860 protein-coding genes, 27 pseudogenes and 1 riboswitch (2 of these 888 only partly in view) are annotated in these 910,758 nt (G+C 70.0%); of the genes and pseudogenes, 423 read left to right on the top strand and 464 right to left on the bottom strand.

All coding sequences use genetic code 11. The features are described from left to right. Positions 1-201 carry the 3' end of a TetR/AcrR family transcriptional regulator gene (locus SROS_RS26135; RefSeq protein WP_012891922.1) on the top strand. The gene continues 618 nt to the left of window position 1, outside the view, so 201 of the gene's 819 nt are visible here — the last part of the coding sequence; its start codon lies off the left edge, out of view; its stop codon occupies positions 199-201. A gap of 172 nt (positions 202-373) precedes the next feature. Here SROS_RS26135 and SROS_RS26130 read toward each other — a convergent pair whose 3' ends face one another. Continuing rightward, positions 374-1,309: a nitroreductase/quinone reductase family protein gene (locus SROS_RS26130; protein WP_012891921.1), complete on the bottom strand. Its 936-nt coding sequence runs from the start codon at positions 1,307-1,309 to the stop codon at positions 374-376. A gap of 505 nt (positions 1,310-1,814) precedes the next feature. Between SROS_RS26130 and SROS_RS26125 the strand changes: the two genes are divergently transcribed. Next, positions 1,815-3,107: a cytochrome P450 gene (locus tag SROS_RS26125; RefSeq protein ID WP_012891920.1), complete on the top strand. Its 1,293-nt coding sequence runs from the start codon at positions 1,815-1,817 to the stop codon at positions 3,105-3,107. Between the two features lie 81 nt (positions 3,108-3,188). On the opposite strand, the gene SROS_RS26120 is transcribed toward SROS_RS26125, so the two are convergent. Then, complete coding sequence (locus tag SROS_RS26120) at positions 3,189-4,277, bottom strand: hypothetical protein (RefSeq protein WP_012891919.1); 1,089 nt, start codon at positions 4,275-4,277, stop codon at positions 3,189-3,191. A gap of 175 nt (positions 4,278-4,452) precedes the next feature. Next, positions 4,453-5,202 (bottom strand): DUF4097 family beta strand repeat-containing protein, encoded by a 750-nt coding sequence (locus SROS_RS26115; RefSeq protein ID WP_169369386.1) that lies wholly within the window; start codon positions 5,200-5,202, stop codon positions 4,453-4,455. A gap of 265 nt (positions 5,203-5,467) precedes the next feature. Here SROS_RS26115 and SROS_RS26110 point away from each other — a divergent pair, with 265 nt between their 5' ends. Next, positions 5,468-5,752: a DUF427 domain-containing protein gene (locus tag SROS_RS26110; RefSeq protein WP_012891917.1), complete on the top strand. Its 285-nt coding sequence runs from the start codon at positions 5,468-5,470 to the stop codon at positions 5,750-5,752. Positions 5,753-5,858: 106 nt separating this feature from the next. Here the strand turns inward: SROS_RS26110 and SROS_RS26105 are convergent, their stop codons facing one another. Then, a complete protein-coding gene (locus SROS_RS26105; protein ID WP_012891916.1) occupies positions 5,859-7,046 on the bottom strand; it encodes an FAD-dependent monooxygenase in 1,188 nt (395 codons plus the stop codon). A gap of 205 nt (positions 7,047-7,251) precedes the next feature. Here SROS_RS26105 and SROS_RS26100 point away from each other — a divergent pair, with 205 nt between their 5' ends. From SROS_RS26100 to SROS_RS49960, 6 genes and pseudogenes are all read left to right on the top strand, one after another. Continuing rightward, positions 7,252-9,567: a phosphoketolase family protein gene (locus tag SROS_RS26100; RefSeq protein WP_012891915.1), complete on the top strand. Its 2,316-nt coding sequence runs from the start codon at positions 7,252-7,254 to the stop codon at positions 9,565-9,567. A 162-nt stretch (positions 9,568-9,729) separates the two neighbouring features. Continuing rightward, complete coding sequence (locus SROS_RS26095) at positions 9,730-10,596, top strand: alpha/beta fold hydrolase (RefSeq protein ID WP_012891914.1); 867 nt, start codon at positions 9,730-9,732, stop codon at positions 10,594-10,596. A 201-nt stretch (positions 10,597-10,797) separates the two neighbouring features. Next, a pseudogene (locus SROS_RS26090) lies at positions 10,798-11,304 on the top strand (LLM class flavin-dependent oxidoreductase); the annotation flags it as partial. A 59-nt stretch (positions 11,305-11,363) separates the two neighbouring features. Further along, positions 11,364-12,545, top strand: coding sequence for a zinc-dependent alcohol dehydrogenase (locus SROS_RS26085; protein ID WP_012891913.1), 1,182 nt, complete (start codon positions 11,364-11,366; stop codon positions 12,543-12,545). 36 nt (positions 12,546-12,581) lie between these two features. After that, positions 12,582-13,055: a hemerythrin domain-containing protein gene (locus SROS_RS26080; RefSeq protein WP_012891912.1), complete on the top strand. Its 474-nt coding sequence runs from the start codon at positions 12,582-12,584 to the stop codon at positions 13,053-13,055. Positions 13,056-13,293: 238 nt separating this feature from the next. Next, positions 13,294-13,521 (top strand): hypothetical protein, encoded by a 228-nt coding sequence (locus tag SROS_RS49960; RefSeq protein WP_148269207.1) that lies wholly within the window; start codon positions 13,294-13,296, stop codon positions 13,519-13,521. 88 nt (positions 13,522-13,609) lie between these two features. Here SROS_RS49960 and SROS_RS26075 read toward each other — a convergent pair whose 3' ends face one another. Both SROS_RS26075 and SROS_RS26070 read right to left on the bottom strand, forming a co-directional pair. After that, positions 13,610-13,897 (bottom strand): iron-sulfur cluster assembly accessory protein, encoded by a 288-nt coding sequence (locus SROS_RS26075; RefSeq protein WP_012891911.1) that lies wholly within the window; start codon positions 13,895-13,897, stop codon positions 13,610-13,612. 137 nt (positions 13,898-14,034) lie between these two features. Then, on the bottom strand, positions 14,035-15,414 hold the full coding sequence (locus SROS_RS26070; protein WP_012891910.1) for an FAD-dependent oxidoreductase: 1,380 nt from the start codon (positions 15,412-15,414) through the stop codon (positions 14,035-14,037). A gap of 453 nt (positions 15,415-15,867) precedes the next feature. Between SROS_RS26070 and SROS_RS26065 the strand changes: the two genes are divergently transcribed. The 6 genes from SROS_RS26065 to SROS_RS51725 all read left to right on the top strand — a co-directional run bounded on the left by SROS_RS26065 (position 15,868) and on the right by SROS_RS51725 (position 23,390). Continuing rightward, the gene (locus SROS_RS26065; protein WP_012891909.1) at positions 15,868-16,890 is read left to right on the top strand and encodes a LacI family DNA-binding transcriptional regulator; all 1,023 of its coding nucleotides are present in this window, start codon (positions 15,868-15,870) and stop codon (positions 16,888-16,890) included. 321 nt (positions 16,891-17,211) lie between these two features. After that, positions 17,212-18,585 carry an ABC transporter substrate-binding protein gene (locus SROS_RS26060; RefSeq protein WP_012891908.1) on the top strand — a complete coding sequence of 458 codons (1,374 nt, stop codon included), beginning with the start codon at positions 17,212-17,214 and terminating at the stop codon, positions 18,583-18,585. A 127-nt stretch (positions 18,586-18,712) separates the two neighbouring features. Next, the gene (locus SROS_RS26055; RefSeq protein WP_012891907.1) at positions 18,713-19,630 is read left to right on the top strand and encodes a carbohydrate ABC transporter permease; all 918 of its coding nucleotides are present in this window, start codon (positions 18,713-18,715) and stop codon (positions 19,628-19,630) included. Between the two features lie 16 nt (positions 19,631-19,646). Further along, the gene (locus SROS_RS26050; RefSeq protein WP_012891906.1) at positions 19,647-20,630 is read left to right on the top strand and encodes a carbohydrate ABC transporter permease; all 984 of its coding nucleotides are present in this window, start codon (positions 19,647-19,649) and stop codon (positions 20,628-20,630) included. Between the two features lie 39 nt (positions 20,631-20,669). Continuing rightward, entirely contained in the window at positions 20,670-22,208 is a 1,539-nt protein-coding gene (locus tag SROS_RS26045) for a glycoside hydrolase family 13 protein (RefSeq protein WP_012891905.1), read from the top strand. Positions 22,209-22,391: 183 nt separating this feature from the next. Continuing rightward, the gene (locus SROS_RS51725; protein WP_012891904.1) at positions 22,392-23,390 is read left to right on the top strand and encodes a hypothetical protein; all 999 of its coding nucleotides are present in this window, start codon (positions 22,392-22,394) and stop codon (positions 23,388-23,390) included. Between the two features lie 141 nt (positions 23,391-23,531). On the opposite strand, the gene SROS_RS26035 is transcribed toward SROS_RS51725, so the two are convergent. Further along, the gene (locus SROS_RS26035; RefSeq protein WP_012891903.1) at positions 23,532-24,530 is read right to left on the bottom strand and encodes a helix-turn-helix transcriptional regulator; all 999 of its coding nucleotides are present in this window, start codon (positions 24,528-24,530) and stop codon (positions 23,532-23,534) included. A gap of 62 nt (positions 24,531-24,592) precedes the next feature. On the opposite strand from SROS_RS26035, the gene SROS_RS26030 reads away from it, so the two are divergent. Continuing rightward, the gene (locus SROS_RS26030; protein ID WP_012891902.1) at positions 24,593-25,171 is read left to right on the top strand and encodes a DinB family protein; all 579 of its coding nucleotides are present in this window, start codon (positions 24,593-24,595) and stop codon (positions 25,169-25,171) included. 232 nt (positions 25,172-25,403) lie between these two features. On the opposite strand, the gene SROS_RS26025 is transcribed toward SROS_RS26030, so the two are convergent. Further along, a complete protein-coding gene (locus tag SROS_RS26025; RefSeq protein ID WP_012891901.1) occupies positions 25,404-26,630 on the bottom strand; it encodes a sensor histidine kinase in 1,227 nt (408 codons plus the stop codon). A gap of 125 nt (positions 26,631-26,755) precedes the next feature. Between SROS_RS26025 and SROS_RS26020 the strand changes: the two genes are divergently transcribed. After that, entirely contained in the window at positions 26,756-27,514 is a 759-nt protein-coding gene (locus tag SROS_RS26020; RefSeq protein WP_012891900.1) for a TSUP family transporter, read from the top strand. A 63-nt stretch (positions 27,515-27,577) separates the two neighbouring features. Here the strand turns inward: SROS_RS26020 and SROS_RS26015 are convergent, their stop codons facing one another. Continuing rightward, positions 27,578-28,765, bottom strand: a complete 1,188-nt coding sequence (locus tag SROS_RS26015) for an MFS transporter (RefSeq protein WP_012891899.1) — start codon at positions 28,763-28,765, stop codon at positions 27,578-27,580. Between the two features lie 15 nt (positions 28,766-28,780). Then, positions 28,781-29,539, bottom strand: coding sequence for a DeoR/GlpR family DNA-binding transcription regulator (locus tag SROS_RS26010; RefSeq protein ID WP_043652967.1), 759 nt, complete (start codon positions 29,537-29,539; stop codon positions 28,781-28,783). 57 nt (positions 29,540-29,596) lie between these two features. Between SROS_RS26010 and SROS_RS26005 the strand changes: the two genes are divergently transcribed. After that, positions 29,597-30,580, top strand: coding sequence for a helix-turn-helix transcriptional regulator (locus SROS_RS26005; RefSeq protein WP_012891897.1), 984 nt, complete (start codon positions 29,597-29,599; stop codon positions 30,578-30,580). Positions 30,581-30,757: 177 nt separating this feature from the next. Here SROS_RS26005 and SROS_RS26000 read toward each other — a convergent pair whose 3' ends face one another. After that, positions 30,758-31,168 carry a VOC family protein gene (locus SROS_RS26000; RefSeq protein WP_043656711.1) on the bottom strand — a complete coding sequence of 137 codons (411 nt, stop codon included), beginning with the start codon at positions 31,166-31,168 and terminating at the stop codon, positions 30,758-30,760. 138 nt (positions 31,169-31,306) lie between these two features. On the opposite strand from SROS_RS26000, the gene SROS_RS25995 reads away from it, so the two are divergent. Next, a complete protein-coding gene (locus SROS_RS25995; protein WP_012891895.1) occupies positions 31,307-31,870 on the top strand; it encodes a GNAT family N-acetyltransferase in 564 nt (187 codons plus the stop codon). Positions 31,871-31,911: 41 nt separating this feature from the next. Here SROS_RS25995 and SROS_RS25990 read toward each other — a convergent pair whose 3' ends face one another. Both SROS_RS25990 and SROS_RS25985 read right to left on the bottom strand, forming a co-directional pair. Continuing rightward, the gene (locus tag SROS_RS25990; protein WP_012891894.1) at positions 31,912-32,748 is read right to left on the bottom strand and encodes an NAD(P)H-binding protein; all 837 of its coding nucleotides are present in this window, start codon (positions 32,746-32,748) and stop codon (positions 31,912-31,914) included. Between the two features lie 289 nt (positions 32,749-33,037). After that, complete coding sequence (locus tag SROS_RS25985) at positions 33,038-34,228, bottom strand: Cmx/CmrA family chloramphenicol efflux MFS transporter (RefSeq protein ID WP_012891893.1); 1,191 nt, start codon at positions 34,226-34,228, stop codon at positions 33,038-33,040. A 342-nt stretch (positions 34,229-34,570) separates the two neighbouring features. Between SROS_RS25985 and SROS_RS49955 the strand changes: the two genes are divergently transcribed. Continuing rightward, complete coding sequence (locus tag SROS_RS49955) at positions 34,571-34,828, top strand: hypothetical protein (RefSeq protein WP_148269206.1); 258 nt, start codon at positions 34,571-34,573, stop codon at positions 34,826-34,828. Here SROS_RS49955 and SROS_RS25980 read toward each other — a convergent pair. From SROS_RS25980 to SROS_RS25970, 3 genes are all read right to left on the bottom strand, one after another. After that, a complete protein-coding gene (locus SROS_RS25980; protein WP_012891892.1) occupies positions 34,783-35,085 on the bottom strand; it encodes a helix-hairpin-helix domain-containing protein in 303 nt (100 codons plus the stop codon). The genes SROS_RS49955 and SROS_RS25980 overlap by 46 nt on opposite strands. 180 nt (positions 35,086-35,265) lie before the next feature. Beyond that, positions 35,266-36,207 carry an HAAS signaling domain-containing protein gene (locus tag SROS_RS25975; protein ID WP_012891891.1) on the bottom strand — a complete coding sequence of 314 codons (942 nt, stop codon included), beginning with the start codon at positions 36,205-36,207 and terminating at the stop codon, positions 35,266-35,268. Beyond that, positions 36,204-36,542: a PadR family transcriptional regulator gene (locus tag SROS_RS25970; RefSeq protein ID WP_043652964.1), complete on the bottom strand. Its 339-nt coding sequence runs from the start codon at positions 36,540-36,542 to the stop codon at positions 36,204-36,206. Before SROS_RS25970 ends, SROS_RS25975 begins: the two co-directional genes overlap by 4 nt. 259 nt (positions 36,543-36,801) lie before the next feature. On the opposite strand from SROS_RS25970, the gene SROS_RS25965 reads away from it, so the two are divergent. After that, a complete protein-coding gene (locus tag SROS_RS25965) occupies positions 36,802-37,725 on the top strand; it encodes an ABC transporter ATP-binding protein (RefSeq protein WP_012891889.1) in 924 nt (307 codons plus the stop codon). Then, entirely contained in the window at positions 37,722-39,311 is a 1,590-nt protein-coding gene (locus SROS_RS25960; RefSeq protein ID WP_012891888.1) for an ABC transporter permease, read from the top strand. Before SROS_RS25965 ends, SROS_RS25960 begins: the two co-directional genes overlap by 4 nt. Here the strand turns inward: SROS_RS25960 and SROS_RS25955 are convergent. Next, positions 39,240-39,758 carry a GbsR/MarR family transcriptional regulator gene (locus SROS_RS25955; protein WP_012891887.1) on the bottom strand — a complete coding sequence of 173 codons (519 nt, stop codon included), beginning with the start codon at positions 39,756-39,758 and terminating at the stop codon, positions 39,240-39,242. The two genes, SROS_RS25960 and SROS_RS25955, sit on opposite strands and share 72 nt — an antisense overlap. Positions 39,759-39,867: 109 nt before the next feature. After that, on the bottom strand, positions 39,868-40,329 hold the full coding sequence (aroQ, locus tag SROS_RS25950; RefSeq protein WP_012891886.1) for a type II 3-dehydroquinate dehydratase: 462 nt from the start codon (positions 40,327-40,329) through the stop codon (positions 39,868-39,870). 258 nt (positions 40,330-40,587) lie between these two features. Between aroQ and abc-f the strand changes: the two genes are divergently transcribed. After that, entirely contained in the window at positions 40,588-42,222 is a 1,635-nt protein-coding gene (abc-f, locus tag SROS_RS25945; RefSeq protein ID WP_012891885.1) for a ribosomal protection-like ABC-F family protein, read from the top strand. Between the two features lie 208 nt (positions 42,223-42,430). Here abc-f and SROS_RS25940 read toward each other — a convergent pair whose 3' ends face one another. From SROS_RS25940 to SROS_RS25930, 3 genes are read right to left on the bottom strand one after another with little or no spacing between them, the layout of a single operon-like run. Beyond that, positions 42,431-43,267, bottom strand: coding sequence for an alpha/beta fold hydrolase (locus tag SROS_RS25940; protein WP_012891884.1), 837 nt, complete (start codon positions 43,265-43,267; stop codon positions 42,431-42,433). Beyond that, on the bottom strand, positions 43,258-43,587 hold the full coding sequence (locus SROS_RS51720; RefSeq protein WP_012891883.1) for a hypothetical protein: 330 nt from the start codon (positions 43,585-43,587) through the stop codon (positions 43,258-43,260). Before SROS_RS51720 ends, SROS_RS25940 begins: the two co-directional genes overlap by 10 nt. Beyond that, positions 43,584-44,654 (bottom strand): sigma-70 family RNA polymerase sigma factor, encoded by a 1,071-nt coding sequence (locus tag SROS_RS25930; RefSeq protein WP_012891882.1) that lies wholly within the window; start codon positions 44,652-44,654, stop codon positions 43,584-43,586. Before SROS_RS25930 ends, SROS_RS51720 begins: the two co-directional genes overlap by 4 nt. Before the next feature lie 305 nt (positions 44,655-44,959). On the opposite strand from SROS_RS25930, the gene SROS_RS25925 reads away from it, so the two are divergent. After that, on the top strand, positions 44,960-45,823 hold the full coding sequence (locus SROS_RS25925; protein WP_012891881.1) for a phosphotransferase: 864 nt from the start codon (positions 44,960-44,962) through the stop codon (positions 45,821-45,823). 152 nt (positions 45,824-45,975) lie between these two features. Here the strand turns inward: SROS_RS25925 and SROS_RS25920 are convergent, their stop codons facing one another. From SROS_RS25920 to SROS_RS25905, 4 genes are all read right to left on the bottom strand, one after another. Continuing rightward, the gene (locus tag SROS_RS25920) at positions 45,976-46,371 is read right to left on the bottom strand and encodes a peptidase inhibitor family I36 protein (RefSeq protein ID WP_086012427.1); all 396 of its coding nucleotides are present in this window, start codon (positions 46,369-46,371) and stop codon (positions 45,976-45,978) included. A gap of 211 nt (positions 46,372-46,582) precedes the next feature. Further along, positions 46,583-52,072, bottom strand: coding sequence for an ATP-binding protein (locus tag SROS_RS25915; RefSeq protein WP_012891879.1), 5,490 nt, complete (start codon positions 52,070-52,072; stop codon positions 46,583-46,585). A 488-nt stretch (positions 52,073-52,560) separates the two neighbouring features. Beyond that, positions 52,561-53,049 carry a MarR family winged helix-turn-helix transcriptional regulator gene (locus SROS_RS25910; protein WP_012891878.1) on the bottom strand — a complete coding sequence of 163 codons (489 nt, stop codon included), beginning with the start codon at positions 53,047-53,049 and terminating at the stop codon, positions 52,561-52,563. Positions 53,050-53,339: 290 nt separating this feature from the next. Beyond that, a complete protein-coding gene (locus tag SROS_RS25905) occupies positions 53,340-54,263 on the bottom strand; it encodes an aminoglycoside phosphotransferase family protein (RefSeq protein ID WP_012891877.1) in 924 nt (307 codons plus the stop codon). Between the two features lie 379 nt (positions 54,264-54,642). On the opposite strand from SROS_RS25905, the gene SROS_RS25900 reads away from it, so the two are divergent. Both SROS_RS25900 and SROS_RS25895 read left to right on the top strand, forming a co-directional pair. Continuing rightward, positions 54,643-55,533: an SDR family NAD(P)-dependent oxidoreductase gene (locus SROS_RS25900; RefSeq protein ID WP_012891876.1), complete on the top strand. Its 891-nt coding sequence runs from the start codon at positions 54,643-54,645 to the stop codon at positions 55,531-55,533. After that, entirely contained in the window at positions 55,523-56,146 is a 624-nt protein-coding gene (locus SROS_RS25895) for a TetR/AcrR family transcriptional regulator (protein WP_012891875.1), read from the top strand. Before SROS_RS25900 ends, SROS_RS25895 begins: the two co-directional genes overlap by 11 nt. A gap of 148 nt (positions 56,147-56,294) precedes the next feature. Here the strand turns inward: SROS_RS25895 and SROS_RS25890 are convergent, their stop codons facing one another. The 4 genes from SROS_RS25890 to SROS_RS25880 form a co-directional block, all read right to left on the bottom strand. Next, the gene (locus SROS_RS25890) at positions 56,295-56,957 is read right to left on the bottom strand and encodes an HNH endonuclease family protein (RefSeq protein ID WP_012891874.1); all 663 of its coding nucleotides are present in this window, start codon (positions 56,955-56,957) and stop codon (positions 56,295-56,297) included. Between the two features lie 119 nt (positions 56,958-57,076). Then, a complete protein-coding gene (locus SROS_RS25885; RefSeq protein ID WP_012891873.1) occupies positions 57,077-58,003 on the bottom strand; it encodes a class I SAM-dependent methyltransferase in 927 nt (308 codons plus the stop codon). Between the two features lie 172 nt (positions 58,004-58,175). After that, positions 58,176-58,577, bottom strand: a complete 402-nt coding sequence (locus SROS_RS51190; protein WP_169369384.1) for a hypothetical protein — start codon at positions 58,575-58,577, stop codon at positions 58,176-58,178. Positions 58,578-58,579: 2 nt separating this feature from the next. After that, positions 58,580-59,443 (bottom strand): LLM class F420-dependent oxidoreductase, encoded by an 864-nt coding sequence (locus tag SROS_RS25880; RefSeq protein WP_012891872.1) that lies wholly within the window; start codon positions 59,441-59,443, stop codon positions 58,580-58,582. A gap of 378 nt (positions 59,444-59,821) precedes the next feature. Here SROS_RS25880 and SROS_RS25875 point away from each other — a divergent pair, with 378 nt between their 5' ends. Beyond that, entirely contained in the window at positions 59,822-60,370 is a 549-nt protein-coding gene (locus tag SROS_RS25875) for an RNA polymerase sigma factor (protein WP_012891871.1), read from the top strand. Continuing rightward, the gene (locus SROS_RS25870) at positions 60,367-61,353 is read left to right on the top strand and encodes a hypothetical protein (RefSeq protein ID WP_012891870.1); all 987 of its coding nucleotides are present in this window, start codon (positions 60,367-60,369) and stop codon (positions 61,351-61,353) included. The genes SROS_RS25875 and SROS_RS25870 overlap by 4 nt, the downstream gene beginning before the upstream one ends. A gap of 119 nt (positions 61,354-61,472) precedes the next feature. Here SROS_RS25870 and SROS_RS25865 read toward each other — a convergent pair whose 3' ends face one another. Further along, complete coding sequence (locus SROS_RS25865; protein WP_245564266.1) at positions 61,473-62,048, bottom strand: hypothetical protein; 576 nt, start codon at positions 62,046-62,048, stop codon at positions 61,473-61,475. A 1,031-nt stretch (positions 62,049-63,079) separates the two neighbouring features. On the opposite strand from SROS_RS25865, the gene SROS_RS25860 reads away from it, so the two are divergent. Then, a complete protein-coding gene (locus tag SROS_RS25860; protein WP_245564264.1) occupies positions 63,080-65,008 on the top strand; it encodes an outer membrane protein assembly factor BamB family protein in 1,929 nt (642 codons plus the stop codon). Between the two features lie 185 nt (positions 65,009-65,193). Here the strand turns inward: SROS_RS25860 and SROS_RS46210 are convergent, their stop codons facing one another. Next, the gene (locus SROS_RS46210; protein WP_012891867.1) at positions 65,194-66,408 is read right to left on the bottom strand and encodes an SMI1/KNR4 family protein; all 1,215 of its coding nucleotides are present in this window, start codon (positions 66,406-66,408) and stop codon (positions 65,194-65,196) included. Between the two features lie 234 nt (positions 66,409-66,642). On the opposite strand from SROS_RS46210, the gene SROS_RS54735 reads away from it, so the two are divergent. Together SROS_RS54735 and SROS_RS25850 are read left to right on the top strand one after the other, a co-directional pair. Then, the gene (locus SROS_RS54735) at positions 66,643-66,756 is read left to right on the top strand and encodes a hypothetical protein (protein ID WP_483754802.1); all 114 of its coding nucleotides are present in this window, start codon (positions 66,643-66,645) and stop codon (positions 66,754-66,756) included. 102 nt (positions 66,757-66,858) lie between these two features. Further along, complete coding sequence (locus tag SROS_RS25850) at positions 66,859-67,557, top strand: hypothetical protein (protein ID WP_012891865.1); 699 nt, start codon at positions 66,859-66,861, stop codon at positions 67,555-67,557. Between the two features lie 334 nt (positions 67,558-67,891). Here the strand turns inward: SROS_RS25850 and SROS_RS25845 are convergent, their stop codons facing one another. Together SROS_RS25845 and SROS_RS25840 are read right to left on the bottom strand one after the other, a co-directional pair. Beyond that, positions 67,892-68,209, bottom strand: a complete 318-nt coding sequence (locus SROS_RS25845) for a hypothetical protein (RefSeq protein ID WP_012891864.1) — start codon at positions 68,207-68,209, stop codon at positions 67,892-67,894. Positions 68,210-68,589: 380 nt separating this feature from the next. Then, the gene (locus SROS_RS25840) at positions 68,590-69,477 is read right to left on the bottom strand and encodes an NAD(P)-dependent oxidoreductase (RefSeq protein ID WP_012891863.1); all 888 of its coding nucleotides are present in this window, start codon (positions 69,475-69,477) and stop codon (positions 68,590-68,592) included. A gap of 34 nt (positions 69,478-69,511) precedes the next feature. On the opposite strand from SROS_RS25840, the gene SROS_RS25835 reads away from it, so the two are divergent. The 3 genes from SROS_RS25835 (at position 69,512) to SROS_RS25825 (ending at position 73,787) form a co-directional block, all read left to right on the top strand. After that, positions 69,512-69,877, top strand: a complete 366-nt coding sequence (locus SROS_RS25835) for a winged helix-turn-helix transcriptional regulator (RefSeq protein ID WP_245564263.1) — start codon at positions 69,512-69,514, stop codon at positions 69,875-69,877. A 449-nt stretch (positions 69,878-70,326) separates the two neighbouring features. Further along, positions 70,327-72,573: a penicillin acylase family protein gene (locus SROS_RS25830; RefSeq protein ID WP_148269205.1), complete on the top strand. Its 2,247-nt coding sequence runs from the start codon at positions 70,327-70,329 to the stop codon at positions 72,571-72,573. A gap of 200 nt (positions 72,574-72,773) precedes the next feature. After that, complete coding sequence (locus SROS_RS25825; RefSeq protein WP_012891860.1) at positions 72,774-73,787, top strand: helix-turn-helix domain-containing protein; 1,014 nt, start codon at positions 72,774-72,776, stop codon at positions 73,785-73,787. A gap of 65 nt (positions 73,788-73,852) precedes the next feature. On the opposite strand, the gene SROS_RS25820 is transcribed toward SROS_RS25825, so the two are convergent. Further along, complete coding sequence (locus SROS_RS25820; RefSeq protein WP_012891859.1) at positions 73,853-74,341, bottom strand: hypothetical protein; 489 nt, start codon at positions 74,339-74,341, stop codon at positions 73,853-73,855. Between the two features lie 377 nt (positions 74,342-74,718). Next, complete coding sequence (locus SROS_RS25815) at positions 74,719-75,324, bottom strand: helix-turn-helix domain-containing protein (RefSeq protein ID WP_012891858.1); 606 nt, start codon at positions 75,322-75,324, stop codon at positions 74,719-74,721. A 76-nt stretch (positions 75,325-75,400) separates the two neighbouring features. Here SROS_RS25815 and SROS_RS25810 point away from each other — a divergent pair, with 76 nt between their 5' ends. Together SROS_RS25810 and SROS_RS53215 are read left to right on the top strand one after the other, a co-directional pair. Beyond that, positions 75,401-76,432 carry an NAD(P)/FAD-dependent oxidoreductase gene (locus SROS_RS25810; protein ID WP_012891857.1) on the top strand — a complete coding sequence of 344 codons (1,032 nt, stop codon included), beginning with the start codon at positions 75,401-75,403 and terminating at the stop codon, positions 76,430-76,432. Positions 76,433-76,463: 31 nt separating this feature from the next. After that, positions 76,464-76,709, top strand: a complete 246-nt coding sequence (locus SROS_RS53215; RefSeq protein ID WP_012891856.1) for a hypothetical protein — start codon at positions 76,464-76,466, stop codon at positions 76,707-76,709. A gap of 159 nt (positions 76,710-76,868) precedes the next feature. On the opposite strand, the gene SROS_RS25800 is transcribed toward SROS_RS53215, so the two are convergent. Together SROS_RS25800 and SROS_RS25795 are read right to left on the bottom strand one after the other, a co-directional pair. Continuing rightward, the gene (locus SROS_RS25800) at positions 76,869-77,306 is read right to left on the bottom strand and encodes a hemerythrin domain-containing protein (RefSeq protein WP_012891855.1); all 438 of its coding nucleotides are present in this window, start codon (positions 77,304-77,306) and stop codon (positions 76,869-76,871) included. Next, the gene (locus SROS_RS25795; RefSeq protein ID WP_012891854.1) at positions 77,303-78,652 is read right to left on the bottom strand and encodes an MFS transporter; all 1,350 of its coding nucleotides are present in this window, start codon (positions 78,650-78,652) and stop codon (positions 77,303-77,305) included. Before SROS_RS25795 ends, SROS_RS25800 begins: the two co-directional genes overlap by 4 nt. 22 nt (positions 78,653-78,674) lie before the next feature. On the opposite strand from SROS_RS25795, the gene SROS_RS25790 reads away from it, so the two are divergent. Continuing rightward, positions 78,675-79,355, top strand: a complete 681-nt coding sequence (locus SROS_RS25790) for a TetR/AcrR family transcriptional regulator (protein WP_012891853.1) — start codon at positions 78,675-78,677, stop codon at positions 79,353-79,355. Between the two features lie 286 nt (positions 79,356-79,641). On the opposite strand, the gene SROS_RS25785 is transcribed toward SROS_RS25790, so the two are convergent. Further along, complete coding sequence (locus SROS_RS25785) at positions 79,642-80,097, bottom strand: carboxymuconolactone decarboxylase family protein (RefSeq protein WP_012891852.1); 456 nt, start codon at positions 80,095-80,097, stop codon at positions 79,642-79,644. Positions 80,098-80,277: 180 nt separating this feature from the next. Here SROS_RS25785 and SROS_RS25780 point away from each other — a divergent pair, with 180 nt between their 5' ends. Then, the gene (locus tag SROS_RS25780) at positions 80,278-82,761 is read left to right on the top strand and encodes a tetratricopeptide repeat protein (RefSeq protein WP_245564262.1); all 2,484 of its coding nucleotides are present in this window, start codon (positions 80,278-80,280) and stop codon (positions 82,759-82,761) included. 241 nt (positions 82,762-83,002) lie between these two features. Here SROS_RS25780 and SROS_RS25775 read toward each other — a convergent pair whose 3' ends face one another. Further along, positions 83,003-83,314 carry a transcriptional regulator gene (locus SROS_RS25775; protein WP_012891850.1) on the bottom strand — a complete coding sequence of 104 codons (312 nt, stop codon included), beginning with the start codon at positions 83,312-83,314 and terminating at the stop codon, positions 83,003-83,005. Next, on the bottom strand, positions 83,311-83,757 hold the full coding sequence (locus SROS_RS25770; RefSeq protein WP_012891849.1) for a hypothetical protein: 447 nt from the start codon (positions 83,755-83,757) through the stop codon (positions 83,311-83,313). The genes SROS_RS25775 and SROS_RS25770 overlap by 4 nt, the downstream gene beginning before the upstream one ends. Before the next feature lie 338 nt (positions 83,758-84,095). On the opposite strand from SROS_RS25770, the gene SROS_RS25765 reads away from it, so the two are divergent. Further along, positions 84,096-84,713: a DUF2975 domain-containing protein gene (locus tag SROS_RS25765; RefSeq protein ID WP_012891848.1), complete on the top strand. Its 618-nt coding sequence runs from the start codon at positions 84,096-84,098 to the stop codon at positions 84,711-84,713. After that, positions 84,713-84,952, top strand: a complete 240-nt coding sequence (locus tag SROS_RS25760) for a helix-turn-helix domain-containing protein (protein ID WP_012891847.1) — start codon at positions 84,713-84,715, stop codon at positions 84,950-84,952. The genes SROS_RS25765 and SROS_RS25760 overlap by 1 nt, the downstream gene beginning before the upstream one ends. A 245-nt stretch (positions 84,953-85,197) precedes the next feature. On the opposite strand, the gene SROS_RS25755 is transcribed toward SROS_RS25760, so the two are convergent. Next, a complete protein-coding gene (locus tag SROS_RS25755) occupies positions 85,198-85,686 on the bottom strand; it encodes a MarR family winged helix-turn-helix transcriptional regulator (RefSeq protein WP_012891846.1) in 489 nt (162 codons plus the stop codon). Between the two features lie 130 nt (positions 85,687-85,816). Between SROS_RS25755 and SROS_RS25750 the strand changes: the two genes are divergently transcribed. Further along, positions 85,817-87,328, top strand: a complete 1,512-nt coding sequence (locus tag SROS_RS25750; protein WP_012891845.1) for an MFS transporter — start codon at positions 85,817-85,819, stop codon at positions 87,326-87,328. 100 nt (positions 87,329-87,428) lie between these two features. Next, complete coding sequence (locus tag SROS_RS25745) at positions 87,429-88,586, top strand: cytochrome P450 (RefSeq protein WP_012891844.1); 1,158 nt, start codon at positions 87,429-87,431, stop codon at positions 88,584-88,586. 208 nt (positions 88,587-88,794) lie between these two features. Here SROS_RS25745 and SROS_RS25740 read toward each other — a convergent pair whose 3' ends face one another. Continuing rightward, positions 88,795-90,072: an alpha/beta hydrolase gene (locus SROS_RS25740; protein WP_043652944.1), complete on the bottom strand. Its 1,278-nt coding sequence runs from the start codon at positions 90,070-90,072 to the stop codon at positions 88,795-88,797. A 59-nt stretch (positions 90,073-90,131) separates the two neighbouring features. Between SROS_RS25740 and SROS_RS25735 the strand changes: the two genes are divergently transcribed. Further along, positions 90,132-90,683, top strand: coding sequence for a helix-turn-helix domain-containing protein (locus tag SROS_RS25735; RefSeq protein ID WP_043652941.1), 552 nt, complete (start codon positions 90,132-90,134; stop codon positions 90,681-90,683). 57 nt (positions 90,684-90,740) lie between these two features. Here SROS_RS25735 and SROS_RS25730 read toward each other — a convergent pair whose 3' ends face one another. After that, on the bottom strand, positions 90,741-91,721 hold the full coding sequence (locus SROS_RS25730) for a zinc-binding dehydrogenase (protein ID WP_012891841.1): 981 nt from the start codon (positions 91,719-91,721) through the stop codon (positions 90,741-90,743). A gap of 327 nt (positions 91,722-92,048) precedes the next feature. Here SROS_RS25730 and SROS_RS25725 point away from each other — a divergent pair, with 327 nt between their 5' ends. Both SROS_RS25725 and SROS_RS25720 read left to right on the top strand, forming a co-directional pair. Continuing rightward, complete coding sequence (locus SROS_RS25725; protein WP_012891840.1) at positions 92,049-93,203, top strand: RtcB family protein; 1,155 nt, start codon at positions 92,049-92,051, stop codon at positions 93,201-93,203. 206 nt (positions 93,204-93,409) lie between these two features. Next, the gene (locus tag SROS_RS25720; RefSeq protein ID WP_012891839.1) at positions 93,410-94,501 is read left to right on the top strand and encodes a hypothetical protein; all 1,092 of its coding nucleotides are present in this window, start codon (positions 93,410-93,412) and stop codon (positions 94,499-94,501) included. Positions 94,502-94,720: 219 nt separating this feature from the next. Here SROS_RS25720 and SROS_RS25715 read toward each other — a convergent pair whose 3' ends face one another. Continuing rightward, the gene (locus SROS_RS25715; protein WP_012891838.1) at positions 94,721-95,368 is read right to left on the bottom strand and encodes a TetR/AcrR family transcriptional regulator; all 648 of its coding nucleotides are present in this window, start codon (positions 95,366-95,368) and stop codon (positions 94,721-94,723) included. Between the two features lie 72 nt (positions 95,369-95,440). Between SROS_RS25715 and SROS_RS25710 the strand changes: the two genes are divergently transcribed. The 3 genes from SROS_RS25710 (at position 95,441) to SROS_RS25700 (ending at position 98,214) form a co-directional block, all read left to right on the top strand. Then, the gene (locus SROS_RS25710; protein WP_012891837.1) at positions 95,441-96,265 is read left to right on the top strand and encodes a class I SAM-dependent methyltransferase; all 825 of its coding nucleotides are present in this window, start codon (positions 95,441-95,443) and stop codon (positions 96,263-96,265) included. 179 nt (positions 96,266-96,444) lie between these two features. Beyond that, positions 96,445-97,581, top strand: coding sequence for an FAD-dependent oxidoreductase (locus SROS_RS25705; RefSeq protein ID WP_012891836.1), 1,137 nt, complete (start codon positions 96,445-96,447; stop codon positions 97,579-97,581). 168 nt (positions 97,582-97,749) lie between these two features. After that, entirely contained in the window at positions 97,750-98,214 is a 465-nt protein-coding gene (locus SROS_RS25700) for a GNAT family N-acetyltransferase (protein ID WP_012891835.1), read from the top strand. Between the two features lie 61 nt (positions 98,215-98,275). On the opposite strand, the gene SROS_RS25695 is transcribed toward SROS_RS25700, so the two are convergent. Together SROS_RS25695 and SROS_RS25690 are read right to left on the bottom strand one after the other, a co-directional pair. Beyond that, positions 98,276-98,977 carry an FMN-dependent NADH-azoreductase gene (locus SROS_RS25695; protein WP_218919703.1) on the bottom strand — a complete coding sequence of 234 codons (702 nt, stop codon included), beginning with the start codon at positions 98,975-98,977 and terminating at the stop codon, positions 98,276-98,278. A 164-nt stretch (positions 98,978-99,141) separates the two neighbouring features. Continuing rightward, entirely contained in the window at positions 99,142-99,780 is a 639-nt protein-coding gene (locus tag SROS_RS25690; RefSeq protein WP_012891833.1) for a TetR/AcrR family transcriptional regulator, read from the bottom strand. Between the two features lie 264 nt (positions 99,781-100,044). Here SROS_RS25690 and SROS_RS25685 point away from each other — a divergent pair, with 264 nt between their 5' ends. Both SROS_RS25685 and SROS_RS25680 read left to right on the top strand, forming a co-directional pair. After that, positions 100,045-101,256: a cytochrome P450 gene (locus tag SROS_RS25685; RefSeq protein WP_012891832.1), complete on the top strand. Its 1,212-nt coding sequence runs from the start codon at positions 100,045-100,047 to the stop codon at positions 101,254-101,256. A 40-nt stretch (positions 101,257-101,296) separates the two neighbouring features. Further along, positions 101,297-101,497 (top strand): ferredoxin, encoded by a 201-nt coding sequence (locus SROS_RS25680; protein ID WP_012891831.1) that lies wholly within the window; start codon positions 101,297-101,299, stop codon positions 101,495-101,497. Between the two features lie 148 nt (positions 101,498-101,645). Here the strand turns inward: SROS_RS25680 and SROS_RS25675 are convergent, their stop codons facing one another. After that, positions 101,646-101,960 carry a cupin domain-containing protein gene (locus SROS_RS25675; protein WP_012891830.1) on the bottom strand — a complete coding sequence of 105 codons (315 nt, stop codon included), beginning with the start codon at positions 101,958-101,960 and terminating at the stop codon, positions 101,646-101,648. 71 nt (positions 101,961-102,031) lie between these two features. Between SROS_RS25675 and SROS_RS25670 the strand changes: the two genes are divergently transcribed. After that, positions 102,032-103,006 (top strand): helix-turn-helix domain-containing protein, encoded by a 975-nt coding sequence (locus tag SROS_RS25670; RefSeq protein WP_012891829.1) that lies wholly within the window; start codon positions 102,032-102,034, stop codon positions 103,004-103,006. Positions 103,007-103,236: 230 nt separating this feature from the next. Next, complete coding sequence (locus SROS_RS25665) at positions 103,237-104,559, top strand: serine hydrolase domain-containing protein (protein WP_012891828.1); 1,323 nt, start codon at positions 103,237-103,239, stop codon at positions 104,557-104,559. A 226-nt stretch (positions 104,560-104,785) separates the two neighbouring features. On the opposite strand, the gene SROS_RS25660 is transcribed toward SROS_RS25665, so the two are convergent. Further along, positions 104,786-105,742: a helix-turn-helix transcriptional regulator gene (locus SROS_RS25660; RefSeq protein ID WP_012891827.1), complete on the bottom strand. Its 957-nt coding sequence runs from the start codon at positions 105,740-105,742 to the stop codon at positions 104,786-104,788. A gap of 89 nt (positions 105,743-105,831) precedes the next feature. Here SROS_RS25660 and SROS_RS25655 point away from each other — a divergent pair, with 89 nt between their 5' ends. The 3 genes from SROS_RS25655 to SROS_RS25645 all read left to right on the top strand — a co-directional run bounded on the left by SROS_RS25655 (position 105,832) and on the right by SROS_RS25645 (position 109,557). Beyond that, a complete protein-coding gene (locus tag SROS_RS25655) occupies positions 105,832-106,692 on the top strand; it encodes an SDR family oxidoreductase (RefSeq protein WP_012891826.1) in 861 nt (286 codons plus the stop codon). A 416-nt stretch (positions 106,693-107,108) separates the two neighbouring features. Beyond that, positions 107,109-108,047, top strand: coding sequence for a cyclase family protein (locus tag SROS_RS25650; protein ID WP_043652935.1), 939 nt, complete (start codon positions 107,109-107,111; stop codon positions 108,045-108,047). 751 nt (positions 108,048-108,798) lie between these two features. Then, the gene (locus SROS_RS25645; RefSeq protein ID WP_012891824.1) at positions 108,799-109,557 is read left to right on the top strand and encodes a class I SAM-dependent methyltransferase; all 759 of its coding nucleotides are present in this window, start codon (positions 108,799-108,801) and stop codon (positions 109,555-109,557) included. Between the two features lie 630 nt (positions 109,558-110,187). On the opposite strand, the gene SROS_RS25640 is transcribed toward SROS_RS25645, so the two are convergent. Continuing rightward, positions 110,188-110,637, bottom strand: a complete 450-nt coding sequence (locus SROS_RS25640; RefSeq protein WP_012891823.1) for a hypothetical protein — start codon at positions 110,635-110,637, stop codon at positions 110,188-110,190. A 666-nt stretch (positions 110,638-111,303) separates the two neighbouring features. Here SROS_RS25640 and SROS_RS53975 point away from each other — a divergent pair. Continuing rightward, positions 111,304-111,432, top strand: coding sequence for a hypothetical protein (locus SROS_RS53975; protein ID WP_281047960.1), 129 nt, complete (start codon positions 111,304-111,306; stop codon positions 111,430-111,432). A gap of 329 nt (positions 111,433-111,761) precedes the next feature. Here the strand turns inward: SROS_RS53975 and SROS_RS25635 are convergent, their stop codons facing one another. After that, positions 111,762-113,075: an ISAs1 family transposase gene (locus SROS_RS25635; RefSeq protein ID WP_012891822.1), complete on the bottom strand. Its 1,314-nt coding sequence runs from the start codon at positions 113,073-113,075 to the stop codon at positions 111,762-111,764. A gap of 97 nt (positions 113,076-113,172) precedes the next feature. Further along, on the bottom strand, positions 113,173-113,520 hold the full coding sequence (locus SROS_RS25630; protein ID WP_218919702.1) for a DUF4277 domain-containing protein: 348 nt from the start codon (positions 113,518-113,520) through the stop codon (positions 113,173-113,175). A 247-nt stretch (positions 113,521-113,767) separates the two neighbouring features. Between SROS_RS25630 and SROS_RS25625 the strand changes: the two genes are divergently transcribed. After that, complete coding sequence (locus SROS_RS25625) at positions 113,768-114,388, top strand: DedA family protein (RefSeq protein WP_012891820.1); 621 nt, start codon at positions 113,768-113,770, stop codon at positions 114,386-114,388. 329 nt (positions 114,389-114,717) lie between these two features. Further along, the gene (locus SROS_RS25620) at positions 114,718-115,047 is read left to right on the top strand and encodes a hypothetical protein (RefSeq protein ID WP_012891819.1); all 330 of its coding nucleotides are present in this window, start codon (positions 114,718-114,720) and stop codon (positions 115,045-115,047) included. Between the two features lie 452 nt (positions 115,048-115,499). On the opposite strand, the gene SROS_RS25615 is transcribed toward SROS_RS25620, so the two are convergent. Then, entirely contained in the window at positions 115,500-115,832 is a 333-nt protein-coding gene (locus SROS_RS25615) for a hypothetical protein (protein WP_012891818.1), read from the bottom strand. A 181-nt stretch (positions 115,833-116,013) separates the two neighbouring features. After that, positions 116,014-116,223: a hypothetical protein gene (locus SROS_RS25610; RefSeq protein WP_043652932.1), complete on the bottom strand. Its 210-nt coding sequence runs from the start codon at positions 116,221-116,223 to the stop codon at positions 116,014-116,016. Between the two features lie 262 nt (positions 116,224-116,485). Here SROS_RS25610 and SROS_RS25605 point away from each other — a divergent pair, with 262 nt between their 5' ends. Then, the gene (locus SROS_RS25605; protein WP_012891817.1) at positions 116,486-116,815 is read left to right on the top strand and encodes a hypothetical protein; all 330 of its coding nucleotides are present in this window, start codon (positions 116,486-116,488) and stop codon (positions 116,813-116,815) included. Positions 116,816-117,560: 745 nt separating this feature from the next. Here the strand turns inward: SROS_RS25605 and SROS_RS25600 are convergent. Then, positions 117,561-117,887, bottom strand: a complete 327-nt coding sequence (locus SROS_RS25600) for a hypothetical protein (RefSeq protein ID WP_012891816.1) — start codon at positions 117,885-117,887, stop codon at positions 117,561-117,563. Positions 117,888-118,290: 403 nt separating this feature from the next. On the opposite strand from SROS_RS25600, the gene SROS_RS25595 reads away from it, so the two are divergent. From SROS_RS25595 to SROS_RS53970, 6 genes are all read left to right on the top strand, one after another. Beyond that, complete coding sequence (locus SROS_RS25595; protein WP_012891815.1) at positions 118,291-119,538, top strand: ISAs1 family transposase; 1,248 nt, start codon at positions 118,291-118,293, stop codon at positions 119,536-119,538. Positions 119,539-119,560: 22 nt separating this feature from the next. Beyond that, the gene (locus SROS_RS25590; RefSeq protein WP_012891814.1) at positions 119,561-119,860 is read left to right on the top strand and encodes a hypothetical protein; all 300 of its coding nucleotides are present in this window, start codon (positions 119,561-119,563) and stop codon (positions 119,858-119,860) included. A gap of 144 nt (positions 119,861-120,004) precedes the next feature. Further along, a complete protein-coding gene (locus SROS_RS25585) occupies positions 120,005-120,628 on the top strand; it encodes a carbohydrate ABC transporter permease (RefSeq protein ID WP_169369382.1) in 624 nt (207 codons plus the stop codon). Then, positions 120,628-121,587 carry a carbohydrate ABC transporter permease gene (locus tag SROS_RS25580; RefSeq protein ID WP_012891812.1) on the top strand — a complete coding sequence of 320 codons (960 nt, stop codon included), beginning with the start codon at positions 120,628-120,630 and terminating at the stop codon, positions 121,585-121,587. Before SROS_RS25585 ends, SROS_RS25580 begins: the two co-directional genes overlap by 1 nt. A 41-nt stretch (positions 121,588-121,628) precedes the next feature. Beyond that, positions 121,629-124,028, top strand: coding sequence for a glycoside hydrolase family 2 protein (locus SROS_RS25575; protein ID WP_012891811.1), 2,400 nt, complete (start codon positions 121,629-121,631; stop codon positions 124,026-124,028). Next, a complete protein-coding gene (locus SROS_RS53970) occupies positions 124,025-124,222 on the top strand; it encodes an ROK family protein (RefSeq protein WP_012891810.1) in 198 nt (65 codons plus the stop codon). The genes SROS_RS25575 and SROS_RS53970 overlap by 4 nt, the downstream gene beginning before the upstream one ends. On the opposite strand, the gene SROS_RS25565 is transcribed toward SROS_RS53970, so the two are convergent. From SROS_RS25565 to SROS_RS25540, 6 genes are all read right to left on the bottom strand, one after another. Next, positions 124,202-125,233: a hypothetical protein gene (locus SROS_RS25565; RefSeq protein WP_052317042.1), complete on the bottom strand. Its 1,032-nt coding sequence runs from the start codon at positions 125,231-125,233 to the stop codon at positions 124,202-124,204. The genes SROS_RS53970 and SROS_RS25565 overlap by 21 nt on opposite strands. Before the next feature lie 151 nt (positions 125,234-125,384). Then, positions 125,385-126,047: a response regulator gene (locus SROS_RS25560; protein WP_012891808.1), complete on the bottom strand. Its 663-nt coding sequence runs from the start codon at positions 126,045-126,047 to the stop codon at positions 125,385-125,387. After that, on the bottom strand, positions 126,044-127,147 hold the full coding sequence (locus SROS_RS25555) for a sensor histidine kinase (RefSeq protein WP_012891807.1): 1,104 nt from the start codon (positions 127,145-127,147) through the stop codon (positions 126,044-126,046). Before SROS_RS25555 ends, SROS_RS25560 begins: the two co-directional genes overlap by 4 nt. A 94-nt stretch (positions 127,148-127,241) precedes the next feature. Beyond that, on the bottom strand, positions 127,242-129,161 hold the full coding sequence (locus tag SROS_RS25550) for a cellulase family glycosylhydrolase (RefSeq protein ID WP_148269202.1): 1,920 nt from the start codon (positions 129,159-129,161) through the stop codon (positions 127,242-127,244). 168 nt (positions 129,162-129,329) lie between these two features. Next, positions 129,330-130,106, bottom strand: coding sequence for an alpha/beta fold hydrolase (locus SROS_RS25545; protein WP_012891805.1), 777 nt, complete (start codon positions 130,104-130,106; stop codon positions 129,330-129,332). A gap of 93 nt (positions 130,107-130,199) precedes the next feature. Continuing rightward, on the bottom strand, positions 130,200-131,165 hold the full coding sequence (locus SROS_RS25540; protein ID WP_043656669.1) for a sigma-70 family RNA polymerase sigma factor: 966 nt from the start codon (positions 131,163-131,165) through the stop codon (positions 130,200-130,202). 315 nt (positions 131,166-131,480) lie between these two features. On the opposite strand from SROS_RS25540, the gene SROS_RS25535 reads away from it, so the two are divergent. Then, positions 131,481-131,975, top strand: coding sequence for a cupin domain-containing protein (locus SROS_RS25535; protein ID WP_043652930.1), 495 nt, complete (start codon positions 131,481-131,483; stop codon positions 131,973-131,975). 158 nt (positions 131,976-132,133) lie between these two features. On the opposite strand, the gene SROS_RS25530 is transcribed toward SROS_RS25535, so the two are convergent. Further along, positions 132,134-132,541 carry a nuclear transport factor 2 family protein gene (locus SROS_RS25530; protein WP_012891802.1) on the bottom strand — a complete coding sequence of 136 codons (408 nt, stop codon included), beginning with the start codon at positions 132,539-132,541 and terminating at the stop codon, positions 132,134-132,136. A 322-nt stretch (positions 132,542-132,863) separates the two neighbouring features. On the opposite strand from SROS_RS25530, the gene SROS_RS25525 reads away from it, so the two are divergent. Both SROS_RS25525 and SROS_RS25520 read left to right on the top strand, forming a co-directional pair. Next, complete coding sequence (locus SROS_RS25525; protein WP_012891801.1) at positions 132,864-133,322, top strand: hypothetical protein; 459 nt, start codon at positions 132,864-132,866, stop codon at positions 133,320-133,322. A 376-nt stretch (positions 133,323-133,698) separates the two neighbouring features. Beyond that, positions 133,699-134,796: a cellulose binding domain-containing protein gene (locus tag SROS_RS25520; RefSeq protein ID WP_043652920.1), complete on the top strand. Its 1,098-nt coding sequence runs from the start codon at positions 133,699-133,701 to the stop codon at positions 134,794-134,796. Between the two features lie 125 nt (positions 134,797-134,921). Here SROS_RS25520 and SROS_RS25515 read toward each other — a convergent pair whose 3' ends face one another. The 3 genes from SROS_RS25515 to SROS_RS25505 form a co-directional block, all read right to left on the bottom strand. Then, the gene (locus SROS_RS25515; RefSeq protein WP_012891799.1) at positions 134,922-135,161 is read right to left on the bottom strand and encodes a type II toxin-antitoxin system RelE family toxin; all 240 of its coding nucleotides are present in this window, start codon (positions 135,159-135,161) and stop codon (positions 134,922-134,924) included. Further along, positions 135,158-135,454 (bottom strand): type II toxin-antitoxin system prevent-host-death family antitoxin, encoded by a 297-nt coding sequence (locus tag SROS_RS25510; protein ID WP_012891798.1) that lies wholly within the window; start codon positions 135,452-135,454, stop codon positions 135,158-135,160. Before SROS_RS25510 ends, SROS_RS25515 begins: the two co-directional genes overlap by 4 nt. A gap of 166 nt (positions 135,455-135,620) precedes the next feature. Further along, complete coding sequence (locus tag SROS_RS25505) at positions 135,621-136,529, bottom strand: LysR family transcriptional regulator (RefSeq protein WP_043652917.1); 909 nt, start codon at positions 136,527-136,529, stop codon at positions 135,621-135,623. A gap of 552 nt (positions 136,530-137,081) precedes the next feature. Between SROS_RS25505 and SROS_RS25500 the strand changes: the two genes are divergently transcribed. From SROS_RS25500 to SROS_RS25490, 3 genes are all read left to right on the top strand, one after another. After that, the gene (locus SROS_RS25500; RefSeq protein WP_012891796.1) at positions 137,082-137,726 is read left to right on the top strand and encodes a mycothiol-dependent nitroreductase Rv2466c family protein; all 645 of its coding nucleotides are present in this window, start codon (positions 137,082-137,084) and stop codon (positions 137,724-137,726) included. A 193-nt stretch (positions 137,727-137,919) separates the two neighbouring features. Beyond that, on the top strand, positions 137,920-138,876 hold the full coding sequence (locus SROS_RS25495) for an EamA family transporter (RefSeq protein WP_012891794.1): 957 nt from the start codon (positions 137,920-137,922) through the stop codon (positions 138,874-138,876). Positions 138,877-139,031: 155 nt separating this feature from the next. Beyond that, the gene (locus SROS_RS25490) at positions 139,032-140,246 is read left to right on the top strand and encodes an MFS transporter (protein WP_012891793.1); all 1,215 of its coding nucleotides are present in this window, start codon (positions 139,032-139,034) and stop codon (positions 140,244-140,246) included. Positions 140,247-140,456: 210 nt separating this feature from the next. On the opposite strand, the gene SROS_RS25485 is transcribed toward SROS_RS25490, so the two are convergent. The 3 genes from SROS_RS25485 to SROS_RS53965 form a co-directional block, all read right to left on the bottom strand. Next, entirely contained in the window at positions 140,457-142,508 is a 2,052-nt protein-coding gene (locus tag SROS_RS25485) for a prolyl oligopeptidase family serine peptidase (RefSeq protein ID WP_012891792.1), read from the bottom strand. A 128-nt stretch (positions 142,509-142,636) separates the two neighbouring features. After that, positions 142,637-144,943, bottom strand: a complete 2,307-nt coding sequence (locus SROS_RS25480; RefSeq protein ID WP_012891791.1) for an immune inhibitor A domain-containing protein — start codon at positions 144,941-144,943, stop codon at positions 142,637-142,639. A 109-nt stretch (positions 144,944-145,052) separates the two neighbouring features. Continuing rightward, complete coding sequence (locus tag SROS_RS53965; protein WP_281047959.1) at positions 145,053-145,358, bottom strand: FBP domain-containing protein; 306 nt, start codon at positions 145,356-145,358, stop codon at positions 145,053-145,055. On the opposite strand from SROS_RS53965, the gene SROS_RS25475 reads away from it, so the two are divergent. Next, complete coding sequence (locus tag SROS_RS25475) at positions 145,352-145,921, top strand: TetR/AcrR family transcriptional regulator (protein WP_012891790.1); 570 nt, start codon at positions 145,352-145,354, stop codon at positions 145,919-145,921. The two genes, SROS_RS53965 and SROS_RS25475, sit on opposite strands and share 7 nt — an antisense overlap. Before the next feature lie 57 nt (positions 145,922-145,978). Here SROS_RS25475 and SROS_RS25470 read toward each other — a convergent pair whose 3' ends face one another. Next, positions 145,979-146,329, bottom strand: a complete 351-nt coding sequence (locus tag SROS_RS25470) for a hypothetical protein (RefSeq protein ID WP_245564259.1) — start codon at positions 146,327-146,329, stop codon at positions 145,979-145,981. Positions 146,330-146,344: 15 nt separating this feature from the next. Continuing rightward, positions 146,345-146,887: a helix-turn-helix domain-containing protein gene (locus SROS_RS25465; RefSeq protein WP_012891788.1), complete on the bottom strand. Its 543-nt coding sequence runs from the start codon at positions 146,885-146,887 to the stop codon at positions 146,345-146,347. A gap of 153 nt (positions 146,888-147,040) precedes the next feature. Between SROS_RS25465 and SROS_RS25460 the strand changes: the two genes are divergently transcribed. Both SROS_RS25460 and SROS_RS25455 read left to right on the top strand, forming a co-directional pair. Continuing rightward, positions 147,041-147,859: an alpha/beta fold hydrolase gene (locus SROS_RS25460; protein WP_012891787.1), complete on the top strand. Its 819-nt coding sequence runs from the start codon at positions 147,041-147,043 to the stop codon at positions 147,857-147,859. Beyond that, the gene (locus tag SROS_RS25455) at positions 147,856-148,293 is read left to right on the top strand and encodes a GbsR/MarR family transcriptional regulator (RefSeq protein WP_012891786.1); all 438 of its coding nucleotides are present in this window, start codon (positions 147,856-147,858) and stop codon (positions 148,291-148,293) included. Before SROS_RS25460 ends, SROS_RS25455 begins: the two co-directional genes overlap by 4 nt. 46 nt (positions 148,294-148,339) lie before the next feature. Here SROS_RS25455 and SROS_RS25450 read toward each other — a convergent pair whose 3' ends face one another. After that, a complete protein-coding gene (locus tag SROS_RS25450; RefSeq protein ID WP_012891785.1) occupies positions 148,340-149,248 on the bottom strand; it encodes an aldo/keto reductase in 909 nt (302 codons plus the stop codon). Positions 149,249-149,294: 46 nt separating this feature from the next. Here SROS_RS25450 and SROS_RS25445 point away from each other — a divergent pair, with 46 nt between their 5' ends. Continuing rightward, positions 149,295-150,308: an ArsR/SmtB family transcription factor gene (locus SROS_RS25445; protein ID WP_245564258.1), complete on the top strand. Its 1,014-nt coding sequence runs from the start codon at positions 149,295-149,297 to the stop codon at positions 150,306-150,308. 154 nt (positions 150,309-150,462) lie between these two features. On the opposite strand, the gene SROS_RS25440 is transcribed toward SROS_RS25445, so the two are convergent. Further along, entirely contained in the window at positions 150,463-151,776 is a 1,314-nt protein-coding gene (locus SROS_RS25440) for a M14 family zinc carboxypeptidase (protein ID WP_012891782.1), read from the bottom strand. A gap of 81 nt (positions 151,777-151,857) precedes the next feature. On the opposite strand from SROS_RS25440, the gene SROS_RS25435 reads away from it, so the two are divergent. The 3 genes from SROS_RS25435 to SROS_RS25425 all read left to right on the top strand — a co-directional run bounded on the left by SROS_RS25435 (position 151,858) and on the right by SROS_RS25425 (position 154,892). Next, positions 151,858-152,469, top strand: a complete 612-nt coding sequence (locus SROS_RS25435; RefSeq protein WP_012891781.1) for a TetR/AcrR family transcriptional regulator — start codon at positions 151,858-151,860, stop codon at positions 152,467-152,469. A gap of 60 nt (positions 152,470-152,529) precedes the next feature. Beyond that, the gene (locus SROS_RS25430) at positions 152,530-153,963 is read left to right on the top strand and encodes an MFS transporter (protein ID WP_012891780.1); all 1,434 of its coding nucleotides are present in this window, start codon (positions 152,530-152,532) and stop codon (positions 153,961-153,963) included. Positions 153,964-154,046: 83 nt separating this feature from the next. Then, positions 154,047-154,892, top strand: coding sequence for a M55 family metallopeptidase (locus SROS_RS25425; RefSeq protein WP_012891779.1), 846 nt, complete (start codon positions 154,047-154,049; stop codon positions 154,890-154,892). Between the two features lie 117 nt (positions 154,893-155,009). Here the strand turns inward: SROS_RS25425 and menC are convergent, their stop codons facing one another. The 10 genes from menC to SROS_RS25375 all read right to left on the bottom strand — a co-directional run bounded on the left by menC (position 155,010) and on the right by SROS_RS25375 (position 167,570). After that, the gene (menC, locus tag SROS_RS25420; RefSeq protein ID WP_012891778.1) at positions 155,010-156,119 is read right to left on the bottom strand and encodes an o-succinylbenzoate synthase; all 1,110 of its coding nucleotides are present in this window, start codon (positions 156,117-156,119) and stop codon (positions 155,010-155,012) included. Next, complete coding sequence (locus SROS_RS25415) at positions 156,116-156,898, bottom strand: GNAT family N-acetyltransferase (protein ID WP_218919700.1); 783 nt, start codon at positions 156,896-156,898, stop codon at positions 156,116-156,118. The genes menC and SROS_RS25415 overlap by 4 nt, the downstream gene beginning before the upstream one ends. 54 nt (positions 156,899-156,952) lie before the next feature. After that, positions 156,953-158,521 (bottom strand): PucR family transcriptional regulator, encoded by a 1,569-nt coding sequence (locus SROS_RS25410; RefSeq protein ID WP_012891776.1) that lies wholly within the window; start codon positions 158,519-158,521, stop codon positions 156,953-156,955. Then, a complete protein-coding gene (locus SROS_RS25405; protein WP_012891775.1) occupies positions 158,518-160,053 on the bottom strand; it encodes an N-acyl-D-amino-acid deacylase family protein in 1,536 nt (511 codons plus the stop codon). The genes SROS_RS25410 and SROS_RS25405 overlap by 4 nt, the downstream gene beginning before the upstream one ends. 55 nt (positions 160,054-160,108) lie before the next feature. Further along, positions 160,109-161,773, bottom strand: a complete 1,665-nt coding sequence (locus SROS_RS25400) for an oligopeptide/dipeptide ABC transporter ATP-binding protein (protein ID WP_012891774.1) — start codon at positions 161,771-161,773, stop codon at positions 160,109-160,111. After that, positions 161,770-162,564, bottom strand: a complete 795-nt coding sequence (locus SROS_RS25395) for an ABC transporter permease (RefSeq protein ID WP_012891773.1) — start codon at positions 162,562-162,564, stop codon at positions 161,770-161,772. The genes SROS_RS25400 and SROS_RS25395 overlap by 4 nt, the downstream gene beginning before the upstream one ends. After that, entirely contained in the window at positions 162,561-163,505 is a 945-nt protein-coding gene (locus SROS_RS25390; protein ID WP_012891772.1) for an ABC transporter permease, read from the bottom strand. The genes SROS_RS25395 and SROS_RS25390 overlap by 4 nt, the downstream gene beginning before the upstream one ends. 1 nt (position 163,506) lies before the next feature. Further along, a complete protein-coding gene (locus SROS_RS25385; RefSeq protein WP_012891771.1) occupies positions 163,507-165,054 on the bottom strand; it encodes an ABC transporter substrate-binding protein in 1,548 nt (515 codons plus the stop codon). A gap of 114 nt (positions 165,055-165,168) precedes the next feature. Continuing rightward, positions 165,169-166,650, bottom strand: coding sequence for a serine hydrolase domain-containing protein (locus tag SROS_RS46205; protein ID WP_012891770.1), 1,482 nt, complete (start codon positions 166,648-166,650; stop codon positions 165,169-165,171). 248 nt (positions 166,651-166,898) lie between these two features. Continuing rightward, positions 166,899-167,570: an enoyl-CoA hydratase-related protein gene (locus SROS_RS25375; RefSeq protein ID WP_012891769.1), complete on the bottom strand. Its 672-nt coding sequence runs from the start codon at positions 167,568-167,570 to the stop codon at positions 166,899-166,901. 575 nt (positions 167,571-168,145) lie between these two features. On the opposite strand from SROS_RS25375, the gene SROS_RS25370 reads away from it, so the two are divergent. The 4 genes from SROS_RS25370 to SROS_RS25355 all read left to right on the top strand — a co-directional run bounded on the left by SROS_RS25370 (position 168,146) and on the right by SROS_RS25355 (position 172,166). Beyond that, on the top strand, positions 168,146-169,084 hold the full coding sequence (locus SROS_RS25370) for a fructosamine kinase family protein (protein ID WP_218919699.1): 939 nt from the start codon (positions 168,146-168,148) through the stop codon (positions 169,082-169,084). A 213-nt stretch (positions 169,085-169,297) separates the two neighbouring features. Next, on the top strand, positions 169,298-169,810 hold the full coding sequence (locus SROS_RS53960) for a calcium-binding protein (RefSeq protein WP_012891767.1): 513 nt from the start codon (positions 169,298-169,300) through the stop codon (positions 169,808-169,810). Positions 169,811-170,037: 227 nt separating this feature from the next. Then, complete coding sequence (locus SROS_RS51715) at positions 170,038-171,462, top strand: hypothetical protein (RefSeq protein WP_012891766.1); 1,425 nt, start codon at positions 170,038-170,040, stop codon at positions 171,460-171,462. Between the two features lie 74 nt (positions 171,463-171,536). Continuing rightward, complete coding sequence (locus tag SROS_RS25355; RefSeq protein WP_012891765.1) at positions 171,537-172,166, top strand: mycothiol-dependent nitroreductase Rv2466c family protein; 630 nt, start codon at positions 171,537-171,539, stop codon at positions 172,164-172,166. Between the two features lie 85 nt (positions 172,167-172,251). On the opposite strand, the gene SROS_RS25350 is transcribed toward SROS_RS25355, so the two are convergent. Next, positions 172,252-173,130: an alpha/beta fold hydrolase gene (locus tag SROS_RS25350; protein ID WP_012891764.1), complete on the bottom strand. Its 879-nt coding sequence runs from the start codon at positions 173,128-173,130 to the stop codon at positions 172,252-172,254. 116 nt (positions 173,131-173,246) lie between these two features. Between SROS_RS25350 and SROS_RS25345 the strand changes: the two genes are divergently transcribed. Next, positions 173,247-175,223, top strand: a complete 1,977-nt coding sequence (locus SROS_RS25345; RefSeq protein ID WP_043652914.1) for an AfsR/SARP family transcriptional regulator — start codon at positions 173,247-173,249, stop codon at positions 175,221-175,223. A gap of 57 nt (positions 175,224-175,280) precedes the next feature. Here the strand turns inward: SROS_RS25345 and SROS_RS25340 are convergent, their stop codons facing one another. Next, complete coding sequence (locus SROS_RS25340) at positions 175,281-176,477, bottom strand: cytochrome P450 (RefSeq protein WP_012891762.1); 1,197 nt, start codon at positions 176,475-176,477, stop codon at positions 175,281-175,283. 176 nt (positions 176,478-176,653) lie between these two features. Between SROS_RS25340 and SROS_RS25335 the strand changes: the two genes are divergently transcribed. Further along, the gene (locus SROS_RS25335; RefSeq protein WP_052317039.1) at positions 176,654-177,439 is read left to right on the top strand and encodes an SDR family oxidoreductase; all 786 of its coding nucleotides are present in this window, start codon (positions 176,654-176,656) and stop codon (positions 177,437-177,439) included. A gap of 52 nt (positions 177,440-177,491) precedes the next feature. Continuing rightward, positions 177,492-179,285, top strand: coding sequence for an asparagine synthase (glutamine-hydrolyzing) (asnB, locus tag SROS_RS25330; RefSeq protein ID WP_012891760.1), 1,794 nt, complete (start codon positions 177,492-177,494; stop codon positions 179,283-179,285). A gap of 86 nt (positions 179,286-179,371) precedes the next feature. Here the strand turns inward: asnB and SROS_RS25325 are convergent, their stop codons facing one another. After that, complete coding sequence (locus SROS_RS25325; protein ID WP_012891759.1) at positions 179,372-180,616, bottom strand: acyltransferase family protein; 1,245 nt, start codon at positions 180,614-180,616, stop codon at positions 179,372-179,374. A 253-nt stretch (positions 180,617-180,869) separates the two neighbouring features. Between SROS_RS25325 and SROS_RS25320 the strand changes: the two genes are divergently transcribed. Beyond that, entirely contained in the window at positions 180,870-181,385 is a 516-nt protein-coding gene (locus SROS_RS25320) for a nuclear transport factor 2 family protein (RefSeq protein WP_012891758.1), read from the top strand. A 23-nt stretch (positions 181,386-181,408) separates the two neighbouring features. Beyond that, positions 181,409-181,603 (top strand): hypothetical protein, encoded by a 195-nt coding sequence (locus tag SROS_RS25315; RefSeq protein WP_148269198.1) that lies wholly within the window; start codon positions 181,409-181,411, stop codon positions 181,601-181,603. Positions 181,604-181,761: 158 nt separating this feature from the next. Here the strand turns inward: SROS_RS25315 and SROS_RS25310 are convergent, their stop codons facing one another. Both SROS_RS25310 and SROS_RS25305 read right to left on the bottom strand, forming a co-directional pair. Then, positions 181,762-183,114, bottom strand: coding sequence for an MFS transporter (locus tag SROS_RS25310; RefSeq protein ID WP_245564765.1), 1,353 nt, complete (start codon positions 183,112-183,114; stop codon positions 181,762-181,764). A 94-nt stretch (positions 183,115-183,208) separates the two neighbouring features. After that, entirely contained in the window at positions 183,209-184,192 is a 984-nt protein-coding gene (locus SROS_RS25305) for a zinc-binding dehydrogenase (RefSeq protein WP_012891755.1), read from the bottom strand. A gap of 86 nt (positions 184,193-184,278) precedes the next feature. Between SROS_RS25305 and SROS_RS25300 the strand changes: the two genes are divergently transcribed. Together SROS_RS25300 and SROS_RS25295 are read left to right on the top strand one after the other, a co-directional pair. Then, complete coding sequence (locus tag SROS_RS25300; RefSeq protein WP_012891754.1) at positions 184,279-184,962, top strand: TetR/AcrR family transcriptional regulator; 684 nt, start codon at positions 184,279-184,281, stop codon at positions 184,960-184,962. Between the two features lie 328 nt (positions 184,963-185,290). Then, complete coding sequence (locus tag SROS_RS25295) at positions 185,291-186,112, top strand: S1 family peptidase (protein ID WP_012891753.1); 822 nt, start codon at positions 185,291-185,293, stop codon at positions 186,110-186,112. A gap of 288 nt (positions 186,113-186,400) precedes the next feature. On the opposite strand, the gene SROS_RS25290 is transcribed toward SROS_RS25295, so the two are convergent. Further along, entirely contained in the window at positions 186,401-187,501 is a 1,101-nt protein-coding gene (locus SROS_RS25290; protein ID WP_012891752.1) for a winged helix DNA-binding domain-containing protein, read from the bottom strand. Between the two features lie 4 nt (positions 187,502-187,505). Beyond that, positions 187,506-188,081: a DinB family protein gene (locus SROS_RS25285; RefSeq protein WP_012891751.1), complete on the bottom strand. Its 576-nt coding sequence runs from the start codon at positions 188,079-188,081 to the stop codon at positions 187,506-187,508. 94 nt (positions 188,082-188,175) lie between these two features. Here SROS_RS25285 and SROS_RS25280 point away from each other — a divergent pair, with 94 nt between their 5' ends. The 3 genes from SROS_RS25280 (at position 188,176) to SROS_RS25275 (ending at position 189,751) form a co-directional block, all read left to right on the top strand. After that, a complete protein-coding gene (locus tag SROS_RS25280; RefSeq protein WP_012891750.1) occupies positions 188,176-189,189 on the top strand; it encodes a helix-turn-helix transcriptional regulator in 1,014 nt (337 codons plus the stop codon). 98 nt (positions 189,190-189,287) lie between these two features. Then, positions 189,288-189,449 (top strand): hypothetical protein, encoded by a 162-nt coding sequence (locus tag SROS_RS51185; RefSeq protein ID WP_169369380.1) that lies wholly within the window; start codon positions 189,288-189,290, stop codon positions 189,447-189,449. After that, a complete protein-coding gene (locus SROS_RS25275) occupies positions 189,446-189,751 on the top strand; it encodes a hypothetical protein (protein ID WP_012891748.1) in 306 nt (101 codons plus the stop codon). The genes SROS_RS51185 and SROS_RS25275 overlap by 4 nt, the downstream gene beginning before the upstream one ends. A gap of 121 nt (positions 189,752-189,872) precedes the next feature. On the opposite strand, the gene SROS_RS25270 is transcribed toward SROS_RS25275, so the two are convergent. After that, the gene (locus tag SROS_RS25270) at positions 189,873-190,682 is read right to left on the bottom strand and encodes a helix-turn-helix domain-containing protein (protein ID WP_012891747.1); all 810 of its coding nucleotides are present in this window, start codon (positions 190,680-190,682) and stop codon (positions 189,873-189,875) included. A gap of 122 nt (positions 190,683-190,804) precedes the next feature. On the opposite strand from SROS_RS25270, the gene SROS_RS25265 reads away from it, so the two are divergent. From SROS_RS25265 to SROS_RS25255, 3 genes are read left to right on the top strand one after another with little or no spacing between them, the layout of a single operon-like run. Continuing rightward, positions 190,805-191,227 (top strand): hypothetical protein, encoded by a 423-nt coding sequence (locus tag SROS_RS25265; protein ID WP_012891746.1) that lies wholly within the window; start codon positions 190,805-190,807, stop codon positions 191,225-191,227. Next, the gene (locus tag SROS_RS25260; protein ID WP_012891745.1) at positions 191,224-191,514 is read left to right on the top strand and encodes a permease prefix domain 1-containing protein; all 291 of its coding nucleotides are present in this window, start codon (positions 191,224-191,226) and stop codon (positions 191,512-191,514) included. The genes SROS_RS25265 and SROS_RS25260 overlap by 4 nt, the downstream gene beginning before the upstream one ends. Continuing rightward, complete coding sequence (locus SROS_RS25255; protein ID WP_012891744.1) at positions 191,505-192,143, top strand: NAD(P)-dependent oxidoreductase; 639 nt, start codon at positions 191,505-191,507, stop codon at positions 192,141-192,143. Before SROS_RS25260 ends, SROS_RS25255 begins: the two co-directional genes overlap by 10 nt. Before the next feature lie 56 nt (positions 192,144-192,199). On the opposite strand, the gene SROS_RS52345 is transcribed toward SROS_RS25255, so the two are convergent. Next, positions 192,200-192,757, bottom strand: a complete 558-nt coding sequence (locus SROS_RS52345; RefSeq protein ID WP_218919697.1) for a DUF3817 domain-containing protein — start codon at positions 192,755-192,757, stop codon at positions 192,200-192,202. Positions 192,758-192,815: 58 nt separating this feature from the next. On the opposite strand from SROS_RS52345, the gene SROS_RS25245 reads away from it, so the two are divergent. Both SROS_RS25245 and SROS_RS25240 read left to right on the top strand, forming a co-directional pair. Next, on the top strand, positions 192,816-194,015 hold the full coding sequence (locus SROS_RS25245; RefSeq protein WP_012891742.1) for a cytochrome P450: 1,200 nt from the start codon (positions 192,816-192,818) through the stop codon (positions 194,013-194,015). A gap of 255 nt (positions 194,016-194,270) precedes the next feature. Next, positions 194,271-194,894, top strand: a complete 624-nt coding sequence (locus SROS_RS25240; RefSeq protein ID WP_012891741.1) for a TetR/AcrR family transcriptional regulator — start codon at positions 194,271-194,273, stop codon at positions 194,892-194,894. Positions 194,895-195,132: 238 nt separating this feature from the next. Here the strand turns inward: SROS_RS25240 and SROS_RS48760 are convergent, their stop codons facing one another. After that, positions 195,133-195,591, bottom strand: coding sequence for a hypothetical protein (locus SROS_RS48760; RefSeq protein ID WP_012891740.1), 459 nt, complete (start codon positions 195,589-195,591; stop codon positions 195,133-195,135). A gap of 80 nt (positions 195,592-195,671) precedes the next feature. Continuing rightward, positions 195,672-196,721, bottom strand: coding sequence for a GlxA family transcriptional regulator (locus SROS_RS25230; protein WP_012891739.1), 1,050 nt, complete (start codon positions 196,719-196,721; stop codon positions 195,672-195,674). 52 nt (positions 196,722-196,773) lie between these two features. On the opposite strand from SROS_RS25230, the gene SROS_RS25225 reads away from it, so the two are divergent. Then, the gene (locus tag SROS_RS25225) at positions 196,774-197,169 is read left to right on the top strand and encodes a cupin domain-containing protein (protein ID WP_012891738.1); all 396 of its coding nucleotides are present in this window, start codon (positions 196,774-196,776) and stop codon (positions 197,167-197,169) included. Positions 197,170-197,278: 109 nt separating this feature from the next. Here SROS_RS25225 and pdxR read toward each other — a convergent pair whose 3' ends face one another. Next, complete coding sequence (gene pdxR, locus SROS_RS25220; protein ID WP_012891737.1) at positions 197,279-198,679, bottom strand: MocR-like pyridoxine biosynthesis transcription factor PdxR; 1,401 nt, start codon at positions 198,677-198,679, stop codon at positions 197,279-197,281. A 106-nt stretch (positions 198,680-198,785) separates the two neighbouring features. Here pdxR and SROS_RS25215 point away from each other — a divergent pair, with 106 nt between their 5' ends. Then, positions 198,786-199,238, top strand: a complete 453-nt coding sequence (locus tag SROS_RS25215) for a carboxymuconolactone decarboxylase family protein (RefSeq protein ID WP_012891736.1) — start codon at positions 198,786-198,788, stop codon at positions 199,236-199,238. Between the two features lie 93 nt (positions 199,239-199,331). After that, positions 199,332-200,552 carry an MFS transporter gene (locus SROS_RS25210; protein WP_012891735.1) on the top strand — a complete coding sequence of 407 codons (1,221 nt, stop codon included), beginning with the start codon at positions 199,332-199,334 and terminating at the stop codon, positions 200,550-200,552. Between the two features lie 44 nt (positions 200,553-200,596). On the opposite strand, the gene SROS_RS25205 is transcribed toward SROS_RS25210, so the two are convergent. Beyond that, on the bottom strand, positions 200,597-201,442 hold the full coding sequence (locus tag SROS_RS25205; protein ID WP_012891734.1) for an aldo/keto reductase: 846 nt from the start codon (positions 201,440-201,442) through the stop codon (positions 200,597-200,599). A gap of 187 nt (positions 201,443-201,629) precedes the next feature. Further along, complete coding sequence (locus SROS_RS25200) at positions 201,630-202,178, bottom strand: NADPH-dependent F420 reductase (protein ID WP_012891733.1); 549 nt, start codon at positions 202,176-202,178, stop codon at positions 201,630-201,632. A gap of 52 nt (positions 202,179-202,230) precedes the next feature. Here SROS_RS25200 and SROS_RS53200 point away from each other — a divergent pair. Continuing rightward, positions 202,231-202,391, top strand: a pseudogene (locus tag SROS_RS53200) (IS256 family transposase); the annotation flags it as partial. A gap of 7 nt (positions 202,392-202,398) precedes the next feature. On the opposite strand, the gene SROS_RS25195 reads toward SROS_RS53200, so the two are convergent. The 6 genes and pseudogenes from SROS_RS25195 to SROS_RS25170 all read right to left on the bottom strand — a co-directional run bounded on the left by SROS_RS25195 (position 202,399) and on the right by SROS_RS25170 (position 206,620). Then, on the bottom strand, positions 202,399-202,863 hold the full coding sequence (locus SROS_RS25195; RefSeq protein WP_012891732.1) for a nitroreductase family deazaflavin-dependent oxidoreductase: 465 nt from the start codon (positions 202,861-202,863) through the stop codon (positions 202,399-202,401). 491 nt (positions 202,864-203,354) lie between these two features. Continuing rightward, positions 203,355-203,450: pseudogene (locus SROS_RS48755) on the bottom strand (RidA family protein); the annotation flags it as partial. A gap of 250 nt (positions 203,451-203,700) precedes the next feature. Next, a complete protein-coding gene (locus SROS_RS25185) occupies positions 203,701-204,261 on the bottom strand; it encodes a TetR/AcrR family transcriptional regulator (RefSeq protein ID WP_012891731.1) in 561 nt (186 codons plus the stop codon). A gap of 71 nt (positions 204,262-204,332) precedes the next feature. Beyond that, on the bottom strand, positions 204,333-205,817 hold the full coding sequence (locus SROS_RS25180) for an aldehyde dehydrogenase family protein (RefSeq protein WP_012891730.1): 1,485 nt from the start codon (positions 205,815-205,817) through the stop codon (positions 204,333-204,335). Between the two features lie 70 nt (positions 205,818-205,887). Then, a complete protein-coding gene (locus SROS_RS25175; protein WP_012891729.1) occupies positions 205,888-206,244 on the bottom strand; it encodes a YciI family protein in 357 nt (118 codons plus the stop codon). Between the two features lie 7 nt (positions 206,245-206,251). Further along, positions 206,252-206,620, bottom strand: coding sequence for a YciI family protein (locus SROS_RS25170; protein ID WP_012891728.1), 369 nt, complete (start codon positions 206,618-206,620; stop codon positions 206,252-206,254). Positions 206,621-206,800: 180 nt separating this feature from the next. Here SROS_RS25170 and SROS_RS25165 point away from each other — a divergent pair, with 180 nt between their 5' ends. After that, the gene (locus tag SROS_RS25165; RefSeq protein WP_012891727.1) at positions 206,801-207,715 is read left to right on the top strand and encodes a TIGR03619 family F420-dependent LLM class oxidoreductase; all 915 of its coding nucleotides are present in this window, start codon (positions 206,801-206,803) and stop codon (positions 207,713-207,715) included. Between the two features lie 259 nt (positions 207,716-207,974). After that, positions 207,975-209,111, top strand: coding sequence for an epoxide hydrolase family protein (locus SROS_RS25160; protein WP_012891726.1), 1,137 nt, complete (start codon positions 207,975-207,977; stop codon positions 209,109-209,111). A 339-nt stretch (positions 209,112-209,450) separates the two neighbouring features. Here SROS_RS25160 and SROS_RS46190 read toward each other — a convergent pair whose 3' ends face one another. Next, the gene (locus SROS_RS46190; protein WP_012891725.1) at positions 209,451-212,366 is read right to left on the bottom strand and encodes a S8 family serine peptidase; all 2,916 of its coding nucleotides are present in this window, start codon (positions 212,364-212,366) and stop codon (positions 209,451-209,453) included. Between the two features lie 156 nt (positions 212,367-212,522). Here SROS_RS46190 and SROS_RS25150 point away from each other — a divergent pair, with 156 nt between their 5' ends. The 4 genes from SROS_RS25150 (at position 212,523) to SROS_RS25135 (ending at position 216,278) form a co-directional block, all read left to right on the top strand. Next, positions 212,523-213,521, top strand: a complete 999-nt coding sequence (locus tag SROS_RS25150; protein WP_012891724.1) for a helix-turn-helix domain-containing protein — start codon at positions 212,523-212,525, stop codon at positions 213,519-213,521. A 212-nt stretch (positions 213,522-213,733) separates the two neighbouring features. Next, complete coding sequence (locus tag SROS_RS25145; RefSeq protein WP_012891723.1) at positions 213,734-214,537, top strand: inositol monophosphatase family protein; 804 nt, start codon at positions 213,734-213,736, stop codon at positions 214,535-214,537. A gap of 88 nt (positions 214,538-214,625) precedes the next feature. Beyond that, the gene (locus tag SROS_RS25140) at positions 214,626-215,465 is read left to right on the top strand and encodes a phosphotransferase enzyme family protein (protein WP_012891722.1); all 840 of its coding nucleotides are present in this window, start codon (positions 214,626-214,628) and stop codon (positions 215,463-215,465) included. A 210-nt stretch (positions 215,466-215,675) separates the two neighbouring features. Then, positions 215,676-216,278: a class I SAM-dependent methyltransferase gene (locus SROS_RS25135; RefSeq protein ID WP_012891721.1), complete on the top strand. Its 603-nt coding sequence runs from the start codon at positions 215,676-215,678 to the stop codon at positions 216,276-216,278. A gap of 17 nt (positions 216,279-216,295) precedes the next feature. On the opposite strand, the gene SROS_RS51710 is transcribed toward SROS_RS25135, so the two are convergent. Beyond that, a complete protein-coding gene (locus SROS_RS51710; protein WP_043652891.1) occupies positions 216,296-216,592 on the bottom strand; it encodes a hypothetical protein in 297 nt (98 codons plus the stop codon). Positions 216,593-216,857: 265 nt separating this feature from the next. Between SROS_RS51710 and SROS_RS25125 the strand changes: the two genes are divergently transcribed. The 18 genes from SROS_RS25125 (at position 216,858) to SROS_RS25045 (ending at position 239,724) form a co-directional block, all read left to right on the top strand. Next, on the top strand, positions 216,858-217,796 hold the full coding sequence (locus SROS_RS25125; RefSeq protein ID WP_012891720.1) for a sulfite exporter TauE/SafE family protein: 939 nt from the start codon (positions 216,858-216,860) through the stop codon (positions 217,794-217,796). A gap of 351 nt (positions 217,797-218,147) precedes the next feature. Continuing rightward, positions 218,148-218,975 (top strand): TSUP family transporter, encoded by an 828-nt coding sequence (locus tag SROS_RS25120; protein ID WP_012891719.1) that lies wholly within the window; start codon positions 218,148-218,150, stop codon positions 218,973-218,975. Between the two features lie 389 nt (positions 218,976-219,364). Continuing rightward, positions 219,365-219,829: an RrF2 family transcriptional regulator gene (locus tag SROS_RS25115; protein WP_012891718.1), complete on the top strand. Its 465-nt coding sequence runs from the start codon at positions 219,365-219,367 to the stop codon at positions 219,827-219,829. A gap of 472 nt (positions 219,830-220,301) precedes the next feature. Next, complete coding sequence (locus SROS_RS25110) at positions 220,302-221,441, top strand: FAD-dependent oxidoreductase (protein WP_012891717.1); 1,140 nt, start codon at positions 220,302-220,304, stop codon at positions 221,439-221,441. Positions 221,442-222,323: 882 nt separating this feature from the next. Further along, entirely contained in the window at positions 222,324-223,877 is a 1,554-nt protein-coding gene (locus SROS_RS25105; protein ID WP_012891716.1) for a DegT/DnrJ/EryC1/StrS family aminotransferase, read from the top strand. Continuing rightward, a complete protein-coding gene (locus SROS_RS25100; protein WP_012891715.1) occupies positions 223,874-225,040 on the top strand; it encodes an MFS transporter in 1,167 nt (388 codons plus the stop codon). Before SROS_RS25105 ends, SROS_RS25100 begins: the two co-directional genes overlap by 4 nt. Positions 225,041-225,054: 14 nt before the next feature. Continuing rightward, positions 225,055-226,032, top strand: coding sequence for a sulfotransferase (locus SROS_RS25095; RefSeq protein ID WP_012891714.1), 978 nt, complete (start codon positions 225,055-225,057; stop codon positions 226,030-226,032). 76 nt (positions 226,033-226,108) lie between these two features. After that, positions 226,109-226,936, top strand: coding sequence for an SDR family NAD(P)-dependent oxidoreductase (locus SROS_RS25090; RefSeq protein ID WP_012891713.1), 828 nt, complete (start codon positions 226,109-226,111; stop codon positions 226,934-226,936). A gap of 55 nt (positions 226,937-226,991) precedes the next feature. Next, on the top strand, positions 226,992-227,843 hold the full coding sequence (locus SROS_RS25085) for a class I SAM-dependent methyltransferase (protein WP_012891712.1): 852 nt from the start codon (positions 226,992-226,994) through the stop codon (positions 227,841-227,843). 28 nt (positions 227,844-227,871) lie between these two features. Next, on the top strand, positions 227,872-228,747 hold the full coding sequence (locus tag SROS_RS25080; RefSeq protein WP_012891711.1) for a family 3 encapsulin nanocompartment shell protein: 876 nt from the start codon (positions 227,872-227,874) through the stop codon (positions 228,745-228,747). A 10-nt stretch (positions 228,748-228,757) separates the two neighbouring features. Further along, positions 228,758-230,080 carry an NAD(P)/FAD-dependent oxidoreductase gene (locus tag SROS_RS25075; RefSeq protein ID WP_012891710.1) on the top strand — a complete coding sequence of 441 codons (1,323 nt, stop codon included), beginning with the start codon at positions 228,758-228,760 and terminating at the stop codon, positions 230,078-230,080. Between the two features lie 144 nt (positions 230,081-230,224). After that, the gene (locus SROS_RS25070) at positions 230,225-230,980 is read left to right on the top strand and encodes an aspartate/glutamate racemase family protein (protein ID WP_012891709.1); all 756 of its coding nucleotides are present in this window, start codon (positions 230,225-230,227) and stop codon (positions 230,978-230,980) included. Positions 230,981-231,426: 446 nt separating this feature from the next. Continuing rightward, positions 231,427-232,254, top strand: a complete 828-nt coding sequence (locus SROS_RS25065; RefSeq protein ID WP_012891708.1) for an alpha/beta fold hydrolase — start codon at positions 231,427-231,429, stop codon at positions 232,252-232,254. 409 nt (positions 232,255-232,663) lie between these two features. Continuing rightward, on the top strand, positions 232,664-234,748 hold the full coding sequence (locus SROS_RS25060) for a trypsin-like serine peptidase (RefSeq protein ID WP_012891707.1): 2,085 nt from the start codon (positions 232,664-232,666) through the stop codon (positions 234,746-234,748). A gap of 250 nt (positions 234,749-234,998) precedes the next feature. Beyond that, positions 234,999-235,145 (top strand): hypothetical protein, encoded by a 147-nt coding sequence (locus SROS_RS51180; protein WP_012891706.1) that lies wholly within the window; start codon positions 234,999-235,001, stop codon positions 235,143-235,145. Positions 235,146-235,200: 55 nt separating this feature from the next. Next, positions 235,201-236,445: a YcaO-like family protein gene (locus SROS_RS25055; RefSeq protein WP_169369378.1), complete on the top strand. Its 1,245-nt coding sequence runs from the start codon at positions 235,201-235,203 to the stop codon at positions 236,443-236,445. 118 nt (positions 236,446-236,563) lie between these two features. Then, positions 236,564-238,615 carry an NACHT domain-containing protein gene (locus SROS_RS25050; protein ID WP_169369376.1) on the top strand — a complete coding sequence of 684 codons (2,052 nt, stop codon included), beginning with the start codon at positions 236,564-236,566 and terminating at the stop codon, positions 238,613-238,615. A gap of 542 nt (positions 238,616-239,157) precedes the next feature. Continuing rightward, positions 239,158-239,724, top strand: coding sequence for a histidine phosphatase family protein (locus SROS_RS25045; RefSeq protein ID WP_012891703.1), 567 nt, complete (start codon positions 239,158-239,160; stop codon positions 239,722-239,724). Between the two features lie 256 nt (positions 239,725-239,980). Here the strand turns inward: SROS_RS25045 and SROS_RS25040 are convergent, their stop codons facing one another. Both SROS_RS25040 and SROS_RS25035 read right to left on the bottom strand, forming a co-directional pair. Continuing rightward, complete coding sequence (locus tag SROS_RS25040) at positions 239,981-240,766, bottom strand: SDR family NAD(P)-dependent oxidoreductase (protein WP_012891702.1); 786 nt, start codon at positions 240,764-240,766, stop codon at positions 239,981-239,983. Positions 240,767-240,789: 23 nt separating this feature from the next. Next, the gene (locus SROS_RS25035; protein ID WP_012891701.1) at positions 240,790-241,440 is read right to left on the bottom strand and encodes a GntR family transcriptional regulator; all 651 of its coding nucleotides are present in this window, start codon (positions 241,438-241,440) and stop codon (positions 240,790-240,792) included. A gap of 56 nt (positions 241,441-241,496) precedes the next feature. On the opposite strand from SROS_RS25035, the gene SROS_RS25030 reads away from it, so the two are divergent. Continuing rightward, on the top strand, positions 241,497-242,684 hold the full coding sequence (locus SROS_RS25030; RefSeq protein ID WP_012891700.1) for an aminotransferase class V-fold PLP-dependent enzyme: 1,188 nt from the start codon (positions 241,497-241,499) through the stop codon (positions 242,682-242,684). Between the two features lie 77 nt (positions 242,685-242,761). On the opposite strand, the gene SROS_RS25025 is transcribed toward SROS_RS25030, so the two are convergent. After that, a complete protein-coding gene (locus SROS_RS25025) occupies positions 242,762-243,769 on the bottom strand; it encodes an AraC family transcriptional regulator (RefSeq protein ID WP_012891699.1) in 1,008 nt (335 codons plus the stop codon). Between the two features lie 129 nt (positions 243,770-243,898). Here SROS_RS25025 and SROS_RS53195 point away from each other — a divergent pair, with 129 nt between their 5' ends. Beyond that, positions 243,899-245,653, top strand: a complete 1,755-nt coding sequence (locus SROS_RS53195; protein ID WP_012891698.1) for a zinc-binding dehydrogenase — start codon at positions 243,899-243,901, stop codon at positions 245,651-245,653. A gap of 53 nt (positions 245,654-245,706) precedes the next feature. Here SROS_RS53195 and SROS_RS25010 read toward each other — a convergent pair whose 3' ends face one another. Then, positions 245,707-246,549 carry a CPBP family intramembrane glutamic endopeptidase gene (locus SROS_RS25010; protein WP_012891697.1) on the bottom strand — a complete coding sequence of 281 codons (843 nt, stop codon included), beginning with the start codon at positions 246,547-246,549 and terminating at the stop codon, positions 245,707-245,709. Between the two features lie 84 nt (positions 246,550-246,633). Between SROS_RS25010 and SROS_RS25005 the strand changes: the two genes are divergently transcribed. Beyond that, positions 246,634-247,272, top strand: a complete 639-nt coding sequence (locus tag SROS_RS25005; protein WP_012891696.1) for a TetR/AcrR family transcriptional regulator — start codon at positions 246,634-246,636, stop codon at positions 247,270-247,272. A gap of 61 nt (positions 247,273-247,333) precedes the next feature. Further along, entirely contained in the window at positions 247,334-247,507 is a 174-nt protein-coding gene (locus SROS_RS51175) for a hypothetical protein (RefSeq protein ID WP_169369374.1), read from the top strand. 71 nt (positions 247,508-247,578) lie between these two features. Here the strand turns inward: SROS_RS51175 and SROS_RS25000 are convergent, their stop codons facing one another. The 5 genes from SROS_RS25000 to SROS_RS24980 form a co-directional block, all read right to left on the bottom strand. Next, a complete protein-coding gene (locus SROS_RS25000; protein ID WP_012891695.1) occupies positions 247,579-248,559 on the bottom strand; it encodes a hypothetical protein in 981 nt (326 codons plus the stop codon). Between the two features lie 11 nt (positions 248,560-248,570). After that, on the bottom strand, positions 248,571-249,209 hold the full coding sequence (locus SROS_RS46185; protein ID WP_012891694.1) for a matrixin family metalloprotease: 639 nt from the start codon (positions 249,207-249,209) through the stop codon (positions 248,571-248,573). 162 nt (positions 249,210-249,371) lie between these two features. Then, positions 249,372-251,519 carry an RNA polymerase recycling motor ATPase HelR gene (helR, locus tag SROS_RS24990; protein ID WP_012891693.1) on the bottom strand — a complete coding sequence of 716 codons (2,148 nt, stop codon included), beginning with the start codon at positions 251,517-251,519 and terminating at the stop codon, positions 249,372-249,374. 60 nt (positions 251,520-251,579) lie between these two features. Further along, entirely contained in the window at positions 251,580-252,821 is a 1,242-nt protein-coding gene (locus tag SROS_RS24985) for a glycosyltransferase (RefSeq protein ID WP_012891692.1), read from the bottom strand. 512 nt (positions 252,822-253,333) lie between these two features. Continuing rightward, positions 253,334-253,927 carry a TetR/AcrR family transcriptional regulator gene (locus SROS_RS24980; RefSeq protein WP_012891691.1) on the bottom strand — a complete coding sequence of 198 codons (594 nt, stop codon included), beginning with the start codon at positions 253,925-253,927 and terminating at the stop codon, positions 253,334-253,336. Positions 253,928-253,998: 71 nt separating this feature from the next. Between SROS_RS24980 and SROS_RS24975 the strand changes: the two genes are divergently transcribed. Continuing rightward, positions 253,999-254,799: an MBL fold metallo-hydrolase gene (locus tag SROS_RS24975; protein ID WP_012891690.1), complete on the top strand. Its 801-nt coding sequence runs from the start codon at positions 253,999-254,001 to the stop codon at positions 254,797-254,799. 371 nt (positions 254,800-255,170) lie between these two features. Here SROS_RS24975 and SROS_RS24970 read toward each other — a convergent pair whose 3' ends face one another. After that, the gene (locus SROS_RS24970; RefSeq protein ID WP_012891689.1) at positions 255,171-255,935 is read right to left on the bottom strand and encodes an SDR family oxidoreductase; all 765 of its coding nucleotides are present in this window, start codon (positions 255,933-255,935) and stop codon (positions 255,171-255,173) included. A gap of 68 nt (positions 255,936-256,003) precedes the next feature. On the opposite strand from SROS_RS24970, the gene SROS_RS24965 reads away from it, so the two are divergent. Beyond that, complete coding sequence (locus tag SROS_RS24965) at positions 256,004-256,621, top strand: TetR/AcrR family transcriptional regulator (protein ID WP_012891688.1); 618 nt, start codon at positions 256,004-256,006, stop codon at positions 256,619-256,621. A gap of 193 nt (positions 256,622-256,814) precedes the next feature. On the opposite strand, the gene SROS_RS24960 is transcribed toward SROS_RS24965, so the two are convergent. Further along, on the bottom strand, positions 256,815-257,414 hold the full coding sequence (locus tag SROS_RS24960) for a TetR/AcrR family transcriptional regulator (RefSeq protein ID WP_012891687.1): 600 nt from the start codon (positions 257,412-257,414) through the stop codon (positions 256,815-256,817). A 96-nt stretch (positions 257,415-257,510) separates the two neighbouring features. On the opposite strand from SROS_RS24960, the gene SROS_RS24955 reads away from it, so the two are divergent. After that, a complete protein-coding gene (locus SROS_RS24955; protein ID WP_012891686.1) occupies positions 257,511-257,981 on the top strand; it encodes a nuclear transport factor 2 family protein in 471 nt (156 codons plus the stop codon). A gap of 341 nt (positions 257,982-258,322) precedes the next feature. Here SROS_RS24955 and SROS_RS47845 read toward each other — a convergent pair whose 3' ends face one another. From SROS_RS47845 to SROS_RS24940, 3 genes are all read right to left on the bottom strand, one after another. Then, positions 258,323-260,182: a ferritin-like domain-containing protein gene (locus SROS_RS47845; RefSeq protein WP_148269195.1), complete on the bottom strand. Its 1,860-nt coding sequence runs from the start codon at positions 260,180-260,182 to the stop codon at positions 258,323-258,325. Further along, on the bottom strand, positions 260,175-260,414 hold the full coding sequence (locus SROS_RS24945; RefSeq protein WP_043652882.1) for a hypothetical protein: 240 nt from the start codon (positions 260,412-260,414) through the stop codon (positions 260,175-260,177). The genes SROS_RS47845 and SROS_RS24945 overlap by 8 nt, the downstream gene beginning before the upstream one ends. A gap of 237 nt (positions 260,415-260,651) precedes the next feature. After that, positions 260,652-261,407: an SDR family oxidoreductase gene (locus SROS_RS24940; protein WP_012891684.1), complete on the bottom strand. Its 756-nt coding sequence runs from the start codon at positions 261,405-261,407 to the stop codon at positions 260,652-260,654. A gap of 408 nt (positions 261,408-261,815) precedes the next feature. Between SROS_RS24940 and SROS_RS24935 the strand changes: the two genes are divergently transcribed. Beyond that, entirely contained in the window at positions 261,816-262,697 is an 882-nt protein-coding gene (locus SROS_RS24935; RefSeq protein WP_245564255.1) for an RNA polymerase sigma-70 factor, read from the top strand. On the opposite strand, the gene SROS_RS24930 is transcribed toward SROS_RS24935, so the two are convergent. The 4 genes from SROS_RS24930 to SROS_RS24910 all read right to left on the bottom strand — a co-directional run bounded on the left by SROS_RS24930 (position 262,661) and on the right by SROS_RS24910 (position 267,775). After that, positions 262,661-263,875, bottom strand: a complete 1,215-nt coding sequence (locus SROS_RS24930) for a low temperature requirement protein A (protein WP_043652879.1) — start codon at positions 263,873-263,875, stop codon at positions 262,661-262,663. The genes SROS_RS24935 and SROS_RS24930 overlap by 37 nt on opposite strands. Before the next feature lie 395 nt (positions 263,876-264,270). Beyond that, positions 264,271-265,788: a sigma-70 family RNA polymerase sigma factor gene (locus tag SROS_RS46180; RefSeq protein WP_012891681.1), complete on the bottom strand. Its 1,518-nt coding sequence runs from the start codon at positions 265,786-265,788 to the stop codon at positions 264,271-264,273. After that, a complete protein-coding gene (locus SROS_RS24915; protein WP_169369372.1) occupies positions 265,789-267,492 on the bottom strand; it encodes a ricin-type beta-trefoil lectin domain protein in 1,704 nt (567 codons plus the stop codon). It abuts the gene before it with no gap. A gap of 58 nt (positions 267,493-267,550) precedes the next feature. Next, a complete protein-coding gene (locus SROS_RS24910; RefSeq protein WP_012891679.1) occupies positions 267,551-267,775 on the bottom strand; it encodes a hypothetical protein in 225 nt (74 codons plus the stop codon). Between the two features lie 215 nt (positions 267,776-267,990). On the opposite strand from SROS_RS24910, the gene SROS_RS49915 reads away from it, so the two are divergent. Then, positions 267,991-268,392, top strand: a complete 402-nt coding sequence (locus SROS_RS49915) for a DUF6355 family natural product biosynthesis protein (protein WP_148269194.1) — start codon at positions 267,991-267,993, stop codon at positions 268,390-268,392. Between the two features lie 304 nt (positions 268,393-268,696). Here the strand turns inward: SROS_RS49915 and SROS_RS24905 are convergent, their stop codons facing one another. Continuing rightward, entirely contained in the window at positions 268,697-269,140 is a 444-nt protein-coding gene (locus tag SROS_RS24905) for a hemerythrin domain-containing protein (RefSeq protein ID WP_012891677.1), read from the bottom strand. 405 nt (positions 269,141-269,545) lie between these two features. Between SROS_RS24905 and SROS_RS24900 the strand changes: the two genes are divergently transcribed. From SROS_RS24900 to SROS_RS24885, 4 genes are read left to right on the top strand one after another with little or no spacing between them, the layout of a single operon-like run. Further along, complete coding sequence (locus tag SROS_RS24900) at positions 269,546-270,061, top strand: hypothetical protein (RefSeq protein WP_148269193.1); 516 nt, start codon at positions 269,546-269,548, stop codon at positions 270,059-270,061. After that, a complete protein-coding gene (locus tag SROS_RS24895) occupies positions 270,058-271,629 on the top strand; it encodes a hypothetical protein (RefSeq protein ID WP_012891675.1) in 1,572 nt (523 codons plus the stop codon). The genes SROS_RS24900 and SROS_RS24895 overlap by 4 nt, the downstream gene beginning before the upstream one ends. Before the next feature lie 35 nt (positions 271,630-271,664). Continuing rightward, the gene (locus SROS_RS24890) at positions 271,665-272,594 is read left to right on the top strand and encodes a polyprenyl synthetase family protein (RefSeq protein ID WP_218919695.1); all 930 of its coding nucleotides are present in this window, start codon (positions 271,665-271,667) and stop codon (positions 272,592-272,594) included. A 37-nt stretch (positions 272,595-272,631) separates the two neighbouring features. Next, positions 272,632-274,647, top strand: a complete 2,016-nt coding sequence (locus SROS_RS24885; RefSeq protein WP_012891673.1) for an FAD-dependent monooxygenase — start codon at positions 272,632-272,634, stop codon at positions 274,645-274,647. Positions 274,648-274,831: 184 nt separating this feature from the next. Here SROS_RS24885 and SROS_RS24880 read toward each other — a convergent pair whose 3' ends face one another. Continuing rightward, positions 274,832-275,533 carry a TetR/AcrR family transcriptional regulator gene (locus tag SROS_RS24880; RefSeq protein ID WP_012891672.1) on the bottom strand — a complete coding sequence of 234 codons (702 nt, stop codon included), beginning with the start codon at positions 275,531-275,533 and terminating at the stop codon, positions 274,832-274,834. 133 nt (positions 275,534-275,666) lie between these two features. Here SROS_RS24880 and SROS_RS24875 point away from each other — a divergent pair, with 133 nt between their 5' ends. The 4 genes from SROS_RS24875 (at position 275,667) to SROS_RS24860 (ending at position 280,677) form a co-directional block, all read left to right on the top strand. After that, positions 275,667-276,890: an oxygenase MpaB family protein gene (locus SROS_RS24875; protein ID WP_012891671.1), complete on the top strand. Its 1,224-nt coding sequence runs from the start codon at positions 275,667-275,669 to the stop codon at positions 276,888-276,890. A 296-nt stretch (positions 276,891-277,186) separates the two neighbouring features. Beyond that, positions 277,187-277,879, top strand: a complete 693-nt coding sequence (locus SROS_RS24870) for a hypothetical protein (RefSeq protein WP_245564252.1) — start codon at positions 277,187-277,189, stop codon at positions 277,877-277,879. A 5-nt stretch (positions 277,880-277,884) separates the two neighbouring features. After that, positions 277,885-280,200 carry a molybdopterin cofactor-binding domain-containing protein gene (locus SROS_RS24865; RefSeq protein WP_012891669.1) on the top strand — a complete coding sequence of 772 codons (2,316 nt, stop codon included), beginning with the start codon at positions 277,885-277,887 and terminating at the stop codon, positions 280,198-280,200. Next, positions 280,201-280,677, top strand: a complete 477-nt coding sequence (locus SROS_RS24860; protein ID WP_012891668.1) for a (2Fe-2S)-binding protein — start codon at positions 280,201-280,203, stop codon at positions 280,675-280,677. It begins immediately after the preceding gene. Between the two features lie 361 nt (positions 280,678-281,038). On the opposite strand, the gene SROS_RS24855 is transcribed toward SROS_RS24860, so the two are convergent. After that, a complete protein-coding gene (locus SROS_RS24855) occupies positions 281,039-281,605 on the bottom strand; it encodes a hypothetical protein (protein ID WP_012891667.1) in 567 nt (188 codons plus the stop codon). Positions 281,606-281,822: 217 nt separating this feature from the next. Next, entirely contained in the window at positions 281,823-282,773 is a 951-nt protein-coding gene (locus tag SROS_RS24850; protein WP_012891666.1) for a GlxA family transcriptional regulator, read from the bottom strand. Positions 282,774-282,963: 190 nt separating this feature from the next. Here SROS_RS24850 and SROS_RS24845 point away from each other — a divergent pair, with 190 nt between their 5' ends. Both SROS_RS24845 and SROS_RS47840 read left to right on the top strand, forming a co-directional pair. Further along, on the top strand, positions 282,964-283,416 hold the full coding sequence (locus SROS_RS24845; RefSeq protein WP_012891665.1) for a type 1 glutamine amidotransferase family protein: 453 nt from the start codon (positions 282,964-282,966) through the stop codon (positions 283,414-283,416). Positions 283,417-283,492: 76 nt separating this feature from the next. After that, on the top strand, positions 283,493-284,020 hold the full coding sequence (locus SROS_RS47840; RefSeq protein ID WP_012891664.1) for a DUF6010 family protein: 528 nt from the start codon (positions 283,493-283,495) through the stop codon (positions 284,018-284,020). On the opposite strand, the gene SROS_RS24835 is transcribed toward SROS_RS47840, so the two are convergent. Together SROS_RS24835 and SROS_RS24830 are read right to left on the bottom strand one after the other, a co-directional pair. After that, the gene (locus SROS_RS24835; RefSeq protein WP_012891663.1) at positions 283,953-284,567 is read right to left on the bottom strand and encodes a histidine phosphatase family protein; all 615 of its coding nucleotides are present in this window, start codon (positions 284,565-284,567) and stop codon (positions 283,953-283,955) included. The genes SROS_RS47840 and SROS_RS24835 overlap by 68 nt on opposite strands. A gap of 233 nt (positions 284,568-284,800) precedes the next feature. After that, positions 284,801-286,045, bottom strand: coding sequence for a PEP/pyruvate-binding domain-containing protein (locus tag SROS_RS24830; RefSeq protein WP_012891662.1), 1,245 nt, complete (start codon positions 286,043-286,045; stop codon positions 284,801-284,803). A gap of 59 nt (positions 286,046-286,104) precedes the next feature. Between SROS_RS24830 and SROS_RS24825 the strand changes: the two genes are divergently transcribed. Both SROS_RS24825 and SROS_RS24820 read left to right on the top strand, forming a co-directional pair. Then, complete coding sequence (locus tag SROS_RS24825; RefSeq protein ID WP_012891661.1) at positions 286,105-286,500, top strand: hypothetical protein; 396 nt, start codon at positions 286,105-286,107, stop codon at positions 286,498-286,500. After that, the gene (locus SROS_RS24820; RefSeq protein ID WP_012891660.1) at positions 286,497-287,132 is read left to right on the top strand and encodes a hypothetical protein; all 636 of its coding nucleotides are present in this window, start codon (positions 286,497-286,499) and stop codon (positions 287,130-287,132) included. Before SROS_RS24825 ends, SROS_RS24820 begins: the two co-directional genes overlap by 4 nt. Positions 287,133-287,344: 212 nt before the next feature. Here SROS_RS24820 and SROS_RS24815 read toward each other — a convergent pair whose 3' ends face one another. Continuing rightward, positions 287,345-287,869 carry a GNAT family N-acetyltransferase gene (locus SROS_RS24815; RefSeq protein WP_245564250.1) on the bottom strand — a complete coding sequence of 175 codons (525 nt, stop codon included), beginning with the start codon at positions 287,867-287,869 and terminating at the stop codon, positions 287,345-287,347. A gap of 35 nt (positions 287,870-287,904) precedes the next feature. Between SROS_RS24815 and SROS_RS24810 the strand changes: the two genes are divergently transcribed. Together SROS_RS24810 and SROS_RS24805 are read left to right on the top strand one after the other, a co-directional pair. Continuing rightward, entirely contained in the window at positions 287,905-288,483 is a 579-nt protein-coding gene (locus tag SROS_RS24810; protein WP_012891658.1) for a helix-turn-helix domain-containing protein, read from the top strand. 461 nt (positions 288,484-288,944) lie between these two features. Further along, positions 288,945-290,198, top strand: coding sequence for a serine hydrolase domain-containing protein (locus tag SROS_RS24805; RefSeq protein ID WP_218919694.1), 1,254 nt, complete (start codon positions 288,945-288,947; stop codon positions 290,196-290,198). Here the strand turns inward: SROS_RS24805 and SROS_RS24800 are convergent. After that, positions 290,186-293,404: an AfsR/SARP family transcriptional regulator gene (locus SROS_RS24800; protein ID WP_012891656.1), complete on the bottom strand. Its 3,219-nt coding sequence runs from the start codon at positions 293,402-293,404 to the stop codon at positions 290,186-290,188. The genes SROS_RS24805 and SROS_RS24800 overlap by 13 nt on opposite strands. A 542-nt stretch (positions 293,405-293,946) precedes the next feature. Between SROS_RS24800 and SROS_RS24795 the strand changes: the two genes are divergently transcribed. Beyond that, entirely contained in the window at positions 293,947-295,311 is a 1,365-nt protein-coding gene (locus tag SROS_RS24795) for an acyltransferase family protein (RefSeq protein WP_245564249.1), read from the top strand. Here the strand turns inward: SROS_RS24795 and SROS_RS53955 are convergent. Together SROS_RS53955 and SROS_RS24790 are read right to left on the bottom strand one after the other, a co-directional pair. Then, the gene (locus SROS_RS53955) at positions 295,241-295,570 is read right to left on the bottom strand and encodes a helix-turn-helix domain-containing protein (RefSeq protein ID WP_148269190.1); all 330 of its coding nucleotides are present in this window, start codon (positions 295,568-295,570) and stop codon (positions 295,241-295,243) included. The genes SROS_RS24795 and SROS_RS53955 overlap by 71 nt on opposite strands. 74 nt (positions 295,571-295,644) lie before the next feature. Next, the gene (locus SROS_RS24790; RefSeq protein ID WP_043656600.1) at positions 295,645-296,352 is read right to left on the bottom strand and encodes a type 1 glutamine amidotransferase; all 708 of its coding nucleotides are present in this window, start codon (positions 296,350-296,352) and stop codon (positions 295,645-295,647) included. Positions 296,353-296,608: 256 nt separating this feature from the next. Here SROS_RS24790 and SROS_RS24785 point away from each other — a divergent pair, with 256 nt between their 5' ends. Both SROS_RS24785 and SROS_RS24780 read left to right on the top strand, forming a co-directional pair. Beyond that, positions 296,609-296,992, top strand: a complete 384-nt coding sequence (locus SROS_RS24785; RefSeq protein ID WP_043656597.1) for a VOC family protein — start codon at positions 296,609-296,611, stop codon at positions 296,990-296,992. 662 nt (positions 296,993-297,654) lie between these two features. Continuing rightward, positions 297,655-298,698, top strand: a complete 1,044-nt coding sequence (locus SROS_RS24780; protein WP_012891652.1) for a WXG100 family type VII secretion target — start codon at positions 297,655-297,657, stop codon at positions 298,696-298,698. A gap of 264 nt (positions 298,699-298,962) precedes the next feature. Here the strand turns inward: SROS_RS24780 and SROS_RS47825 are convergent, their stop codons facing one another. Then, positions 298,963-299,157 carry an SDR family oxidoreductase gene (locus tag SROS_RS47825; RefSeq protein ID WP_245564247.1) on the bottom strand — a complete coding sequence of 65 codons (195 nt, stop codon included), beginning with the start codon at positions 299,155-299,157 and terminating at the stop codon, positions 298,963-298,965. Positions 299,158-299,266: 109 nt separating this feature from the next. On the opposite strand from SROS_RS47825, the gene sigJ (SROS_RS24775) reads away from it, so the two are divergent. The 3 genes from sigJ (SROS_RS24775) to SROS_RS24765 all read left to right on the top strand — a co-directional run bounded on the left by sigJ (SROS_RS24775) (position 299,267) and on the right by SROS_RS24765 (position 302,800). After that, complete coding sequence (sigJ, locus tag SROS_RS24775; protein WP_012891651.1) at positions 299,267-300,211, top strand: RNA polymerase sigma factor SigJ; 945 nt, start codon at positions 299,267-299,269, stop codon at positions 300,209-300,211. Between the two features lie 93 nt (positions 300,212-300,304). After that, positions 300,305-301,501, top strand: a complete 1,197-nt coding sequence (locus SROS_RS24770) for an NAD(P)/FAD-dependent oxidoreductase (RefSeq protein ID WP_012891650.1) — start codon at positions 300,305-300,307, stop codon at positions 301,499-301,501. Between the two features lie 417 nt (positions 301,502-301,918). Further along, positions 301,919-302,800, top strand: coding sequence for a hypothetical protein (locus tag SROS_RS24765; RefSeq protein ID WP_043652860.1), 882 nt, complete (start codon positions 301,919-301,921; stop codon positions 302,798-302,800). Between the two features lie 307 nt (positions 302,801-303,107). Here SROS_RS24765 and SROS_RS24760 read toward each other — a convergent pair whose 3' ends face one another. Continuing rightward, a complete protein-coding gene (locus SROS_RS24760; protein WP_148269189.1) occupies positions 303,108-303,638 on the bottom strand; it encodes a CGNR zinc finger domain-containing protein in 531 nt (176 codons plus the stop codon). 115 nt (positions 303,639-303,753) lie between these two features. Here SROS_RS24760 and SROS_RS24755 point away from each other — a divergent pair, with 115 nt between their 5' ends. Further along, a complete protein-coding gene (locus tag SROS_RS24755; RefSeq protein ID WP_012891647.1) occupies positions 303,754-304,635 on the top strand; it encodes an SCO6745 family protein in 882 nt (293 codons plus the stop codon). Next, complete coding sequence (locus tag SROS_RS24750; RefSeq protein ID WP_012891646.1) at positions 304,632-305,162, top strand: GNAT family N-acetyltransferase; 531 nt, start codon at positions 304,632-304,634, stop codon at positions 305,160-305,162. Before SROS_RS24755 ends, SROS_RS24750 begins: the two co-directional genes overlap by 4 nt. 257 nt (positions 305,163-305,419) lie before the next feature. Here SROS_RS24750 and SROS_RS24745 read toward each other — a convergent pair whose 3' ends face one another. Next, positions 305,420-306,283 carry a DMT family transporter gene (locus SROS_RS24745; RefSeq protein WP_043652856.1) on the bottom strand — a complete coding sequence of 288 codons (864 nt, stop codon included), beginning with the start codon at positions 306,281-306,283 and terminating at the stop codon, positions 305,420-305,422. Between the two features lie 106 nt (positions 306,284-306,389). Here SROS_RS24745 and SROS_RS24740 point away from each other — a divergent pair, with 106 nt between their 5' ends. Together SROS_RS24740 and SROS_RS49905 are read left to right on the top strand one after the other, a co-directional pair. Beyond that, entirely contained in the window at positions 306,390-307,280 is an 891-nt protein-coding gene (locus tag SROS_RS24740; protein WP_012891644.1) for a LysR family transcriptional regulator, read from the top strand. Positions 307,281-307,310: 30 nt separating this feature from the next. Then, positions 307,311-307,451, top strand: a pseudogene (locus SROS_RS49905) (IS982 family transposase); the annotation flags it as partial. 274 nt (positions 307,452-307,725) lie between these two features. Here SROS_RS49905 and SROS_RS24735 read toward each other — a convergent pair. Next, entirely contained in the window at positions 307,726-308,322 is a 597-nt protein-coding gene (locus SROS_RS24735) for a helix-turn-helix domain-containing protein (RefSeq protein WP_012891643.1), read from the bottom strand. 114 nt (positions 308,323-308,436) lie between these two features. Between SROS_RS24735 and SROS_RS24730 the strand changes: the two genes are divergently transcribed. The 3 genes from SROS_RS24730 (at position 308,437) to SROS_RS24720 (ending at position 311,527) form a co-directional block, all read left to right on the top strand. Further along, the gene (locus SROS_RS24730) at positions 308,437-309,273 is read left to right on the top strand and encodes a DMT family transporter (protein WP_012891642.1); all 837 of its coding nucleotides are present in this window, start codon (positions 308,437-308,439) and stop codon (positions 309,271-309,273) included. Between the two features lie 41 nt (positions 309,274-309,314). Next, positions 309,315-309,962 (top strand): FMN-binding negative transcriptional regulator, encoded by a 648-nt coding sequence (locus SROS_RS24725; RefSeq protein ID WP_012891641.1) that lies wholly within the window; start codon positions 309,315-309,317, stop codon positions 309,960-309,962. A gap of 92 nt (positions 309,963-310,054) precedes the next feature. Continuing rightward, the gene (locus SROS_RS24720; RefSeq protein ID WP_012891640.1) at positions 310,055-311,527 is read left to right on the top strand and encodes a toll/interleukin-1 receptor domain-containing protein; all 1,473 of its coding nucleotides are present in this window, start codon (positions 310,055-310,057) and stop codon (positions 311,525-311,527) included. Positions 311,528-311,737: 210 nt separating this feature from the next. Here SROS_RS24720 and SROS_RS24715 read toward each other — a convergent pair whose 3' ends face one another. The 3 genes from SROS_RS24715 to SROS_RS24710 all read right to left on the bottom strand — a co-directional run bounded on the left by SROS_RS24715 (position 311,738) and on the right by SROS_RS24710 (position 314,394). Then, positions 311,738-312,826, bottom strand: a complete 1,089-nt coding sequence (locus SROS_RS24715) for a hypothetical protein (RefSeq protein WP_012891639.1) — start codon at positions 312,824-312,826, stop codon at positions 311,738-311,740. A 56-nt stretch (positions 312,827-312,882) separates the two neighbouring features. After that, positions 312,883-313,035 (bottom strand): hypothetical protein, encoded by a 153-nt coding sequence (locus SROS_RS51170; protein ID WP_012891638.1) that lies wholly within the window; start codon positions 313,033-313,035, stop codon positions 312,883-312,885. Between the two features lie 528 nt (positions 313,036-313,563). After that, entirely contained in the window at positions 313,564-314,394 is an 831-nt protein-coding gene (locus SROS_RS24710; protein ID WP_012891637.1) for a hypothetical protein, read from the bottom strand. Between the two features lie 472 nt (positions 314,395-314,866). On the opposite strand from SROS_RS24710, the gene SROS_RS24705 reads away from it, so the two are divergent. Further along, the gene (locus SROS_RS24705) at positions 314,867-315,589 is read left to right on the top strand and encodes a VOC family protein (protein WP_012891636.1); all 723 of its coding nucleotides are present in this window, start codon (positions 314,867-314,869) and stop codon (positions 315,587-315,589) included. A 223-nt stretch (positions 315,590-315,812) separates the two neighbouring features. Here the strand turns inward: SROS_RS24705 and SROS_RS53950 are convergent. The 3 genes and pseudogenes from SROS_RS53950 to SROS_RS24700 all read right to left on the bottom strand — a co-directional run. Next, positions 315,813-315,920 (bottom strand): annotated as a pseudogene (locus SROS_RS53950) (recombinase family protein); the annotation flags it as partial. Between the two features lie 149 nt (positions 315,921-316,069). Beyond that, positions 316,070-316,528, bottom strand: coding sequence for a hypothetical protein (locus SROS_RS52335; RefSeq protein ID WP_218919692.1), 459 nt, complete (start codon positions 316,526-316,528; stop codon positions 316,070-316,072). Between the two features lie 90 nt (positions 316,529-316,618). Continuing rightward, positions 316,619-317,929: an aspartate aminotransferase family protein gene (locus SROS_RS24700; RefSeq protein WP_012891634.1), complete on the bottom strand. Its 1,311-nt coding sequence runs from the start codon at positions 317,927-317,929 to the stop codon at positions 316,619-316,621. Between the two features lie 379 nt (positions 317,930-318,308). On the opposite strand from SROS_RS24700, the gene SROS_RS54520 reads away from it, so the two are divergent. Both SROS_RS54520 and SROS_RS24690 read left to right on the top strand, forming a co-directional pair. Beyond that, complete coding sequence (locus SROS_RS54520; RefSeq protein ID WP_081453218.1) at positions 318,309-318,602, top strand: helix-turn-helix domain-containing protein; 294 nt, start codon at positions 318,309-318,311, stop codon at positions 318,600-318,602. A 112-nt stretch (positions 318,603-318,714) separates the two neighbouring features. Continuing rightward, positions 318,715-319,191, top strand: a complete 477-nt coding sequence (locus SROS_RS24690) for a hypothetical protein (protein WP_052317037.1) — start codon at positions 318,715-318,717, stop codon at positions 319,189-319,191. Between the two features lie 169 nt (positions 319,192-319,360). On the opposite strand, the gene SROS_RS24685 is transcribed toward SROS_RS24690, so the two are convergent. From SROS_RS24685 to SROS_RS24660, 6 genes are all read right to left on the bottom strand, one after another. Then, a complete protein-coding gene (locus SROS_RS24685; protein ID WP_012891633.1) occupies positions 319,361-320,149 on the bottom strand; it encodes an ABC transporter ATP-binding protein in 789 nt (262 codons plus the stop codon). Next, positions 320,146-321,165, bottom strand: a complete 1,020-nt coding sequence (locus tag SROS_RS24680) for a FecCD family ABC transporter permease (RefSeq protein WP_012891632.1) — start codon at positions 321,163-321,165, stop codon at positions 320,146-320,148. The genes SROS_RS24685 and SROS_RS24680 overlap by 4 nt, the downstream gene beginning before the upstream one ends. Beyond that, positions 321,162-322,169 carry a FecCD family ABC transporter permease gene (locus tag SROS_RS24675; protein WP_012891631.1) on the bottom strand — a complete coding sequence of 336 codons (1,008 nt, stop codon included), beginning with the start codon at positions 322,167-322,169 and terminating at the stop codon, positions 321,162-321,164. Before SROS_RS24675 ends, SROS_RS24680 begins: the two co-directional genes overlap by 4 nt. Beyond that, a complete protein-coding gene (locus SROS_RS24670; RefSeq protein WP_012891630.1) occupies positions 322,166-323,161 on the bottom strand; it encodes an ABC transporter substrate-binding protein in 996 nt (331 codons plus the stop codon). Before SROS_RS24670 ends, SROS_RS24675 begins: the two co-directional genes overlap by 4 nt. Positions 323,162-323,220: 59 nt before the next feature. Next, a complete protein-coding gene (locus tag SROS_RS24665) occupies positions 323,221-324,057 on the bottom strand; it encodes a siderophore-interacting protein (RefSeq protein ID WP_012891629.1) in 837 nt (278 codons plus the stop codon). A gap of 340 nt (positions 324,058-324,397) precedes the next feature. Continuing rightward, positions 324,398-325,087, bottom strand: a complete 690-nt coding sequence (locus SROS_RS24660) for a TetR/AcrR family transcriptional regulator (RefSeq protein WP_012891628.1) — start codon at positions 325,085-325,087, stop codon at positions 324,398-324,400. A 111-nt stretch (positions 325,088-325,198) separates the two neighbouring features. Here SROS_RS24660 and SROS_RS24655 point away from each other — a divergent pair, with 111 nt between their 5' ends. Further along, positions 325,199-326,155 (top strand): NAD(P)-dependent alcohol dehydrogenase, encoded by a 957-nt coding sequence (locus SROS_RS24655; RefSeq protein ID WP_012891627.1) that lies wholly within the window; start codon positions 325,199-325,201, stop codon positions 326,153-326,155. A 229-nt stretch (positions 326,156-326,384) separates the two neighbouring features. Here SROS_RS24655 and SROS_RS24650 read toward each other — a convergent pair whose 3' ends face one another. After that, positions 326,385-327,485, bottom strand: a complete 1,101-nt coding sequence (locus SROS_RS24650; RefSeq protein ID WP_012891626.1) for a beta-propeller fold lactonase family protein — start codon at positions 327,483-327,485, stop codon at positions 326,385-326,387. A 260-nt stretch (positions 327,486-327,745) separates the two neighbouring features. Then, positions 327,746-328,669 carry an AraC family transcriptional regulator gene (locus SROS_RS24645; RefSeq protein ID WP_012891625.1) on the bottom strand — a complete coding sequence of 308 codons (924 nt, stop codon included), beginning with the start codon at positions 328,667-328,669 and terminating at the stop codon, positions 327,746-327,748. 113 nt (positions 328,670-328,782) lie between these two features. Here SROS_RS24645 and SROS_RS24640 point away from each other — a divergent pair, with 113 nt between their 5' ends. Continuing rightward, positions 328,783-329,334, top strand: a complete 552-nt coding sequence (locus SROS_RS24640) for an NADPH-dependent FMN reductase (protein WP_012891624.1) — start codon at positions 328,783-328,785, stop codon at positions 329,332-329,334. Positions 329,335-329,651: 317 nt separating this feature from the next. Here SROS_RS24640 and SROS_RS24635 read toward each other — a convergent pair whose 3' ends face one another. Together SROS_RS24635 and SROS_RS24630 are read right to left on the bottom strand one after the other, a co-directional pair. Then, positions 329,652-330,758, bottom strand: coding sequence for an epoxide hydrolase family protein (locus SROS_RS24635; protein WP_012891622.1), 1,107 nt, complete (start codon positions 330,756-330,758; stop codon positions 329,652-329,654). 260 nt (positions 330,759-331,018) lie between these two features. Next, a complete protein-coding gene (locus SROS_RS24630; protein WP_012891621.1) occupies positions 331,019-331,906 on the bottom strand; it encodes a haloalkane dehalogenase in 888 nt (295 codons plus the stop codon). Between the two features lie 695 nt (positions 331,907-332,601). Between SROS_RS24630 and SROS_RS24625 the strand changes: the two genes are divergently transcribed. Beyond that, positions 332,602-333,387, top strand: a complete 786-nt coding sequence (locus tag SROS_RS24625; RefSeq protein ID WP_043656588.1) for an alpha/beta fold hydrolase — start codon at positions 332,602-332,604, stop codon at positions 333,385-333,387. Between the two features lie 56 nt (positions 333,388-333,443). On the opposite strand, the gene SROS_RS24620 is transcribed toward SROS_RS24625, so the two are convergent. Both SROS_RS24620 and SROS_RS24615 read right to left on the bottom strand, forming a co-directional pair. Continuing rightward, positions 333,444-334,313, bottom strand: a complete 870-nt coding sequence (locus tag SROS_RS24620) for a PhzF family phenazine biosynthesis protein (protein ID WP_012891619.1) — start codon at positions 334,311-334,313, stop codon at positions 333,444-333,446. Next, on the bottom strand, positions 334,310-334,882 hold the full coding sequence (locus tag SROS_RS24615) for a carboxymuconolactone decarboxylase family protein (RefSeq protein WP_012891618.1): 573 nt from the start codon (positions 334,880-334,882) through the stop codon (positions 334,310-334,312). The genes SROS_RS24620 and SROS_RS24615 overlap by 4 nt, the downstream gene beginning before the upstream one ends. A 65-nt stretch (positions 334,883-334,947) precedes the next feature. Between SROS_RS24615 and SROS_RS24610 the strand changes: the two genes are divergently transcribed. After that, positions 334,948-335,295: a winged helix-turn-helix transcriptional regulator gene (locus SROS_RS24610; protein ID WP_012891617.1), complete on the top strand. Its 348-nt coding sequence runs from the start codon at positions 334,948-334,950 to the stop codon at positions 335,293-335,295. A 7-nt stretch (positions 335,296-335,302) separates the two neighbouring features. Here SROS_RS24610 and SROS_RS24605 read toward each other — a convergent pair whose 3' ends face one another. Beyond that, on the bottom strand, positions 335,303-335,500 hold the full coding sequence (locus SROS_RS24605) for a hypothetical protein (RefSeq protein ID WP_012891616.1): 198 nt from the start codon (positions 335,498-335,500) through the stop codon (positions 335,303-335,305). Between the two features lie 151 nt (positions 335,501-335,651). On the opposite strand from SROS_RS24605, the gene SROS_RS24600 reads away from it, so the two are divergent. Further along, complete coding sequence (locus SROS_RS24600) at positions 335,652-336,272, top strand: TetR/AcrR family transcriptional regulator (protein WP_012891615.1); 621 nt, start codon at positions 335,652-335,654, stop codon at positions 336,270-336,272. A 515-nt stretch (positions 336,273-336,787) separates the two neighbouring features. Here SROS_RS24600 and SROS_RS24595 read toward each other — a convergent pair. Next, a complete protein-coding gene (locus SROS_RS24595) occupies positions 336,788-337,591 on the bottom strand; it encodes an aminotransferase class IV family protein (RefSeq protein WP_043652839.1) in 804 nt (267 codons plus the stop codon). A 232-nt stretch (positions 337,592-337,823) separates the two neighbouring features. Here SROS_RS24595 and SROS_RS24590 point away from each other — a divergent pair, with 232 nt between their 5' ends. Continuing rightward, complete coding sequence (locus SROS_RS24590; protein WP_012891613.1) at positions 337,824-338,456, top strand: TetR/AcrR family transcriptional regulator; 633 nt, start codon at positions 337,824-337,826, stop codon at positions 338,454-338,456. Between the two features lie 136 nt (positions 338,457-338,592). Here SROS_RS24590 and SROS_RS24585 read toward each other — a convergent pair whose 3' ends face one another. Both SROS_RS24585 and SROS_RS24580 read right to left on the bottom strand, forming a co-directional pair. Continuing rightward, complete coding sequence (locus SROS_RS24585) at positions 338,593-339,357, bottom strand: sigma factor (RefSeq protein WP_086012426.1); 765 nt, start codon at positions 339,355-339,357, stop codon at positions 338,593-338,595. Between the two features lie 72 nt (positions 339,358-339,429). After that, a complete protein-coding gene (locus SROS_RS24580) occupies positions 339,430-340,008 on the bottom strand; it encodes a helix-turn-helix domain-containing protein (RefSeq protein WP_012891612.1) in 579 nt (192 codons plus the stop codon). 133 nt (positions 340,009-340,141) lie between these two features. Between SROS_RS24580 and SROS_RS24575 the strand changes: the two genes are divergently transcribed. Further along, complete coding sequence (locus tag SROS_RS24575; protein ID WP_012891611.1) at positions 340,142-340,822, top strand: class I SAM-dependent methyltransferase; 681 nt, start codon at positions 340,142-340,144, stop codon at positions 340,820-340,822. Positions 340,823-340,864: 42 nt separating this feature from the next. Next, on the top strand, positions 340,865-341,374 hold the full coding sequence (locus SROS_RS24570) for a DinB family protein (RefSeq protein ID WP_012891610.1): 510 nt from the start codon (positions 340,865-340,867) through the stop codon (positions 341,372-341,374). Positions 341,375-341,667: 293 nt separating this feature from the next. On the opposite strand, the gene SROS_RS24565 is transcribed toward SROS_RS24570, so the two are convergent. Further along, entirely contained in the window at positions 341,668-342,237 is a 570-nt protein-coding gene (locus tag SROS_RS24565; protein ID WP_012891609.1) for a TetR/AcrR family transcriptional regulator, read from the bottom strand. A gap of 39 nt (positions 342,238-342,276) precedes the next feature. Between SROS_RS24565 and SROS_RS24560 the strand changes: the two genes are divergently transcribed. The 4 genes from SROS_RS24560 (at position 342,277) to SROS_RS24545 (ending at position 347,001) form a co-directional block, all read left to right on the top strand. Continuing rightward, positions 342,277-343,221 carry a daunorubicin/doxorubicin resistance ABC transporter ATP-binding protein DrrA gene (locus tag SROS_RS24560; RefSeq protein ID WP_012891608.1) on the top strand — a complete coding sequence of 315 codons (945 nt, stop codon included), beginning with the start codon at positions 342,277-342,279 and terminating at the stop codon, positions 343,219-343,221. After that, complete coding sequence (locus SROS_RS24555) at positions 343,218-344,000, top strand: ABC transporter permease (RefSeq protein ID WP_012891607.1); 783 nt, start codon at positions 343,218-343,220, stop codon at positions 343,998-344,000. Before SROS_RS24560 ends, SROS_RS24555 begins: the two co-directional genes overlap by 4 nt. Positions 344,001-344,413: 413 nt before the next feature. Next, on the top strand, positions 344,414-345,223 hold the full coding sequence (locus SROS_RS24550) for a helix-turn-helix transcriptional regulator (protein WP_012891606.1): 810 nt from the start codon (positions 344,414-344,416) through the stop codon (positions 345,221-345,223). A gap of 242 nt (positions 345,224-345,465) precedes the next feature. Then, complete coding sequence (locus SROS_RS24545; RefSeq protein WP_012891605.1) at positions 345,466-347,001, top strand: long-chain-fatty-acid--CoA ligase; 1,536 nt, start codon at positions 345,466-345,468, stop codon at positions 346,999-347,001. Positions 347,002-347,146: 145 nt separating this feature from the next. Here the strand turns inward: SROS_RS24545 and SROS_RS24540 are convergent, their stop codons facing one another. Genes SROS_RS24540 through SROS_RS24530 form a run of 3 tightly spaced genes read right to left on the bottom strand, consistent with a single transcriptional unit; the run spans position 347,147 to position 349,291 of the window. Next, entirely contained in the window at positions 347,147-348,325 is a 1,179-nt protein-coding gene (locus SROS_RS24540) for an MAB_1171c family putative transporter (RefSeq protein WP_218919690.1), read from the bottom strand. Further along, positions 348,318-348,770, bottom strand: coding sequence for a M78 family metallopeptidase domain-containing protein (locus tag SROS_RS24535; RefSeq protein ID WP_043652831.1), 453 nt, complete (start codon positions 348,768-348,770; stop codon positions 348,318-348,320). Before SROS_RS24535 ends, SROS_RS24540 begins: the two co-directional genes overlap by 8 nt. 56 nt (positions 348,771-348,826) lie before the next feature. Further along, a complete protein-coding gene (locus SROS_RS24530; RefSeq protein WP_012891602.1) occupies positions 348,827-349,291 on the bottom strand; it encodes a helix-turn-helix domain-containing protein in 465 nt (154 codons plus the stop codon). Positions 349,292-349,432: 141 nt separating this feature from the next. On the opposite strand from SROS_RS24530, the gene SROS_RS24525 reads away from it, so the two are divergent. Further along, the gene (locus SROS_RS24525) at positions 349,433-349,702 is read left to right on the top strand and encodes a hypothetical protein (RefSeq protein WP_012891601.1); all 270 of its coding nucleotides are present in this window, start codon (positions 349,433-349,435) and stop codon (positions 349,700-349,702) included. Positions 349,703-349,743: 41 nt separating this feature from the next. Continuing rightward, positions 349,744-350,052: a hypothetical protein gene (locus SROS_RS24520; protein WP_012891600.1), complete on the top strand. Its 309-nt coding sequence runs from the start codon at positions 349,744-349,746 to the stop codon at positions 350,050-350,052. A gap of 396 nt (positions 350,053-350,448) precedes the next feature. Here SROS_RS24520 and SROS_RS24515 read toward each other — a convergent pair whose 3' ends face one another. Then, complete coding sequence (locus tag SROS_RS24515; RefSeq protein ID WP_012891599.1) at positions 350,449-351,330, bottom strand: NAD(P)-dependent oxidoreductase; 882 nt, start codon at positions 351,328-351,330, stop codon at positions 350,449-350,451. Positions 351,331-351,495: 165 nt separating this feature from the next. On the opposite strand from SROS_RS24515, the gene SROS_RS24510 reads away from it, so the two are divergent. Together SROS_RS24510 and SROS_RS51165 are read left to right on the top strand one after the other, a co-directional pair. Next, positions 351,496-351,849, top strand: a complete 354-nt coding sequence (locus SROS_RS24510; protein ID WP_012891598.1) for a winged helix-turn-helix transcriptional regulator — start codon at positions 351,496-351,498, stop codon at positions 351,847-351,849. A gap of 51 nt (positions 351,850-351,900) precedes the next feature. After that, entirely contained in the window at positions 351,901-352,344 is a 444-nt protein-coding gene (locus SROS_RS51165) for a hypothetical protein (protein ID WP_169369370.1), read from the top strand. A gap of 199 nt (positions 352,345-352,543) precedes the next feature. On the opposite strand, the gene SROS_RS24500 is transcribed toward SROS_RS51165, so the two are convergent. Further along, positions 352,544-353,215 carry a hypothetical protein gene (locus SROS_RS24500; RefSeq protein ID WP_012891596.1) on the bottom strand — a complete coding sequence of 224 codons (672 nt, stop codon included), beginning with the start codon at positions 353,213-353,215 and terminating at the stop codon, positions 352,544-352,546. Between the two features lie 335 nt (positions 353,216-353,550). Between SROS_RS24500 and SROS_RS24495 the strand changes: the two genes are divergently transcribed. Then, positions 353,551-353,757 (top strand): hypothetical protein, encoded by a 207-nt coding sequence (locus SROS_RS24495; RefSeq protein WP_043652827.1) that lies wholly within the window; start codon positions 353,551-353,553, stop codon positions 353,755-353,757. Positions 353,758-353,934: 177 nt separating this feature from the next. On the opposite strand, the gene SROS_RS24490 is transcribed toward SROS_RS24495, so the two are convergent. Continuing rightward, complete coding sequence (locus SROS_RS24490) at positions 353,935-354,387, bottom strand: VOC family protein (RefSeq protein ID WP_012891595.1); 453 nt, start codon at positions 354,385-354,387, stop codon at positions 353,935-353,937. Between the two features lie 21 nt (positions 354,388-354,408). Between SROS_RS24490 and SROS_RS24485 the strand changes: the two genes are divergently transcribed. Genes SROS_RS24485 through SROS_RS52325 form a run of 3 tightly spaced genes read left to right on the top strand, consistent with a single transcriptional unit; the run spans position 354,409 to position 355,369 of the window. Then, positions 354,409-355,011: a CGNR zinc finger domain-containing protein gene (locus tag SROS_RS24485; RefSeq protein WP_012891594.1), complete on the top strand. Its 603-nt coding sequence runs from the start codon at positions 354,409-354,411 to the stop codon at positions 355,009-355,011. Then, on the top strand, positions 355,008-355,184 hold the full coding sequence (locus SROS_RS52330) for a hypothetical protein (protein WP_012891593.1): 177 nt from the start codon (positions 355,008-355,010) through the stop codon (positions 355,182-355,184). The genes SROS_RS24485 and SROS_RS52330 overlap by 4 nt, the downstream gene beginning before the upstream one ends. After that, complete coding sequence (locus tag SROS_RS52325; RefSeq protein WP_012891592.1) at positions 355,181-355,369, top strand: hypothetical protein; 189 nt, start codon at positions 355,181-355,183, stop codon at positions 355,367-355,369. The genes SROS_RS52330 and SROS_RS52325 overlap by 4 nt, the downstream gene beginning before the upstream one ends. Before the next feature lie 207 nt (positions 355,370-355,576). On the opposite strand, the gene sigJ (SROS_RS24475) is transcribed toward SROS_RS52325, so the two are convergent. Further along, a complete protein-coding gene (sigJ, locus tag SROS_RS24475; RefSeq protein ID WP_012891591.1) occupies positions 355,577-356,488 on the bottom strand; it encodes an RNA polymerase sigma factor SigJ in 912 nt (303 codons plus the stop codon). Positions 356,489-356,655: 167 nt separating this feature from the next. Here sigJ (SROS_RS24475) and SROS_RS24470 point away from each other — a divergent pair, with 167 nt between their 5' ends. Both SROS_RS24470 and SROS_RS24465 read left to right on the top strand, forming a co-directional pair. Further along, the gene (locus tag SROS_RS24470; protein ID WP_012891590.1) at positions 356,656-357,801 is read left to right on the top strand and encodes an amidohydrolase family protein; all 1,146 of its coding nucleotides are present in this window, start codon (positions 356,656-356,658) and stop codon (positions 357,799-357,801) included. 29 nt (positions 357,802-357,830) lie between these two features. Continuing rightward, on the top strand, positions 357,831-358,304 hold the full coding sequence (locus SROS_RS24465; RefSeq protein ID WP_012891589.1) for a cupin domain-containing protein: 474 nt from the start codon (positions 357,831-357,833) through the stop codon (positions 358,302-358,304). An 890-nt stretch (positions 358,305-359,194) separates the two neighbouring features. Here the strand turns inward: SROS_RS24465 and SROS_RS24460 are convergent. The 5 genes from SROS_RS24460 to SROS_RS24440 all read right to left on the bottom strand — a co-directional run bounded on the left by SROS_RS24460 (position 359,195) and on the right by SROS_RS24440 (position 364,463). Next, positions 359,195-359,893: a (2Fe-2S)-binding protein gene (locus tag SROS_RS24460; RefSeq protein ID WP_012891588.1), complete on the bottom strand. Its 699-nt coding sequence runs from the start codon at positions 359,891-359,893 to the stop codon at positions 359,195-359,197. Then, positions 359,890-360,675, bottom strand: coding sequence for a heme ABC transporter ATP-binding protein (locus SROS_RS24455; RefSeq protein WP_043656577.1), 786 nt, complete (start codon positions 360,673-360,675; stop codon positions 359,890-359,892). The genes SROS_RS24460 and SROS_RS24455 overlap by 4 nt, the downstream gene beginning before the upstream one ends. A 5-nt stretch (positions 360,676-360,680) precedes the next feature. Continuing rightward, positions 360,681-361,757 (bottom strand): FecCD family ABC transporter permease, encoded by a 1,077-nt coding sequence (locus SROS_RS24450; RefSeq protein ID WP_012891586.1) that lies wholly within the window; start codon positions 361,755-361,757, stop codon positions 360,681-360,683. Further along, entirely contained in the window at positions 361,754-362,749 is a 996-nt protein-coding gene (locus SROS_RS48745; RefSeq protein WP_012891585.1) for an ABC transporter substrate-binding protein, read from the bottom strand. The genes SROS_RS24450 and SROS_RS48745 overlap by 4 nt, the downstream gene beginning before the upstream one ends. 159 nt (positions 362,750-362,908) lie before the next feature. After that, positions 362,909-363,106, bottom strand: a riboswitch (cobalamin riboswitch). Positions 363,107-363,296: 190 nt separating this feature from the next. Beyond that, entirely contained in the window at positions 363,297-364,463 is a 1,167-nt protein-coding gene (locus tag SROS_RS24440) for an erythromycin esterase family protein (RefSeq protein ID WP_043652823.1), read from the bottom strand. A gap of 91 nt (positions 364,464-364,554) precedes the next feature. Here SROS_RS24440 and SROS_RS24435 point away from each other — a divergent pair, with 91 nt between their 5' ends. Further along, positions 364,555-365,238: a TioE family transcriptional regulator gene (locus SROS_RS24435; RefSeq protein ID WP_012891583.1), complete on the top strand. Its 684-nt coding sequence runs from the start codon at positions 364,555-364,557 to the stop codon at positions 365,236-365,238. Positions 365,239-365,458: 220 nt separating this feature from the next. On the opposite strand, the gene SROS_RS24430 is transcribed toward SROS_RS24435, so the two are convergent. The 3 genes from SROS_RS24430 to SROS_RS51160 all read right to left on the bottom strand — a co-directional run bounded on the left by SROS_RS24430 (position 365,459) and on the right by SROS_RS51160 (position 368,080). Continuing rightward, positions 365,459-367,027: an MDR family MFS transporter gene (locus tag SROS_RS24430; protein WP_012891582.1), complete on the bottom strand. Its 1,569-nt coding sequence runs from the start codon at positions 367,025-367,027 to the stop codon at positions 365,459-365,461. Between the two features lie 109 nt (positions 367,028-367,136). Further along, complete coding sequence (locus SROS_RS24425; RefSeq protein ID WP_012891581.1) at positions 367,137-367,742, bottom strand: acyl-CoA-like ligand-binding transcription factor; 606 nt, start codon at positions 367,740-367,742, stop codon at positions 367,137-367,139. Between the two features lie 149 nt (positions 367,743-367,891). Further along, entirely contained in the window at positions 367,892-368,080 is a 189-nt protein-coding gene (locus SROS_RS51160) for a hypothetical protein (protein ID WP_169369206.1), read from the bottom strand. Between the two features lie 407 nt (positions 368,081-368,487). Here SROS_RS51160 and SROS_RS24415 point away from each other — a divergent pair, with 407 nt between their 5' ends. Continuing rightward, positions 368,488-370,023, top strand: a complete 1,536-nt coding sequence (locus SROS_RS24415) for an endonuclease/exonuclease/phosphatase family protein (protein WP_012891579.1) — start codon at positions 368,488-368,490, stop codon at positions 370,021-370,023. A 136-nt stretch (positions 370,024-370,159) separates the two neighbouring features. Here SROS_RS24415 and SROS_RS24410 read toward each other — a convergent pair whose 3' ends face one another. After that, positions 370,160-371,638, bottom strand: a complete 1,479-nt coding sequence (locus SROS_RS24410; RefSeq protein WP_245564245.1) for an MFS transporter — start codon at positions 371,636-371,638, stop codon at positions 370,160-370,162. 165 nt (positions 371,639-371,803) lie between these two features. On the opposite strand from SROS_RS24410, the gene SROS_RS24405 reads away from it, so the two are divergent. Continuing rightward, entirely contained in the window at positions 371,804-372,199 is a 396-nt protein-coding gene (locus SROS_RS24405; RefSeq protein WP_012891577.1) for a MerR family transcriptional regulator, read from the top strand. A 240-nt stretch (positions 372,200-372,439) separates the two neighbouring features. Continuing rightward, entirely contained in the window at positions 372,440-373,183 is a 744-nt protein-coding gene (locus SROS_RS24400) for an alpha/beta fold hydrolase (protein WP_012891576.1), read from the top strand. A gap of 462 nt (positions 373,184-373,645) precedes the next feature. On the opposite strand, the gene SROS_RS24395 is transcribed toward SROS_RS24400, so the two are convergent. From SROS_RS24395 to SROS_RS24355, 9 genes are read right to left on the bottom strand one after another with little or no spacing between them, the layout of a single operon-like run. Continuing rightward, positions 373,646-374,527 carry a nitrilase-related carbon-nitrogen hydrolase gene (locus SROS_RS24395; protein ID WP_012891575.1) on the bottom strand — a complete coding sequence of 294 codons (882 nt, stop codon included), beginning with the start codon at positions 374,525-374,527 and terminating at the stop codon, positions 373,646-373,648. After that, a complete protein-coding gene (locus tag SROS_RS24390) occupies positions 374,524-375,450 on the bottom strand; it encodes a beta-keto acid cleavage family enzyme (RefSeq protein ID WP_012891574.1) in 927 nt (308 codons plus the stop codon). Before SROS_RS24390 ends, SROS_RS24395 begins: the two co-directional genes overlap by 4 nt. 28 nt (positions 375,451-375,478) lie before the next feature. Next, positions 375,479-377,941: a CoA transferase gene (locus SROS_RS24385; protein ID WP_012891573.1), complete on the bottom strand. Its 2,463-nt coding sequence runs from the start codon at positions 377,939-377,941 to the stop codon at positions 375,479-375,481. Continuing rightward, positions 377,938-378,153: an FAD-binding oxidoreductase gene (locus SROS_RS24380; RefSeq protein WP_043652817.1), complete on the bottom strand. Its 216-nt coding sequence runs from the start codon at positions 378,151-378,153 to the stop codon at positions 377,938-377,940. The genes SROS_RS24385 and SROS_RS24380 overlap by 4 nt, the downstream gene beginning before the upstream one ends. Continuing rightward, complete coding sequence (locus tag SROS_RS24375) at positions 378,150-379,571, bottom strand: amidase (protein WP_012891572.1); 1,422 nt, start codon at positions 379,569-379,571, stop codon at positions 378,150-378,152. The genes SROS_RS24380 and SROS_RS24375 overlap by 4 nt, the downstream gene beginning before the upstream one ends. Before the next feature lie 38 nt (positions 379,572-379,609). Then, positions 379,610-380,569, bottom strand: a complete 960-nt coding sequence (locus SROS_RS24370; RefSeq protein WP_012891571.1) for an ornithine cyclodeaminase family protein — start codon at positions 380,567-380,569, stop codon at positions 379,610-379,612. After that, positions 380,566-381,030: a thioesterase family protein gene (locus SROS_RS24365; RefSeq protein WP_012891570.1), complete on the bottom strand. Its 465-nt coding sequence runs from the start codon at positions 381,028-381,030 to the stop codon at positions 380,566-380,568. Before SROS_RS24365 ends, SROS_RS24370 begins: the two co-directional genes overlap by 4 nt. Next, a complete protein-coding gene (locus tag SROS_RS24360; protein WP_012891569.1) occupies positions 381,027-381,980 on the bottom strand; it encodes a 3-hydroxyacyl-CoA dehydrogenase NAD-binding domain-containing protein in 954 nt (317 codons plus the stop codon). The genes SROS_RS24365 and SROS_RS24360 overlap by 4 nt, the downstream gene beginning before the upstream one ends. Before the next feature lie 5 nt (positions 381,981-381,985). Beyond that, positions 381,986-383,404, bottom strand: a complete 1,419-nt coding sequence (locus tag SROS_RS24355; RefSeq protein ID WP_012891568.1) for an APC family permease — start codon at positions 383,402-383,404, stop codon at positions 381,986-381,988. A gap of 178 nt (positions 383,405-383,582) precedes the next feature. Between SROS_RS24355 and SROS_RS24350 the strand changes: the two genes are divergently transcribed. Next, positions 383,583-384,473, top strand: a complete 891-nt coding sequence (locus SROS_RS24350; RefSeq protein WP_012891567.1) for a LysR family transcriptional regulator — start codon at positions 383,583-383,585, stop codon at positions 384,471-384,473. Positions 384,474-384,743: 270 nt separating this feature from the next. Here SROS_RS24350 and SROS_RS24345 read toward each other — a convergent pair whose 3' ends face one another. Beyond that, positions 384,744-385,478 (bottom strand): aminoglycoside 3'-phosphotransferase, encoded by a 735-nt coding sequence (locus SROS_RS24345; RefSeq protein ID WP_012891566.1) that lies wholly within the window; start codon positions 385,476-385,478, stop codon positions 384,744-384,746. Between the two features lie 27 nt (positions 385,479-385,505). On the opposite strand from SROS_RS24345, the pseudogene SROS_RS47790 reads away from it, so the two are divergent. Next, a pseudogene (locus SROS_RS47790) lies at positions 385,506-386,443 on the top strand (IS5 family transposase). 128 nt (positions 386,444-386,571) lie between these two features. On the opposite strand, the gene SROS_RS24330 reads toward SROS_RS47790, so the two are convergent. Beyond that, the gene (locus tag SROS_RS24330) at positions 386,572-387,570 is read right to left on the bottom strand and encodes a quinone oxidoreductase family protein (protein ID WP_148269188.1); all 999 of its coding nucleotides are present in this window, start codon (positions 387,568-387,570) and stop codon (positions 386,572-386,574) included. 87 nt (positions 387,571-387,657) lie between these two features. Between SROS_RS24330 and SROS_RS24325 the strand changes: the two genes are divergently transcribed. Next, entirely contained in the window at positions 387,658-388,080 is a 423-nt protein-coding gene (locus tag SROS_RS24325) for a MarR family winged helix-turn-helix transcriptional regulator (protein ID WP_012891564.1), read from the top strand. A 344-nt stretch (positions 388,081-388,424) separates the two neighbouring features. Here the strand turns inward: SROS_RS24325 and SROS_RS24320 are convergent, their stop codons facing one another. The 4 genes from SROS_RS24320 to SROS_RS24305 form a co-directional block, all read right to left on the bottom strand. Continuing rightward, complete coding sequence (locus tag SROS_RS24320; protein WP_012891563.1) at positions 388,425-388,979, bottom strand: transposase; 555 nt, start codon at positions 388,977-388,979, stop codon at positions 388,425-388,427. Beyond that, positions 388,976-389,557, bottom strand: a complete 582-nt coding sequence (locus SROS_RS24315; protein ID WP_012887023.1) for a helix-turn-helix domain-containing protein — start codon at positions 389,555-389,557, stop codon at positions 388,976-388,978. The genes SROS_RS24320 and SROS_RS24315 overlap by 4 nt, the downstream gene beginning before the upstream one ends. A gap of 73 nt (positions 389,558-389,630) precedes the next feature. Further along, positions 389,631-389,861 carry a hypothetical protein gene (locus tag SROS_RS24310; RefSeq protein ID WP_012891562.1) on the bottom strand — a complete coding sequence of 77 codons (231 nt, stop codon included), beginning with the start codon at positions 389,859-389,861 and terminating at the stop codon, positions 389,631-389,633. 186 nt (positions 389,862-390,047) lie between these two features. Next, positions 390,048-390,410, bottom strand: a complete 363-nt coding sequence (locus SROS_RS24305) for a DUF4405 domain-containing protein (RefSeq protein ID WP_012891561.1) — start codon at positions 390,408-390,410, stop codon at positions 390,048-390,050. Between the two features lie 174 nt (positions 390,411-390,584). Between SROS_RS24305 and SROS_RS24300 the strand changes: the two genes are divergently transcribed. Then, entirely contained in the window at positions 390,585-391,145 is a 561-nt protein-coding gene (locus SROS_RS24300; protein WP_012891560.1) for a cysteine hydrolase family protein, read from the top strand. Positions 391,146-391,249: 104 nt separating this feature from the next. On the opposite strand, the gene SROS_RS24295 is transcribed toward SROS_RS24300, so the two are convergent. Together SROS_RS24295 and SROS_RS52320 are read right to left on the bottom strand one after the other, a co-directional pair. Next, positions 391,250-391,501 (bottom strand): helix-turn-helix domain-containing protein, encoded by a 252-nt coding sequence (locus SROS_RS24295; RefSeq protein ID WP_281048038.1) that lies wholly within the window; start codon positions 391,499-391,501, stop codon positions 391,250-391,252. Further along, complete coding sequence (locus SROS_RS52320; protein WP_218919688.1) at positions 391,497-391,838, bottom strand: hypothetical protein; 342 nt, start codon at positions 391,836-391,838, stop codon at positions 391,497-391,499. The genes SROS_RS24295 and SROS_RS52320 overlap by 5 nt, the downstream gene beginning before the upstream one ends. A gap of 130 nt (positions 391,839-391,968) precedes the next feature. On the opposite strand from SROS_RS52320, the gene SROS_RS24290 reads away from it, so the two are divergent. From SROS_RS24290 to SROS_RS24280, 3 genes are all read left to right on the top strand, one after another. Continuing rightward, on the top strand, positions 391,969-393,399 hold the full coding sequence (locus SROS_RS24290) for a serine hydrolase domain-containing protein (RefSeq protein WP_012891559.1): 1,431 nt from the start codon (positions 391,969-391,971) through the stop codon (positions 393,397-393,399). Positions 393,400-393,986: 587 nt separating this feature from the next. Next, entirely contained in the window at positions 393,987-394,532 is a 546-nt protein-coding gene (locus SROS_RS24285) for an RNA polymerase sigma factor (RefSeq protein ID WP_012891558.1), read from the top strand. Next, positions 394,525-394,812 (top strand): hypothetical protein, encoded by a 288-nt coding sequence (locus SROS_RS24280; RefSeq protein ID WP_012891557.1) that lies wholly within the window; start codon positions 394,525-394,527, stop codon positions 394,810-394,812. The genes SROS_RS24285 and SROS_RS24280 overlap by 8 nt, the downstream gene beginning before the upstream one ends. A gap of 118 nt (positions 394,813-394,930) precedes the next feature. Here the strand turns inward: SROS_RS24280 and SROS_RS24275 are convergent, their stop codons facing one another. Continuing rightward, complete coding sequence (locus SROS_RS24275) at positions 394,931-395,482, bottom strand: DUF1707 SHOCT-like domain-containing protein (protein ID WP_012891556.1); 552 nt, start codon at positions 395,480-395,482, stop codon at positions 394,931-394,933. Between the two features lie 160 nt (positions 395,483-395,642). On the opposite strand from SROS_RS24275, the gene SROS_RS24270 reads away from it, so the two are divergent. Then, a complete protein-coding gene (locus SROS_RS24270; protein ID WP_245564244.1) occupies positions 395,643-396,035 on the top strand; it encodes a TetR/AcrR family transcriptional regulator C-terminal domain-containing protein in 393 nt (130 codons plus the stop codon). 503 nt (positions 396,036-396,538) lie between these two features. Here the strand turns inward: SROS_RS24270 and SROS_RS24265 are convergent. From SROS_RS24265 to SROS_RS24250, 4 genes are all read right to left on the bottom strand, one after another. Then, positions 396,539-397,153, bottom strand: a complete 615-nt coding sequence (locus SROS_RS24265) for a DUF4865 family protein (protein ID WP_012891555.1) — start codon at positions 397,151-397,153, stop codon at positions 396,539-396,541. Between the two features lie 28 nt (positions 397,154-397,181). Next, complete coding sequence (locus SROS_RS24260) at positions 397,182-397,592, bottom strand: (R)-mandelonitrile lyase (protein ID WP_012891554.1); 411 nt, start codon at positions 397,590-397,592, stop codon at positions 397,182-397,184. Positions 397,593-397,608: 16 nt separating this feature from the next. Next, positions 397,609-398,184 (bottom strand): TetR/AcrR family transcriptional regulator, encoded by a 576-nt coding sequence (locus SROS_RS24255; protein WP_043656570.1) that lies wholly within the window; start codon positions 398,182-398,184, stop codon positions 397,609-397,611. Between the two features lie 281 nt (positions 398,185-398,465). After that, a complete protein-coding gene (locus SROS_RS24250) occupies positions 398,466-399,833 on the bottom strand; it encodes a tetratricopeptide repeat protein (protein WP_012891552.1) in 1,368 nt (455 codons plus the stop codon). Between the two features lie 823 nt (positions 399,834-400,656). Here SROS_RS24250 and SROS_RS24245 point away from each other — a divergent pair. Both SROS_RS24245 and SROS_RS24240 read left to right on the top strand, forming a co-directional pair. Continuing rightward, positions 400,657-401,241, top strand: a complete 585-nt coding sequence (locus SROS_RS24245) for a CGNR zinc finger domain-containing protein (protein WP_012891551.1) — start codon at positions 400,657-400,659, stop codon at positions 401,239-401,241. Positions 401,242-401,260: 19 nt separating this feature from the next. Next, positions 401,261-401,770, top strand: a complete 510-nt coding sequence (locus tag SROS_RS24240; protein WP_012891550.1) for a phosphatase domain-containing protein — start codon at positions 401,261-401,263, stop codon at positions 401,768-401,770. 265 nt (positions 401,771-402,035) lie between these two features. On the opposite strand, the gene SROS_RS24235 is transcribed toward SROS_RS24240, so the two are convergent. Both SROS_RS24235 and SROS_RS24230 read right to left on the bottom strand, forming a co-directional pair. After that, positions 402,036-402,830 carry an MOSC domain-containing protein gene (locus tag SROS_RS24235; protein WP_012891549.1) on the bottom strand — a complete coding sequence of 265 codons (795 nt, stop codon included), beginning with the start codon at positions 402,828-402,830 and terminating at the stop codon, positions 402,036-402,038. A gap of 581 nt (positions 402,831-403,411) precedes the next feature. Then, positions 403,412-404,146: a GbsR/MarR family transcriptional regulator gene (locus SROS_RS24230; protein ID WP_012891548.1), complete on the bottom strand. Its 735-nt coding sequence runs from the start codon at positions 404,144-404,146 to the stop codon at positions 403,412-403,414. Positions 404,147-404,368: 222 nt separating this feature from the next. Here SROS_RS24230 and SROS_RS24225 point away from each other — a divergent pair, with 222 nt between their 5' ends. Together SROS_RS24225 and SROS_RS24220 are read left to right on the top strand one after the other, a co-directional pair. Further along, entirely contained in the window at positions 404,369-405,040 is a 672-nt protein-coding gene (locus tag SROS_RS24225; RefSeq protein ID WP_012891547.1) for a DUF4097 family beta strand repeat-containing protein, read from the top strand. A 96-nt stretch (positions 405,041-405,136) separates the two neighbouring features. Next, the gene (locus SROS_RS24220; RefSeq protein WP_012891546.1) at positions 405,137-406,261 is read left to right on the top strand and encodes a serine hydrolase domain-containing protein; all 1,125 of its coding nucleotides are present in this window, start codon (positions 405,137-405,139) and stop codon (positions 406,259-406,261) included. A 184-nt stretch (positions 406,262-406,445) separates the two neighbouring features. On the opposite strand, the gene SROS_RS24215 is transcribed toward SROS_RS24220, so the two are convergent. Next, positions 406,446-407,918: an MFS transporter gene (locus SROS_RS24215; protein WP_012891545.1), complete on the bottom strand. Its 1,473-nt coding sequence runs from the start codon at positions 407,916-407,918 to the stop codon at positions 406,446-406,448. A gap of 91 nt (positions 407,919-408,009) precedes the next feature. Here SROS_RS24215 and SROS_RS24210 point away from each other — a divergent pair, with 91 nt between their 5' ends. After that, positions 408,010-408,633: a TetR/AcrR family transcriptional regulator gene (locus tag SROS_RS24210; RefSeq protein ID WP_342632945.1), complete on the top strand. Its 624-nt coding sequence runs from the start codon at positions 408,010-408,012 to the stop codon at positions 408,631-408,633. A gap of 290 nt (positions 408,634-408,923) precedes the next feature. Here SROS_RS24210 and SROS_RS51695 read toward each other — a convergent pair whose 3' ends face one another. Then, complete coding sequence (locus tag SROS_RS51695; protein WP_174435240.1) at positions 408,924-409,070, bottom strand: hypothetical protein; 147 nt, start codon at positions 409,068-409,070, stop codon at positions 408,924-408,926. Between the two features lie 17 nt (positions 409,071-409,087). Between SROS_RS51695 and SROS_RS24205 the strand changes: the two genes are divergently transcribed. Next, positions 409,088-410,161 (top strand): cytochrome P450, encoded by a 1,074-nt coding sequence (locus SROS_RS24205; RefSeq protein WP_012891543.1) that lies wholly within the window; start codon positions 409,088-409,090, stop codon positions 410,159-410,161. Positions 410,162-410,220: 59 nt separating this feature from the next. On the opposite strand, the gene SROS_RS53175 is transcribed toward SROS_RS24205, so the two are convergent. The 7 genes and pseudogenes from SROS_RS53175 to SROS_RS24175 all read right to left on the bottom strand — a co-directional run bounded on the left by SROS_RS53175 (position 410,221) and on the right by SROS_RS24175 (position 418,271). Next, complete coding sequence (locus tag SROS_RS53175) at positions 410,221-410,688, bottom strand: transposase (protein ID WP_245564242.1); 468 nt, start codon at positions 410,686-410,688, stop codon at positions 410,221-410,223. Next, positions 410,652-410,921: pseudogene (locus SROS_RS54515) on the bottom strand (transposase); the annotation flags it as partial. The gene SROS_RS53175 and the pseudogene SROS_RS54515, both read right to left, overlap by 37 nt. Positions 410,922-411,271: 350 nt before the next feature. Continuing rightward, entirely contained in the window at positions 411,272-411,565 is a 294-nt protein-coding gene (locus tag SROS_RS54510; protein ID WP_052317035.1) for a transposase, read from the bottom strand. A gap of 534 nt (positions 411,566-412,099) precedes the next feature. Next, the gene (locus tag SROS_RS24190) at positions 412,100-415,114 is read right to left on the bottom strand and encodes an alpha-mannosidase (protein WP_012891542.1); all 3,015 of its coding nucleotides are present in this window, start codon (positions 415,112-415,114) and stop codon (positions 412,100-412,102) included. Between the two features lie 28 nt (positions 415,115-415,142). Continuing rightward, a complete protein-coding gene (locus tag SROS_RS24185; RefSeq protein ID WP_218919687.1) occupies positions 415,143-415,946 on the bottom strand; it encodes a carbohydrate ABC transporter permease in 804 nt (267 codons plus the stop codon). Positions 415,947-416,094: 148 nt separating this feature from the next. Further along, the gene (locus tag SROS_RS24180; protein WP_012891540.1) at positions 416,095-416,994 is read right to left on the bottom strand and encodes a carbohydrate ABC transporter permease; all 900 of its coding nucleotides are present in this window, start codon (positions 416,992-416,994) and stop codon (positions 416,095-416,097) included. Then, positions 416,991-418,271: an ABC transporter substrate-binding protein gene (locus SROS_RS24175; RefSeq protein ID WP_012891539.1), complete on the bottom strand. Its 1,281-nt coding sequence runs from the start codon at positions 418,269-418,271 to the stop codon at positions 416,991-416,993. The genes SROS_RS24180 and SROS_RS24175 overlap by 4 nt, the downstream gene beginning before the upstream one ends. 98 nt (positions 418,272-418,369) lie before the next feature. Between SROS_RS24175 and SROS_RS24170 the strand changes: the two genes are divergently transcribed. The 7 genes from SROS_RS24170 to manA all read left to right on the top strand — a co-directional run bounded on the left by SROS_RS24170 (position 418,370) and on the right by manA (position 430,435). Further along, the gene (locus SROS_RS24170) at positions 418,370-419,401 is read left to right on the top strand and encodes a LacI family DNA-binding transcriptional regulator (protein WP_012891538.1); all 1,032 of its coding nucleotides are present in this window, start codon (positions 418,370-418,372) and stop codon (positions 419,399-419,401) included. Between the two features lie 46 nt (positions 419,402-419,447). After that, on the top strand, positions 419,448-420,668 hold the full coding sequence (locus SROS_RS24165) for a glycoside hydrolase 5 family protein (RefSeq protein WP_012891537.1): 1,221 nt from the start codon (positions 419,448-419,450) through the stop codon (positions 420,666-420,668). 12 nt (positions 420,669-420,680) lie between these two features. Continuing rightward, a complete protein-coding gene (locus SROS_RS24160) occupies positions 420,681-423,185 on the top strand; it encodes an endo-beta-N-acetylglucosaminidase (RefSeq protein WP_012891536.1) in 2,505 nt (834 codons plus the stop codon). Between the two features lie 98 nt (positions 423,186-423,283). Further along, a complete protein-coding gene (locus SROS_RS24155; RefSeq protein WP_012891535.1) occupies positions 423,284-427,510 on the top strand; it encodes a glycoside hydrolase family 38 N-terminal domain-containing protein in 4,227 nt (1,408 codons plus the stop codon). Next, positions 427,507-428,295 (top strand): DUF7158 domain-containing protein, encoded by a 789-nt coding sequence (locus tag SROS_RS53165; protein WP_012891534.1) that lies wholly within the window; start codon positions 427,507-427,509, stop codon positions 428,293-428,295. Before SROS_RS24155 ends, SROS_RS53165 begins: the two co-directional genes overlap by 4 nt. A gap of 11 nt (positions 428,296-428,306) precedes the next feature. Beyond that, positions 428,307-429,248, top strand: coding sequence for an ROK family protein (locus SROS_RS53160; protein WP_012891533.1), 942 nt, complete (start codon positions 428,307-428,309; stop codon positions 429,246-429,248). Next, the gene (gene manA / locus SROS_RS24140) at positions 429,245-430,435 is read left to right on the top strand and encodes a mannose-6-phosphate isomerase, class I (protein ID WP_012891532.1); all 1,191 of its coding nucleotides are present in this window, start codon (positions 429,245-429,247) and stop codon (positions 430,433-430,435) included. The genes SROS_RS53160 and manA overlap by 4 nt, the downstream gene beginning before the upstream one ends. Before the next feature lie 57 nt (positions 430,436-430,492). Here manA and SROS_RS54505 read toward each other — a convergent pair. Both SROS_RS54505 and SROS_RS24135 read right to left on the bottom strand, forming a co-directional pair. Further along, positions 430,493-430,606, bottom strand: a pseudogene (locus SROS_RS54505) (transposase domain-containing protein); the annotation flags it as partial. Between the two features lie 145 nt (positions 430,607-430,751). Then, on the bottom strand, positions 430,752-431,654 hold the full coding sequence (locus SROS_RS24135) for an endo-beta-N-acetylglucosaminidase H (RefSeq protein WP_012891531.1): 903 nt from the start codon (positions 431,652-431,654) through the stop codon (positions 430,752-430,754). A gap of 1,011 nt (positions 431,655-432,665) precedes the next feature. Between SROS_RS24135 and SROS_RS24130 the strand changes: the two genes are divergently transcribed. After that, entirely contained in the window at positions 432,666-434,459 is a 1,794-nt protein-coding gene (locus SROS_RS24130) for a discoidin domain-containing protein (RefSeq protein ID WP_012891530.1), read from the top strand. A 60-nt stretch (positions 434,460-434,519) separates the two neighbouring features. On the opposite strand, the gene SROS_RS24125 is transcribed toward SROS_RS24130, so the two are convergent. Next, positions 434,520-435,686 carry an ROK family protein gene (locus SROS_RS24125; protein ID WP_012891529.1) on the bottom strand — a complete coding sequence of 389 codons (1,167 nt, stop codon included), beginning with the start codon at positions 435,684-435,686 and terminating at the stop codon, positions 434,520-434,522. A gap of 134 nt (positions 435,687-435,820) precedes the next feature. Here SROS_RS24125 and SROS_RS24120 point away from each other — a divergent pair, with 134 nt between their 5' ends. The 5 genes from SROS_RS24120 to SROS_RS24100 all read left to right on the top strand — a co-directional run bounded on the left by SROS_RS24120 (position 435,821) and on the right by SROS_RS24100 (position 441,630). Next, positions 435,821-437,065, top strand: a complete 1,245-nt coding sequence (locus SROS_RS24120; RefSeq protein WP_012891528.1) for a Gfo/Idh/MocA family protein — start codon at positions 435,821-435,823, stop codon at positions 437,063-437,065. Beyond that, complete coding sequence (locus SROS_RS24115) at positions 437,062-438,666, top strand: beta-N-acetylhexosaminidase (RefSeq protein WP_012891527.1); 1,605 nt, start codon at positions 437,062-437,064, stop codon at positions 438,664-438,666. Before SROS_RS24120 ends, SROS_RS24115 begins: the two co-directional genes overlap by 4 nt. A gap of 74 nt (positions 438,667-438,740) precedes the next feature. Then, entirely contained in the window at positions 438,741-439,940 is a 1,200-nt protein-coding gene (locus SROS_RS24110; protein ID WP_043656549.1) for an ABC transporter substrate-binding protein, read from the top strand. A gap of 3 nt (positions 439,941-439,943) precedes the next feature. Beyond that, positions 439,944-440,822, top strand: coding sequence for a carbohydrate ABC transporter permease (locus SROS_RS24105; protein ID WP_012891525.1), 879 nt, complete (start codon positions 439,944-439,946; stop codon positions 440,820-440,822). Next, the gene (locus SROS_RS24100) at positions 440,815-441,630 is read left to right on the top strand and encodes a carbohydrate ABC transporter permease (RefSeq protein ID WP_012891524.1); all 816 of its coding nucleotides are present in this window, start codon (positions 440,815-440,817) and stop codon (positions 441,628-441,630) included. The genes SROS_RS24105 and SROS_RS24100 overlap by 8 nt, the downstream gene beginning before the upstream one ends. Before the next feature lie 229 nt (positions 441,631-441,859). Here SROS_RS24100 and SROS_RS24090 read toward each other — a convergent pair whose 3' ends face one another. From SROS_RS24090 to SROS_RS24080, 3 genes are read right to left on the bottom strand one after another with little or no spacing between them, the layout of a single operon-like run. Next, on the bottom strand, positions 441,860-442,207 hold the full coding sequence (locus SROS_RS24090; RefSeq protein WP_012891522.1) for a DUF3703 domain-containing protein: 348 nt from the start codon (positions 442,205-442,207) through the stop codon (positions 441,860-441,862). Further along, on the bottom strand, positions 442,204-442,935 hold the full coding sequence (locus tag SROS_RS24085; protein WP_012891521.1) for a cation efflux transmembrane domain-containing protein: 732 nt from the start codon (positions 442,933-442,935) through the stop codon (positions 442,204-442,206). Before SROS_RS24085 ends, SROS_RS24090 begins: the two co-directional genes overlap by 4 nt. Then, positions 442,935-443,270: an ArsR/SmtB family transcription factor gene (locus tag SROS_RS24080; protein ID WP_012891520.1), complete on the bottom strand. Its 336-nt coding sequence runs from the start codon at positions 443,268-443,270 to the stop codon at positions 442,935-442,937. The genes SROS_RS24085 and SROS_RS24080 overlap by 1 nt, the downstream gene beginning before the upstream one ends. Positions 443,271-443,466: 196 nt before the next feature. Between SROS_RS24080 and SROS_RS24075 the strand changes: the two genes are divergently transcribed. The 3 genes from SROS_RS24075 to SROS_RS24070 all read left to right on the top strand — a co-directional run bounded on the left by SROS_RS24075 (position 443,467) and on the right by SROS_RS24070 (position 445,294). After that, the gene (locus SROS_RS24075) at positions 443,467-444,378 is read left to right on the top strand and encodes a cation diffusion facilitator family transporter (RefSeq protein WP_012891519.1); all 912 of its coding nucleotides are present in this window, start codon (positions 443,467-443,469) and stop codon (positions 444,376-444,378) included. A 114-nt stretch (positions 444,379-444,492) separates the two neighbouring features. Further along, a complete protein-coding gene (locus tag SROS_RS51155) occupies positions 444,493-444,639 on the top strand; it encodes a hypothetical protein (RefSeq protein WP_012891518.1) in 147 nt (48 codons plus the stop codon). A 58-nt stretch (positions 444,640-444,697) separates the two neighbouring features. After that, the gene (locus SROS_RS24070) at positions 444,698-445,294 is read left to right on the top strand and encodes a copper resistance CopC family protein (protein WP_012891517.1); all 597 of its coding nucleotides are present in this window, start codon (positions 444,698-444,700) and stop codon (positions 445,292-445,294) included. Positions 445,295-445,301: 7 nt separating this feature from the next. On the opposite strand, the gene SROS_RS24065 is transcribed toward SROS_RS24070, so the two are convergent. From SROS_RS24065 to SROS_RS24045, 4 genes are all read right to left on the bottom strand, one after another. Beyond that, positions 445,302-445,946: a vitamin K epoxide reductase family protein gene (locus SROS_RS24065; protein ID WP_012891516.1), complete on the bottom strand. Its 645-nt coding sequence runs from the start codon at positions 445,944-445,946 to the stop codon at positions 445,302-445,304. Further along, the gene (locus tag SROS_RS24060; RefSeq protein ID WP_012891515.1) at positions 445,943-446,617 is read right to left on the bottom strand and encodes a DsbA family protein; all 675 of its coding nucleotides are present in this window, start codon (positions 446,615-446,617) and stop codon (positions 445,943-445,945) included. Before SROS_RS24060 ends, SROS_RS24065 begins: the two co-directional genes overlap by 4 nt. Positions 446,618-447,029: 412 nt before the next feature. Next, positions 447,030-447,977 (bottom strand): M56 family metallopeptidase, encoded by a 948-nt coding sequence (locus SROS_RS24050; protein ID WP_012891513.1) that lies wholly within the window; start codon positions 447,975-447,977, stop codon positions 447,030-447,032. Continuing rightward, positions 447,974-448,330: a BlaI/MecI/CopY family transcriptional regulator gene (locus tag SROS_RS24045; RefSeq protein WP_012891512.1), complete on the bottom strand. Its 357-nt coding sequence runs from the start codon at positions 448,328-448,330 to the stop codon at positions 447,974-447,976. The genes SROS_RS24050 and SROS_RS24045 overlap by 4 nt, the downstream gene beginning before the upstream one ends. Before the next feature lie 252 nt (positions 448,331-448,582). On the opposite strand from SROS_RS24045, the gene SROS_RS24040 reads away from it, so the two are divergent. After that, a complete protein-coding gene (locus SROS_RS24040) occupies positions 448,583-449,896 on the top strand; it encodes an aminotransferase class V-fold PLP-dependent enzyme (protein ID WP_012891511.1) in 1,314 nt (437 codons plus the stop codon). Positions 449,897-450,053: 157 nt separating this feature from the next. Here the strand turns inward: SROS_RS24040 and SROS_RS24035 are convergent, their stop codons facing one another. The 11 genes from SROS_RS24035 to SROS_RS51150 all read right to left on the bottom strand — a co-directional run bounded on the left by SROS_RS24035 (position 450,054) and on the right by SROS_RS51150 (position 459,793). Then, positions 450,054-451,331 carry an MFS transporter gene (locus tag SROS_RS24035; RefSeq protein WP_012891510.1) on the bottom strand — a complete coding sequence of 426 codons (1,278 nt, stop codon included), beginning with the start codon at positions 451,329-451,331 and terminating at the stop codon, positions 450,054-450,056. Next, positions 451,328-452,467: a PLP-dependent cysteine synthase family protein gene (locus SROS_RS24030; RefSeq protein WP_012891509.1), complete on the bottom strand. Its 1,140-nt coding sequence runs from the start codon at positions 452,465-452,467 to the stop codon at positions 451,328-451,330. Before SROS_RS24030 ends, SROS_RS24035 begins: the two co-directional genes overlap by 4 nt. Positions 452,468-452,580: 113 nt before the next feature. Next, entirely contained in the window at positions 452,581-453,033 is a 453-nt protein-coding gene (locus SROS_RS49865) for a hypothetical protein (protein ID WP_148269184.1), read from the bottom strand. A gap of 329 nt (positions 453,034-453,362) precedes the next feature. Continuing rightward, positions 453,363-454,691: a M28 family metallopeptidase gene (locus SROS_RS24025; RefSeq protein WP_012891508.1), complete on the bottom strand. Its 1,329-nt coding sequence runs from the start codon at positions 454,689-454,691 to the stop codon at positions 453,363-453,365. A 299-nt stretch (positions 454,692-454,990) separates the two neighbouring features. Beyond that, a complete protein-coding gene (locus tag SROS_RS47775) occupies positions 454,991-455,248 on the bottom strand; it encodes a hypothetical protein (RefSeq protein WP_012891507.1) in 258 nt (85 codons plus the stop codon). Further along, a complete protein-coding gene (locus SROS_RS24020) occupies positions 455,232-456,305 on the bottom strand; it encodes an ArsO family NAD(P)H-dependent flavin-containing monooxygenase (RefSeq protein ID WP_012891506.1) in 1,074 nt (357 codons plus the stop codon). Before SROS_RS24020 ends, SROS_RS47775 begins: the two co-directional genes overlap by 17 nt. Then, positions 456,302-456,649, bottom strand: coding sequence for an ArsR/SmtB family transcription factor (locus SROS_RS24015; protein WP_012891505.1), 348 nt, complete (start codon positions 456,647-456,649; stop codon positions 456,302-456,304). Before SROS_RS24015 ends, SROS_RS24020 begins: the two co-directional genes overlap by 4 nt. Before the next feature lie 23 nt (positions 456,650-456,672). After that, positions 456,673-457,920 (bottom strand): MFS transporter, encoded by a 1,248-nt coding sequence (locus SROS_RS24010; protein WP_012891504.1) that lies wholly within the window; start codon positions 457,918-457,920, stop codon positions 456,673-456,675. After that, positions 457,917-458,192 (bottom strand): hypothetical protein, encoded by a 276-nt coding sequence (locus SROS_RS24005; protein ID WP_012891503.1) that lies wholly within the window; start codon positions 458,190-458,192, stop codon positions 457,917-457,919. The genes SROS_RS24010 and SROS_RS24005 overlap by 4 nt, the downstream gene beginning before the upstream one ends. A gap of 14 nt (positions 458,193-458,206) precedes the next feature. Continuing rightward, the gene (locus SROS_RS24000) at positions 458,207-459,616 is read right to left on the bottom strand and encodes an FAD-dependent oxidoreductase (protein WP_081453211.1); all 1,410 of its coding nucleotides are present in this window, start codon (positions 459,614-459,616) and stop codon (positions 458,207-458,209) included. A gap of 39 nt (positions 459,617-459,655) precedes the next feature. Beyond that, positions 459,656-459,793, bottom strand: coding sequence for a hypothetical protein (locus SROS_RS51150; RefSeq protein WP_012891501.1), 138 nt, complete (start codon positions 459,791-459,793; stop codon positions 459,656-459,658). A gap of 291 nt (positions 459,794-460,084) precedes the next feature. Here SROS_RS51150 and SROS_RS23995 point away from each other — a divergent pair, with 291 nt between their 5' ends. The 4 genes and pseudogenes from SROS_RS23995 to SROS_RS54500 all read left to right on the top strand — a co-directional run. Beyond that, complete coding sequence (locus tag SROS_RS23995) at positions 460,085-460,399, top strand: NAD(P)/FAD-dependent oxidoreductase (protein ID WP_052317034.1); 315 nt, start codon at positions 460,085-460,087, stop codon at positions 460,397-460,399. Positions 460,400-460,798: 399 nt separating this feature from the next. Beyond that, the gene (locus tag SROS_RS51145; RefSeq protein ID WP_169369368.1) at positions 460,799-460,960 is read left to right on the top strand and encodes a hypothetical protein; all 162 of its coding nucleotides are present in this window, start codon (positions 460,799-460,801) and stop codon (positions 460,958-460,960) included. A gap of 213 nt (positions 460,961-461,173) precedes the next feature. Then, a complete protein-coding gene (locus SROS_RS23990; RefSeq protein ID WP_218919685.1) occupies positions 461,174-461,725 on the top strand; it encodes an alkylmercury lyase family protein in 552 nt (183 codons plus the stop codon). Beyond that, positions 461,685-461,867 (top strand): annotated as a pseudogene (locus tag SROS_RS54500) (hypothetical protein); the annotation flags it as partial. The gene SROS_RS23990 and the pseudogene SROS_RS54500, both read left to right, overlap by 41 nt. Positions 461,868-461,939: 72 nt before the next feature. On the opposite strand, the gene SROS_RS46170 reads toward SROS_RS54500, so the two are convergent. Together SROS_RS46170 and SROS_RS23980 are read right to left on the bottom strand one after the other, a co-directional pair. Continuing rightward, positions 461,940-462,545 (bottom strand): HAD family hydrolase, encoded by a 606-nt coding sequence (locus tag SROS_RS46170; protein ID WP_012891499.1) that lies wholly within the window; start codon positions 462,543-462,545, stop codon positions 461,940-461,942. Further along, complete coding sequence (locus SROS_RS23980; protein ID WP_043652796.1) at positions 462,542-462,859, bottom strand: PLP-dependent aminotransferase family protein; 318 nt, start codon at positions 462,857-462,859, stop codon at positions 462,542-462,544. Before SROS_RS23980 ends, SROS_RS46170 begins: the two co-directional genes overlap by 4 nt. A gap of 89 nt (positions 462,860-462,948) precedes the next feature. On the opposite strand from SROS_RS23980, the pseudogene SROS_RS54495 reads away from it, so the two are divergent. Next, positions 462,949-463,062 (top strand): annotated as a pseudogene (locus SROS_RS54495) (Tn3 family transposase); the annotation flags it as partial. A 72-nt stretch (positions 463,063-463,134) separates the two neighbouring features. On the opposite strand, the gene SROS_RS23975 reads toward SROS_RS54495, so the two are convergent. The 4 genes from SROS_RS23975 to SROS_RS23960 all read right to left on the bottom strand — a co-directional run bounded on the left by SROS_RS23975 (position 463,135) and on the right by SROS_RS23960 (position 466,427). Continuing rightward, the gene (locus tag SROS_RS23975) at positions 463,135-463,881 is read right to left on the bottom strand and encodes a GntR family transcriptional regulator (RefSeq protein WP_012891498.1); all 747 of its coding nucleotides are present in this window, start codon (positions 463,879-463,881) and stop codon (positions 463,135-463,137) included. Then, a complete protein-coding gene (gene trpA, locus SROS_RS23970; protein WP_012891497.1) occupies positions 463,878-464,663 on the bottom strand; it encodes a tryptophan synthase subunit alpha in 786 nt (261 codons plus the stop codon). The genes SROS_RS23975 and trpA overlap by 4 nt, the downstream gene beginning before the upstream one ends. After that, complete coding sequence (trpB, locus tag SROS_RS23965; protein WP_012891496.1) at positions 464,660-465,880, bottom strand: tryptophan synthase subunit beta; 1,221 nt, start codon at positions 465,878-465,880, stop codon at positions 464,660-464,662. The genes trpA and trpB overlap by 4 nt, the downstream gene beginning before the upstream one ends. 277 nt (positions 465,881-466,157) lie before the next feature. Beyond that, positions 466,158-466,427: a helix-turn-helix domain-containing protein gene (locus SROS_RS23960; RefSeq protein ID WP_012891495.1), complete on the bottom strand. Its 270-nt coding sequence runs from the start codon at positions 466,425-466,427 to the stop codon at positions 466,158-466,160. 87 nt (positions 466,428-466,514) lie between these two features. On the opposite strand from SROS_RS23960, the gene map reads away from it, so the two are divergent. Further along, complete coding sequence (gene map, locus SROS_RS23955; RefSeq protein ID WP_012891494.1) at positions 466,515-467,339, top strand: type I methionyl aminopeptidase; 825 nt, start codon at positions 466,515-466,517, stop codon at positions 467,337-467,339. Positions 467,340-467,507: 168 nt separating this feature from the next. Here map and SROS_RS23950 read toward each other — a convergent pair whose 3' ends face one another. Continuing rightward, positions 467,508-468,416, bottom strand: a complete 909-nt coding sequence (locus SROS_RS23950; protein WP_012891493.1) for an NAD(P)-dependent oxidoreductase — start codon at positions 468,414-468,416, stop codon at positions 467,508-467,510. A 60-nt stretch (positions 468,417-468,476) separates the two neighbouring features. On the opposite strand from SROS_RS23950, the gene SROS_RS23945 reads away from it, so the two are divergent. The 5 genes from SROS_RS23945 (at position 468,477) to SROS_RS23925 (ending at position 473,030) form a co-directional block, all read left to right on the top strand. Further along, on the top strand, positions 468,477-468,920 hold the full coding sequence (locus tag SROS_RS23945) for a MerR family transcriptional regulator (protein ID WP_012891492.1): 444 nt from the start codon (positions 468,477-468,479) through the stop codon (positions 468,918-468,920). A 617-nt stretch (positions 468,921-469,537) separates the two neighbouring features. After that, on the top strand, positions 469,538-469,984 hold the full coding sequence (locus tag SROS_RS54490; protein WP_425358619.1) for a helix-turn-helix domain-containing protein: 447 nt from the start codon (positions 469,538-469,540) through the stop codon (positions 469,982-469,984). Between the two features lie 546 nt (positions 469,985-470,530). Continuing rightward, positions 470,531-471,256, top strand: coding sequence for a dienelactone hydrolase family protein (locus SROS_RS23935; RefSeq protein ID WP_012891490.1), 726 nt, complete (start codon positions 470,531-470,533; stop codon positions 471,254-471,256). 587 nt (positions 471,257-471,843) lie between these two features. Then, complete coding sequence (locus SROS_RS23930) at positions 471,844-472,656, top strand: hypothetical protein (protein WP_012891489.1); 813 nt, start codon at positions 471,844-471,846, stop codon at positions 472,654-472,656. Beyond that, on the top strand, positions 472,653-473,030 hold the full coding sequence (locus SROS_RS23925) for a GntR family transcriptional regulator (protein ID WP_012891488.1): 378 nt from the start codon (positions 472,653-472,655) through the stop codon (positions 473,028-473,030). The genes SROS_RS23930 and SROS_RS23925 overlap by 4 nt, the downstream gene beginning before the upstream one ends. A 19-nt stretch (positions 473,031-473,049) precedes the next feature. Here the strand turns inward: SROS_RS23925 and SROS_RS53145 are convergent, their stop codons facing one another. From SROS_RS53145 to SROS_RS23905, 4 genes are all read right to left on the bottom strand, one after another. Beyond that, the gene (locus tag SROS_RS53145) at positions 473,050-473,601 is read right to left on the bottom strand and encodes a hypothetical protein (RefSeq protein ID WP_245564239.1); all 552 of its coding nucleotides are present in this window, start codon (positions 473,599-473,601) and stop codon (positions 473,050-473,052) included. A 319-nt stretch (positions 473,602-473,920) separates the two neighbouring features. Next, entirely contained in the window at positions 473,921-474,514 is a 594-nt protein-coding gene (locus SROS_RS51140; RefSeq protein ID WP_169369204.1) for a fascin domain-containing protein, read from the bottom strand. A 302-nt stretch (positions 474,515-474,816) separates the two neighbouring features. After that, positions 474,817-475,167, bottom strand: coding sequence for a hypothetical protein (locus SROS_RS23910; protein ID WP_012891486.1), 351 nt, complete (start codon positions 475,165-475,167; stop codon positions 474,817-474,819). Between the two features lie 415 nt (positions 475,168-475,582). After that, complete coding sequence (locus SROS_RS23905) at positions 475,583-476,107, bottom strand: hypothetical protein (RefSeq protein WP_012891485.1); 525 nt, start codon at positions 476,105-476,107, stop codon at positions 475,583-475,585. Between the two features lie 478 nt (positions 476,108-476,585). On the opposite strand from SROS_RS23905, the gene rph reads away from it, so the two are divergent. Then, positions 476,586-479,183, top strand: coding sequence for a rifamycin-inactivating phosphotransferase (gene rph, locus SROS_RS23900; protein ID WP_012891484.1), 2,598 nt, complete (start codon positions 476,586-476,588; stop codon positions 479,181-479,183). 576 nt (positions 479,184-479,759) lie between these two features. On the opposite strand, the gene SROS_RS23895 is transcribed toward rph, so the two are convergent. The 9 genes from SROS_RS23895 to SROS_RS23865 form a co-directional block, all read right to left on the bottom strand. After that, entirely contained in the window at positions 479,760-481,433 is a 1,674-nt protein-coding gene (locus SROS_RS23895) for an ABC-F family ATP-binding cassette domain-containing protein (RefSeq protein WP_218920032.1), read from the bottom strand. 177 nt (positions 481,434-481,610) lie between these two features. Next, positions 481,611-482,717: a hypothetical protein gene (locus tag SROS_RS23890; RefSeq protein ID WP_012891482.1), complete on the bottom strand. Its 1,107-nt coding sequence runs from the start codon at positions 482,715-482,717 to the stop codon at positions 481,611-481,613. A gap of 284 nt (positions 482,718-483,001) precedes the next feature. Further along, positions 483,002-483,199 (bottom strand): ferredoxin, encoded by a 198-nt coding sequence (locus tag SROS_RS23885; protein ID WP_012891481.1) that lies wholly within the window; start codon positions 483,197-483,199, stop codon positions 483,002-483,004. A 19-nt stretch (positions 483,200-483,218) separates the two neighbouring features. Next, on the bottom strand, positions 483,219-484,436 hold the full coding sequence (locus SROS_RS23880) for a cytochrome P450 (RefSeq protein WP_012891480.1): 1,218 nt from the start codon (positions 484,434-484,436) through the stop codon (positions 483,219-483,221). A gap of 128 nt (positions 484,437-484,564) precedes the next feature. After that, the gene (locus SROS_RS23875; protein ID WP_012891479.1) at positions 484,565-486,004 is read right to left on the bottom strand and encodes an MFS transporter; all 1,440 of its coding nucleotides are present in this window, start codon (positions 486,002-486,004) and stop codon (positions 484,565-484,567) included. Beyond that, on the bottom strand, positions 486,001-486,174 hold the full coding sequence (locus tag SROS_RS51135) for a hypothetical protein (protein ID WP_012891478.1): 174 nt from the start codon (positions 486,172-486,174) through the stop codon (positions 486,001-486,003). Before SROS_RS51135 ends, SROS_RS23875 begins: the two co-directional genes overlap by 4 nt. A 4-nt stretch (positions 486,175-486,178) precedes the next feature. Continuing rightward, positions 486,179-486,454: a beta-lactamase family protein gene (locus tag SROS_RS49850; protein ID WP_148269181.1), complete on the bottom strand. Its 276-nt coding sequence runs from the start codon at positions 486,452-486,454 to the stop codon at positions 486,179-486,181. Positions 486,455-486,636: 182 nt separating this feature from the next. Beyond that, positions 486,637-487,446 carry an SDR family NAD(P)-dependent oxidoreductase gene (locus SROS_RS23870; protein WP_012891477.1) on the bottom strand — a complete coding sequence of 270 codons (810 nt, stop codon included), beginning with the start codon at positions 487,444-487,446 and terminating at the stop codon, positions 486,637-486,639. Positions 487,447-487,537: 91 nt separating this feature from the next. Further along, on the bottom strand, positions 487,538-488,155 hold the full coding sequence (locus SROS_RS23865; protein ID WP_012891476.1) for a TetR/AcrR family transcriptional regulator: 618 nt from the start codon (positions 488,153-488,155) through the stop codon (positions 487,538-487,540). Positions 488,156-488,259: 104 nt separating this feature from the next. Here SROS_RS23865 and SROS_RS23860 point away from each other — a divergent pair, with 104 nt between their 5' ends. The 4 genes from SROS_RS23860 to SROS_RS23845 are packed head-to-tail and all read left to right on the top strand — an operon-like array spanning position 488,260 to position 491,166. After that, positions 488,260-489,441: an NAD(P)/FAD-dependent oxidoreductase gene (locus SROS_RS23860; RefSeq protein WP_012891475.1), complete on the top strand. Its 1,182-nt coding sequence runs from the start codon at positions 488,260-488,262 to the stop codon at positions 489,439-489,441. 23 nt (positions 489,442-489,464) lie between these two features. After that, positions 489,465-490,679 (top strand): cytochrome P450, encoded by a 1,215-nt coding sequence (locus tag SROS_RS23855; protein ID WP_012891474.1) that lies wholly within the window; start codon positions 489,465-489,467, stop codon positions 490,677-490,679. A 26-nt stretch (positions 490,680-490,705) separates the two neighbouring features. Next, complete coding sequence (locus SROS_RS23850; protein WP_012891473.1) at positions 490,706-490,906, top strand: ferredoxin; 201 nt, start codon at positions 490,706-490,708, stop codon at positions 490,904-490,906. Beyond that, the gene (locus tag SROS_RS23845; protein ID WP_148269179.1) at positions 490,903-491,166 is read left to right on the top strand and encodes a hypothetical protein; all 264 of its coding nucleotides are present in this window, start codon (positions 490,903-490,905) and stop codon (positions 491,164-491,166) included. Before SROS_RS23850 ends, SROS_RS23845 begins: the two co-directional genes overlap by 4 nt. Here the strand turns inward: SROS_RS23845 and SROS_RS23840 are convergent. Both SROS_RS23840 and SROS_RS23835 read right to left on the bottom strand, forming a co-directional pair. Then, positions 491,163-491,387, bottom strand: coding sequence for a hypothetical protein (locus SROS_RS23840; RefSeq protein ID WP_012891471.1), 225 nt, complete (start codon positions 491,385-491,387; stop codon positions 491,163-491,165). The genes SROS_RS23845 and SROS_RS23840 overlap by 4 nt on opposite strands. A gap of 212 nt (positions 491,388-491,599) precedes the next feature. Then, entirely contained in the window at positions 491,600-491,956 is a 357-nt protein-coding gene (locus SROS_RS23835) for a hypothetical protein (RefSeq protein WP_012891470.1), read from the bottom strand. 299 nt (positions 491,957-492,255) lie between these two features. Here SROS_RS23835 and SROS_RS23830 point away from each other — a divergent pair, with 299 nt between their 5' ends. Together SROS_RS23830 and SROS_RS23825 are read left to right on the top strand one after the other, a co-directional pair. Beyond that, the gene (locus tag SROS_RS23830) at positions 492,256-493,053 is read left to right on the top strand and encodes a thymidylate synthase (RefSeq protein WP_012891469.1); all 798 of its coding nucleotides are present in this window, start codon (positions 492,256-492,258) and stop codon (positions 493,051-493,053) included. After that, positions 493,050-493,553, top strand: coding sequence for a dihydrofolate reductase (locus SROS_RS23825; protein WP_012891468.1), 504 nt, complete (start codon positions 493,050-493,052; stop codon positions 493,551-493,553). The genes SROS_RS23830 and SROS_RS23825 overlap by 4 nt, the downstream gene beginning before the upstream one ends. A 427-nt stretch (positions 493,554-493,980) precedes the next feature. Here the strand turns inward: SROS_RS23825 and SROS_RS23820 are convergent, their stop codons facing one another. The 6 genes from SROS_RS23820 to SROS_RS51130 all read right to left on the bottom strand — a co-directional run bounded on the left by SROS_RS23820 (position 493,981) and on the right by SROS_RS51130 (position 500,133). Then, a complete protein-coding gene (locus SROS_RS23820; RefSeq protein ID WP_012891467.1) occupies positions 493,981-495,615 on the bottom strand; it encodes a CotH kinase family protein in 1,635 nt (544 codons plus the stop codon). Positions 495,616-495,624: 9 nt separating this feature from the next. Then, positions 495,625-496,302 carry a DUF4956 domain-containing protein gene (locus SROS_RS23815; protein ID WP_012891466.1) on the bottom strand — a complete coding sequence of 226 codons (678 nt, stop codon included), beginning with the start codon at positions 496,300-496,302 and terminating at the stop codon, positions 495,625-495,627. 6 nt (positions 496,303-496,308) lie between these two features. Next, positions 496,309-497,208, bottom strand: a complete 900-nt coding sequence (locus SROS_RS23810) for a polyphosphate polymerase domain-containing protein (protein WP_012891465.1) — start codon at positions 497,206-497,208, stop codon at positions 496,309-496,311. 92 nt (positions 497,209-497,300) lie between these two features. Beyond that, positions 497,301-498,761, bottom strand: coding sequence for a sensor histidine kinase (locus SROS_RS23805; protein ID WP_012891464.1), 1,461 nt, complete (start codon positions 498,759-498,761; stop codon positions 497,301-497,303). Beyond that, on the bottom strand, positions 498,758-499,459 hold the full coding sequence (locus SROS_RS23800) for a response regulator transcription factor (protein ID WP_012891463.1): 702 nt from the start codon (positions 499,457-499,459) through the stop codon (positions 498,758-498,760). The genes SROS_RS23805 and SROS_RS23800 overlap by 4 nt, the downstream gene beginning before the upstream one ends. 374 nt (positions 499,460-499,833) lie before the next feature. After that, complete coding sequence (locus SROS_RS51130; protein WP_169369364.1) at positions 499,834-500,133, bottom strand: hypothetical protein; 300 nt, start codon at positions 500,131-500,133, stop codon at positions 499,834-499,836. A gap of 266 nt (positions 500,134-500,399) precedes the next feature. Between SROS_RS51130 and SROS_RS23790 the strand changes: the two genes are divergently transcribed. Beyond that, positions 500,400-501,557 carry a trypsin-like serine peptidase gene (locus SROS_RS23790; protein WP_245564238.1) on the top strand — a complete coding sequence of 386 codons (1,158 nt, stop codon included), beginning with the start codon at positions 500,400-500,402 and terminating at the stop codon, positions 501,555-501,557. 324 nt (positions 501,558-501,881) lie between these two features. After that, positions 501,882-502,355: a hypothetical protein gene (locus SROS_RS49845; RefSeq protein WP_148269178.1), complete on the top strand. Its 474-nt coding sequence runs from the start codon at positions 501,882-501,884 to the stop codon at positions 502,353-502,355. A gap of 87 nt (positions 502,356-502,442) precedes the next feature. Here the strand turns inward: SROS_RS49845 and SROS_RS53135 are convergent. Further along, positions 502,443-502,726 (bottom strand): annotated as a pseudogene (locus tag SROS_RS53135) (IS110 family transposase); the annotation flags it as partial. A 197-nt stretch (positions 502,727-502,923) separates the two neighbouring features. On the opposite strand from SROS_RS53135, the gene SROS_RS23785 reads away from it, so the two are divergent. Both SROS_RS23785 and SROS_RS23780 read left to right on the top strand, forming a co-directional pair. Continuing rightward, the gene (locus SROS_RS23785) at positions 502,924-503,592 is read left to right on the top strand and encodes a HEAT repeat domain-containing protein (protein WP_012891461.1); all 669 of its coding nucleotides are present in this window, start codon (positions 502,924-502,926) and stop codon (positions 503,590-503,592) included. 6 nt (positions 503,593-503,598) lie between these two features. Beyond that, on the top strand, positions 503,599-504,603 hold the full coding sequence (locus SROS_RS23780; RefSeq protein ID WP_012891460.1) for a HEAT repeat domain-containing protein: 1,005 nt from the start codon (positions 503,599-503,601) through the stop codon (positions 504,601-504,603). 348 nt (positions 504,604-504,951) lie between these two features. Here the strand turns inward: SROS_RS23780 and SROS_RS49840 are convergent, their stop codons facing one another. Together SROS_RS49840 and SROS_RS47740 are read right to left on the bottom strand one after the other, a co-directional pair. After that, the gene (locus tag SROS_RS49840) at positions 504,952-505,272 is read right to left on the bottom strand and encodes a hypothetical protein (protein ID WP_169369362.1); all 321 of its coding nucleotides are present in this window, start codon (positions 505,270-505,272) and stop codon (positions 504,952-504,954) included. After that, positions 505,226-505,444 (bottom strand): annotated as a pseudogene (locus tag SROS_RS47740) (ISAzo13 family transposase); the annotation flags it as partial. The gene SROS_RS49840 and the pseudogene SROS_RS47740, both read right to left, overlap by 47 nt. A gap of 426 nt (positions 505,445-505,870) precedes the next feature. Between SROS_RS47740 and SROS_RS23775 the strand changes: the two are divergent. Continuing rightward, entirely contained in the window at positions 505,871-507,376 is a 1,506-nt protein-coding gene (locus SROS_RS23775) for a carboxylesterase/lipase family protein (protein ID WP_012891459.1), read from the top strand. 462 nt (positions 507,377-507,838) lie between these two features. Here SROS_RS23775 and SROS_RS23770 read toward each other — a convergent pair whose 3' ends face one another. The 4 genes from SROS_RS23770 to SROS_RS23755 form a co-directional block, all read right to left on the bottom strand. Beyond that, positions 507,839-509,338, bottom strand: a complete 1,500-nt coding sequence (locus SROS_RS23770) for a multicopper oxidase family protein (protein ID WP_012891458.1) — start codon at positions 509,336-509,338, stop codon at positions 507,839-507,841. Continuing rightward, positions 509,335-509,745 carry a hypothetical protein gene (locus SROS_RS23765; protein WP_012891457.1) on the bottom strand — a complete coding sequence of 137 codons (411 nt, stop codon included), beginning with the start codon at positions 509,743-509,745 and terminating at the stop codon, positions 509,335-509,337. Before SROS_RS23765 ends, SROS_RS23770 begins: the two co-directional genes overlap by 4 nt. A 32-nt stretch (positions 509,746-509,777) precedes the next feature. Next, on the bottom strand, positions 509,778-510,923 hold the full coding sequence (locus SROS_RS23760) for an amidohydrolase family protein (RefSeq protein ID WP_012891456.1): 1,146 nt from the start codon (positions 510,921-510,923) through the stop codon (positions 509,778-509,780). 100 nt (positions 510,924-511,023) lie between these two features. Next, positions 511,024-511,386, bottom strand: a complete 363-nt coding sequence (locus tag SROS_RS23755; protein WP_169369360.1) for a Tn3 family transposase — start codon at positions 511,384-511,386, stop codon at positions 511,024-511,026. Positions 511,387-511,481: 95 nt separating this feature from the next. Between SROS_RS23755 and SROS_RS47730 the strand changes: the two are divergent. Next, positions 511,482-511,849, top strand: a pseudogene (locus tag SROS_RS47730) (transposase); the annotation flags it as partial. 43 nt (positions 511,850-511,892) lie between these two features. Here the strand turns inward: SROS_RS47730 and SROS_RS23750 are convergent. From SROS_RS23750 to SROS_RS23740, 3 genes are all read right to left on the bottom strand, one after another. Continuing rightward, positions 511,893-512,519: a hypothetical protein gene (locus tag SROS_RS23750; protein ID WP_043652778.1), complete on the bottom strand. Its 627-nt coding sequence runs from the start codon at positions 512,517-512,519 to the stop codon at positions 511,893-511,895. 126 nt (positions 512,520-512,645) lie between these two features. Next, complete coding sequence (locus SROS_RS23745; protein ID WP_281048036.1) at positions 512,646-512,942, bottom strand: class I SAM-dependent methyltransferase; 297 nt, start codon at positions 512,940-512,942, stop codon at positions 512,646-512,648. Positions 512,943-513,518: 576 nt separating this feature from the next. Then, positions 513,519-513,989 carry a VOC family protein gene (locus tag SROS_RS23740; protein ID WP_012891455.1) on the bottom strand — a complete coding sequence of 157 codons (471 nt, stop codon included), beginning with the start codon at positions 513,987-513,989 and terminating at the stop codon, positions 513,519-513,521. Between the two features lie 175 nt (positions 513,990-514,164). On the opposite strand from SROS_RS23740, the gene SROS_RS23735 reads away from it, so the two are divergent. The 5 genes from SROS_RS23735 to SROS_RS23720 all read left to right on the top strand — a co-directional run bounded on the left by SROS_RS23735 (position 514,165) and on the right by SROS_RS23720 (position 524,530). Next, positions 514,165-515,079: an LLM class flavin-dependent oxidoreductase gene (locus tag SROS_RS23735; RefSeq protein WP_245564237.1), complete on the top strand. Its 915-nt coding sequence runs from the start codon at positions 514,165-514,167 to the stop codon at positions 515,077-515,079. A gap of 513 nt (positions 515,080-515,592) precedes the next feature. Then, entirely contained in the window at positions 515,593-517,062 is a 1,470-nt protein-coding gene (locus SROS_RS23730; protein WP_012891453.1) for an MFS transporter, read from the top strand. 338 nt (positions 517,063-517,400) lie between these two features. Then, positions 517,401-520,274 (top strand): helix-turn-helix transcriptional regulator, encoded by a 2,874-nt coding sequence (locus SROS_RS23725; protein WP_012891451.1) that lies wholly within the window; start codon positions 517,401-517,403, stop codon positions 520,272-520,274. Between the two features lie 71 nt (positions 520,275-520,345). Continuing rightward, on the top strand, positions 520,346-520,495 hold the full coding sequence (locus SROS_RS51125) for a hypothetical protein (RefSeq protein WP_012891450.1): 150 nt from the start codon (positions 520,346-520,348) through the stop codon (positions 520,493-520,495). A gap of 60 nt (positions 520,496-520,555) precedes the next feature. Next, positions 520,556-524,530: a S8 family serine peptidase gene (locus SROS_RS23720; RefSeq protein WP_012891449.1), complete on the top strand. Its 3,975-nt coding sequence runs from the start codon at positions 520,556-520,558 to the stop codon at positions 524,528-524,530. Between the two features lie 205 nt (positions 524,531-524,735). On the opposite strand, the gene SROS_RS23715 is transcribed toward SROS_RS23720, so the two are convergent. The 5 genes from SROS_RS23715 to SROS_RS23695 form a co-directional block, all read right to left on the bottom strand. After that, positions 524,736-527,237 carry an alpha-L-rhamnosidase gene (locus tag SROS_RS23715; RefSeq protein ID WP_169369358.1) on the bottom strand — a complete coding sequence of 834 codons (2,502 nt, stop codon included), beginning with the start codon at positions 527,235-527,237 and terminating at the stop codon, positions 524,736-524,738. 116 nt (positions 527,238-527,353) lie between these two features. After that, positions 527,354-528,343 (bottom strand): serine hydrolase domain-containing protein, encoded by a 990-nt coding sequence (locus SROS_RS23710; protein WP_012891447.1) that lies wholly within the window; start codon positions 528,341-528,343, stop codon positions 527,354-527,356. Further along, on the bottom strand, positions 528,340-529,158 hold the full coding sequence (locus SROS_RS23705; protein ID WP_012891446.1) for a carbohydrate ABC transporter permease: 819 nt from the start codon (positions 529,156-529,158) through the stop codon (positions 528,340-528,342). The genes SROS_RS23710 and SROS_RS23705 overlap by 4 nt, the downstream gene beginning before the upstream one ends. Continuing rightward, positions 529,155-530,009 carry a carbohydrate ABC transporter permease gene (locus SROS_RS23700; protein WP_012891445.1) on the bottom strand — a complete coding sequence of 285 codons (855 nt, stop codon included), beginning with the start codon at positions 530,007-530,009 and terminating at the stop codon, positions 529,155-529,157. The genes SROS_RS23705 and SROS_RS23700 overlap by 4 nt, the downstream gene beginning before the upstream one ends. Then, positions 530,003-531,298: an ABC transporter substrate-binding protein gene (locus SROS_RS23695; RefSeq protein WP_148269175.1), complete on the bottom strand. Its 1,296-nt coding sequence runs from the start codon at positions 531,296-531,298 to the stop codon at positions 530,003-530,005. Before SROS_RS23695 ends, SROS_RS23700 begins: the two co-directional genes overlap by 7 nt. A 161-nt stretch (positions 531,299-531,459) precedes the next feature. On the opposite strand from SROS_RS23695, the gene SROS_RS23690 reads away from it, so the two are divergent. From SROS_RS23690 to SROS_RS23680, 3 genes are all read left to right on the top strand, one after another. Beyond that, positions 531,460-532,470, top strand: coding sequence for a LacI family DNA-binding transcriptional regulator (locus tag SROS_RS23690; RefSeq protein WP_012891443.1), 1,011 nt, complete (start codon positions 531,460-531,462; stop codon positions 532,468-532,470). Positions 532,471-532,538: 68 nt separating this feature from the next. Beyond that, positions 532,539-534,119, top strand: coding sequence for a zinc-binding metallopeptidase family protein (locus SROS_RS23685; RefSeq protein ID WP_012891442.1), 1,581 nt, complete (start codon positions 532,539-532,541; stop codon positions 534,117-534,119). Between the two features lie 20 nt (positions 534,120-534,139). Continuing rightward, on the top strand, positions 534,140-536,026 hold the full coding sequence (locus tag SROS_RS23680) for a hypothetical protein (RefSeq protein ID WP_148269174.1): 1,887 nt from the start codon (positions 534,140-534,142) through the stop codon (positions 536,024-536,026). On the opposite strand, the gene SROS_RS46165 is transcribed toward SROS_RS23680, so the two are convergent. After that, positions 535,996-536,682: a TetR/AcrR family transcriptional regulator gene (locus SROS_RS46165; RefSeq protein WP_081453204.1), complete on the bottom strand. Its 687-nt coding sequence runs from the start codon at positions 536,680-536,682 to the stop codon at positions 535,996-535,998. The genes SROS_RS23680 and SROS_RS46165 overlap by 31 nt on opposite strands. Before the next feature lie 66 nt (positions 536,683-536,748). Here SROS_RS46165 and SROS_RS23670 point away from each other — a divergent pair, with 66 nt between their 5' ends. Genes SROS_RS23670 through SROS_RS23640 form a run of 7 tightly spaced genes read left to right on the top strand, consistent with a single transcriptional unit; the run spans position 536,749 to position 544,810 of the window. Further along, positions 536,749-537,606 carry a poly(ethylene terephthalate) hydrolase family protein gene (locus SROS_RS23670; protein WP_012891439.1) on the top strand — a complete coding sequence of 286 codons (858 nt, stop codon included), beginning with the start codon at positions 536,749-536,751 and terminating at the stop codon, positions 537,604-537,606. A 10-nt stretch (positions 537,607-537,616) separates the two neighbouring features. Then, entirely contained in the window at positions 537,617-538,870 is a 1,254-nt protein-coding gene (locus SROS_RS23665; protein ID WP_012891438.1) for an ABC transporter substrate-binding protein, read from the top strand. Next, positions 538,867-539,748, top strand: coding sequence for a carbohydrate ABC transporter permease (locus SROS_RS23660; protein ID WP_012891437.1), 882 nt, complete (start codon positions 538,867-538,869; stop codon positions 539,746-539,748). The genes SROS_RS23665 and SROS_RS23660 overlap by 4 nt, the downstream gene beginning before the upstream one ends. Then, entirely contained in the window at positions 539,745-540,554 is an 810-nt protein-coding gene (locus tag SROS_RS23655; protein WP_012891436.1) for a carbohydrate ABC transporter permease, read from the top strand. The genes SROS_RS23660 and SROS_RS23655 overlap by 4 nt, the downstream gene beginning before the upstream one ends. Continuing rightward, on the top strand, positions 540,551-541,861 hold the full coding sequence (locus tag SROS_RS23650; RefSeq protein WP_012891435.1) for a M28 family metallopeptidase: 1,311 nt from the start codon (positions 540,551-540,553) through the stop codon (positions 541,859-541,861). The genes SROS_RS23655 and SROS_RS23650 overlap by 4 nt, the downstream gene beginning before the upstream one ends. Beyond that, entirely contained in the window at positions 541,858-543,216 is a 1,359-nt protein-coding gene (locus SROS_RS23645; protein WP_043656510.1) for a carboxylesterase/lipase family protein, read from the top strand. The genes SROS_RS23650 and SROS_RS23645 overlap by 4 nt, the downstream gene beginning before the upstream one ends. Position 543,217: 1 nt before the next feature. After that, the gene (locus SROS_RS23640) at positions 543,218-544,810 is read left to right on the top strand and encodes an AMP-binding protein (RefSeq protein WP_012891433.1); all 1,593 of its coding nucleotides are present in this window, start codon (positions 543,218-543,220) and stop codon (positions 544,808-544,810) included. A 309-nt stretch (positions 544,811-545,119) separates the two neighbouring features. Here SROS_RS23640 and SROS_RS47725 read toward each other — a convergent pair whose 3' ends face one another. Beyond that, positions 545,120-545,359, bottom strand: a complete 240-nt coding sequence (locus SROS_RS47725; protein ID WP_012891432.1) for a DUF2283 domain-containing protein — start codon at positions 545,357-545,359, stop codon at positions 545,120-545,122. A gap of 275 nt (positions 545,360-545,634) precedes the next feature. Here SROS_RS47725 and SROS_RS47720 point away from each other — a divergent pair. Continuing rightward, positions 545,635-545,841, top strand: a pseudogene (locus tag SROS_RS47720) (VOC family protein); the annotation flags it as partial. A gap of 161 nt (positions 545,842-546,002) precedes the next feature. Here SROS_RS47720 and SROS_RS23635 read toward each other — a convergent pair. From SROS_RS23635 to sigJ (SROS_RS23620), 4 genes are all read right to left on the bottom strand, one after another. After that, entirely contained in the window at positions 546,003-546,443 is a 441-nt protein-coding gene (locus SROS_RS23635; RefSeq protein ID WP_012891431.1) for a YybH family protein, read from the bottom strand. Positions 546,444-546,759: 316 nt separating this feature from the next. Next, on the bottom strand, positions 546,760-547,641 hold the full coding sequence (gene sigJ / locus SROS_RS23630) for an RNA polymerase sigma factor SigJ (RefSeq protein WP_012891430.1): 882 nt from the start codon (positions 547,639-547,641) through the stop codon (positions 546,760-546,762). Then, a complete protein-coding gene (locus SROS_RS23625) occupies positions 547,638-548,807 on the bottom strand; it encodes an NAD(P)/FAD-dependent oxidoreductase (RefSeq protein ID WP_012891429.1) in 1,170 nt (389 codons plus the stop codon). Before SROS_RS23625 ends, sigJ (SROS_RS23630) begins: the two co-directional genes overlap by 4 nt. A 510-nt stretch (positions 548,808-549,317) precedes the next feature. Continuing rightward, positions 549,318-550,256 (bottom strand): RNA polymerase sigma factor SigJ, encoded by a 939-nt coding sequence (gene sigJ / locus SROS_RS23620; protein ID WP_012891428.1) that lies wholly within the window; start codon positions 550,254-550,256, stop codon positions 549,318-549,320. Between the two features lie 159 nt (positions 550,257-550,415). Here sigJ (SROS_RS23620) and SROS_RS23615 point away from each other — a divergent pair, with 159 nt between their 5' ends. Together SROS_RS23615 and SROS_RS53945 are read left to right on the top strand one after the other, a co-directional pair. Beyond that, positions 550,416-551,045 carry an LUD domain-containing protein gene (locus SROS_RS23615; RefSeq protein WP_012891427.1) on the top strand — a complete coding sequence of 210 codons (630 nt, stop codon included), beginning with the start codon at positions 550,416-550,418 and terminating at the stop codon, positions 551,043-551,045. Between the two features lie 45 nt (positions 551,046-551,090). Continuing rightward, entirely contained in the window at positions 551,091-551,216 is a 126-nt protein-coding gene (locus SROS_RS53945) for a hypothetical protein (protein WP_281047953.1), read from the top strand. Between the two features lie 153 nt (positions 551,217-551,369). Here the strand turns inward: SROS_RS53945 and SROS_RS23610 are convergent, their stop codons facing one another. The 4 genes from SROS_RS23610 to SROS_RS23595 all read right to left on the bottom strand — a co-directional run bounded on the left by SROS_RS23610 (position 551,370) and on the right by SROS_RS23595 (position 555,739). After that, entirely contained in the window at positions 551,370-552,311 is a 942-nt protein-coding gene (locus SROS_RS23610) for a LysR family transcriptional regulator (RefSeq protein ID WP_012891426.1), read from the bottom strand. A 4-nt stretch (positions 552,312-552,315) separates the two neighbouring features. Further along, positions 552,316-554,094 carry a multicopper oxidase family protein gene (locus tag SROS_RS23605; protein WP_012891425.1) on the bottom strand — a complete coding sequence of 593 codons (1,779 nt, stop codon included), beginning with the start codon at positions 554,092-554,094 and terminating at the stop codon, positions 552,316-552,318. A gap of 208 nt (positions 554,095-554,302) precedes the next feature. Continuing rightward, on the bottom strand, positions 554,303-554,833 hold the full coding sequence (locus SROS_RS23600) for a transglutaminase domain-containing protein (RefSeq protein WP_218919683.1): 531 nt from the start codon (positions 554,831-554,833) through the stop codon (positions 554,303-554,305). A 255-nt stretch (positions 554,834-555,088) separates the two neighbouring features. Continuing rightward, positions 555,089-555,739 carry a hypothetical protein gene (locus SROS_RS23595; RefSeq protein WP_012891423.1) on the bottom strand — a complete coding sequence of 217 codons (651 nt, stop codon included), beginning with the start codon at positions 555,737-555,739 and terminating at the stop codon, positions 555,089-555,091. A 521-nt stretch (positions 555,740-556,260) separates the two neighbouring features. Between SROS_RS23595 and SROS_RS23590 the strand changes: the two genes are divergently transcribed. From SROS_RS23590 to SROS_RS23570, 5 genes are read left to right on the top strand one after another with little or no spacing between them, the layout of a single operon-like run. Next, the gene (locus tag SROS_RS23590) at positions 556,261-556,653 is read left to right on the top strand and encodes a GntR family transcriptional regulator (RefSeq protein WP_081453447.1); all 393 of its coding nucleotides are present in this window, start codon (positions 556,261-556,263) and stop codon (positions 556,651-556,653) included. Continuing rightward, positions 556,650-557,537 (top strand): ABC transporter ATP-binding protein, encoded by an 888-nt coding sequence (locus SROS_RS23585; RefSeq protein WP_012891421.1) that lies wholly within the window; start codon positions 556,650-556,652, stop codon positions 557,535-557,537. The genes SROS_RS23590 and SROS_RS23585 overlap by 4 nt, the downstream gene beginning before the upstream one ends. Next, positions 557,534-558,580, top strand: coding sequence for an ABC transporter permease subunit (locus tag SROS_RS23580; protein ID WP_012891420.1), 1,047 nt, complete (start codon positions 557,534-557,536; stop codon positions 558,578-558,580). Before SROS_RS23585 ends, SROS_RS23580 begins: the two co-directional genes overlap by 4 nt. Further along, positions 558,577-559,995, top strand: coding sequence for a S41 family peptidase (locus SROS_RS23575; RefSeq protein ID WP_012891419.1), 1,419 nt, complete (start codon positions 558,577-558,579; stop codon positions 559,993-559,995). Before SROS_RS23580 ends, SROS_RS23575 begins: the two co-directional genes overlap by 4 nt. A 12-nt stretch (positions 559,996-560,007) precedes the next feature. Further along, the gene (locus SROS_RS23570; protein WP_012891418.1) at positions 560,008-561,162 is read left to right on the top strand and encodes an alpha/beta hydrolase family protein; all 1,155 of its coding nucleotides are present in this window, start codon (positions 560,008-560,010) and stop codon (positions 561,160-561,162) included. Positions 561,163-561,241: 79 nt separating this feature from the next. Here SROS_RS23570 and cynR read toward each other — a convergent pair whose 3' ends face one another. Then, on the bottom strand, positions 561,242-562,147 hold the full coding sequence (gene cynR / locus SROS_RS23565) for a transcriptional regulator CynR (RefSeq protein WP_012891417.1): 906 nt from the start codon (positions 562,145-562,147) through the stop codon (positions 561,242-561,244). Positions 562,148-562,271: 124 nt separating this feature from the next. On the opposite strand from cynR, the gene SROS_RS23560 reads away from it, so the two are divergent. From SROS_RS23560 to SROS_RS23550, 3 genes are all read left to right on the top strand, one after another. After that, positions 562,272-562,880, top strand: coding sequence for a carbonic anhydrase (locus SROS_RS23560; protein WP_012891416.1), 609 nt, complete (start codon positions 562,272-562,274; stop codon positions 562,878-562,880). 132 nt (positions 562,881-563,012) lie between these two features. Next, positions 563,013-563,483 carry a cyanase gene (cynS, locus tag SROS_RS23555; protein WP_012891415.1) on the top strand — a complete coding sequence of 157 codons (471 nt, stop codon included), beginning with the start codon at positions 563,013-563,015 and terminating at the stop codon, positions 563,481-563,483. Between the two features lie 133 nt (positions 563,484-563,616). After that, the gene (locus tag SROS_RS23550; RefSeq protein ID WP_012891414.1) at positions 563,617-564,120 is read left to right on the top strand and encodes a nucleoside deaminase; all 504 of its coding nucleotides are present in this window, start codon (positions 563,617-563,619) and stop codon (positions 564,118-564,120) included. Here SROS_RS23550 and alc read toward each other — a convergent pair. The 11 genes from alc to SROS_RS23495 all read right to left on the bottom strand — a co-directional run bounded on the left by alc (position 564,093) and on the right by SROS_RS23495 (position 576,470). Further along, positions 564,093-565,313: an allantoicase gene (alc, locus tag SROS_RS23545; protein ID WP_012891413.1), complete on the bottom strand. Its 1,221-nt coding sequence runs from the start codon at positions 565,311-565,313 to the stop codon at positions 564,093-564,095. The two genes, SROS_RS23550 and alc, sit on opposite strands and share 28 nt — an antisense overlap. After that, positions 565,310-566,650, bottom strand: coding sequence for an allantoinase AllB (gene allB, locus SROS_RS23540; protein WP_012891412.1), 1,341 nt, complete (start codon positions 566,648-566,650; stop codon positions 565,310-565,312). The genes alc and allB overlap by 4 nt, the downstream gene beginning before the upstream one ends. A gap of 124 nt (positions 566,651-566,774) precedes the next feature. Next, entirely contained in the window at positions 566,775-567,551 is a 777-nt protein-coding gene (locus tag SROS_RS23535; protein ID WP_012891411.1) for an aspartate/glutamate racemase family protein, read from the bottom strand. Position 567,552: 1 nt separating this feature from the next. Next, complete coding sequence (locus tag SROS_RS23530) at positions 567,553-568,839, bottom strand: DUF6986 family protein (protein WP_012891410.1); 1,287 nt, start codon at positions 568,837-568,839, stop codon at positions 567,553-567,555. Further along, positions 568,836-570,290, bottom strand: coding sequence for an amidohydrolase family protein (locus tag SROS_RS23525; protein WP_052317028.1), 1,455 nt, complete (start codon positions 570,288-570,290; stop codon positions 568,836-568,838). The genes SROS_RS23530 and SROS_RS23525 overlap by 4 nt, the downstream gene beginning before the upstream one ends. Then, positions 570,287-571,072 carry an ABC transporter ATP-binding protein gene (locus SROS_RS23520; RefSeq protein WP_012891408.1) on the bottom strand — a complete coding sequence of 262 codons (786 nt, stop codon included), beginning with the start codon at positions 571,070-571,072 and terminating at the stop codon, positions 570,287-570,289. The genes SROS_RS23525 and SROS_RS23520 overlap by 4 nt, the downstream gene beginning before the upstream one ends. Further along, positions 571,069-571,998, bottom strand: coding sequence for an ABC transporter ATP-binding protein (locus tag SROS_RS23515; RefSeq protein ID WP_012891407.1), 930 nt, complete (start codon positions 571,996-571,998; stop codon positions 571,069-571,071). Before SROS_RS23515 ends, SROS_RS23520 begins: the two co-directional genes overlap by 4 nt. After that, positions 571,995-572,795 (bottom strand): ABC transporter permease, encoded by an 801-nt coding sequence (locus SROS_RS23510; RefSeq protein WP_012891406.1) that lies wholly within the window; start codon positions 572,793-572,795, stop codon positions 571,995-571,997. The genes SROS_RS23515 and SROS_RS23510 overlap by 4 nt, the downstream gene beginning before the upstream one ends. Then, a complete protein-coding gene (locus SROS_RS23505; RefSeq protein WP_012891405.1) occupies positions 572,792-573,724 on the bottom strand; it encodes an ABC transporter permease in 933 nt (310 codons plus the stop codon). The genes SROS_RS23510 and SROS_RS23505 overlap by 4 nt, the downstream gene beginning before the upstream one ends. Continuing rightward, entirely contained in the window at positions 573,721-575,340 is a 1,620-nt protein-coding gene (locus tag SROS_RS23500; protein WP_012891404.1) for an ABC transporter substrate-binding protein, read from the bottom strand. Before SROS_RS23500 ends, SROS_RS23505 begins: the two co-directional genes overlap by 4 nt. Next, positions 575,340-576,470 carry an amidohydrolase family protein gene (locus SROS_RS23495; protein WP_012891403.1) on the bottom strand — a complete coding sequence of 377 codons (1,131 nt, stop codon included), beginning with the start codon at positions 576,468-576,470 and terminating at the stop codon, positions 575,340-575,342. Before SROS_RS23495 ends, SROS_RS23500 begins: the two co-directional genes overlap by 1 nt. Before the next feature lie 76 nt (positions 576,471-576,546). On the opposite strand from SROS_RS23495, the gene SROS_RS23490 reads away from it, so the two are divergent. Beyond that, positions 576,547-577,215: a FadR/GntR family transcriptional regulator gene (locus SROS_RS23490; RefSeq protein ID WP_012891402.1), complete on the top strand. Its 669-nt coding sequence runs from the start codon at positions 576,547-576,549 to the stop codon at positions 577,213-577,215. A 310-nt stretch (positions 577,216-577,525) separates the two neighbouring features. On the opposite strand, the gene SROS_RS23485 is transcribed toward SROS_RS23490, so the two are convergent. Continuing rightward, positions 577,526-578,218 (bottom strand): TetR/AcrR family transcriptional regulator, encoded by a 693-nt coding sequence (locus SROS_RS23485; RefSeq protein ID WP_012891401.1) that lies wholly within the window; start codon positions 578,216-578,218, stop codon positions 577,526-577,528. 53 nt (positions 578,219-578,271) lie between these two features. Here SROS_RS23485 and SROS_RS23480 point away from each other — a divergent pair, with 53 nt between their 5' ends. Further along, positions 578,272-579,444, top strand: a complete 1,173-nt coding sequence (locus SROS_RS23480; RefSeq protein WP_012891400.1) for an FAD-dependent oxidoreductase — start codon at positions 578,272-578,274, stop codon at positions 579,442-579,444. Between the two features lie 247 nt (positions 579,445-579,691). Here SROS_RS23480 and SROS_RS23475 read toward each other — a convergent pair whose 3' ends face one another. Continuing rightward, positions 579,692-580,555, bottom strand: coding sequence for a universal stress protein (locus SROS_RS23475; RefSeq protein WP_169369356.1), 864 nt, complete (start codon positions 580,553-580,555; stop codon positions 579,692-579,694). Between the two features lie 376 nt (positions 580,556-580,931). Between SROS_RS23475 and SROS_RS23470 the strand changes: the two genes are divergently transcribed. Continuing rightward, the gene (locus tag SROS_RS23470) at positions 580,932-581,840 is read left to right on the top strand and encodes a universal stress protein (RefSeq protein ID WP_012891398.1); all 909 of its coding nucleotides are present in this window, start codon (positions 580,932-580,934) and stop codon (positions 581,838-581,840) included. A 39-nt stretch (positions 581,841-581,879) separates the two neighbouring features. Beyond that, on the top strand, positions 581,880-582,548 hold the full coding sequence (locus SROS_RS23465; RefSeq protein WP_012891397.1) for a CBS domain-containing protein: 669 nt from the start codon (positions 581,880-581,882) through the stop codon (positions 582,546-582,548). A gap of 83 nt (positions 582,549-582,631) precedes the next feature. Here SROS_RS23465 and SROS_RS23460 read toward each other — a convergent pair whose 3' ends face one another. After that, a complete protein-coding gene (locus SROS_RS23460; protein WP_012891396.1) occupies positions 582,632-583,330 on the bottom strand; it encodes a CBS domain-containing protein in 699 nt (232 codons plus the stop codon). A gap of 441 nt (positions 583,331-583,771) precedes the next feature. On the opposite strand from SROS_RS23460, the gene SROS_RS23455 reads away from it, so the two are divergent. Then, positions 583,772-585,472, top strand: a complete 1,701-nt coding sequence (locus SROS_RS23455) for a sensor histidine kinase (RefSeq protein WP_012891395.1) — start codon at positions 583,772-583,774, stop codon at positions 585,470-585,472. A 152-nt stretch (positions 585,473-585,624) separates the two neighbouring features. On the opposite strand, the gene SROS_RS23450 is transcribed toward SROS_RS23455, so the two are convergent. Then, positions 585,625-587,148 (bottom strand): bifunctional aminoglycoside phosphotransferase/ATP-binding protein, encoded by a 1,524-nt coding sequence (locus tag SROS_RS23450; protein WP_043656489.1) that lies wholly within the window; start codon positions 587,146-587,148, stop codon positions 585,625-585,627. A 268-nt stretch (positions 587,149-587,416) separates the two neighbouring features. Here SROS_RS23450 and ftsH point away from each other — a divergent pair, with 268 nt between their 5' ends. Both ftsH and SROS_RS23440 read left to right on the top strand, forming a co-directional pair. After that, positions 587,417-589,342, top strand: a complete 1,926-nt coding sequence (gene ftsH, locus SROS_RS23445) for an ATP-dependent zinc metalloprotease FtsH (protein WP_012891393.1) — start codon at positions 587,417-587,419, stop codon at positions 589,340-589,342. Positions 589,343-589,588: 246 nt separating this feature from the next. Next, the gene (locus tag SROS_RS23440) at positions 589,589-590,056 is read left to right on the top strand and encodes a pyridoxamine 5'-phosphate oxidase family protein (RefSeq protein WP_012891392.1); all 468 of its coding nucleotides are present in this window, start codon (positions 589,589-589,591) and stop codon (positions 590,054-590,056) included. Between the two features lie 97 nt (positions 590,057-590,153). Here the strand turns inward: SROS_RS23440 and SROS_RS23435 are convergent, their stop codons facing one another. Next, on the bottom strand, positions 590,154-590,360 hold the full coding sequence (locus SROS_RS23435) for a DUF1918 domain-containing protein (protein WP_012891391.1): 207 nt from the start codon (positions 590,358-590,360) through the stop codon (positions 590,154-590,156). Positions 590,361-590,448: 88 nt separating this feature from the next. Further along, a complete protein-coding gene (locus SROS_RS23430; protein WP_012891390.1) occupies positions 590,449-590,706 on the bottom strand; it encodes a DUF1876 domain-containing protein in 258 nt (85 codons plus the stop codon). A 215-nt stretch (positions 590,707-590,921) separates the two neighbouring features. Between SROS_RS23430 and SROS_RS23425 the strand changes: the two genes are divergently transcribed. The 5 genes from SROS_RS23425 to SROS_RS23405 all read left to right on the top strand — a co-directional run bounded on the left by SROS_RS23425 (position 590,922) and on the right by SROS_RS23405 (position 597,640). Beyond that, positions 590,922-593,426 (top strand): cation-translocating P-type ATPase, encoded by a 2,505-nt coding sequence (locus tag SROS_RS23425; RefSeq protein ID WP_043656486.1) that lies wholly within the window; start codon positions 590,922-590,924, stop codon positions 593,424-593,426. 249 nt (positions 593,427-593,675) lie between these two features. Then, on the top strand, positions 593,676-594,554 hold the full coding sequence (locus tag SROS_RS23420; protein WP_012891388.1) for a universal stress protein: 879 nt from the start codon (positions 593,676-593,678) through the stop codon (positions 594,552-594,554). 215 nt (positions 594,555-594,769) lie between these two features. Next, positions 594,770-595,621 carry a universal stress protein gene (locus SROS_RS23415; RefSeq protein WP_012891387.1) on the top strand — a complete coding sequence of 284 codons (852 nt, stop codon included), beginning with the start codon at positions 594,770-594,772 and terminating at the stop codon, positions 595,619-595,621. Between the two features lie 53 nt (positions 595,622-595,674). After that, on the top strand, positions 595,675-596,565 hold the full coding sequence (locus tag SROS_RS23410) for a universal stress protein (RefSeq protein WP_245564235.1): 891 nt from the start codon (positions 595,675-595,677) through the stop codon (positions 596,563-596,565). Between the two features lie 196 nt (positions 596,566-596,761). Next, on the top strand, positions 596,762-597,640 hold the full coding sequence (locus SROS_RS23405) for a universal stress protein (protein WP_012891385.1): 879 nt from the start codon (positions 596,762-596,764) through the stop codon (positions 597,638-597,640). On the opposite strand, the gene SROS_RS23400 is transcribed toward SROS_RS23405, so the two are convergent. Genes SROS_RS23400 through SROS_RS23380 form a run of 5 tightly spaced genes read right to left on the bottom strand, consistent with a single transcriptional unit; the run spans position 597,617 to position 602,094 of the window. After that, on the bottom strand, positions 597,617-598,117 hold the full coding sequence (locus tag SROS_RS23400) for a hydrogenase maturation protease (protein WP_012891384.1): 501 nt from the start codon (positions 598,115-598,117) through the stop codon (positions 597,617-597,619). The genes SROS_RS23405 and SROS_RS23400 overlap by 24 nt on opposite strands. Positions 598,118-598,141: 24 nt before the next feature. Further along, positions 598,142-599,428 carry a Ni/Fe hydrogenase subunit alpha gene (locus tag SROS_RS23395; RefSeq protein WP_012891383.1) on the bottom strand — a complete coding sequence of 429 codons (1,287 nt, stop codon included), beginning with the start codon at positions 599,426-599,428 and terminating at the stop codon, positions 598,142-598,144. Continuing rightward, on the bottom strand, positions 599,418-600,215 hold the full coding sequence (locus SROS_RS23390; RefSeq protein ID WP_012891382.1) for an NADH-quinone oxidoreductase subunit B family protein: 798 nt from the start codon (positions 600,213-600,215) through the stop codon (positions 599,418-599,420). Before SROS_RS23390 ends, SROS_RS23395 begins: the two co-directional genes overlap by 11 nt. Further along, on the bottom strand, positions 600,215-601,033 hold the full coding sequence (locus SROS_RS23385) for an FAD/NAD(P)-binding protein (protein WP_012891381.1): 819 nt from the start codon (positions 601,031-601,033) through the stop codon (positions 600,215-600,217). The genes SROS_RS23390 and SROS_RS23385 overlap by 1 nt, the downstream gene beginning before the upstream one ends. Beyond that, entirely contained in the window at positions 601,021-602,094 is a 1,074-nt protein-coding gene (locus tag SROS_RS23380) for a 4Fe-4S dicluster domain-containing protein (protein WP_012891380.1), read from the bottom strand. The genes SROS_RS23385 and SROS_RS23380 overlap by 13 nt, the downstream gene beginning before the upstream one ends. Positions 602,095-602,660: 566 nt before the next feature. Here SROS_RS23380 and SROS_RS23375 point away from each other — a divergent pair. Next, complete coding sequence (locus SROS_RS23375; RefSeq protein ID WP_012891379.1) at positions 602,661-603,530, top strand: universal stress protein; 870 nt, start codon at positions 602,661-602,663, stop codon at positions 603,528-603,530. 16 nt (positions 603,531-603,546) lie between these two features. Here SROS_RS23375 and SROS_RS51120 read toward each other — a convergent pair whose 3' ends face one another. After that, complete coding sequence (locus tag SROS_RS51120; protein ID WP_169369354.1) at positions 603,547-603,708, bottom strand: hypothetical protein; 162 nt, start codon at positions 603,706-603,708, stop codon at positions 603,547-603,549. A gap of 171 nt (positions 603,709-603,879) precedes the next feature. Here SROS_RS51120 and SROS_RS23365 point away from each other — a divergent pair, with 171 nt between their 5' ends. Next, positions 603,880-604,077 carry a hypothetical protein gene (locus SROS_RS23365; protein WP_052317026.1) on the top strand — a complete coding sequence of 66 codons (198 nt, stop codon included), beginning with the start codon at positions 603,880-603,882 and terminating at the stop codon, positions 604,075-604,077. A 157-nt stretch (positions 604,078-604,234) separates the two neighbouring features. On the opposite strand, the gene SROS_RS23360 is transcribed toward SROS_RS23365, so the two are convergent. The 8 genes from SROS_RS23360 to SROS_RS23330 all read right to left on the bottom strand — a co-directional run bounded on the left by SROS_RS23360 (position 604,235) and on the right by SROS_RS23330 (position 612,844). Beyond that, a complete protein-coding gene (locus tag SROS_RS23360; protein WP_043652748.1) occupies positions 604,235-606,169 on the bottom strand; it encodes a multicopper oxidase family protein in 1,935 nt (644 codons plus the stop codon). Between the two features lie 169 nt (positions 606,170-606,338). Further along, positions 606,339-606,911 (bottom strand): hypothetical protein, encoded by a 573-nt coding sequence (locus SROS_RS49815; RefSeq protein ID WP_148269173.1) that lies wholly within the window; start codon positions 606,909-606,911, stop codon positions 606,339-606,341. A 111-nt stretch (positions 606,912-607,022) separates the two neighbouring features. Continuing rightward, positions 607,023-607,646 carry an IS3 family transposase gene (locus SROS_RS23355; RefSeq protein WP_012891377.1) on the bottom strand — a complete coding sequence of 208 codons (624 nt, stop codon included), beginning with the start codon at positions 607,644-607,646 and terminating at the stop codon, positions 607,023-607,025. Further along, on the bottom strand, positions 607,643-607,792 hold the full coding sequence (locus SROS_RS51115; protein ID WP_169369352.1) for a hypothetical protein: 150 nt from the start codon (positions 607,790-607,792) through the stop codon (positions 607,643-607,645). The genes SROS_RS23355 and SROS_RS51115 overlap by 4 nt, the downstream gene beginning before the upstream one ends. 347 nt (positions 607,793-608,139) lie before the next feature. Beyond that, positions 608,140-608,571, bottom strand: a complete 432-nt coding sequence (locus SROS_RS23345; RefSeq protein ID WP_012891376.1) for an Hsp20/alpha crystallin family protein — start codon at positions 608,569-608,571, stop codon at positions 608,140-608,142. A 136-nt stretch (positions 608,572-608,707) separates the two neighbouring features. Further along, a complete protein-coding gene (locus SROS_RS23340; RefSeq protein WP_052317025.1) occupies positions 608,708-609,157 on the bottom strand; it encodes a hypothetical protein in 450 nt (149 codons plus the stop codon). A gap of 311 nt (positions 609,158-609,468) precedes the next feature. After that, entirely contained in the window at positions 609,469-610,149 is a 681-nt protein-coding gene (locus tag SROS_RS23335) for a CBS domain-containing protein (protein WP_012891375.1), read from the bottom strand. Positions 610,150-610,192: 43 nt separating this feature from the next. Then, on the bottom strand, positions 610,193-612,844 hold the full coding sequence (locus tag SROS_RS23330; RefSeq protein WP_012891374.1) for a bifunctional acetate--CoA ligase family protein/GNAT family N-acetyltransferase: 2,652 nt from the start codon (positions 612,842-612,844) through the stop codon (positions 610,193-610,195). A gap of 157 nt (positions 612,845-613,001) precedes the next feature. On the opposite strand from SROS_RS23330, the gene mgtA reads away from it, so the two are divergent. Further along, a complete protein-coding gene (gene mgtA, locus SROS_RS23325) occupies positions 613,002-615,695 on the top strand; it encodes a magnesium-translocating P-type ATPase (protein ID WP_043652746.1) in 2,694 nt (897 codons plus the stop codon). On the opposite strand, the gene SROS_RS23320 is transcribed toward mgtA, so the two are convergent. Together SROS_RS23320 and SROS_RS23315 are read right to left on the bottom strand one after the other, a co-directional pair. Beyond that, positions 615,696-617,837, bottom strand: a complete 2,142-nt coding sequence (locus tag SROS_RS23320) for a glycoside hydrolase family 65 protein (protein WP_012891372.1) — start codon at positions 617,835-617,837, stop codon at positions 615,696-615,698. Further along, on the bottom strand, positions 617,812-618,570 hold the full coding sequence (locus SROS_RS23315) for an HAD family hydrolase (RefSeq protein WP_012891371.1): 759 nt from the start codon (positions 618,568-618,570) through the stop codon (positions 617,812-617,814). Before SROS_RS23315 ends, SROS_RS23320 begins: the two co-directional genes overlap by 26 nt. A 196-nt stretch (positions 618,571-618,766) precedes the next feature. Between SROS_RS23315 and SROS_RS23310 the strand changes: the two genes are divergently transcribed. Continuing rightward, the gene (locus tag SROS_RS23310) at positions 618,767-619,615 is read left to right on the top strand and encodes a universal stress protein (protein WP_012891370.1); all 849 of its coding nucleotides are present in this window, start codon (positions 618,767-618,769) and stop codon (positions 619,613-619,615) included. A 134-nt stretch (positions 619,616-619,749) separates the two neighbouring features. On the opposite strand, the gene SROS_RS23305 is transcribed toward SROS_RS23310, so the two are convergent. Further along, positions 619,750-620,421, bottom strand: coding sequence for a pyridoxamine 5'-phosphate oxidase family protein (locus SROS_RS23305; RefSeq protein WP_012891369.1), 672 nt, complete (start codon positions 620,419-620,421; stop codon positions 619,750-619,752). A gap of 316 nt (positions 620,422-620,737) precedes the next feature. On the opposite strand from SROS_RS23305, the gene SROS_RS23300 reads away from it, so the two are divergent. The 8 genes from SROS_RS23300 to SROS_RS23270 all read left to right on the top strand — a co-directional run bounded on the left by SROS_RS23300 (position 620,738) and on the right by SROS_RS23270 (position 628,490). Further along, positions 620,738-621,604: a universal stress protein gene (locus SROS_RS23300; RefSeq protein ID WP_012891368.1), complete on the top strand. Its 867-nt coding sequence runs from the start codon at positions 620,738-620,740 to the stop codon at positions 621,602-621,604. Next, complete coding sequence (locus tag SROS_RS53940) at positions 621,601-621,735, top strand: hypothetical protein (protein WP_281047952.1); 135 nt, start codon at positions 621,601-621,603, stop codon at positions 621,733-621,735. The genes SROS_RS23300 and SROS_RS53940 overlap by 4 nt, the downstream gene beginning before the upstream one ends. 64 nt (positions 621,736-621,799) lie before the next feature. Further along, entirely contained in the window at positions 621,800-622,621 is an 822-nt protein-coding gene (locus SROS_RS23295; RefSeq protein ID WP_012891366.1) for a universal stress protein, read from the top strand. A 207-nt stretch (positions 622,622-622,828) separates the two neighbouring features. Next, positions 622,829-623,728 (top strand): universal stress protein, encoded by a 900-nt coding sequence (locus SROS_RS23290; RefSeq protein WP_012891365.1) that lies wholly within the window; start codon positions 622,829-622,831, stop codon positions 623,726-623,728. Between the two features lie 88 nt (positions 623,729-623,816). Then, complete coding sequence (locus SROS_RS23285; RefSeq protein ID WP_012891364.1) at positions 623,817-626,105, top strand: heavy metal translocating P-type ATPase; 2,289 nt, start codon at positions 623,817-623,819, stop codon at positions 626,103-626,105. A gap of 117 nt (positions 626,106-626,222) precedes the next feature. Beyond that, entirely contained in the window at positions 626,223-626,882 is a 660-nt protein-coding gene (locus tag SROS_RS23280) for a CBS domain-containing protein (protein ID WP_012891363.1), read from the top strand. Between the two features lie 13 nt (positions 626,883-626,895). Continuing rightward, positions 626,896-627,897 carry an Acg family FMN-binding oxidoreductase gene (locus SROS_RS23275; RefSeq protein WP_012891362.1) on the top strand — a complete coding sequence of 334 codons (1,002 nt, stop codon included), beginning with the start codon at positions 626,896-626,898 and terminating at the stop codon, positions 627,895-627,897. A gap of 287 nt (positions 627,898-628,184) precedes the next feature. Next, positions 628,185-628,490, top strand: a complete 306-nt coding sequence (locus SROS_RS23270; RefSeq protein ID WP_012891361.1) for a vWA domain-containing protein — start codon at positions 628,185-628,187, stop codon at positions 628,488-628,490. A gap of 195 nt (positions 628,491-628,685) precedes the next feature. On the opposite strand, the gene SROS_RS23265 is transcribed toward SROS_RS23270, so the two are convergent. Then, on the bottom strand, positions 628,686-628,955 hold the full coding sequence (locus tag SROS_RS23265; RefSeq protein WP_012891360.1) for a dihydrofolate reductase family protein: 270 nt from the start codon (positions 628,953-628,955) through the stop codon (positions 628,686-628,688). A gap of 461 nt (positions 628,956-629,416) precedes the next feature. Between SROS_RS23265 and SROS_RS46160 the strand changes: the two genes are divergently transcribed. Beyond that, a complete protein-coding gene (locus SROS_RS46160) occupies positions 629,417-630,757 on the top strand; it encodes a serine/threonine-protein kinase (protein WP_012891359.1) in 1,341 nt (446 codons plus the stop codon). A 689-nt stretch (positions 630,758-631,446) separates the two neighbouring features. Here SROS_RS46160 and SROS_RS23255 read toward each other — a convergent pair. The 5 genes from SROS_RS23255 to SROS_RS46155 form a co-directional block, all read right to left on the bottom strand. Then, on the bottom strand, positions 631,447-632,340 hold the full coding sequence (locus SROS_RS23255) for a sensor histidine kinase (protein ID WP_052317024.1): 894 nt from the start codon (positions 632,338-632,340) through the stop codon (positions 631,447-631,449). Beyond that, positions 632,274-632,582 carry a hypothetical protein gene (locus tag SROS_RS49810; RefSeq protein WP_148269172.1) on the bottom strand — a complete coding sequence of 103 codons (309 nt, stop codon included), beginning with the start codon at positions 632,580-632,582 and terminating at the stop codon, positions 632,274-632,276. The genes SROS_RS23255 and SROS_RS49810 overlap by 67 nt, the downstream gene beginning before the upstream one ends. 155 nt (positions 632,583-632,737) lie before the next feature. Continuing rightward, the gene (locus SROS_RS23250; protein WP_043652743.1) at positions 632,738-633,961 is read right to left on the bottom strand and encodes a Tn3 family transposase; all 1,224 of its coding nucleotides are present in this window, start codon (positions 633,959-633,961) and stop codon (positions 632,738-632,740) included. Between the two features lie 139 nt (positions 633,962-634,100). Continuing rightward, complete coding sequence (locus tag SROS_RS23245; RefSeq protein ID WP_012891358.1) at positions 634,101-634,685, bottom strand: DUF6461 domain-containing protein; 585 nt, start codon at positions 634,683-634,685, stop codon at positions 634,101-634,103. A gap of 68 nt (positions 634,686-634,753) precedes the next feature. Further along, positions 634,754-635,026 (bottom strand): integrase core domain-containing protein, encoded by a 273-nt coding sequence (locus tag SROS_RS46155; protein WP_245564762.1) that lies wholly within the window; start codon positions 635,024-635,026, stop codon positions 634,754-634,756. Between the two features lie 313 nt (positions 635,027-635,339). Here SROS_RS46155 and SROS_RS49805 point away from each other — a divergent pair, with 313 nt between their 5' ends. Then, the gene (locus SROS_RS49805; protein WP_148269171.1) at positions 635,340-635,480 is read left to right on the top strand and encodes a Tn3 family transposase; all 141 of its coding nucleotides are present in this window, start codon (positions 635,340-635,342) and stop codon (positions 635,478-635,480) included. A gap of 65 nt (positions 635,481-635,545) precedes the next feature. Here the strand turns inward: SROS_RS49805 and SROS_RS23235 are convergent, their stop codons facing one another. The 4 genes from SROS_RS23235 to SROS_RS23220 form a co-directional block, all read right to left on the bottom strand. Then, positions 635,546-635,896, bottom strand: a complete 351-nt coding sequence (locus tag SROS_RS23235) for a hypothetical protein (RefSeq protein WP_012891357.1) — start codon at positions 635,894-635,896, stop codon at positions 635,546-635,548. 530 nt (positions 635,897-636,426) lie between these two features. Continuing rightward, positions 636,427-636,753 carry a hypothetical protein gene (locus SROS_RS23230; RefSeq protein ID WP_012891354.1) on the bottom strand — a complete coding sequence of 109 codons (327 nt, stop codon included), beginning with the start codon at positions 636,751-636,753 and terminating at the stop codon, positions 636,427-636,429. An 833-nt stretch (positions 636,754-637,586) separates the two neighbouring features. Next, positions 637,587-638,474, bottom strand: coding sequence for a GNAT family N-acetyltransferase (locus SROS_RS53125; RefSeq protein ID WP_012891353.1), 888 nt, complete (start codon positions 638,472-638,474; stop codon positions 637,587-637,589). Positions 638,475-638,614: 140 nt separating this feature from the next. Then, positions 638,615-639,103 carry a hypothetical protein gene (locus SROS_RS23220; protein ID WP_148269170.1) on the bottom strand — a complete coding sequence of 163 codons (489 nt, stop codon included), beginning with the start codon at positions 639,101-639,103 and terminating at the stop codon, positions 638,615-638,617. A gap of 345 nt (positions 639,104-639,448) precedes the next feature. Here SROS_RS23220 and SROS_RS23215 point away from each other — a divergent pair, with 345 nt between their 5' ends. Then, the gene (locus SROS_RS23215; protein WP_012891350.1) at positions 639,449-639,703 is read left to right on the top strand and encodes a hypothetical protein; all 255 of its coding nucleotides are present in this window, start codon (positions 639,449-639,451) and stop codon (positions 639,701-639,703) included. 141 nt (positions 639,704-639,844) lie between these two features. Then, positions 639,845-640,159 (top strand): hypothetical protein, encoded by a 315-nt coding sequence (locus SROS_RS23210; protein WP_148269169.1) that lies wholly within the window; start codon positions 639,845-639,847, stop codon positions 640,157-640,159. 93 nt (positions 640,160-640,252) lie between these two features. On the opposite strand, the gene SROS_RS23205 is transcribed toward SROS_RS23210, so the two are convergent. Together SROS_RS23205 and SROS_RS47710 are read right to left on the bottom strand one after the other, a co-directional pair. Continuing rightward, on the bottom strand, positions 640,253-640,774 hold the full coding sequence (locus tag SROS_RS23205) for an AAA family ATPase (RefSeq protein ID WP_012891348.1): 522 nt from the start codon (positions 640,772-640,774) through the stop codon (positions 640,253-640,255). A 34-nt stretch (positions 640,775-640,808) separates the two neighbouring features. After that, positions 640,809-641,821, bottom strand: a pseudogene (locus SROS_RS47710) (IS5 family transposase). Positions 641,822-642,415: 594 nt separating this feature from the next. On the opposite strand from SROS_RS47710, the pseudogene istA reads away from it, so the two are divergent. Together istA and istB are read left to right on the top strand one after the other, a co-directional pair. Beyond that, positions 642,416-643,995, top strand: a pseudogene (gene istA / locus SROS_RS23190) (IS21 family transposase). Then, positions 643,895-644,764, top strand: coding sequence for an IS21-like element helper ATPase IstB (gene istB / locus SROS_RS23185; RefSeq protein WP_179949552.1), 870 nt, complete (start codon positions 643,895-643,897; stop codon positions 644,762-644,764). The pseudogene istA and the gene istB overlap by 101 nt, the downstream one beginning before the upstream one ends. Before the next feature lie 222 nt (positions 644,765-644,986). Here the strand turns inward: istB and SROS_RS23180 are convergent, their stop codons facing one another. Together SROS_RS23180 and SROS_RS51110 are read right to left on the bottom strand one after the other, a co-directional pair. Beyond that, positions 644,987-645,193: a hypothetical protein gene (locus SROS_RS23180; RefSeq protein ID WP_043652731.1), complete on the bottom strand. Its 207-nt coding sequence runs from the start codon at positions 645,191-645,193 to the stop codon at positions 644,987-644,989. Between the two features lie 228 nt (positions 645,194-645,421). Continuing rightward, positions 645,422-645,592, bottom strand: coding sequence for a hypothetical protein (locus SROS_RS51110; RefSeq protein ID WP_012891346.1), 171 nt, complete (start codon positions 645,590-645,592; stop codon positions 645,422-645,424). A gap of 482 nt (positions 645,593-646,074) precedes the next feature. On the opposite strand from SROS_RS51110, the gene SROS_RS54480 reads away from it, so the two are divergent. From SROS_RS54480 to SROS_RS23130, 10 genes are all read left to right on the top strand, one after another. After that, positions 646,075-646,512 (top strand): hypothetical protein, encoded by a 438-nt coding sequence (locus SROS_RS54480; protein ID WP_425358617.1) that lies wholly within the window; start codon positions 646,075-646,077, stop codon positions 646,510-646,512. Positions 646,513-646,568: 56 nt separating this feature from the next. Next, positions 646,569-647,339 carry a hypothetical protein gene (locus tag SROS_RS23170; protein ID WP_012891344.1) on the top strand — a complete coding sequence of 257 codons (771 nt, stop codon included), beginning with the start codon at positions 646,569-646,571 and terminating at the stop codon, positions 647,337-647,339. A gap of 480 nt (positions 647,340-647,819) precedes the next feature. Further along, on the top strand, positions 647,820-648,248 hold the full coding sequence (locus tag SROS_RS23165; protein WP_012891343.1) for a hypothetical protein: 429 nt from the start codon (positions 647,820-647,822) through the stop codon (positions 648,246-648,248). A gap of 74 nt (positions 648,249-648,322) precedes the next feature. Then, complete coding sequence (locus tag SROS_RS23160) at positions 648,323-649,702, top strand: DUF4331 domain-containing protein (protein ID WP_012891342.1); 1,380 nt, start codon at positions 648,323-648,325, stop codon at positions 649,700-649,702. Between the two features lie 25 nt (positions 649,703-649,727). Then, complete coding sequence (locus tag SROS_RS23155) at positions 649,728-651,029, top strand: tetratricopeptide repeat protein (RefSeq protein ID WP_012891341.1); 1,302 nt, start codon at positions 649,728-649,730, stop codon at positions 651,027-651,029. Then, the gene (locus SROS_RS23150; protein ID WP_012891340.1) at positions 651,026-652,342 is read left to right on the top strand and encodes a high-affinity nickel-transporter; all 1,317 of its coding nucleotides are present in this window, start codon (positions 651,026-651,028) and stop codon (positions 652,340-652,342) included. The genes SROS_RS23155 and SROS_RS23150 overlap by 4 nt, the downstream gene beginning before the upstream one ends. A 96-nt stretch (positions 652,343-652,438) precedes the next feature. Next, complete coding sequence (locus SROS_RS53120) at positions 652,439-652,951, top strand: hypothetical protein (protein ID WP_012891339.1); 513 nt, start codon at positions 652,439-652,441, stop codon at positions 652,949-652,951. Positions 652,952-653,101: 150 nt separating this feature from the next. Further along, on the top strand, positions 653,102-653,428 hold the full coding sequence (locus SROS_RS23140; protein WP_012891338.1) for a hypothetical protein: 327 nt from the start codon (positions 653,102-653,104) through the stop codon (positions 653,426-653,428). Between the two features lie 426 nt (positions 653,429-653,854). Further along, positions 653,855-654,259 (top strand): hypothetical protein, encoded by a 405-nt coding sequence (locus SROS_RS23135; protein ID WP_012891337.1) that lies wholly within the window; start codon positions 653,855-653,857, stop codon positions 654,257-654,259. Between the two features lie 144 nt (positions 654,260-654,403). After that, positions 654,404-655,948, top strand: coding sequence for a serine hydrolase (locus SROS_RS23130; protein WP_012891336.1), 1,545 nt, complete (start codon positions 654,404-654,406; stop codon positions 655,946-655,948). 373 nt (positions 655,949-656,321) lie between these two features. Here the strand turns inward: SROS_RS23130 and SROS_RS51100 are convergent, their stop codons facing one another. Then, entirely contained in the window at positions 656,322-656,495 is a 174-nt protein-coding gene (locus SROS_RS51100; RefSeq protein WP_012891335.1) for a hypothetical protein, read from the bottom strand. Positions 656,496-656,671: 176 nt separating this feature from the next. On the opposite strand from SROS_RS51100, the gene SROS_RS51095 reads away from it, so the two are divergent. The 3 genes from SROS_RS51095 (at position 656,672) to SROS_RS23115 (ending at position 659,477) form a co-directional block, all read left to right on the top strand. Continuing rightward, positions 656,672-656,812 carry a hypothetical protein gene (locus tag SROS_RS51095; RefSeq protein ID WP_169369350.1) on the top strand — a complete coding sequence of 47 codons (141 nt, stop codon included), beginning with the start codon at positions 656,672-656,674 and terminating at the stop codon, positions 656,810-656,812. 1,059 nt (positions 656,813-657,871) lie between these two features. Beyond that, entirely contained in the window at positions 657,872-658,933 is a 1,062-nt protein-coding gene (locus SROS_RS23120; protein WP_012891334.1) for an AraC-like ligand-binding domain-containing protein, read from the top strand. A 208-nt stretch (positions 658,934-659,141) separates the two neighbouring features. Then, on the top strand, positions 659,142-659,477 hold the full coding sequence (locus SROS_RS23115) for a hypothetical protein (RefSeq protein ID WP_012891333.1): 336 nt from the start codon (positions 659,142-659,144) through the stop codon (positions 659,475-659,477). A 494-nt stretch (positions 659,478-659,971) separates the two neighbouring features. Here SROS_RS23115 and SROS_RS23110 read toward each other — a convergent pair whose 3' ends face one another. The 3 genes from SROS_RS23110 to SROS_RS23095 form a co-directional block, all read right to left on the bottom strand. Continuing rightward, entirely contained in the window at positions 659,972-660,307 is a 336-nt protein-coding gene (locus SROS_RS23110; RefSeq protein ID WP_012891332.1) for a hypothetical protein, read from the bottom strand. Positions 660,308-661,117: 810 nt separating this feature from the next. After that, complete coding sequence (locus tag SROS_RS23100) at positions 661,118-662,194, bottom strand: endonuclease/exonuclease/phosphatase family protein (RefSeq protein WP_012891330.1); 1,077 nt, start codon at positions 662,192-662,194, stop codon at positions 661,118-661,120. Then, on the bottom strand, positions 662,191-662,886 hold the full coding sequence (locus tag SROS_RS23095; protein WP_081453200.1) for a M15 family metallopeptidase: 696 nt from the start codon (positions 662,884-662,886) through the stop codon (positions 662,191-662,193). Before SROS_RS23095 ends, SROS_RS23100 begins: the two co-directional genes overlap by 4 nt. Before the next feature lie 87 nt (positions 662,887-662,973). On the opposite strand from SROS_RS23095, the gene SROS_RS23090 reads away from it, so the two are divergent. Together SROS_RS23090 and SROS_RS23085 are read left to right on the top strand one after the other, a co-directional pair. Next, entirely contained in the window at positions 662,974-663,669 is a 696-nt protein-coding gene (locus SROS_RS23090) for a response regulator transcription factor (RefSeq protein WP_012891329.1), read from the top strand. A 10-nt stretch (positions 663,670-663,679) separates the two neighbouring features. Beyond that, positions 663,680-664,750 (top strand): sensor histidine kinase, encoded by a 1,071-nt coding sequence (locus tag SROS_RS23085; protein ID WP_281047951.1) that lies wholly within the window; start codon positions 663,680-663,682, stop codon positions 664,748-664,750. A 334-nt stretch (positions 664,751-665,084) separates the two neighbouring features. On the opposite strand, the gene SROS_RS23075 is transcribed toward SROS_RS23085, so the two are convergent. The 4 genes from SROS_RS23075 to SROS_RS52300 form a co-directional block, all read right to left on the bottom strand. Next, positions 665,085-665,711, bottom strand: a complete 627-nt coding sequence (locus SROS_RS23075; RefSeq protein ID WP_043652720.1) for a Tn3 family transposase — start codon at positions 665,709-665,711, stop codon at positions 665,085-665,087. A gap of 15 nt (positions 665,712-665,726) precedes the next feature. Next, positions 665,727-666,386 (bottom strand): DsbA family oxidoreductase, encoded by a 660-nt coding sequence (locus tag SROS_RS23070; protein WP_012891327.1) that lies wholly within the window; start codon positions 666,384-666,386, stop codon positions 665,727-665,729. 99 nt (positions 666,387-666,485) lie between these two features. Beyond that, positions 666,486-666,848 carry an antibiotic biosynthesis monooxygenase family protein gene (locus tag SROS_RS23065; protein ID WP_012891326.1) on the bottom strand — a complete coding sequence of 121 codons (363 nt, stop codon included), beginning with the start codon at positions 666,846-666,848 and terminating at the stop codon, positions 666,486-666,488. An 825-nt stretch (positions 666,849-667,673) separates the two neighbouring features. Further along, entirely contained in the window at positions 667,674-668,198 is a 525-nt protein-coding gene (locus SROS_RS52300; protein WP_281048034.1) for an SDR family NAD(P)-dependent oxidoreductase, read from the bottom strand. Between SROS_RS52300 and SROS_RS52295 the strand changes: the two genes are divergently transcribed. The 6 genes from SROS_RS52295 to SROS_RS23030 all read left to right on the top strand — a co-directional run bounded on the left by SROS_RS52295 (position 668,082) and on the right by SROS_RS23030 (position 672,332). After that, positions 668,082-668,621, top strand: a complete 540-nt coding sequence (locus SROS_RS52295; RefSeq protein WP_281048033.1) for a LysR substrate-binding domain-containing protein — start codon at positions 668,082-668,084, stop codon at positions 668,619-668,621. The two genes, SROS_RS52300 and SROS_RS52295, sit on opposite strands and share 117 nt — an antisense overlap. 309 nt (positions 668,622-668,930) lie before the next feature. Next, positions 668,931-669,131, top strand: a complete 201-nt coding sequence (locus SROS_RS23050) for a hypothetical protein (protein WP_012891325.1) — start codon at positions 668,931-668,933, stop codon at positions 669,129-669,131. Between the two features lie 91 nt (positions 669,132-669,222). Beyond that, positions 669,223-669,936, top strand: coding sequence for an ABC transporter ATP-binding protein (locus SROS_RS23045; protein WP_012891324.1), 714 nt, complete (start codon positions 669,223-669,225; stop codon positions 669,934-669,936). Further along, entirely contained in the window at positions 669,933-670,631 is a 699-nt protein-coding gene (locus tag SROS_RS23040; protein ID WP_012891323.1) for an ABC transporter permease, read from the top strand. Before SROS_RS23045 ends, SROS_RS23040 begins: the two co-directional genes overlap by 4 nt. A gap of 7 nt (positions 670,632-670,638) precedes the next feature. Continuing rightward, positions 670,639-671,727, top strand: coding sequence for a sensor histidine kinase (locus tag SROS_RS23035; RefSeq protein WP_012891322.1), 1,089 nt, complete (start codon positions 670,639-670,641; stop codon positions 671,725-671,727). Continuing rightward, on the top strand, positions 671,727-672,332 hold the full coding sequence (locus tag SROS_RS23030; protein ID WP_043652712.1) for a response regulator: 606 nt from the start codon (positions 671,727-671,729) through the stop codon (positions 672,330-672,332). Before SROS_RS23035 ends, SROS_RS23030 begins: the two co-directional genes overlap by 1 nt. An 18-nt stretch (positions 672,333-672,350) precedes the next feature. Here SROS_RS23030 and SROS_RS23025 read toward each other — a convergent pair. After that, positions 672,351-672,644 (bottom strand): annotated as a pseudogene (locus SROS_RS23025) (transposase); the annotation flags it as partial. Between the two features lie 228 nt (positions 672,645-672,872). On the opposite strand from SROS_RS23025, the gene SROS_RS23020 reads away from it, so the two are divergent. Further along, positions 672,873-673,130: a hypothetical protein gene (locus SROS_RS23020; RefSeq protein ID WP_043652709.1), complete on the top strand. Its 258-nt coding sequence runs from the start codon at positions 672,873-672,875 to the stop codon at positions 673,128-673,130. 884 nt (positions 673,131-674,014) lie between these two features. Here SROS_RS23020 and SROS_RS23010 read toward each other — a convergent pair. After that, positions 674,015-674,620 (bottom strand): VOC family protein, encoded by a 606-nt coding sequence (locus SROS_RS23010; RefSeq protein WP_012891319.1) that lies wholly within the window; start codon positions 674,618-674,620, stop codon positions 674,015-674,017. 24 nt (positions 674,621-674,644) lie between these two features. Further along, positions 674,645-675,013, bottom strand: coding sequence for an NPP1 family protein (locus SROS_RS47690; RefSeq protein WP_245564230.1), 369 nt, complete (start codon positions 675,011-675,013; stop codon positions 674,645-674,647). 74 nt (positions 675,014-675,087) lie between these two features. On the opposite strand from SROS_RS47690, the pseudogene SROS_RS54475 reads away from it, so the two are divergent. Both SROS_RS54475 and SROS_RS23000 read left to right on the top strand, forming a co-directional pair. After that, positions 675,088-675,201, top strand: a pseudogene (locus SROS_RS54475) (hypothetical protein); the annotation flags it as partial. Positions 675,202-675,232: 31 nt separating this feature from the next. Beyond that, positions 675,233-675,694 carry a transposase gene (locus SROS_RS23000; RefSeq protein ID WP_245564228.1) on the top strand — a complete coding sequence of 154 codons (462 nt, stop codon included), beginning with the start codon at positions 675,233-675,235 and terminating at the stop codon, positions 675,692-675,694. A 363-nt stretch (positions 675,695-676,057) separates the two neighbouring features. On the opposite strand, the gene SROS_RS22995 is transcribed toward SROS_RS23000, so the two are convergent. Beyond that, positions 676,058-677,296, bottom strand: a complete 1,239-nt coding sequence (locus SROS_RS22995) for an MFS transporter (protein WP_245564226.1) — start codon at positions 677,294-677,296, stop codon at positions 676,058-676,060. Positions 677,297-677,377: 81 nt separating this feature from the next. Between SROS_RS22995 and SROS_RS22990 the strand changes: the two genes are divergently transcribed. The 5 genes from SROS_RS22990 to SROS_RS22970 all read left to right on the top strand — a co-directional run bounded on the left by SROS_RS22990 (position 677,378) and on the right by SROS_RS22970 (position 681,171). Beyond that, positions 677,378-677,956 (top strand): TetR/AcrR family transcriptional regulator, encoded by a 579-nt coding sequence (locus SROS_RS22990; RefSeq protein WP_012891317.1) that lies wholly within the window; start codon positions 677,378-677,380, stop codon positions 677,954-677,956. Positions 677,957-678,381: 425 nt separating this feature from the next. After that, entirely contained in the window at positions 678,382-678,759 is a 378-nt protein-coding gene (locus tag SROS_RS22985) for a hypothetical protein (protein ID WP_012891316.1), read from the top strand. Positions 678,760-679,245: 486 nt separating this feature from the next. Then, the gene (locus SROS_RS22980; protein ID WP_148269168.1) at positions 679,246-679,629 is read left to right on the top strand and encodes a hypothetical protein; all 384 of its coding nucleotides are present in this window, start codon (positions 679,246-679,248) and stop codon (positions 679,627-679,629) included. Further along, on the top strand, positions 679,626-680,309 hold the full coding sequence (locus tag SROS_RS22975) for a hypothetical protein (RefSeq protein WP_012891314.1): 684 nt from the start codon (positions 679,626-679,628) through the stop codon (positions 680,307-680,309). Before SROS_RS22980 ends, SROS_RS22975 begins: the two co-directional genes overlap by 4 nt. Positions 680,310-680,961: 652 nt before the next feature. Next, entirely contained in the window at positions 680,962-681,171 is a 210-nt protein-coding gene (locus SROS_RS22970; RefSeq protein ID WP_043652695.1) for a hypothetical protein, read from the top strand. Between the two features lie 1,001 nt (positions 681,172-682,172). Here SROS_RS22970 and SROS_RS46145 read toward each other — a convergent pair. Beyond that, a complete protein-coding gene (locus tag SROS_RS46145) occupies positions 682,173-688,844 on the bottom strand; it encodes a LamG-like jellyroll fold domain-containing protein (protein ID WP_012891311.1) in 6,672 nt (2,223 codons plus the stop codon). A gap of 1,696 nt (positions 688,845-690,540) precedes the next feature. Here SROS_RS46145 and SROS_RS47680 point away from each other — a divergent pair. After that, a pseudogene (locus SROS_RS47680) lies at positions 690,541-691,436 on the top strand (IS5 family transposase). Between the two features lie 376 nt (positions 691,437-691,812). On the opposite strand, the gene SROS_RS22950 reads toward SROS_RS47680, so the two are convergent. Next, complete coding sequence (locus SROS_RS22950; protein WP_043652693.1) at positions 691,813-692,808, bottom strand: recombinase family protein; 996 nt, start codon at positions 692,806-692,808, stop codon at positions 691,813-691,815. A gap of 280 nt (positions 692,809-693,088) precedes the next feature. On the opposite strand from SROS_RS22950, the gene SROS_RS22945 reads away from it, so the two are divergent. Then, positions 693,089-693,463, top strand: a complete 375-nt coding sequence (locus SROS_RS22945; protein ID WP_043652690.1) for a beta/alpha barrel domain-containing protein — start codon at positions 693,089-693,091, stop codon at positions 693,461-693,463. A 29-nt stretch (positions 693,464-693,492) separates the two neighbouring features. On the opposite strand, the gene SROS_RS22940 is transcribed toward SROS_RS22945, so the two are convergent. Continuing rightward, complete coding sequence (locus tag SROS_RS22940; RefSeq protein ID WP_012891308.1) at positions 693,493-694,491, bottom strand: GlxA family transcriptional regulator; 999 nt, start codon at positions 694,489-694,491, stop codon at positions 693,493-693,495. Positions 694,492-694,750: 259 nt separating this feature from the next. Here SROS_RS22940 and SROS_RS22935 point away from each other — a divergent pair, with 259 nt between their 5' ends. Continuing rightward, entirely contained in the window at positions 694,751-695,044 is a 294-nt protein-coding gene (locus SROS_RS22935) for a DUF1330 domain-containing protein (RefSeq protein ID WP_012891307.1), read from the top strand. 369 nt (positions 695,045-695,413) lie between these two features. Here the strand turns inward: SROS_RS22935 and SROS_RS22930 are convergent, their stop codons facing one another. The 3 genes from SROS_RS22930 to SROS_RS22920 all read right to left on the bottom strand — a co-directional run bounded on the left by SROS_RS22930 (position 695,414) and on the right by SROS_RS22920 (position 701,280). Beyond that, positions 695,414-698,548 (bottom strand): Tn3 family transposase, encoded by a 3,135-nt coding sequence (locus SROS_RS22930; RefSeq protein WP_043652687.1) that lies wholly within the window; start codon positions 698,546-698,548, stop codon positions 695,414-695,416. Positions 698,549-698,673: 125 nt separating this feature from the next. Continuing rightward, a complete protein-coding gene (locus SROS_RS22925; RefSeq protein WP_148269167.1) occupies positions 698,674-699,414 on the bottom strand; it encodes a hypothetical protein in 741 nt (246 codons plus the stop codon). 108 nt (positions 699,415-699,522) lie between these two features. Continuing rightward, on the bottom strand, positions 699,523-701,280 hold the full coding sequence (locus SROS_RS22920) for an IS1182 family transposase (RefSeq protein WP_012890197.1): 1,758 nt from the start codon (positions 701,278-701,280) through the stop codon (positions 699,523-699,525). Between the two features lie 223 nt (positions 701,281-701,503). On the opposite strand from SROS_RS22920, the gene SROS_RS49795 reads away from it, so the two are divergent. Then, positions 701,504-701,932: a helix-turn-helix domain-containing protein gene (locus SROS_RS49795; protein ID WP_148269166.1), complete on the top strand. Its 429-nt coding sequence runs from the start codon at positions 701,504-701,506 to the stop codon at positions 701,930-701,932. Between the two features lie 132 nt (positions 701,933-702,064). On the opposite strand, the gene SROS_RS22910 is transcribed toward SROS_RS49795, so the two are convergent. The 21 genes and pseudogenes from SROS_RS22910 to SROS_RS22810 all read right to left on the bottom strand — a co-directional run bounded on the left by SROS_RS22910 (position 702,065) and on the right by SROS_RS22810 (position 721,832). Next, positions 702,065-702,913, bottom strand: a complete 849-nt coding sequence (locus tag SROS_RS22910) for an alpha/beta fold hydrolase (protein WP_012891304.1) — start codon at positions 702,911-702,913, stop codon at positions 702,065-702,067. Between the two features lie 17 nt (positions 702,914-702,930). Next, complete coding sequence (locus SROS_RS22905; RefSeq protein WP_012891303.1) at positions 702,931-703,542, bottom strand: cysteine hydrolase family protein; 612 nt, start codon at positions 703,540-703,542, stop codon at positions 702,931-702,933. Further along, positions 703,539-704,615, bottom strand: coding sequence for an amidohydrolase family protein (locus SROS_RS22900; RefSeq protein ID WP_012891302.1), 1,077 nt, complete (start codon positions 704,613-704,615; stop codon positions 703,539-703,541). Before SROS_RS22900 ends, SROS_RS22905 begins: the two co-directional genes overlap by 4 nt. After that, entirely contained in the window at positions 704,608-704,937 is a 330-nt protein-coding gene (locus tag SROS_RS22895; RefSeq protein WP_012891301.1) for an extradiol ring-cleavage dioxygenase LigAB, LigA subunit, read from the bottom strand. The genes SROS_RS22900 and SROS_RS22895 overlap by 8 nt, the downstream gene beginning before the upstream one ends. Continuing rightward, a complete protein-coding gene (locus SROS_RS22890; RefSeq protein WP_012891300.1) occupies positions 704,937-705,815 on the bottom strand; it encodes a DODA-type extradiol aromatic ring-opening family dioxygenase in 879 nt (292 codons plus the stop codon). Before SROS_RS22890 ends, SROS_RS22895 begins: the two co-directional genes overlap by 1 nt. A 12-nt stretch (positions 705,816-705,827) precedes the next feature. Then, positions 705,828-706,625: a creatininase family protein gene (locus SROS_RS22885; protein WP_012891299.1), complete on the bottom strand. Its 798-nt coding sequence runs from the start codon at positions 706,623-706,625 to the stop codon at positions 705,828-705,830. A gap of 5 nt (positions 706,626-706,630) precedes the next feature. Beyond that, the gene (locus tag SROS_RS22880) at positions 706,631-707,875 is read right to left on the bottom strand and encodes an ABC transporter substrate-binding protein (RefSeq protein WP_012891298.1); all 1,245 of its coding nucleotides are present in this window, start codon (positions 707,873-707,875) and stop codon (positions 706,631-706,633) included. 163 nt (positions 707,876-708,038) lie between these two features. Then, positions 708,039-709,085: a branched-chain amino acid ABC transporter permease gene (locus SROS_RS22875; protein ID WP_012891297.1), complete on the bottom strand. Its 1,047-nt coding sequence runs from the start codon at positions 709,083-709,085 to the stop codon at positions 708,039-708,041. Beyond that, on the bottom strand, positions 709,082-709,960 hold the full coding sequence (locus SROS_RS22870) for a branched-chain amino acid ABC transporter permease (RefSeq protein WP_012891296.1): 879 nt from the start codon (positions 709,958-709,960) through the stop codon (positions 709,082-709,084). The genes SROS_RS22875 and SROS_RS22870 overlap by 4 nt, the downstream gene beginning before the upstream one ends. Positions 709,961-709,971: 11 nt before the next feature. Further along, entirely contained in the window at positions 709,972-710,682 is a 711-nt protein-coding gene (locus tag SROS_RS22865; protein WP_012891295.1) for an ABC transporter ATP-binding protein, read from the bottom strand. Continuing rightward, on the bottom strand, positions 710,682-711,476 hold the full coding sequence (locus SROS_RS22860; protein WP_012891294.1) for an ABC transporter ATP-binding protein: 795 nt from the start codon (positions 711,474-711,476) through the stop codon (positions 710,682-710,684). The genes SROS_RS22865 and SROS_RS22860 overlap by 1 nt, the downstream gene beginning before the upstream one ends. Before the next feature lie 266 nt (positions 711,477-711,742). Then, entirely contained in the window at positions 711,743-712,258 is a 516-nt protein-coding gene (locus SROS_RS53935; RefSeq protein ID WP_169369348.1) for a P-type ATPase actuator domain-containing protein, read from the bottom strand. A gap of 123 nt (positions 712,259-712,381) precedes the next feature. Continuing rightward, positions 712,382-713,071 carry a FadR/GntR family transcriptional regulator gene (locus tag SROS_RS22850; RefSeq protein ID WP_012891293.1) on the bottom strand — a complete coding sequence of 230 codons (690 nt, stop codon included), beginning with the start codon at positions 713,069-713,071 and terminating at the stop codon, positions 712,382-712,384. Positions 713,072-713,304: 233 nt separating this feature from the next. After that, complete coding sequence (locus tag SROS_RS22845) at positions 713,305-714,081, bottom strand: transposase family protein (RefSeq protein WP_012891292.1); 777 nt, start codon at positions 714,079-714,081, stop codon at positions 713,305-713,307. A gap of 30 nt (positions 714,082-714,111) precedes the next feature. Then, a protein-coding gene (locus SROS_RS22840) for an IS3 family transposase (RefSeq protein ID WP_245564761.1) occupies positions 714,112-715,250 on the bottom strand; the annotation gives its coding sequence in 2 pieces (ribosomal slippage) (positions 714,112-715,037 and positions 715,037-715,250; 1,140 coding nt in all). A 107-nt stretch (positions 715,251-715,357) separates the two neighbouring features. Then, positions 715,358-716,224: pseudogene (locus SROS_RS22830) on the bottom strand (IS630 family transposase); the annotation flags it as partial. Positions 716,225-716,253: 29 nt separating this feature from the next. Continuing rightward, a complete protein-coding gene (locus SROS_RS22825) occupies positions 716,254-717,276 on the bottom strand; it encodes a hypothetical protein (protein WP_218919680.1) in 1,023 nt (340 codons plus the stop codon). 12 nt (positions 717,277-717,288) lie between these two features. Next, positions 717,289-717,615, bottom strand: a complete 327-nt coding sequence (locus SROS_RS52290) for a hypothetical protein (RefSeq protein WP_218919679.1) — start codon at positions 717,613-717,615, stop codon at positions 717,289-717,291. Positions 717,616-718,036: 421 nt separating this feature from the next. Beyond that, complete coding sequence (locus SROS_RS22820; RefSeq protein ID WP_012891290.1) at positions 718,037-719,182, bottom strand: FAD-dependent oxidoreductase; 1,146 nt, start codon at positions 719,180-719,182, stop codon at positions 718,037-718,039. A gap of 20 nt (positions 719,183-719,202) precedes the next feature. Next, on the bottom strand, positions 719,203-720,207 hold the full coding sequence (locus SROS_RS22815) for an NAD-dependent epimerase/dehydratase family protein (RefSeq protein WP_012891289.1): 1,005 nt from the start codon (positions 720,205-720,207) through the stop codon (positions 719,203-719,205). Beyond that, complete coding sequence (locus SROS_RS22810; RefSeq protein WP_012891288.1) at positions 720,204-721,832, bottom strand: CocE/NonD family hydrolase; 1,629 nt, start codon at positions 721,830-721,832, stop codon at positions 720,204-720,206. Before SROS_RS22810 ends, SROS_RS22815 begins: the two co-directional genes overlap by 4 nt. A gap of 163 nt (positions 721,833-721,995) precedes the next feature. Between SROS_RS22810 and SROS_RS22805 the strand changes: the two genes are divergently transcribed. Continuing rightward, complete coding sequence (locus SROS_RS22805; RefSeq protein ID WP_012891287.1) at positions 721,996-722,454, top strand: GbsR/MarR family transcriptional regulator; 459 nt, start codon at positions 721,996-721,998, stop codon at positions 722,452-722,454. Positions 722,455-723,190: 736 nt separating this feature from the next. Then, a complete protein-coding gene (locus SROS_RS22800; protein ID WP_043656430.1) occupies positions 723,191-724,546 on the top strand; it encodes a TrkH family potassium uptake protein in 1,356 nt (451 codons plus the stop codon). Here the strand turns inward: SROS_RS22800 and SROS_RS22795 are convergent. Then, entirely contained in the window at positions 724,533-725,414 is an 882-nt protein-coding gene (locus SROS_RS22795; RefSeq protein ID WP_012891284.1) for an alpha/beta fold hydrolase, read from the bottom strand. The genes SROS_RS22800 and SROS_RS22795 overlap by 14 nt on opposite strands. Positions 725,415-726,013: 599 nt before the next feature. Between SROS_RS22795 and SROS_RS22790 the strand changes: the two genes are divergently transcribed. Further along, positions 726,014-727,225, top strand: a complete 1,212-nt coding sequence (locus tag SROS_RS22790; RefSeq protein WP_012891283.1) for an IS110 family RNA-guided transposase — start codon at positions 726,014-726,016, stop codon at positions 727,223-727,225. A 102-nt stretch (positions 727,226-727,327) separates the two neighbouring features. Here the strand turns inward: SROS_RS22790 and SROS_RS22785 are convergent, their stop codons facing one another. After that, positions 727,328-727,939 (bottom strand): RICIN domain-containing protein, encoded by a 612-nt coding sequence (locus SROS_RS22785; RefSeq protein WP_012891282.1) that lies wholly within the window; start codon positions 727,937-727,939, stop codon positions 727,328-727,330. A gap of 622 nt (positions 727,940-728,561) precedes the next feature. Here SROS_RS22785 and SROS_RS22780 point away from each other — a divergent pair. Then, positions 728,562-729,791: an IS110 family RNA-guided transposase gene (locus tag SROS_RS22780; protein WP_012891281.1), complete on the top strand. Its 1,230-nt coding sequence runs from the start codon at positions 728,562-728,564 to the stop codon at positions 729,789-729,791. Positions 729,792-730,002: 211 nt separating this feature from the next. On the opposite strand, the gene SROS_RS22775 is transcribed toward SROS_RS22780, so the two are convergent. The 3 genes from SROS_RS22775 to SROS_RS22765 are packed head-to-tail and all read right to left on the bottom strand — an operon-like array spanning position 730,003 to position 733,060. Beyond that, positions 730,003-731,793, bottom strand: a complete 1,791-nt coding sequence (locus tag SROS_RS22775; RefSeq protein ID WP_012891280.1) for an FtsX-like permease family protein — start codon at positions 731,791-731,793, stop codon at positions 730,003-730,005. 5 nt (positions 731,794-731,798) lie between these two features. Continuing rightward, entirely contained in the window at positions 731,799-732,530 is a 732-nt protein-coding gene (locus SROS_RS22770) for an ABC transporter ATP-binding protein (protein WP_012891279.1), read from the bottom strand. Further along, the gene (locus tag SROS_RS22765) at positions 732,527-733,060 is read right to left on the bottom strand and encodes a PadR family transcriptional regulator (protein WP_012891278.1); all 534 of its coding nucleotides are present in this window, start codon (positions 733,058-733,060) and stop codon (positions 732,527-732,529) included. The genes SROS_RS22770 and SROS_RS22765 overlap by 4 nt, the downstream gene beginning before the upstream one ends. A gap of 127 nt (positions 733,061-733,187) precedes the next feature. On the opposite strand from SROS_RS22765, the pseudogene SROS_RS22755 reads away from it, so the two are divergent. From SROS_RS22755 to SROS_RS22745, 3 genes and pseudogenes are all read left to right on the top strand, one after another. Beyond that, a pseudogene (locus SROS_RS22755) lies at positions 733,188-734,372 on the top strand (IS3 family transposase). A gap of 12 nt (positions 734,373-734,384) precedes the next feature. Next, complete coding sequence (locus SROS_RS49790; RefSeq protein WP_043652676.1) at positions 734,385-734,639, top strand: hypothetical protein; 255 nt, start codon at positions 734,385-734,387, stop codon at positions 734,637-734,639. Positions 734,640-734,697: 58 nt separating this feature from the next. Further along, a complete protein-coding gene (locus tag SROS_RS22745; protein ID WP_012891276.1) occupies positions 734,698-735,795 on the top strand; it encodes an IS630 family transposase in 1,098 nt (365 codons plus the stop codon). A gap of 118 nt (positions 735,796-735,913) precedes the next feature. Here SROS_RS22745 and SROS_RS22740 read toward each other — a convergent pair whose 3' ends face one another. Next, complete coding sequence (locus tag SROS_RS22740; RefSeq protein ID WP_012891275.1) at positions 735,914-736,588, bottom strand: pyridoxamine 5'-phosphate oxidase family protein; 675 nt, start codon at positions 736,586-736,588, stop codon at positions 735,914-735,916. 347 nt (positions 736,589-736,935) lie between these two features. On the opposite strand from SROS_RS22740, the gene SROS_RS51680 reads away from it, so the two are divergent. The 3 genes from SROS_RS51680 (at position 736,936) to SROS_RS22725 (ending at position 741,150) form a co-directional block, all read left to right on the top strand. After that, positions 736,936-737,304, top strand: a complete 369-nt coding sequence (locus SROS_RS51680) for a helix-turn-helix domain-containing protein (RefSeq protein ID WP_052317015.1) — start codon at positions 736,936-736,938, stop codon at positions 737,302-737,304. 311 nt (positions 737,305-737,615) lie between these two features. Next, positions 737,616-740,072, top strand: coding sequence for a cation-translocating P-type ATPase (locus SROS_RS22730; RefSeq protein ID WP_012891274.1), 2,457 nt, complete (start codon positions 737,616-737,618; stop codon positions 740,070-740,072). A gap of 211 nt (positions 740,073-740,283) precedes the next feature. Further along, positions 740,284-741,150, top strand: a complete 867-nt coding sequence (locus SROS_RS22725; protein WP_012891273.1) for a universal stress protein — start codon at positions 740,284-740,286, stop codon at positions 741,148-741,150. Between the two features lie 210 nt (positions 741,151-741,360). Here the strand turns inward: SROS_RS22725 and SROS_RS47670 are convergent, their stop codons facing one another. Next, positions 741,361-742,401, bottom strand: coding sequence for a tyrosine-type recombinase/integrase (locus tag SROS_RS47670; RefSeq protein ID WP_012891272.1), 1,041 nt, complete (start codon positions 742,399-742,401; stop codon positions 741,361-741,363). Positions 742,402-742,846: 445 nt separating this feature from the next. On the opposite strand from SROS_RS47670, the gene SROS_RS22715 reads away from it, so the two are divergent. After that, positions 742,847-744,040, top strand: coding sequence for a hypothetical protein (locus SROS_RS22715; protein WP_012891271.1), 1,194 nt, complete (start codon positions 742,847-742,849; stop codon positions 744,038-744,040). Between the two features lie 292 nt (positions 744,041-744,332). On the opposite strand, the gene SROS_RS22710 is transcribed toward SROS_RS22715, so the two are convergent. Then, positions 744,333-744,917 carry a recombinase family protein gene (locus SROS_RS22710; RefSeq protein ID WP_012891270.1) on the bottom strand — a complete coding sequence of 195 codons (585 nt, stop codon included), beginning with the start codon at positions 744,915-744,917 and terminating at the stop codon, positions 744,333-744,335. A 241-nt stretch (positions 744,918-745,158) separates the two neighbouring features. Between SROS_RS22710 and SROS_RS51090 the strand changes: the two genes are divergently transcribed. After that, on the top strand, positions 745,159-745,368 hold the full coding sequence (locus SROS_RS51090) for a hypothetical protein (RefSeq protein ID WP_043652674.1): 210 nt from the start codon (positions 745,159-745,161) through the stop codon (positions 745,366-745,368). Positions 745,369-745,401: 33 nt separating this feature from the next. After that, a complete protein-coding gene (locus SROS_RS54470; RefSeq protein WP_425358616.1) occupies positions 745,402-745,680 on the top strand; it encodes a zinc finger domain-containing protein in 279 nt (92 codons plus the stop codon). Here SROS_RS54470 and SROS_RS22700 read toward each other — a convergent pair. Next, entirely contained in the window at positions 745,609-746,346 is a 738-nt protein-coding gene (locus tag SROS_RS22700) for an ABC transporter permease (RefSeq protein WP_012891269.1), read from the bottom strand. The genes SROS_RS54470 and SROS_RS22700 overlap by 72 nt on opposite strands. Next, positions 746,343-747,056, bottom strand: a complete 714-nt coding sequence (locus tag SROS_RS22695) for an ABC transporter ATP-binding protein (RefSeq protein ID WP_012891268.1) — start codon at positions 747,054-747,056, stop codon at positions 746,343-746,345. The genes SROS_RS22700 and SROS_RS22695 overlap by 4 nt, the downstream gene beginning before the upstream one ends. Positions 747,057-747,194: 138 nt before the next feature. On the opposite strand from SROS_RS22695, the gene SROS_RS22690 reads away from it, so the two are divergent. Further along, positions 747,195-748,382, top strand: a complete 1,188-nt coding sequence (locus SROS_RS22690) for a sensor histidine kinase (protein WP_169369346.1) — start codon at positions 747,195-747,197, stop codon at positions 748,380-748,382. 3 nt (positions 748,383-748,385) lie between these two features. Next, complete coding sequence (locus tag SROS_RS22685) at positions 748,386-749,024, top strand: response regulator (RefSeq protein ID WP_012891266.1); 639 nt, start codon at positions 748,386-748,388, stop codon at positions 749,022-749,024. 188 nt (positions 749,025-749,212) lie between these two features. Here the strand turns inward: SROS_RS22685 and SROS_RS54465 are convergent. Further along, positions 749,213-750,446: pseudogene (locus SROS_RS54465) on the bottom strand (transposase). Beyond that, complete coding sequence (locus SROS_RS53110; RefSeq protein ID WP_245564224.1) at positions 750,368-751,348, bottom strand: DUF4158 domain-containing protein; 981 nt, start codon at positions 751,346-751,348, stop codon at positions 750,368-750,370. The pseudogene SROS_RS54465 and the gene SROS_RS53110 overlap by 79 nt, the downstream one beginning before the upstream one ends. A 300-nt stretch (positions 751,349-751,648) precedes the next feature. On the opposite strand from SROS_RS53110, the gene SROS_RS22665 reads away from it, so the two are divergent. The 3 genes from SROS_RS22665 to SROS_RS52275 all read left to right on the top strand — a co-directional run bounded on the left by SROS_RS22665 (position 751,649) and on the right by SROS_RS52275 (position 754,412). Beyond that, positions 751,649-752,179, top strand: a complete 531-nt coding sequence (locus SROS_RS22665; RefSeq protein ID WP_012891265.1) for an IS5 family transposase — start codon at positions 751,649-751,651, stop codon at positions 752,177-752,179. 262 nt (positions 752,180-752,441) lie between these two features. Next, positions 752,442-753,866, top strand: a complete 1,425-nt coding sequence (rox, locus tag SROS_RS22660) for a rifampin monooxygenase (RefSeq protein WP_218920023.1) — start codon at positions 752,442-752,444, stop codon at positions 753,864-753,866. A 345-nt stretch (positions 753,867-754,211) separates the two neighbouring features. Beyond that, positions 754,212-754,412: a recombinase family protein gene (locus SROS_RS52275; protein WP_012891263.1), complete on the top strand. Its 201-nt coding sequence runs from the start codon at positions 754,212-754,214 to the stop codon at positions 754,410-754,412. Positions 754,413-754,431: 19 nt separating this feature from the next. Here the strand turns inward: SROS_RS52275 and SROS_RS49785 are convergent, their stop codons facing one another. Continuing rightward, positions 754,432-754,731, bottom strand: a complete 300-nt coding sequence (locus tag SROS_RS49785; RefSeq protein ID WP_148269165.1) for a hypothetical protein — start codon at positions 754,729-754,731, stop codon at positions 754,432-754,434. A 162-nt stretch (positions 754,732-754,893) separates the two neighbouring features. On the opposite strand from SROS_RS49785, the gene SROS_RS22650 reads away from it, so the two are divergent. Then, entirely contained in the window at positions 754,894-755,265 is a 372-nt protein-coding gene (locus SROS_RS22650; protein WP_012891262.1) for a DUF4158 domain-containing protein, read from the top strand. A gap of 136 nt (positions 755,266-755,401) precedes the next feature. On the opposite strand, the gene SROS_RS51675 is transcribed toward SROS_RS22650, so the two are convergent. Continuing rightward, on the bottom strand, positions 755,402-756,139 hold the full coding sequence (locus tag SROS_RS51675; protein ID WP_012891261.1) for a hypothetical protein: 738 nt from the start codon (positions 756,137-756,139) through the stop codon (positions 755,402-755,404). A 325-nt stretch (positions 756,140-756,464) separates the two neighbouring features. Here SROS_RS51675 and SROS_RS22635 point away from each other — a divergent pair, with 325 nt between their 5' ends. Beyond that, complete coding sequence (locus SROS_RS22635; protein WP_245564222.1) at positions 756,465-757,769, top strand: MFS transporter; 1,305 nt, start codon at positions 756,465-756,467, stop codon at positions 757,767-757,769. Here the strand turns inward: SROS_RS22635 and SROS_RS22630 are convergent. The 3 genes from SROS_RS22630 to SROS_RS49775 form a co-directional block, all read right to left on the bottom strand. Continuing rightward, on the bottom strand, positions 757,766-758,209 hold the full coding sequence (locus SROS_RS22630; RefSeq protein ID WP_012891259.1) for a hypothetical protein: 444 nt from the start codon (positions 758,207-758,209) through the stop codon (positions 757,766-757,768). The genes SROS_RS22635 and SROS_RS22630 overlap by 4 nt on opposite strands. Positions 758,210-758,510: 301 nt before the next feature. Continuing rightward, positions 758,511-759,551, bottom strand: a complete 1,041-nt coding sequence (locus SROS_RS49780; protein WP_148269164.1) for a hypothetical protein — start codon at positions 759,549-759,551, stop codon at positions 758,511-758,513. 136 nt (positions 759,552-759,687) lie between these two features. Continuing rightward, positions 759,688-760,200: a hypothetical protein gene (locus SROS_RS49775; protein ID WP_148269163.1), complete on the bottom strand. Its 513-nt coding sequence runs from the start codon at positions 760,198-760,200 to the stop codon at positions 759,688-759,690. Between the two features lie 1,030 nt (positions 760,201-761,230). Here SROS_RS49775 and SROS_RS22625 point away from each other — a divergent pair. From SROS_RS22625 to SROS_RS22615, 4 genes are all read left to right on the top strand, one after another. Then, a complete protein-coding gene (locus tag SROS_RS22625) occupies positions 761,231-761,623 on the top strand; it encodes a hypothetical protein (protein ID WP_012891257.1) in 393 nt (130 codons plus the stop codon). Between the two features lie 184 nt (positions 761,624-761,807). Beyond that, complete coding sequence (locus tag SROS_RS22620) at positions 761,808-762,404, top strand: cadmium resistance transporter (RefSeq protein ID WP_012891256.1); 597 nt, start codon at positions 761,808-761,810, stop codon at positions 762,402-762,404. A 117-nt stretch (positions 762,405-762,521) separates the two neighbouring features. Continuing rightward, the gene (locus tag SROS_RS52270; protein ID WP_218920208.1) at positions 762,522-762,995 is read left to right on the top strand and encodes a hypothetical protein; all 474 of its coding nucleotides are present in this window, start codon (positions 762,522-762,524) and stop codon (positions 762,993-762,995) included. Beyond that, positions 762,878-763,174: a phosphatase PAP2 family protein gene (locus SROS_RS22615; protein WP_218919677.1), complete on the top strand. Its 297-nt coding sequence runs from the start codon at positions 762,878-762,880 to the stop codon at positions 763,172-763,174. Before SROS_RS52270 ends, SROS_RS22615 begins: the two co-directional genes overlap by 118 nt. Before the next feature lie 715 nt (positions 763,175-763,889). Here SROS_RS22615 and SROS_RS22610 read toward each other — a convergent pair. After that, entirely contained in the window at positions 763,890-764,186 is a 297-nt protein-coding gene (locus SROS_RS22610; protein ID WP_012891255.1) for a DUF4287 domain-containing protein, read from the bottom strand. Between the two features lie 126 nt (positions 764,187-764,312). Here SROS_RS22610 and SROS_RS53930 point away from each other — a divergent pair, with 126 nt between their 5' ends. Then, a complete protein-coding gene (locus SROS_RS53930) occupies positions 764,313-764,435 on the top strand; it encodes a hypothetical protein (protein WP_012891254.1) in 123 nt (40 codons plus the stop codon). 181 nt (positions 764,436-764,616) lie between these two features. Here SROS_RS53930 and SROS_RS22605 read toward each other — a convergent pair whose 3' ends face one another. Beyond that, a complete protein-coding gene (locus SROS_RS22605) occupies positions 764,617-765,429 on the bottom strand; it encodes a hypothetical protein (protein ID WP_148269162.1) in 813 nt (270 codons plus the stop codon). Between the two features lie 521 nt (positions 765,430-765,950). Between SROS_RS22605 and SROS_RS22600 the strand changes: the two genes are divergently transcribed. After that, positions 765,951-766,592: a serine hydrolase domain-containing protein gene (locus tag SROS_RS22600; RefSeq protein ID WP_245564220.1), complete on the top strand. Its 642-nt coding sequence runs from the start codon at positions 765,951-765,953 to the stop codon at positions 766,590-766,592. Positions 766,593-766,795: 203 nt separating this feature from the next. Here SROS_RS22600 and SROS_RS22595 read toward each other — a convergent pair whose 3' ends face one another. Next, a complete protein-coding gene (locus tag SROS_RS22595) occupies positions 766,796-767,908 on the bottom strand; it encodes an ABC transporter substrate-binding protein (RefSeq protein WP_012891252.1) in 1,113 nt (370 codons plus the stop codon). Positions 767,909-768,148: 240 nt separating this feature from the next. Between SROS_RS22595 and SROS_RS47655 the strand changes: the two genes are divergently transcribed. Continuing rightward, positions 768,149-768,826 (top strand): recombinase family protein, encoded by a 678-nt coding sequence (locus SROS_RS47655; protein WP_081453188.1) that lies wholly within the window; start codon positions 768,149-768,151, stop codon positions 768,824-768,826. Positions 768,827-769,206: 380 nt separating this feature from the next. Beyond that, positions 769,207-769,797, top strand: a complete 591-nt coding sequence (locus tag SROS_RS22585) for a DUF1707 SHOCT-like domain-containing protein (protein WP_012891251.1) — start codon at positions 769,207-769,209, stop codon at positions 769,795-769,797. Between the two features lie 90 nt (positions 769,798-769,887). Here SROS_RS22585 and SROS_RS22580 read toward each other — a convergent pair whose 3' ends face one another. From SROS_RS22580 to SROS_RS22570, 3 genes are all read right to left on the bottom strand, one after another. Beyond that, positions 769,888-770,700 carry an SGNH/GDSL hydrolase family protein gene (locus tag SROS_RS22580; RefSeq protein ID WP_012891250.1) on the bottom strand — a complete coding sequence of 271 codons (813 nt, stop codon included), beginning with the start codon at positions 770,698-770,700 and terminating at the stop codon, positions 769,888-769,890. Continuing rightward, complete coding sequence (locus SROS_RS22575; RefSeq protein WP_012891249.1) at positions 770,697-771,272, bottom strand: PadR family transcriptional regulator; 576 nt, start codon at positions 771,270-771,272, stop codon at positions 770,697-770,699. The genes SROS_RS22580 and SROS_RS22575 overlap by 4 nt, the downstream gene beginning before the upstream one ends. Before the next feature lie 263 nt (positions 771,273-771,535). Next, the gene (locus SROS_RS22570; RefSeq protein ID WP_012891248.1) at positions 771,536-772,762 is read right to left on the bottom strand and encodes an MFS transporter; all 1,227 of its coding nucleotides are present in this window, start codon (positions 772,760-772,762) and stop codon (positions 771,536-771,538) included. 72 nt (positions 772,763-772,834) lie between these two features. Here SROS_RS22570 and SROS_RS22565 point away from each other — a divergent pair, with 72 nt between their 5' ends. After that, positions 772,835-773,677 carry a LysR family transcriptional regulator gene (locus SROS_RS22565; protein WP_043652655.1) on the top strand — a complete coding sequence of 281 codons (843 nt, stop codon included), beginning with the start codon at positions 772,835-772,837 and terminating at the stop codon, positions 773,675-773,677. A gap of 86 nt (positions 773,678-773,763) precedes the next feature. Here SROS_RS22565 and SROS_RS22560 read toward each other — a convergent pair whose 3' ends face one another. Next, positions 773,764-774,849 carry a DUF5937 family protein gene (locus SROS_RS22560; RefSeq protein ID WP_043652649.1) on the bottom strand — a complete coding sequence of 362 codons (1,086 nt, stop codon included), beginning with the start codon at positions 774,847-774,849 and terminating at the stop codon, positions 773,764-773,766. A gap of 99 nt (positions 774,850-774,948) precedes the next feature. On the opposite strand from SROS_RS22560, the gene SROS_RS22555 reads away from it, so the two are divergent. Then, positions 774,949-776,274 carry an MFS transporter gene (locus SROS_RS22555; RefSeq protein WP_012891245.1) on the top strand — a complete coding sequence of 442 codons (1,326 nt, stop codon included), beginning with the start codon at positions 774,949-774,951 and terminating at the stop codon, positions 776,272-776,274. Positions 776,275-776,377: 103 nt separating this feature from the next. Then, a pseudogene (locus SROS_RS47650) lies at positions 776,378-776,476 on the top strand (zinc-binding dehydrogenase); the annotation flags it as partial. Between the two features lie 77 nt (positions 776,477-776,553). On the opposite strand, the gene SROS_RS22550 reads toward SROS_RS47650, so the two are convergent. Continuing rightward, positions 776,554-777,240: an alpha/beta fold hydrolase gene (locus SROS_RS22550; RefSeq protein ID WP_012891244.1), complete on the bottom strand. Its 687-nt coding sequence runs from the start codon at positions 777,238-777,240 to the stop codon at positions 776,554-776,556. A 128-nt stretch (positions 777,241-777,368) separates the two neighbouring features. On the opposite strand from SROS_RS22550, the gene SROS_RS22545 reads away from it, so the two are divergent. Further along, positions 777,369-778,370, top strand: coding sequence for a helix-turn-helix transcriptional regulator (locus SROS_RS22545; protein WP_012891243.1), 1,002 nt, complete (start codon positions 777,369-777,371; stop codon positions 778,368-778,370). 120 nt (positions 778,371-778,490) lie between these two features. Here the strand turns inward: SROS_RS22545 and SROS_RS22540 are convergent, their stop codons facing one another. Then, positions 778,491-779,636: a serine hydrolase domain-containing protein gene (locus tag SROS_RS22540; protein WP_043652635.1), complete on the bottom strand. Its 1,146-nt coding sequence runs from the start codon at positions 779,634-779,636 to the stop codon at positions 778,491-778,493. Between the two features lie 140 nt (positions 779,637-779,776). Here SROS_RS22540 and SROS_RS22535 point away from each other — a divergent pair, with 140 nt between their 5' ends. Then, a complete protein-coding gene (locus SROS_RS22535) occupies positions 779,777-782,923 on the top strand; it encodes an AfsR/SARP family transcriptional regulator (protein WP_012891241.1) in 3,147 nt (1,048 codons plus the stop codon). 265 nt (positions 782,924-783,188) lie between these two features. Here the strand turns inward: SROS_RS22535 and SROS_RS22530 are convergent, their stop codons facing one another. Then, positions 783,189-784,055, bottom strand: a complete 867-nt coding sequence (locus SROS_RS22530) for a GNAT family N-acetyltransferase (RefSeq protein WP_043652633.1) — start codon at positions 784,053-784,055, stop codon at positions 783,189-783,191. Between the two features lie 522 nt (positions 784,056-784,577). Between SROS_RS22530 and SROS_RS22525 the strand changes: the two genes are divergently transcribed. From SROS_RS22525 to SROS_RS22515, 3 genes are all read left to right on the top strand, one after another. Beyond that, on the top strand, positions 784,578-785,474 hold the full coding sequence (locus tag SROS_RS22525; protein ID WP_043652629.1) for an alpha/beta fold hydrolase: 897 nt from the start codon (positions 784,578-784,580) through the stop codon (positions 785,472-785,474). 55 nt (positions 785,475-785,529) lie between these two features. Next, entirely contained in the window at positions 785,530-785,757 is a 228-nt protein-coding gene (locus tag SROS_RS22520) for a hypothetical protein (protein WP_012891238.1), read from the top strand. 233 nt (positions 785,758-785,990) lie between these two features. Continuing rightward, on the top strand, positions 785,991-786,425 hold the full coding sequence (locus tag SROS_RS22515; protein ID WP_012891237.1) for a BP74-related protein: 435 nt from the start codon (positions 785,991-785,993) through the stop codon (positions 786,423-786,425). A 515-nt stretch (positions 786,426-786,940) separates the two neighbouring features. Here the strand turns inward: SROS_RS22515 and SROS_RS46135 are convergent. Both SROS_RS46135 and SROS_RS22505 read right to left on the bottom strand, forming a co-directional pair. Continuing rightward, positions 786,941-787,531, bottom strand: coding sequence for a TetR/AcrR family transcriptional regulator (locus SROS_RS46135; RefSeq protein ID WP_012891236.1), 591 nt, complete (start codon positions 787,529-787,531; stop codon positions 786,941-786,943). Between the two features lie 7 nt (positions 787,532-787,538). After that, the gene (locus tag SROS_RS22505) at positions 787,539-788,069 is read right to left on the bottom strand and encodes a hypothetical protein (protein ID WP_043656397.1); all 531 of its coding nucleotides are present in this window, start codon (positions 788,067-788,069) and stop codon (positions 787,539-787,541) included. A gap of 178 nt (positions 788,070-788,247) precedes the next feature. Between SROS_RS22505 and SROS_RS22500 the strand changes: the two genes are divergently transcribed. Next, positions 788,248-788,565, top strand: a complete 318-nt coding sequence (locus SROS_RS22500; protein WP_012891234.1) for a hypothetical protein — start codon at positions 788,248-788,250, stop codon at positions 788,563-788,565. A 423-nt stretch (positions 788,566-788,988) separates the two neighbouring features. On the opposite strand, the gene SROS_RS22495 is transcribed toward SROS_RS22500, so the two are convergent. Together SROS_RS22495 and SROS_RS54220 are read right to left on the bottom strand one after the other, a co-directional pair. Beyond that, positions 788,989-790,080, bottom strand: a complete 1,092-nt coding sequence (locus tag SROS_RS22495) for an IS630 family transposase (RefSeq protein ID WP_012891233.1) — start codon at positions 790,078-790,080, stop codon at positions 788,989-788,991. A gap of 43 nt (positions 790,081-790,123) precedes the next feature. After that, positions 790,124-791,098, bottom strand: coding sequence for a nitroreductase/quinone reductase family protein (locus SROS_RS54220; protein ID WP_012891232.1), 975 nt, complete (start codon positions 791,096-791,098; stop codon positions 790,124-790,126). Positions 791,099-791,174: 76 nt separating this feature from the next. On the opposite strand from SROS_RS54220, the gene wrbA reads away from it, so the two are divergent. The 4 genes from wrbA to SROS_RS22470 all read left to right on the top strand — a co-directional run bounded on the left by wrbA (position 791,175) and on the right by SROS_RS22470 (position 794,798). Continuing rightward, positions 791,175-791,855, top strand: coding sequence for an NAD(P)H:quinone oxidoreductase (gene wrbA, locus SROS_RS22485; protein WP_012891231.1), 681 nt, complete (start codon positions 791,175-791,177; stop codon positions 791,853-791,855). A gap of 26 nt (positions 791,856-791,881) precedes the next feature. Continuing rightward, positions 791,882-793,309 carry an MFS transporter gene (locus SROS_RS22480; RefSeq protein WP_012891230.1) on the top strand — a complete coding sequence of 476 codons (1,428 nt, stop codon included), beginning with the start codon at positions 791,882-791,884 and terminating at the stop codon, positions 793,307-793,309. 171 nt (positions 793,310-793,480) lie between these two features. After that, positions 793,481-793,942 (top strand): hypothetical protein, encoded by a 462-nt coding sequence (locus tag SROS_RS22475; RefSeq protein WP_169369342.1) that lies wholly within the window; start codon positions 793,481-793,483, stop codon positions 793,940-793,942. A gap of 211 nt (positions 793,943-794,153) precedes the next feature. After that, positions 794,154-794,798, top strand: coding sequence for a hypothetical protein (locus SROS_RS22470; RefSeq protein ID WP_012891228.1), 645 nt, complete (start codon positions 794,154-794,156; stop codon positions 794,796-794,798). A gap of 267 nt (positions 794,799-795,065) precedes the next feature. Here SROS_RS22470 and SROS_RS46130 read toward each other — a convergent pair whose 3' ends face one another. Next, entirely contained in the window at positions 795,066-795,794 is a 729-nt protein-coding gene (locus tag SROS_RS46130; RefSeq protein WP_012891227.1) for a hypothetical protein, read from the bottom strand. Between the two features lie 427 nt (positions 795,795-796,221). Between SROS_RS46130 and SROS_RS49760 the strand changes: the two genes are divergently transcribed. Beyond that, the gene (locus SROS_RS49760; RefSeq protein ID WP_148269160.1) at positions 796,222-796,533 is read left to right on the top strand and encodes a hypothetical protein; all 312 of its coding nucleotides are present in this window, start codon (positions 796,222-796,224) and stop codon (positions 796,531-796,533) included. Between the two features lie 89 nt (positions 796,534-796,622). On the opposite strand, the gene SROS_RS22455 is transcribed toward SROS_RS49760, so the two are convergent. The 4 genes and pseudogenes from SROS_RS22455 to SROS_RS22445 all read right to left on the bottom strand — a co-directional run bounded on the left by SROS_RS22455 (position 796,623) and on the right by SROS_RS22445 (position 798,862). Then, positions 796,623-797,669 carry an alpha/beta fold hydrolase gene (locus tag SROS_RS22455; RefSeq protein WP_012891226.1) on the bottom strand — a complete coding sequence of 349 codons (1,047 nt, stop codon included), beginning with the start codon at positions 797,667-797,669 and terminating at the stop codon, positions 796,623-796,625. Positions 797,670-797,698: 29 nt separating this feature from the next. Then, positions 797,699-797,923: pseudogene (locus tag SROS_RS54730) on the bottom strand (mycothiol transferase); the annotation flags it as partial. 88 nt (positions 797,924-798,011) lie between these two features. Further along, positions 798,012-798,194: pseudogene (locus tag SROS_RS54725) on the bottom strand (mycothiol transferase); the annotation flags it as partial. Positions 798,195-798,235: 41 nt separating this feature from the next. After that, positions 798,236-798,862, bottom strand: a complete 627-nt coding sequence (locus SROS_RS22445) for a class I SAM-dependent methyltransferase (protein ID WP_012891225.1) — start codon at positions 798,860-798,862, stop codon at positions 798,236-798,238. A 99-nt stretch (positions 798,863-798,961) separates the two neighbouring features. On the opposite strand from SROS_RS22445, the gene SROS_RS22440 reads away from it, so the two are divergent. After that, entirely contained in the window at positions 798,962-799,555 is a 594-nt protein-coding gene (locus SROS_RS22440) for a helix-turn-helix domain-containing protein (RefSeq protein ID WP_012891224.1), read from the top strand. Between the two features lie 619 nt (positions 799,556-800,174). Continuing rightward, a pseudogene (locus tag SROS_RS47645) lies at positions 800,175-801,187 on the top strand (IS5 family transposase). Between the two features lie 19 nt (positions 801,188-801,206). On the opposite strand, the gene SROS_RS22425 reads toward SROS_RS47645, so the two are convergent. The 4 genes from SROS_RS22425 to SROS_RS22410 form a co-directional block, all read right to left on the bottom strand. Further along, positions 801,207-801,902 carry an SRPBCC family protein gene (locus SROS_RS22425; protein ID WP_012891223.1) on the bottom strand — a complete coding sequence of 232 codons (696 nt, stop codon included), beginning with the start codon at positions 801,900-801,902 and terminating at the stop codon, positions 801,207-801,209. A gap of 125 nt (positions 801,903-802,027) precedes the next feature. Next, complete coding sequence (locus SROS_RS22420) at positions 802,028-802,372, bottom strand: hypothetical protein (RefSeq protein ID WP_012891222.1); 345 nt, start codon at positions 802,370-802,372, stop codon at positions 802,028-802,030. A gap of 88 nt (positions 802,373-802,460) precedes the next feature. Beyond that, positions 802,461-803,648: an epoxide hydrolase family protein gene (locus SROS_RS22415; protein ID WP_148269642.1), complete on the bottom strand. Its 1,188-nt coding sequence runs from the start codon at positions 803,646-803,648 to the stop codon at positions 802,461-802,463. Positions 803,649-803,720: 72 nt separating this feature from the next. Then, on the bottom strand, positions 803,721-804,611 hold the full coding sequence (locus SROS_RS22410) for an AraC family transcriptional regulator (protein WP_012891220.1): 891 nt from the start codon (positions 804,609-804,611) through the stop codon (positions 803,721-803,723). A 177-nt stretch (positions 804,612-804,788) separates the two neighbouring features. Here SROS_RS22410 and SROS_RS51080 point away from each other — a divergent pair, with 177 nt between their 5' ends. Next, positions 804,789-804,944, top strand: a complete 156-nt coding sequence (locus tag SROS_RS51080) for a hypothetical protein (protein ID WP_169369340.1) — start codon at positions 804,789-804,791, stop codon at positions 804,942-804,944. Between the two features lie 780 nt (positions 804,945-805,724). Here the strand turns inward: SROS_RS51080 and SROS_RS22405 are convergent. After that, positions 805,725-806,501, bottom strand: coding sequence for a neutral zinc metallopeptidase (locus tag SROS_RS22405; protein WP_012891219.1), 777 nt, complete (start codon positions 806,499-806,501; stop codon positions 805,725-805,727). Between the two features lie 430 nt (positions 806,502-806,931). On the opposite strand from SROS_RS22405, the gene SROS_RS52265 reads away from it, so the two are divergent. From SROS_RS52265 to SROS_RS22385, 5 genes are all read left to right on the top strand, one after another. Further along, a complete protein-coding gene (locus SROS_RS52265; protein ID WP_342632938.1) occupies positions 806,932-807,162 on the top strand; it encodes a phosphotransferase-like protein in 231 nt (76 codons plus the stop codon). A gap of 447 nt (positions 807,163-807,609) precedes the next feature. Further along, a complete protein-coding gene (locus tag SROS_RS22400; protein WP_012891217.1) occupies positions 807,610-810,369 on the top strand; it encodes a TIR domain-containing protein in 2,760 nt (919 codons plus the stop codon). 326 nt (positions 810,370-810,695) lie between these two features. Continuing rightward, positions 810,696-811,343: a DUF6461 domain-containing protein gene (locus SROS_RS22395; protein WP_043652618.1), complete on the top strand. Its 648-nt coding sequence runs from the start codon at positions 810,696-810,698 to the stop codon at positions 811,341-811,343. Between the two features lie 303 nt (positions 811,344-811,646). After that, complete coding sequence (locus tag SROS_RS22390) at positions 811,647-812,897, top strand: leucine-rich repeat domain-containing protein (RefSeq protein WP_012891215.1); 1,251 nt, start codon at positions 811,647-811,649, stop codon at positions 812,895-812,897. Between the two features lie 644 nt (positions 812,898-813,541). Beyond that, positions 813,542-814,102: a cysteine hydrolase family protein gene (locus tag SROS_RS22385; RefSeq protein ID WP_012891214.1), complete on the top strand. Its 561-nt coding sequence runs from the start codon at positions 813,542-813,544 to the stop codon at positions 814,100-814,102. A gap of 15 nt (positions 814,103-814,117) precedes the next feature. Here SROS_RS22385 and SROS_RS22380 read toward each other — a convergent pair whose 3' ends face one another. Genes SROS_RS22380 through SROS_RS22370 form a run of 3 tightly spaced genes read right to left on the bottom strand, consistent with a single transcriptional unit; the run spans position 814,118 to position 818,505 of the window. Further along, a complete protein-coding gene (locus tag SROS_RS22380) occupies positions 814,118-816,904 on the bottom strand; it encodes an FAD-binding and (Fe-S)-binding domain-containing protein (protein ID WP_012891213.1) in 2,787 nt (928 codons plus the stop codon). Between the two features lie 21 nt (positions 816,905-816,925). Further along, positions 816,926-817,939 (bottom strand): zinc-dependent alcohol dehydrogenase, encoded by a 1,014-nt coding sequence (locus SROS_RS22375; RefSeq protein ID WP_012891212.1) that lies wholly within the window; start codon positions 817,937-817,939, stop codon positions 816,926-816,928. Next, a complete protein-coding gene (locus SROS_RS22370) occupies positions 817,939-818,505 on the bottom strand; it encodes a fumarylacetoacetate hydrolase family protein (RefSeq protein ID WP_245564696.1) in 567 nt (188 codons plus the stop codon). Before SROS_RS22370 ends, SROS_RS22375 begins: the two co-directional genes overlap by 1 nt. A 411-nt stretch (positions 818,506-818,916) precedes the next feature. Between SROS_RS22370 and SROS_RS22365 the strand changes: the two genes are divergently transcribed. After that, entirely contained in the window at positions 818,917-819,801 is an 885-nt protein-coding gene (locus tag SROS_RS22365; protein ID WP_012891210.1) for a phosphotransferase enzyme family protein, read from the top strand. 115 nt (positions 819,802-819,916) lie between these two features. Here SROS_RS22365 and vph read toward each other — a convergent pair whose 3' ends face one another. The 3 genes from vph to SROS_RS22345 all read right to left on the bottom strand — a co-directional run bounded on the left by vph (position 819,917) and on the right by SROS_RS22345 (position 823,446). Beyond that, complete coding sequence (gene vph, locus SROS_RS22360; RefSeq protein WP_012891209.1) at positions 819,917-820,777, bottom strand: viomycin phosphotransferase; 861 nt, start codon at positions 820,775-820,777, stop codon at positions 819,917-819,919. A gap of 329 nt (positions 820,778-821,106) precedes the next feature. Beyond that, positions 821,107-822,105 carry a cytochrome d ubiquinol oxidase subunit II gene (gene cydB / locus SROS_RS22350; protein ID WP_012891208.1) on the bottom strand — a complete coding sequence of 333 codons (999 nt, stop codon included), beginning with the start codon at positions 822,103-822,105 and terminating at the stop codon, positions 821,107-821,109. A 9-nt stretch (positions 822,106-822,114) separates the two neighbouring features. After that, positions 822,115-823,446, bottom strand: coding sequence for a cytochrome ubiquinol oxidase subunit I (locus tag SROS_RS22345; protein ID WP_012891207.1), 1,332 nt, complete (start codon positions 823,444-823,446; stop codon positions 822,115-822,117). A gap of 76 nt (positions 823,447-823,522) precedes the next feature. On the opposite strand from SROS_RS22345, the gene SROS_RS22340 reads away from it, so the two are divergent. Continuing rightward, positions 823,523-824,407 carry a LysR family transcriptional regulator gene (locus SROS_RS22340; RefSeq protein ID WP_012891206.1) on the top strand — a complete coding sequence of 295 codons (885 nt, stop codon included), beginning with the start codon at positions 823,523-823,525 and terminating at the stop codon, positions 824,405-824,407. A 327-nt stretch (positions 824,408-824,734) separates the two neighbouring features. Here SROS_RS22340 and SROS_RS22335 read toward each other — a convergent pair whose 3' ends face one another. The 9 genes from SROS_RS22335 to SROS_RS22300 form a co-directional block, all read right to left on the bottom strand. Beyond that, positions 824,735-828,793: a S8 family serine peptidase gene (locus SROS_RS22335; RefSeq protein WP_043652613.1), complete on the bottom strand. Its 4,059-nt coding sequence runs from the start codon at positions 828,791-828,793 to the stop codon at positions 824,735-824,737. Between the two features lie 125 nt (positions 828,794-828,918). Then, entirely contained in the window at positions 828,919-829,071 is a 153-nt protein-coding gene (locus tag SROS_RS51075) for a hypothetical protein (RefSeq protein WP_169369338.1), read from the bottom strand. A 104-nt stretch (positions 829,072-829,175) separates the two neighbouring features. After that, the gene (locus SROS_RS53925) at positions 829,176-832,067 is read right to left on the bottom strand and encodes a helix-turn-helix transcriptional regulator (RefSeq protein ID WP_012891203.1); all 2,892 of its coding nucleotides are present in this window, start codon (positions 832,065-832,067) and stop codon (positions 829,176-829,178) included. A gap of 324 nt (positions 832,068-832,391) precedes the next feature. Then, positions 832,392-833,552, bottom strand: coding sequence for an epoxide hydrolase family protein (locus SROS_RS22325; protein ID WP_012891202.1), 1,161 nt, complete (start codon positions 833,550-833,552; stop codon positions 832,392-832,394). A 300-nt stretch (positions 833,553-833,852) separates the two neighbouring features. Beyond that, positions 833,853-834,458, bottom strand: a complete 606-nt coding sequence (locus SROS_RS22320; RefSeq protein ID WP_012891201.1) for a response regulator transcription factor — start codon at positions 834,456-834,458, stop codon at positions 833,853-833,855. A 112-nt stretch (positions 834,459-834,570) separates the two neighbouring features. Further along, the gene (locus SROS_RS22315) at positions 834,571-835,368 is read right to left on the bottom strand and encodes an amino acid ABC transporter ATP-binding protein (protein WP_012891200.1); all 798 of its coding nucleotides are present in this window, start codon (positions 835,366-835,368) and stop codon (positions 834,571-834,573) included. After that, entirely contained in the window at positions 835,365-836,273 is a 909-nt protein-coding gene (locus SROS_RS22310; protein WP_043656380.1) for an amino acid ABC transporter permease, read from the bottom strand. The genes SROS_RS22315 and SROS_RS22310 overlap by 4 nt, the downstream gene beginning before the upstream one ends. Positions 836,274-836,275: 2 nt before the next feature. Beyond that, entirely contained in the window at positions 836,276-837,229 is a 954-nt protein-coding gene (locus SROS_RS22305) for an ABC transporter substrate-binding protein (protein WP_012891198.1), read from the bottom strand. A 13-nt stretch (positions 837,230-837,242) separates the two neighbouring features. Further along, positions 837,243-838,811: an amidohydrolase gene (locus tag SROS_RS22300; protein WP_012891197.1), complete on the bottom strand. Its 1,569-nt coding sequence runs from the start codon at positions 838,809-838,811 to the stop codon at positions 837,243-837,245. A 109-nt stretch (positions 838,812-838,920) separates the two neighbouring features. Between SROS_RS22300 and SROS_RS22295 the strand changes: the two genes are divergently transcribed. Both SROS_RS22295 and SROS_RS22290 read left to right on the top strand, forming a co-directional pair. Beyond that, a complete protein-coding gene (locus SROS_RS22295) occupies positions 838,921-839,796 on the top strand; it encodes a LysR family transcriptional regulator (RefSeq protein WP_012891196.1) in 876 nt (291 codons plus the stop codon). A gap of 143 nt (positions 839,797-839,939) precedes the next feature. After that, entirely contained in the window at positions 839,940-841,121 is a 1,182-nt protein-coding gene (locus tag SROS_RS22290; protein WP_012891195.1) for an amidase, read from the top strand. A gap of 39 nt (positions 841,122-841,160) precedes the next feature. Here SROS_RS22290 and SROS_RS22285 read toward each other — a convergent pair whose 3' ends face one another. Next, positions 841,161-842,204: an Lrp/AsnC family transcriptional regulator gene (locus tag SROS_RS22285; protein ID WP_052317009.1), complete on the bottom strand. Its 1,044-nt coding sequence runs from the start codon at positions 842,202-842,204 to the stop codon at positions 841,161-841,163. Positions 842,205-842,323: 119 nt separating this feature from the next. Between SROS_RS22285 and cuyB the strand changes: the two are divergent. Further along, a pseudogene (gene cuyB, locus SROS_RS47630) lies at positions 842,324-843,016 on the top strand (cysteate racemase); the annotation flags it as partial. A gap of 26 nt (positions 843,017-843,042) precedes the next feature. Here cuyB and SROS_RS54460 read toward each other — a convergent pair. Genes SROS_RS54460 through SROS_RS22265 form a run of 3 tightly spaced genes read right to left on the bottom strand, consistent with a single transcriptional unit; the run spans position 843,043 to position 844,909 of the window. Continuing rightward, on the bottom strand, positions 843,043-843,798 hold the full coding sequence (locus SROS_RS54460) for a hypothetical protein (RefSeq protein ID WP_043652607.1): 756 nt from the start codon (positions 843,796-843,798) through the stop codon (positions 843,043-843,045). After that, positions 843,795-844,172, bottom strand: a complete 378-nt coding sequence (locus SROS_RS22270; protein WP_012891192.1) for a PadR family transcriptional regulator — start codon at positions 844,170-844,172, stop codon at positions 843,795-843,797. The genes SROS_RS54460 and SROS_RS22270 overlap by 4 nt, the downstream gene beginning before the upstream one ends. A gap of 14 nt (positions 844,173-844,186) precedes the next feature. Further along, complete coding sequence (locus tag SROS_RS22265) at positions 844,187-844,909, bottom strand: CPBP family intramembrane glutamic endopeptidase (RefSeq protein ID WP_012891191.1); 723 nt, start codon at positions 844,907-844,909, stop codon at positions 844,187-844,189. Between the two features lie 96 nt (positions 844,910-845,005). Here SROS_RS22265 and SROS_RS22260 point away from each other — a divergent pair, with 96 nt between their 5' ends. After that, entirely contained in the window at positions 845,006-845,185 is a 180-nt protein-coding gene (locus tag SROS_RS22260; RefSeq protein WP_012891190.1) for a hypothetical protein, read from the top strand. Here the strand turns inward: SROS_RS22260 and SROS_RS22255 are convergent. Next, the gene (locus tag SROS_RS22255; RefSeq protein WP_012891189.1) at positions 845,128-846,339 is read right to left on the bottom strand and encodes an MFS transporter; all 1,212 of its coding nucleotides are present in this window, start codon (positions 846,337-846,339) and stop codon (positions 845,128-845,130) included. The genes SROS_RS22260 and SROS_RS22255 overlap by 58 nt on opposite strands. A gap of 72 nt (positions 846,340-846,411) precedes the next feature. Between SROS_RS22255 and SROS_RS22250 the strand changes: the two genes are divergently transcribed. Next, entirely contained in the window at positions 846,412-847,383 is a 972-nt protein-coding gene (locus SROS_RS22250; protein WP_012891188.1) for a GlxA family transcriptional regulator, read from the top strand. A 31-nt stretch (positions 847,384-847,414) separates the two neighbouring features. Here SROS_RS22250 and SROS_RS22245 read toward each other — a convergent pair whose 3' ends face one another. Beyond that, a complete protein-coding gene (locus SROS_RS22245; protein ID WP_012891187.1) occupies positions 847,415-848,017 on the bottom strand; it encodes a TetR/AcrR family transcriptional regulator in 603 nt (200 codons plus the stop codon). An 81-nt stretch (positions 848,018-848,098) separates the two neighbouring features. On the opposite strand from SROS_RS22245, the gene SROS_RS22240 reads away from it, so the two are divergent. Both SROS_RS22240 and SROS_RS52260 read left to right on the top strand, forming a co-directional pair. Then, positions 848,099-849,097: an SDR family NAD(P)-dependent oxidoreductase gene (locus tag SROS_RS22240; RefSeq protein ID WP_012891186.1), complete on the top strand. Its 999-nt coding sequence runs from the start codon at positions 848,099-848,101 to the stop codon at positions 849,095-849,097. Positions 849,098-849,372: 275 nt separating this feature from the next. Further along, positions 849,373-851,364, top strand: a complete 1,992-nt coding sequence (locus tag SROS_RS52260; RefSeq protein WP_012891185.1) for a histidine kinase dimerization/phosphoacceptor domain-containing protein — start codon at positions 849,373-849,375, stop codon at positions 851,362-851,364. Between the two features lie 111 nt (positions 851,365-851,475). Here the strand turns inward: SROS_RS52260 and SROS_RS22230 are convergent, their stop codons facing one another. After that, positions 851,476-852,255, bottom strand: a complete 780-nt coding sequence (locus SROS_RS22230; protein ID WP_012891184.1) for an ABC transporter permease — start codon at positions 852,253-852,255, stop codon at positions 851,476-851,478. Beyond that, complete coding sequence (locus SROS_RS22225; RefSeq protein ID WP_012891183.1) at positions 852,252-853,160, bottom strand: ABC transporter ATP-binding protein; 909 nt, start codon at positions 853,158-853,160, stop codon at positions 852,252-852,254. The genes SROS_RS22230 and SROS_RS22225 overlap by 4 nt, the downstream gene beginning before the upstream one ends. Before the next feature lie 132 nt (positions 853,161-853,292). Between SROS_RS22225 and SROS_RS22220 the strand changes: the two genes are divergently transcribed. Beyond that, positions 853,293-854,405, top strand: a complete 1,113-nt coding sequence (locus SROS_RS22220) for a sensor histidine kinase (RefSeq protein WP_012891182.1) — start codon at positions 853,293-853,295, stop codon at positions 854,403-854,405. Then, positions 854,402-855,073, top strand: coding sequence for a response regulator (locus SROS_RS22215; RefSeq protein ID WP_012891181.1), 672 nt, complete (start codon positions 854,402-854,404; stop codon positions 855,071-855,073). Before SROS_RS22220 ends, SROS_RS22215 begins: the two co-directional genes overlap by 4 nt. A 117-nt stretch (positions 855,074-855,190) precedes the next feature. On the opposite strand, the gene SROS_RS22210 is transcribed toward SROS_RS22215, so the two are convergent. The 3 genes from SROS_RS22210 to SROS_RS22200 are packed head-to-tail and all read right to left on the bottom strand — an operon-like array spanning position 855,191 to position 857,834. Beyond that, a complete protein-coding gene (locus SROS_RS22210) occupies positions 855,191-855,937 on the bottom strand; it encodes an SDR family NAD(P)-dependent oxidoreductase (RefSeq protein WP_012891180.1) in 747 nt (248 codons plus the stop codon). Further along, positions 855,934-856,914: an alpha/beta fold hydrolase gene (locus tag SROS_RS22205; protein ID WP_012891179.1), complete on the bottom strand. Its 981-nt coding sequence runs from the start codon at positions 856,912-856,914 to the stop codon at positions 855,934-855,936. The genes SROS_RS22210 and SROS_RS22205 overlap by 4 nt, the downstream gene beginning before the upstream one ends. After that, positions 856,911-857,834 carry a zinc-binding dehydrogenase gene (locus SROS_RS22200; protein WP_012891178.1) on the bottom strand — a complete coding sequence of 308 codons (924 nt, stop codon included), beginning with the start codon at positions 857,832-857,834 and terminating at the stop codon, positions 856,911-856,913. The genes SROS_RS22205 and SROS_RS22200 overlap by 4 nt, the downstream gene beginning before the upstream one ends. A gap of 88 nt (positions 857,835-857,922) precedes the next feature. On the opposite strand from SROS_RS22200, the gene SROS_RS22195 reads away from it, so the two are divergent. Beyond that, a complete protein-coding gene (locus SROS_RS22195) occupies positions 857,923-858,945 on the top strand; it encodes a LysR family transcriptional regulator (protein WP_012891177.1) in 1,023 nt (340 codons plus the stop codon). A 101-nt stretch (positions 858,946-859,046) separates the two neighbouring features. On the opposite strand, the gene SROS_RS22190 is transcribed toward SROS_RS22195, so the two are convergent. Beyond that, positions 859,047-859,718 (bottom strand): TetR/AcrR family transcriptional regulator, encoded by a 672-nt coding sequence (locus SROS_RS22190; protein ID WP_012891176.1) that lies wholly within the window; start codon positions 859,716-859,718, stop codon positions 859,047-859,049. A 161-nt stretch (positions 859,719-859,879) separates the two neighbouring features. Here SROS_RS22190 and SROS_RS22185 point away from each other — a divergent pair, with 161 nt between their 5' ends. After that, entirely contained in the window at positions 859,880-860,404 is a 525-nt protein-coding gene (locus tag SROS_RS22185; RefSeq protein ID WP_012891175.1) for a nitroreductase/quinone reductase family protein, read from the top strand. A 147-nt stretch (positions 860,405-860,551) separates the two neighbouring features. On the opposite strand, the gene SROS_RS22180 is transcribed toward SROS_RS22185, so the two are convergent. Beyond that, positions 860,552-861,007 (bottom strand): Lrp/AsnC family transcriptional regulator, encoded by a 456-nt coding sequence (locus tag SROS_RS22180; RefSeq protein ID WP_012891174.1) that lies wholly within the window; start codon positions 861,005-861,007, stop codon positions 860,552-860,554. A gap of 93 nt (positions 861,008-861,100) precedes the next feature. Between SROS_RS22180 and SROS_RS22175 the strand changes: the two genes are divergently transcribed. Both SROS_RS22175 and SROS_RS22170 read left to right on the top strand, forming a co-directional pair. Beyond that, entirely contained in the window at positions 861,101-861,967 is an 867-nt protein-coding gene (locus tag SROS_RS22175) for an LLM class flavin-dependent oxidoreductase (protein WP_012891173.1), read from the top strand. Next, on the top strand, positions 861,967-862,392 hold the full coding sequence (locus SROS_RS22170) for a nucleoside deaminase (RefSeq protein WP_012891172.1): 426 nt from the start codon (positions 861,967-861,969) through the stop codon (positions 862,390-862,392). The genes SROS_RS22175 and SROS_RS22170 overlap by 1 nt, the downstream gene beginning before the upstream one ends. A 48-nt stretch (positions 862,393-862,440) precedes the next feature. Here the strand turns inward: SROS_RS22170 and SROS_RS22165 are convergent, their stop codons facing one another. From SROS_RS22165 to SROS_RS22150, 4 genes are all read right to left on the bottom strand, one after another. After that, complete coding sequence (locus SROS_RS22165) at positions 862,441-862,803, bottom strand: DUF5335 family protein (RefSeq protein WP_012891171.1); 363 nt, start codon at positions 862,801-862,803, stop codon at positions 862,441-862,443. 220 nt (positions 862,804-863,023) lie between these two features. Next, the gene (locus SROS_RS22160; RefSeq protein ID WP_012891170.1) at positions 863,024-863,227 is read right to left on the bottom strand and encodes a cold-shock protein; all 204 of its coding nucleotides are present in this window, start codon (positions 863,225-863,227) and stop codon (positions 863,024-863,026) included. A 349-nt stretch (positions 863,228-863,576) separates the two neighbouring features. Next, positions 863,577-864,539, bottom strand: coding sequence for a threo-3-hydroxy-L-aspartate ammonia-lyase (locus tag SROS_RS22155; RefSeq protein ID WP_012891169.1), 963 nt, complete (start codon positions 864,537-864,539; stop codon positions 863,577-863,579). A 36-nt stretch (positions 864,540-864,575) separates the two neighbouring features. After that, entirely contained in the window at positions 864,576-865,157 is a 582-nt protein-coding gene (locus SROS_RS22150) for a MarR family winged helix-turn-helix transcriptional regulator (RefSeq protein WP_043652599.1), read from the bottom strand. 582 nt (positions 865,158-865,739) lie between these two features. Between SROS_RS22150 and SROS_RS53920 the strand changes: the two genes are divergently transcribed. Continuing rightward, the gene (locus SROS_RS53920; protein WP_052317007.1) at positions 865,740-866,930 is read left to right on the top strand and encodes a DUF4158 domain-containing protein; all 1,191 of its coding nucleotides are present in this window, start codon (positions 865,740-865,742) and stop codon (positions 866,928-866,930) included. Between the two features lie 18 nt (positions 866,931-866,948). Here SROS_RS53920 and SROS_RS22135 read toward each other — a convergent pair whose 3' ends face one another. The 4 genes from SROS_RS22135 to SROS_RS22120 all read right to left on the bottom strand — a co-directional run bounded on the left by SROS_RS22135 (position 866,949) and on the right by SROS_RS22120 (position 870,014). Then, on the bottom strand, positions 866,949-867,425 hold the full coding sequence (locus tag SROS_RS22135) for a hypothetical protein (RefSeq protein ID WP_012891167.1): 477 nt from the start codon (positions 867,423-867,425) through the stop codon (positions 866,949-866,951). 72 nt (positions 867,426-867,497) lie between these two features. Continuing rightward, positions 867,498-868,433 (bottom strand): tyrosine-type recombinase/integrase, encoded by a 936-nt coding sequence (locus SROS_RS22130; protein ID WP_012891166.1) that lies wholly within the window; start codon positions 868,431-868,433, stop codon positions 867,498-867,500. 286 nt (positions 868,434-868,719) lie between these two features. Further along, positions 868,720-869,124, bottom strand: coding sequence for a type II toxin-antitoxin system PemK/MazF family toxin (locus SROS_RS22125; RefSeq protein ID WP_012891165.1), 405 nt, complete (start codon positions 869,122-869,124; stop codon positions 868,720-868,722). 101 nt (positions 869,125-869,225) lie between these two features. Then, on the bottom strand, positions 869,226-870,014 hold the full coding sequence (locus tag SROS_RS22120) for an SDR family NAD(P)-dependent oxidoreductase (RefSeq protein ID WP_012891164.1): 789 nt from the start codon (positions 870,012-870,014) through the stop codon (positions 869,226-869,228). A gap of 123 nt (positions 870,015-870,137) precedes the next feature. On the opposite strand from SROS_RS22120, the gene SROS_RS22115 reads away from it, so the two are divergent. From SROS_RS22115 to SROS_RS22100, 4 genes are all read left to right on the top strand, one after another. Further along, entirely contained in the window at positions 870,138-871,028 is an 891-nt protein-coding gene (locus tag SROS_RS22115) for an RNA polymerase sigma-70 factor (protein ID WP_012891163.1), read from the top strand. A gap of 98 nt (positions 871,029-871,126) precedes the next feature. Continuing rightward, on the top strand, positions 871,127-871,870 hold the full coding sequence (locus SROS_RS22110) for an SDR family oxidoreductase (protein WP_012891162.1): 744 nt from the start codon (positions 871,127-871,129) through the stop codon (positions 871,868-871,870). Then, the gene (locus tag SROS_RS22105; protein WP_012891161.1) at positions 871,867-872,265 is read left to right on the top strand and encodes a hypothetical protein; all 399 of its coding nucleotides are present in this window, start codon (positions 871,867-871,869) and stop codon (positions 872,263-872,265) included. Before SROS_RS22110 ends, SROS_RS22105 begins: the two co-directional genes overlap by 4 nt. Before the next feature lie 34 nt (positions 872,266-872,299). Continuing rightward, positions 872,300-873,484 (top strand): cytochrome P450, encoded by a 1,185-nt coding sequence (locus tag SROS_RS22100; RefSeq protein WP_012891160.1) that lies wholly within the window; start codon positions 872,300-872,302, stop codon positions 873,482-873,484. A gap of 332 nt (positions 873,485-873,816) precedes the next feature. Here SROS_RS22100 and SROS_RS22095 read toward each other — a convergent pair whose 3' ends face one another. The 4 genes from SROS_RS22095 to SROS_RS22070 all read right to left on the bottom strand — a co-directional run bounded on the left by SROS_RS22095 (position 873,817) and on the right by SROS_RS22070 (position 878,528). Beyond that, the gene (locus tag SROS_RS22095) at positions 873,817-874,614 is read right to left on the bottom strand and encodes an AraC family transcriptional regulator (RefSeq protein WP_012891159.1); all 798 of its coding nucleotides are present in this window, start codon (positions 874,612-874,614) and stop codon (positions 873,817-873,819) included. 281 nt (positions 874,615-874,895) lie between these two features. After that, positions 874,896-876,260 carry a DHA2 family efflux MFS transporter permease subunit gene (locus SROS_RS22090; protein WP_012891158.1) on the bottom strand — a complete coding sequence of 455 codons (1,365 nt, stop codon included), beginning with the start codon at positions 876,258-876,260 and terminating at the stop codon, positions 874,896-874,898. A gap of 286 nt (positions 876,261-876,546) precedes the next feature. Next, entirely contained in the window at positions 876,547-877,278 is a 732-nt protein-coding gene (gene erm / locus SROS_RS22080; protein WP_063610326.1) for an ErmE/ErmH/ErmO/ErmR family 23S rRNA (adenine(2058)-N(6))-methyltransferase, read from the bottom strand. A 539-nt stretch (positions 877,279-877,817) separates the two neighbouring features. Beyond that, positions 877,818-878,528 carry a pyridoxamine 5'-phosphate oxidase family protein gene (locus SROS_RS22070; RefSeq protein WP_012891155.1) on the bottom strand — a complete coding sequence of 237 codons (711 nt, stop codon included), beginning with the start codon at positions 878,526-878,528 and terminating at the stop codon, positions 877,818-877,820. 230 nt (positions 878,529-878,758) lie between these two features. Between SROS_RS22070 and SROS_RS22065 the strand changes: the two genes are divergently transcribed. The 3 genes from SROS_RS22065 (at position 878,759) to SROS_RS22055 (ending at position 882,709) form a co-directional block, all read left to right on the top strand. Continuing rightward, positions 878,759-880,147 carry a cytochrome ubiquinol oxidase subunit I gene (locus SROS_RS22065; protein ID WP_012891154.1) on the top strand — a complete coding sequence of 463 codons (1,389 nt, stop codon included), beginning with the start codon at positions 878,759-878,761 and terminating at the stop codon, positions 880,145-880,147. 10 nt (positions 880,148-880,157) lie between these two features. Then, the gene (cydB, locus tag SROS_RS22060) at positions 880,158-881,138 is read left to right on the top strand and encodes a cytochrome d ubiquinol oxidase subunit II (protein WP_012891153.1); all 981 of its coding nucleotides are present in this window, start codon (positions 880,158-880,160) and stop codon (positions 881,136-881,138) included. Positions 881,139-881,344: 206 nt separating this feature from the next. Next, a complete protein-coding gene (locus SROS_RS22055; RefSeq protein WP_043652588.1) occupies positions 881,345-882,709 on the top strand; it encodes a pyridoxal phosphate-dependent decarboxylase family protein in 1,365 nt (454 codons plus the stop codon). Positions 882,710-882,839: 130 nt separating this feature from the next. On the opposite strand, the gene SROS_RS22050 is transcribed toward SROS_RS22055, so the two are convergent. Beyond that, positions 882,840-883,403, bottom strand: a complete 564-nt coding sequence (locus SROS_RS22050; RefSeq protein ID WP_012891151.1) for an ArsR/SmtB family transcription factor — start codon at positions 883,401-883,403, stop codon at positions 882,840-882,842. A 78-nt stretch (positions 883,404-883,481) separates the two neighbouring features. On the opposite strand from SROS_RS22050, the gene SROS_RS22045 reads away from it, so the two are divergent. Continuing rightward, positions 883,482-884,954 (top strand): alpha/beta hydrolase family protein, encoded by a 1,473-nt coding sequence (locus tag SROS_RS22045; protein ID WP_012891150.1) that lies wholly within the window; start codon positions 883,482-883,484, stop codon positions 884,952-884,954. Positions 884,955-885,032: 78 nt separating this feature from the next. On the opposite strand, the gene SROS_RS22040 is transcribed toward SROS_RS22045, so the two are convergent. Next, positions 885,033-885,650: a TetR/AcrR family transcriptional regulator gene (locus tag SROS_RS22040; protein ID WP_012891149.1), complete on the bottom strand. Its 618-nt coding sequence runs from the start codon at positions 885,648-885,650 to the stop codon at positions 885,033-885,035. Positions 885,651-885,749: 99 nt separating this feature from the next. Here SROS_RS22040 and SROS_RS22035 point away from each other — a divergent pair, with 99 nt between their 5' ends. Further along, complete coding sequence (locus tag SROS_RS22035) at positions 885,750-886,187, top strand: VOC family protein (protein ID WP_012891148.1); 438 nt, start codon at positions 885,750-885,752, stop codon at positions 886,185-886,187. A gap of 217 nt (positions 886,188-886,404) precedes the next feature. Then, positions 886,405-886,938 (top strand): nitroreductase family deazaflavin-dependent oxidoreductase, encoded by a 534-nt coding sequence (locus SROS_RS22030; protein WP_012891147.1) that lies wholly within the window; start codon positions 886,405-886,407, stop codon positions 886,936-886,938. A 31-nt stretch (positions 886,939-886,969) separates the two neighbouring features. On the opposite strand, the gene SROS_RS53080 is transcribed toward SROS_RS22030, so the two are convergent. Next, a complete protein-coding gene (locus tag SROS_RS53080) occupies positions 886,970-887,116 on the bottom strand; it encodes a hypothetical protein (protein WP_245564694.1) in 147 nt (48 codons plus the stop codon). Here SROS_RS53080 and SROS_RS54455 point away from each other — a divergent pair. Both SROS_RS54455 and SROS_RS22025 read left to right on the top strand, forming a co-directional pair. Then, positions 887,051-887,317 (top strand): MmyB family transcriptional regulator, encoded by a 267-nt coding sequence (locus SROS_RS54455; RefSeq protein WP_362967506.1) that lies wholly within the window; start codon positions 887,051-887,053, stop codon positions 887,315-887,317. The two genes, SROS_RS53080 and SROS_RS54455, sit on opposite strands and share 66 nt — an antisense overlap. A gap of 558 nt (positions 887,318-887,875) precedes the next feature. Continuing rightward, positions 887,876-888,850 carry a hypothetical protein gene (locus SROS_RS22025; RefSeq protein WP_012891146.1) on the top strand — a complete coding sequence of 325 codons (975 nt, stop codon included), beginning with the start codon at positions 887,876-887,878 and terminating at the stop codon, positions 888,848-888,850. A 38-nt stretch (positions 888,851-888,888) separates the two neighbouring features. Here the strand turns inward: SROS_RS22025 and SROS_RS22020 are convergent, their stop codons facing one another. After that, entirely contained in the window at positions 888,889-889,620 is a 732-nt protein-coding gene (locus SROS_RS22020; protein WP_012891145.1) for a TetR/AcrR family transcriptional regulator, read from the bottom strand. Between the two features lie 81 nt (positions 889,621-889,701). On the opposite strand from SROS_RS22020, the gene SROS_RS46125 reads away from it, so the two are divergent. Continuing rightward, a complete protein-coding gene (locus SROS_RS46125; RefSeq protein ID WP_012891144.1) occupies positions 889,702-890,937 on the top strand; it encodes a carotenoid oxygenase family protein in 1,236 nt (411 codons plus the stop codon). 108 nt (positions 890,938-891,045) lie between these two features. On the opposite strand, the gene SROS_RS22010 is transcribed toward SROS_RS46125, so the two are convergent. Further along, positions 891,046-891,720, bottom strand: coding sequence for an ArsR/SmtB family transcription factor (locus SROS_RS22010; protein ID WP_012891143.1), 675 nt, complete (start codon positions 891,718-891,720; stop codon positions 891,046-891,048). A gap of 162 nt (positions 891,721-891,882) precedes the next feature. Between SROS_RS22010 and SROS_RS22005 the strand changes: the two genes are divergently transcribed. The 5 genes from SROS_RS22005 to SROS_RS46120 all read left to right on the top strand — a co-directional run bounded on the left by SROS_RS22005 (position 891,883) and on the right by SROS_RS46120 (position 897,174). After that, positions 891,883-892,416, top strand: a complete 534-nt coding sequence (locus SROS_RS22005; protein WP_012891142.1) for a hypothetical protein — start codon at positions 891,883-891,885, stop codon at positions 892,414-892,416. 37 nt (positions 892,417-892,453) lie between these two features. Further along, the gene (locus tag SROS_RS22000) at positions 892,454-893,473 is read left to right on the top strand and encodes a hypothetical protein (protein ID WP_012891141.1); all 1,020 of its coding nucleotides are present in this window, start codon (positions 892,454-892,456) and stop codon (positions 893,471-893,473) included. A 19-nt stretch (positions 893,474-893,492) separates the two neighbouring features. Continuing rightward, positions 893,493-894,827 (top strand): Dyp-type peroxidase, encoded by a 1,335-nt coding sequence (locus SROS_RS21995; RefSeq protein WP_012891140.1) that lies wholly within the window; start codon positions 893,493-893,495, stop codon positions 894,825-894,827. Between the two features lie 50 nt (positions 894,828-894,877). Further along, the gene (locus SROS_RS21990) at positions 894,878-895,747 is read left to right on the top strand and encodes a bile acid:sodium symporter (protein ID WP_012891139.1); all 870 of its coding nucleotides are present in this window, start codon (positions 894,878-894,880) and stop codon (positions 895,745-895,747) included. Positions 895,748-896,088: 341 nt separating this feature from the next. Further along, the gene (locus SROS_RS46120) at positions 896,089-897,174 is read left to right on the top strand and encodes a flagellar biosynthesis protein FlhF (protein ID WP_148269155.1); all 1,086 of its coding nucleotides are present in this window, start codon (positions 896,089-896,091) and stop codon (positions 897,172-897,174) included. A 180-nt stretch (positions 897,175-897,354) separates the two neighbouring features. Here the strand turns inward: SROS_RS46120 and SROS_RS21975 are convergent, their stop codons facing one another. Further along, complete coding sequence (locus tag SROS_RS21975; protein ID WP_012891136.1) at positions 897,355-898,110, bottom strand: CTP synthase C-terminal region-related (seleno)protein; 756 nt, start codon at positions 898,108-898,110, stop codon at positions 897,355-897,357. A 78-nt stretch (positions 898,111-898,188) separates the two neighbouring features. Between SROS_RS21975 and SROS_RS53915 the strand changes: the two genes are divergently transcribed. After that, on the top strand, positions 898,189-899,031 hold the full coding sequence (locus tag SROS_RS53915) for a LysR family transcriptional regulator (protein ID WP_012891135.1): 843 nt from the start codon (positions 898,189-898,191) through the stop codon (positions 899,029-899,031). A gap of 56 nt (positions 899,032-899,087) precedes the next feature. On the opposite strand, the gene SROS_RS21965 is transcribed toward SROS_RS53915, so the two are convergent. Both SROS_RS21965 and SROS_RS21960 read right to left on the bottom strand, forming a co-directional pair. Then, on the bottom strand, positions 899,088-899,735 hold the full coding sequence (locus tag SROS_RS21965) for a nitroreductase family protein (RefSeq protein WP_012891134.1): 648 nt from the start codon (positions 899,733-899,735) through the stop codon (positions 899,088-899,090). A gap of 41 nt (positions 899,736-899,776) precedes the next feature. Continuing rightward, positions 899,777-900,688, bottom strand: a complete 912-nt coding sequence (locus tag SROS_RS21960) for an MFS transporter (protein ID WP_012891133.1) — start codon at positions 900,686-900,688, stop codon at positions 899,777-899,779. A 134-nt stretch (positions 900,689-900,822) separates the two neighbouring features. On the opposite strand from SROS_RS21960, the gene SROS_RS21955 reads away from it, so the two are divergent. Further along, the gene (locus SROS_RS21955) at positions 900,823-901,305 is read left to right on the top strand and encodes a MarR family winged helix-turn-helix transcriptional regulator (RefSeq protein WP_012891132.1); all 483 of its coding nucleotides are present in this window, start codon (positions 900,823-900,825) and stop codon (positions 901,303-901,305) included. Here the strand turns inward: SROS_RS21955 and SROS_RS21950 are convergent. From SROS_RS21950 to SROS_RS21935, 4 genes are read right to left on the bottom strand one after another with little or no spacing between them, the layout of a single operon-like run. Further along, positions 901,278-902,603 carry an MFS transporter gene (locus SROS_RS21950; protein ID WP_012891131.1) on the bottom strand — a complete coding sequence of 442 codons (1,326 nt, stop codon included), beginning with the start codon at positions 902,601-902,603 and terminating at the stop codon, positions 901,278-901,280. The two genes, SROS_RS21955 and SROS_RS21950, sit on opposite strands and share 28 nt — an antisense overlap. A gap of 48 nt (positions 902,604-902,651) precedes the next feature. Then, the gene (locus SROS_RS21945; RefSeq protein WP_012891130.1) at positions 902,652-903,467 is read right to left on the bottom strand and encodes an alpha/beta fold hydrolase; all 816 of its coding nucleotides are present in this window, start codon (positions 903,465-903,467) and stop codon (positions 902,652-902,654) included. 33 nt (positions 903,468-903,500) lie between these two features. Next, positions 903,501-904,268, bottom strand: coding sequence for an SDR family NAD(P)-dependent oxidoreductase (locus tag SROS_RS21940; protein ID WP_012891129.1), 768 nt, complete (start codon positions 904,266-904,268; stop codon positions 903,501-903,503). Next, positions 904,265-905,155, bottom strand: a complete 891-nt coding sequence (locus SROS_RS21935) for a sugar phosphate isomerase/epimerase family protein (RefSeq protein ID WP_012891128.1) — start codon at positions 905,153-905,155, stop codon at positions 904,265-904,267. Before SROS_RS21935 ends, SROS_RS21940 begins: the two co-directional genes overlap by 4 nt. 177 nt (positions 905,156-905,332) lie before the next feature. Between SROS_RS21935 and SROS_RS21930 the strand changes: the two genes are divergently transcribed. Then, positions 905,333-906,208, top strand: a complete 876-nt coding sequence (locus SROS_RS21930) for a LysR family transcriptional regulator (protein WP_012891127.1) — start codon at positions 905,333-905,335, stop codon at positions 906,206-906,208. Between the two features lie 15 nt (positions 906,209-906,223). On the opposite strand, the gene SROS_RS21925 is transcribed toward SROS_RS21930, so the two are convergent. After that, complete coding sequence (locus SROS_RS21925) at positions 906,224-907,579, bottom strand: serine hydrolase domain-containing protein (RefSeq protein ID WP_012891126.1); 1,356 nt, start codon at positions 907,577-907,579, stop codon at positions 906,224-906,226. A 484-nt stretch (positions 907,580-908,063) separates the two neighbouring features. Between SROS_RS21925 and SROS_RS21920 the strand changes: the two genes are divergently transcribed. Together SROS_RS21920 and SROS_RS21915 are read left to right on the top strand one after the other, a co-directional pair. Then, on the top strand, positions 908,064-908,981 hold the full coding sequence (locus SROS_RS21920) for an RNA polymerase sigma-70 factor (protein WP_012891124.1): 918 nt from the start codon (positions 908,064-908,066) through the stop codon (positions 908,979-908,981). A gap of 129 nt (positions 908,982-909,110) precedes the next feature. Continuing rightward, on the top strand, positions 909,111-909,806 hold the full coding sequence (locus SROS_RS21915; protein WP_012891123.1) for an NAD(P)-dependent oxidoreductase: 696 nt from the start codon (positions 909,111-909,113) through the stop codon (positions 909,804-909,806). Between the two features lie 190 nt (positions 909,807-909,996). Here SROS_RS21915 and SROS_RS21910 read toward each other — a convergent pair whose 3' ends face one another. Beyond that, positions 909,997-910,758 carry the 3' portion of an ArsR/SmtB family transcription factor gene (locus SROS_RS21910; RefSeq protein WP_012891122.1) on the bottom strand. It continues 219 nt past the right edge of the window, so 762 of the gene's 981 nt are visible here — the last part of the coding sequence; the start codon falls outside the window, past its right edge — the gene reads right to left on this strand; the stop codon is at positions 909,997-909,999.

Genomic DNA, 910,758 nt, shown 5'->3' with positions numbered 1-910,758 from the left:
TACGACACGCCGCTGGACCCGTTCGAGTTCGGCCTGCAGCGGGTGCTTGATGGCATAGAAACGCTCCTCCGTGACGAAACGCGTGATGAAACTCGATGTGCGGTGTGCGGTAAGACCGTCGAGGCCGCCGCCACCGGCCGGCCGCGGGACTACTGCTCCCGGGCCTGCCGGCAACGCGCCTACCGGACGCGCAAGAGCTGACCGGCCCGGTTCCGGCGCCGGAGCGGCAGGCGGTCCGTCCGCCGATCATCCGGTGTGAGCTCGGCGGACGCCATGCCGCCCGCCGGCCCCGGCGGAGAAGGTCCGGCGGGCGGGCGGCGCTCACCGGCCCGTCACGGCCCCACCGGGGGGTGGCGCCGAGGTGGCCGCCCGGTCAGGTGGCGGTGCTTGCGGCCGAGTCGGGCACCGGCGGTGCCGGGGGGAACGGGATCTCGGCCAGGACGGGGAGAAGCGACTCCTCCTCGTAGTCGAGGTGTGCCGTCAGCTCCTCCGACATCCGGTCCAGCTCGGTGCGGAAACGCCGGGGGTCGGCGGTGCCGATGTCGGTCAGCAGGGCGAGCAGTTCGCCCTGGATGCGCGAGACCGTCCGGTGCTCGTCGCGGAGCCGGTCGAGGGTGTCGCGCAGGTGGGGGTGCCAGCTCGCCAGGGCGGGGAAGATGTGCGCGTCCTCGCCGGTGTGGTGGAACTCCAGGGACTCGCAGAACGCCAGGCAGTGCTGCCGCAGTTGCAGTCCCAGGCCCGGCGCGGGCGGTTCGCCGGGCCCCTGGTGGGCGGCCCGAGCGGCGAAGTGGGCGTCGGCCTCGGCGCGCACGTGCCGCAACTGCGAGCGCAGCCAGGTGTGGATCTCCAGGAGCTTTTCGGCGAGGTTGGTGACCTCGCGGCCGTCCTGCCCCGCCTCGGGTTCAGAGCGCTCCAGCACCACGACCGGCAGGGTCCGGGTGGTGCGGGTCTGGTAGTCGGCGTAGCCGGGTGCCGTGCGCACCACGTGCTCGAACAGCCGCTCGCGCCGCGCGCCCTCGGCGGGGACCGCGATCGCCGCGAACACCTCGGTGCCGACCTCCACCCGCACCATGGGATGGGCGAGCAGGTTGTGGTACCAGGCGGGATGACGGGGCGCCCCGGCGGCGGACGCGACGATCAGCAGCAGGTCGCCGTCGCGGACGTAGCCGAGGGGAATGGTGTGCTCCTGCCCCGACTTCGCGCCGGTGGTGGTCAGCAGCAGCAGGTCGCCCCCCTCGAAGGGGCCGCCGACCTTTCCACCGTTGGCTCGGAACTCCTCGATGATCGGCTCGTTGAAGGATGCGGACATGCGGTGTCTGGTCTCCAAAAAAGGGTGTGGTCCATGGTGATGGTGGATGACGGTGATGCGCGCAGCGCGCGGTGACCGCACGCGAACCCCGCCCGGAGATGGGCGCCGATCGAGCACACGGGCCGTGGACGGTCTACCGGGGGGCGACCGTCGAGGTGGCAGGGCGTACTGACGTCACACGGCGGTGCCGGGCACCCGCGGAGGACAGGGGACGACGTGCGGAGGCGATTACGTCAGGCGCAGGGCGCGGAGTATGAACTCATGGCATCGTCCCTTGGTGAATGGTGCCGCCCAACCACCGGCCTGCCCACTGCTTCTGGCCGGCGTCACGCGACACGCGGACTATTACAGCCACCCGGTAGACGCCTGTCAACACGGAAGATCTCTCCCCGACCTGCTGACAGCGGACTCGACAAAAAGGAAAGTCCGAAGTTGCATGGCATGCGAGCCCGGGTATGGACGGACGAGGACGCACCATTCACAGTGATCCGCCACAGGAGCGCCGATGACCCGTTCCACAGCCGAGGTCTCCCGCGTCGAGCAGCCCCCGCCGCCTGATCAGGCCACGATGCGGGTGGCGCTGCCTCCCGAGCTGATGGCCCGGCGGTGCCCGTTCGACCCGCCTCAGGCACTGGCCAGGGAGCACGAGAAGGCGCCGGTCGGCCGGGTGAAGCTGGACACCGGTGAAGAAATATGGCTGGTCACCGGCCTGGACGAGGCCCGCGCCGTGCTGTCCGATCCCCGGTTCAGCGCCGACCGGTTCAACCGGCGCAACGCCCTGGTCACGGTGCCCGAGGAGATGCGTGAAAAGCTGTTCGACGCGCGCGCCAGGGCCGGGCAGTTCGTGGCCATGGACCCGCCGGAGCACACCCGCCTGCGCAAGCTGGTCATCGGCCAGTTCACCCTGCGCCGGATGCGCGCGCTCACCCCGCGCATCACCGAGATCGTCGATGCCCACCTGGACGCGATGGCGGCCGCGGGCACCTCCGCTGAGCTGGTCAGCGCGTTCGCCCTGCCCGTGCCGTCCCTGGTGATCTGCGAGCTGCTCGGCGTCCCGTACGAGGCCCGGACCGACTTCCAGCGCCGCACGTCGACCCTCTTCCGCATGGACGCGCCGCTGGAGGAGGTGCTGCGGGTCCGCGACGAGATGCGGCAGTTCATGCACGAGCTGGTGGCCGCCAGGCGCGCCCGGCCCGACGACGGCCTGATCTCCGGGCTGATCCACGGCGACCACGCGGGGGAGCTCACCGACGACGAGCTGGTCGGCATCGCCAACCTGCTGCTCGCCGCCGGGCACGAGACCACGGCCAACATGATCGGTCTGGGCGTCTTCGCCCTGCTGGAGCACCCCGAACAGCTCGAACTGCTGCGCCGCGACCCCGAGGTGGCCGGCCACGCCGTCGAGGAACTGCTGCGCTACCTCTCGATCGTCCACCTGGGCCCCTTCCGCACCGCCACCGAGGACGTGAGGGTCGGCGACGAGCCGATCCCGGCGGGCGGCACGGTGATGATCTCGACGCCGCAGGTCAACCGGGATCCCGCCCACTGGGACGACCCGGCCGGTCTCGACCTCACCCGCGTGCGCAACCCGCACCTGTCCTTCGGGCACGGCATCCACCAGTGCCTGGGGCAGCAGCTCGCCCGCGCGGAGATGGCCGTCGCCCTGCCCGCCCTGGTGCGCCGCTTCCCGCACCTGCGGCTGGACTGCCGCCCAGAGGAGGTGCCGCTGCGCGACAACATGTTCGTGTACGGCGTGCACGCCCTGCCGGTCGCCTGGGACGCCCCCGAGGACGCGTGAGGGGAGCGGCGACCTCAAGGACGATCGAGCGCGGCGCCCCCAGCCCGGCGTCGAGCCGGACGGCCACCGCGCGGCAGCCGTTCAGGGGGTAGGGCGCACGATCCCGAGAGGGTCCGCCGGGGCGGAGGGGTCGGCCAGGGCGGCCAGCTCGTTGCGGAACAGAAGCTGGTGGGACAGCATGATCGGGCCGTCGGGCTTGATGGTCAGGGTCGCCCGGTGCGCCGTACGGCCGCCCGAGCGGACCTCGTCGTGCGTGACCGTCTCGACGAGGTCCGACAGCGGCCTGCCGCCGGCCTTCGCAGCCACGGTGAACCTCTCGGCGAACGTCCTGCCCACCTCGGCGACGCGCGGCAGCACGCACACCACGTCGACGGCCCGGTCGGTGGTGCCGGCGGGACGCCGCAGGCCCACGCCGTACAGGGTCACCCCGCCCGGCTGCGGGGGAGCCATGACGACGGCGGTGACGACGTCGCCGAGGCAGTCGGCGACCGCGGCGTGATCGGGGCTGTCGGCCAGTGAGGGCCCGCCGCCCAGGGTGGCCGCCACGGGCGCGGCCGCGGCACCCGACACCAGTGCCGAGTCCGTCACCACCACCTGGTTGAGCTGGTTGATCAGGCCCAGCCTGGTCTGCGGGCCCTTCATGTCGATCGCGTTGTCGTCGGCCATGGACAGGCCCTCCTGGCCACCGATCGTGCGCGGCCTGGCGCCCAGGGCCGTGAGCTTGGCGCGGATGCCGGCGGAGTCCAGCCGGCCCTCGATGCGGATCGCGGTCCTGGGCGGGGTGCCGACGGAGACGCCCCGGTCGGCGGCGAACACGTTGATGCCGGTCGGCTCGGCGAGCCGGGAGGCGTTGAGGCCGAAGTCGCCGAAGCCCGAGCCGACGGCGGACAGCCAGCGCCGGTCCTGCCCGGGACCGTCCTCGGTGACCACGCCGAGGCTCCGCCAGTGCGCCATGTCGCCGTAGTCGAGGTAATCGGCCGCGGGACTGCCGGCGCCCAGGTGCGCCATCACCTGGCGCAGCCCGCCCGCCGATCCGCCACCCGTCTCCACGGCGCCGGTCCGCCCCGTGCCACCCGTCTCCACGGCGCCGGTCAGCCCCGCGTCACCCGAGCCGCCGCAACCCGCCAGCACCAGTCCTGCCATCACCACAGCCCATCCGAGACCACGCATAGCCAGAACCTTAGCCAGGCCGCCCCGGGCCGGTGTTCCCGGCGGCGACGGAGGATCGCGGACCGCCCCGGCCCGCGCCACCGCCCCCGGATACGGACGGTGGTGAAGGCGGTGTCCCCGCCCGGCCCGCCGATCTCGGTCCCACCCCCGTACGGCCTGCCGTACCCCGCCTGCCCTACCCCGCCTGCCGTACGCGGACGTCGCCCTCGCCGGATCGCGCGTGCAGGGAACGCGGGGCGGAAGAGGCGCGGGGCACGCGGGACGTGGCCGTGCCGTCCTTGCTGGAGACATCGACGCGGTAGGCGTCGCGGGTCTCCGGCACCACCACGTCGACGGTTCCGCTGTCGGAGACCGCCTCCACCCGGCTGGGAACCGTCGCGAAATAGAGGGCGACGAGGCCGTCGGACGAGCGCGCGGTGACGTCGGCCGAGCGGATCCTCCGCGCAGTCACCTTGCCGCTCTGGCTGACCAGGCGCATCGGCCCGGAGACGGCGTCGGTGCGCACGTTGCCGTCCCTGGTGGTGACGGTCAGTGCCTGGGGGAGGCGGACGGCGTTCACGTCGTCATCGCTGCCGACCTCGATCGTCACGCCCGGCGGCACCTTGATCGTGTGCTGGGAGTCGCAGTTGATCACGATGCCGGAGCAGACGATGCCCACCGCCAGGGTGCCGCCCTCCAGCGACCAAGAGGCGTTCCCCTCGTCGGCGGCCTTGCCCGTGAGCAGCCTGTCGACCCGGAGCGTGCCGGGGGCGCCGGGTTCGAGACGGACCGGGGTGCCCGTCGCCTTGATCACCAGTTTCGCCGCCGAGTAGGGGAAGTCACGTGAGTCGCGCCGCTCGTGGGAGGCGGAGCCGAGGTCGCCGCAGCCGGTGGCCGCCAGAAGGACGAGGCCCGCCGCGAGGAGATGCGAGGTTCGAGGAGTCACGCGCCCAGCCTTGCCGTGGAGCTCCCGCCCGCCCATCGGCCGAACGGCCGATGGGCGGGCGGATCCGGGCCGCAAGATCGGCCGTTCGGCCAGGATCGTCCGGAGGCAGGGCGCGGGAACGCCGGGGGAGACGTCCGATCGAGGTGCGCGTGACGGTCGCCGGGAGCCGCCGGAAGCGCCGTGGTGACGCCGTCCCGGCGGATCCCGGAGCTCCGTGGCGCCCGGCTCCCGCGCGCCGGAGCCCCGGATGTGCCAGCCTTGGTTCATGGCAACCGCACGCTGGAACGGCGAGATCATCGCGGAGAGTGACGACACCCGGATCGTCGAGGGCAATCACTACTTCCCCATCGAATCGGTGTCCCCGGACTACCTGAGGCCATCGGAGACCACCACGGTCTGCTCCTGGAAGGGGACGGCGAGCTACTACACGCTGCACGTCGGCGGCGAGGACAACCCCGACGCCGCCTGGTACTACGCGGACCCCAAGCCGGAGGCGGCCCAGATCAAGGGCTACGTCGCCTTCTGGAAGGGCGTGGAGGTCACCGGCTGACCTCCCTGAGGCGGGGAGGGCCGGGGACGGTCCCCCCGCCGGACCGTCGGCGCCGCGTCGTCCGATGAGTGTCTGACAGGGCTCAGGAGTGCCGGGACGCCGGGGCTCAGTGGACCAGCTCGGCCTCCGGGTCGTGGCCGTAGATCCAGGCGTTCTGCCGGAGCGGGTCGCCGCCGGCGAAGGCCGCGTCGCGTTCGCGCTGGGCGGGGCCGTCGGGGAGGTGGTTCTGCACCTCACGGCCGCGGCTCATGAGCTGGACCTGGGAGGCCCGGGGCCTGCGGATCCCCTCGTAGCGCAGCAGCGCCTCCGCCGCCGTCCCGGGCGTGGCCGTCCGGAGGCAGGCCGCCAGGACGGCCGCGTCCTCGACCGCCTGGCAGGCTCCCTGGCCGAAGAAGGGCAGCATCGCGTGGGCGGCGTCCCCCAGGAGGGTGACCCGCCCTTCGGTCCAGCGCTCCAGCGGGCTGCGGTCGTACAGGGCCCAGCGTTTGGTGTCGGTCGCGGAGGCGATCAGCTGTCCGAGCCGGGGGTCCCAGGTCTCGAACTCCCGCGCCAGGTCCTCCACCCGGCCGTCGGCCGTCCACGACTCGATCCGCCAGTCGCCGGCGGGCACGATCGCCACGACGTTGACCAGACGTCCCCCGCTGATCGGGTAGTGGACGAAGTGCCTGCCCGGCCCGAGCCACAGCGTCTGCACCGGCCGCAGCGCCAGCTCGGGGGCGTCGCTGGCCGGGACCAGGCACCGGTAGGCGCACAGGCCGGAGAAGCGGGCCGGGTCCTCGGTCACGACCGAGGACCGGACGGTGGAGTGGATCCCGTCGGCGCCGACCACCACGTCGGCGACCACCGTCGTCTTCTCCCCCCGCCCGTCGGCGAAGATCAACTCGGCCTTCTCGCCGTCCTGCCGCAGGCCGTCCAGCCGCCGGTCGAGCCGTACCGCGTCCTCGGGCAGCGCCTCCAGCAGCATGGCCAGCAGGTCGGCCCGGTGCGCGACGTAGCAGTCGGCGCCGTACAGCCGCCGGCACTCCGCTCCCATCCGCTGGGAGAACAGCACCCGGCCGTCCTCCCAGCGCCGGAACTCCCAGGCGGTCTCCAGCGCCACGGCGGAGGCGGCCAGCCGCTCGCCGAGCCCGGCCCGGACCAGGGGACGGACCATGTTGGGGGCGACGACGATGCCCGCGCCGACCTCCCGCAGCTCGGTGGCCTGCTCGTAGACGGTGGCCTCGACGCCCGCCTGCCTCAGCAGCAGGGCGGCGGCCAGGCCGCCGAGGCCTCCTCCGACGATGGCGATCTTCACTGCGGCTTCCTCTCCTCGGACGGGGTCAAGCGGTCGAGCCGTGAAGATCTTCGTACATTCCGCCCGGATCCGGTAGGGGCGCGTGGTCTCCGGCGCGGTACAACCTGCCGTGATCGCCGGATGTCCCGGGAGTCGAATGTGCCCGGGAGCAGGGAACAGGCGCCCGGCAGGGTTTGAATCCCGCCCCGGAGGAACTGTCGGAGGTATGGATGCACTCGCACACGTCGACGCCTACTGGCGGGCGGCCAACTACCTGTCGGTCGGCCAGATCTACCTGCTGGACAATCCGCTGCTGGCCGAGCCGCTGGCCCCCGAGCACATCAAGCCACGCCTCCTCGGGCACTGGGGCACCACTCCGGGGCTGAACTTCTGCTTCGCCCACCTCAACCGGATCATCACCGAGCGCGACCAGGACATGATCTACATCGTCGGGCCCGGCCACGGTGGTCCGGCGGCGGTCGCCCACGCCTGGCTGGAGGGCTCCTATACAGAGAAATATCCGGATATTGGGCAGGACGCCGTCGGCATGCAGCGGCTGTTCCGGCAGTTCTCCTTCCCCGGCGGCATCCCCAGCCACGTCGCCCCCGAGGTCCCGGGCTCCATCCACGAGGGCGGTGAGCTCGGCTACTCGCTGGCCCACGCCTACGGCGCCGCCTTCGACAACCCGCACCTGGTGGTGGCCTGCGTCATCGGCGACGGCGAGGCCGAGACCGGGCCGCTGGCGGCCGGCTGGCACTCCGGCAAGTTCCTCAACCGCGAGCACGACGGGGTCGTGCTGCCGATCCTGCACCTGAACGGCTACAAGATCGCCAACCCGACCGTCCTCGCCCGCATCCCCGAAGAGGAGCTGGTCAAGCTCATCGAGGGGTACGGCTACCGCCCGCACATCGTCTCCGGCGACGACCCGGCGGTCATGCACGGACTGATGGCCGAGACCCTCGAGGTGGTCTTCGACGAGATCGCCGAGTTCAAGGACGGCCGCGCCGAGCGCCCGCCGATGATCGTGCTGCGCACGCCCAAGGGGTGGACCGGCCCGCGCGAGGTGGACGGCCTGCCGGTCGAGGGCACCTGGCGGGCTCATCAGGTGCCGCTGTCGGCGGTCCGCCAGAACGCCGAGCACCGGGCGATGCTGGAGGAGTGGATGCGCTCCTACCGGCCCGCCGAGCTCTTCGACGACCGGGGGCGGCCCGTCGCGGAGATCCTGCGGACGGTGCCGCAAGGCCCGCGCCGGATGAGCGCCAACCCGCACGCCAACGGCGGCGAGCTGCTCAAGCCGCTGGCGCTGCCCGACTTCCGCGACCACGCCGTCGAGGTCAAGGCTCCCGCCGCGCAGTCGAGCGAGCCGACCAAGGTCCTCGGGCAGTTCCTGCGCGACGTCATCGCCGCCAACCCGGACAACTTCCGGCTGATGGGGCCGGACGAGACCGCCTCCAACCGGCTGTCGGCCGTGTTCGAGGTCACCGACCGCGTGTGGGACGCCGAGACGCTGCCCACGGACGAGAATCTCGGCCCGGACGGCCGGGTCATGGAGGTGCTCAGCGAGCACCTGTGCCAGGGCTGGCTGGAGGGCTACCTGCTGACCGGCCGCCACGGCCTGTTCAACTGCTACGAGGCGTTCATCCACATCGTCGACTCGATGTTCAACCAGCACGCCAAGTGGCTGGAGTCGTCCCACAAGATCACCTGGCGGCGTCCGGTCGCCTCGCTGAACTACCTGCTGTCGTCGCACGTGTGGCGGCAGGACCACAACGGCTTCAGCCACCAGGATCCCGGCTTCATCGACGTGGTGATGAACAAGAAGGCCTCGGTGGTGCGGATCTACCTGCCGCCGGACGCCAACACCCTGCTGTCGGTCGGCGACCACTGCCTGCGCTCGCGTGACTACGTCAACCTCGTCGTGGCCGGCAAGCAGCCGGTGCTGGATCTGTTCACGATGGAGGAGGCGATCGCGCACTGCACCCGTGGCCTGGGCATCCTGGAGTGGGCCTCCACCGACGCGGGAGCCGAGCCCGACGTGGTGCTGGCCTGCGCCGGAGACGTGCCGACGCTGGAGACCCTCGCCGCCGCCGCGCTGCTGCGCGAGCACCTGCCCGAGCTGAAGGTCCGCGTGGTCAACGTGGTGGACCTGATGCGGCTGCAGCCGCCGTCGGAACACCCGCACGGCATGTCGGACGCCGAGTTCGACACCCTCTTCACCGCCGACAAGCCGATCATCTTCAATTTCCACGGCTATCCCTGGTCGATCCACCGGCTGACCTACCGGCGGCGCGGCCACCACAACATCCACGTGCGCGGCTACAAGGAGGAGGGCACCACCACCACGCCGTTCGACATGGTGATGCTCAACGACATCGACCGCTTCCACCTGGTGATGGACGTCGTCGACCGGGTGCCGGGTCTGGGCGCCAAGGCCGCGCACCTGCGCCAGCAGATGGTCGACGAGCGGCTGCGCGCCCGCGCCCACACCCGCGAGTACGGCGAGGACCCGGCCGAGATCCGCGACTGGACCTGGCCCTACTGAGCCGCGCCGGCCGCACCGAGCCGGCTGTACTGAGCCGGCCGTACCGAATTCATGCCGGCCGTACCGAACGGCCGTGCCGACCGCGCCCGGCCGCACCGAGCCGCCGTGCCGTACCGGGGGACCGCGCCGCGTCATGCCGGCGCCCGGGAAAGGAACCGTGGAATGTTCGAAGGCTTCAAGGAAGAGCGGGTGGGCACCGGAGAGGCCGAGCTGTTCGTACGGCACGGCGGTTCGGGGCCGCCCGTGCTGCTCCTGCACGGCCACCCCCGCACCCACGCGACCTGGCACCGGGTCGCACCGCTGCTCGCCGGCGATTTCACGGTGGTCTGCCCGGACCTGCGCGGCTACGGCCGGTCGTCCAAGCCGGCCACCACCGCCGACCACGATCCCTACTCCAAACGGGCGATGGCCCGCGACTGCGCGGCGCTGATGCGGGTGCTCGGTCACGAGCGGTTCAGCGTCGTGGGTCATGACCGGGGCACCTACGTGGCCCAGCGCCTGGCCATGGACCACCCGGACCTGGTCTCCCGTCTCGTCGTGATCGACGGGGTGCCGATCGGTGAGGCACTGGCCCGGGCCGATGCAAGGTTCGCCGCCGCCTGGTGGCACTGGTTCTTCCTCGGCCAGACGGCCAAGCCCGCCGAACGGGTGATCAACGCCGATCCCGACGCCTGGTACGGGGGGGCTCCGGAGGCGATGGGCGCCGAGGCGTACGAGGACTACCGGCGGGCGATCCACGATCCGGCCACCGTCCACGCGATGTGCGAGGACTACCGGGCCGGGCTCGGCCCGGACCGGGCCGCCGACGACGCCGACCGCCGCGCGGGTCGCAGAATCGCCTGCCCGACGCTGTTTCTGTGGGCCGCCCGCGACGACATGGAGGACCTCTACGGGGACCCGCTGGCGATCTGGCGCGACTGGGCGGACGACCTGCGCGGCGCGCCGATCGACTCCGGCCACCACGTCGCGGAGGAGGCCCCGGCCGAGCTCGCCGCCGGACTGCGCCGGTTTCTCGGCGCCGGCATCTGACGCACCACTGCCGGGCCGCCGGATCCCGGCGGCCCGGCAGCGGTGATCCGTTTGGGCTCGTCACAGGGGGTATGGGGATCATCGCTGCGGATCAGGCACCGAGACGGGGGCGGATATGGCTACATTCGGATATTTCCTCTCCAGTGAGGAACACGGTCCCAAGGAGCTGGTACGGCAGGCCGGACTCGCCGAGGCACTCACTACGACCTCGACACCGCCCGCCTCCACACGCTTCCCGACGAGCCTCCGCCCGTCTGCATGTCCGCCTTCGGCGACAAGGCGGTGCGGCCGGCCGGGCGGATCGCCGACGGCTACGTCTGCACCGGCCCGAGCGCCGAGCTGGTGCGGAAGTTCCGCGAGGCCGGCGGGGAGGGCAAGCCCGCCCAGGGCGGCCTGAAGGTCTGCCACGCCGCCGACGAGGCCACCGCGCGCAAGCCCGTGCACCGGCTCTGGCCCACGCAGGGCATCAAGGGCGAGGCGTCGCAGATGCTCCCGCTGCCCAGGCACTTCGAGGAGCTCGCCGAGGCGGTGACCGAGGAGGAGGCCACGGCCTCGACGCCGTGCGGGCCCGATCCCGAGGTCCACGCCCAGGCGATCAGGGAGTGCCTCGACGCGGGCTTCACCGAGGTGTACATCAGCCAGATCGGAGAGGAGCAGGACGCCTTCTTCGACTTCTACGCCAAGGAGGTCCTGCCGCGGGTGCGCTGAGTGCTCCGGCACCGGCGGCGCGCCCCGGTCCGTCCCGCACGACCCGAAAGGAGAAGACCATGAAGGCTCTCACCTGGCACGGCAAGCGTGACGTGCGGGTCGAGGAGGTCCCGGATCCAGCGATCAAGGAACCGACCGACGCGATCGTCAGGCTCACCACCACCGCGATCTGCGGCTCCGACCTGCATCTTTACGAGGTACTGGGGCCCTTCATCGGGGAGGGCGACATCCTCGGCCACGAGCCGATGGGCATTGTGGAGGAGGTCGGTGCGGAGGTCACCCACATCAAGCCCGGCGACAGGGTGGTCATCCCCTTCAACATCTCCTGCGGCCACTGCCGCATGTGCGAGATGAAGCTGTTCGCCCAGTGTGAGACCACCCAGGTCCGCGACCACGGCATGGGCGCGGCCCTGTTCGGCTACACCAAGCTGTACGGCGAGGTGCCGGGAGCGCAGGCGGAGTACCTGCGGGTACCGCAGGCCCAGTTCGGCCCGATCAAGGTCCCTCAGGGGCCGCCGGACGAGCGGTTCGTCTACCTGTCCGACGTGCTGCCCACCTCCTGGCAGGCGGTCCGTTACGCCGACGTCCCCGACGGCGGCACCGTGGCGGTCTTCGGCCTGGGCCCCATCGGGCAGATGTCCGCCCGGATCGCCAAATACCTCGGCTACCGGGTCATCGGGGTCGACGGAGTCCAGGAACGGCTCGCGATGGCGCGCAGACACGACGTGGAGGTGCTGGACGCCTCCGTGACCGACGACGTCCCCGAGGCGATCCGCGAGCTGACCGGCGGGCGCGGCCCCGACTCGGTCATCGACGCGGTCGGCATGGAGGCGCACGGGTCCCCGTTCGCCAAGCTCGCCCAGAGCGTCACCGTGATACTGCCCGACGCGATCGCCGCCCCGCTGATGTCCACCGCGGGCGTGGACCGGCTCGCCGCACTGAACCAGTCGATCGAGACGGTACGGCGCGGCGGCACGGTCTCGATCGTCGGCGTCTACGGCGGCATGGCCGACCCGATGCCGATGCTGAAGATGTTCGACAAGGGCATCACCCTGCGGATGGGGCAGGCCCACGTCAAGCGCTGGATCGACGACCTGATGCCGCTGGTGACCGACGACTCCGACCCGCTCGCGGTCATGGACCTGGCCACCCACCGGCTCCCGCTGGACCAGGCCCCGCACGGCTACGAGATCTTCCAGAAGAAGCAGGACGGGGCAGTCAAGATCCTGCTCAATCCGTAGCGGTCGAATCCGTAGAAATCACAACGAGAGGAAGACATGGACGCCATCGTGCTCCTGAAGGACGACCACAAGACCGTCGAGAAGCTGTTCAAGGAGTTCGAGAAGGCCGGTGACGGCGCCCACAAGAAGAAGCGGGACATCGTCGACAGGATCATCGAAGAGCTCACCACCCACGCCTACATCGAGGAGGAGATCTTCTACCCGGCCGCCCGCGAGGGGGCTCCCGACACCGTCGACCACATCCTGGAGAGCGTGGAGGAGCACCACGTGGTGGTCTGGATGCTCTCCGAGCTGCGGGGGATGGACCCCGAGGACGAGCGGTTCGTGGCCAAGGTCACGGTCCTGATGGAGAACGTGCGCCATCACGTCGAGGAGGAGGAAGAGGAGTGGTTCCCGAAGGTGCGCGAGGCCATGGGGCGCAACAGGCTCCAGGAGCTCGGCGAGCGGATGGAGAAGGCCAGGGCCGAGGCGCCCGCTGACCCTCTCGCGGTGAGCAGCGCGGGCAAGTAGTCCCCTCTCCGGCGCCAGGAGGCTCCGGGGCGCCGGCGGACGAGGGTCCTCAAGGACGTCTCCGGGACGCCGAACGACGCCAGGGGACGCAGCGAACAGGGCCCCGGCCGCTTGAGGACGCTGCCTGCGGACCCGCCCCACCGGCTGTCGGCCGGTGGGGCGGATGTTCGTGTAAGGGCGAGGTCGAGCCGTCCGCGGCGATCTGCCGGGACGCGCGGCCGGGCGGCCTGCCGCCCGGATGGAGGAAGGCATTCTGTTGCGCGACGCGCACGAGCCGGCCGCCATCCCGGGCGTGCTCATCAACGACCGCCTCGACCTGGGCTGCCCGCCGGAGAACGCCCGGCAGCTCGCCCAGGCCGGTCCGGCGCGCATGACGTGGCGCCAGAACCCGCCTTCAGCCTGTCATTCTCGCCCGGGCGCGGCGACACCGGACCTCCTGAAAGACGGACCGCTCTGTCCAGGATGATCAAGTCATCCCGGACAGAGCGGTCATGTCCCCGGATCCGGCGGCAGCGTCCGCCTGGAGTCCGGGGCCCCGCGAGTCTCCGGTGGTGTCAGGGGTGTTGCTCGGTCACGAGGAAGGCCACCGATCCCCCCTCGTCGATGTCCGCGTCGAGAGCCTTGTCGTCGAGCATGTCCGCGGCGGTGGGATCCAGAAAGATCCTCGCTCCTTCCGACTCGACCACCTTGTCGTTGGATTCAGGGCCGTCCACGACCGAGAGCAGTAGGGATCCTGTGCCGTCAGCCTGTGAGGAGATACGGACACCGGTGTCGGTGGAGTCCGCTACCTGCGAGCTGAGGTCCCGGATCACCTGTGCCGCGGTGTCGGTCAATGTGAGCATTGTGACTCCTTGTCGGGATCGGGTCTGGGATTCTTCGCCCTTTCCCGCTCTGAACCGGCCCAACCATGCATCCGCGGATTTCCCCTGGCAGGCCGTACCGCCGGGACCGCGCCGGAGGCGGAGGCGCATCGTCGAGGTCACTCCCGCCCGCCGAGTCGCTCCAGGCGTTCCGCCGTCTTGCGCGCGGCGATCAGGATGGGATCCCACACCGGGGCGAACGGGGGAGCGTAGGACAGGTCGAGCCCGCTCACGTCCTCCACGCTCATCTCGTGCCAGACGGCGATGGCCAGGGCGTCGATGCGCTTGGCCGCGCCCTCCTGCCCGACGATCTGGGCGCCCAGCAGCCGGCCGGTCCGGCGGTCGGCGATCATCTTTGTCCGCATCCGGCGCGCACCGGGGTAGTAGCCGGCGCGTGTGGTGGACTCCACGATCTCCCCGACCGTCTCGAACCCGGCCTCCGCCGCCTCGGCCGTGGTCAGGCCCGTGCGCGCCACCTCGTACTCGCAGATCTTCGACACCGCCGTGCCGACGACGCCGAGGAAGGCGGCGTACCCGCCGCCGATGTTGATGCCCGCGGCGCGCCCCTGCTTGTTGGCGTGGGTGCCGAGCGCGATCGCGACCGGGCGCCGGGACACCAGGTGGAAGGTCTCCACGCAGTCTCCGGCCGCCCAGACGCCCTCGACCGCGGTGCGCATCCGCCGGTCGGTCCGGATCCCCGAGGTCTCGCCGACCGGGACGCCGGCGGCCTCGGCCAGGGCCGTGTTCGGGCGGCTGCCGAGACCGAGGACGACCAGGTCCGCCTGCACGCTCCGGCTCCCGGTACGGGCCGCGGTGACCCGCCCGCCGGACTCGGAGAAGCCCTCGACGGGCTCGCCGAGGAACACCTTGACCCCCAGGCCGCGCAGGGCGTCGGCGACCAGGGCGCCCATGTCCGGGTCGATCGTGCCCATCGGCTGATCGCCCCCGTCGATGAGCGACACCTCCAGGCCCCGCCGTACCAGGGCCTCGGCCATCTCCAGGCCGATGTAGCCGGCGCCGACCACCACGGCCCTGCGCGGGCGCTCGGACTCCAGGGCGTCCAGCAGGGCGATGCCGTCGTCGAGGGTCTGCACGCCGTACACGCCCCTGGCCTGCGCGCCGGGCAGGTCGGGGCGGTGCGGCAGGCCGCCGGTCGCGATGACGAGCTGGTCGAACGGCTCCCAGTACCGGCCGCCACCGTGATGGTCGTGTACGGCCACCGCGCGGCGGTCGAGGTCGATCTCGGTGACCTCGCTGCGCAGCCGCAGGTCTATGTCCAGCTCGTCGCGGAAGACCTCGGGCCTCCGCGCGATCAGCTCCTGCGGGTCGGACACCTCCCCGCCCACCAGGTAGGGGATCCCGCACGCGGAGTAGGAGGCGTGGCGGCCCTTCTCGAAGGCGACTATCCGCAGATCCTGTGGATCACGCCTGCCCCGCGCCTGCGAGGCCGCGCTCATCCCCGCGGCGTCGCCCCCGATCACCACCAGCCGTTCCGTCATCGTCCGTCCACTCCCCGGGAATCTCAGCCAGTAGGGGAGACTTCCTCATCCGGCCGGTCTCAAACGGTGGTGGAGCGGCTCGGCTCCCACGGCTACGGGCGGCGCCCCCGGCGGTGATGCCGCTGCAGCGACAATGGGACGGAACCAGTCGGTATCAGCATCACGAGATAACAGCTATATCTTCGCAATATTTCGTCTATATGTCGCAAGGAAGCGATTGACTCTGATCATTTCAGTGGGGAAGGGCCGTGTCAGGCTGCGGGGGCCGGCGTCCATGAGGATGGAGATGTCCCTGGAAGAGGATGAGAACGCCGTTACGGGCCGGAGCGGTCACGCCCGGCGGCGCGCGAGATTCCGTACGGCGCCGCCGGGCGGCGGATGCTTCCTCACACCCTGGCATTGCGATGCAAAATTTGTGCAACTCCTTGCGTCTCCTGTCGTATGCTTGCATCCATGACACGCAGGCTTGCCGAGGTGGCCACGAAGGTCGGGATGAGCGAGGCGACGGTGAGTCGCGTGCTCAACGGCAAACCCGGTGTCTCGGAGGCGACGCGCAAGGCCGTGCTGACGGCGCTCGACGTCCTCGGCTACGAGCGTCCGACCCGGCTGCGCGGCAACCGCGCCCGCCTGGTGGGGCTGGTCCTCCCCGAGCTGCAGAACCCGATCTTCCCCGCGTTCGCGGAGGTCGTCGGCGGCGCGCTCGCCCAGCAGGGCTTCACCTCCGTGCTGTGCACCAGGACGGTGGGCGGGGTCTCGGAGTCCGACTACGTCGACCTGCTGCTCTCCCAGCACGTCTCCGGAATGGTCTTCGCCGGGGGGATGTACGCCCAGCGGGACGCCTCCCACGAGCACTACGAGCGGATCCTGGAGCGCCGCCTGCCCGCCGTCCTGGTGAACGCGGCGGTGGAGCACCTCGGCTTCCCCCAGGTCTCCTGCGACGACGTGGCCGCCGCGCAGATGGCGGCCGGGCACCTGCGGGCCCTCGGGCACGAGCGCATCGGGATGATCCTGGGGCCGCCCGACCACATGCCCTCGCGCCGCAGGATGGACGCCTTCGCCGCCTACGCCGGGGTCCACGGCCTGGAGTTCACCGGGGACTCCGTCGAGCACACAATGTTCTCCCTGGAGGGAGGCCATGCCGCCGCGGCCCGGCTGCTGCGGCGCGGTTTCACCGGGTTCGTCTGCGGCGGCGACCTGCTCGCCCTCGGCGCGGTGCGCGCCGCCCGCCGCGCCGGCCTGCTGGTGCCGCAGGACGTCTCGGTGATCGGCTACGACGACTCGGCGCTGATGAACTGCACCGAGCCGCCGCTGACCACGGTGCGTCAGCCGATCGAGGCGATGGGGCGCGCGGCGGTGGACCTGCTCATCGCCCAGATCGACGCGGTCGCCGTGCCCGGTGACGAGCTGCTGTTCGAGCCCGAGCTGGTGGTGCGGGCCTCCACGGCTCCCGCGAACCGCAGGGCCGTGATGGTCTGAAGGCGGCGGCGCCCGGCGCCACCGCCCGCCGGTGCCGGCACCTGACGGTTCCCGCGTGTCACCCGCGTTTCCGACGTTCTCCCGGCTAAAAGCCGCGACAAAACGATGCTGTCGTCGTGCAGCGGCATGCAAGCGATCGGTCGATCCGGTGGCGCCGGGCGCGTTGTCGCAGGTCCATCCTGTTCCCCCGGCGTTGCAAGGGCGTTGCGGTGCGATGGCGGCTAGCTCACTGTCACTTTTTTGCATCATGTATGACGGACTCTTGCTAGCTCCTGCACGCCTCTATATGTTTCTCGCAACCGACCCGCCAAGGAGTCCCCTATGAAACCCCGCAACCTCTCGATGCTGCTCGCCGCGGGCATCGTCCTCACCGCCGCAGGTTGCGGCAGTGACAACGGCGCAGCCAAGCCCGCTGACACCAAGCCGGGCACCGCGGCCGCCGACGCCCCGGTCACGATCACCGTGGGCTGCCAGCCCCCCAAGAGCAACCCGCTTGAGCGCACGGCGTGGGACGAGGACGTCGCCGCGTTCCAGAAGCTGCACCCCAACATCACGATCAAGAGCAAGGACGCCTTCCCCTGCATCAACCCGGACACCTTCCAGGCCAAGCTGGCCGGCGGCACGATGGAGGACGTCTTCTACGTCTACTTCACCGACGTCCAGAAGATCGTCGCGGCCGGTCAGGCGGCCGACATCAGCCCCTACGTCGGCAGCGTCACCAAGCTGGGCGACCTGCGGCCCGACGTCATGAGCGTCTTCAAGAACGGTGACAAGACCTACGGCCTGCCCAGGACCAACTACTCCACGGGCCTGGTCTACAACCGCAAGCTGTTCACCCAGGCCGGCCTGGACCCCGACAGCCCGCCCAAGACCTGGACCGAGGTGCAGGAGGCGGCCAAGAAGATCGCCGGGCTCGGTCCCGGTCACGTCGGATTCGGCGAGTACAGCGCGGGCAACACCGGCGGCTGGCACTTCACCGCCTCCCTCTACGGCCGCGGCGGCGAGATGGTCGGCCCCGACGGCAAGACGGCCGCCTTCAACAGCCCCGAGGGCAAGGCCGTCCTGGAGAACCTCAAGAAGATGCGCTGGACCGACAACAGCATGGGTGCCAAGCAGCTCCTGCAGTGGGAGGACCTGATGCGCATGATGGGCGGCGGCAAACTCGGCATGATGATCGGCGCCCCCGACGTCGTCCAGTCGGTCAACAACGACTTCAAGGGCAAGTTCGACGACTACGGCGTGACGGCGCTGCCGGAGGCCAAGTCCTCGCTCAGCGGCGGCGACGGCTACATGTTCAACCCCAAGGCGACGCCCGAGCAGATCAAGGCCGGGCTCCTCTGGCTGGAATACCACGAGCTGACCCCCGACCAGGGACAGTTCAACTACGAGCGGAACAAGAGCCAGGGCCGGCCGGTCGGCCTCCCCACCCCGGACCTGTACGGCGACACCGCCCCCGGCAAGCAGATCGTCGAGACGCGCAAGAAGTTCGCCACCGTGCCGGTGGAGCACTTCGCCCCCTACGCGGAGGCCTCCACCACGATCCAGAACAAGATCGAACCGCCGAAGGCGCAGGAGCTCTACGCCATCCTCGACGTGGCCATGTCGGCGGTGCTGACCAGGCAGGACGCCGACATCGACCAGCTGCTCGCCGATGCCGAGGCGAAGGCCAACAAGGTGCTGGCCAAGTCCAGCTGATCCTCTGACACCCGGGGTGCCGGCCAGTGGGCCGGCACCCCGCCAGTCACGTCGAGATCGATCGCGCGCCGCCGCGCCGCGTCTGCTCCCCCGCGAGGGCGGGGGTATCCACGCTCAAGGAGATTCGATGACCACAATGACCGTGAAGGGATCACGGCACCGAACACCGGGGAGGTTCCGGCGCGGCGTACGGCGCAACCTGACGGCGTACGGCTTCCTCTGCGGGGCGCTGATCTGCTTCGCGTTCTTCTCCTGGTACCCGATGGTGCGGGAGATCCTGCTCAGCTTCCAGCAGACGAACTTCGTCGACGAGCCCACCTGGGTGGGGCTGGAGAACTTCGGCACGGTGATCGACGACGCGGCCTTCGCCGACGCCTGGATCAACACCGCCGCGTTCACCGGCCTGGCGCTCGTCTTCGGGTATTTCGTGCCGTTCGCGGCGGCGATCGTCCTCAACGAGCTGCGGCACGCGAAGGCATATCTCAGGTTCGTGGTGTACCTGCCGGTGATGCTGCCGCCGGCCGTCGGAGTGCTGCTGTTCAAGTGGTTCTACGACCCGGGCCCCGGCCTGTTCAACCAGATCCTGGACCTGGTGAACATCCCGGCGCTGAGCTGGCTGGACTCCACCGACACCGCCCTGTTGTCCCTGGTCATCGTCTCCACGTGGATGAACCTGGGCACCGGGACCCTGATTTACCTCGCGGCGCTGCAGAGCATCCCGGGCGAGCTGTACGAGGCGGCCGAGCTGGACGGGGCCGGGCTCTTCAAGCGGGTCTGGCATGTCACGATCCCGCAGACCAAGCTGATCCTGATGGTGATGCTGCTGCTGCAGATCGTCGCCACCATGCAGGTCTTCATCGAGCCGTACCTGCTGACCGGCGGTGGCCCGGAGAACGCGACGCTGACCATCGCCTACCTGATGTACCAGTACGCGTTCAACTTCGGGGACTTCGGCGCCGGTGGCGCGCTGGGGCTCATGCTCATGCTCGTGCTGATGGTGTTCTCCGCCTTCTACCTGCGTATCTCGCGGGACAACCAGAGCTAGGGAGGCAGTAGCACCCATGTCGAACGTCACCGTTCAGCCGAGCCCCCCGGCTCCCTCCCGGCGGCCGGACTCCGCCCCCGTCAAGGCCGGGCGCGGCACGCGCAGGCGCCGAAAGGAGGCCGCGCCGCAGTTTCGCGGTGTGGTCTCCCCGCACACGCTGAAGACCCCCCGGGGACGGGTGATCTACTGGATCGTGCTGGTCACGGTCGTGGTGGGCTTCACCGCGGCCTTCGTGTTCCCGCTCTACTGGATGGTCACCGGCGCGCTGAGGTCGCCCGGGGAACTCGCCCAGATGCCGCCCAGCTTCTTCCCCGAGTCGCTCGACTTCGCGGTGTACGCCGAGGCGTGGGAGCAGCTCAACCTGGGCGAGTTCCTCGGCAACACGCTCCTGTACGCCGGCGGAGCCCTGCTGTTCACACTGGCCGTCGACGTCACGGCGGCCTACGCGCTGTCCAAGCTGCGGCCGGTGCTGGGCAACCTGGTGCTGGGCATGATGCTGGCCACGCTGATGATCCCGCCGATGGTCATCCTGCTGCCCGCCTATCTGACGGTCAAGGATCTGCCGATCCTCGGCTGGGACCTGCTGAACACGCCGTGGGCGATCTGGCTCCCCGCGGCGGCCAACGGGTTCTACATCTTCCTGCTCAAGCGGTTCTTCGACTCGATCCCCAGGGAGCTGCTGGAGGCGGCCCAGATCGACGGCGCCTCCCCGGTGCGGATCCTGTGGTCGATCGTGCTGCCGGTCTCCCGGCCGATCATCGGCGTGGTGTCCATCCTCTCGGTGGTCACCTGCTGGAAGGACTTCGTCTGGCCGCTGCTCGTGCTGCCGGACAGCGAGAACATGTCCATCAGCGTGGGCATCGCCTCCCTCTCGGCCCAGATGCCGCAGAACGTCCTCATCGCGGCGCTGGTGATCGCGAGTCTTCCGGCCATCATCGTCTTCTTCGTCTTCCAGCGCAGCATCATGGCCGGTCTGACCGCCGGCAGCCTCAAGGGCTGACCTCGTCACCCATCTTCAACCGCAAGGAGTTGTCCCAGCATGTCTGAAACGTGGTGGCGGGGAGCCGCGATCTACCAGGTCTACCTCCGGAGTTTCGCCGACGGCAACGGCGACGGCGTCGGCGACCTCACGGGTCTCCGCGCGCGCCTGCCGTACCTCTCCGACCTGGGAGTCGACGCGATCTGGCTCAACCCCTGGTATCCCTCGCCGATGGCCGACGGCGGCTATGACGTGGCCGACTACCGCGACATCGAACCGTCCTTCGGCACCCTCGCCGAGGCGGAGAAGTTCATCGAGGAAGCCCACGAGCTGGGCATCCGCATCATCATCGACGTGGTGCCCAACCACAGCTCCGACCAGAGCGCCTGGTTCCGGGAGGCGCTGGCCGCCGGACCGGGGTCGGCGGCCAGGGAGCGGTTCTGGTTCAAGGACGAGCCCAACGACTGGAAGTCCATCTTCGGAGGCCCGGCCTGGACGCAGGTCCCCGACGGGCAGTGGTACCTGCACCTGTTCGCGCCCGAGCAGCCCGACTTCAACTGGACCAGCCCGGAGGTGCACCAGGAGTTCCACGACGTGCTGCGGTTCTGGTTCGACCGCGGCATCGACGGCATCCGCATCGACTCGGCCGCCGTGCTGGTCAAGGACTTCGACGGCGGCGACCCCGACGGCTACACCGATCTCGCCGAGGTGCACGACGTCTACCGGAGCTGGCGGCGGCTGTCCGACGAGTACGACGAGCGGCTGCTGATCGGCGAGGTCTGGTTCCCCGACCAGGAGCGCTTCGCCCGCTACCTGCGCCCCGACGAGCTGCACACCGCCTTCAACTTCGACTTCCTGGGCAGCCCCTGGAGCCCGGCGGCGCTGCGTGAGTCGATCCGGCAGACCCTGGCCACGCACGGGCCGCTCGGCGCTCCGGCGACCTGGGTGCTGTCCAACCACGACGTCGCCCGCCCGGTCACGCGGTACGGCAGGGCCGACACCTCCTGGGACAACGGCGACCGCAGGGACGGGGCGCCCTCCGACCTCGAACTCGGCCACCGCCGGGCCAGGGCGGCGGCGCTGCTGGCCATGGCGCTGCCCGGCAGCGTCTACGTCTACCAGGGTGAGGAGCTCGGCCTCCCCGAGGTCGAGGACATCCCCGGCGAGCTCCGCCAGGACCCGATGTGGCACCGTTCGGGACACACCGTCGCCGGCAGGGACGGCTGCCGCGTGCCCCTGCCCTGGTCGGGAGAGGAGGCGCCGTTCGGCTTCGGCACGGGGACCTCGTGGCTGCCGCAGCCGGAGGCGTGGAGGAAGGTCACCGTCGAGGCACAGCGAGCGGATCTGGGCTCGATGCTCAACCTCTACCGCGCCGCCCTGCGCATCCGCCGCGAGGAACTCGGCGACGGCGCCCTGACCTGGCTCGACGCCGGGGACGACGTGCTGGCCTTCACCCGCGAGACCGGCCTCACCTGCGTGGTCAACCTCGGTCCCGAGCCGGTGGCACTGCCGTCCCACGACGCCGTCCTGCTGGCCAGCGGTCCCCTCGACGCCGGTGAGCTCCCCTCCGACACCGCCGTGTGGCTCCGCACGTCCTGATCGGTCTGCGCCGCCGCGCCGCTCGCACGATCCGGACGACGTCACCCCCCAAAAAATGGGAGCCCGCGCCAGGAGCCCTGTCAGGGCCGCCCGCCGTACCCGCCGCCGGGGCCTCGGCGGGTACGGCGGCCTCCGTCACGTGGCCGTCCGGGAATTGTCGGGGGCCTCTGGAATCTTGAGGGCATGACCCTCTTTGTCTACCGCAGTCATTACGAGGGCCCGTTCGGCAAGCGGGTCCGCCACCTTCCCGACGCCACGGTGCTCGACTGGTTCCGCCGCGGCTGGGTGGCCGTGGTGGAGGAGGGCCACGACACCGACGCGTGGATCGCGGCCGAGCTCGGCGGGCCCGTCTACGGGTTCGGCACGATCTTCGACGCCGCCCGCCGGGACGGGCTCGCGGCCCCCGGCACCTGGCAGGAGCTCCGTGACCTCCTGCAGCGGCATCTCTACGTCGAGGGAGAGGTGCAGGCGGACGGGTTGAGCGTCCGGGTGCTGACCGACGACGACGAGGTCGAGCTCGCGTATTTCTTCCTCGACGACTTCCTGGTGAAGACCCGGGCGGACCGCCTGGCCTACCTGGTGCACGACGGCTGGCCGCTGCCCGAGACCATCGGCGGGGCGGCGGGCCCGTTCGTCCCGCCGGTCCCGGTCGAGGAGCTCGCGCCGGCCCGGCCCGGGGGAGAGGGCGTCACCTATGCGGTCCTGCTGACGTTCTGTGACAGCGAGAGCATCGGCTGGCTGGTCCCGCGATCCTTTCCGGGGGTCCGGCTGCCGGAGCTCGCGGCCCACCTGCGGGAGCTCGAACCCCGCGGAGGCGACTGGCCAGGAGAGCTGCTGGTGCTGCGCGCGCTGACGGCCCCCGGCGACGACGGGATCGGGCCGGCGTTGAGCCGCTGCAACCGGTGGCCGGACATGGAACAGACCCTCATCGGGGATCACCGTTCCCTGCACGAGAGCTCCATGCGGGCGCTGGAGACCGCCGGGCTGGAGCAGGGCCGGGATCCGGACCGGACCCTCATCCGGCACTCCCGCCACCTGGCCCAGATGTCGATCCACATGAACGACTTCTTCGGCCACCAGCAGTGGTTCCTGTTCGACGACGTGTGGGCCGCCGACAACGAGGATCTCGCCGGCTCCCTGCTGCGCTACGCCCACGGCTGGGACCCGCTCGAAGCCGGGTGAGATCCACCAGGGAGGTCTCCGCGACGAGGTCCGCGGCGTCGCCGGCCTGGTCGGCCCGGCATACGGCGGAGCCGAGGATCGGGTCGGCGTGCTCGGCATGCAGGCAGCGCAGGCGCTCCCCGGCGCCGGCGTGGTCGCGGCTCATGACTCCTCCACGTCCGGCACCGGTGGGATCGCCGCACCGGCCGACAGCAGCCTCTCCGCCAGCGCGCGACAGCGCCTCCCGAGCTCCGGAGGGTCGAGCACCTCGAAGTCGTGCCCCAGCATGAGCACGTGCATGAGCACGAAGTCGAGGCTGCCGGCGCCACTGAGCACCTCGCAGAGCTCGCTCCCTCGCCGCCGTACGACGGCCGCCGACGCCGGAATCTGCGCGCGCACCGTGTCGGCCGGCGCGTGCACCAGGAAGCGCGCCTGGTGCGGGTAGACCCGACTCGCCACACCCTCCTGCACGTACGGCGCCGCGTCGGGCGCCGCGCGAGGGCTGAAGCGCCAGGTCCGTGCGGACACATCGGTCATCCGGTCGACGCGGAAGCTGCGCCAGTCGTCGCGATCGAGGTCGTAGGCGAGGAGGTACCAGCGCCGCTCGGAGGCGACCAGGCGGTAGGGCTCGACCCGCCGCCGTCGCACCTCGCTCCCGGACGGATAGCCGAAGCCGGCCTCGACCTCGTCGCGGCAGACTCTTGCCAGCGTCATGAGCACCTCGGGGTCGACCGGCGTGCGGCCTCCGCCGAAGGACTCCACCGAGCCGGAGAGCGCGCGCACCTCGTGCCGCAGCCGGGTGGGCAGCACCCGGTCGAGCTTGGTCAGCGCCCGGAGTGCGGCGTCGCCGGCGCCGGTGACCGCGCCACCCGCGCCGGCGAGCAGCGAGACCACGGTGGCGATCGCCTCCTCGTCGTCGAGGAGCAGTGGCGGCAGGTCCTGCCCCGGGCCGAGCTGGTAGCCGCCGCCGACACCCTGGCTGGCATGCACCGGATAGCCGAGCGTGCGCAGCCGCTCGACATCACGCCGTACCGTGCGCGGCGTGACCCCGAGCCGGTCGGCGAGCTCGGGGCCGGTCCAGACCTGGCGCTGCTGTAGCAGCCCGAGCAGGGTGAGCACCCGCTCCGTCGTGCCCCGCTCGTCACCGCCTGCCACGGCCATGTCGCCCACCCCGCCCAGAATAGCGGACCGATTCTGTCCGCTAGGGGTGTCAGGGTGGCTCCATGGACGCAGACGAACTCGACTGGAACCGGACACTGCGCGAGCAGTGGGAGTTCCACTGGAACCATCAGCTCCGAGCCCGGCTCGACGGCCTCACCGACGACGAGTACTTCTGGTCGCCGGTGCCGGATGCCTGGAGCGTGCGGCCGCGCGGCAGCTCGACGGCGCCCGTACAGCTCGGTGCCGGGGACTTCACGGTGGACTACGCCTTCCCCGAGCCGGTCCCGGCGGCCTTCACCACGATCGCCTGGCGCCTCGGTCACGTCATCGTCGGCGTGCTCGCCGCGCGCAACGCGGCGCACTTCGGCGCGCCGGCGGCGTCGTACGAGACCTGGGAGTACGCCGGCGGCGCGGCCACCGCGCTCGACCAGCTCGAAGCCCAGCTCGACGTCTGGACGGCCGGGGTGCGCGGCCTCGGCGAGGCCGCGCTCAGGGTCCCGATCGGGGAGAAGGAGCCCTTCCCCGAGGCGCCCATGGCCGATCTGGTGCTGCACATCCACCGCGAGCTGATCCACCACCTGTCCGAGGTATGCCTGCTGCGCGACCTCTACCTGCACACGAAATCCGGCGTCCCCGAGTAGGACGGACTCCCGGATCGAGGCCGCGAAGGGCCGGATCCGGACCCCGGCCGCAGGTTCCCGGATCTCGGCTCCGGGCCCTGTGGCCGGGGCGCCGCGGGACGGGGAGGCGGTGACGTCCGCGGCGGCCGGCGGCCGGCGGTCAGCGGCCGGTGTCCGCGGTCCGGCGGTCTTGCCGGTCATCCGGGGTCGGTGTCCGCGGTCCGGCGGTCCTGCTGGTCATCCGGGGCCGGGATCACCGGACGGGCTCCTGACCGCCGCGCAGCGGTAGCCGTACGGCCACCCGCCACTCCCCGTCCACCGCGCCGGCGTCCAGCCGGCCGCCCAGCAGCGTCACCCGCTCCCGCATGCCCGCCACCCCCCGGCGGCCGGCCCGCCCCGGCCGCTGCCGGAACTGGTTGCGGATCTCCAGCTCAAGGCGGTCGTCGTGGACGGCCGCCGCCAAGCGGGCCGGGCCGGAGCCGTGCCGGAGCGCGTTGGTCAGCGCCTCCTGGGCGATCCGGTAGGCCTCCCGCGAGACCAGCGCGGGCAGCGCGGAGAGATCGCCGGTGATCTCGGCGGCGGCTCCGGTCGAACGGACCAGCTCGGGCAGGTCGGTCAGGGTCCTGGCCGGAGCGCGGTCGCCGCTCTCCTCCTCGCGCAGCAGTCCGAGCACGTGATCCAGATCCTCCAGGGCCGAGCGCGCGGACTCCTCGATCGCCGTCAGCGCGGTGCGCGCCGCCTCCGGATCCCGGTCGAGCACCCGGCCGGCCGCGCCCGCCTGGACGGTCACCACGCTGAGCGCGTGCCCGACCGAGTCGTGCAGCTCGCGGGCGAGCCGGTTGCGGGTGGCCAGCCGCCGGGCCCGCTCCTCCAGCGCCGCCAGCCGGTCGGCGGGGGCGGGGCCGAGCAGGACCGGGGCGAGCCGCGCCAGCAGCGCCCCCGCGCCCGCCGCCGCGTAGACGAGCAGCGCGAGCGTCACCAGCGCCGCCGCCGGCCCCCACGCGCCGCTCCATCCGGCCGCCACCGTGGAGCCGAGGAACCCGAGCCGGTCGCCCAGCAGCGGCAGCAGGGACAGCCAGATCGCGAACGGCACCAGCGCGAGCGTCGCCCCCGCCAGCACCGCGCCGATCCCCAGGTGCAGGGTGAACCAGGCCGCGGTACGGCGCCGCTCGGCCCAGGTGCGCGCCGGCCGGTCCGGAGGGGAGTCGATCCGGGCACCCAGCAGGCCCCGCGCGGCGGTCAGCTCCAGCGCGCGCACCGGCAGGAACAGCCCGGTCAGCGCGATCAGGGGGAGCGCGCTCGCGAAGACGGCCGGATCGATGGAGACCAGCGTGGAGACCGTCGTCTCCCGCAGCCTCAGCAGCCCCACGAGCACCGTGCCGACCATCATGTACGGCATCGCCAGCGCGCCGCCCAGGATCAGGCACGTCCACCCGAGATAGGTGGCCGGGCTGGTCAGCGGGGTCAGGACGCGTCTCACTCGCGTAATCCTCCCAGCTCCCGCCGGTGTGCGCCCTCCCACCGGGGAGGGACCGCCTCCCTCCGGCGGGGGAGGGGCGGATACGCTCTGCCGGGCGACATCTGATTCGGGGGCTTGGCGTGGACATGGCGGAGATCGTCCTGCTGCTTGTGGCGGCGGCCGGGGCGGGATGGATCGACGCCGTGGTCGGCGGGGGAGGGCTGCTGCAGCTCCCGGTGCTCCTCATGGCCGGGCTCTCGCCGGTCCAGGCGCTGGCCACCAACAAGTTCGCCGCCATCTTCGGTACGGCCTCGGCGGCCGTGACCTATGCCAGGACCACCAAGATCGACACAGGGGTGGCGGTACCGGCCGGGCTGGGCGCGGTGGTCTTCGCCGGGCTGGGCGCGTCGGCGGCGGCGGCGATCTCCCGGGAGGCGCTCATCCCGCTGGTCATGGTCACCCTGGTGGGTGTGGCGCTGTTCGTCACCTTCCGTCCTGCCTTCGGCACCCATCCCCAGCCGCACCTGCGCACCCGCGCGAGGACCGTTGCCGCGATCGCCGTCGCCGGCGCCGGGATCGCTTTCTACGACGGCATCCTGGGCCCGGGCACCGGCACCTTTCTGATCATCGCTTTCACCACGATCCTCGGCATGGACTTCGTGAGCGGCTCGGCCCATTCGAAGATCATCAATTCCTGCACGAATCTGGGCGCCCTGCTGGTCTTCGCCTACCAGGGGCATGTGCTGTGGCTGCTCGGCCTGGCCATGGCCGTCTGCAACATCGCCGGGGCCCAGCTCGGCGCCCGGATGGCCCTGCGCCGGGGGGCGGGATTCGTGCGCGTCGTCCTGCTGTGCGTGGTGATCGCGATGGTGGCCAAGCTGGGCTACGAGCAGTTCGCCGCCTGACGTCGCCCCGGCCTGCCGCAGCCCCGGAGAGCCGGAGGACCGGCGTCACTCCGAGATATTGATCTACTTTGTGAGGGAAGGGGGCCGGAGCGCGGTCGCCGCCAGCGCCACGAAGGCCGCCAGCACCACGGGGATGACCAGGGCGCGCGGCAGCCCCACCAGCTCGGCCACGCTGCCGATCAGCACCGGACCGCTGAGGAAGCCCACGTAGGACAGGCTCGCCACCCGGGCCAGGGCCTGCCCGGCGCGGGCCGGGTCGCGCCGTCCGGCGGCGGAGAAGACCTGCGGGACGATGCACGACAGGCCCGCGCCGAAACAGCCGAAGCCGATGACGGCGGCCACCGGATGGTCGGCCAGCAGGGCGGCGCCGAGCCCCGAGGCGGCCAGCAGGCCGCAGCCGCGCACCAGCGTCACCGGGCCCAGCCGGGCGGTCAGCCGGTCTCCCACCAGGCGGCCGGCGGTCATCATGATGGAGAACGCGGCGTAGGCCGCCGCGGCGAACCCGGCCGAGCTGCCGAGGGCGTCGCGCAGGTAGACCGAGCTCCAGTCCGCCGCCGCCCCCTCCCCGATCATGCAGCAGATCCCCAGCAGGCCCAGCAGGAGCAGGCCGCGGTCCCAGCCCGCCGTACCGGCGCCGCCCGTGGCGTCGGTGTCGGCTCCCCGGGCGGGTGCCGCCGGGGGGGCGAACGCCCAGCGGGAGGCCCACAGGGCCAGGACGGCGATGGCTGCGGCCAGGACGGCGAAGGTGGCCGCGGGGGTGAACGCGGCGTGCGCGAGCAGCCCTCCGACGGCCGCGCCGATGAACCCGCCGATGCTGAACACCGCGTGGAAGGACGACATGAGCGGCCGGTCCATGGCCTGCTCCACCTCGACGGCGTTGGCGTTCATCGCCACGTCGAGCGTGCCGTGCACCGCGCCGAAGGCGAACAGCGCCAGTGCCAGTGCGGCCAGGTTCGGCATGTAGGCCGGCAGGATCAGCACGACGCTCTGTGCGAAGGCCATCGGCAGCATCACCCTGACGCTGCCGTAGCGGTCGACCAGGCGGCCCACCACCTGCATGCCCGCGATCGCCCCGGCGGCGATGCCGAGCAGTCCGAGGCTGAGCTGGCCGTCGCTCAGCCCGAGCTCCTGCTTGATGGAGGGGATCCGCGCCGTCCAGGTGCCGATGGCCATGCCGGCGAGCAGGAAGAGCAGGCAGACCGCGACCCTGCCGCGGAGGAGCGCGCCGCGGTCGGCGGTGGTGACGTGCATGAGGGGGAGCTCCAGTCAGACGGTGCGGACGATGACGCCCGCGGCGATGAGGGCGTCGTGTTCGGCGGGAGGCAGCGCGGTGTCGGTGACCACCATGTCGAGGCGGTCCAGGGGGCAGACGGCGCCGAAGGCGGTGCGGCTGAACTTGCCGGAGTCGGTGGCCACGACGACGCGCCGGGCCGAGGAGATCGCCGCCTGCTTGACGGCGACGTCGGACAGGTCGTGGGCGGTCAGGCCGTGCTCGGCGGACAGACCGCAGCAGCCGATGACCGCGGTGTCGAAGCGCAGGGAGCGGATGGCGTTCTCGGTCAGGGGGCCGATGAGGTTGAGCTCCCCGGGGCGGACCTCGCCGCCGGGGAGCACCAGGCGGACCCGCGGGGCCGTGCCGAGCTCGTGGGCGGCCTGAAGGGAGAGCGGCAGGACCGTCAGGCGGCGGTCGCGGATCGCCCTGGCGATCTCCAGGTTGGTGGTCCCGCCGTCCAGCAGCACGGCCTCGCCGTCGGAGAGCAGCGAGGCGACCTCGGCGGCGATGCGCCGTTTGGCCTCCACCGCCTCGCGTTCGCGGACCCCGAACGGCGGCTCCTCCCCGCGGAGCAGCAGGCTCACCGCGCCGCCGCGCACCCGCCTCACCACGCCCTGCTGGGCGAGCTCGTCGAGGTCGCGGCGGATGGTCATCTCCGACACCGCGTGCTCGACGGCCAGCTCGGCCACCGAAACGGTGTCGCTGACGCGCAGCGCGGACATGATCGCCCGAATCCGATCAGCACTTTCCATGCGTTCATTTGAACATGCGGTGTGTGACTTTGGCAATCGTGCGGGACAATGGGCGGCATGCGTGCGAGTCGTCTGCTGTCACTCCTGCTGCTCCTGCAGACCCGGGGGCGCATGACGGCCACCGAGCTGTCGGAGGAGCTGGAGGTCTCGGTCCGGACGGTCTACCGGGACGTGGAGGCCCTGTCGTCGGCGGGGGTGCCGGTCTACGCCGATCGCGGCCCGGCCGGAGGATACCGGCTGCTGGACGGCTACCGCACCCGCCTCAACGGGCTGACCGCCGAGGAGGCCTCCTCGCTGTTCCTGGCCGGGCTGCCCGGCCCCGCCGCCGAGCTGGGGCTGGGGGAGGTGGCCGCCAACGCCGAGCTGAAACTGCTCGCCGCGCTGCCTCCCGAACCGCGCTTCCACGCCTCCCGGATGCGCGAGCGCTTCCACCTGGACGTCCCGGGGTGGTACAGAGGCGCCGACGAGGCGCCCTTCCTGGGGGAGGTCTCCGAGGCGGTGTGGGACCAGCGCCCGCTGCGCATGACCTACCGCCGCTGGGGCCCGCGCGACGTCGAGCGCCTGGCCCACCCCTACGGCCTCGTCCTCAAGGGCGGATCGTGGTACATGGTGGCGGCCGTCGGCGGGGGAGAGCCGCGCACCTACCGCGTGTCGCGGATCATCGCCGCCGAGATCGCCGAGGGCCGTTTCGAACGGCCCGGAGACTTCGAGCTGGCCGCCTACTGGGAGCGCTACGCGGCCGACTTCCGGGCCCGGATGTACACCGCCGAGGCCCTGGTGCGGGTGGCGCCCGGCATCGAGGCCATGTTCCGCTACACCGTGGGCGCCGATGTCGCCGACGCCGCACTGGCCGAGGCGGGCCCGCCCGACGATCGCGGCTGGGTCGTCGTGCGCCTGCCGATCGAGTCGGTCAGGCACGCCCACTGGCTGCTGCTGCGCCTGGGCGCCGACATCGAGATCCTGGAGCCCGCCGAGCTGCGCGCCCAGATGGCCGCCACGGTCGCCGAGCTCGGCGGGCTGTACGGCGCGCACCGGGACTGATCGCCCGCCGATGCTCCACATCCTGCGCGCCTGGTCCGAGGAACCGCCCGCACCGGCCGGGGCCACCGGCCGGGCCGCGGCGCCGGCCGACCCCGCCGCCGGCGAGGGCGGCCCGGCCGGCGGCACCGGCGGCCCGGCGAACGGTTCGCGGTGGCGGACCCGCTCGGCCGGCTCGGTTCAGGAGGCGGACGGTGCCTGCGGCAGCGGCGCGAACAGGTCGACGCCGTTGCCGTCCGGGTCGCGCACCAGCGCGTAGCGCTGCCCCCAGAACGCGTCCCAGGGCTGCTTGTGCCCCTCGTAACCGGCCTGGACGAGGTCGGCGTAGACCCGGTCCACCTCCTGCGGATCGTCACAGGCGAAGGCCAGGCCGATCCGGGCGGAGCCGTGGGAGGGGGCCCATTCCGGATCGAAGGAGCGGATGGTGTCGACGGTGTCCCAGGCAATCCTCAGCCCGCCGGGGAGGGCCGTCTCGACATGCGGTTCGGAATCGGCGCTCAGCGGGATGTCCAGCCCGAGACGACGGTAGAAGGCCAAAGACTTGCCCATATCGGTTACGACGAGACCGATCAGATTGAAAGAAGGAGCCATACCCTTCACCGTACGGTCCGGCGGCCCGCCGGTCTTGAACGGATCGGACATGCCGGCCCGCGGTGTCCTTCCACGGCAGGAGCCTCGCGGGCGGTTAAACCAGATGAGGCGACGATCGGACAGGCCGATAATCGGCTGATGCAGATCTTCCTGGAGACCGACCGCCTGACGCTACGCCGTTTCACCGGGGCCGACGAGGACAATCTGGTCGAGCTCGACGGCGACCCCGAGGTCATGCGCTTCCTCAACGGAGGCAGGCCGACTCCCCGCGACGAGATCCGCGACAGAGTCCTGCCCGCCTTCCTCGGCTACTACGAGCGGTTCGAGGGGTTCGGCTTCTGGGCGGCCGTGGAGAGGTCCACCGGACGGTTCCTGGGCTGGTTCCACTTCCGGCCGCGCCGGGACGAGCCGCGTGAGGGCGAGGTCGAGCTCGGCTACCGTCTGCGCCGGGCCGCCTGGGGGAGGGGTTACGCCACCGAGGGGTCGCGTGCGCTGATCCACAAGGGATTCACCGAGCTCGGCGTGGACCGCGTGTTCGCCGGGACGATGGCGGTCAACCTCGGCTCCCGGCGCGTGATGGAGAAGTCCGGCCTGACGCTGGTGCGCACCTTCCACCAGGACTGGCCGGACGTCATCGACGGTTCCGAGCACGGAGAGGTCGAGTACGCCCTGACCAGGGCCGACTGGCAGGCGCGTCGCTGAGGACGCGGTCCGGCCGGCGGGCCGCCGTACCCGCGCGGGGGTCAGGCCCCGCCGGGGGCGGCCGGGCGCAGCGCGGTGGTGACGGCCTGCCGCAGGGTCGTGGCGGGATGGCCGAGCACCTCCTGGAGGTCGCCGGTCTGGGCCTCCAGCGCGCCGGCGCGCACCTGGCCGTTGAGCCAGCGGAGGGCGCCGCTCGCGTCGTCGGGCCCCTCGCGGTGGGCGACCGGGACGCCGGAGACCTCCGCGAGGGTCCGGGCGAGCTGCGGGTAGGTCCACAGCGGACCGGTGAAGTCGTAGCCGCGGCCCAGATGCCCGTCGCCGGTCAGCACGTTGGCGGCGGCCTCGGCGAGGTCGGCCCGTGACGCGGTGTTGAGACCGCGCCCACCGGTGGCGTCGGTCAGCTCGCCGGAGGCGACGGCGGCCCGGAGACCGGGGTTGAGGAACGCCTCGCTGTAGTAGGGGTGACGGAGCATCGTGTACGGCAGGCCGCTGCCGAGGATCGCCTTCTCGGTGGCGTGGTGCGCCTCGGTGACACCTGTGCCGTCGCTCGCGGCGCCCAGGAAGCTGGTGTAGGCGAGGGCGCCGACACCGGCGGCCCCGGCCGCGTCGAGGGCGGCCAGGTGCTGGGAGAGGCGGCGGGCCGGGTCCAGCTCCGGGGAGGAGATCAGCAGCAACCGCCTGGCTCCGCCGAACGCCGCGCGCAGGCTCGCCGGGTCGTCGTAGTCGCCCCGGCGCACCTGGACGCCGCGGGCCGCCAGGTCGGCGGCGGCGCCGGGATCGCGCACGGCGGCGACGATCTCACCGGCGGGCACCCGGGTCATGAGGCGGTCGACGACCAGGCGGCCGAGCGCGCCGGAGGCGGCGGAGACAACGATCATGGGTACTCCAGGGGCGGCAGGGGGAGGTGGCCGAATCTATCGGGACGGCCAGGGCCGCCGGAAACGGTTTTTCACCGGCCGGCGGAGGGGCAGGGGAGCAGGGCCTTCAAGAGTGGTGCTCGGACCCCGAGGGCCACGCCTGCGGAGCACGCGCCGTTCCGGCGGACGGCGGGGCAGGGGAGCAGAGCTTTCGGGAGCGGTGCCCGGACCTGCTCCCACGCACCCCGGAGCACGCGCCGTTCCGGCGGGCGGCGGGCTCCGGGGTGCGTGGGAGCGGACGCGGCGCCGGCTACCGAGCCGGTGCGGGTGCCTCCTCGCGGCGGTTGGCCGTCCCGCGCCGAACCCCGAGGGCCACGCCTGCGGTGGCGAGCGCGAGGGCCACCAGCAGCGCGCTGACCCACAGCGGTGAGCGGTAACCGAGCCCCGCGCCGATGGCGATGCCACCGAACGAGGGACCGGCCGCGGCACCCACGTTGAACGCGGCCGTGGCGAACCCGCCGGCCAGGGTCGGCGCTCCGGTGGCCGCGTAGAGCGCCTGCGAGATCAGGGTGGACCCGACGGCGAACGAGAGGGCCCCCTGCACGAAGACGAGCACGAGCGTCGCCACCGGGTTCCCGGCCGTCACCGCGAACACGATCCAGCCGGCGAGCAGGGCCGCCCCGCCGGCCACCAGGAGAGGCATGGGCCGGGTGTCGGCCATCCGGCCACCGGCGGTGACACCGACGAACGAGCCCAGGCCGAAGAGCGCCAGCATGGCGGGCACCCATCCGGATCCGAATCCGGTGACGTCGGTGACCAGTGGCGCGAGATAGGTGAACGTGCAGAACGTCGCGCCGTTCACGAGGGCACCCAGGAGGAGGGTGACCAGAAGCCGCGGATCGCGCAGCGAACGCAGTTCCCCGCGCGCGCTGGTCTCGGCGGAGCCGGAGCCGGGGCCGGTGGCCGGTACCGACCGCAGGATCGCGATGACGGCCGGCACCGACACGATGGCCACCGCCCAGAACGCTGAGCGCCATCCCCACAGCTGACCGAGTACGGCTCCGGCGGGAACGCCCGCCACGCAGGCGATGGTGACGCCACCGAGCAGGACGGAGGTGGCGCGGCCCTTGGCGTCCGGCCCGACCATGGCGGTCGCGGCCGCCAGGCCCACCGCCAGGAACCCGGCGTTGGCCAGCGCGCCGACGACCCGCGTGGCCAGCAGTACCCCGAAACTGGTGGTGACCGCGCCGAGGACATGGGCGAGCAGGAAAACGACCAGGAAGATCAGGAGCGCGCGGCGTCTCGGCCAGCGCAGGCTCAGGATCGCCATCAGCGGCGCTCCGATGATCATCCCTGCGGCGAACGCCGAGGTCAGTGATCCCGAAGCCGGGATGGACACGTGCATGTCGCGTGCGATGTCCGGAATGAGGCCGGACAACATGAACTCGGACGTCCCCTGAGCGAAGACCGCCAGTCCGAGCATGTAAATGGCGAGAGGCATGACAGAAAACTCCGCAACCACATCATGGATCGACAAGGCGGCGGCAGGCCGCAGCAGTGCCCGGATCGGCGTCGGAGACAGCGGACGTCCAGCCGGGTACGCGCGACCACCGCGCGAAAGGACCCGCCGGCGCCATGGAGGTGACGCGCGGTCGAGGTCGAACACAGCCCGTACTACGGTGATCCGGTGGCAGCGGTCGCGGCAGGCAATGCCGCGGCCTCATCGGTCGCGGAGCTTCAACGCGACATCACAGGTGGCCACCGGACGACCGGTGGCTAGAGTCTTGACGCCTCGGGACTGGACATGGGTGCATGTTAGTAAGGTCATGCGCACCGCGTCCACTTGTTTGGCGCGAGCCCGTCGAGCGGCGCTCCGGAGCCCGGCCGGGGCCTCGACGCCACCGCCCTGGCCCTCATGGCCGGGGTGTCCTGCCGGCTCGTCCGCACCGCCGTCGTCGATCCACTCGCCCTGGCCGCCCCCGTGCTGTCGTGGAAGACCAGGCTCAGCACCGCCTGGCCGGCCGATCTCACGCCGGCCCGTGGAGCCGGCGGCCGTCAGCGCACCCGTTCGGAGAGCAGGCGCTTGCGCTCGGCGGTGTAGTCCCACCACGGGCGCGCGGGTCCGCCCCCGGCCTGCTCGACGGCGGACATGAACGTGTCCAGCAGGCAGGGGTCGTACCGGCGCCCGTCCAGGGCGCACAACCGGTCGTACATCTCCACCGGGTCCAGGCCGGCGAGCTGGCCTGTGCGGGTGATCCCCACGCGTGCCAGATGCCGGACCACCGCCGGGCCCACGTTGACCAGCTCCAGGAGGTCTGTCTGCCCGGCCGTGCCGTCGCGCCTGTGAGGAGAGCTCATGGACCCATGTCATCACGCACGCGGTCCCGGCGTCTTGCAGGTTTCGGACATCCGGGTCATCCGTACGGCCTGCGGGGAGAGCCGGGCGCGTGCGGTGGGCGAGTCCCCGGCCCGCCCCCGGGCCGGGGGTGACTCAGCCGGTGCGGGGGCGCTCGCCGCCGGCTTCGAGGGGGATGGTCCTTACCTGCGCGCCTCCCGGAAGCGGCTGACCACCGCGCTCGCGCTCACCACGAGCACGCCCAGCGCTGTGACGGTGTAGAAGGAGTCCGTCCACTTCCCGCTGAAGTCCGTCAGGAACTCCGGACTGAAGAACACGCGGCGGTAGAGGATCCATGCCAGTGGCAGCGCGAACGCCGCTTCGGCGAGGGCGTACCAGGCGGCCAGCCGGACGGTCCATCCGCGCGCGGCGATCCGGACCAGGTTGAGCGCCACGAGGCCGGCGAGGCCGGCGAGGATCGGCCAGATCCACCCGGACCACAGGTCGGGATGGAGCACCTGCAGCCGCTCGGCGTTCCCGTCGGCGCGGTAGGGCTCGGCGATGTGCTGCCAGACGATCAGCCCGATCAGCAGCGCGTTCCCCACCGCGGCGGCGCCGGCCGCCCCGACGCGCTTGTCCGGGCGGGGGAGCTCGGGCAGGTCGTCGGGGGTCCAGGTGCCGGAGGCGGCGGACGCACCCTTGCGGTTTCGGGACCGCTCGACCAGGGCGAACACCACGGTGAGCCAGGCGATCATCTGGGCGCCGACGGTGAGCGCCGCGCCGATGCCGGTGCCGATCGCCGAGCCGAGGTCGTTGTTGTCCAGGACGTCGACCACCACGAGCGCGGCGGTGACCACCGGCAGCACGGCGGACAGCAGGGTCACCAGCAGCCGGATGTAGGTCGGGTAGAGCTCGGGGCCGATCAACGTGAGCGGCCGGTCCGCATAACGGGCGGCGAGCCGGATCGGGTCGCCCATCTCGGTGAGCACCTCGCGTTCCGCCGAGTCCGGGTCGGCAGCGTCGCGCGCGTCGACGGTGTCGGCGATCGTGGTGCGCAGTTCGTCGGCGACGTCGTCGCGCTGGTCGGCCGGGATCCGCCGGACGACCTCATGTACGTAGCGGTCGGTCAGCGTGTTCGTGCTCATCGGTTTTCCTTGGTCAGTCGTGAGATCGAGGAGACGAGGTCCTGCCACTCGCGCACCAGGCCGGCGCGCACCCGGAAGCCCTCGGGGCTGACCCGGTAGAACTTCCGTGGTCGGGACTCGTCGGTGTTCCACTCGCTGGTGAGCAGGCCCTGCTTCTCCAGCCGGCGCAGTAACGGGTAGAGGGTGTTGCCGTCGACGGTGACTCCGGCGTCGTTGAGCGTCTCAAGGAGCGCGTAGCCGTACTGCGGCTCGTCGAGCAGCGCGAGGCAGGCCAGCACGACCGTGCCGCGACGCAGCTCCTGGGCCTGGCTCAGGATCAGTTCTTCTGTCGACACGTGTGACACGATAGTGTGCGCCGCACACTAATGTCTAATGCCGCCCATGTTGCCGTCACCGGCATCCCGCCTGCCGTACTCGGCGGCACGTGTGCGCTCCTCGGCGAGGGGTGATCGGGAAAGGCGGAAGGGGTCTCCCGTGGCTCGTGTCCGATCGCCCGGGTGGGAGGCGGCGGCGCAGTGCCCAAGGATGCGCCGGTCGCGGATCGTTATTTCATATTCTTCATGAATTTCGTGAACTTAATGTAGCGTGCGAAGCATGACAGATGCGATCCACGTGTCCGGCCTCGTCAAGACGTTCGGCCGGACGCGTGCGCTGGACGGCCTCGACCTGGATGTCCGCAGGGGCGAGGTCCACGGCTTCCTCGGCCCCAACGGCGCCGGCAAGTCCACGACCATCCGGATCCTGCTCGGCCTGATGCGCGCCGACGCGGGCAGAGCACGGCTGCTCGGCGGCGACCCCTGGGCCGACGCCACCGATCTGCACCGCCGGCTGGCGTACGTGCCCGGCGACGTCACCCTGTGGCCCAACCTCTCGGGCGGCGAGGTGATCGACCTGCTGGGACGGCTGCGCGGCGGAGTCGACGAGCAGCGCAAGGCGAGCATGGTCGACCGGTTCGAGCTGGACCTGCGCAAGAAAGGCCGGGCCTACTCCAAGGGCAACCGGCAGAAGGTGGCCCTGGTCGCCGCGCTGGCCTCCGACGTGGAACTGCTCATCCTCGACGAGCCGACCTCCGGCCTGGACCCGCTCATGGAAGCGGTCTTCAGGGACAGCGTGGCCGAGGAGAAGGCGCGTGGCCGTACCGTGCTGCTGTCCAGCCACATCCTGTCGGAGGTGGAGGCGCTCTGCGATCGGGTGAGCATCATCAGGGGCGGTCGCACGGTGGAGTCGGGAACGCTGGTGGAGCTGCGCCACCTGACCAGCACGTCCGTGGTCGCTGAGGTGGCGAGCCCGCCGTACGGCCTGGCGGAACTACCCGGAGTGAGTGATCTCCACATCGAGGGCATGCGGGTCAGCTGCCAGGTCGAGCCCCGTCATCTCGACGAGCTGTTCCAGCGGCTGACCGCGCTGGGGCTGCGCGGCGTCACCGCGGCGCCCCCGACGTTGGAGGACCTGTTCATGCGGCACTACACGCCGGCTCGGAGCGGCGGGCACGAGCCTCGGACGGAGGCCACTTCATGAGCGCCCTGACGGGAACCGGCGTACTCGCCCGGCTCGTCGTCCGCCGCGACCGCCTCATCCTCCCCCTGTGGGGCCTGCCCGCCGCGCTCTACCCGTCGAGCATCGCCGGCAGCACCGCCGGGCTCTACCCGACCGCCGAGGCCCTGCGCGGCGTGGGCGACGCGGCGATGGCCAACCCCTCGCAGGCGGCCATGCGCGGCCCGGTGTTCGAGGCGAGCGTGGGCGGGCTGACCGCACACACCGTGACCAGTTCGGGTGGCATGCTGCTCGGGCTGGTGAGCATGCTCCTGATGATCCGGCACAGCAGGGGCGAGGAGGAATCGGGCCGCCGCGAACTCGCCGCCGCGGGAGTGGTGGGCAGGCACGCGCCGTTGACCGCGGCGCTGGCCGTGGTGCTCGCCGCCAACCTGGTGATCGCCGTCCTCATGGCGGGCGCGCTCACCGGCGTGGGGCTGCCCGCCTCCGGCTCCTTCGCGCTGGCCCTGTCGCTGGCCGCCGCCGGATGGACCTTCGCCGCGGTCGGCGCCCTCGCCGCGCAGCTCACGGAGAGCGTGGCCGCGGCCAGGGGGATAGGCATCGGGGTGTTCGCCGTCTTCTTCCTGATCCGAGCGGTCGGCGACGCGGGCGGGGTGGCCTGGCTGTCGTGGGCGTCGCCGCTGGGCTGGACGCTGCGGGTACGGCCGTTCGCGGGCGAGCGCTGGTGGGTCTTCGCGCTCCTGCTGGCCCTGGTCGTCGCGCTGGCAGGCACGGCCTACCGGCTGTCGTCCCGCCGCGACCTGGCCGCCGGTGTGCTGCCTGCACGGCTCGGGCCCGTAGCGGCGGCGCCCGGGCTGCGCAGCGCGCCGGCCCTGGCCTGGCGGCTGCACCGCGGTCAGCTGGTGGCCTGGATCGCCGGGTTCGCGGCGGGCGGCCTCGCGCTCGGCGGTGCCGTCTCCGGCGGGATCGAAGGCCAGATCGACGCTCCGCAGATCATGGAGATGATCGCCAGGGTGGGGGGCGGGGACGCCGAGCCGGCCGACTTCTTCGTCAACTACCTGCTGTCCATGCTCGCCTGGATCATCGCCGCCTACGGCATCCTGTCCGCGCTCCGGCTGCGGACGGAGGAGACGGCGGGGCGCGCCGACCTGGTGCTGGTGACCCCGACGAGCCGCATCCGGTGGGCGCTCAGCCATCTGTTCATGGCGGTGGTCGCGCCCGCGGCGGCAATGGTGGCGCTGGGCGCGGCCACCGGACTCGCCTACAGCGCGCGCGGCGGCGACCCGGGCAAGTTCCCGCTGGTGCTGGGGGCCGCGCTGGCCTACCTGCCCGCCGTCTGGGTGATGACGGGGATCGCGGTCGTCCTGGCCGGGCTGCTGCCCCGGCTGTCCACGGCCGCGTGGGGGATCTGGGTGGCGTTCATCCTGCTCGACGTGCTCGGCACTCTGGGGCAGGTCGACGAGTCGGTGCTGAACATCATCCCGTTCGTGCACGTGCCGTGGATCATCCTCGGCCAGACGGCAGTGGCACCGCTGCTCCTAATGACCGTGGTCGCCGTCGCCCTGGGCGCCACCGGGCTGGCCGGTCTGCGCCGCCGCGACATCGCGTGACTCCAGCTCCCGCCACTTGTCCATCAGCTGGGGGACCTCTCGGCGCAGAAAGGCGAAGAAACGCCGGATCTCCTCCAGGCGGGCTCCCACAGGTGTGTCCTGATCGAACACCTCAAGCCCTTCCCGGGCGCCCTCCTCGAAACGGCGGAAGATCTCGTCGCTGGACATGGCCGCCGTGAACCACGCCACCTGATCGACGCGGTAACGGTCACGCCGTTCTCCCGGATCGCGCTCGCGGGCCACCATTCCCACATGCATCAGGTATTTCACCGCGCCGGAGATCGCCGGCGGTCCCACCTGGAGCCGCTCGGCGAGCTCGGCGGCGGTGAGCCTGCCATCGTCGGAGACGAGCAGCGCGGCAAAGACCCTGGCCGCCATCCGGGGATAGCCGGACTCGGACATGATCATGGCGAACCGCTCCAGGAAGCCCTGGGCGTCGGGTGTCATCCGGTTGAGTTTACACAGTTCACGAAATGCATGAAGGGACGCCTCGTGGAGCCGTCGAGGACCCGCTCGCCGACCTGACGGCATGGCCGCCGGCAGGACCCCCGGCGGCCTACCGCAGGGACATCCGGTGGAGGGCGTCGATGGCCAGGCGGTAGCCGTCCACGCCGAGGCCGACGATGGTGCCGCGCGCGATGGGGGAGATGTAGGAGTGGTGCCGGAAGGCCTCCCGGCGGTGCACGTTGGAGATGTGCACCTCGACGACCGGGAGCTCGGTGCCCTCGATGGCGTCGTGCAGGGCGATCGAGGTGTGGGTGTAGGCGCCGGGATTGAAGACTGCGCCGATGCTCTCACCGGCCTTGACGCGCGCTCCGGCCTCGTGGATCCAGTCGATCAGCCGGCCCTCGTGGTTGGACTGGTGGAAGACCAGGTCCAGGCCGAGCCGGGTGGCCTCCTCGCGGCACAGCTCCTCCAGGGTCGACAGTGTCGTGCTGCCGTACACCTCGGGCCTGCGGGTGCCGAGCAGGTTCAGGTTCGGGCCATTGAGTACGTAGACGCCGGTCACGGGGATCATTCTCGCTCATCCGGCCGCAAGCGCGTGGCCTCCGGCGACGGCCGCCGCATGCAGATCGCTCGGGCTGGTAACGTAGCTGGGCAGTAATGGCGGAACGGAGCATGACATGGCAGGCGAAGAAGACATCTCCGGGTGATCCCGGATCACATGGCCATCGGTGACGCGCCCATCGCGTGACCGCCGTTTGGCGATGTCTTCGTGTCCTGACCATTTCGCCGGACGGGCTTCGCCGTACCGGCCGAACGCGGAAGCGATTCGATGTCCGACGCCCTGATCGTGGTTTCGAACCTGTCATTCTCCTGGCCCGACGACACCCCGGTGTTCGAGGACCTCTCATTCACCGTCCCGTCGGGACACACCGGCCTGGTGGCGCCCAACGGTGCCGGCAAGAGCACGCTGCTCAAGCTGATCGCCGGCGCCCTTCGCCCGGCCGCCGGCTCGGTCACGGTGGCGGGGGTGCTGGGCTATCTGCCCCAGACGCTGCCCCTCGTCGGCGACCTGACCGTGGCCGAGGTCCTGGAGATCGCTCCGGTGATCAGGGCGCTGAACGCCATCGAGGCCGGAGACGCGAGCGAGGAGCACTTCACGACGATCGGCAACGACTGGGACATCGAGGAGCGCACCCGTGCCCAGCTGGACCGGCTCGGCCTCGGGGACGTCTCCCTCACCCGGCGCCTGCACACCCTCAGCGGCGGCCAGGTCGTCTCCCTCGGCCTGGCGGCACAGCTGCTGAAGCGGCCCGACGTCCTGCTGCTCGACGAACCGACCAACAACCTCGACCTCGACGCGCGCCACAAGCTCTACGGCGTGCTCGGGGACTGGAACGGCTGCCTGCTGCTGGTCAGCCACGACCGGGCACTGCTCGACCGCATGGACCGCATCGCCGAGCTCGACCGGGGCGAGCTCCGGTCCTACGGCGGGAACTACACCGAGTACGAGGAGGCCGTGCGCGCCGCGCGGGAGGTCGCCGAGAAGAACGTCCGCAACGCCGAGCAGGAGGTCAGGCGGGAGAAGCGGGAGATGCAGCAGGCCCGCGAGCGGGCCGCGCGCCGGGCCGGCAACGCCGCCCGCAACCTCAAGAGCGCCGGCCTGCCGAAGATCTTCGCCGGGACGATGAAGCGGCGTGCCCAGGAATCGGCGGGGAGGTCGAACGAGACGCACGCCATGCGGGTCAGCGAGGCCAGGGCCAGGCTCGACGAGGCGGGCCGGGCAGTGCGCGACGAGCAGAAGATATCGCTGGAGCTGCCCGGGACCGGCGTCCCGGCCGGACGCACGGTCTTCCTCGGCGAACGGATGCAGGTCCGCTACGGCGAGCGGGCCCTCTTCTCCGGGGAGGGGGCGGACCTGGCGATCCGGGGGCCCGAGCGGATCGCTCTGACCGGCCCCAACGGCGCCGGCAAGTCCACCCTGCTGCGCGTGATCAACGGTGAGCTGGAGCCGGAGGGCGGCGGGACCAGGCGGGCCGACGGCCGGGTCGCCTACCTGTCCCAACGGCTGGACCTGCTGGACCTCGACCGCACCGTGGCGGAGAACCTGGCCGCGTTCGCGCCGGGGATGCCGGAGGCGCAGCGGATGAACCTGCTCGCACGCTTCCTGTTCCGGGGCTCCCGCATCCACCTCCCGGTCGGGGTGCTGTCCGGCGGCGAGCGGCTGCGCGCCACCCTGGCCTGCGTCCTGTGCGCCGAACCGGCGCCCCAGCTGCTGCTGCTGGACGAACCGACCAACAACCTCGACCTGGTCAGCGTCGCCCAGCTGGAAGGCGCCCTGCAGTCATACGAGGGCGCCTTCGTGGTGGTCAGCCACGACGAGCGGTTCCTCGCCGAGATCGGAGTGGACCGCTGGCTGCGGCTGTCCGAGGGGCGTCTGCTCGAAACGGGCGCCCCCGGTGCGTGAGGCGACGGCGGACGCTCAGCGATCCTGAAGGGCAGGGCGCCGCGGCCCACCCCGGCCGGCAGGGCCGGTCGGCCGGGGCGGGGGCGGGGACGGTCTTGTCCGGTGACCGGGGGAGTAGACGACCTCATGATCCCGAAGACCGTGCCTGCCCCCCGGCCGGCCTCGCCGCCCGTCACCCGCGGAGCCTGGAAAGGGATCGGCGACCCGCTCAGCCGTGCAGGAATTCCACGAGAGCGGGCGCGAGCCTCTTGGGAGCCATGACCACGGCGCCGTGGTTGAGGTCGGGCAGTGTGCGGTGCTCGGCATCGGGCAGGACGTGGGCGAGTGCCCGTGCGGCGTCGTGGAATCCGGCCGGGCTCTTGCCGCCGGTCAGCACCAGCGTCGGCGCTTTCGCGGCCGACCACCGGCCGGCCTCCAGCGGCTTGCCCTGCTGGGTGTCGCCCATCACCGCCGCGTCGTAGGGCAGCGTGTGCGCCAGCGCCTTGAGGTTCGACCACACGCCCGGCATCAGCCGCATCATGGTGACCATGAACGCGGGCATGCCTTGCACCCTGGTCATGAAGTATCTGACCGCGTCGCCGCGCCGGCCGGCGGCCAGCAGCGCGTCAAGCCGCCGGGCGTAGTCCCCGGGCGGGCCGAAGCCGGCGGCGCCGATCACGAACGGCGGTTCGTAGAGCGCCAGTTTCTCGATGTCGAGTCCGGCCGCCGCGGCGCGCAACGCCAGCACCGCCCCCGAGGAGCTCCCGAACACCGACGCCGAGCCCCCGGCGTGGTCGATCAGCGCCGCGATGTCCTCGATCTCGCGTTCGGCCGCGTACTCGGTGGCGTCGTCGCTGGCGCCCCGGCCCCGCCGGTCGTAGTTGATCACGGTGAAGTGCTGGGCGAGCAGGCCGGCGAGCTTACGGGCGTCGGAGCGGTCAGCCAGTGCCGAGGACACGAGGATGACCGCGGGCCCGGAACCGAGCCGCTCGAACGCGATCTCGGTTCCGTCCCCGGAGATGACCGACGCGTTCACTGGGACCGTATTTTCGCTGCTCATGGACATGACTTCTGCTCCGCTTCAGGTTCTGTACCGTGTTCCTGGCCATATGACGGTCCCCGGGCGGAGAAGGAATCGGTCCGGTTCCGACTTATCGCGATCAGCGTGACCAGGCCCGGCCCCGGATTGCGCAGCACGCGCAGCGGAAGGCCTGCCAGGCACAGCACCGCGCCGTGGCCGAAACGCCGGCGGGCACCGCTGACCGTCTCGAGTTCGACCTCCGCGCCTTGCACCCGGACGATCGCGTCGTGCCACGCGGCCGCCTCGTAGTCGCGGACCTCACCGCAGGCCAGGACCACCTCGCTTCGCCGGAATCCCGCACTCACGGCAGGATCAGGGGCAGGCCGAACGCGGCGAAGCAGCGCGGTTCGAACGACGTGATCGAGGTGATCCGGCCGTCGTCGATCCGCAGCACGTCGAGCACCTGGGCGCGGAACCGGCCGTCCAGGTTCTTGGTCTCGTCCGCCGTGGGGTGTTCGACGTAGTGCGCCACCGCGGGCTGCAGGTTCGCGCCGGTGACGACGCCGCGCCAGCGCCCGTGGTACCACGGCGAGCCGGGTTTGAAGACCTGCCCGGAAAAGGTCAGCAGCGCCTGCCGCCCGATCAGCCACGCCGGGTGCGGCGGCATCGTCATCCGCACGTCGTCGGCGAGCATCCCGGCCAGGGCACCCAGATCGGCTCGCTGGTGCGCCTCGACGTAGCGCCGCACCAGCGCACGCTCGTCGGCGCTGGGCCGGGCCGTCGCCGTCCAGTCCTCGCGCCGCTGCGGCAGGTGCCGTTTCAGCGTCGCCCGGGCCCGTTGCAGCGCGCTCTTCACCGACGCCACGCTGGTTCCCAGCAGCGCGGCCGTCTCGGTGGCCGGCCAGCCCAGCACGTCTCTGGTGATCAGTACGGCCCGCTGCCGGGCGGGCAGGTGCTGGATCGCCACCAGGAAAGCGAGTTCGATCGTCTCGCGCGCGACCGCCGCCGACGCCGGCCCCTGGGCGCTGTCGGCGGCCGGCTCCAGCAGCCGATCCGGGACCGGCTGCAGCCAGGACACATCGGCGGGCGGCTGCGCCGGCGCGCCCGGATCGACCAGCGGCGGCACCCGATAGGGCTGCACACGCCGTTTGGTGCGGTCGATCAGGTCCAGGCACGCGTTCGTCGCGATCTTGTACAGCCAGGCCCGGAAGCTCGACCGGCCCTCGTAGGTGTCGCGGTGCCGCCAGGCGCGCAGGAACGTCTCCTGAACCATGTCCTCGGCGTCGTCGTAGGAGCCGAGCATCCGGTAGCAGTGCACCCGCAGCTCCCTGCGCAACGGCTCGGCGAGCGCACCGAACGCCTCCTCGTCACCGGCCGGCGCGGCGCCCGTCACCGCCGTGTCCTCCGCCGATCGGTCCCTGTCCTCGAGCACGACTACCTCCACCTGCCCAAAACGTATTGGCGACCATAAGACGGCCGCTACCACCGGAAGGAATCGGCCGGGCTTCGTCTCCGTCGTCGCGCTGTCGACGCCGGCGGTGCTCACCCCCTTCACTACCGGCCGGATGCCCGTGCGAAACAGGACGGGGGCGCTGACGTTCGGGCGGCGGCGTTCGGTGAGCGTCGGTGGAGGCGTCTAGGATCTGGCCCGGACCCCATCGCCAGGACGGCAGCCGGCCGATGGCCGCGCGGCCCGGGGCGCCGCCTCGCGTTCAAACCGGAGGAGGAGACCGACATATGAGTGACCGGATGTCTGCCGACCTGTTGGAGATAGCCGACGCGCTCATGCCGGGTGCCTCCCTCGACACGGCACGGCTCGCCCGAGGCGGGATCCACGACGTCGTCCTGCTGCCCGGGGTCGCGGCTGTGCGGATCAGCCGACGCCCCACGGGAGCCGAGGCCCTGCCACGCCGTACCGAACTCCTGCGGGTGATCGCGGCTTCCGGGCTGCCGTTCGAGGTGCCCGAGCCGCTGACACCGGTGACGAGGTTCGGGGATCGCGCGGCCGTCGCCGTGTCGTGGATCGACGGCGCCGCACTGCCCGAGGGCGAGGGCGATCCGGCCGGGATCGGCGAGCTGCTCGGGGCTCTGCGGGAGTTCCCTGTCACTCCGGACCTGCGAGCCGTGCTGGCCGCGCCGCGCGAGCACGAGGGCGGCGACAGCTGGGCCGGCATCCTGGCCGAAGAGGTCATCCCGCGCTTCCCCGAGAAGTGGCGTGACGAAGGCCGGCGGCGCCTGGAGGAGGCGCTGGCCCTGGAAGCAGTCCCTGACTCGCTCGTCCACGGAGATCTCGTCGGCGACAACGTCCACTGGAGTGAGGACGGCAAGCTGGTCGGCGTCCTCGACTGGGACCGGGCCCACCTGTTCGACCCGGCGATCGACGCCGCCTTCATGGGGTGGCACGGCTGGGACAACCTCCGCCGGGCCGTCGGCGGCGAGACCTACCGGCGCGCCCGTGTTTGGGACAGGACGTTCGGCGTCAACCAGCTCGTCGCGGTCCTCGAGCTCGGCGGCAAGCCCCTCGCGCATGTCGAAAGCTACGCGGAGCACATCGTCGCGTGGCTGGAGCAGACCGCCGACGGGGGAGTGCCTGAGAACTGATCCGGAAACCGGCCGGTCACCGGCCGGGCGGCAGCGGGCTCCGGATCAGTTCGAGGGGTGGGCTGTGGCCGGTCATGACAACGGCACCCTTCGCAGGCCGAGCCGGGCACCGGCGGAGCGTTTCTGTGCGATGCCCGGCCGTCCGGTCCGCGTCAGCCGTGCGAGTCGGCCCGTGAACCCGAGAAGGTGAAGCAGGACGGGCCGTTCGGGCCGCCGATGCGGACGGAGTTGAAGAAGTCGCGGTAGGTGGTGAAGAAGTTGCCCTTGCCGCCGGGGGTGGTCAGGGCCGAGCAGCCGCCGTAGCCGGCTTCGGAGTAAAGGTGGATGTAGGAATCCGTGCGATTCCAGTCCGACTTGGCCCTGCCGGCCATGTTGAGGGTGGCGAGATCCGGCGTATCGCTCTGGATCTCGATCATGTCGCCCGTGCCGTCCAGGCCGGAGAACAGGCAGTAGTGGTCGTCATGGCATCGGTTGTAGCCGTCGGCCGCCTGGGCGGGAACGCTCGTCAGGGTGGCCAGTGCGACGGCCGCGATCGGTAGTGCCAGCATCTGAAGCTTCTTGCCCAATGTTCCTCCATTGGTGAAACTTTTTTTCGATGACCGGACAAACATACCTGCTTCGATCTTGCTGAGGAAGGGACGGCCGCCGCTGATTTCCGCGCGTCGGGATGTACCGGCACCAGCCCGCCGGTGACACCCTGAACGCGAAAGGCCGGACGCCCGCGCCGGAAAGGCGCGGGCGTCCGGCTTCGGGACCAGGTCAGAGCTGTCGGGCGAGGCCCTTCTCGACCGCCTCGATGATCTGCGGCCGCAGCTCGGCGCAGCTGATGATCGCGTCTACCGAGCCGACGTCGACCGCCCGCTGGATGCTGTGCACGCGGTCGAACTCGGTGGCCACCTCGGTGAGCTTCTCGGCCCGTACGGATGCCCGCAGCTCGGCCAGCTCGGCGGCCAACGCGGCCCGCGTGGCAGCCGGCGCCTCCGCGACACGGGCGGCGAGCGCGAGCACGCGGGGGTCGTTGCCGGTCCGCTTGTCGACGTCGCGCGCGAAGACCACCGCGGCGGCCGGAGCGCCGCCGAGCACCGAGGCGAACGAGCCCTCGACCGCGAGCACGGTCATGTCCGGGTTGAGCGCCTTGGAGAACACCACGAACGCGCCGCCGTGGTACCGCGAGATCACGCAGAACACGATGGGGCCCTTGAAGTTCACCACCGCGCGGCCGATCTCCGCGCCGTACTCCAGCTGCAGCTTGCGCATCGACTCGGGCGACCCGTCGAACCCCGACAGGTTGGCCAGCACGACCAGAGGACGGTTCCCGCTGGCGGCGTTGATGGCCCGAGCGGCCTTCTTGGACGACCGCGGGAACAAGGTGCCCGCGGTGTAGGTGTCCGGGCCGTCGGTGGGAGGGAATCCGCGACGCGGCACGGACCGGGACTCGATGCCCAGCAGGCACACCGGTCGACCGCCGAGGTGGACGTCCTGGACCACGGCGGTGTCCGCGTCGGCCATGCCCGCCCACCGCTCCAGCACCGGGTGGTCCTGATCGGACAGCGCACGCATGACTGTGCGGATGTCGAACGGCTTCTTGCGGTCCGGGTTGGACTCGCCGGAGAAGATCTGGCCCACCGTCGTGAAGTCGCTGTCCGGTACGGCGTGCGGGAACACCGACACGTCGCGGTCCACCGGGTCGCCGGTGACCGTCTTGCGCGGCCGGCTCTCTCCCGGCGCGACGTAGGTGTGGTCGTAGTGCGACATCAGGACTTCCCGCGCACCGCGGATGTCCGGCGCCCAGTACTGCGCCTGGCCGTTCGGGCCCATGATCCGGTCGTACCCGCCGATGCCATGGTTGTCCTCGGCCGACACGCCGCCGGAGAAGTCGAGCGACTGCTTGCCCGTCAGCACCATCGCGGAGTCCGGCGTCATCACCAGGATGCCCTTGGTGTGCATGAGCATCGTGGCCTCGGCGTTCCAGTACGGCTGGGCGCCGACGTTGATGCCCGCGACCACGATGTTGATCTCGCCGCCGTCCTGGGTGAAGTTCACGATCCGCTTCAGCGCGGCCGCCACCCAGTCCATGTTCTCGGTGCCGGACGACATCGAGATCCGGGCGCCCGCGGAGAGCGCGAACCACTCCAGCGGCACCCGCATCCGCTCGGCCAGGTCGAGCGCGGCGATCACCCGCGCGCACTCGGGCTCGGACAGCGCGCCGAGCGCCTTCGTCGGGTCGCCCAGCAGCACGACGCGGGTCACGCCCTCCGGATGACGCGGGCTGGGCGTGCTGACGACACCCGCGACGAGCGCGGCGGTGTTGCGTCCCTTGGGCCGGTCCACCGGCACCAGCTGCGAGTGCTCGTCCAGGTCGTACTCGGTGAACGAGCCGGACGGCCCGGCGAGCATGCCGGTCAGCTCGTACGGATAGTGCGTGCCGCGGCTGTGCGCGCGCAGCACCTCCTGGCGGTAGTCGTCCAGCGGCTCGATGGGCTCGGTCGGCGGCGGCACGACGGACAGCCGCACGCCGGAGCCCACGTCGTAGCCGATCCGGACGGCGATGTCGACGAGCTCGCCGGTGGCGCTGTCGCGGCGCCTGCCGAGGAACAGCACCTCCTCCAGGCCCGCACCCGCCGTCGTCGGCAACACGCGCTTCGCCACGGTGTTCAGGTCGTCCGGCGAGAGGTCGGTCGGTGGCCACACGTAGATGACGATCCGGTTCGTGGCGGACGTCTTCGCGCCGGGCTTCTTGGCCCGGCGGATGGCGTCGAGGCACGTGGCAATGATGTCCTCGGCCGCGGGCAGCGCGACGAGCCTGCCCTCGTCGTCGCGCAACGGGGTCAGGTCGCGGACCTGGCCCAGGGCGACGAGGCGCTCGTCGGACGGGTTCTTCCGTGCCGCGGCCCGGAAGAGGTAGACCTCCTCGTCGGGCGAGGGCAGCCGGGTGAGGTCGAAGTCGCGCAACCGCTCCAGCTGCATGCGCTCGGCGATGCGCGGGTGCAGACCGCGCAGCAGCCGTTCCTCCACGAAGCCGTCCGCGGACGGCCGGAAGGTGAAGTGGTGGTGCATCATGGCGCCGCTGTTGCCCGCGACGGTCGTGGTGACGCGGCCGACCCGGTCCGACGGCTGCTGCGCGACCAGGATCTCGCGCAGGCGCGCGGCCATCTCGTCGGGATCGTTCGGACCGTCGGACCAGTTCAGATAGACGTCCGCCACCAGTTCGCCGTCGCCGGCGAACTCGTCGACCGCCTTGACCGCCCCGGCCAGCGACGGGAAGTCGACCGCGGTGGTCACGACGCGACCGTTGCCGGTCGCGGTGCGGTGGTCGGCGACGACGAACGTGCAGCCCGCCACCTCGCTCACCCGGATGTCGCTGAGCGCGCGGTTGCCGTAGTATCGGCGGCTCAGCACCTCCAGCAGGGGCACGGGGTCGGCGCCTTCGCGGCCGATCCGCTGGCCGATCAGCCGGACGAGCGGCTCGGCGCTGGCGACCATCGCGGAGATCCGCTCGGCGCGGTCGGGCGCGTCCGGATGCTGGTCGAGGTGGCGCAGGTGCTTGCGCACGGCCGTGTAGACCTTGGCGCGGGTACGGCGCAGCAGCGGCTGGGCGAACCAGGTGAACACGACGCCGCGCGCCAGGTCCGCGACGGCCGGGAACCGGACCTGGGTGGCGGCGACCAGGTGCTCCAGCGCCAGGCCGACGGTGACGCGGTCCGCCTCGGCGGGCGGGGCCTCGGTCACCCACTGGCGCAGCAGGGTCGTCACCACGGCGACGTCGGCGGACGCGCGCTGCTGGGCCAGGAAGATCCGGAAGACCGCGTTCTCCAGCTCAGGCGTGCGGTCCAGGCCTTCGACGCCGTAGCGGGACAGCACGTGCGTGAGCCGCTGCCGGAAGCTCTCCGACAGCCCGGAGCGGTCCGGGTCGAGGTACTGCAGGTAGGTGTGGAAGTACTCGCGGGGGCTGTGCACCGAGGAGGCGGACTTCGACTCCTCGCCGGCGGGCCGGTTGCGGCTCAGCTCGCTCAGGTCGGCGAACAGGCTCAGCAGCTCGACCTCCCCGGCAGGCTCGTGTCCGCCCTCCGCGACGAGCTCGGCGCGCGCGGCCAGGTAGTTGGCGAGCAGGCGCTTCTCGTCCCGGGAGTCGATGTCGAAGCCCAGCAGGAGGCTGCGCAGGTCCTGCAGACCACGCGCGGCCCGGTCGGCCGCGGGCACGTCCGCCGGCTCGGACGGCAGGTCCAGCTCGACTTCCCGCGCCGCGGTCGCGGGACCGGCCGCCTCGTCGCCGTCGCCCAGCGGCTCCAGGCGGAGCAGGCGGGCGCCCGCCTCCACCTGGCTGCCGACCGACACCGCGAGCTCCCGCACGCGGCTGCGGAACGGCGCGCGCAGCACGGTCTCCATCTTCATGCTCTCGACCACGAGCAGCGGCGCGCCGGCCTCGACCTCGTCGCCCGCCTGCAGCGGCGTGGCCACCACGAGCGCGGGCACGGGCGAGCGCACGATGCCGCCCTCGTCGCGGCTGATCCGGTGCGTGATGCCGTCGACCTCGACCAGGTGGATCGGGCCGTGAGTGCTCGTGACGACCTTGAAGCGGACGCCGTTCACGGTGATCTGGCCGCTGTGCTCGTCGAAACGCTCGATGTCGACGTCGGCCGCGTGCTCGGGACCACCCGCCGACAGGCCGATGCGGAACCGGTGGCCGCCGGTGCGGGCGACCTGGACGCGGTAGCCGACGTCGCGGAGCTTGAGCTCCAGCGCGCGGCCGCTCTCGTGCTGCGACTGCGGGCGGCCGCCGTGCGCGGTGGACAGGAAGCGCTGCCGCGTCACGGCCTCCTCGTCCTCGTAAGCCTCGATGGCGGCGGCGATCAGCGCGATCGCGGAGTGCTGGTGCGACACGAGGGCGCCCTGGGCGCGCACGCGGTCGATCCAGCCGGTGTCGGCGGATCCGTCGATCACCGCGGGCTCGTCGAGCAGCATGCGGACGAAACCCTTGTTCGTCACGCCGCCCTCGATGATGACGGTCGTCTGCGTCATCGCGCGGCGCAGGCGGGCCAGCGCCTCCGTGCGGTCACGGCCGTGCGCGATGATCTTGGCGATCATCGAGTCGAAGTCGGCGGGGATCGTGTCGCCCTCGCTGAACCCGGTGTCCACCCGGATGCCGGGGCCGCTGGGCAGCGCCAGCCGCGCGATCCGGCCGGGTGAGGGTGCGAAGTCGCGGTCGGGGTCCTCGGCGTTGAGGCGCGCCTCGACGGCGTGACCCCATTCCTCGGGCGCGTCGCCCTCGAGCTTGCCGCCCGCCGCGACGTGCAGCTGGGCCTTGACCAGGTCGACGCCGGTGGTGATCTCGGTGATCGGGTGCTCGACCTGCAGGCGCGTGTTGACCTCGAGGAACGCGAACAGCCGCTCACCGGGGTGGTAGAGGAACTCGATGGTGCCCGCGCCCTGGTAGTCCACCGCGAGCACGAGCCGCTCGGCCGACGCCTTCAGCTCGGCGACCTGCTTGGCGTTGAGGACCGGGGAGGCGGACTCCTCGATGATCTTCTGGTTACGCCGCTGCACGGAGCAGTCGCGCACGCCCAGCGCCCACGCGGTGCCCTGCCCGTCCGCGATGACCTGGACCTCGACGTGCCGGGCGCCCGTCACCAGGCGCTCCAGGAACACGACGCCACTGCCGAACGCGCGCTCGGCCTCCCGGCGCGTCAGCTCGTAGGCCTGGGTCAGCTCGTCGGCGTTGGAGACCATCCGGATACCACGACCGCCGCCGCCGGCGGTCGCCTTCAGCATCAAGGGGTAGCCGATCCGGTCCGCCGCCGCCTTCGCGTCCTCCAGTGTCTCCACCGGGCCGCGGCTCCACGGCGCTACGGGCACCCCGACCTTTTCGGCGATCAGCTTCGAGCCGATCTTGTCGCCCAGCTTGCGCATCGCCTCGGCGCTCGGGCCGACGAACGTCACGCCGATCTCGGCGCACAGGTCGGCGAACGCCGGGTCCTCCGCGACGAAGCCCCAACCGACCCAGGCCGCGTCCGCGCCGGTCTCGACCAGGGCTTTCCTGAGGACCGCGTGGTCCAGATAGGGCCGGTTCGCGGCCGGCCCCAAGTCGTAGGCAATGTCCGCCTCGCGGACGAACGTGGCCGTCCGGTCGGAATCCGTGTACAGGGCTACGGTCTCGATCCGTGTCCCCGTCTCCGCGGACAGGTCCCGAACGGCGTGGATGAGCCGCATGGCGGCTTCACCCCGGTTGACGATGGCGACACGACTGAACACTGAGCGGGCCTTTCGAAGACGGTGAACACGGCGGCCATCCCCGCCCCAACCGGGGTACATACTCTCGGCTGCTCCCGGGTACCGGAATGGCGGGGACTAAGCGTGTTTCGCGGCCGGAGTTGTGGGGATCGCACAAACGCGTCCGTTGGGATGGTGTGACGCGCGGCTGGTGTGATCTTGGTTACACAGCGCTCGCGGACTCGGGGATCCGTTCGGACCGGCCGCGGCTGAGGGGAGCGTTTGTCAGGAAGCGACAAAGGTGGCAGGCGGGCCCCCTCGGGTACCGGACATGCTCCGATGGTGCCCGGCGGGACTTCGGAGGATCCAGCCCGCATGAGCCCGGAACCCGGGTTGAGGGCCCGCGCGGGGGCCTTGCCCGAAGGGCTCCGCGAGGACCGTGACGACATGTGTGCGCGGACAACGGACCTTCCCCGGCTGCGGACATGGACTCTGACACGTTGGCGGACAGCGCTTCTCCCCGGTCCGGCTCACGTCGGCTGGGGGCGATGGGATGTCGGCTTGGCGGGCCGGGGCGTCTGTTCGATCAGAGTCTCGGTGGCTCGGTCGAGGAGGTCGCAGAACTGCCCGTGCTCGGCCGGGGTGAACCTGTCGAGGAAGGCTTTCTCGAGCACGTTGACTTCCTGGTAGGCCCCGTCGAGGTGGCGCCGGCCGGTGCCGGTGAGGGTGGCGATCATGACCTTGGCGTGCACGGGTGACGAGCGCCGGTCGATGAGGCCCTTGGCCTGCATGCCGGTGAGGACCGTGGCCATGCTCTGCTGGGTGACGCCGCAGGCACGGGCCAGTTGGGCGCCGGACATGCCGTCGTCGCGGGAGAGGGCGAGCAGCACCGTGTACTGGGTCATGGTCAGCCCGTAGGCGCGCAGGACGGCTTCGTGGTGGGCCGTCAGGGCCTGTTCGGCGCGGCGGATCCTGGTGCACAGGTATTCCTCGGCGGGCACGCCGGCCGTATTTGTCACAGCTTCCTCATTTGACCCAGCTTCCTGAGACTTGCTCTCGTCCGAGAGTCAGGATACTGAGTCGACCAAGAAAGTTGTGAATTACGGAGGCCGCGGTGCCCGCCGTCGGGATGCAGCGCGCCGGGCGAAGACGGCTCGCCCCCCGGACGGCGGGGCGTGAGGGCCTCCGGCGGATCGAGTCCCGGTCGACTCGCACCACACCGTGAGGCCCCCGCCCATCGAGAGATCATTCGGCCGTGCCGCCGTCACCGGCGCCCATGGCCGGTACGGATGGGCCGCGGCATGAGCGCCTAGCGGCGCAGCAGGGTGGTGGCGAGGACGACCTGGGCCGGTTCCAGCGAGGTCTTGCCGTCCTCGATGTCCCACAACGCGTTCTGCAGGACGCGACCGAGCGTCCAGCCGGTCGCCCGCTGTCGGTCCAGGCCGAGCGCCTCGGTGAGGAGGTCGAAGCGGCGGAGGACCGTGCGGGTCACGTCACCGGTCGCCACCACCGCCTCCTCCCATCGGCTGTCCAGCGCCGGCCACAGGTCGAATCCGGGGTCGCCGGCCAGCGGTTCGGGGTCGATGGCCAGCCAGGGTTCCCGTTGCCCGGCGAGGATGTTGTCGTAGTGCAGGTCCCAGTGCAGCAGCCGGTCGCCGGGTTCGCCGATCAGCTCGGCCACGGCGGCCGCGCAGATGTGCACCAGCCGTTGTTCGGCCGGGTCGCGCAGCGCCGGTACGGCGCGCGGCACCTCGTCGAGCATGGCCGCGGCGATGTCGGCCAGGTGCCGCAGACCCGGTGGCGCGGGCACCGCGACCAGGCGCGCCATCAGCTCGGCGAGGATCTGCATGGCGGCGTCGTCGTCGGCCACCGACGACAGCGGCCGGGCCGCGTCCAGCCGTTCCAGCAGCATGGTGCCGGTGTCCGGGTCGTGGTCGAGCAGGCGCACCACGCCGTCGCCGTTCCACACCCGCAGGCCGAGCGCGGCACCGATGCTGTCCTCGGTGACCTGCTGGAGCTTCAGCACCGCGGGCGTACCGTCCGCGCGGGTCACCGGCAGCACGAGTGAGGCCATGCCGTGTCCTGCGAGGCCCTCCGGCCGCAGTGTCCAGCGGTCCAGGAAGTTCGCGGCCAGCCCTGGCAGCGCGGCGATCCAGGCGCGGCCGGACGCGCTGTCCCGGCCGTACGACGCGGCGAACGCGTCGGGGATGTCGATGGGGAGCGACATGCTCATGTCGGGTGTCTCCTTCGTGGGTTCCGGGGTTGTTCGGGTACGAAGGAGATCGCGGGGGTGCCCGGCTTCCGGGCAGGCGTCAAAGCATGTCCCCGATCCTACCCGAAGACGATCACGTCTGTTCCGGGACATGGCACCCGTCACCTGCCGGGTTCGCGGAGATGACTGTTTCCGCGGACCACGCACCGGCGCCGCCGGAGACGGGGACCCGCACACCCGTGGCGCGCCCTGTGCTCGCCGGGCCCCGGCGGACACGCCGATCTCGGTGTGAAACGGCGCGCAACCGCCGGACCGGTGTGCGCTCCCCGGGATCTCGGCAATCCCAAAATCCAGAGAGACTCTCTAGAGAGCCTCTCTGGATCTCGCTAGAATCCCGGCCATGGACAACGCGGGGACACCGGCCTCCACCTCCGCCCGGACGGCCGTGGTGACAGGCGGCAACCGCGGCATCGGATACGCCGTCGCCGCGCGGTTGCTCCAGGACGGGTGCGAGGTGGTGCTGGTCGCGCGTGACAGGGAGCGGGGGGAGACCGCGCGGGCGTCGCTCGCCGGGTCCGGCGGGGCCCGTGTGCGCCTCGTCGTCGGTGATCTCTCCAGCGTCCGGAAGGTGCGCGCGACCGCCGGGGCGCTTGGCGAGGCCTGCCCGCGCATCGATGTGCTGGTCCACAACGCCGGTCTGTGGCCGAGCCGGCGGGCGCTGGGAGAGGACGGGCTGGAGCAGGCCTTCGTCACCAACCATCTCGCGCCGTTCCTGCTCAACCACGAGCTGGAGCCGCTGCTGGCCGCCTCCGGGGCACGGGTCGTGCAGGTCGGTGCCGGGCTGTACGTCAAAGGGCGGGCCGATCCGGAGCGCACCCCCACCGGCCTGGACTTCCACCCGATGCGGACCTACGCCGACACCAAGCTGTGCAACCTGCTGCTGGTGCCACGGTTCGCCGAACGCTGGAAGGACGCCGGAGTGACGATCAACGCCGTTCACCCCGGGGTGATCCGCACCGGGCTGGGGGACCGCGGCGGACCTCTGGGCTACCTGCTCAAGGCGGCGAAACTGCTGTGGAAGAGCCCGGACGTGGGTGCCCGGCCTGTCGTCAAGCTCGCGCTGGCCGAGGAAACGGCCGGGCGGACCGGCCGCTACTTCCACATCGACGTCGAGCAGCCGCTGGCCCCGGTCGCCGCCGACACCGCGCTCGCGGAGCGGCTCTGGACACAGGCGCTGGAGCTCACCGGCCTCCAGCGGACCCCGCCACCGGCCCGGCGCGATGTCACCTAAGCAGCAGCGAGGCGAGGCGACCGCCGACAGGATCCTGGAGGCGGCGCTCGATCTCTACGCGGCCCGGGGGGCCGGTGCGCTGACCATGACCGCGTTGATCGCCGAGACCGGCGTCAGCAGCGGCAGCCTCTACCACCACTTCGGCAGTGTCGACGGACTCTCCGCGGCCCTCTACAGCCGCTGCATGTCCGAACTGCTCGACACGCTCATCGCCGCGCTCAAGCTCTCCAGGACGGCCCGCACCGGCGTACGGGCCCTCGTGGAAGCGTATTTGCGGTTCGCCCGGGACAACAGGCCGGCGGCGCACTTCATCCATGCCTCGTCCTATGCCGCTTTCCTGCCGGCCCACGCGGAGCGTATCGCGGCGGCGAAGGCGTCCAGGATGCGCCAGATCGCCGACTGGCTCCGCCCCCACGTGGAGGCCGGGCATGTCATCGCCCTGCCCGACCCGCTCACCGAGATGCTGGTGATCGGCCCCGTGGCGGAGACCTCCCGCCGCTGGCTCGCCGGAGCGCCCGACGTCGACTTGACGATCGCGGCGCGCCTGCTCCCCGAACGCATCTGGCAGTCGGTCCGCGGCGAATGTCCGCCGCGGGACGGGACCGGACGGTGAACGGCCGGGGTCCTTCCCCGGCGGACGGCCGGCGTGCTCGGGGCTCCCGGCTTTCCGGTGTCCCGGGACCTCGGAAAGCCCCGAACCCGCTGAAGGCCTCAGGCTGAATGTCCGGTCCGCTCCGCAACGGTCCCGGCCGATGTGCGGATCATCGTCCTCGGCAGGTGCGGAGCATGTTGAGCAAGGCCACCTTCTCCCGCCGGGTCACGGAGAGCCGGTAGTGAGACTTCACGGTGATCCATGAGGTCGCGTAGCGGCACCAGTAGCTACGGCGCGGCGGACGCCAGCTCTGCGGCCCCTGGCCGCCCTTGGCGATGTTGACGGAGTGGCTGACCGCTATCAGCTCGGGGCGGGTGAGGTCGTTGGCGAAGGCGCGCCGCCGAGCCTGGCTCCATTTGCCGGCGCCGGAGCGCCAGGCGTACGCCAGCGGCACGACATGATCGACGTCGACCTGCTTCTCGCTTTTCAGCCACTTGCCGTCGTACGGGCTGTACCAGACGCCCTTGACCGGGTGGCAGGCCGCATTCCTGCGCACGCGTCGCCCGTCGCGGGCCAGGACCACCTCCCGCGCGTCGCACCTGCCCTTGTGGTGCGCCCATCGGGGCTGGAACCGCCGGTGGCTGTAACCGCGGATCGACAGTGGCCTGGCGACTTTCAGCTGGGCCAGCCTGTGGCGGGCCAGCGTCCCGGCGTCGGCCTGTGACCGCTTGCGCGGGTCGGCTGCCGCCTGTGGGGTAGCGGTGACAGCGGTGATCGGGATGACCAAAAGAGTGAGTACGGCGACTCGGACCGTCCGCCTCAAGAAGATCATGATTCCACCTATACCAGTCACCCGCCGTCGGCGGCAGTGGTATGGGGCCCCGGCAATATCGGCTGGATGGCGCCCGATGGAGAGCGGGGCGGTGATCGCCCCTTGCCTTCGCGCGCGCTTCACCGAGCCGAGCGCACGCCCGTGAAGACCGTGGTGGCGGAGAGGAGGAAGGCGTCGGGCCGTCGCAGGATGCCTTCCGGTGCCCCGGGATCGAGCAGCACGTCGAGTGTCCTGCGGTCCTCCGCGTCCATGACCTCGTTCACCGTCTCCCGCAGCCGGGTCAGATGGGCGTGCAGGAAGGCGCGGGCCGTCTCGTCCAGCGGCGCCGGCAGGTCGAGGAGGAAAGTGAAGCTGCCGACGCCGGTGAGCCCGGCGCGGCTGAGCATCGCGGGCCAGTCCTCGACCACGCTGGTGCTGCCGGGCAGTTCGGCTCGCATGATCTCGAACCAGTGCTCCTGGACGGCGTCGAGCCGGGCCTGGAGGCCCGGCCTGCCGATGCCGATGTCGCGTGGGAGGAAACGCGTCGGCAGGCCGCCCTCCGCCACGGCGAGCAGCCCGCCGGGCCTCAGCACACCGGCGAGCGCGTCCAGTGCCCGCTGCTGGTCGCCGAGGTGGTGCACGGCCTTGCTGCTCCAGATCAGATCCGCCGCGCCGAGGCCGCCTTCCCCGTGCTCGTCACCGCCGTCCAGGCCCTCGGGCAGCTTCGCGTGCCGGACGGCCACCCTGCCGTCGAGGCCGAGCCGCTCGGCGCGGGCCAGGGTTCGCTCCAGCAGCCCGGGCGTGCCGTCCACGGCGACCGCCTCGGCGCCCGCGAAGGTCTCGGCGAACACGCAGGTCATCACCCCCGGCCCGCTGCCGATGTCGAGGATGCGCCGGACCTCCTTCTCCGGATCGAGCAGTTCCCTCAGGCGGGCCGCCGTCCGGCGGAGGAGCGGGAGCTGCAGTTCGCCGCTGTTCTCCAGCTGGGCGGCCATGACCTCCCAGTCGATGTCGGTGTGTTCATGTCCGTGGCCGTGGCCGTGTCCGGAGGCGTGGTGTGAGCTCATGCCGATGAGCGTGCACCCACCGGGTGGTGCCGGCAACTTTTGTTGCCGATTCCGCAAAAACGGGGTGGAATGCCCGCATGGGCAGCACGCCGCGCTACCGGGCGGCCCCGCAGCACTTGTCGGTGTCAACAGGGATATTCACCAAGAACGTACAGCGTGGATGCTCCGCTCTTCAGGGCGGGGAGGAAACGCGGAACGGCGAAGCATTGAATGACACGCTCAGTGCATGCCGGTGACGGAGATGCTGAAGCTCGCCCCGAGCGCCGAGCAGGGCGAGGCGCTGCCGGCGACGATGCGGGCATGCGACGTCGCCGCCAATCACACCGCCGAGGTGGCGTTCGAGCACCGCACCGCCAACAAGATCGCCTTGCAGAAGCTGGTGTACGCCGATCTGCGAGCCGAGTTCGGCTTGTCGGCACAGATGGCCATCCGGTCGATCGCCAAGGCATGTGAGGCGTACAAGCGGGACAAGAAGATCAAGCCGGTGTTTCGCGAATCGGGTGCGGTCGCCTATGACCAGCGAATCCTGTCCTGGAAGGGGCGCGACCGGGTCGGAATCAAGGCTGAAGCCCATGCTCAGCGCCCGGCGGGGATGATGGCGGAGATCTGCGTGGCGAGCGCGGCCAGGTGCGCCTGCGAGGAGTCGGCGGCGGCATCGGGGACGGCGACGATGACGTGGTCGATGCCCAGGGCGGCCAGGTCGCCGCAGTGCTGGACGCTCTCCTCGACACTCTGACCGTCGGGGATGCGCATGTGGAGAGTCTTCTCGATCTCCTGGTAGGGCCGTCCGAGTCGTTCGCAGTGGGCGCGCAGCACGCCGAGCTTGTGCCGCACGTCGGCGCCGTGCAGGAAGTTGCAAGCGTCGGCGTACTCGGCGACGAGACGGAGGGTCTTGTTCTCCCCGCTGCCGCCGATGAGGATCGGCGGGCGCGCCTGCGGCGCGTTGAGCGTACGTTCCAGCCTGTAGTGCCTGCCCTCGTATGGTTTGTCCTCGTCGCTCCACATCTGCTTGGCGATCTGGAGCGTCTCCTCCAGCCGTTCGAACCGCTCGGCCAGGGAAGGGAAGCGGAGGCCGAGACCGCGGGCCTCCGGCTCGTACCAGCCGGCGCCGATGCCGAGGACGGCGCGGCCGCCGGAGAGCGAGTCCAGGGTGCTGACCTGCTTCACCAGCAGGCCGGGCTCACGGTGGACGGCGCCGGTGACGAGGGCGCCCAGCGTGACCCGGCTGGTGAGGGCGGCCGCATAGGACAGCGCGCCGTACGCCTCCAGCATCGGATCCTCCACCGGGCCGAAGTTGGGGATCTGGAAGAAGTGGTCCATCACCCACAGGCTGTGCAGCCCGGCTTCGTCGGCGCCGCGGGCGACGGCCGCGAACCGCCCGGCGATGGCGCTGTCGCCGCCGGGCCAGGTGAAGCGCGGGCAGGTCAGGCCGAGTTTCATCGAATCTCCTTGATCGGGTGGGTATGCCCGCCGCAGGATGACGCGTCACTGCGGCTGCGGGCATGAAAAAACCCTCTCGCCCGGGTTGCTGCACCCGAGGCCGAGAGGGCTCCGTAGGAGCAATTATCTCACGGGCCGCGCGGGCACCCGCCACACCTCCTGGCGGGTGCCCGCGCGGTACCCGAAGATCGCTGAGCTACGGGGTGATCGGCCGGTGCGGGCGGGGGCGTGGGTGGGTACGCGCCTTCCGCGCGGGGGCTGCAGCCCGGAAGCGTGGAAGATTTCTTGAGTTCACGCGAAATGGTGGGGCCTCTTTCGCCATGTAGGGGATGTCCGCGTTTCGTACTGACGAAGGAGACCGGCCCATGGGAATCGCCCGTGGATGACGACGGGGTGGCCAGGTTCGAGGCCGTCTACAGGGAGACGTACGACCAGATCGCGGCCTACGCCGCACGCCGCTGTGACTCTCCGCAGGATGCGGCCGATGTCGTGGCGGAGACCTTCACCATTGCCTGGCGCCGGGTGGCTGATCTGCCGCCGGGGCAGGAGGCCAGGCTCTGGCTGTACGGCGTGGCGCGCAAGGTGCTGGCCGACCACCGCCGGAGCACAGCCCGGCAGCGGCTGCGCAGTGTGGAGCTTGACGCCGAGATAGCCGATCTCTACGGGGATTCCCCCGGCAGCAGCGTGGAGCTGAGCGTGATCGGCGCGGTGTTTCGCAGCCTGTCCGACGACGACCGTGAGCTTCTCTCGCTGGTCGCCTGGGAAGGGCTGGGGCGCGAGGAGATCGCCACGACGCTGGGACTGTCCCGCAACGCCGTACGCATCAGGTTGTATCGCGCCCGCAGGCGCTTTTCGCGCGCACTCGACGAAGCCAGTGTCCGGTTCACATCAGAAAGCCGGATGATTCCGGCGGGGAGGTCGCTGTGAGGAACGTCGATGAGATCAACGAACTTCTGAGGCCACTGGCCCGAGTCGAGCCCGGACAGCCGAACAGCCACGCATCCGGTACGGGGGCGCGCGCGTTGCTGGCCTCGATCGCGGCCCAAGAGCCCGGCAGCGCCGCCAGGACGCTGGGACGTACCCACCGGTCCGCTTCGCGCAGCCCTCGCCGCCTCGCGTTGGGCCTGACCACTGTGGCCGTGCTCGCGACAGGCGTCGTCGTGGGTCCGAGCCTGCTGGAGGACGGACGTGGCGTGGCGGTCTCCTACGCCAACTCCGCGGTGGAGATCCACCGGGAAGGCGACCAGTACGTCGCCCGCATCAAGGACCCGTTCGCTGACCACGACAAGTACACCCAGGCGTTCCACGCGGTCGGCCTGAACGTCGATCTACGCCCGGTGCCCGTCTCGCCAGGCGGCGTGGGAAAGATCCTCGGCATGATCATCGCGGCCAAGGGTTCCTCTCGCCCCGCCCCGGAAGCCAAGCCGGACCCCTCCGGCCCTCGGATCAACGGTGTCCCCCTCTCGATGGAGGCGACACCCAAAGGATGCCAGCCAGGACAGGACAGACACTGCGTCATGGTGATGCGGATCCCCGCCGGTTTCACCGGCCATGTAGACGTCAAGCTGGGACGCCAGGCGAAGCCGGAAGAGGAATACGCGAACTTCGACTCGGCCATGGCGCCGGGCGAGATGTTCGACGGGGTCCGGCTGAGAGACGGCCGCCCCGTGGACGACATCCTGGCTGAGGCGCGCAAGCGTGACCTGATCGCGGTGTTCAGCCTCATTCGGACGGATGAGAAAACGGGCGGCCTGTCCTTCGAGCCGCTGCCTGCGGACCGGGTCGGACCCGGCTGGACCGTCTGGAACGCGTGGCAGGTGAGGGCCGGCGTGATCCGGCTGCTCGTCACGCCCGAGCGGTTGCCCGAGAACCCGTTCTACAACGGAAGCGCGCCACCGCCCGCCTCCTGATCACGCGCACGATCCGGCTCCCGCCCCCCGCGGTGGGCGGGAGCCGGCCGGTTCGGAACGTCGTCACAGGGGGAGGCGGCCGGAGGCTTCGAGGATCTCCGGTCACTGTGAGGTGCGGGTCAGGCCACGGAGTGGTTTATCGTGCCGGTGTAGATGCCGGCCACCGTCTCGGCCGGGACGTCGATCACGATGGTGGGGTTCCAGGTGGCGGAGTTGTCGCCGGACCCGCTCGTCTTGCTGAACGCGGTGTACGGCTCGTCCAGCACCTCCGCGGAGGCGGCATTGGGCTGGCCGGGGACGTAGGTACCGTTGCCGGTGGTGGCCGTCGCCGGGCCCGACCAGTAGGAGATCGCCGTGGTCGGGACGGTCTCGGCACCCGTTCCACCGCCCGTGGTGAAAGCCGTGCCCGATACGGTCGCCGTCCAGGTGGCGGTGAGCGCGGCCCGTTCGTCGGACACCGTGACCGCGCCGAGCTGCCCGCTGATCTGCGTGCCCGGCGTGCCGCTGCCGATATCGACCGGACCGTCAGGTGTGGTGATCTCCAGCCCGTTGTCGGCGGTCACGGTGAAGATCACCGTCGTGGCACACGTGGTCGACGGATCGCACGTATCGGCTGCGGAAGGCACGGCGAGCACCGTGGACACCATCGCAGCGGCGGCGCCCATCCCCAGGGCTCCGAAACGGCTCTTCAACACGGCGATCTCCCTCAACGCGCCTCGGCCCGGCCGCGGGCCAGGCATGTGCTCACATCGTGCTCAGCGGGCAGCGTCCGGAAACGGGGTGAACGTGTATCTGGCAGCTCCTTTGCCATGATCTGGTGTCGTTTGACAGCCGTTCGAGCGGGCGCGGTATCGGCTGGTGAACGCTCCCGTGCCCAGGAAGGCGGTTCCGCCTGGAGATCCACGCCGGTCCTGACCGCCGCGACGGGACCGCTGCCCTGTCCGGCCCTGCCGGCAGCCATGGCGGATCCGGCCGGGATCGCCATGGCAGATCTTCCGTGCGAGCCGGTGCCGGCGACTCCTGGACCGGCGGTCGGCGGCCTCAGGCCGCGTATCCCAGCGCCAGGGCGGCGACCACCGGCGCCAGGTACGGCCGAGAACCCCACCCATGCGGCGGCCAGGACGGTGACGACGTAGGCGGTGGACATCAGGGAGGCTCCTCATCGGGATGCCGGTGCGGGCTCGCCGCCCGGCTGTCTTGGGTCTTCACCGTCTCGACCCGGCGCGGCGCGTGAGTGTGACAGGACGGCGGAAGATTCTTCGGCGGGCCGGCTCCCCGCGCTGTGCCCGGAGGTCCTCACAGAGGCTCTGACCTGTGTTTCCGGTGAAAACCTCGCCGATACAACCGCGCCCTCTTCTTCCGGGGACCCCGCCGGGCACCGGGTCCGTCCGGAGCGCAGGAGCGGTGGGGTGAAGGCGCGCAGGCACACCGTCATTCGGTCGGCCGGCGGAATGGGGGAGATCCCGGCCGGTCCGGAGAGTTCGGACGGGGCGTGTTCGGCCGCCAGGTCGACGATCTTGCGGCGGGCGGTGGCCGTCCCTGGGCGAAGAAGGCCGTCAGCAGATAGGCCGGACATGAGTGTTGACGTGTCACGCTCAAATGATTACGGTCTGGACCAAAACTAGGCACTATTGAACACCCTGGAGGTGCGGCCGTGCCGCGGACCTGTCTGGCGCTGCTCATGGTCCTGACCGCCTTATCGATACCGGCCTTGTCGATACCGGCCTTGTCGATACCGGCCGCCGCGCAGGCGACGGCCGCGCCGAACTGCGACACCCCGGCCGTCACCACGTACGGCCCGGCCTCCGTCACCGGTGCGATCGTCGGCGCCACCGTCCACGAAGGCCACGCCTACGTGGTCTCCCGCGGACCGAAGCCGCCGGTCGTGGCCGAGATCGACCTGGCCACCCGCAAGGTGACACGCACCGCGACCCTGCCGGACGGCCCCGCGGCAGGCGAGCCGGAAGGCGGCTGGGCCACCGCCGTCGCCGGCGGCAAGCTGTACATCGGCACCTACCCCGTACCCGACCTCTACAGCTACGACCTGGCCACGGGCCAGGTAGCGCACCTGCACTCCTTCGGCGCGAACGGCGGCTTCGTCTGGAGCATGGCCGCCGCACCGGACGGCACCCTCTACCTCGGCACCTCCTCCGACGGCAGGCTCTGGGAGTACGTCCCCTCGACCGGCGCGATCCGCAGGTACGGTGTGCTGGTCCAGGGCGAGCACTACGTCAGAGCGGTCGCCGCCGACGAGACCACGGCCTACGTCGGCCTGCTGGAGAAGGCCAAGCTGATGGCCGTCGACCGGGTCAGCGGCGCGGTCAGGGAGCTGGCCCAGGGGCCCGCGGCCGTGGGCACGGTCTCGCTCCACGGCGATCGGGTGCTGGCGGCGAGCGGGAGCACGCTGATCGACGTGCGCAAGGACGGCACGGACCGGCGGCAGTTCGAGGCCGGAGTGGGCATCATCGACGCGTTCGAGGTGGCCCCCGACGGCCTGGTCTACCTCACCTCGCGTCCCGACGGCGCCGTCTACAGCTACCGCACCGGGCAGGACGCGGTGACCAAGGTCGCCGACCCGCCCTCGCGGGGCGAGGAGACCCGGGCACTGAAGCTGGCCGGGCAGCAGCTCATCGGCTTCGCCGGCAGCGGCGGTATGTGGTGGCTGGACCTGCCGAGCCGGACCTCCGAGTTCGTCGACCTCATCGAAGCCGGCTTCCCGGCCGGCGCCGAGCGGACCCAGAGCATGCTGCTGGTGCCGAACCGGGCCCTCTACATCGGCGGCCACTTCGCCGTGGAAGTGCGCGACCTGCGGACCGGAAAGCAGCGCAGAGTCCGCGTGGTGGGCGAGCCGAAGGCCATGGTGCGACGGGGTGACAAGATCTACGCTGCGCTGTATCCGAGCGGTCAGATCATCTCCATCGACGTGCACACCGACGAAGTGCGCGGCCTCGGCTACATCGGGCACGACCAGTCACGGCCGTGGGACATCGAGCACGACCCCGTCACCGACACCATCCTGGTGGCCTCCGCGCCGACCGGCGCGAAGCTGAAGGGCGCTCTGACGGTGCTCGACCCCGACACGGGGAAGATGGACGTCTACCCGGACGTCATCCCCGACCAGAGCCTGATGAGCCTGAGCGTCGACTCCAAGCGCGGCGTCGTCTACCTCGGTGGCGACGTGCTCGGCGGAGGCGGCACACCGCCGACCAAGACGACGGCCTCGATCGCCGCCTTCGACCTCAAGCAGCGCAAGGTGGTGTGGCAGATCGACCCGCTGCCGAACCACCGCACCTTCCAGGACCTCAAGGTGCACAACGGGCTGCTGTACGCGGTCTACAAGCGCGTGCTGGGTGCCTGGATCGCCCTGGACCCCGCCACCGGCACCATCAAGCACCAGGGCCTGCTGTCGGGACACGGCGAACTGCAGGTCCACAAGGGCCGGGTGTTCACCTCCACCTACTTCGGCGGTGGCAACGCCTACGAGCTCGGATCGCAGGCCAAGCTGCTGGCGACCGGGCTGGGCGACGAGTGGCACACCAATCCGCAGCTGCAGTTCGAACCCGGCTCGTTCGACGCGTGGACGATCGTCGGCCGGGATCTGGCGAAGGTACGGCTCGACCCGCGCTGCCCGCCCGTGCAGATCCCGTCCCCGTAGAACGGGTCTGGGACGACACCAGGGCAGTGAGCAGCGCTGACCGCGTGATCGACCTGCCCGGCGTACGGCGGCACCACCAAGAGCTTCGTGGTGCCGCCGTACGCCGGCCACGCCCTGGACGCCTGCCTGGAGCGCCTCGGCCCGCTGTTCTGCACCGACTCAAGTGGTACTCCGTAGCAGGCTCGTCAACGACAGGCCGATTGGCTGGTGGCGATCGCGTCGAAGCGGAGCGCGTTGGTGGGATGTCCCCAGCGGCGGCACTCCCAGGCCAGGCGCCGGGCACGGAGCCGTAGCGCGGTCGCGGCTCGGTCGGCGGGATACGGGTGGCTTACCGATCCGAATCCTCTCCCGAGCGGGGCGTCGGCGCGCAGGACGTTCTCGGCGGCTGGGAGATCGCCGGTCATCAGCAGCAGGAGGGCACGGCGTACGTAGCCGAAGTCGTCATCGGGGCAGTGCGCGATGTGCTCCTCGGTCGCCGCACGCGCGTCGTCCAGCCGGCTCTGCATCAGGAGCAGCTCGACTCGCAGGCGGTGCAGCCGCGCCTTCTCGAATGGCCAGCCGCACCGCGGGATCGTATGTTCCACGGTGGTCAGGGCGTCGGCGATCCTGCCTTCCTCGCGCAGGAGCACGGCGTCCGCAAGCGCGATGCCCACCTCGTAGGCCGCCGGAGCGCCGACCGCGCGGGCTTGGGCGAGGAGGTCGCGGGCGTCGTCGTGGCGGCGTTCGTAGAGGGCGGGGTAGATCCGCCTGAGCAGCCGTAGGACCCTTACCTCCGGCTGTGCGTCGCCACCGGCGGGCGGCGGCGGGAGGAGGCCGAGCAGCCGCCGGTCAACGCTCCAGCCGGTCTCGTCGTGCACGGTTGCCGTGATCCGGTCACCCAGCACCTCCCGCAGCGAGCTCTCCAGCCAGTCGTGGTACCACGTGCCGAACGACTCGGCCTCGGGGGCCAGCACCTCACCGACGCACGTCCAGTCGCCCCAGACCTGGCCCGCGGCGGGGCCCTTGACGACGAGGTGAGAGCGGTAGCCGCAGCCATGCTCGGCGACCGGCAGCAGCCCCTCGAACGCGGCTTCCATGACGTCGTCGTAGTCCTCGTCGTCCTGGTCGGGCGGCTCCCACTCCTGCGCGAACGGGAACGGGCGGAACCGCGCCCAATCGCCGTCCGGCCGCACCCCGTGAACCCCGTAGTACGGGCCGGCGCCGCCGTTGCCGAGCCGTGTCAAGAACGTGCGGTAATCGGCCGGGAAGCGCACTCCGATCCGCGCCTCGACGGCCGCCAACGCGGCCTCGTCGAGCGGCGGCTTGAACCGGTAGCGGTGCTCGCGGGCGCCGAAGCAGCAGAGGTCCGTGTCGTACTCGCGGAGCGCGTCGATGCCGCGCCGGATGACGTCAAGATCCACAGCCGCACTCTACTTGGGGGCGGCACCGGCGCATCGGCGATGTGGGCAGCAAGCGCTGCTTCCGGAAGCGGCGCCCGGGTTGGGCGTAGGCGGCGATCCTTGCGTGATCCTCCTCGGTGAGCGGCACCGGCAGACCCGCGTTCTCACGCGCGAAGTTCTCCGCGAGCGTCTCCAGGCCACGGACGGACGCGGTGACGTAGATCGACTTCACACCGGCGCTCACGTCGACGCCGACTGGAGGCCTTCTACCGCGGCTTCGACTCCGCCGTATGGCACACGTGGCGGGAGCCGGACGGCACGTGGAAGCCCGGCTGGGTGTCTCTCGGCGGCACCATGGCCGGCTTCTGAACCCGACCCGGCGCAACTCGCGGGATCGGACACCCACTAAGGACTTTCGGCCCTGGAGGTGCCGACGAGGCCGGTGAATCCTTGAATGTGGGGGTGGTTTACATGAAAGAGAGCCACGAGTTCCGCTGGGGCGGCCTGGCGGGTGTCGGCGCGCTGGTGCTCGCCGTCATCGGACGGCTGGTTATGGGGAACGCTCCGAGGATCACCGAATCCACGACGACGATCGCCGGGTACCTGTCGCAGTATCGCGCCCAGGTTCTGATGGGGGCGTTGCTCTACGCCATCGCGACCGCGCTGTTCCTGTGGTTCGGCGTCGCGCTGGCCACGGCCTTCCGCCGCGCCGACGAGAGCAGCGACGCGCCCGCGCTGGTGCTGGCGGGCTACATCCTCATCTCCGTGATCGGGTTCGTCGGCCTGTCGGTGTTCGCCGGAATGACCTACGCGATGACCGCGCACAGGGCGCTTCTGCCCATCGCCGCCGGGCCGTACACCGCCTTGACGGTGATGGGCACGATCTCGGGGATCGCGGTCGCCGTGCCCTTCGGGGCCTCGGCCGTGGCCATCATGCGCACGCACGTGTTCCCGGCGTGGATGGCCTGGTTCGCCCTGCTCGTCGCGGCGCTGAACGTGCTGGCCGCGTTCGCGGTGGGGATCACGGGAGGCGCGCTCGCCCCCGACGGCCTGCTGGTGGGGTACGTGCCCGGCGTGCTGACGGGCTTGTGGGTGCTGGCCGCGAGCGGGTTGCTCATCCGCGAGCATCTGCCGATCCCGACCGCGGGGGCAAGGCCCGTCATGGGGTGACAGCGCCGCCCGGCCGCAGGCGGCCGGACAGACGCGCAGAGCACGCCGGACCCGATCCGGCGTGCTCTGCGCCTGTGCCCCGCGCATCAGGTCAGCCGACCGGCCGGGGCGCCGCCCGAGTGCCCGGCCGCCCTCAACCTCGTCTACGCCTCCTGCACCGCCGCCGACGCCCCGCGGGGCCTGGCCAACATCAAGGTCACTCCGTAGGGCCCGCACAAGCGGCGACCCGGCCGCCCTGTGACCGGGCGGACCGCCCCGGGCTGACGAACATCCGCGGAAAGATCCGTCCCGGGTCGGCATTCACGCCGGTCCGGGACGGATCTTTCAGTGAATTCTAATAAAGGAGGTAAAGAGCAACGCGAGTGTCGACGCGCTCACACTTGAAGTCCTGGACGATGCCGCCATTGGTGATGGCTTTGAAGCCGGTCCTGAAGCACTGGTCGTTATAGTCGTAGTAACCCGCGAGGTGCCATGAGGGGGTGGCCGTTGCGGAGGTGGAGGCGGAGGCGGAGGCGGTCATGGTGCCGAAGAAAAGCCCGGCGGCCATCAACGCCACCGTGGCCAGACGACGATTTCCCATTCTTTCCTGCCCTTCGTCGAAGAAGAACGCGCCCATGAACGGCGATTTGTGCGGTAATCGCGTCTCAGACACATGATTTCCTTTCGTCAGAATGCGCCGGCGTACTTGGAAACCAGTTGCGGATCACTAGGAAATCCAGCCGAGGGGCTCGTGTCCTCGACCCGCGGTGCGTAGGGCGTGCTCGCCGACCCGTCGGCGATGCGCGCGTTCGCCGATCCGGTACGGCCGGCATTACACGAACTGCTGATGAGGGCAGGTCGGGTGACTGCGGCGCAGGTGAAGGGGCAGCGCCTGTGGGGGTTCCGGCGGAAGACAAAGATCAACAGCTGGAATGTCGGTGAGAAACGGCAGCGCTCGCCCCGCCGGAGCCGGGCGGGGCGAGCGCTGAGGGGGCATGGCCGCGGTAGGCCGGTAACGGGCCGCGCCCCGCAGGACGTTGCGGGAGGACCTCCTTACCGAGGGTTCAGGAGCTCGGTGACCCGGAGGAATCCGTCTCTGCTGTGACCTCGTCCGATGGCGCGGCGCGCCAGGCCTTCGGCCGCACGCATCACACCCGCGTCGATGCCGTGGGCCTCGGAGGTGTGGACGATATGGGCCATGGACGATGCCGCCGAGGTGATCGGGTTGACCTCGCCGGAGAACACACCGTTGTCCACCTCCTCCGCAGCCTGCTCGAAGAGCGGCGGAAGGATCGTGCCGATGCCCTTGGCGAACGGTGCCAGCTCCTGCGCGGTGACCCCCTCGGCCCTGGCCACCGCCAGCGCATGGGCGTAACCCGCCATCGCGGTCCAGAAGATGTCGAGCAAGGCGATGTCGTACGCAGCCGCCCGGCCGATGTCCTCACCGAGGTGGGTGTGGGTGCCGCCCAGGGCGTCCAGCACCGGCCGGTGCCGGAGGTAAAGCTCCTCGGGGCCGCTGTGGAGGAACACCCCGGCCGGTGTTCCGATGGTCGTGGTCGGCGTCATGATCGCACCGTCCAGATACCCGATGCCGTGCTCGGCCGCCCAGGCCGCGGTGTCCCGGGCCCGGTCGGGGGTGTCGGCGGTCAGGTTCACGACGGTGCGCCCCTTGAGCGCGTCGGTGACCGCGCCACGCCGCGCGATGGCGTCCACCGCGTCGTAGTTCACCACGCAGATCACGGTCAACCTGCTTGCGGTGACCGCCTCTTCGGGGGACGGAGCGCTGACCGCGCCCCGCTCGACCAACTCCCGGTCCCTGCCCGGCGTCCGGTTCCAGACAGTGGTCCGCAGACCGGCGTCCAGGAAGGCGCCGGCCAGGGCCCGCCCCATCGGCCCCAGGCCGAGTACGGTGATGGCAGGCTGTTCAGTGTGCGAGGTCATGCCTCAACTCCTCGATACGAATTAGCAAACAGTGATGAACGGGATGAAGATGACGCGCAGCCGTGCCCAGGACCCGAATGTCTGCGGAGTGACCGCCGCGATCGCCGTGATCGACGGCAAGTGGAAGACGGCTCTGCTGTGGGTCCTGGAATCCGGTCCGCAGCGCCCCGGCGAGCTGCGCCGGCGGCTGCCGGGCCTCACCGAGAAGGTGCTGACTCAGACGCTCCGGGAGATGGAGGTCGACGGACTGGTCCACCGGGAGGTACACGATGTGCGGCCGCTGAAGACCGTGTACTCCCTGACCGGGTTCGGCCGCGAACTCTCAGAAGCGTTGGCGCCTCTTTCCGACTGGGGCCACCGCCGTCTGGAGAAGCTGGCCGAGTTCCAACCGGCCTCCTGATACATCGCCAACCTCCCCGTCTCATCTGGATCCGACGGTCTTCCGACCCCCACGACCAAGCTTCAGGCCACCCCGGCCCGCCGACAAGTACCCACAAAAAAGTGGCTACCGTGGGTGACGCGGGGCCGGCGCGCTGGGCGAATACATGGGCCGGGTTGCTGCCGGGTATGGCCGGGGTGAGGTGTGCCGATCTCGCCTTCGGGCCATCGATCCGATCGAGACCCCGAAGTCGGGGAGCAGCGGACGGCGGAGCGAGTATGGGTGCGTCGGCCGACCGGGGAGGAAGGCCGGCGGCTACAACCCGCAGCGGGTGGTGAGGGTCGGCCGCGAGCGGCTGCGGGAGATCCTGCGCCGACGGCCCCGTCCTTTTCGGCGCACCCGGACCTGGAAGGAGCCCGCCGACCCGGACAGGGATGCCACTCTCGCCGCGCGACAAGGTGGACCAGCTCATGAACCACCCGCAGAACGAAGGGCTGAGCCGACGCTGCGTCCTGGGCGGAGCAGCCGGACTGGCCGCTGGAGCCGTAGCCGCCGCGGCGGGGCTGCCGTCCGGCGACGCGTCCGCCGCTTCCACGCGAACCGCGCCCGATCTCGCCCGCTGGCGCATGCAGGCGGCGCGCGTGACGATCACCCGCGATGACTGGGGCATCCCGCATGTGGTGGGCGAGACCGACGCCGATGCGGTGTTCGGGATGATCTATGCCCAGGCCGAGGACGACTTCAACCGGATCGAGACCAACTATCTGGTCAGCCTCGGCCGCCTCGCCGAGGCCGAGGGCGAGAGTGCGATCTGGCAGGACCTGCGCCAGCGGCTGTTCCTCGATCCCGAAGTGCTGAAGAAGGATTGTGCGAAGAGCCCGGCCTGGTTGCGCAAGCTCATGCAGGCCTGGGCGGACGGGCTGAACTGGTATCTCGCGACGCACCGCGAGGTGCATCCGCGCGTGATCAAGCGGTTCGAGCCTTGGATGGTGCTGAGCTTCTCCGAAGGCAGCATCGGCGGCGACATCGAGCGGGTGCCGCTCACCCGGCTCGAGGCCTTCTACGGCAACCGCGCGGTGGCGATGACCGACGAGGAGCGCGAGCTGCTGCTCCACAAGCCCACGGGCTCGAACGGCATGGCGATCGCCCCGGGCCGCACGCGGAACGGCCATGCGCTGCTGCTGATCAACCCGCACACCAGCCTCTTCTTCCGCTCCGAGCAGCAGGTGACAAGCGGCGAAGGGCTCAACGTCTATGGCGCGGCCACCTGGGGGCAGTTCTTCATCTACCAGGGCTTCAACGCGGACGCGGGCTGGATGCACGCGTCGAGCGGTGTCGACAATGTCGACGAGTTCGCCGAGACGATCGTGACCGGGGCGGATGGCAGCCGCTCCTACCGTTACGGCAACGCGCTGCGGCCGGTGAAGACGGAGACGATCACGTTGTCCTATCGCACTGCGGATGGCCGGCGGGGGCAACGCAGCTTCACCACCTTCGCCACGCATCACGGCCCGATCGTGCGCGAGACGGACGGCAGATGGATCGCGTCCGCGCTGATGAACAGGCCCGTCGAGGCGCTGCAGCAGAACTTCCTGCGCACCAAGACGCGGGATTACGCGGACTTCGTCGAGGTGGCGGCCTTCAAGGCCAACAGCTCGAACAACACGCTGTTCGCGGACTCGAAGGGCGAGATCGCCTTCCTGATGCCGCCGTTCATGCCGCTCCGCGACGATCGCTTCGACTATCGCAAGCCCGTCGACGGCAGCGATCCGGCGACCGACTGGCGCGGGCTGCACAGCCTCGAGAGCCTGCCTCAGGCAGTGAATCCGAAGAATGGCTGGGTGTTCAACACGAACAACTGGCCCTGGACCGCGGCCGGCGCGGACAGCCCCAAGGCCGCCGACTATCCGCGCTATTTCGACCAGGCCGGGGAGAACCCGCGCGGGCCGCAAGCGATCCGGTTGCTGAACGCGCGGAGCGACTTCACCCCGCAGACGCTGATCGCAGCCGCCTTCGATCCCTACCTCACCGCCTTCGCCCGGCTCGTGCCGGGGCTGATCGCGGCGTGGGACAGGTTGCCCGGGGGCGACCGGCGAAAGGCGAAGCTCGACGGCCCGATCGGCCTGCTGCGCGGCTGGGACTATCGCTGGGGCGTGGATTCGGCTGCGACCTCGCTGGCCGTGTTCTGGGGCGAGGAGCTCTGGACGTCCTCGGTCCAGCCGGCGAAGGATGCGGGCTTGTCGGTGTGGGATCACATGGCCGGCCACGCCACCGACGCGCGGCGGCTCGCTGCGCTCGAGGCGGCGGCGGAACGGCTGACGCAAGGTTTCGGCAGCTGGCAAGTGCCCTGGGGAGAGATCAACCGCTTTCAGCGCATCGACGGCGCGATCGTCCAGAAGTTCGACGATGCCAAGCCGAGCATCCCGGTGCCTTTCACCTCAGCGCGATGGGGCTCCCTCGCCTCGTTCAGGACGAAGTGCCGGCCGGCAACGGAGCGCTGTTACGGCACCAGAGGCAACAGCTTCGTGGCGGTCGTGGAGTTCGGGCCGAGGGTGCGCGCCTGGGCGGTAACGGCGGGGGGCGCGAGCGGGCATCCCGGCTCGCCGCACTTCAACGACCAGGCCGAACGCTACGCGAGCGGCAACCTCAGGCCCGTCTACTTCTATCCCGACGACCTCCGGGGCCACATCGAGCGGAGCTACAAGCCGGGCAATTGATCCGTCCCCGACGGGAAGCTCCCCGGCGAGGCGCTCCGTGGAATTCGAGACGGTGCCACCGCCCCCGCCGCGGCGGCGAGCATGATCGGCACTGCGCGTGGAGTTCGCCGAGATGATCGACGAGCTGCGCGGCGTCCTCGCCAACTGCCTTTCAAGCAGGCATTGATCTGTCTGTTATCGGGGGCAGCCAGGCTGAGGACATGACCGGGGGCACTCTGAGGATCGTTTTCACCGCCGAGGACCTCGCCCGTGTCCGGATCGCCTCCAGGGCCGATCCGATGTGGGAGATGGTGATGAGCCTGTGCCGCCTGCAGGAACACGGCGGCGGCGCGGCCGTGACCGGTTGGCGGCGGCGGGTCCGCGGCGACCTGGCCACGGCGGGTCTGCTTCCCCAGGTGCGAGAGGTGCTCCTTCCCCTGGTTCCGAAGGGGGCCTACTTTCCCGACTTCCTGACACCGATCGAAGCCCAGACCGGGCTCCGGGCCGGAACCGAGGCCCTGGCCGACACTCCACGAGCGCGCGTGCGCGAGGAGCTGAACGTGCTGCGCGCCCACGCCGGCCTGCCGGCGAGCCTGGAGGATCTGGCTCGCGGCGACCCGCGCTCGATCCGCCGCCTCAGCCGTCTGGTGGACGGCTACTGCCGAACGGCTTTCGCCTCCCACCGGCAGATGATGGAGGCGGCCCTCAGCCATGAGCGCGGCGGCCTGGTGCGACACCTCGCCGACGACGGCGTGGACACCATGCTCGCCCGGCTGGCGCCGGTGCTGCGATGGAGATCCCCCGTCCTGGAGGCCGCCTACCCCGTGGGGAACCGCGAGATCCGCCTGCACGGGCGAGGCCTGACCCTGATCCCCTCCTACTTCTGCCAGATCACCCCCGTCGTCCTGGTCGACCAGCGCCTTCCTCCCGTCCTGGTCTACCCGGCCCCCCGCCGGTCCCATCCCGCCCCCGGTCGCGACGACCCCCTGGCCGGCCTGCTGGGCGCCACCCGCGCCGCCATCCTTCGCACCATCGCCGCCGACCAGGGGTGCAGCACCAGCGAGCTGGCCCGCCGCATCGGCGTGTCGGTGTCCAATGCCAGCAAACACGCCCAGGTGCTGCATCACGCCGGCCTGATCACCAGCACCCGCCACGCCAATCTGGTGCTCCACCAATTGAGCGACCTGGGCGCCGGTCTTCTCCGCCACTACCGGGCACGGTGCCCGGCCGGCTGATTCGCGGGCCGGAGCTCGGGCCCCGGCCCGCGGCCCACGAGCAGCCGGCCGGCCTGCGGCCTTTCTCAGCGCCATCCCGTGCAATGCGTGGAGGAGGAATTCTTCGCCCTGCCGCATGCGCGGAAGACGAGGTTCGGGTCGGCGCTGCTGTAGTGCGCGCGGGTGTAATTATGCCCGCCATTCACGAATGTGAAGGGGCCGCACTGATACCAGCCCTTGCCCTTGTCGTGTGACACGTCGAACCAGAACATGTCTCCGCTCTCGTAGCCGCCGGCCAGGCGTGCCCACCCGGCCTGCCTGCCGCCGATATTGCCGAAGCGGAGTTCCACCTTCTTCGTGCCGACGCCCAGGGAGGTCTGGGTCTCGGTCCAGACACCGGTGGCGTTGGTGGGCCATGGCCAGTCACCACAGGTGGCGGCCGTGGTGACGCCGCTGGGGTCGTCGAGCGGCGGTCCGACGGGGTCGGCGGAGGCAGGACTCGCCAGCGCGGATCCCGCGAGGACGGCGGCGGCGGCCACCGTGATGAACCGCCTGGCTGATGTCATGCTGATCATACGGACGGATCCTTCCGATTCTCCGGTACCGGACTTTCCTGGCTCCGGTCTGGTGGTGTCATTTCACCGGCCTTCGCCCTGGCCCGTCATCCTGTTCCACTCCCATGGAAAACACCCATGTCAGAGCCTGTTACGGCATATCCGGTACGGCTTTTCCCGGCAGGCTCATCGGTGCGGCCGCAGAGGATCGGAGTGTGCGGAATATCGGAACCGGGTCGGGTCGCCAGGGAGCTTGCCGGGAAAGCCGGACCGTCCCGCTCGTCGGCTGTGCGGCCGTTGCGGACGGCCCGCGAGGGTGGGCCCGCGCGGGCAGGAGCGCAGGTGGCCGAACCGCTGCACCAGGTGATCGAATCGGTTGCCTGGGGTGCCCCGGCCATCTAGTCGGGTTGTCCGGGCGGGTGTTTCGCCGTGGGCCGGGCGCGCAGGTGCGCGCGTTCCCCCTGCTTGCCGAACAGGCTGAGGAACTCGACCGGTTCGCCGTCGGCGGCGCCGAACCAGTGCGGTACGCGGGTGTCGAACTCGGCAGCTTCGCCGGGGGAGAGCACCAGATCGTGTTCACCGAGGACGAGCTGGAGCCGTCCGTTGAGGACATACAGCCATTCGTAGCCCTCGTGGGTCTGCGGATCGGGCTCCCTCCGGCGGCTGCCGGCCGGGATCACGAGCTTGTAGGCCTGGATGCCGCCGGTTCTGCGGGTCAGGGGCAGCATGATCATGCCGTGGCGGGTGACCGGGCGCAGGTGGATGCGCGGGTCACCGGTGGGTGGGGCGTCGACGAGTTCGTCGAGCGTGACGCCGTGGGCTCTGGCCAGGGGGAGCAGGAGTTCGAGGGTCGGCCGGCGGGCGCCGGACTCCAGCCGTGACAGGGTGCTCACCGAGATGCCGGTCGTCGCCGACAGATCGGCCAGCGTGGTATCGCGCTGCCGGCGCAGCGTGCGCAGTCGGGGTCCGACCGCGCCGAGTGCTTGGTCGAGGTCGTTGTCCATGCTGCCAGTTTGCCAGATTGGCAAAGGAGTTTGCGGCGATGGCCGAGAGGCCAGCATCCTCGTCGTGGAGGTGGTCATGGTGACCGATCAGCTGATGGACGGCTATGACGTGGTGGTGGTCGGCGGTGGCGCCGCGGGATTGAGCGGGGCGCTGATGCTGGCTCGGGCGCGGCGGTCGGTGGTGGTGATCGACGGGGGCGCTCCGCGCAACGCCCCGGCTGCGGGCGTGCACGGGCTGCTGGCCCGGGACGGGATGCGGCCGGCCGAGTTGCTGGAGCGCGGCCGGGCCGAGGTCCGCCGCTACGGCGGTCACGTGGTGCCCGGCGAGGTCGGCGCCGTGGCTCGCGAGGACGACGGGGAGGACACCGGGTTCGCGGTGGCGCTGGCCGACGGCCGGGCGATCCGCGCGCGCCGGCTGCTGGTGGCCACCGGGCTGGTCGACGAGCTGCCGGACATACCGGGCCTGTGGGCCCGATGGGGCCGGGACGTGGTGCACTGCCCGTACTGCCACGGCTGGGAGGTCCGTGACCAGGCCATCGGCGTGCTGGGCGGCGGGCCGCTGGCAGTGCACCGGGCGTTGCTGTTCCGGCAGTGGAGCGCCGATGTCACGCTGTTGTCCCACACCATGGCTCCACCGACCGGCGAGGAGGCCGAGCAGCTGGCCGCCCGCGGCGTCAGCGTGGTGGACGGTGAGGTGGCGTCCCTGGAGATCGTCGAGGACCGCCTGGTGGGAGTACGGCTGAGCAACGGCACGGTGGTCAGCCGCCAGGTGCTGGCGGTCGCGCCGCGGATGGCGGCGCGCGTGGGCTTCCTGGCGGAGCTCGGGCTGCGGCCGGCCGAACATCCGGGCGGCGTCGGTGAGCACATCCCCTCCGACGCCGCCGGCCGTACCGGCGTGCCGGGGGTGTGGGTCGCGGGCAACGTCACCGATCTGGCCGCCCAGGTCGGTGCCGCGGCGGCGGCGGGCGCTGCCGCGGCGGCCCAGATCAACGCCGACCTGGTCGCCGAGGACACCCGCCAGGCGGTCGCCGCCTGGCGGGTGTCCTCGGCAGAGTCCGAAGCACGTGCCGGTGAACTGGCGATGGGCGAACGCCGCCCCGGCCGGTGAACCACGATCCGTGCACGTGGAAGGAGCCGTTGTGTCCGAAGAATCCGGCAAGGCGTACCGGGAAGAGCGTCACCGCGGCCACAGCGCGGTCTGCGGCAGGCGGCCCGATCCGCAACCGGTGGCGGAGGCCGGGGATCTCGCGCCCGGTACGGCACCGGACGCGGGCTGCGGGGAGGGCGCCGACGCCGTCTGGCTCGCCTCGCGCGGCTGGACCGGCCCCCATGGCCACGAGATCATCCTTCACGATGCCGTCCTTCGAGCCCGCGAGCATCCATGACGGGGCTTGAGCGACCACGGACCGGCCGGCGGCGTCAGCGCGCCGGTCCGGGCGTCGGCGCGTTGCTCATGGTCTCTTCGGTCCGGACCCTCACGCCGTGACCACGGCGGTCGCGAACCCTGCCCTGACCTGCCTGCACGCCGCCTTCCGCAACAGGCCTCAGAGGTCTTCCGGGATGTCGATCATCTTGTTGAGCAGGGGCACGAGCTGCTCCTCCTCGTAATCAAGGTGGGCCTCCAGTTCTCCGGCGAGCCGGTCGAGTTCGGTCCGGGTTCCGGCCGAGTCGCCGGCATCCAGCAGGATCCGGATCTGGGCCAGGACGCGCCCCACCGTCTGATGTTCGCCGCGCAGCCGGGTCAGCACGTCGGCCAGTTCGGGGTGCAGGCCGTCCAGGTGGGGGAAGAGCACATCGTCCTCCCCGGTGTGATGGGCGTGCAGGGCCTCGCAGAAGGTCAGGCAGTGCTCCCGAAGGCTGGGACCCGACCTGGACGTGCGCCGCAGTTCCGCGAGGTCGCGGCGGAAGCCGTCGTGCAGCTTCACCAGTTCGTCTCCCCAGGCGATCAGCCGCTGGCCGGTCACGCCGTCTTCGTGCGTCATGCCAACTCCTCCGCCAGCAGGCCCGGAACGCGGGCCAGAACATTGTGCGCGTAGCCGAAGGTCGCTGAAAGCAGGGCCGCGACCGCTGAGGCCCCGAAGCTCCATCCCGCCCCCGCGCCGGACAGCACGGCTGCGGTCACCGCTCCCGCCAGGCTGCTTCCGACGACTCTGACCAGTGCGTTCACACCTCCGGCTGCCGCCGTTTTGGCCGGTTCGACGTGTTCGACCGCCATCGTGCCGAGTGCCGCGTAGCCGAGGCCGATGCCCACGCCCAGGATGGTCGCCGCCCCGTACAGATCGGACGAGTCCCGGTGCGAGAAGCTCAGCCACAGCGCGGCCGTGGCCACCAGCGAAGATCCGGTGCCGACCAGTGACGACGCCGAGAACCGGCGCATCAGGCGGCCGGCGAGCAGCGAAACCACCAGCATCAGAAGCGCCGTCGGCAGCAAGTACAAGCCGACCTGGAGCACCGAGGCGCCCAACATCCCCTGGGCCACGGACGAGAGCGTGGTGATGGCGCCGAACAGCGCGAACCCGAGCAGCAGCGACGCCACCGTCGCGCCTACCGTCCCACGGTGGAGCAGCATGGGGATCTCGATCAGCGGCGAGGCGGTACGCCGAGCCGTCAGCACCCAGACGGCGCACAGCACGACGGCTCCCGCCAGCAGTCCCAGGGTGAGCGAGGAGGTCCAGCCCCAGGCCGCGCCCTTGCTGATGGCCAGCAGCAGGCAGACCAGCCAGGCGGCCACCAGTGCCGCGCCCGCAAGGTCGGGGCGTCCACCGGGGGCGGGGCGGGCGGATCCGGGGACGAGGAGGGCGACCAAGGCGGCGCTGCCGGCGCCGAGCCCGGCAAGTATCCAGAACAACGCCTGGTAGGTGCCGCCGACCAGGCCCGCCAGGATCATGCCGGCGCCGCTGCCGACCCCCATCATGGCGCTGAGCACGCCGATGGCCGTGGGCAGCCGATCACGTGGCACCGCCTGCCTGGCGATGCCCATGGCCAGTGGCAGCAGGGGGGCGGCCATGCCCTGCAGCACCCGGCCGGCGATGAACAGGGGGAGCGTGGTGGCCATGGCGCTGAGCAGCGCCCCGGCCACCAGCAGCCCGAGTGCGGTCAAGGCCACGAGCCGCCTGCCGTACAGGTCGCCGAGGCGCGACAGCAGGGGGATGGCGACCGCTCCGGAGAGCAGCGAGGCGGTGAGAGTCCAAGAGGCGGAGGTGAGTGGCACGTGGAGCTGCTGTTGCAGCACGGGGAGCAGCGGCACCACCGCGGTCATCTGCAGGGTTGCCACGGCCACGGCGAACGCGAGAACGCCGACGGCCACCCAGGGCGACTTTTTGTACATGTATAGAAAGTAACATGGGAGGATGCCGGCACGCACGGGGCGGCCCCCCAGGATCTCCAGAGCGGACATCGTGTCCGCGGCCCACCGCATCATCGACGAGGAGGGCACACAGGGCCTGACCATGCGCAGGCTGGCCCGCGAGGTGGGCACCACGCCGATGGCCCTGTACCACCACGTGCGCGACAAGGACGAGCTGCTCCAGCTGCTGCTCGACGACTACGCGGCCGGCCTGCCGAGACCCGAGCTGCCCGGCGAATCCGGCGAGCCCGGCGACCCGGGCGAGCGCATCGTGGCCGCCGCCATCGCCATGCGCGGCGCGCTGATCGGCGTCCCGTGGATCGTCGAGGTGCTCAGAGCCGATGACCTGATGTCCGTCCACGCGCTGTGGTACCCAGAAACGATCATCGATGCGGCCGTACGCGCCGGGCTGACCCCGGAGGCGGCCGTGGACCTGTACCGGATCGTCTGGCACTACACGGCAGGCGAGATCACCGCGCGGGCGGCCGCGACACGCCGGCGCAAGGACGGCAGGCCGACCTACCGCGGCCAGGTGTTCGCGAACCTCGACGCGACGCGGCTGCCCCGTCTGGCCGCGCTGGGCGAACACTGGGAGGAGCTGACCACCCGCGACACCTACGGCAAGGGCGTACGGGCGATCGTGGACGGCCTGCTGAAACCCGTACCCCCCGATGCCCGGCCGTGACACGTCCTCTTCCGGGCACCCGGGTAGGCGCGTCCGCGCGGCCCCGGATCGCCTTGAACGAGTGCGTGGGCGACCTGCGATCCGCGCGGGGGAGCCCGCCTGCCGCCCGTCTCGGAATGCGCTTCGAGAGGCCGCGGCCGACAGCGGTTGCGCGGCGACCTTTGCGCCGTCGACGCGCACCGCGTCGGCCGCGGCCTCTCCGGGTTCGCCGAGGAATCTCGCGGCGGTGAGGCGAGCGGCCCCCCGGGCCGCGGGTCCGTGCACGCTGCCCGGGGACCGGCACGCCTTACCCCCATGCGCCCGCGATCTGCCGGGTGGTGGCGTTGAGCCGGTTGAACATGTTGGTGACGCCGACCATCAGGATGATCGCGGCCAGCTGCTTCTCGTCGAAGTAGGTGGCGGCGGTGTCCCAGATCTCGTCGCTCACCGCGTCGGTACGGTCGGCCATCCGGGTGGCGGCCTCGGCCAGCGCGAGCGCCGCCCGCTCCTCCTCGGTGAAGTACGGGGTCTCCCGCCAGGCGACGATCGTGGCCAGCCGCTCCTCGCTCACTCCGGCCTTGCGGGCCGTCTTGACGCCGCCGTCCACGCAGGCGCTGCAGCCGTTGATCTGGCTGACCCGCAGGTGCACCAGCTCCAGGATCTCCCCCGCCACCCCACCGGAGTGCACGGCCTTGAAGATCTCCTGGATGGGCTGCATCGCGCCGGACAGGATGACGGCGGGGTTCTGCATACGAGACTGCATCGGGTTTCTCCTCTTTCAGGTCAGCGCCCCGGTCCCTCGGGGGGCGTGAATCCATGACAGCCGAAGGGGGCTAGCATGACGACGGCGATGGGACACCCTGGGACAGCTGAAACGGCCCTGACCAGTGGCGAGTGCCCTCAGGAAGTTTCCGCCGAGGTGGGACAGGGAGACAGGGGAACGGTGGCTGTGCAGCAGCGGACGGCGAAGGCCGACCCGAAGGACGAGCTGGCCGCCCGCCTGCGCCTGCTCCAGGAGCTGTCGGAGCGCGGAGTCCGGGCCCTCGCACGGGACGCGGGCCTCAGCTCGTCGTCGCTTTCGCGCTACCTCAGCGGCCAGACGGTGCCGCCCTGGCCCGCGGTGGTCGCGCTCTGCCGTCTCCTCAAGCGCGACCCCCGCCCGCTGCGCCCCATGTGGGAACAGGCCGCGAACCCCCTGCCGGCGCCTCCGAAGACCAGCCGCCAGGTCCAGCCCCCGTCGCCACCCGCAGGGGCTCCGCGCCCGCCCCGCAACGATCTGCCGCGCGACGTGCCCGACTTCACCGGACGTGAGGCCCAGCTCGCCGCCGTGCTCGCCGCGGTGGACAGCAGCCGGGTGGTCGCCGTCGACGGCATGGCGGGTGTCGGCAAGACCTGTCTGGCGCTGCACGCCGCGCACCGCCTCGCCGCCGACTATCCCGACGCCCAGCTCTATGTGGACCTGCACGGGTTCACCGACGGGCGGGAACCGCTCGGTCCCGAACCCGCGCTGCGGGCCTTGCTCGCCGCCCTCGACGTGCCATCGGAAAAGATCCCGCAGGAGGGTGGCATCGAGCCGCTGGCGGCCTGCTGGCGGTCGGAACTTGCCGGCCGGCGGGCCGTCGTGGTCCTCGACAACGCCGCCGGCGCCGACCAGGTCCGCCCGCTGCTGCCCGGCGCCGGCCACTCCGTCGCCCTGATCACCAGCCGCAACCGGTTGCTGGGCCTGGACGAGGTGCCCCCGGTGTCGCTGGACGTGCTGACCCCGGAGGAGAGTGCGGAGCTGCTGGCCCGCGCCAGCGGCGATCCCGGCGGCTCCGACGGCCGGCTGGCCCGCGACCCGGAGTCCGCGGCCGAGGTGCTGCGGTTGTGCGGCCACCTGCCGCTGGCCCTGCGGCTGGCCGGGGCCCGGTTGCGCCACCGGCCGGGCTGGACTGTAGGCATCCTCGTCGAGCGTATGGCGGAGGGCGCGGGCGAGTTCGACACCGCGCTCGCGATGTCCGTACGGCAGCTGGACCGGGCCGAGCGCCGGTTGTTCCGGTTGCTGGGCCTGCTTCCCGGCTCGACCTTCGACGAGTACGTGGCGGCGGCACTGGCGGACATACCTCTGCGCAGCGCCCGGGCGATGCTGGAGGACCTGCTCGACGCGCACCTCGTCCAGCAGGCGGCGGCCGGCCGCTACCGGTTGCACGATCTGGTGCACCAGCACGCGCGCCGGTCCGCTGCCGAGCAGGACTCACCGGCGGAGCTGGAGCAGGCGCTGGGCCGGGTGCTCGACTACTACGTGCACGCGGCGGCCACGGCCGACGCCGCGATGTCGTACTTGTCTCCCAGCCGGGCGGTCTCCGCGGGCCGCCCCCCGGCCGAGCTGCCGCGGTTCGCGGGCAAGCACGCGGCCCTCTACTGGTTCGTCACTGAGTACACCAACCTGATGGCCGTCTTCGAGGCGGCGGTCGCGGCCGGAGCCGACGTGCACGTGTGCGAGCTGCCGCGCTTCATGCGGGCGTTCTTCGCGCGGCGCTGTGGCACGACGCATCTCAACGTCCTGTTCGAGCGGTCGCTGGTCGCCGCGCAGCGCCTGGACGATCCGCTGCAGCTGGCCGAGGCGCACAGCGACCTGGGCTTCGCCCGGTACAACGCGGGCCGGATGGCGGAGGCGAGTGCCGCGTACGAGGCGGCGGCACCGCTGCTGTCCCAGGCCGTGGACACCAGGTCCGAGGCCGAACTGACCATGCGCCGCGGCTACCTGAGGTGGGACGAGGGCCATGTCGAGGAGCCACTCGGCCTTTTCCGGCTGGCGGGCAAACTGTACGCGGACGCCGGCTGCCCGATGGGCACGGCCCATGCGATCGCGTACGAGGCCTGGGCGATGCTGCAGCTGGGACACCGTGAGGAGGCGGCGCGGCTGGCCCGCGAGGCGCTGGACATCCCGCACACCGACCCCGCATGGCCCCCCACGCTGACGGCCCGGATCACCCTCGGCGTGGCCATCGCCCCCGAGGAACCCGACGAGGCGATGGAGCACCTGGAGCAGGCGCTGGCGCTGGCCCGCGAGGACGGGCACAAGCACAACGAGGCGTGGTGCCTCAACTGCCTGGGCGTCGCGCTGCGGCAGACAGGCCGGTACGAAGAGGCGCTCGCCAGCCACCGCCAGGCGTTCGCCCTGCTGGACGAGCTGTTCGAGGAACATTGGAAGATCCATTTCCTCAACGGCTACGCCGAGACCTGCCGGCTGGCGGGCCTGCCCGAGGAGGCCCTGCGGCTGCACCGGCAAGCGCTGGAGCTGGCCCCGAGACTCGGGTACCGGTACGCGGAGGCGCTGGCCCACGAGGGAATCGCCGGCGTCCTCGACGAGACGGACCCGCCCGCAGCCGCCGAACACCGCGCGGCCGGGCAGGCCATCGTGCAGGAGCTCAAACCAGGCGCCTGAGGTGACCGGTCTCATGTCCGGCCCGAGTTCGAGGCGCCGCGGTGTCCCGCCGGACCCGCCCACGCAGGGCGGGTCCTCGTAGGCCGGCTGCCCCGGAGTCGTCTGCGCCCAAAGGGCCAGGTCCGGGGCCTGAAGACGATCGAGTCGTTCCACACCCACGGCACCCCTCCCATCGGCCGGCGCTCCGTTTTCGAATGAACGGAGCGGCCGGGCCGCTACTCCGCAGGAGTGATCTTGTTCATCACTCCTGCGCTTCTCCGACGATGGCGCGCAGGGCCGCGACATGCGCGCGATACGCCGCGCGGCCGGACTTGGTGAGCGAGAGCCAGACGCGCTGCCGGGTGTCGCGTACGCCCTTGGTCTGCTGCACGTATCCGGCGTCCATCAGTACGCTGACATGCTTGCTCAGCACCGAGTCGCTGACCCCCAGCCGCTCCCGCACCAGGCCGAACTCGACCTGCTCCGCCGCCTCCAGCAGCGCGCATATCCGCAGCCGGTTCGGCGCGTGGATCGTGGCCTCGAAGCCGTCCTCGGCCTTGTCGGTGACCTTCATACCGAGGTCCGCGCCCGCCGGTTGTGGAAGAGGCCGTATCCGACCGTCCAGCATCCGCCCACCGCGGCGGCGACCAGCCAGACCCCGTCCCAGCTGGCGCTGAGGATTTCACCGGCGACCCAGAGCGCGGCCAGTGGCGTCGCGAGAACCAGCTGCTGGCCGAACGTGAGCTGTCGCGGTGCGATTCCGGACCGGCTGACCTGCTTGTTGTAGACGCGCTCGGTCACCACGTAGCCCGCTATCACCCCTGCCACGGCCAGCAACCCCAGCTCAGGGGCGATGTCGATCTGGAACAGCATGACGCCGGCCACCAGCAGGCCCAGGGCGGGGAAGAACCAGGCCGGGATCGGGGCGTACCCGGAGGCACGGGCCTGCCGGGCCGTCTCCAGCGCGGCGGCGGCCTGGGCCGGGGAGGGGCGCTCGAAGTTCTCTTCTGTTTCCATACTGGAAACAGTCGCTCAGGCTTTCCGTGTTGTCAACACTAGATTTTCCGTCACGGAAACTGTTTGTACGGCGCCCATGACGGTGGCCCCGGTGGGAGCGGTGTGCGCGGATGGGCGGGGCCGTAGGCCGGGCGCTCGGGCAGTGGCACTTCGGACCGGAGCCGCGGCGGTTCGGCAAGCCGTGAAGGCAGGACGGGCAAGGCGGGGACCGCCGGCCGGAGACAGGAATCACTCGGTTCGCTGGGGCGTCCGTCGGCTGAGGCCCGCTTGCCGTATTGTTTTTCAATGGCTACGTTTATCGATACCATCGAAAAACGATACGCCTCGGAGGTGACCTGATGGCAACACCGCACAGCGCGATCGGACGAGTGGCGCGCCAACCCGCGGTCTTCGCGGCCCTCGTCCTGGTGACCGGAGTGATCACCGGCATGGTGCTCTGCTCCCGGGCCGGCCTCTTCGGCCTGACCTTCGACTCCGTGGTGGCCCGGTCACCCAACAGCTACGGCATCCCTCTCGATCACCCGGCGTTCACGGAGATGACCCGGCCGGGCGTCATGGCCTCGGCGGGCGACCTGCGGTTCATCGACGGTTCCCCCGACACCGGCCAGTACCTCCGGCAGGCCCTGACCACCTTCCCCGGCTTCGTGGTGACCGCCGGCGCGTTCTTCCTGCTGTGGCGGCTGCTGTGGCGCGCCCGCGGCGGCGTCTACATTCCGCAGGCCGCGCGTCAGGTGCGTTTCTTGGGCTGGTGGCTGCTGGTCGGTGGTCTTCTGGCTCCCCAGATCGAGAACTTCGCGACGATGAGGCTGCTGGACACGCTGGCCGTGGACGAGGCCACCTATTGGGTGAGGGAGATCCCGCTGGTCGTCCCGCTCGTCGGGCTTGGACTGCTGGCGCTGGCGGGTGTCCTGCGCGACGGGGTGCGGATGCGCGACGACCTGGAAGGGACCGTCTGATGTCGCCCGCCGAGATGGACGCCCACGCCATTACCGTCCACCTCGACCGGCTCCTGGCCGAGCGCGGCATGACGCTCACCGAGCTGGCCGACCGGGTCGGGGTGACCGTGGTCAACCTGTCCATCCTGAAGAACGGCCGGGCCAAGGCCGTCCGGTTCACCACGCTGACCAAGATCTGCGAAGTGCTCGACTGCCAGCCAGGTGATCTGCTCGGCTATCACCCCGGGGAGACACGATGAGCGGACGAGCTGTCCGGAGGTCGCCGGTCGGCGCCGACGGGACAGGGCTCAAGCCGCTTGCATCGGAGTCCACCCCGGGGTGAGCCGGGGCGGACCGCCGGGGGGCGTCTGCCGGCGGCCGGCCCTGGAGGGGCGCCGTCCGTTTCACGGTCCCCGGAGTGGCGCGTGCGCGGTGCGCGGCAGGTGGATCGCCATCTCGCGGGGGAAGGGCGGCGCCCTGCCGCCGGCTGACGGACGGTCGTCCGTCAGATGTCCTCCTGTCGCGGTGCGAGCTGGGCGTCCAGGGTGGAACACAGTTGGGCCAGGACGGTCTCGAGCTGGTGAAGCAGCTCGGGCGGGTACTGGGCCAAGATGGTGTCCTGGCGTTCGTTGACGGGGGCGAAGAACTCCTCGGCGAGCTCCTTGACCTGCGCGCTGCTGTGCAGGGTGACGATCCGCCGGTCGGTGTGTCCGCGGGTGCGGGTGACGTACCCGGCCTGTTCGAGGCGGTTCAGCAGCGCGGTCATGGCCCCCGAGGACAGTGAGATGCGTCTGCTGAGGAGGGCGGGGGAGAGCGGGACGCCGCTCTCCGCGGCGGAGGCGATCTCCAGCAGGGCGAAGGCGTCGGTGGAGTGCACCCCCAACCGGGCTGCGAAGCGACGGCCCAGTTCGGTGAAGCTCGCGCCGTAGGCCCTGAGCCCTTCCGCCAGCCGTTCGCGCTGCGCCGCGACGTCGCCGAGCACCGGCTCCTCCATCTGGGCCCTCCGCCTTCTCCGAAGCCGGCGATCTGCGCCGGTGACACATGTTGACAACCTACCGCCAACCAATCTACCTTTCTCGCAAAGTTGCTCCATCGTGGAGTTACTTTAAGATGAAGGTAGATGGATGGATACGTCTTCCCCTCCCCAGCCCTCTGACCGGGGAGCACAGCGCGGCACGACCGCATCCCCCCGCCTCCGTGGCGGCGCGACGGCCGCGCCCCTCCTGTCCGGGCGCACGGCGGGCATCGTTCTGGCCGCGATCCTCGTCGCGGACTTCATGGAGCTCCTCGACGCCACGATCGTCAGCGTGGCGGCCCCGGCGATCGCCGAGGATCTGGGCGCCGGCGTGGCGGCCCTGCAGTGGATGCTGGCCGGGTACACGCTCGCCGCCGGAGCAGGCCTGATCACCGGCGGCCGCATCGGCGACCAGTTCGGACGCCGTCGCGTGTTCCTCCTCGGACTGGCCGCGTTCATGCTGGCCTCGGCCGGCTGCGGGCTGGCGCCGGACTCCGGCGTGCTGATCGGCATGCGGGTCGCCCAGGGCCTGGCAGCCGGACTGATGATCCCGCAGGTGTTCGGCATCATCCGCGCCTCGTTCGAGCCCGGCGCACGCGCGAAGGCGCTCGGCGCCTACGGCGCCGTGCTGGGCCTGGCCTCGGTGGCCGGACCGCTGCTCGGTGGAGTCCTGGTCGAAGCCGACCTCTTCGGCCTGGGCTGGCGGGCGATCTTCTGGGTCAACGTTCCGATCGCGATCATCGCTCTGATCGTGGGAGTCCGATTCATGCCCGAGTCCCGCGTGCCGGGCAACGCCCGGCTGGACCTGGCGGGCGCGGTCCTCGCCGCCGCCGCCGTGGTGCTCCTGCTCCTGCCCCTCATGCAAGGACGCGACTGGGGCTGGCCCTGGTGGGGCTTCCTCATCCTGGCGCTCTCGGTGCCGGTCACGGCCCTGTTCCTCATCCGGCAGCGGCGATTGGTCGCACGCGGCGGGCAGCCGATCCTCGATCCCGGCCTTCTGCGGGTACGGGCCTTCGCCGGAGGCCTGTCCGCCTCCCTGCTGTTCTTCGGAGCACTCGGCTCCTTCTTCCTGCTGCTGTCGCTCTACCTTCAGCTGGGCACTGGACGTACCGCGCTCGAAACCGGTCTGGTGATCCTGCCCTATGCCGTCGGCTCGATCATCACTTCCGGGATCGGTGTCCAGTTCGCCCACCGCGCTCTGCTCGTATCGGGCTCGCTGGTCCTGGCCGCGTCCCAGGTCGCTCTGCTTCTCATCGTCCGTGGCGGCGCCGAACCCTCCTACTGGGCACTCGCCGCGCCGCTGTTCGTAGGCGGCCTGGGGCTGGGACTCACCGCCCCGTCCCTGATCAACGTCGTTCTCGCCGGCGTGCCCGCCAAAGACGCCGGTGCCGCGGGCGGTGTCCTCACCACCGTCGGCCAGGTCGGCAACGCGCTCGGCGTCGCCGTACTCGGCGTCGTGTTCTTCACCCGGCTGGAAAGCTCCCTCACCGGCGGAGGCACCGGCCTCATCGCCTACGGCGACGCCCTGGCCACGATCCTGCCCTGGCAGGTCGCCTGCTACATCGGCGCGGCCGCACTCATGCTCCTGCTCCCCAAGCGCGCGAACGCCTCACACGAGTGACCGCGAGCACGCCGCAGGCCGCGACACAGCCTCTCGTACGGCCGGACACGGTCGACACCGTCCTCGCCACCCCGACCCGGACAGCTTCCAAGGAGATCTGATGACCGACGCGCCCCGCGCCACCGTCGACCCGTTCGCCGTCACCATCCGCGGAGTCGGCGAACCCCACCCCGCTCGCGCCGCTCTGCGCGCCGCAGGTCCCATCGTCCGGGCCGAGGCCCCGGCCGGCGGCCCGGCGTGGATCGTCACCGACGACGCGCTGGCCCGGGAGGTCTTCGTCCACCCCCGCATTGTGAAGGACCCGGCCTGCGCGCCGGAGAGCTGGGACCCGCGGACCGCGGGTCTCGAACCGACTGCCGCCGTGCAACCCTCGCTCACCACCTTCGACGGCCCGGCGCACGAGCGGCTGCGCCGAGCACACGCCCCGCTCTTCACGGCCCGGCGGATGCGCGACTACTCCGAACGGATCACGGCGTTCGCCCGCGAGCTGCTCACCGAGCTCGCCGACACCGGTGAGACGGTGGATCTGATGGCCGACTTCACCACACGGTTCCCTCTCACCGTGGTCTGCAACGTGCTCGGCGTACCGCTCGACCGGACCGACCAGGCCATCGCGGCCTGCCGGGGCATGTTCAGCGACGACCCGGGGGAGGTGGGGGCGGCGATGGCCGCCTTCGGGGAACTGGCCGCCGCCGCGCTGAGCGACGGCCGGGACGGTCTCGCCGTCGAGCTGCGCGATCGGGTCCCCGACGACATCACCGAGACACAGCTGCACTACCTGCTCTTCACGCTGATCTACGCCGGACAGCTCACCACCGACCCGTCGCTGGGATTTCTGCTCGCGCGGGTCTTCGAGGCCGACCGCACCGCGGCGGAGGGGACCACGACCGAGGAGTTCGTCCGGGAGACGCTGCGCCTGCACTCGCCGGCCCCCTTCAGCCTCTGGCGGTTCACCTCGGCCGACATCGAGCTCGCCGGGGTGCGGCTCCCCGCTCGCTCGCCGGTGCTCGTCGACATCCAGGGCATCAACACCGATCCCGGCCGGTCGATCGGACCGGACCTCACCTTCGGCGCCGGCCCGCACTACTGCACCGGCGCTCAGCTCGCCCAGCTCGAGCTGAGCGCGGTCGTGAAGGTCCTGCGGGCCGACTTCCCCGACGCATGCCTCGCGGTGCCGTTCGCCGAGCTCCGGCAGACCGACCTCGGCGGCATACAGGGGAGCCGCTTGACCGCTCTGCCGGTGAATCTGCGGGGCTGATGCCCCACGGCATCCGACGCGCCCCGAGTGAGCGGGGGCTGACTCCCTGAGCCGGGTCCCGGCTCTGGAGAGGGCGCCCCTCCTCGGATCGCGATCCGAGGAGAGGCACAACGCCACGCGTCACCTCACCTCACGGGCCGCGCGGGGGAGAGGTGAGAAGCGCGCGCCCCTCCTGCCGGCCCGTGAGGCGCTTGACGCGGGAAACCGGTCAAGCGATCTTCCCGTGCTCCGGCGCCAGCCACTCCGCGATGTCGGCGACGACGGCCGGGTCCACGTGTTGCGGGGGTTCGTACTCCGCGGGCGTGGACGGACCCGCGCCGGGAAAGAACAGGTGGTTGTCGGCGTCGTAGACGCGGATCGTGACATCCGGCCGGTGAGCGAGGCCGGCCTTCCACCCTGACAGATCGTCGGCCACCGTCACTTGATAGTCGCGGCCGCCCTGGAGGATGAACATCGGCTTGTCCAGCGCCGCCGCGGTGGCGACCGGGTCGTAGCCGCGCAGATCCAGCCAGTACGCCGCCGGCCAGCCGAACAGCAGCGCCTCGGTCGGCGTCGACGGTGACAGGTCGGGACCGGCGACCATCGCGGCCTGCCGCGTGAACGCCTCGACGGCCGCCTCCGTCGCCGGTCCGGGATCCAGCGAGGCGAGGTAACGGATGACGCGGATGGCGGCCTGGTGCATCGGCTGCGTATCGCCGGCCATGATCACCAAACCGGCGACGGACGCCTCGGCAGCCGCGACACGCGGCGCGACCTTACCGCCCATGCTGTGGCCGAGAACGAAGACGCGGGCGGGGTCCACGCCCGGCTGCCGCTGGAGAAGCCGGACGGCGGCGACCGCGTGCGGCACGTACTCGTCGGTCATCGTGAAGCCGGCTGCGTTCGCCACCTGTTCGCTGTGGGTGTGGGTCACCTTGTCGAACCGCAACACCGCGACACCGCGACCGGCCAACCCCCAGGCCAGGTCCTTGAGTGGTTTGTTGGCTCCGCTGGTGGCGTCGCGGTCGAAGGGCCCGCCCCCGCCGAGCAACACGACGCCCGCTCGCGGGCCGGGCCCATGCGGCAGGCTCACCGTGCCGGCCACGGCGAGAGGGCCGTCGCCGACCGTGACGTCGTGCTCGTCGAACCTCGCCGGGTCGGCGTACGGCGGAGGCGTCCAGGGCGCGGTGATAGCGGTAAGCCGCAGATCGTGCAGCATGCCGTCGTGGTCAACCGCCACCACCACGGTGAGTCCCGCGTGCTCGCAGGCCACCGGGACACTCACACGGACCAGCCCCGCCTGGGCCGGCTCGCTCACCGGCTCCCCGACAGTGCCAACCGGTCCGCGCCTGCCCATCTCGGCTGTCCAGGCGGCCTGCAACACCTCGGCGCCGACCAACGCTCGCAGCGAGGGCGTGAAGAGCCGTTCGATGTCGGCGAAGCGTCCCTCACATGCCATCTCGACAACCGCGACGGCGGTCGCTGCCGGGTCGGTTCCCATCGTCATCTCCGCCCCTACCTTTCTCGTTGTTTGAGAAAGGTAGCACGATATGAGATCGTAAGGAGGTGAACACGTTCGAGCTTCTGGGGCACCCGGTACGGCTACGCGTTGTGCACGCGATGCGCGGAGGGCGGACGCTGACGACCTCCCAGCTGTGCGCCCGCATTCCCGACGTCTCGAAGGCCACCGTCTACCGGCACGTCGACTTGCTCGCCGCCGGGGGAGTCCTGGAGGTGGCCGACGAGCAGCGAGTGCGCGGCGCGGTGGAGCGCCGATACCGACTGCGTCAGGACCGGGCGTCGATCGACCCCGACACGATCGAGTCGGCGTCACTCGACGATCACCGGCACGCGTTCGCCGCGGCGGCGGCCAGCCTGCTCGCCGAGTTCAACGCCTACCTCGACCGAGACCACGCCGACCCGGCGGCAGACCTCGTCGGCTACCGGCAGCATGCTGTCTGGCTCAGCCGAGCCGAACTCCTTGAGATGATCGGCGAACTGCGCGGCGCGATCGCGCCCCGGCTGGCGAACCAATCCACGCCCGACCGCGCGCAATACCTGCTCAGCCCGATTCTGTTCCCGATCGAGGAACCGTCCCCCGCCCCCGACGCCGGTTGAGTCACCACCGCACGCACGCGCTGCCGGCCTGATTCGTTGTTCCTGATCTGCGGAATCTCACCGGTGGGCGTCGGGGACGAGGACGACCTTGCCCGTCGTCGCCCGCGACTCCAGGGCGGCGTGCGCCGCGGCCGTCTGCGACAGGGGGAAGCTCTGAAAGGCGGGCAGCAGAATCCCGTCGGCGGCCGCCGCGAGTGCGCGAGCCGCGTCGGCGGATCCGTCCTGACCCTCCAGCAGCAGCATCAGCGCGTCGGTGAAGCGCACGCCGCGCTCCTTCAGCTCCGTCTCATCGGGACGGAACTCCTCCCGCGAGGCCGCGCCGATGGTGATGTAGCGCCCTCCCTCGGCCAGCAGCCCGAAGGCGGCGCGCCCCTTGTCACCCTCGACACCGTCCAGAACGACCGTGAGGCCGCGACCGCCCAGGGTGTCGCGGACGGTGTCCGCCCAGTCCGGCAGGTTGTAGTCGACGGCGATGTCGGCTCCGAGCTCTCGCACGGCCGCCGTCTTCGCCGGTCCGCCCGCCGCGCCGATGACCGTGGCGCCGAGGCGGTGGGCGAACTGGACGACCAGGCGGCCGATGCCACCGGCCGCGGAGGTGATCAGGACCACGTCGTCGGAGGTGAGATCGGCGATGTCGAGCAGGCCGACGGTGGTGGTGCCGGTGACGACCATGGTGACGGCGGCCTCGTACCCCAGCCCGGCCGGAATCCGGTGCAGGGACGAGACTCCGGCGACGGCGAGCTCGGCGTAGCCTCCCGGCCTGCCCTGCGCGGTCACCACCTCGGCGCCGATCCAGGCCTCGTCCACGTCCGGCCCGACCGCCTCGACGACGCCGGCCACCTCTCCCCCGAAGATCGCCGGGAGTTCGGGAAGCGGCGGACCGATCTCCAGCCCTTCCCGCATCGCTGTCTCGATCTGGTGGACTCCCGCGGCCCTCACCGAGACGCGGACCTCGCCCGGCCCCGGTACGGGATCGGGCACGGTCTCATAGCGGAGGTTCTCGGCGGGCCCGAACACGTGCAGTACGACGGCGCGCATGACCGTTCCTTCCGGTAGATCTACTGAAGAACACCCAGTCTTCAACCTCTACTTAACTTGAGGTCAAGTCTCGCACCGCGCCCCGGCGGAGATGCCCCCCACATGAGGCGTTTCCGTCCCTCCGCTCCCACCATGACGACCTCATCAAACCGGCCGCCGGCCGCCCCGATCGTCTGAGCCTCTCCGGACGGCGCGGCACGCATACGGCCGCCGGAGGGCACGGGCATTCAACCGGCCACATGGGCGCACCTCCCATAAACCCGTTGGTATCAACATCGAACGGCCCGCTAGCCTGCGAAGAGATCATCCAGCAGGAAGGCGTCCCTCATGCCCCAGCAGGTAGCACCCGGCCTCCTCTCGTGGGCCAGCGACATCGAGCCCGGTACGGTCGAACAGGCCGCCCGCGCCGCCCGCCTGCCCTTCGTCCCGAGTCATGTCGCGCTGATGCCCGACGCGCACGTCGGCATGGGCGCCACGGTCGGCTCCGTCATCCCCACCCAGGGCGCGATCATCCCCTCGGCCGTGGGAGTCGACATCGGCTGCGGCATGGTCGCCACCGAGACCGACCTGACCGCCGCGGACCTGCCCGGCGGCCTGGCCGTGCTGATGCCGCTCGTCGAGCAGCGCATCCCGGCCGGCGTCGGCAAGGGGCACGACGACCCCCGCGTGGACGCCTTCCTCGGCCAGGTCGGGACGCCGCACACCTCCCTGACCGGCAAGCAGGAGAGCACGACCATCTCCCAGTTCGGCACGCTCGGCTCCGGCAACCACTTCGTCGAGGTGTGCCTCGACGAGCGCGACCACGTCTGGACCGTCCTGCACTCGGGATCGCGGGGCATCGGCAACCAGCTCGCGCAGCGGCACATCGGCGAGGCCAAGAAGCTGATGAAGCAGTACTTCATCACCCTCGAAGACCCCGACCTGGCCTACCTCGTTCAGGGCACCCCGCAGTTCACCGCCTACATCGAGGACATGCTGTGGGCCCAGCGGTACGCCATGGCCTCGCGCGCCCGCATGGCCGAGGTCCTCGTGGCGTCGCTGTTCGAGATCGTCGGACACGGCTCCGCGCTCCGGACGATCAACGCCCACCACAACTTCACCCAGCAGGAACGCCACCACGGCCGTGATGTGTGGATCACCCGCAAGGGAGCCATCAAGGCCGCCGGAGGCGACGAGGGGATCATCCCGGGGTCGATGGGCACCCGCTCCTACATCGTGACCGGCCTGGGCAACCCGGCCTCCTACAACTCCTGCTCCCACGGAGCCGGCCGTCGCATGTCCCGTACCGAGGCCCGCAAGAAGCTCACCGCCGCCAGCCTCACCGAGGCCATGGACGGCCGGACGTGGAACGCCGACCGCGCGGAAGCCCTGGTCGACGAGCACCCCGAGGCCTACAAGTCGATAGATCAGGTGATGGCGGATCAGCGCGACCTCGTCACCGTGCAGCACACGCTGCGGCAGATCTTCAACTACAAGGGGTGACTTCTGGCGGTCCCGGCTGCTGCGGGCGCGGGCGCTCGGTGACCGGCGGCCACCGCTCCTGCCGGAGCGCGGTTTCGGTCAGGAGACAGGCTCACCGGTCAAGTTGGGCCTTCTCAGCGGCCCGTCCGGCGGGTTATCAAGAGCCGGAGAGCACACGCGCGCCACCCCCGCTCACGGCCACCGCTCCGATGTGGACGAAGGTTGACATGCGCCGGTTATGGACAGTGATCGTACGGACGCTCTGCGCCGCGGCCCTGGCCGCGACCGGGCTCGTCGCGGCCGCCACGGACGCCACGGCGGCCGAGCCCGGCCGCTGGGGATTCGCTGTCGTCAGGAACGGCCCCGTCGCGGACCCCCTGCGCCAGGCGGGCTCCTGGCCGGACGGGTTCACGGTCGAGGCCACCCCGGGCGGCCCCGGTCAGGTGTTCGTGAAGTTCCCGCAGATCGGCATGGCCACCGGGGGAGTCGCCCACGTCACGGCGATCTCCCAGTCCGCCGACTGGTGCCAGGTCCAGGGCTGGTGGCAGTCGGGCACCGACGAGATCGTGGCGGTGCAGTGCCACCGGTACGGCGTGGGCCCGATCGCCTCATGGTTCTCCGTCACCTTCGGGCACAGTGCCCAGTACCTGCCCGCGCCCCAGGCGTTCGGATACGTGCACTGGGACGGCTCCGCCGTGGCCGCGCGGTTCAACTCCTCGGCGCCGGCCGCCGTGAACACCGCCGAGCCGTGGACGGCCCCGGGATCGTGGCGGGTCACCCTGCCGGGGCTCGGCTCGGCGGGCCACGCCGGGAACATCCAGGTCACCGCGGTCGACCCCGCCGTACCGGCCCGCTGCAAGCTGGGCGGATGGAACGCGACGACGGCCGCGCAGAGCATCCTGGTGCGCTGCTACGACGCCACCGGCACGCCGTTGAACACCGGGTGGAGCCTGACCTACCAACGCGAGCGGGCCATCACGTGGACGCCCCCGTCGTACCGCTTCGCCTACACCTTCGACAACGTCCCCGACACCACGGGCCCCTACGTGCCGACGCCGTACCCTGTCAGCTACAACTCGCGGTCCTCGGGCGTGCAGCTCAGCAGGTACGCGGTCGCCAGGAAGCAGGTGATCTTCGGTGACGTCCAGGGATACCGGGACAACGTCCAGGTCACCGCGTTCGGCTACGGCCCGGAGTTCTGCAACCTGTTCGCCCCCTGGGAGCTGTACTCGACGTTCGTGAGAATCCGCTACGTCACCTGCTACAACGGTGCCGTCCAGGTCGACCATCCGGCGATGATCACGTACGTGGCCCGCTAGCCGTGCCGCCGACGACCATCGTTTACGCCTGGGGCCGGGGCTTCTGCCTGAGACGTTCGTAGGAGGTCCGGCCGCCGAGGCCGCCGTGGGGTCGATGGTGGTCGTAGCGGTTCTCCCGTTTACATCCGGGCGTACGCCCGTACCGATCCGGGCAACGCTGTTCGCGCCAGGCCGCCCTGTCGGAAGCGGGCTGCCCCCTTGACCTCCGGGGAGCCGCCCTCATCCGCGGGAACGGCCAGGGCCGGGGGCCGATTCCCCGGGGGCCGTGAGTGGCAGCGGCTCCTGCGCGACACCGGCGATGACCGTGGCCACGACCTTGTGGACGGTTCCAGCCTCCGGCGGAGGGCTCTTCCGGTCGGCGAACAGCATGTGCGCGGCCCCGATCAGCGTGGGAGCGAGCGTGTCGACGTCGGCATCCTCCGCGACGCGGCCCAGTTCCCGCTCGGCGGTGAGGTAGGAGGCGATCATGGCCGCGGCTTCCGTCAGGATCGGGACGCCGGTCGGCCTGGCCTGGCGCAGCCGGGCGCGCAGGTCATCCCGGGAGGTGACGAGGCCGACGATCGCCACGGCGACCGACTCGAACAGGGCGGTCAGCGCGCCGGTGAGGTTGCCGGCGACGGTGCCGGTCCCGGCGGAGTCGCGCAGGGCGGCGGCCTGGCCGTCGATCCGGGCGACGCGGTCCAGCACGAGCTCGGCGAGGAAGGCGTCGAAGTCGGCGAAGTGCCGGTGCAGGACGCCCTTGGCGCAGCCTGCCTCCGTGGTGACCGCCCGGCTGGTCAGCCCGCTCGGCCCGTCCCGGAGCAGGACGCGTTCGGCGGCGTCGAACAGCTGGTCGCGCACGTCGTGGAGGGTCACGCCTGTCGGCACCGTGCATCTCTCCTTTTCTCGCTCCGCCGCACCCGATTGACGAGTGGGCATGTGCCCACTTATTGTGGGCACATGCCCACTATACCGCCGGAGCGCGCACATTCCTCCGAACTCAAACCTCATCAAGCCCGGCAGATAGCGGAGTCGTTCGGCTCGGACCCCGCACGCTACGACCGGGCCAGGCCCCGCTATCCCGACGCGATGGTGGAGCGGATCGTCGCCGAGAGCCCCGGGCCCGACTTTCTCGACGTCGGCATCGGTACCGGCGTCGCGGCCCGGCAGTTCCAGGCGGCCGGCTGCGGGGTGCTCGGGGTCGAGGTCGACGCGCGGATGGCCGGGTGGGCGCGGGAGCGCGGATTCGAGGTCGAGGTGGCGGCGTTCGAAGCCTGGGCCCCTGCCGGCCGGGCATTCGATGCCGTCGTCTCCGGGCAGACCTGGCACTGGGTGGATCCGGTCGCGGGAGCGGCGAAGGCGGCCGAGGCGCTGCGGCCCGGTGGCCGGCTGGCGGTTTTCTGGAACGTGGGCCAACCCCCGCCCGACGTGGCCGAAGCCCTCTCCGCCGTCTACCGCCGGATGATGCCCGGCTCGCTCGCTTCCCGCCAGTGGACGGCCGACTCGGACGGATACTCGGTCCTGTGCGCCGGGGCGGCCGACGGCATCCGGGAGGTGGGTGCGTTCGGCGAGCCGGAGCAGTGGCGATTCGACTGGGAGCGCTCATACACCCGGGACGAGTGGCTGGACCAGCTGCCCACCACCGGCGGCCACACCCGGCTCTCGCCGGCCAAGCTGGAGGAGGTGCTGGCCGGCGTCGGCGCCGCCGTCGACGCGATGGGAGGCGGTTTCACGATGCGTTACACCACGGCGGTGGTCACCGCGGCGCGGACCGGTGCCGCCTGACCTCGCACCACGGTCCGCCCGCTGCTCGCCGTGGTGCCGGTCGATCCGGCCGGCGCCGCCGGTGAGCCCGCCAGGGGCCGTCGGCCCGGCGGGTGGCAGGGATCTGGATCTTGTGGATGGCGGCACCGATGCTCTATAAAGAGTAGTACTACAGCCTGTAGTTTCTGCGGAGGTCGCCGATGCGGGTGCTTGTGGCGGGGGCCGGGATCAGCGGGCTCGCGGCGGCGCGGGGATTGATCGCCGCGGGGCACCAGGTGGTGGTGCTGGAGCAGGCGGCGGGGCTGCGTCTCGGGGGTGGGGCCATCACCCTGTGGTGCAACGGTACGGCGATCCTCGGGGACCTGGGCGTTGACCTGGAAGGGGTGGGGCAGCGGCTGGCGGCGTTGTGCCTGCGGACCGCCGGCGGCCGCCGGGTGCTGGAGTTCGACCTGGAGACGCTGGCGGAACGGTTCGGGTCGGAGGTGCGGGTGATCCCGCGCGGGTCGCTGATCACCCTCCTGGCGAGCGGGCTGCCGGAGGGGACCGTGCGGTTCGGTGCGCGGGTCGCCGGACTGCGGGCCGGCGGTGACGGCGTACGGGTGTGGACGCGAACAGGTCAGGAGTACAGCGGCGACTTCCTGGTCGGAGCCGACGGTGTGCACTCGCAGGTGCGTGCCCTCGTCCTGGGCGCCGGCCAGGCGGCGCTGACCGGTGTGGCGAGCTGGCAGGGCCTGACGCCGGCCCCCTTCGATCCCGGATCGATCACGACGATGATGATCGGCCGGCAGGGTGACTTCGGGTGCATGGGTGCGGGTGACGGGCTCATGCAGTGGTTCTTCGATGTGCCGTGGTCGCCGGGCGCGCCGCCGGAGGACAGGCCGCTGGAGATGCTGCGCCGCCGGTTCGCGGGGTGGGGCTCGCCGGTCGAGCAGGTTCTGGCGTCGCTGGGGGAGGGCGACGCCGAGGTGTTCCCGCACATCCGGCACAGGGTGCCGCGCCGTTGGGGCGACGGGCGGTGCGTGCTGCTCGGGGACGCGGCGCACGGGATGCCGCCTGTCATGGCGCAGGGCACGAACCAGGCGCTTGAGGACGTGGCGACGCTGGTGGACTGCCTGGGCGCCGTACCCGATCCGGCCGGAGTCGTAGGCGTGTACTCCTCCAGGCGGAGGCGGCAGGCGGCCCTCGCCTCGGCGGTCGCCACGCACAGCCTCGCGGTGTCCGGCCCGAGGGTGTTGATGCAGAGCGAGTTCCTCATGCGCATGAACGGCGTCACGCCGCCGCGTCTTGCCACGCGGGGGTTCGGGCGTCTGCTGCGCACCCTCAGCAACCGGATCTGAGACCGGCGGCATGGGCCCGCTCGTCAAGATCGGTTTCTTGTTGCAAGTAAGTCGCAAGTGCGATTGATATGCAGATGCGCTTAAATTGCAGAAGCTGTCCGAGGTCGGTACTGTGACCTTGTGACCGGAGACTTCGCAGTGTTCCAAGCTTCCCCAGAGGACGGGGACGTGGTCGGTGAGATCCACGCAGAGGCCTGGAGGGCTGCCTACGCCCGCTTCTTCGCCCCGGAGTTCTTCGCCGAAGCGCTGCGGCAGCGGCGCGGCAAATGGCGCGACATGCTCGCCGACGACAACGGCAGGACCGCCATGCTCGCCGCGTTGGACGGGCGACGGCTGGCCTTCTCCTACTTCGGCTCCTCGCCGGCACAGCTGGAGTCGGCGGAGATCTTCGGCTTCTACGGGCACCCGGATGGCTGGGGGAGCGGTGTCGCGAATGCCCTGGTGACCGCTTCCCTGCACATGATCCGCGAGAAAGGCTTCGGGCGGGTCCATCTGTGGACGCTACGTGACACGCCCCAGTCGCGCCGCTTCTACACCAAGAGCGGCTTCGCGGAGTCAGGTGCGGTCCGCGGCCACGACTTCGGTGACGGCAACCTCATCGAGCAGGTCGAGTACGAGCTGATCTTCCGCTGATCCGATCCTCGCTCGCCCCGGGGCCGACGGACGGCGGCGCGCCCAGAGGATCGATGCGTCACTACCGCCGAGGCGCCGTCGTGCGGGAACCGAGCTGTTCGCCGAGGTCACGTGCGCGCCGGAGGGCGTGCGCGTACTCACTCTCACTGCGGCCGGCCTGTCCGGCGAGTGCGGGAACGCTGGATGCCAGGGTCAGGCTGTTGGTGATCACGGTGACGGCCATCCCCATCTCCTCTCCCAGGATCAGCTCCAGGACGGGAGTCGCGTGGTCGCGTCCCTCGTTCACCGTTCCACTGTCGTAGTTGCCGCCCCGGATGGCGACCAGCACCGCCGGCCGACCGGCCAGCGGGGCGGATGAGATCGCCGACGGCGCCGTCCGTCCTGGGACGTGAATGTGGTCGAGCCAGGCTTTGAGGCTGGAGGGCAGCGAATAGTTGTACAGCGGGACGCCGATCAGGAGCACGTCTGCCCCCAGCAACTCGTCGATGAGACGCCGCTGGAGGTCCTCGGCGGCCGGTTCCGGGCTCGCGTCCGCCGCCCGCAGGCCCGCTGCCCAGTGCAGGCTCGCATCGGCCAGATGCGGTAGCGGGTCGGTGTGCAGGTCGCGATGGATCACCACGTTGCCCGGCCCGGCCTCACGGAAGGCCGACGCGAAAGCCGCGGTGATAGCCCGTGACCGTGACGTCGAGCGATCGGCCGAGGAATCCAGATGAAGCAGCGTCGACATGTCAGCGATCCTTCCCGGCGCCATGGCGAGGCGCACGGCGACCGGTGTAGATCATAGCGAACGGGCACGTTTCCTACCTCGGCGACCACCTCTGGAGAACGCCGACGCCGGGGGGCTGCCCGCCAGATCCTCACGCGGGTGCGGTACGGCCGGGGTCCTGTCCGGAGCGGTGTCCGGATACCGCGGTTTCGAGCCCGGCCTCAGGTGAGCGTGCCGGCGTCGACGTGGTAGAGCGCGCTGAAGAGCGGCCAGGTCAGGGTGGCCATCTCGGCCGGTGGCCGCGGGCATCCGCGCTGGAGCCAGTCGGCGGCCACACCGATGAGCGCTCCCGCGGTGAACGCGGCCGGGACGTCGTGCGGGATGTCCGGCGGCGAGCCGGCGAGCTCCGGGAGATCGTTGCCGGAAGCGGCCTGGTGTATGCGGTCGTAGACGGTCGCGGCGATGCGCCGGCGGATGTGGTCGACGAGGCGCGCGCTGCCCTGTGGCCCCAGCAGGGCGCGGTAGAGCCCGGCGTGCTGGGCGAGACTGGCGAAGAACGCCTCCAGCGACTGGGTCGCCTCCGGCGCCGGATCCGCCGAATCGATGCCGGGGGCGGGCAGAGAGCCGATCAAGCCGTCGATCATCGCGGTACAGGCGGTCTCGGCCAGCTCGTGGACGTCCCGGTAGTGGTCGTAGAAGGTCGAGCGGCTCACTCCGGCGCGTTCCGCGACGTCGGCGATGCTGATCCGGGACAGGTCCTGCTCCTCGACGAGCTGGATCAGGGCGCTTGCCAGGGCCGCGTGGGTGCGGCGTACGCGCCGGTCGCCCGATGGGGTGGTGCTGTCTCTGGTCGTGGCCACACCTGTCAGCTTACCGTCAAGCTACACATGCAGGATTTCCTACACGTGTAGGGTAACCTCGGTTGGAGGGGATGATCGAAAGGAGCACGCCATATGCGGACACGTGCGGGCCGGGCCGCTGCTCTCCACCTGAGCGACACCCCACGACCTCGCTCGGGAGCATCCTGATCGTCGGGGCGTCGGCACATCGACACCGACACCGACACGAGCCGATCAGCCGCCTGTTCACAGGCGACCAACCATCCGGATAAAAGGAGATGCCGAATGAGCCTCAACGAGCAGGTTCTGAGCTACCCGATCCCCGCTGACGCGGCGCTGGAGCCACCCGCCGAATGGGCGGAGCTGCGCGGCAAGTGCCCGGTCGCCCACGTGACCTTGCCCAGTGGCGACCGGGCGACGCTGCTGACCCGCTACGCGGACGTCAAGCAGGTGCTCGCCGACCCGCGCTTCACCCGCCAGCTGAACGCGCCCGACGCGGCCAGGCTGTCGGCAGAGGGAGGCGGGGTGTTCAACAGCGAGATAGCGACGATCATCCCGGACGGCGGCGAGGAGCACCAGCACTGGCGGCGCCTGGTCGGCAAGTGGTTCACCGCCAAGCGCATGACAGCCCTGCGGCCCTCGATGACGGAGATCGCCGATCAGCTCATCGACGACATGGTCAAGCGCGGCCTGCCCGGTGACCTCAGGGCCGGCCTGGGCTTCCCCCTGCCGGTGTACGTCATCTGCGACATGCTCGGCGTGCCCGCCGAGGACCGCGACCGGTTCTCCTACTGGTCCGACACGCTGCTCAACCTCACCCGCTACGGCAAGGCCGAGATCGACGCCGCCCAGGGCGAGTTCTTCCAGTACATGTCCGACCACGTCGCCGCCAAGCGGTCCGAGCCGGGGGAGGACCTGCTGAGCGAGCTGATCGCGGCCGGCGGCCCCGAGGACGGCGGGCTGGCCGACATCCAGATCCTGGTCACCGGCATGGCGTTGCTGGTCGCCGGGCACGAGACCACCGCCAACATGATCGGCAAGATGGTCTCCATGCTGCTTGCCGACCGCAGCCGGTGGGAGGCGCTGCTCGCCGACCCGTCGCTGATCCGCACGGCGGTGGAGGAGTCGCTGCGCCTGGACGCCAACTCCGGCTTCGGCCTGCCGCGCTACCTGCGCGAGGAGACCGAGGTCAGCGGCACGGTCCTGCCCCGGGGCACCACCGTGGTGTGCAGCATGGCCGCCGCCAACCGCGACGAGAGCGCCTTCGAGGCCGCCGCCGAGATGGACCTGAGTCGCAGCCCGAACCCGCACCTGTCCTTCGGCAGCGGCGCCCACTCCTGTCTGGGCCAGGCACTGGCCCGCACCGAGCTGCAGGTCGTGCTGGAAGTGCTGCTGCGCAAGCTTCCGACCCTGGAGCTGGCCGTACCGGTGGAGGAGCTGGAGCGGGTGGAGGGGCTGGCCGTCGGCGGCCTGCGCACGGTTCCGGTCCGCTGGTGACTCGGCACCGCCACACCTGCCCGACAGAGAGGAACCCCACATGAAAGTCACCGTGGACGAGGCCAGATGCTGCGGTGCCGGCCAGTGCGTGCTGATCGTGCCGGAGGTGTTCGACCAGCGCGAGGACGACGGCATCGTCATCCTGCTCGAACCCGAGCCCGCCGCGGACCGGCACGCCCTGGTCCGCGAGGCCGCCGCCGTCTGCCCGGCCGCCGCCATCGAGGTGAGCGAGGAGGCGTGAGCGCCAAGCACGTTCGGCCCCTTTGACCAGGTAGATCGGGGGCATGGGTAGCACCGCGATCCCACGACGAGCCTGGCGAGGCAGCCGGCCTCGCCAGGTCGTTCCGGGGACGTGTCCTCCGGTGGCAGGCCCGACGTCGGCGAGGCCGCTACCGGGGGAGGATGCTGATGCCCAGCATGCGTGCCCCCGTCTCCGTCCGCGGGCGGTGCGTGCTGCCCGGTGCGAACACCACGTAGCTGCCCGGCCCGAGCCGGTGCCCCCGGTCGATGAACTCGCCCGACACCACGAAATAGCGTTCCTCGCCGTCGTGCACGTCAACCTCGGGCCACTCGGCTCCGGGAGCGAAGTCGTACATCCAGCCGCGAGCCCACTCGGTGGTCGGCAGCCGCCGTCGGAGGATCCCGGTAGCGACCTCAACGGGTTCGATCTCGTCAACGTTCAGGATCTGAATATCTTGCGTCATGACCTCATCGTCGTGGCAGGTGCCCGCGCCGGCCCAGTGTCCGGATTGACACCCATGGGTATTTTTCTGCCATGAGTGTTCACCGGGTGGTCGCACTGGTCCTACCGCCGCAGTCCACGTTCGAGCTCGCGTGCGCCGCCGAGGTCTTCGGTGTGAGCCGTCCCGGCCTGCCCGCCCGTTACGACTTCGAGGTGTGCGCGGAGCGCCGGGGCTCCGTGCCGACGCTGGCGGGCTACCACATGGCGGTGGATCAGGGACTGTCGGCACTCGCGGCCGCGGACACGGTGGTGATCCCCGGCTGGCAGCACTCCGGACAGCCCGCCCCGCCCGCCGTGATCGACGCGCTACGGCAGGCCCACCGGCGAGGCGCCCGCGTCGTCGCGATCTGCTCGGGCGCCTTCCTGCTGGCCCAGGCGGGGTTACTGGACCACCGCCGGGCGACCACGCACTGGCGGATGGCGGCCGAGCTGGCGGACCGGTTCCCCGGCGTCCAGGTCGAACCCGACACGCTGTACATCGACCTGGGCGATGTCGCCACCAGCGCCGGCAGCGCCGCGGGCATCGACCTGTGCCTGCACCTGGTCCGCGCCGACCACGGCGCCGCCTACGCCGCGCAGATCGCCCGGCACATGATCATGCCCCCGCACCGCGAGGGCGGGCAGCTCCAGTACGCCACGCATGCCGCCCCCGACCGCCTGCCCGACTCCCTGGCCCCCGTTCTCGACTGGGCCGCCGAACGGCTGCACGAGCCCCTCACCGTCGACGACCTCGCCGCGCGGGCCAGGGTCTCCACGCGGACACTCGCCCGCAGATTCGCCGACCAACTCGGCGTCAGCCCCGGCAGATGGTTGCTCCGCCAACGCGTCACGGCGGCTCAAGCCCTCCTGGAGGAGTCGGATCTCCCGGTGGAGACGATCGCGACCAGAGTCGGTCTGTCCTCGGCCACCAACCTCCGCAGGCACTTCCACTCCATGGTGCACACCACACCCGCCACTTACCGGCGGTCCTTCGGCCGTCACACCAGTGGCTCGCAGCCGAGCTCCTGAGGTTCCGCCCGGCGGCCACGGCCGCGGGGACGGCATCAGCCTCTCCGGCGTCCTCGCCGCGGACGTCGAGGCGGAGCCGATCGCCGCCCCGGTAGGCCGCGACGACGTCTCCTGCCGCGGCCCGGCACGCAGGGCGTCACCGCTGACGCTCTGGCTCCTGGACGAACAGCGCGGCGGAAATGGTGCGGGTGGACGAAGCCCGCCGCTCCCGCTGTCATCAGGATGAACGGATGGCTGACCTGAACCACCTGCAGAGCCTGCTCGACAGCGAGGCGAGATCCCTCCACGTCCCCGGTGCGGCCGTCGGCGTGCTGCTCGACGGCGCGGAGCACATCCTCACCACCGGCGTCACCAGCGTCGACGCGCCGGCCCCCGTTACGGGCGACACGCTGTTCCAGATCGGGTCGACCACCAAGACGCTCACGGCGACGACGATCATGCACCTCGTCGAGCGCGGCCGCCTCGACCTGGACGGGCGCGTGCGGCGGTATCTGCCCGGCTTCCGGCTCGCCGACGAGCGGGCCGCGGCCGAGCTGACCATCCGGCATCTGCTCACCCACACCGGCGGATTCCTCGGTGACATCGACGACGGCGAGAGCTGGGACACCTCGGCGCTGGCCGACTCGATCGGCGCCTACGACCAGCTGCCCCAGCTCTTCCCGCCCGGCGCGCTCGCCTCCTACAACAACGCCGGGTTCAGGCTGCTCGGCAGGATCGTCGAGGTCGTGTGCGGCGAGCCGTACGAGAACGCGGTCAGGCGCGTCGTGCTCGAACCCCTGGGCATGAGCTCCAGCTTCTTCTTCCCCTGGGAGGCCGCGACGCGACCGCACGCCGTCGGGCACGCCGTACGGGAGGAAGGCCCGCAGGTCGCGCACACGTGGGGGCTGTTCCGCGAGGGCATGGCCGAGGGCGGGCTGGTGTCGTCGGTGCGCGACCAGCTGCGCTACGCCGCCTTCCACCTGGGCGCGGGCGGAGAGGTGCCGGTCGCCGCCGCCACCAGGGAGCTGATGCAGGCGGAGCACGTCCGGGTCGGGGTGCCGTGGACCGGCATCGGGCTGCCGTGGCTGCTGGAGGAGCAGGCGGGCGTGCGGCTGGTCACGCATGGCGGCAACATCGGCAACCTGCAGCTGTCCACGTTCGTGCTGGCGCCCGAGCGCGGCTTCGCCGTCACCACGCTCACCAACTCCGCGTCCGGCAAGGTGCTGGGCAAGCTGGTGACCGACTGGTGCCTGGAGCACCTGCTCGACGCCAAGCCGCAGGCCGTACGGCTGGCGCTGCGCGGACCCGCGCCGGAGTACGCGGGCAGCTACGACGCGGGGCAGTGGACCTTCGAGGTCGACGAGGGGCTGACGGCGCGATTCGTGCTGCGCCCCGAACTGGTGGCCGCGGGGGTGGAGGGCATGCCCGACATGCCGCTCGCGCTGGTCGAGGGCTGTGACGACGTGGCGATCGCCGCCGACCCGCGGCAGGCCGTCGGCCGCTTCCTGCGAGACGACGCGGGTGAGGTCGCCTTCCTGCACCTGGGCGGCAGGGCGGCCCGGCGGATCCGCTGACCTGCCGGCGCGTCCCGGGATCGGCAACCTGGCCGGATCGCGCCCGGCTCCTGCGCCTTCTCCACATGTGGGACGACGAGGGGGGTAGCCCCTGAGGCAGGGTCGGGCGGGCGCCTGCCAGCCCGCCGCGGCCTGTGCGCGGCGGATCGGCCGCCACCGGGAGGACATCTGCCGTCCGGTGGTCGCTGCCCACACCGGAGCCGTGCGCGCCTACGACGTGATCTTGCTACGCGCTGCCGGCACGGAGGATTCGCTCCCCCAGTCCGCGCAGGTACCGGTGGAACTCCGGCGGGTGGACGACGTCGAAGTCCGCCCCGGTAGCGGCCAGGATGAGCACCGGCCAGTCGAAGTCGTCCACCTGCAGGCGCAGCCGGCACGAGCGGTCGCCGTCGGGCTCCACCCGGCCCCCGGCGACGGCCGTGATCGCTTCGACGGCGGCGGCCGGGGCGTGCACGCGCACGGTGATGTCCCATCGCGTGGGGCGAGAGCCGAGCCGGTCACGGACGAAGGCCGCGGCGTCGGCGGCCGGCAGCTCACGCTGGCGGAATCGGGCGCCGGTGGCGGCGGCATCGGTGAGGCGATCCAGCCGGAAGACGCGCCAGTCGGCCCGGTCGAGGTCCCAGGCGACCAGATACCAGCGCCGCCGCAGTGAGACCAGCCGGTACGGCTCGACCAGCCGGGCGGCCGGCTCGCCCGACGGCGGTGTGTAGGTGAAGGTGAGCCGTTCGTCGTCGCGGCACGCCTGGGCGATCACGGTCAGCGTGGTCGCGTCCGTCCGGGGGCCGTCCAGCGGTGAGGTGACGGTGAAGGCGCGCAGCGCGTCGACCCGGCGGCGCAGGTGGGGCGGCATCACCTGGACCACCTTGGCCAAGGCGCGCAACGAGGTCTCCTCGATGCCCTCGACGGTGCCGCCGGCGGCGGTGCGCAGGCCCATCGCGATCGCCACGGCCTCATCGTCGTCGAGCAGCAGTGGCGGCATCACCGCACCCGACTGGAGCTGGTAGCCACCGGACAGGCCGCGGCCGGCGTGGACGGGATAGCCCAGCCCGCGCAGCCGGTCGATGTCGCGCCGCAGGGCGCGCTCGCTCACCCCGAGCCGGTCGGCGAGCTCTCCGCCCGGCCAGTGGCGATGGGTCTGCAGCAGCGACAGCAGGCGCAGCGTGCGCGCACTCGTATTGGCCATGGATCCAGGATCCCGCCCTTTCCGGTCAGAAAGTGACCGGAATGGACTCTAGCGTTGCCGTCGTAACCGAAACGGTGGAAGGAACGCACATGAAGATTCTGGTGACGGGCGCGACGGGCTTCGTCGGCCGCAACGTGGTGGACCAGTTGCTCGGGGCGGGCGTCGAGGTGCGGGCGCTGACCAGGAACCCGGCGACCGCCGGACTGCCACCGCAGGTGGAGGTCGTGCGGGGCGACCTGGCCAAGCCCGAGAGCGTCGCGCCCGCGTTCGACGGGGTCGACCGGATGTACCTGTTCCCGGTGGAGGAGACCGCCCGGGAGATCCTCGCGCTGGCCGGGCAGGCCGGAATCCGGCGGGTGGTGGACCTGTCGGGGGCGTCGGTGACCGCGGGCCTGCACACCAACCCGGTGGAGCAGGCGGTCGAGGAGTCGGCGATGGCGTGGACGCACGTGCGGCCGTGCGGGTTCATGGCGAACATGCTGCAGATCTGGGCGCCGTCGGTCCGGGCCGAGCGGGTGGTGCGCTACCCGTTCGCCGACGAGCCGGCGATGCTCGTGCACGAGGCCGACATCGCCGCCGTCGCGGTGGCCGCACTGCTGCAGGACGGTCACCACGGCCGGGCCTACACGGTGACCGGCCCCGGCCTGGTCACCGTCCGCGAGCAGGTCGCGGCCATCGGCGCGGCGCTCGGCGAGGAGGTCCGCTACGAGGAGGTCACCCGCGAACGCGCACGGGAGCTGATGAAGGCACAGGGCGGATTCGCCGCCGAGTCGGCCGACCTCATGCTCGGCTTCGTCGAGTACGGCGGCGACGCCCCCGAGGGCGGCGGCTACGCCGAACAGGACTGGTCGGCACTGATGCGCGTCTGGCCGGACGCCGAGCAGGTCACCGGCCGCCCGCCGCGCACGTACGCCGAATGGGCCCGCGACCACGTCGCCGACTTCCGCTGACCCCCTTCCCCGGCCACGTTTGAAGCACCCCAATGCTCGCCGGTTCCTGCGTGTGCCGACCCTCTGGCGGCGCTGCCGCAGCAGGTGCGACTGGTGCAGCACGGTCTCCCGGCGGACGTCGAGCACGGCGGTATAGGTGATACCGGACGACAAGTGAAGCCTCTCGCTTGAACTTGATCTCTTTGCAAAGACCAGTTCTAAGCGCCTATCCAGAAGTTCTGCGCGTAACGGGTGGTGAGATCGCCGAGGCGGAGGGGGATTGACATGGGCCTCACCGGGAGTTGGATCGAGGTTGCTCACACCGTCTCTCCGGCCCCGGCGAGGTCATATCAAAGTAGAGGGCGGGATACCCTGCCTGCGGTGCCTCGAACCACGTGACCGGAGGAGTCGATGCTGAGATGACGGCAGGGCGACCGATGCCCACACAGGACGACGTGCTCGGGTACTTCAACACGCTGTCGAACTGGGGACGGTGGGGCGACGACGACGAGCTCGGCACTCTGAACCACATCACCGACGACGTCCGGCTGGCGGCGGCGCGGGCTGTGCGCCACGGCAGGAGCGTGTCGTGCGCATGGGAGGTTGCCGTACCGGAAGACATGGAGCGGTCGACGACGACGTGCCCGTGCGCCGCCGACATGCCGGGTGCCGAGGACATGCCGGTGCCCGGATTCCGCGCCGACCGGCGCTGGGGCTTTTCGTCCGAGCGGCTCGGCATCACGTTCCACGGCAACACCCTCACCCACGTCGACTCGCCGTGCCACATCTTCTGGGACGGCACGATGTACAACGGGCGGTCGCACTCGTTGGTCGACGCCGCAACGGGATCGGCGTGGGCGGCCGTCACGGCGGCGGCGAACGGGATCATCACGCGTGGTGTCCTGCTGGACATTGCGACAGTCCGCGATGTGCCGTGGTTGGAACCGGGGCAGGGTGTGTTTCCCGACGACCTCGAGGAGGCCGAGCGTCGCCAGGGTGTGCGGGTGCGATCCGGCGATGCGGTACTCCTGCGGACCGGCTATGGCCGCGTCCGGCACGAGGCCGGTGAGGCCGGCGGTTTCACGCAGGCCGGCTGGCACGCGTCCTGCCTGCCGTGGCTGCATGAACGGGAGGTTGCGCTGATCGGCGCTGACACCCCCCAGGACGTTCAGCCGTCGGGGTACGAAGACGTATTGATGCCGGTTCACGCCGTGAGCCTCGTCGCGATGGGTCTGTGGATGCTCGACAACTGCGACCTGGAGGTGTGCGCGAGGACGGCTGCCGAGCTCGGCCAGTGGGACTTCCAGCTCGCAGTCGCGCCGGTCCGCTTCGCCGGTACGTCCGGCAGCCCGGTCAACCCGATCGCCACATTCTGACCGCGGTTCACGAGGGGGTGCGATGCCGTGAAGGACCCGGCCCGCACCTGGAACGCGGTCGTGGTCGGTGAGGACACGCCGTGCTGGTCGGGAACCAGGCGGCACGAGCGCCTCAAGGCGGGGTGTTGCAGCGTGCGATGGCTGCCGGCCGGACTGACGTTGGATCCGCCGTCCGGCCGCCCGCCCCGATCAGGACCGAGCGGCTCGTGCTGCGCGAGTCGCCAGGCTCGGGATCGTGTGGCGTTCGTCGAGCTGTTCGACTCACTTCCCCCGTGGCGACCGACGTCCCGGACGGCGACGCAGCAGGAGACCGCGATGGGGAGCAACAGCAGGTACGACCGTGCCCGACCCATCGGCGACCGCGATCAAGCTGATTAGCAGGGGCTTCACTCATGTCTGCGTTCTGGAGGCGAGGAACGCCCGGGGCTACCCAGCGTGATCAAGGCTCGCCGGGAGAGGTTCACTGACGGCCCCGGGCTCCGGCGCCGTCCCGAGCGGCGGTTATCCCGTTGAAATGCCGCGGGGTGGATCGTACGCTGACCGCAGGTGCTCCCGCCGGGTCAGGCCCGGCCGATCACGAGAAGGCGATGCCATGGCCACCGCCCGGTCACTCCGGGGCGGATGACGAGACGGCCGTTCCGACGGCCGGTTCGGTGCGTGTGAACACGCCTGTTCGTCGTGCCCCGGTCTCGCGGAGATTCTCTCGTCCGCGCGGCGCCGGTCGCCGCGCACCTGATCTGGAGCACATGAAATGTCGCACAACTCCCTGTCCGCGTGGTACGCGGACTTCTTCACCGAGCTGCCCAACGCTTTCTGGCGGGCGGCCGTACCCGAGCGGACGACCGCGGCCGAGGTCGGCTTCGTCACCCGCCTGGCCGGGCTCGGTCCCGGTTCCCGGGTGCTGGACGTGGCCTGCGGCAGCGGCCGGCACGCCCTCGAACTCGCCCGGCGCGGCTACCGGGTCACCGGCCTGGACGTCTCGGCCGAGGCCATCGCCCACGCCCGCGCCGCCGCCGCGGGCGAACGGCTCGACCTCGACCTGCGTCAGGGCGACATGCGGGCGCTTCCCGCCGGCGTCCGGGCCGATGCGGCGATGTGCATGGGCAACGTCTTCGGCTACCTGGAGCATGCCGGCACGCAGGAGTTCCTCGCGGACCTCGCCGGGCTCGTCGTGCCCGGAGGCACGCTCATCCTGGACTACGGGTTCGTGGCCGAGTCGCTGCTGCCGAACCTGACCCTGGAGGAGCCGCCGATGACGTTCGGCGGCGTCGAGGCCGTCTCGGTCAACGAGTACGACGCGGTGAACAGCCGCTGGCTCACCTCGTTCACCTTCCGCCGGGGCGAGCAGGAGCACCGCGGGACCTCCGTGCAGCACGTCTACACCGTCGCGGAGGTCGTCCGGCTGGTCACCGAGGCCGGCTTCACCGGCGTCGAGCTGTACGGCGACGCCGACGGCACGCCGTTCCGGTTCGGCAGCCCCAGGCTGCTCCTGGTGGCGCGACGGCCGTAGGCCACCGGCCGCGATCGGGGGTTTCCTTGATCTGTTGGGATTGGGCGTTCATAGCGCCGCCAATCCCAACAGATCAAGGAAAACCCCTGCACCGCCCCTCCCCGGCCCGCGCAGCGGGGAGCACTCCGTACGGCGCCGCACGGAAGGGCGGCCCCCGGCCACTCCACCCACCCTCGCCGCGCTTTTGACCTTCCATCCCGTACGGCGCCGCGCGGATGGACACCCCTGAGCCGGAACGGAGGTAAACGGGCACCGCTGGCGCTGCCCGCCACCGGCGGAACCCGTCCATCACATCCGTGGACGCAACCGCGGCTGAGACGAGCCGGGTCACTCGCCGCCGCCATGCATGGTTGTCGGTGCGGTGCGGTGCGGTGCAGGGCGGTCAGCTCGATCACGCTCCGTACCGTCACGGCCATCGCTGACAGGATCTCAGTGCGGTGAGAAGGGTGTTGATGTCTGTTGCCACAAACGGATCGCCAACACCCTTCGCCGTTCCCGCAGCCCGAACGGCGTGGGACTTGTCCGTCCAGCGCGCGGCTCGGGGGTCGAGGAGAATCGGAACTGCGACCGTACGTGGATTTTCCGGTTCAGTCGACGAAATGTGATTGTTTCACGTCGGCGGATTCGGGATTACCCGCAGTGAACCTCGTAGGCGTGCGCGGAGTACGAGATTCCGCCGTACTCCAAATACCCGATGGCGTAAACGCACTTCCCCTTCAGGTATTTGTAGACCGGACCCGCGTAATAGCGGTAATTCTTGCTGCTGCCGGCCGGCGGGTCCAACGCGGCAGGGCTGCCGCCGTCACTCAGTGAGACGTATATATTCTGTGCCTTGCCGTCCCATGCCGCCTTCGCTCGGGTGATGGCACAGTTCTTTCCGGTGGAAGAATTGTAATAGATGCTGAGCTCTCCGGGGATGCTGGAGCTGAAGACGCTTTTCAGCGGATACGACTTCAGGAAGTTGTATCCGGAGCCGCACGTTCCGCCGGTGGCCGCGGCGGGGTTGGCTGCCGTCATGACCGTGGCGGCGGTGATGACCGCGCAGGTGAGACCCGCTTGGATTTTGGTGCGCAGGGACAAGGCGATCCTTGGGTTCGGGGGGGAGGTGCTGATCTTGATCAGTAGACTATCGCCCCTGCGACATCTCGGCCGAGCGCGGTCCGGGTCGCAGCCAGGTCCCTGGCGCGCCCGGACGGGCGTTCGGTGCGCAGGAGGCCGCGGCCGTGGACGCTCCTGCCCGGTGAGCGATGTCAGCGATCGTCGGACGCTCCACGGAACCCCCGGCTGAACCGGTTATTCGACGCGCCCTCGCCGCCGGCCCCATCGCCCTCACGTGTGCGCGTGATCGCCGTCAACCGCGAAACTTGCCGTCGAATGTCCGGCTTAGTGGCCTTGGATTAAGGATGGGTCACATCGTTAACGCGCCGTTGACATCGTTGTCACCGCCGCCGTACCTTCATCGTGCTTATCCGGTTAAGTCAACTCTGCCTCACCCCCTAGCAGGAGGACACCGTGAACAAGCACATGGCCGCCATAGCTGCCATCACCAGTGCCGGACTGCTGGCCAGTGCCTGCGCGACCAGCACCGCCCCCCAGCCGAGCAGGCTCCGACCACCGGACCGGCCAACCTCACGTTCTGGATGACCGGCTCCGAGGACGAGGCCTCGGTCATGCAGAAGGCCGCCGACCTCTACACCCGGTCCCACCCGGACGTGAAGGTCAAGGTCTCGCCGCTGAGCTGGGAAGATGAAGGACAAGTGGGCCACCACCCTGCTGCCCGCCGGACCCGCCGGGCAGGGCGCCTTCATCGGCGGCCGGATCGTCGGCGTCATGTCCTACAGCAAGCACGCCGCCCAGGCCGCCGACTTCATCTGAATCCTTTCAGCGTGGAGACCCCCGCTTTTAGTCGTGGGGAGGAAACGCGGCACGGTGCCGCGGGGTTTGGTAGGTTCAACTCGTCCAGCGGCGATAACCAAACCACTGGACCTATCGCCGGGCTGGCGAGATGTGAAGCCTGTGGAGGCTATGTAAGACCGTTGGGCGGTTCCCCGTCCCTCGCCTTAACCGGAACGGCAATCGCCCGTGAAGCAGGAAGATCCAACCCGCGAGGGCTGGAATCCCCCGGCTTCAGCCGTGGGGAGGAAGTCAACAAGTCCCTCTACACCCCCCAGGGCCCCGGCAAGTTTGTGATTTGGTCGGTGTGATCACTTCGGTCCGAGGTTGAACAGGTCGAGGACGCGCTGGTGGTCGTAGCCGTGCTCGCGGCGGGCGTGGGCGATATTGACATGGCCCGCTCGGCGTAGGGTGCCGGTGGCGAGGTTGCGGAAAGCGGCCAGGGCGCGGGGCAAGGTGGCGGTCCGTGCTTGGCAGGCGTCCTCGGCGAAGGTGACATCGCGGACGTGATGGACGCCGTTTTCGATGGCTTTCCAGTGGCCGCGGACGTAGGCGGCGAGGTGGGCCGGTCCGGCCTGCCGCGCGGTCAGGTCGGTGATGCCATAGCAGACCTCCTTGCTGTGCCGTATGCCATCCAGGCCGCCGCGGTGGCGCAGGACACGGAAGACCTGAGCGGCATAGGGGAAATCGATGCCGTCGGCCGGGGCTGTGCGAAGGATGCGGTACTCGGTACGGCCGTGCCCGCGGTGGGTCTCGCGGTGGGTGACGGCGGCGAAGTCGGTGTCGGTACCGGTCAGCGCGGTGATGGCGGTGGCGTGCAGGGTGGGCTGGTTGGCTTTGACGATCATGACGTAGTGCGCGTGATGCTCCTCGATCAGTAGTCGTGCCGAGGCGCGCTGGGTGTCCAGGGCGTCGGCGGTGATGACCGCGCCGGCCAGGTCGGTGCCGCCGGCCTGACGCAGCAGTGCGTCCAGGGCGCCGATCTCGCTGCTTTTGGCGGGGATCTGGCGTTGGGCGTGGACGGTGGCGTCAAGGTGGGCGGCCAGGCTGATCAGGTGAACGCGGCCGCCGTCGGGGTGGCGGGCGCCTTTGAGGCGTTTGCCGTCGACGGCGTAGGCCGGCAGCAGGCCCGGTGCCGGGGTGGGAGATCGGTGGGCGGCGCGGCGGGCTTCGCGCTCGGTGCGCCGGCTTGCCGGTGCCGGGAGGCGGTCGTGTGTTTCGGCGGCGGGCAACCCGGGTGGCCGGTTGAGGAAGGTCGTCAGGCAGGCGTCGAGTTCGTCGCCGTCCAAGGCGGCCAGGACGCGGCGGATGGTGCGTTCGCTGGGCGGCCGGTGCAGGCCGGTGAACGGGTCGCGCCAGATGTGCAGGTCGGCCAGGATGTGCTGGGGGGCGTTGTCGGCCCACTGTTCGATCGCGGTCAGGCAGTCGCCGCCCACCGCCACGGTGGCGCATGCCACGATCGCCAGGATCGAGGCCAGGCAGTGGCGCCGTCCTCGTGTTGAGCGCGGGTCGGAAATCAGGGTGAACCGGTCGATGAGGTCCAACCGGGCGGAAGAATCGGTGTTCGTTTGCCCAATCTGCTCGCGGCCGACAGCGTTGATCAGCGATGATGGCGCGACAGGCACGGTTTCCTCATTCGATCAGGCGGCTTTAGACACCTCTGATCTTCGGGAACCGTGCCTTTTGGTCGTTGCGGGCTTGGCGTTTCCTTACCTGTCCTGCCTATGCCGATGGACCACTACGAACGAACCCGTTCAAAACATCAACTCGCCGGGGCCCTGGGCCTAGGTGCGGGGCGATCGCGTCCAGCGCTCGGCCGATCCGGTCGTCGTTGAGGAGGTCGGCCTCGATGCCGAAGGCCTCGCCCACGGCCCAGGCCTGGGCCCAGTCGGCCACGTGGACCAGCGGTGCCGGAGAGGTCAGCCGGTTGGCGAGCAGTACCTCGATGACTTGGCCGTGGGTGAGTTCGGCCAGGTCACCCACGGGGCAGAGGGCATCGACCGCATCGGCGATCTTCAACTTCCGGCAGAAATTCGCCACTACCGGCAGCGCCCCGAGGGTCTTTTCCACACTTGGGACACCGAACTGCGCGCGTTGTCTCACGACCGCATGTCGTACCGGTTCCGAGCCGCTCGATCAAGTCGGCGACTCAGCCGGACCCCACTCATCCCAACGTGCGGAAAACGGGGCTAGCCCCAATGCCGGTTAGTTAAGGTTCTGGTGCGCTTGTCAGGGCTGGTCCAGCGAGGATGTCGATGCTGAGAGTTGCCATTGGACGGCGACTTTCAGCAGTCGTTCGACGACGCAGAGTGATCATATGGCTCCACCTCTACCCGGCCCGCTGGCCCACCTGGCCCCCCTGCTGGACCAGTACGGCTACGTGGCCGTCGGCGTACTGATCTTCATGGAGGACTTCGGCCTCCCCGCCCCAGGGGAGACGATCCTGCTCACCGCCGCGATCTACGCCGGGGCCGGGCAGCTGAACGTCGTCGTCATCATGGTGGTCGCGGTGCTGGCCGCCGTCGCCGGGGACAACCTCGGCTACCTGATCGGCCACCTCGGGGGCCGCCCCTTCATCCGCCGCTGGGGCCACTACGTCCTGCTGCCCCCGGAACGCTTCCAGAAGGTGGAGAGGTTCTTCGACCGGCACGGCGGCAAGGTCGTCGCCGTCGCCCGCTTCATTCCCGGACTGCGCGAGGCCAACGGCATCGTCGCGGGCACCATCGGCATGCCCTGGCTCCGCTTCCTGGCGTTCAACACCCTCGGTGCGACCCTGTGGGTCGCGGTGTGGACGGTGCTGGGATACACCGCCGGCACCTACATCGGCGAGATCTACGACGAGATCGCCCGCTACTTCACCTACCTGCTCATCGGCCTGGTCGTCCTGGCCGCCGGGCTGATCGCCCGGCACCTGCTGCGGCGCCGCCATGACCGCTGATGAGCACCCCTGATGATCACCTAAGGAAACGCGACGACCGCGATACGTGACCGAACGGGAAGATCCTGCTTGGCCGACGAGCATGACAATGATCAGAGGGGGCGTCGCGCTCGGGCCGGCGGTCGCGCTCGCCGGAGGGCCCACGGGATCGGGAGCCGATGGCCGGACGGTCGCGAGCTATTGTCTGTGCGCTCAGTGTCAAGGAACACTGCACTCTGTGCTAATGACTTCCATGATCGGCCGCAGCATACTGAGCACGCCGAATCCGCCGAGCGGATTCGACGCCGTAAGTTTCCAAGGGATTCTCAGTACCGGGGCAGGAAATGAAAATGAATCTCAGGCGATGGGGTGCCCTCGGCACCGCGGCCGTTTCCCTGGCAGGGGCCATGGTCGTCACGGGCGGCGCCACAGCGGCACACGCGATCACCGGGTGCACCTGGGGCACGATCTGGATCAACGGCCCCGCCGGCGCAGAGCTCCCGACGACGGCGCGCGGTCACTCCCACAAAACCGGTAACCACTACGTCAAATACACGAATTATAACCCCGATTCGAGGAAGTACGTCTGGCAGTGGTACGCCGACAACAGCGGCGGGAATGACGGTGACACCAAGGACACCTTTTACGGCTATAGCGCGTGCAGTAACACCCCGTGGTAGCGCTCACGAACGAGCGAGACCCCGGTTTGTGAAGGCCTGAATGGGAGGAGCTCTGTGAGCTCCTCCCATTCAGCTGGACGGGGCACCCCCGCGAAGACGACCGGCGCGTCCTCAGCGGCATCGGGTGGAAGGCCCGCACCGGCTCAGCCACGTAAACGGGGCAGCACGGCGCCGCGACCGTCCGGGGTGGCCGTGCGAGGAATCGTTCAAGCAGCGGGGTCTTCCGAGGGCGAAACGCCTTCCGAACCAGAACGGCGACTTCCCGGGAAAACCGGGAAGGCCACAACGCGTCTTACCGAGGCGCCCTTCCCGGCCGGCGAACCAGCGCTTTCACCCGGCCGCGCCCCTGGGCGGCGACGATCCGCTACGGAAGAGACGACGACGTGTTCTCCGACGCCTCCCGCGTGGCCGGTGAGGCCTTCACGAACCGGAGCCTCGCTCGTTCGTGAACGCTACCACGCGGGTTTAGGGCAATAGCTATAGCCGTAAAAGGTGTCCGTGGTGTCACCGTCCGACCCGCCGTTATTGTCGGCGTACCAGACCCAGGTGTACCGCCTCTCATAAGAATTGATTTTCACGAAGTCTTGGACGTAGTGGTTACCGGTGTTGTGGGAGTGACCGCGGTCCACCGACTTGGGCTCTGCGCCCTTGCCGCTGTTGATCTGGATCCAGTTCCAGTCGCACCGGGTGTCCGCGTGTGCCGCTGTGGCCCCGCCCGTGACGACCATGGCCCCTGCCAGGGAAACGGCCGCGGTGCCGAGGGCACCCCATCGCCTGAGATTCATTTTCATTTCCTGCCCCGGTACTGAGAATCCCTTGGAAACTTACGGCGTCGAATCCGCTCGGCGGATTCGGCGTGCTCAGTATGCTGCGGCCGATCATGGAAGTCGTTAGCACAGAGTGCAGTGTTCCTTGACACTGAGCGCACAGACAATAGCTCGCGACCGTCCGGCCACCGTCTCGCGATCACCATGCGGCGAATCGGAGGTGGGCCGTATCGGCGACGGCTCTCCTTGTGCGGAGCAGGAGCGCGGTCAGCACGGCCACCCCGGCCAGCGCCTGTACGGCCACCAGGGCACCGAGAGCGGACGGCTCGATGGCCAGTGCCAGTAGCGCGGGGGCGCAGCCGAACGCGGCGATGCCCACGCCGGTCATCGCCCAGACGGGCGGGCCCATGGGTATCGCGCCCCCCGAGTGTCGATGACCGGCATCGAGCGATCGACGGGACCTCGCCGTACCATCCGCTTTGCCGCATGGTGATCGCGAGACGGTGGCCGGACAACTGCGAGCCGCTGTGTGCGCTCAGTGTCAAGGAACACTGCACTCTGTGCTAATGACTTCCATGATCGGCCGCAGCATACTGAGCACGCCGGATCCGCCGAGCGGGTTCGACGCCGTAAGTTTCCAAGGGATTCTCAGTGCGGGGCGGGAAATGAAAATGAATCTCAGGCGATGGGGTGCCCTCGGCACCGCGGCCGTTTCCCTGGCAGGGGCCATGGTCGTCACGGGCGGGGCCACAGCGGCACACGCGGACGCCCGGTGCAACTGGAGCTGGACCACGATCAACGACGGCGCCGGCGCGGAGGGCCCGGGCGTGGCGCGCGGTCACTCCCACAAGACCGGCAACCACTACGTCGCAGACATGTTCTATAACCCTGATTCGAGGAAGTACCTCTGGAGCTGGTACGCCGACAATAACGGCGGGAATGACGGTGACACCAAGGACACCTGGTTCGGCTCCATCGCGTGCGATTATGCCCCGTGGTAGTGCTCACGAACGAGTGAGAGTTCGGTTCGTGAAGGCCTCACCGGCCACGCGGGAGGCGTCGGAGAACATGTCGTCGTCTCTTCCGTAGCGGATCGTCGCCGCCGAGGGGCGCGGCCGGGTGAAAGCGCTGGTTCGCCGGCCGGGAAGGGCGCCTCGGTAAGACGCGTTGTGGCCTTCCCGGTTCTCCCGGGAAGTCGCCGTCCTGGTTCGAAACACACGATCACCGCGTGCGACTGGGACTGGATCAGGATCAACAGCGGCGCCGGCGCAGAGCCCAAGACGGTGAGGCGCGGTCACTCCCACAACACCGGTAACCACTACATCAAAGGCTGAATGGGAGAAGCTCTGTGAGCTTCTCCCATTCAGCCAGACGGGGCATCCCCGCGAAGACGACCGGCGCGTCCTCAGCGGCATCGGGTGGAAGGCCCGCACCGGCACAGCCTCGCGAACGGGGCAGCACGGCGCCGCGACCGTCCGAGGTGGCCGTGCGAGGAATCGTTCACGCGCCGGGGTCTTCCGAGGGCGAAACGCCTTCCGAACCAGAACGGCGACTTCCCGGGAAAACCGGGAAGGCCACAACGCGTCTTACCGAGGCGCCCTTCCCGGCCGGCGAACCAGCGCTTTCACCCGGCCGCGCCCCTGGGCGGCGACGATCCGCTACGGAAGAGACGACGACGTGTTCTCCGACGCCTCCCGCGTGGCCGGTGAGGCCTTCACGAACCGAACTCTCACTCGTTCGTGAACGCTACCACGCGGGGTACTCGCAGAAGCTTTGGCCGTATTGGGTGTCCTTGGTGTCACCGTCGTTCCCGCCGTTATTGTCGGCGACCCAGAACCAGATGTACTGCCCATTACGGCTGGACCATATGAAGTCTTGGACGTAGTGGTTACCGGTGTTGTGGGAGTGACCGCGGTCCACGCTCGGGGCCTCTGCGCCGGCGCCGCTGTTGATCTTGATCCAGGTCCAGTCGCACCGGGTGTCCGCGTGTGCCGCTGTGGCCCCGCCCGCGATCATGGTCCCTGCCAGGGAAACGGCCGCGGTGCCGAGGGCACCCCATCGCCTGAGATTCATTTTCATTTCCTGCCCCGATACTGAGAGTCCTTTGGAAACTTACGATGGCGAACCCGTTCGGCGGATCCGGCGTGCTCAGTATGCTGCGGCCGATCATGGAAGTCGTTAGCACAGAGTGCAGTGTTCCTTGACACTGAGCGCACAGACAGCGGCTCGCGACCGTCCGGCCACCGTTGTATTTGGGGTAGAGCGAGTCGAATCCGTCGGGGTTGAAGTTGTGGATCACATCACGGACTTGGTCTTCGCTCAGGGCCCCGGCGAGTTGATGTTTTGAACGGGTTCGTTCGTAGTGGTCCATCGGCATAGGCAGGACAGGTAAGGAAACGCCAAGCCCGCAACGACCAAAAGGCACGGTTCCCGAAGATCAGAGGTGTCTAAAGCCGCCTGATCGAATGAGGAAACCGTGCCTGTCGCGCCATCATCGCTGATCAACGCTGTCGGCCGCGAGCAGATTGGGCAAACGAACACCGATTCTTCCGCCCGGTTGGACCTCATCGACCGGTTCACCCTGATTTCCGACCCGCGCTCAACACGAGGACGGCGCCACTGCCTGGCCTCGATCCTGGCGATCGTGGCATGCGCCACCGTGGCGGTGGGCGGCGACTGCCTGACCGCGATCGAACAGTGGGCCGACAACGCCCCCCAGCACATCCTGGCCGACCTGCACATCTGGCGCGACCCGTTCACCGGCCTGCACCGGCCGCCCAGCGAACGCACCATCCGCCGCGTCCTGGCCGCCTTGGACGGCGACGAACTCGACGCCTGCCTGACGACCTTCCTCAACCGGCCACCCGGGTTGCCCGCCGCCGAAACACACGACCGCCTCCCGGCACCGGCAAGCCGGCGCACCGAGCGCGAAGCCCGCCGCGCCGCCCACCGATCTCCCACCCCGGCACCGGGCCTGCTGCCGGCCTACGCCGTCGACGGCAAACGCCTCAAAGGCGCCCGCCACCCCGACGGCGGCCGCGTTCACCTGATCAGCCTGGCCGCCCACCTTGACGCCACCGTCCACGCCCAACGCCAGATCCCCGCCAAAAGCAGCGAGATCGGCGCCCTGGACACCCAGCGCGCCTCGGCACGACTACTGATCGAGGAGCATCACGCGCACTACGTCATGATCGTCAAAGCCAACCAGCCCACCCTGCACGCCACCGCCATCACCGCGCTGACCGGTACCGACACCGACTTCGCCGCCGTCACCCACCGCGAGACCCACCGCGGGCACGGCCGTACCGAGTACCGCATCCTTCGCACAGCCCCGGCCGACGGCATCGATTTCCCCTATGCCGCTCAGGTCTTCCGTGTCCTGCGCCACCGCGGCGGCCTGGATGGCATACGGCACAGCAAGGAGGTCTGCTATGGCATCACCGACCTGACCGCGCGGCAGGCCGGACCGGCCCACCTCGCCGCCTACGTCCGCGGCCACTGGAAAGCCATCGAAAACGGCGTCCATCACGTCCGCGATGTCACCTTCGCCGAGGACGCCTGCCAAGCACGGACCGCCACCTTGCCCCGCGCCCTGGCCGCTTTCCGCAACCTCGCCACCGGCACCCTACGCCGAGCGGGCCATGTCAATATCGCCCACGCCCGCCGCGAGCACGGCTACGACCACCAGCGCGTCCTCGACCTGTTCAACCTCGGACCGAAGTGATCACACCGACCAAATCACAAACTTGCCGGGGCCCTGCTACACCCCCGAGGCGGTCAAGGTCATCACCGATGCCGCCGCGACGCGCGGCGTGCTGTGGATCTCGCCCCTGACCGACAACATCGGCAACCTGCCCGTCACCCCCGACCAGATCGAGGCGATCAAGGCCGCGTTCGCCGCCGGGTACGGCCCTCCCAGCTGCCCCGGCTGGGAGACCAGCCAGGCCGAGGTGACCAAGAAGCTGCAGGAGGTCATCTACGGCAAGTCGGAGGCCAAGCCCGCTCTCGACGCCGCCGCCAAGATCATGGAGCAGAACGCCGGCTGATCCCCAACCTCGCCTCCGGCTGGTCGCGCCCTCCGACGCGGCCGGTCCGGTCCTCACCGAAAGGGGAACACGATGGCCACCGCTGCCGTCGGCCGCCGCGAAGGGCCTCACTCCGGTGCCGGCGCCCGGCGTGTGCGGCGGAACATGACGTCCTACGTGATGCTCCTGCCGTTTCTGACCTTGTTCGCGGGCTTCGTGATCTGGCCCTTGCTCAACTCCCTCTATCTCAGCCTCCCCACGTTCAACGGTGTCACGCCGCCCGAGTTCGCCGGCCTGGCCAACACCGTGCTCGGCTGGGCCGGCGGCGATCCGGTGGCCTGGCTGGCCACCCCCGGGCTTACCATTCCGATCATGGTGCTGATGGCCACCTGGTCCGGCATGGGGTACGCGATGGTCATCTTCGTCGCCGGGATCCACACCATTCCGGAGGAGTACTACGAGGCGGCCAGGATCGACGGCGCCACCACCTGGAAGCAGTTCAGGGGCATCACCCTGCCGCTGCTGCGCCCGGTCACCACCTACGTGGTCGTCACCACGATGATCGCCGCCTTCCAGGTCTTCGAAGCGGTCTACATCGTCTTCCGCCAGGTCAGCAGCGTGGGCGGAGTGCTCGACTCCGGCCTCATGATCGTGCCCTACCTCTACGACATGGGCTTCACCAAGTTCCAGCTCGGCTACGCCTCCGCGATCGCCTGGGCGCTCTTCCTGATCATTTTCGTCATCAGCATGGTGCAGCTGCGCGTCGGCCGCGCCACCAGGGAGCTGTGATGGCCGTCGAGACCGGACCCGTCTCGCGCGTGGCCACCTCCGCGCGCCGCGGCGGCGTCCACGGCCGTCCTCGCCGGTCCACGTCCTGGTCCGGGTGGGCGAAGACGCCGCTCCATCTGCTGGCGATCACCATGATCGTGCCGTTCTACTGGATGGTGATCACCGCCTTCAAACCGGTGTCGGAGATCACCCGGAACCCGCCGTCGTTCGTCCCGGAAGGCCCGACGACCGTCGGCTACAGCGATCCGGCGTGGCGGCCCGACGCCGACACCCCCGGCCACGTCGCCGGTCTGTTCCAGCGTTTCACCGAGGTGGACCTCAGGTTCTGGCGGTTCGCGATCAACAGCGTCGTCATCGCCGCGGCGGTCACCGTCCTGGCCCTGCTGGCTGCCTCCCTGGCCGCCTACGTGATCACCAAGCACGACATCAGGGGCCGCAGGGTGATCTTCCTGATGATCCTCGGCTCGATGATGATCCCCTGGCAGACCACGCTGATCCCCAACTACCTGGTCGTGCGCAACCTCGGCTGGATCGACAGCTACCTCGGCTACATCGTCCCGGCGATCCCCAAGGCGTTCGTCGTCTTCTTCCTCGTGCAGTACCTGCGGTCGATCCCGAACGACCTCATCGAGGCGGCCAGGATCGACGGCGCGGGGGAGTGGCGTATCTGGTGGCAGGTCGTCATGCCGCTGCTGCGACCCGCGCTCGCCGCGATGTCGATCTTCGTGATGCTCAACGAGTGGAACAACTTCCTCTGGCCGCTGATCATCGTGGAGAGTGACCGGATGGCCAACCTTCCCGTCGCGCTGGCCCGGCTCAACTCGGCCTTCACCGGGGCCCAGCACATGGGCGTGATCATGGCCGCGTCGCTGCTCGCCTCGCTGCCGACGGTCGTCTTCTTCCTGCTGTTCCAGAAGCACTTCACCGGCGGCATCGCCATGTCCGGTCTCAAGGGCTGACCTCGCCCGGGGCCGGACCCCCCTTCACCAAGGAGAACCACTTGAGCACCTACCGTCCGCTGCACGACGGCTGGACCCTCACGGCCGTCTCGGAGGACGTCCGGATCGCGGGCGTGGCCGCCACCGTGCCCGGCTGCGTGCACACCGACCTGCTGGCCGCCGGCCTCATCGAGGACCCCTACCTGGACGACAACGAGAACCGGCTCACCTGGATCGGCCGTACCCGCTGGTCCTACGCCACCGCCTTCACGTGGACCGCCGACGGGCACGACCGCACCGACCTGGTCTGCGAGGGGCTCGACACCGTCGCCACGGTCATCCTCAACGGCGTCCAGGTCGCCACCACCGCCAACCAGCACCGCTCCTACCGCTTCGCCGTACGGCACCTGCTGCGTGAGGGTGACAACACCCTCACCGTGCTCTTCGACTCCCCCTACGCCTACGCCGAGTCGCAGCGGGCCGTGCTGGGCGACCGCCCGGGGGCCTACGGCGAGCCGTACCCGTTCATCCGCAAGATGGCCTGCAACTTCGGCTGGGACTGGGGGCCGACGCTGGTCACCTCCGGCATCTGGCGGCCCATCGGCCTGGAGAGCTGGAGCGGGGCCCGGCCGGCGTCGGTGCGGCCGTCGGTGGGCGGGGACGGGCGGGTCGAGGTGCACGTCACGGTCGAGCGGGCCACCGACGTGCCCCTCACGCTGACCGCGGAGGTGGCCGGGGTCTCCGCGGAAACGGAGCTGGCCCCCGGTGAGCGCGAGGCCGTGCTCACCCTCACCGTGCCCGAGCCGCGGCTGTGGTGGCCGCGCGGGTACGGCGCGCAGGACCGCTACGAGCTGGCCGTACGCCTCGGTGACGGGACGGGGCAGGGGACGCCCGAGGAGACGTGGACGGGGCGGATCGGTTTCCGCGACGTGCGCCTCGACCGGACCGGCGAGGGGTTCACCGTGGTCGTCAACGGCGTGCCGGTGTTCGTGCGCGGCGCCAACTGGATCCCCGACGACTGCTTCCCGGCCCGCGTCACCCGTGAGCGGCTGGCCGGGCGCTTCGGCCAGGCAGCCGGCGCGAACGTCAACCTGCTGCGGGTCTGGGGCGGCGGCCTGTACGAGAGCGAGGACTTCTACGACCTGGCCGACGAGCTCGGCCTGCTCATCTGGCAGGATTTCCCGTTCGCCTGCGCCGCCTACCCCGAGGAGGAGCCCTTCGCCGCCGAGGTGGCGGCCGAGGCGCGCGAGAACGTCACCCGCCTGTCCTGGCATCCCTCGCTGGTGCTGTGGTGCGGCAACAACGAGAACATCGAGGGCCACGCCGACTGGGGCTGGCAGGCGGAGCTGGACGGACGCACCTGGGGCGCGGGCTTCTACTACGACCTGCTGCCCCGCGTCGTCGCCGAGCTCGACCCCACCCGCCCGTACTGGCCGGGCAGCCCCTACTCGGGCCACCCCGACCTGGCGCCCAACGACCCCGCGCGCGGCACCGTCCACATCTGGGACGTGTGGAACCGCGAGGACTACACCCGCTACGGCGCCTACCGTCCCCGCTTCGTCGCCGAGTTCGGCTTCCAGGGCCCGCCCGCCCACGCCACGCTGCGCGGCGCCGTCAGCGGCGAGCTGGCCGCCGACGCGCCCCTCGTACTGCACCACCAGAAGGCCGCCGACGGCAACGTCAAGCTGCTGCGCGGCCTGGGCGAGCACCTGCCCCAGCCCGCGGGCTTCGACGACTGGCACTACCTGACCCAGCTCAACCAGGCCAGGGCGGTGGCCTTCGGCATCGAGCGCTTCCGCTCCCTGGCCCCCCACTGCGCGGGCACGATCGTCTGGCAGCTCAACGACTGCTGGCCGGTCACCTCCTGGTCGGCCGTCGACGGGCGGGGACGGCGCAAGCCCTTGTGGTACGCGCTGCGCCGCGTCTACGCCGACCGGCTCCTCACCGTCCAGGACGGCGCCGTGGCCGTGGTCAACGACGGCCCGGAGCCGTGGGCGGGCGAGCTGGAGCTGCTCCGCCTGGGCCTGGGCGGGGAGCTCCTGGCCAAGGAGAGGACCGCCGTCGAGGTGGCGCCCCGCTCGGTGGCGAGGATCCCGCTCCCGGCCTCGGTGGCCGTCCCCGCGGACCCGGCCTCCGAACTGCTCGTGGCCCGGCTCGGCGATCAGCGCACCGTTTCCTTCTTCGCCGAGGACACCCGGGTCGTCTTCCCCGAGGCCGTCCACGACGCGCACGCCGAGGTGGTCGAAGGCGGCTACCGGGTCACCGTGACCGCCCGTGCCCTCCTGCGCGACCTGGCGCTGTTCCCCGACCGCCTCGACCCGGAGGCCTGGGTCGACGACATGCTGCTGACCCTGCTCCCCGGTGAGAGCGCCGTCTTCCACGTCGCCACCCGGCGACAGCTCGACCCGGCGGCCCTCGTCAGCAGCCCCGTGCTGCGCTGCGTCAACGAGGTACGGCCGTGACCGTCCTGGCCGTCGACATCGGCGGCACCAAGTTCGCCGCGGCGGCGATCGGCGCCGGCGGTGAGATCCGGGCTCGCGCCGAGGTGGCGCTGCCGGGCTCCCGTCCGACGGAGGAGACACCGGCGCAGGTGATCTCCAGGATCACCGGCAACGTCATGCGCGCGGGCCTGACGTCACATGCCGGGACGGACTGACCGGTCGTCGGGGACGAGGCGGTGCCGAGGGTCGTTCTTGCGGACGGCGCGGCCTGCGGTGAGGAGCAGGGCGACTGCGCCGAGGACGAGGAGTGTCTGGCCGACCAGGTTGACGGTGCTCGCGGCGTCCATGAGAGACAACAGAACGAAGCCGCCCCAGCAGTAGGTCAGCAGCGCACCGCCCGCCAGCGCGAGCCGGTGCGCCGCGCCCCAGCCGTCACATCGCGACCACCGGATGATCACAACTGTCATCGCGGCGATCAGCCCGAGGCCCATGGCGACGCCCCACCAACTCTCGGGACGGGAGAAGAACAGCCCGGTCGCGACGGTCCCCGCCACCCCGGCCGGCCACGGGTTCGGTGCCCGTCGATCCACCGCCGGACGGGGACGGCGTCCGATGGCGAACGCGACACCGATCAAGACCGCGAGCACGGCGACCGTGCCGACCCTCTGCGGCACCGATGCCAGAAAGCCGCTCTCCTCGTACAGGCCGTGGAACAGGGCGGCCGAGCCGAGGGCGAACACGACACAGGTCACGGCCAGGCCGGACCTGCCCAGCCAGGGGGTGGTGCCGCGCTGGGGCACCAGGGCTTCGACGACGGCGATCGGGGCGCCGATGCTCCAGATCGCGTGCCCGCCGACGAACGCCAGGGCGTTGTTACCGCTGATGCCCAGCGCCGGGACGGGCGCCCCGCTCTGAAAGTCGTGGTCCTCGATGAAGGACGGGTTGAACAGTGACTGGTCGAGCAGGCCCGCCTCCAGCAGGCCGTAGGCCGATCCGAGCACCAGGATCGACGGCCAGCCGCGCCCGGTGCGCCGCACCACTTCACGGATGAGGATCGCGCCGCCGCCGTACATCGGCGCGAGGAAGAGCACTCCCGTGATCTCGGAGGCGGGAATGTTGCCGAGCAGGTACTCGCCGACCAGCGGGGCGAGGAAGAACAGTCCGATCGCGGGGGCGATCCGCCGCATCCACCCCGGGCGCTCGACCGGGGCCGGCATCTGAGTCACGAGTGGTCCCGCCCGTCGCGCCGGCGGTCGTCATCATGCGTGGGGATTGTCATGCCGACGACGCTATGTTCGTACGGCGTACCGCCACATCGGGCGCGAGAGTGGCCTCCGTCCCCGACTTTCGACGGAGCGTGGCCGTACGGATTCGACCTCAGATGGAGCGCGGCCGTACCAGCCCGACATCGTAGGCCAGCACGACGGCCTGCACCCGGTCACGCAGACCCAACTTGCGCAGCACCGCGGACACGTGCGTCTTGACCGTGGCCTCGGTGAGCACCAGGCGCTCGGCGATCTCCGCATTGGACAGCGCGAGCGCGACCAACCGCAGCACCTCGACCTCCCGTTCGCTCAACCGGCCGAGGTCGGCCGGCGGCCCGGCGGGATCGGGCAGGACGGAGGCGAAGCGGTCGAGCAGCCTGCGGGTGACCGACGGCGCCAGCAGCGCGTCGCCGCGCGCGACCACCCGGACCGCCTCCACCAGCTCGGCGGGCCGTACGTCCTTGAGCAGGAAGGCGCTCGCCCCGGCGCGCAGGGCGGCGAACACCGCCTCGTCGACGTCGTAGGTGGTCAAGATGACGACGCGGGCCGGGCTGCCGGAGGCGACGATCCGCCGGGTCGCCTCCAGGCCGTCGACGTCGGGCATCCGCACGTCCATCAGCACCACATCGGGTCGCAACCTCTCGACCAGCGCCACCGCCTCGCGGCCGTCGCCGGCCTCGCCCACCACTTCGAGGTCGGCCCTGGCCTCCAGGATCATCCGGAAGCCGCCGCGGACCAGCGCCTGGTCATCGGCCACGAGCACGCGGACGCTCACCGCGCCTCCCGCAACGGCAGCCGCGCGTGGACCCGGAACCCGCCGCCGGGCCGCGTTCCGGCATCGAGCGTGCCGCCGAGCATCGCGGCACGCTCGCGCATCCCCGCGATCCCACGTCCAGCGCTGTTCCCCGTGCTCGCCGCACCGCGGCCGTCGTCGAGGACCTCCAGCTCCAGCACTCCCGAGGAGGCGCGGACGGTCACCTGCGCGTGACCGGCGCCGGCGTGGCGCAACGTGTTGGTGAGCGCCTCCTGCGCGATCCGGTAGGCGGAAAGGTCCACCCCCGCCGGTAGCGGGCCGGCGGAGTCGATGCCCTCCCGCCGTACCGCGACCTTCAGACCGGCGGCGCGCAGCGGCTCCACGAGCTCCCCGAGGCGGTCGAGTCCGGGCCGCGGGTGCGGTGACTCGCCGTCCGCGTCCGGTCGTACCGCCGCCAGCAGCCGGCGCAGCTCCCCGAGTGCTTCGCGGCCGGCCGACTCGATCGAGCGCAACGCCGCACGTGCCTGGTCCGGGCGCTCGTCGAAGACGTCGTCGGCGGCGGCGGCCTGCACCACGATGACCGAGACGCTGTGCGCGATGACGTCGTGCAGCTCGCGCGCGATCCGGGCCTGTTCCTCGCCGGCCGCCCGGCGTGACGCCTCCTCGACCGCCGCGCGCCGGTTGCGTACGGCCTCGCCCAGCGCCCAGGCCACCACCGGAAACGCCATCGCGAACTGCGCGTCGCCGGTGGCGGCGGTGAGGAAGTTCAGGGCCGTGAGGCCGAGCAGCCCCGCCAGCGCGGGCACCGACACGCGGGGCGGCCGGGTGGCTGCCAGCGAGCCGATCGCGACCAGGCCCGCGAACGGGAAGATTCCCTGCGGCGCGAGGAGGTGGACGACGAGCCCGCCGGCGAGTGCGATCGCCATCACCGGCACCGGATGGGAGCGCCGCCACCACAGCGCCGTGCCCTGCGCCGCGCCGGCAAGCATCCCGAAGATCGTCAGCGCCGCCGCATGCCCGGTCGAGTTGTCCACCACCAGGGCGGTCAGATACAGCCCGATGACGAGCGGGACCGCGACGTCGGCGATCCGCCGGAGCCTGCTGCGGAGCGGACGGCGCACGCTCGGAGTATCGCAGATCGGGCATCGATCTCACCGCCCGGCGAGCTGCCGAACCCTACCTGCGCGAGCCGCACCGCGCCGGCCGGGAACGCTGTCAAGAACACTGCGTGATGGCGCAGGTGGGGAAGCGCTGGTTCTTCCAGGCGGCCAGCTCGGCGGCGGCGGCCGCCAGCTGAGCGGGGGTGACGGCGGGGCCGGTGGCCGCGCCGACCACCAGGGCGGTGTGCACGGTGCCCGGCGCCGCGCCGGACGGCCTCAGCAGCAGGCGGTGGGCGACGGACGAGCCGGTCTCCGTCGCGATCGCCGCCGGCCCGGAGGCGGGCAGGCCCGCCCGGGTGGCCACGTCACCGACCACGACGGTGGTCGCGGCGGTGAAGGAGGCCGGCAGGTGCAGCTCGGTCGGGGCGCTCGGGGCCGTAGCGGGTTCGCGCCAGACCAGGACGCCGAAACGCCGGTCCTTGACCAGCGCGGCGATGCCCGGCATGGAGGACGGTACGGCCAGCCAGGCCCGCTGCTGCCCGGCACCGCCGTAGCCGGACCGGGCGAGGTCCTCGTAGGCGAAGGCCAGCACGTCACCGGCGACCGCGGAGGGGTAGAGGCGGTCCAGCATCGCCTGGTCCAGCCGGGTCGCCAGGGCGCCCGACGTGTCCGCGGCGACCACGGAGAAGTCCTCGTCGTTCCAGCCGTCGCCCTCGGTCCTCACCTTGGCGGGGTTGCGGTTCATCAGCTCGTGGTGCCGGCCGCTGTAGGCGTCCCAGTGCCACTGGGTCGAGGACAGCACGTCTCCTCCGGCGTCGGCGGCCTGCCACCAGCTCTTCCCGGGGACCCCGGAGTCCATGGCCTGGTACATGGCCCGGACCATCCATGGCGTGCGGTCGCTGCCGCTGCCCGACAGTTTGTAGCCGAACTCCGAGACGAAAGGCGCGGTGGTCAGCGTGCGGGCCCGGTCGCGGATCTCGTTCATCGCCGCGTCGTACACCCCGTCGGAGGCCGGCGACGGGTCTACCGTCATGCGGGCACCGTCGTAGAAGTGGCTGTTGAAGACGTAGCGGGTGCCGAGGGCGCCGACCGTGGTGAGCCCGCCCTCCTCGAAGAAGCCGGTGTTCCAGAAGGCCAGGGGTTCGACGAAGGCGGGCTTGGCCGCCCATCCCGCGGCGTCCATGGCGGCGCGGAACCGCTGGTAGAAGGGCATCAGGTAGGTCTTCTCCCACTCCAGGCCGCTCTTTCCGGAAAGACCGCCGTCGAAGGGTTCGTTGAAGGGGTCGAACCCGATGACGGAGGCGAACTCCTGCTCCGGCAGCCGCTGCCTGATGTGGGTCATGGCGGCAGTCGCCTGCCGCAGGAAGGCCTCCTGGACGCCGACCTCGCCCTCGGCCGTGCTGATGCGCCGGTCCCGCCAGAAGTCGTAGGCGGCCCGGCGGACGGCCTCGTTGGTCTGCATGTTCTGCCCCCACAGGAAGCAGACACCGCAGGACTCCTTGGGGTAGTTCCCGGCCTTGATCACCCATTCCGGCGCGCCGTCACCGGTGTACCAGCTGCCCTGGTTGAACAGGTACGAGGAGTACAGGTCCTGGTGGTAGTCGACCAGGACGCGGATCCCCCGGCCGGTGAACGCGCGGATCTGCTCGACGGCCTTGTCGAGGTAGGCGTGGTCGATGGTGGAGGGGGACGGCTGCACGCCTTCCCAGCTGATGAGGAAGCGGATCACGTTCGCGCCGGTGAGGTCGCGCATGGCCTGGGCCGAGCGCGCAGCGTCGGCGGTGCTGCGGAACGGCAGCAACGAGTTCTCGTACAGCTTGGCACTGCCGGACACGTTGAACCCGCGCAGTGTCACCTCCCGGCCGTCGCCGTCGCGGAAGACCCAGCTCTGCTGCTTGGCCGTGACGACCAGCGAGGTCTGGGCCGCGGCTGCGGTCGCGGGGTCATGAGCGTTGCCGGTTACCGGGGTGAACGCCAGGCCGGCGGCCACAGCGGAGGCGGCCAGGCGTGCCACGCGGGACGATGCTGCTCGCATGAACGGACGATAGAGACCTGCTCATGTCTTTGTCAGTACGCGATCCGCTAGAACCGCCGTCCGTTCTTGTCCGCCACGCGCAGGCTCGCTCGCGACGCCCCCGGAGGGAGCGTACTCCGGGCGCCGGCCTGGGCGGCGCCCGGAGTACGGCATGGGCAGCGGCCGGGATCAGCCCTGTGAAGGGCCGATCCCGGCGCGGCGGACAGGCATCCAGGTGGGCGTGGGACCGGTGGTCAGGAAGTCGGCGACCAGCCCGGTGCACAGTTCGGGCTTCTCGTGGAGGAGGAGGTGGGAGGCGCCGGGAATGACGGCCAGCCGGGCGTCGGGGAGGCCCCGATACAGCTCCAGCGTGTGCTCCAACGTCACGATGTCGTCGTCGGCGGTCATGACCAGCGCCGGGCAGGTCACGGCACAGAGATCAGCCGGCGCCAGGCCGCGTTCCTCGGCCACCGCCCGCACGATCTTGGCCACCACGACCGGGAGATGACCGGCGCCGTCGGGCGACACCTCCGCGTAGGCGGCGACCAGGGGCGGGGGCAGCGGACCCTCGGCGGAGGGCCGAATGATCATTCCTCGCGCGTCGAAGGCGCCGCTGATCAGGACGAGCCGGTCGACCAGGTCGGGACGGCGTACGGCCACCCGCAGCGCCACGATCGCACCGGCGCTGTAGCCGGCCAGCCGTACCGGCCCGTCGACGACCTTGTCCAGGAACGCGATGGTGTCCTGCGCCATCACCTCGGCAGTGATCGGCCCCGGCACGTCGGCGGTGTGGCCGTGGCCGCGGCGCTCGGGCAGCAGCAGCCGGAAGCGGCCGGCCAGCGCGCCGAGGTTGCCGTCGAAGTCCCTGCTGTCGGAGAAACCGCCGTGCAGCAGCACCAGCGGCTCTCCTTCGCCGCGCTCGTCGTACCACATGCGCGCGCCGTTCACATCCGCGTAGTCCGCCATCGTGTCGCCGTCCCTTCGTTCCGGTGACCGTCACCGGGTACGCGGGTAATACGGAGCGGCGGCCGGAAACTCATCGCTCGTCCGGGAGATCTTTCAGGACGCCGTCCCGGCCTCCAGGGCGTCGGGCAGGCCGAACAGCGGGAACAGCCGGTCGGTGTCGAGGTAGGTCGTCACCTCGACGATCAGCCGGTCCGAGAGTGTGAGGACCACGAGTGCGAACGGCTCCAGCCTGCCACCCGGTCCGGTCGGCCGGTACTGCGCGAACGCGGGCGAGCCGTTGGCCGTGGTCGGCACCAGGCGCGCGCCCGCGCAGGGCCGCCCGGCCGCGAGCAGCAGCCGGCGGATCGCGGCCCGTCCACGCAGCCACCACAGGAACGGCGGCATGGACGTGACGGCATCCTCGTGCAGCAGCGCCACCATGGCCTCGACGTCGTACCGCTCGAAGGCGTCGCAGTACCGGGAGAGCAGACGCCGCTGCGCCTGGTCCATCGGAAGGTACGGCTCGCCCGGGTCGGCGGAGGCGGCCCTCAGCGTCGCCCGGGCGCGCTGCAGCGCGCTGGTGACGGACGCGACAGTGGTGTCCAGCAGCCGGGCGACCTCGTCGGCCCTGCAGCACAGCACGTCGCGCAGGATCAGCACCGCCCGCTGACGGGGCGGTAGACGTTGCAGCGCGGCGACGAACGCCAGGCGGATCGTGTCGCGCTGCGCGGCCAGCTCCGCCGGATCGCCGCCGAAGGGCAGCACGCGGCCGTCCGGGACCGGCTGGACGAAAGCGCTCTCCGGGAGCGGCGCGCCGAGGTCGGGACCGGCCTGCACGGACGGGCCGAGATCGATCGCCCGCGCCCGGCGCTGCGCGCCCCGCAGCATGTCGAGGCAGACGTTGGTGGCGATGGCGTAGAGCCACGACCGCAGCGGCGCCCGGCCCTCGTCGAACCGGTCGAGACTCCGCCAGGCGCGCACCAGGGTCTCCTGCACGGCGTCCTCCGCCTCGAAGGGCGAGCCGAGCATCCGGTAGCAGTAGCCGGTCAGGGCGGTCCGGTGCCGCTCCAGCAGGTCCATTCCCCCGGACCCGGGCACGCCCGCGCTCCCGGGGACGGCCTGGAAGCCCTCCGCCTCCTCCGCCTCCTCCGCATCCGGAGGCGAGGTCATCCCGCCGTCAGCCTTCACATGACCAGCCACGCAGGGGAGGGTATCGTCCGCCCCCGACAGATCAGGGCGGCCACGGAGCGGCCGCCCCAGGATGATCGAGCCTCCGCTCGCCCCATGATTGGCCCGATGGAACAGAGCAGAATTGGATCTTTGGGCCGTCCGCCGTGACTTCGTAGGCTGCCGTGGTCAGCCGCGAATGGTCTATCGCTCGAGATGAGTATGCCGATGTCCTATCCACCGCCGCAGTACTTCGCCGATCACGGCACCGCCGGCGCGACCTACCGGCCTGCCGGCACGGAGCCGGACCTCACGATCGGGGTCAAGTCCCGGGTCGGCTATCTCGCGACCGGAGCGACGACCGCGGGCCGGTTCGGTCTGTACCGCTGGGACATGGCCGCGATCCCGAACGGGCCCGGCGCCCATTTCCACCGGACCATCTCCGAGTCGTTCTTCATCCTGGAGGGCACCGTCTCGCTGTACAGCGGGGAACGGTGGCTGGATGCCGCACCGGGCGACTTCCTGTATGTGCCGCCGGGCGGGGTGCACGCCTTCAGCAACGACTCGGGCGCACCCGCGTCGATGTTGGTGATGTTCACACCGGGAGCGCCTCGGGAGGCGTACTTCGAGGAGCTCGCCGAGATCGTCGCCTCCGGCCGTCAGCTCACGCAGGAGGAGTGGACCGAGCTGTATGCCCGCCACGACCAATACGAGGCGCTGTGAACGCACCGCCTGATGCCGCCCGGCCCGCCACCTTCTCGCGTCATCCAGCCTCCCACGACTGCGCCACGTGCTTGGCTTCCGGGAGTAGATGAGGAGCGGCGCGGGACGGGCGGGGCGGAGCCCGGGGGCATCCGCGCAGTCCCGGTTCCGGTGTCTCCTCAGCCGCCGTCCTCCGGTGCGAAGTAGTCACGCAGCAGGGCGATCTTCCCGTCGCGGAGGCGGAAGACCTGCACCAGCGACACGGTCGTGACGCCCGCGGGCCCGTCGAGGACGGTGTCGATCTCGGCGACGAAGACGCCGGGGTCGGCGGTGGTGTGCAGCACGTACCGGGACTTGTCCACATTCACCGTGCGGCCGGTGTCCGGCGCGGAGCGCTCGTAGTACGCGGCCATCTCCCTGCGGATCTCCTCGCGCCCCTCCAGCCGCCTCGGGAAGGCGCCGCCGGCCGGGGCCAGGGGAGCCTCGAAGACGCCGTCGACGGTGAACATCTCGGCCAGCGCGGCGGCGTTCCTGGTCATCGCTCCGGCCCAGACATAACGCTCGAAGATCTCCTGGGGGGTCGTCACGGCGCACTCCTTCACTCGGGGAGGCGCAGAAAGTTACACCATCCGGCCCGAGCGGGTCACGGGAGAGCGGGGACGGGACGCCCGCGAGCCCGGTGGGCGACCCGCTGCCCGCCTTCCCGCCCGGCATCCGGCCGACGTGGGGGGCGGCCGGAAACTGTCGGAAAGGGGACGGCTCCGCACGGTTCTCGCCGTGGTCTTGCGACACCGGCCTCCGGTCAGGTCTCATCCCGGTGCCCATTGCCGGGAAGTAGGGGGGTGAGTCAAGATCGACGGGTTGTTCCGCCGTGGCCTGCGCCACGGCTCACCGTCAAAGGGGAGACAAGTGATCAAGTCTGTTGCGAAGGCCGTCGCCATGACGGCCCTGGCCGCCGGCGTTCTCGCGGCCAACCCGGCATACACGGCGTACGCGGCCTCCACCGCCTACACCCCCGAGGGCGTCTGCGGGGCGGGGTTCAGCCGGGTGCAGGACGGCTCCCGCCCCCTCAAGTCCGGACGTGACACCTTCGGCCACGTCTACCTCATGTACAACCGCAGCACCGGTTACAACTGCGTGGTCACCATCAAGTCCGCCTTCTACCGGACCGCTACCTACACCACCGCCACCCTGCTGGTGAGGGGCGAAAAGCCGAAGACCGACGCGGGCAAGTTCAAGTACTACGCCGGGCCGGTCAAGATGAAAGCCCGCGGCAAGTGCGTCGCGTACTGGGGCAGCACCCGAGACACCCGGCTGGACTTCGCCGAAGCGACCGGCGGCCGCAGGACCCTCGGCAACTGCGGGTAGCGGGATCCCGAACGCCGGGGCCACGCCCGCTCACCTCGCTCCCCGGCCCGGGGGAGCGGGGTGGCGCGGCAGGTGCTGGGCTCAGCCCGCTCAGGTGATGGCGTAGACGCGCACACGGTCCCGGAGGCGTCGTCGACCGGACAGGCGACCAGGCCGGCCCCGCCAGGCGGGCGAGGATCCCGTCGGGGCCGTGCCCGCGTACCCGCCGCCGCCCGTCCGTGTTTTTTCGCCCTGTGAAACCGCGGCTTTACGGGATGCCGGAAGCGGTTCACAATCACTGCGGGGGCACACGCCGACGCGATTCGACAGGGGCATCATGCAACTCGGCAGGCGATCCCTGGGGGCGGTTCTCCTCACTCTCGGACTCGTTACCCTGGTGTTATTCACCGCCGCACTGGCGATCGGCCCGGCCGGAGAGACGGCCCTGGCCGCCGTCCCGGCGAGGGAGGCCGGGTACGCGGCCGTTCCGGCAGGGGCGGCCGACGACACCAGACCACCGACACGCCCCGCCGGACCGCGGCCCTGCCCGGTACCGCTCGTCCCCACCCCGACCGGCTACGCCTCCATCTGCTGGGACCCCTCGACGGACGACACGGGGGTCGTCGGCTATGACCTGTACCGCCTGGACGTCGGCGGCTTCGTCTCCGCCGCCACCACGGCCGGCACGATCGGCGGCTTCTCGGGCGAGCTGAACCGCCTGTACACGATGTACGTCGTGGCCAGGGACGCGGCGGGGAACGTCAGCCCGCCCTCCACCCTGATCACGGTGCCCGCGACGCTTGGGATGACCCCGACCTCCTCGCCGAGCCCTCCGCCGGGCGACCGCGTGCCTCCGTCCAAGCCGACCGGCCTGCGCGACGCCTGCCTGCAGGACTACCGGGGCGTCACGTTCTGCTGGCAGCCGTCGAGCGACAACGTGGCGGTGACGGCGTACGACGTCTACCGCGAGACCGCGACGACCTACACCAAGGTCGGCACGATCCCCCCTTCCGGGTTCCTGAACTTCACCGAACCCGGCCTGGTCACCGGGCAGCGCTACAGCTACGTCGTGGTCGCCAGGGACGCGGCTGACAACCTCAGCGCCCCGTCCGACCCGCTGTCCGCCCTCGCCAGGGAAGGTCTCCCCTCCCCGAGCCCGTCGCCGACATCGGGCCCGTCGTGCACGGTGTCGTACCGCGCGGCGACGTGGAGTTCGCGCCTGAACGCGGAGATCACCGTGCGCAACACCGGCACGACCGCGATCGACGGCTGGACGCTGACGGTCGACTACCCGGCGTCGGCCGTACGCCTCATCTCGGGCTGGTCCGCGGACTGGACCCAGACCGGCGCGCGGCTCGCCGGCACGAGCAAGCGGTGGAACGAGATCATCCCCGCCGGCTCGGCGACCCAGGTCGGGTTCACCGCCTCGTACAGCGGCCCGCTGCCCGCCCCCGTGAGCTTCGGCCTCAACGGAGGGACCTGCGCCACCGGCTGACCGCCTCTGCGCGGTAGGGCCGGTCCGCCCGCGCTCGCCTTCGCTCCGACAGGTCCCCGGAGAACCACCTCGCCGGGCTCACCCGCGAGGCGCCATCCCGACGAGTTCGCCCCAGCTCGACCTCGTCAGGTGTCGATCTGCAGGATCCACACCGACACGTGCTCCGCGCCTCGGGTGTAGACAAGCCGGAACGTCTCGGCGCGGATCTCGAAGGCGTCGGGAATGCCGCCGTACGGCCGGGCCGCCAGCGGTTCGGGCTCCTCGGCCAGGTCGAGGAGAGTGTCGGCGATCATGGTGCGCAGGCCGGGGGCGGCCTCGCGCAGGAGCTCACGGACGGCCGGGTCGAGCAGGAGGCGCCGCTTCAAGAGCGCTCGCCCGGGGCGGGCAGGTCAAGGTCGGCATACAGGGCGGCCGCGCTGTCGTAGCCGGCCAGCTTCACCTCGCCCCGCTCGGCGGCGGCAATCGCCGTGACGACGTCGGCGGCCTCCCGCTCGCGGCGCAGCCGCAGCAGCTCCTCGTACTCCTCTTCGGAGATGAGGACAGCGCGTTCGCTGGCGGAGCGGCGGATGCGGGTGGCCTCGTGCCGGTGAGCGGCACGGGCCACCAGCACGCCGAGGTTGTTGCGGGCCTCAACGATGCCCAGTGCGTCGTTCTTCATGGCCCTACGATACGCACACCCTGTACGTCACGCACAACATGTGCAAGATGTACACATCTATGGGGAAGGTGTCGATTTCAGCAAGCCCGCCTTGTCGGGGGCCGGTAGTAACCGCCGACAGTCCGATGGATATCGCTGACCGGCGTCCCCCGACACCAGAGCCGGGTCACACCAGGTCGTGTTGGTTCCGTTCCGTGCCGAGTGCGGCCGGGATGTCAAGAATGGCGAGGAAGGCGGTCGCCGCGGGTGTGCAGCTGACGCGGCTCCAGATGACGTATTCGACGCGGGCCGGTGCGTCAGTGACCTCGATGGTGGTTACGCCGGTGAGCTGGGGCGCGTAGGCGGAGGGGAGCATGGCGACGCAGAGGCCCTGCCCGACCAGTCGGGCCATGAAGTCCGCGGTGGTCACTTCGAAGGCGACGTCGCGGCTGAGACCGGCGGCTGAGAAGGCTTGGTCGGATTGGGCGCGTCCGGCTGTCTTGGGTGGCAGGTCCACGAATACCTCGGCGGAGAGCCTGCGAAGGTCGACCGCCGGCTCTCCGGCGAGGGGGTGGTCCGGTGCGACCACGGCGACGAGCCGGTCACGGGCGAGTTCACGGACGTTGACGCCCTGGGGCCGCGCTGTGGTCGGCAGCCCGAGGAAGGCCACTTCGATGGTTCCTTGCTTGACCTGCTCGGCGAGTTCGTCACTCGCGCCCACGCGCAGGCTGATGCGCACGTACGGGTACTGCCGGCGGAAGTCACGCAGGGCGCCTGGGATGTCGACCGCGGCGACGGTGGGGATCAGGCCCACGGCGAGCCGTCCGCGTACCTCGCCGACAGCCGCGGCGACCTCGGTGGCTGCGCGCTCGGCGGCGTCCAGGCACTGACGGGCGGCGGGGAGGAACGCTGCACCGGCCGGTGTCAGTCGCACCCGGCGGCTGGTGCGCTCGAAGAGTCTCGCGCCCAGCTCCCGTTCCAGGCGCGCGATCTGGTGGCTGAGGGCGGACTGGACAACCAGACAACGTTCGGCGGCCCGGGTGAAGCTGTTCGTCTCGGCGACGGCGACGACGTAGCGCATCTGCTGGAGCTCCATGGATCTATCTTGTATCAAGATTGATGAGGTGACAATCATGTGTTGGACTCATCAATAGCTGCCGGGTGAGACTGTGAGCGTGACAAGTCCAGCAGCACAGAGGGTTTCCGGACGGAGCCGGCAGCGGTGTTTCCCATGGGAATCCGCCTCGCACCGTCTTGACGGAGCTCCTCCCGTGGCGTGGGGCACGACATATGCCGTCACCGCCGGCCTTCTCCCGCCGGGACACCCGCTGTTCGCCGGACTCCTGCGTGCGTTGCCCGCAGGCCTGATCGCGCCGGAGGCCACCCGGCCGCTGCCGCGCGGAGCGTGGTGAGGGGGAGCCGGGGCGCTCGGCGTGCTGAACGTCAGACCGTTCTTCCCACCGCCGTTCACCCCGGCCGCACGCCTGTCGGGAGGCGTCGCCGCCCGCCTTTGGGGCGGCCCGGCCGCTCATCGTCGCCGTTTTGGCCGTGACGGTCCTCCGTGAGGGCCTGTCCGCCCGGCACCTCGTCCGGGAGCGCCGGGCGCCGTAGGCGGCAACCAGATCTCAATCGAGAGGACGAGTGAATCATGAACAGCACACCACCGGGGCAGCAGGCGGCCACCGTCGCCGATATGTGGTTCGATCCGCGCTGTCCGTGGGCGTGGATCACCTCCCGCTGGCTGCTGGAGGTCGAACAGGTGCGATCCATCGAACCGCGTTTCCACGTGATGAGCCTCTCGGTGCTCAACGAGGGGCGGGAAGTGCCGGAGAAATACAGGAGGGGCATGGTCGAGGGCTGGGGGCCGGTGCGTGTCTGCATCGCAGCCGAGCAGCAGCACGGTCCCGAGGTGCTGCGGCCGCTCTACACCGCCATGGGAACCCGGATCCATCACCGGGAGGCCGGCCTGGGGCGAGACATGCTGCTCGCCGCCCTTGCCGATGCCGATCTGCCGGCAGAGCTCGCCGAGGCGGCGGACGCGACCGAATACGACGAGGCACTCCGCGCCAGTCACCACGCCGGCATGGACCTCGTCGGCGCCGAGGTCGGCACTCCCGTCATCCATGTTCCCGGGGCCGACGGCGAACTCATCGCGTTCTTCGGCCCGGTGGTCTCTCCGATCCCGCGTGGCGAGGCCGCCGGCCGCCTCTGGGACGGTGTCCTCGCCGTGGCGGGCACCGACGGCTTCTTCGAACTCAAACGCACCCGCACCCGCGAACCCGTCTTCGACTAGCGCACGTGGTGGCTGGTCGCCGCGCCACACGGGCGGCAGCCCCTCCTGAGGGCATCGTCGCTGCCGGTAACCGCTGTCCGGAGCTGCGGACAGTGCCCTCCACTATCGAGGAATGGTTGAACGTGAACGCATACAGGTTGCCCGGCATCGGCGCCTTCGATGACAGATACTCCGGTACGGAGGCCGGCGCGGCATGAAGAGCGGCCGGCAACTCCTCACCGCGGGTGTGACAGCGCTGGCACCGGCGATCTGGGGAAGCACCTATCTGGCGACGACTGAGTGGTTGCCGCCGGACCGCCCGTTGCTGGCCGCCACCGTGCGGGCGCTTCCCGCGGGCCTGATCCTGCTGGCCTTCACCCGCACGCTGCCGACCTGGATCTGGCTGTGGCGCACCCTGGTGCTCGGAACGCTCAACATCGGCGCGTTCCTCTTCCTGCTGTTCGTCGCGGCCTATCGCCTACCGGGTGGTGTCGCAGCGATGATCATGTCGGTGCAGCCGATGTTCGTACTGATCCTGGCGGCGCTGTTCCTCGGGGACAGGATCCGGTTCACGCACGTGGTGGCCTGCGTCCTCGGCGCGGGCGGTGTCGCGCTGCTGGTGTTCAAGGGGATAGTGGCACTGGATTTCGTCGGTGTGGCGGCGGCGCTGGGCGGAGCGGCCTGCATGGCCACCGGCATCACGCTGACCAAACGGTGGGGACGCCCGGACGGAGTGGGGCTGCTTCCCTTCACCGGCTGGCAGCTCGTCGCAGGCGGACTCGTACTGCTGCCCTTCGCGCTCTCCATCGAAGGGCTGCCGGCCACCATCACCGGCACCAACCTCATCGGATTCGCCTATCTCATCCTCCTGGGCGCTGTAATCAGTTATGCGATCTGGTTCCGCGGGATAGAGAGGCTGCCGGCACTGGCGGTCTCCTTCCTTGTCCTGGGCAGCCCGATTGTCGCAACCCTCCTCGGATATCTGTTCCTGCACGAGACGTTGTCGATTCCGCAGCTGGTCGGAATCCTGGTGATCATCGTTGCCGCGCTGCTCGCACAGCCCCGGCCGGTCAAGACGCGAGGGCCCGGCCCCCACGATCCTCCGGGCAGTGACAATCCCGCGCCACCCGAACCGAAGCCCGTCATGGACATGGAGGGGAAACGTCCATGACGACACGCGGGCAACTCCCGGAGCGGCCCATAGGTGTTCGGCGAAGAGATTTCGGGACATCACGCAACTCGGGTGCGGAGCCCGATGGCTGCAGCCGGCGCCATGGTGCCGCAGTTCATCCGTAAGTCCATAATCCAAAAAGTCAGAGAGAAGAAATGCTCACACAGGATGAACGCCCGTCCTCGCCCCTGAAGGCATGGCTGGGTGTCGCCGCGATCACGGCCAGCTTGTTCGTCTTCCTCACCACCGAGCTGATGCCCATCGGCCTGCTCACTCCGCTGAGCGCGAGCCTGGGTATATCGGTGGGTGTCGCCGGGCTGATGGTTACTTTGCAGGGCATCTCGGCCGGGCTGGGCGTACCGTTCATCGTGGCCTGGACCAGGCGCGTCAACCGGCGCGTGCTGCTGTCCACGCTACTGGCGATATTGGCTCTGGGAAACCTGATCACCGCCGTCTCGCCGAACTACGCACTGATCTTGACGACGCGGCTCATCATGGGATTCGCCAGCGGCGTGTTCTGGGCCATAGGCGTGAGCATGGCGATGCGCCTTGTTCCGGAACGCCACGCGAGCAGGGCGGCCGCAGTCGTGATGTCCGGCATCTCGATCGCCACGGTGGTGGGCATACCGCTGGGAACAATCCTCGAAAGCCTCACCGACTGGCGGACCACGTTTCTCATCTGGGCCGGCCTCAGCGTGCTGGTGTTCCTCGCGGTCACTGCCGTGGTCCCGTCGCTGCCGTCGGCGAACGCGGTCTCGGTCCGGGAGGTCTTCGGGCTCCCGCTCAAGAACGTGCAGCTACGCCTGGTGTTGTTCATCGTCGTGTTCTTCGTGCTCGGCCATTTCGGGGCGTACACTTTTGTGCGGCCCTTCTTGGAGGAGAATGCGTCCGCCACGCCCGTCTTCATCACCGTAGTGCTGATAATTTTCGGTGTCGGAGGCGCCGTCGGAAACTTTATCGCCGGATACACGGTGAACAAAAATCTGAGGGGCAGCTTCGTCGTCGGCATCGTGGGACTCGTGGTGTCCCTGCTGTTGCTGCTCACGATCGGTGACGGGCAGGCCGGTTCGATTGTTTCGCTGGTCCTCTGGGGGCTTTCCTTCGGCGTGGTGCAGCTGTGCCAGGTCAACATGACGCTCGCTGCGGCGCCGAAAACCTTCGAAGCCGCGATGTCGCTCAACACCATGGCATACAACACATCCATCGCACTCGGAGCGCTTTTCGGTGGACTGTTCGCCGATAATGCAGGTGTCACGAGTGTCGTCTGGTTCGGTGTGGCGCTGACAGCGGCTTCGCTGCTCCTCAGGCTCGCCACCGGCCGGAAGTCCTCGAGCGCCGCCTCTCCGGATGAGCTGGTCACCAGTGGATAAGCCTGTCCTCCGATCCCGATGAAGGAGTGAGGGGCGCACATATGGCTCTTCTGCCGTCGTGACGGATGCTGTTCCGTAATCGAGTGGGGCGCGCGCCGTGCCACCGTCCACGTTTCCGAGTCGCGAGACACAGGAACGGTCAAGGACGGGACGGCGTGCGCCCCGCAAGGATGTCGCGGAACCTGTCCGGAGCCGGGGAGACGGCAGTGATCAGCGGAGATTGCGGCGGAGGAAGTCGAGTTCGATCGCCATGAGGTTCTCCGCGACGCCGTCCGGGGTCATGTGGCTGACACCGGGAAGCAGGAGCGTGGAGTGCGGCCGTCCGGCCCGGGTCAGGGCCTCGGACAGGCGCAGGGTGTGCAGCGGATAGACGTTGTCGTCGGCCAGGCCGTGGATGAGCAGCAGCGGCCGCTCAAGCCGGGGGGCGTCGGCGATCAGCGAGTCGCCGTCGTATCCGGAGGCGTTCTCCTCGGGCAGGCCGAGGTATCGCTCGGTGTAGGCGGTGTCGTACCAGCGGAAGTCGGTGGGAGGGGCGCCCGCGCAGGCGGCGTGAAAGACGTCGGGGCGCCGGAGCACGGCCAGTGCCGCGAAGTAGCCGCCGTACGACCAGCCGCGCACGCCGACCCTGGACAGGTCGAGGTCGGGGTGCTTGCCCGCGAGCTCGTGCAGCCCCGCGACCTGGTCGTCCAGCGTCACCTGCGAGAAGCGCCGGAAGATCGCCTGACTGAAGGAGACCGATACGTTCGGCGTGCCCCGGTTGTCGATCGTCACGACGGCGAAACCCTGGTCGGCCCACCACTGCTTGCGGATCCACCGGCCCGGTTCGGCGGCGATCGCCTGGTAGCCGGGCCCGCCGTACACGTCGAGGAGGACCGGCAGCTTCTCGCCGGGCACGTGCCCGCTCGGGTAGAGCACCGCGGAGGGCAGGCGGTGCTCGGTCACCCGGTCCAGAACCGGCTCCGGCCGGTACGGCGACGCCGCCGACAGGTCGCCGAGCTCCACGGCGGCGTCCTGTACGAGACCACCGGGGTAGACGACCCTGCGGGTGCGGGCAGTCTCCAGCGAACCGCTGGTCAGGACCACGGTCGGGCCGCCGGTCAGGGCACTGTGCACGCCGGGCTCATGGGTGATCCTGGCCAGCGCACCGGTTGGCCCGAGGCGGTAGACGTGCTGCTCGGCGGGGTCGGCCTCGCTGCCCTCGATGAGCAGGTCGTGGCCCAGGGAGCCCGCGACACGCCGCACGTACAGCCACGAGGGGGTCACCACGGTGCCGTCGATCGCCAGTGCCTGGGTGTCGTCTGCCTCGACCGCGGTCAGGATCCGGCCGCCGGCCAGGAGCGAGGGGGTGCCGGGCACGGCCTCGATCCAGCGCGGGTCGGAGAACTCCGCCAGGGGGAGGGTCGTGCCGGTGGCGAGGTCGACCGCGAGGAGCCGGCCGTTCTGCTGGAGCCGGTCCAGCACGGTGATCGTGGGCCGGTCGGGTTCGCTCCAGTCCACCGCCGACAGGTAGGGGAACCCGATGTCGTCCCACAGGATCTGCCTGCGCGCGCCGTCCAGCCCGAGCAGGTGCAGCTCGACGGCCGCGTTCGGACCGCCCGCCTGCGGATAGGCCGGCTCCGGCGCCGCCAGCTCGGGCCGGGAGGGGTCGGCCAGTCGCCGGCGCCGCACGCGGGTCTCGTCCACCCGGGTGGCCAGGAGCGCCGAACCGTCGGGCGCCCACCAGTGCCCCCGGTGCCTGCCGAGCTCCTCGGCGGCGGCGAACTCCGCGACACCCCAGGTGACGTGGGATTCGCCGGCGATCAGGCGGTCGCCGCCGTTCTCGTGGACGTAGATCCGCCCGGCGGACACGTAGGCGATCCTGTCCCCGGACGGCCGGGGGTCGAAGACGGGGCCGGCGGCCGGGATCTCCTCCACGGTGGCGGTGGTGACGTCCACCCGGAAGAGCCGTCCGCCCAGCGCGTACACGACGACGGAGCCGTCGGTGGCGTAGGAGCCGATACCGGGCGCCCACAGGCGCAGCCGCTCGCGCAGGGCGCGCTCCTCGGCCGGTAGATCGTGCGGGCCCTCTGCGGGTTCGGCCAGCAGCCGTTCCACGCCGGTGGCGACGTCGAGCGCCCAGAGCCGCTCGACGGGGTCTTCGGGGCCGCTGGAACGCAGGAACAGCACCAGCGACCCGTCCGGGGAGATGGTCAGGGCTCGGGGAGAGCCGTAGGCGAACCGCCCTGTGGCGGCGAGACGAGCGAGGAGTTTGTCAGAGAGCATGCAATGTGAAATATCACATTGCACACTGCTCCGCCAGAGGCTGCCCGGACCGTTCGCGGGGAAACTGTCCGGACCGTCCGCGGGGAAAGGGGAGGGGCGGGCCCGGCGGGATGCGGGCCCGCACCCGTTCAGGAGGCGGGACCCACCGTGATGGTGGTGCGAAGGCCCCCGGAGGCTTCCCGGGTCACCTTGATCTCGGTGTTGCTGTCGGGCGGCCGGACGCCGCGCAAGGGGTTGGTGCTGTACCAGTAAACGCCGCTGCGGTCGTTGAAGGCCGGGGTGGCGGGGAGCGAGGGGAAGACCGTCTTGGCGCTGTCCCTGTGCAGTGCGAAACGGCCGGTGGGAGACAGGCCGAAGGGGGCGTCGAAGCCCTGGATCCGGTCGTTGACCATGCTGTTGTCTTTCCAGAGCAGAGGGATCGGGTGGGCGTCGATCGGCAGGATCATGCCCTCGCCGGGGTGGTTACGGGTGGCGTTGTCGGTGTAGTAGGTGTCCCAGAGCCAGACGAGGACGCCCTCCCGGTAGGGGTAGTGCTCATAGATCTCGCGCCGGGCGGGGTTGTTGGCGAAGCCGGCGCTGTAGGGACCGGTTCTGAGGTAGGCGCCATAGCCGGTGTAGCGCCGGTTCTCGGCTATGTAGGAGCGGGGGTGCTCCTTGGTCGCGATCTTGCCGACGCGGCTGAAGCCCGCCGCGGTCCAGCCGTTGTCGCCGTTCTCCGCGTCGTCGGTGACGGCGCCGGTGATGGCGTCGACGATGAAGCCGTTCTCGGTGGTGTTGGTATCGGTGAAGTAGCGGAACCGGAACTGGATCTTCTTGCCCGCGTAGGCGTCCAGTGGGAGGCTCAGGTCCGTCCAGCCGCTGAGGCCGGTGATACCGGGGACGCCGTTGACGCTCGGGATCGGCTGCCCGCCGACGGTGCCGCCGATCGGTGTCCAGACCTTGCCGTCCTCGGAGACCTCGGCGTAGAGATAGTCGAAATCCTGCTCGATCTGATACCAGACTCTGGCGTTCAGGGCCGCCGACGTCACGCCGGTGAGGTCGATCTGGCGCGTGAGCGTCTCGTTGAGGTAGTCCCCCCTGCCGCTCCACCACTGGTGGGAGCCCTGGACGGGTTGGACCAACTCGGTGTCGACCCGGCGCGGCGGCAGATCGACGATGACGGCCTGCGGGTCTGCGGTGTTGTAGGAGCTCACGCCGAGGGTGTGCGTGGACGCCGTGGCGGCCTTGGCCCTGTCGTAGGCCAGCCAGCCGAGCCGCAGTTTGCTCCAGGCGTCCAGGTCTCCGGGGTACTCGCCGCTCTGCCCGTTCTTCCTGCTCAAGTACGAGGCACTGGACATGAGCGACCAGAACTGGACGCTGTTGCTCCCGCCACCGTCGTACAGGTCGGGTAAGCCCAGGTCGTGGCCGTACTCGTGGGCGATCAGGCCGACGCCGCTGTTCTCGCCGGCGGTCAGGAACCTGCCGACCCAGACGCCGGTGTCGCCGATCTGGGTGCCGCCTCGCAGGTTGCCTGCGGGGCCGGAGCTTCCGCGCGTGTTCCAGTAGGCGTCGTGGTTGACCGCCCACAGCGCGTCTGCGCCCTGCGCGCCGCCGCCCCACGTCTCGTCGACGCCGGCGTGGATCACCTGGAACCGGTCGAGGTAGCCGTCGGGCTCGTCGAAGTCGCCGTCGAAGTCGTGGTCGTAGCGGTCCCAGACGTCGTAGGACTTGAGCTCGGCCGTGATGTCCTCGACGCTGCGGCCCTTGGCGCGCTCGGCGTCGTACCAGGCGTTGGCCGAGTCCCTGACGAAATCGAACAGGGGGAGGTCGCAGTCCAGGCCGCTGTCGCAGCGCGGCGTGCCGTAACGGGACTCGTTGTAGGGAACCTTCACCCAGTCGGAGACGTAGCCGTCGAAGTCGTACCGGCCGGCGGACTGGAGCCGGTAGAAGTTACGGAGCGAGTTGGCCCCCTTTGAGCCGTTGAAATAGATGTCCTGGTAGTAGGCCCGGTTGAAGTCCGGCTGCCAGAGCGTGTGGTTGTCGTAGCTCCGCTGGGGCTTGGGGATCCGGTTGTGCAGCGGGCCGGGTACGCCGCCGTAGCGGATCGTTCCTCCGTGCAGGGTCGTGTTGTCGATTTTGTCGCCGAATTCGGCGAGCACGGTGAAAATCTTGTCCTTGCGTTCGAGCGCGAGTTCGACGTAGCGGTCGCCGACCTTGACCTTGCCTGAGGGGAGCGCGCGTGCCTGGGGGGCGGACAGCGCCTGCTTCATGGCTCTGGTCCGAAGAGACTGCTCTTCGATCGCGAACGGACTGGTCGCATCCGAATGCCGGCCGTCACCGGGCTTGGCGGCGGGAAGCTTGGGGCCCGGGTCCGCCGAGGCGAGACCGGGCAGCGCGGAGGCACCCAGGGCCGTCCCGACCAGCCCGGCCGCGAGCATGGTGATGAGCTTACGCACGTTGGGGGGAGTTCCTTTCGGAATGGAGGAGTGTCACGCGTAATATGTCACATCACATTCATGGTGAACAGGGGGGATTTGGTGCACCCGATAGTCCCGTTAAATGGGGTTAATTAATATTTATTGCCCATCTTCTGCATTGTCCTATTTGAGAAGTAATGTGCGATATGTGGTAGATGGGGGAGTAAAGGGCCCCCGGATCTCGCCATCCGAGGACGTCGAGGTCTTCCCGGGGATGGTCCGTGAGGGCTTCGGGGGGGTCGAGACGCTCGGCCTCTCCCCTGGAGCGGTTCACGAACGATGTACGGATGGCTCGCTCGGTGACGGGTCTCGCGGGCGGGGAGGCCGGCTTCCTTGCGGATAGTATGCAAATACTTAAAACCTGTAATTTGGCGAGAAGGACGTCGGATGGCACGCGCGGGACTGACTGCGGAACGCCTGACCCGGGCGGCGGCGGATCTGGCCGACGAGATCGGCTTTCAGAACGTGACCGTCTCGGCGCTCGCGCGCGGATTCGGCGTCAAGCCCGCTGCCCTGTACTCGCACGTCAGGGACGCGCGGGAGCTGAGGGTCAGGGTGGCGTTGCTGGCCCTGGCGGAGCTCGCGGACGGGGCCGCCTCCGCCCTGGCCGGCCGCGCGGGCAAGGACGCGCTGGTGGCCTTCGCGAACGCCTACAGGGACTACGCGAAAGAGCATCCGGGGAGATACGCCGCGATGCAGGTCGAGCTTGACTCGGAGAGGATGGACACCGGCGCGGCGGGCCGGCACGCGGAGATGACGCGGGCGATCCTGCGCGGATACGAGCTGCCGGAGCCCGACCGGACGGACGCGGTACGGATGCTGCACAGTACGTTCCACGGGTATGTGAGCCTGGAGACGGCGGGCGGGTTCCGCCGCCATCCCCGCGAGGTGGACGCCTCGTGGTCCAGAACCCTGGACGCCCTCGACGCCGTCCTCAGAAACTGGCCGCCGGCCTGATGGCCGTCGGCGACCGGGTCGTATCCCCTGGTCGCGGGGGCCGTGTCTCGACGCCGGTTACGCGGCCTCGGCCCTGAGAGCCTCGACGAACCGGTCGGCGTCGGGGATGGAGAGGACCACCTCGTCGAACTCGCCGCCGGAGCTCGCGCGGTCCAGCAGCAGGTGCACGCCGGGCAGGTTGCGGTTGGCCGACACCAGCTGGCGCGGGCCACCGTAGATGCCCCAGACGCCGATCTTGGTGTGGCCCGACACCGTCAGTCCCTTTCTCGCGCCGTGCGGGATGCGCAGCGGCTGATCCGTGGTGACCGCCTGCCGTACCGCCCGCAGGGGGATGGTGTGCCGGGCCCGCCCGGTGAAGATCCGCTCCCACGTGCCGAACTCGATGGTGATCGAACCGCTAGTGATCATGACAGTTGCCATGGGTCAGCCTTTCGTCAAGGGAAGAAGGACCGTCGCCAGCAGGCGGGGCACCCGGTCGTCGCCCGGCTCGTTCGCCAGCAGGGGGCGCACCAGCTCGGCGAAACCCTGCGCGAAGCGGATGAACTCCTCGTCGTCCAGGTGCAGCACCATCTGCTGGTAGCCGACGCCGTCGGCCACCAGGTCGATGTGCTCCCTGGCGAGGTAGCGCGAGAACTCCGACAGCAGGCTGGAGACGAACGCGGTGAAATACCGCGCGTGCTCCTCGGGGGAGGTCGAGGCCAGCGTCTCGGCGGTCGGCGTCATCCCGCCCTCCGGCAGCGCGTACACCCGCTCCGTCGCGCCTCCGACCCTGCGCTCCTCCACGACGTTCAGCATTCCGCCCTTGGCGAGGGTGGCGATCTGCCGGTACAGCGTCGCCTGGGGCACGTCGGGCAGCAGGCGGGCCAGTTCGGATGGCGTACGGCGACCGCCGGCGGTGGCGCCCAGGATCCGGATGCGCACGGGATGCAGCGCCAGCTCGGCCCAGCGCTCTTTGGGGACAGTCACGGGACGATGTTATCATTATCGATAACGAGAATGAACAATAAGAGGGTATGGGCTGGGGGTGTCTCGCATCCTCGCGGTCGAGGAGGTGGTGAAGCTCCTCGGTGGACGGGAGGTCGGTCCGCGCCCGCCAGATATATTCGCTATATTTAGTAAATGATGAATCTACCGTCGGTGCTCTCGCTGCAGGGTTGTGCTCTCCGCTACGACGACAGCGGTGGTGACGGCGTTCCTCTGGTGTTCTCGCACGGCGCCGGGGCCGACCACGTGATGTTCGACGCCCAGAGCGCGTACCTGCGCGCCCGGGGGTACCGGGTCGTCACCTGGGACATGCGTGGCCATGGCCTGTCCCGACCGGCCGGGGTCCGGTTCACCGCCGAGCAGGCGATCGCGGATCTGTGCGGGCTCATCACGCACCTCGCGCTTGACCGGCCTGTGCTCGTGGGACAGTCCCTCGGAGGTAATCTCAGCCAGGCCGTCGTCCGGCGGCGTCCAGATCTCGCCCGAGCGCTGATCGTCATCGATTCGACGTGGAACACCGCGCCGCTGTCGTGGAAGGAGCGACTGCTGGTGAAGGCGGCCGCGCCGAGCCTGTCGATGATCCCGGCCAAGAGCCTTCCGGGCATGATGGCTGAGGCCTCCGCGGTGACAGAGGGCGCGCGGGCAGACGCGCGGCGGGCGTTCTCCCAGCTGTCGAAGAAGGAGTTCGTCCAGGTGTGGCGGGCGACCGTCGAGTTCCTCGACCCGGACCCCCGCTATCGCACGCCGGTGCCCGTGTGCCTGATCCGCGGCGAGCGAGACCGTACCGGCAACATCTCGACGGCCATGCCCAGGTGGGCCGAGGCCGAAGGCGTCAAGGAGGTCGTCATCCCCGGCGCAGGGCATATCTCCAACCAGGACGACCCTCACGCGGTGAACGCGGCGATCGAGGCGTTCCTGCGCACGGTCCCGGCATCGAAGCGGGCACCGCGGTGAGCGCGGCCAGGCGTCGCGCGTTCGTCACCTCGGTGGGTGACCTGCTGGCCTCGTGGAACCTCCCGCATGCGACCGGCCGCGTCTACGGGCTGCTGCTGGTGACCGAGGAGCCGGCCTCTCTCGACGCGATCGCCGCCGAGCTCGAACTGAGCAAGGGGGCGGTGAGCACCGCGGTGCGGCAGCTGGACTCCTGGGGGCTCGTCAAGGTGATCCCGCAGCCCGGCAGCCGCAGACTCCTGGTCGAAGCGACGGGAGGGATCGAGTCACTGCTGGAAGCAAGCCATTCGCGGGCCAGAGCTCTGATCGCCGCCCTGCGCGACGGCGAGACCCTGGTGGACCCCGGTCCCGCGCAAGACCGGCTCCGAGACGTGATCGGGCTGTTCGCCGGCTATGTCGATGTCGGGAGCCAGATCCTCAACAGACACCGCCGGTAGCGCCGGAAGAGGTCAGGCGCCTCGCGGTCACGTCCGGCGAGCTCACTCATGCTCCGCCCCGGTGCAGGGAGTCCAGGACGGCCAGGTCGTCCTCCGAGAGGCGCAGAGCGCCGGCGGCCACGTTCGCGGCCAGGTGATCCGGGTTTCCGGTGCCGGGGATGGCCAGAACGTGGGGCCCGCGGCTCAGTGTCCACGCCAGCCGGACCTGCGCCGCGCTCACGCCGTGCGCGCGCGCGACGGCGAGCACCTCGTCGCTGTCGGAGCCGTGCGCGCCCGCCTCGCCTCCGGCGCCGGCGATCGCGTAGAACGGTACGAAGGCGACACCCTGCTCACCGCAGGTCCGCAGGAACGCGTCCTGCTCGGGCTGTGCGCCGATGCCGTACCGGTTCTGCACGCAGACCACCGGCGCGATGGCCTGGGCCTCGACGAGGTGTTCGGGGCGGACGTTGGAGATGCCCAGGTGGCGGATGAGCCCGGCGTCGCGTAGCCGGGCCAGTGCGCCGAACCGCTCGGCGATCGAATCGGTTCCGATGATGCGCAGGTTCACCACGTCGAGGTGGTCCCGGCCGAGCTGGCGCAGGTTCTCCTCGACCTGGCCGCGCAGCTGCTCGGGGGTGGCATGGGGGAGCCACTCGCCCGACGGGCCCCGGCCCGGCCCGACCTTGGTGGTGATGACGAGATCATCCGGATAGGGGGCCAGTGCTTGGTTGATCAGCTGGTTGGCGGAACGCAGCGGCGAGAAGTAGAAGGCGGCGGTGTCGATGTGGTTCACGCCGAGCTCGACCGCGCGGCGCAGCACGCTGACCGCTCGGCCCCGGTCGCTCGGAACGGCGCCGGCCGCGAACGCCGGGCCGTCCTGCGTCAGGCGCATCGCGCCGAAACCGATCCGGTTGATCTCCAGGTCGCCGAGCTTCCAGGTGCCCGCCGCGGTCGCGGTGATTGTCTCTGAGGTCATGCCTGAATGGTCTCCACGCTGTAGGGTGGCCGCCATTGATTAAGACATGTCTGAATTCTGGGGGATGGTTCTCCTGGCGGAGCTGGCGTTCTCGGCGAGTGATCTGGCGCAGATGCGGTTCGCCGTCTCGCCGATGTGGGAGGTCGGGACCAGCTTCCGGCTGCTGACCTCCGGCTCGGCGCATCCCGTGCACCGGCCCTGGCTGGAGCAGGTACGGCCACGGGTGGCGGCCGCCGGACTGGACCGGGGCTGGCTCGCCGAGCTGATCCCGCCCTCGGGATACGTCCCCGACTTCCTCAATCCGGCACCCGCCGGGCCGGCCCCCGCGCTGGCGGAGGAGCTGGCCAGGATCCGGGCCGCTCCCGCAGGCCGGGTGCGCCAGGACCTTGACCATCTGGAGCACCATCAGGGGCGTGCCGGCCCCCGCTCACGGACGCTGTACGCCGAGCCGCAGGCCCGCCTGGCCCGGGTCGCCGAAGAGATCGAAACCTACTGGGAGCTGGCGCTCGCCCCCTACTGGGCACGCGTCCGGGCCGTGCTCGACGCCGACGTCTTCCACCGGGCCCGGCAGGTCGCCGAGTACGGCGCGGGCCATCTCTTCAACGATCTGCACACCTCGGTGAGCTGGGACGACAACACGCTACGGCTCGTCCGCCGGCAGCGGACCCTGTCCCGGACGACGGCGGGCGCGGGGCTGCTGCTGATTCCCTCGGCCTTCACCGGGCCGAGCCTGCTCACCAGGGTGACGCCGCCGGACCCACCGCAGCTCGCCTATCCGGCGCGCGGCATCGGCTCGCTGTGGGAATCCCGGCCCGCCACCAGCACCGGCGCCCTCGCCGCCGTGCTCGGCCGCTCGCGCACCCTGCTGCTGACCGAACTGGACGCCCCGGCCTCCACCACCGAGCTGGCCCGCCGCACCGGGCTCTCCCCGGCCGGGGTGTCGCAGTACCTCACCGCACTGCGCGACGCGGGCCTGGTCAGCGCCCACCGGGCCGGCCGCTCGGTCCTCTACGCCCGCACCGCGGCCGCCGAGTCCCTCCTCACCGCCGCGAACCCGTAGTCCCGAAGGACATGTCGCCGTCGCGTGGCGGCGAGCGGCTCGCGGTGGAGGGGGCCGGTCCCATACCTCTGACCGGCAAGTTCATCGCCGCGTTGACGGCCTGATCCCAGCGGCTGCCAGGCGCAGCCGGTGACCCGATGCGGTGTCGCTCGGCTCAGGGCTTCCGCTTGGCCGACTCCGCCGCGAGCAGGGCCGCTCCGAGCTGTACGGCGACCAGCGTGCGGATCGGGATCGGGGTGGCCGTCGCGTCGGCTTCGGCCTCGGTGAACCAGTCGTCGAATCGTGCGCCGAGGCGGGCCCGTTCGGCCCGGATGGCGGGGGTCCGGTTGCCCGCGCCGAGTTCGGCGTCCAGCATGCGCAGACAGGTCCCGCTGTACCTCAGCCGCATGATGTGCACGAGCTGCCGGTTGCCGACCACCTCGGCCACCGTGGCGCGCCGGTCCGTGCCGGGGAAGGACTCCCACTCGGAGATGAACTCGTCGTGGGTGTCAAGGAAGTCCTGCAGAGCGAGGCGGAACGGCGAGCGCACGGTCAGGTCGGCCCTGACCGCCGACATGGACTGCGTCAGTTCGGCGATCAGGGCGCGCTGCGCGGCGAGGCCGGCCTGGATCGCCTCGCCGTACCCCTGGTCGGTGGGGGTCTCGTCGGCGACGCGGGGGTCGGCCCAGTAGGGCAGCTCGGTGACCAGGTGCAGGGCGTCGAAGCGGTTGGCGTAGTCGACGCTCCCGCCGCCGGTGCCGTAGATCGCCCCCAGCTCGGCGCCGCTCGGGGTCCGGTAGGCGGCGGGGCCGATCGGGACCGCGCTCGGCACCTCCGGCGGCCCCATGTGCAGGGGCAGGCCCTGGGCGGTCGCGATGGCGGCCAGGCGGGCGGCGAGCGCGGGCTCGTCCCTGTTGAGGTAGTAGAACGCCCCCTGGAGCTCGCCGTTGTGCAGGGAGTAGACGAAGGCGGGCTTGACCTCGTCCATCAGCCGCATCAGCGCCTCGGTCTCGGGCAGCGTGCGGTCGAAGAAGTAGTCCTCGCCGGTCAGTGGGAAGGTCCATTCGACCTGGTCGGCTTCGGCGGGGCGGTAGAAGTGTTCAGCGTAGGCGCGGCGGTCGCCCGGCCGTACGTACCACCCCTCGTTGAGCCGGGCCCCGTCGGGATCGACGCACGGGATGAGGTGCCAGCGGTAGCCGAAGTCCTCGCGCAGCGAGGCGTCCTCGACGAGCCGGCGCAGCAGGCTGCTGACGGTGAGCGAGCCGATGGGCTCGTTGGGGTGCGGCCCGCCGATGATCACGGCGTCGTGGGGGCCGGAGCCGATGGTCGCCACGCGCAGCGGCTCACCCAGGCGCGAGGTGCCGATGCGCCGCAGCCGTACCAGGCCGGGGTGGGCGGCGGCGAGCTCGTCGAGCTCGGCGTGCATCTGGTCCACGGTCGGGAACGCGGTGTAGTCGGGCACCCGGCTCATGTGCTGATCGACATCCATTTTCGACCTCCGGATAATCTGGATTATTCTAGTAAATCAGATTATTGTATTGCCGACCAGCAGATGAGGAGAGGCCAGGCCATGCGGCTGACCAGGGCGGAAAGCAAGGCGGCCAACAAGCGCGCGCTGATCGACGCGGCACGCGAGGTCGTCGGGAAGCAGGGCTCGCAGGCGAAGCTGGAGGACATCGCCGAGCTGGCCGGCCTGACGACGGGCGCGATCTACTCGCTGTTCGGCGGCAAGAACGATCTGATGGTCGCCATGGTCGACGACTACGCCGGCCCGCTCGACCTGCGGCCGATCGAGGCCGCCGGCCCCGGCCTGCCGCTGGAGGAGGTCGTGGCCGAGGTCGCCCGCCGGTTCCACCGGATGTCGGCGGATCCCGGGGCCGCCGGAAAGCTGCTGTTCGAGACGCGCGTGCTCGACCTCGTGCTCAACGATCCGGAGCTGCTGGGCAAGCTCACCGTCTCGGTGAGATCGACCGAGGTCGATCTCGCCGAGCTGTTCACCGGCCGCGAGTACGACGGGACACCCGTCACGGGTGGGCAGGCCGTGCGCCTGGCCCGCGCGCTCAAGGCCCTGCTGTCCGGGCTCGGGCAGAGCGTCGTGCTCGGCGTCCACGACGGCTCCGAGGAGTTCTTCGTCGACGTCGCGCACGCCCTGATCACGCCGAAGGTGCTCGGCCCGGCCTAGCCGGGTCGCGGGTTCGGGGGAACGCGCGGCCGTACACCACCCCACCCGAAAGGCGCCACCATGACCAGATCCCGCTTCGGCATCATCGGCGCGCCGGTGTTGTTCATCGGCGTCTTCCAGTTGCTGGAGATGATGCTGTCGCCGGCGCTCCCGCTCATCCAGCGGGAGCTGGCCGCCTCGCCCGGCGAGATCGCGTGGATCTTCATGGGCGGGCTGATCAGCTCGGCGATCAGCACCCCGGTCGTCGGCCGCCTGGCCGACATGTACGACAAGCGCACCCTGCTGCTCACCCTGATGGCGGTCACCAGTGCCGGAGCCCTCGTCTCCGGCCTGGCACCCAACGTGCTCGTGCTGATCGCCGGCCAGGCGGTGCAGGGCATCTGGCTGGGCATGCTGCCGCTGACCGTCGGGCTGTTCCGCGACACCCTCGACCCCGAGCGGGGCGCCACCGGCAACGGCCTGGTCATCGGCGTCGCCGCCCTGGCCGGCGCGCTCGGCCTCATCCTCGCCGGGCCGCTCACCTCGGCACTCGGCTACCGGTCGCTGTTCTTCCTGGCCCTGGCCGGCGCCCTGGTGGCCGCGCTCTGGGCCTGGCGCGTGGTGCCCGCCACGCCCCGCGCGGCCTCCGGGCGCGTCGACTGGGCCGGTGGGCTACTGCTCGGCGGCGGGCTCGCCCTGCTCATGCTTGGCCTGACCACCTCCTCGAACTGGGGCTGGACGGCTCCCGCCACCATCGCCCTGTTCGCGGCCGCGGTGCTGACGCTGGGCCTGTGGACGATCGTCGAGCTCCGCACCGGCGACCCGCTGGTGGACCTGCGGCTGCTGGCCGGGCGCTCCCCGGCCGGGGTGACCGCCATGGGGTTCGTGTTCGGCTTCGCCTCCTTCGGGCTGGTGGTCGCGCTGCCGTTGATGCTGTCGCTGCCCGCCGAGACCGGGTACGGCCTGGGCGCCGACACCCTGTGGATCGGGCTCTACATGTTTCCGCTGGGCATCGCGGGCACCCTGGTCGCGCCTCTGGTCGGGCCGATGACCAGGCTGCTCGGGCGGCGCGCCGTGCTGGTGCTCGGCAGCGCGCTCGTCTCGGCCGGCACCGCCGTGCTCGCCTTCTGGCACTCCTCCCCGTGGCAGGTCGTGGCCGGGGTGACGGTCATGGGGCTGGGCGGCTCCATCGGCCTGACCTCCGGGCTGAACGTCGTGGCCGCCGACGTGCCCGCCGACCGGGCGGCCGGGGTCAGCGGCGTGGTCTTCGTCGCCAAGAGCATCGGCGGCACCTTCGGGGCGCAGCTCGGCGGCATGGTGCTGGCGGCCGGCACGGTGGCGGGGGTCCCCGCGGAGAGCAGCTTCGTCAACACCTATCTGCTCTCCGCGGTGCTCGGCCTGCTCGCCGTCGGCGCCGCCCTCGTGATCCCCGCCGCTGTGCGGGACGCCCAAGGCGGGCACCCGGTTTCGGCCCCCGCGACAAAGCCCGCCGCCCTCCAGGGTGACACCCTGTGACGGCGGCCGAGAAACCCCGACGACAGAATCCGCCGCCCTCCAGGGTGACACTCTGTGACGGCGGCCGAGCAAAGGAGTAGCCAGTGCGGGTCTACATCTCCATCGACATGGAGGGCGTGACGGGCATCGCCACCATGGACCAGGTCGTCCGCGGCGGCCACGGGTATCCGCGATCGCAACGCCTGATGACCGCCGAGGCCAACGCCGCCATCGAGGGCGCGTTCTCGGCCGGAGCCGACAGCGTCCTGGTCAACGACAGCCACGGCACCATGGACAACCTGCTCCACGAGGAGCTCGATCCGCGCGCCCGGCTGATCTTCGGCACCCCCAAGCTGGACTGCATGGCCGAGGGCATCTCGGCCGAGCACGACGTGGCGATGTTCCTCGGCTACCACGCCGCCGCCGGCTCGCCCGGCGTGCTCGCCCACACCTACTCCTCGCACTTCTACGAGGTGCGGCTCAACGGCCGGCCGGTGTCGGAGGCCGAGGTCAACGCGTTGCAGGCCGCCGCGGTCGGCGTCCCGGTGGGGTTGCTCACCGGCGACGACGTCATCTGCGGCGTCGCGGAGAAGGCCTTCCCCGGCGTGCGCACGGTCGCCGTCAAGATCGCGCACGGGCACACCGCCGCGGACAGCCTCTCGCCGTCCGAGGCCAGGCGGCTGATCCGGGAGGCGGCGGCGGAGACCGTACGGGGGGCGGGGGAGATGGCGCCGCTCCAGCTGCCCGAGGTGCTCGAACTCGAGATCGACATGCCGAGCACGCCCGCGGCCGAGCTGGGGGCGCAGATCCCGGGCGTGCGCAGGATCGCCGACAAGACGCTCGCCGCCACCTTCGGCACGCCCTCGGAGGTGCTGGGCTGCGTGACGGTCTGCTACCACCTCGCCGCCGACGCCATGATCAGCCGGATGGCCCTGTACGGCCGCCGCTAGCCCGTACGGGGAACGCGGGCCCCGCACTGCGACCTCGCCCGCCGTGCGGGGCGCCGCCAGGTGGTCCTCATCGGGGTGGCCGCGCTCGCCGCCGGCGAGCGCGGCCACCCGCACGGCTCAGAATGTGCAGCTCACCGTCTCCACCGCCGTCGTGCATGCCTGCAGGTCCGCTTCCTCGGGCAGTACGCCGAGGCCGGGCTCGACCGGAACCGGCAGCTCGCCGCCGTCGAGCACGAACGGGCGGGTGATGTCGCGGTGGTAGTACCGCTCGGTGGCGGAGATGTCGCCCGGCAGCGTGAAGCCGGGCAAGCTGGCCAGCGCCAGGTTGGCGGCCCGGCCGAGGCCGGTCTCCAGCATGCCGCCGCACCAGACCGGCACGCCGTTCGCCTGAGCCAGGTCGTGAATGCGGCGCGCCTCCAGGTAGCCGCCGACGCGGCCGGGCTTGATGTTGATGATCGAGCAGGCACCCCGGCTGATGGCCTCGGCCGCGTCGCGCGCGCTGGTGATGCTCTCGTCCAGGCAGACGGGCGTGTCCATGCGGGCGGCGAGCGCGGCGTGCGCGTGCAGGTCGTCGGGGGCGAAGGGCTGCTCGACCAGGGCGAGCCCGTACGCGTCGAGTTTCGCCAGGTGCCTGAGGTCACCGGGCTGGTAGGCGGTGTTGGCGTCGACGGTGAGCATCACGCCGGCGCCGAACGTCTCGCGCACCGCCCTGACCGGTTCGAGGTCCCAGCCGGGCTCGATCTTCAGCTTGATCCTGGCGTAGCCGGCGGTCAGATGCCGGTCGACCGTGTCCAGCAGCGCGTCGACAGTCTCGGTGATGCCCACGGAAACGCCCACGCGCACGCGCCGCCGTACCCCTCCCAGGTGAGCGGCCAGGCTCGTGCGTCGTGCCCGCAGCCAGCAGTCCAGCACCGCCGTCTCCACGGCCGCCCTGGCCATCGGGTGCCCGCGCAGGTGCCGCAGCGCGGGGCCGACCGCCGCCGGTTCCAGGTCGAGCGGAGCCAGCGCCGGGAGCATGAACCGCTTGATCACGTCGGCCGCCCCGGCGAGGTATTCGGGACAGTATGTCGGCTCGTCCTCGGCCGCGCACTCGCCCCAGCCCTCGCCCTCGTCGCTGAGCACTCGCACGAGCAGCGCGGTGCGTACCGTCTGGGTGCCGAGCGAGGTACGGAACGGGCTGACCAGCGGCAGCGCGACCTCGCGCAGTTCGACGGCGTCGAGCTTCACGCGGCACCCCCGCGGGCGAGCAGGTACCAGCCGGAGCGGGTGAACCCGGTGACCCGGTATCCCCGGTCGAGCGCGCCGCCGAGCCCGCTCTCCAGCGCCGCCCGCCACCGCCCGGCCGCCGCCGGGTCCGTCGCACGCAGCGACTCGACGTCCACCGGGGTCGCGCACCGCAGTAGCGGCGCGCCCTCGGCGTCCCATACGGCCCCCGTCTCGTCCACCACGACCACCCCGTCGCGTTCCGAGACCGGCGGGGGAGCGGCCTCCTCGATCGGCCAGGTGACGAAGAGCCGGTCGGACGGCCCGCCGTCGTTGATGCCGTCGCTCATCGGCCCGTAGAAATCGGGCAGGTAGGCGCCTGCCCGGGCACCCAGGCGGGTCAGGTTGAAGAAGGCGTTGCGCCGGACCAGCGGGTCGAACGTCCAGGACACGGCGACGAGCCCGTTCCCGGCCGCCCAGGCCCGCTGGTGCTCCTTCAGCGCCCGGCCCACGCCGCGTCCGCGCGCCTTGGCGGCCACGCCCGCGACGTGCGAGTGCAGGCTGTCGTCGGCCGTCCGGAACCCCGCCGCCACCCCGACGAGCTCCCCGTCGAGGAAGGCGCCGCCCACGTACCCGCCGGTGTGGGCGAACGCGCACATCAGGTCGAGGGGTATCGGCGGATCGTCGCCGCGTCTGGTCCCCCAGACCTCGCGCAACAGTCGGTCGGCACGTTGCAGCGCCCCCGCGCCGCGAAGGGAACGGATCTTGACCCCAGCCGGGGCGGAGATGAGGAGTTCGGCCATGGGCCTCAGCATCGCGGCGCGCGCCGTCCAGGGCGTTGGCGTCCACGCCGAACTTCACCCGGTCCGCTTTGTGGCGCCGTTCAGCCGCAGCTGGAGGGCGAGCACCAGCCGCGTGTCCGGGTCGTCCAGCGCGATCAGCTCGCCGATCCTGCGCAGCCGGTACCGCAGCGTGTTGGGGTGCAGCGACAGCAGCTCGGCCGCGCGGGGCACGTCGTGGTGGGCGCCGATCCAGACGGCCAGGCTGTGCACGTACTGGGTGCCGTGCCTGGCGTCGTGCGAGGCGACCAGTGCCAGCGGCTCGCCGTACAGGGAGGGTTTGGGCCGCAGCGCGGCCTCCACGTCCATGAGGAACAGCGCCGCGGACAGCTCCTCGTGCGAGGCTGCCAGCTCCCGTGTGAAGGGCCCGCAGACCGCGCGCAGCGCCTCCTCCGCCTGGCGCGCGCTAGCGGGCACGGCGGCGACGGAGACGGCGGTACGGCCGACGCCGGCCCGCCAGCCGCCGCCCAGCCGCTCGCTCACCCTGCCCAGGGTGTCCACGGTGATTCTGCGCAGCAGCGGCGCGGCCGCCTCGGCCGCGACGATCGCGTAGGCGCGGCCGTTCACCACGCCGGTCGCCGCCCTGATCCGGTAGGCCACGAACGCGGTGCGGAGCAGATCGGCGGCGTGGGTCGCGGCGAAGGCGTCGGCCGGGCCCGCGTAGGGGCCCAGCGTCACGACCGTCACCGGTTCGCCCGGCAGCAGGCCGAAGGAGGTGGCCAGCTCATCGACCGCGCCGATGCCGCGCAGCAGCCAGCCCAGGCACTCGTCCCGCCGGCGCCGCGCCTCGTCGGCGGCCAGGTTGATGCGTGCCAGGTGCGGCGCCGCGGCCGCGGCCGCCTCCTCGAGCACCGCGGCGGCGTCGTGGGCCAGCGGATCCTCCGCCTGCACCACCCAGATCGTGCCGAGCACCTCGCCGTGCGCCCGGACCGCGATGGCCAGGCGGGGGTAGAACTCGCGCGGCTCGTAGCTCCAGGCCACCCCGTCGGCGCGCAGCACAGCCGCGTACTCCTCGGGGTTGGTCGGGTGCGCGGGCACCCGCCGGCCCAGGATGCCCTCCTTGCGCAGCTCGTCGATGCGCTGACCTTCGACCGTGGAGTAGGCGAGCACCCGCATCGCCAGATCCTCGATCGCCACCGCGCCACCCACCCGGGCCGCCACCTCGTTGGCCAGCACGAACAGGTCGGTCGCCCGGTCGCCACCCGGGTCCTCGGCCGGGGCGACCACCGCGAGCAGGGCGTCGACGAGCGTGTAGAGCTGCCCCCAGGACAGCTCGGGCGGTGCGGCGAGCAGCGCTGTGCCCGCCGCCTCGGCGGCGGTGACCAGTGCCTGCTCGTCGCAGGTGCCCGGCCTGGCGACGACGACGGCCACGTTGCTCTCGCCCGCGCGGGCCAGGATCTCGGCCGACGGACGGCCGGTCACCAGCAGGACCGCGCCGTCGAGCCCGGCCTGCGGTTCTTCGGGGTCGTAGATGACGGGGGCGCCGACCAGCGGCTCCCGGCCGTGCGGCAGCGCCAGCGGACGCACCAGGTCGGGGCCGAGACTGTCGATCAGCACGCCGAGCGTGACCCGCCCGCGCGCCGTCACCGGCCGCCCCGCCTGAGCATCCGGCCGTGCCTGCCGCCGGTGAACTCGCCGTCGGCGACCACCTGGCGCCCGGACAGGAAGACGTGCTCCACGCCGGTCGGCCGCACGTCAGGCCGCTGGTAGGTGCCCGCGTGGCCGATCGTGCCGGGGTCGAAGACGCAGAGGTCGGCGATCGCGCCCGGCCCCAGCCAGCCGCGCCCGGCCAGGCCGAACTGGGCGGCGACGGCGGAGCTGAGCTTGCGGATGGCCTCCGGCATGTCCTCCTTGTCGACGTACGTGCCGAGGTAGGTGGGAAAGGTGCCGAACGTGCGCGGGTGGGTGGGGCCGACGGGAGGCCCGTTGTCGGAGCCGATGGAGATCAGCGGGTCGGCGAGGAAGGCGGCCAGATCCCGCTCGTGCATGGTGTGGAAGACGCCGGAGGCCTGCGGGTCCAGCCTGAGCAGCTCGCACAGCGCCTCCCACGGGTCGCCGCCGAGGTCGGCCAGCCGCCTGCCCTCGATACCCGGATCGTTGTGGACGAGGATCTGCACGTCCGAGGGGTGCAGCTCGCGCCAGAAGCCGACGCCGGTTCCCGTGTCCGGGCTCTCGGCGAGCGCCCGCAGAGCCGCGCGCTCGGCCGGATCGGCCAGCCGCGCGAGCAGCGCCCGCTCGCCGCCCTCGCACGCGGCCGGCGGCAGCACCGCGACCAGCATGGTGCCGAAGGCCAGGTAGGGATAGACGTCGGCGCGGACGTCCACGCCCGACCTGCGGGCCTGGGCGAGCTTGTCCAGCACCATCGCGGAGGCGCCGTGCACCGCTCGCCCCGAGGCCTTGCAGTGCGAGACCTGCAGCCGGACGCCCGCCCGCCTGGCCACCGCGATCGCCTCGTCGAGCGCGTCGGCCAGGCCCTCGCTCTCGCTGCGCATGTGCGTGGCGTACGGCAGGTCCCAGCGCTTGGCCACCAGCGCGAGGGCGACCAGTTCCTCCAGGTCGGCGTAGGCGCCTGGCACGTACTCCAGACCGCTCGACAGCCCCACCGCGCCCGCCTCGAAGGACCGCGCGGCCAGCTCGCACATGCGCGCCAGCCCATCCGACGTGATCTCGGCGTTCATCCCCGCCGCGGCCAGGCGCAGCGTGTTGTGCCCGGCCAGCACGGCCATGTTGTTGCTCGGCCCGGCCGCCTCGGCCGCGTCCAGGTATTCGCCGAGCGTGGGGAAGGCCGCTCCGGCCAGCTCGGCGGGGATGAAGCTCGTCGTCTCCGGATCGACCGGACCGCACGAGAACCCGCAGTTGCCCGCGATCTCGGTGGTCACGCCCTGCAGGAGCTTGAACGGCTGCGGCTCCTCAAGGAAGGGCACGGTGTCGGAGTGGCTGTGCGGGTCGACGAACCCCGGCCCGACGATCAGGCCGGAGACGCCGATCACGCGCCGGGCCGGGCCGAGGTCGTGCCCGACGGCGGCCACGCGCCCGCCGGCGATCGCGACGTCGGCGTGCAGCGGCGCTCCTCCGAGCCCGTCATGGACGGTCCCGTCGCGAAGCAGCAGGTCATACATCGGGCCAGCCTCCCTTGCCCGCCATCGCGGGCGGTAGGTGCAGAAGGATGAAATATCAGGGTGTGGCGGGTACAGAGGCCAAAAGGCTGCGCGTGTAGCCGTGTGCCGGGGCGTCGAGCACCTCCGCCGTGCCACCGCTCTCCACCACCTCGCCGCGCGAGAGCACCACCAGCCGGTCGGCCATCTGCCGGACCACCGCCAGGTCATGGGTGACGAACACCATGCTGGTGCCGACCTCCCGCAACAGCTCCAGGACATGCGCCTGGACCGAGACGTCCAGTGAGGCCACCGGCTCGTCGCAGATCAGCAGCGCCGGCCGCACGGACAGCGCCCTGGCGATGGCCACCCGCTGCCGCTCCCCGCCCGACAACCCGGCCGGCCTCCTGCCCGCGTACGAGGCGGGCAGCCCCACCAGTTCGAGCAGCTCGGCCACGGTGAGCCTGCCCTCCTCCGGGCCCTGCGCCGCCGCCTCCGCCAGCGTGGCGCCGACCGTCAGGGCCGGGTTGAGCGAGGTCGACGGGTCCTGGAAGACGCACTGCACGAGCCGGTGCCGCGGCCGCACGGGGTCGGCCAGCTCGATCGTGCCCGCGTCCGGCCTGACCAGCCCCAGGACGCAGCGGGCCAGGGTGGTCTTGCCCGAGCCCGAGCCGCCGACGACACCGACGGTCTCGCCGCGGTTGACGTGCAGGGAGACGCCGCCCAGCGCGACGTGCGCGCCGTAGGTCTTGCGCAGGCCCGTGACGCGCAGCACCGCGTCGTCGGTGACCCGGCGGCGGTCCCGCGGGCCCTCCTCGACGCTGATCCGGGGGCGCACCTCGTGCAGGCAGGCCGTGAGCCGGTCCGGGCGCAGCTCGCGCAGCGGCGGCCGGGCGTGCGCGCACTCGGGCGTCGCCTGGTCGCAGCGGGCGGCGAACGCGCACGTCGCGCTCACCTCCGCCGCGGCCGGCACGCTGCCCCTGATGCCGACCAGCCGGTGCAGCCGCCGCCCGGCGGTCGGCACGGCGGCCAGCAGGCCCGCGGTGTACGGATGCGCCGGTGCTTTGCCCATCTCGGCGGGCGGCCCCTGCTCGACGACACGTCCGGCGTACATGACCGCCACCCGGTCGCACAGCTCGAAGGCCACCCGCAGATCGTGGGTGATCAGCAGCACGCCCATGCCGCGCGCCCGCTGGACGCCCTTGATCAGCATGAGGATCTCGTGCTGCGTGGTGGCGTCCAGGGCGGTGGTGGGCTCGTCGGCGATCAGCAGCTCCGGGTCCGCCGCCAGCGCGGCGGCCAGCGCCACCCGCTGCCGCATGCCGCCCGACAGCTGGAACGGGTGGCGCCCGGCCACGGCCGGATCGTCGATGCCCACCTCGGCCAGCCGGCGCAGCACCTCCGCCCGGTCCTGGCGCCCCCGCAGCGACTCGGCGACGTGGGCGCCCGCCGTACGCAGGGGGTTCAGCATGGCGAACGGGTCCTGCATGAGCAGGCTCACCCGGGTGCCGCGCACCGAGCGCCACACCCGCTCGCGCGCGCCGAGGAGCTCCCGGCCGTCGAGCATGACCGAGCCGGTGGCACGCAGCCCCTTGGGCAGCAGGCCCGCGGCGGCCCGCGCGGTGAGTGACTTGCCGCTGCCCGACTCGCCGACCAGTCCCACGGTCTCGCCGCCGGAGACCTCCAGGTCCACGCCGTCGACGATGAGCCCGGACCCGGAGATGCGCAGCTCGGAGATCCTCACCGCAGGCCTCCCTTCGACAGCGACTCGAACGCGCGGTCGCCCAGCAGGGTGGCCGCGCACGCGACCACGGTGATCAGGGCCGCGGGCGCGATGGAGGCCCACGGGTTCAGGTCCAGCAGCCCGCGGTTCTCCTCGACCATCAGGCCCCAGTCGGGCGTGCCCGCGGGCAGTCCGATACCCAGGAACGACAGGCCCGCCAGCGCCACCAGCGCCGCCACGAAGCTCAGCAGCGCACCGGCCACCACCGTGGGCGCCAGGTTCGGCAGCAGGTGCCTGAACATGATCCGTGACGGGGGCAGGCCGAGCGTGCGCGCGGCCTCGGCGTAGGCGAGTTCGCGCTGGGCGAGGGTCAGGCCGCGGATCACCCGGATGTCGCCCGGTGTGAACAGCACCGCCATGGCCAGCACCGCCCAGCCGTACCCGCCGCCGAGCACGCCCACCACCACGATCAGCACCAGCATGCCCGGCATCGCGATCGCCAGGTCGACCGTGCGCATCATCAGCGCGTCCACCCAGCCCAGCCGGTAGCCGGCCAGCAGTCCGAGCGTCGTGCTCAGCACCGTCGTGCAGACCGCGACGAGCACCGGCCACATCAGCGCGGAGCCGGCGCCGGCCAGCAGCCGCGACAGCACGTCGCGGCCCAGGTCGTCGGTGCCGAGCCAGTGCGCAACGCTGGGCCCGGCCGCGCTGAGCGCGAGATCCTGAGCGGCGGGATCGTACGGCGCCAGCCACGGGCCGGCCACGGCCGCCACCGCCGCCAGGCCCAGCACGGCCACCAGGATCGCCCTCATGCCGCAGCCTCCCTGTGCCTGACCCGGGGGTCGACCGCCACGTAGGCCAGGTCGACCAGCAGGTTCACGGCGATCACAATCGCGCCGCTGAGCAGCACCAGCGCCTGCACCACCGGGATGTCCTTCTGGCCGACCGCGCCGACCAGCAGCGCGCCCAGCCCGTGCAGCCCGAAGGCCTGCTCGACGAAGACCGAGCCCGTCAGGTTGGCCGCCAGCAGCAGCCCGCCGACGGTCAGCACGGGCAGCGCCGCGTTGCGCAACGCGTAACTGACCCACACCCGCCGCCTGGACAGGCCGCGCGCCCTGGCGAAGGTCAGGAAGTCCTGCGCGGCCAGGTCGAGCGCGGCGGCGCGCATCTGCCTGACGACGATCGCCGCCTGCGCGGCGGCCAGCGCGATCGCGGGCAGCGTGAGATGCACGAGGCGCTCCATCGGGGTGTCGCCGGCGCCGAAGACCGGGAACCAGCTCAGCGCGACCGCGAAGCCGTACAGCAGCAGGATGCTCAGCGCGAACGGCGGGATCGACAGCGCGATCAGCGATGTCAGCGTGATGCCCTGATCCAGCCTGCCGCCGCGGCGCATCGCCGCGGCCAGCCCGGCCGGCACGCCCACCACCGCCGTCAGCACCAGCGCGTAGCCCGCCAGCCCGGCCGTCACCGGCAGGCGGTCGGCGATCACCGTGGTGACCGGCTCGCGGGAGTAGATCGAGGTACCGAAGTCGCCCTGCAGCGCGTCGCCCAGCCAGCGCGCGTAGCGGACCGGGAACGGGTCGTCCAGGTGGTACTGCTCGCGGATCGCCGCCCTGGTCTCCGGCGTGGACGGGCGCCCGCCGAGCAGCACCTGCTCGGGGCCTCCCGGCGCCGCCGCGAGCAGCCCGTAGGTGAGCACGGACAACACCCCGAGCAGGAGTACGGCGGCGCACAGGCGCTTGAGGACCGCCATCTCAGCGGCCCGCCAGGCGGATGGTGGTGAAGTGGTCCAGGGACCAGGTGGTGAACGTGCCCGTGAACCTCTCGTTCAGCGCGACGGCGTTGTCGGTGGCGAACAGCGGGATGTACGGCACCTCCTCGGCGATCTCCGTCAGCAGCGCGGTGACCCGCGCCTTCCTGTCCTGGCCGGTCGCCGAGGCCAGGGCGTCCAGCTGCTTGTCGGTGGCGGCGGTGCCGTAGCCGGCGAAGTTGAAGCCCTGCGGCTCGGCCGCGGCGCGGCTGACCATGTCGGGCAGGACCTCAAGCGGATCGGGCGTGCCGTAGGCCAGGTTGACGTAATGGATCGACAGGCGGTCGTGCTCCATCATCCGCGACCGGTACTGATCGGCCGGACTCGGCTGCAGAGTGAGCCTGATACCGATCTTGGCCAGGTCGGCGGCGACGGTCTGCATGACCGTTCCGCTGTCACCGGTGCTGCTGTACGGCACCGCCAGCTCGAACCCCTGCGGGTAGGCGGATCTGGCCAGCTCGGCCCTGGCCGCCTCCACGTCGTACGGATAGGCCGGCAGGGTCGGGGCGTCGTCGCCGTACAGCGCCGTCAGCTGCGGGCTCGGCAGCATGGTCGCCGCCGGTCCGCCGTGACCGGAGGTCATCAGGTCCGAGACCGCCCCGCGGTTGACCGCGTGCGCGATGGCCCGCCGTACGTGCACGTCCTTCAGCGGGCCGGACGTGACCGCCAGCGACAGGTAGCCGATGTTGTTGCCCGGGTAGAAGATCGTCTTGACGCCGGGCAGGCCGATCCACTTGCGCGCGTCGCGGGCGCTGAGGCCGTCGGTGGCGTCCACCTCGCCCGACCTGACCGCCAGCCGCAGCGTCTCCGGGTCGGTGATGGTCCTGAACTCCACCATGCGCAGTGCGGGCTTGCGGCCCCAGTACGACGCGTTGCGCTCCAGGACCACGCCCGAGGTGAGCGAGAACTTCGTCACCTTGAACGGGCCGGTGCCCATCGTGCCGACCTCGGGGCTACCCAGGTCCTGGGGATGCGCCTCGGCCAGCTTGCGTGGCGTCACCTGCCAGGCGATCGCCGCCATGGCGAGGAACGCGGGGTTCGGCCGCTTCAGCGTGACCTCGACCTGGCCCTCGCCGACCGCCTCGACCTTCTCGACCGTCGTGAAGTAGCTGGCCGCCTGCGAGGCGACCTTCGGATCCAGGTGGCGGCGTAGCGAGAACGCTGCGTCGTCGGCAGTCAGCGGGGTGCCGTCGGCGAAGCGCACGCCCTTGCGCAGCGTGAACAGATAGGTGGCCGGGTCCGGCTGCGTCCACTGCGTCGCCAGCCGGGGCGCGGGCGCGCCGTGGGTGTCGAGGGCGAGCATCGTGTCGAGGACGGCGGACTGGATGAGGGTCGAGGCGTTGTTGAAGCCGTGCGCGATGTCCAGGCTGTTGGGCGGATTGACGGTGGCCCAGACCAGGGAGTCGCGGGCTTGTGGCGCGGCTCCTCCGGAGGAGCAGGCGGTGGTGAGCGCGAGTACGACGGCGGCGGTCGCGGCCTTCGCGTATGTCATGGGACCACCTCGGAAAAGGTACGGCGGGGACAGTCGGACGCTAAAAGCCGGACAGCCGCTGTTCACTGACCCGGCAGCCAAAACCGGCGGTCCCCGCCTCGTCCTGCAGGCCAATCAGCCGTGCGTGCCCTCGAAGCGCATCCGGCGCAGACCCGCGCCGCTCACCAGCAGGTCGCCCTCGTGGAGGCGGAGCGTGAACGGCCCGGCCTGCCACGCTCCGCCCGGGGCCGGAGCCGAGGGCAGCCTCAGCTCGCGGCCGACGCGCACCTCGCCGTCGCTCACGGTGGCGTCGATGCCGAGCTCCGGGCTGCGGAAGACGCCGTCGGCCATCGGCGCGTCCGAGGGCGGCTCGGCGGCGTGGAAGACGACCGGGGGGCGCGAGGGCGGGCCGGTGCGGAGCAGCAGCCGGTCACCGCCGATCTCCAGCCAGGCGCCCTCGGCGTCCCCGGTCCCGTGCCAGCGCCCGTCGGCGCCGGTGGTGAACACTCCCACGTCCGGGATCGCGATGCCCTCGGCGGTGGGTTCGAGGGTCAGCGTCCCGTCCCCGGCCGGATCATGCCAGTGCAGCCGCTCCGGCGGCGCCGACGTCCCCGGCTCGGGCCTCGGCGGCTCCTCCCCGCCGAGCAGCAGCCGCGCCAGCCGGTGCGACAGCCTCACCGGGTCGATCGCCGTCTGGTTGGACAGCACCGCGATGCCGACCCCCGGATCGGGCAGATAAAGCAGGTTCGACCGGTACCCGTGCATGCCGCCCGCATGACCGAACCAGTCCTCGCCGTGATAGATCCCCAGCGCGTACGGCCGGACCGTACCGTCGGCCAGAACCGCCCGCTCCAGCAGCCGGTCGCGCAGGTCGGCGCCGAGCACCCGCCCGTCGGCCAGGAATCCGAACCACGGCGCCAGCTCCGCCACGCTCGTCACCAGCCCGCCGTCACCGACGGCGCTCTCCTGGGTGTCGGCCCGGCGCGGCTCGCCCTGGGCGTTGGCATAGCCGTACGCCAGCCTCTCCAGCGGCACCGACGCGTCGTCCCGGAACACCGACTCCGCCATCCCCAGCGGCTCGAAGAGCCGCTCCCGCGCGAACTCCGCCAGCGACGAACCCGCCACCCTGCCCACCACGACCGCCGCGAGCACGTATCCGGTGTTGGAGTAGGCCCAGCCCGTGCCCGGCGCGAAACTCGTGTGGCGGATGCCCGTGAGCACCTCCAGCAGTCGCCGCTCGGTCATCTCCGCCAGCGGCACGCCCGTCAGCGCCTGCAGCCCGTACCACTCCGGCAGGCCGCCCGTATGCTGCAGGCACTGCCGCAACGTCACCGGCACCTCCAGGCTCAGCTCCGGCACGTGCGCCCGCACGTCGTCGTCGAGCCCCAGCTTCCCATCGCGCTCCAGCAGGAGCACGCACGCCGCCGTGAACTGTTTGCTCGCGCTGGCGATGTCGAAGCGGGTGCGCTCGTCGACCGGTACGCCGAACTCCACGCACGCCGCCCCCTGAGCTGCGGTGAGCACCGCGGCGCCGCCGGTGTAAACGCCCACGGCCAGGCCGGGGGTGTCCGGGCCGACCAGCGAGAATACCTCGCGCTTGACTCGTTCGAGATCCATGCTGCCAGTATCACCAGGCGACCGGTGCCGCCCTTTGGCGCGCGTGACGACGGATGTGCGCCGTTCTTTGTCCTGCGGGCACAAACGGGCGCCCGTGATGCCTGCCTGCGGTCGCCCCACGATCGAAGCCCTGGCCGCCGGCGGGCAGGGCCTTGGGAGCCTGCGGCCGGGTGGTGCGTCCGTCGGTCCGGGACGGGGCGACGCGGGGCGGCCGGGGCGCGCATCAGGATCGACTGCCTCGCCGGCTGTCAGCCGAGGGGGGTGTCCCTGTCGCGCAGGGCGGCCAGGGCGGGGGCGTACATGCGGGCCTTGATGGTGGCGAGAGTGGGGCCGGCCTTGCCCGCCTGGGGCCGGGCGATCTCCACCGCGGCCTGGCGTACCGCCTCCTCATCCACCGCGCGGTCGACGATGGCGGCGGCCAGGGCGTCGTGGCCGCCGTAGCGGCGGGCGGTGGTCATGGCCTCGTGCGCGGTCTGCGGGGTCAGCCGGGCCTGGATGAGGGCGGACATGCCCGGGGTGAAGGGGATGTCGATGTCGGCTTCGGGCAGGCACCAGTAGCCGCGGTCGGCGCGGATCACGCGGAAGTCGTGGGCCAGGGAGAACATGGCGCCGGCCGCGAAGGTGTGTCCTTGCAGGGCGGCCACGGTGACGAACGGCAGGGACAGCATCCGCGCCAGGAGCTCGTGGACGGATACGACGTAGTCCTGGTGCTGGTCGGCGTGGGCGAACAGCCAGTCCAGGTCCAGGCCGTTGGAGTAGAACTTCCCCGTGGCGGCGGTCACCAGGGCGCGGGGTCCTTCCGCCTTCTCCACCTCATCGAGGGCGGCGTTGACGGAGGCGATCCAGTCGGGGTGGAAGCGGTTCTCGGTGTCCCCGAGGTCGAGGACGAAGACGTCGTCCTGGCGGTCGAGTGTGGGCATGAGGGCTCCTCGGGCGGGGTGGGCAGGGGGACGGCGGTCACGGCCGTGGCTCGTGACCGGCGCCCGTCCCTCCGGCGGCTGCGAGGCGGCGGCCACGTCTGCGGCGGGCGAGCCGTCGAACATGCCGTGCGCCTTCCTGACGTCGGTGACGGGTGTCTCGACCACGAAACTACCGAAGAGTAACTTATGGTGTACGGCACAGAACACGCAAGATTCCACGGGGTCGCCCGCCCGCGAAGCCCCACCACGGTCACGGGCTCGAGCGGCAGCCGAACGGCCGGCGGCGACAGCGGGCCGGTTCGAGATCTCCGGCGCACCCTGAGGGGAGAGCCGGAGGGGGCGGGAACAGGCCGGCGGTAGTCGCGCGTCTCCTCGCCCGCGAAGCGGCAGTAGAGGGCGCCGTGATACCGGCCGAAAAACGGGCGGATATGGGAAGGACGGCCTGGCCGGAAGTGATCCGTGCCGGCGGGGTCGAGCGGTACTCGACCGGAGCGCGGCTAGGCCGGCGTGGGCGTGCTCGACGGCCTCGGGGCAGGCCTGCCGCCTGTCGTGTTCGGCCCCGTATGATCTGTGTGGTGTCGGCTGCGCATCCACTTGAGCAAGCATCGGTCGTCCGCGAGATCGAGCGGGCGGCCTCCGCCCATCTCGCGGGATTGTGGGTGTCCTCAGGGTTCACCGACCTGAACGACCGCGCCTCCCACCCGTGTGGAATCTTCCACGGTGAGCCGTTCTCCGTGTTCGTCAAGCTCGACACCGCGGCGGAGGGGGAGGAGCAGTTCACGGCGGAACTCCAGGGCCTCGACCTCCTGCGGCGGCGGGCGTCGGTGGCGACGCCCCGGCCTGTCGCCGAGGGGGTGCGCCGCCTCGGAGCCGGTTCGTTGCTGCTGCTGGAGGCGCTGCCCGAGGTTCCCGCCGAGGCCCGCTCGGCTGACCAGTGGCGCTCCATCGGCCGTGCCCTGGCCGTTGCGCACCAGGTTCACGGCGAGCGGTTCGGGCTGGAGCGGTTCGACGGCTTCTTCGGCCCGCTGCGGCAGGACAACCGGCCCGTGACCTCGGATCGATGGGCCGACTTCTACGCCGAACGCCGCCTGATCCCGCTCCTGCGGTCGGCGGTCGACTCCGGCCGGCTCCCCGCGGAGCGGGCCGCTGACGTCGAGCGGCTCGTCGAGCGGCTGCCCTCGTTGTGCGGGCCGGAGCCGCAGCCTTCACTGCTGCACGGCGACGCGCAGCAGAACAACTTCCTGACCACCGCGACCGGCGCGGTCCTCCTCGACACCGCCCCCTACTTCGGGCACCCCGAGATCGACCTGGCCCTGGTCGACTACTTCGCCCCGGTGCCGAGGGATCTGTTCGACGGGTACCAGGACCTCGTGCCGATCGACGAGGGGTTTCGGCAACGGCGCGAGCTGTGGCGGCTTTTCGGCTACCTCGCCGTGATCGCCGTCGACGGCGCGTCGGCCTTCGGGCGCCCGTTCCTCGGCCGCGTCGCAGACGCCGTCGCTCTCTATCGATAACGCGGGCCCTCGGAGGTTGCCGGGCCGTCCCCGCCGTCCTTCGTCGGAGGCCTGGATGGCGGTGAAAGGCGAGGTGCCCGGATGCGGCCGGCCGTGAGACGGAGGGCGGCGGAAAAGTCACACCTCGTGTGCGCACAATTACGCAGACGATTCCCCTGGCGGCCGCTTACCTGGGAACCGTCCGAGATTCGCAGACCAGAAAGGATCCCTGGTATGTCGCGTATGCGCCGCCACATCACCGCCCTGACCCTGACCGCGGCCGGCCTGGCCACCACCGCCGTCCTGGCGGCCCCCGCTCACGCGGCCGGAGCCACCGTCACGGTGGGCTCGTTTCAGAACATGTCCGTCGTGGGGACGACCGGTGACGACAGCATCGACATCAACGTCCTCAACGGCAAGGTCACCGTGACCTCCGGCATCCACTCGGTGACCGCCGGCGCCGGATGCGTCCAGCAGGGGCCCGGCGCGGTCTCCTGCGCGGGCGTCACGACCATCACGGTCAACGTCAGGGGTGGCAACGACACCGTGCGCAACACCACCTCCCTGTTCGCCGAGATCTTCGGATCGGCCGGTTCCGACCGCCTTTCCGGCGGTTCCGGCCGTGACGTCCTCGTCGGAGGCAGTGGCGACGACTTCCTGTCCGGCAACGGCGGCAACGACATCACCGACGGCGGACCCGACTTCGACACCTGCGCCGGCGAGTCCGAGCCCAACTGCGAGGCGTAGGTCGGCGCGGGACACGAGCAGCGCCTCCGGGCCGGAGTCGAGTCCGCGGACGATGACGAGAGCCCGCCTGCACTGACCGTGACCGAGGCGCCGGTCTCCCCGGGCGGCTACCGGTCGCGGCCCGGCGACGCGGCGGGGAGAAGCCGGTACGTCACCGCCCGGCGGCAGGTCGATCACGAACGCGGATCGGGGCGAACGACCTGTGATCCCGCCGCATCTCTCCAGGTATGAGGAATTCGGCACTGGCCTGGACCGGTCACCCCCTGACCGTCATCTCCGTGGTGGTCCTGCTGCTCAACGACCACCTCTTCAAGCCGCTGTGGCCCGGCGTGGTGACCGGGAAGCTCAGCGACGTCGTCGGCCTGATCGTCGCCCCGCCCCTGCTCAACCTGCTCATCCGCCGCCCCTGGCTGGCCATCCTGCTCACCGGCGTGGCGTTCACCCTGGTCAAGACCACCGCCGAGGGCGCGGCTCTCGCCTCCCAGGCCTGGACCCTCGTCTGGGGGCCCTCCCGAGTTCTGGCCGACCCCACCGACCTCATCGCCCTGCCCGCCCTCTACGCCGCCTGGTGGGCCTGCAACCACCCTGACGCGCGAGCCGTACGGCTGGCACGGGCCGTAATCGTGATCCCCCTCACCGTGCTGGCCGTGGCGGCGACCGGCCAGACGGATTCCTTCAGGCCCTACAGCGCCCATGCCGTCGACGTGGTCGACGGCATGATCGTCGTAGCGACCCGCGGAGGCTGGGCGTGGGGGGCCGCCGGGACGGCGTTCGTCTCCGGCGACGCCGGGAATACGTGGTCGAGCTCGGACCTTGCGGCGCCTTCCCTCCCGAGGACGTCGGCCTGCGTGCCCGGTCGGCCGGACCACTGCTACCGGACCGTCGCCACCAGGCTCAAGGTCGAGGAGTCCAGGAACGGCCGGTGGGTGACGGCGTGGGAGATCTCTCCTCAGGACCAGGATCGGCTGGTGAGAGCGTACGCACCTGAACGGTCCGAGGACGCCGAGGCCGTCGCGTCCTTGGCGGTCGCGGTCCAGAAGCTCCCCGGCGGGTATGTGGTGGTCGTCGCCAACGGCGCGGACGGGATCGCCCTGCGGGACGTCTCCGGTGTCTGGCGCCGGCTGGGCTGGACGGAGAAGGGGTTCGACGCCTCCGGCGCGGTGCCACTGACGGCACCGTGGAGATACGACGAATCGATCTCCACGGCGGCCCTGCTGGCGGCCCTCGCGGCGGGACTGGTGGCACTCGGGTGCGGCGTGCGGAGGCCCGGCTTCGCCGTGGCCGCGCTGACGTCGTGGGTGGGAGCCGGGTTGTTCTGCTCGGGGGTGACCTCACCGGCCTTGTTCAACCCGATCGCCGTGCTCTGGGCCATGGCGTTGGTGCCCGCCGGCGCGATCGGCGTGATCGTGAGCGCCGCACGGGGCGGAACACCGCGCCGGGTATGGGTGATCGGTACGGCCACCGCGGTCATCGTCTACTACGCGATAATGACGCCTTTCTACGCGTGGAGCGCCGGGTGGCTGGGCTACTACGGACTGGCGTCCGGGTTGTCGGTCGCCCTGGGGATCGCGACGGCCTCCGCCGGCGCCCTCGCGGTGATCAAGACGGGAAGGCCCCCGGAGGGATCTTCCCGGCGCCCGCGTGACCGGTGAGAATGGCGTGCGGCTCGGTGGAGCCGGCACATTGTCCGGTCAGGACCGCAGACGACGATCGTGAGGAGCCGGTGATGACGGAGAAGACGATCGCGGACTTCTGGTTCGACCCCTCCTGCCCGTACACCTGGGTCACCTCCCGGTGGCTGCTGGAGGTGGAGAAGGTCCGGCCCGTCGAGGTGCGCTGGCGGGTGATGAGCCTGTCGGTGCTCAACGAGGGCCGCGACGACGATCCCGAAGGCGATCCCGAGGGTTATCTGTGGGTGCCCGTGCGCGTCTGCGCCGCCGTGCGGCAGGAGTACGGCCAGGAGGCGCTCGGCCGGCTGTACACCGCGATGTGGACCTCCGGGCGCGATCGCGGCGACCACGACTGGATGGGCTCCCTTCATGACGCGCTGGCCGCCGCCGGGCTGCCGCTCGAACTGGCCGAGGCGGGGGCCTCGACGGCCTACGACGAGGCGGTGCGCGCCTCGCACGCCGAGGGCATCGGCCTGATCGGCGATCATGTCGGTACCCCGGTGGTCGCCGTCACCGGCGCCGGCGGCGAGCGCGTGGTGTTCTTCGGCCCGGTCATCTCCCGGGCTCCCACGGGGGAGCAGGCCGGACGCCTGTGGGACGGGACGCTGCTGGTGGCCGGCACCCCGGGTTTCCATGAGCTCAAGGGCGCCCCGCATGAGAAGCCCCGGCTCGGCGACCCGATGTGATCCCCGCGCCGCGGGGAGGCACATGACTTGTGGCCCTCACCCGAGCGGATCGACAGGCCCCGGCCGTCGGCGCCGGCTCGGCCGTTCAGCGGGCGAGCAGGTCCCGGAGCGCCTTGACGATGTCGGCGGGGGCTTCCTCGGCCATGAAGTGACCGCAGGTGACGGTGCCGTGCCGCAGGTCGGGTGCCCAGGTGTTCCACAGCGCCGCCGCGTCGAAGCCGAGGGCGGCGCCCCAGTCCTGCTGGAGCACGGTGACCGGCATCCGCAGCCGGCGACCGGCGTCCCGGTCGGCCTGGTCGTGGTCGACGTCGACGCCGGCGGAGGCGCGGTAGTCGGCCACGATCGAGGGCACCGCGCCGCGGCAGGCGTCCAGGTAGGCGGCGCGGACGTCGGCGGGGACGGCCCGCGGGTCGTTGGCCCAGAGGTCGAGGAAGTGGCCGAAGAAGGCGTCCGGACTGGCGGCGATCATCTGCTCGGGCAGGCCAGGGGGCTGGGCCATCAGGTAGAGGTGGAAGCCGATGGCGGCGCTGGTGCCGCGCATCACCTCCCACATGTCCAGGGTCGGCAGCACGTCGAGGCAGGCCAGGTGGGTGATCGTCTCAGGGTGGTCGAGTCCGGCGCGGAAGGCGACCAGGGCGCCGCGGTCGTGCCCGGCCAGCGCGAAGCGCTCATGCCCCAGCGCGCGGGCCAGGGCGACGATGTCGGCGGCCATGGTGCGCTTGGCGTAGGCGGTGCCGCCGGTCTCGGCGGGTTTGTCGCTGGCGCCGTAGCCGCGCAGGTCGGGGCAGATCACAGTGTGGTCGGCCGCGAGGTCGGCGGCGACGTGCCGCCACATCAGGTGGGTCTGCGGGAAGCCGTGCAGCAGCACGATCGGCGTGCCCGAGCCCGCCACGGCCGCGTTCAGGGACACGCCGTCGGCGACGAGGACGCGCCGGTAGTCGAAACCTGGGATGGCAGGGGTCATGGTTGTGCCCTTTCGCTGGGTGAGCAGGTGTCTTCAGCCTGCCTGGCGTGGATGAGCATCCGATGAGCGCGCTATATCGTGGCCGGGGGTGATGCCCCGGAAAGGGCGGTCAAGGGGTGCGGGTCGTGTTCGGGGTGCTGGGGCCGGTGGCGGCCTGGGACGGCGACGGGGACGCCATCGCCTTGAAGGGGCCGCGGCACCGCGCGGTGCTGGCCCGTCTGATCGTCGCCCGCCGCCGCGTCGTCCCGGTCACCCTCCTGGCCGAGGACCTGTGGGCGGATCCGCCTCCGGGCGCGGTGGGCGCGGTACGCACCTTCGTGGCCGCGCTGCGCCGGGCGCTGGAGCCCCGGCGCCCGCCCCGCACCGCGGCCCGGCTGCTGGTCACCGAGGGGCCGGGGTACGCGCTGCGCGCGGAGCCGGGCGCGGTGGACTCCTGGCGCTTCGAGCAGGCGGTGTCCGCCGCCGCGACGCTGCCCCCCGCAGACGCGCTCGCACGGCTGGAGGAGGCGCTGGGGTGGTGGCGCGGGCCCGCCTACGCCGAGTTCGCCGACGAGGCCTGGGCCCGTACGGAGCGCTCCCGCCTGGCGGAGCTGCGGCTGCAGGCGGTGGAGCGCCGGGCCGATGCCCGCCTGACCCTGGGCCTGGCGGCCGAGGCGGTGCCGGATCTGGACGCGCACGTGACCGAGCACCCCTGGCGTGAGGACGCCTGGCGTCTGCTGGCCCTCGCGCTGTACCGCGCCGGCCGCCAGGGCGACGCGCTGGCGGTGCTGCGCCGGGCACGAACGCTCCTGGTCGAGCAGCTGGGGGTGGATCCGGGCCCGGGACTGCGCCGCCTGGAGACCGACATCCTCAACCACGCCGGCCACCTCGACCCCGCAGCCACCGCGGCCGGGGCGGCGGACCGGGTGTGGGCGCAGGCGGCCGCCGCCTACGACCGCGCCGTGCCGCCCGGTGCCCGGGCCCGCCTGGAGTCGACGGTGGGCCTGCTGCGTGATCTCGCGGTGACCGGCGGAGGCGGCCTGGAGGCGGCCCGCCGCCACCGCGTGGCGGCTGTCACGGCGGCGCAGGAGATGGGCGACGCGCAACTGACCGCCCGCGTGATCGGCGCCTACGACGTCCCGGCGATCTGGACCCGCTCGGACGACCCGGAGCAGGCGGCACAGATCGTGGCGGCGGCCGAACGCACCCTGGCCGCCCTCCCGCCCGGCGCGCACCAGGCGGCACGGGCCCGCCTGCTGGCCACGATCGCCCTGGAGTCACGCGGCACCCGCGCGGAGCGCGGGCCCCAGGCCGCCCGGCAGGCAGAGGAGATCGCCCGCGGCCTGGACGATCCCGGGCTGCTGGCCTTCGCCCTCAACGGCGTGTTCATGCAGACCTTCCACCGGGCGGGCCTGGCGCCGCGCCGGGACGAGATCGGCGCCGAGCTGGTCGCCCTGTCCGCCCGGCACGGCCTGGTCACCTTCGAGGTGCTCGGGCACCTCATCCGCCTGCAGGCCCGCAGCGCGCTTGCGGACTTCCCGGCGGCCGACGGGCACGCGGCCGCCGCCGAACACCTGGCCGAGCGCCACGAGCTGCCGCTGGCGGGGGTGTTCGCCCAGTGGTACCGGGCGCTGCGGCTCGCCGCGACAGGGCGGGCACCGGAGGCCGAGGTGGAGGCGGCCTACCGGGACGCCGCCGCGCGGCTGGACGGCGCCGGCATGCCCGGACTGCGGCGTGGCGTGCTGCCGCTCGCGCTGCTGTGCCTGCGCCTGCGGCACGCACGGCCCGCCCAAGCCGACGAGCACACCGACTGGGGCCCCTACGAGCCATGGGCCCGCCCCTTGGTGCTGCTGGCCCGAGACCGCCGTGATGAGGCCGCCGCGGCGCTGCGCCAGGCCCCGGACCCGCCCCGCGACCTGCTGTTCGAAGCCATGTGGTGCCTCGCCGCGCGGGCCGCCGTCGCCGTCGGCGACCGGGAGACGATGGAGCGCGCCCGCACCGAGCTCACCCCCGCGGCCGCGGAGCTGGCGGGGGCGGGCAGCGGCCTGCTCACCCTGGGCCCCGTCTCGGAACACCTCGGCGGCCTCGCCGCCGCCCTCCGCCGTCGCAGGTGAGCCCGGACCGGCCGTCCATGGCGCTCGTGCCGCCGGCGGGTCCACCGGAACGTCGGATCACCAGGTGACCGGCAGGGCGACCAGGCCGCGTGAGACGGGATGGTCCTTCCACACCAGCTCCTGCTCGGGGACGGCGAGCCGGGCCGCCGGCAGCCGCTCGAGGAGCACGGCGAGGGCGACCTGGAGCTCCATCCGGGCCATGTGCGCCCCCAGGCACCGGTGGACCCCGTACCCGAAGGCGAGGTGGGAAGCGTCCTCCCGGACTATGTCCAGCCGCTCGGGATCGGGGAAGAGCAGCGCGTCGTGGTTGGCCGAGCCGATCGCCGGAAGCACCCCCTCGCCGGCGCGGATGCCGACGCCGCCCAGCTCGACGTCCTCCAGGGCCACCCGCAGCAGGGCGCCGGTGATCGCCGAGGGGTTGACGCGCAGCAGTTCCTCGGCGGCGGAGGAGATCAGTTCAGGGTCACCGCGCAGGCGGTCGAGCTGGTCGGGATGGGCCAGCAGGGTCAGGAAGCCGGACGCGATCGCGTTGCTGGTGCTCAGGTAGCCGGCGGTGACCAGGAGGAAGGCGAAGCTGATGAGCTGCTGCTCGGTGAGGCGGTCCTCCTTGTCGCGCTCGGCGACCAGGGCGCCGAGCAGGTCGTCGGTGGGCCGCCGGCGCCGGATGCCGATCATCTCCGCCATGTACGACTCGAGGCGGCCTCGCGCGTCGAGGATCTCCTGCGGGGTGTGCCTGGTCATGCTGAAGGCCGTGTCGGTCAGCGCGCACAGCCGCGCGCTGTCCTCGTCGGGGACGCCCAGCAGGGCGAGCACCAGCCGGAGCGGCAGGGGGAGGGCGAACCGGGAGACCATGTCCGCGGGAGGACCGGCGGAGATCAGGTCGTCCATGAGCCGCTCGGCCAGCAGCCGGGTCCACGGCCGCAGGGCCTCCACCCGGCGTGCGGTGAAGTGCCTCGTGGCGGTACGGCGCAGCCGGGCGTGCTCGGGCCCGTCCATGCCGAGCAGGACGTCGGGGCCGGGGTTCGAGGCGCCCATCTGCGGTGCGCCGGGCAGCTCCGCCGCCGCCCGGCTGAAGCGCGGGTCTCCGAGCACCTGTTTGACGTCCTCGTAACGCGTGACCAGCCAGGCGCGGTCGCCGGTCGGCAAGGTGACCCGGGTGACGGGCGCCTCCTCGCGCAGGCGGGCGAGTTCGGGGGGCTGCGCGATGCCGGGGGGAAATGTGAACGGGAAATTCGCGGGGTCCTCAGTGGTCATCGGTGTGTCCCTCTCCTTTTTGACTGCGGCTTTTTCCCCGAGTCAAATGGCAGGCGCTCCAGTTCATCTGGAGCCCGACATGATTTCTGGTTTATGGATCCGCCCGGAACGGTTCCGGCCGGGCTCTCTACCGGTTCTCGAGCTGCGATGGTGCCGCGCCGGTGACAATGAGCGGCATGACAGCGATCGTGATCACCGGCGGTACCCGAGGCATCGGGCAAGGTCTCGCCCGCGCGTTCGTCGCCCGCGGTTGCAGGGTCGTGATCTGCGGACGTTCCGAAGAGGCGGCGCGGTCGGCTGCCGGCGCGCTCGGCCCCGGAGTGCTGGGCGTGCGGGCCGACGTCACCTGCCGGCCGGATCTGGAGCAGCTCTGGGAGAAGGCCGAAAAGGAGTTCGGCCGGATCGACCACTGGATCAACAACGCCGGTGTCGCGCTCGCGCCGCGGCTGCTGTGGGACGTCCCCGAATCCGATATCCGGAAGGTCGTGGAGGTCAACATGATCGGGGCCGTCAACGGCAGTGCCGTGGCCGCCGAGCGGATGCTCACCCGCGGCGGAGGTTTTCTATGGAATATGGTCGGGTTCGGTAGTAACGGTCGAATTTCCCGTGGAATGGCGCTCTATGGATCGACAAAAAGGGCGCTGGCTTATGTGCACGACACCCTGGTGCTCGAAACCAGGGGAACACCGGTCCGGGCCGGGCTGCTCTCACCGGGCATGGTGGTCACCGAACTCGTCGCCGAGAACGACCTGCGCGCCGACCTCCGTGGCCGCCGCCAGCAGCTGTACTACGAGGTGCTCTCCGACCCGCTGGACGTCGTCGCGCCCTGGATGGCCGACCGCATCCTGTCCGCCCGGCGCAACGGGGCGAGGGTCGAGCGGCTCACCACCCCGAAGGCACTCGGCCGGCTGGCCGGAGCGCTGCTCCAAGGACGTGTCCGGCCCGGGCGCAAGGCGTCCTGAGCGCTCGCCGGCGCCCTCTCCCCGTTGACGCAGACCCAGGAGGCCAGGCCCTATGTCGGAGATCGCCGGTTGGGTGGACTTCGAACGCCAGCCCGCCACGGCAGGCGCCGTGGTCACCGAGATGACCCGGGCCCTGGCCGCGGGGGAGGGCGGCGCCCCGCGGCTGTGGGCGGGGCCCGGGGGCGCCCTCGGCCTGGGCGGCGCCCGTTCGCACGGCATGGCCGGCCGGGCACCGCTCGACGCGCGTGGCGCGCGCGGCCCGGCGGTCATCGCGTTCGGGGGTGCCTGCGACAACCGTGCGGAGCTGCGCGGCCTGCCAGGCCGCCCGGACGGCGAGGGCGACGCGGCGGCGGTGCTGCACGCCTACCGGGTGCTCGGCGTCCGCTTCACCGAGCACCTGCGCGGCTCGTACGCCTTCGCCCTCTGGGAGCCTCAGGACGCCGCGCTGACGCTGGTCCGGGACCGGCTGGGCACCCGACCGCTCTACTATCTGGAACTCGACACCGGCGTGGTCTTCGCCTCGCGGCCGGAGGCCGTCCTGGCACATCCGGCGGCACGCCCGGCGCTCGACGAGGACGGCCTGCGCATCGTGCTCTCCGGGATCACCGTCCCAGGCCGGACCGTCTACCGGGACGTCCGCGAGGTGCGTCCGGGCCACGCGGTCCGGTTCTCCTCCGGAGGCAGGACCGAACGCCGCTACTGGGCGCTGTCGGCGGCCGAGCACCGCGACGACACCGCGACCACCGTCGCACGGGTCCGTGAGCTGCTGGCGGACGCCGTCGGCGAGCAGACGGCCTCCGCCGGCCGGGCCGGCAGCCTGATGTCGGGCGGGCTGGACTCCAGCACGCTCGCGGCGCTGCTCGCCGGGCGGCGGGAAGAGCGCCTGGCCACGTTCTCGGTCGACTACCAGGGCTACGAGGAGAACTTCCGGCCGCACATCGTCCGGCCGGCACCGGACAGCCCCTATGTCCGTGAGATGACAGCCCATCTCGGATCCGACCATACCGACGTGGTGCTGACCACCGGCGACCTCACCGCCCCCGACGTCTGGAACGCCCTGGTGGCCGCGCTGGACCAGCCCCGGCTGTTCGCCGACATCGAACCGTCGATGATCCTGCTCTACCGGGCGGTCCAGGGCAGGCTGGACACGGTGCTCAGCGGCGAGGGAGCGGACGAACTCTTCGGGGGGTTCCCCTGGTTCCACCACCCCCGGTGGGCCGACGCGCCCGACTTCCCCTGGACGCCGACGACCGACGAGCTGGTCGGCACCCTCTTCGCGCCGGCGATGAAGGACCTGGCGGTGCCGGACTTCCGCGCCGAGCACTACCGCGAGGCCCTGGCGGAGCTGCCCGCCCCGCCGGATGAGGACCCCCGGGAGCGGCGGATGAGGGAGGTCGGCTACCTTTTCGTCACCCGCTTCCTGCCCGAGCAGCTCGACCGCGCCCACCGGCTGAGCGCCGGCTGCGGATTCGACGTCAGGATGCCCTTCTGCGACCACCGGCTGGTGGAGTACGCGCTGAACATCCCGTGGGGCGTCAAGAACTTCGACGGCTCGGAGAAGAGCGTGCTGCGCGCGGCCGCGGCCGGCCTGCTCCCGGCTTCCGTGCTGGAGCGCCGCAAGTCCGGGTACCCGATGACGCACGACCGGGGATACGACCGGATCCTGCGGGCGAAGGTCGGCGAGCTGGCTCCCGGCGGGCCGGTTCTGCCGCTGCTCGACGCGTCCGTGGTGGACCGCCTGCGCGAGGACCCGTCCCAGGGGCCGGCGCTCAGCCGTACCGAGCTGGAACTGGCCCTGAAGCTCGACGCCTGGCTCACCCGGTGGCGGCTCACCCTGCCGGGCTGAGCGGAAGACGACCCGGCTGGGCGGGGCGACGCCGGCGGACGACCCCGTCCGGTTTCCAGCCCGGAACCGACCTTCCCGCCGCGACCTCAGGCGTCGGCCGCGCTGCCGTCGCCCTCCGGCCGGCTCCCCGCCCGCGGCCCGATGACGCCCTCCGGCAGCACCTGGGATCCGTCGTCCGGTGCCGGCGCAGGGGCCGGTGCGGCGGACCGGCTCGCCCAGCGGCGCATCGCGGGGCGCTCGACCAGGACGTGCAGGGCCCAGGAGAGCAGGACCGCGACCGTGAAGCAGGCCAGCAGGAAGCCCAGCCCGACCGGGGTGCTCCAGGCCGGCCCGGAGGAGAACGCGTTCGTCGGCGGGCCGAACGCCCGATGTCCGTAGGCGAGTACCAGCCCGTGCACCAGGTAGAAGGCGAAGGAGATCTCGCCGAGCCAGACCATCACCCGGGTGTTCAGCACCGTCCTGCGGCCCTGGACGTCTGCGGCGGCGGCGGCCGGGATCAGCAGCGCCAGGGGAATCACGGTGCATGCCGCGAACCGGTAGAGGAACGGGGCGAACAGCGAGGCCCCGTAGCCGGCCAGCACCAGAAGGAAGGCCGCCGGCAGGGGAAGGCGGATCCACCGGCCGGTCAGCACGATCCGCGCGAGCAGCATGCCCAGGGCGAACTCCAGGAGCCGCACGGGGGGGAAGGCGTAGACGGACCAGATCTGGGTGAAGGAGGCCGGCCCCCATGACCACTGCGGCTGGTCCGGCAGCAGCGCCTGGACGGCCGGCGGCGCCAGCACCACCCCCACGATCGCCGCCCCCGCCCACCACCACAGGCGGCCCGGCCTGATCCGGCCGACCACCGTGCTCAGCAGCGGGAAGGCGAGGTAGAACAGGGCCTCCGCCGAGAGCGACCAGCTCACGGCGTTGACGCTGACCATGTAGGAGTATTCGGGGATCCAGGCGTGCAGCAGGAGAAGGTTGGTCACGCTCTGCCACAGACCGCTGGACTCTCCCGCCCAGCTGATCAGGACAAGCGCGATGACGAACGTCACGACATGGTTGGGGAAGATCTTGACGAAGCGCCTTCGCCAGAACCCCGCCGGCCTGCTCCCCGGACGCGACGACCAGGTGAGAACGTATCCGCTCAGGACGAAGAAGAAGGAGACCCCCACGAATCCTCCGCCGCCGGCGACGAAGAGGAAGCCGTAGCGCAGCGGCGGAGCGCTGAACACCTGCGCGATGCTGCTGTGGAACAGGAACACCAGGGCTGCCGCCAGGAACCGAAGGCCGGTCAGCGAGGGAAGCCGCGCGGGGTGGGGGAGGGGGGACGCTTCCTGGGTCGACACAGAGCCAGTCCTTTCGAGCGCGATCGGCGGGGCCGTCCTGCGTGCGCGGGGTCTTCCGGGCCGGCGGGCGGGAAGGTCACCTGACCCCACCGAGCTTCTCAGGACGGCCTCGCCGACCACTCGAATGTCCGGCGACGGCCTCCACAGGCGCATCGCACTCCGTTGTCGCCGCGCCGCGTTTCGGGACGGGCAAGGCGGTGAGAGGTCTGATTACCGCCAGCGTGGCGCTGGGGTGTGGGCGAGGCTTCAGGCCATGAACACGATGGATATGGCAGGGGGGCGGGCTGGTGGATCGCGTGCGGACGGGCGCGCGCAGGATGACGCCTGGGCGGTGATGGAGAGGTTCTACGCCGCCGAGGCCGCGTATGTGGCCGCGGGTGGGTTCGGCAAGGCCGACTATGACGAGGTCGCCGCGTGCCTGGATCCCGAGGTCGTGTTGCATCAGGCTCCCGGGCTGCCGTTCACGGGAACGGGGACGTGGCGGGGGCGCGAGGGCATGGAGCGGTTCCTGGCCGCGTTCAGCGAGGTCTGGGAGTCGATGGAGTTCCTGGAGCAGGAACACTGGGGCGACGGCGACACCGTCGTGGTGCGTAACCGGGTGCGGTTCCGCGCCCGAGCCACCGGCCGGGAGGTCGACACCCTGATCCTGCAGCTGATCACCGTCAGGGACGGCCGCATGCTCGAATGCCGCCCGTTCTACTGGGACCCCGCCGCCATCGCCGAGGTCTGCGCCTACCGGCCGGCCGGTGACGGCGTCGGCTGGCGATGACCACGGAGGACTGTTGGCGGGCCGTGTTGGAGCCGCGCTCTCAGGGCCGGGACGTGCCGGGCGAGATCCTCTCCCACATCTCGCCCGGCCACAGCGACAACATCAACTTCTTCGGCGTCATCAACGTGGACGTGGAAGCGGAACTGGCCAAGCTCGACACCGCGGGATGGCGGCCGCCGAGGGCCGCGCAACTGCGTGAGCTGGGGCTGATGCCCTGAGCGGTCTTGGCGCAGAACGTGGCGATGGCCCGCGTGGTGCGCTGACCATCGTCGTGGTGCGGTGCGCCCGTGCGTCACGGGTTGGCAGGTTCGGTGAGTTCGATCTCGATGGTCTGGCGGTGGCCAGATCAAAGTGGCGAAGGCGGCAGGCGGCAGCCTCAGAAGCGTGTCGCGCGTTCGAGGAGGCTTGCCAGAGCGGCAGGTTCCTGAACGGCCGAGACTGGCGGGGCTCCGTCAATGACGAGTGCGGGCACGCCTCGGATTCCCCTCTGGGCGGCGCGGCGTTCGTCGGCTCGGACTTCAGCGGCGAACGCGTCGCCGGTCAAAAGTTCACCTACCTGGGCGGGATCAAGTCCGGCCTCGACGCCGAGCGCGCCGCCGAGTTCGGCGCCGGTCTCGGAGATCGCTGAGGCGGCCCCGGCGCGTTCGGGTGGTGCCGCACCGAGGACCAGGTTGGTTCCCAGCGCCATGAACGGGGTCAGGCCGGCGAAGAGAAGAACGGAGCCGGACACCAGGATGACGGGGTCTCTGTCCACCTGGGTGAGCAGGATGGGACCGATGACGGCGAACGTGGCTCCGGCACTCATGAGGACGGCCGGGCGGATTCGGCCGGTGAGGCCGGAGACCACCAGGGCCACGACGGTACCGGTGACCGCGGTGGGCAGCTGCCACAGGCCGGCCTTCAACGGAGAGAGGCCGAGCACCAGTTGCAGGTATTGCGAGGTGAGCAGGCTGGTCCCGAACAGCACGATGCCGACCAGCACCATGCCTGTGACGGATACGGCGAAGGCGGGGATACGGAACAGTCCCAGGTCCAGGAGCGGATTGGACAGCCGCCGCTGGCGGCGTACGAAGACCGCGCCGATCCCCAGGCCCGCAACCAGGACACCGGCGGACGGCAGGGCAAAGCCGTGGACGGCGAGATCCTTGATGCCGAACACGATCGTCACAGGAGTCAGCAGCGACAGGACCACACTGACCGCATCCAGTCGCCCCGAAGCCGAAGCGCGGGATTCAGGGATCAGGAAAGGGCCGGTGACCAGCAGCAGGGCCATAGTCGGAACGGCGAGCAGGAACACCGCCCCCCACCAGAAGTACTCCAGCAGCACACCACCGACCAGCGGGCCGAGCGCACCGCCGCCCATGAAAGCCATCATCCAGATCGTGATGGCCAGGGTGCGCTGCCGAACGTCGACGAACAGGGTGCGGATCAGCGCCAGCGAGGAAGGCGCCAGAGCGGCGGCGGCGACTCCCTGGACCGCCCGTGCTGCGATGAGCAGGCCGGCGCTGGGGGTATATGCGGCGATAACGGATGCGCCGGTGAACGCGACGGCGCCGACCAGCAGGATCCTGCGGTGCCCGAGACGGTCGCCGAGCGTGCCCATCGTGACCAGCGATCCGGCAACCATGAAGCCGTAGATGTCGGTGATCCACAGCAGTTGAGGGCCGTCGGGCTCCAGATCGGCGCTCAGGCTTGGCAGCGCCAGATAGAGCACGGACATGTTCATCATGACCAGCACGGCGGGAACACCCAAGACCGCCAAGGCGGTCCACTCCCGGACTCCGGCTCTGGCAGGGGGCTTGTGAGCCATGTGGGCTCCGATCTCAGCCGCGCACATGGTCGGCGGGGATGAGCAGGGTCTTGCCGGTGGTGGTCCGGGACTCGATCGCTCGGTGCGCGGCGGCTGCCACCTCGAGCGGGAAGGTCTGGCCGATGACTGGTCGCAGCTTCCCGTCGGCGGCGAGGTTCAGCGCGTCGACGATGAGAGCGCGGGTCTGGGCGGGGTTCGGTGCGGCGGTGAGGCCGATGACGCCGATGGAGCGTGCCCGGAGTGCGCCTTCGTCGAGTTCGGCGTCGGCGCCGCTGGCCATTCCGTAGATGCTCACGCGTCCGCCTTCGCGTAGCGCTGCGATCGCCTCGGTGCCGATCCGGCCACCGACCCCGTCGAAGACGAGATCGAGTCCGGCGCCGCCGGTCGCCTCCGCCACCCGATCCAGCCAGTCAGGCCGGGAGTAGTCGACATAAGCGGCCGCGCCCAGCGAGGTGACCAGCCCGGCCTTGCCGACGCCTCCGGCGGCGCCGATCACGTGGGCATCCGCGGCGGCGGCGAGTTGCACCAGCAGGCTGCCGACGCCCCCTCCCGCAGCCTCCACGAGGACCCGCTCCGACGGCCGGATCTGCGCCTGCCGGTACAGCAGCAGAGCCGTACGCCCATCGGCCAGCAGCGCGACCGCGTCGGTGAGCTCCAGACCCGCGGGAACCGGAACCGCATCCTGTGCCCGAGCCAGCGCCAGCTCGGCGTAACCGCCCTCGCCGCCGGTGGTGGTGACCACGACCGTCCCCATCAGGGCCGGGTCCACGTCCGGTCCGACGGCGACGATGCGACCGCCCACGCCATTGCCGGGTATGCGGGGCAACACAGGTCTGCCGAACGGCCCGTTGCCCGAGCGCACCTGCGTCTCGACGAACGTGATACTCGCGTACGCCACCGCGACGAGCACCTGCCCCGGCCCTGGCACGGGATCTTCGACGTGCCGTATCCGCAGGACCTCCGGCCCTCCGAACTCTTCCATCACCACAGCCCGCATGACACTCCTCCAAACGGATAGATTCGCTTCGTTTGAGAGAATCTATAACGGAGTGAATCGCTTCGCAAAGCGGCTACAGTGAGCGCATGGCCCGCAGAGCTCCCCGGCACGCAGAAGCCGAACGCAACGACCAGGCCCTCCTGGAGGCCGCCAAGAAGGTCCTGGCTGTGGACGGAGCGCATGCATCGGTGGCGACGATCGCCGCACGCGCCGGAGTCGGCATCGCCAGCCTCTACCGCCGCTACCGCTCCAAGGACGAGCTCTTCCAGCACCTGTGCGCGCTGTCGCTCGACCAGTGGATCCAGGCCGCCGAACGCGGCCTGAAGCACGACGACCCATGGGAAGGGCTCGCTCACTACATCGGCGCCTGCATCGAGTTCAGCGGCGGCTCCCTCGGGCCGCTGGCCGGCACGATCGCCGTCACCGACGAGATGGCGGCCAAGTTCACCAGGTCCGACGAGCTGATGCGAGACCTGGTGACCCGCGCGCACGCCGCCGGAGTGCTCAGATCGGACGCCACGGCCATGGACATCTCGCTACTGATCGAACAACTCGGCAAGTCCCCCCTGATCGAACAACTCGACAGGCAGGGCCGTACCGACCTGATCGACGCAGCCCACAACGCCCGAAAGCGCACGATCGCCATCGCTCTCGACGGCCTGCGCTCCGGCCGCCCCCAATTGCCCGGGACCGCACCCACTCCCGCCCTCCTCGCCGAACGCTGGGAGCACGCCCCCGCAGACTCGACGAGGTCGCCAGGACGGCCGTAGACCAAGGAGGCAGGCCGGCGCAAAGGGGCGCTTCGCCAAGGTCCCCCGACTGGCCAAGCCGCCGCGCGTGCCCACCCCCGCCGACCGCAGTCCCGGCCGGTCCTGGCGACCCGGCGCGCCCGTCCCCGCCGCCGCGCCGGACGCCCCCCCGCACCGACTACGCCCGCTGCTCCACTCTCACCCAGGAACCGCAACGCGTGATGGGGTAGCCGGCTCCCCGAGGCCGGGGGGTTTCCCTACCTTGCACCGGCCTGCTGCCCGGATCGATCGGCGGGACGTGAACGTCCAGGCTGGACGCGTCCCGATTTCCGATCGAAGGAACACCTCTATGTTCAGCCTGAAGCCTGTGCGCCGCGGTGCGGCGTGTGCCGTCGCCGTCGCCCTGACCGGCGTGGTGTGCGCCACCATGATGACAGGCAGCGCCGAAGCGATCGTCAACGGGAAGGATTCGACGGAGCGATATCCGTTCATGGCGACGTTCCCGCTGTCGATCCCGGGCTCGCCGGCCAAGGGTGTCTGCGGGGCGTCCCTGATCCACCCGCAGTGGGTGCTGACGGCGGCCCACTGCGTCGATCCGACGCTGGTGAAGCCTGACGGCACCGTGCGTATCGGCAGCGAGCGGCGGAAGTCCGGGGGCACGGTCCGTTCCGTCGTGCGGACGGTGACCCACCCGGGCTACGCCCAGGGTGAGGGCAAGAGGCCCAACCGGAACGACGTCGCGCTGATCCGCCTGGACCGGCCGGTCAGCGAGAAGCCCATCCGGATCGCCGAACGGCCCGGGCGGCCCGGTACCCCGACCCGGCTGCTGGGGTTCGGCACCGTCGTCGAATCGCCCGACATCGACAAATGGGTGTTCCCGGACCGGCTCCAGCAACTCGAGACCCGCAGGGGGGCCGTCGCCGAGTGCGCCCCGGGCTACGCGGGGAGGACCCGGCTGTGCACGGTCAGCCGGGTGCCGAAGGCCATGGCGTGCAACGGGGACTCCGGCGGGCCGCAGATCCAGCGTGGCAGGGGCGGGCGGTGGGAACTCATCGGAGCCACGTCGGGTCCCGGTGCTCCGTCCCCGAGCTGTACGGGCGGCCCGGGTCTCTACAGCAGTGTGGCTGCCTACGCGAGCTGGATCGACAAGACGATCGGCAAGTACAGCTGATCCCCGCCCGGACAGGGTCTCGGTAGCAGGTGGCATCCCTCATCGCTTGTACGTGGGAGGTGAGGAACATCGGATCCGGGTCGTGCGTTTGTGCGCTCGGTGACGATCTACCGCGTATCTGCGGTGTCGGCGTGCGGTTGGCGGCGTGTGCGGTGCCGGGCGCTGTGGGGGTGCGCCGAACCGGAGGGCTGTCAGGTCGCGGCGCTGCCGGAAGCGTTCGTTGCCGTGCTGCGGGGTGTGTCCGCAGCACGGGCACTCCATAGGGGAAGCGGTTCGCGGGTGTGTCGCTCAGGGGGAAGAGGTGGTGATCTGTACACGGTCGCTGTCGTTGTCGGACAGGAACGACGCCAGGCTCCGGCCCTCCTCGGTGACGGCGGTGTGCTCGGCTCTGGTGAAGCCGCGCAGCGGGGTGACGACCACGGTGCCCGTGCCGACGGTCCAGGTCGCGGCGGCCCGGCCGTCCACCAGCACGACGCGAGCGCCGGCGACGGACAGGCCGCGGTGGGCGTCGTCGATGATCCGGCTGCGGTCGTGGTAGCCGAGGATCGCGTTGTCGAACGCCGGCAGGAACCGCACCGGGGCGGGTGTGTCGGGGTCGGGGCGCGGCGCGTCGGGCAGGTCGAGCAGTTCGCGGCCGCGCTCGTCGCGGAAGGTGACCAGTTCTTCGCGGACGGCGGCCACCGCGGCCGGCAGTCCGGTGAGGCCGGACCAGGCGCGCAGGTCGGCTGAGGCCGCGGGGCCGAACGCGGCCAGGTAGCGGCGTACCAGCGCTTCGCCGACCGGGTCGGTCCGCTGCGGGGCGGGCGGGTCGATCTCGCGGCCCAGCCAGCGCGAGAGCGGGGTGTTGCGTACCCCCGACTTCACGCGCCACAGCCCGCGGGGCGGTAGCTGTACCACTGGGACGAGGGCGGCCATCACCATCTCGCCCAGCGCCCTCGGGCCCGGCGCGGGCCAGCGGTCGGCGAGTACCCGCGCGATCTCGGTCATCGAGCGGGGTTCGTCGTCGGCCAGCACGGCGCGGGCCGCTGTGGCGAGTTCGTCGAGGTCTATCCCGTCGAGTTCGCGGCGGTAGGTGCCCAGCACTCGCTGGCGCAGCATGGTGTCGTGGCGGGCCCGCCAGGCCAGGGTGTCGTCGGCGGTGAGGAGGTGGACGGTGCGGCGCATGAGGTGGGTCCGCACCACGCTTCGCCCGGTCAGCAGGTCGTTCAGTGCCGCCGGGTCGAACGCGTGCAGCCGTGACCAGAGCCCGGTGAACGGTTCCTGCGGTTCCTGCGCCTGCAGGCCGCACAGGTGCGCGACGGCGTCGAGGACCGGGGTGGTGGCGCGGTCGAGCAGCAGTTGCCGGGCGAGTGTCGCGCGGTTGAGCGCCCGGGTGCCGAGGGTGGTCATCGGGTCAGGCTCCGTCGAGCGTCTCTCGCAGGATGTCCGCGTGCCCGGCGTGCTGGGCGGTCTCGGCGATGAGGTGCGTCAGCACGCGGCGGACACTGCGCACCGCTCCCGGCTCGTTCCACGGTGCTTCCGGCAGCGGGTGGGTGGCCGACAGGTCGGGGAGCGCGGCGATGATCTCGGCGGTCCGGGCGGCGACCCGCTCATACTGCTGGAGGATGCCGGTCAGTGTCTCGCCGGGCAGCATCTGGAAGTCGTTCTGGTGGTCGATCGCCCACTGGGGGTACTCGCGGGCGGTGCCTGCCGCGAAGTCCTCCCAGGTCACGCCCTCGGGCAGGTCGTAGCGCATGGCGGAGGGGCCCTCGACCGCGAACCGCAGCCAGTTCTCCTCCATGGATGCGACGTGCTTGACCAGGCCGCCCAAGCACAGCGCGCTGACTGTCGGGCGCTCGCCCGCCTGGTCGTCGCTGAGCCCGCGCACGGTGGTGAGCAGGGCGGATCGCGCGGCCCCGAGCTGGTCGAGCAGATCGGCCCGTTCGGCGTCGAGGGTGGGGGATGTCGCGGTGTCGGTGGTGGCGGTCATCGCCTTCAGGTCCTTCCGGTTGTTCTCGGGTGCGAGATGACAATCGCAGGGGAAGCGGTCAGGTTGTGTCCTCTTCTCAGGGCAATATGGCGTCATGCCGAAGACCTCAGCGCGACTGCTCTCGTTGCTCTCGCTGCTTCAGGCGCGCCGGGACTGGCCGGGGGCGCTGCTGGCCGAGCGGCTGGACATCAGCCCGCGCACTGTGCGCCGTGATGTCGACCGCCTGCGCGAGCTCGGCTATCCCATAGTGGCCTTCAAGGGGCCTGACGGGGGATACCGGCTCGACGCCGGTACGGAGCTGCCTCCGTTGCTGTTCGACGATGAGCAGGCCGTCGCTCTGGCCGTCGCACTCCAGACCGCCGCCACCACCGGTGCCGGGATCGAGGAAGCCGCGGCGCGTGCGCTGAACACCGTCCGGCAGGTCATGCCCGCGCGGCTGCGCCACCGGATCGACGCCCTTCAGGTCACCGCTGTCGAGCGGTCCGCGATCCGACCGGATCCGCAGGTCGACAGCAGCGTGCTCATGGCGCTCAGCGCCGCCGTCCACGCCCGAGAGGTGCTGCGCTTCGACTACACCCCCGCATCCCCGCCGGGGGTGGACGACAACGGTGTGCAGACCCCGTCGCGCCGGGTGCAGCCCCATCATCTCGTCACCCGGGGTGGGCGCTGGTATCTCGTCGCCTGGGACCTCGATCGCGAGGACTGGCGTATCTTCCGTGCCGACCGGATCATCCCGCGCACTCCCGCAGGGCCTCGCTTCACCCCGCGCGAGCTGCCCGGAGGTGAGGTGGCAGCTTTCGTGGCCGGCAGGTTCCGGGGTTCCGACGGCTCTGGTGACTGGCCCTGCCGCGGCGAGGTGATCCTGGACCTGCCCGCCGCCGCCGTGTCCCGCCACACCCGTGACGGGATCGTCGAGGAGCTCGGCCCGAATCGTTGCCGGCTCGTTCTGGGCTCATGGTCATGGCCTGGTCTGGCCGCCGCCATCGGCGGGTTCGACGCCGACATCGAGGTCGTCGGCCCGGCCGAGCTCAGGGATGCCTTCGCGCGCCTGGCCCGCCGCTATGCCGACGCGGCGGCCGACGCACCCGGTACGGTCAGGCGCACATGACCCTTGCCGGGCGCTGAGCCCGCGACCGCACCGGCGGGCAGCGGCGCAAGCGATGAACGAGATCTTTGTGGCTGGCGGGCTGTGTAATGTGGATCAGCGTGGCACACGAGTTTCCGGCGGCTCTCGACGCGCCGGCCGAGGAGCACGACCGGCACCGGGTCCAGGCCGTCGACACCTGCGGCAGGCTCGACGAGCTGACGGCGACAGCCGGCGGCCACGCGGTCCCCGGCGGTTTCCTGACACGGCCGGGGGCGAGATGAGCACGGACGGCTACTCCGTCGGCTGGCAGTCCCTGCGGCGGGAAAGCGCCGTCTACAGAGAGCGTCACGAGCATATGGCCGAGGTGGAGCGGGAGCTTCGGCAGGCCTTCGACCGGGACAGGGCCACCCTCGGCAATGACATGTACGGCGCCGCAATGGCCAAGGGCCTCCCGGCGATCGAACAAGGGATCTTCACCGCCGCCGCCGCCTACCTGGCTGAGCTGGAGGCCACCTTCGGGGGCCTGGACACGAACGCCGGCACCTACGAGCGCGCCGAGCAGCCGCCCGGGACGGAGCCGTGAGCCGGCGGGTCGACGTGCGCCCCTTCGCACGCTCGGCGAGCCGCTCGATCCCGTCGCCCTCGGCCCCGCCGGCGGCGCCGAGATGTCCGCGCAGAGCCCACGCCGTACGAGAACGACCGGCTCAAGCGCCGTCACGCGGCAGGGCGCGCAGGGCGTTGGCGGTGAAGTCGTCGAGGGGATAGAAGAGCTCGATCGCCAGCTCCGACAGCGTCACATCGGCCGGAGCGCCGAAGGTGGCCATGGTGCTGAACATCGCCAGCTCGCCGAACGGGGTGCGGATTCTCAAGGGCACCTGGATCGGGCTCTGCCGGTGTCGCGAGGGCAGGGCGGCTGGGGTGTCTTCCGAAGTGGGGTAGCGCGACACCTCCTCGTAGAGCGCGTGGAGCTCGGTGTCCCCGGTGGCGTTGACCTGGTGTGACAGCCGTTCGAGGAAGAGCTCCCTCACCTCCCCCAGGTTGGCCAGCCGCGCGGCCAGCCCGTCGGGGTGCAGGGCCAGCCGGAACACGTTCGGCCGTGGCTCCAGCAGGTGCGGCGGGATGCCGTCCATGAGCACGCCCATGGCGCGGTTGCCCTGCAGCACGTTCCAGAGGCGGTCGACCACGACGGCGGGGTACGGCTCATGGGCCGTCAGCATGGTCTCCAGCGCCGAGCGGATCGAGGCCATGTAGTCGTCGTCGAGGCTGCTTTCCCGGTAGGCGGGGGCGTAGTCGGCGGCCAGCAGCAGGGTGTTGCGCTCGCGCAGGGGCACGTCGAGGGCGACTGACAGACGCAGCAGCATCCTCCGGCTCGGACGGGCGCGGCCGTTCTCCATGTAGGACAGGTGGCGCGCCGAGGTGTCGGCCAGATTGGCGAGATCGAGCTGGCTGAGCCTGCGACGCTGTCGCCACTCCCGCAGCAGGGTTCCCACACGGGAAGGCTGTTCCACATCCATGCCGAGGAGGGTAGGCCACAACCAGGTGGGCGACGCCATGACCCCACTGGTTATTGAGCTCGTAACCACAACGGTGACATGGTCTTTCCGGTCAGGGACCGCTCACGACGAAGGAGACCTGTATGAGCACGCCGACCGGGACCGCCCGGCGCCCAGAGATCGACACCTCGGACCCGCTGCGCACCATCCTGCGGATCGACGGGTGGAGCACCGCCGTCTTCGGCGTGGTCGTACTCGCCGCCGCCCGGTCACTCAGCGGCCCGCTCGGCCTGCCGACCGCCTGGTCCGTTCCGTTCGGCGTGGCCATGCTGGGCGGGGCTGCCGCGCTCGGCCTCATCGCCGGCTATCCGCGGATTCTTGTGCGGCACGTGGCGTTCGTCGTCGCGGGCAACGCGCTGTCGTGTGTGGCGCTGCTGGTCCTGGCGTTCGCGGACGTGATACCGCTGACCGGTTTCGGGGTCGCCTTCATGCTGGTCGGAGCGCTGGTGGTCGCCGTTTACGCCGGGCTTGAGTTCGCCGGGCTCCGGCGGCTGGCGGCGAGGTGACGGCAGGAGCGGCCAGGGCCGGGAAGGTCGCGGCAGGGACGAGCGTCATCGACGACTACGTGGACCGCCTGTACCGCATGCTGAAGGGTCCGTCTCATGCGAAGCGCGATCTCCTTGCCGAGGCGCGTGACGGCCTGCTCGATGCGACGGAGGCCCTGGAACGGCGTGGGCTCGGCCGCGTGGAGGCGGAGCGGAGGGCCGTGCGCGAGTTCGGCCTGCTCAGCGAGATCGCGCACGGTTATCAGAGGGAATTGTCTGTTCAAGCTATGGAGTTCACATGCGATTGACCGTTTTCGGTGCCACCGGCGGCACCGGCCGCCACCTCGTCCGGCAGGCGCTGGATGCCGGACATGAGGTGACAGCCGTCGTACGTGACCCGGCCCGCCTGCCGATCGACCATCCGGCCCTGGATATCGTCGTGGCGGACATTTTCGACGCCGTTTCGCTCAAGCCCACCCTGGACGGTCACGACGCCGCGGTGTCTGTCCTTGGCCCGCGCGGACGCACGGACACCACGCCCGTGTGCTCGGCCGCGATCAGCGCGATCCTCGAGGCGATGGCGGCGACCGGTGTCGGGCGGGTGGTCGCCCTCAGCGCCCAGCCGGTGTTGCGCACGGGCGCGGGTGAGCCGATCTGGTTCCGGCTCACCGTCCGGCCCCTGATCCGGAGGATCTATCGCGACGTCTACGCCGACCTCGACCGGATGGAAGGGACGCTGGCCGCCGGCACGGCCGACTGGACCGTGCTGCGCCCCCCGTACCTCACCGGCAAGCCCGCCACCGGCCGCTACCGCGCCGCCACGGAGGCCAACGTGCCGGGCAGCATGACCCGGCCAGACCTCGCCCGCGCGATCCTCGACGTCCTTCAGGACCCGGCGACGATCCGGCATGCCATCGGGGTCGCGGGCCCGCGCTGACAAACGCTCCGCACGCCGCTTGGCCCTGCGTCAGGTTGGTGAGGGAGCGGCTCGGGTCAGGCGGGTTGCGTGGCCGCTGTGCGCGCCGCCATGCGCCGTTCGAACCACAGCGAGGTGAAGGGCGGCACCGCGCACGCCAGGCCCAGCACCACTGCGCCCCTGCTCCAGCCCGCCTCCCGCGCGGAGAGCATCACTCCGAGCGCGTAAAGCACGAACATCGCCCCGTGGATGGGCCCGAACACCTTCACACCGAGATCCCCGGCCGCGGTCACGTACTTGAAGAACATCCCGACCAGCAGGCCCGCCCACGAGCACGCCTCGGCCACCGCCACGATCCGGAACCAGCGCAGCATGCCCCACCCCTTCTTCCCTGAATACCGCGCATACTCTACAGGCTGTAGAGGACAGTGCGGGAGGAGGGCCGGGGCGACGTCCTGCGCCGGCAGCCCGCCGCTGCAGAGAGCACGCACAATGCGGTGAGCTGTCACGTTGCTGAGACTGGTTTCGTCCTCGATGTCGGTGACAGCGCGCGCCGCGCGGTGCTCGCCGCAGGCCAGTACGGCCGGCGCGCGTTCGATATTTTTTTCCGCCGAAACGCTCGGCGCGGTGGCCATGGAGCACATTTCGACCTTTCATGAAGTCAATGGCAGCTCCACGACCAAGGGAGAGACGATGGCCGACATCGTCGAGCGGTACAACATCCCCGCACAGCACTTCTGGCTGCATGGGCCGCGATCGCGCCAACCGGTCGAGTACGACGCCGACGCCGGCATGTGGAACGTCTACGGCCACCCCGAACTGCAGGAGATCCTCGGCGATCCCGCGACGTTCTCCTCCGACACCATGCGCCTGATCCCCAAGGACCTGATGCCGGGCATCGAGGAATTCTCGATGGCCGGCTTCATCACCCAGATCGACCCGCCGGAGCACGGCAAGCTGCGCAAGCTGGTCAGCAACGCCTTCACCCGGAAGGTCGTCGCGGATCTCGAACCGAGGATCGCCGCCCTCACCCACGAACTGCTCGACGCGGCACACGATCGCGGCCGGTTGGAACTGGTGACCGATCTGGCCTATCCGCTCCCGGTCATCGTCATCGCCGAACTGCTGGGGGTGCCCAGCAGCGATCGCGCCCTGTTCAAACAATGGGCCGATGCGCTGTTCCAGCGCGACGCCAAGATCTCACTGGCCAAACCCGCCGAACAACAGGACGTGGACCTGCAGGCCACGCTGAAGCCGTGGAAGGAGATGTCGGCCTATCTCGCCGGCCACGCCGCGGAGCGCAGGCGACAGCCGCGCGCCGACCTGCTCACCAGGCTGGTCGAGGCCGAGGTGGACGGCGAACGCCTGCCCGACGAGGAGGTGGTCAACTTCGCGATCATCCTGCTGCTCGCCGGGCACATCACCACGACGATGCTGCTCGGCAACACGGTGCTGTGCCTGGACGCCTTCCCCGAGCAGCAGGACAAGGTGCGGGCCGACCGATCCTCGATCCCGGCCGTCATCGAGGAATCCCTGCGCCTGTTCACCCCGTTCGCCGCCCTCGGCCGCGCCACCACCCGCGACGTCGAGCTCGGCGGCGTGACGATACCGGCCGATCACATGGTCATGGCCTGGCTCGGAGCGGCCAACAGGGACCCCCGGCAGTTCCCCGACCCCGACGTCTTCGACCCCGGTCGCGACCCCAACCCGCATCTCGGGTTCGGCCGCGGCATCCACTTCTGCCTAGGCGCCCCCTTGGCCCGGCTGGAGGGACGGGTCGCCCTGAACATCCTGCTCGACCGCGTCGACCCTCTGCGCACCGATCCGGACGACCCCGTGGAGTTCATGCCCACGCCGACCATGACAGGGGTGCGCCGCCTCCCGTTGATCTGACGTTCGACCCAAACGCGCCCCAGCCCCGAAGCAGGGCTGTCTGCGCAGGTCATCGGGTTCCAAGAAGATCGGGGCCTTGGAGGCGGAGACGACCGCGGCTTCGGAGAACACGCGCGACGCGAGGGTGAGAGCCCGGCTCGGCACCTCCGGAAACAGGGCCGCGCCGCTACGGCGGCCGGGGACCCGTTCGGCAGGAGGGAGCCGAGCCGCCGCACCGGCGGGGCGGAGGTAGCAGTACGGCTGTATGATAACGGGGTGCCACGGGTTGCCGATCATGATCAGCGTCGCGCCCAGATCGCGCGGGCGTTCCAGCGGCTGCTCGCCGCGGAGGGGTTCGCGGGCGTCTCGTTCTCGCGGGTGGCGGCCGAGGCGGGCATCTCGGTCGGGCTCATCCAGCACTACTTCACCGGCAAGGACGTGCTGCTCCACTTCGCCTACGAAGACGCCGTGAGCCGTATGAGCGAGCGGGTGCGAGCACGCGTCCGCCACGGCGAGGCCGCCCGTCTCCCGATGGCGGAGGTGCTGCTCGACGGCCTGGCCGAACTGTTGCCGCTCGACGAGGAGCGGGACGTCGAGTACCGCGTCCGGCAGGGTCTGCAGGCTCAGGCGCTGCATCACCTCGGTCTCGCCGACGTCGCCCGGCAGGCAGGCGGTGACATCCTCGAATACGTCACGATGGCGGTCCGGACCGGCATGGAACGCGGTGAGGTCGAGCCCGATGTCGACGCCGTGCCGGCCGCCCGCATGATCCTCGCGACCGTGCAAGGTCTGGCCGATCAGGTCGCGCTCTCGGGCGCGGACGCGTTCTCGGCACGTGACGTGCTGCGCCGGGCCGTCGCCACGGTGTTCACCGGGCGTTGCGGTTCTCCCGATCGCTGATTCTCCTCACCGCGACGCGGCGCGGACGGAACCCCCAAGAAAACAATAGGGCGATACTCTTATCGCAGTAATATGACCACATTGCTACTGGGTGTCGGCGCCGTCACCGGAGTGGTGACGGCCGGCCGGGGGCGCTTGAGGGCGGCCCGCTCACCGGTCCGGCCGCCCGGGACCGGGCGGTGCGCGACCACCGCCACCACTGGGACCCCTGGCAGGTGGAGCAGGGGTCCAGCCTGCTTCAGGCATCCGTCGTGCTCTGGGCGACTCTGGCGGTCGCGGCGGCGTACTCGTCGGCGGTCATGCCGAGGTGGGGGTGGTGCCGGTTGAGGTCGTGCTGGTCGTCGGCCCACTGCCGGTAGTCCCGCCGTACGGCGTGCTCGTCGGAGCCGACGGCATGGGCGATGTCGGCCCAGGTGGCCCCTGCCAGCAGTGCGTGGTGGATGTTGGCGGGGTGGCGTACGGTGCGCGCGATGCACTCCGCCAGTGCCAGCAGCTCGATGTGCTCGGCCACGGTGAGCGGGGGCCGGTCCCCGGCCCCGTGCCGGTCGGGGTCGTAGATCCCCCGGGCCACCAGCTCCACGCGGGCGCGGGCCGACTCGTTCCGGGCGGCCAGCTCGTTGTAGCGCTCCAGCTGTCGGCTGACGGGCACGTCGTAGCGGGCGTCGCGCCAGGTCGTGATGTTCTCGGGCAGGGTCATGACGTCTTCTCCAGGGCAGCCGGGGTGGTGGCTTCAGGCGGGGCCACGCGGGATGGACCGGGCGGTGCGGTACTGGATGGCTAGCTTGCCGGAAGTGGTGCGGCAGGGCGAGCCGGGCGGGGCGGAAGCGGTCGCTGACGGGCCGCTCCAGCTCCGAACCGCTGCCGGTACGCCGACGGGGTGAGCCCTGTCTGGCGGCGCATCAGCGCGCGCAGGTTGGCGGCGGTGCCCAGCCCGCTGTGCCGTGCCACCACCTCCAGGTGTGTCTCACCCCGCTCGATCAGCCGGCAGGCCAGGGCGACCCGTTCCCCCGTGAGCCATGCCAGCGGCGTCGTGCTCAGCTGTGCCCGGAAGCGCCGGTGCAGTGTCGCGTGGCTGACCGAGGCGCGCGCCGCGAGGTCGGAGACCGTGAGCGGTGAGTCCAGCCGCTCCTGCGCCCATGCCAGGATCGGCGCCAGGGACTCGTCCGGCAGGTCGGGCACCGGGCGCTCGATGAACTGCCGCTGCCCGCCGTCCCGGTGCGCGGTGAAGACCAGCCGCCGGCTGACGGAATTGGCGACCTCGGCGCCGTGGTCGCGGCGGACGATATGCAGCCCGAGGTCGAGAGCGGCCGCGCTACCGGCGGCGGTGAGGATGTCGCCGTCGTCGACGAACAGCACGTCTTCCTCGAGCCGCACGGAGGGGAAGCGGGCACGAAAGGCGTCCACCCACTGCCAGTGGGCGGTGGCCCGGCGCCCGTCGAGGACCCCGGCCTCGGCGAGGGTGAAAGCTCCGCTGCACAAGCCGACAAGACGCGTACCGCGCCTGTGCGCCCGCCGTACGGCGTCCAGCACGATCGGGCGGCGCGGCACCTCGACGTCGGGGCGGTTGGGGACGATCAACGTGTCCGCCGACTCGGCCGCCTCCAGTCCGGCGACTCCGGTCAGGGTGAAGAAGGCGTCTCGCATGAGGGTGCGGGGTTCGGGCGAGCAGAGGCGGAAGTCGTAGAGATCGCGGCCAAGCTCGGGCCTGCGCAGGCCGAAGACCTCGGTCATACAGCCGAGCTCGAAGGGGTTGGAGTTCTCGTCCACGATCACGACGACCCGGTGCAGGTCCGCCGCGCGACCGTCGTGCGAGGAATCTTGCGACATATGCCATTTCTAGCACTCACGGCCGACGCGCTCGACCTGCCAGGATTCCCCCATGAGCAACGGACCCATCGACCTTGGCAACGCCCTGGCCTCCTTTGACGCGCTGTGGAGCCCCCGAATCGTCACGCGCGTCAACGACTACGACGTACGCGTCGCGAAGGTAGAGGGGGAGCACATCTGGCACGTCCACGACGACACCGACGAGTTCTTCCTCGTGCTCGACGGGGAACTGTACATCTCCTTGCGTGAGTCCCGCGGGGAGCGGACCGTCCACCTCCCCAAAGGCGCGGTCTTCACCGTCCCCAAAGGCACCGAGCACAAGCCGCACGCCCCCGCCGGCGCCGCGATTCTCCTGTTCGAGCCCACCGGGACACCGACGGTCGGTGATCGCCACGCCGAGATCCCCGACCACATCGACGTGACGACAGGGCACCTGCTCGACGCCTGACCGGTAAAGCCGAAGAAATCCGGCCGGACACTCCTGATCCATCGAGAGCTGCCGGCGCGCGCCCGGACCGCCGCCACGAGCAGGCGCCGGGTGAAGGGACGGGGCCTTTCTACGGAGGGTCGGGCAAGGCGAGACACAGGGCTTCCAGGGCGGCTGTGACCGCGTGCTCGGGTGGTGTGCCGTATCCGATGACCAGGCCGTCGCGGGGCGGCATCGTGCTGCCGGGGTGCAGATAGGGGCCCAAGCCGTCCAGAGCGATGCCGAGGCGGCGCGCGGCGCGGAGAGCGGCCTGCTCGGTGCCCGGGGGAAGCTCGAGGACGGCGTGCAGGCCCGCGGCGATGCCGCTGACGGTGATGTGCGGGGCGCGTTCGGCGAGCATGGCCGTGAGCAGGTCACGGCGGCGCCGGTAGATCCCGCGCATCCGCCGCAGCTGACGGTCGTAGGCGCCGCCGGCGACGAAGTCGGCGAGGGTGACCTGGTCCATGACGCCCGACCAGAGTTCGCGCGAGCCCTTGGCGGCCAGGATGTCGTCCACCAGCCGGCCGGGCAACGCCATCCAGCCGAGCCGGAGCGCGGGCGACAGGCTCTTGCTCGTCGAGCCGAAGTAGACGACGCGGTCCGGATCGAGCCCCTGCACGGCGCCGACCGGCTCGCGGTCGTAACGGAACTCGCCGTCGTAGTCGTCCTCGAGCAGCAGACCCCCCGTGGCGCGTGCCCAGTCGATGACCGCGGCCCGGCGCTGCGGGTGCAGGGCTCCCCCCGTGGGGTACTGATGGGCCGGCGTCAGCAGGACGGCTTGCGCGCCCGTGGCCGGAAGGTCCTCGATCCGTGCGCCGTGGATGTCCACGGTGAGCGGCACGGTCTTCAGTCCCGCCTCGGTGAGAATGGAGCGGTGGAAGTCGAGTCCGTACGACTCGACCGCGATGCTGCCGCGCAGCACGTGGCACACCAGCCGCAGCCCGTGCGCGAAGCCCGAGCAGATCACGACGTGGTCCGCCTTGGTGCGCACGCCTCTGGTCCGCGCCAGGTATTCCACCAGCGCCTGGCGCAACTCCAGCCGGCCACGGGGATCGCCGACGCCGAAGGCGTCGTTGGGCGCGCCTGCCAGCGCGCGCCGGGCCGAGGCGCTCCAGGACGAGCGCGGGAAGGCGGCCGCGTCAGGGGAGCTTGGCATCAGGTCGTGGATGATCCGCAGGCGGGACGGACGCGCGGGGGAGCGCCGGCGGCCGGGTTCCAGAGGTGCGGCGCGGTGCGCGACGTGCGTGCCGGAACCCTGACGGGACGTGAGCCAGCCTTCCTCGACGAGTTCGGAGTACGCGGCGGCGACGGTGTTGCGGGCGATTCCCAGGTCGAGGGCGAGGGTGCGGTAGGGCGGAAGCCGGGTACCGGGCGCCAGCCGTCCCGAGTGGATCGCCTCGCGCAGGGCCCGCATCAACCGCACGCGCGCGCCGCCGACGCCGGCGAGCTCCAGATGAAGGTCGCTGCCGCCTTCCGCGCCGGGGCTGCTCAACGCCTCGCCCCGCGACGGTCCTGGCCGTCGTGTCGAAAATTGACCCACAGAACTTCCATGGGAATGCACCATATCGTGGGTCGATCGCGCTCCTAGGGTCATGAGCATGACGAATGTTGCCATTCCCGCACGTATGAACCTCTCGCTCGTCGCCCCCAAGGTCTTCAAGGCCGTGCTGGCCCTGGACGCCGTGGCCCGCCAGGGGCTGGACCCGGTCCTGGTCGAGCTGGTGCAGATCCGCGCCTCCCAGGTCAACCGGTGCGCGTACTGCATCGACTACCACACCGGCGACGCCCGCCGGGCGGGTGAGAGCGAAGCGCGCATCTACCAGCTGAGCGCGTGGCATGAGTCCAGCCTCTACACCGCCAAGGAGCGCGCGGCCCTCGCCCTGACCGAGGCGATGACCTTGCTTCCCCAAGGGATCACGGACGCGGTGTATGACGAGGCCGCGCGGCATTTCGACGACAAAGAACTCGCCCAGCTCATCGCGCTGATCTTCACGGTCAACGCCTGGAACCGCATGAACGTGACCACCCGCAAGACCCCCGGCACCGAGTAGGCACCCCTCCGCCTTCGTTCTCCCCCTTACGGGCGGTGGCCGCCTCCCCACGGCCGCCGCCCTTGGCATGACTTCACCGGAAAGGCCCACATCGTGACATCCGCCGACGTCTCGCCACCGGGCACAGCCCCGGACGCGAGCCCCTCACCGGTCCGGGGCTGGCTCGCGGTCCTTGCCGTGACGCTGGGAATCTTCGCCCTGATGACCTCCGAACTGCTGCCCGTCGGGCTGCTCACCCCGATCGGCACCGCACTGGACGTCTCCGAGGGCACCGCCGCGCTCATGGTCACCGTGCCCGGCCTGGTCGCCGCCGTCGCGGCACCGCTGGTCACCGTGGCCACCGCCAGGATCGACCGCCGGCTGGTGCTGGCCCTGCTGATCGGTATGGTGGGCGCGGCCAACCTCGCCTCCGCCTCTGCCACGAGCTTCGCCGTCGTCCTCCTCGCCCGCTTCCTGATCGGCATCAGCGTCGGCGGCTTCTGGTCCCTGGCCGGCGCCATGGCCCTGCGTCTGGTGCCGAAGCACCATGTCGCGCGCGCCACCGCCGTCGTCTTCGGCGGCGTCGAGACCGCCTCCGTGCTGGGTGTGCCCGCGGGCACCCTGGTCGGTGACCTCAGCGACTGGCGGACCGCGTTCGCGGCCGTGGGCGTGCTCGGCCTGATCTCGCTGGCCTGCATGGTCGCCGTCATGCCGAAGCTGGCACCGGAGAGCACGATGACGTTCGCGGACCTGCCGCGGGTGTTCCGGACACACCTCGCCGTGCGCGTCGGCATCGCCATGACCTTCCTGGTCATCACCGGGCACTTCACCGCCTACACGTTCGTGCGGCCCATCCTCCAGGACGACGGTGTGGCGGACGGCATGATCAGTGTGCTGCTGCTGGTCTTCGGGATCGCCGGCATCTGCGGCAACTTCATCGCCGGCGCGCTGATCACCAAGCGTCTCCGGCAGACCGTGTGCGGCATCTCCGTGCTCCTGGCCGCGGCCATGGCCACCCTCGCGGTGGCCGACCACACCACCTTCTCGGCGGCCGCGACCCTCGTCGTCTGGGGCCTGGGCTACGGCGCCGTCCCGGTCACCTTCCAGACCTGGATCCTGAACGCCGCACCGACCGCCACCGAGGCTGCCTCCTCGCTGTACGTGTCGATGTTCAACCTGTCGATCGCCCTGGGCGCCCTTGTCGGCGGCCTGACGGTCGACGCCGCCTCAACGGTGGGCGTGCTGTGGATCGGTGGAGTGCTGGCCATCCTGGTGCTGCCGATCGTCGGCGGCAGGCCTCGCGACATGGCTCCCCGCCCGGCTCCGCCCGGGTGAGAGCCTGATCGCTCCGGAGGAATGAGGGCCGGTCCTCGGGTGGCTCATCGCGGCTGGATCCGATCGAGCCGCCGCCACTGATCGCCGCTCAGCCGCAGGCGCGCCGCGGCGACGTTCTCTTCCAGGTGGCTGATCGAGCCGGTGCCGGGAATCGGCAGCACGACGGGCGAGCGGTGGAGCAGCCACGCGAGCGAGACCTGCGCCGCGGTGGCGCCGAGTTCGGCCGCCACGGCGGCGATCTCGGACGTCGCCGCCGACACCGCGGGGTGGACGGGCCGCCAGGGCAGGAAGGCGATCCCCGCCGCGGCACAGGCGTCGAGCACCGCCTCGTGCTCGCGATCGAGCAGGTTGTAGCGGTTCTGCACGCTCGCGACGTCGATGATCTGCCGCGCCTCCTCAAGCTCGGCGACGGTGACCTCGGACAGCCCGATGTGGCCGATCCTGCCCTCGGCCTGGAGCTCGCGCAGCGTTCCCAGCTGGTCGGCGAGCGGCACCGTCGGATCGATGCGATGCAACTGGAGCAGCTGGAGCCGTTCGACCCGAAGGCGGCGCAGACCCTGCTCGACCTGATCCCGCAGGAAGTCCGGCCGTCCGCAGATCGCCGCCTCGTGCGGGGGGTTCGGCGGCGCGACCCCGACCTTCGTCGCGATGAGCAGGTCGTCCGGATAGGGGTACAGCGCCTCGGCGAGGAGCTCCTCGTTGGCACCCCACCCGTACAGGTGCGCGGTGTCGATCAGAGTGACGCCCAGCTCGACGGCGCGTCGAGCCACAGCGATGGCGGCCTCCCGAGCCGGTCCGGGTCCGGTCGGCAGCTGCATGGCCCCGAACCCGAGCCGCTGTACGCCGATCTCGCCCCCGATGCGGAACTCGCTCGGCTCGTTGTCGCTCACACCCGCAACCTACCGGCCCCCGGCGCGCTTATCGTCGCCCTGTCAGGGCCGGCCTCAGCCAGGCCTTCCCGCGCGCCGCCGTCGGCGGGCTGCTCCGAACTCTTCCACGGGGTGATCGAACTACCCGTGGCTGACAGGTGTTCTGAACCAGGACGGGTTCATCGGCGCTGACATGGAAGGACGCCGGTCAGAGGACCTTGAGAGCCAGATGCCTGCCGCGGCCCTGGCTGTTGACAAGGGTGAACCAGAGCTCGAGGAGCCGGTCGAGCAGGTCGTGCTGGCCGGGGCCGAGGTAGACGGGGTTGAGGCCCGTGTCGCGGATGAGGCGTTCGACGGTTTTGCGGTCGGTCTCGTCGGCGGAGTAGAAGAGGTCGGCCACCACGCCGTCGAAGACGGGGTCGGCGAAATTCTCCCAGCCGAGCGCGTTGAAGGCGCGGGCGTAGTGGGCGGCGGGCGCCAGGGCGGCGAACTCGGCGGCGCTGTGCGCGGGACCGTCGCCGAACTTGTTGGCGGTGTCGATGACGACCTTGCCCGCGAGCTCGTCGGCGTGGTCGCGGGCGAAGGCCTCGACGGACTGGCCGGGAATGCCGACGATCACCGCTTCGGCTCCGTCGAGGGCCTCGCGCACCGATTCCTCAGGCGTGCGTGACCCGTAGCGGACGTCGTGTCCGGCCGCGGCGAGCGCCGCACCCAGGGTCCGGCCGATGTTGCCCGTGCCTATGACTGCGATATTCATGAGATCTCCTTCGCGTTTCCTTGTGTACTGCAGATCAGGCCCGTGCCGGGGCGGCGCGAAGTTCCCCAGGGCTGTCACGGAGATCTGCGATGCCGCGGACATGCCGCCGGAGTTCTGCCACGCCCGGCCGAGCACCGGATTCACCGGCGCACCGCGAACCCCGTCGAAAGCACTTTCGCCACCGCGCGTCTTCAGACCAAGGTCACCGCGGGCGTACGCGTCATCGTGGGGTGAGCCGGACCACCGGGTATTCCCGGTCGGAGTTGTTCTGGTACTTCTCATAGCGGGGCTGGGCGGCGGTGATGGACTTCCATGCCCGCTCACGCTCGGCACCGTCGAGCACGTACGGCGTCACCGGGACGGTGTCGCGGCCGGGCAGTTCGACCGACGCCCGGTCGGGATGCGCCATCAGATTGACGTGCCAGTCCGGGTGCCGGCTCCCACCGCCCGATGCGACGATCAGCCAGGCGTCCTCACCGTCGCCGAACCACGCCACAGGCGTCTCTCGCGGCTGCCCGCTCCGGCGGCCCACCGTGTTCAGGATCAGTACGTCCATCTTCATGAACTTGCCGTGGCCACGCCGGATTTTGCGGTTCATGCGGGCGTTCATCTTCTGCTGCATCCACCGCGACAACGCCCCGGGCGTACCGGGCTTGCGCTTGCCTACCTGCTGGTTCTGTGTCATCGGCTATCTCCGGTCAGTGAATTCGATGTCCATGACGGTCACACTAGACGCGGCTCGATCACGGGCGCTTCTCGATTCCTGATCGACCTGCCGCCCCCCGCTCACCCCACCTCATGACAGGGCGGATCCACAGCCCGTGACGTATCCCCAGCCTCGCCAGGCCGCCGTTCCGCGGCCGGCATGGCGCAGAACAAGACGAAAGGCGAGTCGTCCTTGCAGAGGAACACCACGATCTCGGGGTCCCCGGCGCGCCACTCCGACACCAGGGGACTCATGGTCGAGCCGGGTCGCCGGATCGGCCGCCTGGGTTCCCGGGCGGCGCTGTGGAGGCGGTCGAGTACGGTGGCCATGGCCACGGGCCGCCGCCAGCCATGGGCCCGCCGACATCGCCGCCCACGAGGACGGGGCTTCCCCCCGGGTGCCTGGCTTTGGGGCACTTTCCGGGTGCACACAGCCAGGCTGATCGACATGGGGGTTCCGACCCGTACGGGTCAGTTGCGCGCGTCCCCGAGCACGGCGACGGCTTCGGCCTCGACGAGCTGGTCGTTGTAACCGAGCACGGTCACGCCGAGCAGTGTGCTGGGCGCGCCGTCGACGGCGAAGGCCGCCATGATGTGTTCGGCTGATGCCCGACAGCCCGTCATGGGGTCGTCGTCGAGAGAACGCGTCTGCCCAGTGGGCTGTCCGGTTACCTGAGGGCCGACAGGTTGTCCCGTACAACGCTTCGTCAACGGATGATCCGCATCCAGGACCCGCTCACAGCCGGTGAGGGTGGCGGGCGGCGGCGGATAGCCCGGCTGGTCGGACGCTGTCGGCGCCACCGGTCGCCCGTGATGGTCAGGTGAGGCTGCGGACCGCCTCGACGACGGCCTTGCGCGCTTCCTGCCAGTCCGAGTCCTGCACAGCCTGGACCGGCAGGGACGTGGCGCCCACCGGCCCCCATGCGGTGGCCAGTGCGAGGACCAGCGTCAGCAGTGTGGCGGGCGCGAAGGTGACTGCCAGGTGTCCTTCGCGCTGGGCGGTGGCGAGGCTGTCCAGCTTGGCGGCGTAGGCCGGTGCGGCGACGGACGGATCCCCCTCGGCGCCACGCTCCAGACGGTGCCAAGCGGCGAGGCGAAGCACTTCGGGATGCTCTCGGCAGTAGTCGTGGATCCGCCCCGCATATCCCGGCAGGTCCTCAGCCGTGAAGGGAACCTGTTCGAGGCCGCGGGCCACGTGCGCGTCGAAGACGGCGTCGAAGAGCAGGTCCTTGCTTTCGAAGTACACGTAGATGAGGTTCTTGTTCGCCGAGGCCGTCTTGGCGATGCGTTCCACTCGGGCGCCGGCGATGCCGTGGGCGGCGAACTCTGCGGTGGCGGCCGCCAGGATGCGAGCCTTGGTGGCTTCTGCGCGGGACATGGCCCCTATTGTGTCGGCTGACTAACCGGTTATCCACCAGCGTCGAGGGCCGGCTCAGGTGCGGCGAGCGGTCACAGGCGGCCTACCGGCCAGGAGACGAACTTCTCCTCCAGGAACTCCGCGATCCCGTACGCGCCACCCTCCCGGCCCAGGCCGCTCTGCTTGTAGCCGCCGAACGGGGCGTCGGGGTTGGTGCCCCAAGAAGCGTTGATGTTGACCGTACCGCTGCGGATCCGCGCGGCGGTCGCATAGGCCCGTTCGAAGTCCTGGGTGAAGATTCCGGCGTTGAGGCCGAAATCGCTGTCGTTGGCGATGCGTACGGCTTCGGCGTCATCCTTGAAGCCGATCACCGTGTTCACCGGCCCGAAGAACTCCTGCTGCGCGATGCTCATGGAGTTGTCCACGTCGGTGAACAGTGTCGGCTCCAGGAAGAAACCCCGGCCCAGTCCTGCTGGGCGGCCACCACCGTAGGCGAGGGTGGCGCCCTCGGCCACCCCTCGGTGGATCATCGCCTCCACCCGGTCCCGTTCCCTTGCACTGATGAGAGGACCCATGACCGTGGCCGGGTCGGCCGGATCGCCCACGGTCACAGTGCTCAGCAGGGCGACCACCTTGCTGAGCAGTTCGTCGTGGACCGGCTCTTCGACCAGGGTCCGGGTGAGGAGAAGGCAGCCCTGGCCGGCGTTGGAGACGATGTTGCCCATCACTTCCAGGGCGGCTCGATCCAGATCGGCGTCCGCGAAGACGATGTTGGCGGACTTACCGCCGAGTTCCAAGACCACCTTCTTCAGCGTGGGCGCGGCCTGGGCCATGATCCTGCGGCCGACCGCGTCGGAGCCGGTGAAGCTGATGATGTCGACGTCGGGATGGGTGGTCATCTCGAGGCCGGCGTCCAGGTCACCGGTGATGATGTTGACCACGCCGGGCGGGAAGCCGGCTTCCTCGATGAGGTCGGCCAGGAACAGGACCTGCAGGGGAGTGTAGGGGGAAGGCCTGACCACCGTGGTGCAGCCGGCGGCCAGCGCCCAGCCGAGCTTGTGGACGGTCAGAGGAACCGCGGCGTTGAACGGCGTGATCAACGCCGCCACCCCGATCGGCTCCTTGACCACCATGCCCTGCGTCGTCTGGGGCCGGCCGGTCATCGAGATCCCGGTGTGCGGGTTCAACGGTGTCGTGAACGCCAGCCCGGGAAGCAGGCGGTCGGACAGGTCGCAGAGGAAGTCGATGGAGGACTGCAGGTGGACCCGGTCGGCCACTGCCCTCGGGAATCCGCTCTCCTTGATCACCAGATCGATCAGTTCCTCACGGCGCCGGTCCATGGCCAGGGCCAGCCGCTTGAGAAGGCGGCCGCGTTCGGCCGATGACAGCCGTGGCCACCGCCCCTCCTCGAAGGCACGGCGGGCGGCGGTGATGGCGGCCACGGCGTCGCGCCTGGAAGCCGACGGCGCGGTGGCGAAGACCTCACCGGTCGCCGGGTTGACGACTGTGAGCACTTCACCGCTCTCGGCCGGCACCCGGCGCCCGTCGATGAGCAACGTGTCTATGGAGTACGTCATGGCCACCTCAGCAAATTGACTAACCGGTTAGATTGTTGATTGCGGCTGAATCTAAGCCTTAACCATCCGGTTAGTCAACGCCGGTGCGACGCCGCTCCATCCCGGCCGAGTCCATCAGCGGCCGCACCTCCACACCGCCGACCTGACCGCCCGCTATCAGGGCGGCCAGCTCCACGGCACACGCCCGGCTCTCGCAGTCCACCACGTACTGGCCCGCGACATGATCCGAGGTCCGGAGGTGGGGGCCCTCGCCCACCGTCACCACGCCGTCCCGAGCCCGTGCCACCGCGCTGATGGACGGATCGGCGAACGCGTGAGCACCGATCAGTTCCCCTGCCTGCCCGGCCGCGGCCAAAAACTCCTCATGGCCGGCCCCTGCCCCCGGCAGGTCCGCCGGGTGCAGGTAGAGACCCGGCGGGAACCTCACCGGATGCTCAGCCGTCGGCCGTGCCCGCGAAGAGCACCGGCCGTACCTCGATGCCGAGGCCCTCGACGCCGGCGTCCGGAATGAGCGCGGCCAGCTCCAGGGCACGCTCCCGGCTGTCGCACTCCACCAGGTAGTAGCCGCCGAGGTACTCCTTGGCCTCCAGATAGGGGCCGTCCGTCACCGCCGGGACGCCGCCTCGGACCCTGACCACGGCGCTCTGCGACGGATCGGCCAGCGCGACGGTGCCGATCATCTCGCCGGACCTCTTGACGGTCTCCATGAACGGGCCGTGGCCGCTCATCACCTCGTTGCGCTCCTCCTCGGTCAGCGCGTCCCAGATCTGCGGGTTGCCATGCATGATCAACATGAACTTCATGCGTCGTCTCCTTCGACGGCCGGGCGGCGCCCCCAAGGCGCCGTTCAGCAAGGAGTCGGAGCCGGTGCCGCATTCTTGCGGCACCGGACCGCAAGAATCCCCCCACTGCTCCGACTACATCGCGAAGGGGCGCCTGACCTGGGTGTTCCGCGCCAAACGGCTTATCACTGGAGTATAGGAATGGATCTTCCACGCGTCGGCGTCAGCCTGCCGCACGTCGGCCCGTACGCCGGCCCCGACGCCGTCGTCGCCGTGGCCCAGGCGACCGAACGGCTCGGATTCCACGCCGTGTCCGCCAGCGAACGGCTGCTGACCCCCGCCGGACCGCACTGGAGCAACGACGCGGGCCTGCCGGAGTCTTATGCCTGGGACTCGCTGGAAATGCTGACCTGGGCGGCCGCGCACACCCGGCGGATCCGCGTGTGCACCAGCATCCTGAACTCGATCTTCCAGTCGCCCGTCATCCTGGCCCGCAGGCTCGCCACGCTCGACCAGCTGTCTCGGGGGCGGCTGGACGTCGGCATCGGTCAAGGCGGCGGCACCCGGGAACCGCCGTTCTACATCCCCGAGGAGTTCATCGCGGCGGGCGTGCCGGCCAGCCGCAGAGGCGCCGGATTCGTCGAGCACGTGGCCGCGATGCGGGCCTGCTGGGGTCCCGACCCGGTCGAGTTCCACGGCGAGCACTACCGGATTCCGCCGTCCCTGGTCGGCCCGAAGCCGTGGGGCAGCACCATTCCCCTGCTCATCGGCGCGACGGCCCGCCGCACCATCGAACGGGCGGCCCGCATCGGGGACGGTTTCGTCACCGTCGGGGTCGACTGGGACGACACCCGTGCACAGGTCCGCTGGTACCGAGAGGCCGGCGGCACCGGCACCGTCGTGGTGAACACGATCCCGGTCCCTCCCGGCGCCCCGGTTTCTCCCACCGTCTTCACCGACGCCGTGCTGAGCGACCTCGACCGCATCGCGGCCGTCGGCGCCGACGAGATGCACATCGCGCTCCATCTTCTGCCCGCCCGCCCGGAGCAGCAGGTCGAGCTGCTGGAAGCGCTCGCGGCCAAGCTCGGCCTGCCCACGTCCTCGGCGGCGCCGTAGAACCGGCCCGGACTCAACCGCCTGACGGCCCCTCCGGCCGGTTCGACGCGGGCCCGCTCGCGCGTACGGCCGGAGGGACCGGCCCGGCGATCCCGGCCAGGCGCCGCGGACGAGCGGGAACCGCTCTGCCAGGGTGCAGCGGTCCGTGACGGCCAGGGGGTCCCGCAGGAGGGACAGCAATCCGAGGACTCCGACATGCTTCATTCTGGCCCGCATCCTAGGGCCGAACCCGTCCTAGCCGGCTCCTAGTGTCCAGGGCATGGCGAAAATCAACCCGTTCCGCATCGACATCCCGCAGGCCGACCTGGACGACCTCCGCGACCGCCTGGCCCGTACCCGCTGGCCGGACGAGCTGCCCGGCACCGGCTGGTCGTACGGCGTCCCGTCCTCGTACGCGAAGGAGCTGGCCGAATACTGGCGGACGGCGTACGACTGGCGGAGGCAGGAGGCGGCGCTCAATGAGTACCCGCAGTTCACCACCGAGATCGACGGCCAGAACATCCACTTCCTGCACGTCCGCTCTCCCGAGCCGGGCGCGCTTCCGCTGATCCTCACGCACGGCTGGCCCGGTTCGATCGCCGAGTTCATGAAGGTCATCGGCCCGCTCACCGACCCCCGCGCCCACGGCGGCGACCCGGCCGACGCCTTCCATGTGGTGGCGCCCTCCCTCCCCGGCTTCGGGTTCTCCGGCCCCACCCGCGAGACCGGCTGGAACCTGCGCCGGGTGGCCCGCGCCTGGGCCGAGCTGATGAGCCGCCTCGGCTACGACCGGTACGGCGCCCAGGGAGGCGACACCGGCTCGGTGGTCTCTCCCGAGCTCGGCCGCGTCGCCCCGGACAGCGTCATCGGCGTCCACGTCAACGGCGCTCTGGGCTTCCCGACCTTCGAGCCCGACGAGCTGGAGGGCCTCTCGGAGGCGGAGCAGGCCCGGCTGGCCGTCTACTCGGACGGGGACCGCTCGGGCTACGCCATGATCCAGGCCACCCGCCCGCAAACGCTGGCCTTCGGCCTGCACGACTCTCCCGCCGGTCAGCTGACCTGGATCGTGGAGAAGTTCAAGGAGTGGACCGACCCCGCTCACGACCTCCCCGAAGAGGCGGTGGACCGCGACCAGATGCTCACCGACGTCACCATCTACTGGCTCACCGGCACCGCGGGGTCGTCCGCCCGCCTCTACAAGGAGGGCGCGGCCGACTGGGGCCGGCCGAGCGAGAAGTCAGATGTTCCCACCGGGGTGGCGGTCTTCCCGGGCGACCCCGGGATCCGCCGCGTCGCCGAACGCGAGCACAACGTGGTCCACTGGTCGGAGTTCGACCGAGGCGGCCACTTCGCCGCGATGGAAGCACCGGACCTGCTGGTCACCGATATCCGAGCGTTCTTCCGGCTGGTCCGCTGACCTGAGGCGAGGGCCGGTCTGCACACGGCCTTCACGGCCTTCACGACCTCCCCGCGGATCGCGAAGGGTCCGGACCAGGTCCAGCCGGGCGACCGCCTCCGCGTCATGAAGCCGGTAGCCCCCGCTCGATCTGTGGGCCGGTTTCAGACCGTCGGCTGACTCGGCCGCTCCGTTCACGGGCCGCCTCACCCCTGCCCGGGTTCGCCGCGGGTTCCGGTGGTGCGTGTCCGGATGCCCCCCGCCTCGCCCCTGGAGCCGGCTCCAGGTCAACGGGGGGACACACGCGAAGCGGGCCGCTCCCCGGAGGGAACGGCCCGCGTCGGATCGGGTCGGGTCGGGTCAGTTGATCGTCACGATCGTGCCGGCCTCGTTGGGGTACTCGATGTAGCCGGTCGCCGTCCGGTCAGGCTGGCCGGACCAGGTGGCCGTCAGCGGGAACGCCGTTCCCGGCGTGACCTTCGGCTTGTCGGGCGTCACCGTCAGCGCGCCGGACCCGGAGTCGGCGCCCACGACGTTGATCTGCGTGCTGAACGGCGTCTCGGCGCTCCCGAAGGTGAGCACGAACAGGGTGTACTTGCCGGGCCTGGGGTTGGCCAGGACCGCGCGGTAGTCCTCCCACGAGGTGACCCAGGCCAGGCCCTGCTGCGCGCCGCCCTCGGTGTAGCCGAGGATGGCGCCGACCTCCGTCTCGGGGTCACCGGGGATGAGCTTGAAGGAGACGGCCTTGGCGCCTTCGGGCACGACGACGGAGACTTCCTTGCCCCAGATGTCGCTGGGGTTCACGGTGCCGGGCACCGGGTCGGCGGAGACGGGGCCGTAGGTCTTGACGGGGAACTTCGACACGCCGGGGGTCACGTCGAAGGTGAGCGAGCCGTTCGAGCCCGCGCCCTTGACCTCGGCGGGCGCCTTGGCGCTCAGCGGGGTGACCATCACGGGGCTGCGGACGGCGGTGTTCTTACCCTGCCAGGTCAGCGAGCCGACGATGGCGTCGCCGCCGGTCTGGCGCGTCATCTCCATGGAGACGGTGAACTCCTTGGTCTCACCCGCCTTCTTGAAGACCAGGGTGGAGGGCTTGACCTTGGTCTTGATGCCCGGCAGGTCGACGGCCGCGTGGTAGACGCCGGGGGTCAGCGCCGTGACCTTGCGGGTGACGGTCCGTGAGCCGAACAGGGCGCCGACCGCGATGCTGGGGTAGTTCAGGTCGCTGGTGGCGACGGGCGCGGCGCCGGTGCCGGTCTTGACGCCCAGCCCCTCCAGGTACCCGTACCAGTCCTGGGCCGCGGCGTCGTAGACCAGGCCGGGCTTCAGCATGCGGGCGGGGTCGACGTGACCCGAGCCCTGCGCGAAGAGGTCGGGCGTCTTGGTGTCGTAGGCGGTGGTCATCATCGCCGACTTGACGGCGGCGGGCGACAGGAGCGGGTCCGTGCCCAGGTACAGGGCGGCCAGGCCGGCGATGTGCGGGGTGGCCATCGAGGTGCCGGAGTAGAAGTCGAAGTCCTTGCCCTGGTTCCCGGGGGGCGCGACGGCGGCGAGGATCGACACGCCGGGGGCGGCGATGTCGGGCTTGATCAGGTCGCCGTTGTTGCTGAGGGAGGGGCCGCGCGAGGAGAAGCTGGCGACCTGCGGGTATTCGGCGCCCTCGGTGGAGGAGGCGGGGAGCAGCGTCACCGTCGCGCCGGGGGTGGCGGCGTAGGCGAGGACCTTCTCGGTGTCGGGGGTGTTGATGTGTACGGTCGGTACGGCGTGCACGTCGGCGCCGGTGTCCTGGTCACTGGGGTTTCCCAGCACCATGCCCACGCCGCCGGCGCGCTTGACCTCGGCGGACTTGTCCACGCGCGGGGTGACGCCGCGCACGCAGTAGATGACCTTCCCGGCGGCCTTGGCCGGGTCCAGCGACCCCTCCGCGCAGATCTGGGCGTCGGAGTCGGAGGCGGCGGCGTTCTTCACCGACACCGAGGTGGCCAGCGGATTGGGCCCGAACGGCGCGCTGACGGTGGTGCTGGCGCCGCGGAAGGTGCTTCCGTCGCCCAGCCGCACGTCGGCCAGATAGGGCGCGACGGTGCTCGCGGCGACGGTGGTCGTCCACGGGGCGGTGTTGTCCAGGGTGGAGGCGTCGGGTCCGGAGTTGCCGCCCGCGGTGGCGACGAAGATGCCGGCGTCCGCGGCGGCCAGGAAGGCCAGCTGGACCGGGTCGTCGGTGGAGGACTCCGTCGAACCGCCGACAGAGTAGTTGATCACGTCGACGCCGTCGGCGACGGCCTGGTCGATGGCCTCGATGATGTCGGAGGTGTAGCCGGTGCCTCCGTCCGGGCCTTCCCACAGCGCCTTGTAGACGGAGACGGCTGCTCCGGGCGCGACGCCGGAGATCTGGCCGAAGTCGATGCCGTTGGCGGTGGCGGGGACGGCGTGGTTGCCCGCGGCGGTGCCTGCGGTGTGGGAGCCGTGCCCGCCCCGGTCGCGCGGCGAGGCGTACTCGCCGGTGGCGGCGGGGTCGTTGTCCTTCAGCCAGGCCTTGCCGAAGTACCTGGCGCTCACCAGCTTCTGATTGCACAGATCGGCGGTGAACTCCGTGCCGGTCTCGCACAGGCCGGTGAAGGTGGAGCCGTCGGCCTTCTTCATGACCGTGGCCGTGCCCTGGCGGTAGGGCCGGTAGGGGTCGGCGGCGGTGGGCGCCTCGGTTCCGAGCGCGGGTCCGGCGAAGGAGGGGTTCTCCGGCCAGACGCCGGTGTCGATGACGCCGACCACGATGCCCTTGCCCGCCTTGGCGGTGCCGCCGAGCGAGGCCCATATGCCCTTGTCACCTGACAGGCCGAGGAAGTCGCTGGAGTTTCGGTCGTCCAGAGCCTTGCGCAGGGTGTCCTGGACGACGGACACGACGCCGCCGGTGCGGTGCAGCTTGAGGGCCTGAGCGGGGGTGAGCTCGGCGACGAAGCTGTTGGAGGCGACGGAGTTGTGCCGCTGCGCGGTCGCGCCGACGCTGCGGGCGGTCTCGTCCTGGCGCTTGGTCAGGTGCTCGCGGTAGCGCTTGGCGCCGGCGCTGACCGTGTCGACCTTCTTGCCCTTGCCCGGCTTGGTGGCGGCGAGGCCGTCCACGCCGCCGCCGTAGGTGGCGAGCGGCTGACCGGCGAGGGTGACGATGTAGGCGGAGGGGGTGCCTGTCGCAGCGGGTTCGGCGAGCGCCGGGGCCGCGGCGGAGGTGACCGCCAGTGCGGCGGCGAGCGCCATGGCGCTGTAGACGCGGGGGTTGCGGGACATTGCTCCTCTTGAGGGGGATGAGGCTGCCACCCGCCCGGCCAAGATCGCCGGAGGGGCCGGTGAGCAGTCAACGGCCTGCGAGGATCCCTTGTCGAGATATGGTTATGACATTTTCGGCCATATGGCCAAAAGGGACACGATTCGGTCAGGTGGTACGTGGAGGAGCAGCGGGTTCTCGGCGGGGTGGGGGTCGCGGAGTTCGACGAGCGGGTGTACCGGTTGCTGCTGAGGCAGCCGAGCCGCCGCACCGCCGAGCTCGCCGCCGCCCTCGGCGTCGCCTCCTCGCGGGTACGGCTCGCGCTGCGCCGGCTGACCGAGGCGGGCCTGCTGCGCAGGACCGGCCCTGGCGGCTACGAGCCGGTCTCGCCCGAGGCGGCGCTCGGCTGGCTGGTGGACAGGCACCGCCTGGAGGCGGAGGCGAGCCTGGCCAGGGTGCGCACCACGGTGGGCGATTTCGCCCAGCTCTACCACTCGGGCCGGATGTGGGTCGCGCCCGCGGGCGTGGTGGAGATCCTCTCCGGCGAGGACGCCGTCAAGCGGCAGATGACCGAGCTGGCCCGCTCGGTCACCACCGAGCTGCTCTGCTTCGACAGCCCGCCGTACCTGGGCCGCCCCGACTCCTCCCACGACACCAACGAGTCGGAGCTGGAGGACACCAGGGAACTGCTGGCCCGCGGCGTGGACATCAGGGTGGTGTACTGCCCCGGCTCGCTCGACAGGCCGGGCCGCATGGAGACCCTGCTGCGCCTGGCAGAGGAGGGCGAGCGCTCCAGGTTCCTGCCGCGCCTGCCGTTCAAGCTGCGCATCGCCGACCGGAGGGTCGGGCTGCTGCCCCTGGTGGACGGCGTCTACGACAACATCGCGCTGCTGCACCCCTCGCGGCTGCTGGACGCGCTCATCGAGCTGTTCGACGTCTACTGGGAGCGTGGCCAGCCGCTCACCGGCGACTCCCCACCGGCGGACGGCAGGCCCGCCGAGGAGGACCTGCTGGTGCTGCGGCTGCTGAACTCGGGGCTCAAGGACGAGGCCATCGGCAGGCACCTGGGCGTCAGCGCCCGCACCGCGACCAGGAAGATCGCCGCGGTCGTGGAGCGGCTCGGCGTGACCACCAGGTTCCAGGCGGGCGTGGAGGCGGCGGCGCGGGGCTGGCTCTGACCTTCGGCGGGGGAGTAGCCCGGGAGGCGCGGCTCAGTGCTCACGTCACAGGTCCTCTTCGAGGGAGCGCTCAGCCCAGGCGGTGAGGCTGTCGCCGGCCGGGCAGTGCTCGCGGCGCCGCCCGCGTGGCTCGGCGAGCGGCCCGCGCCGCTGCGGTTCACCGGGACGCCCCGGTCCATGCGGGCTTTTCGGCATCAGGCAGGATGACGGGCATGCTCGACGATCTCGCGCTCGCTCAGCGAGCCGCCATCGCTGGTGCCACGGTAGGAATGCGGTACTTCGCGCACGTTCAGGATCTAGCCTGGGAGCAGAAGGTGGACGGCTCGGTGGTGACCGAGGCGGACCTGGCCGTGGAGGAGGAGGTGCGCCGCGTGCTGCTTGCCGAACGGCCGGCTGATGCCTTCATCGGGGAGGAGACCGGCGAACTGGGGCACGGACGGCGTCGGTGGATCTTGGACGGCATCGACGGGACGCTCGTCTTCGTCCAGGATGATGACCGCTGGCAGACGCTGATCGCGCTGGAGGAGGACGGCCAGGTGGTCGTGGGCGTGGCGATCGTGCCGGCGCAGGGCAGGTTGTGGTACGCCGCGCGCGGCCACGGCGCATTCGTCGCCGACCTCGTGGACGGTCAGGTGAGGGGCGAGCGGCGCCTCGGAGTCGGGGAAGAGCCCGCGGCACTGAGCTCGTGCCGGGTAGGCGTGCTGCCTCCCGTCGAACTGGTTCCCGCGCGCTATCGGGCCGAGGTGGACCGGTTGGCCGGCGCTGTGGTGACGGCCGACTGGTCCGCGCACGCCGCGCTGCTGGTGGCCTCCGGCGAGCTTGACATGGCGGTGCAGGTAGGCGGCAAGGTCTGGGACTACGCGCCGCTGTCGTTGATCGTGACCGAGGCCGGCGGACGGTTCAGCGGGGATGGCGGCCAGAGCCATCCGGTGACCGGTACGGCGGTGTTCTCCAGCGGCGAGACGGTGCACAACGCCGCGTGCGAGGTCCTGGTGGCCGGCGCTGCCACGGTCTGACTCACGGGTGGGGCTGCTCGAGGACCGCGCGACGGGGCTGCTTTGATGACAGGTCCCGCATGTCGACGACCACCAACAGAGGGGCCTCATGACCGATCCGAACCGTGACGCCGGTCATCCCGATGAAGAGCCGCTGGTGGGTGACGGCGTCACACAGGGAATCGTGCGGGTGGGAAACACCGTCCGCCGCCCGGTCCGGCCCTTCACCCTGACGGTTCAGGCCTACCTGGCGCACCTGCGCGCCGCGGGCTTCTCGGCCGCCCCCGTCCCGCTCGGCCTCGATGACGAGGGCCGCGAGGTCCTCTCGTTCATCCCCGGCGAGGTTCCCCGTGAGCCCCTCCCGTCCTGGACCGCGGGCGAAGAGGTCCTGATCGAACTCGCACGGCTCATCCGCCGCCTGCACGACGCCGCCCAGGACTGGGTGCCGCCCGCGGACGCGGTATGGGGAGGACTCCCCGCAGCGCAGATCACGACCTCAACCCCCGATGGCCGGCCCCTGCTGGTCAGTCACCGCGACTACTGCCCCGGCAATGTCGTCTTCCGCGGCGACCTGCCCGTCGCTCTCATCGACTTCGACCTCGCCAAGCCCACCACGAGGGTCGACGATCTCGCCAACGCCCTGTACTGGTGGGCGCCTCTGCTGCATCCGAAGGACAGGGCGCCCGCCTTCGTCGACCTCGACATCCCTCACCGTGTCGCGGTGTTCGCCGACGCCTACGGCATGACCGCGACCCAGCGCCATGCCCTGGTCCCCGCGGCCACTCGCATGATCGGCCGTTTTCACGTCAACATGCGCGCCGCCGCCGGAGCCGATCCCGTGTTCAGGCGTCTGTGGGACGGAGGCGTGAAGGATCGGCTCCCGCGCGCTGAGGCCTGGATCCACGACGAAGGGCCGGCCATCACCGCGCGGCTCACCGTCACCGGCTGAGGCGGCGCTCCTCGGGCGGGCCCGTGAGGATCCTTCCAGCGGGGGAGGGGAGGGGCGTACTTCGAAGTGCCGCTGTAGCGCGGTCGTCTTCTCCGAAAGGCGCCGCGGCTGAGCGTGACCGCTGATCGGGGTGGTTGGGGCAGGAGCGTACGGCTTCCGGCCGGCGCAGCCGTACCGGCCGGCAGCGCCTGCGTCCGGCAGGATGATCACATGACGGTGAAGAACGGCAAGCGGTGGAACCACAACATCCATTACCACCCCCGCATCCTGCGCGCGGTCCCCGATGGCGCCCAGCGGGCCCTCGACGTCGGCTGCGGCGAGGGCATGCTCGCCCGCGGACTCCGGCAGGCCGTGCCGCATGTCACCGGCATCGATCTCGACGCGCCCAGCATCGGCCAAGCCCGCGAGCACCCGGACGACGTCGACTACATCCTCGGTGACTTCCTCACCCACCCCTTCACGCCCGCCTCGTTCGACGTCGTCGCGTCGGTGGCCACCCTGCACCACATGGACGCCGCCGCCGGGTTGGCCCGCATGCGCGAGCTGCTGCGCCCCGGCGGCGTCCTGGCCGTCGTCGGCCTGGCCCGTAGCACCATGCCCAACGACCTGCCGCGCGACCTGGCCGGCGTTGTCGTCGGCGCCCTCCATCGCGCCATGAAGGGCCACTGGGAGCATCCGTCCCCCACGGTGTGGCCGCCGCCGGTGACGTACCCGCAGATGCGAGCGTTGGCCGCCGAGATCCTGCCCGGCTCCCGGTATCGCCGTCACCTCCTGTGGCGTTACAGCATCACCTGGCGCAGACCACAGGACTGAGCAGGTGCTCTGTCGGGCTACGGCCCTTTCTGGCGTATGAAGAAGCACCTGGCCGAGATCTGGAACGCCGAGGACGTCGACCATGCCCACCGCACGGTGCCGACCAGGTCGATGAGCACGATCAGCGGCAGCAGGAATGCTCCGCCCAGCAGGCTGAGGATCATCACCGCCGCGGTGACCTCCCGCAGCTCTCGCCCGGATAGCGGCTGAGGGCTGCGCGGGCTCCGGCGCGGGGCGCTGCGGCCGGCGAGCAGGAACGGGTGGCCGCGTCCGTCCAGGGACGGTCGCAGGCCGCGGGCGAGGGCGGCCGTCATCTGTTCGGAGGGCTGTGGGCCGGGTCCGTGTGCGAGATCCCCGTGTCAGGGAGAAGTAGGGCGAGCGCATCGAGATCCTGGGCTTGGCGTTCGATCCCCGCTGGATGGCCCCGGCCCCCCTGGGTGGGCGGGGCCCTCTTTTCCGGCGGCTTTCCCCGGCGTCCGGATACCGAGACGGGTGCTCGAAATGTGACTTGACTGATCCAGGAGCCTAATAAACGATAATTCCAACTTACAAAGTAGGAAACATTGGAAAGGGGATGTCGTGCGCGCACTCATCCTGCTCGGGCTGGTCGGCCTGCTGGCCCAGCTCGTCGACGGCAGCTTAGGCATGGCCTACGGCGTGACCTCTACCACCCTGCTGCTCGCCATCGGAACCAACGCCGCGGCCGCCTCCGCCACCGTGCATCTGGCCGAGATCGGCACCACGCTCGCCTCCGGCATCTCGCACTGGCGCTTCGACAACATCGACTGGAAGGTCGTCGCCAAGATCGGTATCCCCGGCGCCGTCGGCGCGTTCGCCGGCGCGACGTTCCTGTCCAGCCTGTCGACCGAGGTCGCGGCCCCGATCATGTCGATCATCCTGCTGACGCTGGGCGCGTACATCCTGGTCCGCTTCACCGCCTTCGGCCTGCCCCGAGGCAATCTGGGCAAGCCGCTGCGCAAGCGCTTCCTGGCCCCGCTCGGCCTGGTCGCCGGCTTCGTCGACGCCACCGGCGGCGGCGGCTGGGGCCCGGTCGGCACCCCGGCCATCCTGGCCAGCGGCCGCATCCCCCCGCGCAAGGTGATCGGCTCCATCGACGCCAGCGAGTTCCTCGTCGCCATCGCCGCCAGCCTCGGCTTCCTGGTCGGCATCGGCTCCGAGAACATCAACTTCGGCTGGGTGGGCGTGCTGCTGCTCGGCGGCGTGATCGCCGCCCCGATTGCCGCCTGGCTGGTACGCCACATCCCGCCGCGCATCCTCGGCTCGGCGGTGGGCGGCGTCATCATCCTTACCAACGTCCGCACATTGCTGCGCAGCGACTGGATCGACGCCTCCGGCGGCGTGCAAACCATCGCCTACATCGCCATCGCCGTCATCTGGGCCGCCGCGATCGCCTACTCGGTGCGCGAGTACCGCCGCGACAAGGCCAACGAGTCGGTCGAGGCGATCGAGGCCGAACTGCGGCGCCGCGCGGCCGATGAGGAGACTGCCCCGGCTTGATCGGACCCTGTCCTCCTCCCCTGTCCGCGCACCGCCCCCGAGAGCCGCACCTGCCGGGGGGCGCCTCGTCGCCGAAGCGAAGCCCGGCAGCTGCCGGACGCCGACACGGCCCGCGCGATGTGATCACTGCGATCGCCAAGGGACATGTTGTGATTACTGCGGTCGCCAAGGGACATGTTGTGATTACTGCGGTCGCCGACGGACATGTGGTGCACCGCTCGGATCGCCGTCCCGGCGCTGTGCGCCTCGCTGGGCCGCCTGTGCGCTGCGCGCCTTACCATGGCGCCGTGATTCGCATGCATGCGCACGACAGGGCCGGCCCCATCGCCCGGGCGGCGGTGGGAGCCGTGGATGGGTGAGGTGACGCTGGCCGTCATCGCGGGATTCGTGGTGGCGCTGCTGGGCACCGCGGTCGGCGTGTCGGGCGCGGTGTTCCTGCTGCCGGTGGAACTGAGCGTGCTCGGTGTGTCCGGACCGGCGGTCAGCGCCACCAATCTGCTGTTCAACGTCATCTCCACCCCTGCCGCCCTGCGGCGTTTGCGGATCAAGGCAGAGCCCTCATCACCACGATCGGGCACCGACCACGCTGGGATGGTCGCGGCCGTGTGTGTACCCGCGGCCGTGCTCGGCGCCTATGCCAGGGTCAGTGTTCTGGCCGATCCCGGTCGATTTCGCCTGCTACTGGTCGCCGTCCTGCTCCCATTGGGAGTGAATCTGTTGATGCGCAGCGTGCGCGGCACCAGGAAGACCTGGAGGCAGGCCCGCGAGCCGATGGGGGAGGGGCGTGTGAGGCTGTTGGCGGGGCTGGCTTTCCTCACCGGGTGCATCGGCGGCGTGCTGGGGATCGGCGGTGGTTCGCTGCTGGCACCCGCCCTGGTCGGCCTGGCCTGCTGGCCGGTGCGCCGTACGGCCCCTTTGGCCTTGACGGCCACGCTGTCGACCTCGGTGACCGGGCTGGTCGCCTACACCCTGCTGGATTTCGCCGATATCGGCGTGGCGCCCGCCGCGCCGTTCTGGGACATCGGCCTGGCCCTGGGCCTTGGTGGGCTCGGCGGCGCATCGGCCGCCTCCGCGCTGCAGCACCGCCTGCTCCAGCACCGCCTCGGCGAACGCCTTCTCACCGCCCTGCTGGGCGCCATCGCCACCACGACCGCGATCAGCTACCTCCTCAGAGCCTGACCTCCGCGGCGAGGTCGCAGCCACCAAGCGCCGGGCGGACCCGGATCCGTCCCCATGATTGCCAAATCCGCAGCGTCAAATTACGGTAAACCCACCAAATGGGTCGAGAAATGGGAGTATCTCTTGGGGGCGCGTCATCATCTGTCAGGGCGGCAGTCAGAACGCCGGCCTTCGACACCCTCGACGACCGCACCCCGCCGATCCCCTCACGAGGTGCGCGCCCAGACCTGCCGCCCGTCTCGCTGGCCGTCCCGCGGGCCTGCCGCACGCCGTGGAGAGCAGCCCACTTCTCACCCGCGAACGGGCTCCTCCGGTGCGCACACTCACCTCCGTACGGTGAACGTTCAAACGGCTTGCGCGCGCTACCGCGACCTTCTCCCGCGCGGCACATGATGCGCATCTCCGCCCGTACCCAGTACGCGCTACGCGCCATGGTCGCCCTGGCGGCGGCCGACAACCCGATACACGCCGAGCGGATCGCCGCCACCCAGGACATCCCCCGCCGATTCTGCGACAACATCCTGCTCCAGCTCCGCCGCGCCGGCCTCATCCACAGCCAGCGCGGCCCCGATGGCGGCTACTGGCTGGCCCACCCCGCCGAAAAGATCACCCTCGCCGACGTGATCCGCGTGAGCGAGGGAGTGACCGAGGGGGGCGCCGAGTATTTCCCCGGCGTCGCCGCACCACTGGCCGATATCTGGGCAGAGATCCGGCAGCACCAGCACGCCTTGCTGAGCGAGATCACCCTCGCGCAGATCGTGGCCACCTCCCGGTGTGACAACCACCCCGCGACACCAGCCGACCACAGGGAACCGGTCGTGCGGGAAAAGATCCAAAGATCCCATCCTGCCTGAGGGGACAAGGCACTTGCCGGGCCGGGCGCCGAACCCGGCTCAGCCGCAGTCGCCCCAGGACCTCCAGCGAGCTGTGGCGACGGCGGCGTCGCGCCCGTCATCCCGGATCGTGCCAGAACGGCGGCCATGGCGGCCTGCCGGCCGGGCGCGAACCGGACTGCGGTCGCCGCGGCCGCCAGCGCGATGCCGGGGCAGACGCCTACCTCGGCAAGCAGGTCGCCGACCGGGAACGGGGCGGGCACGGCTGCGGTGGTCTCGCGCCGGGCGGGCGGCCGGCTACAAAATCGCGACCCCGATCACACGCGGTCACCAATTCACGACCTTTGTGCCGGCGCCACTCTTGCATGGCCACGGACACCACAACCGCAGAGGGGCGATCCACGGTCTCGAGTGTGGCGACGGTGTGAAGGTACGGGGCAGGTAGCGTGCAAACCGTCGGAGGGACGAGGCAGCGCCCCTACCGTCGCAAGGTATGCAGACAGTGGATGTACTGGTCGTGGGTGCGGGCTTGGCCGGCCTGCGCACAGCCCGCCTGCTCGCGCGACGGGAACTGAACGTGATGGTTGTCGACCGTCGCAGGTCGCTGTCGACGGGCATCCGTACGACAGGGATCTTCGTGCGCCGCACCCTCGACGACTTCGACGTGCCGGATCACTTGCTCGGGCCGGGTATCCGGGACGTGCTGCTGTATCCGCCGTCGCGGCGGGCGCCGATCCGGCTCACCAGCGACCGTGACGAGTACCGCGTGGCCGACATGGCGGCCGTCTACGAGCAAGCGCACCGCGCGGCGGAGTCGGCTGGGGCACGGGTCCTCTTGGGCGTACGGTATGTCGACGCGTCGATGGGTTTTGTGCGGTTCGCGGGTGCGGAACCGGTGACGGCCCGGTTCATCGTCGGCGCGGACGGCGCCCGCTCCCGGGTGGCCCGTGATCTCGGGCTTGATGTCAACAGGCGGTTCCTCGTCGGTGCCGAGATCGTCTATCCGATCGCGTCGGGCACGGCCACCCCGGCGTTCCACTGCGTGCTGGACCCCCGGGTCGCTCCGGGGTATCTGGGATGGGTGATCGACGACGGCCGGCATGCGCACGTTGGCGTCGCGGGATATCCGAACGTGATGCGCACCGGTATCCGCCACCTGCTGGAGGCTTTCGCCGCGGATGCGCCCGGCAGTACACCGCCGGCCGGGCCGGTCGAGCGTCGAGGTGGCCCGATCCCGGTCGGCGGTGTGCTGCGACGGTTGGCGTGTCCCGCCGGGCTGCTCGTCGGAGACGCGGCGGGCGCGGTGTCGCCGCTGACGGCCGGTGGGTTGGACCCTTGTTTACGCATGTCCGAATTGGCCGCGGCGGTTACCGCTGGGTACCTGCGTACTGGCGACCAACGCATGCTGAGCCGGTACGACGGGGACGCGTTGCGAACCCGGTTCCGAGGCCGGCTGCTGCTGCGCCGCGTGTTCGCCGGCATCCGGTCCCCTGCTGCGGCAGAGGCGGCGGTGACTGTGCTGCGCAGTCGTGCCGGTCGTGCCTTGGCGGCGCGGATCCTGTTCGGCGACGGCTCGTTCCCCGAAGTCAACCCACGGCTCGCGGACCGGGCGATCGACCACCCCTGCCAGTAGCGCCGACCGGCTCGCCTGCGACAGAGCGGGCGCGGGCGCACAGGACCCTGTGCGGTGGTCGTCTGTGGAAGTTCATGCCCGGGTCGGAGCTCGCGTCCGCGTCGAGCCACGGATCAGACCGGGGCCCGCACCACCGGTCGCCTCGCGTACCCGGTCCGCCCGGTGCGGATCGGAGTAGTCGACTGCGGCCTCCGCGCCCGGATCGCGAGCCGGCTCCAGCTTCCGATCACGGATCCCGCGCGAATCATCGCCCTGAACATACGTCGGCGAGACCGGCCTGGCGGTGTCCTCCACGAGTACTCACATGCGGCTTGAACTGCATGGACGGAGTATTCGGCAAGCGCAATCCTCGGGTCATTTTTTGGAGGCTTTTCTTAAGGCCCGGTTTCGGACAGGCCAATAAGCGCGGCGCCTGTCCGGCGTTCGGAATTCGTTACCGACCCGATAAACAGCAAAAGCTTATTTCCCACCTGAAAAAGCGGAAATTTTCATCTCCCCAGATGGGGCCCGGAAGGGGGGTTTCGCCTGCCGCCGGAGCCACCGGCCGGGGCGCGGATAATCGGGAACGGGCGGAGAGGGCGGTCGCCCATCGGTATCTCCGTGCTTTTTTGCCCCATTGACACCATCGATACATTTGGCGAAACTTCAACAGTTTTCATCGGCTTCCAGAAGCGTCAGAAAAGCCCGTCAGACTTATGAACGGGCACCCGGGCAAGTAACCCGTCGCGGTTTTCCGGATGACCACCATCGCCGTTTCCGGCTTGCTCACCGGCCGGGCGGGGGAGGCGCCGGCGCCACGGTCACAGGTGCGTGGGGGCGTCGACCACGCCCGCCCGGGCCATCGAGGAGAGAACCCGCCAGCCGATAACAAGGAGCTCGACGGTGGACAGCAAGAAGGAGGGTTCGGCGCCGGCCCGGCCACTACCCGGGACCCAGGAGGCCGAGGACGCGCGGCTCGCCCTACACGGCGGCAGCCCCGTCCGGCGCACACCGTGGCCGACCTACGACAAGGGAGCCGTCTTCGTCCATCCCGAAGACGAGGAGGCGGCGTTGCGCGCCATCCGCAGCCACCTCTATTTCCGCTACGACCACCGAGCCCAGCAGGAGACCGAGTGCGGCAAGTTCGAGGAGGAACTGTGCCGCTACTTCGGGAGCAAGCACGCGCTGGCCGTGTCGAGCGGCACCACCGCGCTCGCGCTCGCCATCATGGCGGCGGGGATCCCGCGGGGCTCCCTGATCGCCTGCCCCGGCTTCACCTTCGTCGCCACCCCCAGCGCCATCGTCCTCGCCGGGTGCACGCCCCTCCTGGTGGAGGTGGACGAGAACCTCCACATGGACCTCGCCGACCTCCGCCGCCGCTGGACACCCGAGATCAAGGGGATCCTGGTGGTCCACATGCGCGGCTTCGCCGCCGACATGGAGGCGCTGACGCGCTTCGCCGCCGAGATGGGCGTGCCGGTGTTCGAGGACGCCGTGCCGGCCCTCGGCGCCGAGCTGAAGGGCCGCAAGCTCGGCACCTTCGGCCTCGCGGGCGCCTTCAGCACCCAGTCGGACAAGTCGCTCAACTGCGGCGAGGGCGGTTTCCTGGTCACCGACGACAGCCTGCTCTTCGCCCGCGCCGTCGTGCTCTCGGGCGCCTACGAAGGGCGCCTCCGGCGGCATTTCCCGGACGGTGAGCCGCCGATCAGCACCGATCTCGACCTGCCGCTGCTCAGCTTCCGCATGGACGAGATCCGCGCCGCCCTGCTGCGCGCCGAAATGGAGCGGCTGCCGATCCGCCTGCAACGCTTCCGCAGCAACTACGCCCACGTGTCCGCGGCGCTCTCGGACCTCACCGAGATCGCGATCCGGCAGCCGGTGGCCCCCGGCGCCTACCTCGGCGAGGCGTTCATCTTCCGCGTGCCGGGCGGGGACGCGAAATGGTTCGCCCACGCGCTCTGCTGCGAGGGCATCGACGCGCGCAACCTCGGCTCCGACGAGGACACCAACGTGCGGGTCTTCTGGAACTGGCGGTTCATGTTCGACACCAAGGACGTCGCGGCGATCAAGGCGCTGCTGCCGGACACCACGCGGCACCTGGAGGAGGCCGTCGACATCCCCCTGTCCTCCAGTCTCTCGGCGGAGGACTGCGATCACCTGGTCAAGGCGGTCCGCAAGGTGGCGGGCGCCGTCGGACCGGACCGGCGCCGGCCGGACCCGGCGCGGGACGGCCGGCGCAACGGCCGCGGTCACGAGCCCGACGGCCAGGGCGCCGACCGGCCGGGAGAGCCCGCCCCGGCGACCGTGGCGGCCACGGCCCCGGCGACCGCGGCCACCACGGCGACCGCGACGGCCCCGGCGACTGCGGCGGCCACGGTTACCACGGCGGCCCCGGCGACTGCGGCGGCCACGGTTACCGCGGCGGCCGATACCGTCCGGGCCGGGCAGCGGCGATGACGGCCCCTGCGGAGAAGGGCACGATCCCGCGCCTCGCCCTCGCCGGGATCTTCGGCGGGCTCTTCTGCGGTTACCTGGGCCTCACCGCGGCGATCCCGGTGCTGCCGGGCTTCGTCCGGGACAGCTTCGGCGCCACCGACGTCGCCGTCGGCATGGTGGTCATGGCGACGGCGCTCACGGCGCTGCTCGTACGGCCCGTCTCCGGCCACCTGGCGGACCGGTACGGCCATCGTCTTGTCATGCAGCTGGGCGCACTGATCGTCGCCGTGGGCGGCGCGCTCTACTTCCTGCCGCTCGGCCTGACCGGCCTCATCGGGGTCCGCCTGCTGCTCGGCGTCGGCGAGGCGTCGCTCTTCACGGCGGGCGCCGTCTGGGTCGTGTCGCTCGCGCCGCACCACCGCCGCGGGCAGCTGATCGGGCTCTACGGCGTCAGCATGTGGGGCGGGATCTCGGTGGGAACCTTCCTCGGCGCGACGCTGCTGCCCCTCGGCTACGGCGCGGTGTGGGGCTTCAGTGTCGCCGCCGCGCTCATCGGGCTCGCGCTGATCAGCTTGGCTCCCGTGTCCCCCCGCACCGAGCAGCCGAGCGGGGGGCACGCCCTGCTGGTGCGCCCGGCGCTGCTGCCGGGGGCGGCGCTCGCGCTCGCCGCCGCCGGGTACGCCGGCCTCGCCGCCTTCGTCGTCCTCCACCTCCAGGCCCGTGGCATCGATTCGGGCGTCGTCGTGCTCAGCTGCTTCAGCGCCGTCTACGCCGGCACGCGGCTGTTCATCGGCCACCTGCCGGACCGGCTCGGGCCGCGCCGCGTCGCGACCTGGTCCGGTGTCGGCGAGGCCGCCGGCCTCCTGATCATCGCCCTGGCCCCGAACCTGACGGTCGCCGTGATCGGCAGCCTGGTCATGGGAGCCGGATTCTCGCTGTTGCACCCGTCCCTCGCCCTGATGGTGATGAACCTCACCGAGGCGTCGAAGCAGGGAGCCGCGATCGGCGCCTACACCTCCTTCTGGGACCTGGGCCTGAGCGTCTGGGGGCCGGTGATCGGAGCGGTCGCGACCGGCTTCGGGTACCCCGCCGTGTTCGTGGCCGGCGCCGTCTGCGCGGCGGCGGCCGTGGCCGTGGCGCTCTGTGTCCGCCAGCCGGCCACGCGGCCGGCGGTCGTGAGCTGAGTCAGGAGCACGCCATGGACGCATCACCACTCAAGATCCTCTGCATCACCGGCTGGTGCCGCAACGGCAGCACCATCATCGGCAACGTCCTCAACGAGATCCCGGGTTTCTTCCACGTCGGGGAGCTGCACTTCCTGTGGAAGAACGCCGCGGGCAGGGGCGCCAACAGCTCGTGCGGCTGCGGCAGGGAGCTGACCGACTGCCATCTCTGGTCGGAGATCCTCCCGCTCGGCCGGCCGGCCGGGGTCTCGGCGGAGGAGCACGCCGAGACCGTCGTCCGCCGCCAGCTGGCCTACGTCCGGACGCGGCACACCTGGCGGGTGCTCGACCGCGGGCTGCACTGCGACGAGATCCGCGAGCACGCCGCCCTGATGGCGCTGACCTACCGTGCCATCGCCGAGCGGACGGATGCGCGCGTGATCGTGGACACGACGAAGATCCCGGGCGAGGCGGCCCTGCTGGCGCACCTCGAGGGGGTGACGCCCTACTACGTCCACCTCGTACGCGACCCCCGGGCGGTCGCCCAGTCGTGGAGCCAGCCGAAGCAGTACTGCTACGTCATGCCGTCCAGGACGAGCACGGCCTACTGGCACGGCTTCAACGTGGCCTCGCAGGCGATCATCCGCCGCCATCCGGAGCGGTCGCTCTTCCTGCGCTACGAGGAGTTCGCCGCCGACCCGGCCGGGACGATCGACGCGCTGCTCCGGCTCTGCGGCGCCGACCCCGCCGCCAATCCGATGCGGGGCCGGACGATCGAGCTTCACACAAACCACACGGTCACCGGCAATCCGGATCGCTTCAGCACCGGCGCCACCGTCATCCGGGATCGGGACGACTCGTGGAGGACCGCCCTTCCGCTGCCCGCCAGGCTGACGGCGACGGCGCTCTCATGGCCGCTCTTCCGGCGTTACGGCTACAGGTACGGCGGCACGCTCCTCGCCGGTCCGCGGCGAGCCGGCGCCGCGGCGCCACGGGCGACCGAGGAGCCGTAGGGCTCGGGCGGCAAGCTCGGGAGAGCTGGGGCGACAAGCTCGGAAGACAAAGCTCGGAAGACGAGAAGGAGGACGATTGGATCTGGGGCTTGGGAACAAGGTCGCGCTCGTCGCCGGCGGTTCGAGCGGCCTCGGCCTGGCCACCGCCAAGGAACTGGCCAGGGAGGGCGCGCACGTCGCGATCGGCGCGCGCGACCGCGGCCGGCTCGCGGAGGCCGAACGCGCTATCAAGGAGGTGGCGCGCGGCCGTGTCCACGTCACGAGCGTCGACGTCACCGACCGGGCCGCGGCGCGCCGCTGGGTCGACGAGGTCGCCGCCGACTTCGGCGCGCTCCACATCGTCCTCGTCAGCGGCGGCAGCCCGCAGATCGGCACGGCCTCGCAGTTCGAGCCGGCGGAGTACCAGGCGGCCGTCGACGGGGTGCTCCTCCCGGCGGTGAGCCTGGCCCTCGCGGCGCTGCCGCACCTCAGGGCCGCGGGATGGGGCCGGCTGCTCTTCGTGGCCTCGGAGACGGCGAGCGTCCCCGTCGCCCGGCTGGCGCTCTCCGGCGTGGCGCGCGCCGCCATCGTGCGGTTCGCCCAGTCCCTCGCCTCGGAACTCGGCCGCGACGGCATCACCGTCAACGTGCTGGCGCCCGGCACAACCCGTACCCCGCCGGTGGAGCGGGCGGCCGCGAAGCTGGCCGAGGGCGGCGACGTCGAAGCCCGGCTGCGCGTCATGGGCCATCACAACGCCCTGGGCCGTCTCGCCCGGCCGGACGAGTTCGCCGCCGTCGCGACCTTCCTCGCCGGTGAGCGGGCCTCCTTCGTCACCGGCGGGATCCACCTGATCGACGGCGGCGCCAGCGTGGTGGGACCTGAACTGCCCCACCTCACGGCCGCGCGCAAGGACACCTACACATGACGACCTCGGCGATCCGCACCGGAGGAGCCTCCGGGAGACAAGGAAGGAACCTGTGATGTCGACGATCAGCCATATCTACACCGAGAGGGACGTCGGAGACTTCTTCGACCAGACCCTGCAGACCTATCTGAGCTTCTGGGACGGCGACGGCGTCCTGCACACGGGCTACTTCGCGGACGACGCGGACGACGACTACCTCGCGGCCGCCGAGCGCACCTCCGAGGTCCTGGCGGCGGAAGCGAAGATCGACGGCTCCTCCCGCGTGCTCGACGTGGGCTGCGGCTGCGGCAACTTCATGATCCATCTCGCCGAGCGCTTCGGCTGCCGCGGCGAAGGGCTCGACCTGAGCAGGGAACGCATCAAGTTCGCGCAGGAGAAGCTCGCCGGGGAGAAGCGACTCGACATCGAGTTCCGCCACGGCTCGGCGACGCAGATGCCCTACGAACCCGGCAGCTTCAGTCACGTCGTCAGCCAGGACGCGCTCTGCCTCGTGCCGGACAAGCCGCGCAGCCACACGGAGATCCACCGCGTTCTCAGGCCCGGAGGCGTCTTCGCCTTCTCCGACTTCCTCCAGCCCAAGAAGGAGATCGGCGAGCGCGCCCGCAAGCATGTCTACGATCGGGTGAAGTGGAACGGCGGCTACTCGCTCGTCGGATACCAGGCGGCCCTGGAGGAGGCCGGGTTCGAGATCATTCTCGCCCGCAACCTCGAAAGCCACATCAGGCAGACCTACCGCGTGCTGGGGAAGACGGCGCGGGAGCGCGCCGAGGCGACGCCGGACGCCGCGGCCCGGGAGTGGATGCTGGCCTTCTCCACGTCCTGCGAGGAGATCCAGGTCGCCATCGACGACGGGGAGTTCGGCTGGGGACTCTTCGTCACCCGCAAGCGGGGCAGTGCCGCGCCCTAGCGTCGAACTCACTAGCGAGGAAGCAGCCATGCAGCGGACAGATGGTACGAAGCAGACGATGGCCGAAGTCGTCGCCCAGCGGAAGACGGAGATGTCGCCGGGCCGGATGTTCGTGGAGGCCTGTGCCGCCAAGGGACTCGAGGCCTCCGTCGAATACGACGTGACGATCACCGACTCGTTGACGAGCTCACGGCGGAAACCGCGCTATCCGGCGCGCAACATGCTCAAGGTCGTCGACCTCTCCAGGGACCCGCGGCAGTACTACTGGCACGAGAGCCCGCCGCGGCCGGGCGATCCGGAGGTCAACGACGCCGGGCTGAGGCGCGAGGCGGCGAGCCGGTTCCACAAGTCGCCGGTTCCGGAGCTCCACCCCACCACCGCGTGGGTCCAGGTCCCGCCGGAGCTGTGGGAGGACACCGAGACCTTCGAGTCCTTCATCAACTACCGGCTGATCGTCCGCCTCGGCACGGCCGAGAACGACACGATCATCCGCGGCAGGGGCGGGCTGCTGAACATGCCGGGGATCGCACGCATGACGTCGAAGGGACCGTTCGGCTCGGCGATCCTCGCGGCGTGCAACGAGGCGGAGCAGATGGGGGGCACGGCCGACGGCCTCATCATCAACCCCGTCGACTACTACACGTTCATGGGGAACGGCCGCCTGATGGACGACCTGGAGCAGAACGGCGTGTTCATCGTGCGGACGCGCCTGGTCGATCCGGGGACCGCCATCGTCGGCGACTTCGGGCACGGCGCCCTGCTGTTCGACGCCGGACGCTCGGTGATCCGCTTCGCCGAGCCGCCCCCGGGGACCTTCGCCGAGCCCGGCATCGCGCTCATGGCCGAGATCTACGAACGGGTCGTCATCAACCTTCCGACCAACTTCTTCATCGTGAGCCTGTAGCGGAGAGCACATGTCGGCGATGCCCCCTCCATCTGCGGAACCCCTGCGGCACGATCCTGACGTCCTCGTCATCGGCGGCGGCATCGTCGGCCTGTTCTGCGCCTACCACCTGCGCCTCGGCGGCAGCAGCGTCACCGTGGTGGAGCGCGGGCCGGTCGGCGGTCCCCAGTCCTGCTCCTACGGGAACACCGGCTTCGTCGGCACGCATGGCGCGGCTCCCCTCGCCGAGCCCGGTGTGCCGGCGCAGGGGCTGCGCTGGCTGCTGAACCCGGAGAGCCCCTTCTCCATCAGGCCGCGCTGGGACGGCGAGCTGCTGCGCTGGCTCTGGCACTTCCGCCGCGCCTGCAACGACGAGGACGCGAAGGCCGCCTTCCGCGTGCTGGTCGACATGAAGAAGCGGAGCCTGGAGATCCTGCGCGAGCTCTGCGCGTCGGACGGCCTCGCCTCCGCCTTCACGGCGCAGGGCATGGTGCTGGCGTTCCGGACGCCGGAGGGGTTCGAGAAGGGCTGCCGGTCCGTGCCCCAGGCGGTCGAGAACGGCGTGCCGCTGCGCGTCCTCGGCCCGGGGGAGCTGCGCGCGCTCGAACCGGACGCCGAGTTCGACGTCTGCGGTGCCCTGTACAACGAGGAGGGCGCCTACCTCCAGGTTCCCGGCTTCGTCGTCGAGTTCGCCCGGATGCTCCGGGGCATGGGGGTCGAGATCCGCGAGCGGACCGAGGTCGTCGGCTTCGAGGTCGCGGGCCGCACGGTCGAGCGGGTGCGGACGACACGCGGGGATCTCAGGCCCCATGAGACGGTCATCGCCGCCGGCACGTGGTCGGCGGAGTGCGCCCGCAAGCTGGATGTCGGGCTCACGCTCCAGCCGGCCAAGGGCTACTCCGTCACGGTCAAGGCGCCGCGCAACGCGCCGCGGCGGCCGGCCCTGCTGAGTGAGGGGAAGGTCGCGCTCATGCCGCTCGGCGAGCGTCTCCGCTTCGGCGGGACCCTGGAGTTGTCGGGCATGGACGACACGATCTCCCGCCGGCGCGTGGAGGGCATCCTGCGGACCGTCCGGTCCTATCTCCCGGAGCTGGAGATCACCGAGACCCTCGAGACCTGGAGCGGCTTCCGCCCGTGCACGCCGGACAGTCTTCCCTTCGTGGGCCGTGCCGAGCATTACCGCAACCTTTCCGTCGCGTGCGGCCACGGCCACATCGGCATGGGCCTCGCACCGGCCGGCGGCAGGCTGATCGCCCAGATCATCGCCGGCGAACAACCCGACATGGATCCCGCGCCGTTCCGCGTCGGCCGTTACGGCGGGCGGGCGGCACGCCGGCTCCGGCTCCGGCGATGAGGCACGGCCCCGGCAGGCGCGCCTCGCGGTCACGGGACGGGCCGAGGCGGTGAGACGGGCCGCGGCCGTGAAAAGGGCGCGGTCGTGAAAAGGGCGCGGTCGCGGTCGTGAGATGACAGGGACTTCCGGCGGGAGAGAATGACCATGGCAAGCGGAGCGGAGGTAGGGCGCGACGTCGTGATCGGCGTCCTGTGCCTCGACACCTCATTCACCAAGATCCCGGGGCACATCCGGAACCGGACCACCTTCGATTTCCCGGTCGCCTACAAGGTGGTGGAGGGCGCGACGGCGGAGCGCGTGGTGAGCCAGGCCGACCCGCGCCTGCTCGAACCGTTCGTCCGCGCCGCCCGGGAGCTCGAAGCGCAAGGGGTGGCGGCGATCACCGGAGCCTGCGGCTTCCTCGTCATCTTCCAGAAGCAGCTGGCCGACGCGGTCGGCGTCCCTCTCTACTCGTCGAGCCTGATCCAGCTGCCGGCGGTCCACCGCATGCTCCGCTCGGACCAGAAGGTCGGGCTGCTGGTCGCCAAGAAACGCTCCCTCACCCGGCGTCATCTGGAGGCGATCGGCGGCGAGCACGTCCCCGTCTGCGTCGCCGGCATGGAGGAGCAGCCGGAGTTCCGCGAGGTCATGCTGGAGGGGCGGCGCGCCGAGCTTGACGCCGGCCGCCTGGAGAGCGAGGTGCTGAGCCAGGCCGAGCAGCTGGCACGCGACAACCCCGACATGGGGGCGCTTGTCATCGAATGCACCGATCTGGTGCCCTTCGCGCACGCGATTCAGGCGCGGATCGGCGTGCCGGTCTTCGACATCGTGACGCTCACGGAGATGGTGTACCGGACCCTGACGCGCCGCCCCTTCGGCGGCCGTGGCGCTGTCACCGACGTCCACGGTCAGTACGCCTAGCGCTCGGTCGGCGGGGCGGCCACGATGCGTGGCCGCCCCGCCTCCACCTGCGGTTCTCCGCTTCAAGTGCGGAGAGCCGCGCGGGTTCCGGGGCATCATCACCGCGATCAACTTCGAGGGTGAGACCGTGCCGGCCATGCAGCCGATGGTCTCGGTGCCGTGGTAGCCGTCGCTCTTGACGGCGGAGGTCCCCAGGACCTCGTTGCCGACCCTCGGCGGGTCGGTTCTGGCCTACCCGTGCCTGGGCGCTGCTGATCGGGCGGGCCGGCAAAGAGCCCCAGGCCCGGCCTTGGCCTTAACCGGGCGATGAACTGCGGTATCGCCTGCAGTGGGTGATATGTCAGCCATCCCGTGCGCCGTCCTGCCTCAACAGGGCCTGCCACGGCGGGGTGGCCCGCGCCCATGGGTTCCATCGACACGACCATCGACTTCGGGGAAGGTTCACGGTGCCTTACATCTCTACCCGTGACGACACGCAGATCTTCTTCTACGAGTGGGGCAGCGGCCCGCCGGTCCTGTTCATCCACGGCTGGCCGCTGAACGCCGACGCCTGGCACGACCAGATGAAGGCGGTGGCCGACAACGGCTTCCGCGCGATCGCGCACGACCGGCGCGGTCATGGCCGCTCCGGCCAGCCGTGGGACGGCTACGACTTCGACACCTTCGCCGACGATCTCAACGATCTCATCAACGCCCTCGACCTGCGGGACGTCACGCTGGTGGCGCACTCGATGGGCGGCGGCGAACTGGCCCGCTACATCGGCCGGCACGGCACCTCCCGCCTGGCCAAGGCGGTGCTGCTGTCGGCGGTGCCGCCGCTCATGCTCAAGACCGCCGACAATCCCGAGGGCACCCCGCAGGAGGTGTTCGACAAGCTCAAGGCCGGCATCCTCGCCGAGCGCTCGCAGTTCTGGAAGGACACCGCCGAGGGCTTCTTCGGCGCCAACCGGCCGGGCAACAAGGTGACCCAGGGCAACAAGGACGCCTTCTGGCTGATGGCCATGGCCGAGAACATCCAGGCCGGCGTGGCCTGCGTGGACGCCTTTTCGGCCACCGACTTCACCGAGGACCTGAAGAAGTTCGACATCCCCACTCTGATCGTGCACGGCGACGACGACCAGGTGGTGCCGATCGCGGCGTCCGCCGACAAGTCCTCCAAGATCATCCCGAACTGCGTCTACAAGAGGTACCAGGCCGGCTCGCACGGCATCGCGCTGGTACCGGGCGACAAGGAGAAGTTCAACGCCGACCTGCTGGAGTTCCTGCGCAGCTGACCGGCTCCGCTCCGGCCGACGACAGCCTCCCCGCGTGGATGGAGCGCCACCTCGATCGTCTACCTGCTGTCCGGCACCGGGCTGCGCCGCGCGGAGGTGGTCGGCCGCGGTGCCGGTCACATCCAGCAGCTGCGGGACGCTCACCGGTCTGCCTCCGCGCGTGTCTCCGGTCGCGGACCCGCAGCGATGTCCCCCTCAACGGGAAATCAACCCGAATTTCCATCCTTTCGCCATCGTGCATGAAAACATCAAAAAGCTCTAATATCTTTATATGTAAATGGATGGCATAGTCGTGGATTAATCCTTCCGTCATATCTATGGACATCGCTCCTCAAAGTGTACTAATTGTAGTGAAATACGTGCTTTCGACAGTGATTGCGCTTGTTCAATATTTGAGGAGTGGTTGAGTGTGAATATACAGGAAAAAGTCCAGGAATTGGGTTTAGGCCATGCGCAGGCCGCTGCCGACCGGTATCGCCAAAGTGACGGAGCCCGGGAGGAGGTTGAGCGACGGCGGGATCAGGGCGCGGTCTTCCCCGACTCGCCGGAGGCGCTCGCGGCCCGCATCACTCGCCTTATCCAGCGGAACGGAGTGCCGGTCGAGGCGGTGCTGGAGACCACCCGGGCCGAGTCCTTGGACCTCCCCGAGATGCGCGAGCGTATTCTGGGGATTTCCAAGGATCTGCAGGCATGGAGCTTCCTGCCCCGTGGTGCCCGTGCCGCTCGGACCGTCGCGCGGATCTCGGTCAGCGAAAACGGCCGTGAACTACCCGTCGGCACCGGCTTCCTGGTGTCGCCGAGGTTGCTGCTGACCAACCACCATGTATTCCCCGACGTCGAGGCGGCGCACCGGGCCTTCGTGGAGTTCGACGCTCAGGTCACCATCGACAACACCCCGGAGCCGGCCAAACGTTTCCGCCTGGATCCGGATACCTTCTTCGTCGCCGACCAGGACCTGGACTTCGCCTTGGTCTTGGTCGGCGCCGATGCCGCAGGCCGGCTCGCGGGTGAGACGTTCGGCTGGAACAGGCTCAGTGTCCAACTGGGCAAACTGGTCATCGGAGAATCAGTCAACATCATCGGCCACCCCCGTGGCCGGTTGAAGGAGATCTCCATCCGCGAGAATCGGCTGGAGAACCGTTGGGATGACTTCATCCACTATCGGACCGACACCGAGCCCGGCAGTTCCGGCTCCCCGGTCTACAACGACCAGTGGGAAGTGACGGCGCTCCATCACAGCGGCGTGCCTAAAACCGACAGCCAAGGCCGTATCCTGCGACGGGACGACCGGGTTTGGCAGCCCGGCGACGGTGACGACGCCATTGAATGGATCTCCAACGAGGGCGTGCGCATCAGCGTCATCCTCAAGCATCTGGCCACGCTGCCGCTCGATGACAGCCGCCGGGCGTTCCTGACCGAGATGGGTCCGGAGTCCGGGCTTCAGGACGGTGGCGCCCCGCAACCGGCCGTCGCGGGATCCGGTGCGCCCTTCGCCGCACGCCCGCTCGCCGAACCAGCCGTCGAGGTCGTCACGGACCTGGCCGCGACACGACCTTCGACTACCCCGGCGGCTGACGTCCGTCGCGGCCTGACCGCCGGCGCGGCCGCGTTCGGTGGTGCCCGGCACCTGGTCTTCCTGCACGGCCGCGCTCAGCAGGGACGTGACCCTGAGCGGCTGCGCCGATACTGGACCGCCGGATTGAACGGCGGGCTCACCCGCGCAGGGCTGGCTACGATCGAACCAGCCGATGTCTGGTGGCCCTTCTACGGCGACAGGCTTGTTCAGGCCCTGCAACCCCGTGAGGCGATCTTCCGCTCGCTGGAGCGGCTCGTCGATCCGGCAGCGGTCATCGCGCCGGACTCCGACGCCGCCCGGCGGCTGTACGAGCAGCTGATCACCGAGGCCGCCACCCAAGCAGGCATGCCCGCCGAAGCCCCGACCTCCCTGGAAGGGCTGGACCGGACGGCCGACGCCGTGCACCGGGGACTGAGCTGGCTGGCCGCCACCACCAGCCTGGACCGGCTGACCATCGCCACCTTCTTCACAGACGTCGCCGCCTACCTCGGTGACCCACAAGTTCGCGAGACGGTCTTGGACTGCGTGCTCCAAACGATGCCCGCGACCGGCACATTGGTGCTGGTCAGCCATAGCCTGGGCACGGTCGTCGCCATGGACCTGCTCACCCGGCTTGATCTCGGAGTCGACGTCGAGCTTCTCGTCACCGCCGGCAGCCCATTGGGCATGGACGGCGTGTACCGCCACCTGCTCACCGGCGGCCCCAAACGCCCCGAACGGGTGGCCCATTGGTTCAACGCCTGGTGCCCGATCGATCCGGTCACCATCGGGTGCCCTCTGGGCGACCACTGGCAGGGAGAGCTGGCCGAAACCCCCGTCACCAACCCCGCCGGCCGAACCCACGACATCGAGGAGTATCTCGGCCACCCCGAGGTCGCCCAAGTGATCGGTGCCCGGCTGTTCGGAGCCAGGCCTTGAGAAGCTCGCCACAGCACGACGGAACAGGCTGGATCGCGTACGGCAGCCGCCAACAAGGCCCTCCGCTCGGATCGGTGGCACCGCGGCCAACATCGAGGCGTTCACCGGGACCCGCTGGATCACGGTGCGTGGTGAGTCGCCGCGGTATCCGCTCTGACCACCGGGCGAAGCCCCTGAACATGCAAAACATTCGCTCAATAGCAGCCATTCGGCTTTTCCCGAAGTTTGTCGAGGTGGAGCTATCATTGGCATGAAAAGCGAGGAGGGAATTGTCATGGGTAATATTGTGGATTACATTACCCCGCCGCCCGAGACGCTGGACAGAAAGACCCAACACCTGACCCGAGCCGAACTCGACCGGCTACGGGAACTGCTCGCCGCCGAGGATGGCGAGTAAAAAGCCGCACCTGGAGCGGGCGGTTGCGTTGGGCGAGGCCAGAAGGCGGGCGGCGGTGGCGCTGTCCGTCCTCGGCCTGCGCGCGGAGCTCGTCGACGCCGGCCGCGACCGCGATCCGACCGCCTGGTGGTGCGGGCTGCTCGACGACGCGGATTCGCCGCTCGCGTGCGGGATGGGGAAGGGGCGCCCGGAGGAGGCCCGGGTGGGCGCGCTGTTCGAGGCCATCGAGCACTACCTCACCGGCCCGGCGGGGTTCGACCCCGCCGTCGTGGAACCGGCCGCGCCTGCCCGGATCGCCGCAGGACCCCTGCGGGCGGACGCCTCCGCGCTGTTGCTGGCCCGGATGCCCGGCCGGCGGATGGCGTGCCTGCCCTATCGCCGGCTCGGCGGGGGAGGAGGGACGCTGGTGCCGCTGTTCCTGTCCACCCCCTGGTACGTCGAGACCGGGGCCGCACGGTTGCGTGAGCTGGTCGGGGACGACTGCGACTACGTCCACCTGATGCGCTACAGCTGCAACAGCGGCTCGGCCGCCGGAGTGGCCGCCGCCGAGGCGCTGCTCCACGCACTCAACGAGGTGATCGAGCGGGACGCCCTGTCCCTGCTTCTCGCGCGGGCCTTCCTGGGCCGGGGCGGTTTCCAGCCCAGGCTGATCGACCCGGGAACGCTTCCAGCGGGCCTCGCGCGGGCATATGCGACCGCAGGGGAGCTGACCGGATCGCCGGTGCACCTGCTGGACATCACCAGTGATGTCGGGGTGCCGACCATGCTGGCGTACACGGCCCCCACTGTCCGCCATCCGCACCGGCGCGGCGCCGGGACCTCGCTGAGCCCGGCCTATGCCGCCTGGCGCGCCCTCACCGAGCTCGTCCAGATCACTCTCGGTGAGAACCTGTCGCATTCGGGAGCGCCCGCGCGTGGTGATCTGGCCGGGCTGGCCGCGCACCCCGCACTGTACGCGTGCGGCCGGTTCGACCTCGCCGGCCCGCTGCGCCAGGCTCGGATGATCCCCTTCCGGACCACCGAGGTGGCCGGGCCTCCCGGCGGCCAACTGCGGAAAGTCGCCGCGATGCTGGCCGCCCGGGGCTATCCCGTCTTCCACCGTACGGTGCGCGCCCTTCCGGCCGGGGTCACCGTCGTGCACGTGGTCGTGCCGGGTCTGGAGCGGTTCATGCTCGTCACCGACGGCAACCTCGTGCTCCCGGGAGGTAGGGGGCAGGCCGCGGCAGCCAGCTTTTCCGATTTATCGACCTTTCATATGGAATCAATATTCCCATCTTGGTGGCGAATGTGCAGACAATAGATATATGTTCGCACGATACCGGCAGAATCGCAGCGCCGGGGCATCGGTGGCGCTAGGCCTTATTCTCCTGGTCGCCGGTGCCGCAATCATGCTCCTGAACGCTAAATTGTACGCCGCCATGAAGATAGCGATCGAAGGAGCGATCGCAATCGGAGGCGCGTCGGCCCTGTCGACGACCCTCGGCGTGATAACTCTGGGTAAGAACCTGTCGGATTTCCGGTCCTGGTGGCGCAAGCGCCGCGCGCCCGCGCCCGCGCCGACGTCCGCCGACATCGACACGGCGAAGGACATACTCGCCGGCCTGGTAACCCAGCAGTGGCGCGATGAGACGGCCCTGCGCTCGCTGTGCGATCCCGAGCCCATGCCGCTGCCCTGGCGCTCGACCGAGCATCGCGAACTCACCGACCACCCCGAGATCATCGCCAAGGGCACCGTGGCCTTCCCCGGCCTTCAGGTGCACATCGCCGGCATGGTGCGCAACTTTCGCGCCCTGCGCTGCCGGCGGCTGGTCATCCTGGGCGATCCGGGCACCGGGAAGACGACCCTGGCCGTGCAGCTCGTGCTCGAGCTGCTGCGTACGCGGCAACCGGAGGAGCCCGTACCGGTGATGTTGTCGGCCGCGCGCTGGGACGACCGTGTGCATCCGCGGCTGCAGGACTGGCTGGCCGAGAGCCTGGCGCTCGACTATCCCGCCCTGCGCGCGGAGAACCTCGGCCCCGGCACCCCGGAGACGCTCGTGCGCCGCGGCGAGGTGCTGCCCGTCATCGACGGGCTGGACGAACTGCCCGCTGGCGCTCGCGCGGACATACTGGCCGCGTTGAACCGCACCATGTGTGAGACCGACCAGCTCATCCTCACCTGCCGCACGGAGCAGTTCGCCGAGTCCGTCGAACAGATGGGCGACGTCCTCACAGCGTCGGCGGTCATCGAGTCACAGCCCATGTCTGCCGCTGCGGCGGCCGACTACCTGCAGGCGTGCCTTCCCCCTGTGCCCCGCCCCGTGTGGCCCCGCGTCCTGGAGGCGCTGCGCACGGGCGCCCTGCCCGCCCTGTCCCAGGTCGCCTCGACGTCGATGGGGCTCTGGCTGGTCCGCGCCACCTACATCGCGCCGCGAGTGGATCCGGCACCGCTGCTGGAACTCGGGCGCGGGAGCGCAGTCGAGCTGCACGACCATCTGTGCGACCAGCTCATCCCCGCTCTGGTGAACGCGCGTCCCCCCGCCGACGGCCCGGCCCAGCCCTTCCGGCCACAACACGCGTGGAAACCGGAGCAGGTCGACCGCTGGCTCACATACCTGTCCCGGCAGCTCTCACTCAGCCAGGCGCATGACGTGGCGTGGTGGTATCTGGCCGGCTACATGTCCAGCCTCCCGGTCCGCATGGGGGTCGCCACCGCGATCGGGATCGGGATCGGGATCGCCTTCACCGTGATGACAGGGCAACCCGCGGCAGGCGTATCGGCCGGCCTGCCGTCCGCGATCGTGATCATGGTCTTGCTCGGGCCCTGGTTCACCGAGCCACCGGGCCACGTCGACTTCCACTTCCGCGGCAGGCTCACCGAGCTCCTCCCCGTCCTCAGGGACGTGCTGATCGTCGGAGCCCTGGGAGCTCTCGTCGGCGGGCTCACGGGTTTCCTTCTGGCCATGGATGCCGGGTTGACGGTGGGCATGGAGGCCGGGTTGAAGGCAGCGAAGGAGATCGCCCTGGTGTCTGCCGTCTGGTCCGGCGTGCTCGGCCTGATCGGCTGGGCCGAGCGGCCCACCATCACCGCAACGGCGCGATCCCCGCGCTCGACCTGGCAGGCCGACCGGACCCTGACCGTCATCCGGATAGTCGGCGGGCTCGTCGTCGGGTCCGTGGCCGGGGGCATCTGGCTGTACACCAACACCAACTCCAGCGTGGCGATCATCACCGGGTTGTTGCTGGGCCTGCTGCTCGGGATCATGGTGGGCCGGCACCACGCGTGGCTCGCCTACAAGCTGACGGTCCCCCGCCTGGCCACCAAGGGGAGACTGCCCCTGCGCGCGATGGCCTTCTTCGACGACGCTCACCGCCTGGGCCTGCTGCGCACCGAGGGACCGTACTACCAGTTCCGGCACATCGAGTTGCAGCAGCATCTCGCGAACGGGCAGCACCTGGCGTCCGAAAAGAAGCAGCGGTCCGTTCATTGACCTCATTTCATCCTGGTTCGGGGGCGTGCCAAGACACGCATGGGCATCGTTCCCGGGGATCCGTCCCGCCGCGTGGGTGAGTGGCCGGGCGTGGACGACCGGGGACGGGCCGAAGTCCTCTTCGCCGACGCGGTGGCCTGACCAGTACCACCCCGGCCTGCCCAAGGTGCTCCACGACGTAGTCGCACAGATCGTCCCGTACGGCGTCGGCATCCCGGACCGCCCGTGACAGCAGGTGCCGCATCCCGTCCGGAGTGTGGTCTCCGGCATGTTCGGCGAGCGTCCAGCAGTTCTTGCGCGGCAGCCCCGCGAGCGGTCCAGGCAACATGGCCCGCGCCCGCCGCCGCGGTTCCACGCGGGAGAACCGGCCGGCGATCCGGCTCGTGAGCTCATCGAACATCAACTGCCGGCGCGAGGCCATTGCGCTATCGCCTGCGGCCGCCCCATGATCTTCGTTTGTCGGCACGACAGTCGATGATCGCGGTGGCCGCAGGTGTTCGTCGCACTCGCCCACCACACCGCCTTGTCAAGGAGGACATCTCATGCGCTGGCTGGACGTGCGCCGACACAGCTTGACCAAGAAGGGCGCGATGCGCGGCCGGGGATCTCATCTGTCGGCTGACGGCATCGCCCTGGCCCGTTTCATCGGTTCCGGAGTCGGCCCCTACGAGCGCGTCGTCACCAGCTCGTCCCCACGGGCGGTCGAGACCGCCGTCGCGATGGGGTTCGCCGTCGACGACACCGTGGAGATGCCGTCGGGTTACGTGCCCGGTGAGATCCCTCGGCATGCTCAGTGGGACTGGACCGAGCCGTACCAGCAGATCGCGGACATCATCCGGAAGAGCCGTACCGTGGCGGCGGTGGCCGAGACCCACCGTGCGATCTGGTCAGACACGGTAGAAGGTGTCACGGAGGACGGGTCAGCGCTGTTGATCGGGCACGGAGGGGCGATCGAGCTGGCGTTGGTGGCGTGTTCGCCGGATGCTTCGCACAACACGTGGGGAACGCCGTTCGCGCACTGCGATGGCGTGCGCCTCGGCTTCACCGGCGGTCGCTTCGTCAGCGTGGAGTTCCACCGGGCGCCGCAGAGTCATCCCCGGCCGAACTGAGGATCGCTGAGTACGGCCGGCGTGCTGAGCCTTGTGCGACGGCAAGTGATCGCGAGTGACGATGAGAGGCTCGACGGACCGTGTGCGAGGGTCTGCCACAGAGGGCCGCCTGCGACAGACCCTGCGCAGCTCGCCCAGGGGTAAGCCATCGCGGCAGGTCGCGGACTCACCGAATCTCGTCACGGCATCAACCCACCGGGACCCCCTCGCGGCCCGGCCGGACGTGGTGGAGGACGGGTCGCCGCACCGGTCGGCGTCAGTGGGCGGTCCAGCCGCCGTCGACGGGGAGGATCGCGCCGGTGATGTAGGACGCGGCGGGACCGGCCAGCAGCAGCGCGGCGGCGGTCAGCTCGCTGGGCTGGGCCCACCGGCCCACCGGCACCTGGTGGTCGAGGAAGTCGCGTACGCGGGGGTCGTCGTCGGCGCCCTCGTTGAGCGGGGTGCGGAACGGGCCGGGCGCGAGTGCGTTGACGCAGATGCCGGTGCCGGCCAGTTCGGCCGCCAGGCTCCGGGTCAGCTGGACGACCGCGCCCTTGCTGGCGGCGTAGCCGGCCCGGCCTGCGGCGCCCACGAGGCCGAGCGCGCTGGCCAGGGTGACGATGCGCCCGTATCCCGCGGCTCGCATGAACGGGACGGCCGCCTGGCAGGCCAGGAAGGTCCCGACGACGTTGACCTCGAGGCAGCGCCGGAGCTGGGCCGCGCCGAGCTCGCCGATGTCGCCTCTGGCCTGGATCCCCGCGCTGGTCACCAGGATGTCCAGGCGGCCGAATCGCTCGGCCACCTCGCCCACCGCCCGGTGGACGCCGTCTTCGTCGCTGACGTCGCAGGCCAGCGCCGAGGCCGCCCGGCCCGTGAGGGATGCGATCCGGGCTGCGGCCCGCTCGCCGGCCTCCCGCCGCCGGCTGACGAGCGCGACCGTCGAGCCGGCCTCCGCGAGGGCGAGCGCGATGGCGTGGCCCAGACCGGAGGAGCCGCCGGTGACGATGGCGACGTGTCCGTTCAGGTCGGTGCCGGCGCGATGGGCCGGAGTCTTTTCGGTCATGGTCCTCCTTCCCGAGCCGCGACCTACCGGGAGGACCGGCGAGGGTCCTGGCCGAGGTAGGCGGCTCCGTTGACCCAGTTCTGAACGAGCCATCGCGCTCCCTCGGTGAGGTCTCCCTCGCGGATCGCGGCGAGGATGCGGCGGTGCTCGTCGATGCTGCGCCGGGCCCGGTCGGGGCCGCCGAAATAGAGCACGTCGTAGCGCTTGAGCAGGGGCTTCGTCTGGACGATGAGCCGCATGAGGTGGGCGTTGGCACAGGCCGAGAGCAACAGGGCGTGCCAGCGGTCGTCGAGCGCGGCCAGCTCCTCACCCTGCTCCAGGGCGGCCTGCATCTCGTCGATCTGCTCCTCCAGCCGGTTGGTGAGCCCGAGCAGGTCCTGCGGCGCGGTCCACCGCAGGGCGAGGGCCTCCAACTCGCCCACCAGCGGATACAGCTTGCGGGCCTCGTCGAGGTCCAAGGGCGGCACGCGGAAGCCACGCCGCGGCTCGGCGACCAGCAGGCCGCGGTCGGTGAGCTCCACGAGCGCCTCCCTCAGCGGCGTACGGCTGACCCCCAGCTCGGCCGCGAGGCGGACCTCGTTGACGCGCCCCTCGGCAGGCAGGCGACCGTCCAGGATGCGCGCGGTGACCTGCTCCGCGATGTCGCGCCGCAGCGGAGCCGTGACGTTGTCCATTCACTCCCTCGCTTGCATGCAATATCCAAATACTGTATTCAGTTTATATGTTTTGCATGCAAGATGTCGAACGGGTGCGGGCCGACACGCCGGGCTGCACACGCGTGACCCACCTGGACAACGCGGGCACCGCACTGCCTCCCGCGATCGTGACCGACACGGTGGTCGCCCACCTGCGCGCCGAGGCGCTGCGCGGGGGCTACCGAGCGGCCGCCGAGGCGGCGCCCCGGCTCGCCGCGGTCCGATCCTCCATCGCCGCCCTGCTCAACGCGGACGCCGAGGACATCGCGCTGACCGACAACGCGACCCGGGCATGGCAGGCGGTGTTCTACGCCCTGCCGTTCGGCCCCGGCGACCGCATCCTGACCTGCCGCGCCGAATACGCCAGCAACGTCATCGCCTTCCTCCAGGTGGCCGAGCGCACCGGGGCGCGCGTCGAGGTGGTCGACGACGACGAAAGCGGGCAGATGGACGTGGAGGATCTGCGGCGCCGCATGGACGGGCGGGTACGCCTCATCGCGATCACCCACGTCCCCACCCAGGGCGGCCTCGTCAACCCCGCCGAGGAGGTGGGGCGGCTGGCCGAGGCGGCCGGCGTGCCGTTCCTGCTGGACGCCTGCCAGTCGGCCGGCCAGCTCGACCTGGACGTCGAGCGGCTGCGCTGCGACGCCCTCAGCGCCCCGGGCCGCAAATACCTACGGGGCCCCCGTGGCACGGGCTTCCTGTACGTGCGGCCCCGGCTGCGCGAGCGGATCCGGCCCGCCGTACTGGATCTGCACTCCGCCGCCTGGACCGGCCCGGACAGCTACGAGATCGACAGGACCGCGCGGATGTTCGAGACGTGGGAGCGCGACGTCGCCGCCGCGCTCGGCCTGGGCGCCGCCGTGGACTACGCCCTGTCCCTGGGGCTGGGCGACATCGAGGAGCGGGTGCGCGACCTGGCGCGGCGGCTCCGGGAGGACCTGCGGCAGGTGCCCGGCGTGCGGGTCCACGACCAGGGCGTACGGCAGTGCGGCATCGTCACCTTCACCGTCGCCGGGATGCCCTCGGCCGACGTCCACCACAGGCTCGCCGAGTCGGACATCAACACCTCGGTCTCGCTGCGGGAGTACGCCCGGTACGACCTGGGTGCGCGTGGCCTGCCCGACCTGGTCCGCGCCTCGGTGCACTACTACAACACCGACGAAGAGCTGCGCCGGCTCGTCGAGGCCGTCGACGGATTCCGGCGCCCGGGACACCGGTGATCCCGCGCATGCCGGAAGCGTCCCCGTGGGGGAGGGCGGGCGTCACCGTGTGATGATCATCGTTCGGTGTTCATCGCTTACGGAGTGACCACTGGTCGTGGTGCCATCGCGTCGAGTTCACCGCTCCGGGTTTCCGCTCGGCTCTGTCGGCGGTACTTGCCGGGTGCGATGCCGTACTCCCGCTTGAAGGCGGTGGCGAAGGCGAACTCCGAGGTGTAGCCGATCCGGGTGGCCACCTCGCCGAGCGGGGCGTCGGACTCGCGGAGAAGCCGGGCTGCGGTGGTCATGCGCCACCAGGTCAGATAGGTGAGGGGCGGCTGGCCGATCAGAGTGGTGAAGCGCCGGGAGAAAGCCGCCCTGGACAGTCCCGCCTGGGTGCCGAGTGTCTCGACCGTCCAGGGGAGTGCGGGGTCACGGTGGAGGGCGTGCAGTGCGGCGCTGATCGCCGGGTCGCCCAGTGCCGCGGCCCAGCCGGCGGTCGTGCCGCGTTCGGACTGTTCGTCGAACCAGGCGCGCAGGATGTAGAGCAGCAGCATGTCGAGCAGGGCGGGCACGATGGTGTCCACGCCGAGGCGGGGGTTGTCGAGCTCGCCGCCGAGGAGGTCGACGGCGGCGCGCAGTTCGGGGCGGTGCCCGAGGCGGGCGGGCAGGTGGACGATCTCGGGCAGGTCGCCCAGGAGCGGATGGGCTCGGCTGGGGTCGAGCTGGTATCCACCGCAGAGGGTCACGGTGACCGCCTGCGAGCCGTCCTGTCCGGTCTTCCCCACGGTCGCGGAGGCGTAGCGGTCTTCGAACCGAGGGTCGTTCAGTGGGTCGCAGGCGGGTTCGGTCAGCGGGGTGGCGGGGCTGTCGGCCAGCGCGTAGCCGCTTCCGTGGGGCAGGAACACCACGTCGCCGACGTTCAGCGCGATGGGGGTGCCGCCGTCCGGGGGGATCAGCCGGCACGATCCCTGCAGGACCACTTGAAAGCCGGCGGAGCCGCGCACGGTGGGGAACCGCTGCCCCCAGGGGGCGTGCCACTGAACGCGCGCCGAGCGGGGTTCTCCGGCGCGTATCGCGGCGATCACGTCGCTGAGTACGTCCACGGAGATAGTCTATCTCGGCGGCTCTACGAAGATGAACTCGTATAAATACGAGATTTTCACACATTGTCTGTCTCTCTTCAGCTCCATACGGTTGAGCGCACACGAAGCGATCAACCATGGGGAGACTTCATGCCGGAGCAACGCAGGATTCTGGTGACCGGGGCGACCGGCACGGTCGGCCGGCAGGTCGTGGCACAGCTGCTGGAGGCGGGGGCCGGGGTCCGTGCGCCGGCCCGCGATCCCGAGGCGGCCGGCCTTCCGGACGGCGTCGAGGTCGTGCGGGGCGACCTGGCCGATCCGGACACCCTGCACGCGTCCCTGAACGGGGTCGAGGCCGTGTTTCTCCTCTGGCCGTTCGCTACGGCCGAGGGGATGCCCGCGGTTCTGGATGTGATCGCCACGCATGCCCGCCGCATCGTCTACCTGTCCTCGGCGGCCGTACGCGGCTACGAACGGCAGGTCGAGCAGCTGATCGAGCGGTCCGGGCTGGAATGGACGTTCCTGCGACCGCACGCCTTCGCGGCCAACGCCCTGCGGTGGGCCGGGCAGATCCGCGCCGAGGCAGCCGTGCGCGGACCGTACGGCGCGGCCGCCATGCCCCCGCTGCACGAGCGGGATCTGGCCGCGGTCGCGGTGCGCGCACTCGTCGGCGACGGGCACAACGGCGCGATCTACGAGCTGACCGGGCCCGAGACACTGACCCAGGCCGAACAGGTGGGCATCATCGGGGAGGTGATCGGCCGCCCGGTGCGCTGGGAGGAGACCTCGCCGCAGACCGCGCGGCAGCGGATGCTCACCCAGGGCTGGCCGCCCGCGGCCGTGGACGGCATCCTCCAGGCCCAGGCCGAGATGGTGACCGTACCAAGAGCGGCCACGGCCACGGTGGGAGAGGTCACCGGAGTCCCGGCCCGCACGTTCCGCACCTGGGTGAACGACCACGCGGGCGAGTTCCGCGACACCATGAAGGCCGCCCGCATCCATGAGTACGGCGATGCCTCCGTCATCCGATACGAAGAAGTGCCGCGGCCCGCGCCCGGACCGGGCGAGGTCCTGATCCGGGTCGCCGCCACCTCGTTCAATCCTTCGGAAACGGCGCTGCGGTCGGGGATGCTGCGAGCCGTGCTGCCGGTGGACCTGCCCTACATCCTCGGATGGGACGTCTCCGGCACGATCGCCGAGGTCGGCGACGATGTGGAGGGGCTGGCCGTGGGCGACCGGGTCATCGGCCGTCTCGACGCGGGCGGCGCCGCGGCCGAGTACGTCGCCGCCCCGGCCGGCGTGCTGGCCAAGGCGCCCGCCACCGTTCCCCTGGCCGACGCGGCCGCGATCCCCGTCGCCGCGCTCACCGCCTGGCAGGTGCTGTTCGAGCACGCCCGCATCACCGCGGGCCGGCGCGTGCTCATCAACGGCGCCGGTGGCGGCGTGGGAGTGTTCGCCGTCCAGCTCGCCAGGCACGCCGGTGCGACAGTCATCGCTACGGCCGGCGGCCGCAGCGCCGCGGCGGTCCGCGAGTACGGTGCCGACCAGATCATCGACTACACGACCACCGCTCTCGCAGACGCGCTGGACGGTCCGGTCGATGCCGTCGTCAACCTCGCTCCGATCTCTCCCGAGGCCGCGGTGAGCCTGGTCTCCCTCCTGCGGCCGGGCGGCGTCATCGCCTCCGTCGCCACCCCCGTCGAGCCGCCCGCCGACGCCGATGTCACCGCCCTGCACATGGTCGCCCGCAACGACGCCAAGCAACTGGGTGAGATCGTCGAACTCCTCGACGCCGGCGCGCTCGTCGTCGACGTCGCCGAATCCCACCCGCTGTCCGACCTCGCGCTGGTCCACCGCAGGAGCGAGGCGGGCCAGACCCGCGGAAAGATCATCCTCTTCCCCTGAACGCAGGCATCGTGGACCCGGGTGCCGCGGCGTCCGCGCTCCGGCGCCAGGCGTTACGGCATTCCCAGCAGAATGGGGGCGGCGTTCATCGCGCCATGGACAACGAGGACAGGCCACATCACCCGGTACCGGCTCCACAGGTAACCGAGGAACAGCCCCTGTACCCCCTGGTTGACGAAGACCGCGGCCAGATCCGCGGTGAGATGGCCGCTGCCCTGGATGCCGACGTGCCAGGCCGCCCAGAGCAGGGAAGCCAGCACGATGGCGGGCCATCGGCCGAGGATGTGCTCCCATCGGGTCTGGAGCCAGCGCCGGTAGAAGACCTCTTCGAGCAGGCTGTTGACGGCGAACACCACGACGAAGGTGATCAGCAGTGAGACGAGGTCGACGCCGGCCGCGTAATCGCTGGGCGGCACGGCCAACGGTCCGGCGTAGGTGAGAGCGAGCCAGGCGGCCACCGGCGCCACCGGCCCGTAGCGGTGCCATGCTGTGGGCCGCTGGTGTACAAGCGCCTGGTCCGGGGCGGTACGGCGCGCCAGCCGGAACAGCAGTATCGGCACGGCCAGCAGCAGGACGGCCTTCAAGATCGTGTGCATGGGTTCACCGCCGCCCGTCAGCCGGAGCGTCACGGCGAAGAGCACGGCCGAGGCCAGGAGGACGATCGCCTGGATACGGAGCCCCCGCCCCGCCGGCCCGCTCACCGGGGGAACCGCCCTGGGCGGCACCAGCCGTACGAGGATCAGGCCGGCGACGGCGGGGATCCAGCGGTGCCACATGGGCACGGTGTCGGCGTGGTCGGCCGAGTACCGGATGCCGGTGGCGCCGTTCAGGGCCAGCCACACCGCCGATCCGGCGATCAGGACCAGTCCGGCGACCAGCATGCCCAGTGCCGGCATTCGGCGGTCCGTCGGTTGAGGCAATGTCTTATTTCGCACGCTTGTACTTTATAAGAAACCGTACGGGTGTGCTGTAATGGGAGGGTGCCGAAGATCGTCGACCACGGGCAACGGCGGGACGAGTTCGTCCGCGCCGTATGGGAGGTCATCAGCCGGGAAGGGGTCGAGGGCGCCACGGTCCGCAAGGTCGCCGAGGCGGCGGGAGTCTCGGTCGGCGGGCTGCGCCACTATTTCGACACCCAGCGCGGCCTGCTCAGCTTCGCGGCGCAGGCGGTCGGGAGGAGTGTCGCCAAGCGCATCGCCGGGCATCTGCATACGGACCTGCCGGGTGCGGAGCGCGCTCAGCTCCTGCTCGAAGAGCTCCTCCCGCTGGATGAGAACCGCCGCGTCGAGGTGGACGTATGGCTGGCGTGCCTGGTGCGCTCACATGTCGATGAGTCGCTGGCGGAGTTGCGCAGCACGAGCTGGGCGGGCGAACGGTACATCTGCCGCCTCGCAATCGCCTCCTGCCACGACATGCCGCTTCCGGAGCGCATGGACCAGGAGTTCGCGGACGCCGATCTGGAACGGCAGGCCATGCGGCTCCACCTGTTCGTTGACGGCCTGACGCTGCAAACGGCGACGTACCCGCAGAGATTCACGCCGCGGGGCATTCGCGCGACCGTCCGCGACGAACTGCGCCTCCTGACCGGGACACCCCCCGGATCACCCCGGTCCGGCTGACGGCGGGCGGCATCCAGCCCTCAGGGCAACGGAATCCCGCCCGATCGAGATCCGGGACCTGGTGGGCCCCGACAACGTGAAGGCGGCGTTCTTCCTCGGCCGGACCGAGTTCGTCGGCCTCGCCTGGCGCCCCGGCACCGGCCCTGTCTCTTCAGGGGTACCGGGGGTGTCGACGAACTTTTCAACGGATACGCGGGTCAGAGCCTTCGAGCGCAACATGGAAGAAGGCCGCTGACCCGCATCGACGTTGTTTCCTACGTCGTTACCGCTGTGACCCCGGCGGGCCCGCGTCCCGTGGGGGTCCGGTCAGCAGGTGGCCGGCGTGGTGCTGGTGCCGGCCGTGCACGCCGCGCGCACCGCGCGGCTCCTCAGCTGGTCCAGGGTGGGGGTGCCGACCGTGGGCTCGCCTGCCCCGGGGCCGGGGGTGTCCGTCGTGACCGGGTCGGGGACGTCCACCGCCGAGGCGTCGGGGTCGTCCGTGGGGTCCGGGACGGGAGCGGCCGTCGGCGTCCCGTCGGGGTTGTCGTCGTGCGGGAAGTCCGAGGGCTTGGGGGGCCTGGGGGAGGGCAGGTCCGGCGGCTCCTCCACGGGCGCCGGGGCGCCGTTGAGTATCTGGTCCACCCGTTCCGGGCTGTCCATGAGCGGCGCGATGACCGGCTGGCCCGGTGCCTGCTCGACGAAGACGCCCTCGCCGATCGGCAGATGCACCGAGGCCAGGTAGCCGGCCAGCGCTTGGGGCACCGCCCGTCCCGCGGCCTGGTGCCGCTCCAGAGCGTTGTGCACGTAGAACAGGCCGTGCCCCGCGCTGCCGATGGAGGCCCGCAGGTCGGCCAGGGTGCTCTGCTTCGGCTGCTCGACCTGCAGCCGGATCTGGCCGTTCTGCTGGCCCAGGCCGAGTTTTCCGGACAGGACGCGGTCCACCTTGACGACGAGACTGGCGTAGCGGATCGCCGCGTCGGGCGTGTCGTAGCCGACGACGGGCGCGGTGCTCGCGCTGTCGTCGGAGCCGAAAGCGATCCCCGGCTCGATGCCGACGACGGTGCCCTCCAGCAGCGCCGCGGCGGAGGTGAAGGCGCCGGAGGCGGGCGCGCCGGGCGTCAGGTCGTCCAGTGAGTCGTACAGGTACGTGCCGGCCGACTCACCCACGCCGGCGCGCATCATGGACCAGAAAGAAGGAGTGGCCTCGCCCGGCCAGGAGGCGGCCACTCCGGCGGCGGTCGCCAGGCCGAGCGCGACGGCGAGGGTGAGGCCCACCCCCGCGGTGCGGGATCGGAGCATCTTCGACATGTGTCCCGCCCTCAGAATCGGCCGTTGATGTGCGCGACGTCGTGCGAGCTGTAACTGCGCACGGTGTGGCGGCCCGGCTTCAGGCAGGAGGTGCTCTCGGAGGAGTGGCCGAGCCCGACGCTGTGCCCGACCTCATGGCAGGCCGTGTGCTTGCGCTCGTTCTCCGAGAAGCCGCTCATGTCGGCCAGATCGAAGCGGATCTCGTACTGGTCGCACTTCCACCAGCCGTTGATGAGCCCCGGGCTGATGACCCGCACGCATTTGGCGTGGGCGTAGATGTTCTTGCCGGTGCTCGACCCGTTCCAGTCCAGACCCCAGTAGTCGTCGTAGTACTGGTCGAACATCTCCACGTCGGTCTTGGAGTCGGGGGAGGAGTCGTAGTGCGTGGCCATGTCGGTCTGGGAGTCCAGGCGGATCATGGCGTAGTTGCCGGCGACCTTCATGTACGAGGTCAGCGACGAGTAGTTGTAGTAGTGGTTCCTGTTGTCCGCCTGCGTGCAGCATCCCGACGGATGCAGGTACGACCATCCGAAGGTGTTGGCGCTCGCCGGCGGGGTGAGCGCGAGGAACATGACGAACGTGAGCAGGGCCGAGAGCGGGGCCAGGAGCAGGCCTCGGATTCCCGATCCGTTGTGGGGGGTTCGGGGCACCCGTATTCCTTCCGAAGGCAGAGGCGCAAACATGGTGATCTTGGCGCTCTGTAATCGTTTACGCAACCCCTGGCGCGGCGTCGGTGACGGTCGCGCCGATGTCCGGTGCGGGGGATGGTGGTGAGGTTGTCCCGCACCGGGTCGGCGAGGACTCGGCCGGCGTCAGGAGCTCGTGAGGATGACGAGTCGCTGGGTCGCCCGGGTCATCGCGACATAGCGGTCGACCGCTCCTTCGACGCCCTCGCCGAACGCCTCCGGATCGATGAGGACGACCAGGTCGAACTCGAGCCCCTTCGACAGCTCCGGGGTCAGCGACCGGACACGGGACGTCGACCGGAACGTGGGATCGCCGATGACGCAGGCGATCCCGTCGGCATGCGCGGCGAGCCAGGTGTCGAGGACCGAGCCCAGATCCGCAGCGGATCCGTATACGACGGGGACGTCGCTGCTGCGGATGGAGGTCGGCACGTTGGCGTCCGGGAGCACGGCCCGGATGACCGGCTCGGCTTCCGCCATGACCTCTTCCGGCGTCCGGTAGTTGATGCTCAGGGACGCCAGGTTGATCCGGTCGAGCCCGATCCGCTCGAGCCGTTCCTGCCATGACTCCGTGAACCCGCGCCTGGCCTGGGCGCGGTCCCCGACGATGGTGAAGCTCCGGGACGGGCACCGGAGCAGCAACATCTGCCACTCCGCGTCGGTCAGTTCCTGAGCCTCGTCGACGACGATGTGCGCGAACGGGCCGGCCAGCAGGTCCGGGTCGAGGGTGGGCAGCTCGGACTCGTCGACCAGATTTCGCTGGAGGTCCTCTCGGCGCAGCTGTGTCACGAGGCCTTCGCCGTCGTCATCGGCCTCGATCAGGGCGTCGACGACCTGGGCCATGCGCTCGCGCTGGGCGGCGAGAGCGGCTTCCTGCCGGCGCTTACGTCGTGACGCCTCCGGGTCGCCGAGCCGCTGCCGTGCCGCGTCCAGGAGCGGCAGGTCGGACACCGTCCAGGCCTGGGCGTCCGCGCGCTGCAGTCGCCGTACGTCGTCGACGCTGAGCCCGGGGGCGCACTTGCGCAGGTAGGCGGGTACCGACCACAGGTCGCCGACGAGGTCGGTCGCTTCGAGCAGCGGCCACGCGCGGTTGAAGACCGTGAGCAACTCGCTGTTCTGCAGCAGCGACTTGCGGAGCAGGTGAGCCGGGACGTCGTCGTCGTGCTTGTCCATCAGGATCGTGAGCAGTTCCTCCCAGATCCGGTCGCGCGCGTCGTTGTGCGGAGTGCCGGGATCCGGTGCTCCGAACGCCTCGGCCCAATCGTCGGCGCCCAGCCAGACGTCGGACCAGTGGGTCGTGACCGTCATCCCCTTGGTGGGCGGGTTCTCGTAGAACCTGACGGCGGGCTCGATCGCCTTCACCAGGTCCGCCGACGACTTCAGGCGAGCCACGTCCGGATCGGTCTCGATCGCCGCCCCGGCTCCCTCGGGGACGAGGTCGCGCAGGGTGCAGGTCTGCACGCCCTCCTCGCCGAGGCTGGGCAGGACGTCGGCGACGTAGGCCAGGTAGGGCTGGTGCGGACCGACGAACAGCACGCCGCCCCGGCGGTGACCGAGGCGGGGGTCGGAGTAGAGGAGGTAGGCGGAGCGGTGCAGCGCGACGACGGTCTTCCCCGTCCCCGGACCGCCGTCGACGACGAGAGCGCCGCGGGATCCCGCGCGGATGATGGCGTCCTGGTCGGCCTGGATGGTGCCGAGCACGTCCCGCATCCGGGGCGACCGGTTGCTGCCCAGGCTGGCGATGAAGGCGGACTGGTCGTCGAGCGCGGCGTGCCCTTCGAACCCGTCCGAGGTGAACACCTCGTCCCAGTAGTCGCTGATCCGGCCGCGGGTCCAGCGATACCTGCGGCGGCTTGCCAGACCCATCGGGTTGGCGTGGGTCGCTCCGAAGAACGGCTCGGCCGCGGGGGAGCGCCAGTCGAGCAGCAGCCGGCGACCCGCGCTGTCCGTGAGGCCAAGCCGTCCGACGTACACGGGCTCGGGGTTGTCCGCGCTGACGATGTGCCCGAGGCACAGGTCCAGACCGAAGCGACGCAGCGCGCGCAGGCGAGCGGTCAGCCGGTGGATCTCCATGTCCCGGTCCATCACCTGCCGGCCTCTTCCGCCGGGTGCCTTGCGCTCGGCGTCGAGGCGGTCGGACAGGTCGGCGATCGACTGCTCGAGGCTCTCCGCGATGGCCGCGAAGTGCTGCTCGTCACCGGCGATCAGCGTCGGGTCGGCCTTGGGGGTGAGGTGGCCGGGAAGGTCAAACGCGCTGGTGGTCAGGGGTTTCACGGCATCAGTTCCGATCTGAGGTGGAGGAGGTGCTTTCCCGGCTCGACGATCCCGCGTGGTTCACGCGGACCCGGGCGGCCTCTCCCGGCTGACCGCGTCGAGCAGCAGCTTCGCGGCCACCGTCGCCCCGTCGGTGCGGACCGTGCCGGCCACGGCGGCCGCTCGCGCGCGGGTCTCGGGGGCCAGGGAGGTCCTGAGCGCGGCTGACAGGGACTCGAAGGTCGGAGCCGGACCGTCGTGTGCCGCGCCGATGCCCAGGCCGGCCACCCGTCCGGCCCAGTACGGCTGGTCCGCCACCTGGGGTACCACCACCTGAGGAGCGCCGGCCCGGGCGGCCGTCGTCGTCGTGCCCGCGCCGCCGTGGTGCACGACGGCGGCCACCCGGCCGAACAGCGCCTGCTGGTTGACCTCGCCGACGGTGAAGCAGTCGTCCCGGTCGTCGATCAGGGCCAGGTCGGCCCAGCCGCGCCCGACGAGCGCGCGGCGGCCCTGCGCGCGGACCGCCTCGATGGCCACCCGGGCGGCGTCCGTCGAGGCGCTCATGGGCATGCTGCCGAAGCCCACGTACACCGGTGGTGTGCCGGCGTCCAGGAACGCCGTCAGCTCGGCCGGGAGTGGGCGAACGTCGGGCAGGATCCACGCGCCGGTCTGCACGACGTCGAGGTCCGCCGGCTCCTGCCACGGGTCCAGGGTCGGGTCCGTCGCCAGCCACGGCCGGTCGCCGATGACGTAGTCGCGGACGTTGTCCACCGGGGGCAGGCCGATCGACGCCCGGTTCGTGTTGAGCGCCGCACCGAACAGCGCGTTGATGCTCTGGGCGTCCAGGTCCCACAGCACCCGGTTGTCGGTCACGTCCGGCGGGAACGGCCGGCCCGGATACGCCAGCGGCGGGTGGTGCGGCGACGGCAGGGTGAGCTGCTGGAAGGTCACGGACACGGAGCGGATGCCCAGTTTCTCGGCCACCGACCGCGCGCCGGCCGCGGCCGGCATCGCGCCGGTCGCCACCAGCACGTCACACCCCTCGGCCGCCGCGGTGACCACGTCGAACTGGCCGGCGATCAACTCGGCCGCGCGCTGGGGCAGGTTCGCCGGCGACGGCGGCGGCGCCGCGGTCGTCAGCGCGCGCGCCGACTGGCCGACCGGCATCAGCGGCACGCCGACACCGGCCAGCCGCTCCGCGAAGTCCTCGTCCGGCGGAGCGCACACCCGCACCTCCGCGCCGAGCGCCCGCAATTGCACCGCGAGTCCCACCAGCGGTTCGACGTCCCCACGCGACCCATACGTCGACAACAACACACGCATTTCGCATCCCCGTTTTCTTCAGGTTCGTGCCTCGGTCGACGATTCTGCGGCACGCCCCGGGTCTTGTGGCAAGCCCCCCGGTGCGCTATAAGTTAGGAGTGGAGAGGAGTGGGTGTTCCCCCTTTCCCCTTATCGTCCGCTGTTGACGGACAACCTCCTCGCGGAGCGGCGGCCCACCGCGTACGACGGTATCGGTCACGACGTCGGTGACAGTCGGCTGATCGGTGCAGGCCGCCGGGTGCGTTGTGACCTCGACCCGTGCCGAGGTCCCTGAGAGAACGCCGGGTCGGTGGTGGTCGATGCCCGCAGCGGCCCGGATGCGGTAGGAGCTTTCCCGGGCCACCGTGACGCGGGTCTGTTGGATGTATGCCTGCGCTGGCGACCGCGACGAGGAACGCGGCCGAGCCCAGCGACGGCTCCACGGCGCCAAGGTCGAGGGCGACGGCCGGCAGGAGGTGTCGGCTGCGGTAAGCCGTCACGGAGCGTACAAGCGCCGATTTCCGGTCGGGTGCTTACGGGGGCAGGAGGCGGGCCAGCGCGCGGCGGGCGCGGGTGGCGGCCAGCGGGTCGTGGTGCAGTTGTACGGCCTGCGCGGTGGCCAGGGCGACGCCGTTGAGCTCGAAGGCGAGCTGGTCGGGGTCGGTGTCGCGGGGAAGCTCGCCGGAGTCGACGGCGGTGCCGAGCTCGTCCAGGACGTAGGCCGACCATCGGGACAGGGCGGCGATGACGGCGTCCCTGACCGGGCCGGGGCGGTCGTCGAACTCGGTGGCGACCGAGGTGAGGAAGCAGCCCCTGTGGTCGTCGGCCATGTAGTCGAACCACTCGCCGAACGCGCGCGCCAGCCGTTCGGCGCCCGGCCGCGCGCCCACCACCCGCGCGGGCACCCGCCGGACGAACCTGTCGACGGCGGTGTCGAGGACGGCCAGTTGCAGGACCTCCTTGGTGCCGAAGTGGCCGATCACTCCGGCCTTGCTCATGGCCAGCTCGCCGGCCAGGCGGCCGATCGTGACACCTTCCAGGCCTTCGGCCGAGGCCGAGGCCAGGGCGCACTCGATGATGCGGGTGCGGGTGGCGGCCGTTTCGATGACGGACTTGCGCGGGCTCATGAACCGAGCATAACCTACCGATCGTTCGCCAAAAGAAGACGAACGTTCGTAATATAAAGGAGTTTGCCGGCATGCGAATCCACCACCTCAACTGCGGATCAGTTCGAGAGATCGAGGCCACCTATGACGGACCGGCGCCCGCGCACGCGGTCAACCACTGCCTGCTGATCGAGACCGACACCGACGGCCTGGTGCTGGTCGAGACCGGTCTCGGCCTGGACGACGTGCGCGACCCCGCAGGCACCCTGGGCGCAGACTGGGTCGAGATGGCCCAGCCCATGCTCGACGAGCAGGAGACCGCCATCCGGCAGATCGAACGCCTTGGCTACTCCTCCGCCGACGTGCGGCATGTCATCGTCACCCACCTGGACGTGGACCACTGCGGCGGCCTGCCCGACTTCCCCCACGCCCAAGTCCACGTCATGGCCGCCGAACTCGACGCCGCGCTGGCCGAGGCGCCCAGCTTCCGCTACCGCCCGGCGCACTGGGCGCACGGCCCCCACTGGGTCACCTACACCATCACACAGCCCGCCGAGCAGTGGTTCGGGTTCGACGCCCTGCCCGTGCAGGGGCTCCCGGACATCCTGCTGGTCCCGCTCGGCGGCCACACCCACGGCCACACCGGGGTGGCCGTCCGGGACGGCGACCGCTGGCTGCTGCACGCGGGCGACGCCTACTACTACCACCGCGAAATCCAGCCCAACCCCCACCCGCATCCGATGCTCGACTTCGTCCAGACCACCTCGGAGGTGCACCACGACCTGCGACTGGGCACCCACGCCCGGCTGCGGGAACTGGTTCGCGACCACGGCGACCAGGTCAGTGTCTTCAGCGCCCACGACCCGTGGGAGCTGGCCCGCTTCGCCGCCTGACTCCGGCCGGATCGATCACCCCGTGCCCGGCGCGCCCGATCCGCCAGGGAACATCCCTGGGCCGGCCCGCAGCTCACGGGTTCGAGATCGTGATTGCGCGATGGAACGGCGCGATATTGGATGATCAGCGCGCCGGGCCGCTCGCCGTCCCGGTGGCTCCGACGGGACACCGGCAGGCCGCCGACCTGCCCGGAAGTCGCTTAACGATCATTTATTGCGGCTTTCGGGCTCGCCTTGGCCGGACCCCGTGGAGACACGCGGGCCGGGTACGGCGGGTGGGCCGGGGAAGCCCGCCGTGAGCAATCACGGCAGGACACCCCGGTCCGACCCAATGCGACAGGCCGTAAGGAGTTCTCGTCGACAGTCTGCGATCAGGCGCGCGGTCCGAGGAACAGGCCACCACTCGCGTCGATGACCTGGCCGGTGATCCAGCGCGCGGCGTCGGAGGCGAGGAACGCGACTACGTCGGCGACGTCGTCGGGCCCGCCCAGGCGATCGAGCGCCGTCGTTCCGGCGATGAGTTCGGCCAGGCCCGGCGTTTCGAAGACCGCTCCGTTGGTCGCCGTCCGGGTGGCGCCGGGAGCGACCGCGTTCACCGTGATTCCCCGGACTCCGAGCTGGTTGGCCAGGGTCATGCTCATCGTCTCGACCGCGCCCTTCGTCATGGCGAAGGACGTCTGGCTGGGGTTGGCCATCCGGGTCGCCACGGACGAGATCGTGACGATGCGGCCACCGTCGCGGAGCAGCGGCAATGCTCGCTGGATGATGAAGTACGGCGCTCGCACGTTCACCGCGAAGAGGTGGTCGAACTCCGTCCTCGTCGTGACTCCGAGCGGGCCGGCGGGCGCAGCCGCCGCGTTGTTGACGAGGATGTCGAGCGGCCGCCCGGCCAGGCCGGCCTCGACTCCCGCGAAGAGCGTCTCGACGTCGTCGTCCACGCCCAGCTCTGCCCTGACGGCGAGCGCGGTTCCGCCGGCACGTCCGATCGCGTCGACCGTCGCCGTCGCACCGTCCTTGTCCGTGCCGAAGTGCACGATGACCACTGCCCCCTGCGCCGCCAGCCGGGCCGCGATCGCCTGCCCGATGCCGCGCGATGCTCCGGTCACGAGAGCCGTCCTGCCGGTCAGATCACCCATGCCAACCACCTCCATCTGTTAGTTACTACCAATCTGGTAGTAACTACCATGGTGGTAGTGTCTACCACATGCCCGACCAGCACTCAACACTGCGAGCGCAACGACGAGCCGAGACGCAGCGCATGATTCAGGCGCACGCGGTACGGCTGTTCACCGGGCGCGGATACGACGCCACGACCGTGACCGACGTCGCCGAAGCCGCGGGCGTGTCGCCCATGACCGTGTACCGGCACTTCCCCACGAAAGAGGACCTCGTGCTCGTCGACCAGCACGGTCGGCTCGTCGCCGAGCGGATCGTCGCGTCGTCCGCCGCGCAGCCCCTGGTCCGCCGCATCGGCGGCGCGCTCATCGACTCGGCCGCGACGTTGACCGGTGGCGGCCACGGAGACGACACGGAGGCGGGCAAGCAGTTCCTGCTCGCCCGCCTCCGGCTCATGATCTCGACGCCGGCCTTGCGGGCCAAGCACCTGGACAACCACTACGCCCTTCAGCAGGCGATCGTCGATGCCCTCGGGGACGATGCCGCCGATCCCGACACGGCGTTCCGGGCCCAGGTGGCGGCCAGTGCCTGCCTGGCCGCCCTGCACGCGGCATTGGTGCGCTGGGCCGAGGACGACGGGCGGACCGAGCTGCCCGACGTGATCGCGAAGGCGCTCGCCGCCGCCTTCGGCGATGACATCGTCTGACCCGCCGGCGGCGTCACCACCTCGGAGCCCCTCGGGCGTGCAGGGCGCCGACGACGGTTTCCGTCTCGTAGGTGCGAGCCGGGGCAGCCGACGGACAGCCGGCGGCGTACGCCACCGGGGCGGCGCCGGAGGAGCTCGGGGCCTGCCCGGCGGGACTGCCGCCGAGGATGCGTCCGGGCGGCGGATGGCTTTGTCAGGCGCTGTCCATCCCCGGGAGTCGCCCGCCCTTCGGCCGCAACCCTTCGAAGACGATCGCCAGGGTGCGGCGCTGCAGATCCGGTTCCCAGCCGGCGTGCAGCGCCGCCTGGCAGGTGGCGGCAAGCAGGGCGATCACCTCGTCCAGGCGGATCTCCTGGCGCACTGTGCCGGCCTGCTGGGCGCGAGCCAGTAGCGCCCCGATCGCTTCCTGGAAGGTCTGAACGGGTTTGGCGACCCGCATGTCGATCCCGACACCCGACAGCAGATCGGCGACCGTCTTCTTCGCCACGGCTTGCTCGACCATCCGGTTGAAGAACGTGAACAGCGCCGTTTCGGGGTCTCCGTGGTCGGCGAGGGCGTCCGCCTCTTCGGTGAGCCGTCGCATGAGGTCTTTGATGATTGCGCTGAGCAGGTCGTTTTTGGTGGGAAAGTGCCGGAAGACGGTGCCGATCGCGACGCCCGCCCGAGCGGCGACCTCCTCGGTCGAGGCGGAAGCGCCCTGCTCGGCGAAGACGGCCTCGGCGGCGATGAGAATGCGTTCCCGGTTGCGCCGGGCGTCGGCGCGCAGCGGCGTCGGATCGTCGGTTGGGGGCATCGTCGGGGCTCCGTTGACAAGGTGAGTGATGACTCATTATTTTCGGAATCATGAGTGGTCACTCATCTTACTTGCCGCCCAGTGAGGGGAACCGCGATGACCGCACCCACCGCCAGCCCGCGCGAGGTACTCGCGCGTCTCCATCGGGGGATGAGCGCGACCACGGATGCCGACCACCTCGACGATGAACTATGGGCCGAGGACGTCGTCGTCGAGACACCGTTCGCCCCACCAGGCAGGCCACGCCGCTTCGTCGGACGCGAGCAGTTCCTCACCTTCGCCCGAGCCGGCCGGGCCGCCCTGCCGGTACGCCTGGAAGTGGGGAAGGTCGTGGTACACGAGACCACCGACCCCGACATGATCATCACCGAATACGAGCTGTCCGGGACCGATCCGGCCACCGGGCAGCGCGCCTCGGCTCCCTTCATCGGCGTACTCAAGGTCCGCGACGGCCAGATCGCGCACTGGCGCGAGTACCAGGACATGCTGGCGCTGGCTGCCGCGACCGGCCAGTTGCCCGATCTGCTGGCCGGCCTGCAATCCGCCGCGGCCGCAGAAGCGGTATGAACCGGGGTGGACGTTGAAGGCCGAGGGGTTTTCGACGGTTGAGCGGTCGGTGTTCCGCCGGCGGAACCAGACTTCCCGAAGGATGGCCTCGGCTTCTGCCGCGCTGCCGAGCAGCCGACAGGCGATCCCGAACAGGCGTGGGCGCAGCGGAACGGAGGCGGAAGCGGCCTCTTCGAGGGCGCTCGCCTGTTCCATGGATCTGGCGGTCGCGTCGGCGAACTCCTGCGCCGCCGGCTCCGGGAGGCGCCTGCTCATGATGCCTCTCCGCTGTTCGTGGCGCGGCGGTGGTCGGCGGGCCCGTCGCCTGCCTCTGCCGGACGGACGGCGGGAGGCGGCGGGCCTTACCGGTGACCGTCCGCGTGGCCCGGCGCCTCCTCCCGGAAGCCGATCTCCCGGTGGGTGCCGTCGCACAGCGGTCTGTTTCCGGAACGGCCGCAGCGGCACAGCGTCATCCGGTTACGGGTCTCCAGCGGCCGTCCGTCCGCCCGCAGGACAGGCACTCCGCCGGTGACCCACAGCGCGCTGGCCAGCCCGTGCTCTTCCTCCAGGACCGAGACGGCCTGCGGGAGGTCGGGCTCGATCGTGTCGCCGCCGCGCTCCAGGGCGTAGCTGTAGGAGCCGGAGGGGCAGTGGTCGATGCGGCCCATGATGTTGGAGCGCACATCGCTGTCGCCGGTGTCGGCGAGCATCGCGGCGATCGGCCTGGTCCGGCCGATACAGAAGGCGGCATGGATGCACAGCTCTCCCACCCGCTGGGCCGAGATGCCCGCCCCGTCGTGCACGTGCTGCAGTTCCTTGTACGGCCGTACGCCCGCCGTCTCCGTGCCGTCGAACCCGATCAGGGCGTGGGTCCCGTCGCAGAACGGCTTGGAGCCCGAGTGGCCGCAGCGGCACAGCGCGTAGGTGTCCTCGGTTTCCAGGGGCTCGCCGGTCTGCCACGTCAGCGCGTCGGCCTCCGAGGAGACGATCTTGCGTTTGCGTCTGAGGGGGACGCCGCCGTACACGACGTACGGGCCGTCGCGCAGGACGACGATCCGCTGCCGGTCGCCGGCGCTCCACCGGCGCAGTTCGGGGGCCACGTATTCGAAGGTGGGGCCGGCCGTGGTGCCGTCTTCGTCGGGCATGCGCATCAGGGCCTGGGCCTGGGCTTTGAGCGCGTACATGGTGCCGGTGGCGACCGCGAGCAGCTTGGGGCTGCCGTTGAACGCCTGCTCCAGCAGATGCAGGACGGCGCAGTAGGTGTGGTTGAACTCGTCCTGGGCGGTGTGGATGGCGCTGCCTGGAGCGTGGTCGGCCGGCCGCGGGTTGCGCCGCATCGGACGCACGCCGGCTAGGTCCACGGAGATCGCCTCGCCGGTGGGCCCGGTCTGCGGGGTGTCGCCGCGCCGGTAGCGCCGGCCGAGCTTGAGCTCCTGGAAGCGGTAGTAGTGGGCGACCTCGTCCCGTTCGGGGTGGAAGACGTCCTGGTCGCCGTCCCAGACCTCGCCCCGGGCGATGCCCTCGCCCTGTTCGACGATCTTCTCCAGTGCCGCCAGCGCGGAGTCCAGGCCGTCGACCGCGATCAGGCGCCCGGCGGTGTGCCCGAAGTGGCCGGCGTTCACCTGGCGAGCCGGATCGCCGCAGAAGACCGCCCGCTCGCCGAGCCGGTCGCACAGCAGGCGCAGTCCCTGTTCGATCGCGGCGTAGAACTGCCCGATCGTCTCGTAGCCGTCGCCCTCCGCCGCAGCTCCGGGCGGTGCCGGCTGTTCGATCCGCAGGAACATCTCAAGCGCTTCCGCACCGAAGGGAACCAGCGACAACTCCAGCGAGCGGTCGCCGTGAGGAAGGGGCCGGGGATGGGGCGGGAGCATCTGCGGCGTGTCCAGCCTCGGGTGGCCGCCGACGGCGTTGAGCAGGTTCGCGGCCAGCGCCAGATGCAGCATTTCCTCGATGAAGACGCTGCCCACCACTTCGACGGCTTCCGGGTTGCGCTCCGGATCCAGCGAGTACAGCGCGCACAGGTACGGCGGCAGGGTCGCGTGTTCCAGCTCGATCGCCCACTGGAGGTGCTCACGGAGGCTGTCGAGCGTGTCGATCCGCGCCTGCGGGCCGGAAGCGGCAGGCCCCTGCGGTTCCAGATAGTTCATTCGTGTGTTGCCTCGGTTGTCGGAAGCGGCGGATTCCACCGCCTCCAGATGGTCCTGGGCAGGCGTGTCAGGCATGTGCCACGCCTTGATCGTCGGGCCGATCATCGCCCTCCAGCGCCTCGACCGCCCCGAGCAGACCCCGCAGGCCGATTTCCTCGCGCTCGACGTCCGTCGGGTCGAACAGCCACTCGGTGACCGGCAGGCCCATGGCCTCTCCCGGGTTGCTCGACTCGGCCAAGGTCACCTCCTGTACGAGCTCGACCTTGAGCTCGTACAGGAAGTCGTTCTCGCCGTTCGGAGCGCTCATCTTTCCTCCATACGTGGCTTGGGGGGATGTCCGGCAGGCCGGCTGACCGCTCGGATCAGCCGCACAGTGATCCGGCCGGAGGCGGACAGGCGGGTGAAGCGCTCACCCCGGTGAGCGGCCGGCGGGCAGGCGGGGTCGGTGCGGTGGCGGGTCGCGACGACCGAGGCGACCGGCTCGGCGCGTCGCGTCCAGGACAGCGGCGCGCCGTTGGGCTGGACGATCTGCCGGGCCGGGGCGCTACTTGCCGGCCGCGTTCCGGGCGGACCAGTCGCGGTAGCGGATCCGGCCGAGGGTGGCGCCGTCATCCGGCACCAGCGACCGTTCGAGCAGCTCGGCTCCGAAGTAGTGCGCGTGCGGGTCGGTGACCACCTCGCGCGGATCGCCCCAGGAGGCCAGCACGTCGCGGAAGAACTCGTCCATCCTGACCTGCTCGGGTCCGGCCACCTCGACTCTGCCGTTCAACGGCGTCCCCACCGAGACCCGGCCGAGCGCCTGCGCGACCTCGTCGCCCGCGATGGGCTGGAACAGCACGGGCGCCATCCGCACCTTGCCGCCGTCCGTGGCCTCGTCGGCGATTCTCCGGACGAACTCGAAGAACTGGGTGGCGTGCACGAGCGAGAACGGGATCGGCGACTTCTCGATCAGCTGCTCCTGGGCGATCTTCGCCCGGAAGTAGGCGTTCCCGGGCGGCCGCTCCGTTCCCACGACCGAAAGCGCGACGTGGTGGCCGACGCCCGCCGCCGCCTCCGCGGCGAGCAGGTTGCGGGTGGAGGTCTCGAAGAACTCCAGCACCGCCTTCTCCTCGAACGACGGCGAGTTCGACACGTCGATCACCACCTGCGCACCTGCCAGCACGTCGGCCAGCCCTTCGCCGGTGAGGGTGTTGACGCCGGTGTTCGGCGCCGCCGCCACCGCCTCGTGACCGTGCTCGCCCAGCTCCGTCACGAGCTTCGATCCGATCAGGCCGGTTCCGCCGATTACCACGATCTTCATGGAAAACCTTCTCTGTCCGCCGGGGCATCTGCTGCCAACCGGTCGCCAGCTAAGACCGGGCAGCCTCCCGGCTTGTGACAGCTGCCGCGAGATTCTTTTCTCAGGCCGCGGATGACGCCATCGACAACGATCAAGATTTCTGCGCTGGACGTCCCCTCTGACCTGCGACGAGGATGAACCGGCAGCGGATCGTTCGGAAGCCGGCCGGCCGCTCCGCCGGGGGAAATCTCCCGGAAACTGTTGTCTGCCGCTGGGCTACCCTTGCTGCTCAAGCGGGTAGACGGCGGTGGCAGTCCAGGATGGGGCCGGAGAACGGGCCTGCCGACGGAGCGCGGGGCATCGGCCCGGCAGGGGGCGATGGCGATGGCGGATGCCGGATCAGGCAGTCCGGAAGATCTTGAGCGGGCCGTGGCGGTGTTCGCCGGTGTGCGGCCGCGCCTGTTCGGGATCGCGTACCGGATGCTGGGAAGCGCGGCCGAAGCCGAGGATCTGGTGCAGGAGGTCTGGCTGCGCTGGCAGGGCTATGACCGCGCCAAGGTGGACAGCCCGGCCGCGTTCCTGGCGACGACGACCACGCGGCTGGCCATCAACGCAGCCCAGTCCGCGCGCGTCCGCCGCGAGACCTACATCGGCCCGTGGCTTCCCGAACCCGTCGACACCGGCGCGGATCCCTATCTCGGCGCCGAGCGGAGCGAGGCCCTGGAGTTCGCGGTGCTGCTGCTCCTGGAGCGGCTTTCGCCCACCGAACGGGCGGCCTACGTGCTGCGCGAGGCGTTCGACTACCCCTACCGGCAGATCGCCGACATCATCCAGCTCAACGAGCCGGCCGTACGCCAGCTGGTCAGCAGGGCCCGCAAGCACGTGCTCGTCGAGCGTCGCACGCCCGTGACCGGCGCCGAACAACGCAGACTGCTGACGGCCTTCGTCACCGCCGCCCGCTCCGGCGACCTGATCGCCCTGGAACAGCTCTTCGCCGCGGACGTGACCAGCTACTCGGACGGAGGAGGCAGCGTGCGTGCCTCTCGTTTCCCCGTGGCGGGCGCGTCGCGGGTCGCGAAGTACGTCAAGGCGTTCGCGGACCACTTCTGGGCCGGAGTCGACGTGGCCTGGGCGGCCACGAACGGCCAGACCTCAGCTCTGCTCAGCCGCGACGGACAGGTCTTCGCGGTCCTCACGGTCAACGCCTCGGCGCAGGGCATCGACCAGGTGCTGTGGATGATGAACCCGGCCAAGATCACCGGGCTCGGTCTGCCTCAGGACTCGCCGGAGCCGGTGGATGGCGGGCCATGACGACGTGCTCCAGCGCGGACCCCGACGGCTGCGGTCCAGATCGTGAAAGCGACCAGCAGGACGCAGACGGCTGCGATCGCCGCGACCACGGCGGCCATGCCGATCCAGGGCGTCGCGAGCGGCAGCGACAAGATGACGGTGACGCAGCCCAGAACCGCAGTGGGGAAGATGACGGGCTCTGCGACAACAAGCGCATGTACCGCCCATAGCAGGGCGAGATACAGGCCGACCGGGATGGCGACGGCGTAGCCGAGTACCAGCGGTGATGCCGCAACGTCGTGCCCGCTCTGCTCCACCGCCACCTCGAGCCCGGCGCCGAGGGCCGCCAGCGCCGCGAAGATGCCGTAGTGGCTGTAACCCCACAGGTAGGACCGATGGCGGCGGTCACTGAGACCTTCCCCCGCCGGTACGAGGAAGTACAGCCACCAAAGAGCGAACAGCAGGACGAGGCCGCAGCCGGCGATGACGACGAACGGGCCACTGATCTGGTCCGCTTCGAGCGCCTTTTCGACTCCTCTGCTCGCGGCCAGGACACTCTCACCGAGCAGAATGATCGTGAACAGGCCGTAGCGCTCGGCGATGTGGTGCGGGTGCCAGTTGGTGGCCCTGGCCCGCTCCGCCCACCGTGGCACCGCGAGTTCCAAGACGACCAGGCAGGCGAACAACGGCAGCTGGGAGGATGAGGGCAGGACGCCCGCATCTGCCAGGAAGAGGCGGAGCACCCAGCCCATCTGCACGACGGTGATGCCGGCGGCGTAGCGCAGCGCGGTGCGACGGCTCGCCGGGTCCTCGAGACCGGCCCGCAACCACTGGGCGACGAGACCGATCCTCATGATGAGGTAGCCCAGCGTGACGACACCGTAATCGGCGTGACCGGCCGCGGCAGGCACACCGGCGGCAAGGACCAGTACGCCGGCCATCTGCACCATGGTCAGCAGCCGGTAGGCGACATCGTCGGTGTCGTAGGACGAGGCGAACCACGTGAAGTTCATCCACGCCCACCAGATCGCGAAGAACACCTGCAGGAACGGGATCAGTCCGGCGAGTCCATGACCGTCCGCGATGCCGTGCGCGAGCTGGGCGGTGACGGCCGCGACCGCGACCACGAAGGTGAGGTCGAACAGGAGCTCAAGCTGGCTCGATGCGCGGTGCGGCTCGTCGATGGGACGGGCGCTCATCCGGCCGCGGATTCGGATGGTGGTGCCGGCTGGTGGCAAGGTCTCGCTCCTGTCGTTCCGTGAGTCTGTCCTGCCTGAAAGACAGGGCAGCACTCCGATCTGTGACAACGCGGCACCGGATACGCGACACAAGCGCTTTTCGCAGAGCTGTCACAGGCCGTGCCGGACTCAGGCGGCGTCGGCTGGGCTGGGGCGAATGGTGTGCGGTAGGTGCGAGGGGGCCAGGCCGAACATCTCCCGGCAGGCGCGGGTCAGGTGGGAGCTGTCGGCGGATCCGGCACTGCAGGCGGTCTCGGCCACCGCCGACCCGCCCGCGGGCGTCCCCTCTCGGAGCCGGCCGTCGGACTCCTCTCCCTCGCCGGCACCACCGTCGCCGCCCCGCACGCCCTCGCGGGTCAGCCGTCCACGAGGGTGATGCGCTGATCGGCTGAGCCGGTGTAGGGACCGTAGAGGATGAACGCCGTCGGCGGACGCTTGCCGGCGAACTCCTTGCCGATGGACAGCGCCTTGCCGGAAGGGACGCTCACCAGCCGGCGCACGCCGTCGCTGAAGGCCGGGCGGTGCCAGCGCTGGGCCGGGGCGGAGGAGCAGGGCTGGAGCCGGACCGCGAGCATGCCGCCGCCGTTGAAGGCGACGGTGTCGTACTGCTCGCCGGCGGCCAGGCAGCGGCCGCTGGCGACGTTGACGAGCTGGAACCGCTGGGCACCGCCCCGCGTACGCCAGGCCGTACGCGGGTCGGCGCACGGCAGCGCCACCAGCCCGCCCGCCGCGCCGGCACATCGGCCCGCGTGGGCGATCCGGGTGCCCGGCTGGGGAGTGGGCTTGCGGGGGGACTGCGACGCAGGTCTCGGCGTCGTCACGCGGATGGCCGGGGCTTTCTCGCGGGCGGGCGCCCGGGTCTTCACGCGGGTGGGCTTCGGGATGGGCTCCGGGGTGGGTGACGCGCTCGGCGCGGGGGCGGCGGCCTGCGTAGGCGGGGAGGGTGCCGGGTCCCATGACAGGCTGAACACGGCCACGGCGGCGGCGACGATCGCCGCCGCTCCCGACACCGGGATCGCCCAGCCCGGCGTCGCGGCACCCTTCTGCGCGGCGGCCGACTTCCCGGTCCCCGCCCCGGCTGATGTCCCAGCCCCTGCCGTGCCCGGCGTCCCCGCTCCCGCCGCGGTCCACTTCCCCGCTCCCAGGGCGAGCGGGAACAGTGCGATCGGCAGCGCTGCGCGGAGTGTGGCGTTGAGGTCGAGCAGCTCCGTGTGTGCCCGGGCACAGCCCGCGCAGGATTCCAGGTGCGCGCGCAGCGCCCGCGGAAGGCGGCCGCTTCTCTTGCGCACGATCGCCGCCAGCGGCTCCGCGTACTCCTGGCAGCGGGGTGACGCGCTGGATACGTGCGCGGCCAGGTACGCCTTGCGCAGTCCCTCGCGGGCGCGGAAGGCCAGCACGCCGACGTTGCCGGGAGTGATGCCGAGGATCTTCGCGACCCGTTCGGGCTCCTCGTCCTCGATCAGGGTGTGCCAGAGCACGGTCTGCCAGCGTGGCGGCAGCGAGCGGTAGGCGCGGGTCACGAGATCGTCCGGCGGCTCCGGCGCGGCCGTCGTGAGATCGTCCTCGCGGAACTCGTCGGTCAGGACGAACCGCTGATCGGAGCGTGCCCACTCCGCCGCCGTGTTGCGGACCACCGCGTACAGGTAGGGACGCCAGTCACCGGTCGGACCAGCCGGGCCGTTCCGGACGGTGCGCAGGGTCCGCGCGAACGCCTCGCTCGCCAGGTCCTCGGCGGTGTGCAGGTCCTGGCACAGGCGGCGGGCGAAAGCGATGACGGCCGGGTAGTGCCGCTCGTACAACTCGGAGGCGGCACGGTCGTCCCCGGCCCTGACCAGTAGGGTCAGGGCCGGGTCCTCACTTTCCGGTTCGATCATTTATCTGATTATAAATTTGATGGAATTCTTCTGGTACGCGGCTTTGGCGTAGACGCTGGCAGGCTTGGCGGTGAAGGCGATGAGCCGGGTGGCCTTTGTGGTCGCGCTCTTCAGCGTGACCGAGCCGCCGGCCTTCTCGAGCAACCAGCGCTGCCCCTTGGCGGCCGTGCCGCACTTGGCCAGGACGACCGAGCGCTTGCCACCGCTGACCTTGCCGAGCGCCATGCATCGGTTCTGGTGGCGTACCTGCACGTGCTTGCCGACCGTCACGACGTTCCACCTGGTGTCGCAGGCGCCGAGGCGCACCCTGGTGCCGGACGCGGTCAGGCAGGTGCCGTACGCGCTCTTGAACTGGACGTTCCGGCCCTGCGCAGGAGTTTTGGCGGGGTCGAGCGACTCGACCGGGCCCGGCGTGACGGCCGCCTCCGGAGCGGAGGTCGGTGCCGCGGTCGGCCTGGGGGTCGGCCTTGCGGTCGGCTCCGCGGTCGGCTGCGACGTGGCCGTCGGGGCCGGGGTGTTCGGCTGGGTGGGCGAGGAGGCCAGGCCGCCCAGCAGCTCGGTCACGAACTCACCCTTGCCGTCGCGCACCACCGCTCCGCCGTCACGGTTGTCCTTGACGGACAGCTTCCCACCGGCGCGGCCGGCGAAGTTGGTCCTGTCCTGACCAGCCTGCGGCAGCCACTGCTGCGACTTGTCCTTCTTCGCGCACGGGCCGGTCACGACGGTGTCCGCCATGGTGAGGCAGCGGCCGTTCGCCGCGTTGCGGATGGTGAGGTAGCCGTCGTCGTCGATGCTGCGCTGCCACGTCTGCGCGGAGCTGTCCGTACACGCGCGCTGCACGACCTGCGCCGCGCTTGCGTCGAGGCATCTGCCGCTGTCCACCACCTTGATGCGGAACTGCCACACCGGGCTCGGCTGGTTCTGGATCAGGTACGGGCTGAACGCGACGTTCCTGATCTTCTCCAGCTCGGGCTGCCGTACCGGCGTCGGCTCGAAGTAGCGGAATTCGTCGATCCGGCACGAGTCAAGGTGGTAGTTGGCCGCGAGGTCGCTCGTGCACTCCTTCCGGGTGCCCATGTTCCGGCAGACCGGGTCGTTGCCGTTCACGCCGCCCCCGTCGCAGTGCGAGAGCCCGAAGCTGTGGATCAGCTCGTGGGTGAGCCCGGCCTCGCTCCAGCACCAGCGCGGGAGGATGACGTTGCCGGTGCTCAGCCCGGCGTTGGCGCCGCCGCCCGTGCAGGAGTCCGTGATCTCGTTGTCCCTGACGAAGTACAACGGCTTGACCCGGTTGGTCTGCCAGAGCGTACGCACCAGGGCAGGCTGGGAGGCGAGGTTCTCCGCCATCGCCTTGCCCATCTCGGCCCGGTTGCGGCCCTTGGTGAACGGCAGTTTCGCCACCACCGGACGGCAGTCACCGTCCTGCACGAACCGGAGCCGCCGGGAGCCCCCGAACCGCTCCGCGCTCGAGTCGACCGTCTGGTCGGTCTCCCAGATGGTGTTCAGCAGGGCGGCGCTGTCGTCCTCCCAGGCGTCCTGCCCGGGCTGGTGGACATAGATCGGCAGCACCCAGCCCTTGTCCTTGGCATCCACCTCGTCACAGGCGAACCGCGACTGGGCCGCCGGAGCCGCTGCCACGGCGGGCAACGGCGCTGCCAGAACCGCCCCGCCCATCGACAACAGCAGCAGCACGAGAGTAGATCTCATCTTGCTCAATCCGAGCTCCTTTCACTCACTGAGGAAGGAGTCCATCCACTCGCCTGGATTACGCGACTTCAGCGATTTCTTTTGGTCGTGCCGTTTCGTGGTGTTCGAGGCGGTTGGTGCTCGCCTTGGCCCAGGCCGAGCACGGCGGCTGTGCGAGCAGCTCCTGGGCCCGCTCCCGGGCGTCGTCCACCACATCGCCGACCAGTCCGACCGCGAGCGCACGCTGGGCGTCGAACGGCTCGGATCGCTGCCGAGCCGGTCCGTATTTTCCGGTGCCGATCATTTCCAGGGCGGGGCGAGACCGGGAAGCGCCGGTGGCCGTGGCGCCGGCGGTACTCGCATCAGCGCGTGGTCGGCCCCGAAGGCGACCGCCTCGTTGTTTCAAGTTAAGCAGCGGTCTCGCAATTTACCGCAAAGCCAATGATATCGGCCTGAAAAAAGGAATTGTGATGTCGAAACTCTCTGTGCATATGGAAACTCTCGCGTACATTCGAATCCATGGTGATCCTGGATTCCACCACTGATCGGTCACGGCTACGAGCCGTTTCCGCGGTGGCCTCGGCCGTGCTCGTAGCAGGCATGATGGCGACTTCGGCAAGCCCGGCCCACGCCGCGCCGGCAAATGTCCTGACGGTTCAGCAGGAAAGCGCGGACGCTCCCCGATGCGGTTTCTTCATCAACCAGGTGAGGGAGACGCGATTCGCCGTTTACGGCCATTGCGGGCCGACGACCGTCCTCGTGCACGTCGACGTCAGTGGGGGCGGTAGCACGAACGATTACCACCTCTGCGTCGGCCCCGGCAACACGCTGCTGGGCTATTACGGAAACATATTGAACGCGTACTACATCGGTGGGGCCGGATGCCGTCGGGGCGATCGCACGGGGCACACCCCCCACTGAGGAGCGGTCTTTGACGTAGGTGGACCGCCCCTCGACCTGCGGATCATGAGACCGGTGCCGGTAACAGGCCGCCGGACATCGTCCCGTGCGGCACGTCAACGTGTGCAGCAGAGCCGGCGCGGGATGGGGGCTCGGCCACCTGCCCGCCGGTGGCCGCCGTCCGATCCGCGAGCGGCGGTCACCGGCGGGCCTCAGCAGGGGGCGAGCATGCCCTGCAGTGCGATCGGCCCTCACACCCCGTCTCCCGGAAGGCGCACGCTCATCGGGGGCGAAAGACCGTGCGCCTTCCGGGAGACGGGCATGCTCACCCTCCAGCCGCGGGCTCTGGGGTGATGCGGTCCCAGGCGGAGATCGACAGCATGATCACCGAGGCGGGAAACAGGCCGTGCTCCTCGCTGTCGATGTGCCGGTGCAACTTCCCGATCGCCTCCAGCACGGCGGGCCAGTCCGGCGCCGCGCGGTCGATTGCGCCGAACACCCCGTGGATCTCATCGTGTTCACCGCAGAGCCGGTCCACCGCCCCCGCCAGTGCCCCCTCGGCGCGCAGCTCGGCGAACAGGCCGCTCTCCTCGAGGGCGGTATGCGGGACGAGCTGAGCAAGCAGCTCATCGAGCAGAAGCGCGGCATCGCCGTACCGGCTCTCGCCGATAGCCCGGCGCAGTGCCCCGGCGGTCTCCTCGATCTGCCAGTGCTCCTCGGAGAGCCGCCCGATCAGCGGAAAGTCCCGGCAGCCACAGTAATTGCACATGATGTGATCCCTCGGCGTCAGCGTGTGACTCCAGGGTGCCCCGCGAGGACTTCCCCGGGTAGAGGAGGACGCCTGCCCTCGATAGGGGCTTTCGTCCTCTTCGGAGCATCGGCGCCCATACTCCTTCTGCGGACGCCAGGTCGGAAGCCGGACGCGCCGACGTCGGCTCCATCGAGGGTTTCGCAACCGACATCGCCGCCGCTGCGCGGATCACCATCCCCTCCATGACACCATCCTGAAAATTCAGCACAAGTCGGTTGTCGATATCTCTTGATCAAAAACTCCGGCCCCGATACGTTGCCGATGATCAAGAAGCAGCGCCCTTCGTTCCATGTACCGCCAGGAAAGAGACAGCGGCTGATGCGCAACCAACCCCCTCGACCGGCCACTGTGACACGGCGGACCATGCTCCGCGCGTCGGGCGCAGCGGGCTCCACCCTGATCATCGGCATGGCCCTGCCCACCCCTGCCGCCGCCGCCGAGGCGTTGTCGCCCCAGCAGCGGGAGATGGTGCTGCAGGTGGCCAAGGCCGGAGCGATCTACCCGATCGAGGTCCCGAGCTTCGGCGAGCCCGGTACGGCGAGCAGCCGTGTCACCGTCTCCCGGCTACGGGACGCCGAGGTCAGGCTGCAACCGGCCCGGCTGGCGGCGATCCGCGCCGGAGCGGACCTCCTGATCTCCCAGGGCCTCCTGGCCGCGCCGCGTCCGGCGCTGCTCGCGGGCATCGGCCGGGCCGCCGCCACGGCGGCGCCCGCTGAGCGGCAGGCCCTGGTCGCGGTGGCCGCACTGGGCGCGGCCACCGTCTCCCGCCATCTCGACCCCGCCTCCGACAGCCCCGCGACCGTGTGGATCGGCGGACTGGCTCACCTTCACGACCGCGGCGTGCAGCCGTCCGTCCTGCGGCACCTGGAGACACGATGAAGTTCAACCAGGACACCGAGGCCCGGCTGCACCGGGGCAAGCGGAAGATCCTCGACAGCTTCGGCGCCGATCCCAACGTCACCGGGGCCGGCATCGGCTTCCGCCGCCGCGACGGGCAGTGGACCGATGAGCCTGTGGTCGTGGTCCTGGTCGCCAAGAAGCGCCCCGAGGCGCTCGTGTCCAACCGCCGCCTGCTGCCGAGAACCGTCGAGGTGGACGGGAGTCCCTGCGAGGTCGACGTGATCGAGGCCGGCCCGTTCCGGATGGACCGCGTCAGTGATCCCGCACAGGAGGTGACGCCGGCGGCCGTAGTGGGGGTCACCGGACGCATGCGGCCGCCACGGCCGGGCTGCAGCATCTCCAACCCCCTGGACGGCGACACCGCGGGGACGCTCGGGCTGTTCGTTCTCGACAAGACGGACGGCACGGTCTGTCTGATGTCCAACAACCACGTGATGGCCCGCATGGGGGAGGGCGTCAAAGGCGAGAAGATCATCCAGCCGGGGGTCCACGACGGCGGCACGGCGGCGAAGGACACGATCGCCACGCTGAAGCGCTGGGTCCCCATCACCACGGCCGGAACGAAGATCGACGCCGCCATCGCCCAGCTCGTCGACCAGATGAACCTGTCCCTGCAGCCCGCTCTCGACCGCATGCCACCGCTGGGGGTCAAGCACCCGGCCGTCGGCATCTTCACCGGCGGTGACGACCACGGGACCGGCGTGATCACCAGGATCGACCTCGCGCTCAACGCTCTCAACGTGGTGCCCGCCGTTTCCGCCCCGGACGGCAGGGTGGCAGCCGCTCCTCCTGAGGCGGTGAAGGTCCCCGAGCCGTTCATGAACATCGAGAAGGTGGGCCGGACCTCGGGCTACACCTCCAGCATGATCACCGCCATCGGCGTCGAGTCGTTGATCCTGACCCCCATCGGGATGGTCCTCTACACCGATCTCGCCCTCACCGATCGCTTCGGCCTCGCCGGCGACTCCGGGTCGGCGGTGTTCCACGGCGGGGACGGCAACACGCTGGTCGAGCCCGAGGACAACAGCTCGTGCCCGCTGCTGGGGAGCGTCGGAAGCTATTACGGCCTGCCGCTGACGGGGGACAACGACCTCGCCGACGACCTCCGGGACAACTTCCTCGCCCAGAGCCTGGTCGGCAGGCTCCTGGTCCGCATCCCCTACATCAACCAGCAGGCGGTGATCGACCGGCTGCAGGGGAAGCAGGCCACGGGGAACGAGCGCTCCTACGCCTCGCAGTACTACACGAAGTACCACGACTTCATGGCCACGGTCCTGGCCGACCCGAACTCGACCGCCGTCGTCGCGCAGGAGCACCTCGACGACTCCATCTTCGTCATCAACGGCCTGGCCCAGACGGTGCTGACCCCGCAGGAGACCCAGCTCGCCTACACCCTCTACGAGAAGGCGCTGATGCCCACCCTGGGCATGAACCGCCGCCAGGTCCTGGAGTACATGAACGGCCACGACCTCTACCGGCTCGTCTACGACGAGATCGCCAAGGTGCCCACCATCGAGACGAACGGACCCATCGAACTACCGCGATGACGACCGCTGCCACTGATTCCGTACCACCCGGGTTCGTGTCCGATTTCACCTCCCAGGTGACCGACCGGCTCCTCCGCCTGGCCGATGGCCTGCCGGAACCGGTCCGGGCCCCGGTGCGTACGCTCGCCGCCGGGCCGGGCAAGTTCGTCCGGCCACGGCTGCTGGCGGCCGGCGCGGGCTTCGGCACGGCCGACCACGACCGGCTGGTACGCCTGGGCGCCCTGGTGGAACTGATCCACCTGGCCTCGCTCCTGCACGACGACGTCATCGACGAGGCGGAGACCCGCCGGGGAGCGCCGGCCGCGCATACGGCCGTCGGCACCGAACAGGCCATGCTCGCCGGGCTGGCCTGCTTCGCGCTGGTGGGCACGGAGGCCGCCGACCTCGGAGAGGGCGTCGCCGGGGCCGTGAGCATGGCTGTCGCCAAGCTCGCCTACGGTGAGCTGCTCGACGTCGAGCGTGCCTTCGACACCGCCTTCCCCCTGCCCGCCTACCTGGAGCTGGTGCAGAGCAAGACCGCCGAGCTGTTCCGGCTCTGCTGCCTGCTCGGCGCCGCGGAGGCCCGGTCCGGCCACGGAGAGGCGGACGCGCTCGTCCGGTTCGGCACGGCGCTCGGCGTCACGTTCCAGATCCTCGACGACTGCCTGGACCTGCGCCCGAACCACTCGGGCAAGCCGGTCGGCACCGACCACGCGCTGGGCCTGTTCGGCGCCCCCACCCTGTACGCGCTCCGCGCCGACAGCGGCGGAGAGCTCGCCACGCTGCTGCTGTCGCCGTCGTTCGGCACCAGCGACATGCCCGAGGTGTACTCCCTCGTCGAGGCCCGTGGCGGGCTGGAGGCCGCGGCACGGCTGGCCGCCGACTGGCACGACCGGGCGCTCGCCGCCCTGGACGAGCTGCCCGCCGGCGGTCCCCGCGACCGCCTGGCCGCGCTCGCCGCCTCGCTCCTTCAGGCCCGCTCGTGACCGCGCCGCTCGCCGCCTCGCTTCTTCGGGTCCGCTCGTGACCGCGCCGCTCGCCGCCAACGTGCTGATCGTCGGTGCGGGACCGGCCGGTGCGATCACCGCCGCCGAACTGGCCCGTCACGGCCTGCGTGCCGTGCTGGCGGGGGAGGAGGCCGGGGAGGCGGACCACGACGTCGTGCTCAGCGGCGCGGCCATGCGCGGCCTGGCATCCCTCGGCGCGCTGGAGGAGGTCGGGGCCCGCGTCGTCGGCACCGTCGAGCTGCGGTTGGGGCAGGACGGCGGACATGTGCTGCCCGAGGCCGTGAACTCCGCGTGCGACCGGCGCCACCTCGTCGAGGGCCTCCGCCGGATCGCCGTCGCCGCCGGAGCTACTTGGCTGCCGGGCAGGGTCACGGATCTGGAACGGCGGGAAGGCACCTGGCACGCCTCCATCGGCGACACCGCCGTGTCGGCACGTCACCTCGTGGTCGCGACCGGAGCTTCTTCCGCAGGCACGCCGCACGCCACCGGCCTGCTGTGCGCGCGACCGTACAGCGGTGTGAACCTGACCGAGTCGATCGTGCTGGCCCTGCCCGCGCCGCGCACCATCGACCCGGCCGAGCGGCCCACGTGCGTGTGGGCGGTGCCGGGAGCCCAGGCGGGCACCTGCACGATCGGCGCCTCCAGGCTCGGTGCCGGCGACCCTGACGACCTCCTCGAAACCGCCCGGGCCGTCCTCGCCGAGGGGGACCAGCGCTTCGCCGGGGCCACCCCCGCCGGGCCGCCGGTCACCGGAGTCCTCAACAGCGGTTTCGCCCCCGAGCACAGCGTCCACGACGGGCGGCTCCTGGTCGGGGATGCGGCCGGACTGGTCAACCCCTTCACCGGTGAAGGGCTCAGCTACGCCGTGCAGAGCGCCGTGCTGGCCGCCCGTGCCATCGCCGACCATCCGGACGACCCGGACGCGGCAGGGCGAGCGTACACGCGCCGGCTGTCGGCGACGTTCGTCGGATACTTCGAGACGGCGACGCACGCCGCCCGCCGCTACCATCTGGCCTGGCGGGTCCTCGTGGCCACGGCCGACGACGAGCGGCCCGTCTCGGCCAAGGTCCGGCGGGCCGTACTGACGCCGGACGGGTTCTCCGGGCTGACGGCCGCCGACCTGATGCCGCTGCCCGCACCCGACGTGGCGCTCCTCGGGCCGTTCCTGCTCGCCTGCGACGAGGTCGCCGTCAACACCGTCCGCAGGGAATGGCCGTTCATCGCCCGCCTGCTGATCGCCGGAGAACACTCCCCGCACCAGCGGCTGCGCCCCGCCGCGCCGTTCTTCGCCGCCCTGCTGGCCGGTGGGAACCCGCCCGATCCCGCCTTCGCGACCCTCGCCGCCGCGATCGAGCTCGCCACCCTCGGGGCGCTGGCCTTCCTCGGCCCGATGCCCCCGCGCGCGGCACCGGGCAGGAGGGTGGACTGGGCCGTCGCCAGCACCGTACTGGCCGGCGACTTCCTCCTCGCGCAGGCGTCACGGCTGGTGGCGGCCTCGGCTCCGGAGGTGTCGTGGTCGTTCGCGGACTGGCTGGGCGAGCTCGCCGCGCTCCGGGCCGTCAGGATCGACCCGGCCGGGCGGTCGCGGGCCGGGGAGGTGTTCGCCTCGTTGCTGGAGTTCCCCTCCCGTATCGGGGCGCAGCTCGGCGGAGCGTCACCCGAGACCGTCCGCGCGCTGCGGGACTTCGGCAACCACAGCGGGCACGCCTTCCTGCACGCCGAAGAGGTCCTGGCGGTGCGCGGCGAGCGGACCCGGCTGGATGTCACGCTGTCCGGAATGATCACCGGGCGGCTCTCGGCGATCCCCGACGTGCTCCCGGAGGTCACCGGCGATCTTCTCGCCGGTGACCCCGGCGCACGGGCAAGGGCCCTGGACCTGGCCGTGACCGCCTGCCGCGACGCTCACCGGGCGGCCCTGGGCGCCCTTGAGAACGTCGCGCACCCGGCGTCCGCGCGCATCCTGGAGAGCTTCGTCGCGACCGTGTGCGCCCCCTGCGCACCGGCGCGGCCACCGTCTCCGGCCGGCGCGTGACGCTCCCTCCGCCGCTGTCGGCCCACCGCTCCTGCCGGCCCACCGGCTCCTGCCGGCTCACCGGCTCCTGCAGGACGGACAGGACGTCGCCCGCTGGGCCGGTGCACCAGGCGATGAGCGGTCCGCCGCCACGGAAGACGTCCCGGGGTGAGGCACAGGCCCGGACTCCCCGGCCGTATCGGAGTCAATCCGGGGAGCCGGGTGGTCCCAACATGGGCACGAGGAACCGCCGGGCCACTCCGGCCAGTTGCCCGTCGTCGTCGAGGTCGATGACCCGGCTGGGGATCGCCAGGAAGGACGCGGAGATCCGGACCATCAGTTCGGCCACGAGGTCGGTGTCCAAGTCGCTCGACACGTTGCCCGCGCGTTGCTCGCGGCGGAGCTGACCCGCGACGAACTGCCGCACGGTCGCGAGGGTCCGGCCCCCGTCATTGATCATGGAGGGCACGAGCAGGTCCGGTTCCGCGGCGATCAGACCGCCGATCAGCGGGTTGCGCCGGATGGCGCGTAACGAGCTCACGAAGCCCAGAACCACCCGATCGGCAGCGGTGCGGGCTTGTTCTATATCAATGAGGAACCGGTCGAAATACCGGCGGAACTCTCGACGTACGACGTGTTCGACCAGCGCGTCCTTCGAGGCGAACCGCCGGTAGACCGTGATTCGTGACACCCCGGCACGGCGGGCCACGTCCTCCATCGTGGAGCGCCGGATACCCATACGGCAGAACTGCTCGTACGCCGCATCGAGTATGCGTGCACGGAGCTCGTCCGTGTCGTCAACCTGCTCGACGGCATCAATGTAGGCGCGCTCCAGCAACGACTCCGAGTCCGACGGCGCCATGAGCACGGAAAGTGCAGATTCCACGATCACCTCCTGTGAATTCATTCTGCCCAATCCACAACAGCCGCTGCCACGGCCTTGTGATGTCCGACACGGTGTGCTGTGATAAATGATACACAGACCCAGTCAGTGTTTCTTCGTATCAACGCTCGGCCTCGACCTGAGGAGGAACGAAGGCATGGGCAAACTCAGCAGGCGCAACATGTTGAAGGCGGGCGGGGCGCTGGGCGCACTCGGTGCGCTGGGCGTCGCGTCGCCGGCACAGGCACACTCGCTGTGGACATGGTCACCCCAGGGCTCCGTGGCGGGCGCAGGGACAGGTCTCGACCCGCGGTGGGTCTGGGACGAGGAGGCCGACCCGCTGGTCGCCTCGGTGCTCGACAGGGGTGATGTGCCCAGGGTCAACGAGCTGCTACGGACCTGGACCAAGAACGGCCAGCCGCTACCGGCCGGACTGCCGGCGGACCTGCGGGACTTCATGGAGCGCGCCCGCCAACTTCCGTCCTGGACCGACCAGCGCAAACTGGCCACCGTGGTCGAGTTCAATCAGAAGCGAGGGCTCTACCTCGGCGTCCTGTACGGGCTGGCCAGCGGCATGATGAGCACGGTCATCCCCAAGGAGGCGCTCGCGGTCTACTACTCCCAGGGCGGCGCGGACATGAAGGACCGCATCTCCAAAACCGCCAAACTCGGGTACGACATCATGTCCCAGAACGCCTACCGGCCCGATGGCGAAATGATCGTGACCTGCGTCAAGACCCGGCTGGTGCACGCGGCGGTGCGGCACCTGCTGCCGCAGTCACCGCACTGGTCAGACGTCGCCGAGGAAGAGATTCCGATCAGCCAGCGGGACATGATGGTCACCTGGCACAGCCTGCCCACGACCGTCATGCAGAAGCTGACCGCGTGGAAGGTGCCGATCCCCGCCGCCGAGTCCGCGGCCTTCCTGCACTCGTGGCAGCTGTGCGCGCACATGCTCGGCATCAAGGACGAGTACATCCCCGGATCGTGGGCCGAGGCCAACACCCAGGCCGAGCAGGTCCTGGACCCGGTGCTGGCCCCGACGGCCGAGGGAGTCAAGCTGGCCGACATCCTTCTCAGCCTCGGTTCCTCGGTCGATGGCGCCATCCTCAGCAAGCCCATACTCGGCGCGTTCACGCGCTTCATGCTCGGTGACGAGATCGCCGCATGGCTGAAGATTCCCAGGGAGCCGATCTGGGACCCGCTTCTCAAGGTGTCCTGGAAACCCTTCATCGCCGTCCGCGAAGGCCTGCTTCCATTCCCCCTGGCGCCGGAGGCCTACTGGCTCTTCGACGAGTTCCTTCGCAAAGCAGCCCTGCTCTTCCTGTCCGAAGCACGGCCGATCAGCATCGAGATTCCAGACACCAACCGCCCGTCCTGATCAGGACTGCCTGAGCCGGGCCTGCGGTTCCGCGAGCGAAGGAAGGACTCCGGCCCTGGCCTGCCTTCCGCAGGCCGGGGCGTGGCTGAAAATTCTCGGGCCCGGAACCGGCTGCGAATTTCCGGGCCCGGAAACCGGCAGAGTCCGATCCCCGGCATTTCCGCCTCGCCTGTCCGCTTGAATGGCGCGTACGGAAGGCGGGTCCGGTCCGATGATGGTCACGCCGCCGGACGGCGTGAAATGATCAGCTGTTTTCCGGACGGTTCAGCTCCGGCTGCGGTCTTACCGAGACACAAATGAACGTGTTACGTATCGGCATATTAGCTGCTTTCGGAACCCAGGAATTGAGTTCAGAACATGGCGGAGCTGGGCAGGCGCAAGATATTGGTCTCAGGCGGGGCCTGGGAGCGCTCGGAGCGCTGGGGATGGCGTCCCCGGCCCGGGCGCGCTCCCTGATCGACTGGACCTGGGCGCCGAGCGGTTCGATCGCGGGTTCCGGCGTCGGCGTCGATCCGCGGTGGGTCTGGGGCGAGGAGGCCGACCCGCTGGTCGCCTCGCTGCTCGATCGCGGCGCCGTGCCCGAGGTCAACCGCCTGCTGCGGGACTGGAACCGCAACGATCAGCCCCTGCCCCGGAACACGGGACCGACACCCGAGGGCGTGGAACTGACCGACATCCTGCTGGGCCAGCTCGCCGAGCAGACCAGTCCCGGCAGTATCAGCCGCCCCCTGTGCGATGCGCTCGCCCGGTACCTGGTCGGCGACCAGGTGGCCGACTGGGACGGCATCGAGCGCGAGCCGGTGTGGGGCCCGCTGATCGGCTCCGCCTGGCCGAAACTGGTGAAATTCCGCGAGGGCCTCATCCCGCTGCCGCTGGTGCCCCAGGTCGCCTGGGTCATCGACGAAGCCGCGCGGCGATACATCCTGTTCTATCTCACCAAGGGCAAGGAGACCAAGATCGAAATTCCGACGACCAACCGTCCGGGCTGAGCCGGATGACGACAGGATCGAACGGCGGCGGGTTGGACGAGGCCATCGGGCGGCGGCGATTCCTCGGGTACGTGCTGGCGGCTCCCACCCTGGTGGCCGCCGCCGAACTCGTTCCCCCGGCACCGGCGGCCGACACCCGGCTGCCTTCGCCGGAACTCACGGAACTGCTCGACCTCAACGACATGATGACCGCGGCGGCGCTGCCGACCTCGGGCCTGATCTCGGTCGAGGTCAACCCGGACGGCACGGTGTCGTTCGCGTTGCCGCGGGTCGAGGTGGGGCAGGGCATCACCACCTCGACAGCCATGTTGATCGCCGAGGAATTGGCCGTGCCGCTGGAACGGGTGCGGGTCACGCTGGCCGACGCCCGGCCGGAGCTGGTGTTCAACCAGCTCACCGGCGGGTCGAACACGACCATCGCGACCTACATCCCGATCCGGGTCGCCGCCGCGATCGCCCGGCTCCGGCTGCTGGCAGCCGCGGCGGCCGAACTCGGCTCGGAGATCACCGATCTGACGCTGAAGGCCGGGATGATCATCGATCGCTCCGGCGGCGGCATCGACATCGGAGCGCTCGCCGAGAAGGCCGCGAGCACAGAGACCAGGCAGGTGTCCGTGGAGCTCACGCCACGCGGGAGCTTCACCGTCATCGGCAGACCCCACAACCGTGTCGACGCGCTGGAGGCGGTGACCGGGCGCAAGAAGTTCACGATGGACCTCGACGTCCCGGACGCGAAGCCGACGATGCTGTGCCGCCCGCCGACCATCAACGGCGAAGTCGGCTCGGTGAGCAACCTCCCGGAGGTCCGCACCATGCCGGGCGTCACCGATGTCGTGGTGATCTCCACCGGGGTGGCGGTGCGCGCCGAGACCTTCGGCCAGTGCGTCGACGCCGTACGCGCCCTGAAGGTCTCCTGGAAACCCGGTACCGTGGAAGGAAAGTCCGACGAGAGCGTGCTCCGGGAGCTGGAAGCCGCGGAGTTGCCGCTCGGGCTCCGGCCGCCGGTTCCGACCGTCGAAGGCAAGTTCACCTTCCACTTCCGCAGCAACAGCGCGCTGGAACCCAACTGCGCGGTCGCCGACGTGCGGGCCGACCGCGCCGAGATCTGGTCGGCGTTGAAATCGCCGATCGTCGCCCAGCAGGCCATCGCCGCCAAGCTCGGGCTGCCGCCCGGCAGGGTCACCGTGCACGTCACCGAAGGCGGCGGTTCCTTCGGGCGCAAGCTGTTCTTTGACGCCGCGCTGGAAGCGGCCGAGGTGTCCCAGAAGGTTGGCAAACCGGTCAAACTCATGTGGCACCGCGCCGACGACTCCCGCCAGGGCCGCACCCACCCGATGGCCACCTCGCGGGTACGCGCCGCTTACGTCGGCGGCACCGTGCTGAGCTACAAGCAGCGGCACACCAGCGTCTCCACCGATCTCGGCCACGGGCTCGGCGAGATCATCACCGCCATGGCCGCGCGGCTTCCGGTGGGCGACATCGGTTTCTCCCAGACGTTCTTCCATCTCAGCCAGGCGATGTCCTACAGGTTCGGCACCAGCAGCCAGCTGCTCAGCGAAACAGACAAGGGCTTCAACACCGGCAGCATGCGCAGCGTCTACTCGCCCGACGTCACCTGCGCCCGCGAGCTCATCGTCGACCAGCTCGCCGCGAGGATGGGCAAGGACCCTTACCGGTTCCGGCATGACTTCCTCCGCGACGACCGCTCCCGGGCGGTGCTGGCGAAGGTGGCCGAGGCCGGCGACTGGGGCCGGCCGATGCCGGCCGGCATCGCGCAGGGCATCGCCTTCCACGCCGAGTACAAGGCCGTCAGTGCCGCGCTGGTCGAGATCGACTGCCGGCCCGGAACCGTCAACCGCCCCATCCGTGACGGCGTGACCGGACCACGCGTCGTCAAGGCCGTATTCGCTGTGGACGTCGGCCTCGCCGTCAACCCGAGGGGGCTGGAGGCGCAGATGATGGGCTGCATCATGGACGGCATCGCGCTGGCCTTGACCTCCAGCCTGCACCTGAGCGACGGCTACTTCCTCGAAGCGAGCTGGGACAACTACTTTTACACCCGGCAGTGGAACACCCCGCCTGAACTCCGGATCATCATCATGCCCAGCACCTCCGAGGAGCCTGGCGGTGCTGGGGAACTGGGCGTCGCCGCGTCGATGGCCGCCGTCGCCTGTGCGTACGGCCGCGCGACCGGGACGATGCCCACCAGCTTCCCGATCAACCACGGCACGCTCTCCTTCGCCCCTAAACCGACTGTCCCGCCCATTCCCCAGTCCCCGGCCGACGGCTTGAACGACGCCCGCCGAACCAAGGAGGTCTGAGTGCCTGAGCACACTTTCCGCGTCAACGGCGAGCAGGTCACCGTCAACGTCGCCGGCGACGTGCGCCTGCTGTGGGTCCTGCGCGACATTCTCGGCATCACCGGCCCGAAGTACGGCTGCGGCATCAACGTCTGCAAGGCCTGCACCAGCCACATCAACGGCAGAGCGGTCAACCCCTGCGCGATCCCCGTCGAAGATCTCCAGCCGACCGACGAAGTCACCACCATCGAAGGGCTGCCGGCCACGGTCGGCAAGAACCTGCACCCCATGCAGCAGGCATGGCTCGACCACGACGTCGCCCAGTGTGGCTACTGCCAGCCCGGCCAGATCATGGCCGCCGTGGCGCTGGTCCGCCGCGTCGCCGCCGAAGGCCGCGAAATCACCGACGCCGACCTCGACGGCCTCCGCAACATCTGCCGCTGCGGCACCTACTTCCGTATCCGCGAAGCCATCAAGGCCGGCGCCGAGAACATGTGAGGTCCCTGACAGCGGGCGGAACGGCGGGCAGGGCGGTGGACAGGTCGGGAAAGGGGCGGCCCAGCGCGCCGTGCCTGGCGTTCAGGTGGGCCTTGATCCGTGGCCAGTACGGCGCGACCGCCGCCCGAGTGGCGACAAGGCGGTGGCGGGCTGGTCGATGACCGGTGACGGGCCGCCGGTGCGTCAGACAGCATGATCGTTGGATATGGCCCGGCCCGGGTACGCGAACCCCGGGCCGGGCCCCTTCGCCGCTCTCATGGTCCAGTGGCCCAGGCCGTCGGGCGCCGGTAGAGGAGTAGGCCACGCCGGTTCGGATCCGGTTGACGGCCCGCTCCCGGCCGCGTCGCCTGCGGGGCCGCTGTTAACAATTGAGGGCGGCGGTGGTCTGGGGCCGGCCTGAGGCGGGGTCCAAGGCCACGGAGAACGTTTGCCCGTCGGCCACCCGGATCTCGACCGAACTCGGCCCCGTCCACTTGACCGAGTCGAAGGCGTCGCCGGGGACGTCGTCGTTGAAGCAGCCGAGATCCCACTCCCTGCTGAGCAACCCGCCGTCCCGGCGGACGCTGAGCCACATCACCGTGTCCGGCCCGAGACCCGCCAGCGACTGCTGGAGCCGGATCCTGTACGGGGCCGGTCCGTCGACGAAGCCGACCTCCTTGGTAGAGGCGAACATAAGGGCCACCCACCCCTCGAACAGCGCGGTACTCGCGCCCAGCACGGCAAGGACGACGATCACGACACGTAACCACATCCACCGCAGCCCGGCGGCGGCCGACGCCATCAGGAGGCAGGCCAGCACACCGAGCGCGAACGGATGGTTCAGATGTTCCCTCAAGAGCACCAGGCTGGAGTCGTGGAAGTACACCAGAGCTGCGAGGCCGCCCGCGCAGAGCGAGGCGGCCAGCAGTACGAGCGAGCGAGGAGACATCGCGGATCCCGTCGGTGAGGTGGCACCGAGATCATGACAGCACCGCGGTGCCGTAACCGCGGAGTGCACGCAATCTCGACGAAACCTGCACAGCCTCCGAAGTGACACCCAGCCGCTGGAATGGAACGGCCACAGGTCACGATCCGCGCCGCCGGCAGAGCTTCGTTCTCGCCGCTGCCCACCTCGAGGTGCGGCGGCCGATGAGGGGCCTGGGCCCTCAGAAGGCGTTGGTCCGGAAGGAGGAGCGGTAGGACCGCGGTGTGACGCCGACGACGCGTTTGAACCGCTCCCGGAAAGCGGTGGGCGAACCGAAACCAGCCTGTGTGGCGATGCGCTCGACGCCGTGATCGGTGGTCTCCAGCAGGAACTGCGCCCGCCGTACCCGGGCTCGCAGCAGCCACTGCAGCGGAGTGGTGCCGGTCTGCTCCCGGAAACGGCGGCTGAAGGTCCTCTCGCTCAGCCCGCTGCGCACGGCCATCTCTGCCAGGGTCACCTCCTGGACGAGGTTGTCCTCGATCCACGACAGCACGGGCTCCAGCAGCGAGCCCTGGGACACCGGCGGCTGGGCGTGCACGATGAACTGCGCCTGTCCGCCTTCCCGTTCCAGGGGCATCACCGACAGCCGGGCCGAGTCCGCGGCGACCGCCGATCCGAGGTCCCGCCGGATGATGTACAGGCACAGGTCCAGGCCGGCGGCGGCCCCGGCCGAGGTCAGGATCTGGCCGTTGTCGACGTACAGCACGTCCGGCTGCACATCGACCCGTGGGAACGTCTCGGCCAGCCGGTGGGCCGCCGCCCAGTGCGTGGTCGCGCTCAGCCCGTCCAGCAGTCCGGCCGCGCCCAGGATGAACGCTCCCGCGCAGATGGACGCGATCCGGGTGCCGGCGGCCGCCGCCGTGCGCAGAGCGTCGAGCACCTCCTCCCCGGGAGGGGAGGCTTTCTCCGAACAGCCCGGCACGACGATCGTGTCGGCCTCCCGCAGCGCCTCCAGGCCGTGCGGGGCGACGATCGTGAAGGTCTCGCCGGCCACCTGCGGTGTCGCCGCACAGACCTGGACCCGGTACGGACGGCGCCCGTCCGCCAGCCGGGCACGCCCGAACACCTCGATCGGGGTCGCCATGTCGGCCGCCACCACATGGTCCAGAGCCAGGACCGCCACTGTGTGCATGGGGACACGGTAAACGAGAACTCGCCGGCCACAGACGAGCACTTCAGAGGATTGACGTGTCCATTTTCACAGACAGCGCCGGATGGCGAGAACCCGGTGGAAATTGTCAATTCAGCTCATGGGGCCGGCCGACCGGTCGGTCTAGCCTTGCGCTGCGAGGTCCCGGGCATGTGGAGAAGGAGCAGCACCGATGCGCGCGCAGTCCGTCTTGTTCGACGGGTTCGACCCGCTGGATGTCATCGCCCCCTATCAGGTCCTGCACGCCGCGGGGATGGCCGCCGACGGCGCGGTGACCGTCGAGCTGGTCACCGCCGAAGGCGCCCGTGAGGTTCCCGGCGGCACATCGCCCCTGACGCTGCGCGCCACCGGCATGCTCGATCCCGCCCGCGCCGAAGTGGTCATCCTGCCGGGCGCCACCGGTGACCTTCCCGCCGAGGAGGAGATCAGCGAGGAGGAGCGGCGGCGCGCCGTCCCCGCGATCCTCGCTCGCGCCCTGGAGACCGACCTGCCCGCTCTGGCCAGGGAGGCCCTCGAACGCGAGATCGGTCCCCGGATCGCCCACGCGATCGAGACCCCTTTCGCCCACGGACGCCGTGGCGTCGTGTGGCCCGCCCGGGGCCCCGCCCCCACCCTCGCCCGCTGACTGCGTGCACCCGCACATCAGCGTCCAGACATCGTCAATTCAACTTGCACGTTCGCAGAACGGATCACCACGCCTCATGTCCATCTTCATGCCGATCCTGATCGGTCTGATCGCCGTCTCCCTCCTGTCACTGATCCCCGAGCCGCATCGGCGCCGCCTCAATGCCGTGGTGGTCGCCGGGGCAGGCGCCGCCTACCTCAGCGGAGGAGGGCTCGGCTACTGGGAGTTCGTGCTGCCGGTCGTCATGAGCTACGTCGCCTATCGAGGGCTTGAGAGCTGGACGTTCATCGGCATCGGCTGGCTGCTCCACACCGCCTGGGACGTGCTGCACCATCTGAAGGGCAGCCCCATCCTCCCCTTCGCCGAGCACTCCTCCTTCGGCTGCGCCATCTGCGACCCGGTGATAGCGCTGTGGTGCTTCGCGGGCGGACCATCGATCATCGACTGGGCTCGCACCCGCCTTGCCCGTCGCGCGCTCCACGTCGAGCATGTGGTACCCGGTCGGGGTGGAGCGCGTACGGACAGCAGGAGCTACCTCACGGCCTCATGCCCTCGGGGAACCCGGTCCAGCGCAGGTCAGGCGGGAGGTGGCTCATGTCGTTGAACATCACGATCGTGGGTGGCAGGCCGGTGCGGTACTCGATGACCGTCAGTGCGGTGTTGGCGCTGTTCAGTCCGAGCCACCGGGACGGCGGCGCGTCCAGTGCGTGCCGCACCAGCCACGCGATCTGGTAGGCGTGCGTCACCAGGACCTCGTGCGTGTCGGGCCGGGTCCCCTTCGCGGTCGTGTCGGGGACCTTCGCGAACCGGGCGACCAAGGCCTCGGCGAGCCTCTGGCCCGAGGCCGCCTCGGTGTCGTCGTAGCCGTCGAAGAAGCCGGCCCAGGACGGGGGGGTTTCGGCCGCACTGGGAACGTAGGGCACGTGGTCGACGAGTTCGGCGGCCTCGGTCACGGGCACGTTCGGTAGATGCCGGGCGAGTTCGTGCGCGCTCGCTGCGGCGCGTGACAGCGGAGAGTGCCACACGGCGTCGACCGGCACGCCGGCGAGCCGTTCGCCCAGCAGGTCCGCCTGCCGGTGCCCGATGCGGGTGAGCTCCCCGAACGCGTCGGCCGCGCCGTGGCGTGCCAGGTAGAGGTGTCGCGTTGTCATCAGTGGTCAGGGGCGCGGTGTCCGTGCGGACCCGTTCCCCATCTCCTTTCGATCCGTAGGTGTGGGTTCGGCCTTTGATCTGGCAGAGACCGAGGAGGCCGTGTGCGGCCGGGTGGCGCGATCATCGTCAGCGAACGGGCGGGGTCAGCGCCGTTGCGGCTGCCGGCACTCTTGCTACGCCGACGGCGCGCGGCTTCTGGCGGTGGCTCCCGCCCGGGGACGCAAGTGATCGGTCACGCGTTTGTCGCCGTGACGGTGCCGGTGGTGCCGTCGATGGTGATGACGGTGCCGTCGTGGAGCCTGCTCGTCGCGTTCGGGATGCCGAGGACGGCGGGGATGGCGTGCTCGCGAGCGACGATCGCGGCGTGGGAGAGCACGCCTCCGGTTTCGGTGACGACGCCGGCGGCGATGCGCAGCAGCGGCGTCCAAGCGGGGTCGGTGAAAGGGCAGACGAGGATGTCGCCCGGGTGCACGCGCGCGAAGTCGCCGGGACCGCGGACGATCCTCGCGGTGCCGGTCACGGTCCCGCGGCTGCCTGGTGTTCCGGTGAGTGCGGCGGCTGGGGTGTCCGAGGCGCCGGAAAGCGATGGCGGTGGGGGTGCGGCTGTGACCGGCCGTGCTTGCAGAACCCAGGTGCGGCCGTCGGCGATCGCCCACTCGATGTCCTGCGGTCCACCGAGTACGGCGGCAATCTTCTCGCCCAGCTTGGCCAGCCGCGTGGCGGTCGCGTCGTCGAGCGTCGGTTGGTTCCGGGCAGGGGTGGGCACGTCGCGAATGACGAGCTGCGTGCCGCGCCGGTCAAGGCGGGTCCGTTTGTCTGCGACGGTGCGTGTGACCGACCCGTCCTCGGCGACGCGATAGGCGTCAGGGGTGACCTTGCCCCCGACGATGCTGGGGCCGAGGCCCCAGGACGCCTCGATCTCGGTCGCGCCGTCCGGGTCCGCGGGTGTGAACATGACCCCGGACACCTCGGCATCCAGATGGCGCTGGACGATGACGGCCATCACAAGATCGTCGGATGGCCGGTCGTCGCGGCCGGAGGCCCCCCGGTAGTCGATGGCACGTGGAGAGAACAGCGAGGCCCAGCAGGCGCGTACGGCGTCGGCGGCCTCGCTGACTCCGTGCACAGCGAGAAAGCTCTCGTGCTGACCGGCCGCCGATGCCTGACCGGTGTCTTCGCTTGCTGCCGATGATCTCACCGCCACGGGTGGATCGCCGAGCTCGTCGAGTGCGCGTCCCAGCGCATCGATCACGGTGGCGTGGACCGGGCGGGCCTCGATCGCCCGCCGCGTCGCGTCAAGATCGTCCGACTCGTCGGCGAACCGCCCGAGGTCCAGGTCGCGGACAGCGGCGAGGTAAGCGGCGAACGGGATGACGAAGCCGTCAGGGACCGGCAGACCCGCGCGGAGCAACGCGCCGAGTGCGCCGGCCTTGCCCCCGCAGGTCTCGGCGCCGGCCTGCATAAGAGGTACGATCATCCGCCCTACCCATCAATAGATGGTTGACAATATTTCGTTGATTTTGCATCATGAGTCGCATGCCCCGCAAGCAGGAATTCGCTCACACCGTGCACGATGACCACGCCCAGGCCCGCCACGAGCAGGACGCGCGTCAGCGGCTTCTGAGCCTGGGCGCAGATGCGCTCGACGCCCGCCCGTGGCGACCCTCGCCCGCCCCGCCTTCGGCGGTCGACCTCGCGCAGTTCGCCGTCTGGCGCTGCGCCGACCTGGACCCGGAGGACATCCTGAGTGCGCTCGCCCTCCTGCCCGCCGCGCGCGCCGAGGTCGAAGGACTCGAAACCGGCCTGCTGTTCGCGGCCCGGAGCGCAGGACTGACCTGGGCGCAGATGGCGCACGCGATGGGATTCAACTCCCCGCAGGCGTGCCAGCAGCGGTACATGCGCCTGGAAGCGCGACAGGACGCCGACTCGTGACACGGGACTCTCCGCACGGCCTCCTGGTTCTGCACGCCGTGCGCATCGCCGGGTTCGCGGACACCCCGGTGATCGCTCATCGGTACGGGCTCGATGCGGCCGCGACGGAAGAGGAGCTGCGCGACGCCGAGGCGCGCGGCTGGGTTGGGCACACCGCCTTCGCCGGCACCGAAGGCTGGTCGTTGACCGAATCGGGCCGGGCCGAGAACGAGCGCCGGCTCGCGGCCGAACTCGCACGCGTCGGCGGTGCCGGCGAGGTCCGTGACATCTACCGCGAGTTCCTCCCGCTGAACGCCCTCCTGCTACGAGCCTGCACCGACTGGCAACTCCGGCCCACAGCCGGCGATCGGCTCGCCGTCAACGACCACTCCGATCCCGCCTGGGACGCCGGAGTCCTCCGCGAGCTCGGCGGCATCGACCGCGCACTCACGCCGCTCGCAGATCGGCTCGGGAGCGTCCTCACACGGTTCCGCGGATACGGCACACGATTCACCACGGCCCTGACGCGCGCCCGAGCCGGGGAGGGCGCCTGGGTCGACCGCACCGACGTCGACTCCTGCCATCGTGTCTGGTTCGAGCTCCACGAAGACCTCATCGCCACGCTCGGCCTCGACCGGCACGCGGAACCCTGACCCCACGCTTGGCCTCGACCGGTACGCGGAACCCTGACCCCGAGCTCCGCCGCCCCGCGTCCACGACGGCCCGCCGGTCACCTGCCAGGCGCACCACCGGCCACCTCGCTCCGTAGGCGGGTCACCGGGCGGCCGAGTCGCCGATCACACACGGCCGGCGACTCGCGGTCACCGGGCTCGCCGATCGGCTCCCACTCGGAGGCCGGACTCGGTCATCCCGCCAGGGGGCGCTGCATGAGCAGCGTGTCGATCCAGCGGCCGTGCTTGAAGCCGACGCCGGTCAGCCGGCCCGCCTCGGTGAAGCCGGAGCGGCGGTGCAGGGCGGCGGAGGCGCCGTCACCCGTGTCTGCGATGACGGCGATCATGTGGCGCATTCCGGCCTGGGCGGACTCGGCCACCAGGGTGCCGAGCAAGGCCGTGCCGAGCCCGCGTCCGAGGTGGCCGGGGGCGATGTAGATCGTGTCCTCGACGGTGTGGCGGTAGGCCGGCTTGGGGCGCCAGGGGCCGGCATAGGCGTAGCCGGCCACTTCGCCGGACAGGTCGGCGACGAGGAACGGCAGGCCACGCTCGGCGAGCTCCTCCAGCCAGGGCCGCCAGTCGTCGAAGGCGCGGGGCGTCTCGTCGAAGGTGGCCACGCTGTTGGTGACGTAGTGAGCGTTGATCTCGGCCACGGCCTTCAGGTCCTCGGGTGCCGCGGCGCGGATGGTGGGCCGGGGGCTGGTCATGGCGACCCTCACTTCTCTATAGTGAAATCAGATGTTATTATAGCGGAATGGTGGATCTGGCGGCATTGGGGCTGCGCGTGCAGGAGCTCAGGCATCTGCGGGGTCTGACCCTTCAGCAGATGGCGGGCGCAGCCGACGTCAGCGTGAGCATGCTGTCCTCGGTCGAGCGCGGCCAGAAGGCGCCGACCGTGGTCGTACTCGGCCGCATCGCCGACGGCCTCGGCGTGTCCCTCGCCGAACTGGTCGCCGAGCCGGAGGATCGCCGTGTCATCGTGCGCCGCGCCGCCGATCAGGACACCGTCGACGAGCCCGGCGGATGGCACCGTTCGATACTCACCCCTGTGGTTCCCGGCGTGAACTTCGAATGGATCCGCACCACGCTGCCCCCGGGCTGCGACGCCGGCCGGTTTCCGGCCTACGCTCAGGGCTCGCACGAGTACGTCGTGGTCGAGTCCGGCACGCTCCGGTTGACCGTCGCGGATCAGACCGTCGAACTGGGCGAAGGCGACTCGGCCTACTTCGCCGCCGACGCCGAGCACGGTTACGTCAACCCCGGCCCCGTTCCCTGCGCGTACTATGTCGCCGCACTCATCATGCGCCCGCGCTCCGCCCAGCGAAACCCGTGACAGGGTTTCAGGAGCACCGGATCCCGGGTGCCGAGTGATCCGGCCTCGCGACCACCTCGACCGGTCGTGGTCATGGATCACGACCTATGGAATCGGATCCGCCGCGGCGGAACATGTCGGCAAGGCCGGCCCGGCGGGCGCCGTGGGCATAGCGGCGCAGCAGGTGCTCGCCGAGCACCTCGGTCAGCGTGCCGACGATGCGCGGGCTGGGGTGGCTCGTGGACCGGCCCGTTCGACAGAGCCGACCGCGTCCTCGCTCCCGAACAGCGCGCCGGAGCGGGCAACCAGCGCGAGGTCGCCCTCGGCGGGTCCCGCTACCGCACCGCCACACCGGCCGGGGTGGCTGCCGGCGTGCTGTGTGCGGTCTGTGAGCGGCGGGTTGGAGGGTGAGGTCGTCCGCGTCACCTGTCGCCCGGAGGAATGGGTCAATGTCCCAACGTGATTTTCCGTCTGATCGTGCGGTGCGGCCACGTTGGCTGCGCACGCTCACAGCGTCGGCGCTGGCCGTGAGTCTGGTCGTGGCCGCGTCGCTCCCGGCTGCCGCCGCGGCCACGCCGTCCGCGGCCTGGAGCGGCACCGAGGCGCAGCGCGCCCAGCTGCAGCAGTTGGCGCGGAAGCTGGTGGAGGCCGGGGCGCCCGGCGTGATCGTGCGGGTCGACGACGGCCGCGGCCGGCCGGTCGAGATCGCCGAGCAGGCCGCCTGGACCAGACGGGATCACCTGCTCAAGGCGGGAGACGAGTTCCGGATGGGGTCCAACACCAAGACCATGGTGGCCACGCTCGTGCTGCAACTGGTCGCCGAGGGCAAGCTCGCCCTGACCGACCCGGTGGAGAAGTGGCTGCCGGGCAGGGTGCCCAACGGCAAGGCGATCACGTTGCGCATGCTGCTGAACCACACCGGCGGCCTGTCCGACTACACCGAGGATGCCGCGATCCGGCCCGCGATGCTCGGCAGAGATCGGCGGCGGTGGACCTCGGCGAAGCTGCTCGCTGTGGGGGTGAAGCACGATCCGCTGTTCGCGCCGGGCACGAAATGGTCGTACAGCAACACCGGCTACGCCGCCATCGGCGCCGTCCTGGAGCGGGTCACCGGGACAGGCCTGGCCGAGCTGGTCCGGGACCGGATCGCCCGGCCGCTCAACCTCAAGCACACCTACTACGCCACGGACGCCACCTGGCGTGGCTCCCATGCCCACGGCTACGAATTGGATGCCGCCCACATGCCACCGGGCGTGCCGGCCGAGTTCAGGCACTTCGCCGGGACACGCCACCACGGTCACGTGGACGTCTCCGACAACGACCCCGGGTGGGGTGGGGCGGCCGGGGCGGTGGTGTCCACCACGCAGGACTGGTCCCGGTTCTCCACCGCGTTGATGTCCGGGAAGCTGCTGCCCGCCGCCCAGGTGGCACAGATGCGCACCACGGTGCCGGTGGACGCACGGCAGCCGGACGGGCCCGGCTACGGGCTGGGCATCCAGACCGGCGCCACCCCGTGTGGCACGTTCTGGGGTCACGACGGCGGCATGCCCGGCTACCTGACCACCAACCTCACCGACCGCGCCGGCAGCCGCACGGCGACCGTCCTCATCTCGACGGAGTTCTGGGCCGAGTTCGAGGCCGACCCGAAGATCGCCAAGGCCGCCCAGGCGCTCCAGACTGCCGTGACCTGCACGATGTTCGGCAAGCCCGTGCCGACCGCGGCTCACGCCGGCTGACCGGTACGGCCGGCCTCGGGTGCGGTGATGATCGCGGACATCAGGCTTTCGGCCTCGGCCCGCGACATCGCCGCACCCGAGGCGTGCGCGGCCGCGAACCCGTCAGCGCCCAGGGCAGCCGCGGCCCGCTGTGTGATCATCAGCACGTCGGCGTCGCCGTGGTCGTCCCAGCCACGCAGCACGGTGGCGACCCCGAGCAGCCGTCCCGCCCGCTCCGGCTGGTCGCGGCAGAGCTCGATCGCGGCGACCACGACCGCGATCGAGGCCGCGACCGGCGTATGCCAGGTCAGCGTCAGGTGCACCGCCGGATGGTCGAGCCGGCGTACCGCCTTGTCCGGGGAACCCTCCGCGACGTCCACGTGGGCGAGCACGCCCAGCAGCAACGCGGCCAGGTGCGGGGTCGACCGGCCGGGTGGCGCCTCGGTCAAGCCGGCCTGGGCGTGCTCGCGGGCCGACCCCGGCCGCCCGGCCCGCCACTCCAGCCGTGCCAGGCCCAGGCACACCTGAGCCTGCGACTCCGCCGACCCGGTCCGCTCGACCTGGTCGAGCAGGTCCGTCAGCTGCCGCCGCCCGCCATCCACGTCACCGGCTTGGGCCAGATGCAGCGCGGCCGCCACCTCGCTCTCCATCGTGTGCTCGGGCATGCCGAGCTCCCGGAAGTACCGGCCGGCCCGCTCGGCCAGCCCCAGCGCACCGGCCGGGTCGCCGGACCGCTGCAGCGCCGAATTCAGGGTGCTCAGCGTGATCCCCAGGCCCCACCGCTCGCCGAGTTCCTCGAAGCCGGTCAGCGCGCGCGACAACGAGTGCGTCGCCTCGGCGGCGTGCCCGGTGTTCATGGTCAGCACGCCTCGAACCAGCAGAGCCAGCGATCGGCTCCACGGATCCGTCCGATCGTCCGGGGAACCGAGCATGTCCGGTGCGGTTCGATCGCGTCCCGAGCCTACGGCGAGGGCCAACCGGGCCATCTCCAGAATGGGATGGGTGCCGGGGGTGACGTGCTCCAGCGCCTTCCCGATCCGGTCGAAGGCCGCTTCCGACTCGTCCGGTCGGCTGATGGCCTCAGTGGTGGCGAGCGCGTGCGCGGCGACCACCAGCGCGCGTGCCTGCGGCTCGGTCGGGCCGCGAGCCTGGAGCACCCGGCCGAGCAGGTCCAGCGACTCCGGCGGGTGGTCCCGCATGAACCAGAACCAGCACAGCGCGACGCCGAGCCGGACCGCCAGGTCGGCGTTGCCGGACTCGGCCGCCCAGCGGATCGCGGCCGACAGGTTGTCCCGTTCTGCGGATAGGCGGGCCAGCCAGCGCAGTTGGTCGGATGTGCGTAGGTACGGGTCCGCGGTCTCGGCCAGCTGAAGGAAGAACCCGGCGTGCCTCCCACGCACGACGTCGACCTCGTCACGCCGGGCCAGTTGCTCGAGGCCGTACTCCCGGATGGTCTCCAGCACGCGGTAGCGCGGCTCGAGCGGGTCGGCAGGCTCCGCCGGGTGCAGCAGGGACTTGTCGACCAACGCCGTCAGAAGCTCCCGGACGTCGCCCAACCCGCCGATCGCCTCCGCCGCGTCCTCGGTGAAGGTGCCGGGCACGACCGACAGCCGTTCCAGCAGCACTCGCTCGTCGGTGTCGAGCAGGTCCCAGCTCCAGGCCACCGCGGCGCCCAAGGTCCGGTGTCGCGGCAATGCGGTGCGGCTGCCCCCGGTGAGCAGCCGGAATCGGTCGTCCAGCCGTGCCGCGACCACCTCGACCGGCAGGGCGCGCAACCGTGCCGCGGCCAGCTCGATCGCCAGCGGCAGGCCGTCCAGGCGGCGACAGATCTCGATCGCCGCCGTCAGCGCGCTGCCTTCCGGAGTGAAGCCCGGCCGCACCGCGGCGGCCCGGTCGTGGAACAGCCGGACCGCCGCGCAGGCGCGGGCCCGCTCGACCGTCGACCCCGGTTCGGGCACCTCCAGCGGGAGCACCGGGTGCAAGGTCTCGCCGTCGATCCGCAGGGGTTCCCGACTGGTGGCCAGCACCCGCAGCCTCGGGCATCGGCCGAGAAGGGCCCCGGCGAGCGTCGCGGCGGCCTCGATCACATGCTCGCAGTTGTCCAGCACCAGCACCAGGTCGTCGTCCGCGAGTGTCTCGGCCAGGTGGTCCAGGACCTCCTCCGGGGTGACAGGCCGCGGCACGCCCTCTTCGCGCACCCGCGACAGGTCGAGCACCACGCGGGGCACGTCGTCCGCGCCGACCGGGGCCAGCGGGACGGACCACACCCCGCCGGACGGCGTGAGCTGCCGGCCGATGGCGTTGGCCAGCCGGGTTTTGCCCGCCCCTCCGGGGCCGACCAGGGTGACCAGCCGAACTCGACCGAGCAGTTCCACCACGCGGCGGACGTCGTCGTCGCGGCCCACGAAGCTGGTGAGCGGGACGTCCAGGTTGCCGTGCGATCGGCGGGAGCGGGGGAGTTCACCGCGCAACACCGCCAGGTGGGCCTCCTGGAGCTGCGGTCCGGGATCGCTGCCGAAACTGTCCGCCAGCAGGCCGCGGATCCGCTGGTAGGCGGCCAGCGCCTCGGCGCCGCGGCCGTTCAGCGCCAGGGCTCGGATCAGCTGGGCGTGCAGCCGTTCGCGCAACGGGTGCGCGGCGGTCAGCGATTCGAGCTCGGCGACCAGGTCGAGGTCGGTACCCAGCGCGAGCTCGGCTTCGACCCGGTCCTCCAGGGCGGCCAACCGGGCCCGCTCGAGCCGTTCGGCCTCGGCGGCGGCGAACGGTGCCTCGCGCACGTCCGCCAAGGCGGGGCCGCGCCACAGGCCCAGGGCCTCGCGCAAGGTGGCGGCCGCCTCGGCGGGCCGGGACTGCGCGTGCGAGCGCCGGCCCGCGCGGGCCAGCCGCTCGAACCGGACGGCGTCGACCGCGTCCGGCTCGACGGCCAGCAGGTACCCGGCCGGGCCCGAGGTGAGCAGCCCGGGGTCGCCCAGGACGCGCCGCAACCGGGAAACCAGCGATTGCAGCGCGTGCAGGTGGCCGGCCGGTGCCGCCTCGCCCCACAGCGCCTCGACCAAGGTCGCCGGCCGGACGGCACGCCCGGCGTCCAGCACCAGCCGGGCCAGCAACGCCCGCAGCCGTGCGCCCCCGACCAGGGTCGGGCCGGTAGCGGTGTCCAGCACCAGGGGACCGAGGATGCCGACGCGCACCCGTCCACTGTCGCCGCCCGACTCGATCGCAGGTGCCATGGCCGGCAGTCTGTCAGATGGCGACGCGGGAAACCGTACGCGCCCACGCCTGTGCGCTGCCCACCGCGTTCGCCGGGATCACGAGCCTCGCCGAACTCGAGGACGTGCCTGGCCGCGACCGGCTGCACCGCAACATCCGTACCGCCTGGCGCCGCACCAAGGCCACTGAAAATCTTGCTGGTGAAGGGGTGATTCGGAGCCGGGATGCCCCTCATGGCGATGCGCGGGAAGGGATGATCGCCCAGGTGCCGTCCGTGCGGGCCAGTCCGAGGTCGATCGGGGTGCGGAGGTTGAGGATGGCGGGTGTGCCTCCTGGGCGTGATCGGCTTCACCGTCACGTCGCCGGCGTGCGGCTTCGCGCGAGACGGCGGGAGGGGGGAGGGCGGCTGCGCGCGACGGTGGGGCACACGCAGGAGCGGGCGGAAGCGGGAAACAAGGCCTTCACCGGGCACGGAGGCGATGACCGCGTCGATTCTCATGGGAAAAGCCGCTTGACATGACATGAATGGAGGGATGTTCTCATCATGTCAGGCTTCGGCGACATGGCAGCGCACCCCATCCGGGTCGCTCAGCGGATGACGCGGCAGATGCGGCGGCTGGCCGAGCGAACCCCGCCGCATCGAGAGCGCCACGTCGATCTTCTGCGCGCCGTCGCGATCGTGGTGGTCGTCGTCGGCCACTGGCTGGCGATCTACGTGACCCACCACGGCAAGGGGTTCCAGGGCACGAGCACCCTCCAGGTCGTTCCGTGGACCCGTCCGCTGACGTGGCTGTTCCAGGTGATGCCGCTGTTCTTCCTGGTCGGCGGCTTCGCGAACGCCGCGTCCCTCACCTCCCACCTCGGGCGGGGCGGTAACGCCACGGGCTGGGTGCTGGGCCGGGCCGGCCGGCTTCTGCGCCCGACGACGACGTTGCTGGGCGGGCTGGCGATGGCGGCCATGACGGCCGGGATCCTGGGCGCCGATCCCGCTCTGATCGGCGTGGCGGTCTGGCTGGCCTCGATCCCGTTGTGGTTTCTGGTCGCCTACATCGCGGTGGTGGTCCTCACCCCGCCGATGTACGCCCTGCACCGGCGCGCGGGCCTGGCCGTACCGATCGTTCTGGCGGTCCTGGTCGGTGTGGGCGACCTGGCCCGTCTGGCGCTGGCTGTTCCCTACGTGGGCAAGGCGAACTTCCTGCTGGCCTGGCTGGCCGTTCATCAGCTCGGCTTCGCCTGGCAGGACGGGCGCCTGCCCTCCCGGCGGAGCGTGGCCGCGCCGATGACGGTGGCCGGGTTCACCGCCCTTGTGCTTCTCACCGTGGTCGGCCCCTATCCGGTCAGCATGGTCGGGTTCGAGGGCGAGAGAGTGCAGAACACCTCCCCGCCCACGCTCGCCCTGCTGGCTCTGGCCGTCACGCAGGCGGGAATCGCCCTGTGGACGCGTGACCGGGGGAACCGGTGGATGCGCCGGCTGGGCCCGTGGACCGTCGTCGTGGCGGTCAACTCGGTGATCATGACGCTCTTCCTCTGGCACATGACCGCCGTCGTGATCGGCGTCCCCGTGCTCTACGGAACGGTGATGATGCCTGACGCCACGCCGGGGTCGGCTCTCTGGCTGCTCCTGCGCATTCCCTGGCTCGCCTGCCTGGCGCTGATCCTCGCCCTCCTTGTCGCGATTTTCGGGCGTTTCGAGCGGGGCACGGGTCAGCGGGCCGATCCGGTGGGCGCGGTGAGGGGCCTGCCGGCCGCCGCGCTGACGGTCGCCGGGGCCGTCGCCGTGCTCGCCGGGATCCTGAGCCTCGCCCTGGCCGGCTCGGGATACCACGGACCTGTGGGCCTGCCCGTGGGAGTGCTGGTCAGTTACTTCGGCGGTGTCGCCGTCCTGGGCTTCGTCCGTTGGCGGTATTCGCGTCCGGCGCGGGAGTGATCGGGTCGGGAGGCCCCGGAACCGCCTGCGGTACGGACTCGGCGCCGGCGTTGAAGCGCGCCGGCCGGTAGCGCACCGTCTTCTCCGCACAACCGAGCTCGCGGGCGATCTGCGGCACCCGCAGCCGCTCCCAGCTCAACGCGACGATCTGAGCTCTGCGGATCCAGTCGGCCGGGGCGTGCCGCGCCCCGGCCGGCTTACGGATCTTACGTTCCCCGATCGCGTCCTTCGGCGCCCGCGCGAACAGGAGCTTCAGCACTGCCGCACCGCCCACCAACGACCCGCTGGGCCTGATGGTACGGCTAATCTAGCCAACCAAAAAGGAACGAAGCTCTAGGGGTGTCCGTCCTTGACCAAGGTGGCGAAACGGGAGGCCACCTCACCCCAGGCGGCCCGCGAGAGCGGGTCGTCGGCCACGGCGGTGGCGTACAGCTCGTCGAGGTCAAGTCCTCGCCGGCGGGTGTACTCGACGTCCCACTGCTGGATGCGTCCGGGCCCTACCTCGGGGTGGAACTGCACACCCCAGGCGCGGTCGCCCAGCCGGAAGGCCTGGTAGGGGCAGCGTTCGGTCTCGGCCAGCCAGACCGCGCCCGGCGGCAGGGCCGTGATGGCGTCGATGTGGTTCTCGATCGCCGGGACGGCGGCGGGCAGCCCGCCGAAGAGCACGTCGTCCGCCGCCTCGGCCCTCATGGTGATGGACGTGCTGCCGTGCTCGGGTGCCCCGGCGTCGGCCTGGACCTTCCCGCCGCCGACCGAGGCCAGCATCTGCCCACCGAGGCAGATGCCGAAGAACGGCACCGACCGGCCGAGAGCCTGCTCGACAAGGGCGCGGGTGGCCGGCAGCCAGGGCGCCTTGTCGTCGTCGTCCGGCAGGTAACCGCCGCCGAGCACGATCAGGCCGTCGTGCTCCAGCCGCGACGGGAGGGCGGACCCGTCGAAGGCGGTGACCACGTCGACGGCGACCCCGGCGGCGTCCAGCCATTCCCCGAAGCGCCCAGACCCCCCGTTCGTCCCGTTCTGTACGGCAAGCACACGCGGCATTTTCGGCATGAGGCCCGACTCTAGCGCCCCCGCCGGCATGTGCACCTGCGAGCCCTCCGGCCGGGGGAGCTTCATTGCATGCCGGAAAGGCGGCCGACGACTGGATCCACCGGCGCCGGTACCGGGCCCGGCAGGCGTCCGAGCGGCACACCGCGTCCGCACGCCGCCCTTCCAGCGGCTGACCGGGGTGGACATGTCAAGCGCCTGATGCGGGCCGCCTTCGGAGAGCGCCTGGCCACTCGTCATAATGTCCGCCATGGCTTCTCTTGTGCACCACGTGAGCATCGACTGTGCGGACACCTACCGGCTCGGAACCTTCTGGGCCGAGGTCCTGGGGACCAGGATCAGCGATGACGACCAACCTGGTGACCCCGAGGCCTTGGTCGAGGCAGAGGGCATCTCGATCCTGTTCATCGCCGTCCCCGAGAGCAAGACGGTCAAGAACCGGATCCACTTCGACATCCAGCCCACAGACCGCACCCGCGACGAGGAGGTCGAGCGTCTGCTGTCCCTCGGCGCCACTCTGGTCGGCGACCGCCGCCGCCCCGACGGCTCAGGCTGGGTCACCCTCGCCGATATCGAGGGAAACGAGTTCTGCGTCGAGCGCAACGCTGCCGAGCGGGCCGCCACCATCTCCTGACCTTCCGTCGAGCGTCGGTGCGCCACCCCGGCTTCCCAGATGATCGCAACCGCTCGCCCGGGAACGCAGGTCAGGTTGCGTCCACGGAGGTGGTGTACGGGTTCCGCCGGTGGCGGGCGGCGGTAGCGGTTCCCGTTCACCTCCGTTCCGGCCCTGGGCCACTCCACCCGCCCTCGCTGCGCTTTTGTCCTTCCCCCGGTACGGCACCGCGCGGTTTGACGGCGAACGACCCCGCCCCCCGCTCCCGGCCTCACCCTCGGCCGCGGAGAAGGCCTCCTCCTCCAAGGCCAACCGTGCCCATCTGCGCCGCCGCCGGATCACCGCGGTCATCCCGGACAACGGCGATCAGCGGGCCAACCGGGAGAAGAGAAGAAGAAGGGTTCAGCGGGCGGGCGGCCCGTCGTCTTCGATCCGGAGCGCTACCGGCAGCGCAACACCGTCGAACGCTGTCTCCAGAAGATCAAGACCTGGCGCGGTCTGGCTACCCGCTACGACAGAGCCCCGGAAAGCCACGAGGCCGGACTCCACCCCCGAGGCTCGGTCATGTGGCTGAAACTCCTCACCTCAACCACATGATCCGAACTCCGAACAGCTCCTAGCCTTGGGATTACGTTCATTTGATCTTCGTCTGCCCGTCACCGCGAGCTCATAGCGTAACGATCATGACCCGTGAGCCCCAGCCCACCCTCCAGGATGAATGGTCGGCGTGGGAACCCTATCCGCAGCGGCAACACTACTGGCCGGGGCTAGGCGTCGAGCGCGTCGACGAGTACGAGGTCGATCACGCCCGGCTGCAGGCCATCGGCACGCACTTCATGACCGAGTTCGAGGGGGTTTACCAGCGCCTGCCCAAGCCGCAGCTCGACGACTTCGCTGACCGCATGGGTTACCACCCGACGGGGTGGGGGGCCGCGCAGACCTGGACGACTTTGGTCGGCGCCTTCGAGGATGCGTTGTGTTTCCTGACCACGGACGCGATGATGGAGACGGCGGTGGCGGCCAGGGGGGTCGCGACGAGCGGACGCACTTACGAACTGGTCGACAAGGATTCCTGGCTGTCCAAGCACCCAGTCGGGGGTGGGATCATCTCGGATCGAGCCGGCCGCTACCGGGTAACCAACGCGTACCCGTCGGGATCGATCGGGCTGCTCACACCCTATGAGAACGTCGACAACGTGATCGAGAACTGGGTGGCGAACGAGCCCTGGACGGGCGACGACAGCCGTGCCTACATCAGGCACAAGCTCATGAGCTGGAAGCCGGAGGGGCTGGCCTCTTTCGCGAGCACGGTCACCGGCATCGCCAACGGGCTGGTCGAGGTCGCGCACGGGCTGATGTCGCGCGCGCAGGAGACGAGGGACGCGCCCTGGCGGGGGGCCGCGGCCGACCACGCCCAGCAGTCGCTCCGGCAGATTTACGAGAACGTCCGCGGACTGGCCGCCACCCACGGCCAGGTCGCGCAGGGCCTCACCGCCGCCGCCGAGATCATCACGACCGCGCAGAGCCGCTTCGACGTGGTGGTCAACAAGGGCGGTTGGGAGTTCTCCGATCTGTGGCACGGCGACGACGAGGACGCCAGGCACTTCCTCAAGGGGGTCGGCCAGCAGCTCGCGGACGTGCTACGGCAGATGCCGCAGACCGCGCGGATCCACCTGCCCGGCCTCATCCCCGAGGCCGAGCGGGCGACCTACTCCCTGGCCGGGTGACTACCCGATCGGGTCGGGCGGCGACTCGATCGCGTAAGCGTAAGTTCCCGTGAACAAACTGATCGCGGTGTCAGGTCTCATGACAGGTGACGACGGTCAGCACGTGGGCGACCGAGCGGCCCCACCGGTAGGATTTCCAGAGCTTCACGGTGTCACCGCCCTGGGGCTCGCTGAAGGGTCCAGGTCGGGGTCGTGCCAGATGGCGACGGTCTGGGCGGTGAGGGTGCGCCACAGGCCGTCTCCGACCACCCGGCCGTCCTGGGGTCAGGCGGTGGCGCCTCCGTCGATGACCAGGTCGTGACCGACCGTGAATGTTGCTTCGGGCGATGCGAGCCACAACGCGGCGGAAGCCGCTTCGTCGAGTGTCCCGACTCTGTCGATCGGCAGTGCGCCCTTCATCCGTTCGGTGCGCTCTGCGCTCGAGCAGCCCAAAGCGGTTGGGGCGGCCTGGCGCTCCACCGGGTCCTCAAGGAGCTGCGGGCGCTGCCGGCAGCCTGGACAGGCCGGTGCCCGACCTGCCACCAACGGCCGCCCTGGCCACCTGGCAAAGCACTACTAGGATCGGGCCATGCCCTTGACCGCGAACGACGTCGACCGGTTCGAGGCCTCCAGGTCGCGACTGGAGGCCATCGCCTACCGCCTCCTCGGCTCCGCCGGGGAGGCCGAGGACGCCGTGCAGGAGACGTTCCTGCGCTGGCAGGGCGCCGACGTCGACCGCGTCGAGGTCCCCGAGGCCTGGCTGACGAAGGTCCTCACCAACCTGTGTCTCAACCAGCTCACCTCCGCGCGGGCGCGCCGCGAGACCTATGTGGGCCAGTGGCTTCCCGAGCCGCTGCTCGCCGGGGACCCGATGCTCGGCCCGGCCGACACCGCCGAGCAGCGCGAATCGGTCTCGTACGCGGTCCTCACCCTCATGGAGCGCCTCTCTCCCAACGAGCGGGCGGTGTACGTGCTGCGGGAGGCCTTCGACTACCCGCACCGGGAGATCGCCGAGATCCTCGACATCACCGAGGCCGCCAGCCAGCAGATCTTCCACCGCGCCAAGAAGCACGTCGCGGACGGCAAGGCCCGCACCGGGATCGACGAGGCCGCCGCCCGGCGGATCGTCGAGGAGTTCCTGGCGGCCGCCACCAGCGGCCGGATCGAGTCGCTCGTGCGCCTGCTCACCGAGGACGCCATCTCGATCGGCGACGGCGGCGGGAAGGTCCCGGCCCGCGCCAAGGCGTTCGAGGGCGCCGTCGCGGTCGCGAAGTTCCTGCGGGGCCTGCTCAAACCCGGCGAGGCCAAGCGCGCCCTGGTCGGCGGCTCGCCCGAGATCTACGCCTGGACCGCCAACGGCGACCCCGCCGTCGTGGCCGTCGTGGACGGCCGGGTCGTCGGTGTCATGTGCGTGGAGGTCACCGCCGGGGGCATCGCCGCGTTCCGCAACCAGGTCAACCCCGACAAGCTCGAACGCGCGACCGCGCACTGGGCGGCCGCCGAGCACGGGGAGCCCCTGTTCAACGCCTTCTGATCGACATGTGAGGTGCTTCACATCGCGTTCCTGTCAGGAAACGGCGGGCCGCCCGGTTCAAGTGGCGAACCCGCGCGAGACAGGAGCAAGGAAATGCAGCACCGCATCATCGTCCTCGGAGCCGGATACACCGGAGCCATCGCCGCCGGCCGCCTTGCCAAGCGGCTCCGCCGCGAGGACGTCGCCATCACCCTCGTCAACGCCGAGCCCGACTTCGTCGAACGCGTCCGCATGCACCAGCTGGCGACCGGCCAGGACCTCAAGCCCCGGTCGTTCGGCGAGATGTTCGCGGGCACCGGCGTCGAACTGAGGATCGCGAAGGTCACCGGCGTCGACGTCGACCGCAGGACCGTCGCCGTGATCGACGCGAACGGTGCCGAAGAACTCGCCTACGACATGCTCGTCTACGCTCTCGGCAGCGGCTGGAACGCCCAAGGCGTCCCCGGGACCGCAGAGCACGCCTATGAGATCGCCGGCCGCCCCGGAGCACTCCGGCTGCGCGAGCGCCTGGCCCGCCTCGACGCCGGGCAGAGCGTGGTCGTCGTCGGCGGCGGCCTCACCGGCCTGGAGGCCGCGACCGAGATCGCCGAGGCCCGCCCGGACCTCGACGTCGCCCTCGCCGCCCGCGGCGGCCTCGGCGACTGGCTCTCGCCCAAGGGCCGCGGGCACCTGCGGAAGGTCTTCGGCAAGCTCGGGATCACCGTGCACGAGCACGCCACCGTCACCGGCGTCGAAGCCGGCCGCGTCGCCACCGCCGACGGCAAGGCCATCCCGGCCGCGGTCACCGTGTGGACCACCGGCTTCGCGGTTCACCCGATCGCGAAGGCGACCACCCTGGAGGTCGCCGGCACCGGCCAGATCGTGGTCGACGGGACCATGCGCTCGGTCTCGCACCCGGACGTGTACGCCATCGGCGACGCGGCCATGGTGATGGGTCCCGGAGACAAGCCGCTGCGGATGTCGTGCGCCTCGGGGACTCCGGCCGCGTGGCAGGCCGCCGACGCGATCGCGGCGCGCCTGACCGGCGGGAAGGTCCCGAACACGCCGATCCGCTACTTCAACCAGTGCATCTCACTGGGCCGCAAGGAGGGTTTGATCCAGTACGTCACCGCCGACGACCGCGCCGTGCAGGCGGTCCTGACCGGACGGCTCGCCGCCGTCTACAAGGAGCTGATCTGCAAGGGTGCCGCCTGGGGCGTCGCCAACCCGACGCTCGGGCTGCCGACCCGGCGCCGCCGCGTCACGCGGGAGCGGGCCGCTGTGGGCTCGGCCGGCAAGGCACTGGCATAGAGCACGGAGCGGAGCGGGTGCCCTCGATGCGAGGGCGGCCGCTCCGCTGCCGGATTCCGTCGGTGACGGCGAAGAAAACACCGGATACGCAGGCCGGCCTCCGTTTACAGATCGGACTTCGAGGCCCAGCCCGCCGAACCGCCACCGTCGACTCCACGGCAGCGACTCGGGGTCGAGGGAAGGCCTGGCCGGCGGGGTCCGGGACGGCATCGAGCCCGGCCAAGGCCAAGGCCGGACAGGCAACGGCGACCATCGCGGTGACCGACGCCGGCGCCGTCCTGCCCGAGGCCCTGCAGCGCTCGCCGGCCGCTTCGCCGCGAAGGTCGACCTGATCGGGCGCGACGCCCTGGCCCGCATCGCCACCCTCGAGGCCGAGGACGCCGCCGCCGTCGGGGAACCCGGCCGTACGCTGGCGGCATGACCGAGATGATCGACTATGGGCGTTTCGCCGAGCGGTTGAGGCGAGTGATGCCGCGCTGGGACGAGCGGGATCGCATGGCCCCGGAGGAGTTCGCCCGGCACCTGGCGGACACCGGCCCGCGCTGGGAGCTGCTCCGCGAGTTCCAGGCGGAGTGGGGCTACGAGCCACCCGGCGGTGAGCCGGCCTGGCCCCGTTGGTCCGAGAGCGAGCACAGGGCCTACGTGCGCGAGCTCAAGGAGAAGCTGACGGGCGAGGAGGATGATCATCGGTCGGTCCGGGCCGCTGTGGCGGTGCCTCAGGCGCTGGACGAGTGGTGGGACCTGCCGTTCAACTCCTTCACCTACCAGCCGCGCCTTTACGAGACCAATCCGGAGTGGCCGCCCGCTGTCTATGACGGGTCGCGGGCCCTGCCCCTTGACAACTCGTTCATTGCGGCGGAGGAGGACCGGCGGGTCTGCGTGTTCATGGCCGAGAACCAGTACTGCAACGAATGGGGGTACCTGGCCGCGGAAGCCGTACTGCCCGACCCCAGGGTGCTGGTGTCCACCGAGGAGGGCTGGGTGGTTCAGAGCCGGTCCATCTCGGAGTTCTTCCTGCAGCTGGCTATGTACGCGCTGCCCTTCCACTTCGGCCATGTCGCGGAGGTGTGGACCGTGCCCGACGGGCTCGTCGACCGGGTGCGCGCGCAGCTGCCGCCGGTGGGGCTGCTGCCCTGGCGGGAGCTCGGGGCGGAGACGACCGCGTACGGTGCCCCCGACGCGATCGTCTTCCATGACGCCGGCATGAGCGACTACGCCGAGATCGTCGTGATCGGCCGTACCCGCGAGGCGCTGGAGCGGTTGACTCGCAGACTGGGCGTCGACCTGGCCGCCGGCTGAGCCCTCCCGACGCGCTGCGCGGCCACCTCGCCTTCACCGTCACAGCAAGCCGAACGACCGGGACGATGGCCTTTCAAGTCTGATCAGTAGTGAGAAAGACCAGGTCAAAGCCTTTCGGTGGACTCCTTGATCAGGGTGTGAAGCCACAGTGCTCCGCGGTCATCCGGGATGCCGAACTTCTTGCGGAGCCGATGAACGGCCACGATGCGGTCCGTCCGCTCCGCCGGACGAGGGAAGTCGATCACCCGCAGCCGCTTTGCCCCTGGTGGCGCCGGCCCGAGTGGAGGGCCTACCTGGTCGGCGTCCCTCAATCCGTCCCCGCCGCCCGGCGCAGCCGGTAGGCGCTGGCCTTGGCGCGGTTCTGGCACGACAGGCCGCAGAACCTGCGGGAGGCGTTGCGTGTGGTGTCGAAGAAGGCCCGCTCGCAGTTCGTGGCCTCGCAGGACCGGAGTCTCGCTCCCTGGCCGACGCCGATGACCATGGCCAGGGCGGTGGCCGCGTCGGCGGTCCAGGCGTCGACCAGGCTCGCGTCCGCGCGATGGAAGGCCAGGACGGGGGGTCCGTCCGGATGGCCGTGCAGGTTGGGGACGGCCGCATGCCGTACCAGCAGCTGATTGAGACCTTCGATCATGGACTCGGTGCGTGCCCCCGCGCCGAAGGCGGGTCGCAGCCGGGCGGCGACGACCGCGAGCCGGTCGGCATGGGCGGGCGAGAGCGACTCGCTCCGTGGCAGTCCGGCCGCGGTGAGCGCCTCCTGGATGGCCGCCCGGCGCTCCGGTCCCGTGTCCGGCGGCGCGACCTGCCGTCCGTGTGCCCAGTCGACGGTCAACTCGTTCACCAGAAGTGCGGCGCGCTGCACGTGCCGTTCGACATAACTGTCTATTTGAGTTTGACCAGTGATGCGCCAGGGATCTACAGTCACTGGCTTAGTCTATCTAGACAGTGAGGCAATCATGTCGGAACACGCGGGCCTCTCGCGCGGGATGTGGCACCAGATCGAACCGGTGCACGCGATGCTGTACTTCTCGTCCCAGGCGTTCGAGGAGGCGGCGCGACTCGGTTACGACGTCGAGTCCCGGTGGCCGAGCTACTTCGCCTGGCGCTGGGCGCCGCTGGGGGCCGCTGGTCCGCGGCTGGTCACCGCCACCTCCTACAGCTTCAGCCCAGCCATGGTCGCCGAGTACGTCCCGGCGATCTGGGCGACGGCCGTCCCCGAGAAGGTCCTGGACGCCCGGCTGCGGGCGGTGGACGGTACCTACCGGGCCCTCCTCGGCGACAGGCTCGACAGCCCTGACGTCGCAGAGGCGGCGGAGCTGGCCAGGCGGGCGGCGGAGAGCGTGAGTGTGGCGCATCGGCCGCTGGCCGCCGCCAATCTCGACCAGCCCTGGCCTGACGAGGCGCATCTCGTGCTCTGGCAGGCCTACACGGTGCTGCGCGAGCATCGCGGCGACGGCCACCTGGCGGCGCTGATGGCCGCCGATCTCGACGGCTGCGAGGCGCTGGTCTCCTTCGCCGCGGTCGGCGCGGCTCCCGTGGCGAACTTCGCCGGACGCGGCTGGAGTGAGCAGGAGTGGGCGGCGGCGCAGGACCGGCTGGCCGTCCGCGGGCTGATCGACGCCGACGGACAGGCCACCGAGCAGGGGCGACGGCTGCGCGATCAGGTGGAGCGGATGACCGACGACCTCGCCGCCGGTCCGTGGCGGGCGCTGGGCACCCGGCGCGCCGAACGGCTGGCCCAGCTGAACCTCCCGTTGCTGGGCGCCGCCTTCGAGTCCGGCGTCCTCCCGATGACCAGCACGCTGGGCATCGGGAAAGTGCAGGCGCCGGCATCATGAGGCTCGAACTGCTGACCGGCGAGCAGATGCTCGTACGGCGGGCCGAACTGGTGAGCGTCTACCGCGAGGCGTTCACCGGACCGCCGTGGCACGAGAACGAGGACGCGGTCGTCGCCTTCCGCGACCGGCTCACCGCCGACGCCGGCCGGCCGGGTTTCCGGGCGGTCTTGGCCACCGGGAGCGGGAAGTCCTGCGGATTCGGTACGGCGTGGCCGACCGCCTCGCCGTTCCCCACCGGGCGCAGTTATGGCAACGTGCTCGCGGCCCTCGGCCCCACCCGAACGGCCGAGCTCCTCGTCGGTGCGTTGGAGGTGGACGAACTGGCGGTCGCTCCGCACGCGCGGGGGCAAGGGCTGGCCGGGCGACTTCTCGACCTGCTGTGCGATCAGTGCCGCAGCTGGCTTCTGACCTCCCCGAGCGCCCCGGACGCCGTCCGGCTGTACGAGCGGTCCGGCTGGCTGCGGGTCGGCGAGGACCCGGAGGTCGTGGTGTTCGTCAGGCCTGAACGGACGACCGGCGTGCAGTGAGGTTCGGGGAAGACCGAAACCCGATGACGCCCCACGCGGGGGAGAGGTTGCCGGATGAACAGCACCGGGAGGATGGTGTCGACGATCGAGGAGCCGAGGTTGGTGAGGGTCGCGGTGAACGCCAGTGCCCGTGGTTCCCGGTGCCCGAAGACGTGGTGCAGGCCCTGCGCGATCTGCGTGGCCAGCCGTACGGGCGCCCCGGTCACGGGGGAGCGGGCGGGGTGGCGGGGAGGGGCAGGAGGCGGACAGGGGGCCGTTCAGGTGGTGGGAGCGGGTGTGCGCGTGGCGTGCCGTGTCATGCCGACGCCGGCGAGGACGACGACCATGCCGGTCAGGACGCGGGGACTGAGCGCCTCGTCCAGCACGATCGCCCCGAGCGCCACCGAGACGACCGGCAGCAGGTAGCCGACCGTGGCCGCGCTGGTGGCTCCTTCGTCGGCGATCAGGCGGTAGCTGAGGTAGAAGGTGAATCCGGTGCTGAAGACGCCGAGGACGGCGAGGGCGAGCACGCCCAGCGGCGTTGGTTCGGCCACCGCGCCGCCGGCGGGCAGGGCCAGGGAGCTCAGCCCGGTGGCGGCGACGAGCTGGGCCGCGGACAGGGCCAGGGGTGCGGTCCCCTTCCCGGTGAGCCGCCGATCCATGTAGGCGAAGGCGACGGCGTAGCTGGCGGACGCTCCGAGCAGGGCCAGGGCGCCCCAGCTCACCAGGCTGCGCTCCTGCCAGGGAGCGAAGATCAGCAGCGTTCCGGCGAACCCGAGAAGGAGCCCGGCCAGCCGTACCGGAGGCAGCCCGCGGCCGGTGCCGACGGCCAGGCCGAGCAGCAGGGACCACAGCGGGGTCGTCGCGTTGAGCACCCCCGCCACTCCGGAGTCCACGCTCTGCTCTCCGACGCTGAACAGGAAGAAGGGCAGAGCATTGCAGAAGAAGGCGGCGACGGTCAGGCGAGCCCACGTCCCGCGGTCACGCGGGAGACGCTGGCGTGCCACCCGGGCCAGGGCGAGCAGCACGAGCGCGCCGAGCGCGGAGCGGGCGACGGTGATCTGGACCGGGGTCAGCCCGTTGTTCAGCGCCAGTTTGATCCAGAGAAACGCCGAACCCCACAGAATCGCGAGTATCGCCATACGCACTGCAAAGCTCCTTTGCCTTCCGAGGTCCGGAACCCAGGCTGCCCGATCCCGAACAGATAGGACAAGTGAAAAGTTCTACAGAACCTTTAAGCTGTCCTACATGCTTGATGTGCGTCGACTGCAGATCCTCCGCGCGGTGGTCACCAGCGGCTCGGTGACCGCCGCCGCCGCCAACCTCGGCTACACGCCTTCGGCCATCAGCCAGCAGCTGGCCGTGCTGGAGAAGGAGGCCGGGATACCGCTGCTGGAGCGCGTCGGCCGGGGCGTGCGGCCCACGGAGGCGGGACGGCTGCTCACCGAGCACGCGGCCGTCATCAGCAGACAGCTGGCCGAAGCCGAGGCGGAAGTGGCCCACCTGCGCGCCGGACGCACCGGGCAGCTGACGATCCGCTACTTCGCCACCGCCGGCGCCGTCCTGATGGCGCCGGCGCTCGCCTGGCTCCGCACGCAGCACCCGGGGGTGCGCATCGACCTGAAGATGACCGACCCCGAGGATCCGCTCTCGGAGGTGGCGCAAGGCCGGGCCGACCTGGCCATCGTGGTCGCCCCCCGCGTCCGTCACCATGATGGCGTCCGTTTCGTCCACCTGCTTGACGACCCCTACCGCGCCGTCCTGCCCAAGGGCCACCGGCTGGCTGCGAAACGGATCCTCGACCTGGCCGACCTGGCCGAGGAGCCCTGGGTGGGCAGCGAGCGGCCCGGCCCCTGCCTCGACGCGCTCCTCGACGGCTGCGCCGCAGCGGGCTTCAGTCCCAACTTCGCGGTGGAGAGCGAGGACTACCCCACCGCGCAGGGGTTCGTCGCCGCGGGCCTCGGGCTGAGCCTGATCCCTGACATGGGGCTGGCCAACCGGCACCCGGCCGTCGTCATCCGCAAGGTCCGCAACCCCGAGCCTGTCAGGGCGATCCACGCGGCCGTGCGCGAGACCTCACCTGCCCGGCCCGTCCTCGACGGGCTGCTCGCCGCGCTCCACGACGCGGCCGGACGGTGAAGACCGCGGACAGGACCAGGAGCCGGTGTGCGACACGGCCGCCGCACCCCCGCCGGAGCCGTCATCCGGGTCCTGGCGCGGATCCTGGCGCTGACCGCCCCGATCTGGCACGACGACAGGACCGGCCGGCCGATCAAGCGATCCCTGATCGCCCACGACCACCAACCGTGACCACACCCCTTGGACTCATTCATCCAGTGCCGCATCAACCGATGTTTGCCCTGATATGAGGCCCCGCCTTCGCTCCACCTGTCGGCCGGTAGGCTCGGGTGGTTTCCGGGACCGGAGGCGCTCGTCAGCGGCGTGCCTGTTCCGCCAGATGATGTAGCGGCAGAAAACCACTTCGGGCTCGCCTGGCTCCGGTATGACCCGCCTGCCCGCCGAGGCCGGCGGACAGGTCCGGCAGCGCTCGGTCAGCGGGTGCGCGGGGTGGCGGAGGGGGTGATCATGACTCCTGGCCAAGGACCGGCGCGGGGCCGGGCGGGAGGTGGACGGTCATGATCAGGTGGCAGGACTCGGTGCCCGCTCCGCGGTAGGTGTGGGGGGCATCGCCGTTGAACGTGGCGGTCTGCCCGGCCTCGACGGAGTATTCGGTGCCGTCGACGATGAGGGTCATCCGGCCGGAGATGACGCTGATGGTCTCGCCGACTCCGGCCTGGTGGGGGTGGCTGGGGTAGTCCTCGCCGGGTTCCAGGCGCCAGCGCCACACCTCGACGGGGCTGGGGGGCGGGGTCGTCAGCATGAGCCGGGCCTCGCTGCCCTGCTTCCCGGTCCACAGAGGTGCGATGGTGTCGGCGGCGACTATGCGGACGCGGCCTTCGGGGGGTCCCTGCATGAGGTCGGACACCGAGATGCCGAGGGTGTCGGCGAGGCGGACGAGGGTGGCGAGGTTGGGGTTGCCTTGGGCTTTCTCCAGGGCGACGAGGGCGCCTTTGCTGACCTGGGCACGCCGTCCCAGTTCTTCCAGGGACAGGCCCGCGCGCCGGCGGGCGGTCCGGACATTGTTCGCGACGGTCCGCAGGGCCGCAGTCGGCTCTGTCATGTGATCACCCTCCCACTCGGAACAGTCTGCTGTACCGGCCGGTTGTTCGATTGGCCTCTTGTGGTCGTTCTGACATACATTCTAGTCGTTCCATTGTACTTCGGGGGAGGTGTCGTGCTCGCTCTGGTGCTGGCTCTGGGCTGCTCGGTGGCTTATGGATGCGCTGATTTTCTCGGCGGGCTGGGTGCCCGGAAGGCTCATGTGCTGCGCACGGTGATGATCGCGGCTCCGGCCAGTCTCGTGGTCGAGCTGCTGCTGTGGCCGTTGCTGGGCGCCTCCTTCAGCGCCGGGGCCCTCGGCTGGGGCGCCGCCTCGGGTGTCGCTTCGGCGGCGGCGTTCGTGCTGCTCTACCGGACCCTGGCGATCGGCCCGATGAACGTCCTGTCCCCGGTCACCGCGCTGATCTCGGCCGCGCTGCCGGTGGGCGTGGGTCTGTTGCAGGGCGAGCATCTGGCCGCCGCCGGGCTGATCGGGCTGCCGCTCGCGCTGGCGGCCGTGGTGCTGGTCAGCGCTGGACCCGGCGTGCGCTCAGCCCGGCCTTCGCGTACCGCGCTGCTGCTCGCGTTCGGCGCGGGCGCCGCGATCGCCCTCCAGCTCGTCTTCCTGCACCAGGCGCCGTCCGACAGCGGGGTCGCTCCGCTGATCGTGGGCCGGACGGTCTCCTCGGCCGTCACCCTGACCGCGGCCGCCCTGATGTTCCGCAGGCTCGGTCCCGAACGCCCCGCGTACGCGATGTCGGCGGCCGCGGGTGCGCTGGACTCGATGGCGAACCTGCTGTTCCTGCTCGCCGCCCGGAGCGGCGACCTGTCCGTCGTCGCGGTGATCACCGCCCTCTACCCGGCCGGAACGGTCCTGCTCGCCCGTAGCGTGCTGCATGAGCGCATCGGCCGCGGCCAGCTCGTCGGGCTGGGCACCGCCGCAGTGGCCGTCAGCCTCCTCGCCCTTTCCTGACCCGCAGACCACACCACACCACCCTTGCAAGGGAGTTCGACATGTTCATCCAGCCTTGGGACGCGAGCCTGGACGAGGCCGAATGGCAGGCCTGGGTCGCCGAAGGCCACGACTTCGGGCAGCTCAGTGTGAACGGCCTGCCCGGCCGGCCGCCCGTCGTCGTGCCCACCCACTTCATCGGCGACGGACCCGATCTACTGGTTCACCTGGCTCGGCCGAACCCGGTCTGGAAGGCGATCGACCAGGACCCGAACGTCGTCCTCACCGTCATCGGCGACTACGCGTTCATCCCCGGCCCGTGGCGCGCCCCCGCCGGCATTCCGCCACGCGACGGGGTCCCGACCAGCTACTACACGGCCGTGCAGTTCACCTGCCGCGCCCACATCATCGACGACCCCGAGGCCAAGGCCGAACTGCTGCGCCGCCAGCTCGCGCACTTCCAGCCCGATGGCGACCACGCCGAAGTCACCGTCGACCAGCCGCCCTACGGGCGGATGCTGCCGGGGATCCGGGGCCTGCGACTGCAGGTCACCGGAGCCGTCGCGAAGTTCAAGTACGACGACCACAAGCCCGTCGAGCACCGCGCGGCCGTCGCCGACCACCTCACCGAACGCGGCCAGGGCCTCGACGCCTCGGCCGCGCACCAGCAGCGCCGGCGCCTGGACCGCCTCGGCCCCTGGAAGTCCTGACCCCGCCCCGCACAATCATGTCCGGTGGGGAATCCGCCGCCGCTTCATTCCGTCCAGCCTTCCGACCGACCCGTCATAGTTATTGTTGTGCCGTGGCCGGATACGTGTTCATCAGCTACAGCCGCCGAGACCACAGATATGTGGAAAGACTCGCCTCGCACCTGAACCATGCGGGCGTGCGGACCTGGTTCGATGACGAGATCCCCATCGGCGACCGTTTCGAGAAGGTCATCCGCTCGAAGATCGACGCATGTGCCGCCTTCGTGGTCGTGATGACCCCGGACGCCGAGGAGTCCAGATGGGTACATCGAGAGATCACTCGCGCGGAGGACAAAGGCAAGGAAATACTGCCGCTTCTGCTGGCGGGTGATGTCTTCTTCCGTATCAATGACGCCAATTGCGAGGCCGTGACGGATGCGCGGATGCCCACAGCGAAGTTCGTCGACCAGCTGAAGGCCCTGGTACCGGCGGGTGATTCCACGCCGGGCCTCGTGGAATCACCCGCCCCCGGGAAAACCTGGAGGCGGTCGATCTGGTCCTCACCACTCCTGGCCATACCTCTGGGCATCATCGCTGTGGCCGCTCTCGCGATCCCGCTCGCTGAAAAGTGGTCCCCCCGCTCACCGGCCTCCACCGCCACTCACTCACCGACCACCGCAGCCACGTCGACTCCGACGGTCCCCGTCGTCAGCCTCGATCTCGCCACGCTCAAGGTTCTGGAAAAGCACAAGGGAGAGGTGCGGAGCGTGGCCTTCAACCCCGACAGCCGCCTCCTCGCCAGCACGGGCGAGGATCGGACTGTCAGGCTGTGGGATGTCATCAGGGCCGAGCAGACGGCCCAGTGGAAGCTGGGCGGAGAGGGATACCAGGTGGCCTTCGGCCGGCAAGGCAGCCTGATCGCGGTGGGCAACGCCAACGGCGTCACGCTGTATGACGCCCTCACCCGCAAGAAGCGTCCGGTCGCGGAATTCCCGCAGGACGCTGCCCGTACGGTCGCGTTCAGCAAGGACGGCAAGACCATAGCGACCGGCGACGACCTCAAGAAGGTGCGATTATGGAACGTCTTCACACACGGAGAGGTGGTGTTGACCGGCAACCCCGGGCGTATCACCTCGGTCGCGTTCAGCCCTGACGGGTCCACTCTCTTGTCCGCCGACGATGAGGGATTTCTCATGCGGTGGGACACCGGTTCCCGTCGACCCATCGGCGAGAAAATCCAAGCGGACACCTACTTGAACGCGGTGGCGTGGTCGCCCGACGGCACCTTTTTCGTCACCGCGGGTGACCACGTACGGCTGTGGAACGGCGCCACCATGACCAAGGAACTTCCCGGAACCGTTGTGACGACAGCGGTGGCCTTCACCCCCGGGGGCGTTCTCGTGACGGGAGATGACACCGGCTCAGTACTCTTCTGGGATCCGCGAACAGGAAAGACCATCTACGAGAACTCGGCGGAACACGACCAGCCCGTCCTCACGGTCGCCGTCGCGCCCGACAATCGCACCCTGTCCACGGCGAGCACGTATGACACCATCCATCTGCGACGCCTGAGGGATTCCTCCTGAGCCCCGGCCCCACGAGCTCGGCCTGCGGATGATCGCCACCGAGGACATCGTCTCCTCGCCAACTTCTTGGGTGCCGTCGACGAACGTGTAACCAGCCGCCGACCTGGTTCACCCCCATCAGAGATATTTCCGTCGGATGCTCGGCGATCACCACCCGGGCTCCTTTGAGGAACGCGGCGCCGGAGCTCGCCGCAGGGCAGGGGTGTGGCGTCAGCCCTCCAGGGCCGATCTGATCTGCACTGCCGGCAACGCGGCGCTCGGCTCTTCCTCGCTCTGATCGCTCAGGCGCTGCAGCTCGGCGAGGATCGTGGCGGGACTGCTGGTCAGGATCGGGTTGCGGCGCAGGTGCGCCACCTCGAGCTGGCTGAGTTCGCGGCGCACGACGTTCGGTCCGTGTTTGACGACCAGCAGCGTCCCATGGTGGATCACCGCCGACTCCACCCCCTGGAGCGCCTGCATCACCGTGGCGAACGCCTCGGCCTGGGCCTTGTCGACCTCGGCCTGACGGGTGTCGAACCCATACAGCCCGCTTGCGCGCCCCGCCAGGTCGAACCCAGCGTCGATGGTGGTGCTGTCCACGCGCTTTTTGACGCCGGTGACCAGGGCGCGCCACAGGGAGCCGTGCACCGCGTCGCCCCGGTAGACGATCTGACGGTCCTGGGTGGTCAGCCACTGGGCGACCGCGCGCTCGAGTGCGGCCGCGGCCGCGTCGTCGCCGCTGACATAGATGGTCAGCGGGGTGTCGCCCGCAGAGGTCATGGCCTGGTCGCGGGCCGCCGCTTCGGCGCTGAGCCGCTCGCGGTAACGCCGCTCCCTCGTCGAAACAGGGCGTGAACGCACGCGCGTCACCTGCTTCAGGTAGGAGGTCGATTCCATTTGCCATGCGGGGGAAGGGCCGGTGGGGATGTCGCTCAGCGCGTCGCTCAGCCGCGCCAGCGCCGTGGCCGGCGCCATGGACAGGGTGGCTTCGGTGAGCATCGCGGCCAGCCGCCGCATGAGGGCGGCGATGAGGACGAGGTCGGCAGGTTCACGCTCCAGCTCGGCCATGATCTCCACGATGTGGCGGCGTACGGTGCGCTCGGTGTCGGGGTCGAGCAGATGCGCATGATCCAGCAGGATGTGCTCCAGTGCCTGGATGAAGGTGCGCCGTCCCTGCCCCGCCGGCGCGGACGGGCTGATCGCAGCTCGTGCGTGCGCGCCCGACGCGATGGGACCGCTGACGCTGTCACCGGAGATGTGGATGCCGTGGTTGGTCCGGCCGGGCTGTGCGCCCTGCTCGGGGGCGGTGTCGTCGGGCATGCAGGCTCCCATCGGCTGACCGGACGGTAGGCAGGCTGCGGGATACGGAGGCTCGATTATCGCATTGGCCGCCGGCTCGGGCCGGTGTTATGCGACACCCGCCGCACGATGCCGGCATCCTGATCGATCGAGATCTTGGCGACGAGGCCACGCCGGCAATCATGGCAGAGCAGGTACTGCAGGCAGCCGACGTGCCTGTTCTGCAGCACGGTCTTCTCCGTGCTGCAGGGTCAGCGCCCGGTGGCACTTGGTCCGGGTCCAGGCACGGGCATGCGGACAGCCGGTCGAGGGGCCCGCAGGGACGAGTCCGGGGATGAGACAGGGGGCCCGGCTCGCCGGGGAGTCGTCCAAGGCCGGGGCGCTTGCGCTGAGCAGCAAGGTCGCGCTGCAGAACATCTGCTTCGCCGGTGCAGCGTCTGGGACCCCCTGGGCCACAGCAAAAGGCGCGGTTCCGGCTCCTTCATCAACCGGCACTCCATGGAGAGCGACGTTCCGGGCAACGGGACGACGAAGAACCGCATTTACTGGCCGGGACGCGGTTTCGCCGCTCAGTCTCCCCGCGCCTGCGACACCTTCGTCGCCCCGGCTTCCCGGGGGGCCTGACCTGCAGTCTCTCGCCGGGGAGATCGCTCTGACCTTCCCTCACCCTGGCGAGGTCGGGGCGAGGGAAGGCCCGGTGGGGAGCGGCCAGGCCTGTTCACCGGTGATCCCGGCCCGGCGGCGGCGAGTTCCCGGCCTTAACCCCGGCCGCCGCCCCGCTCGGCCGGCTCGCGCTTTCCAATATTCGCCACCTCGCTCGCCGGAGGCGCCTTGACGCTCACCCGGCTGCCCCATCCGGTGTAATGGGTCTCCACGCTGAGCCGCCTGTCCTCCCTCCCCGGTTCCGTCCCGCCATGGGTCCTCTGCGGATAGACGGTGACCAATCGCTGAGGGAGTCCGTTGGTGCCCAGAGTGAGGGTGAAGCGCAGCACCGCGGCTTTCTGCTCCTTGGAGATTTTGATCACGTTGGCGTTCCGCAGCCACGGGGAGACCTTCTCCAGCGCGCCGAAACTGATCGCGCCCGTGTAGGTGCGCCCCGCTCGCTTCCCCTTCGTGATCAGGGCCTTCAGCGTCGCGGCCTCGGCCACGTTTACCAACTGGCTGCACCAGCCGCTCCAGCCGGCGGTCATGCCGTGCGGATGTTTGAGCCAGGTCTTGCCCTTCGGCGGCTCCCAGAGACCACCGAAGTAGTAGCTGTCGGTGCCGATCCTGATCGTCCGGTCCGAATCCGTCACCATCCACAGGAGGCTGTTGGGCACCCAAGAGGTGTCGTCGGTGGTGACCTTCGTGGTGACGTCGGAGGCGACGATCCCGGCCCTCCCGAACTGGAAGGAACCGGTGCGCTTGAGGAAGGTCGTGTTCCCGGCGAACTCGACCACAGTGGTGACGTCGGTGAACTTCACCCCCTTGCCCGCGACGAACTGGCTCTTCAACGCCGTGACCGGATCCGCGGAGGCGGCTTGGACAGGTGCCGCAGCCACGAATGTGGTGACCGTGGCCGCGGCGATGCTCGCGATCACTCGCTTCACGGTGATTTCCTCTCATCCTGGTACGGAAAGGGAAATCCTGCCGGACCTTGATCACGAACGCGTCTCGGCACACGTCGCCCGTGGCCGACGCGGCCAAGCCGGTCTGTCACGGGCAGATCGGCGTGCGGGAGTACTGGCCGAAAAACGGGCGGATATGGGCAGATGGCTTACTGGTCAGGGGTGGGTTCGCACCTCCGGGGCCGGCCGACATACGGGGAGAACCGGCCATGGGCTGATCCTGGAGCCTGTGACCTCGGCCGGGTGTCATCACCCAGCAGATCCTGCCGCTGCCCGCGGTCTCCCGGGACGACTCCCACCTGACCATGAAACGCATCAAGGACTGACGGAAGCGTCGCCTTCTGGTCCATATGTGTTGGCGTCGCAGTCCTCGGGCGGGCTAGCGTTGCTTCCGTCATGTGCCAGGAGGATGTGCTCTGTCTGCGCCTGTGAGTCAGCAGATTGGAGATGCGGGATGACTTCTCAGCTTGTTGCGCTCTGCTTCGATGCGAACGACCCGCTCCGTCTCGCGCGCTTCTGGGCCGGAGTCCTGGGCTGGGAGATGGCCAACGACCCCCACGACGGCATCGTGCTCCTGCCGAGCGATGACACCAGGTTCCGGATCCGATGTCTTCCGACCCAGGAGAAGAAGACCGGCCAGAACCCGATGCACTTCGATCTGACGAGCACGTCCCTTGAGGACCAGCAGCAGACGGTGGAGAGGTCGCTTGCACTCGGTGCGCGGCACATCGACATCGGGCAACGCCCGGAGGAGGGGCATGTGGTGCTCGCCGACCCCGAAGGCAACGAGTTCTGCGTCATCGAGCCGGGCAACAACTTCCTCGCTGACTGCAGATTCATCGGAGCGCTCGCGTGTGACGGTTCGCAGGAGGTCGGCTACTTCTGGAGCGGGGCGCTGGGCTGGCCGTTGGTCTGGGACCAGGACCAGGAGACCGCGATCCGATCGCCGCACGGCGGTCCGAAGATCACATGGGGCGGTCCGCCACTGATGCCGAAGACGGGGAAGAACAGGCTGCACTTCGACCTCGCGCCACCTGTGCATGGTGATCGGCAAGCGGAGGTCGACCGTCTCGTCTCCCTCGGAGCGACTCGAATCGACATCGGCCGGCGCGGGGGCAGCCGGGTGGTGATGGCCGATCCTGATGGCAATGAGTTCTGTGTGTTGACCCCCCGATAGCGTGACCAGACCGGAGGCGGGGCGCCTCCGACCCACCCCGCGGCACGGTGTGATGCCGGCGGCGCCGCGGCCCGTGAGCACGGCCTTCTTGGGCTGGCGGGGCACGGTCTTGGTCTTGTCGAGGTGTCCGTACATCGTCGACCTCGACACACTGAACATGTCGGCGATCTGCTGGACGGTCTTCTCCCGCTCGCCGCAACGCATATGTCCGAGCGCGGCCGGCAGGCCGGGCGGGGGTGCCTTTCTTGCCGGAGGCCTTGTCGAGGAAGATCTTGGCGCATCCGGCGGCTTCGAGCGCATCGATCTGCCGGGCGAGTTCTTGGGCGTCGGTGGAGACGCGGGCCGGTTCTGCCCCATGGTTTTGCTACCGATATCGCGGCCTCACGCCCCTCGGAACGATTGCCATACAGGGTGCTGTGGCGGAGGTCCTGACCAGGCTCACGGAGGTCGGCCTGCAGCGCTTCCGCCGCGCCGGTGCCCTCAAGCCAGTGGTACGGCGGCGGCCGCGGAAGGTCCGCGAGCGGCCGCGGCCGACGCTGGTGATCGTCGGGCTGGGCGTCGCGATGCCCGACCTCGACATGTGGGCAGTCGCCAGGGCTCGGGGCCGCGTCGTCGTTGTCGGAGCCGATCGCCGGTTCGGCGGCAGGTCCAAGCCGGACCGGCACCACCGGCGAAGTGCGGCAGAACCATCTCGGCCAGTGCGGTGACGTCGGCCATCGGCTCGCCGGTCATGCCCATCCGGTGGAGCAGGGTGCCGACGACGACGTCGATGAAGAACAGGACCCGGTTCTCCGGTTCGCCGAGTGCGTCCTGGAGCGCGAGCCGGTAGGGGGCCTGCAGCTGTGCGGACAGGATCGGGGGCAGGGCGACCCCGGCAATCGAGTTCCCCGGCAACGGCGGGGTATACGAGGCGAGATCCGCCACCGGGACGGTCTTCATGATCACAGCGAAAACCGCGACCCTGTGAGTGAAAACCGCGGCCCTGCGACGGGGGCAAGCCGGCGCTTACCCGGTACCGGAGGCTCGTGGTTACTTTCCACCCCCGGAGACGACCGCTCTCAGAGATGCCTCGAGGATGTCCAGGCCGGCGTGCAAGTCCGAGTCGCTGATCGTGAGCGGCGGTGCGATCCGGAAGATTCCTCCCATTCCTGGCAATTGAACGATGTTGATGTGGAGCCCGCGCTCCAGACATGCCATGGTCACGGCATTTGCGAGCGAGTCCGCGGGGGACTTGCTCAGCTTGTCCGTCACCAGTTCCAGGCCCTGCAGAAGCCCGCGACCGCGCACATCGCCGGCCACCTCGAAGCGGTCACGCAGGTCCAGCAACCGCTCGTTGAGTTGCTTACCCAGAACCGCGGTCCGCGCCGCGAGACTGTCGCGTTCGATGACGTCGAGCACAGTCACCGCGACGGATGCCGCCAGTGGGTCCGAGACGTGGGTCGTGAAGAACAGGAACCCGCGTTCGTGACAGACCTCCTCGATCTGCGACGACGTGACGACGGCCGCTACCGGCAGGCCCGCACCCAAGGTCTTGGAAAGCGTCAGGAGATCCGGGACGATGCCGTCGCGTTCGAAGGCGTACATCTCGCCGGTGCGTCCGAGTCCGGTCTGGGCCTCGTCCACGATCATCAGCATCCCGCGTTCGGCGCACATCGCTTTCAATCGCCGCAGATATCCGACCGGAGGCTCGATGATCCCACCGGCGGACAGGATCGGCTCGACCATGCATGCGGCCAGACTCCCGGACGACTGCTGGTCGACGAGAGCGAACCCGTACTCAAGCTCGGCCTCCCAGTCGTAGGACCCGTCCGTACGACGGAAAGGAGAGCGATACGCGTTCGGCGACGGGAGCGTGAGGTTGCCCGGCATGGACGGGCCGTAGCCTCTTCGGCCGGCCGAGAAGGTGGCGGAGGACGCACCCGACGTCATACCGTGCCACGACCGGTCGAACGAGACGATCTCATACTTGCCTGTGTAGAGCTTGGCCATCTTGATCGCGGCCTCATTGGACTCCGCGCCGGTGCTCAGCAGCAGCGTCTTGCTCAAGTCGCCGGGAAGTGTTGACGCGAGCCGGTTGGCCAGGTCGACGACGGGCCGGCTCAGCATGCCGCTGTACAGGTGATCCAGCGATGAGATCGACCGCGAGACCGTCGCAACCACGTCGGGGTGGGAGTGCCCGAGGATCGAGCTCATCTGACCCGAGGTGAAGTCGAGGATCGCCGTCCCGGCGTCGTCATACACGTACGACCCCGCGGCCCGTTCGATGATCCTTGGAGTGAACGTCGCGCCGTATCGGATCAGGTGACATTCCACATCATTCCAGAATGACGCATTACTCACATTTGCTCCTGATCCTATGGATATAGCCATCTATCTGCAGATTGTCGCCCAGCTGCCGTTCATGATCAAGGCAGGGCGTCTGGCTGACGGCGAACGTCTCCTGCGCAGCGCCGGTGCGGGCGAGGCGCCGATCCGCCTGCCCGCAAAAAGGAGATACGCCGATGGGACATGCTCCGGCCGTGACCATCGACCGGATGGGGGACAGGAGAGGTCGGCATGTCGAGGAGATATCCCCCTGAGTTCCGCCGGAAGGCCTTGGACCTGTTGAAGAGCCGCAGCCCGGCCCACATCCGCCCGGCGCCTTGACCCCTGTGAGAACAGTTCGGCAACTGGCTCATGACCCATTCGGGCATGGAGGCGGGGTCGGCGATCAGGGTCCATGGAGGCATGGCCAAGCCATCGCGTCCTGGGCTTGATCCGGTTTGACGGGCATCCGAGGTCAGGGGCTCGTCCCCGGAAGGATGTCCATGATGGAGAGCATGGGAAGAAGGAACCGCGCCCTCGCCGTCCGTTCACCCGCGAGTTCAAGACCGAGATCGTCGAGTTGTGCCGGCGGGGTGACCGTTCGATCGGCCAGGTCGCCAAGGACTTCGATCTGACCGAGACCGCGGTCCGCGACTGGATCCGCCAAGCCGGTCTGGTCGTGGTTCTCGCGCACCGGTGCCGACGCTGACCATGTCGACCGGCTCTGGCGGGCCTTCCTGTGCAGATTCGATCTAAAGCATCCGTTCCGGCTGTTCAATGCCGGCGCGTGCTGGGCGGTCACGTCCATCGAGGCAGCCGATGTGCTCTTCAGCCCCGGCTTCCGCCGCCTGGAGCGCATCGCCATCCGGACCAACCTGCTGCTCGCCCGCACCCGCCTGCTCGGCGTCACGTACCGCTCCAGCGTCCGCGACCTGCCCGGCGACGCGCGCCGCGACATGCGGCGTGAAGGCTTCACCGGCACAGTCGTCCGCACCCACGCCGTCCAGGCGCGCACCTTCCTCGACGAACTGGCCACCTGGCGCGCCAACCCCCCGGACCTGGGTGGCATTCCGGTCACTGTCATCTCCGGAGGCCTCCCCGGAATCGGGATGCCCTCAACGCTCCGCGCAGCCGCCAATGCCTCCCACGCGCGGCGCGCCGCACGGTCGGCCGACGGCCGTCATGTGATCGCTGAACGCTCCGGCCACTACGTCCCCGTCACCGAACCCGGCATCGTCGTCGACGAGATCTTCCGCCTGGCCGAACCCGGCCGTGGCCGCGCCCGGGCGCGAGCCTGAGCGCGGTCCAGCCGATCCTGCCCACCCGGACGCCGACGAGATGTGCCGGCAGGCCGGGTACGTGATCTCGCCATCGACCACGCCCAACAGCAATGGCGAGAGGGGATGGAGTGGCGCGGGCGGAGCCGTGGGAGCTCGGCCAGGTCCCCGCCGGTCGATGCTGTGAGCGTCAGTGGATGTCAAGGGTGGGGACGATCATCGGCGTTCCGGTCACCGGGTCGGGCGCCACAACGGCAGGCAGGTCGAAGACTTCCTTGACCAGTGCGGCGTCCACGATCTCCGCGGCGGCGCCCTCGGCGACGATCCGGCCGTCCTTCATCGCGATCAGATGATCGGCGAACCTGCACGCTTGGTTGATGTCATGCAGGACGGCCACGACGGTACGGCCCTGCTCGCGCAGCCGGGCGAGCAGGGCCAGCAGCCGGTACTGGTGCGCGATGTCCAGGAACGACGTCGGCTCGTCGAGCAGCAGGTACGGCGTGCGCTGGGCGAGCACCATGGCCACCCACACCCGCTGCCGCTGCCCTCCCGACAGCTCGTTCACAGCCCTGTCCGCGAGATTCTCGACGCCCGCGGTGACCATGGCCTCAGCCACCGCGCTCTCGTCCTCCGCCGACCAGAGCGCCAGGAGCGGCTGATGCGGGAACCGGCCGCGTCCGACGAGCTGCCGGACCTTGATGTCCTCCGGCGCCAGAGGTTCCTGAGGCAGGAAGCCCAGGGACCGCGCGAGCGCCTTGGCGGCGTACGAGCCGACGTCCCGGCCGTCGAGCAGCACCTGGCCTTCAGCCGGCTTCAGCAGCCGGACGAGCGCGCGCAGCAAGGTCGACTTCCCGCATGCGTTGGCGCCTACGATCGCGGTGAACGAGCCGTCGGGCACATCCAGGTTGAGCCGCGTCGAGACCACGCGGTCGGCGTAGCGCAATTCCAGGTCCTGAGCGCGCAGGCGTACTTCCGTCACCGACGCCTCACCTCCTTGGCCAGCAGCCAGATCAGGTAGCAACCGCCGATCGCGGTGGTGACGACACCGACCGGCAGGGATTCGGGTGCGAGCAGCATCTGGGCGAGCAGATCGGCGCTCTGCAGCAGTAGCGCCCCGGTGAGGGCGGCGGTTAGCAGGGGTACTCCGGCTGCGCCGGCCAGCCGGCGCCCGATCTGGGGGGCGGCCAGCGCGATGAACACGATCGGCCCGGCCACCGAGGTCACGGTCGCCGTGCACCCGACGCCGACCAGCACCATCAGCAGCCGCAACCGGCGCAGCCCGACCCCGGTGGCGGCGGCCACCGCCTCGCCCAGCGTGGCTTGGTGCATGGCGTGCGAGGAGCCCGCTATCACCACCAGCAGCACCGCGATGATCGCGAAGGGGACGGGCAGGTCCTCCCAGTCGACGCCGTTGAGCGAGCCCGCGCTCCAGCCGACCGCCGCCATCGCGACCTCGAGTTCGGCGCGTAGCACGATCCACGAGTTCAGCGCGGTCACGATCGCGCTCACGGCGATCCCGATCACGACGAGGCGCAGCCCGGACAGGCCCCCGCCGGACGACAGCAGGTAGATCGTGGCGGCCACGACCAGCCCGCCGATCACCGAGCCGACGGCGAGCTGGAGAGGTCCGCCGGAGAGCACGGTGATCGCAACGAGCGCGCCGGTGTAGGCGCCCGCGTCGAGCCCGATCACGTCCGGGCTGCCCATGGGGTTGCGGGTGAGGTTCTGGAAGATCGCGCCGGCCACTCCGAGCGCGAGGCCGAAGAACATGCCTGCCAGCACCCGCGGCAGCCGCCAGTCCCGGACCACGACGACGGAATCGCCCGATCCGCCCAGCGCGGCGACGACCTCGCCCGGCGTCGCCCACGACGCGCCGCAGCACAGGCCGAGCAGGCCGAGCCCGAGCAGCGCCGCGACCAGCGTCGCTGAGGCCACCAGCGTCCTGCGCTCAACGAGGACCGACCGCCGGCCGGCACGCATCACGATGACGCTCACAGCGACCCCGCCCCGTAACGCCGCACGGCCCAGATGAGCACCGGCCCGCCGAGGAAGGCGGTGACGATCGCCACCGGCACCTCGCCGGTCGGCAGGAGCACCCGCGATCCCATGTCGGAGACGAGCAGCAGGATCGGGCCGAACACCGCCGCGTAGGCCGTGAGCCAGGGGATCGAGCTCCTGGCCAGGGGGCGGATCGCGAGCGGGACGATCAGCCCGGCGAACAGGATCGGCCCGGCCACGGCGGTGGCCGCGCCGGCCAGCACGGTGATGCAGCCCAGCGCCGCCAGCCGTACCCGGTTGACGTTGGCGCCCAGTGCGCGCGCCACGTTCTCGCCGAGCGCGACCGCGTTGAGCGGCCGGCTCAGCAGCAGCGCGACGACGACGGCCAGGCCGATCAGCAGCAAGGGCAGGAAGACGGGGTCCTTCTCGCGGCCGGCCAGCGAGCCGACCGACCAGAACCGGTACCGGTCGAAGACGTCGGGCAGCATGAGCCGCAGGCCCAGGGAGATGCCGGCGAGCACGGCGCTCAGCGCGACACCGGTGAGCACCAGGCGCAACGGCGACGTGCGCCCCACCGAGTAGACCAGCAGCGTGGCGAGGGCGGCGCCGACGCTGGAGAGCACGAGTTCGGCTCCCGGCGACGTGGCCAGCCCGAGCGCGGCGCCGGCGGTCATCGCGAATCCGGCCCCCGCCGTCACGCCGAGGATGCCGGGCTCGGCCAGAGGATTGCACGACAGCGTCTGGATCAGCACGCCCGCCACGCCGAGCGCGGCGCCGACGCCGATCCCGACCACGGCACGAGGCAGGCGGATGTCCCGGACGATCGTGTGGTCGCCGGACCCGTCGAAGCTGAAGAACGCGCGCACCACCTCGACGGGGGCGACGCTGTGGGAGCCGACACCGACGCTGACGACGGCCACGACGACGAGCACGGCCAGCCCGGCGACGAGCACCAGGCTCCGCGTGGTGGCCGTGCCCGTCGCCCGGGTGGCGAGCGTCACTTCGCGGCCAGCGGTGCCAACGACGTGTCGAGCGCGTCGAGGGCGAGCAGCGCCTGCCCGTAGGTCGCCGCCTCGGTGTAGCGGATGGCGTAGGCCTTGCCCGCCTTCACCGCCGGGAGCTGCTTCCACAGCTCGGAGTCCAGGACGTACTGGACGGCGGGCAGGGGCTTGCCGTCGGCGGCGACGGAGTAGGTGATGGCGTCGGCCTCGCCCAGCGCGGTGGGGAGCTCCTCGATCGAGGGGTACTCGCTCACGTCCTTGCTGCCGCCGCCCTTCACCTTGACCTGGCCGTAGTAGTCCGCGCCGATGTCGTTGGCGATGTTGGTGCCCCACGAGCCGTTGAACTCGCGGTGGAAGGCGCCCTTGTCGACCTGCCCGTAGGCGCCGACGTGGGCGAGCTTCAGCTGCGGCAGGACCTTCTCGTACTTCTGCTTCAGCTCGGCGGCCTTGGCGTCGTAGGCCGCCTTGACGGCGTCGAAGCCCTCCAGCGCGCCCGCGGCTTCGGCCTGGCGCTGGGACAGCTCGCGCCACGCCGAGGGGATCGTCGGGCCGATCGTCACGACGGGCGCGATGGAGCGCAGGCGCTTGAGGTCGATGTCGGCCAGCACCGGCGCGGGGACGCCGATGACGATGAGGTCGGGCTTGGCGTTGGCGATCGCCTCGTAGTTGGTCTCGGCCGCCGTTTCGCCGGCCACCTTCGGGAGCTTGTCATAGGCGGCGCGGGCCTTGGCGTCCATCATCGGCAGCCCCCGCTTCCACGAAGAGATCCCCGCCAGGGGTGCGCCGGCTTCGATCAGCACCGGTACGGCGTAGCCGGTCGCGACCACCCGCCGCGGGTCGGCCGGGATGGTGACCTCGCCGTCGGGCAGCTTGAAGACCCGGGTGGCGGCCTTCACGGCGGGCGCCTGGGCCCCGGAGTCCGACCCGCACCCGGCGGTGACCACGACGAGTGCGAGCATCAATGCGGAGCCGAGCTTCCGGCCAATAGACATGGGGATTCCCTTAACGCCAGCGAGATTAGGTTAGGCTAACCTTACTGGAAGATCAAAAATCAATGGTCGTGATCATCGTCATGGTCGGCGGCGCCACGCCTCCAGTAGCCGGTGATGTCGTAGTCGTCCGCGGCGAGCTTCAGGTCATCGCGGACCCACCGGCGCAGCGGTTTCAGGGCCCCCGCCTCGCCCGCCAGCCACACGAAGACGCGCTCGCCGTCGTGGATCTCCACTTCCTGTACGGCGCGCGCCAGCTCGCCGGGCCGCAACCAGCGGACTTCGAAGTTCTCCGGTGCCGCCAGCTCGATCTGCTCGGAGGCGTCGGCGACCTCGATGAAGCTCCAGCCGGCGGCCGATCGGGGCAGTTCCTCGAGCCTGCGGGCGATCGCCGGCAGCGCCGTCAGGTCACCGCCCAGCAGGTACCTGTCGTAGGTGTGGGGCACGATCAGCCCACCGGGCGGGCCCGCGATGTGCACCGTCATACCCGGTTCGGCGGTCCTGGCCCAATCCGAGGCGATGCCTTCTCCGTGAAGGGCGAAATCCAGGTCGAGCTCGCCGGTGGCCGCGTCGTAGCGGCGGACGGTGTACTTGCGCGTGGTGGGGAACGGCTTGGGCCAGCTCAGCATGGACCCGTTCGGCGCGGGCAGGCGCAGGGTTCCGTCCGGTTCGGGGAAGATGAGCCTTACATGCTCGTCGGGGGAATGAGCCTCGAATCCCGCCGTCCCCGCGCCACCGAAGGTCAGCCGTACCAGGCCGCTGCCGACCATCGCGGTGCGGATTACCTCGATCTCCCGGACCTTGATCGGATACGCCACCTGGCGGGCGCTGGTTCCTGCTCGCACCTCGGCGATCCGCTCCAGGTACCGTTCACGGTCGACGATGCGCGGGGCGCTCATGACTCCTCCAGGGTGAGATCTTAAAGTTAGGTGAGCCTAGCCTAACTATGTTGATCTTTTACCTGGGGGTGCCACGTCACCCGAGCGGCACTCGAACCCGCATCGTGCGCAGCTCCTGCTGTTGCGGGCCTCTCACCCGCCGGCGAGGCCTGTCGGCGAGGTTGGCCCCACCAACCGCCGGCCGTGATGTTTCCGCAGGTGGACAGGGGGCGAGAGGTCATCTACGCGGGGAACACCGGTACAGCCGTTGGCGCTGAGATTGATCATGGGGTCTGGCTGCGGATCCGGATGTGAGCAGTCGCGGTACGGGAAGTGGCGCCCCGTCACGGACTCGGTCGCCTCAGCGGCGGTTCGCAGCCTGGTGGATGCGGTCCAGTCTCAAGGGGGCGGGAGGCGGCAAGGGGCCTGAGTGCCGGGTCTGGGAAGACCGGAGGAAGTGGGCGAGCAGGCGGCGGGAGGCGGCCAGGGCGATGTCTCGCGGTTGTCCGGCCAGGCCACCGTTGGCCAACAGCAGGAGGGTGATGTCGGTGGGATGGACATCGTCGCGCAGCTGGCCGGTCTTTTTGGCGTGTCGGATCAGTTGTGCCAGACCGTCTTCGGCGCGGGCGCTTTCCTGGTCGTAGTCGAGGGCGTCGGGGAAGTGGTTCATGAACGCCGCTGCGAAGCCGCGGTCGGTGGCCTGCATGGTGCACACCTTCTCCAGGAGGGTGTGCAGGCCGCGCAGGGGGTCGGGGTCGCACAGAGCGTCATCGAGGGCCGTCACGCAGACGGCCAGTTGTTCGGCGAAGGCGGCGGTCACGAGAGTGGCGCGGGTGGGGAAGTGCCGGTAGAGGGTGGCGGCGCCGACGCCTGCGCGGCGGGCCACTGTAGTCAGGGGCACGTCGATTCCCTGGCTGGCGAATGCCTCGCGGGCGGCTCGGAGGATGCGCGCGCGGTTGCGCCGGGCGTCGGCGCGCAGGTCCGTCGTGTCCGTGTCTTCAGGCCGGCCGTCGGCAGGGGGGAGGGGCTTGTGAGAGGGCTGGGCGGGCATGTCTCTCACTTCTCTGTAAGTGGAAGGTGTCGCCCGTTTATCGGGTTAGCGTGAGTGTACCGGCGGAGGAAAGTCCGATACGCCCGCCCCGAGCCACGCACAGGAAAGATCATGAGTGAGATGCGCGCCGCCCTCTTCGACCGCTTCGGCCCCCCGGACGTGATGCACGTGGGCAGCATGCCCATACCGGCCGTCACACCCGGCGACGTCCTGGTCAAGGTCCACGCCGTGAGCGTCAACGGTGGCGAGCTGGCCGGACGGGCCGGAAAACTGCGCCTGGTGACGGGCTGTACTTTCCCCAAGGTCGGCGGCATCGACTTCGCCGGGGAAGTGGCCGAGGTCGGCTCGTCGGTCACCGGCGTCAGCAAGGGGGACCGGGTGTGGGGGTTGCTGGGGCGCAAGTCCGGCAGCATGGCCGAGTATGTCGCCGTATCTCCCCGGCAGATCGCTCCCGCCCCCGAGAACCTCACCCTCGTCCAGGCCGTCTCCCTGTTGGCGGGCGGGACGACAGCGGTGACCGCCTTGCGCGAGAAGGCCGCCCTCAAGCCCGGTGAGCGGCTGCTGGTACGCGGCGCCAGCGGAGGCGTGGGCAGCGTCGCTGTACAGATCGGCAAGCTCTTCGGCGCACACGTCGTCGCGCTGGCGGGCGCGAAGAACCTCGACTACGTCCGCGGCCTGGGCGCCGACGAGGTGCTGGACTACCGGACAACTCCCCTCTCCCAGCTGGGTACTTTCGACGTCATCGTCGACACCGCCGGCACTCAGCAGTCCCGCTTTCGCGGCCTGCTGGCACCCGGCGGCCGCATGGTCGCCGTCACCGTCGACATCAGCAGGCCCCTCGCCGGCCTCGGTGCGATCCTCGCCTCGACCGTCCACGGCTCCGGACGCATCCGCGTTTTCAGTGGCAACCCCGACACCGAGCTGCTCACGGAACTCACCCGGTACGCCGAAAGTGGCGACATCGTCCCCGTCGTGGACACCGTCCACCCCCTCGACGGCATCGCTGACGCCCATCGTGCCCTCGAAGCCGGCGGCGTCCGCGGCAAGCATGTCATCCAGATCGTCTGAACCGCTCACTCGCAGGGCTCACCGGCGTCGGGGACCTACGGTTTCGGGCGTCTGGACGCCGGGATCGAGGCGAGGGCCGACCTGGGCCGACGTGGCTTGAGCGCAGGTCGTGCACCGCACTGACCTGCTCGAACAGCCCGTACCGCCAATGGCTGCCCCGGTGTTCCTCGATCCCGGAGATGTCCCGGGCGACCCGACTCTTACAAGGTCGCGCCAGACTGGTGGATGTTCAGCCGTTGTTGTTGTTGTTGTTGTTCCGCGCGCCTGGGCGGCGAGGCGTGGGCGTGGGTGTGGGTGTGGGCGTGATCTCGACACGCCCGACAGCCACCCCGAGGGGAGCGACCCCGACGGCGACGGTGGTGATGACGGTGTTGGTCGCGGTGTCGATCACCGACACGTTGTCCGAATTCCGGTTGCCGACGTAGACGCGGCTCCCGTCGGACGTGATCGCCACCCCTTGAGGTTCGGCGCCGACCTCGATGGGGTCACCGACGACGGTGTTGGTCGTGGTATTGATCACTGACACGTTGTTCAAGGCCCGGTTGCCGACGTAGGCGAAGGCGCCGTCGGGGGTGATCGCCACCCCGCGGGGATTTGCGCCGACGTCGACGGTGGCGATGACGGTGTTGGTCGTGGTGTTGATCACCGACACGTTGTCCGAGCTGCCGTTGATGACGTAGGCGAAGGCGCCGTTGGGGGTGATCGCCACCTGTTGGGGATCGTCGCCGACGTCGATGGGGTCGCCGACGACGGTGTTGGTCGTGGTATTGATCACTGACACGTTGTTCGCGTTGGAGTTGGTGACGTAGGCGAGGGCGCCGTCGGGGGTGATCGCCACCCCGTCGGGGCCGTCGCCGACGGGGACGGTGGCGATGACGGTGTTGGTGGCGGTATTGATCACCGAAACATTGTCCGAGTCAAGGTTGGTGACGTAGGCGAAGGCGCCGTTGGGGGTGATCGCCACGCTGAGGGGAATGGCGCCGACGGCGACGGTGGTGATGACGGTGTTGGTGGCGGTATTGATCACCGACACGTCGTTCGATGCAATGTTGGTGACGTAGACGAAGGCGCCGTTTGGGGTGATTGCCACCCCGGAGGGAACGTCGCCGACGTCGACGGTGGTGACGACGGTGTTGGTGGCGGTATTGATCACCGACACGTTGTTCGAGTTGGAGTTGGCCACGTAGGCGAACTCCTGGGGTTGTGCGGCGGTTACCGAGGCCGATACGGCCATCGGCGCCGCCAGCCCGGCCGCGGCGGCCACCCCGGCCACAGCTGCCCAGACCCGGGAGCGCCGCCTGCGCCGATGCGGCTCGTCGGGCAGTCTCATGCGGCGACTTTCCGTCGCGGGTTTCATCCAACGTGCCAGCACTGGGGCCTCCACATTTACGGTAATGGGGTTCTGTTCTACGCATGGAGGACATTGAGGCCCGGGAGGCGACACGCCCAGGTGGGTTTTCGTGGCTGGTGCTTGGCGCGTTTCATGATGACTTGATGACAGTTGTTGATCAGCCTGCCGAGCAGCGGCTCGGGGTCACGGTTGATCTGGCGGCCGCTTCTGGCCGTACCCCGGCTGGACCCGAACCGGGCCTAGGCCACTGCGACCCGGCGGCGGTACCGGCCGGGCGCCACGCCGAACTCCCGCTTGAAGGCGTTGCCGAAGGCGAACTCCGATCCGTACCCCACTCGCTCGGCCACCTCCGCCACCGACGCGTCGGACTCGCGCAGCATGCGCGCCCCGCTCGCCAGCCGCCACCAGGTCAGGTACGCCAGCGGCGGTTGCCCGACCAGCCCCGTGAAGCGGCGGGCGAAACCGGCGCGCGACATGCCCGCGTGGGCGCCGAGCGACTCGACCGTCCAGCGGCGGGCCGGGTCGCGGTGGATGGCGTCGAGCGCGCGGCCGATGGCGGGGTCGGCCAGCGCGGCGGCCCAGCCGGACAGCGTGCAGGGCTCGTCCTGGGTCTCGAAGTAGGCCCGCAGGACGTACAGCTGCAACATGTCGAGCAGGGACGACACGACGGTGTCCGTGCCGGGGCGCGGGGTGTCGATCTCAGCGGCCAGCAGCCCGACGGCGGCCCGCAGCTCCGGATGGCTGCCGAGCGTCGCGGGCAGGTGGATCACGCCGGGCAGCGAGCCCAGGATCGGGTGAGTCCTGTCGGGGTTGAGCCGGTAGCCGCAGGACAGGATCACCGTCTCGGCCCCGGTGCCACCGAGATCGGCCGAGGCGAACAGCTCGGAATGCGGGTCGCAGTCCGACTCGACCAGCGGCCTCGCGGGATCGTCGGCCAGCGCGAACGTGGTGCCGTGCGGCAGGAACACCAGGTCGCCCATGCTCAGCGGAACGGGCTCGCCATCCGGGGGAATGAGCCAGCAGGACCCGCGCAGCATCACCTGGAAACCGGCGGACCCGGGCGCCGCGCGGAACGACACGCCCCAGGGCGCCCGCCAGGAGACGCGGGCGGAGGTGGGGCGCCCGCACCGCATGAAGGCCACCACGTCGCTCAGCACATCCATGTGCCGAGTCTATGAGATGAGACGCTGGCGTATAAATGTTGGACAGTAGCGCATTCAATATCTCATCAGGTCTCCCTAGGGTGGTTTCCGTAACCGATTGAGGGAGCATTGACATGCTGAAGGTAGGCATCATCCTGGGCAGCACCCGTCCCGGCCGCAACGGCGAGGCGGTGGCGCACTGGGCCCGCGATCTGGCGGTCAAACGAGGCGATGCCGAGTACGAGCTCGTCGATCTGAAGGACTACGACCTGGGTAACCTGGATGAGCCCGAGCACCCCGCCATGGGCAACTACCGGCACGAGCACACCAAGCGCTGGTCGGCCAAGATCTCGTCCCTGGACGCGTTCGTGATCGTGACCCCCGAGTACAACAGCTCGTACCCCGGCGCGCTCAAGAACGCCCTCGACTTCCTGTACGCGGAATGGAACAACAAGGCGGCCGGTTTCGTCGGCTACGGCGTGGACGGCGCGCCCCGGGCGATCTCGCACCTGCGGCACGTCCTGGGCCTGCTCAGCGTGGCCACCGTGTCGAACCAGGTCGGGCTGTCGATCCACACCGACTTCGCGGACGGCTTCAAGCCCGCCACCGCCCACGAGGACCGGCTGAACCTCGTCCTCGACCAGGTCCTCGCCTGGGGGTCTGCCCTGCGTCCACTCAGGGGGTGAGCCGACGGGCGGGCGCCCCCGCCGGTCGCCGTCAGGCGCCCCCTCCGATCCGGTGCAGGCGCTCGATCACTTCTGGCCGTATCTCGGCCGGACCCGTACCCGGGCCCGTTTGACAGGCGGCGCCCGGCAGCGCCTCCACCTCGATCCCCGCCGCATCGCTTGGGCGCGCCATCGGAAAACAGCGCCCGGATCTCCGGGCCGAGCCCGGCGATTGCCGGTGCCAAGGGCATGACGGTGCGGCTGGACTCGGTGCAGGCGAACGGCCTGTTGGCCGCGGAGCTCCGGGGTGCGCGGGAGTTCGCGGCCAGCAGTGGCTTCTAGCGGGTGGTGACCCGGTCGTCGTCCTTGATGTGGGTACGGAAGAAGTCCCGGACGTCCTCGGCGAGCAGCTCGGGCACCTCCATCGCGGCGAAGTGGCCGCCGCGCTCGAACTCCGACCAGTGCCTGATGTCGTACAGCCGCTCGGCCAGCGGTCGCACCGACTGCGTGATGTCGTGCGCGAACACCGCCACGCCGACCGGTACCGGGCACGGCTCGATCCGCCGCGGAGCCTCTCGGGACAGCCGCGCCGAGGAAGCCGCGGTGGCGGTCAGCCAGTACAGCGAGATGTCGGTGAGCATCCGCTCGTCACTGATCGGCGAGCGAGGGTCCGTCCACTGTGCGAAGCGCTCGGCGATCCAGGCCAGCTGGCCGACCGGCGAGTCGGTCAGCGCGTAACCGATGGTCTGCGGGGTGCTGGCCTGCAGAGCCTGGTACGGAGGACGGTTCGCCATCAGCTGCCTGACCTTGTCCAGCCGGGCTTCATCCGTTTCGGACAGTTCGATGTCGGCGTCCGGGACCGGCCGGGTCGGCAGGTAGTTGACGTGCACCCCGACGACCTGCTCGGGTGCCACCGCGCCGAGCGCCATCGAGATGCCCGAGCCGAAGTCGCCACCCTGCGCGCCATAGCGCTCGTACCCGAGACGGCGCATCAGCTCAGCCCAGGCCCGCGCGACCCGGACGATGTCCCAGCCGCGCTCGTGGGTCGGCCCGGAGAAGCCGAAACCCGGGATGGACGGAATCACCAGGTGGAAGTCGCGCGACAGCGGCTCGATCACATCGAGGAACTCCAGGAACGAACCGGGCCAGCCGTGGGTGAGGATCAGCGCGAGCGCGTCCGGGTTCGAAGACCGGACGTGGACGAAGTGGATGTTCTGGCCGTCGATCTCGGTGGTGAAGTGCGGGAGCTCGTTGAGCTTGGCCTCGTGCTCGCGCCAGTCGTAGCCGGTGCGCCAGTATTCGGCCAGTTCCTTGAGCCGCGCGAGCGGGAAGCCGTAGTCCCATCCGGCGTCGGCGACCTCGTTGGGCCAGCGGGTGCGGGAGAGCCGGTCGGTCAGGTCGTCGAGGTCGGCCTGGGGGATGTCGATGCGGAACGGATTGATCATGGTCTTGACTCCAGGGGGATTCATTCGGCGCCCAGATGTTCGGACGACGGGTGACGACGGGCTGCGAGGTGAGCCTCGACATGGATCTGCGCGCGGCCCGATCGGCCGGCGGCCGGAGTGAGAATCTCGGTGAGCTCATAGGAGAACCGGCCGGGCCGGCCTGCGCTCCAGACCCCGGTGCCCACGCTGCGGGGAGTGCGCAGCGCGACGCCGAGCGGGTTGACCGATCAGGCGGCACTGACCGCCAACCGGATCGTGGATCAAGCGCTCGCCCGAGCCGGCGAGAGGAGGCGGTGCCGGTTCAGCCAGCCGGCGATGGCCTGGCCGATGGCGTGCGGCCGGTCCTCGGGGGCCTGATGGCCGGCGGGTCCGATGCCTTCGATTTCGAGAGCGGCGATGTTCTGGCGGGCCCAGTCCACGATCTGCGGGGAGGCGATGCCGACGCCGTCCTCAACCGTGAGGAGCAGTTTGGGTACCTCCGGGCTGGTGGCGAGCCAGGTGCCGTAGGCGTCCATGCGTTCGGCCACATCGGCCGGTTCGCGGTCGTAGGGAACCTCGCGTGGCCACTGCAGGAGAGGACGGCGCGAGGCCGGGTCGGGGTAGGGCGCCCGGTAGACGTCGTGGTCCTCCGGGCTGAGGCCTGTCTTGATGGCGAAGGGGTGGGGCAGGGCGTACTCGATGGCGGCGTTCTCCTCCAGCAGCAGCCGCTCGCCGAGCCCGGGGGTGCGCAGCGCTTGGGAATGGTCGATCACGTCCTGCGGTAGTTCCGCCCACAGCTGCGGTCGCAGGAACGTCTCCAGGAGGGCGACGCCGCGCACCAGGCCGGGGTGGCGGGCGGCGCGGTCCATGGCCAGTGCGCCGCCCCAGTCGTGACCGACCAGGACGGCCTCCTCCAGCCCCATGGCCTCGAACCACGCATCCAGGTAGCGGGCGTGGTCGGCGAAGCGGTAGCCGATGTCGGGCTTTCCGGAGGCGCCCATCCCGATCAGGTCCGGGGCCAGGATTCTGGCGTGATCGGCGACGTGCGGGATGACGTTGCGCCAGATGTAGGACGAGGTGGGGCTGCCGTGCAGGAACACCAGTGGCGATTCTCCCTCCCCGGTCTCTGTGTAGGCGAGGTAGGAGTCGATGACGGCGACAGTACGCATGATCGTTATGTCCTTCGATGAGTTACGTGTCGGGACTCTAGATCTGCACACTCTCAACTGTCAACATTCCAACTAATTCTTATACATCCATCATCGGAACAATCATCAGACTGCTAGCATCACGCCCGGGGGTGAGGCTCGTGCCCGCACAGGCAAGGTGCGTCGTCGACGATGAGTCCGGCCCGCTGCATGCGACCACCGGCCACCTGCCGCACCGCGTGTGTTCGCCGCCGTCACCGCCGTCACCGCCCATGCCGTGCAGGACGGGTCACGGTCGCGCCAGTTCGCGGTGCTCGACATCCTCGCCGACGAGGGCGCCCCCTTGCGGCAGGACCTCACCCACCGGCTCGGCGCCAACCGTACGATCATGGTCAGGCTGCTCGATCGGCTCCAGGCGGCGGGCTGTGTCGTCCGCACCCGTGCGGGCTTCGACAGCGCGGTTCAGGACCTTGACGGATCAGATGGTCTCTGGCTCATCATGGGCCGGCATTCTCCCTTCCCGGCGCTGAGAGGGCAGCTGGGAAACGATCATCTGAAAGGAGCCGGAACGGGCGATGACGCGGCGGGCGTCCGTGGCGGCCTCCGGCGATTCGACCGCCGGCCGGCAGCGCCGTACCGACGCCCGCGCCGCGGGCGTGCTCGGCCACCGGGAGCGGATGCGATGGCTCCAGTCCTGCCGTACGACAATGGGAGACGTGCCCTTTGCGACGACAAAGGACGGCGCGAAGCTGTCCTACCAGGTAAGCGGCGACGGATACCCGCTCATGCTGCTCCCCGGCCAGTCCAACAACCACCACTGGTGGGACAACGTGCGGCCGGACTTCGAGGATGCCTACCGGACCATAACCTTCGACTACCGCGGTACCGGGGACAGTGACAAGCCCGACGAGCCTTACACGACGCGTGGGTTCGCCCTCGATGCGCTGGCCGTACTCGATGAGCTCGGTGTGGAGCGCGCGCATGTCTATGGCACTTCCATGGGGGGCCGGGTCGCTCAGTGGCTGGCCGCCGACCATTCGGAGCGGCTGGCGGCGCTCGTGTTGGGGTGTACGTCTCCCGGAGGCGTCCACGGGGTGGAGCGAAGTCAGCAGGTGCGCCGCTCGCTGGCCCTGCGTGACCGGGCCGCCGCCGAGCGGGCGCTGCTCGAGCTGATGTACACCCCGGAGTGGCTCGCCACCCACCCGGGCCCGTATGGCACGATCGGCGATCCCAATATGCCCGCCCACGCCCGTCGCCGCCATTTCGCCGCCAGCGCGAATCATGACAGCTGGGATGTCCTTCCCGGTATCGTCGCGTCCACCCTCGTGATTCACGGCGCCGACGACGTCTTCAACCCAGCCGCCAACGCGCCGCTGCTGGCCGGCCGCATTCCTGGAGCGCGACTGAACCTCATCCCGGGTGCACGACACGCCTACTTCGAGGAGTTCCGCGAGGTCGCCGGCCGGGTGGTCCTCGATTTCCTTGCCGGCGTGGCCGGCTGAGGAATCGTGCCGGTCGTCCTGCCGTGGATACCGGCACGGGGATGACGCCTGCGGGGTTACGGCAGGCGGACGATGCGGGTGATCTTCGCGGCGCCGCCCAGCTGGACCAGCGGGCCCGACTGGCCGTGCCGGGTGGTGGTGGTGATCGTGGAAGGGGTGCGGAGGGAGTCGCCCATGTCGACGGTGAGGTCGGTGACGCCCTGACCAGCCAGGTGTACGGCGAGGCAGGCGGTGCTGTTGGCGTTGGCGATGTCCTCCGCGACACCGATCGATGGGGCGAACATGCGGGCCGCGGCCTGTCCGATGTGTGTCGGAGTGGAGTAGACGTAGCAGCCCAGAAGACCGAGCCGGTCGCAGGCGGCGCGGAGCCGTGCGAGATCCGGGACCAGCGCGGCCAGCGCGGAGCGCGTGGTGACGGGGATCAGCAGCCGCGGCCGCCCCATCGCGGCGACGCGGGCGCCGGGGGCGAGCGTGTCGGAGGTGACGCCAAGGGCGCGCAGAACGAGGTCGCACTCGATCGCGGTGGGCTCGCGCAGGCTGACGGGCCCGGCGTCGAAGACGGCGCTGACCCGGTTGTCCTCCCGTACGGCCCGGCCGGCGAAGGTGCGCCCCGGCGCGTGGAGGGTTGCCCGGTAGTCCTCGACCCCGGAGCGCTCGGCGAGGAAGGCCAGGGCGGCGAGGGTCCCGTGGCCGCACGCGGGCAGCTCTCCCTCGGCGGTGAAGAAGCGCAGGGAAACCGTGGGATCTTCAGCTCGGCCGTGGTGAGCGTGGCCGAAGACCGCGTGAGAGGTTCCCATCAGGACCGGTATGCGGCGGCGCTGGTCGTCGGTCAGGGGCGCTTCCTCCATGACCGCGGTGGGGCTGCCGCCCCTGCCGTCGCGCAGGCACGCGTGGACGATCGCGACGGGCAGGCCGTACCCGTTCATCGACGGTCCCTTCCGTGAGGCGCCGGGAAGGGAGTGGCCCAGGACTCCTCCTGCAGGAGGAGTCCGTTCGCCAGGTGGCTGATGGTCCGATACCAGCCGGTCAGTACGAGGAATTCGAGCAGCTGCGCGTCCTCGTAATGGATACGCAGGGCGTCCCAGGCAGGCTGTGACAGCCGCGCGGTCTCGTGCAGTTCGTCGACCGCGTTGAGCAGTGCCGCATGGCGCGGCAGCCACGAGGCGTCGATGCCCGCAACGGCGGTCGCGCGCAGTTGCTCCGGGCTGAGCCCGGCCTGCCGGGCGAGGGTTGCGGCGTGCACGCCCCACTCGTAGCCGCAGCCGGCGCGGGCGCTCACCCGGGCGATGGCGATCTCCCGGTCCACGGCCGGCAGGAGCCCGTGGCCCAGCAGCCCGGCCCCGAGTACGAACATCCGCGAAGCCGGCTCCGGATTGCGATGCAGCACCCGGAACAACGTGAGCGGCTCGTATGGCACGCCGGGTGGCATCCAGCGGCGCAGCGCCTGCTCGACGGAGGGGGGATAGGGCGGGTTGAGCGGCTCGATGCGCGACATTAGATCTCCTGCTTCGATTTTCGAACCACTATTCTGCTTCGACAAGCGAAGCACAAGGAGGCGACATGGAAGCCAGAGCACCTCGGCCGGGTACGCCGGTACGGGGATCGGAGTCGGGCCGCCCGGTCATGGCCGTCCTCGATCTGCTCGGGCGGCGCTGGACGATGCGCATCCTGTGGGAGCTGAGCCAGGCCCCGGCCGGCTTCCGCGAGCTGCAGCGCCGATGCGAGCGCATGTCCTCCAGCGTGCTCAGCACCCGGCTCGACGAGCTGACAGGCTCCCGGCTGGTCACCTCGCACGACGGCGGTTACCGCCTCACCAGGCTCGGCGAGGACCTCGTCGAGGCGCTCGTGCCGCTGAACGCCTGGAGCCGGCGATGGGCCAGGGAGGCGGGCGGCGGCACCGCGGAATGACCGCTCATCAGCCAGAGGGGGTGGGGGCTGCGGCGGTGTCTCGGCGCGGCTGGGCCGGTGCGGCGGCGATGGCCACCGTGCCGAGCGCGCACACGGCGGCCGTTCCGTACAGCGCGATGTGCGGGGCGTGGGTGAATCCGGCGGCCGGCACAGCAGGGTCACCGTGGGACAGGTCCCCCGCGGCGACCTCGGCGGCGACCCGCATCGCCAGGCGGGAGCGTCCAACGGGGACGGCTGTCCCGAGTTCAGGCTCCTTCAGGGGCGTTCAACAGCCACAATCAGCCATCAGGGCGATAATGCCACTTAGTGGCATTAACTGTCAAGGCGCAACAGCCTCCGGGTGATAGCCTCATGGTGTGAGTGATGACCTGCGCGACCTGCCGCTCCGAGAACGCAAGAAGCTGCGCACTCGCCGGGCCCTGGCCGAGACCGCACTCCGCCTGTTCACCGAATGTGGATACGACGCCACCACGCTGGACGACCTGTGCGATGCCGTAGAGGTGTCCAAGCGCACCTTCTTCCGCAACTACCGGTCCAAGGAGGACGTCGCGCTCGCCGCTGACAGCGACCTGTGGTCGGCCTACCTGGACTATGTGGCCGCCCAGGAGATGAACGGCCCGCTGATCGAGGCTCTCCGCATGGCACTGGACGCCACCCTGGGCGCCATGGACCTCGACTGGGATCGCCGCTTCCTGGCCGCCCGCGAGCTGTCGGAGGCCGTCCCCGCCCTGCAGGCACACAGTCTGGGCTACTGTCAGGACACCACCCGGGCCCTGGTCGAGGCGGTAAGCGGCCGTTCCGGTACCGACATCGACGAGGTGCGTCTCCGCCTGACCGTGGAAATCTTCGTGGCCGCCTGGCGGACAGCTTCCCTGCGCTGGACTGCGCAAGGCGGCCATGGCGGCCGCGAGGCCTTGACGAAACTGGTTGAAGAAACCTTCGCCGAGATCCCCGCCGCGCTCACGTCCTCTGCCTAGCGATCTTTGGTCCGGGTGGCCGGGCCGAGTTCGGTGGTCGGCGGACCAGGCGACGCGACGTGCTCGGCGGCGAAGCGGGCTTCGAGGACGCCCACCGGACCATGACCTTCGACTACCGCGGTACCGGGGGCGGTGACAAGCCCGACGAGCCTTGCGCGACACGTGGTTTCGCCCTTGACGCGCCGGCCGTACTCGGCTCGCCCGCTTCCGGCCGCTGTCCGACGCGGGCCGTGTCGACCTCTACCGTCATCAAGGACGCCTCCGGGCGTTCCGGGCAGCTCTCCCGGTCTCGATGCCGACGAAGCGGGAGGGGCATCGGCATGTCAGGACATGGTCATGGTGCCGCCCGACACAATAGTGATCAACTGAGACGGATCAGCCGATCTCGCACCGTCATCTTCGCTGCCTGGAACAGCCCTTACGTGATCATTCTTGGGGGCGAACAGCACCTTGCCCAAGCCGCGCGGGTGCAGGCATGCTTCTCCGTTCGGCCTGGGGCCCGCCTGAACCGGTTCTCACGGCGAGGTGAGTGGTTCGGCCTGGTAGGCGCGGTGAAGCGCCTCCACGAAGGACGGCGCCTCGGGCAGGGGCACGGAGCCGATCCGGTGTACGGCCACCCCCGGCGTCCATGAGTTCATGACCACGGCCCCGGCCAGCGACGGCAGGTCTGCGGCCCTGACCTCCTGCTCGCGCTGGGGGATCCCGAGGCGATCCAGCTGCCGGCGGACGATGCCCATCGTGGTCCCGCCCAGCATCTCGGCCACGGGCCACACCACCGCGGCGCCGTCCCAGAAGGCCAGATTCCAGATCGACGCCTCGCTGAACCGGCCCCGGCGGTCGACGAAGGCAGCGTCGTCGAAGCCTTGCGCAACGGCCTGGCGGAGGAAATACGTCTTGGCCACCTCGCCGACGTGCTTGACGGCCGGGAGGACCCGTTCGTGCTCGACCGTCGCAAGCGCCAGCGGGCCTTCCGGGCCGGACGACGCCGGTCCGGTACGGACCAGCACCTCGGGCTCCACATCGGCGCCGGCCACGGTGAACTCGCCCGCCGGTGAGTACACCGTGGCCGTCAGCGAGAGGTCGGCCGGACCGGCCTCCAGTGCCGCCCGCAGATGGGACCGCACCCGATCGTCGGGCAACGCCCGACCGAACAGCTCCACCGAGGCGGACCGCAGCCGCTCCAGATGCAGGTCGAGACCCCGGACCCGGCCCCCGCGGACCTGCATGGCGGTGAAGTGGGCATAGCCCGCGAAGGCGAGCGGTGTCAGATCGTCAGCGGTCGCCGCCCGACCGTTACGTTGAACGACAGGTTCGGACATCGTGTCGCCTGCCGGTCGCTGTTCACTCAGAGCCAAGCTGTCTGACATGGCTGTCCCTCTTTCCTGCTTCCCTGCGCGACTACTCGGAGCGTGCTTGACCGGTGCAAGAAATAGTCGCTCACACTTGCCTGTAGCGACACGGAACGATCCGTATCGCCTCTGAGTATGCGTCAACCGGCCTCGGCGAGTCAACACGGAACGATCCGTGCCGCCTGGTGGCTATGCTGAGGGCATGTCACCCCGACGCCCCGAACGCCGCAGCGAGGAATCAGCCAGAGCCATCGTCCGAGCCGCCCTGGAACTGTGCCGGGAGGTCGGCTACGGCAAACTCAGCATCGAAGGCATCGCCGCCCGCGCCGGAGTCGGCAAGAACACCATCTACCGGTGGTGGCCCTCCAAGTCCGCCGTCCTGCTGGACGGACTGTTGTCCGTCATGACCGTGGACGCCTCCTTCCCCGACAGCGGAGACGTGACCGCCGACTTCAGAACGCAGATCACGGCCGCCACCGGCACCATCTTCCGCCCCGACACCGGCCCTCACTACGCCGCCCTGATCGGTGAGGCCCAGCAGGACCCCGAACTCGCGCGGGCCCTGTGGGACCGCCTCATCAGCCACCTGACGAGCGCCGCCACCCAACGCATCCAGAGCGCGCAACGCCGAGGCCAAATCCGCCCCGACCTCGCCCCTGACCTCGTCATCGAACTGCTTTACGGCCCTGTCTACTACCACTGGCTCATACGCCAGCAGCCCGCCGACGCGGATCACATCCACATGATCGTCGACACTGTCCTCGCCGGCCTCGCCCCGGCGAACACCCGCCCAGACGCTCCTCCCACCGGCAACAGCCGCCCGCACCCACAGTAGGCCGGCCCCGAGATCAAACAGCCACGGACGCCGGGCCCGGCCAGGCGCCGCCGTTGGGCGGTGAGGTCCTGTTCGCCCAGCCGACAGGGTGAGCAGACCGTCCCCATCGGGCCGGTGAACGCCTGCCGCCCGCCGCTCAACTGCGCAGCTGCGCGTTGAGCCGTGCGGCCTGTCGCGTGAGGTGGTCGCGTTCGGGGAGGCTGGGCGCCGATCGGGCGGCTTCGGCGTAGAGCCGTGCTGCGGTCACCGGGTCACTGTCACGCTCGTGCAGGTACGCCGCGACGGCGGCGTGGCGGGGCAGGGCGGGGCCGAGCCCTGCTAGGGCGGCCAGGCCGGCCCGCGGGCCGTCGGCCTCGCCGACCGCGACGGCCCGGTTGAGGCGGGCCACCGGACTGTCGGTGAGGCGCACCAGTTCGTCGTACAGCACCGTGGCGACGTCACCGGGCTGGTTGAACCGGACGCCCGAGACGGTCCGCTTGGCCCTGCTGATCCGCTGGGCCATGGTCGCCTCCGGCACGAGGTAGGCCTGCGCGATCTGACGCCTGGTCAGGCCACCGACCGCGCGCAGCGTGAGCGCGACGGCCGAAGCCGGTGTCAGGGACGGGTGCGCGCACAGGAAGTACAGCTGGAGCGTGTCGTCCACCATCTCGCCCTGGCCGGGCATGGGCTCGCCCTCGACGTGTACCTCGCGCTGCCGTCGGGAGGCATCGGCGCGGGCGGCGTCGAGGAACTTACGCCAGGCCACGGTGACCAGCCAGCCCTTGGGGTCCCGCGGCGGGCCGTCCGGCCACACGCGCACGGCCTCGACCAGGGCGTCCTGCACGGCGTCCTCGGCCGACCCTCGCCGTCGTAGCGGACGAACGTGCCCTCCGAGGAGAGCGCCTGACTGTCGACGAAACAGGGAGCCGCTTCGCGTCCGAGGCGCGAAGGGCACGGTGGTGAGCCGGACCCAGCCGGCGGAGGGCCGGGATGGTCAGTGCCTGGACGGTTCCAGATGGGCGCGCTCTCCCTGCGCGCCGAACAGGGTGAGCAGCTCCGCGGGCTGGCTGTCGGCGCTGCCGATCCAGTGCGGTATGCGGGTGTCGAACTCCGCGGCCTCGCCGACGCCGAGCCGGAACTCCTGCTCGCCGAGCACGAACCTGACGTGTCCGTTGAGAACGTAGAACCACTCGTATCCCTCGTGGGTCTGCAGGTTCATCGTGGGCGCCCGGCCGGCGGGTGGATAGATCATCTTGTAGGCCTGGATACCGCCGGCCCGCCTGGTCAGTGGCACCATCACCAGCCCGGATCGCCGCACTGGCCGCAGGTGGATGCGCGGATCGCCGGTGGGCGGCGCCGCGACGAGATCGTCGAGCGGGACGCCGTGCGCCCGGGCCAGCGGCAGTAGCTGCTCCAGCGTGGGGAGGAGCTTGCCGTTCTCGAGACGGGACAGGGTGCTCGCTGTGAGGCCGGTTTCGTTTGCCAGCGCCGCCAGCGTGGCGCTCCGCGCCTGGCGCAGGGCGCGTAGACGCGGCCCAACTCCAGCCAAAACGTCTCCTACGGGGTTTTCCATGCCTCGATAATGCGGATCCGCAACTTTTCTTGCAAGAAGGAAACGGCTGCGGCGATGCTTTCGGTACATCACCGGCGTCGAAGGTGCGTATCGGATCACGCTCGGCACGCCGGCCGACGAAGGGACAACTCAGATGGATTCCACCCGGCGCCGCCGACCCACCGCCGATGACGCGGGCAATCAGGGCGCGGCGGACGAGGACGCCGAGCGGTTCTGGGAGCGGCACTACCGCACCCGGCGTACCTGGGGCGCACGCGTCAACCCGCTGCTCGCCGAGACCGCCGCACCGCTGCGCCCCGGTGCCGCCCTGGATCTGGGCTGCGGCGCCGGCGGCGACGCCATCTGGCTCGCCCGGCGGGGCTGGCACGTCACCGCCGTGGACATCTCCACCACCGCCGTCGAACGGGTGCGGGAACGCGCCCGCGATCTCGGCATCGCGGACCTGGTCGCCACCGAACAGCACGATCTGGCCAGGAGCTTCCCGGCCGGCCAGTTCGATCTCGTCTCCGCCCAGTACTTCCACACCCCGTTCCCGTTGCTCCGCAGCCGAGTCCTGCGGACTGCCGCACGGGCCCTGGGCCCCGGCGGTCTGTTGCTGATCGTCGACCACGGCTCCACCGCGCCCTGGTCGTGGAACCAGGACCCCGGCATCCATCACCCCACACCCACCGAGATCGCCGCCGAACTCGATCTCGATCCCGCGCACTGGTCCGTCCTGCGCGCCGACATGCCCCGCCGCCGGGCCACCGGACCCGATGGTGAGACCGCCACCGTGATCGACAACATCCTGCTCGTCCAGCGAACCGCCGGATGACCGCCCGAACCACACGACGTCACGTCGGAACGGAGTGATTCGATGCCAGGAAACCACGCGCAGCGATCCAGGACGCGGGCGAAGGACACCACGCCTCCGCGGACCGGCGTCGACGAGAAGGCCACCCTGCGGGGCTTCCTCGACTATCTGCGGAACGCGGTCGCGGACAAGGTCGCGGGCGTGCCGGAACCGCAGGTCCGCACGGGCGGAGTGCCCTCGGGCACCAACCTTCTCGGGCTGCTCAGGCATCTGGCGTTCGTCGAACGGTTCTACTTCCTCGGCGAGGACGTCGGCGACTGGCGCGCGACCATGCGGCCGTCCGCGGAGGACACCGTCGACGGCGTGCTCGCCGACTACCGGAAGACCGTCGAGCGAGCGAACCAGGTCATCGACGCCTGCCCAGATCTGGCCCTTCCCGCCCCGCGACCCCCACGCCCAGGACCGGAACCATCGATGCGATGGGTCCTGGTGCACATGATTGAAGAGACCGGCCGGCACGCCGGCCACGCCGACATCCTCCGCGAGCAGATCGACGGATCCACCGGCCGCTGACAAGCCGGCTACCGGTGCGCGGCGCACTGGGCCGCATCGTGATCGGTCCGGCCGTGGAGGTCTCGGCGTTCACCGCGTGGCGGGTACCCCGGCAGCGGGCGCCGTCACCAGGCGGCACCGGGGCGGTCGGAACAGCGGGAACGCCGCGGCGATTGCCGGCGAGAGCGGCAGGCGGCGGGTACGTGTGCTCGGCAAGTCCACCACCGCTCGCGACATGACCATCCACGGCGGCAGGGGCCTGTCGACCCATACGCACGTGTCCGACCAGTGGTCGGCCTACGGGACCAAGATCCTCATATCACCATTCCGTTCTCGAAGGTGCGGATCACCGTGGCGGCGACGCCGTGGCGTGGCAGCTCTCCCTTCTCCGCCGCCTCCCAGCCGGTGTAGGTCACCGCCCAGATGACGCGCTGGATCCACTCGGGGCTGGACGTGAGGTCGAAGACGCCCTCTTCCTGGCCGCGCCTGATCAGGCCGGTCGTGGTCGGCACCGACATGTCGGGCTCGAAGCAGTCGGTGAACTCCTCCAGCACGCGCGGGTCGCCGAACAGGAACGCCAGCCGGTCGCCGACGTCGACCATGGCGGTGAGCAGGCGGCGCATGGCCTCCAGGGCGGGCCCCTGGTCGATCGCGGCCTCGCGGACCGCGTCCTCCACCGCGCGGAAGGAGTCGACGATCGCCGCCGCCATCAGCTCGTTCCTGTCGGCGAAGTAGCGGTGCAGCGTGCTGCGCCCGACCTGGGCGGCCTCGGCTATGTCGGCCAAGGTCGCCTTACGGTCGCGGGCGAGCGTCGAGGCAGCCGCCGCCAGGATCGCGCGGCGGGTGCGGCTACGGGTCCCGGACTCGGACGTGGAGCTACTCACTCCCAAACTCTAACATGAACGTTTGACTTTGGGACATTGATGTCCCATTCTGAAGCAATGAACTCCTATTCAGTCGTCGCCGAAGGGCTCGTCAAGCGCTTCGGCGGCGCCCACGCACTCCACGGGTTCGACCTCGCCGTGCGGGAAGGGACGGTCTGCGGGCTGCTCGGCCCCAACGGCGCGGGCAAGACCACCGCCGTGCGCATCCTGGCCACGCTGCTGCGAGCCGACGGCGGCAGGGCGACCGTCGCCGGCCTCGACGTGGCCGCCCAGGCGGCGAAGGTCCGCCAGGTCATCGGCCTGGCCTCGCAGGAGCCCGCCGTCGACGAGATCCTCACCGGCAGGGAAAACCTGGTGATGTGGGGCAGGCTCTACCACCTGGACGCCAAACGGGCCGCGCGCAGGGCCGACGAATTGCTGGAACAGTTCGGGCTCACCGAGGCCGCGGGCAAGCGGATCAAGCACTACTCCGGCGGGATGCGCCGCCGCCTCGACCTGGCCGCCACCTTCATCCAGGCACCCCGCGTGCTCTTCCTCGACGAGCCGACGACGGGTCTCGACCCCCGCAACCGCAACGAGGTGTGGCAGGCCGTCCGCACCCTGGTCACGAACGGCAGCACGGTGCTGCTGACCACCCAGTACCTGGACGAGGCCGACCAGCTCGCCGACCAGATCGCGGTGCTGCGTGAGGGCAGGGTGATCGCCGACGACACTCCCGAGCGGCTGAAGTCCTCGATCGGCGGCGACCGGCTCGATCTGGTGCTGCGCGACCAGCGGGACCTTCGGGAGGCGGGCGACGTCCTCGCCGCGTTCGGCCCGCCGGTGGCCGACCCCGACGCCCGCAGGCTGACCGCGCCGGTTACCGACCGTATGCACGCCCTCGGGCAGGTCATGCGCGAACTGGAGGCCAAGGGGATCGAGGTCGAGGACGTGGCCCTGCGCCGTCCGACGCTCGACGAGGTGTTCCTGAAGGTGACGGCATGACCCACGTGCTCTCCGACGGCTGGGTGATCGCCAGGGCGCACCTGCTGCACTGGGTGCGCAACCCCGCCGCCATCCTGTCGGGACTGCTGTACCCGATCGTGATGGTGCTGCTGTTCGGCTACGTCTTCGGCAGCGCGATGGCCGTCGCGGGCGCGGGCGAGAACTACCGGGAGTACCTGATGCCCGGCATGTTCGGCCAGACGATGGCCGTCGGCATCACGACCACGCTGATCGTCGTCACCACGGCGGCCTCCAGGGGCGTCACCGACAGGTACCGCTCGATGCCGGTCTCGCAGACGGGGGTGGTGCTCGGCAGGGCCATCTCCGACATGGTCAGCTCGACGCTGGAGCTGACGATCCTCGTCGCCTGTGGCATGGCAGTGGGCTGGAGCTGGAACAACGGCCCCCTGAACGCGCTGGCCGCGATGGGCCTGCTGCTGCTCCTGCGCTTCTCGCTCATCTGGGTGGGCATCTTCGCCGGGCTGAAGCTCACCCCCGAGGCGGCGAGCGCCTCGTGGATGATCATGCTTCCGCTCACCATGGTCGCCAACACGTTCGTCTCTCCCGCGCAGATGCCGGGCTGGATGGGCGCGCTCGCCGAGTGGAACCCGCTGTCGGCCACGGTCGCCGCCTGCCGCCAGTTGTTCGGCAATCCGGGCTTCGCGGGCGAGTCGTGGGCGGCGCAGCACGCCGTGCTGCTGGCCGTCGCCTGGCCCGCGGCGATCACGCTGGTGTTCCTGCCGCTGTCGGCCCGCGCCTACCGGCGGCTGAGCCGCTGACCGTGGAAAAGCGGCGTCGCCCTGCCCCGGCGGGAAGGGGTGCCGTGCCCCTGCGGGAAGGGGTGCCGTGCCCCTGCGGGAAGGGGTGCCGTGCCCCTGCGGGAAGAGCTGCCGTGCCGTACGGGAAGGAGTCCCTGTACGGCACGGACCGCCGGATGCAGGCGGCCTCCTGCCGCCGGTGGCGGGTGAAGGCCCGGTTGACCGGCCGCAGCGGGACGCCGATGCCGAGCAGGACGCCCGCCGTGACGTACACGCCGCCCGGTCGGCGGGCCGGCCGGGCGGCCGCCATGACGGCCCGGTGCTCCCGATGCTCCGGTGCCGTTGAGCGGAGTCCGAGATCAGCACCTTCACGAAAAGGGCTGCAGCCATGACGATCAGAGGTTGAGACAGACTCATCCGGAGAAGGAGGCGTGATGTCGCATCTCTGGCGTGGCTGGTGCTTACTCCGCCCTGGCGTCCTGCTGTACGGCGGAACCATCGGTACGACCCAGCTGCACGCACACCATGCGGTCCACCTGATCGTCTCCGCAGAGCCCTTCACCATGGCCGACGCTCATGGCCGGAGGCTGACCACCCGGGCCGCGGTCATTCCCCCCGACACCGGCCACGCCGTACTCGCGGGAGCTCGCGGGGCCCTGCTGGCTCAACTCGACCCCGGCAGCTCGCCAGGCCGTTCCCTTCTCGCCCATTCGGGTGCGGGGGCCGACGCCTCGACCTGGAGTCCACCCTTCCCCCACCTCGCGCACGCCGGCCCGAGCCCGAGACACCGCCAGGTGGCGGCACCACTCACGTTCACGGAACCCTCGAACGGCCATGAACACTCCTTCGAGGCCGCGGCTGCCCTGAAGATCGTCGAGGACTGGACGGGCCACCGTGGTGCCGAAGTGATCCCGATCCACCCGGCGGTGGAGATGGCGATAGCCGTGATCCCCACCCTCCTGATCGGGGGGCCGGTGCGTCTGGACGTGGTTGCGGCCGCGGTGCACCTGTCTCCGAGCCGGTTGGCGCATCTGTTCAGCGCACATGTAGGGATTCCACTGCGGCCCTATGTGCGCTGGCAGCGCATTCAGCACGCGATCAGGCTGGTGGCCGCAGGAGAGACGTTGACGATGGCCGCCCACAGCGCCGGATTCACCGACGGGTCACATTTCACCCGGGTCTTCAGACGCAACTTCGGGACCGCGCCCTCCACGCTGGCCGCCGCCATCGACTGGCTGCCCTGAATCGACACGTTTGTACAAGCCCTGACCGCATCGGCGCCGCATCATTGGGAGGTACGAATGTCCCCCGAACCGCAGCCAGGGCAGGTATCCGAACCCTCCGGGACAGGGCGTAGCTCGTGATGAGTGGTGGGCGGCGGGCGGGGGCAGCCGTCCATGCGCTTTCGCGACTTTCTTTGCCTGGCAGTCGGTAGGGGATTCGGCGTGACGTGTGGCACGTCCCACATTTCGAGGAAAGGGTCGCGATGCTCAATCTGTCGATCATTCTGGAAGACAGCGCCCGTAATACTCCAGACCGCACCGCCCTGGTCTTCGGCGACCTGCGCCTGCCGTACTCCATGGTGGACTCCGTCGCGAACCAGGTGGCCAACCTCCTGGTGGCCCGGGGGATCGGCAAGGGCGACAAGGTCGCGCTGCTCTGCCCGAACCTGCCCTACTTCCCCTTCGTCTACTTCGGCATCCTCAAGGCCGGGGCGACCGTCGTCCCGCTCAACGTGCTGCTGCAGCCGCGCGAGATCACCTACCACCTGACCGACAGCGACACCAAGGCGCTCTTCTGCTTCGAGGGCTCCCCTGAGCTGCCCATGGGCGCGCGCGGTCGGGAGGCCTTCGACGCCGCCGAGGGCTGCGAGCTCTTCTTCGTCCTGCCCGCCACGCCGCTGGCCACCGAGTCGGAGTACGGTGAGTCGTTCTGGGCGGCGCTGGACGGCATGTCCGGGGAGTTCGAGACAGTACAGACCGAGCCGGACGACACCGCAGCCATCCTCTACACCTCCGGCACCACCGGCCGGCCCAAGGGCGCCGTGCTGACCCACATGAACATGCTGACCAACACCATCGTCAGCGACGAGATGTTCCCCGCCGATCCCCGCGGCGACGTCTCACTCGCGGTGCTGCCGCTCTTCCACTCCTTCGGCCAGACCGCGGTCATGAACGTGAGCGTGCGCCGCCGCGCCACCCTCGTGCTCCAGCCACGCTTCGAGTCCGGCGAGACGCTGAAGCTCATGCGCGAGGAGAAGGTGACCATGTTCGCCGGGGTGCCGACGATGTTCTGGGCGCTGCTGTCGAAGATCCACGCCGACGGGGACGAGGCGCCCTCGACGCTGCGGGTGGCGGTGGCGGGTGGGGCCGCCTGCCCGGTCGAGGTGCTCAAGGACTTCGAGGGCACCTTCGGCATCCCGATCCTGGAGGGCTACGGGCTGTCGGAGACCTCCCCGGTGGCCAGCTTCAACCAGCTCGGCAGGCCCACCAAGCCCGGCACCATCGGCTTCCCCGTCTGGGGCGTGCAGATGCGGCTGGTGGACGACGGCTGGAACACCATTGAGGGTGAGGGTTCCGGCGAGATCGCCATCCGCGGGCACAACGTCATGAAGGGCTACTACGGGCGGCCCGAGGCCACCGAGGAGGTCATGCGGGACGGCTGGTTCCGCACCGGTGACATCGCCACCTGCGACGAGGACGGCTACTACACCATCATCGACCGCACGAAGGACATGATCATCCGGGGCGGCTTCAACGTCTACCCGCGCGAGCTGGAGGAGGTGCTGATGACGCACCCGGCGGTCTCGCTGGTGGCGGTGGTCGGCGTGCCCCACGACTCGCACGGCGAGGAGATCAAGGCCTACGTCATCCCTGCGCCCGGCGCGACGGCGAGCGAGAGCGAGCTCATCGCCTGGTGCAAGGCGAACATGGCGGCCTACAAGTACCCGCGGATCGTCGAGTTCCGCGAGAACCTGCCGATGACGGCGACCGGCAAGATCCTCAAACGCGAGCTGCGCTAGGTGTACTCAACCTCTGCGGTCGGTACACCTGGTTGCAGATGAGGCCGGAGGACGCCGAACCGATACATCCCCCGACTGCCTTGGGGGCGGAATGATGCGCGGTGCTTCGGCGAGCTGTCGCAGGTCGTCCAGGGCATGACGGTGTTCAGGCCGCTTCGGCGGGCGCCGGGTAGGTCGCGCGGGCCCGTTTCCGGACCTCGTCCACCACCGGTGAGCTGGTGAATGCCACCGACACCGCGCGCAGCCAGGCCGTCTCCGCATCGATGCTGGGTACCGAGGAGGTGCGCGCGGCGGGCGGTTGCGGCCAACTGCGCCCGGACTTCTGGGCCACCAGCGCGGCGGCCAGCCCGGCGGCCGCCACGGTCGGCTCGTCGTCGGCGGCGGCGTGCCGGCAGGCCGACTCGCGCACCCAGTCCGCCAGTTCGGGCGGCACATGCTGGCGCAGGGCCAGCAGTCCGTCCCGGATCTCGATCAGCTTGCGATACAGCGCGAACTCCGCGCCACAGCGGGCAGTCGGCGGCAACGCGATCCTGGGTAGCGCGGCCACCAACACCGACCACAGCGGCGTTACCGCGCGGACGTCACGCCGGGCCGTCAGCCACCGCAGCGGTCGCTCCACCATGCCCTGCCAGGTGGTCACCACCGCGCCCGCGACCCACAGCGCCATCGCTGTCAGCCCGATTATCCGGCCGACCGGCAGGAAGTCGTCACCGGACAGGCCGGTCACCGACAGCCAGAGCGTGGGAAGGCCGGAGTACAGGCCCCACACCACGGTCACCGCCGAGGCTGTCACGATCACCTGCAGTCCGGTGCGGAAGCTGCCGCGCGGGCACTGCCGGGCATGCCGGGTGAGCACTCGCATGAACGTCATGAGGCAGCCGACCGCGTATCCGACCAGCACCATCTGGTACCCGACGGCACTGAACCGCCAGCCGAAACCGGGAGCGTCGAACTGATCGACATGCAGCACCACGTCGACGAAGCACACCGTCATCAGCACCCAGCACAGCACCAGCGGCCACAACCGGGTGCGCGGTACGGGGGTCCGGGTGGCGCGGGCCAGCCGCATCAGGAAGTGCACAGCCAGTATCTGCAACGCGTTGCTCACCAGCCGGCACACCAGAGCCACCGTGGGCAGGTCATGGGCAAGCAGCAATCGCACGGTAGGTTCGGCCGAGACCGCCAGCGCTGCCGCCATGCTCAGGAAGAACCCCAGCAGGTATCGCATACCGGGGCTCAACGGGATGCGCCGCGCGGTGGCCAGCTTGCCCGCGCTGATCAGCACCAGCAGCCCGGCCGCGAAATAGCTGATCACCTCAGTCACCGGGACCGAACGCCGAGTGCAGGCGTTCCAGTTCGCTGCTCACCGGTTCGGCGGGCACGCCGCGGCGGGCCTTGTGCATGATCAGCGAAGCGACCATCTCCGCCTCCTGCTCCTGTTGTTCGGCGTAGGTCGTGCGGCCCAGCACCCGCCGTACGAGTTCGACCGGAAGGTTCGGCATGAGCACCGAGGAGACCGTCTCGTCCAGCCCGCTGGAGCCCACGTGGCCGCACAAGAGATGGCCCAGCTCGTGCAGCAGGATGTGCTCCTGGTGCAGGGGGCTGGTGTCGGAGGTGTAGAAGACGTAGTCGGTCCGGTCGGTCGCCGCGAGCACGCCGCACGGCGTGCTGGGTTGTGCCGCCAGCGGGATCAGCTCGATGGGCCGGCCTCTTCTGGCGGCAAGCCCGGCGACGAGCGTGGCGACGTCAAAGGGATCCGGTATATCCACAGTGGACACGATCTGTGCGCAGTGTCGCCAGAGCGCGTTTCGCGCGTACCGCAACCTCACTCCCTCGGCTTGCGACCGTGCGCCTCCCTGGCGCCGCCCTGTTGCGCCTCGCGGCGCTCGATGGCATCGATGATGTCAGCGACCGTGCCGAGGCCCTCCTCGGAGAGGTTGACCGCACGCAGTGCCACATCACGCACCGCGCTGTTGCGCAACGCACCGAGTAGCTCCAACTCCTTGGCGATCACCGCGCCCTGTTCGTCGTCGAAGAAGTACGCGGGTGGCACCTGAAAGAAGGCGGCGAGGGCTTCCAGGTGCCGCTTGGTCGGGTTGTCCCTGCGGCCGGTGCGAAGCTGCCAGAGGTAGGTCGCGGAGAAGGTCTCACCGGTGCTCTCCCGGCAGGCCTTGGCCACCTCCTCGTGGCTGTGCTGCTCGCCGTTGGGGCGACGGACCACCTGGAACAGGTGGTCGATCCGGTCGCTGAGCGTGCCGGCCACCGGTGCGCGGTCCTGCTCGTCGGTCATCTGCGCCTCTGGATGGTAGGCGACGATGTCAACTGATATGAATGATCACGAGAAGATCATTCATATCAGTTGACATCGCCATGGTGTGTGGCTAGCTTGTGTCTTGATCATATTAGCTGAGATGAATGAGGGAGGAGGCGGATGAAGAAGATGCTGGGTGCCGCCGTACTGGCCGCCGCCGCGATCGTGATCGTGGCGGGGCCGGCGTCGGCGGAAGCTCGTTCGTTCACCGCGACCGCTCAGGGCACGAGCCAGGCCAGCGCGGTGAACAGCGCGGTGTACCACGCCTACAGCAAGGCGGAATGGGCCGGATTCCTGCACTCGCAGTGCTACGTGAGCAACTCCAGCGCGAGGGCCGGAGACATTCCGGGCAGCTGGTTCGGCACCGCGACAGTCAACTGCCAGCGCTGAGCCCCGGTACGGGAACCAAAGAACAGAAGGAGTCTTCAGGAATGCGTTCAATCGTTGCTCGCGGCGTCGTCGCCGCCATGGTCACCGGCCTCGCCGTCCTCGCTCCGGCCGCGGCGTTCGCCGCTCCGGCCGCGACGGGACAGGCGAGCGTGCTCGAGGAGCGGGGGTTCAACGGCATGGCCCTCGAGAACAGCCCCAAAGAGGCCAAGCGCGAGGCGGAGAACGACGCCCGCCGCCAAGCGCTGATCTCGGGCTTCAGCAACGAGCAGTGCGTGCTGCTGTTCGCCGACTCGTCCCGGCTCGGGCCGGGCTACTACTGGGGAAGTGCCTCCATCCGGTGTACCCGCTGATGCCGGCGGTCACGGGCGCGCCCGTGCCGCGCCGTTGACCGCCGTCAACCGCCCGGAGATGGCCCCCCAGCCCACCTCCGGGGGACTGCCCTGCCTGCTCACGATGGGCTGACGGTACGGATCACGAACCCCCAAGACCGACGGTGAGGTTGAGTACCCCGTACAGCGCGTGCTCGGGAGGCGGAGAACAAGGGACCGGTCCGTTGTTCTCCGCCCTCCGTAGCCCCGCAGCCGGCGTGCAATATTGCGACGGCGCCCGGCCCGCGCCGGAGCTCCTGCACGACTGGTACGAGAAGATCACGTTGATCTGGGCCGACGGCCGGTCCGGGCCAGTCCGTCGGGCGCGGCCTTGACGGATGCTTCGTCCGGGCCCGCACCCGTCCGGGCTCATGACTGTCACGCCGGCTTTCTGAGCACCTCGGTGAGGGCCGAGATGCTGTGGTCGCCGTGGCCTGCCTGAGCCGCCCGCACCACCAGGTCATTGAGCGGGGCGAGCCAGGCCGTGTCGACGTTCGTCTCCTTGGTCAGGTCCGCGTCGTGGGCCGCTCCGGCGAGGAAGAGGTTCACGGAGGAGGCGGCGTCGGTGTAGTCGCCGCTGTCGATCTCGTTGGCGTAGATCGGCAGCAGGGACTTGATCATGTCCAGCCACTTGCCGGCGAACCGCACCATTGTGCTCACCTCCAGCCCGCGCGCCTGGACGGCGGCCGCGCCCTGGAAGAAGCCGACGAGGGCGGGCAGCAGCATGGCGCCCACGGCCATCTCGTACAGGGCGGCGAGATCGCTGTCGTCGCCGAGGTGGACGGTGTCGCCGCCCAGCACCTTCAGGGTGGCCTCGAACTCGTCGAAAACGGTCTTGTCGCCGCTGTAGTAGAGCAGGGTGTCCGGCGCTCCCACGGCCGAGGGCACGTTCTTGACCGCCCCGGCCAGGAACCGGGCGCCGTGGCCGATGGCCCAGGTGGCCGTCTGGCGGGCGCCGTCCGGGGAACCGCTGTTGAGGGTGACCAGGGCCCGTCCGTGAAGCGACGCGGCGGCCGGCCGCAGAGCCAGCCGGGTGTCGTCGAAGGTGGTCAGGCAGGTGATGATCAGGGGACTTGCCGCCACCGCGTCCTCAACGGCCTCCGCCTGGCGGGCTCCCATGGCGACGAGGGGCGCGGCTTTGGCGGGAGTCCTGTTCCAGACGGTGGTCGAGTGTCCGGCCTTGATGAATGCCTCGGCCAGCGCCGTGCCCATCGAGCCCAGACCGATGACGGTCACCGGTGTCGCGTTCTTGCCGGTCATATGCGTACTCCAGCCACAGAGATAGAGAGACGAGGAGGGGGGCGCGCCGCCGGAGGGACTGCGGTGATCCTGGCGCGGCGCCTGACCCATACTGGCCGGAGCGCACATATTCTCTCAAGTACCTACAATTTTGCCGGGTACTGATAAGAATGTAAGTATGAGCCGGTGAAGCAGACGAAGAAGCGTACGTTCACCTGCGGGTTAGACGCTGCCATCGCCGTCATGGGAGGCAAGTGGAAAGGGTTGATCCTCTTCGCGCTGCAGGATGGTGCCCTGCGTTTCGGGGAGTTGCGGCGCGCGGTCCCCGGCATCAGCGAGCGGGTGCTGATCCTGCAGCTCCGCGAGATGGAGACCAGCGGGCTGCTGCATCGCGAGATGTATCACCAGGTCCCGCCGAAGGTGGAGTACTCGCTCACCGAGTTCGGTCATTCGCTCAACAGCGCGATGGCACCGCTGGGCGAGTGGGGCGAGGAGCACTTCGAGCGCATCGAGGCCATCCCGTGGGACGAGGTCAGGTGAACCGGCGCGGATCATCGCGCCGTCGACGGGCACGGTGTGCCCACCGCCGCGATGACGCCCGCCCACACCGCGGCGTTCGACGAAGCGCTGTCGCGGCCGATGCCGGCCCGCTGGTTACCCGAGACGTCGGAGATCCGCACGCAGTCCCACGAGATCCACGGGCATCACGTCGTCGTGATCCACATCGCACCCAACCCGACAGGGTGCGCCTTCTTCCGCGCTGACGGACAAGAGGAGGAAACGCACAAGAGCAGGTTCTTCGGTCTATGCCCCTACCTCGGGATCTGGTTCAGACCTCAGGTATCGGCCCCAGATCTGGGCCTTGCGGTAAGGCCCGCACCCATCGCTGTCGCGCTGAGGCGCATCAAAGGTGACCCAGTACGTCAATTCTCCGGGGTGGGCGTGGGGATGCTGAACGGGCTCAGGCGCGCCCATGGCGTCGATCGTTCCCTGAAACTCGATCTTCCATGGCCCGTCCCAGGCCGGGTCGCGTAGCACCACGACCCGGCTTCCCGGGGCCAGCGCACCGGCCGGCCATGACTGGCTCAGGGGACGGCCGAGGATGCGCTCGACGGCTTCCCGCTCTCGTGCGCTCGCCGCGTCAGGGACGGGGGCGGGGCCGGGGATCATGTGCTCATCCTCCCGCACATCTTCCGCAGCCCCAGAGGTTGAAGAACACGCTCGGGAGGTGCCTTCAACCCCTCTGACGATCTTCGGCAGAGTCGGAGGCGGGCCGTAAGCTTCGGCGTTCCGAGGCGGACGAGTCCAGTTCGTCTGCTCGCCGGAGGTCCTTGGGACGGCCTATGGCGCGGCGCATCCGGATCAGGTCTTTTCGGGAGACGTAGTGAACTTCCAGGCCGCCCGGATCGACTGCGGTGATCGCGCGGTCGAGGAACTCCCGGACTCGAAGGTTGCCCCAGGGGAGTTCCGGGGTGCAGCAGTCGCCGCCGGCTCCGGCTGAGGTGAACTGCACCTTGGGGCGGAGAAAGGAATCCGGATGAGTTGCTACGGGGTTGCCCTTTTCGTCGGTGAGTCGGGCGTTGACTGAGGTGAAGGCGGCCGCCAGGGCTGGGGCGTGGGCCGGGACGCCGTCCCAGAGCAGATCCAGATCGCCGGTCAGTTCGGTGGATCCATGCATGATGCCGGCGACCTGCCCGATCACTACGGCACGGACGCCGCTGTGATGGAGGGCTTCGAGCAGAGGGAACGGGTCGAACCCGAGGGCGCCGTCCGTGCCGATCGTGCCGACGTCGTCGTCGGCGTCCTCGTGGCCCAGGCCGGTGGCCGCACGCTTCAGGGCCAGTTCACGGGTGCGTCGGGCGGCGGCGCGGAGTCGTTCCAGCGGTTCGTCGATCATCTGATTCATGCAACACCCGGTCGCACTCCTGGCGCACTCGAATTTCTTGAGATCAAGGAGGGGGACGCCCTTGAGGGCCCTCCGCTCGGGTCCGTGTGATGGGGCCCAAAGTAGGGAGTCGTCCCGGATCGCAGCAGGTGATCGGAGGTTCGTTCCGGGAGCCGGGGGGCAGCCGGGACGATCGGGGGTGGCTCCGACGCTCGCGGTCGTGACAACGCCGTACGGCGTGTTTTCTCAGGTCGCCATGCCCGATAAGTGCTTTATATCGCCCCGTCTAGAATCTCTCGGTCACTCACAGCTACATTACGCCTGGCCGTACGGCCCTGAGCGGAGGGTCGTGGCGGATGGTGCCGAGCTGGACGGCCCAGCCGATCCGGTTCCTCGCGGCGCGGCGCAGCCGGCCATCGCCGGCGCCGCGCGGTCTGATCCAGTGGGAAGTATCCGGCGAGCTGTCCCTCGTCCGGGTCCTCGGCGAAGTCGCCGAAGCGTTTGCGCTGTTCGTCGCTGAGAAAGTCGGTGGGCACCGCCCGCTCCTTGATCCGTCGGCGTGATTTGCGCGTGACGGTGCCGGGTGGTCTGACGGAGCGTGAGGTGATCACCGACCTCAGCCCAGAGTGATAGATGGGGCGGCCCGGATGGGAGGAGCGCGCGGGGTCTTCCGGGCCGTCCGGCGGAGCCGGCGCACCGCGCTCGCAGCGCGGTGATGTCACGGGCGGTCGCGGACCGGCCTACGTCGCGCAGAACTCGTTGCCTTCCGGGTCCTGCATGATCCACCAGTGCCCGGCAGGTCCCTTGTCGACCTCGCGGACGCGGGTTGCCCCCAGGGCTTCCAGCCGGGCCACCAGCTTGTCGAGGCCGCCGGGCTCGCTGTGGACGTCGAGGTGCAGGCGGTTCTTGCCCGCCTTGCCCTCGGGCACGTCCTGGAAAAGCAGCCGACGGCCGCGGCCGACGCCGCTGGTCTGATCGAACGGGTCCTCGGGGTGGCGGATCGCGGCGTAGCCGCGGAAGGTCTTGCGGCTGTGATGCTTGACGACCGCCTCCTCGCCGATGTGGCCGACGGCCAGCAGCTGCTCGATGAGAGCGCTGGGGTCTTCCACCTCGTACTCCAGGGCCGCAGCCCAGAAGTCCGCGAGAACGGACGCGTTCGTGCTGTCGATGACCAACTTCCAACTCAATGCCATGTAACCAGTTATATTGGTTACATGGACTCCATCGCAACCAAGGGGCTGACGCTGTACTCCCATACCGGTGTCGCCTACCGGTTCGACCCCGGCGCGCTGTGCCTGGAACTGCTGACCACCGGCGGCCCCGGCCCCTACCGCCGGTACGAGGTCTTGCACGAGCCGGCGGACCTGGCCGCCTGGGCGGACCGGTCGCGGCTGACGCCGACACCCGCGCTGGACATCTCCGAGGACGAGGTGGCCGACATGCGAAGGCTGCGCGACGCACTGTTCCGGGTGGTCATCGCCCACGTGCGTGGCGAGCCGCACCCGTCCGGTGACCTGGAGGCCGTCAACGAGGCGGCTGCCCGTCCGGCCCTGGCGCCCGCTATCACGCCGGCCGGGAAGCGGCAGTGGGCCGGAGCCCCCACCGGCACGCATCTGGTGGCCACCGTCGCCCGGGATGCCGTCGAGCTGCTGACCGGCCCCTTCGCTCACCGCATCCGCACCTGCGCCGCCGAGGACTGCCACCTCGTCTACGTCGACACTTCACGCCCCGGCCGCCGCCGCTGGTGCTCCATGGAGCACTGCGGCAACCGCCACAAGGTAAGGGCGCTGCGCGCCCGCCACTCCGAGGAAGGATGACCGCGAGGCCCACTGGACTCACCGAGGACGCCGGCCGGCAGATCGGCGTGTCCCGCACGCCGCCCCACCTCGCGCCCGTCGTCCGGGACTTCATCAGCAGGTCCGAAGGGCTCGCCCTCTGGCACGGCCCCGGGGCGGTCCTCACCCCGGAACGCGGCGCCCCTACCGGATGACCGCAGGAGTGACGGGCGAGGTGCGCGGATACCACCCGGCAGACCGCATCCGCGTCACCTGCGGCACCACCACGGTCCAGGTCACCCTCGCCCCCACCGCCGACGGGGCCCGGACGATGCTCCGCTTCCACCAAGAGCGCCTGGCGAGCGCGAAGAGCAGCGGGCGCGCTGGCAGCGCATCATGACCAGGTCGCCGCCGTTCTCGACCGGCAGTTCGGAAGCCGATCTCGTCGAGCGCCATCCGTGCCCGAAATGCAAGGCGGCCTCAGCCGTCGAGTCGCATCCGGTGGGCCGAGGCCGTCGAGCAGGTCGTGGTGGCCATCGCCGCCCTTCCCGGGCGAGGTGGCACAAGACCATAGGAATTCTCCCAAAAGGATGACAAGGCGTCGTATTCAGCGGATCCCGGTGAGTTTGTCGGGATTGGTGACCGAGTAGATGCCGGCGACCCGGTCGCCGCCGGGCGTGAGATCCACGACGACCACGGCGAGCGGGCTGTCCCCGGAGAAGACGAGCGCGCACGGGTCGCCGGCCATACGCTGGTAACGGATGTCCAGCCCGTCGGCGGGCAGCGTCGCGGCGACGGACATGAACAGCGCGGCGACCCGGTCGCGGCCGCGTACGGGACGCAGGCTGGTGGCGGGTCCCTTGCCTCCGCCGTCGGTCCACAATGTCACGTCCGGTGCCAGCACCTCGAGCAGGGCCTGCAGGTCACCGCCGAGGGCGGCCGCGGCGAACCGCTCGGTGACCTGGGCGTGGATGTCCGGCTCGGTCCGGTGGCGAGGGCGGCGCGCATGAACGTGGCGGCGCGCGCGGGCCGCGAGCTGGCGGACCGCCGCCGGCGAGCGGCCGAGGATGTCGGAGATCTCCGGATGGCCGAAGCCGAACACCTCGTGCAGCACGAACACCGCCCGTTCCAGCGGTGACAGGGTCTCCAGCACCACCAGCATCGCCATCGACAACGATTCGGCGCGCTCGGCGGCGACGGCGACGTCGTCCTCAGCGGTGATCAGCGGTTCCGGCAGCCACGGGCCGACGTAGGTCTCCTGCCGGCGGCTCATGTCCGCGCGGCGGGCGAGCGCCTGGTTCACCGCGATCCGCACCAGGTAGGCCCGGGCGTTCTCGACTGGTCCGGCGTCCGGCTTGCGCTGCCGGGCGGACCAGGCCAGCCATACCTCCTGCAGCGCGTCCTCGGTGTCGGCGACGCTGCCGAGCATGTTGTAGATCACCGAGAACAGCAGTTCGCGATAACCGAGGAACTGCTCGGTGACGGCGTCGCCGGTCGCGTGGGGTGGGGTCGATGTCATGGCATACCTCCTCATCTGTCGCGACCGAAGAGCCCCGTCATGTCGTGAGTGTGACATGGGCGGCTGAAATGTGATCTATGCCATGGTTTTTCGTGGCGATGTCACAGCCGGCGGCCTGCATCCCTCTGTGGTGGCGTTCAAGATTTCCGACTCACAGGAGATGTTCGATGCGTACTTTGATCCGCGACGTCAGCGTGTTCGACGGCGAGCGCACCATCGCGACGGCCGACGTGGTGCTGGACGGCGATCGGATCGCCGTGGTCGGCACCGGTGCGGGCCACCGGGCCGACGTCGAGGTCGCCGGGGCCGGCAGGACGCTCCTTCCCGGGTTGATCGACGCGCACACCCACGTCTTCGACGGCAGCCTGGCCGAGGCCCTGCGCTACGGGGTCACCACCGAACTCGACATGTTCTGCCTCCCGCAGATGCTGCCGCGGCAGCGGCGGCTGGCCGCCGAGAACGACGACGTGGCCGACTTTCGCAGCGCGGGCACCCTGGCCACCGCGCCCGGCGGGCACCCGACCCAGCTGCTGGCGGCCCTGGCCGGCACCGTCCTGGACGGCATCGACGCGACGGCGATCGACTTCGTCTCCGATCCGGCGCAGGCACCGGCCTTCGTGGCGGCCAGGCTGGCCGAGGGAGCCGACTACCTCAAGATCGTCATCGATGACGGTACGGTGCACGGCGCCGACCTCCCCGTGATGACGCCGGAGATCGCCGCCGCCCTCGCCGCGGCGGCACACGACGCCGGACTGCGGGTCATCGCTCATGCGATCACCGCATCCGAAGCGACGATCGCGCTGGACGCCGGCGTGGACGGACTGGCCCACGTGTGGACCGACCTCGCGCAGGACGACCCGGCCTCGCAGCGGCTGGCCGAGCGGGTCCGCGCCCAAGGGGTCTTCGTCGTGACCACGCTCGCCTACTTCGAGGCGATCACCGCTCAACACCTCGAGACCGCCGACTGCGCCCGTCCCGGCAGCTCCGCCAACGCCGTCGGCGCGCTGCGGGCCCTGCGCCAAGCCGGCGTGCCCCTGCTCGCCGGGACCGACGCCACCCCGTTCGCGCCCGCCCACGGCGCCGGCATGCACCGCGAGCTGCACCTTCTCACCGAGGCCGGGCTCAGCGCCGAAGAGGCGCTCGCCGCCGCGACCAGCCTCCCCGCGTGCCACTTCGGCCTGACCGACCGCGGCCGGATCGCCCCCGGCCTCCGCGCCGACCTGGTGCTGGTCGAAGGCGACCCCACGCGAGACATCACCGCCATCGCCGCCATCACCGACGTCTGGCGCCGCGGAGTGCGCCAGACCCGCTAGTCCCTTCGAACTCCTCGGATCGGAACACCATGTTCAAAGACCGCTTCATCCTGCTCGACGCCGGCCAGGCACGGCCGGGCCGCATCCCGATCCCGCCCGCGTTCTCGGTCAAGGCCAGGACCACTGACACCGAAGGCCGGTTCTCCCTGCTGGAAGTGGTCGTGGCACAGGAGATCCCTCGCCACACCCACCACATCGCCGATGAGAGCATCTACGTGCTGGAAGGAGAGCTCATCGTCGACTTCGACGACCGAACGCACACCGTCACCCGGGGACAGTTCGTCCTGCTTCCCCATGGCGTCCCCCACGCCCTGCGTCCCGGTGCAGGCCGACCGCCTCGAGTGCTCCAGATCTCCTCCCCAGGCGGCTGGGAATGCTTCGTCGAGGACATGATCGAAGCCAGGAGCCAGATCAGCACCGGCGGAAGGCTCGACCCGGTCCAGCTCAACCTCATCGCCGGCAAGTACGACATCACCTACGAAGAAGAACGCCGTTCGGTCTGACGCGCGGCACCTCGCCCGGGGCGCCGACGCGCTCCTGGCGCCCCGCTGCCCCTGGCGAGGAGTTAGCGCGACATTTTCGGTCGAATAGCCGGTCAGCCCCCCTGAAGTCGGCCCTCCGCTCGGGTCCGTGCGGCCAGGCGTAAAGTAGCTGTGAGTGACCGAGAGGTCCCGGGCAGGGCGACATAAAGCACTTATCGGGCATGGCGACCTGAGAAAACACGCCGTACGGCGTTGTCACGACCGCGAGCGTCGGAGTCACCCCCGATCGTCCCGGCTGCCCCCCGGCTCCCGGAACGAACCTCCGATCACCTGCTGCGATCCGGGACGACTCCCTACTTTGGAGCTCATCGCACGGACCCGAGCGGAGGGCCTGCAACCCCAGCGTGGCGGCCGGTGCGTCTACTCCGGATCACTACTGGCCGCACACGATCACCCGCACCCGACGATCAGCGAAAGATCCCTCAACGATCCTCGGACACCCCCGGTTGAGCTGGGTGAACTCAATCGCGTGTACCTGGTGACGCGAGTCTTACCGACAGCCCGTCTACGGGTCCACGCCACCTGCGGTCAGGGGGAGCCGTCGTTGAGGGCTGCCCGGAGGATGCTATAAGGCGATCAGGCGTCGCCGCCGCGTTACGGTCGGCTGGGGAGAGGCCGAGATCGCGTAGCCTTTCCGCCTTGTCAACCCATCCGGTGAGGATGATGGTGCAGATGTTCGCGCTCGGTGAGGTGAGGGGCCGCCGAGAGCTTTCAGCATGAAGAAGCGGGCAGGGGGAGAGGTCCCATGGCGTTCCAGACTTCGCGTCCGGGACGGTTGAACCCGGCGCATGGATAGTTATTAATCTACATTGTAAAGACGCTCGCCCAGCCCGGGACCGAGGTGAACGCTCTTACCGGGAGGTCTGTTCCAGTGAGCAGTCCCCGCATTTCTCGCCGGCCGGGACGCGGTAGTACAGGCAGCAGCTCCGCCGCCGGAATGCCAGATCCGGCCCGGTGAACTCGCCGGTGCCGCGTAAACCTCCGGTGTCGAGCAGCCGGTCGACGAGCCGGGTGAGGGGTTTACGCAGGTCGGGTCTGGCTCGCAGGATGGCGCGCGCCGCCTCGGCCAGGGCGGAACCCGCGTTGCCGCGCAGCAGACCGGAGGCGACCTTGACGCGCAACCCGGCGGCCAGCGCGGCCAGATGCTCGTCCATGACCAGGCGGTAGACGACCTGGACGAGGTCCTCGCCTTCAGGCGCGTACCAGCCGCGGGCCGCGGGCAGCCGCAGTGCGGGCCCGTCCACCTGCTGCTGGAGATCCCCGAGGTCGGGTACGACGCCATGCGCGACGACACAGCCCAGCACGACGGACCACAGCCGGGCGGCGTGGCCGAGCTGGACGACGGAGGCGGCGACGCGGTGCTCGGGCGTGCCGTACCGGGCCACCCGGCCCGCCACCAGGTGCGGGAACCCTTCCGCGTAGGCGTCCACGACGGGTCGCCACACACCGTCGGCCTCGCCGGCGGCGATGGCGAAGAACGGTCCCAGAGCGGCGATGTCGGCCAACGCCGCAGCGACGGCTTCGGGCGGAGCCGGCCGCGGGCGGATCATCGGGCACCGCCCGGCAGCACGCTGATCTGGGGGAGGCCGGTACGGGGGTGAGGGTTCACCTCGGCGTCCACGCGATAGACCTCGGCCAGCAAAGACGCGGTGAGCACCTCGGCGGGCGGGCCCGCGGCGACCAGGCGGCCGGCGGCCATGACGCAGATCCGGTCGCAGAACGCCGCCGCCAGGTTGAGGTCGTGCAGCGCGACGACGGCGGTCACGCCGAGCCGCCGCACCAGCCGCAGCGCGTCGAGCTGATGGCGCAGGTCGAGGTGGTTGGTCGGCTCGTCCAGCACCATCGTCCCGGCTCGCTGGGCCAGCGCGCGGGCGATGAGGACGCGCTGTTTCTCGCCGCCGGACAGCCGGTCGAAGGGGGCCTGGGTGAGATCGGCGACGTCCAGTTCCTCCAGGGCGCTCATGACGATGCTCCGGTCGTCGGCATCGTCGCCCTGGAACGCCCGCTTGTAGGGGGTGCGGCCCATGGCGACCACGTCGTACACGGTCAGCTCGAACTCGCCGGGCGCCTCCTGCAGGACGGCGGCCAGCCGCCGGGCCAGCCGCCTGCCGGTCATCCGCCAGACGTCCTCTCCGTCCAGCGTCACCTGCCCCGACGTGGGGCGCAGCGCCCGGTAGAGGGTACGGAGCAGGGTCGACTTGCCGGCGCCGTTGGGTCCGACGAGCGCGACCATCTCACCCGGCGCGACCTCCAGCGACACCTCCCGCACCAGGGCCCGGCCGCCGACGACGACGCCGACGCCTTCGACGTGCAGAGCCGCGGGTCTGTCCATCGGGATCACCGGGCCGCCCTCCGCCGCATGAGCCACAGGAAGAAGGGCCCTCCGGTGAGGGCGGTCAGGATGCCGATCGGAATCTCCTCGGGGGCGATCACACTGCGGGCGGCGAGGTCGGCGGCGATCAGGAAGGCGGCGCCCAGCAGGGCGGCGGCGGGCAGCGCACGCCGATGGTCGGCGCCGACCAGCAGGCGCACCACGTGCGGCAGCATCAGCCCCACGAACCCGATCGAGCCACTGACCGCGACGATCGTGCCGATCATCAGGGCGACCAGCGCGAACAGTGCGCCACGGAAGCGGTGCACGTTCAGCCCCAGGGTGGCGGCTGCCTCCTCTCCGGCCAGCAGCAGGTTGAGCGGGCGGCTGAGGCCCAGTAGTACGCCGGTGCCGAGCAGGACCGCCGCGGCGGGGGTCCAGACGAGGTCCCAGGTGGTGCCGGCCAGGCCGCCCAGCATCCAGCGTAGCGCCGCGTCGGCCTTGTGCGGGTCGTTGGACGTGACGATGAGGTAGCTGGCCACCGCCGAGAGGACCTCGGCGGTGGCGACCCCGGACAGCACCAGCCGTACGGTCGTCATCCGCCCGCCGGTGCGGGCCAGGAAGTAGACCAGCACGAGCGCCGCGAAGGCGCCGGCGAAGGCGGCCAGCGGCAGCGAGAACACGCCGAGCAGCGAGATGTTGAACACCATGACGACGACCGCGCCGACCGTCGCGCCGGAGGACACCCCGAGCAGCATCGGGTCGGCCAGCGGGTTGCGCACCAGTGCCTGCAGGGCCATCCCGCACACCGACAGTCCCGCGCCCACCACGCCGCACAGCAGGATGCGAGGGACGCGGACGTCCATCACGATCGTCTCCCGGACCGGTGCCCAGGTGGGCTCGGCCAGAGGCGCATACAACCGGTGCAGCAGGATGGCCCACACCTCGCCGAACGGCAGGCGTACCGAGCCGACCGCGATCCCGGCTGTGGCGGCCGCCACCACGGCGACGGCGAGCACCGCCAGGACCAGCGCGTACGGCACGCGCCCGCGGACGCCGGCGGTCGTGGCGGCCGGCGTCCCGGGCGGGGCGGTCCGGGTCACGCGAAGCGGTCCGGGTGGATCTGACGGGCCAGGGCCTCCACGCCCGCGGGAACCCGCACGCCCAGCACCGTGGACGACAGCGGCAGCACCGCGAACCGCTGGTTCTTGATCGCGGGCACGTCCTTGAGGGCCGGGTTGGCGAGCAGGAACTTCTTCTTGCCCTCCACGGGCTTGTCCCCGTAGTCGTAGATGACGATGACCTCGGGTGCTCGGTCGGCGACCTGCTCGAAGGAGACGTCTCCGAAGGACTTGGGAAGGTCGGCGAACAGGTTCGTCCCACCGGCCAGTTTGATCATCTCGTTGCCGATGCCGGCGCCGCCCGCGGTGAATGCGGTCTTGTCTCCGCTGTCGTAGACGAACACCCGGGCCGGTTCGGCTCCGTCGATCTTGGCCTTGACGCCGTCCAGTACGGCGCGCGCCGTGGTGATCTGCTGCTCGGCGCGGTCGGACACGCCGAAGATCTTGCCGATCGTCCGGATCTCGTCCTCGACCTGGGTCATGGTCACCGGACCGGTCGGGCATGCTTCGATGTTGACGTGGGAGTTGATCCCGGCCTTGGCCAGGACGGCCCGGCTGCGTCCTTCCTTGTCGTCGAAGGCGCTGGTGAATCCGCCGTAGACGAAGTCGGGCTCGGCCGACAGCAGCGCCTCGTAGGAGGGGTACTCCTCGGCGAGCACCTTGATCCCCCGATAGGCGCTCTCGTAGGCGGGAGGGATCTCGTCGTCGAGAAAAGCGGTCCCGGCCATCGACTTCTCCAGCCCGAGAGCGAGCATGATCTCGGTGACGTGCTGGTTGAGTGTCACCGCCCGCTGCGGCGGTTTCTGGAAGGTGGTGGTCACGCCGCAGTTGGTCACGGTGAGGGGAAACCCGGTGGCGGCCGGGCTCGTGACGGCCGTGGGGCCGGCGGTGGGCTGCCCGGTGGTTCCACAGCCGGCCACCAGCAAGGCGGGTATGAGAAGTGAGAGGAAGGGAAGCGAGCGTCGGCCCGTCATGAACAGGTCCTTTCACTCACGGGCTGAGCCCGATGAGCGGGATGGGCGAGGAGCCGGATCTTCAAAAGAAGCTCGTGTCGCGGGCATCCCGAAGGCCCTCATGCCAGATGCGCGGCATGGCGATCACCGTTCCTCTCTTGGGGAAATCCGCCCCAATTTCTCTGAGGAGGCGACCGCGTGAGTCTCCTGGCTCTCGGGTCAACACTCGTCCCGGCCTTCCCACCCGCACGCGGGCAGTGGCTGATTCGGGATTCGCTCGCCGATCACAGTGGCGGGACCGCGCCGGATTCACACCGGCTTCCTCGTTCCGCGCTCGCCAACGCCGACCATGCTCGCACACCATCCATCAACGGCAAAAAGCGGATACGGCACCGTCGAGACCGGTCCAGATTCTGAAGGCGCTGGGGTTCGGCTCGCCCAACACCACACACGCCGATGATGACCGCGCCGGCGCTGATCAAGCGGTACAGGGCCGAGACGCCCCACCGCACCAATGGTGTGGTTGATGCGCGTGCGTGTCACGCATGGCCTGACACGCACGCGCCTGTCAACCCAGCTTTTTCAGCCTGACAGCCTGCTTGAGGAAGACGACGCCGTCGATCATGTCGAGCTGGGCCGGGTCCAGCGGGAAATAGGCGAAATCGTGGGAGATGCGCTGGGCGGGCTCCGTGGTGGCCTCGGCCAGGCGGCGGGCGTCGATGAGAGAGTGGTCCCACGGGAGCGTGGACAGGATGCCCTCGACGGTGTCGGGGGGCGGGGTGTCGTCGCCGACCGTGCCGAGGGCTGAGGCCAGGAAGGCGTACCGGTCGCCCAGGTGCGCTCCGGTGATCGCCCCCGCGCTCCACCACTCCAGCGGCTGGTCGCCGAGCAGCATGAAGCTCTTGTTCCGCTGCAGGTGGAGGTTGCTGGAGAAGACCAGGGCCGGGCCGCGCTCGGCGACGGCACGCAGGTTGGCGGCCATCATCGCGTCCCGCAGGCCCGACAGCTTGGCTATCCGGGCCGGGGACGTGTCGGCCATCCAGTGGTGGTAGCGGAGCAGGCCGACGGCGGTGCGCCCGTACAGCTCCGCCCGCTCCCTGTCCTCCGCGCTCAGCCGCGGCACCTGAGTGTCGAGCAGTGCCACCAGGTCGTCGGCGAGCAGCCGCAGCCGCTGGGCGTCGGCGGACTGGCCGATCGACCGGGACGGGTCCATGACCGTGGCCTCGTCCGTCCACCGGCCGTCCGGGCCGAGCAGCGCGTCGAGGGTTTCCATGGTGCAGGGGAGCGGGCCGTCGAGGAGGGCGTAGAGGGCGGTGAGCGCCTGGCGCGGGCTCTCGGCCCAATACTCCAGCGGACCGTCGAAGCCGAAGAACCGGAGCTTTTCGTCATGCTCCTCGTTGTACGCGCGCATCCAGCGTACGAGGTCGCGGTTGGCCGGGGACGTGCCGAAGTCGTGGCTGAAGCCGCGTTCCATGACGTCGTCGAGCGTGCCCGTACCCGTCGTGACGTAGTCGTCGACCACGAGGCCCATGAGACAGTCGCTCTCGATGGCGAACGACCGGTAGCCCTCGTGCTCGACCAGATGCCGGAAGATCTCGTTGCGCAGGTCGCCCAGTTCCTCCACGAAGTGCCTGGCCTCGCCCAGGCCGAGCAGCAGGGGCTTGGCGGGAAGCGACCGGAGGAAGGCCGAGATGCCCGTGCCATCGAACGGCCGGGCCATGTCCTTGATATCCATGCCTTCAACGGTATCGTTGAACATTCGGTGTAAACTTTGCCGTGGAAATCCCCGCTTTTATCACGACTAACCTTCAATCGGTGATGCACCCATGAGGCCAGTGGACCTGGCGCGCGAGCACGGCCTGTCCACCCAGGCGATCAGGAACTACGAGGACGCCGGCATCCTGCCCGCCGCCGAACGCACCGTCCACGGCTATCGCACCTATACGCCGCTGCACGCGCAAGCCCTGCGCGCGTTCCTCGCCCTCGTGCCCGGGCACGGTCACCAGGCGGCCACGTCGATCATGCAGGCGGTCAACCGGGCCGCCACCGAAGACGCGCTGCGGCTCATCGACGAGAGCCACAGCCGGCTCCTCGACGACCGCCGCACCCTTCAGGCCGTCGAAGCCGCGCTCCGCGATCTGGCGCCCGTGCCGCAGGAGCGCGGCGACACGTTCATCGGCCCCCTGGCCATGAGGCTCGGCATCCGCACTGCCACCCTGCGCAAATGGGAGAACGCCGGGCTGGTCCGGCCGCGCCGCGATCCGCAGACGGGCTACCGGGTCTACAGCGCGGCCGACGTACGGGACGTCCGGCTGGCCCACCAGCTCAGGCGGGGCGGCTACCTGCTGGAGCAGATCGCCCCGCTGATCGCCCAGGTCCGCTCCGCCGGAGGCGTCGCCCCGCTGGAGTCGACCCTGCGCGACTGGCAGGCCCGCCTGTCCGCCCGGGGCCGCGCCATGCTCCAGGGCGCCGCCGACCTGGACGCCTACCTCCGCGCCCGCGAACCCTGAGGCCGAGTCACGCCCACCACAGGAAACGGCATGGCCACGGAAGGAAACCATGTTGCCGGGGGCACCGGACAGGCGGCCGCGCGGGTACACGGCCACGGTGCGGTTCGGATGGCCGGAGTGATGCCGACGGCGTCGGTGTCGCGGGTGACCGTCGCCCGGGAAGGCCGGGTCTGCTCACGTGGACGCCGTCGAGCTGCGCGTAGTTGCGGTCGGGAGCCGTTCAGTGACCGGCGGCCGTGGCGCGTTCCTGAGCCAGGCGTTCCTCGCCCGACAGCGTGTTGAGCGGCTTCTCCTTGATGAACAGGACAGCCACCAGCGCGAGCGCGGTGAGTGGCACCCCGATGAGGAACAGGTCGGCGGTGGCGGTCGCGTACACGTCCTGGATGACGCGGACGACGGGAGCGGGCAGTTTGGAGATGTCGGGTACGGCGTGGCTGTCGCCGCCCCCGCCGGCGGCCATCGGGCCGAGCTTCTCCGTCATGAGAGTGGTGATCCGGTTGGCCAGCACCGCGCCCAGCGCACTGACGCCGACCGCGCCGCCCATGCTGCGGAAGAAGGTCAGCATCGAGGTGGTGGCGCCCAGGTCGTGGGCGGGCACGTCGTTCTGGGCGGCGAGGACCAGGTTCTGCATGAGCATGCCCACGCCGATGCCGAGCACCGCCATGTAGACGCCGAGCAGCACCGTGCCGGTCTGGCCGTCGATGGTGCTGAGCAGGCCCATCCCGCCGAGCATGACGACACCACCGGCCACCAGGAAGCCCTTCCAGCGGCCCCACTTGGTGATGAGCTGCCCCGCCACGGTGGAGGAGATCAGCAGGCCGAACACCATCGGCAGGCTCATCAGTCCGGCGACCGTCGGCGACTTGCCGAGCGCCACCTGGAAGTACTGCGACAGGAAGACCGTGCCGCCGAACATGGCCACGCCGACCAGCACGCTGGCCACGGTGGCCAGGGCGACGGTGCGGTTCCTGAAGATGGACAGAGGGATGATCGGCTCGGCGGCCCGCGACTCCACCCAGACGGCCACCGCAAGGATGAGCACGCCGCCACCGACGAGCGCGGCGGTCTGCCAGGAGCCCCACGCGAACTGGTTGCCCGCCAGCGACGACCAGATCAGCAGGGTGGACACGCCCACCGTGATGAGCAGGGCGCCCAGGTAGTCGACCTTGACCTCCTTGCGGACCACCGGCAGGTCGAGGGTGCGCTGCAGCAGGATGATGGCCAGGATCGTGAACGGCACGCCGATGAGGAAACACCAGCGCCAGCCGAGCCAGGAGGTGTCCACGAGCACGCCGCCGATGAGCGGGCCCGCCACGGTGCCGACGCCGAACACGGCGCCGAAGATGCCGGCGTAACGGCCGAGCTCACGCGGTGGGATCATGGCGGCCATCACGACCATGGCCAGCGCGGTCATGCCACCGGCGCCGACACCCTGGACGACGCGGCTGACGATGAGGATCTCCACGTTCGGGGTGAGGCCCGCGATCAGCGAGCCCGCCACGAACAGTCCCAGCGAGAGCTGGATCAGCAGCTTCTTGTTGTACAGGTCGGCCATCTTGCCCCAGAGCGGCACGGTGGCCGTCATGGCCAGCAGTTCCGCGGTGACGATCCAGGTGTAGACGGTCTGCGTGCCCTGCAGGTCGGTGATGATGCGTGGCAGGGCGTTGGCCACGACGGTCGAGGCCAGGATGGACACGAACATGCCCACCATCAGCCCCGACAGCGCCTGCAGGACCTTCCTCCTGGACGTGGGCGCCGCAGCCTCGGGCTGCGTGCTGGCGGTTGTCATCTTTCCTCAATTTCTCGGGTGGGGGTCGGCGCTCCCCAGGACTCCTGCGGGCGCCGGATCAACGAAAATGTTCACGGGGACGGTCGAAAAGAGACGGTGATCGGAGCGGTCACGGATTGGGCAGGCCCGCGGCGAGCTGGGCGAAGGCCTCGTCGACCAGGTCGGCCAGCTCCGGGCGGCCGTCCGCGGCGCTCCAGCGGATCATCGCCACCCGGAAGGCCGCCATGGCCACCGCGGTCGCAAGCTCGGGATAGCCGCTCGTGCCCAGCTCGATACCGGCCCGGCGGGCGACGGCGGCTGTCACGGCGTGTTCGGTCTCGCTGCCGCTGGTGACCAGCCGTGGGAGCAGCGATGGGTTCTGCTCGAACACCTTCAGCCGCAGTAGCCATTGCTCGCGCTGCTCCTGGACGCGCTCAGCCTCGACCCGCGACATCAGCCGCAGCGCCTCCAGGACCGGCACGTCCGCGGGCAGCGCCTCCAGCCTCTCGCGCAGTTCGACTGTGGAGGCCGGACTCGGGCCGATGAGCGCGTCCTCTTTGGACGGGAAGTAGTTGAAGAACGTGCGTGAGGAGACGTCCACGGCCTCGGCGATGTCCTCCACCGTGACCCCCGCCAGGCCGCGCTCGGCCACCAGCGTCAGGGCGGCATGCTCCAGCGCCGCACGGGTCTCGAGCTTCTTGCGGTCCCTCCGGCCGAGCTCGTCAGTGCTGTCCATGGTGGTCACAATGACGAGGATAGAGAAGAATTTTCAGGCTCTGCAATATTTCAGTGCCTGAAGTGCGGTAGATCACATACGGGGGCAACCCGGTCGGCCAGGGGGAATCCCCGATGGGGGCACCGGCGGATCCGGGGCGGGCCGTGGAGTCAGACGGCGCCAGCGATGCAGATGCGTGCGTTCAGCCGATGCCCGGCCTCGTAGAACATGTAATCGACGCCATCCTGCTTGCCGAACGACGGCGCCGCCACCCGGCCGTTGTCCGAGGCGATGGGGGAGTGGAACACACCGAGGTGCACCTCTCGGTCGAAAGCGTTGCCGACCTCGGTGATCCGCATCCGGCCGTTGTTGCCGTGGTAGGCCACGTAGGTGGTGCCGTTGCGCTTGACGAGGGTGGGGCCGGAGATGTCAGCCTGCCCGGCGAGCTGGAGGAGGCCGCCCGCGTCGACGGGCTGGGCCGCTTCGGCACCTTCGCCAGAGTGGCACTCCCGCTGGCCCGCCCCGCGCTCGGCGCGGTCGTGGTGGATCGTTCCCAGTGCGCTGCCGATCGGTCCGGCCGGGCTGTGCGCGCAGCGGGCGAGGCTGGACGTCCGGCGACGAGCAGAGCCGCGGGTGCACCCGCGTCGTCACGGAGCCCTGCGACCACGCGTTCCCAAAAAGATCGCTTCTGGTCAGTTTGCGGCAATCTTGCGGTCTATCACGTACTAGATCCTTCTTTCGACCTATTAGCGAATAAGGATCTTCAATGTCCCGTTTCCTGACCTTGACCATCGGGCTGCTGGCCGCCGTGGCCCTGCCCGCCATCCCGGCCCACGCCGGTACCCCTGACGGCACGCTCTCGCTCCGGACGGCGAGCGTGAAGGCGGGTGACCCCATAGAGCTGTCCTACTCCACGCCGCGCCCCGACTCCAAGAACTGGATCGGCCTCTACGCCGACCCGGGCAACGGGCCCGTTGACCAGAAGTACGTCGGTCCCTCGCTGAAGTGGGTGTACATCCCCTCCGGCTCGGGTACGGCCACCCTGCCCACCGACGGGCTCGAACCGGGCGACTACGTCACCTACGCCCTGGCCAAGGACGGCTACGAGTGGCTGGCGGCACCCGCGAAGGTGAAGATCGCGAGCAGCGAGCCGCTCCACTTCGTGACCCGCGCATTCACCCTGCGCAACGCCCGCGCCAAGTCCCCGTACACGGCCACCGTCAAGGGCACGGTCCGCGGCGAGGCGAGCTTCCGGAAGGCGGACGGCCCGGCCTGGGTGCGGGTCGGCCAGGACGGCACGGTGACCGGCACGCCGCCGGCGTCGACGTCGGCGAAGACGGCCACCTTCACGGTGGAGGCGCGCAACCAGGCGGGCGAGAGCGCCACCGCCACGGTCGGCGTCCGCGTACGGCCGCCGGGCGGGCCGCTGGTGCCCGAGCTCAGGACCATGTCCTGGAACCTGTGGCACGGCGGCAGCCAGGTCAAGGGCGGCAGGGAGAAGCAGCTGAAGTTCCTGCTCGACCGCGACGTCGACGTGGTCGGCATGCAGGAGACGTCGTCCACGTCCGCCAAGGAACTGGCCGAGGCGCTCGGCTGGGACCACTACCAGGCGGGCGCGGACCTGGGCATCGTCAGCCGGTACCCGATCGTCTCGCGCGGGCCGCTGCCCTCCGAGTCGGGCCTGGCGGGGATCAACGCGAAGATCAGGCTGGACGACCGGCACGAGGTGGCCGTCTGGAACGTGCACCTCGGCTACACCCCTTACGGCCCCTACGATGCGTGCTTCGGAAAGTGGGGCGTCGAGCGGCTGATGGCCAGGGAGGCCGAGTCGAAGCGCACGCGCCAGATCCAGGAGATCATGTCGGCCATGTCCGGCGACCTCGCGGACGCGAGCCGTACACCCGTCCTGCTGACCGGTGACTTCAACGCCCCCTCGCACCTCGACTGGACTGCGGAGACCAGGAAGTGCGGTTACGACTCCGTGTCCTGGCCCACCTCGGTCGCTCCCGAGCAGTCCGGGATGAAGGACTCCTACCGCGTGGCCCACCCCGATCCGGTCGCCGACCCCGGCATCACCTGGTCGCCGATCTACACCACGTTCACCGGCGGGTACGATCACGACGGCCACAAGGGGGAGCCCGAGCCGCAGGATCGCATCGACTTCGTCCACTACAAGGGCGATCTCAAGGTGAAGTCGTCCGACGCGGTCGTCGAGGGCACCCCGGCACCGATTCCGAACCACAAAGACAACGCCTGGACCTCCGACCACGCCGCCGTGCTGACCACGTTCGCCGTCCGTTGACCGGACTCCGCGTTCACGGCCCCGGCGCCGGACCGTGGCGGTCACCGTGCCGGTCGCGGTGGCACCGGCCCGCCGCGTTCCACCAGGGCGACCGCCTATCCCGGGAGGTGGGTGTCCTCCCCGGCCGCGGCCGGCCTCAGGCCCGGCCGAGAACCTCCGCCGTCTCGGCGGGGGCGGGTTCGGCGACCGGTGGCCGTCTGCGGAGGGCCACCAAGGCGAGTACGGCCAGGGCCAGGGTGGCGACTGCGCCGATCCCGGCGACGAGGTTGAGGCCTGCGGTGAACGCCTCCCGGGCGAGGGCGAGTACGGCTCCCGCCTGGGCCGGCGGAAGATGGGCGACGGCGGTGACCGCGGCCTCGATCGAGTCGCGGGCGGCGGAGGTCGCCTCCGGCGGGAGGTCGGCGGGAAGCGCGGCGGGCACGGCCTGACGGTAGACGGCGGCTCCGACGCTGCCCAGGACGGCCACGCCCAGGGCCAGGCCGAGTTCGGTGCTCGTTTCGGACATGGCCGCGGCGGATCCGGCCTTCTCGGGCGGGGCGGAGCCGACAACGAGGTCGGTGCCCAGCGTCATGATCGGGCCCTGGCCGACGTAGACGACGACGATACCGGCGATCAGGAGGGGGAGCCCGGCCGCCTGGTCGAGCAGGGCCAGCAGGAGGAAACCGGCCGCCGATACCGCCAGGGACCCGGCGACCACGACCCGCTCGGGCAGCCGCCGTACCAGGATGGGGGCGACCAGGGAGGTGAGGATCATAGCGACCGACGAGGGCACCAGCCACAGGCCCGCCGCCAGCGGGGACAGGCCCTCGACTCCCTGGAGGAACCGCGTGACGAACAGGTACGTGCCGGCGGTGGCGGCCAGGCCCAGGAGCAGGACGAGCAGGGCGCCGGTGAGGGCGCGATTCCGGAAGAGCGCCACGTCGAGCACCGGGTCGGCGAGTCCGCGCTGCCGCTGCCAGAACACCGCTCCGGCGGCCAGACCGGCCAGAACGATCCCGCCGCTCAGGACCGGGTCGCCCCCGTGGGACAGCAGCTTGACGCCGTACACGATCGTCAGCATCGCGATCAGGGAAAGCGCGACGCTGACCAGGTCGGGCCGCCCGGCGGCGGTGTCACGGTGTTCCGGGAGCAGCAGCGGCCCGCCCACCAGCAGCAGCGCCATCACCGGCACGGCGATCAGGAACGCCGCCCCCCACCCGAACGATTCCAGCAGCGCCCCGCCGACCACCGGCCCCAGGGCGACTCCGCCGGACATGCTCGCCGCCCAGATGCCGATGGCGGTTCCCCGCTGCCGCGCGTCCCGGAACATGTTGCTGATCAGCGCCAGCGTGGAGGGCATCAGCGTCGCCCCCGCAATCCCGAGCAGCGCCCGGGCGGCGATCAGCGCCTCCGCGCTGGGGGCGTACGCGGCGGCCACCGAGGCCATGCCGAACGCCCCGGCTCCCCACATCAGCAGCCTGCGTCGCCCGATCCGGTCGCCCAGCGCCCCCATCGTCACGAGGAATCCGGCGATCATGAACCCGTAGACGTCGGTGATCCACAACATCTGCTCGCCGCTGGGTCGTAGATCGGCCGCCAAACGCGGCACTGCGAGGTAGAGCACTGTGACGTCCATGGCCAACAGCAATGTGGGCAGAGCCAGCATCGCGAGCCCGGCCCACTGCCGCGCACCAGCGACATCCGGTCGCCGACCTGCGACTTCTCGTTTGGATGGCAATGTCATGCGGCCAAGCTAAACTGTCACATTGATGTGACAGTCAAGCCGTACGCCGGAGGAAACATGCGCATCGGGGAGCTCGAACGCCGCACCGGGGTCAACCGGCGCCTCCTGCGCTACTACGAGGAACAGGACCTCCTCCACCCCGAGCGCAAACCCAGCGGCTACCGCGAGTACGCCGAATCGGACGTCGCGACCGTCCGCCACATCCGCAGCCTGCTCGCCGCCGGCCTGTCCACGATCACCATCGCCGACCTGCTGCCCTGCATGGGCAAGGATGGCGACGCTCTCATCGCCGACTGCCCAGAACTCCTGCTCGACCTCCACCGCGAACGCACCCGCATTCAGGCCGCCATCCACGAACTGGAGAGCGCCCGCACCATCCTGGACGCGGTCATCGCCACCGCACCCCCCGAGGCCGAGCAGGCCGCCCGCGCCATGCTCACCCCGGCGTCCTGACGGATCCGGTACGGCAGGCGCACGGGCTGCCGGTGCCGGCCGTCACCGGCCGCGGGGCCGCGCTGCACAGCGGGTGCTCTTCCCCGGCGGGGCCCGGCCTACGCCGCGAGGGCAGCGGGTGCTTGCTGAACCGGTCCGGCAGTACGATCGAGCGCATCACATCGCAGGGCCGCGGCTCCACCGTACAAACGTTGTTGTCTCCGACAACCTCGATCCCAGAAAAGGGCACCTGCCTTGTACATGCGAGAAACCGGCAATGCCGCTGGTCCTGTCCTGCTGCTCATCCACGGGGGCGGCGTCGCCGGCTGGATGTGGGATGCGCAGATCGACCACTTCGGACCGCGCTATCGCGTCCTTGTGCCTGATCTTCCCGGTCACGGCCACAGCCATGACACGGCCTTCACGACGAGCGCGGCGGTTGTCGCCGAGCTCGCCGCTTACCTCGGGCAGCTCCCCGCCGGCACGGACGTCACTGTGGCAGGTTTTTCGCTCGGTGCGCAGCTTGCGCTCGAACTGGCCGCTTCCCATCCCGAGGTGGTCACACGCGTGGTCATCACCAGCGCGCTGACTCGGGGCATACCGTTGCCGAGCCTGAGCCACTGGCTCGTCAGGCTCACCGCACCGCTCGCCCGGCAGACATGGTTCGCCAAGCTCCAAGCGAAGTCGCTGTACATCCCGGACGATCTCCTCGACGACTACATCCGCACCTCGAAGACCCTGCCCAAGGAGAGCCTGATCGCGCTGACCCGGGCCAATGCGGAGTTCCGCACGCCATCGGCCTGGCGGCGGTTCCCCGGAGCCGTCCTGCTCCTGGCCGGAGCGAAGGAACCACGAGCACTCCGAGAGGGGATGCGGCAGCTCGGCCATGACCACTCGAAGAGCGAGCTGATCGTTCACGAGCACGCAGGCCACGGACTGCCGCTGCAATACCCCGAGTGGTTCAACGCGCGCGTCGAAGGCTGGATTCGCGCCAACCTCGCATGAACCGCCGAGATCATCCGGAGTTCACGATGGGGTCGGTGCGCCACGGCGTCCGCTGGGGGAGAGGACTCCGCGTTTATCCAGTTCGCGGCGGAACTGCGGCGGTCTCAGGAGAAAGTAGCGAGCTACCGGGAGTCGAGCCGTAGGGGATCACCCGTCCACGACCTCGATCCGACGCTGCGAGCGGGCGGCAGATGCCGGCGCCGGTGGTCAGCCCGGCGCGGTGGTGGTCCCCCGGAGCTGTTTCATGGGCGAGGGCTCATGAAACAGCCTTCCGGCGTCCGGCCGTCCGGGGCGTTCTCGCCCCGATGCCGCTTCACAAGTCGATTCAAACGACTGATGCTTTGAAACGCTCCCATGAAACGATCAGGGAATCAGCGACAGCGACCTCCTTCGTGTGGAAGCATCCGACCGCCCTATGTCTCCTCCTGCGCCGCCCCAGCCGGTAACCGCTTCCGGTGCAGCTCACATGTCGCCGCCCTTACCGGCCGCTTCGCCGGTGCCGGCGTCGGTTTCCGTAGCCTGCTCCTGCTCTCCGCTGTTCCCCTCATACTCAGCGGGGACGGCGAGCGTGCCATAGAGCGCCGGCCGGCGCTCGGACAAGTAGTCGAAGGCGGCCCGGGCACTGTCAACGGCGTCGGTGTCGATCGTGGCGCACACGAGGTCGGGCCCGGTGCCGGCGGCCGCGAGCTCGGTGCCGTCCGGACCGATGATGCGGCTGCGGCCGACGTACGCGGTCCTACCTTCGGCACCGCACCGGTTGACGTAGGCGAGGTGGACTTTGTTCTCCCAGGCCCGGGTCCACATCACGTGCTCGTTGATGGCGCCGTAGGGATGCATGTTGGCGGTCGGCACGAGCACCACGTGCGCGCCCGCAAGCGCCGCGACCCGCACGGACTCCGGGAACTCCGAATCGAAGCAGATCATGACAGCACACCGCACGCCGTGGTGGTCGAAGACAGCCGCTGGTGCCTCTCCCGCGTGGAACCGGCGGTCGATCTCGCCGAACAGATGGGCCTTGGCGTAGCTGGCCAGCACCCTGCCGCCGTCGTCGACGACGACTGCCATGTTGCCGACGCCCCCGCCCGGCAGGACGGCGGGCAGACCCGCGACGACCGCGATGCCGCGGGCGGCCGCGATGGCGGCGACCCGCCCGGTCAGTGGCAGGGCGGCGAGCTCGGCGACGTCCCCGACGTCGTACCCGGTCACGAACATCTCCGGGGTGACGAGCAGCTCCGCGCCCGCGGCCGCCGCGGCGGCCGCGGCCGAGTCCAGCTCGGCCAGGTTGGCTTCGACGTCACGGCCGTGGCCCGCGCTCTGCAGGCACGCGATCCGCAGGGTGCTCATGACGGGCGCACCGCGGCGAGCTCGGCGCGCAGCTGTTCCGGGGTGGCAATCGGGCGCTCCAGCTGGTCGGCGATCGCCACTGCGGCCGCGACGAGCTCGGCCGAGTCGGCGGCCTGGCGGCGGCGCCGGATGCGCAGGTTGTCCTCGATCCCCACCCGGACGTCCATCCCGGACGCGGCGGCGACCGCGGCGAGCCGCAGCTCCGCCGGGTAGCCGACGCCGGCGACACTGACGGCGGCCAGGTCGGGCCCGAGAATGCGGCCGGCCGCCTCGCGCAGCGCGAACAGGTCGTGCGGGCTGTTGCCGGCGCCGCCGAGCACGCCGAGGACGAACTGGATGCGGATCGGTCCGGTGAGCGTGCCCTCGTCGAGCAGGAACCGGGCCATCGACAGGTGGCTCAGGTCGTATATCTCCAGCTCCGGGGTCACCCCGAGCTCGCGGAACGTCGTGGCGAACCGGCGCATCGTGGCGAGCGTGTTGGTGAAGACCACCGACCCGGACTGCTCCAGCACCTGCCGCTCCCAGTCGTGGCGCACCTGCGGCCACCGGGAACGGGTCGGGAAGCCCTCGAAGTTCATCGTGCCGAGGTTGAGCGTCGCGATGTCCGGTGCCACGGCCACGACGCCCTCCAGGCGCTGGTCGGGTGTCATGTCGACGGACCCGCCGGTGGTGATGTTGATGACGACGTCGCACTGCTCGCGCACGCCGGTGACGATCTCCTTGAACATCGAGGCCGAGCCCGTCGGGCGGCCGTCGAGCTCCCGTGCGTGCAGGTGCACGACGGTGGCGCCGGCCCGCGCGGCCGCCACGGCCGCCTCGGTGATCGCTTCTGGCCCGCACGGGACGGCGGGGCTCTGGCTGGGCAGGACGTCGCCTCCGGTGACGGCGGCGGTGAGGACGATGGGGTCGTATGGTGCGCGCATCGGGCGCTCCTTCCGGATCGGGTGTGGTTCAGGTGGGCAGGTAGGTGTGGTCGGCGGTCCAGCCGTCGGCGATCGCGCCGTCGGCGGCCATCGTTTCGATCTCGGTGGGTGTGAAGCCGAGCTCGGCGAGCACCTGGCGGGTGTGCGCGCCGTAGCGCGGGGCGTCGGACGGCATCCGCACCGCCGCGTGCCGGGGCCGGACGGCCTGTGGGGCGATGAGGTCCGTCTCCCGGCCGCTGGGGTGCAGGTCATGGCGGACGAACACCGCCGAGCCGCGCAGCGGGACGGGCCCGGCGCTCTCCCGTACCAGCCCGCGGGAGCGCAGGGCGGCGATGTGCTCGATCCGTTGCACCGCGACCCCGTGCGGGCCGAGCAGCTCGGCCCACGCCTCGACCGGGCGTTCCCGGAACCGCGCGGCGAGCAGGTCCTGCGGCGCGGCCGTGTCGAGACCGAGCACGGTCGCCACCACCTCGGCCGGGCCCGCGAGGAAGAACCAGCCGTCCGCGGCCGGATAGCACCGGTATCCCGCGTGCTCGCCGAGCACGTCCGGCCCGGCCGGTTCCGGCACGTCGTCGCGGCCCGCGCCGTCGAAGAGGAACGGGATCTGCAGCAGCTGCCCGGCGGCGGCGAGGGAGGTGCGCATCACCGGGGCGTGTTCGCCGCGTCCGGCCAGCGCGGCGACGACGGCGAAGGCGCCGCAGAACCCGGCGAGGGCGTCGATCGTCCCGAGGTGCGCGTGCTCCTCCGGGGTGTCCGGGCCGCCGCCGAACCGGGTCATGATCCCGGTGCACGCCTGCACGTTGTCGTCGTAGCCCGCCGCGTGGCTGCGCGGCCCGTGACCCGGCCCGCCATAGGCGTCCACCCGCACGAGCACGATCCCCGGCCGGATGTCCCGCAGCCGCTGCGGGTCCAGGCCGAGCTCGCCGAGCTGGCGCTCGCTGCCGTTGAACGTGACGACGTCGACGGTGGGCAGCAGCCGGTCGAGCACCTCACGACCGGCCGGAGTGCGCAGGTCGGCCAGCACGCTGCGCTTGCCGCGCTGGGCGTGCATGCCGATGACCACGGCGTGGTACGGGTCGAAGCCCGGCGTCGGTGGATCGATCTTGACGACCTCGGCGCCGAACCGTGCGAGGGTCGCGGCGATCATCGGCCCGGCGATGACGTTGGTGACGTCGAGGATGCGGATGCCGGCCAGCGGGAGCCCGCCTGGCGCGGCCGGTGGGTCGGGCGGCGGTGCCGGCGGCCCCGCCGGCAGGTCGGCGAGGATCGCGGCCCGGTCGGCGTCGAGCGCGGGGGCGGGCCGGCGGCCGGGCGGGGTGCCTTCGGTCCAGACGACGGGCCCGGGAACGGTCAGTTCGCCGTGGACCGGATCGTCGACGGTGGCGACGAGCCCCGCCGCGCGCGGATGCTCCGAACGCAGCCACTCCAGACTGCTGCGGTGGGCGGCCCCCGGGATGCCCGCCGCGTCGAAGCGCCGTTCCCACTCCAGCGCCGGGTGCCGCCGGAAGGCGGCCGCGATCAGCTCCGACAGCCGCGCCGCCCAGCGGGCGGAGAGCGGGTAGGCCAGCAGCGTGCAGTCCGCGCCGTCGGGCCGGCGGTCGGTGGACAGGTAGGGGTCGACCACCGGGATGCCCTCCGCGCGGACGGTGTCCCAGATGCCGAGCAGCTGCAGCGACCGGATCGCGTGGGTGCGGTGAGCCGGGCAGCAGTGGTAGAACAGCCTGCCGTCCTGGCAGCGGTAGCTGCGGTAGAACGGATCGAGGAGCTCCTGCAGCTGCGCGTAGGTGAGGTCCATCGGCTCCCCGGCGGCACGGCGGCGGGCGATCTCGTGCTCGCGCAGCGAGAGGTAGCGCGGGGGGAGGTCGGAGACGGCCAGCGAGTTGAACGCCAGCCCTTCCAGCACGGCCTCGGCGAGCGGCACCTCGAACGCGTCGCCGCGGCCGGTGCGCCGCCTGGCGACCAGCCCGACGCCGACCGCGAGCGCGCCGAGCGCGGCGGCGTAGGCCGAGGCCAGCGGCAGCGGCGTGTAGGACGGGTTGACGCCCATGAGGATCCGGTTCAGTCCCATGTCCGTGAAGCCGCCGGTGGCCGCCAGCACGATCCCCTCCCAGGCCGGTAGGTCGCGGCGCGGGTCGGCCGCGGCGAAGCCGGGCAGCGACAGGTGGATCACCCGGGGGTTGAGCGCGAGCGTGTCCTCCGGTCCGAGCCCGAACCGGGCCATGACACCGGGCCGGAAGTTCTCGACCACCACGTCGGCGCCGGCCACCAGCCGGCGGGCGGTCGTGACGTCGGCGGGCTCGGTCAGGTCCAGCACGATGCTCTTCTTGCCCGCGTTGAGCGCGGCGGCCGCGGGGGAGGCCCACCGCGGACCGCCGGGCGGGTCGATGCGGATCACTTCGGCGCCCAGGTCGGCGAGGAGCAGGGCCACGGCCGGGCCGGCGACGTACTGGCCGAAGTCGAGGACGCGGATGCCGTGCAGCGGCGAGCTCATCCGCGGCTCCTTGCGGTGAGGTCGGCGGCGATCAGCACGCCGATTGCAGGGGCGAGTGTCATACCCGGCTGCCCGTGCCCGACGGAGGCGCCCCCGCCCGGCTCCGGATCGAGCATGGCGACCCGCACGCCCGCGCGGGCGCGGTGACAGGCGACGGAGGCATCGACCACGCCGGCGCCGATGACGGCCACGTCGGAGTCCGGCGCGCTCACGTCCCGACCTCCGGCCAGTGCGGCCGCTGCTCGACCGCCGCCCCGACACGGAACGGCGTGGTGTCGTCGAACGGCCGCCCGACGATCTGCACCCCGGTGGGCACCCCGTTGTCGGCGACGCCGGACGGCACGGCCAGCACGGGGCAGCGGTTCATGATGTTGAACGGGAGCGCGAGCAGCGACTCCAGGTAGTGCCCGAGCCGTTCGCCGTCGACCTCCGGGCCGTGGTCGAGGTAGTCCTCGCCCGCCACCAGTCCACGGGTGGCCGCGGTCGGGCAGACGAGCGCGTCAAACCGCTCGAGCAGCTCGCCGACGGGCCGGTAAAGGTCGGACTCGATCGCGAATCCGTCGAGCACGCCGGCGCCGGCGGCGCCCTCGGCCGCCCACCGCGCGAACGCCTGCGCATACGGGGTGAGAGGGGCGCCGGGCTTGCGCCCGTCGGCCGCGACGGCGGCGCCGAATCCGTGGTGGAAGTGGATGGCCGCCGCGCGCAGCACCTGCGCCCGCGGCACCGGGAGCGCGACCTCCTCGACGCGGGCCCCGGCCGCTCGCAGCCGCTCGCCGAACTCCCGGGTGTTGCGGCGGACCTCCGGGTCGACCGCCCAGTCACCGAGGTCCTCGGACAAGGCGATCCGCATCCCGCGCAGGTCGCGGCCAAGCTCGGCGGGATCCGGCAGGACGTGACGGGGCCGCAGCGAGCCGACGTCCCCCGGGTGGGGCCCGGCCACGACGTTCTGCATCAGTGCGACGTCGGCGACGGTGCGGGCCAGCACACCGGAGTGCACGTAGGTGTCGAGGTGATAGGGCGGGTCCACCGGTACCCGGCCGTGCGGCGGCTTGAACCCGACCACACCGCTGAACGAGGCGGGCACCCGGATCGAGCCCGCGGTGTCCGATCCCGTCGCCAGCACCGTCGACCCGGCGGCGAGCGCCGCGCCCGAGCCGCCCGACGAGCCGCCGGGGGAGAACTCCGGGTTCCACGGGTTGCGGGTGACGCCCCAGAGCGCCGAGTGCGTGAACGCGGCGGAAGCGAACTCCGACGCCGTGCTCCGGGCGTGCACGATCACGCCGGCGTCGAGGAGGCGCCGGACGAAGAGCGAGGTGTGCCCGGCGACGACGTCGCGATACCGTAGCGACCCCTGGGTCCAGGGGTGCCCCGTAACCGGTTCGTCCTCCTTGACGACGGTGGGCAGCCCCTCCAGCGGCCGCGGCGGCCCGTCCTGGCCTGCGTAGCGGCGTTCGGCCCGCTTGGCCTGCCGCAGCGCCTCATCGAAGAAGCGGTGGCACAGCGCGTTGACGACCGGCTCGGTCCGTTCGGCGCGGGCGATCACCGCCTCGGTCAGCTCGACCGGCGACAGCTGCCGGGAGCGGAAGGCGCGCAGCGCGTCCGCCGCCGATATGTGGTGCAGTTCGTCCATCGGGTACTCCGATCTCGTTGTGGTCGGCATGGCCCGGGTCACCAGGCGACTTCCTGCCCGGCCCGCAGCGCCTCGGCGCGTTCGACGACGTGCCACGCGGCGGCGGCGTCCTGCACGCCGAGGCCGACGCTCAGGTAGGTCACCAGGTCGTCCGGGTGCCGGCGCGCGGTCGCGCGTCCGGTCAGCACCTCGCCGAGCGCCAGCAGCTCCATCGGCCGCTCGGCGGCGACCACCGGCCCTGCGTGGGCGCGGGCGGTCGGCACGTGGTCGACGACGACTGCGGCGCTCGCCGCCAGCAGGTCCGTGCCGATCTCGCGGCGGTGCTTCTCGAAGGAGCCGATGCTCACCACCGTGACGCCTGGGCGCAGCAGCGCGGGCGGAAGGATCGGCTCGGTGGCGAGCGTCGCGCAGACCACGACGTCGGCCTCGGCCACCGCGCCGGCCACGTCGGCGGCGGCGCGGACGGGATACCCGCCGGCCGCCAGCTCGCGGGCGGCCTGCTCGCGCTCCGCGGCGACCGGGGACCACATGGCCACGTCCCTCAGTGAGAGCACCCGGGAGATCGCGCGGACGTGGGCGCGCCCCTGGGTGCCCGCACCGAGCACCGCGAGCCGGGTCGCGCCGGGCCGAGCCAGCTCCGCGACCGCCACCGCGCTCGCCGCCGACGTCCGCAGTGTGGTGACGGCGCCGCCGTCCAGCACCGCGACGGGCGCACCGGTCTCGGGGTGCAGCACCACCAGCACGGCGTGGATCGAGGGCAGGCCCAGCGCGGGATTACCGGGGTTGACGCTGCCGAACTTCGACACCGGGCCGGTCGCCGCGTCCAGGCGGGCGGCGTAGCAGAAGACGGTGGAGCGCGCGCCGTCAGGACCGCCGCCGATCTTGTCCGGCTGCCAGGCGTCGCCGGTGGCCAGCGCCGTGAACGCGGCCCGCTGGGTCGCGATCGCCGCGTCCGGGTCGAGCAGGGCGTACACGTCGGTCGCGGTGAGCAGTCTCATCGCCGCCCCACCCGGCCCGCGGCCGGCGGCACTGGCCGGAGCCGCGCCTCGGCGGCGGCGCGCACCCCGTCAGGGAAGGGACGGGACCTGCCGCTCGGGATGTCGACGTGGACGCCGAGCACCTCCGCCGTGGCCCGCAGCCGGCCGCCGGCGGTCATCTCGTGCCACAGCAGCAGCCGCTTCGCGTCCACTCCGATCACCATCGTGCGCACCTCGAGCCGCTCGCCCGGCAGCACCTGGTCGAGGTAGCGCAGGTGGGCCTCCACGGTGAACAGCGAGCACCCTGTCTCGGTGCGGTAGGCCGGCGCCATCCCCACGTGCGCCATCGCGTGCTCGGTGGCCTCTCCGAACACCAGCACGTAGTACGCCTCGCTGAGGTGCCCGTTGGCGTCGATCCACTCGTCCCGGACGGACCGGTGCAGCGGCGTAACGGCGGGCGAGTCGCTCAGGGCACCGGTCATGCCTGCACCTCCCGCAGCGCCCGCAGGACCGCGATCAGCCGCCGGTCCCGCTCGGCGATCAGGTCCGCGGTGGACCGGCCGCCGGTGACCTGAGCAGCCCCCGTCACCAGCGCCTCCCGCAGGTCGCCGGTCAGAGCCGGGCTCGCCAGCCGGGTCCACGGGTACTCCAGCGCCGGGCCGAAGTGGTCGAGCGCGTGCGCCATGCCACCCTCGCCGCCGGCCAGGTGGAAGGTGGTGGACGGGCCGTGGAACGGCCAGCGCAGCCCGGGGCCTGCGGTCACGGCGGTCTCGATCTGGGCGACGGTGGCCTCGCCGGCGGCGAGCATGTGCAGCGCCTCTCGCCACAGCGCCTCCTGCAGGCGGTTGGCGATGAACCCGGGTACCTCGCGGTCCATCACGATCACGGTCTTGCCGGCCAGTGTGTAGAACTCCTCGGCCCAGGCGACCGCGGCCGGGTGCGTGCGTTCCCCTCCGACGACCTCGACCAGCGGCACCAGGTAGGGCGGGTTGAACGGGTGGCCGACGACGAGGCGTTCGGGGTGCGCGGCGGCAGCCTGCATGTCGGTCATCCGGTATCCGGACGTCGACGAGCCGATCACGATGCCGACGGGCGCCGCGGCGTCGATGCGGGCGAGCAGATCGGACTTCAGCGCGAGGTCCTCCGGCGCGCTCTCCTGCACGAAATCGGCGTCGGCGACGGCCTCTTCGAGCGTGCCGACGACCGTGAGACGGTCGCGCGCGGCGCCGTCGGCGAGCCCGAGCGCCTCCAGCGCGGGCCATGCGGCGTCGACGAGCCGGCGTAGCCGGTCCTCGGCGTCGGGAGCGGGGTCCCACGCGGTGACCCGGTGGCCGCGGGCCAGGAAGTGTGCCACCCAGCCGCCGCCGATGACGCCGGCTCCCACACAGGCGATCCGGTCGACGGCGCCGGGTGCGATGGACGGTTGCCACATGCTCATTACCTCGGGTTCTTGTAGGTCGGGGTCCGATCGCCGAGACGGCGAGCGGCGTAGAGGGTCATGGCCAGGGCCAGCACGCCGAACCCGATCAGCTCGTCGCGCCAGCTGCCGTAGCCGGTCAGCTCCGGGTTGAATGCGGCGACTACCAGCAGCAGGAGGTTGATCCCGGCGAGAGCGGCGGCGATCGACACCCAGCACCGGTGCAGCCGGAACGCCCGGTCAGGGGTCGTGTTCGCCCGCCGCAGCAGCACGTAGCCGCAGAGCGCGACGACGACGGCGATCATGTAGCCGATGTTCGAGGCGAACACGACGCCCAGCAGGTTGCCGATGAACACGACCAGGCCGACGTTGACCAGCAGCCCGGCGGTCATGGCGCGGGCGGGCATGCCCGCGGAGTTGAGGACACCGAGGCTGCGGACGGTCAGTCCCTCGACCGCCATGCCGTGCAGAGCCCGTCCGCTGTCAGCGGTCGCCACCGACATGAGGTTGAGCATGGCCAGGCACAGCACCACCACGGCGAGCCAGCCGGCACCGCCGAACAGGTTCTCGAACATCACGACGGTGAACCCGAGAGGCTCGGCCGTGATGGCTGCCTCGCCCGTCGTGCCCGCGGCGAGCACCGGCATCAGCACGAACACGGCCAGCGCGGCGATGCCCGACGAGATGAGCGCCCGGGGAGCGTCCGAGCGCGGGTTGCGGTACTCCGGGGTGAACGTGGCGGCGATCTCGGTGCCGTAGACGGTCCAGCCCATGAGGAACAGCCACACGCACGCGACCACGAACGGCGACTGGCCGTCGCCGCCGAGGCCCCAGGTCAGCCGGTCCAGGTGCAGGTTCCCGGTGAGGAGCGCCGTCGCGGCGGCCACCGCGAGCACCACCAGCACCAGGGTGTTGACGATCGTGCTCAGCCGGACCGCGGGCCGGATCCCGGCCGTGTTGAGCAGCCACACCAGCACCAGCGCGGCCACCGCGACGGCGTGTGCGCCGCCCAGGTGCAGCGGGCCGACCTCCAGCGTCCCGGCCCGGGGGAACCACTGCGCCTCGATCAGCTCACCGACCACGAGCGCGTTCCCGGCCAGGCCGAATGACCATCCGATCCAGTAACCCGCCGAAGCGAGAGCGCCGAGCGGACGGCTGCGACCGCCCCAGGCGGCCGAGGCGTACAGTGCGATGCCTCCGGGCTTGTCCGGGAACATGGCCGCCATCTCGGCGTACACGAAGTTCTGGCAGATCGCGAGCAGCCCCGATACGGCGAGCAGCGTGACGGCCGCCCACGCGCCGAGTGCGCCGGTCCAGTAGCCGACCAGTGCGAAGGCGCTGGCGGGCAGCGTGATCGCCAGCGAGAACGCGTCCCGCCAGGTCATCACGCGGTGAAAGTGCTGCGGGGGTTTTTCGATGCGGGTAGGAGGTTCGGACATGACGGTTTCCTTCCGTCGCCGTTGCCCAGAAGGCGATCACTCCGGTCCGCGTCTGAGTGGCGGCGGAGAGCTAGCCGCGAAGAAGTTGTGTTGCGGCGTGGTAGGAATCGTCGTCCCCTATTTAAGGGAAGTCAATTCTCATATTTTGTTGCTGACCCATAAGTGTTAGCTTCTACCTATGACGCTGGATGATCTACGAGTGTTCGTCGAGGTCTGCGAGCGGGGCAGCTTCACCGCGGTCGCGCGGGCCCTGTCGTGCAGCCAGTCGGCGGTGAGCCAGCACGTGCGCCGCCTGGAGCGGGAGTTCGGCCTGAGCCTTCTCGAGCGGCGTCCGCGCGGCGTGCTGCCCACGTCGGCCGGGCGGTTGCTGCGTGATGCGGCCGTCGCCGGAGTGGGCCGGATCGACGCGGCGGCGCTACAGCTGCGCGCGCTGGCGGCCGGCGGCGCGGGGGAGGTGCGGGTCAGCTCGGGGGCCGCCACCGTTCGGCACTTCATGCCAGAGGCGATCCTGGAGTTGCGCCGTCGCCACCCTGGCATGCAGCTGACCCTGCGCACGCAGCCGACCAGCCGGGCGTGCCTCGCCGACCTGGCCGCGAACCGCGCCGACATCGCCTTGATCTCCATCAGCGGCCCGATCGCCGACGTCGAGCTGCGTCCGATAGTCGATTTGCAGTGGTCGCTGGCGGTCAATCGCGACGACCCGATGGCGGCGCGGGCGAGTCTGAGCGCGGCCGAGCTCGCCGACATCCCGAACATCGTGCTGCCGGTGTCGTCCAGCTCCCGGGGGCGGCTCGAAGCGGTGTTCGGCGAGGGCGTACTCCCGTCCCAGGCCGTCTCGGACTGGGACACCGCGCTGATGCTCGCCGAGCTGGGGGTGAGCCGAGCCGTCGTGGCGACCGTTCCCAATCCCAATTGGGCGTCGTCGGTTCACCCCGCGCTCCGGCTGGTGCCGATCCCGGAGCTGCCCGGACCGACCGCGGGTTGGGCCGCGCGGTCGTGGGCCGACCTCGAGCCGCCCGCCGTCGAGTTCGCCGAGCTGGTCGCGCGGCAGATGTGCGGTCCGGAGTGACGGGCCGGCCGCCGGCCGGCCTTCCGCTCCGGCAAGCCTCCCGACATCTACCTCGTGGGACTCCATCTACGCGGAGCCATCTTGTGGATCCGAAGCCTTCAGCCCATCTGAAGCTCCGAAGTCCGCACCTGTCCTAAGGCCTGTTCCAGAAATAGATCACATGAGTGATTGACTTCCGGTGTCCTGTCTCGTCGAAGCTGAGGCAATCTCATCGATCACGAGGTGTCTTGCCGTTGTCTCACCGATCTGCGGCCTGATCACTGTCCTGGGTCAGAGAAGCTCATCCAGCAGCCGGTAGTAGTACAACCGCTCTTCCTCGATGTGGTCGACGAGGCCGTAGGCGGAAAGGAACCCCTCCCAGGCCGCCGGGCCATGGTCCTCGGACAAATCCCTGTGGACGATGGCGAGGTCGCGGTACCGGTCGGCCACACCCAGCGCCGGGACATCGATGACCACGGGCTCTCCCGAGGCAGGCAGCAGCACGTTGGAGGGGGTGTAGTCCCCGTGCGCGACGACGAGGTCCTCGACGCGCGGGCGCGTGACCAGCAGCCGTTCGTAGATCGCCTCAGGGGTCAGCCCGACATGGTCGGTGTCGAAGTCGTCCGGGTCCACGAGGCCGTCGCGGACATTGGCGCCGGCGCGTTCGAGAACCGCCGGCAGTCGGCCGTCGAAGGGGCACTCGGTGATGGGCAACTCGTGCAGCATGCGCAGCGTCCGGCCCAGCACGGCGCCTACGTCGGCGGGCGCGGCGGCTTCCAGGGACGGAGCGCCTACGTCGGCAAGAACGAGAGCGGGGTCTTCGAAGGCGACCACCTCGGGGATGGGGACGCGTCCGTGAAGCCAGCGCAGGCGCAAGTGCTCGGCTCTGGCGAGGGGTCCGTGCTTGACGTAGAAGACCTTCGATCCCGAGATGACCCGCAGGGCCGTACCACTGGCTCCTTCGTGATCAGTCGACCAGGAGGCGTCCTGCTCGATCAGCTGGCGAAGTTGTTCTGGGAGCTGCATAGATCACATTCTGATCCAGTCTGATGCATCGCAGGTGCTTCACACCATGCCTCAGGTTCAACGAGACAGGACTTCTGGGATGGTCTTTGGGTGGTTCGTGGGGATTTGACCGCCGCGCAGTGGGCGGTCCTGGAGCTGTTGCTGCCGGTCGGGAAGAAGCCGGGCAGGCCGCCGAAGTGGACGAAACGGCAGCTCATCGGTGGGATTCGGTGGCGGACACGGAAGGGTGCGCCGTGGCGGGACGTGCCCGTCCGGTATGGCGAGTGGGAGAGGGCGTACGGGCTGTTCCGGCGTTGGCAGCGGGACGGCACCTGGGCGCGGATCTTGAAGAAGTTGCAGGCCAGAGTGGATGCCAAGGGCCTGATCATCTGGGAGGTGAGCGTGGATTCCACGGGCACCCGCGCGTACCGGCACGCCGCTGGTACGCGTAAAAGGGGGAGCTGCAGGTAGAGCCTCCCGGCGGCGTCGACGTCGAACGCGCCGACCACGGGCTGGGCCGCTCTCGGGGTGGGCTGACCACCAAGCTGCATCTGGCCGTCGAGCAGGGCCAGAAGCTGTTATCGCTGATTATCACTGCCGGTCAACGTGGGGATTCTTCCCAGTTCCAGCCCGTGCTGGAACGGATCGGTGTGCCCCGGCTGGGGCCGGGACGCCCGCGCGTGCGTCCCGACAAGGTCCGTGCCGACAAGGCGTACGGCTCCCGCGCCAACCGCGCCTACCTGCGCAGGCGCGGCATCGCGTGCACGATCCCGGAGAAGGCCGATCAGGTCCGCCACCGCAAGAACCGGGGCAGCCGAGGCGGTCGACCGCCCACGTTCTGCACGATCGACTACCGTGACCGTTACGCCGTGGAATGCGGCATCAACCGGATCAAAGGCCACCGGGCCGTCGCGACCAGGTACGACAAGCTCGCCGTCCGATACGAGGCCACCGTGACCATCGCCGCTATCAACGAGTGGCTGTGATCCACTTCTGAAACAGGCTCTAGCGCCCCGATCTGAAACGCCCGGCCCTCGTCCGCTACCAGCGTGTCAGGAAGGCTGAGCGGCGTTGATGCCGTTGACAGCCGGAGCCTCGGGCCGCTTGTTGCTTCCTATCCGACCTTGAGGGCCAGCTTCCCGACGTAGTGATCGTTTAGGGCGCGATGCGCATCCTTGACTCGCTCCATCGGGAAGGTCCGGGCGACGTGGACCTCGAAAGAGCTCGCCTCGATGATCGCGTTCAGCCGATCGGTGGCGGTGCGGCTACGATCGCCGTCGTAGTAGGACACCGTCGCGCCCGGCGGCGTTACGGGCACGGGCCGGACACCGTTCGGCCAGGCGATCCGTCCCGAGCTCTTGATCGCGCGAAGAGATCGTTCGGCGGTCTCGCCTCCCGCGGTGACCAGCGCCGCATCGAGCCCGCCTGGTGCGAACTCGAGCGCCGCGGCCAGCACATCCACTTTGCGTCCGTCGATGGCGTCGTCGGCGCCCAGCCGCCGGGCCAGGGCGACACCGTCGTCACCAGAGGCCACGGCCAACACTCGGATGCCGCTGTGCCGCGCCAGCTGCACGGCCATGTGGCCGATACCCCCGCCGGCCCCGAAGACCATGAGCGTCTCGTCCGGCCGCAGGCCGAGCAGATCGAGGCCGCTCAGTGCAGTCAGGGAATCCCAAGCCATCGCGCCGGCCTGTTCGGTCGGCATCCGGTCGGGCACGCGCGCTACGAACTCCGCCTCAACAACGCCGTACGCGGCGTAGAAGCCGCCACGCCGCACCGGCATCGTCGCAGCGTAGACACGCTCGCCCACGTCGAACCGGGTGACGTTGCGTCCGACCGCAGCCACCGTACCCGCCGCGTCCCAGCCGAGGACATAGGGGAAGGCCGAGGCGACGCCGAAAGCGTCGTCGTAGTCCCCCTCTCGCTCGACCGCGTCCCAGGACGCGACGCCTGCGAACTCCACCCGGATGAGGACGTCGTCGTCGCCGATCTCCGGGAGCGGTATCCGGCGCGGCGAGAGTTCGTCGACTCCGCCGAACCGGTCAAGGACGATCGCGTCCATCTGCGGCACCACGATCGCGCCATCCGCTGTGCTCTCGACTCTGCTGTCCATCGGCTCTCCTCGTTTACTTGAGTGAATCAAGGATTATTGGACCACAGCTATTTGAGGGAATCAAGTAACTGCTCTAAACTGGGAGCCATGGCGCTGCCAAATGGACCCGTAGCCACCTCGTCCGAGGCCGAGGCCGTCCTGTTCGACCTGGTCAACGTATACGACCGCGCCTACGAGGCGGTCGCGGCCGAGCTGTCGCTCAGCTCGGCACAGGCATGTGTGCTCGGGCGACTCGATGAGCGACGCGGTATGGGCGCCTTGGCCGAGGAGCTCGGCTGCGATGCCTCCAACATCACCCAGATCGTCGCGCGTCTCGAAGCGCTCGGCCTCGTGACCCGCGAACCGAATCCCCGGGACCGCCGCGCACGACTCGTCGCGCGAACTTCCCGAGGAGACGAGATCAACCACCGGTTCGCAACAGCCTTCACCTTCGCCCGCACGGCGGTCGGACGACTCTCACCCGACGAACAGGATCAGTTGACGGCGCTGCTGCGCAAAGCACTGGGCTGACACGCGCCCGCAGCCCCACCCAACCAAGGTGGATCCAACGGCTTCATGGGTGCGGGCTGCAGCAGCCTCTGGTTGTTCGCGGTCACTGCGGAGCTCGACGGAGGCATGTTCTGCGACGATGAGCATGCTGTCAGCTGTCACGTCGGCGACGCTACGCCTTCCGCAAGCTCCTCGTCTCCCGCTCTAACCAGGCGCTATGTCTTCGCGGACATCCTCGCCGACCGGCCCTCCAGACCACGGGGAATCGAGGAGAAAGGTCATGCCCCCGCCGCCTACTGTGCCGAGGCCAGAGGCACGGCTGTCCCTTTCTCCCGTACTTGGTCTGCCCCCTAGTGCTTCGTTCCTTAAAGCAGGTAGACGAACTTATGCCGGAGGATTCGGGGCTGCGGGGATGGCCGTCCCCAGATCCAGGGCTGGGCGTGGGCGTTGAGTTGGGCGGTGGCGAGGGCGACCGCGTAGGCGATCTCGGTGGCGTCGGCGAAGGTCTGCCCGGCGAACGCGGCCCGGCGCAGTAGTCGCCACCAGCCCTCGGCCAGGTTCAGCCAGCAGGCCCTGACCGGGATGAACACCTGGCGGATCCGCGGATGACGGGCCAGCCATTGCCGGACCCGCCAGCTGAAATGGCTGGACAGATTGTCGGTGATGACGACGATCGGGCCACGCCGGTTGGCGGTGGCGATCTGCTGAAGCAGCTGGATCCAGCCGTCGCTGTTGCGCGAGGGCGCGCAGAAGGTGAGCTCGGTGCCGTCGCGGATGCGCAGCGCGCCGTAGACCCAGGTCTTGTCGGTGCCGCGTGAATACTCCGGCCGGTCCTTGATCCGATGCCCGCCGACCGACCAGCCGGGTGCGGGCGGGAAGGTGCGCGGGGTCACCGGTCCCAGCTCGTCGGCGCAGATCACCGTGGTGCCGGGCGGCGGGTGGGTGTAGAGGCCGATGATTTCGGCCCTTTTGGGGTGAACTGCGGATCGGTCGATTCGCTCCAGGAGCGGGTGTGCCGCCAGCGGACCTTCTCTGTGAGTAGGATCCGGCGGACCTGGCTGCGGGCGATGACGATGCCCTGCGCGCGGGCGGCGGCGGTCAGGCTGTCCAGAGTCCACTGCGCGGGACCGCTCTCGTCGTCGGCGACCAGGTCGCCAGCCCCTTCGCGAACCGGTCGTCCGGGCGGGGCCGAGCGCGCCAGGGCGATGACACACCCGCGTTCGATCTCGGTGAGCCGGGGTTTACGGCCCGCCCCGGGCCGATCGCCGAGCCCGGCCAGGCCTTCGGCGTTGAAGCGCTCGATCCGCTCGCGCACGGTCTGCATGTGACAGCCCAGCCTGGCCGCGATGGCGCTGGTGCGCTGCCCCTGCCAGCTGAAGGCGATCATCTGCGCCCGCGTGATCCAGTCGGCCGGGGCATGGCGGGCCCCGGCCAGTTTGCGGATCTGCCGCTCTTCTTCGGCGTCCGCCGGCGGACGCGCGTACAGCAGTTTCGGCATGACAATACCCCTGAGACCATCATCTCCCCAGGTCGGCGGGCAGGGATGTACGGCCGCATTCAGGAACGTCGCCCTAGTACGGCTGCCGCCACCGTTCCGTCCGGCTGTCCCAGCGGGAGCCGGGCGGAGGGAGATCCTTGTCCCGCCGCGACGGGTGGCTGTCGCCGAGCCACAGCCACCAGAGGTAGGTTCCAAACAGCGGGACGGCCAGCAGGAGCAGCAGGAACTTCCAGCCCCCCGGCACGAAGAACAACACCGCCAGAGCGGCCGCCAAACCTAAGGCGATCTTCTTCCAGAGCGACATCCGACCTCCTGAAGTGGGGGAGAGGATATCGTCCCCGGTGCTTGCGGACGAGTCCACCCGTGGCTCCAGGATCAGGGCCGCCGCACGACACCTACGCCCGACCGGCAGAGGACCCCCACGTTCGCGGCCGGTGGCATGAGCCCTGGCGCGGCACGAGGCGGACCGCCTCCGTCCCGACGCCCGGATTCACCGGGACGGGCCGTGCAGCCATATCTCGTTGAGCGCGCCCAGCCCCAGTAGCGCGATCCCGGGCAGCGCCTGGAGGAACGCGCGGCTGAGTATCGTGCGCAGGACGATCCCCATCAGGAAGATCAGCGAAGACCACTGGTGGAGCTGCCGTATGAACAGGCCGCCGCGCACTTCGAAGCTGAGCTGCAGCGCCGAGGCGTAGGCCCCGCTCATCTCGATGCCGGGCAGTGGCCCATAGGGGCCGTCGTAGACCACCCGGCCGCTCGGTGTGTAGAAGAACGCGAGGAAGGCGCCGGTGAGCAGAACAATCACGGAACAGCAGACGAGCATCGCGTTCACCAGCGTCTTCTCGATCCTCATCGGGTGTATTCCACCAAATATCAGGACGCAACGATCTCGTTTCGGGGAAGCCGAAGGGAGGGATATGACACCGATCCCGGGGAAATTCCTTCATTGCTACCGGGCCCCCTTGAGATGGCGGGCCGTATTCTTCGTGATCACGTCGCTGCCCGGAGGGGGCGCTACCGTGAGCCCATGTCACACACTTCCGCGCTCCTCGTCATCGACATGCAGAACGCCCCGGTGGCCATCGCCTACCGGGCCGCCGAGACCGTCGCCGTGATCGCCGGATTGCGTGAACGGGCCAGAGTCGCCGGCGTACCGGTGGTAATGATTCAAGACCAGGGCGCCGGGATGGAAGCCGGGACCGAGGGCTGGCGGATCGTGCCCGAACTCGCGCCCGCCGCCGACGAGGCTGTCGTCCACAAGGCCAGCCCGGACAGCTTCCTGGACACCGATCTCGACAAGGTCCTGAAGGTGCTGGGAGTCACCGAGGTGGTCGTCACCGGGTTCGCGACCGAGATCTGTGTGGACACCACGGCGCGGCAGGCGCTGAGCCACCGGTACGACCTGGTGCTGGTCGCCGACGGGCACACCACGTCCGTCCGGCTCGACGGTGGCGAGTACGCCTCGCCGGGGCAGTCGATCGCGCACCACAACGAGATCTTCCGGAACATCGACTTCCCCGGGCGGAGCATCCGGGTGCTGCCCGCGTCCGAAGTGGTCTTCGCTGCGGCCGAGAACCTGTCCAGGTAGGTGGGTGCTCAATGGGCGGCGGTTCAGGTGTCCGTCCCAGCGGAGTCGCCGTAGTGCTCGTAGTGAAAACAACGGACACTCGCTGACCTGGGGCGATTCCGTGACTACTCGGTGGGCAGTACGGGCGCGGTCGTCGTCTCAGCGAGGGCGGTCCGACCGCCGCCCTTCAGTTCGGGGACGTATTTGTAGATCGTATCCCTGGAGACCCCCAGCGCCTTGGCGGTCGAGTCAACGGTGTTGTCCGGGCGGCTGAGCAGGTCGCGGGCGTGGCGGACCTGTCCGTCGGTCATGGCCGGCGGACGGCCGGGCCGGGCGCTGCGGGCGTGAACCCCTTCTGATCGATCTTGCTCGTCAATCGGTTGATAAATGAGCGGCGACCGTTTCGTGGGAAAACGGTTCGGTTCGGCTCACACGCTGCGGGCGCGGGGGGCGAGCAGGGCGCCCAGGATGCACGGTACGAGCAGCAGACCGAATGCGGCGCCGTAGCCGACGGTTGTCGGTCGAGCCCGCGGCCAGGCAGGCGTTGATCAGGGCAGAGGAGACGCCCAGCACTATGTAGGCCCGGCCGAGGGCGGTGTTGATCGCCACCGCGACCATCCCGCCCGCCGGCCCGTCCAGGAAGCGCCCGGCCGCCAGCTGCCAGATCGACGTGCTGGCGCCCGAGACCAGCAGGGTGATTACCGCCAGCACCATGCCCGCCGCCAGCGGACGCTGTGCACCAGCACGGTCTGCCCGATGACCGCCCAGCACTCCACCAAGCAGACTCGCGGCTCTGTCCCGTAATTCGATTGGGCGGATTTGGTGGATTTGTTAGGTTGCCCGGATGCCTTCTCAGCGCTCCCTACTGCCGCGCTCGACACCGGCCGCCTCGGGGATGTCGTCCCGTTCGATCGCCGCGCTGCTGGACCGGCTCGAAGCACGATCCGTCGAGTGTCACTCCATCATGGTCGTACGCCACGGTCACGTCGTCGCCGAAGGCTGGTGGGCGCCGTACTCGGCCGAACGCCCGCACCTTCTCTACTCGCTGACCAAGTCGTTCACCTCGGTCGCCGTGGGGCTCGCGATCACCGACGGGCTGCTCTCGCTGGACGATCGGGTGGTGGACGTGTTGCCCGACCACGTTCCGGCCGACATCTCGGAGCAGGGACGCCGCCTCACCGTGCACCACCTGCTGTCCATGACAGCCGGACACCGCACGGACAGCCTTGCCGAGGCCTGGCGACTGGAACCGGGCGACCTGGTGAAGGGCTTCCTGCGCGTACCGTTTCCCGAGGCCGAGGTAACACGGCACGCCTACGACAATCCGACCACCTTCCTCCTGGCCCGGATGGTGGAACGGGTCACGGGCCGCGGCCTCCCGGAACTGCTCGACGAGCGCCTCTTCAAGCCGATGGGCCTCGACCACGCCGAATGGGATCGGGTGGCGAGCGGTGCCGCCTTCGGATTCCACGGACTGCACCTCACGACCGAGGCCGTCGCCGCTTTCGGTGAACTGCTGCTGCGCGGAGGCCTGTGGGGCGACCGGCGGCTCGTCCCGCGCGAATGGGTGGAGCTCGCGACCAGACGGCACATCGACACCCTGCGATTCGAGGACGGATCGGGGGACGCCGACTACCTTTGCGGTTACGGTTACCAGTTCTGGATGTCGCGTCACGGTTACCACGGTGACGGCTCCTTCGGCCAGCAATGCGTGGTCGTCCCGTCGCACGATCTCGTGGTCGCCGTGACCGGCGCCCATACGCAGGCACAGGCGATGCTCGACGCGATATGGGAGTGCCTGCTGCCCGGCATGGACCACGCGGGAAGCACCCGGGACGACGAGATCCTCGCCGATCGGCTGCGGCGGCTGTCATTCGCGCCGGTGCCGGGTTCGGCCGCCCCGGAGCGTTCCGTCAAGGCGAGACTCGACGCCTCCGCCGAGGATTCGGCTCTGCCCGACGGAACCACGGTGATCGTTGATCCCGTGGACGGTGGATGGCTCCTGCGACTCGGGGCGTCCCTCAACGTCGAGGTCGGCCACGGCGAATGGCGGGAAAGCTCACCGCTCGGCCGCCCTGTCGTCGCGGCCGGCGCCTGGCAGGGCGACACGTTCGTCGCCGAGATTTACGTCATCACCACCCCGCACCGGGTCCGGCTGGTGGTCGACGCCGACGCGGGGACGGCGGTGGCGACGTGGAGCACCGTGCCCCTGACCGGCCCCGGTCTGGCGTTGCATTTGCGGTCGCCGCTGATGACACGGCCCGACGTCGCGTAGGTGATGTCGGCTGGGCGCGCAGGTGTTGGCTACGGGATGGGGTCTGAGGAACCTCGGAACCGGATCGTGCGCCAAGCCATGTCCGCGCAGGTCCTTGCTATGCGTTTTCGCGGCGAGCCCCTTCGGGCGCGATTGACCGCAGATACCTGCCGAGTGTCTGCGGCTTCTGGCCTCGCACTCCCCGTGGAGGCATGGACGGGAACCTTCGGGGATGGCTGACTCCGCATGGCTGTCTGCGACAAGGATCTCGGTTTTCCGTGCGAGCGATCACGCAGAGTACAGCCGCACGACTCGGCTCCGATGTTCCTCAGCCCCCGGGCCGTAACGGTGACGGCCGGCCGTTCTGCTCGGCCTCTTCCAGCGCCGCCTTGAGGTCAGCGACATGCATGCGATAAGCACATGTGCGGATCACATGGATTATTTTTCGCGTGGCGGGTGAATCCTCCGGCGGGTCCGGCGCCTCTCTTATGTGTTCCGTCATCGATGGATGAGAGAGGTTGTCATGATCGTTGCTGTGGGCGTCGCAGTCGCCGCCGTCCTCGTCTGCACCTGTAGCGTGATCGTGCTGCGGCGGAGGAGGCGTACACGTGGCTGAGACGACGACCTGGCCGGACGAGGCGCTGATCGCGGCGGCCCGGGACGGCGATGCCGAGTCGATCGCCGCCCTGGTGTCGGGTGCGCACCCGCACGTACGGCACTTCGCCCGCCACCTGTGCGCCACGCCGGAGGAGGCCGAGGACGCGGCGCAGGAGGCGTTGATCGTCCTCTGTCGCAAGATCGGCACGCTGCGCGCCACCGGCGCCCTGGTGCCGTGGATGTTCCGGATCATCCGCAACGAATGCGTACGCCAGGCCAGGCTGGCACTGCGGCCACCGCCTCCCCTCCACGGCGCCGCCGTACGGTCTGCGGAGGACGAGATGTTCCAGCGGCTGGAGGCGGCCCGGGTGGCGGAAGCCATCGCGGCGCTGCCCGCCGACCAGCGGCAGGTGCTGATCATGCGGGACGTCCAGGGCCTCGGCGGCCGGACGGCCGCCGACGCGCTGGGCCTGACCGTGGCGGCGACGAAGTCCCGCCTGTACCGCGCCCGCGCGGCTGTGCAGGACCGGCTGGGCGAGGGGGCGCGCGATGTCTGACGGACACGAGTTCGCCAGCGCGTCGCTGCCCCGGCACCTGGCGCGTGGTGTGGTGGGGTTCGGGGCGCTGATCGGCTCGTTCGCGCTGATCCCGGCGATCGGGCCGGTCAGCCTGGTGCTGGCGCCGGTGGCGTTCCTGGCCTTCCGCGGGTGCCCGACGTGCTGGCTGATCGGCCTGGCGCAGACCGTCTCGATGGGACGGCTGCGGCGGTCGTGCTCGGACGGCGTATGCGAGCTGCATGTCGCAGCCCACCCGGAACCGAATGGTCTGCGGCGTTAGCCGGCCGACGCGGGTGGTGTGGCTCCGGCCATGTCCCGGCTGAGGCCGCGCCCGTACGCGTCGGCCCTGCCTCATCGGGCGCAGATCTCCCGATGAGGCAGGGCTCGCCACCGGGGCCTCAACGCCACGCGTGACGGATCTTCAACCGTCCCATTCCCATGGTCCCGGATATGCGGATCGTCGGCCCGCCGGGGTGGGAGCGCCGCCGGGGCTTGTAGAGCGTGTCCTTCCACCCGGTGTGCAGATGCTCGAGGTCGACGGTCGCGTCGCGAGGCACCGTGATGGTGGCCCTGCCGATGCCGAGTTGCACCTCGATGTCGATGACCGGGTGCTCGATGACCGCCCGGGACAGGTCCAGGCGCACCCGTCCGAGTGCGGATTCGACCTTGAGGACCCGCGGGACCCGCCATGCGCCGCGCCGCCGGATCCGTCCGCTGACGGCGGCGATCGTGGACATGGTGCCCGCATTCTCGCCCGGAAGAGAGGCCAGCGCCTGCGCGAGCTCGCTGTGCGTCTCGGCGGTGAGCACCTGGTGGAGGCGTTGGTCCATCACCTCGTGTTCGATGTGCCCTTCGGCGTATGCCTCCTGCAGGCGCGTCACGGCCGTGTCGCGGTCGTGTTCGTTGACCAGTAGCGGCGGGTTTTCAGGCCCGCCGGCCCGGGTGTTCACCGTTCCGTCACGATCCCTCCACTGGGTAAGTTGTACGCGGTTATGGCGGCCAGGCTAAGCTGCTGGGTACTATGTACGCAAGTAGAGGGTGGAACGGTGACGGGCGCCGAGTGCGGGAGCATCTGGATGCGGCCCGAGCCGCGACAACCTGGTCGAGCTCATGGCCGACCGGCTGCAGGGCGAGATCGACGTCACGGGCATGCCCTCGGGCGACTGGCGCGCCGACCTGACCCGCTACGCCGACGGGCTGCGGGCCATGTGGCTGAGGCACCCGTGGATCATCACCGTGCACCGGGCACTCCGGCCCCAACCAGCTGCTGCTGATCGAACGAGTGATGGGCCCCCTGGCCGTCCACATCTCCATCGACGAGAACCTCCGCCTCACGGCGCCATGCCGAACAGCTATGTCGAGGGCACCGTCCGCGAGGAGATCGGCTCGGCCGAGGAAGTCCGCCGCGGCGGGCTCAGCGAGTCGGAGTGGATGGCGTGGAGCTACCCGCGCATCCAGCAGTTGGTGAACAGCGGGAGTACCCGATCTTCACCAAGATCGTGATGGAGTCGCGCCGGCCGCGCCTGAGCCGCGACGACCAGTTCCGGTACGCACTGGAGCGCGTCCTCGACTATATTGCCGCGACCCTTCCGCGGGCGGCCGAGCCTCCGGCAGGAGGCCATCTGGCGCACCCCCGGTCGCGCAGCCCGACCTGCCTGGCGCCCCTTGTGACGGAACACCCGCCATGGCGGCCGGCGAGACGCCCCGCCGGTGACGAAACTCCGGACGATCTCACCTTGGCCCCCGGCTGCACTGTTGCGGCGATGCCATCCCCAAACCGTCACCGGACGGTCCCTCCAAGACTCAAACGAGAACGTTCCCCCAGATCGGAAGACACGCATCTGGCGACGCCCCACTCCGCCGACCCGGCTACCTTTCCCCGACAAGAGTCGTTGACCTGCGAGTTTCCGTTCGTTTGAGGCTGATGGCGCGATCCTTGCCGGCACTCCGCCTGGACGAAGAGAAGATGGCGTAGCCGGTGACGGCGATCGTGGGCGCCCGGGGTGCTACCAGTTCTGTCCCTCCGGCAGGTCGCCCAGGCCCGGGGCGGACAGGTGCAGTACCTCGTAGCGCTCGGTCGCGTCCTCGTCCGGCGCGGACGTGTCCGCCCACAACACGAACCGCAGCAGCTGCCAGTGGTGGGGGTCGACGGCCAGCGCGGCGGTGTGCACGCCGTCATGGCGGGAGAGCTGTTGCAGCTGTTCGGCCTCCCGCGCGAGCAGCGCGGACAGGCCCAGTCCAGTGCCGTCCGGATCCGCGTCGGAAGGTATCGGGGTGAGGCGGCGCGAGGCCGCCCTGGGAGGAGCCGTGCGGGCGGGGCCGGCGTGGCAGGCGATGCCTGTCCAGTGGCGGGCGGCAGGGCGACCGAAGTCCCGGATGATGTTCTGGAATCCGCCACTTCCGACGAGGAAGCGGGCCATCGAGCCGGTGTCGTTCCACAGGTAGAAGGGGGCGTACTGGTTGACCGGCGAGCCGTCGACGCCGCGTTCGCGGATGGCATACGCCTTCAGGCCCAGGCCGGCGCGGTCGTCGAGGACGTGGCCGCCATCGGCTACCCGTTTGCGGATGATCCTCATGTCGTAGCCGGCAGGCAGGGTGATCTCGTACTGCTTGGCGTACACGAAGGGTGCTGCCTTTCCCGGTGAATGGTCAGTGGGTCAGAGAGCCGGTGAGGTATTCGGCCTCGGTGACATGGGTGCCGCGTTCGGCTTCGGTGCCGTCCTCGGCCACCTCTTGGATGGCCAGGTGGGTCATGAAGGTGGTGGGAGAGGCTCCGTGCCAGTGCCACTCGCCCGGTGCGATGCGCACACTGTCGCCGGCCCGGATGGTGTGCACCTCTCCGCCGCGGCACTGAACGAGCCCGGTCCCTTCGGTGACGTGCAGCACCTGTCCGAGAGGGTGGCGATGCCACGCGGTGCGTGCGCCGGGCGCGAAGTGAACCCTGTCGACCCGGAAGCGCGACGATCCCTCGGGGGCGGCGATCTCGTCGACCCATGCCGCGCCGGCAATCCATTCGGGGGGAGCGACAGCGGTGGGCTGTGGTGTACGGGAAACACGCATGAAGAACAGGCCCCTTCTACTTGCGGGTGGGGGAGATATGTGTGGTCAGCAGGCCCAGCACCCCGGTGATCGCCTGGTCGAACGGCTGCACGGAGTCGGCGGCACGGGCCAGGACATAGCCGCCCTGCAGGACCGCGACGACGGTCGCGGCGGCAGCCTGCGGGTCCAGCGTGGTGTCCAGTTCGCCGCGCTCGCGTCCCTCGGCCAGGACCTCGGCGAGGCGCTCACGTAGCCAGGCCAGGGTTTCGTCTACCGGGGCCCGCAGCGTCGGGTCGGCCATGACGTCCGGGTCCTGGGTGAGACGTCCGATGGGACAGCCCTTGAGGACGTCCCGCTCCCGGCGCAGGTACGCGGTGACGCGGTCCACGCTGGTCCCCGGTGCGGACAACTGCTCCTCGGCCTTGGCGCGCATCTCCTCGGCGGTACGGCGAATCGCGGCGAGTGCCAGGTCCGGCTTGCCGGCGAAGTGGTGGTACATGCTGCCCTGCCCGACCCCGGCCCGCTGCTGGATCGCCTTCGGGCTGGTGCCGGTGTAGCCGCGTTCCCACAGCAGCTCGCGAGTGCTTGCGATGAGACGTTCCGCAGTGCTCATGAAACGAGTGTACATACTAGTAGGTACAGTCACGATTGAGGCTTCCAGCGCGGCTGTGGACTCTCACAAATGACCAGTTGTGCGAGGTCCGCGCCCCGCTGGTCCGGCGAGGCGTTCCCCAGGTCGCCGGCCGCGGAATCCCTCTCACAACCTCCGCGTTCCGAGAGACGGTTCCGAGATGGCCGCAACCTGCACGGACGCCCTACTCTGCGGCTGGTCGCACCGACCCGAGCGAAGGGCCTCGTGGATCCGGAGCCTCCGACCCGCCTGAAGATCCGAAGTCAGTACACCTGGAGGCGCCTGGCCTCTCGCTCTGCGGCGCGGGCCTCGCGATTGCGACCGAGGTGCCTGAGCTGCTTGCCGAGCCAGGTCAGCGCGTCCGCGAGGCTGGCGCGATGAGCGCCGGGGTCGGAGGCGGCCAGTGGACGCAGCAGGTCGACGGCTCCCTCGGCCGCGGTCACGGCCTCGCGGTGGCGCCGGAGGTGCCCCAACCCGACGCCGAGGTTGTAGAGGCTGCGTGCGTGCCCGTCGGGCGATTCGACGTGCCGGCGATAGAGAGCGACGGCCTCGTTCAGGGGGACCAGGGCGTCCTCGAACCGGCTGAGCGCCAGGAGGAGCCAGCCGAGGTTGTTCAGGGACGAGGCGAGCTGTGGCAGACGCCTGGCGTCGGACGTCGCCAGGGCGCGGTGGATGTGCACGGCACGGTCGAGAGGGCCGAGGGCTTCACCGTATCGGCCGAGCTTCGTCAGCACGAGAGCGAGGTTGTACAGCGGAGATGCCGTCGCGGCGGCGGCCGATTCTCCGTCCAGGACGTCGATCACTTGCTCGAAGAGAACGAGGGCGTCGTCGAGTCGTCCCGCCCTCATCAGCCGCATGCCCTCCTCGTTCTGCTCGTGCAGGCGGGCGAGCAAGTCCCGGTCCGGCGTGCTCGCCGTTCCGTGACCGGGGTTGCGGCGGAAGCCGGTCGCGGTCACGGAGTAGCCGTGCCCGTTCAGCAGCTCGTCGAGGAATGCGATGAAGTCCGGCTGCGTCGCCGCTATGTGGCGGTGGTAGCGGGCGGCCATCCGCTGGTACGGCTGCGCCTCGCCGGTGCGGCCCATTTCGTGCAACTGGTGGATGAGGGCGACCAGCCCGGTCCAGTGGGCGATGGCGTGGTCCGTCCTCCCCGTGTCGATGAGCGACCGGCGCAACTCCATCGCTTCGTTGAGGGCGTCGAGCGCCTCGTCATGGCGGCCCATCTCGCCCAGCTTGATGCCGATGAACTCCAGTGACGAGACCAGTTCCGGGCCGGCAGAGGTGAGGTGGCGACACAGCTCGACGGCTTCTCGCATGGGAACGAGGGCGTGGTGGTGATGGCCGAGTTCGGCCAGCTGGTTGCCGAGGTTGATCAGCGACGAGGCGAAGGCCGAGGCGTATTCGTCGGGTTGCCTTCCGGTCAGGTCACGGTAGAGGTCGACGGCCTCCTGGGCGACCGGCACCGCGTCCTCCCGCCGAGCCGACAGGCCGAGGAGGAGGGCATGGGCGTCCAACGCGCTCGCCAGATCGGGAGAGTGGCGGTCGGGATCGGCCTCGACGAGCCGCCGGAAGAGGCGCACCTGCTGCTCCGCCTCGGCCAGCGCTCGCGCTACCCCCTCGTGCGGGTGTGACACTCGCTGACACCACCTCTCCGAACCGGCCGGCCACCAGGGCAGCGCGCGGCCGTCGCGGAGGAAGCCGCCGCTTGGCCTGCCCGAACATCTTCACCACCGTGATGCCTTCGACAAACTCGATGACACAGCTGACGATGCGCTGCCGGGCTTCGTCGTAGGCTGTCGTCTCTGCACCAAGGCTCGTCATCATCCAGATGAACAGCGCGATTCCGGCCTATGAGAAACAGGGGGACGGAAACATACGCTAAGCCGTCTGTAGCCGGCCGTCGTCGACATAGGTCACGATGCGGTGAAGTCCCGATGAGGGCCCTCCGCTCGGGCCGGTGCGATCAGCCGCAGAGCAGGCCCTCCGCTCGGGTCGGTGTCATCAGCTCCGAAGTGGCGAGAAAGGCCAGGCCAAAGCCTCCTGGCGGCATCCTTGATCAGAATGCGAAGCCATGGCGCTCCGCGGTCGTCCGGGATACCGCCCTTCCCGCGGGGCCGATGAACGGCCGCGACAAGGTCCGGACTCTCCGCCGGACGGCGGGAGCCGATCGCTCGCAGCTGCTTGGCCCCTGGTGACACCGGCCCGACTGGAGGGCCTTGAGGTCAGCGGCTGGCAGGCGGTGTCGGCTCGGCCGCCGGAGGTTCGCCGGGGGTGCGGTCGCTGGAGTTCTGGCCGGTGCGGCGGGTGCGGGCGGTGGCCCGCCGACGCGACCCTGCTCGGCGGTGGACTGCTCGCCCTGCGCCGCCGCGACTTCCGGTAACGCCGTACCTCAGGAGTCCCGCGCTGAATGTAAGGGGTATATTCTTTTTTTAACGGTTACTGGGAAGTGGGTGAGGCATGCGGATCTCCATCACCGACTATGCGGTGGGGGCGGCCATGGCCGGCGATCTGGCCAACACCTCACCCACCGTGCAGACCACGGCAGGGGAGGCCCTGTCGACCCCTGAAGCGTTGCTGCAGTTCCTTGCGGGACACGGACTGCGGCTCGACGCCCTGGCGGATGGGCGGACGCCGACCGGCGACGACGTCCGCGAGGTTCACCTGCTGCGCCGGGAGGCGCGTGGCGTCGTGGAGACCGAGACGGAGGAGCAGGCGGTCGCTGGTGCTGTCGTGCTGTCCAGGCGGGCCGGTCTCAGCCCGGTGCTGGACCGCGACTCCAGCGGGCGCTGGCAGTGGTACGTGCCGACCGCGCCGGGCGCGTCGCCGGCCGAGGAGCTGGCCACGCTCATCGGTGTCGGCCTGCTCGGCGCCGTCCGCGCGCTCGGCCACGGCCGGTTCCGCGCCTGCGTTGCTCCGGGCTGCCGTGGGGTGTTCGTCGACACCAGCCGCGGTGGGCGCCGCGTCTACTGCATGCCCGACTTGTGCGGCAACCGGCTCAATGTCGCCAATCACCGCGCACGGCACCGGCTGACCGCCCATTGAAAGACACAAGGAGAACCCGATGCACGACCCTGCGGACAGTACGACAGCCGGCAAGCCGGTGAGCGGGCCGCCACTCGCAGGCGCTTTCCAGCTCCCGGACGGGTCCTGGATCCGCGGCCGCGGCCTGCGCCATCCGCTGCCGGAAGGGCCGATGCCCGGCTTCGGCCTGTATCTCGGCTCCGACCGGCTCCGCCGTCGCCACGAGAGCGAGCTGCGGTGGCCACACGAGTGGATCCAGTGGCCCGACTTCCTGTTGCCCCGCGATCACGGTCTGGCCGTGCGGCACATCCGCGCGCTGCACGAGCGGGCGCGGGCGGGCAGCGCGGTGGAGGTCGCCTGCGGGGGCGGCGTCGGACGCACCGGCACGGTCGTCGCCTGCCTCGCCATCCTGGCCGGCCTCGGCCCGGCCGACGCCGTCGCCTGGACCCGCGAGAACCATCACCACCGGGCCGTCGAGACCCTGTGGCAGCGCCGCTGGGTCCTGCGCTTCCCGCCATCAGCTCAAGGATCCGCGCGACCAGGACGCTGATCCTTGAGCTGTTCCGCCCAGAGGGGGAGAGCGATTCCGAGATGTCGACACCGCCGTCTTCCACCATGACCGGCACGCCGTCTTCGAGCACTTCCCGGGCTGGACACTGGTGGGCCGCGCGGCCGACCTGCTCACCTTCCCCGGCGCGGACGGAGATCCGGTCACCCCGGCCCCGCTACAGCGGCTTCCTGCTCAACTCGCTCCCGCCTTACCGGCGGACCACCGGCCCCGCGGTGGTGAAGGCGGCCATGAAGCGCCTGACCGGCTAGCCTGGCCGGACTTCGTCGCCGACTCTCAGCTCGCCGAGGTTCCTGGGCACCAGGCGGATGCCGAACCAGGTCTTTCCGTCCCAGCGGCGGTGTTTGGCCAGGGTTCTCAGGGGTTCCTTGCCACGGTCCTGAGTGGCCGGGTCCCAGGTGGTGGCGGCGCAGCGGTCGCACAACTCCGAGACGCGGAAGTCGATCTCGCCGATGCGGACCGACGTCCAGGTGTCCTCCGCGAAGGGTTCCGCGCCGTCGATGACGGCGTTGGGCCGGAAGCGGGCGACGTCGAGGGGGCCCGGGGGGTGCTCCTGGCGTTCCATGGCGCTTTCGGCGATCCAGTCGTCCAGGCGCTGGAGCGAACTCCTGGAGACGAGCAGGAGGGGTGCGTCCCAGAGGCCGCCTTGCTCCTCGGTGTTGGTCCGGCGTCCGGGGTCGTCCAGCCAGATGAGGCGGGCGGGCTTGCCGAGCAGGCGGGTGAACCATTCATGGGCGTCGGCGTGGGCGAGCACGGCTCGGTCGAGGTTGGAGAAACCCAGCGGGAGCGTGGCGCCGGTGGCCGGGGGGACCTTGAGTTCGCCCATGCCCTTCGCCGACAGGCGGAGGCCGCCTTCGGGGGGTTCGGCGGCCGAAACCGAGAGGAACTGGGGGTGTTCGCCTACCCAGATCAGGTCTCCCAGCGGGTCCACCACGGCCCAGCGGCGGTCGCCTTCCAGACCCCAGGGGAGGACGTGGGCGGATGGGCGGGAGATGCCTTTGGTGGACTTGACGGGGTAGGTGCGGATCTCCGCTAGTTCCATTGGGCAAGGATAGGAGAAAGCGCTTTCTTGGGATATGGGAGCGCTTCCACGGGGCGTCCGGAGCGGAGTGCCGGGCCCCCTCCGGGAGGTGGGTTTCGCATGCTCTTCGATGAGGCGGCGGGGTCCGTCCGTCGGAAGCCCCGTAGCGGCTTCTGGTGAAACATTCATCGCGGGTGCCGTCGGAGGACGCGGCTTGGCACCTTCTCTCCAAGCGGGCCCGGCGGCATCGCCCAGGCCTGCCGTTTTCACTCACGACAGGCTCGGAGGTCTTGCTGGCCCGGAGAAGGGCAGCGAGCTACGCGACCATCTCCGGCAGGCCATGACCATGCTCGGCTACGCCGGACGGCATCCCTGGTCCGGATGGCGCCTGGCCGTACCGGTCAGGCGCCCCGTCGAGGTTGTCGGCGGCGCGGGCGGGCTCCGGGTCGTCCCATGCGTGGGCCGGGAGCGGCGGCGTACCCGTGGCGAGAGGGTCTCGCGCCGCCGCGCTTGCCCGGTGACGGCACGCCGAGGCGTGCCGGCGGTTGGGGTATGTCCCGGCGGCGGTCGCCGAGGTTGTCTGCCCGCGGTCTGAACGTGGCTCAGGTAGTGCTGTCTGAGGTCGCTTCGGGTTTTATGTGGAGGATCTCGCGGGCCTGGTCCGCGGCGCGGGCGATGCTCTCGGAGACGAAGTCGACGAAGCGGGCGATGTTCTCCAGGCGGGCGGCGGCCGGGGTGTCGGGGCCGAGGATGCCGACGCCCTGCCGGGCGACCTCGCCGAGGTGGGCGGTGGCGCGGGCGCTGGCCATCGTTGACTGGTACAAGACGTCGTCGTCGACGACGTAGCGCTCGCGGCGGCGTTCGTCGCGTTCCCGGCGGATGAGGCCCTGGCTTTCGAGGAACGTGATCGCTTTGGAGACGGACGCCGGGCTGACCTGGAGGCGCCCGGCGAGTTCGGAGGCGCTGAGACTGCCGGCGTCGGTGGTGTAGAGGCTGGCCAGCACCAGGGCCGTCATCTTGGGCAGGCCCGATTGCATGAAGACGGTGGCGAACACCTCCTCGTACTCGCGCACGGCCTCGGCGTCGCGTCCGTGGGCCTGCGGGGGCGTGTTGGGGTCCCGGGGCGCGGCGCGCCTGCGGCGGTGAGTGCGGTGTTCGGTGGCGCGGTGGGCCAGGTCGGCGCGGTAGGCGGTGGGACCGCCGTTGCGCATCACCTCACGCGTGATCGTCGAGGTCGGACGGTCGAGGCGTCTGGCGATCTCCGCGTAGGCGAGGCCGTCGGCCAGTCCCAGCGCGATCTGCTGGCGTTCCTGCTGGGTGAGTCTGCCTCCCGGCATCGCGGTCTCCTTCGTGGTCTGTGGTGTCTCCAGTATAGCGTTCACTCTCGATTCATTGCAACGAGCAGAGCGAGGATTGTTGCGTTAAATTCAAAATCATTGCAACGAAATACTGGCTTCTATCTGCAATGATGGTGCTTGGACGCAATGAATCAGTTGCTATATCCAAAAATGCAACGTAGCGTTTCCATCATCAGAAACAGCGAGCCGAAGGAGAGAACGATGCAGAAGTTCGACACCCCCACCCCGGTGACCGCCGTCCTCGACATCCCCGCCGGCCGCATCCAGCTCATCGCCGCCGACCGGGCCGACACCGTAGTCGAGGTCCTCCCCGCGAACGCCTCGAAGAGCCGCGACGTGAAGGCGGCCGAGCAGACCGAGGTCGCATACGGCGACGGCGTCCTGCGGATCAAGGCCCCGGAGGCGAAGAACCAGATCCTCGGCGCCTCCGGATCCATCGAAGTCACCGTCCAGCTGCCCGCCGGCTCCCGCATCGAAGCGCAGGCGGCCGGCGCCGAGCTCCGGGGCGTCGGACGGCTCGGCGACGTCGCCTTCGAGGCCGCGCAGGGCTCGGTCAAGCTCGACGAGACCGCGAGCGCCCGCCTCACCCTCCTCGCCGGCGACGTCTCGGTCGGCCGCCTGGGCGGCCCCGCGCAGATCAGCACCCAGAAGGGCGACCTCCGCATCACCGAGGCCGTGCGTGGCACGGTCACGCTGCGCACCGAGGCCGGCGAGATCTCCATCGGCGCCGCCCGCGGAGTCTCGGCCTCCCTGGACGCCGGCACCTCCTACGGCCGGATCCACAACGCGCTCAAGAACGCCGATGGCGCCGACGCCGCCCTGACCATCCACGCGACCACCGCCTACGGCGACATCACCGCCCGCAGCCTGTAAGAGGGACACCCCTCAGTCGCGGCGATCCTGTCCGTTCAGTCGAATTTCGTAACAGTTCCAAAGAATTTCGTAACAGTTCCAAAGGAGCACACCACCATGTCCATCACCCTTACCGACCAGGACCGCCCGGAGCTGCAGAAGGCCATCGAGGAGATGGTCGATTCCGGTTTCACCGGGGTGACGCTGCGCGTGCACGATGAGCGGGGCGAGTGGGTCGGCAGCGCGGGGGTGCGCAAGCTGGGCGAGAGCGCCAAGCCGCCGACGAACGGCCACGTCCGGATCGGCAGCGTCACCAAGACCTTCACCGCGACCGTGGTGCTGCAACTGGTGGCCGAGGGCAAGATCGGGCTGGACACCCCGGCGGATGACTACCTGCCCGAGTTCGGGCTGGACCGGCGGATCACGGTGCGGATGCTGTTGCAGCACACCAGCGGGGTGTTCAACTTCACCGGCGAGTACTACGACGACGGGACGTTCGCGCCGGGGATCGCCTGGGGCGGCCAGGAGTGGGTGGAGAACCGGTTCAAGACCTACCGGCCGGAGGAGCTGGTACGGCTGGCGTTGTCCAAGCCGGCGCGCTTTGAGCCGGGGACGGACTGGAGCTACGCCAACACCAACTACGTACTGGCCAGGCTGCTGATCGAGAAGGTCACCGGCCGCAGCTACGCCGAGGAGATGCAGCGGCTGATCCTGGGGCCGCTCGGGCTGTCGGGAACCGTGGCGCCGACCACCCAGTCGGAGATCCCCGAGCCGCACGCCCACGCCTACTACCGCTACGAGGACGCCGGCCGGGAGAAGACGGTCGACGTCACCCGCCAGAACCCCTCCTGGATCTCCAGCGGCGGTGACATGATCTCGACCACCCAGGACCTGCACACATTCATCTCCGCGCTGGTGGGCGGCAAACTCCTGCCGGCCCCGCTGCTGGCCGAGATGTGCACACCGCATCCCAAGATCGGCTACGGCCTGGGAGTGTTCGTCCAGGACGCGGGCGAGAACGGCGGCACCGTCATCACCCACAACGGCGGCCACGGCGGCCACGCGGCGCTGATGTACAGCACGCCCGACGGCAGCAAGACCCTGACCGCCACGCTGAACTATGTCGACGACGCCGCACTGTCCATGGCAGAGGCCTTCCAGAAGGCGGCGCAGAGGCTCGTCGAGGAGGTGTTCGGCGGCGGGCAGGCCGGGTCGGTTGACGCGGCCGAGCCGGCTCAGTAGACAGGGCCGAGCGGCGTGGACCCGCACGGGCCAAGCCGGCTCCGCTCCCCCTGGCCGGCGCCCGCCGGCATGGACGACCAGGTCCGCCCGGACCACACGCCGCGGCAGGTCGACGTCGAAGCGCAACCGCGACCCGAAACTGACACCTTGGATCGCAGGGGCGCAGATGAGGCTGGTCCCTACGTCACCGGGTGAGCTCCTCCGCGGCCGCGGATCCGGCTGTGGGAGCCTGCCTGTTCTTCATGGTCAGGGCCAGGAGGATTGTGCAGGCGGTGAACGCGGCCGCGACGGTAAAGGCCGTGGTGACTCCCTCGGTGAGGACCTGGTGGGCCGGTCCGCGCGAAGCGCGGGTGGCGGCGCCGAACACCGTGACGAGGATGGCCAGCCCCAGCGCACCGCCGATCTGCTGCATGACATTGAGCAGGCCGGAGGCGGCACCGGCATCCTCGGCTCGGATCCCGGAGGACAACACGGTGGTGGCTCCCACCAGCAGGATGCCCATGCCGAGACCGGCGATCATCATGGGGCCGAGCAGTGCCGTGGCGTAGCCGGCCTGGGGCGTCAGCTGTGTCATCCACAGCAGGGCCAGGCTGATCGCCGCGGCGCCGACGGCGATCAGCGTCCTGGCGCCCAGGCGCGGCAGCAGCCGGGCCGCCACGCCGGAAGAGGCCAGGATCACGAGGGCCAGCGGCACGAAGGCGAATCCCGCCTGCAGAGGGCTGTAGCCGAGGACCTGCTGCAGGAACTGGGTGAGGAAGAAGAACATGCCGTTGCCCGCGGCCAGGACGAACAGCAGCACGACGTAGCCGCCGGCGCGGTTGCGGTCGGCGAACAGCCGTAGCGGGACGATCGGCTGCCGGGCACGGGACTCGACGGCCACGAACAGGACCAGCAGGACGGCGGCCGCGCTGAGCGCGCCGAGGGTGACCACATCGCCGAAGCCCTTCTCGGCGGCGCGGATGAAGCCGTAGACGAGCGCGGTCATGCCGAGCGTCGAGGTCAGCGAACCCGCCAGATCGAAGCGGCCTGGGTGGCGATCGGTCTCGGTGATGAACAGCGGGGCCAGGATCAGCAGGACGATGCCGATCGGCACGTTGATGAACAGCACCCACCGCCAGGAGATCCAGTCGGTGAGCATGCCACCGGCGATGAGGCCGATCGCGGCGCCGGAGCCGGAGACCGCCGCGTAAGCCCCCAGCGCCCGCGCCCGGCGTGCAGGGTCCGTAAAGCCTACGGTGATGAGGGCGAGCACGGTCGGTGCGGCAATGGCGGCGCCGATCCCCTGACCGGCACGGGCCGCCAGCAGCATCTCGGCCGATGTGGCCAGCCCTCCGGCCAGTGAGGCGACGGTGAAGATGACGACCCCGCCGATGAGAGCCCGCCGTTGGCCGACGATGTCGCCCGCGCGACCGCCGAGCAGCAGCAGACCGCCGAAGGCCAGCATGTAGGCATTGAGCACCCAGGACAGGCCGGTCGCGGAGAAACCCAGGTCGTGCTGGATGTCGGAGAGGGCGATGTTCACCACGTTGGTGTCCAGGATGAACATCGTCTGACAGATCAGCACGATGGCGAGCACCAGGCCGGGGCGGCGCTGCCGTCGGGCGGCACCGGCGGGCCCGGATCCCGCTGTCGCCACGTGCGTGCTCTGTTCGGTCATGGCACTCCTCAGGATGGTGCACAACGAAACGAGGAGGCTCCTCGTTTCTGGTGAGCTAAGATATGAGGAGGTTCCTCGTTTTAGCAAACGTGTGGAGGGTCCCGTGGCGGATCGATCGGCGCAGGCCCGGCCCGTAGGGCGCAAAGATGCGCGACGCAATTACGAGCGTCTATTGACGGCCGCTCGGACGGCTTTCACCGAGCACGGCGTTGGCGCCTCCTTGAACGACATCGCGCGCACCGCCGGCGTCGGCAACGTGACCCTCTACCGGCACTTCCCGACCCGCCAGGCACTGCTGGAGGCATTGCTGGGCGAGAGCCTGCGCGGCCTGAACGCACGCTCGGACGAGCTGCTCGCCTCCCCGTCCCCGCACCAGGCCTTGGCCACCTGGCTGACGGCCGCGGTCGAGCACGCCATGGCCTATCGCGGCCTGGTCGACGCCCTTGTCGACAGCCTCGCCGACCCCGCATCCGAACTCCACGCCACCTGCCAGGCCGTCAAGGCCGCTGGGGCACAACTACTGGCCAGAGCCCAGCACGCAGGGACGATCCGGCCCGATATCGACGCCTCGGCCCTTTTCTCCCTGATCGCTTCGGTCGCCTGGGCGGCGGAACGGACCCCCGCACACCATGATCGCCTTCTGGCCGTCATGCTCGACGGGCTCCACTTCCGGGTAGGCGAGCCGGCCCGAACCTGCTGGGCCAGTGAGGGGTGAACGGCGCGCTTATGCCCTGTTGCGGGACAACCTTCGTTATCTGGCACGTTAGCGATCACACCCCGGGTTCGAGCCGGCCGGATTCCCGCGCAGCCGTAGCTGCTGGGCACGACCGGCGACCGGCAGGTTGTTGCGTTCGGCGTCGTCGTGCAGCTGGACGTTTCACCAGGCGGTGGCGACGACTACGTTCGCGGGGCTGAACAGTCTCGGCGCGGGAGGCGGTGTGGGATGCTCGGCCCGCTTGACGGAGGCGGACGGCGACGCCCGGCGGGCCAGGTCGCAGGCGAGGGTCAGCCCGGTGGGGCCGGAGCCGACGACTCGGCCGGAGCCTCAGGCGCCCCCAGTAGTGGCAGCCACACCTCGTCCACGATCTCGACGATCGACTCGTCCGACACGGTGCGCATCGTCATGAACATGTCGTGGCGCAACAGGTCCATTCGAGGAGGCCCGTACGGTGTTGTCGGACGCGCGTTTCAGCGCCGACAAGGTGCGCCATCGGGACGCGACGTCGCTGCGGCCGCACGAGGTGGCCGAGATGGAGGCGGCGGAACCGTCGAAGGCGGAGGTGGCGGAGCGGGAGGACGGGATCTTCGTCTTCATGGACCCGCCGGAGCACACCCGGTTGCGGCGGTTGCTGACGGGTCAGTTCACGGTGCGGCGGATGCGGGAGCTGGAGTCGCGGGTGACGGAGATCGCAGTGGAGCACATCGAGGCGATGAAGGCGGCGGGTACGGAGGCCGATCTGGTGCCGGCGTTCGCGTTGCCGCTGCCGTCGCTGGTCATCTGCGAGTTGCTGGGCGTGGACTACGCCGACCGTGCGGAGTTCCAGGAGCGTACGGCGGCCGGGCTGAACGCGGACTCGACCCCGCAGGAGCAGGCCATGGCGCGCGCCGAGCTGTATGCGTTCATGCGGCGGCTGGTGGCAGGCAAGCGCTCGAACCCCGCTGATGACCTGCTGTCCGGGCTCATCCACGACGCCGACCCGCCCCTGACGGACGCACAGCTGGTCGATGTCGCACTCGTCCTGCTCAACGCGGGCCATGAGACCACGGCGAACATGCTGGGTCTGGGTACGTTCGCGCTGCTGGAGCATCCCGACCAGCTCGCGGCGCTGCGTGCCGATCCGGGCCTGATCGACAGCACGGTGGAGGAGCTGCTGCGGTTCCTGTCGATCATCCAGCTCGGAGTCAGCCGGGTCACCACCGAGCCGGTGACGCTGGGCGGTGTGGACATCCCGGCCGGCGCGACCGTCGTGATCGCCACGCCCGAGGTCAACCGGGACCCCCGACATTGGCCCGATCCCGACACGCTCGACCTGCGCCGCTCACGTACTCCTCACCTGGCCTTCGGGCATGGGGTGCACCAGTGCCTGGGTCAGCAACTGGCCCGGATCGAGATGCGGACAGGGCTGGGCGAACTGATCTCCCGTCTGCCGGACCTGCGCCTGGCGGTGCCGACCGAGCAGGTGCCGGTACGCAACGAGATGCTCATCTTCGGCGTGCATTCGCTACCGGTCACCTGGTCCTGAGACGGGGATCGAACAACTGGAACGGCCGGTGGCGTCAGGGCCTGCTCTAACTGAGGGTTTCAAAATGAGGTCCGCAGTCTGCGGAGGCAGATGATGCTGCAGGCCAGGTCAAGCAGGGCTTGACGAAGATCAGCACGGCGTTCGTAGCGGATGCGGAGTCGGTTGAACTGACGCAGCCAGGCGAAGGTCCGCTCTACGACCCATCTGACCTTGCCTGACCCCGATCCGTGTGGGGTGCCGCGGCGGGCGGCCACTTGCAGATCGTGATCGGGGCGGATCTGCACCACCCGGCCGCCCCGGGCAATGGTGCACCGCTGCCGCAGCGGGCAGAGCGCACAGGTCGCGGTGTCGAAGGTAGCGCGTTTGGTGTCCGTACCACCGGCACCGCCCTCTGCCCGGCCGGGCAGAGGCCGGTGCCGGTGCCGATGGCGAAGTCGTCCAGGGTGAACCCGCTCGGCCCGGCCGGGCGCAGTGGCGGCGGCTTGATCAGCAGCCGGTGCCCGGCCTCGGTCAGTGCCCGCCGGCACGGCCCGGACGAGTACGCGGCATCGGCCACGACCTCCACCCGGTGGTCTTCGCCGGTCAGTAGATCGGGGGCCACGGCGGCCTCGTGATGGGCGGCTCCGGCCCCGGGCCGCATGGCGACGGCGGTCAGCAGGCCGGTCTCCGGCTCGACGGCCAGGTGCGCCTTGAACCCGTCTGAGGTGCGGGTTGTGCTCTTGTGGATGTGCCGGGCCTCGGGATCGACGGTGGAGATCATACGCTCGGGTGCGGTGCGCCGGGCGATGCGCCGGCGCCCGTCGCGGCCGTCGGAGCCCTCGCCCGGTTCCACGTCCTGGTCCGCCACAAGCGCCAGGATGCCGATGGCGTCTGCGGCGCGCGCATCCAGCACCTGGTCGCAGGTCTCGGCCAGCAGGCGGATCGCGTCGGTGACCAGGGCATCGACCAGGACGGCCCGGGCCTGCTCGTCGTTCCAGGCGATGCGGGGTTTACCGGGGCTGATGTAGTCATGGGCGATGCAGCAGGACGCGGCGGCTTCCGCGGCGCCGGGCACCTCGCGGATTACCCGGCGGATCGTGGCGATCAGCTGGGTGACGGTGTCCTGGGTGGCTACCGCGTCGTCCAGCACGGCCGAGTCCAGTGCCCGCCGGTGGCGGCCGCGCAGCACGCCGGTTTCGGCGATGACCGCGCGGACCGCATCGAAGATCCGGCCGGTCGCGTCGAGCGGGCCAGGCGGCGCCGGAAGTAGGTCAGCAGCGACGGATCGAATGCGGTGTCGTGCAGGCCCAGTCCGCAGGCGGCCTTCCAGCGCAGGTCGCAGCGTAGTTCCTGGACGGCCTCGACATCGGAGACGCCGTCCAGGGTCTGCAACAGCACCGCCGTGGCCAGGATCTGCGGCGGCATGCTGGGGCGGTATTCACAGCGAGGTCAGGCTCCTACATCTTCAGTGGTCTCCTGTCGATGGACGGCACCTGGGGGAAGATCCTGGACGGGTTGCGGGCCGGATGTGACGAGGCCGAAGGCGAGGACTGGACGGTGAGCGTGGATTCCGCCGTGGTGCGTGCGCATCAGCATGCCGCCGGAGCCCGCCATCGGCCGTCGGCCGACTTCCCGTCAAAGGGGACGGCGTAGATCACAAACCGGCCAGGGGACGGGAAGCGCTGGGCCGTCCGCGTGGCGGGTTGAGCACGAAGGTGCACCTGGCCGCCGACCGGCGTTGCCGTCCGATCGCCCGGATCATCAGCCCCGGCCGGCATGGCGACAGCCCGTACTTCCGGCGTGTGCTGGAGGGCGTGCGCATTCAACGTCACGGGCCGATCGGCCTTCCTCGTCGCCCGGTGATCGTGTACGTCGCCGCGACGCCTCCCGTCCTGGGCGGGCCGGGTGGGCCGGCTCTCGGCGTACCGCCCGCCCGGGCGGTACGCCGAGGGGGTGCGCTTAGCGGCTGAACCGTAGCGTGACCAGCTCGAACGGGCGCAGTGCCACCGCCACCGACCCGTCGGTCAGCTCCGGTGGGGCCGTGTCGGTGAGCGGGCGCTCCAGCAGGTCGGTCACGGCGACGCCGGTGGCGGCGAAGCCGGTGGAGACGCGGGCGCGGGCCCGGCCTCCCCGGGACTCGTGGAAGCGGACGACGACGTCTCCGCTCCCGTCGTCGGCCAGCTTCACGGCGGTTACCACGACCGCGTCGTCGTCCACGGTGACCAGCGGCGCGACCTCGGCGTCGCCCGGGACCCGCCGCTCGGGCAGGTTGAGGAACCAGCCCTCGCGCACCGCGTCGCCGATCGCCGCGCCCGGCACCAGTGCGTGCCGGAACAGGTGCAGGCCCTGGTCGGTTTCGGGGTCGGGGAACCGCGGCGCCCGCAGCAGCGACACCCGCAGCGTGGTGGTCGTGCCCGAGTCGGACGCCCGCACGGTGCGGGTCAGGTCGTGGCCGTAGGTGGAGTCGGTGACCAGCGCCACGCCCCAGTCCGGCTCCTCCACGTGCACGAACTTGTGGTTGCACGCCTCGAACTTGGCGGCCTCCCAGCTGGTGTTGGTGTGGGTGGCGCGGAAGGCGTGGCCGTACTGGCTCTCGGAGGCGTACCGGTCGGCGTGCACGTCCAGCGGGAAGGCCAGCTTGAGGAACTTCTCGGTCTCGTGCCAGTTCACCTCGGTGCGGATGTCGAGCCGCCCGGCCTCCACGGTGAGGACCTGTGTGACCCGCGACGCGCCGAACGAGCGCACCACGCGGACCGAGCCCGGCTCCTCGCCCGGCGCGACCTCGTCGGCGTCCACCAGGTCGGTGACCGTGTTCCGGTAGAACTGGTCCACGTCCCAGGCGTCCCACATGTTGGGGAAGTCGGGGTGGATCTGCAGCAGGTTGGCGGCCTGCCCCGGCGCGACCGTCTCCCGCTCCGCCCGCAGGTCGTACGCCGAGACGACCAGGCCGCGGCCGTCGACCTCCACCCGGAGCAGGCCGTCGTCCAGGACGTATCCGCCCTCGCCGCGCGTGCGGAGTTCGGCGGCGAGGGCGGGGGCTGGGACCGCGGCCGCGCCGCCGGCCGGGACGCCGTGGCGGGTGTGCGGCGCCGCGTTGAAGACCAGCTCGCCGGAGCCGGGGTTTCCCGCGAGGGCCCGCTGCGCGCCGTCGATGATCTCGTTCAGCTCGGCGGCCACGGCGGCGTACGTCTTCTCGGCCTCGCGGTGCACCCAGGCGATGGACGAGCCGGGCAGGATGTCGTGGAACTGGTGGAGCAGCACGGTCTTCCAGATCCGGTCGAGCCGCTCGTGGGGGTACTCGGACCCGGTGCGCACGGCGGCGGTGGCCGCCCACAGCTCGGCCTCGCGCAGCAGCGACTCGCTGCGGCGGTTGCCCTGCTTGGTCTTGGCCTGGCTGGTGAGCGTGGCGCGGTGCAGCTCCAGGTACAGCTCGCCGACCCAGACCGGCGGGGCGGGGTACTCCACCTCGGCCTTGGCGAAGAACTCGGCGGGCGTCTCCCAGACAACGGTGGCCGACCCCTCCAGGTCCCGCAGGCGGGCCGCCTTGGCGACCATCTCACGGGTGGTGCCGCCGCCCCCGTCGCCCCAGCCGGTGGGAGCCAGCGAGTGCCGGGCCACGCCCTTGTCCTTGAAGTTGCGCGCCGCGTGGGCGATCTCGCTGCCCTTCATCGAGCAGTTGTAGGTGTCCACGGGCGGGAAGTGGGTGAAGATCCGGGTGCCGTCGATGCCCTCCCACAGGAACGTGTGGTGGGGGAACTTGTTGATCTGGCTCCAGGAGATCTTCTGGGTGAGCAGCCGCTTGGATCCGGCCGCCTTGATGATCTGCGGGAGCCCGGCGGCGAAGCCGAACGTGTCGGGCAGCCACGCCTCCTCGTTCTCGACGCCGAACTCGTCGAGGAAGAAGCGCTTGCCGTGCACGAACTGCCGGGCCATGGCCTCCGAGCCGGGCATGTTCGTGTCCGACTCCACCCACATGCCGCCGGTCGGGACGAACCGCCCATCGGCCACGGCCTTGACGACCCGGGTCCAGACCTCCGGCCGGTGCTCCTTGATCCACGCCCACTGCTGTGCCTGGGACATGGCGAAGACGAACTCCGGCTCGTCCTCCAGCAGCGCGGTCATGTTGGAGGTGGTGCGGGCGACCTTGCGCACGGTCTCGCGCAGCGGCCACAGCCAGGCCGAGTCGATGTGGGCGTGCCCGACCGCGCTGATCCGGTGGGCCGAGGGCGCGGCCGGCGTGGCCAGCACCCCGGCCAGCTCGGCGCGGGCGGCGGCGGCCGTGCCGTTGACGTCCTGCAGGTCGATCGCGTCGAGGGCCCGCTCGACGGCGCGCAGCAGCTCCCAGCGGCGGGCGCCGTCCACGGGCAGCTCCGCCATCAGCTCGCCGAGCACCTCCAGGTCGATCACGAGCTGCCAGACGGTCTCGTCGAAGATCGCGAGTTCCATGCGGGCCAGCCGGTACTGCGGCTCGCTGCCGGCCGTCTCCTTGTCTCCGAGCTTCGTGGGCAGGAAGGGGTGGTAGTCGAGGATGACCGGGTTGGAGGCCGCCTCGATGTGCAGCCGCACCTCCTCGCCACCCTGGACCGGCGCGCCGACGCGCACCCACTGGTTACGCGGGTTGAGACCCTTCACCGGGTTGCCATCGGGCCGGTAGACCAGGCCTTCGCACTGGAAGCCCGGCATGTTCTCGTCGAAGCCCAGGTCGAGGATGGCCTCCACGGTCCGGCCCGCCCAGTCGGCGGGCACCGTGCCGGTGACCGTGAACCAGCTCGTGCCCCACGGCGCGCCCCACGCGTCACCGACCGCGATCGGTGAGGGGGATGCCGCCAGGCCCTCGGCCACAGGTACGGGCTCGCCGGGCGCGTGCCACACGGCCACGTCCAGCGGCACGGACGCGGGGTACACCGCGGGGCGGATCCGCTCGTCGAGCACCCGCTTGAGCCGGTTCTCGACCAGCTCGCGATCGTCATGCATGGGGGAGACTCCTCGGTCAGGTTGTCGATCAGCCCTTGATCGCGCCCTCTTCGACGCCGCGGAAGAAGAACCGCTGCAACGACGCGAAAAGGATCACGATGGGGATAAAGGAGATCATGGTCCCGGCGGCGGGAAGCCGGGGGTTGTTGGTGAACGTCCCGTTGAGGTACTGCAGGCCGACGGTGAGCGTGAAGTTCTCCGGGTCGTTGAGGACGATGAGCGGCCACAGGAAGTCGTCCCAGGCGCCGATGAACGCGAAGATCGTGATCACACTCAGCATGCCCCGCACGTTCGGCAGGCCGATGCGGATCAGCCGCTGCCACGGGGTCGCACCGTCGATGACGGCGGCCTCGTCCATCTCCTGGGGGATGGCCTGGAACGCGGTACGCATCAGCAGCACGTTCAGCATCCCGATCGCGCCGGGCAGCGCGACGCCCAGCAGGGTGTCCGCCAGGCCGAACCCGCGCACGGTGATGTACTGCGAGATGATCGTCACCTCGCCGGGCAGCACCAGCGTGGCCAGGAACCCCACGAGCAGCAGCTTCGCGCCCCGGAACCTCAGCCGGGCCAGCGCGTAGCCGGCCAGGGTCGCTCCGGCGGCGTTGCCCAGGACCACGATGACGGCCACGATCAGCGAGTTGAGCGCGTACGACCACACGGGGATGGTTTCGGCGACCCGGGCGTAGTTGTCCAGCGTGGGCTGCTCCGGCAGGAAGCTCGGGGCGCCGGTGAAGATGTCCTCGTGCAGGCTCTTCAGCGAGGTGGACAACTGCCACAGGAACGGTGAGATCAGGAGCACGAGCACCAGCGCGAGCAGAGAGTAGCGCAACACCAGCTCGCCCGGTCCCGCGGTGCCGAATCCGGACCGCCGTCGCGCACGGCCCGCGTGCCGGCCCTGTCCCGGGCCCGCCTTCGGTCCCGGCCTCTCTGCCGCTACGGCGTGGCGCCCGGTCTCGACACGCGCTGTGACGTCGGGCATGTCAGGTCGCCTTCCTGTTGAGCCGGAGCAGCAGGAGCATCGGGCCGAGCGTGATGACGAGCAGCACGATGCTGAGCGCCGAGGCGTAGCCGAAGTGGCCGTAGAAGCCGCGGCTGTACATCTGGATGAGCATCACGACGGACTGGGCGCGCCCGCCGGGCCCGCCGGTGCCGTTCGAGAGCACGAACAGCTCCGAGAACACGCGCAGCGCCGAGACCGCCACCATCACCGAGACCAGCAGCATCGTGTTCCGCACGCCGGGGACGGTCACGTTCCAGAACCGGCGGATCGGCCCGGCCCCGTCCACGGCAGCGGCCTCGTGCAGCTCCCGCCGGACGTTCCCGAGCGCCGACAGATAGATGATCATGTAGTAGCCGAGGCCCTTCCACACGGTCAGGGAGATGGCGCTGAACACCAGGAGCCAGCGCTCGGTGAGGAACGGGACCGGCTCGGCGATGATCCCCAGCCACTGCGCGAAGCCGTTGACCAGGCCCCGGTCGCTGAGCACCCAGCTCCAGATCAGCGCGACCACCACGGCGGAGGCGACGACGGGCGTGTAGAAGGCCGTGCGGAAGAACGCGATTCCCGGGATCTTCTTCTCGACCAGGATCGCCAGCAGCAGCGGCAGGACCGTGAGCAGCGGCAGGCAGACCAGCATGAACACGATGCTGTTGAGCAGCGCGTCGGCGAGCTGGCCGTCGCTCAGCACCCGGGCGAAGTTGTCCAGGCCGGTGAAGTGCCCGCCGCCCAGCGGCTTCGCGTTCGTGAACGCCAGGACGATCGTGTTGATCGACGGCCAGACGTTGAACACGAGCAGCCACAGGGCGGCGGGCGCCACCAGCACCCAGGGCGTGAACAGGCGGCGCAGCCGCCTCGGGCGGGTCGGTGCGGTGTACGTCACTGGTTGAGCAGCTCGTTGCACTTGGCGACCGCGGCGTCCAGGGCCTCTTTCGAGGAGATCTGACCGTTGAGGGCGGCCGAGATCTGCTGCCGGATGAACTTGCTCATCGCGTCGGTGACCTCGTAGGGCTGGAGAACCTCCGCCTTGGCCAGCGAGTTGAAGGCGATGACCTTGGCGTCGCCGGCGTTGGTGCCGTCGCTCTTGCTGAAGAACGGGTCGTTCGCCGAGGACTTCGTGCTCGGGAAGATGCTGACCAGGTGGGCGAACGCGGCCTGGTTCTCCGGGCTGGTCACCCAGCGGGCCAGCGCGATCGCCGTCGGCAGGTTCGTGGTCTTCTTCGAGATGGACAGGCCCTGAACGTACAGCGGCGGGGTACCGAAGTCGGGGGAGGCCACGATCTTGGGCGCGAGCGAGGGGTTCTCGTTGGTCACGCTCGTGATGTGGTTGCCGCCGCCGGTGGTCCAGGCCACCGCGCCTTCGTTGAACAGCTTGGCGTTGCCGGCGTAGGTGTCGGTCAGCACGTCGCGCGGCATCAGGCCCTCCTTGAAGGCGGCGCGGTACTTGTCGACCAGTGCGGCGGCCTCGGGCGTGTTGAAGACGAACTTCTTGCCGTCGTCGGACAGGAGCTTGACCCCCGCCTCCCTCAGGTCCCCGATCTCAGGGCGGCGGCTCATCAGCAGGACCTTGCCGCCCGACTTCTCCTTCATGGTCCGGGCCTGCTCGACCAGTTCGTCGAAGGACGCCGGCGGCTGCTTCGGGTCCAGCCCGTACTCCGCCATCAACTCGCTGTTCCAGTAGTTGACGTCCGTGTTGAGGTACCACGGGTAGCCGTAGGTGCCCTGGTGGCCGCTGAACCTGTATGCGTCGAGGCCACCGGCGACGTACTCGTCGGCCAGCTTGGAGTCCACCGTGGACACGTCGAGCAGCATGCCCTGCTTGACCAGCGGACGGGCGAAGTCGGGTGGCAGGTTGGTGACGTCGGGCAGAGTGCCGCCCGCGGCCTGGCTGAGCACCTTGTCCGAGTAGGCGTCGGCGGGCTGGTCGAGCCACGCCACGTCGGTGCCCGGGTGCTTCTTCTCGAAGGCGCTGATCACGCTCTCCATGTACGAGGTGAACTTGGGCTTCAGCGCCCACGTCTGCAGCGTGACCTTGCCCTTCACCTCGCCGGTGGCGGCCGCGGTCGGCGCGGCCTCGTCCTGCGGGTCGGCCGCGTCGAGCCCGCACCCCGAGACGACCATGACGGCCGCCATGGCCAGTCCCGTCCAGTACCTACGCATGGCGCTCTCCTTGTAGGCTAAATCGCTTTAGTTGCCGGACTATTCCCCCGGCTAGACTCGTGTGTCAATAGCTGAGACGAACTCGTGAAGGAGCAGTGGTGCGCCGACCGACGATCGCCGACATCGCGGAGCGGGTCGGGGTTTCGAAGGGCGCGGTGTCCTTCGCGCTCAACGGGCGCCCGGGGGTCGGCGAGGCCACCCGCGCGCGAATCCTGCAGGTCGCGAAGGAGATGAACTGGCGTCCGCACAGCGCCGCCCGGGCTCTGGGCGGGGCCCGCGCGGAGGCCGTGGGCCTGGTCATCGCCCGGCCCGCCAGCACCCTCGGCGTGGAGCCGTTCTTCGCCCAGTTGTTGTCCGGGCTGCAGGCGGGGCTGTCGGCGCAGTCGGTGGCGCTGCACCTGCTGATCGTCGAGGACGTCGAGGCCGAGACGGAGGTCTACCGGGAGTGGGCCTCCGCGCACCGGGTGGACGGGTTCGTCATGGTGGACCTCAAGGTCCGCGACCCGCGCATCGAGGTGCTGGAGGATCTGGGGGTGCCCGCGGTGGTCCTGGGCGGCCCCGGCGGGCACGGAAACCTGTCCAGCGTGTGGGCCGACGACCGCGGGGCGATGCTGTCGGTCGTGGATTACCTGGCCGCGCTCGGCCACCGCAGGATGGCCCACGTCGCGGGCCTCCCGGCGTTCCTGCACACCCAGCGGCGCACGCGCGCGCTGCGCGACCGCGCCGGGCGGCTGGACCTGGAGGAGGCGGTGTCGGTGCACACCGACTTCAGCGACTCCGAGGGCGCCGCCGCGACCCGGGCGCTGCTGTCGCGCTCCCGCCGGCCGACGGCCATCGTCTACGACAGCGACGTGATGGCGCTGGCCGGGCTGGGGGTGGCGGGCGAGATGGGGGTGAAGGTGCCGGACGAGCTGTCCATCGTGGCCTTCGACGACTCGGTGCTGACCCGGATCGCGCACCCCGCGATCAGCGCGCTCTCCCGCGACACCTTCGCCTTCGGCAAGCAGTTCGCCGAGGTGATGCTGGAGGTCATCGCCGAGCCGGGGCTGCGCCGGGACGTCGAGACGGCGACCCCCCGGCTGGTGGTCCGGGAGAGCACGGCGCCGCCGAGGGCTTGGCAGGACGACTAAAGCGGTTTAGGCTCCGCCGGGAGATCGTTCGACCCCCGGAGGACGCGTGCCCCTGTCCGACCCCATCCGCTACGGCGCCAACTACGTGCCCTCGGCCGGCTGGTTTCACAGTTGGCTCGACCTCTCGCTCGACGCCGCCCGCCGCGACTTCGAGGACCTGGCCTCGATCGGCCTGGACCACGTGCGCGTGTTCCCGATCTGGCCGTGGATCCAGCCCAACCGGGCGCTGATCCGGCAGCGCGCCGTGGACGACCTGCTGGCGCTGATCGACGTCGCCGCCGAGTTCGGCCTGTCCGTCGCCGTGGACCTGCTCCAGGGACACCTGTCCAGCTTCGACTTCCTGCCGTCGTGGGTGCTCACCTGGCACCGGCGCAGCCTCTTCACCGACCGCGGCGTGCGCGACGGCATCGCCGCGTACGCCGACCGGCTCGCCCGCGCCGTCGCCACCCGCGACAACGTGTTCGCCGTCACGCTCGGCAACGAGGTCAACAACCTCTACCCGAGCAACCCCACCACGCCCGAGGCGTCCACGGCCTGGGCCGCCGAACTGGTCGACGTCGTGCGCTCCGCCGCGCCGGGCCTGCTCGCCCTCCACTCGCTGTACGACGCCACGTGGTACGACCCGGAGCACCCGTTCCATCCCGCCGACAACGTGGACCTCGGCGACCTGACCACGGTCCACTCCTGGGTGTTCAACGGCGTCTCCGCGATCGACGGCCCGCTCGGCCCGGCCACCGTCGGCCACGCCGACTACCTCGTCGAACTGGCCGCGGCCACCTCGCTCGACCCGGCCCGGCCCATCTGGCTGCAGGAGATCGGCGTTCCCCTGCCCGACGTGCCCGAGGCCCACGCCGCCGAGTTCGTCCGCCGCACGCTCGACACGGTGACCGCCAACCCCGCCCTGTGGGGCGTCACCTGGTGGTGCTCCCACGACCTGGAACGTTCCCTCACCGACTTCCCGGAGCGTGAGTACGGCCTGGGCCTGTTCACCGTGGACCACCGCCCCAAGCCCGCGGCCAAGGAACTCGCGGCGATCATCGGCGAGCGCCGCCGCCGTACCGGGGAAAGGCGCCCCGCCCTGCGGTGCGACGTGGACCTGCGGACCGAGCCCGGCCGCCGGGCCGAGGTCGCGCCCGGCAGCGCCTTCCACACCGAATGGGTCCGGCTGCGCCAGACCGGACCAGTGGCCATCGTCGCCGGCGACCGCGCCGCCGACCCGGGCCACCTCACGACTCGGGGAATCGACACCGTCCTCACCCAGGAATGAGAGGGAGCCCAGATGCGACGCCGCGTGTTACCCGCCCTGTGCGGGGCCCTGATCGCTACGGCCCTCGCCGTCCAGCCCGCCCTCGCCGCCCCCACGGCCCGGCCCACCTCCTCACCCGCCGACCCATCCCCCTCGGCTGCTCCGTCCACCCCGGCGGCGCCGAACCGGTCGGGCCGCACGGCGGTGCGGGCGGCGGGCGACCAGCCCTACGCCTCCTACTGGCACCCGAACACGATCCTGAACTGGGACCCGGCGACGGACCCGGACGCGCGGTTCAACCGGTCGCGGGTACCGCTGCGGCCCCGCGCCTCCGACCCCGCGCTCAAGGCCAACCCGAACGCGCGCGCCGGCGAGGGCAAGATCGCCTCGCTGGTGTCGTTCGCACCCACCTCCGGCAACCCGTCACAGGGCTCCCTCGACCCCAACTACTACGCCTTCACCTACTGGCAGTACATCGACACCCTGGTCTTCTGGGGCGGTTCGGCGGGCGAGGGCCTCATCCTCGCCCCCAACGCGACGGTGATCGACGCCGCGCACCGCAACGGGGTCAAGGTCTACGGCACGGTGTTCTTCCCGCCCACGGCGTACGGCGGGCAGATCCAGTGGGTACGCGACTTCGTGCGGAAGTCCGGCCCGAACTACCCGGTCGCTGACAAGCTGGTACAGGTGGCCCAGCACTACGGGTTCGACGGCTGGTTCATCAACCAGGAGACCGCGGGCGGCGACGCCGCCCTGGCGACCGAGATCCGTTCGCTGATGAAGTACGCCCGGGCCAAGAGCCAGGCCGAGTTCATGTGGTACGACGCGATGACCGAGAACGGCTCGGTGAGCTGGCAGGACGCGCTCACCACGGCGAACGACGCCTTCCTGAGCGACCCCGCCCGGGTGTCCGACTCGATGTTCCTGGACTTCGGCTGGGGCGCGGGCAACCTGCGCTCGTCGCGCGACCTGGCCCGCTCCCTCAGCCGGGACGAGCACGAGCTGTATGCGGGCATCGACACCGAGGCCAACGGATACAACACCGGGGTGAGCTGGGACGCGGTGTTCCCCACCGGTCAGCCGCACGTCACCTCGCTGGGCATCTACCGGCCCGAGTGGACGTGGAAGTCCTCCTCAGGCCCGGCCGACTTCCGCACCCGCGACTCCCGGTACTGGGTGGGCGCGAACGCCGACCCGTCCAACACCGCGACCTCCTCGTCCTGGAAGGGCCTGGCGCACCACATCGCCGAGTCCACGGCCGTGACCGCGAAGCCGTTCGTCACCGGGTTCAACACCGGCCACGGCGACTTCTACAACGTCGGCGGGACCCGCGTGCGCACCGGCGGCTGGAACAACCTGTCAGTACAGGACGTGCCCCCCACCTATCAGTGGGTGGTGGACTCCAGCGGGACCCGGCTCACGCCATCCATCGACTACGGCGACGCGTACGAGGGCGGCTCGTCGCTGCGGCTCACCGGGAATCTCGACGCAGCCAACACCGTGCGGCTCTACCAGGCGAAGCTGCCGGTGACGGCCGGCACCAAGCTGTCCGTCGTGGTCAAGACGCCCGCCGCGGGTCCGACCCGCCTGAAGGCGGCCGTCGCGTTCACCGACGCGCCGGGTACCTTCACCACATTCGACCTGGGGTCCACGAGCGGCACCGGCTGGGAGCGGAAGACGCTGGATCTGTCGGCGCACGCCGGCAAGACCATCGCCCAGCTCGGCCTGCGCGCCGAGGGCTCCGCCGCCTCCTACGACATCCGGGTCGGGCAGCTCGCCGTGTACGACGGAGCCGTGGACGCGCCCGCCGCGCCCTCCGGCCTCCAGGTGCTCGGCGCGACCGACGTGTCCCCCTCGCGCAAGTCGCTCCGCCTGGCCTGGACCGCCGCCGGCTCCGGGTCCGGCCAGGTCCACCACTACGACGTCTACCGCCGCAACGCCGACGGCTCCCGGACCTACCTGGGCGCGACCCCGAACGACGCGTACTTCGTGCCGCAGCTCGACCGGGCCGGCGCGGAGACCAGCACGACGATCGAGGTCGAGGCCGTCTCCACCGAGTACGGCCGGTCGGCCGCCGCGACCGCGACGGTCGCCTGGTCGGGGGAGCCGGGGGAGGACAATCGCGCGCTCGGCCGCCCGGCAACCGCCTCCGGGCAGTGCAACGCGAACGAGGGGCCGGCCAAGGCCGTGAACGGCACCGTCACCGGCGGCAACTCCGACAAATGGTGCACGCTCACCGCGAACAGGTGGCTGGAGGTGGACCTCGGCGAGGCCCGCTCCCTGACCCGGTTCGTGGTCCGGCACGCGCAGGCCGGCGGGGAGCCCGCCGCGTTCAACACCCGGGACTTCACGATCCAGGTGCGCTCCGCCGCCTCGGAGGAGTGGGAGACCGCGGTGACCGTCACCGGCAACACGACGGCCACCACCACTCACCCGGTCACCCTCACCGCCCGCCACGTCAGGCTGTCCATCACCAAACCGGCTCAGAACACCGACTCCGCCGCCCGGATCTACGAGTTCGAGGCGTGGGGGAGGTAGCGCGGTAACGCGCCCTCCAGGCCGGTCGCGCCGCCGGGAACCCGGCGGCGCGACCGGCCGCCGACCACGTGGGTCACCGGCCCGCAGAGAGGAATCCCGTGTCAGTCACCATCATCTCCGTGGAGTCCACGGACCTGTTCGCGGGCACCGAGGACGTCCCGCGCCAGGTGCTGCGCGTGACGCTCGACGGCCCGCCCGCACGGGTCGCCGTCACCGGCCCCGGCGTCGCAGGCGAGGCCGAGGGCTCCGGCGAGGTCGAGGTCCCGCTGGAGATCGCCGCCCCGGTCCCGGGGGCCGAGTTGCCGGTCGTGGTGACGGCGGGCGACGCGCGCGCCGAGGGCGTGGTCGTCGTGGCTGAGCCCGGCTGGACGATGTTCATGGTCTCGCACTTCCACTACGACCCGGTGTGGTGGAACACGCAGGCGGCGTACACCTCGCCCTGGGAACTGCTGTCCGGGGACGCCACCACCCGGCCCCTGTGGGAGCGCAACGGCTTCGCGCTGGTGGACGCGCACCTGGACCTGGCGCTGCGCGACCCGGTCTACAAGTTCGTGCTGGCCGAGATCGACTACCTCAAGCCGTACTTCGACGTGCACCCCGAGCGCCGCGCCGACCTGCGGCTGCTGATGGAGCGCGGGCAGGTCGAGCTGGTCGGCGGGACCTACAACGAGCCCAACACCAACCTGACCGGGGCCGAGACCACGATCCGGAACATCGTGTACGGCATCGGCTACCAGCGCGACATCCTGGGCGGGGAGCCGGCGACGGCGTGGCAGCTCGACGCGTTCGGGCACGACCCGCAGTTCCCCGGCTACCTCGCGGCGGCAGGGCTGACCGGAAGCGCCTGGGCGCGCGGGCCGTTCCACCAGTGGGGGCCGATCCAGAAGAACTTCCGCGAGGCCAAGGACGATGCCACGGTCATGCAGTTCCCGAGCGAGTTCGAGTGGATCTCCCCGTCAGGGCTCGGGGTGCTGACGCACTTCATGCCGCACCACTACTCGGCGGGCTGGTGGATGGACTCCTCCGCCGACCTGGCCACCGCCGAGAAGGCCGTGTACGAGCTGTACCGCAAGCTCAAGCCGGTCGGGGCGACGAGGAACCTGCTGCTGCCCGTGGGCACCGACTACACCCCGCCGAACAAGTGGGTCACCGAGATCCACCGCTCCTGGAACGCCCGCTACGTCTGGCCACGCTTCGTCTGCGCCACCCCGCGCGACTTCCTCGACGCGGTCCGGGCCGAGCTGGCGGCCTCCGGGCGGCGGCCCAGCCCGCAGACCCGGGACATGAACCCGATCTACACGGGCAAAGACGTCTCCTACATCGACACCAAACAGGCGCAGCGGGCAGGCGAGGCGGCCGCCGTGGACGCGGAGAAGCTCGCCACCATCGCCGCGCTCGAAGGGCTCGGGACCTACCCCGAAGCCGCCCTGGACAAGGTCTGGCGGCAGCTCGCGTACGGCGCGCACCACGACGCGATCACCGGGAGCGAGTCCGACCAGGTCTACCTGGACCTGCTGTCCGGCTGGCGCGAGGCGTACGACCTGGCGGCAGCCGTACTGGACGCCTCGCTCGGATCGCTCGCCGCCCGCGTGGACACCACCGGCGAGGGCGTCGCGGTCGTCGTCGCGAACACGCTGTCCTTCGACCGGTCGGCGCCCGTGACCGTACGGCTGCCCGCCGGGCTCGACGGCGGACGGGTGCTCGACGACGCCGGCGCGGAGGTGCCGCGCGTCGTGGACCGGGGAACCCTGCGGTTCCTGGCCGAGAACGTGCCCGCCACCGGCTGGCGCACCTGGCGGCTGCTGCCCGGCCCACCGGGCGCGGAGCCCATGTGGACCCCCACCGCCGGCGTGACGATCGAGAACGCCCGCTACCGCGTCACCGCCGACCCCGAGCGCGGCGGCGGCCTGTCCAGGGTGTTCGACAAGAAGGCCGGACGCGAGCTGGTCCGGGAGGGATGCGTCGGCAACGAGCTGCGCGTCTACGAGGAGTACCCGGCCCACCCCGACTTCGGCGAGGGCCCCTGGCACCTGGTGCCCAAGGGCCCGGTCGTCGGCGCGGCGCAGGGCGCGGCCCGGGTGCGCCGCGAGACCTGCCCGCTCGGCGAACGGCTGGTGATCACCGGGACGGTGGACGGCATCGACTACGAGCAGACCGTCACGCTCTGGGACGGCGTGGACCGGGTGGACCTCGGCACCCGCGTCCTCGCCTACAGCGGGGCGGACCGGCTGCTGCGGCTGAGCTTCCCCGCCGACCTCCCCGGCGCGCTCCCGGTGAGCGAGGTGGCCGGGGCCGTGGTCGGACGCGGGTTCGCCCTGCCCGACGTGGACGCCGCCGAGGCGCCGTGGACCCTCGACAACCCCGCCAACACCTGGTTCGGCCTGGGCTCCACCGCCCGCGTCACGCTCACCGGCCCCGGCGGCCGCTCCCTGGGGGAGCGGGCGCTCGGAGTCGCCGAGGTGGTCGTGCCCGCGCTGGACGACGCCGCCGGTGTCCGCGACCTGCTCGTCGCACTGGTCCGGGCCGGGGTCACCGCGACCACGGCGAGCGCCGACTGGTCCCGGTACGGCTGGCTCGACGTGGACTCCAACCTCCCCGACTTCCGGATCATGATCGGCGGGCCGGAGGAGAACGACGCGGTGCGCGAGCTGCTGGAGAGCGCCGGGACGGCCTACGCCGAGACCCTGGAGCGGGACGGGCGCGTCTGGGTGCCGGCCGCGCGGCCGCTGCGCGAGGTCTGGCGGCCCAACGCCGACCTGCGCGACCTGCGCGCGCTGCCCGCCCTGGTCACCACCGACCCCGCGGCGCTGACCGCCGACCTCGCCGACGCCCGCGTGAGCGCCGGCTGCCCGGGGGAGGTCCCGGAGTCGGAGCTGCTCACCGACCACACCGTCGCGCTGCTCACCTACGGCCTGCCGGGCTTCGCCGTCGATCCGGCCGGGACGCTGCACCTGTCGCTGATGCGCTCGTGCACCGGCTGGCCGTCCGGCGTGTGGATCGACCCACCCCGCCGTACACTGCCCGACGGCGCGGGCTTCCAGCTCATGCACTGGACCCACGAGTTCCGCTACGCGCTGGTCTCCGGTGAGGGCGACTGGCGCACGCTGACGCTGCCCGCCCAGGGGCAGGAGTTCAACCACCCGCTGTACGCCGTGGTCGCCGAGCCGCACCCGGGCCCGCTGCCACCGGCCCGGTCGTACCTACGGGTCCAGCCCGCCCGCGAGGTGCTGGTCGGCACCCTCAAGCCAGCCGGCAACCCGACCGCGCGCGGATCGGCCGCCGCTCCGGACCTGGCGTCCGGGGTGACCGTCCGCCTGATGGAGTCCACCGGCCACGGCCGCGACGCCACCCTCTCCGGCGCGCTCGCCCTCACCGAGGCGTACCGCGCTGACCTGCTCGAACGCCGGGGCGAACCCGTCCCGGGCGTCATCGCACTGACCGGCGCCGAGGTCGCCACCGTGATCGCCGTGCCCGGCCTGCCATCGCGCGACGCCGCCGACGCGGGCATGCCGCCGTACGGCGGGGCGGTGCTGGGGCCGGTGGCCGAGGCGGCGCAGCCGGTGCACTCGCGGTACTGGCTGCACAACCGGGGACCGGCGCCGATGGGGTACCTGCCGGTGAGCGTCGCGGCCTCACCGGGACTCGTGCGGACCGAGGGGGAGCCGGCCGAGGTATCGGTGGTGCTCTCCTCGCACCTGCTCGACGCCGATGTGGAAGGGGCCGTGGAGATCCTCGCCCCCGAGGGCTGGACGGCGAGCCTGACGCGGCGGCCATACCGGCTGACGGCGGGCGGGCACCTGCGGTTCCCGGTGACGGTCACCCCGCCGGAGGGCGTGGAGCCGGGGATGTACTTCACCGCCGCCCGGATCGAGCACGACGGCCAGACCGTCGAGGACGTGGTCACGATCGCCGTCGGCGACCTGCCCGGCGTCCTGCCCGTACCCGGCGACGTCCCCGAGGACTGGGTGGCCGCGCAGGGCAGCAAGGACAACCCCGGCCGCGACACCGGCCTGTCGGTGGAGGTGACCGCGCCGTCGGTGCGCGTCGCCCCCGGCGGCCGGGCCGTGCTGGGGCTCACGCTGCGCAACCGCACCCGCGGCGAGATCCGCGGCGAACTGCAGCTCGTCTCCCCCTGGGGCACCTGGGACCTGATCGCCGACCCGGTCCGCGGCTTCGCCCTCGCGGCGGGGGAGAGCGCCACCGCCGAGTTCGAGGTGGCCGCGCCGCGCGACGCCGACCCCGGCTCCTCCTGGGCCCTGGTCAAGGTCATGTGGTACGGCCGCTGCCAGTACGCCCCGACCGTCGAGCTGGTGGTGGCCCCATGACGGGCGGCCACCACCACGGGCACGAGCACCCGGTCCCCGGGCACGCGCCCGTCACCGGGGAGTCGGTCGTGCCCGGCGTGGGTCCGGTGCTCGGCTGGCTCGACGGCACCCCCCTCCCGCGTGCCGAACTGGACCGGCGGCTCGGCGCCCTGCGAGCCGGGCCCCGGTCCACGGCGCTCCCCGCGCCGGGCACGGCCGAAGACCGGCAGCTCACGCGATGGGTGGCCCAGGTCGTGCTGACCGAGGAGCTGTGCGCCGCCGAAGCCGCCGCGCGCGGGCTCGCCCCCGGGGGCGGCCCACCGGTCCGGCTCGACCAGCGGGCCGCCGTCGAGCTGGGCTCCATCGCCGCGGCGGCGTACGAAGGCAGCGCGGCCGTCCGCGCCGTGTACGAGGCCGTCACCGCCGATGTCGCCGTCACCCCGGCGGAGGCGGCCGCCTACCGGGAGTCCACCACGCGGCCGCCCACCGGGCCGGTCTGGCGGCTGCGCACGCCGGACGGCGAGTTCGACGCCGAGCCGGGTTCACTGCCCGCCGACCTGGCCGAGGCGCTGAGCTCCGCCGTACTGGACCAGACCGTGACGGCCGGCCCCTGGACCGCCACCCTCCTCGCCCGCCGCGAGCCGGAGCCGGACCCGCCCGGCCCCACGGACGGCCTCCTCGACGCCGCGCGCCGGCTGGCGTTCGTGCGGTGGCTCGACCACTCGCGCGCTCACCGGCTGCGGCTGGTGCCGGGGCTGGAGCACCCCGGCGACCCCGCGCAGCCCGACAACCACCACCGCCACTGACGGAGCCCCCCGTGACCCATGCCTTGGCCGTCGACATCGGCGGCACCAAGATCGCCGCCGCGCTCGTCGATCCCCGCGGCGTCGTCTCGCACCGCTGGACCCATCCCACGCCGCGTACCGACGACCCCGAGGAGATGTTCCGGACAGTGGAGCGGCTCGCCGCGCGCGTCGTGGCCACCGCCGGTGACATCGCGCGGAACGCACCGCTCGGCGTCGGCTCGGCCGGTCCGCTGGACCCGCGCGCCGGCACCGTGAGCCCGGTCAACATCCCCGCCTGGCGCGCGTTCGCGCTCGTGGACCGGCTCGCCGAGTCACTCGGCCGGCCCGTGGTGCTGGCCGGGGACGGGCACTGCTTCGCGCTCGGCGAGCACTTCGCCGGCGCCGGCGCCGGGTCGCGCGCGCTGCTCGGCGTGGTCGTCTCCACGGGCGTCGGCGGCGGCCTGGTGCTGGACGGCGCGCCCCGGTTCGGGCCCTCCGGGAACTCCGGGCACGTCGGCCACATGATCGTCGATCCCGAGGGCGAGCCGTGCGTGTGCGGCTCGCGCGGCTGTGTCGAGACGTACGCCTCCGGGCCGGGCATGGTGCGCTGGGCGCGCGGCCAGGGGTGGCGGGCCGGGGAGCCGGAGGCCGACGCCGTCGTGCTGGCCGCCGACGCCCGCGAGGGCCAGACGGTCGCCACCGCCGCGTTCGACCGCGCCGCCCGCGCCCTGGCCGGGGCGCTGCTGTCCACCGCGGCCGTCGTGGACCTCGACCTCGTCGTGGTCGGGGGTGGCGTCGCCCGGTCCGGGGACGCGCTGTTCGTCCCGCTGCGCACCTGGTTAGAGCGCCTGGCCGGGCTGGACTTCCTGCGGCGCGTACGGCTCCGCCCGTCCGCGCTCGGCGGCGACGCCGGGCTGGTCGGGGCCGCCGCGCTGACCCGGCGGCCCGTCCCGGCGGCGGGAGCGGTGACGTGAGCGCCCTGCCGCCCGGAGCGTACCGGCTCGACGGGACCGTGCGCACGTACGCCTGGGGATCCCGCAGCGCGATCGCCGGAGTCCAGGGCCGCTCCGTGCCGAGCCCGGAACCCGAGGCCGAGCTGTGGCTGGGCACACACCCCGGCGCCCCGTCCCGGATCGGCGGCCGGCCACTGGACGAGATCGTCGCCACCGATCCCCGGGGGGTCCTGGGGCCCGCCGTCGCCGCCGAGTTCGGGCCGCGCCTGCCGTACCTGATGAAGCTGCTGGCGGCCGAGGAGCCGCTGTCGCTGCAGGCCCACCCGGACGCGGAGCACGCGCGCGCGGCCTTCGCGGCCGAGGAGGCGGCGGGGCTGCCCCCGGAGCTGCGCAACTACCGAGACCCCCACCACAAGCCCGAGCTGCTCGTGGCCACGGGGGACTTCGAGGCGCTGTGCGGCTTCCGCGCCCCCGAGGCGGCGGCGGACCTGCTCGACCGGATCGACGTCCCCGTGCTGCGGCCCATCGCCGCCCTCCTGCGCGGCCCCGAGGGCCTGCGCGAGGCGTTCACCGCGGCCCTGACCCTCTCCCCGGCGGCCCGCACCGCCCTGGTCGCCGAGGTCGCGGCCGCGTGCGCCAAGCTCGGCGACGTGGACCCGGCCTACGAGGTCGCCGCCCGCCTGGCCGCCCACTACCCCGGCGACGCGGGCGTGATCGTCTCCCTCCTGCTCAATCACATACGGCTCGCGCCCGGCCAGGCCATCTGGATGCCCGCCGGGAACCCGCATGCGTACCTGCGCGGCGTGGGGGTCGAGGTGATGGCATCCGGCGACAACGTGCTGCGCGGCGGCCTCACCCCCAAGCGCGTGGACGTCCCCGAACTTCTCCGGGTCGTCCGCTTCGAACCCCTGCAGACGCCGGTCATGTCCCCGGAGCCGGTCGCCCCCGGCGTCGTCCGCTGGTCGCCCCCGGTCCGCGAGTTCGAGCTGACCCGCGCGACCCTGACCCTCGAGACCCCGCGCGCCGAGCTGGTCTCGGACGGCCCCCGCATCCTCCTCTGCGTGTCCGGCGCCATCACCGCCGGCCGGGGTGAGAACGCCCTGACCCTCACCGCCGGCACCGCCGCCTTCGTTCCCGCCGGCGTTCCCACCCTCCCCCTCACCGGCCGCGGCGACCTCTACCAGTCCACCCCCGCCCCGCCCCCCTGACCGGAGGTTGGACCGCTCCGCCAGGTCAGTCTGGAACGGCGCGTCTACCAGTCGGACCCTGCGCTGCACCGCCCCGGTCTCCGCCAGCACCTCATCGACCATCTCGAACGGAACGATCCGGGTCAGCTCCCCGATATGCCCCGGCGCGAACGCCCCAGCCGCTACCTGCACCGTCTTGGTTAGGGCAGTCTGTTCCAGCGGCGGAGCTCCTGTGGTGAGGATGTCTTGGAGTGACAGACCTCTTCTACAGCAGCTCCGCTGCCTTGTTCACAGGACTTGACCAACAGCCCCCACGCCTAACTGAACGGCGTTGGGTCTAGGGGTTGTAGAGGGCAGAGCTGCCGTAGAGCTTGTTGGTGAACGCCGAGATGTAGGAGGCCGTGTTCGCCGCGGTGAGGTTGTAGGTGAGGAATACGCCGTACCTCTCGTTGACCGTGCGCTGGGCGAGCCTCGCGGCGGTGGACGAACCGGTCGCGGTGAACGACACGGCGGCCGGGGAGAGGCGGGACTTGGAGCTCGGGCCGCTCGGCACGGACCAGGTGCCGTAGTACGGGTTCCAGGCGTAGTCGAAGGTGTTGGCGATGCTCACTCCGTTGTAGGTCAGGCTGCCCGAGGCCGGGCCGATGTCGTACAGCGTGATGAGCTTGTTCGGCAGCTTCTGGCGCAGAGCCGAGACCAGGTAGACGAATGAGAAGTCGTTCGGCTGACCGGTGCCGTTGTTGCCGTACCCGGCGTACTCGTCGTCGAAGTCGATGCCGTCGAGGCCGTACGTCGTCACCGCGTCGGCCAGCTCCTGGGCGAACGCGTCAGCGGCCTGCTGAGACGGGAAGTTCGCGAAGCCGGCGCCCTGGTGGTTGCCGAGGACGGACAACAGGACCTTGATGCCCTTCTGCTGCAGCGGGCGGACCTGGGTCGCCACGTTGTCGAGCACGTTCTGCACGTTCTCGTTGAAGTGCAGGTAGGCGTCCGTGCCGTTGTAGTTGATGTTGGCCGCAAAGATGACCGCGATGTCGAATACCTGCGCACCGCCCTCGGCGAGCGTGTACTTCGCAACGTTCGTCATGCTCTCGCTGTTGACCTCGACGTAGACGACCGAGATCGGTCCGGTCTTCACGCGTGGGCGGCGCTTGGCGTGTGCCGCGGTGGGCAACGCAACACCGGCGGCGGTCGCCGCCACGGCAGCCAGCAGGGTCCTTCTCCGCATCAGCGGTGCACTCATCGATCGACTCCTCGTCGCAGGGGGGCGGTCTGCTATAGCGGTTAAGTCCAGCTCACCATGTGACGAAGATTTAGGCGGGTACTGGAGATAAACCGGTATAGCTCATCGATCATCGATAGTTCAGGGCTCACTGTCAAGGTGTCGTCAGCGCAAGGTGACGACCTCGGGCCGGCCACCTCCACCTTTACTTCCACCTTCATCTCGGCCTCGGTGCCGGCTGGACCCGGCCCGATGGGCGGCCGCCCTCGCCACCTGACCACGGCACCACCAGCGTCCCGGTCACTCGGGCTCCGATGTCGAGCGGGATTGGCTGGCCAGGACGGACGGCTGACGGGTTCCGGGCGGGTGTGGCCGGCCCTCCGGAGCCTGTGATCTGGGCCTGACGTCCAAGCAGTGGGCGCGGCCGGTAGGCCGACGCAGTGGGCCGGAAGCAGAACGTCCAGGCCGCCGGAGCCGAGGGCCGGAATTCGCCTGCCGCTGGTCGCGGCTGTGGCCGCGACGGCCTTCTGCCCGTCATGCGTCGCAGTGATCTTGGTTTGCCGAGCTCGCCGGAGAAGCCCGTGGCAAGGTTCGCCGAAGCAGCCACTGCGCGGCCCGAGATCAACAATGCCTGCGAGGCTGACCGTCGCCGGCTGGGCCGACCGGGCAGCTCGGAGATCCCGATTGGTTCGCGGTTCAAAAGGATCAGCGAGCCCGGGCCGCCGACGGCTGTGAACCCCAACCTTTTATTGCAGGCTCTATAAATATTCACCATGAAGACCTTGCGGCGCGACACTGATGTCGGAATGATCCCGATAGGAGAGCCTGCACTTGGAACAACTTCCTCTGGAGTTTGTCAATAATGAGCAACCATGTGCCGTCCACCAGTGCGCACTCGGCACTGCTGCCCTGGTCCTGACTCGCACCCCGCACCCCGCACCGCCGCGGCGCCTCACCTGACAGCACTCCTCGCACGCCGCCGTTGAGACCGACCTCTCGATCCCCCCGGAAATCTCGCTCAAAGGAATGCCCATGCGCCTCTTGACCCCTCCCCTCGCGGTCGCCGTGGCCCTGGCCGGACTGCTCGCCGCCACGAACACCACCGCAGCCGCCGCCGACCGCGGCGCCAAACCGAGCTACAGGCTGGACTGCGACGGCGACGGCAAGGGCAGCACCTGCACTGTGGTCGCCACCGGCAAACCACGACCCCACCGCGTCGAAGAGTTCGTCACCACGGTCAGGAGAGGCGACCAGGTATGGGCGCGAGACACCCTCTACAGCCGTGAAGGGCAGGTACGCAGCCGCCCGTTCGTGCTCCCCGACAAGGACGTGACGGTCGACGTCTCCGTGACCTCGTTGCCGGAGAAGCACGTGGGCACACCGCTCCGGCTGATGGCGTGGAACCTCTTCGTCGGCGGCACGTTCGACCGCAAGGAGACCACCGGCGAGAACCTCACCCAGATGATCGACTACATGAACGAGGTCAACCCCGACATCCTCTTCGTGGTCGAGGGGTACGGGTCCGGTCAGAAGATCCTTGACGGGCTCAACGCCGGGCGGGCCGAGGGCGACCGTTTCACGGGCGTGCAGCTCACCACGCCCGAGGACTACAGCCACAACGGCGACAACCTGTGGCTGTACACCAAGCTCAAGGTCGAGAAGGTGTATCCGCGCTATGCCGACGCCGACATCGACTCCTTCAACATCGGCGGCGCCCGGCTGGGCCTGCCCAACGGCAAGCACGTCCACGCCTTCAGCCTTTGGACCTGGCACGACGGCTGGGCCTACGGCGACACCCACGACGCGGCGGTGCAGAACACCCACGGCCTCCCGCGCACCAAGACCGACGAACAGATCCTGGAGGGCGACAACCTCCGCCGGGTCGCCATGGGCAAGGCCATCCTCGAGAAGGCGATCCCGTCCTTCATCGGCGACGACGACGCGCCGGTGCTCATGGGCGGCGACCTCAACGCGCAGTCGCACCTGGACTGGAGCGAGCAGTTCGCCGATGCCCCCGGCCACGGCGGCGTGGTCCTGCCCTGGCCGTACACCAAGCTTTACACCGACGCCGGCTTCATGGACACCTTCCGCTACGCCAACGCCGACGCCGGCATGTACCCCGGCCGCACATGGAGCCCCTTCCACGGCATGGGCGCCATCCCCGGCCGCATCGACTACGTCTTCGCCCGCGGCAAGGACGTCCGCATCCTGGGCTCCCGTGCCGACATCCGGCGCCTGCCCCGCCACCAGCAGACTCCGCTCGACCCGCAGTACCCCTTCTACTCCGACCACGGCTCCGTCATCACCGACATCCTGGTCCGCGGCAAGGGCACCGGGCCCGACCGGGAACCCGTGACCGAAGAGCCCGGTAAGGGACGCCACATCTGGCCGACGGAGCCCGTCGGGCGCCGTATCCCGCCCGCCGAGCTCAAAGCCGCCGCCAGCACCTTCAAGCCCGGCGTCGGCGACCCGCGCAACGCCATCGACGGCAAGCTCACCACCGACTTCCACTCCGACTACCCCGTGGTCCCGCCGCAGCCGCACACCATCACCGTCGACCTCGGCCGGGTCAGGGAACTGTCGGCCGTACGGTTCCAGCCCAAGCTGCGCACGAACATGAACGGCACCATCCTCAAGGGGATGGTGCAGGTCAGCGACGACGGCATTACGTTCAGGGACGTCACGGCCGTCGAGTGGCCCCGCATGACCGCGCCCAACGACGTCAGCCTCCAGGGCATCTCGGCCCGATACATCAGGCTGCGCTCCGACTACGGCATCGGCGGCGCCTCCGCCCTCGCAGAGATCATCCCCTACGAGAAAGCCTGACAACGAGGGTCGGCCGAGCAAGGTGAATCCTGCTCGGCCGACCCTTCGAGAGCTGAGGCGTCAGGGGAGACGCCGAGGGGCGGCGGGGCTGGAGCTGGTCCCTTCCAGCGAGAAGAGCCACTCGTCCACATGGTCCAGCGCCAGGCAGGCTCCGCCCAAGGCGACGCATTCCTCGCCGAGCGTCGAGGGGCGGATGTCGGGAAGGCGCAGGCAGTGGGGTTCGAGGGCCCGGTTGAGAGCGGGAAGCAGGACGTCGGCCGAGCGGGAGAAGCCACCGCCCAGGACGACCAGCTCAGGATCCAGCGTCAGCACCATGGCGGCGGTGCCGAGGGCGAGGTGGCGAGCGTAGACATCGACGGCAGCGCGGGCTTCGGGGTCTCCGGCGCGGGCCGCGTCGAAGACGAATCGCGCGGCCTCCTGGGGCGATGCGCCTGCGGCCGCGGGACAGCTCTCCAGGCGGCCGGCCATGGTGCGCCATCCGGTGATCTCCATGAGGCCGACCTCGCCGGTGGCCCCGCTGAACCCGTGGTGAAGCTGGCCGTTGAGGATGATCGCAGCGCCGGGTCGGCGGCCGACGTGCAGGTAGACGAGGTCTCGAACGCCTGCCGCGACGCCGAGCCGCTGCTCGGCGAGGGCGGCGAGCTTGCTGTCGTTCTCGATGGTGATCGGGCAGGGCAGCCGCTGCCCGAGATGGCCGGCGAGGTCGACTCCGGGCCAGTCGGGGAGGTCGTCGACCCGGGTGACCAGCCCTTCCCGGTTGACGACGCCGGTGCTCCCCGCGGTGGCGCCCCACAGGTCGGAGGCTGCCAGGCCGGAGGCGACGAGCGCGGCGTCGATGGCCCTCCACGCGGCCTCCAGCCGCTCATGCCGGGCAGTGTGCCGGTCGACGGCGACCCGGCCGCTGGAGACGGTCCGGCCCGCGAGGTCGGTGACCACGGCCAGGACCTTGTGGACTCCCACGTCGATGCCCAGCACATGCCCGGCGTCGGTGCGGAAACGGTAGCGCTTGGCGGGCCTGCCCAAAGTGCCCGGTGCGGGCTCGACCTCGGCGATCCAGCCACGTTGCTGGAGCTCGGCGACGACGTCGCCCACGGAGGCTCGCGACAGCCCGGTCTGCGTGACCAGCTCGGTGAGCGTCAGTGGTGCGCACGCCTCACGCAGGGCGCGAAGACTGTTCAGAATGTTCTGCTGACGCAGCCACTGAAGGTCCCCACCACTGACCTGCACGGGTTTGCTCCTCACTATCAACGGTCTCTGAATTATGTCGCCCTCGTCCAGCTTGATCATCCGGCACAGGAGGTCTTGACGGCAAGACCGTATCTATGAATATCTATGGAGCCTGTAATAAAGGGGGTCTGTGAATGACAGTGACCATAGCCGTCGTCGGGGCGGGAGCGCGCGGCCAGATCTACGCCAGGGCGGCGGCTGCCGACGGCCGGGCGCGGATCGTGGCCGTGGCCGACCCGGACCCGGCGAGGCGGGCCGCGCTGGCCGCCGAGCACGACCTGCCGGAGCAGGCCTGCTTCACGGGATGGGCCGACCTGGCCGCGGTGCCGAAGCTGGCTGATGCCGTGGTCATCGCGACCCAGGACCGGTTGCACGTCGAGCCGGCGGTTGCCTTCGCCGAGCTGGGCTATGCCATCCTGCTGGAGAAACCGCTGGCCCCCACCGAAGTGGAGGCCCGCCGTATCGTCGAGGCGGTCGAGCGCAGCGGCGTCGTCTTCGCGATCTGCCACGTGCTCCGCTACACCGCCTACACCAAGGCGTTCAAGGAGCTCCTGGGCAGCGGCAGGCTGGGCTCGATCTCCAGCGTCCAGCACCTGGAGCCGGTGGGCTGGTGGCACATGGCCCATTCCTTCGTGCGGGGCGCCTGGCGCAATGCGGCCGAATCAGGGCCGATGCTGCTGACCAAGTCCTGTCACGACATCGACTGGCTGCTCCACCTCGTCGGCGAGAAGCCGGTCGCCGTGTCGTCCTTCGGCTCGCTGACCCACTTCCGGCCGGAGAATCGGCCGGAGGGCGCAAGCACGCGTTGCGTGAGCTGCCCGGTCGAGCCGACCTGCCCCTACTCGGCCCCACGCCTCTACCTGGGCTGCCTCGGTGATCCGGACCGGGAGTTCTGGCCGCTCGGCGCCGTCACCTCCGACGCAACCGTGGCAGGCGTCACGCACGCGCTGGAGACCGGCCCCTACGGCCGCTGCGTCTACGACTGCGACAACGACGTGGTGGATCAGCAGGTCGTCACGTTGGAATTCGCGGGGGGCGCGACCGCGTCCTTCACGATGACGGCGTTCACGCCGCTGGAGCACCGCAAGACCCGCGTCTTCGGCACGTACGGCTTCGCCGAGGGAGACGGGCGCCACATCAGGATCGTCGACTTCGTGACCGGTGCCGAGGAAACGCTCGACACCGGGACGAACGCCGGCGCATCGCTGGCCGATGGCCATGGCGGTGGCGACGCGGGCCTGATCAGGGCGTTCATCGACGCCGTGGCCGCCGGAGACCCGGCCCCGCTCGGCGCCGACCCCGCCGAAGCCCTGCTCGGGCACCTCGTCGTCTGGGGCGCCGAACGCGCCCGCGAGACCCGGACGGTGCAGGCACTGTGATCCCGATCCCGGCGCCTTCCCGCTGCACACTCGGAGAAGGGCGGTTCACCTTCACCGCCGCGACGCCGTTGACCGCCGACCCGGTGCTGGCCGGCGCCGCGACGTGGCTCCGCCAGGCCCTCACCCCGGCTACGGGTCTACCGCTGCTCGAAGGCCCCGGCGGGGTCGAGATCCGCCACGCCGTGGGCCTCGGGCCCGAGGAATATCGGCTCACCGTCACGACGGAGTCCGTGCTGATCGAGGCCTCGGCCCAGGCCGGTGCCTTCTACGGGGCGCAGACTCTTCGCCAGCTGCTCGACCCGGCCGCCTTCCGCACCGGCCGTACCGGAGACAGAACCTGGAGCATCCCCGCGATCGAGATCGCCGACGCCCCCAAGTACGGCTGGCGCGGCTGCCTCATCGACGTCGCGCGGCACTTCCTGCCCAAGAACGACCTGCTGAGATACATCGACCTGCTGGCCGCGCACAAGCTCAACGTCCTCCATCTGCACCTGACGGACGATCAGGGCTGGCGGTTGGAGATCAGGAAGTACCCGAAGCTCACGGAGATCGGCGCCTGGCGGCGCGAGTCCCCGCTGGGAGCCAAGCAGCATCGCCTGTTCGACGGGCGCCCGCACGGCGGCTTCTACAGCCAGGACGACATCAGGGAGATCGTCTCCTACGCCGCCGACCGCTCCGTCACGATCGTCCCGGAGATCGACCTTCCCGGCCACACTCAGGCTGCCATCGCCGCCTACCCCGAGCTCGGCAACCTCGACGTCCCCCTGGAGGTGCGCACCGAGTGGGGCGTCGGCGAGAACGTGCTCAACGTCTCCGACGACACGATCGCCTTCTTCACCGACGTCCTCGACGAGGTCCTCGAACTCTTCCCCGGCGAGTACGTCTGCGTCGGCGGCGACGAGACCCCCAAGACACAGTGGAACGAGAGCGTTCCCGCCAAGGAGCGCATCCGTGACCTCGGCCTGCGCGACGCCGATGAGCTGCAGAGCTGGCTCATGCGGCACTTCACCGACTACCTGCTGGCGCGCGGGCGCAAGCCGCTCGGCTGGGACGAACTCCTGGAGGGTGGCCTGCCGCTGGGCGTCACCGTCGCCGCCTGGCGCGGCGACAGGTGCGCGGCGATGGCCGCGCGAGCCGGCCACGACGTTGTCGTCTCCCCGTTCGCCGAGACGTACCTGGATTTCCGCCAGGCGGAGGGCGATCAGGAGCCGGTGCCGATCGGCAGCGTGACCTCCCTGCGCGCTGTCCACGCCTTCGATCCGGTTTCCCCTGGCCTCACCGGGGAGGAGCGGAGCAGGATCCTCGGCGCGCAAGCGGCGCTGTGGACCGAGCACATCGACTCGCCCCGGCTCCTCGACTACATGGCCTTCCCGCGACTGGCCGCCTTCGCCGAGGCGATGTGGAGCGACGAGCGCGACTTCGAGGACTTTCTCGTACGGCTCGCCGTACACGAAAAGCGGCTCGACGCCCTGGGTGTGGAATATCGTCCGGCCGCCGGTCCGCACCCCTGGCAGCAACGCCCTGATGCTCCCGGCCATCCCCGGACCAGGGCCGAGATCGACCGCGTGCTCGCCGGCTGGACCTCCAGCCTGCGGCCCTGAACACCCCCCGACCCCCCTTGGAGCCAAACGTGCGTTTCCGCCTACCCCTTGCCTGCCTCGCCGGCCTTGCCGTCATGACTGCCGGCTGTAGTTCCTCCAGCCAGCCGGAGGCCTCAGGAAAGGCCACGATCAGCTACGCCATCTGGGACAAGAACGACCAGGCGAGCGCGGAGAAGATCATCGCGGCCTTCCAGCAGGCCAATCCCAATGTCGCGGTGAAGCTCGAGATCACCCCGTGGGACCAGTACTGGACCAAGCTCCAGACGGCCGCGTCCGGCGGTGCCGCCCCCGACGTGTTCTGGATGAACAGCCTCAATGTCCGCATGTACGCCAAGGGGGGAATCATCACCCCGATCGAGGAGTCGAAGGCCCAGGGCCTTCCCCCGGCGGTCGTCGACGGGTACCGCTACGACGGCAAGCTGTACGGCCTGCCGCACAACGTGAGCATCCCGGCGCTCTGGTACGACAAGAAGCTCTTCGACGCCGCCGGAGTGGCCTACCCCACCGCCGACTGGACCTGGGACGACGTCAAGGCTGCGGCCAAGAAGCTGACCGACCCGTCCAAGAAGCAGTTCGGCATCCTCGCCCACATGTGGGACCAGGGCGCCTTCTACCCCACGATGCTCCAGGCGGGCGGCCACGTGCTGTCGCAGGACGGCAAGAAGAGCGGCTTCGACGATCCCGCCTCGATCCAGGGCCTGGAGTACTGGACCGGCATGATCAAGGACAAGGTCGGCCCCGTGGCGGAGGTATACACCGACACCGACCCCATCACGCTCTTCCAGTCTGGCAAGTACGGCATGCTGTACGGCGGCGTCTGGTTCGCCCCCACCTTCTGGGCCAACCCCGAGATCCGCGAGCGGATCGACGTGGCCCCGCTGCCCAAGGGCCCTGGCAAGGAAGCCGTCATCCTGCTCGGCCTGGCCAACGCCGTCTCGGCCAAGAGCGAGCATCCGAAGGAGTCGGCGGCCTTCGCCGAGTTCGTCGCCTCCGAGCAGGCCCAGAGGATCCTCAGCGACAGCGGCGGCGGCGCCCTCTCGCTCCGCGACGGCACGCAGGAGGGCTGGTTCAAGGCCTTCCCCTCCTTCCACCTGAAGGAGACCTACGACGCTTCGATGCCGTACGGCGTGCCGTACCCGGTGTCACTGAACACCGCGCAGTGGCAGGACGTGCAGAACAAGCTGCTCGCCGAGGCCTGGGCAGGCAAGCGGCCGGTGGCCGACGTCGCCAAGGAGATCGCGACGCAGATGAACGAGATCCTGGCCAAGGAGTAACCGATGCACTCCAAGCGCGAGTGGGCGTGGGGGTACCTCCTCATCGCCCCGATGGCGCTGGGCCTGGCCGTCTTCTACCTGTGGCCCATCGCCCAGACCCTGTATCTCAGCATGACCGAGTCGGGCGTCTTCGGCGGCTACACCTGGGTGGGGACGGCCAACTTCGCCGACCTGTTCACCGACGAGGAGATGTACGGCGCGCTCGGCAACACCCTGCTCTACTCGGTGCTGGTGCTGGCCGGCGTGCCGCTGTCCATCGTCGTCGCGGCGCTGCTGAACGTGCCGGGGCTGCGCGGGCTGAGCCTTTACCGGACCCTCTACTTCCTGCCCGTGGTCACAATGCCCGCCGCGGTGGGCCTGACCTGGAGATACCTGTTCAACGGCGACTTCGGGGCGATCAACCACGTCCTGGGCACGCTGGGGATCGACGGGCCGTACTGGCTCGGCGACCCCGACTTCGCGATCTACGCCATCGCGGGCGTCGGGATCTGGAGCTCGATCGGCTACAACGCGGTGTTGTTCCTGGCCGGGCTGCAAGGCATTCCGCGTCACTACTACGAGGCCGCCGAGATCGACGGAGCCGGGCGGTTACGGCAGTTCTTCCGCATCACGCTGCCGTTGCTCACGCCCACCACGTTCTTCGTCGTGGTCATCACGATGATCAACGCGCTGCAGGTCTTCGACCTCGTCTATCTCATGATCGACCTGAAGAGCCCGGCCCTGGAGGGCAGCCGCACGATCGTCTACCTCTTCTACGAGACGGGCTTCGTGCAGAACCGGCGCGGGCTCGCCGCGGCGATCGCCGTCATCCTGCTCGGGCTGATCCTGGTGCTGACCGCGATCCAGTTCAGGCTGCAGAAGAAGTGGGTGCATTATGAGTAAGCCCAGGACCTGGCCGGCGCATGTGTTCCTGGCCGCCGGCGCGCTGGTGATGCTCGCACCGTTCGCGTGGCAGCTCGTGGTCTCGCTGCAGACGCTGCCGGACTCGCTGCGGGTGCCGCCGAAGTTCACGCCCTCCTGGCAGTGGTCGAACTTCGCCGACGTGTTCCGGTCGGTGCCGCTGGCCAGGCAGTTCCTCAACACGGTCGTGGTCTCCGCCGCCGTGACCGCCGGACAGTTGCTGCTGTGCTCGCTGGCCGCGTTCGCCTTCGCGCGGCTGCGCTTTCCCGGCAGGGGTGCCTTGTTCCTGCTCTTCCTGGCCGTGCTGATGGTGCCCGGAGAGCTGTTCCTCATTCCGCGGTACGAGATCATGCAGGGGCTCGGTTGGCTGAACTCGCTGCAGGCGCTGATAGCGCCGGGCGTGTTCGGCGCGTTCGGCACCTTCATGCTCCGGCAGTTCTTCCTGTCGTTGCCCAAGGAGCTGGACGAGGCGGCCTCGATCGACGGGGCCAGCCCGCTGCAGATCTACTGGCACATCCTGCTCCCGTTGGTCAGACCCGGCCTGCTGGCGCTCGGCCTGCTGACCGTCATGTGGTCGTGGAGCAGCCTGCTCTGGCCGCTGGTGGTCAATACCGACCCGGAGATGATGACGCTGTCGGCCGGCCTCGCCTCGCTGCGCGGCCAGTTCCTGACCAACTTCCCGATCCTGTTCGCCGGGTCGGTCGTGGCCTCGCTGCCCGTGATCGTTCTCTTTGTCGTCATGCAACGTCAGCTCATCGCCGGCATCGCCTTCACCGGCTCGAAGGGGTGATCCGGCAGCTTTCTCAGCCGATGCGCCCGGCCGCGTCCGCGACCGCCCGCAACGCGGTCAAGATCCGCTGCCAGGACCCATCCCGTTGCAACCGCCGGAACAGCGCGTACACCGCCGGCCAGGATTCGTGGCAGGAGGACACGCCGCGCTGGGAGGCCAACCACCCCTCAGCCGTGTCACCGACCCGCCGGGACAGTACGGCCGGCGCTGCCGGCGGGGCGGGGACGGTTCAACCTGCCAGCAGGGCGGCCAGGTCTTCGGGCACCGGCTGCGGCCGGGTCAGCGGGACGGTGGCGCGGCCGGTGTTGCCCTCGGGGTAGCGGCCCAGCGCGGAGCCGGGCGCGGCCACGATGATCCGGATGATCTGCCCGAAGGCTTCCCGCCGGTCGCGCTGGGCGATGGCCAGGGCGAACATGGCGATGTGGTTGCGGGTGTGCGGCCAGGGCCAGGGCTGGGAGATGATGTGCGCCCGCTCCAGGTGCCGCCAGCGGGCCTCGGCGTCGGCGGTGGTGCGGGCGGCGTTCATCTCGCTGTCGTAGGCGGCCCGCGCGCGGGCGGGCATCCGGCGGCCGATCATCCGGCGTCCTTTCGGTCGTTTCGGCAGCAGTCATCGGCGCATCCGGCCGAATCCGACGCGGTCGCGGAGGCAGGCGTGGCGGAGATGCCGGAGGCGAGGGGGTTCGGGGCGCAGCAGCCGTCCCCGCGCCAGGCCGCGCGGCCCTCCTTGACCGCCACACCGGCGATCACGAGCGCGGCGATCGGGTCGGCCCAGGACCAGCCGAACAGGCTGTTGAGCGCCAGGCCCACCAGCAGCACCGCCGACAGGTAGGTGCACAGCAGGGTCTGCTTGGAATCGGCCACGGCCGAGGCGGAGCCGAGCTCGCGGCCGGCGCGCCGCTGCGCGGCCGACAGGAACGGCATGACCAGCAGCGACAAGGCGGCCAGGGCCAGGCCGGCGGTGGAGTGCTCGGCCTCGCCGGCGCCGAGCAGGGCGCGCACCGCGTCGAGGGTGACGTAGGCGGCCAGCGCGAAGAACGAGACGGCGATGACGCGCAGCGCGCTCTTCTCCCGCCGCTCGTGGTCGGCCGCGCTGAACTGCCAGGCGACCGCGGCGGCGGATGCGACCTCGACGACGGAGTCCAGGCCGAACCCGACCAGGGCGGCGGAGGAGGCGAGGGTCCCGGCGGTGATCGCCACGACCGCCTCGATGAGGTTGTAGGTGATGGTCGCGGCCACCAGCAGCCGAACGCGCCTGATGAGTGTGGCGCGACGAGCCGGGCTGGGGCCCAGCGCGATGGCGGCCATCAGCAGCAGTTCTTGTCGGCCGCGTCCGGGCAGGTGCTGTCGGCGGCGACGGCGACCACTGCGGTGCGCAGGTCGTCCAGCGCATGCCCGAGCCTGGGGTCGGCCAGCTCATAGCGGGTGCGGCGGCCGACCGGCACGGCGACCACCAGGCCGCAGTCGCGCAGGCAGGCCAGATGGTTGGACAGCCGGGTGCGGGATATGCCCAGCAGCTCGGCCAGGTCGGCGGGGTGAGCCGGGGCCTCGCGCAGCGCGAGCAGGATGCGGCAGCGGATCGGATCGGCCAGCGCCCGGCCGAAACGGGCCAGCACCTCGATCTCGGGGGCGATCGTCAACATGCCAACAGAATACACGAAAGCCTGAATTCAGGAAGTTATGGACACTCGCCGATGGAGTCGCTATCTTGCAACATATGAACAGGTATTCAGATATCGAGGTTGCCGGCCGTGCCGCCTGGACGGGGCCGGTGTCCGCACGCCTGTCCGTACGTCTGGGGCACATGACCGGCCGCACGCCCGACGGCGAGGCCCTTCGATGAGCGCCGGGCACGGGCATGGACACGGGCAGGGGCATGCGGGGGGCCGTCATCGGTGGCGGCTGGCCGTCTCCTTCGCCCTGATCGGTGCTTACTTCGTGGTCGAGCTGGTCTACGGGCTGGTGTCGGGGTCGCTGGCGCTGCTGTCCGATGCCGGGCACATGGCCGCCGATGTGGTCACCCTGGGCGCGGCGCTGGTGGCCACCCGCATCGCCACCTGGCCCGATGCCAGCGGGCGGCGCAGCTACGGCTCCTATCGGGCCGAGGTGTTCGCCTCGCTGCTGGCGGTGGTGATGATGCTCGGCGTCGCGCTGTACGTGGTGATCGAGGCGATCGGCCGCATCGGCGGCACGGCCGCTGTCTCCTCCGGCCCCATGCTGGTCGTGGGTGCCATCGGCCTGGCCGTCAACCTCGTCGCCTTGCTGCTGCTGCGCTCCGGCGCGGCCGAGAGCCTCAATGTCAAAGGCGCCTACCTCGAAGTGGTCGCCGACACCGCCGGGTCGGTAGGCGTCATCGCGGCCGGCTGGCTGGTGGCTGCCACCGGCCAGCCCTACTGGGACACCCTCGTGGCCTTGGCGATAGGCGTCTTCGTCGCCGTGCGCGCCATCGCGCTCGGCCGCCAGGTGCTGGCCGTGCTGGGCCAGCACGTGCCCGAGGGCGTGGACCCGGCCGCGGTCGCGGCGGACCTGGCTGCCATCGACGGCGTGCGTGACGTGCACGACCTGCACCTGTGGACGCTGACCTCCGGCATGAACGTGGCCACCGCCCACCTGGTCACCGGCGACCAGCGCGACAACCATCCCGTTCTGGACCAGGCCCGGGATCTGCTGCGCCGGCGTCACGGGGTGGCGCACGCCACGCTGCAGGTGGAACCGGCCGATCACCACGGCTGCGACGAACTGGACTGGTGAGCCGCCGAACCCTCGCCCCAACCCGCTCCGGCGACGCCTCGCTCCTCTTTCTCGGTTTTCATTCGACATAATGTAGAAGTTCGGAAGTGTCCGCGCCGCCTGCGAGGTAGCCCCATGTTGGAAATCGTGTCCGCGCTCCTTCCGCCCCTGGTGGTCGGAGGCGCATTCGTGGCAGGAATCGTCTGGCTCCTGCGGAGTGAGTCGCGGGCCAAGGCCTCCGAAGGCGCCGAACGGATCGAGCGCGATGCGTCGCGCAAGTAAAGATCACACGCCCGCTCGGAGCGCCGCGGCTGCCCGACGACGGAAGAGAGTCAGCTCCATGTTCCTCCGCAGGGTAGCGATCCTGCTCCTCGCAGCCGTGGCGGCCACATGGCCCATGACGGCAGCTCAGGCGCACGACATTCTGAAGTCGAGCAATCCGGCGAAGGACGCCAAGGTCTCCGATCTCAGTGAAGTCGTCCTGGAGTTCAGCAACGCCGTGAAGTTCCCCAAGGTCGTCGTGCTGAACGCCGCGGAGGAACAGTTCCAATCAGGCGAGGCCGGCTTCCGGGGCAAGAAGGTCGTTCAGCGACTCTCCGGCACGTTGCCGCCCGGCAAGTACACGATCGGCTACCGGGTGCTCTCCTCCGACGGCCATCCCCGCACCGGCGAGATCTCTTTCACGGTGATCCCCTCGTCCACGCCCACCCCGGCTCCGAGCCCGGCCTCTGCCGAAGAGCCGGAGACACCGGCACCGAGTCCGCAGACGCCGAGTGCCCAGGCGGTTGCGCCGACGTCGACTCCGCAGGCGAACGAGGACGGCGCTCCGGTGAGCAGTGGATCGCCTCTGCTCACCTATCTCGTCATCGGACTCGGAGTCGTCATCGCCGGGGCCGGCGTCATCGTGGCCGGCCGCCGCCGACGTTCCGGCGGTTGATCGGTCTTCAGACCAGCGTGATCCAGTAGTACCAGAAGCGCTGCAGGATCAGGCCGACGATCGCGAGCATCCAGAGCGTGAGGACGACCGTGTGGTACCGGGCCGCCCAGAAGGCTGCCCGGCGGGCGCCGCCGGGCAGCGGGATCCGTCCGGCTTCCAGGTTGGCGAGCGTGACGTACCAGAAGATGGGGATCGTCACGGCCCACACCACCATGCAGTAGGGGCACAGGGCGCCGATCCGGTAGAGGCTCTGGAAGATCAGCCAGTGGACGAAGACGACGCCCGCAACGGTGCCGAGCTGCAGGCCGTACCAGAACCACTTCCGGAAACGGGCCCCCGCCAGCAGTGCCGTACCCACTGTCGTCACCACGGAGAACGCCGCGATGCCGATGAGCGGATTGGGGAAGCCGAAGACGGAGGCCTGCTCGGTCTTCATGACCGAGCCGCAGCTCAGGATCGGGTTGATGCTGCAGGTGGGGACGTAGCCGGGATCGGCCGCCAGACGGAGCCGTTCGACCATGAGCAGGAACGCCGCCAGGACGCCGAGGCTGCCGCCGATCGCGAGGACGAACGGCAGCGATCTGGTGACGATCGGCTGTGTCGCGTCAGCTTCAGCGGCTGCTCCGGGCCGGTGGGCCTTCACCGTGGTCATGGTGCGAGCGCTGCGTCGATCTTGGCCTTCAGGTTCTCGTAGCTGGGCTCTCCGTCCAGCAGGGCGCCGTTGAAGAAGACCGTCGGTGTGCCCTGGATGCTGAGAGCGAACCCGTCATCCTGGTCCTTCTTCACCCGTTCGGCGGTCTCGGGTGCCTTGAGATCCTTCTGAAAGGCGGCCATGTCGAGACCTGTCTGCTTGGCCAGGTCGAGGAAGAACTCCTCCTTGGACTCGGAGGCCTCGCCCCACTGGCTCTGGGTCTGGAACAACTTGGCGTACATGGCCTCGAACCTGTCCTGCTTGCCGGCCGCCTCGGCGACCCGTGCCGCGAGCTCGCCGTTACGGTGACCAGGAAGGGGGAAGTAGCGGACCACGAAGTTGATCTTCCCGTCGTACTCGGCGCGGATGCGTTCCATGTGCGGGAAAGCCGCCCCGCAGGACTCGCATTCGAAGTCCAGGAACTCCACCAAAGTGACCTTGTTGTCGGCCGCGGTGGACAGCTTGTGGCTGTCTGCGCGCACGAGATACTCCGCGGGGACGGGCTGCCCCGACGCCGTACCGGTCACCGGCTCCGTGGCGCTCCCCTCGGGGCGGCCGAACAGCACGATCGCTGCGATCACCGCGGCCATACCTGCAGCGATGATCAGCGTTATCTTCAGATTCGTCGTCATATCCCGCTCTCACATGGTGTTTCGCGAAGCGTCGCTCCCTCTATCTTCTACCAGATGTAGAAGATAGAGGGGGTCAAACGAAGCTGAGGCGCTGCCCACCCGGCGAGGGAGCGGCGGTCCCGGATCGGTAACGCCATGAGGGCGCGCCGGCGGCCGGGGAGCGGGATGACGGCGAAGTCGCACACCATGTCATACCCGGCCTCCAACGAGGTCAGAGGAGCATGCCGGCGTGTGGCACCAAGGTCGATGACGTCGTGGTCGAGCTCCAGGCCAGGGGTGTCGAAGAGCCGTACCTGATCCGCACGCACGGATCGGCCCATCTCGCCTGTGCCTCGAGCGCGGGGCTTTCCTCCCGGCTCCCGGGTGTCTGATGTCTACGGCGCCCAGCAGGGCGTCATAGTGCGGTTCCCCGTCAGACGGGCCAGACGGTGATGCAGAGCAGGGGCGCCACCAGCACGGCGAGAGGTCCGCTGAGCAGGAGGCTGGCTGTGGAGTAGGCGGCGGCGGGCGCCCAGCCCGGCCGCCTGTCCCGCTGGTCGAGGAGTCGCTCCACCCGGTGGACGACCGCCTTGTCCGCCAGGGCGAGCGTGCCCGCCTCCGCCGGCCCGGCCGCGGGGGTGGCCATCCGCACCAGGGCGCGGGCCAGCGTCAGCTCGCCGTGGGCGCGGCGGGCCTGGTCGTCTGCCAGCATCTCCAGCAGCACCGGCACGACCCCGCGGGCCGTCCGGGCGACGGGGAGCCGGGGGAAGGCCCGCTCCAGCGCCATGAACGGCAGCAGGACGAGGTCATGGCGGCCTCGCGCGTGCGCGCGCTCGTGCCCGAGCACGGCCTGCAGTTCCCGCGGGCCCAGCAGGTCCAGCGTGCCCTGGCTCAGCACGATGCGGGCACGCCGTCCCGGGACGCAGTACGCCACGCGCTCTCCGCTCGGCAGGACGTAGGCGTCGTGGAGGGAGGAGTGATCGGCGACCACGTCCACCAGCAGGCGCTGCCGCCGCTGCTCGGCGACGGTCTTGACGGTGATCCTGATCGTGTGGACGGACAACCACACGATCAGGCCGATCGACCATCCCAGGGCGGCGACGTGCGCGGGACCGAGCCCGCTCAGCCCGTGTCCTGCCGCGATCTGCTGGAGCAGGGTGTGCATGCCGTGCGGGAAGAGCGCGGCCAGCGGCGCGACCGCGGCCACCAGGCCCACTCCGACCGCTCCCAGCCCGCCGGACAGGCCGATGGCCTGCCAGAGCACCAGCGCGGCACGGGGACAGCGGCGCGTCCACCGGGCGGCGGCCAGGCGTCCGGCCACCGGCCCTCCGAACACGACGGGCGTCAGGGAGATCCCCGCGACGATCAGCCAGAGGATCACGGAACGGCTCCGTCCCGCCCCGCGAGCGCGTCCCGGAGGGCCGCGGCCACTTCGGGCGACACCGTGCCGACGAAACGGTTCACCGCCGCTTCGAGATCACCCGCTTCGTCGAGGGCGGCCCTCATGGTCTCGGCGACGAAGGAGTCCTTGGTGGCCGCGGCTCTGTAGAGATGCGCCCGGCCCAGACGTTCCCTGGACACCATGCCCTTGTGCGAGAGCCGTACCAGCACGGTCAGGACGGTGGTGACCGCGGGTCGCGACGGCAGGGCGCCGGCCAGGTCCTGGGCGAGCGCCCCCTCGGGACGGTTCCACAGGGCTTCCATGATCGAGCGTTCCAGACTGCCGAGCCGCACGCGTTCCGCCTCCTCCGTATCCGTCTGGCTCTATCGAGAGTAGAAGGTTACAGGCTGTCATTGCGCCGGCTGTCAAACAGAAGACGTCTCCGGGAGGGCGCTCGCTGCCCAGTGCTCGCCACGCCACGCCACGCCTGAACAGCGCAGATGCATCCCCATGAGGCCAAGTCACCTCACACTGGAACTCGATCACTACAGCAAGTGAGGCTCCGCCGTGTCACGGACTCTCGCTGATCCATGAGGAGAGGTTCGATGACTCTGTCGAGACGTGCGATGGTCGCTGGGCTCGGCGCGCTGGCCACCTCCCTTGCCCCGAAACCACCACCCTCGCGATCACCGGCTCCCGAGCCGCTGGCCGTTCCCGGCGGCCGCACCCCCGACCAGCTTGCCGGGGACGAGGGCTTCTGGCGTACCGTCGCCCGGCGATACCGGGTCAGTCCGGACTTCGTCAACCTGGAGAACGGCTACTACGGGATCATGCCCGAGCCGGTGCGCCACGCCTACCACCGCAACGTCGACCGGCTCAACGAGCTGAACTCCCACCTGCTGCGCACCTCCTACAAGGCCGAGGCCGACCGGGTCAGGGAGCGCATCGCCACCGTCCTGGGCGCATCGGTGCAGGAGATTGCCCTGACCCGCGGCGGCACCGAGGCCCTGCAGAACCTGATCAGTGGCTACAACCGGCTGCGCCCGGGCGACGCGGTGATGTACGCCGACCTCGACTACCACAGCGCACGCTACGCCATGAACTGGCTGCGCGACCGCCGTGGCGTGAGCGTCGAACGGATGGTCGTCCCCGAGCCGGCGACCCGGCAGGGCGTACTGGACGCCTACGCCACGGCGCTGCGCGACCACCCGAAGGTCAAGCTGCTCCTGATCAGCCACATGAACAACCGCACCGGACTCGTCCTGCCGGTCCGGGAGATCACCGCGATGGCCCGCGACAGAGGCGTCGACGTCATCGTCGACGCCGCCCACTCATGGGGACAGCTCGACTTCACCATCGGTGACCTCGGGGCGGACTTCGCCTTCTTCTCCTTGCACAAGTGGATGGGAGCACCGCTGGGATCGGGGTTCCTCTACATCCGCGCCGGCCGCCTGGCCGACATCGACGCCGCCTTCGCCGACGAGACCTACCCTGGCGACGACATCCGCTCACGGGTCCATTCCGGCACCATGGACGTCGCGCCCATTCTCACGGTGGGCACCGCCCTGGACTTCCACGAGGTCCTCGGCGGCCCGGTCAAGCAGTCACGCCTGCGTTTCCTGCGCGACCGCTGGGTCCACCAGGTGCGCGACATCCCCGATCTGGAGATCCTCACCCCCGAGGACCCCGCCATGTACGGGACCATGACCGCGTTCCGGATCACCGGGCGCACCTCGGAGGCCGACAACGTCGCGATCGCCAAAGACCTCCTCGACCGGCACCGGATCTTCACCGTGCGCCGGGGCGGGCCTGCCAGGGGCGACTGCGTCCGGGTGACTCCGGCGCTGTTCACCTCGCGCGACGACGTCGACCTGCTCGCCGTGGCATTGCGCGATCTCGCTTCACGGATGCGCGGCTGAGGAATCCGGCAATCGGGGCCTCATTTGGGACGATCTCCGAGGTCAAGGGCGAAACGCCATGTGTCGCCGGCCTGCACCCAAGCTCAGATCGTGGCTCGATCCACCTGGATTCCCGGCCGGCGGCCGACCCCGTACCGGCCGGGAATCCCTGCAAGGCCTACGCCGCTGCCGGCGCCGTCTCGGGTGAGGCTGCCAGGCGTCCCGATCGGTCCAGGGCGCGTACGGCTGCCGCGCATCCGATGCCGATCAAGGCCAGGGCCAGCCATGGCAGGCTCGGCAGGCCCACCGCTCCGCCGAGGTCCAGCGCCCAGCCCGACAGCAGGTTGCCTGCGGCGATGCCGATGCCGGCCAGGGTGCTGTAGAGCCCGTAGTAGGTGGCCACCATGCGCCGGCCGCCGACGGTGACGATGGTCGCCATCTCGAACGGGTAGATGATCATGGTGGCCAGGCTGAGCAGCATCGCCGTACCGAGGACCGGCAGCAGCACAAGCGCGTGGGCGATCCCGTCAACCGGGGCGGTGGCCGCGCTCGCCAGAGGCGCGGCCAGCGCGAGTGGGGTGAAGGCCAGTCCCATCAGCACGAGTCCCCAGGTGATGGCCTGGGCTGGGCGCCACCGCCGGGCCGCCCACGCGGTCACCCGTGCCTGGCCGGCGATGGTCATGAGGCCGGAGACCACGAAGATGAGGGTGACGCCGAGCTCGCCGGCCGTCACCCGGCGGACCTCCAGCGGCAGGCCCAGGTAGACCTGGAAGTTCAGCACGTAGGAGCCGATCATGGCCAGGGAGAACAGCAGGAAGGGACGGTTGGTGATCGCCTCGCGCCAGTCGAGGAGAACTCCGCGCTTTTCCTGCTCCTGCTGCTTGGCCTGTGCCGGCAGGGCCCGTATCTGGGCGATCGTCAGGGCGGCGAACATCAGCCCCGCGGTGAGGCAGACGAGCTTGAACGCCATACCGTTGAGCACCAGGCCGATGAGGGGCCCGATCAGGATGCCGAGCTGGTAGAAGGCATTGAACGCCGCGAACGCCTCGACCTTGCGCTCGCCCGCCTCCTGGGCCAGATAGGCCCGTACGGCGGGGTTGAACAGCGCCCCGGCGAACCCGGTCAGCGCCGAGGCGACCACCAGGGCGGGGATGGAGTCGGCCACCGCCAGCAGCAGGAACGCGACGGTGCGCAACCCACATCCGGCGACGATCATGGGTTTGTGGCCGAGCCGATCGGCGAGGGTGCCCCCTACCAGGAACATGCCCTGCTGGCTGAGGTTGCGGATGCCGAGGATGAGGCCGACCAGTGCCGCCGGCAGCGCGAGCGTGCCGGACAGATGACCTGCCAGGTAGGGCATCAGCATGTAGAAGCCGGTGTTGATGGTGAGCTGGTTGATCAGCAGCAGTTTCACCGGCCGGTCGAAGGACCCTGCCAGGGCCAGTGTGCTTTTCACTGCCGTGCCCCTTCGGTGGCGGGGGATCGCATGGCGGCGGCCGGGTCGACCACGGTCGCGCATCGCGTCCAGCTGGTCAGCTCGCGCTCTGCCGGATGGTCGATCACCTCTGGATCCGTCGTCACCGGCGAGCCGAGAAGGCCGTGGGCGGCGCAATAGTCGTCGTTGAACACCGTGTCGAAGTAGCGGTGCGGGCCATCGGGGAAGATCGCCGCTATCCGCGTGTGGCTGGGCAGCGTGCGGGCCAGCCAGGACGACACCAGAGCCACCGCCCCGACGCTCCAGCCGCCGGTGGCGTATCGAAGCGCCGCCAGGCGCCGGCAGGCCCATACCGCTTCCGGCGGTGCGACCCAATGGACTTCGTTGAAGGCCTCATAGTCCACGTTGCGCGGATAGATGCTGCTGCCCAGGCCCCGCATGAGCCGGGAGCGTGCGGGCTGGCCGAAGATCGTTGAGCCGATCGTGTCGACGCCGACGAGCCGCAGGTCGGGGTAGAAGCGGCGGAGCGCGCGGGAGACGCCGGCGCTGTGGCCGCCGGTGCCCACGCTGCACACCAGGACATCGATCCGCCCGAGCTGGCCGGCCAGCTCGGTGGCCAGCCCCGCATAGGCGGTGATGTTGTCGGGGTTGTTGTACTGGTCCGGGCAGTAGGCGTCGGGATGCTCGCCCAGCAGCCGGCGCACCCGCTCTCGGCGCGCCTGCTGCCAGCCGCCCACCGGGTGCGGCTCGGCGACGATGACGACACGGGCTCCGTAGGCCGACAGCAGGCGGCACATCAGCGGTTCCATCCCCGGGTCGGTCACCAGCGTCACCGGGTGCCCGTAGACGATGCCGGCCAGCGCCAGGCCCAGGCCGAAGGTCCCGCTGGTGGACTCCACGATGGGCGCGCCCGGCCGCAGCTCGCCGCGATCGCGCGCCCGCTCCACGATGTAGAGCGCGGAGCGATCCTTGATTCCCCCCGGATTGTTGCCCTCCAGCTTTGCCCAGAATCCGCGTTCCTGTCCCGAGACGATCTCCGGAACCCATAGAACCGGTGTGTTGCCGACCACGTGTTCAGGGGTGTGGCAGGTGCTTCCGGTAATCATCTGGCTGAGCGAAGGAGTGGTGATCTGCGTTGAGTTGAGTGTGTATGTCATGATCCGTTTCCCATGGGTGCGATGTGGTCGACTCGCTTTTGGGCATGCGGAAGCGACGGCTCATGCCGATCATGTCGAGCGTTGAGTCGTTCGCGCACCTGCCCGCGGGGCGGCTATATGCGGGAAACGGATTTGAACAGGAGTAACACTGCCCCTGGAGGCAGGCGGGCCGGCTGTGAGGAGCGCCTTGCAGGCGTCGGCGATGCCGTCGTGGTTGTCTCAACGGTGGTCGAATCGCCAATGGCGTGTCCGTCGGGCAGCAGGACGCGCACGTCGATGATCGGCGACCCGGCCGCCGCGCCGCACAGGCTGTGATCATCACCTGCGGGAATCTGCGGGCATGGCGATCCGCACGGGAACGCCACCGCGTCAATCGCGGCGTGGGGTTCGGCGCCCCTGTCGCACTCGGCCGCCGACTGTTCCGTACCGGGATCATGACGGTGAGCCGAATGGTCATGCGTGATGCACAGCCCGAGATGCAGCAGCACGACAATACCGAGCACGGCCAGGCACGCCGCGGAGAGAATGCCTCCGCGCTGTGCGACCCGCCGCATCGATACGATCATGACCGTAAATATACATTACGCTCCGTGGCGACTCGCAACGGAGGGTGACTTTCGTGTTAGCCGGGAGTGCCGGTCGGGCGGGATGGCATCTTCTGTCCCGTCGGACGGGACTCGTCGTTCCGCTACTGTCCAAGCTCCGCGCCGGTCGTACCAAGGCTCCTGCGTCGCCGAAACACCCCAGGGCGAAGCCGCCGAGGGCGCGTGCGGCGATCGTCAATACGATCACCAGGCCCCGCTCTTCCCCCATCGGCCGCCGGAGCCGCATGAACAGGCGGCGGTGCCGCATCGACACCACGACCCCGGCCTTCACCGCCGCCGGCACCTGCCCCTCAGGCCCGCGGCGGCTGTGCCAGCAGCCACACGGTGGCCACCAGTAATCGTGCGGCGGCCAGCAGCGTGTCCGGCTCGACGCGCTCGGGCGTCTCGGCGGGAGTCTGATAACCGGGCATGCCCATCCCGATGCCGATCGCGGCCAGCCCGGCCGCGGCGTAGCGGCGGTTGTCGGAGGCCATCGCGCCGGCCCGCAGCGGCACTCCGGTCAGCCGCGCGGCCTGGTCAAGGGTGGCCAGCAGGGCATGCGCCGGCCCGCCCGCCTCGACTGCGGCGGCCTGGTGCAGCTGCGCCGCACCGTCCAGGTTGATGACCTGGACGGCCGGCGCCAGGCTGGGGGCGTGGTGGGCCGATCCCCAGGCGCCTGCCTCCTCGGCGTCCAGGAAGGACACCGACAGGTCCACCGGCGCGGTCGGGGCGGCCCGCAGGACGCGGGCGGCCTCCAGCACCGCGGCCACCCCGGAGGCGTTGTCGGCGGCGGCGGGCAGGCGGCGGCCCGGGTCATCGCCCACCCCGTCGAAGTGCGCGCTCAGCAGCACCCGCGGCCCGCCCACCGGTCCATCCGGCTCGTCCAGCCCGATCGGCAGGTGGCCGTGGACGTTGACCCCACCGGCGCTGACCGCTCGCAGTGGCATCGACGCGGTCACCCTCACCTCACCTGAGATGAGGGCGTCGGCCAGCTGCCGGTGCAGGTCGGTGCGGACCCCGATGACCGCCACCGCGCGCCGGGCCGGCCCTGCGATCATCTTGGGCATCCACCCGTCGGCGTCCGTGCCCCGCGCCATGAGAACGCCGACCGCACCCTCTGCCTCGGCCCGCCGGCAGGCCTGCGCCCATTGCCCGGCGGGGGCCAGCACCCAGTGGTCGCGCAGATCCGCCGCGCTCAGATCCGCCAGCGGCGCCGAGCGCGGATCGGGCAGCTCAGCCGAGGCCAGGTGCTCGGCGAACTCCCGCCGATGCTCCAGACTCCGGGTCATCTCGCCGTCGCTCCACTGCAGCACCGGCGTGCGATACAGCTCCCGCACGCCGGAGACGCCGAACGGGTCGAATCGCACACTGGCGCCCAGCTCGCGTAGTCGTTCGGCGAGCCATGCGGCGGCAGCCTGGCCGCCGGGGGTGCCGACCCTGCGGCCCGCGTAGCCGTCGGAGGCCAGCTCCGCAACGGATGCCAGCATTCGCTCCGCGCTCACCTGCTCCAGGGCGGCCGCCATGCCCGGGGCCTCGATCGTCTCCGGCGGCACGAGCGGCGAGGAGCTCATCCACAGCACCCGGCGGAAGCGCCGGCGGCGGCAGTGGTCGAAGCGGCCGCCGGGGCCTGCCCGCAGCACCCGGTCTCGGCCGCCTGTGTCGCCTCGGCCTCGCTTCCGCAACACGACACCGCGGTGCCGGAGGTGGCGGCGCCGGACGCGGTGGTGGGCGCGGGACTCCCGCAGCATCCTCCGGCCGCGGGCGGGGTGAAAGCGTCTTCGAGGTTCCCGATGAATCCACCGGTGATGTCACTTGCCATCATGTGTTCCTTCCAGGTCGGCGGCGCATGTCATCGCGCCGATCGAACCCCGCTTGGATTGACGGATATCTAAGTAGGGCCAGCGTTCCATGTTGATTAGAGGAGTGTCAAGATAGAAAGCTATCTAATTAAGATGGGAGTCCAGCCCCCGGCTCCGTCCAGCCGCAGCCGCAGGTGGGTGGGGGCCAGTCGCTGGTGTCCGCGCAGCGCACCGGCGAACAGTGCGTCGAACTCGGCGACGCGCAGCGGCTGCTCGGCGGTCGGCAGCGTGCATTCGGCCGGCGCCCAGTTCGTTGATCTCTCCCGTGAGCCGGCCCGGCCCTTCGGCGGACGGGCGCCTGCTCCGACGGTAAGCCTGTACTCAGGTGCCGGATGCACCCCCTGATCCGTCCAGTTGCCGCATGATCTCGGCGACGCTGTCTCTCGCGGTACGGCCGGCGCCGATCAGGGTGGCGGAGGCGGGGCCGGTCCAGTCTCCGTAGCCGAGCAGGTGCAGGCGGGGCTCCCCGAGTGCCCGGGTGCCGTCGACCGGGATGAGCCCGTCCGGGCCGCGCAGGCGTAGCGGGGCGAGGTGGTTCAACGCGGGCCGGAAACCGGTGCACCAGATGATGACGTCGCAGGCCAGGTCGGAGCCGTCGGGCCAGACGACGCCCCCGGCGGTGATGCGGGTGAACATCGGCTCGGCCTTCAACGCGCCCCGGTCGCGGGCCTCGCGTACGGCAGGCACGGCGACGATGTCGCCCAGGTCGCCGATGCCGGGGCCGTCCTCGGCGCGGGCGCGGCGGGTGGCCAGGCCGAACAGGGCGCGGCCGTCGACCTCGTCGGGCAGCAGCCGGGGCGGGCGCAGGGTGACCCAGGTGGTCTCGGCCACGGTGGAGAGCTCGGCGAGGATCTGGGCGGCGGAGTTGGCGCCGCCTGCGATCACCACCCGCCTTCCCCGGAAGGGTTCGGGGCCGTGGTAGTTCACGGTGTGGAGCTGCCGGCCCCGGAAGTCGCCGATGCCGGGGTAATGGGGGACGTAGGGGCGCCACCAGGTGCCGGTCGCACTGATCACGATACGGGCGCGCCAGGTGCCGGCGTCGGTCTCCACCTGAAGGGACTCGCCGCTGCGCCGTACGGCCCGCACCCTCGTCGGCCGGGCGATGGGAAGCTCGTAGCGCTGCTCGTAGTCGGCCAGGTAGGCGACCGTGTCGGCGGCGCTCGGGTAGCCGCCGCCGGGCGGAGACGGCATCATCCGTCCCGGCAGAGAGCTGTACTGCGCGGGTGAGAACAGCCGCAGTGAGGGCCAGGTGTGCCGCCACGCACCGCCCGGAGCGTCCTGGGCATCCAGGATGACGAAGTCGGCTCCGGCCCGGCGCAGGTGGTAACCCGCGGCGAGCCCGGCCTGGCCGCCGCCGATGACCAGGACGTCGACCTGCCGTGGCCGCCCGGTCACACGGCCGCGGGTGCGGCGAGTGGGGCGAACAGCTCGCCGAGCCGGTTCACCGCCGACGGGATGATCCAGTAGTAGACCCAGGTGCCGCGCCGCTCCGAGCCGATCAGCCCGGCGGTGCGCAGCACTTTGAGGTGGTGGGAGATGGTGGGCGCGGTCAGGTCGAAGGCGTCGGTCAGGTCGCACACGCACGCCTCGCCGCCCGCGTGCGAGCCGATCATCGACAGCAGGCGCAGCCGTACCGGGTCGGCGACCGCCTTGAGCAGCACCGCCAGCTCGGCCGCCTCGTTCTCCGGCAGGGGCTCGCGCGCGATCGGCGCGCAGCACTGGATGGTGACGGCGGTCATGACGGCACTCCTTACTTCGAAATCTATCTAAACGATACGCGATGGTAGGCCAGCAACGCGACCGCGGCGACCACACAGGCGAGGGCCACTGCTGCCATGACCCACGCGTATCCGGCCGCCTGCGCGAGCGCGACCGCTCCCAGCGGGGCCAGGGCCTTGTCGGCGACGGAGAAGGCGGCGATGCGGCCCGACAGCGAGGCATACGCCGCCGTGCCGTACCTGTCGACCAGCAGATGCGGCAGGGTGATGGAGGCGATGCCGAATCCGAGCCCGAATCCCAGCACGCAGCCGACGGCGCCCGGCACCGTCCGCCCGGCCAGCGGTAGCAGCGCGGCGGCGACGCCCTGCAGGGTGAAGATCGCCGCCGCGATGAGCGCGGCGGGCATACGGCGTTGCAGGCCGGTGGTGAGCAGGCGCCCGGTCACCGACAGCACGCCCAGCAGCCCGGCCAGGGTGGCGGCCAGGACGGGGGAGTGGCCCAGGTGGATGAGGTAGGTGATCAGCAGGACCGCCATCACGGCCGCCGCGCCGCCATTGGCGGTAAAGGCGATCACCAGTAGCCAGAACGGCCGCCGGCGGGTGGCGGCTCTGACGATCCCGGCCCGCTCTTCGGTCGTGGTGTCCTGGCGGCCGGTGCGGGCGGGGCGGCGCACGACGAGCGCGTGCAGCGGGATGGCCGCCACCCCGTAGATCAGGGCCAGGACCACCAAGGCGTGGCGCCAGCCGTAGGAGTCCACCAGCAGCCCGGTCAGCGGAAGGAAGATCGAGGAAGCGAACCCGGCGACGACGGTGAGCGCGAGCAGCGCATTGGCCCGGCCGCGCCCGTGGACGGGGCCGTCGAACCAGCTCACGATGACGGCGAAGGCGCTCTCGTACAGCACCATCGCACACGCGATGCCGATCGCGGCGAACACCGCATACAGCTGCGGCAGGCTCTCCACCCGTGACCAGGCCAGCACGGCGCCCGTGCCGAGGACCGACCCGGCGGTCATCAGGCCCCGGCCGCCGTGGGCGTCCAGCCGGCGGCCCACCAGCGGCGCGCACAGCGCGGCGATCAGGATCGAGCCGGTGAGCGCGGCGGCGATCTGGGCGCCGCTCGCATTCAGGTCGCGGGCCATGGGGGTGAGGAAGACGGAGAAGGCGTAGTAGAGCACGCCGTAGCCGATGGTCTGGGTGACGGCCAGCGCGGCGACGATCCGCCAGCCCCTGGTGAAACGCGACTGGCCGCCGCCCCCGGTCTTGGGGGCGGCGGCCGGGGCGGTGGAGCTCACCCGCGCGTCCCGGCGCAGGCGATCAGCTCACGGCCGTTCGCCGTCGTCGTCCAGCCGTTCCCGGACTCCGTTCCGGCGATGAACCCTTGAGCGTGCAGCCGCCAGGTCGACGTTCCCGCCATGCGGGCGATCGCCGGGCCGAAGCCCGGATCGGTGCTGAGGCGTCTGGCGGCGACCGGGTGCTCGCCGAGCTGCCCGGCCTCCAGGGGCTCGTGGTCGCAGATGAGGCGCAAGGCCGCTTTCTGGGCGGCGGTGGGGTGTCCGTCGGACATGTCGATCCTGTCTTTCAGCCGCAGCAGCTGCCGCCGGCCTCGGAGGCGCCGACGGTGGCCAGGGGCAGGGGAGTGGCGAGCAGGCCGCCGCTGATGCCGGTGGCCAGGCCCACGCGCGCCTCCTGGGCCTCGGCCAGGTCGGAGGAGCACACGCCGGTCTCGGGCAGGTCGAGTTGCACGTCGCGGGCCGCTTCCCAGTCGCCGGCGATGGCGGCGGCCACGGAGCGGACCTGCTCGTATCCGGTGGCCATCAGGAACGTCGGGGCGCGGCCGTAGCTCTTGACGCCGACCGCGTAGTAGCCGGACTCGGGGTGGGACAGCTCGTCGACGCCGTGGGCGGGGACGGTGCCGCAGGAGTGCTGGTTGGGGTCGATCAGCGGGGCGAGCGCGCGGGTGGAGCCGAGGATCGGGTCCAGGTCCAGGCGCAGCTCGGAGGCGATGGAGTGGTCGGGGCGGTAGCCGGTCGCGGCCACGATCCGGTCGGCGGTGACCGACTGCTCGGCGCCCGAGGGGTCACGGCTGATCACTGTCACCTGGCCGCCGTCCTCGGTGATCGAGTGCGTATAGAAGCCGGTGACCAGGGTGATGCGGCCGGAGTCGACGTGTGCCCGGAGCCGGGTGCCGAGCGCGCCGCGGGCGGGGAGGGCGTCGGCGGCGCCACCACCATAGGTACGGCCGGCGTTCCCGGCGCGGATCGCCCAGGTGATCCGCGTGTCCTCCAATTCGGCCAGGGCCAGCAGAGTGGTGGCTGCCGAATGACCCGCCCCTACGACGAGGGTGTGCTTACCTTCGTAGCTGTCGCGGTCGGCGCCCAGTACGTCGGGCAGCGCGTGGTCGACGAATGGCGCCGCCTGCGCCTCGCCGTAGGCCGGCAGACCGTTGGCGCCCAGGACGCTGGGCGTGGTGTAGGTGCCGGAGGCGTCGACGACCGCCCTGGCCCGCAGCTCCTCGCCACCCTCCAGCCGCAGCAGGAAGGGGACGTCGTCTCGGCCCGTGGTGCGGACCCGGTCATGGCCCAGCCGGCTGATCGCGGTCACCTTCACCCCCAGGCGCAGCCGGGGCGCGATGGCCGGGTGCTCGGCCAGCGGAGCGAGGTAGTTCTCGACCAGCTCGGCGCCGGTGGGCAGCCAGTCGGGATCGGGGGCGCTCCAGCCCTCGGCCTGCAGCAGGCGGCGGGCGGCGCTGTCGATGTTGTAGCGCCACGGGCTGAAGACCCGCACGTGCCCCCACTGCGCGACCGAGGCGCCGACCTGCCGGCCGGCCTCGATCAGCACGAAGTCCACGCCGCGCTCGGCCAGGTGGGCGGCGGCGGCCAGGCCGACCGGGCCTGCGCCGATGACCGCGACGGGCAACGTGCCGGGCGCGGCGTGAGCCACGATCTGCTCGATCTCGACGGCGGTGGTGCCGCAGCATCCGTCACTCATGATTGCCTCTCCTGAAAGTCGTGTGGTGATCGTCAAGGGTTAACGGAGCATCAGGCTGTTGGTGCGGGCGCGGTCCACCGAGGCGCTCGCACGGCAGCCGGTGTCACAGACCTCGCCGCGGGTCTCGTCGAAAGCGAGGTCGGCGGTGGAACGCAACCGGTAGAGCAGGGCGCGCATCACGCACCTCCTGTTTAGAAGCTTGTCGAAGTAGTAGGTAGATTGCCTCACTGATTAGAGAGATGTCAAATTAGTGGAGTGCTTACCCGAGGTGCATCCCTACGGCAGTGGCGGCGTCTACCCGGATGACCCAGCTGTCGGCCTGCTGCCGGGCCGCCCTGGACGCGCGCGGCGACGCCGCGCGGTCCGGCCCGCCGGCCCATGTCCGTGCGGAACCTGGCCGGCGCCAGACGATCTGGGGGAGATCGCCACCGGCCACGGCGCGGGGAGGGCCGCGTCGACCGGCGCCCCGTGTTCATCCGCTTCGACGGCGACGAGGTGGTGTGGGCCGACGGCAGCCGCGAGCCCGTCGACGTGGTGCTGCTGGCCACCGGATACCGGCCGCACCTGGACTACCTGGACGGGCTCGGCGCACTCGACGAGACCGGCTACCCCCGCCATGCCCAAGGGCTGTCCACCACCCATCCCGGACTCGGCTTCCTCGGCCTGGAGTGGCAGCGCACCCCCTCCTCCAACACCCTGCGCGGGGTGGGCCGCGACGCCCGCTACCTGGCGCGGAAGCTGAAGAACCATCTGGGTTCGCGGCGCTCCCGAGCGGGCGTGTAGCGGTGGGCGGCTCCGCGGTGGTGACGATCGCGCTGGTCGTCTGATCGCGCGGACGATCGTACGGTTTCACCTGCGGTCGGCATCGGGCGTTCGGGTCGCGGCCTGTGGTCGGGGGGTGGGTGTCGCCGCGCCGATGCCCGCAGGGCGGCGATCCAGGTATCGGACTCGGTGGGGGAGAGGCGTCGGGGGCATCGGTCCGAGAGGTGCTCGGGGGAGCGCCCGGCAGCGTGGACGGCGATACCCCCTGTCGCGCGGTAGGGACAGGGCAGGCCGACGTGCAACCGGTTTCCGTGCAGGAGGTCCCAGCGCCTGAACGCGCGAGCGGGGCTGCCGCAGAGATTATTGATCTACATTGTAAAGGCATCCGGTTGATTTCAAGATCATTTAATCGATCGACTGATGGTCCAGGACACCCTGATGCGGCCCGAGTGGGAGGACGTCCTCACCGACATGGACCGGCGCGGCCTCACCCCGCTGTTCCGCACCAGCATGACCCCCTACGGGGAGATCCGGCTCCGCACCGACCGCCGCCTGGACCGCACCGACCTCCCGACCTCGTGAGGCTCGATCTCGTCCGGGACCGGTGATCGTGGACCTCCCCGTGCACGAATAGAGTCGAAGGCCGACGCGCGAGGGGGGACACCTTTGAAAACGCCGGTTTCGCGGAGAGTGCGCGATCTTGTCTATGAGACGTTCGCGTCGGAGGGACGCGCACCGTCAGTGGCCGAGCTGGCGCGCAGAACGCAGAGCACTGTCGATGCGATCCAGAAGGTCTTGAACGACCTGGCGGAGGCCCATGCCCTGGTCCTGACGCCCGACGGGGACGCGGTGCGGATGGCCCACCCGTTCACCTCTGCGCCGATGGCGTTCGTCGTGACACCGCTGGACGGGCATGACGACCGCCGCTGGTGGGGCGGATGCGCGTGGGACTCCTTCGGCATCAGCGCCGCCCTCCACCTGGACGTCCGCATCGACACGGCATGTCCGCAGTGCGGAGCCCCGATCAGCTTCCAGACGGGCCCGCAGCTCCCGCCCCCGGCGGGTCTCGCGGTCCGGTTTCCCCGGCCTGCCGAGGAGTGGTGGGCCGATGTGGTCGGCACCTGCACGATGATCCGCGCGTTCTGCGACCGCGCTCACGCCGAGCAGTGGACGACCGACAACGTACCGGGCACCGGCTACATCGCCGAGGCGACGGCCGTATGGCGACTGGCCGGCCCGTGGTACGGCGATCGCCTGGACCCCGAGTTCCAACCGCACAGCCGGGAGCACAACCAGGGGCTCCTCGATGAATGCGGCCTCACAGGCCCGTTCTGGCAGCTGCCGTAGACGACCGGACAGGGGCTCGTCGGGGGCGTTCCGCCGATTCTTCACGTTGGCGCGGAAGGATCTGGGGTTCATCGACAACGTGAGCCGGGGCGGGAGCCGAAGTTCGGCGGCCCGCTTGGGGTTGGCGATTCAGCTGTGCACGTTGCCGTGGCCGGGGTTCGTACCGGATGACATCTGGTCGGTGCCGCAGGCGGCGGTGCAGCGGCCGGCGGTGTTACCGGATTCGGGGGCGCAGGATTTGTTCGAGGGTCTCTCTGGTCTGGAAGTGGAGGGTGGTCCAGCCTGCGGCGCGTGCTGCGTCGGTGTTGGTTGCGCTGTCATCGATGAAGAGGATGTCGTCCGGGTAAGCGCCGAGTTGTTTCGCAGCGGCGTCGAAGGCGGCCGAGTCGGGTTTTCGGTGTCCGAGGTGGTGGCTGAACAGTAGGTGGTCGAAGCCGTCGAACATCGTGGGGTACAGCCGCAGCAGGGCCTCCTGCTCCAGCGGGCCGTTGTTGGTGAACAGCGCCAATGGCCGGGAACCACGGTGGCGTTCCAGTGTCTCCCGGACGGCATGGTCGGGCCGGAAGGCGCTGCACCAGGCAGCGTCGAGGTCGTCGTCACGGCCGGTGAAACCGGTGGCGGCTTGGATACGGTCCCGGATCTCCGCCGCGTGCGGGTACTTGCCCGCATCGCAGTCGGCGCTGAACCCGGACCGCCACAGCAACTCGTCGATCCGGTCTGCGGGAAGCGCGAGGACATCGGCCAGGCGTTGCAGGCGATGGGCGTGGTCGAAGTGGAACAGCACGCCGCCGAGGTCGACGACCAGGTACTGAGGACTCATGTGGTGACCTCCCGCGCCGCGGCTCGGATTTCGTCGAGCAGGACGGTCAGGTCGTCCTTCGTGGTGCCTGGGTGGAGGATACAGGCGCGCAGGGCTGCGACGCCGGAGAGCCGCGTGCCGGTGAGGAAGGCGTACCCGCAGCGCTGCACGGCGGCCGGGATCGCCTCGTTCAGTGCTTCCACCCGGTCCGTGTCGAGGGCCGGAGGCAGGTGACGGAACGCGGTGATGGAGGTGGTGGCCGGAGTGCGGACGGTGGCCGGCGAGGCGATCCGCAAGGCGGCGCAGGCGAAGGAGAACCCAGCCGGCCTGATCACCGTGGCGTTGGACGAGTTCGTCCCGCGCGCAGTGCGAGCTGCCCGGCTACACGACGCTGGACGAGCCGACCGACCTGGGGTTCGACCTGTTGCCCCGCATCCGGCACTGGCACGACCTGATCTTCTACCGGCCCACCCCGGACCGCTACCAGCACATCGACTCGCTGTTCGGCCAGGAGGCGATCGACTGGCGGCTCATCGAGACCCACTGGACCGGCCTGCTGCGCGCCGCGATCTCCATCCGGCGGAACCGGATCTCCTCGGACCGTGAACGGTCAGCGCTGGGAGACCCAGTGCAGCGACAGGTCCGTGGCCTTGCGCTCGGCCCTGATCTCCATCCACTCGCCGAGGATCGTGGCGTGGTCTATGACGACCAGGGCGCCCTGGTCGTCATAGGTCGCCCGTTCGCTGACGAAGACCGGGCTGCCCGCCGGGTGCTGCAGCCGCGCCGCGACCGGGGCGGTGAGCAGGGCCGGCCTGATCCGTTCGGTCGCCCGGTGCACTCGCGCGCCGACGTCGGCGAGCGCGGTGTACAGCGGGGTCTCGGTGAAATCGGCCCCCTTGATCGCCGAGGCGTACGGCTCGACGATCCAGGAGATCTGGTGGACGGCGGGCCGGCCCAGCAGATGCCGTACGCGTGCCAGCCGGAGGGCCCGGCGGTCTGCCGGCGCGTCGCCCAGCAGCCGGGTGAGCGAGCGCGGGGCCTGCCGGATCGCGGCCGACAGCACCTCGGTCCGCAGGGGGTAACCCTGCCTGCGTAGGTCGTCGCCGAGACTGCGCAGCGTGTCGAGGGGGTACTCCGCGCTGGCCTGCGTCACATAAGTGCCGCGGCCGGCCCGCTGGACGATCAGACCCTCGCCGCTGAGGACCTGCAACGCCTGCCGCAGCGTCATCATCGTCACGCCGTAGAAGGCGCTGAGCTCACGCTGCGCGGGCAACGCCTCGCCCGCGCGGTAGTGGCCCGACTTGATCTTGTGGGTCAGGTCGTCGGCGATGGCGCGGTAGCGGGGCGTACTGCTCATCTGGCTCCCTGGTCGAGTGCGCGTCGAATGCTCGCCACATATTCTCCCAGCTCGCGTGGCCGGGCGCCGTCGAGGAGCTTGCGCATCAGCGCCGAAGCCACCACGACGCCGTCGGCATGACCCGCCAGCTCGGCGGCCTGCGCCGGGTTGGAGACCCCGAAACCGAACAGGACCGGCCGGTCGGTGAGTCCCTTGAGCTCGCGGCCGAGCCGGGCGGCCTGCTCGGGAACCTCGCTGTGCTCGCCGGTGGTGCCCATGCGGGTCAGGGCGTAGACGAAGCCCCGGCTGCGCTCGGCGATCTCGCGCAGTCTGGCCCGGGAGGAGGAGGGAGCGGCGAGCAGTACGAGATGCAGGCCCTCGGCCGCCGCGGCGTCCGCCAGCTCCCCGACCTCCTCCAGGGGCGAGTCGGGCACGATCAGCCCGCGCAGTCCGCCCGCGGTGAGCGCCGCACAGAACTCTGCGGTGCTCTGCTGCACCACCAGATTGCTGTAGGTCATCGCGATGAGCGGCACGTCGACGTCGAGCGTCGCGACCTCCTCGAGGATCCCCTTGACCGTGGTCCCGGCCGCGATCGCCCGGTCGGAGGCCTCCTGGATCGTGACGCCGTCCAGCATGGGATCGGAGAAGGGGAAGCCCAGCTCGACGGCGTCGGCTCCGGCGTCGGCGTAGGCGTGGACGACGTCCGTCCATCCGGGGGTGACCCCGGCGGTGACATAGGGCACCAGCAGGGGACGTCCCGTGCCACGGCGTGCGATCAGGAATTCTTCCAGGGAATCGGTCACAGCAGCTCCTTGATGGAGGCGATGTCCTTGTCTCCCCTGCCGGAGAGAGTCAGCATCACGGTCGACCCCGGCGCGATCTCGCCGGACTTGGCGGCCCGGATCACCCAGGCCACGGCGTGCGAGGACTCCAGTGCGGCCAGGATCCCCTCGGTGCGGGCCAGGCACAGCAGCGCCTGGACGACCTCTTCGTCGTTCACGGTCTCGTAGCGGGCGCGCCCCCCGTCGCGCAGATGGGCGTGCTCGGGGCCGATCCCCGGATAGTCGAGGCCGGCCGCGACCGAATGGGCCTCCGTCACCTGGCCGTCCTCGTCCTGGAGGACCAGCGAGCGGAAGCCGTGCAGCACCCCGGCCCTGCCGAAGGTCGCCGCCGCGCCGCCCTCGGCCTCGACCCCGATGAGCCGGGCGGTGGTGTCGACGAAGCCGGCGAACGTGCCGGCGGCGTTGGAGCCGCCACCGACGCAGGCGACCACGTAGTCGGGCACACCGACGGGGAGTTCGGCGGCGCACTGGGCGCGGGCCTCCTCACCGATCACCCGCTGGAACTCGCGCACCATCCACGGATAGGGATGCGGACCCATCACCGACCCGATGCAGTAGTAGGAGTTGTCCACCGACGACACCCAGTGCCGCATCGCCTCGTTGCAGGCGTCCTTGAGGGTGCGGCTCCCGGTCGTGACCGGCACGACCTCCGCGCCCAGCACGTTCATCCGCAGAACGTTGAGCTCCTGCCGTTCGATGTCGCGCTCGCCCATGAACACGGTCGCCTTGAGACCCAGGAGCGCCGCGGCGGTGGCCGTGGCGACGCCGTGCTGGCCCGCGCCGGTCTCGGCCAGCAGCCGTTCCTTGCCCATCCGGTGAGCGAGCAGCGCCTGGCCGATCACATTGTTGATCTTGTGTGAGCCGGTGTGCGTGAGATCCTCGCGTTTGAGGAACAGGGTGATGCCGAGCTCATGGGAGAGCCGCCAGGCGGGGGTCAGCGGAGTGGGGCGGCCGGCGTAGACCGTGAGCAGGGTGTCGAGCCTGCCGCGGAACTCGGGGTCGCTCCAGGCCTCACGGAACGCCGCCTCGATCTCGTGGCAGGCAGGGATCAGTGACTCCGGTACGTACCGCCCGCCGTAGGTTCCGAACCGGCCGGTGGCACCGGGGTCGCTCATCGCGCGGGCGGGGGCGGCGGGCGCCGGGACGCCCTGCCGACCGGACCGGGACATCTCGCCCATGACCGTCTTCTCTCTCTCGACTGTTCTAGAACAGTAGCCCAGGGTTGCCTGTCGGCAAACCCCGGATCCCGGGGGTCTCGGTAGCAGACGCGGAAAATCCAACGGATCCGCCTCCGGCCTGTGGAAACTCTCGCCGCGTGGGGCGGCCTCCGGAGTGCTCGCAGGTCGGGGAGCCGTGGTCGAGGACGGAACACCTTGACCTGGGGGCTGTCTCGGCCGTTCGGCGTTCCGGTGGGGGATCCTCCAACGGGACGGCCGCGGGCGGGCGCAACAGCGGCTACGAGACGGCTTCCAGCGATAGGTCGTTGCCGCGCCAGATGGCTGCCAATTCCTGAACCGGCACGTTGAGTGCCTCGCCGAGGCAGACGATCGTGCCGAATCCGGGAGAGGGCAGTCGTCCGGTCTCGATCTTGCGCAGGGTTTCCGGCGAGATGCCGGCTGTGTGCGCGACTTCCGCCAGGTCGCGTCCCGCTCGCGCGTGGCGCAGCAGGGCGCCGAGACGCCTGCCGGCTTCGATCTGCCCAGGTGTGAGCGGTCGGCGGACCATGCTCCCAGGCTAGGACTGGTATTATTATACCGGCAAGTGTTAGAGTGCCGGTATAACTATACCGACACCCTGCGATGCGAGGTATTCGTGATTGAACTGAAGACGCCTGCGGAGATCCAGCGCATGCACGTGGCCGGGCGTTTCGTCGCCGAGGTGCTCTCCGAGGTCGGCCGGCTCGCCGACGTGGGCGTCAACCTCCTGGACCTGGAGCACCACGCGCGCGGCATGATCAAACGGCGCGGGGCGGAGTCGTGCTACTGGGACTACGCGCCGTCCTTCGGGCGCGGCCCGTTCCGCAACGTCATCTGCCTGTCGGTCAACGACGCCGTCCTGCACGGCCTGCCCCACGACTACACGCTGCGTGACGGCGACGTGCTCAGCGCGGACCTCGCGGTCAGCGTCGACGGCTGGGTGGCCGACTCGGCGCGCACGGTCGTCGTCGGGACCGCCGCAGAGGAGGACCTGCGGATCATCCGCGCCACCGAGGAAGCGTTGGAGGCGGCGATCGAGGTGGCACGTCCGGGCAACCGCCTTGGTGACATCTCGGCGGCCATCTGGGCGGTGGCCCACGACTACGGTTACCCGGTCAACACCGAGTTCGGTGGCCACGGCATTGGCCGCACCATGCACGAGGGGCCCCACGTTTCGAACAGGGGCCGGGCGGGGCGCGGCCTTACGCTCCGGCCGGGCCTGACCCTCGCGCTCGAACCCTGGTTCGCCCGCACGACCGACCGGATCGTCTACGACGCCGACGGCTGGACCATTCGGTCGGCGGACGGCTCGCGCACGGCCCACTCCGAGCACACGGTGGCCATCACCGAGGACGCCCCCTTGGTGCTCACCTGGCGTGAACCGGAGAACCCGGCGACGCGGGCTGATTCCGCCAGTCGGCTATCCGCAAAGGACGCCTGAGCCGCCCTGTTCAACCGATGCCGGCCCGATCGAACGGTGCTCGCAGTCAGCGCCGAAATGCTGGTGTCTCCGGCTGTGCGTCGCGGTCCAGGCCGGACCGCCGACGCAGTGGCCGTGACATGGGTCAGCTGCTTGAGGCGGGCGCTCAGCGCGAGCCGGGCGGCGCTGTCAGGTCGTCGCCGGTCTTCTGAGGATCTCGTACACGGCCAGATAGTTGTTGCCGCCGTAGCCCTCGGCGATCGCCTGTTCAGCGACCTCCTGCATCAGCCGTGGCTGGTCGGAGTGGACTCCCTGCTCCACGCTGGTGCGGGTGATGTGCTCCAGCGCGTTCAGGTTCATCTCCATCGTGCCCACGTCGCCGGGGTAGTCGCCCTTGTCCAGGTCGGAGGCCTGCTCGACAAGACTCGCGTCCATCACCACCGTGGGCATGAACCAGTTGACGGCCAGGTCGGCGAACTCGGTCGCGGGCACGCCCGCCGAGGCGACCAGGGCGGTGGCGTGCAGGAATCCGTTCATGGTCGCGTACATCAGATCCAGCAACGCCGCGTTGTACAGCACCGCCAGACCGGGGTCCGCGCCGAGCCGGCGGGGGTCGCCGAGGCAGGCCAGCGCCGGCTGGAGCCGCTCGAAGACGTCCTGAGGGCCGCTGTAGAGCAGGACGGAGCCGGGCTGCCCGACGAGAGGCGGCGGCACCATGATCGCGCCGTCGAGGTAGGCGATCTCGTGCGCGGCCGCCCACTCGGCCGCCGCGCGTGCCTGCGCGGGCGTACCCGAGTTGAGGTTCACCAGCACCCGGCCCCGCAGAGCGTCGCCGGTGGGGACCAGGAGTTCGTGCGTGGTTTCGTAGTCCTTGAGGCACACGATCGTGACCGGGCTCGCGGAGACCGCCTCGGCGACGGTCGCCGCGCGGCGCGCGCCCTCGGCGACGAGGACGTCGCCCTTCTCGGCGGTACGGTTCCAGATCGTCAAGGGGTGTCCGTGGGTCAGGAGTGCCCTGGCCACTGCGAGGCCCATCGGGCCCAGCCCGATGACGGTGATCGGTGTGCGGTTCTGGTCAGAGGAAAGCGGGTTCGTCATGAGGGATAGGTTGGACCCTCACATTGACGTGAGAGTCAAGCCGGATGGGGTGGTGATTTCATGCGGATAGGCCAGCTGTCCCGACGAACGGGGGCCAGCGTGCGCTCGTTGCGGTACTACGAGGAGCAGGGCTTGCTGCAGCCGGTGCGGCTGGCCAGCGGCTACCGCGAGTACGGCGAAGAGGACGTCAGCATCGTGCGGGGCATCCGCCTCATGCTCGCCGCCGGACTGAACAGCGCCACGATCGCCGAACTGCTGCCCTGCATGACCGACGACGGCCAGACGCTGAGGCCGGCCTGCTCCGGCATGCTTCCTGACCTGCACCGGGAACGTGAACGGCTCAGCGGCGCGGTGGCCGAGCTCCTGGCCGCGCGCGATGCGCTGGACACTCTCATCGAGGCCACAGTGCCGTTCGAGCCCGCCGATTCGGCAGCGTGCCAAGCTTTGGCGACTCGCTCCTCATCCGCCGGAAAGGCGGCGCCCGCGATTCGGTCATCAGGGTGACGCAGGCGTACTCGTGCCGATCCGACCTCGAACCCCTCCCGGACTGCTGTGCCGCGACCGTAAAAGGGCTGAAGTCCAGTACGGCCGTCGCTCACCGGCACTCAAAGCTGTCCCTCGACTGTGCTCGGCCGCGGCCTCGAAGGCCGGGACAGTCGCCGACGGCCGGTCTGGGCCCGGCCGCCGTCTACGGCGCCGAGCAGTTGGCCGTCGCGCGGCGCTGGCATGAGGCGCGGGGGCGCATCGGCAATCGCGGCGTCGCTGGAGCCTCGCCTCCCAACCCGCGTTCGGTACCGGTAACCGGGCGGCGGCGGAAGGCCGAGCGAGATCGTCCGGAGGCCGCCGAGCGTGAGCGCACGGCAGCGTTCACACGATTGCGATCGGGGCCTTTTCCGTCCACTTCCTCAGCCCGGGATGGCGGCTTTCCCGGTTCCCACCCGCGAGGGTCCCATCGCGGGTGGGGGGAGGCGGCGCGGTTCCCCCGCGGGTGAGGGGAGCCGTGCCGGTGGGGGAGTCAGGCCGCGCCGACGAATTCGGCGACCAGCTTGGTGAATTCCTCCGCCCGATCGAAGTCGCCGGCCAGCGGGCAGCTCGTCTCGTTCCACGTCGCGATCATCGCGGTGCAGACCCTCACGATCGGTGGCGGGCACATCCTGGGCATCCGGGTCGAGGAAAGGCAGCGCAGATATCGCAAGGCGCTCGCGGACCTCGCGGCCGCCCTGGAGGAGAACGCCGGGTTGCACGCCCAGCTCATGACGCAGGCACGCGAGGCGGGCGTGCTCGACGAACGGCAGCGGATGGCCCGCGAGATCCACGACACCCTGGCCCAGGGCCTGACCGGGATCATCCCCCAGCTCCGCCGGCCGGTCAGGGCCACGCTCACCGACCGGGAGATGCAGGTGCTCACCCTGGTCGCGGACGGCGCGTCCAACCGCCAGGCCGCGGCCAAGCTGTTCATCAGCGAGGCCAGCATCAAGACCCACCTGCTGCACATCTACGACAAGCTCGACGTGCGCTACCGCGCCGCCGCCGTCGGCGAAGCCTACCGCCGCGGCCTGCTCAGCTGACCCGGTGAAAGCCCCGTCCTGAAGCGCCCCGGCATTGATGGAGGCTCCCCAACCGGACAAAGGTGGAAACCATGGGAGCACCACGCGAGTACCCCGACGAGCGGCGGCCTGGGCTGGGTCGGCGGCGACCACGAGCCCGCCGAACGCGGCGAGGGCGGCGCGGACGAACCGCCGCAGCGTCCCCGGCCTGGGAGCACCGGATCTGGTCCGATCCCGCCGTGGCCGCCGCCGTGCGCTGCCGCTACTGCCTGGACGCCGGAACGGTGGCCCACCTGGACGAGACCACGCGCACCCTGGCGAGCGTGCCGTGCCGGTGCCGCAGGGGTGGGACCGGAATACGCCGGAAACCTGCCGCGAGGGTCGGTCTCCAGCACCGTGGCCAGGGCAGGTGATCCGATAACGCTGCCGCGGGAACGGGGTCTGTGACGGATCTTGTGAGCCATCACCGCATTTCAGAGGCGCACCCGCGCTGTTCTGCCAGCGGTGAACTCTGCCGGCGGTGGACACCGGCCCGCCCGGGTTCGACGATCACTACAGTCCAGTCTCATGACGACGATTACAACGCGCACGGTCGAATACCCGGCCGACGGCCTGACGATGATCGGGCACCTCGCGCTCCCGGCCGGTGTCGACCGCCGGCCCGCGGTGCTGCTCGGACCAGAGGGCCCGGGGCTCAGTGACGTCGAGCGCCGCCGGGCCGATGCGCTCGCCGAACTGGGATACGTAGCGCTGGCCTTCGACCTCCACGGCGGGCGCTATTTGGGCGACCCCGAGGAGATGCTGGCCCGTTGCATGCCGCTGCTCGCCGACCCCGACCGGATGCGGGGCATCGGCCACGCGGCGCTCGACGTGTTGCGCGCCGAACCGCGGACCGACCCCGACCGGATCGCCGCCGTCGGCTACGGCACCGGGGGCGCGATCGGGCTGGAACTCGGGCGTGACGGCGTCAACCTGCGCGCGATCGGGACAGTCAACGCACTGATCACGGGCCGCCCGGGCGAGGCGGCGCGCATTCGCTGCCCGGTGTGGGCCGGGGTCGGGTCGGAAGACCCGATCATGCCGCCCGCGCAACGGGACGCGTTCACCGCCGAGATGCAGGCCGCGGGCGTCGACTGGCGCCTCGTGGTCTACGGCGGCGCCTTGCACGCCTTCCACCACCCGCCGGTCGACCAGCCCGTGGTCCCCGGCGTCGGCTACCACCCACGGCACGCGCAGCGAGCCTGGCGCGACGTCGTCGACCTGCTCGCCGAGTGCCTGCCCGTGACGGAGTGATCTGATCAGTCCAGGCTCGGCCACCCGCTGACCAGTGCTTACCGGACACCACGGCAGGTTTCTGGCGTATTCCGGTCCCACCCCTGTGCCTCGGGCGATCTGCCGACCAGCGTGTAGAACTGCCGATCCGAAACAGCGCCCGCTCGAAATCGCCGCCGGCGAACTCGGCGATGAGGGTTCGGTTCATGCCGGGAGCATCCCAAGCCGGCAGGCCGCATGCAGGCGGTTCTACCCGGACTACAACGCCTCATTTCCGGGAGCGTTTCTATAAGGGATGCCGTCAGGAAACATGTCACCAGTCCCAAACCGCGAGGTCTCTGCAGTTCAGGAAGGTATGCCTTCATGGAGGCATCACCCCGTCGGACCCGTCGCAGCTCCTCGATGTAAGCCGCTGACCTGCATCTTCGCTCTCTCCTTGACGACTGGTGACACGTTTCTCAACAGCACCCCCACTCGATGGTCCACGGCGACGGCTGCCGCTGAGCCGGGGCTCGCGCCACCGGGACGACGAGCGCCCACGGGGCGTTGACTTTGTCGCAAGGTATGACGCACCATGTTGCTACAAAGCTTGCGACAAAGGAGGCGCTATGACCCGTGAACCGTTACCGGACGCCGGCCCGCCGACGCGTGCGGCCGATCTGCGACTGGCGGGAGAGTGGCTGGCCCAGCACGACCTGGCCGGCGCGCGCCCGACCCCGCTGCTGGCCAGCCGGCTGGCGGTCCGCAGACGCGCCCGCCTGGCCACTTCCGTCATCCTGGCCGCGCTGATCATCGTGAGCGCCCTCGCCGCCACTTCCGCTTTCGGCGGCCTCCAGCCGCATCGACCGCTGTCGCTGCTGGCCCTGGCCGCGTCGGTGGCCGGGCTACTGCTGGCACAGTCCCTGCTCGACCGGTGGGTGCGACGCGTCGACCAGCGGGCGGGCGCGACGCTGTCGCGCAGGGCCGCCCATCCGATCCAGCCCGGCTGGCGGACCGTGCTCGGCCGGCCGTACGCCATTTTCGCCGTCGCCACGTTCGCCGCCGCGATGGTGCTGGCCGCAAGCGCCATGGTCGTTCCCGACCCCACCGTGCGGCAGCTGGCCGTCGTCGTGCTGATCGGCCTGCTCGGCGCGACGGCCATCACCGCCATGCAGCTGCGCCACCTGCTCAGCTTCCCGGTCGTGGCGGAGGACGAGGAGTCGCTGACCGCCGACGTCATCATGCGCGTCGAAGACGCCCGCGAGCTCACCACGCCGAACGTGCAGTGGTCGCTGCCGGTGGTGCTGTTCGGCACCGCGCCCGGCTGGTGGAATGCCGCCGCGGTCGCCTACCTGGTCCTGAGCCTGGCCGCGTGCGTCGCGCTCCATGCCAGGACGCCGTCGTGCGCGACGGTGGCCCGGCGGGCCATGAGCGTCCGATGATCGTCATCGATGCGGCCTCGCCGGTACCGCCGTTCGAGCAGCTGCGGGCCCAGCTCGCCCGGCAGATCCAGGACCGCACGCTGGCCGTGGGCGCCCGGCTGCCGACCATCCGCCACCTGGCGGCCGACCTCGGCCTGGCCGTCAACACGGTCGGCCGGGCCTACCGGGAGCTGGAGGAGGCGGGGCTGATCGAGACGCGCGGGCGGGCGGGCTCGTTCGTGGCGGCCGCCGGCGAGGAAGGCCGGGAGCGGGCCCGCCGGGCCGCTGCCGACTACGCCGCCGTGATCGCCAGCGTCGGCATCGACGCGGGCGAGGCGATCCGCATCGTGCAGGCGGCTCTGGCGGCCGGTGCGGCGGCGCCGGCCTCGTCATGACCGCGACCCGGCCGCGGGGTCACGTCGCCGGGCGCACGACGCCGGCGTAGCGACCGATCAGGCGGCGTCCGAGCCGCTGCATCGGCCCTCCACCCGGGTCCGTGTCACCAGCCGCAAAGTAGGCCGATCCCGGCCAAGGCGCCCTGCTCGGAACCCTCGGATCGAACTGGCCACCCTGCCCGCGGGCGTGGTGCGCGTCCGCGACGGCGCCGACGGCTGGGGCGTGGTCACCATCGTCATCGACCGCAGCGAGGAGCGACGCGACCACCAGGACCGTCCCTGTCGGCGCTGCCCCTTCCGCAAGGACGCCGTCGGCACCTTGGCGCGTTTCCGGCCGATCGAGGACACCCGACGCCCGAACAAGGTCCGACATGCGCTGGAGACCATCTTGGCGGTAGTGACCTTCGGCACGGCTGCGGTCGGCGGCGACTGGGCCGAGGAAGCGTCCCCGGACTTGCTCGCCCATCCGGGCTGCCGGCATGACCCGTTCACCGGGATCTGCCGGCCGCCCAGCGAACGAACCATTCGCCGTGTGCCGGCCGAGGTCAATGGCAACGAGGTCGACCGGCAAGCCGCCTCCTGTCTGACCGCATCGTCCGGCGGCAGCAACGGAGCTGACCATCGGCGCGTTCCGAAAGAAAGGCCGCGTCACTATGGCCCAGGCCCGCCGCCGACATGGCTACGCCTCACATCGCCTGCTCATCTTGTGCACCCTGTGAAATCATCCCTCAACGGGCCGAATCGTCAATGTGCCGGAGCCCTGGGAGAAGGACGGGGGTGTCGCGCTGTCTTGGCGTCCCGGTCCGGCAAGGTGCTCGTACGGCTACCGCTCGCGGCGCACCGGCAGGCGCATGCGAATGATCTCACCATGCCGCGCCACTTGATCGCCGTCACATGCCTTCGGCGTAGAACTGCTCCCATGAGCCGACGGTGGATGACCGGGCGCGGAGCATGCCGTCATCACCCCCGGGGTAATTCACCTCCGTTGTGACGTAATGACCTGTACCCCGGGACCGTATGTCGCATAGGTCTGGGCCGTTCGAGGATGCGCACAGGATGTCGAACTGCTCCCATGAGCCGACGGTGGATGACCGGGCGCGGAGCATGCCGTCCATTGCGCCCGGATGGTTCACTTCCGCGGTGACGTAGCTTCCGCCTACTACTTTTAGCCCAACCCATATGTTGGTGGTGCCGTCAATGGTGCACATCGTGAACGTGTTGGCGTTGTTGTAATCGGCGCGGGCTCGCAGCATCGCATAGCGATCTCCGGTGTACAGGTACTCTACGGCGACGTATTTCCCCGTCGCTCGGGATCGCAGGCGAAATTGAGGCCATGTGTCCGTGCAATTGACAGCAGCCGATATTTCCGAGCTCGCTCGGCCTGGTTGCTTGCTGGCTGCAGAGGCTTGGGCGGCCGACGGCAATATGGATAGCGCGGCGATCGAGGCAGTCGCCAGGGCTCCCATTTTCTTCGTCAAGCGCATGCGAACTTCTCTCTCATTTCTTTGTTGCTCCGGGGTGATTCGGACGCAAATCTCTGGATCTGCTGCTCGACAAGGCGGCATTGCCTTTTTCTTTGATCTTCAGGAATCGTGCTCTTCTGCATGCTCTGATTTATCCGGTCATTAACCGGCCCGCGCGTTGACTCCGGCCTCACGCCTGTCGAACGAAAGAATCAAGCCAGGTCAAACCCTAGATGTTCCAGGGGCCTGAGGATTCTGCCGGACGGCTTTGGCCTGGCCTTTCTCGCTGCTTCAGGGCTGGTGACGCCAGGGTCTCCCGCTGGTTATTTGCACCGCGCAGGCTTCGTCTCATTGAGATAGACCTCGTACACCTTGCGATCCCCCAGACCGAACGAATCTCCGTCGCAGAAGTAGCGGGGCGCATATTCGATGCTGTAAACGGCGCCGGACCAGCCGCCCGCCGAGAACGAAGCGGAGATCGAGGGGGCGATGGTGTGCGACCCGTGGCAGTTCCAGCTCAATGGACCTCCGTAGGTATTCAGAGTCGCGTAGGTGCTCTGGCAGCCGAGGGCCGACGCGGAAGTGGCCGACACGGGAGCCGCCACGGCGCTGCCGGTCACGGTGGCGAGGGCGACCGCGAGCGCAATAGCGCCGATTCGACGACGAGTGATCATTTTTTTGATCCTTTCTCGGATGGACTCTTGCTGTGCAGAACCTGGTAGGGCTTGGTTAGGCGGGGGTGGGGTGGGCGTGTCTGGGTAACGGGCGGCGGCAGGTGGGGCAGATCCCAGTCCGGTAAGCCGGCAGCAACTGAAGCTCGGCGATGACCCGGTAGGCGCTCAAGCCGGAGCGGGCGCTTTTGGGTTGAGCCGTTCCAGGGTGCAAAAGGCGTGTGCGACCGAGACCGGGGTGACGTGGTGGTGCCGGCCGCTCCAGGAGGTCCCAGCGGTCATCGCGGAAGATCCAACGGATATCAAGGTCAGAACTCATATTCGGTGGATCATGAACGGCTGTTGCCCCCGGTGAGGGGCGACCTGGGATGTCGAGAGCGCTCCAGGACGCATGTGCCGGATAAGGGACTGTTATCCGCTACACGGCCGTCGCTAAATTCCTGCACTCCTTTTCCTTCGGGCGACGCCGCCCTTCAGACTCTGGCTCAACAGGATTTGATTGACAATGCCTTTCGAACAGGACCAAAAGAGCGAGGTCAGCGGCATCGCCGACGAGGAGATCCTGACCGCCCTCTACGACGAGGGCCTGCCGCCCGAGGAACCGGCCGACTACATGGCCCTCCACTCGGGACCGCCGGGCCGGCCCAGCCGGGCGCGGCGTCGGCGTCGTCCCGGACCGCGCGTACGGCGTCCGGGACGGCCGGGCCCAGACTCCCGCGCGGATGATGGCCACGCCGGCGGTGACCAGGCCGGCCCCGGTCAGGATCGGGGAGACGCTGAACAGCACGTCGCCGAGGTCCCGGTTGCTCGGCCAGATCACCTCGGCCGCGGCGATGATGAGCCGACCGACGATCGCGCTGGCCAACCCCACCCGGGCGATGCGGCCGTGGCCACCGGCGTCCGAGAGTGCCAGGGCGCTGCGGCGGTCGTGGAGGTCCGGCACCCGCCGGAGATACCCGGCATGCTCCAGGCGGTCGAAGGATCTCAGCCCGCGGCGGAGGACAGAAGCAAAGGCAAGAAGATCTCACTCCTTGCCACTTCCAACGTATAGCGCACAGGGGGGCTTGCGGCAAGACCCGGGTCTTGCCGCAGAATCGTCGGCCGGACACAGCACCGACGAGGAACGGCCGGACACAGCGCCGACGAGGAAATGGAGGGCACGACGTGGGTGTGTTGTCGATGTACGGGGGACGCGGCGGCCTCGGACCGCTGATGAGATCGGCGGTGCAGTTGCGGGCGCTTGACGCGGAGGTGCGGGGGGGCGCGCCGCCCGACCGGGCGCAGCGGCCGGCCGACTCGTCAGAGGGAAGCCCACCAGACATGAGGACGTGCCCGACAAGAGGTTCGACACAGCTCGAGGCGCCGGTGATCCGATCGGCCAGTGCAGTGCAATGGAGCATGGCTGCCGCGGAGGTATCGCAATGATCGAGCAGTACGTGTTGGATCTTCAAGAGGTTGACGAGACGCAGGTCGCGGTCGTTGGCGGCAAGGCCGCGCACCTGGGCGGGCTGTCGCGGATCGAAGGCATCCGCGTGCCGGCTGGGTTTTGCGTGACGACGGCCGCCTTCCGGCGGATCATGGCGGAAGCACCGTCGATCGACGATCGGCTCGATCAGCTGTCGCGCCTGAACCCGGACGACCGGGAGGCGATCCGCACGCTCAGCGCGGAGATCCGCCGGACCATCGAGGGGATTGCCATCCCGGGCGATCTGGCGGCGGCGATCACCCGCGCGCTCGCCCAGCTCGGCGATCAAGCCGCCTACGCCGTACGATCCAGCGCGACGGCAGAGGACATGCCGACGGCCTCCTTCGCGGGCCAGCAGGACACGTACCTGAACGTCATGGGGCCGGCGGCGATATTCCAGCACATCAGCCGGTGCTGGGCGTCGCTGTTCACCGAGCGGGCCGTGACCTACCGCGTGCGGAACGGCTTCGACCACCGGAAGGTTCACATGGCCGTGGTCGTGCAGCAGATGGTCTTCCCGGATGCGGCCGGCATCCTGTTCACGGCCGACCCCGTCACGGGCAACCGGAAGGTCGCCACCGTGGACGCCGGCTTCGGGCTCGGCGAGGCCCTGGTCTCCGGCCTGGTGAACCCGGACGTCTTCAAGGTGCGCGACGGCGAGGTCGTCGCCGGGACGGTCGCCGCCAAACAGCGTGCCGTTCACGCCCTGCCGGCTGGCGGGACGCAGGAGGTGGCGATCGACCCGCAGCGGCAGGGGCAGCCGGCGCTGACGGATGCGCAGGTCGTGCGGCTCGTGCAGCTCGGGCGGCGGATCGAAGCGCATTTCGGCCGCCCGCAGGACATCGAATGGTGCCTGGTCGGCGATGACTTCCGGATCGTGCAGAGCCGGCCAATCACCACGCTGTTCCCCATCCCCGCGGCCCGCGACCGGGAGAACCACGTCTACCTCTCCGTTGGTCATCAGCAGATGATGACCGACCCCATGAAGCCACTGGGGCTCTCCGTGTGGCAGCTGACGGCCATGGCGCCGATGCACGAGGCCGGCGGGAGGCTGTTCGTCGACGTCACCCGGCACCTGGCCTCGCCCGCGAGCCGCGCCGGACTCCTGGAGATGGCGGAGAGGTCCGATCCGCTGATCAGGGACGCGCTGGAGACCGTCCTCGACCGCCACGACTTCGTCCCTGCGCTCCCGGACGGCGGTCCCGGCGGGCCGCCGGTCGGCGGCGCGTCCGCCCCGATCGAGACCGATCCGGCCGTCGTCACCGAGCTGATCGAGCGCAGCCAGGCGTCCATCGCCGCCCTGCGGCGCGACATCCGGACGAAGACCGGACCGGCGCTGTTCGACTTCCTGCCGGAGGCCTTCCAGGAGCACAAGCGGGTCCTCAGTGATCCGTTGAGCATGCAGGCGATCATGGCGGGGATGGAGGCCACCTGGTGGCTCAACGACCGGCTGCGGGACTGGCTGGGCGAGAAGAACGCGGCCGACACCCTCACGCTGTCCGCCCCCGGCAACGTCACGTCGGAAATGGGACTGGCGCTGCTCGACGTCGCGGACGTGATCCGCCCGCATCCGGAGGTGGTGGCGTTCCTGCAGGGCGTCGAGGCCGACGGCTTCCTGGACGAGCTGCCGAAGCTCGCGGGCGGGACCGAAGCGCGCGACGCCATCGAGGCCTACCTCGACCGGTACGGCATGCGCTGCGTCGGCGAGATCGACATCACGAGGCCGCGTTGGCGCGAACGCCCCACCACGCTCGTGCCCGTGATCCTCGACAACGTCAGGAACTTCGAGCCGGGCGCCGCCGAGCGGCGCTTCGAGCAAGGGCGGCAGGAGGCGCAGAAGAAGGCGCAGGAGGTGCTCGAACGCCTGCGGGCACTGCCGGACGGGGAGCAGAAGGCCGACGAGACCAAGCGGATGATCGACCGGGTCCGGACCTTCATCGGCTACCGGGAGTACCCGAAGTACGGCATCGTCAGCCGCTACTTCGTCTACAAGCAGGCCTTGCTGGAAGAGGCCGAGCGCCTCGTGCAGGCCAACGTGCTCCCCGAGAAGGAGGACGTCTTCTACCTCACGTTCCAGGAGCTCCACGACGTCGTGCGCTCGAACCAGGTGGATGACGAGCTGATCCGGCAGCGTAAGGACGCGTTCCGGTCGTACCACGCGCTCACGCCGCCCCGGGTGCTGACATCGGATGGCGAGGTCATCACCGGGGCGTACCGACGCGACGACGTGCCGACCGGCGCCCTGATCGGCCTACCGGTCTCCGCCGGGACCATCGAAGGGCGCGCCCGCGTCATCCTGGACATGGCCCAGGCTGATCTCGAACCGGGTGACATCCTCGTCACGGCCCACACGGACCCGAGCTGGACGCCCCTCTTCGTCGCCGTCACAGGCCTGGTGACGGAGGTCGGAGGATTGATGACACACGGCGCAGTGATCGCACGGGAGTACGGCCTGCCGGCTGTCGTCGGTGTGGTGGATGCAACCCGGCTGATTCCCGATGGGCAGCGGATCCGCGTGCACGGAAGCGACGGGTACGTCGAGATTCTGCCTTGACCGACCACTCACTGGGAAGGCCCGTCCGCCTTGCCGAGCACATATTTTCCAAGCGGCACTGACCTGCTCGGCATCCGGATCTGCCGCGATGAGCGCGCTGATCGGACCTTCGATTTCGTCACGCTCCGACACGGCCGCTCGCCGAGGTCGGCACCGCGCTCGCCGAGCTGTGGGGCGCGAGCGCGCCGGCGACCTGGAACCGCAACCGCGCCGCCGTCACCTCACCTCCTGGCTCGCCTGGTGCCGGGCCAAGAAGCACTGGGCCACGCCGTCGGTCCCGGCCGCCACTTTGCACCGTGGGTCAGGGATAACCGTGGGCCAGGGATAGGGGACCGGGGCCGTGACCCGGCGCGATCGGGGCACAACTTCTCTTCCAAGATCAACCTATGGCCGCTTTTCCCGTACCTCGGCCGGGCCCGATGCTCATCAGCCGATCGATTCTCGTACACCCACAGACCGGGTGATCAACTGGGTGGCGGCTCACCGTAGCCATAGGAACCCCGGGCCGGGCCCGGGGGCCGTAGGTCACCCGCGCCATCACCGCGACCGTTCCCGCCATGACGACGACTGCAGTGATCACTCATCTGACGAACGGGTCGCGCAGGGTCGGACAGCCGGTGCTGGAGATTCACCTATCTCCAGACGCGGCCAGTCGGCGAGGTCTCGCAGCAGTTGCCGGTCGTGCGTGGCGACGACGACGGCGGCGCTCGTGTCGCGGATCGCATCGGTCAGCTCGTCGACCAGCGCCGACGACAGGTGATTGGTCGGCTCGTCGAGCAGGATCAGCCCGGGCCGACCGGCCAGCGCGAGCGCCAAGTCGAGGCGCCGCTGCTGTCCCTGCGACATCCGCCCGACCGGCGTGCGCATCGCATCGGAGTCCAGCAGTCCGAGCGCCCCGAGAGGGACGGCGTCGGCGTCGCGCAGTGCCTCGCGGGCCACCAGCCGTCCCACATGGCGGGCGTACACCTCGCGGGCGGTGAGTCCGGGCTCCTGCTTGGCGGTCTCCTGGGTGACCCGGGCGATCCGTGCCCCCTGCGCCGTCCGGACGTGCCCGTCGGTGGGCTCGAGCGAACCGGCCAGCACCGCGAGCAGCGTGGACTTTCCAGCACCGTTCGGTCCGGTGATGAGCAGCCGGTCGCCCCCGTCGAGGGTGAGGTCGACCGGACCGGCCAGCCGCCCGTCGACGGTGACGCCATGCGCACGCAACTGCGGCGCTCCCGGCCGGACGCCCAGGTTCGGCCACCGTAACGCCGGCGGCGGCTCCGGCACGTCGATCCGGTGCGCCCGCAGGGCGTCCTGCTGGCGGTTCAGGGCCTGCACGACGCCTGGTGCGCGGGACTGGCGCTGGTGCTTGCCAGTTCCCTTGTCCGGCCGCCAGCCGGTGGAGAGCCGGTCGCGGGCCTTCGACACCGCCTCCTGCAGCCGCCGGTGCTCGGCCTGCTGCTGCTCGTGGTCCTGCTCCCAGCGCTCACGCTCGCGACGCCGGGCGTCCTGCCAGGCGTCATAGCCGCCGGCGTACAGCCGCGGCTTCCCGTCGCGGGCCGGGTCGAGGTCGAGGAACCGGTCCGCGACGTCGCGCAGCAGCGCCCGGTCGTGGCTGACGACGGCGAGGCCGCCATCGTGCTCACGCAGCCTGCGGGTCAGGAAGTCCAGCCCGCCGGCGTCGAGGTGGTTGGTCGGCTCGTCGAGCAGCAGCACGTCGTGCCGCGCGCCGAGCAGGCACGCCAGCCGCACCCGGTAGCGCTGGCCGACCGACAGCATCACCAATGGACGGTCGCGGTCGGTGCAAGCGCCGAGGGCCTCGAGGGCGACGTCGATACGGCGTTCGGCATCCCACGCGTCGAGCCGGGTGGCGGCGTCGAGTGCGGCGGCGTAGCGGTCGTCGGCAGTGGGATCGCCCTCGGTCATGGCGAGGGTCGCCTCCTCCAGCGCGCCGAGGGCCGCGAGCGACGCGGCCAGTGCCTCGGACGTCAGGGTGGCGACGGTCTCACCGTCTCGCGCGGACAGCTCCTGGCGGGCCAGGCCGATCGTGCCGGCCCGGTGCACGGTGCCTTCGTCTGGCGCGATCAGTCCGGCGAGGACGTGCAGCAGCGTCGTCTTGCCACGGCCGTTCTCGCCGACGACGGCGACCCGCGACCGGGCGGAGACAGTGATCGAGACGTCGTTCAGGATGCGCCGGGACCCGCGGGTGACGGTGACGCTCGTGGCGCGGACGTGTGCGCTGTCGCCCGCCTCGACGGGCAGGGACATGGTTTCGGGATTCGGGGTGAGGTTCAACGGTGCTCCGCAGCTCGCAGTGGAGCCGGGCAGCAGCAAGCGGCCGCCCGGCGGAAACCGGGACGGCGAGCGCGGATTCAGCAGGAAGAAGGCGCCGCCGTCAGCGGGCGGAGCGGACCTTCTGCGACCAGATACCTCGTGCCATGACGGTTACGTTAGCAGCCCCGACGCCCCCCGCTCATCCGGATTTCGCCCGCTCATGGCGCGTTCGATCTTCTCGCTCGGATACGGCGTTGTCCTGCTGGTGCCGTACAGGTCCCAGTAGAAGTCGTTCATGGCCGCCGCCACGGGAGCGTACCGGCGGATCACCGCGGCAGCAGCCGGTGGCGCACCGGCAGGATCCGCACCGGCCGCGCACGCGCGGATGTACTCGTTGCGCTGTACCGGTCCGCCTTCTCGTGGCGCCGCCACCCCGCAGACATTGGTGACGAGCCAGTTGACCAGCCGCATCAGCGCGTACCCGATGTCGTGGGTCCGGTTGCGCTCCAGGAATTCGATCTCCTGCTTGGACAGGTCGAACCGAGAGGAGGTCGCCAGCCCGAGGTCGGCGATGTACAGGCGTTCACCATCGGTGAGGATGTTGCCGAAGTGGCCGTCGAAGTGCATCAACTCCCGGCCGTTCATGAAGGCCATGTCGGTGAGCAGGCACGACTCGACCATGGCGCTTGCCGCTATCGCAGCGTCCTGGCCGGCGGTGAGCTGAGCGGCGAGCCAGTCATCGAGGTTGTGCGGGATGAACTCCTGGAACAGCACGATGCCGGCCGAGGCGCGGGCAAGGGCGTGGAGACGATCCCGTACCGCCGGCGATCCATCCCAGTACTGCACGACGGCCTCGACGTCGGCGTGCTCCTCGGTGGGCGGCGGTGCTCCCGGCAGCACCCGCCAGTGATACAGCAGCGGAAAGGCCGCACTGCGACCGGCCAGGACCCAGTTGGTCGTCATGACGTTGGCCGCGAGTTCACGCCATGCACCGAAGCCCGGCCCGGCGACCTCGACGAGTCCGTACTGGCAGATCGCAGGCACCCCGAACAGGTTCGCCGTGGACATCACGTTGCCCGGCTGGCGCTCCAGGTCGGTCAGTGGGATGCGCTTGGCGAAGACCGGCACGCCATCGACGTCCAGCAGCACCGAGGTACCACCGATCCCCGAGCCCAGAATCTGCGCCTGCTCCAGTGACTCACCGAGCTGCCGGTCGCTGTGCAAGGCCAACGCGCTCGCGACATCGCTGTATCTGCTGACACGCTCACTTTGGGACATGTCCAACCGTGTGTCTTGCGGTTCCAATGGCAGGCACCCCTCTGATCGACTTCGCGTTCGAGACGCTACACCCGTAGGGGATGGGTCTTTCCGGTTCATCCCGCGGCGCGGCGATGACCTCGTCACCGGCGCACAGCACCCCGCGGGAGATCAGGGTGGCCTGGGATGGCGCTCCCCGCCGGTCGTCGTCCCTGTTCAACGCGCCGGTGAATCCTTTCCGGCGCGGGGTTTCGGCGGCGGTCAGACCCGCCGCCGAAGCACCTACGACAACGATTCGAGATGGTTCACGGCGGGGTCAGCGTGATCGCCAGGGCCGGGCAGATACGGGCGGCCTCACGGACGTCCTCCTGCAGTCCGGGTTCCGGGTTGTCCTGCAGGAGGACGACGATGCCGTCGGCGTCGCGTTGGTCGAACACCCCAGGTGAGCTGAGTACGCACTGCCCGGAGCCGATGCAGGCGTCCTGGTCGATGGTGATCTTCATGCGTTTCTCCTTGTGTGATTCACCAGGTGACGGGTAGCTCGCGCACCCCGTAGAAGACCGCGTTCTCTTTGAACGTCAGCTGTTCCAGCGGTACGGCCAGGGCCAGTGTGGGGATGCGCCGGTAGAGGGTGCTGTAGACGACCTGCAGTTCCACTCGGGCCAGTGACTGGCCCAGACACTGGTGGGCGCCGAAACCGAAGGCGACATGGTGGCGGGCCTTGCGGTGGACATCGAGGGCGTCGGGGTCGGGGAAGGCCGAGGGGTCCCGGTTGGCGATGCTTTTCACCGCGATGATGCCGTCGCCTCTGCGGATGAGCCGGCCTCCGATCTCGAGATCTTCCCGCGCGACGCGGCGGGCTTCGGTATGGGTGATGGACAGGTAGCGCAGGAGCTCTTCGGCGGCGTTGGCCACCAGTGCGGGGTCTTCGCTGTCGCGGACCGCGCTCAACTGGTCCGGGTGCGCCAGCAGCGCGGCCGTGCCCAGCGCGATCATGGTCGCGGTGGTGTCGTGCCCGGCCACCAGAAGGAGTTGACCGGCCGTGGCGATCTCACGCCGGGTCATCGCGCCGGTCCGGTACTGCTCGACGGCCAGCCTGCTGAACAGGTCGTCGCCCGGCTCGGCATTCTTGCTGTCCACCAACTCCTCCAGGTAGGCATTCAGCTCCTCGCTGGCGGCCATGGCCTGTTCAGGGTCGGGCTCGTCCATGACGAGCGTGCGAGACACCCGGTGGAAGAGATCGCGGGCGGTATAGGGCGCGCCCAGCAGTTCGCAGATCACCAGTGAGGGAACCGGTAGCGCGAACGCCTCCACCAGGTCGACCGGGTTCGGGCCGGCGAGCATCTCATCGATGAGGTCATCGACGATCCGTTGGATCCGGGGCCGCAACGCCTCCATCCTTCTGATCATGAAGTCCGAGGTCAGAAGCCGCCGCTGGGCGATGTGCTCCGGCGCATCCATCTGCATCAGCGTCTTCATGTGCGCGTCGCGTGCCTTGCTCACCGCGTTGGTGTGCGGGAAGCCGGGGTGCGCCACGTCGACGCTGACACGCGGATCGGCGAGCAGCGCACGCACATCCGCATGGCGGGTGACCATCCACGGGGTGCTGCCATCCCACAGCCTCACTCGTGAAACCGGCGCCTCTTCGAGTCGTCGGCTCAACTCCGGCGACGGGTCGAAGGGACACCCCGTCGCACGGGCCATCGGAAACGTCGGCATCTCTGGCAGGGCGTCAGCCATGGCATCTCCTCGCATCGAATGCGGTCATTGGGGGATCTCGGGCACGTGGTGAACGGGCGATTGGAAACCCGAACCGGACATTTCAGCCCGGAAGGGTGGACGTCATGTCGGTCAGTGATCGCGACAAGTCACGGGCCCTGTTGGAGCGGAGTGCGGTCGGCCGGATCTGCGGGCTCCGGGCGGCTTGAACGGTCCGCCGCGCGTGCGGTGATGGCACCGATCGCGCAGATGATCGCGAATCCGAACAGTACGTACCGTGCCGAGTCGAGCATCGACGGGTCGCCGAGATTGACCAGGACTCCGGCCACGGCCGTGCCGAACGCGATCGACAGGCTCGTCACGGTGGCGATCGCCGCGGCGGCCCTGCGTCCTTCCTCTGGATCCTGGGTGCTGGACATGGCAGCCACGGACAGGTGCGGGTAGGCCAGGCCGATGCCGGAACCCGCGATGAACAGCACCGGCACCCAGATGAGCACCAGCCAGATCGGCGCGTCCTCGCGCTGCAGCAGCCCCTGGAGGAGGAAACCGGCCGCCAGGAGCAGCGGGCCGATGATGCGCAAACGGCCTACCGTGCGCTCCCTGGTGGCCGAGGAGCTGCCGAGCTGGGTCAGCGACCAGCCGAGCGAGATGGCCGCCCCGAACAGGCCGGCCGCGAGCGGGGGCAGCCCGCCCAGCTGCTGGCCGAACAGCGGGACGAACGACTCGACCGCGACGCCGAAGGCCAGTAGCCCGAGCGTCAGGTAGATCCACTTCAGTGGTGACCCGGCCTGGTAGGTCGTGCGCGGGAAGACCCGCAGCTCGCTGCGCCGTTCGTAGGCGACGAAGGCGGCCACCAGCAGCAGTGCCACCACGATGCCGCCCGCCATCGCTATAGTGCCGGGCAGCACTCCGGCCAGGCTGACGGCCGCGGTGGCCGCCGTGACCAGCAGCAGCGACACGGCCGGGACCGGCGCCCGCGCGTCGCTGCGTTCGCCGCGCGGCAGCACCCGGGGCACGACCGCGCAGCACGCCGCCGCGATCACCGCCATCGCCACGAACGCCAGGCGCCACGAGCCGAACTGGGCGAACAGGCCGCCGAGCGCCGGGCCGACGAAGTTGCCGACGCCGTACATCGCCGACATCAGGGCGTTGCCGCGGGTCCACAGCCGGCGTGGCAGGGCAGAGCGGATGGCGGCGAACCCCAGCCCGGAAAGCACCCCCGCCCCGAGTCCCTGGACGCCGCGGCCGGCCAGCAGTACCGGCATCGCAGGGCTCGCCGCACAGGCCAGCGAGCCCGCCAGGAACACGGCGAAGCCGAGGCGGTATGCGCCGACGTTCCCCCAGCGGGCCAGGAGCCGACTGACCAGCATCGTCGCGATCACCATGGCGACGAGGTAGATCGTCATGTTCCACGCGTAGAAGCCGGCGCCGCCGATGTCGGCCACCGCGGTCGGCAGCAGACTCGAAGCCAGATAGATATTGACCGCACCGACGAGCACTCCGCCCGCCAGCACGATCGCAGCTCCAAGATGTTCGGGGCCCAGCAGTTCCCGCCAGGAAGGCGGGGCGGGGGGTGAATCGGGAATCACGCGGTCATCTCCGTCGGTTCGCCGGGGACCGCGGTGGGCTCTCCGGGTTCGGACTCGCCGGCCACGGCCATGGAGGCGTTGCGCGCATCGATCCGTCCGCGGCGCGGCCGTCGGCCGCGGGCCTCGATGGCAGGCTCCGCGCTGGGCTGCTCGTTGTCATCAGCACTCATGACTTCAAGGCTGTCGTTGAACCGAGCCCGGAGACTTTTCGCCGCCTTCCGTGGACGGTTCTGGGCCGGAAGCCGGGAAAGCCTCAAGCCCCGGTCGAACCATGTCGCTCCGCTCCCCGTCGGCGAGCGAGCGGCCGGCGATCTTCTTGATCAGCAGCAAGGCCGGCGTGTAGTCGGGGTTGGCGTAGCTCCAGCCCGGCCCCGGCTCAAACTTCGCCGGCTTGGACAACGCCGGCCGTACCAGCTCCTGCGGCCGGTAGGAACGGAACCGGTTGCCCACCCACGCCTTTGACGGGGTCCCCGTGGCAACGACGCGGGAAACATCGGTTATGCAGGTCAGCGGTTAACCTTCCAAGCTGTGCCCGAAGGTCCTCAAGGAGCTCGGACCTGCATATCCGTTGAAAATTTCGCCGATGCTGCCGGACCCCAGCCCCTGGCGCAGATATTCGAGTCGACGCCTACTCAGGCGGTGTCGCCACCATCGGCGAGCAAGGTGCTGCCCGTCATGAAGGCGGACAGGTCCGACGCGCAGAACAGGACGACGCGCGCGATGTCGTCAGGAACACCGACCCGGCTGATCGGGCTGTTCAGCATGAGGTCGGTCGGCGGGACGTCGTCGCCCATCACGGCCGCGGCCATCATCATGTTGCCCTCCGTGGGGACGAAGCTCGGTGCCACTCCGAGCACGCGGATGCCCAGCGGGGCGAGTTCGAGGGCCAGCTCGCGCGTGAGACCGCGGGCGGCGTGCTTCGAGCCGACGTAGGCGGCCAGGCCCGGCGCGCTCCCGCGGAAACCGGCGGTGGAGACGATGTTCACGATGACACCGCCCGTGCCCGCCGCCGACATCCGCCGTGCCGCCTCACGCGCACCGACGAAGACACCGCGCGCGTTCACGTCGAACACCTTGTCCCACGTCTCCTCGCTCATCTCCAGCAGGGGGACGCTCGGGAAGATCCCGGCGTTGTTCACCCAGACGTCCAAGCCGCCGAGTTCGGCGACCGCGCGGTCGGCCGCCGCGGCCACGGCCGCCGCGTCCGTGACATCCATGGCGGCGCCGATCGCGCGTACCCCATGGCTCTCTGCGACCTGCTTGGCAGCGGTCACGGCGAGATCTTCGTCGATGTCGCCGATCAGCAGATCGGCTCCCGCCTCGGCCAGGCGGAGCGCGATCGCCTTGCCCAGACCGCGACCGCCACCGGTCACGACCGCACGTCGCCCTTGCAGGGAAACGAGCTCGGCCAGGGACTTGCTCGACACATCGGCAGTGGACATGAAGGGTCTCCTCGGTTTCTTCAGAGAACGGGGCGGCACCAGGCGAAGCGGACCGGGCCGGCGTGGGGAGTGGTGCCGGCAGCCTGAGTCCTCATCTGCCGCCGCTCTCGTTGATGCGGTAGTGGGCGTTCAACAGCGGCCAGGTCACCTCGGCCATCTCGGCCGAGGTACGGCAACACCCGCCCTCGAGCCAGTCCACGGCCACTCCGATGAGCGCGCCCGCGGTGAACGAGGCCGTCACGTCATGCGGGACGCGCTCCGGCCACCCGCTGGTGTCGGCATGCGCCAGGCGCTCATGGACGACCGCGGCGATGCGGCGGCGGATGTGACCGGCGACGCGTGCGCTGCCTTCCGACCCCAGCAGTGCGCGATACAGCCCCGTGTGCTCGGCCAGGCTGCCGAAGAACGCCGCCAGCGACTCGATCGCCTCCCGCGCCAGGTCCGGCGAGTCCAGGGCGGGGCCGGGCAGGGACTCGATCAGGTCGTCGATCATCGCGGTGCAGGCGTCCTCGGCCAGTTCGTGAACGTCCCGGTAGTGGTCGTAGAAGGCGGAGCGGCTCACTCCAGCGCCTTCGGCGACGTCCGAGACGCTGATCCGGGACAGGTCGCGCTCCTCGACCAGCTCCATCAGCGCATGTGCCAAGGCTGATCGAGTCCGGCGTACGCGCCGGTCGCCCGACGGGGTGTTGCTCTCTCTGGCGGTGACCATGCCCGCCAGCCTATCCGATAAACGACACTTGTCAGTTTACTTGCACTTGTAGGTTAATGTGGCAGCGGGATGACGAAGGGATATCGACCTATGAACCACGCCTCGTGACCGCGCCCGGACATGTGCTGATCGTCGGTGCGTCCGCCGCCGGGCTGAGCACGGCGGAGGCGCTGCGGCGCAACGGCCACCAGGGCCGGCTGACCCTGCTGGACGCCGAGCCCCACCTGCCCTACGACCGGCCCCCGCTGTCGAAGCAGGTGCTGGCGGGGGCCTGGGAGCCGGAACGGGCCCGGCTGCGCGGCCAGGCGCAGTTGGAGGCGCTGGGGGCGGAGTTCGTCCGGGGCGAGGCCGCGGTCGCGCTGGACGCGGCTGAGCGGGCCGTCGTCACCGCCTCCGGCCGGGTGCTGCGCGGCGACGCCGTCGTCATCGCCACCGGCCTGACCCCGTGCCGCCTGCCCGGCCAGGACGGGCTGGCGGGCGTACACGTGCTGCGCGGCCTGGACGACGCGCTCGCCCTGCGCACCCGGCTGACCGCCGGCACGCGCCTGGTGGTCGTCGGCGAGGGTGTGCTGGGCGGGGAGATCGCCGCCACCGCCCGCGGCCTGGACCTGGAGGTCACCCTCGCCGGCATGGGACACGCCGTGCTCGGTGACCAGCTCGGCGCCGAGGTCGGCGGCCTCCTCACCCGGACGCACGCCGAGCGCGGGGTCCGGCTGCGGCTCGGCGCCGCCGTCGACGCGCTGACCGGCGAGACCGGCCGGGTGACGGGCGTACGGCTGGCCGGCGGGGAACTGCTGCCCGCCGACGCCGTCGTGGTGGCCGTCGGCTGCCGCCCGGCGACCGGCTGGCTGGAGGGCAGCGGGCTCACGCTGGGCGACGGCGTGGAGTGCGACGCGCGCTGCCGTGCCGCCGAGGGCGTCTACGCCGTCGGGGACGTGGCCTCGTTCGTCCACGAAGGGCTCGGCAGGCGGCTGCGGCTGGAGAACCGGACCAACGCCACCGAGCAGGCCCAGACGGTGGCGGCGAACATCCTCGGTGCGGATCGCCCGTACGCGCCGATCCCGTACTTCTGGACCGACCAGTACGACGTCAAGATCCAGGCCCACGGCCTGCCGTCACCGGTGGCCGAGGTGACCATCGCCGAGGGCGACCCGGAGCAGCGCCGCTTCGCCGCCCTTTACCGCGAGGACGGCCGGGTCACCGGCGTCCTCGGCTGGAACATGCCCAAGCAGGCCCGCCTCCTGCGCCAGCGGACATTGGCCACCCCGCCGCTCCCGCCCGCCTGAGGAACATCTGAAGGAGACATCGCATGAGTGCCGACGAGCAGGTCCTGAACTACCCGATCCCGAACGACGCCGCGCTCGACCCGCCCGCCGAATGGGCCGAACTGCGCGGCAAGTGCCCGGTCGCCCACGTGACCTTGCCCAGTGGTGACCGGGCGACGCTGCTGACCCGGTACGAGGACGTCAAGCAGGTGCTCGCCGACCCGCGCTTCACCCGCCTGCTGAACGCGCCCGACGCGGCCCGGCTGTCGGCCACCGAGGACGGCGGGTTGTTCAACAGCGAGATGGCGACGATCATCCCGGACGGCGGGGAGGAGCACCAGCACTGGCGGCGGCTGGTCGGCAAGTGGTTCACCGCCAAGCGGATGAACGCCCTGCGCCCGGTGATGGCCCAGATCGCCGAGGACCTCATCGACGACATGGTCAGGTGCGGCGCCCCCGGCGATCTGAAGGCGTCCCTGGGCTTCCCGCTGCCGGTGTACGTCATCTGCGACATGCTCGGCGTGCCCGCCGAGGACCGCGACCGGTTCTCCTACTGGTCCGACACGCTGCTCAACCTCACCCGCTACGGCAAGGAGGAGATCGAGGCGGCCCAGGCAGAGTTCTTCCAGTACATGTCCGACCACCTGGCCGCCAAGCGGTCCGAGCCGGGGGAGGACCTGCTGAGCGAGCTGATCGCGGCCGGCGGCCCGGAGGACGGCGGCCTGAACGACCTGCAGATCCTGGTCACCGGCATGGCGTTGCTGGTCGCCGGGCACGAGACCACCGCCAACATGATCGGCAAGATGGTCTCCATGCTGCTGGCCGACCGCAGCCGGTGGGAGGCGCTGCTCGCCGACCCGTCGCTGATCCGCACGGCGGTGGAGGAGTCGCTGCGCCTGGACGCCAACTCCGGCTTCGGCCTGCCCCGATACCTGAAGGAGGAGACCGAGGTCAGTGGTGAGCACCTGCCCAAGGGGACCACGGTCATCTGCAGCATGGCCGCCGCCAACCGGGACGTGAGCGCGTTCGAGGACGCCGAGCGGTTCGACCTGACCCGCAGCCCGAACCCGCATCTGGCGTTCGGCGCCGGCGCCCACTCCTGCCTCGGGCAGGCGCTGGCCCGTACCGAGCTGCAGGTCGTGCTGGAAGTGCTGCTGCGCAAGCTGCCGAGCCTGGAGCTGGCGGTGCCGGTGGAAGAGCTGGAGCGGGTGGAAGGGCTGGCCGTCGGCGGCCTGCGCACCGTTCCCGTCCGCTGGTGACCCGAGACGAACGAGGAGGTAACACCATGAAAGTCGCCATTGATGAGGACAAGTGCTGCGGCGCCGGCCAGTGCGTGCTGATCGCACCCGAGGTGTTCGACCAGCGTGACGACGACGGCATCGTCATCCTGCTGGAGCCCGAGCCGGACGCCGACCAGCACGCCGCGGTCCGGGAGTCCGCCGCGGTCTGCCCGGCGTTCGCCATCGAGGTGACCGAGGAGGCGTGAGCAGGAGGCGCGCGGCATCCTGCGGGGCGGACTGTTCGGCCAGGCTCGATGGCACGGCAGCGGCGATGCTGCCGTCGCGCCTGGCCGAACAGTCCGCCTTCGTCATGGTCGCCGTCAGCGGCAAGCGGGTGGAGCCGGACGGCGGGTCGTCCCGGCAGATGGCGGAGGCGCCGGTCTACGCCCGCGTCCGCGCAAATCACCGATGGTGCCCCACATGCCCGGGGGCCGGGGAACCCGCCGCCCCCGCGCTGGTCCTCTAGAGAATGTCGAGCCCGATGCCGCCGATGCCGATCAGGCCACCCACCCCGACACCGTGACCGACCCCGCTGCCCGAGCTCTCGTAGTAGCCGCCGCCGTAGTAGCCGCCGCCGAACAGGTCACTGAGAGGGTCGGCCGCTGCGTGGGCTGAGCCGGCAGCCGCAGGCGAGGCCAGAACGGCGCCGACGCCGATCAGCGTGGCGACGATCGTGGTGCGGTTCACGAGGTTCTCCTTCGAGCAGGGGTGTGCCGCCTACTGCGGACACCCTCTCCGGTTACTGCACGCCCCATACGACTACCCGGAGTGAGCGAGTCCAAGTTTGGCGGCATCCAGGCGTGTCCGCCCGAGTCGGACAACGGGAGGAGCGTCCGGCCTGGCCGGGGGCGTCGTCATGTCCGGCTCCTCGTAGGGCGATGGGGGCGGCGCCGGCTCTCTCAGCGTTTGTTGATCCACCAGAGCAGGACTGTCCCGTTGATGCTGGCGGAGGAGGTTTGGCCCACCGGTGCCCACGAGCCTCTCGTTTCCATACGCTCCCCATTCCGGTGGAGGTAGCTGGCGGCGATCTGGTGTTCCCCCGTGCCGCTCTGGCAGTAGCTGGAGACGCGGTCCGTCCTCCATGTTTCGGCTGTGCAACCCTCCGGGAGGGCGTGGGCGGGTGAGGCGGTGCCGACCAGCAGCCCGGCGGTCAGCAGTGCGGCGGCGGACAGGGCCGCAGTCCGGCTCTTTTTCACGTGCGCTTCCTCCAGTGCTTCGAAGGGCGAATGGCGCCAGGTGAACGTCTTCTTAGACAAGAAACTTTCCTAAATGGAAGATACCTTTCACCGAGGACGAGTCAATCCTCCTGAGAGGATCACAGTCCCGCGGGATCATCCGGGCAGCTACGCATTTACTGCGGCGGTGAATGTAAGGGGGCGGGCGGGGCGATCGAACTCGGGAGCGGCGGCGCGCTTCGGCCGCCGCGCGCCCGGCACCTCGCCGGACGCGACCCCGCCGCCCGACGCCGGGGCTGAGCCGCACACCAGCGCCCCGGGCGTACGGCGAGACATGACCGTCGAGTACGCCTTGCAGGTGGCCGGTAAACTCGACGGCTATGGCGGACACCCAGTACGAAGACCTGTTGCGGCTGGTACTCACCTCCGGGACGGCCAAAGCCGACCGGACGGGCACCGGTACCCGAAGTGTCTTCGGGCACCAACTACGCTACGACCTCTCGCAGGGATTTCCGCTGGTCACCACCAAAAAGGTGCATCTCAGATCCATCGTGTACGAGCTGCTGTGGTTCCTGCGCGGCGACTCGAACATCGGCTGGCTGCATAAGCACGGCGTCACCATCTGGGACGAGTGGGCCGACGCGAACGGCGAACTCGGCCCGGTTTACGGCGCACAGTGGCGCTCTTGGCCCGCCCCGGACGGCAGGCACATCGACCAGGTCAGCGAAGTTCTCGACACTCTGCGCCGGGACCCGGACTCCCGCCGGATGATCGTCTCCGCCTGGAACGTCGCCGAGCTGGACAAGATGGCTCTCGCGCCCTGTCACGCCTTCTTCCAGTTCTACGTCGCCGACGGCAAGCTCTCCTGCCAGCTGTACCAGCGCAGCGCGGACCTGTTCCTCGGCGTACCGTTCAACATCGCCAGCTACGCCCTGCTCACGCACATGGTGGCGCAGCAGGCCGGCCTCAAGCCGGGCGACTTCATCTGGACCGGCGGCGACTGCCACATCTACGACAATCATGTCGAGCAGGTGACCGAGCAGCTCTCGCGCACCCCGTTCGAGTTTCCCGGGTTGCGTCTGCGCCAAGCCGACTCGCTTTTCGACTACGCCTACGCCGATGTGGAGGTGCTCGACTACCGGCACCACCCGGCCATCAAAGCCCCGGTCGCGGTGTGAACGTCGGGCTGATCTGGGCGCAGACCCTCAATGGCGTGATCGGCGCGGACAACGGGATTCCGTGGCGACTGCCTGAGGACATGGCCCATTTCAAGGCAACCACCCTGGGTCATCCAGTGGTGATGGGGCGCAAGACATGGGATTCGCTGCCTCCGCGATTCCGGCCGCTGTCAGACAGGCGCAACATCGTGGTGACTCGCGATCCACACTGGGTGGTCGAAGGCGCAGAACGTGCCGGTTCCATCGCCCAGGCTCTGGAACTCGCAGCCGAACCGTCGGAGACAGCCGCCCCTGCGGCGGTATGGGTGATCGGTGGCGGGGAAATTTATCGTGCCGCCCTGGGGTACGCCACGATGCTCTCGGTGACTGAAGTCGACTTGACAGTGAACGGCGACACCTACGCCCCGACACTGGATTCGACGTGGAAAGTCGCCGAGGACAGAGGCTGGCAGTCCTCGACGTCCGGGCTGCGCTACCGTATCCGCAGATACACGCGGTGACAGTCAATTCACAACCCTGACCACCTCCTGAACCGGCCTCGGTGCTCAAACGCGAAGGTCACGGGCTTGGGCCTCCGGCCGACCGGCCGGAAGCCGCGGTCATCTCATCCTGCGGGGTGCGGGGGCTGGGCAGCGTCGCGGCACGGATGGCCAGGTCCAGATCGAGACGGCTGTTGATGTCCAGTTCGAAATAACGTGCGCGAGTGGCGCACCCTCCCGGGGAGTGAATCGCCTGCTCGGCCACGGCGGCCGGCAGCTCATGTATGTGATATATGGACCATTATCACGTACATGGGCTGCGTGATCCGTGAAAGGGCGAGGGGGCGGTTCCTGCGGCAGGCTGATCTGTCGGAGAACGGTCGAGCTGTGGTCGCTCCTGTTTCCGGCCCAGATCTCTACATCCGGAACTCGGGTGATCGCAAGGACGCTACCCGCCGCTGATCGCCTTGTCGGACCGCAGTGTCTGAGTGCGGGTCTGCAGGAACGTGCGCAGGTTCTGCGCCTCGGTGTCGGCCTTGGCGGTGTCGGCGTCCTCGTTCAGCTTGTAGGACGTGGCGAGATCGTTGAGCAGGCCGGATGCGGTGCCGTTGCCGAGCAGCTTGGCATACAGAGCACGATACTGCTCCTGGTAGACCTTCTTGAAGATGGCGTTCTTGAGGAACCTCTCCTTCAGAGGATGGCCGATGCGCATCATGCCTCCTTCTGGAGGCTGCTGAGGGCCGTCCTGGGGCGGGGTGAAACCTTGAGGCGGCTGGTCCTGCTGGTCCTGCTGGTCCTGCTGGGGGCGTCCCCGGCCGAAGCCCATCGTGACCGTGTCGTTCACACCGCTCTTGGCGTTACCGCTGAAGGCGAGGTTGAGGTCCCAGGTGATGACCTTGAACTTCTTGGTGTCCAGGTCGTACCACAGGTAGTAGTTGCGTCCGGGCCCGGCCATGTCGTCGAAGTTGACCATGAGGTTCTGCAGGACCAGATAACGGGCGAACGACTCCACGTCCAAACGCTCGCCCAGGCCTGCGGCGAATTCGGGGTCGGAGGCTTGGTTCACCCATTTGACCAGATCGATGACCGGCTGTAGATCCTGGCCGCCGACCTTGTTGATCTGCTTGAAGTCGTTGGTGTACCCGGTCTGGTCCTCGCCCTTGTAGCTGAAGGAGCTGCCGGCCAGCGACTTGTACAGCACGCCTTCGCCGAGGCCTTCGGCATAGCCCTCGTCGAGGTATTCCACGAGCAGACGCGGTGTCGAGGTGCGGCCGTTGACAGTGAAGGCGCTGTGGGCCGAACGCTGGGTGGGCTCACCGGAGGCGCCGACCAGTGCGATGCCCAGTGCCTCGTTCAGCATCGTCGTCGAGCCCATCGCGGCCGGCCGTACTGCCACCTGGCTGTGCCCCTGGTAGCGGCGGCCCTCCACGAACTCGTCGAAGCTGATCAGCCACGGCAGGTTCTCCGGCTCCTCACCCTTCAAAGACGCGCCGAACCCGCCACCTCTGGGCTGCTCGCCATTGCCCTGCTGCCCGACTGGCGGCGGCCCATTGCCCGGTGACCGGGAGCCTTCGGATGGCTCGCCGCCCTCGGGCGGCTGGAATCCCTCAGGTGGTTGGAAACCTTCGGGTGGTTGGAAGCCCTCGGGCATACCTCCGCGCCGCTGTCCGCCGCCGGGCATGCTCCGCTGCTTGGACTGTCCCTTCCAGGTCAGCCCGGACAGGGTGGAGTTGCCCTTGAGCCGGACGCCCACGCTGGGGATGCGGACGCCGTCGATGGTCAGGTCGGCTTCGAGGTACTTCTTCTCGCCGTCCTTGAAGTACTCGCTCAGCATGTCCTCATAGGCCGCGTCGGTGAAGGTGAGCTTCACCTCGTGCGCCACAGAGGTGTCGAACAGGTCCTTGGTGCCGGTCAGGTTCGTGATGACGGTCTCGGCCGTGGCGGCCTGGGAGATGGTGACGTAGGGGCGGATCATCCCGCTGCCGAGCACACCCCAGCACAGGGCCAGGAACGCCGCGCACAGCGCGACCAGCTTCCAGTTGTGCCGGAGTTTGACCGGAATACGATGCTTGAGCTGCGCCATGGTGCCGGCCTACAGGTCGCTCTGGTCGTACCCGGTCAGGACGGTGACCGACTGGCCGTGGTTGCGCTCGCGCAGCGCGGCCATCACATCGGCCGGCTCGCTGCCCTTCTTGATCTTCACGGTGTACATCAGCTCCGTCAGCGCGCCCCCGCGGATCGACTCCATACTGACCAGCTCGAACTCCTCGGTGTGCCGGATGAGCACGTCCTGGATGGCCGCGGTGTAGTCCTCGTCCGCGGGAACCTGCACCTTGACCACCTGCCGCCGCACGTTGAGCTGGAACCAGTTGAACCGGTGCATGACCACGATGATCAGCGAGATCGCCACGGCGGCGACGACGGCCAGCAGGTAGAAGCGGGTACCGACGGCCATCCCGACGCCCATGACGAGGAAGATGAACCCGACATCGCGCGTCTCCTTGATGGCGTTACGGAACCGCACCACCGACAACGCGCCGACCAGGGCGAAGGCACGGGCGATGTTCGAGCCGACGACCAGCATGATCAGCGAGATCAGCATGCCCAAGATGACCAGCGTCTGCACGTAGGACTGGCTGTAGGACACGTTGCGGTGCGTGGCCCGGTACACCCAGCCGATCATCGCGCTGAGCACGAACGACAGCGACATCGCGATCGCGATGTCGGCCACGCTGAACGTGCCGGACAGGTCCTGGAAGGAGAAGTCCATGGGGGGTCATGCCTCCGAGAGAACGGTCGGCCGGTGGCGGCCGAGATCGAGATCGTGGTCGGGGATGTGAAAGACCGAGCGAGGGGCCAGCCCGTGCGCCTCCACGCTCTGGCAGTACTTGGAGACCCGGACCACCTGCAGGTTCCGTTTGGCGGTCAGGTCGGTCAGCCAGTACGGCACCCGCTCGTTGGCCTTGACCTCCACGATGGACATGCGAGCGGGGACGATGAGCTTGTTCTCGGCGTCGGCGCCCAGGTGGAAGTCGCGGTCACGGCCCCGGATGCGGTGGTCGAAGGTGACGCGCAGGCCCACGTCGGCGTCGCGGCCCACGTAGGCGTGCCGGGTGTAACCGGTCATCGCGACAGCCCGCAGGTCCAAGCGCAAGGCGAGGTCGAGCACCTCTTGCAGGAACGCACGCTGGGATGGCTCGTGCTCGACCATCTGCCGGCCGTCGCACAGGCGCAGCGCGTCCCGGTAGGGCAGGCTTACCCGGCGCTTCTGGGTCACCCGGTTGACCCGCTGCTTGATCTCGACGAACACCGGTGTGTCGTCCTGCACGGCGAACCGATCGCCGTAGTGGCGCACCCGCAGCTTCCTGCGGAACTTCAGGCCCTCGATCTTCTCCCAGTAAAAGCGCAGCTGCCGGGTGTCGTAGTAGACGCTCCAGATGCCGTAACCCTCCTGGCCGCTGTGGCTGTCGCGATCCAGCCGCTGCTCGATCTCTTCCCTGAGCGCGGCCGCCTCCGATGCCTCCACGAGGTACTTGATCTCATACCGGTTGAAGGCGTGCAGCTTGCTCGGTGCCCGCAGCCGGTGACCTTGGTCACCAGCCGGTTCGGCGCCGGACACGCTTTGATCGCTGTCGCGAGCCGCGGAGACGGCTGGTTTGCGGAACCTTGCCAGCATGTTCCTCCTTTCGTCAGCACACATCTGACAGCACCAAGCTGGGAACAATGTGTGAACCGCATCCGACGCGAAGATGAACTGCCGGTGGATGTTCAGCCGTCCTGGGGCTGCTCCAGCGGGAGAAGCACGCGGAAGGTGGTGCCGCGGCCGGGGGTGCTGGTCACCTCGATCCGGCCGTCGTGCGCCTGCACGAGCGCGGCGGCTATGGCCAGGCCCAGTCCGGTTCCGCCGCTGTCGCGGGAGCGGTCCGGATCGGCCCGGTAAAAGCGGTCGAACAGGTACGGCAGGTGCTCGGGATCGATGCCCTGCCCCTCGTCTCGCACTTCGAGTAGCGCGGCTCTGCGGTGGGGGGCGGGTCCGGCCCCGGCATGCACGACGCCGGGAGCCGGAACCCCGGCAACCGCTCGCGGAGCGACGGTGAGGCCGATCTCGGTGCCCGAAGAGGTGTGCTGGATGGCGTTGCCGACCAGATTGGCGATGACCTGATGCAAGCGGCGCTCGTCGCCGCGCACGAACACCGGCCCGTCGGAGATGATCAGCCGGATCGGCCGCTCGCGATCGCGAGCGCGAGCGGCGTGCACCACATCTCCGGCCAGCACGTGCAGGTCCACGACGCTGGGCTCCAGCGCGGGCTCCTGGTCCAGCCTGGCCAGCAGCAGCATGTCCTCCACCAGGACCCCCATGCGCTCGGCCTCGGCCTCGATTCTGCGCAGCAGCCGCTCGGCCGCCGGGTCCCTGGCGTCCTGGCCGTGATGGTAGAGCTCGGCGAAGCCCCTGATGGAGGTGAGCGGGGTGCGCAGTTCATGGGAGGCGTCGGCGACGAAGTGCCGCAATCGCCGTTCGGAGCGCTCGGACTCGCGGAGCGCGGTGGCCAGGCGCTCCAGCATGGTGTTCAGCGCGCCGCCGAGACGGCCTGTCTCGGTGTCGGGGTCGGTGTCACTGACCCTGCGGTCGATGTCTCCGCCCGCGATGGCCTCGGCGGTCTGCTCCATGCGGGTCAGCGGGCGCAGGCCCAGCCGTACCACGGCGAAGGCGAGCGTGCCCAGCAGCAGCAGCACCAGGCTGCCCGCCGCCGCCTCGATGACCAGGAGCTGGTGCACGGTCGCCCGGTTGGGCTCCAGCGACATTGACACGGTCAGCCTGGTGCCGTCGGGCAGGTTCCTGACCAGCACCCGCCACTGACCCGTCCCCGTGGCGGGCACGGTGATGGGGCCTTGCGGGATGGTGGATATCGCCGCGGCGGGGATGGCCGGTCCGTCACCGTTCTCGGCGGGCAGGCTGCGCAGCAAAGTCCCGGAAGGGCCGTAGAAGGCGATCTTGAACTGTGTCGGGAGCTGCACGGACTGCCCCCTGTCCACCGGTGGCGGCGGCGGAGGCGGGAGCGGGCGCCGGCCGAAGGTGATGGCCGTCTCGGTCAGCTGGGCGTCTACCCTGGACAGCAGTGAACGCTCCAGCAGCAGCACACTCGCGGTGGCGAACGCCGTCAGCCCGACCGCGCACAGACCGAGCAGCGCGGCCAGCAGCCGATGCCGCAGGGGCCAGGCCCGTCTCACGAGGACCCCTGCAACCGGTAGCCGACACCACGCAACGTGTGGATCAGTGGCGGGCCCTCTGCGTCGATCTTCCGCCGCAGGTAACTGATGTAGGACTCCACGATCCTGCTTTCGCCCTCGAAGTCGTAGTCCCACACGCGGTCGAGGATCTGAGCCTTGCTGACCACCCGCTCGGCGTTGATCATCAGGTAGCGCAGCAGGCTGAACTCCGTCGGCGACAGGTGGATCGCCCGCCCTGCCCGCCGTACGGTGTGGGCCTGCTCGTCGAGCTCCAGGTCGGCGTAGCGCAGCACGCCGTCGTCGACCTGCTCTTGCGCAGGCCGCATCCTGCGCATGATCGCCCGCAGCCGCAAGACCACCTCCTCCAGGCTGAAAGGCTTGGTCACATAGTCATCCCCACCGGCGGTCAGCCCCGCGATCCGGTCCGACACCGCGTCCTTGGCGGTCAAAAAGAGCAGCAGGGGGCTGTCCCCGGCTTCGCGGAGCTTGCGCGCGACCGTGAACCCGTCCGGAGCGGGCATCATCACGTCCAGCACGATGATGTCGGGCCGCTCCCGGGCCACCGCCTCCAGCGCCTGGCGGCCATCCGCAGCGGTCCGCACGGCGAAGCCGTTCAACTCCAGGGCCTCAGACAGCAGCTCGCGAATGTTCGGCTCGTCATCGACGACCAGCACCTTCACGGCGGGTTGTTCGTTCACGACATCGTTCTACCTGCTCGCGGTGAAAGAAAGGTGAGAGCGACCGGTCGAGCACAGACGGCCCTGTCCAAGAGCGCCCGACAGAATTGGCTCTGCTGTGCTTTGATCTCTCGCTGTAGCGACGTCGAGAGGGGTGGGCGGGCTGCGCGGCTGAAGCCGTGGGAGGTCAGTGACGAGTTGTGGGCGGTCATCGCACCGCTGCTGCCCGAACATCAGCGTCGCGCCCGCCGGCCAGGGCGTAAACGGCTGGATGACCGCCTCGCGCTGCAGGCATCTTGTCCGTGCTCTCCACCGGCATCGCCTGGAAACACCTGCCGCAGGAACCGGGGTACGGCTCGGGCATGACCTGCCGGCGGCAACCGCAACGATGTCACTCAGCTGGTGCCGCTGTCGGAGGCGATCCCGCCGGTGCGCGGCAAGCGCGGACGGTCCCGCCGACGGCCTGAGTCGAGGACGGAGGAGGCGGCGGCCGCTGCCGGATCATCGCCGCCACGCAGCCGTTCGAGGGCCGCGATCGCCTGGTCGCGGCTGGTATCACCGATGAGCAGCTCGACCGCGATCCGGAACTGAACACCCCGATCACCTTCGACGGCCAGCCGCGTCAGGAGCGCCGCAGCTGAGGCGCCCAGCGCGGCCCGCGCCCGGACTCGAAGATCGTTCTGCAAGACATCCACCCGCGAGGTCCCTCTGCACCTGCGGCGATGTACTCGCGCGGGCCGTTTCTGCCATATTCCGGTGGCACCCCCACTCCGGATCGCATTCCGGTGGCACCCCCACTCCGGATCGCATTCCGGTGGCACCCCCACTCCGGATCGCGACCAGCAGGTCCTCAAGCGCGTTCCAAGATCGCGACAAGCTGAGTGCAAGACCGCACGCGTAGGTTCGCCCCTCGTAGAGTCCGATCTCCTCCCGGGAGAGATCACATATGAGGAGTACAGCCTTGCAGCGGTTCCTTTTCGTGGGCGGCGCCATGCTCGCCACCGGCCTGCTGGCCACCTGCCTCACCGGCACCGCCCGGGCCACCGGCACCTGGGCGAGCGACCCGCTGAACGGCAACGGCGACGCCGTCGCGGCCATCGGCTTCTGGATCGCCAACGGCTCCGCGGCGTTGAAGCGAGCCGTCCCCTTCGGGCCGGAAACGTACACGCCCAGTACGACCTGGGGCCCCGCGCCCACCCCGGACGGCGCTCCAGGCTCCGTCGCTCCGGCCGAAGCAGCGGGCACCGTCCCCGGCTCCGGCACCTCGGAGACCATCACACTGCCCAAGACCATCGGCAAGGTGTTCTTCATCGACAACCAGGGCAAGGAGCGGTGGTGCTCGGCCACCTCGATCCAGTCGGCGCACCGCAACGTCGTCGCCACGTCCGGCCACTGTGTGTACGACCCCGCCGCCACCGGCCAGGTCATGGCGGAGTGGGTCTTCATCCCCGGCTATTTCGACGGCAAGACCCCGTACGGCATCTACGCCGGCAAGCAGGCCTGGACCCACGCCGCTTTCGACGCCGCCGAGGACTACAACCGGGACTTCGCCTTCGTCAACGTCTATGGCGGCCTGCGCGTGACGGGAAAAACCCAGGTCACGGCCGCGGAGTACGAGAGCTTCACCGGCGTGAAGTGGACGGCCGCGGACGGCCGATACTACATCGCCACCTCGGAGAACACCGGCCGTCTCTGTGACGTCGTCGGCGGGCAGGGGCTGGCCTGGAACCAGCCGGCCGAGCAGGTGACCCTGGCCTTCGGTTATCCGGCAGCGCCGCACCCGAACGGCATCAAGCCCTACACCGGCGCGTTGCCCAAGTACGTCTACGGCCGGCCGGCGAACCGTGCCTACCTCTCAGCGGACCCGGTGATCGACGAGCACATCGGCATGCTCGGCAACTGGACTCCGGGGGCCGACGGCAGTCCGTGGATGACCCGGTACGACAACACCACGCGCCTCGGGTACGTCTCCGGCGGCGTCAGCCTCTTCGTCGACCAGGACCGGGACGGCGGCTTCGACCTGATCACCTCGCCGTACTTCGACGGGGAGACGGCCGCCGTCTATCAGCAGGCCGACGCCGTCCCGTCGGGGAGCGTCCTCGGCCCGAACGTCAGCTGATCCGCCGGTGGCGCGTCCTGCGGCCAAGGCAGGAGGACGGCCGTGCCGATCAAGAGCATTATGGCCTGTCGCAGCGGCTGCACCTCTCGGATGAGGAAGCAAAGAGAATCGGCGTCATGCCGAATGGCAGACCGGCACCAAAGGGAATTGAATTCTGGAAATCAACCAGCGATAGTCGGATTCGGATTCGGGTTCTGATGGTGGGACTGCGTAAACAGTGCTGCATGTGACGACCCGTACGCCGGGAAAAGGGACTGCACGATGTGAACTCTTCCTTGTCGCATCCGCCCGGATGGTGGTCGACGCCCGATACCTTCAGCGCAGATGTACAATCAGGCGTTAAGGAAAGCTGATTTTATCGGTCAGCGGGAGGCGGACATGTCAGATCAAGAGAGCGGCCGATCGGATCCGGTGTGCGATCCCGCCAATGTCGACCTTCCGAAGCTAATCATTGAAGTGCGTGCAATAATTATTGGGTTCGTTCCCGAAACGGGGCTGATTATTCAGGAGCAGCTGCAATACTGGGAAGAGGAAGAGGGCATTCCGGTAACGCTTTATGAGCACGTAGGGTATCTGGCGAGTGTTCTTGCATCCTCAATTGAGGAGCGAAATGATGAGCTGACCCGCAGAAGTCTTCAGGCGGTGGAAGAGCTACTGGGTATACCGTCACCTTATCTGGAAGAGGCTATCGATGCCCAGACGGTCGAACCTTTTCCTGATCTACTTCTTGGGGTGCGTGAGCTTTGTGGGCCAAGGCTCCTCTCCATCCTCGAGAACGCGAACTCTTGTGAAGGATAAACAAGACGCCCCTTTGGGGGCGGTTAGGGAAAATGTGTAGCGAAGGTTTACGTCCCGTCGATGCGGAGGGTGTCCCTATGGGATTCGTCACGCGGCCGCGGGCTTTCGGGTGTGGTTCTTCCGGCGAAGCCGGTAGAGCTTGCGGTCGCGGAGTATGGCGTAGGTGACGTCTGAACGTCGACGGGCGAGGCAGATCGGGGCGGCGTTGTGTTCCTTGCCCTCGACGCGCTTCTTGTCGTAGTACTCCCTGCTCTCGGGGGCGGACAGGGACGCGAACGCGGCGAGGACATGGCCCGTTTCAATGCCTTGTCGCCGCCCTTGGGTGGGTGTTCACCCTTGATCGAAGGACCGGAGCGGCGGGTCACCGGGGCTCATCGGGTGATCCCTCAGGAGGTATGCCGGGTGCGGCGTTGTACGGCGGCGGCCAGGCGTTGGTCGATCTTGCCGGCGGGGGAGAGGTCGAGGCTGTCGGGGTGGGCGTAGACCTGGGGGGTCTCCGGGCTGGCGTGCCTCCGCTTGACCTTGACACGGTGACAAGGTCTTCACTGTTGCCCAGGAGGTGGTCCCGATGACCATGCAGAAACTGGACACGGATATGATTCGAGCTTTCCAGGGGCTGGAGGACAGTCGCTCGTCAGTGCGGCTGCGGACGGCGATGGCGGTCGGCACGACCCCTGACCCGCGGTTCATCGACAAGCTCATCGAACGATGCGCGATCGAACCCGAATTTCACGTGCGCGAAATGCTGACGTGGGCACTCACCCGCCACTCGGCATCCATGACGGTCCCAGAGCTTCTCAAGGAACTCCGCTCGGAGCGCGCGCAGGCACGGAGCCAGGCGCTGCACACGCTGTCCAAGATCGGGGATCGGCAAGCGTGGCCGGCGATCACCCGGGAGCTTCTGTCCGACGCCGACGATGAGGTGGCGCGGAGCGCATGGCGGGCAGCGGTCGCGCTCGTGCCCGAAGGCGAGGAGCCCGAATTGGCCGCAGTATTGTCGACACAGCTCGGCCGTGGCGAACGTGAGATGCAGCTGAGCCTCAGCCGGGCACTGATCGCGCTCGGTGAGGTGATGATGCCAACCCTGCGCGCTGCGATGACGGATCTCGACCCGCGCGTGCGCACGCACGCGATCGCCACGGAACGGCTGTTGCGCGACCCGGATGCCGGATTCGAGTTCGCGATCGAGGAGGCCAAGCGCGTCGTAGCCCTCGGCAGTACCAGCCAGGAGGAGTGATAGGCCGTGTTGATCGGTGATGTGGCACAACGGTCCGGGGTCAGCGCCCGCATGCTCAGGCACTACGACTCGCTCGGCCTGGTGCGGCCAACAGGCCGCACCAACGCCGGCTATCGCGAGTACTCCAGCGAGGACATCCAGCGAATCTTCCATATCGAGAGCCTGCGATGCTTGGGCCTGTCGCTACGTGAAGTCAGCCGCGCGCTCGATGACCCCGGCTTCACACCCTCGGAACTCGTCGACGACCTCATCCGCCAGACGCGAGAACGCATCACGGCTGAGACGGAGCTGCTCACACGCCTACGCCGGATCGACGCCGTAGAACCCGCCGGCTGGGAGGACGTCCTCCAGATCGTCGCACTCCTGCAGGCATTGGGGTCAAAGAGCGCCGGAAAGCGCCAGCGCGCGGCCTTGTCCTCAGCCGACGACGCCCCGATGCCGGTGGAAGCACTGGTCGAGGCAGCGCTGAACGAGACGGACCCGAACGTCGCCGGAGCCCTCCGATGGGCTCTGGCACGATCGGGCGATGACGGCCTGGCGCTGCTGGCCGAGGGCCTCGGCTCACCAGCGGCCGAGGTGCGCAAACGCGCCATCCAGTCCATCGTCGAGATTCCGAACGGCCAGGCGACCGCCCTGCTGAAAGACGCCCTCACGCACCCCGACATCGTGGTCGGCAGGTATGCGGCTCTGGCACTCGGGACACGCGGAATAGCCGAGGCGGTCCCGACGCTCATCGATATGGTCATCGAGGGGACGAATGACGTCGACGCAGCCGATGCCCTGAGCGCGCTGGCGAGCCGTCCCGCGTTGACGGACCAGATCGCCACCGGGCTCGTTGATCGCCTCACCCACGGCAGCGTTGAACCGCCTGCACGCCGACGGCTGACACAAGCCCTCGCCGACATCCCGGGAACCATAGCGTCACGAGCCCTCGCGGATCTGACACATGACGAGGACCGGACCATCGCGCTTACCGCGACCTACATCCTCGGGATACGCAACGCACAATGACGGATCTTTCCAGGGGGTGCTGCGCGCGGCGCCGGACCACGAGGGCGCTGCCCTCGCAGCGGACGTGCCGATAGCCCGCCAACCAGCGGCACCCGATCGCTGACTGAGATCAATGCCGCGCTCGACATCCCTGGCCGCGCGGACCTCACAGTCTGTACTGCCATGCGGGCGTCACCGATGACCTGCTCGTCCGCGACCTCACGGGCGTTGACGACCCCGGTGGACTGTCCGGCCTGGGGATCGAATGCATCACCCGACACGCTTTGAGCGTGCCGTGGATGCCTGCTGTGCACCGACATCAGTCATTGCCCCCGCCGCAATGGTCGGGGTCGTCATAGCCCCTCTTACTCACGTTCGGCCAGTAGGCCGCGAGCATCCGTGGGCGCCGGCCGAGGCCGGCTCCCCGACCACGCGACCCTTGCCCTTGCCGCCGTTGTCGTGGGCGTCGTTGATCTGGATGGCGGGCCGGTCGGTGCCATGAGGACTGCCGGGCGACGGCTGGAAGAGGCCGATCCACACCCGCAGCGTCGGCAGATCGGGGCGGGAGCTGGTCCAGCGCACGTTGCGGTAGCCGGCGTTAGCCCGCCGGACGAAGCCGTGCTCGGTGAGCAGCTCGGCGACTACGAGTGGACTTCGTCGTCCACCGCAGCGGCGACATTGGGTCCCCACGCTCGTCCGGCTCGACCAGCACCGGCAACGCCGGCCGCAGCCCGGGATCGAGCTCGATCAACCGCTTATGGCCTCCGCCTGGACGACGCACCCGCCCCAACGGTTCGTCACCGGCCTCCAGTCCGGTCACGCCCAACGCCACCGTCGCCTCCCGGACCCCAGCAGCGCGGGCGCAGACTCAGGCGCTGCGTGACACCGGCCTGGCCGATGTCGCCCGGAAGGCAGGCGGTGACCTCCTCGGATACGTCATGACGGCGGTCGGGAACGGCGTGGAGCGAGGTGAGGTCGAGCCAGGTGTCGACGCCGTACTCGCCGCCCGAATGATCCTCGCGACCGCAGGGCCTGGCCGATCAGGTCGCGCTCTCGGGCGCGGACGCGTTCTCGGCACCGGACGTGCTGCGCCGGGTCATCGCCGCGGTGTTCGCCGGGCGCCGCGATTCTCACGATCGCTGATCGTCATCACTGAGGCGTGGGAGGGGACAGCCCCCCAGAAAACAATATGGTCGCACTGCTATCGTAGCAATATGGGCATATTGCTACGAAGTGTCAGCAGCTTCGCCCGAAGCCCGTTCCGCACCCCGGTCAGGGAGCACACCTGATGACCCAGCACGTGACCGTACAGCTGAGCAGTGGCGCCATCCGTGGCCGCAGACTCGATGGACACCTCTCGTTCAGGGGGATCCCCTATGCCGCGGCCCCGGTCGGAGAGCGGCGATGGCGGCCACCCGCGCCGGTCACACCATGGTCCGAGGTCCGGGACGCGACCGCGCCAGGCAACCCCGCGCCGCAGTTGGCTCAGTCGTTCGCCGACGTCACCGCGGTCGATGAGGACTGTCTGACGCTGGACGTCACCGTGCCGGAGGCCCCGGGCACCGGGCGCCCGGTGATGGTGTGGCTGCACGGCGGCGGCGGGACGAACGGGACCGCCGCCACCTACGATCCCCAGCGGCTCGCCGTCACCGGCGACGTCGTCGTCGTGGCTCCGAACTTCCGGCTCGGCGTGCTGGCGTGCTTCGGCCATCCGGGCCTCGCCGACGGGGGAACCTTCGGTCTGCAGGACCAGCAGGCCGTCCTGCGCTGGGTGCAGCGGGAAATCGCGCGATTCGGCGGCGACCCGGAGAACGTGACCCTCTTCGGAGAGTCGTACGGGGCTCTTATGGTCGCAGGGCATCTGGTGTCGCCCGCGTCGGCCGGGCTGTTCCACCGGGCGATCCTGCAGAGCGCGTTCGCGGTGACGGGTTCGACACCGGCGCACACCTTCATCCCCGGTGTCCCCGCGCTCCCGCCGAGCTGGATTCCGGCGGCCGAACTGGACCAGCTCGGCGCCGCGACCGCCGTCGAGCACGGGTGGGTCACGCCGGGCAGTGATCCCGATTCGGCGCTCGCCCAGCTCCGGCGGGTTCCGGTGACGGACCTGCTCCAGGCCTCGGACGCCTTCATCAGGCCGGCCTTCGGTGGACCCACCCTGCCCGAGTCGCCGGAGGAGGCGCTGCCCGCCGGGCGCTTCCACCGGATACCGCTGATGCTGGGCACCACGCGCGATGAGGCGCGCTTCTTCGTCGGACTCTTCGCCGACCTCGCCGGCAACCCGGTCACAGCCGAGAGCTACCCACGCCTGCTGACCGAGGCGTTCGGTGCCGCGGCGGAGGAGATCGCCACACGGTACGCGCTCGACCGCTTCCCGACACCGAGCCTCGCCTGGGCGCAGATCTGCACGGACCGGGCCTGGGCGCGTCCCGCCTGGGAACTGGGCCAGGCCTTCGCCGCGTACACCGACACCTGGTTCTACGAGTTCGCCGACCGGGACGCCCCGCCGATCGTGCCCCTCCCAGGGTTCCCGGCCGGCGCCCAGCATTCCAGCGAGTTGGTGTACCAGTTCGACTTTCCCGGCGGTCCGCCGCTGTCGGCGGCACAGCGCGCGCTCGCCGACCGGATGAACCGGTACTGGACGGCTTTCGCCACCTCCGGTGATCCGGCCTGCGCCGACCTGCCGGCCTGGCCCGGCGTCGGCGCCGGCCACGTCCAGTCCCTGGCCCCCGGACGGATCGGTGGCACGGACTACGTGGCCGAGCACGGCCTCGACTTCTGGGCACATATGCCCTGAGCGTCGTTGCCCTTCAGGCGCAACAGCGGGCGCGTCCTCGCCTGGTGAGCCGATGCCGGCCAGGCGAGGACGCGCCTTCGAAAAGGCCCTCACCACCGCTGTTCTTACAGCACGGCTCGCGGCAGGTTCTGCGACAGAGTGATCTTGCTGACCCGGCGGCCGCGGTCGAGGCGTTCGACTGTCCCATGTGTGAGGCGCCGGCCGGGAGCACCTGCCGGACCCGCGGCGGGAAGGTCGCGCCGCCGTCGCGGTCAAGGAAGGCCGCGAAGCCTGGTGCGGGGACGCCTGCTGTGCCGTCCCTGCCGCCCCCCTCTCCGGCGGCACCGTGACCGGGGGAGCCTTCCTCAGCCTCGGCTACGCCCTGATCTGCCGGCGCCGTCTCAGATCATTGCGTTAGGAGTGGTTACACTCCCTTCCCCGCCGGCCCTGGCCGTCCGGCCTTCCGAGGTGAGGTCGGCCGGTTCAGTGGTGTGACGGGTGTCCGCCGGGGAGGGGCAGCGGTGCGGCGGCCTGACCAGGGTCGAGGACAAGGAACTGGCCCATCATGCCCTGGTCCTCGTGGTACAGCATGTGGCAGTGGAACATGTAGGGCCGGTGGGGGTCGGCGTAGTCGGCGAAGCGCATGATGAGTCGCATCCGGGTCCCCGGCGGGAGCAAGACGGTGTCCTTCCAGCCCGACAGTTCCGGGGGCGGCTTGCGGTCGTCGACCGACAGGACCTGGAACTGCACGTCATGCACGTGGAAGGTGTGCAGGGTGCCGTCGCCACTGCGCACCTCCCAGATCTCGGTGGTGTCCTTGCCGACGCGCGCGTCGATCCGGCGCGGATCCATCTTTCTGCCGTTGATGTGGTGTTCGGCGAGTTCGAAGGTCCGGGTGCGGACGGCCGTGTGCGCCGGTAGCGGCGGTAGGGCGGCCAGGTGGTCGGGCAGTTCGGGCGAGTTGGTCAAGGTCGGGGCCGCGCGCAATTCCAGGACGTCGAAGCGGTCGGCGCCGCCGTCGCGTTGGACGAGGCCCGCCCCGGTGGCAGGGGAGGCGCTGCGGAGCACGACCCGTTCTCCCGGCGTGAGGGCGACCACGATCTCAGCGCGTTCGCCGGGGGCGAGCTGGACGTGGCGGGTGCCGTGCGGGGCGCTCAGCAGTCCTCCGTCGGAGGCGATCTGGGCGAACGGGCGTCCGTCGGCGAAGGCGAAGTCGTAGACGCGTGCGTTGGAGCCGTTGAGCAGCCGCAGCCGGATCCTCGTCGTGGTGACCTCCAGGTAGGGGCCGAGGATCCCGTTGACGAGCAGGTGGTCGCCGAGGAAGCCCGTGGTGCCGGACATCGGTTCGTCCGGATCCAGCCTTCCCCCGTCCAGCCGCCGGTCCTGCACGATGAGCGGGACGTCGTCGATCCCGTACCGGTGCGGGAGGCCGGGAACGGGGTTGTCGTCGACCAGGAACATGCCCGCCAGCCCCCGGTAGAGGTGGCGGGCGGTCCGTCCGTGGGGGTGCGGGTGGTACCACAGGGATGCGGCGGGCTGGTCGATCGTCCAGGTGGGGGACCAGGTCGCGCCGGGTTCGATCGGCTGGTAGGGGCCGCCGTCCATCTCCGGTGGCAGGTGCATGCCGTGCCAGTGCAGGGTGGTCGTCTCGTCCACCCCGTTGGCGACGTTGACGAGCACGCGCTCACCGCGCCGTGCCCGCAGCGTGGGGCCGAGGTAGTCGCTGTCGACGCCCCAGGTGGATGACGGACGGCCTGATACGAACTCACGCTGTCCGGCGCGGATGCGCAGATCGAACACCCGGCGTCCGGCGGAGTCGAGCCGCGACGGGGCGAGCGGTGGAGCCTGGAGCCGGTTGGTGAACGCGACCCGGCCGACGGTGTCGACCCGGTCGCGCACGGCGGCCACCAGCAGCCCCGCGGCCGGCACCGCCACGGCGGACGCTCCGAGCAGTCGCAGCGCATGCCTCCGGGTGAGGTTCATGACACGGCTCCGGCGCCGACGTCGGGGTGTGTCCGCCCCGCGGATCTGACCTGCGTCAGCAGCAGGACGCTCGCGGCGAACATCAGGGCGCCGATGGGCACATGCAGCTCGCGCACGTGCGCGTAGCCGAGGGCGGCCTGCACCAGGGCGAACACGAGCATGGGCAGACTCCTGAAGATGAGCCGCGGGGAGCCGCCGCCCGGCCGCCAGGCCAGGACGGCGGCGAGGAGGTTGAGCAGCACGGCGAGGACGACGGCTCCGGCCATGACGCCGTGCGCCGTCCGGCCGGCAGGCACCGAGGCCAGCAGGAGGCCGGCCGTCACCACCTGCGCGAAGAGGACCGCCGATTGGAGGAGGGAGGTGGCGCGCATCAGGCGCAGCGGATCGCGGGTGTGCCGTTCGGGCATGGAAGTCCCTCCAAGACGGGTGCGTGAGGCGGTCAACGGGACTGCCTGACGCCGCGGCGCCAGACGTCGGTGATGGAGCCGGTGGCGGTGATGTCTCGCGTGGGGTCGCCTTCGACCAGCACCAGGTCGGCGCGGAGGCCGGGGGCGATCCGGCCGCGGTCGGTCAGGCCGAAGTGGCACGCGGGGAGGCTGGTCGCGGCGGCGAGCGCCTCTTGCGGGCTGAGCCCGGCCTCGGTGAGAAGGTGCAGTTCGCGGTGCATGCCGGCGCCGTGGGCGGGCGCGAACGGGGTGGCGTCGGTCCCGGCGAGCAGGGGCACGCCGGCTTGGCGCAGGGCCCGCAGCGCGCCGACGGCGTTGGCGGAGCTGCCGGGACGGGCGCAGTCGGCGGTCTCGAGGTGTTGAGCGGTGATCGCCTCGAAGTAGGCGAGCGTGGTCACGACGAAGACCCCTTGGGCGCGGACCCGCTCGGCCAGCCGCTGCGAGGCCGGGTCGTCCTGCGCGAGGTCGGTCCACACGTGGGCCAGTCCGTCGACGCCGGCGTCCAGCGCGATCGTCGCTTCGGATGCGGTGATCGCATGGGCGATGACCCGCAGTCCGGCGTCGTGTGCCGCCGCGGCGAGGGCGGCGGCGATCTCCGGCGTCATCACGGGGAGGTCGGCGCCGTGCACCGTACCGTCATCGATGACGATCTTGAGGTAGTCGGCTCCCTCGGCCAGCCTGGCCGCCACGAAGGCCGGTGCCTGCGCCGGATCGGAGACGAAGTCGATCGCCGTCGCGTCGATGCCGTCCAGGACGGTGCCGGCCAGGGCCGCCAGCAGCTGGGTCGGGTGCCCGCCGGGCGCGGTGGCCAGGGTGCCCGCGCTGCGAAAGTCGGCCACGTCGTCGTTCTCGGCGGCCAGCCGCCGCTGCCGCGGCAGCATCTGCGGGAGGCAGAACATGTCGAGTTCGGTGGTGACCCCGTAGCGCAGGGCCTCGGCCAGGCTGCCGTCGAAGACGTGGGTGTGCGCGTCGATCAACCCGGGAAGGAGCGTCCTGCCGGCCCCGGCGACCTCGACGTCGGCGGGATGGCCGGCATCGGTGCCGACCGAGTCGATCCGATCGCCGTCCAGCACCACGTCGGCCGTCGCGATGGTGCGCTCGCCGTCGAACACGCTGACGTCGCGGATCAAAGTACGCATCGAACATCTCCTGTGAGTCGGAAATCTTGAACGCCACCACAGAGGGATGCAGGCCGCCGGCTGTGACATCGCCACAGGGAATCGTGGTTTGAATCACATTTCAGGCGTCCATGTCACACTCACGACATGACGGGGCTCTTCGGTCGCGACAGATGAGGAGGTATGCCATGACATCGACCCCACCCCACGCGACCGGCGACGCCGTCACCGGCACCACGAAGCGCAACCCGTCGGCCGAGGCGATATGCCCGCCGGCCCGGCACCGGACGATGTCCAGCTCGGTCTGAGCCGAGATGGGGCGGGCATTGGCCGCCGCGATCGTCTCGCCGCGCAGATGCCCCTGATCCACCTGCAGCAGCCGGGCCCGGGTCAGGGCGGGCACGTTTGGTTTCTCGATCGGGACCAGGCCGACGTTGCACGCCTCGGCCACGATCAGCGCGGCCAGGCTGACAGGGACAGGCAAGCTGACGTGCAACCGGTTTCCGTGCACGAGGTCCCAGCGCCTGAATGCACGAGCGATGATGCCGCAGAGATTATTGATCTACACTGTAAAGGCGACCGATGGGGCGTGTCCTGGCCGGCGCCAACCGCCACGACTCCCCGCCGCTCGCCCCGCCTCTGGATCGCCTGGACGACCTGGGGGTCCATTGCCCAACGACGTCACCGTGCACCTGGACGCCGGCTACGACTCGGACAAGACCCGCACTCTGCTCAACGAACGCGGCCTCCATGGCCGCCTCGCGCGCAAAGGCGAGAAGGCGCCCATCCAGGCCAGTCGACGTTGGCACGTCGAACGCACCCACGCCTGGCAGAACGCCTTCTACCGGATCGCCTGCTGCTACGGGCGGCGCGCCGTCGTCGACGCATTCTTCGGCCTCGCCGACACGATCATCACCGTGTGCAGTCTGATCCGGCAGGCACGGACGCCCGAATCGCCGACCATGACCGCACCCCTATCCGTACGGCCTCCTACAGTCCCGGGTAGAAGCCCGGAGAGCCCAGCTGCTCGAACCAGCTCGGTGGCTCAGGCGCGGTGAACGCGTTGGCCATCGCGTCCAGCCAGGCGCCGAACGTGGGGAAGTCTGGGGTGGAGTTGGCCAGGTCCTCCCAGTCCCCGCCCTCAACGTAGCGTGCGCGCCCTTCCTGATCGTCGTAGTGGTGGTAGTAGACCGGGTATTCGCCGTCTGCGTCCGGCTGGGTGACAGCGAAGCACCAGACCGCCTCGTTGTCTGCGTCGGCGAGGGCGAAGCCGACCAGGTGGTTGGTGGACAGCCACCGGCCGTCGCCGCGGTCCACATGCTCGGGCATATGCACGAGATCGGAGTTCAGCTCAACGATGGCATCGTCACCGACGACGACGAACTCGATGTACCTGTTGGATGAGACGTCCCAGCGCTTACCGGCAAAGGTGTTGTGCTCGGCGAGGAAGGCCCGGTAGCTGGGCGGAGCCGTCCAGTCGACGGTTCCGAAATGGGGCTTCAGCCCTGTCTCGCGGTCGCGGACGGCTTCGGCGGAGGCGGGCTCCGACGCCGTGATGATGACCGTTCCGGATTCGGCGGCGCGGTGAAGGATTGCCAGGCTCTCGTATATCGACATCGCGGTCCTTGATCGGGTGATCGTACGGCTACGTGGGCGTGGCCGTACACCTGTAGGTGCCTGATTGTGGCCGATGACAGCAATCGGCGGGATCCGTAGAACTACACAAGGCGATGACGTATTCAATTACGCAGAGTCACGTTCGAGAACCCCGGCAGCCCGAGTGGGCAAGACCAGCGGCAGCAGCCGAACGGGATCGGTGAACCAGCACGCTCCCCAGATCGAGTAGATCGCCTCCCACCGCTGGTCGGCGGCGGCGAGGTGGTCCAGGACGTCGGCCTGGACGGAGCGGACGCCGGGCAGGTGAGCCCACCGGGTGCGGGCTTGTGCGCAGTGGGCGGGGGAGAAGTCGACACCGGTCGCCCGCACCCCGCGGCCGGCCGGCGCAGCGACCGCGTTGCCACGACCGGAGCCGAGCTCCAGGGCGGTGGCGGGATGGCCGAGGATCTCCGGTCCGGTCGGCGTTCATCGCGGGCTGCCCTCGTCCACGATGGCGATCACGCTCCCGGAGGCGGATTCGTTGGAGATCGCGTGGTTCGGGCGGCCCGGCGCGCGGGAACGGTTCCGGGTCGTCGTCGCCGGGCTTCACCTGGACGCAGCCGAGCTGAGGCAGGAGGGTGGCAGTGAGGCTCGATCAAGGACCACTCGTCATCGGTGAGGTCTCCACGCGCCATGGCGATGGGGAAACCGAAGCGCAGGCGATCCCACCGATCTCAACTCCATACAGGCCCTGGTTCGCTTGACGACCCCGGATAACCATCGCGTCGACGTCATAGCCCCCGTCGAGTGCTGACCTGCGGCGACGTAATCCTGTGTACCTGGTGGTGCGACTCTTGCCGACACCCCGAGTGGCGGGTGGCGGTCGCCGGTGAGGGCCTTCTGATCTCTGCGACGTCGACTCCCACCGGCAGGAACCGCAGAGCTCGCTCGGCCGCCACAAGATGACCTATGGCTGTTCGCCGCCCGCCACAGCTGATGTCACTCCGGCCCGTCTGTCGCTCAGCCGGGGAGCAAGCTGCCACCCCTGAGCAGCTCGGTCCCGCGGCGAGCGATCTCCTTCGACGACAGGTCTTCGGTGTGGGTCAGAAAGACCCACAGGTGTCCGAACGGGTCCCTCAGCATGGCCGATCGGGCTCCGTAGAACATGTCGGTCGAAGGCTGGAGCAACTCGGCGCCGGCACGGACAGCCTGGTCGCTGAGCGTGTCCACGTCATCGACGTAGACATGGAGGCCCACCGTCGAGCCGCTCGCGGCGCCAGGAGCTTTGAAGGGGCCATCCGCGTCCCCGACCATGACGATCGAGCCCTTGATGCTGACCTCGGCATGCGCTATGCGACCTTCCGGGTCGGCGATGCGGAACAACTCCTCGCCACCGAACGCCTCAGCGTAGAACCGGATCGCCTCGGCGGCGCCCTCCACCATGAGGTGCGGAATCGCAGCATATCGATAACGCTCAGGAGCAGCTTTCATGTCACAGATCCTTTCGGGCAGCTCTTGCCGGATCACCGTAGAACCTCAACTAAAGATGAGGTCAACTTGGATATGGTCCCGATCTCCAGCCTCCTTGCACCGCGTCCGCCGCCGAACGTGGAGAGGGATCGCGGCAGTCGGGACGGTTGACCTCAACGCCGCTTGAGGTTCTAGCGTGGCCCGCATTCCGATCCCGACGCTCAGGAGAATCATGATGCGGATCAGCACGACATTGCCCTTGACGCAGACCGGCGTGCCCGACATCGCGATGGCGCGCCATCTTGAGGATCTTGGCTACGATGCGGTCGGCATGGCCGATCTCATCGTCGGCGACGGGACACCGGGCTTTGACGCCACGCTCGTTCTGGCCGGGGCCGCGACGGTGACTGAAAAGATCGGACTCGAGTTCGGTGTGCTCAGCCTTCCGTCGCGCCCCACGGCATGGGTCGCCACACAGGTGCAGACGCTCCAGCATCTGTCAGGCAACCGCGTTGTCCTCGGCGTCGGGATCGGAGGTTTCCCGGGCTCGCCGTTCTGGCGTGCGGTCGGGGCGCCGCTTCACGGGCGGGGGCGCTGGACTGACGTGGCGCTACAAGCGTTGCCGGGCCTCATCCGTGGCGAGCCCACCAAGCTGGGGGACCAGGAGATCACCCTCGGCCCCGCTGCTTCGGTCCCGCAGATTCTCATCGGCGGGAACTCCGAGGCGGCGATGCGCCGCGCCGTCCTTTACGGTGACGGCTGGGTGCCCTCCCTGGTCAGCCCTGCGACTCTGGCCAAGAAGGCGATACGGCTGCGCGAGATCGCCCATGAGTTGGACCGTGCAGTCCCGTCGATCTCCGTGGGAGGTCACGCAATCCTTGTCGACAACCCGGCTGCCGTCGAATCCTTCACTCAGGTTCTCGTGGAGATCCATCGCATGCCGCCGGCGGAGGCGGCGGCCGTCCCGGTCACCGGCAGCCCGGCACAGGTGGCAGAACGCCTCCAGGCCTACTCCGAGGCCGGGGCCGACATGGTCGGGTTCAGTCTCGACGGCGGGGACTGGATGCGGCAGGCGGAGGCTCTCGCCGAGGCCAGAGCGGAGCTGAGCTGAGCCATGCCGGGAAGGCGGCAGCGCCTCCACGCCTCGCATGACCGCCCCCTTCCCGCAGCCATGATCACGACACCACATTCCGCGGGCACGGGGCGAGGAACCGGCGGACAGCCGTTACCGATGAGGCCGTATTCCGGTCGAACCCCTGCAGCGCCAGCGGCAGCCCCATCGCCGCCAGGGCGGCCACACGGCCGGGGCCGGCCGTACCGGCATCGCAGCCGCGAGGTCCAGGGTACGGAGTCGATCTCGCCGCGGAGACCTCCGGTGGTCCTAGGTCCAAGGTCCCGGGCCATGCTGACCGGTTGTCCGATGCCGTGGACCGCGGCGAGCGGCATAGTCGTACCGAAGACAGCGCAGAGCACGCAGGGAGGGGAGGAGCGATGACCGGACCGGACGGACCGAGCCCGGGCGCCGCCCATCCCAGTGCCCTCAAGGGGTGTGCCAACAAATGTCCGCCGGTCCCGGTGCAGCCATGACAGGCCACCGAACCATGCACGGACGAAAGGCACACCCATGTCCACAGCTCAGTCCCCGGCCCGCAGCCGACGGCTGGGATGGAGCCTCGCGCTGCTCGCGCTCGGGCACCTGATCATCAGCCTCGACTTCACCATCATCTATGTGGCCCTGCCCGACATCGCCGCCGATGTCGGCTTCACACCGCACACCCTGCAATGGGTGGTCACCGCGTACGCCGTCCTCTACGGAGGCTTCCTGCTGCTCGGCGGTCGGCTGTCCGACCTGATGGGACGCCGGCGGATGTTCGTGCTCGGCATGGCGCTGTACGGCGTGGCCTCCGTGCTGGGCGGCCTGGCCACGGCGCCGGCGGTGCTGCTCGCCGCGCGCGCCTTGCAGGGCCTCGCCGGCGCGGTGCTGTTCCCCGCGGTGCTGGCCCTGGTCAACACCGCCTTCGCCGAAGGCAGGGAGCGCAACCGCGCGCTGACGGTCTGGGCCATGGCGGGCGCCGGCGGGCTCACAGCGGGCTCACTGGCCGGCGGGGTGCTCACCCAGGCCCTGGGCTGGCAGGCCGTGTTCTACGTCAACGTCCCGCTGGCAGCCGCGGGCGCCGTCGCCGCCTTCGCCCTGCTGCCCCCCGACGGCCGCGTCACCAGAGGAAGCGTCGACGTGCCCGGAACCCTGACCGGTACCGCGGGCATCACGCTGTTGATCTTCGCGGTCGCGCACGGCTCCGAGGTCGGCTGGGCGCGGGCCGAGGTGATCGCCGCGGCCGTTCTCGCGGCGGTCCTGCTGGCCACGTTCCTACGCGTCCAGGCCCGCGGCCGGACGCCGCTGATGCCGCTGCGGCTGTTCCGCAACCGCGCGCTCAGCGGAGCGGTCGTGGTCATCCTCGTCTTCGGGCTGACGATGCAAGCCGTGCCGTACTTCCTGACCCTGTACTTCCAGGACGTCCTTGGCTTCAGCGCCCTGGAGACCGGATTGGCGTTCCTTGGCCCGACCCTATCGATCACGGCCGGCAACTTCCTCAGCGAGCGGCTGATCCACCGCTTCGGCACCCGGAGCACGCTGATCACCGGCATCGTCGTCAACGCCGTGGGCGCTGCGCTCCTGGCCCCCGGCATGCACGCGGACGGATCCGTCCTCACCGTCCTGGCCGGGGTCGTCGTCATCGGTCTGGGCATGGGCATCACCTACGAGGCCATGTGGATCGCCGCCGGCACCGGCGTCTCGGCGGACGAACAGGGCCTGGCCTCCGGGGTGGCCTCCACCGCGCTGCAAGTGGGAACCGCCGCGGGTCTGGCGGTTCTTGTGGCTGTCGCCAACCACGACATCGAAGGGCTGGCCGGGCAGGCCCTGCGCGCCGCCTCCGCCGAGGGAATGCGCGCCGCCGTCTACGTCCTGGGCGCCGTCATGCTGACGGCCGTCCTGGCCGCCCTCAGGCTTCCCGGTCCGCGTGCCCAGGTCGCCGCAGCCGCGTCCCAGCCCGTGCCCGACCCGGACGCCGCCGACCTGCGCCCCGCCGGCTGACGGCGTCCGCGGCTCCGGCGTCCGGTCGCCGCCGCCGCCCCACCTCACCTCGTTGTCCGCGGCTCCGCAGGGGCATTCCGCCCGGCGCGGGTCGGGGTCGGCGATCGGGGCGTGGGCAGTGGCCGGGGGCGGGGGCGGGGGTGACGAGGGTCAAGGACGCGTTGAGCAGGGGTGCATGCCATGCATCCAGGAAGTGAGTGAAGATCACATGGGGATGGAGTGCATCCAGCGGGTGATCACGTCCGGCCTGCGGGACGTGTCGCCGTTTGTCACCCGAACAACGCACATCCGGCTGGTAGTCCTATTCGCGCGCTTCGCGTGATGTGTAAGGTCGTGCCGTGATCACAGGTACGGGTCGGACGGTGTCGCCGGTTCTGGTGGCGCGTGAGACCGAGCTGGACCGGCTGGTCGCGGCGGTGGTGGCGGTGCCGTCAGTGGTCGTGGTGGAGGGCGAGGCCGGGATCGGCAAGACGCGGCTGGTGGCCGAGCTGGCCGTCAGACCGGAAGTCGCGGGGCTGCGGTGGTTGAAGGGCGGCTGCGGCCAGGTCAGAGAGCCGTTCCCGCTGGGTCCGGTGGTGGAGGCGCTGCGCGGGCGGGCCACCGAGCTGAGCGGTGCCGCCCTGTCGCCGGTGACGGGAGCGTTGCGCGCGCTGCTGCCAGAGCTGCAGGACGTGCTGCCGCAGGCGCCGCCGTCGCTGGAGGATCGGGCGGCGGAGCTGCACCGGGTCCTGCGCGGGCTGGTGGAGGTGCTGGCCGCGCTGGGCCCGGCGGTGCTGGTGCTGGAGGACCTGCACTGGGCCGACCAGCAGACGGTCGAGTTTCTCGCCTATCTGGTACGGGCGCTGCCCGCCGGGCTGTCGGTGGTGCTGACCTACCGGGGCGAGGAGGCCGATCCGGCGCTGCGTGCGGTGACCACGCGTCCCGCTGACACGATCACCAGCGAGCACCTCGCGTTACGTCCGCTGGACGTGGCCGGCACCCGCGCGCTCGCGGCGGCCATCCTGCAGACCCAGGAGGTGTCGGCCGAGTTCGCCGAGCACCTGTGCGCCCGCTCCTCCGGGCTGCCGCTCGCGGTCCAGGAACTGCTGGCGATGCTGCGCACGCAGGGCAAGCTGATCCGGTGGAAGGGCGGCTGGGCCCGCCGCGCCCTCGACGAGCTGGACGTGCCGGCGGGCGTGCGCGCCCCGGTGCAGGAACGTGTGGGCAGGATGCCGGCCGGCGCGCGGGCGGTCACGGAGGCGGCCGCCGTGCTGCGGCTGGCCGTGCCCGCCGCGATGCTCGTCGAGGTGGCAGGGGTGAGCGGCACCGAGGCGCTGGACGAGGCGCTGGACTCCGGACTGCTCACCGAGCAGGGCGGCCTCGTGGCCTTCCGCCACGTGCTGGCCGCCGAAGCCGTCTACGAGGGTGTCACGCTCGGACGCCGCCAGGCGCTGCACGCCGCTGCGGCCGTGGCGATCCGCACCCTGCGGCCCACCCCGCTCGGGCAGGTCGCCCACCACCTGCGTCACGCGGGCCGTCCGGACGAGTGGGTGGCGGCGGCGGTCGCGGCGGCCGAGCACGCGGTGGGGCTGGGCAACGACGCCGAGGCCGCGCGCCTGCTGGAGGAGGTGCTCCGGCACGCCGGTCTCGATCCGGTACGGCGGGCCGAGCTGACCATCCGCCTCGGCTGGGCCGCCACCTACACGCTGCGCATCCCCGCCATCGGCGAGATGCTCGAGGAGGCGCTCCGCCACGACCTGCCCCGGAGCCTGCGCGGGGAACTGCGCATCCTGCTCGCCCTGTACCTCGACACCATCAGGGTCGACGATCTGCGGGTACGGCAGGCGTTCGCGGACGCGATACCCGACCTGGTGGAGCTGCCGGAGCTGGCCGCCTGGGCCATGGTCGGCATGGGCGTGCCGACCACGACGGACGTGCCGTTCGCCGAGCGCCTGCCCTGGCTGGAGCGCGCCCTGGAGACCGTGCCCGCCGACGGCGAGCCGGGGCCGAGGGTGTTCGTGCTGGGCAAGGTCGCGATGATCTTCGTGAGTTCAGGTGATCCTCGCTGGTGGGCGCTGACCGAGCGGATCCTGGAGGAGACCGGTGGCCGTCCGGTCGGCCGCCGGGAGGTCGGCGCCTACAGGTCCATCGGCGGCACCGCTGTCGACGCGGGACACCACCGGGTGGCGATGCGGCTGCTGGAGGCGGCCCTCGACGCCGGTCGCGGGGCGAGCGGCTCCGCCCGGGACGATCTCTCGCTACGCGCCAGCCTGGCGCTGGCGCGCTACTACGGGGGCGCGTGGGACGGGCTGCGCGAGGAGCTCACCGAGCTGCGCGAGCAGTGCGGCAACCGCCCGCATGAACGCCTTCACGTCGACCTCATCGTGGCCTGCCTGGCTCCGGCGCCCAGCCGGCTCGACGCCGCGCGGGTCATGCTCGCCGGGCTGATCCGCGACCTGCGGGTGCGGGGCGACCTCGACATGGCGGCCGCTCCGGTGACCACGCTGTTGCGGCTCGCCTCCGTCGGCGACGGAGCCGGGGTGGCGCTCGCGGAGACGGCCGACGTGGTCGCCGGGTGGGAGGCCAGGGACCTGTGGCCGATAGGGGTGCGGGCCGTGGCCGCGGTGACGGAGGCACTGCTGTCCGCCGGCCGGCAGCCGGAGGCCGCCGAGCTGGTCCGCCGCTATGAGATCCGGTTACGTGGCATGGACGCGCCGCTGGCCGTACCGGCTCTGGCGCAGGCGTACGGGCATCTGGACGCGCACGCCGGGCGGTGGGCGCGGGCCGCCGAGCGGTACGGGGAGGCGGCCGCGGCCTACGCGGAGCTGCCCGCACTCTACGACGCGGCCCAGGCCGTCGAGCAGCAGGCCGCCTGCCTGTTCGCGCTCGGCGATCCGGGGGCCGGACCCGCGCTGACGCGGGCCATCGAGGCATACACCCGGCTGGAGGCCCGCTGGGACCTCGACCGGGCCACCCAGCTCGGCCGCCGCTGGGGCCTGCGCCCCACCAGCCGGATACGGCCGGGCCAGGACGGCGAGGCGGAGGGCCTGTCCGCCCGGCAGTCGCAGGTCGCCAGGCTCGCCGCGAAGGGGCTGACCAACCAGGAGATCGCCCGGCAGATGTTCCTGTCGCCGAAGACGGTCGACAAGCACCTGGGCGTGGCCATGCGCAAGCTGGGCGCGCGCTCGCGCACCGAACTGGGGCGTCACTTGGGAGGCACCCCAGGTTCCTGATCCTGAATTGGGGTGTTCACCCCATATCTGCCCCATATCTCCATTCGCGGGGTGCGCGTGACTCTTTCCTCATGCCCGAAGACACGCCCGCACGCACCGATCGCGTGCCCGATCCACCGCAGCCCGAGCTCCAGCCGGACGAGCCCGCGAGCACGCAGCAGGTGTCCGAGGACTCCGGCACGGAGGAGAGCCAGCCACCGGACGGCTTCGAGCCGCTCTGACCCACCCCCTGAAAGGCGAAACCCCCTCATGAGCATGCACACCTCACCGAGAGGAGCGGCGTGAGCCGGCTCCGGCGCGGCTCGCTCGCGCTCACCTCGGCTCTCGCGCTGGTCACCGCCACGCTGGCGGTCCAGCCTTCCGCGACGGCACAGGCGCTGACGCCGGCTCCCCAGGCGCAGCCGCACCAGCCGCTCACCCTCAAGGGCGTGGGCAAGGGACCGCACACCGTCACGCTGATCACCGGCGACAAGGTCACGCTGACCGACACCGGCGGCGGTCGCTACGCGATCGGGCAAGCCGGCGGGCCCAGGTCGGACGGCCGTTTCCCGTCGCTGTTCGTACGGTCGGGCCCGGACGGCGTCTACGTCCTGCCCGACGACGCCTTCCCCGCGATCCAGTCGGGCACCCTGGACCGCGAGCTGTTCAACGTCAAGTACCTGGCCGAGAACGGCTACACCGACGCCGAGACCGAGCGGCTGCCCGTCATCGTGCAGTACCCGGAGGGTTTCGCCGCCGCCAAGAGCTCGGCCGACGCCATCCCGGCCAGCGTGCCCACCGCGACGCTGGAGAGCATCAACGCTGCCGCACTCGACGTCGCCAAGGGCGAGGCGGGCGCCTTCTGGGCCGCGCTGCACGCCGAGCCGGACGCCAAGGGCAGGGCAGGGCTGCGCGGCGGCGTCGGCAAGGTCTGGCTGGACCGCAAGGTCAAGGCCGACCTGTCGGAGAGCGTCCCGCAGGTCGGGGCGCCGGAGGCGTGGAAGGGCGGGCACGACGGCACGGGCGTGACCGTCGCCGTCCTGGACACCGGCGTCGACGCCGCTCATCCCGACCTGGCCGGGAAGATCGCCGAGGCGCGCTCGTTCGTACCGGACGAGAGCGCGCAGGACGGCCACGGTCACGGCACCCACGTCGCCTCCACCGTCGCGGGCAGTGGCGCCGCCTCGGGCGGCGCGAACAAAGGCGTCGCGCCGGGCGCGCGGCTCCTGGTCGGCAAGGTGCTGGACAACTCCGGCAGCGGCACGGAGTCGGGGATCGTCGACGCCATGGAGTGGGCCACAGCGAGCGGCGCCAAGGTGGTCAGCCTGAGCCTGGGCGCGAACGCGACCGACGGCACCGACCCGATGAGCCAGGCGGTCAACGACCTGACCGCCGCCACCGGCGCGCTGTTCGTCATCGCCGCGGGCAACGTCGGCACGCCCGAGAGCGTCTCCACGCCCGGCACCGCCGACGCGGCGCTGACCGTGGCCGCCGTCGACAAGGCCGACCAGCAGGCCTGGTTCTCCAGTCAGGGGCCGCGCGTCGGCGACGCCGCGCTGAAGCCGGACATCACCGCGCCCGGCGTCGACATCGCCGCCGCGCGCGCCTCCGGCACCGCGATGGGCAGCCCGGTCGACGACCACTACACCAAGGCGTCCGGCACCTCGATGGCCACGCCGCACGTGGCGGGCGCCGCGGCGATCGTCGCACAGGTGCACCCGGACTGGACGCCGCAGCAGCTCAAGGCCGCGCTGATGTCGACGGTCAAGGACGTCGGCGGGACCGTCTACCAGCGCGGCGCCGGCCGGCTCGACGTCGCCCGCGCGGCCTCGCAGACCGTGTTCGCCACCACGCCGAACCTCGACTTCGGCCTGTTGGACGAGTCCGGAAAGCCGCTGACCCGCGAGCTGGCCTACACCAACCTCGGCGACCAGCCGGTCACCCTCACGCTCACGGCGGCCATGGGCGAGACCCGGCTGAGCACGGCCGACGCCACGCTCACCGTCCCGGCCAAGGGCACGGCCGCCACCACCGTCACGCTCGTCACCCAGGGCCTGGAACTCGGCACCTACAGCGGCGCGGTCACCGCGCAGGCCGACGGCGTGCGCCTGACCACCCCGGCGGGCGCGGTGCGGGAGGCCCCGACCTACCAGCTGACCATCCGCACCCTGGGCCGCGACGGCAAGCCGCGCACCCCCTTCGCCCAGGACGTCGTGGACCTCGAAGGACGCAAGGGCCACCTGAGCCCGCACCTGATCGTCGACGAGGGCGTCGTGGTCACCCGCGTCCCGGCCGGGACGGTCAGCGTCCTGCAGGTGATGGAGTGGACCGACGCCGACAGCAGGAGCAACCGGGTCTGGCTGTTCGACCCCGAGCTCACCATCACGGGCGACACCGAGATCACGATGGACGCCAGGAAGGCCAGCCAGGTCCGCTTCAGCACGCCCCAGCCGGCCGAGCCGCTGAACAACGCGTTCACCAGCTTCTACCAGCGCACGAACGCCAGGGGCGAGGTCTTCGCCGGGTCGGTGCTGCAGACGGTGCCGATCGGCTCCTGGGGCAAGCTGTGGGTGCTGCCGACCAAGAAGGTCACCAAGGGCGCCTTCCGCTTCGCCACGCAGTGGACGCTCGGGCAGTCCGAGATCGCCATGAGCGTGCGTGGCCGGGGCAAGATGGAGCTGAACCCGGCGGCGAACCTCCACTGGCAGGGAGAGGTCAACCACCACCCTGACTGGACGCCGTTCACCGGGACCAAGGACCTGCTCCTGACCGACGTCGGCCAGGGCACCCCCGAGGAGCTCGCCGGGCGTGACCTGCGCGGCAGGCTCGTCCTGATGGCGGCCGAGGGAACGGTCGACTTCCTCGGCAACCCGACCTGCGGCGTGCAGATCGAGCGCATCGGCGCCGTCAGGGACGCCGGCGCCGCCGGCCTGGTGATCTACCCCACGCAGGACTCCGGCTGCCCCATCCCGCTGCCGATCTGGCAGAAGCCGTTCACGGGCGACCCCAAGCCGCTCGGCATCGCCAACGCGTACGTGTCCACCAAGGAGGGTCTCGCGCTGCGTGAGCAGGCCAGGCGCGGCCCGCTCACCATCCGGGTGACAGGCACGCCGCACTCGCCCTACACCTACGCGTTCTCGCCGTACGAGGAGGGGCGCATCCCCTCGTCGATGCACTACACGGTGCGCGAGCGGGACGTCGCCCGCGTCGATCTGGACATTCACGCGTCCAAGCCGGGCGGCTACTGGGAGTGGACTCTCGCCTACAAGCAGGACGACGCCCAGCGCTGGAGCGTCTCGCCCTCCGACGCCGACGTCGCCGGCATCGCGCCGCAGGTCCGCACGGAGTACGTCTGGCCCACCGACCCCTCCGTCGTGCACATCCGCGGCATGGCGCCCGACCCCAAGGGCACCAACGGCGTGCACAGCCGTTACCTGACGGAGGTCTACAAGCGGCCGGGCCGTACCGGGCAGGTGTGGTTCGCGCCCGGCACGCCTGGCGCCGCGACGGTGTCCGACGCGGCGGCCGCGCTGCCCGACCCGAAGGCCGGGGTGCTCAAGGAGCAGGGGTTGGGAATCAACTGCGCGATCTGCGTGCAGGGCGACAAGCTGTGGGCCGACTTCTCCGAGGTCTCCGGCGTCGCGGACTCCCGCGTCGACAGCGACGACTACTGGTCGACCGGGCAGATGTTCACCCCGATGTACGAGACGCACCTGTACCGCGACGGCAAGGAGATCCCGCGCCAGGGGGTCGAGCCGCTGGCGGGCAACGCGCCGCGGTTCACCCTGCCGGCCTCCGAGGGCGTCTACCGGCTGACGGCCAAGAGCGCCACGAACGACGTGGAGTGGACCTTCACCGGGCCACCCGCGAAGGACGCGGTCCAGCCCGGCGCCGCCTGCACCTCGTGGTTCGTCGAGGGGTACGGCGAGCACTGCAGGCCCATGCCGGCGGTGTTCGTCAGCTACGCGCTGGGCGGCGACCCCGGCAACGCCGTGGCGGCGGGGCGCAAGCACACCTTCCAGGTCGAGGCCTACCATTCGCGGTCGACGGCGAGGATGCCGAAGATCGCCGGGCTGAAGCTGTGGGCGAGCACCGACGACGGCGCCACCTGGCAGCCCGTCACGCTCAAGCGCGGCTCAGGCGGCCTGTACACGGCCAGTGTCAAGTATTCCGCCTTGCGCGCCACCACCGGCGCGGTCAGCCTGAGGGCCGAGGCGTGGGACGAGGCGGGCAACCGGGTCAAGCAGACCAGCACCCGGGTCTTCCCGCTGCGCTAGCAGTTCACCGACCGGCCCGCCCTCCATCCAGAGGGCGGGCCGGGCTCGCCCTTCGGAGGGCGGTTCGGGAAGGTGATGTCGCGGGTCAGCACCGGCGGAGGCAGCCTGCTGTCACCCGTCCCGCCGGCACACACCTGCCACGCCCGAAGTCACCACTCAGTGACGAAAAGCAACATGAGTGGTGACCGCAAGCCTCACAACCAGCTCACCGGCCCAGGTCGTCCCACTCCTGGAGCAGGTAGGCCGTGGCCGCCGCGGGGGCCGTGAACGACCAGCGGCCCGGCGGCAGGTTCAGGGCGCAGCCCCCGTCGGCCAGCCTGGTGGTCGGCAGCTGCTCGCTGAGGCCCATGAGGAAGGTGCCGTTGACGGTCATTCCGTCCCACGCGCCACGCACGGGCAGCACCGCGCGGGCGGTCACGCCCTCCGGGACGGCGAACGTGAACTGGACCCCGTCGGGCCCGGCCCGCCAGCCCGACTCGACGGTCCCCGAGGCGCTCTCGTAGCGGGCGTGCGCCTGGCGCAGCAGCGGGACGGGGCCGGGACGCAGCAGCAGCTCGCCGAAGCCGCCACCCGTCCCGCGCGGGTCGTCGCCCAGGCCCGCCACGTGCCGGAACAGCCAGTCGCCCACGCAGCCGTAGGCGTAGTGGTTGAAGGAGTTCATGGCCGGCGTCTGCAGGCCGTGCCGGTGGTGCCAGGCGTCCCAGCGCTCCCACATGGTGGTCGCCCCGGCGCGGAGCTGGTAGCGCCAGGACGGATAGCCCTCCTGGTTGAAGATCCGGCACGCCAGGTCGTGGTGGCCGGTCTCCGACAGCACGGGCAGCAGCAGGGGGGTGCCGACGAAGCCCGTCATGAGTCGGTGCCCGTCGGCGCGGACCAGCTCGGCCAGCGCCTGCGCCGACGCGGTCCGGTCCTCGGGCGGGACCAGGTCCCAGGCGAGGGCGACGGCGTAGCCGGTCTGCGTCTCGGTGTGCAGCCTCGGCCCGCTGAGGAAGGCCCGCTGGAAGGCGCCCGACACGCGGGTGAACGCCTCGCCGTACTCCGGCGCGTGCGGCTCGCCGAGCACGTCGGCCACGTGTGCGACCAGGCGGAGGCTGCGGGCGAGGGCGGCGGTGGCGATGAGGCTCTTGGGCGTCTCGACCGTGCCGGGGGCCAGCCAGTCGCCCAGGGCCCTGCCCGGTCTGATGCCGCCCTCGGCCTGGGCCAGGCAGTAGTCGGCCCACCGCCGCATCGGGTCGTACGCGCGGCGCAGCGTGCGGTCGTCGCCGTAGCGCCGCCACAGCAGCCACGGCACCTCGACCAGCGCGTCGGACCATACGGGGGAGTCGTATCCGTACTCGGGCAGGACCGGCGCGACATGCGGGACCGCGCCGTCGGCCCGCTGCCCGTCGATCAGCGTCGTCACCCAGCCGGACAGGAACGCCTGTGTGTGCCGCAGGAAGCTGAGCGTCGAGCCGAACACCGAGATGTCGGCCGTCCAGCCGGTCCGCTCGTCGCGCTGCGGGCAGTCGGTCGGCACGCTCACCAGGTTGCCGTCCGCCGACGCGCCGATGTTGGCGACGAGTTGCCGTACGGCGGGATCGCTCACGGTCAGCGAGCCGGTGACGGCGAGCGTGGAGGACAGCAGCACCGCCTCCAGGTCGTCCGGCGTCAGCGCGCCCGGCCAGCCGGTGACCTCCACGTAGCGGAACCCGTGCAGGGTGAACGCGGGCTCCACGACGTGCGAGCCGGGGCCGAGGACGAACTCGTCACGCTGGTCCGCGGTGCGCAGGTTGTCGGTGTAGAGCCGCCCGGTCGCGGTCAGTTCCTCCCCGTGCCGCACCACGATCCGTACGGGGCCCGGCGCCTCGACGCGCAGTCGTACGCGCCCGACGACGTTCCGCCCGAAGTCGGCCACCTGGACGCCCGGCGCGGGTTCGGTCACGGACACGGCGGGCACCGTGCCGATCACCCGCACCGGGGGAGCGGGGTCGGCCTCCACCAGGATCTCCGGGGCGGCCGTCGTCTCGGCGGGTCCGACCTGCGGGGAAGGGGCCTGGACGGTCTCGCCCATCACCAGGTCGGCGCGCGGGCGGCCGAGATCCCGCCGGGTCCAGGCCGCGTCCGTGGCGAGCACGCGGCGGACCCCGTCGTCGTCCCGCACGAGCACCTGGGCGCTGGCGGCGGGCCGGTCGCCGTAGCGGCGCGGGCCTCCGCCGGCGACATGACCCGCGTACCAGCCGGGAGCGAGCCACAGCTCCAGCTCGTTCTCGCCGGGCATGAGCAGCTCCGTGAGCTCCAGCAGCCGATAGCGCGTCCGGTGGCCGTAGTCGGTCCAGCCGGGGGCCAGCTCCTCCTCGCCCAGCCGTACCCCGTTGAGCAGCGCCCGGTAGACGCCCAGCGCGGTGGCGGCCAGCCAGGCGCGCCCGGGAGCGGGACGCCACGTGAACGACCCGCGCAGGCTCACCGCCGCCCGAGGGTCGCCCGCCAGCCAGGGGGCGTCCCACTCACCGCGCGCCCGCAGGCCCGTGGTGAACGCGCCGGTCGCGTGCCCTTCCACACTCCACGTGTACGGCGTCAGCGGCGCCAGCCGCTCATCCGGCACGTCCACGCCGTGCGATCCGGCGGGCACGGACGAGCGCCCCACCTCGCGCCCGTCCGAGGACACCACCACGGTGGCCTCCCTGAGGAGCCGGGCGTCCCACGACAGCCGGGGCGACGGCTCGTCCACGCCCACCGGATCCGCAAGACCGCACGTCAGCCCCGCCCGTGAACCGGGCGGGGCCGAACGGACGAACGGCGCCTGCGCGCCTGAGACCTGCACTCCGAGCACCCCCGAATCCCGGTTCACGCATCGAGCCCGGTGGTGAAGGCGTTGTGCAGGCCGTCGACGTCGACGCCGGACAGGCTCGGCGCCATAACGTTGATCAGCAGCACGAAGCACGCGTCCTGCTCCGGGTACATCCACCACTGGCACCCCGAGGCGCCGCCGTGCCCGTACAGCCGCCGGTCGAGCAGGCCGGGAGCCGAGTGGCGCAGGTTCCAGGTGAGGCCCCAGTCCTGCCCGGCGTTGACCGGGTCGGGCTCCAGCTTGACCAGGCCCGTCGTCTGCGGGGTCGTCATGGCGGCCAGGGTGGTCGGGTGGATCAGCTCGCGGTCGCCGCGCAGCAGCGCCCCGCCCAGCGCCAGGAGGTCCTCGGCGCGGGAGAACAGCGCCCCTGCCGGGTGGCGGAGCCGTACGAACTTGTCGAAGTCGAAGCCAGGCCCGAGCAGTTCGATGCCGTGGACCTCGGCCGCGTCGCACGCCGGGTCGAACGTGATCCGCCCGCCGCCCGGCACCAGCGTGTTCAGGTCGGAGTCGATCACGTCGGCCACGTCGCGGCCCGTGACGTCGCGGACCATCTCCGCGATTCCGGCGAAGGCCAGGTTGGAGTAGTGGCTGAGCGTGCCTGCCTCGAACATCGACGGCGCGGTGACGAGGTGCTCCAGCAGGTTGTCGGGCGTGAGCGTCCGCTCGGTGATGCCGCTGGTGTGGGTGAGCAGGTGCCAGAGTGTCACGTCGGGCCGCGCGAAGTTCGGCAGCACGTCCCGCAGCGGGCGGCGCAGCGACAGCAGCCCGCGCTCGACCTGGCGCAGGGCGGCCAGCCCCATCAGCGGCTTGGTCACCGAGAACAGCGCGAAGTGGTCCTCGGTCCTGGTCGCGCGGCCGTCGTGCTCGCCGAATGCCTCCAGCACCTGGATCCCGTCGGAGGTGGCGGCGCCGAACACCGCGCACGGCAGCCGCCCCTCCTTGATCTCGCGCCTGACCCAGTCGAGCGCGATGTCGTGAGTGGTCATCCCTTGAGTGCACCTTCCGTAAGACCGGCCAGGACGCGCTTCTGCGCGACGACGTACACCGCCACGAGGGGCAGCGTGGTGAGCAGGACGTGGGCGAAGACGAGGTTCCAGTTCAGGCTCTGCAAGGTGCCGGAGGCGAACTGGAACAGGCTCAGCGGCAGCGTGGCGTTCGCGCTGCCCTGGAGCAGGAAGAGGGCGAAGAAGAAGTCGTTCCAGACGTTGATGATCAGGATCACGCCGCCGACGAACAGCACCGGCCGCAGCAGGGGCAGCAGGATGCGGATGAAGACCTGCAGGCGGGAGGCGCCGTCGATGGCGGCGGCGTCCTCCAGGTCGCGGGGGAACGCCCGGACGAATCCGGCCGCCAGGAAGATCACGATGCCCAGGCGGCAGCCGGTCATCGTCAGCACGTAGCCGAGCGAGCCGCCGTCCAGCGACAGGGCGCGCAGCAGGTAGACGGTCGGGATGATCGACGGAGGCAGCAGGATCGACAGCCCCATCACGAAGTAGGCCGCCTGCAGCCACCGCGACCGGCTGCGCCCGAACGCCCACGCCGCCGCCGCGCCGAGGAACACCACGGCCGCCACGATCGGCACGGTCACCTTGAGGCTGTTGACCAGCCCCATCAGGTAGCCGCCCCGGTCGAGCACGATGCCGTAGTTCTCGGCGATCGCCCACGTCCTGGGCAGGCCGAGGCCCAGCTCGGCGGCCTCGCCCGCGGGTTTGAACGAGTTGACGACCACGAGCCAGATGGGGACGAGCACCCACGGGATCGCGAAGAGCGTCAGCGCCGTGTACTTGAGGACCGCTCTCATCCCGTCACCTCCCTGCGCCGCAGCCACCACACGAGGGGCACGGCGGTGGCGATCACCAGCAGTGTCACGGTGAACCCCAGCGCGCTGGCGGAGCCGAAGAAGCCCTGCCCCCACTGCTGGCGCATCACCACGTTCAGGGCCCGCGTGTGGTCGCCGGGCCCGCCGCCGGTGGTGGCGGCGATCACGTCGTACGCGCTGAGCGCGCCCACCAGCGTGACCGCCACGTTGAAGGTCAGCGCCGGGGCGAGCAGCGGGAACACCACCCGCCGGAACCGGGTCCACAGCCCGGCCCCGTCGACGGTCGCCGACTCCAGCAGAGACTTCGGGATGGAGTTGAGGCCCGCGATGTAGACGAGGGTGATCAGCCCGCTCCACTTCCACGCGTCGATGAACGCGACCACCACCAGCGCGGTGGACGGCTCGCCCAGCCACGCCCACTCGACGCCGAGGAAGGAGTTGACCGCCCCGTCGGGGGCGAGCAGCCCGCGCCAGATGTATCCGGCGGCCAGCGGCGAGATGAGCGTCGGCAGGAAGAACGCCGAGCGGAAGACGGTGTTGATCCCGCTGGTCCGCTGGAGGGCCAGGGCCAGCGAGAGGCTGACCGTGTTCTGGATCGCCATGCACAGGATCGCGTACAGCACGGTCACGGTGACCGCGTTGGCCAGCAGGTCCTGGTCGATCAGCGTGCGGACGTTCTCCAGCCCGTTCCAGGTGATCTCGGCCCGGAAGCTCGTCCAGGAGGAGAACGCGAACCGGACGTTGAGCAGGAACGGGGCGACGAAGAAGACCGTGACCAGCACGATCGCGGGCAGTGCCCACGGCAGCCAGACCGCCCTGTTCCGCATCACCATCCGGGCAGTCCTGCCGCCTTGGCCGCCTGCTCGACCTGGCCCTGTAGCTGGGTCGCCGCCTTCTGCGGATCCTTCTGCCCGGCGATCAGCTCGGACATGAGCTGGGCCAGCCCGCCCATGCCGGGGATGTCGGAGTTGAAGGCGATGACCGCGCCGGTGTCGTAGGCCTTCTTGACGTCCTGCAGCACGGAGGAGACGCCCTGCGGGTCGGGCACGTCCTTGAGGACGGGGAAGGTCTTGGACGCGGTGATGTACTCGGCGTAGGCCGGGCCGGTCATGAAGCGCACGAAGTCGAGCGACGCCTTCTCCCGCGCCGCGTCACCGGTCTTGGGCAGGTAGAACGTGCCGATCGGGCCGGGCGCGTAGGTCACGAGCGGCTTGTCGCTCGACAGGCCGACGAAGCCGACGGACTCGTCGACGGTCTTCTGGTCGCCGCCCGCGGCCGCGAGGAGGGCCGGGAGCATGTCGGAGTGCTGGGCGACCATGGCGGCCTCGCCGGTCACGAGGGCCTTCATGGAGTCCTCGAACTTGGCGGTGACGATGTCCTTGTTGAAGCAGCCGTCGCCCTTCAGCTTGGCGTAGGCGGTCAGGCCGGAGACGAAGGGCGAGCCCGCGTCGGCCAGCGTGCTGCTGTGGCCCGCGATGGCCTTGCCGTAGGCGTTGGACTGGTTGGCGCCTGCCAGGTAGAGGATGGGCAGGATCTGCACCGGCCAGATCGACCCGCCCGACTCGAAGACCGGAGTGACCCCGGCGGCCTTGAGCTTGGGGCAGGCGGCGGCGAGCTCGGCGAAGTTCGTGGGCGGGGTCAGCCCGGCCGCGGTGAAGACCTTCTTGTTGTAGTAGAGGCCGAAGACCTGGGGGAAGCCGGTGATGGCGGCGTAGACCTTGCCGTTGACGGACCCGGCGGCCTGGTAGAGGTCGCCGGACCTGGCGATGTACGCCTCGCCTGTCAGGTCGCGCAGGTTCTCGGCCGGGTTGAGGGCCAGCAGGCCGCTCGCCGTCGCGTGGTACTCCAGGATGTCCGGGCGGTCGCCGGTGGCCCACTTGGTCTGGGTGGTGTCCTCGAAGCCGTCGGACGGGATCGACACGAGCTCGATCCTGTGGCCGGACTGCTTCTCGAACTTCTTGTACATCTCCAGCAGCGGCGCCGGGTCCGCGCTGTTGTGCCAGAGGGTCAGCTTCACCTGACCGGTCCCCTCCGAGGCGGACGACCCGCAGCCGGAGAGGGACAGGGCGAGGACGGCGCCGATCGCCGCGCCGAGCAGACGAGATGGTGCTCTCACGCCCATGCTCCTGTTCGTGTTAGGGGGTATTATGTAGAACGTTCTCCATTGTTAGGGCACGAGAGAATCGCCCGTCAAGAGGTAGACCTGAGTAGCAGAGACGGGCTAGCCTCACCTCTCAGAAAAATGTGTAGTTCGTTCTACGAAAACTCGATGAAGGACGGCGTGTGACGAGCGGACGGGTGACGATCGCCGATGTGGCCAGGCGAGCCGGGGTTTCCACGGCCGCCGTGTCCAAGGTGGTGCGCGGGGCCTACGGCGTGAGCGCGGAGATGCAGGCCAAGGTGACGCAGGCCATCGACGAGCTGGGCTACCGCCCGCACGCCGCGGCCCGCGCCCTGCGCGGACGCACCTACACCCTCGGCGTCATGCTCTCCGACACCCGCAACCCGTTCTTCCCCGACATCATCGAGGGCGTCACCGGCCGGCTGGGCGACACCGAGTACCAGGTGCTGCTCGGACCCGGCGGGATCGAGCCCAGGACGCAGGCCAGGATGACCGACGCCATGATCGACCGGAGCATGGACGGGCTCATCCTGATCTCGCCGGTCATGGCGGACGCCGAACTCGCCGCCATCGCGACGGCCACCCCGGTCGTCGTGGTGGGCAGGCACGGCGGCGCCGCGGCCTACGACGCTGTCGTCGACGACGACGTGATGGGGGCGGGGCTCGTGGTCGACCACCTGGTCGGGCTCGGGCACACCCGGATCGCGCACATCACCCACATGGAGCGGGCCCGCGCCCAGGGACTGCCGCACACGGTGCGCGCCGAAGGCTACCGCCAGGCGATGCGCGCCCACGGACTCGCCGACGACGTGCTGGCCACCTCCTTCACCGAGGAGGGCGGCTTCGAGGGCGCGCGGGAACTGCTCGCGCGCGACGACCGGCCCACCGCGATCTTCGCCGGGGCCGACATCGCGGCGCTCGGCGTGCTGCGCGCCGCCGACGAGGCGGGCCTGTCGGTGCCGGAGGACCTCTCCGTCGCCGGATACGACAACATCGGAATCGCCTCGCTCAAGCGCATCTCGCTCACCAGCGTCGACCAGGACGGGCACGTGATCGGGGCGACCGCCGCGCGCCTGCTCGTCGAACGCATCGAGGGACGCTCACGATCGGTGACGTCGTCGGTGTCACCCACGCTGATCGTCCGCGGAACCACAGGATCGCCTCGCCTCTGAGAACCAACCGCATGTCGGGGGACTGTCGCGGACCACGCATTAAAACGATTCGATGGAAGGACCCCCACGTGAGACGACTCGCTCTCCTCACCCTTCTCCTCCCGCTGGTCGCACCCGCGCAACCGGCCCTCGCCCAGGCGTCCGCCCTGGCCTGCCCGGTCAGGGTCGACCCCGCCGCGTTCGCCTCCGAGGCCCGCCTGAGCACCCTGGCCGAGCAGCAGGAGGCGTTCGGCCCCAGGCCGACCGGCTCCACCGCGCACGCCGGCTACGTCGACTGGCTGGAGGAGGAGATGGCGGCCATCCCCGGCCTCCAGTTCTCCTCCCTGCCCTACGCCATCGACCGCTGGGACAGCCTCGGCACCGGCCTGACCGTCGGCGGTACGGCAGTGCAGGTCGCGGCCCCCGTGCCGTTCTCCTCCTCCACCGGCGCGGGCGGCGTCTCGGCGCCGCTCGTCCACCTGGCCGCAGGGACGAACATCACCGCGGCCAACGCCGCCGGGAAGATCGTCGTCCGGGACCTGCCGTGGACCAGCGTGCCCAACCTGCTGTTCTATCCGCTCGGCCTCGGCTACTCCATGTACGACCCGGCCCACACGATCAACCTGCTCGGCTCGGAGTCGATGGAGGCCCCGGCCGCCGCCGACGCCGACCTCAAGGCGGCCGCCGCCGCGGGCGCGGTGGGCGTGATCGAGGTGAGCCAGCTCCCGCACGCCCAGATCCAGGGCATGTACGCGCCCTACGAGGGCCTGCCGTACGGCGTGCCAGGCGCGTACGTCGGCGCCGACCAGGGCAAGCAGATCAAGGACGCGCTGGCCGCCGGGCAGCCGGTCCAGGCCGCGCTGACCGTGAACGCCGCCTGGACGCCGACGACGACCCGCACCCTGCTCGCGACGCTTCCCGGCGGGAGCGCCCAGAAGATCGTCGTGGAGAGCCACACCGACGGCATGAGCCCGGTGTGGGACAACGGCCCGCTCACCATGATCGAGATGGCCCGCTACCTGTCGTCGCTACCGGTGGAGTGCCGTCCGCGCACCGTGCAGTTCGCGTTCGTGACCGGCCACCTCTACCAGCACCTGACCGGCCCTGACGTCCGCGAGGGCGGCGCGGGCCGGCTCGCCGCCCAGCTCGACGCCGAGTACGACCAGGGCGGGGTCTCCTCCGTCGTCGTGCTCGAGCACCTCGGCGCCAAGCGCTACGACGCGGTCGCCAGGCCGAACGGCCTGCCGGGCAAGCAGCTCGTCGCCAACCCCACCCTCACCGAACTGCTGATGGTCCCCGTCAGCGAGAGCACGCCGCTGCGCGAACTGGTCAAGGGCCACATCCAGTACTGGGACGTGAAGCGCACCGCGATCCTCAAGGGCCTGTCGGCGGCCGACCTCGCCACGGTGCCGCACCACTGCGGCTTCGGTGGCGAGGGCACGCCGTACAACCAGCACCTGCTGCCCGTCATCGCGCCCATCGCCGCGCCCAAGACGCTGTTCTCGCCGCAGTTCGGCACCGAGGCGATCGACCTGCCGGCGATGCGCAAGGCGTCGCTCGCCTTCACCGACGTCGTGCTCGACCTCGGCCCGATGGCCCAGTCGGCCGTCGCGGGCGACGTGACCGCCATGCGCCAGCAGCGCGCCTCCGGCACGCCGGGGTGTGCGTGAGCATGGACAGGAGGACGCTCGTGCGTCGGCACACCATCGTCGACGCCGGGTGTCCGCTCACCGTCGGCAACGGGGAGTTCGCCTTCACCGCCGACGCCACCGGGCTGCAGACCTTCGCGCCGCTGGGCACGCAGGCGCAGTGGGGCTGGCACACGATGCCCAACCCCGAGGGCCACGTGCTGGAGGACGCGCTCACCGACTACGACGGCGTCGGCTATCCGGACCTGTATCCGGCCACCGAGGCGGGCGGCTGGCTGCACGTGAACCCGCACCGCCTGCATCTCGGCCGGATCGGCCTCGACGTCGACGAGGCCGCCCCGCTCGGCCGGTCGGCGCAGACCCTCGACCTGTGGACCGGCATGCTGTCCAGCTCCTTCGAGCTGGGCGGCCTGCCGTACGAGGTGGAGACGGTCTGTCACCCCGAGCGGGACCTGCTGGCCATCCGCGTCGTGGGCGGCGCGGGGATCAGGATCGCCTTCCCCTACGCCAGCGACGGCTGGCACACCACCGCCGACTGGGACAGACCCGACAGGCACACCACCACGCACGCGCTCACGCGCACGCCGTACGGCTCGCGCTGCGACTTCACCCGCGTCCTGGACGCGGACCGATACCACGTGGCCGCCGAGTGGGCGGGGGCGGCGCGGCTCACGTCGCCCGGCGGTCACGTGTACCTGATCCAGGGCGACGAGCTGGAGCTCGTCGTCGAGTTCGCACGCCACCCCGTCGGCGCCGCCCTCCCGTCCTTCTCCCAGGTCCGTACGGCTGCCGCCGCCCACTGGGAGAGGTTCTGGACGAGCGGGGGAGCGGTGAGCTTCGACGGCAGCACCGACCCGCGAGCGCCCGAGCTCGAACGCCGGGTCGTGCTCTCGCAGTACCTCACCGCGGTCAACTGCGCGGGCTCCACCCCGCCGCAGGAGACCGGGCTGGCCGTCAACTCCTGGAGCGGCAAGTTCCACCTGGAGATGCACTGGTGGCATGCCGCTCACTTCGCCCTGTGGGGAAGGCCCGAGCTGCTGGAGCGGAGCCTGCCGTGGTACCGCTCGATCCTGCCGCGGGCCAGGGCCACGGCCGGACGGCAGGGTTTCCGCGGCGCCCGCTGGCCCAAGCAGGTGGGGCCGGAGGGAAGGGAGAGCCCGAGCGAGATCGGCGCCTTCATCGTCTGGCAGCAGCCGCACCTGATCTACTTCGCCGAGCTGCTCCGCCGGGTCCGCCCGGGGGCGCTGGAGGACTACCGGGACCTGGTGTTCGAGACGGCCGAGTTCATGGCCTCCTTCGCGGGCGGCGGGCATCTGGGGCCGCCGCTGGTCCCGGCGCAGGAGTCCTACCACGAGTCCAGGCGGGTGGTGCGCGATCCCGCGTTCGAGCTGGCCTACTGGTGGTGGGGGCTGGAGACGGCCCAGCGGTGGCGGGGCCTGCTCGGCCTCGACCCCGACCCGGAGTGGGCGCGGGTCCTGCACGGCCTGGCCCGGCCGCTGGTGCGCGACGGCGTCTACGCGGCCATCGGCGTGGAGCCGTACACGATCAGGACCGACCATCCCTCGATGACCGGCGCGCTCGGGTTCGTGCCGCCCACCCCGCTGATCGACCCCGAGACCATGCGGGCCACCCTGCACGACGTGCTCGCCGACTGGGACCTGGAGAGCACCTGGGGCTGGGACTATCCGATGCTCGCCATGTGCGCGGCCAGGCTCGGCGAGCCTGACACCGCCGTGGACGCGCTGCTGATGGACGCCCCGAAGAACACCTACCTGGCCAGCGGCCACAACCACCAGTGGCCCGGCCTGCTGCCCCTCTACCTGCCGGGCAACGGCGGCCTGCTGGCCGCCGTCGCCCACATGGCGGCGGAGGAGTGCTTTCCCGAAGGTTGGCTGGTTCAGGCGGAAGGGGTGGTCGCGATGCCGTGATCGGGGCCGGCGAGCAGGGCGACCGTGTAGTGGTAGAGGTCGCCGGCCGACGACGTCAGAGTGGTGACGCGGCCCTCACGCACCTCCGAGGCGATGAACTCGGTGATCCCGTAGACGATCAGGCGGGGCACCGCGGCACGCAGCGGCGGCAGCGAGGGATCCTCCAGCCTGGCCCGCGCGGCCAGCGCCCCGAACATGTCGAGGAAGGGCCGGTAGGCGGCGTCACGCTGCTCGACGGCCCGCTCACCCGCCCTCGGCAGCTCCACGAAGTACGCCTGCGCGTACTCCGGGCGCTCCTGCCACCACCGCAGGTAGGCGGCCATCCCCAGCCGGAGCGCCTCGCTCCAGCGGTCGCCCGCCCCCGACGCGGCCGTGCGGATCGAATCGATCAGCTCGGGCAGGTCGCGCTCGCATCCGGCGAGGAAGCACGCCTCCTTGTCGGCGAACTGGGCGTAGAAGGCGTTGCGCGAGACCCGCGCGGCGGCGATCACGTCCGGCACGCTCGTGGCGGCGTATCCACGCCTCGCGACGAGCCTCAGCATGGCCTCCACGAGGCGGTCTCGCTGGGAGGTGCGCACCGTGTCGGGGGAGAGTCCGTGCCGTCCCCTGGGGAGCGGCTGGGCCGCCGGAATTTCCTTCTGTTCATGTCTTGACATCGCTCTCCGATCGTACTTCCCTCTCTTAGGAGACGTTCACGTCTCCAAATAACCTACGAGGTGACCATGGAGAACTTCACCCGTCGGCAGGCGTTGCGGGCAGGGACGCTCGGCCTCATGTCGGCCGGATTCCTGTCCTGGACCACCGAGGCCGACGCCGCCTCCACCATCGAGACGATCTACAAGGCGGCGGGTCCGTGGCCGGTCGCCACCGGCACCTCGGGCGGCCACCGGCTCTACCACCCGCAGGCCCTGGGCTCGGGCGGCGTCACCCACCCGATCGTCACATGGGGCAACGGCTCGTGGGCCACCCCCGACAACTACCCGGGCCTGCTCAACCACCTCGCCTCATGGGGCTTCGCGGTGGTCGCCTCCACCGACACGACCACGGGCACGGGCGCCGAGATCCTCGCCGCCGCCCAGCACCTCATCAGCCTCAACACCGACCCCACCAGCGTCTTCCACGGCAAGCTGAACACCGCCCAGGTCGCCGCCGTCGGCCACTCCCAGGGCGCGGGCGGATCCATCAACGCGGCCAACGACTCCGCCGGGCTGATCAAGACCGTCGTGCCGATCGCCGTGCCCGCGCAGTGGATGGCCGGCCCGGGAGACGAGTTCTCCGTCGCCGACCTGACCTGCCCGGTGCTCTTCCTCAGCGGCGCGAACGACTGGCTGATCTCCTCGGCCGCGACCGTGCAGGGCTACTACGACCAGGCCACCGCCGGAGCGGGCCGGGCGCTGCTCAAGGGCGCGGGGCACAACGACATCCAGAACACCGGCGGGGCCTTCCTCGGCTACGTGACCGCCTGGCTGAGGTACCGCCTCCAGGCCGACGCCCAGGCCCGCGGGGCGTTCGCCGGCGGCGCCGCCGAGCTCCCCACCAACACCGCCTGGCAGAACCAGGCCCTCAAGAACCTCACCTAGGAGAACCACCATGGCGGATCTGACGCGGCGTGGGCTACTCGCCGCCGGCGCGCTCACCCTGCTCGCCGGATGCGGCAAGGACCAGCCTCGGCAGCAGGCCGCGGACGGCAGGCCGCACGGCGAGGTCACCGTCTGGCTGCACGGCTCGCAGGACACCGGCCAGCAGTTCCAGGAGCTCGTGCACCGCTACATCGCCGAGTTCAAGGTCGACGTGAAGCTGCTCTACCTGCCCGTGGGCCAGCTCGACGCCAAACTGCTGACCGCCTTCAGCGGCGGCGCCCCGCCCGACGTCTTCAAGATCGGCCACTGGAGCTTCCCCGCGCACGCCAAGAAGAAGCGGCTCGCGCCCGTCGACACCAAGGCGCTCTCGCTACAGAACTACGAGCCGGGCACGACCACCCCGCTCACCTACCAGGACGTGCCCTACGGCGTGCCCATCGACTTCAACCCCTGCATGCTCTACTACCGCAAGGACCGGTTCGAGGAGGCCGGACTCGACCCCGACAAGCCCCCGGCGACCTGGGAGGAGGTCGCCGACTACAGCGCCAAGCTCACCTCCGGGGACCGCAGGCGAGTCGGCCTGCAGTGGCTCTACGGCGACCCGCAGTGGGCCCTCATGACGCTGACCGCCCTCGTCCAGGGCAAGGGCGGCGAGCTCGTCGCGGCGGGCGGCGCGAAGGCGTCGCTGGCCACCGAGCAGGGCATCGACGCCCTGACGTACATGTCGGGTATCGGCAACCCCAAGCTCTCCAACCCGCTGGGCTCGCTCGGCCTGTTCTACTCCGGCGAGGCCGCCATGGTCGTCAGCGGCGCCTTCCTCGGCCCCGCGCTGGAGAAGCTGGGCAAGGACAAGCTCACCTTCGGCAAGCAGTACGGCGTCGCGCCCATGCCCACCTGGGCCGGCGGCCCGCCCGTCGTTCCCGCCTACACCTGGGGCTGGGGCGTGGCCAAGGACTCGCCCAACCAGTTCACCGCCTGGCACCTCGTCAACTACCTGCAGGGCGCCCCGTCGGTGACCGCCAACCTCGACAACGGCATCATCATCCCGACCAAGGGCTGGCGCGACGCCGGGCCGCGCGGCAAGTCCGAGATCATGAAGATCGTCGCCGACAGCCTCCCGCATGTCGACTTCGGCCCGATCATCCCCGGCACCCTCGAACTGGCGAAGGCCGCGGCCGGCGCCGTCGACTCCGTCGCCCACGGCAAGTCGACCCCCGCCCAGGCCGCGGCGGCCTTCGACTCCGCCGTGCGACCGGTCCTGTGAGCGTGCTCGGCAGGGCCAGAGCCCGGCCCCAGGCCACGGCGGGCGTGGCGCTGACCCTCCCGGTGGCCGTCTTCTTCGTCGTGTTCTGGCTCGTCCCGTTCCTGGCCGCCATCTATCTCAGCTTCACCGACTACGAGATGGCAGGGACGCCCAACTGGATCGGCCTCGCCAACTACGAGCGCATGTTCGCCGACCCCGGCTTCCTCAACTCGGCGTGGATCACCGTCGTCTACACGGTCTGCACGGTCGTCCCGACGATCGTGCTGGCCCTGCTGGTGGCCGTGCCGCTGAGCAGGCCGGGACGGCTCAACCGCTGGCTCAGAGCGCTCGTCATGATTCCGGCCGTGATGCCGCTCGCCGCCACGTCCATGGTCTGGGTGATCATCTACTCCGACCGCGGCCTGGCCAACACCCTCCTCGGCCTGGTCGGGATCGATCCGCAGTCCTGGCTGACCAGCTCCGACCTGGCCATCTGGGCCCTGGTCGTGATGGTCGTCTGGAAGAGCATGGGGCTGTTCGTGATCATCCTGACCGCCGGGCTGCAGGCGCTGCCCGGTGAGGTGTACGAGGCCGCCGCCATCGACGGCTCAGGGGCGGTGACCACGTTCACCCGGATCACGCTCCCGCTGCTGCGCAGGACCCTGCTGTTCGTCCTGGTCATCTCGGTGGCCGGATCGATGCAGGCGTTCGTGCCCGCCTTTCTGCTCACCGGCGGCGGGCCCGCCGACGCCACCCAGGTACTGCCGTACTACATCTGGGCCAACGCCTTCCCTTACGAGCATATGGGCTACGCCGCCGCGATGGGCATGGTGCTGCTCGTCGCCATGGTGATCGTCTCGGCGCTGCAGTTCGGGTTCCTGAAGGGAGGCGACGAATGAGAGCGGGAACCGTCCTGCGCACCGTCTGGCTGATCGTCGCGGTCGGGTTCATGCTGCTGCCGGTCTATGCCATGCTCGTCGTCGCCTCGGCGCCCGACGACACCGACCTGCGCGGACTGGTCTTCAACGGCTTCCACCTGCCCGAGAACATCGGGCTGCTGTTCGGCGAGGGCAACCTGCCCACCTACCTGCGCAACAGCCTCATCCTGTGCGTCGGCACCGGCGTCCTGGACGTGATCTTCTCGGCCGCCGCCGGTTACGCGATGGCCCAGCTGTCCTTCCCCGGCCGCCGCGTCCTGTTCGCGCTGGTGATCGGCACGCTCGCGCTCACCCCGATGGTCCTGGTCATCCCCGTCTTCCTCATCGTGAAGGAGCTCGGCTGGGTCAACACCTTCCAGGGCATGATGGTGCCGGGCATGATCAGCGCGTTCGGCGTCTTCCTGGTGCGGCAGTTCGCCCTCGGCATCCCGAAGGAGCTGCTGCTGGCCGCGCGGGTCGACGGCGCCGGGGAGTTCCGCATCTTCGCGCGCATCGCCGTGCCGCTGCTCAAGCCCGCGCTCATCACCCTGTTCCTCGTGCATTTCCTAGCACAGTGGGACAACCTGCTCTGGCCGCTGATCGTGGCTAACGAGCAGGAGCTGTGGCCGTTGCCGGTGGGGCTGGCCAACTTCCAGAGCGAGGTCGGCTTCAACTATCACCTGACCACCACCGCGGCACTGGTCACCGCCGTGCCACCGTTCATCCTGATGGTGGCGCTGCAGCGCTACTACGTGGCTGGGCTCACCTTCGGAGGGCTGAAACGATGATCCCGGACACCGCGCGGATGATGGAGTGGATCGAGACGGTCACCTCGCGGGGCATCAGGCGTCCCGGCTACCCGGCCGACGACTGGACCGCCGCGTGGGCCGCCGAGCGCTTCACCGAGTTCGGGCTCCACGACGTACGGCTGGCGCCGGTCGAGCTGCCCGTCTGGCGGCCGGTGACGGCGGCCCTGGTGGTGCGCCTGGACGCCGACCCGTCGAGAGTCGTGCGGGTGGCGGCGTCCGCCCTGCCGTACACCACGCCGAAGGCGATCGTGAGCGCGCCGGTCAGCCGCGAGGTCGTGCCGGGCGCGATCGTCGTGCCCGAGTACACCTTCACCGAGCTGCCGCAGTCCTACCTCAGGGACCTGGCGACGGCCGTGCACGACCCCGAGGGCGTCTTCGACGAGCTGGTCCAGACGCTGCCCTTCCAGCTCGACTACCTCGACGTCATCCAGGGCGTCATGGACGGCGGCGCCGCCGCCTTCGCGGGGGCACTGACCGGGGTGCCGTGGGAGACACGCGACTACTACGTGCCCTACGACGCCGTGCACCGCGGCCTCCCGGCCGTCTGGCTGTCGGGCGGCGACTCGCGGCGGGTGCTCGACCTGGTCGACGAGGGCCCCTGCACGGGCACGCTCACCGTCGAGTCGGAGACGGGCCCGGCCGTCTCGCACAACGTGATCGGCACGCTCCCCGGCCGCTCCGACCAGTGGGTGATCATCGGCTCGCACCACGACGCGCCCTGGGCCTCGGCCGTCGAGGACGCCTCGGGGATCGCGCTGGTGCTGGCCGCCGCCCAGTACTGGGCGGGCGTGCCCGAGCGGGACCGGCCGCACAACCTGATCTTCCTGCTGACCGCAGGTCACATGGCGCACGCCGCGGGCACCCGGGCCTTCATCGAGGAGAACCGCGGCCTGCTGGGCGACGTCGTGCTCCAGCTCCACCTGGAGCACGCCGCCCGGCGGTGCGTGATCGTGGACGACGAGCTGGTGCCCACCGGCGACCCCGAACCCGGCTGGTGGTTCACCACCAGGAAACCGGAGCTGGAGAGGCTGGTGGCGGCGGCCCTCGTCGCGGAGGACCTGAGACGCTCGTTCGTGCTGCCGCCGGACGTGTTCTCCCCGATGCCGCCCACCGACGGGGCCTTCTTCCACCCCGAAGGGGTGCCGCTCGTGCACTTCCTGTCGGCTCCCATGTACCTGTTCGACTCGGCCGACACCCTCGACAAGGTGCACGAGGCCAGCCTTGAGCCGCTCACCCGGGCGGCGATCAGAATCGTCGAAGGGACGGCCGGATGGCGCCGCGCATGATCGTGCGAACCACTGCCGGGCTGGTCGAGGGCAGGGCCGAGGAGGGCGTGCTCGCCTTCCTCGGCGTGCCGTACGCCGCCCCGCCCTTCGGCGAGCACCGCTTCGGCGCGCCCGTCCCGCCACCCGCGTGGGACGGCGTACGGCCCGCCGTCACGCGGGGCCCTGCCGCCCCGCAGGCGGCCGGTGAGGACATCGGCCTGTACGCGCCCGACGTCTTCGAGGTCGGCGAGGACTGCCTCAACCTCGACGTGCGCACCCCTGAGACCGGCCGGGCCGGGCTGCCCGTCCTGGTCTGGATCCACGGCGGCGCGTTCTCCATCGGCGGCAACGGGGCGGCCTGGCACCAGGGCTCCCGCTTCGCCCGCGACGGCGTGGTCTGCGTGGCCATCAACTACCGGCTCGGCTTCGAGGGCTTCCTGGCCCTGGAGGACGCCCCGCTCAACCGGGGCGTCCTCGACTGGCTGGCCGCGCTGGAATGGGTGCGCGACAACATCGCGGCCTTCGGCGGCGACCCCGGCAACGTGACGATCGCCGGGCAGTCGGCGGGCGCCGCCGCCGTCGCCACCCTGCTGACGATGCCCCGTGCCGAAGGGCTGTTCCGGCGCGCGATCGTGATGAGCGGCTCGGCCAACCTGGTCGCCACCGAGCAGGAGGCGCGCGACTACGCCAAGACGCTCGCCACCCGGCTGGGGATCGACCCGACCAGGTCCTCGTTCGCCGGGCTGCCCCCCGAGGCGCTCGTCGCCGAACAGCCGCCGCCGCTGACCGGCGACGCCGGCGGGCTGAACGAGTCGGTGCCGGTCAAGCCGGTCGTCGACGGCGACCTGATCCCGGCCGTCCCGCTGGCCGCCCTGCGCGCAGGCGCGAGCGGGCACCTTCCACTGCTGGTCGGCTGCACCTCCCAGGAGGCCGACGTGTTCGTCCGCCGCCTGGCCGCCGACCTCGACGAGGCCGCCGCGCAGGCCGCGCTCGACCATCTCGGCGTCCAGGTCGACGGACCCGGCCTCACGCCCGCCGAACGCGTCGGACGCGCCTTCACCCAGCACCTGTTCACCCGCGAGACGCGCTGGATCCGCGAGGCCAGGCCCGCCTACGCCTACGAGTTCCGGTGGGAGTCGCCCGTCGAGAGCCCGGTCGGCGGCGGACGCGTGGGCGCGGTGCACAACCTCGACCTGCCCTTCGTCTTCGACGTGCTCGACGCGCCCGGCGTCGAACGCACCGCAGGACCGGGCGCGCCGCAGGCCGTGGCCGACGCGATGCACGCCGCCTGGGTGCGTTTCGCCCGCACCGGCGATCCCGGCTGGCCACTCGGGCACACCATGGTCTTCAATGAACCCATCGACCGGAGGTTGTGACATGCAGTCCTACTCGAGCGCGGCGGCGGCGACCCCGCTGCTGGGCGAGACCATCGGCGACAACTTCGAGCGGACCGTGCGGCGCTTCGGCGACCGCGAGGCACTCGTCGACGTGCCCTCCGGCCGTCGCTGGACCTACGCCGAGCTCGACGCCGACGTGAACCGGCTGGCCCTCGCGCTCCTCGCCTCCGGCATCGCCAAGGGCGACCGGATCGGCATCTGGGCGCCCAACTGCGCCGAATGGATGATCGTCCAGTACGCCACCGCGAAGATCGGCGCGATCCTGGTCAACGTCAACCCCGCCTACCGCGGCCACGAGCTCGACTACGTCGTCAGGCAGTCGGGCCTGCGCCTGCTCATCAGCGCGCTCACGCACAAGGGCAGCGACTACCGCGCGATGGTCGAGGAGATCGGGTTCGCCGACGTCGTCTACCTCGGCGAACCCGGCTGGGACCGGCTGCTGGCGCTGACCGCCCCCGAGGAGCGGCTGCGCGAGCGCATGGCGTCGCTGAGCGCCGACGACGCGATCAACATCCAGTACACCTCCGGCACGACCGGTTTCCCCAAGGGCGCCACGCTCTCGCACCACAACATCCTCAACAACGGCTTCTTCGTCGGCGAGCTCATCCACTACGACGAGCACGACAGGGTGTGCCTGCCGGTGCCCTTCTACCACTGCTTCGGCATGGTGATGGGCAACCTCGGCGCCACCTCCCACGGCGCGTGCGTGGTCATCCCCGCGCCCGGCTTCGACCCCGAGGCGACGCTGCGGGCCGTACAGCAGGAACGATGCACCTCCCTGTACGGTGTGCCGACCATGTTCATCGCCGAGCTCACTCTCGCAGGGCAGTACGACCTGTCCAGCCTGCGCACCGGCATCATGGCGGGCTCGCCCTGCCCTGTCGAGGTGATGAAGCGCGTCGTCACCGAGATGAACATGGCCGAGGTCGCCATCTGCTACGGCATGACCGAGACCTCGCCCGTCTCCACCATGACCAGGTCCGACGACAGCCTGGAGCGCCGCACCGAGACCGTCGGGCAGGTGATGCCGCACGTCGAAGTCAAGATCACGCACCCGGAGACCGGGCTGACCGTGCCGCGCGGCGAGCCCGGCGAGCTGTGCACGCGCGGCTACTCGGTGATGCTCGGCTACTGGAACGAGCCGGAGCGCACGGCCGAGGCCATCGACACCGCCCGCTGGATGCACACCGGCGACCTGGCCACCATGGACGCCGACGGCTACGTCAACGTGGTCGGCCGGATCAAGGACATGGTCATCAGGGGAGGCGAGAACGTCTACCCGCGCGAGGTCGAGGAGTTCCTCTACCGCCACCCCGACATCGCCGACGTGCAGGTGATCGGCGTGCCCGACGAGAAGTACGGCGAGGAGCTCATGGCCTGGGTCGTCATCCGCCAGGGCGGCACACCCCTGACCGCCGAGGCCGTCAGGGAGTTCTGCGCCGGCAAGCTCGCCCACTACAAGATCCCGCGCTACGTCCACGTCGTCGACGGGTTCCCGATGACGGTCACCGGCAAGATCCGCAAGGTCGAGATGCGCGAGGAGGGCGTGCGCCTGCTCGGGCTCGACCAGTGAGCCGGCTGTGCGGCTTGCGGTCACCACTCGTGCTGCTTTTCGTCACTGAGGTGATCTCAGCCGCAACGCCGACACTCCGCTTCCGGCGTTGATTCGCCGGCTCAAGGGAGTATGGGAAGGTCATTGCGGGCCTGTTCGGGGCCGGTTTCCCGGATCCGCAGCTGAGGCGGTGCACACCGCAGGCCCGTACCACCATCGAATGCCCGGACAGCACCTTCCGCGACCGGCCAAATCATTGCCGACGAAATAATCACACCCGATGTCGCCGTCAGTGCTGATCATGGCATGGCCGCAAGGCGATCCCGGATTCTAGCCATTAAGCATTTCTGCAGATTCGAGAAGATATTTGGGAAGTTTTGACTTCGCCCCCAGTATTTCGATTCCTATGACGCGACCCTCTTCATCGAAATCAAGATTTATCATACCGTCGACCTCGATCGGATCGCACGGATACATGCGAGCCACGCGTGGGCGCGCCATCTGGGGATCGGATAGATACACATAGGCTGCATCGACTGCATCATCGTATGTGACCCGTACTGCTGTCATTTTTCGACCTGCATTCTTACAAGGTAATCTCGGCAGGATTATCCGGACGGTTGAGATGTGATGGTACCAGAATGGCGGTGGCAGACATGAAGCGGGATGGATCGCGATGCCGGTGAAATACTGAGGTTGAACTCGTGGTGTCGTAGGGGCTGACTGTGACTTGGCGCTTCATCTGGCAAGTGAGCGGTTTACCTGGCGGGGCTGAGCGCTCTACTTGGCGAGCTGGGCATTGCGACTGGTGAGCGAGTTGCTCTCTGTTCGGCGACGGTGCGGATGTCGACGTCGTTACCGTCCCGGAACCCAAGTCGACGACAAAGAACCGTGTGCACCTCGATCTCGCCACCACCTCTGCGGCCCATCAGGCGGAGTTGGTCGTGCGCCTCCAGGCTCTCGGTGCGACGCCCGCCCACGTGGGCCAGGGCAAAGTGCCGTGGACGGTCCTCGCCGACCCGGAGGGCAACGAGTTCTGCGTTCTCGCCCCGTCCTGACGCGGGGCTTTGACGACACTCCGGCACGTGAGCCTTGTGTGCTCATGCGCCATGACCCCGGGTGGGTCGGGCTGCGGCGTCTCGGTCGATTCGGGCGGCGAGAGCTTGCGTAGTCGCAGGGGACCGCCCGCGGCGTCGTGAACCTCCGCGACCCGTTAGGGCTCGAGGTCGGTCACTCCTTTGCCGCTCGGCATATCGAGTGGCACGGAAACCTGGTCGTGCGCGATCAGCCAATCGCCGTCGATCTTCCGGAAGCAGAAAGTGGCCCGGACCCACATACCGCTCGTCGCCGTCCCGTTCTTCAGTGTGCCGCTGAGCCGGCCGAATCCGTGCCCGAATGCCACATTTTCATCCACGATGAGCGTCAGGTCGCGAACCTCATAAGTCGCATCCTGGAAGAACGTGAACACTTTCGCCCAGTTCTTCAATTTCGCCGCTATCCCTACATGTTGCAGCGGCGGCTCGACGTCGAAAGAAACGACGTCCGTTGCGTAAAGCTGCTTCAGGCGCTCGAGATCCTTGGCCTGGATTCCTTCTACTATCTTGTCGACTTGCTTCCTGATCTTGGCTTCGTCTACCTCGCGTTGCGCAGGCATCTCTACCGGTCCCTTCCATTCGGTGTGAAAACTTGGCTTCCCGCTAGATACGACTACGCAGCACCTCGGAATGTCAGGAGCCAAGATGATGTTTCGTCTGGGTCAGGCGGCGCGGCCTTGAGCGCGGGCCGTGGACGAGTTCGCCGGACGGCTGGTGACTCCGCAGGCGCCACGCCCGCGCCGCAGAAGCTGCGACGGCTGCTGTTCTACGTCTATCCGCTCGTGGTCGTGCCAGGGCTGCGGGGCCGTGGGCACGGGCGCCCGTTGTGCAGTGTGGCGGCTCCGGGACCAGGTTCCCTCGTGGAGGATCAGGCGCCTACCGGCTGATCTGACGTGGTGCTGCCAATGCGAGGAGTTTGTCCGGATTGCGGATGGCGTAGAAGTGAGTGATCTTCCCGCCGACGACTTCGACCAGGAAGACACCCTCCAGGTGGTCGCCGCTGTAGGCGACAAGCGCGGGCGTGTTGTTGCAGTTCACCGACTCGATCCGCGTGTCCGCGCGGAAGATTCCCAGGAGGAGCGCGGCCACCTTCTCCGCGCCCATCACAGGCCGGCGCACCGCGATCACCTTGCCGCCGCTGTCGGTGGTCCAGGTGACGTCCGGCGCGAGCAGCGAGAGCAGCCCCTCCATGTCGCCGGTGGTCACCGCGGCCATGAACTGCCCGGTGATCCGCGCGGTCTTGGCCGGGCCTGCGGGCTCGAAGCGCTTACGTCGCGCCGCTACGTGCTCGCGGGCGCGATGCGCCACCTGGCGTGCCGTCACGACCGATTTGCCCACTGCTCCCGCGATCTCGTCGTAGTCGAAGCCGAACACCTCGCGCAAGACGAATACCGCGCGCTCATCGGGGGTGAGCGTTTCGAGCAGCACCAGCATCGCCATCGACACCGACTCGGCGAGCACCACGTCCGCCGACGCGTCGTGCTCGTCGAGCAGCAGCGGCTCCGGCAGCCACACACCGACGTAGTCCTCGCGGCGGCGCGCGCCGGCCCGCAACGCGTTGAGTGCCTGACGGGTCACCAGCCGCGCCAGGTACGACTTGGTGTCACGGACCGTCGCCAGGTCCACGTCCGCCCACCGGAGATAGCCGTCCTGCAGCACGTCGTCGGATTCGGTCGCCGAACCGAGTATCTCGTAGACGATCGTGAACAGCAGCGGCCGCAACAGGGTGAACCGCTCAGCATGCTCGTTGGTGGTCATGGGGAGGCGACCATCTGCGCGGCACGCGGCCCGCCCTTGGGCCAAACGACGGCACCCAGGCTACGGGCCTCCATGGCGATACCCGTCACCGCCCTCCGGCACAACTCCTCCTTGAGCTCCGCGGCCTTCTGCCCGTCGAAGTAGGAGTCCAAGGGGGTGTCGTCCTCGCGGGCGAGCTGCATCGTACCGGCATGCCGGCCCAGGCTGATGCACGATCCCTTGAAGGCCTGGTCGATCGCCGCCGGTGCTGTTCCCGCGATGCGGCTCAGCACGGTGTTGGCGGCCTGCATCCCGAGCGGTACCGCGGCCTGGCAGCTCATCCGCAGCGGGCGGCCCGACGGTGAAGCGGCGTCACCCGCCGCGACGATGCGGTCGTCATCGACGCTGATCAGCGTTTCGTCGGTGAGCAGCCGGCCGAGCGCGTCGACGCGCAACCCGCTGGCCGCCGCCAAGCCCGGCACACCGAAACCGGCCGTCCAGATGGTGAGTGCGCTCTGCCGTACGGGTCCATCGGTCAAGACGACCGCGTCCTGCCGGACCTCGGCCACCGCGTTGGCCTCGAGCACGGTGACGCCGTGCTCGGACAGCCACGTCGCGACGGATCGGCGGGCAGGAGCGCTGAGTGACGGAGCCAGGGTTCCGCCGCAGACCAGAGTGACCGTACGTCCTTGCTCGGCGAGTTCCGCGGCCGTCTCGATGCCGGTCAACCCGCCGCCGGCCACGGTGACCGCGGCATGGGCCGGCAGCTCCACCAGCCTGGCACGCAGCCGCTGAGCGAACTCGAATTCGGCGACGGAGTAGGCGAATTCGGCCGCGCCTGGCACCGAGGAGGGGACCGCGCCGGTGCTGCCGACCGCGTAGATGACGTGGTCGTAGTCCAGCGCGCGGCCCGATGCCAGCTCCACCGTCTGTGAGGCGGTGTCGATCCGGGTGGCGTTGTCGACCACCAACGTGATGCCGTCGCCGAGCAGCGTGCCGTAGTCGACCGAGGCGTCGTAATTGCCGGCCACGAACTGGTGCAGCCGGATCCGTTCGACGAACTTCGGGCGGGAGTTGACCAGGGTGATGTCGACGTCGGTGCGCATACGCAGGTGGTTGGCCGCGACGGTTCCCGCGTAACCGCCGCCGATGACCACGACCTTGTGGAGTGTGCTGTGTTCAACCATGCCCTCAAGACACCGCGGATCATCACGGAGTGACACGACGTGACGCACATCACGCGTCTGAAAATCCGACCTCCGTGACGGTGCTTCGGACCAAACCATCGGCAAGGGCCTCTTGAGAGGCACCGGTCGCGGCGCGCGGCGGGCAGGCGATGTGCGATGAAGGGCCTGCTGGCGGTGGACTCCCGGAATTTCAGGGCGGCCTCAGACAGGTAGGTGTCGCGGTTCCGCACGAGGGTGATCACTCGGTGGCAGTCACTTGCAGAGCTGTCTGCCTTGGGCGGCCTGTGCTGCAGGGACGTGAACTCGGCGCAAGATGAGTCGCTGGTGAGGTTCGTCTTCCGGAACCTCTGCGCTCCAGACCTGCCCCGGCGCGGACTGTCCGCTGAGTGGGGCGAGGCGCGGACGGGCGTGACCATGATCGGTATCGCGCCCAGCTCCGTTCCCACTCCTCGAGGGGGTCCCGCTGCTGGGTGGCGGCTGTGAGCGGGACCGACGGTATGGAGACGCGCCTCAGCCCGTCGTCCAGCGGCGGAGCTTCTCGGGGTTGCGTACTGCCCAGATGCGCTTGATCCGGTCGCCTGCGACCTCGAACGCGAACACCGTCACGGTGACGCCGTCTTGCTGAGCCACCAGGCCGGGCTGACCGTTGACCGTACGCTCCAGGAACGTCATGTCGCCGGGCCTCCGGTCGGCGATCTCGACCCAGGCGCGCGCGATCTGCTCGCCGCCTTCGATGGGGCGCAGGAAGGTCGTGGCGAGGCCGCCGCCGTCGGCGATCGCCGTGGCGTCGGGGTCGAGCAGGCCGATGAGGGCGTCGATGTCCTTGGCCTCCCATGCCTGCTTGAAGTCCCTGACGATGCCGGCCTGCTGGACTGTCGGACTCGCGGGGCCCTGCGAGTCGCGGATGCGGCGGCGGGCGGAGGAGGCCAGCTGGCGGCAGGCCGCCGGCGTACGGCCGACGATCCCGGCCACTTCGGCAAAGGAGTAGCGGAAGACATCGTGCAGGATGAACGCGACGCGCTCGGCCGGGGTCATCGATTCGAGCACGACCAGGAAGGCCATGTTGACCGACTCATCCAGGGTGACCCGGTCGGCCGGGTCGACGGTGGTGCCGCCCGGCCGCCCGGTGCTCCGCTCCGTACGTTCGGGTAGCGGCTCGGGGATCCATTCACCCACGTAGGTCTCTCGTCGGACCCGGGCGGAGCTGAGCAGGGTGAGGCAGATGCGGCTGGTGACTGTCGTCAGCCAGGCGCCGGGGGATTCGATGGCGTCCTGCTGCTGCGGGGACATGGCGTACCAGCGGGCGTAGGTCTCCTGTACGGCGTCCTCGGCCTCGGCCAGGGAGCCCAGAAGCCGGTAGGCGATATTGATCAGCTGGCGCCGCTCGCTCGTGATCGCGTCCAGGCCGGGATCGAGCCGGCCGTGTCCTGGCCGGGATTGGGTGGTCATGGTGCCGACGGCTCCCTTGGTCGCATCTGTCCTCACCGGTTCGACAAGACAGCGCACCGGAATGTGAGGCCGGTGCGCCGCCTCACATTCCGAGGGGCTGTGTTGTCGGACCGGCGAGACGAACACATCATCCAGCGAACAGGGGAGTTCAGAGACATCATGACCACCTCAATGCCGGCAACACCGTTCGCCGACCCGGCGCCCGCGCAGCGCCTGGAGCGGGCGGCCGCTGCGCTGGCCGCACACGGTTTCACCGTCGAAGTCCTCGACGACGCCGCCGCCGCGCGTGTCCGCATCAAAGAGCTGATACCCGAGGGCGTCAGCGTGTTCACTGGGGCCAGCGAGACCCTCCGCCTGTCCGGCATCGATGAGGACATCAACAGCAGCGGGCGATACGAGTCCGTCAAGGCACGCAGCACGACCATGGACCGCGCCACCCAATTGGCCGAGATCTGGCGGATGATTGCCTGCCCCGACGTCATTGTGGGCAGCGTCGCCGCGGTCACCGAGACCGGATCCCTTGTGGCCGCCTCGGCCAGCGGAAGCCAGCTGGCCGGCTACTCGGGTGCCGCGGCCCGCGCGATCTGGATCGTCGGGGCGCAGAAGGTGGTACCCGACCTGGGCACCGCGCTGCGGCGCGTCGAAGACCACTGCCTTCCGCTGGAAAACGAGCGCGCCATGAAGGCCTACGGGCAGCCCGGTGCCCTCAACCGCCTTCTCATCCTCAACGCAGAACCCCACCCCGGGCGCGGCACCGTCCTGCTGCTCCGCGAAGCCATCGGATTCTGAACCACCAGCCTTCCTCGTTGGGGGACCCAATTCAGCATCAAGGCCTTGGAACGGTTGGGCTCCACCGGACTGGACGTGCGCCTGGGCGGCGTCTACATCCTGCAGCATCTGCTGCGGGAATCCTCCGCCCACCACGGTGGGCCGTTCCTGGGATGGCCTGAGGAAAGGTGACGAGATCCCGGTGGACTGTCATGGTCGGCCGGGATCTTGTGGTTTCCGGGGTGGCGAGGGCACCGGCTCGTGCCGCGCCGGTGTGAGGGGTGTCGGCTGGAAGCACGGGCGGGCTACTTCCCGGATCTATCAGCCGGCGTCCGGCCGGGCGGGCTACTTCCCGGATCTACCGGCCGGCGTCCGGCCGGGAGGGTTGGTGAAGGCTCTGGTTCCGCGCAGGACCTCGCGTACCTGGTCGCGCAGCCAGCGCTGCCCGCCGTCGGCGTCGTTGCGTGGATGCCACGCCATGGCCACCTCGACCTCGGGCAGTTCCAGCGGGATCTCGAAGGCGCGCAGGCCGAGCGCCGCCGGGAGATCGTCGTCGGCGGGAGCGGGCGCCAGGCAGACCAGGTCGCTCTGTCTGGCCAGAAGCAGGGCCATCGAGTGCGAGGAGACGGTCACCGCGGTCCTGCGGCGCAGTCCCCGGGCAGCCAGAAGATCGTCGATCGGCCCGTGCAGCCGGCCGTGCCTGGACACCCCGACGTGCTTGGCGTCGGCGAACCGGCGCAGGGTGACCCCTTTGATCACCAGGGGATGATCCTCCCTCGCCATGCCGACGATGCGGCCGGTGCCCAGCGGCTCGACACAGGTCTCGGGGGCGGCGTGGTCGATGACCCCGATCTCCAGGTCTACCCGGCCCTCCCGCAGCGCCGAAGTGCCTTCGAGGGTGTCGGGCAGGAACCGCAGCACCACCCCCGGTGCCCGCTGGCCGACCGCCAGGACGAGCGGCGCGGCCAGGGCGGACAGCAGCATGTCGCTCGCCTGCAGGTTGAAGGTCCTGGCGAGCGTGGCAGGGGCGGGGTCGCCCGCGGGCACGAGGAGGGCGGACGCCTGCCGTACCAGGTCGCGGACGGCGGCGTGCAGTTCGAGTGCGCGCGGGGTGGGGACCAGGTGGCGGCCGGCGCGTACCAGGACGGGGTCGTTCAGCTGGCGCCTGATCCGCCCCAGCGTGCGGCTCATCGCGGGCGCGGAGGTGTTGAGCCGGGCCGCCGCGCCGGCGACGCTGCCCTCTTCCAGGAGCGCGTCGAGCGCGACCAGGAGGTTCAGATCCAGCATGTGTTCACTCCGGTTGGTTGCCTGTCGCGCTGCCGGTCTCGAACCGTGTTGTGATGCCCTCGTAGCCCAGGTGCATCATCATCCCGGCGGCCGCGTGTTCCAGATTGTGGCAGTGGTCCATCCACAACCCGGGATTGTCGGCCCGGAAGCCGATCTCGAACCAGGTGCCAGGCGGCAGGTCCAGGGTGTCGATCCACCAGGGGCTGCCGCTGACCGGTCGGCCGTTCGCGGACAGGACCATGGCGTGGTGCCCGTGCAGGTGCATCGGGTGGTTATCCCGGCTGCGGTTGACCAGCGTCATCTTGACCAGGTCGCCCTCGCGGACCATCTGGGTCGGTACGTTCGGGTAGACCCGCCCGTTGAAGGCCTGGATGAGGTCCAGGGAGCCGTCCACGAAGCCTACGCCGTCGCTGGCCACGATGGTGAACTTCCGGTCGAAGCGGCTGGAGGAGGTGAACGGTGTCGGGGTGGGGCGGCCGTAGGCGGCGGGGTTGAAGTCACCGGACGCGGTGACGGGCGGCGGTGCGCCCCGGCCGTCGGGGGTGAGCAGCAGGCCGCCGCCGGAGTGTGCCAGGTCGGCGAGGTGGACGGGCTCTTCGGGCATGGTGAAGGTCAGGTCGTAGCGGCCGCCGGTGGCCAGCGGGAGCCGGACTCCGGTCAGGTCTGCGGGATCGTGCAGGTGGACGCCGTCGATCGCGGTCACCCGGTACGGCGTCCCGGTCAGCGCGAACGTGGTCGTCTCGGCGTCGGAGGCGGTGTTGTTGCCGGTGTTGACCAGGCGCAGCCGTACCGGTGTGCCCGGGGCGACCGTCCTGCGGGTGAGGGTGTCGGCGGTGCCGAAGGCGGGCCGCAGTTCCTCCCCGACGGGCCAGACGTGGGACATGACCACCAGGTCGAGCCCGTCCGCGGGCCGGGCGGCGGGCTCGACGACGAGCGCGCCGAACAGGCCGCGGGCCACGGCCGTGGAGGACGCCTGATGGGTGTGGTACCAGTACGTGCCCGTCTGCTCGGCGCGGAAGCGGTAGATGTGCTTGCCTCCTGGGCGGACCGCGTCCTGGGTGAGCCCCGCGACGCCGTCCTCGGCGTTGGGCACGTCCAAGCCGTGCCAGTGCAGCGTCACGCCCTCCTCGGGGAGCCTGTTGATCAGTGTGACCTGCACAAGGTCGCCCTGCCGTACCCGGAGTTCGGGGCCGGGGGCCTGGCCGTTGAACGTCCATGCCGCCACGGACGCGCCTGAGGCCAGTGTGATCGGGGTCTCGGCCGCGGTGAGCGTGAAACTCCGGTCGGGCCTGCCCACGCGGGGGCCGGTCAGGTCGGCCGCGTCAACCGACGGGCCCGCCCCGTGCCGGTGACCGTGACCCGTTCCCGCCATGGTGTGCCGCTCGGGCCAGCGGCTGGTGAACGAGCCGTAGCCGAGACCCGTCGCGACCAGCGCCACGACGGCCACCATCCGGGTGGTCGTGCCCAGGCGGGACCTGACCGGCGGCCACGCCCGCAACACTGCGGTCGACAGCAACAGCAGCACGCCGTAGCCGAACACGTTGGGCGCCTCGGCCTTCACAGTGAAGGCGTGGAGGAATCCGAGGAACGCGCCGGCGGCGGTGACCCGTACGGCCAGCACCGGCCTGGCGCCGCGCGAGGCGAGGAAGGCGGCCACGGCTGCGGGTATCAGCACTACGGGAATCTCGACCAGCACCTGATCACCGGCGAACAGCCAGCCGAAGTTCGCCAGCAGAGACACCGTCACCGCCCCCTTGGCGGCCAGGGCCAGCCCGCCTGCCACCGCCCACCGGATGGCGGCCCGTCTTCCCAGTCGATCGACCAGTAGGGCCGGGGGTGCCGCAACCACGAAAACAACCGCGGACAAGACCGCGCTGGCTATATCGAAAATACTGAACACGGCCAGAAAGGTAGGGGCGCTCCAAAGGCGACCACCAGTGCAATGTCGGCAAAGAGGCATTGCGTGTGACGCAATCGACGAGGTGGGGGCGTTACGGCAGGCGTGGCTGTGTGGCGCAGGACACAACGGGCCGACGACGCATGAGGAGATCTGCAGGAATGCGTACCGGCAGGCACAAGGTTTGACCGTGCTCGTTGAACAGGTCGTCACGGGAGTCGAAATAGCCCAGATCGGCCAGGGCGTGACCTGAAAGATCACACGAGGAGCAGGTGCTGCCGTCCCAGTCCACGGCAGTGCGCACGATCGCGTCGAAGAGCGTCTCCCTGCCCGTGTTGGTGAATCGGCCTCCCGCCCGCAGTGTGCCAAGGTCGCCGTAGAGCTCGGAAACGACCACCCACTGACCATCGAGAAGGAACTCCGGCCAGGCGAGCACCACCTGCCGGGGGATCAGCGCCCGCAGTCGCGGGAACCGCGGATGCCAAAAACGCCCATCGAGCAGCAAACCTCTGACCCGAGTGGCAATCTCGCAGCCGCGTGCCACGGCCTCCAGCAGCGCCAGTCGCTGGCTGCACGAGCCGCGCCCCAGGGCCAGTGTCCTAGAGACAGGCTGCTTCTCGTTCATGGCATATACCGGGCAAACCCGAGCTGCAATGAGCTGGTGGGCCATGATCAGGTAAGTTCGGCCCGATCCGGCACTCGTGTCCCTGGCCTCGGCCGCCAACCTCAGCACCCGAGGATGCCTCCAATCGAGGATGGGCGTGGCCGCCGAGCTACCCGTGGCCGCTGTCCGTGGGGAAAAGGTTGCGCGACCGAATCGTGATCGTAAGAGCGCCGGCTTCACCCAGTGATCTTACCTTCGGTCCCTGCCGGTCAACGGTCAGCCGTCGATCCAGGGGAAGCCGTCGGGGTCGGCTGCGGATCGGGCATGAACCACCGCGTCGTCGTGTCCGCGCACGTCACTGAGGAATGGGAATTCCTCGGGCATCACCCGGATCTTGGCCACCGGCTGGGCCGGCGCCAGTTTGGCCACCTGGCGCTGGCGAACACCTCGTATCGGAGGCTGATGCTCGAACCCCTCGGCGGACAGGAGATAGACCGTTCCTTCCTGCCATGGGCCGAGGTCGACTACAGGCCGGCTGATGGAGAAGTAGTAGTAGGTCTCGCCGGCGAGGTCGCTGCACGAGTTGACCATCGACAGCGGATGATCGCGGTTGAGTATCGCGTAGAACATCGGCCAGATGCCGTCCGACGCGGCATAGACGGCTGTGCGATTACCGAAGGCGTCGCTGTCGTAGGACCGGCGTGGATCAAAGCGCTCGATCGAGGGATTGTTCGAGCCGTGGAGAACGTATCCGGCTTGCTCGGCGACGTAGCAGAGGAACTGCCACTTCGGCGCGGCCAAGGTATAGGCAATCGGCTTGTCGGGACCTTGGGCAACCGCGTCAGCGAGCAACGCGGCGAAGTCGGCCAGGGTCTTGTCGTCCGGGCTGGCAGAGGGCCGGGGCAGCCAATGGGAAGGAAGATCCACGATCTCAACCTACATGCCGTGCCGCCCGTGCAAGTCCTCCGGCCGGACCCTGCCGGGGACGCAACACAAGCACATCGGACCCTCTCCGGGAAACGAACATCCTGTGCTCGGGAAGCGATCTTCATACGTCCGTGAAGTCGCCGGCCGGCACCACTCGTGAACCCCCCTGCGCGGATAAAGCGCGCTGGGCGGCGCGGGGCCTGAGGAAACAGGGGAGTTCGCGCGGCGGGTGGATGCGCGGGCATGGAACACCGGGGACGGGCCCGGGAGCATCGTCGTCGACGGGGTGGCGTGGCTGCGTGGCCGCCACGGACGTCTGCCACGTGCCCAGCACGTTCAGGTCGAGGATCCCCCGCCACACCTCAGCCGTTCGGCGAGGCGGGGAGAGATCTGCCCGGCGTAGGGCTGAGGAGCGATGGACCGCTTCGGGCACCCCCGGGCGAGGCCTGTACAGCGATCTTTATGATCCTTTAACATCTGGGACTCTAAAGTACTAGCAGGCTAGATAAATGGAGAAGCCGGTGATCGAGTTCCATCTGGACGGCAGGTCGGGTGTTTCGCCGTACCTGCAGCTGGTCCAGCAAGTACGGCATGCGCTGCGGCTCGGCGTGCTGCGCGAGGGTGACCAGATGCCGACCGTCAAGGAGGTCGTGGCGCACTTGGCGATCAACGCCAACACCGTCCTGAAGGCCTACCGGGAGCTCGAGCACGAGGGCCTGGTCGCCGCCCGGCCGGGGGTGGGGACGTTCGTGACGGCGACGCTCACCAACGCCTCGCTGGCCGCGCACGGCCCGCTGCGGCTGGAACTGCAGCGCTGGCTGGCCAAGGCACGCCGGGCCGGCCTCGACGACGAAAGCATCGAGGCCCTGTTCATGACCACCTTTCGGACCACCGCTCAGGAGGACATAGCGTGAACGCTGTCCTGCAGGCCCAGGGACTGGGCAGGAAATACGGCAAGCGCTGGGCGCTGCGTGAGTTCACCATCGACATCCCGGCGGGCCACGTCGTGGGGTTGGTGGGTCCCAACGGAGCCGGTAAGACGACGCTGCTGAAGCTGGCCAGCGGCCAGCTGGAGCCGACGGCGGGCGGCATCATCGTGCTCGGCAGCCGGCCCGGGGACACGCCCGCGCAGCTGGCCAGGGTCGGGTTCGTCGCCCAGGACACCCCCGTCTACGCCGGGCTGAGCGTCGCCGATCACCTGCGGCTGGGAGCGAGGCTCAACCCCCGCTGGGACGCCGCCATGGCGCGGGACCGGATCGCGCAACTCGGTCTCGATCCCGCCCAGCGGGCAGGCAAGCTGTCGGGCGGCCAGCGTGCTCAGCTCGCCCTCACCCTGGGCCTGGCCAAGCGGCCCGAGCTGCTGATCCTGGACGAGCCGGTCGCCTCGCTCGACCCGCTGGCCCGCCGCGAGTTTCTGCAGGGGCTGATGGAGGCCACGGTCGAGCATGAGTTCAGCGTGGTGCTCTCCTCCCACCTGGTCTCCGATCTGGAACGGGTGTGTGACTTCCTGATCGTGCTCGTCGACTCTCGCGTCCAGGTGGCCGGGGAGGTCGACCAGCTGCTGGCCACCCATCACCGGCTCACCGGCCCGCGCCGCGATCCCGACCGGCTCCCCGCCGACCAGCGCGTGGTCTGCGCGCGCCACACCGACCGGCAGAGCACGTATGTGGTCCGCACCGACGCCCCGATCCACGACCCCGCCTGGACGGTCACCCAACTCGGTCTGGAGGACCTCGTCCTGGCCTACATGGACAAGCGCACCATGGACCAGCGAGTCGCCCTGGAGGTGCAGCGATGATCTGGCTGACCTGGCGCCAGTTCCGCGGCTCGGCCGCGACGATGGCCGCCCTGCTCGTCATCCTCGCCACCGTCCTGGCCCTGACCGGCCCCGGCTTGGCCTCCGACTACTCCGCCGGGATCGCAGCCTGCACCCAGGACAACACCTGCGACCGCTTCTACGACCACTTCATCGGCGGGCACGAGACCTCGTTCATGGCCCTGACTCTCGTCGTGCTGCTCCTGCCCGCCCTCGCCGGGCTCTTCTGGGGAGCACCGTTGATCACCCGCGAGCTGGAGGCGGGCACGCACCTGATGGTGTGGAACCAGAGCATCACCCGCGGCCGCTGGCTGGCGGTCAAGCTCGGGCTCATGGGCTTGACCGCCGTGGCCGCCGCCGGCCTGTGCGGCCTCATGGTGACCTGGTGGTCCGACCCTCTGGACAAATCAGCCGCTGAGCACTTGGCCCTGATGGCTCCCCTGGTGTTCGGCGCGCGCGGCATCGCCCCGATGGGGTATGCGGCCTTCACCTTCGTCCTCGGCGTGACCGTGGGCATGCTGGCGCGCCGCACGCTGCCCGCCATGGCCCTGACTCTGGCCGTCTTCGCCGCGTTCCAGCTCGCCATGCCGATGCTGGTCCGGCCCCACCTGATGCCCCCGATCACCTCGACCTTCGAGCTCGGCAAGACGAACGTGGACGGCATCGGCATAAACCGGGACCGAGGCGGATATGTGGAGATTCAACTGAGGTCGGCCGTTCCCGGTCACGCGGGCGCCTGGGTCCTGTCCTCCAACCTGGTCGGTCCGTCCGGGCGTGCGCTCGGCACCGAAGGCGGCTTCGCCGCCGCCAAGATCTCCACCACGTCGGGCCCCTGCGCACCGTCGGCGGGCGGCGGGGACGGCTGCATTGTCGGGATCAACCGGCTCGGCTACCGGCAGCAGGCGACCTACCAGCCCCTTGAGCGATTCTGGCCCTTCCAGTGGATCGAGACCGGGATCTACGCCCTGCTCACCCTCGGCCTGTCGTGGTTCTGCTTCTGGTGGATCCGCAGGCGCCTGTCATGACCATCATCAGGATCGCGGCCGCCGGGCTCGCCCTCGCGGCGGCGGCGGCCTGCACGGCACCGGCGCCGCCGCGCAGCCAGGCGAGCACGGCGGCCGGTACGGTCTGCGCAGCGCCCCGGGGAGTTCCCGGGGCGGAGACGGCCACCACGATCGACGTGATCGAACAGGCCTACTTCTGCCTCCTCGGCAACTACTACAGCGGCGCCACGCTGGACGCCCGCTCGCTGCTGAGCGCCGGATTCGTCGCCCTGACCCAAGAGCTCAACCGCAACGGCCGCGACGTGCCCGAGGCGACCATGCCCGCGCTGACCGGCGACCGCAAGACCGACTGGACCGCCTTCGAGGCCGCCTACCGCGAGACCACCGATCAGGTCCCCGACCTCCGCGACAAGCTCGCCGTCGTCACCCTGGAGGCCATCGTGGCCAGCCTCGGCGACAACCACGCCCGCTGGGCGCACGACGTCAAGCGGCCGCCCGACTACTACGACGGCGACGGCTACGGCCTGGGTTTCCAGGCGAACGTCAATGGCCCGCAGGTGGACGGCAACCCCGGCGTCGCCCTCCCCCCGCTGTTCGTCACCACCGTGCAGGGCGGCGCGGCGCAAGCGGCCGGGCTGCGCCCGGGCGACATCATCGAATCGGTCAACGGATCGGCGCCCTTCATCGACGGGAAGGCCACTCCCGCGATCGCCGCCCTCTACCCGGGGTACCCGGAGGCGCGCCCGGTCCGATTGCGGCTCCTGCGGCAGAGCACCGGCCGCCGCTGGAGCGTGACGCTCAAGCCCGGCCTCTACCAGCGGGATCTGGCCGCCCTGCAAGTGGTGACCTCGAAGCTGCTGGACGACGACATCGCCTATGTACGGCTGCGCGGGTTCGCTCCCGACTCCGCGGACAGGGTCTTCAAGGCGATCTCCAGACTGCGCGCCGGCCGGACCCTGTCCGGCGTCGTGCTGGACCTGCGCGGCAACGGCGGCGGCAGCCCCGTGGAGGCGACCCGGCTGGTAAGCGCGTTCGGCCACGGCAAGGTCACCGCCTACCAGTGCACCGTGGACGGCAAGTGCGAAACTTCGCGGACCGACGACACCGTCGAGCTGATCGACCTGCCGCTGATGGTGCTCACCGACCGCAGTTGCGCCTCGGCGTGCGAGCACTTCAGCTCCGCGGTCAAGGACCTGCGCCTCGGCCGGCTGGTCGGCACCAGAACCGCCGGCGTCATCTCCGGCCCGGCGCAGCCGTACCTGCTCGGCAACAACACCAGCCTGAGCTTCCCCGCCAGGCACCACCTCGGGCCCAAGCGCGAGGTGATCGACCGGATCGGCGTGCCGCCCGACCACCACGTGCCCCTGACCCCGAAGGACGCGGCCGCCGGGCGCGACCCCGCGCTGGCCAAGGCCCTGACCTTGCTGAACGAGTGAAGGGACCTCTCGATGAGACAGATCCTGGCAGTCGCCGCGGGACTGGTCGTCCTGGCCGCGTCCGCCTGCTCCGCGCCCACGCCGCCCCGGTCAGCGGCTCCGTCGGCCACGCCGACCGGCCCCGCCACCCTGCCCGCCCCCACAGGCGCCCATCCGGTCGGCACCACCGCCCTGTATCTGAAAGACGCCTCCCGCCCCGATCCCTGGAACCTCGACGCCGACGCCAGGGAGCTCAAGGTCACCCTGTGGTATCCGACCGAGCAGCGAGACGGGCAGCGGGCGCCGTACATGACGCCGAAGGAATCGGAGCTCACCCTGAGGCGCTTGGGGATCGGGGGCGTGCCGGACGACACGCTCAGCAAGACGCGCACCAACGCCATCAAAGACGCCGAACCCGCGGGCCGGAACCTGCCGCTGGTGGTGATCTCCCCAGGCTTCACCAATCCGATGATCACCCTCACGTCCCTGGCCGAGGACCTGGCCAGCCGCGGGTACGTGGTGGCCGGGATCGACCACACCTACGAGAGCTACGCCACGACCTTCCCCGGCGGGCGGGTCGCCGAATGCCTCGCCTGCGACAGCGACACCGACCCGGGCTTCGGCACGGGGGTGGTCGCGGGACGGGCGGCCGACGTCTCCTTCGTGCTCGACCAGCTGCCATCGAAATGGGACGGTTCTGACCTGATCGACCGCTCCAAAATCGCGATGGCGGGCCAGTCGATCGGCGGGGCCAGCGCCATGGCGACCATGGTGAAGGACTCCCGCGTGCGCGCCGGCATCGACATGGACGGCACCACCTACGCCCGCATCCCCAAGAGCGGGTTCTCCCGGCCGTTCATGTTCCTGGGTTCGCCGCAGCACGTCCCCGGCGGTCGCGACACTTCGTGGGAGCGCGACTGGAAGCTGCTGACCGGGTGGAAGCGCTGGCTCGTGCTGTCGGGCGCGGAACATCAGTCCTTCACCGACGGCCCGCTGATGGCTGGCACCCTCGGTATCACGCCCGCCTACGGCGTTCTGCCCGCGGCGCGCGCCGCCGAGCTCACCCGCTCCTACGTGGCAGCCTTCCTCGACCAGCACCTGAAGTCCAAGCGGCAGCCCCTCCTGGACAGGCCGTCCCCGCGCTACCCCGAGGTCAAGTTCTGCCCCGCGACCTGCGACCAGTCCTGAGGCCCCGCGAACCTGATGATCAAGCGTGACCTCAGGCCAGATGTCCGGAGAACGGAGGGATGCTCACTGGCACGTCCGCTCAGGCGGGAGCGTACCCACGTGCACGGACATGGTCGCCGACGGCGGCGCTGAAGGCGCGGGCGGCGGCGCTTTGGTAGGCGTTTTCCCGCCGCAGCAGAGTGACGGTGCGGGTGGGCAGGGCCGGTGCGAGCGGGATCGGGCTCAGGCCGGGGTGGTCGTGGGTGACGGCGTCGGGGAGGACGGTGGCGACGGAGCTGCGCTGAACGATTTCGATGAGGGCCTGGATGGAGTTCGCCTCCACCACGATGCGGGGGCTGACACTCTGTCGCCTGAAGTAGGCGTCGATGTGCCCTCGGGTGGCGAACTCGCCGCTGAGGAGCGCGAGCCGCCGCGTGGCGAGATCTCGGACGGGCATCGGCCGGAGGTGCTCGCCGTCGGAGTCATGGGCGCTGACGACGAGACTGAGGGTCTCCATGAACAGGGCGGTGCCGCCGATGCCGGGCAGATGGCGATCACAGAACGCGATTCCGAGATCGAGCTCGTCGGCCAGTAGTCCCGACTCGATGCGGTCTTGCGTCATCTCTTTGACATCCAGGGTGATGCCGGGGTGGCGGGCGTGCATCTCGGCGATCAGCGGCCCGATGAGATAGGCGGTGAACGTCGGGGTCGCCGCCAGCCGCAGGCTGCCGCGGGACAGGTCTGCCACGTCGAAGACGGCCCGTTCGGCGGCGCTCAGGTCCCGCAGGGCGCGCCGGGCGTAGTGGACGTACGCCTCGCCGGCGTCGGTGAGGCGTACGCTGCGGCCGCTCCGGTCCAGCAGTTGCACGCCCACGGCGCGTTCCAGCTGCTTGATCTGCTGCGAGAGCGTGGGCTGGGAGATGCGCAGGTCTTCGGCGGCGCGGGTGAAGTTGCCGTGCTCGGCCACGGCGATCAGATAGCGCAGGTGACGCAGTTCCGGGGTCACGAGGACAACTATAGGCCAGAACTATGGAAATCATGGTTAGTCCGTCTTGGACACTATCGCCGCATGTCATGCATGGTGGATTACGTCAGCCCATGAGGCCGGCTTCAATCGAAGGGAGTGAACCATGCAGGATCTCGAAGAGGGAGTCGCACGTTTCCAGCGAGACGTCTTCCCGGCCAAGACGGAGCTCTTCACGCGCCTGGCCACCGCTCACCAGCCGGCGACGCTGTTCATCAGCTGCTCCGACGCCCGCGTGGTACCCGAGCTGATCACCCAGAGTGAGCCTGGCGAGCTGTTCGTCATCCGCACCGCCGGCAACCTCGTGCCCGCCTACGCCCCCGGCTCCGCTGACGGTGTCGCCGCCGGCATCGAGTACGCCGTCGCGGTGCTGGGCGTCTCCGACATAGTGGTGTGCGGGCACTCCGGCTGCGGCGCGATGACCGCCGTGGCCGACGGCCTCGACCCGGCCGCGCTTCCCGCGGTCGCCGGGTGGCTGCGGCACGCGGACGCCTCCCGGGCCCGCGTCACGACCACGGAGACGGGCACGGGCGAGGTGGCCGCGCTGGTACGGCAGAACGTGCTCACGCAGCTGGCGAACCTGGCCACCCACCCCTCGGTGGCGCACGCCCTGGCCGGAAAGACGGTCACCCTGCACGGCTGGATCTACGACATCGGCACCGGGACCGTGGCAGAACTCGACGCCACCGGCCGTCCCTCCGCGCTCGCGGTCTGACCTCCAAGCCCCACACCCGACAAGCCCCACCTCCGACGTCCCGTCGCCGTCCAGCATCCCGGAATCACCAGACACCACGGAAACCTGCCGGTTCCCCGCCCCCGGACCGGCTTGTAGGAAAGGAACACTCCCATGGCACACGCCCAGTTCGACCCCACCGCCCGTCAGGCCCTGGCCGCAGCCGCCGTCGAGGCGAAGACACGGAAGGACCTGACCTGGCAGCAAATCGCCGACGCCGCCGGCCTGTCGGTCGCCTTCGTCACCGCCGCCGTCCTCGGCCAGCACGCCCTGCCCGAGGCCGCGGCGGAGGCGGTCGCCGAGCTGCTCGGCCTGGACGACGACGCGGTGATGCTGCTGCAGACCATCCCGACCCGCGGCTCCATCGCCGGCGCCGTCCCCACCGACCCGACCATCTACCGCTTCTACGAGATGCTCCAGGTCTACGGCACCACGCTGAAGGCCCTTGTCCACGAGCAGTTCGGTGACGGAATCATCAGCGCGATCAACTTCAGGCTCGATGTGAAGAAGGTCGCCGACCCCGAGGGCGGCGAGCGCGCTGTCATCACCCTCGACGGCAAGTACCTGCCCACCAAGCCCTTCTGACTCGGACCGCGAGACCCGGCGCGGGCCGGACAGGCCCCCTTCGCCGCATCCGGCCCCACCCCTCTTCCCCCCGCCTTTCCACCCTCCACCGGCTCGCTCGCCGGAGGCCCCCGCTTCTCACCGAGGACTTCTCATGGACTTCGCACAGCGCACCGTCGACATCGCCCGCCGGAACGTCACCGAGGGCGGCCGCCCGTTCGCGACCGTCATCGTCAAGGACGGCGAGATCCTGGCCGAGAGCGCGAACAAGGTCGCCCAGACCTCCGACCCGACCGCGCACGCGGAGATCCTCGCCATCCGCGAAGCGTGCATGAGGCTGGGCACCGAACACCTGACCGGCACCACCATCTACGTCCTGGCGCATCCCTGCCCGATGTGCCTGGGATCGCTGTACTACTGCTCTCCGGACGAGGTCGTCTTCCTCACCACTCGTGAGGCCTATGAGCCCCACTACGTGGACGACCGCAAGTACTTCGAACTCGACACCTTTTACTCCGAGTTCGCCAAGAACTGGGATGAGCGGCGCTTGCCGATGCGCTACGAGCCGCACGGGGCCGCCGTCGACGTCTACCGCTTGTGGCAGGAGCGCAACGGCGGCGGGCCCCGGCGTCACGTGGACCCCGCCACCTCCTCATAGGGTTCCCCGGTCTCCGAGGTGGGTACGCCGGTGAGTCCTGCCGGATGAGGTCCTCCCGACAAGGTGGAGAGCACCGTCGCAGGCAGCACGCCCCCGGCGGCGAACGGTCGTCGGCGGAGGAGGTCCTCCGCCGTCTCCGGGAGAACACCGGCCCCGCCGAGAACCTGAACGGCGTGTTCGGCGGGGAGCAGATCGAGCCAGCGCAGCACGGCCCCGCGGTGGGCGTCGGCGACCACCTCGCCGTGCACCCGGAGCCTGGCCAGGCCTCCGTCGGGGAAGACGTCCAGCCGGACGTGCGTCACCGGCGCGGCCGACACCGAGCGGAAGAAGTGCCGGGTGTCCGGCTGCAACCGCGTCTTCGCGACCAGGTCGAACCATTCCGCGTCCTCGTCCAGATGATCGCCATCGGTCCCGCGCAGCGAGGCCCAGCCGGCCGCGTTGCCGACGAAGTACGACGTGTCGATCTCGACCCGGCGGATCCGGCCACGGGCGGCCAGCCTGATCGTCACGTGGTCGTTGCCGTCGTCGCGGCGGCGGGCGTTCTCCCAGCCGTCGCCCATGATCCTGGCCCTGCCGGGCAGCAGCAGCTGCACCGGCGAGGAGTAGAACGTGTTCGAGCAGTCCACCACCGCGCCGCCGTACTCCAGCGCGGCCAGGTCGATCGTGCCGTCCATGAACCGAGGATCCGGCACCGGCTCGGCGTGCACCCGGAACCGGGCCACCCCGCCGTCGGGGTAGATGCTCAGCCGGACATGCGTCCAGCGCCGCCGGTCCGCCACCTCGAACGCGTTCTCGGTGTCGCCCTTGATCGCGCTCTTCCCGACGATCGTCTCCCAGTTCGCCCGCTCCAGCTCGGCCGGTGACGGAGCCCCCTCGACGCTGGTCGCCTCCACCGAGGCATAGGGCGGATAGTTGCCCTTGAACCAGGCGGTGTCGATCACCACGCCGTGCACCACGCCCGGGACGCCGAGTCGGACGATCGCGTGGTCGTTGCCGGGCTCGCGCCGGCGGCGGGTCTCCCAGCCGTCGTACACCTTGCCCTTGTGGCCGAAGTCCTCCGTCGAGAACACCGCCGCCGCGGGCTTGATCAAGTTCTCGCGCTCGGCGAACAGCTCGTCGTTGGCGTACACCACGCTACCGGCCAGCGCGCGTGAGGCCAGGTCCGGAAGCCGGGTGAAACCGTGGGTGATCATGCTCCTCCTCCGTTGAGCAGCCGGCCCTGCGGCAGGCTGTCGATATCGATCGGTACGCCGCGCAGCCAACTACCGCGGACCACACCCGCGAGCGGCCGGCCGTGGTACGGCGTGACCGGGTTGCGGTGGTGCAGCCGTTCCCTGTCGACCACGAACACCTCGTCGGGCGCGAACACGCAGAAGTCGGCCTGGTAGCCCGTCTCGATCCGGCCTTTGCGGTGCACCCCCATCAGCTCCGCGGGGCGTTCCGCCATCCAGCGCACCACGTCGGTCAGCGTGTGGCCGCGGCGCCGGGCCTCGGTCCACACCGCCGGCAGGCCGAGTTGCAGCGACGCGATGCCGCCCCAGGCGACGCCGAAGTCACCGACGTCGAACCGTTTGAGCTCCGGCGTGCACGGCGAGTGGTCGGACACCACGCAGTCGATCGTGCCGTCGGCAAGCCCTTGCCAGAGCGATTCGCGGTTCGCCGCCTCCCGGATCGGCGGGCAGCACTTGAACTGGGTGGCCCCCTCGGCGATCTCCTCCGCGCTGAACGTCAGATAGTGCGGGCATGTCTCCACGGTGATCCGGACGCCGTCGCGCCGGGCCGACCGGATCATCGCAAGCGCGTCCGAGCTGGACAGGTGCAGGATGTGCACCCGGCAGCCGGTCCGGCGGGCCAGCTCGATCACCTGCGCGACCGCGAGATTCTCCGCGCCCCGCGGCCTGGAGCGCAGGAAGTCCCGGTAGCTCGCGCCGTGCGCGGCCGGGGCGTGGTCGATCACGTGCGGGTCCTCAGCGTGCACGATCATCAGTGCGTCGAACGCCCCGATCTCCCGTAGCGCGTCCGCCAGCTCGCCCGGTTCCAGGTGGGGGAACTCGTCCACGCCGGAGTGCAGCAGGAAGCACTTGAATCCGAACACGCCCGAGTCGTGCAGCCCGCGCAGCTCGCGCAGGTTGCCCGGTACGGCCCCGCCCCAGAAGCCGACGTCGACGTACACCCGTCCCTCGGCGGTCTTCCGTTTCGTCTGCAGCGCCGCGACATCGGTGGTCGGCGGGACGCTGTTCAGCGGCATGTCGATGATCGTCGTGATACCGCCGGCCGCTGCCGCCCGGGTGGCGCTCCCGAATCCCTCCCACTCGGTCCGGCCGGGGTCGTTCACGTGCACGTGGCTGTCCACGAGGCCGGGCAGCAGCACCTCGTCGTCGCCGAGCTCGATGACCTCGGCGGCCTCGAGATCCGCGTCCAGCGGCTCGACCGCGATCACCGTCCCGTCCCGTACCCCGATGCTGCGTGCCACCTCTCCGGCGGCGGTGACCACTCGACGGGCCTTGAACAGCAGGTCCAGCTCGGCCATCAGGCGACACCTCCATGATTCCGTTGTCCTGCGTGGATCGGTCGAACGTCGGCTGCGAGCCCGGTGGCCGCCCCGGCTCGGACGCGGCACGCCGCCACCGGCCCGAAGGGCGCCGTCCGGCCGCTCATCGCGGCCTCGGCTCACCGTGCGGCTCGGTCACGGAAGCGGCGTACGGGGACCCGCTGCCGATCGGCCACCCGGTCACGGTCTTGGGGCGTGGCGTCGCGTAGGTGCGCACCTTGCTCGTGGTGAGGCCGAGCCGGACGAGCCCCTCGGCGAGGGCGACCGCCGCGGCGACGCCGTCGACGACGGGTACCCCGGTGGCGGCGGTGATCTCCCGGCCGAGGTTGGCCATTCCACCACAACCAAGACAGATCACCTCGGCTCGGTCGTCGACGACGGCTTTCCGGGCCTCGGCGACGATCGCGTCGACGGCCCGGCCGAGATCCCCCTCAAGCTCGAGAACCGACAATCCGCTGGCCCGGATCGACGCGCACCGGTCGATCAGCCCGGCGAGCCGCAACCTGTCCTCGATCTGCGGTATGGCGCGGTCCAGCGTCGTGACGACCGAGTACGTGCGACCGATCAGCATCGCGACCTGTGCGGCCGCCTCGGTGATGTCCACCACGGGTACGTCGAGCAGCTCCTGCAAGCCCTCGCGACCGTGCTCGCCGTATCCGGCCTGGATCACCGCGTCGTACGGCCCGTCGTACCGGACGACCCGGTCCATCACGGCGACCGCCGCCAGGTAGCTCTCGAAGTTCCCCTCCACCGACTCCGGCCCGAACGACGGGGTGAGCCCGACGATCTCGACGCCTGGCGACGCGTACGCCGCGGCCTGCGCACGGATCGTGTCGGTCATCGACGCGGTGGTGTTCACATTCACGATCAGGATGCGCATCTCAGTCCACCCGTCCGAGGCGTCCGGGCCCGGCCGGCTGGGTCAGGGCGCGAAGTCCGGGTGGGGCGATGCCGGCGAGGGTGCGGACCTCGGCCTCGTCGACGGCGCCGCAGTCAAGGCCGCGGACGAGGAATCCGGCCATCGCCCGGGCGGTCGCGGGCTCGTCGAGGAAGCCCGAATCGGCGCGGTCGAGATAGCCGCGCAGCCGGGCGGCCGTGGCGGGCAGTCCCTCACGGAAGAACGCGTAGACGGCGGCGTACCGGCTGGGGAGCTGGGCCGGATGCAGGTCCCAGCCCTGGTGGATGCCGCCCTCCAGTGCGCGCCGGACCAGGCGCGCGTGCAGCCGCCAGGCGGCGCGGACCGCGCCGGTGCCGCCGACCGGGAGCACGTTGGTCGAGCCGTCGCTGACGCGTACGCCGGTACCGGCGGCGGCGACCTGCATCACCGCCTTGGCGTGGTCGGCGACCGGATGCTCCAGGCTCTGGTACGCCGCCGAAACCCCGAGCGCCGCCGAGTAGTCATAGGTGCCGTAGTGCAGGCCCGTGCAGCGCCCGGCCGAGGCGCGGATCATCGATGCCAGCGGCGAGACGCCGTCCGTGCCGAGGATCGCTTGCGGTGTCTCCACCTGGATCTCGAACCGCAGGCTCCCGCCTTCCAGCCCGTACGCCGCTTCCAGCCGCTCGGCAGCCGGCACCATCGCCTCCACCTGCTCGACGGATGTCACCTTCGGGAGCGTGACGACGAAGCCGTCGGGCGGCGGGCCGAGAGTCTCCAGGAAGAGCGCCAGGGTGCGCAGGCCGCGCCGCCGGGTCGGCGCCTCGAAACTCTTGAATCGGATTCCGCAGAAGGGCGAGCCGTCGCCGGAGGCGACAGCGGCTGCGAGGACCTCCGCGGCGGCCTGGGCGGTGGCGTCCTCGTCGGCGTCCGAGCGGTTGCCGTAGCCGTCCTCGAAGTCGATCCTCAGGTCTTCGACCGGCTCGCGCTCCAGCTTGGCCCGGACCCGGTCATACACCTCCGCCGCCGTCCGCGGCGGCAGGTCGAGCGCGTCGGCGAATTCCATGACGGTCCGGCCATGCTCGGCCAGCGCCGCCCGGGCCTCCCGGCCCCACGTCCGTACGGTGTCCGAGGTGTAGCGGTCGGCCGGAACGTAGACGGTGTGCACCGGCTGCCGGCCGGACGGCTCACCGGGGTAGGCCGTGCGCAGCCGCTCGTCCGCCGCGGCGAGCCGGGCGTCGAGCTCGGCGGCGAGTTCGGCGCTGAGATCGGCGAAGAGGCCGGCGCCGCTCATGAGCCGGCCTCGACGATGCGGAAGGACGCGGGGAACAACAGTGCCGGGTCGCGGCGCATGTGGTCACGCTCGGAGTAGGCGGCCTTCATCGTCTCGAAGTAGGTCTGTGCGCGGAGCCGCATCGACTCCTCATCCACCCCCGGAATCGTCCGGTCGCGCATCACCGGCCGGCCGTCGATCACCACGGTGGACACGTCGGCGCCCGTGCAGTTCATCATCAACGTCCTGACCGGATCGTCGACGGGGCCGGTGCGCGGGCCGGAGAGGTCCACGACGACCAGGTCGGCCTTGGCGCCGGGGGCGAGTCGGCCCAGATCGTCCCGGCCCAGCGCGCGGGCACCGCCCAGCGTGGCGGCCCGGTAATAGTCGGCGGCCGAGCCCGCCTCCAGCCGTCCGGTGACCAGCTTGGCCAGGTTGTTGCCGTAGTCCATGTTGCGGATCATGTCGGGCGGGAAGGAGTCGGTGCCCAGCGCCACGTTCACACCGGCCTCCCGGTAACGGTCGAAGTCGCGGAGCGCGTCGCCGTACCTGACGAAGGTGAGGGGGCAGTGCACGATCCCGGCCAGGGCCGCGAGCCGGTCCGGTGATCCCTCGAACGGCGTCTCGGGGTCACCGAGGTACAGGGCGTGCGGGATCAGCAGCCGGGGACCGAGCAGGCCAACCTCTGCCAGCACGTCCAGCGGGTGCCGGCCGTACCATTCGCGCAGTAACCGCAGCTCCGTCAGCCCCTGCATGCAGTGCAGGCGGACCAGGCAGTCGAGTTCCCCGGCGGCTCGGGCGGTGGCGCGCAGCAGGTCGAGGGTGACGGTCTCGATGCGGCAGGGCAGCAGCGCCCCTCGGATCCGGCCGTCGTAGGCGCCGTCGACGTCCCGGACGAAGCGGATCGCGTCGGCGAGCCCCTTGTCGCCGAGCTCGGGCTCCCAGTGCACGTCCCTGCTGCCGTCGGCACGCAGCACCGGCACGCCGGAGCGGTAGGACGGACCCAGGTACATGCGCAGGCCGAGCCGCCCGGCGATCTCCACGACGCCGGCGAGCTCCTCGTAGGACTCGGCCCAGGCGCTGTGCGTCTCGGCGGCGATCGGCATCGCGGTGGTGATGCCGTTGCGGATGAGCTGGGTGAGCGCGTACTCCCGCATGAAGAGCGTGTCCTCGAGCGGGAAAACGGCACGACGCCGGTTGACGGCGTAGTCCTGTGACCACCCCAGCCCGCCGGAATCGGCGTGCCAGGTGTCGAGGATGGCGTGGTCGATGTCGGCCAGCGCGTCCAGGTCGATGAAACCCGGCCCGACGATCGCCTCACCGGCGTCGATCACCTCGTCGACCGGGCCGTCGTAGGAGCGGCCGACGTAGACGATCCGGTCGCGGTCGTAGACGACGCACGCGTCGCGGTGGATGACATGGTCGTCGCCGTCGAAGCCGATGACGAACGATGCCCTGACGAGAGTGCTCACTGTGTGTTCCTCCGGGTCGGCTTCCATCCGGGCCTGGGTACGGCGGCCAGCAGGGCTTTGGTGTATTCCTCCCGCGGCTCGCGCAGCAGGGCGCGGGTGGTTCCTCGCTCCACGACGCGGCCGTGACGCATCACGACGGCCGTGTCGCTGATCTGGTTGACCACGGCCAGGTCGTGGGAGATGAAGACATAGCTGATCGACCGCTGCTCGCGGATGTCGGCGAGCAGGTTGAGGATCTGCGCCTGGATCGAGACGTCGAGCGCGGCGACCGCCTCGTCCAGCACCAGCACGCGTGGCTCCACCGCCAGGGCGCGGGCGATGGCCACACGCTGGCGCTGCCCTCCGGACAGCTGTCTGGGCAGCATCGTGGCGTGACGTTCGGCCAGGCCCACGGATTCAAGCAGGTCCAGCGCCTTCTTCCGCCGCTCGGCGGGGGTGAGCGAGAAGTGCAGGGCAAGGCTCGTTTCGACGACGTCGCCGACCCGCTGCAGCTTGTCCAGCGAGGAATAGGGATCCTGGAAGACGATCTGGATCTCTCGTGCCCGTCTGCGCCGCTCCCCGGCCGACACCCGGCCTGCCGGACGCGGCCGCCCGCAGACGCTGATCGTCCCGCTGGTGGGCATCTCCAGGCCGAGCAGCATGCGGGCGACGGTGGTCTTCCCCGACCCGGACTCTCCCACGATGGCCAGCGACTCACCTTCGGCCACGGTGAAGGAGACCTCATCGACCGCGGTGGCGGTGCCGTACACCTTCCGTAGCCGCTCCGCTTCGATCACGCTCATGCCGTCTCCTCCGCTCTCAGGCAGGCGACCCCTCGGATGGACGGCGGCCGGCTCTCCCGGCAACGCGGCTCGGCCAGGTCGCAGCGTGGCGCGAACGCGCAGCCCTCCTCGGCTTCGAAGGCCGCCACGGGCCGCCCGGGGATCACCGGCAGCCGGTGCACGGTCTCCTCCAAACTGGGGCGTGATCTCATGAGGCCGCGCGTGTAGGGGTGGCGCGGCTCGCCGTCAAGGTCCTCCACGATCCGGCCCGCGTACATCACCGCGAGCCGGTCACATGTCGCGGCGGCCAGCTCCAGGTCGTGGGTGATCAACAGCATGGCCATGCCGTGCTCGCGGCGCAGCTCGTCCAAGATGGCCATGACCTCTGACTGGGTGGTCACATCCAGCGCGGTGGTCGGCTCGTCGGCCAGCACCAGGTCGGGTTCGACGGCGAGTACGGATGCGATCATGACGCGTTGGAGCAGGCCGCCGGACAGTTCGTGGGGGTGCTGGCGCAGGCGCCGCTCACCGTCGGTGATGCCGACCTCCTTGAGGAGCTGTACGGCTCGCGCCGACGCCTGCCGTACCGGCATCCGCAGGTTATGGACCATGGCTTCGGTGAGGAAGTCGCCGACGCTGCGGACGGGGTTGATGTGCGCCCGCGGATCCTGGAAGATCATCGCGATCCGCTTGGCCCGCAGCCGCCGCAGTTCCCTGCCCGAGGGCACCTCGGCGCCGTCGAAGACGATCCTGCCGGTCACGCGGGCTCCCGGCGGGGTCAGGCCGATGACCGCCCGGGCGGTCATCGACTTGCCCGACCCGGACTCTCCCACCAGCCCGACGGCCTCTCCTCTGCCGATGGTCAGGTCCACCTGCTCCACCAGCGTCCGCCAGCTCCGTTCGTACGGCACGGCCAGGCCGAAGCCTTCCAACGTCAACAGGCTCACGACTGCCTCCCCAGGCGATCACCCAACAGGTTCACCGCGGCCACCACCAGCGCGATCAGCAGGCCCGCGCTCAGCGCCTCCAGCGGCTGGCCCCGCATGGCGCTGTCCAAGCCGCTCTTGACCATCAACCCCCAGTCGGCCGTGGGCGGCTGCACGCCCAGCCCGAGGAAGGAGACCGCCGCCACGTCGATCACCGCGAAGCCGAGCGCGGAGACCGACTGGGCGACGATGATCGGCCGCAGGTTGGGCAGCAGGTGGCGCAGGCAGATGGCGGTCGCGGAACGGCCCTGCACCCAGGCGGCGGCCACGTATGGCAGGCTGCGCTCGCGCAGCGCCGCGCTCCGCACCACCCGAGCCACGTACGGGGTGTAGGCGACGGCCAGGCCGATCACCACGCCGGGGACGCCGGGACCGAGGACGGCCACGGTGACCAGAGCGAAAACGATGCCGGGCACGGAGAACAGCACATCCAGCAGGCGGGAGATGACCGCGTCCACCTTGCCGCCCGACCAGGCGGCGACGATCGCCAGCGTGGTCCCCGCGACACTCGCGACGCAGATCACCAGCACCGGGGCGAGCAACGTGGTCCGCGCGCCGTACATCAGCCGGGACAGCACATCCCTGCCCAGGGCGTCCCCGCCCAGGGGATGCGCGAGGGAAGCGCCGCCCAGCGCGTTGAACAGGTCGGGTAGGTCGGGGTCGTAGGGCGCGAGCAGCGGCGCGAGCAGGGTGATCACCACGATGGCGGTCAGCAGGACGGCAGCGGCCGCGCCCAGCCCGCCCAGGCGGCGGGTCACTGCCGCGACAGGCGCGGGTCGAGAGCGGAGTAGCACAGGTCCACCACCAGATTGATCAGGACGAAGGCGGTGACGAGCACGAGCACCACCGCCTGGACGATCGCGAAGTCGCGTTGCAGGATCGCGCGGACGAACAACGAGCCGAGCCCGTCCAGGGCGAAGATGCTCTCCACCACGACCGAGCCCGCGATCAGCCCGGCGACGTTCAGGCCGACCACGGTCACCACCGGGATGGCCGCGTTGCGCAGCACGTGCCTGCGGACGATGTGCCCCTCGGCCAGGCCGCGGCTGCGGGCGGTCTCCACGTGCTCCCGGCTCAGCTCCTCGGACACCGAGGCCCGCGTGATACGGGCGAGGAACGCGGCGCTGGCCAGGCTGAGCGTTATCGCCGGGAGCGTGAGGTGGTGGATGCGGTCGCCGAACCCGCTGCCGGGCCCGAAGACCGGGAACCAGCCCAGTCCCAGCGCGAAGACGATGACGAGGATCACCCCGATCACGAACGGCGGCATGGCCAGGAACACCGAGGAGATCAGGCTGACCGCGCCGTCGGCCTTGCCGCCGCGCAGCCCGCCCAGCAGGCCCATCGCCACGCCCCCGGCCACGATCAGCAGCGTCGCGTAGACCACCAGGAAGACGGTCGTCGTCGCCCGGGAGGCCATCAGCGCGGAGACATCCTGCCGATAGACCAGGGAGGTGCCGAAGTCGCCCGTCACCGCGTCACGCAGCCAGGCGGCGTAGCGCCACAGGAACGGATCGTCCAGGTGGTACTGCGCGCGGATGGCCGCGACCTGCTCGGGGGTGCCGCTGCGGTTGCCGAGCAGGAACGCCATCGGGCCGCCGGGCACCAGGTAGAGCAGGCCGTACACCAGGAAGGAGGCGACCAGCAGGACCACGATCAGCCCTGCCAGTCGTTTCGCCAGGAACCTCATGCCGCGCCGAGCCCCGCGGCCCACGGGTAGTACAGGTAGGGGAAGGAGGCGACGGCTCCGGTCACCCGCTTGTTCATGTACAGGATCACCGGCAGGTTGTTCAGCGGCATCCACGGCACGTCGGCGGTGACCTTCTGCTGGATCGCCGTGACCAGCGCCGCCCGCTCCGCTTCGTCGTAGGCCGCCCGCGCCTTGGTGATGTCGGCGTTCACGGCCGCGTAGTCGTTGAAGTTGGTGCGGCCGCCCGCCAGGAAGACGGTGTAGATGTCGAGCGGGTCGGGCACGTTGCCGTACCAGGTGGAGAAGAAGGCGTCGATGCCCTCACGGGCCTTGGGGTCGCTGTAGAGGTTCCCGTACTGTTCGACGGGGATCACCTTGATCTCGATCTTCAGGCCGAGCGCCTCGCCGGTCGCCTTGATCAGGTTGGCGGTCTGCTCGTGGACGGCCGAGCTGCCCTGGATCCCGATGGTGATGGTCTGGGCGGGCGAGCCGGCCTCGGTGAGCAACTGCTTGGCCTTGGCCAGGTCGGGGGTCTCCGGGGGGAGCGCGTCATAGGCCTTCTGGAAGACGTCCCGCTGGTATCCCCAGTATTCGGCGCCCGCGAGGGTGCGCTGCGGCACCGCCGTCCCCTGGAAGACCACCTTGGAGATGGCCGCCCGGTCCAGCGCCAGCGACAGGGCCTGGCGGACCTTCGGGTCGGCGTACGGGCCGGTCTTGGCGGCGCCCAGCAGCGTCCAGAAGGTCAGCGACTTGCCGAGCGTGACCGAGCCGGTCGTGGACTGCTGGAGCTGGCCGAGTCCCGCGGGAGGCAGGTAGAAGTACTGCCCGTCCACCTCGCCGGAGCGCAGCGCGTTGACGGCGGTGGTCTCGTCGGCGATGAACCGGAAGGCCAGCTCCTTGGTCTTGGGCCGCAACGCGGTGTCCCAGTAGGCGTCGTTGCGCTTGATGGTCAGCGAGTCGCCGGACTTCCAGCTCTCGTATTTGTACGGGCCGGTGCACATCACACCGCCGGTGGGCGAGCCCAGATCCTTCTTCTTGGCGTACTCGGCCGAGACGATCGCGCCCGCCGCGGTGGCCATCGCCTGGTTGAACAGCACGTCGGGCTGCTTCAACGTGACGGTGACCTGCATCGGCCCCGTCGCCTTGATCGACTCCACGGTGTGGAAGTAGTCGCCCCACCAGGTGCCGAGTGCGGGATCGAGGTGGCGGTTGAGGCTGGCCGCGACGTCCTCGGCGGTCAGCGGCGTGCCGTCCCAGAACTTCACGCCGTCGCGGATCGTGTAGACCCACGTGGTCGGGCTGGGGTTGTCGGCCTTCTCCGCCAGGCCGGGTTCGATGCCGAGCTCGGGGGTCAGCCGCAGCAGGCTCTCGCACATGTTGGCCAGCACGGTGTTCTCGGCGTAGTTGAACGACCTGATCGGGTCGATCGTCTGCGGCTCGTACGGCAGGTTCCACGTCGCCTTGTCCAGTTCCCCGGCGGCCGGGGCGGTGACGGTTCTGAGCTCCAGCTTGGGCGCTTCGCTCGCCCCCTGCTGTTGCGGCGATGCGGCCTGCTGGCCGCACGCGGTCAGGGCCAGCGCGAGGGCGGTGGCCACGGGTATGGCTCGACGGATCATCAATAGGACCTTTCGCGAACGCGTCCATTACGGACGACGAACTGGGGGATCGACTTGTCCACGACGGCCTGGACCACAGACTCGGCACGGACCAGGAGGAAGTCGGCGGGGTCGCCGGGCCGGAGCCGAACCCGCTCCAGACCCAGCAGGGCGGCACCTCCGTGCGCCGCGATCTCGTAGCACGCCGCCAGCTCCTCATCGGTGCGGGCGTCGGTGCGGTACGCGAGCAGGTGCGCGCGGTTGATCATGTCGCCGTCGCCGAACGGCGTCCACGGATCCCGCACCCCGTCGGATCCGAGGCCGACCAGCACTCCGGCTTCGAGCAGCGGCCCGACGGGCAGGACCGGGTCCGCGCCGAGCGCGCAGGTGGTCAGCGCGACCTTCGCCTCGGCCAGCGTCTCGGCGAGGTCCTCTCGGTCGGCCAGGCAGAAGGCGTGGCTGATCGTGGTCGGCACACCGCTGGACTTCGCCCGGCGGGCGATCTCCAGCACCTGCGCGACCCCTTGCTCACCGCCGTCGTGCAGGTGGATGTCGACGGGTACGGCGTGCCGCTCGGCCATGCCGTACAGCAGGTCGAGGTGTCCGTGCAGGTCGCCGTCCACGCCCACGGGGTCGAGCCCGCCGAGGATGTCCGCGCCCTCCTTCAGCGACTGCTCCATCAGCTCCGCCGTCCCCGGCATCGAGAGCAGCCCGAGCTGGGGAAAGGCGACGATCTGCACGTTCAGCAGGCCCTCACGCGCCTGAGCCGCCTCCCGCACGCCGTGCACATTGGCCAGCCCGTACACCGGGGCGACGTCCACGTGTGCCCGCCACGCCCGCGTACCGCGTGCGATCGCGTGATCCATGAGCGCCCCGGCCCGCTCGGCCACCGGCGTCGCCATCTCCGCCCGCGCCGCGACATCACCCTCGATCAGGTCGCGCAGCGTCCGGGCCGGAGTACGGCTCAGCCAGGGCTGGCCCCAGGTGGTCTTGTCGGGATGGACGTGCGCGTCGACCGGGGCGGGCAGGGCGAGCAGTCCACCCGCTTCCACCACCTCGCATCCTTCTGTTCTGCGTTCCAGGGGGACGATGCGACCGTCTTCGATCAGGACATCGTGGGGTCGAACATCGGTGAACAGAATCTGAGCCATACCGGCTGATCCCCTTAACTTGAGGGCAACAGTGGCATAGAATTATCAGACATCAGATGATTAGAGAAGAGGATGAATGAGACAAGTGGGCCGGACCACCCTCGTCGACTCCGCCATACGCGAGCTCCGTGAAGAGATCGCGAGCGGCGTCTGGCCGGTCGGCACCAAGATCCCCTCAGAGAGCCAGCTGGCCGAGGCGCTGGGCGTGAGCAGGCTGTCGGTACGCGAGGCCGTCCGCGTTCTTGTCCACGCCGGCCTGCTCACCACACGTCAGGGCGACGGGACCTATGTCACCGCCACCGACGAGAGCGAGGTGGCGCTCAAGCGCCGCCTTGACCGCGCGGCGACGATGGACATCATCGACGTGCGGCGCGGCCTGGACCTCGTGGCGGCCCGGCTGGCAGCCGAACGACGGACACCGCAGGACCTTGACGCGCTGAGGGAGACGCTGGAGCGGCGCACCACCGCCCACCAGGCCATAGATCTCGACGCGTTCGCCGACGCCGACCTCGGCTTCCACCTGTCCATCGCCGCGGCTTCGCACAACCCGGTGTTGCTGGACCTGTATCGCGGCATGAGCGAGGCGGTGCGCGACACGCTCCGCCGCGACCACTGCATGGAACGTGCCGTGCTCGGCTCCGACTCCTCTCACCAGGAACTGTACGAGGCGATCGAGGCCGGCGACGCGGCGGGCGCTGTCAAGATCGCGCTCGCCATTCTCGACGAGCAGGAGCGCGACCTCTGATGCTCCGCGTCCCGCTCGCCTCCAGCGGCGTGCGGGACAGGGGCCGCCGGCCCGGGTGGGCGGGGAGCGGGCCAACACGGGGTCGTGGTCATATCTCAACGAGCCCTCTCGACAAGCGCTGAGCCGCAGGTCGGCGGGGTCCGTCTCGGGTGGTCCAGCCGTGTTTGGTGATGAGTTCGGCCAGGGCATGGCGGAGTTGATTGATGCGGTCGTCCGGCGTCAGAGCTTGCCTCTGAATCAGTCGAGCAGGTGGGTGCGCAGTCCGGCGGCGTCATGCGGTGCCACGGATGTCACCTGGAAATCCTGAGCGTCACGCCGGCGGCCGGGCGAGTTTGGCGGCCACGGCGTCGAGGACCCAGTCCAGGCCGGTCGAGAAGGACACCTCGGCGTCCACCTCCGTGCCGTCGTGCACGGCCTTGGCCAGCGCCGGGAAGCGGCCCGTGGCCAGCATCCTCCTCACATGCGGACCGGAGGCGCGCTGCCAGTCGCGCTCGGACAGGCCCGTGGCGCGCTCGGCCCGCAGGTTCGCGATCTCGCGCCTGATCGCGCCGGCGAAGTAGGCGCTGACAGTCTCCACGGCGCGCATGACGGTGTCGAGGTCGGCGAGGCCGTCGAAGGCGGCCAGCGTGGCCTCAGTCACGGTGAGGGCGTTCGGGCCCAGGGTCGGACGGCCGCCGAGGAGGTCGGCCAGCCATTCGTGACGGAGGGTGGCCTGCCTGGTGCGGTGGGCGCGGATGCGCAGCACCTCCCGCCAGTCGCCGGGCCGCTCCTCGGGGAGGATCTCGGCGTGGACCTCGTCCACCATGAGGTCGAACAGCTCCTCCTTGGTGGAGATGTATCCGTACAGCCGCATCGGGCCGACGTCCAGCCGGGCGGCGACCTTGCGCAACGACACCGCCTCCAGCCCGCCCTCGTCGGCCAGCGCGATGGCGGCGGCAACGATTCGCTCCCGGTCGAGCGGCACGGGGCGAGTCGGCGGCTCCGGCCGGTCCCACACAGTCATGGTTACATTGTACTGTTGCGATACACCGTAATAGTAAAATACAGTGTATCGACATGAGACATCGTATCGCCGTGATCGGGGGCGGCCCCGCCGGCCTCACCTTCGCCCGCGTCCTGCACCGCCACGGCCACCCCGTCACCATCTTCGAACGCGATCCCGCCCCCGACGCCCGTCCCCCGGGCGGCATGCTCGACCTGCACGAAGGGATGGGCCAGCTCGCGCTGGGCAAGGCGGGGCTGCTGGCGGAGTTCCAGGCACTGTCCCGTCCCGAGGGGCAGGCCATGCGCATCCTGGAGGTGGACGGGACCGTCCTTCGCGACTGGCAACCCCGCCCGGATGACCGGGCCAATCCCGAGATCGACCGCGGGCACCTCCGTGACCTGCTGCTCGGCCCCCTCGACGTTCAGTGGGGGAGGGGCGTGACGGAGGTAGTGCCGGGAACCCGGGACGGCGTGCTGGTCCATTTCGCGGACGGGCGACAGGAGACGTTCGACCTCGTGGTCGGCGCGGACGGCGCCTGGTCCCGGGTCCGCCCGGCAGTCTCGGCCACGACGCCGCACTACACCGGCATCACCATGGTCGAGACCTCCCTGGACGACGTCGACACCCGCCACCCCGACCTCGCCCGGCTGATCGGCGACGGTTCCATGGCCGTGTGCGGCGTGAACCGCAACCTCGTCGCCCAGCGCAACAGCGGCGGCCACGTCAAGGTGTACGCCCAGTTCCGCGCGCCACTGGACTGGCACACGAACCTGGACCGGCATACGGGCCTGAACCGGCGCGCGGGCCTGGACGCGGGCCTGGACCTGGCCGACGTCGAGGCCGTGCGATCAAGCCTGCTGGCTCTGTTCGACGGCTGGGCCGCTCCCGTCCTCGACCTCCTCCGCCACGGCACCGCTTTCGTCCACCGTCCCCTCTACGTCCTGCCCGTGTCCCACACCTGGGCTCACGTCCCCGGGGTGACGCTACTGGGCGACGCCGCCCACCTGATGCCCCCATTGGGGGTGGGCGCGAACCTCGCGATGCTGGAAGGCGCCGAACTCGCCGAGTCCGTCGCCGCCGCCCCCGACCCTGGCGATCTGGACAAGGCCGTCCACGCCTTCGAGGAACAGATGTGGGCACGGGCCGGCAGGTGGGCGAAGATCACGACGGCCGGTCTGGAACGCCTCGTGAGCCCGGACCCCACCCAAGCCCTCGCCCTCTTCGACGAAGTCCAGCCATCCTGACTGCCGAGCGCGAGAGCACCAGCACCAGCAGCTCGCCACGGTCACCGCCCACCACGGCGAGGACATCGGCGAGCTGACCGCCGCGCCGATCCGCGCCTACCGCGCCGACCACGCGGCCGCTGCCGTCGCGGTGCTGACCGGTGACGGGCACGAGAACAAGACCTATGAGCTGGGCGGCGACCACGCCTGGAGACGCGCAGCGGCCTGCCGGTGTTCCCCGACAAGGACTGACCCGCATCCCCGCAGGTCAGATCTGCCCCCTGTAAGGGATGACGGCAACAGGAGCCTGGGCGTGGTGGAGCAGGGCGTGGGCGGTCGACCCGAAGAGCGAGGTTCGACCGGGAGCGCCCACGACGACCAGCGCGGCAGACGGTGAGGCGTCGCTGAGCGCCTTGGCCGGATGCTCGTGCACCACGTGCTCCACGAAGGTCACGTCGGGAAACTTCTCTCGCCAGCCGGCGAGTGACTCGGCCAGCAGGCGTGCCTCCTCCTGACCGACGCTTTCGACGTCGTAGACCAGTGGCTGCATGTCGCCGGGGCCTCTGACAGCCGGATGGGTCCACGCGTGCACGGCCCGAAGCGGAAGCCGGCGCAGGACCGCCTCCTCGAAGGCGAACCGCACAACGGGATCCTGGCCAGGACGTCCGGCGACACCGACGACGATCTCAGTGCCGTGGCCGGCCTGCGGCCGGCCTGCGATCACGACAGGGCAGGGGGACCGGACGGCGAGGTCACCGCTGACCGAGCCCAGCAGCAGCCCGGCGAATCCACCGCGGCCCCGGCTGCCGACCACGATCAGCTGCGCGGACTCGGCTGCGGCGGCGATCGCCTCAGCGGCGGCGCCGTCGAGGATTTCGGTGGTGACCGTCACCGCAGGAGCATCGGCGCGGGCCCGCTCGGCGGCTTGGCGCAGCAGTTGTCGGGAGGCGGCTTCCATGTCCGGGCCCCAGTGCGCAGGCTGCGGGACAAGAGGCACGTCATAAGCCCAGCGAAGAGCGACATGCACGATACGGAGCGGTGCACTCCTCAGCGCGGCTTCTCGCGCCGCCCAGGCCACGGCCTGCAGCGAGGACGCCGACCCGTCGACACCGACGACGATGGGATCTGCCACGGTCACCACCTCAGGTTCGCCCGCACCGGGTCGACGCCCTGGTCGCGGCAGCCGGACCCGGGGCCGTATGGAACCCTGTGACCGCCTCATGCGGCCGCGGTTCCTGCCCTCCATACTTGCCGGGCCGTTCCCTGCCAGGTAGGGGCGAAGGTCCCACACCTCTCACCGCGGCCGCCCCGGCGGTCATGGCCGTCGTGCCTCGGCACACGGAGCCGGCGGCCTTCGCCGTCCCATCCGCCCGGCCAGGCATGGCGGCCCCACACCCTCCGACCAGGGCCATAGCGGGAATCAGGGCGGAAGGTCCCACGCCGGTGGGACCTTCCGCCCTGCCACGCTGAGGCCTCTGCCGCCGATCCTGAGAAGGGAGGTGGAAGCGATGACTGATTCCCACGGCATCGTCGTCGGCTATGACGGCTCCGACTTCTCCATGCAGGCCCTGGAGTGGGCGATGGACGAGGCCGAGCTGAGGAAGCTGCCGCTGACGGTGACCCACGCGTGGCGGTGGCCGTACGGCGAGGCCGACGAGGAGGCCAGAGGCCACCTGCGCAAAGCCGCCGAGCACGTGCTGTACCACGGGGGTGACTGCGCCCGCTCGTGCAGCACGATCACCGACGTCGCCGTCGATCTGTACGAGGGGGCCGCCGCCGAGCGGCTGGTGGAGCTGTCGGCCCGCGCGGAGCTGGTCGTGGTGGGCTCGCGCGGCATGGGCGCCCTGGCCAGGACCGTTGTGGGGTCGGTGGCCGGCTACGTGGCGGCGCACGCGCGCTGCCCGGTGATCGTCGTGCGCGGGCCCGGCCCGATCCCCGTCCCGCGCCACCGCGGGGCCGTGGTGGTGGGCATGACCGGGCACACGCCCGACGCGGCGATCGAGTTCGCCTTCGCCGAGGCCGACATCCGGAGGCTGCCCCTGGTCGCGGTGCACGCCGGACACCTGCAGCCGATGGCGTGGAGCGCGCCGATGCCGCTGGTGCCCGACACGCGGGCCGTCACGGAGGCGGCCGAGGACGACATGCTGGAGCGGTTGCAGCCCTGGCAGGCCGACCATCCCACGGTGTCGGTGCGCACCTACTTTGTCGCCGCATCACCCAAAGACGCCCTGTCAGATCTGTCGAAGGAGGCCGCTTTGATGGTGGTCGGCGGCGCACGCGGGCACGGCAGGCTCGGCTCGGTGACCGCCTCGATCCTTCAGCATGCGTTCTGTGCCGTCGCGGTCGTCCCTGTCCTGAAGGAAAACCCACCGCAGGCCAAGGCCCCACTTTCCGCCTCCCATGCTTCCGAAGGCTGATCAGAGCATCGTCACCGATACGAAGACAAGGAACAGATCATGGTGACGCAGGTGAAAGACGTCATGGGTGTGGTAGCCATCGCGGTTCACCGGCAAGCGACGTGCACCGAGCTGATGGCGACCATGCGCCGCTTCAAGGTGAACGCCGTCGCCGTGATCGACACCGACGGACGCCCGGTCGGGATGGTGTCGGAAGACGACCTGCTGTCGAAGGAGACGGGTACCTCTTACGGCGAGCCTCTTTTCGAGGGCCGCCGGCGGCGCCAGGAGCCCGAGGCAACCGCCGGGCTGACCGCCCAGGAGATCATGACCAGTCCGGCATTGACGGTCAGCGCGGAAACCCCGATCCGGGAGGCGGCCCGGCTGATGCGCGATCATCGGATCAAGCAGTTACCGGTGATCGACCCCACCAGCGGGAAGATCACCGGCACTGTGCACCAGGTCGACCTGCTGAAGGTCTTCAGTCGGTGGGCGCCCGACATCCTGGCGGACGTGGCCGCGGCCATCGCACGCCTGCACCTGGACACGCGGACGCTGGCGATCACGGTGGACGACGGCGTGGTACGCGTCGGGGGCAGACTGGCCCGGCGCTCGCAGATCGCCCAGCTCACCGAAGCCGGCCGCCGGATCAAAGGCGTGGTGGATCTACAGGTCGACGCCACCTACGGTCACGACGATCAGACGGAGACCCCGTCCCTTCGTGTCTGAGAGGACCCGGCCACGGTGGTCGATGTCCGATGCGGGCACGGCGTGCTCGCGTAGCTCCGCCACACCGTGGCGGGCCGGTATCTTTACCGCCCTGTCCAGACCGGGGTGTCGTCTTGATCCCATTGCAGGTTGTCTATCACGTCGACGACCCCGTTCACCCGGCCGGCCATCCGCGCTGCGAACTGGGCGTCACTGCGCCGGTGCATGCGCCCGGTCAGCGTGACGATCCCCTGGGCGACGGTGGCGGTGGCGTCGTTGGGCTGCGGCCACAGGGTGCGCCGGAGGATCTCCTCGCGCACCTCATCGGCGATGTCTGCGTCCCGGCGGACGAAGACCTTCAGCAGGTCACGGCGGCTGACGATGCCTTCGAGAAGGCCGGCGTCGTCTACCACGGGCAGTCTTTTGACGCCGTGCTCCTCCATGAGCCGTACCGCCGTCACGATCGAGGCGCGTGGCCCGATCGTGACCGCAGGGGCGGTCATGAGCTGCGCGGCGGTGTCTCCATGGGCTTTGCCGCCGTCGGTGCCCTCCTGGCTCAGCCGGTGGCGCAGCCGGGCGCGTAGCGGCGGCCGGTACCCCTCGCGGTAGTACCGCTCCCGGAACTCCTCCTTACGGAGGAGATCCGCTTCGGAGACGACTCCGATGACGTGTCCTTCGCCGTCGACGACAGGCAGTGCGCTGACGCCGTGAGCGATGAGCACTTCTGCGACGTCCTTGAACGGAGTGCTGCCGTTGACCGAGGACACCTGCGTGGTCATGACATCCTTGACCTCAACGCGCATCGCTGAACCTCCTTCACTCGCACGTGGGCCCGGCCGAGAGCCTGTATGGCTTCGTGGCTGTCCGGATTGCGGGCGATGGGGAAGCCCCGCCCGCTCAGTTGTCGCCGGGCTCCTCACCCCTTCATCTCACCGCCATCGGGATCGGCGGGGCAGAGGCCGGAGGTCCTCGATTACCGGGTCTTTCGACCACCGCATAAAACCTGTTCAGCGCTTTCGCTCGGCAACGCCGGGGGCGCCCGGCTGTCACGGACCGGCTCCTTGAACAAGATCGGTGCCGCTGTCCATCAAGGTGAAGGAAGGGGACCACGCCCCCTTCAGGGGCGCGGTGGCCGACGGGGCGCACCCGGCCGGTACGGCGATCCGATCCTGCAAACAGCCGGTTCAACGCCCGACCTGGTGTCGGGCCGGGCGTTCAACTGTTCGGATGCGAAACTCATAGGTATGGCACAGGTCGAGCCCGGCGCATTGCTGCCGAGCATGCGGCTGGATGAGCTCCTGTCGGAGCTGCAGATGCGGCTGGAGGCGGTGCTGGCCACCCGGGACCGGGTGCACGCACTGTTGAACGCGGTCGTGGTGGTGGGCAGCGATCTGAATCTGGAGACGGTGCTGCGCCGGATCGTGGAGACCGCCACCATGTTGGTCGATGCCACCTACGGGGCGCTGGGAGCGGTGGGGGAGCACAACACGCTGGTGCAGTTCATCCCGGTGGGGCTGAGCGAGCAGGAGATCGCCCGGATCGAGCACTGGCCGCACGGCCTGGGCCTGCTGGGTTTGCTGATCAAGGAGCCGCGGCCGCTGCGGCTGGCCCACATCAGCGATCACCCTGCGTCATACGGGTTCCCGCCGGGGCATCCGCCGATGGGGGCATTTCTGGGGGTGCCGATCCGGGTGCGGGAGGAGGCCTTCGGCAACCTCTACCTGACCGAGAAGCGCGGCGGAGGGGAGTTCGACGCCGAGGATGAGGCGATCGTCACCGCGCTGGCCGCGGCGGCGGGCGTGGCCATCGAAAACGCCCGATTGTATGCCGACAGCCGCCGCCGGGAGCGCTGGCTGCAGGCCTCAGCGGAGGTCACCACCAGCTTGCTGTCGGGGGCCGAGCCGGGACAGGTGCTCACGTTGATCGCCCGGCGTGCGCGGGAGATGGCCGGCGCCGACGTGGTGGCGGTGCTGTTGCCCGATGACAGCGGGCGCATCCTGCAGGCGGTGATCGCCGATGGGCTGGCCTGTGAGGAGGTGGCCTGTGCGCAGGCGCCGGTCGCCGACTCTTTGGCGGGCCGAGCGTTCACCAGCGGTGAGCCGTTGATGGTGGCTGATCCGGCCGAGGCCGAGGTGCCGATCGCGATCGCCGACTACGTCTCGCTGGGACCGGTGGCCGTGGTGCCGATCGGCGCGCCGGGCAGCGTGCGCGGCGTGCTGTCGCTGGGCAAGCGCTCGGGCCGGCTGCCGTTCAGCCAGGCGGAGTTGCATACCCTGCACGCCTTCGCCGGGCAGGCCGCGATCGCGTTGGAGCTGGCCGAGAGCCGGATGGACGCCGAGCGGCTGGGGCTGCTGGAAGATCGCGACCGGATCGCCAAGGATCTGCATGACGTGGTGATCCAAAGATTGTTCGCCGTGGCGATGACGCTGATGAGCACGGTGCGGCTGGTCGACAGACCGGAGGCCTCGGCTCGGCTGCAAACCTCGATCGATGAGCTGGATGCGACCATCCGGCAGATCCGCTCGACCATTTTCGCCCTGCAGATCTCTTCGGAAGACGGTGCGGAGGGGCTGCGCGCGCAGATCACAGGACTGGTAGAGGGCGCCCGAGGCCACCTGGGCTTCATGCCGGCTCTGACCATGGAAGGCCGCCTCGACGCCATGGTGCCGGACCAGGTCGCCGAGCAGTTGCTGGCCGTGCTGAGGGAGGCGCTGTCCAACGTCGTGCGTCACGCCCGGGCCTCCAAGGTCGAGGTGGCGGTCGAGGCGGGTGAGGACCGGCTCGTCCTCACCGTCATCGACGACGGGCTGGGGGTGCCGGAGGGCGGCCGGCGCAGCGGGCTGCGCAATCTCCAGGACCGGGCCGAACGCCTCGACGGCTCTTTCACGGTCGAATCTCGCCCAGGGGGCGGCACCTGCCTGATGTGGAGTGTGCCGCTGACCTAACTGCGCTGCCCGGCTGCAGGGGATGGGAAGATCCACGTGGCGATTCCCGGGTCCTTCCGGTGGCATGCGTAACTTCTGTGCCCAGCAGCTCGGTGAGCCAAGGCAGTCATACGTTTCCGTCAGGCCCGTTTTTACCCGAACGATGCGAATGATCAGTCGGGTTCCATCTGAGGGCGCCGGAACCGCCAGGAAACAGGGGCCGGAGAAGCGTTGATCACCGCCAACGCCCGCTCCAGCGCCTGTTCCGGAGATGCGCTGGTGTCGATCTCGACCGCGTCGGGCCAAGGGGCCATCCTCGCCGCCACGGCCGCGCCGATCGCCTGATCGGCGTCTGAGACGGCACCGGTACGGCGGGCGAGGCGCTCGGCGGCGACCTGCGGCAGAGCGGTGCAACGCAAGGCCACCAGGTCGCTGGAGGTGCGCTGGGCGACGCGATCGGCCGCTGCCCGGTGCCCGGCGCCGCCCCATGAGGCGTCGAGGATGACCGGCTCTCCGCGCTCAAGCAGCTTCCCGGCTCGCGACAGCAACTCGTCGTAGGTGCGTTCGGTGTGTTCAGGGTCGTAGATGCCTTCGCCGAAGGGAGCGGAGGCGGACTGGTCAGGCGAGATGCCGGCCATTTCCTTGCGGACGCGGTCGCTGTTCAGCACCGTGTAACCGAGACGGTCGGCGAGGGCAGCGGCCAGGGTCGATTTGCCGGCTCCCGGGGCACCGCCGACGAGAATCAGAGGTACCGTGCCTGCCTGCAGGTGGCGCAGTGTGAGATCGGCGAACCGGCGAGCCTCCCAGGCGGCACCGGAGTCTCCCTGCCCGCGCCGCAAGCAGGCGACCTTGGCGCGGACGAAAGCCCGGTAGGCGACATAGTGATGCCACAGCGAGGGCGGCGCGGGGTCGCCGGTGAACTCGGTGTACTGGTGCAAGAACACCTCCGCCAGCCGCGGCGCCCCCAGCCGTTCCAAGTCCATGGCCAGGAAAGCCACGTCGTCAAGGCCGTCGACAAAGCGCAGCCGTTCGTCGAACTCCAGGCAGTCCAAAATCCGTGGCCCGTCGTCCAGGCAGAAGATGTCCTCTGCGAGCAGGTCACCATGGCCGTCCACGATGCGGCCCTCATCGATACGTGCGGTGAACAGGGGACCGCGACCGTCGAGGAAGCGCAGCGTGAGCCGTTCGATCTCCCCGACGACCTCGGGGCCGAGGACCGGCTCGGGAAGTGCTCGGACCTGATCGAAGCTCGCGCTCCACCGTGAACGTAGCGCCTGCCCGCTTCCCTGCTGGTCGATCTGGGGGCTGTGGCGGGAGCGCCCGTGCATGCTCGCGACCATCCGGGCGATCTGCCGCAGGTGTTCCTCGACCGGTTTCCCTGAATCGATCATGGCGGCGAGGCGGCGTTCTTCGGGCATACGCCGCATCACAACGAGATGCTCACAGACCTGCCCATCCGTGCCGAGCACGTCGGCGACTCCCTCGTAGACATCCGGGGCCAGCCGCCGGTTCAGCTCCACCTCCTCATGGCAGATCCTCTCCCGCGCCTGCCGGGTGGTGAAGTCCACGAAGCCGAAATTCACCGGTTTCTTCAGTTTGAAAGCGTGATCTCCGAGGAGAACCACGACGCCGATATGCGTCTCCTTGATCTGCGCCCATGCTCTCATCGATGATGCCTCCACGTCCGGGTCTGCCATCCAGGCGATCCAGGCCGGGATGAGCGGGTGGCGCCCGTTTCGGATGCCGGCTCGGATGAGTGGGACAGACTCCCCCATGCCTGATTCCTCCCCCGGCCATGGCCTATGAATCGGGCGGTCGGTGACAGACCGTATCGATGACCGGGTGAGGGCGTCGGCCTGCGGAGGGGCCTTCCGTCCTGGTCTTCGGGCCTTTCGGCCCTGCTGCACCTCTGTCGTGTGGTTGAAAACTGGCGGTGAGCAGGGAAACCGATGGGGAGACCGGCTGATGATCACGCGAGTTCGGCTGTGCGGCCGGCACATGACGGGTAAAGCGAAGCCAGGGCCGCCGAACGAGCCCCCACCTCCGCCGACGAATCCGCCGCCGTCCGGCTGGCGGAGCTGGCTGCTGCCCGCGGCGACGCTGATCTTCCTGTCGTGGCTGCTGATACCCATCATGTTCACCGGGTCGGCGGCCACGCCGTACTCCTACAGCGACTTCGTGGCCAAGGTGAATGCCGGGCAGGTCAAGGCGGTGACGATCGACGATCATGGGGCGGTGTCCGGCGACCTGAAGAACGGTGCGAGGTTCACCACCCAGATTCCCACAGCCCTCAACGTCGGCCGGCTGGACGCCCAGCTTCAGTCCAACCATGTTCAGATCACCGCGACCCGCTCCGAAGGCTCCCTGGGGTCGATCCTCATCAGCTTCCTGCCGTTGGCGCTGCTCATCGGCCTGTTCATGTGGAGCGGACGGAAGGCTCAGCAATCCCTCGCCGGCGGTATCGGAGGGTTCGGCCGATCACGAGCGAAAATCATCGAGGCGGAGCGGCCGACGACCCGGTTCGGCGACGTCGCCGGTTATGACGGCGTCAAGCAGGAGATCAGCGAGGTCGTGGACTTCCTGCGCGCCCCCGAGCGGTACGCGGCGGCGGGCGCGAAGCCACCCCGAGGCGTGATCATGGTGGGCCCTCCCGGGACGGGAAAGACGCTCATCGCGCGCGCCGTGGCCGGGGAAGCAGCCGTACCGTTCCTGTCGGTCACCGGTTCGGCGTTCGTGGAGATGTTCGTCGGCGTGGGCGCCTCGCGGGTCCGCGACCTCTTCGACGAAGCGCGCAGACGCGCGCCCTCCATCGTCTTCATCGACGAGATCGACGCCATCGGCGGACGCCGAGGCGGGGCGGTCACCGGCGGCAACGACGAACGCGAGCAGACGCTCAACCAGCTGCTGGCCGAGATGGACGGCTTCGATCAGAGCAGCGGAATCGTCGTCCTGGCCGCGACGAACCGGCCGGAGACCCTTGATCCGGCCCTGCTGCGTCCCGGCCGCTTCGACCGGCAGGTGACCGTGCCGCTGCCCAACCAGGTCGAGCGGGCGGCGATCCTGGCCGTTCACGCGGCCGGAAAGCATCTTGCCCCGGACGTCGATCTCGGTGTGATCGCTCGTGGCACACCGGGGTTCTCCGGCGCCGACCTGGCCAACCTCGTCAACGAGGCCGCCATCAACGCCGTCAGGGCGGACCGCACGACCATCGACGCCCATGACCTCGACGCGGCACGCGACCGGGTGCTGCTCGGCCGCCGGGAGACCTCCAACGCCCTGCTTCCGCAAGAGCGCCACGCGGTGGCCGTGCACGAGTCCGGGCATGCTCTGCTCGCCACGTTGTGTGAGCACGCCGACCCGGTCGCGAAGGTGACCATCCTTCCCGCCGGTCTGACGCTCGGCGTCACCGAGCAGCTGCCCGAAGCCGAGCGGCACCTCTACAGCGAGAGTTACCTGGCCGACCTGCTCGCCGTACGGCTCGGCGGACGGGCCGCGGAACTGGTCGTCCTCGGCGAAGGCTCCACCGGCGCCGCCAACGACCTGGCGGCCGCCACGCAGATCGCCACTCGCATGGTGCGCGACTTCGGCCTGTCGCCTGCACTCGGCCCGGTCGGCTACTCCTCGGCCAGCCCTCAGTACCTCGGCGAGGACATGGAGGACTTCCGGCGCAAGCCGTACTCCGAGCGGACCCAGAAGATCATCGACGAAGAAGTGGCCCGGCTTCTCGGCGAGGCCGAGAAGCGCGCGATCGACCTGCTGCGTGCTCACCGCGGCGCTCTCCACCGGCTCGCGGCGATCCTGGTGGAACACGAGACCGTCGACGGTGACGTCGTCGGCAGTGTGCTGCGGGCCGAGCGGCCTGCGGCTACCGGTCTGGACGTCATCGCATGACGGGTGAGCTTCTCGACGGCACCTGGGCGACCGATCCGGTCCGGTCGGCCCGTCCCGGGAAAGGCCAGGTCATGAGGGACGGTGGCGGACGGCGGATCCGAGATCGCATGTTCGGATCGGGCGTGCGTAGCGGCCACGATCTCCACCGGCTCCACCGGCCGTTACGGTGGAGGTGAAGAGAAACGGTCACGAGTCGTTCTTTGGGGCGGCCCTTCGAGGAGGAGCCGCCAGGGGGAGGACGCGACGATGCACGCGAAGGACACGACGTCGTTCACAGGTGGCGGTCAGACCGAGGTTCTGGACCGCGACACCTGCATGGCGTTGCTGCGGACCGTCAAAGTCGGCCGGGTCGCATGGTCGGCCCCGAGCGGTGAAGTGGTGGTGCTGCCGGTCAACTTCGTGGTGGACCACGACGGTGTCGTGTTCACGTCCTCACGAGGAGGCAAACTTGACGCTGTGCACCGAGGCGGTCCCTTGTCGTTCGAGGCCGACGACATAGAACCTGCGCTACGCGTGGGCTGGAGCGTGCTGCTGGTCGGCGTCGGTGAAATCATCACCGACCCCGACCAGGTGCGACGCCTGGAGGAACTACCCGCCACCTGGGTAGCCGTGGCCGAGCCGGTGTTCGTCCGCCTGACGGCTCGGCAGGTGACCGGTCGGCGTCTGCCGCTGCAGCCGGGTGGAATCGCCGTCGAACGGGTCGGCGGCGCCTGAGCGCGTTCCCGAACCCGTCCGGGCGGCGAGCGGGCCCCAAGACGGTCGACCCGCGCGCCACCGCCACGGGAACGATGTGACCGTTCCGGTGCCCCGATCAGGATGTCCCGGGTTCCGTGTGCCGGCGCTCGATGCGGGCGTCCGGCCCTGGAAAGATCATGACATCGTGTTCCTGGTCAAGCCAGTGCACGTCATAGGGCGGCGAACCGTCGGCGTGGTGCAACGCGGTGATGATGCCGATCCGGCGCGGCTCACCCAGGTGGGTGCTTTCGACGATCAACCGGTCCCCGACCTCTGCTTTCATGGCTCTTCCCTTTCCTCTCCCTTTCCCGTTCCGCCCGGGCGCGGATGCCCCGGTCGTGCTGATCCGGCCTGCACGACGTGAGAGGCGTTCACCACGAGGTGGGGCCGGTGAACTGGGCGATGTCCTCCGAGGTGACGGTGAGCAGCCTGTTGCCCAGGTCGCTCAGCGCGCGGGCGACCGCGAGCTCGTCGCCGATCTCGGGTGCCGGCTGATCGGCCGGGTTGCGACGCGCGTGTCCCACCCCGGTTATGCGAGTCTTGTCCCTGGTGGACAGGACTGCCCGGGCGGAGGTGTCATCGCCCTCTTCGGTGATGTAAACCTGCACGGTCCACTGTTTGGCTTCCATGGGAAGAACCTCCGATCGAACGACTGTTCGTATCGCTGTGCCGTGTTCGCGGCGCTCACTAGCCTGCGCTGCACCGCCGAGGGCCGTCCTCACGTGCGCATGCCCTTCCCCTTCACTGTCGATGCTCTGTGACGACGCTGACAGAGCCGAAGGTCCCACCCCTGTGGGACGGTCTCCTCTATGTCGGCGACACCTCCGCTCGGCAGCGTGAAGGCATGTTGGCTATGTCCCCGGCACGGTCGGGACTGACCTCCGCGGAGGCGGCGCGACGCCTCGCCGAAGGGGGAGCGAACATGCTGCCGGCCGGTCGGCGGGCGCCGGCGGCCGTGCTGCTGCTCCGGGAGATGGTCCACTTCTTCGCGCTGATGCTGTGGATGGCGGCGGGATTGGCGCTTCTGGCGGGTATGCCTCAGCTGGCGCTGGCCATCGTCGTGGTGGTGGTGCTGAACGGCGCGTTCGCCTTCGTCCAGGAGTATCGCGCGGACAAGGCCGGGCAGCGCCTGCGGGAACTGATCCCCGCCGACGTCAGGGTCGTCCGGGACGGACACCGCATGATGGTGAACGCCGCGGATCTGGTCGTGGGCGACGTTGTGCTGCTGGAGGCAGGCGACCGGATCTCGGCCGACCTGGCTCTGGTCGAGGTGCACGCGCTGGCGGTCAACGAGTCGATGCTGACGGGAGAGAGCGTCCCGCTCCGGCCTTGTGAAGGGGCCACGGTCTTCGCTGGGACCTTCGTGGTCGAAGGGGAGGCGGTCGGCGTCGTGACAGCAACGGGCACGCGCACCCGGCTGGCCGGCGTGGCCGCGCTCACCCATGGCACGACCCGGCCGCCGAGCCCGCTCGCCCGCCAGCTCGGGCGGGTCGTCCAGATGGTCGCCGCGATCGCGCTCGGCGTCGGCGTGGTGTTCTTCGCCCTGTCCCTGCTGCTCGGCATGGCCCCTTCGACAGGCTTCCTGTTCGCTCTCGGAGTCACGGTGGCACTGGTCCCCGAAGGGCTGCTGCCCACGGTCACGTTGTCGCTGGCGCGGTCGGCGCAGCGGATGGCCGCCCAGAAGGCACTGGTCCGCCACCTGGAAGCTGTGGAGACACTGGGCTCGACCACGTTCATCTGCACGGACAAGACCGGAACCCTTACCCGCAACGAGATGGCCGTCGTACAGGTGTGGGCTCCGGGCGGTGTCCTCGACCTTGCCGAACCGGCGTCGGCCGCGGAGATCATGCGCTCCGCCATGCTCAGCTCGACCGGACGGCTGGTCCGCATGAATGGCCATCGGAAACCGGTCGGTGACCCCATGGAGGTGGCTCTGCACGCGCTGGCACTGCGCGCTGGATCGGGGGAGGATGTGGCGGTCACCAGACGCTTCCCATTCGATCCCGTCCGCCGCCGCTCCTCGGTAGTCGCCGACGGCGTGCTCCATGTCAAGGGCGCCCCAGACTCGGTTCTGCCGCTGTGCGCAGCCGTGGCGGGAGCGGAACAGGCGCTGGAGGACATGAGCCGGCACGGGCTTCGCGTCCTGGCTGTCGCCCGCCGGACCGCTCCGGCGGTTTCCACCGCCGCGGAGGCGGAGCGGGATCTGACACTGCTCGGCCTCGTAGGCCTGGAGGATCCGCCGCGCGAGGATGTGGCCGAGGCGATCGAAAAGTGCCGCCTGGCGGGGATCAATTTGGCCATGATCACCGGAGACCATCCCGGTACGGCCCGCGCGATCGCGGAAAAGGTCGGCCTGCTCGGGCCGGAGGGGCTCGTGGTCACCGGCGCCGAGCTGCCCGGGACCGACGACGCCCTCGGCGCGTTGCTCGACCGCGACGGGGCCGTGGTCGCCAGGGCGACGCCGGAGGACAAGCTGCGCATCGCCCGCGCGTTACGCGGACGCGGGCACGTGGTGGCGATGACCGGGGACGGAGTCAACGACGGACCCGCGCTGCGCGAAGCCGACATCGGGGTGGCCATGGGCGCCTCGGGCACCGATGTCGCCCGCGAGGCGGCGGACCTGATCCTGCTGGATGACCATTTCGCAACCATTGTCACGGCGGTGGAGCTCGGACGGGCCACCTACGCCAATATCCGCAGGTTTCTCACCTACCACCTGACCGACAATGTGGCCGAGCTCACCCCGTTCGTCGTCTGGGCGCTCAGCGGCGGCACGATTCCGCTCGCGCTCACCGTGCTGCAGGTGCTGGCCCTCGACATCGGCACCGATCTGCTGCCCGCCCTCGCTCTCGGCGCAGAACCGCCCAACCCGCAGACCATGCACGGTCCCGCGCGGGCGGGTTCGCTGGTGGACCGCCGCCTGCTCCGCCGGGTGTTCGGGGTCCTCGGGCCTGCGGAGGCCGTCGTAGAGATGGCCGGTTTTGTCACGGTGCTGATGCTGGGCGGGTGGGTGTTCGGCGCCGAGCCGTCCCCGGAACTGCTCGCCGCGGCCTCGGGTACGGCTTTCGCCGCCGTGGTCCTGGGCCAGCTCGCCAACGCCTTCGCCTGCCGCAGCGAGACCCGCTGGGCCGGGCACCTGCGGTGGACGGGTAATCCCCTCCTGCTGTGGGCGGTCGCGATCGAAGTCGTGTTACTGCTGATCTTCCTCGGTCTCCCGCCGCTGACCAGCCTGCTCGGCGGTTCGTTCCCTTCACCCGCAGGCTGGGCGCTGGCGGCGCTGGCCGTGCCCGCGGTCGTGGCGGCCGATACGCTGCACAAGGCGATTCAGACCCGGAGCGGCCCACGATGAACGGCTTCTTCCTGCTTTCCGACGGCAGGCGCCGGGAGCTGGTGCGGACAGGCTGGACGTCCCCGCCGAGCAGCCCCGTCAGAGCTGAGGCCGCCAGTGGCGGCGATCACGGTGGACGTGGTTTCGGTCCGGCCGATGATCATAGGGGGAGTGGCCGGGATCAGTCATGACCGCTGAACCCGTGTCCGTCCGCAACCACATCCAGGGCGCCTGGATCGCCTGACACACCGACGTCTGAGGAGCCCCGTCATGAACAGACCCGTAATAGCCGGCACCGACGGCTCTCCCGCCGCGTCGGAGGCGGTGCGGTGGGCCGCGCGTGAGGCCGTACTGCGCGCCAGGCCCCTGAGGATCGTCCACGTTCGCGAGCAGTGGGCCGGCGACGTCCCCGTCCACACGATGAAGAACTACCGGGATCCAGAGGCGAAGCACTGCCGCGCGATGCTCGCGGACGCGGCTGAGGCGGCGCGGGCGAGTGCGCCTGGCCTGGAGGTCACCACCGCACTCGTTGACGGAGACCTCGTCCAAAGGCTCCTGGAGGAGTCCGAAGCGGCCGATCAGGTCGTGATCGGCAGCCGAGGCCAGGGCGGGTTCGCCGGGCTGCTGCTGGGCTCGGTCGGCATGGGCGTCGCCGGCCACGCCGGCTGTCCCGTCGTCGTCGTCCGCGGCGACTCCGCGACACGCCATGGCCGGATCGTGGTCGGGGTCGACGGATCGGAGGGTGCGGAGGCCGTGCTCGCTCATGCCTTCGCCGAGGCCGAGATCCGAGGTGCCGTCGTGCACGCCGTCCATGCCTGGCAGCCCCCTGGCCTGTCCACGCCGGCCGTCGGGAGCGGATCCGTGGGGGAGAGGATCGTCGCTGAGAGGGGCACGTTCCTCCGGCGGGTGCTGGCTCCGTGGCGGGAGCGGTTCCCCCACGTCACGGTGACCGAGTCGATCGTCTGCGGTCACCCGGCCGGAGCCCTCCGCGATGCCTCCACCGAGGCCGACATGGTCGTCGTCGGCTCCCGCGGCCACGGTCTGCTCGCCTCCGCCGTCTTCGGCTCGGTCAGCCATGGCGTCCTTCACCACGCCCACTGTCCCGTCGCCGTCGTCCGTCCGAAGGGGGCGGCTCCGGAGCCGGCGTAGTCCCCCGGACGGAGCAGGCCCCCGGATGCGATCGGCGGGAAAGATGGTGCGGTGGCGCGCCTGATCGGCTGCGGCGCCGGAGGATCCTCAACCACGCGACCGGAATCGCCATCAGGGAAAGGACGAAGGTCCTGTTCATGCCGGGACGATCGCCCCTGGGGAAAACGCCGGCGCCGCGATCGGATGGAAGCGCAGCAGAAGCGAGAGGACATGTCATGACCGAATCGATCACCGCTGCGACGGACGGCTCACCCGCCGCCATGGCGGCCGTGAAATGGGCGGCTGATGACGCCGCCCGCAGAGGGTTGCCGTTGCGGATCGTCCACGTTGTGGACCGCTGGCCGTATGGCGTCGCCGCATTCCCTCCACCCGACTGGGCCGACCTCGCGGCGCGCGCCGGCGAGCAGGTGCTCACCGAAGCGATCACCGTGGCCACGAAATACCGGCCGGACGTCCGGGTGACGACCGAACTGATCGAGGGATCACCGGCCAAGGTTCTGCGGGAGCAGGTCGGCACGGCCACCGAGCTCGTGATCGGCAGCCGCGGCCTGGGCGGCTTCGTCGGCGCCCTGCTGGGCTCAATGGTCCTCCACGTGGCCGGTCATGTGCCCGGCACCGTCGTGGTCGTCAGGGCGGACGCCGGCCGGCCGCACGGTGAGATCGTCGTGGGTGTCGACGGCTCCGCCGAATGCGAGCCCGCGCTGGCCTACGCCTTCGAGCAGGCCAGGCTGCGCGGCTGCGCGCTGCGAGCCGTCCACGCCTGGCAGCGGCCGGTGTACGGCCTCATACCGGAGATCCCCGCCGACATAGAAGAAGTTCACCGCTTCCACCAGCGTATGGTGCGCGACAAGCTCGGCACCTGGCGGGAGAAGTTTCCCGAGGTGGAAGTGGTGGAGGACGTTCGGAGCACGCATCCGGTCGAGGCCCTGACCGATGCCTCGGCCAGGGCCGACCTGGTCGTCGTGGGCTCGCGGGGGATGGGCGCGGCCGGCTCGGTGCTGCTGGGCTCCGTCAGCCGCGGCGTGCTGCACCACGCCCACGGCCCGGTGGCGGTGGTCCACTCGTGACCACCGGGCTCGCACGGCAGGCCTGACGAGCCGCCGACCGTCCACTCACGTCCATGGGCCGCGATTCGACCGGGGAAGAAAGCCTCATGATCGTCGTTGGAGTCGACGGTTCGCAAGGCGGCTTGGCGGCTGTGATCTGGGCGATGCGCGAAGCTGACCTGCGCGGTGTCAAGGTGCGCATCGTGCACGTTGTGCCTGGATGGGCGTATGAGCTGCCCGATGATGCGCCTCATGCCTACGTGGGCCGCTGGATGCGTCAGAGTGCCGCCTCTGTGCTGGCGGACGCCCTGCGGCAGGCGCGCGACGAGAGGCGCGGGGCTGAGGTGGAGTCCGAACTGCTGCGGGGAGACCCACGGCTCAGCCTGATCAGAGCCTCCAAGGACGCCGACCTCCTGGTAGTCGGCAGCCACGGGCTGGGCGGCTTCGGCGGGCTGCTGCTCGGCTCGGTCGCGTTGGGCGTGTCCGGTCAGGCCACCTGCCCCGTGGCCGTCATCCGCAGGACGCGCACGCAGCCGCGCAACGAGGTTGTCGTCGGCGTCGACGGCTCGCCAGGCGGTGCCGCCGCGATCGAGTTCGCGTTCACCGAGGCCGGCCTGCGCGGCGCCGACCTACGCGCAGTCCACGCTTGGAGCGAATCCGCCGCCGGGTGCCGTCCTGAGGGCACACCGGCCCGGATCCATCAGGCGGGCGCGGAACGGCTCCTGCTGGCCCAGGCGCTCACCGGCCAGAGCGAGCGTCGCCCGGGAGTCAAACTCGTAAAACATGTTGAACGGGGACATCCGGTGGAGGTGCTGTTGAGAGTCTCCGCGGGCGCCGGCCTGCTGGTGGTGGGATCACGCGGGCGCAGTGCCGTCGCCGGGCTGCTCCTCGGATCGGTCAGCCACTCGCTGCTCCACCACGCGGCCTGTCCCCTTGTCGTCATCGCCGTCGCAGACAGCGCCTGATCGCAGGCGGCCATCTCCGATCATGCCAGTGCGCGACCCGGCCACAGGCCTCCCACGATCCCGTTGAACCGCGGCGCGGATGACTCACCGGTGTGCCCGGCCCAGACGAAAAGAGGTCGGAGGTCCCGGTGAACAGGGACGTTCCGCCCTGCTGTCCAATCCGGGCATCACCAACCATGGAACCGAGGTGATAACCATGACGGAACCTCGCAGAATCGTCATCGGCTATGACGGCTCGGATTTCTCCATGCAGGCCCTGGACTGGGCGATGGACGAGGCGGAACTCAGAAAACTTTCGCTGACCCTTACCCACGCGTGGCGCTGGCCATACGGCGAGAGCGACGACGGAGCCAAGCTCCATCTACGCAAAGCCGCCGAGCACGTTCTGCACCACGGGGCCGACTGCGCCCGCGCGTGCAGCACGATCGTCGACGTGGCGACCGATCTTCACGAAGGCTCTGCCGCGCAGCGGCTCGTCGAGCTGTCAGCCGACGCGGAACTCGTCGTGGTCGGCTCCCGGGGACTGAGCGCCCCAGCCCGGTCCGTGATCGGTTCCGTCACCGCCGCTGTCGCGGCCCGTGCGCGATCCCCGGTGATCATCGTGCGAGGGGCAGGACCCCTGCCCGTGCCCTTGCATCCGGGGCCTGTCGTTGTGGGTCTCAAAAACACCACGGCCGACGAGGTGCTCGACTTCGCCTTCCACGAGGCGGCCCTGCGGCGCCTACGCCTGCGCGTGATACACGCCGGCTATCCGCGCCTTCTGACGTGGGGCGTCGCCATGGCCTCCCTGCCCGATCCCGACGACTCACGCCGGGCCTGCCAAGAGCGGCTGAACGAACGCCTCGCACCCTGGCAGGAGAAATACCCGGAGGTCCCCGTCGATGCCGCCGTCACCATGAGTGCGCCGAAGGAGGCGTTGGGAGCGGCCGCCGCGAAGGCCACTCTCATCGTCGCGGGCACGGGGCGGACGGCACGCCGTACGGGCCGTCTCGGTGTGATCACCAGGTCGCTGGTCAGGCACGCGTCCTGCCCCGTCGCCGTCGTTGCGCCCCTAGAAGGGGCGGAGCCGTGCTGAGCTCTGCGGGACGAGAGCGGCTATGGTCGCGACGGTCTCTTCGACGGCATGCCGTACGGCGGGCGTCATCGGGGCTCCGAGTCCGAAGTCTGCGCCCTCAACGGTGTAGAGCGTGAGTTCACGAGGCAGGCGGCCGAGTACGTGGCCGAGGGCGACCGCGTCGGCGACGCCCAGAGCGTGGGAGCTGGCGTGCTGGATGATGGGAGGCGGCGGTGGAGCGTCCCCCCGTGAGAGGGAAGGGCCGAGGACGGTGTGCCGGACCACCGTGCCCGGGGGCGCGCCGGAAACCGCCGTGTCGATCACGATCGCCAGGTCCGCGCCGGTCCATGCCTCGATCAGCTCGGCCGGGTCGCCCTCGTTCTCGATCACGGGAACCTCCGGGGGAAGCATGCCGCGCAGCAGCCGGGCCGCCTCCAGCCCCGCGGCGTCGTCCCCTCGGAAGTCGTTGCCGATCCCGATGACGATATGGGCGTGCATGATCCCTCCCGGGTCGGATCGACCTCACCGGTCCAGGTGAAGGTGTAAAAAGTGGGCCGAGCAGGAGATGCACGGGTCGTGGTTGCGTACCGCCCGCTCGCACAGCGCCGCCAGCTCCGCCTCCGGCAGGTCGAGGCGGGGCTCGATGAGGTGACGTAGATCCATCTCGATGCGAGCCTGGTTCTGCGAGGTCGGAGGCACGATGTCAGCCTCGGCGATCAGGCCCGCGCCGTCGATCCGGTAGCGGTGGTAGAGCGTGCCCCGCGGAGCCTCCGAGACCCCGTGACCGACTCCGGGACGGGGCTCGACCGGCATGGACAGCGCCTGCGGCTCGGTGTAGTCCTCGATGATCCGGATCGCCTCGTCGCAGGCGTGCAGGATCTCCACCGCTCGGACAACGATGCTGCGGAACGGGTTACGGCAGACGGGGCCGAGCCCGGCGGCTTCTGCCGCCGACCGGGCCAGTGGGGACAGCTGCCGCCCGTTCAGGGCATAGCGCGCCAGGGCGCCCACCAGATAGCCGGCGGTCCCGTCGAGCCGCGCGTGCAGCGCGGTGGAATGCGGAACCTGCTCTTCCACGATGTGGGCGGGCCAGTCGGCCGCCGCGAATCCGGTCCCGTCACTCACCGCGATCGTCCCGGACAGGATGGCGTACTCCGCCGGGTGGTGCAGCGCGAGGAAGCGGTAGTCGTGCTCGACGTCGGGAAAGTCGAACCCGGCCACCCATTCCACCGTCGCCAGCGCCTCCTCGCGGGCCCGGCGCAGCCGTTCGGCGACCGGCGCGAGCTCGGCGCGGGCGGGCACCCGGTAGAAGCCGCCCACCCGCACGTTGACCGGGTGAATCGCCCGGCCGCCGAGAGCCGCCACCAGTTCGTTGCCGGCCTTCTTCAACGCCAGCCCCCGCTCCACCAGGTGGCGGTGATCGGCCGCCATGGCCACGCCGCTGTCATAGCCGAGGAAGTCGGGGGCGTGCAGCAGGCAGATGTGCAGGGCGTGCGACTCGATCCACTCGCCGTAGTACAGCAGCAGCCGCAGGTCCCGCAGGGGCCCGGTCACCTCTGTCCCGCAGGCCGCCTCGATGGCCTGGCAGGCGCTCATCTGGTAGGCCACCGGGCAGATGCCGCAGATGCGGGCGGTGATGTCGGGCGGTTCGGTGTGATCCCTTCCGCGCAGCAGCGCCTCGAAGAAGCGCGGCGGTTCGTAGATGTTCAGCTGCACGTCGGTGACGCGACCGCCGCGGGCGCGCACCAGCAGTGATCCCTCGCCTTCCACACGGGTCAGCCCGCCGATTCTGATCGACTTATGCGTCACTTTCGGCCTCCTCGGACGCCTGGCGGAAGGGTTCTTCGGTGGCGTTGAACGTCCGGTAGACGCGCACCAGTTCGGGGGTGCTCATGCCGAGTTCTCGCAGCTGCGCGTTGAGCGCGCGGGAGTTGGGGCTCTCCATCGGGCCGAAACAGCCGTAGCAGCCCCGGTTGAACGCCGGGCAGAGCGCTCCGCAACCGGCCTGGGTGACCGGGCCGAGACAGGGGGTGCCGTGGGCCACCATGACGCACACGTTGCCACGGGACTTGCACTCCACGCAGACGCTGTGGGCGGGCACGAAGGGGCGCCGGCCGGCCAGGAAGGCCGAGATCACCTCCAACAGCTGTCTTTTGTCGATGGGGCAGCCGCGCAGCTCGAAGTCGACGGGAACGTGGGCGGAGATCGCAGTGGAGCGTTCCAGCGTGGCGATGTAGTCGGGCCGGGCGTAGACGATCGAGGCGAACTCGCGCACGTCGGCGAAGTCGCGTAGCGCCTGGATGCCGCCTGCGGTCGCGCAGGCGCCGATCGTCACCAGGCGCTTCGACACGCGTCGCACATGCTGGATCCGCCGCAGGTCATCCGGAGTAGTGATCGACCCCTCGACCAGCGACAGATCGTAGGGCCCGGGCCCGACCGCGCTCGAAGCCTCCAGGAAGTAGGCGATGTCCACCTCGGCGGCGACCGACAGCAACTCGTCCTCGCAGTCCAGCAAGGTGAGCTGGCAGCCGTCGCAGGAGGCGAACTTCCACACCGCCAGCCGAGGGTGCCCGGCTGTGGCCGCGGGCCTGGCCATCACAGCTCCCTCACGGCCAGCAGACCGGCGGCCCGCTCGTAGCTCAGCACCGGGCCGTCGAGGCAGGTGAGCAGCGGGCCGAGCTGGCAGTGGCCGCAGCGGCCGACGCCGCACTTCATGTTGCGCTCCACCGACAGCATCACCCGTCCGGCTGCGACGCCCCGCCGCACCAGCTCGGCCGCACTCGCACGCATCATGACCTCGGGGCCGCAGACGAAGGCGAACGTACGGCGAGGTTCGAAGACGATCCGGTCGATCAGCCGCGTGACCAGGCCCACCGGCCCTTTCCACGCGAGGTCGGGGTGGTCCACGGTGACCTGCACGTCGATGCTGTGCCTGTCGCGCCAGCTCGCCAGCTCGCCGGGATAGATCAGGGTCGCGGGCGTGCGGGTGCCGACGATCAGGCTGATGCGGCCGTAGCGGGAGCCGTGAGCGGCCAGCTCTCGGATGACCGGCCGCAGCGGGGCCAGTCCGAGCCCGCCTGCGGCCACGATCACGTCCAGGCCCTCCGCCGACGGCAGGTCCCATGCCGTGCCGTACGGCCCGCGCACCCCCACCACGTCACCGGGCCGGGTGCGGCACAGCGCCCCGCTGACCGCACCCACCGCGCGGATCGTCTGCACATATCCGCCGGAGCGGGCCCGGCCGCTGATCGAGACCGGTATCTCCCCTACACCGGGAGCGTAGATCATCGTGAACTGGCCCGGCAGGAACGGCGGGCACGGGCCCGCGACCGGTCGGAGAGCCAAGGTCACCGTGTCGGCCCGATCCGGGCGGCGGGAGCGCACCCGATAGGGCGCCGGCGTCATCGGATGCATCCCAGCTCCTCGGTGACGTCGATGCCGGTCGGGCACCAGGTGATGCACCTGCCGCAGCCCACGCAACCGGACATGCCGAACTGGTCGAACCAGGTGGAGAACTTGTGGGTCAGCCACTGCCGGTAGCGGGCGGAGCCCGAGCCGCGTACGGAGGAGCCGCCGACCTCGGAGAAGTCCAGCGTGAAGCAGGAGTCCCATACCTCCGTCCGCTCCGCGACGCCACCGGTGAAGTCGGTGGCGTCCTCGACGGTGGTGCAGAAGCAGGTGGGGCAGACCATCGTGCAGTTGGTGCAGGCCAGGCAGCGGGAGGCGACCTCGGCCCAGCGTGGCGAGTCGTGTGCTCCGGCCAGGCGCTCCTGGATGCCGTCGGTGTCCACCTGGCGGCCCATCCGGGTGGCGGCGACGCGGGAGACCTCCTCGGCGGCCACGACGTCGTCGCCGGTGGCCGGCCGATGCGAGATCGCCGCGACGATCTCCGCTCCCTGATCGCTTCCCGTCTCGATCAGGAACCGGTGCGGGTCGCTCAGCTCGGTGAGCGCCAGGTCGAACCCGGCGGTGGCCTTCGGCCCGGTGCCCATGGAGACGCAGAAGCAGGTGCCGCCGGGCACCGCGCAGTTCACCGCGATGAGCAGCATCGCCTCGCGCCGCTTGCGGTAGGCCGGATCGGGGTGCCTGCCGCCGAGGAACACCCGGTCCTGTACGGCTATCGCGGCCAGATCGCAGGCGCGCACGCCCAGCAGGGCGATGCGGGGCGCCTCGGCCGCCGCCTCCTCCACCGTCCCCTCACGCATCCGGAGCAGAGGCTGCCGGGGCGGCTGGGTGTAGCGTTTGGCCGAGTCGGGACTCGCGGCGAAACCGAACACCAGATCGTCGTGCCGCTCGGTCAGCCGGTAGCGCCCGGGTTGCTGCTCGTCACCTCGCCCCGCGGGTAGCTGCGCGGCGCAGGAGATTTCAGCGAACCGAATGGCCCCGTCCCGCGTCGTCGGCCCGACGACGGTGAAGCCACGAGAGCGCAACTCGGCGATGAGCGGTTCCAGCGACTCTGTCACAACTGCGTTCATGGGACGTCCCCCTTTGTCCCTGACTTCTCGTATGTCGGGTCCTCGCCCGGGGGGACAGGAGACGATGTCGTCTTCCTTCCACACAGGCTCACCGGATATGCGGATGACGCGTCTGAGATTTCGCCGCAGCCCCCTCACGATGGTCGCCTCGCTGCGCCGATCCAGCGGGGAGGACCACGGTGCCGGCGGCGATGCCTCCGCCGCGGAAAGATCATCCGTGGAGCGATGTCCTCCGACGAGACCCTTCATTTCGAACATTACGTCTTGCCGGTGAGAACGCGCAGTGCCGAAAGTCCCTCGCCGGACGGCCGGGAGTCCCCGCCTGACGCGGGGCCGTACGGGCAAGCGGAGAGATTTCCCGAGAGCTTCCCGCGGTGATGATCGTCGGGTGCGTCGAGATCCCCGGACCCCGCTGGCGTTGTTCAGGGATGGCCCGGTGGTCTGCCGGAGTCGGCCCTGGGCGGGACGGAAGTCCTGAAAGTGGGGGACGTTCGCCCGCTGCGCGTGAGGGCCCCCACCAGTGAGATGGAGATGGAAGACACGGAGCTCCCGACAAGGAGATGACCATGAGCGGACAGATCGTCGTCGGTGTCGATGGTTCCGCGACCGCGACGGCGGCGCTGGAGTGGGCGGCCGATGACGCCGCGCGAAAGGGCGCCACCTTGAAGATCGTGTGCGTGCGTGAACCGTGGGCAGGCGACTTCCCCTTCCATACCGCCCCCGGCCTGAGCGACGCGTTGAGAGAGCACTGCGACGAAGTGCTCGCCGCGGCGGCCGCTCGGGCCCGCCGGCGGGCACCGGGGATCGACATAACCACCGACCAGGTGATCGGCGCGGTGGTCGAGCGGCTGAAAAGCGAATCCGAGACCGCCGACACGCTCGTGCTCGGCAGCCGTGGATCGGGCGGTTTCGCCGGCCTGGTCCTCGGATCGGTCGGTATGGGAGTCGCCGGGCACGCAGCCGGCCCCGTGGTCATCGTGCGGCAGGCCGCCCAGAGCGTTCACGGTGAGATCGCCGTCGGCTACGACGGATCCGCGCACGGTGAGGCCGCCTTGGAGTACGCCTTCGAGCAGGCCCGGCTGCGCGACGCGCGGCTCCACGTCGTTCACGCCTGGCAGACCCCGGCGTTCGCCTCCCGCGCCGTCACCTACGCCGATCTGCTGCAGGAGACGTTCGAAAGCGAATCTCGCATGGCCCGCCAGCGTCTGGTCCTCTGGCGTGACAAGCACCCGGATGTCTCGGTGAAGGAGTCGGTCCTGTGCGGCCACCCGGTACCCGCCCTCACCGACGCCTCACGTACCGCTGATCTGGTCGTGGTCGGCTCACGCGGCCTCGGCAACCTCGGCTCGGCCCTGCTGGGCTCGGTCAGCCACGGTCTTCTGCATCGTGCCCACTGCCCTGTCGCAGTCGTGCGCCCCCGGAAAGAGCTCCATTGAGGTGATTCGGCGACTTTTAAATGAGTCTGCTGTGCTCGAAATGGGTGAGGAAAAGTACGGCGCGGGCGATGTCACCGATTTTGCTCGGGTTGGTGGTGATGTGCTGCAGGGTGCGCCGGCGTTGCGTGAGGAGAGCGAAGCCGCGTTCGCCCAGACAACGCGGCGCGCTCAGCAGCATGTTGCGGGTGCTACGATCGGGTGGCCCTGGCTGGGCTGGTGTGCGCCAGGGTGGAAAAGCGCACCCGGCTGATGTATCGGACCCTGATCCGAGGTGGACGGCCCGGCGAGGCGGCCCCGGCAGTTCACGGCGTTACTTGATGCCGTTCGCACTCGGCTCGGCGGATCGATCGTGCTGGTGTGGGACAACGACCGCCGCCATCTGGGTACCGTGATGCGCGCCGCGATCGAGGCCCGCCCGTGGCTGACGGTCTTCCAACTGTCCGCGTACGCGCCCGAGTTGAATCACAAGCTGAAGCGGACGAAGTATCGGCATGGCCTCCTGGACGGCTTCGTCGCTCAGACCGGTCTCATCCTCGAACCGCCGTGACTTCTACCTTTCAAACTCAGAAACACTTGTAGAACAATGCTCGTCCGGCGGGAACGGCCCTCGGGGGGAGTCGGGCCGGAGGTGACAAAAGAATTCACGTGATAGGCCAGGACCGTTTTTTCTGAAATTATTCTATGTGATGACCGACACGATTCGATTATGGTAGAGACGGTGGGATCGGCCCAATGTGGTAGGGGCGCATCATCTCGTTGTCTTCATGCTCGACGATGTGACAGTGCCAGACGTATTGGCCGGGCAGGTCGAATTTTGCCTTCACCCGTGTGATCTCTCCAGGGTAGGCGATGACGGTGTCCTTGAAACCTCGCTCCCATGGTTCCGGTGGTCGCGGATTACCGTCGATCGGCTGCCGGTCGAGGACCTGGAACTGCACCTCATGGATATGGATCGGATGCGCGTCCGCCGTGAAGTTGTACATCTCCCAGACCTCGGTGGAGTTCAGGGCGGGATTCTCGGTGATCTTGTCATCCCACTTCAGCGGGACAGCCGCGCCGTTTTGCACTGTGCCGAGCAGCGTTATAACCGGACCCACATCTGGCAGGACGGCCGAATCCTGCTCATTGAGGGAAACCTGCCTGCGGTTGGTCTCCGCGCCGAGCGGGGAGGGCGCCGGCAGCTTCAGCCGATCCGGCGGAGTGCTGGTGTCACGCGAGGTGAGCGGCACGACCTTGAACTTCATGACCTGGCCGGTGGTAGCGGGATCGGCGAAAGTCCCCGGCTGGCCGTTGAAGGGCTCGTCCGGCCCCTCGTTGATCAGATAGATCTCCGTGCCCACGGGCAGGCCGGTGAAATCCACGATCACGTCAGCCCGTTCGGCCGGCGACATCAGCAGATTGTCGAGTGATACCGGTGCGGGCAGGAAGCCGCCTTCCGCGCCGATCACCCAGAGAGGCAACACCGCTGGAGCGGGACGTGGCGCCAGCGGGTTGGATACCAGCTTGAAGATTAGGAAACGGCTGTTGCATCCGTTGAGGATGCGGAAACGGTACCGTCGCGGCTCCACCCCGAGTGCCGGCCAGGTCTTCCCGTTGACGACGATCGTGTTGGCGAAGAACTCCGGGTTCCAGATCGGCGGCACGTCGCTGTCCGGCGCGTACGGGCCGGTGAACCCATCGAAAAAGGCCCGGCTGTTGGGGTAGAACAGGGAACCGTCGTTGTTGAACGAGCGGTCCTGGACGGCCAGCGGGATCTCGTAGTAGCGCTTGCCCGGTCGATCGCCGACCTGCGGCGCGGGGCCGGGCAAGTAACCTCGCGGCAGGTCGTTGGGGCCGCCGCGGAGCAGATAGAAGCCGGCCGGGCCGGCGTAGACATTGGCCCTGGTCATTCCAAGCGTGTGGTCGTGGTACCACTGTGTGTTGGCCGGTTGGTCGTTGCCGTATTCGAAGACCACCTCGCCGGTGTCCCAGTCGTGACCCAGGGGTGACTTCTTCTTGAAGAACTTGTAGAAAGAGCCCTCGCGTGCGTATCCCTTTGGAATGTTGGAGGCGTCCGGCAGGTACCACGCCTCGGCGTATCCATCGCTGTAGTCGAAGGTGTGGTTGCCATGTACGTGGGTGACGAGCGGCACCGGTCCGCGATAGGGGGTCTGATCGGTGCCGTTCGAGTCGCGGTGCTGTTTGCCGCCCGGGGGATTCGCCCAGTGCAAGGTCTGGTCGATCGGCAGGAGGTGCGGCAGGAAGCAGCCGTGCTTGTCGACGAGGTCGTTGATCCACTTGACCTGGATCGATCGCCGATGGCGAGCTTCTATCGTGAACGCCGGATAGTTGAATGAGCTTGGATGATCGACCGATCCGTAGCTCCACACCGTCGTCGCCGGTAGGCCCGGAGGCAGGATCTGCTGCCTGAACTGGCGCACGGCAATCTCGTAGTAGTCGAACTTGCGTTTCGTCTTGGTCGGTGGCATAGCCGGCGGGATCACCAGCGGCGTCACATACTTTCTGATGGCGGTCGGGTCGACCGTTCGTCCCGGCAGGGATCGCGCGAAGGACGTTTCGGCGAACCGGATCGGAGCCAGCATGGAGGCTCCGGCAATCGCGCCGATCTGCAGGAATCGTCGCCGTACAAGCTCAGGCATATGTCTTCCTAACTCCTATCGAAGATGGCAATGAAATTGGTAATTTCCGCCATAGGCTGCAAATGTGGACATTTGCTTTATTTTGCAAGGTGGGTGCGCACCTAGCCCTGTCTCTTCTGTGCGAGATAAACCATATTGAGCAGTCGCCGTCTGGTTGGCGCGACTCATCTCATTGCTTGGTAAATGGTCGGTCAGTCACCGTATATCGGGCCGCTGATTCCGAAATATGCCAATAATTCAATGCGCCGATGCCTGCGATTTTTTCCGGCGTTCCCGGTGACTTCTTGCGTGACACGAAAGCGGCGAAGTGCGGCCGGTGACCCGGATGCGGTGCCGTTCGGCTCAGGGCTTCCGCTTGGCCGACTCCGCCGCGAGCAGGGCCGCTCCGAGCTGTACGGCGACCAGCGCGCGGATCGGGATCGGGGTGGCCGTCGCGTCGGCTTCGGCCTCGGTGAACCAGTCGTCGAAGCGCGCCGAGGCGGGCCCGTTCGGCCCGGATGGCGGGGGTCCGGTTGCCCGCGCCGAGCTCGGCGTCCAGTATGCGCAGATAGGTCCCGCCGTACCTCAGCCGCATGCTGTGCACGAGCTGCCGGTTGCCGACCACCTCGGCCACCGTGGCGGGCCGGTCAGTGCCGGGGAAGGACTCCCATTCGGAGATGAACTCGTCGTGGGTGTCAAGGAAGTCCTGCAGAGCGAGGCGGAACGGCGAGCGCACGGTCAGGTCGGCCCTGACCGCCGACATGGACTGCGCCAGTTCGGCGATCAGGGCGCGCTGCGCGGCGAGGTTGGCCTGGATCGCCTCGCCGTACCCCCAGTTCGCGCTCCAGCGAGGCGAAGAAGCTCTCGGTGATGGTCACAGTGCCGGCCGAACGCAATCGAGGTGTATCGGCTGCCCTTGTCGCGGTGATGGATCACCCCGGCGTCGGGGCGGCGCCGAACCGATCGCCATCGCCAGCGCGTTGGTGACCGGTTCGGCGCGCATGTGATCGGCCATCGCCCAGCCGACGATCCTGCGGGAGAAGGCGTCCAGGACGACCGCGAGGTAGAGGAAGCCTTGCCAGGTCGGCGCATATGTGATGTCGGCGGTCCAGATCCGGTTCGGCTCGGCCGCAGTGAACTCCCGCCGCACCGGATCGGTCGCGGCAGCCCCGCCATCACGGATCGTCGTTCGGGTGCCCTTGCGACGGCTCACCCCGGCCGGGCCGGCCGCGCGCATCAGCCGGGCCACCCGCTTGCGGCCGACCCCGATGCCGGCTGGCTCGCGCAGGTCAGCCTGGATGCGCGGCGCCCCGAAAATCTCATCCGGTACCTGATGGTGGCGGCGGATCTTCTCGGTCAGCTCCGCGTCCTGGCGGGCGCGGATCGAGGGGCCGCGTGTGGCCCAGGCGTAGTAGCCCTGGCGCGACACACCCAGCACCCGGGCCAGCAGACAGACATCATGGTGGTCTTTCTCCGGATGGATCAGCCGGAATCTCATCTCGGCCGATCCGTCTCCCGCGCGAAGAAAACCGCGGCCTTACGCAAGATCTCCTTCTCCTCGCGGCGCAGCCTGGCCAGTTCGTCCTTCTCGGCGCTGGTCAGGCCGTCGGTGCGACGGCCGTCATCGAGGTCGGCCTGGCGCACTCAGACACGAATCGATTGCGCGGAGGGCGGAAACGCTCCTGCGAGTTCCTCCGGCGATCGTCCCGCGCGCACCAGCTCCACCATCTGCCGGCGAGATTCCGGCGGACAGTTGTTCGGCACAGTGAACTCCTTCTCCCGAGAACCAAGGTTCCTCAGAGATCAGGTGTCCACCAAACCGGGTCAACTCCAAGACCCATCACGATCACCGTACCCTTCCCGGGTCCCTGCCTCTCAGGGTGTTCTGGTCGCTACCTCGGTGATCGTCACGTCCCTGCCGGTAGCGTGCGCCTTCTCCAGCCGTGAGGCTTTGCGGGCCCGCTTGACGTGAAGTAGGCCCGCGCGACCCGTCAGGTATCCGGCTGCGGCTTGGACTCGATCGGGATGCGTTTCCCCTCCTGCTTGGCGTCGGCGAGTTTGACGCTGACCTCCAGGATGCCCTTGTCGTAGGTCGCCTTGATGTCGTTGTCGTCCACGCCGACGGGCAGCGTGACGGAGCGAGTGAAGGAGCCGTAGCGGAACTCCGTCCGGTGCTGGTCTTTGTGCTCGTCATGCCGCTCGGCGTGGACGGTCAGGGCGCCGTTGGACAGCGTTATCTCGACATCTTTTTCGGGGTCGATTCCCGGCAGCTCGGCGCGTAGCACGTAGCGGCCTTCCTTGACGTAGTCCTCGAATTTGATGGGCTGGGTCATGGGCGGCCGCAGGGCGGCGAAGGGAATCTCCAGCAAGTCGAACAGATCGGGGACGAGGCCTCGCTGCTCTCGGCGCATCGGCGTACTCATGTTTTCCTCCCTGCCTTTCGGAGTTTCCTCACCTTGATGTCATCACCGAGCAGGGGGTGGGCGCAGTGGTCGGAGGTCCCCGAAGGGCAGGACTTTCGGCCGCCGTTGTGAAATAGCTGGAAACGGATGGGTTTCTTCAGGCGGTTTCGAGGATGTCTGAAACGGGACGGCGTGGGGTGTCGAGCACAGCCGGGCCGTAACCGAAGCGAATGATCATCTGTGGGTGGGCGCGGTGGTGCCGCGGATCTGTCCGGCCGCGCATATCCCGCAGGTCCAGTGGTTGGTAGAGAAACGAGGCGGACACCCCGTAGAGGGTGGCGATCAACAGCACCCGTTGCACTGCTTGACCGGCTCGCAGCCAGTCGAGCGGTTGGTCGTCCCGGGTGGTGAGGACGGCGAGCTGCGGACATGTCTCCCACCGGATGTCACCTGCCGGTAGCTGTCCGAAATCCCGGGTAAGCGTCCCGGCGCCTCCTCCGGGGCCGAGGTGATCCGGCGGGATACCGTCCGATCGCGGGGCCTCGGTCGTCCAGCGGGCGAGCTCCGCGCGGTAGTCGCCGTCAGCGTGGAGCTGAGCGTCGGCCATGCCGATCCGCTGCAGGAGTGCGTCTCAGGTCCGGGTGTCACGACGATCAGGTCCGCACCTTCGGAACGTGCGGCCCCGACCAGCTCGTGCATGATCGGGCGGGGGACGACGCATCCGGAGAACGGCCGGCGGTTGGTGTGCCGTGCTGTGATGGCGTCGTAGAGCCTTCGCTCCTCATCGGAGGGCGGGATCGATCTAGCCGGGCGCAGGTCCTCAGTGCCGTCACCGGGCAAGATCGGCAACCGATGATCCAGTCTGGACATCCGCCCGGCGGCATGCCGGTGCCGCAGGACGCTGTGGCGATGGGATCTTCAGTCCCGCTCCCCGACAGGGGTGTCGTCCCGGTCCCAGGCGAGTTCGTCGACCACGTCGACGACCCCGTCTACCTGCCGGGTCATCCATACGGCGATCTGGGCGTCTCGGTGCAGGATCATCCGCCCGCTCAGCGTCACCACGCCGTCCTGGACGGTGACCTGGACGCGCGAGGTGTCCATCCACAGCGACCGCACGAGAACCTCCACGCGGACCTCACGCTCGATGTCCCGGTCAGCGCGGGCGAACACCTTCAGCAGGTCATGGCGGCTGACGATGCCCGCCAGATGGCCGTGGCCGTCCAGCACCGGCAGCCGTTTGACGCCATGGTGCTCCATCAGGCGGCCGGCGGCCGCCACCGGCACGTCCATCGAGACGGTGACCGCGGGGGCGGTCATCAGCTCCCGGGCAACCTTGCCTCTGGCCTTGCCCGCCTCGGGCCCCTGGTCCGGCCCGGTCTGCGGCGGCGGACAGCTCGCACCGTGAAACCGCTTTCTGCCCTCTTCCTTGTGCAGGAGATCGGCTTCGGAGACGACGCCGGTCACGTGGCCGTCGCTGTCCAGGACCGGTACGGCGCTGACCGCGTGGGTGATGAGCAGCTCGGCGATGTCCTTGAAACAGGCGTCCTCACCCACCGAGATCACCCGCCGGGTCATGACGTCCTTGACGTTGACAGGCATCTTTGCCTCCAAACGGGCCCGCACGTGTGAGGGGCCGACTCGTTCATCGCAGCCGCCGGCGGAAGAGCGACGGCGGCGGGGCCGCGGGGGCGAGCCGTACCCGCACGTCCACGGCCACCGCGCCGGCCGGGGTGACGATCACTGGATTCAGGTCGAGTTCGGCCACCTCCGGGAGATCGTCCAGGAGCCTCCCGACACCGGTGATCTGCTCCCGCAACGCGGCCACGTCGGCACGCGGGCGTCCGCGATAGCCGGTCAGCAGAGGGGCACAGCGGAGCTCGGCGATCATCGCTGCCGCGTCCTGGTCGCCGAGTGGCGGCACCCGGAAGGAGCGGTCGGCCATAAGCTCGGCGGTGACGCCACCCATGCCGACCATGAGCATGGGGCCGAAGGCCTCGTGCGCGACGCCGCCGATGATGATCTCGACACCCGCCTCGATCATCGGCTGGACGATCGCGCCGGTCATGGCCGGTCCGATCATGCCGGCCATCTCCCGGTAGGCGCGGCTGACCTCGTCCGGCGCGCCGAGACCGACGCGGACACCACCGACGTCGCTCTTGTGCACCAGGTCCGGACCGGTGGCCTTGAGCACCACCGGCGGCCCGATCGTGACGGCCGCCGCCGCGGCGCTGTCCGGCCCGTCGGCCTCGATCGACTCGGCCATCTGGATTCCGTAGCAGCCGAGCAGGCGGGCGGCGGTGCCGTAGTCGAGCCACCGGCCGCCGGAATGGCACTCCAGGTCCGCTGCGACGATGCCGCGCGCGGTGGTGTCGGCTGGGCGCGGGTCGGCGGGCGGGGCCTGCGGCGCGGCGCGCCAGGACGCGTAGTCCACCGCGTGGCGCAGTGCCTGCACCGCCTGCTCGGGGAAGGCGTAGCAGGGCACGCGTCCGTCCAGCAGGCCGTCATGCCCGCTGATGCACGCGGTCACGGTCTTGCCGGCCGACATGGCCGCGCGGGCGATGGCCTGGCGGGTCCGGCCCAGGCCGGAGCCGAACGGCGGGGTGTAGACGACCATGACGGTGTCGATGCCCGGATCAGCCAGAACGGTCTCGATGGCGAACGCCAGTTCCTGCGCGCTGCCGCCGGCGGTGAGGTCGACGGGGTTGGCCACGGCTGCCGCGACCGGCAGCCGGGAACGCAGCCGCCCGCGGGTGACCGGGGCCAGCTCGGGGACCAGCAGGTCGCGCTGCTCGCAGGCGTCGGCGGCAAGGGCCTGCGGTCCGCCGGAGTTGCCGACGATGGCCACCCGCCTGCCCTGCGGTAGTGGCTGGGTGGCCAGGAGGCGCGCGGTGTCGAGCATGTCCCGGACGGTCTCCACACGGATGACTCCCGAGGCTTTCAGCAGGGCGTCGACAGCCACGTCCGGAGTGGCGGCGGCCGCGGTGTGGGAGCGGACCGCCCGCTCACCAGAGCCGCCGCGGCCACTCTTGATCGCGATGATCGGCTTGCGCCTGCTCACCCGCCGTGCGATGCGGCCGAACCTGCGGGGGTTGCCGAACGACTCCAGATACAGCGTGATCACGTCGGTCGCCGGGTCGTCCTCCCAGTACTCCAGCAGGTCGTTGCCGCTGACATCGGCCTTGTTGCCGACGGAGGCGAAGGAGGAGATGCCGATCTCCAGATGGTTGGCGCGGTCGATCAGGGCGACCGCGACCGCGCCGGACTGTGACATCAGGGCCAGACGCCCCGGGGCGGGCGGGTGGGGCAGGAAGCCGGCGTTGAGCCGGGCTGCGGTGTTGACGATGCCGAGACAGTTGGGGCCGACCAGCCGCATCCCGGCCTCCCGGCAGATCCTCAGCAGTTCGTCTTGCGCGCTTGTCCCTCCGGTCTCGGCGAATCCCGACGTGACCACGACGACGTTCCGCACGCCGTGGCCGGCGCAGTCGCGGGCGATCTCCGGCACGGTGCGGGCCGGGGTCGCGATGACCGCCAGATCGATCGGGCCCGGCACGCTGCCCACATTCGCGTAGACGGGCAGGCCGCAAATTTGCCTGGCGTGTGGGTTGATCGGGTAGACGGGGCCGGGAAAACCTCCTTGGAGGAGGTTTCGCAGGATGCGGTGGCCGACCCCGCCGGGGGCGCGGCCGGCGCCGATCACCGCGACCGACTCCGGGTGGAACAGCCGCCGCAGGGAGGCCGATGCCGCCTGGTGCGCGCGTGCCTCGATCCGCTCCAGCATGCCCGGGGTGGGGCGCGGATCTATCCGGACCTCGACCGATCCGTCGTCGAACGCGCGAGTGGTGGCCAGCCCGATGTCGTCCAGCACTCGGAGCATGGGCCGGTTCTCGGCGAGCACGTCGGCGACCAGCTCGCGTACACCCTCGTCGGCGGCGTTCAACGCGAGATGTTCCACCAGCAACGTGCCCAGGCCGTGGTGGTGCATCCCGTCGTCGATCAAGATCGCGATCTCGGCGTCGCCCGCATCCCCGGGGATGTACTCCGCGACCGCCACCAGCCGGCCCTGTGACAGGGCTACCAATGCGCGGCCCGGGTAGTCCGATGCTGTGATGCGGTCCATGTAGGCGTGGGCGGTCGCCGTGCCGCCGGTGAAGAAACGCAGGTAGGCCGAGTGCTCGGACGACCTGTCGACCAGTTCGTGCAGCCGTGCGCGGTCGTCCGGCCGCAGCGGCCGGATGTGGGCGATGCCGCCCTCACGCAGCAGGACGTCGCACTCATCGGGAACGGTCCGTCTCATGCGACCCAGCCTCGCTCATCGCGGCGGCGACCCCCAGAGTCCAAGTGCCCTTGCGGGCAGGGACTGTCGGCTCTAGGGGGCGCGGGTGTCGAAGGTCCCTTCAGATGGTGCCTTTCGGCCGGGGAGCCATCCGGCCTGGCGGTGATCTGCTGGGGGTATGGAGACGGCCGTGCACGCCCCGCCGGGTGCGGCGCACCTGGTGGGCCTGTCCGCCGGTGAGGCGGCCACGCTGCCCGCCGTACAGGTGCTCGACCGGCTGGGCGTCACCGAGGCGGGGTTGTCCGGTGCCGAGGCCGCGCGGCGCCTGGCGATCTGTGGCCCGAACGCGGTGCGCGCCCACCACGCCCGGGCGTTGCGGGTGCTGGGCCGGCAACTGCGCAACGCGGTGCTGGTGCTGCTGGCGGTAACCGCGGTCGTCTCGTTCTTCCTTGGGGACAGCCTCAACGCGGTGATCATCGGAGTGATCCTGGCGGCGAGTGTGGGGCTGGGCTCCGTCAACGAGTACCGGGCCGAACGGGCGGCTCAGGCACTGCACTCCCAGGTCAGGCACACTGCCATGGTGCTGCGCGACGCTCGGCCCGCCGAGGTGGACGTCACCGCGCTGGTGCCTGGCGACGTGGTACGGCTGACACTGGGCGGGATCGTCCCGGCGGAGCTGCGGCTGCTGACCACGACCGGTCTGGAGTGCGACGAAAGCGTGCTGACCGGCGAGTCGCTGCCGGTGGGCAAGACCGTCGCGCCCGTCCCGTCCGGTGGGGCGCCGGCCGCGCTGGGCTGCTGCGCCCTGATGGGCACGGTCGTGCGGGCGGGGGGCGGCACCGGTGTGGTGGTCGCGACCGGTGGGCGCGCGGAGTTCGGCCGCATCGCGCTCGGGCTGGGCCAGCGGCAACCGGAGACCGGCTTCCAGGCCGGGTTACGGCATTTCTCGGTGCTGCTGCTGCAGGTCGCGATCACGCTGACCTCACTGATCCTGGTGACGAACCTGGTGCTGCACCGCCCGCTGATCGAGTCGTTGCTGTTCTCCCTGGCGATCGCGGTGGGCATCACCCCGCAGTTGCTACCCGCGGTGGTCAGCACCAGCCTGGCGGCCGGTTCCCGGCGGCTTGCCCGATGCAAGGTGCTGGTCAAACGGCTGGTCTGCATCGAGGACCTCGGCGACATGGACGTCCTGGTCACCGACAAGACCGGAACCCTGACCGAGGGCAGGATCGGTTTCGTCGCCGCCCTGGCCCCTGGCGGAGGCGCCGACGACCGGGTGCTGCTTCTCGGCCTGCTGGCGACCGAGTCCGATCTGCCGGCCGAGGCCGCCTCTGCGCCAGAGGTGGACCTGCCGACCGGCGGCTCGGTCGGGGTGGGAGAAAACCCGCTGGATGCCGCTCTGTGGCAGGCGCCAGGCGCTCCGGTGCACCTGGTCGGCGGCTACACGCGCCTCGGGCTGCTGCCGTTCGATCATGAGCGCCGGATGACCACCGCCGTGCTCCGTGCTCCGGACGGTACCCGGCTACTGATCACCAAAGGCGCCCCCGAGGCTGTCCTGAGCCGCTGCCCGGACGTGCCGGCCGGAACCGCCGACACGCTGCGGGCTCAGTTCGCCGCGGGCAGCCGGGTCGTGGCCGTCGCCACCCGGCCCGCCGCCGGCCTGACCGTCCCGACGCCGGCCGACGAACGCGACCTGATCCTGGCCGGGTTCCTGGTGTTTCTCGATCGGCCCAAGGAGGCCGCCGCCGCCCCACTGCGCCGCCTCGCCGCACTCGGCATCACTGTGAAGATCGCCACCGGAGACAACCCGCTGGTCGCGGAGAAAGTCTGCGCCGACCTCGGCCTGCCCTCGGACGGCACCATGACCGGCACCGACATCGCCGCACTGGACGACGACGCCCTCGCCGCCGCCGCCGAGACCACCACGATCTTCGCCCGGGTCTCTCCGGAGCAGAAAGCGCGGCTGATCCGGCTGCTGCGCCGCCGCGGACGGGACGTGGGATTCCTGGGCGACGGGGTCAACGACGCGCTCGCGCTGCACGCCGCCGACGTCGGGATCTCGGTGGACACCGCGACCGACGTCGCCAAGGACGCCGCCGACGTCGTCCTGCTGGAAAAGGATCTCGGGGTCCTGGCCGACGGGGTCGCCGAGGGCCGGCGCATCTTCGCCAACACCATCAAGTACGTCCTGATGGGCACCTCGAGTAACTTCGGCAACATGTTCAGCGCCGCCTCCGCCTCGGCGGTGCTGAGCTTCCTGCCGATGCTTCCGGGTCAGATCCTGCTGAACAACCTGCTCTATGACACCAGCCAGCTCAGCATCCCCACCGACCACGTCGATCCCGAGCAGCTCCACGCCCCCTCGCACTGGGACATCGGCTTCATCCGGCGGTTCATGTTCTTCTTCGGCCCGATCAGCTCCCTGTTCGACTTCCTCACCTTCGCGATCATGCTCGGCGTTTTCCACGCCGGGCCTGAACTGTTCCGCTCCGGCTGGTTCGTGGAGTCTCTCGCGACCCAGACTCTGATCATCTTCGTGATCCGTACCCGGCGGATCCCGTTCCTGCGGAGCCGGCCCAGCGTCCCGCTGCTGGCCGCCGTCTTCGGTGTCGTCGCGATCGGGATCGCGCTGCCGCTGTCGCCACTGGCACACGCGCTGGGATTCACCCCACTGCCACCCGTGTTCTTCCTCACCCTGACCGGAATGGTCATCGCCTACCTGATCCTGGTCGAGTTCGCCAAGAAGGTGTTCTTCGCAGGCCCTGTCGACAGGCCGCTCGCCGTCCGCCGCCGCGACCATGTCCACCACGTGCAGCGCCGAGCCTCCCGGTTCAGCCACCCGGGTCCGCTGCCCGGCCGCGCCGGCCGGTGATCACGGTCGCGCCTGTGCCTCGAACAGGCAGACGACCCCGGCCATCGCGCCGAGATGGATCCCCTCGGCGGTGGTGCCTCCCTGGAGGTCTTTCACGTCGTTGTTCAGCGCCTCCACCAAGAAGGGGTGGGAGGCGCCGGGGCGCTGGCGTGCCAGCACCCCGGCGTGGACGACCGCGCTCAGCGTGGAGCCGTGGCAGGTGCGGGCGAGGTAGTAGTCCACCGTCCGTGCCGCCATCTCGGCGTTCCACTCGTAGCCGAGGCCGGTCAGGATCTCACTGACCCCTTCTTCTCCCAGCAGGTGCAACAGCATGAGCACGTCGGCCTGCTTGGAGACCTTGTATCTGTTCGGCGTGTCCCCTTCGGCCTCCAGGATGCGGTCCAGCCGCCGGATGTCTGTGTACTTCTCCCGGTAGGCGGCCCAGTCCAGCTCCTCCAGCGCCGCATATCCCTCGAACTGGCTGATCACCCCGTCGTGGAAGTCCACCCGCATCCGCCGGGACATGCGGGCGAAGAGGTCGATCTCCTGTCGGCTGACCCTTCCGGCGCCGACCAGGTCGATCATGTCCAGGACCCGGTGCATCAGCCACGCGGTCATGACGTTGGTGTAGGCGTTGTTGTCCAGGCCCGGCTCGGTACGGCCCGGATAGCCGTCGTGGTACTCGTCCGGGCCCATCACGCCGCGGATCGCGTAACGCCCCTGCTCGCAGGTCGCGACCGAGGCGAAGAACCGGGCCACCTCCAACAGCAGCTCCCCGCCGAAGCCCGCCAGGAAAGCGGTGTCCTTGGTCGCCTGGTAGTGCTGCCACACGTTGCAGGCGACGGCCAGGCCGACATGGCGCTGCAGGTGCGAGCGGTCGGGCAGCCAGCGGCCGGAGCGGGGGTTGAAGTGCAGGCGGGGCGTCTCCTCCCGGCCGTCGCTGCCGCTCTGCCAGGGGAACATCGCTCCGGCGTGCCCGACGGCGCGGGCGGCCCAGCGCGCCTCCGGCAGACGCCGCCACCGGTACCTGAGCAAAGCCTGGGTGATGTCCGGAAAGCGGGGGGCGAGGAAGGGGAAGGCGAACAGCTCGTCCCAGAACACATGGCCCCGATACGCCTCGCCGTGCAGGCCGCGGGCCGGCAGCCCGGCATCGAGTTCCGCGAGGTGCGGGGAGGCCGTCTGCAGCAGGTGGAAGAGGTACAGGTTGAGGATCTGCTGCACCTCGACGTCCTCGGTGGTGACGTGCGCCCGCTGCCACAGCCGGTCCCAGGCTCGGGCGTGCCGCTTGAGCAGGCAGGAGAAGCCGCCCGCGCGCACGACCGCGGTTCTGGCCGCAGCCTGGCTTTCGGCGATGGCCCGGTCCCGGGAGGTGTACAGGGCGACGACCTTCTCCACGGTGACCCCCTCGCCCGCTTTCACCTCGACGGCCCGCTCGTCGCTCACCCAGCCCTCTTGAACGGCCTGGTCATCACTGGACGCGCTCTCTTCGACGCCGGTACGGCAGCGCCCGCCGGCCAGCGTGGTGCGGGCGGCGAGCGCGATCTCCACACGGGAGGTGACGGTGCGGGCCAGCAGTTCGATCACACTGTGGGCGGCGTGCCCGCAGATCGCCACCAGGTGCAGGTCGGCCAGCCCGCGGTAGCGGGCGACTCCGGAGTTGGTGACGCGCCCGTCGAGTGCCGAGCGGATCTCCAGCGTCCCGGCCCAGTTCTCCGGAACGACCGTCATGGTCAGGGCGGCCAGGTGCGGGTCGTCCATCGAGACCAGGCGGTGCTGCTCCACCCGGGTGACCCGCCCCCGGGAGTCGCGGACGCGCAGCAGCCGGGTGAGAACCCCTTGGCACATGTCGAGCGTGTGACGCTGGGCCAGGATCTCGGCGCTGCCGGGAGCGAACCAGTCGCCGCCATCGGCGCGGAAGGTCAGCGGCAGCCAGTTCGGCGCGTTGACGAGATCTTCGTTCTCCGTCGAGTGGCCCGCGACCTGGGAGACGAGCCGGTCGTAGCAGCCGGCGACGTAGGTGCCGGGATAGTGCACCCCATTGGCATGTGATTCCGGTACGGCGCCCCGGGTGGCGAAGGAGCCATTGCCGAGTGTGGTCAGAGCCTCCCTCAGCCCCTCCTGCGTAGGGTCGAAACCGTCATAAGTGAGGAGCCAGGGGTTCACGTCTTCTCCCGTGGAGGTGTAGTTGGGCCAGGTCGGCGACGACAAGGTCGGCGCCGGCGGCCCGCAGGGACCCCCCGTTCCCGCGCCGGTCGACGCCGATGACAACGCCGAAGCGACCCGCCCTGGCCGCTTGCACACCCGCGAGGGAGTCCTCCACCACCGCCGCCTCGCCTGGCTTGACGGCGAGCTGCCGGGCCGCCTGCAGGAACAGTGCCGGGTCGGGCTTTCCCGCCAATCCCAGCCGGACGGCGTCCACGCCGTCAACCCGGATGTCGAACAGATCGGTGACTCCGGCTGCGCGAAGCACCTCGGCGCAGTTACGGCTGGCTGAGACGGCGGCCGTACGCACGCCGCGGCGGCGTAGTTCGCCTACCAGTTCGGCGGTCGCAGGAAAGGGGACCACGCCGTACTCGTGGATCTCCGCCAGGAAGGAGGCATCCTTGCGTGAGGCCAAATCGGCCACCGTGCCCGGGTCCGCCGCGATGCCGCGGGAGTCGAGGAAGCCGCGGACACCGTCGGCCCTGGACTTTCCGTCGACGTGACGCAGGTAGTCCTCGCCCGTGTCGAACGGCCGGAACCGCTCACCGGACCGCTCGGCGCGCTCCCGTAGGAAGGTGTCGAACACCCGTTTCCACGCGGCGGCGTGCACCCTGGCCGTGTCGGTGATGACCCCGTCGGTGTCAAAGATCATCGCGGCGGTCCGTTCAAGGTCCACGACTGCGGAAGGCGCCATCGCGAATCTCCCTTCCCCCCTGCACGGTACGGTGCTGCTCGCCGCCGCCGGCAGGGCTGATCGGCCCTACAGGCCAGGGACCTTCGTCGGTAGATCAGGTCTCACATCCGGGAGAGGGCGAAGGTCCCCACGCCTTGGGACGATCGCCTCTGGGGAAATCGCCCGTGCCACGATCCGATGGCGAGCGGGGGCAGTCATGACTGAATCGATCGCCGTCGGAACGGACGGCTCAGCCGCCGCGACCGCAGCCCTGGCCTGGGCGGTCGATGACGCCGTCCGCAGGGGGTTGCCCTTGCGGATCGTTCACGTCGTGGACCGCTGGCCGTACGACGTCGCTGAACTTCCCACGCCGGGTCGGCCCGACCACTTGTCGCGCCTGGGTGAGCAGGTGCTCGCCCAGGCGCTCACGGCCTCCGCGGAACGCGGGCCGGATGTCTGTGTGACCACCGAGCTGATCGAAGGGGCCCCGGTCGAGGTCCTGTGCGAGCAGGCCGGGGCGGCCGTCGAGTTGGTGATCGGTAGTCGCGGCCTGGGGGGGTTCGCCGGATCGCTGCTCGGTTCGGTCCCCATCCGTGTGGCGGGTCACGTGCGCGGCGCCGTGGTGGTCGTACGGCCGGGTGCCGGACAGACGCGCGGTGAAGTGGTCGTGGGCATCGACGGTTCCGCCGAATGCCAGCCCGCTCTGGGCTTTGCCTTTGAACAGGCCGGACTGCGCGGATGCCCGTTGCGGGCGGTCTACGGCTGGCAAGCACCGGTTCACGGGTTCACGCCTGAGGCCGCCCGCGACATGGACGAGGTCCGGCAGGGACAACGCCGGATGGCCGCAGCCCGGCTCACCGACTGGAAAGAGAAATTCCCCACGGTCGACGTCGTGCAAGACGTGACATGTGCACACCCGGTACCGACTCTCGTGGCCGCCTCGGTACGAGCCGACCTGCTCGTCGTGGGGTCCCGCGGCCTCGGCGCCGTCGGCTCGGTCCTTCTGGGCTCGGTCAGCCGCGGGGTGCTCCACCACGCTCACTGCCCCGTCGCGGTCGTCAGATGAATCAAATCAGCCTGCCCGGGGCCGCGTGGCGGGCTTCTCGCCGTGCCGGCAGGGGCGCTGACGACCACTGCGGATCTCGGATCCGTAAAAAGATGCCGCCCAGGTGACCGCCCCGGCGCCCACCTCTCCGAGGATCACGAAACGTGCCGGATGCGTCGGCCGGTGATCTCTGCTGGGACGATCTTTAGGTATAGCTCCCGCTCGCCGCCCGCCCAAGGCTGGACTCCCGAGGTGGCGGCCGCGGCCTGCTCGTCGGCGGAGACGTGATGGGCCCCGCCCCGGATGAGCACGCTCCAGCCCTCGCGGGAGGCGTCGTCGATCCGGTCGATCTCGAATGCGATCTTGAATTCGACCCCCTGGACACCGGTGCGCAGGTTGTCGTCGAGCGGGCCGCCGACGGCGGTGCGGACGATCACTGAGTTGTCGCGTAGTACGTAGTTGACCGGCAGGATCGCCGGTCCTCCGGGCTCGTTGAAGGCCACTCTGCCGACGCCGCCAGGAGCGATCAGCCGCAGGCACTCCTCGGCCTCCAGCCTCTCCAGATGAGGATGGGGAGTGGGACGGCCTCGCCCAGGTGGCAGGCCCATCGTTCCACCGAGCAGTTCCTCGACGTTGGTGTTCAAGGCGGTGGCCAGTTTACGCACGGTGTCGAGCGTCGGAGCGGCGGCCGTCTCCTCCAGGTAACTGAGGTATCCGGGATCGATCCCGGCCCGGCCGGCCAGCTGCTCGCGGCTCAGGCGCAGCTCCTTGCGCCGCCAGGCCACCCGACGCCCCAGGTCGCCGGGGGCCGTCACACGTTCGGTCATCGGAATCTCCTAACGGGAAAACAAAAAACGATCACGGGTTGGGGGCTGTCGGATGCCGCGTACTCTCAACCGGACCGCGTGCGGACCTTTCCTTCCCATCCGCAGGGATCCGCAGGAAACAGCGCCCAGCAGGTCAAGAGCGTTGCCGTGCGCCAGTCTGCCTTCGCAGGAGGCGTTCTCCATATCCCTCATTCCACTACGGACGAAGTCTGGTGACAGGGTCGGAAGTCCCTGACGGCCGGGTCCTTCGACCGCTGTGGAAAACGCCGGGAGAAGGTCGGATGGAAATGGAAGGGGAAAGCCAGAGGAGGACGACATGACAGCGCATGTAGTGGTGGGCGTGGACGGCTCACCTTCCTCGCAGGCCGCGGTCGAATGGGCCGCCGACGACGCCGTGCGGCGCGGATGTGCCCTGCGGATCGTCTATGTGTGCGAGCCGTGGGTCTACGACATCCCGCTCCAGACCCCGCCGGGCTTCCGCGACTCGGTGACCGAGTACTGCCAGGGCGTGCTGGCGACCGCGGCCCGCCTGGCACGCGAGCGCACCCCGGGGACCGAGGTGAACGCCGTGCTGGAGACGGGCCGCCCGGTCGAGATCCTCCGGCGTGAGGCCCAGGACGCCGAGCAGGTCGTGCTGGGCAGCCGGGGCCGCGGCGGGTTCACCGGGCTGCTGCTCGGCTCGGTCTCCCTGGCCCTGGCCGGGCACGTGGCCGCGCCGGTCGTGGTCGTCAGAGGGGACCAGGAGCGGACCTACGGCGAGGTCGTGGTCGGCTTCGACACCTCGCCCCATTCGGCGGCGGCCCTGGAGTACGCCTTCGAGGAGGCCACCCGGCGCGGCGCCCGGCTGCACGCGATCCACACCTGGCAGATGCCCGTGGTGGGACAGGGGGCCACCCACTACACGCCGCTGTTCGAGGAGATCTCCGCCACCGGGCGGCGCATCGCGGCGGACACGCTCACCCCCTGGCGGGAGAAGTACCCGAAGGTGGAGATCGAGGAGACGATGGTGTGCGGGCACCCCGTCGCCGTCGTCTGCGAGGCCTCGGAGGCCGCGGACCTGGTCGTCGTCGGCTCGCGGGGACAGGGCCGGCTCGGCTCGGCCGTACTGGGCTCGGTCAGCCACGGGGTCCTGCACCACGCCCGCTGCCCCGTCGCGGTCGTGCGGGCCCGGGGGGAGGCATGATGGCCATGCAGAACCTCACGGTGGCGCAGGTGATGAGCCGGATACCGGTCGCCGTCGAGCCTGACGAGTCCCCGCTGATGACGGGGACGTTCCGCCTGGTCCCGGTCCTGCCCCAGGTCCCAGGGGAGTGACGCGGAGCCTTCACTCCCTTTCCGGTCATCGAACGACATGACGTCGCCGCTGAAGGGGGCGCTGATGAGGCGAGAGATCGTCGTCGGGTTCGACGGATCGCCGCAGGGCCGTACCGCCGTCGAATGGGCGGCGCGGGAGTGCGGGACAGGCCGGGCGGAGCTGACTGTCTGCCACGTCTGGGACGGCCCCCACGCCGAGCGCGAGGCGGCGATCACCGGGCAGGTGCGCAGGCTGGCGGGCCGGACCCTGATCGAGGGGGTGGAACTGGCCGAGAGACTGCTGCCCGGCCGGGCCGTGCGGTCGATCCTGGCCCGGGGGACTCCAGGGCCGGAACTGGTCTCGCTCAGCCGGGCGGCGGAGATGCTGGTCGTCGGCTGCCGGGGGCTCGGCGGGGTCACCGGGCTGCTGCTCGGCTCGGTGAGCGCCCACGTCGCCACCCACGCCCGCTGCCCCGTGCTGGCCGTACGGCGGGCCGATCCGGCATCGCCGCCGTCTCCGGGGAACATCGTGGTGGGGGTGGACGGATCCGCCTGCTCGGCAGCGGCTCTGAGGTTCGCGCTGGGGCATGCCCGACTCCACCGGCTGCCGGTACACGTGATCCACGCGCGGAAGGACACCTCGCCACAGCCCGGATGGGAGGTGGAGCGCTGGCTCGCCGAGACCGTGGCCTCGCTGTCCGGTGACCATTCCGGCGTGGCCGTCACGGCCGGCGCGGTCAGCCAGCTGCCGCTTCCCGCCCTGCTGGCCCGTAGCCGTCAGGCGCGGCTGCTGGTGGTCGGGTCCCGGGGACTGGGCTGCGTCCGGGCACGGGTTCTCGGCTCGGTGAGCCAGGAGCTGCTCCACCGGGCCTCATGCCCGGTGGCTGTCGTCAAACAGCACGATTAACAGCGAAAACTCCATGAAATCGTCGCGTTTGCAGCGCTTACCCGCAGCCTGCTCACTCCATTCATGGACATAACGGGTAGATCGCTTACAAGCACCGATCAGAAAACAGGCCGAAAGTCCCTGCGCAGGTGGTCCAGCGCCTCTGGGATTTCCCGATGCCCACGTCCGACGCTTGAACGGACAGGAACCCTACGTGGGGAGAAGAACATGTTCTCCAACGACACCAGCCAGCCGGTCGGTCCGGACGCGCACGAGGGCTCCTCGCCGATCGTCGTCGCGGTGGACGGCTCGGCCGATGCGGACAGAGCGGTGAGATGGGCCGCTGACGATGCCTTCCGCAGGCGGTCGGCGCTGCGGATCGTGCATGTCGTGGAGCGCGGCCCCTATGACATTCACCGGTTCGCCGCCCCTGCGCGGCCCGACACGATGGTCATGAACGGGTGGAAAGTATTGGCCGAGGCCGAGCAGACGGCGCGAAGGCGCCAGCCGTCCGTCGAGGTGAGCACCGAACTGATCGAGGGAAACCTGACCAGGACCCTGTGCGAGCAGGCTGCGGGCGCCAGCGCGGTCGTGCTCGGCAGCAGAGGCCTGGGCGGCTTCGCTGGAGCACTGCTCGGGTCGGTGAGCACACACGTGGCCGGCCATGCCCACGGCCCGGTGGTCGTCGTCCGTCCCGGCGGGGAGGAAGTGCACCGTGAGGTCGTCGTCGGCGTCGACGACTCCCCGCAGTGCGAGCCCGCGCTGGCCTATGCCTTCGAGCAGGCCAGGCTGCGCGGCTGCGCCCTGCGCGCCGTCCATGCCTGGCAGTTGCCGGTGCACGCCTTCGCGCCTGAGATCTCCTACGACATGGACGAGATCCGCCAGGCACAGCACCGGGTGGTCCAGGAGCGGCTCGCGGCCTGGCAGGAGAGGTTCCCCGAAGTGGAAGTGGTCGAGGCCGTCCACAGCGCGGACCCCGTCGACGCTCTCACCAACGCCGCCACCAGAGCCGACCTGGTTGTCGTGGGCTCACGGGGGAGGGGCGCGGTCGGCTCGATATTGCTGGGCTCCGTCAGCCGTGGCGTGCTGCACCACGCCCACTGCCCCGTGGCGGTGGTCCGATCCTGACCGCCGAGTCGCCCACGGGCCGGATGTCCTGATCAAAGCGGACCTCCCGACCCATGGACGACTCAGGACGCCGCAAGAGGCCGAGAACATGAGACGGTTCGCCACCATCGCCCTTCTCCTGGTCACTGTGACCGGATTACTGGCCGGACTCATGCTTCACCTGGCCGGTGCGGAGGCGGCCGGCGACATCGTGTGGACGGTGGTCACCGTCGCGGCTCTGGTGCCCGCGACCGGATGGGTGATCTCGGCGCTGCGCAGCGGCCGGTTGGGCGTGGACGCCATCGCCGTGCTCGCCCTTGCCGGGGCGCTCGCCGTACGGGAGTATCTCGCCGGAGCGTTGATCGGCGTGATGCTCGCGACCGGCCGGGCGCTGGAGGACTACGCCCTGCACCGGGCCAGGAGTGACCTGAACGCCCTGTATGAACGCGCGCCGCATTCGGCCCGGCGCTATGAGGACGGGGTGCCTCGCCTTGTGCCGGTCGAGCAGGTGTGCCCCGGTGACCTGCTATTGATCCCCAGCGGGGAGATCGTCCCCGTCGACGGGCTGGTGACGGGCGATCTCGCGTTGCTGGACGAGTCTGCGCTGACGGGGGAGTCGATACCGGTGGAGCACGCCGTGGGCGAGGGCGTGCGCAGCGGTGTGGTGAACGCCGGTGCCGCCTTCGGCCTGCGGGCCACCCGGACCGCGGCGGACAGCACCTATGCGGCAGTGGTGGCGCTGGCGCGGCAGACCGAAACCGGCAGCGCCCCCGTCGTACGGCTCGCCGACCGGTTCGCCGCCTGGTTCCTGCCGGCCACGCTCCTGCTGGCGGCCGCCGCCTGGCTGCTGTCCGGCGAGCCGGTGCGGGCCGTTGCCGTGCTGGTCGTCGCCACCCCTTGCCCGCTGTTGCTCGCCGCACCCGCGGCCATCGCCTCCGGACTGTCTCGCACGGCGCGACACGGGGTGGTGGTGAAGGGCGGCGGAGCCTTGGAGAGACTGGGCCAGGCCCGCACGCTCATCCTGGACAAGACCGGCACGCTGACCTCCGGACGGCCGCAGGTGGTCGACGTCGTGGCCGCCCCCGGCGCCCGCGCCGATGATGTGCTGCGCCTGGCCGCCGCGGTGGACCAGATGTCCTCTCACGTGCTCGCCGCTGCGATCGTCGACGCCGCCCGCGTGCACCGGGCCGTGCTGCCGCAACCGGCTGAGGTCCGGGAGAAGCCCGGCACCGGGACCACGGGGGTGGTGGAGGGGCACCGGATAGAGGTCGGCAAGGCCACGGCCCCCTCTCGCTCGGAATGGGAGCGGGCCCAGCGGGCGCGGGCCGCGTTGGACGGCGCCATGACCGTCTGGGTGACGGTGGATGGCCAGGCCAGCGGAGTGATCCTGCTCCGCGACGCCATACGGGCCGATGCCGCGCGGACTCTGAGACGGCTGCGCAGCGCCGGGATCGAGCGGATGGTCATGCTCACTGGGGACCGGGCCGAAGTCGCCGAAAGCGTGGGCATCGTCCTCGGCGTCGACCAGGTGCTGGCTGAACAGACCCCCGCCGCCAAGGTCCGGGCGGTACGGCAGGAGGCGGCCAGGGCGGTGACCGTGATGGTAGGCGACGGGATCAACGACGCCCCGGCCCTGGCGGCGGCCGACGTCGGGGTGGCGATGGGCGCCCGGGGCTCGGCCGCCTCCACCCAGGCAGCCGACGTAGTGCTCACCACTGACCGCCTGGACCGGCTCGCTGACGCCATGGACGTCGCCCGCCGCTCCCGCCGCATCGCCGTACAGAGCGCGGCCATGGGGATGGCGCTGTCACTGCTGGCCATGGCGGCCGCCGCAGCCGGAGCACTGGTGCCTGCGGTCGGCGCCCTCCTGCAGGAAGCCATCGACATAACGGTGATCGTCAACGCGCTACGGGCGCTGCGCCCCGTGCGGGGAACTCGGACGGTGGTCGACCCCGCCACCGAGGCCCTGCTACGCCGATTCGAGACGGAGCACTCCTCACTGCGACCGCCCCTGGAACTGATCCGCGAGACAGCTGACGAACTGGGCGAAACTCCCTCTGCGGCGTCCCTGGACCGGCTGCGAGAGGTCCACAGTTTCCTCACCGAACGCCTGCTGCCCCATGAGCGGGCCGAGGAACAGCGGCTGTATCCGGCGATGGGGCAGGTGCTGGGCAGTCTCGAGGCCACGATGACCATGAGCAGGGCGCACGCCGAGATCGAACGCCTCGTGCGGCGTGTGGGAAATCACCTTGCCCTCACCGAGACCGACGGGGTGCGCGCGGAGCAAATGGACGACCTGCGGGCCTGCCTCTACGGTCTGCACGCCGTCCTGGTCCTCCACTTCGACCAGGAGGAGGAGGCCTACTTCTCCCTGGCTGCCAACTCGGCGGCAGAATGAAAGCAGACTATTAGGGAGAAAACAGACATAAGTCCTATGTGAGGGGGACTTTCGCCGCTGACGCTCTCGACATCACTGCGGGATCGTCGTGACTGAGGGTCTTTGAGGAGGTCAATCATGAAGGTCTCAGATGTCATGGGCACCAGAGCGGTCGCGGTACGACCGGAGGCGCCTTTCACCGAGATCGTCGAGGCCATGCGGCGTTTCAAGGTCGGTGCGCTCACCGTCATCGACGCCGATGACCACCCCATCGGCATGGTCTCCGACGATGACCTGCTGCTCAAGGAGACCGACTCCACCTCTGCGGGCAGTGTCTTCGACAGCCGTCGCAGACGCCAGGAGCACCACAAAGCCGCAGGCATCACGGCCCGGGAGATGATGACCAGCCCCGCGATCACGGTCACGAAGGACACCGTCGTCCGGGACGCGGCGCGGCTGATGCACCGCTACCGGATCAAGCAGCTTCCCGTGATCGAGCCGGCCACCGGACGTCTCGTCGGAACCGTGCACCAGAGCGATCTGCTGAAGGTCTTCACCCGCCCGGCCGAGGAGATCGACGGCGAGATCACCGAGATCTGCAATCGCCTCTACGTCGACCGGGAGCACCTGACGGTCGACGTAGCGGCGGGTGTGGTCACGCTGACGGGTCACGTCGGTTTCCGCTCGCAGATCTCCCGCCTGGCCGCGGCCGTCCACGGGATCGACGGTGTCCTCGACGTGGAAAACCGCCTGGCCTACCGATCCGACGACCTGACCCCCACCCCGCCCCTTCTGTGACGGAGGCGAAATCATGAGCGCTCGCACCACCGAGGAGATCACCTCGGCGATCCGCGCGGCGGTCCAGGCCGCCGTGTGGGCGCCGTCGGTGCACAACACCCAGCCCTGGTCCTTCGCCGTCGACGGCGAGGAGATCGCCCTGCGGGCCGACAGCGACAGGAAACTACGGCTCGGCGACGCCGCGGGCCGCGAGATGCTGATCAGCTGCGGCGCCGCCCTGATGAACGTACGGCTCACGCTGAGCGCGCTCGGCTGGGAGCCGCGGGTGAGGGTGCTGCCCGACCCCGACCGTCCCGCCCTGCTGGCGACCGTGCGGATGGGGGAGGCCGTCGTCGCCGACGAGCACACCCGGCTGCTGCACGCCGAGATCGAACGCCGCCGCACCCACCGTGCCGGCTTCACCGACCTGCCCGTGCCGGAGCGTCTCATCGAGGCGCTGGTGGCCCAGGCGCAGGCCGAGGGGGCGCGGCTGACGCCGGTCCGTTCCGAGGCCGCCGTCCGGGTGCTCGCCGCGCTCACCTGCGCCGCCCAGGACGTGCAGTCCCAGGACCGGCTGCTGACCCTGGAGATGATCAGCTGGGCCCAGCCGCCGGGCAGCTCCCGCGGGGACGGGGTCCCGGCGCAGGGCTACCCCCGCGAGCCCCGGCGGACCTCTCCGCACTTCGCCCAGCGCGACTACGCCCACGGTCATCCCTGGGGCAGTGACGCCGATCAGTTCTTCGCCGCCTCCACCGGGACGGTGGCGGTGCTGACCACGCCGGCCGATGCCCGTGAGGACTGGATCACGGCGGGTCAGGCGTTGCAGCGTGTCCTGCTGCAGGCCTCCGCCTACGACGTGCACGCGGCCTTCCACACCCAGGCGCTGGAGACGGTCCATCTGCGGGAGTTTTTGCGGGAGGAACTGCTGTCGGGCCGGCACCCTCAGATGATCATGCGTCTGGGCTACACCTCCGACGACAGCGAGGGCATCCGGCGACCGGTCACCGACGTGTTGCAAGAACGCCGGCCCAGCTGACCCAAAGGCGCAAGGCTCCGCGAGCCTGACCCGTGCGACAGGCTGCCTGCAGCTCAGTCCCACCCGCACGCCGACGACACTTCCTCCGCCCTGGTAGTTCCCGCCGTCGTCAAGGCAGACGCGTTCCGCAAGGCAGCCCCGGTCAGACGCGGATGCTGAAGGCCGAAGGTCCCTCACCTCGATGGCCTTCGCCTCCCGCTCCGGCCGCCGTTTCGATGATCTGCTGAACGTATGCGGAAGCCTGGTCGGCGCTTGGACCTGATGTTCCTGCGCGGAAAGGCTCTCCCGTGACCTCCTTGACCATCTACACCTCACCCGCCGGCGAGCGGCAGGTCCGTACCTGGTGTCGGGACCGGCTGGGTTCCTGGGCGCCCCGGCACCGAACGCACACCCTGGAGACCGGTTCGGGGGCCACGACGGTGGTCACCGCCGGGCAGGGGCCGGGCGTGCTACTGCTGCCGGGTACCAACTTCTGCGCCGCGACCCTGCTGGAGGTGGCCGATGCTCTGGTGCCCGACCACCAGGTGATCATGGCCGGCCAGATCGGGTTCCTGCGCCCCTCGCCGGAGGTCCCAGTTATCTGGGGTGGTTGATGGAACTCGCAGGTCAGCGGCTTGAGGCTCAGTCAGCCATGTAAGGCATGTGAGTGATCGGCATCTGGGTGCGCCGGGTGTGAAGCTCTTACATACACGGCCTGTGATCCGGGGCGGGTATCACGATCGCCTCGGAACACAGCGCCACGAGATCCTTGGGTGACCCGAAGCACGGGCCGATCCGAGGTTGGGTACTCAGCGCCTGGTCTCGTACCTGGTCAGGAGTACGCCGTCGGGGAACGTCCGGGTCTCCATCAGGGTCAGGTTCACCCAGTTGTCCAGGGCCGTAAAGAACGGCGTGCCGCTGCCCAGCAAGACCGGTGCGGTGACCAGCACGTACTCGTCGATCAGCCCGGCCCGTGTGTGGAACAGCTCGTCGCTCGGCACGCTCCAGCCGAGGTCGTCGCCGGGCGCGGCGACGTAGCCGTCCAGGCTCAGGTTCATGCCGAAGGTCAGTTTCCGCATGGCGTCAGCCTCCTGTGAGTCGGTACTCGGCGTACAGACCAGCACGGCGCGGAAAAATCATCGGTCAGGCCATACCGAGGGCCGGTTCACCACCACGCCAGTCCGCCGCGAGAACACCAGCCGGTGCCTGCCTGACGGGCCCAGGCCATGAACACCCGGAACCCGGCTCGGGCCGCCGTAGTTATCTTGGGTTGTTGTCCTCTTTCCGCAGGCCAACGTTCGATGATCTTGTCTGGTACGTCAGGCGCGTTCAAGAGGTGACAAGGTCGTGACGTGCGCCGTCTCGCCGGGCATGCTCGGTCGAGTGAAGCGGATCAGCCGGGGGTCACCACCTGTAGATAGCGCGCGATGACCGCCGCCTTCGTATTGCGCACCAGGTGAAACAAACGGGCATGCACCGATGATGGGGGCTTGTACCCTGATCAACTGTTCATGCCAAGCGCGATGGCGGGAGACGGTGCATGACTTCGAGGCTGGCCGGTGATGTGGTTGGCGGGCGCTACCGGCTTGCCGCCGAGCTGGGGTCCGGTGGTTTCGGGCGGGTCTGGCGGGCTCGCGACGAGACCCTCGACGTGGACGTTGCGATCAAGGAACTGCAACTGCCGCCGGGGATGCCGGAAACCGCACGAGCCGAGCGGCTGGCACGGGCCACGCGCGAGGCCCGCAATGCCGCCCGGTTGCGCAAGCACGACGGCATCGTCGCGATCCACGACGTCGTCATCGACGACGGCCTTCCCTGGATCGTCATGGAGCTGGTCGACGGCTGCTCGCTGGACGAGCACGTCAAGCAGCACGGACCTCTTCCGGTGGGCAGGGCCGTCGAAGTCGCCGTGGCACTGCTGACGGCGATCGGCGCAGCACACCGGGAAGGTGTCGTGCACCGCGACATCAAACCGGCCAACGTCATGCTCGCCGAGAACGGGAAGGTCCTGCTCACCGACTTCGGGACGGCAATCCACTCCACCGACACCGCACTGACTGCTACCGGGATGTTCATCGGCTCGGCGGAGTACACGGCGCCCGAGCGGTTGCGTGGCAGCGACGGCCTTCCCGCCGGGGATCTGTTCTCCCTCGGCGTGACCCTTTACCAGGTCGTTGAGGGCGTCTCACCGTTCCGCCGCGATACCCAGGAAGCGACGTTGGCCGCAGTGCTACTGGAGGAGGCCCCGGCGCCGCAGCGAACCGGCCCGCTCACGCAGCTCATCACCCGGCTACTGGACAAGGACCCAGACCGTAGGCCGACGGTCGAAGAAGCACTGGCCATGGCAGGTGACATTGCGGGTGAGCAGCCCGCAACCACGGTCCGCGTGCGGCGCGACACCAAGATCCTGCCGGCCTTGCCGAAGAAGCGGCAGCCGGTCGTTGTAGCCGCGCCGATGGTGGCCATGCTGGCAATGGCGGTCATGACGGCGCTCGGCGTCGCCGGACTCCCCGATGCCGGCGAAACGTGGGGGGAATTCGAGGACCACATGGGCAGCGCCATGGTCAGCGTCGCCGTTGCCGATGTCGTTCTGGCCGGCTTGGTGTGCGCCAGTCTCGCGCGCTTCCTGCCAGTAAAAGTCGGCAAGATCGTCACTGCTGTCGTCGGTGTCGCCGGGCTGGTCTTCGGCTGTGGCGCGACCGCTTTCGCCTTCCACGGCGCCGGCGAGATCTTCCGGAACGCGATGGAGCTCTCCGGGCGAGAGTCCGCGACGGTGTCGCTGGCCTTGATCAGCATCGTCGCCCTCATCGCTGTCGGGTCGGCCGTGAGCTCGCAACTCCTCGTTCGACGCGAAACGATCAAAGGTCGAACACGATCATGATCGCTCGCACGATCCGATCAGCGTCGGATGCCGGGCTGGTCGGGCCGAGAGACCCCGGCATCTCCTCGAACTCGGCCCGCGCACCTGACATGGCCGACATGCCTTACAACCCCTGGATATCAGTGAGGCAGGTTCTCCAACGCCTACTTGCCTCACATGCCTGACAGACCAACGGCGCCCAAGATGACCAGACGGCAGAACAGCTCGTGGGCGTGGAGCGCGACGCTGATGGGTCGTCCGATGCTGGGGGCGAACGTCGGCGCGGACCGAATTCCTGCACGCGACGCTGCAACGCGCCGGGCTGAAGGACGCGCCGCTGACCGTCGCTGCCTACGGACTGTCGCACTTTGTGATCGGGGCCACGGTCAGCCAGGTGTCATGGCGCGGAAAGGACGAGTCGACCATCCGCGACGCCGCTGACAAATCCTGAGGGCGCAGCGCGACGCGTATCCGACGCTGGCCGCGCACGGGCATCCCAGCGACAACGACTGGGACGACGCGTTCCACCGCGGCCTGGGCTCCCTGATCGACGGAATCCGCGCGAACACCGTCAGGGCCGCGTAGCCAGATTCAGCCCCTGCCCCTTGGAGCAGGCCGCCGCTCCGAACTGACAACCCTGCTCGCCGACGAAGTCGCCGCCCCCGAGATCCGCACTGCCCGACGCTGTCGCGATCGATACTGGCCGGCACTCACCTCAGCCTGCGGCCCGTTTCTGCCGTATTCCGGTGGCACCCCACGTACGCGAGTCGCGCACTGAAGCGTGGGAGGGGTACCCGGCTCGGCCGCGACCACCGTTGGCTTACGTACATGAACGCTGGAGGGGGCCGGAGCGGGGCGGGATCAGTTGGACTGTTGGTGCCAGCGGTCCAGCAGACTGGGGATCTCGCCAAGCAGGAACTCGTAGAAGGCGTGCATCCGGGCCAGGCGCTGATGGGCGGGATCGCTGCTTTCGGTGGCGGCGATCCCGGCGGCCGCGGCCTGGAGCATGGCCGCACCGGTACGTCGTAGTCGAGGACGATCGGCACACTCGAGCGGTCGACCAGCGACTCCAGCGCAGCCGGCAGCCCGCCGTCGTCCAGGGCCACCGGGTAGATCCGCCAGGCCACCTCCCGCAGCTCCTCCAGGGCGCGACGGGATTCCTCCTGCGCCTGCCGGAACAGCGAGGCGGCAGCGCCGGAATCGTCGAGGCGCTGGGCGCGGCCGAGCAACATGCCCAGCGCCACCAGCCGCTGCTGTACCCCGTCGTGCACGTCCCGCTCGATACGCCGCCGCTCGTCGTCGACCGCCTCCAGCACCTCCGCCCGCGTCCGCGACAACTGCTCGACCCTGCGCCGCAACACCTCCTTGCCACTGGGCACCAGGCCCCATACCGCCAGCCGCCGCTCCAGGGTCGCCAGGCCGATCAGGGCCTGCACCGCCAAGAAGACGACGAGCACCACGAACGTCGTCCAGGTGATCGGGTCATACCAGCTCATTTCGGCGCGTTCGCCCGTACCGCCGGACAGCGCCCGCCAGCTCACCGCCACCCAGATCCCGACCAGCACCAGCGCCGCGCCACCGAGCCCGCCCACGATGGCGCGCATCGCCACATACGCCAACGCGCGCCCCCGGCCAGACCAGGAGCGATGGCACCGCCCAGACAGCGATTGACCCGGATCCGATCGGTCGCGGCCAGCCGCCGGGTGCCACGGATCGACCAGCGGCGGCTCACCGGTACGGCAAGCAGCGGCACCGCGATGACGACCCACACCAGCTCGACCAGGGCCATCACCGCCCCGAGCACCAGCCCGACCATGCCTCGTACCGCGACCCACGCCATATCCATGGCCATGAACTCTGGACAGCCGCTCAGCGACAGCGCATTGAGGGTTTCCACAAAGCCGGCCAGTCGCGGCGTCCTGGGCGGGAACCCATCTGCCTTGCCGGCTCACCTCAAGCCAGGCCCCGGCAGGCGGTGCCTGTCAGCCAGGCGCCGCGGCCTCACCCGCGGCTCCACCCGCACCCGTGATCGCGGTCCCGTACACGCGTGCGGCCTCGAACGGGGTGTTGATGATGTTGCTGAGGTGCTCGGCGCGCGAGCCGCTCAGCCGGTTGTGCCGGATCGTGGTGGCCGGATCCCGGATCATCATGGGTCTGATCATCGCCACTTGCCGGTCGAACTGCTCGGACTTCGGGTCGCCGTTGGAACGAGCCGTCACGAGCACATCGAAGGTGTCCATGATTCCGTTGTACGCAGCAGTACCGACACGATTCCGCGTGATCGACGTGTCCAGCACTATCCAGCACGGAGCAGGCGCTGGCCGTTCCGGAGGGGCTGGGGCAGTCTTCCTCCCCGTCATCGTGGCCGCAGGTGGATGAGCGCAACGGCCGCAGTCCCTGGCTGGGGTCGGAGGCGGTGATGGCGTAGCGGCCCAGGCAGTTGGGGTGGGCGTGGCCGAGCGGGGACAGCCGGGCCACGTCCTCATCGGTGATCGAGGCGCCCTCGGAGGCCGACTTCCAGCCCTGGGCGCGCAGGTGGCCGACGATCGCCGACAAGTGCGTCGAATTCCACAAAACCACGGCGCTCACGACCGATCCGAGGGCGGCGAGCCGGCCCTCCTGCCCTTCCCGGTAGGCCTGGCGGATCTTCCCGCCGTTGCCGTGGCAGATCTTGCGGGCGAGCCGGTGGCGGGACTCCTGGATGGACAGCCGGCGGCCGAGAGTGCGGCGGTAGGTATTGTCGATCGGGTCCAGCACCGACAGCAGGTGCAGTATCTTGTCGATCCGGCCGTACTCGGCGAACGCCTGCCCGAGTAGGGTCGGACGCCCGTTACGGGCGAACCCGAGTGGGGTCGGACGGCCATTGCGGGCGAACCCGAGTGGGGTCGGACGCCCGTTGCAGGCGAACATGCGCAGCAGGTCGTAGGTCCGGACCTGGTTGGTGACCAGCGACCCGGCGACGCGGACCATGTCCGGCCACTGCGTGGTGATCTTGCTCGGGTTCACCTTCTGCCGGGCGATCGCCTCCAACAGCCCATACTCGCCGGTGCTACCGTCAGGCAGGTCGGCGCGCCAGAACCGCTGGTCGCCCAGATCGGCGAAGCGGGGCGCGAACCGGTGACCGAGCATCGAGAAGATCCCGAACACCATGTCCGAATCGCCGGCCTGGTAGGTGGTGACCATCTCCGGCTTGGGCCCGGCATCCAGGTTGATCATGCCGTTCACTGAAGCTTTTTCATCCTGGTGGCTTGGTATATAGCGGGTCCGTGCAGAACGGTGCCCCCAGTGAGTCTTGCGGGAGCTTGCAGCGGCGTGATCCACCGGCTGCGACTGGCCCGAGGGGGTCACAGACGATGGATCCTGCTCACCTCGGTTCGGGGATGACTCCGCACAGGTAGGTGGACCCCTCCAGCAGCTCCGGTGTCAGCGTGATGCCGGTGAGATGCTCGGCCAGGAGGAACGCCGGCCCGTCGCTGGGGTAGAGGTGTCTGTAGTCGGCGTCGATCCGCCGCATGCTCTCCATGACCTCCTCCGGCACCTCTTCCGAGCAACCTTCGTCAGCGATGAAGCAGAACCGGATCTCTCCATCGTCGCTCCAGTAGAAGTACTCGATGCCTTCGACGTCGCGGAAGTGGGAGACGAGGCGGGTTCCTGCCGACAACGAAGCGATGTTTGCTTCATCGATGCCGAGCCCGCCGTTGGGCTCGACGACGAACACCCAGTCGCCGATGGTCGTGGCGCCGAGGAAAGCGGTGTTGTAGCTGTGCCTGTAGCTGGTCTCGATCAGCTCCTCAAGCGTCATGGGCGTGAAATCCTCCGGCCGGCCACCGAGCCGGGCCATCAGTTGCTCGGGTGTCAGGCCGCGGACGTAGGTGAAGCAGTAGGCGTCCGCCAGGTCGGGGAAGCGCTCGTAGGAGAACCAGGCATAGTCACCAGGGGTCGCGATCATTTCGTCATGCTCGCAGCGCCGACCGACACAATGAACCTTTGGCAATCCCCTGAAATCGTGGAGACTTTCTATGCGGCGATAGGCTGCTGAAGCCTCACCCTGATGGCCGCCCTGACGGCCGTGATCCGCTGTTCGCAGATGATCGGTGGTAGCCCGTCAGCGCTGCTGTGACGACGGTGGGTGTTGTAGAAACCGGCGATCCAGGTCGCGATCTTCAGCCGGGCCTCGGCGCGGGGGCGAAGCGATACCGGTGAGCGATACCGGTGGGTGAGCTCGACCTTGAGCGTGGCGTTGAACGATTCGGCCGGAGCGTTGTCCAGCGCGCAGCCGTCCCGGCCCATCGACTGCACCACACCTCAGTGGCGGCAGGCAGCCTGGGACCGGGCAGCGGTGTACTCGCCGCCGCGATCGGAGTGGAAGATCACCCCGTCGACGTCGCCGCCTCGGCCGCGTGCTCGGCGGCTCGGCGGCGGCGCCGTTGACTCCGGTCAGCACCGTGACAGTGGAGGCATCGACGACGCTGGCGTAGATCTCGCCCTTCCAGTCGGCCGACTGCTCCAGCGTCGCTTGCGGGACCGATTCCAGCGCGTTGATGCCCGGCTCCAGGGTGATGGTGCAGTGGCCGGCTTTGGTGCGCTGTAGCGAGGCGAGCAGGTGCTGTCCATCACTGCGCGGGAGGCGCACTACGTGTTGGATGACCTTCTGGGCAACGCCACCGACTTGCAGATCAATGAGCACGCGACCGATAGCCATGGCCGCCGCTGCGGCCCGCGCAACTGCCCTGACCGGGGCTGACGCTCTGAGCATGCGTCCCAGCCAGGACAGCGTTGTCACCGGTCAGCCGTGTCGGCCCGGCCGGATCAGCTCTTCCAGTCCGAGCAGGGGTAGCCCCACCCAGGAGTCACTTCGCAGACCCTGATTCTCCAGACGTCCTTGGCCAGGCTCGCACTCGTGCTGGCACCCGCCCCGACGCTGAGCGATCCGCCGGTGCCGTCATAGAACTGCCACTCGATCTTGGCTCCGCTGGGATTGACGGTCCAGACCCAGACCCAGGCCTGGGCACCGTTGGCCGGATCGTTGTCGAACTGACCCTGGCTGTTGTACCACGTGAGGGTGGTGGCGGCTGCGGCAGGGTGCGCGGGGAGAGTCGTGCCGGCGACGGCCACCATCGCCGCGACAGCGGCGGCGCGGGCCAAGCTCTTGAGTTTCATCGTGCCCTTCTCTTGCTTTTTGTGGAGCGGCGGGGGCGGAATCTTCCTCGCCCTTTCGAGGTGAGAAAGTTCGCTCCTGTCGGACAGGAACTGTCCACAGCAAAGACAAGACGGCCTCCCTCGTTTGTGACGGCCCTACGCGGCGAATCTGCTCAGGGCCGCGCCGGAGGTCCGGTCGCCCGAGCAGATGAGGGCGTTCAGCTCACCCAGACGGTGCGGTCCGCCGACCGGTAACCGTTCGCCCAGTTCGCCGGGCGGCCACCGCATCGAGCCAGATCGATCCGCACCCGGATTGGTGAGATCCCGGTTTCCCTCGACGCGCGGTCAGCCGCCTGGTTGGGGTCCCCGTAGTGGTCGCCGAAAATCAGGCGGATATCGCTGACCTGTTCTGATGCGAGGGCGCCGCAGGGGTGTGCCGGTTGGTGGATACGGCGGGCCAGGTCAAGGATGCCGCTGACCTCGCCCGGGTCCTCCGCGTCGACACTGGTCAGCGATATCCGATGGATTTTCGGCAGTTACTACCGGGCCCCCTACCTGGCGCCGATGCTCCACACGTCGCCGAGGCAGACCGGGGGACCATAGGCGTAGGTCCGGCCGCTCGGCGTGACCGCGATGAGAGACTCGCTCTCCTCGCACTCCTGGGCTAACCCGCGCTGAGTGTTCTCACCGGGCTCCAAGGTTTTGAACGGCTGCGGGCTGGGGTCCGTCTGATCCGCACGCCAGGTCAGCGCGACGCGCTCCTTGGTGAGGTTCTCGATGTGGAAGTAGGCGTCATCGCCCTGCTCGATGGTGCATCCGCCCAGGACCGTAATGATAAGCAGCGCGAGGATCGTACGGCCGACACGGTTCGCTCCCATGGGCGTCTCCTAATGTCCCGGACGGCGTTTGTCGCTGGCGCCGCCATCGAATTCTGACGAGCACACACACCGGCTGGCCCCGTATTACCGTACGCCGGGAGTTTAGGGCGTTTCAGGAGGGGCCTTACGCGCGGGCGCGCGCGGCCTCACGGTCGGCCAGGGCACAGATCCAGCGGCGCTAGCTTGCGGGAACTAGCCAGTGCCCGCCCGCGCACCGCGTCCAGCGCCGCCGCCAGATCCTTACCGGCCGGCCCGCGCACCCCATCAAATGTGCCAGCACCTACGCCGCACCCGGGCCCAGCACCCACCCCAGGCCCGCGACCAAGACCACGCCCAGCACCGCGAGCACGAACCGGGGAAAACCTGGCCACAACCTCATGCCTGCCAGGCTGATCGGTCCGCGTGACCTCCACGCCGTGATGGCCGTCAGCGATGACCAATCGTGATCAGCCACGCCCGCGGGCGCCGACCTCGGGGATGAGGAACTTGCGGACAGCTGTTAGCGCTGAGAACGATCTTGGAGTCTCAGTGCTGGAGGGGTGACCAGACAGAACATCTGCCCTGTCCGATCGCTGGAACCGCATCACCGCAGGCCACCGTCTCAGCGCTGGTTCCCGTGCCATTCCGGCCTCGCGTACCGCACGGTGGCCTGTCGCCGAAACCCCGGTCTGTTGAGGCTGCGAACCCCGACGAGAACTTGCGGGAGGCGGTACGGCGTCGAGGGGGACCTCGGTCGAGCAGGGGCGACATCACAAGATCGTTCTCAGCGCCATTGGCTGTCCGTACGTTCCTCGACCCCGTGGTGGCAGGTGCGTTGTGCGCCGGTCATGTTCCTACCCGGCCTCTGGTGCGTCATAGGAGAATTTGTACCCGGTGAAGTCGGCGACGTGGACGTATCCGATGCGCTGGTAGAGGGCGTTGCTGGTGGGGTTGGTCGGGTCCGCGAACAGGACGACGTCCGTCGCGCCCGCGTTCAGCGCGGCCCTGCTCACCTCGACCGTCACGGCGCCTGCGTAGCCGTGGCCCCGGAGGTGGGCCGGGGTGTAGACGGGGTCCACCCGGATCATGCCGCCGACCATAGACGTCGAGCCCGCCAGGGAGACGGGAGTGCCGTCCGGGGCCTCCCAGAAGGTGAAGTACTTGTCCGCGAAACGCGTGTCGGTCCAGGAGTCGGCGTCGATGGCGTCTATGGAGACGGTCTCTCCGACATCGACGCAGAACTCACGGCACCAGTGCACGACCTGCTCGTGGTCCTTCTCGCCCGCGAGGCGGACCCGGCCCTCGGGGCGCGGCTGCGGTGGGGTGAGTGTGCCGAGACGGTAAAGATGGGTTCGCCAGAACGGTGCCGGCGCTGCGCCCATGTGCCGCTGCCATGTCTCGGCGAAAGCGGTGGCGGTGTCGTGGTCCGCGATGACGCCGGAGGGGGAGTGGCCGATGCCGGCCAGGTGAGCGGCGAGGGTGCTGGCCTGCTTGGCAGAGAGCGGGGTGACGCTCAGGAAGCCGCGCGGAGTGCGGTGAAAGATGGCGCGGACCTCGCCTCCTGACTCCAGTCGGCCGAAGACGGTGGCTTCGGCGCCATGTCCGGCCGCCCTGCGTGTTCGCAGTTTCTCGATGTTCGTCAGCGGCGTGTTGTGCAGGGCGGGGCGCGAGCGCAGGAAGTCTCCGGCTCGGGCGAGGAAGTCGTCGACGTCTTCGGTGAGGTGCCAGGCATCCGGGAGCATGCTTCATGATCCCGGATGCCCTCGACTTGGTGAAGGAACTCGACAGATGCTTCCGCGGCGCTTGACCTAGGGAAACGGGTCTACCTTGCGCCCCATCGCGCCAGCCCGAGCGAAGGACCTGATTCAGGAGACTTGCTCCACTAGTTGAAACAGTCCTGCTTGTTGAGCGCGATGCCGTACTGGGTGACCTTGCCGTGCGTGACGCCGAAGGTGTAGTAAGCCTGCTTGTTGCGGGGGACCGTGATCACATAAAAGCCGTGGACGTCTTTCTTGATGTGCGGGTAAGCCGCCTTCACCTGCTTGACGGTGGAGCCGATCTTGATGCCTTCCGGGGTTGTCATGCCCTTCGCGGCGAAGATGGCGGCCAGTCCCACGTTCGGCGAGATGTAGATGCCAACCGAGTCCTTGGGGGTCGGGAACTTCTTCAGGTCCCAGCCGGAGCAGCCGCCGTTGCCCGGCATCTTCTTGACGACATCCCCCGTCGTCTTGGCCTGCTTGACGGTCATGCCGAGCTTGACGGCGCCGTATCCGTAGGGACCCAGCGCCGGCTTCGTCTGGGCGTCCGCTGCGGTAGCACCGGAGACCAGCAGCGAGCCGGCGAGGAGCGAGGCCCCGATCATCGTCTTCATCATGTTCTGCTTTGACTGCGAAACCCCGGTAAAGGTTCTGAGTAGAGCTACTTTTTCCCTGATGACGCCGACCCGGGCGGAGGGCCACGACGGGCAGCGCCGGTCATCGAGGCCAGCGGTTTCGGGTACATGTACCCCATGGCCATCGTGTGGGCGGAGGTGGTCGAGCGGGCCCGGCAAGTCGCCGCGGAGTACGAGACCGCCGTCACACGCCGCCAGCTGCATTAACGCCTCTGTTCGGAAGGTCTGATCCCGAACCAGCCCTGGGCGTACCGGAAACTGTCGTCACACCTGGCGGCTTCCCGCCGGGCGGGGCGCGGGCCTGATCTGGTGGACCCCACGCGGGTGATTCACGTCCCGGTGGCGTGGGCCGACGCGGACGAGCTCGGCATCCACTCTAGCCAGGCCCGCTCCACCGCCCTGTTCCACCTCGCGACCGACCTGCCCGCCGCCGTTCCGGCCCGAATGCTCGGCATCCACATCACGGTGGCCATCGCCTGGCAACGGGCCTCCACCGGCGACTGGATGGCCTATGCCGCCGAGGTCAGCCGGCGACCTCCGAGTGAGGGCACGCCCATTGAAGGAGAGCATCCACAATGAAGTACGACCTACGCGACTGAAAGCCGGCTGACACCGCGCGCCCAGGACAAGCCCTCCCCGATCCACGGCACCGGACTGTCCGCCATCGAGCAGATCCGTCAGGACGAGGTGGTCCTGCGGATAGGCGGACAGGTCATCAACTTGGAATATCCGACGTCGCCAGAGCGCGTCAAGGAAGTACGCCTGCGTGAGGCGGTCGAGCTCGTCACCCAAGTCCGCCGCCTCGAAGGCCGCCTCAGTGAGGCCCCGGGCGAGCAGGTCTGGCGCGAGTCCGGCATCGGCGGCCCCGAGGACACCGAGCAGCTCAAGGCCCGGATCACCACCCTCGAACAGCAGGTCATCGACCTGGAGCTGAAACTCCAAGAACGCGACGACGACCTTGCCGTCGCCCGCGCCGCGAACCGCGAGCTGATGGCCCAGTTCAACCGCCACCCCGACTCATCAAGCAGCCCGTGACCACCTGAAACGCGCGGGCACTGGCTCCCAGCCGCCGCACGGCCGGGAGCCTGCGGAGGGTGTGCCTGTGACTGAGCGCTCCCCGCGCGGGCCTCAACTCTTAACGGCCTCTGCGATCTGCAGGGCGGCCTGGGCAGGCGTGAGGTGCGTGGTGTCGACGATCTCGGCTTCGCCGTGCAGCCACATGCGGGCCGCCTCGGCGTAGGGCTCAAGGTATTTGAGGCGGAAGGGGGAGGGGCCAAGAAGAGCGTCCCCCTCGATGCGCCTGCGGAGGGTGTCCTGGTCAGCGTGGAGGACGAAGTGCCGTATTGGGATGGCATGTTGGGCGAGGCCCGTGCTGATCTCGCGCCAGTACTGCTCGACCAGGACAGTCATGGGCATCACCAGGGTGCCGCCGGTGTAGTCGAGTACGCGGCGGGCGGTCTCGACTACGAGTGGCCGCCACGGTGGCCAGTGCTGGAAGTTGTCCGTCGCGGGCAGCCCTGGCGTGATGTCCATGAGTGTCTCGCCGACCTTCTCGGCGTCGAACACCCGTGAATCCGGGATCAGTTGCTGCACGAGTGCACTGGTCGTCGTCTTGCCTGCGCCGTGGGTGCCGTTGAGCCATACGATCATGGGACCCGACGCTAGGAGCTGTTTGGGGTTCGGATCATGTGGCTGAAGTGAGGAGCTTCAGCCACATGACCGACCCTCGAAGGTAGAGTCCAGCCTCGTAGCTTTCCGGGGCTTTGTCATAGCGGGTCGCCAGACCACGCCATGTCTTGATCTTCTGGAAGCAGCGTTCAACGGTGTTGCGCTCCTTGTAGAGATCGGTGTCGTGGCTGATGGGTCGGCCGCCCCGGCTGCCTTTCTTCTTGCGGTTGGCGGCCTGGTCCTTCTTTTCTGGGATGACTGCCTTGACGCGGCGTTTCCTCAGGTAGGAGCGGTTGGCGCGGGACGAGTACGCCTTGTCCGCGGCGACCGCACCCGGCCGGGTGCGGGGCCGGCCGATCGGACCGGGGATGCGAATCTTGTCCAAGACGGTGATGAACCGCGGGCAGTCGGCGGCTTGGCCGGGCGTGAGCACGAAAGCCAGCGGTAGCCCGGCGGCGTCAACCGCGGCATGGACCTTGCTGCTCAGTCCGCCTCGGGATCGGCCAAGCCCGGCAGCCTTGGCCCGGGCCTCGCGGCGACGCCGCGTGGCAGCACGATTCGGCGCGGGCGACGCGTCCGCGCCGGGTGCGACCTGCGGCGCATCACCCGCAGCACCGGCGGCTGCTGTGCAAGCGGAGCCCCCTTTTCCTCGGTCAGCGCCTGCTCCAGCGCATCCAGACTCTCCCCGGCGACCGCCAGTCCGGCCGACTCCTGATGCGCCCGCACGATTGTTGAGTCCACGCTGACCAGCTCCAACCCGACCTGCCCGCGCGAGGCGGCCTCGGCGATCAGCGCGTCCATCAGAGTCTGGAACACCCCGGCTTTGGCCCAGCCGTTGAACCGGGAGTAGAGCGTGGACCACGGCCCATAGCGTTCCGGGACATCACGCCAGCCGGATCCGGTGCGAAAGCGCCACAGGATTCCGTTGAACTGATCACGCACCCGCCGCGGCAGCGGCCCGGTGGCTGCTACCGGCAGATACGGTTCGATCAACGCCCACTCGGCATCCGTCACATCAAAGCGCGCCACATCCGAGTTCTATCAGCCGCGGCCGGCTCACCACCGGACCTCACCTAGATCCAAACCCCAAACAGCTCCTAGCGCTGCACGGCATGAATCCGCGAGGAGTGCCTGCGCGAAGGCATCGACCCGCACACCGCCGTCGAGGTCGAAGCCCTCCGCCCCGGGCTGCTGCGGCAGCGGCTCGACGAGGCGATCGAGAGCCTGGCCGACGACGTCCGGCAGTGGAACATCGAGTTCAGACGAGTAGCTCCGTGCACCCCACCTGTTGCATCCGCTACAGTGCTCGCGATAGCTCCTGAGCTGCGAAAACTCCAGTCGCATGCTCGCGGCGCCCCGGAGGAACCGCGGCGACTGGGACCGCTCGGGCTCCGATGTCGAGCGGGATCGGCTGGTCAGGTGTCGGCGATCACGTTATTGAGCCGGAAGAGCATGATCGACTTCACTGATTTGAGCCGGGCAGGGGAGCCTCGATCGCGTAATTGAGCCAGGTCAGGACGTGTGCGTGTCGTCTGGACTTGGTCAGTCCTGTCCATGATCCTTTTGGTAGTCCATCAAGGGCTCGCCGAAGAGAGGGCGATCATGGCGCGGAAGGCGTTCCACGTGGTCGACATCGCAGAGATCCTGATGCACTGGCATGCCGGCCGTTCCGTCAGAGAGATCGCCAACAGCCTGGGCGTGTCACGTAACACCGTGGCCAGGTACTTGGCTCCGGCGATCGCCGAGGGCATCACGCCAAGCGACGAACCCCTTACCGCGGAGGAATGGGCCGAGTGGATCCACCTGTGGTTTCCCGCCCTGCGTGACACCAAGCTGCGCCGGACGACTTGGCCGCTGATCGAACAACACCGCGACCACATCACCGAGCAGATCGAACGCGGCGTCACGATCACCACCGTCCACCAGCGGCTGCGCGACGAACGCGGCCTGACCTGCTCGATCTCCGCGATGCGACGGTGGGTTCACGCAATGTGCCAGAAGAGGTCTCCCGCTCGCGGGTGGTGGTGCTGCGGCTGGAACCGGCCCAGCCCGGCCAGGAAGCCCAGGTGGATTACGGGCGATTGGGGGCGTGGGTCGATCCGGCCACCGGCCGTAAACACCAGGTGTGGGCGTTCGCCCTGGTGCTGTGTGCCAGCCGTCACCTGTTCGTCAAGCCGGTCATCACGATGGACCAGCACGCATGGTGCCAAGCTCACGTGGAAGCGTTCGAATTCTTCAAGGGTGTGCCTGCGCGGATCGTCCCGGACAACTTGAAGACCGGAGTGGATCGCCCCGACCTCTACGACCCGAAGATCAACAAGTCGTACGGCGAACTCGGCGCGCACTACCAGCTCCTCATCGACCCGGCCCGCAGCGGCAAACCCCGCGATAAGGCGCGGATTGAACGGCCCATGCCCTACATCCGTGACAGCTTCTGGCGCGGACGAGAAGACAGCTTCGCCTCGGTGGCGGACATGGAGGCCGCGGCGCTGCGCTGGTGCGAACAGGTCGCCGGGCAGCGCCAGTGCCGTCCTTTGGAGGGCGCCGCCCCGCTGACCGTCTTTTGCACGGTCGAACAGCCCACCCTGCGGCCCCTGCCCCGCCATCCCTTCGAACTGTGTCGATGGTTTCGGGCGAAAGTCGGTCCCGACATCCACTGCAGTGTGGACAAGGTGCTGTATTCGGTGCCGTGGAAGTACGTCGGCAAGCACCTGTCGGTGCGGATGACGGTGAACCTGGTGCAGTTCTTCTACGACGGCGACCTGGTCAAGACCCATGTGCGCAAGCCCCGCGGCAAGCAGACCGATCTGGCCGACTACCCGCCGGAGAAGATCGCCTTCAACATGCGCACCCCCGACTGGTGCCGCAGGCAGGCCGAACAGATCGGACCGGCCTGCCTGGCGGTGATCGACGAACTCCTGGCCGACAACGCGCTCTACTACCTGTGCTCAGCCCAAGGGGTGCTGGCGATGGCCGACAAACACAACCCCGAACGGCTGGAAGCCGCCTGCGCCAAGGCGCTGGCCGTGGGCGACCCCTCCCACCGCACCATCAAGGGAATCTTGGCCGCCGAAACCGATCAGGGCGACCAGGCCGCCCGCCATGCCGGTGACGGCGGCGCGGGCGCGTTCCTGCGCGGCCCGCAAGAGCTGTTCAACCACGACGCGGTCGCCCTGGACGCCTGGGACATCCCGGTCTCCTGACTCGCGACGAGGCGCGCTGGACAAGGCTCTCCGCACGCTGCGACTCGGCGGCATGCTCGACACCCTCGACACCCGGCTCAGCCAAGCCCGCGCCGGCGACCTAGGACACATCGAATTCCTGCAGGTGTTGTGTGAGGACGAGATCTCCCGCCGGGAATCGGCCGCGATGGAGCGTCGAGAGCGTCGCGCCCGCTTCGACGAGCCGGTCACCATGGAAGGCTTCGACTTCGCCGCCTCACCCAAGTTGCCCGCCGCTCAGCTACGCGATCTGGGAGCGCTGCGCTGGTTGCACGCCGGAGAGTCCGTGATCTTGTATGGCCCGGTTGGGGTCGGAAAGTCACACATCGCCCAGTCGCTGGGCCAACTCGTCATCCGCCAGGGCATGGACGTCCGCTTCATCAAAACCTCCCGCGCGCTGGCTCACCTGGCAGGCGGGCACGCCGACCAGAGCTGGCGCAAACGCCTGTCCGAACTGACCAAACCCGCCCTGCTCATCCTGGATGACTGGGGCATGCGAGAACTCACCGCCGCCCAAGCCGACGACCTCTATGAACTGGTCTCCGAACGCTCCGGCAAGTCGATGATCCTCACCTCCAACCGGGCCCCGGAGGAGTGGTACAAGCTGTTTCCCAACCCGGTGGTCGGCGAGTCCCTCCTGGACCGGCTGATCAACACCAGCTACCGGATCTTCATGGACGGCCCGAGCTACCGCCCCAACAAACGTCCTGGTCAGAAACCCGCGGCGAACCGGGCCAAGAGCCGTTCCTGAGGCACTCGCCAGCGCTTCCCAGAAGGACGGTCCCCCCGCCCTCCACCTCAGCGTTCATTCCGCATCGCCATGTTCTCGGGGGTCAGAGAGATTAGGAACGGAATCCGGCGTTAGCGGGGTTCCCCCAGGTCAGTCAACCCCAGCTCATGCGCACCCCGGACAACGGCATCCCGCGCAGCCGCTTCCGCCCGCCGGTGCACGTCTCGATCTGGAGCTAGCCTCTCAGCGCCGCGCCCGGAGGTAGGCCCGGATAAAGAAAACGGCGAACCCGGCGGCGGCCGTGGCCAGGGCGGTCATGGCCTGCACGTTGTCCATGAGCGCCGCATAGACCGCCAGCACGAGGGAGACCGCCGCGCCCGTCAGGGAGACCTTCCAGAAAAGGGGCGGCGCGGGCGGCCGCGGAGGGCGGCCGGAAGGCATGATCGTCACCCTTCCCATCCTGCCTCACAAGGCGATCGGGTGCGCGGGCCGATTCCGCACTTCCGGCTCGCAGAATCGTGAGCGCTCGGCCGAACACGCGCTCAGCCAGCTGCCTGCGCACCATTCTCGTCCCGGCACCCCCTGTCGGCCGCCACGAGCGCCAAGCGCCGGACGCGCTCGGTGGCATATCGCCCCTGCCGGGGGGGGACGGGCGGGGTCAAGGACCTGCAGGTCTTCTCAGCCGGCCAGGGGTAGTCCGAAGTCGATCCGTGCAGGGGCGTCCAGGCGGGGGATGAGCAGGCTGCTGTGGGCTTGCATGCCTGGGGTGTCGAGCTTGGCCAGCGGCATGGTCTCGATGTCGACTCTGGTGCTGGTGCTGGTGCTGGAGGCGGCGTGGATGTAGTGCACCGTCCGGAAGACCGCAACGGTAGGGGTTCACTGACCTGGGAGAACCCCGCTATCGTCGGATTCCGTTCCAAATCTCTCTGACCCCCTTCTCCACGCCAAGCACCGCCCGACGATCGCCCTGCGATGGCACAGCTCTGGACAGGGCTGGGGGCGATCGACGCCGCACGACCTCCTTCGTCGGCCGCACGGCAACGATTTACCTTCTCATCCCTCCTGGCTAAGCCGAGGCAATCGAAGCCCCAAGCACAGCGCCGAACCATGGGAAATGCCGTCACAGCGGCAGATATTCGGCATCGACTCCGAACGGGCCGGTGACTACAGGTGGATCAATTCCCTGATCATTGCCCGGCTCAATTAGACGATCGCTGACAGTCAGGACGGGGGCTGCTGGGCTCGCGTCGAGCGGCTGCTGCTCACCCGCGAGCAGGTCGAGGCCTATGGTCTGCCGGCCGCCGAGGGCAAACGCGGGGATCCGCCTGGAGGTGCATCTGATCTGCGACACCTACGGCACGCACAAGACTCCGGCGATCAAGGCGTGGCCGGCCCGCCATCGGCGCTTCCATATGCGCTTCACCCCTACCGGTTCGTCGTGGATCGACCTGGTCGAGCGGTGGTCCGGCTTTCTGGCCGACCAGTTGATCAGGCGCGGAGCCCACAAGAGCGTGCAAAGGCTGAGGGTCGAGCGCCGGAAGTCGTGCGGAGTCCGAGGCGGCTTCATCTCCGCCGCAGTCAACCGCTTCATGACCAGCGTGGTCGCCGAGCTGCGCGGCCGCGCCGACGAGATCACCTCAGTGTTGAACACGTTGGGCTGCACGCGTAGGCGTCGATGTGCTGCACCGCCGCCGAGGCGATGCCCTGTGCTGCCGGTGCCGTCACGATCAACGCTCGCTTCCAGCGGCGACAGCTTCATGTGGTGCTAGGACTACTGTGTGTAATCATAGGGCGAACGCCCCGGTCCCTCGAAGGAGAGCACAGCATGCGCCTGAACCGTGCGGCCCTGGCCGCCGGCGGCACCGCCCTGGCCACCGCCCTGTTGTCCACACAGCCCACCCTGGCCGCCGTCCCGCCCGCCCGCGGCTGCCTCGCCGAGGGGCAGATCGGCAGCTATCTGTCCAAGGACGGCAGCGCGAAGGCCACCTTCTCCACCGAGTTCCTCAACGAGCTGGAGAGGGCCGGAATCAGGTTCCAGGCAGTGGATCCGATCGAGATGATCGACGGCGGCGCGGCCGTCCGAATGCCCATCGGCGAACGGTACGACAACATCGAGACGCCCAGCGGCCGGGTCTGCTACCCCGGCGGGTTCCGCTTCATCAACGACAAGACGGGTGTGACGTACGAGATCAACACCTTCTGGGTGCTGTTCGCAGCCATGAGTGACAGCAAGTTCCTCGCCACCCCGACTGTCAATGGGCAGCCGCGCCCCGGCGGCGAACTGACCATGGTCAACTTCAGCGTCCCGCAGGCTCTGACTCCGGGCAACTTCGTCCCGCACAATGGCGGCGTCGGCCCGCTCAAGGTCATCCTGTCCATGGACCGGGGCTGGTCGGCGGACCTCAACAAGGAACTCGGCACGGCCTTCCTCGGTGGCATGCACTGGGCCGACCTGGACATCGCGTGGCAGGGCCCGCCGAGCCGGCCCGTCCCGTCGGGCGCCTCCCTCGGCATGCTCGGGCTGAAGGTGGTGAGTGACGCTGTTCGAGGTCAGGGTGGCGGCTCCGGGCTCCCCGTGCCGGGCGGCCTCTTCTAGGCGAACGCCGCGGAGCGCTCCGTGCGACAGGGTGCCCGCATCCCATGGATCGCCAGCAATATTTCCTGTGGTTCCCCTTTCGCCGTTACCGCGCCGCAGGTCCATTTCGCATACCCGAATTCAGAATGCGATTTTTTTCTTCAGGCTCCTGGAGTCCTGTTTACAGAGCGTCAGTTGATCACTACTTTGAGCATGTAATCGCAGGTCAGAGTCACTCTTGCGCCTCCTTTCAATGGAAGGTCGATAACTGTGCATGCTCTTGTTCGGATCGGTCGAACACTCGCGATCGGCGCCGCGATATTCGCGGCTGCGCCGGTATCCGCCGCCCATGCCGGCCCATTCCCGCCGCCCCCCGGAGCTCCGTCCATTCAGCCGCCCAGCGCTTCTTGTTTCCAGTTCCCGTACTTCGGCCCGAAGGGACACGCAAACTTCGACTTCGGCCCCGACATCGTCCGACTCCTCGACGAGCGCGGCGTACAGGTGGAGGGCATCGCCCCCATCGAGGCCAAGCCCGGCAACAAGGGCATCTACATGCCCATCGGATGGAAGCGGGACCACATCGATCCATGCAACGGCGTCTACTATCCCGGCGGCTTCGTCTTCAATGACGTCAAGAGCGGGCACACGGCCGCCATCCACGACATCTACCTGCGCCCCGACGGGGCACACGCCCAGGTGGAGATCGACGGGCAGCCTCAGGGTGAGCAGCTTGTGGCCACGTACAAGCTGCACGAGTTCGCCCTGAACGTGCCCACACCCCGTCCGCTCGAAGGCGGGATCGGGCCCAAGCGCTGGCCCTTCTACACCAGCGCGTACCTCAGCCGGACGGTCAGGGACCTGACCGGCATCCCGCTGAACGACGGCGACTACCTGGCCAACCTCGACGCTGTCGTCCAGTACGTGCCGTAGGCGACGCCCCCTGACCTGAGCTTCACCGGGCCGTGCCCGCGGGCACGGCCCGGTACTCGCGAATCGAGAGACAGATGCAACTGACCAGCGCTCGGAGCCGGTGGACGTGGATCGCCGGCGCCTCCATCGCCGTCCTGACGGCCACGGTGCTCCTCGGTCCCACGATGCGTCCGAGCACGGCGACCAGCCACTGGGACGCCCCCGCCACCACCCTCAACAAGCAGATCGACGCCACCGACCTGTACGCCTTCACCAGCCCGGAACGGCAGGACACGGTCACGATCGTGGCCAACTACATCCCTTTCCAGGCGCCGCACAAGCCGTACCAGTTCGACACCGACGCCCGCTATGAGGTGCACATCGACAACACCGGCACCGGCAAGGCCGCCGTCACCTACCGATGGACCTTCGCCAACAAGGGCCTGCCAGTGCCCTCCTTCGTCCGCAAGCGCGAGCACAAGGCCGGCCCGCTGGACTCTCTGGTCGAGCAAAGCTACACGCTGACCAGGCTGCGCGACGGCAAGTCGGAGACCCTGGTCCGCAACGGGTACGCCGCCCCCACCGACATGGGCGCCCTGGCCACTCCCAACTACCCGGCACTGCGCCACAAGGCCGTCGTCGACCTGCCCGGTGGGGGCAAGGTGTTCACCGGCACCGCCGCCGACCCGTTCTACTCCGACAACCACGCCGTCAACCTGCTCAGGTTCGGGCTCCCGTTCTTCCCGGTCAAGACCGGCGTACCGCTGAACGTCAGCTCCCTGGCCCTGCAACTTCCCAAGTCGGAGCTGGCGCTCGGCGGCGACCCGGCCCGCAACCCGGTCATCGGCGTCTGGACCACCGCCTCCCGCAAGTCGAGCGGCCTGCTCGGCTCCGGCTCGGCCGACTACAAGCAGGTCTCCCGGCTGGGCAACCCCAACTTCAACGAAGTGATCATCCCGCTCAAGCAGCGCGACCACTTCAACACCCTGCGACCGGACGGGGACGAGAGCGGCAACCTCGTCGTACCGGCCACGCTCGACCCCGACCAGGCCAAGGTCGTCGCCCAACAGGCCGGCGTCACGGCGCCGCCGGCCCCGCGCAAGGACCTGGAGCAGATCTACCTCACCGGTCTCACCACGCGGGCGGACGGGCCGATCAAGCAGGACCTCAACTCCCACCTGCTCAACCAGGACACCCCGGGCGTCGCCAAGGCGGAAGAACTGCGGCTCAACATGAGCACACCCCTCGCCACCGCACCCGACAAGTACGGCATCCTCAAGGGCGACGCCCAGGGCTACCCCAACGGTCGCCGCCTCATCGACGACGTCGTGACCGTCAACCTGCGGATGCTCCTGGGCGAACCCGCGGGCCGGGGCGCGCCGGGCCTCATCGCCGAGGACAACCCCGCGTTCCTGCTCAAGCCCATCACCGGCAGCTTCCCCTACCTGGCGCTGCCCGTCACCGCCACCGGCTGACCCACCACCGAGGACATCCGATCAGATGAGTCGCGTACGGCGATTGCTGCCCCTGCTGGGATGCGTGCTGCTGGGCTGCGTCCTGCTGACCCTGTACGCCCCCGAAGGACTCCTGCGCCGGGACGAGCCGCCTCCCGTACCGGCAGGCTGGTCACCGTACGACCTGGCCGAATCGATCGAGGCCGCCCAACTGCGCCTGCGCCGTCACCCCGACGATGCGGCGGTCTGGGCGAGCCTCGGCAACATGTACCTGGAGCAGGCCCGCCGCACCACAGACACCGCCTACTACCAAAGGGCCCAAGGCGCGTTCGAACGTTCACTACGCCAGCCGACCGGCGACGGGGAGCCGTACATCGACGCCACGATCGGCATGGGCGCCCTGGCCAACGCCCGGCACGACTTCGCCGGCGCGCTCCGCTGGGCCGAACGCGCCCGCGAGGCCGCGCCGTTCCGCTGGGCCCTGTACGGCGTGCTCACTGACGCCCACCTCGAACTCGGCCACTACGAACAGGCCGAGACCACGCTGCGCCGCATGCTCGACGGCCACCCCGACCTCGCCTCCTTCACCAGAGCCGCCCGCCTGGAACACCTGCACGGCAGGCCCGGCCCCGCCCGCGACCTGCTACACCGCGCCTGCGTGATCCCCGGCGATCCCGCCGAGTACGCCTTCTGCCAATGGCAACTCGGCGAGCTTGCCTGGAACAACGGCGACCCTCGCACCGCACTCACCGCCTACACCCAGGCGCTGGCCGCCGACCCCGAACACGCGTCCGCACGCGCGGGCAAGGCTCGCGCGGAGGCCGCGCTCGGCCACACCGACCAGGCCCTGCGCGACTACGCCACCGCCGTCGCCCGCTCCCCGTCATTCGTCATCGAATATGGAGAGTTGCTCCATCACCTCGGCGACGGAGACGGAGCCAGGCGGCAGTACGCCGTCTTCACCGCCCAGCACAAGCTGCTGGCCGCGAACGGAGACACCGACAACCTGGCCATGGGCACGTTCGAGGCAAACCACGGCGACGCGGACACCGCGGTCCGGCACCTGCGAGCGGAGTGGAAACGGCGCCAAAGCGTCGAGGTCGCCGACGCGCTCGGCTGGGCACTGCACCAAGCAGGCCACCATACCGAGGCCGCCGCCTACACCGCCCGCGCCGACGCGCTCGGCGGGCGCAACGCACTGTTCGCCTACCACCGGGGCGAGATCGAGCACGCGCTCGGGCACACCGCCGCCGCTCGCGCCCACCTCACCAGGGCGATGTCCATCAACCCGCACTTCTCACCGGCCGGGGCAGCGCGGGCTCGGGCCCTGCTGGCAGAGACGCCATGATCACAGCACTCGCCGCCGCCGTGGTGCTGGCCGCGCATCCACTGGGCAACTTCAGCATCAACCACTACGACGGGCTGACGATCCACCGCGACAGGATCGAGCACCTCGCCATCGTGGACCTCGCCGAGATCCCCACCCTGCAACAACCGCCGACCGGCCCCGCGGACACCCACGCCTCTCGCGCCTGCGCCGAGTTGCGTGACGCCGTCCGCTCGCAGGCCGGGGGACGGCCGCTGACCTGGCGTGTCACCACCGCCTCTTTCGTCTACCAGCCGGGCGCCGCCGGACTGCGCACCAGCAGGCTCACGTGCCGTCTGACCGCGTCCTTGCGCGTCGACCGGCCGCTCGCCCTCACCTTCGCCAACACCTACCACGGCGACGCCATGGGCTGGCGGGAGATCACGGCCAAGGGGCACGGCGTGCGCCTGCGCGACTCCACCGTCCCCGCAGACAGCGTGTCCGGCGAGCTACGCGACTACCCCGCCGACCTGCTCAGCTCACCGCTCGACGTACGCCGGGCGCGCCTGACGGTGGAGCCGGGCGATGGCGGCTCCACCGCGCCGGCGGACGTGCCGGGCATGGACGCCGTCACCCGCCACACTGGCCTGCTGGCCGACCGGCTCGACACTCTGATCGGCGCCGACCGGCTGACCGTGCCACTCGGGCTGCTGGCCCTGCTCTTGTCGCTGGTGCTGGGGGCCGTGCACGCGGCGATGCCCGGCCACGGCAAGACCGTTATGGCCGCCTACCTCGCCGGACGGCGAGGTAGGCTGCGGGACGCCGTCACCGTCGCGGCCACGGTCACCACCACCCACACGGCGGGCGTGCTGACCCTGGGGGGGCTGATCACGGTCGCCAGCGCGATCACCGGTGAGGTGGTGCTGGGCTGGCTCGGCGTGGCCAGCGGGCTCCTCATCGCCGTGATCGGCGCCGGCCTGCTCCGCTCCGCCTTCCGTAACCGGCCCCACCACGGACACGGACACGGACACGGACACGGGCACGAGAGGTGGTCGGGTGGGGTCGTGGCGCTGGCGGTAGCCGGTGGGCTGGTGCCCAGCCCGTCCGCCCTGGTGGTCCTGCTCGGTGCGATGGCACTTGGACGCACCGCGTTCGGTGTCCTGACCGTGGTGTGCTACGGACTCGGCATGGCGATAACGCTGCTGATCACGGCGCTCGCCCTGCGCAGGCTGGGCGACCTCACCCTGGCAGGGCGGATGCGGCGGTTGCGCCCGTACAGCGCCGCCATGACCGCCACGCTCGTCCTGCTCGTGGGCATGGGCGTCACGCTGCGCGCAGTGGCCGCCCTCGTATGAACACCACACGCGCTCGAGAAACCTGGTGCTGCGTTCCTCATTGAGGGGTGTGGATACCAGCTGAGCTGGGGGAGTGATGCTTCCAAGGGGGCCATCATGCCGAAGCTGCCGTTCGCGCGCCCGGCGCTGGACGCCGACGAGGAACGCAAGATCCGTAAGCCGGCTGGAGCGCGGCACGCCCCGCGCGGCGGGCATCGACATCCACCGCTCTCAGGTGCGCCGGATCATGGGTACCGAACAGGCGCGCTGGCGGCGCACCCGCTTGTGGACCACCTCCACCGATCCGGACTTCGCCCCATAAAAGCCGAGGTCATCGGCCTCTACACCCGGCCGCCGCCAGGCACCACGGTGATCTGCGCCGACGAACTGGGGCCGGTGACCCCGCGCACCTTCCCGCCCGCGCCCGCCTGGTCACCCGTCGGGCACCGGATCAAAGACCGGCTGGAGTATTCGCGTGGCACCGACAGGACGTGGGCGTACGGCGGTTTACGTATCCACGACGGCACCGAACTCACCTTCTGCGCGCCCTCGCGCGATAGCGACGGCTGGATCCACCTGCTGATTCGGATCGCCACCGCCATCGACCGCCTGGCCCCCCGCAGCCGCTGATGGAGGCGATGGGCTACAAGGACCCCGACGTCGATATATGGCGGAGCACCCTGGCCGATGAGAACGCCACCGAATCTGGGGCTGGACGGAGGTGGAGGACCACGCCGCCGACACCCTGGCCGGCATCACCAACGAGTACAGCGTGACGCCGTGGAAGGGCAGTTCCTGCTGATCAGCCAGGACAGCACGGAGGCCTTCAGCGGCCAGATCAACGCCTTCACCTCGTGTGATCCGTTCGACGGCTTCACCAACAAGACCAGCGTCTACCGCATGCCCGAACCCGGCCTCCTCGGCAGCTATCTCGACCCCGACATCATCTCCTACAACCCGCACGTGCACTACGAGCAGAGCACTGAGGGGTCGCTGCTGATCTCCTACAACGTCAACAGCATGGACAACCGCGTCCAGCCGGACGCCGACCACTACCGCGACCCGAAAATCTACCGGCCACGCTTCTTCAGGGCGACAATCTTTTAGGAGCTGTTCAGAGTTCGGATCATGTGGTTGGGGTGAGGAGTTTCAGCCACCGTATTCCGGTGGCCCCCCATGCGGGCCGGACCCCCTGGTGATCGACAACGGGGTGCTGACGGTGGCGGTCCCACCCCTCTGAGATGGCCCGCAAGATCACCGGAGCCCCCGCCCCAGCTGACCGGCCCTCGCGCTCGCCGTCGACCATGCGGTGTCGTGTCAGCGGCCGCGTCAGGACGGCAACAGCCCGGTATCAGAGCGGTCGGCGATCGTGGATGCCATGAACGGTTCAGCGACTGCGGCCTCAAGGCCGGGTGAGATCGCCTCGGGCGACCCGACCCGAGCAATCCAGATGCCCCGGGCACCAACAGGACCGCATGCCACCATCCGTCCGCTCAATCGGATTTCATAACAGATTCAAAGGAACACACGACTATGTCCATCACCCTTACCGACCAGGACAAGCTCACCCTGCGCACTGCCGCGTGGGGCGCCGTCTCGCTGATGTCCGCCGCCGGTATCGCCGACTCGGCCCACAAGGTCGCCACCCACGGCTCCATCGCCCTGACCTCCGCGACCGGTCTGGTCGGACACGTGCTCGCCAAGGCCCCCAAGGGCGTGAAGTGGGGAAAGTCCACAGCCGCCCTGGCCGACCAGGTGCTGCCGGCCCTGACGGCGTCCATGAGCCTGCTCAAGCAGCAGGCTCCGGCCGAGGCCGACAACTTCCGCAGTACCGTCGTCGTCGCCATCGAAGCAGCCGCCCGGCCCCAGAAGGGCGAGCCCAGCCCCACCATGGCCGAGATGGCCCGCAAGATCACCGCAGCCCTCGACGCCGCTTGACGGCATGCCGACCCGCGTGGAAGCAGCCGGTCACCGGGGTCCTGTCCGGACCCCCATGACGCGGCGGCGTACCGGGTCAGGGAAGAGGGCGAGCCCGGACAGGGCGGCCACGCCGGCTCGCTCACCTGGCCGACGCCCGCCGGCATGGACGACCAGATCCACCCGGACCACACGCTGCGGCTGGTCGCCCGGCTCATCGCCGCCGATGAGGATGTCGAACTGCTCATCGTGCCCGGGGCCGAGCACCAATTCATCGACTGTCTGCTTTACGTCCGCAAGCGCGCCTGGGACTTCCTGGTGCGCGAGCTGATGGGCGCGCAGCCGCCTGCCAACCACCCCGCCCCACCCCCTATCGACCCCGAATCGCTCGGCGAGATCTTCGCCCGAGCGCGACACCGGAGACGAGGAACCATGAAAACCCAATCCCCATCAGCGATCACGGCGACCAGAGCGCGCACCGACAGCGTGCACCGGCGCCCGGTCATCCTCGGCAAGATCTTCCGGCGCGTGGCGGTGCCGGCGCTGGCGGCCGCGCTGCTGGCCGGGGCGGCCACACCCGCGGTGGCCACAGCCGACAGCAGCGCGGCCGTGTCGGAGGCCGCTGCCGGGCAGGATCGCCCGGAGCTGCAGAAGGCCATCCAGGAGATCGTCGATCTCGGTCTCGCCGGGCTGCAGCTGCGTGTGCACGATGAGCGGGGCGAGTGGGTCGGCAGCGCCGGGGTGCGCAAGCTCGGCCAGAGCGCCAAGCCGCCGACGAACGGGCGGTTCTGGACGGGCAGCGCCATCAAGCCCCTCACCGCGACCCTGGTGCTTCAACTGGTGGCCGAAGGCAAGATCGGGCTGGACGCCCCGGTGGCCGGCTACCTGCCCAAGCTCGGGCTGGACCGGCGGATCACCGTGCGGATGATGTTGCAGCACACCACCGGGTTGTTCAACTACACCGGCGACTTCTACGACGGGAAGTACGTGCCGGGGATCCCCGGCAAGGGCAAAGAGTGGCTGGACAACCGGTTCCACAGCTACCAGCCGGAGGAGCTGGTACGGCTGGCGCTGTCCAAGCCGCCGAAGTTCGCGCCGGGGACGGACCAGGACTACGCCAACACCAACTACACGCTGGCCTTGCTGCTGATCGAGAAGGTCACCGGCCGCTCCTACGCCCAGGAGATGAAGCGGCGGATCCTGCGGCCGCTCGGGATGCGGAACACCGTGGTGCCGGGCGACCGGACGCAGCTGCCCGGGCCGCACGCCCACGGCTACTTCCGCTACCAGGACGCCGGCCAGTGGAAGGTGGTCGACGTCTCCCGCCAGAACCCCTCGCTACTGGCCGGCGCCGGCGCACTGATCTCGACCACCCAAGACCTCCAGACGTTCATCTCCGCGCTGATGGGCGGCAAGCTCCTGCCGGCTCCGCTGCTGGCCGAGATGCGCAAGCCGTACGGGAAGCTCGGCTACGGCCTTGGGCTGTTCGTACAGGACCTGGGCCCGAACTGCGGCGGCACCGTCTTCCAGCACAACGGCAGCCCTCCGGAGGGCTACGGGGCGCTGATGTACAGCTCGCCCGACGGAAAGAAGACCCTGACCGCCTCGATGACCACCGGGGACGCCGCAGTCGACCCGGCAGCGCTGTACCCGAAGCTGGTGGACAGGCTCCTCAAGGAGGTGTTCTGCGGCGGGAAGGCCGCGGGCTGACGGGGCCGAGCCGGCCAGGCATTCTCCACCGACTCCCGCCCCCTGGCGGTCGGCGATCCTGCCGGCCGCCAGGGGGCGGGCGGGGAAGTAGAGCCGGAGCATAGGCGCCACGGGCTCACCAGGCCCAGCTCGCTGAGCTCGGCCGGCTGGTCCACAGGCCGCAGACGCCGGGCCGAGCAGGCAGAACCGGAGGCGATCGCCTGCTCGGCGCGCCTTCATGATCGCTCATGTACGTGATAGCAGGGTCGCTGCGGGTGAAGGTCCGCCCGCCGGCTACGTGTCCGGTCGGCGTCGGCGTCGGCGGTCAGTCGTCCGGCATCTGCTCAGCGCGTTCGTCACCCCACCCCGCAGTGATCCGCCCCCTCCCTCCTGGTCAGTCGGGCGAGCCGAGCCAGCCGTGACGGGCCTTGAGCGACAGCAGCGGCCCGGTCCAGCGGCGGATATCGGGCCGCGGGTCGGCGAACGGGTCGATCCATTCCTCATCCGGGCTGAAGCGGTCTTCACCCGGGCCGCCGCGGCAGCGCTTGCCGAACTCGCCGTAGGCCATGTCGTCGGGCTCGATGCGGTACCAGTTCTCATCGCCGTCCCACTTGATCGCGATGGAGTGCTCATACCGGCTGATCCGGACCTTGGGGGGGCCATGCCGGGCAGCCTGCCAGATCCCGCCGCTGCAACCCGGCCAAACAGGGGCTGGAGGATTCCGCGACCTACGGATGTGCCGTTTTGACCGGACCGCCGGAGGCGCTCAACGCCGTGCCCGCCGACCAGTCGCACGCCGACCCCGCAGACGAGGCCGCGCCCGTCGACCAGAGCGTCGCCCAACTGCGCGCCCGCACGGGATGGAGCGCCCCGACCTCCCCGTAGGCCGGCGCCGTCCCACAACGTCAGCCGGCCCGTGAACCCACAAGGTTTGCGCACGCGGCCCACCACGGCCCGCCACGATCCCCTGAACTCGGAGACACCCGCGGGGCCCGCAAGCCAGGGCCGGAGCCATGACCGGGCGACACGTGATTTCAGGAACGACGAATGGCCCCACCCAACGGCGATCGGGTCACGCTGGCGCAAACTCCCACCCGGAAAGATCGCGTTCATCGTGCTCGCGGTGCACCGCCACGACCAGCGGCTAGCCGACATGGCGGCCGGTAATGCAGTGTCGGCCTTCACCGTGCACCGCTGGGTATGCGAGGTCGTCAAACTGCTCGCGGCGCGCGCCCCGCGCCTGGATCGCGCCTTGAACAAGCTCGCCAAGGATGGCGGGCAGGTCGTGCTGCTGGACGGCACCGTCTGTCGGTGTACCTGTCGGTTCCGACATTTGGTTGAGAATCCTTCGGCGTGGCGCCGGTGTCCGCCTCGGTGCCCGTGTCAGCGCCCGCATCAGGTCCATGTCAGGGCCGTGTCCGCGGACCGTGTGATCGTCTCTGGCATGGAGAACACGCAGACGCCTATGGCCACCACGCAAGACACTCGACCGAACCGAATAGTTGAGCGGCTCCTGGGCGACCGCCACTCCCTTCTGCTGAACCTCGCGCCGTAACGACCGGTGACCGATTGACTTCGAATCCATGTCGGTGTGGGATGACGGGTTGATCTGGGACAGCAGGAAGGCATCTGTCGGGCACCCATGGCAGCCGCTCGTGGCCGCAGGACGAAGCAGCCCCCGAGGGGGAGCAAGCCTGATGATCTCCAGATCAGAACCCTGCCGACTATCTGCGTGAGTACGTCCAGCCTCGATCACAGCAGCATTCTTATCTGCGACTTCAGGACGGAACGACCTCATTGTTTCCGGCTGTCCGGAATCCTCGACCGGACCTGCTGATCATGTAATGGTGAAGTTGATCAGAGGGACACTCCAGATTTTCCGGGCTTGCTGGCCGCCCTCTGCATGAGGTTCGGTGGGTTCCGGCCGACGCGAAGGGGAGAGATGTGCTGTCCGAGACGGTGTTTCGGAGCGATGACGTGCCTCCGGCGGATCGATTCGAGCGCTGGCGTGAGCTTGTCAACCAGGCGCACGCGCCCATGGACATGACCAGCGACCACCGGGAGGATTTCCGGGCCTCTCAGCGTCTGCTGGATCTCGGCTCCGTTTCCGTATGGCGGACGGCCTTCCAGTCCGTATGTTGTCGCCGGACCCCGAAGCTGATCCGGCAGTCCGACCCCGAAGGGGTGCACCTGTCGCTGCCCACGAACGGCCCTCTCGTAACCGTTCGCGGCGATCACGAGATCGTATACGACCCATATAGCCTATGTGTTTACGACACCTCGCGGCCCACCGAGTTACACGCGGGCGACTCATCAAACCTGCATGCGGGAGTGGCGCTTGAGATCCCCAAGGCGCTACTGCACCTGCCCGGGAACATGCTTGAAAAGCTGACTACGCGCCGGCTGTCGGTGCGGGAGGGCTTCGGCGCCCTACTGGCCCATTTCCTTACACATTTGATGAAAGGAACCGGCTCATACCAGCCGTCCGACGGGTTTCGGCTGGGGACGGTCGCGGTCGACCTCGTGTCCGCGCTGTTCGCCCACACCCTGGACGCCGACGACATCCTCCCTCCGGAAACCCGCAGACAGACCCTGATCCTGCGCATTCACGCCTTCATCGAGCTCAACCTCGTCGACCGCGCTCTGACTCCGGCCGATATCGCGGCCCATCACCACATATCCGTCCGCTACCTGCAGCTTCTCTTCCAGCAGCAGGGCAAGACCGTGACGGGCTGGATCCGCCGGCGACGCCTCGAACGGTGCCGCGAGGACCTCGCCGACCCCTCCCAGCTCGCTCGCTCGATCCGTGCCGTCGCCCTGCGGAGGGGCTTCGCCACCTCCGCCGACTTCAGCCGCGCGTTCCGTGCCGCGTACGGCATGTCCCCTTCGGAATACCGTCATGCAGCACGCGCCGGTGATCTAGAGGCGATTCTGCCGGCAAACGCCTTGGGCATCGCGCCGCCGGCGGTCCAGAAAAATGGGGGAGACATCTCTTCGGGTGCGTGAGGAATGAATCAGGGCGCCGGTTCCGCATCTCGTCCGGGTGGATGCCTTCCGATCGGTGCTGGATCCTGGTGTGCGCTCACTGCCAAGAATACTGCGCGCTGCGGTAAAGACTTCCGAGGTCGGTCACCCGGATACTGAGCGGGTCGGATCGCAGTGGGTGGATTTGACGCCGCACGTTTCCAGGAACTTCTTAGCAAAGGGGAAAGAAATGACGCGGACCATCAAACGATGGGGTGCCCTCGGCGCCGCGGCCGTATCGCTGGCCGGGGCCATGGTCGTCACGGGCGGGGCCACATCGGCGCATGCGGACACCCGGTGCAATTGGGGATGGATCAAGATCAACGACAGTCCCGGCGGAGATCCCATCAGCGATGCCCCTGGTCACTCCCACAACGGTGGCAACCACTACATCCATGATTTCGGGTGGGACGCCAACTCGGGGCTGTACATATGGAACTGGTGGGCGGACAACGACGGCGGGTCGGACGGTGACACGGGGGACACCTACTTCGGGTCGCGCTGGTGCGGTAGTCCCCCCTGGTAGTGACGCCCGCTGAATGAGCGAAGCCTCCGTCCGCAAAGGCGTCGGGACACATGACACCTCTGATGCCGCATACCGGTCGTCGTTCGATCACCGAGCGATTCATCGGGGGTTTCGACAGGCGGGCGGGCAGGTCGGAATATCGTCGCCGCGAGGTGAGAGACCCTGTTCGCCTGGCCGGTGAACAGGGTCTCTCGGGTTACGGGTGGCCCGGCGCCGCAACCGTCCGGGGCGACCGTGCGAGGAATCGTTCAAGCATCGGGGTTTTTCGAAGGCGAAACGCCTTTCGAACCAGAACGGCGACTTCCCGGGAAAATCGGGAAGGCCGCGACGCGTCTTACCAAGATGCTCTTCCTGGCCGACGGACCGGCGCTTTCACACGGCTGCGCCCGTGGTCGGCGACGGTCCGCGACGGAAGAGGCGACGACGTGTTATCCGACGCCTCTCGCGTGGCTGGTGAGGCCTTCACGGACCGGAGTCGCGCTCGTCCGTGAGCGCTACCACGCGGGGTTGTCACAGAAGCTCGGGCCGTAATAGGTGTCCGCGGTGTCACCGTCATTCCCGCCGTTATTGTCGGCCATCCACTGCCAGAGGTACTTCCCCGTAAAGGAGGACCATTTGGAGCTTTGGACGTAGTGGTTACCGGTTTTGTGGGAGTGCCCCCACGCCAGCGCCTTGGGCTCTCCGCCGGGTCCGGCGTTGATGGCGATCGCGTTCACGCTGCACCGGGTGTCCGCGTGTGCCGATGTGGCCCCGCCCGTGACGACCATGGCCCCGGCCAGCGAAACGGCCGCGGCGCCGAGGGCACCCCATCGCCTGAGATTTCTTTTCATTCCCTGCCCTGTACTGAGAATCCTTCGGAAATTTACGGCGTCGAACCCGTTCGGCGGATACGACGTGCTCAGTATGTTTGCGGCCGATCATGGGAGTCGTTAGCAGAGCGCGCAGTGTTCCTTGACAACGGGCGCACACACAGCAGCTCGCAACCGTCCGGCCACCGTTTCACAGTCACCGTACGGCGAATCGGAGGTGTACCCCTCAGCCACTTCGCGGCCGGTCACGGGGTCCCCGTAGCAATCGGCGACAGATGAACGAACCCGCCGTTGACCTGCAGTGATGTAGCGCTTCCCAGGGAAACGTCAACGGCTTCGGCGTCGTGAGGCGGGGTCGGCGTCGGCGGTGAGGCGGACGGAGGCTTGTTCGCCGAGTTGGACGTACCGGCCGAGGCCGGCGAGGTGCCGGTCGACGGCGCCCGGGACGGTCTCCCCGCCGGCGGCCGCGGCCGGGTCGGGGGCGGGGTGGGGAACGGCACGACCGTCACGAGGACCTCCCGCGCTGATGTGACCCGTAACGTTGCCGAGTCGGGGCCGGCCTGGCCCCCGGCGAGCTGGGCGTTCGTCCGGCCGGTGAGGCCAGTGTGACAGGTAGTTCAAATTCTGTGTCACAACAAACCAGGCATGAGCGGTGACGCGATCGAGGCCGATCGCTACCGCTGATTTCCGCACCCAGCTCCCCGAAGGCCGCGCCCTGTGGCGGGTGGAGGGTGAGCGTTAACGAGCGGCCGACCAGGTGCCAGGTAACTCACCAGTGGCTTCTGGGGTGCATAGGCGGGGGCAGGCTCCGGTTCCGGTGCGGCGCGGTGTTCACCAGCTGATTCCGGCCACCACCGGCAGGTGGTCGCTGCCGGTGGCCGGCAGCACCCATGAGCTCTCCAGCTCCACGCCGCGGACCAGGATCTCGTCGGCCCGTACCACCGGGAAGGACGCCGGCCAGGTGAAGCCGAAGCCGTCCCCGGCCGCGTCCTGGGCCGAGTGCATCTGTGAGGTGATGTCGGCGAACACGCGGTCGTCCATGGTGCCGTTCAGGTCGCCGAGCAACACCACCCGCTTGTTCTTCTCGGCGGCGACGGCCTTGCCGAGCGCCTGCACGCCTATGTTCCGCGAGGCCGTCCAGAAGCCCGCCTTGGGATTCACCCGTACGGACCCCAGGTGGGCCACATACACCGTCAGCGGCCCATGGTCCGTGGCCACCGTGGTGCGCAGCGCCCGGTTCGGGGCCATCTTTGTGTCGGCCGGTATGGTTTCCGCCAGTGTCCCGTAGTTCATGATGTCGATCGGCTGGGTGCCCGACAGTGGCAGCTTGCTCCACAGCCCGACCGTGCCCAGCACCGTGTGGTAGGGGTAGGTTTTCGCCAGTTCCTTCTCGTACGTGCCTGTGGTCTGCGGGATCAGCTCCTCCAGCGCCAGCACGTTCGCCCCGGAGGCGGCCAGGTCGCGGGCGGTGCCGGCGGGGTCGGGGTTGGCGGCGCCGACGTTGTGGCTGGCCACGGTGAGGTCGGCACCCGGGTGGGACTTGTCGGTGAGCTGCTCGCCGAAGAGGTAAACCCACACCACGACCGGCAGCAGCAGCGCGGCCACCGCAGAGGCGGAGCGGCGCCACAGCGCCCCGGCCAGCAGCACCGGAATGCCCAGGCCGAACCACGGCAGGAAGGTCTCCACCAGGCTGCCGAGGTTCCCGGGCCGGTTCGGGATCTTCGCGTGCAGCAGCATGAGCAGGCCCAGCAGCAGCGCCAGTGCTGCGAGCACCAGGCCACGCCTCCAGGGCGCCGGTCGGGAGCCGATCAGGATCGCCCGGCGGACGCCCGCGCGCCAGCGGCCGACGCCGCCCTGTCCGGACTCTGCCCTGTCCACCGGCGCCTGTCCTCGCATACTGTCGGTCACTTCCGCATCCTGGGGTCCTGGGTGGGGTCGGCGTACATGCGCGGGCAGCCGTGATCGATCGCTTCGGGGCGCAGTTCGTAGTGCCAGGTTTCGTTCCTGTAGATCTGGCACAGCCCGTACTCGGCCCCGTGTTTCGACAGCCACACGGTGGCATCGGAGTGCCCGATGTCGACCGCCTCCCCTTTCACGTGAAGCGAGGTCGCCGCAGTTGCCACCCATCGGGCGGCCTCTTTCTCAGAGCCGTATTTGGAGACCGCTTCGCGAAGAAGCTGATTCTGGTACGCCGGGGAACGCCAGCCGCTACTGACGTAGAATTTGATTCTTTCATTCGCGGCGTCCGTCGCGGCCCGGCGGAGCGCCTTGAAGAGATCGGTATCGAGGTTGGCCACGGCCGGAATCGCGTCGTCGAAAACCGTGACACCGTCGGGGACGACACCGTCGGCCTCGCCGAGCGGACCACGGTGTTCACTGCGAGGACCTTTCTCGCCGGGCGAACCACGTTGCACACCGCAAGGAACATCCGAGGGCGACGCGGCGGGGGAGGACCACGGCGCGGCCGAGGAGGGCGGAGAGTTCTGCGACTCATAGCCAAGGGCCGTGCTGATCATCGCAATGACGAATATCAGGCCAACGCCGAGAATCCAGTAAATCTTGCGGGACGTTTTCCGCGTCGAGGCTGGTATTTGAGACATACTGCCAGTCAAGGCGGCGTGAAGTTGCCGGCGCGTATGGAATTTTCGATACGCCGACGATATGCGCCGGCCCGTAGCATCGATCGTATGCGTGTGTTGATCGTCGAGGACGAACCCTTTCTGGCGGAAGCCATCCGTGCCGGCCTGCGCCTGGAAGCGATCGCGTCCGACATCGCGGGCGACGGTGACACCGCTCTGGAGCTGCTGAGCTTCAACGCCTACGACATCGCCGTCCTCGACCGTGACATCCCCGGGCCGTCCGGTGACGAGATCGCCAAACGCGTCGTCGCCTCCGGCAGCGGCATGCCGATCCTCATGCTCACCGCTGCCGACCGGCTCGACGACAAGGCCTCCGGGTTCGAGCTCGGCGCCGACGACTACCTCACCAAGCCTTTCGAGCTCCGGGAGCTCGTCCTCAGGCTCAGAGCACTCGACCGCAGACGTGCCCACAACAGGCCGCCTGTGCGAGAGATCGCCGGTCTGCGGCTGGATCCGTTCCGCAGGGAGGTCTACCGGGACGGCCGCTATGTCGCGCTGACCAGGAAGCAGTTCGCCGTGCTCGAAATCCTCGTCGCTGCCGAAGGCGGTGTCGTCAGCGCCGAAGAACTCCTGGAGCGGGCGTGGGATGAGAACGCCGACCCGTTCACCAACGCCGTGCGCATCACGGTCTCGGCACTGCGCAAGCGTCTCGGCGAACCCTGGATCATCGCCACCGTTCCCGGCGTCGGCTACCGCATTGACACGCAACCAGAGGCCGGACACGAGGGAGGAGACCGTGGATAGAGCGCCTGGGTTGAGCGTTCGCCTCAAACTCACCCTCAGCTACGCCGGATTCCTCATGCTCGCCGGCGTCCTGCTGCCCGCGGCGGTGTGGATCTTCATCCTGCGCCACCTGCCCGACTACGCGAGTGTCCCCGGGGGAGTGCTGAGCCGCTCGACCCTCCTGCGCGACTTCGCGTCGGCCGCGGGCGCGATACTGTTCTTCCTGCTGATGTTCGGCCTCGTTGGAGGGTGGATCCTCGCCGGCCGGATGCTCGCCCCGCTGACCCGCATCACGGACGCCACACGCATGGCCACGAACGGGTCACTCTCCCACCGGATCCGGCTACCGGGCCGCAAAGATGAGTTCCGCGAACTCGCCGACGTCTTCGACGGCATGCTCGAGCGGCTCGAAGCGCACGTCGCCGAACAGCGGAGATTCGCAGCCAACGCCTCTCACGAGTTGCGCACCCCGCTGGCGATCTCGAAGGCACTTCTCGACGTGGCCCGCACCGATCCGAACCGCGACACCGGCGAAGTCATCGAACGCCTCCACGCCGTCAACACCCGGGCGATCGACCTCACTGAAGCATTGCTCCTGCTCAGCCGCGCCGACCAGCGGTCCTTCACCCGGGAACACGTCGACCTGTCTCTCCTGGCGGAAGAAGCCGCCGAGACGCTCCTCCCCCTGGCGGAAAAGCGCGGCGTCGCCATCGAGACCTCCGGTGACATCACCCCCGCCATCGGATCGCAAGCGCTCCTGCTGCAGTTGACCATGAACCTCGTGCAGAACGCGATCGTCCACAACCTGCCTGAACAGGGCACCGTGTGGGTGAATACCAGCGTCTGCCCCAGGGCTGTGGTGCTCACTGTCGAAAACACCGGCGAGAAGCTCACCCCACAGCTGGTCTCGACGCTCACCGAACCATTCCAGCGCGGCACCGAGCGCATATACACCGATCACGCAGGCGTCGGCCTCGGCCTGGCAATCGTCAAAACCATCACCCAGGCACACGACGGAACGCTCACCCTCACCCCGCGCTCTGCCGGCGGGATCCGTATCGCTGTGGAACTACCCGCGACAGCCCCGCACACCAACAGGTGAAGGATCGGGGAATTGATGCGCCGCCACCACAGCAAATCTGCGACAAGAGCACTGAGGGCAGGGGCCTGGGCTAGGGCTGCAGCATGAATGTCGTGCCGGACTCGGTCACCTGGGTGGGGCGCAGCGGCCGCCACCCGCCGTCGAGCTTGGCGAGTTCGGCTTCGATGTCGACGTTGACGAACCCGAAAAAGTTGATGTCCTCGCGGGGGCTGGGGGCAGTTGATGTTCTCGCGGGGGCCGGGGACGATGAACGACAGCAGTTCGTCGGGGACCTCGCGGCCCCGGCCGCGTAGTTCGCCGATGCCCATCCCGTAGTACCCGGTTGTCCAGCAGATCACTTCCCGACGATCGGGGACGCGGTCGCCTCCCCGAACTTCAAAGATCCGCCCATCCGCGGCAGGTCGGGCCAGCACCCAGCGACCAGGTCCTCATTCCACCGGTCGGCCGGCAGCGGCCCGGCGTGCGGGTACAGCGCGTTCGTGGCGGCAGGGGAATCACCCCGCACCATGGTGATCTTTCCGAGGTCGCGGACGCGCGGGGTGAGGGACTTGCCGACCAGGTCGAACAGCCCGAAGTTCACCAGGGTCGCACCGTGGGTGCCGGTGGTGTGCTCGCGGATCGGCAGGTCTGTGTCGTTCCCGAGCAGCTCATCGAGGGTGCAATGGCCTTCGCGGGTGGTCGGCACGATCTGCTTGGTCCCGTAGGTCGACCACTGGTCGGACACGTGGGTGTAGGTCGACAGGACTCGGCCGCCGTGGATGACCATGTCCCGGGCGGTCGTGGACTTGCCGCGCACAGGGAAGCGCTGCCCGTCGAAGGACGACATGGTGCCGCCGCCGAACTTCTTGGCCAGCTCCAACTTGTAGTGGTGGTTGACGATCACGGTGTTGGCCTCGTGGAGGGTCGCCTCCCGCACGTACCACTGCTGCGTCCAGGCGAGGGTGTCGTAGGAGACCCGCACGCCCCGGATCGTCTGTCAGCCTGGCCGGCCAGGCTTGATCACAACGCCGGGTGAGCCGGTCGGGTCGTTCCGCAGGAGCACGTGCAGATCGGCGACGGGCTGGACTCCGGAGACCGGCGGGCGGCCGTCGATCACGAGGCTGGGCACGCCGGTGACGCCGTGCTCGGCCGCGCGGCGCCGGTCGGCGCGTACCTCGTCGGCGTAGTCGTCGCCGTCCAGGACAGCGAGCACCTCCCCGGCGTCCAGCCCGGCCTCGCCGCCCAGGCGCTGCAGGACCTGCGCATCGGCCACGTTGTGCCCCTCGGTGTGGTAGGCGTGCAGCAGCAGCTCCATCATCTGGTCGGCTCGGCCGCGGTCGGTGGCGAGCTTGACCAGCCGGTGCGCGTCGAAGGTGTTCACCGGGCGGGCCAGATGCAAGTTCAGCTCCAGGCCTTCGGCCGCGCCCAGCGAGCGGATCCGGGCGATGCGGGCGGGTGCCTGCTCGCCCCACCAGCCGGCCATGGCCTCCGCGGCGGTCGGGCCGGGGGTCCGGCCTTCGTCCGGCGCGAGTTCGTAGCCGCGCCAGACGATCTCGATGCTGGTGCGGCCGGTCTGCTGGGCCAAGGCGGCCGTCAGGCGTCTTTTGCCGATGTAGCACCAGGGGCACAACACATCGGCGTATATCTCGAGCTTCATGAACGTCCCGCACAGTGATCGTGGTTGATGGAGCTGGTCCGGCCTACCCGGCGATGTGGTGCCGGCGGGCACAACCGCCCGCCGAAAGGGGTCGGTCGATCAGGCATCGAGGCGCTGCGGCCCGGGACCGACCTCGCGGACGACGGTGTAGGTGGGCGCCCCCGTCATGCGGGGTTCGGCCTTACCGGACAGGCCCTCCAGTGCCTTGCCGATGGCGGCCATCCGGCCATCGGTGTCGGAGGTCTCCACGAAGTGGCGGTAGTCCGCTTCGCTCGCCCAGTGCACGATGTTGTACACGCGGCTGCCGTCGGTGCTCACGTGGAATCGGGCCGAGCGGTAGCCGGGATAGAAGCGCACCCACCGCTCCTGGATCTCCGCGAACGCCTCCACCAGCTCACGCTGCGTGTCAAAGCCATCAACGGTGTAGTCGATGATCGAATAGAAACCGGAATCCGTGCTCACGGACACACTCCTCAAGGTCGGATGCGGGGCAATGCCCCGGCCGCTATCGTGCAATCTCAACCACAGTTGAGGTCAAACGCCCGCGCGGAGGCGCAACCGACCCTGCTCTACTTCCGGAATGCCGCGATTCCGGGAGTTACTTCCGGAAACGCAATCCAGGAGATCGCGCAAGCCCCCGGAACAGCTTCCGGAAACACAAGCCGCTCCCGCGCTCCCCGGCCCGTACGCGGGAGTCCTTGCCGAGTACGCCGCGGCGCTGGAGCACTCGCCGCCGGCCGACTCCAGTAAAACCAAGTACCACTCCCGGCTGCGCGGCTACCTGGCCTGGTCCGCCGGCCAGGCCGACGCCGGTGCGCTGGACGGCGACCCGCTCACCGACCCCATCGCCGCCACCGGCGCCGTGTGCGACTTCCGCCGCCACCTCAAGAACGGCCGCCGCCCCCAACACTCTCGACACCTATCTGTCGGCCATCGACGACATCTACGCCCATCGCGACGTCGGCAAACCTCAAACCCGGCGCGAACGCGCCTTCCGCCGTACCGCACACCCCGCGCCCTGGGCGAGCGCCGGGCCCGCCGCCACGTCCGCCACGCCCAGCTCACCGCCGGGCCCCACGACAGAGCGCTCGCGCTGCTGCCTTACTTGGCCCGGAGCTCCTACAGTCACGGGGAGCCGCCACTCGGTCGGTCAATGAGTGCGGCGGTGTGGTGCCAGAACCTCGGCCCTCACCCTGCTGAGGTGTACGAACGCTTCGGGGTGAGAGCCGTTCCTGCCGAAGGGGTCCCGCGGTGCGGTCTGCGCCCTCCCGCAGGTCGGTCGCCGGGTCAGGCAGCCGGGCCCACGGGGGTGTGCCCGTGTGCCTCCGCCGCGAGGTCGTGCCAGTCGGTCCAGGTCTTGAGCCGGTCGGCGTAGACCAGGGGAACGATCTGGTTGCCCTGGGTGCCGAAGAACACCCGCAGCGGCGGGTTGTCTGCGTCGGCGACCTTGAGAAGTGCCCGGCCAGCGGCGGCCGGGTCACCGACGTCAAGCGTCTTGGCGAACGCGGCGAAGCCCTCGCGGAGACCGTCGTAGAGCGGGTTGGCGTCGGCGTGGACGGCGCCGGCGGCCCCTTCGGTGGCGTAGGAGCCGGGCTCGACCAGGGTCACCTTGATGCCGAAGGCGGCGACTTCCTGGGCGAGGGTTTCACTCATGCCTTCCAGGGCCCACTTGGAGGCGACGTATCCGCCGCCGCCCTGCGCAACGGAGACGCCGACGCGCACGTGCTGTGGTTGCCGGTGGCCGAACCAGACCTCACTGTCGGCCCCACCGTGCTCACCAGCGGTCGTGTGCTGGCGGTTGCCTCCGACCATCCGCTGGCCGATCGCGGTAGCGCGTCCCTGGAGGACCTCGCCGACAACCACGTCGTCGACCTCGGTCCCGGTGCCCCGGAGTACTGGGTCTCGTCCATGACCCCCGTCCGCACGCCGCTCGGCCGCCGCATCCCGCGCGGGCCCATCGCGCGCACCTTCCACGAGATCCTCACCCTGGTCGCCGCCGGACACTGTGTCCACCCGCTGGGTGAAATCGCCGCCCGCTACAACAGCCCGCCCGGCATCGTCTTCGTGCCCGTCCGCGATGCGCCCGCCCTCCATTTCGCCCTGATCTGGCGGTCCACCGCCGACCGCCCCACCATCCGCGCGCTGGCACAGACCGCCGCCGACCTCGGCCCCATTTCGCTGGACCAAGCCCACGCCGACACAGCCGACGGGCCAGTCCCTCCCGGCGCGGCATAGGGCGTACGGCCTGCCGGCGGTTCCCGGGACATCGGCGCCGGGCAGGATCGGAACTTCCTGAGAGAACAGCCTCAGTACATATGACCAGCCGGTATCACGGTCGGGAAGGCGAAGACGGTTACCGCAAGGTATGCCCCGCTTGAGATCGCTACGGCCTTGAGGGGCGTCGAGTGGCGGCCGAGCGTAGCCACAGGAGTCGGGGCCGTTTCGGAGGCAGACAGGACACCAATCGCGACCTCGTGGACCCCTGAGCCCAGCAGTAGCGCCGAGCGGCTGACCAACGGGCCAGGCACATGGAGCGCCCGGTGCGTGGAGAGGCGCACGCGGGGTGCGGCGGGCGGGGCCGGGGAAACCCACCGGACACCCCTGTACGTGGCGGTCACCAAGTACCTGGCGGGGTCGTTCAACTTCGGCGGCGCGATGAAGGACTGCAGGGCGTGCCCGGCGGACGTCCGGGCACGCCCTGCTAGGTCACCCGGTGCCTGGCGTGACCGGGACCAGTTCGAGTGATACGCCGAGGTGACGTCATCCTCCGGAAGGAGGATGGCGTCCGCACGATCGGGCGATGCCGTGCGACCTCGCGCCCGGCCAGGCTCGGAGCATGACGGTGATCGAGGTCGAGGACCTCCGCAAGAACTATGGAAACACCCGGGCGGTCGACGGGGTGTCGTTCACGGTGGCGCGGGGAGAGACGTTCGGAGTCCTGGGCCATAACGGCGCGGGCAAGACCACCACGGTGGAATGCCTGGTCGGGCTGCGCAAGCCGGACTCGGGGACCATACGCGTGCTCGGTGAGAACCCCGCGAGACGCCGCCGCGCCCTCGCCCAGCGCACAGGCGTGCAGCTCCAACAGGGTGAGCTGCCCGACCGGCTCAGGGTGGCCGAGGCCATGCGCCTGTTCGCGGCGTTCTACGATCGCCCGGACGACTGGCGGGCGGTGCTGGAGCGCTGGGGGCTCGGCCCGATCGCGAACAAGGCGTTCGGTGACCTGTCAGGTGGCCAGCAGCAGCGGCTCAAGCTCGCGATGGCCCTGGTGGGCGGCCCCGAACTGGTGGTGCTCGACGAGCTCACCACAGGCCTCGACCCCGTCGCCCGCCGCGAGACATGGACGCTCATCGGCGACCTCAAGGCCTCCGGTACCACGGCGGTGCTGGTGAGCCATTTCATGGACGAGGCCGAGGAACTGTGCGACCGGGTCGCCGTCTTCGGCAACGGCCGGATCATCGCGCTCGGCAGCCCTCGCGAGCTGATCGGCCGGACCGGGACCGGCTCCCTGGAGGAGGCGTACTTCGCGCTGTCGGGGGAGGGGCGATGAAGGCGTTCGCCCACCTGTCGGCGACAGAACTCAGGCTGTTGGCCAGGGACCCGGGCAGCCTGTTCTTCATGGTCGCCTTCCCGTCCATGCTTCTCATGCTGAACGGCGGCAGCAACCGGCTTGAGATCCACGTGCCCGGCTACCTGGCCATGATCCTGGCCATCGGCGGGATCACCGCGCTGCCCGCGACCCTGGCGACCTACCGGGAGCGGAAGGTGCTGCGCCGCCTCGCGACCACCCCAGTCTCGCCGTTCGTGCTGCTCACCGCGCAGCTCGTGGCCCAGCTCTCGATGGCGCTCGCCGGGGCGGCCATCGTCATGGGGGTCGGCATGATCGGGTTCGGGGTGGACCCGCCCGCGCATCCTGCCTGGCTGGCGCTGGCCTTCGTACTGAGCGCGCTGATGTGCTACGCCATCGGGTTCGTGATCGCCGCCGTCGTGCCACGCGCACGGACCGCCGAGCTGATCGGGCTGCTGGTCATGTTTCCGATGATCTTCCTGGCCGGCGCGGCCATCCCCCGTGAAGGCGTGCCGGAGACGATGCACAGGATCGGCGACTACCTGCCGCTCACCCACGCCGTGACCGCCCTGCGGGAGAGCTGGTCCGACGTCCCGACGCTGCCGCCCCTGCTGATACTTTCGGGGATAACCGTCCTCGGCACCGCCGTGGCGGCTGCGCTGTTCCGCTGGGAGTGATCGGGTGATGGATGAGGCGGGCTGGGTCCGGGTCTTCCACCTGCTGTTCTACACCTGCCTCACGGTCGCCGCGACGATCGTGGTCCTGGAGGGAGGTCCCGATCCCGCCACGCTCGCGCTCACGGCACTGATGGCCGGCTGGTACGCGTTCTTCGTCGCGCGCAGGCCCGCTCTCCTCGAACGGCTCAATCCCATGGCCTGGCACCTGCTGGTGCTGATCGCGCTGCAGTCCGCGCTGATCAGGATGGATTCGGCGTACGAGACGACGCTGTTCGGCATGTTCGCACTGCCGTACCTCCTGCTGCCCGGGCGATGGGGCTACGCCGGCACGGTGATGCTCGTCTTCTCCTCATCCGCCGCGGGCGGGCTGATCGAGATGATCCCCCACGATCCGTCCGTCCTGGGACGCCTCGTGGGCAACATCATGCTGGCGACCGTCATGGGGCTGTTCGCCCGGGATCTCATCAGGCACAGCGAGCAGAACCGGGTGGTGGGCACGCTGGAGGAGCGGGCCAGACTGGCCAGGGAGATCCACGACACGCTCGCCCAGGGGTTCAGCGGGATCATCGCCCAGCTTGAGGCGGCCCAGCAGGGGATCGATGACCCGGACACCGTGCGCAAGCGGATCTCGCTGGCCAAGCAGCTGGCCCGGGACAGCCTCAACGAGGCCCGGCGCTCCGTGGACGCCCTGCGCCCCGAGCCGCTGGAGCGGGCCGAGCTCCACGAGGCGCTGGCCGCGGTCGCCGAGCGCTGGTCCGCCGCCACCGGTGTGCTCGTGACTGTCTCGGTGGACGGCGAACTGCGGCGGCTGCCGTCAGAAATGGAGACGACGGTGCTGCGGGCGGCGCAGGAAGCGCTGGCGAACGTGGCCAGGCACGCGCGGGCCGGGCGCGCGGCGCTGACCCTGTCGTACATGGACGAGGAGGTCACGCTGGACGTGCTCGACGACGGGACGGGCTTCGATCCGGCCGCCACCGGGGGTGGCTACGGGCTGATCGCCATGCGCGAGCGCGCCTCGCGATCAGGGGGTACGGTGACCGTGGAGTCGGCGCCGGGGGGAGGGACCGCGCTGTGCGTGAGCATCCCATACGTCTGATGATCGTCGACGACCATCCGGTGGTGCGCGACGGGCTGCGCGGCATCTTCCACGGCGTGCCCGACATCGAGGTGGTCGCCGAGGCCGCCGACGGACACCAGGCACTCGCCCAGACTCGGGCGACGCGTCCCGACGTGGTGCTGATGGACCTGCGCATGCCAGGGCTCGACGGGGTCGGCGCCATCGAGCGGCTGCGCTCGGAGCATCCGGAGGTCCACGTCATCGTGCTGACCACGTACGACACCGACGCGGACGTGTCGCGGGCGCTGGCCGCGGGCGTGGCGGGCTACCTGCTGAAGGACGCGCCGCGCGAGGAGTTGCAGGCCGCCGTACGCACGGCGGCGGCCGGCGGCCGGATCCTGGCCCAGAGAATCACCTCGCAGCTCCTCGACGGCTTCGGCCGGAAGCGCCGGGCCTCGCCGAGCCCGCGTGAGCTGGAGGTGCTCAGGCTCATCGCGCGGGGCGCGGCCAACAAGGAGGTCGCGCGGGCCTTGCTCATCAGCGAGACCACCGTCAAGACCCACCTCAAGCACGTCTTCGCCAAGCTGGGCGTGGACAACCGGGCGGCCGCCGTGGTGGTCGCGATGGAACAGCGGCTCATCTGACCGGGCGAGCGCCAACGGTCAGCGCGGAGGCGGGTTAGAGCCTGGTAACACGACGAAGCCGCGGACGTCGTCGCTGCGCTTGACGATCGTGACGGCCAGGCCGAGGACCTGCTTGGCCCAGGCCTGCAGCCGTCCGGCGTAGCCGCCGTCGGCCCACACCAGCCTGATGGTGGAGAACCGCGCCCTCGGCAGGGCCGGCAGCGGGTGCGCCCCGTCACGGTCCTGGACCGACGCGGCGGTGACGATCACGCACAGCAGTAGCCCGAGCGTGTCGACCATGACATGCCGTTTCTGCTCCTTGATCTTCTTGCCTGCGTCATACCTGCAGGTCGCGGCCCGGACGGTCCGCTCAGGCCGGCGGGGCGCTCACGTGTTCAGGCCCGGCGAAATAACCTCGACAAACGCACCATCCGGCTGAATATGGAGAATCGGTATCTTTTCAAGCCCGATAGCCGGTGCTTATCTGAGGGTGTTCTCCTTCCCGAATGTGAGGGGTCACCCACAATGAAGATCCGCCGATTACATTCCGCTGTACTCGCCGTGGCGCTGGGCGCCAGTGTCCTGGCTAGCACCGCACCCGCCGTCGCCGCCATCCAGACCAGTGCGGCCATGGCCGCCGGGACCTGGCCGACACCGGACTGGTACCTGCAGGGCCCCTACCAGACCCTGGCCGCCTGCGACCTCGCCTACGAGGACGCCGCGCAGAACGGTCAATACACCGGGCTCGTCTACTGTCACTGGTTTCGCGGGGGTGGCCCTTATCTGGCGGGCTTCTACTACGAGGTGTACATCCCCTGAGCGTCAACAGGTGTGACGGGCGAGCCCCGGCCACCAGGGCGGAGAGGCACGCCGCACCCTCGGGCCTTGGCCGCCTTCCGTAGCGCCACCTTGGTGGCGTACGTGTCTGCGATGTCGTCCCACCGGGAGTGGCCGTAGATCGCGTCGATGCAGCGACCCTGCTCGGCCCGAGCTTCGTCGAGCTCTCGCTGCTCCTCGGTGACGTCCGCCTCTTGGGCGGCGATGTCCACTGCCGACGGCAGGGCCGCGTACGCCGCTGAGACTCACTGCTCGGCCTGCCGAAATGCCTGCTGAGCAGCGATCGGGTCAGGCGGGACCTTGTAGTCGGCCATGATTTCTCCCCAGGATGCGCAGGTACCGGGCGATCCTGCGCATCCTGGGACGCCAACCGAATCAGGCCCACCGGCCGAGCGGGGTGGCCGTCTCACAGGCGTCTCATCGCTCGCCCGCTGGAGGATCCGACGGCGCGCCTTCTCGCCCTGGCCGTAGCCACTGCTGCCGCGCTGGCCGTGCTCGCGTGGCGGGCGGCCTTGCGCCGGGTGCGAGCTCCTGCGGCCAATGCTGTAGGGGGCAGCCCACATAAGCCCAAAACCCACATCGAGATGATCTCGAAGGGTTGAGCACCGCACACCGGGGGACAGCCGGAGTGCGCCGGAAACACACCGCGCCACCGCATCCGGAGCTGAGGAACGGCGGGACAGCCGTTAGCGGCACCGGCCGGCCACCGGGTTGACCGGACAGATCACAGCTTCTATCCGGTCAGGGCCCGGTGTGGTGCGTTTCTGTCGTATTCCTGCCACACCCCAACAAAGCCGGATATCCGGCCCTCGCCGGAATCATCCGGAGCCGGCTCGGCTGAGCGAAGGGCGGCATGTCCAACACGGTTAGGTGGGCAGCTCCGTCCCGGCCTGCTCGGCGATCATGTATGCGGCGTACCAGCTCGGCCAGTCCGCGTCAGGTTCGCCGGTGCGCTTCTCGTGCTCGCCGTGGGCGGTCTCGGCCCGCCGCAGCGCCTCGGCCAGTTCGCCCACGGAGGTGTACGAGGCCGGAGCCGGGTCCACACGCCCGGGCAGCCGGGTCGTGACCTCCTGCATGACCCAGGTGTTGCCGTCGGGGTCGCTGAAGGTGGCGAGGGAGTTGTAGGTGTGGCGCTCCGGATCCAGGCCGTCCGCCTGCCCGTCCGGGGTGCGGTGGAAGATCTCGCCGACGTCGACGCCGGCCGCGACCAGCGCGCGCCTGGCGGCCTCGATGTCGGAGACGATCACGTACGCCCTGGCCGAGCCGGGCGCAGCCGAGGTGATGTTCTCCCCGAAGTGCACCGAACCCGGTGAACCAGGCGGCGTGAACTGCTCGACCCCGGGCGGCGTGACATCCTGCCTCCAGCCGATCCTGCGGTAGAACTCCGTCGCCCGCTCGACGTCGGAGACGGGCAGGACGATCACCTCGATCTTCATGTCGAAGCTGCCGAGGCCGGTATCTGTGGTGCTCATCGCTATCTCCTTGGTGGCGATTCGTTACCAGGACCAGGGGCCTTTGGGGGCGAACGGGATGCCTCCGGGCTCGGCTCGTTCGAGCCGGGCCTCCATGGAAGCTGTGCCGATCTCGAGGTGGGCCTCGCCGAAGTTGGAGTGGTACACGAACGTGTTCCGGAAACGGACATCTCCATTGGAAATACCCAGGTGGCCGTTCCAGCCGATCAGGCGCGGGTAAAACCATCCGCCGGCGTGGTTCTCCACCGTGTCATCGGCGGCGTTGGCGAAGCGGAAGGTGTGCGTCGAACCGCCGTCCTTGTGGTAGACGATCTTCGGGTGGGTGCCGCTGGGGTCGAAGCGCACCTGGTCACGCCAGCGGGTGTTCCAGTTGCCGTGCGCCGACGCCGCCACGCAATTGCGAGCGGAACTGGCGGCTGCGCCGGGAGAGGGCGTACGGGTCGTGGACCCGTCCTCAGCCGATCGGTTTGTCGGCGCAGCCGTCGAGGTTGGCGATCCGAGCGAAGATCGTATTGGCATGCGCCGAGCCGGGGGCGAGTAACGCGCAGGTTGCGCGGGATCTGGGGGTGGCGTTGGCAACGGTGCGTAAGTGGCGAGTGGCGTTCGCCCAGGGTGGGTTGGACGGCTGGGATCACCAGCCTGTTCGCCGCGTTCAACGTCGCCGATGGGACCGTCATCGGCGAGTTGCACCGCCGGCATCGCGCCGCGGAGTTCAAGAAGTTCCTGATCATGATCGACATGGCGGTGCCCGCCGAACTGGAGGTGCATCTGATCTGCAACACCTGCGGCACGCACAAGGCTCCGGCGATCAAGGCGTGGCCGGCCCGCCATCGGCGCTTCACCCCTACCGGTTCGTCGTGGGTCGACCAGGTCGAGCGGTGGTCCGGCTTTCTGGCCGACCAGTTGATCAGGCGCGGAGCCCACAAGAGCGTGCAAAGGCTGGGGGCCGACATCCGCGACTGGATCAGCCAGTCGAACGAGGATCCCAAGCCGTTCGTGTGGGAGAAGAGCGCGGAGGAGGTCCTCGAATCCCTCGCTCGACATTGCCGACGAATTTCAGGCGCAGGACACTAGCCGCCGTGACCGGAAACGTTCACCGGGTCGCGTAGAGCAGGAACGGCGACATGCGCAGAATTCAGCGCACACTTGCCGAAACGGTCCCATGATCCGGGCCGATCACCTCCTGCCGCTCCGCACCGTAGTGGCGGTGCCGCCTCGTGCCTGCCACGTGTCGGCGGCTGGGCAGATGCCCTGAGCGAGAGGGACGTGATTTTGCCGGCAGCGACGGCTGATGGAGACTGGCTGACCGCCTGGCCGGGGAAAACCCTCGGGTACGGTCTCGGCGGGCGGCAGAGGGCAAGGGCGGATCCAATCGTGCGCCAGGCGGTGGGACGGCCGAGGGGACCGCGTGAAAGGCGGCAAGTGACCTGACCGGTGTCACGACTCGTTCCGGGAGACGAGGTTGGCCGCGTCGGAGCCAGGGCGGGACCGTCGCGGGCGCGGGGCCCGTCCGGCCAGCCAGAAGAGGGCGAGGGCGGCCAGCTCGACGCCGGCCGCCACGGCGGGCAGCCAGCCGCTTCCGTGCCCGTCGAGTACGAGCCCGCCGAGCGCGCCTCCGCCCGACACCCCGACGTAGACGGCGCTGCTGTTGAGCGCGAGCGCCTGCGGCCCCGCCGGCCCGGCCAGGGCGAGCAGGCGGGTCTGGGCGGGCGGCGGGATCCACCACGAAACGGCGGCCCACACCAGCAGCAGCGGCAGCAGCGCGAGCAACGGAACCGGCCGCAGGAACCAACAGGCGCTGAAGATCGCCATCACCGCCGCGAACCCCGCGACTCCGGTGATCAGCGCCCGATCGGCCCCCCACCGGTCGGTAGCGCGCCCGCCGAGCTGCCCGCCCGCGAGCCCGGCGAGGCCGGCCAGCACGAACACCCACCCCAGCTCGGTCGGTCCGGCGCCGGCCAGGTCACGCAGGAACGGTGCGAGGTAGGTCAGTACCATCATGCTGCCCAGCACGATCGCCGCGATCCCGAGCATCCCCAGCAGCACCTGAGGCCGGGCCAGCGGCCTCAGCCGATCCCGGATCGGCATGGCGGGCGCGGGGGGCTGCTCGGGCAGCGTGCTCCGGATCGCCACCAATGCGACAAGCCCCAGTGCTCCGCCGAGCCCGAACGTCGCCTGCCAGCCGAACGCGCCGCCCACCCAGGTGCCGAGGGGCACGCCGAGCGCGAGCGACCCGGTCAGCCCGCCCATCACCAGCGCCAGGTAGCGCCCCTGCCGGCCTTCGGGGGCCAGGGCGGTCGCGATGGCGTACGCGGCGGGAACGACGGCCGCCGCCGCCAACGCGGCCAGCACCCGCAGCCCCATCAGCAGCGCGTACGAGGTCGTGAACGCGCTGGCCCAATTCGCCACGACGAACAGCGCCAACGCCCAGGTGAGCAGAGCGCGCCGCGGCCAGGTCGCGGTCACCACGGACGCCACGGGCGCCGCCAGCGCGAACGCCAGCGAGAAGACGGTGACGAGCTGCCCGCCCGCCGCCTCGCTGACGCCCAGGTCCGCGGAGATCGCGGGCAGCACGCCGGCGATCACGTAGTCGTCGGTGGCGAACACGAACGTGGTGAACACCAGGGCGAGCAGCCACGCGGGCAGTCGCACACGCTGTGGTACGGCGACGGACACAGCTGTCCCCTCAATTAAGGTAACGATCGTTTCCCAGATAAGGTAACAGTCGTCACCTCAATGACGTCAAAGGGATAAGCGATGGCCAGGACCGCCGACCCGCACCGCCGCGCGGAGTTGCTCGACCAGATCGTCGACTACCTGACCGGCCATGGCCTCTCCACGCTGTCGATGCGCCCGCTGGCCCAGCACCTGGGCAAGTCCACCCGCGTGCTGACCCACCACTTCGCCGACAAGGAGGCCCTGCTCTCGGCGACCATGGAACGCCTGGACGAGCGGCACCGGGCCTGGTTGCGCTCGCTGCCGGGCTGGATGGGCTCCGACAGCGTGGGCACGATCATCCGGCGCACCTGGGACTGGCAGACGCAGGAGGAGAACCTGCCGATCGCCCGCCTGATCCATGAGATCGAGGGCCTGGCCGCGGCGGGCAAGTTGGCGGGTCACGTGCCCAGGCTGCTGGCGGACCGCTCGGAGTTCGTGGCGGGACTCCTGTGCGAGCGGGGCATGCCGCAAGCCGACGCGTTGCGCATCTCCACGCTGGCCAATTCGGCGTACACGGGGCTGCAGATCGACTTCCTCACGACCGGCGATCGTGAACGTGTGGAGGCCGCCCTGGATCAGCTCTGCACCCTGGTGGACGGTTGGGTCGCTTCCGCGTGAATCCGGGCAGGCTCCTTCGAATCTACGCGAGACAACGGAAAGGCTCACACGGCCGTCGCGCGTCGGCGCCAGCGCGCCATGGGGGTCCTGGCGATCGTCGGAAGCAGCCCGCGCACCCCGACCGCTGCGCCTGATCGAGCAGATCCATCCAGGTGGTGAACGTCGCGAGGGCTGCCCGTATAACTCCTGACAGAATGAGGGCGGCCGCGCCCGAGAACATGAGCGGTCGTTGGACCGGATGGCCTACCCGAACCGGGGCAACTCCGGAAAGTGTCCTATACGATCTTCCCGTGCTGACGTGGAGGAACGTGCCAGCGAGTCGTCGTTCGTGGGCGTGGTCCGTGGTGGCGGTGAGCGCTTCGCTGGTGCCGTGGGCGTTGCTCGCTACGACGGAGGGCGGAGGGGCCCCTCCTCCCTTGCCTTTGATGTCGATCGCCATCTCCTTCGTCGGGCCCTCGGCGCGGAATCTCATAGCCCTGGACGTCTTCGTCATCGGCGTCCTGCCGCTTCTGACGGGTGTCGGCGCCGTGGCAAGATCTCGCACGCTCGTCGGTGCCATCAGTGGAATCTGCGGCGTCCTGGCGCTGCTCCATCTGGTGTTCGTGCTGACAGAACTTCCAGTAACCCTTCCACCGGCGGACGCGACCGCGGACATGTTCGCCGGCAGCCAACCGGACTTCTACTTCGGTACGCACCCGGACGGAGGGGTCTGGGCGCTGGCGCCCATCGCCTACGCGGTCAGCGCCATCGCACTCCTCGTTGCCGCCCGGCGGGGAGGGCGCGGCGTGACGCGGGACAACTGACATCGTGTCTGCTGTACTCCCTGCCCGCTTTTCGCCCCATACCCAATAAGGCTCCGCTTGCGTCCGGGATTGCGGTAGCGGCGTTCGGTCGTCAGTAGCAACGACTCGATGCGTTGCCAGAGCTCATCGGGCCCGATCCACGGTGGTTGCTCGCCCTTCCTCGCACCCGGTTCGACGATCGATCATGTTCTCGGGCACGGCCGCCCTCATTCTGTCAGGAGACACAAGCCTCCGCCTCCCGCCCTCCCGCGCTGTCCTGATCAAGAACGGTGATGCATTGATCCCTTGAGACCGCCAACGTTCCTCGACAAGATCACTAAGCCGGTTCGGATCTCTGCGACTTTCGGGGGTCCCGTACTGGTGGAGTCACATATTCAACTGTCGCGAGTTGTCGCCCCCTAAGCCCTGATGGTGACGTTCCGTGCTCCCTGGCGGCGTAGCGGTTCAGCTGCGGAACCCACGGTGCACATCTCCCACGGTGGCCCGTTGCCCATCGTGATCCTGGAACCGGAGACACCCGGTGCCGGAGCCGACGACCTGCGCAGCCGGTACGGCTGGCCGGAATGGGACCTGAGCGTCATCCCAGAGCCGGACCCGGCCTGGCGGCTGCGGATGAACATCGCCACCCAGTCGATGGAAACGATCGCCCACGTGGATCATGAGGGCTGGAGCGACGTTGTCCTGCGAGAAGCACCCGAGGTGACCAAGCTCCCTGACGACTGGTGGCACCTCCTCGACCGCACCGAGCACGTCCTGCTGTGCGGCCCGGCCGCCGCCGTCCGCAGCCACGCCACGCCCGCCGACGCGTTGACGGCGGCGGCCGGCGCCGGCCCGCTGCGGGCCGTGGTCGCCCGGGTGAGGTTCCTGTGAGCACCGACCGCAAGACGCAGCTCTCGACGGACCCGGCCAACACCGAGCACCTGCGCTGTGGGGAGCGCATCACCATGGACGAGCTCGCCGTGCACCTGGACGCTGCCCGGGTGTGGCTGCGCCAGCTCGCGCTCGCCGCCGAAACCCCGACCGTGCCGATCGAACTCGGCGCCAACATCTGCGATCGGCTGGACGCGATGGCCGAGGAGCCGGGCAGGTTCGGCCAGAACCTCGCGCGAGCCGACACGGTCATCTCCGCATGGCAGCCGCTGCGGCCCTACCTGCCCAACCGGGAATCGTGGGGAGCCCGCGCGCACGGCTCCGACCGGCAGCAGTGGGGCAAACGGCTGTCCACCGTGCTGTCGCTGCACCAGCTACTGGCGCCGGTCTCCGACGACCTGCCCTGGCGCGACGAGGAGCCGGGCATCGCCTACCTCGACGGGCTCAACGGCATCCCCGGTGTGGGGGAGTGGGAGTCAGCGCGCGCCGCCCGGCGGCGGGCCGCGGCCCGGCAGGCAGCGATCCAGGACCAGGCCCAACAGGAGAGGTGTTCCACCTGCCAGGCCATCGCGGGCACCCACCGCCGGACGGAGAACGGCCACATCGCCGACGCCTACCACAAGCCGCGCATCACACGGGCGACCCAGGTGGTCGATGAAGCCCTGGGGGAGGAGCAGTGAGCGAGGAGGTGCGGTGCACGCCCGGCCTGCGGTACGCGACCCTGCGGTGGATCTGGGGCCGGCCCGGCCCGGCCGGCGGCTGGCAGCTGCGCCTGCCCGACGCCGACGCCGAGCAGGTGCTGCGCCCGCCCCGACGCGGCATGCCCCCGCACGAGGTCGCCTCCTGGCTGGAGGAGGTCTTGGCCGCACACAGCTGGCGTCAGCACTCCCCGGTGCGTTGGCCGCTTTCTCCCGCCGCCGATCGTGACCGAGATCCCCGTTCTGCGTGCCGAGGCGGGCACCGGCACCGAGGCGCCGATGACGTTTTGACGTCCCGCACCACCGGGGTCCCGCCTGGGTCGACATCGCCGCGGTGCTCGTCCGCGGCGCGCATCCGGGCGCCGGATCAGGGCCGGCGCGGAGCGGGGGCCTTCGGTGATCGACGCCGTGCGGCGCCACGTGGCGCCTGCACGGCATCCAGGACGGGGGAGGGGGATCGGCCGGGCGGCCCCTGCGCCCTGAACCACCCGCCCGAGACGACCCGCTCGAAAGGAAGGCTTCATGCCGCCTCACCGCCCGCCGCGCATCACCCGTACCCACGCCGCCGCGCTGCTGCTGCCCGCAGCGGTCCGGGCGGCCCTGGGTTCAAGCGCTCCTACGGCGCTGATGGCCGATGGCGCGGGCCGCCCCTGTTGTCGCCCTCGATGACGTGCTGGACGGTCGCGCCGGGCGCATCGTGCTCACCCGCGCCGATCTGATCGACGCCGGTATCGGCGTGGTGGCCGGCTCCGGCGGCCGACTGGCTCCAGGTTCAGGTCCGGCGCTGGATGTGCTGCCGGCTGACGTCAACGCTCCTTCGGCCGCCACCTGTAACTCCGGATGAGCGCCGCAGCCCAACCACCTTCTTCCCCTGCACGCGCAGCCGCGGTGCGGCTGATCGGCACAGCAGCGATCCCGGCCCCGCGCCCCTACTCTCGAATTTCCCAGGAGCATCCCGGAGGCACTCATGAGTGACCAGCAGCCGGACACGTCGTCCCCGCCGGACGGCGGACGGCCGCCGAGCCCGTGGGCCGCGACCGCCGACGCCGTCCTGGCCGACATCCACGCCCAGATCAGGTGCTGCTGACAGCCCAGGTTCCCCGAGAGTTCGCGAATTCTGAAGGGGGCATTGTGCGGAACCCAAGGTGAGATCCCTCTGATGATGGCATGTCAGGCCGTGGGTTTGCGAACAGGAGCCGTTTCTCCACGTCCTCCGATGTAGAGGCCTGGGCATCAACAGGACGGCCAGCGGTGTTAGTGGCTCCGGGGGCCGCCCCCCATCGGTGTGGGGCTTTGTGGGGTTCTTGTAGTCCCAGGGAAATTTTGTTCGGATGTGATTGTTGCTTCCCGTCCGACCGGCCTGCGCCGGCTACGTCGAGACCCTCACCCACCTGGCCTCCATTACCGGCCCAGATTTTCACCTCCATCCAGGCCGGGCGCCGCTCAGAAGGGGAAGATCTGGACTGACCTGGTTGGGATTCGTCCCTTCGGCAGCGGCGTGAAGTGACAGCGCGCGTTTGTCCCTCATCTCCCATTCCCTCGTTCGGGCGGCATGGTCGTCGTGGTGGCCCCTCAGGCCGTCGGCGATGGCGGCGGTCAAGGCCGCAGGGCGAGCGCAGCGAGGGCCGTGACTTTGAGGGCCGCGGGCCGACGGCCATCTCTCGGGCCGCGACGACCACGACGCCCCTGACCGGCGCACGACTATGCCAGGTGATCTACATGAGCCGTTGGGTGTCTGCCACGTCAGCTGGGACGTTTTCCAATGTAGGAAAGGTGTGTCGAATCGGTCCTGCGGCGCCGGGCGAGGTCGCCCGGCGCCGTAGGTAGCTCGTCAGTGACGATGGGTCATGTCACGGTGAACATGAGTACGCCCGTCAGGGCGGTGTAGCCGTCGTTGTGGAGGTACCAGGCCGCGTAGGTTCCCGGGCCGGGCAGGGCGGTGGTGGGAATGGCGAGGGTGCCGTCGGCCCCAGGGGCATATCCCCAGGCGAGGGCTTCCACCTCCGAGGGCTTCTTGTCGACCGGATACAGGCCGACCCAGTTCTTGGCGCTGACGGTGCCGGCCGGGGTGGAGTAGTGGACGGTGAAGTTCGTCCCCTTGGCGACGGACTTGGTGGTGCTGGTCAGGGTGCTCACGGGCGCCGGCGCGGCGGGCGTGAGGGCGGGGGCGTCGGAGGGGAGGTTGTAGTAGGCGGCCAGGCGGCCCACGATGGTCTCGGCGTAGGGGACAAGGCTGGCGAAGTGTGTGGCCAGAGCGGTTTTGGCTGCCCTGCTCAACGCGTTGAAGTCGCCGGTGGCGCCGGTCAGGTAGGGCTGCAGGCGGTGGATGAGCCCATAATCGCTGGTGATGCCGAGGGCGCCCATGGCTTGGGCCAGGGACGGGGTGGTGGTGGCGGTGTCCAGGACGCGGCTGACGAAGGTGACGCGGTGCATGATGCGCCAGCAGGGGGGTTTGCGGTCGGATTGCTGGGCGCGCTTGAGCGCCAGCGCGTTGGGGTCTTTGCCGCGGTCCAGCCATTCGGGGTCGATGACCTTGCCGTAGAAGTCCTCGAAGTTGTCGGTGGTGGTGTCGAGGTAGAGGGTCATGAAGCGGTAGGCGTCGACGCGGCCGGGCACCAGGATCGGTTTGCCGTCGGCGTCGAACACCGGGGTGTCGCCGTTGTGTTTTTGTAGCTGGTTGCCGGGGGCGCAGGTGACGTCCAGGCTGAAGGTGCGGGTGGCGTCCTTGGATTTGCTGCGGGTGACGCTGTAGCCGGTGGTCGTGGTGGACTCGAAGCCGAACTTGGCGCCGACGTTGCCGATCGCGAAGCCCCCGACTTCGCTCCAGCCGATGGCGGCGGTGAAGGTGAAGGAGCCGGCCGTGGTCTCGGTGACCTGGTCGGTGGTGCCGGTGGTCTCGGCGAAGAAGCCGCCGGCGGCTGTCCACACGTAGGTGTTGACGATGTTGCGGCGTGAGGCGGCCCGGGTGGCCGCGCGTCCGGCCTCGGGGTTGCCGCCCTGGGCGATTTCGGCGCCGGTGCCGCCCATCATGCCGTTCAGTACCTTGGCCGCCTGGCCGTGGGTGGGGTCGGGGGCGTGGGTCTCGGTGGACACCGATTCGTAGAAGCCCTGCAGTTGCTGCTGTTCGCGCTGGATCCGCTTCTTGATCCGGTAGGCCTCCACCGGCCGGTAGTAGCTGAACTCGCCGCGCTCCCCCTGGCCCGCCTTGGGGAAGTGCGGGTCGGGGAAGGCGCGCAGTCCTGGGGCCGTCTCGTGCTTGGCGTAGCCGACGACGCCGTCCAGGGTGCCCTGCTTGGTGTAGCGGGGGTTGATCGGGAAGGGGATCAGGTTCCAGTCGCGGGGGATGTCGGGGCTGGGCAGCATCCGGTAGGCGACCAGGGCGCCGCTGTGGACCAGGCGCAGCGCGTACAGGTCGGCGGTCTCGGACTGCACCACGGCGAATCCGGTGTTGGCCGGCACCCAGCGTCGCCCGGCGGTGGGGTTGACCTGCTTGGTCGGGTCGGGGTCCTCCCAGCCGCCGGTGACCTCCACCTTGCTGGTACGGGTGGTGTTGGTGCCTTGGGACACCTTGGTCTCGTTGCTCCAGGTGTTGGCGTACTTGAGTTCGACGTTGAGCCCGAGATCCAAGGTGGCTTCGGCCAGGGGTTGCGCCGTACCGGCGCCCAGGGGGGCGGCGACGGTCCAGATGCTCTGGGCGGTCGCTATCTCGAATTTCACCTTCGCGGACGTGTCGATGCTGTTGTTCTTGTTCGACGACAGGGCGTTGACGACGTTGTCGGCCTGGACGAAGGCGACCGAGGAGGCGCCCTTGTAGTCGTCGGCGGTGCCGGCGATGAGGTTTTCCGACGGGATCGGCGGGGCGCCTTCGATGTAGCCGATCAGTTGCGGGTCGAACTGGGCCTGGCCCACCCAGGTGGTGGTCAGCTCACCGACCTTGTACCCGGTGTTGAGCACCCACGATTTGTCGGCCTGCAGGTAGGTGTAGGCCCGTTTCAGCACCCCGATGAGCGAATCGTCGGTGAGGCGCTGGATGTCGCCGTACTCGGTGGCGGCCGGGGTGGCTGCGATCAAGGTGTGGAAGGCGGTGCGGATGCCGGTCAGCGCGGAGCGGACCTGGGCGGTGTCGGTGGAGATCGGCGCGGTGGACAGCACGATCTTGGGGGGCGGACTCGACTGGGTCAGGTGATGGCCGCTCAGGCCGGCGTCCTTCACCGTCACCCCGGCCACGGTGTCATCGGCATCGAAGGGGTAGTAGGCCAGCAGGTCCTGGCGGTCGCCGCGGACGCGGCCGAACATGTTGTCCAGGATCTGCTCCTGGGTGCGGGCGGTGCGCCACGCCCGGATCTCGTCCAGGTCGCCGGTGAACCCGTCGGCCACCACCGAGCGCGGGGAGGTGGGCCGCACCACGCTCGACGTCGTCGAGGTCGTCTTCCCCGAGGGGACGGGGCTGCCGTTGCGGTAGAAGGTGAACCGGTTCCCGTCGGGGTCGGGGGTGCGGACGCGGGTCACCGCGTGCAGCGTGGCCGGGTAGGAGCCGCACAGGTCCCGGGTCTGGGAGCCCTTGCTCTCGGGGAAGGTCCACCACGCGGTCAGGCCGGAGGCCTTGGCGGTGATCGGCACGCCGATCTGGTCGCCGTTCCTGACGACGGTCCAGATCCGCACCTCCGACAGCGCGCCCTTCAGACCGGAGGCCGTCTTGCCCACCATCATCCGGCCCAGCTCGGCCGGCGCGTCGTTGCCCACGGGCTTGGCGCCGCCGTACCACTGCGAGTCGCCGACCTTCTTGCCGTTGATGAAGAAGCAGATCTCCACCTCGGTCGTGGTACCCGTCGGGTTCTTGCGGGTGACGGCGACCTTGTTGAAAGTGCCCGCCGTCAGGGCCGTCGTCGACTTGTAGACCTTCGCCGCGTCCGAGCCGGAGCCGGGTTCGAAGGTGAAGGCGAGGCGACCGTCGGTGTCCACATACAGGCAGTAGGGGACGGCGGTGTGGTTGCCGGCGCCGAACGTGCCCTTGCCGACCAGTCCCTGCTTGGCGCCGATGGAGTCGAGTTTGACGAACGCCTCGATGGTCAGGTCGTCCACGAGGTCCAGGCCGCCCGCGCCGCCGGCGTTCAGATGGCCGGTGCCGTCCATCTGGATCGCCCAGTCCTGCTCGAACGACACCGCCAGATGCGCCCATTCGGCCAGGGGGAACACTTCGGAGCTGCGGAAGGCCTGATTGTTGATGTTCGCGTTGATGACGTAGCCGGACTCCCCGTTGGTCCGGGTGCCGTGCTCCACACCCAGCGCGTACCAGGTGTCGCCGACATCGGTGTGCAGGATGGTGTCCAAGCCGTCGACGAACGTCGGCTTGGCCCAGGCTTCAAGCGTCAGGTTCCCGGCCGCGGCCAGGGCGGATATGTTCGCCGTACTCGTCAGTTCCAGACGGTGCTTTTGGGCGGCGTCGAAGGAGAACGCCCGTCCCGGCGCGTCACCGTGCCAGCGCGGCCCCAGCGGTTCGCTGAGATTGGACGCGGTTCCCGCGGGCACCGACGCGGTGAGGGACCCGGCGTAGGCGCTGATGAGCAGCGAGCCGTGAGCCGGCGACATGCCGGCCACGTTGCACGAGGCCAGCGTGTAATCGTAGGCCGCGATGCGGACCTTGGCGCCCGTGCCGGCGGTGAGGTTGCCGGTGGTGAGGGTGATCTGCGCCGACCCCGACTGCCCGCCTGCGACGGTGCGGCTGTCCCCGCCCACCGTGATGACCGAGCCCGCCGTCAGCGTGGTCGTCAGCGGCTCGGCCAGCGTCACGGTCTTGTCCTGGACCGACAAGACCGTCCCCAGGTCCGATCCTCGTGCCGAGCCGTTCAGCACCGCGGCCAGGAGGTCGGCCCGGTCGGGTACCGAGGGAAACGTCTCGACCGTCGTACCCCGGCTCACCTCCACCTTGCACATGCCGGTCCCGGTCGCGGTCACCTTCACGTCGAAGTCGGCCAGTTTCATCGCCACATCGCGGCCGGACAGGCGCAACGTGCCGCCCGTCACGGCGATCTCCTTGACAGCGGGGGAAATGGTGGTCGCGTAGTAGACGGCGAAGAACTGGCCCTCCCCGCCACGGAAGTACAGCGCCACCTCACCGGTGGAGCTGTCGAGCAGCGCGGGGGCGTGACTCGTCCAGGCGACCGACAACAGGGCACCCAGCACGGTCAGGCCCGAGCGGTCGATGCACACCTTGGGCATCGCCAAGACCGCCTCGGCCGCACCGAGCAGCGCCCCGGTCATCGTGGCCTGCGCGTTGAGAGCCGTCTCCAAGGCCGCCTTGTCCGCACCGAGTCGCTTCTGGGCCTCGGACTGGCGATCAGCTTCCGGATTCAGGACGGCCGCCTCGGCGAAGAGTCGTCTCTCCCTCTCCCGGTGGCCGCCCCAGTCGCGGGCCGGGCCAACGATGGTCCGGTTGAGCGTGTACAAGCTGATGGCGCCTCCGTCGTACAGCTCGTGATCGATCTGGGCCAACCGCGCCCTGGTGCCCGCGAGCCGCGCAGCGAGCACCTGGTCGTTGTAGAGCTGACCGCGGGCCGCGGTGACGGCCTCCTGGGCGGCCCGCAGCTTGTCGCTGTCCTTGGTGGGGTCGGGCACGCCGATCCAGGTCAGATCGATCACTCCCGGCGCTGTGGCCAGCCTCCCCTCCCGCGACAGTGCGAAGTCCAGGGTCGCGATGTAGGAGCGGCCGGTCGGCTCACCCGTCGGCGGCGGCCCCGAGGTGGCGAAGGCCAGCAGTACCCGCGCCTGCCCCTTCTCCGGCGACGGCGTGTGGCCGTATCCCGTCACCGCTGGTTGTTGCTGGTAGTACAGGGTCGCGGTCAGACCGCAGACCACCTTGCGCCCGGTGATCGAGAACGACTGGCGGCTCATCCCCGGGCCGTCGAACAACGGTGCGTCCGAATCCGTCCACACCGGACCGGCCTCGAACGTGCCCTCGAACTTGTTGACACCGCGGTCGTGCACCTTGGTGCCCGAGCCCTCGTCGAAGGGAAAGTAGGCATACAGCCCGGCTTCCGTGCCGGCCGGCCGTTGCCCCCGCGCCGAGAAATCACCGCGGGGAAGCGTCCAGATCCGCACCTCGTCGATGTGCCCGTTAAAGGGATCGGCCTGCGCCGGGCCGGAAACGACCCGTTTGCCGACCACGAGTTGGGCGGTGACCTCGACTTTCGCGGCCGTGGCGAGGGTCCCCACGGCCACGCCGTCCAGGAACAGTTGCATCTGCGACCCGTCGAAGACCGCCGCCACATGCGAGTAGACGCCCATCGGCACCGCCGAGGTGGAGGTGAGAGTCTGAGAGCCGTGGCCGAACAGCAGCTTGCCGTCGGCCTTCAGGCTCAGATAGGCCGGGGTGGCCAAGCCGGTCGTGTCGGTGCGGCCCACGATGAGCCCGGTGGTGGTGGCGGTGGCGGGCTTGATCCAGGCCTCCATCGTGTACGGCCCGGCGGTCACCGCCGTGGAGGTCTTCCCCGCGATGACCGGGGCGCTGGCCGTGTTGTCGAATCGCAGCGCGGTGCCTCCCCGGTTCTGCGATGGGCGCACCGGCACCAGCAGTTTCCCGGTGTGGGAGTCGATGCCCGGGGCCCGCTCCAGCACTGAGCTGGCGAATTTGGGGTCGGGACTGGTGTAGAGCTGGGTGCCGGCGACGTTGAACAGCCCTTCGGGACTTTGCTCCAGGTTGTAGCTGTGCAGGAGGCCGGCGTCGTCGGCGGTGAAGATCTGCCAGCGCGAGAACCCCGAGATCGCGGTCGGCAGCGACAACACCGAGAAGATCCCGCCGCTGAGCTTGCCCGCGAACGACAGCTTCATGGTCGGCTCGTAAAACAGCCGCCCCTCCATGTCGCGGGTGCCGAGTGTGTCTCCGCCCGAAGCGGGGGCGATTCGGCTGCGGCTGCGCTGGTAGCGCGCCTCTACGACCGGTTTGAGTTCGGCGCCGACCAGCACGAACCGGTCGCACAGCAACGCGGAGTCGGCTGCGGCGACCTTGGCCCCGCCGACCAGGGTGTAGTCCTTGCGCGTCGAGTCCCCCGACCACAGGCCCCCGCTCGTCTTGTACACCGACCCCGAGTCACCGGCCGCGACCGACTGGCGAAACACCAGGATGTGCCGGCCGTCGGAGAGCACCTGGATGGGGAAGGTAGAGGTCAGCCGAGCCGTCGTCGACAGGAACGGATCATCCTCTCCCGGCAGCAGCTTCTCCGAGAACGACGCCTCCACCGAGCCACGCCTCTTCACCGTCGGCATGACCGCCGTCAGCGGCGTCTCCGTGCTCACCTCGACCATCTCGGTGGGGAAGGGCAGCAGTCCCGGGTCGCTGTTCCAGTAGGCCGCATCCAGCGCTCCCCGCGCCCGGTCGGCCTGGTCCAGGCTCAGCACGCTGTAGTAGATACGCCGGTCGGCCCCCACCGCGAAGGCGACGACCATGCCGTCGTGGCGGACCATCGTCGTGGAGACGTACTCGCGGTCCTTGTAGACCTTCACCAGGTTTTTGTCGTGCACGAAGCAAACTCCTGACCATTGACGCCCGAGAAACACGTGAAGACATCCGCGCACCACAAAACAAAACGTGATGCGGCCGGATTGAATGCGTGCGCGAACACGCGCACGCGAAAGAATTAGATTTACGCGCCCGTCAAGGGGGCGCGCAACAACGGCTCAAATATCACACGTCGGCGCTGTGAGCCGACGTGTGCGGCCCATGTCCGGCGGCGCTGTAGAGCTTCTACCTCATCGCCTGGGCAGATAGACGCCACTCCTGGTTCGACTTCCTCTCTCCGTAGGACTGAGGCGCGTCTTGGGCGACAGCGATGCACATCCCGCCGATACCGCCTGCCCAACACGAACCATCAACTAAGACATCACATTGCGTGGCAAATAACAACAGACGGTTTCGGCGTGTTGTGCCGTTTTTCGGCGTGGCTGCGATTTCCGCATTGTTGACTCTCGATCCTTGCTGTCTCAACTGTCGCCAGAAATATGGCCTGACCTTTTCCCCTATGGATCACGGCCGATATCATGCAGCGGAGACAGCTGTTTTGATGTGCGTTTTCTGATGGTTTCACTGCGTCTCGGTCAGTTCGAAATAAGAGATTGTCCACCTGCCGTAATTTGCGCCTCGCCGATACCCGTTCCGTCGACGGGCAGTGCGCCCGCGCACGGCACAACCGTCGAGGCCACCGTGGACCGGCATCGACTGTCGCCCTGGAGCGCGACGAAGATCCGTTATCACGCCGCCACACGCCAATGACTCAAGGCCGTCACGCGAAACCACGAGGCAAGATCACGGCAATCCGGTGCCTCGCCTCGACTTCCCGTGTATGGAGGTTCGCCGGCGATGCGCCAGGGCCCGCGTTCAGACTCCTCGGCGCGCTGTTGCCCCGCGGTGGCCACGTTCACGGCCCGCTCGCTGGCGGCGATCACGGCCGCGGTCGTGTCCTGGGCAATGGCGGCGCGCCGGTCGGCGGCACCGCGGTCGGCGACACCCCGAGGACGCCGGAACCCGGGCCCGCGATCTGCATCGGCACCGCGTACGCCCCGGCCTGAACCGCGCCGCTACGGCGCCTTCTTCGATACCCGCCTGGCACAGCTGGCCCCCGTGGGCGCCACCTGGCCGCCGACAGCGTGGCTTTCACCTCAAGCCGACACCCTGGGCAGCATGTCGTCTCCCAGGGCGGCGCCATCGAGTACGCGCACCGAATCCCCGCCGCGCGGCTATCGCCCCGCCCGCTGACCAGCCCGCTTCACCGTTACCTCCCCCGAACTCGCCATCGAGGTCAGCGCACCCTGCGACGAGGAGCACCGCAAGACCGGCGGCCTGCTGATCGACTCCCAGCAGGGCACCCAGCTGGCCCTGCTCGGGCTCGGATACCCCGCAGCTGGGCGAGGGCAACGACGCCTTGGACACCCTCATCGCCGACCACCCCGACAGCTCGTGGAGGCCTGCCGTGACAAGGACGTTCCGGCCCCTGTGCTAGCCACCGTCACCGAGCAAGCCGAGACCACCCGTATCCAACTGCACGACCAGGCCTGACGATCAGACCTGAGGTCCCACACACCGCTCTTGAAGCCCCTTCACACAAGGGCCGGGGGCGCCGCAGGACCATACGAGTCGCCGGCGGCCCGCCCAGGGCCGCTAGGGCGTGTCCCGTGGATCTTTGATGGCGGTTTGGTGTAGATCAGTCCAGTGGAAGATCGCCTGAATCGTCATGATCTGACCGATGCCGAGTGGGGACGGCTGGCGCCGCTGCTGCCGGTCAACCCGCGGCAGGGCGGCCGATGGGCCGATCACCGAACGGTCATCAACGAGGTCTTCTTCCGGGTCCGGACCAACATCACCTGGCGTGACCTGCCGCCCTGGTACGGGAACTGGAAGACCGTCTACAACCGGCATCGCCGCTGGTCGATGGATGGCACCTGGGAGAAGATCCTGGACGGTCTGCGCGCTGGATGCGATGAGGCCGAGGGGGAGGACTGGACGGTGAGTGTGGATTCCACTGTGGCGCGCGCTCATCAGCATGCCGCCGGAGCTCGTCGTGAGCCGCCCGCCGACATCCCGTCAAAGGGGACGGCGTAGATCACAAACCGGGCACGGGCCAGGAGGCGCTGGGCCGCTCACGGGGCGGGTGGAGCACGAAGATTCACCTGGTCGCCGACCGGCGCTGCCGGCCGATCGCCCGGATCATCAGCCCCGGTCAGCACGGCGACAGCCCGTACTTCCGGCGCATCCTGGAGCGGGTGCGCATCCGGCGTCGCGGTCTGGGCCGTCCTCGCCGGCGTCCGATACGTGTGCTGGCCGACAAGGCCTACTCCTCGCGCGCCAATCGCGCCTACCTGCGCCGACGCGGCATCCAGGCGGTCATCCCGATCAAGAGGGATCAGCAGGCCAACCGACTCAACCGGGGGCGTAAGGGCGGGCGACCGCCCGGCTTCGACGCCGAGCGGTACAAGGAGCGTAATACCGCCGAGCGGTGCGTCAACAAGCTCAAGGGCCACCGCGCGGTGGCCCTTCGCACCGACAAGCGCGAACGCATCTACGAGGGCACCATCGACGTCGCCTCGATCAGGATCTGGCTCCGTGACCCTGTCCTATGATCCACGGGACACGCTCTAACGCCACGGGTTGTTCGGTCGTTGCAAGCAGCGGTAAGACAGACCGCTTGATCAGCTATTTCTGTCGGTATCAAACCTTGTGTAGCGCAGGGCGGCTTCGACGGTGAGGTCGAACAGGTCACAGATTCTGCGTACATCGCCTGTGACGATCGCCTCATCGAGGATGCGATCTTCTCGAATGGCTTGAGGGGATATCCCGATGATCTCGTTGATCCACGTATGGCTGACCGGGCCCGTGCGGATAGCGGTGTCGGTGGTGATGAACAGGTGGGGGTTGGCGGTACGTGGCCAGCGCTGGGTGCGGTACTCCGGGTGTGAGTAGTTGCGGTACAGGAAATCCCGGTGAGAACGATCATGGTCATGGCCTGAGCGCCGCGGCGTCCGGTCGGAGCCGGGGGACGTCTGCGTTGCGGAGGTCGGCGAAGTCGGCGTGGGCCTGCTCGACGGCTTCGGGGTATGCCTCGCGCTTGGCGTGCTCGGCGAGCGCCCGGTAGATGCTCGCCACTGAGGGGTTCTGCCCCTTGCGCTTGCCGGTAGGGATGATCAGGTCGGGCTGGATCTGCTCGACGGACTCGCCGCCCGCGCGGCGGCGCAGCACGGGGTGCAGCATGTCGTCGGTGATGACCGGGGGCCGGCCGCCGTGCTTGCCCTTGCGGGCCGCGGTGTCGAGTCCTTCGAGCGTGGACTCGCGGATGTTCTCCCGCTCGGTCTCGGCCATCGCGGCGAAGAACGCGAACAGCAGCTTGCCGGGCCCGGTGGGGTCGTAGATGCCAGGCAGGGGCCCGGCGAGCATCTCCAGGATGAGGCCGTGGGCGGTGAGGTGGTCGGCGAGCGCGGTGAGTTCGGCGGCGTCGCGGCCGAGCCGCTTCATCTCGTACACGGTGAAGATGACCCGGCAGTGTGGGGCGTGGGCCTTGACCTCCCGCGCGGTCCGCAGCGCTTCCTCGAACTTGGGGCGTACGCGGACGCGGGTGCTGATCTTCTCGCTGAAGATCTTGTCCCTCGGGATGCCGTGCTTGCTGAGTGCATCGAGCTGGGAGTCGAGTTCCTGCCCGAGGGTCGAGCAGCGGGCGTAGCCGATGCGGATGTCCGCGCTCGGCAGGTCCGAGTCGATCGGCGCAGGCGGTGGGGTGCCCGGCTGCCCTGGCCTGCGGTCGGCCGGGGTCGGTACCCTCAGCGCCTTCTTCAGGCGGGGCACCAGAGTGAAGCGGCGGGTGTGGTAGGCGGAGGTGACCGCTCCTGAGCGCGAGCGGCACGGCGATCCGGGCTGCGTGCCGCACTTCGGGCAGGCGTGCCGCTCGACATCGTCCGCGTCCGACTGCTCGGACGGGGAAGGGGTTTGAGGGTCCGTCACGGGCCCGGATTTTCGCACAATGCAAGTCTCAGAAGAGGGCCCATCCGCTTTTGAGTGAGAACGGGTTGTGAGAACCAATCGACGGTCGGGCGGGGGTCGGCGACCCGTTCTTGATCATGCTCGCGCAAATGACCGTTTGTGAGAGCCGGGGTGACCGCCACGGCGACGATGACGGATCAGCACCCCGACTGCCCCCACCAATGGAGGACTCTGTCGGGAATCCTTCTGTGGTTCGTTCCGGCATGGTCGAGGCAAGGCCGCGCATGCTGCCGGCCGAGTCGTGGCCCACCTGTTTCTCTTGTCTCAGCAGGCCATCGGCGCAGGCGATCTTCGATATGCCGCCCTGACGTCGTCCGCAATCGAGGCCCTGCACGCGGAAGTCGAGTGGATCATGCTGGACAACATGTCCAACGAAGAAATGCGGTACATCGTCGTACTGCGCGGGACGGAAGGGCCCCGACTCGAGGCATCCGGCAACGTCACGTTGTCCACGCTCAGGTCCGTCGCGCAGACGGGGGTCGACGCGATATCCGTCGGCGGCATCACGCACAGCGCGCCGGCCTTCGACCTCAGTCTGTTGTTGACACCGACGACGCTCGCGGGCGAATCGCCGCGCGCCGCAGCCGATCGACGCCCGGCGCAGAGGTTCGGATGAACCACCGGGAAGCGTACGGTGCGTCGTGGTTAGGCGGGAATGGAGCCCGCATCGCCGGCGGCCGGATCCGGGGCACGGAAGGTGCGACGGTACGCCGACGGGGCGACTCCGGCCTCCGCCGCGAGGTGCCGCCGCAGCGAGGTGGCGGTGGCGAATCCGACCTCGTGGGCGACGCGTTCCACCGGCAGATCACTGGACTCCAGCAGGTGCCGGGCCCGCCGCAGCCGCTGCGAGGTCAGCCAGCGGCCGGGGCTCAGACCGGTCTCCTCCTTGAAGCGCCGGGCGAAGGTACGGGTGCTCATCGCCGCATGCGCGGCCAACTCGTCCAGCGACAGCGGCAGTTCAAGCCGCTGCAATGCCCAGTCGCGGGTCGGCCCGGTGCCGGTTGCGCCCGTCGGCGGCAGTGGCCGCTCGATGTACTGCGCCTGCCCGCCGTCCCGGTACGGCGGCACGACGCAGAAGCGGGCGGCCTGGTTGGCGACCTCGGTGCCGTGGTCCTGGCGCAGCAAGTGCAGGCAGACGTCGAAGCCGCTGGCCGCCCCCGCTGAGGTCAACACGTCACCGTGGTCGACGAAAAGAACGCCGGCGTCGAGCTCGACCCGGGGGAACAGTTTCCGGAAATGGTCGCTGAGCGCCCAGTGGGTGGTGGCCCGACGCCCATCGAGGAGACCGGTGCCGGCCAGCAGGAAGGCACCGCTGCAGATCGACACCAGACGGGTGCCGGGCCGGACCCTGGAAAGTGCGTCCAGGGCCTTCGAGTCCGTGGCAGCGGCCGGGGCCTGGGGGATGGCGTACCCAGGGATGATCACGGTGTCCGCCTCGGCCAGCACCTCAGGGCCGTGCCCGGGGGTGACGGTCAGGTCCGAGACGGTGCGCACGGGCTTCCCGTCCACGCCCGCGGTCACCACCTCGTAGCGGCCACCGGCGGAGCCCAGGACGTGTTGAGGTATGCCGAGTTCGAAGGGGTAGATCCCGTCGACTACGAGGACGACCACCTTGTGGGCGGCGGGCCGAGGTTCTGGGCGCATCGCGCGATCCGGTTCGGCGGTGCGACCGGCTAGGTCGCGGGCGCCGGGAGTACCGGGGGCGGCATGGTGGACAGGCATGGCGAGAATGTATCGGAGGCTGACCTTTCTGCCATGGCCGAGGCCGGTTCGAACGGCAAGGATCGAGGCATGACCTCGACGGAGGCATTTGAGAACCTCGCCCCCCGGGCCGTCGTCGGGATCGAGCAATCTGAGTGTCAATTCGAAGTCGGACGTGTCCGGCCGAGCACAGGAGGTTTCCATGGCCAAGGGCTACTGGGTCAGTGTCTACCCCGCCATTTCCGACCCTGAGGGGCTGACTGACTACAACGAGCTGGCGGGTCTGGCTGTCCGGGCTGGGGGCGGGCGCGTCCTGTCCAATTTCGGTCGAGTCGTCGCCCACGAGGCCGGAATCACCGAACGCGTCGTTCTGATCGAGTTCGACGGCTTTGAACAGGCGGTCGCGGCATACGAGAGCGAGGCATACCAGAAGGCGCTGGTGGCCCTTCCCGACGGCTTCGAGCGCGACTTCCGCATCGTCGAAGGCATCGACTGACCGGCGGGCCCAGCCATCGCTGGGCATCCGTCACCTGATACGCCCACGGTGCTCAACGACGACTCACGGGACGAGGTCCGGGCCGGCTGGACTGTCTCGCTGACCTTGTCGACGAAACTCACGCTCGCCCGAAGCGAACCGGGAACCGCTTCTCACACGACAGATCGGTTCAGCGAACACACGGCTTCGATGACCAGGGGCGCATCCTGCATCCATCTGGGCTGTAACCGCCCGAAGGCGTCCGGGCCATCACCGCAGAGCGGACTGACCCGACCGGCTCGCGACCGTGTGGCACAGGTTGAAGATCAAGGCGAGGAGCAGCGGATCAGCGACCGCGGATGACACACGTGCAGCCTGGGAAAGCCCAGGTCAGTCCAGGGCCCCGTCGTCCTCGTCCAGCTCGGGCGCATCCGGGTCGCGCAGCGGGCGCAGTTCCCGGCCAAGGCTGCTGGCCTTGATGTTGAACAGGTAGCGGCCCAGGAAGTTGATGTGCCGGTCCTTGAGCGGGGAGAGGCGGGCGACGTCCTCGTCCTTGATGTCGTGGCCCTCGGCGCGGAGTTGGGCGACGGCGGCATCCAGGTAGCGGGTGTTCCACAGGACGACGGCGTTGAGGACCAGGCCGAGCGCGGCGAGCTGGTCCTCCTGGCCCTCGCGGTACGCCTGGCGGATCTGGCCCCGGCCGCCGTGGCAGATTGCACGGGCCAGGCGGTGGCGGGACTCCTGCACGGTGAGCTGCCGATTCATCAGCCGCCGGTAGGTGTCGTCGACCGGGTCGACCACGGCGAGCAGGTGCATGGTCTTGTCGATCCGGCCGTACTCGGCGAACGCGGCCCCCAGCGGGGTCGGGTGGCCCTCGCAGCCGAACATCCGCAGCAGGTCGTACGCGCGCACCTGGTTGGTGATCAGCGACCCGGCGACGCGGAGCATGTCCGGCCACTGCGTGACGATCCGCTTGAGGTTGACCTTGTTGCAGGCCACTTCGTCCAGCGGCCCGTATCCCGACGGTTCGTCGCCGTCGGGCAGGTCCGCGCGCCAGAACCGCTGGTCGTTCAGGTCACGGAAGCGCGGGGCGAAGCGGAAGCCGAGCATCTTGTAGAGGCCGAACGCCATGTCGGAGTAGGAGGCGTTGTCGGTGGCGACCATCTCCGGCTTCACCCCGCCGTCGAGGTTCAGCAGAGTGTCCAGGGTGTAGAGGCTGTCGCGCGGGGTGCCGCGTACGACCATCGCGCCGATCCCGGCGACCTGGTCGTTTACTGCGTTGAGCCAGGTCACGCCCCGTTTGTAGCCGTAATACTTGGGTGAGGGGCCAGTGTTGATGCTCTTGACGGGGACGACGAAGCGCAGGCCGTCGACGGAGGCGAGCAGCCCGCCGCCCCACATCTGGGCCAGCTCGATGGAGGACTGAGCGGTGATGAGCGCGGCGTTCGCCGCGGCGATGGTGTCGGCCCGTACGTAGTTCTGGTCGACGTGAGACAGGCGCGAGCGGGTCAGGGCCTTGTTGTTCGGGTCGATGACCGGGGTCAGGCCGATGTTGCAGCTCTGCGCCACCAGCAGCGCGACCAGGGAGACCAGCAGGCCCTCCATACGGGTGCGCCGGTCGGAGACGTGGCCGAAGGCGTCGAGGAACCCGGTCCAGGAGTGGACCTCGAAGAGCAGGTCGGGTAGGTCGATCCTGGGGAGCATCGCCTCCGTGGTGTTCTTCAGCCAGGTCAGCAACTCCGGCTCGCCCACCGCGCCGAGCTTGTCCACCGACAGCGTGGCGCGGCCCCCACCCTCGGGAACGACAATCTCCACCTTCGCGTCGTCGCCGGCCTCTTTCATGCGGTCGGCCATCTGCCGCCAGGCCGCATCCAACGCCCGTGTGAGCTGCGCCAGATGCTCGCCCGCGTCCTCGGTCAATGACAGGCCCGCGAGCACGTCCGGGCGCATCGCCTCCCAGCGGGCCCCGTCCAGCAGTCTCGCGCGCGGGTCGGCCCACCGGTTCGACGGCGAGGCGAACACGTCGCGCCGGTTCAGCGCACGGTGCAGCTGCTCCAGCACACACACCACGTACGCATCCCGGTCCACGGAGCCCTGGGGCAACTTGGCGTTGGAGAACACTGCCCGCTTCCACATCGCGGGCACCAGCTCGGCGTCGACCTCACGGGGCAGCAGCAGCCGGTCCTTGACCCTTCGGCGCGAGAGCGCGGGAAGCCGTCGCACCGCCTTGAGCAGGCGCCGCCCGGCAGGGGCCGCACCGAGCGCGTCCGACTCGCCCAGCAGGGACAGGAAGGGGCGCACGGTGTTGTAGCGCAGAGCCAGCTTCTCGCGCATCGCCGCCTCGGCCGACCCGTCGTCCTCCGGCACCAGGGCTTCCACGGTCGCGACCGCCGAGGAGACCGCCGTACGCGGCACCGCTTCCTCCACGGCCGCCCACAGCGCGGCCACGTCCAGGTCCGCGTCATGCTCGGCGACCAGGTCCAGCTCCTTGGTGAGGATCTTCGACGCCTTCGCCAGGATCCGTGCGGCCTTCTCCAACTGCGGTAGCATCGCCAGCCGGTCGCGGTCCGACGCCCTGCGGGCAGGGCTGATCAGCCGGTTTGCCATCAGCACCGTGAACAGGTCGAGCGCGTCGTCGACCGCCTGGGCCTCGAGCTGGCGCACCACCGCCGTCAGCAGCGCGGTGCGCCGCGGTTCCGGCGCCCGCTCGATCGTCTGGGCCTTGCTCAACTGCCCGTAGCGGGCCAGCGCCGAGAGCCGGTTCACCGGCACCCTGGAGAGGTTCACCCGGCCCAGCGCGAACGCGGAGATCTCCTCCACTCGCTCCATGGCCCGCACCATCGCGGTCCCCGTCGTCTTCGTCGGTGGCGTACGCAGCCGCTCCAGCTCCGAGACCCGCTTGCCCTCCGGCACGTCGAGCAGCCCGGCCAGCGCTGGCGCGAGCGCGGGATCGGCCCGGTGCGCGGCACGGGTCACCGCGTCGTACAGGCGCCGCTCGGCCGCCGTACGGGCCTCCGACACCTGCCGGGCCAGCACCGAGACCCCGGGCAGCAGCACCCTGTTCTTGCGCAGCCACGTCACCGCGTGGTTGAACAGCGCCACCGGCCCCTCGGCGTGCGTCCACGCCCGCCCGTACAGGAAGCTCCGGAACTCCCGGCCCCACTTCCGGTCGGTAAAGTCCCGGTACTTGAACCGCTCCTGGATCTCATCCGCGTGCTCGTACACCGTCGACCTGCGCTCGGGGTACCGCTTCACGCACGAGGAGTCCTCGATGCCGAGCTGCCCGGCGAGGTACTCCACGACCTCCCACGGCACCGCGAGCGGATCCTCGCCCAGGAACCGGCCGATGTATCGAACCGTGCAGATCTGCACCGCCATACCCAGACGGTGCGCATCCGTACGACGCCGCGCGATCAGATCGCAGTCGTCATCGTCGAGGAAGAAGAACCGCTCCAGCTCCGGACGCGTGGGCACCGCGGTGAACGTCCCGTACGCCTCGGCCTGCTCATCAGTCAGAAACTCCACCGGTACGAGCCGGACCGTAGCAAGCGGCGACGAGCAACCGGCGGCTTTCCGTGAACCCCAGCAGCAGCCGCATCCGGTGTGCCAGCCGACCATGATCGTTCTCGCCGGGATTTCCTGTACTGCAACTACTCACACCCGTACTCCAGCCAGGCTGCCAGACGCGTTCGCACCTCGGGTGCCAAGGGGATCACCCGGCCGTCGAGGTGCAACCGGCCATTGAGGAGATCGGTCAGCTGGAGCTGACGCAGCTGACGTGGTCGCAGGGCGTGGAAGGCCTGCAGCGACGCGAGTGCGGCGCGGGCGGGGTTGCTGGAGTGGATCGCATTCCGCAGCACGTCGAGGTCGAGTGGCAGGGGGATGGTGGGCGTGGGGGAGCCGACGGATATCCGCGCGGTGGGGTTGGTGAAGACGAGCTTGTGTTCCTTGAGCACCGTGAAGATCGAGCGGAGGCCCTGCACGGCACCGACCCGGGGCGTTCGGCTGGCGGGTAGCACCGCCAAGACGTCGTCTTTGCTGATCTCCCGGAGCGGGGTGTGCTGGCCGGCCCACCGGTGCAGGGCGGGCAGCGCCCTGGAGAGTTTCATCCTGATGGTGCCTTCATTGCGAGGCCGTCGCCGTGTTGGTGTCGTGCTGCCATGGCGCATCACCCCGAACCAGAGGCGCAGTTCTTCCTGCATCGGGCCGGGCAGGTCAGTGATCTTCGTGTCGAACCAGTTGACGGTCGCCGGGATCCGATCGTCGTCGAGCATGCCCGAAAGCTCGACGATCTCGATCGTGCGGGCGACCTGGAACGCGCCAGGGACCTGGCCCAGGAGCAAGATGTCGCTGGCCTTGATCCGTGCGCCAGGTGTTTCCTGAAGGGCCAAGACGATGCGCAGGCCGTGGCGGACATTGCGGCAAATGGCAGGGGTCTGGCTATGCAGATGGAACCGGGTTCTGGTTCACTTTCCGGATGCTGTTGGTGATCTTCGATGTCATTCTGGGGTCTGGGCGGCCAGCCGTCGGCAGAGTTGTTGGAACGGGCTGATCGGACGTGGCGGTCGGTCGGGGATGATGCCGGGGGTGTAGCAGTCGGCGAGGCGGATGACGTTGGTGCCGGCCGCGGTCAGGACGTGCTGGACGTGGGTTTTGGCGAGGCCTTTGTAGCGGCAATTGCGTAGGCCGTGGGCGCGGGTGGTTTCGGAGACGGTGGCCTCGCAGCCGGCGCGCAGGGCGTAGCGGGCCTTCCAAGGTTCGGTGTGCTGGTCGGCGCGATTGCGGGTCTGGATCTGCTGCAGCGGCTCGGGCAGCAGGGTGAGGTGGCGACCCTTGCCGTTGGCGTCACCGGTGCAGGCCTGGCGGTCTGGGCAGGCCCGGCAGGCCGCGCGGGGGAACAGCACCGACAGGCGAGGCTTGCCATCGCCGAGGGTGGGTTTGAAGGGCGGGCTGGTCACCCCGCGCGGGCAGGTGACGGTGTGATCGTCCCAGTTGACGTGGAAGTCTTCCTTGGTGAACCCGTGGCGGCCTCGCGGGTCGGCTCGAACTGGCCCGATCAGAGCGACGCCCCACTGCTGGGCGGTGTGGTGGATGACGTCCGGGGTGACGTATCCGCTGTCGAGGAGATGCTCGGCCGGGGTCAAGCCGCTGGCGGCCAGGCCCGCGTGGATGTCGTCCACGGCATCGATGTCCTGGACCGGCGCCGGGCGGGTGAGGACGTGAACGATCACGTTGGGAACATTGTCGTCGCAGGTCTCGCTCTGATGATCCCGGTAGCCGACCCACTCAGCTTTCGTGGTCGTTTTTCCTTCCTTGCGGCAGTACCGGGCTTCGGGATCGTGCGGACTGACGATCTCGATCCCGGACCATGGCACCCGTGCCGGGTCCGGCTGTTGGCCGCTTTCCTCGCCGGATGACCGACGCGGCCGGCCGTGGCGGCTCTGCCGGTCCCGGCTGGACTTGGCGGCTCGCCAGGCCAGATCACCGTAGGAGTCTGTCCAGTACTGCTGCACCCATACCTGACGCAGTACCTGCACCCCCGGCAGATCCCGCAGCCGACGCGACGCCCCGGCCGCATGCACCGCCTCCAGGACCGTCATCCCGTCCTGGCCGATCTGCAGCACGTGCGCGGCCAGATCATCCTTGCCGCGCGGCAGCCGGTCATAGCGGACCGGCCGGCCATAGCGGCTGGCCCACTCCGGGGTGATCAGGGCGGCCAGCCAGGGTTCATCGGCGGCGGCGAGTTCCTCCAGCGCGACCCGCAGCGTCTCCCCGACCAACTCGACGCGGTTGAGCTTGCGGACCGCGGCCAGCACATGCGTGGAATCGGTCCGGACCCGGCCCCGCTGCTTGACCAGCCCCGCCTCGACCAGCCGTTGCACCATCACCGCCAGCAGTCGGTCCGCCCGATCGTCTTGGGCCATCCGATCTCGGAACTCCGAGAGCACAGAGTGGTCGAACCCCGGATCCGTCAGCTCCAGCCCGAGGCAGTACTTCCAGTCGATCCGGCATCGCACCGCCAGCGCCGCCTGCCGATCGGTCAGGTTCTCCGCGAACTGCAACACGCTGACCAGCGCCAACACCACCGGCGACAATCCACGCCGCCCATCAGCGGGAAACCAGCCGACGAAGTCCTTCTCGCCGAACACTCCCGCGAGCCGGTCCCGGATCCACATCGCCGGAGTTCCAGAAGGATTGGCCGCCCAGGCCGCACGGACCGTCTCCGCCGGGATCACCCGGCCGGTATCCCCGCCCATCGACACCCGTCCACCTCCATACAGTGACTACAGAGCGGTGCGGAGAGGTCACCTTTAGAGAACCACGAAGCCAACGGGAACACCAGACACAAGGAAGATCACCAACAGCATCCTTTCCGTGATCCGGTGACGGCTGGTGATCGATCCTGCAAGTCCATCCCCAGCCCTTGGCCGGAGGCCCTGACAGGCCCGATTCCAATGGCATGATCTCGTGGAGAGCCCGTTGCTCAGTAATGGGCACGGCGGGTTCGGTGGGCGGGTCGGGGAAACCCGCCGGAAGCAATCCCGGCAGGGCGCCCCGGCCCGGCCCAACAACCTCATCAAAGCCGTCGAGAAGTGCGTCATCCACCATCGCGCCTGCCTGCGCGAGCCCGCCCCACCAACTGGGCAGGCCGAAGACGCCGAGCACGAGCAAGCACCGCACCCCGTCACGGCTGGAATCGAGATGGAGACCCGGCTGAACGCGCGGATCCGCGAGCGCTATGCCCTGGTCCAGGAGCTTCTCGCGCAGGGCTACGGCATCAAGCCGATCGCACGCCAACTCGGGCTGGCACGTGGCACCGTCCAACGCTACGCCCGGATCAACCCCGCCTGCGCCATCACCCTGCTGCGCGCCCTGCTCGTCCTGACGAAACTCGAGTCCAGCCGATGACAAACGATCTCCGAGCATGACCACCGCCACCGAGCAGGGCGAGCACCCCCTCACCCGATCGCACCAGACCCCCGACCTGCGGATTCAGGATGGAACGATCCCAGCGGGCCGCCCGCTGTCCGCGAGACCTGATCAGGCGGCGAGGAAGGGCTCGACGACGGCGAGGAAATCCGTCGTGCGCTCGATCATCGTCCAGTGTCCACAGCCGCCCAGGACGTGCAGCCGCGAATCGGGCAGGAGGTCCAGCAGGGCGGCGGACGAACTCCACGGGACGACCTTGTCGTCGCGACCGTGAACCAGCAGCACCGGCTGGTTGATCGCGTTGAGCTCCGCCCCGGTCAAAGCGAGGTCGTCGACCCAGCGCTGGCGCGGCGGCGGGAACATGGCCTGCCACGAGTCGCGGACGGCCGGCCGGATGCTCGCCTCGTACCGCATCTGGACCAGGTCGTCAGTGATGAGGTCGCGGTTATGGGCGAACAGCCCGATGACGCGGCGCGACTCCTCGATGCTGGGCTCGTAGCGCCAGACTCCGTCGAGGCCGTCGGGCAGCGGCATCGCGATCCCCATGGAGCCCATGAGGACGATGCGGCGGGACAGGTAGGGGCGCGCAGCCGCGAGCGAGAGCGCGATCGCACCGCCCATCGAGTTGCCGATGATGTCGATCCGGTCGATGCCGAGCTCGTCGAGCAGCGCCAGCGCGTGCCGGGTCCAGGACGCGCGGCCGTACGTGCGGGCCTCGCCGGTGGCCGTGCCGCCGAATCCGAGCTGGTCCGGTGCGATGACCCGCCGCGATGCCGCGAAGGCGGGGATGATCGGCCGCCAGTTCGCCAGCGCGGTCACCCCCGGGCCGGACCCGTGCAGCAACAGCAGCGGCGGCGCCGAGCTGCCGGACGCAGGTTCGCCGGTGTCGATGACCGTTGTCGCGATCCCGCCGACCTCGACGGTCCGCGTGACCGATGCCAGGTTTGTAGTCACACTCATGTGTTCACTCCTTTGTACTAAATGGTCAGACTGGCGTCGCGGAGGAGGGCCGTGCCCGCGTCGAGATCCACCACGTCGGCGAAGACGGTGCCCATCACCCGCAGGCTCCCGCGATGCAACTCCTCGAAGTAGCCGGCGACGGCATCGGCCACGACGACGACCTCCAGGTCGCGGAAAAAGGCGTCGCGTACGGTCGACTCGACGCAGAAATCGGTCCGTACGCCCACGACGACGATTCGCCCGACTCCCCGCTCCCGGAGCAGGTCCTCCAGAGGCGTCTCGAAGAACGCGCTGAAGCGCGGCTTGGTGGTCGCGATGTCATCGCCGCGCGCATCGAGGCTGGACAGCAGCTCGCTGCCCCAGGTGCCGGCACGCAGACCGGCACGTCGCAGGAACGGGCTTCGCTCGCCCAGAAGCCCCACTTGGTCGTCGTCGGACCACTCCATGCGCACCCAGACAATCGGGCGCCCACCGGCGCGCGCCGCCGCCACCAGGGTGTTGACGCCGTCGACCAGCTCGGGCAGACGGTCGACCGTGAGGCCCGCGCGCGCGAAGACACCGTCGGGGTGACAGTAGTCGTTCTGCATGTCGATGACGATCAACGCCACCCCGGTCGCTGGATCGGTCATCCGACGAGCCTCCTTGCCGCCGGTTGGATATCGATCGGCAGCAGCTTCAGCACGTTGCCACCCAGGATCGCCTCCGCGTCGCCCGGCGGCATGCCCAGCTCCGAGATCGTCTCAAGCGGCACCTCATCGGCGAGGTCGAACGGCATGTCGGTGCCGAGAAGCACGTGACCGGCGGTGACATCCTCGATCAGCCGGGACAGCGCCCTGTTGTCGAAGACGGCCGTGTCGTAGTACAGGCCGGCGAGGTAGGCCGCCGGGAGCTCGGGCGTGGTACGCGCCGCCGGCTTGCGCCGCCACCCCAGGTTCAGCCGGCCGCCCACGCCGTGGACACAACCACCGCCGTGCGCCAGGCACAGGACCAGATCATGCCGGTCCAGGACACCGCCCAGGATCAGTCGTGCGGTGGCCAGCGCGGTCTCCACCGGGTACCCGAGCAACTGCACCAGGTAGTACGACGCGAGCCGCTCGGCCGCCGAAGCCCGGCTGGGGTGCAGCAGCGTGAAGCACCGGCGTGCCGACAGCTCCCCCCAGAGCTCCTCGTTCACCGGGTCGTCGAGCTCGGCCCCGCCGCCGAATGAGCCGACGGACGCCCCGGCGAAGCCGAGCTGATCCAGGCAGCGCGCCAGCTCCCGTGCGGCGTCCGGGTGCCCGACCGGCACCGTGGCCAGGCCGAACAGGCGGTCGGGCGCGCCTGCCACGAACTGGGCGAGCGTGTCGTTCACCCGGCGTGTCACGTCGATGACCAGGTCGGGGTCCTCGCACATCGACCCGACCACGAACGGGGGTGCCGAGACGAGCTGCGCGTCGACCCCCGTCGCGTCCATGGCGGCCAGCCGGGATGCCACGTCGTACTGCTCTCGGGGCACGGGGATGCGGGACCACCCGGCCAGGCCGCTGATCTGGGGGTCGAGGGCGATGGCGTGCTCGGCCAGCGACGACAGGTCGGCGCGGCCCTCCCGCGCCAGGTGCCGCAGCAGCGGCATGGGCATGGCATGCGCATGGACGTCGATCACCGGGGTGCGCGCTCGCGTCTCCCCGTCCTCGACGTCGACGCGCAGGGACGGCTCAACCACTCCGGTTCCCCATGTACTGCTCGTACTCGTCTCCGAGTAGTGATCGGATGAGCGCCATCGCCGGCGCGGACGTGCCGGCCTTCTCACCGGTGCCGAACAGCAGACGGGCGAGCTGGCTGAGCAGGTACGGGTGCAGCCCCAACTCGTACAGCCGGCGGAAGTCACGGGTGCGGATCGCCTCCCGCTCCTCCTCGGTGAGCGGGTACTCGGCCAGCACCGTCGCCTCGGATTCCTCGAAGCGGGTTCGCAGCTCGTCATTCCACTTCAGGTCTTGCACGAGATCGTTGGTCCGCAGTTGCGGCCGGAAGTGCTCCAGCGCCATCACTTCACCTCTGTCTTGTCGCTGGGCCGGGTCATGTCCCAGCGCACCGCGCCGACGCCGCAGCGCCACTCGTCGAAGGCGACGTAGCCCAGCGACGTGCACGGCCGCTCGCCGATGGCCCCCATGACCACGATCCAGGACAGCAGCTCGGAGGTTCCGCCGGAACCTGCCTGCTCCATCCGGTCGAAGGTCGCCTCGGCCAGGACCTTCTCATGGTCGCCGGCCTCCAGCATGTTCATCCACCAGTGATCGAACTTCTCGTCGATCTCCAGATAGCGGGGGCCGCCCGGCTCGTGGCTGAGTCCGCCCGACCCGAACAGACCGACCCGTAGATCACCCGGCAATCCCGTGCGGATCGCCTCACCGAGCGCCACGCCGAAGGCATAACACGCTCGCTCATCTGGTACGGGCGGAATAGTGCAGTTCTGCAGGATGGGAACGAGTCGTACTCCCGTCTCCGCCAGCCCCGTCTTGGTGACCGGCACGGAGATGTTGTCGTCGAAGCGCAGGTTCTCCCGCGCGCCGGCGACGTTCACGCTCGTCGCGCCGCGCAGCCGGTCGAAGAGTGCGGAGGCGACATCGGGGGCACCGGGGATGTCGTAGTCGGGGACCCGCAACCACGGCTTGAACCACTCGTCCGGCCCGCGGTGGCGATCAGCGAGGCCGAAGGTAAAGTCGACGCCGGCACCGACCCGGTGGTTCGCGACGTGGTCGTTCCCGACGATCACGAGCACGTCGATCGCGGACGCCACGATGGCCTCCCGGATCGCGGTGTACGCCTGGTTCACGACACGCCGGTCGTCCTCCGGCGCCATGTCGAACCATCCGGTCAGCCCCGGCGCGTGGCTGGCGGCGACGGCGAGAGATATCTCGGCCATGTTCCTCTCCGATCAGTTGTCCGCGGCCACGGCATCGGCCATGGCCTTGGCGTGGTGGTCGTAATAGCGCCACTCGTCGTAGGGCGGGTGCGGGCTGCCGTGGTAGGCCAGGGGCGTCACCTTCGGCGCATGCTCCTCGCCCCTGCGCCATTCCGCCAGTTCGCGCGCGGACAGGTTCGCCGGGGCCAGGTGCTCCTGCTCGTCCCAGTTGACGAGCTCGGGGAAGTACCGCCCGACCAGCGCCGTCTCGGTCTCTCCGCCGTGCGTCTTCAGCCCTCCGCGCCACCGTTCCGGCGGATCGTACAGCCGCCACATCGGCTCGTCACCGGTCTGCTCCAGGCGCGCGAGCGATGATCCGTCGTCGAGCCACTGGACGCCGGTGTGACCGTCGGCGTTCTTGCTCCGCACGACATCGGCCACCATCTGCTTGTGCCGGATGTCGCCCTGGTGGTTGACGAGGAAGACGCGGGTGAAGCCGGTGCCGAGGATGGTGTCGAGAATGTCGGACAGCAGCCCTTCCGCGATCTCGCGGCGCACCCGGAACGATCCTGGGAAGGCGCCCGTGACGAAGTTGATCCCCCAGTAGTACGGGGGCGCGATGAGGCTCTCCACACCACGTTCGGCGAGTCGCCGCCGGGTGAGCTTGCACAGCAGGTACGAGCCGTACACGTCGGTGCCGAGCGGCAGGTGCGGACCGTGCGCCTCGATGACGCCCAGCGGCAGGAGCACCGGCGGTCTGCGCAGCGCGGCGGCCTCAAGCTCCTGCCCGGTCATCTCGGCCATGGTGTCCTCGAAGATCGAATAAGACATCGTGGTCACTCCGCCTTTTCCTTGACCGTCCGCCAGGACGTGCCGTCGAAGTGCTGGACGACCTGTCCGTGCACCGGGGGGGCGGTGGCGTCGGTGGCGTCGAGCGTGACACCCGGCATGAGGACATCGACGGCCGGGGCGTGGGCCAGCGTGCGGACCGCGTCCATCAGGGCCTGCCGGGTCGGCGCCTTGGTCTGCTCCAGCGTGGCCACCAGCGTCTGGGCCTCGCCGTAGGAGATCTCGCCGTTCACCAGGTTGCCGAACGCCTTGGGATACTCCTTGATGCTCTCCAGGTACCCCTTGACGCCGGCGTCGTCCTGCCACTGCGGGTCGTCCGCGGCCTTGATGAAGGACGCGGTGTACAGGTCGTCGAGGCCGGTCAGCTTGCCCAGCTTGAGGATTCCACTGATGTCGGCGGTGTTGTTCACCATGTAGATCTCCGGCGACCAGCCGAGCGTGCCTGCGTGCTTGATGCCGCTGATCATGAGCGGTGGGATCACCACGCCCATGTACAGCACGTCGGCTTTGGTGCTCGCCAGGGCGGAGATCTGGCTGTCCACGGTCGAGTCGGTGCGGCCGTACGTGGCGATCTTCACGATCTCGACTTTGGAGCCCTTGATGCCGGCCTGCAGGCCCGTCAGATAGCCCTGCCCGAGATCATCGTTCTGTCTGAGCACGGCGACCGTCATCGGCTTGTTCCGCGCCGCCAGGTATTTGCCGTACGTCTCTCCTTCGGAGATGGGCGTCGGCCCCCATCCGACCGTCCACGGGTTCTTCGCGCGGTCGCTGAACTTCTCCGAGCCCGAGTGCACGTACAGGTGCGGGACCTTGTCGGCGTTCGCACGCGGCATGATCGCCAGGTTGGGTCCGGTGCCGAGCGGCTGGAACACCGCGAACACCGCGTCCTGGTGAACCAGACGCTGGTAGTTCTGCACGCTCTTGGCGGGATCGTAGGCGTCGTCGTAGTACACATACTTGATGGTGCGGGTCTTGCCGTCGCCCATCTTGACCCCGCCCTGCGCGTTGACGCGGGCGAAGTACGCCTGCGAAGCCGCCAACGTGGCCTCGCCCGCGCTCGCCAGCGGCCCGGACAGTGGCAGGCTCGTGCCGATTGTGATGGTCGTGTCAGTGATGCCGGGATCGCTGGAGATGGTCGTCCCGGCCGTACCGGCGTCGCGGCCGCAGGCCGCGAGCATGAGCAACCCTGCCGTGCCGACGGTCAGCGCCAGGTTTCGCGTGAACAGTGCCAACGAGATCACTCCGGAGGTGGAAGGAACCTTCGTACGCCAAGCCCGGAGGAGGCCTTCGTCTCGTCGGGTTCGGGGGATGGGAGCGTGAGCACATCGAGCATCGTAAAGATGTTTTCGATGTATTGAATATAGCTTTTGAGTAGAGGTGCGGCAAGGTCTGCGGTCAGGTGATCACGCGTTGCTCAGCAGGCGCCGCGGGGATCGATTCCGCTGGACGGCGCGTCATGATCAGCCTGGACCAGGCGGCCCGCAGCGCTCCGCTGATCCCACCCGGCACCATGAGCAGCACGATCAGCAGAGCGACGCCGAAGAACAGCGCGGAGCGCCCAGGCGTGGCCCGATCCGTGATGTTCGGGACAAGAATGTAGAAGGCCGCTCCGATCACACAGCCGAGCGGGCTGCGCACGCCCCCGACGACGAGGGCGACGAGCATCGATATCGACAACGTGAGCGCGAGGGAGTCGACGCCGATGTAGCGGACCGCGGTGAGGTACAGCCAACCCGCAACTCCCCCGTACGCCGAGGCGATCGCGAAGGCGAGGATCTTGTAGCGCTGTACGGGTATTCCCACCGACGAGGCGGCGATCTCACTGGTCCGGATCAGCGTCAGGGCCCGGCCCACCCGGCCGGCCAGCAGATTGCGCGCCAGCAGGAACATCACGGCCCCGATGGCGAGCACGAGCAGGTACTGCCACTGGTCATCGGCCAATCCGCTCCAGCTCGGCGCCGAGATCGTGCTCACCGCCAGCCCGACGGCGCCTCCGGTCACTCCTTCCAGCCGGATGGCGAGCGGGACGACGACGACGGGTAGGGCCAGCGTGATCACCCCGAAGGCGAATCCCCGCAGCCGCACGGCTGGAATGGCCACGATCACCCCGGCCACCGCGCACAGGATCGGTGCGAGCAGGAGGCCGCCCACGGCCGGCCAGCCGTGGGCAAAGCCGTAGGCGCCCACGTAGGCGCCGATGCCGAAGAACGCACTCTGCCCCAGCGTCACCTGACCCGCGTACCCGGTCAGCACGTCGATCCCGCGGATCGCCACGGCCAGCGCGATCACCAGCGTGAGCTGGAGGTTGGTGTAAGGCGAGGCGTTGAAAGGGATCGCGACGGCGGCGGCGGCGACGGCGATGCCCGCGACCCATCTGGTCGCCCGCCGATCGGCGAGGCTCTCCCGCCACGAGGGCCGGACGGTGTTCGTCAAGCGGGTCATACCCGCATCACTTCCTTTCGCCCCAACAGGCCCTGCGGCCGGATCAGGAGCACGACCGCCATGATCACAAGCGGGACCGCGATCTGCAGGTCGGTTCCCACCAGCGGGATGTAGGTGCCGGCCAGGTTCTGCGCGATGCCGAGTGTCCAAGCGGCGACGATGGCGCCGATCGGGCTGTCGAGTCCTCCGAGAATCGCCGCCGCCACCGCGTAGATCAGGACGTTGTCGAGCATGCCGGGCTGCAGCGAGATCTTCGGCGCGATCAGCACGCCGCCCAGACTGCCGACCGCCCCCGCCAGCGCCCAGCCCGTCATCAGCAGCACACCGATCGGCAGCCCGGACAACGCGCTCGACTGCGGATTGTCGGCGACGGCCCGCAGCGCCAGCCCCAGCCGCGTGCCCCGGAACAGGGCTTGCATGACGAGGATGACCGCGATCAACACGCCCACGATGCCGATGTCCTGCAAGGTGAAGTGCATCGCGCCGACACTGAGGTCGCGTTCCGGAAACAGCGAGGGGATCGTTTTCAGGTCCGCGCCCCAAATCCAGATCACCACACCGTTGAACGTGGTCAGGAGGCCGACGGTGACGATGATCGTGGTGAGGTGGTCGCGCCCCTCGAAGCGGCGGATCAGCAATCGCTCGACACCGGCCCCGACGAGGATCGCGATGAAAATCGCCAGGACGACGGCCAGCACGATCGGAACGTCCGCCTGTGTCATCGCCCAGGCCAGATAAGTCGACAGCACGGCCATCTGCCCCTGGGCGAAATTGATCATTCCCGTGGATCGATAGACCAGCACGAGAGCCAGTGCTAGCGCACCGTAGATCGAACCAGTGGTCATCCCATCGATGACCTGCTGAAGTGCGTGCATCGGAAGGTACCTCACGTTCCGAGGTAGGCGCGGCGCACGTCGTCGCGGCCGGCGATCTCCGCCGCCGGCCCCGCTACCACAACGCGCCCGAATTCGAGCACGGACGCCCGATCGGCCATGCCGAGGGCGAGGTTCGCGTTCTGCTCGACGACCAGCATGGACACGCCCCACTCGGCACGGAAGCCGAGCAGCGCGTCGAAGACCCGGCGAGTGATCACGGGCGCGAGGCCGAGCGACGGCTCGTCGAGGACCAGCAACTTCGGACGGCTCATCAGAGCTCGGCAGATGGCCAGCATCTGCTGCTCGCCGCCAGACATGGTGCCGGCTGCCGCTTTGACGCGCTTGGCCAGCGCCGGGAACATGGCCAGGCACCGGTCGAGGTCGCCGCGTACCGCTGAGCGGTCGCGCCGGAGCAGCGCGCCGACCATCATGTTGTCGCGGACGCTGAGGTTGGCCAGCGAACCGCGCCCCTGAGGGACGTGCGCCACCCCGAGGCGGGCGATCCGTTCGGTGCTCAGGCCTGTGATGTCGAGGCCGTCGAAGACGATCTCGCCCCGGCGGCGGATCATGCCGCACAGCGCCCGCAGCGTGGTCGTCTTGCCCGCGCCGTTCGCGCCGAGGAGCGCCGTCGTGCCGCCCGTCTCGACCGTCAGCTCCACGCCGTGCAGCACTTCGGCCGCGCCGTATCCGGCGCGCAGGTCGCGGATCTCCAGCAGCGCCATCACGCGGCTCCCAGATACGCCTCGACGACTGCCGGATCGAGTTGCACCTGCGCGGCGGTGCCCTCGGCGACCTTGACGCCCTCCACCAGAGCAACCACCTTGTCGGTGATCGCGGAGATCATGCCCATGTGATGCTCGACGAGGAGAACTGAGATGCCGTGGTCGTCCCGAATCCGGCGGATCACCGTGGCGAGGGCCATGACCTCCTCGTGTGTCAGACCGGAGGCGAGCTCGTCCAGCAACAGCAGCGTCGGCCCGGTGAGCATCGCCCGCGCCAGCTCGACGCGCTTCTGCTCGCCGTAAGACAGCTCGCCGGCTCTGAGGTTCGCCTGATGCCCGATCTCCAGATAGTCGAGCAGGTCCCGGGCGGCCCGCGTGGTCCGCCGCTCGTCCCGGATAGCCCACGGCAACCGCAGCGCGTACGACAGCGGACCCGAGCGGATGCCGCCGTGGCCGCCCACCAGGACGTTCTCCATGACGGTGGACGAGGGCTCCAGGATCGGATGCTGGAAGGTGCGGGCCACACCATGGCGGGGCAGTTCGTGCGGCTTGCACCGGGTCACGTCCGTTCCCGCGACGCGGATCCACCCGGACGTCGCCGGATAGTAGCCGCAGACGCAGTTGAACAGGGACGTCTTTCCCGCGCCGTTCGGTCCGACCAGGCCGACGATCGTGCGAGATTCGACGACCAGGTCCACGGAGGTGAGTGCCCGGACTCCGCCGAGCAGCAGCGACAACTGGGTGATCTCAAGGGTGGGCGGTGGATCTCCGGACGGCGGATCGGGCTGAGGCACGCGATTCCCATCTCTCTTCACAGGCGGTACCCGAAGGCGACACCTCCAATAGATCCATCGAATGTATCCTTTGAAAGGGGCCGCAACAAGAGACCAAACCCCAATTTCGGTCATTTACGGAGATTCGCCGATACTCCGCGTTGCCTTACGGCAGCACGGAGCCGACCCACGAGCCTGGCAAGCCGAGCCGCGGCGGCAGACGATTCGGGCGTTATCCCCTCGCCGCGCGACACATCCGCTTCTGTAGAGCCCGCTGCGACCGGACGCTACGTAGCTCTGCGTCGCGTCCGCGACTCTATGCGTGCTCGGAGATGATTGGTTTTGAGAGAAGCGATCATGAACGTCATGGCCCGCAGCAGGCTGTCTTGCACCGGCGTGCCCCACAGCAGGGGCAGAGCGAACAGGGCGAGGGCGGCGGCGACCATGATGATGGAGTAGCGCCGCTCGACCTTCTCGATGAACAGCTGGGTGCGCGCCTTGGTGGCGCCGGCCTGCTCGACCATCGCCCCGATCCGGGCGATCACGGTCTCCGACGCCGGCCGGGTGACGCGCACGCGCAGCGCGCCGGTGCCGTTCACCGTACCGGCGAACACCTCATCGCCCGCCTGCTTGTCCACCGGCAGGCTCTCACCGCGGTGGTCGTCGTGGCCCGACTGCTGGGGGCGGCCGGAGTGCCGCCCGGGCCGCTCCCGCTCGGGCTGGGCGCGGTGCCGGTTTGTGGTGAAGCGCCTGGCCCGCCTGCCGCTGCCACGCCTGTATGGTGATCGTCTGCTGCGGCTCATGGACGAGATCGATGGCGCATGCCCGGAACACTGACAGCTATCTTTCGGGCTATCGCGACGACCCAAGTGGAGGGCTCACGCACACACGCCGAGAACGGAGTCCCCTGGCCAGAAACGAGTGGATCAGCGGCTGGTCAGCCGCACGTGCCGCTCCCCGGCCTGCCGTGCGGCCTCGACGTCTCCGACGCAGACCGCTTCCACGATGGCCGTGTGCGTCTCCCTGGCCTCGGCGCCGCCGAAGTCGCCGTCGGGCACGACCATGTTCACCTGGCTCTCGATGAAGTCGAGCAGGCTGAGGTAGAGGTGCCGGAGCACGAGGTTGGGGCTCACCTCGGCGAGTCTGCGATGCAAGGCCCAGTTGGCCGCGAGGTAGGTGTTCGGATCGTCCTGGCTGCGGAGCAGCTTCTGCAGCAGAGCGTTGAGCTCCGCGATGTCGCTGTCCGTACGATGCCGCGCGGCCTCCACCACGACCATTGGGTCAAGGCGATCCCGCACGGCGAGGCAGTCGGCCACGGTGATCGGCTCGCTGTGCAGTTCAAGAACCTTGTGGCCGAGGCGCACGAACGCGGCCGGCTCACTGACGAAGATCCCGCCTCCGTTGCCAGGCCGGGCCTCGACCAGCCCACGGGCCTCCAGCATGCGGACCGTCTCGCTCACTGTGGCGGCGGCGACCCCATACTTGACCCGCAGATCCGCGCGCGTTCCCAGCCGGTCACCTTGCGCCCACTCGCCGGACAGGATCCGGCCCTCGATCTCACGGACCAGCACCTCGGCCCGCGATACCTTAGGGGGCAGCGAAACGGCATCCGTCACGGTAAACAATCCCCGATCTCTCGCGAACGAACCTCAGACCGGCTGACGGCCGGTGGTCGGCTGGCAAGCACACGCCAGCCACTCCCTCATTGAGTATACTGGATATCCTCAATCAAATCGATGATCTTCCACTCATCGCCCGTGACTCTCCCCTCGTACTGTGGAGATCTGGCCTAACGACCTCGTGCATGATTGCGATGAGGGCGTGGTTCGCTGAGGCGACACTTTTTTGATCATGCTTTCTGTCCTCGGAGCCGGGTGGATGCACTCCGCTGATCGGATAGAAGCGCAGCCACGGCGCGGATGGTTTCGGGCAGGTGGTCGCGGCGGCCGTGGTGGCGCGCCAAGGCCCTCCAGTTTTTTAGGTGGGCGATGCCGTGCTCGACGGGAATGCGCCGGGAGGAGTGCGCGTGCCGGGCTGCATCGTGATGGGCCATCAGCCATTGGACGTGTTCCAGGTTCCTGCCGCGCCGTTTGCGAGGTGGGGTGAGGATCTGACCTGCGGCGGTGATGTCGGCGACCGATCCGGGACGGGTTCCGCCGCAAAACAGCAGCTCCCCTTGGAGGTTGGTGAGGACCATCGTCTTCATCGCGTTCATCCGGCTCTTGCCGGAGACGAAGCGATCTCGCTCGGGGGTGCCGGCGGCTGGGCGGCGGACGCGGATCTCCGTGGCGTCCAAGATCGCTTCTTGACCGCTGTCTCCCAGGTAGGCGATCACATCGGCCAAAGTTCGTAAGCGTCGGCCCGTGGTGATGCTGCACCCTCGGTCAGCCAGTAAGGGGCGGATCTGGTGGATGGCGCGGGTGATGGTGGAGCGGTCGACGCCGAACCAGCAACCCAGTACGTCCTGGGTGACGCCGTGGCGCAGGTGCACCAGTGTGGCCAGCAGTCGATCGACGAACATCAGCTTGTGTTCAGCGCCGGCACCGAGGTTGCGTCGTCGTGGGCGACCGGCGAGCGCGGCTTGGTGCCGGGCCTGCCACTGGAGTTGCCCCGGTTCGATAGACACATCAGGGCTTGCGACTACGCGGCAGCATAGTCAAGGTCTTGGGCGTTCTTGAGCGCGTGTCGGCGTTCGTATTTCGGCGGGGCTGAGCTGGCCGTTGGCGGAGTGACGGCGGCGCGGGTTGTAGAAGCCCTCGATGTAGCTGAACAGGGCCCGTTCGGCTTCTGACCTGGTGCGGAAGGTGCGCCGGTCAATCAGCTCGCACTCCAGCGAGGCGAAGAAGCTCTCAGTGATCGCATTGTCGAAGCACGTTCCGGTCCGGCCCGTCGACGGGCGGACGCCTGCCTGCTCACAGCGCTGACCGAAGGCAAACGAGGTGTATTGACCCCCCTTATCGCTGTGGTGAATCACCCCGGCCTCGGGGTGGCGCTGGTGCAGCGCCATCGCCAGCGCATCGGTCACCAACTCGGTGCGCATGTGCTCGGCCATCGCCCAGCCGACGATCCGGCGGGAGAAGACATCCAGCACCACCGCCAGATAGACGAAGCCCTGCCAGGTCGGCACGTACGTGATGTCAGCGGTCCAGATCCGGTTTGGCTCCTCGGCACAGAAGTCGCGCCCGACCAAGTCGGATGCAGATCTGGCGCGCGGATCGGTGACAGTGGTGCGGGCGCCCTTACGCCTGCTCACCCCGGCCAGCCCGGCCACGCGCATCAGCCGGGCCACTCGTTTGCGGCCCACCCGGACCCCATCCAGTTCGCGCAGGTCGGCGTGAATACGTGGCGCCCCGTAGATCTCATCAGACGCTTGGTGATGCCGACGGATCCGCTCGGTCAGCTCGGCGTCGCGACGGGCTCGAGTCGACGGGCCGCGCCGCTGCCGGGCCGCCCAGGCGTAGTAGCCCTGGCGCGACACACCCAGCACCCGAGCCAGCAGGGAGACCTTGTGGTGGTCCTTCTCCGCATGAATCAACCGGAACTTCATCTCGGCAGATCCGTCTCCCGCGCGAAGAAAGCCGCGGCCTTGCGCAAGATCTCCTTCTCCTCACGGAGAATCTTGTTCTCCCGGCGCAGCCGAGCCAGCTCGTCCTTCTCGGCGCTGGTCAGCCCGTCCTGGCGGCGGCCGTCATCCAGATCAGCCTGGCGCACCCAGGTACGGATCGACTGCGCGGAAGGCTGGAACTCCTTGGCCAGCTCCTCCGGCGTCCGTCCCGCGCGCACCAGCTCTACCATCTGCCGGCGAAACTCCGGCGGATAGTTGTTCGGCACAGCAGACTCCTTCTTCCGGGAACCAGGGTTCCCCAGAGATCAGGTGTCCACCAAACCGGGCCAACTCCACCGGTGGGGGTGAAGTGCATATGGAAGCGGGGATGCCGCGCCAGCCACGCCTTGATCGCCGGAGTCTTGTGCGTGCCGTAGTTGTCGCAGATCAAATGGACGTCCAGTTCGGCGGGCACCGTCTTGTCGATCGTGATCAGGAACTTCTTGAACTCCGCGGCGCGGTGCTGGCGGTGCAACTCGCCGATGACGGTTCCGTCTTCGACGTTGAAGGCGGCGAACAGGCTGGTGATCCCGTTGCGCACGTAGTCGTGGGTGCGGCGCTCGGGCATGCCGGGCATCATCGGCAGCACCGGCTGGGAGCGGTCCAGTGCCTGGATCTGGGACTTTTCATCCACGCACAGCACCACCGCCCGTTCCGGCGGGTTGTGATACAGCCCCACCACATCGACGACCTTCTCCACGAACAACGGGTCGGTGGACAGTTTGAAGGTGTCGGCCTGGTGCGGTTTGAGCCCGAAGTCCCGCCAGATCCGCCCGATCGTCGACTTCGACAGTCCGCTGCGCTGGGCCATCGAGGCCCTCGACCAGTGCGTGGCGCCTTTGGGTGTCTGTTCCAAGGTCGCTACTACGACCTGTTCGACCTGGTCCAGGCCGATCGACGGTGGCCGGCCTGGACGCTGTTCGTCCATCAGACCCTCCAGTCGCAGCTTGACGAATCGGTTACGCCACTTGGAGACCGTGTCACGATGCACCCGCAGATCCGCGGCGATCTCGATGTTGTCCCTGCCGGCCGCACACGCCAGCACGATTTTGGATCGCATCGCCAGCACCTGCGACGACTTCGCCCGCCGTGCCCAGCGCTCCAGCGTCGCCCTCTCCTGGTCGGTCAGCGTCACCTCGGCCTTCGGCCTTCCTGTCCGTGCCATAACGACAGTCTAGACTTAGCCGAAGAATTTCAGACGCGCCACACTAGCGTAAGGACGGTGAAGCCGATGGCGGCTGCGCGCCGACGGTGACGGACGGCGGAGATGGTGACGGCCAGGGCGCCAGAGACCATCATCGCCAGAATGCCTGTGGCGTAGGCACCTGCCTGTGCGTCGACATCGGCGCCGAAGGCGATCGTGAGAATGATGCAGATCACGGTGTAGACGATCACCACGGGGCGGACGGCGCGTCCCCACTCCGGCGCCATGCCGTACGAAGGCAGATATCGCGGCACGATGTTGATCAGCCCGGCCATTGCGGAGGCACCCGCGAACCAGAGGATGAGGATGGTGCTGATGTCGTAGGCGGTGCCGATCCCGTCGCCGAGATAGGTGTGTGCCAAGTAGGCCAGGGCGCGGCCGTTGGCCTGGCCTCCGGGTTGGAACTGCTCGGCGGGGATGAGGACGGTGGTCACGAAGCTGGTGGCGATCAGGTAGACGCTCATGATGAGTGCGGCGGCGGTCAGGAGTTTGCGGGTGTTGCGGATGCGTGATTCCAGGCGTTCCTCGGCGGTCCGACCCGAGGCGGCGACGAGCGGAATCATGCTCACCCCGGTCTCGAAGCCGGACAGTCCCAGCACCAGAAGCGGGAAGGCCAGGATCGCGGGGCCGAGCGCGCCGATGAAGCCTCCGCTGCTGGAAGTGAGCGCGTCGAGCCAGGTGGAGATCGCATCCGGAGAGGCGAGCACCTCCGTCATGCCGACCACCACGACCACGGCGTTGAGTCCCAGGAAGATCGCCACCAGCGGGATCGCCACGGCGACCGCTTCGGTGAAACCGAGCAGAAAGACACCGCCCAGGACCAGCAACAACAGGATGGTCAGCTCGACAGCGTGCCCGTGCAGGAAGCTCGGGAAGAACGGGTTCTCCAGGACGTGAACCGAGGCGTCGGCAGCGGACAGAGTGATCGTGACGATCCAGGAGGTGGCCACGAAGCCGAGCAGCACAAGCACGAACAGTTTGCCCCACCAGAACGGCAGCAGGTTCTCCAGCATCGCCACCGAACCCTACCCATGCGGGCTCTCCCGGGCCACCCTGCGGTACATCGGCAGCATGCCCAGGAGCGTCAGCGCGACGATGAGCAGCGTGGCCAGCGGCGACAGCGCCCCGGCGGCCAGCGCGGCGATACCGGGCAAGTAAGCCAACGTGGAGAAGTAGTCGACACCTGTCAGGCACATGACCTTCCACCAGGCCTGCGGCTTAGCATGCCCTTCGTCGGCCTCCGGCCCCACCGGCTGGACCCGATGCTCCAGCAGCCAGCGCCCGAAGGCGTTGGGTGGGGAGGCCGACCGTTTGGGACTCTCGACCTTCTCGGGAACGACAAACTTGCTCATCCTGCCCCCTCGCCGCACCACGGCTCATTACGTATCACGAACGCCCAAGAGTAGATCCACGGTTCGCGGAATCGGCAGGGGCGGCATGCGGAATGGCGGTATGCGCTACCCGGCGTCATCAGCATTCCCTCACTGCGCTGCCGCTGACGGGACGCGACCGCAAGCAGCCTCGCACCCGCCAGTCGGGGCGTCGTCTTCGGCCTCGCACCGGCCCCCGGCGCGGAATAGGCAACACCAGGCCGGGCGCTGAGGGTTGGCCGTGACGGCCAACCCTCAGCGGATCCCATTCGGAAGGTGCACGCTGTCACACCCGCGTGAGCTCCAGATGACGGGACCTGGTGCCTAGCCGCCGGGCAGGCCAAGATGTCGGCAGCAGTGCTGATGCGTGCCATCATTGCGCCCGCCCAGATGTGGCATGACCTTAGCCCTTGATGAAGCGGCGGGTCATGTAGCGGCGCACTGGCGGGAGCGCGGCCAAGCGCAGGGGAAGCAGGCTCAGCCACAGCACCAGGGGGTTAGCTGGGGCGTAGACGCCTTTGACGCGGCGGCCGAGCTTCTGCTTGCGTTCGGCCTCGGGCCGAATGGCGGCCTCCCACGCGGCCAGTGCGGCGGGGATGTCGCCGGGGTGGGCGGCCAGCTCGGTGCCGAGCCGATCGGCGCCGCCGACGGCCAGCGAAGAGCCGTACCCGGCAAACAGGGTGACGCACCAGGCGGCATCGCCCAGCAGGACCACCCGGCCTTTGCTCCAGGACGGGGCGACGACTTGGCTGATGGTGTCGAAGTAGACCGACTCGGCCCGCGCCAGTCCGGCGAGGGCTTCGGGGATGACCCAGCCGAGGTCGCCGTAGACGCGCTTTAGTTCGGTGCCCACGTCCTCGCCGGGGCGGGCGTGGTCGGTGCGGTAGCCGAAGAAGGCGACGTTGCGGCCGTCGGGGATGCTGATGACGGCGGCGGTACGGCCGTTGGATGACAGGGTGCCGGTCGCGCCGGGCGCAATGCTGGCCGGTCGCCGGTCGAGCATGAAGACGGCGACCTTGTGCTCCAGGTCGAGCAGGAAGTCCTCCTCCGGGCCGAACAGCAGGGCGCGGGTGGCCGAGTGCAGCCCATCGGCGCCGATCAGCAGGTCGCCCTCCTCGATGGTGCCGTCGCTCAGGGTGACGCGGACGGCGTGGTCGTCCTGGTCGACAGCGGTGAGGGTGGTGCCGAAGCGGATCTCGGTGCGATCGTGGACTCGCTCGTAGAGGACGACTTCGAGGTCGCCGCGCAGGATGGTGATCGAGCGCGGGCCGGTGGTGGCGGCGATGGTGGCGCGGTCGAGGGCGAAGCGGCGCGATCCGTCGCTCTTGTGGTAGACGAGCTCGGTGGTGTCGAACGCCTTGGCCCGCAGGTCGTCCACGATGCCGAGGCGTTCGGCGGCGTCGTAGCCGATGCCGCCGAAGGTGACGGCGTAGCCGCCGCCGCGCCGCTGCGGGGCGCGTTCGACGATGAGGGTGTCCCAGCCGATCTGGTGCAGGCGCAGAGCGGTGGCCAGGCCGGCGATGCCGGCTCCGATGATGATGGCGCGCATAACAGGTGGTGCCTTCTTCTTTAGTGGGAGAGCTGGTCGAGCAGGCGCTGTTCCGCGGCGGCGTCGAGCCAGGTGTCGGGGGAGGGAGCATCGGCGCGGGGTGCCGGGTCGCCTTCGGCCTGGAGCCAGGCCCAGGTGTCGGCGAGGGTCTCGCGCAGCGGGCGCGTGGTGAGGCCTTCGGCCAGGGCGGCGCTGACGTCGGCGTCGTGCATGCCGCTCGGTGCGCTGCCGTCGGGCAGCCGCAGCCCGAACTCCATGCCGAGCGGCAGGCCGTGCCGCATGAGCACTTCCGGCTGCACCCACACCAGTTCGGTGTCGAAGCCGGTGACCTCCAGCGCCGTGGTGAGCAGATCGCCGAGGGTGATCGCGCCCGGCGGGCCGGTCACGGTGAAGGCGCCGCTCAGGCCGCGTTCGGCGGACTGGAGCATCCAGGCGGCCAGGTCCCGGACGTCGAGGTACTGCAGGGGCGTCTCGGCCGGGGCGGGGGCGAGGACCCGGCCGCCCTTCTCCAGGCGGCGCAGCCACCACGGGATACGGCCGACATCCTCATACGGGCCCAGGATCATCCCGGCCCTGGCCAGCAACGCCGCCGCAGGGAAGGACTCGGTGACGGCGAGTTCGCCGCCGCGCTTGGCGGCGGCGTAGTCGGCGTCGTCGGTGCTGCCGGGGTCGCCGTCGACCAGGGGCGCCTGCTCGTCGGCGCCCGCGGGCCAGGGCCAGCGGTGTACGCCGCGGCTGGAGACGTACCCGTAGTGCCCTACGCGATCGGACAGCAGGCGGGCGGCCTCGCGCACCACCTGCGGCGCCCAGGCCCAGGTGTCGACGACCGCGTCCCACTCCCCATCACCCAGTGCCCGCCGTACGGACTCGGCGTCGGTGCGGTCGGCGATGAGCGCGCGCACGCCGGGCGCGGGGGCGCGGCTGAGGCCGCGGTTGAGCGTGCTCACCTCGTCGCCGCGCTCCAGCGCGGCCTCGACGAGGGCGCGGCCCACGTGGTGGGTGCCGCCGAGAACGAGTAGTTTCACGATGCTCCTGAAGTAAGCGGCAGCCAGAGGGCTGACGGGTTGTTGTGGTCGTGGAAGATCTCGTGCTCCGAGGCGCGCAGCTCGCGTCCGGTCGCGAGCGGTTCGCCCGTGCCGGGGTTACGGCCGAAGCGCGGGTGGGCCCCGCTGGAGACCTGCAGCCGGATGCGGTGACCGCGCCGGAAACGGTGCGCCATCGGCCACAGGGCGATGTCGGCCACCCCGACATCGCCCGTCCCGCTTGCGCCGGACTCGTACAGCCGGATGATGCCGTCGCACACATTGACCGACCTACCGCGCGGATCGACGTCGCAGATGCGGGCGAAGTAGTCGACGTGCGGGTTGTCGGAGCGTGCGTGCAGGCGGACGCGGACCGAGCCGACGGCCTCGACATCCTCCGTAAGGGGCGCGGTGGTGAAGGTGAGCACGTCGGCTCTGGCCTCGATGCGGCGATTGTCCTTCGCGCCCGCCGACATGCCCACCTGCGTGCCACCGACCGTGGGGGTGGGGTCGGCGGGGTCGTAGCGGTAGCGGCTGGGCTCTGCCCGGCCGTCGGGTCGGGTACGGCTCAGCCCGCCGCCCAGGTGCAGGAACCAGGGGGTCGCCTTGTGCGCGGGCGGCCACGTGGGCACGTCGACCCAACGGCCCGCACCGGTGACGAACAGCCGCACACCCGAGGGCGCCTTCCGTCCAAGCAAGGCGGCATCCAGCATGGCGAGCGCGTCGCTGAGTCCTTCGCGGGTGTAGAGCCCGCGGCCATGGGTCCACGGGCCGATCAGCAGCCGCACGTTCCGTCCGGCGGCCGACAGGGCTGCGTAATCGGCCAGCATGCCCGGCAGGAAGAAGTCATGCCAGCCCCCCTGCAGGTGCACCACCGGTGGCATGCGCGCGACGTTGTGGCGGTGGTCGGTGCTCGCCCAGTACGGCTCGCCCGGGCCGTGGTGGACCCAATCCCGGAACCACAGCACGGGATGCCCGGTCAGCGCCTGATCGGCTTCCTGCAGGGGGAGGGCGAGCGTGGCACTCGACAGTCGCCGTGCGGCACCGACCAGGCCGGCCATTTGGCGGACGATGCCGTGGCCGCTGGTGAACATCCGCTCCACCAGCTGCACCCAGCCGAGCGCGTTGCCTGTCGCGAACGCTCCGCCGGGGTACATGAAGTGTTCGGCGAAGCTGGACGGCGCGTCCTGGACGAGCGCGATCTTCCATTCCGGGATATCGCGGGCGGCCAGTTCCCATTGGACGAGGCCGAGGTAGCTGGCACCCCAGGTGGCCAGCTCGCCGCCGAACCACGGCTGGGCGCGCAGCCAGCTCAGCGTGCCGTCGGCGTCGGCTGGGTCGATGACGAAGCCGTCGAAGCTGCCGCCCGAGCCGGCCGTGCCGCGCAGGCTTTGGTACAGGACTTGGTAGCCACGCTCGGCCAGTAGGGCTGGAAGCTGGTCCAGGGCGTTGCCGCGGCCGTACGGGCTGCGCAGCAGCACCAGCGGCGGCCGCCGCTGGCCTGCCGGGTAATAGTGCGTGGCCAGCAGTCGCACACCATCAGCGGCCGGGATCTCCACGTTGCGCCGCACGCATACGCGGTGACGCAGGGCGGGGCGCACACCGTGCAAACGGCTGAGGAAGGTCATCGGGTCATCTCCTGGGTCGGCAAATACAGCTCGCCGACCAGGCTTCCCGGCACACCATCGTGTCCTCTCCCGTGGAGAGGCCGATGCGAGGACTATACCGAAGTTTCAGAAATTACTGAACAGTCAGCGTTTTCGATAGCCTGTCTCCTGAAAGGAGGCGCATGTGAATGACAGGCCTGAACAGTGGCGCGCGGCGGAACGGCTGGCCCTGACACTGATCGAGGGCGGGATGCAGCGTATGGCCGCGCGCACCTTGGCGGTCTTCCTGTTCACCGACCAGCCGAGCGTCACCGCCGGCGAGATCGCCGAACGGCTGGAGGCCAGCGCAGGCGCGGTCTCCGGTGCCATCAAATCCCTGCTGACGGTCGGCCTGATCGAACGCCTGCCCGCCCCCGGCAGCCGCCGCGAGCACTACCGGCTCCGCGACGACGCCTGGGCCACCCTGTTCACCAGCCAGAACACCGTCATCCAGGCCATGCTCCAGGCCGCGGCCGCCGGGATCGCCGTCACCGAAAGCGGTGATCCCGCCCATCAGCGCCTGGCCCAGATGCACGCCTTCTACGAGTTCCTGCTTGGCGAGATCCCCAGTCTGCTGGAGCGCTGGCACCAACAGTCCGACTGACCCCAGCCCGGATCGGGCCCCCTCCAGCGCCCATGTACGTAAGCCAACGGTGGTCGCGGCCAAGCTGGGTACCCCTCCCATGCTTCAGTACGCGACTCGCGTACGTTATCCGGTACATCGCCTCCCGAGTAGGAGCCCGTGGCTATGTCGGTGGCAACGAGAGCCAGATGTCAGCCGCTTTGAGAGCCGGGCTACGGTCCTCGGGCCGGGCTTGTGTCGGCGAGACTGGGAGCCACTCCGACCTTCCTCGTCGCCGAGTATGGCCGTCGCTCGCCCACCTCCAGGTAGTCGTCCCTCGCTCCGCTCGGGCCGCTCCACCTGGACCCGGAGCTTCGTCGACGGCGGGGTCGGCAGCTATGAGGGAAGGCCAGAGACTGCCATCGGGCCGGCCGGGCTGTCGAGGTGGCTCCCAAACTCACCGACACGGCTTTCCAGACGCGACGATCAAGGGAGCCGGACAGCAACATTCGGCTCTGATTCTCACCGACATAACCAAGCCCGTGACCGCGGCCGCCGACCGGGAGGTCACCGTGCTCCGCAATGGCCAGGTGTCCCTCGCCACCGCGGCGGACGCGTTCCTGGCCACCGCGAGACTGGCCAACGCCAACACGGGGTTCTGAGTGATCTGGACCGGAAACCCCGGCAGCGAGCCGTGGACCGCTGAGCGCACCGCCGGGCGGACATGTCGACCCCGCCGATGCCCACGCATGCCCCGGGCGGCAGGATGGCCCGAGTGATGCGTCGCTCCGTCTCCCAGGCGCTTCTGGACCGCTTCCAGCATCCGGCCCAGGTCATCGTGACCGCCTTCGCCACCGCCGCGGCGGTCGGCGCCGGCCTGCTGGCCACCCCGTTGGCGGCCGAGTCCGGCACCGCGACCCGGCTGATCGACGCCCTGTTCACCGCGGTCTCGGCGGTGTGCGTGACCGGGCTGGTGACGGTGGACACCGCCAGCCACTGGTCGGCCTTCGGTGAGGCCGTCATCCTGGTGCTGATCCAGGCCGGCGGCCTGGGCATCATGACGCTGGCCACCCTGTTCGCGATGATGATCTCCGGGCGGATCGGCCTGCGCGCCCGGATGTGGGCCCAGGCCGAGACCAAGGCGCCGCAAATGAGCGACCTGCGCAGGGTGATCGGCAACGTGGTGCTGTTCACCTTGGCCTGTGAGGCGCTGACCGCCGTCGCGCTGGCCGCCCGGTTCGCCGTCGGCTACGGCGAGCCGCCCGGCCGCGCCGCCTACCTGGGCCTCTTCCACGCCATCTCGGCGTTCAACAACGCCGGGTTCGGTCTGTGGCCCGACAACCTGGTGCGGTTCGCCACCGACGGGTGGATCTGCCTGCCGATCGCCGCCGCCGTCATCGTCGGCGGCCTGGGCTATCCGGTGGTGTTCGAGCTGCGCCGCTCCTGGCGCCACCCGAAGCGATGGTCGGTGCTGACCCGCATCACCGTCGCCACCACCCTGGTCCTGCTGCTCCTCGGCTTCCTGGTCTTCACGATCACCGAGTGGTCCAACCCGAAGACGCTGGGACCGATGGATGCGCCCGGCAAGCTACTGGCCGGGTTCTTCACCGGGGTGATGCCGCGCACCGCCGGGTTCAACAGCCTGGATGTCGCCGGGATGTATCCGACGAGCTGGCTGACCACCGACGTTTTGATGTTCATCGGCGGCGGCAGCGCCGGCACCGCCGGCGGCATCAAGGTCACCACCTTCGCGGTGCTGGCCTACGTGCTGTGGGCCGAGCTGCGCGGCGAGACCCACGTCAACGCCGGCCACCGCCGCCTGGCCGCGACCGTGCAGCGCCAGGCGCTGGCCATCGCCCTGCTGGGCGTAGCGTTGGTCATCATCTCCACCTACGCGCTGCTGGCGCTGACCCCGCACAGCCTGGATCAGGTTTTGTTCGAGGTGATCTCGGCGGCCGCCACAGTGGGCCTGTCCACGGGCATCACCGCCGACCTCACGGCGGCCGGGCAGATCCTCATCGCCCTGCTCATGTTCGCCGGCCGGGTCGGCCCGGCCACCCTGTTCTCCGCGCTGGCGCTGCGGGCCCGAAGGCGCCGCTACGAGTTGCCCGAGGAGAAGGTCATCGTCGGCTGAACCGCGCAGCCCGCAGGCGGCCCAGAAGCGCAGGCAGCAGGGCGGGATCCTCGTGCGGGCCCAGATGCCCCAAGCCCGGCACGGCGACCACGTCGGTGCTCAGCAGGGCGCGGGCCGGCCCACCGATGCGGGCGGGCGGGTAGAAACAATCTGCGGCCCCGGTGGCCACGACCACCGGCGTGCCCGCCCAGCGGCGCACGACCGGCGCGGGCAGCGGCGCCGGAGCCAGGCTGGTGCGGCTGTGCCGGGCAACCAGGGTCATCCATGCCGTCAGCATCGGGTCCGGACCGGTCCGTGCGCGACTTTGACCGCTCATGTACCGCAGCAGGGCCTGACTGCGAACGGGCGTGGGGGCGGCAAGCCAGGGCAGCGTGACGCCGAGCAGGGCGGGGGTCAGGCGGGCCCGGCTCAGCCCGGCCGGGGACACCAGCACCAGGCCGTTGATCTGCGGCCCAGGGTGCGCCGCCAGGGCCACGGCTGCTCCCAGCGAGTGCCCCACCATCGTGACAGGCCCGCCGCTCACCTGGCCGGCGACCTCCCCGGCCCACCGGCCATACGCGGCCAGGCGCCTGCGCCGGGGCCGGTGCGCAGTGCTCAGGCCGGGCTGACCCGGCAGGTCGGCCATGATCACCTGGTGGTCGGGCACCAGAGCATCGGCCACCTCCAGCAGGGTCGCGGCGCAGAAGTTGGTACCCGGCAGCAGCAGCACGCCCGGCCCCTGCCCGGCGGTGACCACCGTCGTGGCCCCCAGGCCGGTCTCCAGGGTGTGCGTTCGGTGCCGGGTCGCCCAGGAACCCAGCCGGTCCCGGCACCAGGTACGGACCTGCCGCTCGCCGGCGGGTGAGGTGTAGATGGTCGGGGAGGTCATGGGAGAGCCTTTCCGCGCAGGAACATCAGGTCCAAGCGCCGACCAGGCTTCCCGGCTCACCAGCCACACAAGGCCGTCCGTCATCGGCGGGCCCGCAGCATTTCCGTCACCCTGGCAAAGATCGCCGCTTTCCGCAACCGCTCTCGCCCGCCCCGCCCAGCTGATGGGTCATACCGCAGGTATCACGGGGCCTTTGACCTGCGCCACCCGGCTAACGCCGATTTTCGTGTGGCCGCCAACCCGTCACCGGCAGTCAAACGCCTCCGTTACAGCAGGTCAGAGGCCACCTCGGGAGAAATTTCTGCATTGCTACCGAGACCCCGGAACAGGGCGGGCTCGTCGAGCGCTACCCGTTACCTTTTTGATCGTCCCCGATGAGAGTCGGGGAGCCAGGTCACCCGGCCCGGCATGACTGATCGCCCCTGTCGTTTCGATGATCCGGGGGGGTGTTGTCACCGGGCCTGGTGGCGTCGGTGGACCGCTAATAGGGACAAGGCGCTGTCTTGTGACGAAGAAGATCGTCTCGCCATAACGTGGATGCCGGCTGCCGTCGCCAGATCTGTGACCAGGCCAAACCCCGCTCGAACTGGAGTAGTGGCATGAGCGTCGACTACGCGGTGTTTGTCGGCTTAGACGTGGGCAAGGGCGAACAGCACGCCTGCGCCCTGGACCCTGGCGGCAAGAAACTCCACGACAAGCCCCTGCCCAACGACGAACAGCGCCTGCGCGCGCTGTTCGGCAAGCTCAACACCCACGGGCCAGTGCTCGTCGTGGTCGACCAGCCCGCCTCCATCGGCGCACTGCCCGTCGCCGTGGCTCGCGCCGAAGGCTGCCAGGTCGCCTACCTGCCCGGCCTGACCATGCGCCGCCTGGCCGACCTGCACCCCGGCAACGCCAAGACCGACGCCCGCGACGCCTTCATCATCGCCGACGCCGCTCGCACCTTGCCGCACACACTTCGACGGGTCGACGCCGGCGACGAAGCCCTCGCCGAGCTGGAGGTTCTCGTCGGATTCGACGATGACCTGGCCGCCGAGGCGACCCGGGTGACCAACCGGATCCGCGGACTGCTCGTCACCATCCACCCGGCGCTGGAGCGGGCGCTCGGGCCGCGCCTGCACCATCCCGCCGCCCTGGAGCTCCTGGCACGCTTCGGCGGCCCGAACGGCCTGCGAGACGCCGGACGCGAGCAGCTCCTGACAGTCGCCCGGCCACTGGCTCCGCGCATGGCGGGCCGTATGGTCGACGACGTCTGGGCCGCGCTCGAAGCCCAGACAGTCCTCGTCCCCGGAACCAGCGCGGCCGAGACCGTCCTGCCCCGCCTGTCACAATCGCTACGAAGCGTGCTCGACCAGCGCAAACAGGTCGCGGCCGAGGTAGAGGCGATGCTTGATGCCCACCCTCTCGCCAAGGTCCTGATCACCATGCCCGGGCTCGGGATCAGGACCACCGCACGGCTCCTGCTGGAGATCGGCGACATCTCCGCCTTCGCCACCCCCGGGCACCTCGCCGCCTACGCCGGGCTCGCCCCGGTGACCCGCCGCTCCGGTTCGTCGATCAAGGGTGAACACCCGCCCAAGGGCGGCAACAAGGCACTGAAACGGGCCATGTTCCTCGCCGCGTTCGCATCTCTGTCCGACCCCGAAAGCAGGGAGTACTACGACAAGAAGCGCGCCGAGGGCAAGAAGCACAACGCCGCCCTGATCTGCCTCGCCCGTCGCCGTTCAGACGTCATCTACGCCATGCTCCGCGACCGCAAGCCCTACCAACCCCGCCGGAAGAACCGCACCCGAAAGCCCTCGGCCGCTTGACGAATCCCATAGGGACACCCCCCGCAGGTAAGCGGCGGGGGGGGGGGGGGGCGGCCCCGCTACCACGCATCGGGGGTCAGGATGCGTCAGCCGCTTCGCGGCTTAGAGGACGTCCCTCCACTTGGACAAATCCGTGCCCGGCGCACTCGTTTCGTAGATGCCCTTTCTGCGGGCGGGCACGGCTTCACCGGACAGGTCGACCTGGTCGAAGCGCCACTGCTGGTTGGCGCCACCGCGGGCGGCCAGCACGGCCTGGTGATTGCCGTGGCCGTCGGACAGGACGGTGGCGACCTTGTCCTCATGCGGGCGCGGCCAGATCATCCCCCCGCCGGAGTTCCACTGGGTCTGGCCCGGCACGCCCCAGCCGATCAGACCCAGCCCGACCGGCTGGGAGAAGCCGTCCAGGGGTCCGACGTGGAGGGTGAAGGTGCTGCGGATGTCCTTGTTGACGTTGACCAGGTGCCAGTCCTCGTCGCCGTAGGTGTTCTTGATCTCGCTGAAGAACCACACCTCGCCCCGGTGGCCCGTGGGCGTGCGGAGGGTGAGGACCTGGTCGTTGGTGTGGGAGTAGGGGATGTAGCCCTCCTCGCCGGTCAAGCGGTCCCGTGCCTTCTGGGCGCCGTGGGTGGTGCCCCCGTGTGCGGCGGCCAGGCACAGCCCGGTGCCCTCGTTGACGATGCGGAAGAACTTGCCGGATGGGAACGCGTCGCTCACTTCACTCCTTGAAAAGGATCTATGACTCATGGTGACGAACTGGGCGGCGGTCGACCCTCTCGCCAATGTTACTCAGAGTGACATCACATCTACATACAGTTCATGTTGTGTGGGAGGAGCGTGCGAGTTCCGATCCGCGCGACCGCCGTTGCGGGCGCCGCCTTCTTCGCGGCCACGCCGGTGTCCGCTCCAGCACACGCCCAGGCACCTTGGTGTGACTGGTGCAACGGCAGCACGGGGCAATGGCTCCGCAGCGGCGAAGGTCAATACGGCGACGTCAACGGCCGGATCATGATCTGCCGCAACGGCCAGTGGGTACCCGCGTAAACGGCAACGTAGCAACCACACAGGGTAGCGATGGTTGCTCAGCGCTACTAATCACTCCTAACGAGTTCAGCCGCTCCGGCAGACTCGGGCCTGAACAGCCGCCAGTGGGTGAGCACTTATAGCTACCGGACCTTGAGTCCCGCGCAAAGATCGTGCCCCCACTGGTCGGTTGGGAGAGTTGATCGCCGCTGGGATGTCGTGCCCACCCGTAGGGGTATGAGCACTGCTTGATTAGTTCGCTGACGGTTCTCCCGCAGGCTGTTGAAATCGATCGGTGTCGAAAACGGGAGAAGCGTTGCGCCTGTTCGTGGGAGATGACTGGGCCGAGCAACATCACGACGTCGAGCTGATGGACGCCTCGGGGCGCAGGCTGGCCAAGGCCCGCCTGCCCGAGGGAGTAGCCGGGATGACCAAACTGCACGCGATGATCGCTGAGCAGGTTGGTCAGGACGTGGAGGCCGCCGATGTCGATGTGCTGGTGGGGATCGAGACCGACCGCGGCCCGTGGGTGCAGGCGCTGCTGGCGGCCGGATACACGGTGCTGGCGGTCAATCCGCTGCAGGCGGCACGGTATCGAGAACGCCTGAGCGTGTCGGGCGCCAAGAGCGACGCGGCCGACGCGCACATGCTGGCCGACATGGTCCGCACCGACTCCCACCAGCTGCGCCCGGTCGCCGGCGACAGCGCCGAGGCGGAGGCGATCAAGGTGGTGACACGGGCGCACAAGACATTGATCTGGGAACGGGCCCGCCATGCTCAGCGGTTGCGGCACGCGCTGCGCGACTATTTCCCCGCCGCCCTGGAGGCGTTCGAGGACCTGGCCGCAACCGACACCCTGGAATTGCTGGCCAAGGCCCCGGACCCGGTGTCGGCGGCCAAGCTGACCATCGGCCAGATCACCGCCGCGCTCAAACGAGCTCGCCGCCGGGGTATTGCCGGCAAGGCCGCGGCGATCCAGGTAGCGCTGCGCACCGAGCAGCTGGGTCAGCCAGCAGCCGTGACCGCTGCCTACGCCGCCACCATCAAGGCGGCGGTGGCGGTCCTCACCGTGCTGGGCGAGCAGATCAAGGCCCTGCAAGGGCAGGTGGAGGACCATTTTGGCCGGCACCCAGCCGCTGAGATCGTCCTATCGCAGCCGGGGCTGGGACTGGTCCTCGGCGCCCGGGTGCTCGCAGAGTTCGGCGACGCCGAAGGCCGCTACGTCAACGCCAAAGCACGCAAGAACTACGCCGGCACCAGCCCGATCACCCGGGCTTCCGGCAAGAAGAAGGTCGTCCTCGCCCGCTACGTGCACAACGACCGGCTCATCGACGCCCTCGATTCTCAAGCCTTCACCGCCCTGCAGGCCTCGCCCGGCGCCCGCGCCTACTACGACCGGCTCCGCGCCCGCGACGTCTGCCATCACGCCGCCCTCCGCCAGGTGGCCAACCGCCTCGTCGGCATCCTGCACGGATGCCTGAAGACCAGCACGCTCTACGACGAAGCAACCGCCTGGTCACATCACACCAAACCACTCACCGCTTGACACCCTAAGCACCTGGGATGTCTTTGCCCCTGGTGGCGCCGACCCGAGCGGAGGGCCGCGTAGGCGCGGCTGGTGTTGTCGGCCAGACCGCCGGCGATCCGGGCGCGGGCCGCCTCGCTCAGCTCCCGGTCGGCGGTGGTCGCCGCGACGATGTCCGCCAGAGTCGTGGTGTCAGATGCCGGCCGTGCCGGCGCCTGCTGAGCGGGACCGGTCACGCTGTTTCGGCGCTGAGGGTCTGCGCCACGGGCCGACGGGCCGCCAGACGTGCGGGCAGGGCGGTGAGTGCCGCCGTCACCAGGAGGATCGCGAGCGCGGCGCCGAGCAGCCAGGAGGAAGGAGGTTCGGCCGCATTCCTGGCGGCGAAGAGCGAGAGCAGGCCGATGCCCAGAGGGACGCCGATGACGGCGCCGGGCAGCGCGGGCAGGAGCTGGGCGGTGGACAGTCCCGCGGTGATCTGTCCGGGGGTGGCGCCGAGCGTACGTGCGATGGCCATGTTCGCCCGGGCCTCCATGGCGGTGCTCCAGGTGAGCGTGATGGTGTTCACGACGGCGAGGGCGATCAGCAGGATGGTGACGGCGACCATCAGCCGGCGGTCGTGCTCGCCGCGCAGGTTGGGCAGGGCGGAGGAGCCATCCAGGCCGTAGCCCCTCTCCGGCTGGGCGTAGAGGGTCAGCAGGGCGACGATGGCGATCACCGTGGTGGCGGTGGAGCACGCCTGCAGCACGGCGCGGCCCGGCCGGCGAGCGGTCAGCCGTAGCCCGAGCAGCAGCGGTGTGGGCAGCAATGCGGACAGCGCGGTGAGCCAGGGGCGGCGACGGGGCTGATGCGTGGTGGCGGTCAGCGCCGTGACGGTCGCCGTACGCATGGCCCGCAGCGTGGGACGCAGCGAGGACAGCACCGCCACCGCCACGGCGAGGACGGTCGCCGTGGCAACGGTGGCGCCACCGGGTCCGACCGCGTCGCCGATCCGGCTGGCGGTGGGGCTGGCGATGGCGGGCACGGTCAGGCGGGCGATCACCAGCCCCAGCGCGTCGCCGGCCAGTGCCAGCGCCAGGTACTCGGTGAGCAGGACGGCGGCGATCAGACCCGGGGCGGCGCCGACGGCCTTGAGCAGCCCGGCCCGGCGCGTCTGCTCGACGGCGCGTCCCGCGGCCAGCGCCGCCACTCCGGTGATGGCCAGGAAGCTGAGCAGCCAGCTACCGACGACCAGGATCGGCTGGCTGTCTCTGAGGATGACCATGTCCTGCCTGGCCGTGAACTGCCATGAGTGGAAGTTGATCCTGAGGGTGGAGAGGCGGTGGGCGTCGCGGAAGGCCTCGGTGGCGGCGGGGTCGCGCAGCTTGAGGTCCAGGGCCAAGGTCACCGGGAGATTGTGGGACGACGCCAGCGCCCGGGCGTCTGATCGGGTCATCCAGGCCAGGCCGGTGTAGTCGCTGGGGCCCCCGTACGGGCCGATCTGCGCCGCCCAGGGGTAGATGGAGGTGGCCGCGGTGACGGCGATCCCGACGACGGGGTACGACCGGCCGGCGATGGTGACGTGGTCGCCGACACCGACGTCCAGCGCGGCGGCGAAGCCGCGTTCGAGGACCGTGCCGCCGGAGCGCACCCAACGACCCGAGGTCACCAGCGGCCGGTTGACCGCGCCGGGTGTCTCGGCGAAGCCCTGCACCACCACCGGGGACGAGGCGGAATCGCGCGTGGTGAGGTCGGCGTAGACGACGCGATAGGGGCCGTGGTGGGCGATGACTTCGGGAGCGTCCGCCAGCAAGGCCAGGGCCGCGGTCACGGCGGGGCCCGTCTCGCCGGAGAGTGCCACCACGTCCGGCCCGGCGGTGGCCGCGCGGGTCTGCTCATACAGCGCGTCGCTCACGCCGCGCAGGGACAGGCCCAACGCCAGGGTGGCGGTGGCCACGGTCACCGCGAGCAGGAGCATCGCGGCCTGGGCCTTGTGCCTGCGGAGGTCGGCCAGCACCAGGCGCACGACGAGCGCGATAGAGCCCATGACGTTCAGCCCTCCAGCCCGATCAGGCCGCCGAGCCACCCGGTGCCGGTGCCGGCCAGCCGGGTGTCGTCGACGAACATCCCGTCGCGCATCGAGACCAGCCGATCCGCAGTCGCCGCCACCCGCTCGTCATGCGTGACGATCACGAGGGTCTGCCCTGCGGAACGCAGGTCCTCGAAGATCCTCAGCACATCGAGCGTGGCCGCGGTGTCCAGGTTGCCGGTCGGCTCGTCGGCCAGGACGACCAGCGGGTCGTTGGCCAGCGCGCGCGCGATGGCGACCCGCTGACGCTGCCCGCCCGACAGCTGCGAGGGCAGATGCCGGGCGCGGTCGGCGAGTCCTACCCGTTCCAGCAGCAGGCTCGCGCGCCGCCTGGCCTGGCCGAGCGAGCGCCCGGCCAGTAGCGCGGGCAGCTCCACGTTCTCGGCCGCCGATAACTCCTCCACCAGATGGAAGGCCTGGAAGACGAACCCCACCGACCTGCGCCGCATGCGCGCCAGAGCCCGCTCGCTCAGCGTGTCGATGCGCCGCCCGGCCACCCACACCTCTCCATCGGTAGGCCGCTCCAGGCCGCCCAGCAGGGTCGATTTCCCGCAGCCGCTGGGCCCCATGACGGCCAGCGTCTGCCCCTCGGGAACCTCCAGGTCGACCTCGTCCACCGCACGGACCCGGCTCTGCCCCCGACCATGCGTCTTCACCAGGCCGCAGGCCCGGACCACGGCGCTTGACACGTTCATCCACCCTCATCTTCGTCATCGACCTTGGACCAGGCCCGCTCACAGGCATCCAGCCAACGCAGGTCCGCCTGCAACCGCAGCACGACCCCTTCCAGCAGCAGCCCGGCGCCCGACCCCGCCGGCTCGGCCAGCGCCGCCTGCTGCGCCTCACGCAAGCGGCGCAGCAACTCACGGCGCTGCGCCGCCACCAGCTCCACCGGGTCGGCCAGCCGGGCCGCGGCGGCAGCGGCAAGCTTGAGATGGAACTCCGCCAGGTCCGGTTTCGGCCAGCCCACCTCGGCCAGCCAGGCGGTCACCCGTTCCTGCCCGGCCGGCGTCAGCACATAGACCTTGCGTTCCGGCCGCTCGGGCAGGCCGTCGGCCCGCTCACAGACGACGAGCCCCGCTCGCTCCAAGCGGGCCAGCGTCACATAGATCTGACCACGGTTCATCGACTCGCCCAGCGGGCCAAGACTGTGCCGCAGCCGAGCGTGCAAGTGGTATCCGTGCGACGGCTCCTTGGCGAGCATCGCCAGCACTGCGTCCTGCATGTCACCCCCTAACGGTTGGCCAATAGATAGCGGTTACCTACGAGAGGTGTCAAAACACTGGAGTTGGCCCGGTTTGGTGGACACCTGATCTCTGGGGAACCCTGGTTCCCGGAAGAAGGAGTCTGCTGTGCCGAACAACTATCCGCCGGAGTTTCGCCGGCAGATGGTAGAGCTGGTGCGCGCGGGACGGACGCCGGAGGAGCTGGCCAAGGAGTTCCAGCCTTCCGCGCAGTCGATCCGTACCTGGGTGCGCCAGGCTGATCTGGATGACGGCCGCCGCCAGGACGGGCTGACCAGCGCCGAGAAGGACGAGCTGGCTCGGCTGCGCCGGGAGAACAAGATTCTCCGTGAGGAGAAGGAGATCTTGCGCAAGGCCGCGGCTTTCTTCGCGCGGGAGACGGATCTGCCGAGATGAAGTTCCGGTTGATTCATGCGGAGAAGGACCACCACAAGGTCTCCCTGCTGGCTCGGGTGCTGGGTGTGTCGCGCCAGGGCTACTACGCCTGGGCGGCCCGGCAGCGGCGCGGCCCGTCGACTCGAGCCCGTCGCGACGCCGAGCTGACCGAGCGGATCCGTCGGCATCACCAAGCGTCTGATGAGATCTACGGGGCGCCACGTATTCACGCCGACCTGCGCGAACTGGATGGGGTCCGGGTGGGCCGCAAACGAGTGGCCCGGCTGATGCGCGTGGCCGGGCTGGCCGGGGTGAGCAGGCGTAAGGGCGCCCGCACCACTGTCACCGATCCGCGCGCCAGATCTGCATCCGACTTGGTCGGGCGCGACTTCTGTGCCGAGGAGCCAAACCGGATCTGGACCGCTGACATCACGTACGTGCCGACCTGGCAGGGCTTCGTCTATCTGGCGGTGGTGCTGGATGTCTTCTCCCGCCGGATCGTCGGCTGGGCGATGGCCGAGCACATGCGCACCGAGTTGGTGACCGATGCGCTGGCGATGGCGCTGCACCAGCGCCACCCCGAGGCCGGGGTGATTCACCACAGCGATAAGGGGGGTCAATACACCTCGTTTGCCTTCGGTCAGCGCTGTGAGCAGGCAGGCGTCCGCCCGTCGACGGGCCGGAACGTGCTTCGACAATGCGATCACTGAGAGCTTCTTCGCCTCGCTGGAGTGCGAGCTGATTGACCGGCGCACCTTCCGCACCAGGTCAGAAGCCGAACGGGCCCTGTTCAGCTACATCGAGGGCTTCTACAACCCGCGCCGCCGTCACTCCGCCAACGGCCAGCTCAGCCCCGCCGAATACGAACGCCGACACGCGCTCAAGAACGCCCAAGACCTTGACTATGCTGCCGCGTAGTCGCAAGCCCTGATGTGTCTATCGAACCGGGGCAACTCCACAGGTTCGTCGTGGATCAACCAGGTCGAGCGGTGGTTCGGCTTCCTGACCGACCAGTTGATCAGGCGTGGAGTCCACAAGAGTGTGCAGACGCTGGAGGCCGACATCCGCGACTGGATCAGCCAGTGGAACGAGGATCCCAAGCCGTTCGTGTGGAAGAAGACTGCGGAGGAGATCCTCGAATCCCTCACCCGATATTGCCGACGAATTTCAGGCGCGCCACACTAGTGTCCTGCGCCGGTAATCCGTCGTTAGATCCTGTGTGAACTCTTCTTCCAGTGAGCCGGTGCGTCGTCGGGGTCCGAAGCTGGAGCCGGTGGTGCTCTCCGATGACGAGCGCGCGGTGCTGGGGCGGTGGATGCGGCGGGCGAACTCGGCGCAGTCGTTGGCGCTGCGAGCGCGGATCGTGTTGGCGTGCGCGGGCTCTGCGGTTCCACCGATCATCGGGGTGGCCAGGGAGTTGAGGGTGGCACCCGACACGGTCCGCAAGTGGCGGCGGCGGTTTCTGGCCGATCGGCTGGACGGGTTGATCGACGAGCCCCGACCGGGGCGGCCGCCCACCATCGCCGCCGAAGAGGTGGAAGCGGTCGTGGTGGCGACGCTGGAGGAGATCCCGAAGAACGCCACGCACTGGTCGCGGACATCGATGGCGGCCCGCAGCGGCCTGTCGAAGTCCACCATCGGCCGGATCTGGAGGAAGTTCCAGCTCAAGCCGCACCTGACCGGCACGTTCAAACTGTCGACCGATCCGTTGTTCGTGGAGAAGGTCTACGACGTGGTGGGTCTGTATTTCAACCCGCCCGAGGGCGCGGTGGTGTTGTGCGTGGATGAGAAGTCGCAGAGCCAGGCTCTGGACCGGTCGCAACCGGTGTTGCCGATGATGCCCGGCATGCCGGAGCGGCGGACCCACGACTATGTACGCAACGGCCTCACCACCTTGTTCGCGGCCTTCGACGTGGCCACCGGAGAGGTCATCGGTTCCCTGCATCGCCGGCATCGGGCGGCGGAGTTCAAGAAGTTCCTGATCAAAATCGACAAGCAGGTTCCCGCTCATCTCGACGTCCATCTGATCTGCGACAACTACGGCACCCACAAGACGCCGGCGATCCGCGCATGGCTGGAGCGCCATCCCCGCTTTCACATGCACTTCACCCCGACTGGCTCCTCCTGGATCAACCAGGTCGAGCGCTGGTTCGGTTTCCTTGCCGATCAGATGATCCGTCGCGGCGCACATAAGAACGTGCAAGCCCTCGAGGCCGACATCCGCGCCTGGATCAAGAACTGGAACGCTGACCCCAAGCCGTTCATCTGGACCAAGACGGCCGAAGAGATTCTCGACTCCCTCGCCCGCTTCTGCCAACGAATCTCAGGCGCAGGACACTAGGACGCGGTGACCTTCGGCAGAAGGTCAGATGGCATGTCGGCAATCGAATGTGCAGCTGGAGGGGAGGAGCGGGGCGGCCGGAGGCGGATGATCATTCGAGTAGCCGTCTCGGCGGAGCTCACGGGCCGTGCCAGATACGGCGGCCGGTGATCTCGGCAGGAGTGATCTTGACGTAGAGTTCGCGGTCGCCGCCGGCCCAGGGCCGGACATTCAAGGTCATCACGGCCGCCTGCTCCTCGGCGGTGGAGACGTGGTGGACGCCACCCCGGATGAGCACGCTCCAGCCTTCGCTGTTGGCATCGTCGATCCGATCGATCTCGAAGGCGATTTTGAACTCGACGCCGTTCACGCCGGTGCTCAGGTTCGCGTCGAACGGGCCGCCGAAGGCGGTGCGGAAGATCACGGAGCCTTCGTGGAGGACGTAATTGACCGGCAGGATCATCGGGCCGCCGAGGTCGTTGAAGGCCAGCCGGCCGACCCCGCCGGGGGAGATGAGCCGTAGACACTCCTTCGTGTCCAGCTTTTCCAGCTCAGGATGACGGGCGGCGGTGCCTCGTCCGGGCGGGAGGTCGATGGTTCCTCCGAGCAGTTCCGCAGTGCTGGTATCCAGAGCGCAGGCCAGGCGATTTATGGTCTCGATGGCAGGCGCGGCCGCCCTCTGCTCCACGTAGGCGAGGTAGGCGGGGGCGATTCCGGCACGGTTTGCCAGCTGCTCCCGGTCGAGGCCGAGACTTTCACGTCGCCTGGTGATCCGGCGGCCGAGGTCACCAGGAGCATTGAGGCGTTCAGCCATGGGATTCTCCCAACAAAAGGCGGATATCGTCGGCGGAGACCAGGTGCGCAGCAGCGGTCAGCGCTCCTTGCTGTAGTAGCGTTCTTGAACTTTTTCTCATACGGTGGGTCTGCTTCGGATACGACGCCTAACCTTTACGGTCGGCCTCTGAGGATGTCCTTTCATTAAGAACGCTATGGCGAGGGGAAGCAGGGAGAACAGGGCCAAAAGTCCTGTTCATTGCGGCCGGCTGACCTCATCTGTTCAGGTGCTTGACTCGGGTGATGTCCGCGGCCTGTGCGGGAAATCTGGTCGACCTGCTCGCCGCAATAGCCATACAGCTGAGGTCTTGGCTCGTTGGGCCAGACGTGGTGAGAACACTCGTACGGACGATCATCCTGAAGAACGAGCGGATCACGGGCCTGTCGGTCGAGGTGATCGCGGAGTTGGTGGCCGAGATCGGACCGCTGTGGCAGGCCCGGCACCAGGCCGCGCTCGCCAGTCGCCCACGACGGCGCACCATCGGTGCCGGCGCTGGGCACAAGCCGGTGTTCGTCGACCGGCTGCCGGCCACACTGGTGCACCCGCGCCACGGCGTCACCCATGACGTGCCGGGTTGCCGGTCCGGCGTCGACCGCTCCACCATCACCCGCGCCGTCCACCAGGTCCGCCCCTCCTGGCTGAACGGGGTTGCGGCATCACCGCGGGACGGCAGTTGCGAACTCTGGCCGATGTGATCTGCCACCTGGGAAGCAGCGGTCAAGAAGCGATCTTGGACGCCACCGGAATCCAGGTGCGCCGCCCGGCCGCCGCCCCCCGAGCGAGATCGCTTCATCTCCGGCAAGAGCCGGATGAACGCGATGAAGACGATGGTCCCCACCGACCTTTCGAGGGGGCCCGCAGTTTTGCGGCGAAACCCGCCGTCATCACGGCCGACGCATTCCCCGAGGCAGCCCTGGTCAGACGCGGATGACAGAGGCCGAAGGTCCCTCGCCTCGATGGCCTTCGCCTCACGCTCCGGCCGCCGTTTCGATGATCTGCTGAACGTATGCACGCCGACACGGACACCATGCCGGGCCTCAGCGAGGCCGAAGCCGCCCGGCTGCTGGACGGACACGGACCCAACGAACTGCCACAGTCACGACCTCCCACCCTGCTCGCCCGCTCGGCCAGGCAACTCGCCGACCCGCTGTCGATCCTGTTGCTGATCGCCGGGCTGGTGACGCTGGTGGTCCTGGCCGAGGTCCCCGAGGGCGTGGCGATCCTGACCATCCTGCTGGTGAACGTGGTCATCGGGGTCAGCCAGGAGGTCAAGGCCGATCAGGCGGTCCGCGCGCTACGCAACCTCACCGCGCCCATGGCCAAGGTACGGCGCGGCGGTATCACCCGGCGCGTCCCAGCCGCAGAGGTCGTGCCCGGCGACGTGATCGAGGTCGCGGCCGGCGACCGGGTGCCCGCCGACGCCCGCGTGATCAAGGCGAGCGCCCTGGCCGTCGACGAGGCCGTGCTGACGGGGGAGTCGCAGTCGGCCGACAAGCGAGCCGGCGGCGCGACCGGCCTCGGCATCCTGCTCGGCGACCGTGATGGGGAACTGTTCTCCGGAACCCTCGTCGTCCGCGGTGGGGGGATGGCCGTCGTGGAGCGGACCGGCGCCGCAACCGAGATGGGACGTATCGCCGGCGCCCTCGAAGGACAGCCGAAGGGACCGTTGGAGGCGGACCTGGCGCAGGCGTCCCGGCGGATCGGCCTGCTCGCCGTGGCGGCGGGTGTGGTCATGGTGCTGATAGGGCTGACCCGGGTCGGCCGGGGCGAGGCCGCGCTGCTCGACATCGTGCTGGCCGGGGTCGCGCTGGCCATTGCCGCCGTCCCCGAGAGCCTCGCCGCCGCGGTCACCACCGCCCTGGCGCTCGGTTCCCAGCGGATGGCGCGGCTGGGTGTGATCGTCCGCCGGCTTCCGGCGATCGAGGCGCTCGGCGCCACCACCGTCATCGCCTCCGACAAGACCGGCACGCTGACCACCGGGCGACTTACGGTCGTCGACCAGGTGACCGTTCCCGGCGCGGACCTGTGGCGGGCCGCGCTGCGCTGCAACGATGCCCGTGACGGGCTCGGCGACACGGTCGACGTGGCGCTGCGCGCAGCGGCCGAGCGCAGCGGGGCCCGGCTCGCCGACGGCGAGGCACGGCTGGCCACCCGGCCCTTCGACGCCGAGACCCGATCCATGGCCGTGGTGACCGTCGGGCCGCTGCTGACCGTGAAAGGAGCGCCGGAAGTCGTGCTGGCCCGCTGCGCGGTCGGCGAGCAGACACAGCACCTGGCGGACGCCGTGGCAGGCCTCGCCCGGCGGGGATTGCGCGTGCTCGCACTGGCCGAGGCGGCCACCGCGGATCTGGACGCCGACGGGTTGCGCCCGCTCGGTCTGGTGGGGTTGCGCGACGAGATCAGGCCCTCGGCCCGTCAGGCGGTCACGGACTGCCGCGCGGCCGGCATCCGGGTCATGATGGTGACCGGAGACCACGGCGACACCGCCCGGGCCGTGGCAGAGGAGGTCGGTATCCAACCCGACCCCGTGGTCACCGGCGCCTGCCTCAACGGTGACGACAGGAGCGCGCGGCTGCGCGGGGCGGCCGTGCTGGCCCGCGTGGACCCGGCCACCAAGCTCGACCTGGTCCACGCGCTGCGCGCGCACGGTGAGATCGTCACCATGACCGGCGACGGCGTCAACGACGCACCCGCGCTGCGTCACGCGGATGTGGGCGTGGCGATGGCGGGCGACGAGGGAACCGACGTCGCCCGGGAGGCGGCTGCGGTCGTCGTCACCAACGGTGAGCTCGGCACCATCGTCACCGGGGTGCGCGAGGGACGGCGCCTGCACCACAACGTCGCCTCGATGATCGGCTATCTGCTGACCGGGAACCTGGCGGAGATCATCCTGGTGCTCGTCGGCTTGATCCTCTGGCCAGACCTGATCATCCCTCTGCTCCCCGTGCACCTGCTCTGGATCAACCTGGTGCTGGACGGCATCCCCGCCATCGCCCTCGGCGTCGACAAGCCCGCCGGGGACCCTCTGGCACTCCGTCCACGGCGGGGCGGCCTGCTGTCCGGCGCAGTGCTCGGCCGCGTCGCGGTGCGATCGCTGATCGTCGGTCTGCTCGTGATCATCGCGGTCGAGGCCGCCCGGAGGATGGACTGGAGCGCGGAGCAGGTCCGCACCCAGGCGGTGCTCACGCTGGTCTTCGCCCGGCTGACCCTCGCCTACGTCGTGCGGGCCCGCAGGTGGACCTTCGAACGAGGCTGGTGGCGCGGCCGCACGATCCTTGTCGCGGTCGCCGCCACCGCGCTGCTCCAAGCGCTCGTCACCCTCGTGCCACCGCTCGGCGCCCCGCTGGCCCTGATGCCACTGCCTGCAGCCGGATGGGCGATGGCCCTGGCGGCAGCGGCGCTCACCCCGCTGCTCTGCGACCTCGCACGGCCACTCGGCAGCAAGGAAGCCGACGCCGGCTGACAGCAGAACCCCGTGGCGGGTTCAGTCGCCCGGCCCCCTCCGCTTCACGACGGCGACAGCAGGCCGCCGGCTGTTCCGGCGATGATCGGGAGGCTCCGATGGTCGCCGTGCCTCTCACCTGGTGACCGGAGGTCCCATGGAGAAAGGACCTTTGCCGGTGTCGCCGCCATGCCGTCCAGCGATGTGATGAGAGCAAGGAAGGGAGAACGTCATGATCCTGGTGGGAGTCGACGGCTCACCGGCCGCGCTTGAGGCCGTGAGCTGGGCCGTACAGGAGGCAGCGCTACGCGGCGCCGGGCTGCGCGTCGTGCACGTCATGCCGGCCTGGCCGCTGGAGATGTCCGAGGACGCCCCGTACGCCGACGTGGGCCGCTGGATGCGCGACGGGGCCGCCTCCATGCTGACGGAGGCGCTGGAGCGGGCCCGTGAAGCGGACGCTCGTGTCAGGGTGGAGTCGCAGCTGCTCCCGGGCGACCCCCGGCTCGTCCTGATCGAGGCGGCGAAGGACGCCGACCTCCTGGTGGTCGGCAGCCACGGGCTGGGCGGCTTCTCCGGCATGCTGCTGGGATCGGTCGCGCTGGGCGTGGCCGGACACACCTCCTGCCCGGTCGCCGTCGTGCGGACGGTGCCCGCACAGGCACGCGGCGAGGTGGTCGTCGGCGTCGACGGCTCCCCGGCCGGCGCGGCCGCCATCGAATTCGCCTTCGCCGAGGCGTCCCTGCGCGGCGCCACCCTGCGGGCGGTTCACGCCTGGAGCCAACCCATCGCCGGCTGCGGCCCCTTTGCCCTGGAGTCCGCGCAGGAGACGGCCGGAGGCGAGCGGCGTCTGCTGGCCGAGGCGCTGGCGGGCTGGGGTGAGCGCTATCCGGATGTCAAGGTCACCGAGCAGGTGGAGCACATGCACCCGGTGGAGGCCCTGAAGAACGCCTCAGCGCACGCCGACCTCCTGGTCGTGGGATCACGCGGACGCGGCGGCCTCGCCGGGCTCCTGCTGGGCTCGGTCAGCCACGCGCTGCTGCACCACACCGCCTGCCCGCTGATCGTGACACCCGCTCCGGCGACGCCCCGGCACACCTGATCAGAAAGATCACCTTGTCGATGATCGTACGAATGGGCGGAGATACTTCTCCCTTGTCACCGGCCAATCCAGAGCCGTTGCCGGGCAGAGGTCTGAGAGCGTCGGAAGCGGGTCGCGCTAGCGTTCGTCCTGGTGAGTGCGGCTTGACCGTGCATTGTCTTTGCCGGAATCTCCAAGGGGCCGGTCGGAGGCGGCATCCTGCTCATTGGTCTACAGGCCGACTCCGTGCATCGGGTTGTCGTTCCACTTGTCGGCCTGGCGGATGTAGCCGGCCACCACCGGGGAGCCGTCGGCCCAGCGGCCGTGCGTGGTGATGGCCGACATGGGCGCGCCGGCTTTGGCGGCGGAGGTGGCGCCGCCGGCTCGCAGCCCGTGCGCGGTGTAGGTCTCCGGCCTGTCCAGGCCGGCCAGCGCGGCGGCGTTCTTGACGATGAGGTTGATGGTCTGGCCACTGAGGCGCTGACGGTTGCCGCGGCCCGCACTCTTGGCGGCGCCGCCGACGCCGCCGTGGCGATCGACCGGGCGCAGCAGGGCGCCGGAGGTGACGCCGCGTTCGGCGAGTACGGCCAGCCATGCTTTGAGAACACGCACCGGGCAGGTCTCGGGATGGGATCCGTGGGGGAGTGCGACGGTTTCTCCGTGGGCGTCCTGGTCGGTCTTGCTGGTGGGGATGTAGACCTCGAGGCCGTCGACGGTGAAGGTGAGATCGCCGATGTCGCAGGCGACGAGTTCGGAACGGCGTCCCATCAGGGCAAAACCGAGCACCAGCACCGCGCGATCACGTAGGCCCGTTGTGCTGGTGGAGGGGAGTGCAGAGATCATGGCGCGGAGGCGGTCGATCGTGATGGGTGGCGACTTGCGGGTGCGCTGTCCCTGGTGGGCGCGCTCGCGCCGGTAGGCGCGCAGGGCCAGCCGCGCCTGCTTGGTGGCGGGCTTGCCGAGCTGGGCGTGATCGTGGGCGGCCAGGATGCAGGCCAGCGCCCGGTCGATGGAGGCCGGCGCGTAGGCGTGCGAGGCCAGATGGGCGACGTAGTTTGCCAGGGTCTCGGCGGTGGCGGGCAGCAGAGCGTGCCCGCTCTCGTCGCACCACGCGCCGTACGTCGCCCAGTCGCGGGCGTAGGCCAGGCGGGTGTTGGTGGCCAGTCCGCGCTCCACCAGTAGGGCGGCCTCCTCGGTCAACCCCCGATCCAGGCCCCTGGCCTCCGGTAGCCCTGACTGCCGACGGACAGCTACCTCACCGTTGTTGATCATGGCCACCCAGTTTTCGCGCTCGCCGACCTTGATTAGCGATAAGACAGGTTATCGCTAATCAGCCGTCGCCGCCTCGGGATCCGTCCGTTCACCGGAAGGCCGACCCTCTTGCCGGGAGGGACCAGGCGCCCCGGGGTGGCGGTCGGAGGAAGCACTCCAACAGGATCACGGGAGGGGTAACACGGGACGAACGTGGCGCGCCACGGATGCGCCGACGATCACCGAGGACCCGAAAAGGGCCTCTGAGCTGGGCACTGACACCTCGTGCAGATTCCTACTGACATCTCGATGCAGATTCGCACACATTGAGTGAGACGGAACACCCTCACGAGCCTCAACTTGCGGGAATTTACATTCCCGGTAGTTACTCGCAACCGACCAGGACGCAACAGATCTGAATTATTGATTTTTATTTTCTGGAAAATCGACCTGCTATCCTGAGGCGGTGACGGAAGAGACGGGCGCGGTGACGCCGTGTAAGCACTGTGGGGCGCCGATCGAGCAGCGGCCGGGACGGGGGCGTCCGCGGGCGTACTGCCTGCAGGGGGACTGCCAGGCGGTGGCGAAGCGGGAGCGGGAGCTGAGGCGGGCGACGCCGGGGCTGGAGGGGGTGCTGGCCCGCGCGGAGGAGTTCTACGAGCGCATGGAGAAAGGGATGGCGGCGACGATCGCCCCGCTGGCGCAGGTGCTGGCCGAGGAGCTGAGCCCCGCCGGAGTGGAGGCGAAGCTGAGTGCGGTGCAGGCCGAGGCGCACACCCGGGTGGCGATCGCGCGCACCGAGCGGGAACAGGCCTTCGAGCAGGTACGGCTGGCCCGCGAGGCCACCGGTCACGCGCGGCGGGAGCGTGACGCGATGGCACGGCAAGTGGAGGAGGCCAACGCCGAACGGGACATCGCGCTGGCCGATGCCGAGACCGCCAGGGAGCAGGCGCTGGCCGCCCTGCATGAGGCCGCCGCCACCGAACGCCAGGCCAAGCACGCCGAGCAGGAGGCCAGGCGGAGAGCCGAGCGGGCCGAGATGGCCAGGGACGCGGCGGTGCGGGAGATGGCCGAGCGGGTTGAGGCCGCCGAGGCCGAGGCGCAACAGGCCCGGGCGCAGGCCGTACAGGATCAAGGTTGGGCCGAGCAGGCGCGCGTGGAGCGCGACCAGGCGCAGAGTGCCGCCGGGATCGCCGAGGAGGCGAGGGTCGAGGCCGAACGGGCGGCCGTCGCCTCCGACGCCCGGGCCCAGGCGATCGAGGCCGAACGGGACCGGGCGATGGCGCGGGCCGACGCTGAGGCCCGAGCGCGCGGCGAGGCGGTGGCCGAGGTGACAGAGGCCCGTACCCAAGCGGCCCGTGCGGAGAAACAGGCGGCCGAGGCCGAGAAGCGTACGGCACGGCAACTGGCCGAGGCTGAGAAGCGCACGACCAAGAAGATCTCCGAGGCTCGGGAGCGTGCCACGACGAAGGTGAGTGAGGCTCAGGCCGAACGGGACGAGGCGCGAATGCAGCTGGCCATGGAGCAGATGAGACTGTCGGACCTGCGCGAGCAGGCGGAGGTGCTACGTGCCGAGGCCGCCCAGCTGCGGGAGCGCGCGGTGACGGCGGAGCTGCGGGCAGCCGCGGGCCGATCCGGGCCAGCCACCCCCGAGCCCTGAGCCTCCGTGACCGGCGTCACCGCCGTGGCGGTCATCGCCGGAGCGGGCTGCGTCCTGGTCTCGCTGTCCGGCATCCTCCCCCCCGCTCCGCCGCCCCTTCCCAGAGGTCGACGTCTCGGCGATACCGCCGCGGCGACTGGCGGAGTTGCCCCGGTACGGCGTGGAAGCAAGGCTTCGCTGCTCGAGCGGCATGGCGACTCCCGGCACCTGGCCACGCCGCTGGCCACCGCGGTCTACCTGGGGTGCCACCGGAATACGGCAGAAACAGGCCACGGAGTGAAATAACTGCTGGTCAACGTTGTGCGAGTGCCGTGTAGGCGGTGGAGCGGCCGATTTTGAGGGTGCGGGCGGCCTCGGTGCCCGAGACGCCGTCGTCGATCAGTCGGCGCAGCGTCGCCAGCTCGGCCGGGCCGATGGCGCGGGGACGGCCGGTCTTCTTCTTGCCAGGCAGCATGGCGCCGGTGGTTTCACGGCGCTTGGCCGCGGCGATGCCCTCGGCCTGGCGCTCGGCGCGCAACTCCAGTTCATACTCGGCGGCTGCGGCCAGAACCGCGAACATGAACCGGCCCTCCTTGGTGTCCAGGTCGAAGTTCTCGGTCAGCGACACAACCCGCACGTCGCGGTCGCGCAGGTCGGTCACGACAGTCAGGACGTGGGCAGCCGAGCGGCCCCACCGATCGGACTTCCAGAACTTCAACGTGTCGCCGGGGTGCAGCTCGGCCAAGGCGGCGGCGAATTCGGGTCGTGCCCCGCGCAGACGGCTGGAGATCTTCTCCTGGAACAGGACGTCGTAGCCGTCTTCGGTGAGGGCGTCGAGCTGGAGCTGCGGGTTCTGATCGCGAGTGGAGACCCGCGCGTAAGCGATCGTGCGGCCCATCGGGTTCTTCCTGGTGCCGGTGGACTGTGGGGTCAGGGCGCCCCGAGATATTCCTTGAGGACTGGCAGGTCGTCCGGCGGGTTCCGGCCGACGATGAGGGACAGTTCCGATGCCCACCGGGCCAGACCTCCCTGCCAGGAGGAGAAGTAGATGCTGAGTGACGGCTGGCGGCCGCTGCGCCCGGCCCAGATACGGGAGCCGAGCCTGTGAGGCGCAGAGGACCACCACGGCCCGCCGAGGCGTGCCGGTCGATGAACGCGGCAGTTGCGGGCGGGACGTCATCGAGCTGTCGTCCCGCGATCCATTCCCGCAGGAACGCCTGCTGGTCGATGTCACCGCGCAGGTCGTCGAGCAGGTGGTAGTGCGGCAAATGGCCCGTCGTGTAGCAGTGGTCGTAGCCGAGATGTTCGGACAGCTCAGCAGCGACAGCTGGATGGAGACCGCTCCGTAAGCGGCCAGGCGCGCGGCGTACCGCGAGTCCGGGTTGGGCATCAGTCAGTGCGGTGTCGAGGCGGGTTCGCCGTGCCGCTCCCACGGCGATGCGGTCGCCAGGACCTACCACACCGGCCGCTTCACCCAGGTGGCCCGCATGGCCAAACTCCTGCGCGTGCGGACCCCGGCCGATCGCGGGCCGGGCCAGCCCTGGCGGCCCGGTACCGGGCACCGATCGCAACCAACGGCCCTACCGCCGTCAGCCGATCTCCTTCCTCGAAATGCGCAGCATCCCTGCGGCCACCGGAACGACGATCCACACGACCACTGACACGGCCAGCCTAAGGGCGGCGTCGCCGGTGAACCCGCCGTTCATCAGGGGGTTGGTGGTGAGGTTGAGGTCGAGCCAGCCCGCCAGGATCGCGCCCATGTCGCCGAGCCGGGCGACAGTGCTCCACAGGGCCGTGCTGGCCAGACAGATCACGATCGCCGCCGGCGCGTTCAACAACACCAGACCCATGCCGAGGCCCTGGCCGGTCACCAGCACCATCGTCGCGATCCAGCCCAGCACCTTAGCGGGCGCGACGGTCCACGTGGCCTCGACGCCGTGAACCGCGGCGGCGGCGGCGGTCATGGGCAGGGCCGCCAGCAGTGCCAACACGCAGCCCGCCACGGTGGCCGTCAGTGGCGGCAGACACTTGGCCGCCAGTACCCGCCCGCGCCGGGGCTCCAGCGCGAACGTGGTCAGCGCGGTGCGATGCCGCCATTCGCCGGTCACCGTGAGAATGGCCAGCACGGGCAGAAGCGTCCCGAGCGGGATGGCGGCGGTCCCGGCCAGGGTGAACCAGCGCGGCTCCGAGGTGAGGCCCCGGGCGACGACGGCCACGAGCGCCAGCCCGATCGCGCTCACCGCGAGGATGAGACCGCTGCGCGTGTCGAACAGCTTGCGGGTCTCGACCCGCAGCAGCCTGGTGAACGGAATGTCGGTAGAGGTCATGCGGCGCTCCTGTCGGCTCGCGCGGTCAGTTCGAGGAAGGTCTGCTCCAGGCCGCCACCGCGGGCGAGCTCGGCGACGGTGCCCCGGGCGAGCAGGCGGCCGCGTCCGATCATCACGATCTGGTCGGCGACCTGCTCCACCTCGTGCAGCAGGTGTGAGCTGAGCAGCACCGCGCACCCGGAGTCGGCCAGGCTGCGCAGCAGCCCGCGCATCCACTGGATGCCCTGTGGGTCGAGGCCGTTGGCGGGCTCGTCCAGTACGAGCGCCTCGGGCCGGCCGAGCAACGCGTGGGCGATGCCGAGCCGCTGCCGCATGCCCAGCGAATAGCCGCCGACGGTCCGCCTGCCCTCCTTGCCGGTCAGCCCGACCAGCTCCAGGCTCTCCTCGACGCGCGAGCGGGGCAGGCCCAATATCATCGCCCCCAGCGTCAGGACCTCCCGCCCACTGCGCCCCGGATGCAGGGCGCTGGCGTCGAGCAGCGTGCCGACCCGGCGGCCGGGACAGGCGAGTTCGGCGTACGGCCGCCCGAACACGGTGGCCGACCCCGATGTCGGCCGCGAGAGCCCGGTCAGGATACGCAGAGCCGTCGATTTTCCCGCGCCGTTGGGCCCGAGGAACCCGGTGACGCTGCCTGCCTCGACGGTGAAGGACACCTCGTCGAGGGCTTTCACCCCTTTGTATGTCTTGCTGACGCAATGGAATTCGATCACGGGCCTAGTTCACCGGATTCCCCGCCCCGGGTCATCGGACCCAGGTCGATGGCCACCGGCCGAGAAACAGACCCAGGGCTACCCGTTCTGGACCCTGGTAGCTAGGGGCGGCTCCGGCGCTTCCCTATGCTGTCGGGCGTGAATGAGCCAGGGGTGGATGAGTGGGGCGTCGATGAGTCGGGCGTGAAAGGAAAGAGCCGGGGCGCGGCTCTGCGTTACCTCTGCGCCACTGTTCCTGCGCTGTTCGTCAGCGGGATCTCGATCCTGTCAGCCGTGAACCGCGAGGTCGCCCCCGACCTCGCCCAGATTGCGCTGGACCTGGCCCTGTTCGGGGCCGGTCTGGCGCTGATGCGATGGCGACACCGCTTCCCCTGGCAGGTCGCGCTGGCGACCGCACTCCTGACCCTCTACTCGACCACCGCGGCCGGCCCCGCCTACGTCGCCTACGTCTCCCTGTGCACGCATCGCCGTTGGCGCCAGATCGTCCCGGTCGCTCTCGCCACGTGGCTGTGCCCGGCGGCGCAGATCCTGTGGTCGGACGCAGACAAGCTCAGGGTCGTCTCCGTCACGAGCGTCACCATGGTGACCGGCAGCGTGATCGTCGGCGGACTGACCGTCTTTGGCCTCTACCTGCGCGCGCGGCGCGACCTGGCCGCCTCGCGGCGACGGGCCGCGCTCGAGGCGCAGGCGCACCGCGTCGAGCAGGCCAAACTAGCCGAACGGGTCAAGATCGCCCACGAGATGCATGACGTGCTGGCACACCGGATCTCTCTGCTGGCCATGCTCGCGGGCGGCCTGTCGCACCGCACCGACCTCACCGCCGAGCAGACCCGCGAAACGGCCCAGGCGATTCAGGAGAACGCACACCAGTCGCTCAACGAACTGCGCGCCGTACTCGGCACGCTGCGGCGCGACGGCGGCGTCGAGGACCCGCAGCCGAACCTGGCCGACCTCGACGCCCTGTTCGACGAAGTACGCGTGGCCGGGCAGCAGGTCGAGGTGGCCGACACTGTCGACGGGCGCGAGCTGCTGCCGGCGCAGACAGGGCGGCACGCGTACCGGATCGTGCAGGAGGCGCTGACCAACGCGCGCAAGCACGCGCCGGGCACCCGAGTGAGAGCCGAGCTCGGCGGACGGCCTGGCCAAGGGTTACGGATCCGGATGAGCAACCCGGCTCCATACGCCGGATCGTCCAGCCCCGGCTCCGGCGGGCGGCTGGGCCTGGTCGGGCTGGCCGAGCGTGCCCGGATGGCCGGGGGCACCCTGAGCCATGCGGTCCAGGACGGACGCTTCGTCCTGGACGTGCGACTGCCGTGGGAGGCTTGACCCGTGATCAGAGTGGTGATCGTGGACGACGACCCGATGGTACGCACGGGGCTGCGCCTCATCCTCGGCGGCGAGCCCGACCTGGACCTCGTCGGCGACGCCGGAGACGGCAGGCAGGCCATGACCGTGGTCCGCGACATGCGGCCCGACGTCGTCTTGATGGACATCCGGATGCCGGTCCAGGACGGGCTCACGACCACCGAGCTACTGCTCGATCGACCGTCGCCGCCACGCATTTTGGTGCTGACCACGTTCGACGCCGACGACATGGTGCTGCGCGCGCTGCGGCTCGGCGCGCACGGCTTCCTGCTGAAGGACACGCCGCCGGCGAAGATGATCGAAGCTGTGCGCGCGGTGGCCAGGGGCGAGCCGGTCCTGTCACCGAGCGTCGCCCACCAGGTGATCGCGGCGGCCACCAGCCGGTACAAGCCGCAGGCAGTCAAGGAGCTGGACCAGCTTACCGAGCGCGAGCGCGAGGTGGCGATCGAGGTGGCCAAGGGCAGCTCGAACACCGAGATCGCCACGAACCTGTCGGTGAGCGTGGCCACGGTGAAGGCCAACATCACCCGCATCTTCGCCAAACTCGGCACCGGCAGCCGCGTGGACGTGGCGAACAGGGTACGCGACGCCGGCCTCCTGTAGTCCGAGATCGGTCGGTGGCTGAGCAGGCGGCAGTGAACCCCGGCGTACGGCAGTGCGTCGAGGATAGTGATCAGGCCGACTCGCTCAGGTGATGGGTTCGAGGATGACGCGATAGCTGGTTTCTGAGAACCGTCTTGCCTGCTGTCCGTATCGCCGCAGGTCAGCACCAAATCCGTTGGATCTTTCGATCAGACTACTGGGACCCCGTCACGGGGCGGACAGGACGCGGGATTCCAGATCGAGGTGCGTGGTGGGAGCAGCGGCCGGCGGGGGAGGTTGAGAATCCAGTTGCCGAACCGGCGGATGACGTGGGTGATGTAGGGCGAGATGGTGGCCAGGTCGTCGGGGTCGACGGGGCAGCCTTCGGCGGCGATGGCGTTGGCGGCGTCGGTGATGTCGCGGGCGGTGGAGTAGATCACGCAGTTGGCCAGCAGTTCATTGAACTTGATGATCTTCTCGTGGTAGTCGGGGTCGTTGTGGCCGATGAGCTTGCCGCCGAACAATGAGCCAGTCGGCGAAGCCGTGGAAGGCCTCATTGCGGTTGGTGACCTGGGTGATCTGCTCGCGCAGGTCCGGGTCGGACAGATAACGCAGCAGCGTGATCGTGCGTACCGCGCGGCCGAGTTCGCGGAAGGCGCGGTAGAGGCGGTTTTTGCGGGAGTGGTTGCCCAGGCGCCGCAGCAGGGTAACCGAGGAGATTGGGTTCTGCCGGATGGAGATCGCGGTGCGCAGCAGGTCGCTCCAGTGGGTCTCGATGAGCCGCCAGTCGGTCGCCTCGTCGCCGAACAGCGAGTCGATGTGCTGGTAGGTGGCCTCTGGGCTGGGCCGGTAGAAGATCAGGTCGTGCCAGTTGCGGATGCGCGGCAGCAGGTCGAATCCCAGGGGAGCGGCGAGGCCGAAGACCGGCAGCGATTGGCCTTGGGTGTCGGCGTGGATGGTGTCGGGCTGGATCTCCGAGGCGTTCTTCAGCAGGCCCTCGATGATGTAGACCGCCTCCCACACACCGCGGGGGATGAAGTGGGAGAACAGGGCGATGTAGGTGTTGGAGATGTGCCGGTAGGCCAGGCCGCCGTAGCCGCCGTAGCGGATGTGGGACTCGGCCAGCAGGTTGTTCTCCCACGTCTCGACCTGGGAGCCGTCGGCGGCCACGGTCTTGCCGTCGCCCCACACCGAGGTGATGTCGAGCTGGTTGAACACGTTGATCACCGTGGTGAACGCTTTGGCGATCTTCTCGCTGGTGGCGTGCTGATTCGCGCCCCGGGCGAGTTCGGCGGCGCTGACCTTGCCGCGCATGTGCGCGGCGACCTGGGCCGGGCCGAGCAGGGGGCCGCAGGTGAACACCGTCAGGACGTACCGGCCGAGCGCTTCGGAGATCTTCGGGTCGGAGCCGGACGCGGGCCCGAAGTGGTGGTGCCAGCCCAGCTGGTAGGCGGTGCGGGTGAGGATGTCCAGCAGGTCCCGCTGCGGCAGCCGGTCATGCACGGCCTCTTCCAGCTTGAGCGCCTCCTTGCTCCGCTCGGCACCTTTCCGGCGGCGCAGGACGGGGCGCCCGCCTGCTCCAAAGCTTTGAGCACCAGCCGCCCGGCCCGCTCGGCCACCGCCTCCGTGGCCCGGTCTCCTTCCGAAGGATCCATGGACGGGTCGCCGAGCTGCTCGACGGGCGTGACGGCTTCCCGGACGCCGTCAAGGACGTCGCCGAACACGCCCAGGAGCCGCTCGGATTCGGCCCGATGAATCTCCCGCAGCGCCTCCAACTGATCGCGGCCCTTCTTGTGGATCGCCGCGATCCGCTTGCAGAACATCGTCACCACGTCGTCTCGCACCCCGGTCCGCACCGTGTGCAGCAGACTGACGGTCAGCGTGAGGCGCTTGTCCTCATCGGCCACCTTGCGCAGGTCCGCGACGTCGGTCACCCGCGCCTCACCCGCGAAATGCGCGATCTTGCCCGGCGGGATGCCCTCCAGCCAGACCTCCGTGGGGCCGAGCGCGTACAGGTCTCGCAGGAACGCCAGGCGGCCCTTGAACTTGCCCGGCGACGCGGCCTGCGCTACGTCCTTCAACCCGTCGTACTCGCTGCGCCGGGTGACCGGATCGACCACCAGCAGCCGGCCCAGCCTCGCCCGACCGGCCGCGTCGACCCGGCAGGACACCAGCGAGAAAAACCCGCGGTTCACCTCCGTGCGGATCTTCTTCGTCAGCTCGTCCAGTGTCGTGTAGCCGGGCAGCTCGCACTGCGCGCGGACCAGCTCATCCAACGCCACGTTGATCAAGTCGGCGGGGTTGTCCTTCGCCTGAGCCGCCTTGCGGATCGCCTTGGCCGCCACTGCCCGCACCCCGGCCGCGCCGACACCGCACGCGTGAACCTCGGGTACGCCATCCGGTCGATCGATGCCACCCGAACCCCCGGAAACCGCCACTAACCAGCGCGAACCCCAGGATGCTAACGACCAATGATCAAGCCGTGGCCTGTTTCTGCCGTATTCCGGTGGCACCCCTACCTGACGAGGTCTTGGGACTATCCGGCCCGGGGCTCCCGAAGACGTCCCACGGTGCTAGGGCCTGTACGGAGTTGAGATCAGAGGGATTGCCTGCGCTGTGGTTTCCGGTCCTGGTAGGCCATTGCTATGGCGCGTGGAGAGCTCACCGACGAGGAATGGTCCTTGATCGAGCCGCACCTGCCCTTGGGTGAGCGAGGCCCGATCCCTGACCTGCGGCTGCAGTTCAACGCCGTGATGTGGCGGTTTCGGGCCGGTAGCCCGTGGCGGGATCTGCCTGCGGAGTACGGGCCATGGTCCACTGTCTACGACCGGTTCCGTTCGTGGGCGATGGCGGGCGTCTTCGAGCAGTTGATGCAGGCGATGATCGCCGAGGCCGTTGCGCGTGGGCAGGTCGACCTCGACCTGGTCAGCGTGGATTCCGCCACGGCCCGGGCTCACCACCACGCCGCCGGAATGGTCGTGAACGGCGAGCTTGCCAGGGCGTTGAACGAGGCCGTTGAACAGGAAAGGGGGCTGCGCCAAAGGGGCAAATCCCACAAGAGGGAGGACCGCCACGCCGGATTCGCCCTGCAACCGCACGGGCCCGTTTGGAGTCGTGATCACGTGGCCGGAAAAGGATTGGACGGGATGATGATCGGGCTTGTAGCTTGCAGTTGACCGTGACACCGCCCGAGGAGGTGAGCCCCATGAACGCTGTATCGATGTGGGTGCTCCCCCTTCCCGTCACGGCCGGGCGATTGACGTAGGTGTCGCCGGGAGCGCCTCACCAACAAGGCACTCCCGAAAGGCAACACCTATGCACTCTCAGCAGGTCACCGCCGAGCCGCCGTCGAACGACAGGGGCGAGCGTGACTCCACGGCGGGCGACGTCCCCGGAGTTCTCCGGTCGCCGGCCTCAGGCGCCGATCGCGCGCCCCTCATCTTCGATGTGATCATTGCCGGGTGCGGGCCGACCGGTGCGACGCTGGCCGCCGAACTGCGGCTGCACGATGTGCGGGTACTCGTTCTGGAGAAGGAAACCGAGCCCGCGTCGTTCGTCCGCATAGTCGGTCTGCATATTCGCAGTCTCGAGCTGATGGCCATGCGCGGACTGCTGGATCGCATTCTCCAGCATGGAAGACAGCGTCCGGCCGGCGGCTTCTTCGCCGCCATCCCCAAACCCGCGCCCAAGGGCCTGGATTCCGCATACGCCTATCTGCTGGGCATCCCGCAGCCGGTCATCGTTCACCTGCTCGAAGAACATGCGATCGAACTGGGTGCGCAGGTCCGGCGCGGTTGCGCGGTCGCCGGTTTCGAGCAGGACGACGAGGGGGTGACCGTCGAGCTGGCCGACGGGGAACAGCTGCGTTCGCGCTACCTCGTCGGCTGCGACGGCGGGCGCAGTACGGTGCGCAAACTGCTCGGCGTCGGCTTCCCCGGCGAGCCCTCGCGGACCGAGACGCTGATGGGCGAGATGGAAGTGGGTGTGCCGCAGGAGGAGATCGCCGCCAAGGTGACCGAAATCAGCGAGACCCATCAGCCATTCTGGCTCAGGCCCTTCGGCGAAGGGGTCTACAGCGTCGTCGTCCCCGCCGCGGGAGTCAGCGACCGCGCGGAACCGCCCACCCTCGAGGATTTCAAACAACAGTTGCGCACCATCGCCGGAACCGATTTCGGCGTGCACTCCCCGCGCTGGTTGTCCCGCTTCGGGGATGCCACCCGGCTGGCCGAACGTTATCGGGTCGGGCGGGTGCTGCTGGCCGGCGATGCGGCGCACGTCCATCCACCCATCGGCGGACAGGGCCTCAACCTGGGCGTTCAGGACGCGTTCAACCTCGGCTGGAAACTGGCCGCACAGATCCGCGGCTGGGCGCCGGAAACACTGCTGGACACCTACCGGGCCGAACGGCATCCGGTCGCCGAGGACGTGCTGGACAACACCCGCGCCCAGACGGAACTGCTGTCCACCGAGCCGGGTCCGCAGGCCGTGCGCAGGCTGCTCACCGAACTGATGGACTTCGACGAGGTGAACCGCCATCTGATCGAGAAGATCACCGCGATCGGCATCCGCTACGACTTCGGCGCAGGCCCCGACCTGCTCGGCCGCCGCCTGCGCGACATCGACGTGAAACAGGGCCACCTCTATGGTCTGCTGCATCGCGGCCGCGGCCTGCTGCTGGACCGCACCGAACGCCTGACCGTCGACGGCTGGTCAGACCGGGTCGATTACCTCGCGGATCCCACGGCGGCACTGGATGTTCCGTGCGTCCTGCTCCGTCCCGACGGCCACGTCGCCTGGATCGGCGACGATCAGCAGGATCTGGACGACCACCTCTCCCGCTGGTTCGGCAAGCCCGCCGACTGATTTCGCCTGAGCAGCCGAAAAGGCCCGTGAGGATGATCGGAACGGTCAGTAACGACTGACCGTCGGAAGGCTGGAGGCAGCATCAGCCGTGGTGCTCTGGCGCCAGGGTCGGCCTGCGAGGAGGGTTAGCCTCCGAGTGACGACCGGAAGACGGCGGAAGAGCACCGCGGGGTGGATCGGCGCAGGCGTCCGCGCGTTCGTATAACGGTCGTCGTTTGACGAACGCGCGCCGAACGGGTGTCGGCGATGCCGCCGTGTCCGGCTCGGGCGTTCGTTCTGCCGTACATCTTCAGCTGGGTTCGTCTTCCTGGCGCAGCACGTTTGATGAACGGAAGGCGGTCCGCTGTGGCGCTCATCGGCCTGGTCCGGGTCAGCGCCGACCAGCAGAACACCCGGCGGCAGCACGACGCCCTCGCCCCGATCTGCCTGAAGGTGTTCGAGGAGAAGGTCAGCGGCAAACTCGACGCCGGGGTGAAGGTCTCGGTCGGCGTCGTGCACAAGCCTCTGACCGAGACCCGGGCGGAGGCCGAGCGGGTACAACGGTGACGGCCAGGCCGCCGAGCCGTCAGCGCGGGTTGGTCAGCGTGCGTTGTCGGGCGTGCAGACGAGTCATCGACCGTTCGCAGCAGGTTGAATCTCCACCCTGATGAGGGTGAGCAGCGAGAATGCCCTCGACCTGCTGCGGGGCCTCATGGGTCGGGAGTGGTTCCCAGGTCGGTCTGCCGACCAGCGGCTCGTCTCTGCCGGTCAACCGGATGGCGTAGGCGATCTCCTCCCCGAACTTCCGGATCAGCTCTCGCCGGATGCGGGCGAGTTCGGGATCGGTGTCCACGGGCCGTGCGGGCTTGCGTCGCCACCACTTCATGATGTTGATGCTGCCGGGGTCCGGGGACCCTACTCGCCCGTAGTAACGCTAAGGATCGAACCACTGGCCGTTGGGGTTGAATGGTGCCGGGCTGGGGTGGGTTGATCTCGGTTGGGGGGTACTGATCAGTAGCGGCTTGCCGCGCCCGTACGGTCACAGATTGTGGCTTTTGAGTATCTGTCGGAAGAGCAGACTCGCCGGTACGGGGCGTTCGTGGCGGATCCCACGCCGGAGGAGCTGGAGCGGTTCTTCTTCCTGGACGAGGCCGCGCTGGAGATCGCACGGACGAAGCGCCGGCGTCACAACCGCCTCGGCTGGTCGGTGCAGTGGGGGACGGTCCGCATGCTGGGGACGTTCCTGGAGAACCCCCTCGATGTACTGCAAGTAGTAGTCGGCTACGCCGCTGAGCAGGTGAGGGTGGAAGACCCGTCGTGCATCAAGCAGTACGCCGAGCGGGTGCCGACACAGTATGAGCACGCGCGGGAGATCCGGGATCTGGCGGCCCACTCCGCTGGGCAGGCGTTCGCCGAGTAGGGGTGCCGGTAAGAAGCGTGTCATGAGCCCCAAACGAGGTGCTCGCGGGATTGAACAGGGTTTCGAGGTGCCGTCCGAGCTGGAGTTGGAGAAGGGCGGTGCCGCCCCGTGACTGGGCGAGCTGGCTCTTGAGCCGTCAGGGGTTGCGGGTACGGCGGCGTGCAGCGGGGTCGTGCTCGGCGGTGATGCGGGCGGAGGTCTCCTCGCCGAGGCGCACGTAGCGGCCGAGACTGGCCAGGTGCTGGTGGCGGGACTTGGCCTGGAGTTCGGGGGCGGTGCGACCGGCTGCGGCCAGGTGGGGCAGCGCCGAGTGGCGCAGCTGGTGCAGCGTCCAGCCGTCACCGTGCGGATCGAGCTCGGCCGAGGCGGTTTTGAACAGATATTCGGCGCGCGGATAAGACAGTCGGCCACGGCCGGTGGCGGGCAGATGTCGGCGGCCGCGGGCACGCGCCGGCCGGAGGCGGGGGCACGACTTCTCCAGCCGGGTGGCGGGGATGGCGCGGTCGCCGCGGTGGTTGATCTTGCGGCGCAGGAGGCGGCGGGCCGGGTTGGTGGCCAGCAGGTCCTGGCGCTGGGCCCAGGTGGTGGAGGAGATCAGCGCGGACAGGTGCCGGTTCCAGGTGGCCGCCGCGGCGCTGTCCCAGGCGGCCATCACCAGGGCGTAATGGTCGCAGTCGAGGTTGGCGACGGGGTGGTGCGGGCCGACGGTCGCGGTCAGCCGGGCCAGGGTGCGGGTGTAGCCGGCTCGGGTGGTGGCGGCGTCGAGTGAGTCGAGGAACCTCTCGACGGCGCCGGCGACGGTCTGCACTTCGGTGGGGTGGCCGGAGGGCACGGCGGAACCGGACGCACCGCTGGGGAAGGCGACGACCGGCATATCCACCTCCACAGAGCCGATGTGACAGATAACATTATCGAGTCGGCCCGGCCGGGGCGAGGGGTGAGCTGGCCAAACGCGGCCCGCGAGCGCCAAGCGTGACAGGTGATGCCAATTCCCTGTCACAGGTCTTTATGGGTCCGCTTCCGACTTGGAAAGCACATGTGCCCCCAACCGCTTCTATTCAGTAGACAGCGCCATCTCCGGTAGGTATCTTCTCCGGGTCCCGCCCGATCTGTCCGAAGCCGGAACCGGCGCAGCCTTCGCCTCCGAAAGTGGCGCCTCAGGTCAGGTGACCGCGCCCCGCATCCAAGAAAGACGCTTCGTGACCGACACCGTCCCGCTGCGCAAGAACACGCGCTTTCAACTGCTGTGGGCCGGCAGCGCGGTCTCCGAGTTGGGGTCGGAGCTCACCAGGCTCGCCATGCCGCTGCTGGTGCTGGCGCTCACCGGCTCGCCCGGGTTGGCGGGCATTGTCGCCGGGGCCCGCACCGTTGCTTTCGTCGCGGTCCAGATGCCGGCCGGCGTCTGGGTGGACCGGTGGGACCGCCGCCGCACGCTCATCACGGCCCAGGGCCTCCAGGCGGTTGTCTCCGCGCTGCTGACGGCGCTCATCATCACTGGTCATGTACAGGTCTGGCAGTTCGTCACGCTGGCCGTGCTGGACGGGCTGTGCGTCGCGTTCATCGGTCCCGTCCAAGAGACGGCGATCCGCGGCATTGTCCCCTCGGGCCAACTGCACAGTGCCTATGCGCAGGAGGAGGCCCGTACCCACGCGGCCGGGCTGGTCGGCCCTCCGCTCGGTGGCCTGCTGTACGGCCTGGGGCGGGCCGTGCCCTTCGTCGTCGACACCATCACCTTCCTTGCCGCCACGCTCTTCTACGCTCTTGCGAAGGTGCCGCGCCGTCCGGCGGACGAGCCGCCACCCTCTGCACGAGACGATGGCGAGGAGCAGCGGCCAGTCCGGCGTAGCATGCGCCGGGAAGCGGCTGAGGCCATCGTCTGGCTGTGGCGCCAACACGGCCTGCGGGAGGTCACCGCAGCGGTAATGGTCCTCAACCTGCTGGGCGGAGCGTCCCTCATCCCACTGATCGTGCTCGTCGGCGAACGCGGCGGTGACGCACGCATCACCGGCACGGTCCTGGCCGGATTCGGTATCGGCGGGCTGGCCGGTGCGCTGCTGTCGGGCCGCATCAGCAAGCTCCTGCCTCCCGGCAGACTCCTGCTGGCCGTCGTAACGGTCTTCGGCGCTGCGCTGGCGGCCACGGCACTGCCCTGGGGGGCGTGGTGGCCGGTGATCCCGTTGGTGTTCATCACCTTGTCGACACCCTCACTGAACGTGGTGATGAGCGTGGTGGTCGCACGCATGGTGCCCGAAGCGATGCTCGGCCGGATGGGCGCTGTCTTGAGCATGGGCGCGATGGCGCTCAAGCCCCTCGGGCCCGTCCTCGGCGGGGCACTGGCTGCGGCACTGGGCGGCGCGGCGGCACTCATCGTGCTAGGTGGACTGCTCGGCCTGACCGCCGCTGTAGCCGCGCTCAGCCCACAGTTGCGCCGCTTCACCGGAGAAGCCTCCACAGCCGGAGACGACACTTCAACCGATGACAAGGCCCCGCGTGCCCCCGCCTAGTGCCAATTGATGACGGTCGCTTTCCGGTCATGCTGGCTCGTAGCAGTTGAGGAGTCGGCGTAGTGCGAGGTCCCGTCATCGTCGTCCTCAGCCGACGCCTGGCCGGTGGGCGCCTGGCCGTTGCTGGTCACCTCGGCTTCCACGCGGCTCTCATCATCAAGCCCGACCAGCGCGCAGATGCGTTGCGTGGTCTCGGGACTCAGCCGGGAGGCGATCCGCACCGACCAGGCGACCTCCGCGTTGTGCAGGCCCGAGGTCACGATCCGGGAGATCCGCCCGGGCGTCGGCGGCTCGATCCGCTCCTCGCGCGGATGTTTGAGCAGCTCCTCCCGCACCCGCTCAGGCCGCCGCTCGGCATGCGCGACGTTCTCGGCCAGCTCTTCGCCCAGGATCGTCCAGTGCTCGACCAGCTCGTCGATGTGCAGCGGGGGATGTTTCATGACCGCCCAGCATTGACCAGGCAAGTCACGACAAGATCAACGCCGTTTGGGGCTCATGACATGTTTCTTACCGGCACCCCTAATTCCTGCACTCATCCTCCCCGAAGATCCCTCGTGCGGCGCATCAACAGTCTGGGCCTGCCCCACCCGGCCGCCCCCCGAACCCTGGTTTCGTTGGTCGTTTGGCGACCGTTGGCCTTCAAGTGCCTCGACCCCGTCGATCGTTGATCGATCGACGGGGTCTCGGGCTACGACTAGTTCTGAGGTGAATGATCCACCTTCTGCACCACGTCTGTTCCCATTAGTTCCAAGGGCAGTCCTTGTTTCCACCCCCGCCGTCACCGGGTTGCCCTGAGGTCTTACAGATCGTGTTCCCGGCGCCAGGCGTGTACACCATCAGTTGCTGGGTATACCCCCATCGGACCTCTGCCCCTTGAGGAACGACGACGGACTGGCCGTATTCGGCAGAACCAGCCTCGAATTGGTTTGAGCCGTCCGGTTCATACATCAGGCTGTAGCGGCCTGGATTGGGAGCCGAAATGGTTATGTTGACGCAGTCGCCTGGAATGGACACGTTGAATACGTAGATCGGCCCAGCCGCTAGACCCAGGCTGTATCCCGGGCCACAGTTCGGACCGCTGTCGCCGGGAATGTTCGAGTCGTTCCAGAGGAAGACGCCTCCATAGCCCGAGCCCGGGTAACTGGACATGTACATGTGTTGGATCACGGCTGTCCATGAGTCTATCGGCTCTACGTAGCCGCGCCGCTTGGTCGCGTAATAGTTATAGTTACCGTTGCCGTCGTTTTTAACCACCCACCGCTCCCAGGTGGCGTTCATGAGGGTTTTGTCTGACACCTCCAGCCGATAATTCCCCGAGGCGGTCCTGAGCGGGTAGGGCTCGGCTGCTACAGAAGTACCCTTATCCGCGAGTAGCTCCTGCTCGTCGGCAGGTGCGTACGGCGAATCCTCAATGTTTGCCTCGTAACCATCCTGGTAGAACTTGACGTTGATCTTCTTGATCTCGATGTCGCGGGGAACGTACACCCGGAAGTCTCGGGCCAGATCGAGTAGGTCAACCTCTGAATGCTTGTAGGTTTTCCCCGTTGAGGCTGCAGTTTCACGGATGAACTTGCTGCGCTTCTCCTGGCGATCGTTTACTTCGGCTTGGGGGAGACCACGAGTGCGTGCCTTGTGGTCCTTCGCTCGCGAGTCCTTGAGCTTGGCCTGGATCTGATTGCTGTCGAAGTTCAGCTCTCCGAGGAGAGGCCCCTTATCCTTTTTGTCGGTCGGGCCCGACGCGGCTGTAGCCGGCGTAGCAACACCTGCTCCGACGGTTGCCATGAGCAGCAAGAGAGCCCATAACAATGTTCGAGTCTTGCGCACGCAGAGATCCTTTCATTGAGGGTTCTCGCCACGGAATATGGCAAGTTCTTTGGCGGAAGGCCGATTAAGGCGAAGAATGTGCCATGAGCGTCCGCTACTGCAGCCACGTCACTTCAGACAGGTTTGTTGTAAAAACCGCGTCCTTCCAAATTCTTGCGTCCTGTGATGTGACGGCGCGTAGATTGACGACTACGTGGACATTCCCAAGCTGTCTCGTAAAACTATCCTCGCCAGAGGGTGTGCCGCACTGATCCGGCTTTGCCAGTTCCTCTATGCAAATGTCAACCAGGGAGCCGGCGTCATTTCTTGAGTCAGAGTTAAAATAAACCTGGCGAACGGTGACACGATCGCCTTTCCGTAAATCTTTGACGACGGCTTCCGCTGAAGTAATCTTATAACCGGAAGGCAAGGTTCTCGGGAGCGCGAACGGGATGCCCGGATTTCTTTGAAGCTCGTCGATAAGTCCGGCCCGGCTGAGGGGGCGATTGTCGTCTTCGCCGCTGCATCCTGAAGCCAGAAGAGCGGCGAGCAGACACAGTGAACCGGTCGATCTGGAGAATGCAATTCCAATTCTTTGGAGTCCTGCTCGTGTACGCTTCTTCTCCATGTTTCCAGTGCCACCCTATTTCGGTGCATAAATTAAATCTACGGCCTTCTTGGCTTCTCGTCCTTCATGGAAACATGTCCAAGCGCCGCAGAATCCCCGGATTCATAAGTTCTTGCCGTGAATACGCTGATCATATGACAGGACGGTAAACCACCTGCAGGGCCAAAGCAAGATCCATTCAGTAAAGGCGTGTAACGAAGTGAGTGAAAGGACATGCCGCGTCACCCATATGGCTCATATATGTGCTGCCAGAGCGGGCGATTGCAACCGAATTGCAGGTCGCTCAACGGGGCTAGAATATAGATGGAGTGAACCTTTTTCATCCTTGAGCGGGTCGTTGGTTCTGCAGGACGGCGATGGCTTTGCATAGGTGCCCGGCCCTGCCGGGCCACAGCGGACAGTCGCCAGCCGCCACTGCTGATCGTCGCCAAGATGGCGTGCATTCCCGCCGGCTGGAAGGTGCCGTCCCCGTTGGCCGCGGACCGCACCTGACGGCCATCGGGGTAGGCGGCCGGCAGTGACCCTTTTCATCTTCAAGGCTTCTCTCTCGCCTCCCATTTAAGGGAATTCGAGTGTGCGACCCAAGGGGTCCGGCTGTGCCGAACAGTTCCGAACGGCGCCGAACAAGGGGTAGCCGTAGTTGCCGCCGAAAATCGGCCGCATCATCGCCGGCCGGCGATGATGCGGCCGGTCGGCCGTGCCGATCAGGTGCTCGCCTGGAGCATGGCGAAGTCGGCATGGGCCTGCTCCACGGCCTCGGGATACGCCTGCCGCTTCTCGTGCTCGGCCAGCGCCCGGTAGATGCTCGCCAAGCTGGGGTGCTGTCGACACCGAAGCCGTGCACCATAGCGGCCAAAGCCGCCCTGCCTGTTCACCCCAGGGACGGGTGGCCCCCAGTCGCCATCCTCGCCGCGACAGCTGGAACGGCGTAAGCGAGGTGCCGCCCGGGGGCGATATGTCCCTACGATGCTTTACGGTCGCCGCGACGGGCCGCGATGAGACGGCCACGGCAAGCACGGGGAGAATTTCGGTGAGGCAACGCAGAGGGGTGCTCCTCGTGCTGCAGGCCGTCGCGCTCCTGGTCTACCTCGTCATGCCCGACCCGTTCACTTCCACCTCCTTTGCGAGCGCGGCGGCCTCCCCGTCCGCCGTCGCCCAAGCAGGGTCGGCAGGGCAGGTGCTGCCCTCTCATCTCTCGCGCGATGATCCCGGGCGGCCCATGACCGCCTCTGACGAGGTCGCCGTGGCGCCGCGCGACGTGCCCGGCTCCTCCGCGGCCGCCGGCCCAGACGCCCTGTGCCCGGTGAGTACCACCCCGCCCGGCCCTGGCAAGGCCGGGCCGCCCGGACAGTGGGCGGCCAAGGGCAGCTCCCTGGCCGCAATGCGGCCCTCACTGTCGGCCTTGCAGGTCCTTCGCTGCTGACAGGACCTTCGTGGAGCCACCCGGCCCTGCCGGCCGGGCGCCACCACGTCGCGTCCTGACCGTTCGCAAACACCTCAAGGTTGATCATGCATTCACACCCCGGGCTCCGCCGTGCCCGCCATGACAGCGGCCGCGATCATCTCACCGGCCCTGGCCGCCCCGCTGCCGAAGAGGCGGTGCGGTCATGAACCTCGGCATCATCGGCCAGGCGGTAGGCCTGTTCGCCATCACCAACATCGACGACATCATGATCCTGGCGCTGTTTTTCGCCCAGGGCGCCGGGCACAAGGGCACGACACGCAACATCGCCATCGGCCAATACCTGGGCTTCGCCGCCATTCTGGGCGCGGCGGTAGCGGCCGCGTTCGGCGCCACATTCCTGCCCGAGAGCGCCATCCCCTACCTCGGCCTGCTGCCGCTCGCCCTCGGCATCAAAGCCGCCGTGCAAGCGTGGAAGCACCGCAACGATCCGGAGGAGGACAGGGAGAAACGGGCGGGCAGCCCGAAGTTCCTGGAGGTCGCCGCGGTCACCTTCGCCAACGGCGGCGACAACATCGGTGTCTATGTCCCCGTCTTCGCCACCGCCGGTCTCGGCGGCATGAGCGTCTATGTGATCGTGTTCCTGATCCTGCTCGCGGTCTGGATCGCCGCCGGCCGCTTCTTCGCCACCCGCCCGGTCATCGCCAAGGCCCTCAGCCGCTGGGGCCACATCCTGCTGCCCATCGTCTTGATCGGCATCGGCGCGCTCATCCTCATCGAAGGCGGCGCCTTCGGCTTGTGAGCAGGCGCACGCGGGCCTCCAGTGGCAGCGCTGGAGGGCCTTCACCGTTCACGACGACGTCACCACACAGGGGCGTCGCAGATCATCGCGAGACGACAAGGACCGAGAGCTCGCCCCATGACGTTCAAGCGCTGGTGGCTGATGTCGCGTAAGGGCGCGCCCGGCGTGGCCAGGTGGTGGCCGAGTGCGGCGCTGTGCGGCCTGGCCGTGGCTGTCGTCGTGGCGAGCACGGCCGATGTGCTCGTCGCCGGTCCGCTGCGGCGCTGGGATCAGCACGTGATGCTCGGCGTCGACGGGCTGCGGGTTACGGGCTGGCCGCACGCAGCTTGGCGGGTGATCGTGATCGGCGGCCAGTTCTGGCTGGTCGCCTCCCTGGTGATGATCGCGGCCGTGGCGGCGGCCTGGCGGCGGCGCGATCTGCCGCTGGCGGCCGCTGTCAGCGCATGGCCGGCCGGAACCAGCATGGTGTCTGGGTGTTCAAGCAGGCGCTGGGACGCACCCTTCCCGGCTCAGGCGGCGATCTGCTGTTCGCGGCCGGGCAGTCGTTTCCCTCCGGGCATGCCGCGCTGGGCGCGGCGTGCCTGCTGGTGAGCGCCACCCTGGTCCACGGCGGGCGCTACCTGGAGGGCGCGGCGCACGTGCTGGCCGTCGGCGTCGCGGTGGCGACAGTGATGCTGGGCTATCACTGGCCCAGCGACGCGATCGCCGGGTGGGCACTCAGTGTCGGGCTGGGACTGCTCGGCCGCGCCATCGTGGCCAGGTCTGAGTAACGGCAAAACAGGCGCATACCGCCCAGCTAGACGACAATGACGACCGGCTCGGAAGCGCAGGACGACTACTACGGCGAGCACCCCCGGCTGCCAAGGTGATCAGCAGCTAGTCACTGACATCAAGTCCGCGCGGCTCACTGACAACAATCCCGCGCATCCACTGACATCATCTCCGCGCGCAACAGGGGCCGGCGGATGCCTGGCCGTCGCACCGGCCCCGAGTATGGCCGTCGCTCACCGGCCCTCAAGGCCGCCTCCTCGCTGCGCTCGTAGCGTCCTTGACCGCCGGCATCGACGACGGCCCCGAGGGCCTTTGCTGCGACGCCCACAGGAGCGGTCAGGTAGGCGTTCGGCGCGGAGCAAGTTGTGTGGCAAGTCGGACTTGGGGGCTGAGGAACATGGCCTGCCAGTAGGAGCGGAACGGTGAGTCGGGTCTACTGTCACATCCGTTGACGCTTGGGTCGACCGGCCCAGCTCATGCCCTCTGCCGAGAAGGAGAAGTCAGGTATCTGCTCTCGCAAACGGTCCATTCGCTGAGCAAGATCGAAGTCCGAGGGCGAGAGCAGCCAGGCCCTCGATCTGCTCTCACAACTCGTTCTCACTCGAACGCGGAGCCGCTCATTTCTGAGAACTGTTTGTGAGAGCTCCCTCCGGCGCCGCCGTGTCAACGGATGTGGCAGTAGACCCGACTCGCCGTTCCGCTCCTACTTGGCCCCTAGCTCGTCTCAGGCCGGTTGTTCTTACCGTCCAGCCACAGCGTGTCGGACTCGTCGCGATGAGAGCCGGAGGTCCCGACATGCTTCGCGTCGATCTTCGGACCCTTCTTGATCACATGCACCAACGCCATCGCATGCCCGCGCCCAAGGCCATAGTCCTGCTTCAGCCACTCGATGATCGTCCCTGCCTTCGTGGACGAATCATCGAAGCCGCGCTCCTTCGCCAACGCGATGAACTCTCGCGGCGTCAGCCCGGTCTTGTCCTCGATGTTGTCCAAGTACGTCTGGAACGACATAGCTCTCTCCACTCGTCATGGGATATTTCTGCCCTAGTGTCCCATTGGAGATAGTCCCCGTTTGCAGGGTGGAGGGGGGCTGGCTAGTGACATCACGCTCCCTCGCCGACGCCCCAAGGCGGCGCCGTGGCCATCGACCACAACACCGAGATGATCGAGCGCCTCGCCGCCCGCATCAAGGAGACGAAAGCCCGACACGAGCAGTGGCAAGCCCAGCAGAGGCAAGCAGCGGCCGAGGCCCCGGCCTGATTCGTCGATGCGTTCACAATGCGCTGGAGATCAACCAGCCGGCGCGTGAGCCCTTCTGCCGCTCCGCGCACCGCGCGGGTGCGAGGGGGCGAGCATGCTGGTGCTCTCGGCGATGGCGCCGACGACCTCGTCGGCTGGGAGGGGCAGAGCTGGGTGGTCTCGGTCCGCCGGTCCTGGTGCCCTACTCAGCCGAGTCCGCGGCCTGGGCGCGATATGTCCGCAGGACGACGGCCATAAGCACGAGGCCGGCGCAGACGCTCAGGGCATGCTCCATCACGGCGACGACCGGATACTCCGACGTCGCGAAGTCGCCGGGCCGGACGATGGCCCAGAGAAGCTTCCAGCCCCCCCAGGCGAACAGCGAACCCGACGCGAGGAACACCAGCGCCATCGGGACCCGCAGTGGCAACCGGGAAGGCCGGGCTGCGACGAGAGACCAGCCGCACCCGGCGCCGAGGAGCGCCCACGCCCCCCAGTTGCCGCGCATCAGCAGGCTGTCCAGAGTCTCGCGGCCGATGTGCGTGGGGTCCAGTCCCAGCCTCCCGCCGAGTGCCCAATACCCCCAGAGCAGCCCCAGCCCGGCGCTCATCATCAGCCCGATCAGGAGAAACAACCGTGCCCCCCGGCTGGTGCCGGGGAGCTCGCCCAGTCTCCCCAGGAAGGCTTGCGGCCAGCGTTCTCGCAGATAGATCGGCAGGGCGACGGCCAGGCCCACCGCCATCCCCGTGAATCCAACGCCGATGCCGATCGTCTCCCATCCCGGCATCGCCGCGTCATCGCCGGCCTGGGCGCCGCCCGCGCCGAGCAAGACGCTCACGATCCCGTACGGGATCATCGGAACCAGGAACCCCGCGCCCACCCATGCGAAGAAGAGCAGCGGCGGGCCAGGGATCAGCCGACCCCACCGCTGAGCTAGAGCCAGTCCCAGTGCCACTCCGACCAACGACATCACCACAGTGATCGCGTTGAGCGTCACCCACTCCGTGGTATCCATGCCGCTTTGCGCGGGCACGATACCGAGTAGGGCGGCAGCGACCAAGGCGACCTTGACGATGAGGTACAGGGACAAGGTCGAGGCGGCGCCGTACCCCGCGACCTTCCTAACGGCGCTCCACCGTGGATGGACAGGCATCTGGATTCTCATAATGATCACGAGTGTTCCGGCGCGGACCGAGTCCCCACCTCCCCCTGAGGAGCCACGATCCTCCCCCGTCAAGGGGAGACGACTCCTTCGCTGTCACAGACGGTGACACTCTCAACGCGCCCACGACGATCTCGGTGACAGAGCGTGCAGTTGTCGGAGTGGCGCAGGACTGGTCCGCATCCTCCGCTATATCTAACGGCGCCACGCTCTGTCACCACGATCATCAAGAGGGAGCCAGAGCCCATCATCTCCGCGCGCAACAGGGGTCGGCGGATGCCTGGCCGTCGCAGGCGGCCCCGAGGATGGCCCCGAGGGCCTTTGCAACGACGCCCACAGGAGCGGTCAGGTAGGCGTTCGGCGCGGAGCAAGTTGTGCGGCAAGTCGGACTTGGCAGTGCCGATCACCGGAGCAAGTTCGATCCGCTGGGCATGAAGGACACCGCCTTCCACGTGCCCGCCGACAAGATCGACCGGCTGCCGCCCCTGTACGCCCCCGACTGGCAGACCGGAGAGTTCACCGTGGCGGACCCGGCCGAAGGGGGACACCACAGCAAGCCCCCGGCGTTCCCGTCAGGCGGCGGCGGACTCGACTCAACCGTCGACGACTACCACGCCTACTTCCGGATGCTGCTCAACCACGGCATGCACGGGACCCAGCGGATCCTGCCGCGGCCCGCCGTCGAGCTGATGACCACCAACCGCCTCACGCCCGAGCAGCTGGCCGCCCGAGAGACCTGGGCCCGCAACGTCGTCCATTTGTCGCACGGCCAGGGGCAGCACGGCGGCTGGGGCTTCGGGATGGCGGTGCGCACCTACCGCGGCGACTACGCGCCTGTCGGCCAGTTCGGCTGGGACGGCGGAGCCGGCACCACCACCTACGCCGACCCGCACAACCAGCTCGTCGGCATCCTGCTCACCCAGACCGGGATGTCCACCCCGGACTCATCGATGGCCGGGTACATCCGTGCTGGAGCCGCCGAACAGGCCACCGTCGTCGAGCGAGTCTGCGGGTAGCACCGCCATCTGCCACCCGCATCGGAGCGTTGGATGGCGGTGACGCACCACGTGCTGACCCGCTCTCGCCACTGGCCGATCGGTCGCTGCTCAAGGGCCGGTACTGCTCCGTCACCGAGCCGTAGTCGATGAAGTCGTAGTCGATGAACAGGTAGACAGCCTCAAGTTCGGGCAGATCAGGTCAGTCGGACCTCCGCGCGCTCTCAGCCGGCGTGGAGGACCCGAAAGCGACCGGGTTCTGCCGGATCTCGATCAACGACTTGGATCGGCGCCCAAGCCCATTGCCAAACGCTGACGCCTGGCGTGCAGGAGAACTGGATCTGCCCGCGGGTCCCTTCGACGGCAACGCGCGGCCAGAATTCAGCAATGCGCGCCCGGTCCGCGCCGTGAGCACGCAGCACATCGGCGAGGACGGCGACCGTGTCATAGCCCTCGAAAGCAACGAAGGAGGGCGCTTCGGCCAGCCGCTCACGGAGAGCCGTCTCGACTCGTACACCGAGTGGGCTGAGGCGCTCGGGCAGGTAGCGCAGGAACGGGATCGCGGCGCCGTCGTCGCCCAGCAACGCCGCCCATTCGGCGAACTCCGGTTGCCCGGCCGGAGCACCGATCATGATCTCGGCGAGGCGCTGGTCGCGGCGGACAGCCTTGACGATCGGCACTGCCGGCTCCGGGTGGCCGACCAGAAGAAGGAGGGCTGTCGCGCGATTGTCGACGAGTTCGTCGCACACGGCCGTGGGGGTGAGCGTGCGCATGTCGAGTTCGATGACGGTGCCGCCGCGGGCAGCGAGGTAGTCCCGCAGAATGCGGGCCCCGGATGCCCAGTAGACACTCGGCTGGGCTGCTACGGCGATTCGACTGTGGCCCGCGCTGAGGAGGAAGTCTGCGTAGATCTGCCAGCCGCGGGACTGCGGCGGGGCGAGGCGCGCGATCCATTCCGTTGGCTGTTCGGTGAGCGCGTCGAGAACCGCTGACGAGCAGAGGAACGGCAGGCCGAGGGCGTCGGCTCTGGCGGCAGCGGCGCGAGCGACGACGCTGTGATATTCACCCGCCAAGGCAGCCACGCCCAGGCGCGCCAATTCATCTACGGCCGCCGCGGCCCTCTCTGGATCAGCCGCGGTGTCTCGGACCACCAACTCGAGTGGTCTTCCGACGATCCCGCCGGCGTCATTGACCTCGCGAACGGCCAGCTCGAGTCCAGCCAGCAAGTGTCGGCCTGCCTCGACCCAGCCAGGCCGAGTCAGCGGGACGAGAGCGCCGATCCGGACGGCTGATCCGTCAGTCGGCTCAACTCCAGGTGGCGATGGTGGCGTATTCATACGTTGGCGTCTCCCGAGTGACGATTCGGCTGCAGTTTGCCCGGATCGCAGAGTGGCAAGGCCCGATAGTACGCGTTCGTCTCATCTCGCCGTGACAGGCGTCTCCACCGGCGGGCAGGCGTCGACGGGGAGTCATGTCTCATAGGTGGTCGCCTGTGAGACACGGCGTGAGGGCTCGACCGTGCCGGGCGAAATCTGTTTCATAGGTTGTTGCAAACGCGTAAGCCCTGAAACGTACTCATGAAACGCTCCGGTCGTGGCAGACGACGATTTCCAGCGTGTGGAAGCACACGACCGTCCGCCAGTCCCTCGGCATCCGGCTCGACTCCCTCAAGGCCGCCGGCGTCACGCGAATCTTCGCCGAGAAGATCTTCACCAGGGCTGCGACCCGTCCTGAACCCGACAAGGCTGTCGCCCGCGCTCGGGAGCTGCGCGCCTCGGGCGTCGCGACGACGCTCGTCGTCACAGGGCGGCCAGCACGGTCACCGACACAAGCGCCTGGGCCGAGGACTGGAGCTGGCCGCGCTCGCCGAACAGCTCAAGGCCAGTGATGTCGGCCTGGAGTTCCTCACCGGAGAGCTCCAGGGATCGCACGACCCGGCCCGGGGAGTCTTCACCGTGCCGGCCGCCCTGTCCGGCATGGAGCGTGCGTACATCCGCGACCGCACTCTGGAAGGCCACGAATCCGCCCGCACCCGCGGCAAGACCATCGGCGGTGCCAGCGTCACCGACGACGCCATGCTCACCCTCGCCCTCCACCTCCGTGACCAGAGCCTCAGCCTGCGCGACATCGCAGCCAAACTCGTCATCATCAAGGGCAAGAAGAAGAGCCAGTACCCGTCGCCCGCCACCGTCGCCTCAGCGGTGGGTTCCTGCTCGCCCAGGCCGGGATGTCCACCCCGGATTCGGCGCGGCTGATCCACGACTTCTGGACCACCCTCTACCAGGCCATCGACGACTGACACCGAGCCCGCACCCGGTAGGCCCGTCCTCGCCCCACGGCACGCAGGCGGTCAGCCCCCGGCGGGGAGAACCGTCGACGTTTCCGAGCGGGGCTGGGCTTGGCCCTGTCTGCCTGAGGCCGGGGCCGCCCGGGTGTGAGATCCCCTCGGGCGGTCCCGGCCTCAGCAATCGAGATACCCTGGGCGCCACCAGCACCGCATTCCATCATCCGTCCGTTCCCTTTGAACTTCAGGAGAAATTCAAAGGAGCAGGACGGGTCACCGTTCCCGTCAACAGAATCAAGATCGTGAAACGCCGGTGGCGCGATGCCACCACGTCGCCGCCAAGGAGGCTGGATGCCGGAAGATTCGCACCGCTCGCCCGCGCTGCGCGCGTCCGACGCGGAACGCGACCGGATCATCGAACTGCTGCACGCCGCCGTCGCCGACGGCCGGCTCGACCCGGTCGAGTTCGACGAGCGGCTGGACGCGGCGCTGGCCGCCCGCACCATCGACGAGCTGACCCCGCTCATCACCGACCTGATCGCGGGTGCCCTCACGCTGCCGCTCGCTGGGCCGCCGGCCGAGCCGGCCGCCGAACTGCTCACCATCAAGGAGCGGCACGGCTCGGTGCGCCGCGACGGCCGGTGGACGCTGCCGCACCGGCTCGCGCTGCGCACCGCGTGGTGCGACGTGATGCTGGACCTGACCAGCGCGGTGCGCAGCGCGCCCGAGCTGGTCATCGAGCTGCGGGTGAGCGGCGGCAACGTGGAGTTGGTCCTCGCGCCGGGCATGGTGGTGAACGCCAACGAGCTGTCGGTACGGCACAGCAGCCTGACGATCAGCAGGGACGCGGGCGACAACACGCCGGAGACGCTGCACGTCCGCCTGGTAGGCCGAATGCGGCACGGCCGGCTCGACGCCCGCTGGCAGGCGCCGCGCCGGTGACGCAGCAGTTGATGTGTTCCCGCTGCGGCGGGCGACACCGGTCGATCAGCCGTCGCCCGCCTCTCCCCGCGAGCCCCGCATCGCCGCTGCTCACTCCTTGAGGGAGAGCAGCACAGGCGTGAGGTCGGGGCGCTTGGCGCTGCGGCCGTCGCCGGAGGATCTGCCCCGCATGCGGCGGTAGATCCACGGGCCGGCGAAGCCGGCGACCCAGCGGACCTCCGTTCCCGCGCTTCGCAGGCGTCCGCGCGGGGCGACCGGTACGAGCGGGGCCGACCAGGTGTCGTCGCTGCCCGGGATCCCGAGGGCGTGCGCGAAGGCCGCGGCTATCCGGGCATGGCCCAGAGGGCTGGCGTGCAGGCGGTCGACGCTCCACATCCTGGCGTCGGTGGCGAAGGCGAGCGGGAAGGTGTCGATCACGGTGACGTCATGGCGGGCCGCGGCCTCGCGGATCCGCTCGTTCAGGGCGAGCACGCGGGGGAGCAGCGGCCGGGCCAGGGGGGCGATCTTCGCGATGTCGGGAAAGGTCACCGTGAGGACGTGCGTGCCCGACGCGGTGAGCGCGGCGAACATCTCCTCCAGGCTCGCGGCGACCGCGGCGGCGTCGAAGCTGGGCCTGATCAGGTCGTTCATCCCGGCTATCACCGTGGCCAGGTCGGGCCGGAGCCGCAGTGCCGGGGCGAGCTGCTCGGCGTGGACCTGCGCGGCGAGGCGTCCCCGTACGCTCAGGTTGGCGTAGTGGACGTCCGGGACCGCCGTGGCGAGGTGCTCGGCGAGCCGGTCCGCCAAGCCACGATAGCCACGGATCTCGTCGCCGTCGCCGAGGCCCTCCGTCTGGCTGTCGCCGAGCGCGACGTACCGGGTGAACGTCCTGGCCGCCCCCTGAGGCGTCGCGCCGTACGTCATCGGCCCTCCCCGGGGTGGCTCGCCGTGCGGGAGCGGAGCAGGGCGGCGGTGGTCAGGCACCAGTCGCGCATCTCCCGCTCCAGGCGGCATCCGGCCAGGTAGGTCAGGTACGGGCCGACCCGTTCGGACGAGCGGAGGAACTCCTCCTCGTCGAGGTCGCCCCGCAGCCGCCGCATGCCCTGGCCGAACAGTGCCAGCCTGGCGGCGGCCTCGGCGGCCCGCTCGCCGAGCTGGGCCAGCACGGGGGCGGGGTCGAGGTGGTCGACGGCCTGGACCTTCACCGCCAGGTCGTCGCGGATGGACAGCGGTTTGGACGCAGCCGCGGCGAAGGCCGCCAGCTCGTCCAGGCCCGCCCCGGTGACCGTGAAGACCCGCTTGTTCGGCCGGTCGAGCTGGATGATCTGCCTCCCGGAGATCATCCCGGCCTTCTCCAGTTTCGCCAGCTCGGTGTAGAGCTGCTGCGGTGACGCGTACCAGAAGTTGGACACGCCCACGTCGAAGATCTTGGCGAGCTGGTAGCCGGTGTACTCCCCGTCCAGCAACGCCGCCAGCACCGCATGCCGTAACGCCATGAAGGAGACTATCTACTCAATTTCATGACTAGTCAAGAAATGTAAAACCGAACGACCTGAGGTGCCGTCATCCTCGCGACGAATCGCTGGATCGCCGGCGTCTTCACCGACGACCCCGAGGTACGGTCACGGCTGATCGCATCTTGATCATCGTCGTGGTGCCGCAACCGGTGGCCGGCGCCGTCTCCGTCCTCGACCGCGTGCCCGTGGCCGTACCCGGCTCGTCACCGGCGGCGTACGGCCGGAGCCGTACCGGGCTGACGTCACGGGGCCGGCGCGACGGCGTCGCAAGGCTGGAGTGCCCGCGATGAGGACGACGGAGACGTTGCGGCGGCGGGGGACCGGCGCGAGAGCAGGTATCCCGCCAGTGCGGCGAGCAGGCCGGCCAGGCCCGCCGCCGCGAAGCCGCCCGCCGGCACGGACGCGTCGATCGCCGCTCCCGCGACCGGGGAGCCGAGCGCGAACCCCGCGCTCAGCGCCGAGGACTGCAGGCCGGTCGCCTCACCTCGCACACTGGCCGGCGTCAGCCGGCTCACCACGTCGGAGACCGTGGAGAGGGTCGGTGCGGTGAGCAGCCCGGCACCGATGACGGCCGCACACAGCCAAGGCCAGTCATGGGCGAGTCCGGCCGGAATCGTCACCAGCCCGAGCAGGCCGAGCAGCAGCCAGGTGGGCATCGGCCGGGGCAGCGCTCCGTACACCAGGCCGCCCACGACGGACGTCACCCCGAACACGGCGACGACCACGGCCGCCCACGAGACCTGACCGGCTTCTTGGAGGGTGGCGACGATGGCCAGGTCGACGCCGCTGAGCAGCATCGTGGCGCCGAACCCCATCGTCAGAACAGCGACCATGCGCGCTCCCAGCCACTCCCGGCGCCGGGGCCGGCCTGCCGCGTCGCCGTCCGCCTCGTCCTCGGCCCGCAGCGGCGGGTTGAGCAGGGCGATCCCGGCCCCGCCAACGGCGATCACGGCGCCCACTCCCCATGCCACCACGCCGGGGGACACCTTCGCCGCGCACAGGATCACCACCGCCGGGCCCACCATGTACGACAGCTCGCCCGCCACCGACTCCAGCGTGAACGCCGCCCGCCGCTGCCCTGCCGTCGTCATCGCGGCGATCGCCTGCCTGGTGACCGCTTGGACCGGCACCATCAACAGACCGGCGGCGAAGGAGGCACCCAGCAAGATCACGTACGGCAGCACAGGCACGGTCAGCCAGAACACGATCTGCGGCACGACCGTGGCCATCAGCACGGTACGCAGGCCCCGCCGGTCGATCATCCGGCCCAGCAGCGGCCCGCCCAGCGCGATACCGGCGGTGAGCGCCGCCGCCACGGCTCCCGCCGCCGCGTAGCTCATGTCGAGGGCAAGCACGACGTACATCGTCAGCGCCATCACGTCCGCCGTGATCGCGGCACGGGCGAGCAGCGAAATACCCAGCAGGGGCGTCATCCCCGGCACCGCGAGCACCTGTCGAAATCTGGTCACCGGTTTGACGCTAGATCTCCGGTAATGCCATAGGAAGTCGTTAATTCGTTGGATCGGACATAATGAATGCTTATGGCACGTGATCTCGAGACTGCACTGCTGCGGTCGTTCGTCACCGCCGTGCGAGCGGGCAGCATCAGCCGTGCGGCGGTGGCACTCGGCCATACCCAGCCCGCGCTCAGCCAGCAGTTGCGCAAGCTTGAGAGGGCCGTCGGCAGTCCGCTGCTGCACCGGGCGCCGTCCGGCGTCTCGCCGACCCGGGCGGGCGAGGAGCTGCTGCCCTATGCCGAGCGCATTCTCGCGCTGTCGGCACAGGCACTCGCCGAAACGGGACGTGCGCTCACCGGGCGTTGCGGCGTGGGGCTCCTCGAAGATCTCGCTGTTTCCCGCCTTCCTCAGGCACTCGCCGACCTCGCGCGGCTGCACCCCGACGCGACGCTGGAGGTGCTCAGTCTTTCCAACGGGGCGATGCGGGAGGCCTACGACACGGGCCGTGTCCAGCTCGTGCTCGACGAGGTCCCGGATCTTCCCTGGCCGCCGCGCTGGACGGTGCGTCTGCCGCTGGTCTGGGCGGTCGGGCAGGGTGTCGCCGTCGACGCCGATCCACTGCCTGTGGTGCTGTTCTCGAACACGTGCGCCTGGCGAACGTCGGTGCTGGAAACGCTGGAAGGCGCCGGGCGCCGCTGGCGGGTGGCGTTCGAAAGCAACAGTCTCGCCGGAGTGCTCGCCGCGCTACGGGCCGGGCTCGGGGTCGCGGCGCTCATGCCCGCCAACCTCGAGCCGGCCATGGCCTGCCACGACGCGGCCGCGTTGCCTGCTCTGCCGGACGTCGAACTCGGCCTTGCCCGCCACCCCGGTACCGAAGGTGATGCGCTCGTCGACGCCGTGGAGACCGCCCTGCGGCGGATGATCTGAGCCGCGCGCGGCGATGCCCCGGCCCACTCCCCGGTCCGAGATCGCGTTCAGCCGGGTCATTCCGCGTTTCGGCAGGCCGAAGCCACTCAGCGCAGTACGGCCGCCAGCAGGTCGGCCCCCAGCCCCGTCAGATCAGGCAGATTGAGGGTGTAATGGACGTAACGACCGTGCCGCCGGGCCGTGAGCAGGCCCGCGCGGCGCAGGACAGCGAGGTGGCGGGAAACCTCCGGGGGTGAAAGTTCCCAGGCGTGGGCCAGCTCACCGGTGGTGTGCGGGCCGCGGGCCAGGGTGCGCAGCAGTCGCAGCCGTATCGGATGTGCGAGTGCCTCCAGCCGTAGTGTGACCGTTTCCAGCGACACCGGCTCTGATGGACTCGGCTCGGCCACCGGGTACTGCACCACCGGCTGCCACCCGGGCGTGTGGACCACCACCAGGTGCGGGCTGCCGAAGACACTGGGGATGAAGGTGACCCCGGTGCCGTGAGCGGCGGTCGCCTTGTCCTGCAGCTTGTCCACGATGATGCAGTCGCCGTCCGGTGCCAGGGTGACTGCGCCGGAGACCGATGCGAGTGCCGCCCCGATGCCCTGGCGCCTCAGCAGGTCGTTCTTCAGGCGCAGGTCGGTGGCGAGCTGTACGGCGACGCCCGTCCAGGCGGCGTCGAAGAAAGCCTCGGCGCACTGTTCGAGGGTGTGGCGCACCCGCGCCCGCACGGCGGCCGGGTCCGCGAGCAGCCGTTCCGCGAAGGCCTCTTGCCGCGCGCCGCGGGCCTGCGCCAGGTCCAGGGCCCGCTCGCGCGCAGTCGCGTCGGTGAGCAGCGACGGCGCGGCGAAGTGGACCCGGTTGCTGCCGCACGTGGTGATGAGCGCGGCGGTCACATAGGTTTCGTCGTCGATCCGGTCCACGTCGTCCAACTCCTCGGCGAGGGTCGGCCGAGGACGAGCGGGGACCAGAAAGTCGGCTCGTGAGGAACGCCAGAGGAACTCCGCCTCCCGCAACCGCTCGGCCAGCTCCGGCCGCAGCCCAGCCCAGACGTCCCCGGCCCAGCCGGCGAGCTGCGGGTGATGCCCGGGTTCGGCCAGCACGTGCAGCATCGCGGTCAGCTCGGCCAGCGGGGAGGCAGCGAACCGCAGTCGCCCGGACGGCAGGCCGCCGATGTCGATCCTCAACGTCATCCCCTCATCATCGCTGGTCGGATGGCCGACGACCGCGTCGGTTGACGGTGTCCGTCAACCGACACAGTCGGCCCGGCGGCCGAACGCATCGTTGACGCCATGGCAACCACCACCAAGATCCGGCCGCGCGCCCTCGTCCGTGCCTCCGGAGGCCCCCGCTATGCCGTCGCCCTGGCCGTGGACGCGCTCGGCACCGGCCTGCTGCGGCCCTTTCTGCTGCTCTACGGGGTGATGGTGCTGAGGCTGTCCGCGCCGGCCACCGGCATCGCCATGACGGTCGGCGCCGTCGTGGGTCTGGTGTGCATGCCCGCGGTCGGCCGATGGCTGGACCGGGGCGCACGCAGCACGGTCGTGGCAGCGTCGATGCTGGTGCGGGTGCTGGGCGTGGCGCTGCTGCTGGCCACCCCGACGGGGAACGTCTGGCTGTTCGCGACGGCGGCACTCTTCCTCGGCATCGGCAACCAGGCATGGCCGGCCGCCCACGCCGCCCTCGTGGCCACGGTCGCCCACGGCCGCGAACGCGACGCCGCCCTCGCGGCAGGCCGCGCCCTGCGCAACGCCGGCCTGGGCGCGGGCGCCCTCCTCGCCACCGCATGCCTGGCCGGCGGCACCACCGCATTGCAGGCGCTGGCAGCCGTCACCGGGCTCACCTATCTCGCCGCGGCGGTCTTGGCGTGGTCGGTCCACGTGCACGCTCATCCGGCCGCTGCCGCGGCCAAGGACAGGGACGACGAGCCCGCACCCCGGATGCGCGCGCTGCTGGCCGCCAACGTGGTCTACGTCTTCTGTCTCAACGTCCCCGAAATCGCACTCCCCCTGGTCCTGGTGACACAGATGCACGCATCCCCGGTGTGGTCGGCAGCCATCTTCGTGGCCAACACGGTGCTGGTGGTCACCCTGCAGGTTCCGATCACGGTCCTGATGTCCCGCTTCTCCCGGCGGACCGTGCTGGCTCTCGCCGGCGTGGTCCTCACCGCGTCCTACCTCGGCTTCCTCGCGGCTACCTCACTGGGACACGGCTGGGGTGCCCCGGCCATCCTCGCGGTGTCCGTGGTCTGCACCATCGGCGAGATCATCTATGCCGGCAGCGCCACCGCGCTCGTCACCGTCCTCGCCCCGGCCCATCTCCTGGGACGCGCCCTCGCCCGCTTCCAGCTGTCCACGGGCTTCGGCCTCGCCGTCTCCCCGGTGGTCATCACCGCTCTCGCACCCCACGGCCCGGCCGCCCTCTGGGGCAGCCTCGCCACCGCGACGCTCCTGTCCGCCTCCGCCGTCGCCACCGAGAAGGATCAAGGAACGCGGCTCGGCGGCGGCCGCCTTTCTCGCGTGCTCGCGGCCCGACTTCCAGGAGGGGCAGTTCCAGCCGCTGTCGCCGAACACGCGGCGGCCGCCGCAGTGGGTGAGGGGAAGCGTCGCGACGGGTAGCGTCGTTACCTGGCCCGACGCCGTCACGGCGACGGGGCCGGAGATCTCGCCGGCATGAGCAGGGAGAGCGCCCGCCACGAGCATCGATACACTCGCCAGCGCGGTGAGGACCCCAGCGGTCACCCGTGTGCGGCCGGTCATCGGCCAGACCTTCCCGCTCGAGGCGGCAGCCGCCGCGCACCGAGCGGTCGAGTCCCGGACCACCACCGGCAAGACCCCGCACCAGGGCGACCCGGGGCAGGTCCCGCATCCGCGGGGTCGGCAAGGCCGACAGCCGTGTCAGGCCTCGGGGGCCGCCGCGGCCAGGAGCCGGGCGAGCTCGGCCGGCTCGGTGATCATGGGCCAGTGGCCCGAGTCGATGTCCACAAGGTCGAGGTGTTCGGCCTTGGCCAGCTCGGGCACGTCCCCGGCGGCGATCCACTCCTGAGCCTGGGCGGGGGTGAACTCGGGGCACACGACAAGGACGGGGACGTCGAACCGTCGCTCGTCCGTCAGGCGCACCACGCCCTTCGTCACCCCCGCGGGGACGGGGATCGCCGCGGACGCGAAGTCCCGCCTGGCCTCCTCGCCGAGGTCGGCGGAGTCCGGCCCCTCGAACGGACCCCAGCCCGGGAAGGGCATGACGCCGTCCTTCAGCTCGAAAAAGTCGGCGTAGGGCTGCCCGTCGGCGGACGGGAAGCCGCCGATGAGCGCGACCTTGGCGACCCGCTCCGGGCGCGCGTCGGCGGCCAGCCAGGCCAGGGTGCAGGCGGCGGAATGTCCCACCACCATGGGCTTTCCCGACGCCGAGTCCACGGCGGCGAGCACGGCTGCCGCCTGGTCGTCGAGAGTGGCCGAGGCGGATCCGTCCCCCTGCCCGGGCAGGGTGATCGGTACGGGGCGGTGGCCGAGCGCCTCAAGTGCGGGCACGACGTCGTCCCACGCGGATCCGTCGAGCCACAGGCCGGCGATGAGCAGGATATCCATGATCAGTTCTCTTTCTTCAGCGCGGTTCCGGCGAGATCCTGCCCGCGGAACCCGGTCAGGACGTCAGGCTAGGACCGATTCCGGACGTTCTACTTCCTATTCATCCCGTGACCTCCTACTGTGCTCGTGTGCCGACCGATCTCAGCCCCACCGCACGGGCTCTGCGCGCCATGGAGATCCTCCGGACCCGCCCCGGCGTGACGGCCGGCGAGCTCGCCGCCTGTCTGGGCGTCACGGAGCGCGCCGCGCGCCGGTACGTCGGGATCCTCCGCGAGGCGGGCATCCCCGTCGAGTCGGCCCGCGGCCCCTACGGCGGGTACCGGCTCGGACGCGGGACGAAGCTGCCTCCGGTCGCCTTCACCGAGCCCGAGGCGCTCGGCCTGGTCATGGCGGTGCTCGACGGCCAGCCGGCGGCCGCCGACGTCGGCGACCTCGTCGGCGCCGCCCTGGGCAAGGTCATCCGGGCCCTGCCCGAGAACGTCGGACGGCAGGCGGCGGCGCTGCGCGAGCATGCGTCGGCGGCGCCGGACCGGTTCGCGGCCCGTCCGGATCCCGCCATCACCAGCGCGCTCGTGGCCGCCATCGCGGACCGGCGGCGCGTGGTGGTCTCCTACCGGAGCGAGTCCGGCAACGAGTGGGAGGCCGAGGTGGACCCCTGGGCGGTCGTCGTCCGCCACGGGCGCTGGTACCTGCTGTGCCACTCCCACCGCGCGGACGCCATCCGCACCTACCGGGTCGACCGCGTCCGCCAGGTCCAGCGGAGCACGCACGCGTTCGAGCCGCCCGACGGCCTCGACCCGGTGACGGCGCTGGAGGAGAACCTGGGCACCGGATGGGAGTTCGCCACGCGCGTCGTGTTCGACGCCCCCCTCGCCGAGGTGGCGCCCTGGATCCGGCCGCCCATGGGACGGCTCGAACCGTCGGGGGACAGGTGCGTGCTCGTCGGCAGCACGAGCAATCCGACGATGTACGCGCAGGAGTGGCTGCCGAACGTGCCGTTCCCCTTCCGCGTTGAGGGCGGGCCGGAACTGCGCGCCGCGGTCACGGCGCTCGCTTCTCGTCTCGCCGCCGCCCTGGCGGGCCCGCCCATGGACGACGTCACGCCCGGCCCGGGTTCCGACCGGCCGTGACGCGTGCCAGGGAGTTGTACGACGCCCGCGAGAAGACGCTCCAGCAGATCGCCGACGTCTTCGGAGTGCCCGAACGGGCGGCCGAGCGTTCCCGCATCCGGATAATGGCCGGCAGCGTGCTTACGCACCGATGGAGACGCCGAACTCCGCTTCGATGACCTTGAACATGAGGTCCCAGGTCTTCCATTCGGTGTTGGTGTGGACGGCGATGGTGTGCCGGCCGTCGGGGGTACCCACCACGCAGGTGTAGGACCCCCAGAGGCTGCCACCCACACCGCGCAGCGTCCGGCCGCCCGCGGCGTCCTTGTCGAACTCGAACAGGCCGAGGCCATATCGGGCGTGCGGCATCCAGTGACCACCCTCGACGGAGACCGTGGTCCACATCTGCCGGTGCTGGGCCGGCGGCAGCAGGCTGCCGCTCGCCAGCGCGTTGACGAACCGGATCATGTCGCCGGTGGTGGAGACGACATTGCCGGCCGACCAGCCGAGCGAGGTGTTGAACTCGGTGACGTCGAGGGGCTCGAGTCCGGGCTCCTCGATCAGAGATTCCCAGTTCTCCGGGGTGACGGCTGCCGGGTCGGTGCCGTCCTTGAAGAAGAGGTTCGAGTACCCTCGCGGGTGCGGATCGGGGTATCCCGTGTCCGTGGAGGGGCGCACGCGGGTGTCGGTCAGGCCTAGCGGTTGAGCGACCCTGAGCTCGACCTCCTCGGCATAGCTGTTGCCGGTGACCTTCTCGATGATCGCCCCGGCGAGGTAGAAGCCGCCGTTGGCGTACCCGAAGCGTTCGCCGGGCGCACCGATCGGCGGCTGGGACACCGCCACCCTCAACAGCTCTTCGGTGCTGAATTCGTCGAAGCGATGCTCGGCGAACCCGGAACGGGTGGCGTAGCGGTGGCTGATCTCCGGCGCCAGGCCGGTCACGAACAGACCACTGGTGTTGCTGAGCAGGTGCCTGATGGTGATCTTGCTGCCGTCGTAGCCGTTGACGTTCAGCACGCCCGGCAGCCACTTGTCCACCGGGTCGTCGATGCTCAGCCTGCCCTCGGCCTCCAGGGACAGGACCACTGCGGCGGTGAAGGCCTTGCCGCTGCTGCCGGTGTGCAGGTATTCGCCCGGCCCGCGCAGGGCACCGGTCTTGAGGTCGGCGACGCCGGCGGTGCCGAACCAGGTCCGGTCCCCGTCCTTGATGTCGGCGACGATGCCGGGGATGCCGGCCTCGGCCACCGCCCAGTCGAGCACCTGCTGCACTTTCTCGTGCGCTGCCATTGCACTGCCTTTCTGACGTTTCTTCCGTACGTCCTCCACGGTGTCCACCAGCGCTTACATGCCTCTTAGAACGCCCTTTCAGCCGGCATGGCGCCACTTTCAGCGGCACGTGCGCGTCTCCGTGCTCATAGCCTTTGTGCATGCGTATTGAGGTGCTGGGACCGGTCCGGGCCTATGCCGACGACGGTGCGCCGATCGATGTCGGCGGGACGAGGGTCCGTGCGCTGCTGGCCCGACTGGCCCTGGCCGAGGGCGAGATGGTGTCGGTCGATGCACTCGTTGACGGCCTGTGGGGGGAGCGTCCGCGCGGGGGCACCGTCAATGCGCTGCATGGGCTGGTGCATCGGCTGCGCAAGGCTCTGGGCGGGGCCGGGGTCGTGGAGAGGGCGGCCGGCGGGTACCGCCTGCACGTCCGCGCCGGGGACGTCGACGCCTGTCGGTTCGAGGAGAAGGCGAGGCGGGGCGGTCGCGAACTGGCCGCAGGCGCCGCGCAGCGAGCGGACGCGCTGCTGGACGAGGCGCTGGCGCTGTGGCGGGGAGACGCGCTGGCCGACGTGCGCGATGCCCCCTTCGCCGGTACGGCCGGCGCGCGTCTGGAGGAGCTGCGCGCCGCGGCCGTTGAAGACCGGTTCGAGGCGGAGCTGAGACTGGGCCGCCACGACGAGATCCTGGCCGATATGGCGGCGGTGGCCGCCGGCCACCCGTTGCGCGAACGGCTGGCCGGATTGCGCATGCGAGCCTTGCACGCGGCAGGCCGCCGGTCCGATGCGCTGGCCGTGTTCGAACAGGTCCGCGGCACGCTCGCCGAGGAACTGGGCGTCGACCCGTCCGAGGAACTGCGTAGAACACACCTGGCCGTGTTGCGGGGCGAGCTGGAGATCCCCGAGGCGGAACAGGCGCGGCCGGAGGCGGTGCCGGGACGCCTGCCGGCCCAGTTGACCAGCTTCGTCGGCCGGGCGGAGGAGCTGAGACTGCTCGCCGGGTTGCTGGAGACCTCGCGGCTGGTCACCGTCGTAGGACCCGGGGGAGTAGGCAAGACCCGCCTGGCCGTGGAGGCGGTGAGCCGGCATCGGGCCCATCGGCGCGGCCGGGTCTGGCTCGTTTCCCTGGCCGGGGTGACCACGGCGGACGGGCTGCCCGGCGCGGTGCTGGGCACGCTCAGCGTCGCCGATGTCCGGCCGTCCGGTACGCCGCTGGAGCGGGTGGTCAATCTGCTCGCCGGTGGTGAAGGCGTGCTGGTGCTCGACAACTGCGAACAGATCTCCGGACCCGTCGCGGAGTTCGCCGGGCAGCTGCTGGAGCGCCAGCCGTACTTGACCATCCTGGCCACGAGCCGGGAACCGCTGGAAGTCATGGGTGAGACGCTGTGCCGTCTGGGCCCGCTCGGACTGCCGCCCGCGCACGCGGATTCCGCTCAGGCCGGAGAGTCGGCCGCGGTGCGGCTGTTCCTCGATCGCGCGGCAGCCGTACAGCCCGGCTTCACGCTGGACGCGTCGACCGCGGCCTCGGTCGCGGACATCGTGCGACGGCTGGACGGGCTTCCGCTGGCCCTGGAGTTGGCCGCGGCGCGGCTGCGGACCATGAGCGCCGACCAGGTCGCCCGGCGGCTGGATGACCGCTTCCGGCTGCTCAGCACCGGTAACCGGGCCGCCCAGCCGCGGCAGCAGACACTCCATGCGGTCATCGAGTGGAGCTGGGACCTCCTCACCGATCAAGAACGGATGCTGGCCCGCCGAATTTCGATCTTTCTGGCGAGAACCGGGGTCGCCGCGATCGAGGTGGTCTGTTCGGATGAGGCGCTCCCCGCCGGCGAGGTCATCTATCTGCTGGACTCCCTGGTCGACAAGTCCATCGTGGAGCGGGCCGGCGACGGCTACCGGATGCTGGAGACCGTCCGAGCCCATTCGGCCGACAAGCTTCGCCTGGCGGGGGAAGCCGAAGCCGTCCTGCGCAGGCTCGTGCGGCACTTCGCCGACCTGGCCGAGGAACACGAGCCGCTGCTGCGCTCGGACAAGCAGGTGGAGTCGCTGCGGCTGTTCCAGGCCGAGTACGACAACCTGATGTTCGCCCTGCAAACGGCCATCGACACCGGTGACGCCGATGCGGCGGCCCGCCTCCTCGGCCCGCTGTACTGGTACTGGGTCATGCTCCGCTACGACGCTCGGGCCGATGCCTACGTCGCCAAGGTCGCCGAGTTCGGCGACGCGCTGCCCGCGGACGCCCGGGCCGCGTTCACCGCGATCCACCTGGTGGCCGGCGGGGGCGGGCCGGTCACCGACCCCGAGCGGCTGCGCGCGCTCATCGACGACTGCGCGCGCACGGGCGCGCTGCGGCGTTATCCGATGCTGCTGACGACAGTGCTGGTGATGGCGGCGATACTCGGGCTGGACGAGCTGGCCGACCAGGAGATCGCCCGGGTGCGCAGCGGCTCGGACCGCTGGGCGATCGCCTGCACCTTCATGATCGAAGCCATGCGGTATCGCGAACGGGGCGACCGGGAAAGCTCCGCGACCGCGATGACAGCGGCGCTGCACGCGTTCGAGGAGGCGGGCGATCAGTGGTGGACGGCGAAGACGCTGTACGGCCTGGCGCAGATCCACGCCATCGGCGGCGAACACGACGAGGCGATCGCCGCCTACGAGCACAGCATCGCGCTCGCCACCGGCCTCGGCTCGCAGGACGAGGTCTCGACCCGGCTCGGGCTCGCCACCGAACGCATGCGCGCCGGCGACCTGACCGGCGCCCGGCACGACATCGAAACCGCCGAACGAGCGGTCTGGGAGCGCGGTCAGCCCGTGCTGGAGATCGAGGTCCTGGGCAGCCTGGCCGAGCTGTACCGCCGCTCCGGCGAGATCGAACGGGCCGACCGGGAACTCGACCGGATGGAGACACTCGCCCGCCGGCTGCGCCTTACGGCGGAGACGATCGAGAACATGCTGGTACCCGCCAGGATGGCGAACCTCCTCACCGCCGGGGACGCCGCACCCGCGCGCGAGCTGCTGCCCCGTGCCGTGCGGGCGGCGCGGGCGCACATGGGCACCCCTCGGGCCGCCCAGCTCCTGGCCCGGCTGCTGTTCCTGGAGGACGATCCGGCCGGCGCGGCCACCGCGCTCGGCCTGAGCCAGGCCATCCGCGGCACCTTCGACCACGGCGACATCGAGCTGCGCTCCCTTGCGGAGGTGCTCGCGGAACGGCTCGGCCGTACCGACTACGACACCGCCTACCAACGGGGCGCCGGCATGACACCGCACGAGGCCACCGACCGGCTGACAGAGCTGCGCGTATAAGGCCGCGGGCGGGCATCGTTGTGGGCCGGGCAATCGCGATCTCCCATCCAGCCCGAAGAGATCGGCGCCCGGCGCCGGTCTTATCCCGGCCCGCCTCCCGTACCAGGTGATCCTGGCTCCGTCAGAGCGTCGCCCGTCTGGCTTCCAGAGCGTCGCCTGTCTGGCTTCGGCCGTCGGCTCCACCGCTCGCGGTCACGCGGCCACCGTCGCCGACTCCGGCACGCCGCGCGTGTGGCCGGCCTGACCTCCTCACCCGTTGGAACCCCTAGGCGTCCCGGTATCTGTCCCGGATCTCGGGGAGCGGCTGGAAGCCGGCTGACTTGTAGGTGGCGACGGCGCCGACATTGGAGCTCGGGGTGCAGACGATCGCGCTCGACGAGCCCAGCGCCTGGAGCGCGGCCACCGCGGCGACGGTGATCGCCCTGCCGTAGCCGTGACCGCGATGTTCCCGGTGCACGCCCATCGGCTCGAGCAATCCGGGCCTACCTGGACCGGCCGACCACACCGTCACCGCCGCCACCGCGTTGCCCTGGCCGTCGTAGGCGACCAGACACCGGGCGTCGGCGTACGGCAATCCGGCCGCCATCGCGTGCCAGCGCTCGTCGGTGAACGTCGACCCGTCGAAGGATGCCCGCTGTACGGCGGCCCGCACGTGCGCCTGCTCCGGCCCGATCACCTCGATCCGCACGCCTGGATCCTTCACCGGCTCCGTGAGGTCGCGGCGCAGCGGCGTCCACGGCTCGTCGGCCTTCCAGCCGTCCTCGGACAGCAGATCTTGGACCCGTGCGCCCATCGGCGCCTCGATGTTCGCCTTCCCCTCGGGCAGTACGCCGCGCTCCGGCTCGGTCACGTCCTCGACCAGCTGCTGCGCCAGCTCCTCCTCCCGCTGAGCCTCCGGCGCGATCGTCAGCCGCAACAGCCCGGGACCGTCCAGCAGCCCGACGGCGAGAATCTGTCCGTCCCGGCTCCACGTCCGGACCGCCGCGGCCGTCGCCTCCGCACCGAACCGCCAGAACCAGCCCAGGTCTCCCGGATGCAGGTGCATCGGCGCCCCGTCGTACTGCCACTCCCGCAGCACGCCCGCAACCTCGCGCAGCCCGTCGGCTCCCGGCTCACCCAGCACAATCGTCATACTCCCGATCACACACCGCCGCACCGGCAGTCCGCACCCGGTTTTCCGGCGGCGGGGTGCGAGGCGGTGCCGTACGGGGCGGCAGCGGTCGGGTCACGCGGTGAGCGGACCTGTCGATTCCCGGTCGTTCAACACGGCCTGATACGATCTCGATCATGGTCTACATGTTCGTCCGTCTTCGGACTGTCTGAGGCGGTGTGTCCTGCCGATCACTCGGTGATCGGCGGTCGAGGCGATCCCGCCGTCAGCGTTGCGGTCCAGACTCCCGGCGCGCCGCGTTTCGCCCGATCCGACCCGTCAACATCACACACCCACCGGTTGACGCCTAGAGCTGCGTTCTGTCCTTGGCGGTCCGCCATGGGCTGATCCGGCACTGCCGCAGAGTCTGCGACCGCCCGTGTCATGACCGGGCTTCGGCGAACTCACCGGTGACATGTCCACCATCCTCTTCATCAGCGGCTCAATGCGCCGTGCCTACATCACGCGTGTTCACCGCGCCTCAATGCGATCGGACTGATCTACGTGTCACCTGTCTCAACCAGCCCCTCCAGCCCTCGGCCTGCGGCCTGCGCCGCTCCCACATTCGTGCTGGTCCACGGTTCCGGCTCCAGCTCGTTCATGTGGGCCCCCATCCAGCGCGAACTCGCGTTGCTCGGCCACCGCAGCTTCGCCGTCGACCTGCCGGGGCATGGCCTCGACGCGCAATACCCGGTCGCCTACCAGGCCCCGCAAGACCTCTCTGCATGGGCGAACGAACCGTCGACGCTGGCCGGGGTCAGCCTGCAGGACAACGTCGACATGGTCGTCGACGTCGTCCGCCGCGTGGCCGGGCACGGGCCGGTGGTGCTGGTGGGCGCCAGCCTCGGAGGGACAACCATCAGCGGGGTGGGCAACACGGTGCCCGATCTGGTTGATCGGCTCGTATACATCTCCGCGTGGTCCTGTGTGGAACTGGCCAACCCCATCGAGTACATGCAGAGGCCCGAGTTCAGTGCCAGCCTGCTGCCACCCCTGGCCGCGTTGAATGTCGGAGACCCGGTTCAACTCGGTGTCGGCCGGGCCAACTATCGCACCGCCGACCCGGCCCTGCTCGCCGGCCTGAAGGCGGCCATCATGGCAGATGGCACCGACCAGCAGTTCCACGCCTTCCTCAACATCCTGCAGCCGGATGAGTCCATTGCGGTGATGATGTCCGATGCCCGCGTCCACGCCGGCACCTGGGGCACGATCGCCCGCACCTACATCCGTCTCACCGGCGACCGGTCGCTTCCCATCGCCATGCAGGACAGGCTGATCACCGAAGCGGACGCGCTGACTCCCGACAATCCCTACGACGTTCACACCCTGGACACGACACATGCCGGGTTCCTGTTCAGAGCGGCGGAGGTAGCCGCCATCCTCGACGGACTCGCTGTCTAGCCACCACTCGGAACCGCCTCGTGTCCAAGCCGGCGCTTGGACACGAGGCGGCATCGTGGCCGCCCGTTCCGACCACCCGAACCCGCAGTGCGAGCACGGCGAGTTCGGCAAGCGCTGCCGCATCGGCCCGGGAGAGGGCCGCTTGGGACCGGACGACGAACGGATCGCCCCGTTCGCCGACCTCCGGCCCGACATCCGCCGGTGGACCGAGCCGATGCGCGACCGTCTCCGACATGCCATGGCCATGCTCGACTACGCCGAACGGCATCCCTGGCCCGGATGACGCCTGGCCGTACCGGCTGTTTTCTGCGTCGTCACTACTGGGATCCCACCACTCGACGGCGCAATTGGCGTCTCCGACCGGCAGGCTGTCGAGCCGTCCTCCCTACCTGGGTCTCAGGGGTAAGCGGGGATCCGATTAAGGAAGGCCAGGATTAGTGACTCTAAGTATTCAATCAACTACATTGAGTTAACATTGGGGTGCAGGACGCACCCCACGACACCGGAGGTGCCCCCATGTCACGCATCCCTACCAAGATCGCCACCGTACTCGCATCACTCGCGATGCTCACCAGCACTGCGGCCACCCCCGCCCAAGCGGCCGAGCAAGCCTACTTCCGGTTCACCGATACCAACGGCTTTCCTCGCTTCGTCGTCGAGCTCCGCGACCCGGGCATGGTCGCCCACGCTCGCAAGATCCTCAGCGGCGAGGAAACACAGCGCATCCACCTCCACGGCCGGATCGTCAAGCGCGCCGTCCCCTACAACCCCGGATGGAGCTACCACCTCGACCCCGGCACCATCAACTTCTTCGACGTGGCGATCGAGGTCTGCGACTCCAGCATCCAATACCTTGAGGAACATCTGGACGAGGCCGGCGGCGCCTTCCTGCCCGGCGGCCACTGGTGCCCATGGAGCTCCCGCCTGGTGGACGAGGTCCGCGCCTCATAAGGGGTCCCGGTAGTATCGGCGAAATTTTCAGCGGATACGCAGGTCAGGGCTTCCTCAAGGACCTTGGGGCACAGCTTGGAAGGTGGGTCGCCGACCTGCGTATCCGTTGTTCTCTGCGGCGTTACCACCGGGATCCCTGAGGTCCCGCCGGTGAGGATCGCGCCGCCAGGGCCCCGCTCGGGTCGGCGCCACCAGGGGCGAAGCAACTTTGCGTGACGGCGGCGGCGGTGTGTGATTCGCAGAAATGGACCAGTTGTGCGAGGTCAGCGCCGCCTCCGTTCGACGCGGCATTCGCCCAGGTCGCCGCTCGCAGAACTCCTCTCACAGTCCGGACGCTCTATTTTGCGGCTGGTGACACGGACCCGAGCGGCGGGCCATGCATGTCGCGCGTTTGGTGATCTTCCGTACCTGCACTCGATCCGACGAGGATGGGCAGAGGACGAACACCCTGGCCGCCATCGCTGATCACCGCCGTCGCAGAGGCACGCCACGGCCTCGTGTCCATGGCCCGGGAGCTATTTCTCACTCCTCGCCTTGGGGGCGGTGTTCCAGAGCCGTGTGAGGAACAGGGTGAGCGTGTCCGCGACGGAGTGGCCGAGCTCACTCGGATGGTCGAGTGCCCATGTGTCGAGGGCGTCGAAGACACCGATGGTCGCTACGGTGATCAGTTCGGCGTTTGGGTAGGGGTCGATCAGGTTGATGTGCAGGCCGTTCACGACGAGCCTGTGGATCCAGGAGCTGCCGTCGCCGCCGGGGTGAGGCCGCCCGGCAAGCACCGCCCGGTCATCGGGGTGGTCGCGCAGGTGCGCCATGAGCCGTGTGGTGCCTGCCGTCACCTGCTCCCACAGTTCATCCTCGGTTTCCACGTCGATCCAGGGACCGAGCGCGGTGAACATCCGGTCGGCCGCGTCGGCGACTACGGCGCCGAAGAGGTCGTCCTTGCCGTCGAAGTAGTGGTAGGCCGAGGTCTTGGAGATGCCGGCTTCGGCGATGATCTGATTGAACGACGCGGCGTCCTTGCCGTCGCGGGCGAAGTGGGCGCGAGCGACGGCGAGGATGGCGGCTCGTGTGCCGACCGGCAGTCGGCCGAAGCGGGGCAGCGGCATGGGTTTCCTAGAGGCTGTGCGCGAGCGGGGCGGCTGGGTTCCGGGTGGCAAGCGTGCGATTGACGCGGGCTGTCATGATCCAGTGTGCCGCCCACAGCAGGAGGGCGATTGCTCCGCCGACATATCCGGCCATCCCCGGGAAGAGCGACAGGATCTGGAACGCGCACCAGCCGTATCCGAGTGCCGCCCACCGCCGGATGAACCCGCTCGTCACCTGCCCGTCAGCGGCCAGCGAGGTGGAGACGGCGCGCACGATGAAGAAATCTTCGGTGAAGTTGTAGGGGATCGCGAACATCCACCAGACCGACGTGGGCGACGCGGTCCTGGCGTCGGGCCGCACGAGCGTCATCGTCCGCTGGAGGACTCGGCAGTACAGCGCAACGAGGCCGAGGAAAACGGCAACGGCGATCAGTCCGCCGGGCATTCCCCACGCTTCGATCTCGCCCAGGATGCCGCGCCCCCACTCTGGTGCCCAGAGCGGATAGCTGAGGAGGATCGAGATCAGGATGGTGCCCGCAGTCTTGACGATGGCTCTCATATCTGAAGTGTACTGATAGTACACACCAGCGGTCCACCTGCGATCGGGAACGGTCGGGGGCAATGGAGAGGCCGGACCACGGCTTTCCGGCATCCTCCTCCCGAACGTGTCCCCAACCGCCATGTAACGGTGCGAGAAGCAATCGACCTGGCAAACGTGCAGGCGAGAACATGGTCCGGTGACCAAGAGCCTGGCCGAGATGAGCGAGCGAGAGTACTTCGCGAACGTCAGACGCCGGTTACCGATGTACGTAATCGACGGGCGACTGGATCGACTGGAAGCGTTCCTCGACGGCTACGACCAGCACGCCCTGCGCCCCGGCGGCCCCGGCCTGCGCGACTGGACGGACAGGCTCATCGCCACCTGCAGTCAGGGCTGGTCAGAGCAGATCGCCGAGATGCGCGCGGCCCGCGACTGCCTGGCCACCGCGATCGGCAACGTCGACATCCTGCTCGACATGCTCAACGGCATGACGGCGCTGCTCGGCGAGGACTGATCCGGCTGCGGTGATCTACCTGTGAGAACTCGGATTCTCATGGGCAATCCGCCTCGGCGGACCCGCTCCGCCTCGCGCGCCCGCGCGTAGCGGTGTCCCAAAGTCCAGAAACTCGGCGACACGAGCGGGCCCCAGGGTGGCGTTTACGCAGGTCAGGTGTTACTCCGTTGGAAATTTCTTCATTGCTACCGGGACCCCGTCAGTCGCCGCTGCCGCAACCGCCATCGAAGCCATCGTGCCGGCCGAAGTCGCCGCCGGCCTCGTCGTGGCGGCTGCTGGAACCGCCCGATGAGCTGGAACCGCTCGATGAATTCCACAGGAACCGCAGAAACCAGAAGCTGAAAGGCGGTGCCCGCCGCTCCGTACTCGAACTCAACTCAACTCCATCGCCCGATACCGCACGCGAATTAACCGCTCACAACACTAGTGTGGCGCGCCTGAAATTCGTCGGCAATATCGGGTGAGGGATTCGAGGATCTCCTCCGCAGTCTTCTTCCACACGAACGGCTTGGGATCCTCGTTCCACTGGCTGATCCAGTCGCGGATGTCGGCCTCCAGCGTCTGCACACTCTTGTGGACTCCACGCCTGATCAACTGGTCGGTCAGGAAGCCGAACCACCGCTCGACCTGGTTGATCCACGACGAACCGGTGGGGGTGAAGTGCATATGGAAGCGGGGATGCCGCGCCAGCCACGCCTTGATCGCCGGAGTCTTGTGCGTGCCGTAGTTGTCGCAGATCAAATGGACGTCCAGTTCGGCGGGCACCGTCTTGTCGATCGTGATCAGGAACTTCTTGAACTCCGCGGCGCGGTGCTGGCGGTGCAACTCGCCGATGACGGTTCCGTCTTCGACGTTGAAGGCGGCCAACAGGCTGGTGATCCCGTTGCGCACGTAGTCGGGGGTGCGGCGCTCGGGCATGCCGGGCATCATCGGCAGCACCGGCTGGGAGCGGTCCAGTGCCTGGATCTGGGACTTTTCATCCACGCACAACACCACCGCCCGTTCCGGCGGGTTGTGATACAGCCCCACCACATCGACGACCTTCTCCACGAACAACGGGTCGGTGGACAGTTTGAAGGTGTCGGCCTGGTGCGGTTTGAGCCCGAAGTCCCGCCAGATCCGCCCGATCGTCGACTTCGACAGTCCGCTGCGCTGGGCCATCGAGGCCCTCGACCAGTGCGTGGCGCCTTTGGGTGTCTGTTCCAAGGTCGCTACTACGACCTGTTCGACCTGGTCCAGGCCGATCGACGGTGGCCGGCCTGGACGCTGTTCGTCCATCAGACCCTCCAGTCGCAGCTTGACGAATCGGTTACGCCACTTGGAGACCGTGTCACGATGCACCCGCAGATCCGCGGCGATCTCGATGTTGTCCCTGCCGTCCGCACACGCCAGCACGATTTTGGATCGCATCGCCAGCACCTGCGACGACTTCGCCCGCCGTGCCCAGCGCTCCAGCGTCGCCCGCTCCTGGTCGGTCAGCGTCACCTCGGCCTTCGGCCTTCCTGTCCGTGCCATAACGACAGTCTAGACTTAGCCGAAGAATTTCAGGCGCGCCACACTAGTCCTCGGTGCCGTCACCGGCCGGTGTGCCCCCGCTGACCGGTTCGAGCACGAAGACCGGGATCTGGCGGTCGGTCTTGCGCTGGTAGTCGGCATAGTCCGGGTACGCGTCCACCGCCCGGCGCCACCAGAGGGCCTTCTCGTCCCCGAACACCTCGCGCGCCCGGTACTCCCGCGTCACCGCGCCGTCCTGAAGCGCGATGACCGGCTCGGCGACCAGGCTGGCATACCACTGCGGGTTAGTCGGCGCTCCACCCTTGGACGCGACAGCCGCGTAGCGCCCCTCATGCTCGACACGCATCAGCGGCGTCTTGCGAACCTTGCCGGTCTTGGCGCCCCGGTAGGTCATCAGCACGGTGGGCAGGCCACTGATCGTGACGCCGTCGGTCGTGCCGGTGCGCACGATCTGCTCGACGTGCTTGCGGACCCACTCCGACGTGCTCGGTTCGTAATCACCAGTCAACGCCATGCCCTGATCAACGTGCCCAGCCCGTCGCGATTGCGTGACCAGACCGGGCCGGCGGCCGTGTGGGTGGCGGGGGCGCCTGGTATCCACGTTGCCGGTCAGGGTGTTGAGGATGCCGGGTAGTTCTACCACCGTTTCGGCGGGCAGGCCGGCCACGGTCTCCTCGGCCAGGGCGCACCAAAGTTGCTTGACCTGGTCGGCTAGAGCTTTGCCGCTGTCGGTGAGTTCGACGATGCTGGCGCGCTTGTCGGAGGGGGCGGGTTTGCGGCGGATGTGGCCGCTGGCTTCGAGCTTGCGGGTCATGAGCGTGACGCTGGGCGGCTCGCAGCCGAGTGCCTCGCTGAGCTGGGCTTGGATTCTCGGGCCGGTCCGGGCGAGCTCGAGCAGGAGCGCCTCCTGTCCGGGGTGCAGTCCGAGCGGCTGCAGAAGCGCCGCGGCCCTGGCCCGGTGGCGCAGGCTCAACAGGCGGATGGCCTGGTTGAGGGCATCGGCGTGCTCGAAGTCCATGGGCTCTCCTTGACAATTTAGTTATGCGCATAACATTATGCGCATAACTAATACTACAGTCATCGAGGAGCCGGATATGACCGTGAAGGTCGCCGTCATTTACTACAGCGCGACGGGCACTGTGCACGCACTCGCGCAGGCCGTCACCGAGGGCGCCGCCTCGGCCGGAGCCGAGGTGCGACTGCGGCGGGTCGCCGAGCTGGCGCCCGACAGCGCGATTGACCAGAACCCGCTGTGGCGGCGGCACGCCGATGCCGCCGGTTCGATCGCCCGGGCCTCGATTGAGGACCTGGCGTGGGCCGATGCGTTCGCGTTCGGGACACCGACCCGGTTCGGCGCGCCGGCCGCCCAGCTCAAGCAGTTCATCGACCAGGCCGGCGGGCTATGGCACGAAGGCGGACTGGCCGACAAACCGGTGACGGCCTTCACCTCGGCGTTCAACCGGCACGGCGGCAGCGAGGCCACGATCTTGTCGCTGGGCAATGTCTTCTATCACTGGGGGGCGCTGATCGTCCCGCCCGGGTTCACCGATCCGGTCGTGTACGCCGCCGGCGGCAACCCCTACGGCACGTCGTTTGTGACCGGCCCGACCGGAGACGGCCCCGATACCGCGGCGCTGGAAGCGGCCAGGTATCAGGGACGACGGTTGGCCCAGATCACGATCCGGCTGCTGGGGGGCGGCCGCGCCACCGAAGCCGCCGCGGACGACGGGAACGCCCACGGAGCCCTGGCCGCAACAACCTCCCAGACCGCGTGAGCGGCGGCGTTAGCAAGGAAGAAGTCATGACAAGCACTGACACCGCAACTCAGCGGGCAAGGCCGCATACCGGCTCCGCCTGGATGATCCTGGCGCTGGCGTGTGCCTGCCAGTTCATGGTCATCCTGGATTCGTCCATCGTTAACGTCGCCTTGCCCTCAGTCCGCGAGGACCTCGGCTTTACACCCACCGGCCTGGCCTGGGTGGTGAACGGCTACCTGCTCGCCTTCGCCGGCTTCATGCTGCTGGGTGGCCGCGCCGCTGACCTGTTCGGCCCGCGCCGGATGCTGGTCGCCGGGCTGTTGTTGTTCTCCGCCACGAGTCTGGCCGGGGGCCTGGCAACCGCTCCGGAGGTCCTGGTGGCAGCCCGACTCGCGCAGGGCATCGGAGCCGCCATGATGGCCCCGGCGACGCTGGCCGTGATCAACACCTCCTTCACCGAGCCGAACGCGCGTGCCAAGGCGTTCGGCGCATGGTCTGCCGCGGGCGGTGTGGGCGGGATGGTCGGCGCGGTCGCGGGCGGTGCCATCACCACCGGCCTGTCGTGGCGGTGGGTCTTCCTCATCAACGTGCCGATCGGTGCGGTGCTGATCGTCGTGGCCATGATGTCGCTGGCTGGCACGCGAATCGGCCGGCGAGAATCGCTTGACCTCACTGGCGCGGTCACGGGGACGGCAGGGCTGGCCGCGCTGATCTACGGGGTCATGCAGAGCGCCGATCATGGCTGGTCGTCCGGGCTGGTCGTCGGGCCAGCCGTGGCGGGCCTGCTCCTGCTCGTCGTCTTTACCGTGGTGGAGGCGCGTTTCGCCTCCCTGCCGATGGTGCCCCTGAGGCTGTTCAAGATCCGGGGGGTGGCCGTCGGCAATGTCATGCTGCTGCTGTTCGGTGGAATTGCCATCGCGATGTGGTATTTCACGTCGCTGTTCCTGCAGAACGTACTCGGCTTCAGTGCGCTTCAAGCCGGGCTCGGGCAGACACCCGCGGCGGTGATGTTCATGGTGATCGCGCGATGGGCCGCCGCCCTGCTGCCGCGAACCGGTGTGCGCCCCCTGGTGCTGGCTGGCAGCGCCTGTTTCCTGGCCGGTTTCGGCTGGCTCTCCCTAGCCCACGCCGACAGCGGCTACGTCGCCAGCGTGCTCGGGCCTACGCTGCTCATCGCTGTCGGTATTGGGCTGACCTTCCCCACCCTGATGGCCGCGGCGACCGCCGACGGTCCTGAGGGCGACGCGGGGATCATCGGTGGCCTGGCCCAAACCGCCAGTCAGGTAGGCGGGTCGGTGGGCCTGGCGGTGCTCGCGACGGCCGCCAGTGCCAGAGCCGCGTCGGAGGCCGGCGGGAGTTCCTCGCCCGCCGCCCTCGCCGTCGGCTACGACCTGGTCTTCCTCATGGCGGCCGGGCTCGGCCTGGCCATCGCGGTGGTCAGCTTGCTGCTGCCGCGGCACCGGCGCGGCTGACCGCCGGCGACGCCGCGTGCCGCACCTACGCCTCCCGGGTGCGGATGTATCTGGCCTGGCTGGCCGAGCATCCCGCCACCGGTGCCGACCCGCTCACCGACATCTGCCCGGCCACCGGACGCGGCCGACTGTCCAATCCGCGCGCGGAGTACCTGTTCAAGACCGCCACCGGTGAGCTCGACCCACACGGCCGCGGCTGGACTCGGCGAAATTTTCAGCGGATACGCAGGTCAGAGCTTTCTCAAGGACCTTGGGGCACAGCTTGGAAGGTTGACCGCTGACCTGCGTATCCGTTGTTTCCTACGTCGTTGCCACCGGGACCACGACACGCTGGGCCTGGTGCCGGCAGTGCTCGTGACGGCGGCATCCATGCCGATGTACAGCCGTCCCGCCGACGACATCGGAACGGGGGTCGGCGGCGACTCCGCCCGCACCGGCTCGCTGACGCCACTGACCGTTCCGCTGTCGATCGAGCTCCGAGCCGCGGAGACACTCCGGTTCACTTCCGAGATCACGAACATGATCGACCGATGGCCGGTTTCCCCCGTGTCTCGGCCGGACCCGGACACCTGCCTGCTCACAGAGATGATCACCGATCTGCAAGCCCGCCCTGCCGAGCCGGCAGCGGGCTGACCAAGGATCAGGTTCCCACCCGTCAACGCCTGCCACCAGGTACGTCCCGGGCGGTCGAAACACCGGAAACTCGCTATGGCGCCTGATGATGTCCCCGAAGTGATCAATGCCGACATAGGCTCGCCACTGACGCCGATCCGACTCGTGAAGGACTGAACACTGTGACGACGCCGCCAACTTCGCCCGCCGCCCTGAGCGCGTCCAAGGCCCGGTGATCCGCAAGCGCGCCGCGCGACCCACGCGGCGGATCGACGTGACTTGTCTTCCCGAGGACATCGTGGCACTCATCGACGCCCTCCAGCCCGGAGAGAACCTGGTCGTCATGCGGGACGGCCAGTCGATCGCGACAATCTCCAGCACCGTCGAGGTGCTCCAAGGTGCCGTCGTCGATGGCGACACGCCAAGGGAGGCCAATGACCAGCCACCGATCGACTACGACAGCGTGACCGTCGTCGCCACCGCGATGAAGCTCTCGACGGCGGCCCGGGTGTCGCTGTCCACCCAACTGGGGGCGGACTACGTCGTGCTCGACATGCACGCGGCTCCCGCAACGGCCGATGTGCTGCTGGCACCACCGGGCAGCCCGCAGTTGATCGCCAGTCTCCGATCAATGTTCCCGAAAGCTCGTGTCATCATCACCGAAGTCGAGGACGAGGAGCTCGGAGTCAGTTACCACGGTCCGGTTCGACGCCTGCTCAACGCCGGCGCCGATGCATACCTGCCCGCGACAAGCGTCCCTCGTTTGGCCAGGCAGCTCGACTACACGCTCACTCATGGGCTTCAGCTCACCGGCGGGATCGCCACGCCACTGGAGATCGCACCGACCACGGAACCATCGGATCCCGACGCCGGCTGACCCCGCTCCTCCTGGCGGTGAACCACGAGATCAACTCGTCCGTCGAATGCCAGACGCCTCAGTCACGGCGAGCCCTGCTCGTCTGATGTGCCCTAACGGTCATCAAGCAGCTGACCAGCGAGATCGCTTGACAACTCCAGATAACGATCGCCGCAGGGGACGGCGATCTCCCCGTGCCCGCCGTAGAGCGCCGAGAGTCGCGCAGAGCCCCGAACGGCCGCAGGCTCTTCTGATCCGGAGCGGGCCCGTCGTCGCCTGTGGAGCGATCTAGGAATCCTCGTCGTCTCTGCTGCCCGCCCGCCGCGCGGCCAGCTCGTCACTGGCCACTTCCACACGCCCTATTCGGGCGCGGACCTCGCTCAGCTGCTCATCCAGCTGCTGGCGCAGCTGCTGCAGCGGGGTGGTGACGTCGGGGGCGGAATGGACATGCACCACCGGGCGGCGACTGATTCCCCGGAAGACGAACACCGACAGCACCGCCCAGTACACGACGGCGACGCCGGTGGCGAGCAGTTGCCCGCCGACCGGGCTGGCGCTGTAGACCATCGCGACCGTACCGGCCCCGTACAGCACCCAGGCCAGCCGCACCCCCCAGGACTTCGTCAGCAAGCAGATCAGCCACAGGATCGGCCCGGTCAGCGTCCAGGCCGACCAGATCGCCTCAGCCCCTGCGGGCAGGCCGGCGGTGTGGGCGATGATGTAGTCATGGACCGGTTTGGTGACGACCTCGGTGAGGTTCCAGTCGGCCACCCGCTCCAGCGCCCACCCCAGCCCGGCGGCCAAGCCTTGAGCCACCGCCAGGGTCAGGCCGCCCAGCACCGTGACTGCCAGCCATATCAGCAGGATCACGGTGATGGTCACGGCCGCGATGCAGGCGATGATGATCCCGGTCTTCACAGCATCGGCCTTGCGGGGATCGTCGCCGAACCGCTCGCTGACCCACGTCTGGAGCTGTTCGTACTGGTCGACGATCCAATCAGCCACTTTCACCAGCATGCGGATCTCCTCGAGGGACAGAGCGCCACAGGCTTCGATCTTTCCCCGCTCTCACGATCCTCATCCGGAGTTGGCCGCACCTGGCCGCAGCCGGACACGGCTATCGCCGCTGAGAGCCTCGAACAGACACCGAACCACCTTCCCCGGGGTTGAGGAACCTGCGGACAGCCGTCAGCGCTGAGAACGATCATGGAGTCCCGACGCTCAGGGGGGCCCGGCAGCAATCGAGCAGAATCCGCCGTACACCCCGCCCGAGCCCTCACCCGCCCCGATCCCGAGCAGGACCGCAAGGCCGCGTTGCGCGCGGCCCGGCGCCGCTACCAAGCCGCCCGCACCGGCTTCCCCTCGCCCGCCGAACCCGCACCGCAGCAGGAGAGCGGCGACCGGGAAGGCGACGTTCGCCGACTACATCACCCACCGCACGAACATGCGCACCGCGACCAATCCCGCCTCCCCGTGGCTGTTCCCCAGCCGACGAGCCAGGCAGCCGTTACGGCCCGAGTGGCTGGCCAAACAGATCCGCCAGCTCGGCGTCCCGACTCTCCCAGCCCGCGGATCCGCCCTCCGCCAGCACGTCCAAGACAGCCCCGTCCCCATCGTCGCCGACACCCTCGGCTTCCCCCCTGCCACCCTGGCCAAGCTCGCCGACAAAACGGGCATCACCTACAGCCGCTACGCCCCCGGTGACCACACACGGTCATCACCGCCCCGGCCGACCCACCGAACTGACGACAGTTGAATACGCGAGCTCACCAGTCCGGAACCCCGATATGCGGGCCCCGATGCCGTTTCGCCGTAAGGACCGCCAACCACCATCAGGAACCGGACTCATCCGTCGAGGAAACGCACTAGCTCCGCAGTGACGAACCGAGGGTTCTCCTCGACGAGCCAGTGCCCCGCGTGCGGCACGTCCAGCGCGCGCACGATGTTGGTCATGCGCGGGGCCGCGGTGGCCCGGATCGCGTCGAGCTGCCCCTGGGCGGTCATGAGCAGGGTCGGGACACGTACCGGTGCCGCCGCCGCGGTGTCGCGGACGTCTTTGCCGAGGGCGCGGTAGAGCTCGAAGCCGCCCGACAGGGCCTCGGGCCGGCGGTAGGTCCGCGCGTACTCGTTGATCTCGGTGTCGGTGAACGGGGACCGATCTGAGGTGCCGCCGAACGCCGTTCCGCCGAACGCGACCTGGGGGTAGAACAGTGCCAGGTACTCGCGGACGTCGTCGCCCACCACCGCCTCGGGGACCCGTCGCTGGGAGTGGAAGGCGATGTGCCAGCTCAGTGAGCGGTACGTGGCCGCATCGACAGCGGGTCCGGGTAGCGGCAGGTCGAGGTAGCCGAGGCGTGCGGTGTCGGCGGGGAATTGGCTGGCGTACTGGAACGCTACTGCGGCGCCGAAATCGTGGCCGACGACGGCGGTGTCCCGGATGTTGAGCCGGTCGGCGATCAACGTGTGCACGTACCGCGCCAGGGTGGCTTTGTCGTAGCCGGTCGGTGAGCCGGTGCTGTCGCCCAGTCCGGGAAGGTCGACGGCGTAGACGGTGTGGTGTTTGGCGAGTTCCGGCATGATCGGCCACCAGCCGTACCAGGTCTGGGGCCAGCCGTGGATCAGCACCACCGGTGTGCCGCTGCCGCCGGTCACGTAGTGCATGCGGACACCGTCGACATCGGCGAACTCGTGCCGGAAGGTGTTTTCGAACTCCGGGTCGTCCTGGGTGGCGACGGCGTAGGGGGGAACGCCGGTCGCGGTCGGCGTGGAAGTCGCGGTCGGCGTGGAACAGGCCGCGGCGCCGATCGTGAGCAGGAGGGTGAGCGTGACGGTCGCCACCGTGCGCGCGGATCGGAGGGAGCGGCGCGATGACGGCCGGGTTGCGGTGATCATGGGTTCCTGTCCTGGTGAAGGTGGTGGGGTCAGCGCCCGGTCGCGCCGTCGATCAGTTCGCGGAGGATGTCAGCGTGGCCCGCGTGGCGGCCGGTCTCCTCGATCATGTGGGTGAGTGCCCAGCGGATGCTGGGAGCGGGGCGGTTCGGCCGCGGCCGGGGGACCGGTGCGCCGAGATCGGTGCACTCGTCGAGAACGTCGTTCGCGCGCTCGATCGTCTCGCGGTAGCGGGCCGACGACATCGGCGACGCTGTCCGCTGGTGCGGCCTGGAACGTCGCCTGCCATTCGGTGACGTCGTCCCTGAGGAACGTCGAGCGGTCGACGAAAGTCAGGTGGTTGAGCAGGCCGAGCAGGTTCGTGCCCGATGGCACTGCGGCCGTTCGCACCTGCGGTTCGGGGGCACCGTCGACCTTCGCGGCGACCGAGGCCCGGAGATAGTCGAGGAAACCGCGCAGAACCTCAGCTTCGCTGCTCCCGGTCCGGGGCGGCGGAGTGTCGCGGCGGCGGCGTACGGTGTTAGGCATGGTGATCTCCTCCCTTCGTGGGGGCGGCGCTGTTCGCCGGGTCAGGCGGTGCGGCGGATGAGCAGCACATGGTCGGTGACCTCGGCGGTGCGCCCGCCCGGCCCGGTTGCGATCCTGCGGGGTGTGTCGGCCCGCTCGACCATCCACGTCGCCGGGTCCAGCTCGATACCCGCCGCGACCTCCCTCGGGCTCGGGTACCGGACGTCGGGATCCTGGCTCCACGACCACGGCGCGGTCGAGCCGTGGTCGACGATCAGCAGCCGCCCATTCTGGCGCAGCGCGTGCGCGGCCGAGCGCAGGACGGCCGCCCTGTCCAGGTCGAAGGGGGTGTGCAGGTAGTGGGCGCAGATCAGGTCGAACTCGCCGTGCGGGAAAGACCTGCGTAGGTCGTGCCGCACGGCGGTGACGCGATCGCCCAGGCCGTGTGTGCGGGCGAGTGCCGCGAGCCGCTCGACCGCCACGGCCGAGATGTCGGCGGCGGTGACGTGCCACCCCTGTCCGGCGAGCCACAGCGCGTCGCCGCCGTCGCCGCATCCGAGGTCCAACGCGTCGCCGGGCGGCAGGCGCGCAACCACTTCGGTGAGGCGGGCATTCGGCCGCGGATCGGTGGCCGCCGGTCGCGCCGCGTACACGCCGTCCCAGAACGTGACCGCATCGGTGGCGTTCATCAAGGCTCCTTCTGTCGGTGTCCGCTCAGTCTCGCCAGGCGCGCACCAATCTGGCACGAAATCTTGCGGTTCTGGCAAGATGGCCTCGTGGACCACGAAATGGACGAAGTGCTCGACGCGGTGGGGCCGCGGCTGCGTGCGCTGCGTCGTCACCGCGGCATCACCCTCGCCGACCTCGCGGCGACGACTGGGGTGTCGGAGAGCACCCTGTCCCGGCTGGAGAGCGGGCAGCGCCGGGCGACCCTGGAGTTGCTGCTGCCGCTGGCCCGTACCTATGACGTTCCGCTGGACGACCTTGTCGGTGCCCCGCGCACCGGCGACCCCCGGATCCACCTGAAGCCGATCCTGCGGTTCGGGATGACCTTCGTGCCGCTGTCCCGGCGGCCGGGCGGGGTACAAGCGTTCAAAATGATCATCCCCGCCCAGCCGGAACCGCTCGTACCGACCCCGCAGACCCATGACGGCTTCGAATGGCTGTACGTGCTCAACGGACGCCTGCGGCTCATCCTCGGCGAGCGCGACCTGACGTTGCCGTCCGGTGAGGCAGCCGAGTTCGACACGTCCTTGCCGCACTGGCTGGGCAGCGCCGACGGCGGCGTGGTCGAGCTACTCATCCTGTTCGACCCGCAAGGGATGCGTACGCACATACACGCCGACCCACATCGGCCGTCTCACGGCGGGAGCCGGCGGTGAACTCAGCGGGAGATTTCAGTGTTCGCGCTTGGTAGTGAGCCTTGCCGTGCAGAAGCCGCGATCGACAACGTTGCAACCGCAGAGATCGACCAGGACGAACGCAGTGGCCACGGCAAGGTTCGCCCCCCTCCGGCGGTTTTCCGGGCCGGCGTCCGAGAAACGTCATCGTTTTTTGAAGGCTCACAGGGCCCGAGCGAGGGGCCTGGAGTGCTTCCTCGCAGGGGAGCGCCGCCCATGCGGCACCACCCAACGTAACCTCTGTCACTCACGGTTATTTTTCCCGTCTCACACAGACCCGATCGGAGGGCCGTAACGGTTGCCCTCCGGCATACATGCAAACCCTGCAAGGCGACAGAGTTTCACCCCTGACGTCGAGTCGGTCAACAAGGCCCATGAGCAGGAGTAGCGCCCGTCCCCTCGTGCGACAGAGGGCCCGGGCGCGGCACTTGGCCTGGGCTGGGACGCTCGTGCCGGGGCTCTGACCACCGTCGCTCCACCCGACACCGCCCAAACCTTGATCAGCCGCTGGCCGACGGGGGGCGCGCGGCTAGGAGCTGTTTGGGGTTTGGATCTAGGTGAGGTCCGGTGGTGAGCCGGCCGCGGCTGATAGAACTCGGATGTGGCGCGCTTTGATGTGACGGATGCCGAGTGGGCGTTGATCGAACCGTATCTGCCGGTAGCAGCCACCGGGCCGCTGCCGCGGCGGGTGCGTGATCAGTTCAACGGAATCCTGTGGCGCTTTCGCACCGGATCCGGCTGGCGTGATGTCCCGGAACGCTATGGGCCGTGGTCCACGCTCTACTCCCGGTTCAACGGCTGGGCCAAAGCCGGGGTGTTCCAGACTCTGATGGACGCGCTGATCGCCGAGGCCGCCTCGCGCGGGCAGGTCGGGTTGGAGCTGGTCAGCGTGGACTCAACAATCGTGCGGGCGCATCAGGAGTCGGCCGGACTGGCGGTCGCCGGGGAGAGTCTGGATGCGCTGGAGCAGGCGCTGACCGAGGAAAAGGGGGCTCCGCTTGCACAGCAGCCGCCGGTGCTGCGGGTGATGCGCCGCAGGTCGCACCCGGCGCGGACGCGTCGCCCGCGCCGAATCGTGCTGCCACGCGGCGTCGCCGCGAGGCCCGGGCCAAGGCTGCCGGGCTTGGCCGATCCCGAGGCGGACTGAGCAGCAAGGTCCATGCCGCGGTTGACGCCGCCGGGCTACCGCTGGCTTTCGTGCTCACGCCCGGCCAAGCCGCCGACTGCCCGCGGTTCATCACCGTCTTGGACAAGATTCGCATCCCCGGTCCGATCGGCCGGCCCCGCACCCGGCCGGGTGCGGTCGCCGCGGACAAGGCGTACTCGTCCCGCGCCAACCGCTCCTACCTGAGGAAACGCCGCGTCAAGGCAGTCATCCCAGAAAAGAAGGACCAGGCCGCCAACCGCAAGAAGAAAGGCAGCCGGGGCGGCCGACCCATCAGCCACGACACCGATCTCTACAAGGAGCGCAACACCGTTGAACGCTGCTTCCAGAAGATCAAGACATGGCGTGGTCTGGCGACCCGCTATGACAAAGCCCCGGAAAGCTACGAGGCTGGACTCTACCTTCGAGGGTCGGTCATGTGGCTGAAGCTCCTCACTTCAGCCACATGATCCGAACCCCAAACAGCTCCTAGTCGCCGGCGCGGGCTTCGGCGGTGTTCTTGAGGTCTTTCAGCCAGGCCTCGAGACCTTTTCCGAGGAAGTCGGTGGCGAGGGGCACGTTGGTTTCGATCTGGTCGCCGGCATGGGTCTCCTCGGTGCGTACGAGGACGCCGCCCTTGACTTCGGTGAAGGTCCAGACGTGGACGCCTCGGTCGATGCGCAGTCCTTTGCCGATCGCGGGCCCGGTCCAGCGGATGCACGTGTGGTGCTGAAGTTGGCGGACGGTGGAGGTGATGACCAGCGTGGTGGGCGGGCTGACGGGAGTGGCGGGCACCGGGGTGGTCCACCGGAACCGCGAGTGTTTGCGGAGCGGGCCCGGGTCCAGGCGCTTCATGCTGGTTATGGGCTTCTGCCAGGTGGGCCAGCGTTCCACGTCGGCCTGCAGTTTCCAGACGGTGCTCAGCGGCGCCTTGATCAAGATCTTGGTCCGGTACCGGATCTTCGCGGTGGGGTCGACACCTTTCCCGCGGCACTGGAGTCCACCACCGTGGTGAGCGCCGGCGTGGTGGGTGGCCCGGAGCTGCGCGGTGACGGCCTGCGCGGCGGGAATGTTGCCTGCGAGTACGCCGGTTGCGGCGAGCGAGATCGTGAGCGCGGTGATGCGCGCACGGGTCCGGAATTGCTGACCGGAGGAGTTCAACAGGTTGTTGCTGGACATGGTCATTGAGCTTCCTGATGAGTACTGAGGAGCCGGGCCTAAACGCCCGGCTGCTGGGGGCAGGAGACGCCAGGAGTCGACGATGCCGTGGCCGCCGATGGGTCGAACCCGTAGGAAGCGGGCACGCTGCTTCAGCGCAGGGCTCGAAGGATGGCCACGATGAGTGCGGCGGAGGCGGCGACGATCAAAGCGACGAACGCGGGGTGAATGTCCTTGGACAGGCTCGGCGCGCCGTCGGGCCGCGTCAGCCAAACGATGAGCGGGATCGCGTAGGTGACGGCGAGGAGCGCGGCCGCCCAGCGAACCGTCCGATCGCGGGCGTGGCGGAGAGCGCCGACCAGCGCGATCGTGACCGGGACGCTCGCCAGCAGGGCGAACTGGCCGAGCACCATCACGGGGACCGCCCAGGAGGAGATGGTCACCGCCAGCGGAGTGCGCCGGGCGGTGCGGGCGGGTGACGTGGACACGGTCGTCATGATGTTTCCCTTCGGGCGGGAAAGTGGCAGATCATGGCGGAGACGGAGGCGAACCCGACTGCCGATGGAAGGGAGGGGTGAGAAACCCTCACCGTGTGAGATCGCCGGGATGGTGACGTACGTGATGGAATGCGGCCCTGATTTCGGAGACCAGAAGATCTGGCTGTTCCAGACCGGGGAAGTGGCCGCCGCGGTCCAGCTCGTGCCATGACCGGAGGTCGTGGTAGCGGCGTTCGGCCCAGCGCCGGGCGGTCGGCCACGGCTCGGCCGGGAACAGCGAACAGGCGGTGGGCACCGTCACCGGTTGTGCGTTCTCTTCTTCGGCGCTGCGTGGTACCCACCGCATGGTCTCCCAGTACCAGCGAGCGCTGGAGGCACCGGTCCTGGTCAGCCAGTACAGGGCGATGTTGTCCACTTGTTGCGACACGCTCACCCCGCCGCCGGCCTCCGGGCGGGTGTCGGAGTAGGCGGCGAACTTCTCACCGAGCCACGCCGCCAGGCCGGCAGGCGAGTCGAGCAGGGAGTAGCCGAGCGTCTGCGGGCGCGTGCCCATGATCATCCCGAAGCCGTATCCGTCCGCGAGATGAATGTCACGCCGCTCCAGCATGCGTTGTTCCGCCGGGTCCGGCGAGATCCGGTCGTCCGGCAGGGGAGAGGCGATCGGCATCGTCAGGTGCAGGCCGGCGACGCGCTCGGGCACCAGGCGCGCCAGTTCGGTGCTGACGAACGCGCCCCAGTCTCCGCCGTGCGCGCCGAACCGCTCGTAGCCGAGCACGGTCATCAGCTCGGCCCACGCCCGCGCCGTACGGGCGGGGTGCCAGCCGCGCTCGCGTGGACGGTCGCTGAACCCGAACCCTGGCAGGGCCGGGACGACGACGTGGAAGGCGTCACTCGCGGAACCGCCATGGGCGACCGGATCACTGAGCGGCCCGAGGACGTTCTCAAATTCGAGGACGGAGCCCGGCCAGCCGTGGGTCAGCAACAAGGGGAGCGCTGTGGGCTCGGGCGAGCGCACGTGCCAGAACGCGATACGCAGGCCGTCGAGGCGCACGCGGTAATGCGGAATCGTGTTCCACTGCTCTTCCCTGGCCCGCCAGTCGTGCTGTCGCCAGGTGTCCAGCAGCATCCTCAGCTGATCCAACTCGATACCCTGCGCGGCGTCCGGCACCGTTTCTGGCTCGGGAAGCCGAACCCCGTCAAGACGGGCCCGTAGGTCCGCCAAGTCGCGCTCAGGAATGTGCATGGGGTAGGGCTCGATCTCAGGCGTTGTCGCCATGTTTCCAGACATGGACGAAACCCTAGAAACGGGCCACCCCCGGGTCCATGCCTGAGATTGCCGGGAGAGCGGTCAGGAATTGCGATATGCCGAGGGACGAGCGCCCGTGTGCCGCAGGAAGGCCGTCGACAGAGCACCGGGACTGGCGAAACCGCAGAGCGGCGCGATCTGGGCGACTGCGAGGTCGGTATCCCGCAGCAGGTGTTGCGCCTTCTCGATCCGCAATCGGGTGAGGAAGCGGTGAGGCGTTTCTCCTGTTGCTCGGTTGAACACGCGGACGAGGTGATAGACGCTGAGATACACCTCGTCCGCGATGTCGGCCAGGGTGAGCGGTTCGGCCAGTCGGTCACGCATGAGGGCGATCGCCGCGCGGACGCGTGCGTCCTCCCGCACCGGCGCCCGTTGACCGGGTAGCCGGGAATGGCGGGTGAGCAGGTGCACGGCCAGGAAGGCGGCCGCGGACTCGGCGTACAGGTCGCCGGTCTCGTCCGCGGAGCCGACGGCGCGGACAGCCTCCTCGATCAGCGGATCGCCGGCGGCCACGGACGCCGCCATGCTCGCGTAGTCCACCGCGCGGCCACCCAGCTGCTCCGCGGTCCGTTCGACGGTGCCGCGCGGGATATGGACCTGCACGCTGCGCAACGGGCTGTCCGCGCGATAGCGGCGGAGGGCAGGCCGGTCCGGGACGCCCAGTTCGAGCCGCCCCGGTACCCAGGTGTGGCGGCTCCATCGACCACCGATCCGCGTCTCCATCACAGTCCGGCCTCCTACGGGCAGTATCAGATGCAAGTCCGCCGCGGCCGGCAACTCCATGTCCTCGACCAGCGGGACGTGGTCGAACCGTTGCGCGAGCAAGGACTGCCAGCCGAGGTCCTCCCAGCTGCAGTGCGTCCGCCGAACGTATCGATTCACGTCGAAACCGGCATAGGGCTGGAGATCGAAATGAACGGAGTCGAACACCATGCGGCCGAGGCTAACGGCATATGTCGCAGATCAAGATCTCCGAGCCTCACGCAGCCGGCCGTCTCAACCAACTACCGCAGTTCGACAGCTTGCCCCGCCCGGACTTACCAGAGACAGGACAACGTCGCCGCCGAAGGAAACGCCCGACGACGAGGCCGGCTCCGACCGGAGGCGGACGTGGAGCCTACCCAGCCGGCCCACGAACCGGCCGCCCAGGTCTCAGGCCCTCTCGACGCCCTCGCCTTCCTTGAAGGCCGCAGCCTGCTGGCCGGGCACGCGCGCCGGTGCACCTCGACGGTCTCGCCGTTCGCGCGGCGGCGTAGCACGGTGTAGAGCATGTCGTCGGTGATGACCGGGGCCGTCCGCCGTGCTTGCCCTTGCGGGCGGCGGCGTCGAGCCCTTCGAGGGTGGCTTCGCGGATGGCTTCGCGTTCGATCTCTTCACGGGAGACTACATACGGTGACCAGTGGACTTGAGGGTTGCGACAATTCGCGACAGTTAGATATGCGATCTCACCAGTACGGGACCTCTACGAGCCCCACTGACCCGCACACCACCAGCCCCGGGATCGTCATCGGCCCGGGGCTGACCCATTTCCGGGTCGCCGGCCCGCATCGCGCGACTCCGGTCGGCCGTCCCGAGCTGCGTGCCCTGTCCGAGCGCCTCCGGCCGCGGTGGCACTTCTGCGGCCACATGCACCATCGGCACCGGGCGGCCATCGGGCCGACGGAGGGCGTGCGCCTCGGCCAAATCCGGGCCGGGCGCGTTCGCCGTCGTCGAACGGGGTCCCGGCGGGCAGCCGGTGCTCGTCGAGGATGTCGTTGGTGCGGAGAGCGCCGTCGGCTTGGGGCTCAACGCGTCGGCGAATGTGACGGCGCAGCCCATGTGACCCGCCCAGCCCCCTGCGGGCGAGCAGGGCGCCGCACCGTATGGGCTGGTTCTCGCGGCGGTGTGCTCCGGGCCGGTCGGATGGACGACGCCGTGGCCGGCCAGGGCCCCGGCCAGCCGGTGGGATCCGCCGCTGGTGTCGATCAGGTGGGCTGTGCCCTACCAGCGCCAGACCGCACCGCGCAGGCGGATCCGCAACCTCGTGATCCGGACCCCTCACAGGTCTCAGGCGACTCTTCCCGCCGGTGCGGTGAAGGTGTTGCACGCTCCGGGCCGCAGGGTGTCGAAGCCGCGCTGTTCCCAGTAGACCCGGTTCTTGGCCTTGCCCTGCTCCTTGTGGTCGCCTTCCACCGACTTCCAGTCGATGATGAGATCGGTGCCGTAGGCCTTGGTGTGGGAGAGAGAGTCCCAGACACTTCCGAGGAAGGCCCCGGTGAGGCAGAGGTTCTGCAGGGAGACCTTCGCGCTCAGCGCCCATCGCTGCTTCTTCGACATTTTCGCCTCGGCCCGCCGCTCCTCGCTGAGAATGCCGCCCAGCTGCTGCACGTGATAGGAGTAGCCGATCGCCAGGCTTTCCAGCATGCGCGGGTGGTCGAGCTCATTGCTCAGCGCCGAGTCGGTGACCATGAGATAGATGGTCCCGGTGCCGATGCAGTACAGGCTGAAGGTGTCGCCGGGGTAGTAGGGGCCGCAGGCGGTCTTGACACGGTCCTTGTGCGACACCACGACCTTGGGCTTGGTCCAGGTGAAGCCCGCCTTCCTCACCTGCGCCGACCACACCCGGTCGAGACAGGCGGACATCTCGATGACGTAGAGGCGTGCGCCGTCGTGGCTGGCGCTGGTGAAGGCGGGTTCCTCACAGGTCTGCCGGGGGATCGCGCCGGTCTTGTAGAGGGGGTTGCCGGTGAGGACCGCCGAGGTCCCGGGGGCCGCGTGGGCGGTCCCGGTGAGGGGCAGGCTGAACAGCGCGCCGGCCATGAGGGCGACGAGGAGGGTACGCATGGCAGCAAACCTTACTGATCTTCTTGAGATCGCCATAAACATCTGCGAAACGGCCTCTGGCAAGGCCGGACTGTGTCACGACGCTCGGCACGATTCGGGCTCTATGACGACCGGACAGTGCAGGGGGATCCCAGAAGCGAGAAACATGCATCGTTTTGATGCCGATCGGAAACAACCGCCGATCCACAGCCTCCCTGGACCACGTGCCAGATGAATGCCGGAACAGGCGGGGACTCGCCGTCACCAACGTCCATGGTCGCCTTCTTTCGATCGGTGCGGAACACGACAGCGCGGGGGCACGTCGTCACCGCCGGGCGAGTCCGGGTAGCCGCTCGGCGGCGTTTTCGGGCTCTCCGGAGAGCTCAGGGCTCTGGGGCGAACAGGCGGGCGTAGTGGCCGTTCAGGACGAGAGCGACACTCCGTCCGTCTATTGGGGGATCGACACCCTGTTCCACCTCGTGCCGCCGGACTGGGGCGGTGGGCGCGGCGGTTGGCCGAGGAAGGGGAGGTGGCGCGCGGCAACGAAAGCGGACTCGCACGTGGGCACCTGCGCACGGTCCACGAGCACGGCTTCGCCTATGACATGACGGTCGGCACCAGCACGGAAACCCCCGCCGACCTGGCCAAAGCCGTCCTGCGACGTCCTCAGAACCGATTGTGATCCTTGTATCGTCACTCGTCGGGCACACCAGGCCCTCTGAGAAAGGCACCGAGACCACCTGCCCGCAAACGGGTGGTGGCCACCACCGCCCCCGTCTGAGCCGGGGCTCCAACTAAAGCCCGGCTCAGCGGCAACCCGCTAGCCTTGTCGACCGTCCTCCTGGTGCGTTTTGTCGCTCACGCCATCGGAGGATCACCGGTGCGTTTTTCCCACGTCGCCGCAGGTCTCGCCGCCTGCGCGGGGCCTCGCTCATCCCGGCGCAGGCCGCCGCCGTTCCGGCGATCCAGATCATCAAGATCTACTACGACTCCCCGAGGGGTGGACCGGCGGCACCGATGTGGCGGCGCCGCTACGGCGTCAACGAGTCAGCCGTGTCCGAGACAGTGAGGCGAGGTCATGCCCCCAGGTGAGCAGAGTGATCAGGCGCCGGTTGCGGTGGATCCGCCGATGGGCAGCGACCCGCCCAAGCGGTATGCGGCGTTCATCTCCTATTCGCACAGTGCGGAAGGCGCTTTTGCGCCTGCGTTGCAGGAGGGTCTGCAGAGGCTGGCCAAGCCGTGGCGTCGACAACGGGCGCTGGAGGTGTTTCGCGACCAGACCGGCCTGGCGGTCAGCGCCGGCCTGTGGCCGAGTATCTGCGCGGCCCTGGACGGCTCGTCCTGGCTGGTGTTGCTGGCCTCGCCGCAGGCGGCGCAGTCGGCCTGGGTGGGCAAGGAGATCGAACGCTGGATCGCCACCAAAGGATCGCAGACGATCTTGCCGGTGGTCACCGACGGCACATGGGTGTGGGACGAGCGGGCCGGTGACTTCGACCGGGAGGCCTCCACAGCCGTGCACCCGGCCCTTCACGGGGTGTTCGCGGCCGAACCGCGGCATCTCGATATGACCTGGGCCAAGCAGGAGACTCATCTGACGCTGCGTAATCCCCGCTTCCGCGACGCGGTCGCCGAGCTCGCCGCGCCCATGCACGGCCTGACCAAGGACGAACTCGAAGGCGATGATGTCCGCCAGCAGCGGCGGACGATCCGGCTGGCGCGCGGCACGGTGGCAGGCCTGGCCGTCTTGACCTTGGCGGCGTCGAGCGCAGCGGTGGTGGCCGTCAACACCGCTGAACAAGCCGGCGTCCAGCGGCGAAGGGCCGAGGCGCAGAAGAACTTGGCCCTGTCGCGTCAGCTGGTCGCGCAGAGCGAGCAGTTGTGGAGCGCCGATCCTCTCACCGCGCGGCGACTGGCCCTGACCGCCTATCGGCTGGCTCCCACCGATGATGCCCGCTACAGCATGCTGGCCGCCATGACCCTTTCCGGGCGCGCCGTCCTCAACGGCCACACCGACTATGTCCTGGCGGTCGCCTTCAGCCCGGACGGGCGCACCCTGGCCACCGGCGGAAACGACAAGACGATCCGGCTGTGGGAGGTGGCTACTCGCCGCCCGATCGGCGAACCGCTGATCGGCCACACCGCCGAGGTCAACGTGGTGGCCTTCAGCCCGGACGGGCGCACCCTGGCCACCGGAAGCCGGGACCGAACCGTCCGGCTGTGGGACGTGGCCACCCAGCGCCCGATCGGTGATGCGTTCACCAGCTCTGCCGACGAGGTCAATGCGGTGGCGTTCAGCCCGGACGGGCACACCCTGGCCACCAGCGGCGGCGACAACATGATCCGGCTGTGGGACGTGGCCAGCCGCCGCCCGATCGGCAAACCGCTGACCGGCCACACCGCCGAGGTCAACGCGGTGGTCTTCAGCCCGGACGGGCGCACCCTGGCCACCGGCGGAGACGACAACATGATTCGGCTGTGGGATGCGGCCAGCCGCCGCCCGATCGGCAAACCCCTGACCGGCCACACTAAAAAGGTCACCTCGGTGGCGTTCAGCCCCGACGGGCGCACCCTGGCCACCAGCGGCGGCGACAACATGATCCGGCTGTGGGATGCGGCCAGCCGCCGCCCGATCGGCAAACTCCTGACCGGCCACACGGCGGGAGTCCTCTCAGTAGCCTTCAGCGCGGACGGGCGCACCCTCGCCAGTGGCAGTCTTGACCGGTCGATCCGATTGTGGGATGTGGCCACACGCAGTTCGATCGGTGAACCACTCGTCGGGCACACCGACGCGGTATACGCGGTGGCCTTCAGCGCGGACAACCGTACCGTGGCCAGCGCCGGATCCGACACGTCGGTGCGCTTATGGGACGCCTCAGCCCATCGCCCGGCCGGTGAACCGCTGACCGGCCACACCGACGCGGTATACGCGGTGGCGTTCAGCCCCGACGGGCGCACCCTGGCCACCGGCGGCGGCGACAAGACCGTCCGGCTGTGGGACGGCGCCACCCGCCGCCCCATCGGAAAACCGCTGACCGGCCACACCGACGCGGTCGAGTCGGTGGCGTTCAGCCCTGACGGGCGCACCCTGGCATCCGGCGGAGACGACCACACGGTCCGGCTGTGGGAGGTGGCTACTCGCCGTCCGATCGGTGAGCCGATGAACGGCCCTCTCGCGCTCAGCGTGGACTTCAGTCCGGACGGTCGCACCCTGGCATCCGGTGGCGGCGACCACACGGTCCGGCTGTGGGAGGTGGCTACTCGCCGTCCGATCGGCGAACCGCTGATCGGCCACACCGCCGAGGTCAACGCGGTGGCCTTCAGCCCGGACGGGCGCATCCTGGCCACCAGCGGCGCCGACTACACGGTCCGGCTGTGGGATGTCGCCACCCGCCGCCCCATCGGTGAACCGCTGACCGGGCACACCGAAACCGTATGGTCGGTCGCCTTCAGCCCTGACGGGCATATCGTGGCCAGTGCCGCCGGCGACAACACTGTCCGGCTGTGGGATGTCACCACTCGCCGCCCGATCGGCAATCCCATGAGCGTGTTTAGCGTCTGGGTCGGCTCGGTGGCGTTCAGCCCCGACGGGCGCATGCTGGCCAGCGCCAGCAGCACCGACGCGGTGCAGCTGTGGGACGTCGCAACGCGCCGGCCCATCGGCGAAGTGCTGAACGGGCCTGCCGACGTGGTCGGCTCGGTGGCGTTCAGCCCCGACGGGCGCATGCTGGCCAGCGCCAACTGGGACAACACGGCGCGGATATGGGACCTGACCGCCTTCAGTAACCCCTTCAAAACCCTGTGCGACGCCGGGGGCTCGCTGCCGTCGGCCGAGTGGAACCGCTACCTTCCCGGGGAGCCCTATCAGCAGTTATGCCCCGGCGTTTCCTGATCGCCGCTGCGCCTGATCGAGCGGGTCCGGCCAGGTGGTGAGCATCGCGCGGGCTGCCTTCAGGGTGGATGTGCCCGGCGGTCTCCAGGGAGAGCTTCTGACTGGCGGGTGAGCCGGACGTTGCCGGGCCATCGCATCCGCCGGGTCGCCCCCTCACCGCTCGGGCGGTGGCGCGGCGTCCCGTTCTGGGCAAACTTCACTGCTGTCCCCGCCGCGCTACGGCAATCGTGCAGACCATCCTGGTCCTCGAAGGCATCGAAGGGGACTACTTCTCTCAGGATGAGAAGAGAGCTCATTGTGTCGGTGGGTACTGCCAGCATGACGGGATGATCGCGTCCCCTGACGACTACTCCCGATTCCCCTCCGAGCACCTCCCCGACCTGGGGGGTGCCTACTGCTTCACCTACGTCCGCGGCCTGACGCCTGAGGAACTGGTGACCCGGCTCGGCGCCCGGGTCGAAGACTGCTCTCACATGACGCTTGACGAGCTGACCCAGGATTCCTACTCCGGCTCTTACGAGCGGCGAACCTTCGGTGCCGTCGCCATCGGAGACTGGGTACTCCTCGTCGAGGCCAACGGCTCGCTCGGCGTCACCGACGAGATCATCATGCCGCTGTCGGCAGGCACCCGCCTCGTCTCCCACTTCTACCTCGACATCAAGTGCATGGACTACTTCCACTGGATCGAAGACGGAAAGACCCGGTTCGATTACCTGCACCAGGACGGCTACTCCCACTGGATCAAAAACGGAAAGATCCAGCCTGAGTTCCCGCACCAGGAAGGCTACTCAGAGGAGATGCCGGACGAACTCGCAGAGACCATGGAGCGGATCGACTCCGTCTACCCAGAGTTCACCGACCCCCACGAAGGGCCGGCGTTCCTCCTGGCCGAGCGCCTCACCGGGATCACGATGACGCCGCAGCTGCTGGAGGAGTCCACCTATCTGTGCGGAGTCGTTCCCGAACCGAGGTGAGCAGAACCCACCGTCCGCGACCCCCGCGGGCTGGCCGCAGCCTGCGGATCACGGGGTTGAGGAACCTGCGGACAGTCGTCAGCGCTGAGAATGATCATGGTTATGATCCGGCGACGGGTCGGCGGATCCCGCAGTAGCCCTACGACGGCTGCGGCGGAGCGGTTCCGGCATCCGCGGCCGAGCACCCCAATGATCCGCAAGCTGTTCCGCAGCGCAGGTCTCTACCCTTGCCGTCGCCCCTCGCGCCTGAAACGGCGCGACAGGGCCGGAGCCGGACCCCCGACGACGAGGAGCAAGATCTCAATGAAGTCCGAGATCGGCCGCAGGACCGCCCACGCGCGCATCGACAGGTGCCTGCGGGACGGATCGACCACGCTCGACCTGTCCTCCCTCGGCCTGAGCGAGATCCCCGAATCACTTAGCGACCTCACCCACCTGGCCAGGCTCGACCTGAGCGAGAACAATCTGAGCGACATACCCAGCTCGCTGCGGGACCTCCCCGCCCTCACCGAGCTCAACCTGCGTGCAAACTTTCTGGAGACCGTATCCGACACGCTGGGAGACCTCGTCACCCTCGAGGTGCTCGACCTGCGTGAAAACGGCCTGAGCCAGGCACCCGACTCGTTGGGAAACCTCATCGCCCTCACCGAGCTCAACCTGAGTGAGAACTATCTGAGCGCCCTGCCCGACACGCTGAAAAACCTCACCGCCCTCACCAGACTCAACCTGTCCTCGCTCGGGATGCTGGCGCCGGAGTTCTTCCCCACACTCGGATTGACGACGTTGCCCGAATGGCTGGGCAACCTCACCGACCTCACCGAACTCGACCTGAGCAGCAACCGGCTCACCGCCCTGCCCGAGGTATTGGGCAACCTCACCGACCTCACCCTGCTGAATCTGAGCGGTAACCGGCTCACCACCCTGCCCGACACGCTGGGCAACCTTGCCAGCCTCACGAAGCTCAGCCTGTACGGCAATCAGCTCACCGCCCTGCCCGAGACACTGGGCAACCTCACCGACCTCACCGAACTCGACCTGAGCAGCAACCGGCTCACCACCCTGCCTGACACGCTGGGCAACCTTGCCAGCCTCACGATGCTCAGCCTGTACGGCAATCAGCTCACCGCCCTGCCCGAGACACTGGGCAACCTCACCAACCTCACCGAACTCGACCTGAGCAGCAACCGGCTCACCACCCTGCCCGAGGTATTGGGCAACCTCACCGACCTCACCACGTTCATCGCACACGACAACCTGCTCACCGCGGTGCCGGAGTGGTTGGGGGACATCACCGATCTCACCCTGCTGGGTCTGAGCGGTAACCGGCTCACCACCCTGCCCGACACGCTGGGGAATCTCACCAGCCTCACGATGCTCAGCCTGTACGGCAATCAGCTCACCGCCCTGCCCGAGACACTGGGCAACCTCACCGACCTCACCGATCTCGAACTGTGGAACAACCGGCTCACCGCCCTGCCCGAGTCGCTCGGCGACCTCCCCGACCTCACCTGGATCAACCTGTCGGGTAACCCGATCGACGCCGACGACCGCTGACAGGCCGCTCCGGTTCTCCCGCTTCGCCGCCGGACGTCCCGCCTCCCACCGAGGTCAGGCCGAATCACGGGGCGAAAGACCGGTGAGGCGGTGCTCGCCGCAGGAGCTTGTGACGGCGATGCGGACGCTCGGCGTCTGCGGTGCCCGCGCGATCCTCAGCGACTACACACCAGATCATCCCGACACCTGGGCCAGGCTCATCCGCCGGCAGGTGGCGCAAGAACACGGAGCCGGCGGCGAGGAAAGACCGGGTAAGGATCGAAGGGCGCCGAGAGGACCTCCATCATCGCCCTGGAGCGCGACTCCTGCTCGAAGGCTCGGAAGCGGCGCACGTCGCGAAGAAGGCGCGAAAGGGTATCCCGTTTGCGGAGATCTGATGGAGTTTCGCCCCCTTTTCTATGATCATCGGAATCTCGGCTGTGGCGTGTCCCTATGCTTGGGGCGTGGACATCGTCATCAGACTCGGTCGGCGGGGAGCCGCCCCCGGTCGTTCCTCTCCTCGCCGTCATTCTCCGAGCGCTGGAGCCCCACCCCTCGCTCCACTGAAGATCTGAACTCAGAACAGGCCCTGGATCGACGACAACAGCGCCAAGATGCGGCCGTGGAAGACGGCCGATGGCGCGCCGTACAGACAAGGAAACCGTATGACCACCACCGCGCTCATCGTCGGCGACCTGCAGGCGGGCATCGTGGACAACTATCCCTTCGCCGCCGGCGTGATTCCCGTCATGGAAAAGGTTCTCCCCGCGGCCAGAGCCTCCGGAATCCCGGTGATCTTCATACGTTTCGGGCTCCGGGCCTCAGGCCTTGACATAGCAGCGGGAAACCAGTTGATCAGCACCCTGCACGGGGCGGGGACGCTGTTCCACGAAGAATCCTCCGAGACGCTCGTGCACCCGCGCATCGAGCCGTTGCCGGGCGAGGCCGTCGTCCTCAAGCGCCGCGCCAGCGCGTTCGCGGCGACCGACCTCGATCGGCTCCTGCGCGCCCAGCGCATCGACTCGATCGTGCTGACCGGTGTCGCGACCGGGGCGATGGTCGCAGCCACGCTCTACGACGCCGCCGACCGCGACTACCACGTGACCGTGCTCAGCGACGCCTGCGCCGACGGGGAACCGGACGTGCACGACTTCCTGATCAACCGCGTCTTCCCGGCCAGGGGTGCTGACGTCCTCACGAGCCACGAGTGGACCGCCCGCCTGTGACCAGCCGTCAGCACGTCAGGCGGTGACCTCGTAGAGAAGTTCGAGCAGGTGGCGGTACGGCTTGCCGGTCGCGCGGGTCAAACCGAGTTCGCACGTACGGTTGACCGAGGCGTGGGCGGCGAAGTCTCCGACGGTCACCACGGCGGCTTCTGACGCGGTGGCCGAGGCGGTCAGCTCCGGGTGCAGCAGGCCACGGTCGCCGGCGAAGGCGCAGCACTGCCAGCCGTCCGGGATGACGACCCGCTCGGCGATGGCCTCGGCGATCCGGGTGATCGCGGGGTCCAGGCCGAGGCGGGCGGAGGAGCACGTGGGGTGCAGTGCGAGCGAGGGCAGGCGGCGGGCGGCCGGTAGCCGGGGCAGGATGTGCTCGGCCGTGTAGGCGACCGCGTCGAGCACCTGGTGGGTGGTGAGGCGGTCCAAGCCCTCGGTGCAGGACGCGGCGTCGCTGACGACCGGGATGCGGCCGCCGTCGGTGGCGGCCAGCAGGACCTCGCGGACGCGGCCGGCCATGATCTCGTGGCCCGCGGTGTAGCCCTTGGAGGACCAGGGGGTGCCGCAGCACAGGCTCCCGATCGCCTCGGGGATGTGGAGGCGCAGGCCCGCGCGCTCGGCGAGGCGCCGGAAGGCGGTCATCACGCCCGGCCCCCCGTCGGCGGGTGCGAACAGGGTGTTCAGGCAGGAGGGCAGATAGACGGCGTCCGGGTGCTGGGCCGGGGCGGGGCGGCGGCGGGTCCCGCCCCGGGGCAGGTCGCGGGTCCACCGCGGGACGGCCTCGGGACCGGTCAGCGCACGGGCGGCCCTGCTGGTGGCTTCGGAGAGCGCGGGCGGGGCCGCCGCCGCGGCGTCCAGGGCCAGGTCGAGTGCGCCGGCCACGGCGGTCCAGCGGTTCGCGGCCATCTTCCAAGTCTTCTGCGCCAGGCGGCCGTGCCGCTCGGCGCGCAGGCGTTTGGTCAGGTCACCGGTGTTGATCAGGACGGGGCAGGCGGTGGCGCACATGCCGTCCACGGCGCAGGTGTCCACGGCGTCGTAGCGGTACTCGCGCTCCAGTTCCACAGCGAGGGCGCGGTCGCCGGCGGCCCGGGCGGCGGCCAGCTCGCGGCGCAGGACGATCCGCTGGCGCGGGGTGGTGGTCAGGTCACGGCTGGGACAGACCGGCTCGCAGTAGCCGCACTCCACGCACCGGTCCACCTCGGGCTCGACGGTGACGACCTGCTTGAGGTCGCGCAGGTGCGCGTGCGGGTCGTCGGTGAGCACGACGCCCGGGTTGAGGGTGCCGGCAGGGTCGCACAGGTGCTTGACCTCGCGCATCACCTCGTACAGCTCGTCGCCGTACTGGCGGCGGACGAAGGGGGCCATGACGCGGCCGGTGCCGTGCTCGGCCTTGAGCGTGCCGCCCCGGGACAGGACCGCGCCGACCATGTCCTCGGTGAAGCCGGCGTAGCGCTCCAGGTCGGCGGGGAAGCGCTCGTTGAGCATGAAGTGCAGGTTGCCGTCCTTGGCGTGACCGAAGATGACGCTGCGCTCGTAGCGGTGCCGGGCAAACAGGGCGGTCAAGTCGTCGCACAGGTCGGCCAGCGCTGCCACCGGGACGGCGACGTCCTCCAGCAGGGCGGTGGTGCCGCTGGGGCGGGCACCGGCGACGGCGGCGTACAGGCCCTTGCGGATGTGCCACAGCGCCGCGCGCCCGCGGGAGTCCCTGCTGAGCCGGGCCGGGGCGGCCAGCGGCAGAGCGCGGAAGAGCTCCCCGGCGGCACGCTCTCGCTCGGCCAGCAGGGCGGGATCGGACTCCTGCCATTCCACCAGCAGCGCGGCGTGATCCCGGACGGCGAGCGCGTGCAGGACGTCGTCGGCCTGGGGGTCGCCCTGGGCCACGCGCAGGGATTCGGCGTCCAGCAGTTCGACGGCGGCCGGATCGGCGGCGACCAGGCCGGGCATGGCCGCCATCGCCTGGCGCAGGGTGGGGAAGAGGAGCAGGCCGGTGGCGGCCAGGGGGTGGGCGGGGACCGTACGCAGCACCGCCTCGGCGATGAACCCCAGGGTGCCCTCACTGCCGATGACGAGGTGGGCGAGGATCTGCGCGGGCGAGTGGTGGTCGAGGAAGCTGTTGAGGCCATAGCCCATGGTGTTCTTCAGCGCGAACTGCGCGGTGACCTGGCGGACCGAGTCGGGGTTGCCCCTGACCCGGTCGCGCAGCCGTACCAGGCCCGCCGCGAGGTCCGGTTCGAGGGCGCGCAGGCGCTCGTCGGCGTCAGGGGCGCCGGTGTCCAGCACCGTACCGCTGGGCAGCACCAGGGTCATCGACTCCAGTGTCCGGTAGGTGTTGGCGTGGGTGCCGCAGGTCATGCCGCTGGAGTTGTTGGCGACGACCCCGCCGACCGTGCACGCCGACTCGCTCGCCGGGTCGGGGCCCAGCTTGCGGCCGTACGGCGCGAGCCGGGAGTTGACCTGCCGCAGCACCGCTCCCGGCTGGACCCGCACCCGCGCACCGCCGTCCAGCACCTCGATGCTCCGGAAGTGGCGCCGCGTGTCGACCAGCAGGTGCTCGGTCACCCCCTGCCCGCTGAGGCTGGTGCCGCCGGAGCGGAACGTCAGGGGCAGACCGGTACGCATCAGCGCCGCGACCTGGTCGGCGTTCTCCGGCACCAGTACGGCCTGCGGAGTGAGCAGGTAGTGGGAGGCGTCGTGCGCCATGCCGAGCCGGTCGCTCGCCCGCGTACGGGTGATGCCCGGCACGGCCGACTCCACGGCGACGAGGACGGCGGGGTCGGGCACGGTCAGGCGTCGCGGTTCGGGCTGGGTCACGCTGGTGCTCTCCTCGTGGCTCTAACGACGTGGATCGATGTGGATCTTCGGCCCCTGCCCCGCCTCCGCAGGGCGGTGACCGGCAAGGACGTCGAGCCCCTCGGCCAGGCCGACCGTGGCGGCCACCAGGGGGCGGGCGTCCACGGACGCGTCGGCGTAGGCGGCGATGGCGCCTGCCAGGCCGGCCGAGCCCCCGAGGACACCGACGGCGGTGACGTCCTTGAGCACCAGATGGCGGGTGTCGATGGTGGAGGGTGTACCGGCCAGGCCGATGCAGACCACCCGTCCGGCCGGTTCGACCAGGTCGAGCGCGAGCGCGGGCAAGTCGCCGGCGTTGGAGGCGTCCACCACGGCGTCCCAGGCCAGCTCCGGCAGTGACGGCCTGGTCCAGGCGCCCTCGAAGCCGAGCGTCCGGGCCAGGCGCAGCCCTTCGGGATCGCGGCCGAGCAGGTGGACCTCGATCCCGCGGGCGCGCGCGAACAGCGCCGCCAGCAGGCCGATCGTGCCGGTTCCCAGCACCAGCAGGCGTCCGCCCGGTGCCAGGCCGGTGCCCTCGACGGCCCGCAGCGCGTTGCCGCCGGGTTCGACGAGCGCGCCCAGCGTGAGGTCCACGGTGTCCGGCAGCGGTTGCAGCGCCGAGGCGGGGACGGCGAGCTGTTCGGCCAGCGCGCCGGGACGGCCGCGGCTGATGCCGATCTCGGCCAGATCGGCGCAGACGTGGTGGCGGCCGGTACGGCAGCGGTGGCAGCGGCCGCAGCCGAGCATGGTGTCGCCGGTGACGCGGCGGCCCAGCCAGCCGGCGTCCACGCCCGCGCCCACCGCGGTGACCGTGTCGCACCATTCGTGGCCGGGGCGCAGCGGGTACCACGAGCGGCCGCTGTGCAGGTAGCTCATCTCGCCGGTGAACAGCTCCACGTCGGTGCCGCACACGCCCACCCGCCCGACGTCCACGATCACCTCGCCGGGCGCGGCGACCGGCGGTTCGGTCTCCTGGAGTTCGGCCTTGCCCGGTCCGGTGACGACCAGCGCGCGCACTACCGGGCGCCCAGGACATGCTGGCGCCGGCTGCCGAGCCGCTCGATGCCCAGCTCCATGACGTCACCGGGCTGCAACCAGATCGGCGGGGTGAAGCCCATGCCCACGCCGGGCGGGGTGCCGGTGTTGATCAGGTCGCCGGGCTCCAGCACCATGAACTGGCTCAGATGATGCACGACGACGTACGGGTCGAAGACCATCGTCTTGGTGGTGCCGGTCTGGCGGCGCACCCCGTTGACGTCCAGCCACATGCCGAGGTCGTTGACGTCCGGGATCTCGTCGGGGGTGACCAGCCACGGACCGGCCGGATTGAACGTCTCGGCCGACTTGCCCTTGCTCCACTGCCCACCGCGCTCCAACTGGAAGGCGCGCTCACTGACGTCGTTGACCACGCAGTATCCGGCGATGGCGTCCTTCGCCTCCTCCACCGAGTCCAGGTAGGAGGTGCGCCTGCCGATCACGATGCCGAGCGCGACCTCCCAGTCGGGCGCGGGAACCGGAAAGCTTGGGTCCCCCTGGCGACGCGGACGGCATCGCGCGGTGATCAGCAAACCGATCAGGGCCATCACCATCCAGACGGTGAGGTAGGCGAATGCGACGCTCGGCGAGACGAGCGTCCAAAGGACGTCTGCGATGGTACTTGTGGCCAGGTGCTCACGGAAAATCATCAGCGCGCGTGGCCGCCGGCGACCTGCAGGACCTGGCCGGTGATCCACCAGGCCTGTCGGACTCTCGGGCTGATGCGTGTACAGCGGCGGCGTTCCGGCCGACGAAGACCCCCGTGATTCTCACGTCTGCGCCCCACATCAAGCCAGAGCACGTCGAGCTCCGGCGGTATCGTCAGACCCACGTCGGGCGGGCCACCGCTTGGAGTGTTGATCGTGCTGGGACTGGCCTCGGATTTCTTCTCTATCGCGGGGCAAGTTGTCCCGACCTTGGCGCGTCCGCCGCCAAACGGAAGCGCGTAGGCTGGCGGGATGATCTACGCCAAGACGCCCCTTACTCGTGAGATCCGCGAAGCCGTGGCCCTGACCTGGGGCGTCACGGGAGAGGGGGAGCGGTTGCACGGCGGAGAGGAATCCGCCGCCTACCGCCTCGACGGGCACGTCATCCGCGTCGGCCCGGCGTGGCGCGCCCCCGCCGAGTCGGAGTGGTGCCACGCGATCGCCCGGCACGCCGCCGCCGGCCTTTCCGAGGCTGTCGCCCCGCTGCCGGCTGCCGAAGGGACGACGGTCATGGTCGTGGACGGCCGCCCGATCTCCTGCTGGCCGTATGTCGAGGGCGCCTGGCCGGACTCCGACATCCCGGCCCAACGCGAAGCCGGTGCCCGTCTGCTTGCCAGGCTTCACAGGTCCCTGGCCGACTTCCGCCCCGGCCCGCGCCCGGTGCCCGCCTTCCAGGAGTCCGGCCTGTACGGCGATCCGCCCCAGGACGCCGTCGAGCTGGACGACCCCGATCTGGACCGCTGGCTGGCCGCCTTCCACACCGAGCATCCCGTCCGTCACCCCCTGCACGGCGACTACTACACCGGCAACACCCTGGCCAGGGACGGCCGGATAGTGGCGGTTCTCGATTGGGACGAGACCTTCGTCGGCGCCCCCGAACTGGAACTGGCCGCCGCCGCCCTGGAATGGGGCGACGACCTGGCCGGACCGAGCAAGGAGTTCGTGGCCGCCTACCACGAGGCGGGCGGCACGGCGGCCCGCCTGGACGAGGAGTCGCTCGCTCAGCTCGTCAGGCACAAGCTCCGCAGGGAGTACGCCTACTTCCACAAGGCCATCCGCGCGGGTACAACGCACGACGAGGCGGACGTCGAATACCACCGCGCCCGGGTAGAGCTGTTCCACCGGCTGCGCCCCTGACCGCGGCCGGCGGAGATCCGGGAGTCCTCGGGCGTTCGTCGTCGGCATGACGAACGTACTGATCGTCGGCTCCGGGCTGACAAGGACGGACGCCGGCCGGCGCGCCCGCCTGCAATCAGCGGTAGCCGGTCAGGCCGTCCGCCAATTCTTCTTCGTCGCCGTCCCGGCACGCGGACAGGGCCTGCTGCAGGGCGAAGGTGGCGCGGATAGTGGCGATGCGGGTGGCCATCCTCCTGTCCGACCAGCCGCCGAGCGTGAGCACCTGGTCAAGGAAGTCCTTGCCGTAGCCGGCGCCGATGGCCGCAAGGTCCTCGGCAGGATCGCCGATCGAGACCTCGTCCCAATCGATCACCCCGCTGAGCCGCGGCAGTCCGTCGTCGCGGACCCATAGGACGTTCTCGGCGCCGAGGTCCCCGTGCACCACCGCTTCGGTGATGTCGGGAAGGCTGTCGAGCGCCGCGAGCTCCCGCTCGGCCTGTCGACACCCGCCATCGGACATGAGAGGGAACAACTCGGCACGGACATCCGCCGCGAACTGCCGCCACCGACCTTGTGGTGCCGGCAGGGCCGCTCGCACCTTCTCGTCGGCACCGGCGCTGGCCAGTCCGGACAGCAGCGTGACGTACTGCGCCGCGACGACCTCGGCCACCTTGGAATCTTCGAGCGCATCCGCCTCCAGCGGTGCTCCGGGGACACGGCTGAGAACCAAGAACGGCAGCTCGACCGCGCCTTCAGCGCTGCCCTCACACAACGGCCGAGGCGTGCGGCAGCCGAGATCAAGCCCGGCCAGTACGCGCATGACAGCGGCCCTGCGCGGCAGCCGCGCGGCAGCCGCCGCGGTCCGAGGCAGGCACACCACACGGTCTGAGGCGATCACTACCTGATGGAATTGCCCGTGCCGGACGGTGAGACCTTCCGGTTCGACGCCCGGCAGCAGCCGGCTCAGCAGCACGCGATTCGCCTGCAAGATCCCCATGAGGCGTGAACCGTTCCTCTCGTCAACGTGGCGGAGTGCCCTCAGACCGGGTCAGTCTGGTTGCACAGCCTGGATGAGATCATGCCGGATCGGATCGTCCCTTCGATCATCGGGCGCCCGAACTCCTCTGGAGAGCCTGCGCCCCTTCACCGTGTCGATCTCATGAAACGCCTGCGTGAGCAGAGCGAGTACGGGAGGCCCGCACCCCACGTTCGCCGGCCCGGCGCGACAACGGCGGAGAAGGAGAAGGTGCACCAGGCGGCGAGCGCCACGGTGATCAGATAACCGAAGGGCGTGAAACCTCCATATATCGCAATATGAACGCCAGATCAGAAGTGGCCGGGGGCCTCGACCCGGCCGCGGAAGGCCCACCAGCCGAAGGCCTGGTAGCCGAGCATGACGGGGAGGAGGACGACGCCGAAGGCAGTCAGCGTCTCCAGGGTCGCGGCGTCGGCGGCCACCTCGGTGAAGGTCAGGCTGTGCCGCGGGTCGGCGCTCGAGACGAGCATGTAGGGGAAGGTCGACAGCCCGGCCAGCGGGACAGGCAGCGCGACGGCGGCCGCGGTGGCGGTGAAGGCGCGTCCCGGCCTGCCGTACCGCAGTGCCCTGCGGCCGGCCAGGGGCAGGACCGCCAGCAGCACGGTCGCCGCGGTCGCCACGAGCGGGTTCGGCGGCCGCACACCGAGCGCGAGGCCGGCGGCGAAGGTGACGACCACGGCAGCCGCCGCCCAGGTCAAGGCGCTACGCGCGGCCGAGTCCGCACGACTGGCCACCTCGCCCGTGGTGCGCAGGGAGAGGAAGGCGCCGCCGTGCCCGATGAGGAGCAGCACGCCGGTCACCCCGGCCAGCAGCACGAACGGGTGCAGCACGTCACCGGGCGAGAGGACGAATCCGTGATCGCCGCGCAGCGGGACACCGGCCAGCAGCAGCCCGATCAGCGTGCCCATCAGGAACGCGGGGATCGCGCCGCCGGCGACGATCAGCACGTCCCATACGCGTCGCGCGGCCGCGCTCTGGGAACGACCGCGCAGCTGGACGGCGGCCTTGCCCGCGACCAGGCCGAGCAGGAGCAGGACCACCAGCAGATACAGGCCCGACAGCAAGGTGCCCTCCAGCAGCGGGAAAGCGCCGAACAGCACGCCGGCGGCGGCGACCAGCCACACCTCGTTGCCGAAGAAGTACGGCCCGAGCGCGGCCAGGACCCGGCGGCGGCCGCCCTCGTCCCTGCCTGCCAGGGGAAGCAGCAGTTGCGCGCCGTAGTCGAAGCCGGCGAGCACGTAGTACCCGGTGAGCAGGGAGCCCAGCAGCGAGAGCCAGAAGAGTTCCATGACGCTCCTTCAGAATGCCGGTACGGGTTCGGCGGCCGGTTCGGTGGGCGCGGGTTCCAGCCCGCGGCGGGCGGTGCGCGCGATCAGGACCCAGTTGGTGACGGCCAGCGCGCCGAGCACGACGACGAAGCCGGCCAGCGAGCTGATGATCATGGTCCGGGTCAGGCCGGGCGACAGGGCCTGGGCCGTGGTGAGCCTGCCGTACACGATCCAGGGCTGCCGGCCGATCTCGCGGGAGATCCAGCCGCCGAGGGAGGCGACGAGAGGCAGCGGGATGAGGATCGGCAGTAGCCGCAGCAGCGGGCCGACGGGCCGCGACAGCAGGACTGCGCCCATGATCAGGAACCAGAGCAGGTAGATCGGCCCGCGGTACGGCCCCGGCTCGTTGAACAGGAAGCCGCCGAAATACTCGCCGGCCGGGTAGGCGGTCAGCGCGACAGCGACCACGGCGGGTAGCCGGCGCCGCAGCAGCGGTTCGCGGAAGACGACCAGGAAGGCCGCGAGCGCGAGGATGCCGAGCAGGTAACCGAGTCCGATCATGACGTACTGCCCCCAGAGGACCCAGCCGGGCTCGTCCATCATGGCCGTCTTGGCCGGTTGCGTGGCGGCGATGATCGGGTATTGCAGGCCGCCGGCGGCATAGACGGGGAAGGTGACGACGGCGGCCACGAGGACGCCGGTCCGGAGCGGACCGCGGAAATCCTCCCTGCCGCGACGCAGGTGGTGGGCGCTGACCCCGGCCACGAACAGGCCACCGGTCAGGAGCGCGGCGAGACTCACGTGGGCCAGCGGCACCAGCGCGCTCGGATTGGTGAGCAGCGCGCCGAAGTCGGTGAGGTAGGCCACGCCGTCCCTGACCACCGAGCCGACCGGGGCCTGCATGTAGCCGTTGGCGACCAGCACCCAGAAGGCCGAGGTGTAGGCGGTGGCCGTGACCAGCCAGATCAGCGTGACGTGCAGTCCGGGCCGCAGACGGTCCCAGCCGAAGATCCACATGCCGAGGAAGGTCGACTCGGCGAAGAACGCGATGAGCGTCTCCAGGGCCAGCGGGGCGCCGAAGACGTTGCCCGTGTATTTCCCGAGCCCGCTCCAGGTCAGGCCGAACTGGAACTCCATCACAAGACCGGTGACGATGCCGAGCGCGTAGTTGATCACATAGATCTGGCCCCAGAACCGGGTCATCCGGTCCAGTGCCGCGCGCCGTACTCGATCCCGTGCCCGCAAGGAGCGCGTCTGCATGATCGCGACGAGCGGCACGAGGCCGAGGGTGAGGATGACGAACAGCCAGTGCACCCCCGTCGTGACGGCGAACTGCAGGCGGGCCAGATCCAAGATGTCCACGCGGACGACCCTAGGAAGGAGGGCTATATGCTGTCCAAGACCAGTTTTTCTATATGTTCATAGCTGTAGAGGCATAATGGATCTGCTGTCACTGCGCTACTTCCAGGCCGTGGCCCGCCACGAGCACATCAGCAAGGCAGCCGAGGAGCTCCGCATCGCCCAGCCCTCGCTCAGCCGGACCATCGCGCGGCTGGAGGCTGACCTGGGCGTGCCGCTGTTCGACCGGCACGGCAGACGGATCCGCCTCAACCGGTTCGGCGCCGCGTTCCTGCGCCGGGTGGACAGGGCCCTGGCCGAGCTGGACGACGCCAGACGCGAACTCGCCGACGCCGCCGGCCTGGCCCGCGGCAGCGTCTCGCTCGCCTCGGAGACACTGCTCACGATCACCGAACCGGTCAAGAGCTTCATCGCCGAGCATCCAGGCGTCGCCGTACGCCTGTTCCAGGCGGCCCCGGAGGTCATGGTCGAGCGGCTGAGCGAGGGACAGGTCGACTTCTGCCTGGCCTCCGAGGTGCTCGACGGCCCGGGTCTGGTCCATGACGAGCTGGTCCGCGAGGAAGTCATGCTCGCCGTGCCGCTCGGGCACCGGCTCGCCGGCCGGCGGGAGGTGACCGTGGCCGACCTCGCGGGCGAACCCGTCGTCACCACCCGGCCGGGGATCTGGCAGCGCACGCTGGCCGAGCGGCTGTTCTCCGAGGCCGGGTTGGAGCTGGTGGTCGCCTGCGAGATCGACGAGGCCACCACGGCCATCGAGATGGTCAGCGCCGGGCTCGGCGTGGGGTTCGGGCCCGCGTGGTATCTCCGCTCGCCGCTGGCGTCGCGAGCGCCGTTTTCTCCCGTACGGCTGGCCGCTCCCGGCGCCGAGCGGGTCCTGCGGCTGTACTGGCGGCAGGGGGCCTACGTGTCCGAGGCGGCCCGCCGCTTCCGCGACCACCTGGCCGCCTCGCTGATGGCGACCTAGACCGAGATCACCGCGATCGAGCACGCCCTGGATGACACCGGGGGCGCTGTGACGATGGCTGTTCATCATGGGTTGATCAAGAACGCGGTGCCTGACTCGTTCACCGGCGTGGGGCGCAGCGGCCGCCATCCACCGTCCGGCCCGGCCGGCTCGACTTCGATGTAGCCGAAGAAGGCGGGAGATCATCACCACCTCATAGCCGGTGCCCATGGCGGTGATGGCGTTGCCGACCACGAAAGCGAGCCTCCGGCGGCGGACCGGGACAGACCCCGGGTCACGGTGAGTGACCCGGGGTTTCCCTATGTGCTGCTCCGTGCGGTCGTGCGGTTATCCGGCGGCGTGGCCGCGGAGGTTGAAGGCGCGGACGGTGGTCTGCTTGACGGTGTTGCCCGCCTTGTCCCAGGCCTCGACCTTGAGGGTCACGGCACCCTTGGTCTGCTGGAGGGCGGGGTAGCGGGTGGTGGCGGTGTAGGTCCCGTCCTTGTCGCGCTTGACGGAGACGGGGGTGTAGGTGGCGCCGTCGTCGGTGCTGGCCCACAGCTTCAGGCCGGCGATGTCAGGCATCTTGGAGGCGGAGGGGGAGTGGTAGGGGGAGACGGTGAAGGTGTGCGTACGGCCCGCGCGGACGCTGTTGGCGGCGTCCAGGGTGTCGCCCAGGTCGTAGCTGACGAACACGACCGGGGCGGGCTTGCAGGGCTCCGCGGTGCCGTACAGCGCTTCGAGGGAGCAGAAGGATCCGGGCAGTCGCTCGGCCTTGACCGGGGCGGTGAAGGTCCATTCGGCGTCGTGCCGGTCGTTCTTGGCGGTCAGCCGGTAGCTGCCGGGCCCTTCCGGCAGGGTGAAGACCGGCAGGATGGTGGTGCCGCCGGTGCTGGTGCGCGGGATCTCCTTGCCGTCCTGCCAGAGGCGGACGTCGAAGCCCGGCTTGGTCAGGTCGTCCGTCGGCCAGTAGCCGCCGTTGTACTTCCTGGTGCCCGGCGAGCCGTAGCTGGGCTCGAACTCCGCCCACAGACGGTCGCCCTGGACGCAGAGCATGCACCGGAAGAACCAGCCGAGGTTCGCGCCCGGCTTGGCGAGCTTGTAGACCTTGTCGGAGCCGGTCGCGACGCCGGGCGTGAACGGGGTGGTCAGCCAGGACTGCCGGGTGCGGACCGGCTTGTCGAACACCTCCAGGGCCCACTGCGGAACCCGGGCATCAGCTGGTGTACTGCGCATCTCCTCCATGCCGTGCGACCAGAGAACCCCGGAGTCGAGCGGTCCGACCCAGTCGCGGCGTTCCTGCAGGGTGAGCCGGGGGCCGCCCCACGCGGAGACGGAGGTCGACATCGGCATCACGTCGTCGGGCTTCTGCGCGTACCGCCAGTCGTTGTAGCGCGCGGGGGCGACGGTGTGGGTGTCCACGTCGATCCGTGCCAGGTCGCGCTCGGCGAAGGTGTAGTGCAGCGAGCGGGGCACCCGGCCCTCTTCGTAGGGGGCGAAGGTGTAGGTGTAGGGCGACTCCTCGGTGCCGGTCACCCGGAGGGTGACCGGCTTGCCGCCGGCGAGCCGGTCGCGCAGGCCGACCCCCTCACGGGAGGGCAGGGACACGGTGGGGACGCCGATGGGCTTGGCCTCTCCGGTGAACGGGATCTGCGTGATGCTCAGCGGGATCGCGCAACCGGTCCCGGGCTGCGGGAAGTACGCGATCGCGGCCGCGCCGGCGTCGCGGATCGGGCCGATCCGCTCGATCTGGACTCCGCACATGGGGCCGGACAAACCCTCTGACATCGGCGCTTCCATCAGGACGAGCTTGCCGCGCAGGTCGCGGCCCGCGATGTCCTCGGGCCTGCCCTCGCCGACGTCGACGACCTCCAGGTCGCGGGTGCCGGTGAACGGCCGGAAGTCGGGGAAGCCGTCGTACTGCTCGTGCACGCCGTAGGTGTTGATGCCGTGCAGCGCGGAGACCGGGTGCAGGGTGAGCCCGCCCCGCCCGCGTATGCTCATTTCGACCTCAGGCCTGCCGAGAGTGAAGCGGGTGTGGAAGCGGAAGGCGCCCTTGGTGACCTTCTCCGTGGGCAGGGCCCACAGCCGGGACCAGGTGCGGTCGGGCCACGTGAATCCCATGTAGGGGGTGCCGTTGCTCACGGTCCGCTGATACGCCAGGTAGGGGACGTTGCTCAACGGTTCGGCCGGCTGCGGGGTGGTGAATCGGATCTCGGTCAGCTTGCGGGCGTCGAGCGTGATCTCGGTGTCCCCGGTGACGGTGAGCTCGGGCACGGACAGGAACGCCAGGTTGCCCCTTTCGTCGTCGCCGACCCAGCTCAGCACCTGCGTCACGCTGATGACACCCTGCGGGACGCGGGTGACCGTGGTCCCTTCGGCGGTCAGGGCGACACCGCCGAGGACGCCCTTGTCGCCGGACACGTCGATGGTGTCCTGGGCCAAAGGACTGCGCGGCTTGCCGTCGCGGCCCAGGGTGTGGATGGTGAGCGTGGCCTTGGGCACCTCACGCACCACGCCTACGGGGATGCGCAGCTGGACGCCGTCGGCGGTCGCGGTGACGGCGCCGGTGTAGTTGTCCAGGTCGGCCAGGGTCTTGGGGTCGACGGTGGCGGTGGTGGTCGCGGTGCCTCCGGCCGGCACGGTGAGCGTCGTCTCGGCGATGCTCAGCCCGCCCTCGACCGCGCTGCCGTCCGACTTGCGCAGGCCGGGGGTCAGGGTCAGGGTGACCGGCCGGCCGCCCAGGTTGGTGTAGGTCAGCTCCCGGGTCACGGGGGCGGCGTCGCTCTCGACGGCGCCGAAGTCGGCCCCGGTGGTGACGGCGAAGACCTGCTGGGTGTAGGCCCTGGCCACGTCGACCCGGCCGGCGCCCTGCTTGTACACGCTGAGCGCGTCGTCCTTGGCGGTCGACATGAGCGCGGCCTTGATCTGCGGGCCCGTCCAGTCCGGGTGCTGCTGCGTCATGATGGCGGCGGCGCCGGCGACGTGCGGGGTGGCCATCGAGGTGCCGTTCGCGGCCGTGTAGTGCTCGTCGAGCGGGGTGCCCATGGTCGTGCCGGCGGCGCGCGCAGCGGCGATGGCCACGCCAGGAGCGGCGATGTCCGGCTTGAGGCCACCGCCGACACGCGGTCCCTGGCTGGAGAAAGTGGCCCACGCGTCGCTCTTGTCGACGGCGGCCACGGTCAGCGCGGCGTCGGCCGTGCCGGGGGTGGCGACGGTCTCGGCGCCCGACGCGCCGGCGTTGCCCGCGGCGATCACGAACAGCGCGCCGGTGGAGGCGCTGAGCACGTTGACCGCCTGGCTCATCGGGTCGGTCCCGTCGGAGGCGCCGCCGCCGAGGCTCATGCTGATCACCTTGGCGCCGGAGGCCGCAGCCCACTCCATGCCCTCGATGATCTGGGAGTCGCTGCCGGAGCCCTCGTTGGCCAGCACCTTGCCGACGATCAGCTGGGCGCCGGGCGCGACGCCCTTGTGCTTGCCGCCCCCCGCCGCGCCGGAGCCGGCGATGGTGGAGGCGACGTGGGTGCCGTGGCCGTGGCCGTCCTGCACCTCCTGGCCGGGGATGAAGGACCTGCTGTCGACGATCCTGTCGGCCAGGTCGGGGTGCTTGGCGTCGACGCCGGTGTCCAGGACAGCGACCTTCACGCCGGCGCCGTCGTGGCCGCCGGCCCACGCCTGCGGCGCGCCGATCATCGGGACGCTCTCGGCGAGGTCGGCCTTCACCTTGCCGTCCAGCCACACCTTGGCGATGTCGCCGCGCAGCGTGTCCGGCACGTTGGCCGGCCCGGCGATCCCGTTCGCGCTCTTCTTGTCCGGTACGGCCCGCACCGCGTTCCAGAACGTGCCCGCCTCGGCCTTGGTGACCTGGAGCGCCGAGGCGTTGACGCTCTCCAGGGTGAGCACGGGCTCGCTGGCCGGGATGGCCTTGGCGGCCGAGGCGACGGCCTTGTCCGTGTGCTGACGCGGGTACTGCACGATGACGGGCAGCTGCTTGGTCTTGTCGTCGGTGTAGCCGTTCTCGGCCAGGTAGGTGACGTTGAACAGCTCCCGGTCCAGGCGGCCGGCGTTGATGGCGGGCACGGCGTCGCTGGGGGTGACGTACACGCCCTTCGGGGTGGCCAGCGTGGACAGCTGGGCGCTGGTGCCGTCGGGGCGGACGCTCGCCTCGGGGCGCACGGCGTACTTGCCGCCGCCGGCGTCGCTCAACCTCACCTTGTCCCCGGTGATCAGGGTGACCGTGCGGTCACCCTGGCCCAGTCCGGTCAGCGCGATCGGGCCGGTGACCGGTCCCGTCGCCGGGGCGGCGGGGGCGGGCTCCTGTTTCTGGGCGAAGGCGGCCGTGCCCGGCGCCACCAGGGTGCCCAGCACCATGGCCGAGGCCGCCAGGAGCGATCCTCCGCGCGTCACCTTCCGTCTCGTGCCGGTCCGGGCAGGGGGAGGGCCGGGGTCGCCGCCCGGCGGGGGCTGGTCAGGGGCTCTGTGTGCAGACATGCGGAACTGCCCTTTCGGGAGCTGGGGGGTGGGGGGAGAGGTCAGAGGGGCTCGAACCCCTCGGGGGTGTCGTCGAGGAACTCGGCGGCCGCCTCACCCGGCGGGGCGGCGGGAGACACCCGCCCTTCCTGGTCTGCGTCGGCCTCCGGGGCGGCGTCGGCCAGGCGGCCATCCGTGGAGTCGGTTTCGGACATGCCGTTAGCGTCGCCTGCGCGGCACGCCGGGACCATGGGTAGGGCCCCCCATTCGGAGGGCCGTAACCGGGTGGGGTACTACGGGGGTACACGTGCGGGACGGTTCAGAGACCGTCGCGGTCGACGCCCAGGTGCATCCCGAGGGCGGCGCGAGAGCGGAGCCCGAGCTTGCGCAGCACGGCGCCGAGATGCTTCTCCACCGTTCGGGGGGACACGAAAAGCTGCTGGCCGATCTCCCGGTTGGTCAGCCCGGCGGCGGCCATTTCGGCGATCTCCCGCTCCCGGGGAGACAGCCCGCCGCCGTATCCCTGCGGGCCACCGGGGTATCGCCCCTTCACCGCCACCCCGTACTTGCGGGCCAGCTGCGCGGCGCGGTCCAGATCCCATCGGGCGCCCAACGTCTGAAATGTCGTGATCGCCGCGCGTAGCGGTTCCTCGGCCCGCGGGTCCGCGGCGGCGAAGAGGCAGCCGGCCGCCTGTTCACGGGCCTGGGCCGCCTCGTACGGGGCTCCCAGCCGGTCGTAGGCGGACGCGGCCGCCAGGAACTGTTCGGCGGCGGCCGTACGGCCGGCCTCCAGGTGCCCGCGCGCGTGCGCCAGCGCGGCCGGAGCCATCGGAGCGTCCAGGCCGTCGAGCAGCACGGAGAGCCGGGCGATCAGGTCGGCGGCCTCGTCGTGCCCGCCGATGCCGGCCATCGCCTCGGCCAGCGCGGGCACCGCCCGTACCGCCAGCGGCCAGAGCCCCTTGGTCTCCCATACGGTGACCGCCGCGCCGGTCACCGCGAGCGCCGCCTCGGCCTCGCCGCGTGCGGTGGACAGCCGGAGAAATCCGGTCATGGACAGGGGGAGCAGTTCGTAGCCGCCCAGAGCCAGGGTGCGCTGGACGACGTCGTGGAGTTCGCGGCGGGCGGTGTCGAGGTCGCCGTGCGTGAGCGCCAGGCAGGCCGCGACCGTCTCGGCGGTGATCCGGTCGGACGGGCGCCCGCCGTACTCGTCGAGAAGCAGCGCGGTCTCCTGGTCCAGCCCGTCCCATGTGCCCCGGCAGTACGCCAGCAGCAGCGAGACCAACCGGCACCGGGCCAGTGGTTCCCGGGAGGATTCCTCACCGGCCGCCCCCTGCGACGCGGCGGCCAGCAGCTGGTCGGCGAGCTCGAAATGCCCGGCGCAACACACGTTCTCCGCGATGGACCGGTAGGCGTTCACCTCCTGGCGATGCCGCGGCCGGCCGCCGGTCCGCCGGCGGATACCGTCGGTCAGCGCGGCCCAGCGCGGATCACCGAATCCGCTCAGCGAGGCCGCGATCTTGCCGAGCACGAAGATCTCCTCCACCGGATCGCCTATGGAGGGCACCACCTCCAGGGCCCGGTCCAGCCACATGGTGTGCTCGGCCAGCGTCACAGCCGCGTCCATCGGCCTCCCGAGCGCCGCCATCACCCACGCCGCGAGTTCGGGCTGGTCGCCGAGGTCGTCGACCGCTGCCGTGAGAGCGCGCCGCTGCGCCCCGGGGTCGTCGCCGAGCCTCTCCTGCAGCAGGCTGATCAGGAAGTGCAGCTGCCCGCGCAACGGCCCCGGCTGCTCGGACTCCAGAGCCTCCGACAGCAGGTCGATCACCTCCGGGGGACGCAGCACCTGGCCGGCGGCCCAGCCCAGCCGCACCGCCAGGTGCCCCCGGCGTTCGGGCTCCAGCGGCGCGTTCCGCAGCACGTCCTCCAGAATCCGCACGGCCTCGGCGTCGTCGCCCAGCTCCGACGCCTGGCCGGCGGCCTGATCCGCGGCGTCCACCCATTCCCGCAGCAGACCGGCATGGCGCAGATGGTGAGCCTCCTGCCCCAGTGGCACCGGCTCCACCGTGCGTACGGCGGCCGCCGCCCGGGCGTGCAGGTCCTGCCGCCGCCCCAGGGGGATCCCCCCGTACACCGCCTGCGCGGCGAGCACATGCCGGAAGGCCACCGTCCCGTCCTGCTCGGCCAGCAGCCCCGAGACCAGCAGCTCGTCCAGCCCGGCCACGGTCTCGGCCCGGGACAGCCCGCTCACCTGGGCCAGCACCGCCACCCGCGCCGGCACCTGCAGCACCGCCGCCGCCTCGGCCACCCCGCGCGCCGCCGCGGACAGCCGGCCCACCCGCTCGCGCACCGAGTCACGGACCCCCGGCGGCACATCCAGCTCCGCCAGCGCCTTCCGCGCCCATCGCCCGCTGCGCAGCTGGATCAGCGCACCTCGTTCCCGCAGCAACGCCAGCAGTTCCTGCACCGCCAGCGGCAGGCCCGACGACAGCTCATGCAGGTGCGCCCCGAAGTCGGGGGTGACGTCCTCCGCGTCCAGGATCGAAGCCGCGAGCACGCCGGTCTGTTCGGCGTCCAGGGGCTCCAGCACGACATGGTCGTGGAAGACCGAGTCCGCGAGCCGGCCCGTCGCCTCCCGGATCCCGGCTCCGACCTCCTCACCCCGGTAGACGAGCACCACCGACATCCGGGCCGGCAGGGCCGACAGCAGGTAGGCGAGGAACTCGACCGTCTGCTCGTCCGCCCAGTGCAGGTCCTCCATCACCAGCACCAGCGGTCCCAGCGCGCTCAGCACCTCCGCGAGACCGCGGAACAGCCGGTGTCGTTCGGCCGCCCGGTCGTCCAGCGGTTCCAGAGCAGGCGGCAGCACCCCCGCCAGCTCCGGCAGCAACCCCCGCAGGGCACCCGTGACCGGCGACAGCTCGGCCCGCGCCAGCAGTTCACCCGTGCCGCGCAGCGCCTCCACCAGCGGCCCCAGGGGGAACGGCTCCCGGATCCGCCGGGCACCCCCGCCGAGGAGCAGGCGCCCCGCCATATCGGGGTGGGCCGCCATCTCCGCCACCAGCCGGGTCTTGCCGATGCCTGCTTCCCCTTCCAGGACCGCCACGGCGGGCGGACGGCTCACCGCGGTCACCAGACGCCGTAACTGGGCCTCACGCCCCACCAGGACCGGAGAAACCACCCGTCCCGCGGCCGTACCGCCGTCCATCGCCATCCGGCACGCCTCCACTCATCCGGCCCAGCTCCACAACGGCCACTCGGACTCTAGGCCCTGAACCGTTACGATCCGGATAATTCAAACAGTAAGCCCCTGCCGCCACTACCGCCCCTCCCGTAACCGGCCGGTCTCTCATGATCACCGTGCTGCCGTCCGGGTTCACGGGGGTGACGTGATGGATACCGCTGGTAGTCCGCATGGCGTCGCGGTCGCCGGGGTCTCGCGACGCGGGTCGTGGGCGTGGATGCGCCGGTGGAGGCCGGCCCCGGATCCCGGCCGTCGTCCACGGGAAGTCGCGTCGCCGGGATCCGGGCCGGGCCGTCAGGTGAGCTTGCGGAAGAACCCCCGGATGTCGTCGATCAGCAGGTCGGGGGCGTCATGGGCGGCCCAGTGGCTACCGCGGTCGTACTCGTTCCACGACACGATGTTGGCGTGGTCGCGCTCGGCGAAGCGGCGCAGCGGGCGGAAGTCGTAGGCGAAGGAGGCCAGGCCCATGGGGAAGGTGGTCGGTTCGGTGTCCTTGTCCCCGTGGTGGTTCTCGTAGTAGAACCGCGCCGAGGAGGCGGCGGTGTTGGTCAGCCAGTAGATCGTGGCGTTGGTGAGGATCAGGTCGGGGTCCGGGAGGCCGCCCAGCAGCTGGCCGATCCAGGCGAGCTGCCCCGCGGGCGAGTCGGCCAGGGCGTGGGCGAGGGTCTGCGGCTGGGCCTGCTGGGCACGGTCGTGGACGGCGTGCTCGACGAAGGACTGCAGGAAGCCCAGATACTCCATGTCCTGCGGGGAGAGGCCCTCGAATTCGGCGGGATCGCCGGAGGGGAAGGAGAAGATCTGGTTGACGTGGACGCCGATGACCTGGTCGCCGTGGCGGCGGCCCAGCAGGGGGCTGACGATCGCGCCGGCGTCGTTGCCGTGCGCGCCGAACCGCTCGTAGCCCAGGCGGCGCATCAGCTCGGCCCAGGCGTCGGCGGTGCGGGCCGCGTTCCAGCCCTTGCTCCGGGTGTGGCCGGAGAATCCGAAGCCCGGCAGGGACGGGATGACCACGTGGAAGGCGTCGGCGGGGTCGCCGCCGTGCGCGACGGGGTCGGTGAGCGGGCCGATCAGGCCCAGGTACTCCACGAAGGTGTTGGGCCAGCCGTGGGTGAGGATCAGCGGCGTGGCGTCCGGCTCGGGGGACCTGACGTGGAGGAAGTGGATGAGCTGCCCATCGATCTCGGTGGTGAACTGCGGGAAGGCATTGATCTTGGCCTCCCATGCCCGCCAGTCGTAGGAGCTGCGCCACCGCGCCACCAGATCCCGCACGAACGACGCGGGCACGCCGTACTCCCAGCCGGGCTGTACCGGGCCCCGCTGCACCCCGTCGGTCACCTCGGACTCGGGCAGTTCCTCGGCGGACCGGGTACGGGCCAGCCGGTCCGCCAGGTCGTCCAGGTCGGCCTGCGGAATCTCGACGCGGAACGGTTCGATCTTCTTCTCGTCAAAGCTCACAGATGATCCATTCATTGGTTGAGCCACTTCACGTGGCCCCGACCCGCACAAGCTTCGCAACGGGCACGGTTGTGCGGGTAGTGCCTCCCGCACCGTTTCCGATGGTGTTCGCAGGTCTCCCGGATGCGCTCCGTGTGCGATGGACATGCAGATCGCACATCCGAGATCCGCGGCGTACCCATGTCCTTCCGGGACGCCTGGACAGGGGGTCGCGCATGCACCGGCTCCGTGACGCCGGCTGGTCTCCGGGCCCGGCGCGGGTCTACCTGGCCGGACCGGTGGCGACCGCCGTGGGACGCCTCAGATCCAGCCGGCCTCGGTGGCGATCCGGATGGCGTCCACCCGGTTGCGCGCGTTGAGCTTGGTGACGGAGGAGGCCAGATAGTTGCGCACCGTCCCGTACGACAGGCCGATCCGCGCCGCGATCTCCGGCGGCTCGGCACCGGAGGCGGTGAGGCGGAGCACCTCGGACTCACGCTCGGTCAGCGGGCTGCCCTGGACGTTGAGGGCCGCGAAGGCGAGCTGGGGATCCACCACCCGGCCGCCCCCGGCGACGGTGCGGATGGCCTCGATCAGCTCCTTCGGCCGGGAGTCCTTGACCATGAACCCCGCCACGTGCGAGGACATCGCCCGGCGCAGGCTGCCGGGCCGCCCGACGCCGGTGAGGATCAGCGCCCGGCACTCCGGCAGCCGTTCGTGCAGCTCGGCGGCCGCGCTGAGCCCGTCCATGCCGGGCAGCTCGATGTCGATCACGGCCACGTCGGGACGGGTGCGCAGAGCCGTCGGCACGATCACGTCACCGCTCCCGACCTCGGCGACGATCTCGATGTCGTCCTCCAATGCCAGCAGGGCGGCCAGCGCCTCCCGCAGCATGCTCATGTCCTCGGCCAGCAGAACGCGGATCACTCGGCCCCCCTCCATCCGGTGACGACTCGTCCTCGCCAGGATAGAGAGCCGCACGGCCGGCAACGGCATCGCCGGCATCCGCGCCCCACCGCCCCGGCCACCTGACGGAGCGCTACCGGGGCTCCTGGCGCTCCTTCGGGTGGAGCACGCTGGAAAGGAAGGCCCTGGTCCGTTCGTGGCCCGGGTTGGCCAGGAGTTCGCGGGGCCGGCCCCGCTCGACGACCACGCCGTCGGCGAAGAAGGTCAGCCAGTCGCCGACCTCCCTGGCGAAGGCGATCTCGTGGGTCACCACGACCATCGTCATCCCCTCGGCGGCCAGGCCCTTCATGACCTCCAGAACCTCGTCGACCAGCTCCGGGTCCAGGGCGGAGGTGGGCTCGTCGAACAGCATCAGCGCCGGGTTCATCGCCAGCGCCCTGGCGATGGCCACCCGCTGCTGCTGGCCGCCGGAGAGCTGGTGGGGCCGCTTGTGCGCGTGGTCGGCCAGGCCCACCCGCTCCAGGTGCTCCATGGCCAGCGCCCGCGCCCGGTCCGCCGGGGTGCCCAGGACGTGGACGGGCCCGCAGGCTACGTTCTCCAGCGCGCTGTGGTGGGCGAACAGGTTGAAGCGCTGGAACACCATGCCGATGTTCCTGCGGAAGGCGGCGAACTCCTTGGGCGTCCAGGGGTGGTACCTGTCGCCGCGCAGGGTGTGGCCGACCTCCTGGTCGAGCACCCGCAGGCTGCCGCCGAGCACCGGCTCCAGGCCGTTGATGCACCGCAGGAACGTGGACTTGCCCGAGCCCGACGGGCCGATGACGCAGCTCACCTCGCCGGAGGCGACGGTGAGGTCCACGCCGTTGAGCACCTGCACCTCGCCGTAGCCCATCCGGACGCCCGAAGCCTGCACGACCTGCGCCGACGCGTTCATGCGGCCGCCTTCGGCAGGATCCTGGCGGCCAGGCCGCCGCCGCGCACCAGCCGTACGGCCTCGGAGCCGAAGCGGCGCTCCAGCCTGCCCTGCAGGAAGGTCGCCACGGCGGTCATGAGCATGTACCACAGGCTCGCCACGATCAGCAGCTCCATGATCAGATTGTTCGCCTTGTATATCTGGCTGGCGTTGGTCATCAGGTCGTGCCCGGCGACCACGTAGACCAGCGAGGTGGTCTTCAGCATGGAGATGAACTCGTTGCCGGTGGGCGGGATGATGATGCGCAGCGCCTGGGGCAGCACGATGACCCGCATCCGCTTGGCCGGGGTCATGCCCAGCGCGTACGCCGCCTCGGTCTGGCCCTTGTCGACGGCCTGGATCCCGGCGCGCACGGTCTCGGCGAAGTAGGCGGCCAGGTTCAGCCCCAGCCCGAGCATGGCCGAGGTGAAGCCGGTCATCACCTGGTTGGTGTCCCACTTGACGCCGATCATGGTGAACGGGACCTTCAGCACCAGCTCGGGGAACAGGAACGCCAGGTTGTACCAGAAGATGAGCTGCACCAGCACCGGCGTGCCGCGGAAGAACCAGATGTAGAACGTGGCCAGCCCGCTCAGCACCGGGTTGTGCGCCAGCCGCATGATCGCGACCAGCACGCCCAGCACCAGCCCGAGGGCCGTGGCCAGGACCGAGATCTCGATGGTGACCCAGACCCCGCTCAGGATCCGCTCGTGGAACACGTACTCGGCGACCTTGCCCCAGTCCAGGTTCGGGTTGGCCACGATGAGGTAGGCCAGCCGGGCCGCGACCGCCAGCGCGACCGCCGCGGCCAGCCAGCGGCCCCAGTGCCAGGTCCGCGCGACGGGGATCGGCCTGCCCGACGCGTCGGTGATCGGTTCGGTCCGCACGGTCACTTACCGCCGTTGATCACAGCGGACTGGACGGCCAGCTTGTCGAGGTTCCACGCCGCGAGCAGTTTGCCGTACTCCCCGCTCTGGATGAGCGCGTCCAGCGCGCCCTTGACGGACTCGATGAGCTCCTTGTTGTCCGGCTTCATCCCGATGCCCCACGGGCTCTCGGTGCCTTCGAGGGCGATCGCCTCCATGGCGAGCTTGGGATCTGCGGACTTGTAGGCGGCCACCACGTAGTCGGTGACGATGGCCTGCGCGCGACCGTTGCTCACCTGGAGCATGGCCTCCGTGTCGCCGGGGAACTTCAGGATGTTCACCGCGGCCTTGCCGTCCTTCTTGCAGTCGGCGTCGTAGCTCTCGGCCAGCTCCATCGAGGAGCCGTTGTCGACGACGGAGACCGTCTTGCCGCACAGGTCCTTCGGCCCGGTGACGCCGGCCGGGTTGCCCTTCTTGACCAGCATCCCCGAGCCCGCCTGCACGTAGTCGACGAAGGTGACCTGTCCCTGCCGCTCGGGGTTGTCGGTCATCGAGGAGATGACGAAGTCGTAGCGGCCGGTGAGCACGCCGGGGATCTGCGAGTTGAACTCCTCGTCGGTGATGGTCACCTTGACGCCGAGCTTCCTGGCGATGGCCCTGGCCAGGGCGGGGTCGAACCCGATCGGGGTCTTGCCGTCGCTGGCGAACAGCTCCATCGGCGGGTAGCCGATGGAGGAGACGACCTTCAGGCCGCCGGACTTCAGGCTCGCCGGCGCCTTGGCGGCGAGGTCCTTGTCGGGGGTGATGGCGTTGATGACGTCGGCAGCCTTCTCCTCGGTGGGAGCCTGGTCGAGGACGATGTCCGGCGCCGCGGCCGCCGCGCCGGACGTGCCGCCGTCCAGGGACTGGGCACCGCAGGCCGTGGTGGCGGCCAGCAGTGCGCCGGCGGCGAGCGTGGTGAGGATCCGGGTGTTCAAGGGGGGTGCTCCTTCAGGAGTGCTGCCAGCGGACTTCGCCGCCGACGACGGTGGTCATGACCTTGGTGCGCAGCACCGCGTCCGGCGACTCCACGAAGGGGTCGGTGTCCACGGCGATGAAGTCGGCGAGCTTGCCGGGGGCGAGGACGCCCTTGCGGTCCTCCTCGCCCGCGGCGTAGGCCGCGCCGAGGGTGTGGGCGGTGAGGGCCTCGCCCATGCTCAGCCGCTGCTCGGGCTGCCAGCCACCGGCGGGCGTGCCGTCGGTGCGGGTACGGGTCACCGCGGCGTACAGCGCGGCGAAGGGGTTGGGGTGCTCGACCGGGGCGTCGGAGCCGAAGGCCAGCGCGACGCCGACGTTCAGCATCCCGCGCCAGGCGTAGGAGGCCAGCTCGTGCCCGGCCAGCAGGGAGTCGACCAGGTCGATGTCGCTGGTGCAGTGCACGGGCTGCATCGAGGCGACGATGCCCAGCCTGGCCATCCTGGTCAGGTCGCCGGTCCGCAGGTGCTGGGCGTGCTCGATGCGGTGCCGCAGCCCCGCCGTACGGCCGATGGCCTCGTAGGCGTCGATGACCAGGTGGTTGGCCTGGTCCCCGATGGCGTGCGTGGCCACCGCGATGCCGGCCCCGGCGGCCGTGCCGAACAGCTTGACCAGGTCCTCGTACGGCGTGACCGCGATGCCCACGTTGCCCTGCTCGCCGGCGAAGGACTCGCCCATGTGGCAGGTGTGCGAGCCCAGTGCCCCGTCGCTGAAGATCTTCACGGGCCCGGTGCGGAACCAGTCGTCGCCCTGCCCGGTGCGGCGCCCCTCGGCGATGGCCGCCTCCAGGTGAATCGTCGGGATCGCCTTGTGCACGCGTAGCTTCAGCTCCCCGGCCTCGCGCAGCTCCAGGTAGGCGGCCCGGCAGTCCTCGCCGTCGATGTCGTGCACGCTGGTCAGGCCGAGTGCGAGCAGCTCCTCCTGGCCGGCGCGGAGCTGGTCGCGCAGGTCGGCGGAGACCATGAGGTTGCGCAGCGGGTAGGAGGCCGACTCGCGCAGGATGCCGGTGGGCTCCCCGCTCGCGTCCCTGACGATCTCGCCGCCCACCGGGTCGGGGGTGGTGGCGTCGATGCCGGCCAGCCGCAGGGCCGCGGAGTTGGCCCACACCGTGTGGCCGTCCACGCTGGGCAGCGCGACCGGCAGCTCGGGGCAGACCGAGTCCAGCGCGTACCTGTCCGGCTGCGCCGGCGGATCCCAGGTGTTGCTGTTCCACCGGCCGCCGAACAGCCAGGCGCCCGGTCGCAGCCGCGCGGCGTGCGCGGCGACCCTGGCCAGCGCGTCGTCCAGGGAGCGCACGTCGCGCAGGTCCACCGCGTCCAGGCTCTGGGCGTACTGCGCGGTGTGGATGTGGGCGTCGTAGAGGCCGGGGAGCACCGCGGCGCCCTCCAGGTCGATCAGCTCCGCTCCCCGGCCCGCGGCCTCGCGCACCTCCGCCTCTCCGCCGACGGCCAGCAGCCGCTCGCCGTCCACGGCCATGGCCCGGGCCAACGGGTTGCCGCTGTCTCCTGTGCGGATGGCGGCGTTGCGGTACACGCGGATGCTCATGTGACTCTCTAGGGCTCGATTGACGGTGGCCATCACTGTAGGAGTGGCGGAAAGAAGTCGGAAGCGCTATAAACACGACATTTAGCAACCCTGAGCACAAGGAACTCTTATGCTGAAGCCGGAACACCTGCGCACTCTCCGTGAAGTCGTTCAGCTGGGGTCCTTCGCCGCCGCCGCCAACCGGCTCGGCTACACCTCGTCGGCCGTCTCCCAGCAGATGGCCGCGCTGGAGCGGGAGATCGGCGTGAAGCTGTTCGCCCGCTCCGCCCACAGCGTGCTGCCCACCAGCGCCGCCGAGGTGCTGGCCAGGCAGGCGGAGACCGTGCTCATCGACATCGAGCGCATGGTCGCCACCGTCCAGGCGGTGCACAGGAACAGCGAGCGGCAGATCCGCCTGGGCATCTTCCCCAGCTTCGCCGACGTGCTGACCGGAGTCCTGCGGCGGATGGAGCCCGAGGAGCGCGCCGGCATCAGGGTCTCCGTCGCCGAGTCCTCCCAGCTCATCCCGCGCCTGGGCGCCGGCGGCGAGATGGACGCGGCGATCATCTACCAGGTGGGGAACTCCGGCCTGACATGGCCGTCGGCGCTGGGGCGGCGCTGGATCGCCGAGGACCGCTACAAGCTCGTCCTGCCGCGCAGCTGGCCCGACCTGGCGCCCTACCGGGTCGAGCACCTCGTCGACCTGCCGTGGATCATGCACCACCCGGCGACCAGCGACGCCTCCCTCTTCGAAGGCCTGTTCGCCCACTGGGGCCTGCACCCTCGGGTGGCCTGCCACTCCGACGATTTCAAGATCACCATAGCCATGATCGGGGCGGGGATGGGCGCCGCGCTCGTCCCCGACCTCGCGCTGCGCGGGCACGGCCCGGACGTCGTGGTCGTCGACGTACCGTGGCTGAACATCAGCCGCAGCATCTTCACCCTCGTCCACCCCGACCGCGAGACCGCCCGGCTGCAGTCCCTGCTGGACGCGCTGACGGTCTGACCGGTCCCGCGCACTCGACTGGGCGCGGCGGATCTGCCAGCATGTGCCGGATTACGGGCGCGGCCGGTGACGGACCCGGCGCGCCGGATCCGTCACCGGCCGGCTCCCCTGTGGCTGGGGCGGGCGTTAGGAGGTCCTTGACCGTGGAACACGAGGCGGCGATCGCCAGGTCCGCCGAGGCAATACGCCTGCACAGCGGGCACAACATCCTCATCGAGTCCGGCGCCGAGCCGGTCATCGACCGGCTCGCACGCCGCGACCGGCCGGTGCCCGCCACGCCGCCCGAGCTGTGGGCCTGGACGTTCGTGGTCAAGGACATGATCGATGTCGCCGGGCTCCGCACGACCCGGGGGTCCGCGCTGTACGGGAGCGAGGAGGCGCTGACCACCGCGCCGTGCGTCGAGCTGCTGGAGCGTGCCGGGGCGCTCCTGGTCGGCAAGGCGAACCAGCACGAGTTCGCCTGGGGCGTCACGAGCGAGAACCCGCACTGGGGTGATGTGCGCAACCCGCGCCACGAGCACCTGGCTCCCGGCGGGTCGAGCGGCGGCACGGCTGCGGCGCTCGCCGCCGGGATCGCCCGGTTCGGCCTCGGTACCGACACCGGCGGCTCGGTGAGGATCCCGGCGGCCTGCTGCGGCGTGGTCGGACTGCGCCCAAGAGCCGGCGCCATTTCCACCGAGGGGGTCGCCCCCCTCGCCCCGATGTTCGACGTGGTAGGGCCGATGGCCACCTCGGTCGCCGACTGCGCGCGCGTGTGGCAGGTGCTCTCCGGGGAGGCCGTCGAGCCGCCGGGATCGCTGTCGGGGCTGGTCGTCGGCGTCGCCGACGGGTGCGCGCAGGCAGGGGAGTTCGCAGCCCTGGGCGCAGAGGTCCGCGAGATCGCACTGCCGTACGGGATCCTCTCCCCGTACTGGACGATCGTGGGCGCGCAGGCCCGGCGCACCCACGAGGCCACCTACCCGGCGAACGCCGCGAGCTACAGCGCGGGCGTGCGGCGGAAGCTGGACGACGCCGCCGGGATCGGCCATCGGGAGTACCGCCGGGCCGTGGAGGAACTTTCGGCGGTCCGGGCCCGGTTCTCGGCGGAGATGTCCGGGATCGACGTCCTGATCACGCCGACGCTCGGTGGCCCCGCGCCGCGGGCCGGGTGCGACGAGGCCGCCGTCCGCGGCGAGGTCGGCCGGATCACGTCCGTCGTGTCCGCGCTCGGACTGCCCGCCCTGGCCATCGGAGACCTGCAGGTGGTGGGGCGCGGCGAGGCCGACGTGCTGCGGGTCGGCCTGTGCTGGGAGGCCCGTGGGGGAGCGATCCCCACGCCGCGCTGAACCTCGGACGCGCGGTGACAGGCTCCACGGGGCTGAACCTCAGACGCGCGGTGACAGGCTCCACGGGTCCACCGGCACGACGCCCGTGCAGCGGCCGAAGGGGTCGAGGATCCGCCCGTAGAGCTTCGACTGCCTCAGGACGATCTGCCGGTCGGCGATGCTCACGTACGGGAACCGCTCCTCAAGGCGCATCACCAGCGGATGCAGGTCGGAGACCCCGTGCAGGCCGACGGTGAGGAGCATGTTGCGGGCTCCCGCGAGCGCCGCGCACGTCCGCGTCTCCGGCCAGTCGAGCAGCGCCCGGCCCGTCTCCTCCAGCAGGCCGTCCGGCATCCGCAGCCACAGCACCGCCGAGGAGTGCCAGCCCGCGTGCGAGCGCGCCAGGTCGCAGCGGAAGTCGATGTCACCGGTCGCGACCAGGCGTGACAGCCTGCGCTGCACCGTGCGTTCGGACGTGCCGACGGCTTCCGCGAGCTCGGAGTAGCCGGCGCGGCCGTCGGCGAGCAGGGCCTTGAACAGCAACCGGTCGATCTCGTCCATCTGCCTGGTGGACTCCGCCGGCCCGGGTCGTCTGGCCAGCGCGCCCGCGGATCGAGGCGGCAGCACCCTCAGCCGCCAGCGGCACGAGGCCTCGAAGACGCGCGTGGCGACATGGGTGCGCACCTTCGCCACGCCGGGCACCCGCGGCAGATCGGTGAGCAGGTAGTCCGCCAGCGCCGGCATCGACGCGGCGACGGCGATCACGAACAGGTCGTGGCCGGCGGCGACGTGCTGCACGGTGATGAGGTGGCCCGCCGTCGCGAGCGTGCCGGCGACCTCGACCGCCGCCCCGGCCTCGCAGTCGATCTCCAGGAAGGCCATGCTCATCGCGTGCATCTGGCGCTGCCCCAGGGCGACGGTGGTCCATGCCTCACCCGTGCTGTTCAGCCGCTGCCAGCGCCGCGCCGCCGTCACCGGATCCGCGCGGGTCGCCGCCCCGACATCCACCCAGCTCGCCCGGGGGTTGATCTGGAGGGCGTCGATGAGTTCGAGGTCGGTCTCCGACAGCAACCGCCGAGGTTCGATGCCGGAATCCTGCACCATCACTCCTTTGGTGTCACATTGCTGCGTTTGAACACCGAGTTCACCTTATACCTCGATCCTTGTGCGGGCAGCCGCCCCGGCTCACCCCCGGCTCACCGCATGGGAGAGGACGCTTCTCGATGACTCGGTTCCACGATCGCGCCCCGCTGAGCGCGACCCGGCTGGTCGGCGTCTTAGGCGGCATGGGCCCGGCGGCCACGGTCGACTTCTACGGCAAGCTCGTGGAGGAGACGGCGGCCACCTGCGACCAGGGTCACGTGCCCGTCGTCATCTGGGGTGACCCCCGCGTCCCCGACCGTTCCCTGAGCCTGCTCGGCGGCGGCGAGGACCCGACCCCGTATCTGCGGCGCGGCGTCGAGGCGCTGAAGCAGGCGGGGTGCGAGCTGCTCGCCGTACCCTGCAACACCGCCCACGCCTTCGTCCCGCGCTTGGCGGACGAGGCCGGGCTGGAGCTGGTGAGCATCATCGAGGTCACGGCCGACGCCCTGGCCGCCGACGGCGTCCGCGCGGCCGGTGTGCTGGCCACCTCGGGCACCCTGCACGCCGGCCTGTACGCGGACGCTCTGCGCCGGCGCGGCGTGGCGGTGATCGAGCCGGACGAGCCCGGCCAGCGGCAGGTCACGGCGGCCATCGGTGCCGTCAAGAGCGGCGGCGTCCAACCGGCCCACCGGCGGGCGCTGGCGGAGCTCTCCCGTTCCCTCGCCGATCGCGGCGCCGAGCGGGTCGTCACCGCGTGCACCGAGCTCGTCCTGGCGCTGGACCGCTCCCGCGTCCCCGTCCCGGTGCTCGACCCCGCCCGCCTGCTTGCCCGCCGGGTTGTCGGCCTGGCGCTCGGCGCTCAGCGCCTCCTGCCGCGCCGCCACAACACGGTCATCGGGACCAGCGCGCCCACGGCCGCCCCGGTGAGCAGGCCCAGGACGGTGTCGAGGCTGTCGTCGGAGCCGTCGATCTCCGCTCCGACGGAGCGCAGCAGTGGCACCAGGGCCGCCGCCGTCAGCACCAGCACAGCGGAGACGAAGGCGTAGAACTTCGGGCTGAGGAAGATGTTGCGCCCCGGAGCCCCCGGCGGGGCGGTCAGCTCGGCGGCGGGCCCCAGGCTGGCGGCCCTGGGCCGCTTGAAGTACTCGAAGCACACCCACCTGCCGCACGGCTCCCAGCCGTCGGGAGCGAGCAGGTCGAGCACGCCCTGGCGGCGGCCGGGCGAGACCAGCTCCCTCCTGTACTCCCACTGCTGGGGGTGCTCGGGGTCGCGGGCGCTGACGAACAGGCCCTTCCCGTCGACCCCGTCGACCTCCCAGCCCTGCGCGCCGTACTCGTTGAGCATCTTGACGTCGTGGAACAGGTCGGCGGTCCAGTGCCAGAAGCGGGCGTCCGCGGCGGGCCCGGCCGACGGGGCCGGGGCGGCGGTCAGCTCCCGGGCAAGCTCGGCCGCCGGGCCGAACTCCTCCTCGGGGTCGCCGCCGCTCTCGGCGAGGTAGCCGGCGAGGTCGTCGAGCGTGGCCCTGATCCGGTCGGCCGGCATGCCCGCCTCGGCCAGGACCGCGGCGAGCTCGTCGAAGTAGCCGTCGGTGGTCTCGTCGGCGCGGCCGCTCATCGGAGTTTCCCTTCATGCGAACCCGCGGGCTGAGGTGTCTCGACGTGGCCCCTGGCCAGCACGGCGCGTACCGACTCCTCGAAGCCCAGCCAGAGCCCCCCCTGCTCGGCGAGCGTCTGCCTGCCCAGGTCGGTGAGCCGGTAGTAGCGGCGGCCGGGCCCGCGCTCGGTCGCCCGGAACTCGGCGGTGACCAGCCCCGCCTCCTCCAGCCGGTTGAGCACCGGGTAGAGGGTGCCGCCCTTGATCTGGCCGAGGCCCGACTCGGCGAGGTCCTTGGCGATCTCGTAGCCATAGTTCTCACCGGCCGTGAGGCTGGCGAGAACGAGCAGGTCGAGCACGCCCTTGAGCCAGCTCGCGCGTCGGTCGCTCGTCATGGTAGCGATCCTATCTAGCATGCGTGCTCGACCACCGCACGTCGCGGACGCGGGACGAACACCAGGCCGCGCAGGTCGATCAGCGCGTGGAGCAGGATCGGCAGGAGCAGGCTGCCGGTCCTCAGATAGAGCGAGGTCAGGCCGGCGCCGAGCAGGGTGACCACGAGCATGCCGCGCCAGCCCTGGTAAAGGTGGCCGGCGACGAACACCGCCAGCGCGCCGACGGCCGCGACCTCCTTGCTCAGGCCGAGCGCGCCCATGCCGACCGCGATGAGCAGGCCCCGGTAGACGATCTCCTCGGTGATGCCCGCGGTCACCGACAGGCCCGCGGCGTACCAGCGCTCGGCCGTGGTGCGCGGCAGCAGGTGGTGGACGGCCTGCTGCCCGGGGACGGGCTTGCCCCTGGCCGCCAGCCATCTGAGGACGAGCACGCCGACCGTGGCGGCGACCAGGAATCCGACGATCGTGCCGAGGATCTCGCTCGGAACCTCCTTGATCACCAGGCCGATGTCCGCGGCGTCAAGGCCCGGTTCCACGGTGACGATGAGCAGCGCCGCGGCGGCCAGCGCCCACAGCTCGGCGCTCCAGAGCGTGAACATCCGGCGGTAGGCGGTGGGGTCCTGATCGCGGGTACGGGCCAGCTTGTCGTAGGTGCGCTTGCCGAGCAGGGGACTGGCGACGGCCAGGTAGCCGACAAGGACGACCGCCAGGACGAGTGTCAAAGGGGTGAACGACATGGGGGAACCTCCGTAACGGCTCTGCTATCTAAACCGTAGAGCAAGCTAGTTAGGAATACAACCTAGCTTGCGTCCCAGTCAGGCCGATGCGGTGGCGTGCTCGCGGATCGGCGGGCCGGCCTGGAGGTGTTCGACCGCACCGGGCCGGCGCCCGCACCCGGAGTCGTCGTCAGGCCGATCGAGATCACCGCGCTCGCCGCCCTGCAGACGATGACCGACTACGTCGGCAAGCCGGCCGGTACCGGGACCGGGACCGACTGGCCTCCGGCCTCCTGAGGGTCCCGGCCCAGCCGCCTGACCGGCTTGATCAGCAGCAGCGCCGCCACCACGCCGACCGTCACCAGGGCCGACCCCAGCATGAAGGAGCGCGGTTCGACCAGCGTGGCGACCGGACCGGCCAGCGCCTGCCCGACTGCCATGCCCGCGACCGACCCGGCCACCTGGTAGGCGTTGACCCGGTTCACCACGTCCGGCGCGACCTGCGTCTGCACGCTGGTCGACCACATCACCGACCAGAACGCCAACGCGCACCCCCCGAGCAGGTGCCCGGCCATCAGCAGCGGCAGCGGCAGCCCGAGCGCGACCGTCAGCGGCACCGCCACGTACCCGCTCAGCGCCGCCGCCCCGGCCGCCAGCGGCCTGCGCGGCCTGAGCCTGATCGCCACCAGCCCGCCCAGCACAGTGCCGAGGCCGAGCGCCGCCATCACCCAGCCGTAGTCGGCCCCGATGACCTGCGACGACAGCGGCACGTACGGCCCGACCACCAGAACGCCCCAGAACACCCAGACCAGGATGACCGACCACATCCAGCTCCTGGCCTTGAACTCCTCCCAGCCCCTGCGCAGGTCGCTCAGCACGTTGGAGGGCTCCGGCCTGGGTACGGCGACCCGGACCAGCAGCAGGAACACCCCGCTGACCAGGAACGTCGCGGCGTCCACCGTGTAGACGAAGACCGGCCCGGCGACGACGACGAGGACTCCGGCCAGTGCGGGGCCCGCCAGCTGGGTGACCGCCTCGGCGATCTTCAGCGTCGCGTTGGCCCGCTGCGGATCTTTGGCGACCAGGGGGACCATGCCGTTGACGCACGGTTCGAACGTTCCGGCGCCTATGCCCGACAAGAACGCCATCGCCAGCAACAGGGCGAGCGGCGGCGCGCCATCCAGGAAGGCGACGGCCACACACCCCTGAGTGACGACCCTGAGTATGTCCGCGCCGATCATCAAGCGCCGGGCGCCGATCCGGTCGGCGAAAACCCCGCCGAACAGCATGACCAGCACAGCCGACGCGGTCCAGATCGCGAGCACGTAGCCGACGCCCGCGATCCCGTAGACTTTCCCGATCGCCAGCGCCGAGGCGACGGGCATCATCGCGTCACCGAGCAGCGAGATCGTGCGGGCCCCGAAGTAGAGGGTGAAATTTCTCGTCCACATGAGCCCCAATTCTGGATACTTCCAGATCAGAGCACCGGTGTCCTAAATGACATCATTGGGTACATTTGCGCCATGCCCCTGGATTGCCCGGAAACGCTCCCGACGCCCCCCAGCCCGCACCGCGTGGTCGCCTTGGTCGCCCCGAACCAGGAGCTCTACCCGGTCACCTCCGCCTCGGCCGTCTTCGGCTACCACGGCCCCGACATCCCCCAGCACTACAGCTTCAGCCTGTGCGCCGAACACCCCGGCTCCCTCCCCACCACCGTCGGCGTCCCCATCCAGGTGGACAGCGGCCTCGAAGCCCTCGACGACGCCGACACCGTGGTCATCGCGGGCTGGACCCTCACCCCCTCGCCCGCCGTACTCCACGCGGTGTCCCAAGCCCATGCCCGAGGCGCCCGCATCGTCGCCGTCTGCGCCGGAATCTTCATCCCCGCCGCCCTGGGCCTCCTGGACGGCCGCCGCGCCTCCGTCCACTGGGAACTCTTCAGCGAACTCGCCGCCCGCCACCCCCGCGTCATCCCCGACGGCACCGTCATCTACGTCGATCACGGCGACGTCGCCACCGCCGGCGCCTCGGCCGCCACCCTCGACCTCTGCCTTCACCAGGTCTTCCGGGAGTACGGCGCGGCCCACGCCATGCGCATCGGCCGCCAGCTCGCCGCCGGTCCGCACCGCGAGGGCTGCCAGCGCCAGTACCCTCCCCTCCCCACCACCGGCCCCATGCCGGACTCCCTGGCCCCCCTGCTCGAATGGCTCCTCTCGCGCCTGCCCGACCAGATCACCGTCGAGGACATGGCCGCCTACTCGGGCGTCTCTCCCCGCACCCTCACCCGCCAGTTCACCGACCAGATCGGCGTCCCGCCCGCCCGCTGGCTGCTGGAACGCCGCCTGGCCGCCACCCGCGCCCTGCTGGAGGAGACCGACCTGCCCGTCGAGACCATCGCCACCCGCGTCGGCCTCTCCTCGGCGGTCAACCTCCGCCGCCGCTTTCACACCGCCCTGCGCACCACCCCGGCCGCCTACCGCCGCTCCTTCCGCTGAAGGTCCCGGGCGCTTCCGCCACGATCATCGGTCAGGTGACGGATCGCGCCACCAGGGCCATGGCCTGCCGCATGGCGTTCCGTACCTCGTCGGGTCCGTCGCCGCGCTGCAGCGCGCTCACCGCGGACGCGCTGACCGCGCCCACCATCGCGCCGACCAGGGCGGGGGCGGTGGTCGTGTCGAGCCTGTCGGGGAACGCCCGCTGCAGCGCCTGGGCCAGCTCGGCCTGAGCGGTGAGGTAGCGCTGCAGCAGCCGGGCCTGCAGCGCCGGCTCCGAGGCCGCCAGCCGCGCCCGAAGCGCCGCGAGGCCGCTGGGCAGGTCGTGATCCCAGGCATTGAAGATCATCTGTTCCGTCGCCCGCACCAGCACTCCGGACAGCGGCTCCCCGGCGTGGCGCTCGGCGATCGCCTCCAGTGCCAGATCGACGCGCACGTCGGCGTTGGCCAGGAGCACGTCCTCCTTGGTCTGAAAGTGGAGGAAGAAGGTGCGGGGGGACACCTCCGCGGCGCCGGCGATCTCGGCCACGGTCACCTGGTCGTAGCCCCTGTCCTCGAACAGGCGCACCGCCGCCTCGATCAACGCCTGCCGGGTGCGCTGCTTCTTGCGCTCCCGCAGTCCCGGTTTCTCCACCATGCGAACCACTTTACTTCATTAGCTGCAGTCATGCATACAATGAATCACTACAGCGACTGCAGTCATCGAAGGGTGGTCATCATGGGAAGTCTGGACGGACGTGTCGTCCTCATCACCGGAGCAGGGCGCGGCATCGGGCGGGAGGAGGCGTTGTTCTTCGCCGCCGAGGGTGCCAAGGTCGTCGTCAACGACCTCGGCGTCGCCATCGACGGCACGGGCGGCGACGCCGGCGTGGCGGCGGACGTCGTCGAGGAGATCATCGCGCGCGGCGGGCAGGCCGTGGCCAACACCGACAGCGTCGCCGACTGGGACGGCGCCCGCCGCATGGTGGAGACGGCCCTGCAGTCCTTCGGCGACCTGCACGTAGTGGTCAACAACGCGACCATCGAACGGAACATGGGCCTGGCCGACCTGTCGGAGGAGGACTTCGACGACGTCCTGGCCGTCAAGCTCAAGGGCACTTTCGCGGTGACGCACTGGGCGGCCCGCCACTGGCGCGACCGGTTCCAGGCAGGGGACCGCGCCGACCGCGCCGTCGTCAACACCTCCTCCGGCTCCGGACTGCTCAACCCGCTGCCCGCGCAGGTCTCCTACGCGGCGGGCAACGCCGGGGTGGCGGCGCTGACCGTCGTGGCCGCCCTCGAGTTGGGCCGCTACGGCGTGCGGGTCAACTGCATCTCGCCGTCGATGGCTCGCACCAGACTCACCCTCGGCGTTCCCGGCATGAGCCAGGAACCGCCGGCGAGCCGGTTCGACCCCCTGCACCCGGCCGCCAGCGCGCCTGTCGCCGCCTACCTGGCCAGTTCGGCCTGCCCGCTCACCGGCCAGGTGCTGTCGGTGCGAGGCAGTACGGTCGCGGTCAACCAAGGCTGGTCCCTCGGCGGCCACATCAGCCAGGACGGGCCATGGAGCGTGGAGGAACTGGCCGAGAAGGTGAAAGAGCTGCCGACGGACGACCCCTTCGACAAGCTCGCCCAGGCCCTGTCCGGCGCGCTCGGCACCACTGGACGCGCCGAACTCCAGGAGATGATCAACGCCCTGCTGGACCAGGGAGGCCGCTCCGGCACGGCCTCCGCATGACGCGATAGCGCACAGCCCGGACCGCGTGCTCAGGTTCGCGGTCCGGGGGACGGACGGGGCCCGCCCCGAGAGCACCACGAGACCACAACGGAACCGGCGCGGGTGCCGGGTGCTCCGAGTCAAGATCTCCAGCAGTGAACGTTCCGGCAACCGGTCCTTGACCGCCGCGGCCGGCGCCCCGGCGCCGTGCCCGGCGGATTTGCGGGCCTGACCTGGCCGTCAGAGTTTGCTGACAGGTCGGCACAGGCCTCAGAATCCCCTCCTGGAGGGGATCCATGAGGCGGAGAGTGGACTACGCGGCGCGGGCCGTGGCCCTGTCCCTGGGCGCGCTCGGCCTCGCGGCGCTGGCCGCGCACGTGGTCATCGAGCTCGCGATCAACCCCCGGCCGCCCGGCATCGGTGACACCGCCCGCGTCCAGGCGCTGCTCAGCACCCCGCTGGGCATGCTGATCGTGCTGCGCCGGCCCGGACTGATCGTCGGCTGGCTGCTCCTGCTGGTCGGCGCGGCCAACGGCTGGGTGACGCTCGCCATCTCCCTGTACGAGGTGTACGGGCAGGGCGCGGTGCCGCTCCCGCCGCTGCTCTACTGGCTCCTCGGCTTCCGCGGCGCCGTCACCACCTGCACGGCGCTCATGCTGCCGCTCGCGCATCCGGACGCCGGCCTGCTGCGGCCCCGATGGCGCTGGGTCTACCTGGCGCTGATCTCGTGGCAGCTGCTCCTGCTGGCGATCGCCATCCCGCGGCTGCACGAGTCCGCCGGGCCGCTCGCGAGCCTGTACCAGGTGTCCGCCGTGATCTGCGGGCCGCTGCAGTGGGTGAGCCTGCTCGTGCTACTCGTCCGGTTCTGGCACGCCGACCCGGACGCGCGGCGGCAGATCGCCTGGCTGGCGCCCGTCGTGGCCTTCGACAACCTCGCCTTCACCGAGATCCTCGGCTGGGACTACCTCTGGCTGGACACCATCGGCGAGGCGGCCGTGCCGATCGCGGTGGCCATCGCCGTACTCCGCTACCGGCTCTACTCGATCGACACGCTTGCCAGCCGGGCCCTGGTCGGAGGCGCCCTGGTGGTCTTCGTCGCCACGGCGTACCTGGCCGTCGGCGCGCTCACCGGACTCTTCCTGGCCGACTACGGCGAGCTCTTCGGCGTGGTCGCGGCGATCCTCGCGGGCCTGTCGTTCCTGCCCGTCCAGCGGCGCCTGCAACGCCTGCTCGACCGGCTCCTGTACGGCAGGAGCGGCGACCCCCAGGCGCACGCCGAAGCCCTGCGGCGGCAGATCCAGCACGCCGGTCCCTCCCAGGCGCTGGAGGCGGCGGTGCGGGCGGTGGCCGACGGCCTGGCGGTGACCGGGGTGGCGGTCCAGACCGAGGAGAGCCACGTCGTCGGCGAGCTCGGGGACGACCCTCGCAAGGTCCCCCTGGTGTGGCATGGCGAACCCGCCGGGACGCTGCTCCTCGGCCCACCCGGGGCGCGGCGCTTCCCCCGGGCGTACGAGCGGCGGATGCTGGCCGTCCTGGTGCCGATCGTCGCCGACGTCGCGCATGCCGTACAGATGGCTCATGACCTGCGACGTTCATGGGAACGGGCGGCCGGGGCGCGGGAAGAGGAGCGGCGGCGGCTGCACCGGGACCTGCACGACGGGCTGGGGGGCAGGTTGGCCGGGATAACGATCGGGCTGGAGGCGGTGCGGCGATCCCTGGGCTCCCCTGACCTGGCCTATCGGCTGCTGTCCGATCTCCGGGTGGGGATGGACGACGTGAACGGCGAGATGCGGGAGCTGGTGCAGGGCCTCCGGCCCCGCGCACTGGACGCGATCGGGCTGGAGCAGTCGATCCGGCTGCTGGCGGGGGAGGTGCCGGTCACCGTCAGGGGAAGCCTGGAGGGACTGCCCCCCCGCGGTGGAGGTCGCGGCGTACCGGATCGTGCAGGAGGCGCTGACCAACGCCCGGCGTCATTCCGGTGCGGAGGTCATCACCGTGGTGCTGGAGCGGGCGGGCGACCTGCGGGTGCGGGTCACCGACGACGGGGTGGGTGTCGGCGCGTCGGCTCGGGGCTCGGGCTTCGGCCTGTCGACGATGCGCGAACGGGCCGCCGAGGTGGGCGGCACCTGCTCGGTCCGTGGCGGCGAGCACGGCGGCACCGTGGTCGAGGTTGTTTTTCCCGTCCCGACATGACCGGTGGGGGCAGCCCGCCGCGCGGGAACGCTTACATCTCCTGGCGGCGGCGCAAACAGCCGGAGTCGCCCGACGCGGCCCAAGGCTCCTGCTGAGCCCCCCTGACGGAACGGCACCCATCGCTGCGACAGCACTCACCGTTGCGGTCAGGGCCGGGAGGCACACGCCTCCCGGCCCCAACCGGATCCCATGTGGTCCGGCTCCGATCAGCTGTCCCGCCGCTCCACCAGCAGCAGCACCGGGGCCAGCACGAGGACGGCGTACGCGGCCAAGAGCAGAGCGGCCACGAGCATTCCCGGCCGGGGATCCGGCTGGAGCGTCGTCAGTGATTCGGCGAGCCCGATGAAGGTGTAGCGGACGGCCTGCTCCTGCAGCGAGCTGGGGAACACTGCGGGCAGGGCGCTCATCACCACGAACGTCACCACCATGAACACCGTGATCGCCGCCCCTGTCCCGCGCACTGCCGCACCGACCGCGAACCCGAACACCGCGATGAAGACCGTGTAGGCGACGCCGCCGAGCAGGGCCTTCCAAGCGCCGCCATCGCCCAGCCCGATCCCGAGCCCGTCCGGGTAGAGGGCCTGGGTCAGGAAGAACGTCCCGAACGTGAGCGCCGACGCCACCGCCGCGACCAGCGCAGCCAGCACCGCCAGCTTCGCCGCCAAGAGCCGCCGCCGCCGCGGAACGGCCAGCAGCGAGCTGCGGATCTGCCCGGTCGAGTACTCCGAGGTGACCGTCAGCACTCCCAGCACCCCGAACGCGAACTGCGCCAGCAGCACGGCGCTCAGCGGCTCAAGCGGGTCGAACCCGCCCTCCACCAGCCAGGCCTTGGGTAGCGCCGCCGCTTCGACCGGATCGACCGACAACGCCGTCAGCACTCCGAACACCAGCACGAGCACCGTCGCCGCCCCCAGGCACCACCACGTCGACCGCACCGATCCAAGCTTGATCCACTCCGACCGCACGATGTACCGGATGTCTGTCATGACTGCCCCTCCAGAGCGTGGTATTCGACTGCTTCGCCGGTGAGGTCCAGGTAGGCCTCCTCCAGGGAGGAGCGGTGTTCGGCGAGGTGGATGATCTGGATGCCGGCTCCGAGGAGGAGTTCTCCGGCGCGGGTCGCGTCGATGCCCTTGATGAGCAGGTCGCCGCCGTCGACGGTGACGTCTCCGCCGGCTCGTGCGAGCAGCCCGACCGCCGTGCCTGTCTTCGCCTCGGGGACCCGGAGCTCGATGGACGCCGTCGCCACCAAATCGCCGATGGGGGCGTCGGCCAGGAGCCTGCCGCGGCCGATCACGATCAGATGGTCGGCGGTGTTCTGCATTTCAGCCATCAGGTGGGACGAGACGAAGACCGTCCGCCCCTCGGCGGCCAGGTCCCGCATCAGGGTGCGGACCCACTGGATGCCCTCCGCGTCCAGGCCGTTGACCGGTTCGTCGAACAGCAGGACGCCGGGCTCGCCGAGCAGGGCCGCGGCGATGCCGAGCCGCTGGCGCATGCCCAGGCTGAACCCGCGGATCCGGCGGCCCGCCACTGCGGCCAGCCCGGCCAGCTCCAGGCAGGTGTCCACTCGGCGATCCCCGATGCCGTTGGCCGTCGCGATCACCCGCAGATGGTTTCGGGCCGTCCGCCCGGAATGCACTCCTGAGGCGTCCAGCAGCGCCCCGACCCGGGTGAGCGGCCGGTCGAGCTCGCGCAGCGGCTGCCCGTCGATCAGGACGCGGCCCTCGTGTGCCCGGTCGAGCCCGAGGATAAGCCGCATAGTTGTGGACTTGCCCGCGCCGTTCGGCCCGAGGAACCCGGTGACGCGTCCCGGACCGACCGTGAAGGTGAGCCCGTCGACGGCCGCGGACCTGCCGTAGCGCTTGACCAGACTGGTGACTTCGATCATCTTGTGCCTCCCGGGCTCCACGGTCGCCGATCGGACGGGCAGGCCGCTTCCGCCCACGGTGCCGATCACGCTTCGGACCGTGGGGGGAGGCGGCGGGACGAAGCATGTCGATACGGTCATGTCGTGAATGCGATGCGCCCGTGGCACTGGACCGCCCTGGACGCCGTCGCCATCCTGCTGCTGGCCGCGCTCGCCGCGGACGGCGACGGCGAGCCGGGTCTGTTCCTGCCCCTGCTCCTGGTCACGGCCCCGGTCCTGCTCCGCCGTAAATACCCGGTGCCCGTCCTGATCTGGACGAACGCCATCACCTACCTGTTCGTCCTCAAGCTGGACGCCACCACGCAGCCCGCCGCCTGGATGCTGGCCTCCTACTCGGCCGCCGTCCGGTCGAGACGCGCGGCCGTCCTCACCGGCGCAGGCACCTGGCTGCTGGCCCAGGGGATCGTCCTCCGCCAGGACGACATGACCCCGCTCCAGCTCGTCGTGCTCCCGCTGATCGTCACGCTGCCGCCGTGCGTGCTGGCCGACGCCGTCCGCCAGAGCCGCGCATGGATGACCGCCTTCGCCGACCAGCAGCGCCGCCGCGCCGACGCCGAAGCCGAGGCCCGGATCGCCGCGGAACGCCTGACGATCGCCCGCGAACTGCACGACGTCGTCGCCCACGGGGTGACTCTGATGACCGTCCAGGCCGGCATCGCGCGCCTCCGCTCCGCCCCCGACGACCCGCTCCACGAGGTCGTCGAGACGATCGAGCAGACCGGCCGCTCATCCCTCGCGGAGATGCGCCGCCTGATGAACCTCCTCCGCAGCGACGACGCCGACGGCCTCGCCCCCCAGCCCGGCCTGGCCGATCTGGGCGACCTGGTCGCCGCGGCGTCCGCATCGGGCCTGCGCACCGAACTGGCGATCCACGGCACCCCGCGTCCACTGGCCGCCGGCGCCGACCTGGCCGCCTACCGGATCGTCCAGGAGGCCCTGACCAACGCCGTGGTGCACGCCGCCACCAGATCGGCGACCATCGACGTCACCCACGAGGCCGACGGCGTCCGCCTGCGGGTGTCCAACCCCGGCCCGGTCGCTGTGCGCGGCGAGGGTCAGGGCATCCCCGGCATGAAGGAACGAGCCCGTCTCTACGGCGGCACGGTGAGTGCCGAGCCCACGTCCCCGGACGGCTGGCAGGTGGAGGCCTGGCTCCCCTGCGCCCCCGAAGAGACGGCCCTCACACTGGACGGGGCCCGTCAATGATCCGAGTCATGCTCGCCGACGACCAGGCCCTCCTCCGGGTCTCGCTCTCGGCCCTCCTGAACACGGAACCGGGCATGCGGGTCGTAGGCGCCGCGGAGAACGGCGCCGAGGCGATAGACCTGGCCGCGGACCTCCGCCCCGACGTGGTGTTGATGGACGTGCGCATGCCGGGGACGAACGGCATAGACGCCACCCGGAAGATCACCGAAGACCCGTCGATCCGCGTCGTCATCCTGACCTCGTTCGACCTGGACGAGTACGTCTTCGCCGGCCTCCGCGCAGGCGCCAGCGGCTTCCTCCTGAAGGACTCCCCTCCGGAAGACCTCCTGACGGCGATCCGCGTGGTCGCAGCCGGCGAGGCCCTGCTGACCCCGGCGGCAACCCGCCGCCTGATCGAACGCTTCACCGCCACACCCCCGTCTCCCGCCGACCGCCTCCCCGAATCCACCCCGTCCCGCAAGATCCTCGCCACCCTCACCGACCGGGAACGAGACGTCCTGGCCAGAGTGGCCCGAGGCATGTCCAACGCCGAAATAGCCGCCGACCTGGTCCTGGCCACCAGCACGATCAAAACCCACCTGACCAACCTGCTCGCCAAAACAGAAGCCCGAGACCGAGCCCAACTGGTCATCTTCGCCTACGAATCCGGCCTGACCGCCGCACCCTAGATGGAGGAACCGGACGCGCCGGTCCCGCTCGACCAGCGGTCACCCGCACCGGCCGGCCGGTCGAGCCGCAGTGTCCCGTATGGGATGCCGATCCCATGTCCACGAGGGCGGCGGCTGTCAGGCAGGGATCGCGTTCACGAGGCCGCCGTCGATCACCAGGTCCTGGCCATTGATGTAGGACGCCTCGGGGGAGGCGAGAAACGCCACAGCTGTGGCGATCTCCTCCGGTTGGCCGAACCGGCCCGCCGCGATGCGATCGGTGATGACCGCGGTCTCCGTCTCGCTCAGCGCTGCGACGGGATACATCGGTGTGTCGATGTATCCCGGACTGATCGAGTTGACGCGGATGCCCCGGGGCGCGAGATCCGCTGCCAGGGTGCGGGCCAGATTGTGCGCGGCCGCCTTGGTGGCCGAGTACAACGTGAGGATGCCGTTACCGCGGTGCAGAGTCCAGGAGGCGTTGATGACGATGGAGCCGCCCTCGGCGATCAGCGGCAATGCCTTCTGGATCGTGAAAAACACGCCTTTGAAGTTCACGTCGACGGTGTGATCGAAGTCGGTCTCGGTGATGTCGGCGAAGGGGGCGAAGGTGCCCACTCCGGCGTTGGCGAAGACGACGTTCAGCCTGCCGTATCGCGTCTTGATCGTGTTCATCAGGGCGTCCAGAGCCTTGAGGTCGGCTATGTCCGCCACCACGCCGAGGGCGCGCGGGCCGAGCATGGCCGCAGTCTGGTCCACGCGCTGCCGGGTGCGGCCGGTGACGACCACGTGGGCGCCCTCGGTGATGAGGCGGCGTGCGGTGGCCAGTCCCATGCCGCTCGTACCGCCGGTGATCAGGGCGGTCTTGTCGGTGAACCGTGTCATGCGAGTGCTCCGGAGATCCAGTCGGCGGCCGCGGCCAGCCAGTCGGGGCGGGCGTTGCCGAGCAGGTGGTCGCCATGCGGGAGGTACAGGTGGTGACCGTGTGGTGCCAGGCGGGCCAGCGGCTCGCCGTTGGTCACGCCGGGAATGACGTCCTGGCCGCCGTCGACTACCAGCAGCGGGCAGGTGATCTGCGGAGCGAGGGTGGACAGGTCCACCTGGCCGGCGAAGCGGCGGGCCGTTTCCTCGCCGCCGGCCCGCTGGATGAGGAGGTCCTGTACGGGGGGTGGTAGGGCGTCCCAGTACAGCCGGAAGGGGCCGCTGACAGTGACGGCGGCCGCGACGCGGCTCTCCCGGGCGGCGCTCTCGGCAACGTAGTAGCCGCCGAGGCTGAGCCCGACGAGTCCCACGCTCTGCGTGCCGAGTGCGTCGATGACCTGGCCGATCACGTGGTGGTAGTCGGCGCGGACGGTGGTGGTGGCGGCGAGCACGCCCTGCCCCGGCCCGTCCATGGCGAACACGGCCAGGCCCCGGCGCAGCAGGGCGGCGACGACGTCGTGGAACTCCTCCTTGCCGGAGTCCAGTCCGGGAACCACCACGGCTGTCGCCGCGGCATCGGCCGGTCCGCGCAACCAGCCGGTGAAGCCCGGACCTTCGATCCGGCGCGCCTGCGGCTCCAGCAGGTCCAGCGCACGTCCCATGGCGGTGTCGGCCTCGGCCGCCGCGAGCGCGCTCTCACGGTTCGGCCCCAGTGTGGCGAAGTGGAACCAGCGTGCCGCCACACAGAGGTGCTCGGCTGCTGAGATCGGGGTGGCCGCCCGCCCGGCGCGCGCCAGATGCTCGTGAGCGACGCGCATGAGGGCCTCGCCCCACTGGTCCAGGTCGACCAGCTCGCCGGTGGCACGCAGGTACTCGTGCGGGTCCAGCCCGGCCCCGGTTGCACGCGACAGGTTGGCGGCAGCGAAATCCGCGGCACTCATTGCGATGCTCCGATCGTCAGGACGGCCTTGCCGCAGATCCGGCGTTCCCGCAGGTCGACCAGGATCTCGGCGGTCTGGCTCCAGTCGGCGGTACGGCCGATCTCCGGGTGCAGCCGCCCGCCGGCCGCCAGGCGTACCAGGGTGGCCAGGTCACGACCGTACGGCGCGCCCGCGTAGTGGAAGTGCCGGATCACGGCGTTCTCCGGCCCGGCGAGCAGATCGAAGAAGTTCAACGTCGCCGGGGTACGGCTGGCCTGCCCGAACCACACCAGAATGCCATCCGGGACCAGCCTGGCCAGGGCGGCCGCCAGTGCACTGCCGCCGGTCGACTCCAGCACCACGTCGAACGGTCCGTCCGCCTCGCCCACGTCGTGCACGATCGCCGCGGCGCCCAGCTCCCGCAGGCGCGCGCCGCGCTCTGCCGTGGCGGTTACCGCGGTCACCTCCGCCCCGGCCGTTGCGGCGAACTCGGTCAGGTAGTGCCCCACCCCACCGGAGGCGCCGGTCAGCAGTACCCGCCTGCCCGTCACGGCGCCGACGGTGCGGAGCAGCCGGAGCGCGGTGATCCCGGCCAGTGGCAGAGCGGCCGCCTGGACGGTGGCAAGCGCGTCGGGCAGGACGGCGATCGAGTGGGTGGGCACGGCCGCGTACTCGGCCCAGCCGCCCATGGGTGGATGGCCCACCACCCGGCTGCCGGCCGGTGGGCCCGAGCCGTCGGCGGCGGCCTGCACGACCAGGCCGGCGACGTCCTTCCCCGGCATCAGGCCGGGCTCCGGCGCTTCCAGCAGGAACGTCTCCCCGCGATTCGGGGAGAACGCCTCAACCTTGATCAGCACCTCGTCCGGGGCGGGCGCGGGCTGGGCATCCTGGGCGAACTCGACCGGCCGCGAGGTAACTCCCGTAGGGATCAATCTACGCATGCGGCTATGAAACCGGCAGGCGGATCGCGTGATCCAACAACGGAAGCGACAGGCCGACAAGCATTGGTTGTCGCCTAAGGTGACAGGCGTGGACCTCGACCTGGCGCAGGTGCGCGCGTTCGTACTGGCGGCTGAAGAGCTGCACTTCGGCCACGCGGCCGAGGAACTGTCGATCTCCCAGCAGGCGCTCTCCAAGCGGATCGCCCGCCTGGAATCCACACTCGGAAGGCGCCTGCTCGACCGCGGCGGCCGGGGAGTGCGCCTCACCGAGGCCGGACAGCGTTTCCTGGGGCCGGCCCGGCAGGCGCTGACCGCCGCGGACCTGGCCGTGGCGGCGGTGCTGGACACGCACCGCCCGCTGCGGATCGACGTCTGGGGCCACCTGTACGCGCCCATGCGCACCCTGGCGCGGGTGGCGACCGGCGAGCCGCAACTGGAACTGGGGCACGGCCGCGACCTGCCCTCGGTGATCGCCGCGCTGCTGCACGGCGACATCGACGCGGCCTTCGGGCGCGTCCACGCGCCGCTGCCCGCCGGGCTGACGCATCGCCTGGTACGGCTGGAACCGGTGGACGCGATCCTCAGCGTCGAGCACCCGTTGGCGAACGCGCCGACGATCCGGCCGGCGCAGTTGCGCGACAGCGTGCTGTGGATCCCCGGCGCGCTCCACCGGCTGGACTTCCTGCACCGCTTCGCCGAGTCCTTCGGCATCCACGAGCGCGCCGAAGGCGCGAACCTGGGCCTGGACCACTTCCTGGCCGACCTGGCGGCCGACACGCGCCGCTTCAGCCTGCTGCCCGCAGACGTGCCCCTCCCGCCGCGCCCGGCGATCCGCTCAGTCCCGCTGATCGGCCCCACGCCGCTGTATGCCTGGTCACTGCTCTGGCGCGGCAACGGCGGCCATCCGCCGCCGGACGCCTTGGTGAGCGCCTTTGTGGCGGCGGCTGAGCACAACCGGTGGCTGGAATACGATCCCACCCGCGATTGGCTGCCCGAGCGCAACAGCGTGGACGCCGGCGTATCGGCTACATCGCGAGGAGCCCAGCCGGCCGGCCCGACGAGCCAATCGAGGGCACAGGTTAAAGATCAAGCCGGGCACCGGCGAGCGTAATACGTGCTGAAACCGGCAGGCGGCCCTCCGCACACCCCCGTCCATGCCTGCCTGCCGACCAGTGACGGCTCAGCGCAGCTTGAGGAGCGCGTCCCGCCCGGTCATCGGCGAACTCCTCGTCCGTTCGGGGCCGTGGTCTCCACCGCGGACAGCAGGAGGTCGATGCCGAAGGAGTAGTAGGCGACGAGGTCAGGGGGGGCGGAGAGGGTGGCGGCGAAGGCGGCCAGGTTGGGGTAACGACCGGGAGGGAGACGTTCCAGGTCGAGGCGATGGTGCCGCCTGAACTCCGCGGCCTCCTCCTCGTCGCTTCCCACGCCGCCGGGCTGGCAGGACACCATCGCCACGGCCCCCAGGAGCAGATAGGTGGCCACCTGGTCGGCTTCCTGGAGCGTGAACCCGGCCTCGGTGAGCAGCCCGATCGCGGTGTCGGTGGCCCGGCGGTATTCCTCGGCCACGCTCTTGTCGATCATCGGTAGCAGGGTGGACAGGTACGGGTGCGCACGCGTCTGCTCCACCAGCGTGGTGACCATGGCGCGGAGACGCTGGTTCCAGGGCCGGTCCGGGTCCACGTCGGCGACGAGCGCCGCGAGCAGGCGGTCGGCGAGCGCGGAGAGCAGCTCGTCCTTGTTCTTGACGTGCCAGTACAGCGCCGTGGGCGCGACACCGAGCTCGGCGGCGAGCCGGCGGATGGTGACCGCCGGGAGCCCTTCGGTGTCGGCAAGCCTCAACGCCCGCTCGATGACGGCCTGGCGGGTCAGTTTCTCTGGAGCCACTTGACAACTGTACGGGGGACAGGATCTCCTGTGCAACGTTCATGTACAACGTTCGCGAACGACGTACAGGGGAGGTCGGTGACCGAACAGGCGACCGCTCCCTTCGGGAGGCGCGCGTTGCCGTCCTCCCGGCAGGCAAGATCCCCAAGGAGGCATCAGACATGAGAGACGACGCCAAGGCCGGGCCCACGCGCCTGCACCGCTTCGACCACTGGCTGTATCGCGGTGGCCGGCCCAACCTCCTGGCACGGGCGATCAACCGGGCCTGGGCCACCGTGTTCGCGGCCGGGGTCCTGCAGCCGGACCGGATGGTGACCCTGCGGGTGCCGGGCCGGCGCACCGGCCGCGTCATCTCCTTCCCCCTGGTCGTCGCGGACCACCAGGGCGAGCGCTACCTGGTGGCGATGCTCGGCCAGGACACCAACTGGGTGCACAACGTCCACGCGGCCGGAGGGCGGGCGGTGCTGCGGCACGGCCGCAGCGAAGCCGTACGCCTGGACGAAGTCGACCCCGGAGACCGGGCGCCCATCCTGCGCCGCTACCTGGCCGTCTCGCCGGGAGGCCGCACCCACATCCCGGTGCACCCGCAGGCACCGCTGGAGGAGTTCGAGCAGATCGCCACGGAGTACCCGGTCTTCCGTATCACCCCCGACCGGCCGGCGGCCCCGCCCGGCGCCGGCCGATAGCCCGGCCCCGCGCCCACCACGCCCAACCGGATCATGCCGGTAAAACGCCCTTTCACCACCGAGTGGCCGGCCGGAACCGCGGGAAGTCTGCTGTGGGGGAGTGGGACTCCGCGCGCGGAGGCGGAAGAGGACGGCGGGGCCGGCGCGCTAAGCCCCCTGAGGCCCCTGAGGCCCGCGGTAGGGCAGGGTCTGGCTGTAGACGATATTGGTGTTGATGCTGCCGAACTGGGCCAGTTCGTTAACGATCTGTTCGAGGTGGACCATGGAGGCCGCGGCCACCTTCAGCGTGTAGCAGTCGTCGCCGGTGGTCCTCAGGCATTCCAGGATCTCGAAGCGCTCGCCGAGCAGCCGGTGCAGTGGCCGGTGCTGGCTGCCGGGGTACTTGAGGCGCACCATGGCGAGCACGGGGAGGCCGACCTTCGCCAGATCGACGGTGGCGTGGTAGCCGGTGATGACGCCCGCCGCCTCCAGCCGCTTGACCCGCTCGGTCGTCGCGGAGGCGCTGAGGTTCACCCGCCGCCCCAGCTCGGTGAGCGGGATGCGGCCGTCGCTCTGGACCTCGGCCAGAATCGCCCAGTCGGTCGCGTCAAGAGTCTCGGTCATTTGGCAAAGATACCGGCAGATCCACGGTTTACCGGGCTATACGCCGAGACAAATCTCTTCCAGCCCGAGGTGACCGCTGGATAGCCTGAACGGGTGCAAATAGGTATCAATGTCCCAAATTTTGGGCCCGGCACCGATCCCGGCACGCTGCGGAGCTGGGCGCAGACGGTGGAGGGACTGGGCTTCGACCTGCTGATGGTCTCCGACCACGTCGCGGTGACACCCGACGTCGCGGAGCAGTACCCGGCGCCGTTCTACGAACCCTTCACCACCCTCGCGTGGCTGGCCGGAATCACCAGCCGGGTCAGGCTCGGGACCACGGTGCTCATCGTGCCGTACCGGCACCCGCTGCTCATCGCCCGCATGGCCGCCAACCTCAACCAGCTCAGCGGGGGACGGCTGGTCCTCGGCGTGGCCTCCGGGTGGGCACGGCAGGAGTTCGAGGCACTTGGCGTCCCGTTCCAGCAGCGCGGGAAGCTGACCGACGATCACCTCCGGGCGGTGCGCAGCGCCTGGGAGGACGACGAGGACTACCGGAGCGGGCGGATACCGATCTGGGTCGGCGGCAACAGCGACGCCGGCCTGCGCCGGGCGGTACGCCTCGGCGAGGCATGGCATCCGCTGCGGTCCACCCTTCCCTGGCTGCGCGAGGCGGCGGACCGGATGAAGGCCGTCGCGGACGAGCAGGGACGGCCGGTTCCCGCCCTGACCCCCCGCATCGCCCTGCGGCTCACCGAGTCGCCGATCACCGACCCCGGGCGGCTCGCCGGCGAGGGCACGATCGACCAGGTCATCGACGACCTGCGGCAGCTGCGCCTCCTCGGCGCCGACACCGTCGTGCTCGACCCGTTCAACGGCGACCCCCGCGAGACGTGCCATCCGAAGACGGCGTGGCGGGCGCTCGCGACCGTAGCCGCCTGCTGGGATCAGGAACACCCTCACTCACCGACGGAGCACTGATGACACACGACGACGAACGCTTTCTCCGCAGGGCCATCGAGCTCGCCGGCACGGCACGGGCGGCCGGAGACCCACCGTTCGGATCACTGCTGACGGGACCGGACGGCAGCGTGATCGCCGAAGACCGGAACACGGTCCTGACCGACTCCGACATCACCGCCCACCCCGAGCTGAAGCTGGCCCGATGGGCGGCCCGCGAACTCGACCCCGAGACGGCCGCCGCCACCACCATGTACACCAGCTGCCAGCCCTGCGGCATGTGCGCGGGCGCCATCGAACGGTCCGGCCTCGGCCGCGTCGTGTTCGCGCTCTCCACCGAACAGCTCACCGGCCTCAAGCCGCCGGCCACGGGCGCAGGTGCCCGCCAGGAGGGCCCGGCGCTGTTCGAGGAGGCGCGCAAGGCGGTCGAGGGCTACTACCTGTGATCCGCCGCGGGTGAAGGACCGGGACGGCGCGGCCGACGCGAGCGGCCCCTACCCGGAGACCGGGGTCAGGTAAAGGGTCACGATCGTCTGAACCCCCTCGGCGTCGACGACGTCGAACGCCCGCATCGTGCCCTGCCGCATGGTGTCGGACAGGACCCGCTGCGGATGGTCGACGGCATGGCGCAGCACCACCGGGTAGCGCCCGTCCCGGCCCCCCACCCCGACCGAGAACTGGTCCTCCCTGGGGTCGTACTCCAGGTAGGCCAGCGGTACCCTCTCGGCCTCCACCAGGTCCCCGAATTCCCCGCTGACCACTTCGATCGTCACGTCGACACCCTCGTAGTTGCGCGTCATGTCGTCGAAGAACTCGCGCCACTCGTCCCGCGGAAGTCCCTGCGGCTGCTGGTTCATGTCACGGCTCCCCTTTCGGTCACAGCCCGTAGGCTGCGTCGCCACCATGCTCGACGAGTCCGGGAGCACGCCACATCGCCCGATCGAGTAGAAAACCCCGCCACGGCAACCAGGGCACGGGCCGCTCTCAACCGGCGACGACAACGCTCGCTCCGGCCCCCGAAACGGGACAGGGCCCGCACCTTTTCGGGTGCGGGCCCTGTCTCGGGCGTGCGCTGCGTCAGACGGGAACGATGTTCTCGGCCTGCGGGCCCTTCTGGCCCTGCGTGATGTCGAAGGACACCTTCTGGCCCTCCTGCAGCTCACGGTAGCCCTGGGCGGCGATGTTCGAGTAGTGGGCGAAGACGTCAGCGCCGCCGCCGTCCTGCTCGATGAAGCCGAAGCCCTTTTCCGAGTTGAACCACTTCACGGTTCCGGTCGCCATGTCAATCTCCTTCGATAGGGGGCAGAGCCGAAATCCGCCTTGCACGGATTTCGCGTCGCCGCGATGAGCCCACCGGAGATGACCGGTAAAACAAAAATGCACCTGAGGGTCACATCCCGCCAGGTGCACACAGAGTTTCATGGGTACCGCAACTGCAACTGGATTAACGGTACCACCTGCGCGGGCCGAAGGACGAGGCACCCCGGATCCTGCCCTCCACTTTCCGGCTCCGGACTCCCCGGAGCCGCACCGAAGGGTGCGGATTCCCCGGAAAACCAGTCCAAATAGTGCCAGGGACCACACGGTTAACGTGGATACCGTCCGGCGGCCCCTCCGTGTCGGCCGCTGATCATGAGGCCAGCAGCGACACGAAGCGGTCGAGGTCGACGTTGCCGCCGCTGACGATCACACCGACCCGCCCGCCTCGCAGCCGCGGGGCGAGTTTGCGGACGGCGGCGAACCCGAGGCATCCGGTGGGCTCGACGACGATCTTCATGACCGACCCGAAGATCCGCATGCATTCGACGAGTTCGCTGTCGGTGACGGTGAGGATGTCGTCGACCTCGCGGCGGATGATCTCGAAGGTGTGGGCGCCGAGGTGCTGGGTCTGCGCGCCGTCGGCGATGGTCGCCGGGGTGTCGATGTGGACGATCGCCCCCTGGCGCAGGGACCGCCGGCCGTCGTCTCCGGCTTCGGGTTCGACGCCGTACAGCTCGCAGCCAGGCGAGAGCTCCCGGGCCGACAGCGCCGTGCCGGAGAGCAGCCCGCCGCCGCCGAGAGGCACGAAGATCGCGTCGAGATCGCCGACCTCCTCGAACAGCTCCTTGGCGGCGGTGCCCTGACCGGCGATCACGTGAGGGTGGTCGTAGGGCGGGATCAGCGTGAGGCCCCGGTCGGCGGCCAGGGCGCGGCCGATCTCCTCCCGGTCCTCGGTGTAGCGGTCGTAGGTGACGACCTGCCCGCCGTACCCCTTGGTGGCGGCCACCTTCGCGGCCGGCGCGTCGTGTGGCATGACGAGCGTGGCCGGGATGTCCAGCAGCCGGGCGGCCAGGGCGATCGCCTGGGCGTGGTTGCCCGAGGAGTAGGCGACCACGCCGGCGCGCCGCTGCTCGGAGGTGAACCGCGACAGGGCGTTGAACGCGCCGCGGAACTTGAAGGCGCCCATGCGCTGGAAGTTCTCGCACTTGAACACCACGTCGGCGCCGACCTGCTCGTTGATCCGGCGTGAGCGCAGCACCGGGGTGCGGTGGGCGTGCGGCGTGATGCGGGCGGCAGCGCTCCGGACGTCGTCAAAGGTCGGTGACAGGGACATGGGCCGGCTCTTTTCGGTTGGCGGCGGGTGTCCGGCTCAGGGCTGGGCGGTGCTCGTGCCGCCGGCCTGGTTCAGATACTGGTCGAGTTGGCGGTGGTTGTCGACGAGGCGCAGGCAGAGATGCCGCATCTGGGCCAGCTCGTCGGGCGTGAAACCCCGGAAGATCGCCGCCATGGCGGCCTGGGTGGGCCGGCGGAAGGATTCCACCCACGCCTGCCCGGCGGGGGTGATCCGGGCCAGGACGGAGCGCCGGTCGTGCCGGCCGGGGACCCGCTGCGCCAGCCCGTCGCGTTCGAGGGTGTCGACCAGGCCGGTGACGTTGCGGGAGCTCACTCCAGCCGACTGGGCCAGCTCGCCGATGCTGAGCCCGTCTTCGGTCGCGGCGCTCAGGCGGATCAGGATGTCAAGCGCCCCCGCGCTCAGACCGCGGCCCTGCGCTCCATGGGAACGCATGCGCTCGATGGCGTGGGAGGCGCCGCGGACGGCGCCCGCGACCTCGAGGGCGAGGGTGTCGTCTCCGGCGGTGAACCGGGCCATGGCGGACCTCACCCGGGGGTCGAAGAGGCTGCCGTCGGAGTCACGTTCAAGGCCGGTCGATGATTTATGTACATGCTTCATAATGAAGTCGTACTTTAATACCTCCTTCCCTGAATTGTCGATGCGGAAGGCGGCAGGCCCTCCGGGCGCCGGAGGCGCCGGTCGGCGGCGGCGGTCGGCGGCGGCGGTCGGCGGTCGGCGGTCGAGGAGTCCCAGGATCGCGACCACACAGCACCACCCCGCCGCGCCGTACAGCGTGCGGGCGCCGATCGCGAGCGCGGTCATGTTCGCGAAGGGGGTGGACCTGCAATGGAACCGTTTCGTACGGTAAGCGCCTTTCCGCAGGCCGGGGCGGGCGCCGGACGCGGGCCGTGTGGGGTCGTCAGCGTACGTTTCCGTTCCGGCGCAGCTCGCTTGTGACCGTGGTTTCGGGGTGGATCGGCTGGTGGGTGATGCCTGGTGATGGCGATCTTCGTGTCCCGAAGTCCTCAATAACGGACAAGATCAAGAATGCTTGCAAGAGGGGCCGCTGGTTTGGGGCGTATGGCGCGGTTCTTGCCAACACCTGCCGGCCCCGGAGACCAGAACGAGTCTGTGAACGCTGTGTAACGGTCTGATTGCTTAGCGGTCGTATTGTGGTAGTGGGGTCCTACGGTGCGGACCATGCCGGTGGAGTTTCTCAGCGATCAAGAAGCGGCTGCCTACGGCCGCTACCGCGCGTCGGTGTCGCAGGCAGATCTTGAGCTGTTCTTCTACCTGGACGACGACGACCACGCGTTGATGGCGCGGGCGAAGCTGCGAGGTGATCACAATCGCCTCGGGTTCAGTATTCAGCTCACCACGGCGAGGTATATCGGCAGGTTCCTGACCGATCCGCTGGAGGGAGTGCCGACCGAGGTCGTCGACTTCCTGGCCGGGCAGATCGGGGTGGCTGATCCCTCGTGCGTGAAGCGCTACGCCCAGCGCGAGCCCACCCACCGCGAGCATGCCGGGAAGATCCAGAAGGCGCTGAATCTGAAGGACTTCGGCCAGGTGAAGGCCGAGCTGGCGGTGGATGTGGGCAAGCGGGCGTGGGTCACTGGGGACGGGCCGAAGGCCATCTTCGCCGACGCGGTGCGGTGGCTGCGCGAGCGGGAGGTGCTGCTGCCCGGGGTGTCGCGGTTGGCCCGGCTGGTGGCGAGGGAACGGGAGGCGGCCACGCGACGGCTGTGGGACACGCTGTTGGCGGCGCAGAGCGAGCAGCAGCGGCGCGAACTGGACGCGCTGCTGGTGGTGGCGCCGGGCCGCAGAGTCTCGCGGTTGGAGGAGTGGCGGACCGGGCCGACGCGGGCTTCGGGCCCGCAGATGGTCAAGGCGCTGAGCCGGATCGCCGAGATCATCGGCTCGGGGCTGTCGCGGGTGGAGCTGGACATCGCGGTGACGCCGCGGCGGCTGGCCGAGCTGGCGCGGTACGGGATGGGCACGGACGTGGCCCAGCTGAAGCGGCATGGTGCTGAGCGACGGATGGCGACGCTGGTGGCGACCGTGGCCCAGTTGGAGGCGAGTGCGACCGACGATGCCCTGGAGCTGCTGGAGTTGCTGTGGGCGACCGAGCTGGTCGGCAAGGCCCGGACCGCGGCCGACAAGGAGACGATCAAGAAGCATCCGAGGCCGGCCAAGGCCTCGGCGATGCTGGCGGTGGTGGGGCAGGTGCTGCTGGAGGCCCGGACGTGGGGCGAGGAGGAGGACGTACGGGTCGCGGAGGTGTGGGAGGCGATCGAGGCGCGGATCCCGCGCGAGCAGGTGCGGGTCGCGGTGGCCACCGTGACCGGGATGCTGCCGCCACCCGAGCCGCATGATCACCCAAGCCGGTGAACGATCGTGGTCACCGCACTAGCTGGTGTGCGGTTGGCCGTCGAGCTCGGCCGTGCCGTGCAGGGCCACCAGCCGATCGTGGGTGACGTCGCGGAACTCCACCTGCGGGTGCCTGAGCCGGGCCAGGGGGCCGTCGTCGGCGATCGGCTTGCCCGGGGTGACGGTCTCGATGCCGTAGTGCCTGGCCTTGACGACTGCGGCCTTGCTGAATCCCGATGCCGAGACCAGCACCAGCCGGTCGGTGGGCAGGTCGTCATGCTTGGCGCGCATCTCCTCCACCCAGGGCACGGCGTCCTTCCTGGACCGGCCGCGGCACTCGATGCCGATCACCACAGAGTGGCCGGCCATGTGGCCGGCGACCACGACGTCGACTTCACGCAGTTGGCCGGTGACGCGATCGCGCAGTTGCGCTGATTCGGTGACGGTGGCGTCCGCAGCGAGGTTCTTCTTGATGAAGTAGACGACTGCCTGGAAGTCATTGGACCGTGCGGGCATGCGGACACGGTAGCGGTGGGGACCGACGTTTCTGGTCGACCCGGTGCGCGCGGCCGCGCGGGTGAGCCGCGATCAGTGCTGGCGGCGGGGCGGGGCGAGGTGCTCGGTGACCTTGGCGATGGCTTCGGCGCCGGGTTTGACGTAGCGCATGGCGGTGCGGGGGTTCTTGTGGCGGGTCTTGCCCATGATGAGCTGGAGCGGGACCTCGGCGTCGCCGAGGTGGGTGGCGGCGCTGTGGCGCAGCTGGTGCAGATCGAGTCCGGCGTGCTTGTCGAGCAGGACGCGGGCGCGGTCGTAGCCGAGCCGGGCGCGGCCGGTATGCGGGCAGATGTCGCTGGCGGCCGGGCGGCGGGCCGGGACGGGGCGCCGTTCGGACAGGAACAGCGGGCCGCGGGTGCGAGACGTGCCGTCGGGGAGGCAGAGCAGGCGAGGCAGCAGGTGGGCGGTCTCGCTGTCCCAGTACACCCACTCGACGGCGCCACCCTTGGAACGGACGGGGGCACGCCGGTGCTCCAGGTCCAGGTCCTCGACGTTCAGCGCCAGGATCTCGGCGGCCCGGGCCGCGGTCTCGTAGAGCATCCGCCACAGCGTCTTCTCCCGGAGCGGGATGTCGCGGCGCGACAGCAGCCGGCGGATCGTGGTCTTGGCCACGGCGCGGGTCTCGTCGGCGGTTTCCTTGCGGCGTTCGGCGTCGGCCGGGACCGAGGGTGCGGCCCAGTGCTTCTTGGTGTGACACCAGGACAGCCACGAGGCGACGGCCGCGCGGTTGCGGTTCCAGGTCGCCGGCGCGCTCGCCCACCACAGCTCGGTGAGCGCGGCGCCGATCTCGGCGTCGGCGACGTCGGCGAGTGGCCGGTCGCGGCCGAGCAGCGCGATGGTGCGGTCGATGGCGGAGGCGTAGGCGCGGTGGGTGTTGGCCGTGCGCGGGGTGGACAGGAAGGCGTCGGCGGCCGCGGCGAGAGTGACGTGTCCGCCGCGCAAGGCGGCGACCTTCGACGTGGCGCTCATGCCGAAGGTCGCTGCGCGACGTCCGCCGTGATGTACCGGATAACGTGCCGGAGTCGCGCAGCGCCCCGGCGAGAGGTTCTCCTGGTCGCAGCGCCATCATGATCGCTCATGTACGTGATAATAGATCATTATCACGTACATGAGCATGACCGGGTAGGCCCGGCGTCGATGACGAAGGTGTCCCAGTCCTGCCCGATCAACACGATGCGCCCCGCCCAGGGCGAGCATGCGCTGTGCCTCGTCGGCCACGCGAGTGGGGCGTCCAGGACGTGGTTAACTTCTCCGCCTACCTGAGTCCACCGAGACGGAGGGCGTCCCTCATCTCGCTGAGTTTCGCGGTCGTGGCTGGGGTCCACTCCTTCGCCTGCTCCCCGAGACGGAGGGCATCCTCGATCTCACTGAGTTTCGCGGAGGACAGGACGCCCGCCTGCTCAATCAGGTCGTCCCGGGACACCGTGGTCAGCCACGTGCAAGGAGTCATGCCTGGACGAGGGAACGCTATCCGCAGCACGCCTTCGAAGGGCAGTCCTTCCCCGGCTCCTACTGCCACTTCAACGCCCAGACCGCTGAGGTCGACGCCCGCCGGAGCGACGACCTGCATCGCCCGGATCCCGGACGCGTCGTCTCCTGACAGCAGGACGACCGGCCGGCGTTCGTCGAACGCGACCCACCAGACTTCGCCACGTTGCACATGTCCTCCTGACACTGGGTGGCAGACCCGGACGGCGGTCGGGCATGCCTCTTGGGTGACACCGCCGCGCGTCGGCGATGCGGTGCCGTGTTTAGCCGGTTCTACGAGCGTAGGGAGGGCGTGTTGGCCATGGCAGCCATTCGGTCGTCGCTGGTCGTTGGTTGCTCGGCATCGCTCTCGAGCGTGATGCCGCCGGCCAGCCAGCCGCCATCGATGGTGAACACGCTGCCCGTGATGAACGAAGCGCTGTCACCGGCCAGGAACGCGACCAGGTTGGCGACCTCCTCGCTGCGCCCAGGTCGGCCCAGCGGAAATCGGCTGGCGACGTCAAGCTCTTCGCCCATTTTCCGGGTGAGATCGTTGCTGGCGATGTATCCCGGGCAGATGGCGTTGACCCGGATACCGACCGGCCCCAGTTCCAGGGCAGCCGACTTGACCAGCCCGAGCACACCGTGCTTCGACGCCGCGTACGCCGCTGACATCCGAACACCGGTGAGCCCGGCAGCCGAGGAGGTGACCACGACCGAGCCACCACTCGCGTCGCGCATCGCCCGGCCCGCCGCCTGCAAACCGAGCAGCACACCACGCAGGTTCACCGCCATGGTGCGGTCCCACTCCTCCAGCGGGTGATCCAGCACACCGGCCCAGTGTCCCGTCGCGGCGTTGAGGTGCGCGATGTGCACGGCGCCGTAACGGGCGACCGTCTCGCGCACCATCGCATCGTTGTCCTCAGGCGATGCCACGTCCACCCGCATCCCGAACGCCTGGCCACCAGCAGCCACGATCTCCCCAGCCGTACGCTCGACATTCTCGAGCGTACGGCCGGCATTATAGGCGGCAGAGCGAACGTCCCTGCTCGCCCCGCTGACCCGCGTCTGGGACGGGTTCATCCCACAGTTCGATGAACCGCACGGCTCGCTCCGCGTGTCCCCGATCGCTGCGGCAAGGGGCGAGTGGCACCGGTCATGGCCTCCAGGCGACCGGGCCCGTAAGGGGGCTGAGAGTCTGGGGGCGTGACAGTTGATGCGGTTGAGGACTTCGAGCGGCACCGCTCGAAGTTGTTCGGGTTGGCCTATCGGATGCTGGGTTCGGCTGAGGAGGCCGAGGACGTCGTCCAGGACGCCTTCCTGCGTTGGCATCAGGCGAGCGCTGTCGAGTCGCCGTGGGCGTGGCTGGCCAAGGTCGCCACCAACCTGTGCGTGAACCGGTTGACGTCCGCTCGTGCGCGCCGGGTGAGCTATGTCGGTTCCTGGCTGCCGGAGCCGGTGTTGACCGCGGGCGGCGCTTTGGGCCCGCTGGACAGCGCCGAGCAGCGGGAGTTCGTCTCGCTGGCCTTCCTGGTGCTGCTGGAAAGGCTTAACCCGGTGGAGCGCGCGGTGTTCGTCCTGCGCGAAGCCTTCGACTACAGCCATCGGGAGGTGGCCGAGGTCATCAACTCCTCCGAGGCGAACTCCCGGCAGTTGCACACCCGAGCTCGCCGGCGCCTGGCCGAGGCACGTGGCGGCTCCGATCGCCGGGTGGACCGGGGCTACCGCCGCGACCTGGTGGAGAGCTTCCTGGCAGCCGCGCAGCAGGGGGACCTGCCGGGGTTGGAGAAGGTGCTGGCCGAGGACGTGACCGTGTGGGTGGACGGTGGCGGCAGGGTCGGCGCTGCCCGGCGGCCCATCTCAGGCGCCTCCCAGGTGGCGCGCTACTTGGTGGGCTCGTTGAGCATCGCCGGTGAGGGGGTGAGGCTGTTGGCTGCGGAGGTGAACGGCGCGCTGGGGCTGCTGGCTCGGGCCGGTGAGGAGCTGGTCGGCGTGCTGGTGCCGGAGACGTCGGAGGGCCGGATCAGCGGGATTCGCATCATCGCCAACCCCGACAAGCTCCGGTTGTCACATTCCAGAGGCCTATCCGGTTCTTAACGGGTGACCGCCCACGCCGGACCCGGCGTGTGCGGTGACCTGACAGCCGCGCGAGGCCGGAACACCGGCATCGCGCTCTCCGCGGAGGATTTCTACCCGTGACGAACCTGATCCTGGTGACGGGCGGTACCGGCCGGCTCGGCCGCGCGCTCTTGCCACAGCTTCTGTCGGACGGTCATGCCGTCCGAGTGCTGAGCCGCAGGCCGCCATCGGATGAGCAGACGTGGCGCGGTGACCTGCTCACCGGTGAGGGCCTGGAGGAGGCGGTCGACGGCGTCGGTGTGATTGTCCACTGCGCGACCGGTAACGGCCGTTCGGACATCGCTGGTACGCGCAACCTCATCCAGGCGGCGGTGCGAGCCGGCCGCCCGCATCTGATGTACGTGTCCATCGTCGGCGTCGACCGGGTGGACATGTCCTACTATCGAGCGAAGCTGGCCTGTGAGCAGCTCGTGGAACGCTCCGGCCTGCCGTGGACGATCCAGCGTACGACCCAGTTCCACGAGCTCATGGTCTGGATGTGCACGAGCCAGCGGTGGCTGCCGATGATCGTGATGCCCAGCGGGGTCAGCTTCCAGCCCGTCGACGCCGGCGAGGTGGCTGCCCGCCTGGCTGCACTAGCCGGTGCGCCGCCGGCCGGCCGGGTGCCGGACATGGGCGGGCCCGAGGTGCGCCCCGCCGCCGATCTGGCCCGCGCCTACGCTCGCTCGCGCTCCAGCCGACGGCCGGTGGTGTCGGTGCCGATGCCTGGGGCCGGCATCCGCGGCTACCGCGAAGGGAGACATCTGACCCCTGAGCACGCCGACGGACGGATCACCTTCGACCAGTTCCTCGCCGCATGAGTGCCCGCACCTGGCTGCGCGCAGGTCTGGCCTTCCTCGCCGTGGCGCAGTTCGCCGTGGGGGGCTGGGCGCTGTTGTTCCCCCGCTCGTTCTTCGACATCCCCTGGGTGGGGATGCGCATGCCGTACAACGCGCATCTGATGATGGACTACGGCGCGATGAGCCTGGCCACGTCGGTGGTGCTGGGCGTGAGCTTTTTCATCGTACGGCGGAGCATGGCCCGTACGGCACTCGCCGTGTACCTGGTGTTCGCCGCGCCGCACCTAGTGATCCACATCCAGCTGCTGCATCATCTCACGCCCGGCGAACGCGTGCCGTTGCTGGCCGCACTCACGGCAGCCGTCGTGATCCCGCTGGTGCTGCTTCCGCTCACCAGCCGGCTCGAAAAGGCGTAATTCCTCCAGCTTTCCACAGAAAGGCGTCTTTGTTATGCCCGAAAACGTTCCGTTGCCGATCCGCAGGGACGCGGCCTGCCCATTCAGCCCCGATCCGGAGATGGCCCGGCGGCGTGAAACCGATCCGGTCTCGACCTCCCAGTCGCTCCTGCCGACCGGCGACCTCATCGAAGTCCGGCTGGTCACCGGGTACGGCGCCGCCCGCGAAGCGCTCGCCTGCCCGCACCTGAGCAGCCGCCCCGACGCCAAGCTGAGGAAGTTGATCGGCGAGCAGGCCGGCTTCCTGGTGGCCATGGACCCGCCCGACCACATCCGCGTCAGACGGCTGTTGACCGGCGAGTTCACCGTCCGGCGGATCAATGCCCTCCGCCCCCGCTTCGTCGAACTTGTGGACGAAGCCCTGGACCGGATGGAACAGGCCGGGGGGCCGGTGGACCTAATGACCGCGTTCGCGCTGCCGCTGCCGTCACTGATGATCTGCGAGCTGCTCGGCGTCCCGTATGAGGAGCGCGCGGACTTCCAACGGCACAGCAACACCATGCTCGACCTCAGCCTCACCATGGAGGAGCAGTTCGCCAACGCCATGGAGATGCACACTTACATGGGCGATCTGGTGGCCGTCCAGCGCGAGAATCCCGGCGCGGACATCCTCGGCATGCTGGTCCGGGAACACGGCGACGAACTCAGCGATGACGACCTGATCGGCATCGGCAACCTCCTGCTGATCGCCGGGCATGAGACCACCGCCAACATGCTCGGCCTCGGCACCCTGCTCCTGCTGCGTCACCCCGACCAGCTCGTGCGAGTGCAGGAGGAGCCCGAGGTGGTCAACGGCGCGATCGAGGAGATGCTGCGCTACCTGTCGATCGTCAACAACGGCGCCATCCGCACCGCGACCGAGGAGTTCGCCCTGGCCGGCCAGGTGATCCACGAGGGCGAGCGGGTGGCAGTCTCCCTGCCCTCGGCCAACCGAGACCCGGCACTGATGGCCGAGCCCGACACCTTCGACGTCACCCGCCGCCCCAGCGCTCACGTCGCCTTCGGACATGGCATCCACCAATGCCTCGGCCAGCAACTGGCACGCATGGAGCTCCGCCTCGCCCTGCCGGCCCTCCTGCGCCGATTTCCCACGCTACGGCTCGCCGTGCCACATGAGGAGCTGCGCTACCGCGAGCTGGCACCCGTCAACGGCGTGCTCTCCCTCCCGGTGACCTGGTAATCACCATGGACAGCATCATCGACCAGGGACAGGTGCATGGGCGGCGGCCAGTGCGTCAGGCCCGCCGCCGGAGGTCTTCGACCAGCGCGAATCCGACGGCATCGTCGAACTCCTCCGGCCCGCCACCGCGTGACCCATCACCACGCGACAGAGCAGCATCCCCAGAACGAGAGCCGTACCCCGGCCTTCGACGGGGTGAACCCCCTCCGGAGCAGCGGCCGCCACGCACCCTACGGCCGCTCCCTGGCCGATCTGATCACCATGGTTGGCGAACAGGGCGCTGGTACGGATCTTCACGCGAGAGAAGGGCGTGAGATCATCCCGGTTCTGGATCAAACGTCGAGAACGGCCTCTCCGTTGAGGTAGCGCCCGGGTGAGGTGCCGACGGTCCGGCGGAACGCCGCGAGGAAAGCGCTCGGGGTCGCGTACCCCACCGTGTGCGATACCTGCGACACCGGCCGGCCTTCGGCGAGGAGAGGCAAGGCGGCCCGCAGTCGCATGTGAGTGCGCCAGCGGTCGAAGCTCAACCCCGTGTCACGGACGAACAGCCGCGTCAGGGTGCGTCGGCTCACTCCGATGGAGCGTGCATGGGCTTCAAGGCTCCGGGAGTCGGAGGGGTCGGCGAGCAGGGTGTCGGCCACGGCGCGTACGCGTTCGTCCACGGGACGCGGAACATCGATGGGCAGGGCCGGCAAAGGGTGCAACAGGTCCAGCACTACCGCCTCGGCCCGCAATCGCGCGTCATCGGCGAGGTCTTCACGGGCGAGATAGGCGATCAGATGGGCCAGCAGTCCGTTGACGCCGACCGCAGTGGGCTCCGTCCAATTCAGAGTGCACCGCACTGGATTGAGGTAGAGGCTGCACAGCAGCGCGTCGCGGGTCGCGCCGGTCCGGTGGACGACTCCCGCCGGCAACCACAGGGCCCGGGTGGGCGGCAGGACCCAGTACGCGTCGTCCACGGCGACACTGAGGACGCCGCTCCGCGTCCAGGCCAGCTGGTGGTGCGTGTGGCTGTGCGGGGAGATCCACTGTCCCGATGACAGCGGGAAGTGCCCGACAACGATCACGCCTACCGCGGTCGGGACGGCGGATTCGACGGCCTCGATCATGGATTCGACGGCTTCGATCATGCACTCCAGAGTATGTCCTCAAGGCGATATGATTTGGCCTTATCGCGGATTGTGGCCAGCACGGCCGGCACATAGCGGGAGAGCCGCCACAGCGTTCTGATCACCGTGGTGACACCACGGTTTGAAGTGGTACTGAAATCCGGCTTCAGATCATGCCTATTTGATCATCATGTGGTCCCAGAACCGGCCTTCCGCTGGTCCCACTTCAAACCGTCGAAGTCGCCACGCGCTGCTGGTCCGCGACGGCCGCGTCCTGGCGTAGGGACCGGTGGCCCAGATCCTCACCGGGGAGCGGCTGTCGGCGTGCTTCGGCCGCCGGCTCCATGTCCAGCGGGCCGCCGCGGGCCGCCGGCACGCGACGGCAGCAGCACGACGATGAGCACAGCGCCGAGCGCCACGCAGACCGCGCCCGCTGTGAGCCCGCCTGAGTAGCCCATGATGGCCAGCGCGGCTACCCCGACGGCGCCGCCGATCTGCTGGACGGAGGTGAACAGGGCCGATCCGAGACCGGCGTCCTCCTCGGTGGTGCCGTCGACTGCGGCTACGGCCATGACGGGCAGGCTCAGCCCGTTGCCCACGCTCAGGATAAGCATGCCGGGCAGGACGTGGGCGGCGTAGGAGTCGCCCGCCGCCAGGCCGGACAGCAGCAGCAGGCCGGCGATGTTGACCAGGAACGCCAGCAGGAGCGCCCAGCGCGTCCCGATCCTGAGCGAGATGCGGGAGGACAGCCACATGCCCGCCAGGATGCCGGCGCCGTAGGGCAGGTAGGCGATGCCGGCCAGGAGCGGGCTGTAGCCCAGAGCGGTCTGTACCTGGATCATCAGCAGGAACGACATCGCGTACATCGCCATCGAAAACAGCAGGGTCGCGACGTTGGCGACCGCCCGCGTCCGCGATGCTAGGAACGATGGGGGCACCAGCGCCGCCGCCGCCCGCGACTCGGCCACCAGGAACGCCACCGCCAAGGCGGCGGAGAGCACGACGGCGCCGATGACGATCGGATCGCTCCAGCCGGTCTCGCCGGCCCGCAGCAGCCCGTACACCAGCGACACCGCAGCGCCGGTGACCAGGACCGCGCCGGGAACGTCGAGACGGCGCCGTCCGGGAGCGCGGGACTCGGGGACCAGACGGGGGAGCAGCGCCAGGGCCACAGCGACGATGGGCAGGTTGATCAGGAAGATCCCGCGCCAGGACACCAGGTCGGTCAGCGCCCCGGACAGCACCAGGCCCGAGGTCCCGCCCAGGGCCGCGATGCCGCCCCAGATGCCCAGCGCTTTGGCCCGCTCTTGCGGCCCCGGATACAGCAACGTGATCATCGACATCGCGGCCGGGCTGGCCATCGCAGAACCCGCACCCTGCACGAACCGCCCGATAACGAGCTGCCACGGCTCCTGCGCGAGCCCGCAGGCCAGGCTGGCCACCCCGAACAGCGCCACCCCGATGAGGAAGACGCGGCGGCGGCCCAGCAGATCCGCCATCCGGCCGCACAACAGCAGCAGCCCGCCGAAGGCCAGGAAGTAGGCGTTGACGACCCAGGGCAACCCGGACGCGCTGAACCCCAGCTCATCGCGGATGCTGGGCAGAGCAACGTTCACGACGGTGTCATCGAGCACGAGCATGAACTGGACAAGACACAACACAATCATCGGCACCCGACGACGCTATGATCCGCCGCATTTGGCCACAACCCACGATGAGGCCAGACTATGTCGCATGGAGGACATGGGTGCGATCATCGTCGGCCACTTCCCGATGACCTCGGGGGATTGGATCCCCCGCACAGCCACACCCACCACCAGCAAGGCGCAGGTCCAGGTCAGCCGGTTGCAGGTCCACCCCCGTGAAGGAGGCGCTGCCGAGTGCCACAGCCCGCGCACAGGCACCCGGAGAGCCGGGCCGGGGACCGCGTGGCGCGGTCCCCGGCCCGGGTGATCACCCGGTGCGGTGGAGCCGGTCGAAGAGGACCGGCCACAGATCGGGGTGGACGTGCGCGACGACCGTGTCCCGGGCGACGCCCGCGGCGGCGAAGGCCGCGTCGACCCGGTCGGCCGGGTGGCGCAGCCGCATGGTCGCGTGCAGGGAGCCGCCCAGGCCGGTGAAGCCGTAGTCGACGAAGGCGTGGTAGCCCGGCAGATCAGGCGCCTGGGAGCGGCGTTCGATCCGCAGGATGGCCGAGTCGACCGCGGGGATGGGCCGGAACACCTCACGGCTGAGGTGGCCCAGCAGCTCCCAGCTGTACCAGGGCCAGGTCTGCACGGTCAGCATGCTCCACCGGCCGAAGTCGCCGGTGCGTTTGCGGGCGTACTCCAGCTGGGTGGTCAGGGTGGCCGAGGTGAGATCGGGCGCCCGCAGGCACCAATCGACGATCTTCGAGGTGATCGAGTAGGGGATGTTCCCGACGACCGCGAACGGCTCGCGCGGCGCGCGGGCGGCCAGGAAGTCTCCCCGGACGACGCGGATGCGGGCGTCGTCCCGGGTGCGGGCGGCCAGCCTCCCCGCCAGCAGCGGATCGACCTCGTAGCCGACGACCTGGCCGCAGGTCCCGGCGAGCGCCCGGGTCAGGACGCCCTCTCCCGCGCCGGGCTCCAGGACCAGGTCGTGCGGGCCGGCGGCCTCGACGATCCGGGCGACGGCGTCGGGGTCGACGATGAAGTTCTGCGACAGGGTGCGCCTGGCCTGGTCGCGGCCGGTTCTGCCGCCGCCGCCGCGGGCTTTCTTCTGGGTGTGCGAGTAGTTTCCGTGAGCGAATGACTGCGCCACAGGTGTTGCCCTTTCGGGTCCGAGAGGAAGTGGTCTCGGAGGCCCAGGGCTCGCGCAGAGAGAGGCGGTGGCTCTCTCTACCGGCCCAAGGCCGGGCTGTGGCGGAAGCGGATGAAGAACTGCGGCGCCTGGCACGTGAACAACATGCGGCTCAGGTTAGGGAGCCGCGTGCCGTACGCACAAACGGTTTTACGACCGCCGGGCGGGCGACGGCGACAGCCACGACAGGCCGCTCTCCGTACCGCCCGAATCGCCGAGGGCGCGGATCGCGATCCCTGACGCGTCGTGCCGGAGAAGAGCTGGATCCGCCGCGGCCGTGTAGGTCCCCGCCGAGCCGGCGCACTGCTGCGGGGCCACCGGTATCCCCTTGCCGTCGATGTCGTGGGCTACCGGTCCCGGGTCCGTCCGGGACGGCCCGGCGGACATCCCGGCGGCGGACGGCCTCAGCCGTCGCCGGGCGGAGGCGAGCCGTCGGGCAGGCCGTGCCCGCGCCGGATGCGGCGGCCGGTGATCTCTGCGGGGACGATCCTGACGTAGAGCTCCCGGTCGCCCCCCGCCCAGGGCTGAACCCCCGAGGCCGCCGCGGCCGCCTGCTCCCCGGCGGTGGCGGCGTGGTGGAGGCCGCCCCGCACCAGCACGCTCCAGCCCTCCTGGTTGGCTTCGTCGATGCGGTCGACCTCGAAGGCGATCTTGAAATCGACGCCCTTGACGCCGGTGCGCAGGTCCGCGTCGAGCGGGCCGCCGAAGGCGGTCCGGAAGATCACGGATCCCTCGTGCAGGACGTAGTTGACCGGCAGGATCGCCGGACCACCGAGGTCGTTGAAGGCCACCCGGCCCACCCCGCCGGGGGAGATCAGCCGCAGGCACTCATCCGAGTCCAGTTTCTCCAGCTCGGGAAGGGCGGCGGGGCGTCCGCGCCCGGGCGGCAGATCAACGGTCCCGCCGAGCAGCTCCTGGGTGCTGGTCTCCAGGGCGGAGGCCAGGCGGCCCACGGTGTCGGCGCCGGGGGAGGCCGCCGTCTCCTCCAGGTAGGCGAGGTAACCGGGGTCGATCCCGGCCCGCCGCGCCAGCCGTTCCCGGTCGAGGCCGAGGCTCTCGCGCCGTCCGGCGATCCGGCGGCCGAGGTCACCGGGGGCCGTGATGCGTTCGGTCATGGGATTCCCCCAACGGGAAGGTGGATGTCTTCTCATCCGGCACGCTACGGCCCGGCGCGGCGCGGGGGCAGGGCCGAAAGTCCCCTCCGTCGCGGCCGGGCGACCTCATCCGCCCAGGTGTCCGCCCCGCACGGCGGGACCAAGGTCCCTGCAAGCAGGGCCCGCCGACCCTAGGGCGGACCCTGACTTTTCGGTGAGTCTTCAGTGACTCACTGATGACTTGGAGCGCGATGGACGTCTTGGACCTGTCTCGTTGGCAGTTCGGCATAACGACCGTCTACCATTTTCTGTTCGTGCCGCTGACGATCGGCCTGTCGATCATCGTTGCCGGATTCCAGACGGCCTGGCACCGCACCGGGAAGCCCGCCTACCTGCGGCTGACCAAGTTCTGGGGCAAACTCTTCCTGATCAACTTCGCGATGGGCGTCGTCACCGGCATCGTGCAGGAGTTCCAGTTCGGGATGAACTGGAGCGACTACTCACGCTTCGTCGGCGACGTCTTCGGTGCCCCGCTGGCCATGGAAGGTCTCATGGCCTTCTTCCTGGAGTCCACCTTCCTGGGTCTGTGGATCTTCGGTTGGGACAAGCTGTCACCGAGGCTCCACCTGGCGACGATCTGGATCGCCGCGATCGGCACGAACCTCTCCGCCTACTTCATCCTGGCGGCCAACTCCTGGATGCAGCATCCGGTCGGCTACCGGCTCAACCCCGTCACCGGCCGGGCCGAGCTGACCGACATCTGGGCGGTGCTCACCAACTCCACGACCCTGGTGACGTTCCCGCACGTGATCTTCGGGGCGTTCGTCACCGCCGGGGCGTTCGTCGCGGGGGTGAGCGCCTGGCACCTGCTGCGCAAGAAGAACGTCGAGCTGTTCCGCGTCTCCGCGCGCACGGCGATGACCGTCACCCTGGTCGCCTCCATCGGAGTCGCCCTGTCGGGCCACTGGCAGGCCCAGATCATGACCGAGCAGCAGCCGATGAAGATGGCCGCCGCCGAGGCGCTGTGGGAGGACGAGACCTCCGCCGGCTTCTCGCTGTTCGCCGTCGGCGACGTCGAGAACGGCCGCAACCACATCAACCTGCAGATCCCGTACGGCCTGAGCCTGCTGTCCACCAACACGCTGGACGGCCGCGTCGAGGGGGTCAACGACATCCAGGCCCGTTACGAGGCCACCTACGGCCCCGGGGACTACACGCCCGTCGTGGGCGTCGCCTACTGGTCCTTCCGTCTCATGATCGGCTTCGGGATGCTGGCCGCGCTGCTCGCGCTCGCCGGCCTCTGGGCCACCCGGCGCGGCCGGCTGCCGGACAACCCGTGGTTCCACCGGCTGGCGATCCTGGGCATCGGCCTGCCGTTCCTGGCCAACTCGATGGGATGGATCTTCACCGAGATGGGCCGCCAGCCGTGGACCGTCTTCGGGATCATGCGTACCGCGGCCGCGGTCTCACCCGGCGTGGACGTCACCGAGGTCGCCATCACCCTGGTCGGATTCACCCTGGTCTACGCGGTGCTCGCGGTCGTCGAGATCCGGCTGCTGCTGAAGTTCATCCGGATCGGCCCCGACGCCGAAGGCGAGCCCGGCCGGCCCACCGACACCGTTCCCGTCCTGTCCTACTGAAGAAGCTGCCATGGAACTCACCACCGTCTGGTTTCTGCTCATCGCCGTTCTGTGGACCGGCTACTTCGTCCTGGAGGGCTTCGACTTCGGCGTCGGCATCCTGCTCCCGCTGCTCGGCCGCGACGAGTCCGACCGGCGCACCCTCGTCCAGAGCATCGGGCCGGTGTGGGACGGCAACGAGGTCTGGCTGATCGTGGCCGGCGGCGCGACCTTCGCCGCGTTCCCCGAGTGGTACGCGACCCTGTTCTCCGGCTTCTACCTGCCGCTGTTCCTCATCCTGCTGGCCCTCATCGTGCGTGGCGTCGCCCTGGAGTACCGCGGCAAGAGCACCAGCACCCGCGGCTGGGACCGGGCGTTCTTCTGGGGGTCGCTCGGTCCGGCGTTCCTGTGGGGCGTGGCCTTCGCCAACATCGTGCGCGGTGTCCCGCTGGACGCCGACCACGAGTACACCGGCTCGCTGCTCACCCTGCTCAACCCTTACGCGCTGCTCGGCGGCCTGGCCACGCTCACGCTCTTCACCTTGCACGGCGCGGTCTTCATCCGGTTGAAGACCGACGGGGAGCTGCGGGAGCGTGCCGGGCGGCTGGTCCGCCTGGCCGGACCGGCGGCGCTGGTCATCGGCGGCGCCTTCCTCGTGACGACCCAGCTGATGGTGGGCAAGCCCGCCACCTGGGGCACCGTCGCGGTGGCCGCCGCCGCGATCGCCGGCGCCCTGGTCGCGACACTGCGCGGCCGCGACGGCTGGTCGTTCGCCGCCAACACGGTGGCCATCGTCGCGGTCACCGTCACCCTGTTCGCGAGCCTGTGGCCCAACGTGATGCCCGCACTCGACCCGGCCAACAGCCTCACCGTGGACAACGCCGCCTCCACCTCGTACACGCTCACGGTGATGACCTGGGTCGCGGTTCTCTTCATGCCCCTGGTGCTGGCCTATCAGGGATGGACCTACTGGGTGTTCCGGCGCCGTCTCACCCGCGCGCCCGGCGGCTGAGCGTCGGGGCTCCGCGGAGGCGCCCGGTGCGCGGACCCGTCGTCGCGGGGCGCGTGCCGGGCCTCACCTCCGGACGGGGTGATCCTGGAGGTGGCGGGATCCGGCTGTTTCGGCTACGAATGCGACCACGTCCTGGTGGAAGCGGCGCTGCCGTGACCACCCGCCTGCTCTCCTGTCGCACCCCCTCCGGCGAAAGTGGTACGGCCTTGAACCTCCGGCGAGCACTTGATCGCGTCATCGACAATCACCGCCGCTGGAAGGAGGGCTTCGGGGACCACCCGGGGCACGACGCGCTCGCGGTGGACGACGGCCGGCTGGAGGCCGCGCTGGATGAGCTCGGCCTGCGGTTGCGCGACAACTACCCCTTCTTCCACCCGCGTTACGCCGGTCAGATGCTCAAACCCCCGCATCCGGCGGCGGTGGCGGGATACGTGGCCGCCATGCTGGTCAATCCCAACAACCACGCCCTTGACGGAGGGCCGGCCACCGCGCGGATGGAGCGCGAGGTGATCGCCCAGATCGCGGGCATGTTCGGCTTCGGCGAGCACCTGGGCCACCTGACCACCAGCGGGACGATCGCCAACCTGGAGGCCCTGTACGTGGCCCGTGAGATCCATCCCGGCCGCGCCGTGGCGTTCAGCGCCGACAGCCACTACACCCACGCCCGGATGTGCCGGGTTCTGGGGATCGAGGGCCTCTCCGTCCCGGTGGACGGCGCCGGGCGCATGGACGTGGACGCCGTGCGCGACCTGGTGGCGGGCGGGCGCGTCGGCACGGTGGTGGTGACGGCCGGGACCACCGGTCTGGGGGCCGTGGATCCCGTGCACGAGGTGCTCGCCGTCTGCCGCGACCACGGCGTGCGCGTGCACGTCGACGCCGCCTACGGCGGTTTCTTCGCGTTGCTGGCCGGTACCGCCGGAGCCGACGGGGTGGCCGCGGCCCCGTGGGAGGCGATCGCGCACTGCGACTCGGTCGTGGTGGACCCGCACAAGCACGGGCTGCAGCCCTACGGGTGCGGCGCCGTGGTGTTCCGCGATCCGGCGGTCGGCCGCTTCTACGTGCACGACTCGCCCTACACCTACTTCACCTCGGAGGAGCTGCATCTGGGGGAGATCAGCCTGGAGTGCTCGCGCGCCGGCGCGGCCGCCGCGGCGCTCTGGCTGACCCTGCGGCTGTTCCCCCTGACGGCCGACGGGCTCGGCGCGGTGCTGGCCGCCGGCCGCCGGGCCGCCGGGCGCTGGGCCGCTCTCCTGGCCGACAGTCCGTACCTGCGCCTTTACCAGGAGCCGGAGCTGGACATCGTCACCTACTTCCCCGTGGCGGGGGACCTGTCGTTGTCGGCCGTCGACTCCGCCTCCCAGCGGGTGATGGGGGAGGGGATGGGCGACCGGCAGGACCCGGTGTTCCTGAGCGTGCTGCGCGCCGACGCGCGGAGTTTCACGCTCCGGCATCCCGACGTGCGCGCCGACCGCGGCGAGGCCCGCGTCCTGCGCAGCGTGCTGATGAAGCCGGAGTCCGAACCGTACCTCGACACCCTGCACAGGCGGGTCGAGCGCCTGGCCGCCGGCTGACGGGCGCCAGGACGAGACCACCCGGCGGGAGACCTCCGGCCCGTCGCCTCCGCGCGAGGTCCGGGCCAGGGGCGGCCCCTCGCCGAGCGCGGTGCCGCCGTCGCGGTCGCGACGGCCGGGGATCCGCGGGTCATTCCTCGTCGGCGGGCAGGGCGAAGAGCCGGATGTACAGGGGCCGTGCGTCCGGTGGCGCGTCCTCGGCCCGGTGGTTGTACTTCATCAGCAGCGCGATGTAGGCCTCGAAGAACTCCTCGAACTCCTCCTTGGTCATCCGGCTCATGCCGCGCGAAGCCTTGGCCCAGTCGGGATCGCGCTGGTAGGCCGCGGGAAAGCGCTCGAACAGCTCGCGGTCCTCGTCCATGCCGGCCCGGTGGAAGGCGGCGAGCACGGCACGGTCCTCGGGGGCGAGCTGGCCGGGTGTCGGCAGCCTCATGTCCCGGGGCCCCTCGGCCCTGCGCCACCAGCGCTCCCTGCCGGTCGAGCGCTCGGGGATCTCCTCGACGAAGCCGTATTTCTCGAGCAGGCGCAGGTGGTAGCTCGTCGTGCCCGTCTTGGCTCCGAGCACCTCGCCGAGCGTCGTCGAGGTGGCGGGGCCGTGCACCTTGAGGTGGCGCAGCATGAGCCGGCGCATGGGGTGCGTCAGCGCCTTGAGTCTCGCCGGGTCGTCGAGCAGGAACGGCTCCTCATCCTTCATGATGAGCAGCCTAGTTCTACAGAGTGATTTCTGCAGATAAAGTTATGCCGAGAAAGTTCTGCCGAATATATTCGGCATATGCGACGAACCCTCCCGGCCGTGGCCGCGATGCTCTGCCTGCTGGCTGCCCCCGCCCTGCCCGCCGTCCTGCCCGCCGCCCCTGCGGCGGCGGATGCCCCGCCCGCCGTACCCTCCGACCTGACCGCGACCGAGGTGAGCTTCCGCGGCGGTGGAGGCCTCGTCATGCACGGCACGGTCCTCACCTCCGCCTCCACCTCCGCCTCCACCTCCGCTTCCGCCCCGGCGAGGTCCCCGCGTCCGGGCGTCGTCCTGGTGCACGGCTCGGGTGCGGGCGTCCCCCGCACGAAGCTGATGGGTGAGGCCGTCGAGTTCGCCCGCGAAGGCCTGTCCGTGCTGGTCTACGACAAGCGATCCGAGGGCTACTCGCTCTTCCGCCGGTCCTTCTCGCAGCTCGCCGACGACGCGCTGGGCGCCGTGGCCACGCTCCGCTCCCAGCCGGGGGTGGACCCGGCGAAGGTCGGCGTATGGGGGTTCAGCGAGGGCGGCTGGGTGGCGCCGATCGCGGCGTCCCGCTCGGAGGACATCGCCTTCCTCGTGCTCGTGGGCGCCAACGGGCTGCCACCGCTGCGGCAGCAGACCTGGGCCGTGGCGGCCGGGCTGCGCAAGGCGGGGGTGGCGGGCTCGCTGGTCGAGCGGGCCGAGCTCAACCTGTACCGGACGATCGCCGACGGCGGCATGTTCCCCGAGCCCTACTACGACCCCGAGCCGACCCTGGCCGCGGTACGCCAGCCGGTGCTCGCCATCTGGGGCACCCACGACCTGCTGACCCCGCCGCAGGAGAGCCCGCCGGTGGTCGCCAGGGCGTTGGAGAGGGGCGGCAACCGGCACTACACGTTCCGCTTCTTCCCCGGCGCCGACCACGCCGCCCACCAGAGCCCCGACGGCGGCGTCACCCGGCTGCCCGAGCTCGCCCCCGGCTACGCCGACCTGGTCGGCTCCTGGGCCGGCGACGTCACGGCGGGCAGGGCGCCCACGTCCGGGACGTCGGGCCCCGCCCCCACGCAGGCCTCGCCGACCGTGCCGGTGGAGCCCCCCGCCTGGTGGGAGTCGGCGCCGATGCAGCTCGCGGCGCTGGTGCTGCTGGTGGTCGCGTTCGCCGCCTACCCGGTGGTGGCGCTGGTCCGGCGCCTGCGCCGCCGTCCGCCGGTCCCGGCGACCAGGGCGGCGCGGCTGCTCAGCGCCGGAGGGCTCGCGGCGGTGCTCGGCTCCTTCTCCTACCTGTTCTACGTGGTGATGACCGGCGGCAAGCTGGCCGCTCCCGGTCCCGTGGCGGCCGGACGGCCGCTGGTCTGGCTGGCGCTGCAGGCCCTCGCGGTGGCCTCCGTCGCCGCCACCGTCCTCACCGCCCTGGCCTGGCGCCGCTCCCGGGGAACCGCCCCGCGAGGGGAGAGGGTACGGCTCGGCCTCCTGCTCGCCGGCGGGGTGGTGTTCCTTCCCTGGGCCCTCTACTGGGGCCTGCTGCTCCCGTGACGGCGGCGGCGCCCCGGAGGCGCCGCCGGGCACGTCCGGCGGCGCCGGGTTCGGCGCGCTCGCCGAGGCCGCCTTCGCCTACGCCGACTCGCCGTTCGACTCGTGGTGGCGCAGGGACGCCAGCAGCCGTGACAGCGCCGCGGTCGTGTCCGTGAGGCCGGCGGGGTCCGCCGAGCGCGCGAGCCACAGGGCCGCCTCGTTCATCGCGCCGGACAGGAGGCGGGCCAGCGGCGCGACGGGCTGCCGGACGATGATCCCGGTCTCCACCAGCGTCGTGAGCGCCTCGGTGAGATGCCTGGCCGACGAGTCCTCGTCCATCGCCCGCCACTCCTCCCAGCCCAGCACGGCGGGACCGTCGATGAGCATGATCTGCTGCACCTCGGGATCGGAGCTCGCCGCGAGGAACGCGTGGCAGCCGGCGATCAGCTGCTCCCACGGGTCGTCCCGCGCCTCGGCGGCGGAGGCCACCCTGGCCGCGACCTCCTGCTGCACCTGCTCGACCACGGTGCGGAAGAGGGCGGTCTTGCTGTCGAAGTGGTGGTAGAGCGCCCCCTTCGTCATCTCGGCGTTCTCGACGATCTCGGCGAGGCTCACCGCGCCGTAGCCGCGGCGCGCGAACAGCCGCCTGCCCTCCGCCACCAGTGCGCGCCTGGTCTCCAGCCGCTGCTGCGCCTTGCTCCGCGGTGCCCGGTTCACCCTCGCGCCTCCGTCGTCGGACGATTGACATACCGATGGTACGCATTTAGGTTAGCCGAACATACCGACGGTATGTGACTTTCGAATCGGAGTGCCCTTATGAGTTTGACCAGCTTCTACCCGGTCGTCTGCACGCAGCGGATCGCCGAGACGCGCGACTTCTACACCGGCCTGTTCGGCTTCGAGACGACCTTCGAGTCGGACTGGTACGTGAGCCTCAGGCGACCGGAAGCGCCCCACTACGAGCTGGCGATCCTCGACCACACCCACGAGACGATCCCCGAGGGCCATCGCGTGCCCGTCCAGGGGCTGATCCTCAACTTCGAGGTGGCCGACGTCGACGCCGAGCACGACCGGCTCGTGCTCCAGGCGGGCCTGGAGCCCAGGCTTACCCTGCGGAGCGAGGACTTCGGCCAGCGGCACTTCATCGTCGCCGACCCGAACGGCGTCCTCATCGACGTCATCACGCCGACGGAGCCGACGGCGGCCTTCGCCGACCAGTACGTCCCCCCGCACTCCGGCGACGGGCGCCCCTGAGCGGCCGGCCGGACGCTTCTCGCGCGCCGCCGCCCGGCGGCATCGCCGCGGCGCCCGGTTGACATACCTTGATCTCCAAAATACGTTTGCTTATAAAGCAAATTATCTTCGCTGTATAGCGACTGTCGGGGCCGCTGAGCCTGCGTCGACGCCGGCTCTCCGCGCTCTGTGGAGACGCCGGCTCTCCGCGCCCCTTGGAGACGGGAAGGACCCGCGCATGACCGACGAGCAGCAGGCGACGGCCACGGACTGGAACCGGCCGATCATCGAGGAGTTCCGGGCGAACGCCGGGAAGGTGGGCGGCCCGTTCGAGGGCTCCCTCCTGGTGCTGCTGACCACCACGGGGGCCAGGACGGGCAGGCGCCGGACGAGTCCGGCGATCTACCTGCGGGACGGCGAGCGGATCCTGGTCTTCGCCTCCAACGCGGGCGCTCCGGCCCATCCCGCCTGGTACCACAATCTGCTGGCCAACCCGGAGGTCACCGTCGAGATCGGCGACGGGACCCGCGTCGAGACCTACACCGCGACCGCGGCCGTCCTGCGCGGCGAGGAGCGCGACCGGCTCTACGCCCAGCAGGCGCGGCTCGTCCCGGCCTTCGCCGACTACCAGGCCGGCCTCTCACGGGCCATCCCGGTCGTCGCCCTGCGCCGCTCGGACGCCGCACCGGACAGCGCGCGCGCCCAGGCGGCGGGGGAGGAAGCCGCGGGCAAGCGTGGTGGCCCGCACGGACGGCTCGGGCCATCGTCGTAGCCGTGGCCGTGGCCGTGGCCGTGGCCGAGGTTCAGCAGTCCGCGACTTCTCGTACGGCGCCCTTGTCGGCGGATCGGGCCAGGTCGCCGAGGCGGGGCCCGGCCTCGGCGACCTGGCCCGCTCCCCGATCATCCAGCGCCTCCTCCAGACCAGTAAGCCGTTCCGCGACGCCTGGCAAGACCACCGCATCGAGGGCTTCGCCTCACGCCTACGCCTCTTCCATCACCCCGCTCAAGGCGTTCTGCGCTACGAACACCACCGACCGGCCCCCGCCGACCACCCCGACCTGCACGTGGTGATCTACACCCCGGCTGCGCCCACCGGCGCCGAATCGCCGGAAAGTGCGGCGCAACGCGACTCGCCTCTGGGATCTTGCTGAACCTTCCCCGGGCGATCGACCACGCTCCGGCCGACACCCCTTCCAGCCTCCTGACCGAGCCTTTCTGCGTCCCCGGCGAGGATGGCCTCCACTTCGGGCAACGCGAGGAGTTCCCACCGGACGCGGCCATGCCGTACGGCGGGCACGGGAGAGCGACCGTTGACAGCGGAGCACCGAAATGGCGATCATGAGCGTCTATCGGGTGGATCTGTTCGCTGAAGTTGTGTGAGAGGTGTCCTCGTCCTCGCCGACAGGGAGCGTCTGTGCCCCGCATCACCCTCGATCCAGTTGAACCGGATGCCCATGGCCCGGCCGCGATCGCCTCGGCGGATCCTGCCGCCTGCGCCGGGACGGCCGGCCACCCCGGTCTGAACGGCCGGGCGAGCGCGCCGGCCGCACCGGACCCTCAGGGCCGGTGGCCACGGTTTCCGCGTCCGCTTCCGCCCCGGTAGAGCACCTCCATCACCGCCCGACCATTCGACGCTGCGCGCGGCCGGTCGCAGCCCGGCCGGCCTCCGCGGCTCACCAGCGTGTTCGACTCGAAAAGAGAGGCGCCCCATGGCTCGGAGCATCCCCGTATCCGCCCCGTCACCTGACGCTCATGCCGCGGATCTACCCCGGCGCCGAGGGCTGATCATCGTCCTCAGCGTGCTGGCCGGGGCGCTGATCGCCTCGCTGTGGTCCTTCCGGCTCGTCGACAGCGTGATCGGCGACAACGTCGCCAACACGCTGCTCGGCTACGACGCCAAGCACACCGAGATCGGGGGCCTGATCGCGGGGACCGTCTTCGCCTTCGTCTCGGGTCTGGCCGGCACCTTCACCGCGTGCAACATCGCCGCGTTCGGCGCGATCGCGCCGATGACGAACGCGGGGAGCGCCCACCCGGCCGGCACCTCGGACACCTCCGGCCGGCTCCGGATCGGGGCGACCCTGCGGCCCATCGGCTGGCTCGCGCTCGGCATGATCGTGGTCTCCGGACTCTACGGGGCCGTCGGCGCCCTCCTCGGCGAGCGGCTGCCCCAGCTGTCGACGGCGACGGCCGGCTCCGGCCTCCCACCGCGGCTGCTGCAGGCCTCGATCGTCTTCGGCGTGATCGGCCTGGCCTTCGCCTACCTCGGCCTGGCGGCGCTGCGCGTGGTGCCCGACCCCTTCGCCCGCCTGTCGCTCCGCTTCCCCAACGCGCGCCTGGTCGTGATCGGCGCGCTGATCGGCGGATTCCTCATCGGGCGGCCGTTCCCGCTGTTCCACAAGCTGTTCGAGTACGCGGCCGAGACCCACAATCCGCTCTACGGGGCCGCCGTCTTCATCCTGCAGTCGCTCGGCAACATCACGCTGATGGCCGTGCTCTTCGTCCTGCTCGTGCACACCACCGGGGGCCGCTTCACCCGCTGGATGACCGCCAGGCCGTCACGCGTCGCGACGATCACGGCGGTGGCCTTCATCGTCGTCGGCGCCTTCACCTTCCTCTACTGGGACCTGCGACTGCCCGCGCGGTTCGGTTACGGCTGGTTCCCGGTGGCGCCCTGGGAGTGAGCGGCCCGGGTCCGCCGGCGGGACGGGCGGGCCGCCGCTCATCCCGCCGGCGCGGCCTGCCGAGGACGCGGTCTCCGGTCGCCCGCGGGCCGGTCGTCCACCGGATCCGGCCGCACGCCCTCGACCACCTTCCTCAGCCGCCTCTTGGAGGAGCCCACCGATCGGGTGGCCGCCTCCAAGGTGTCGCCCGCGCCGACCATCAGGCCGGTCAGCTGGGCTTCGAAGACCCGGTCGGCGTCGAAGGGCTCGATGAGATACTCGCCGAGTTCGAGCGTGACCAGCCCGTGGATCGCGGTCCACAGCTGGTGGGCGACGAGTTCGGCGTCACCGTCCCGGAACCGTTTCGCTGTGATGCACCGGGTGGCGCACTCCACCACGGTGCTCAGGGTGTATCGGCCGTACTGGCGGTCCTCGGCGGTCAGGGAGAACCCGGCCAGCGACGCCCCGCCGAACATGACCGCGTACAGGTGCGGGTTCGTCAGGGCGTTGTGCCGGTAGGCCCGCCCGAGCAGCGCGATGTCGGCGACGGGGTCGGCGGTCCGGGAGACGTGCGAGAAATAGCTCTGCAGGCGGGCGAACCCTTCGTAGACCATCTCGCGCACCAGCCCGCTCATCCCGCCGAAGTTGGTGTAGACCGCCATCGTCGAGCTGCCCGCCTCCGTGGCGATGCGGCGGGCCGACAACGCCTGGGGGCCTTCGTCGGCGAGCAGCCGCGCGGCGATGTCGACAAGGGCGGGACGGGTCTGAGGATTCGATCGGCGTGGGCTCACCTTGACAGTATTGCATAACGTCGTTATTTTTAACATAACGGCGTTATGCTAACTACCAGGCCTCACGAGGAGGTGCCCGATATGACGGTCACGGAGCACGTCGACCCGATCATGGCGCTCATGTCCGCGGCGCCCCGCCGCCACCGGACGCACGACGAGCCGCTGCCGGTCGACGGCGTCATACCTTCCGGCCTGGACGGCGCGTTCGTGCAGGCGAGCACGTATCCCGGGGGATCGTGGCAGTCGCACGCCACGGCCGGCCCCGTCCTCTTCTCCGGCGTACGGCTCGGCGGCGGCACCGCTCGGCGCCTCACGACGGCCGGGGAGTTCGGCGGCCACCCGCTGGAGCGGATGCCGGACCTCGCGACCTGGATCCGGCCCGCCGGATCCGCCGCCCGGCCGCCGGACGGGCCGTGGAGCGCGAGCCTCGCGCCGCCGGTCCAGGACCGGGCCACGGCCGAATGGCACACGATCGCCACCTATCCCGGTCTGGGCTGCGCGGAGCACCTGACCCTCGGGACGGACGGCGGCATCCGCGACGCCCGGCCCTTCGCCCTCGACGGTGCACCGCTCATGCACGCGGTCGCGCTCACCGAACGGTTCGTCGTGGTGTTCGACCTGCCCGTGACCTATCACCGGGCGGCGGCGATGGTCGGCACCCGATTCCCCTACCGCTGGCGGCGGGACCGGCCGGCGCGCATCGGACTGCTGTCACGGCGGCCCGGCGACGCGACGGAACCCCGCTGGTTCCCGATCGACCCCTGCTACGTGTCCCATTCGGTCAACGCCTACGACGACGGCGGCCGCGTCGTCGTGGACGCCGTCCGCCACGAGCGGGCCTTCGACGCTCCGTCGTGGGACGGCGAGGACGGCGCCGGGGCGCCGCGGGTGCACCGGTGGACGCTCGACCTGGGGAGCGGCGCGGCGGAGGAGCGGCCGCTGGTCGACTCCATGACGCTGGCGTCGGTCGACTCCCGGCGGGCCGGCCGCAGGCATCAGCTGATGTTCGGCCGCACCCCCGGCGGGCGGGCGCTGGTCGGCCACGACCTCGCGGCCGGCAGCACGCAGGTGCGGGAGCTCGCCCCGGGCCTGCGCGCCGGCCAGCCGGTCTTCGTCCCCCGTGGCCGCGCCGAGGGAGACGGCTGGCTCGTGGTCCTCACGCAGGACGGCGCGCGGCGGCGGAGCGAGCTGCTCGTGCTCGACGCGCTCCACCTGAACGGCCGGCCCCAGGCGGTGGTCCACCTCCCGGCCCTCCTGCCGGACGCGCGGCACACCACCTGGATGACCACACCCGCCGGGCGTGCGCACCGGCGGTGACCCCGCGCTCCGGGGAACGTCCCGGCGCCGGGACCGCCTCCGGCCGGGTCGCAACCGCTGCGCGGCGGGTCACGACTCCCGCGGCGGTCACACGCCCTGCCCGGCGGGCTACAACCCCTGCGCCCCGTCCTGAACCGGCCCGTCCTGAACCGGCCCGTCCGAGGCGGCCTGGACGTGCGCCGGTCCGCTGGAGGCCGGACGGGTGGTGACGTTCGGGTGCACCGCGACGACCACCCGGTGATCGCGCCCGCCCTCGGCCGTCTCGTCGTGGTATTTGGCCACCAGCGCGGTGACGGCGCCCGCGAGCTCCTCGGCGAAGGCGGCGCGATCGGCCGCCGAGGCGAAGCGCACCTGGCCGTCGATCGCGAAGGTCGCGACCCTCTTGCGGGCCTTGGCCGCGCCGGTGATCAGCTCGCCCATGTCGCGCACCATCCGGGAGGCCAGGGCCAGCAGCCAGCGCGCCGAAAGCTGGTCCGGCGAACGCTCCGGGTCGGGCGCGACCGCGGCCAGCGCGGTCGGCGAGATCACGAACGACGCGGCCGTGGCCCGCATCACCCGCTCGGTGACGTTGCCCTTTTTGCGCTCTTCGACCAGCTCGACCAGGCCGTGCCGCTCCAGCGCCTTGAGGTGGTAGTTCACCTTCTGCCTGGGCAGGCCGACCTTCGCGGCCAGCATCGTGGCCGAGGCGGCCCCTCCGGCCAGCTCGGCCAGGAGCCGGGTGCGGACCGGGTCCAGCGAGACCTCGGCCGCGGCCGGGTCCTCGATCACCGCCACTTCGAACATGCCATCACCGTCTCACCGACAATCTGACTTGTCAAGATGACTGAAACTGTCGGTTCGCTCCGGCCGTCCCCTCACTCATCCTCCCGGCATCGGGCATGGGATAATTCTGTGGTCAGGCGGCGCCTGCCTGTTCCCCCTCTGACCGAACGAAGGGGAGCGGGTATGGACATCACGCCTCAGGCGGTCGTCATTCCCAAGGAGACCGACCACCTCGAGCAGGGCAAGTACGGCCCCGTCTTCCCCAGGACCCCGGCGTGCTACGGGTTCACCATCATCGCCGACGTCAAGCCGGGGCGGGCCGAGGCGATCCGCAACCACGGCCACACGCTGGCCAAGGCGCTGGAAGGCGATCCACACCTTCTCGCGCCACTGAAGCTGCACTACCTGCGCTGGGTGCTCTTCGACGACGACACGCGTTTCATGTACCAGGGGATCTTCGACACCGACTTCGACAAGTACACCGAGGACGCCGTCGCGCTGTTCTCCAGGGCGGGGGTGAGTACGGCCTTCGAGAACCTCGAAGGCTTCCCCGAGGACTGGAAGACCAACCCCGACGCGTTCATCAGATTCGTCCGCGAGCATCACTGCCCGAGCTTCATCGAGTACGGGGAGTACCCGTACGTCACCGCCGACGAGATCAAAAAGGCGCTGCGGATCAAGAGCTCCCTGTCGGAGATGCTCGACCAGCTGCAGTGACATCCACCCGCGCGCTCCACTGTCGATCGGAGATGAGATGAGCGAGTTCAGGACCGCACGCACCTACAACCAGAACCACGTGCCGCGCCCGTACACCCCCGGCCGGCGGCGGGTGAGCATCTACGTCGCATGGAGCTATCCGGCCGAGGCCGGCAGGAACCCAGCCGAGCTGGACAACCGGTTCTCCACGATGACCGAGGTGCGCCGCGTGACCTGGCCGGCCTATGAGGACCCGAAATGGTCGGATCCGCTCCGGTTCCAGCAGGGCGTCGCGGGAGGGCTGGAGCTGTTCTTCTGGGGCTGGCTGCCGTTCCAGCAGTTCACCCATGAGACCACCGGGCACCCCGTGCCCGTTTACCAGCGCGTCGACCAGGCCGGGTTCCACACCCCGCTGGACGAGCGGGTGCTGGCCGACACCGACACCCTGTTCGTGTGGGGGCTGGATCACATGATCACCGGGCAGGACGCCGCACCCGAGGAGATCGAGGCGCTGCAGCAGTTCCTCACCCGCGAGGGAACCTGCCTGGCCCTGGGACCCCACCACGACGTCGGGGCCTCGGACGAACTGGCGGTGCGCGACGCGGAGTACCACCACCACGGCGACGCGCTGGTTCCCCGCCAGCAACGCTTCGGCAGGTACACCCGATCGCTGATGGCAGGTCTGGGGGTGCCCGTCGAGAACCGCTACGGGCTGCGGCCCGCGGTGACGGGAGCGGGCAAGAGCGCCCCGCTGTCCATCGCCAGGGATCTGGACACCAAGGGATGGCTGGAAGGCGTGTCCAGCTTCAACTTCCACATGCACCTGCCGCACTACGCCGTGACGACCGACGAACCCGACGTCATCCACGTGCTGGGCAGGCAGCCGATCGACATGTCCAGGCCGCCGCACCCCTTCACCGAGGCCGGCAACACCAAGTTCAACATGTTCCTGTGGATGCCTCCGGGCGGCGACCGGGCCGGTGACGTGATCTTCGCCGACACCACGATCTTCAGTGCGCTGTTCGGCGTCGACGAGAACCTGCGCGCCTTCTGGAACAACATCGTCTCAGCGAAGTAGCACCGGAGGGGAGATCGCGGTGAGCGAGCAGACCCACGTCAAGCTCGAACTCGACGACATCCAGCGTGGGGTGCTCAGTCCCCGGCCGAGCCCGTACGCGGCGACCTACATCCTGTTCCGCATCGACGACCGCGCGCACGGACGGGAGCTGATGCGGCGGATGAGCGCGATGGTCACCTCGGCCGCCGACACGGTAAGCCCCCTGGGCCAGACCTGGGTCAGCGTCGCCCTCACCCGCCACGGCCTCAGCGCGCTGGGGGTGCCGCGGGAGTCGCTGGAGACGTTCGCCTGGGAGTTCCGGCAGGGAATGGCCGCGCGCGCCAACGCGCTGGGCGACATCGGCGAGAGCGCCCCCGAGAACTGGGAGGCACCCCTGGGCAGCCCTGACGTCCACGTGGTGCTGGTGGCCCTCGCGCCCGACGGCGCACGACTGGAGGCGGCCCTCGACCGCGCCCGCCCGGCCTACCACGCCCTGCCCGGCGTGACGGCGATCTGGCGGCAGGACTGCCACGCGCTGCCCACCGAGACCGAACCCTTCGGCTACCGCGACGGCATCAGCCATCCGGCCGTCGAAGGCAGCGGCTTCGCCGGGTCCAACAAGCTGGAGGAGCCGCTCAAGGCCGGGGAGTTCGTGCTCGGCTACCCTGATGAGCTCGGCGGCGTCCAGACCCTCCAGCCCGAGGTGCTGGGACGGAACGGCACCTATGCGGTCTTCCGCAAACTCCATCAGCGCGTCGCGGTCTTCCGGCGCTATCTGAGGGACAACGCCACCGGCCCCGAGGACGAGGACCTGCTGGCGGCGAAGATCATGGGCCGCTGGCGCAGCGGCGCGCCCCTGGCGCTCAGCCCGCTGCGCGACGATCCCGACCTCGGCGCCGACCCGTACCGCAACAACAGCTTCCTCTACCAGCAGGACGATCCGGTGGGGTTCACCACCCCCGGCGGCTGCCACATCCGCCGGGGCAACCCCCGGGACGCGGCGGTGGCGGGCGCGCCGAGGCTGCACCGGATGATCAGACGCGGCACCGCCTACGGCCCGCCGCTGCCCGAAGGGATCCTGGAGGACGACGGAGCCGACCGCGGGCTGATGTTCGCCTTCATCGGGGCGCACCTGGGACGGCAGTTCGAGTTCGTCCAGTCCGAATGGATGAACGACGGCGTCTTCTTCGGCGCGGGCGACGCGAGAGATCCCATCGTCGGATCCGGCGACGGCCCCGGTGACTTCACGATTCCCCGCAGGCCGCTGCGGCGGTGCCTGCGGGCGCTGCCGCGGTTCGTGGTCACGCGCGGCGGCGAGTACTGCTTCATGCCCTCGCTGAGCGCCCTGCGCTGGCTCGGCGACCTCGGAGACTGACGCGCGGCGCCGGTCGCCGCCCGGACACGGCCGCCGCCGGGGGAGGCTTCATGAACGCGTTGCAGCCGCTGTTCAACGCGATAACCGTGATCTTCATCGCGGTCACCATGTTCGCCGCGGGACTCGCGACCACGCTGCCGACGCTGCGTGCCGTCTTCACCGACCTCCCGCTGCTCCTGCTGGCGCTGCTGGCCAATCTGGTGGTCGTCCCGCTGCTCGGCTGGGCCATCGCCGCGCTGTTCGTCCTGCCCACCGCGGGTTTCGTCGCTCTGGTCCTGGTCGCCTCGTCGCCGGGCGGGCCGTTCGGGGCGAAGCTGAGCATGGTGCAGAAGGGGGACGTGGTCGCGGGTACGGCGATGCAGGTGCTGCTGGCCGCCGTGGCCAGCCTCACCTTCGGCCCGATGAGCAGCGGCATCCTCACCACGGCCGAGGTCGGCGGGGGAATCTCCCTCGACGTCGCCGCGCTGGTGCGGACCGTGGCCATCCTGCAGCTCGTGCCGTTCGCCGTCGGGCTGGTGGTGCGCCACTGCGCGCGGCCTACGGCACTGTCGTGGCATCCGGTCGCCGGCGTGGTATCGAACGTGACGTTCATGATGGTGCTGGCGGGCATGCTGCTGGGCAGCTGGCGCGACGTCGTCGCGCTGCTTGGCTCACGCACCCTGCTCGCGGGGTTTCTCCTGTCCGTCGTCGCGTTCGCCGTCGGCACCCTGCTGGCCACCGGACCGCCCACGCGCCGTACCACCATGGGAGGTATCGCGGCGGTGCGCAACGTGGGACCTCCGCTGGCCGCCGTCGGGATCGCCTTCGGCGACGAGCAGGCCGTTCTGGGGGCGCTCGCCGCGGTGCTGACCAGCGGCCTGGCGGCGGCCCTGCCGATCGCCGCGGTGCTCGGTCGCGGACGGGACGGTGGCACCGCCTGAGAGGCGCGGTGCCGCCGAGGTGGCGACCCCGGGACGCGGGGCGCGCCGTTCGAGAGGGGAGGAGCCGCCGGTTCCGGGCGGTGTCAGAGCAGGCGCTCCGGGAAGGCCATGACCGTCATGGTTGCGATGCCGGTGACGACCAGTACCCGCTCGGCGCTCCCGCCGTCCGGCAGCCGCCCCCCGGGGAGGCGGCTGGGGCCCTCACTGGAACTTTGCGGGTATTCGCGTGGGTTCGCTCCGTGGTCCTGATAACAGGTCTGTAAGAGCGGACTGCTACAGGCCACATACGGTGCGTGATTTTCGGCACGCTGGGGCAGATCAGACGTGACATGGGAGGCGAGATGCACGATGATCACGACTCGGCTCACCGGCGCGGCCCGGGCACAGGCCCGCGTGGGCGCAGGCCGTACGCCGCTCCGGCGGACTCACCGCCCGAGCCGGCGGTGCCTCCGGAGGCGCCGAGGGCCGATCCCCCCGGACGGCCCTACAGCAGCGCCGGCGACCCGTTCGTATACGGATCACGGGTCAACATCGACGTCCGGCCGGCCTGGCCGCCACCACCCCGGCCCCGGCCGATCCGGTCGCACCGGTCGCGGCCGTGGCCGCGGATCCCGCGCGACCGGCTCCTGCGGCCCGCGCTGGTCTGCGGGTTCCTCGCGGCAGCCGGGGTCGGCCTGTGGTCGTCCGGGTGGTCGCCGGTGTCCGCGCCGTCCACCGTCGAGGTCGCCGCGGCCCCCGCCCCGTCATGGATGGCCGATCACGACGCCGCGGTCGCTCCTGTGGAGACGGGCACACCGGGCGCCGGTCACGTGCCCGCGGCCACCCCCTCGGCCACCTCCGGCGCCCCGGCCAAGGCCGCCCGGGACCGGAGAACGGCGCCGGCGCGCACGGTCGAGCGGCCCCGGCGCCACGCGGCCCTCGACGCCCAGACCGTTCACGGCGGGCAGGGCGTCCGGCACCACCGGGAGTCCGCCGCGCCGAAGACCGCCAGGAAGCCGGCGCCCAGGAGCGTCAGGCCGAAAGCACCGAAGGCGCCGAAGGCCTCCAGGTCTCCGAGGACGCGGGCGCCTGCGCCTCCCGTTGAGACCGGCACCCCCACGAGCACCGGCACCCCCACGAGCACCGGCACCCCCACGAGCACCGGCACCCCCACGAGCACCGGCACCCCCACGAGCACCGAGACCCCCGCCACCCCCCGGCCCCCCGCCACCCCCCGGACTTCCCCCATCCCCGACACCTCCGTCGTCCCCGACAGCCCCCGGACCTCCCGGACTCCCCGGACTCCCCGGACTTCCCCCGTCCCCGACAGCCCCGGCGACCGGCTCAGCGCCGCCTACGCCTGCAGGCATCTCCAGCAGAGCGACTGGCGCCACGGCTACTGCGTCCGGGTCTGGAACGACTACAAGAGACAGAACGGCCTGCCGTAATCGCCCGCCCGGGGGCTCCGGTGCCGGGCATCCGGCCCGGAGCCCCTCCGGTCCTGCCGGGCTCGGCGGTGAGCGCCGCGCGGGGCCGGGCCTCACCGGCCCGGGGTACGGCCCCGCCCGGTGACCGGTGCGCCGACGGCTGTCGGGTCCTCCGGCACGTCGCGGGCACATCAGCGGCTGTCAGGCGCCGCCGCCGACCGGCTGCCCGCCTGCCGCCGGGCCGACGCCCGCGCGGCCCGGGGCACCCGAGCCGGCGTGGGCGACGGCGGCCGAGGCGAACGCGGTGATGATCGGGTGTGGCCGGGTACCGTCCCCGGCCAGTTCGGGCTGGAAGAGCGTGGCCAGGAAGAACGGATGGGCGGGCAGCTCAAGCGCCCGTACGGCGCCCGTCTCGTCGCGGCCGGTGAAGTTCAGGCCGCCCTCCTCCAGGACGGGCACGTAGCGGGGATTGAGCCCGAAGCCGCAGAGGTATTTCTCCATACTCCTCTCGGCGCCGATGATCTTCTCGGCCAGCGAGCCGGGCGCCAGCCGTACCTCGTCCTCGTGGCCCACCAGAGAGCAGGCCAGCGGCAGCACCAGGAACTCATCGGCGTCCGGGTCGTTCTCGGCGTGCGCGACCGGCAGGCCCAGGACGTTGCGCGCGTACTCCAGCAGGGCGTGCTGGAAACCGCCGCAGGTGCCCAGGAAGGGGATGCCGTGCTCGCGGGCGGTGCGGATGGCGTTCACCGCGCCGGCCTCGCTGCGGTAGGGGCTGCCGGGCAGCGTCCAGATGCCGTCGAAGCCCTCCAGGCCCTCGGCCTCGGTCGTGGGGATCCAGTAGGCGTCCAGGGTCAGCCCGTCGCGCTCGCGCAGCGCCTCAAGGAGGGACGGGACGCGCACGTGGGCCTGGACGCTGAGAGATCTGTCGCCCACCAGGGCGATTCTCGCGGTGGTCATGTCCCTCATCCTCACCGGAACTCCGAGGTAAGCGCCAACGATGATCCCTGCTGGGTCGATAAGCGATACTGATGCACCGTGGATCCTCATCTGCTGCGCACGTTCGTGACCGTCGCCCACCGGCGCTCCTTCTCCGCGGCCGCCGAGGAGCTCGGCTACACCCAGTCGGCGGTCTCCCAGCAGATCGCCACGCTGGAGGCCGACCTCGGCCTGGCCCTGCTGCACCGCCGCCCGGTGACACCCACTCCGGCCGGGGAACGCCTGCTGGAGCACGCCGGCCCGCTGCTGCTGCGCCACCGGGCCGCCCGTGCGGACGTCCTGCGTGCGGCCGCCGGTCCGATCGAACGGCTGACGGTGGTGGCCTCCCCGCTGGCGTTCACCCCGGCGGTCGCCCGGAGCCTGCTGCTGGAGCGGCTGACGGTGACGCTGCGCACGGCCGGACGCGAGAGCGTCGCCGAACAGGTCGCCTCAGGCACCGCCGACCTGGGCTTCGTCGACGGCATCGCCGCCCCCAGCGACCCGTTGCGCCTGCCGGACGTCGGATCGCCGGCCGGTGTCGGCGTGGCCGAGGAGGAGCTGGTGGTGATCCTGCCCGGCGGCCATCCGCTGTCCGGCAGGCGCGGGCTGGCGCTGGCCGACCTGGCCGACGCGCTGTGGTTGCAGGCCCCGGCCGCCGTCTCGGTCGAGCGGCTGCGCGAGGTGGCGGGCGTGGGCGGGTTCCGAGTGGGGTTCCGCTACGACGGCGAGGACCTGCACACCGTGCTGAACCTCGCCGCCGCCGGGCACGGCCTGACCCTGCTGCCCTCCTCGGTGGCGGCCGGGGTGCCCCTGACCGCGCCGCGCGTGGTGCACCGGGTGGAGATGCTGCACCGCCCCCTCGCCTCCGGTCCGGTCGGAGCCGTCGCCGAACGGCTCGGCTAGCGGCTCGGCGCCCTCCTCACCGCCCCCTGTCAGGCGCGTCCCCCGGCGGGGGCCTCTCACCAGCGGTCCCAGTGCAGGACCTCCTCGCGGGGGACGCGCCGGGCGGGCCGGAAGTCGGTGCCGATGGTGAAGGCCAGGGGGATGAAGGCCGCGAGCATGACCTCGTCGTACGGCACGCCGAGCACCGTGGCCAGCTCGCGTTCCAGCGGGCCCTGGGCGGTCGTCCAGACCGTGCCGAGACCGCGCGCGCGGGCGGCGAGCATGAAGCTCCACACCGCCGGCAGGATCGAGCCCCAGGTCATGGACTGGTCCAGCACCGAAGCCCGGTCGGTCCGGCCCTCCACCGCGGGGATGACGAAGGCGGGAACCCGGTGGATGTTGTCGTACAGGTGCTGGAAGCCGTCGGCGATCCGCTCCATGGAGTCCGGGTGGGCGTACATGCGGCGCAGGTCCCGCTCGTTCGGCGGCTTGCCGCCGCCGAACGCGACCGCGCGGCGGAAGAGGTCGGCCACGGCCTGGCGCTGCGCGCCGTCGGTGACGACCAGGAAGTGCCAGCGCTGCCGGTTGCGCCCGGTCGGGGCCTGCGTGGCGAGGTCCACGCATTCCTCGATCAACCGTCGGGGCACCGGGCGGGTGAGGTCGAGGCGCTTGCGCACCGCACGGGTGCTGGACAGCAACTCGTCGGGGGTCAGTTCCAGGGACATGAGGTCCTCCTCGGGTCAGGTGGGGTCGTCGGGGTGGCCGGTCAGACGCCGGAACGGGCCGGCTGCCTGTCCGCTCCGGGGGTGCGGATGCCCAGGTAGGCGAGGGCGGCGCCGAGCAGGGAGAAGGCTCCGGCGACGAGGAACGCCGGCCGGTAGCCGTCCGGTCCGGAGCCGCCGGCGGTCAGCGTGCGCGACCGGAACACCTCCAGGGGGATCAGCGGGTCCCGCTGCCGCCGTTCCACGACGACGAAGGCGCCCAGGAGCAGCAGCGCGACGAGGCCGGCCGGCCGGCTGGTCTCCGTCAGCGCGTACACCAGCAGGAGAACTCCGCCGGTGGCGGTGACCGCTCCGGCCGCGTCGAAGCCGCCGGCGGATCCGGTCCGCGGGGCCTCCTTCGGCAGCACCATCGGCGCGGCGGCCACGACGAGCAGCGCGATCGGCACGGGAAGGAAGAACACCAGCCGCCAGCTCACCTCGGTGAGCAGGCCGGAGGCGACGAGGCCGGCGCTGTAGCCGGTCGCGCCGGCCAGGGAGTAGATCCCGAGCGCCCGGTTGCGCCCGGGTCCCTCGGTGAAGGTCGTCGTGATGAGCGACAGCGCGGCGGGCGCGGTCAGCGCGGCGGCCACGCCCTTCACCACCCGTGTGACGACAAGGGGCCATCCCTCCGACAGCAGTCCACCGGCCAGGCTCGCCGCCGCGAACACCCCCAGCGAGAGCAGGAACACGCGGCGGCGGCCGAACAGGTCGGCCATCCGTCCGCCCAGCAGCAGAAACCCGCCGTAGGCGACCGCGTATCCCGACACCAGCCACTGCAGGGTGCCCGCGGACAGCGACAGGTCGCGCTGGATGGCGGGCAGGGCCACCCCCATCAGGGACAGGTCCATCGAGTCCAGGAACACCGCGGCGCACAGGAGCACCAGCGCCGCCTGCCGGCGGCCGTCGATACCGGCCATAGCCACACCTCCGTCTGAGTACAAACAATCTGTGTGCAGATGGTTTGTGACCGTACGGCTGCATTGATCTGCTGTCAAACAATTGGAGATAAGATGATTGGTGTTACGATCATCGGCATCGAGAGGGGGGGCGGATGTCACCCAAGACCACCAGCCGCCCGCGGCTGACCTACTTTCCGCAGCTCGCGGCCGAACGCCTGGACATCGCCCTGTGCCGGGCCTCGGCCGCCGTCGCGCGCGCGGCCGAGGCACAGGCGGACGAGAGCGGCCTCGGCGTCGGCCGGCACCTGGTGCTGAAGATGCTCGTGGCCGTCGGCCCCTGCTCGCAGCAGACGCTCAGCGAGGAGCTGCGCATCGACCGCAGCGTCATGGTCAACCTCTGCGACGACCTGGAGCGGGCCGGCCACGTGCGCCGCGAACGCAACCCCGACGACCGGCGCGCCTACGCCGTCACCGTCACCGACTCCGGCCGGCGGCTTCTCACCGAGGCCGAGACGTCGGTGCCGGAGTTCCTCGACCGCACCTTCCACGCCCTCACCCCCGCCGAGCGCGACCAGCTCACCGTCCTCCTCGGCAAGCTGCTCGACGTTCACCCACCGGCCTCCGGCCCCCGGTAACCGTCACGCTCGGGATTGACCAGCAGCGCGAAGAACAGCCCGCCCACGGCGAGCAGGACACCCGAGAGCAGGAAGGCCGAGGTGTAGCCCGATTCCGGGGTGGTGGCGTTGTCCAGCAGCACCCCGGCGATGACCGGGCTGACGATCCCGGCGCTGACGCTGAGCCCGGAGAACACCCCGAGGATCCCGGCGCGCTGCGCGGGCGGCACGAGTTCGGCCACCGCCGGATTGGCGAAGGTGTTGACGGTGACGGAGATCCCGTAGCCGAGCATCAGGACGGCGATGGCGGGCAGTGCCGCGTGGATCAGTGGCAGGGTGGTGAGCAGCAGACCTGCGACGACCAGGCACACACCGCCGAGCAGGCCCCGGGCCTGCCGGGAGGGGACGCCCCTGCGCAGCAGCCTGTCCGTCACCGTCCCCGCCGCGACCAGCGCCACGATGCCGAAGGCGCTGGGCAGGCCGAACAGCGATCCGGCGGCCTTCGCCGAGAAGCCCAGCGCGTTCTCGAAGTAGGAGGGGAGCCAGGTGAAGACGATGGCCGCCAGCGCGTTCTGGGCGAAGTAGGCGATGAAGCACCCGATGAAGGTCCGGTTGAGCAGGGCCTTGCGCCACGGCACCCGCTCCGCTCCGCCCGCCGCCCGCCCGGTGGACGTGCCCACGGGGGCGCCGTACGGTCCCAGCCGGCCGGTGACCAGCCAGAGCGCCGACCACGCCAGTGCCAGCACGCCCACCGTGACGAACCCGGCCCGCCAGCCGAACCCGACGATGACGAGGGTCAGCAGCGGGGCCATGGCGATCTTCGCGATGGCCGCGCCGGCGGTGTAGAGCGACTGCGGCAGGCCGCGGCGGTCGTTGGGGAACCACGAGTACAGCGTGGTCATGGACAGCGGGCCGGCCGGCCCCTCCGCCGCGCCGACGACGATCCTGCTGGCGTACAGCATCGCGCCGCCGGCCGCGAAGATGGCGGGGATCTGCCCCAGCGCCCACAGGATCCCGCAGACCAGCAGGACCCATCGGGGTGAGATCCGCTGCGCGGCGAAGCTGACGATGACGCATGTCGCGCCGAACAGCAGGTAGGAGGCGCTGCCCAGGCTGCCGAACCCGGCCGCCGACAGCCCGAGATCCTCACTCATCGGCTTGGCGACCAGGCCGAGAAGCGCCTTGTCCAGGAACACCACGGCCGCGGAGGCGACCAGCACGGCGGTGACGACCCAGGCGCGGCCGCGGCCGTCGCCCGCCTCCGCCGAGGACGGGTGGGGGAGTGCGGCATCCCGCAGGATGCCCTTGTCGACCTGCACTGACTCTTTCCTTTCGAGGGGGGTGACGACTACGGATCGGCGTGCCCGCTACCGGGGAAGCCCGGCCACCCAGCGGGCGACCGTGCCGTTCACCTCGTCGGCCAGCTCCTGGTGGATGAAGTGACCGGCCCGCGGCCGCAGGATCACCTCTCCGTAGTCATGGGTCATGCAGTCCCGCTCCACCGCCGCGCGGCCGGTGCTGCGGTGGAAGGCCAGCACCGGCTGGGGACGCTCGCGCAGCATCCGCTCGCCCTCCGGGCGGAAGCGCACGCTGCCGCGGCCGAAGGCGCTGTGCCGGAACGTCCTGGCCCTCAGCCGGGCCGGCGAGGCGAGGATCTCCAGCTCGTGCCAGGCCCGCAGATGCGCCGGCGTGGCCTGGGTGTCGAAGCGGGTACGGATCATCTCCTGCGCCACCAGGTCGGCGTCCGGCCCGTCGAGATCTTCGGCGAGCCGGCTCATCCGCTCCCGCTCGCCGGGCTCACCGGCGTAGTCCGGGTCGATCATCACAAGCGCCCGGACCAGGTCAGGGTGGCGTACGGCCAGCACCGTGGCGATCGATGCCCCCATCGAGTGGGCGAGCACGACGACCGGCGCGAGGTCCAGATCCCTGATCAGCGCGGCCAGGTCGTCGGCGTAGTCGCCGAGCTCGTACCCGGACTCGGGGCGGCTCGACCGGCCATGGCCGCGCAGGTCGACGGCCACGGTGCGGTGGCGTGCGGAGAGGGCGGGGATCTGGTAGATCCAGCCTTCGGCCGTGCACCACAGCCCGTGCACCAGCAGGACGGGGCTCGCCGGCTCCGCCGCCGGCGGAGCCGGATAGTCGGCGTAGAACAGGCGCGCGTCGGGGCGCTCAAGGTAGGGCACCGCGGACTCTCCTCGGGAGATGGGAAGGGCCCCTCATGCCGAGGGGGCGAGCTGGGCGCCGCCGCACACGTGCAGGACCTCACCGGTGATGAACCCCGCCTGGTCGCCGGCGAGGAAGGCGACGGCGTCGGCCACGTCCTCCGGCCGGGCCAGACGTCCCAGGGGTGTCATCGCGAGGTGACGCCGCATGAATCCGTCGAACTCGGCGTCGCTGCGCCCGCCCCTGGTGAAGGGCGTCGCGACCATGCTGGGAGCCACCGCGTTGACGGTCACCCCGAGAGGCCCGAGTTCGACGGCCAGGGTCCTGGTCAGGCCCACGACGGCGGCCTTGGAGGTGACGTAGCCCGTCGGGCCGCCGCCGAGCCACGTACGGGAGCCGAGGTTGATCACACGTCCCCACCCGTTCCGCCGCCACCAGGGCAGGGCCGCCTGGCACAGCAGCATCGGCCCGCGCACGTTGACCGACATCATCGCGTCCCAGTCCTGCGGGGCCTGCCCGGCCAGCGCCCCCCGTAGGTTGACGGCGGCGTTGTTCACCAGGCAGTCCAGGCGGCCGCCGCGGCCGGTGATCCGGGAGACCGCGTCGTGGACCGCGCCGGCGTCCCCGACGTCGACCCGCCACCCGGCGACCTCTCGGCCGGTCAGCTCCGACAGGCGGCGCGCGGCCGCCGCGACGGCCTCGCCGTCGATGTCGAAGAGCGTCACCTCGAAGCCGTCGGAGGCCAGGCGCGCACCGATGGCCGCGCCGAGGGTGCCGGCGCCTCCGGTGACGACCGCGACCCTCGTACCGGCGGCGCTCACCGCTGCTCACCGCCCGCCGCGAGGACGGCCGGAAGAGCGGCCGGAAGAGGCGGTCCGGCCGGGAAGGAGGCATGGCTCCGCAGGTAGGCGGCGTTGAAGGCCAGCGCCTCGGCCGAGGACCGGTCCGCGCTGAAATCCTCCACCGACACCCAATCCCGGTAGCCCGCCCCGTCGAGCAGTCCCAGGATCCGGGGGACGTCGAGCATCCCGTCGTCCATCGGCGTCCAGCGATGCCGCCACGGGCCGCCGTCCCCGGGGCGTTCGAACGCGACGTTCTTGATGTGGACGTGGGCCAGGTGCTCACCGAGGATCTGCAGGGCCATCTCCGGTTCCTCGAACCCTTCGACCACGGCGTTGCCCGGGTCGTAGATGACACCGACCAGCTCGGGGGAGAGGTGGCCGACGACCCTCATGGCCAGCGCGGCGCTCGGGCAGATGGTGCGCTGGTGCATCTCCAGCAGAGCCCGCACGCCGTACCGGCCGGCCAGCACCGCGACGTCGCCGAAGAACTCGACCGCGCGGGCGAGCGAGGCGTGGAAATCCCCGCGGCCCGCGGCGGGGGCGAGCAACCTCATCCGTGCCGTCCCGGCGTCGGCCGCCAGCTCCATCATCTGCTCCACCCCAGCGAGGTCGCCGGTTTCGAGGTAGGCGTTCAGCCCGATGATCTCCACCCCGGCCCGGTCGCAGCGCCGGCGGATGTCACGGATCTCAGCCCGGGTCGGCCGGACGGTACAGCGGTTGTTGGTGAGGAAGTCCGCCGGGCCCGCTGAGCCGACCTCGTGCGAGATCCGCCATTCGATTCCTGCATAGCCTGTCTCCGCTGCCGCCTGGATCGCCTGGTGCGGGGTCAGCTCGGGGAGGCATGCCGAGTACACGCCGAGCTTCATCGATCTCCTAAGAAGTGCACGTCATGAAGGCGCTCACGGGCCCGTATCGCGGCTCGTGATGTCCGCCGCCCTCAGTACAGTGCCCGCGGCACCGAGGAGTCCAGGTCCTGTTGCGCACCCCCGTTATGCTCTTCAGGCATAACCTGAGACGCTCTGCCGTCCCTCCAGGAGGACGCCTTGGAAATCCGGCATCTCCACTACTTCATCGCGGTGGCAGAGGAGGGCTCGTTCAACAGGGCGGCTCAGCGCCTGCTGATCTCCCAGCCCTCGCTCAGCCGGCAGATCATCAGCCTGGAACGCCGGCTCGGCCACCGGCTGTTCGAACGGACCTCGCGGGGAATCAATCTGACGCCCGGCGGCGACGCGCTGCTGCAGCACGCGCGGCAGATTCTCGGCATGACCGCGGCCACGCAGGAGGTCGTGTCGGAAGCGGCGCGGGTGCGTCAGGCCGTGTCGATCGGGGTGCCCCCGGGAACGCCCGGCCCCTGGCTGCTGTCCGTCGTCGAGGCGGTGGACCGCTCGATCCCCCACGCCGCGCTCAGCTATCTGGAGGCGACCAGCTCCGAGCAGCTCCGCCTGCTCCACGAGGGCAGGCTCGACGTGTGCCTGATCCACCAGTCCCCGCCCAGCCACCATGTCTCGTGGCTGCTCCGCGAGGAGCCGCTCGGGATCGCCGTACGGCGAGACCACCCGCTGGCCGACAGCCCCGCCTACCGGATCGGCGACCTGCACTCCTTACGGGTGCTGGTGCACGCCCGCGAGCGGACGCCCGCCCAGCAGGAGGGGCTCATGGCGGCGATAAGCGCCGCCGACGTCCGGCCGCACTGGCAGTTCGCCCAGTTCACCGAGCACGCGCTGGCGTGCGCGAGGGCCACCCGGTCCGACGCGGTGATGGTCGGCTCGCACACCGCCGCGCTGCAGCTGCCGGGCTGGCGATGGGGGCCACTGGAAGGGCTTCCCCAGGCCGTGATGACCACGTGGCTGGTACGCCAGCGCCAGACCCGGGCCGTCGTGCAGGAGGTGGCCGACGTGGTGAGAACGGTCGGCGAGTAGGGGCGCCTTCCCCGTTCAGCCGCGCCAGCCGTCGCCGTCCACCCCGCCCGGCACCTCGGCCGCGGGGTCGTAGGGGGTGCGGGTGAAGACGAAGGTGTTGAGATCGAGGTGGTCGGGCGAGCCGTCGGCCCGGCGGACCAGGCGCAGCGTCTCACCGGCGTAGTAGCCGTCCAGGCCCAGCCAGGTCCCGTCGGCCTGGGCGACGAAGCGCGAGGCCCGGCCGCCGCCGCCGATCAGGTCGAGGGACAGGCCCCGGTCCGGCAGCAGCCGCAGCGTGTAGGCGCTGGGCCCCCAGTACCACGGACCGGTCAGCTCCAGCAGGTCGGCGTCGGCCGGGGTGGGCTCCCACTCGGCGGGCAGGCGCGGCTCGTGCTCGTCGAGGATGGCCAGCAGCTCCGTCAGCAGGGTGCGGCTGGCCCCCGAGGTGGCGTTGGCCATGAACAGCACGCCCGTCCGGTCGGACGGGTCGGCCCAGACCGTGGACAGGAAGCCGGGCATGGAGCCGCTGTGGCCGGCCAGGCGGCGGCCGCCCGCCCGGGCCAGCTGCAGGCCCAGGCCGAAGCCGCCGGTCCAGGCGTCGCCGTCGTCGACGATCGCCGGCTCGCGCATCTCGGCCAGCGTGGCCGGGTCGAGCACGCCCGCGGTCTCACCGGCCAGGAACGCCGCCCACCGGGCGAGGTCGGCAGGGGTGGACCACAGCTGCCCGGCCGGGGCCATGGCCAGCGCGTCGTGCTCGGGCTCGGGCAGCAGCACGTCGGCCCACGGATGCACGGCGTAGCCGGTGGCGTGCGGGGCACGCGGCCGGGACGTGGTCTGGCTCATGCCCAGCGGCTCCAGCACCTCCGCCCGTACGGCCTGCGCCCAGTTGACGCCCCGGTGCCGGGCGACCAGCTCACCCAGCAGGGCGAAGCCCACGTTGGAGTAGTGGAAGCGGCGGCCGGGCCGGTGCCGGGCGGTCTCCGGGCCGAGCAGCCCGATGAGCTCCTCCACCGGCATGCCCGGGGTCCGCTCCCACCACTGGCCGGGCGGCTCGGCGGTCAGCCCGGCGGTGTGCGACAGCAGCTGGGCGACGGTCACCTCGCCGACCGGCGTGCCGGGGAGGTGCTTGCCGATCGGGTCGAGCAGGTCCAGGCGGTCCTCATCGCGCAGCCGCATGACCACGGTGGCGACCATGCTCTTGGTGATGGAGCCGATGCGGTACTGGGTGGTCTCGGTGGGGGCGGCGCCCTCCACCCGGCCGCGCGAGCCGAACCAGGCGATCCGCCCGTCACGCACCACGGCCGCCGTCAGGGACGGCAGTCGTGACTCGGCCTGCTCCACCGCGATCCTGCGCAGCAGCGCGCGGGCCGTACTCTCCAGAACCGGCGACATCAGATGACCCCTCCCCGACACGATGACATGGCCCAAGGCTAGTGCCGTACGAGCCTCGCCAGCATCCCCGGCAGATCTCCCCGGTGTGTCCCGGTCAGCCGCCGCGCTGCACGAGTACGTGCGGACATCGCGTCCGGGACTATTTCCGCGGGGAGCAACGCCAATGACTTTCCGCAGGCCGGCGAAGGAGCGGTGAGCGTCGCCCGTGATCTTGGTTAGTGGAGATCCTCGGTGATGGTCCAGCCGATGACCTGGCCGCAGTCCGGCCCCTTGGCGGCTTGGAAGCCTACCTCGATCTTCTCCCAGCAGCTGTCTGTCCGCATGTCACAGGCGAGCGGGCTGTCTCGTCTTAGGGCTCGAAGACAGGCTCCGGGATCTGGAAGGTGATGGTCATGCGTGTATTCGTGGCTGGTGGGACCGGTGTTTTCGGGGCGGCGGCTGATGGCCCGCGGACACCAGGTGACGGCCTCGACGACGAGCCGGCATGACCCGCGCCGAGGAGTTCGAACAGCTGCGGCCGCTGCTGTTCTCGATCGCCTACCGGCTCCTGAGCAGTGTGAGCGAGGCCGAGGACGTGGTCCAGGAGGCATGGCTGCGCTGGGAGGCCACCCCGACCCGACCCGCGTCGCCCAAGGCGTTCCTGTCGGCCATCGTGAGCCGGATCTCGATCGACGTGCTGCGCTCGGCTCGCGTCCGGCGCGAGGAGTACGTCGGGCCGTGGTTCCCCGAGCCGCTGCTGACCGACCCGTATGAGGACCCGGAGCACTCGGCGGAGCTGGCCGACTCGGTGTCGATGGCGGCCCTGCTGCTGCTGGAGCGGCTCAGCCCGCTCGAACGCGCGGTCTTCGTGCTGCGGGAGGTGTTCGGGTTCGGCTTCGGGGAGATCGCCTCCGCCGTGGGGCGCTCGGAGGCGGCGTGCCGCCAGCTCGTGGTACGGGCACGCCGCCACATGGACGAGGGCCGGCCCCGGTTCGAAGCAGACCGGACCGAGCGCGAGGAGCTCGCCGGGCGATTCCTCGAGGCCTTCCGGGACGGGGACGTCAACGGGCTGACCGCGCTGCTGGCCGCCGACGTCCAGATGGTCGGCGACGGCGGCGGCAAGGCCCCGCAATGGGCCGACCGCTTCGTCGGTGCCGAGAACGTGGCCCGGATGCTCGCCGCGCTCGTCCCGCTGTTCGCCCGGATCGGAGCGGAGATGGAGCCGCATGAGGTGAACGGCCAGCCAGGCGCGATCTTCCGTGACCGGGACGGCAGGGTCCTCAACACCTGGGCGCTCGACATCCTCGACGGGCAGATCCAGACGCTCCGTACGGTGAGCAACCCCGACAAGCTCGGACACGTGGGTCCCGTGGCCGACGCCTGGGCGGCCCTGCGCGAAGGAAGCGGGTCCACCAGCCCATGAATCGGCCACAAGCGCCGCCTGCGTGCACGAGGACTTCTGATCCGCGCTCGTGGGCGCAGGTACCCGGTCCGCTGCGCGCAGCTTCCCCGACCGTTTACCCGAAGGTGTCGTAACCGAGAAAGGACAGTCATGCGTATCGCAGTTTTCGGAGCCAATGGTCCCACCGGCCGGCTGGTCACCGGCCAGGCACTTGCCGCCGGGCATCAGGTCGCCGCGGTCACCCGACAGCCGGACTCGTTTCCGCTGCACCATGATCGCCTTGAGGTGGTCGGTGCCGACGTGCTCGATCCGGTGGCCGTCGACGCCGCCGTGGCGGGGCGGGATGCGGTGCTGTCGGCGCTCGGAGTGCCCGCCGGGAAGGGACCGATCAGCACCTATTCGCGCGGTGTGGCCAATATTGTCGCCGCGATGGAACAGCATCGGGTGCGTCGCCTCGCGGTGGTCAGCTCAAGCGGGGTCGCCCCGCGCCCGTACTCCGATGGCGGGTTCCTGTTCAACCGAGTACTACTGCCATGTGTGACGCGGGTGCTGGGCAAGACGCTGTACGACGACATGCGGCGGATGGAAACGCTGGTCCGCGCCAGCGGTCTGGACTGGACGATCGTGCGCCCGAGCGGGCTCTATCACCTGCCGTCGTCCACCGGCTACACCCTCGTCGAGGGCCACGCCGACGGCAGGTTCACCGCCCGCGCGGACCTGGCCGCGAGCATGCTGGCTCTGCTGGACGACGACCGCTACCTCCGCACCACCGTCAGCGTCATCACCACCGTCGACAACCCCACCTTGCTCCGGTGGATCCGCCGCGAAGCCCTCGCCAAGCGCTGAGCCGATCCGCCGGCGCCCCGCCGAGGCGCTGGTAGCGGTCAGCGGATCGCCGCCCTCATCGGCGCCGCCAACCGGCCGAACGTCATCGTCCGGCAGCCCGGCGACACCGAATGCCTTGATGAGCCATGCCTTGATGAGCCGGTCGCCGCCCATGGCGATACCCCGGGCAGCCCTCATGGGGACTCAGCGATCAAGGTTTGAGGTTGTCGTTGAGAAGGGCGGCACCGAGGGGGGTGAGAGTGTGCATCACCGCGTTGCCCAACCGGGTGGTGGCGATCAGTCCTGCCTCGCGCAGCGTGCTGGCGTGCTGGCTGGCGCTGGACGGGGCCACACCGGTACGCCGTGCCAGCTCTCCGGTGGTGCAGCCGTGCTCGATCACGCGTAGACAGGCGGCCCGGGTGTTCCCGAGAAGGTTCGCGAGTTTCCTGGGCCCGTCGCCGGTCGGGGAGCCGGTCCACCAGTCCCGCATCCGGGAGACCGGATAGACCAGGGCCGGGGACAGGCCCGGGTCGATGAAAGTAATCGGGAAACGCCAGCAGAATGCCGAGGGAATCAGTAGAAGACCCCGCCCGGCCAGGTGAATATCGTGATCGAGGGGATAGTCCGCTTCGAGCACCGGAGGGTTCCATCGCATGGTCGGCTTCAGTCCGGCCAGCAACCCCTCGCTTCCGTGATTGAGAAGTGAGCGGCTGTGAATGGCCCGCTCGTCGTCGACGAGAGCCTGCATCTGCGATTGGTAAGGGGCGATCACGGCGTGGTGATAGGCCCGCAGTGCCTCCCCGAGTTCGGCCAGTTTCTCGGGGTCCCCGTCCGCCAGCGGGCGGGCGCATGACGGCACGCCCGGCAGGACCGTCAGCTCCTGGCGCAGCCGGCGACGCGGGGTGGCCAATATCGCCTCGATGCCCTCTTCGAGGCCCTCGGACGCCTGCGCCGGGGTCAGGAAGTCGGGGAA

It is taken from the genome of Streptosporangium roseum DSM 43021 (assembly GCF_000024865.1).
GTDB lineage: Bacteria > Actinomycetota > Actinomycetes > Streptosporangiales > Streptosporangiaceae > Streptosporangium > Streptosporangium roseum.
The sequence above is the reverse complement of the archived record's forward strand: the minus strand, read 5'-3'. Positions and strand labels throughout refer to the sequence as shown.

Coding starts and splice junctions, on each gene's coding strand:
- SROS_RS26130 (WP_012891921.1), bottom strand. CDS start 1,309: ATGTCCGCATCCTTCAACGAGCCGATCATCGAGGAGTTCCGAGCCAAC.
- SROS_RS26125 (WP_012891920.1), top strand. CDS start 1,815: ATGACCCGTTCCACAGCCGAGGTCTCCCGCGTCGAGCAGCCCCCGCCG.
- SROS_RS26120 (WP_012891919.1), bottom strand. CDS start 4,277: ATGCGTGGTCTCGGATGGGCTGTGGTGATGGCAGGACTGGTGCTGGCG.
- SROS_RS26110 (WP_012891917.1), top strand. CDS start 5,468: ATGGCAACCGCACGCTGGAACGGCGAGATCATCGCGGAGAGTGACGAC.
- SROS_RS26100 (WP_012891915.1), top strand. CDS start 7,252: ATGGATGCACTCGCACACGTCGACGCCTACTGGCGGGCGGCCAACTAC.
- SROS_RS26095 (WP_012891914.1), top strand. CDS start 9,730: ATGTTCGAAGGCTTCAAGGAAGAGCGGGTGGGCACCGGAGAGGCCGAG.
- SROS_RS26085 (WP_012891913.1), top strand. CDS start 11,364: ATGAAGGCTCTCACCTGGCACGGCAAGCGTGACGTGCGGGTCGAGGAG.
- SROS_RS26080 (WP_012891912.1), top strand. CDS start 12,582: ATGGACGCCATCGTGCTCCTGAAGGACGACCACAAGACCGTCGAGAAG.
- SROS_RS49960 (WP_148269207.1), top strand. CDS start 13,294: ATGGAGGAAGGCATTCTGTTGCGCGACGCGCACGAGCCGGCCGCCATC.
- SROS_RS26075 (WP_012891911.1), bottom strand. CDS start 13,897: ATGCTCACATTGACCGACACCGCGGCACAGGTGATCCGGGACCTCAGC.
- SROS_RS26070 (WP_012891910.1), bottom strand. CDS start 15,414: ATGACGGAACGGCTGGTGGTGATCGGGGGCGACGCCGCGGGGATGAGC.
- SROS_RS26065 (WP_012891909.1), top strand. CDS start 15,868: ATGACACGCAGGCTTGCCGAGGTGGCCACGAAGGTCGGGATGAGCGAG.
- SROS_RS26060 (WP_012891908.1), top strand. CDS start 17,212: ATGAAACCCCGCAACCTCTCGATGCTGCTCGCCGCGGGCATCGTCCTC.
- SROS_RS26055 (WP_012891907.1), top strand. CDS start 18,713: ATGACCACAATGACCGTGAAGGGATCACGGCACCGAACACCGGGGAGG.
- SROS_RS26050 (WP_012891906.1), top strand. CDS start 19,647: ATGTCGAACGTCACCGTTCAGCCGAGCCCCCCGGCTCCCTCCCGGCGG.
- SROS_RS26045 (WP_012891905.1), top strand. CDS start 20,670: ATGTCTGAAACGTGGTGGCGGGGAGCCGCGATCTACCAGGTCTACCTC.
- SROS_RS51725 (WP_012891904.1), top strand. CDS start 22,392: ATGACCCTCTTTGTCTACCGCAGTCATTACGAGGGCCCGTTCGGCAAG.
- SROS_RS26035 (WP_012891903.1), bottom strand. CDS start 24,530: ATGGCCGTGGCAGGCGGTGACGAGCGGGGCACGACGGAGCGGGTGCTC.
- SROS_RS26030 (WP_012891902.1), top strand. CDS start 24,593: ATGGACGCAGACGAACTCGACTGGAACCGGACACTGCGCGAGCAGTGG.
- SROS_RS26020 (WP_012891900.1), top strand. CDS start 26,756: ATGGCGGAGATCGTCCTGCTGCTTGTGGCGGCGGCCGGGGCGGGATGG.
- SROS_RS26015 (WP_012891899.1), bottom strand. CDS start 28,765: ATGCACGTCACCACCGCCGACCGCGGCGCGCTCCTCCGCGGCAGGGTC.
- SROS_RS26010 (WP_043652967.1), bottom strand. CDS start 29,539: ATGGAAAGTGCTGATCGGATTCGGGCGATCATGTCCGCGCTGCGCGTC.
- SROS_RS26005 (WP_012891897.1), top strand. CDS start 29,597: ATGCGTGCGAGTCGTCTGCTGTCACTCCTGCTGCTCCTGCAGACCCGG.
- SROS_RS26000 (WP_043656711.1), bottom strand. CDS start 31,168: ATGGCTCCTTCTTTCAATCTGATCGGTCTCGTCGTAACCGATATGGGC.
- SROS_RS25995 (WP_012891895.1), top strand. CDS start 31,307: ATGCAGATCTTCCTGGAGACCGACCGCCTGACGCTACGCCGTTTCACC.
- SROS_RS25990 (WP_012891894.1), bottom strand. CDS start 32,748: ATGATCGTTGTCTCCGCCGCCTCCGGCGCGCTCGGCCGCCTGGTCGTC.
- SROS_RS25985 (WP_012891893.1), bottom strand. CDS start 34,228: ATGCCTCTCGCCATTTACATGCTCGGACTGGCGGTCTTCGCTCAGGGG.
- SROS_RS25980 (WP_012891892.1), bottom strand. CDS start 35,085: ATGAGCTCTCCTCACAGGCGCGACGGCACGGCCGGGCAGACAGACCTC.
- SROS_RS25975 (WP_012891891.1), bottom strand. CDS start 36,207: ATGAGCACGAACACGCTGACCGACCGCTACGTACATGAGGTCGTCCGG.
- SROS_RS25965 (WP_012891889.1), top strand. CDS start 36,802: ATGACAGATGCGATCCACGTGTCCGGCCTCGTCAAGACGTTCGGCCGG.
- SROS_RS25960 (WP_012891888.1), top strand. CDS start 37,722: ATGAGCGCCCTGACGGGAACCGGCGTACTCGCCCGGCTCGTCGTCCGC.
- SROS_RS25955 (WP_012891887.1), bottom strand. CDS start 39,758: ATGACACCCGACGCCCAGGGCTTCCTGGAGCGGTTCGCCATGATCATG.
- aroQ (WP_012891886.1), bottom strand. CDS start 40,329: ATGATCCCCGTGACCGGCGTCTACGTACTCAATGGCCCGAACCTGAAC.
- abc-f (WP_012891885.1), top strand. CDS start 40,588: ATGTCCGACGCCCTGATCGTGGTTTCGAACCTGTCATTCTCCTGGCCC.
- SROS_RS25940 (WP_012891884.1), bottom strand. CDS start 43,267: ATGTCCATGAGCAGCGAAAATACGGTCCCAGTGAACGCGTCGGTCATC.
- SROS_RS25925 (WP_012891881.1), top strand. CDS start 44,960: ATGAGTGACCGGATGTCTGCCGACCTGTTGGAGATAGCCGACGCGCTC.
- SROS_RS25920 (WP_086012427.1), bottom strand. CDS start 46,371: ATGCTGGCACTACCGATCGCGGCCGTCGCACTGGCCACCCTGACGAGC.
- SROS_RS25905 (WP_012891877.1), bottom strand. CDS start 54,263: ATGAGCATGTCGCTCCCCATCGACATCCCCGACGCGTTCGCCGCGTCG.
- SROS_RS25900 (WP_012891876.1), top strand. CDS start 54,643: ATGGACAACGCGGGGACACCGGCCTCCACCTCCGCCCGGACGGCCGTG.
- SROS_RS25895 (WP_012891875.1), top strand. CDS start 55,523: ATGTCACCTAAGCAGCAGCGAGGCGAGGCGACCGCCGACAGGATCCTG.
- SROS_RS25890 (WP_012891874.1), bottom strand. CDS start 56,957: ATGATCTTCTTGAGGCGGACGGTCCGAGTCGCCGTACTCACTCTTTTG.
- SROS_RS25885 (WP_012891873.1), bottom strand. CDS start 58,003: ATGAGCTCACACCACGCCTCCGGACACGGCCACGGCCACGGACATGAA.
- SROS_RS51190 (WP_169369384.1), bottom strand. CDS start 58,577: ATGGGCTTCAGCCTTGATTCCGACCCGGTCGCGCCCCTTCCAGGACAG.
- SROS_RS25880 (WP_012891872.1), bottom strand. CDS start 59,443: ATGAAACTCGGCCTGACCTGCCCGCGCTTCACCTGGCCCGGCGGCGAC.
- SROS_RS25850 (WP_012891865.1), top strand. CDS start 66,859: ATGAAAGAGAGCCACGAGTTCCGCTGGGGCGGCCTGGCGGGTGTCGGC.
- SROS_RS25840 (WP_012891863.1), bottom strand. CDS start 69,477: ATGACCTCGCACACTGAACAGCCTGCCATCACCGTACTCGGCCTGGGG.
- SROS_RS25835 (WP_245564263.1), top strand. CDS start 69,512: ATGAACGGGATGAAGATGACGCGCAGCCGTGCCCAGGACCCGAATGTC.
- SROS_RS25830 (WP_148269205.1), top strand. CDS start 70,327: ATGAACCACCCGCAGAACGAAGGGCTGAGCCGACGCTGCGTCCTGGGC.
- SROS_RS25825 (WP_012891860.1), top strand. CDS start 72,774: ATGACCGGGGGCACTCTGAGGATCGTTTTCACCGCCGAGGACCTCGCC.
- SROS_RS25820 (WP_012891859.1), bottom strand. CDS start 74,341: ATGATCAGCATGACATCAGCCAGGCGGTTCATCACGGTGGCCGCCGCC.
- SROS_RS25815 (WP_012891858.1), bottom strand. CDS start 75,324: ATGGACAACGACCTCGACCAAGCACTCGGCGCGGTCGGACCCCGACTG.
- SROS_RS25810 (WP_012891857.1), top strand. CDS start 75,401: ATGGTGACCGATCAGCTGATGGACGGCTATGACGTGGTGGTGGTCGGC.
- SROS_RS25800 (WP_012891855.1), bottom strand. CDS start 77,306: ATGACGCACGAAGACGGCGTGACCGGCCAGCGGCTGATCGCCTGGGGA.
- SROS_RS25795 (WP_012891854.1), bottom strand. CDS start 78,652: ATGTACAAAAAGTCGCCCTGGGTGGCCGTCGGCGTTCTCGCGTTCGCC.
- SROS_RS25790 (WP_012891853.1), top strand. CDS start 78,675: ATGCCGGCACGCACGGGGCGGCCCCCCAGGATCTCCAGAGCGGACATC.
- SROS_RS25785 (WP_012891852.1), bottom strand. CDS start 80,097: ATGCAGTCTCGTATGCAGAACCCCGCCGTCATCCTGTCCGGCGCGATG.
- SROS_RS25775 (WP_012891850.1), bottom strand. CDS start 83,314: ATGAAGGTCACCGACAAGGCCGAGGACGGCTTCGAGGCCACGATCCAC.
- SROS_RS25770 (WP_012891849.1), bottom strand. CDS start 83,757: ATGGAAACAGAAGAGAACTTCGAGCGCCCCTCCCCGGCCCAGGCCGCC.
- SROS_RS25765 (WP_012891848.1), top strand. CDS start 84,096: ATGGCAACACCGCACAGCGCGATCGGACGAGTGGCGCGCCAACCCGCG.
- SROS_RS25760 (WP_012891847.1), top strand. CDS start 84,713: ATGTCGCCCGCCGAGATGGACGCCCACGCCATTACCGTCCACCTCGAC.
- SROS_RS25755 (WP_012891846.1), bottom strand. CDS start 85,686: ATGGAGGAGCCGGTGCTCGGCGACGTCGCGGCGCAGCGCGAACGGCTG.
- SROS_RS25750 (WP_012891845.1), top strand. CDS start 85,817: ATGGATACGTCTTCCCCTCCCCAGCCCTCTGACCGGGGAGCACAGCGC.
- SROS_RS25745 (WP_012891844.1), top strand. CDS start 87,429: ATGACCGACGCGCCCCGCGCCACCGTCGACCCGTTCGCCGTCACCATC.
- SROS_RS25740 (WP_043652944.1), bottom strand. CDS start 90,072: ATGACGATGGGAACCGACCCGGCAGCGACCGCCGTCGCGGTTGTCGAG.
- SROS_RS25730 (WP_012891841.1), bottom strand. CDS start 91,721: ATGCGCGCCGTCGTACTGCACGTGTTCGGGCCCGCCGAGAACCTCCGC.
- SROS_RS25725 (WP_012891840.1), top strand. CDS start 92,049: ATGCCCCAGCAGGTAGCACCCGGCCTCCTCTCGTGGGCCAGCGACATC.
- SROS_RS25720 (WP_012891839.1), top strand. CDS start 93,410: ATGCGCCGGTTATGGACAGTGATCGTACGGACGCTCTGCGCCGCGGCC.
- SROS_RS25710 (WP_012891837.1), top strand. CDS start 95,441: ATGCCCACTATACCGCCGGAGCGCGCACATTCCTCCGAACTCAAACCT.
- SROS_RS25705 (WP_012891836.1), top strand. CDS start 96,445: ATGCGGGTGCTTGTGGCGGGGGCCGGGATCAGCGGGCTCGCGGCGGCG.
- SROS_RS25685 (WP_012891832.1), top strand. CDS start 100,045: ATGAGCCTCAACGAGCAGGTTCTGAGCTACCCGATCCCCGCTGACGCG.
- SROS_RS25680 (WP_012891831.1), top strand. CDS start 101,297: ATGAAAGTCACCGTGGACGAGGCCAGATGCTGCGGTGCCGGCCAGTGC.
- SROS_RS25675 (WP_012891830.1), bottom strand. CDS start 101,960: ATGACGCAAGATATTCAGATCCTGAACGTTGACGAGATCGAACCCGTT.
- SROS_RS25670 (WP_012891829.1), top strand. CDS start 102,032: ATGAGTGTTCACCGGGTGGTCGCACTGGTCCTACCGCCGCAGTCCACG.
- SROS_RS25665 (WP_012891828.1), top strand. CDS start 103,237: ATGGCTGACCTGAACCACCTGCAGAGCCTGCTCGACAGCGAGGCGAGA.
- SROS_RS25660 (WP_012891827.1), bottom strand. CDS start 105,742: ATGGCCAATACGAGTGCGCGCACGCTGCGCCTGCTGTCGCTGCTGCAG.
- SROS_RS25655 (WP_012891826.1), top strand. CDS start 105,832: ATGAAGATTCTGGTGACGGGCGCGACGGGCTTCGTCGGCCGCAACGTG.
- SROS_RS25650 (WP_043652935.1), top strand. CDS start 107,109: ATGCCCACACAGGACGACGTGCTCGGGTACTTCAACACGCTGTCGAAC.
- SROS_RS25645 (WP_012891824.1), top strand. CDS start 108,799: ATGTCGCACAACTCCCTGTCCGCGTGGTACGCGGACTTCTTCACCGAG.
- SROS_RS53975 (WP_281047960.1), top strand. CDS start 111,304: ATGAAGGACAAGTGGGCCACCACCCTGCTGCCCGCCGGACCCGCCGGG.
- SROS_RS25625 (WP_012891820.1), top strand. CDS start 113,768: ATGGCTCCACCTCTACCCGGCCCGCTGGCCCACCTGGCCCCCCTGCTG.
- SROS_RS25620 (WP_012891819.1), top strand. CDS start 114,718: ATGAATCTCAGGCGATGGGGTGCCCTCGGCACCGCGGCCGTTTCCCTG.
- SROS_RS25615 (WP_012891818.1), bottom strand. CDS start 115,832: ATGAATCTCAGGCGATGGGGTGCCCTCGGCACCGCGGCCGTTTCCCTG.
- SROS_RS25610 (WP_043652932.1), bottom strand. CDS start 116,223: ATGGGCCCGCCCGTCTGGGCGATGACCGGCGTGGGCATCGCCGCGTTC.
- SROS_RS25605 (WP_012891817.1), top strand. CDS start 116,486: ATGAATCTCAGGCGATGGGGTGCCCTCGGCACCGCGGCCGTTTCCCTG.
- SROS_RS25600 (WP_012891816.1), bottom strand. CDS start 117,887: ATGAATCTCAGGCGATGGGGTGCCCTCGGCACCGCGGCCGTTTCCCTG.
- SROS_RS25585 (WP_169369382.1), top strand. CDS start 120,005: ATGACGTCCTACGTGATGCTCCTGCCGTTTCTGACCTTGTTCGCGGGC.
- SROS_RS25580 (WP_012891812.1), top strand. CDS start 120,628: ATGGCCGTCGAGACCGGACCCGTCTCGCGCGTGGCCACCTCCGCGCGC.
- SROS_RS25550 (WP_148269202.1), bottom strand. CDS start 129,161: ATGCGAGCAGCATCGTCCCGCGTGGCACGCCTGGCCGCCTCCGCTGTG.
- SROS_RS25545 (WP_012891805.1), bottom strand. CDS start 130,106: ATGGCGGACTACGCGGATGTGAACGGCGCGCGCATGTGGTACGACGAG.
- SROS_RS25540 (WP_043656669.1), bottom strand. CDS start 131,165: ATGGACCTGCTGGAGCGGCACCGGACCGCCCTGACCGGCTACTGCTAC.
- SROS_RS25535 (WP_043652930.1), top strand. CDS start 131,481: ATGTCCTATCCACCGCCGCAGTACTTCGCCGATCACGGCACCGCCGGC.
- SROS_RS25510 (WP_012891798.1), bottom strand. CDS start 135,454: ATGAAGAACGACGCACTGGGCATCGTTGAGGCCCGCAACAACCTCGGC.
- SROS_RS25505 (WP_043652917.1), bottom strand. CDS start 136,529: ATGGAGCTCCAGCAGATGCGCTACGTCGTCGCCGTCGCCGAGACGAAC.
- SROS_RS25500 (WP_012891796.1), top strand. CDS start 137,082: ATGAACAGCACACCACCGGGGCAGCAGGCGGCCACCGTCGCCGATATG.
- SROS_RS25495 (WP_012891794.1), top strand. CDS start 137,920: ATGAAGAGCGGCCGGCAACTCCTCACCGCGGGTGTGACAGCGCTGGCA.
- SROS_RS25490 (WP_012891793.1), top strand. CDS start 139,032: ATGCTCACACAGGATGAACGCCCGTCCTCGCCCCTGAAGGCATGGCTG.
- SROS_RS25485 (WP_012891792.1), bottom strand. CDS start 142,508: ATGCTCTCTGACAAACTCCTCGCTCGTCTCGCCGCCACAGGGCGGTTC.
- SROS_RS25475 (WP_012891790.1), top strand. CDS start 145,352: ATGGCACGCGCGGGACTGACTGCGGAACGCCTGACCCGGGCGGCGGCG.
- SROS_RS25470 (WP_245564259.1), bottom strand. CDS start 146,329: ATGATCACTAGCGGTTCGATCACCATCGAGTTCGGCACGTGGGAGCGG.
- SROS_RS25460 (WP_012891787.1), top strand. CDS start 147,041: ATGATGAATCTACCGTCGGTGCTCTCGCTGCAGGGTTGTGCTCTCCGC.
- SROS_RS25450 (WP_012891785.1), bottom strand. CDS start 149,248: ATGACCTCAGAGACAATCACCGCGACCGCGGCGGGCACCTGGAAGCTC.
- SROS_RS25445 (WP_245564258.1), top strand. CDS start 149,295: ATGTCTGAATTCTGGGGGATGGTTCTCCTGGCGGAGCTGGCGTTCTCG.
- SROS_RS25440 (WP_012891782.1), bottom strand. CDS start 151,776: ATGGATGTCGATCAGCACATGAGCCGGGTGCCCGACTACACCGCGTTC.
- SROS_RS25435 (WP_012891781.1), top strand. CDS start 151,858: ATGCGGCTGACCAGGGCGGAAAGCAAGGCGGCCAACAAGCGCGCGCTG.
- SROS_RS25430 (WP_012891780.1), top strand. CDS start 152,530: ATGACCAGATCCCGCTTCGGCATCATCGGCGCGCCGGTGTTGTTCATC.
- SROS_RS25415 (WP_218919700.1), bottom strand. CDS start 156,898: ATGGCCGAACTCCTCATCTCCGCCCCGGCTGGGGTCAAGATCCGTTCC.
- SROS_RS25405 (WP_012891775.1), bottom strand. CDS start 160,053: ATGTATGACCTGCTGCTTCGCGACGGGACCGTCCATGACGGGCTCGGA.
- SROS_RS25395 (WP_012891773.1), bottom strand. CDS start 162,564: ATGAGGGCGATCCTGGTGGCCGTGCTGGGCCTGGCGGCGGTGGCGGCC.
- SROS_RS25390 (WP_012891772.1), bottom strand. CDS start 163,505: ATGGCGGTCCTCAAGCGCCTGTGCGCCGCCGTACTCCTGCTCGGGGTG.
- SROS_RS25385 (WP_012891771.1), bottom strand. CDS start 165,054: ATGACATACGCGAAGGCCGCGACCGCCGCCGTCGTACTCGCGCTCACC.
- SROS_RS46205 (WP_012891770.1), bottom strand. CDS start 166,650: ATGGATCTCGAACGAGTCAAGCGCGAGGTATTCTCGCTGGTCGGCCCG.
- SROS_RS25375 (WP_012891769.1), bottom strand. CDS start 167,570: ATGCCCACACTCGACCGCCAGGACGACGTCTTCGTCCTCGACCTCGGG.
- SROS_RS53960 (WP_012891767.1), top strand. CDS start 169,298: ATGTCGCGTATGCGCCGCCACATCACCGCCCTGACCCTGACCGCGGCC.
- SROS_RS51715 (WP_012891766.1), top strand. CDS start 170,038: ATGAGGAATTCGGCACTGGCCTGGACCGGTCACCCCCTGACCGTCATC.
- SROS_RS25355 (WP_012891765.1), top strand. CDS start 171,537: ATGACGGAGAAGACGATCGCGGACTTCTGGTTCGACCCCTCCTGCCCG.
- SROS_RS25350 (WP_012891764.1), bottom strand. CDS start 173,130: ATGACCCCTGCCATCCCAGGTTTCGACTACCGGCGCGTCCTCGTCGCC.
- SROS_RS25340 (WP_012891762.1), bottom strand. CDS start 176,477: ATGACCACTGAGGACCCCGCGAATTTCCCGTTCACATTTCCCCCCGGC.
- SROS_RS25335 (WP_052317039.1), top strand. CDS start 176,654: ATGACAGCGATCGTGATCACCGGCGGTACCCGAGGCATCGGGCAAGGT.
- asnB (WP_012891760.1), top strand. CDS start 177,492: ATGTCGGAGATCGCCGGTTGGGTGGACTTCGAACGCCAGCCCGCCACG.
- SROS_RS25320 (WP_012891758.1), top strand. CDS start 180,870: ATGAACACGATGGATATGGCAGGGGGGCGGGCTGGTGGATCGCGTGCG.
- SROS_RS25310 (WP_245564765.1), bottom strand. CDS start 183,114: ATGATGAACATGTCCGTGCTCTATCTGGCGCTGCCAAGCCTGAGCGCC.
- SROS_RS25305 (WP_012891755.1), bottom strand. CDS start 184,192: ATGCGGGCTGTGGTGATGGAAGAGTTCGGAGGGCCGGAGGTCCTGCGG.
- SROS_RS25300 (WP_012891754.1), top strand. CDS start 184,279: ATGGCCCGCAGAGCTCCCCGGCACGCAGAAGCCGAACGCAACGACCAG.
- SROS_RS25295 (WP_012891753.1), top strand. CDS start 185,291: ATGTTCAGCCTGAAGCCTGTGCGCCGCGGTGCGGCGTGTGCCGTCGCC.
- SROS_RS25290 (WP_012891752.1), bottom strand. CDS start 187,501: ATGACCACCCTCGGCACCCGGGCGCTCAACCGCGCGACACTCGCCCGG.
- SROS_RS25285 (WP_012891751.1), bottom strand. CDS start 188,081: ATGACCGCCACCACCGACACCGCGACATCCCCCACCCTCGACGCCGAA.
- SROS_RS25280 (WP_012891750.1), top strand. CDS start 188,176: ATGCCGAAGACCTCAGCGCGACTGCTCTCGTTGCTCTCGCTGCTTCAG.
- SROS_RS25275 (WP_012891748.1), top strand. CDS start 189,446: ATGAGCACGGACGGCTACTCCGTCGGCTGGCAGTCCCTGCGGCGGGAA.
- SROS_RS25270 (WP_012891747.1), bottom strand. CDS start 190,682: ATGGATGTGGAACAGCCTTCCCGTGTGGGAACCCTGCTGCGGGAGTGG.
- SROS_RS25265 (WP_012891746.1), top strand. CDS start 190,805: ATGAGCACGCCGACCGGGACCGCCCGGCGCCCAGAGATCGACACCTCG.
- SROS_RS25255 (WP_012891744.1), top strand. CDS start 191,505: ATGCGATTGACCGTTTTCGGTGCCACCGGCGGCACCGGCCGCCACCTC.
- SROS_RS52345 (WP_218919697.1), bottom strand. CDS start 192,757: ATGGCCACCGCGCCGAGCGTTTCGGCGGAAAAAAATATCGAACGCGCG.
- SROS_RS25245 (WP_012891742.1), top strand. CDS start 192,816: ATGGCCGACATCGTCGAGCGGTACAACATCCCCGCACAGCACTTCTGG.
- SROS_RS48760 (WP_012891740.1), bottom strand. CDS start 195,591: ATGACCCTGCCCGAGAACATCACGACCTGGCGCGACGCCCGCTACGAC.
- SROS_RS25230 (WP_012891739.1), bottom strand. CDS start 196,721: ATGTCGCAAGATTCCTCGCACGACGGTCGCGCGGCGGACCTGCACCGG.
- SROS_RS25225 (WP_012891738.1), top strand. CDS start 196,774: ATGAGCAACGGACCCATCGACCTTGGCAACGCCCTGGCCTCCTTTGAC.
- SROS_RS25215 (WP_012891736.1), top strand. CDS start 198,786: ATGACGAATGTTGCCATTCCCGCACGTATGAACCTCTCGCTCGTCGCC.
- SROS_RS25200 (WP_012891733.1), bottom strand. CDS start 202,178: ATGAATATCGCAGTCATAGGCACGGGCAACATCGGCCGGACCCTGGGT.
- SROS_RS25195 (WP_012891732.1), bottom strand. CDS start 202,863: ATGACACAGAACCAGCAGGTAGGCAAGCGCAAGCCCGGTACGCCCGGG.
- SROS_RS25185 (WP_012891731.1), bottom strand. CDS start 204,261: ATGTCCCGCGCAGAAGCCACCAAGGCTCGCATCCTGGCGGCCGCCACC.
- SROS_RS25180 (WP_012891730.1), bottom strand. CDS start 205,817: ATGACGTACTCCATAGACACGTTGCTCATCGACGGGCGCCGGGTGCCG.
- SROS_RS25170 (WP_012891728.1), bottom strand. CDS start 206,620: ATGAAGTTCATGTTGATCATGCATGGCAACCCGCAGATCTGGGACGCG.
- SROS_RS25165 (WP_012891727.1), top strand. CDS start 206,801: ATGGATCTTCCACGCGTCGGCGTCAGCCTGCCGCACGTCGGCCCGTAC.
- SROS_RS25160 (WP_012891726.1), top strand. CDS start 207,975: ATGGCGAAAATCAACCCGTTCCGCATCGACATCCCGCAGGCCGACCTG.
- SROS_RS46190 (WP_012891725.1), bottom strand. CDS start 212,366: ATGTCCCGCAACCCCCGCGTCTACAGCGCCATGGCGCTCGCCGCCGCA.
- SROS_RS25145 (WP_012891723.1), top strand. CDS start 213,734: ATGCTCGACGATCTCGCGCTCGCTCAGCGAGCCGCCATCGCTGGTGCC.
- SROS_RS25140 (WP_012891722.1), top strand. CDS start 214,626: ATGACCGATCCGAACCGTGACGCCGGTCATCCCGATGAAGAGCCGCTG.
- SROS_RS25135 (WP_012891721.1), top strand. CDS start 215,676: ATGACGGTGAAGAACGGCAAGCGGTGGAACCACAACATCCATTACCAC.
- SROS_RS51710 (WP_043652891.1), bottom strand. CDS start 216,592: ATGACGGCCGCCCTCGCCCGCGGCCTGCGACCGTCCCTGGACGGACGC.
- SROS_RS25120 (WP_012891719.1), top strand. CDS start 218,148: ATGGGTGAGGTGACGCTGGCCGTCATCGCGGGATTCGTGGTGGCGCTG.
- SROS_RS25115 (WP_012891718.1), top strand. CDS start 219,365: ATGATGCGCATCTCCGCCCGTACCCAGTACGCGCTACGCGCCATGGTC.
- SROS_RS25110 (WP_012891717.1), top strand. CDS start 220,302: ATGCAGACAGTGGATGTACTGGTCGTGGGTGCGGGCTTGGCCGGCCTG.
- SROS_RS25100 (WP_012891715.1), top strand. CDS start 223,874: ATGACGGCCCCTGCGGAGAAGGGCACGATCCCGCGCCTCGCCCTCGCC.
- SROS_RS25095 (WP_012891714.1), top strand. CDS start 225,055: ATGGACGCATCACCACTCAAGATCCTCTGCATCACCGGCTGGTGCCGC.
- SROS_RS25085 (WP_012891712.1), top strand. CDS start 226,992: ATGTCGACGATCAGCCATATCTACACCGAGAGGGACGTCGGAGACTTC.
- SROS_RS25080 (WP_012891711.1), top strand. CDS start 227,872: ATGCAGCGGACAGATGGTACGAAGCAGACGATGGCCGAAGTCGTCGCC.
- SROS_RS25075 (WP_012891710.1), top strand. CDS start 228,758: ATGTCGGCGATGCCCCCTCCATCTGCGGAACCCCTGCGGCACGATCCT.
- SROS_RS25070 (WP_012891709.1), top strand. CDS start 230,225: ATGGCAAGCGGAGCGGAGGTAGGGCGCGACGTCGTGATCGGCGTCCTG.
- SROS_RS51180 (WP_012891706.1), top strand. CDS start 234,999: ATGAAAAGCGAGGAGGGAATTGTCATGGGTAATATTGTGGATTACATT.
- SROS_RS25050 (WP_169369376.1), top strand. CDS start 236,564: ATGAAGATAGCGATCGAAGGAGCGATCGCAATCGGAGGCGCGTCGGCC.
- SROS_RS25045 (WP_012891703.1), top strand. CDS start 239,158: ATGCGCTGGCTGGACGTGCGCCGACACAGCTTGACCAAGAAGGGCGCG.
- SROS_RS25040 (WP_012891702.1), bottom strand. CDS start 240,766: ATGACCGAAAAGACTCCGGCCCATCGCGCCGGCACCGACCTGAACGGA.
- SROS_RS25035 (WP_012891701.1), bottom strand. CDS start 241,440: ATGGACAACGTCACGGCTCCGCTGCGGCGCGACATCGCGGAGCAGGTC.
- SROS_RS25030 (WP_012891700.1), top strand. CDS start 241,497: ATGCAAGATGTCGAACGGGTGCGGGCCGACACGCCGGGCTGCACACGC.
- SROS_RS53195 (WP_012891698.1), top strand. CDS start 243,899: ATGCCGGAGCAACGCAGGATTCTGGTGACCGGGGCGACCGGCACGGTC.
- SROS_RS25010 (WP_012891697.1), bottom strand. CDS start 246,549: ATGCCGGCACTGGGCATGCTGGTCGCCGGACTGGTCCTGATCGCCGGA.
- SROS_RS25000 (WP_012891695.1), bottom strand. CDS start 248,559: ATGTCGAAGATGCTCCGATCCCGCACCGCGGGGGTGGGCCTCACCCTC.
- SROS_RS24985 (WP_012891692.1), bottom strand. CDS start 252,821: ATGCGTGTGTTGTTGTCGACGTATGGGTCGCGTGGGGACGTCGAACCG.
- SROS_RS24980 (WP_012891691.1), bottom strand. CDS start 253,927: ATGAGCCCGCGCAAGTCCGTCATCGAAACGGCCGCCACCCGCACCCGC.
- SROS_RS24975 (WP_012891690.1), top strand. CDS start 253,999: ATGCGAATCCACCACCTCAACTGCGGATCAGTTCGAGAGATCGAGGCC.
- SROS_RS24970 (WP_012891689.1), bottom strand. CDS start 255,935: ATGGGTGATCTGACCGGCAGGACGGCTCTCGTGACCGGAGCATCGCGC.
- SROS_RS24965 (WP_012891688.1), top strand. CDS start 256,004: ATGCCCGACCAGCACTCAACACTGCGAGCGCAACGACGAGCCGAGACG.
- SROS_RS24960 (WP_012891687.1), bottom strand. CDS start 257,414: ATGCCCCCAACCGACGATCCGACGCCGCTGCGCGCCGACGCCCGGCGC.
- SROS_RS24955 (WP_012891686.1), top strand. CDS start 257,511: ATGACCGCACCCACCGCCAGCCCGCGCGAGGTACTCGCGCGTCTCCAT.
- SROS_RS47845 (WP_148269195.1), bottom strand. CDS start 260,182: ATGCCTGACACGCCTGCCCAGGACCATCTGGAGGCGGTGGAATCCGCC.
- SROS_RS24945 (WP_043652882.1), bottom strand. CDS start 260,414: ATGAGCGCTCCGAACGGCGAGAACGACTTCCTGTACGAGCTCAAGGTC.
- SROS_RS24940 (WP_012891684.1), bottom strand. CDS start 261,407: ATGAAGATCGTGGTAATCGGCGGAACCGGCCTGATCGGATCGAAGCTC.
- SROS_RS24930 (WP_043652879.1), bottom strand. CDS start 263,875: ATGAGCGCCCGTCCCATCGACGAGCCGCACCGCGCATCGAGCCAGCTT.
- SROS_RS46180 (WP_012891681.1), bottom strand. CDS start 265,788: ATGATCGAACCGGAAAGTGAGGACCCGGCCCTGACCCTACTGGTCAGG.
- SROS_RS24915 (WP_169369372.1), bottom strand. CDS start 267,492: ATGAGATCTACTCTCGTGCTGCTGCTGTTGTCGATGGGCGGGGCGGTT.
- SROS_RS24910 (WP_012891679.1), bottom strand. CDS start 267,775: ATGATCGGCACCGGAAAATACGGACCGGCTCGGCAGCGATCCGAGCCG.
- SROS_RS49915 (WP_148269194.1), top strand. CDS start 267,991: ATGGTGATCCTGGATTCCACCACTGATCGGTCACGGCTACGAGCCGTT.
- SROS_RS24905 (WP_012891677.1), bottom strand. CDS start 269,140: ATGTGCAATTACTGTGGCTGCCGGGACTTTCCGCTGATCGGGCGGCTC.
- SROS_RS24900 (WP_148269193.1), top strand. CDS start 269,546: ATGCTCCGCGCGTCGGGCGCAGCGGGCTCCACCCTGATCATCGGCATG.
- SROS_RS24895 (WP_012891675.1), top strand. CDS start 270,058: ATGAAGTTCAACCAGGACACCGAGGCCCGGCTGCACCGGGGCAAGCGG.
- SROS_RS24880 (WP_012891672.1), bottom strand. CDS start 275,533: ATGAATTCACAGGAGGTGATCGTGGAATCTGCACTTTCCGTGCTCATG.
- SROS_RS24875 (WP_012891671.1), top strand. CDS start 275,667: ATGGGCAAACTCAGCAGGCGCAACATGTTGAAGGCGGGCGGGGCGCTG.
- SROS_RS24870 (WP_245564252.1), top strand. CDS start 277,187: ATGAACGTGTTACGTATCGGCATATTAGCTGCTTTCGGAACCCAGGAA.
- SROS_RS24865 (WP_012891669.1), top strand. CDS start 277,885: ATGACGACAGGATCGAACGGCGGCGGGTTGGACGAGGCCATCGGGCGG.
- SROS_RS24855 (WP_012891667.1), bottom strand. CDS start 281,605: ATGTCTCCTCGCTCGCTCGTACTGCTGGCCGCCTCGCTCTGCGCGGGC.
- SROS_RS24850 (WP_012891666.1), bottom strand. CDS start 282,773: ATGCACACAGTGGCGGTCCTGGCTCTGGACCATGTGGTGGCGGCCGAC.
- SROS_RS24845 (WP_012891665.1), top strand. CDS start 282,964: ATGCGCGCGCAGTCCGTCTTGTTCGACGGGTTCGACCCGCTGGATGTC.
- SROS_RS47840 (WP_012891664.1), top strand. CDS start 283,493: ATGTCCATCTTCATGCCGATCCTGATCGGTCTGATCGCCGTCTCCCTC.
- SROS_RS24835 (WP_012891663.1), bottom strand. CDS start 284,567: ATGACAACGCGACACCTCTACCTGGCACGCCACGGCGCGGCCGACGCG.
- SROS_RS24830 (WP_012891662.1), bottom strand. CDS start 286,045: ATGATCGTACCTCTTATGCAGGCCGGCGCCGAGACCTGCGGGGGCAAG.
- SROS_RS24825 (WP_012891661.1), top strand. CDS start 286,105: ATGCCCCGCAAGCAGGAATTCGCTCACACCGTGCACGATGACCACGCC.
- SROS_RS24810 (WP_012891658.1), top strand. CDS start 287,905: ATGGTGGATCTGGCGGCATTGGGGCTGCGCGTGCAGGAGCTCAGGCAT.
- SROS_RS24800 (WP_012891656.1), bottom strand. CDS start 293,404: ATGGCACCTGCGATCGAGTCGGGCGGCGACAGTGGACGGGTGCGCGTC.
- SROS_RS24795 (WP_245564249.1), top strand. CDS start 293,947: ATGGCAGCGCACCCCATCCGGGTCGCTCAGCGGATGACGCGGCAGATG.
- SROS_RS24790 (WP_043656600.1), bottom strand. CDS start 296,352: ATGCCGCGTGTGCTTGCCGTACAGAACGGGACGAACGGGGGGTCTGGG.
- SROS_RS24785 (WP_043656597.1), top strand. CDS start 296,609: ATGGCTTCTCTTGTGCACCACGTGAGCATCGACTGTGCGGACACCTAC.
- SROS_RS24780 (WP_012891652.1), top strand. CDS start 297,655: ATGACCCGTGAGCCCCAGCCCACCCTCCAGGATGAATGGTCGGCGTGG.
- sigJ (WP_012891651.1), top strand. CDS start 299,267: ATGCCCTTGACCGCGAACGACGTCGACCGGTTCGAGGCCTCCAGGTCG.
- SROS_RS24770 (WP_012891650.1), top strand. CDS start 300,305: ATGCAGCACCGCATCATCGTCCTCGGAGCCGGATACACCGGAGCCATC.
- SROS_RS24765 (WP_043652860.1), top strand. CDS start 301,919: ATGACCGAGATGATCGACTATGGGCGTTTCGCCGAGCGGTTGAGGCGA.
- SROS_RS24755 (WP_012891647.1), top strand. CDS start 303,754: ATGTCGGAACACGCGGGCCTCTCGCGCGGGATGTGGCACCAGATCGAA.
- SROS_RS24750 (WP_012891646.1), top strand. CDS start 304,632: ATGAGGCTCGAACTGCTGACCGGCGAGCAGATGCTCGTACGGCGGGCC.
- SROS_RS24745 (WP_043652856.1), bottom strand. CDS start 306,283: ATGGCGATACTCGCGATTCTGTGGGGTTCGGCGTTTCTCTGGATCAAA.
- SROS_RS24740 (WP_012891644.1), top strand. CDS start 306,390: ATGCTTGATGTGCGTCGACTGCAGATCCTCCGCGCGGTGGTCACCAGC.
- SROS_RS24735 (WP_012891643.1), bottom strand. CDS start 308,322: ATGACAGAGCCGACTGCGGCCCTGCGGACCGTCGCGAACAATGTCCGG.
- SROS_RS24725 (WP_012891641.1), top strand. CDS start 309,315: ATGTTCATCCAGCCTTGGGACGCGAGCCTGGACGAGGCCGAATGGCAG.
- SROS_RS24715 (WP_012891639.1), bottom strand. CDS start 312,826: ATGCCCGACGACACCGCCCCCGAGCAGGGCGCACAGCCCGGCCGGACC.
- SROS_RS24705 (WP_012891636.1), top strand. CDS start 314,867: ATGACTTCTCAGCTTGTTGCGCTCTGCTTCGATGCGAACGACCCGCTC.
- SROS_RS52335 (WP_218919692.1), bottom strand. CDS start 316,528: ATGAAGACCGTCCCGGTGGCGGATCTCGCCTCGTATACCCCGCCGTTG.
- SROS_RS54520 (WP_081453218.1), top strand. CDS start 318,309: ATGGAGGCATGGCCAAGCCATCGCGTCCTGGGCTTGATCCGGTTTGAC.
- SROS_RS24670 (WP_012891630.1), bottom strand. CDS start 323,161: ATGTCTATTGGCCGGAAGCTCGGCTCCGCATTGATGCTCGCACTCGTC.
- SROS_RS24665 (WP_012891629.1), bottom strand. CDS start 324,057: ATGAGCGCCCCGCGCATCGTCGACCGTGAACGGTACCTGGAGCGGATC.
- SROS_RS24660 (WP_012891628.1), bottom strand. CDS start 325,087: ATGCCCGCCCAGCCCTCTCACAAGCCCCTCCCCCCTGCCGACGGCCGG.
- SROS_RS24655 (WP_012891627.1), top strand. CDS start 325,199: ATGAGTGAGATGCGCGCCGCCCTCTTCGACCGCTTCGGCCCCCCGGAC.
- SROS_RS24650 (WP_012891626.1), bottom strand. CDS start 327,485: ATGAGACTGCCCGACGAGCCGCATCGGCGCAGGCGGCGCTCCCGGGTC.
- SROS_RS24645 (WP_012891625.1), bottom strand. CDS start 328,669: ATGGATGTGCTGAGCGACGTGGTGGCCTTCATGCGGTGCGGGCGCCCC.
- SROS_RS24640 (WP_012891624.1), top strand. CDS start 328,783: ATGCTGAAGGTAGGCATCATCCTGGGCAGCACCCGTCCCGGCCGCAAC.
- SROS_RS24635 (WP_012891622.1), bottom strand. CDS start 330,758: ATGATCAATCCGTTCCGCATCGACATCCCCCAGGCCGACCTCGACGAC.
- SROS_RS24630 (WP_012891621.1), bottom strand. CDS start 331,906: ATGCGTACTGTCGCCGTCATCGACTCCTACCTCGCCTACACAGAGACC.
- SROS_RS24620 (WP_012891619.1), bottom strand. CDS start 334,313: ATGAACGGGTACGGCCTGCCCGTCGCGATCGTCCACGCGTGCCTGCGC.
- SROS_RS24615 (WP_012891618.1), bottom strand. CDS start 334,882: ATGTCGCGCATCGAGCCGCTCAACCCGCCCTATCCCCCCTCCGTCGAG.
- SROS_RS24610 (WP_012891617.1), top strand. CDS start 334,948: ATGGAAGCCAGAGCACCTCGGCCGGGTACGCCGGTACGGGGATCGGAG.
- SROS_RS24605 (WP_012891616.1), bottom strand. CDS start 335,500: ATGCGGGTCGCCGCCGAGGTCGCCGCGGGGGACCTGTCCCACGGTGAC.
- SROS_RS24595 (WP_043652839.1), bottom strand. CDS start 337,591: ATGTCCGAACCTGTCGTTCAACGTAACGGTCGGGCGGCGACCGCTGAC.
- SROS_RS24590 (WP_012891613.1), top strand. CDS start 337,824: ATGTCACCCCGACGCCCCGAACGCCGCAGCGAGGAATCAGCCAGAGCC.
- SROS_RS24580 (WP_012891612.1), bottom strand. CDS start 340,008: ATGGAAAACCCCGTAGGAGACGTTTTGGCTGGAGTTGGGCCGCGTCTA.
- SROS_RS24575 (WP_012891611.1), top strand. CDS start 340,142: ATGGATTCCACCCGGCGCCGCCGACCCACCGCCGATGACGCGGGCAAT.
- SROS_RS24570 (WP_012891610.1), top strand. CDS start 340,865: ATGCCAGGAAACCACGCGCAGCGATCCAGGACGCGGGCGAAGGACACC.
- SROS_RS24560 (WP_012891608.1), top strand. CDS start 342,277: ATGTCCCATTCTGAAGCAATGAACTCCTATTCAGTCGTCGCCGAAGGG.
- SROS_RS24555 (WP_012891607.1), top strand. CDS start 343,218: ATGACCCACGTGCTCTCCGACGGCTGGGTGATCGCCAGGGCGCACCTG.
- SROS_RS24550 (WP_012891606.1), top strand. CDS start 344,414: ATGTCGCATCTCTGGCGTGGCTGGTGCTTACTCCGCCCTGGCGTCCTG.
- SROS_RS24545 (WP_012891605.1), top strand. CDS start 345,466: ATGCTCAATCTGTCGATCATTCTGGAAGACAGCGCCCGTAATACTCCA.
- SROS_RS24530 (WP_012891602.1), bottom strand. CDS start 349,291: ATGACCGACGAGCAGGACCGCGCACCGGTGGCCGGCACGCTCAGCGAC.
- SROS_RS24525 (WP_012891601.1), top strand. CDS start 349,433: ATGAAGAAGATGCTGGGTGCCGCCGTACTGGCCGCCGCCGCGATCGTG.
- SROS_RS24520 (WP_012891600.1), top strand. CDS start 349,744: ATGCGTTCAATCGTTGCTCGCGGCGTCGTCGCCGCCATGGTCACCGGC.
- SROS_RS24515 (WP_012891599.1), bottom strand. CDS start 351,330: ATGACCGGCAAGAACGCGACACCGGTGACCGTCATCGGTCTGGGCTCG.
- SROS_RS51165 (WP_169369370.1), top strand. CDS start 351,901: ATGACGCCCGCCCACACCGCGGCGTTCGACGAAGCGCTGTCGCGGCCG.
- SROS_RS24500 (WP_012891596.1), bottom strand. CDS start 353,215: ATGAATCAGATGATCGACGAACCGCTGGAACGACTCCGCGCCGCCGCC.
- SROS_RS24495 (WP_043652827.1), top strand. CDS start 353,551: ATGGTGCCGAGCTGGACGGCCCAGCCGATCCGGTTCCTCGCGGCGCGG.
- SROS_RS24490 (WP_012891595.1), bottom strand. CDS start 354,387: ATGGCATTGAGTTGGAAGTTGGTCATCGACAGCACGAACGCGTCCGTT.
- SROS_RS24485 (WP_012891594.1), top strand. CDS start 354,409: ATGGACTCCATCGCAACCAAGGGGCTGACGCTGTACTCCCATACCGGT.
- SROS_RS52330 (WP_012891593.1), top strand. CDS start 355,008: ATGACCGCGAGGCCCACTGGACTCACCGAGGACGCCGGCCGGCAGATC.
- SROS_RS52325 (WP_012891592.1), top strand. CDS start 355,181: ATGACCGCAGGAGTGACGGGCGAGGTGCGCGGATACCACCCGGCAGAC.
- sigJ (WP_012891591.1), bottom strand. CDS start 356,488: ATGACATCGACCCCACCCCACGCGACCGGCGACGCCGTCACCGAGCAG.
- SROS_RS24470 (WP_012891590.1), top strand. CDS start 356,656: ATGCGTACTTTGATCCGCGACGTCAGCGTGTTCGACGGCGAGCGCACC.
- SROS_RS24465 (WP_012891589.1), top strand. CDS start 357,831: ATGTTCAAAGACCGCTTCATCCTGCTCGACGCCGGCCAGGCACGGCCG.
- SROS_RS24460 (WP_012891588.1), bottom strand. CDS start 359,893: ATGATCCGCCCGCGGCCGGCTCCGCCCGAAGCCGTCGCTGCGGCGTTG.
- SROS_RS24455 (WP_043656577.1), bottom strand. CDS start 360,675: ATGGACAGACCCGCGGCTCTGCACGTCGAAGGCGTCGGCGTCGTCGTC.
- SROS_RS48745 (WP_012891585.1), bottom strand. CDS start 362,749: ATGACGGGCCGACGCTCGCTTCCCTTCCTCTCACTTCTCATACCCGCC.
- SROS_RS24440 (WP_043652823.1), bottom strand. CDS start 364,463: ATGGATATCAAGGACATGGCCCGGCCGTTCGATGGCACGGGCATCTCG.
- SROS_RS24435 (WP_012891583.1), top strand. CDS start 364,555: ATGAGGCCAGTGGACCTGGCGCGCGAGCACGGCCTGTCCACCCAGGCG.
- SROS_RS24430 (WP_012891582.1), bottom strand. CDS start 367,027: ATGACAACCGCCAGCACGCAGCCCGAGGCTGCGGCGCCCACGTCCAGG.
- SROS_RS24425 (WP_012891581.1), bottom strand. CDS start 367,742: ATGGACAGCACTGACGAGCTCGGCCGGAGGGACCGCAAGAAGCTCGAG.
- SROS_RS51160 (WP_169369206.1), bottom strand. CDS start 368,080: ATGCGGATCACCGAGGTCGGCAACGCTTTCGACCGAGAGGTGCACCTC.
- SROS_RS24415 (WP_012891579.1), top strand. CDS start 368,488: ATGTCCCGTTTCCTGACCTTGACCATCGGGCTGCTGGCCGCCGTGGCC.
- SROS_RS24410 (WP_245564245.1), bottom strand. CDS start 371,638: ATGGACGTCACAGTGCTCTACCTCGCAGTGCCGCGTTTGGCGGCCGAT.
- SROS_RS24405 (WP_012891577.1), top strand. CDS start 371,804: ATGCGCATCGGGGAGCTCGAACGCCGCACCGGGGTCAACCGGCGCCTC.
- SROS_RS24400 (WP_012891576.1), top strand. CDS start 372,440: ATGCGAGAAACCGGCAATGCCGCTGGTCCTGTCCTGCTGCTCATCCAC.
- SROS_RS24395 (WP_012891575.1), bottom strand. CDS start 374,527: ATGAGCACCCTGCGGATCGCGTGCCTGCAGAGCGCGGGCCACGGCCGT.
- SROS_RS24390 (WP_012891574.1), bottom strand. CDS start 375,450: ATGCGCGCACCATACGACCCCATCGTCCTCACCGCCGCCGTCACCGGA.
- SROS_RS24385 (WP_012891573.1), bottom strand. CDS start 377,941: ATGAGCTCGCCGCTGCACGGCATCCGCGTCCTCGACTTCGGCCAGTAC.
- SROS_RS24375 (WP_012891572.1), bottom strand. CDS start 379,571: ATGGACGAACTGCACCACATATCGGCGGCGGACGCGCTGCGCGCCTTC.
- SROS_RS24370 (WP_012891571.1), bottom strand. CDS start 380,569: ATGAGACTGCTCACCGCGACCGACGTGTACGCCCTGCTCGACCCGGAC.
- SROS_RS24365 (WP_012891570.1), bottom strand. CDS start 381,030: ATGACCGGTGCCCTGAGCGACTCGCCCGCCGTTACGCCGCTGCACCGG.
- SROS_RS24360 (WP_012891569.1), bottom strand. CDS start 381,980: ATGTGGCAACCGTCCATCGCACCCGGCGCCGTCGACCGGATCGCCTGT.
- SROS_RS24355 (WP_012891568.1), bottom strand. CDS start 383,404: ATGTCCGAACCTCCTACCCGCATCGAAAAACCCCCGCAGCACTTTCAC.
- SROS_RS24350 (WP_012891567.1), top strand. CDS start 383,583: ATGACGCTGGATGATCTACGAGTGTTCGTCGAGGTCTGCGAGCGGGGC.
- SROS_RS24345 (WP_012891566.1), bottom strand. CDS start 385,478: ATGCAGCTCCCAGAACAACTTCGCCAGCTGATCGAGCAGGACGCCTCC.
- SROS_RS24330 (WP_148269188.1), bottom strand. CDS start 387,570: ATGGACAGCAGAGTCGAGAGCACAGCGGATGGCGCGATCGTGGTGCCG.
- SROS_RS24325 (WP_012891564.1), top strand. CDS start 387,658: ATGGCGCTGCCAAATGGACCCGTAGCCACCTCGTCCGAGGCCGAGGCC.
- SROS_RS24315 (WP_012887023.1), bottom strand. CDS start 389,557: ATGCCGAAACTGCTGTACGCGCGTCCGCCGGCGGACGCCGAAGAAGAG.
- SROS_RS24310 (WP_012891562.1), bottom strand. CDS start 389,861: ATGTCGCTCTGGAAGAAGATCGCCTTAGGTTTGGCGGCCGCTCTGGCG.
- SROS_RS24305 (WP_012891561.1), bottom strand. CDS start 390,410: ATGAGGATCGAGAAGACGCTGGTGAACGCGATGCTCGTCTGCTGTTCC.
- SROS_RS24300 (WP_012891560.1), top strand. CDS start 390,585: ATGTCACACACTTCCGCGCTCCTCGTCATCGACATGCAGAACGCCCCG.
- SROS_RS52320 (WP_218919688.1), bottom strand. CDS start 391,838: ATGGTGCTGGCGGTAATCACCCTGCTGGTCTCGGGCGCCAGCACGTCG.
- SROS_RS24290 (WP_012891559.1), top strand. CDS start 391,969: ATGCCTTCTCAGCGCTCCCTACTGCCGCGCTCGACACCGGCCGCCTCG.
- SROS_RS24280 (WP_012891557.1), top strand. CDS start 394,525: ATGTCTGACGGACACGAGTTCGCCAGCGCGTCGCTGCCCCGGCACCTG.
- SROS_RS24270 (WP_245564244.1), top strand. CDS start 395,643: ATGGCCGACCGGCTGCAGGGCGAGATCGACGTCACGGGCATGCCCTCG.
- SROS_RS24260 (WP_012891554.1), bottom strand. CDS start 397,592: ATGCGTGTTTCCCGTACACCACAGCCCACCGCTGTCGCTCCCCCCGAA.
- SROS_RS24255 (WP_043656570.1), bottom strand. CDS start 398,184: ATGAGCACTGCGGAACGTCTCATCGCAAGCACTCGCGAGCTGCTGTGG.
- SROS_RS24245 (WP_012891551.1), top strand. CDS start 400,657: ATGCGGATCTCCATCACCGACTATGCGGTGGGGGCGGCCATGGCCGGC.
- SROS_RS24240 (WP_012891550.1), top strand. CDS start 401,261: ATGCACGACCCTGCGGACAGTACGACAGCCGGCAAGCCGGTGAGCGGG.
- SROS_RS24235 (WP_012891549.1), bottom strand. CDS start 402,830: ATGGAACTAGCGGAGATCCGCACCTACCCCGTCAAGTCCACCAAAGGC.
- SROS_RS24230 (WP_012891548.1), bottom strand. CDS start 404,146: ATGCCGGGAGGCAGACTCACCCAGCAGGAACGCCAGCAGATCGCGCTG.
- SROS_RS24225 (WP_012891547.1), top strand. CDS start 404,369: ATGCAGAAGTTCGACACCCCCACCCCGGTGACCGCCGTCCTCGACATC.
- SROS_RS24220 (WP_012891546.1), top strand. CDS start 405,137: ATGTCCATCACCCTTACCGACCAGGACCGCCCGGAGCTGCAGAAGGCC.
- SROS_RS24215 (WP_012891545.1), bottom strand. CDS start 407,918: ATGACCGAACAGAGCACGCACGTGGCGACAGCGGGATCCGGGCCCGCC.
- SROS_RS51695 (WP_174435240.1), bottom strand. CDS start 409,070: ATGGACCTGTTGCGCCACGACATGTTCATGACGATGCGCACCGTGTCG.
- SROS_RS54510 (WP_052317035.1), bottom strand. CDS start 411,565: ATGCCGCCGCAGATCCTGGCCACGGCGGTGCTGTTGCAGACCCTGGAC.
- SROS_RS24190 (WP_012891542.1), bottom strand. CDS start 415,114: ATGCATGACGATCGCGAGCTGGTCGAGAACCGGCTCAAGCGGGTGCTC.
- SROS_RS24175 (WP_012891539.1), bottom strand. CDS start 418,271: ATGCGTAGGTACTGGACGGGACTGGCCATGGCGGCCGTCATGGTCGTC.
- SROS_RS24160 (WP_012891536.1), top strand. CDS start 420,681: ATGCGACGCCGCGTGTTACCCGCCCTGTGCGGGGCCCTGATCGCTACG.
- SROS_RS53165 (WP_012891534.1), top strand. CDS start 427,507: ATGACGGGCGGCCACCACCACGGGCACGAGCACCCGGTCCCCGGGCAC.
- SROS_RS24135 (WP_012891531.1), bottom strand. CDS start 431,654: ATGAGTGCACCGCTGATGCGGAGAAGGACCCTGCTGGCTGCCGTGGCG.
- SROS_RS24130 (WP_012891530.1), top strand. CDS start 432,666: ATGCGCCTCTTGACCCCTCCCCTCGCGGTCGCCGTGGCCCTGGCCGGA.
- SROS_RS24120 (WP_012891528.1), top strand. CDS start 435,821: ATGACAGTGACCATAGCCGTCGTCGGGGCGGGAGCGCGCGGCCAGATC.
- SROS_RS24110 (WP_043656549.1), top strand. CDS start 438,741: ATGACTGCCGGCTGTAGTTCCTCCAGCCAGCCGGAGGCCTCAGGAAAG.
- SROS_RS24105 (WP_012891525.1), top strand. CDS start 439,944: ATGCACTCCAAGCGCGAGTGGGCGTGGGGGTACCTCCTCATCGCCCCG.
- SROS_RS24100 (WP_012891524.1), top strand. CDS start 440,815: ATGAGTAAGCCCAGGACCTGGCCGGCGCATGTGTTCCTGGCCGCCGGC.
- SROS_RS24090 (WP_012891522.1), bottom strand. CDS start 442,207: ATGATCGGCCGCCGGATGCCCGCCCGCGCGCGGGCCGCCTACGACAGC.
- SROS_RS24085 (WP_012891521.1), bottom strand. CDS start 442,935: ATGGCCGCCATCGCGCTGGGCCCCAGCCCGGCTCGTCGCGCCACACTC.
- SROS_RS24080 (WP_012891520.1), bottom strand. CDS start 443,270: ATGTTGACGATCGCCCCCGAGATCGAGGTGCTGGCCCGTTTCGGCCGG.
- SROS_RS24075 (WP_012891519.1), top strand. CDS start 443,467: ATGAGCGCCGGGCACGGGCATGGACACGGGCAGGGGCATGCGGGGGGC.
- SROS_RS51155 (WP_012891518.1), top strand. CDS start 444,493: ATGTTGGAAATCGTGTCCGCGCTCCTTCCGCCCCTGGTGGTCGGAGGC.
- SROS_RS24070 (WP_012891517.1), top strand. CDS start 444,698: ATGTTCCTCCGCAGGGTAGCGATCCTGCTCCTCGCAGCCGTGGCGGCC.
- SROS_RS24065 (WP_012891516.1), bottom strand. CDS start 445,946: ATGACCACGGTGAAGGCCCACCGGCCCGGAGCAGCCGCTGAAGCTGAC.
- SROS_RS24060 (WP_012891515.1), bottom strand. CDS start 446,617: ATGACGACGAATCTGAAGATAACGCTGATCATCGCTGCAGGTATGGCC.
- SROS_RS24040 (WP_012891511.1), top strand. CDS start 448,583: ATGACTCTGTCGAGACGTGCGATGGTCGCTGGGCTCGGCGCGCTGGCC.
- SROS_RS24030 (WP_012891509.1), bottom strand. CDS start 452,467: ATGACATACACACTCAACTCAACGCAGATCACCACTCCTTCGCTCAGC.
- SROS_RS49865 (WP_148269184.1), bottom strand. CDS start 453,033: ATGATCGTATCGATGCGGCGGGTCGCACAGCGCGGAGGCATTCTCTCC.
- SROS_RS24015 (WP_012891505.1), bottom strand. CDS start 456,649: ATGACCGCCGTCACCATCCAGTGCTGCGCGCCGATCGCGCGCGAGCCC.
- SROS_RS24005 (WP_012891503.1), bottom strand. CDS start 458,192: ATGTCCGACGGACACCCCACCGCCGCCCAGAAAGCGGCCTTGCGCCTC.
- SROS_RS24000 (WP_081453211.1), bottom strand. CDS start 459,616: ATGAGTGACGGATGCTGCGGCACCACCGCCGTCGAGATCGAGCAGATC.
- SROS_RS51150 (WP_012891501.1), bottom strand. CDS start 459,793: ATGCGCGCCCTGCTCTACCGGTTGCGTTCCACCGCCGACCTCGCTTTC.
- SROS_RS51145 (WP_169369368.1), top strand. CDS start 460,799: ATGGTCCAGGACACCCTGATGCGGCCCGAGTGGGAGGACGTCCTCACC.
- SROS_RS46170 (WP_012891499.1), bottom strand. CDS start 462,545: ATGAGTCCTCAGTACCTGGTCGTCGACCTCGGCGGCGTGCTGTTCCAC.
- SROS_RS23975 (WP_012891498.1), bottom strand. CDS start 463,881: ATGAGCAGTACGCCCCGCTACCGCGCCATCGCCGACGACCTGACCCAC.
- trpB (WP_012891496.1), bottom strand. CDS start 465,880: ATGGGCGAGATGTCCCGGTCCGGTCGGCAGGGCGTCCCGGCGCCCGCC.
- SROS_RS23960 (WP_012891495.1), bottom strand. CDS start 466,427: ATGGTCCGCCGACCGCTCACACCTGGGCAGATCGAAGCCGGCAGGCGT.
- SROS_RS23950 (WP_012891493.1), bottom strand. CDS start 468,416: ATGACGAACCCGCTTTCCTCTGACCAGAACCGCACACCGATCACCGTC.
- SROS_RS23945 (WP_012891492.1), top strand. CDS start 468,477: ATGCGGATAGGCCAGCTGTCCCGACGAACGGGGGCCAGCGTGCGCTCG.
- SROS_RS23935 (WP_012891490.1), top strand. CDS start 470,531: ATGACGACGATTACAACGCGCACGGTCGAATACCCGGCCGACGGCCTG.
- SROS_RS23930 (WP_012891489.1), top strand. CDS start 471,844: ATGACCCGTGAACCGTTACCGGACGCCGGCCCGCCGACGCGTGCGGCC.
- SROS_RS23925 (WP_012891488.1), top strand. CDS start 472,653: ATGATCGTCATCGATGCGGCCTCGCCGGTACCGCCGTTCGAGCAGCTG.
- SROS_RS51140 (WP_169369204.1), bottom strand. CDS start 474,514: ATGCGCTTGACGAAGAAAATGGGAGCCCTGGCGACTGCCTCGATCGCC.
- SROS_RS23910 (WP_012891486.1), bottom strand. CDS start 475,167: ATGATCACTCGTCGTCGAATCGGCGCTATTGCGCTCGCGGTCGCCCTC.
- rph (WP_012891484.1), top strand. CDS start 476,586: ATGATCGAGCAGTACGTGTTGGATCTTCAAGAGGTTGACGAGACGCAG.
- SROS_RS23895 (WP_218920032.1), bottom strand. CDS start 481,433: ATGTCCCTGCCCGTCGAGGCGGGCGACAGCGCACACGTCCGCGCCACG.
- SROS_RS23890 (WP_012891482.1), bottom strand. CDS start 482,717: ATGTCCCAAAGTGAGCGTGTCAGCAGATACAGCGATGTCGCGAGCGCG.
- SROS_RS23885 (WP_012891481.1), bottom strand. CDS start 483,199: ATGAAGATCACCATCGACCAGGACGCCTGCATCGGCTCCGGGCAGTGC.
- SROS_RS23880 (WP_012891480.1), bottom strand. CDS start 484,436: ATGGCTGACGCCCTGCCAGAGATGCCGACGTTTCCGATGGCCCGTGCG.
- SROS_RS51135 (WP_012891478.1), bottom strand. CDS start 486,174: ATGAGTGCTGATGACAACGAGCAGCCCAGCGCGGAGCCTGCCATCGAG.
- SROS_RS23870 (WP_012891477.1), bottom strand. CDS start 487,446: ATGTCCACTGCCGATGTGTCGAGCAAGTCCCTGGCCGAGCTCGTTTCC.
- SROS_RS23865 (WP_012891476.1), bottom strand. CDS start 488,155: ATGGTCACCGCCAGAGAGAGCAACACCCCGTCGGGCGACCGGCGCGTA.
- SROS_RS23855 (WP_012891474.1), top strand. CDS start 489,465: ATGAGTGCCGACGAGCAGGTCCTGAACTACCCGATCCCGAACGACGCC.
- SROS_RS23850 (WP_012891473.1), top strand. CDS start 490,706: ATGAAAGTCGCCATTGATGAGGACAAGTGCTGCGGCGCCGGCCAGTGC.
- SROS_RS23830 (WP_012891469.1), top strand. CDS start 492,256: ATGGCGGACACCCAGTACGAAGACCTGTTGCGGCTGGTACTCACCTCC.
- SROS_RS23820 (WP_012891467.1), bottom strand. CDS start 495,615: ATGGCGCAGCTCAAGCATCGTATTCCGGTCAAACTCCGGCACAACTGG.
- SROS_RS23815 (WP_012891466.1), bottom strand. CDS start 496,302: ATGGACTTCTCCTTCCAGGACCTGTCCGGCACGTTCAGCGTGGCCGAC.
- SROS_RS23810 (WP_012891465.1), bottom strand. CDS start 497,208: ATGCTGGCAAGGTTCCGCAAACCAGCCGTCTCCGCGGCTCGCGACAGC.
- SROS_RS49845 (WP_148269178.1), top strand. CDS start 501,882: ATGTACAATCAGGCGTTAAGGAAAGCTGATTTTATCGGTCAGCGGGAG.
- SROS_RS23785 (WP_012891461.1), top strand. CDS start 502,924: ATGACCATGCAGAAACTGGACACGGATATGATTCGAGCTTTCCAGGGG.
- SROS_RS23775 (WP_012891459.1), top strand. CDS start 505,871: ATGACCCAGCACGTGACCGTACAGCTGAGCAGTGGCGCCATCCGTGGC.
- SROS_RS23770 (WP_012891458.1), bottom strand. CDS start 509,338: ATGAACCTCACCCGGAGGCATGCGCTGCGACTGCTCGGAGCGTCCGCC.
- SROS_RS23765 (WP_012891457.1), bottom strand. CDS start 509,745: ATGCCCGAACGGCACACCCGCGATCCGCTGCGCCTGATGCGCGCCACC.
- SROS_RS23760 (WP_012891456.1), bottom strand. CDS start 510,923: ATGCGTACTTTGATCCGCGACGTCAGCGTGTTCGACGGCGAGCGCACC.
- SROS_RS23750 (WP_043652778.1), bottom strand. CDS start 512,519: ATGTCGATATACGAGAGCCTGGCAATCCTTCACCGCGCCGCCGAATCC.
- SROS_RS23740 (WP_012891455.1), bottom strand. CDS start 513,989: ATGAAAGCTGCTCCTGAGCGTTATCGATATGCTGCGATTCCGCACCTC.
- SROS_RS23730 (WP_012891453.1), top strand. CDS start 515,593: ATGTCCACAGCTCAGTCCCCGGCCCGCAGCCGACGGCTGGGATGGAGC.
- SROS_RS51125 (WP_012891450.1), top strand. CDS start 520,346: ATGCCCGAAGACACGCCCGCACGCACCGATCGCGTGCCCGATCCACCG.
- SROS_RS23710 (WP_012891447.1), bottom strand. CDS start 528,343: ATGACCACTCACGACATCGCGCTCGACTGGGTCAGGCGCGAGATCAAG.
- SROS_RS23705 (WP_012891446.1), bottom strand. CDS start 529,158: ATGAGAGCGGTCCTCAAGTACACGGCGCTGACGCTCTTCGCGATCCCG.
- SROS_RS23700 (WP_012891445.1), bottom strand. CDS start 530,009: ATGGTGATGCGGAACAGGGCGGTCTGGCTGCCGTGGGCACTGCCCGCG.
- SROS_RS23695 (WP_148269175.1), bottom strand. CDS start 531,298: ATGGGCGTGAGAGCACCATCTCGTCTGCTCGGCGCGGCGATCGGCGCC.
- SROS_RS46165 (WP_081453204.1), bottom strand. CDS start 536,682: ATGTCAAGACATGAACAGAAGGAAATTCCGGCGGCCCAGCCGCTCCCC.
- SROS_RS23670 (WP_012891439.1), top strand. CDS start 536,749: ATGGAGAACTTCACCCGTCGGCAGGCGTTGCGGGCAGGGACGCTCGGC.
- SROS_RS23665 (WP_012891438.1), top strand. CDS start 537,617: ATGGCGGATCTGACGCGGCGTGGGCTACTCGCCGCCGGCGCGCTCACC.
- SROS_RS23655 (WP_012891436.1), top strand. CDS start 539,745: ATGAGAGCGGGAACCGTCCTGCGCACCGTCTGGCTGATCGTCGCGGTC.
- SROS_RS23650 (WP_012891435.1), top strand. CDS start 540,551: ATGATCCCGGACACCGCGCGGATGATGGAGTGGATCGAGACGGTCACC.
- SROS_RS23645 (WP_043656510.1), top strand. CDS start 541,858: ATGATCGTGCGAACCACTGCCGGGCTGGTCGAGGGCAGGGCCGAGGAG.
- SROS_RS23640 (WP_012891433.1), top strand. CDS start 543,218: ATGCAGTCCTACTCGAGCGCGGCGGCGGCGACCCCGCTGCTGGGCGAG.
- SROS_RS47725 (WP_012891432.1), bottom strand. CDS start 545,359: ATGACAGCAGTACGGGTCACATACGATGATGCAGTCGATGCAGCCTAT.
- SROS_RS23635 (WP_012891431.1), bottom strand. CDS start 546,443: ATGCCTGCGCAACGCGAGGTAGACGAAGCCAAGATCAGGAAGCAAGTC.
- sigJ (WP_012891430.1), bottom strand. CDS start 547,641: ATGACCACCAACGAGCATGCTGAGCGGTTCACCCTGTTGCGGCCGCTG.
- SROS_RS23625 (WP_012891429.1), bottom strand. CDS start 548,807: ATGGTTGAACACAGCACACTCCACAAGGTCGTGGTCATCGGCGGCGGT.
- sigJ (WP_012891428.1), bottom strand. CDS start 550,256: ATGACCACCCAATCCCGGCCAGGACACGGCCGGCTCGATCCCGGCCTG.
- SROS_RS23615 (WP_012891427.1), top strand. CDS start 550,416: ATGACCACCTCAATGCCGGCAACACCGTTCGCCGACCCGGCGCCCGCG.
- SROS_RS23610 (WP_012891426.1), bottom strand. CDS start 552,311: ATGCTGGATCTGAACCTCCTGGTCGCGCTCGACGCGCTCCTGGAAGAG.
- SROS_RS23600 (WP_218919683.1), bottom strand. CDS start 554,833: ATGAACGAGAAGCAGCCTGTCTCTAGGACACTGGCCCTGGGGCGCGGC.
- SROS_RS23580 (WP_012891420.1), top strand. CDS start 557,534: ATGATCTGGCTGACCTGGCGCCAGTTCCGCGGCTCGGCCGCGACGATG.
- SROS_RS23575 (WP_012891419.1), top strand. CDS start 558,577: ATGACCATCATCAGGATCGCGGCCGCCGGGCTCGCCCTCGCGGCGGCG.
- SROS_RS23570 (WP_012891418.1), top strand. CDS start 560,008: ATGAGACAGATCCTGGCAGTCGCCGCGGGACTGGTCGTCCTGGCCGCG.
- SROS_RS23560 (WP_012891416.1), top strand. CDS start 562,272: ATGCAGGATCTCGAAGAGGGAGTCGCACGTTTCCAGCGAGACGTCTTC.
- cynS (WP_012891415.1), top strand. CDS start 563,013: ATGGCACACGCCCAGTTCGACCCCACCGCCCGTCAGGCCCTGGCCGCA.
- SROS_RS23550 (WP_012891414.1), top strand. CDS start 563,617: ATGGACTTCGCACAGCGCACCGTCGACATCGCCCGCCGGAACGTCACC.
- alc (WP_012891413.1), bottom strand. CDS start 565,313: ATGATCACCCACGGTTTCACCCGGCTTCCGGACCTGGCCTCACGCGCG.
- allB (WP_012891412.1), bottom strand. CDS start 566,650: ATGGCCGAGCTGGACCTGCTGTTCAAGGCCCGTCGAGTGGTCACCGCC.
- SROS_RS23535 (WP_012891411.1), bottom strand. CDS start 567,551: ATGCGCATCCTGATCGTGAATGTGAACACCACCGCGTCGATGACCGAC.
- SROS_RS23530 (WP_012891410.1), bottom strand. CDS start 568,839: ATGAGCGGCGCCGGCCTCTTCGCCGATCTCAGCGCCGAACTCGCCGCC.
- SROS_RS23520 (WP_012891408.1), bottom strand. CDS start 571,072: ATGAGCGTGATCGAAGCGGAGCGGCTACGGAAGGTGTACGGCACCGCC.
- SROS_RS23505 (WP_012891405.1), bottom strand. CDS start 573,724: ATGAGGTTCCTGGCGAAACGACTGGCAGGGCTGATCGTGGTCCTGCTG.
- SROS_RS23500 (WP_012891404.1), bottom strand. CDS start 575,340: ATGATCCGTCGAGCCATACCCGTGGCCACCGCCCTCGCGCTGGCCCTG.
- SROS_RS23495 (WP_012891403.1), bottom strand. CDS start 576,470: ATGGCTCAGATTCTGTTCACCGATGTTCGACCCCACGATGTCCTGATC.
- SROS_RS23490 (WP_012891402.1), top strand. CDS start 576,547: ATGAGACAAGTGGGCCGGACCACCCTCGTCGACTCCGCCATACGCGAG.
- SROS_RS23485 (WP_012891401.1), bottom strand. CDS start 578,218: ATGACTGTGTGGGACCGGCCGGAGCCGCCGACTCGCCCCGTGCCGCTC.
- SROS_RS23480 (WP_012891400.1), top strand. CDS start 578,272: ATGAGACATCGTATCGCCGTGATCGGGGGCGGCCCCGCCGGCCTCACC.
- SROS_RS23470 (WP_012891398.1), top strand. CDS start 580,932: ATGACTGATTCCCACGGCATCGTCGTCGGCTATGACGGCTCCGACTTC.
- SROS_RS23465 (WP_012891397.1), top strand. CDS start 581,880: ATGGTGACGCAGGTGAAAGACGTCATGGGTGTGGTAGCCATCGCGGTT.
- SROS_RS23460 (WP_012891396.1), bottom strand. CDS start 583,330: ATGCGCGTTGAGGTCAAGGATGTCATGACCACGCAGGTGTCCTCGGTC.
- SROS_RS23455 (WP_012891395.1), top strand. CDS start 583,772: ATGGCACAGGTCGAGCCCGGCGCATTGCTGCCGAGCATGCGGCTGGAT.
- SROS_RS23450 (WP_043656489.1), bottom strand. CDS start 587,148: ATGGCAGACCCGGACGTGGAGGCATCATCGATGAGAGCATGGGCGCAG.
- ftsH (WP_012891393.1), top strand. CDS start 587,417: ATGATCACGCGAGTTCGGCTGTGCGGCCGGCACATGACGGGTAAAGCG.
- SROS_RS23440 (WP_012891392.1), top strand. CDS start 589,589: ATGCACGCGAAGGACACGACGTCGTTCACAGGTGGCGGTCAGACCGAG.
- SROS_RS23435 (WP_012891391.1), bottom strand. CDS start 590,360: ATGAAAGCAGAGGTCGGGGACCGGTTGATCGTCGAAAGCACCCACCTG.
- SROS_RS23430 (WP_012891390.1), bottom strand. CDS start 590,706: ATGGAAGCCAAACAGTGGACCGTGCAGGTTTACATCACCGAAGAGGGC.
- SROS_RS23425 (WP_043656486.1), top strand. CDS start 590,922: ATGTTGGCTATGTCCCCGGCACGGTCGGGACTGACCTCCGCGGAGGCG.
- SROS_RS23420 (WP_012891388.1), top strand. CDS start 593,676: ATGAACAGACCCGTAATAGCCGGCACCGACGGCTCTCCCGCCGCGTCG.
- SROS_RS23415 (WP_012891387.1), top strand. CDS start 594,770: ATGACCGAATCGATCACCGCTGCGACGGACGGCTCACCCGCCGCCATG.
- SROS_RS23410 (WP_245564235.1), top strand. CDS start 595,675: ATGGGCCGCGATTCGACCGGGGAAGAAAGCCTCATGATCGTCGTTGGA.
- SROS_RS23405 (WP_012891385.1), top strand. CDS start 596,762: ATGACGGAACCTCGCAGAATCGTCATCGGCTATGACGGCTCGGATTTC.
- SROS_RS23400 (WP_012891384.1), bottom strand. CDS start 598,117: ATGCACGCCCATATCGTCATCGGGATCGGCAACGACTTCCGAGGGGAC.
- SROS_RS23390 (WP_012891382.1), bottom strand. CDS start 600,215: ATGGCCAGGCCCGCGGCCACAGCCGGGCACCCTCGGCTGGCGGTGTGG.
- SROS_RS23385 (WP_012891381.1), bottom strand. CDS start 601,033: ATGCATCCGATGACGCCGGCGCCCTATCGGGTGCGCTCCCGCCGCCCG.
- SROS_RS23380 (WP_012891380.1), bottom strand. CDS start 602,094: ATGAACGCAGTTGTGACAGAGTCGCTGGAACCGCTCATCGCCGAGTTG.
- SROS_RS23375 (WP_012891379.1), top strand. CDS start 602,661: ATGAGCGGACAGATCGTCGTCGGTGTCGATGGTTCCGCGACCGCGACG.
- SROS_RS51120 (WP_169369354.1), bottom strand. CDS start 603,708: ATGCTGCTGAGCGCGCCGCGTTGTCTGGGCGAACGCGGCTTCGCTCTC.
- SROS_RS23360 (WP_043652748.1), bottom strand. CDS start 606,169: ATGCCTGAGCTTGTACGGCGACGATTCCTGCAGATCGGCGCGATTGCC.
- SROS_RS49815 (WP_148269173.1), bottom strand. CDS start 606,911: ATGTCGGCGGTCAGGGCCGACCTGACCGTGCGCTCGCCGTTCCGCCTC.
- SROS_RS23355 (WP_012891377.1), bottom strand. CDS start 607,646: ATGAGATTCCGGCTGATCCATCCGGAGAAAGACCACCATGATGTCTGT.
- SROS_RS23345 (WP_012891376.1), bottom strand. CDS start 608,571: ATGAGTACGCCGATGCGCCGAGAGCAGCGAGGCCTCGTCCCCGATCTG.
- SROS_RS23340 (WP_052317025.1), bottom strand. CDS start 609,157: ATGGCCGACGCTCAGCTCCACGCTGACGGCGACTACCGCGCGGAGCTC.
- SROS_RS23335 (WP_012891375.1), bottom strand. CDS start 610,149: ATGCCTGTCAACGTCAAGGACGTCATGACCCGGCGGGTGATCTCGGTG.
- SROS_RS23330 (WP_012891374.1), bottom strand. CDS start 612,844: ATGAGACGGACCGTTCCCGATGAGTGCGACGTCCTGCTGCGTGAGGGC.
- mgtA (WP_043652746.1), top strand. CDS start 613,002: ATGGAGACGGCCGTGCACGCCCCGCCGGGTGCGGCGCACCTGGTGGGC.
- SROS_RS23315 (WP_012891371.1), bottom strand. CDS start 618,570: ATGGCGCCTTCCGCAGTCGTGGACCTTGAACGGACCGCCGCGATGATC.
- SROS_RS23310 (WP_012891370.1), top strand. CDS start 618,767: ATGACTGAATCGATCGCCGTCGGAACGGACGGCTCAGCCGCCGCGACC.
- SROS_RS23305 (WP_012891369.1), bottom strand. CDS start 620,421: ATGACCGAACGTGTGACGGCCCCCGGCGACCTGGGGCGTCGGGTGGCC.
- SROS_RS23300 (WP_012891368.1), top strand. CDS start 620,738: ATGACAGCGCATGTAGTGGTGGGCGTGGACGGCTCACCTTCCTCGCAG.
- SROS_RS53940 (WP_281047952.1), top strand. CDS start 621,601: ATGATGGCCATGCAGAACCTCACGGTGGCGCAGGTGATGAGCCGGATA.
- SROS_RS23295 (WP_012891366.1), top strand. CDS start 621,800: ATGAGGCGAGAGATCGTCGTCGGGTTCGACGGATCGCCGCAGGGCCGT.
- SROS_RS23290 (WP_012891365.1), top strand. CDS start 622,829: ATGTTCTCCAACGACACCAGCCAGCCGGTCGGTCCGGACGCGCACGAG.
- SROS_RS23285 (WP_012891364.1), top strand. CDS start 623,817: ATGAGACGGTTCGCCACCATCGCCCTTCTCCTGGTCACTGTGACCGGA.
- SROS_RS23280 (WP_012891363.1), top strand. CDS start 626,223: ATGAAGGTCTCAGATGTCATGGGCACCAGAGCGGTCGCGGTACGACCG.
- SROS_RS23275 (WP_012891362.1), top strand. CDS start 626,896: ATGAGCGCTCGCACCACCGAGGAGATCACCTCGGCGATCCGCGCGGCG.
- SROS_RS23265 (WP_012891360.1), bottom strand. CDS start 628,955: ATGCGGAAACTGACCTTCGGCATGAACCTGAGCCTGGACGGCTACGTC.
- SROS_RS46160 (WP_012891359.1), top strand. CDS start 629,417: ATGACTTCGAGGCTGGCCGGTGATGTGGTTGGCGGGCGCTACCGGCTT.
- SROS_RS23255 (WP_052317024.1), bottom strand. CDS start 632,340: ATGCGCGCCATCGTGGGCGGGCTCGGTGGCGCGGCGCTGGTGCTGGTC.
- SROS_RS49810 (WP_148269172.1), bottom strand. CDS start 632,582: ATGGATATGGCGTGGGTCGCGGTACGAGGCATGGTCGGGCTGGTGCTC.
- SROS_RS23245 (WP_012891358.1), bottom strand. CDS start 634,685: ATGATCGCGACCCCTGGTGACTATGCCTGGTTCTCCTACGAGCGCTTC.
- SROS_RS46155 (WP_245564762.1), bottom strand. CDS start 635,026: ATGGGCCGGGACGGCTGCGCGCTGGACAACGCTCCGGCCGAATCGTTC.
- SROS_RS23235 (WP_012891357.1), bottom strand. CDS start 635,896: ATGAAACTCAAGAGCTTGGCCCGCGCCGCCGCTGTCGCGGCGATGGTG.
- SROS_RS23230 (WP_012891354.1), bottom strand. CDS start 636,753: ATGGGAGCGAACCGTGTCGGCCGTACGATCCTCGCGCTGCTTATCATT.
- SROS_RS53125 (WP_012891353.1), bottom strand. CDS start 638,474: ATGCTCCCGGATGCCTGGCACCTCACCGAAGACGTCGACGACTTCCTC.
- SROS_RS23220 (WP_148269170.1), bottom strand. CDS start 639,103: ATGAAGACGATGATCGGGGCCTCGCTCCTCGCCGGCTCGCTGCTGGTC.
- SROS_RS23205 (WP_012891348.1), bottom strand. CDS start 640,774: ATGATCGTATGGCTCAACGGCACCCACGGCGCAGGCAAGACGACGACC.
- istB (WP_179949552.1), top strand. CDS start 643,895: ATGCCGGTGACGGCGGCGCGGGCGCGTTCCTGCGCGGCCCGCAAGAGC.
- SROS_RS23170 (WP_012891344.1), top strand. CDS start 646,569: ATGCGCCTGAACCGTGCGGCCCTGGCCGCCGGCGGCACCGCCCTGGCC.
- SROS_RS23160 (WP_012891342.1), top strand. CDS start 648,323: ATGCAACTGACCAGCGCTCGGAGCCGGTGGACGTGGATCGCCGGCGCC.
- SROS_RS23155 (WP_012891341.1), top strand. CDS start 649,728: ATGAGTCGCGTACGGCGATTGCTGCCCCTGCTGGGATGCGTGCTGCTG.
- SROS_RS23150 (WP_012891340.1), top strand. CDS start 651,026: ATGATCACAGCACTCGCCGCCGCCGTGGTGCTGGCCGCGCATCCACTG.
- SROS_RS53120 (WP_012891339.1), top strand. CDS start 652,439: ATGCCGAAGCTGCCGTTCGCGCGCCCGGCGCTGGACGCCGACGAGGAA.
- SROS_RS23135 (WP_012891337.1), top strand. CDS start 653,855: ATGTCCATCACCCTTACCGACCAGGACAAGCTCACCCTGCGCACTGCC.
- SROS_RS23130 (WP_012891336.1), top strand. CDS start 654,404: ATGGACGACCAGATCCACCCGGACCACACGCTGCGGCTGGTCGCCCGG.
- SROS_RS51100 (WP_012891335.1), bottom strand. CDS start 656,495: ATGGCCTACGGCGAGTTCGGCAAGCGCTGCCGCGGCGGCCCGGGTGAA.
- SROS_RS23115 (WP_012891333.1), top strand. CDS start 659,142: ATGACGCGGACCATCAAACGATGGGGTGCCCTCGGCGCCGCGGCCGTA.
- SROS_RS23110 (WP_012891332.1), bottom strand. CDS start 660,307: ATGAAAAGAAATCTCAGGCGATGGGGTGCCCTCGGCGCCGCGGCCGTT.
- SROS_RS23095 (WP_081453200.1), bottom strand. CDS start 662,886: ATGTCTCAAATACCAGCCTCGACGCGGAAAACGTCCCGCAAGATTTAC.
- SROS_RS23090 (WP_012891329.1), top strand. CDS start 662,974: ATGCGTGTGTTGATCGTCGAGGACGAACCCTTTCTGGCGGAAGCCATC.
- SROS_RS23070 (WP_012891327.1), bottom strand. CDS start 666,386: ATGAAGCTCGAGATATACGCCGATGTGTTGTGCCCCTGGTGCTACATC.
- SROS_RS52300 (WP_281048034.1), bottom strand. CDS start 668,198: ATGGTCGGAGGCAACCGCCAGCACACGACCGCTGGTGAGCACGGTGGG.
- SROS_RS23045 (WP_012891324.1), top strand. CDS start 669,223: ATGACGGTGATCGAGGTCGAGGACCTCCGCAAGAACTATGGAAACACC.
- SROS_RS23040 (WP_012891323.1), top strand. CDS start 669,933: ATGAAGGCGTTCGCCCACCTGTCGGCGACAGAACTCAGGCTGTTGGCC.
- SROS_RS23035 (WP_012891322.1), top strand. CDS start 670,639: ATGGATGAGGCGGGCTGGGTCCGGGTCTTCCACCTGCTGTTCTACACC.
- SROS_RS23030 (WP_043652712.1), top strand. CDS start 671,727: ATGATCGTCGACGACCATCCGGTGGTGCGCGACGGGCTGCGCGGCATC.
- SROS_RS23010 (WP_012891319.1), bottom strand. CDS start 674,620: ATGAGCACCACAGATACCGGCCTCGGCAGCTTCGACATGAAGATCGAG.
- SROS_RS22990 (WP_012891317.1), top strand. CDS start 677,378: ATGGCCAGGACCGCCGACCCGCACCGCCGCGCGGAGTTGCTCGACCAG.
- SROS_RS22985 (WP_012891316.1), top strand. CDS start 678,382: ATGTCGATCGCCATCTCCTTCGTCGGGCCCTCGGCGCGGAATCTCATA.
- SROS_RS22970 (WP_043652695.1), top strand. CDS start 680,962: ATGGCGCGGGCCGCCCCTGTTGTCGCCCTCGATGACGTGCTGGACGGT.
- SROS_RS22940 (WP_012891308.1), bottom strand. CDS start 694,491: ATGCGCCCAGAACCTCGGCCCGCCGCCCACAAGGTGGTCGTCCTCGTA.
- SROS_RS22935 (WP_012891307.1), top strand. CDS start 694,751: ATGGCCAAGGGCTACTGGGTCAGTGTCTACCCCGCCATTTCCGACCCT.
- SROS_RS22920 (WP_012890197.1), bottom strand. CDS start 701,280: ATGGGCGGGGATACCGGCCGGGTGATCCCGGCGGAGACGGTCCGTGCG.
- SROS_RS22910 (WP_012891304.1), bottom strand. CDS start 702,913: ATGAGTGTGACTACAAACCTGGCATCGGTCACGCGGACCGTCGAGGTC.
- SROS_RS22905 (WP_012891303.1), bottom strand. CDS start 703,542: ATGACCGATCCAGCGACCGGGGTGGCGTTGATCGTCATCGACATGCAG.
- SROS_RS22895 (WP_012891301.1), bottom strand. CDS start 704,937: ATGGCGCTGGAGCACTTCCGGCCGCAACTGCGGACCAACGATCTCGTG.
- SROS_RS22890 (WP_012891300.1), bottom strand. CDS start 705,815: ATGGCCGAGATATCTCTCGCCGTCGCCGCCAGCCACGCGCCGGGGCTG.
- SROS_RS22885 (WP_012891299.1), bottom strand. CDS start 706,625: ATGTCTTATTCGATCTTCGAGGACACCATGGCCGAGATGACCGGGCAG.
- SROS_RS22875 (WP_012891297.1), bottom strand. CDS start 709,085: ATGACCCGCTTGACGAACACCGTCCGGCCCTCGTGGCGGGAGAGCCTC.
- SROS_RS22870 (WP_012891296.1), bottom strand. CDS start 709,960: ATGCACGCACTTCAGCAGGTCATCGATGGGATGACCACTGGTTCGATC.
- SROS_RS22865 (WP_012891295.1), bottom strand. CDS start 710,682: ATGGCGCTGCTGGAGATCCGCGACCTGCGCGCCGGATACGGCGCGGCC.
- SROS_RS53935 (WP_169369348.1), bottom strand. CDS start 712,258: ATGAGCCGCAGCAGACGATCACCATACAGGCGTGGCAGCGGCAGGCGG.
- SROS_RS22825 (WP_218919680.1), bottom strand. CDS start 717,276: ATGCTGGAGAACCTGCTGCCGTTCTGGTGGGGCAAACTGTTCGTGCTT.
- SROS_RS52290 (WP_218919679.1), bottom strand. CDS start 717,615: ATGAGCAAGTTTGTCGTTCCCGAGAAGGTCGAGAGTCCCAAACGGTCG.
- SROS_RS22820 (WP_012891290.1), bottom strand. CDS start 719,182: ATGCGCGCCATCATCATCGGAGCCGGCATCGCCGGCCTGGCCACCGCT.
- SROS_RS22810 (WP_012891288.1), bottom strand. CDS start 721,832: ATGACCTTCCTCAGCCGTTTGCACGGTGTGCGCCCCGCCCTGCGTCAC.
- SROS_RS22800 (WP_043656430.1), top strand. CDS start 723,191: ATGCGTCGCTCCGTCTCCCAGGCGCTTCTGGACCGCTTCCAGCATCCG.
- SROS_RS22795 (WP_012891284.1), bottom strand. CDS start 725,414: ATGACCTCCCCGACCATCTACACCTCACCCGCCGGCGAGCGGCAGGTC.
- SROS_RS22790 (WP_012891283.1), top strand. CDS start 726,014: ATGAGCGTCGACTACGCGGTGTTTGTCGGCTTAGACGTGGGCAAGGGC.
- SROS_RS22775 (WP_012891280.1), bottom strand. CDS start 731,793: ATGGGCTCTATCGCGCTCGTCGTGCGCCTGGTGCTGGCCGACCTCCGC.
- SROS_RS22770 (WP_012891279.1), bottom strand. CDS start 732,530: ATGAACGTGTCAAGCGCCGTGGTCCGGGCCTGCGGCCTGGTGAAGACG.
- SROS_RS22765 (WP_012891278.1), bottom strand. CDS start 733,060: ATGCAGGACGCAGTGCTGGCGATGCTCGCCAAGGAGCCGTCGCACGGA.
- SROS_RS49790 (WP_043652676.1), top strand. CDS start 734,385: ATGTGTCTATCGAACCGGGGCAACTCCACAGGTTCGTCGTGGATCAAC.
- SROS_RS22740 (WP_012891275.1), bottom strand. CDS start 736,588: ATGGCTGAACGCCTCAATGCTCCTGGTGACCTCGGCCGCCGGATCACC.
- SROS_RS22730 (WP_012891274.1), top strand. CDS start 737,616: ATGCACGCCGACACGGACACCATGCCGGGCCTCAGCGAGGCCGAAGCC.
- SROS_RS22725 (WP_012891273.1), top strand. CDS start 740,284: ATGATCCTGGTGGGAGTCGACGGCTCACCGGCCGCGCTTGAGGCCGTG.
- SROS_RS47670 (WP_012891272.1), bottom strand. CDS start 742,401: ATGATCAACAACGGTGAGGTAGCTGTCCGTCGGCAGTCAGGGCTACCG.
- SROS_RS22710 (WP_012891270.1), bottom strand. CDS start 744,917: ATGGGCCGCACGATCGCTTACGCGCGGGTCTCCACTCGCGATCAGAAC.
- SROS_RS22700 (WP_012891269.1), bottom strand. CDS start 746,346: ATGACCTCTACCGACATTCCGTTCACCAGGCTGCTGCGGGTCGAGACC.
- SROS_RS22665 (WP_012891265.1), top strand. CDS start 751,649: ATGGCGCGTGGAGAGCTCACCGACGAGGAATGGTCCTTGATCGAGCCG.
- SROS_RS49785 (WP_148269165.1), bottom strand. CDS start 754,731: ATGAAGTGGTGGCGACGCAAGCCCGCACGGCCCGTGGACACCGATCCC.
- SROS_RS51675 (WP_012891261.1), bottom strand. CDS start 756,139: ATGCCGGTCGTCGCCTTCCCCAGCGGTGCGTCCGGTTCCGCCGTGCCC.
- SROS_RS22630 (WP_012891259.1), bottom strand. CDS start 758,209: ATGAAACATCCCCCGCTGCACATCGACGAGCTGGTCGAGCACTGGACG.
- SROS_RS49780 (WP_148269164.1), bottom strand. CDS start 759,551: ATGGCAACCGTCGGAGCAGGTGTTGCTACGCCGGCTACAGCCGCGTCG.
- SROS_RS49775 (WP_148269163.1), bottom strand. CDS start 760,200: ATGGAGAAGAAGCGTACACGAGCAGGACTCCAAAGAATTGGAATTGCA.
- SROS_RS22620 (WP_012891256.1), top strand. CDS start 761,808: ATGAACCTCGGCATCATCGGCCAGGCGGTAGGCCTGTTCGCCATCACC.
- SROS_RS52270 (WP_218920208.1), top strand. CDS start 762,522: ATGACGTTCAAGCGCTGGTGGCTGATGTCGCGTAAGGGCGCGCCCGGC.
- SROS_RS22610 (WP_012891255.1), bottom strand. CDS start 764,186: ATGTCGTTCCAGACGTACTTGGACAACATCGAGGACAAGACCGGGCTG.
- SROS_RS22605 (WP_148269162.1), bottom strand. CDS start 765,429: ATGGATACCACGGAGTGGGTGACGCTCAACGCGATCACTGTGGTGATG.
- SROS_RS22595 (WP_012891252.1), bottom strand. CDS start 767,908: ATGAATACGCCACCATCGCCACCTGGAGTTGAGCCGACTGACGGATCA.
- SROS_RS47655 (WP_081453188.1), top strand. CDS start 768,149: ATGAAACGCTCCGGTCGTGGCAGACGACGATTTCCAGCGTGTGGAAGC.
- SROS_RS22585 (WP_012891251.1), top strand. CDS start 769,207: ATGCCGGAAGATTCGCACCGCTCGCCCGCGCTGCGCGCGTCCGACGCG.
- SROS_RS22580 (WP_012891250.1), bottom strand. CDS start 770,700: ATGACGTACGGCGCGACGCCTCAGGGGGCGGCCAGGACGTTCACCCGG.
- SROS_RS22575 (WP_012891249.1), bottom strand. CDS start 771,272: ATGGCGTTACGGCATGCGGTGCTGGCGGCGTTGCTGGACGGGGAGTAC.
- SROS_RS22565 (WP_043652655.1), top strand. CDS start 772,835: ATGGCACGTGATCTCGAGACTGCACTGCTGCGGTCGTTCGTCACCGCC.
- SROS_RS22560 (WP_043652649.1), bottom strand. CDS start 774,849: ATGACGTTGAGGATCGACATCGGCGGCCTGCCGTCCGGGCGACTGCGG.
- SROS_RS22555 (WP_012891245.1), top strand. CDS start 774,949: ATGGCAACCACCACCAAGATCCGGCCGCGCGCCCTCGTCCGTGCCTCC.
- SROS_RS22550 (WP_012891244.1), bottom strand. CDS start 777,240: ATGGATATCCTGCTCATCGCCGGCCTGTGGCTCGACGGATCCGCGTGG.
- SROS_RS22540 (WP_043652635.1), bottom strand. CDS start 779,636: ATGGCAGCGCACGAGAAAGTGCAGCAGGTGCTCGACTGGGCGGTGGCC.
- SROS_RS22535 (WP_012891241.1), top strand. CDS start 779,777: ATGCGTATTGAGGTGCTGGGACCGGTCCGGGCCTATGCCGACGACGGT.
- SROS_RS22530 (WP_043652633.1), bottom strand. CDS start 784,055: ATGACGATTGTGCTGGGTGAGCCGGGAGCCGACGGGCTGCGCGAGGTT.
- SROS_RS22515 (WP_012891237.1), top strand. CDS start 785,991: ATGTCACGCATCCCTACCAAGATCGCCACCGTACTCGCATCACTCGCG.
- SROS_RS46135 (WP_012891236.1), bottom strand. CDS start 787,531: ATGCCGCTGCCCCGCTTCGGCCGACTGCCGGTCGGCACACGAGCCGCC.
- SROS_RS22505 (WP_043656397.1), bottom strand. CDS start 788,069: ATGAGAGCCATCGTCAAGACTGCGGGCACCATCCTGATCTCGATCCTC.
- SROS_RS22495 (WP_012891233.1), bottom strand. CDS start 790,080: ATGGCACGGACAGGAAGGCCGAAGGCCGAGGTGACGCTGACCGACCAG.
- SROS_RS54220 (WP_012891232.1), bottom strand. CDS start 791,098: ATGGACTTCGAGCACGCCGATGCCCTCAACCAGGCCATCCGCCTGTTG.
- wrbA (WP_012891231.1), top strand. CDS start 791,175: ATGACCGTGAAGGTCGCCGTCATTTACTACAGCGCGACGGGCACTGTG.
- SROS_RS22480 (WP_012891230.1), top strand. CDS start 791,882: ATGACAAGCACTGACACCGCAACTCAGCGGGCAAGGCCGCATACCGGC.
- SROS_RS46130 (WP_012891227.1), bottom strand. CDS start 795,794: ATGCTGGTGAAAGTGGCTGATTGGATCGTCGACCAGTACGAACAGCTC.
- SROS_RS49760 (WP_148269160.1), top strand. CDS start 796,222: ATGCGCACCGCGACCAATCCCGCCTCCCCGTGGCTGTTCCCCAGCCGA.
- SROS_RS22455 (WP_012891226.1), bottom strand. CDS start 797,669: ATGATCACCGCAACCCGGCCGTCATCGCGCCGCTCCCTCCGATCCGCG.
- SROS_RS22445 (WP_012891225.1), bottom strand. CDS start 798,862: ATGAACGCCACCGATGCGGTCACGTTCTGGGACGGCGTGTACGCGGCG.
- SROS_RS22440 (WP_012891224.1), top strand. CDS start 798,962: ATGGACGAAGTGCTCGACGCGGTGGGGCCGCGGCTGCGTGCGCTGCGT.
- SROS_RS22425 (WP_012891223.1), bottom strand. CDS start 801,902: ATGACCATGTCCAGCAACAACCTGTTGAACTCCTCCGGTCAGCAATTC.
- SROS_RS22420 (WP_012891222.1), bottom strand. CDS start 802,372: ATGACGACCGTGTCCACGTCACCCGCCCGCACCGCCCGGCGCACTCCG.
- SROS_RS22415 (WP_148269642.1), bottom strand. CDS start 803,648: ATGGCGACAACGCCTGAGATCGAGCCCTACCCCATGCACATTCCTGAG.
- SROS_RS22410 (WP_012891220.1), bottom strand. CDS start 804,611: ATGGTGTTCGACTCCGTTCATTTCGATCTCCAGCCCTATGCCGGTTTC.
- SROS_RS22405 (WP_012891219.1), bottom strand. CDS start 806,501: ATGCGTACCCTCCTCGTCGCCCTCATGGCCGGCGCGCTGTTCAGCCTG.
- SROS_RS22400 (WP_012891217.1), top strand. CDS start 807,610: ATGGGCAGCGACCCGCCCAAGCGGTATGCGGCGTTCATCTCCTATTCG.
- SROS_RS22395 (WP_043652618.1), top strand. CDS start 810,696: ATGATCGCGTCCCCTGACGACTACTCCCGATTCCCCTCCGAGCACCTC.
- SROS_RS22390 (WP_012891215.1), top strand. CDS start 811,647: ATGAAGTCCGAGATCGGCCGCAGGACCGCCCACGCGCGCATCGACAGG.
- SROS_RS22385 (WP_012891214.1), top strand. CDS start 813,542: ATGACCACCACCGCGCTCATCGTCGGCGACCTGCAGGCGGGCATCGTG.
- SROS_RS22370 (WP_245564696.1), bottom strand. CDS start 818,505: ATGGCCCTGATCGGTTTGCTGATCACCGCGCGATGCCGTCCGCGTCGC.
- SROS_RS22365 (WP_012891210.1), top strand. CDS start 818,917: ATGATCTACGCCAAGACGCCCCTTACTCGTGAGATCCGCGAAGCCGTG.
- vph (WP_012891209.1), bottom strand. CDS start 820,777: ATGGGGATCTTGCAGGCGAATCGCGTGCTGCTGAGCCGGCTGCTGCCG.
- cydB (WP_012891208.1), bottom strand. CDS start 822,105: ATGGAACTCTTCTGGCTCTCGCTGCTGGGCTCCCTGCTCACCGGGTAC.
- SROS_RS22340 (WP_012891206.1), top strand. CDS start 823,523: ATGGATCTGCTGTCACTGCGCTACTTCCAGGCCGTGGCCCGCCACGAG.
- SROS_RS51075 (WP_169369338.1), bottom strand. CDS start 829,071: ATGTCCGAAACCGACTCCACGGATGGCCGCCTGGCCGACGCCGCCCCG.
- SROS_RS53925 (WP_012891203.1), bottom strand. CDS start 832,067: ATGGCGATGGACGGCGGTACGGCCGCGGGACGGGTGGTTTCTCCGGTC.
- SROS_RS22315 (WP_012891200.1), bottom strand. CDS start 835,368: ATGAACGCGTCGGCGCAGGTCGTGCAGGCTTCGGGCGTCCGGATGGGC.
- SROS_RS22300 (WP_012891197.1), bottom strand. CDS start 838,811: ATGAGCATCCGCGTGTACCGCAACGCCGCCATCCGCACAGGAGACAGC.
- SROS_RS22295 (WP_012891196.1), top strand. CDS start 838,921: ATGCTGAAGCCGGAACACCTGCGCACTCTCCGTGAAGTCGTTCAGCTG.
- SROS_RS22285 (WP_052317009.1), bottom strand. CDS start 842,204: ATGGTGCAGGATTCCGGCATCGAACCTCGGCGGTTGCTGTCGGAGACC.
- SROS_RS54460 (WP_043652607.1), bottom strand. CDS start 843,798: ATGAGCGGCCGCGCCGACGAGACCACCGACGGCTACTTCGACGAGCTC.
- SROS_RS22270 (WP_012891192.1), bottom strand. CDS start 844,172: ATGACGAGCGACCGACGCGCGAGCTGGCTCAAGGGCGTGCTCGACCTG.
- SROS_RS22265 (WP_012891191.1), bottom strand. CDS start 844,909: ATGTCGTTCACCCCTTTGACACTCGTCCTGGCGGTCGTCCTTGTCGGC.
- SROS_RS22255 (WP_012891189.1), bottom strand. CDS start 846,339: ATGTGGACGAGAAATTTCACCCTCTACTTCGGGGCCCGCACGATCTCG.
- SROS_RS22250 (WP_012891188.1), top strand. CDS start 846,412: ATGCCCCTGGATTGCCCGGAAACGCTCCCGACGCCCCCCAGCCCGCAC.
- SROS_RS22245 (WP_012891187.1), bottom strand. CDS start 848,017: ATGGTGGAGAAACCGGGACTGCGGGAGCGCAAGAAGCAGCGCACCCGG.
- SROS_RS22240 (WP_012891186.1), top strand. CDS start 848,099: ATGGGAAGTCTGGACGGACGTGTCGTCCTCATCACCGGAGCAGGGCGC.
- SROS_RS52260 (WP_012891185.1), top strand. CDS start 849,373: ATGAGGCGGAGAGTGGACTACGCGGCGCGGGCCGTGGCCCTGTCCCTG.
- SROS_RS22230 (WP_012891184.1), bottom strand. CDS start 852,255: ATGACAGACATCCGGTACATCGTGCGGTCGGAGTGGATCAAGCTTGGA.
- SROS_RS22225 (WP_012891183.1), bottom strand. CDS start 853,160: ATGATCGAAGTCACCAGTCTGGTCAAGCGCTACGGCAGGTCCGCGGCC.
- SROS_RS22220 (WP_012891182.1), top strand. CDS start 853,293: ATGCGCCCGTGGCACTGGACCGCCCTGGACGCCGTCGCCATCCTGCTG.
- SROS_RS22215 (WP_012891181.1), top strand. CDS start 854,402: ATGATCCGAGTCATGCTCGCCGACGACCAGGCCCTCCTCCGGGTCTCG.
- SROS_RS22210 (WP_012891180.1), bottom strand. CDS start 855,937: ATGACACGGTTCACCGACAAGACCGCCCTGATCACCGGCGGTACGAGC.
- SROS_RS22205 (WP_012891179.1), bottom strand. CDS start 856,914: ATGAGTGCCGCGGATTTCGCTGCCGCCAACCTGTCGCGTGCAACCGGG.
- SROS_RS22200 (WP_012891178.1), bottom strand. CDS start 857,834: ATGCGTAGATTGATCCCTACGGGAGTTACCTCGCGGCCGGTCGAGTTC.
- SROS_RS22185 (WP_012891175.1), top strand. CDS start 859,880: ATGAGAGACGACGCCAAGGCCGGGCCCACGCGCCTGCACCGCTTCGAC.
- SROS_RS22180 (WP_012891174.1), bottom strand. CDS start 861,007: ATGACCGAGACTCTTGACGCGACCGACTGGGCGATTCTGGCCGAGGTC.
- SROS_RS22170 (WP_012891172.1), top strand. CDS start 861,967: ATGACACACGACGACGAACGCTTTCTCCGCAGGGCCATCGAGCTCGCC.
- SROS_RS22165 (WP_012891171.1), bottom strand. CDS start 862,803: ATGAACCAGCAGCCGCAGGGACTTCCGCGGGACGAGTGGCGCGAGTTC.
- SROS_RS22160 (WP_012891170.1), bottom strand. CDS start 863,227: ATGGCGACCGGAACCGTGAAGTGGTTCAACTCGGAAAAGGGCTTCGGC.
- SROS_RS22155 (WP_012891169.1), bottom strand. CDS start 864,539: ATGTCCCTGTCACCGACCTTTGACGACGTCCGGAGCGCTGCCGCCCGC.
- SROS_RS22150 (WP_043652599.1), bottom strand. CDS start 865,157: ATGAAGCATGTACATAAATCATCGACCGGCCTTGAACGTGACTCCGAC.
- SROS_RS53920 (WP_052317007.1), top strand. CDS start 865,740: ATGCCGGTGGAGTTTCTCAGCGATCAAGAAGCGGCTGCCTACGGCCGC.
- SROS_RS22135 (WP_012891167.1), bottom strand. CDS start 867,425: ATGCCCGCACGGTCCAATGACTTCCAGGCAGTCGTCTACTTCATCAAG.
- SROS_RS22130 (WP_012891166.1), bottom strand. CDS start 868,433: ATGAGCGCCACGTCGAAGGTCGCCGCCTTGCGCGGCGGACACGTCACT.
- SROS_RS22120 (WP_012891164.1), bottom strand. CDS start 870,014: ATGAACCCGTCCCAGACGCGGGTCAGCGGGGCGAGCAGGGACGTTCGC.
- SROS_RS22105 (WP_012891161.1), top strand. CDS start 871,867: ATGAGTGCCCGCACCTGGCTGCGCGCAGGTCTGGCCTTCCTCGCCGTG.
- SROS_RS22100 (WP_012891160.1), top strand. CDS start 872,300: ATGCCCGAAAACGTTCCGTTGCCGATCCGCAGGGACGCGGCCTGCCCA.
- SROS_RS22095 (WP_012891159.1), bottom strand. CDS start 874,614: ATGATCGAAGCCGTCGAATCCATGATCGAGGCCGTCGAATCCGCCGTC.
- SROS_RS22090 (WP_012891158.1), bottom strand. CDS start 876,260: ATGATTGTGTTGTGTCTTGTCCAGTTCATGCTCGTGCTCGATGACACC.
- SROS_RS22070 (WP_012891155.1), bottom strand. CDS start 878,528: ATGACCGAACGCATCACGGCCCCCGGTGACCTCGGCCGCCGGATCGCC.
- SROS_RS22065 (WP_012891154.1), top strand. CDS start 878,759: ATGGACGTCTTGGACCTGTCTCGTTGGCAGTTCGGCATAACGACCGTC.
- cydB (WP_012891153.1), top strand. CDS start 880,158: ATGGAACTCACCACCGTCTGGTTTCTGCTCATCGCCGTTCTGTGGACC.
- SROS_RS22050 (WP_012891151.1), bottom strand. CDS start 883,403: ATGAAGGATGAGGAGCCGTTCCTGCTCGACGACCCGGCGAGACTCAAG.
- SROS_RS22045 (WP_012891150.1), top strand. CDS start 883,482: ATGCGACGAACCCTCCCGGCCGTGGCCGCGATGCTCTGCCTGCTGGCT.
- SROS_RS22035 (WP_012891148.1), top strand. CDS start 885,750: ATGAGTTTGACCAGCTTCTACCCGGTCGTCTGCACGCAGCGGATCGCC.
- SROS_RS22030 (WP_012891147.1), top strand. CDS start 886,405: ATGACCGACGAGCAGCAGGCGACGGCCACGGACTGGAACCGGCCGATC.
- SROS_RS22025 (WP_012891146.1), top strand. CDS start 887,876: ATGGCTCGGAGCATCCCCGTATCCGCCCCGTCACCTGACGCTCATGCC.
- SROS_RS46125 (WP_012891144.1), top strand. CDS start 889,702: ATGACGGTCACGGAGCACGTCGACCCGATCATGGCGCTCATGTCCGCG.
- SROS_RS22010 (WP_012891143.1), bottom strand. CDS start 891,720: ATGTTCGAAGTGGCGGTGATCGAGGACCCGGCCGCGGCCGAGGTCTCG.
- SROS_RS22005 (WP_012891142.1), top strand. CDS start 891,883: ATGGACATCACGCCTCAGGCGGTCGTCATTCCCAAGGAGACCGACCAC.
- SROS_RS22000 (WP_012891141.1), top strand. CDS start 892,454: ATGAGCGAGTTCAGGACCGCACGCACCTACAACCAGAACCACGTGCCG.
- SROS_RS21990 (WP_012891139.1), top strand. CDS start 894,878: ATGAACGCGTTGCAGCCGCTGTTCAACGCGATAACCGTGATCTTCATC.
- SROS_RS46120 (WP_148269155.1), top strand. CDS start 896,089: ATGCACGATGATCACGACTCGGCTCACCGGCGCGGCCCGGGCACAGGC.
- SROS_RS21975 (WP_012891136.1), bottom strand. CDS start 898,110: ATGACCACCGCGAGAATCGCCCTGGTGGGCGACAGATCTCTCAGCGTC.
- SROS_RS21965 (WP_012891134.1), bottom strand. CDS start 899,735: ATGTCCCTGGAACTGACCCCCGACGAGTTGCTGTCCAGCACCCGTGCG.
- SROS_RS21960 (WP_012891133.1), bottom strand. CDS start 900,688: ATGGCCGGTATCGACGGCCGCCGGCAGGCGGCGCTGGTGCTCCTGTGC.
- SROS_RS21955 (WP_012891132.1), top strand. CDS start 900,823: ATGTCACCCAAGACCACCAGCCGCCCGCGGCTGACCTACTTTCCGCAG.
- SROS_RS21935 (WP_012891128.1), bottom strand. CDS start 905,155: ATGAAGCTCGGCGTGTACTCGGCATGCCTCCCCGAGCTGACCCCGCAC.
- SROS_RS21925 (WP_012891126.1), bottom strand. CDS start 907,579: ATGTCGCCGGTTCTGGAGAGTACGGCCCGCGCGCTGCTGCGCAGGATC.
- SROS_RS21920 (WP_012891124.1), top strand. CDS start 908,064: ATGACCCGCGCCGAGGAGTTCGAACAGCTGCGGCCGCTGCTGTTCTCG.
- SROS_RS21915 (WP_012891123.1), top strand. CDS start 909,111: ATGCGTATCGCAGTTTTCGGAGCCAATGGTCCCACCGGCCGGCTGGTC.